The sequence below is a fragment of the Novosphingobium sp. EMRT-2 genome, from assembly GCF_005145025.1.
Taxonomy (GTDB): Bacteria; Pseudomonadota; Alphaproteobacteria; order Sphingomonadales; family Sphingomonadaceae; genus Novosphingobium.
Genome location: NZ_CP039695.1, coordinates 275370 through 980000 on the forward strand (window position 1 = coordinate 275370; position 704631 = coordinate 980000).

Annotated in this window: 677 protein-coding genes, 9 tRNA genes, 1 other RNA gene, 3 pseudogenes and 2 riboswitches (1 of these 692 cut by a window edge); of the genes and pseudogenes, 356 read left to right on the forward strand and 334 right to left on the reverse strand. The window is 64.9% G+C overall.

The window, feature by feature from the left end; translation table 11 throughout:
* The 14 genes from cobT to FA702_RS22660 all read left to right on the forward strand — a co-directional run.
* Positions 1 to 323, forward strand: the final stretch of a protein-coding gene (gene cobT / locus FA702_RS01470) for a nicotinate-nucleotide--dimethylbenzimidazole phosphoribosyltransferase (protein ID WP_136954728.1). The gene continues 694 nt to the left of window position 1, outside the view; 323 of the gene's 1017 nt are visible here — the last part of the coding sequence; the start codon falls outside the window, past its left edge; its stop codon occupies positions 321 to 323.
* Entirely contained in the window at positions 320 to 889 is a 570-nt protein-coding gene (locus FA702_RS01475; protein ID WP_136954729.1) for a histidine phosphatase family protein, read from the forward strand. Before cobT ends, FA702_RS01475 begins: the two co-directional genes overlap by 4 nt.
* Positions 886 to 1626 carry an adenosylcobinamide-GDP ribazoletransferase gene (gene cobS, locus FA702_RS01480; protein ID WP_136954730.1) on the forward strand — a complete coding sequence of 247 codons (741 nt, stop codon included), beginning with the start codon at positions 886 to 888 and terminating at the stop codon, positions 1624 to 1626. The genes FA702_RS01475 and cobS overlap by 4 nt, the downstream gene beginning before the upstream one ends.
* Positions 1623 to 2606: a threonine-phosphate decarboxylase CobD gene (cobD, locus tag FA702_RS01485; protein WP_136954731.1), complete on the forward strand. Its 984-nt coding sequence runs from the start codon at positions 1623 to 1625 to the stop codon at positions 2604 to 2606. The genes cobS and cobD overlap by 4 nt, the downstream gene beginning before the upstream one ends.
* Positions 2599 to 3537, forward strand: coding sequence for an adenosylcobinamide-phosphate synthase CbiB (gene cbiB, locus FA702_RS01490; protein WP_136954732.1), 939 nt, complete (start codon positions 2599 to 2601; stop codon positions 3535 to 3537). The genes cobD and cbiB overlap by 8 nt, the downstream gene beginning before the upstream one ends.
* Positions 3525 to 5012, forward strand: a complete 1488-nt coding sequence (locus tag FA702_RS01495; RefSeq protein ID WP_136954733.1) for a cobyric acid synthase — start codon at positions 3525 to 3527, stop codon at positions 5010 to 5012. Before cbiB ends, FA702_RS01495 begins: the two co-directional genes overlap by 13 nt.
* Positions 5009 to 5533, forward strand: coding sequence for a bifunctional adenosylcobinamide kinase/adenosylcobinamide-phosphate guanylyltransferase (gene cobU, locus FA702_RS01500; protein ID WP_136954734.1), 525 nt, complete (start codon positions 5009 to 5011; stop codon positions 5531 to 5533). The genes FA702_RS01495 and cobU overlap by 4 nt, the downstream gene beginning before the upstream one ends.
* 122 nt (positions 5534 to 5655) lie before the next feature.
* Entirely contained in the window at positions 5656 to 6030 is a 375-nt protein-coding gene (locus tag FA702_RS01505; RefSeq protein ID WP_136954735.1) for a hypothetical protein, read from the forward strand.
* On the forward strand, positions 6023 to 6370 hold the full coding sequence (locus FA702_RS01510) for a hypothetical protein (protein ID WP_255504665.1): 348 nt from the start codon (positions 6023 to 6025) through the stop codon (positions 6368 to 6370). Before FA702_RS01505 ends, FA702_RS01510 begins: the two co-directional genes overlap by 8 nt.
* A 138-nt stretch (positions 6371 to 6508) precedes the next feature.
* Positions 6509 to 7738, forward strand: a complete 1230-nt coding sequence (locus tag FA702_RS01515; RefSeq protein ID WP_136954736.1) for a TolC family protein — start codon at positions 6509 to 6511, stop codon at positions 7736 to 7738.
* Entirely contained in the window at positions 7735 to 8967 is a 1233-nt protein-coding gene (locus tag FA702_RS01520; protein ID WP_136954737.1) for an efflux RND transporter periplasmic adaptor subunit, read from the forward strand. Before FA702_RS01515 ends, FA702_RS01520 begins: the two co-directional genes overlap by 4 nt.
* Positions 8964 to 12098 carry an efflux RND transporter permease subunit gene (locus tag FA702_RS01525; protein ID WP_136954738.1) on the forward strand — a complete coding sequence of 1045 codons (3135 nt, stop codon included), beginning with the start codon at positions 8964 to 8966 and terminating at the stop codon, positions 12096 to 12098. Before FA702_RS01520 ends, FA702_RS01525 begins: the two co-directional genes overlap by 4 nt.
* Positions 12095 to 12463 carry a copper-binding protein gene (locus FA702_RS01530; protein ID WP_136954739.1) on the forward strand — a complete coding sequence of 123 codons (369 nt, stop codon included), beginning with the start codon at positions 12095 to 12097 and terminating at the stop codon, positions 12461 to 12463. Before FA702_RS01525 ends, FA702_RS01530 begins: the two co-directional genes overlap by 4 nt.
* A gap of 356 nt (positions 12464 to 12819) precedes the next feature.
* Positions 12820 to 12993 carry a hypothetical protein gene (locus FA702_RS22660; protein ID WP_168195972.1) on the forward strand — a complete coding sequence of 58 codons (174 nt, stop codon included), beginning with the start codon at positions 12820 to 12822 and terminating at the stop codon, positions 12991 to 12993.
* A 112-nt stretch (positions 12994 to 13105) separates the two neighbouring features.
* On the opposite strand, the gene FA702_RS01535 is transcribed toward FA702_RS22660, so the two are convergent.
* The 7 genes from FA702_RS01535 to FA702_RS01565 all read right to left on the reverse strand — a co-directional run bounded on the left by FA702_RS01535 (position 13106) and on the right by FA702_RS01565 (position 18813).
* Positions 13106 to 14503, reverse strand: coding sequence for a monooxygenase (locus FA702_RS01535; RefSeq protein WP_136954740.1), 1398 nt, complete (start codon positions 14501 to 14503; stop codon positions 13106 to 13108).
* On the reverse strand, positions 14500 to 14799 hold the full coding sequence (locus FA702_RS01540; protein ID WP_136954741.1) for a putative quinol monooxygenase: 300 nt from the start codon (positions 14797 to 14799) through the stop codon (positions 14500 to 14502). The genes FA702_RS01535 and FA702_RS01540 overlap by 4 nt, the downstream gene beginning before the upstream one ends.
* Before the next feature lie 13 nt (positions 14800 to 14812).
* A complete protein-coding gene (locus FA702_RS01545; RefSeq protein WP_136954742.1) occupies positions 14813 to 15685 on the reverse strand; it encodes a DUF3574 domain-containing protein in 873 nt (290 codons plus the stop codon).
* The gene (locus FA702_RS01550; RefSeq protein WP_136954743.1) at positions 15682 to 16464 is read right to left on the reverse strand and encodes a sterol desaturase family protein; all 783 of its coding nucleotides are present in this window, start codon (positions 16462 to 16464) and stop codon (positions 15682 to 15684) included. The genes FA702_RS01545 and FA702_RS01550 overlap by 4 nt, the downstream gene beginning before the upstream one ends.
* A 92-nt stretch (positions 16465 to 16556) precedes the next feature.
* On the reverse strand, positions 16557 to 17354 hold the full coding sequence (locus FA702_RS01555; RefSeq protein WP_255504666.1) for an outer membrane protein: 798 nt from the start codon (positions 17352 to 17354) through the stop codon (positions 16557 to 16559).
* Positions 17355 to 17482: 128 nt separating this feature from the next.
* Entirely contained in the window at positions 17483 to 18346 is an 864-nt protein-coding gene (locus FA702_RS01560; RefSeq protein ID WP_136954745.1) for an alpha/beta hydrolase, read from the reverse strand.
* Positions 18343 to 18813, reverse strand: a complete 471-nt coding sequence (locus tag FA702_RS01565; protein WP_136954746.1) for an SRPBCC family protein — start codon at positions 18811 to 18813, stop codon at positions 18343 to 18345. The genes FA702_RS01560 and FA702_RS01565 overlap by 4 nt, the downstream gene beginning before the upstream one ends.
* A 103-nt stretch (positions 18814 to 18916) precedes the next feature.
* On the opposite strand from FA702_RS01565, the gene FA702_RS01570 reads away from it, so the two are divergent.
* The 9 genes from FA702_RS01570 (at position 18917) to FA702_RS01610 (ending at position 25620) form a co-directional block, all read left to right on the forward strand.
* Positions 18917 to 20617, forward strand: a complete 1701-nt coding sequence (locus FA702_RS01570) for a long-chain-fatty-acid--CoA ligase (protein WP_255504780.1) — start codon at positions 18917 to 18919, stop codon at positions 20615 to 20617.
* A 43-nt stretch (positions 20618 to 20660) separates the two neighbouring features.
* Complete coding sequence (locus tag FA702_RS01575; protein WP_168195973.1) at positions 20661 to 21191, forward strand: sigma-70 family RNA polymerase sigma factor; 531 nt, start codon at positions 20661 to 20663, stop codon at positions 21189 to 21191.
* Positions 21188 to 21706, forward strand: a complete 519-nt coding sequence (locus FA702_RS01580; protein WP_136954748.1) for a cupin domain-containing protein — start codon at positions 21188 to 21190, stop codon at positions 21704 to 21706. Before FA702_RS01575 ends, FA702_RS01580 begins: the two co-directional genes overlap by 4 nt.
* A 118-nt stretch (positions 21707 to 21824) precedes the next feature.
* Positions 21825 to 22454, forward strand: a complete 630-nt coding sequence (locus FA702_RS01585) for a glutathione S-transferase family protein (protein WP_136954749.1) — start codon at positions 21825 to 21827, stop codon at positions 22452 to 22454.
* 68 nt (positions 22455 to 22522) lie between these two features.
* A complete protein-coding gene (locus tag FA702_RS01590; protein WP_136954750.1) occupies positions 22523 to 23089 on the forward strand; it encodes a hypothetical protein in 567 nt (188 codons plus the stop codon).
* A gap of 86 nt (positions 23090 to 23175) precedes the next feature.
* Positions 23176 to 23757 (forward strand): fasciclin domain-containing protein, encoded by a 582-nt coding sequence (locus FA702_RS01595; RefSeq protein ID WP_136954751.1) that lies wholly within the window; start codon positions 23176 to 23178, stop codon positions 23755 to 23757.
* 127 nt (positions 23758 to 23884) lie between these two features.
* Complete coding sequence (locus FA702_RS01600) at positions 23885 to 24412, forward strand: cytochrome b/b6 domain-containing protein (RefSeq protein WP_255504667.1); 528 nt, start codon at positions 23885 to 23887, stop codon at positions 24410 to 24412.
* Positions 24413 to 24415: 3 nt separating this feature from the next.
* Positions 24416 to 25180, forward strand: a complete 765-nt coding sequence (locus FA702_RS01605; protein ID WP_136954753.1) for a molybdopterin-dependent oxidoreductase — start codon at positions 24416 to 24418, stop codon at positions 25178 to 25180.
* A 29-nt stretch (positions 25181 to 25209) separates the two neighbouring features.
* Positions 25210 to 25620 (forward strand): MauE/DoxX family redox-associated membrane protein, encoded by a 411-nt coding sequence (locus FA702_RS01610; RefSeq protein ID WP_136957201.1) that lies wholly within the window; start codon positions 25210 to 25212, stop codon positions 25618 to 25620.
* A gap of 237 nt (positions 25621 to 25857) precedes the next feature.
* Here FA702_RS01610 and FA702_RS01615 read toward each other — a convergent pair whose 3' ends face one another.
* Positions 25858 to 26445 carry a cupin domain-containing protein gene (locus FA702_RS01615; protein WP_168195974.1) on the reverse strand — a complete coding sequence of 196 codons (588 nt, stop codon included), beginning with the start codon at positions 26443 to 26445 and terminating at the stop codon, positions 25858 to 25860.
* Between the two features lie 97 nt (positions 26446 to 26542).
* Positions 26543 to 27100 carry an RNA polymerase sigma factor gene (locus tag FA702_RS22665; RefSeq protein WP_168195975.1) on the reverse strand — a complete coding sequence of 186 codons (558 nt, stop codon included), beginning with the start codon at positions 27098 to 27100 and terminating at the stop codon, positions 26543 to 26545.
* A gap of 217 nt (positions 27101 to 27317) precedes the next feature.
* Between FA702_RS22665 and FA702_RS01625 the strand changes: the two genes are divergently transcribed.
* The 5 genes from FA702_RS01625 (at position 27318) to FA702_RS01645 (ending at position 31075) form a co-directional block, all read left to right on the forward strand.
* Entirely contained in the window at positions 27318 to 28304 is a 987-nt protein-coding gene (locus FA702_RS01625) for a DUF3034 family protein (protein WP_255504668.1), read from the forward strand.
* Positions 28305 to 28330: 26 nt separating this feature from the next.
* Positions 28331 to 28837 (forward strand): group 1 truncated hemoglobin, encoded by a 507-nt coding sequence (locus tag FA702_RS01630; protein WP_210417574.1) that lies wholly within the window; start codon positions 28331 to 28333, stop codon positions 28835 to 28837.
* Between the two features lie 5 nt (positions 28838 to 28842).
* A complete protein-coding gene (locus FA702_RS01635; RefSeq protein WP_136954757.1) occupies positions 28843 to 29250 on the forward strand; it encodes a cytochrome c family protein in 408 nt (135 codons plus the stop codon).
* On the forward strand, positions 29250 to 30464 hold the full coding sequence (gene hemA, locus FA702_RS01640; protein WP_136957203.1) for a 5-aminolevulinate synthase: 1215 nt from the start codon (positions 29250 to 29252) through the stop codon (positions 30462 to 30464). Before FA702_RS01635 ends, hemA begins: the two co-directional genes overlap by 1 nt.
* 191 nt (positions 30465 to 30655) lie before the next feature.
* The gene (locus FA702_RS01645) at positions 30656 to 31075 is read left to right on the forward strand and encodes a hypothetical protein (RefSeq protein ID WP_136954758.1); all 420 of its coding nucleotides are present in this window, start codon (positions 30656 to 30658) and stop codon (positions 31073 to 31075) included.
* A gap of 6 nt (positions 31076 to 31081) precedes the next feature.
* On the opposite strand, the gene FA702_RS01650 is transcribed toward FA702_RS01645, so the two are convergent.
* From FA702_RS01650 to FA702_RS01755, 22 genes are all read right to left on the reverse strand, one after another.
* Positions 31082 to 34822, reverse strand: coding sequence for a conjugal transfer protein TraG N-terminal domain-containing protein (locus tag FA702_RS01650; RefSeq protein ID WP_136954759.1), 3741 nt, complete (start codon positions 34820 to 34822; stop codon positions 31082 to 31084).
* A gap of 26 nt (positions 34823 to 34848) precedes the next feature.
* Positions 34849 to 36270, reverse strand: a complete 1422-nt coding sequence (locus FA702_RS01655; protein ID WP_136954760.1) for a conjugal transfer protein TraH — start codon at positions 36268 to 36270, stop codon at positions 34849 to 34851.
* Positions 36271 to 36322: 52 nt separating this feature from the next.
* The gene (locus FA702_RS01660; protein ID WP_370385488.1) at positions 36323 to 36922 is read right to left on the reverse strand and encodes a hypothetical protein; all 600 of its coding nucleotides are present in this window, start codon (positions 36920 to 36922) and stop codon (positions 36323 to 36325) included.
* A complete protein-coding gene (locus tag FA702_RS01665) occupies positions 36919 to 37788 on the reverse strand; it encodes a conjugal transfer protein TraF (RefSeq protein WP_255504781.1) in 870 nt (289 codons plus the stop codon). The genes FA702_RS01660 and FA702_RS01665 overlap by 4 nt, the downstream gene beginning before the upstream one ends.
* Positions 37789 to 37832: 44 nt before the next feature.
* A complete protein-coding gene (locus FA702_RS01670) occupies positions 37833 to 38429 on the reverse strand; it encodes a S26 family signal peptidase (RefSeq protein ID WP_136954762.1) in 597 nt (198 codons plus the stop codon).
* Positions 38401 to 39246 carry a type-F conjugative transfer system pilin assembly protein TrbC gene (locus FA702_RS01675; RefSeq protein WP_136957205.1) on the reverse strand — a complete coding sequence of 282 codons (846 nt, stop codon included), beginning with the start codon at positions 39244 to 39246 and terminating at the stop codon, positions 38401 to 38403. Before FA702_RS01675 ends, FA702_RS01670 begins: the two co-directional genes overlap by 29 nt.
* 133 nt (positions 39247 to 39379) lie before the next feature.
* Positions 39380 to 40480: a conjugal transfer protein TraN gene (gene traN / locus FA702_RS01680; protein ID WP_136954763.1), complete on the reverse strand. Its 1101-nt coding sequence runs from the start codon at positions 40478 to 40480 to the stop codon at positions 39380 to 39382.
* On the reverse strand, positions 40477 to 42342 hold the full coding sequence (locus tag FA702_RS01685) for a hypothetical protein (protein WP_136957206.1): 1866 nt from the start codon (positions 42340 to 42342) through the stop codon (positions 40477 to 40479). Before FA702_RS01685 ends, traN (FA702_RS01680) begins: the two co-directional genes overlap by 4 nt.
* A 311-nt stretch (positions 42343 to 42653) precedes the next feature.
* The gene (locus FA702_RS01690) at positions 42654 to 43670 is read right to left on the reverse strand and encodes a TraU family protein (protein WP_136954764.1); all 1017 of its coding nucleotides are present in this window, start codon (positions 43668 to 43670) and stop codon (positions 42654 to 42656) included.
* Complete coding sequence (locus tag FA702_RS01695; protein WP_370385489.1) at positions 43667 to 44368, reverse strand: conjugal transfer protein TraW; 702 nt, start codon at positions 44366 to 44368, stop codon at positions 43667 to 43669. Before FA702_RS01695 ends, FA702_RS01690 begins: the two co-directional genes overlap by 4 nt.
* Entirely contained in the window at positions 44358 to 44597 is a 240-nt protein-coding gene (locus tag FA702_RS01700) for a hypothetical protein (RefSeq protein ID WP_136954765.1), read from the reverse strand. The genes FA702_RS01695 and FA702_RS01700 overlap by 11 nt, the downstream gene beginning before the upstream one ends.
* Complete coding sequence (locus FA702_RS01705; protein ID WP_136954766.1) at positions 44594 to 45013, reverse strand: hypothetical protein; 420 nt, start codon at positions 45011 to 45013, stop codon at positions 44594 to 44596. Before FA702_RS01705 ends, FA702_RS01700 begins: the two co-directional genes overlap by 4 nt.
* Entirely contained in the window at positions 45010 to 45339 is a 330-nt protein-coding gene (locus FA702_RS01710; protein ID WP_370385490.1) for a hypothetical protein, read from the reverse strand. The genes FA702_RS01705 and FA702_RS01710 overlap by 4 nt, the downstream gene beginning before the upstream one ends.
* On the reverse strand, positions 45336 to 47876 hold the full coding sequence (locus FA702_RS01715; RefSeq protein WP_136954767.1) for a TraC family protein: 2541 nt from the start codon (positions 47874 to 47876) through the stop codon (positions 45336 to 45338). The genes FA702_RS01710 and FA702_RS01715 overlap by 4 nt, the downstream gene beginning before the upstream one ends.
* A complete protein-coding gene (locus FA702_RS01720) occupies positions 47873 to 48529 on the reverse strand; it encodes a TraV family lipoprotein (protein WP_136954768.1) in 657 nt (218 codons plus the stop codon). The genes FA702_RS01715 and FA702_RS01720 overlap by 4 nt, the downstream gene beginning before the upstream one ends.
* Before the next feature lie 35 nt (positions 48530 to 48564).
* Entirely contained in the window at positions 48565 to 49902 is a 1338-nt protein-coding gene (locus FA702_RS01725) for a TraB/VirB10 family protein (RefSeq protein WP_136957209.1), read from the reverse strand.
* A gap of 17 nt (positions 49903 to 49919) precedes the next feature.
* Positions 49920 to 50717 carry a type-F conjugative transfer system secretin TraK gene (locus FA702_RS01730; RefSeq protein WP_370385491.1) on the reverse strand — a complete coding sequence of 266 codons (798 nt, stop codon included), beginning with the start codon at positions 50715 to 50717 and terminating at the stop codon, positions 49920 to 49922.
* The gene (locus FA702_RS01735) at positions 50701 to 51339 is read right to left on the reverse strand and encodes a TraE/TraK family type IV conjugative transfer system protein (protein WP_136954769.1); all 639 of its coding nucleotides are present in this window, start codon (positions 51337 to 51339) and stop codon (positions 50701 to 50703) included. The genes FA702_RS01730 and FA702_RS01735 overlap by 17 nt, the downstream gene beginning before the upstream one ends.
* Before the next feature lie 8 nt (positions 51340 to 51347).
* Complete coding sequence (locus FA702_RS01740; protein WP_124807523.1) at positions 51348 to 51614, reverse strand: type IV conjugative transfer system protein TraL; 267 nt, start codon at positions 51612 to 51614, stop codon at positions 51348 to 51350.
* Between the two features lie 131 nt (positions 51615 to 51745).
* Positions 51746 to 52084: a hypothetical protein gene (locus tag FA702_RS01745; protein WP_136954770.1), complete on the reverse strand. Its 339-nt coding sequence runs from the start codon at positions 52082 to 52084 to the stop codon at positions 51746 to 51748.
* A 175-nt stretch (positions 52085 to 52259) separates the two neighbouring features.
* Positions 52260 to 53060, reverse strand: coding sequence for a DsbC family protein (locus FA702_RS01750; protein ID WP_136954771.1), 801 nt, complete (start codon positions 53058 to 53060; stop codon positions 52260 to 52262).
* Positions 53044 to 53325 (reverse strand): hypothetical protein, encoded by a 282-nt coding sequence (locus FA702_RS01755; protein ID WP_136954772.1) that lies wholly within the window; start codon positions 53323 to 53325, stop codon positions 53044 to 53046. The genes FA702_RS01750 and FA702_RS01755 overlap by 17 nt, the downstream gene beginning before the upstream one ends.
* A 289-nt stretch (positions 53326 to 53614) precedes the next feature.
* On the opposite strand from FA702_RS01755, the gene FA702_RS01760 reads away from it, so the two are divergent.
* The 6 genes from FA702_RS01760 to FA702_RS01790 all read left to right on the forward strand — a co-directional run bounded on the left by FA702_RS01760 (position 53615) and on the right by FA702_RS01790 (position 57750).
* Positions 53615 to 54091, forward strand: coding sequence for a hypothetical protein (locus FA702_RS01760; RefSeq protein ID WP_136954773.1), 477 nt, complete (start codon positions 53615 to 53617; stop codon positions 54089 to 54091).
* A 95-nt stretch (positions 54092 to 54186) separates the two neighbouring features.
* Entirely contained in the window at positions 54187 to 54609 is a 423-nt protein-coding gene (locus tag FA702_RS01765; RefSeq protein WP_136954774.1) for a helix-turn-helix domain-containing protein, read from the forward strand.
* A gap of 271 nt (positions 54610 to 54880) precedes the next feature.
* Entirely contained in the window at positions 54881 to 55357 is a 477-nt protein-coding gene (locus tag FA702_RS01770) for a winged helix DNA-binding protein (protein ID WP_255504670.1), read from the forward strand.
* A gap of 139 nt (positions 55358 to 55496) precedes the next feature.
* Positions 55497 to 55994, forward strand: a complete 498-nt coding sequence (locus tag FA702_RS01775; protein WP_136954775.1) for a MucR family transcriptional regulator — start codon at positions 55497 to 55499, stop codon at positions 55992 to 55994.
* A 48-nt stretch (positions 55995 to 56042) separates the two neighbouring features.
* Positions 56043 to 56318, forward strand: a complete 276-nt coding sequence (locus tag FA702_RS01780) for an HU family DNA-binding protein (protein WP_136954776.1) — start codon at positions 56043 to 56045, stop codon at positions 56316 to 56318.
* 571 nt (positions 56319 to 56889) lie between these two features.
* Positions 56890 to 57750: a recombinase family protein gene (locus FA702_RS01790; protein WP_255504671.1), complete on the forward strand. Its 861-nt coding sequence runs from the start codon at positions 56890 to 56892 to the stop codon at positions 57748 to 57750.
* Positions 57751 to 58004: 254 nt separating this feature from the next.
* Here the strand turns inward: FA702_RS01790 and istB (FA702_RS01795) are convergent, their stop codons facing one another.
* On the reverse strand, positions 58005 to 58814 hold the full coding sequence (gene istB, locus FA702_RS01795; protein WP_009823666.1) for an IS21-like element helper ATPase IstB: 810 nt from the start codon (positions 58812 to 58814) through the stop codon (positions 58005 to 58007).
* A complete protein-coding gene (istA, locus tag FA702_RS01800) occupies positions 58814 to 60277 on the reverse strand; it encodes an IS21 family transposase (RefSeq protein WP_162832905.1) in 1464 nt (487 codons plus the stop codon). The genes istB (FA702_RS01795) and istA (FA702_RS01800) overlap by 1 nt, the downstream gene beginning before the upstream one ends.
* 331 nt (positions 60278 to 60608) lie before the next feature.
* Between istA (FA702_RS01800) and FA702_RS01805 the strand changes: the two genes are divergently transcribed.
* From FA702_RS01805 to istB (FA702_RS01815), 3 genes are all read left to right on the forward strand, one after another.
* Positions 60609 to 61241: a zinc ribbon domain-containing protein gene (locus FA702_RS01805; protein WP_255504672.1), complete on the forward strand. Its 633-nt coding sequence runs from the start codon at positions 60609 to 60611 to the stop codon at positions 61239 to 61241.
* 215 nt (positions 61242 to 61456) lie between these two features.
* Positions 61457 to 62920 (forward strand): IS21 family transposase, encoded by a 1464-nt coding sequence (gene istA / locus FA702_RS01810; protein ID WP_162832905.1) that lies wholly within the window; start codon positions 61457 to 61459, stop codon positions 62918 to 62920.
* Entirely contained in the window at positions 62920 to 63729 is an 810-nt protein-coding gene (gene istB, locus FA702_RS01815) for an IS21-like element helper ATPase IstB (protein WP_009823666.1), read from the forward strand. Before istA (FA702_RS01810) ends, istB (FA702_RS01815) begins: the two co-directional genes overlap by 1 nt.
* A 302-nt stretch (positions 63730 to 64031) precedes the next feature.
* On the opposite strand, the gene FA702_RS01820 is transcribed toward istB (FA702_RS01815), so the two are convergent.
* Positions 64032 to 64106 (reverse strand) — tRNA-Asn (locus FA702_RS01820).
* Between the two features lie 77 nt (positions 64107 to 64183).
* Positions 64184 to 64963: an NAD kinase gene (locus FA702_RS01825; RefSeq protein WP_124807319.1), complete on the reverse strand. Its 780-nt coding sequence runs from the start codon at positions 64961 to 64963 to the stop codon at positions 64184 to 64186.
* A 128-nt stretch (positions 64964 to 65091) separates the two neighbouring features.
* Between FA702_RS01825 and FA702_RS01830 the strand changes: the two genes are divergently transcribed.
* Positions 65092 to 66384 carry a bifunctional diguanylate cyclase/phosphodiesterase gene (locus FA702_RS01830; protein ID WP_136954778.1) on the forward strand — a complete coding sequence of 431 codons (1293 nt, stop codon included), beginning with the start codon at positions 65092 to 65094 and terminating at the stop codon, positions 66382 to 66384.
* Between the two features lie 152 nt (positions 66385 to 66536).
* Here the strand turns inward: FA702_RS01830 and FA702_RS01835 are convergent, their stop codons facing one another.
* From FA702_RS01835 to FA702_RS01850, 4 genes are all read right to left on the reverse strand, one after another.
* On the reverse strand, positions 66537 to 67466 hold the full coding sequence (locus FA702_RS01835; RefSeq protein ID WP_136954779.1) for a hypothetical protein: 930 nt from the start codon (positions 67464 to 67466) through the stop codon (positions 66537 to 66539).
* A gap of 388 nt (positions 67467 to 67854) precedes the next feature.
* On the reverse strand, positions 67855 to 71376 hold the full coding sequence (mfd, locus tag FA702_RS01840) for a transcription-repair coupling factor (protein ID WP_136954780.1): 3522 nt from the start codon (positions 71374 to 71376) through the stop codon (positions 67855 to 67857).
* Between the two features lie 26 nt (positions 71377 to 71402).
* The gene (locus FA702_RS01845; protein ID WP_136954781.1) at positions 71403 to 71669 is read right to left on the reverse strand and encodes a succinate dehydrogenase assembly factor 2; all 267 of its coding nucleotides are present in this window, start codon (positions 71667 to 71669) and stop codon (positions 71403 to 71405) included.
* Between the two features lie 203 nt (positions 71670 to 71872).
* Positions 71873 to 72277 carry a host attachment protein gene (locus FA702_RS01850; RefSeq protein WP_136954782.1) on the reverse strand — a complete coding sequence of 135 codons (405 nt, stop codon included), beginning with the start codon at positions 72275 to 72277 and terminating at the stop codon, positions 71873 to 71875.
* Positions 72278 to 72536: 259 nt separating this feature from the next.
* Between FA702_RS01850 and recG the strand changes: the two genes are divergently transcribed.
* Positions 72537 to 74594, forward strand: coding sequence for an ATP-dependent DNA helicase RecG (recG, locus tag FA702_RS01855; RefSeq protein ID WP_136957214.1), 2058 nt, complete (start codon positions 72537 to 72539; stop codon positions 74592 to 74594).
* A gap of 72 nt (positions 74595 to 74666) precedes the next feature.
* On the opposite strand, the gene FA702_RS01860 is transcribed toward recG, so the two are convergent.
* Positions 74667 to 74743 (reverse strand) — tRNA-Asp (locus tag FA702_RS01860).
* Between the two features lie 221 nt (positions 74744 to 74964).
* Between FA702_RS01860 and FA702_RS01865 the strand changes: the two genes are divergently transcribed.
* Entirely contained in the window at positions 74965 to 75408 is a 444-nt protein-coding gene (locus FA702_RS01865) for a hypothetical protein (RefSeq protein ID WP_255504673.1), read from the forward strand.
* Between the two features lie 6 nt (positions 75409 to 75414).
* On the opposite strand, the gene FA702_RS01870 is transcribed toward FA702_RS01865, so the two are convergent.
* The 5 genes from FA702_RS01870 to thyA form a co-directional block, all read right to left on the reverse strand.
* Positions 75415 to 75996 carry a YdeI family protein gene (locus FA702_RS01870; protein ID WP_136954783.1) on the reverse strand — a complete coding sequence of 194 codons (582 nt, stop codon included), beginning with the start codon at positions 75994 to 75996 and terminating at the stop codon, positions 75415 to 75417.
* A gap of 59 nt (positions 75997 to 76055) precedes the next feature.
* Positions 76056 to 77402: a dihydrolipoamide acetyltransferase family protein gene (locus tag FA702_RS01875; protein WP_136954784.1), complete on the reverse strand. Its 1347-nt coding sequence runs from the start codon at positions 77400 to 77402 to the stop codon at positions 76056 to 76058.
* A 5-nt stretch (positions 77403 to 77407) separates the two neighbouring features.
* Positions 77408 to 78460 (reverse strand): alpha-ketoacid dehydrogenase subunit beta, encoded by a 1053-nt coding sequence (locus FA702_RS01880; protein ID WP_136957216.1) that lies wholly within the window; start codon positions 78458 to 78460, stop codon positions 77408 to 77410.
* An 8-nt stretch (positions 78461 to 78468) separates the two neighbouring features.
* Positions 78469 to 79800: a 3-methyl-2-oxobutanoate dehydrogenase (2-methylpropanoyl-transferring) subunit alpha gene (locus FA702_RS01885; RefSeq protein WP_136954785.1), complete on the reverse strand. Its 1332-nt coding sequence runs from the start codon at positions 79798 to 79800 to the stop codon at positions 78469 to 78471.
* A gap of 143 nt (positions 79801 to 79943) precedes the next feature.
* The gene (gene thyA / locus FA702_RS01890; RefSeq protein ID WP_136954786.1) at positions 79944 to 80909 is read right to left on the reverse strand and encodes a thymidylate synthase; all 966 of its coding nucleotides are present in this window, start codon (positions 80907 to 80909) and stop codon (positions 79944 to 79946) included.
* Positions 80910 to 81068: 159 nt separating this feature from the next.
* On the opposite strand from thyA, the gene FA702_RS01895 reads away from it, so the two are divergent.
* A tRNA-Pro gene (locus FA702_RS01895) sits at positions 81069 to 81145 on the forward strand.
* A 50-nt stretch (positions 81146 to 81195) separates the two neighbouring features.
* Here FA702_RS01895 and FA702_RS01900 read toward each other — a convergent pair.
* The 4 genes from FA702_RS01900 to FA702_RS01915 form a co-directional block, all read right to left on the reverse strand.
* Positions 81196 to 81417, reverse strand: coding sequence for a DUF2842 domain-containing protein (locus FA702_RS01900; RefSeq protein ID WP_124807328.1), 222 nt, complete (start codon positions 81415 to 81417; stop codon positions 81196 to 81198).
* Positions 81414 to 81995: a 5-formyltetrahydrofolate cyclo-ligase gene (locus FA702_RS01905; RefSeq protein WP_136954787.1), complete on the reverse strand. Its 582-nt coding sequence runs from the start codon at positions 81993 to 81995 to the stop codon at positions 81414 to 81416. Before FA702_RS01905 ends, FA702_RS01900 begins: the two co-directional genes overlap by 4 nt.
* A 239-nt stretch (positions 81996 to 82234) precedes the next feature.
* Positions 82235 to 82558, reverse strand: coding sequence for a cell division protein ZapA (locus FA702_RS01910; RefSeq protein ID WP_125955673.1), 324 nt, complete (start codon positions 82556 to 82558; stop codon positions 82235 to 82237).
* On the reverse strand, positions 82555 to 82770 hold the full coding sequence (locus FA702_RS01915) for a hypothetical protein (protein WP_136954788.1): 216 nt from the start codon (positions 82768 to 82770) through the stop codon (positions 82555 to 82557). Before FA702_RS01915 ends, FA702_RS01910 begins: the two co-directional genes overlap by 4 nt.
* Before the next feature lie 177 nt (positions 82771 to 82947).
* On the opposite strand from FA702_RS01915, the gene tkt reads away from it, so the two are divergent.
* The 9 genes from tkt (at position 82948) to FA702_RS01960 (ending at position 94232) form a co-directional block, all read left to right on the forward strand.
* Positions 82948 to 84915 (forward strand): transketolase, encoded by a 1968-nt coding sequence (tkt, locus tag FA702_RS01920; protein ID WP_136954789.1) that lies wholly within the window; start codon positions 82948 to 82950, stop codon positions 84913 to 84915.
* Between the two features lie 19 nt (positions 84916 to 84934).
* On the forward strand, positions 84935 to 85942 hold the full coding sequence (gene gap / locus FA702_RS01925; protein ID WP_136954790.1) for a type I glyceraldehyde-3-phosphate dehydrogenase: 1008 nt from the start codon (positions 84935 to 84937) through the stop codon (positions 85940 to 85942).
* Between the two features lie 118 nt (positions 85943 to 86060).
* Positions 86061 to 87251, forward strand: coding sequence for a phosphoglycerate kinase (gene pgk, locus FA702_RS01930; RefSeq protein ID WP_136954791.1), 1191 nt, complete (start codon positions 86061 to 86063; stop codon positions 87249 to 87251).
* A 117-nt stretch (positions 87252 to 87368) separates the two neighbouring features.
* Positions 87369 to 88265 (forward strand): fructose bisphosphate aldolase, encoded by an 897-nt coding sequence (locus FA702_RS01935; RefSeq protein ID WP_136954792.1) that lies wholly within the window; start codon positions 87369 to 87371, stop codon positions 88263 to 88265.
* 118 nt (positions 88266 to 88383) lie between these two features.
* The gene (gene thiE / locus FA702_RS01940) at positions 88384 to 89028 is read left to right on the forward strand and encodes a thiamine phosphate synthase (protein ID WP_136954793.1); all 645 of its coding nucleotides are present in this window, start codon (positions 88384 to 88386) and stop codon (positions 89026 to 89028) included.
* A 111-nt stretch (positions 89029 to 89139) separates the two neighbouring features.
* Positions 89140 to 90147: an efflux RND transporter periplasmic adaptor subunit gene (locus FA702_RS01945; protein ID WP_255504674.1), complete on the forward strand. Its 1008-nt coding sequence runs from the start codon at positions 89140 to 89142 to the stop codon at positions 90145 to 90147.
* The gene (locus FA702_RS01950; protein WP_136954794.1) at positions 90144 to 91394 is read left to right on the forward strand and encodes an ABC transporter permease; all 1251 of its coding nucleotides are present in this window, start codon (positions 90144 to 90146) and stop codon (positions 91392 to 91394) included. The genes FA702_RS01945 and FA702_RS01950 overlap by 4 nt, the downstream gene beginning before the upstream one ends.
* Positions 91391 to 92125, forward strand: coding sequence for an ABC transporter ATP-binding protein (locus FA702_RS01955; protein WP_136954795.1), 735 nt, complete (start codon positions 91391 to 91393; stop codon positions 92123 to 92125). Before FA702_RS01950 ends, FA702_RS01955 begins: the two co-directional genes overlap by 4 nt.
* A gap of 145 nt (positions 92126 to 92270) precedes the next feature.
* Positions 92271 to 94232: an OPT family oligopeptide transporter gene (locus tag FA702_RS01960; RefSeq protein WP_136954796.1), complete on the forward strand. Its 1962-nt coding sequence runs from the start codon at positions 92271 to 92273 to the stop codon at positions 94230 to 94232.
* A 6-nt stretch (positions 94233 to 94238) separates the two neighbouring features.
* On the opposite strand, the gene FA702_RS01965 is transcribed toward FA702_RS01960, so the two are convergent.
* Positions 94239 to 94667: a hypothetical protein gene (locus FA702_RS01965; protein ID WP_136954797.1), complete on the reverse strand. Its 429-nt coding sequence runs from the start codon at positions 94665 to 94667 to the stop codon at positions 94239 to 94241.
* A 96-nt stretch (positions 94668 to 94763) separates the two neighbouring features.
* Here FA702_RS01965 and efp point away from each other — a divergent pair, with 96 nt between their 5' ends.
* The 3 genes from efp to FA702_RS01980 all read left to right on the forward strand — a co-directional run bounded on the left by efp (position 94764) and on the right by FA702_RS01980 (position 96344).
* Entirely contained in the window at positions 94764 to 95327 is a 564-nt protein-coding gene (efp, locus tag FA702_RS01970; RefSeq protein WP_124807343.1) for an elongation factor P, read from the forward strand.
* A gap of 6 nt (positions 95328 to 95333) precedes the next feature.
* Complete coding sequence (locus tag FA702_RS01975) at positions 95334 to 96158, forward strand: inositol monophosphatase family protein (RefSeq protein WP_136954798.1); 825 nt, start codon at positions 95334 to 95336, stop codon at positions 96156 to 96158.
* Positions 96159 to 96258: 100 nt separating this feature from the next.
* Positions 96259 to 96344, forward strand: a tRNA-Leu gene (locus FA702_RS01980).
* 51 nt (positions 96345 to 96395) lie between these two features.
* Here the strand turns inward: FA702_RS01980 and FA702_RS01985 are convergent.
* A complete protein-coding gene (locus FA702_RS01985; RefSeq protein ID WP_136954799.1) occupies positions 96396 to 96620 on the reverse strand; it encodes a hypothetical protein in 225 nt (74 codons plus the stop codon).
* Positions 96621 to 96740: 120 nt separating this feature from the next.
* On the opposite strand from FA702_RS01985, the gene FA702_RS01990 reads away from it, so the two are divergent.
* From FA702_RS01990 to FA702_RS02035, 10 genes are all read left to right on the forward strand, one after another.
* On the forward strand, positions 96741 to 98069 hold the full coding sequence (locus FA702_RS01990) for an amidohydrolase (protein WP_136954800.1): 1329 nt from the start codon (positions 96741 to 96743) through the stop codon (positions 98067 to 98069).
* 65 nt (positions 98070 to 98134) lie between these two features.
* The gene (gene radA, locus FA702_RS01995) at positions 98135 to 99502 is read left to right on the forward strand and encodes a DNA repair protein RadA (RefSeq protein WP_136954801.1); all 1368 of its coding nucleotides are present in this window, start codon (positions 98135 to 98137) and stop codon (positions 99500 to 99502) included.
* Positions 99503 to 99514: 12 nt separating this feature from the next.
* Complete coding sequence (locus FA702_RS02000; RefSeq protein ID WP_136954802.1) at positions 99515 to 100135, forward strand: CvpA family protein; 621 nt, start codon at positions 99515 to 99517, stop codon at positions 100133 to 100135.
* Between the two features lie 3 nt (positions 100136 to 100138).
* Positions 100139 to 100567, forward strand: coding sequence for an iron-sulfur cluster assembly scaffold protein (locus tag FA702_RS02005; protein ID WP_255504675.1), 429 nt, complete (start codon positions 100139 to 100141; stop codon positions 100565 to 100567).
* 65 nt (positions 100568 to 100632) lie between these two features.
* A complete protein-coding gene (locus tag FA702_RS02010) occupies positions 100633 to 102249 on the forward strand; it encodes an MFS transporter (protein ID WP_136954803.1) in 1617 nt (538 codons plus the stop codon).
* Complete coding sequence (locus tag FA702_RS02015) at positions 102239 to 103303, forward strand: alanine racemase (RefSeq protein WP_136954804.1); 1065 nt, start codon at positions 102239 to 102241, stop codon at positions 103301 to 103303. Before FA702_RS02010 ends, FA702_RS02015 begins: the two co-directional genes overlap by 11 nt.
* Before the next feature lie 83 nt (positions 103304 to 103386).
* Complete coding sequence (gene phaR, locus FA702_RS02020) at positions 103387 to 103941, forward strand: polyhydroxyalkanoate synthesis repressor PhaR (protein ID WP_136954805.1); 555 nt, start codon at positions 103387 to 103389, stop codon at positions 103939 to 103941.
* Positions 103942 to 104055: 114 nt separating this feature from the next.
* The gene (gene proS / locus FA702_RS02025; protein ID WP_136954806.1) at positions 104056 to 105603 is read left to right on the forward strand and encodes a proline--tRNA ligase; all 1548 of its coding nucleotides are present in this window, start codon (positions 104056 to 104058) and stop codon (positions 105601 to 105603) included.
* 89 nt (positions 105604 to 105692) lie between these two features.
* Complete coding sequence (locus FA702_RS02030; protein WP_136954807.1) at positions 105693 to 107018, forward strand: M20/M25/M40 family metallo-hydrolase; 1326 nt, start codon at positions 105693 to 105695, stop codon at positions 107016 to 107018.
* 56 nt (positions 107019 to 107074) lie between these two features.
* Positions 107075 to 109378 carry a ribonuclease R family protein gene (locus tag FA702_RS02035; protein WP_136954808.1) on the forward strand — a complete coding sequence of 768 codons (2304 nt, stop codon included), beginning with the start codon at positions 107075 to 107077 and terminating at the stop codon, positions 109376 to 109378.
* A 757-nt stretch (positions 109379 to 110135) separates the two neighbouring features.
* On the opposite strand, the gene FA702_RS02040 is transcribed toward FA702_RS02035, so the two are convergent.
* Positions 110136 to 110597: a universal stress protein gene (locus tag FA702_RS02040; protein WP_124807354.1), complete on the reverse strand. Its 462-nt coding sequence runs from the start codon at positions 110595 to 110597 to the stop codon at positions 110136 to 110138.
* A gap of 172 nt (positions 110598 to 110769) precedes the next feature.
* Between FA702_RS02040 and FA702_RS02045 the strand changes: the two genes are divergently transcribed.
* From FA702_RS02045 to FA702_RS02070, 6 genes are all read left to right on the forward strand, one after another.
* Entirely contained in the window at positions 110770 to 112056 is a 1287-nt protein-coding gene (locus tag FA702_RS02045; RefSeq protein ID WP_136954809.1) for a pyruvate dehydrogenase complex dihydrolipoamide acetyltransferase, read from the forward strand.
* A 7-nt stretch (positions 112057 to 112063) separates the two neighbouring features.
* Positions 112064 to 112483 carry an acyl-CoA thioesterase gene (locus FA702_RS02050; RefSeq protein WP_370385492.1) on the forward strand — a complete coding sequence of 140 codons (420 nt, stop codon included), beginning with the start codon at positions 112064 to 112066 and terminating at the stop codon, positions 112481 to 112483.
* Positions 112476 to 112847 carry an acyl-CoA thioesterase gene (locus FA702_RS02055; protein ID WP_136954810.1) on the forward strand — a complete coding sequence of 124 codons (372 nt, stop codon included), beginning with the start codon at positions 112476 to 112478 and terminating at the stop codon, positions 112845 to 112847. Before FA702_RS02050 ends, FA702_RS02055 begins: the two co-directional genes overlap by 8 nt.
* Before the next feature lie 2 nt (positions 112848 to 112849).
* Positions 112850 to 114262 carry a dihydrolipoyl dehydrogenase gene (gene lpdA, locus FA702_RS02060; protein ID WP_136954811.1) on the forward strand — a complete coding sequence of 471 codons (1413 nt, stop codon included), beginning with the start codon at positions 112850 to 112852 and terminating at the stop codon, positions 114260 to 114262.
* 24 nt (positions 114263 to 114286) lie between these two features.
* Positions 114287 to 115462 carry an NAD(P)/FAD-dependent oxidoreductase gene (locus tag FA702_RS02065; RefSeq protein WP_136954812.1) on the forward strand — a complete coding sequence of 392 codons (1176 nt, stop codon included), beginning with the start codon at positions 114287 to 114289 and terminating at the stop codon, positions 115460 to 115462.
* A gap of 95 nt (positions 115463 to 115557) precedes the next feature.
* A complete protein-coding gene (locus tag FA702_RS02070) occupies positions 115558 to 117207 on the forward strand; it encodes a choline dehydrogenase (protein WP_136954813.1) in 1650 nt (549 codons plus the stop codon).
* Between the two features lie 1068 nt (positions 117208 to 118275).
* Here FA702_RS02070 and FA702_RS02075 read toward each other — a convergent pair.
* Positions 118276 to 118365, reverse strand: a tRNA-Ser gene (locus FA702_RS02075).
* A gap of 122 nt (positions 118366 to 118487) precedes the next feature.
* Between FA702_RS02075 and FA702_RS02080 the strand changes: the two genes are divergently transcribed.
* Genes FA702_RS02080 through FA702_RS22670 form a run of 9 tightly spaced genes read left to right on the forward strand, consistent with a single transcriptional unit; the run spans position 118488 to position 126768 of the window.
* Positions 118488 to 119540, forward strand: coding sequence for a lytic transglycosylase domain-containing protein (locus FA702_RS02080; RefSeq protein WP_136954814.1), 1053 nt, complete (start codon positions 118488 to 118490; stop codon positions 119538 to 119540).
* On the forward strand, positions 119524 to 120603 hold the full coding sequence (locus FA702_RS23455) for an SPOR domain-containing protein (RefSeq protein ID WP_305036247.1): 1080 nt from the start codon (positions 119524 to 119526) through the stop codon (positions 120601 to 120603). The genes FA702_RS02080 and FA702_RS23455 overlap by 17 nt, the downstream gene beginning before the upstream one ends.
* 38 nt (positions 120604 to 120641) lie before the next feature.
* Positions 120642 to 121817, forward strand: coding sequence for a D-alanyl-D-alanine carboxypeptidase family protein (locus tag FA702_RS02090; RefSeq protein ID WP_255504676.1), 1176 nt, complete (start codon positions 120642 to 120644; stop codon positions 121815 to 121817).
* Positions 121814 to 122443, forward strand: a complete 630-nt coding sequence (tmk, locus tag FA702_RS02095; RefSeq protein ID WP_136954815.1) for a dTMP kinase — start codon at positions 121814 to 121816, stop codon at positions 122441 to 122443. Before FA702_RS02090 ends, tmk begins: the two co-directional genes overlap by 4 nt.
* On the forward strand, positions 122440 to 123420 hold the full coding sequence (locus tag FA702_RS02100) for a DNA polymerase III subunit delta' (RefSeq protein WP_255504677.1): 981 nt from the start codon (positions 122440 to 122442) through the stop codon (positions 123418 to 123420). Before tmk ends, FA702_RS02100 begins: the two co-directional genes overlap by 4 nt.
* Before the next feature lie 33 nt (positions 123421 to 123453).
* A complete protein-coding gene (metG, locus tag FA702_RS02105) occupies positions 123454 to 125031 on the forward strand; it encodes a methionine--tRNA ligase (protein WP_136954816.1) in 1578 nt (525 codons plus the stop codon).
* Complete coding sequence (locus FA702_RS02110; RefSeq protein WP_136954817.1) at positions 125031 to 125807, forward strand: TatD family hydrolase; 777 nt, start codon at positions 125031 to 125033, stop codon at positions 125805 to 125807. Before metG ends, FA702_RS02110 begins: the two co-directional genes overlap by 1 nt.
* A 10-nt stretch (positions 125808 to 125817) precedes the next feature.
* Positions 125818 to 126585 carry an MBL fold metallo-hydrolase gene (locus tag FA702_RS02115; protein WP_124807365.1) on the forward strand — a complete coding sequence of 256 codons (768 nt, stop codon included), beginning with the start codon at positions 125818 to 125820 and terminating at the stop codon, positions 126583 to 126585.
* 18 nt (positions 126586 to 126603) lie between these two features.
* On the forward strand, positions 126604 to 126768 hold the full coding sequence (locus FA702_RS22670; protein ID WP_168195976.1) for a hypothetical protein: 165 nt from the start codon (positions 126604 to 126606) through the stop codon (positions 126766 to 126768).
* Positions 126769 to 126867: 99 nt separating this feature from the next.
* On the opposite strand, the gene FA702_RS02120 is transcribed toward FA702_RS22670, so the two are convergent.
* Positions 126868 to 127566 (reverse strand): DUF4197 domain-containing protein, encoded by a 699-nt coding sequence (locus tag FA702_RS02120; RefSeq protein ID WP_255504678.1) that lies wholly within the window; start codon positions 127564 to 127566, stop codon positions 126868 to 126870.
* 241 nt (positions 127567 to 127807) lie between these two features.
* Here FA702_RS02120 and mazG point away from each other — a divergent pair, with 241 nt between their 5' ends.
* The gene (mazG, locus tag FA702_RS02125; RefSeq protein ID WP_255504784.1) at positions 127808 to 128560 is read left to right on the forward strand and encodes a nucleoside triphosphate pyrophosphohydrolase; all 753 of its coding nucleotides are present in this window, start codon (positions 127808 to 127810) and stop codon (positions 128558 to 128560) included.
* Here mazG and hflX read toward each other — a convergent pair.
* The 7 genes from hflX to dusB form a co-directional block, all read right to left on the reverse strand.
* A complete protein-coding gene (gene hflX / locus FA702_RS02130; protein ID WP_136954818.1) occupies positions 128537 to 129886 on the reverse strand; it encodes a GTPase HflX in 1350 nt (449 codons plus the stop codon). The genes mazG and hflX overlap by 24 nt on opposite strands.
* 24 nt (positions 129887 to 129910) lie before the next feature.
* Positions 129911 to 130492, reverse strand: coding sequence for an RNA chaperone Hfq (gene hfq / locus FA702_RS02135; protein WP_124807367.1), 582 nt, complete (start codon positions 130490 to 130492; stop codon positions 129911 to 129913).
* A gap of 186 nt (positions 130493 to 130678) precedes the next feature.
* A complete protein-coding gene (locus FA702_RS02140) occupies positions 130679 to 132064 on the reverse strand; it encodes a sigma-54 dependent transcriptional regulator (RefSeq protein WP_124807368.1) in 1386 nt (461 codons plus the stop codon).
* 54 nt (positions 132065 to 132118) lie between these two features.
* Complete coding sequence (locus tag FA702_RS02145; protein WP_136954819.1) at positions 132119 to 134365, reverse strand: ATP-binding protein; 2247 nt, start codon at positions 134363 to 134365, stop codon at positions 132119 to 132121.
* A gap of 80 nt (positions 134366 to 134445) precedes the next feature.
* A complete protein-coding gene (locus FA702_RS02150) occupies positions 134446 to 135918 on the reverse strand; it encodes a sigma-54 dependent transcriptional regulator (RefSeq protein ID WP_136954820.1) in 1473 nt (490 codons plus the stop codon).
* A gap of 2 nt (positions 135919 to 135920) precedes the next feature.
* Positions 135921 to 137036: a nitrogen regulation protein NR(II) gene (locus tag FA702_RS02155; RefSeq protein WP_136954821.1), complete on the reverse strand. Its 1116-nt coding sequence runs from the start codon at positions 137034 to 137036 to the stop codon at positions 135921 to 135923.
* Positions 137033 to 138049: a tRNA dihydrouridine synthase DusB gene (gene dusB / locus FA702_RS02160; protein WP_136954822.1), complete on the reverse strand. Its 1017-nt coding sequence runs from the start codon at positions 138047 to 138049 to the stop codon at positions 137033 to 137035. Before dusB ends, FA702_RS02155 begins: the two co-directional genes overlap by 4 nt.
* Before the next feature lie 82 nt (positions 138050 to 138131).
* On the opposite strand from dusB, the gene FA702_RS02165 reads away from it, so the two are divergent.
* The 3 genes from FA702_RS02165 to FA702_RS02175 are packed head-to-tail and all read left to right on the forward strand — an operon-like array spanning position 138132 to position 140407.
* Positions 138132 to 139316, forward strand: coding sequence for a bifunctional 2-C-methyl-D-erythritol 4-phosphate cytidylyltransferase/2-C-methyl-D-erythritol 2,4-cyclodiphosphate synthase (locus FA702_RS02165; RefSeq protein WP_136954823.1), 1185 nt, complete (start codon positions 138132 to 138134; stop codon positions 139314 to 139316).
* Positions 139317 to 139327: 11 nt separating this feature from the next.
* Positions 139328 to 139885, forward strand: coding sequence for a hypothetical protein (locus FA702_RS02170; RefSeq protein ID WP_136954824.1), 558 nt, complete (start codon positions 139328 to 139330; stop codon positions 139883 to 139885).
* Positions 139886 to 139903: 18 nt separating this feature from the next.
* Positions 139904 to 140407: a CinA family protein gene (locus FA702_RS02175; protein WP_136954825.1), complete on the forward strand. Its 504-nt coding sequence runs from the start codon at positions 139904 to 139906 to the stop codon at positions 140405 to 140407.
* On the opposite strand, the gene FA702_RS02180 is transcribed toward FA702_RS02175, so the two are convergent.
* Complete coding sequence (locus FA702_RS02180) at positions 140368 to 140829, reverse strand: type II toxin-antitoxin system RatA family toxin (protein ID WP_136954826.1); 462 nt, start codon at positions 140827 to 140829, stop codon at positions 140368 to 140370. The two genes, FA702_RS02175 and FA702_RS02180, sit on opposite strands and share 40 nt — an antisense overlap.
* A gap of 6 nt (positions 140830 to 140835) precedes the next feature.
* Entirely contained in the window at positions 140836 to 141780 is a 945-nt protein-coding gene (lipA, locus tag FA702_RS02185; RefSeq protein WP_136954827.1) for a lipoyl synthase, read from the reverse strand.
* A 66-nt stretch (positions 141781 to 141846) separates the two neighbouring features.
* Here lipA and FA702_RS02190 point away from each other — a divergent pair, with 66 nt between their 5' ends.
* Entirely contained in the window at positions 141847 to 142500 is a 654-nt protein-coding gene (locus tag FA702_RS02190) for a carbonic anhydrase (RefSeq protein WP_125955541.1), read from the forward strand.
* An 83-nt stretch (positions 142501 to 142583) separates the two neighbouring features.
* Here FA702_RS02190 and FA702_RS02195 read toward each other — a convergent pair whose 3' ends face one another.
* Positions 142584 to 143927, reverse strand: a complete 1344-nt coding sequence (locus FA702_RS02195) for a lipopolysaccharide assembly protein LapB (protein WP_255504679.1) — start codon at positions 143925 to 143927, stop codon at positions 142584 to 142586.
* A gap of 321 nt (positions 143928 to 144248) precedes the next feature.
* On the opposite strand from FA702_RS02195, the gene gyrA reads away from it, so the two are divergent.
* The gene (gyrA, locus tag FA702_RS02200) at positions 144249 to 146957 is read left to right on the forward strand and encodes a DNA gyrase subunit A (RefSeq protein ID WP_136954828.1); all 2709 of its coding nucleotides are present in this window, start codon (positions 144249 to 144251) and stop codon (positions 146955 to 146957) included.
* Complete coding sequence (locus FA702_RS02205; protein ID WP_136954829.1) at positions 146954 to 147301, forward strand: DUF952 domain-containing protein; 348 nt, start codon at positions 146954 to 146956, stop codon at positions 147299 to 147301. Before gyrA ends, FA702_RS02205 begins: the two co-directional genes overlap by 4 nt.
* Before the next feature lie 12 nt (positions 147302 to 147313).
* Here FA702_RS02205 and FA702_RS02210 read toward each other — a convergent pair whose 3' ends face one another.
* Entirely contained in the window at positions 147314 to 147985 is a 672-nt protein-coding gene (locus tag FA702_RS02210) for a lysoplasmalogenase (protein ID WP_136954830.1), read from the reverse strand.
* A gap of 72 nt (positions 147986 to 148057) precedes the next feature.
* Between FA702_RS02210 and trmFO the strand changes: the two genes are divergently transcribed.
* On the forward strand, positions 148058 to 149422 hold the full coding sequence (trmFO, locus tag FA702_RS02215; protein ID WP_136954831.1) for a methylenetetrahydrofolate--tRNA-(uracil(54)-C(5))-methyltransferase (FADH(2)-oxidizing) TrmFO: 1365 nt from the start codon (positions 148058 to 148060) through the stop codon (positions 149420 to 149422).
* 401 nt (positions 149423 to 149823) lie between these two features.
* On the opposite strand, the gene FA702_RS02220 is transcribed toward trmFO, so the two are convergent.
* Entirely contained in the window at positions 149824 to 151749 is a 1926-nt protein-coding gene (locus tag FA702_RS02220) for a 7TM diverse intracellular signaling domain-containing protein (protein ID WP_136954832.1), read from the reverse strand.
* 54 nt (positions 151750 to 151803) lie between these two features.
* Positions 151804 to 152445 carry a response regulator transcription factor gene (locus FA702_RS02225; protein ID WP_136954833.1) on the reverse strand — a complete coding sequence of 214 codons (642 nt, stop codon included), beginning with the start codon at positions 152443 to 152445 and terminating at the stop codon, positions 151804 to 151806.
* A 135-nt stretch (positions 152446 to 152580) separates the two neighbouring features.
* Between FA702_RS02225 and FA702_RS02230 the strand changes: the two genes are divergently transcribed.
* The 8 genes from FA702_RS02230 (at position 152581) to FA702_RS02265 (ending at position 159506) form a co-directional block, all read left to right on the forward strand.
* Complete coding sequence (locus tag FA702_RS02230; RefSeq protein WP_168195977.1) at positions 152581 to 153048, forward strand: DUF3617 family protein; 468 nt, start codon at positions 152581 to 152583, stop codon at positions 153046 to 153048.
* 153 nt (positions 153049 to 153201) lie between these two features.
* Positions 153202 to 155385 (forward strand): YadA-like family protein, encoded by a 2184-nt coding sequence (locus FA702_RS02235; protein WP_136954835.1) that lies wholly within the window; start codon positions 153202 to 153204, stop codon positions 155383 to 155385.
* 63 nt (positions 155386 to 155448) lie between these two features.
* A complete protein-coding gene (locus FA702_RS02240) occupies positions 155449 to 155910 on the forward strand; it encodes a hypothetical protein (protein WP_136954836.1) in 462 nt (153 codons plus the stop codon).
* Positions 155907 to 156548, forward strand: coding sequence for a hypothetical protein (locus FA702_RS02245; RefSeq protein ID WP_136954837.1), 642 nt, complete (start codon positions 155907 to 155909; stop codon positions 156546 to 156548). Before FA702_RS02240 ends, FA702_RS02245 begins: the two co-directional genes overlap by 4 nt.
* A 74-nt stretch (positions 156549 to 156622) precedes the next feature.
* Complete coding sequence (locus FA702_RS02250; protein ID WP_136954838.1) at positions 156623 to 157615, forward strand: hypothetical protein; 993 nt, start codon at positions 156623 to 156625, stop codon at positions 157613 to 157615.
* 12 nt (positions 157616 to 157627) lie between these two features.
* On the forward strand, positions 157628 to 158569 hold the full coding sequence (locus FA702_RS02255; RefSeq protein ID WP_136954839.1) for a hypothetical protein: 942 nt from the start codon (positions 157628 to 157630) through the stop codon (positions 158567 to 158569).
* A complete protein-coding gene (locus FA702_RS02260; protein ID WP_136954840.1) occupies positions 158560 to 159063 on the forward strand; it encodes a hypothetical protein in 504 nt (167 codons plus the stop codon). The genes FA702_RS02255 and FA702_RS02260 overlap by 10 nt, the downstream gene beginning before the upstream one ends.
* Positions 159064 to 159107: 44 nt before the next feature.
* Entirely contained in the window at positions 159108 to 159506 is a 399-nt protein-coding gene (locus tag FA702_RS02265) for a hypothetical protein (protein ID WP_168195978.1), read from the forward strand.
* 528 nt (positions 159507 to 160034) lie between these two features.
* On the opposite strand, the gene FA702_RS02270 is transcribed toward FA702_RS02265, so the two are convergent.
* The 6 genes from FA702_RS02270 to FA702_RS02295 form a co-directional block, all read right to left on the reverse strand.
* Positions 160035 to 160502 carry a hypothetical protein gene (locus FA702_RS02270; RefSeq protein ID WP_136954842.1) on the reverse strand — a complete coding sequence of 156 codons (468 nt, stop codon included), beginning with the start codon at positions 160500 to 160502 and terminating at the stop codon, positions 160035 to 160037.
* Between the two features lie 82 nt (positions 160503 to 160584).
* Positions 160585 to 161154 carry a hypothetical protein gene (locus FA702_RS02275; protein ID WP_136954843.1) on the reverse strand — a complete coding sequence of 190 codons (570 nt, stop codon included), beginning with the start codon at positions 161152 to 161154 and terminating at the stop codon, positions 160585 to 160587.
* Positions 161155 to 161217: 63 nt separating this feature from the next.
* Positions 161218 to 162570: a pyruvate dehydrogenase complex E1 component subunit beta gene (locus tag FA702_RS02280; protein WP_136954844.1), complete on the reverse strand. Its 1353-nt coding sequence runs from the start codon at positions 162568 to 162570 to the stop codon at positions 161218 to 161220.
* Between the two features lies 1 nt (position 162571).
* Positions 162572 to 163582 carry a pyruvate dehydrogenase (acetyl-transferring) E1 component subunit alpha gene (gene pdhA, locus FA702_RS02285; RefSeq protein WP_370385509.1) on the reverse strand — a complete coding sequence of 337 codons (1011 nt, stop codon included), beginning with the start codon at positions 163580 to 163582 and terminating at the stop codon, positions 162572 to 162574.
* A 504-nt stretch (positions 163583 to 164086) separates the two neighbouring features.
* Positions 164087 to 164163, reverse strand: a tRNA-Arg gene (locus tag FA702_RS02290).
* A 41-nt stretch (positions 164164 to 164204) separates the two neighbouring features.
* On the reverse strand, positions 164205 to 164606 hold the full coding sequence (locus tag FA702_RS02295; RefSeq protein ID WP_136954846.1) for a (deoxy)nucleoside triphosphate pyrophosphohydrolase: 402 nt from the start codon (positions 164604 to 164606) through the stop codon (positions 164205 to 164207).
* Between the two features lie 142 nt (positions 164607 to 164748).
* Between FA702_RS02295 and FA702_RS02300 the strand changes: the two genes are divergently transcribed.
* The 3 genes from FA702_RS02300 (at position 164749) to FA702_RS02310 (ending at position 165562) form a co-directional block, all read left to right on the forward strand.
* Positions 164749 to 164928 (forward strand): Flp family type IVb pilin, encoded by a 180-nt coding sequence (locus FA702_RS02300; protein ID WP_255504680.1) that lies wholly within the window; start codon positions 164749 to 164751, stop codon positions 164926 to 164928.
* A 94-nt stretch (positions 164929 to 165022) separates the two neighbouring features.
* Entirely contained in the window at positions 165023 to 165214 is a 192-nt protein-coding gene (locus FA702_RS02305; RefSeq protein ID WP_136954847.1) for a Flp family type IVb pilin, read from the forward strand.
* Between the two features lie 153 nt (positions 165215 to 165367).
* Entirely contained in the window at positions 165368 to 165562 is a 195-nt protein-coding gene (locus FA702_RS02310; RefSeq protein WP_136954848.1) for a Flp family type IVb pilin, read from the forward strand.
* Positions 165563 to 165653: 91 nt separating this feature from the next.
* Here FA702_RS02310 and FA702_RS02315 read toward each other — a convergent pair whose 3' ends face one another.
* The 4 genes from FA702_RS02315 to FA702_RS02330 form a co-directional block, all read right to left on the reverse strand.
* Complete coding sequence (locus FA702_RS02315; RefSeq protein ID WP_136954849.1) at positions 165654 to 167138, reverse strand: M48 family metalloprotease; 1485 nt, start codon at positions 167136 to 167138, stop codon at positions 165654 to 165656.
* A gap of 117 nt (positions 167139 to 167255) precedes the next feature.
* On the reverse strand, positions 167256 to 168200 hold the full coding sequence (locus tag FA702_RS02320) for an acetyl-CoA carboxylase carboxyltransferase subunit alpha (protein ID WP_136954850.1): 945 nt from the start codon (positions 168198 to 168200) through the stop codon (positions 167256 to 167258).
* Between the two features lie 32 nt (positions 168201 to 168232).
* The gene (locus FA702_RS02325) at positions 168233 to 169096 is read right to left on the reverse strand and encodes a tyrosine recombinase (protein WP_136957227.1); all 864 of its coding nucleotides are present in this window, start codon (positions 169094 to 169096) and stop codon (positions 168233 to 168235) included.
* Positions 169097 to 169160: 64 nt separating this feature from the next.
* Complete coding sequence (locus FA702_RS02330; protein WP_255504681.1) at positions 169161 to 171047, reverse strand: hypothetical protein; 1887 nt, start codon at positions 171045 to 171047, stop codon at positions 169161 to 169163.
* 233 nt (positions 171048 to 171280) lie between these two features.
* On the opposite strand from FA702_RS02330, the gene FA702_RS02335 reads away from it, so the two are divergent.
* Together FA702_RS02335 and aroB are read left to right on the forward strand one after the other, a co-directional pair.
* Positions 171281 to 171862, forward strand: a complete 582-nt coding sequence (locus FA702_RS02335) for a shikimate kinase (RefSeq protein ID WP_136954851.1) — start codon at positions 171281 to 171283, stop codon at positions 171860 to 171862.
* 11 nt (positions 171863 to 171873) lie between these two features.
* A complete protein-coding gene (gene aroB, locus FA702_RS02340) occupies positions 171874 to 172983 on the forward strand; it encodes a 3-dehydroquinate synthase (RefSeq protein ID WP_136954852.1) in 1110 nt (369 codons plus the stop codon).
* A gap of 8 nt (positions 172984 to 172991) precedes the next feature.
* On the opposite strand, the gene FA702_RS02345 is transcribed toward aroB, so the two are convergent.
* The 9 genes from FA702_RS02345 to FA702_RS22675 all read right to left on the reverse strand — a co-directional run bounded on the left by FA702_RS02345 (position 172992) and on the right by FA702_RS22675 (position 181583).
* Positions 172992 to 173438, reverse strand: coding sequence for a DUF488 family protein (locus FA702_RS02345; protein ID WP_136954853.1), 447 nt, complete (start codon positions 173436 to 173438; stop codon positions 172992 to 172994).
* Complete coding sequence (locus FA702_RS02350) at positions 173438 to 173809, reverse strand: tRNA-binding protein (RefSeq protein ID WP_136954854.1); 372 nt, start codon at positions 173807 to 173809, stop codon at positions 173438 to 173440. Before FA702_RS02350 ends, FA702_RS02345 begins: the two co-directional genes overlap by 1 nt.
* A 78-nt stretch (positions 173810 to 173887) precedes the next feature.
* A complete protein-coding gene (locus tag FA702_RS02355) occupies positions 173888 to 174670 on the reverse strand; it encodes an enoyl-CoA hydratase-related protein (protein WP_210417575.1) in 783 nt (260 codons plus the stop codon).
* A 112-nt stretch (positions 174671 to 174782) separates the two neighbouring features.
* Positions 174783 to 175751 carry a glucokinase gene (locus FA702_RS02360; protein ID WP_136954856.1) on the reverse strand — a complete coding sequence of 323 codons (969 nt, stop codon included), beginning with the start codon at positions 175749 to 175751 and terminating at the stop codon, positions 174783 to 174785.
* A 22-nt stretch (positions 175752 to 175773) separates the two neighbouring features.
* The gene (gene edd / locus FA702_RS02365; RefSeq protein ID WP_210417613.1) at positions 175774 to 177594 is read right to left on the reverse strand and encodes a phosphogluconate dehydratase; all 1821 of its coding nucleotides are present in this window, start codon (positions 177592 to 177594) and stop codon (positions 175774 to 175776) included.
* Positions 177594 to 178220 (reverse strand): 6-phosphogluconolactonase, encoded by a 627-nt coding sequence (locus tag FA702_RS02370; protein ID WP_136954858.1) that lies wholly within the window; start codon positions 178218 to 178220, stop codon positions 177594 to 177596. Before FA702_RS02370 ends, edd begins: the two co-directional genes overlap by 1 nt.
* Positions 178213 to 179652, reverse strand: coding sequence for a glucose-6-phosphate dehydrogenase (gene zwf, locus FA702_RS02375; RefSeq protein ID WP_136954859.1), 1440 nt, complete (start codon positions 179650 to 179652; stop codon positions 178213 to 178215). Before zwf ends, FA702_RS02370 begins: the two co-directional genes overlap by 8 nt.
* A gap of 108 nt (positions 179653 to 179760) precedes the next feature.
* The gene (locus tag FA702_RS02380; protein WP_370385493.1) at positions 179761 to 181398 is read right to left on the reverse strand and encodes an alpha-amylase family glycosyl hydrolase; all 1638 of its coding nucleotides are present in this window, start codon (positions 181396 to 181398) and stop codon (positions 179761 to 179763) included.
* A gap of 47 nt (positions 181399 to 181445) precedes the next feature.
* Positions 181446 to 181583, reverse strand: coding sequence for a hypothetical protein (locus FA702_RS22675; protein WP_168195979.1), 138 nt, complete (start codon positions 181581 to 181583; stop codon positions 181446 to 181448).
* Positions 181584 to 181655: 72 nt separating this feature from the next.
* Between FA702_RS22675 and FA702_RS02385 the strand changes: the two genes are divergently transcribed.
* Together FA702_RS02385 and FA702_RS02390 are read left to right on the forward strand one after the other, a co-directional pair.
* Positions 181656 to 182405: a response regulator transcription factor gene (locus FA702_RS02385; protein ID WP_255504682.1), complete on the forward strand. Its 750-nt coding sequence runs from the start codon at positions 181656 to 181658 to the stop codon at positions 182403 to 182405.
* A 1-nt stretch (position 182406) separates the two neighbouring features.
* On the forward strand, positions 182407 to 183714 hold the full coding sequence (locus FA702_RS02390; RefSeq protein WP_136954861.1) for a HAMP domain-containing sensor histidine kinase: 1308 nt from the start codon (positions 182407 to 182409) through the stop codon (positions 183712 to 183714).
* A gap of 7 nt (positions 183715 to 183721) precedes the next feature.
* On the opposite strand, the gene FA702_RS02395 is transcribed toward FA702_RS02390, so the two are convergent.
* The 15 genes from FA702_RS02395 to FA702_RS02465 form a co-directional block, all read right to left on the reverse strand.
* Positions 183722 to 184333: a hypothetical protein gene (locus FA702_RS02395; RefSeq protein ID WP_136954862.1), complete on the reverse strand. Its 612-nt coding sequence runs from the start codon at positions 184331 to 184333 to the stop codon at positions 183722 to 183724.
* Between the two features lie 28 nt (positions 184334 to 184361).
* Positions 184362 to 185369: an alcohol dehydrogenase catalytic domain-containing protein gene (locus FA702_RS02400; RefSeq protein WP_136954863.1), complete on the reverse strand. Its 1008-nt coding sequence runs from the start codon at positions 185367 to 185369 to the stop codon at positions 184362 to 184364.
* Positions 185370 to 185384: 15 nt separating this feature from the next.
* Entirely contained in the window at positions 185385 to 186149 is a 765-nt protein-coding gene (locus FA702_RS02405; protein WP_136954864.1) for an SDR family NAD(P)-dependent oxidoreductase, read from the reverse strand.
* Positions 186137 to 187045: an MBL fold metallo-hydrolase gene (locus FA702_RS02410; RefSeq protein WP_136954865.1), complete on the reverse strand. Its 909-nt coding sequence runs from the start codon at positions 187043 to 187045 to the stop codon at positions 186137 to 186139. Before FA702_RS02410 ends, FA702_RS02405 begins: the two co-directional genes overlap by 13 nt.
* Complete coding sequence (locus tag FA702_RS02415; protein WP_136954866.1) at positions 187042 to 187881, reverse strand: SDR family NAD(P)-dependent oxidoreductase; 840 nt, start codon at positions 187879 to 187881, stop codon at positions 187042 to 187044. The genes FA702_RS02410 and FA702_RS02415 overlap by 4 nt, the downstream gene beginning before the upstream one ends.
* A 28-nt stretch (positions 187882 to 187909) precedes the next feature.
* Positions 187910 to 188980, reverse strand: a complete 1071-nt coding sequence (locus FA702_RS02420) for an aromatic ring-hydroxylating dioxygenase subunit alpha (protein WP_136954867.1) — start codon at positions 188978 to 188980, stop codon at positions 187910 to 187912.
* A 137-nt stretch (positions 188981 to 189117) separates the two neighbouring features.
* Entirely contained in the window at positions 189118 to 189651 is a 534-nt protein-coding gene (locus tag FA702_RS02425) for a 2,4'-dihydroxyacetophenone dioxygenase family protein (RefSeq protein ID WP_136954868.1), read from the reverse strand.
* Positions 189652 to 189665: 14 nt separating this feature from the next.
* Positions 189666 to 190202: a 2,4'-dihydroxyacetophenone dioxygenase family protein gene (locus tag FA702_RS02430; RefSeq protein ID WP_125955490.1), complete on the reverse strand. Its 537-nt coding sequence runs from the start codon at positions 190200 to 190202 to the stop codon at positions 189666 to 189668.
* A gap of 15 nt (positions 190203 to 190217) precedes the next feature.
* The gene (locus FA702_RS02435) at positions 190218 to 190751 is read right to left on the reverse strand and encodes a 2,4'-dihydroxyacetophenone dioxygenase family protein (protein ID WP_124807410.1); all 534 of its coding nucleotides are present in this window, start codon (positions 190749 to 190751) and stop codon (positions 190218 to 190220) included.
* Positions 190752 to 190811: 60 nt separating this feature from the next.
* A complete protein-coding gene (locus FA702_RS02440; protein WP_136954869.1) occupies positions 190812 to 193337 on the reverse strand; it encodes a TonB-dependent receptor in 2526 nt (841 codons plus the stop codon).
* A gap of 149 nt (positions 193338 to 193486) precedes the next feature.
* On the reverse strand, positions 193487 to 194419 hold the full coding sequence (locus FA702_RS02445; protein WP_136954870.1) for a helix-turn-helix domain-containing protein: 933 nt from the start codon (positions 194417 to 194419) through the stop codon (positions 193487 to 193489).
* 12 nt (positions 194420 to 194431) lie between these two features.
* Positions 194432 to 195709 (reverse strand): MFS transporter, encoded by a 1278-nt coding sequence (locus FA702_RS02450; protein ID WP_136954871.1) that lies wholly within the window; start codon positions 195707 to 195709, stop codon positions 194432 to 194434.
* Positions 195710 to 195837: 128 nt separating this feature from the next.
* Positions 195838 to 196380 carry a VOC family protein gene (locus FA702_RS02455; protein ID WP_136954872.1) on the reverse strand — a complete coding sequence of 181 codons (543 nt, stop codon included), beginning with the start codon at positions 196378 to 196380 and terminating at the stop codon, positions 195838 to 195840.
* Between the two features lie 115 nt (positions 196381 to 196495).
* Positions 196496 to 197509: an NAD(P)-dependent alcohol dehydrogenase gene (locus FA702_RS02460; RefSeq protein WP_136954873.1), complete on the reverse strand. Its 1014-nt coding sequence runs from the start codon at positions 197507 to 197509 to the stop codon at positions 196496 to 196498.
* A gap of 85 nt (positions 197510 to 197594) precedes the next feature.
* Entirely contained in the window at positions 197595 to 198398 is an 804-nt protein-coding gene (locus FA702_RS02465) for a helix-turn-helix domain-containing protein (protein WP_255504683.1), read from the reverse strand.
* Between the two features lie 100 nt (positions 198399 to 198498).
* Between FA702_RS02465 and FA702_RS02470 the strand changes: the two genes are divergently transcribed.
* From FA702_RS02470 to FA702_RS02490, 5 genes are read left to right on the forward strand one after another with little or no spacing between them, the layout of a single operon-like run.
* Positions 198499 to 199728 (forward strand): Tm-1-like ATP-binding domain-containing protein, encoded by a 1230-nt coding sequence (locus tag FA702_RS02470; protein WP_255504684.1) that lies wholly within the window; start codon positions 198499 to 198501, stop codon positions 199726 to 199728.
* A complete protein-coding gene (locus tag FA702_RS02475) occupies positions 199725 to 200180 on the forward strand; it encodes a biotin/lipoyl-containing protein (protein ID WP_136954874.1) in 456 nt (151 codons plus the stop codon). The genes FA702_RS02470 and FA702_RS02475 overlap by 4 nt, the downstream gene beginning before the upstream one ends.
* On the forward strand, positions 200177 to 201523 hold the full coding sequence (locus FA702_RS02480; protein ID WP_136954875.1) for an acetyl/propionyl/methylcrotonyl-CoA carboxylase subunit alpha: 1347 nt from the start codon (positions 200177 to 200179) through the stop codon (positions 201521 to 201523). Before FA702_RS02475 ends, FA702_RS02480 begins: the two co-directional genes overlap by 4 nt.
* Positions 201520 to 202992, forward strand: a complete 1473-nt coding sequence (locus FA702_RS02485) for a biotin carboxyl carrier protein (RefSeq protein ID WP_136954876.1) — start codon at positions 201520 to 201522, stop codon at positions 202990 to 202992. The genes FA702_RS02480 and FA702_RS02485 overlap by 4 nt, the downstream gene beginning before the upstream one ends.
* The gene (locus tag FA702_RS02490) at positions 202989 to 203831 is read left to right on the forward strand and encodes an HAD-IIA family hydrolase (protein WP_136954877.1); all 843 of its coding nucleotides are present in this window, start codon (positions 202989 to 202991) and stop codon (positions 203829 to 203831) included. The genes FA702_RS02485 and FA702_RS02490 overlap by 4 nt, the downstream gene beginning before the upstream one ends.
* Here the strand turns inward: FA702_RS02490 and FA702_RS02495 are convergent.
* Genes FA702_RS02495 through FA702_RS02505 form a run of 3 tightly spaced genes read right to left on the reverse strand, consistent with a single transcriptional unit; the run spans position 203828 to position 206178 of the window.
* Positions 203828 to 204118, reverse strand: a complete 291-nt coding sequence (locus tag FA702_RS02495) for an HNH endonuclease (RefSeq protein ID WP_370385494.1) — start codon at positions 204116 to 204118, stop codon at positions 203828 to 203830. The genes FA702_RS02490 and FA702_RS02495 overlap by 4 nt on opposite strands.
* On the reverse strand, positions 204115 to 205020 hold the full coding sequence (locus FA702_RS02500) for a DMT family transporter (RefSeq protein WP_255504685.1): 906 nt from the start codon (positions 205018 to 205020) through the stop codon (positions 204115 to 204117). The genes FA702_RS02495 and FA702_RS02500 overlap by 4 nt, the downstream gene beginning before the upstream one ends.
* A 15-nt stretch (positions 205021 to 205035) precedes the next feature.
* Positions 205036 to 206178, reverse strand: coding sequence for an acyltransferase (locus FA702_RS02505; RefSeq protein WP_136954878.1), 1143 nt, complete (start codon positions 206176 to 206178; stop codon positions 205036 to 205038).
* Positions 206179 to 206376: 198 nt separating this feature from the next.
* Here FA702_RS02505 and FA702_RS02510 point away from each other — a divergent pair, with 198 nt between their 5' ends.
* A complete protein-coding gene (locus FA702_RS02510) occupies positions 206377 to 207867 on the forward strand; it encodes a hypothetical protein (RefSeq protein WP_136954879.1) in 1491 nt (496 codons plus the stop codon).
* A 100-nt stretch (positions 207868 to 207967) separates the two neighbouring features.
* On the forward strand, positions 207968 to 209500 hold the full coding sequence (locus FA702_RS02515; protein ID WP_136954880.1) for a CpaF family protein: 1533 nt from the start codon (positions 207968 to 207970) through the stop codon (positions 209498 to 209500).
* Between the two features lie 15 nt (positions 209501 to 209515).
* Here the strand turns inward: FA702_RS02515 and FA702_RS02520 are convergent, their stop codons facing one another.
* Positions 209516 to 209722, reverse strand: a complete 207-nt coding sequence (locus tag FA702_RS02520; RefSeq protein WP_136954881.1) for a hypothetical protein — start codon at positions 209720 to 209722, stop codon at positions 209516 to 209518.
* Between the two features lie 68 nt (positions 209723 to 209790).
* Here FA702_RS02520 and FA702_RS02525 point away from each other — a divergent pair, with 68 nt between their 5' ends.
* Both FA702_RS02525 and FA702_RS02530 read left to right on the forward strand, forming a co-directional pair.
* Positions 209791 to 210681, forward strand: a complete 891-nt coding sequence (locus tag FA702_RS02525) for a DMT family transporter (protein WP_255504686.1) — start codon at positions 209791 to 209793, stop codon at positions 210679 to 210681.
* 94 nt (positions 210682 to 210775) lie between these two features.
* Positions 210776 to 210910: an entericidin A/B family lipoprotein gene (locus tag FA702_RS02530; protein WP_136954883.1), complete on the forward strand. Its 135-nt coding sequence runs from the start codon at positions 210776 to 210778 to the stop codon at positions 210908 to 210910.
* A gap of 58 nt (positions 210911 to 210968) precedes the next feature.
* Here the strand turns inward: FA702_RS02530 and gcvPB are convergent, their stop codons facing one another.
* From gcvPB to FA702_RS02590, 12 genes are all read right to left on the reverse strand, one after another.
* The gene (gene gcvPB, locus FA702_RS02535) at positions 210969 to 212522 is read right to left on the reverse strand and encodes an aminomethyl-transferring glycine dehydrogenase subunit GcvPB (protein ID WP_136954884.1); all 1554 of its coding nucleotides are present in this window, start codon (positions 212520 to 212522) and stop codon (positions 210969 to 210971) included.
* Positions 212519 to 213877, reverse strand: a complete 1359-nt coding sequence (gcvPA, locus tag FA702_RS02540; protein WP_136954885.1) for an aminomethyl-transferring glycine dehydrogenase subunit GcvPA — start codon at positions 213875 to 213877, stop codon at positions 212519 to 212521. The genes gcvPB and gcvPA overlap by 4 nt, the downstream gene beginning before the upstream one ends.
* Positions 213878 to 213881: 4 nt before the next feature.
* Positions 213882 to 214253, reverse strand: coding sequence for a glycine cleavage system protein GcvH (gene gcvH, locus FA702_RS02545; protein WP_136954886.1), 372 nt, complete (start codon positions 214251 to 214253; stop codon positions 213882 to 213884).
* Positions 214253 to 215410, reverse strand: coding sequence for a glycine cleavage system aminomethyltransferase GcvT (gcvT, locus tag FA702_RS02550; protein WP_136954887.1), 1158 nt, complete (start codon positions 215408 to 215410; stop codon positions 214253 to 214255). Before gcvT ends, gcvH begins: the two co-directional genes overlap by 1 nt.
* A 32-nt stretch (positions 215411 to 215442) precedes the next feature.
* Positions 215443 to 215559, reverse strand: a riboswitch (glycine riboswitch).
* Positions 215560 to 215662, reverse strand: a riboswitch (glycine riboswitch). It lies immediately after the preceding riboswitch.
* Between the two features lie 90 nt (positions 215663 to 215752).
* Positions 215753 to 216427 carry an NAD(P)H-binding protein gene (locus FA702_RS02555; RefSeq protein WP_136954888.1) on the reverse strand — a complete coding sequence of 225 codons (675 nt, stop codon included), beginning with the start codon at positions 216425 to 216427 and terminating at the stop codon, positions 215753 to 215755.
* Positions 216420 to 217592: a deoxyguanosinetriphosphate triphosphohydrolase gene (locus FA702_RS02560; RefSeq protein ID WP_136954889.1), complete on the reverse strand. Its 1173-nt coding sequence runs from the start codon at positions 217590 to 217592 to the stop codon at positions 216420 to 216422. The genes FA702_RS02555 and FA702_RS02560 overlap by 8 nt, the downstream gene beginning before the upstream one ends.
* Positions 217593 to 217601: 9 nt before the next feature.
* Positions 217602 to 218294, reverse strand: coding sequence for an aspartate/glutamate racemase family protein (locus FA702_RS02565; RefSeq protein ID WP_136954890.1), 693 nt, complete (start codon positions 218292 to 218294; stop codon positions 217602 to 217604).
* Positions 218295 to 218423: 129 nt separating this feature from the next.
* A complete protein-coding gene (locus FA702_RS02570; protein WP_136954891.1) occupies positions 218424 to 218750 on the reverse strand; it encodes a hypothetical protein in 327 nt (108 codons plus the stop codon).
* Between the two features lie 13 nt (positions 218751 to 218763).
* The gene (locus FA702_RS02575) at positions 218764 to 220185 is read right to left on the reverse strand and encodes an NAD(P)(+) transhydrogenase (Re/Si-specific) subunit beta (protein ID WP_136954892.1); all 1422 of its coding nucleotides are present in this window, start codon (positions 220183 to 220185) and stop codon (positions 218764 to 218766) included.
* A complete protein-coding gene (locus FA702_RS02580) occupies positions 220185 to 220469 on the reverse strand; it encodes an NAD(P) transhydrogenase subunit alpha (RefSeq protein WP_124807438.1) in 285 nt (94 codons plus the stop codon). The genes FA702_RS02575 and FA702_RS02580 overlap by 1 nt, the downstream gene beginning before the upstream one ends.
* 13 nt (positions 220470 to 220482) lie before the next feature.
* Positions 220483 to 221601, reverse strand: coding sequence for an NAD(P) transhydrogenase subunit alpha (locus FA702_RS02585; RefSeq protein ID WP_136957234.1), 1119 nt, complete (start codon positions 221599 to 221601; stop codon positions 220483 to 220485).
* Positions 221602 to 221620: 19 nt separating this feature from the next.
* Positions 221621 to 221743 (reverse strand): aa3-type cytochrome c oxidase subunit IV, encoded by a 123-nt coding sequence (locus tag FA702_RS02590; protein ID WP_124807439.1) that lies wholly within the window; start codon positions 221741 to 221743, stop codon positions 221621 to 221623.
* Positions 221744 to 221925: 182 nt separating this feature from the next.
* Here FA702_RS02590 and FA702_RS02595 point away from each other — a divergent pair, with 182 nt between their 5' ends.
* A complete protein-coding gene (locus FA702_RS02595) occupies positions 221926 to 223344 on the forward strand; it encodes a sigma-54 dependent transcriptional regulator (RefSeq protein ID WP_136954893.1) in 1419 nt (472 codons plus the stop codon).
* A 53-nt stretch (positions 223345 to 223397) separates the two neighbouring features.
* Here the strand turns inward: FA702_RS02595 and FA702_RS02600 are convergent, their stop codons facing one another.
* From FA702_RS02600 to FA702_RS02615, 4 genes are all read right to left on the reverse strand, one after another.
* Entirely contained in the window at positions 223398 to 224243 is an 846-nt protein-coding gene (locus FA702_RS02600) for a TauD/TfdA family dioxygenase (RefSeq protein WP_136954894.1), read from the reverse strand.
* A gap of 115 nt (positions 224244 to 224358) precedes the next feature.
* Positions 224359 to 227097, reverse strand: coding sequence for a preprotein translocase subunit SecA (secA, locus tag FA702_RS02605; protein ID WP_136954895.1), 2739 nt, complete (start codon positions 227095 to 227097; stop codon positions 224359 to 224361).
* A 100-nt stretch (positions 227098 to 227197) separates the two neighbouring features.
* Complete coding sequence (locus FA702_RS02610; protein WP_136954896.1) at positions 227198 to 227464, reverse strand: hypothetical protein; 267 nt, start codon at positions 227462 to 227464, stop codon at positions 227198 to 227200.
* A 73-nt stretch (positions 227465 to 227537) separates the two neighbouring features.
* A complete protein-coding gene (locus FA702_RS02615) occupies positions 227538 to 228041 on the reverse strand; it encodes an energy transducer TonB (RefSeq protein WP_136954897.1) in 504 nt (167 codons plus the stop codon).
* Positions 228042 to 228163: 122 nt separating this feature from the next.
* On the opposite strand from FA702_RS02615, the gene argJ reads away from it, so the two are divergent.
* Genes argJ through FA702_RS02635 form a run of 4 tightly spaced genes read left to right on the forward strand, consistent with a single transcriptional unit; the run spans position 228164 to position 231242 of the window.
* A complete protein-coding gene (gene argJ / locus FA702_RS02620; protein WP_136954898.1) occupies positions 228164 to 229390 on the forward strand; it encodes a bifunctional glutamate N-acetyltransferase/amino-acid acetyltransferase ArgJ in 1227 nt (408 codons plus the stop codon).
* A 6-nt stretch (positions 229391 to 229396) separates the two neighbouring features.
* Entirely contained in the window at positions 229397 to 230002 is a 606-nt protein-coding gene (locus FA702_RS02625; protein ID WP_136954899.1) for a glutathione S-transferase family protein, read from the forward strand.
* Positions 229999 to 230430: a GFA family protein gene (locus FA702_RS02630; RefSeq protein WP_136954900.1), complete on the forward strand. Its 432-nt coding sequence runs from the start codon at positions 229999 to 230001 to the stop codon at positions 230428 to 230430. The genes FA702_RS02625 and FA702_RS02630 overlap by 4 nt, the downstream gene beginning before the upstream one ends.
* Complete coding sequence (locus FA702_RS02635; protein WP_136954901.1) at positions 230427 to 231242, forward strand: inositol monophosphatase family protein; 816 nt, start codon at positions 230427 to 230429, stop codon at positions 231240 to 231242. Before FA702_RS02630 ends, FA702_RS02635 begins: the two co-directional genes overlap by 4 nt.
* Positions 231243 to 231367: 125 nt before the next feature.
* Here the strand turns inward: FA702_RS02635 and trxA are convergent, their stop codons facing one another.
* The 8 genes from trxA to ahcY all read right to left on the reverse strand — a co-directional run bounded on the left by trxA (position 231368) and on the right by ahcY (position 244353).
* On the reverse strand, positions 231368 to 231688 hold the full coding sequence (gene trxA / locus FA702_RS02640) for a thioredoxin (RefSeq protein WP_124807449.1): 321 nt from the start codon (positions 231686 to 231688) through the stop codon (positions 231368 to 231370).
* Between the two features lie 59 nt (positions 231689 to 231747).
* Positions 231748 to 235236, reverse strand: coding sequence for a double-strand break repair helicase AddA (addA, locus tag FA702_RS02645; RefSeq protein ID WP_136954902.1), 3489 nt, complete (start codon positions 235234 to 235236; stop codon positions 231748 to 231750).
* On the reverse strand, positions 235233 to 238226 hold the full coding sequence (gene addB / locus FA702_RS02650; protein ID WP_136954903.1) for a double-strand break repair protein AddB: 2994 nt from the start codon (positions 238224 to 238226) through the stop codon (positions 235233 to 235235). The genes addA and addB overlap by 4 nt, the downstream gene beginning before the upstream one ends.
* A gap of 21 nt (positions 238227 to 238247) precedes the next feature.
* Positions 238248 to 238970 carry a nucleotidyltransferase family protein gene (locus FA702_RS02655; RefSeq protein ID WP_136954904.1) on the reverse strand — a complete coding sequence of 241 codons (723 nt, stop codon included), beginning with the start codon at positions 238968 to 238970 and terminating at the stop codon, positions 238248 to 238250.
* Positions 238967 to 239962, reverse strand: a complete 996-nt coding sequence (locus tag FA702_RS02660; protein ID WP_136954905.1) for an aminoglycoside phosphotransferase family protein — start codon at positions 239960 to 239962, stop codon at positions 238967 to 238969. Before FA702_RS02660 ends, FA702_RS02655 begins: the two co-directional genes overlap by 4 nt.
* Positions 239953 to 240408, reverse strand: coding sequence for a tRNA (adenosine(37)-N6)-threonylcarbamoyltransferase complex ATPase subunit type 1 TsaE (gene tsaE / locus FA702_RS02665; RefSeq protein ID WP_136954906.1), 456 nt, complete (start codon positions 240406 to 240408; stop codon positions 239953 to 239955). Before tsaE ends, FA702_RS02660 begins: the two co-directional genes overlap by 10 nt.
* Positions 240405 to 242756, reverse strand: a complete 2352-nt coding sequence (locus FA702_RS02670) for a PAS domain-containing sensor histidine kinase (RefSeq protein ID WP_136954907.1) — start codon at positions 242754 to 242756, stop codon at positions 240405 to 240407. Before FA702_RS02670 ends, tsaE begins: the two co-directional genes overlap by 4 nt.
* A gap of 187 nt (positions 242757 to 242943) precedes the next feature.
* Positions 242944 to 244353 carry an adenosylhomocysteinase gene (gene ahcY, locus FA702_RS02675; RefSeq protein WP_136954908.1) on the reverse strand — a complete coding sequence of 470 codons (1410 nt, stop codon included), beginning with the start codon at positions 244351 to 244353 and terminating at the stop codon, positions 242944 to 242946.
* A 323-nt stretch (positions 244354 to 244676) separates the two neighbouring features.
* On the opposite strand from ahcY, the gene FA702_RS02680 reads away from it, so the two are divergent.
* Positions 244677 to 245156: a peroxiredoxin gene (locus tag FA702_RS02680; protein ID WP_124807457.1), complete on the forward strand. Its 480-nt coding sequence runs from the start codon at positions 244677 to 244679 to the stop codon at positions 245154 to 245156.
* A gap of 51 nt (positions 245157 to 245207) precedes the next feature.
* Here the strand turns inward: FA702_RS02680 and FA702_RS02685 are convergent, their stop codons facing one another.
* The 13 genes from FA702_RS02685 to FA702_RS02745 form a co-directional block, all read right to left on the reverse strand.
* Positions 245208 to 245927, reverse strand: a complete 720-nt coding sequence (locus tag FA702_RS02685) for a TorF family putative porin (RefSeq protein ID WP_136954909.1) — start codon at positions 245925 to 245927, stop codon at positions 245208 to 245210.
* A complete protein-coding gene (locus FA702_RS02690) occupies positions 245927 to 246391 on the reverse strand; it encodes a hypothetical protein (protein WP_136954910.1) in 465 nt (154 codons plus the stop codon). The genes FA702_RS02685 and FA702_RS02690 overlap by 1 nt, the downstream gene beginning before the upstream one ends.
* Positions 246392 to 246508: 117 nt before the next feature.
* The gene (locus FA702_RS02695) at positions 246509 to 246937 is read right to left on the reverse strand and encodes a PaaI family thioesterase (RefSeq protein WP_136954911.1); all 429 of its coding nucleotides are present in this window, start codon (positions 246935 to 246937) and stop codon (positions 246509 to 246511) included.
* Positions 246938 to 246971: 34 nt separating this feature from the next.
* Positions 246972 to 247583, reverse strand: coding sequence for a GTP cyclohydrolase I FolE (gene folE / locus FA702_RS02700; protein WP_136954912.1), 612 nt, complete (start codon positions 247581 to 247583; stop codon positions 246972 to 246974).
* A gap of 217 nt (positions 247584 to 247800) precedes the next feature.
* Positions 247801 to 248112 (reverse strand): septum formation initiator family protein, encoded by a 312-nt coding sequence (locus FA702_RS02705; RefSeq protein WP_136954913.1) that lies wholly within the window; start codon positions 248110 to 248112, stop codon positions 247801 to 247803.
* A 320-nt stretch (positions 248113 to 248432) separates the two neighbouring features.
* Complete coding sequence (gene infA, locus FA702_RS02710) at positions 248433 to 248684, reverse strand: translation initiation factor IF-1 (protein ID WP_136954914.1); 252 nt, start codon at positions 248682 to 248684, stop codon at positions 248433 to 248435.
* Between the two features lie 4 nt (positions 248685 to 248688).
* Entirely contained in the window at positions 248689 to 248895 is a 207-nt protein-coding gene (locus FA702_RS02715) for a cold-shock protein (protein ID WP_124807464.1), read from the reverse strand.
* 718 nt (positions 248896 to 249613) lie between these two features.
* On the reverse strand, positions 249614 to 249805 hold the full coding sequence (locus FA702_RS02720) for a hypothetical protein (protein ID WP_136954915.1): 192 nt from the start codon (positions 249803 to 249805) through the stop codon (positions 249614 to 249616).
* Between the two features lie 57 nt (positions 249806 to 249862).
* Entirely contained in the window at positions 249863 to 250636 is a 774-nt protein-coding gene (locus tag FA702_RS02725) for a hypothetical protein (protein ID WP_136954916.1), read from the reverse strand.
* A gap of 97 nt (positions 250637 to 250733) precedes the next feature.
* Positions 250734 to 251192: a hypothetical protein gene (locus tag FA702_RS22970; RefSeq protein WP_210417577.1), complete on the reverse strand. Its 459-nt coding sequence runs from the start codon at positions 251190 to 251192 to the stop codon at positions 250734 to 250736.
* A gap of 123 nt (positions 251193 to 251315) precedes the next feature.
* On the reverse strand, positions 251316 to 251828 hold the full coding sequence (locus FA702_RS02735) for an HNH endonuclease (RefSeq protein WP_136954917.1): 513 nt from the start codon (positions 251826 to 251828) through the stop codon (positions 251316 to 251318).
* Between the two features lie 473 nt (positions 251829 to 252301).
* Positions 252302 to 252766 (reverse strand): hypothetical protein, encoded by a 465-nt coding sequence (locus FA702_RS02740; protein ID WP_210417578.1) that lies wholly within the window; start codon positions 252764 to 252766, stop codon positions 252302 to 252304.
* A complete protein-coding gene (locus FA702_RS02745) occupies positions 252763 to 255369 on the reverse strand; it encodes a hypothetical protein (protein WP_136954918.1) in 2607 nt (868 codons plus the stop codon). Before FA702_RS02745 ends, FA702_RS02740 begins: the two co-directional genes overlap by 4 nt.
* Positions 255370 to 256758: 1389 nt before the next feature.
* Here FA702_RS02745 and FA702_RS02750 point away from each other — a divergent pair.
* The 3 genes from FA702_RS02750 to FA702_RS02760 all read left to right on the forward strand — a co-directional run bounded on the left by FA702_RS02750 (position 256759) and on the right by FA702_RS02760 (position 258172).
* Positions 256759 to 257043, forward strand: a complete 285-nt coding sequence (locus tag FA702_RS02750; protein WP_136954919.1) for a hypothetical protein — start codon at positions 256759 to 256761, stop codon at positions 257041 to 257043.
* 233 nt (positions 257044 to 257276) lie between these two features.
* Positions 257277 to 257774, forward strand: a complete 498-nt coding sequence (locus FA702_RS02755) for a hypothetical protein (RefSeq protein ID WP_136954920.1) — start codon at positions 257277 to 257279, stop codon at positions 257772 to 257774.
* A 98-nt stretch (positions 257775 to 257872) separates the two neighbouring features.
* Complete coding sequence (locus tag FA702_RS02760) at positions 257873 to 258172, forward strand: hypothetical protein (RefSeq protein ID WP_136954921.1); 300 nt, start codon at positions 257873 to 257875, stop codon at positions 258170 to 258172.
* A gap of 140 nt (positions 258173 to 258312) precedes the next feature.
* Here FA702_RS02760 and FA702_RS02765 read toward each other — a convergent pair whose 3' ends face one another.
* The 3 genes from FA702_RS02765 to FA702_RS02775 form a co-directional block, all read right to left on the reverse strand.
* Positions 258313 to 258819 carry an HNH endonuclease gene (locus FA702_RS02765; RefSeq protein ID WP_136954922.1) on the reverse strand — a complete coding sequence of 169 codons (507 nt, stop codon included), beginning with the start codon at positions 258817 to 258819 and terminating at the stop codon, positions 258313 to 258315.
* 69 nt (positions 258820 to 258888) lie between these two features.
* Positions 258889 to 259323, reverse strand: coding sequence for a hypothetical protein (locus FA702_RS02770; protein ID WP_136954923.1), 435 nt, complete (start codon positions 259321 to 259323; stop codon positions 258889 to 258891).
* Between the two features lie 221 nt (positions 259324 to 259544).
* Positions 259545 to 260351, reverse strand: coding sequence for an NYN domain-containing protein (locus FA702_RS02775; protein WP_136954924.1), 807 nt, complete (start codon positions 260349 to 260351; stop codon positions 259545 to 259547).
* Between the two features lie 202 nt (positions 260352 to 260553).
* Between FA702_RS02775 and FA702_RS02780 the strand changes: the two genes are divergently transcribed.
* Positions 260554 to 261105, forward strand: a complete 552-nt coding sequence (locus FA702_RS02780; RefSeq protein WP_136954925.1) for a hypothetical protein — start codon at positions 260554 to 260556, stop codon at positions 261103 to 261105.
* Positions 261106 to 261143: 38 nt separating this feature from the next.
* Positions 261144 to 261470, forward strand: a complete 327-nt coding sequence (locus FA702_RS02785) for a SprT family zinc-dependent metalloprotease (protein ID WP_136954926.1) — start codon at positions 261144 to 261146, stop codon at positions 261468 to 261470.
* An 8-nt stretch (positions 261471 to 261478) separates the two neighbouring features.
* On the opposite strand, the gene FA702_RS02790 is transcribed toward FA702_RS02785, so the two are convergent.
* On the reverse strand, positions 261479 to 261703 hold the full coding sequence (locus tag FA702_RS02790; protein WP_136954927.1) for a hypothetical protein: 225 nt from the start codon (positions 261701 to 261703) through the stop codon (positions 261479 to 261481).
* 381 nt (positions 261704 to 262084) lie between these two features.
* Entirely contained in the window at positions 262085 to 262534 is a 450-nt protein-coding gene (locus tag FA702_RS02795) for a hypothetical protein (RefSeq protein WP_136954928.1), read from the reverse strand.
* Between the two features lie 28 nt (positions 262535 to 262562).
* Between FA702_RS02795 and FA702_RS02800 the strand changes: the two genes are divergently transcribed.
* From FA702_RS02800 to FA702_RS02815, 4 genes are all read left to right on the forward strand, one after another.
* A complete protein-coding gene (locus FA702_RS02800; protein WP_136954929.1) occupies positions 262563 to 262940 on the forward strand; it encodes a hypothetical protein in 378 nt (125 codons plus the stop codon).
* A 295-nt stretch (positions 262941 to 263235) separates the two neighbouring features.
* Complete coding sequence (locus FA702_RS22685) at positions 263236 to 264528, forward strand: SGNH/GDSL hydrolase family protein (RefSeq protein WP_168195953.1); 1293 nt, start codon at positions 263236 to 263238, stop codon at positions 264526 to 264528.
* Positions 264528 to 264791, forward strand: a complete 264-nt coding sequence (locus FA702_RS02810) for a hypothetical protein (RefSeq protein WP_136954930.1) — start codon at positions 264528 to 264530, stop codon at positions 264789 to 264791. The genes FA702_RS22685 and FA702_RS02810 overlap by 1 nt, the downstream gene beginning before the upstream one ends.
* A 59-nt stretch (positions 264792 to 264850) precedes the next feature.
* Positions 264851 to 265324: a hypothetical protein gene (locus FA702_RS02815; RefSeq protein ID WP_136954931.1), complete on the forward strand. Its 474-nt coding sequence runs from the start codon at positions 264851 to 264853 to the stop codon at positions 265322 to 265324.
* Between the two features lie 61 nt (positions 265325 to 265385).
* On the opposite strand, the gene FA702_RS02820 is transcribed toward FA702_RS02815, so the two are convergent.
* Positions 265386 to 265640, reverse strand: a complete 255-nt coding sequence (locus FA702_RS02820) for a hypothetical protein (protein ID WP_136954932.1) — start codon at positions 265638 to 265640, stop codon at positions 265386 to 265388.
* Positions 265641 to 265751: 111 nt separating this feature from the next.
* Here FA702_RS02820 and FA702_RS02825 point away from each other — a divergent pair, with 111 nt between their 5' ends.
* From FA702_RS02825 to FA702_RS02915, 19 genes are all read left to right on the forward strand, one after another.
* Positions 265752 to 267071: a phage terminase large subunit gene (locus FA702_RS02825; RefSeq protein ID WP_255504785.1), complete on the forward strand. Its 1320-nt coding sequence runs from the start codon at positions 265752 to 265754 to the stop codon at positions 267069 to 267071.
* A gap of 10 nt (positions 267072 to 267081) precedes the next feature.
* Positions 267082 to 268467, forward strand: a complete 1386-nt coding sequence (locus tag FA702_RS02830; RefSeq protein ID WP_136954934.1) for a DUF4055 domain-containing protein — start codon at positions 267082 to 267084, stop codon at positions 268465 to 268467.
* Positions 268468 to 268474: 7 nt separating this feature from the next.
* Entirely contained in the window at positions 268475 to 269515 is a 1041-nt protein-coding gene (locus FA702_RS02835; RefSeq protein ID WP_136954935.1) for a minor capsid protein, read from the forward strand.
* A 70-nt stretch (positions 269516 to 269585) separates the two neighbouring features.
* Positions 269586 to 270245: a hypothetical protein gene (locus FA702_RS02840; RefSeq protein WP_136954936.1), complete on the forward strand. Its 660-nt coding sequence runs from the start codon at positions 269586 to 269588 to the stop codon at positions 270243 to 270245.
* 112 nt (positions 270246 to 270357) lie between these two features.
* On the forward strand, positions 270358 to 271365 hold the full coding sequence (locus tag FA702_RS02845; protein WP_136954937.1) for a hypothetical protein: 1008 nt from the start codon (positions 270358 to 270360) through the stop codon (positions 271363 to 271365).
* A 65-nt stretch (positions 271366 to 271430) separates the two neighbouring features.
* Positions 271431 to 271880 (forward strand): DnaT-like ssDNA-binding protein, encoded by a 450-nt coding sequence (locus FA702_RS02850; protein ID WP_136954938.1) that lies wholly within the window; start codon positions 271431 to 271433, stop codon positions 271878 to 271880.
* The gene (locus FA702_RS02855; protein WP_136954939.1) at positions 271877 to 272215 is read left to right on the forward strand and encodes a hypothetical protein; all 339 of its coding nucleotides are present in this window, start codon (positions 271877 to 271879) and stop codon (positions 272213 to 272215) included. The genes FA702_RS02850 and FA702_RS02855 overlap by 4 nt, the downstream gene beginning before the upstream one ends.
* Positions 272212 to 272499, forward strand: a complete 288-nt coding sequence (locus FA702_RS02860; protein ID WP_136954940.1) for an HK97 gp10 family phage protein — start codon at positions 272212 to 272214, stop codon at positions 272497 to 272499. Before FA702_RS02855 ends, FA702_RS02860 begins: the two co-directional genes overlap by 4 nt.
* Positions 272500 to 272511: 12 nt before the next feature.
* Complete coding sequence (locus tag FA702_RS02865) at positions 272512 to 272913, forward strand: hypothetical protein (RefSeq protein ID WP_136954941.1); 402 nt, start codon at positions 272512 to 272514, stop codon at positions 272911 to 272913.
* Positions 272914 to 272963: 50 nt separating this feature from the next.
* Positions 272964 to 273935, forward strand: coding sequence for a phage tail tube protein (locus FA702_RS02870; RefSeq protein WP_136954942.1), 972 nt, complete (start codon positions 272964 to 272966; stop codon positions 273933 to 273935).
* 114 nt (positions 273936 to 274049) lie between these two features.
* Positions 274050 to 274499 (forward strand): hypothetical protein, encoded by a 450-nt coding sequence (locus FA702_RS02875; protein ID WP_136954943.1) that lies wholly within the window; start codon positions 274050 to 274052, stop codon positions 274497 to 274499.
* Between the two features lie 356 nt (positions 274500 to 274855).
* Positions 274856 to 278677, forward strand: coding sequence for a tape measure protein (locus FA702_RS02880; protein ID WP_136954944.1), 3822 nt, complete (start codon positions 274856 to 274858; stop codon positions 278675 to 278677).
* A gap of 13 nt (positions 278678 to 278690) precedes the next feature.
* Entirely contained in the window at positions 278691 to 279041 is a 351-nt protein-coding gene (locus tag FA702_RS02885) for a hypothetical protein (protein ID WP_136954945.1), read from the forward strand.
* On the forward strand, positions 279038 to 279796 hold the full coding sequence (locus tag FA702_RS02890; protein WP_136954946.1) for a hypothetical protein: 759 nt from the start codon (positions 279038 to 279040) through the stop codon (positions 279794 to 279796). Before FA702_RS02885 ends, FA702_RS02890 begins: the two co-directional genes overlap by 4 nt.
* A 15-nt stretch (positions 279797 to 279811) precedes the next feature.
* Positions 279812 to 282685: a hypothetical protein gene (locus FA702_RS02895; protein WP_136954947.1), complete on the forward strand. Its 2874-nt coding sequence runs from the start codon at positions 279812 to 279814 to the stop codon at positions 282683 to 282685.
* The gene (locus FA702_RS02900) at positions 282682 to 283062 is read left to right on the forward strand and encodes a hypothetical protein (protein ID WP_136954948.1); all 381 of its coding nucleotides are present in this window, start codon (positions 282682 to 282684) and stop codon (positions 283060 to 283062) included. The genes FA702_RS02895 and FA702_RS02900 overlap by 4 nt, the downstream gene beginning before the upstream one ends.
* Before the next feature lie 228 nt (positions 283063 to 283290).
* A complete protein-coding gene (gene istA / locus FA702_RS02905) occupies positions 283291 to 284754 on the forward strand; it encodes an IS21 family transposase (RefSeq protein WP_162832905.1) in 1464 nt (487 codons plus the stop codon).
* The gene (gene istB / locus FA702_RS02910) at positions 284754 to 285563 is read left to right on the forward strand and encodes an IS21-like element helper ATPase IstB (RefSeq protein WP_009823666.1); all 810 of its coding nucleotides are present in this window, start codon (positions 284754 to 284756) and stop codon (positions 285561 to 285563) included. The genes istA (FA702_RS02905) and istB (FA702_RS02910) overlap by 1 nt, the downstream gene beginning before the upstream one ends.
* Positions 285564 to 285874: 311 nt before the next feature.
* Positions 285875 to 286054 carry a hypothetical protein gene (locus FA702_RS02915; protein WP_136954949.1) on the forward strand — a complete coding sequence of 60 codons (180 nt, stop codon included), beginning with the start codon at positions 285875 to 285877 and terminating at the stop codon, positions 286052 to 286054.
* 62 nt (positions 286055 to 286116) lie between these two features.
* Here FA702_RS02915 and FA702_RS23515 read toward each other — a convergent pair whose 3' ends face one another.
* The 7 genes from FA702_RS23515 to grxC form a co-directional block, all read right to left on the reverse strand.
* Complete coding sequence (locus FA702_RS23515) at positions 286117 to 286299, reverse strand: AlpA family transcriptional regulator (protein WP_136954950.1); 183 nt, start codon at positions 286297 to 286299, stop codon at positions 286117 to 286119.
* A gap of 61 nt (positions 286300 to 286360) precedes the next feature.
* Entirely contained in the window at positions 286361 to 286846 is a 486-nt protein-coding gene (locus FA702_RS02925; RefSeq protein ID WP_136954951.1) for a hypothetical protein, read from the reverse strand.
* A 7-nt stretch (positions 286847 to 286853) separates the two neighbouring features.
* Entirely contained in the window at positions 286854 to 288035 is a 1182-nt protein-coding gene (locus tag FA702_RS02930) for a tyrosine-type recombinase/integrase (protein ID WP_168195980.1), read from the reverse strand.
* Positions 288036 to 288334: 299 nt separating this feature from the next.
* A tRNA-Arg gene (locus FA702_RS02935) sits at positions 288335 to 288411 on the reverse strand.
* A gap of 84 nt (positions 288412 to 288495) precedes the next feature.
* A complete protein-coding gene (locus FA702_RS02940; protein WP_136954953.1) occupies positions 288496 to 289023 on the reverse strand; it encodes a DUF1178 family protein in 528 nt (175 codons plus the stop codon).
* Positions 289024 to 289072: 49 nt separating this feature from the next.
* A complete protein-coding gene (locus tag FA702_RS02945; protein ID WP_370385495.1) occupies positions 289073 to 289939 on the reverse strand; it encodes a carbon-nitrogen hydrolase family protein in 867 nt (288 codons plus the stop codon).
* Positions 289940 to 289942: 3 nt separating this feature from the next.
* Positions 289943 to 290209: a glutaredoxin 3 gene (gene grxC / locus FA702_RS02950; protein ID WP_136954954.1), complete on the reverse strand. Its 267-nt coding sequence runs from the start codon at positions 290207 to 290209 to the stop codon at positions 289943 to 289945.
* Between the two features lie 211 nt (positions 290210 to 290420).
* On the opposite strand from grxC, the gene FA702_RS02955 reads away from it, so the two are divergent.
* On the forward strand, positions 290421 to 290882 hold the full coding sequence (locus FA702_RS02955; protein WP_136954955.1) for an Hsp20 family protein: 462 nt from the start codon (positions 290421 to 290423) through the stop codon (positions 290880 to 290882).
* A 71-nt stretch (positions 290883 to 290953) separates the two neighbouring features.
* Here the strand turns inward: FA702_RS02955 and FA702_RS02960 are convergent, their stop codons facing one another.
* From FA702_RS02960 to tpiA, 4 genes are all read right to left on the reverse strand, one after another.
* On the reverse strand, positions 290954 to 291658 hold the full coding sequence (locus FA702_RS02960; protein WP_136954956.1) for a Crp/Fnr family transcriptional regulator: 705 nt from the start codon (positions 291656 to 291658) through the stop codon (positions 290954 to 290956).
* A 148-nt stretch (positions 291659 to 291806) separates the two neighbouring features.
* A complete protein-coding gene (locus tag FA702_RS02965) occupies positions 291807 to 293438 on the reverse strand; it encodes a CTP synthase (RefSeq protein ID WP_136954957.1) in 1632 nt (543 codons plus the stop codon).
* A 195-nt stretch (positions 293439 to 293633) separates the two neighbouring features.
* A complete protein-coding gene (gene secG / locus FA702_RS02970; protein WP_136954958.1) occupies positions 293634 to 294035 on the reverse strand; it encodes a preprotein translocase subunit SecG in 402 nt (133 codons plus the stop codon).
* An 82-nt stretch (positions 294036 to 294117) separates the two neighbouring features.
* Positions 294118 to 294888, reverse strand: coding sequence for a triose-phosphate isomerase (tpiA, locus tag FA702_RS02975; protein WP_136954959.1), 771 nt, complete (start codon positions 294886 to 294888; stop codon positions 294118 to 294120).
* Positions 294889 to 295234: 346 nt separating this feature from the next.
* Here tpiA and FA702_RS02980 point away from each other — a divergent pair, with 346 nt between their 5' ends.
* The 10 genes from FA702_RS02980 to lexA all read left to right on the forward strand — a co-directional run bounded on the left by FA702_RS02980 (position 295235) and on the right by lexA (position 306128).
* A complete protein-coding gene (locus tag FA702_RS02980; protein ID WP_136954960.1) occupies positions 295235 to 297169 on the forward strand; it encodes a peptidylprolyl isomerase in 1935 nt (644 codons plus the stop codon).
* A 4-nt stretch (positions 297170 to 297173) separates the two neighbouring features.
* A complete protein-coding gene (gene trpE, locus FA702_RS02985) occupies positions 297174 to 298727 on the forward strand; it encodes an anthranilate synthase component I (protein WP_136954961.1) in 1554 nt (517 codons plus the stop codon).
* An 8-nt stretch (positions 298728 to 298735) separates the two neighbouring features.
* Positions 298736 to 299932 (forward strand): hypothetical protein, encoded by a 1197-nt coding sequence (locus tag FA702_RS02990; protein ID WP_136954962.1) that lies wholly within the window; start codon positions 298736 to 298738, stop codon positions 299930 to 299932.
* The gene (locus FA702_RS02995) at positions 299929 to 300513 is read left to right on the forward strand and encodes an aminodeoxychorismate/anthranilate synthase component II (RefSeq protein ID WP_136954963.1); all 585 of its coding nucleotides are present in this window, start codon (positions 299929 to 299931) and stop codon (positions 300511 to 300513) included. The genes FA702_RS02990 and FA702_RS02995 overlap by 4 nt, the downstream gene beginning before the upstream one ends.
* Positions 300510 to 301502, forward strand: coding sequence for an anthranilate phosphoribosyltransferase (gene trpD / locus FA702_RS03000; RefSeq protein WP_136954964.1), 993 nt, complete (start codon positions 300510 to 300512; stop codon positions 301500 to 301502). The genes FA702_RS02995 and trpD overlap by 4 nt, the downstream gene beginning before the upstream one ends.
* Positions 301503 to 301652: 150 nt before the next feature.
* The gene (gene trpC / locus FA702_RS03005; protein WP_136954965.1) at positions 301653 to 302441 is read left to right on the forward strand and encodes an indole-3-glycerol phosphate synthase TrpC; all 789 of its coding nucleotides are present in this window, start codon (positions 301653 to 301655) and stop codon (positions 302439 to 302441) included.
* A gap of 100 nt (positions 302442 to 302541) precedes the next feature.
* On the forward strand, positions 302542 to 303420 hold the full coding sequence (locus tag FA702_RS03010) for a hypothetical protein (protein WP_136954966.1): 879 nt from the start codon (positions 302542 to 302544) through the stop codon (positions 303418 to 303420).
* Between the two features lie 264 nt (positions 303421 to 303684).
* Entirely contained in the window at positions 303685 to 304176 is a 492-nt protein-coding gene (gene moaC / locus FA702_RS03015; RefSeq protein ID WP_136954967.1) for a cyclic pyranopterin monophosphate synthase MoaC, read from the forward strand.
* Positions 304173 to 305378 (forward strand): molybdopterin molybdotransferase MoeA, encoded by a 1206-nt coding sequence (locus tag FA702_RS03020; RefSeq protein ID WP_136954968.1) that lies wholly within the window; start codon positions 304173 to 304175, stop codon positions 305376 to 305378. Before moaC ends, FA702_RS03020 begins: the two co-directional genes overlap by 4 nt.
* Positions 305379 to 305435: 57 nt before the next feature.
* Positions 305436 to 306128 carry a transcriptional repressor LexA gene (gene lexA / locus FA702_RS03025; protein WP_124807481.1) on the forward strand — a complete coding sequence of 231 codons (693 nt, stop codon included), beginning with the start codon at positions 305436 to 305438 and terminating at the stop codon, positions 306126 to 306128.
* On the opposite strand, the gene FA702_RS03030 is transcribed toward lexA, so the two are convergent.
* Complete coding sequence (locus FA702_RS03030) at positions 306122 to 308248, reverse strand: ComEC/Rec2 family competence protein (RefSeq protein WP_255504687.1); 2127 nt, start codon at positions 308246 to 308248, stop codon at positions 306122 to 306124. The genes lexA and FA702_RS03030 overlap by 7 nt on opposite strands.
* 119 nt (positions 308249 to 308367) lie before the next feature.
* On the opposite strand from FA702_RS03030, the gene gltX reads away from it, so the two are divergent.
* The 3 genes from gltX to FA702_RS03045 all read left to right on the forward strand — a co-directional run bounded on the left by gltX (position 308368) and on the right by FA702_RS03045 (position 311415).
* Positions 308368 to 309846: a glutamate--tRNA ligase gene (gene gltX, locus FA702_RS03035; RefSeq protein WP_136954969.1), complete on the forward strand. Its 1479-nt coding sequence runs from the start codon at positions 308368 to 308370 to the stop codon at positions 309844 to 309846.
* 114 nt (positions 309847 to 309960) lie between these two features.
* Positions 309961 to 311199: a citrate synthase gene (gene gltA / locus FA702_RS03040; RefSeq protein WP_255504786.1), complete on the forward strand. Its 1239-nt coding sequence runs from the start codon at positions 309961 to 309963 to the stop codon at positions 311197 to 311199.
* 18 nt (positions 311200 to 311217) lie between these two features.
* Positions 311218 to 311415, forward strand: coding sequence for a hypothetical protein (locus tag FA702_RS03045; protein ID WP_136954971.1), 198 nt, complete (start codon positions 311218 to 311220; stop codon positions 311413 to 311415).
* On the opposite strand, the gene FA702_RS03050 is transcribed toward FA702_RS03045, so the two are convergent.
* The 4 genes from FA702_RS03050 to FA702_RS03065 all read right to left on the reverse strand — a co-directional run bounded on the left by FA702_RS03050 (position 311398) and on the right by FA702_RS03065 (position 315372).
* Complete coding sequence (locus tag FA702_RS03050; RefSeq protein ID WP_136954972.1) at positions 311398 to 312774, reverse strand: HAMP domain-containing sensor histidine kinase; 1377 nt, start codon at positions 312772 to 312774, stop codon at positions 311398 to 311400. The genes FA702_RS03045 and FA702_RS03050 overlap by 18 nt on opposite strands.
* Positions 312771 to 313712 (reverse strand): hypothetical protein, encoded by a 942-nt coding sequence (locus tag FA702_RS03055; RefSeq protein WP_136954973.1) that lies wholly within the window; start codon positions 313710 to 313712, stop codon positions 312771 to 312773. Before FA702_RS03055 ends, FA702_RS03050 begins: the two co-directional genes overlap by 4 nt.
* 10 nt (positions 313713 to 313722) lie before the next feature.
* Complete coding sequence (locus FA702_RS03060; RefSeq protein ID WP_136954974.1) at positions 313723 to 314964, reverse strand: hypothetical protein; 1242 nt, start codon at positions 314962 to 314964, stop codon at positions 313723 to 313725.
* Between the two features lie 102 nt (positions 314965 to 315066).
* Positions 315067 to 315372 (reverse strand): Hpt domain-containing protein, encoded by a 306-nt coding sequence (locus FA702_RS03065; RefSeq protein WP_136957238.1) that lies wholly within the window; start codon positions 315370 to 315372, stop codon positions 315067 to 315069.
* Between the two features lie 70 nt (positions 315373 to 315442).
* Here FA702_RS03065 and FA702_RS03070 point away from each other — a divergent pair, with 70 nt between their 5' ends.
* Complete coding sequence (locus FA702_RS03070; protein WP_136954975.1) at positions 315443 to 318172, forward strand: hypothetical protein; 2730 nt, start codon at positions 315443 to 315445, stop codon at positions 318170 to 318172.
* Between the two features lie 61 nt (positions 318173 to 318233).
* On the opposite strand, the gene FA702_RS03075 is transcribed toward FA702_RS03070, so the two are convergent.
* Positions 318234 to 318680 carry a hypothetical protein gene (locus FA702_RS03075; RefSeq protein WP_136954976.1) on the reverse strand — a complete coding sequence of 149 codons (447 nt, stop codon included), beginning with the start codon at positions 318678 to 318680 and terminating at the stop codon, positions 318234 to 318236.
* Positions 318681 to 318735: 55 nt separating this feature from the next.
* Here FA702_RS03075 and FA702_RS03080 point away from each other — a divergent pair, with 55 nt between their 5' ends.
* Positions 318736 to 319239, forward strand: coding sequence for a hypothetical protein (locus tag FA702_RS03080; RefSeq protein WP_136954977.1), 504 nt, complete (start codon positions 318736 to 318738; stop codon positions 319237 to 319239).
* Positions 319240 to 319318: 79 nt separating this feature from the next.
* Here the strand turns inward: FA702_RS03080 and FA702_RS03085 are convergent, their stop codons facing one another.
* Positions 319319 to 320839 carry an amino acid permease gene (locus FA702_RS03085; protein WP_136954978.1) on the reverse strand — a complete coding sequence of 507 codons (1521 nt, stop codon included), beginning with the start codon at positions 320837 to 320839 and terminating at the stop codon, positions 319319 to 319321.
* A 204-nt stretch (positions 320840 to 321043) separates the two neighbouring features.
* On the opposite strand from FA702_RS03085, the gene panB reads away from it, so the two are divergent.
* Together panB and FA702_RS03095 are read left to right on the forward strand one after the other, a co-directional pair.
* The gene (gene panB / locus FA702_RS03090; RefSeq protein WP_136954979.1) at positions 321044 to 321913 is read left to right on the forward strand and encodes a 3-methyl-2-oxobutanoate hydroxymethyltransferase; all 870 of its coding nucleotides are present in this window, start codon (positions 321044 to 321046) and stop codon (positions 321911 to 321913) included.
* Between the two features lie 127 nt (positions 321914 to 322040).
* Positions 322041 to 323090, forward strand: coding sequence for a DUF475 domain-containing protein (locus tag FA702_RS03095; protein ID WP_136954980.1), 1050 nt, complete (start codon positions 322041 to 322043; stop codon positions 323088 to 323090).
* Positions 323091 to 323094: 4 nt separating this feature from the next.
* Here the strand turns inward: FA702_RS03095 and FA702_RS03100 are convergent, their stop codons facing one another.
* From FA702_RS03100 to FA702_RS03120, 5 genes are all read right to left on the reverse strand, one after another.
* Positions 323095 to 324162: a CaiB/BaiF CoA-transferase family protein gene (locus tag FA702_RS03100; RefSeq protein WP_136954981.1), complete on the reverse strand. Its 1068-nt coding sequence runs from the start codon at positions 324160 to 324162 to the stop codon at positions 323095 to 323097.
* Positions 324163 to 324262: 100 nt separating this feature from the next.
* On the reverse strand, positions 324263 to 325825 hold the full coding sequence (locus FA702_RS03105) for a tetratricopeptide repeat protein (RefSeq protein ID WP_168195981.1): 1563 nt from the start codon (positions 325823 to 325825) through the stop codon (positions 324263 to 324265).
* 13 nt (positions 325826 to 325838) lie between these two features.
* Entirely contained in the window at positions 325839 to 327203 is a 1365-nt protein-coding gene (prsR, locus tag FA702_RS03110; protein WP_136957239.1) for a PEP-CTERM-box response regulator transcription factor, read from the reverse strand.
* Entirely contained in the window at positions 327203 to 329350 is a 2148-nt protein-coding gene (gene prsK, locus FA702_RS03115; RefSeq protein WP_255504688.1) for an XrtA/PEP-CTERM system histidine kinase PrsK, read from the reverse strand. The genes prsR and prsK overlap by 1 nt, the downstream gene beginning before the upstream one ends.
* Complete coding sequence (locus FA702_RS03120) at positions 329347 to 330732, reverse strand: TIGR03013 family XrtA/PEP-CTERM system glycosyltransferase (protein ID WP_136954983.1); 1386 nt, start codon at positions 330730 to 330732, stop codon at positions 329347 to 329349. The genes prsK and FA702_RS03120 overlap by 4 nt, the downstream gene beginning before the upstream one ends.
* Before the next feature lie 265 nt (positions 330733 to 330997).
* On the opposite strand from FA702_RS03120, the gene FA702_RS03125 reads away from it, so the two are divergent.
* Positions 330998 to 333355: a patatin-like protein gene (locus FA702_RS03125; RefSeq protein WP_136957241.1), complete on the forward strand. Its 2358-nt coding sequence runs from the start codon at positions 330998 to 331000 to the stop codon at positions 333353 to 333355.
* A gap of 30 nt (positions 333356 to 333385) precedes the next feature.
* On the opposite strand, the gene dnaJ is transcribed toward FA702_RS03125, so the two are convergent.
* Positions 333386 to 334519: a molecular chaperone DnaJ gene (gene dnaJ / locus FA702_RS03130; protein WP_136954984.1), complete on the reverse strand. Its 1134-nt coding sequence runs from the start codon at positions 334517 to 334519 to the stop codon at positions 333386 to 333388.
* A gap of 67 nt (positions 334520 to 334586) precedes the next feature.
* A complete protein-coding gene (gene dnaK / locus FA702_RS03135; protein WP_136954985.1) occupies positions 334587 to 336497 on the reverse strand; it encodes a molecular chaperone DnaK in 1911 nt (636 codons plus the stop codon).
* Between the two features lie 166 nt (positions 336498 to 336663).
* On the opposite strand from dnaK, the gene FA702_RS03140 reads away from it, so the two are divergent.
* Both FA702_RS03140 and FA702_RS03145 read left to right on the forward strand, forming a co-directional pair.
* A complete protein-coding gene (locus tag FA702_RS03140; protein ID WP_136954986.1) occupies positions 336664 to 337197 on the forward strand; it encodes a copper chaperone PCu(A)C in 534 nt (177 codons plus the stop codon).
* A gap of 26 nt (positions 337198 to 337223) precedes the next feature.
* Entirely contained in the window at positions 337224 to 337709 is a 486-nt protein-coding gene (locus FA702_RS03145; protein WP_136954987.1) for a vgr related protein, read from the forward strand.
* Here the strand turns inward: FA702_RS03145 and FA702_RS03150 are convergent.
* Positions 337685 to 337945 carry a glycine zipper domain-containing protein gene (locus FA702_RS03150; protein WP_136954988.1) on the reverse strand — a complete coding sequence of 87 codons (261 nt, stop codon included), beginning with the start codon at positions 337943 to 337945 and terminating at the stop codon, positions 337685 to 337687. The two genes, FA702_RS03145 and FA702_RS03150, sit on opposite strands and share 25 nt — an antisense overlap.
* A gap of 145 nt (positions 337946 to 338090) precedes the next feature.
* Between FA702_RS03150 and FA702_RS03155 the strand changes: the two genes are divergently transcribed.
* Positions 338091 to 338795, forward strand: a complete 705-nt coding sequence (locus FA702_RS03155) for a cysteine hydrolase family protein (protein ID WP_255504689.1) — start codon at positions 338091 to 338093, stop codon at positions 338793 to 338795.
* Between the two features lie 29 nt (positions 338796 to 338824).
* On the opposite strand, the gene grpE is transcribed toward FA702_RS03155, so the two are convergent.
* On the reverse strand, positions 338825 to 339385 hold the full coding sequence (gene grpE, locus FA702_RS03160; RefSeq protein WP_136954989.1) for a nucleotide exchange factor GrpE: 561 nt from the start codon (positions 339383 to 339385) through the stop codon (positions 338825 to 338827).
* Entirely contained in the window at positions 339382 to 340446 is a 1065-nt protein-coding gene (hrcA, locus tag FA702_RS03165; RefSeq protein WP_136954990.1) for a heat-inducible transcriptional repressor HrcA, read from the reverse strand. The genes grpE and hrcA overlap by 4 nt, the downstream gene beginning before the upstream one ends.
* A 111-nt stretch (positions 340447 to 340557) precedes the next feature.
* Between hrcA and rph the strand changes: the two genes are divergently transcribed.
* Genes rph through FA702_RS03185 form a run of 4 tightly spaced genes read left to right on the forward strand, consistent with a single transcriptional unit; the run spans position 340558 to position 343958 of the window.
* On the forward strand, positions 340558 to 341274 hold the full coding sequence (gene rph / locus FA702_RS03170) for a ribonuclease PH (RefSeq protein WP_136954991.1): 717 nt from the start codon (positions 340558 to 340560) through the stop codon (positions 341272 to 341274).
* Entirely contained in the window at positions 341271 to 341900 is a 630-nt protein-coding gene (rdgB, locus tag FA702_RS03175) for an RdgB/HAM1 family non-canonical purine NTP pyrophosphatase (protein ID WP_136954992.1), read from the forward strand. The genes rph and rdgB overlap by 4 nt, the downstream gene beginning before the upstream one ends.
* A gap of 10 nt (positions 341901 to 341910) precedes the next feature.
* Complete coding sequence (hemW, locus tag FA702_RS03180) at positions 341911 to 343065, forward strand: radical SAM family heme chaperone HemW (protein ID WP_136954993.1); 1155 nt, start codon at positions 341911 to 341913, stop codon at positions 343063 to 343065.
* A complete protein-coding gene (locus FA702_RS03185) occupies positions 343062 to 343958 on the forward strand; it encodes a tyrosine recombinase XerC (RefSeq protein ID WP_136954994.1) in 897 nt (298 codons plus the stop codon). Before hemW ends, FA702_RS03185 begins: the two co-directional genes overlap by 4 nt.
* A 6-nt stretch (positions 343959 to 343964) precedes the next feature.
* On the opposite strand, the gene FA702_RS03190 is transcribed toward FA702_RS03185, so the two are convergent.
* The 3 genes from FA702_RS03190 to FA702_RS03200 all read right to left on the reverse strand — a co-directional run bounded on the left by FA702_RS03190 (position 343965) and on the right by FA702_RS03200 (position 346506).
* A complete protein-coding gene (locus FA702_RS03190; protein ID WP_136957243.1) occupies positions 343965 to 345287 on the reverse strand; it encodes a sensor histidine kinase KdpD in 1323 nt (440 codons plus the stop codon).
* Positions 345288 to 345419: 132 nt separating this feature from the next.
* On the reverse strand, positions 345420 to 346097 hold the full coding sequence (locus FA702_RS03195; RefSeq protein WP_136954995.1) for a response regulator transcription factor: 678 nt from the start codon (positions 346095 to 346097) through the stop codon (positions 345420 to 345422).
* Positions 346098 to 346206: 109 nt separating this feature from the next.
* Positions 346207 to 346506, reverse strand: coding sequence for a PepSY domain-containing protein (locus FA702_RS03200; RefSeq protein WP_136954996.1), 300 nt, complete (start codon positions 346504 to 346506; stop codon positions 346207 to 346209).
* 132 nt (positions 346507 to 346638) lie between these two features.
* Between FA702_RS03200 and FA702_RS03205 the strand changes: the two genes are divergently transcribed.
* A complete protein-coding gene (locus tag FA702_RS03205) occupies positions 346639 to 348438 on the forward strand; it encodes an ABC-F family ATP-binding cassette domain-containing protein (RefSeq protein ID WP_136954997.1) in 1800 nt (599 codons plus the stop codon).
* Positions 348439 to 348466: 28 nt separating this feature from the next.
* Here the strand turns inward: FA702_RS03205 and FA702_RS03210 are convergent, their stop codons facing one another.
* Positions 348467 to 350275 carry a DUF885 family protein gene (locus tag FA702_RS03210; protein WP_136954998.1) on the reverse strand — a complete coding sequence of 603 codons (1809 nt, stop codon included), beginning with the start codon at positions 350273 to 350275 and terminating at the stop codon, positions 348467 to 348469.
* Between the two features lie 93 nt (positions 350276 to 350368).
* On the reverse strand, positions 350369 to 350845 hold the full coding sequence (locus tag FA702_RS03215; protein ID WP_136954999.1) for a DUF6456 domain-containing protein: 477 nt from the start codon (positions 350843 to 350845) through the stop codon (positions 350369 to 350371).
* A gap of 108 nt (positions 350846 to 350953) precedes the next feature.
* On the opposite strand from FA702_RS03215, the gene FA702_RS03220 reads away from it, so the two are divergent.
* Together FA702_RS03220 and FA702_RS03225 are read left to right on the forward strand one after the other, a co-directional pair.
* Positions 350954 to 351526: a helix-turn-helix domain-containing protein gene (locus FA702_RS03220; RefSeq protein WP_136955000.1), complete on the forward strand. Its 573-nt coding sequence runs from the start codon at positions 350954 to 350956 to the stop codon at positions 351524 to 351526.
* 5 nt (positions 351527 to 351531) lie between these two features.
* Entirely contained in the window at positions 351532 to 352734 is a 1203-nt protein-coding gene (locus FA702_RS03225) for a glycosyltransferase (RefSeq protein ID WP_255504690.1), read from the forward strand.
* 172 nt (positions 352735 to 352906) lie between these two features.
* Here FA702_RS03225 and secF read toward each other — a convergent pair whose 3' ends face one another.
* From secF to yajC, 3 genes are read right to left on the reverse strand one after another with little or no spacing between them, the layout of a single operon-like run.
* Positions 352907 to 353884: a protein translocase subunit SecF gene (gene secF, locus FA702_RS03230; protein ID WP_136955001.1), complete on the reverse strand. Its 978-nt coding sequence runs from the start codon at positions 353882 to 353884 to the stop codon at positions 352907 to 352909.
* 15 nt (positions 353885 to 353899) lie between these two features.
* On the reverse strand, positions 353900 to 355492 hold the full coding sequence (secD, locus tag FA702_RS03235) for a protein translocase subunit SecD (RefSeq protein WP_136955002.1): 1593 nt from the start codon (positions 355490 to 355492) through the stop codon (positions 353900 to 353902).
* Between the two features lie 32 nt (positions 355493 to 355524).
* Complete coding sequence (yajC, locus tag FA702_RS03240) at positions 355525 to 355854, reverse strand: preprotein translocase subunit YajC (RefSeq protein ID WP_168196109.1); 330 nt, start codon at positions 355852 to 355854, stop codon at positions 355525 to 355527.
* A 236-nt stretch (positions 355855 to 356090) separates the two neighbouring features.
* On the opposite strand from yajC, the gene FA702_RS03245 reads away from it, so the two are divergent.
* Positions 356091 to 356167: transfer RNA gene (locus FA702_RS03245), tRNA-Pro, on the forward strand.
* Between the two features lie 82 nt (positions 356168 to 356249).
* Here FA702_RS03245 and katG read toward each other — a convergent pair.
* Positions 356250 to 358421, reverse strand: coding sequence for a catalase/peroxidase HPI (gene katG, locus FA702_RS03250; protein WP_136955004.1), 2172 nt, complete (start codon positions 358419 to 358421; stop codon positions 356250 to 356252).
* Positions 358422 to 358642: 221 nt separating this feature from the next.
* Between katG and FA702_RS03255 the strand changes: the two genes are divergently transcribed.
* The 4 genes from FA702_RS03255 (at position 358643) to accC (ending at position 361587) form a co-directional block, all read left to right on the forward strand.
* Positions 358643 to 359056, forward strand: coding sequence for a holin family protein (locus FA702_RS03255; RefSeq protein ID WP_136955005.1), 414 nt, complete (start codon positions 358643 to 358645; stop codon positions 359054 to 359056).
* 107 nt (positions 359057 to 359163) lie between these two features.
* Entirely contained in the window at positions 359164 to 359601 is a 438-nt protein-coding gene (gene aroQ, locus FA702_RS03260; protein ID WP_136955006.1) for a type II 3-dehydroquinate dehydratase, read from the forward strand.
* A gap of 173 nt (positions 359602 to 359774) precedes the next feature.
* Positions 359775 to 360227: an acetyl-CoA carboxylase biotin carboxyl carrier protein gene (gene accB, locus FA702_RS03265; protein ID WP_210417580.1), complete on the forward strand. Its 453-nt coding sequence runs from the start codon at positions 359775 to 359777 to the stop codon at positions 360225 to 360227.
* A 13-nt stretch (positions 360228 to 360240) separates the two neighbouring features.
* The gene (accC, locus tag FA702_RS03270) at positions 360241 to 361587 is read left to right on the forward strand and encodes an acetyl-CoA carboxylase biotin carboxylase subunit (RefSeq protein ID WP_136955008.1); all 1347 of its coding nucleotides are present in this window, start codon (positions 360241 to 360243) and stop codon (positions 361585 to 361587) included.
* Positions 361588 to 361743: 156 nt separating this feature from the next.
* Here the strand turns inward: accC and FA702_RS03275 are convergent, their stop codons facing one another.
* Genes FA702_RS03275 through rsmI form a run of 4 tightly spaced genes read right to left on the reverse strand, consistent with a single transcriptional unit; the run spans position 361744 to position 364568 of the window.
* Positions 361744 to 362346, reverse strand: a complete 603-nt coding sequence (locus tag FA702_RS03275; protein WP_136955009.1) for a DedA family protein — start codon at positions 362344 to 362346, stop codon at positions 361744 to 361746.
* Positions 362347 to 362393: 47 nt separating this feature from the next.
* Entirely contained in the window at positions 362394 to 363344 is a 951-nt protein-coding gene (gene gshB / locus FA702_RS03280) for a glutathione synthase (RefSeq protein WP_125955378.1), read from the reverse strand.
* A 25-nt stretch (positions 363345 to 363369) separates the two neighbouring features.
* Entirely contained in the window at positions 363370 to 363732 is a 363-nt protein-coding gene (locus tag FA702_RS03285) for a YraN family protein (RefSeq protein WP_136955010.1), read from the reverse strand.
* Positions 363729 to 364568 carry a 16S rRNA (cytidine(1402)-2'-O)-methyltransferase gene (rsmI, locus tag FA702_RS03290; protein WP_125955377.1) on the reverse strand — a complete coding sequence of 280 codons (840 nt, stop codon included), beginning with the start codon at positions 364566 to 364568 and terminating at the stop codon, positions 363729 to 363731. Before rsmI ends, FA702_RS03285 begins: the two co-directional genes overlap by 4 nt.
* A gap of 71 nt (positions 364569 to 364639) precedes the next feature.
* Here rsmI and FA702_RS03295 point away from each other — a divergent pair, with 71 nt between their 5' ends.
* The 4 genes from FA702_RS03295 to FA702_RS03310 all read left to right on the forward strand — a co-directional run bounded on the left by FA702_RS03295 (position 364640) and on the right by FA702_RS03310 (position 369396).
* Positions 364640 to 365773, forward strand: coding sequence for a penicillin-binding protein activator (locus tag FA702_RS03295; RefSeq protein WP_136955011.1), 1134 nt, complete (start codon positions 364640 to 364642; stop codon positions 365771 to 365773).
* A 127-nt stretch (positions 365774 to 365900) separates the two neighbouring features.
* On the forward strand, positions 365901 to 367910 hold the full coding sequence (gene parE, locus FA702_RS03300; RefSeq protein ID WP_136955012.1) for a DNA topoisomerase IV subunit B: 2010 nt from the start codon (positions 365901 to 365903) through the stop codon (positions 367908 to 367910).
* A 137-nt stretch (positions 367911 to 368047) separates the two neighbouring features.
* A complete protein-coding gene (locus FA702_RS03305) occupies positions 368048 to 368431 on the forward strand; it encodes a hypothetical protein (protein WP_136955013.1) in 384 nt (127 codons plus the stop codon).
* Between the two features lie 260 nt (positions 368432 to 368691).
* Positions 368692 to 369396: a hypothetical protein gene (locus FA702_RS03310; RefSeq protein WP_136955014.1), complete on the forward strand. Its 705-nt coding sequence runs from the start codon at positions 368692 to 368694 to the stop codon at positions 369394 to 369396.
* A 6-nt stretch (positions 369397 to 369402) separates the two neighbouring features.
* Here the strand turns inward: FA702_RS03310 and FA702_RS03315 are convergent, their stop codons facing one another.
* Positions 369403 to 370137 carry a hypothetical protein gene (locus FA702_RS03315; RefSeq protein ID WP_255504691.1) on the reverse strand — a complete coding sequence of 245 codons (735 nt, stop codon included), beginning with the start codon at positions 370135 to 370137 and terminating at the stop codon, positions 369403 to 369405.
* Positions 370138 to 370417: 280 nt separating this feature from the next.
* On the opposite strand from FA702_RS03315, the gene FA702_RS03320 reads away from it, so the two are divergent.
* Positions 370418 to 371260, forward strand: a complete 843-nt coding sequence (locus FA702_RS03320; protein ID WP_136955016.1) for a MoxR family ATPase — start codon at positions 370418 to 370420, stop codon at positions 371258 to 371260.
* Positions 371261 to 371383: 123 nt separating this feature from the next.
* On the opposite strand, the gene FA702_RS03325 is transcribed toward FA702_RS03320, so the two are convergent.
* Positions 371384 to 372124 (reverse strand): glutathione S-transferase family protein, encoded by a 741-nt coding sequence (locus tag FA702_RS03325; RefSeq protein ID WP_136955017.1) that lies wholly within the window; start codon positions 372122 to 372124, stop codon positions 371384 to 371386.
* A gap of 94 nt (positions 372125 to 372218) precedes the next feature.
* Here FA702_RS03325 and FA702_RS03330 point away from each other — a divergent pair, with 94 nt between their 5' ends.
* The 3 genes from FA702_RS03330 to FA702_RS03340 are packed head-to-tail and all read left to right on the forward strand — an operon-like array spanning position 372219 to position 374711.
* Positions 372219 to 372647 carry a GFA family protein gene (locus FA702_RS03330; protein ID WP_136955018.1) on the forward strand — a complete coding sequence of 143 codons (429 nt, stop codon included), beginning with the start codon at positions 372219 to 372221 and terminating at the stop codon, positions 372645 to 372647.
* A 44-nt stretch (positions 372648 to 372691) separates the two neighbouring features.
* On the forward strand, positions 372692 to 373525 hold the full coding sequence (locus FA702_RS03335) for a DUF817 domain-containing protein (protein ID WP_255504692.1): 834 nt from the start codon (positions 372692 to 372694) through the stop codon (positions 373523 to 373525).
* A gap of 4 nt (positions 373526 to 373529) precedes the next feature.
* Entirely contained in the window at positions 373530 to 374711 is a 1182-nt protein-coding gene (locus FA702_RS03340) for a VWA domain-containing protein (protein ID WP_136955020.1), read from the forward strand.
* A 52-nt stretch (positions 374712 to 374763) separates the two neighbouring features.
* On the opposite strand, the gene FA702_RS03345 is transcribed toward FA702_RS03340, so the two are convergent.
* Positions 374764 to 375966, reverse strand: a complete 1203-nt coding sequence (locus FA702_RS03345; RefSeq protein ID WP_136955021.1) for an exo-beta-N-acetylmuramidase NamZ domain-containing protein — start codon at positions 375964 to 375966, stop codon at positions 374764 to 374766.
* A complete protein-coding gene (locus tag FA702_RS03350; RefSeq protein WP_136955022.1) occupies positions 375963 to 376511 on the reverse strand; it encodes a DOMON-like domain-containing protein in 549 nt (182 codons plus the stop codon). The genes FA702_RS03345 and FA702_RS03350 overlap by 4 nt, the downstream gene beginning before the upstream one ends.
* A 39-nt stretch (positions 376512 to 376550) precedes the next feature.
* Between FA702_RS03350 and tyrS the strand changes: the two genes are divergently transcribed.
* From tyrS to FA702_RS03390, 8 genes are all read left to right on the forward strand, one after another.
* Entirely contained in the window at positions 376551 to 377780 is a 1230-nt protein-coding gene (gene tyrS / locus FA702_RS03355) for a tyrosine--tRNA ligase (RefSeq protein ID WP_136955023.1), read from the forward strand.
* Positions 377781 to 377894: 114 nt separating this feature from the next.
* Entirely contained in the window at positions 377895 to 378233 is a 339-nt protein-coding gene (locus FA702_RS03360) for a PilZ domain-containing protein (RefSeq protein WP_136955024.1), read from the forward strand.
* Between the two features lie 180 nt (positions 378234 to 378413).
* Entirely contained in the window at positions 378414 to 380486 is a 2073-nt protein-coding gene (locus tag FA702_RS03365) for a TonB-dependent receptor (RefSeq protein ID WP_255504693.1), read from the forward strand.
* A gap of 56 nt (positions 380487 to 380542) precedes the next feature.
* Positions 380543 to 381880 (forward strand): MFS transporter, encoded by a 1338-nt coding sequence (locus FA702_RS03370; RefSeq protein ID WP_136955025.1) that lies wholly within the window; start codon positions 380543 to 380545, stop codon positions 381878 to 381880.
* Between the two features lie 3 nt (positions 381881 to 381883).
* Positions 381884 to 382801, forward strand: coding sequence for a cysteine synthase A (cysK, locus tag FA702_RS03375; RefSeq protein WP_136955026.1), 918 nt, complete (start codon positions 381884 to 381886; stop codon positions 382799 to 382801).
* 4 nt (positions 382802 to 382805) lie between these two features.
* Positions 382806 to 383525: a dienelactone hydrolase family protein gene (locus FA702_RS03380; protein ID WP_136955027.1), complete on the forward strand. Its 720-nt coding sequence runs from the start codon at positions 382806 to 382808 to the stop codon at positions 383523 to 383525.
* A gap of 265 nt (positions 383526 to 383790) precedes the next feature.
* Entirely contained in the window at positions 383791 to 385878 is a 2088-nt protein-coding gene (locus FA702_RS03385; protein ID WP_255504788.1) for a TonB-dependent receptor, read from the forward strand.
* A gap of 4 nt (positions 385879 to 385882) precedes the next feature.
* The gene (locus FA702_RS03390) at positions 385883 to 386932 is read left to right on the forward strand and encodes a PepSY domain-containing protein (protein ID WP_136955028.1); all 1050 of its coding nucleotides are present in this window, start codon (positions 385883 to 385885) and stop codon (positions 386930 to 386932) included.
* Here FA702_RS03390 and FA702_RS03395 read toward each other — a convergent pair.
* The gene (locus tag FA702_RS03395) at positions 386929 to 387570 is read right to left on the reverse strand and encodes a 3-oxoacid CoA-transferase subunit B (RefSeq protein WP_136955029.1); all 642 of its coding nucleotides are present in this window, start codon (positions 387568 to 387570) and stop codon (positions 386929 to 386931) included. The two genes, FA702_RS03390 and FA702_RS03395, sit on opposite strands and share 4 nt — an antisense overlap.
* A gap of 16 nt (positions 387571 to 387586) precedes the next feature.
* Positions 387587 to 388270, reverse strand: a complete 684-nt coding sequence (locus FA702_RS03400; protein WP_136955030.1) for a 3-oxoacid CoA-transferase subunit A — start codon at positions 388268 to 388270, stop codon at positions 387587 to 387589.
* 123 nt (positions 388271 to 388393) lie between these two features.
* Between FA702_RS03400 and FA702_RS03405 the strand changes: the two genes are divergently transcribed.
* From FA702_RS03405 to tnpB, 4 genes are all read left to right on the forward strand, one after another.
* Entirely contained in the window at positions 388394 to 388993 is a 600-nt protein-coding gene (locus FA702_RS03405; protein ID WP_255504694.1) for a helix-turn-helix domain-containing protein, read from the forward strand.
* A 215-nt stretch (positions 388994 to 389208) separates the two neighbouring features.
* Positions 389209 to 390672 carry an IS21 family transposase gene (gene istA / locus FA702_RS03410; protein WP_162832905.1) on the forward strand — a complete coding sequence of 488 codons (1464 nt, stop codon included), beginning with the start codon at positions 389209 to 389211 and terminating at the stop codon, positions 390670 to 390672.
* On the forward strand, positions 390672 to 391481 hold the full coding sequence (istB, locus tag FA702_RS03415) for an IS21-like element helper ATPase IstB (protein WP_009823666.1): 810 nt from the start codon (positions 390672 to 390674) through the stop codon (positions 391479 to 391481). Before istA (FA702_RS03410) ends, istB (FA702_RS03415) begins: the two co-directional genes overlap by 1 nt.
* 284 nt (positions 391482 to 391765) lie before the next feature.
* Positions 391766 to 392164 (forward strand): IS66 family insertion sequence element accessory protein TnpB, encoded by a 399-nt coding sequence (gene tnpB / locus FA702_RS03420; protein ID WP_136955031.1) that lies wholly within the window; start codon positions 391766 to 391768, stop codon positions 392162 to 392164.
* Between the two features lie 53 nt (positions 392165 to 392217).
* Here the strand turns inward: tnpB and FA702_RS03425 are convergent, their stop codons facing one another.
* The 5 genes from FA702_RS03425 to FA702_RS03445 all read right to left on the reverse strand — a co-directional run bounded on the left by FA702_RS03425 (position 392218) and on the right by FA702_RS03445 (position 396595).
* Positions 392218 to 392538, reverse strand: a complete 321-nt coding sequence (locus FA702_RS03425) for a hypothetical protein (protein WP_136955032.1) — start codon at positions 392536 to 392538, stop codon at positions 392218 to 392220.
* 551 nt (positions 392539 to 393089) lie between these two features.
* Positions 393090 to 393857: an IS21-like element helper ATPase IstB gene (gene istB / locus FA702_RS03430; RefSeq protein ID WP_136955033.1), complete on the reverse strand. Its 768-nt coding sequence runs from the start codon at positions 393855 to 393857 to the stop codon at positions 393090 to 393092.
* Complete coding sequence (istA, locus tag FA702_RS03435) at positions 393847 to 395367, reverse strand: IS21 family transposase (RefSeq protein WP_136957248.1); 1521 nt, start codon at positions 395365 to 395367, stop codon at positions 393847 to 393849. The genes istB (FA702_RS03430) and istA (FA702_RS03435) overlap by 11 nt, the downstream gene beginning before the upstream one ends.
* A gap of 87 nt (positions 395368 to 395454) precedes the next feature.
* Positions 395455 to 396348 (reverse strand): integrase arm-type DNA-binding domain-containing protein, encoded by an 894-nt coding sequence (locus tag FA702_RS03440; RefSeq protein WP_136955034.1) that lies wholly within the window; start codon positions 396346 to 396348, stop codon positions 395455 to 395457.
* 157 nt (positions 396349 to 396505) lie between these two features.
* Positions 396506 to 396595 (reverse strand) — tRNA-Ser (locus tag FA702_RS03445).
* Positions 396596 to 396758: 163 nt separating this feature from the next.
* On the opposite strand from FA702_RS03445, the gene hspQ reads away from it, so the two are divergent.
* Complete coding sequence (hspQ, locus tag FA702_RS03450) at positions 396759 to 397145, forward strand: heat shock protein HspQ (protein WP_136957249.1); 387 nt, start codon at positions 396759 to 396761, stop codon at positions 397143 to 397145.
* A gap of 57 nt (positions 397146 to 397202) precedes the next feature.
* On the opposite strand, the gene FA702_RS03455 is transcribed toward hspQ, so the two are convergent.
* A complete protein-coding gene (locus FA702_RS03455; RefSeq protein WP_136955035.1) occupies positions 397203 to 398072 on the reverse strand; it encodes an ABC transporter permease in 870 nt (289 codons plus the stop codon).
* Positions 398073 to 398230: 158 nt separating this feature from the next.
* Here FA702_RS03455 and FA702_RS03460 point away from each other — a divergent pair, with 158 nt between their 5' ends.
* The 3 genes from FA702_RS03460 to FA702_RS03470 all read left to right on the forward strand — a co-directional run bounded on the left by FA702_RS03460 (position 398231) and on the right by FA702_RS03470 (position 403188).
* Complete coding sequence (locus tag FA702_RS03460; RefSeq protein ID WP_136955036.1) at positions 398231 to 398926, forward strand: GcrA family cell cycle regulator; 696 nt, start codon at positions 398231 to 398233, stop codon at positions 398924 to 398926.
* A 96-nt stretch (positions 398927 to 399022) separates the two neighbouring features.
* On the forward strand, positions 399023 to 400204 hold the full coding sequence (locus tag FA702_RS03465; protein ID WP_136955037.1) for a diguanylate cyclase: 1182 nt from the start codon (positions 399023 to 399025) through the stop codon (positions 400202 to 400204).
* Between the two features lie 194 nt (positions 400205 to 400398).
* Positions 400399 to 403188, forward strand: coding sequence for a TonB-dependent siderophore receptor (locus FA702_RS03470; RefSeq protein ID WP_136955038.1), 2790 nt, complete (start codon positions 400399 to 400401; stop codon positions 403186 to 403188).
* Positions 403189 to 403299: 111 nt separating this feature from the next.
* On the opposite strand, the gene FA702_RS03475 is transcribed toward FA702_RS03470, so the two are convergent.
* Positions 403300 to 404388, reverse strand: coding sequence for an IS5 family transposase (locus FA702_RS03475; RefSeq protein WP_136957250.1), 1089 nt, complete (start codon positions 404386 to 404388; stop codon positions 403300 to 403302).
* Positions 404389 to 404479: 91 nt separating this feature from the next.
* Between FA702_RS03475 and FA702_RS23100 the strand changes: the two genes are divergently transcribed.
* Entirely contained in the window at positions 404480 to 404611 is a 132-nt protein-coding gene (locus FA702_RS23100; protein WP_255504695.1) for a hypothetical protein, read from the forward strand.
* A 169-nt stretch (positions 404612 to 404780) separates the two neighbouring features.
* Here FA702_RS23100 and FA702_RS03480 read toward each other — a convergent pair whose 3' ends face one another.
* The 5 genes from FA702_RS03480 to FA702_RS03500 form a co-directional block, all read right to left on the reverse strand.
* Positions 404781 to 405986, reverse strand: coding sequence for a type III PLP-dependent enzyme (locus tag FA702_RS03480; RefSeq protein WP_136955039.1), 1206 nt, complete (start codon positions 405984 to 405986; stop codon positions 404781 to 404783).
* A gap of 173 nt (positions 405987 to 406159) precedes the next feature.
* Positions 406160 to 407386, reverse strand: coding sequence for a serine hydrolase (locus tag FA702_RS03485; RefSeq protein WP_136955040.1), 1227 nt, complete (start codon positions 407384 to 407386; stop codon positions 406160 to 406162).
* A 70-nt stretch (positions 407387 to 407456) separates the two neighbouring features.
* Positions 407457 to 408650 carry a carboxynorspermidine decarboxylase gene (locus FA702_RS03490; protein WP_136955041.1) on the reverse strand — a complete coding sequence of 398 codons (1194 nt, stop codon included), beginning with the start codon at positions 408648 to 408650 and terminating at the stop codon, positions 407457 to 407459.
* Positions 408651 to 408660: 10 nt separating this feature from the next.
* The gene (locus FA702_RS03495) at positions 408661 to 409023 is read right to left on the reverse strand and encodes a hypothetical protein (protein ID WP_136955042.1); all 363 of its coding nucleotides are present in this window, start codon (positions 409021 to 409023) and stop codon (positions 408661 to 408663) included.
* Positions 409023 to 410234, reverse strand: a complete 1212-nt coding sequence (locus tag FA702_RS03500; protein WP_136955043.1) for a saccharopine dehydrogenase family protein — start codon at positions 410232 to 410234, stop codon at positions 409023 to 409025. Before FA702_RS03500 ends, FA702_RS03495 begins: the two co-directional genes overlap by 1 nt.
* 75 nt (positions 410235 to 410309) lie before the next feature.
* Here FA702_RS03500 and FA702_RS03505 point away from each other — a divergent pair, with 75 nt between their 5' ends.
* The 5 genes from FA702_RS03505 (at position 410310) to FA702_RS03525 (ending at position 414238) form a co-directional block, all read left to right on the forward strand.
* Positions 410310 to 411311: a threonine/serine dehydratase gene (locus tag FA702_RS03505; protein WP_136955044.1), complete on the forward strand. Its 1002-nt coding sequence runs from the start codon at positions 410310 to 410312 to the stop codon at positions 411309 to 411311.
* A gap of 79 nt (positions 411312 to 411390) precedes the next feature.
* The gene (locus tag FA702_RS03510) at positions 411391 to 412608 is read left to right on the forward strand and encodes a DUF3419 family protein (RefSeq protein ID WP_136955045.1); all 1218 of its coding nucleotides are present in this window, start codon (positions 411391 to 411393) and stop codon (positions 412606 to 412608) included.
* Positions 412605 to 413270, forward strand: coding sequence for a class I SAM-dependent methyltransferase (locus FA702_RS03515; RefSeq protein WP_136955046.1), 666 nt, complete (start codon positions 412605 to 412607; stop codon positions 413268 to 413270). Before FA702_RS03510 ends, FA702_RS03515 begins: the two co-directional genes overlap by 4 nt.
* Before the next feature lie 79 nt (positions 413271 to 413349).
* Entirely contained in the window at positions 413350 to 413778 is a 429-nt protein-coding gene (locus FA702_RS03520) for an MAPEG family protein (protein WP_136955047.1), read from the forward strand.
* Between the two features lie 31 nt (positions 413779 to 413809).
* Positions 413810 to 414238 (forward strand): MAPEG family protein, encoded by a 429-nt coding sequence (locus FA702_RS03525; protein ID WP_136955048.1) that lies wholly within the window; start codon positions 413810 to 413812, stop codon positions 414236 to 414238.
* 4 nt (positions 414239 to 414242) lie between these two features.
* Here FA702_RS03525 and FA702_RS03530 read toward each other — a convergent pair whose 3' ends face one another.
* The 7 genes from FA702_RS03530 to FA702_RS03560 form a co-directional block, all read right to left on the reverse strand.
* On the reverse strand, positions 414243 to 415448 hold the full coding sequence (locus tag FA702_RS03530) for a class I SAM-dependent RNA methyltransferase (protein ID WP_136955049.1): 1206 nt from the start codon (positions 415446 to 415448) through the stop codon (positions 414243 to 414245).
* Positions 415445 to 416854, reverse strand: coding sequence for an NAD(P)H-hydrate dehydratase (locus FA702_RS03535; protein WP_136955050.1), 1410 nt, complete (start codon positions 416852 to 416854; stop codon positions 415445 to 415447). The genes FA702_RS03530 and FA702_RS03535 overlap by 4 nt, the downstream gene beginning before the upstream one ends.
* Before the next feature lie 36 nt (positions 416855 to 416890).
* A complete protein-coding gene (gene ilvD, locus FA702_RS03540) occupies positions 416891 to 418756 on the reverse strand; it encodes a dihydroxy-acid dehydratase (RefSeq protein ID WP_136955051.1) in 1866 nt (621 codons plus the stop codon).
* A 121-nt stretch (positions 418757 to 418877) separates the two neighbouring features.
* A complete protein-coding gene (locus FA702_RS03545; RefSeq protein WP_136955052.1) occupies positions 418878 to 419600 on the reverse strand; it encodes an N-formylglutamate amidohydrolase in 723 nt (240 codons plus the stop codon).
* Positions 419597 to 420421 (reverse strand): 4-(cytidine 5'-diphospho)-2-C-methyl-D-erythritol kinase, encoded by an 825-nt coding sequence (locus FA702_RS03550; protein WP_136955053.1) that lies wholly within the window; start codon positions 420419 to 420421, stop codon positions 419597 to 419599. The genes FA702_RS03545 and FA702_RS03550 overlap by 4 nt, the downstream gene beginning before the upstream one ends.
* A complete protein-coding gene (locus tag FA702_RS03555) occupies positions 420418 to 420795 on the reverse strand; it encodes an endonuclease domain-containing protein (RefSeq protein WP_255504696.1) in 378 nt (125 codons plus the stop codon). Before FA702_RS03555 ends, FA702_RS03550 begins: the two co-directional genes overlap by 4 nt.
* 114 nt (positions 420796 to 420909) lie before the next feature.
* Positions 420910 to 422559 (reverse strand): electron transfer flavoprotein-ubiquinone oxidoreductase, encoded by a 1650-nt coding sequence (locus tag FA702_RS03560; RefSeq protein WP_136955055.1) that lies wholly within the window; start codon positions 422557 to 422559, stop codon positions 420910 to 420912.
* Positions 422560 to 422669: 110 nt separating this feature from the next.
* On the opposite strand from FA702_RS03560, the gene FA702_RS03565 reads away from it, so the two are divergent.
* From FA702_RS03565 to FA702_RS03580, 4 genes are all read left to right on the forward strand, one after another.
* The gene (locus FA702_RS03565) at positions 422670 to 423449 is read left to right on the forward strand and encodes a uracil-DNA glycosylase family protein (protein WP_136955056.1); all 780 of its coding nucleotides are present in this window, start codon (positions 422670 to 422672) and stop codon (positions 423447 to 423449) included.
* 66 nt (positions 423450 to 423515) lie between these two features.
* Positions 423516 to 425237, forward strand: a complete 1722-nt coding sequence (locus tag FA702_RS03570; protein WP_136957251.1) for a lytic transglycosylase domain-containing protein — start codon at positions 423516 to 423518, stop codon at positions 425235 to 425237.
* Entirely contained in the window at positions 425227 to 425754 is a 528-nt protein-coding gene (gene moaB / locus FA702_RS03575; RefSeq protein ID WP_136955057.1) for a molybdenum cofactor biosynthesis protein B, read from the forward strand. The genes FA702_RS03570 and moaB overlap by 11 nt, the downstream gene beginning before the upstream one ends.
* Before the next feature lie 63 nt (positions 425755 to 425817).
* On the forward strand, positions 425818 to 426897 hold the full coding sequence (locus FA702_RS03580) for a PA0069 family radical SAM protein (protein WP_255504697.1): 1080 nt from the start codon (positions 425818 to 425820) through the stop codon (positions 426895 to 426897).
* Between the two features lie 166 nt (positions 426898 to 427063).
* Here FA702_RS03580 and FA702_RS03585 read toward each other — a convergent pair whose 3' ends face one another.
* Genes FA702_RS03585 through dnaE form a run of 5 tightly spaced genes read right to left on the reverse strand, consistent with a single transcriptional unit; the run spans position 427064 to position 433309 of the window.
* Positions 427064 to 427354 (reverse strand): hypothetical protein, encoded by a 291-nt coding sequence (locus FA702_RS03585; RefSeq protein WP_136955059.1) that lies wholly within the window; start codon positions 427352 to 427354, stop codon positions 427064 to 427066.
* Positions 427351 to 427671 carry a YbjQ family protein gene (locus FA702_RS03590; RefSeq protein WP_125955232.1) on the reverse strand — a complete coding sequence of 107 codons (321 nt, stop codon included), beginning with the start codon at positions 427669 to 427671 and terminating at the stop codon, positions 427351 to 427353. The genes FA702_RS03585 and FA702_RS03590 overlap by 4 nt, the downstream gene beginning before the upstream one ends.
* A 4-nt stretch (positions 427672 to 427675) precedes the next feature.
* Positions 427676 to 428089 carry a DUF1330 domain-containing protein gene (locus FA702_RS03595; RefSeq protein ID WP_136955060.1) on the reverse strand — a complete coding sequence of 138 codons (414 nt, stop codon included), beginning with the start codon at positions 428087 to 428089 and terminating at the stop codon, positions 427676 to 427678.
* Positions 428090 to 428092: 3 nt separating this feature from the next.
* On the reverse strand, positions 428093 to 429697 hold the full coding sequence (locus FA702_RS03600) for a long-chain fatty acid--CoA ligase (protein WP_255504698.1): 1605 nt from the start codon (positions 429695 to 429697) through the stop codon (positions 428093 to 428095).
* Between the two features lie 21 nt (positions 429698 to 429718).
* Positions 429719 to 433309, reverse strand: coding sequence for a DNA polymerase III subunit alpha (dnaE, locus tag FA702_RS03605; RefSeq protein WP_136955061.1), 3591 nt, complete (start codon positions 433307 to 433309; stop codon positions 429719 to 429721).
* Positions 433310 to 433495: 186 nt separating this feature from the next.
* On the opposite strand from dnaE, the gene FA702_RS03610 reads away from it, so the two are divergent.
* The gene (locus FA702_RS03610; protein WP_136955062.1) at positions 433496 to 434668 is read left to right on the forward strand and encodes a Yip1 family protein; all 1173 of its coding nucleotides are present in this window, start codon (positions 433496 to 433498) and stop codon (positions 434666 to 434668) included.
* 141 nt (positions 434669 to 434809) lie between these two features.
* On the opposite strand, the gene FA702_RS03615 is transcribed toward FA702_RS03610, so the two are convergent.
* The 5 genes from FA702_RS03615 to FA702_RS03635 all read right to left on the reverse strand — a co-directional run bounded on the left by FA702_RS03615 (position 434810) and on the right by FA702_RS03635 (position 437877).
* The gene (locus tag FA702_RS03615; RefSeq protein ID WP_136955063.1) at positions 434810 to 435298 is read right to left on the reverse strand and encodes a glutathione peroxidase; all 489 of its coding nucleotides are present in this window, start codon (positions 435296 to 435298) and stop codon (positions 434810 to 434812) included.
* Complete coding sequence (locus tag FA702_RS03620; protein ID WP_255504699.1) at positions 435298 to 435531, reverse strand: hypothetical protein; 234 nt, start codon at positions 435529 to 435531, stop codon at positions 435298 to 435300. Before FA702_RS03620 ends, FA702_RS03615 begins: the two co-directional genes overlap by 1 nt.
* A 46-nt stretch (positions 435532 to 435577) precedes the next feature.
* Positions 435578 to 435844, reverse strand: coding sequence for a hypothetical protein (locus FA702_RS03625; RefSeq protein ID WP_124809792.1), 267 nt, complete (start codon positions 435842 to 435844; stop codon positions 435578 to 435580).
* 94 nt (positions 435845 to 435938) lie between these two features.
* Positions 435939 to 436628 (reverse strand): ABC transporter ATP-binding protein, encoded by a 690-nt coding sequence (locus FA702_RS03630; protein ID WP_136955064.1) that lies wholly within the window; start codon positions 436626 to 436628, stop codon positions 435939 to 435941.
* A 7-nt stretch (positions 436629 to 436635) separates the two neighbouring features.
* Positions 436636 to 437877 carry a lipoprotein-releasing ABC transporter permease subunit gene (locus FA702_RS03635; protein WP_136955065.1) on the reverse strand — a complete coding sequence of 414 codons (1242 nt, stop codon included), beginning with the start codon at positions 437875 to 437877 and terminating at the stop codon, positions 436636 to 436638.
* Positions 437878 to 438078: 201 nt separating this feature from the next.
* On the opposite strand from FA702_RS03635, the gene FA702_RS03640 reads away from it, so the two are divergent.
* Positions 438079 to 439839 carry a HAMP domain-containing methyl-accepting chemotaxis protein gene (locus FA702_RS03640; protein ID WP_136955066.1) on the forward strand — a complete coding sequence of 587 codons (1761 nt, stop codon included), beginning with the start codon at positions 438079 to 438081 and terminating at the stop codon, positions 439837 to 439839.
* A gap of 12 nt (positions 439840 to 439851) precedes the next feature.
* Here the strand turns inward: FA702_RS03640 and FA702_RS03645 are convergent, their stop codons facing one another.
* Positions 439852 to 441603 (reverse strand): sensor domain-containing diguanylate cyclase, encoded by a 1752-nt coding sequence (locus FA702_RS03645; RefSeq protein ID WP_136955067.1) that lies wholly within the window; start codon positions 441601 to 441603, stop codon positions 439852 to 439854.
* A 202-nt stretch (positions 441604 to 441805) separates the two neighbouring features.
* Here FA702_RS03645 and purF point away from each other — a divergent pair, with 202 nt between their 5' ends.
* Positions 441806 to 443290 (forward strand): amidophosphoribosyltransferase, encoded by a 1485-nt coding sequence (gene purF, locus FA702_RS03650; RefSeq protein ID WP_136955068.1) that lies wholly within the window; start codon positions 441806 to 441808, stop codon positions 443288 to 443290.
* A complete protein-coding gene (locus FA702_RS03655) occupies positions 443291 to 444010 on the forward strand; it encodes an SDR family NAD(P)-dependent oxidoreductase (protein WP_136955069.1) in 720 nt (239 codons plus the stop codon).
* Between the two features lie 4 nt (positions 444011 to 444014).
* On the opposite strand, the gene FA702_RS03660 is transcribed toward FA702_RS03655, so the two are convergent.
* From FA702_RS03660 to FA702_RS03680, 5 genes are all read right to left on the reverse strand, one after another.
* On the reverse strand, positions 444015 to 445274 hold the full coding sequence (locus tag FA702_RS03660; RefSeq protein ID WP_136955070.1) for a cyclopropane-fatty-acyl-phospholipid synthase family protein: 1260 nt from the start codon (positions 445272 to 445274) through the stop codon (positions 444015 to 444017).
* Between the two features lie 57 nt (positions 445275 to 445331).
* Positions 445332 to 446702 carry a deoxyribodipyrimidine photo-lyase gene (locus FA702_RS03665; RefSeq protein WP_136955071.1) on the reverse strand — a complete coding sequence of 457 codons (1371 nt, stop codon included), beginning with the start codon at positions 446700 to 446702 and terminating at the stop codon, positions 445332 to 445334.
* An 81-nt stretch (positions 446703 to 446783) separates the two neighbouring features.
* On the reverse strand, positions 446784 to 447743 hold the full coding sequence (locus FA702_RS03670; protein ID WP_136955072.1) for a metal-dependent hydrolase: 960 nt from the start codon (positions 447741 to 447743) through the stop codon (positions 446784 to 446786).
* A 37-nt stretch (positions 447744 to 447780) separates the two neighbouring features.
* Positions 447781 to 448809: a 2-oxoacid:ferredoxin oxidoreductase subunit beta gene (locus FA702_RS03675; protein ID WP_136955073.1), complete on the reverse strand. Its 1029-nt coding sequence runs from the start codon at positions 448807 to 448809 to the stop codon at positions 447781 to 447783.
* Entirely contained in the window at positions 448806 to 450692 is a 1887-nt protein-coding gene (locus tag FA702_RS03680) for a 2-oxoacid:acceptor oxidoreductase subunit alpha (protein WP_136955074.1), read from the reverse strand. The genes FA702_RS03675 and FA702_RS03680 overlap by 4 nt, the downstream gene beginning before the upstream one ends.
* 241 nt (positions 450693 to 450933) lie before the next feature.
* Between FA702_RS03680 and FA702_RS03685 the strand changes: the two genes are divergently transcribed.
* Positions 450934 to 451902 carry an alpha/beta hydrolase gene (locus tag FA702_RS03685; RefSeq protein WP_136955075.1) on the forward strand — a complete coding sequence of 323 codons (969 nt, stop codon included), beginning with the start codon at positions 450934 to 450936 and terminating at the stop codon, positions 451900 to 451902.
* Positions 451899 to 452384 carry an RNA pyrophosphohydrolase gene (locus FA702_RS03690; protein WP_136955076.1) on the forward strand — a complete coding sequence of 162 codons (486 nt, stop codon included), beginning with the start codon at positions 451899 to 451901 and terminating at the stop codon, positions 452382 to 452384. The genes FA702_RS03685 and FA702_RS03690 overlap by 4 nt, the downstream gene beginning before the upstream one ends.
* 9 nt (positions 452385 to 452393) lie before the next feature.
* Here FA702_RS03690 and FA702_RS03695 read toward each other — a convergent pair whose 3' ends face one another.
* The 4 genes from FA702_RS03695 to FA702_RS03710 form a co-directional block, all read right to left on the reverse strand.
* Positions 452394 to 452900: a hypothetical protein gene (locus FA702_RS03695; protein ID WP_223806657.1), complete on the reverse strand. Its 507-nt coding sequence runs from the start codon at positions 452898 to 452900 to the stop codon at positions 452394 to 452396.
* A gap of 62 nt (positions 452901 to 452962) precedes the next feature.
* The gene (locus FA702_RS03700; RefSeq protein WP_136955078.1) at positions 452963 to 454144 is read right to left on the reverse strand and encodes an RsmB/NOP family class I SAM-dependent RNA methyltransferase; all 1182 of its coding nucleotides are present in this window, start codon (positions 454142 to 454144) and stop codon (positions 452963 to 452965) included.
* A complete protein-coding gene (guaB, locus tag FA702_RS03705) occupies positions 454141 to 455598 on the reverse strand; it encodes an IMP dehydrogenase (protein ID WP_136955079.1) in 1458 nt (485 codons plus the stop codon). Before guaB ends, FA702_RS03700 begins: the two co-directional genes overlap by 4 nt.
* A 65-nt stretch (positions 455599 to 455663) precedes the next feature.
* A complete protein-coding gene (locus FA702_RS03710; protein WP_136955080.1) occupies positions 455664 to 457220 on the reverse strand; it encodes a M28 family metallopeptidase in 1557 nt (518 codons plus the stop codon).
* Positions 457221 to 457401: 181 nt separating this feature from the next.
* On the opposite strand from FA702_RS03710, the gene FA702_RS03715 reads away from it, so the two are divergent.
* Complete coding sequence (locus tag FA702_RS03715; RefSeq protein ID WP_136955081.1) at positions 457402 to 458295, forward strand: neutral zinc metallopeptidase; 894 nt, start codon at positions 457402 to 457404, stop codon at positions 458293 to 458295.
* Positions 458296 to 458354: 59 nt separating this feature from the next.
* Entirely contained in the window at positions 458355 to 459014 is a 660-nt protein-coding gene (locus FA702_RS03720) for a hypothetical protein (RefSeq protein WP_210417582.1), read from the forward strand.
* A gap of 74 nt (positions 459015 to 459088) precedes the next feature.
* Here the strand turns inward: FA702_RS03720 and sdhA are convergent, their stop codons facing one another.
* Genes sdhA through sdhC form a run of 3 tightly spaced genes read right to left on the reverse strand, consistent with a single transcriptional unit; the run spans position 459089 to position 461760 of the window.
* The gene (gene sdhA, locus FA702_RS03725) at positions 459089 to 460912 is read right to left on the reverse strand and encodes a succinate dehydrogenase flavoprotein subunit (protein ID WP_136955082.1); all 1824 of its coding nucleotides are present in this window, start codon (positions 460910 to 460912) and stop codon (positions 459089 to 459091) included.
* Positions 460913 to 460915: 3 nt separating this feature from the next.
* A complete protein-coding gene (sdhD, locus tag FA702_RS03730; RefSeq protein WP_136955083.1) occupies positions 460916 to 461299 on the reverse strand; it encodes a succinate dehydrogenase, hydrophobic membrane anchor protein in 384 nt (127 codons plus the stop codon).
* Between the two features lie 35 nt (positions 461300 to 461334).
* Positions 461335 to 461760: a succinate dehydrogenase, cytochrome b556 subunit gene (sdhC, locus tag FA702_RS03735; RefSeq protein WP_136955084.1), complete on the reverse strand. Its 426-nt coding sequence runs from the start codon at positions 461758 to 461760 to the stop codon at positions 461335 to 461337.
* Between the two features lie 163 nt (positions 461761 to 461923).
* Between sdhC and FA702_RS03740 the strand changes: the two genes are divergently transcribed.
* Genes FA702_RS03740 through FA702_RS03750 form a run of 3 tightly spaced genes read left to right on the forward strand, consistent with a single transcriptional unit; the run spans position 461924 to position 464485 of the window.
* Entirely contained in the window at positions 461924 to 462637 is a 714-nt protein-coding gene (locus FA702_RS03740) for an SDR family NAD(P)-dependent oxidoreductase (RefSeq protein ID WP_136955085.1), read from the forward strand.
* On the forward strand, positions 462627 to 463532 hold the full coding sequence (gene bla, locus FA702_RS03745) for a subclass B3 metallo-beta-lactamase (protein WP_136955086.1): 906 nt from the start codon (positions 462627 to 462629) through the stop codon (positions 463530 to 463532). The genes FA702_RS03740 and bla overlap by 11 nt, the downstream gene beginning before the upstream one ends.
* Positions 463529 to 464485, forward strand: a complete 957-nt coding sequence (locus tag FA702_RS03750) for a 50S ribosomal protein L11 methyltransferase (RefSeq protein WP_136955087.1) — start codon at positions 463529 to 463531, stop codon at positions 464483 to 464485. Before bla ends, FA702_RS03750 begins: the two co-directional genes overlap by 4 nt.
* A 1-nt stretch (position 464486) precedes the next feature.
* Here the strand turns inward: FA702_RS03750 and FA702_RS03755 are convergent, their stop codons facing one another.
* Genes FA702_RS03755 through recN form a run of 6 tightly spaced genes read right to left on the reverse strand, consistent with a single transcriptional unit; the run spans position 464487 to position 470523 of the window.
* Positions 464487 to 464981: a CinA family protein gene (locus FA702_RS03755; RefSeq protein ID WP_210417583.1), complete on the reverse strand. Its 495-nt coding sequence runs from the start codon at positions 464979 to 464981 to the stop codon at positions 464487 to 464489.
* On the reverse strand, positions 464978 to 465604 hold the full coding sequence (locus FA702_RS03760; RefSeq protein ID WP_136955088.1) for a LysE family translocator: 627 nt from the start codon (positions 465602 to 465604) through the stop codon (positions 464978 to 464980). The genes FA702_RS03755 and FA702_RS03760 overlap by 4 nt, the downstream gene beginning before the upstream one ends.
* A 5-nt stretch (positions 465605 to 465609) precedes the next feature.
* Positions 465610 to 467736 (reverse strand): NAD-dependent DNA ligase LigA, encoded by a 2127-nt coding sequence (gene ligA, locus FA702_RS03765; protein WP_136955089.1) that lies wholly within the window; start codon positions 467734 to 467736, stop codon positions 465610 to 465612.
* Positions 467733 to 468416, reverse strand: coding sequence for a GNAT family N-acetyltransferase (locus FA702_RS03770; protein ID WP_136955090.1), 684 nt, complete (start codon positions 468414 to 468416; stop codon positions 467733 to 467735). The genes ligA and FA702_RS03770 overlap by 4 nt, the downstream gene beginning before the upstream one ends.
* A complete protein-coding gene (locus FA702_RS03775; RefSeq protein WP_136957255.1) occupies positions 468413 to 468817 on the reverse strand; it encodes a putative quinol monooxygenase in 405 nt (134 codons plus the stop codon). Before FA702_RS03775 ends, FA702_RS03770 begins: the two co-directional genes overlap by 4 nt.
* Positions 468817 to 470523, reverse strand: a complete 1707-nt coding sequence (recN, locus tag FA702_RS03780; RefSeq protein ID WP_136955091.1) for a DNA repair protein RecN — start codon at positions 470521 to 470523, stop codon at positions 468817 to 468819. Before recN ends, FA702_RS03775 begins: the two co-directional genes overlap by 1 nt.
* A 141-nt stretch (positions 470524 to 470664) precedes the next feature.
* Between recN and FA702_RS03785 the strand changes: the two genes are divergently transcribed.
* The 3 genes from FA702_RS03785 to FA702_RS03795 all read left to right on the forward strand — a co-directional run bounded on the left by FA702_RS03785 (position 470665) and on the right by FA702_RS03795 (position 473544).
* Positions 470665 to 471585 (forward strand): UDP-2,3-diacylglucosamine diphosphatase, encoded by a 921-nt coding sequence (locus FA702_RS03785; protein WP_255504700.1) that lies wholly within the window; start codon positions 470665 to 470667, stop codon positions 471583 to 471585.
* Positions 471582 to 472643 carry a glycosyltransferase family 1 protein gene (locus tag FA702_RS03790; RefSeq protein ID WP_136955092.1) on the forward strand — a complete coding sequence of 354 codons (1062 nt, stop codon included), beginning with the start codon at positions 471582 to 471584 and terminating at the stop codon, positions 472641 to 472643. The genes FA702_RS03785 and FA702_RS03790 overlap by 4 nt, the downstream gene beginning before the upstream one ends.
* A 94-nt stretch (positions 472644 to 472737) precedes the next feature.
* The gene (locus FA702_RS03795; RefSeq protein WP_136955093.1) at positions 472738 to 473544 is read left to right on the forward strand and encodes an enoyl-CoA hydratase/isomerase family protein; all 807 of its coding nucleotides are present in this window, start codon (positions 472738 to 472740) and stop codon (positions 473542 to 473544) included.
* A 39-nt stretch (positions 473545 to 473583) separates the two neighbouring features.
* Here FA702_RS03795 and FA702_RS03800 read toward each other — a convergent pair whose 3' ends face one another.
* The 10 genes from FA702_RS03800 to FA702_RS03845 all read right to left on the reverse strand — a co-directional run bounded on the left by FA702_RS03800 (position 473584) and on the right by FA702_RS03845 (position 485339).
* Entirely contained in the window at positions 473584 to 474393 is an 810-nt protein-coding gene (locus tag FA702_RS03800) for an outer membrane protein assembly factor BamD (RefSeq protein WP_136955094.1), read from the reverse strand.
* Positions 474394 to 474477: 84 nt separating this feature from the next.
* Positions 474478 to 474912 carry an Rrf2 family transcriptional regulator gene (locus tag FA702_RS03805; protein WP_136955095.1) on the reverse strand — a complete coding sequence of 145 codons (435 nt, stop codon included), beginning with the start codon at positions 474910 to 474912 and terminating at the stop codon, positions 474478 to 474480.
* Positions 474913 to 474980: 68 nt separating this feature from the next.
* Positions 474981 to 478607: a hydantoinase B/oxoprolinase family protein gene (locus tag FA702_RS03810; protein WP_136955096.1), complete on the reverse strand. Its 3627-nt coding sequence runs from the start codon at positions 478605 to 478607 to the stop codon at positions 474981 to 474983.
* Between the two features lie 147 nt (positions 478608 to 478754).
* Complete coding sequence (locus FA702_RS03815) at positions 478755 to 479144, reverse strand: cytochrome c family protein (protein WP_136955097.1); 390 nt, start codon at positions 479142 to 479144, stop codon at positions 478755 to 478757.
* Between the two features lie 147 nt (positions 479145 to 479291).
* A complete protein-coding gene (locus FA702_RS03820; protein WP_136955098.1) occupies positions 479292 to 479753 on the reverse strand; it encodes a MarR family winged helix-turn-helix transcriptional regulator in 462 nt (153 codons plus the stop codon).
* A gap of 226 nt (positions 479754 to 479979) precedes the next feature.
* Positions 479980 to 481449 carry an ATP-binding protein gene (locus tag FA702_RS03825; RefSeq protein WP_136955099.1) on the reverse strand — a complete coding sequence of 490 codons (1470 nt, stop codon included), beginning with the start codon at positions 481447 to 481449 and terminating at the stop codon, positions 479980 to 479982.
* A 229-nt stretch (positions 481450 to 481678) separates the two neighbouring features.
* Positions 481679 to 483229, reverse strand: coding sequence for an alkyl hydroperoxide reductase subunit F (ahpF, locus tag FA702_RS03830; protein WP_210417616.1), 1551 nt, complete (start codon positions 483227 to 483229; stop codon positions 481679 to 481681).
* A gap of 254 nt (positions 483230 to 483483) precedes the next feature.
* The gene (gene ahpC / locus FA702_RS03835) at positions 483484 to 484047 is read right to left on the reverse strand and encodes an alkyl hydroperoxide reductase subunit C (protein ID WP_136955101.1); all 564 of its coding nucleotides are present in this window, start codon (positions 484045 to 484047) and stop codon (positions 483484 to 483486) included.
* A 192-nt stretch (positions 484048 to 484239) separates the two neighbouring features.
* Positions 484240 to 484701, reverse strand: a complete 462-nt coding sequence (locus FA702_RS03840) for a DUF1330 domain-containing protein (RefSeq protein WP_136955102.1) — start codon at positions 484699 to 484701, stop codon at positions 484240 to 484242.
* Positions 484698 to 485339, reverse strand: a complete 642-nt coding sequence (locus tag FA702_RS03845; protein ID WP_136955103.1) for a DUF2239 family protein — start codon at positions 485337 to 485339, stop codon at positions 484698 to 484700. The genes FA702_RS03840 and FA702_RS03845 overlap by 4 nt, the downstream gene beginning before the upstream one ends.
* Positions 485340 to 485634: 295 nt before the next feature.
* Between FA702_RS03845 and FA702_RS03850 the strand changes: the two genes are divergently transcribed.
* The 4 genes from FA702_RS03850 (at position 485635) to FA702_RS03865 (ending at position 490865) form a co-directional block, all read left to right on the forward strand.
* The gene (locus FA702_RS03850; protein WP_136955104.1) at positions 485635 to 486825 is read left to right on the forward strand and encodes an HlyD family secretion protein; all 1191 of its coding nucleotides are present in this window, start codon (positions 485635 to 485637) and stop codon (positions 486823 to 486825) included.
* Positions 486822 to 488417: an MDR family MFS transporter gene (locus FA702_RS03855; protein WP_136955105.1), complete on the forward strand. Its 1596-nt coding sequence runs from the start codon at positions 486822 to 486824 to the stop codon at positions 488415 to 488417. The genes FA702_RS03850 and FA702_RS03855 overlap by 4 nt, the downstream gene beginning before the upstream one ends.
* Entirely contained in the window at positions 488417 to 489868 is a 1452-nt protein-coding gene (locus FA702_RS03860; protein WP_136955106.1) for an efflux transporter outer membrane subunit, read from the forward strand. The genes FA702_RS03855 and FA702_RS03860 overlap by 1 nt, the downstream gene beginning before the upstream one ends.
* A 229-nt stretch (positions 489869 to 490097) precedes the next feature.
* Complete coding sequence (locus tag FA702_RS03865; protein WP_255504701.1) at positions 490098 to 490865, forward strand: TetR/AcrR family transcriptional regulator; 768 nt, start codon at positions 490098 to 490100, stop codon at positions 490863 to 490865.
* Between the two features lie 20 nt (positions 490866 to 490885).
* Here the strand turns inward: FA702_RS03865 and FA702_RS22690 are convergent, their stop codons facing one another.
* Positions 490886 to 491056, reverse strand: coding sequence for a hypothetical protein (locus FA702_RS22690; protein ID WP_168195982.1), 171 nt, complete (start codon positions 491054 to 491056; stop codon positions 490886 to 490888).
* 179 nt (positions 491057 to 491235) lie between these two features.
* Here FA702_RS22690 and FA702_RS03870 point away from each other — a divergent pair, with 179 nt between their 5' ends.
* Together FA702_RS03870 and FA702_RS03875 are read left to right on the forward strand one after the other, a co-directional pair.
* Positions 491236 to 493251 carry a bifunctional diguanylate cyclase/phosphodiesterase gene (locus FA702_RS03870; protein ID WP_168195983.1) on the forward strand — a complete coding sequence of 672 codons (2016 nt, stop codon included), beginning with the start codon at positions 491236 to 491238 and terminating at the stop codon, positions 493249 to 493251.
* 77 nt (positions 493252 to 493328) lie between these two features.
* Complete coding sequence (locus tag FA702_RS03875; protein ID WP_136955108.1) at positions 493329 to 494162, forward strand: TIGR00266 family protein; 834 nt, start codon at positions 493329 to 493331, stop codon at positions 494160 to 494162.
* Positions 494163 to 494221: 59 nt separating this feature from the next.
* Here FA702_RS03875 and FA702_RS03880 read toward each other — a convergent pair whose 3' ends face one another.
* The 6 genes from FA702_RS03880 to FA702_RS03905 all read right to left on the reverse strand — a co-directional run bounded on the left by FA702_RS03880 (position 494222) and on the right by FA702_RS03905 (position 500760).
* The gene (locus FA702_RS03880; RefSeq protein ID WP_136955109.1) at positions 494222 to 496717 is read right to left on the reverse strand and encodes a TonB-dependent receptor; all 2496 of its coding nucleotides are present in this window, start codon (positions 496715 to 496717) and stop codon (positions 494222 to 494224) included.
* A gap of 122 nt (positions 496718 to 496839) precedes the next feature.
* Positions 496840 to 497016: a YezD family protein gene (locus FA702_RS03885; RefSeq protein ID WP_124808849.1), complete on the reverse strand. Its 177-nt coding sequence runs from the start codon at positions 497014 to 497016 to the stop codon at positions 496840 to 496842.
* Positions 497013 to 498014, reverse strand: a complete 1002-nt coding sequence (locus FA702_RS03890) for a sulfate/molybdate ABC transporter ATP-binding protein (RefSeq protein ID WP_255504702.1) — start codon at positions 498012 to 498014, stop codon at positions 497013 to 497015. The genes FA702_RS03885 and FA702_RS03890 overlap by 4 nt, the downstream gene beginning before the upstream one ends.
* The gene (gene cysW / locus FA702_RS03895; RefSeq protein ID WP_124808847.1) at positions 498011 to 498853 is read right to left on the reverse strand and encodes a sulfate ABC transporter permease subunit CysW; all 843 of its coding nucleotides are present in this window, start codon (positions 498851 to 498853) and stop codon (positions 498011 to 498013) included. The genes FA702_RS03890 and cysW overlap by 4 nt, the downstream gene beginning before the upstream one ends.
* Positions 498850 to 499701 carry a sulfate ABC transporter permease subunit CysT gene (cysT, locus tag FA702_RS03900; protein WP_136955111.1) on the reverse strand — a complete coding sequence of 284 codons (852 nt, stop codon included), beginning with the start codon at positions 499699 to 499701 and terminating at the stop codon, positions 498850 to 498852. Before cysT ends, cysW begins: the two co-directional genes overlap by 4 nt.
* A gap of 39 nt (positions 499702 to 499740) precedes the next feature.
* Positions 499741 to 500760 carry a sulfate ABC transporter substrate-binding protein gene (locus FA702_RS03905; RefSeq protein ID WP_305036248.1) on the reverse strand — a complete coding sequence of 340 codons (1020 nt, stop codon included), beginning with the start codon at positions 500758 to 500760 and terminating at the stop codon, positions 499741 to 499743.
* Positions 500761 to 501144: 384 nt separating this feature from the next.
* Here FA702_RS03905 and FA702_RS03910 point away from each other — a divergent pair, with 384 nt between their 5' ends.
* From FA702_RS03910 to FA702_RS03920, 3 genes are all read left to right on the forward strand, one after another.
* A complete protein-coding gene (locus tag FA702_RS03910) occupies positions 501145 to 503346 on the forward strand; it encodes an RNA degradosome polyphosphate kinase (RefSeq protein ID WP_136955112.1) in 2202 nt (733 codons plus the stop codon).
* Between the two features lie 11 nt (positions 503347 to 503357).
* On the forward strand, positions 503358 to 504851 hold the full coding sequence (locus tag FA702_RS03915) for a Ppx/GppA family phosphatase (protein ID WP_136955113.1): 1494 nt from the start codon (positions 503358 to 503360) through the stop codon (positions 504849 to 504851).
* A 131-nt stretch (positions 504852 to 504982) separates the two neighbouring features.
* Positions 504983 to 505297 (forward strand): PilZ domain-containing protein, encoded by a 315-nt coding sequence (locus FA702_RS03920; protein WP_255504704.1) that lies wholly within the window; start codon positions 504983 to 504985, stop codon positions 505295 to 505297.
* Here the strand turns inward: FA702_RS03920 and FA702_RS03925 are convergent.
* The 3 genes from FA702_RS03925 to modA are packed head-to-tail and all read right to left on the reverse strand — an operon-like array spanning position 505294 to position 507399.
* On the reverse strand, positions 505294 to 505944 hold the full coding sequence (locus FA702_RS03925) for an ATP-binding cassette domain-containing protein (protein ID WP_136955115.1): 651 nt from the start codon (positions 505942 to 505944) through the stop codon (positions 505294 to 505296). The two genes, FA702_RS03920 and FA702_RS03925, sit on opposite strands and share 4 nt — an antisense overlap.
* Positions 505934 to 506629, reverse strand: coding sequence for a molybdate ABC transporter permease subunit (gene modB, locus FA702_RS03930; RefSeq protein WP_136955116.1), 696 nt, complete (start codon positions 506627 to 506629; stop codon positions 505934 to 505936). The genes FA702_RS03925 and modB overlap by 11 nt, the downstream gene beginning before the upstream one ends.
* Before the next feature lie 8 nt (positions 506630 to 506637).
* Positions 506638 to 507399: a molybdate ABC transporter substrate-binding protein gene (gene modA, locus FA702_RS03935; RefSeq protein ID WP_136955117.1), complete on the reverse strand. Its 762-nt coding sequence runs from the start codon at positions 507397 to 507399 to the stop codon at positions 506638 to 506640.
* Positions 507400 to 507506: 107 nt separating this feature from the next.
* On the opposite strand from modA, the gene FA702_RS03940 reads away from it, so the two are divergent.
* The 4 genes from FA702_RS03940 (at position 507507) to FA702_RS03955 (ending at position 511731) form a co-directional block, all read left to right on the forward strand.
* Positions 507507 to 509144, forward strand: a complete 1638-nt coding sequence (locus tag FA702_RS03940) for an NAD(P)/FAD-dependent oxidoreductase (RefSeq protein WP_136955118.1) — start codon at positions 507507 to 507509, stop codon at positions 509142 to 509144.
* 415 nt (positions 509145 to 509559) lie between these two features.
* Positions 509560 to 510432 (forward strand): bifunctional methylenetetrahydrofolate dehydrogenase/methenyltetrahydrofolate cyclohydrolase FolD, encoded by an 873-nt coding sequence (gene folD, locus FA702_RS03945; protein WP_136955119.1) that lies wholly within the window; start codon positions 509560 to 509562, stop codon positions 510430 to 510432.
* A 118-nt stretch (positions 510433 to 510550) separates the two neighbouring features.
* The gene (locus FA702_RS03950; RefSeq protein WP_136955120.1) at positions 510551 to 511009 is read left to right on the forward strand and encodes a cytochrome c; all 459 of its coding nucleotides are present in this window, start codon (positions 510551 to 510553) and stop codon (positions 511007 to 511009) included.
* Complete coding sequence (locus FA702_RS03955) at positions 511009 to 511731, forward strand: cytochrome b/b6 domain-containing protein (protein WP_136955121.1); 723 nt, start codon at positions 511009 to 511011, stop codon at positions 511729 to 511731. Before FA702_RS03950 ends, FA702_RS03955 begins: the two co-directional genes overlap by 1 nt.
* Positions 511732 to 511904: 173 nt before the next feature.
* Here FA702_RS03955 and FA702_RS03960 read toward each other — a convergent pair whose 3' ends face one another.
* From FA702_RS03960 to FA702_RS03970, 3 genes are read right to left on the reverse strand one after another with little or no spacing between them, the layout of a single operon-like run.
* Complete coding sequence (locus FA702_RS03960) at positions 511905 to 513155, reverse strand: TolC family protein (protein WP_136955122.1); 1251 nt, start codon at positions 513153 to 513155, stop codon at positions 511905 to 511907.
* A complete protein-coding gene (locus tag FA702_RS03965) occupies positions 513148 to 516276 on the reverse strand; it encodes an efflux RND transporter permease subunit (RefSeq protein ID WP_136955123.1) in 3129 nt (1042 codons plus the stop codon). Before FA702_RS03965 ends, FA702_RS03960 begins: the two co-directional genes overlap by 8 nt.
* 4 nt (positions 516277 to 516280) lie before the next feature.
* The gene (locus FA702_RS03970; RefSeq protein ID WP_168195984.1) at positions 516281 to 517360 is read right to left on the reverse strand and encodes an efflux RND transporter periplasmic adaptor subunit; all 1080 of its coding nucleotides are present in this window, start codon (positions 517358 to 517360) and stop codon (positions 516281 to 516283) included.
* 133 nt (positions 517361 to 517493) lie between these two features.
* Here FA702_RS03970 and FA702_RS03975 point away from each other — a divergent pair, with 133 nt between their 5' ends.
* Positions 517494 to 518150 carry a response regulator transcription factor gene (locus FA702_RS03975; protein ID WP_136955125.1) on the forward strand — a complete coding sequence of 219 codons (657 nt, stop codon included), beginning with the start codon at positions 517494 to 517496 and terminating at the stop codon, positions 518148 to 518150.
* Positions 518147 to 519526, forward strand: a complete 1380-nt coding sequence (locus tag FA702_RS03980) for a sensor histidine kinase (RefSeq protein ID WP_136955126.1) — start codon at positions 518147 to 518149, stop codon at positions 519524 to 519526. Before FA702_RS03975 ends, FA702_RS03980 begins: the two co-directional genes overlap by 4 nt.
* Here FA702_RS03980 and FA702_RS03985 read toward each other — a convergent pair.
* Positions 519498 to 519980: an Lrp/AsnC family transcriptional regulator gene (locus FA702_RS03985; RefSeq protein ID WP_136955127.1), complete on the reverse strand. Its 483-nt coding sequence runs from the start codon at positions 519978 to 519980 to the stop codon at positions 519498 to 519500. The genes FA702_RS03980 and FA702_RS03985 overlap by 29 nt on opposite strands.
* 117 nt (positions 519981 to 520097) lie before the next feature.
* Between FA702_RS03985 and putA the strand changes: the two genes are divergently transcribed.
* Both putA and FA702_RS03995 read left to right on the forward strand, forming a co-directional pair.
* On the forward strand, positions 520098 to 523616 hold the full coding sequence (putA, locus tag FA702_RS03990) for a bifunctional proline dehydrogenase/L-glutamate gamma-semialdehyde dehydrogenase PutA (RefSeq protein WP_136955128.1): 3519 nt from the start codon (positions 520098 to 520100) through the stop codon (positions 523614 to 523616).
* A 79-nt stretch (positions 523617 to 523695) separates the two neighbouring features.
* Entirely contained in the window at positions 523696 to 525861 is a 2166-nt protein-coding gene (locus FA702_RS03995) for a penicillin acylase family protein (protein WP_136955129.1), read from the forward strand.
* Here the strand turns inward: FA702_RS03995 and FA702_RS04000 are convergent.
* The 6 genes from FA702_RS04000 to FA702_RS04020 all read right to left on the reverse strand — a co-directional run bounded on the left by FA702_RS04000 (position 525858) and on the right by FA702_RS04020 (position 532198).
* The gene (locus FA702_RS04000; protein ID WP_136955130.1) at positions 525858 to 527246 is read right to left on the reverse strand and encodes a PepSY domain-containing protein; all 1389 of its coding nucleotides are present in this window, start codon (positions 527244 to 527246) and stop codon (positions 525858 to 525860) included. The two genes, FA702_RS03995 and FA702_RS04000, sit on opposite strands and share 4 nt — an antisense overlap.
* A 39-nt stretch (positions 527247 to 527285) precedes the next feature.
* Positions 527286 to 527930, reverse strand: a complete 645-nt coding sequence (locus tag FA702_RS04005; protein ID WP_136955131.1) for an SCO family protein — start codon at positions 527928 to 527930, stop codon at positions 527286 to 527288.
* Positions 527917 to 528132, reverse strand: a complete 216-nt coding sequence (locus FA702_RS04010) for a hypothetical protein (protein WP_136955132.1) — start codon at positions 528130 to 528132, stop codon at positions 527917 to 527919. The genes FA702_RS04005 and FA702_RS04010 overlap by 14 nt, the downstream gene beginning before the upstream one ends.
* On the reverse strand, positions 528129 to 528629 hold the full coding sequence (locus FA702_RS22695; protein WP_168195985.1) for a DUF2244 domain-containing protein: 501 nt from the start codon (positions 528627 to 528629) through the stop codon (positions 528129 to 528131). Before FA702_RS22695 ends, FA702_RS04010 begins: the two co-directional genes overlap by 4 nt.
* 73 nt (positions 528630 to 528702) lie before the next feature.
* A complete protein-coding gene (locus FA702_RS22700) occupies positions 528703 to 529086 on the reverse strand; it encodes a hypothetical protein (RefSeq protein ID WP_168195986.1) in 384 nt (127 codons plus the stop codon).
* Positions 529087 to 529249: 163 nt separating this feature from the next.
* A complete protein-coding gene (locus FA702_RS04020; protein ID WP_136955134.1) occupies positions 529250 to 532198 on the reverse strand; it encodes a TonB-dependent receptor in 2949 nt (982 codons plus the stop codon).
* Between the two features lie 229 nt (positions 532199 to 532427).
* Here FA702_RS04020 and ribB point away from each other — a divergent pair, with 229 nt between their 5' ends.
* The 3 genes from ribB to FA702_RS04035 are packed head-to-tail and all read left to right on the forward strand — an operon-like array spanning position 532428 to position 535048.
* Entirely contained in the window at positions 532428 to 533696 is a 1269-nt protein-coding gene (ribB, locus tag FA702_RS04025; protein ID WP_136955135.1) for a 3,4-dihydroxy-2-butanone-4-phosphate synthase, read from the forward strand.
* A 6-nt stretch (positions 533697 to 533702) separates the two neighbouring features.
* Positions 533703 to 534122: a 6,7-dimethyl-8-ribityllumazine synthase gene (gene ribH / locus FA702_RS04030; protein ID WP_136955136.1), complete on the forward strand. Its 420-nt coding sequence runs from the start codon at positions 533703 to 533705 to the stop codon at positions 534120 to 534122.
* On the forward strand, positions 534119 to 535048 hold the full coding sequence (locus FA702_RS04035; RefSeq protein WP_136955137.1) for an aldo/keto reductase: 930 nt from the start codon (positions 534119 to 534121) through the stop codon (positions 535046 to 535048). The genes ribH and FA702_RS04035 overlap by 4 nt, the downstream gene beginning before the upstream one ends.
* Before the next feature lie 37 nt (positions 535049 to 535085).
* Here FA702_RS04035 and FA702_RS04040 read toward each other — a convergent pair whose 3' ends face one another.
* From FA702_RS04040 to eno, 3 genes are all read right to left on the reverse strand, one after another.
* Positions 535086 to 536168 (reverse strand): hypothetical protein, encoded by a 1083-nt coding sequence (locus tag FA702_RS04040; protein ID WP_136955138.1) that lies wholly within the window; start codon positions 536166 to 536168, stop codon positions 535086 to 535088.
* Positions 536162 to 537256: a phosphotransferase gene (locus FA702_RS04045; protein ID WP_136955139.1), complete on the reverse strand. Its 1095-nt coding sequence runs from the start codon at positions 537254 to 537256 to the stop codon at positions 536162 to 536164. The genes FA702_RS04040 and FA702_RS04045 overlap by 7 nt, the downstream gene beginning before the upstream one ends.
* Positions 537257 to 537424: 168 nt before the next feature.
* Entirely contained in the window at positions 537425 to 538711 is a 1287-nt protein-coding gene (gene eno, locus FA702_RS04050; RefSeq protein WP_136955140.1) for a phosphopyruvate hydratase, read from the reverse strand.
* On the opposite strand from eno, the gene FA702_RS23105 reads away from it, so the two are divergent.
* The 6 genes from FA702_RS23105 to FA702_RS04075 all read left to right on the forward strand — a co-directional run bounded on the left by FA702_RS23105 (position 538710) and on the right by FA702_RS04075 (position 541028).
* On the forward strand, positions 538710 to 538832 hold the full coding sequence (locus FA702_RS23105; protein WP_255504705.1) for a hypothetical protein: 123 nt from the start codon (positions 538710 to 538712) through the stop codon (positions 538830 to 538832). The genes eno and FA702_RS23105 overlap by 2 nt on opposite strands.
* 89 nt (positions 538833 to 538921) lie before the next feature.
* Complete coding sequence (locus FA702_RS04055) at positions 538922 to 539491, forward strand: hypothetical protein (RefSeq protein ID WP_255504706.1); 570 nt, start codon at positions 538922 to 538924, stop codon at positions 539489 to 539491.
* Between the two features lie 30 nt (positions 539492 to 539521).
* Positions 539522 to 539914, forward strand: coding sequence for a phage holin family protein (locus FA702_RS04060; RefSeq protein WP_136955141.1), 393 nt, complete (start codon positions 539522 to 539524; stop codon positions 539912 to 539914).
* Positions 539911 to 540216: a hypothetical protein gene (locus FA702_RS04065; RefSeq protein WP_136955142.1), complete on the forward strand. Its 306-nt coding sequence runs from the start codon at positions 539911 to 539913 to the stop codon at positions 540214 to 540216. Before FA702_RS04060 ends, FA702_RS04065 begins: the two co-directional genes overlap by 4 nt.
* 1 nt (position 540217) lies before the next feature.
* The gene (locus FA702_RS04070; RefSeq protein ID WP_136955143.1) at positions 540218 to 540709 is read left to right on the forward strand and encodes a hypothetical protein; all 492 of its coding nucleotides are present in this window, start codon (positions 540218 to 540220) and stop codon (positions 540707 to 540709) included.
* A 97-nt stretch (positions 540710 to 540806) separates the two neighbouring features.
* The gene (locus FA702_RS04075; protein WP_124808811.1) at positions 540807 to 541028 is read left to right on the forward strand and encodes a DUF4170 domain-containing protein; all 222 of its coding nucleotides are present in this window, start codon (positions 540807 to 540809) and stop codon (positions 541026 to 541028) included.
* Between the two features lie 188 nt (positions 541029 to 541216).
* Here the strand turns inward: FA702_RS04075 and greA are convergent, their stop codons facing one another.
* Positions 541217 to 541693: a transcription elongation factor GreA gene (gene greA, locus FA702_RS04080; protein ID WP_124808810.1), complete on the reverse strand. Its 477-nt coding sequence runs from the start codon at positions 541691 to 541693 to the stop codon at positions 541217 to 541219.
* Positions 541694 to 541831: 138 nt separating this feature from the next.
* Positions 541832 to 545155, reverse strand: a complete 3324-nt coding sequence (carB, locus tag FA702_RS04085) for a carbamoyl-phosphate synthase large subunit (protein WP_136955144.1) — start codon at positions 545153 to 545155, stop codon at positions 541832 to 541834.
* Between the two features lie 72 nt (positions 545156 to 545227).
* Here carB and FA702_RS04090 point away from each other — a divergent pair, with 72 nt between their 5' ends.
* A complete protein-coding gene (locus FA702_RS04090) occupies positions 545228 to 545605 on the forward strand; it encodes an endonuclease domain-containing protein (protein WP_136955145.1) in 378 nt (125 codons plus the stop codon).
* A 29-nt stretch (positions 545606 to 545634) separates the two neighbouring features.
* On the opposite strand, the gene carA is transcribed toward FA702_RS04090, so the two are convergent.
* Complete coding sequence (carA, locus tag FA702_RS04095) at positions 545635 to 546804, reverse strand: glutamine-hydrolyzing carbamoyl-phosphate synthase small subunit (protein ID WP_136955146.1); 1170 nt, start codon at positions 546802 to 546804, stop codon at positions 545635 to 545637.
* 162 nt (positions 546805 to 546966) lie between these two features.
* On the opposite strand from carA, the gene FA702_RS04100 reads away from it, so the two are divergent.
* From FA702_RS04100 to FA702_RS04140, 9 genes are all read left to right on the forward strand, one after another.
* Positions 546967 to 547422: a GatB/YqeY domain-containing protein gene (locus FA702_RS04100; RefSeq protein WP_136955147.1), complete on the forward strand. Its 456-nt coding sequence runs from the start codon at positions 546967 to 546969 to the stop codon at positions 547420 to 547422.
* Positions 547423 to 547501: 79 nt separating this feature from the next.
* Positions 547502 to 549376 carry a DNA primase gene (gene dnaG / locus FA702_RS04105; RefSeq protein WP_136955148.1) on the forward strand — a complete coding sequence of 625 codons (1875 nt, stop codon included), beginning with the start codon at positions 547502 to 547504 and terminating at the stop codon, positions 549374 to 549376.
* Positions 549377 to 549421: 45 nt separating this feature from the next.
* Complete coding sequence (gene rpoD / locus FA702_RS04110) at positions 549422 to 551425, forward strand: RNA polymerase sigma factor RpoD (RefSeq protein WP_124808804.1); 2004 nt, start codon at positions 549422 to 549424, stop codon at positions 551423 to 551425.
* A gap of 291 nt (positions 551426 to 551716) precedes the next feature.
* Complete coding sequence (locus tag FA702_RS04115) at positions 551717 to 553975, forward strand: TonB-dependent receptor (RefSeq protein WP_255504707.1); 2259 nt, start codon at positions 551717 to 551719, stop codon at positions 553973 to 553975.
* 160 nt (positions 553976 to 554135) lie between these two features.
* Positions 554136 to 554573, forward strand: coding sequence for a ribose 5-phosphate isomerase B (gene rpiB, locus FA702_RS04120; protein WP_136955150.1), 438 nt, complete (start codon positions 554136 to 554138; stop codon positions 554571 to 554573).
* A 15-nt stretch (positions 554574 to 554588) separates the two neighbouring features.
* The gene (gene glyA, locus FA702_RS04125) at positions 554589 to 555902 is read left to right on the forward strand and encodes a serine hydroxymethyltransferase (RefSeq protein ID WP_136955151.1); all 1314 of its coding nucleotides are present in this window, start codon (positions 554589 to 554591) and stop codon (positions 555900 to 555902) included.
* Positions 555903 to 555906: 4 nt separating this feature from the next.
* Complete coding sequence (locus FA702_RS04130; protein WP_136955152.1) at positions 555907 to 556116, forward strand: hypothetical protein; 210 nt, start codon at positions 555907 to 555909, stop codon at positions 556114 to 556116.
* Between the two features lie 3 nt (positions 556117 to 556119).
* Entirely contained in the window at positions 556120 to 556581 is a 462-nt protein-coding gene (nrdR, locus tag FA702_RS04135) for a transcriptional regulator NrdR (RefSeq protein ID WP_136955153.1), read from the forward strand.
* Entirely contained in the window at positions 556578 to 557327 is a 750-nt protein-coding gene (locus FA702_RS04140) for an RNA methyltransferase (protein ID WP_136955154.1), read from the forward strand. Before nrdR ends, FA702_RS04140 begins: the two co-directional genes overlap by 4 nt.
* Positions 557328 to 557345: 18 nt before the next feature.
* On the opposite strand, the gene FA702_RS04145 is transcribed toward FA702_RS04140, so the two are convergent.
* Positions 557346 to 557633, reverse strand: a complete 288-nt coding sequence (locus tag FA702_RS04145) for a chorismate mutase (protein WP_168195987.1) — start codon at positions 557631 to 557633, stop codon at positions 557346 to 557348.
* A 277-nt stretch (positions 557634 to 557910) separates the two neighbouring features.
* Between FA702_RS04145 and rpsD the strand changes: the two genes are divergently transcribed.
* Both rpsD and FA702_RS04155 read left to right on the forward strand, forming a co-directional pair.
* The gene (gene rpsD, locus FA702_RS04150) at positions 557911 to 558522 is read left to right on the forward strand and encodes a 30S ribosomal protein S4 (RefSeq protein WP_124808796.1); all 612 of its coding nucleotides are present in this window, start codon (positions 557911 to 557913) and stop codon (positions 558520 to 558522) included.
* Between the two features lie 189 nt (positions 558523 to 558711).
* On the forward strand, positions 558712 to 558903 hold the full coding sequence (locus tag FA702_RS04155; protein WP_223806549.1) for a hypothetical protein: 192 nt from the start codon (positions 558712 to 558714) through the stop codon (positions 558901 to 558903).
* A 6-nt stretch (positions 558904 to 558909) separates the two neighbouring features.
* Here FA702_RS04155 and tgt read toward each other — a convergent pair whose 3' ends face one another.
* Positions 558910 to 560034: a tRNA guanosine(34) transglycosylase Tgt gene (gene tgt / locus FA702_RS04160; protein WP_136955156.1), complete on the reverse strand. Its 1125-nt coding sequence runs from the start codon at positions 560032 to 560034 to the stop codon at positions 558910 to 558912.
* A gap of 92 nt (positions 560035 to 560126) precedes the next feature.
* Here tgt and FA702_RS04165 point away from each other — a divergent pair, with 92 nt between their 5' ends.
* Positions 560127 to 560882: a TSUP family transporter gene (locus FA702_RS04165; RefSeq protein WP_136955157.1), complete on the forward strand. Its 756-nt coding sequence runs from the start codon at positions 560127 to 560129 to the stop codon at positions 560880 to 560882.
* A 9-nt stretch (positions 560883 to 560891) separates the two neighbouring features.
* Here the strand turns inward: FA702_RS04165 and FA702_RS04170 are convergent, their stop codons facing one another.
* Positions 560892 to 561956, reverse strand: a complete 1065-nt coding sequence (locus tag FA702_RS04170) for an AI-2E family transporter (RefSeq protein WP_136955158.1) — start codon at positions 561954 to 561956, stop codon at positions 560892 to 560894.
* On the reverse strand, positions 561953 to 562951 hold the full coding sequence (locus tag FA702_RS04175) for a rhodanese-related sulfurtransferase (RefSeq protein WP_136955159.1): 999 nt from the start codon (positions 562949 to 562951) through the stop codon (positions 561953 to 561955). Before FA702_RS04175 ends, FA702_RS04170 begins: the two co-directional genes overlap by 4 nt.
* A gap of 123 nt (positions 562952 to 563074) precedes the next feature.
* On the opposite strand from FA702_RS04175, the gene FA702_RS04180 reads away from it, so the two are divergent.
* The gene (locus tag FA702_RS04180) at positions 563075 to 564613 is read left to right on the forward strand and encodes an acetyl-CoA acetyltransferase (protein WP_136955160.1); all 1539 of its coding nucleotides are present in this window, start codon (positions 563075 to 563077) and stop codon (positions 564611 to 564613) included.
* Positions 564614 to 564673: 60 nt separating this feature from the next.
* On the opposite strand, the gene FA702_RS04185 is transcribed toward FA702_RS04180, so the two are convergent.
* The 6 genes from FA702_RS04185 to FA702_RS04210 form a co-directional block, all read right to left on the reverse strand.
* On the reverse strand, positions 564674 to 566107 hold the full coding sequence (locus FA702_RS04185) for an aldehyde dehydrogenase family protein (RefSeq protein WP_136955161.1): 1434 nt from the start codon (positions 566105 to 566107) through the stop codon (positions 564674 to 564676).
* Positions 566108 to 566151: 44 nt separating this feature from the next.
* Positions 566152 to 567264, reverse strand: a complete 1113-nt coding sequence (locus FA702_RS04190) for an NAD(P)-dependent alcohol dehydrogenase (RefSeq protein WP_136955162.1) — start codon at positions 567262 to 567264, stop codon at positions 566152 to 566154.
* A gap of 192 nt (positions 567265 to 567456) precedes the next feature.
* On the reverse strand, positions 567457 to 568497 hold the full coding sequence (locus tag FA702_RS04195) for an alcohol dehydrogenase family protein (RefSeq protein WP_136955163.1): 1041 nt from the start codon (positions 568495 to 568497) through the stop codon (positions 567457 to 567459).
* Positions 568498 to 568515: 18 nt separating this feature from the next.
* The gene (locus FA702_RS04200; protein ID WP_136955164.1) at positions 568516 to 569742 is read right to left on the reverse strand and encodes an acyl-CoA dehydrogenase family protein; all 1227 of its coding nucleotides are present in this window, start codon (positions 569740 to 569742) and stop codon (positions 568516 to 568518) included.
* 21 nt (positions 569743 to 569763) lie between these two features.
* Entirely contained in the window at positions 569764 to 570501 is a 738-nt protein-coding gene (locus FA702_RS04205) for an SDR family NAD(P)-dependent oxidoreductase (protein WP_136955165.1), read from the reverse strand.
* Between the two features lie 88 nt (positions 570502 to 570589).
* Complete coding sequence (locus FA702_RS04210) at positions 570590 to 572950, reverse strand: TonB-dependent receptor (RefSeq protein ID WP_136955166.1); 2361 nt, start codon at positions 572948 to 572950, stop codon at positions 570590 to 570592.
* Between the two features lie 148 nt (positions 572951 to 573098).
* Between FA702_RS04210 and FA702_RS04215 the strand changes: the two genes are divergently transcribed.
* The 5 genes from FA702_RS04215 to FA702_RS04235 all read left to right on the forward strand — a co-directional run bounded on the left by FA702_RS04215 (position 573099) and on the right by FA702_RS04235 (position 580544).
* The gene (locus FA702_RS04215; RefSeq protein ID WP_255504708.1) at positions 573099 to 574091 is read left to right on the forward strand and encodes an AraC family transcriptional regulator ligand-binding domain-containing protein; all 993 of its coding nucleotides are present in this window, start codon (positions 573099 to 573101) and stop codon (positions 574089 to 574091) included.
* A 146-nt stretch (positions 574092 to 574237) separates the two neighbouring features.
* On the forward strand, positions 574238 to 576472 hold the full coding sequence (locus tag FA702_RS04220; RefSeq protein ID WP_136955168.1) for a TonB-dependent receptor: 2235 nt from the start codon (positions 574238 to 574240) through the stop codon (positions 576470 to 576472).
* Complete coding sequence (locus tag FA702_RS04225; RefSeq protein WP_136955169.1) at positions 576472 to 577716, forward strand: cytochrome P450; 1245 nt, start codon at positions 576472 to 576474, stop codon at positions 577714 to 577716. Before FA702_RS04220 ends, FA702_RS04225 begins: the two co-directional genes overlap by 1 nt.
* Before the next feature lie 11 nt (positions 577717 to 577727).
* A complete protein-coding gene (locus FA702_RS04230) occupies positions 577728 to 578594 on the forward strand; it encodes a helix-turn-helix domain-containing protein (protein ID WP_136955170.1) in 867 nt (288 codons plus the stop codon).
* A gap of 69 nt (positions 578595 to 578663) precedes the next feature.
* Positions 578664 to 580544, forward strand: coding sequence for an ABC-F family ATP-binding cassette domain-containing protein (locus tag FA702_RS04235; protein WP_136955171.1), 1881 nt, complete (start codon positions 578664 to 578666; stop codon positions 580542 to 580544).
* 9 nt (positions 580545 to 580553) lie between these two features.
* Here the strand turns inward: FA702_RS04235 and FA702_RS04240 are convergent, their stop codons facing one another.
* From FA702_RS04240 to FA702_RS04260, 5 genes are all read right to left on the reverse strand, one after another.
* Complete coding sequence (locus tag FA702_RS04240) at positions 580554 to 581246, reverse strand: Crp/Fnr family transcriptional regulator (RefSeq protein WP_136955172.1); 693 nt, start codon at positions 581244 to 581246, stop codon at positions 580554 to 580556.
* A gap of 71 nt (positions 581247 to 581317) precedes the next feature.
* Positions 581318 to 583027 (reverse strand): sulfatase-like hydrolase/transferase, encoded by a 1710-nt coding sequence (locus tag FA702_RS04245; protein WP_136955173.1) that lies wholly within the window; start codon positions 583025 to 583027, stop codon positions 581318 to 581320.
* Positions 583028 to 583130: 103 nt separating this feature from the next.
* A complete protein-coding gene (locus tag FA702_RS04250; RefSeq protein ID WP_136955174.1) occupies positions 583131 to 584528 on the reverse strand; it encodes an efflux transporter outer membrane subunit in 1398 nt (465 codons plus the stop codon).
* Complete coding sequence (locus tag FA702_RS04255) at positions 584528 to 585733, reverse strand: efflux RND transporter periplasmic adaptor subunit (protein ID WP_136955175.1); 1206 nt, start codon at positions 585731 to 585733, stop codon at positions 584528 to 584530. The genes FA702_RS04250 and FA702_RS04255 overlap by 1 nt, the downstream gene beginning before the upstream one ends.
* The gene (locus FA702_RS04260; RefSeq protein ID WP_136955176.1) at positions 585726 to 588920 is read right to left on the reverse strand and encodes an efflux RND transporter permease subunit; all 3195 of its coding nucleotides are present in this window, start codon (positions 588918 to 588920) and stop codon (positions 585726 to 585728) included. Before FA702_RS04260 ends, FA702_RS04255 begins: the two co-directional genes overlap by 8 nt.
* 227 nt (positions 588921 to 589147) lie before the next feature.
* Here FA702_RS04260 and FA702_RS04265 point away from each other — a divergent pair, with 227 nt between their 5' ends.
* Positions 589148 to 590056, forward strand: a complete 909-nt coding sequence (locus FA702_RS04265) for a LysR family transcriptional regulator (RefSeq protein ID WP_136955177.1) — start codon at positions 589148 to 589150, stop codon at positions 590054 to 590056.
* Between the two features lie 113 nt (positions 590057 to 590169).
* Positions 590170 to 591357: a serine hydrolase gene (locus FA702_RS04270; RefSeq protein WP_136955178.1), complete on the forward strand. Its 1188-nt coding sequence runs from the start codon at positions 590170 to 590172 to the stop codon at positions 591355 to 591357.
* Positions 591358 to 591376: 19 nt separating this feature from the next.
* Here the strand turns inward: FA702_RS04270 and FA702_RS04275 are convergent, their stop codons facing one another.
* The 3 genes from FA702_RS04275 to FA702_RS04285 form a co-directional block, all read right to left on the reverse strand.
* On the reverse strand, positions 591377 to 593122 hold the full coding sequence (locus FA702_RS04275) for a diguanylate cyclase (RefSeq protein ID WP_136955179.1): 1746 nt from the start codon (positions 593120 to 593122) through the stop codon (positions 591377 to 591379).
* A gap of 73 nt (positions 593123 to 593195) precedes the next feature.
* Entirely contained in the window at positions 593196 to 594434 is a 1239-nt protein-coding gene (locus tag FA702_RS04280) for a CaiB/BaiF CoA-transferase family protein (protein WP_136955180.1), read from the reverse strand.
* Positions 594435 to 594512: 78 nt separating this feature from the next.
* Positions 594513 to 595514, reverse strand: coding sequence for an AraC family transcriptional regulator (locus FA702_RS04285; protein ID WP_136955181.1), 1002 nt, complete (start codon positions 595512 to 595514; stop codon positions 594513 to 594515).
* An 82-nt stretch (positions 595515 to 595596) separates the two neighbouring features.
* On the opposite strand from FA702_RS04285, the gene FA702_RS04290 reads away from it, so the two are divergent.
* A complete protein-coding gene (locus FA702_RS04290; protein ID WP_210417584.1) occupies positions 595597 to 595983 on the forward strand; it encodes a carboxymuconolactone decarboxylase family protein in 387 nt (128 codons plus the stop codon).
* 11 nt (positions 595984 to 595994) lie between these two features.
* The gene (locus tag FA702_RS04295; RefSeq protein ID WP_136955182.1) at positions 595995 to 597053 is read left to right on the forward strand and encodes a 3-keto-5-aminohexanoate cleavage protein; all 1059 of its coding nucleotides are present in this window, start codon (positions 595995 to 595997) and stop codon (positions 597051 to 597053) included.
* A gap of 49 nt (positions 597054 to 597102) precedes the next feature.
* On the opposite strand, the gene FA702_RS04300 is transcribed toward FA702_RS04295, so the two are convergent.
* From FA702_RS04300 to FA702_RS04315, 4 genes are all read right to left on the reverse strand, one after another.
* A complete protein-coding gene (locus FA702_RS04300; RefSeq protein WP_136955183.1) occupies positions 597103 to 598707 on the reverse strand; it encodes a fatty acid--CoA ligase in 1605 nt (534 codons plus the stop codon).
* Between the two features lie 75 nt (positions 598708 to 598782).
* Positions 598783 to 598974, reverse strand: coding sequence for a hypothetical protein (locus tag FA702_RS04305; protein ID WP_136955184.1), 192 nt, complete (start codon positions 598972 to 598974; stop codon positions 598783 to 598785).
* Between the two features lie 218 nt (positions 598975 to 599192).
* The gene (locus FA702_RS04310; protein ID WP_124808760.1) at positions 599193 to 599528 is read right to left on the reverse strand and encodes a YbaB/EbfC family nucleoid-associated protein; all 336 of its coding nucleotides are present in this window, start codon (positions 599526 to 599528) and stop codon (positions 599193 to 599195) included.
* Entirely contained in the window at positions 599525 to 601282 is a 1758-nt protein-coding gene (locus FA702_RS04315; protein ID WP_370385510.1) for a DNA polymerase III subunit gamma/tau, read from the reverse strand. Before FA702_RS04315 ends, FA702_RS04310 begins: the two co-directional genes overlap by 4 nt.
* Before the next feature lie 155 nt (positions 601283 to 601437).
* Between FA702_RS04315 and FA702_RS04320 the strand changes: the two genes are divergently transcribed.
* Positions 601438 to 601929: a DUF4188 domain-containing protein gene (locus FA702_RS04320; RefSeq protein WP_136955185.1), complete on the forward strand. Its 492-nt coding sequence runs from the start codon at positions 601438 to 601440 to the stop codon at positions 601927 to 601929.
* Between the two features lie 9 nt (positions 601930 to 601938).
* Here the strand turns inward: FA702_RS04320 and ffs are convergent.
* The 4 genes from ffs to FA702_RS04340 form a co-directional block, all read right to left on the reverse strand.
* An RNA gene (gene ffs, locus FA702_RS04325) (signal recognition particle sRNA small type) lies at positions 601939 to 602033 on the reverse strand.
* A 57-nt stretch (positions 602034 to 602090) separates the two neighbouring features.
* Positions 602091 to 602369 carry an ETC complex I subunit gene (locus tag FA702_RS04330; RefSeq protein ID WP_136955186.1) on the reverse strand — a complete coding sequence of 93 codons (279 nt, stop codon included), beginning with the start codon at positions 602367 to 602369 and terminating at the stop codon, positions 602091 to 602093.
* A gap of 93 nt (positions 602370 to 602462) precedes the next feature.
* Positions 602463 to 604934, reverse strand: coding sequence for an ATP-dependent helicase HrpB (gene hrpB / locus FA702_RS04335; RefSeq protein WP_136955187.1), 2472 nt, complete (start codon positions 604932 to 604934; stop codon positions 602463 to 602465).
* A 44-nt stretch (positions 604935 to 604978) separates the two neighbouring features.
* The gene (locus FA702_RS04340) at positions 604979 to 606295 is read right to left on the reverse strand and encodes an MFS transporter (protein WP_136955188.1); all 1317 of its coding nucleotides are present in this window, start codon (positions 606293 to 606295) and stop codon (positions 604979 to 604981) included.
* Between the two features lie 151 nt (positions 606296 to 606446).
* On the opposite strand from FA702_RS04340, the gene cyoA reads away from it, so the two are divergent.
* The 7 genes from cyoA to FA702_RS04375 are packed head-to-tail and all read left to right on the forward strand — an operon-like array spanning position 606447 to position 613165.
* The gene (gene cyoA / locus FA702_RS04345; RefSeq protein ID WP_136955189.1) at positions 606447 to 607598 is read left to right on the forward strand and encodes a ubiquinol oxidase subunit II; all 1152 of its coding nucleotides are present in this window, start codon (positions 606447 to 606449) and stop codon (positions 607596 to 607598) included.
* Positions 607599 to 607614: 16 nt separating this feature from the next.
* Positions 607615 to 609627 carry a cytochrome o ubiquinol oxidase subunit I gene (gene cyoB, locus FA702_RS04350; protein WP_136955190.1) on the forward strand — a complete coding sequence of 671 codons (2013 nt, stop codon included), beginning with the start codon at positions 607615 to 607617 and terminating at the stop codon, positions 609625 to 609627.
* Positions 609624 to 610250 carry a cytochrome o ubiquinol oxidase subunit III gene (cyoC, locus tag FA702_RS04355; RefSeq protein WP_136955191.1) on the forward strand — a complete coding sequence of 209 codons (627 nt, stop codon included), beginning with the start codon at positions 609624 to 609626 and terminating at the stop codon, positions 610248 to 610250. The genes cyoB and cyoC overlap by 4 nt, the downstream gene beginning before the upstream one ends.
* On the forward strand, positions 610247 to 610621 hold the full coding sequence (gene cyoD / locus FA702_RS04360) for a cytochrome o ubiquinol oxidase subunit IV (protein WP_136955192.1): 375 nt from the start codon (positions 610247 to 610249) through the stop codon (positions 610619 to 610621). Before cyoC ends, cyoD begins: the two co-directional genes overlap by 4 nt.
* Entirely contained in the window at positions 610618 to 611325 is a 708-nt protein-coding gene (locus FA702_RS04365; RefSeq protein ID WP_255504709.1) for an SURF1 family protein, read from the forward strand. Before cyoD ends, FA702_RS04365 begins: the two co-directional genes overlap by 4 nt.
* Positions 611322 to 612617 (forward strand): ATP-binding protein, encoded by a 1296-nt coding sequence (locus FA702_RS04370; protein WP_255504710.1) that lies wholly within the window; start codon positions 611322 to 611324, stop codon positions 612615 to 612617. The genes FA702_RS04365 and FA702_RS04370 overlap by 4 nt, the downstream gene beginning before the upstream one ends.
* Complete coding sequence (locus tag FA702_RS04375; protein ID WP_124808751.1) at positions 612617 to 613165, forward strand: response regulator transcription factor; 549 nt, start codon at positions 612617 to 612619, stop codon at positions 613163 to 613165. The genes FA702_RS04370 and FA702_RS04375 overlap by 1 nt, the downstream gene beginning before the upstream one ends.
* A 90-nt stretch (positions 613166 to 613255) precedes the next feature.
* Here FA702_RS04375 and FA702_RS04380 read toward each other — a convergent pair whose 3' ends face one another.
* Both FA702_RS04380 and FA702_RS04385 read right to left on the reverse strand, forming a co-directional pair.
* A complete protein-coding gene (locus FA702_RS04380; protein WP_124808750.1) occupies positions 613256 to 613531 on the reverse strand; it encodes an HU family DNA-binding protein in 276 nt (91 codons plus the stop codon).
* Positions 613532 to 613605: 74 nt separating this feature from the next.
* Complete coding sequence (locus FA702_RS04385) at positions 613606 to 613887, reverse strand: hypothetical protein (RefSeq protein ID WP_136955193.1); 282 nt, start codon at positions 613885 to 613887, stop codon at positions 613606 to 613608.
* A gap of 570 nt (positions 613888 to 614457) precedes the next feature.
* Between FA702_RS04385 and FA702_RS23110 the strand changes: the two genes are divergently transcribed.
* Positions 614458 to 614652, forward strand: coding sequence for a DUF6771 family protein (locus tag FA702_RS23110; protein WP_136955194.1), 195 nt, complete (start codon positions 614458 to 614460; stop codon positions 614650 to 614652).
* Positions 614653 to 614663: 11 nt separating this feature from the next.
* On the opposite strand, the gene FA702_RS04395 is transcribed toward FA702_RS23110, so the two are convergent.
* Positions 614664 to 615290, reverse strand: a complete 627-nt coding sequence (locus FA702_RS04395; protein WP_136955195.1) for an SOS response-associated peptidase — start codon at positions 615288 to 615290, stop codon at positions 614664 to 614666.
* A gap of 34 nt (positions 615291 to 615324) precedes the next feature.
* On the opposite strand from FA702_RS04395, the gene FA702_RS04400 reads away from it, so the two are divergent.
* The 3 genes from FA702_RS04400 to FA702_RS04410 all read left to right on the forward strand — a co-directional run bounded on the left by FA702_RS04400 (position 615325) and on the right by FA702_RS04410 (position 617044).
* Positions 615325 to 615786 (forward strand): hypothetical protein, encoded by a 462-nt coding sequence (locus FA702_RS04400; RefSeq protein ID WP_168195989.1) that lies wholly within the window; start codon positions 615325 to 615327, stop codon positions 615784 to 615786.
* A gap of 4 nt (positions 615787 to 615790) precedes the next feature.
* Positions 615791 to 616117 (forward strand): hypothetical protein, encoded by a 327-nt coding sequence (locus FA702_RS04405; protein ID WP_136955197.1) that lies wholly within the window; start codon positions 615791 to 615793, stop codon positions 616115 to 616117.
* 93 nt (positions 616118 to 616210) lie between these two features.
* Positions 616211 to 617044 carry a hypothetical protein gene (locus tag FA702_RS04410; protein WP_168195990.1) on the forward strand — a complete coding sequence of 278 codons (834 nt, stop codon included), beginning with the start codon at positions 616211 to 616213 and terminating at the stop codon, positions 617042 to 617044.
* 82 nt (positions 617045 to 617126) lie between these two features.
* Here the strand turns inward: FA702_RS04410 and FA702_RS04415 are convergent, their stop codons facing one another.
* Positions 617127 to 618242 (reverse strand): phage portal protein, encoded by a 1116-nt coding sequence (locus tag FA702_RS04415; RefSeq protein ID WP_168195991.1) that lies wholly within the window; start codon positions 618240 to 618242, stop codon positions 617127 to 617129.
* A 10-nt stretch (positions 618243 to 618252) separates the two neighbouring features.
* Entirely contained in the window at positions 618253 to 620184 is a 1932-nt protein-coding gene (locus FA702_RS04420) for a terminase large subunit domain-containing protein (protein WP_136955200.1), read from the reverse strand.
* Between the two features lie 139 nt (positions 620185 to 620323).
* Here FA702_RS04420 and FA702_RS04425 point away from each other — a divergent pair, with 139 nt between their 5' ends.
* The 26 genes from FA702_RS04425 to FA702_RS04550 all read left to right on the forward strand — a co-directional run bounded on the left by FA702_RS04425 (position 620324) and on the right by FA702_RS04550 (position 638667).
* On the forward strand, positions 620324 to 620590 hold the full coding sequence (locus tag FA702_RS04425; protein WP_136955201.1) for a hypothetical protein: 267 nt from the start codon (positions 620324 to 620326) through the stop codon (positions 620588 to 620590).
* A gap of 1 nt (position 620591) precedes the next feature.
* Positions 620592 to 622067: a hypothetical protein gene (locus tag FA702_RS04430; RefSeq protein ID WP_136955202.1), complete on the forward strand. Its 1476-nt coding sequence runs from the start codon at positions 620592 to 620594 to the stop codon at positions 622065 to 622067.
* Between the two features lie 535 nt (positions 622068 to 622602).
* A complete protein-coding gene (ltrA, locus tag FA702_RS04435; protein WP_210417560.1) occupies positions 622603 to 624132 on the forward strand; it encodes a group II intron reverse transcriptase/maturase in 1530 nt (509 codons plus the stop codon).
* A 133-nt stretch (positions 624133 to 624265) separates the two neighbouring features.
* Positions 624266 to 624664 carry a hypothetical protein gene (locus FA702_RS04440; protein ID WP_168195992.1) on the forward strand — a complete coding sequence of 133 codons (399 nt, stop codon included), beginning with the start codon at positions 624266 to 624268 and terminating at the stop codon, positions 624662 to 624664.
* Between the two features lie 195 nt (positions 624665 to 624859).
* Entirely contained in the window at positions 624860 to 625087 is a 228-nt protein-coding gene (locus FA702_RS04445; protein ID WP_136955205.1) for a hypothetical protein, read from the forward strand.
* A 200-nt stretch (positions 625088 to 625287) separates the two neighbouring features.
* On the forward strand, positions 625288 to 625527 hold the full coding sequence (locus FA702_RS04450) for a hypothetical protein (protein ID WP_136955206.1): 240 nt from the start codon (positions 625288 to 625290) through the stop codon (positions 625525 to 625527).
* Positions 625528 to 625635: 108 nt separating this feature from the next.
* Positions 625636 to 626511, forward strand: coding sequence for a GPO family capsid scaffolding protein (locus tag FA702_RS04455; protein WP_136955207.1), 876 nt, complete (start codon positions 625636 to 625638; stop codon positions 626509 to 626511).
* Between the two features lie 45 nt (positions 626512 to 626556).
* A complete protein-coding gene (locus FA702_RS04460) occupies positions 626557 to 627687 on the forward strand; it encodes a phage major capsid protein, P2 family (RefSeq protein WP_136955208.1) in 1131 nt (376 codons plus the stop codon).
* A gap of 184 nt (positions 627688 to 627871) precedes the next feature.
* Entirely contained in the window at positions 627872 to 628642 is a 771-nt protein-coding gene (gpM, locus tag FA702_RS04465; RefSeq protein WP_168195993.1) for a phage terminase small subunit, read from the forward strand.
* A 111-nt stretch (positions 628643 to 628753) separates the two neighbouring features.
* Positions 628754 to 629245, forward strand: a complete 492-nt coding sequence (locus FA702_RS04470) for a head completion/stabilization protein (RefSeq protein WP_136955210.1) — start codon at positions 628754 to 628756, stop codon at positions 629243 to 629245.
* Positions 629242 to 629472, forward strand: coding sequence for a hypothetical protein (locus FA702_RS04475; protein ID WP_136955211.1), 231 nt, complete (start codon positions 629242 to 629244; stop codon positions 629470 to 629472). The genes FA702_RS04470 and FA702_RS04475 overlap by 4 nt, the downstream gene beginning before the upstream one ends.
* Complete coding sequence (locus tag FA702_RS04480; protein ID WP_136955212.1) at positions 629469 to 629681, forward strand: tail protein X; 213 nt, start codon at positions 629469 to 629471, stop codon at positions 629679 to 629681. Before FA702_RS04475 ends, FA702_RS04480 begins: the two co-directional genes overlap by 4 nt.
* Positions 629682 to 629684: 3 nt before the next feature.
* On the forward strand, positions 629685 to 630185 hold the full coding sequence (locus tag FA702_RS04485; protein ID WP_136955213.1) for a phage tail protein: 501 nt from the start codon (positions 629685 to 629687) through the stop codon (positions 630183 to 630185).
* A gap of 3 nt (positions 630186 to 630188) precedes the next feature.
* Entirely contained in the window at positions 630189 to 630668 is a 480-nt protein-coding gene (locus FA702_RS04490) for a phage virion morphogenesis protein (protein WP_136955214.1), read from the forward strand.
* A 79-nt stretch (positions 630669 to 630747) separates the two neighbouring features.
* Positions 630748 to 631662: a baseplate J/gp47 family protein gene (locus FA702_RS04495; protein WP_136955215.1), complete on the forward strand. Its 915-nt coding sequence runs from the start codon at positions 630748 to 630750 to the stop codon at positions 631660 to 631662.
* Positions 631659 to 632207: a phage tail protein I gene (locus FA702_RS04500; RefSeq protein WP_136955216.1), complete on the forward strand. Its 549-nt coding sequence runs from the start codon at positions 631659 to 631661 to the stop codon at positions 632205 to 632207. The genes FA702_RS04495 and FA702_RS04500 overlap by 4 nt, the downstream gene beginning before the upstream one ends.
* A 15-nt stretch (positions 632208 to 632222) precedes the next feature.
* Positions 632223 to 633863 carry a hypothetical protein gene (locus FA702_RS04505; protein ID WP_136955217.1) on the forward strand — a complete coding sequence of 547 codons (1641 nt, stop codon included), beginning with the start codon at positions 632223 to 632225 and terminating at the stop codon, positions 633861 to 633863.
* A 39-nt stretch (positions 633864 to 633902) separates the two neighbouring features.
* Positions 633903 to 634145, forward strand: coding sequence for a hypothetical protein (locus tag FA702_RS04510; RefSeq protein WP_136955218.1), 243 nt, complete (start codon positions 633903 to 633905; stop codon positions 634143 to 634145).
* Positions 634142 to 634366: a hypothetical protein gene (locus tag FA702_RS04515; RefSeq protein WP_136955219.1), complete on the forward strand. Its 225-nt coding sequence runs from the start codon at positions 634142 to 634144 to the stop codon at positions 634364 to 634366. Before FA702_RS04510 ends, FA702_RS04515 begins: the two co-directional genes overlap by 4 nt.
* On the forward strand, positions 634363 to 634980 hold the full coding sequence (locus FA702_RS04520) for a lysozyme (RefSeq protein WP_136955220.1): 618 nt from the start codon (positions 634363 to 634365) through the stop codon (positions 634978 to 634980). The genes FA702_RS04515 and FA702_RS04520 overlap by 4 nt, the downstream gene beginning before the upstream one ends.
* Positions 634977 to 635327, forward strand: a complete 351-nt coding sequence (locus FA702_RS04525) for a hypothetical protein (RefSeq protein ID WP_136955221.1) — start codon at positions 634977 to 634979, stop codon at positions 635325 to 635327. Before FA702_RS04520 ends, FA702_RS04525 begins: the two co-directional genes overlap by 4 nt.
* Positions 635328 to 635335: 8 nt before the next feature.
* Positions 635336 to 635668, forward strand: a complete 333-nt coding sequence (locus FA702_RS04530) for a hypothetical protein (RefSeq protein ID WP_136955222.1) — start codon at positions 635336 to 635338, stop codon at positions 635666 to 635668.
* 114 nt (positions 635669 to 635782) lie between these two features.
* A complete protein-coding gene (locus FA702_RS04535) occupies positions 635783 to 636352 on the forward strand; it encodes a phage baseplate assembly protein V (RefSeq protein ID WP_136955223.1) in 570 nt (189 codons plus the stop codon).
* Positions 636353 to 636545: 193 nt separating this feature from the next.
* The gene (locus FA702_RS04540; RefSeq protein WP_136955224.1) at positions 636546 to 636926 is read left to right on the forward strand and encodes a GPW/gp25 family protein; all 381 of its coding nucleotides are present in this window, start codon (positions 636546 to 636548) and stop codon (positions 636924 to 636926) included.
* Between the two features lie 15 nt (positions 636927 to 636941).
* Complete coding sequence (locus FA702_RS04545) at positions 636942 to 638078, forward strand: phage tail sheath subtilisin-like domain-containing protein (RefSeq protein WP_136955225.1); 1137 nt, start codon at positions 636942 to 636944, stop codon at positions 638076 to 638078.
* 79 nt (positions 638079 to 638157) lie between these two features.
* The gene (locus tag FA702_RS04550; RefSeq protein WP_136955226.1) at positions 638158 to 638667 is read left to right on the forward strand and encodes a phage major tail tube protein; all 510 of its coding nucleotides are present in this window, start codon (positions 638158 to 638160) and stop codon (positions 638665 to 638667) included.
* On the opposite strand, the gene FA702_RS04555 is transcribed toward FA702_RS04550, so the two are convergent.
* From FA702_RS04555 to FA702_RS22705, 3 genes are read right to left on the reverse strand one after another with little or no spacing between them, the layout of a single operon-like run.
* A complete protein-coding gene (locus FA702_RS04555; protein WP_136955227.1) occupies positions 638668 to 639507 on the reverse strand; it encodes a phage antirepressor N-terminal domain-containing protein in 840 nt (279 codons plus the stop codon).
* Positions 639508 to 639534: 27 nt separating this feature from the next.
* A complete protein-coding gene (locus FA702_RS04560; protein ID WP_136955228.1) occupies positions 639535 to 639834 on the reverse strand; it encodes a hypothetical protein in 300 nt (99 codons plus the stop codon).
* On the reverse strand, positions 639834 to 639971 hold the full coding sequence (locus FA702_RS22705) for a hypothetical protein (RefSeq protein WP_168195994.1): 138 nt from the start codon (positions 639969 to 639971) through the stop codon (positions 639834 to 639836). Before FA702_RS22705 ends, FA702_RS04560 begins: the two co-directional genes overlap by 1 nt.
* Positions 639972 to 640109: 138 nt before the next feature.
* Between FA702_RS22705 and FA702_RS22710 the strand changes: the two genes are divergently transcribed.
* The 4 genes from FA702_RS22710 (at position 640110) to FA702_RS04575 (ending at position 641373) form a co-directional block, all read left to right on the forward strand.
* On the forward strand, positions 640110 to 640268 hold the full coding sequence (locus FA702_RS22710) for a hypothetical protein (protein ID WP_168195995.1): 159 nt from the start codon (positions 640110 to 640112) through the stop codon (positions 640266 to 640268).
* 50 nt (positions 640269 to 640318) lie between these two features.
* The gene (locus FA702_RS04565) at positions 640319 to 640783 is read left to right on the forward strand and encodes a DUF4429 domain-containing protein (protein WP_136955229.1); all 465 of its coding nucleotides are present in this window, start codon (positions 640319 to 640321) and stop codon (positions 640781 to 640783) included.
* A 177-nt stretch (positions 640784 to 640960) separates the two neighbouring features.
* Positions 640961 to 641248: a phage tail assembly protein gene (locus tag FA702_RS04570; RefSeq protein WP_136955230.1), complete on the forward strand. Its 288-nt coding sequence runs from the start codon at positions 640961 to 640963 to the stop codon at positions 641246 to 641248.
* Positions 641249 to 641256: 8 nt separating this feature from the next.
* Entirely contained in the window at positions 641257 to 641373 is a 117-nt protein-coding gene (locus tag FA702_RS04575; protein ID WP_136955231.1) for a GpE family phage tail protein, read from the forward strand.
* Positions 641374 to 641449: 76 nt separating this feature from the next.
* Here the strand turns inward: FA702_RS04575 and FA702_RS04580 are convergent, their stop codons facing one another.
* The gene (locus FA702_RS04580; RefSeq protein ID WP_136955232.1) at positions 641450 to 643531 is read right to left on the reverse strand and encodes a type IV secretion system DNA-binding domain-containing protein; all 2082 of its coding nucleotides are present in this window, start codon (positions 643529 to 643531) and stop codon (positions 641450 to 641452) included.
* Entirely contained in the window at positions 643528 to 643830 is a 303-nt protein-coding gene (locus FA702_RS04585; RefSeq protein ID WP_086486242.1) for a hypothetical protein, read from the reverse strand. Before FA702_RS04585 ends, FA702_RS04580 begins: the two co-directional genes overlap by 4 nt.
* Positions 643831 to 644296: 466 nt before the next feature.
* Between FA702_RS04585 and FA702_RS23115 the strand changes: the two genes are divergently transcribed.
* The 12 genes from FA702_RS23115 (at position 644297) to FA702_RS04650 (ending at position 654824) form a co-directional block, all read left to right on the forward strand.
* Positions 644297 to 644653, forward strand: coding sequence for a hypothetical protein (locus tag FA702_RS23115; RefSeq protein WP_254908140.1), 357 nt, complete (start codon positions 644297 to 644299; stop codon positions 644651 to 644653).
* Positions 644654 to 645049: 396 nt separating this feature from the next.
* Positions 645050 to 646570, forward strand: a complete 1521-nt coding sequence (istA, locus tag FA702_RS04600; protein WP_136957248.1) for an IS21 family transposase — start codon at positions 645050 to 645052, stop codon at positions 646568 to 646570.
* Positions 646560 to 647327 (forward strand): IS21-like element helper ATPase IstB, encoded by a 768-nt coding sequence (gene istB, locus FA702_RS04605; RefSeq protein ID WP_136955033.1) that lies wholly within the window; start codon positions 646560 to 646562, stop codon positions 647325 to 647327. Before istA (FA702_RS04600) ends, istB (FA702_RS04605) begins: the two co-directional genes overlap by 11 nt.
* Before the next feature lie 106 nt (positions 647328 to 647433).
* Positions 647434 to 647700: a type IV conjugative transfer system protein TraL gene (locus FA702_RS04610; RefSeq protein ID WP_086486190.1), complete on the forward strand. Its 267-nt coding sequence runs from the start codon at positions 647434 to 647436 to the stop codon at positions 647698 to 647700.
* A gap of 41 nt (positions 647701 to 647741) precedes the next feature.
* Positions 647742 to 648341 (forward strand): TraE/TraK family type IV conjugative transfer system protein, encoded by a 600-nt coding sequence (locus FA702_RS04615; RefSeq protein WP_210417585.1) that lies wholly within the window; start codon positions 647742 to 647744, stop codon positions 648339 to 648341.
* Entirely contained in the window at positions 648331 to 649098 is a 768-nt protein-coding gene (locus FA702_RS04620; RefSeq protein WP_086486188.1) for a type-F conjugative transfer system secretin TraK, read from the forward strand. Before FA702_RS04615 ends, FA702_RS04620 begins: the two co-directional genes overlap by 11 nt.
* Positions 649095 to 650402: a TraB/VirB10 family protein gene (locus FA702_RS04625; protein WP_086486187.1), complete on the forward strand. Its 1308-nt coding sequence runs from the start codon at positions 649095 to 649097 to the stop codon at positions 650400 to 650402. Before FA702_RS04620 ends, FA702_RS04625 begins: the two co-directional genes overlap by 4 nt.
* A 35-nt stretch (positions 650403 to 650437) precedes the next feature.
* Complete coding sequence (locus FA702_RS04630; RefSeq protein WP_086486186.1) at positions 650438 to 651076, forward strand: TraV family lipoprotein; 639 nt, start codon at positions 650438 to 650440, stop codon at positions 651074 to 651076.
* Complete coding sequence (locus FA702_RS04635) at positions 651073 to 653589, forward strand: TraC family protein (RefSeq protein ID WP_086486185.1); 2517 nt, start codon at positions 651073 to 651075, stop codon at positions 653587 to 653589. The genes FA702_RS04630 and FA702_RS04635 overlap by 4 nt, the downstream gene beginning before the upstream one ends.
* A gap of 5 nt (positions 653590 to 653594) precedes the next feature.
* Complete coding sequence (locus FA702_RS04640; RefSeq protein WP_086486427.1) at positions 653595 to 653921, forward strand: hypothetical protein; 327 nt, start codon at positions 653595 to 653597, stop codon at positions 653919 to 653921.
* Complete coding sequence (locus FA702_RS04645) at positions 653918 to 654151, forward strand: hypothetical protein (protein WP_086486184.1); 234 nt, start codon at positions 653918 to 653920, stop codon at positions 654149 to 654151. Before FA702_RS04640 ends, FA702_RS04645 begins: the two co-directional genes overlap by 4 nt.
* Positions 654141 to 654824, forward strand: a complete 684-nt coding sequence (locus FA702_RS04650) for a conjugal transfer protein TraW (RefSeq protein ID WP_086486183.1) — start codon at positions 654141 to 654143, stop codon at positions 654822 to 654824. The genes FA702_RS04645 and FA702_RS04650 overlap by 11 nt, the downstream gene beginning before the upstream one ends.
* A gap of 26 nt (positions 654825 to 654850) precedes the next feature.
* Here FA702_RS04650 and FA702_RS04655 read toward each other — a convergent pair whose 3' ends face one another.
* Both FA702_RS04655 and FA702_RS04660 read right to left on the reverse strand, forming a co-directional pair.
* On the reverse strand, positions 654851 to 655387 hold the full coding sequence (locus FA702_RS04655) for a GNAT family N-acetyltransferase (RefSeq protein WP_086486182.1): 537 nt from the start codon (positions 655385 to 655387) through the stop codon (positions 654851 to 654853).
* A gap of 12 nt (positions 655388 to 655399) precedes the next feature.
* On the reverse strand, positions 655400 to 655726 hold the full coding sequence (locus tag FA702_RS04660) for a DUF1778 domain-containing protein (RefSeq protein ID WP_086486181.1): 327 nt from the start codon (positions 655724 to 655726) through the stop codon (positions 655400 to 655402).
* 191 nt (positions 655727 to 655917) lie between these two features.
* Between FA702_RS04660 and FA702_RS04665 the strand changes: the two genes are divergently transcribed.
* The 5 genes from FA702_RS04665 to FA702_RS04685 all read left to right on the forward strand — a co-directional run bounded on the left by FA702_RS04665 (position 655918) and on the right by FA702_RS04685 (position 661590).
* Positions 655918 to 656934 carry a TraU family protein gene (locus FA702_RS04665; protein WP_086486426.1) on the forward strand — a complete coding sequence of 339 codons (1017 nt, stop codon included), beginning with the start codon at positions 655918 to 655920 and terminating at the stop codon, positions 656932 to 656934.
* A 251-nt stretch (positions 656935 to 657185) separates the two neighbouring features.
* A complete protein-coding gene (locus FA702_RS04670) occupies positions 657186 to 659039 on the forward strand; it encodes a hypothetical protein (RefSeq protein WP_136955234.1) in 1854 nt (617 codons plus the stop codon).
* Entirely contained in the window at positions 659036 to 660160 is a 1125-nt protein-coding gene (gene traN / locus FA702_RS04675; RefSeq protein ID WP_086486179.1) for a conjugal transfer protein TraN, read from the forward strand. Before FA702_RS04670 ends, traN (FA702_RS04675) begins: the two co-directional genes overlap by 4 nt.
* The gene (locus FA702_RS04680) at positions 660132 to 661013 is read left to right on the forward strand and encodes a type-F conjugative transfer system pilin assembly protein TrbC (protein WP_086486178.1); all 882 of its coding nucleotides are present in this window, start codon (positions 660132 to 660134) and stop codon (positions 661011 to 661013) included. Before traN (FA702_RS04675) ends, FA702_RS04680 begins: the two co-directional genes overlap by 29 nt.
* Complete coding sequence (locus FA702_RS04685) at positions 660985 to 661590, forward strand: S26 family signal peptidase (RefSeq protein WP_086486177.1); 606 nt, start codon at positions 660985 to 660987, stop codon at positions 661588 to 661590. The genes FA702_RS04680 and FA702_RS04685 overlap by 29 nt, the downstream gene beginning before the upstream one ends.
* 101 nt (positions 661591 to 661691) lie before the next feature.
* Here the strand turns inward: FA702_RS04685 and FA702_RS04690 are convergent, their stop codons facing one another.
* A complete protein-coding gene (locus FA702_RS04690; protein WP_086486176.1) occupies positions 661692 to 662207 on the reverse strand; it encodes a GNAT family N-acetyltransferase in 516 nt (171 codons plus the stop codon).
* 21 nt (positions 662208 to 662228) lie between these two features.
* Positions 662229 to 662531 (reverse strand): DUF1778 domain-containing protein, encoded by a 303-nt coding sequence (locus FA702_RS04695; protein WP_086486175.1) that lies wholly within the window; start codon positions 662529 to 662531, stop codon positions 662229 to 662231.
* Between the two features lie 48 nt (positions 662532 to 662579).
* On the opposite strand from FA702_RS04695, the gene FA702_RS04700 reads away from it, so the two are divergent.
* The 4 genes and pseudogenes from FA702_RS04700 (at position 662580) to FA702_RS04720 (ending at position 666108) form a co-directional block, all read left to right on the forward strand.
* Positions 662580 to 663485, forward strand: a complete 906-nt coding sequence (locus tag FA702_RS04700; protein ID WP_136957264.1) for a conjugal transfer protein TraF — start codon at positions 662580 to 662582, stop codon at positions 663483 to 663485.
* Positions 663485 to 664060 (forward strand): hypothetical protein, encoded by a 576-nt coding sequence (locus tag FA702_RS04705; RefSeq protein ID WP_086486174.1) that lies wholly within the window; start codon positions 663485 to 663487, stop codon positions 664058 to 664060. The genes FA702_RS04700 and FA702_RS04705 overlap by 1 nt, the downstream gene beginning before the upstream one ends.
* Positions 664061 to 664113: 53 nt before the next feature.
* Positions 664114 to 665223: pseudogene (locus tag FA702_RS04710) on the forward strand (conjugal transfer protein TraH); the annotation flags it as partial.
* A gap of 630 nt (positions 665224 to 665853) precedes the next feature.
* Positions 665854 to 666108, forward strand: a complete 255-nt coding sequence (locus FA702_RS04720; protein ID WP_086486171.1) for a type II toxin-antitoxin system VapB family antitoxin — start codon at positions 665854 to 665856, stop codon at positions 666106 to 666108.
* A 115-nt stretch (positions 666109 to 666223) separates the two neighbouring features.
* On the opposite strand, the gene istB (FA702_RS04725) is transcribed toward FA702_RS04720, so the two are convergent.
* From istB (FA702_RS04725) to FA702_RS04745, 5 genes and pseudogenes are all read right to left on the reverse strand, one after another.
* Positions 666224 to 667003, reverse strand: a complete 780-nt coding sequence (gene istB / locus FA702_RS04725) for an IS21-like element ISRsp3 family helper ATPase IstB (protein ID WP_006955904.1) — start codon at positions 667001 to 667003, stop codon at positions 666224 to 666226.
* A pseudogene (istA, locus tag FA702_RS04730) lies at positions 666993 to 668219 on the reverse strand (IS21-like element ISRsp3 family transposase); the annotation flags it as partial. The gene istB (FA702_RS04725) and the pseudogene istA (FA702_RS04730), both read right to left, overlap by 11 nt.
* A gap of 260 nt (positions 668220 to 668479) precedes the next feature.
* Positions 668480 to 669289 carry an IS21-like element helper ATPase IstB gene (gene istB, locus FA702_RS04735; RefSeq protein WP_009823666.1) on the reverse strand — a complete coding sequence of 270 codons (810 nt, stop codon included), beginning with the start codon at positions 669287 to 669289 and terminating at the stop codon, positions 668480 to 668482.
* Complete coding sequence (gene istA, locus FA702_RS04740; protein WP_162832905.1) at positions 669289 to 670752, reverse strand: IS21 family transposase; 1464 nt, start codon at positions 670750 to 670752, stop codon at positions 669289 to 669291. Before istA (FA702_RS04740) ends, istB (FA702_RS04735) begins: the two co-directional genes overlap by 1 nt.
* 221 nt (positions 670753 to 670973) lie before the next feature.
* Positions 670974 to 671309: pseudogene (locus FA702_RS04745) on the reverse strand (IS21 family transposase); the annotation flags it as partial.
* Between the two features lie 48 nt (positions 671310 to 671357).
* Here FA702_RS04745 and FA702_RS04750 point away from each other — a divergent pair.
* The 8 genes from FA702_RS04750 to FA702_RS04785 all read left to right on the forward strand — a co-directional run bounded on the left by FA702_RS04750 (position 671358) and on the right by FA702_RS04785 (position 680400).
* Positions 671358 to 672626: a glycosyltransferase gene (locus FA702_RS04750; protein ID WP_136955235.1), complete on the forward strand. Its 1269-nt coding sequence runs from the start codon at positions 671358 to 671360 to the stop codon at positions 672624 to 672626.
* Positions 672623 to 673585 carry a hypothetical protein gene (locus tag FA702_RS04755; protein WP_255504713.1) on the forward strand — a complete coding sequence of 321 codons (963 nt, stop codon included), beginning with the start codon at positions 672623 to 672625 and terminating at the stop codon, positions 673583 to 673585. Before FA702_RS04750 ends, FA702_RS04755 begins: the two co-directional genes overlap by 4 nt.
* Positions 673582 to 674091, forward strand: a complete 510-nt coding sequence (locus FA702_RS04760) for a DUF2141 domain-containing protein (protein ID WP_136955236.1) — start codon at positions 673582 to 673584, stop codon at positions 674089 to 674091. The genes FA702_RS04755 and FA702_RS04760 overlap by 4 nt, the downstream gene beginning before the upstream one ends.
* Positions 674092 to 674097: 6 nt before the next feature.
* The gene (locus FA702_RS04765; protein WP_136955237.1) at positions 674098 to 675273 is read left to right on the forward strand and encodes a glycosyltransferase; all 1176 of its coding nucleotides are present in this window, start codon (positions 674098 to 674100) and stop codon (positions 675271 to 675273) included.
* A 280-nt stretch (positions 675274 to 675553) separates the two neighbouring features.
* Complete coding sequence (locus FA702_RS04770) at positions 675554 to 676660, forward strand: LptF/LptG family permease (RefSeq protein WP_255504792.1); 1107 nt, start codon at positions 675554 to 675556, stop codon at positions 676658 to 676660.
* A 53-nt stretch (positions 676661 to 676713) separates the two neighbouring features.
* On the forward strand, positions 676714 to 677913 hold the full coding sequence (locus FA702_RS04775) for a hypothetical protein (protein WP_136955239.1): 1200 nt from the start codon (positions 676714 to 676716) through the stop codon (positions 677911 to 677913).
* On the forward strand, positions 677906 to 679237 hold the full coding sequence (locus tag FA702_RS04780; RefSeq protein WP_136955240.1) for a lipopolysaccharide biosynthesis protein: 1332 nt from the start codon (positions 677906 to 677908) through the stop codon (positions 679235 to 679237). The genes FA702_RS04775 and FA702_RS04780 overlap by 8 nt, the downstream gene beginning before the upstream one ends.
* Complete coding sequence (locus FA702_RS04785; protein ID WP_136955241.1) at positions 679237 to 680400, forward strand: glycosyltransferase; 1164 nt, start codon at positions 679237 to 679239, stop codon at positions 680398 to 680400. Before FA702_RS04780 ends, FA702_RS04785 begins: the two co-directional genes overlap by 1 nt.
* On the opposite strand, the gene FA702_RS04790 is transcribed toward FA702_RS04785, so the two are convergent.
* The 5 genes from FA702_RS04790 to FA702_RS04810 all read right to left on the reverse strand — a co-directional run bounded on the left by FA702_RS04790 (position 680300) and on the right by FA702_RS04810 (position 684461).
* Positions 680300 to 681247, reverse strand: coding sequence for a formyl transferase (locus FA702_RS04790; protein WP_136955242.1), 948 nt, complete (start codon positions 681245 to 681247; stop codon positions 680300 to 680302). The genes FA702_RS04785 and FA702_RS04790 overlap by 101 nt on opposite strands.
* The gene (locus FA702_RS04795) at positions 681213 to 681758 is read right to left on the reverse strand and encodes a phosphatase PAP2 family protein (protein ID WP_136955243.1); all 546 of its coding nucleotides are present in this window, start codon (positions 681756 to 681758) and stop codon (positions 681213 to 681215) included. Before FA702_RS04795 ends, FA702_RS04790 begins: the two co-directional genes overlap by 35 nt.
* A gap of 164 nt (positions 681759 to 681922) precedes the next feature.
* Positions 681923 to 682060 (reverse strand): hypothetical protein, encoded by a 138-nt coding sequence (locus FA702_RS22715; protein WP_168195997.1) that lies wholly within the window; start codon positions 682058 to 682060, stop codon positions 681923 to 681925.
* A gap of 423 nt (positions 682061 to 682483) precedes the next feature.
* Positions 682484 to 683791, reverse strand: coding sequence for a HAMP domain-containing sensor histidine kinase (locus FA702_RS04805; protein ID WP_086486136.1), 1308 nt, complete (start codon positions 683789 to 683791; stop codon positions 682484 to 682486).
* Positions 683784 to 684461 (reverse strand): response regulator transcription factor, encoded by a 678-nt coding sequence (locus FA702_RS04810; protein WP_086486135.1) that lies wholly within the window; start codon positions 684459 to 684461, stop codon positions 683784 to 683786. The genes FA702_RS04805 and FA702_RS04810 overlap by 8 nt, the downstream gene beginning before the upstream one ends.
* Before the next feature lie 289 nt (positions 684462 to 684750).
* Here FA702_RS04810 and FA702_RS04815 point away from each other — a divergent pair, with 289 nt between their 5' ends.
* The 5 genes from FA702_RS04815 to FA702_RS04835 all read left to right on the forward strand — a co-directional run bounded on the left by FA702_RS04815 (position 684751) and on the right by FA702_RS04835 (position 691607).
* A complete protein-coding gene (locus FA702_RS04815; RefSeq protein WP_255504714.1) occupies positions 684751 to 685737 on the forward strand; it encodes a YncE family protein in 987 nt (328 codons plus the stop codon).
* A gap of 56 nt (positions 685738 to 685793) precedes the next feature.
* On the forward strand, positions 685794 to 686108 hold the full coding sequence (locus tag FA702_RS04820) for a PepSY domain-containing protein (RefSeq protein ID WP_086486133.1): 315 nt from the start codon (positions 685794 to 685796) through the stop codon (positions 686106 to 686108).
* 167 nt (positions 686109 to 686275) lie between these two features.
* Entirely contained in the window at positions 686276 to 687550 is a 1275-nt protein-coding gene (locus FA702_RS04825) for a TolC family protein (RefSeq protein ID WP_370385496.1), read from the forward strand.
* Entirely contained in the window at positions 687547 to 688575 is a 1029-nt protein-coding gene (locus tag FA702_RS04830; protein WP_086486131.1) for an efflux RND transporter periplasmic adaptor subunit, read from the forward strand. The genes FA702_RS04825 and FA702_RS04830 overlap by 4 nt, the downstream gene beginning before the upstream one ends.
* Positions 688575 to 691607 carry an efflux RND transporter permease subunit gene (locus FA702_RS04835; protein ID WP_086486130.1) on the forward strand — a complete coding sequence of 1011 codons (3033 nt, stop codon included), beginning with the start codon at positions 688575 to 688577 and terminating at the stop codon, positions 691605 to 691607. The genes FA702_RS04830 and FA702_RS04835 overlap by 1 nt, the downstream gene beginning before the upstream one ends.
* A gap of 216 nt (positions 691608 to 691823) precedes the next feature.
* On the opposite strand, the gene FA702_RS04840 is transcribed toward FA702_RS04835, so the two are convergent.
* From FA702_RS04840 to FA702_RS04860, 5 genes are all read right to left on the reverse strand, one after another.
* The gene (locus tag FA702_RS04840) at positions 691824 to 692570 is read right to left on the reverse strand and encodes an energy transducer TonB (RefSeq protein WP_086486129.1); all 747 of its coding nucleotides are present in this window, start codon (positions 692568 to 692570) and stop codon (positions 691824 to 691826) included.
* A gap of 4 nt (positions 692571 to 692574) precedes the next feature.
* Positions 692575 to 693189: a hypothetical protein gene (locus FA702_RS04845; RefSeq protein ID WP_086486128.1), complete on the reverse strand. Its 615-nt coding sequence runs from the start codon at positions 693187 to 693189 to the stop codon at positions 692575 to 692577.
* 7 nt (positions 693190 to 693196) lie between these two features.
* A complete protein-coding gene (locus FA702_RS04850; protein WP_255504715.1) occupies positions 693197 to 695458 on the reverse strand; it encodes a TonB-dependent siderophore receptor in 2262 nt (753 codons plus the stop codon).
* 129 nt (positions 695459 to 695587) lie between these two features.
* Entirely contained in the window at positions 695588 to 696253 is a 666-nt protein-coding gene (locus tag FA702_RS04855) for a phosphatase PAP2 family protein (protein WP_086486127.1), read from the reverse strand.
* A complete protein-coding gene (locus FA702_RS04860) occupies positions 696246 to 696854 on the reverse strand; it encodes a DedA family protein (RefSeq protein ID WP_086486126.1) in 609 nt (202 codons plus the stop codon). The genes FA702_RS04855 and FA702_RS04860 overlap by 8 nt, the downstream gene beginning before the upstream one ends.
* A 143-nt stretch (positions 696855 to 696997) precedes the next feature.
* Here FA702_RS04860 and FA702_RS04865 point away from each other — a divergent pair, with 143 nt between their 5' ends.
* From FA702_RS04865 to FA702_RS04885, 5 genes are read left to right on the forward strand one after another with little or no spacing between them, the layout of a single operon-like run.
* The gene (locus tag FA702_RS04865) at positions 696998 to 697975 is read left to right on the forward strand and encodes an efflux RND transporter periplasmic adaptor subunit (protein ID WP_086486125.1); all 978 of its coding nucleotides are present in this window, start codon (positions 696998 to 697000) and stop codon (positions 697973 to 697975) included.
* Positions 697975 to 701172 carry an efflux RND transporter permease subunit gene (locus tag FA702_RS04870; protein ID WP_086486124.1) on the forward strand — a complete coding sequence of 1066 codons (3198 nt, stop codon included), beginning with the start codon at positions 697975 to 697977 and terminating at the stop codon, positions 701170 to 701172. Before FA702_RS04865 ends, FA702_RS04870 begins: the two co-directional genes overlap by 1 nt.
* Positions 701169 to 702554, forward strand: coding sequence for an efflux transporter outer membrane subunit (locus tag FA702_RS04875; protein WP_086486123.1), 1386 nt, complete (start codon positions 701169 to 701171; stop codon positions 702552 to 702554). Before FA702_RS04870 ends, FA702_RS04875 begins: the two co-directional genes overlap by 4 nt.
* 9 nt (positions 702555 to 702563) lie before the next feature.
* Positions 702564 to 703238, forward strand: coding sequence for a response regulator transcription factor (locus FA702_RS04880; protein WP_086486122.1), 675 nt, complete (start codon positions 702564 to 702566; stop codon positions 703236 to 703238).
* A complete protein-coding gene (locus FA702_RS04885; RefSeq protein WP_086486121.1) occupies positions 703239 to 704591 on the forward strand; it encodes an ATP-binding protein in 1353 nt (450 codons plus the stop codon).
* Positions 704592 to 704631: the final 40 nt, after the last annotated feature.

Sequence of the window (704631 nt, forward strand, 5' to 3'; positions counted from 1 at the left end):
CCGCCATTGCCGGGGCCGTACTTGAGGCCCGGCGGCAGCGCGTGCCGGTGATACTGGACGGCTTCATCAGCTGCGCCGCCCTTGCACCGCTCGCCGCCGCTGTTCCCGACATTACCGATCATTGCCTGGCAGGCCATTGTTCGGCCGAACCGGGGCATGTGGGCCTCTTGGCGCATCTCGGCCTCGACCCGCTGCTGTCGCTGGGGCTTCGGCTGGGCGAGGGCAGCGGCGCGGCCTTGGCGGTGTCAATCATCCGCGCCGCGCTGGCGACGCATAATGGCATGGCGACTTTCGCCGAGGCCGGAGTAGCGGGCGGCCTGTGACCAGCTTCGTGCTCCACCTCCTGCGGCACGGCGAACCCGAAGGCGCGGGCGCGCTGATCGGGCGCACCGATGCCGCGTCGACGGTCGCCGGGATCGCCGCTTGCGTTACGCAAGCGCAGGGCCTGAAGGCGCCGGTGCTGATCGCATCCGATCTTTCTCGCGCGCGGCTCGCGGGGGAGGCGATCGGCGCTGCCGCCGGCACGGCGCTGGCGATCGATCCGCGCTGGCGCGAGCTCGATTTCGGTACATGGGACGGCAAGCCTCCCGCCGATATCGACAACGCCGCACTGGCGCGGTTTTGGGATGATCCCGATGTCCATGCGCCGCCCGGCGGGGAATGCTGGTCGGCGTTGAAGTGCCGGGTTTCGGCAGCCGTCGGTGATCTTGCGCCGCGTGCCACGCTGATCGTGACCCATGCCGGGGCGATGCGGGCGGCGTTGGCGGTCCTGTGCGGGTTCGACGCGCGCCAGGTCTGGGCTTTCGACCTGCCCTATGCCGGGCTGCTGTCGCTGCGGGTCTGGCCGGGAGCAAATCCAGTCGCGCAGATCATGGGGCTGCGGCCATGAAGGGGCTAATCCTGGCCCTGCAATTCCTGACGCGGCTGCCGCTGCCTGCCATCGTGGCGGACGATTCCGCCTTCGCCCGCTCGATGCGCTGGTTTCCGGTGCCCGGGCTGGTGATCGGTGCCCTGGTGGCGGGCGCGGCGTGGAGCGGATCGCTGGTCGATCACCGTATCGGCGCACTCGCGGCGCTGGCCATGTGGACTGGCATGACCGGGGCGCTGCATCTCGATGGGCTGGCCGACATCGCCGATGCCAGTGGTGCGGCGCATAAGGCCGGAGAGAAGGATCGCGAACGGCTGCTGGCCGTCCTTGCTGATCCCCATCTGGGCAGCTTCGGCGTGGTGGCCCTCGTGTTGCAACTGCTGGCCAAATTCGTGCTGCTCGATTGCCTGACCGACGCGCGCGCATTCCTTCCGCTCGTGCTGGTGCCTTTTGCCGCCCGCATCGGCCCGCTGGCCTGGACCTGGTGGCTTGAGCCGCTGCATCAGGGGCTGGGCGCCAGGTTCCGGTCTGCCATCGGGCTGCCGCACATCATGGTCTGGGCCGTTGCTCTTGCGGCTGCTTCGTGGTTCTTCCCCGCCCTGCTGGCTACGCCCGCGCTGGTTCTGTGGTGGGGATGGCATTTGCGCTGCACGATCGGCGGGATTTCCGGTGATGGCCATGGCGCAGGCATCGAACTTACCGAAACCGCGCTGCTGCTGGCACTGCTGCTCGCTTCCCGTTGGGGGTTGGCGGCATGACCGGATTTACCTTCCACGGCGGCAGGCTGGCAGAGGCCATGGCTCATTTCGGCACGGGCGATGATCGGTGGATCGACCTTTCCACCGGCATCAATCCCCACGGCTGGCCCGGCGCCGACCGTCTGGCGGTGGACTGGCAGGCTTTGCCCGACGCGGGTGGGCTAGATAATCTGGAAGCGACCGCAGCCGCCTTTTTCGGTGCGGACCCCGACCACGTCTGCGCCGTGCCGGGGACCGAGATCGGGCTGCGGATGCTGGGCGACATCGTGCCGGGGCCATCCATCCATGCCTGGCCGAGCTATGGCACCCATGGCGAGATGATCGCCGGAAGCCGCGCCGCTTCGCCGGCCGATCTGGATCGTGAACGGGCAGGGACCGTCATCCTTGCCAATCCCAACAACCCCGATGGCACCATGATTCCACCGGCCACGCTACTGGACTGGCTGAATGCCCCGCGTGATGCGGCGAGCTGGCTGGTCGTGGACGAGGCCTTTGCCGATGTTCTGCCCGCGATCAGCGTTGCAGGCCATGTGCATGATACGCGACGGCTGATCGTTTTTCGGTCTTTCGGCAAGTTCTTCGGGCTGGCCGGGCTGCGTCTGGGTTTCGTCCTCGGCCCGAGAGAAGTGATCGCGCAATATCGCCGCAGGCTCGGCAGTTGGCCGCTTTCGGCGGCGGCGCTGGCTATCGGCGCGGCGGCCTACAGGGACGCGGAGTGGATCACAGCGACGCGGACGGGCCTTGCCGATCAGGCCGCCGCCCTACATGCGTTGCTCGCCCGACACGGTTTGCGGGTCACTGGCGATTGTCCGCTGTTCCGGCTGATCGAGGTTGATGATGCCGCCGCCCTGTTCGAGCGCCTCGGCAGAGCGTCGATCCTGACGCGCCCGTTCGATTACAACCCGCGCTGGCTGCGCCTGGGCCTGCCGGCCAGCGAGGAGGGGCTGCATCGTCTCGACAAGGCGCTGGCCGATGGCTGAATCGGTAGCGCTGCTTGCCCTGGTGCTGGACGCCGCGATGGGCTGGCCGCAGGCGTTTTACCGGCGGATTGGCCATCCCGTCGGCGGCTTTGCCTGGATCATCGCCGGACTGGAGCGGCGGTGGAACAGCGCCGCACGCTCCGACGGCGCGCGGCGCATGGCCGGTGTGGCGACGGTGCTGGTTCTGCTGGCCACGGCCGGCGGTGTGGGCTGGATGGTGCAAAGCCTGCTGGAAGCGTTTGCCGGGGTCTGGGCTTGGCCGCTCATCGCCGTATCGGCCTGGCCGGGTCTGGCGCAGCGTAGCCTGCACGATCATGTCCGCCCGGTTGCCGAGGCGCTGGAGCGGGGGGACGTTCCCGCTGCGCGCGGCGCTGTCGGTATGATCGTCGGGCGTGATACAGCACAGCTGGACGCGGCCGGCGTTGCCCGGGCCGCCATCGAAAGTCTGGCGGAAAGTTTTTGCGATGGGGTGGTCGCGCCGCTGTTCTGGCTGCTCGTTCTGGGACTGCCTGGCATCTGGATATACAAGGCGATCAACACCGCCGATAGCATGATCGGCCACCGTGAGGAGCGATGGCGTGCCTTTGGCTGGGCGGCGGCCCGCAGCGACGATGTCCTGAATCTGGTGCCCGCGCGAATCGCCGGGGTGCTGATCTGCCTGTGCGGTGGACGGGGCTGGCGCATCCTATGGCGCGATGCCTCCAATCATGCCTCGCCCAACGCGGGCTGGCCTGAGGCGGCGATCGCCGGAGTGCTGGACCTGCGTCTGGCCGGACCGATCGCCTATGATGGCATCGCTTCGGACAAACTATGGATCGGCGAGAGCGATCGCCCCGCCGGTGCAGCGGATATTCGGCGCGCTCTGGCCATCTACGGCCGTGCCTGCCTGTGCCTGTGGATCATTGCGGGGGGAGTGGCATGGGCGCTTTGATGCTTCAGGGCACTGGCTCGGACGTGGGCAAATCGGTATTGGTAGCAGGTCTGTGCCGGGCCTTGCAGAAACGTGGACTTCGCGTCCTGCCGTTCAAGCCGCAGAACATGTCCAACAACGCGGCGGTCACCAGCGATGGCGGCGAGATCGGGCGGGCGCAGGCCTTGCAGGCGATGGCCTGCGGGGTTGAACCGCATACCGACATGAACCCCGTGCTGCTGAAGCCGCAGGCCGACCGCACCTCGCAACTGATCGTGCATGGCCAGGTGCGTGGCACGCTGGGAGCCGGTAACTTCCGGCAGGAGCGGGGTGCGCTGCTGGGCGAGGTGATGGCAAGCTATGAACGGCTCCGGCAGTCTTGCGATATTGTTGTCGTCGAGGGCGCAGGCTCTCCTGCGGAAATCAACCTGCGCGCCGGCGATATCGCCAACATGGGGTTCGCTCGCGCGGCGAACGTGCCGGTGGTGCTGGTCGGCGACATCGATCGCGGTGGGGTCATCGCCGCCATCGTCGGCACGAAGGCGGTCATCGATCCCGCCGATGCGGCGATGATCGAGGGTTTCATCATCAACAAGTTTCGCGGCGATCCGGCGCTGTTCGCCGATGGCTACGCTCAAATCGAGAGCCTGTCAGGCTGGCTGGGGTTCGGCGTGGTGCCCTGGCTGGGTGCCACCGCACGGCTTCCGAGCGAAGACGCCGTGGTACTGGAGCGCGGCGGAGCGAAGGCCGGGGGCAGCATGCTTATCGCCTGTCCAATCCTGCCGCGCATATCCAATTTCGACGATCTCGATCCCCTGAAACTGGAAGAAGGGGTCGAACTGCGCATGATCCCGCCCGGTCAGCCGATCCCGGCGGAGGCTGTGCTTGTCATCCTGCCGGGATCGAAGGCGACCATCGCCGATCTTACCGCGCTGCGCTGCGCAGGCTGGGACATCGATATTCTGGCGCATCATCGGCGCGGTGGCATGACCCTCGGGATTTGTGGCGGCTATCAGATGCTGGGGCGGAGCATATCGGATCCCGAAGGGCTGGAAGGTCCGACGGGCACCGTCAGCGGGCTTGGCTTGCTCGATGTCGAAACGACCCTGCATGCGAGCAAGGCGCTGCGACCCGTCAGCGGGATGGCCTTGGGCGCGCCGTTCGGGGGCTATGAAATGCACATGGGGCAAACCAGCGGTCCGGATACCGAGCGGCCTTTCGCGATCCTCTCCGACGGTCGCCGCGATGGCGCGATGAACGCCGCGGGAACGGTGCTCGGCACCTATGTCCACGGCTTGCTCGCCGATGCGGGCCAGCGCCGCGCGCTGCTGTCGCGCATCGACGTGGCAGGCGGAGGAGCGGATTATCGCGCTTCGGTCGAGGAGGCGCTGGACGAGATCGCCTCCGCGCTGGAGGATCATCTCGATATCGACGCGCTGGTGGCGCTGGCCACGGCGGAGCGCTCGGCCCCGCGTACGGCGGAGGAGAGGGCGTGAGCGGCGCGCCTTCGCACTTGCTGGTTCTGGGCGGGGCGCGTTCGGGCAAGAGTCGCTATGCTCAGACCAGGGCAGAAGCGCTGGAGGGCGAGCTGGTCTATCTGGCCACGGCACAGGCCTTCGATGGCGAGATGCGCGAACGGATTGCCCTGCATCGCGCCGATCGCGGCGCGCGCTGGTCGACCGTCGAGGCCCCTCTGGAACTGGCGGAAGCAATCACGTCGTGTAGCGCGCCAGGCACGGTGGTACTGGTGGATTGTCTGACGCTTTGGGCGTCGAACCTTCTCTTGGCGGAGCGGGACACTGTCGCGGCAACGCAAGGGTTGTTGAGTGCGGTTTTGGGCGCGCGGGGCCCGGTCATTCTGGTCGCCAATGAGGTGGGGCTGGGCATTGTGCCCGACAACGCCTTGGCCAGACGATTCCGCGATGTCGCGGGAAGGATAAACCAGGATGTGGCTGCCGCTGTTGGCGAGGTCGTCATGTTGTTTGCCGGACTTCCTTTGGTGGTGAAATCTCAATGAAAGGATTGGGCTGACTGTAGCCGTTGATAGGGACCATCGATGCTCTCGCGCCGAGACTTGAGACGGCGCCGCAATGACCGATAATTGACTTTGTTCCGATGCGATGTGCTATGAAGCGTTCTATGAAACGCCTGCTCTCCTTGCTGTTGCTCGCCGGAGCACTTCTTGGCCTACTCGGTCAGGAAGTCGCGTTTGCGAACGTCATGCCGGTCGCAAAGGTCGAGCAGGTCTCGGCCCCCGCTGCGCAGATGAGCGCCGGCTGTGCCGAGATGATGGGCCTCACCAAGCAGGTGCAGCAGCCCGAAAAGCCCTGCCAGGGCATGACGCCGGACTGCGTGGCCAAGATGGGCTGCGCGGTGACGGCGGCCCTCATTCCGCCGCTCGCATTCACTGCCACGCCGCAGCTGCGCGCTGCAGCGCCACCGCAAATGCCGGTCGCGCCGCTGATCGGCCGCGACACCGGACCGGAACCAGAACCACCCGCACGCCTTGGCTGAACGCAAGCGGCGCGCTCGCGAACTCATGTTCGCCGTGCGTCACCTCGTAGTTCAATCAAGGATTTTCGACATGAAGACGATTCTCACGCTCGCCGCCGTTGCGGCGGCACTCGCAGGCGCATCCGTGGCCTCGGCCCACCAAAACGCTGGTGGCCATTGGGAATGGCAATCCCGTCCCACTTTCGGACCGAACAAGTCCAACCTGCCTCCGCAGGTTCGCGTCTGGGTCAAAGACCGCAATTCCGAAATGGCGGATTGCAACTGCGACATGATGAAGATGAGCGCGGCCGATTGCATGATGGACATGCGCGGCAAGCGCACAGCGCCTTCGGCCGGCTAAGGCGATTGCCTGGCCGATAGCCGATAATAAACACGGCCGGGCGCGTGGCGCCGGCGGAGAATGCCCCCTTCGCCGGCGCCCGTTTGTCCAGCTTTGCGTTTCGGCATTGGCCATGGCTCTCCCGATCAGGAGATTCCCATGCGATTGATTGTTCTGGCGCCGCTGCTCGCGGCGATCCCGGGCGCAGTACTGGCCGAACCGCTGACTTTCGACGCAGCGATCGAACGTGCCTCGCGCAATGCGCCCTCGATCCAGGCGGGTGAGGCAGGTGTCGAGGCCAGACGCTCGGCCGCAGTTGCCGCGGGCCGCTTGCCCGATCCTACACTCAATGTGGGGCTCGACAACTTCCCCGTTTCCGGCCCGCCCGCGTTCAGCTTCACGCGCGAAAGCATGACGATGGCGCGGATCGGGGTCGAGCAGCCGTTCCCCAATCCCGCCAAGCGCAGCGCACAGCGCACCCGCGCTGAGGCCGACATCGGCATGGCCGAGGGCGAGCTTGCGGTTGAGACCCAGAATGTCAGGCTGGAGACAGCACTAGCGTGGATCGATCTCTACTACGCCAAGCGGCGACTGGCGCAGTTGCAACTGCTCGACACAAGCCTGGGCGAGCTTCAATCGACCGTTTCGGCCCGTCTCGCATCGGGTTCTGCTCGTCCGGCCTTTGCGCTCGAACCAGACCAATTGCGCGCCGCCATCAACGACCGGCGCAGCGAACTTGCCGCCGAGGTGGTTCGGGCGAAGGCCCGGTTAGTGCGCTTCACGGGTGATCCCGATGCCGATGTCATGGGCGATCTGCCCATGCTGGAAGTCGACCGCGCGAACCTGATCGCCGGCATTCCCTTGTTGCCGCGCCTCAAGGCTCTCGATGCAGCCGTCAGCGGCGCAGAAGCCGACACCGGCCTTGCGCGCGCCGACAAGCGCCCGGACTGGCGGGTGAGCGCGAGTTATGGCCGCCGCGATCCCGCCTATGGCGACATGGTGTCGGTGGGCGTCAGCATCGACCTGCCATTCTTCGCCAAGCGGCGGCAGGATCCGAAGATCGCGGCGAGCCTGAGCGGCGAGACACAGGCGCGCCTGACTCGCGCCGCTGCCGAACGCGAAATCCTAGCATCACTCGATGGCGATCTTGCCGATCACGAGATGCACATGGCCAGGCTCGAAAACGCCCGAAAGGTGCTGGTGCCGCTCGCCAAGCGCCGGGCCGAACTCGACATGGCGAGCTACGCGGCGGGCAAGCTCGATCTCGGCAGTGCTCTGCTCTCAAGTTTGGCCCTCGCCGAAGCCGAAGTCGATGCGCTGTCGCGCGAAGCCGATGTCGCGCGCGACGCGGTGCGGATCAATTTTACCTATGGAGGAGTTCGGCCATGACGCTGGACAGGAAGAATGCCGCGCGCTGGGGCGCGGGTGCGCTGGCGCTGGCCTTGGTTGCAGGCGGCGGAGGTTACTGGCTTGGGCAGCGCGGCGGTGCGCCCGCGACCGAGGCCGGGTCGGGGCCTGCGGGGCGCAAGGTGCTGTACTGGTACGACCCAATGGTGCCGACCGAGCACTACGACAATCCCAATTCGCTCTCGTCGATGGGCATGAAGACGATCCCCAAGTATGCGGACGCTGCTCCGGACACCGGGCCGGGCGTAAGCGTGGATGCCGCCGCGAAACAAAGCCTCGGTATGCGCGTGGTCGCGGCGGAGATGGGCTCGTTGCCATCGGGCCTTACGGTCAACGGTACGATCGACTTCAACCAGCGCGACGTGGGAATCGTCCAGGCGCGCTCGGGTGGCTTCGTCAGCAGAGTCTATGCCCGCGCGCCGGGAGATGTGATCGGCGCGGGTGCCCCCATCGCCGATCTGCAACTGCCCGAATGGGGCGGCGCGCAAGGCGAGTTCCTTGCGGTGAAGCGGCTCGGCAGGCCGGACCTCACCGCCGCCGCGCGCCAGAGGCTCAAGCTGATGGGCATGTCAGATGCGCTGATCAGCGAAGTCGAACGAAGCGGGCGGACCAATGGCACGGTGACGATTCGCTCGCCCATCGCGGGCGTGATCCAGACGCTCGACGTGCGCGTGGGCATGACCCTGGCGGCCGGACAGAGCCTCGCGCAGGTCAGCGGGATCGGCACGGTCTGGCTCAATGCCGCCGTTCCCGAGACGCAGGCCGGGCTGGTGCGCATCGGGCAGAGTGCAAGCGCTACGCTTGCTGCCTTCCCGGGCGAAAGCTTCGCCGGACGGATTACCGCGATCCTGCCGACCGCGCAGGCCGACAGCCGCACGCTGACGGTTCGCATCGAACTGGCCAATAGCGGCGGGCGGCTCAGACCGGGCATGTTCGCTCAGGTGGCCTTTGCGGGCGACGGCAAGCCCGCGCTGCTGGTGCCGAGCGAGGCCGTGATCCGCACCGGCGCACGCACGCTGGTCATGCTGGCGCTGTCCGATGGTCGTTATCGTCCGGCCGAGGTCCGCACCGGTCGCGAGGGTGGCGGCAAGACCGAAGTGCTTGCCGGATTGGCGGCGGGCGAGAAGGTCGTCGCCTCGGGCCAGTTCCTGCTCGATTCCGAGGCCAGCCTTACCGGCATCACCGCGCGCCCGATCGGAGGCGGCCAATGATCGCCGCAATTATCCGCGCCTCGGTCGAGGCGCGCAATCTGGTTATTGCCGCCGCGCTGGTGCTCTCGGCAATCGGCGTGGCAGCAGTCAGAACCACCCCAGTCGACGCCCTTCCTGATCTCTCGGACGTACAGGTCATTATCCGCACCTCCTGGCCGGGCCAGGCGCCGCAGATCGTCGAGAACCAGGTCACCTATCCGATCACCTCGACCATGCTCTCGGTCCCCGGCGCGCGGGTGGTTCGCGGCTATTCCTTTGTCGGCGACAGCTTTGTCTATGTGCTGTTCGACGACAGCACCGACCTTTATTGGGCGCGCAGCCGCGTGCTCGAATATTTGAGCCAGGTGCAGAGCCGTCTGCCCGAGGGGGCGAAGGCTTCGCTCGGTCCCGATGCAACCGGGGTAGGCTGGATCTACGAATATGCGCTGGTCGACAAAACCGGCGGGCACGATCTTGCGCAACTTCGCTCGATCCAGGACTGGTTTCTGCGCTTCGAATTGAAGACAGTGCCGGGCGTTGCCGAGGTCGCCAGCGTGGGCGGCATGGTCAAGCAGTATCAGATCGTGGTCGATCCGCAGAAGCTCGCGGCGTACAGCGTCACTGCCGATCAGGTCGCCGAAGCCGTGAAGCGCGCCAACCAGGAAACCGGCGGCGCGAGCGTTGAAATGGCCGGCGCCGAATACACCGTGCGCGCCAGCGGTTACCTCAAGACACTTGACGATTTTCGCGCCGTGCCAATCCGTACCGCGGCTGGCGGCATTCCCGTGACGCTGGACGATGTCGCGAACATCCAGGTTGGCCCGGAGATGCGGCGCGGCATCGCCGAGCTCAACGGCGAAGGCGAGGTCGCGGGCGGCGTCATCGTCATGCGCCAGGGCCAGAACGCGCGCGCGGTGATCGAAGGCGTCAGGGCCAAGCTCGATGAACTGAAGAAGAGCCTGCCGCCAGGCGTCGAGGTCGTCTCGACCTACGACCGTTCGGGCCTGATCGACCGAGCGGTCGAGAACCTCAATCACAAGCTCGTCGAGGAGTTCGTCATCGTCGCGCTGGTCTGCGGCTTGTTCCTCTGGCACGCCCGCTCGGCGCTGGTGGCGATCCTCACGCTGCCGCTCGGCATCCTGATCGCCTTCATCGTCATGCGCTTGCAGGGGCTTAACGCCAACATCCTGTCATTGGGCGGCATCGCCATCGCGATCGGCGCGATGGTCGATGCGGCGGTGGTGATGATCGAGAACGCCCACAAGCATCTCGAACGCTGGCATCAGGCCAATCCCGACAGCGAGCCGGACAAACCCACACGCCGGCTGATCGTCACGCTCGCCGCCGAGGAAGTCGGTCCGGCGCTGTTCCTCAGTCTGCTGATCATCACCTTCTCGTTCCTGCCGATCTTCACACTGCAGGGGCAGGAGGGCAGGCTGTTCGCGCCGCTAGCCTTCACCAAGACCTATGCGATGGCGGCTGCCGCGTTCCTTTCCATCACGCTGATCCCGGTGCTGATGGGACTCCTGATCCGGGGCCGCATCCCCAGCGAGGATGCGAATCCCATCAACCGCTGGCTAGCGCGCGTCTACCGTCCGGCAATCGACTGGGTTCTGGCGCGGCCCAAGCAGACCTTGCTGATCGCGGCCCTGATCTTCGCCACTACCCTGTGGCCCATGTACCGGATCGGCGGGGAGTTCATGCCGCAAATGAACGAGGGCGATCTGCTCTACATGCCCTCGGCATTGCCGGGCCTCTCAGCCGCCGAGGCGGGCAAGCTGCTCCAGCAGACCGACCGGCTGATCAAGACCGTGCCCGAAGTCGAGAGCGTCTTCGGCAAGGCGGGCCGCGCCGACAGCGCGACCGACCCCGCGCCATTGGAAATGTTCGAAACTACAATCCGCTTTCGCCCACGCGACCAATGGCGGCCCGGTATGACCCCCGAGAAACTGGTCGATGAATTGGACGCGCGGGTGAAAGTGTCGGGTCTCGCCAATTTCTGGATCCCGCCGATCCGCAACCGCATCGACATGCTCGCGACCGGGATCAAGAGCCCAATCGGGATCAAGGTCGCGGGGTCCAACCTTGCCGAGATCGACCGCACGGCGAAGCAGATCGAGCAGGTGGTGAAGACCGTCCCTGGTGTTGCCTCCGCGCTCGCCGAGCGGCTGACCGGCGGCCGCTACATTGACATCGACGTCGACCGTGCCGCGGCGGGCCGCTACGGCCTCAATGTCTCCGACGTGCAGGCAGTAGTCTCCGGCGCTATCGGCGGCGAGAATATCGGCCAGACCGTCGAGGGTCTCGCCCGCTACCCGATCAGCTTGCGCTATCCCCGCGAAATTCGCGATAGCCCGGACAAGCTCGCGAGCCTCCCGGTGCTGACGCCGTCGGGCCAGCAGATCACGCTTGGCACCGTCGCTTCGGTTCGGGTCAGCGACGGCCCGCCGATGCTCAGGAGCGAAAACGGCCGGCCCGTCACCTGGATCTATGTCGATGGGCGTGACCGTGACATGCAGACGCTGGTCGGCGACATCAGCCAGGCAATCGCCACCAAGGTTCAACTCCCACCGGGCGTCAGCGTCTCCTACACCGGCCAGTACGAGTTTTTCGTCCGCGCCAAGGAGCGGATGAAGCTCGTCATTCCGGTGACGCTCGCGATCATCTTCGCGCTGCTTTACCTCACCTTCCGCCGCTGGGACGAGGCGCTGCTGATCATGGGCACGCTGCCGTTCGCGCTCACCGGCGGGCTGTGGCTGCTCTACCTGCTTGGTTACAACCAGTCGGTCGCGAGCGCCGTCGGGTTCATCGCACTTGCTGGCGTCGCCGCCGAGTTCGGCGTGGTGATGCTGATCTATCTGAAACAGGCACTAGAGGCCCGCGACGACGGCGATGTTGCCGCCGCCGTGCGCGAAGGCGCACTGCTGCGCGTGCGGCCCAAGGCAATGACGGTGGCGGTGATCCTCGCCGGCCTGTTCCCGGTGCTGGTGGGTGGCGGCACGGGCTCCGAGGTCATGAGCCGGATCGCCGCGCCCATGGTCGGCGGCATGCTGACCGCGCCGCTGTTGTCGATGCTCATCATCCCCGCGGCCTATCTGCTGATGCGCCGCAAGTCGCAACCCCACGTTCAACCCGAAGGAGACGTAAAGTGAAGAAAACATTGATGATTGCTGCACTGGTGATTTTGCCAATTGCCCTGTCCGCATGTGGCAAGAAGGCGGAGCAACCTGCACCTGTCGCAACGCCGGCGATGGACAAGCAGGCCATGGACGCAATGACGGCACCTGCCGCGCCCCGAACTGGCAGCGGAGAGGGCAAAGTCGTCTCGGTCAACGCCTCGACCGGCGCGATCACCATCGAGCACGGGCCGATCAAGCAAATCGACTGGCCTGCCATGACCATGGGGTTCACCGCGAAACCGGAACTGCTCAAGGGCATTGCCGCAGGCGACAAGGTGGCATTCGAAATCAAGGGATCGGGCGAAAACTACGAGGTTGTGTCGATCCGCAAGGAATGATCGGCATATTGGCAGGATAGCTGAGGGCAGGGAGGCTTGCCTTTCCTAGCATCTTGCTCCTAAAAAGAACCTGCCCGCACCTGCGGGTGGAGGCGTGGAAACCTCCCAAACAAGAGCTGGTCGAGCTTCTCGACCGGGTGGCGGACGTGCATGTCCAGGCCACCCGGCTAAAGGCGTCCGCGCCTGTCTTGTTTGCAGGTTTCCAACACCCGGTTCCAGGGCCGGCACGTCTCCCAAGTGGAGACGTGCCGCCGGCTATCTGCAACGTCAATGCCGCTGGGCTGAACAAGCATGTACGAGAAAGGGTGCCGGGTGGATATTGCACGAGCCTCGTTAGGCAACTTCGAAACGCCACTATGACCAGAAGTCTGGCCCGGGATCGGGCAATCAACCTGATGCGGGAAACGCTGACGTTGCTGGATCAAGCCGGCGACGAGTTTGCTGCGATGCATGTCCAGTGGGCGCTGGACATCGCCAAACGCAGGCCCGTCAAGCTGAAGGTTCTGGCTGACCATCCCAAGCGGCAATGACTTTGCCTGCATCGGGAATATGATTTTGCCCACGAGGTCGTGGAATGGCGCGAACAGCTCGCCTACCAGCACGGCTATCTCGATCCGCGCAGACGGTTCGTGGAATTGAGCTTCAGGAAACAGTTCTGACGTCCGCCGACCATGCGCGCCTCGGTGTGATAGGCCGTATGTATCGCCAGGCCCTGGTGCCAGCCAGCCTCAGGTTCGCCTTGGCCACGCGCCACAGCGTGCTCGGACTGAACAGTCTGGAAGGCGGCGCCATGAGATTTGCGACCTCAAGGAACGTGCGCGAAACTTGCCCGTCCGCCGCGGCTGCGCGATGTGCCAAGGTCATGTAGCGGTTGATCGCACGAGCGACGATGGAGCGCGGTGCATCCACTTTTGGATGCCGTAAATCGTTGCCCGTCGACATGCTCCACGCAGTGCTGATGATCGTCTCGGCTGCTTCGAAGAAGCGCTGCGCGAGCGAGTGATCATCTCCATCGGCAAGGACCGTGTCGAGCAAGAGCGACTGCTCGGCGGCCACCGACATTCCTTGCCCGTAAACCGGGTTGAAGCTGCAGATTGCGTCGGCGAACGGAAGATAGCCCGTCGGGAACTCCCGCATCAAAGCAAAATCGCGGCGTCGGCTTGCGGGATATTTGATGGTCATGAGATCCGAAACCGGCTTGGCCCGTTCGATGACCGCTGCGATTTCACGCGTCGGCATCGTGCGGGCAAATTCGAGGAAGCCATCTTCGGTCATGGCGGGATGATCACCAAAATAGCCACCGATCGAGACAGTCCACAGATCCGGACCGTGGCAAGCGATGACACCCGTGCGCCAGCTGGGCGGTCCACCGGCAACAACGATGCCAAGACGGCCATCGAGGTCGGCCGGATCGCGGCGATAGAGCCGGGTCACATAGCCGAGGCCGATGTCGATCCTGCTCTCGGGAATGCTCCCGTAGCCCCATTCTGCCAGTTGCCGGGTTACGGGCGCACCCCGCCCACGGGCGTCGATGATGAGATCGGCCGCAAGCAATTCGAGCTTCCCGCCCACGCGGATCTTGACGCCCGTGACGCTGCGGGTGACATCGTCATGGATCAGCTCTTCCGCTTTACAGCCCTCCCGAAACCTCACACGGGACATTGCCAGAAGACGCTGGCGCAGACCGCATTCGACGAGCGGGCGGGGCGCGACGATACCGGTAAGGCCGGTATGGACGGGCTGCAGCGAAGTCTGATGGCCCAGCCAGCTCACTGCCTGCCCAAGGTCGCCGATCATGGCGCCCCGCTGCGCGAGTTCATCGGTGAAACCCGGGAACCAGTACTCCATGATCTGCCGTCCGCGGGCGAGCAGGCCATGGGTGTGATAGCCTTGCGGAGCACCCTTGCGGGGAGAGGGTTCGGCCGGAATTAGGTCGCGCTCGACGACGGTCACCAGACAGAAATGCTCAGCGGCCGCGCGCGCCGCAAGCAGCCCGCCGATGCCGCCTCCCAGGACGATCGCATGGGCGCGCTGCCTCATCGGACGCGCCTTTCGCTCGCCTCATATTCCTCGATAAGCGGAGGAGTGGTGACGCACCGCGCCGCGGTCTCCAGGAAGGCGGCGGTATGCGGCAGCAGGAAGTGGGCGTCGATGGCCACCTCGCTCTCCCACTGTTCGACCGCGACGAATACGCCGGGTTCGGTCAGGCTTTCATACATGTCGTAGGCAAGGCAGCCGGGCTCCCGCCGCGTCGCGGCCACGCAGGCGCCCGCAGCCCCTACGAAGACTTCGCGCATGTCGGATATCACTTGTGCGCGGGCGATGACGATCTTCATGAGTGTCTTCCTTTCACGAGATGACCGACACGGGGCTGTCGGATTGCAGCACGGCTTCCTGGCGGAACCAACGTTTGTAGGCGGTGCGGATGGCTGTTAGGTGCCGTTCCGAGGCGGGACCGGCGGGATGAATGATGATGAGCAGGAAGGTGCCTTCCTCACTGACGCCGCCCTCGCGATCCCGAAACTGCCCGCTGGCATCGACCACGGTCAGACCGGCGGGGAAACGAGGGCTGACCTCGCGGGCGATGAAGCGCCTCCAGTCCAGAACCGAAACGGGCGGCCCATCCCGAACGCTTCGTCCGAAATACAGCTCCGTCCTGACCTGTTCGGACGGAAGCGCTGCGGAATCGGGCAGGGCTTGCAGGTTCCGCTTGAGATTGCTGGTCGCCGTTTCCGATTCCGCTACGATGCGTCGGTTCAGCCAGGCGGAATCCAGTAGTGCGAACAGCAGGCTCGGGCGCCGGTAACGGAACTCCCGCACGAATTCGGTGGTCCCGGCAATCCGGCGCAGGTGATAGGTCACGGTTCCGCGCCCGCTGTGTCCTGTCACACCGCTGATCGACCAGCGCCAGGGTGCGACCCGTTCGGTGACACGCCACACGGCATGGCCCTGGACCCCGGCGACACGGAAGTCCTCACCCACCCGGTCGCCGACCTGACCGGGCCGGTCGATCTTCCCTTCGACACGGAGCGAAGAGGGGTGCCAGCGCGGCCAGTTGGCCGGTGTCGTGACATAGGCGAAGACCGTTTCGGGCGACCTGTCGATCACGGCGGACGTCCGGACGATCCTGTCCGGCAGCAGCGGCAATGGCGCAGCAAGCAGGCCGGCGAGCGCGACCGTGATGATCGCCCACCGCTGGAATGTGCGCCTTCGCGGTGTCATGGGTTCGGCTCCGCGCGCATCATGGCATCCTGATCATTCGATCGTCCGCCACCGGCATGAACGTCGAAGCACAGGATCATCGAGCCGATCCGCTTGCTGCGATATCCGGCAAAGCCCACCGGCACATCGACTTGCGCAGGGTTGGCATAGGTGCCGAACAGCATGTCCCAGACCGGCAGGTCGCCATAGTTGCGGGCATGAACTTCGCGCTCATGGTGGAGGCAATGGGCTTCGGGCCGTTGAACCAGAAGGCCGATCCAGCGCGGCGTTCCGACATTCCAGTGCTGGAACAGCGCGATGGCAAAGCCGATCGCGCCTGCCAGCGCCGCTGCCTCCACCGAGACACCCAGCAGCCATGCGGCGAGTGTCGTCGCAGCAGCCTGAACAGCAACGTCGATGGGATGGAACATCATGGCCGAGGCAATGTCGATGCGCTGTACCGAATGGTGCAACTGGTGACCGAGGCGCCACAGGACGTCGTAGCGATGCTGGATGCGGTGCGTCCAATAGGTGAAGAAGGTCGTGAGAATGACGGTCGGGACGGCGGCCCAAAGCTCCAGTTCTCGCAAGTCGAGGGGCGAGTGAAGGGGCAACAGGCCTAGCACAGCCGGGGCGACCAGGACGTTGACCGCCAGCGTGACGACGAGAGCCGAAATGCCCAACAACCGCCAACGTCGTACTGTGGGAAAGCAGCGCCCAGACCGTCCAACCGCTTCGGTGCCCATAGCCAGAAGGAAGAAGAGTGGTAGCGAAAGATTGAAGAGGTCTTCGAGAGGCATGGGGAACTCCGCTTTGTCTCCAATACGAAACGTCGCCCTGCGACGGATGCAGCCCGATGGCTGCTATCCGTGCTTTGGGCTCCCGTGCCTGCTCAGAACCCGTAGGTCAGGGTTGCCCGCACCGCCTGGTAGCGAAATCGATCATCGCTGCGGGCGAAATCGGTCCCCTGCGCATTGCCCTGGATGAAGGCATTGGTGGCTGGAGTGTTAAGGCCTGGGCCGACGCGCAGGCGGAAGTCGTCGTCCTTGAGATCGGTGTAGAGATATTCGACACCTACCGAGATGGCTCGGCTGAGCTTGTGCTGGATACCTCCGCCGACGTTATAGCCCGTGACGGTGCTGTTGCCGTTGCCGGTGAAGACGTTGACCGTGTTGGTTGTGGCAAAGCTGTTCTTCACCCTGCCCCACGAGAAGCCGCCGGTGCCGTAGATGAGCGTCCGGCCAAAAGCATAGCCACCACGGGCCGCGAGCCGCCCGTTGTGCTTGAGTTCGCGGGTCAGGGTGTAGCTTGCCGGAGTGACGCTGAAGGCGGAAACGCTGTCACGGATGTCGGCCTTGCCGAATTCGGCAAGCACGCCGATCACTGCGTTGCCAATCTGCTTGTCGTAGCCTGCACGCACAGCGAAATCGACGCCGTCCTTGTCACCGCGGCAGCCACCGGCGGGCGCGTTGGTGTTGGCCGCGCCGCCGCAAAATCCGGGCGCGAAGGCATTGGCGCCGGCTGCGGTGGTGATGGTGTCGCCGAAGCGGCCATCGAGATTGCGGTCGAACAGGATGCTCGACCCCGTGTCGTTGCTCTGAAACGCGCCGCCGATCGACACGCCCACATACGGCCCGTCGAAAGGCAAGTCGTCCGTCTGGGCCCATGCCGTCGATGCAGCAGTAGCCATGCCGACTGCTGCAAATGCGGCCAATGTCCGAATATTTGAAATCCTCATGTCGATTGTCTCCGCTCAAGTGCCGGCAAAAAGCCGTCTTGACCCGGAAATTACGGAACCGGAGAGGCGTTTGGATGCAGCTACTGCGTCACCTGGCGCGCAAAGCGGTCGATGTCGTCCAGGGTGGGCGCGCCGCCGCGTAGCGGCCGCGACAGCGCAAGCAGGATGCCGGCATGGCTGACCCCCGGATAGAGACGCAGGTCCGCCTTCGCGCCGACGCGGTCCAGTTCGGCCTTGAGTCGCAAGCTGTTGCGCGGTCGCACGCGGATGTCGCCCGCGCCGTGCAGCAAAAGCACGGGTGGGGCGTTGGGGTTCGCGAAGTGAACCGGCTGGGTCTCCTGAAGCCTGGGCCAGTGCGAGAACGCTGCGATACTGGCGGGATCGTCGAGCGGCAGAAAGTCGAATGGCCCGGCAAGCGTGACGAGGCCACGAACGGCGGTTCGGTCACCGCCTAGCCAGCGGGGGTCGAGAACCAGCATGGCGGCGTTGTAGGCGCCCGCCGAATGACCAGCCAAAACCACCCGGTCACCGTCGCCACCAAACTTTGCCGCGTTCGCCCGTGTCCAATGCATCGCCAAGGCACAATCACGCAGGAAATCGGGAAAGCGTACTTCGGGAACAAGGCGATAGTCGGGAATGACCACGAGATAGCCCCGCGACGCGAGCGCTTGCCCGGCGAAGGCGTAGTCTTGCCGACTGCCACTGTCCCAGGCGCCGCCGTAAAGGAACAGGATCACCGGCAAGGTTTTCGCCGCATGTGCGGGGCGATAGATGTCGAGGCGCTGGCGGGGAAGCGGGCCATAGGCGACGTCGGCTTTGGCCAGTTCGGCGCCGCCGTCCTTCGGGACGAGCAGGTTGAAGGCGGCGAGCGGTTTCCATGCCGCCAAGCCAGCCGCAACTGCCAAAAAGCCGAGCGCGCCCAGAAGCAGGCGCCTGCGCTTCATCCCTGCTTCGCGCACAGATATCGGCGCAAACCCTCTTCTCCCCGGCGCATCACCTTGTCGTGGTTCCAGGCAAAGACAGGGGCGAGTAGCGGCGCAAGACGCCGCATCCAGGGCTTTGCTGCGTCCACATGCCAATCATAGCGCGCCGTCGTCGAGCCGTCAGAACGGCTCAGCGTCCACACGCCGAGGCCTTCCAGTTCGCCGGTCGCACAGCCTTCGATGCGGCGCATCGGTTCCATGGCGGCAACGGTCATGTCGAACGACAGGTCATAGGGCAGCGCCGTCGCCCAGGTGAAGCGGTTCACCGCGCCGATGCCGTTCTCGTCGCCGGGCGCAAGCGTTTCGACCCGCCTGACCGACGGCCACCAGCCGGGCCAGTCCTCTGCCGCACAGAGCGCATCCCACACCCGATCGAGCGGCGCATCGATCCGCCATTCGCTGACGAGCTGGAATTGCCTCTGCTTCACTTGTCCGTCCCAAAAATATGCGCCGTTCATGCGGGCGATACGCTGGCCATAGCCGCGCTGGATGCATGCCAACGAAATTTTTTCGCGCGGGGCTTTGGCGGGCGTGCATCCGAATGGGCATGCCGGGCCGTATCGGCAGGGATCACCTATCTGTCCCGGGGGAAAGCGAATGCGCGGATTGATGCAGAACTGGCCGATGACACTGGACCGGATACTGGCCCATGCCGCATCCACGAGCGGCTCGCGCCGGATCGCAATGCAGCGCCCGGATGGGTCGATCACGGCAAGCGACTACGCCTCCTTGCAGGATGAGGCGAAGGCACTCAGCGCGGCGCTTGCGGCTTATGGGATCGGCCTTGGGGACAGGATCGGTACCCTGCTGTGGAACGATCTGCCGCATATGACTGTGTGGTATGGCGCGATGGGGATCGGCGCCGTGGTCCACACGCTCAATCCGCGCTTCGATGCGGTCCGGCTCGCCTGGCTGATCAATCATGCGGGCGACAGGCTGCTGGTGGTCGATGCACAGTTCGCGGACACGCTCCGGCAAGTCGCCGACCGCTTGCCGACCGTGGAACATATCGTCATCGCCAGTGGCAAGGGCGCGGCATTGCCGATCGGGACGATAGCAGTTTCGTCGCTGGAAGATTTTCTCGGCGCCGGAGATCCCTCCGCCGCCGTGTGGGGAGGCTTCGACGAAGAAACCGCGGCAGGGCTGTGCTATACCTCGGGTACGACGGGCGATCCCAAGGGGGTGCTTTACAGCCACCGCTCCAACTTCCTTCACGCGCTCTGCTCGAACCAGCCCAACGGCTTCGCCATCGCCGCGACCGACGTCGTGTTGCCGATCGTGCCGATGTTCCATGCCAATGCCTGGGGGTGGACCTACATCGCGCCGATGGCGGGGGCCGGGCTGGTATTGCCGGGACCGAGGCTCGACGGCGCGTCGCTACAACGGCTGATCGTGGCCGAGGGTGTGACGTTCGCCGCCGCCGTCCCGACGGTTTGGCAGGATCTGCTGCGCCATGTGCGCGAAACCGGCGCTTCGCTCGGCCGCCTTGCCCGCGTGTTGGTGGGCGGCGCGGCAGTGCCGTCCGAAATGGTCCGCGCGTTCCGCGAAGACCTCGGCATCGAAGTGATGCACGGCTGGGGAATGACCGAGCTTTCGCCGCTCGGCGCGATTTCGAGCGTAATGCCCGATGAGGCGGCCCTGACCGCGCAAGAAGTCGTATCCCGCAAAGCCCGGCAGGGCCGCGCCCTCTTTCCCGTCGAGGCGCGGATCGTAGGCGCGGATGACAAGGAATGCCCTCATGACGATGCAACCCCCGGCTCGTTGCAGGTACGAGGACCGGCCGTCGTGCGCCGCTATTACGGGGCAGAAGAGGATGCCGTTGACGCCGAGGGCTGGTTCGATACCGGCGACATCGCGGTGATCGACGGCCACGGTTTCATCAAACTGGTCGATCGTGCCAAGGATGTGGTCAAATCGGGCGGAGAATGGATTTCGTCGGTCGAACTGGAAAACCACGCCATGGGCTGCCCCGGCGTGCGGCGCGCGGCCGTCATCGCCATTCCCGACCCGCGCTGGGGCGAACGCCCCTTGCTGATCGCCGAGTGCGATGAGGGCGATGGGCCCTCGGATGAATCGATCCTTGCCCACTTGCGCCCGCTGGTTCCCAAATACTGGCTGCCTGAACGGATCGTGTTTGCTTCCGTACCGCTTGGCGCAACCGGCAAGATCGACAAGCTTGCGCTGCGCCGGCTCTTCGCCCAACCATTGCAAATCGAGGCGGTAAACGATTGAGCGGGGATCAGGAAGGACGCCGGTCCGTATGCCAGAAGATGTTATGGCGATGGTTTCAGGCATGCAGGAACTAGAGCAGCTTCTGGGCGCTGTCGCCACGGGCGACATGGCCGCGTTTCGCGGGCTCTATGACGTGGCCGCGGGCCGCCTGCTTGCCATCGCGATGAAAATCCTCCGCGATCGGGATGCGGCCGAAGATGCCGTGCAGGAGGCATTCCTGCGCATCTGGCGCAAGGCCGGCAGCTACGAGGCCGCGCGGGGAAGCCCGCTCGCCTGGATGAGCATCATTGCGCGCAATGCCGCGCTCGATAACGTCCGGCGGAGGCGCCCGGCCGAGGAACTCGAAGCCGTTGACGTGATCGACCTGGCGGTCCAGCCGGTCGAGCCGCCGGATGCAAGGTTGGGGCAATGCCTTGGCCGGCTTCCCGCAGATCAGGCCAGGGCCATCGTCACGATGTACACCTATGGCCTCAGCCATGTGGAACTGGCGGAGCAACTGTCGACGCCGCTGGGCACGGTCAAAAGCTGGGTGCGCCGCGGAACGCGAAGTCTGAAGGAGTGCATGGAATCATGACCCGCGACGAACTGGCCCTCGAGTTCGTGATGGGCGCCCTTTCTCCACTGGAGCGCGAGGCGGTGGCGCAAGATCGCCTGTCGGACCCCAAACTCGACGAGGCGATCCGCACGCTGGAGGGCAGCCTGGCCCCTATGACCGGACTGGCTGGAACGCTGACCCCGTCTGCAGGCCTCTTCGATCGCATTGCCGGCGCGATCGCGGAGGAACGCGCTGCGCTTGCCGGCAAGACCGCTGCCGCTTGCGAAGAGGGCGAGTGGCAACCGTTCCTCCCGGGCATCGAGATCAAGAGTTTGTGGAATCAAGGGACCGTGATGCTGCGCTGCGAGCCGGGCTCGGTCCTGCCGGCGCACCCCCATGCGCAGACCGAACATGTAGTGGTCATATCCGGCGATTTTGTCGTTGGTGGACGCACGTTCCGCACCGGGGACTGGCATAGCTCTCCTGCCGGCAACGATCACGGAGAAGCCCGGACCGAGGGCGGCTGCCTCCTGTTGATCCAGTACGCAGCCTGACCGGCGAGACCTGCGGCAAAAATTTGGCGGCGGCGTGCATCCGAAAGGCGCTGCTCCTGCGTAGCCTGTCATAGGCAGTGGAACGGCCCGCCGCCCTTGCACATCGGGAGGATAGCCTGTGCTCACCGTACATCATCTGCGAATCTCGCAGTCCGAGCGGATCGTCTGGCTCTGCGAAGAACTCGGCCTCGACTACGACTTGAAGCTCCACGAGCGCAGGAAGGACAATTTCCTCGCGCCCGACGACTACAAGGCCCTTCATCCCGCAGGTACGGCCCCGATCGTCAACGATGGCGCGGTCGTTCTGGCGGAGAGCGGCGCGATCATCGACTATATCGTTGTGCGTCATGGCAGCGGGCATTTGGTGCCCGCTGCCGACAGCCCCGATTTGCCAGCCCATCTGTTCTGGTTCCATTTTGCGAACGGCGGCTTCATGCCGACGACCATGCAACATTGGGGCGCCAGGCGAAGCGGTGTCGAAGTGCCTCCATTCGTGGCCGAGAGGCGCCGCCGCATGTGGGACATGGCCGAACAGCGTCTTGGCGTGGCGAACTATTTCGGCGGCGGCGACCTCACGACGGCGGACATCATGATGGGCTTTCCGCTGATCACGATGCGCAGCCTTACGGGGGAAACAGTCGCTGAGCATCCCAACATTTGTGCCTGGCTCCGGCGCGTAGGCGAACGTCCGGCCTTTCAGCGGGCCATGGCCAAGGCCGAGCCTGGCATGCCCCTCAACCTGCAATAGAGGGCTATCGACTGCATCCGATTGGACGCGTTCCCCGGTAATTCCATCCGAACAGGTGGAATTACGCGATGGCTCACGAAAATTTGGCCTTGCCCTATGTGCTCGGCGCCCTTTCTCCCATCGAAAGGGACGCGCTTACACGCGCGCGCCTCTACGATCGCTCACTCGAACATGCGATTACGAGCTTCGAGCGCCACATGGCGGCGCATCTGCAAATCGGTGATCGGACCGTCCCGCCGACCGACTTGTGGCGCAACATTGTCTCCGCGCTGGCGGATGAGCGGGCGGCACTGGCAGGCAAACGGATCGAAACTTTTCCGGACGGTCAGTGGCAGGTCATCGCGCCAGGCACCGAGGCAAAACAGATGGCCGAAGACGCCTGGCTGCTGCGATGCGACCCCGGAGTAATTGTCGACTCTCGCCCGATCGGTACGGATGAACATCTCCTGATCGTCGCAGGCGATCTCTGTCTGAGCGGGCGTTGCTTTTCTACCGGAGACTACCTCTTCAGCCCAGCCGAGGATTCCGCCGCTGATGAATTGCGCTCGATCGGTGGCTGCATTCTCCTCGTCCTGCGCGCCGCATCACAAAATATTCGGTCGTCGATGCATCCGTCAGACGGCCCCGATCCGTAATTGAAGTGTCGGACAAGCGAAATGCTTTGGAAATGAATTCCAGGATCGGAACGCTGTCCGAAATACAATTTTTTGGAGGTTTCACGATGAAAAAGTTCAATCATGTGCTCACTGCTCTCGCCGTTTCTGTCGCTGCCATGGGCGCGACGGCCGCCTTCGTTCCCGCCATTGCCGCCGGAATGGCGGCGGGCAATCCGATGGTCGGCGGTGCGCCGATGTATTCGACCAAGAACATCGTCGAGAATGCGGTGAATTCGAAGGACCATACCACGCTGGTCGCGGCGGTGAAGGCGGCCGGCCTGGTCGGCACCCTGTCCAGCCCCGGCCCCTTCACGGTCTTCGCCCCGGTCAACGCCGCTTTCGCCAAGCTGCCCGCCGGCACGGTGGACACCCTGCTGCGTCCGGAGAACAAGGGCCAGCTCACCAGCGTCCTCACCTACCATGTCGTTCCCGGCAAGCTCTCGGCCATGCAGCTTCGCCAGCGCGTCCAGGCCGGCAAGGGCCGCGCCGTGCTGCGCACCGCCCAGGGCGAGAATCTCACCGTAACGCAGATGGGCCGCCGCCTGGTGGTGACCGACGCCCATGGTGGCCGCTCGATGATCAGCATCGCCGACGTCAACCAGAGCAACGGCCTCATCCATGTCGTCGATACCGTGCTGATGCCCTGACAGCGCGGAGGCGGGACGCCCCGATTTCACACCCCCGCCTCTCGGGGCGTCCCGCCGGAGGCCGGAGGCCAAGATGACCTTGCATCCCCTGATTGTCCGATTGACCCATTGGACCAATGCCGCAGCAATGACCGTGATGGTGATGAGCGGGTGGGAGATCCACAACGCCCATCCCATCGCGCCTTTCCCGTTTCCCTCGGCGATAACGCTCGGCGGAGGCCTGATCGGCGCTTTGCAGTGGCATTTTGCGGCAATGTGGGTGCTCGCGGTTAACGGCCTCATCTACGTAACCTATGGACTTGCGAGTGGCCGCTTCCGCCGCAAGCTGACGCCCATATCACCTCGCGACGCGATCCGTGACGCGCTCTCCGCTTTGCGAGGGCGGCTCGGGCATGAAGACCTGTCAGTGTACAATGGCGTCCAGCGCTTGCTCTACGCTGGAGTTATCCTGCTGGGCATATTGATCGTGCTGAGCGGCCTGGCCATCTGGAAACCCGTCCAGTTCGGCTGGCTCACCGCGCTCATGGGCGATTTCGACAACGCTCGCATCATCCATTTCTCCGCGATGGGCGGCATCGTCCTGTTCGTGGCCGTCCACTTGCCGATGGCTCTGCTCGTGCCGCGCAGCCTGCTCGCGATGATCCGTGGGAGATGAAGCATGCCTGATCCCGATACCCCCTATATTCTACGCGAGGCGGCCAAACGGCTCGATCTTCCCACCCGCCGGCTATTCCTGCGCAATGCTCTGGGTCTGGGCACGCTTGGCCTTCTCGGTGGATGCAAGATCATCGACGGGTTCAGCGCCGAGCGGATGCTGTCGGGCATGAACGATTTCAACGATCGCGCGCAGGCCTGGCTTTTCAACCCCTCCGCCCTCGCGCGCGAGTATCCGGAAAGCGCCATCAGCCGGCCGTTCCCGTTCAACAGCTTCTACACCCCCAACTCGCCCGATCTCGCCCCGGTGATCGAAGCCTCAGGATGGGTCCTCAACGTCACCGGACGGGTCGAACGCGCCGCCGACTGGACGCTGCCGCAGCTCTACGCACTGCCGCAGTTCACCCAGATTACACGCCACATCTGCATCGAGGGCTGGAGCGCGATCGGCAAGTGGAGCGGCGTAAGGCTGTCGCATTTCCTGAAGGTAGTCGGCGCGGACACCCGCGCAAAATACGTCACATTCCGCTGCGACGACGAGTATGTGACCTCCATCGACATGGCGACCGCACTCCATCCGCAGACCCAGCTCTGCCTGTGGATGGACGGCCGGATACTGGAGCGCCGTCACGGCTTTCCCATGAAGCTGCGTGTGCCGACCAAACTTGGCTTCAAGAATGCCAAGCATGTCGGCGAGATCGAAGTCGGCAACGACTATACCGGGGGCTATTGGGAAACCTACGGCTACAACTGGTTCAGCGGGTTGTGAACCTGCAGGAGACGGTGTCCGTGCGACGCATGGAAATCACGCGTGCGGGGCTGCGGATAGTCCTCGGGGTCGTCTATTTCGCTGCTGGTGTCGCGCATTTGCGGCTGCCTGGCCCTTTCGTCCGGATCACGCCGGACTGGGTGCCAATGCCGGAGCTGGTGGTTGCCGCGACCGGCGTCGCGGAAATCCTGGGTGCCTTCGCGCTGCTATTCATGCCGGCTCTGCGCCGCGCCGCCGGGGTGGCACTGGCGCTCTATGCGGTCTGCGTATTTCCAGCGAACATCAAGCACGCGTTCGAGGGCATCGATTTTGGCGGTTTCATGCAGGGCTGGGCCTATCATGGACCCCGACTCGCCTTTCAGCCTATCTTCGTGTGGTGGGCACTGTTCGCCGGGGGCACGATCGATTGGCCTTTTCGGAAATCGCGCTCTTCGGTCTGAACTCATCAGATCCGACCTGTCGTGTGCAGAACAGATTCTTGCCTCGCTCCAGCGGAATTGGTCGAGACCATGCGTGTCGCGGGGGTTCGGGCCACCGAGTTCATCTACCTGAGGGAGATCGAGGCCGGCTGCCTCTGACGCCCGCTCCAGATTCGCAATATGGCGATACGGGATCGGACAAGTTTTCGTTCAGCTTCGTCGCTCGCGCTGCCAGCAGGTAGCAGCGCAGCGAAGAAGCTATCTCCCGAAAGCCCGTTGACCTTCCGCCAATGGCTCCGGGTCCGAACGCATGGCACCTCCAGGCGCCAGATATTCGGTGAACAGCAGGCAACCGGTGTGGGTTTCCATCCGCTGGTGGATGGTTCCGGCCGGTACGCGGACATAGTCGCCCGTCGCGAACCTGCGACCGCCGATGTCGAGGTCGCCAGCAACGACCAGGATATGTTCATCGAGATCAGCCGGCTGCTCGTGTCGTTCCTCGACCGCACCCGGATTGCAGCGGATGAGGATCGCATTGCCCGACCACAGCGGCTTGAACTCGATGCGCGGGCCATGCAGTTGCCAGTCGCCATCGCCGCATTCCTGCACGTGCTTTCCGGCCAGCGCCATTTGTTCTCGCGCCATTGCCTTCTCGATGCGCGACCAGTTACCAACCGGAAGTCGCGCCTCGGACTCTTCGGGCTGAAACCCGGCGAAGAGTTGTTCGGCGAGGCGGATATGTTCGTCCAGTTCAGTATTATAGAGCCGTTCGCGCGCGACCTCGTCGCGCTCGAACGGCGATAGCGCCCCCAGCACATAGGCGGTGGCCCTGTCTTCGATTTCCATGTCCAGAACTCGTGTTGTCATGTTGCGATATACGACCCCAATGCCCGGAACGGACGCATGTTCCCCAAGCGGGTTCTGTCGCGTCCGAACACGGTATTCAGCTCTCCATGCAGTGTTTGAGTGATTGCGTGCCCCGGCGTATCCAGCACTTGACCGTACCCAGCGGCTGATCGAGCTGGTGCGACAATTCCGAATGGCTGAGGCCGAAATTGTACATTGTGACGATCGCTTGTGCCTGGTCGCGCGGCAACTGATCGAGGCATTTACCCAACTTCGGATCGGGCGGTTCCACCGCCTCGGTGGCAAGGCTGGCCATAGTGCTCTCGTCCAGTTCCTCGGTCGGCTGACGGCGACGTCCCATGTCGAGCGCCGCGTTGCGCGCGATGATCCCGATCCAGGTCTTCGCCGATCCTAGTGCGGCATCGAACCGCCCCGCCGTTCGCCACAGCTTGACGAAGGCTTCCTGCACTGCGTCCTCGGCAGCCTGAGTGTCGCGCAGGATCCGCAGCGCGATAGCATAGACCCAGTCTCCTTGCGCTTCGTAAAGTTGGCGTAGCGCCCGCTCGTCGCCGGCCGCCATATCCCGCAGCAGTGTTTCGGGGCTCCGGAATTTGGTGATCATCATGGTCCCGTCGCAAGATGCTTCGCGCGTCATGGCACGTTCCTGCGTTACGTTGGCGACTGGCAAATCGGATGCAGTCAGAACGACCGGGTGTGAAAAATAAACTTTGCGTGATCCTGCATCCGGTCGCTGGGCGGCGCCGGTAATTCCCCCCGACAGCCGCCGCCAAGTGTGACGGAGATCACAGTCAAGCCGATGGGGAACCGAAACTATGAGAATATCCGGACATTCGAGATTGAGTGCAGGCGTTGTGGCCTTTTCGCTGGCGAGCTCCGTGCCTTTGTCTTCGGCTTGGGCAAACGGAACGGACGGGGGAAATTCGGAGACTGACGCCGAAGTATCGGCTGAAGCTCCAGAGCCGCTCGATATTCTTGCAGCAACGCAGTCGGAAACCGCAGACAAGCGCGGCTTCCTGGCGAACGGCGGGCGCCTGCTTCTGACCGGTGGCGTTTCGACCATCGAGGGCGCTGCGGGCGGCGGTCTTGTGCCGTGGGCGCTGATCGGGGGCTACGGCACACGCAATGAACTGGGTGCCAGCACGTTCGTGACCGGTGTGGATACGCAGGATTTTACCCTAGCTTCCTATGGTGGGGCGATCAACTTCCGCAACCGGGTGGAACTCTCGATTGCGCGGCAGAACTTCAACCTTCGCGAGGTCGGTAATGTGCTGGCGCTCGGCAACCGCTACACGATCAGCCAGACGATCCTGGGCGTCAAGGTCCGCTTGTTCGGCGATGCCGTGCTGGAGCAGGACAGCCTGATTCCGCAAGTGGCGGTGGGCGTTCAGTACAAGATCAACGATAACAAGCAGATCGTCGGTGGCGCACTTGGACTCGATCGCAAGGGCGTGGATTTCTATGCTTCTGCGACGAAGATCATCCTTTCGAAAAGCCTGCTTCTGAACGCCACCGTCCGCCTGACCAAAGCTAACCAGTACGGTATCCTCGGCTTCGGCGGACTCGGTGGCAAGGACCAGAATTACAAGCCGCAGTTCGAAGGTTCAGGCGCCTACCTCCTTACCCGCAAGCTCGCCATCGGCGGTGAATTCCGCACAAAATCGAACCGGCTGGAAGGCGCGCTGGGCGGCACTTCTTTCCGCGAGGAGAACGCCTGGGACGCCTTCGCCGCTTATGCGCTGTCCCGCAACGTCTCAGTGACAGTGGCCTATGCCCGGCTCGGCCAGATCGCGCTGCGCCGCCAGAACGGCGCCTACGCTTCCCTCCAGATCGGCTTCTGATCGTCTCCCAATTCAAGGATACTGACATGCGAAACAAGCTTCTTCCCTCAATAGCCCTTCCCATTGCCATGGCCCTTCTGGTCGCATCCGCCCCAGCCATGGCAGCAGTCGGCGAGCCGGAGGTGTCCGACCCTAGCATCCAGCCGCGCTCGCCGACTGTCCCCGTCATCACCAATGACGAACATCTTCTCGAGGCTTTCGGCGGACGCGAAGGCCTCGTGAAAATCATGGACGATGTCATGCCGCGCTGGGTGAAGAACCCGCGCACCCGTCCTTTCTTCGAACCGGCTGATCAAGAACGTATCAAGGCACTGCTCGTCGAACAGTTCTGCGTGATCATGAAGGGGCCATGCACCTACTCGGGCCGCACCATGGCCGAGGCCCATCGCGGTATGAACGTCAATGAGGGCGCGTTCTTCGCTCTCGTCGAAGAGCTGCAGAAAAGCATGAACGCGATGCATGTGCCCTTCGCCGCGCAGAACCGGCTGGTAGCCGCACTCGCCCCCATGCACCGTGACATAATCGACAGGTGAGCGCTATGAACAAGACCATCCTTCCCTTCCTTCCAGTCGTAGCGCTCGCCGCGGCCATTCTTGTGCCGGCAGCACGGGGCGGTGCGCAAACCGCGCCCTCCGCCGCCGCCAATTCCGCTGCAAATGGCGCGCGGCTCTATCAGGCGAAATGCGGCGGTTGCCACAGTATCGCCGCGAACAAGGTCGGGCCTGCGCACAAGGGGGTTTTCGGTCGCAAGGCGGGCATGGCACCCGGGTACAACTACTCGCCGGCAATACGCGGGGCCAACATCACGTGGAATGCGACGACACTCGATCAATGGCTGCAGGGGCCGCAGAAGATGGTGAAGGGTACCCGGATGTTCCTGTCCGTTCCCAATCCCACCGAACGCGCCGCGATCATCGCCTATCTGCGATCGGATGCCGCCAAGTGATGCGCTACGATCGCCTGTTCGACCGGGCGATCGAGCGCCTGCATGCCGAAGGCCGCTACCGCGTCTTCATCGACATCCTGCGCAACCGTGGTTCCTACCCCAATGCACGGTGCCTGGCCGGGCCGAATGGGCTATTTCCAGTCACCGTGTGGTGCTCGAACGACTACCTCGCCATGGGCCAGCATCCCAAGGTGATCGAGGCGATGGAAGCCGCGCTACGCAATGTGGGCGCCGGCTCGGGCGGCACCCGCAACATCGACGGCAACACCCATTACCACATCGAGCTCGAGGCCGAGCTGGCCGACCTCCACGGCAAGGAAGGCGCGCTGCTGTTCACGTCGGGCTACGTCTCGAACGACGCGACGCTCTCCACCCTCGCCAAGGTCCTGCCCGGTTGCGTGATCTTCTCCGACGAGCTCAACCACGCCTCGATGATAGCGTGCATCCGCAATTCGGGCTGCGAGAAGCAGGTCTGGCGGCACAACGACGTCGCGCACCTGGAAGAGCTGCTCGCCGCCGCCGATCCCGCCGTGCCCAAGCTGATCGCCTTCGAAAGCGTCTATTCGATGGACGGCGACGTCGCCCCGATCCACGCGATCTGCGACCTTGCCGACCGCTACAACGCGCTCACCTACATCGACGAGGTTCACGCCGTCGGCATGTACGGCCCGCGCGGCGGCGGCATTTCCGACCGCGACGAGGCGGCGCACCGCATCACCATTATCGAGGGCACGCTGGGCAAGGCCTTCGGCGTCATGGGCGGATATATCGCAGCCGACACGCGGATCATCGACTGCATCCGCTCCTATGCGCCCGGTTTCATCTTCACGACCTCGCTGTCGCCGGTGCTGGTCGCGGGCGCGCTGGCTTCGGTGCGGCATCTCAAGGGATCGAGCGTGGAGCGCGAGGGCCAGCAGGCCGCCGCCGCCACCTTGAAACGGCTGTTCGCCGAGGCGGGCCTGCCGGTCATGCCCTCCACCACGCACATCGTGCCGCCGATGGTAGGCGATCCGGTGCGTGCCAAGCAGATCAGCGACATCCTGCTCGCCGAATACGGCGTCTACGTGCAGCCAATCAACTTTCCGACGGTGCCGCGCGGGACCGAGCGCCTGCGCTTCACGCCAGGCCCACAACATACCGAAGGGATGATGCATGAGCTTACCGCTGCGCTGATAGAAATCTGGGAGAGAACGGGCAAAAGACTGGCCGCCTGATCCGGCAAGCCTGCCAATCTCGTGCTGTGCATTTCGTGATGTCGAATTGAAGGAGTACAGTGAAGGAGAGATGGCGAGGCTTTGTTTCACAGGATATGGAAATGCGTGTTTCTATTCGCGCCAAGCCATTCAGTCTGAGATTTCCTCGAGGCATCCGGCATGCTACTTTCCACATCGGAAAGGACATAACCATGGACCCGGCAAACGACACAGCTGCCGACAACAACCAGATGGACGAGGGAGCTTCATTGCGTCCCAAGGCCTCCGATTGGTTGTGGCGTCCGTGGTATGCAAGGCTGTGGTGGGCCGTGATTGGGATTTACTGGGCAGGGAACGTGGGTTCGATCTACTCGCCTGTCCTCGACCAGTTTTATTCTAGCGCGCTGGCGGGTTTTCTTAACGTTGCCTTCTTCCCGCCCCTGGCGTTGATGGTACTGGGCCTCGGTTTCGCGCGCGAGTGGTTCGAATGGAGCGACTGGGAATTCGTCGAGCCAACCCACGAACAGATGTTCCCGAAGCGCTCAGTGGGCGGCAGGCGCGATCCTTATTCAGATCCGCTCGACCCGCGTTCGGGCATGCTGCATTGGCGACATTTTCATCCGGATCGCTGAAGGCGATCACTTATCGCGCCGTTCCTTGAAAGTCGGGTCGCCGTCCTGAGGGCCATGGTCAAGATCGGTCGAGAAGGTTCCGCTACGAAGCACGGACGACTGTTCGATCGAGGTGAGTGGCCCGGTGACGTCTGCCGTTCCTCGGCCCGAATCTGCCTGTTCGAGGTAGCGGTTGCGCAGGCCCTCTGGCCCGAGGACCTGACGGCTCAATTCCCGTGAAAAGGCATCTGCCGGGCTGTCCGAACGGGCTGCCGCGCGCTCAGCAGCGGCAATGGCATTGCGGACGTCATAGTTGACGATGTCAATCCTGGCATTGGCGGTTTCGGAAGTCACACCGACGTCGGAACTCTCAAATCCGAGATTGCCGGCAGCACCCCCGGAAACGGAACTGCCCGACTGCTTGCGATCACCATTACCTGCCTTGCCGGAACCTGCGCGACTGGCGGAAGCGGAAACAGAGAGACCAACATCGGTTCCCATGGATGTCTGGTCCTGAGCCGATCTTTCGATGCTTCGCGTCCACCCTGTCTGGGCCATGATCGCCTGAACGTCGCGCTGGAGCGTATCGGCGACCTGCGGCTTCAAGCGCCATTGACCTCGCCGGTCCATCTCGAACCCACCACGCAGCCAATTGGCCATGGCCGCCTTGCCTTCGGCCCCGCCACCCAGGAAATGCTCGACCGTATCGGGTCCGGCCTGCTTGCCCGCCTCGAACCGCGTGCTGGTATCGTTGCGCGCCGAGCGCTGCGAATTGGTGCTGCTCGAGACCAACAGATCGTTGTGCGCGAAACTGAACCGCGCCGATCCGCCATTGGCGACGGCGCCCAACTGACTTTCGTTGATGAGCCCGCCACGCCACATCTGGGCGGCGGTTTCGGGCGTCAGGTTGAGACTGAGGTCCCCGTTCTGATCCATGGCGATCTGGCGCTTGGTCAGGTTGATGCCGTGATCGCGCAGCAGCCCCTGCATGCGGGTAAGCCGCTCATTGTCAACGATGCGGGTGAGCCGCTCGTTGCGTGCGCGGTCAGCGATTCCGCCGGCACCGCCCTCAGCCATGTCGGTCTGGTTCCCCGCTGTGCGGCTCAGTGCCTGGATGAAGCTGTCGAGCCGGGCTGCCTGCCGTACAGACACGCCAGCAGCCGATGCTCCTTCGGCATAGCCAAAATTGTCCGACTGGCGCCGCTGCTCACCGATCCGCGCGGCGCTGCGGGTGCCGCCCGTGCCCACCTCGCGCTGCGCGTCGAGCTTGCCCGAGCGTTCGGCGAAGTCGTAGCCCGCCGCTTCGCGGGTCCGTCCATAGACGCTGGTGCCCTCGCGGCCCGCTTCTGCGGTGGTGCCATCGGCGGTACCGAGCTGAGTGGCGGCGTTGTAGGTCTCCAGCGCGCGCATGACCTGGGCGGCGTTGCGACCGGTGGCGCGGCCAAGCTGGGTAATCGCGGTCGAGCGCGCCTCGCCCGACAGCGCGTTGATGAACGAAATTCGCCGGCTGGTCTCATCGAGCGAGAGCCCGAGCATCCCGGCGGCGCTGCGCTGGCCCTGATTGCCGCCGGTGCGCCAGGCCTGTTCGGTCGAGACATTGCGGCGCTCGGTCTCGGCAACGCGGTCGCCCGCATAGTCGCGGCGTCCTTCCATCGCGCCCACCTGTACCTGCGCGCCCGTGAGGTCATTGCGCAGCATTTGTTCCTGGTCGTAGCTGTTGGCGATGAGCTTGGCGAAGGTCGGATCGGCGCTGGCCTCGCCGATCACGCCCGAGGCCTTCAATTCCGCGTCCGCCTTCGAATAGCCGCCGCGCTCAAAATGCCGTGTCGCGCCCTGCATCATCATCGAATAGGCGCGCTGGTCGCCGAAGGCTTTCCACTGCACCATGTTCTGCGCGAACGATGCGAAGGCCTTCTCGCCCGCCTGGCCCGAGCCAAAATAGCTGGTGCCCAGGGTGCGTAGCGCATCCTTCTCGGCAAAATTGTGGATTGCCGAGGTGGTCGCATTGGCGCGCACCGCGCGCGAGACCGCCGGGTCGTTGATGTCGCGACCAGCGAGGGCAGGGGAGAGTCCGCCCAGTTCGCGCGCGGCATCGATCCCGCCCATGCCGAAAGCGGGAACGCCCGGCACTCCGCCACCTTGTTCGCCGAGCACGGCTCCCGCAGCGCCAAAGGAGCGGTTGGCACCGAAGGCCGAGCGTTCACCGAAGTCGCCAAAACTTGAGGACGCGCCCCTCCGGGCCATCGTGCCCGCCGCCGATGCCTGGTTTTCCAGCGCAGAGGCATAGCCTTCGCGTGTTGCGAGCGGCGCGGCAGCGGCACTGCCGAGCCCCTGGGCCTGCAAAGCGCTGCCGGTGAAACTCGAAAAGACATTGCCCGAGAAACGGAACACGGTGAACACGAAAGCGCCGGCGAGGCCCGCCGCCGCCGTGCGGAAGGTTCCGAAGATCGCGAGCGCCTTCATCGCCGCCGAGGGCGCAAGCATCCAAGCATTGGCCGCGACGGCATTCGAGCGCATCTCGGCGAGCACGTCGCTCGCGCGGCCGAGGGTCAGTTGATAGATGCCGGCATCTATCACGCCCCAGAGCGCGACGAAGACGAAGAGCCCCAAGGCAAAGCTGGCCACGCGCAAGTTGATCGGCGTGAGAATGAACAGCAGCGCGATCGGCACCATGAAGAGCATGATCCCGAACACGGTGGCGCGGATCGTCGGCATCCACTCATTGGCGACCGACATAGTGGCAAGCCCGTTCGAGACGATCGCCCGGTTGGCCATGACTCGCGCGGCCGAGGCCGGGCTGTCCTCGAACAATACGTCGCCGACCGTATTGCCGAGCAGCACGTCCGTCATGAACGCCTGCAAGGAGAGCGGCGTCCCCATCATCATCTGGCCCATGTCACCGAGCCGCGAGCGGCAGCGGGCAAGCTGTGCGGCGTCACCGATATTGTACCCGGTGCGCTGACAGACCTGCATCGTATAACCCTCGAACAGCGTCGGGTCGGCAAGCCGCGCCTGGATATTGTCCCAGGCTTCCTGACAGCTCATCGTCGTGCCGCCCTTGTCGGCTGCGGTATAGACCGTGCTGAAGGTCGCCGGCCCCGCCATGGCAGCGAAGGAGGCGGGCAGGTCGGTGGTGGTGCGGAACAGCTGATCGTCGTCAACGCCGTAGGCGGGCGAGACGCGGGCGACTGGATAGCACTGGCGGACATAGTCCTTGATGGTGCTGTCGAGGAAACTGTCGGTCATCGGGCCGCGCGGGGAGACCGCGTTGAGGAACAGGTCGAAACTGTGCCCGCCCGCGCCGAATTCGAGCTTGGCATTGGGATCGAGCGTGTTGTCGTCGATCGTCTCGGCGAGCGAACGCTCCATGAGATTGGTGACGCCGGCGACGAGCACGAGCAGGTTCGGCACATCGCCGACTGGCTGATAGGCGTTCCTCACCTTGTCGTAGACATGGACGGTGCCCGTTGTGGCGACCAGCCCGACGAACAGGCCGATGCCGACGAGAATCTGGAACCCGAAGGCGACGAGCCCCATGCCCTGGCCACGAATGCTGGCGATCACCGCGCCCAATGCGATCCCGACCACCGCGATGATCATGACGAGCGTCTCGTAGCGCGAATCGGCGAAGATCATCGAGACCAGGCGGAAGGCATCGACCGTCTCCGCAAAGCCGTCATAGGTATAGAAGCTGGTGTCGACCGCCAGCGCGGGCGTGGCGATGAGGCTAAGAATCAGGGCGGTGACGGCGCGGTATGCGAGGCGCATGGCATGAGTTTCCTTCGAGCGCGGTATCAGCGGTTGGGAGCGGCGGCGGTGCCGCTGGCATCGCGCGCATCGCGGTCGCGCGTCCGCAGGAGCCCGGCGTAGTTCGCCGAGAGATTGGCGGCATTGAGCGCTGCCATATAGCTCTGCCGCATCTGCGCGCGCTGCCGCAGCACCTCTTCGCGAAGCTCGCGTAATTGCTCGATGCCCTTGGTGAGAATGCGCGTCTGGCAGACATTGGTGTTGGCATCGTCGGCCGCGCCCGCGGCGCTGGCGCCGCGTTCGGCATTGAGAATCGCGAAGTCGATGGAGCGCGTCAGATCGTTGAGCATCTGGTAGGCGAGGGTGAGCGCCACCAGTTCGTCGGTATCGGCAATCACCGAATCCGGCACGCCCTGCCGCACGCCCCATTCGAGCATGCGGTAGACCGGCAACGTGCGGACATTGGCGACGAACTGGCGCTCTTCGGTCGTGAGTGCGCTCCGGGTGCGGATCTTGGTCGTAATCGCCTGCATCCGGATACGCGCCAGTTCGAGCGCACCCTTGCCGGTATCGGTTGTGCAGTCGGCTGCGGTCGCCGGGATGTTGAGCGCGCGGCGCTGGACCTTGCCGGTCAGGAAATCATCAGGGCTCTCGGTATCCTGGCGCGGGCAGGCGGGGATTGCCGAGAACAGCGGCACCCTGTCGGCGGGATCCCAGCGCATGTAGACGTCGCCGACGCGCGCGCGCATCACGCTTGCCCAGTCGCCCGCGCCGACGCGGGTTGCAGCATGGGCAAGCAGCGAGCCGGTGCGGAAGATGTCGGTGACCTCGGCCGGGCAGTTGGCGAGTGCGTCCTTCAAGTCCTCGGTCGGGCTGTTGCGGTTGGCCTGGATCTTCTCGCGGCTCTGCTGGTAGCTCTTGGCGAAGCCTTCCTTGACCGACTTGTAGCCGGTCATCTCCTCGATGATGCCCGACATGTTGTCGTCGCCCTTGGCGATCTGGACCATGCGGTTGGCGAGACGGCAATCGTTGACCTGGATCGAGTTCAGGAAATTGGTCGCCGCCTCCATCTTCGAGATGATGTTGCCCATCTTCTCGTCGAGGGTTTCGAGGAGGTACTGGAAGGCGACTGCAGGGGCGGCCTGGAGAATGCTTTCCAGCTTCTGGACGAGATAGTCGGGGTCGAGAAACGACATGCCGCCCAGGAACATGTCGATGCCGCCGCAGCCGGCCTTCACCTTGGGCAGCGTCAAGCTCATCAGATAGTCGTTATGGACGTCCACGCGGCCCGACATGCCGCCCGCGGTCACATAGCCGCGGGTCTGATCTTCGAAGCTGCCGGGCGAGGTGTAGGTGACATTGTCGAACCAGCTTTCCGCCCAGCTCTGGGCATGGGCGGGTGCGGTCGTTCCGCAAGCGGCAAGCAGAGCGAGAGCGGAGATGCTCAGACGGGAGAGGGGCTTGGCCATGGCGGGCTTCCTTGCATGGTAGAGGGGTGGGGAAGGAACTGGCCCGCCATGATCAGTTCCTTCCAGCTCTGGGTGCCGGGCGCGGCGTCATGCCGACGATCCCGGTAAATTTGGAGAGTGCGCGCACGCCGACATCGGCGCGAACGCCGGTCAGCATCTTGACCGCGAGGTAGATGTTGCGCGCGAGGTTGGCCGCGTGATCGGTGCCGATCGCGATCGGTATGATCCGGTTCGGATCGCCCGCCGGCCGTACCCAGGCGACCGGATGTCCGACCCAGGGCAGGGCGAGCCTGCCAGAACGGATCATCGCCTCCTCGCCACCGATGGTGCGGACCTGCCAACCATATTGGCGGCGCAGCCCGGACAGCTTGTTCCACATATCCGCGCAAGGGACGCAGCCTGGTGCCGTACTCATCTCGATGACGAAGGCGGGAGCCTGGCCGCGCAGAGTCGCGGCAAAATCGGGCGGAAAGTCGCGGGTGACGGGCGCGCGCGCCAGCCAGGCGTTCATATCGGCGAGGCTCGCGATCGGATGGATGGCGGCGCGCGTCGCTTCTTCGCGCGTGACCGGCCGCGCCAGAGCCGATCCGCTGAGACCAGTAACGATGCAGGCCAGTGCGAGAAGTGCGAGATAGCTCGATCGGTGCATCATTTTGGCCCTGCGGTCGGATCGACGAGATCGCCGCCGAGCATGTCGCTGGCGCGGGAGCGCGGGTCGCTGGTGGCCACCGGGCCATTGGCGAGCGCGTCGAAGAACCCGTCTTCCTCGCCCGCGCCGGTCATGAACTGCTCGGGGCGGATGTCCCCGGTGAGCAGTTTCACCGCCTGATAGGCCATCTGGGTGAGGTTGGGATAGGCCTCGATGCCGGCGGCGATCACCATGCGCTGCTGGCTGTTTCGCCTGATGATCATGGTGGTCGGCGTCACCTCGACCCCGAAGCGCTGTCCGAGCTCGGGCCGCCGGTCGATGTCCATCAGTGTCACCTGCCAGCCCATCTCGTCCTGGAAGCGCTGGACGATCGGCCACTGCACCCGGCAATAGCCGCAGGTCGAACGCGAGAACATGACCAGCGCGAACTCGCTCGCATGGGCACGCAGATAGCGGCGGCGCACCTCGTCCTTGTAGGCCGTAAGTTCCGAACGGGCATCGCCGACCATCGGGTTGGCCGACTTGGAATTGAGCTCGGGATGCTGGAGCATGGCGATCTGCGTCAGGCCCGCGAACGCGCGCGCTTTTCGCCGGGCAAAATCCTCGAGGCGCCAGAAATCTGCGACCGCATCGACGGTGAGCACGGTTGCGGCGTAATCGCGCTGCTGCTCGATCAGCTTGCGGATCTTGGGCGGCGTAAAGGTCGCGAGCTCGGCCATCGGCGGGATTACGGGCTTCAACAGCGCATCGGGATCGGGCTCCTGGGCCTTGTCCGTCTTGGCCTGCGGCGCGTACCACCAGTAGCCCTGTTTGATGGGGCGGCTCGTCGGCGTATTTACCTGGGCGTCAGCCGGTGCCGAAGCGGTCAGCACGAGCGGCAAGATCGTGGCAATGCGAGAAATGGTCAGGCGGTTCACAGCACCTTCTCCATGCGCTTGAGCCGCTCGATCGCCACAGGACCGTAATAGCGGCTGTCGAACCCGTCGGGATGGCTGGAGCCGACAAAGATGAAGCTCTCGGGGATCGTGCCTAGCTTCGGCTGCCAGTGGTCGAGCTTCATGCCGTTCCGGCCGACGGGCTTGCTGATATTGAGCAAGCGTTCGTTGCAATAGTACCACCCATCCCACGTGCCCGGCGTCATCGAGGGCTTCTCGATCATGGCAATCCGCTCGCCGGGCAGGCACAGTGCCTGCTTGGTGACGTTGACGGGCCTGGGGCCAGCGAGTGGGTGCGAAAGCAGGAACATGACATAGTCCCCCTTGCGGATGGGGCCGGAACTCGCACGCACCGCGATCGCGTCGATCGAAGGGCTCATCACCCAGGTCAGCTGCGGGATCGCCCAGAGTGTGGCGAGGCCGATGGGCAGCACGATGGCATAGGCTTTCCACAGCTGTGCCGGGCGGGCAGGTTGGCCGAGCCCCGAACTCCCGAGCGCAACCGCTGCGCGCAGGGGCAGCAGCCTGATCTCGGGCCAGGCCGCCCTAGCGGCCCTGAAGGCGAGCTTGAACACCCTCCACCTCCTGCTTTCCGCCCAGACGGGCATATTCTTCGAGAAGTCCGGAGAGAGCGGCGTCGCCGTAAACGATATGCGCGGCTACAGGACTGGCATCGTCGCGCTCGCAATAGGGTTGGGTCGGATCGCCCGGCAGCATGGCGAGCGCGGGCACCGCGCTGACGCCGTGCTGCCGGAACACCAGCGGATCGACGATCAGCTGGACATTTCGCATGGCGCAGGCCGGACCCTCGCAGCCGGGATCCAGCCGGAGGATCTCTGCGGAGAGCTTGGCCATTGGGCCGACCTTTGTGAGCCCGCCCGGCATGCCGCGAAACGCCATCACGCCGCCCGCCTTTTCGAGCTGGGCGGCATAGGTTCGCAGAGTCGTGATTGGCATCGAGGAGGACACAAACAAGACCGGCACCCAGCTACGGAGTGCATCGGGCGCGGCGGCCCTGGCCACGGCTTCCATCTCGGGAGCCTCCAGCCCCAGCGCCTGCCGGAGCCGTTTCGCCATCGCGTCGCGCTGGGCCGCAAAGGCGTCCTTGCCTGCGTCGAGCGCGGTGCGTGCGCGTGCTTCCATCGCCGGCGAGGGGGCGTGGCGACGCAAACCCTCGAATGCGCGGCGGCGCTCGGCTTCGGGCAGTTCGGGAAGCGCAGTCGGGCCAGTCGGCGTTTGCGCCTTTTGCCGGGCAACCGCGTCCTTCAGCCGCTCCATCGCGGCATCGCCCTGGCTCTTCGCGGTGGCGGACTCCGACGGGCTGGACCGTGCCGAGACGGCCTCCTGCGCCGCGACAGGGCCGCTTGCAGCCAGAAATCCCGCCAGCAACATGGCCACCACGCGGATTTGGCTCAGGCCGGAGCGAGGATGAGTGACTTCGAGAACCGGCGCGCAGCGTACTTTCAGTACGTGAGCACCGGAAGCGCAGAAGGCGCTTGTCCGCAGCCCGGCATCAGCCAAATCCCTACTTGCCGACGGCTTGCATATAGGCATCGATCCTGTCCTTCATGTCGATCTGGATTTGGCTCTGGGTGCGGGCCTCGATCTCCGCATAATATTCGGAGAGGTCCATTTTGGAGAAATCGAGCGCCTGGAACTCTTCAGGCGTGAACCCGCGGCAATAGGGCTTCTTGGGCGTGCCCCAGCCAAGCCCGTTGAACGATTTGAGCTGGGGTCGGCCCTGTTCCTGGATGATGCGCCCCAATTTGGTGTTGAAACAGCAATGGCCCTTGGCCTTCTGGATGCAGATGCCGAGGATCTTGGAGGTGCAATAGGTGCCGACCTCGTGGCACATGCCCGAGCCGCGCAGCATGCCGGTTTCCATATCCTGCTGGTCGCAGCCCTGGAGCAGCACCTCGATCATGAAGTTGATCGCGAGGCTGATCGCAAGCGAGGTCGGATCGATCCCGGCGATCATCGCGCTGGCGCCGGCATTTGCCGCTTGCCCTGCGGTCGCACCGGCCTTGAAGGCGGCATAGGCAGCACTCATGCCGGTGAACACGCCCTTGGCGACGGCGATCTTGGTGCCGATCGAGGAAATCGACGAGCCCATCCCGTCCTTGACGATCTTGCCCTTATCCTTGCAGCAATTGCTGAAGGTGTTGAGCAGCCCCGGGGGGCGGCAACGCATGCCGCGCCCTGAGAATATCTCGATATTGGCGGTGCAATTGCCGTTTGCATCGACCGTGCCGTCCGCGGGCGTGCCGGGATCGGCGATGGGCGGCTCAACGACTATCGGGGTCGCGCCGGTATCCTGACAGGCATTGGGCGAGCATGTCGGTGCGCCGCCCGAGGACGGGGCCTCACACGCATATTGCGTGCTCAGAGGGCAGGCATAAGTGCCGGGGCCGATGACGGTGCAGGCGACCTGCTGCAGCGGGCATTGCCAGGCCCCACCCTGCATTTCGGTGCAGCTTGCCGCCTCGCCAGGATCGGCGGCATCGCCGTTGCCATTGAGATCCGCCGCGCAGATCTGTTCGGCATGGGCCGGGGCCGGCGTCAGGGCGCTCGCGCACAGCAGCAGGGCGAAGGGCAGGATGTAGTGTTTGGGTGATGGGCGCTTCATGGTACCACGCTCGTGCAGGTCATATCGGCGCCCGCGAGCCGGACGGTCTGCATCATCACTACCGCCTCGGGAAAATCGTCGAGACAGCCGCAGGCCGAGACCACTTCCTCGCCGGGCCCGGCGGGGCAGACATTGGCGGCATCGCATGTGTGGTAGAAAGTATCGTAGCCCGAGGGCACGTTCTGCCGGTTCGCCACCACGCCGTCGGGTGCGGCGGCGGTGTTGGCTTTAGGGGCGCGGGTCTTGCAGATCGCTTCGCAGGCGGGAACCGCGCCTTGCGCCGGCAGCGCAAAGGTGCGCGACGATGTCGTTACGCTGCCATCGCTGGCCTTCTGCCGGTCGGCAAGCAGCGTCTCGGTCGAATGATCGATGATGTACGCGCCACGCGAGAGATCGGGCTCGGGCAGCGCCGCGCTGTCGGTCGTGCAAACATAGGTCCGTTCGCGCTCGAAGAAGTCGCGGGTCAGTTGCAGCGTGCAGCTTGCCGAGCCGAAAAGGCGCGTCTGAGGCAGGGGCTTGAGACCTGTTGCAACGCCATTCCGGAAGGTCTGGACGCCATCGACCCGTTCTTCGGAGAGGCTGCATTTGGGATCGGCGGCGTAGCCCGAGCAGAGATCGACGAGGCGTTCGGCGGTCTTGCAGCTGATGTCGACTTCGGCATGGACCTGCGCGAAAGCTTCGCCGCCGCCGCCAACCGCGACCCGCAGCCATATCTCGTGATCGCCTTTGGTGAGCCAGGGTTTGAGGTCGATGTTCGGCGCGAAATAGCTGGTTCGCTTGCGTTCGCATTTGCCAGGCGGGTAGCCGCTGCCGGTCCAGGCGCCTGGGCCATAGGTGACAAGCGTTCCGTCGATGCGGAGCTGTCCCCAGTCGTCGACGAAATAGCTGGGCAGCGTGGCCGACTTCAGCCGGTCGGGATCCTCGACGTGCAGCGTCATCTTGAAGTCGAACAGGCGGCAGCTCCCGCCCGAAAGGCTGTTATTGCTGGGCGAACCCATCAGGAAGTCGACATCGCCCGCGCCGTCGTCGATCGTCGCATAGCCGCCCGCCGTGCGGGAGATGACGTCCTCGACCTTCACCTCCCTGACCGTCACCTCACGGGTGATCGTGCAAGCGCGCAGCTGCTGGGCCTTGCCCGACCCTGCGGGCGAGGCGGCCAATGCCTGGAACACCCGATTGCTCGACGACAATGCGAAGGCGTCGCCCTGGATCGCGGCGGGATTTGTACGGTAGCTGGTCTGGCCGATCGCAGGGCTGGCGGTGCACGCGGTGGTCTGCGCGCCGACATAGTCGATCACAGGGCCGTTGATCCGGGCCTCGGCGACACCGATGCGGGGATCGGCGGTCGTGAGCGCACCGATCATGCCGCCGCCCAGGTCCTTCAGGACCGAGGCGAGGTTGCCAAAGACGAGGTTGCTGCCGCAGCTGTTGTTGATGCAGTAGCAACCGGCAAGTTCTGGCATGTCGACCTGGGTAAGTTTGAGATCCTTGGCCGCATCCAGGTCCCAGCGGAACGAGCGGCACTGGTTCCAGGTGCCCGGATTGCAGGAAATGAGGCCGTTGGCGCAGATTCCCGAGACGGGCACGGGCAGTGTCGCGCTGGTGTCGAACTTGCCGTCGAGATCCTTGTCGCGCGAGATCCGCACCAGACCGATGTCGCCGGTCCCATTGGGCTGGATCAGCACTTCGAGCAGATTGGCGGTCTTCTGGCAGGCGATGGTCGGCGTGAAGCTTTTGCTGCCATCGACGGTCGTGATCGGCTGACCGCTCATGCCCGGCGTCACATAATTCTGATGAAGCGTATCGCTGTCGCTGGTCTTGGCGCGCGAGGCGCTCGCTGCAGTGCGAGCCCGATCCTCCATTGTCTGCGCCTGTGCGAGCGAGGGCAGGACCAGTGCAGCGCCAGCGAGCAGAACAGGCCAGATTCTTGCAGGGTTTAGGCGGTTGGCCAGCACGGCCGTCGTCCTTGCCGGGACGGCTGAGAGGGGGACCGCAACCGAAAGAGGCGCGACGACCGTGCTGACCGAGTTTGGAGCGGCGCCGTGGGGGGCATGCGGCGCCGCTCCCGCCTCGCGCGCGCCCTGGCAGCCGTGCTGGCTGTGGCGGGCAGACCATGGCTTACCCAGGGTTCGCGCGGGACGTTCGATAATCGGGGTGAGGGCGGTGACGCTGCTCATGGGACCGGTATCCCGGCGCAGCAGATCACCTTCTCGAAGAGCATGAACTGGGCGTTGTCCTTGCCCGGGGCATGTTTGGCGGACGACCAGAGCGCACCGGGCCGACCGATATTGACGCATTTGCCGCCCTTCACGGGCTCCATGATCTGGAGCTTGTAGCGGCTCTTGGTCCAGATCGGCTGCGGCTTGAACGAGCAGCCGTCGGCCGAGCTGATGGTGAGCGCGCCGAGGCGTCCCATCATGAAGGTGCCGCGCGCGGCGAGCCCCGCCCAGGCCTCGACCGAATCGTCGAAATGGATGTCGCCGGCGATGGGATAGGTCGCGCCCCAGGAGCCCATGCACCAGAACAGGGGATCGATGACCTTGCCGGCCGCCGCAGCAGCACTGTCGGCCATGCAGGCAAGCCCCGCCGCGGGATTGCCGAAGAGGATACCTTCGGGCTGGATAATCGCGCCCAAGGTTCCCGACTGCCAGGTCGGCAGGACCTCGGTGATCATGGCGACGTCGAACCCGTCGTCCTCGAGGCACGGCAGGTCGGTGAACATGTCTAGCATCTTCCAGACCGGCGAGACATAATAATGCATCTGCGCGAACATCTTGCGGGTGTTTGTTCCGTCGGAGATCGAGCTTTGCGACCCTTGGAGCTTACCGTGCGTCGGCAGCAGATCGGCGCCCAGCGCCATCATGCAGCCGGGCTCAGTCACCACATCGACCATGCGGCTGGGCGACCAGAACGAAACCTTGACCCCGAACCAGAAGGTTGCGCCCTTACGGCAGGCGCAAAGGGGTTTGGACGAGGACTGTGCGTCGAGTTCCTTCGATAGCTTGTCGAAGCTGCCGATCCGCACGCCGCCGATGGTGATCGGGAAAATGCAGTTCCAGCGCACTTTGGTGATCGGGTTGAACACCGTGCCCGCCGGGCAGGAGGAGGCATGGGCCGGGGCGGCAGCGCCAAGTCCTGCCAGCAGGAGCGCAGCGGCGGCGAGCCAGGACTTTGTGTGATGCTTATTCATGGCGCTGGCTTTCGCTGGATGGTGGCAGCGCTGCCCGATGCATTCGGGCGCTCAAGCCGGACTTCGGTCAGTTCGAGCCGCTGGCCGACCTGGGCGATGATGACGGGGGCCACGGTGAGGCCGAGGCGGTCCTTGATCCGCTCTTCGAGGATGAAGATCGGTCGTCCGGTACGCTCGGAGAGCGTGATTGCATCGTCATCCCTGGCACTTCCCGCAGTCAACAGAATGAAATCGGTCAGCCGCGCTGTTTTCAGCGCCCAGGCGAGATCGCGTGGGAAAACGACGACGAGGCGCTGCGGCAGCGTCACATAGGCCAGCGGATTGAAGCTGTAGCCCTTGGGGTAGAGCAGCTCGCCGCTCGGCAGGCGGATTTCGGTGTCGAGCGTGTAGAAGGGCACGACGCTGCGGGTCTGGCTCTTCGTCGCGGGCACAAGGTGAGCGGCTTTCATCGCCGACCAGGACGAGCGCGGGCCGTATTTTCCCCGCATGTCGGGCGGGAGCTTTGACGCCCGCGCCTCGATTTCGGCAAGGGCGTCGGGCTCGACGATCGGCCAGGTGCGGCCGATGGTCGAAGTCGCGGCACGGGCGCTGGCGGCAACCACGACCGATGCCACGAGTAGTGCAGCGATCATGCCGGTCTGGAAGGCGACCACGCCCCAGCCTTGCTGCCGGTCTCTATTGTGCGGATCAGTGGCCATGGCGGCGCCTCCACCAGTCCTGGCGCGGCGCATCGGCGACGCCGTGGATCGCGATGATGAGCCCGCTGATGGCGATCAGCAGCACCATGCCCACCAAGATGCGCAGCGGCAGATCGACCTGCGGCGCCGACCACAGCACCAGCGCGGCCTGGATCAGCAGCAACAGGTGGGTGCCGACCATCAGACGGATCGCCGAGGGCCCGGGCACGGCGGAGAGGATACCTCTCATGCCCGCCTCCATGACCGCATGTGGTATAGTACGCGCGCGAGGCCACGATGAATATTGGGCGCGTAGCGAACCAGGAGCCCGCCTCCGAGCGCGGTCGCGGCCGCAACAGCCAGCAGAATTTGGGCGGGGTTGCCCGGGGCGACGAACCAGCAGACCGTCGAGGCGAGTGTCGCGACCAGCGTCTGGCCAGCGACGAGGAGCCCGATCGTGCGGCGGGCTGCCCGGCGTTCGTCCGCGAGCGTGAATTCCTGATCGACGACCAGCGCGCGCAGCGTGATCAGCTCGGCGCCCATCTCGTCGTGACGGCGCAGCAGGAATTCGTGAAGCGTCTCGTCGGCGCGGCGGCAGGCAAAGGGGCAATGCCGGGGCGGGCCGGAACTGTGCGATGAACCATTCAGCGATGCAGGTCCGGTCATAGTCCCCTCCAGCGGCGATAGCGAGCAATCAAATGTCCGGTGAGCCCCGCCAGGGCGATCAGCAGCACTCCGCTGACGAGACAGGCTCCTGCGACCATCAGCGCGCCGCGCAAAACCATGTCCGTTGGCTGATGGAGGACGAGGCCGGCGGCCAAGACCAGACCCGCCATCAGCACGGTCTCGATCAGGATCAGCCGGAAGCGCCAGCGCAGCGCTGCGGCTTCGGAGCGGATCGCGACCCGCGCTTCGATGATGCGCTCGATCTCGGCATCCTTGCTCCAGTCGAGCGGGAGCTGGTCGGGATGGGGGCGTCTGAACCGCATCATACCACCTCCCGATCCGAATGGCTGAGAAGCAGCGGCGTAGCTTCGCCCAGGATCTCCGCCGGGTTCACGCCTGCGAGCTCGCAGACAGCCTCGAGCGGCGAACGGCCTGCGCGCAGCAGCGCCTCGAAGGCCGCGACCTCGGTCGGCGCTGAGGTGTTGATCCAGTAGCTGAAGGGGTCGACGACCAGCCGGGCGATGCCGAGCCCGAGCGGGCTATCGATGAACACCTCGGAATAATTGGGCTTGTTGTTGCGAACCGACTTGAGGAGTTCGAGGACAAAGCCTGAATAGTCGAGGATCTTGTTCTCGACCGCCTTGTCGTAGGTCGAGCCCTGCAGCAGGAAGCGCGTCGCGGCATTCTCGAGGATGACCTGACCGGTGCCGCCGAACAGCAGCAGATCGTTCATCGACTGCATGACGATGCCGAAACTGCCCTGGTACTTGCGCGCGCGGCGGTAGCCCTGGCCGAAGGCCTCGGCGAGCCGCGAGAGATCCTGCCCGTCGGTGCGGGTCATGAACTGGGCTGCCTCGTCGCAGAGCACGAAGCGGGGGCGGTCGCGGCCCGACAGGTAGAGCTCCTGGGTTACGGCGTTGACCACCACCATCACGACGACGTCGAACAGGTCGGGCATGTTCTTGAGCCGCTCGAGCTCGAGCACGACGAATTCATCGCTGGAAATGTCGAGCGTCGACGGCCCGTTGAAATAGTGCCCGTAGGCACCCTCCGACCCGAAATCCCTCAGATTAAACGCCAGTTCGCGCGCGACGGGCACCAGATGCTCGACCCGGTCGAGATCGCTTGTGGTATTGGCGGGATAGGCCCCCAGCCAGTCGCGGACCGCGTCGATGCCGTCCTCGGCGCGGCCCGAGTCGATCGTCCACTGGACAGCCGACTTCAGTAGATTCCATTCGGAGGTCGAAACGCCCTTGCGGGTCGCGGCATTGGCCATCTCGGCGACGATCGCGACCGCCATGGCGATCGCCGACTGACGGTCATCGCCGTCGAGCGCGAAGCCCATGTCGAAGGGGTTCAGGACGAGCCGTTCCTCGCCGATGTCGATATAGCGGCCCGAGCACAGCGTGCAGAGCTTGCGGTAGGAGCCGCCGATATCGATGATGCGGATGAGCGCGCCGGACGCGTAATATTGCTGGCAGAGGTTGTTGAGCAGGAAGCTCTTGCCCGCCCCGGACTCGGCAGAGACGATGAAATTGTAATTGTTGATCCGCGGATCGAAGAGGTCGAGCGTGATGAGCTGCCCCTTGCGGCCGGTATAGAGCAGCGCGGGGCGGCCGCCGCCGCGAAAATCGGTCTGGATCGGCGCCATCAGCACCGCGGCCTTGACCGGCATGCGAAAATCGCGTTCGAGCATGCGCAGCGTCTTGCCGTCGGGATAGAGCCCGAACGGCAGGCTCATCGGCAGCAGCACCGGATTGAGGTAGCTCTCTTCCTGCATCATGAAGGGCAGGGGCTCGGCTTCCCACAGCCGCTTGGCGCGCGCCGCCATCTCGCGCGCCTGGGCACGGCTCTGGCCGAACACCCAGACGGTCGGGATCACCCGCACGAAACGGCTGTTGCCGGCCTCGTCCAATACCCAGCCGATCTCCTCGATCTGCTTGCCGACCTCGACCGCGAAACTGCCTGCGGCCTTTTGCGCCGAGAGGATTTGCGCGCGCTTGTGGATCTCGAAGGCCGAATGATCGAAGAGGACGTTCAGCGTATAGAGGAACGGCCCGCCGATCTGATCGCTGTCCTCGGCACTGCCGCGCATGCCGCCGGTCAGGCGATTGGCGCGCTCGGCGCTGATGCGGCGCGCCGGCGCCTTGGGCGTAAGGCAGCGCGCGACCTGGTTGCCAAGGAAGACCTCGGGGCCTTCGAACAGCAGGTCGGGACCCGCATCGATGATTTGCTTGCGCAAGGGCCGAGGCTCACTGCCGTCACTCGCGCCGTTGACGAAGCTGCCTGGCGCCGCCTGGAACACGCCGTTGAACACACGGCGGTAGAAGCTCATCATCTCTTCCGGTGGCAGTGGCACGATCCCGAGCTTGGCGAGTTGCTCCTCGATCTGGCGTTTGGGATCTTGCCCTAGGGGCTTTCGCGTCTTGACCGCCAATATCGTGCGGAAATTGCGGATCGGGATACCGTGGAGTGCGCTGAGGCCATGGCGGCCTTGCCGCAGATATTCATAGGTGCGCCGGGCCGAGGCCTGGATCAGCGGATCGTCGCGGGTCTTCAAATCGAGGAAGGCATCCAGCGCATCGTCGATCAACGGATCGGCGAAGCTCATGATCTGCAGCACCGTGCCCGGCTCAAAATGGATGTTCAAAAGCCCGAGCAAGGCGCTGTGAACATGAGCGAACATGTAGGCCGATGGCACCAGCTCCCAGGCATAGCCCCAACCATCGTCGATGGTGAGGAAGGCGCCTTCCTCTTCGACCCAGGCCACCAGCGGCAGATGATCTGAATAGGAATCGCGTGCGACATGGCGCCTGAGCGCGGCGAAGCTCAGCCCGCCGGATTCCTCGTGGCGCGCGCTCATCGGCGGGGCTCCTTGCCGGGAGCGGCAGCTCCAACAGGCGGTGCTACTGGAGCCGGATCGATGCTATCGGCAGGCTTCTCGCGCAGCTGGCCGAGCACCGGCAATTGCGAGGCGGGCGAGACAGGCTCGACGAGGTAGCCGCCGACCACCCAGGACGGGCGTTCGAGAATCGAATAGACGTAGCGCGGCATGTAGAGCCGGTCGGGCCGCTGCCGGTCGGCATAGGGCAGGATCAGCGTGCGCACGGCCTGGCTCGGCTTGAGCATTGGCGTCACGGGCTGATCGATCAACCCCTGCAACTCGCGGTATACGCTGTCGCGGTAACCCGAATAGGCACCTGGCCCGGTCTTGCCGCGCGTCCCCATCGGCGTGGCGGCGGCCTGGTCGCCATTTGCGGCTTCGCCGTTCCGCAAGAGGTTCTTGTCCCGCGTGACAGCGGGATCGGAGCGCGGGCTGCGGCCTGCGACCGCGTCTTCATAGGCCTTCTCGGGATGGATGCACTGGCCGTGATCCGAGTTCTTGCAGGAGAATTTTTCTGAATATGGCGACATCACCGAGCCGACGGTGGCGCAACCACCCAGCGGCAGGGCGGCTACGACGAGCGTGAGCGGCAGCAGGCGCAAACGCGGTCGGGCGAGGGACGATCGGTACATGGCGGAATCTCCGAAGCTGGGGTTGAGCCGGGACATCAGAATTTGCTCCCGGCACTGGGCTTGATCTCGAGGGTCACGCCCTCCTGGATGACGACCACCACTTCCTTCGCCGCTCCGACCTCGACGATCGGGCCGGCCTGGCGGGCGAGGTCGAGATAGAAGTCGGTGAGCTTGTCGGAGGATTTGGAGAGCCCGCCGGCGATGCCGGTCTTGGCAGCATCGCCCGCGTTCAGCGTGCGCACTGTCCCCAATGCCGAGGTCGAGGTTTCGCCGAAGGTGTTTTCGACCGACTGGCTGATGCCGCTGATGGTGCCGGCGATGAAGCTCCTGGCGAGCGCGGCCCCGGCGCGGGTGACCACCTTGCCCGACAGGCCCTTCTTGCCGTCGGCATCGACGAAGAAGCCCTTGACCGGTTGGTCGACCACTGAGTGCTCGTCGAAATCGACGCAGGAGAGCGAGACCAGCTGGATCTCGACCCGCTCCTTGGCGAGACTGCCCGTGGCGTTGCCGACGACGAAGCAGCCTGACAGGTTCGCCTTGACGTCATTGGGAAGCACGGCGGGTGCCTGGACGCGAGCGATGATCGGTTCCGGGTTCGATGTCGCGTCCCGGCTCGCCAGCGCGTCCACCCCGGTCAACAGCCGCGCCTTCATGAAACCAGGCGGCAAATAGATCGTCCGATTCTTTTTTTTCGAATCCGGCCCGTTTCCCGATGCGTCCTTTGGCAGCATCGGGCTCGTGGCCGCGCCGATCGAGCCCACGACCTTCTCGACCGGCGGGGCAGGGGGTGCTGCCGGCGGGGCGGGCGGAACCGGTGGTGATGGTAGCTGCGCGTCAGCCCCTCCAGGTACGTCCGTGGGCGAGGGCGGGAAAGCGGGCGCGCTACCTGGCAGTGCGGGCGGCAGGTCTCCGCTGTCTGCACTATCGCCCGGAGGCGTGGCGCCGTGCGGCAGGACCTTGCCCTCCTCGATTGCGGAGATGCGGTCGCCAAGCAGTTGCTGGCCGTCTATGACCTTCTTGAAATCGCCGCGCAGCTTCTCCTCGAGGCTGTCGCCGCGCAGGCCTGCGCCCATGTCGAGCTTGGCAGCGGCGGGCGCTGTAGCCTTCTCCTCCTCGCCGCCGGTGCTCGCCGTATAGAGCCCGTAGCCTAGCACGCCGACCGCACCGGCGAGCGCCGCCTGCTTGATCCGGAGTTTGGTGCCCGAGCCGAGCGCGTCCCAGCGCGCTTTCCAGTCGAGCAGCGCCGGGCCGCGCTCCGGGCGGCCGTCAGCTGCGGCTTCGGCCGCCAGATGCGCCTGGTAAGGGCTCTCCGCGCCGGTCGGTTCGGCGCCGGGCAGCTGGCGGCTCTCAGCAGATTTCGCGGGCCCGGACATGGGAGTGTCGTCGATGCTCATTGTCCCTCTCCCCGGCGAATGACGATGAGCCGCGCTGTTTCGCCGGGCTTGAGCGCAAGCCGGTCGAGCGAGACCGCGAAGATGTTGGCGCCGAGTGCCCGGTCGAGAAATGTCCGTTCGTCGAGCGCTGCGTCGCTACTGGCCGCGACCAGATATTCCGAGGCTGACAGACCCGCGCCCTCGATCGCGACGCGCCTCCGCTCGGTGAGGATCGCGGCGGGAAGACCGCCAAGCACGATCCTGCCGCTGCGCGGCGCCACCTCGGCGAAGCTTGCCGGCACGCGGTCCTGCAGCAGCGCGAGTGTGATCGAGACCGCGCGGTCTTCCTCGACCAGCGGACCCAGCAGATCGGCATTGATCTTGGCGCGCTGGACCGAACCGGGCGCGAGGGTCACCGTCTGCGCGGGAATATCCGCAGGCTCGGCATAGAGCGGATAGATCGCCCCATTGCAGGCGATGAAGAATTCCGACGGCGTCGTGACGTAGCTGCGCGTCGTCTGGCCCAGATCCTCGGTCTCCTTGACCAGGAACTTGATCCAGGCGTCCGAGCCGCCCTTCTCGACCGCGATCGCCTTTTCGGCGGAGAACTTGACGTCCTCGATCTCGCCGCCGGCGCAGACGACATGGTTGATGTCGCGGTTGGACAGGCGGACGGTGCTGGTCTGGTCGGGCAGCGCGATGATCCCTTGCGCCTGGGCGGGCAGGGCCGGTGCCAGTACCGGCATCCCTATCGCAGCGGCGAGCAGCATCGCCCGAGCCGCGCGCGGGGCGCGGGCTTTACCGGAGTTCGGCATCGAATTTTTCCTCGGTGAGTTGGGTGAGCCAGAAGCGGCCGTTGTCGATCGCGTAACCGATGTGGAGATTGCCGCGGAACTTGCGGATCACCCCGCCGATGACGCGGACCTTTTCGACCGGGACGACGATGTCGGTCGATGTCCAGGTTACCGGCTGATCGGGCCGGATATAGGTCGCGATCGAGAGCGTCGGATTGTCGGCGAGCTCGTCGAGGATCGCGTTCAAAGAGTCCCGCAAGGCGTTGTAGGCGCTGGGATGGGCGAGGCTCAGCAGCTCCTGGAACTGCTTGTCGGCGCTGTAGGCCGAATAGGTGCCCGAGAGGCTGACCACGTTGCGCGTCATGGTGCGCAAGTAGGCTGCCGACGGCACATTGCCGGTGACATAGAGATCGCCCGATGCCCCGAACGGCACGATCACGGTGCGCTGGTTCTGGTTGGTCGTGTAGATGAGCGTGCCGAGCACTGCGGTCACGCCGAACATGCCGGCGATCGCGAACTTCAGGAGCCGGTTCTCCTCGAACAGGTTCGCCGAGCCCTGGAGGTAGCGGTGGATGGCGAAACTAGCGGGCTTGCCGGCGAGAGGATCCTCGGGAGCCGCCTTTCGGGATCTGAACAGGGGCATAGTCGGCCTCACTCGAAGAAGCGGGTCTGGGTCGGACCCGGGTAATGACGGAAGGAAACCAGCCCCCAGCGCCAGGCGAGGTGGGGCAGGAAGCCGCGCGGTTTGCTGCGCTTCCAGGGGATGAAAAGGAGAAGGGCGCAGATGAGCACCCAGCCGACCAGCCCGCCGACGATCGCGGCGACGAAAATGGTCGACATGACCAGTACGAACTCGTCCGATCCGAACCAGAGGATCTGGACCGGGCCGTGCAGATACTGGGGCAGACGCTCGTCCAAAACCCTTCTCCTCCTGCTTCATGACACCCGTCACCAGGGGTCATTTCCGAAGGCCGACCATCGGCCTCCAGCGTGTCGGGGATTGCGCCGGTCGCGGGTCCACTCGCGCGCCCGGCCGATCCCCAAGGGGGTCAGATCACCATCCCGAAAGTCTGGAGGATGGCGTCGGACTTGATCAGGCAGACCGCCGCGACGATGGTCGGGATGCCGATCATGACGTTGGAAAACAGCCGCGAAACGCCGAACAGGAAGGCCGCGACACCGCCGACAAAGCCCATCGGGCCCTTGACGCCCTTGTTCACGACGATGTCGTAGATATCGTAGCCGAGGTCGCCCGCCGCCGGCGCGGTGAAGGCATGCGCCCCACTGCTCACCAGCGCGAGGATGGCCAAAGGGACGCCGACATTGGCGGCGGCACTGCCGACCGCACTACCGATATGGGCGGCCTGATTGCCGATCTTCTTGATCATGTGTTCAACTCCACTTGTTTGGGGCTGCCCGGGACATTGCCTGCCGGCATCGATGGATGATCGCTGTCGGCCGACGCACGCGGTGGGCGGCTCCTGACGGGCCGCGAGCGCCGGCATTCCGGTCCGCTTGGGTCCCGCGAAGGGGCACAGGCGTCCGCCAGATGGGAAAGGGGCCTCACTTCGCGGCATCGGCGCTCGGCTTTCCGCCGTCGAGAAAGGCTTCGAGCTCCGCCTGCTGGAAGCCCGAGACGAGCTTGCCGTCGGCGATCAGCGTCGGGGTGCCGGTGATGCCGAGCTTGCGCACGATCTCGGCGTCCTGGGTGACCCGAGCTGCGCCGTCTGCGCATTTTTCAAGGGCTTTGGGGGCAGCGCCGGCGTAGATCGCGCGGAACGCAGCCTCCTTGTCCGCCGAGCACAATATGTGTTCGGCCTTGGCTGCGGCCTGCGGATGGATGCCGCTCACGAAATAGACGAGGCGGCGCACCGGCTTGCCTTCGGCGGCCTTCGCGGCCCAGAACTTGTCGAGCGCGCGGCAATAAGGACAATCGGGATCGGTGAACTCGATGACGGTGGGAGCACCTGCCGGGCCGATCACCAGCGCCTTGGCGGGATCGATCAGCTTTAACCGCTTCGCCGTGCTCGCTTCCTGGGCGAGGGCAGTGATGTTGATCCCGTTCTTGTCGTAGACCGTGGCGAACAGGATGTGCTCGCTCGCTGGGGCATAATAGATGATGCGCCCGCCCGCGACCGCCTGGTAGATCGCGCCCTTGACCGGTGCGGGGCCGAATTCCTCGAACTGGAGATTGGTGAAGCTCTGGTGGAGCTGGGCCTCCGCGGCTTCGGCCGCTTCGCTGAGAAGCTTGGTCTCGGCCCTGCCGTCCTGGTCGGGCGCGGCCAGCGCCGCAGTGCCGCCCAGGAGCGCCGCGAGGGCGCAGGTAATCAGCGGCAACCGCCGCAGGTCAGCGAATTTCGCCATGGTCATGTTCCTTCTGGTTGGAATGGGGAAGCGCCGCGCGATCGATGTGGACGCTGGCGCCCAGTGGGATTGCGAAGGGCGGGATCGCGCCGCGAGGAAAGTCCGGGTTCTGCGGGCCGCGCGGGGTCTCGCAGCGGATCACGAAGCCCCCCTGGTGCTCGACGATGACAAGACGGGGTCGCGATTGCTGCGGGACGGGCGCCGGCAGTCCACGCCGGGCGGGATGGGCATTCGCGGCGCTGGCACCAAGTGCCAAGAGCGCCATGCTCAAACCTGTAAATCCCCATCGGAACATGGGTTGCCTCCTGCCTGTGATCGAACAACCGAGTGGGAACCTGTCCCGGGTCGGCTGCGTTCTGTGGCGGCAGCAATGGTGTTTTTGACTTCAAATCCGCAAGGAGCAGGCCATTGTCTTGGGCATTGGGCTGCGTCATTCTGACAAGCGCCAGCGAGTTACGCTTTTGGTTACCAATTCGTTGTATTTGATGTCGGCGTCAGGCCGTCAGGAGGAACGATCGATCGGCTCGACTTGATGGAAAGGAGCGAATCGCGCAGTGGGAAGGGTATCGCGTACCTTCAAACTGAAATTGTCTCCCGCCGGGGTCGAGCTCTTCCTCGACTGCCATTGCCGGCTAGGCCATCTCGTCAGCGAACTGCTTCCGTTCGGCAACACGCTCTATTGCGCGCTCATCCATCTCGAGCAGGTCGATCCGACAATTGTCGCTGACGATCTGAAAACCTTGAAAGAATCAGGGCTCGAAGGACCCCGCGTCTGCTTCGTCGGCGCGCCGCTCCTCATGGCGGACGTTACATCGCGGATTACTGACCGCCTCGGCGTCGCTATACAGAAGCGCGGACCGGCCGCGCTGAACTCGCGCCTGTTCATCGTGGCCCTGAAACGATTTCGTCTGGCTTCGCCCGAAGCGATCATGAAGGCCTATGACGAGATGCTTGTTCAGGCGGCCGACTGCTTGAAGGTCGGCAAGACACTACGCGCCAGGCGGTCGGAGCTTTCGCCGATCGGGCAATAATGGCCACAATTGGCGTTGACCAATTGTGTATGAAACACCAACTCTAGGCTGTCGAGCTGCCATGGCGGGCAAGGTTCAGCGGTCAGGAGGTGGAGATGTCGCACGAAAGCGTGACATCCGGTCCAGACGAATCTTCGCTTGCCGAAATCAAGCAGATGTCAGGCCGGAGAATCGAAGATGAACGCAGGCGTCAGGGCCTCACTCAACCACATCTCGCCAGGCGTGCGGGGCTCAGTGTGAGCTGGATCCGCGAGATCGAATCCGGCAATCCCCGGACCAAGATCGACGATCACCTGCGCTGTGCCGCGGCGCTCGGCCTGTCCCCGGGTTGTGTCCTCGTTCCCATGCTGTTCAGGGCGCATGGCAAGATCTGTCCGCCGCAGTTGCTTGCTGGCAACTTCCGTGAACTCGAATGCCGCCTGCTTGAGTTCATCGTCGACCAGACCATCGCCGACATGCGCCGCTCGCTGATGGGCGGCGAGGAGCCCGGCTCCGCTTTCCCGCAACTGCGCTCGTAAGCCTTGCACCCGAAATGGAGGAATCCACCCTTTGACTAATAATGCGACGCACTAGCGAAAATTAGGAAGGGCATTGCCGCAGGTTGAACCGGTCTCGCGAAGCACGCCCCCTCCATGCCCGTACACAGTTCATACCTTGAAGGAGAGCCCGAATGCCTGGAAACGACCCGCCCGCCGCAGCCGAACCCTGCGCAGTCAAGTCGTTGGCATTTCTTGGCCTTCTGGTTCGCTGCTCGGAGGTTCGTGGCTTGTTGCGTCAGAGGCGCAGGAAGTGACCGATGATCCAGTCGATGCAGATGCGCTTCGTGGGTTGGGCGTTCCTCACGGGGATGCGATCTCCGAAATGGATGCATCACCGCAGGATGAGGCCGCCGCCTTGCGCCACACAGGCCTGGCCATCGCGCGCTGGTGGCTCAGGGCACGCCGGCGGCGTGAAGAAATGTTCGGGCCCGGCCTCTTTGCCGATCCGGCCTGGGACATATTGCTCGATCTCTACACCGCCGCCGCACGCGGCGAGAGCGTTCAGATATCGAGCCTCGCCCACGCCGCGCGCGTGCCGCACTCGACCGCGATCCGCTGGGCCAGCATCCTGACGCGAGCGGGTATCGTCGAGCGGCGAAAGGATCCCACCGATGGGCGCCGCGTCCATGTCAGTCTGAGCGCCGCCGCCTCGGCCCTGATGGAGGACTTTTTTGCCCGATTGATTACGGATGGGCAGCGCCCGCCGATGATCGGTTCGGACATTTGACAGTGACCGAATCTGCCACGCGATCAAAGTTCGCACGGGGAACTGTTGGTTCATCCTGTCGGCGCATTTGCAATTGACGGCACGGACGATAAGCCTTTGCCCAATTCTTCACTCCGCCTACCCTTTAGGAAGGACATCCATGTATACGACGTCGGATCGGGACCTGAACCTTCTCACCCTCACTACCGACATCGTAGCCGCGCATGTCGCCAACAACAGCGTTGCGGTCGCCGATCTTCCGAACCTGATCGCCAATGTTCATGCGTCTCTGGCGGGGCTCGGCGCTCCGCCAGAACCTGCCGCGGCTATCCAGGAACCTGCAATCTCGGCCAAGCGTTCGGTGAAGCCCGACTACATCATTTGCCTTGAAGACGGGAAGAAACTCAAGATGCTGAAACGTCATCTGATGACGCACTACCAGATGACGCCCGACCAGTATCGCACCAAGTGGAACCTGTCCGCTGACTACCCGATGGTTGCCCCGAACTATGCCGAAAAGCGGCGCGCGCTGGCGAAGAAGATCGGCCTTGGCCGCAAGCCCGGCAAGCTGAAGGCGAAGGCCGAGGAGCCGGCGGCGCAACCGAAGAAGGTGAGAGCGCCGCGGCGGAAACTCTCGATCGCCGCAGCCAAAGGCTGACGGGCTTACCCTTCATCAACGATTTTCAACCCAGCAGGAGAGCTTGCCATGAACAATTCCGAACTCGTCGATATCATTGCCACCAGCCATGACATGACGAAGACCGACGCGAAGAAGATCGTCGATTCCGTGTTCGGTGCCATCGCCGACGCTGCCGCCAAGGGCGACGAAGTTGCATTGAATGGATTCGGCAAATTCAAGGTAAAGCATACGCCGGCCCGCGAAGGCCGCAGTCCGGCGACAGGCGAAACGATCAAGATTGCTGCGTCGAAGAAGCTGGCTTTCTCGGCAGCCAAGGCGGTCAAGGATCGGCTTAACGGCTGAAGCGGTTTTGAGGGAGTTCATCGATCGAATGGACTCCCCCATCCCATTCTGGCGGGTCAGGTTGCGTCGCTTCACTCGGCGAAAAGCGATTTATGACGCGCTTCTGCTGCGGGCGTGGCTCGAAACACCGCCTCGGCGCTGCACCTACTTTTTCTTTCGCCCGGAAATTCCTATTTGTCGCTTCGCTTTATGACCGTTGTCAGGTGTTCCGTTGGGAATGCAGTGACATGGGACTCCCGGGTGATGCTGAAAGGGTAAACGACCGTCCGATCAGCCGAAATTCTCTTTCGACCGAGCTGGTCCTGGAGGCACAGGTCAAATTTGAGAAATTCTCAGGTCGGTCTCTGTCGGAGCATGATGCGCGAGAAGCCCTTGGTAATCTGGCCGACTTCGTTAAAATACTGATCGAGTGGGACCGAAGTCCCGAAGCGTAGGGTCTGATTGGACATCAAGGTCAAATGCGCGCGGGCTTGCGATTCGATAAATGACTGATCGAGCAGGTTTTCAGGTTTCCCGCCAAAAGGGAGTTGAAAGGGGATAGTGCTTCGATCAGCAAGATAAGGACAAGCGGATGGCACGCCCCAGAAAAGCGAAAAGTGCAACGAACACGAGGGCCGCCGACAGGGTGCGTGCGGTTCTGTATGCACGGGTATCGACGCCGGAACAGGAGCGGGAAGGATTTTCAATACCCTCTCAGCTCAAACTACTTCGAGATTATGCGGCGACGAACGGAATTCGCATCGAGGGTGAATACATCGATGTCGAAACTGCGAAGCGGACAGGGCGGACCAATTTTGATGAAATGATCCGTTTTCTGAAGCGAAGCGGCCCGGTCAAAACGCTTTTGGTTGAGAAAACGGACCGACTATATCGCAACATTCGCGACTGGGTCACGATCGACGGTCTCGGCGTTGAGATTCACCTTGTAAAAGAAAACACCATTCTTTCTGACGGCTCACGGTCGTCCGAGAAGTTTATGCATGGCATCAAGGTGCTGATGGCCAAGAACTACATTGACAATCTTTCGGAAGAGACCCGGAAGGGAATGTTGGAAAAGGCTCAGCAGGGGATTTGGCCTTCGTTCGCGCCGATTGGTTACCTCAATGTGATGGGGACGAACGGAAAGAAGATCATTACCGTCGATCCCGATCTCGGGCCACTCGTGTCGCGGGCTTTCGAATGGTTTTCCACGGGCTCGTATTCGTTGAAGGAATTGGCGGCAAAGGTCCGGAAGGAGGGATTGGTCTATCGCAAAAGCGGAAAACCCATCGGCGTCAGCACGCTCCATGCCATTCTTCGCAACCGAATCTACACAGGGGCCTTCGAGTGGCTCGGTAAGTTATACAATGGCAATCACGATGCCCTCGTGACCAACGACGTCTGGGACAATGTCCAGGAGGTTCTGGATGGACGGAGTGCCTCAAACGTGTAGCGCGACGATTACGGAGTCCGGTCGGCGTCAATTATGATGGCCGATAGGTGGCCGCGCCGGTTGGTGAATTCTGGCTACCATTTGCTGTTGCGGGGAGCAACCGTCGAGCGACAATTACGACGCTGGGTAATTGTCGCTGACGCTGGCCGGAAGCGAGGGTCTGAAGCGCATGGGATGGTTGGCATGTAATTGCCGCTGGCGACAATTACCCGTTGCCTCAGCAAGGGTGCTCCCGAGCGCGAAGCCAGCGACAATTATGATGGCCGGTCCGGGGCGCCATTCGGCGGGTCGTAATCGCCGGCGTTGATACGGGCGACGGCGGAACGTTTGCGGTAGCTTTCGCCGTTCATCTCGATGATGATCGAGTGGTGCACGAGGCGGTCGATCGCGGCGACAGTCATAGCGGGATCAGGGAAGACGTTGTCCCATGCCGAAAATGGCTGGTTGGCGGTAATGGCGAGCGAGTGGCGTTCGTAGCGGTGGGCGATGAGCTCGAACAAGGCGCTGGTCTCGACCTGGTCCTTGCGGACGTAGGACAGATCGTCGAGCACGATGAGATCGAACTTGTCGAGCTTGTCGAGCATGGCGGGTAGGCTGAGGTCGCGGCGCGCGGACTGGAGCTTCTGGACCATGTCGGTGGTGGAGCAGAACAGGACGCGCCGCCCCGTGTCGATGAGGGCATGACCAATGGCAGCAACTGCGTGCGTCTTGCCGGTCCCGCTCTGGCCGAACAGCAGCAGGTTGCCGCCGCTCTCGATCCAGTCGTCACCGGCGGCGAGGGACAAGAGGTGCGGTTTGCGGATGCCGGGGGCTGCGTCGAAATCGAAGGTGGCGAAGGTCTTGCCTGCGGGCAAGCCGGACTGGTCGCGATGGCGCTGGATGCGCCGGGAGGAGCGATCGGCCATCTCGATCTCGAGAAGCGAGGCCAGCAGGTTGGCGGCCGGCCAGCCATCGCGATCGGCGGTGTCGGTGAGGCGCTTCCAGTTGCGGTTGATACTCGGCAGGCGCAAGGCCTTGAGCAGGGTAGGCAGCACGGCGGCGGCCTGGTCCTTGGTGCGGGTCATCAGTACACCTCCCCGCTGGCGATCAAGCTGTTGTAGCTGTGCAGATCGGGAGGCGGGATAGTGACATCGCGCTGCGATCTTGCGGTTGGCAGGAACTCGTCCCTGAGCGCATCGACATCGGGCAAGCGCCCTCTGTCGAGTGCCTCATCGATCCGCCGGGCCAGCACGTCGACACAGTCGCCCCTGGCGGCGATATCGAGCAGCGCGACGGCATCGCGGCAGGCCTGCCGTCCATCGAGTTGGGCATCGAAGGCTTGCCAGGCCCGCCGGTAGGCGTGATCGGGGAACAGGGCTTCGCGGTAGACGAGGTTGCGCAGCGCACCAGGCTTGCGGCGCAGGTTACCGATCATGTGCCGGAAATCGATGCTGTGCCCCCGGTGGGGATGGCTGATCCGCACACGCGGCGTGGACATTACCCTGTCCGGACCGAGGAAGAGCTCAATGCGATCGTCAAAGAGATGCGCGTTGAGGCGCCGTCCGACGAGGCGGGAAGGCACCGAATAGGTAACCCGATCGATGGCGACGGTGCCGTTGCGGGTGACATCGACGGTGACCATGGCGAAATCGGTGGTTCGCCTTGCGGGCAGCGCCTTGAGTACCCTGCGTTCTGCATCGATGTGCGCAGCATGCCGCCGGTTCTGTCTGGCGACCTGCGCCTCAACGAACTCGCGCCAGGCCTCGATGCTGACGAAATCGCGGCTTCCCCGCCGGCGTAAGGCCTGATCGAGCCGTCGCTTGAGATGGGCATGGGGACCTTCGATCGATCCGTTCTCGTGCGCCTCGCCGCGGTTGTTGCGGGTAGCGAGCATGCCGTAATGACGGCACAGCTCGTCATAGCTTCGGGTAAAATCCCGCTGCGCATCGGCGTCGAGGTTTTTGTAGGCGGCTGACAGGGAATCGCTGCGGTGTTCGGCCGGCGCGCCGCCCAGCTTCCACAAGGCATCCTGCAGGTGCTCCGAAAGGGCGGCAAAGCTCTCCCCGCCCAGCACGACAGCCGCATGCTCCCAGCCACTCGCCGCCAAGCGGAAGTGGTAAAGGCGATAGGCCAGGGTCTCGCCGGCAACGGTGACCTTGAGACTGTCGCATACCGTGAAATCCGACAGGCCCTGCCGACCGGGCTCATGATGCTGCGGGAAGAAGATCTCCTTCTCGCCGCCGTGCAGTGCCCGCCAGCGGGCGATCCGGCGTTCAAGTGTTCGTCGTATCGCATCGGGAACAGCATCCTCGCCGAACTCGTCCTGGAGCGTCTCGAAGACCGTGACGGCAATGATACCGTCGATCTGGAGCAACTCCTCGACGCGTGGCCAGAATGGCTCGAGCGGATCGGCGCGGGTGCGCCAGTGGCGCTCCTTCTTCTTCTGGGACGGAAGCTGCGGATCGTTCTCGATCCGGCGTGCGCTGCGCTCGCTGATACCGGCCTTGGCAGCCGCGACGGCCTGGGTGTGTTGGCGACGATGGGTCATGAAGAGAAATACCTGCTGATCGGAAATGTGGTGGCCCGGCATCGCAAACCCATCGCTCGTTGTTCGATGAGTGTTCCGATACCACCGCCCGCCACAGCCCCGATCAGCCCCCCCGAAAGAAGGGGAAAAAGATCGCCACCGGTTGTCTGGTCCGCTCTCCGGTCGGGGCTACGCCCCTCCCTACGATCAGCCCAGACAACCGATCCTACCGGCCATCATAGTTGCCGCTCAACCGGCCATCGTAGTTGTCGCCACGCACTCAAACGTGCGCGCAGATCCGGCGCAGTTCGCGTTCACTGGCTTAATGACCTGTGGGCACTGCGGTTGTGCCATGGTCGCCGAGATCAAGAAGGCAAAATACATCTATTATCATTGCTCCAGGTTCAAAGGTAAGTGCCCGGAGAAATATGTTCGCCAAGAGGTGCTTGAAGAGAAATTTTCCGAGCTGATGAACAAGCTTACATTTCCGCACTGGATACTCGCGGAGGTGCAGCAGGTCCTGCACGATGGTCGGGCTGCAGAGCAGCGTGACCGTGAGGAGACGCGTGGACGCTTGGCGGCTGAAGCCGACAGATTACAAAGGCGTCTCGATGTCCTGTATTCGGATAGAGTCGATGGTCGGATCGACGTTGAATTCTACGACCGAATGGTTGCCCAGTGGCGCGACGAGCGAGCACGTTGCCTGCGTGACATGGAACTGCTGGATTCGGCTGATGATGGCTACGCCGACGACGCGCTGGAAATCTTGAGGCTAGTTCAAAATGCCCATCACGAATTCGCAAAGCGGCCTCCGACTGAGAAGCGGAGGATGCTAAATTTGCTGCTATCGAACTGCTCTTGGGCTCATGGTTGCCTTACTGCAAATTTCCGCCATCCATTTGATATTATTGCTGAAAATGTGGTGTGTGGCGCAGGCCTAGGTGCGTGGCGACAACTACGATGGCCGGTTGAGCGGCAACTATGATGGCCGGTAGGATCGGTTGTCTGGGCTGATCGTAGGGAGGGGCGTAGCCCCGACCGGAGAGCGGACCAGACAACCGGTGGCGATCTTTTTCCCCTTCTTTCGGGGGGGCTGATCGGGGCTGTGGCGGGCGGTGGTATCGGAACACTCATCGAACAACGAGCGATGGGTTTGCGATGCCGGGCCACCACATTTCCGATCAGCAGGTATTTCTCTTCATGACCCATCGTCGCCAACACACCCAGGCCGTCGCGGCTGCCAAGGCCGGTATCAGCGAGCGCAGCGCACGCCGGATCGAGAACGATCCGCAGCTTCCGTCCCAGAAGAAGAAGGAGCGCCACTGGCGCACCCGCGCCGATCCGCTCGAGCCATTCTGGCCACGCGTCGAGGAGTTGCTCCAGATCGACGGTATCATTGCCGTCACGGTCTTCGAGACGCTCCAGGACGAGTTCGGCGAGGATGCTGTTCCCGATGCGATACGACGAACACTTGAACGCCGGATCGCCCGCTGGCGGGCACTGCACGGCGGCGAGAAGGAGATCTTCTTCCCGCAGCATCATGAGCCCGGTCGGCAGGGCCTGTCGGATTTCACGGTATGCGACAGTCTCAAGGTCACCGTTGCCGGCGAGACCCTGGCCTATCGCCTTTACCACTTCCGCTTGGCGGCGAGTGGCTGGGAGCATGCGGCTGTCGTGCTGGGCGGGGAGAGCTTTGCCGCCCTTTCGGAGCACCTGCAGGATGCCTTGTGGAAGCTGGGCGGCGCGCCGGCCGAACACCGCAGCGATTCCCTGTCAGCCGCCTACAAAAACCTCGACGCCGATGCGCAGCGGGATTTTACCCGAAGCTATGACGAGCTGTGCCGTCATTACGGCATGCTCGCTACCCGCAACAACCGCGGCGAGGCGCACGAGAACGGATCGATCGAAGGTCCCCATGCCCATCTCAAGCGACGGCTCGATCAGGCCTTACGCCGGCGGGGAAGCCGCGATTTCGTCAGCATCGAGGCCTGGCGCGAGTTCGTTGAGGCGCAGGTCGCCAGACAGAACCGGCGGCATGCTGCGCACATCGATGCAGAACGCAGGGTACTCAAGGCGCTGCCCGCAAGGCGAACCACCGATTTCGCCATGGTCACCGTCGATGTCACCCGCAACGGCACCGTCGCCATCGATCGGGTTACCTATTCGGTGCCTTCCCGCCTCGTCGGACGGCGCCTCAACGCGCATCTCTTTGACGATCGCATTGAGCTCTTCCTCGGTCCGGACAGGGTAATGTCCACGCCGCGTGTGCGGATCAGCCATCCCCACCGGGGGCACAGCATCGATTTCCGGCACATGATCGGTAACCTGCGCCGCAAGCCTGGTGCGCTGCGCAACCTCGTCTACCGCGAAGCCCTGTTCCCCGATCACGCCTACCGGCGGGCCTGGCAAGCCTTCGATGCCCAACTCGATGGACGGCAGGCCTGCCGCGATGCCGTCGCGCTGCTCGATATCGCCGCCAGGGGCGACTGTGTCGACGTGCTGGCCCGGCGGATCGATGAGGCACTCGACAGAGGGCGCTTGCCCGATGTCGATGCGCTCAGGGACGAGTTCCTGCCAACCGCAAGATCGCAGCGCGATGTCACTATCCCGCCTCCCGATCTGCACAGCTACAACAGCTTGATCGCCAGCGGGGAGGTGTACTGATGACCCGCACCAAGGACCAGGCCGCCGCCGTGCTGCCTACCCTGCTCAAGGCCTTGCGCCTGCCGAGTATCAACCGCAACTGGAAGCGCCTCACCGACACCGCCGATCGCGATGGCTGGCCGGCCGCCAACCTGCTGGCCTCGCTTCTCGAGATCGAGATGGCCGATCGCTCCTCCCGGCGCATCCAGCGCCATCGCGACCAGTCCGGCTTGCCCGCAGGCAAGACCTTCGCCACCTTCGATTTCGACGCAGCCCCCGGCATCCGCAAACCGCACCTCTTGTCCCTCGCCGCCGGTGACGACTGGATCGAGAGCGGCGGCAACCTGCTGCTGTTCGGCCAGAGCGGGACCGGCAAGACGCACGCAGTTGCTGCCATTGGTCATGCCCTCATCGACACGGGGCGGCGCGTCCTGTTCTGCTCCACCACCGACATGGTCCAGAAGCTCCAGTCCGCGCGCCGCGACCTCAGCCTACCCGCCATGCTCGACAAGCTCGACAAGTTCGATCTCATCGTGCTCGACGATCTGTCCTACGTCCGCAAGGACCAGGTCGAGACCAGCGCCTTGTTCGAGCTCATCGCCCACCGCTACGAACGCCACTCGCTCGCCATTACCGCCAACCAGCCATTTTCGGCATGGGACAACGTCTTCCCTGATCCCGCTATGACTGTCGCCGCGATCGACCGCCTCGTGCACCACTCGATCATCATCGAGATGAACGGCGAAAGCTACCGCAAACGTTCCGCCGTCGCCCGTATCAACGCCGGCGATTACGACCCGCCGAATGGCGCCCCGGACCGGCCATCATAATTGTCGCTGGCTTCGCGCTCGGGAGCACCCTTGCTGAGGCAACGGGTAATTGTCGCCAGCGGCAATTACATGCCAACCATCCCATGCGCTTCAGACCCTCGCTTCCGGCCAGCGTCAGCGACAATTACCCAGCGTCGTAATTGTCGCTCGACGGTTGCTCCCCGCAACAGCAAATGGTAGCCAGAATTCACCAACCGGCGCGGCCACCTATCGGCCATCATAATTGACGCCGACCGGACTCCGTAATCGTCGCGCTACACCTAGGCGCGCCCAAGCGGGGCGAAAATCACCAAAATAAAAACTGGCTCCCTGAGTAGGATTCGAACCTACGGCCGCTCGATTAACAGTCGAGAGCTCTACCGCTGAGCTATCAGGGAGCAGCCCCGGTTGCCCGGGGCAGGAGCGCGCTAATAGCAGGCGATCCCGGTTTTGCAAGCGCTCGATTGATGTTTTTTCAGGCGAGAAACTGCTCCGCGAAAATTCGTTCGTCGAGCGATCGGCCCCGGTCGAACAGCAGGGTGAGCTGGTGTTCGGGCCAGGCGCGCACCTCCACGTGGGCCACGTCGCGCAGTTCCTTCTGGTCGGCCACCACGGCGACCGGGCGCTTCACGGATTCGAGCACGCGGAACGAGATCCGGGCGCTGTCGGGCAGGATCGCGCCGCGCCAGCGGCGAGGCCGGAACGGGCTGATCGGGGTAAGCGCCAGCATGTTAGAGCCGAGCGGCAGGATCGGGCCGTTGGCGGAAAGGTTGTAAGCGGTGGAGCCTGCGGGCGTGGCCACCAGCACGCCGTCGCACGCCAGTTCCTGCATCCGCACCTTGCCGTTCACCGTAACTTCCAGCTTCGCGGTCTGGCGCGTTTCGCGCAACAGCGAGACTTCGTTGATGGCGCAGAATTCGTGTTCGGTACCGGCGTTGGTGATCGCCTTCGTCTTCAGCGGGGAGACCGCGATGCGGCGCGCGCGGGCGATGCGTTCCTCCAGCGGGCGGCTGCTCTTGTAGCGGTTCATCAGGAAGCCGACGGTGCCCAGGTTCATGCCATAGGCCGGAACGACGCGGCCGGTATCGAGCATGTGATGCAGCGTCTGGAGCATGAAGCCATCGCCGCCAAGCACGACGACCGTGTCCGCTTCCTCGAAGGGCACCCATTCGCACAGCGCGCGCAGATCGCGTTCGGCTTCCTGAGCGCGGTCGGTAGGCGACGCGCAAAGCGCGAGTCGAGCGGATTCCGACATTGGTCCTCGATCCCCGGTTTCTCTCGCTGCGCGTGATATGGAGCGCGGCCTCTTGTTGCAATGCAAAACGGACGGGTCGCCGCAGGATCGGAACGGTTTGGCAAGATTGTTCGGGCACAAGCCGGGCAATGGACGCTTTTCCCAAACCGCTTCCCGCGCCGGTCGACGATCGCGACATGCTGACCGGACTGCCCGGCGTCGATGCCGCCTGCGCGTGGCTTGATCGCACGGGGCAGGATGGCTTTGCCCAGGCCATGCTGGTGGGCCTGCACCGGTTCCAGTCGGTGAACCTGGCCTATGGCAAGGCGGCGGGCGATCGCGTGCTGGCGGAGATCGCGCGGCGGATCGTTGATTTCGCGCGCGAGGAGCTGGGGGCGCAGAGCTTCGTTGCGCGGATGGGCGGCGGCGAGTTCCTGGTGGCTTCCACCGTCGCCGCCAGCCGGGAGCGTTGGCAATGGCAGGCCGAAGCCCTGGCGCGATCGATCGCGCGGCCGATCCCGCTGGCCGGCGACCAGTTGCGGCTCGCACCGCGCACGGCGCTGCTGCGCGGGCAGCCGGGCGAACGCGGCGCACCGATGCTCGACCGGCTCGATCAGGCCCTGCTCAGCCTGCAACGCGGGGCGGGGCGACGCATCCTTTGGGCGGATGGCTCCCACGCGGTGCGTGGCCGCAGCGCCGCGCGGCTGGAAGCGGACCTTATTGGCGCGCTCGACCGGTCCGAGATATCGCTGCTGTTCCAGCCGCAGTTCACCGTGGCCGATGGCCGCCTGATCGGCGCGGAGGCGCTTGCGCGCTGGCGCCATCCGGAACTCGGGCTGGTCGGCGCCGAAACGCTGTTCGCGATCGCCGAGAGGGGCGATCACATCAGCCAGCTGTCGCACCACATCGCCGAACGCGCGCTGGCCGAGGCGGCGGACTGGCCGGACGACTTGCGCCTCTCGCTCAACGTCACGGCCGAGGACTTCGCGGTGGGCGATCTGGCCGCATCGATACGCGTGCTGGTCGCCGCTTCGGGCTTTCCGGCGGAACGGCTGACGCTGGAGATCACCGAGCAGACGCTCATCGCCGACTTCGAGGCCTGTGCCGAAACGCTGCGCGAACTGGCCGGGATGGGCATCCGCGTCGCGCTCGACGATTTCGGCACCGGCTTCGCCAATTTCCGCACCCTGCGCGCGCTGCCGCTCGATGCGCTGAAGCTCGATCAGTCGCTGGTGCGCGATATCGCGCAGGACCCGCGCGACCGGGCGATCCTGCGTGCGATCGTGGCAATGGCCCGCGCGCTTGATCTGAAGGTCGTGGCCGAAGGCGTGGAGGACGCGGCGCAACTGGCCGTGCTGAACGAGGAAGACTGCGCTGTGTTTCAGGGCTTCCTGCGCTCTGGCCCGGTCGATGGCGCGGCGCTGGTGCGTATGCGCGCTTAACGGCAGGGCCAGCCACGATGCTTTATCGTTCACGATCCGTCGGCTGTATCGTTATCGTCCGTCCTGCCTTAATATCACGTCGCGCAAATGTTGTGCATTTCGCCGCTGGAGGCATGGATCAACGTACATGGACATGTAGTTTTGTTCAATATTTACGAAAACATATCTCTTTCATAAGAATCGAACGTTTTTCCGGTCGTGATTCCAACTCCTCTATGAATTGTTCTCATTAATAGATGTCCATTTTTGGGATTCCATCCGTACCAATCTTCCAAATTTGAAATACACTCTTCATTTGAAAAATCATAGAAAATATAGATAATGGCAATCCAATTTTTGTCTTTCAAAAAGGCTAGTATCATTTTTCCGGATTGGCCAGGATCATAGCCAATGATCATCCTATTTAATCTTATCTCCGGATTTTCGGAATATACGTCATCTATATTGCTAAAGAAATGTACGCAAGAATCCGGCTTTGACCATCGCGCATTCTCAGCATCGAAGTATAAACCAGAAAAATATCCTCCCCAATCGTGATTATGAGATCGGTAATTGAGTTGCATATTGCGGGTAAATGCTCTGCCGTTAGCAAAATTTAGGATGTCTAAAAACACGGTCCCATAGCCTGCCGTGGGATCAATTGCGTGATTCCAATGCCGCATCATATCTATCATTTGCTCACGACCCGATCCGATAGCAGCGATTTCTCCCAGATTTTCGAGATTATCAGTAGGAACATTGAAAATGAGTTGTGATTTTATGCTTGTGTCAACGACTTTTACCCGCCAAATAAGATACTGAATTTTGTCGTTGTATGGATCAGCTAATTTTCCAATGCTTTCATCTGGATCTTCCGATAAATCGAAAGTATCCGCATTGAATCGCAGGTCTTCAATAATTTTTTTTATATCAAATTCGTTGCCAGAGCAAGTGATGGCGATCGAATCTGAAATAATGAAAACTTTATTTGCCATTCGCTTTGGTGGACGGAATTCCAATCCACCTTCAAAAATATCACCGTTCGAAAGCTCGACTGTCTCGACGTGATTATCCACGGACACCATTGTATCCGCAATCAACATCGGGATTCCGTGTGGTGAAATTGCTATGCAGGCCGTCATTTCGCGGAGACTCCACAGTGTCTCGAAGTGGGGTGGCGCATTCGGCATAATAGACGAAGACAGACCCCTTAGCCACGTTTGCCGACAATTTGTCGCATCTTGGGGGTAGCGATCTTCTCGCAGCGGTTATTGGAGTTGACGGCTCGCAAGGCTTGCTCCAACTTTGTCAGCGAGCACGGCGTCGCGTTTCGACCACGGAACAAAGCCGGGGATGGGTGATCCCGCATCAGTTTTCTTGCCGGCAACAGCAAGGCGATCTGCGCCCATTGCGCCTCGGCAGTCCGCGTTCGAATGCGAATGCCATGAATCGGCGATTGGCTCGTTTGGAAATCCCGAATGTCGATCCGCTCTAGTCGCAGCGCTTTTGTGCCGTCGCGCGCCGGGCGATCGCGGACAGGCCCTTGGTCAGCTGCACCAGCCCGTTGAGCCGCGCTTCGGCGTTGCCCCATGCGCGCGAAATCACCAGCTTCATGTCCGGCCGCAGCTTGGCGGTGCCCTTCAGCCGTTCGACATAGGCGACGAGGCCCGCCGGATCGGGGAAGCTGTCGTTGTGGAACGAGACGAGCGCGCCCTTCTGGCCGACGTCGATCTTGGCGATCTGCGCCGCGATGGCCTGCCGCTTGATCTCGATCAGCTTGAGCAGGTTCTGTGTGGGGCCAGGCAGGGGGCCGAAGCGGTCGATCATTTCGGCCGCCAGTGCTTCCACTGCGTCCGCGCCTTCGGCATCGTTCATGCGGCGATAGAGCGCCATGCGCACCGCCAGATCGGGCACGTAGTCCTCGGGGATCATGATCGGCGCATCGACCGTGATCTGGGGGCTCAGCGCCTCGCGTTCGCGCGCCAGGCCTATGTCGCCCGCCTTGGCGGCGAGGATCGCGTCTTCCAGCATCGACTGGTAGAGTTCGAAGCCCACTTCCTTGATATGGCCCGATTGCTCGTCGCCCAGCAGGTTGCCTGCGCCGCGCAGGTCCAGGTCGTGGCTGGCGAGCTGGAAGCCGGCGCCGAGCGAATCGAGATCGCCCAGCACTTTCAGCCGCTTTTCCGCGACTTCGGACAGGGCCATGTCCTCGGGATAAGTGAGATAGGCATAGGCGCGCAGCTTGCCGCGCCCCACCCGGCCACGAAGCTGGTACAGCTGCGCCAGCCCGAAGCGGTCGGCGCGGTGCAGGACGATGGTGTTGGCGCTGGGGATGTCGATCCCGCTTTCGACGATGGTGGTCGAAAGCAGCACTTCGTACTTCTTCTCGTAGAACGCGCCCATCCGGTCCTCGACCTCGGTCGGGCTCATCTGGCCGTGCGCGGTGACGAAGCGGATCTCGGGCACGTTGAGCCGCAGCCATTCCTCCAGCTCGGGCATGTCGGCGATGCGCGGCACCACGATGAAGCTCTGCCCACCGCGCTGGTGCTCGCGCAGCAGCGCCTCGCGCATCACTACGTCGTCCCACGGCATGACATAGGTGCGGACGGCCAGGCGATCGACCGGTGGGGTCTGGATCGTGGACAGTTCGCGCAGGCCGGACATCGCCATCTGCAGGGTGCGCGGGATCGGCGTGGCGGTCAGCGTCAGGACATGGACGTCGGTCTTCAGCTCCTTGAGCTTTTCCTTGTGGCCCACGCCGAAGCGCTGTTCCTCGTCCACGATCACCAGGCCCAGCCGCTTGAACTGCACCTGCTTCGACAGCAGCGCGTGCGTGCCGATCACGATGTCGGTCGTGCCGTCGGCCAGCCCGGCGCGGGTCTCGCGCGCTTCCTTTTCGGGGACGAGGCGCGAAAGGCGGCCGATGTTGAGCGGGAAGCCGGAGAAGCGTTCGACGAAGTTGGCGTAATGCTGGCGCGCCAGCAGCGTTGTCGGCGCGATCACGGCGACCTGCTTGCCGGCCATCGCCGCGACGAAGGCAGCGCGCAGCGCGACTTCGGTCTTGCCGAAGCCGACGTCGCCACAGACCAGCCGGTCCATCGGCTTGCCTTCGACCAGATCGCCCAGCACGTCGTCGATGGCGCGTTCCTGGTCCTCGGTCTCGTCCCACGGGAAGCGGTCGACGAAGGGGCCGTAGCTGGCGGGATCGGTCGGAAGCACGTCCGCCTGCCGCAGGGCGCGCGCCGCGGCGGTGGCCATCAGCTGCCCGGCCATCTCCAGGATGCGCTCGCGCATCCGCGCCTTGCGCCGCTGCCACGCCTCGCCGCCCAGCTTGTCGAGCGCGACGCCGTCGCTCTCGTTGCCGTAGCGCGAAAGAACGTCGAGGTTCTCGACCGGGATGTAGAGCTTGTCACCGCCGGCGTACGTCAGCTGAACGCAATCGTGCGGGCTGTCGCCCACCTTGATCGCTTCCAGCCCTTCATAGCGGCCGATGCCGTGGTCCATGTGAACCACCAGATCGCCGGGATTGAGCGCGGAAAGTTCGGCCAGGAACGCGTCGGCGTCCTTGCGCTTTTTCTTGCGGCGCACGAGCCGGTCGCCGAGGATGTCCTGCTCGGTCAGCAGTTCCAGTTCGGCGTTGGCGAAGCCCTGCTCCAGCGGCAGCACCACGGCGACGGGTCGACCGGAGGCGGCGATGCCCAGCGCTTCCTGCCAGCTTTCCGCCAGCGCGGGCGCCGTCTTGCCGGCTTCGCCCAGCAGCGAGGCCAGACGCGCGCGCGATCCGGCGGTATAGGCGGCGATGACCGGCTTGAGCCCGCGCGTGCCCAGCGCGGCCAGGTGCTTCGCCGCCGCCTCGTAGATGTTGCCGTTCGACGCCGCGCCCGCTTGGCCAGAGCTGGCCTGCGCCCGCTCGGGCGTGAAATCGCGCGCGCTGGAAAAGCCGAAATCGACGACCTGCCCCGATTCAGGTTCGGCAAAGATCGACGTGCGGTGGACCGGCCAGCCGGCCAGCGCCCGGTCGAACTCGTCGCGCGAGAGGTACAGCGCATCCTCGGCCAGCGGGCGATAGGTGCCCGGACTGCGCTGCGCGCTGTCGATCCGCGCCTGGTGGTAGTCGGCGATGTCGGCCAACCGCGTTTCCGCCGCCTTGGCCGCCGCGCCGTCGATCAGCACGAGGTCGTCGTCGGTCAGATGGTCGAACAGCGTGACCAGCCGGTCCTCGAACAGCGGCAGCCAGTGCTCCATCCCGGCCAGCCGACGGCCATCGCTGACAGCCTGATAGAGCGGATCGCCGGTTGCGTTGGCGCCGAACAGTTCGCGATAGCGCCCGCGAAAACGCTTGATGCTGTCCTCGTCGAGCAGCGCCTCGCTGGCGGGCAGCAGCAGATGCGTTTCCACCGGCTGCACGCTGCGCTGCGTGTTCGGATCGAACAGCCGCAGCGTTTCCAGCTCGTCGCCGAAGAAGTCGAGCCGCAACCCGTGGTCGAGCCCGCTGGGGAAAATGTCGAAGATCGATCCGCGCACGGCATATTCGCCGGCATCGACCACCGTGTCCGTCCGCGAATAGCCCTGCCGCTGGAGCAGCGCGATCAGGCTCTCGCGCCCGATCTCCACGCCCGGCGTGAGCAGGCGGGTGGATTCGCGGATGCGGAACGGCGTCAGCGCGCGTTGCAGGACGGCGTTGATCGTCGTGACGACCAGCTGCGGCCCGTTGCGCTTCTGCTGCAGCTTCTGCAGCGCCGCCAGCCGCCGCGCGCTGACCGAGAGCGCGGGGGAGGCGCGGTCGAATGGCAGGCAGTCCCACGCCGGGTATTCGACGACTTCAAGGTCGGGCGCGAAGAAGGGCGCACTTTCGGCGATCGCGCGCATCGCCGCGTCGTCCGGCGCGATGAACACCGCGCGCCCCTTCGCCGCGCGCGCCAGATCGCCCAGCACCAGCGGCTGCGCCCCGCGCGCGACGGAGGCAAGCGTCAGCGGGACGGTGGCGGAAAGGATGCGGTTCAGATCGGGCATGGTGACGCGCAGGAAAGTCTGGCGGATCAGCGCGGAATGTCGACGTAGTCGAGCTTGCGCATGGCTTCCATCATGGGGCCGGCATATTCGTCGGGAATGCTCTGCGTGCCCAGCGCCCAGGCCATGATGTCCACGTCGTCCTCGTCGATCAGGCGCTCGAACAGGGCGATTTCGGCTTCGCTCCAGCTGGCGTGGAAGCGGTCGAAGAAGCAGCCGATCATGTAATCGGCCTCGCGCGTGCCGCGATGCCAGGCGCGGAACTGCAAGCGGCGGAGGCGGGCGTCGTCAGTCATGCGCGGGCGGTTAGGCCATCGTCGCTCAGGACTCAAGCGCGGCGGGTGTTTTGGGTGCCTTATTCGGTCGTTCCGGGAAAAGAATCCCGGCGATCGGCGGCGTGTTCGCGCACGAAGGCACCCGGCGGCGTCCTTCCCCCATACCGCCGGGTGCCACACGGGTCCTTGCCCCCGTGATCTGGATGAGGGTGTGAATGCGGGCTTCAGCGGGCGCGCAGCGCTGCCAGGATGTCGGTCGGTTGCCTGCCGATCAGGTCTTTCGACAATTCGCCCGTCAGAACCTGCCGCGTTTGCGGTGAATAGTGGTGGCGCAGTTCGCCCAGCGTGCGCGGCGCGGCGATCACCACGGCATGTTCGATCTGGCGGCTGGCGACTTTCGCGTTGAGCCACGCGGCCACGGCGGCAGCGTGGGCGTCCTCGTCCAACTGGTGGCCCGAAGGATTGCCGGAACTGGAACCGTGCCGGGTGCCAGAGCCGTGATTCTGTTCCACCAGATGCGGCACGGGCAGGGCAGCGAGTTCCGGCGCGGCCTCGTTCCCGGCGTTGCGGTAAATCTCCCATGCCTTGCCATCGGCAAGCACGATCACGGCGCCATGGGGAAGCAGCATTGGTTTTCGACTCCCTTTGTTATCGGGGTCAACCAAGCGCGCGGATCGCGATCGTTTCCATGCGCTGGGTCAAAATTGGGTGCTTGTATCGCTTGCAGGCCATGGGCGTCGGAAGCCCGCCCCGTTGTGAGGAACGCTGCCAGCGGCGGTGCAAGTCTCACTCCCCTCCCGCTTGCGGGAAGGGGTAGGGGCGGGAAGCACGGCATCGGCCTTGCCGCCGCGCTGGCGCTCCGGCTTCACGCCGACTATGTCGGCAGCGATGCGCCCCGATCTGCTCAATCCGCTGTTTGCCGAGGCCGCCAGCCTGAAGGGCGTGGGGCCGGGGCTAGCCCGTCCGCTGGAGCGCCTGGCGCTGACGCGCGTGCGCGACATCGCCTATCACCTGCCCGATCGGTTCGTGCTGCGCCGTGCGGTCGCCAATCTCGACGAGGCCAGCGTGGGTGAACAGATCGTGGTGGCGCTGACGGTGCGCGAACACCGCGCCTCGTCCGGGCGGGGGCCGTTCCGCGCGATGGCGGAGGACGTGCTGGGCAATGTCGTCGCGCTCACCTATTTCGGCCGCTCGTCCTACACCGCGCGCAAGCAGTTGCCGCCCGGCGAGACGCGCTGGATCGCGGGCCGGCTCGACCAGTTCGGGCAGACGCTGCAGATCGTCCATCCGGATCATGTCAGCGAGGAAAGCGCCGGCGCGCTCGGACAACTGACCGAGCCGGTCTATCCGCTGGCCGAAGGGCTGACGCAGGGCCGGGTACAGGCGCTGGCCCACCAGGCGATCGGCCTGCTGCCCGATCTGCCCGAATGGATCGAACCGGGCCTGTTGCAGAAAATGGGTTGGCCGGCGTGGAAAGCCGCGCTGACTGAGGCGCATCGTGGAGAAAACCCCCTCGCGCGCGATCGGCTCGCCTATGACGAACTGCTCGCCAACAGTCTGGCCCTGATGCTGGTGCGCGCCAGCAACCGAGAGCGCGCGGGCACGCCGCTTCAGGGCGACGGGCATTTGCGCGCGAAGCTGCACCTGCCGTTCGAGCTGACCGGCGCACAGAAGCGCGCGATTGCCGAGATCGAAGGCGATGTGGCGCAAGGCGCGCCGATGCTACGGCTGCTGCAGGGCGATGTCGGTTCGGGCAAGACGGCGGTCGCGCTCCACGCCATGCTGATCGCGGTGGAAGCCGGCGGGCAGGCCGCGCTGCTGGCGCCCACCGAAATCCTCGCGCGCCAGCACCACGCCACGCTCACGCGCATGGCCGCCGGAACCGGCGTGGAAATCGCGCTGCTGACCGGGCGGGACAAGGGCAGGGCGCGAGAATCGATCCTGATGGGGCTGATGGACGGCTCGATCCACATCTGCGTCGGCACCCATGCGATCTTCCAGGAGACGGTCAGCTATCGCAATCTGGCGCTGGTGGTGATCGACGAACAGCACCGCTTCGGCGTTGGCCAGCGCCTGATGCTGACGCAGAAGGCACGGCGCACGCCGCATTGCCTGGCGATGACGGCCACGCCCATTCCCCGCACGCTCACGCTGGCCCAGTATGGCGAGATGGATGTCTCGCGGCTCGACGAGATGCCGCCGGGCCGGCAGGCGATCGACACCCGCGTCGTCGCGGTGGAGCGCATGGCCGAGGTAATCGACGGGATCGGCCGGCATATCGCCAAGGGCGGTCAGGCCTATTGGGTCTGCCCGATGGTGCGCGAGCAGGAGAGCGAGGATCTGGCCGCCGCCGAGGCGCGCTTCGCCCTGCTGCGCGAACGCTTCGGAGACGATGTTGTGCTCGTCCACGGCCAGTTGCGGCCCGAGGCCAAGGACGCCGCGATGGAGCGGTTCGCCGGCGGCGCGGCCAAGCTGCTGGTGGCGACCACCGTGATCGAGGTCGGCGTCGACGTGCCCAACGCCACGCTGATGGTGATCGAGCAGGCGGAACGCTTCGGCCTTGCCCAGCTGCACCAGTTGCGCGGGCGCGTGGGGCGGGGCAGCGAACGCTCCACCTGCCTTTTGCTGCGCGGCGATGCGCTGTCCGAAACGGGCCGCGAGCGGCTGGCGCTGATGCGCGAGACGCAGGATGGTTTCCGCCTCGCGGAGGAGGACCTGCGCCTGCGCGGCGGCGGCGAATTGCTGGGAACGCGCCAGTCGGGCGACACCCCGTTTCGTGTCGCCGATTTCGAACAGATCGCCCGCCTGCTGCCGCTGGCGCACGACGATGCGCGCCTGCTGATGGAACGCGACGGCGGCCTCGCTTCGCCGCGCGGCGAAGCGGCGCGCGTGCTACTCTACCTGTTCGAGCGCGACTGGGGTGTGCAATTGCTGCGCGGCGGATGAGGTGCGCAAATCGCGAAGCTGATGGAAATTCCCAAGGAGCGGGTGGCCAATCTTCCTTCCATGTGAAGGAGATGGCGCGAGTGACGGGGCTCGAACCCGCGACCTCCGGCGTGACAGGCCGGCGCTCTAACCAACTGAGCTACACCCGCGTTCCCTTGGGAGCCGCGCCTCTATGCGAGCGGGCCGAGGCTGTCAACAGGTCTCGTCGCCAGTTTTTTTCCACAGCCGGATATCGCCTTTCGGCCTCCGTCATTTCGCGCATTTAGGGCGCGTTAACCAAGCTTTAGCCGCTGCCGGCTAGCATGACCCCCGGACGAGCGCACAGGGGGTGCGCCGGGGGATAATGATGATTTTCAGGACGGGGGCTTCGATGGTCGGGGCTGTGGCGGTCGCCGCGCCGCTGGCCGCGCAGGTTGCGCAACCGGTGCGCTTTGCCAGCGACGTCTTTGTGGAGCGCTTCATTCCCGGCCCCGGCGGGCGGATGAGCCGCGTGCTGGAACGGCCCGACCGTCTCAATCCGGGCGATCGCGTGGTCTTCGTGGTCAACTGGAAAGCCGATCGTGGGCACGATTTCACCGTGACCAACCCTCTCCCGCGCACCGTCGCGTTTCAGCGCAGCGCCGACGGGCTGGAGGAAGTGTCGATCGACGGCGGCCGCACCTGGGGCACGCTCGAAGACCTGCGCGTGCGCGATGCCGATGGTTCGATGCGCCATGCCACGCCCGATGACGTGACGCACGTACGCTGGCGCGTTCCGGCGCGCCTCGCGCTCGCTGGAACGGGGCAGTTCACCTATCGCGGCGTGGTGCGCTAGGCGCGATCAGCAACGTTCGTATTTCCAGTTCCGCTTTTTGCCCGCCGCGATCCAATCCACCGCTTGCGCGATGCGACGCGCGCGGGTGGTCGCCGCCTTGGCCTCGGTAATCCATTCCAGATATTCGCGCCGATAGCCCGGCGTGAACGTTGCGAAGTGCGCCTCCGCGTCGGGTGTGGCAGCGAGCGCCGCAGCGAAGTCGTCCGGAACCGGGATGTCCGCCTTTGGCGCGGGTCTGGCGCGCGACATCTTCGTGCCGCTGGCCGTCCTTTCACGCGCGGCATGGAGCTTTTCCGTCAGCGCGGCGACCGAGGGCAAGTCCGCCAGTGTGGTGATCTTGCCGAACTGGCCCATGGCATCCCCTTGCCGCCCATCGCCGTGAATCACGAAGGCACAATGCGCCTTGAACGCGGCCATGCCGGCCACGTTTTTTCCTCCCACGGTGAAGTGCGGCATGCCCCACTTGATCGTTTCCACGCAATCGGGCAGCGCACTGTGCACCAGCGCGCGCAGATGCGCGAGGATCGGCTGCGCGAAGGGCGCGGCACGGGCGATGAAGGCGTCGATGCGCGGATCGGTCTGTACCATCCGGCCAACCTATCGCATCAACCCCGCGCTGCGAAGCTGACACCTTCATTCCGGACGCGTCAGTCCGCCAGCAGCAGCACCGGCGTTTCGATCAGCTTCTTCACCTCCTGCACGAAGCTGGCGGCATCCCAGCCGTCCACGACACGATGATCGCAGCTGATCGAGATGTTCATCAGCTTGCGCTTCTCGATGCGTTCGCCACCCATGCCATCGGGCACGAACATCGGCCGCTCGACGATCCGGTTCGGCCCGATGATCGCCACTTCCGGCCGGTTGATGACGGGAGTGGTGGCGATACCGCCCAGCGGCCCCAGCGAGGTGACCGTCAGCGTCGAGCCCGAGAGTTCGTCGGATTTCGCCGTGCCATTGCGCGCGGCTTCCGCCAGCCGGACGATCTCCCCCGCGAGCTGCCACAGGTTGCGGCTCTGCGCGTCGCGGATCACGGGGACCATCAGGCCGGTCGGGGTTTGCGTCGCCATGCCCAGATGGACCGCGCCATGGCGCGTCACCACGCCGGCTTCGTCGTCGTAACGCGCGTTGAGCATCGGGAAGCGGGGCAGAGTGCGGCAGATCGCCGCGATCAGCAGCGGCAGCATGGTCAGCTTGGGCTTGTCGCCGCGCGCGTTGTTCAATTGCGCGCGCATCGCTTCCAGCGCGGTGACGTCGCATTCCTCGACATAGGAGAAGTGCGGGATACTGCGCTTGGACGCGGCCATGTTCTCGGCGATACGGCGGCGCAGGCCGATGACCTTGACCACCTCGTCCCCGCGCGCCGCGCCCGCCGGACGATAGCCACCGGCGGCGTTGTAAGCGAGGAACTGGTCCAGGTCGGCATGGCGGATGCGCCCTTCCTCGGACGGGCGGACCTGCGCCAGATCGATCCCCAGTTCCTTGGCGCGCTGGCGCACGGCGGGGCTGGCGAGGACTTTGGGGTGCGGGGTGGGTGTGGGCGCGGGGCCTTCGACAGGCTCAGGCTGAGCGGGGGTGGTGGGCGCGGTCTTCTCCCTCTCCCCCTCCAGGGGGAGAGGGTCGGGGAGAGGGGGCGTCTGCGCTTCGGCGCCAGTAGCGGTTGCGGAGGTGGACGTTGCGCCCCCCTCTCCCAACCCTCTCCCCCCGGCGGGGTGAGAGGGCTCTTGCGCGGCGCCAACCTCCGCGTCGTCCTCGCCCTCGGTCTCGATCACCACCAGCGGCGAGCCGATGGCAACCACGTCGCCCACGTCGCCCGCGACCTCGATCACCACGCCGGAGACAGGGCTTTCCATCTCGACCGTGGCCTTGTCAGTCATCATGTCGGCCACGCGGCCGTCTTCCTCGATCCGGTCGCCGATCTTGACGTGCCAGGCGACGATTTCGGCTTCGGCGATGCCTTCTCCGATGTCGGGAAGGCGGAAAATGAACTTGCCCATCGTGCTTACGCTTTCAGAAGACGATCGACCGCCTCGCCAATGCGGACGGGACCGGGGAAATAGGCCCATTCAAGGCTGTGCGGATACGGCGTGTCGAAACCCGTCACGCGCTCGATCGGCGCCTCGAGATGATAGAAGCAGCGCTCCTGTACCAGCGCGGAGAGTTCGGCGCCGAAACCGGAGGTGCGCGTCGCTTCGTGGACGATCAGGCACTTGCCCGTCTTGCGCACCGATTGCTCGATCGTCTCGATGTCGAGCGGAACCAGCGTGCGCAGGTCGATGATCTCTGCATCGACGCCCTTTTCGCGCAGCACCGCCTCGGCGACGTGGACCATCGTGCCATAGGCCAGCACCGTCACCGCCTCGCCAGGGCGCACGATGCGCGCCTTGCCGAGCGGGATCGCATAATAGCCTTCGGGCACCGCGCTGTCGGGATGGCGGCTCCATGGTTCCACCGGCTTGTCGTAATAGCCGTTGAAGGGGCCGTTGTAGATGCGCTTGGGCTCGAAGAAGATCACCGGGTCGTTGTCCTCGATCGCGGCGATCAGCAGGCCCTTGGCATCGTGCGGCGTGCTGGGCACCACGGTCTTGATCCCGGCGACGTGGGTGAACAATGCCTCCGGGCTCTGGCTATGGGTCTGCCCGCCGAAGATGCCGCCACCGAAGGGCGAGCGCACCGTCAGCGGCGCGATGAAGCCGCCGGCGGAGCGGTAGCGCAGCCGCGCCGCTTCCGAAACGAGCTGGTCCAGCCCTGGATAGATATAGTCGGCGAACTGAATTTCCGGCACCGGGCGCAGGCCATAGGCGCCCATGCCCACGGCCACGCCAATGATCCCGCATTCGCTGATCGGCGTATCGAACACGCGCGTCTTGCCGTACTTCTTCTGCAGGCCCGCCGTCGCGCGGAACACGCCGCCGAAATAGCCGACGTCCTCGCCCATCACGACAACGTCGGGATCGCGTTCCATCATCAGGTCGAGCGCGTCATTGATCGCCTCGATCATGTTGAGCCGCCGCGTCGGCGCTTCGGCCAGCGACACGGGTGCTTCCTCGGTCATCGGTTCGCTCACCGGCCGCTCTCCCGCCAGCTTTCGTCGGACCATTCCGGCCACTTGATCCGCCGTTCGCGGATCGCCTGCTCGCTCTGTTCCCGAAGGTGCCAGGGCAGTTCCTCGAACACGTCCTCGAACATCGTATGGAACGGGTGGTGCAAGCCGTGGCCCAGCACGCCGTTCTTTTCCGCCTCGCGCGTGGCGGCCTTGACCAGATCGACCAGTTCGCGGTCCATGGCCGCGTGCTGTTCCTCCGACCATTCGCCCAGCGCGATCAGGTGGCGCAGCAGCCGCGTGACCGGATCGCCCAGCGGCCATTCCTCGCGCTCCTGCGCGGAGCGGTACTGGGTGGGATCGTCCGACGTGGAATGCCCTTCGGCGCGATAGGTGAAATGCTCGATCAGCGTCGGACCGGCGTTGGCGCGGGCGCGGTTCGCGGCCCATTGCGTCGCGGCATAGACCGCCAGCGGATCGTTGCCATCCACGCGCAATCCGGCGATGCCATAGCCAATCGCGCGCGCGGCAAAGGTGGTCCGTTCCGCCCCGGCAAAGCCCGAGAAGCTGGAAATGGCCCACTGGTTGTTGACGACGTTGAAGATGACCGGCGCGTTATAGACGGCGGCAAAGGTCATCGCGGAGTGGAAATCGCCTTCCGCCGTCGATCCTTCGCCGATCCAGGTGGCCGCGATGCGGGTATCGCCCTTGATCGCGCTGGCCATGGCCCAGCCCACCGCCTGCGGGTATTGCGTGGCGAGGTTGCCGGAGATCGTGAAGAACGCATGCTCCGGCGCCGAATACATGATCGGGAGCTGGCGCCCCTTCAGCTTGTCCGCGCGGTTCGAATATATCTGGTTGATCATCTCCACCAGCGGATAACCGCGCGTAATCAGGATGCCCTGTTGGCGATAGCTGGGGAACACAATGTCATCGTGCGCCAGCGCCATCGCCGGGGCGATCGAGGTAGCCTCTTCGCCCGTGCACTTCATGTAGAAGCTGGTCTTGCCCTGCCGCTGGCCGCGATACATGCGATCGTCGAACGCGCGCGTCAGCGCCATCATGCGCAGCATCCGCCGCAGCGTTTCGGCATCCAGCTTCGGGTTCCACGGCCCCACCGCGCGGTTCTCGTCATCGAGCACGCGCACGAGATCGAGGCACAGCGGATGCGTTTCGGACGCGGCGCAGCTTTCGTCGGGCCGGGGCTGCGCACCCGCCGGTGGAACCTTGATGTGGCTATAATCGACCGTGTCACCCGGCCGGAATTTCGGTTCGGGTACGTGTAGCGACAAGGGCGGCAGGTTGCCGTGCCCTTGGGTTCCCGTCGCCCCGGGGGCGCCCGCGTCGGTCATGCTCGCAGATCCAGCATCGATGTCTCTCCCGCACGCTTGAACGCGCGACTCGCGGTCGCGATCAGCTCGGTGCAAAATTACTCAACGATGTTATTTTATTTCAAAGCTGCGCACAAGAGAAACAAGTGCGACTTCATGTCACCTCATACCGCGACCGGTGCCGCGATGTGCGCGGCGGGCTGGTAATCGCGCACCACGAAGTCCTCGATGCGGTAGTCGAATATCGAATCCGGCCGGCGCGCGATGTCCAGCCGCGGATCGCCTGCGGGCGTCCGGGCGATCTGCGCTTCCACCAGATCGGCATGGTTGAGATAGAGGTGCACGTCGCCGCCCATCCACACCAGTTCACCCGGCTCCAGATCGCACTGCTGCGCCAGCATGCGCAGGAACAGCGCCGCGCCCCACAGGTTGAACGGCAGCCCCAGCGCCACGTCGCAACTGCGCTGGTAGAGCAGGCCCGACAGGCGGTCGCCCGAAACGTGGAACTGGTAGGTCTTGTGGCACGGCGGCAGCGCCATGGCGTCAAGCTCGGCCACGTTCCAGCCTTCGACGATATGGCGGCGGCTGCCGGGATTGGTGCGCAGGCTGCGCACGACATCGGCCACCTGGTTCACGCCATGTTCGCGCCGCCAGAACGCGCCCTGGCCGTCCGGTTCGTAAACCGGCCAGTCGACCCATTGCTTGCCATAGACCGGGCCGAGATCGCCCCACTGCGCGGCAAAGGCTTCGTCAGCCACGATCCGCGCGGAAAAGTCGGCGCGGCTGATCGGATCACCGGTTTCGCGGCGGTAGCGGTCGAGCGGCCAGTCGGTCCAGATTTCCACGCCCTGCGCGCAGAGCGCGCGGATGTTGGTGTCGCCGGTCAGGAACCACAGGAATTCGCGCGTGGCGGTCTTCCAGAACACGCGCTTGGTGGTGAGCAATGGCATGCGCCCGTCCGACAGGTCGAACCGCAGTTCCGCGCCGAACACCGATCGCGTGCCGATGCCGGTGCGATCCACGCGCTCGTCGCCCTGTTCCCAGATGCGGCGCATCAGGTCGAGATATTGCCATTCGTAGTGCGGCGCTTCGCGCGAAGGCGAGGAATCGGGTCGGAGCACGGAAGCCATGGATCGAACCTAGGCGTCGATCGCCGCAGGCGCAAAGGGAGGCTGAATTTTAGCCGGTGGGAATGTGGAAAAACTTTTCGATTGCCCGCTTGCCACCCGTGGAACCGCCGCCTATAGGGCGCGCCTGCCTCGCAGCCGGGTGACCGGCGGCGGATCGGTCGGGGAGTAGCTCAGCCTGGTAGAGCACTGTCTTCGGGAGGCAGGGGCCGGAGGTTCGAATCCTCTCTCCCCGACCATTTCACTTCATTTTTAGAGCGTGAAGCCGCTTTCGCGGCGGCGCGGGGCCTCAGCCCCAGCGGCCGGTTTCCATCCAGATCAGATAGCGCCGCAGCGGCAGCAGCCAGATCGTGCCCAGCACGATGTAGATCGGTGTCTGCACCAGCACCGGCAGCCTGCCGATCGGCGTCGAAAGACCGGCTACGATCACGGCATAGACCAGCAGCGCGATGAATAGCGCCAGAATCCCCACAGGCTTGCGCCACGTCGGTTTTGTCTCGCCCGGCTTCATCGATGCTCCTCCCACGGGCCATAGAGCCGTGTCGGCGTGACCACGGCATGCAGCGAGCGGTCGTGCGGTTCGCGCGGCAGGTCGTCGGCCAGCTGGCAATCCCAGGCGAGGCCAATGGCCTTCGTTTGCGGGTGCGCTTCTAGCCAGCGATCATAGTGCCCGCCGCCCTGGCCAAGCCGGCCGCCATCGGCGGTGAAGCCCACCAGCGGCACGAACAGGACATCAGGCACCACGTCCTCGGCCTCGTCGGTGGGCTGGTGCGTGCCGTAAGGCCCCGGCTCCAGCAAATCATCGAGATGCGGGCTCGCCCAGGTGCGGAAGCGCATTGGCGCTGCGCGCGTAGCGAAGTGGGGCAGGGCGATAGTGTGGCCGGCATCGTGGAAGAACCGGGCGTAGCCACCTGCCGGCGCCTCTTCCGCGTTGGCCATGTAAAGGCCCACGGCCTGCCCCGGTTGGACCAGATCGGCCACGGGGCGTGGCGGGCGCATCAGCATCAGCGCGCGCACGCGCGGGTCCAGCGCGGCGACATGCGCGCGCCGCGCGGTGCGCAGTTCCTTGCGCAAGGCCGTCTTGGCCATGGCGGTTTCAGCGGGGGAAGGCGGTTGAGTCATGGACGGGATGGGGGTGACGGGTCCACCATGGGTCGGTTTCCGGGAAAATCCTCTGACGCCTCAACGTCAGGTGGGGACCATGTACCACTGGCCAGGGCCAGGGCAGGGACAGCCCCCGTGGATTGCTTATAGCCTCAGGGATGTTTCATGCGGCTCGTGCCGGGCAGATCCCGTCGCCCCTGATGTAGGGCGTCCGTGCTCCGGGCTCAAGATGGCTGTTCGATCTGCTGCGCCAGTTTTTCCACGCGCTCGGCCAGCGCCTGCACCCGCGCGACCACGCTGGCGGGCGCTTCTGCGGAAGGGACCTCCCCGGCAGGAGGAGGCGCCTTGCGGTGCTCCTCGTGCAGTTCGTCGGCCAGGAACAGCGCGGCATAGAGCATCATGCGCGATTCGCTCTGCCCGGCGGCCGCACCCAGCTTGCGCACGCGCTCGTCGATCATCCGCCCCAGCATTTCGAGATGCGCTTCCTCGCCCTCGGCGCAGGCGACGGTGAACGGGCGGCCCCCGATCTGGAGCGATACGTTGCTCATTTGGGAATCCCCGCCAGCAGCAGATCGAGCTGTTGCAGCTCTTCCGCCACCTTGTCCTTCAGCTTGCGATGCCGGGTTTTCAAGGCCTTCAGTTCGACGGTGACCTCCGCTTCGGCGGAGGCGGCCGTGCGCAGCGCGGCGACTCCCGCTTCCAGCCGGGCCAGGGCTTGCTCGATCTGGTCGAGCGCTGCGTTCAATGCTTCGGTCGCCATGAACAAGCGCTAGCATAAACGGTTGGCGTCGCAATATATCGCGGGAATTGTTCCCCAACTGTATCATCGTGCGACCGGTCGCGCTTGACCTGCAACGGTCCCGTGACCAAAGAGGCCCCGCTCCGAATCATCAGGAATTCGCGCGGTGGCGCGACAGGGAAGGGCTTTTTTCAAGCGATGACACGCGATCCCTCCGCGCTGGCTCCCATGGCCAACGCGATCCGTGCGCTTGCCATGGACGCGGTTCAGGCAGCCAACTCGGGTCACCCCGGCATGCCCATGGGCATGGCCGATGTCGCCACGGTGCTGTGGACGCAGTTCCTCAAGCACGATCCTTCCCAGCCGAAATGGTCCGATCGCGATCGCTTCGTGCTGTCGGCCGGCCACGGCTCGATGCTCATCTACGCGCTGCTGCACCTGACCGGGTACGAAGCGCCGACGATGGACGACATCCGCAACTTCCGCCAGATGACCAGCCCTTGCGCCGGGCACCCGGAAAACTTCCTGCTCGAAGGCGTGGAATGCACTACCGGCCCGCTGGGGCAGGGCCTGGCGATGGCCGTGGGCATGGCGATGGCGGAACGCCACCTCAATGCCACGTTCGGCGACGATCTGGTCGATCACCGCACCTGGGTGGTTGCGGGCGACGGCTGCCTGATGGAAGGCATCAACCACGAGGCGATCGGCCTTGCCGCCACGCTGAAGCTGGGCCGTCTCAACGTGCTGTGGGACGATAACAAGATCACCATCGACGGCGATACCTCACTGTCGACGAGCGAGGACATCCTTGCACGCTATGCCGCGACGGGATGGCACGTCGGCTCGTGCGATGGCCACGATTTCGCCGACATTGCCCGCGCGCTGGCCGAAGCGGCCGCCGATCCGCGTCCGTCGCTGGTCGCCTGCCGCACGATCATCGGCAAGGGCGCGCCCAACAAGCAGGGCAGCCACAGCGTGCATGGCGCGGCGCTGGGCGCCGACGAAATCGCCGCCGCGCGCGAATACCTCGGCTGGACGGCCGCTCCGTTCGAAATCCCGGCGGACATCCTCGCTAACTGGCGCGCTGCCGGTGCGGCGGGCAAGACTGCCCGCGCGGAATGGGAAGCGCGCGCCGCCGGCCATCCGCAGGCCGCCGAACTCGCCCGCCGCATGGCCGGCGAACTGCCCGCCGAGACCGGCTTCGACGCCTACATCCAGTCGCTGATCGCCAACCCGCCCAAGGTTGCGACCCGCAAGTCCAGCGAAATGGCGCTGGAAGCGCTGACCGCCGCGATCCCTGAAATGGTTGGCGGTTCGGCCGACCTCACCGGCTCGAACAACACCAAGACCAAGTCGACCCCGCCGTTCAACGCCGACAACTACGACGGCCGCTATGTCTATTACGGCATTCGCGAGTTCGGCATGGCCACCGCGATGAACGGCATGGCGCTGCACGGCGGCGTGATCCCCTATGGCGGCACGTTCCTGGTGTTCTCGGACTACTGCCGCAACGCGGTGCGCCTCTCGGCGCTCCAGCATCAGCGCGTGGTCTATGTGTTCACGCACGATTCGATCGGCCTTGGCGAGGACGGCCCGACCCACCAGCCGGTCGAGCACGTCATGTCGCTGCGCATGATCCCGAACCTGCTGGTGTTCCGCCCGGCCGACGCCATCGAGACGGCGGAAGCCTGGGCGATCGCGCTGGCCAGCAAGGATCGCCCCACCGTTCTCGCGCTGACACGCCAGAATCTGCCGCCGGTGCGGTTCGATGCCGAAATGAAGAGCGCGAAGGGGGCCTATCGCCTCGTCGCCGCCGAAGCCGCGCGCAAGGTCGTGCTGCTGGCCACCGGTTCGGAAGTCGCGCTTGCCAAGGACGTGGCCGCTGCGCTCGAAGCGCAGGGCATCGGCGCCGATGTCGTTTCGGTCCCGTGCTGGGAACTGTTCGACGAACAGGACGCGGCCTACCGCGCTGATCTGCTACCGGCCGATGCGCTCAAGGTCTCGATCGAGGCCGGCGTCACGCTGGGATGGCAGAAGTATGTCGGCGATGGCCTGACCATCGGCATGGACACGTTCGGCGCTTCCGCGCCGGCGGAAGTGCTGTTCGATCACTTCGGCTTTGCCGTGGACAAGATCGTTCCCAAGATTCTTTCTCGAATTTCGTAATTTATCAGGAGAAGTTGACATGGCGATCAAGGTTGCGATCAACGGTTTCGGACGTATCGGGCGCAATGTCGCGCGCGCCATCCTCGAACGGCCTGACTGCGGCCTCGAACTCGTGTCGATCAACGACCTGGCCGATGCCAAGGCCAACGCGCTGCTGTTCAAGCGCGACAGCGTCCACGGCGCGTTCGCGGGCGATGTCTCCGTCGACGGCAGCGATCTGATCGTCAACGGCAAGCGCATCCAGGTGACGGCCGAGAAAGACCCGGCCAACCTGCCGCACGCCGCCAACGGCATCGATATCGCGCTCGAATGCACCGGCTTCTTCACCGATCGCGCCGGCGGCCAGAAGCATCTCGACGCGGGCGCCAAGCGCGTGCTGATCTCGGCTCCGGCCAAGGGTGTAGACCTCACCGTCGTGTTTGGCGTGAACCACGACAAGCTGACCGCCGATCACAAGATCGTCTCGAACGCCTCGTGCACCACCAACTGCCTCGCGCCGATGGCCAAAGTGCTGCATGAATCGATCGGCATTGAGCGTGGCCTGATGACGACGATCCATTCGTATACCAACGACCAGAAGATCCTCGACCAGATCCACAAGGACCCGCGCCGCGCCCGCGCCGCCGCGATGAACATGATCCCCACCAGCACCGGCGCCGCCGTGGCCGTGGGCGAGGTTCTGCCCGATCTCAAGGGCAAGCTCGACGGTTCGTCGATCCGCGTGCCGACCCCGAACGTGTCGGTCGTGGACCTGACCTTCACGCCAAAGCGCGATACCACGGTCGAGGAAGTGAACGGCCTGCTCAAGGCCGCCGCCGAAGGCGCGCTGAAGGGCGTGCTGGGCTTCACCGACGAACCGCTTGTGTCGATCGACTTCAACCACGATCCGCACTCGTCGACGATCGACAGCCTCGAAACCGCGGTGCTCGAAGGGAAGCTGGTGCGCGTGCTTTCGTGGTACGACAACGAATGGGGCTTCTCGAACCGGATGCTCGATACCGCGGGCGTGATGGGCGGCCTGCTCTAACCGAGCACTGTTTCCACCCCCGTTCGTGTCGAACGAAGTCGAGAAGCAATGCGCTGTTCTCGACTCCGTTCGAACCGAACGAGGAGGGTGCTTGGGGCGACGACGCGAGGACTGAAGAATGACCGTGTTCAAGACGCTGGACGATATCGGTGACGTTTCCGGCAAGGCCGTGCTGGTCCGCGAGGACCTGAACGTGCCCATGGCCGACGGCGCGGTGACCGACGATACCCGTCTGCGGGCGGCGGTGCCGACGCTGACCGAACTGTCCGACAAGGGCGCCGTGGTGCTGGTTCTCGCCCACTTCGGCCGGCCCAAGGGCCAGCCTTCGGCAGAGTTCTCGCTGAAGCAGGTGGTCGCGCCGCTCGCGCACGTGCTGGGCCGCCCGGTCAAGTACGTGGACTGGGAAGGCGACAAGGCCGCCGTCGCGGCGCTGCAACCCGGTGACATTGCCGTGCTGGAGAACACCCGCTTCTTCGGTGGCGAGGAAAAGAACGATCCCGCCGTGGTCGAACGCTTCGCCAGCCTTGGCGATCTCTACGTCAACGATGCGTTTTCCGCCGCGCACCGCGCCCATGCCTCCACCGAAGGGTTGGCGCATGTTCTCCCGGCCTTTGCCGGCCGCGCGATGCAGGCCGAACTGGAGGCGCTGGAAAAGGCGTTGGGCAACCCGCAGTCCCCGGTTGCGGCCGTGGTCGGCGGGGCCAAGGTTTCGACCAAGCTCGATGTGCTCAAGCACCTGGTCGGCAAGGTCGATCACCTCATCATCGGCGGTGGCATGGCCAACACCTTCCTGGCCGCGCGCGGTGTGGATGTGGGCAAATCGCTGTGCGAACATGACCTGACCGGCACCGCCGAGGAAATCCTCGACAATGCCGACAAGGCCAATTGCACCGTCCACCTGCCCTATGACGTGGTGGTGTCGAAGGAATTCGCCGCCAATCCGCCCAGCCTGCGCACCTGCAACGTGCATGAGGTCGCGGCGGACGAGATGATCCTTGATGTCGGCCCGGCCGCGGTCGAGGCGCTGGCCGACGTGCTCAAGACCTGCCGCACACTGGTCTGGAACGGTCCGCTGGGCGCGTTCGAGACCGAACCGTTCGACGCAGCCACGGTTGCGCTGGCGAAGACCGCCGCCGCGCTGACCCGCGAAGGATCGCTGATCTCGGTAGCGGGCGGGGGCGATACCGTCGCCGCGCTGAACCACGCCGGCGTCGGTGGCGATTTCAGCTATGTGTCGACCGCTGGCGGCGCTTTCCTCGAATGGATGGAAGGCAAGGAACTGCCGGGCGTCGCCGCGCTGAGCCGGTAACCTTTTTCCAAGGCGTCCGTTGCAAGACGGGCGCCTTTTCAATCGCAGTTTGTGCATAGGTATGCGCTGTTGGAAATCCGGGGATTTCCGTGGAGCGCCACAGGACAGGATGGGATCATGAACGTCACTGAAATGACCGCCAAGATGGCTTCCGGCAAGGGCTTCATCGCCGCGCTCGACCAGAGCGGCGGCTCGACGCCCAAGGCGCTCAAGGGCTATGGCATCGAGGAAGGCGCGTGGAGCACGGACGAGGAAATGTTCGGCCTGATCCACCAGATGCGCACCCGGATCATCACCTCGGCCGCGTTCACGGGCGAAAAGGTGATCGGCGCGATCCTGTTCGAACGCACCATGGACGGCGAAGCCGGCGGCAAGCCCGTTCCCGCCGCGTTGATCGAACGCGGCGTGGTGCCCTTTATCAAGATCGACAAGGGGCTTGAGGACGAGAAGGACGGCGTCCAGCTGATGAAGCCGATGCCCGAACTTGACGCGCTGCTCGAACGCAGCAAGGCGCTCGGCGTCTATGGCACCAAGGAGCGTTCGGTGATCAACTCGGCCAACCCGGTCGGGATCGCCGCCGTGGTGAAGCAGCAGTTCGAAGTCGGCAAGCAGGTGCTCGCACATGGCATGATGCCGATCATCGAACCCGAAGTGAACATCAAGAGCGAGACGCGCGCCGAGTGCGACACGATCCTGCTCGCGGAAATCCTCAAGAACCTGGACGAACTGCCCGAAGGCACCCAGGTCATGCTCAAGCTGTCCCTGCCCATCGTGCCCGGCACGTTCGATCCGCTCGTCTCCCATCCCAAGGTGCTGCGCGTGGTCGCGCTGTCGGGCGGCTACAAGCGCCCCGAAGCCTGCGTCGAACTGGCGAAGAATGCCGGCATCATCGCCAGCTTCAGCCGTGCGTTGCTCGAAGACCTGCGTCACCAGATGACCGACGCGGAATTCGATGCCTCGCTGGCCGGCGCCATTGACGAAATCTTTACGGGTTCGACCGTCAAGTCCGCCTGACGATCTATCGATTGCAGAGGATGGGAAAGGCCGCCCCTCGCCCCGCAAAGCGGGGGAGGGGCGTCTTGCATTTGGGGGCCGGCTTGCGGGCTTCCGTCGCAACGGATAAGGCGCGCCGATGACGCACCCCGCCAGCGAACTGTACCTGATTTCCCCGCTCGATGTGTCGGGCGCGTTTCCCGACCGGCTTGTCCGCGCGCTCGACGCCGGGCCGGTCGCGGCGTTCCAGTTCCGTGTCAAGGACGTGGACGATCACGCCGCCGCTCGTCTTGCCGAACCTCTCCAGCGCATCTGCGCCGACCGCGACGTGGCGTTCATCGTCAACGATTCGGTCAGCCTGGCCAAGCGCCTCGGTGCCGATGGGGTCCATCTGGGCCAGAAGGACGGCGATCCGCAGGAAGCGCGCCAGCGCCTGGGGCGTGACGCGCAGATCGGCGTGACCTGCCATGCGAGCCGCCACCTCGCCATGGAAGCGGGCGAGGCCGGGGCGGACTACGTGGCGTTCGGCGCGTTCTTCCCCAGCACCACCAAGGAAACCGAGCACCGTCCGGAACCGGACCTGCTGACCTGGTGGTCCACGCTGTTCGAACTGCCCTGCGTCGCCATCGGCGGGATCACCGCGGCCAATTGCGCGCCGCTGGTCACGGCCGGCGCCGATTTCCTCGCGGTGAGTCACGCCGTGTGGGGCGGGGACGAGGCGCAGGGCGTGCGCGACCTGCTGGCGGCCATCGCAGCCGCGCCCCGGCGTGCAGAAGACGAATAAGCTGCGAACACCGCTCCGCGCTTGACCCAACGCAAGGCGCGGGCGCACGTAGCACCCCAATGACCGGAAATCCGAACAGGCGTGGGCCTTGGCGGACATGGGGTACGGTGCGTGGGGCGAAAGCGCTGGCGGGTCTGGATCGTAGTGTTGCTGCTGGCGGGCGCGCTGGCCGGCGTGCTGGCTTGGCGTACCCGGCCGCCCGAAGTGGAGGTAGCCAAGGCGCGGATCGGACCGGCCGCGGACCTCGTCTATGCTACCGGCTATGTCGAGGCGCAGCAGCCGGTATCGGTTGCCGCCCGCATCACCGCGCCGGTGGCGCAAGTGCTCGTGTCCGAAGGCGACCGGGTGCGGCGCGGCCAGCCGCTGGTTCTTCTGGTGGACGATGAACAGCGCGGCCTGCTCGATCAGGCGGCGGCGCAGCGGCGCGCGGCGGAGGAAACCGAACGTCGCACGGTGGCGCTCTATCGCCAGGGCTGGATGACCCGCGCCGCGCGCGATCAGGCCGTCGCCAGCGCCGATGCCGCGCGCGCGGGCGAGCGCACCGCCGCCGCCCGGCGCGACCAGCTTGTCGTGCGCGCCAATACCGATGGCGTGGTCACCAAGCGCGATGTCGAGCCGGGCGATCTCGCCACGCCGACGCGCGTGCTGATCCTGCTGGGTGATCCGGCGCGCATCCGCATTACCGCGACCGTGGACGAGCGCGACATCACGCGGGTCCGCGTCGGCCAGGAGGCGCTGATGTCGAGCGACGCCTGGCCCGGCCGCGTGATCCATGCGCGCGTTCATGAAGTTACCCCGAGCGGCGATCCCAACGCCCGCGCCTTCCGCGTGCGCCTGCTGCCCGAAAGCGCGGGCGACCTGCCGTTGGGCATCACGCTGGAGGTCAACGTCGTCACGCGCAGCACGCAACGCGCGGTGCTGGTGCCGGCTACCGCGCTTTCCGGCGATCGCCTGTGGGTGGTGACGGACAGACAGGTCCATGCTCGCACCATCCGGCGCGGGATCGAGGCTAACGACAAGGTCGAGATCGTGAGCGGGCTGCGCGCGGGCGAGACGGTGGTTGTCGCCCCGCCTGCCGACCTCACGGAAGGACGGAAGGTCAGGACCAAGACCCCGTGATCGGCCGCCTGTTCCTGTTGCTACACATCGCCTCGCGCCACTTGCTGATGCGGCAGCGGCAAACGCTGGTGGCGACCAGCGGCGTGGCGGTGGGCGTCGGCTTCTTCCTGGCGGTGTCGGCGCTGATGGTCGGCAGCCAGGCCGACTTCGTGCGGCAACTGATCGACGTGGCCCCGCACATCATCATTTCCGACGAATTGCGCAGCCCAGCGCCGCAACCGGGGCGGCGCGCCTTTCCCGACGGTGCCGTGGTGCTGCACGGCTACAAGGTCCGCAACGAGGTGCGCGGCATCAAGGACTGGCAGGCGGTGATGGCCAGCGCCGCCGCCATCCCCGGCGCGGTCGTCTCGCCCAGCCTTTCCGGCGCGGTCACGCTGCGGCTTGGCGGGCGCGAGGAGCCGCTGGGCGTGATCGGCATCGATCCCGCGCTGGAATCCCGCGTCAGCACCATTTCCGACAAGCTGCGCGCCGGGCATCTTGATGATCTGGAGCGCGTGCAGGGCGGGGTCATCATCGGCGAGGAACTGGCCAGCCGGCTCGGCCTGAACATGGGCGACATCGTCGGCGCGACCGCGGCATCGGGCACCACGCGCTCGCTGCGCATCGTCGGACTCGTCAAGAAGGGCAACTCGCAGCTCGGCTCGTCCAACGGCTACATGCTGCTGCGCGAGGCGCAATCGCTGCTCGGCCGCCCGTTCATCATCAACCGCATCGGCATCAAGCTGAGCGATCCCTACACCGCGCAGGATGTCGCCCGCACGCTTGAGCAACGCTATGGCTACAAGGCGGAAAGCTGGCAGGAACGCTCGTCCGATTTCCTCTCGCTGCTGGTGACGCGCAACATCATCATGTACACGGTGGTGTCCGCGATCCTGCTGGTGGCGAGCTTCGGCATCTACACCGCCGTTTCCAACAGCGTGGCCGACAAGCGGCGCGATATAGCGATCCTGCGCTCGATGGGCTTTTCGGAAGCGGACCTCCAGATCGTGTTCGTGATCGAGGGGCTGGCGCTGGCGGTGATCGGCGTGCTGCTGGGCTGGCTGCTCGGCTACGCGCTGATGAGTATTCTCGGTTCGCTGCGCTTTTCCATCGGGGGCGAGGAGCAGTCGATCCCGATCGATCGCAGTCCCCGGCAATACCTGATCGCGGCGGCGGCCTCGCTGCTGGCGGGCGGCGTGGCGGCGTGGCTGCCCGCGCGCAAATCGGCCAAGGTCGATCCCGTGGACATCCTGAGGGGGGCGATGTGAGCGCGCCCGCTCCTGAGAGGCCGGTCCTTGTCGCCGAGGGGTTGACCCGTCGGCTGCCGGTCGATCCCCCGGTGACGCTGGTGGCCGGCGCGGACCTTGCCATCCAGCCCGGCTGCTTCACCGCCATCGTCGGGCCTTCGGGCTGCGGCAAATCGTCGCTGCTGTACCTGCTGGGCCTGATCGACCGACCTACCGAGGGACGGCTGCTGTTCGAAGGGCGCGACATGACCCCGCTTTCGGGCGACGAACGCGCGCGCATCCGGCTCGAACACTTCGGCTTCGTGTTCCAGTTCCATTTCCTGCTGCCCGAATTCAACGCGCTGGAAAACGTGATCCTGCCGATCCGTCGCCTCGGGAAGCTGTCCCGCGCCGAGGCGGAAATGCGCGCGCGGACGCTGCTTGCTGACGTCGGCCTGGGCGAAAAGGTGCTGAAGTCTCCCGACAAGCTTTCCGGCGGCGAACGCCAGCGGGTGGCCATTGCGCGTGCCCTGGCCAACGATCCCGCGCTGATCCTGGGCGACGAGCCGACCGGGAATCTCGATTCCACCAATTCCGCGCGCGTGGTCGACCTGTTCCGCACGCTGGCGCACGAGCAGGGCCGCGCGGTCGTTTGCGTAACCCACGACACGGGCATCGCCGAACTGGCCGACGTGCGCGTGACGATGCTCGACGGGCGGGTGGAGGAAGTGCGTCGTCAACATGGGGGCCAGCATGAGGGCCAGCACGGCTAACGGCGCCCCGCTTTCCTAATCCACCGCGCCATGCCAGACAGGGCCTGTGAAGTCCGCGCGGGAATGGGGCGATCCTTTTCGCTGGACGGGGCAACTGCATTAACTTCGTCAGGAAAAGACGGAGTTTCCTGAACGGAGATCGAGCATGAGCGCAGACGAATCGGGCAAGGGACCGGTCCGGGAACTGACCTTGCGCGGCGTGGTGCTCGGCGCGGTGCTGACGGTCGTGTTCACGGCGGCCAACGTCTATCTGGGCCTGCGTATCGGGCTGACCTTCGCCACCTCGATCCCGGCGGCGGTGATCTCGATGGCGGTGCTGCGGCTGCTTTCAGGCGCGACGATCCAGGAAAACAACATCGTCCAGACGATCGCCAGTTCGGCAGGCACGCTTTCCGCCATTGTCTTCGTGCTGCCGGGCCTGGTCATGATCGGGTGGTGGACGGGCTTCCCCTATTGGGAATCCGTCGCGGTGATCGCGGTCGGCGGCATCCTGGGCGTGATGTATTCGGTGCCGCTGCGCCGCGCGCTGGTGACGGGATCGGACCTGCCTTATCCCGAAGGCGTGGCCGCGGCGGAAGTGCTCAAGGTCGGCGCGGGTGTTGGTGGCGCGGAAGAGAACCGCCGCGGACTGGCGGCGGTGATGCGCGGAGCGCTGCTGGCGGCGCTCTATCCACTGCTCGCCAAGCTCAAGCTGGTGGCGGAGGAAGCCTCGACCCTGATCCGCGTCGGCGCGGGCGGCACCGCGTTCGGCGGCGGTCTGTCGATGGCGCTGGTCGGTGTCGGCCATCTCGTCGGGCTGGCGGTGGGCATCGCCATGCTGGTGGGCATCGTCATCAGCTTCGGCGTGCTGCTGCCGGTGTTCACCGCAGGCGGCCCGCCCGCGGGAACCGAACTCGCCGATTTCATCTCCACCGTGTTCCGCCAGCGCATCCGCTTCGTCGGCGCGGGAACCATCGGCGTTGCCGCGATCTGGACGTTGCTGCGCGTGATCGGCCCGATCGTGCGCGGCGTGGCCGGAGCTATCGCCGCCAGCCGGGTGCGCCAGGAGGCCGGCTACGCCTCGCTGGACATCACAGAGCGCGACCTGCCGATCGGCATTGTCGGCGGCACAATCCTCCTGTCGATGGTGCCGATCGCGCTGCTGCTGGCGGATTTTGCCGCCGGTGGCCCGGTTGCCGCATCGCTGGGGATCGGGCTGACGGCCGCCGTGCTCTATGTGCTGGTGGCGGGCATCTTCATCGCTTCGGTCTGCGGTTACATGGCCGGGCTGATCGGCGCGTCGAACAGCCCGATCTCGGGCGTGGGCATCCTGGCCGCGCTGGGCATCTCGTTGATTCTGCTGGCGCTCTACGGTCGGGGCGGGGATGCGGAAGCGACCAAGGCGCTGGTCGCCTTCGCGCTGTTCGTCACCGCGATCGTGTTCGGCGTGGCCACGATTTCCAACGACAACCTGCAGGATCTCAAGACCGGCCAGCTTGTCGGGGCGACGCCATGGCGTCAGCAAGTCGCGCTCGTGCTGGGCGTGCTGTTCGGCGCGCTGGTGATCCCGCCCATCCTTGATCTGCTCAACGGCACCTTCGGGTTCCTTGGCGCGCCGGGGGCGGGCGAAAACGCGCTGGCGGCGCCGCAGGCCGCGCTGATCTCCACCATCGCGCAAGGCGTGCTGGGCGGCAGCCTCGATTGGAACCTCGTGGGTCTGGGGGCGGCGATCGGCGTGGTGGCGCTGGCGGTCGATGGCGCGCTGCGCCGCTCGGGCCGTGGCGCCTTACCGCCGCTCGCGGTCGGCATGGGCATGTACCTGCCCACGCAGACCACCGGGATGGTCGTGATCGGCGCGATCCTGGGCCATCTCTACAACCGCTGGGCCGCGCGGCAGGCCGATCCGGAACTGGCCGAACGCATGGGCGTGCTGACCGCCACCGGCCTGATCGTTGGCGATGGCCTGTTCAACATTGCCTATGCCGCGATCGTGGCTGCCACCAACGACCCCGATTCGCTGGCGATCGTTCACGCAAACCCCGTGGCCATGCCGCTGGGCATTGCGGTGTTTGGCGGGCTGGTGGGCTATGCCTACTGGCGGATGCGGCGCGATGGCGCCGCCCGCTGATCCGGGTCAGATGTCAGAGTTGCCGCTGTCGGACCCGGACGAATCATCGCCCGCGTCGACGCCTGTCGGCGTGCCGGCGTGGATGCAGCGTGGCCCGATGAACTCGCCTGCCGCATCGATCTGCCGGGCCATCGCGCGGTTGTTCAACTGATAGCGCAGGCCTTTCAGCGGGCCGCTCGTCATCGTCAGGATACGGCCGAACAGCGCGTAGGTGCCGCGCTTTCCGTCGGCCATCTGGTAGCTCGAATCCGGAATTGCGCGGAAGCTGTCGTCGGGCAGCGCGGTCGGCTGCATTTCCGCATCGCCCGGCAGTTCGCAGATCCAGCGTCCGCGCAGCAAGGTGTGGATCGGGCCGCCCGGAACGGCCTCAACCGGAGCCGTGACGACAAGCGCGCCGATCACGGCGAGCGAGGCAGGGAAAAGACGACGGATCATGACAGATCACGCGCTAGCACGCGGCTGCCGCTTGAAGCAATCGGCCACAGCGGCTAAGGCGCGCGCTTCCCTACTCACGGTAAGGCTCTTTCCATCATGAAGATCAGCGGCGTGGACATCCGTCCGGGCAATATCCTGGAATACGAAAAGGGCATCTGGAAAGTTGCCAAGACCCAGCACACCCAGCCCGGCAAGGGCGGTGCCTTCATGCAGGTCGAGATGAAGAACCTCATCGACGGCCGCAAGACCAATGTCCGCTTCCGCAGCGCCGACACGGTCGAGCGCGTCCGCCTCGATACCAAGGACTTCCAGTTCCTCTATGCCGAAGGCGATGACCTGGTGTTCATGGACGTGGAAACCTACGACCAGATCACCCTGCCCAGCGATCTTCTCGGCGATGCCGCCGCGTTCCTGCAGGACGGCATGACCGTGCTGCTCGAAATGTACGACGAACGCCCGATCTCGGTGCAGCTGCCCGAACAGGTCGAAGCCACCATCGTCGAAGCCGACGCCGTGGTGAAGGGCCAGACCGCCTCTTCGAGCTACAAGCCCGCGATCCTCGACAACGGGGTGCGCGTGATGGTGCCGCCGCACATCGAAAGCGGCACGCGCATCGTCGTGGACGTGTACGAACGCTCCTACGTCGGCAAGGCGGGCTGATCCACGATGGCCGCAATTTCCGGACTGATCCGCGTGATGGAACGTGCCGCCCGCAAGGCCGGCACGCGCCTGCGCCGTGACTTTGGCGAAGTCGAACATCTCCAGGTCAGCCGGAAGGGGCCGGCCGACTTCGTGTCCAAGGCGGATCAGGCCGCCGAACGGACGATCTGGGACGAGCTCCGCCAGGCGCGGCCGGACTGGGGCTTCCTGATGGAGGAAGGCGGCGAGATCGCGGGCGAGCCCGGCAAGCCGCGCTTCATCGTCGACCCGCTCGACGGCACCAGCAACTTCCTCCACGGCATCCCGCATTTCGCGATCTCGATCGCGGTGCAGGAACCCACGCTGGACGGCCGGGGCTGGGGCGAAGTGACCGCCGGCATCGTCTATCAGCCCGTGACCGACGAGAGCTTCTGGGCCGAGAAGACCCGTGGCGCATGGTTGCAGGATCGCCGCCTGCGCGTTTCGGCGCGCCGCCATCTGGATGAGGCGCTGATCGCCACCGGCATTCCCTTCTCGGGCCGGGGCGACATGGGCGAATGGACCCGCATCTATCACGAGCTTGGCCCGCGCGTGGCCGGCATCCGTCGCTTCGGCGCGGCTTCGCTCGACCTCGCGTGGGTGGCAGCGGGCCGTTACGACGGGTTCTGGGAAAGCAGCCTGCAACCGTGGGACAGCGCCGCCGGATGCTTGCTGGTGCGCGAAGCCGGCGGGTTCGTTTCGGACTACAAGGGCCGTTCGCTGCCGATCTGCGACGAAACCGTCCTCGCCGGCAACGATGCGCTCCACTCCAAGCTGCACAAGCTGGTCGCGGGCGCGCTCAAGGCGCGCTGAGCGGCGCGTCTAAAATTTGCACATTGGCTCTGGCTTGCCGGGGAACAGCGCCCTATAGGGCGCCTTCGTTCTCCGGCACCGCCGGGGTTTCGTCGAACGCGCGGGCGTGGCGGAATGGTAGACGCAGCGGATTCAAAATCCGCCGTTGGTGACAACATGCCGGTTCGAGTCCGGCCGCCCGTACCACACTCCTGAATGCGAGGGAGCCTCAGCGCTCCCCCCTCAGCACTCTCCCACTCAACACTCCTCGCCGACAAGGCGCCGGCCGTTGCGCTTGACCGGCGGCGCGGAGCGCGCGGGCCGCTCGCCCAGGATGCGCAGCAGCGACAGCGCGATCCGCACTTCCACGAAATCGTCGCCGCGCCCTTCGGACACCATCGCGGCCTCGGCCTCGAAGCCGCCGTCGCGCAAGTGCCGGGCGGCCGCCTGCCGCGCGGTGTCGATCGTTGCTGCGTCCGTCATGATCCGTCCTGTCTTGTCTCGCCTCCGATGTGGGGCCGGCGCCCGCGATTGCCACAAAGCATTTCTTCGGGGCCGGGAAAGGACGTTTGCACCGGACCCGCCCGGCGATAGAGTGGCACGATGACGTTCCGCTCCCTGCTGGCGCTCGGCGCCGCCGCCCTTTGCATCCCCGCCACCGCTCAAGCCGCCGCACCCGATCTGCGCGCGGAAATCGCCGCCGACCTGCCGGGGCTGCTGCAGACCTACCGCAACCTGCACGCGCACCCCGAACTCAGCTTCCAGGAAGTGAAGTCCGCCGCACAAATGGCCGCCGCCGCGCGCAAGGCGGGATTCGAGGTGACGGAGAAAGTGGGCCGGACCGGCGTCGTGGCGGTGCTGCGCAACGGTGCTGGGCCGACGGTGCTGATCCGCGCCGACATGGATGGTTTGCCGGTGGTCGAACAGACCGGGCTGCCCTTCGCCTCGAAGGATCGCGGCACGTCCACCGCTGGCGTCGAAAGCGGGATCATGCACGCCTGCGGGCACGACACGCACATGACCGCGTGGATGGAAGTCGCCAAGCTGATGGCCGCGCACCGGGATGCATGGTCGGGCACGCTGGTGATGATCGGCCAGCCGGCGGAGGAAGTGGGCCTCGGCGCGCGCGCGATGCTGGCGGACGGGCTGTTCACCCGCTTTCCCAAGCCCGATTTCGCGCTGGCGTTCCACGACACCGGCGATCTCCCCTCGGGCGTGATCGGTGTGACGCCGGGCTACGCGCTCGCTAACGTCGATAGCGTGGACATCACCGTGAAGGGCCTTGGCGGGCACGGGGCCTATCCGCAGACGACGAAAGACCCGATCGTGCTGGCCAGCGCCATCGTCATGCGCCTGCAAACGCTGATCAGCCGCGAGAACAGCCCGTTCGAGCCGGGTGTCGTCACCGTCGGCAGTTTCCATGCGGGTGCCAAGCACAACATCATCCCCGACGAGGCCAGGCTGCAACTCACCGTGCGCAGCTACAGCGACGACCAGCGCAAGCTGTTGCTCGACGGCATTCGTCGTATCGCGGCGGGCGAGGCGATGGCGTCAGGCGTGCCGCAGGACCGGATGCCGGTGGTCTCGGTGCTCGATCCCTATACCCGCGCCACGTTCAATCCGCCCGCGTTCAGCCAGCGCGTGCTGGCCGACATGAAGCGGCAGTTTGGCGATACGGGCGCGGTGCAGACGCCGCCGGTGATGGCGGGCGAGGATTTCGGCGAGTTCTGGCGCGCCGATCCTGACCGCATGGGCGCGACGATTTTCTGGGTCGGCGGCCGCCCGGCCAGCGAACTGGACGCGGCAAAGCGCGAGGGACGGGCGCTGCCATCGCTCCACAGCCCGTTCTGGGCGCCGGAGGCGGACAAGGTCATCGCCGCTGGCGCGGAAGCGCTGGTCAGCGAGGCGATGCGGCTGATGCCCAAGGGATGACGGTGAGGAGCGTTACGGCGATCACGCGGCTTGCGTTCCTGATACGTTCCCGTTAAGCGCCGGCCATGGCCAAACCCAAGCGCCGCTATGTCTGCCAGTCCTGCGGCAGCGTTTCTCCCCGCTGGCAGGGGCAGTGCGCCGATTGCGGCGAATGGAACACGCTGGTGGAGGAAGCGCCGGAGACGGTGTTTTCGGCCCGGCATGATCTGTCGAGCGGCGGGCGGCTCGTTTCGTTCGTCTCGCTCGATCAGCCGGTCAAGTTGCCGGAACGGCGCAAGACCGGGCTTGCCGAATTCGACCGCGCGCTGGGCGGCGGGCTGGTGCCGGGCTCGGCGATACTGATGGGCGGCGATCCAGGAATCGGCAAGTCCACGCTGCTGTTGCAAGCGGCGGCCTCCATCGCGCTGTCAGGTGCGGAAGCAGTCTATATCAGCGGCGAGGAAGCGTCCGACCAGGTGCGCCTGCGTGCCGACCGGCTCGGCCTGGGCAACGCGCCAATCCGGCTCGCGTCCAACACCTCGGTGCGCGACATCCTGACGACGCTGGGCGGGATGACGCCGCCCGCGTTGCTGGTGATCGATTCGATCCAGACGATGCATTCGGACCAGATCGAAGGCGCGCCGGGCACGGTCAGCCAGGTGCGCGGCTGCGCGTTCGAACTGATTCGCTATGCCAAGGAAAACGGCGTCGCGCTGGTGCTGGTGGGCCATGTCACCAAGGACGGCTCGATCGCCGGCCCGCGCGTGCTGGAACACATGGTCGACGTGGTGATGAGCTTCGAGGGCGAACGCAGCCACCAGTACCGCATCTTGCGCGCGCTGAAGAACCGCTTCGGCGCGGTGGACGAGATCGGCGTTTTCGCGATGGCGGGGGCAGGGCTGGAGGAGATCGGCAACCCCTCCATGCTGTTCCTTTCGGGCCGCGACGAACCGGTGCCGGGCAGTTCGGTGTTCCCCGCGCTGGAAGGGACGCGGCCGGTGCTGGTAGAGATCCAGGCGCTCACCGTGCGCCTCGCCAGCGGGGCCACGCCGCGCCGCGCGGTGGTTGGCTGGGACAGCGGACGGTTGGCCATGTTGCTGGCCGTGCTGGAAGCGCGCTGCGGGCTGAACTTCTCCGCCGCCGAAGTCTATCTCAACGTGGCGGGCGGCTATCGCCTGACCGATCCCGCCGCCGATCTCGCGGTGGCGGCCGCGCTGGTTTCGGCGCTGGCCGACCGGCCGCTGCCGGCGCAGGCGGCGTGGTTCGGCGAAATATCGCTGGCGGGCGAGGTCCGGCCCGTGGCGCACAGTTCCATCCGGCTCAAAGAAGCCGCGAAACTGGGCTTTTCCCGCGCCTATGGCCCCGATGGGAGCACCGAGAAGGTTGCCGGCCTCAGCTATGCGCCATTGCGATTGCTGCCAAATCTCGTTGACCGGATTGTGGGCGGGGCCTAATTTCGGCGGGCAATGACCGGCTTCGACTATGTTGTATTCCTGATCGTCGCGGTCGGCGCGATCGGTGGATTCTTTCGCGGTTTCGTGGAGGAAATCCTCGCCGTGGCGGCATGGTGTATTTCGCTGTTCGCGGTGCACTACCTTCACGAACCGCTGACGCAACTGCTGACCCCTTATCTGGAAAACGAGACTGGCGGCGGCGTGCTGGCCTTCGTGCTGCTGCTGATCGTGCCCTATGGGATCACCCGCTTCATCGCGCGAAGAGTGGGAAGCGCCAGCCGGAACTCCGTGCTGGGGCCGATCGACCGGCTGCTCGGCTTCGGCTTCGGCGCGGTGAAGGGTTTTATCATCGTTGTCCTGGGCTTTTCGATTCTGGTCTTCGGCTATGACGTGGTGTGGGGCGTCAGCGGCCGGCCGATGTGGATTTCGCAGGCGCGCACCTATCCGTTCCTCAATGCGGCCAGCGAGGAACTCATGACGATGATCGCCGATCGTCGCGCCGCGGCCGAAGCGGACGCCAAGGCCGAGGAAGCCGCGAAGGCGAAGAAGGACAAGGCGGCCGCGCACAAGAAAGCGGCCAAGAAGCCGGCTTCACGCCATCGCGCCGACACGTCCGCCGACAAGGAAGACTGAACCATGGCGAGTTCCGCGCGTGCGCTCTACACGCCGGCCATGCTGGCGGCGGCGGCGGGGCTGGCCAACTGGCCGTGGGACGAAGCCTTGCCCTTGCGCGGCGAGGCCCGCTCGCGCAGTTGCGGCAGCACGATCGGGCTGGCGCTGCGGACCGATGCCGATGGCAGGATCAGCGCGCTGGGCCTGCGTCCGCACGCCTGCGCGGTAGGGCAGGCGGCGGCATCCGTTTTCGCCGAAGCCGCGATCGGGCGCGATGCCGCTGCCATCTCCGCCGCGCGCGATGCGCTGGCGGCGTGGCTGGCCGGAGATGGCGCGATGCCGGACTGGCCGGGCATCGACCTGATCGCCGTCGCCCGCGACTATCCGGCGCGCCATGGCGCGATCATGCTGGCCTGGGAGGCCGCGCTTTCCGCGCTTGAGCAGGGGGGCTGAACGGCTCTTTCCCCAAGGTCTCGCGTTCGCTAGAGCGGGGCTACAAACGGGGAAGAGGACGGACCATGGCAGCAGCGGGCGCTGAACCAAGCGCGGCGGATATTCGGCTGGTTATCGCCGCATCATCGGCCGGCACCGTGTTCGAATGGTACGATTTCTTCATCTACGGCACGCTGGGCGCCATCCTGTCCAAGGCGTTCTTTCCCACCGGCAACGCCACGCTGGAAATGCTGCTGTTCTGGCTGGTCTTCGCGGTCGGGTTCGGTTTCCGTCCGCTGGGAGCGATCCTGTTCGGCTTTCTGGGCGACCGGCTCGGCCGCAAATACACGTTTCTCGTCACGGTTACGCTGATGGGCATCGCCACGGCGGGGGTTGGCCTGATCCCTTCCGCCGCGACGATCGGCATGGCCGCGCCGGTGCTCGTGATCCTGCTGCGCATCCTGCAGGGGCTAGCGCTGGGCGGCGAGTATGGCGGCGCGGCGGTCTATGTCGCCGAGCATTCCGAACCCGGCCGCCGCGGCTACTTCACCAGCTATATCCAGGCGAGCGTGGTCGGCGGGTTCGTGCTCAGCCTGATCGTGGTGCTGACCTGCAAGAGCCTGATGAGCGAGGCGGTGTGGAAGGACTGGGGCTGGCGCGTGCCGTTCCTGGTCAGCCTGGCGCTGCTGGCCATATCGCTGTGGATGCGCATGAAGCTCTCGGAAAGCCCGGTGTTCCAGGCGATGAAGGAACAAGGCGAGATCGCCGGCAACCCCTTCGTCGAAAGCCTGACCTATCCCGGCAACCGGAAGCGCCTGTTCATCGCGCTGTTCGGCATCGCCGCGGGGCTGACGGTGATCTGGTACACCGCGATGTTCACCGGTCTTTCGTTCCTGAAATCGGCGATGCGGGTGGAAGACACCATGGCCGAAATCGTGGTCGGCGTGGGCGCGGCGGTGGGCATGCTGTTCTACCTGCTGGCGGGGCACACCTCCGACAAGGTGGGCCGCAAGAAGCCGATCGTGATCGGCTATCTGGCCACGCTGTTGCTGCTGTTTCCGGCATTCTGGCTGATGGGCGCTTCCGCCAATCCCGCGCTGGCCGAACAGGCGCGCCGCGCGCCGGTTACGGTCGCTGGCCCGGATTGCAGCTTCAGCGCGTTTTCGACCGAGCAGTCGACGCAGTGCGGAAAGCTGCTGGCCGATCTGGCGGGATCGGGCGTGCCCTATAGCCTGAAGACCGCCCCGGCGCTGTCGTTGAGCGCGGGCAACCGCGTCCTGTCGCTCGACGCTTATCCCTGGAGTCACAAGGCGGGGCGCGCCAAGGCCTTGCAGGCGATGCTGGCCGATGCCGGATATGATTTCACCAAGGTCCGCCCTGGCCCGGTACAGATTGCGGGAATCATCGCCTCGTTACTGCTGCTGATGGCCCTGTCCGGCTTTACCTACGGCCCCGTCGCCGCGCTGCTGACCGAGATGTTTCCGCCCCGCATCCGCTACAGCTCGATGTCGATCCCCTATCACATCGGAACCGGGTATTTCGGCGGTTTCCTGCCATTCATATCGAGCCTGATCGTGGCCAAGACCGGCGATCCCTATTCGGGTCTGTGGTACACGTGGGTCGTGGTAGCGGTGGCTTTCCTCGTGGCGATGTGGGGGCTAAAGGGCGGACCTCCACAAGCCTATGGTGACGATGCCGTCTGATCCCACCCGTTTCGCCCTTCCTCCCGCCGCGCTTCGCCTGAGGCTGGACCGGGAGGCGCTCGCCCACAACTGGCGGATGCTGGACGGATGGTCGGGCACGGCGACTGCCGGCGCGGCGGTGAAGGCCGATGCCTATGGCATGGGGGCAACCGTAGTGGTGCCGGAACTGACGCGCGCGGGGTGTCGCAACTGGTTCGTGGCGCACTGGGGCGAGGCGGCGGTGCTGTTGCCGCATGTGCCGGCAGAGCAGATCGCCGTGCTGCATGGTCCGCTGAACGATGCCGACGTGGCATTCGCGCTTGAAAGCGGCGTTCGGCCGGTCCTCAATTCGCTGGAGCAGGCGCGGCGCTGGTACGCCGCTGGCGGCGGCGTGTGCCATGTCATGGTCGATACCGGCATCAACCGCCTGGGTCTGGCGATGGGCGACCTGGGCGATCCCGTGCTGCAGGCGCTGACCATCGATTGCTGCATCAGCCATCTGGCCTCGGCCGACGAGGACGTGCCGCAGAACGCACAGCAGCTGGACCGCTTCGGGCAGGTGCGCCAGCAGGTGCCGGCGCAGCGCTATAGTCTGGCCAACAGCGCGGGCATCATGCTGGGCGATGCCTACCATGCCGACCTGACACGGCCGGGACTGGCGCTCTACGGCGGGATCGCGCGCGCGGAAATGGCCGGCGCGATCCGCCAGGTCGCCTATCCCGAGGCGGCCGTGCTGCAGGTCCGCCGGATCGAAGCGGGTGAGGGCGTGGGATACAACGCCACCTTCATCGCCCCGCGCCCGATGCGCGCGGGCGTGATCGCGCTGGGCTATGCCGACGGCTATATGCGTTGCTGGTCGGGCAAAGGCGGTCTTTCGTGGCGGGGCGCCCGCATTCCGGTGCTGGGACGTATCTCGATGGACCTCACCATCGTGGCGCTGGACGACGTGCCCGGTTGCGGCGAGGGCGACTGGCTGACGGTCGATTATGATCCCGTTTCGGCCGCCGCGATCAGCGGATTGTCTCAATATGAACTCTTTACCCTGCTGGGACGTCGCTTTTTCCGCCAATCCTGAGACAAGTGGGCTTGTGCCCCTGTGTTGCGCCGCACATACTGCATCTGCTAATGACGCCGATAAACCATGAAGGGCGCACCACGATGGCCAACCAGTCCAAAGACGGCGATACCGTAATCATCAAGAAGTACGCCAACCGGCGGCTCTACAATACGCGGACGTCGAGCTACATCACGCTGGACCATCTCGCCCAGATGGTGAAGGAAAACATCGACTTCCAGGTGATCGACGCCAAGTCCGGCGCGGACCTGACACATTCGATCCTGGCGCAGATCATCATGGAAGAGGAAGCGGCGGGCGAGCAGATGCTGCCCACCAACTTCCTGCGGCAGCTGATCTCCATGTACGGCAATTCGATGCAGGCGCTGCTGCCCGGCTATCTCGAAGCCTCGATGGACTATTTCCGCGAAAACCAGAACAAGCTGCGCAAGGCGATCGAGGACAGCATCGGCGCCAACCCGCTGGCGCAACTGGCCCAGCGCAACATGGAAATCTTCAAGGCAGCCGCCGCCGCGTTTGTGCCGGGCGCCCCCGCGCGCGAAGCGGAAAAGCCTGCCGCCAGCGAAGGCGACGAACTAGCCGAACTGCGCAAGCAGATGGCCGAAATGCAGAAGAAGCTGGACCAGATCACGAAATAGTACCGGTTGCGCCGCGGGGGCGGGCGTCGGTGATCTTGTTCACCGGCGATGAACCTTACGGAACCGCCGCAAACCGTCTTGCCCCTTTGCCGATTGCCGCTTAACCCGCGCGGCATGAACCAGTCCAAGATCAAGCACGCGCTAAACGTCACGCGCGACGAAGACTTCGCCCAGTGGTACCAGGCGGTGATCGCCGAAGCCGAGCTTGCCGAGGAATCGGGGGTGCGCGGCTGCATGGTGATCAAGCCGTGGGGCTATGGCATCTGGGAACGCATCCAGAAGATCATGGATGAACGCATCAAGGAAGCGGGCGTCGAGAACTGCTACTTCCCGCTGTTCATTCCGCTGTCCTACTTCGCCAAGGAAGCCGATCACGTCGAAGGCTTCGCCAAGGAGATGGCGGTCGTCACGCACCACCGCCTGATCGCCGACGCCAAGGGCGGGCTGGTGCCCGACCCCGAGGCGAAGCTGGAAGAGCCGCTGGTCGTGCGCCCCACCTCGGAAACGGTGATCGGCGCGGCCATGGCGCGCTGGATCCAGTCCTGGCGTGACCTGCCATTGCTCACGAACCAGTGGGCCAACGTCGTGCGCTGGGAAATGCGCACGCGCATGTTCCTGCGCACCAGCGAGTTCCTGTGGCAGGAAGGCCATACCGCGCACGCCGATGAAGCCGACGCTATGCAGGAAACGCTGCGCGCGCTGGAAATGTACCGCTCCTTCGCCGAGGACGTGCTGGCGATGCCGGTCATCGCCGGGGCCAAGCCAGAGAACGAACGCTTCCCCGGCGCGGTCGCGACCTATTCGATCGAGGCGATGATGCAGGACGGCAAGGCGCTGCAGGCCGGCACCTCGCACTATCTCGGCACCGGCTTCGCCGAGGCGGCGGGCATCCGCTACCAGGACAAGGAAGGCCAGCAGACGCTGTGCCACACCACCAGCTGGGGCGTTTCCACCCGCATGATCGGCGGTGTCATCATGACTCACGGTGACGATGACGGCTTGCGCGTGCCGCCGCAGGTGGCGCCGCAGCAGATCGTGATCCTGCCGATGCTGCGCGACAACGACGGCGACGAGGCGCTGCTCGCCTATTGCGAAAGCCTGCGCGCCGCGCTGGCGAAGCAATCGGCATTCGGCGAGCGTGTGCGCGTACTGCTCGACAAGCGCCCCGGCAAGGCGACTGCCAAGCGCTGGGCCTGGGTCAAGAAGGGCGTGCCGCTGGTGCTCGAAATCGGCGGCCGCGATGCCGAAGGCGGCCAGGTCAGCGCGCTGCGCCGCGACCGGCTGTGGCGCGAGGATGGCAAGCCCAACTTCGTGGCGCAGGCCAAGGACGATTTCGTCGCGGCGGCGATGGCTGAGCTGGAAGAAATCCAGCAGGCGCTCTTTACCGAAGCACAGGCCAAGCGCGATGCGCAGGTGGTGCGCGATGTGACCGACCTGGACGGCCTTGCCGCCTATTTCGCCGAAGACCGCAAGTTCCCCGGCTGGGTGGAAATGGGCTGGTCCCGCCCCACCGGCGCGGCTCTCGACAAAGTCGTCGAAACGCTCAAGGGTCTGAAACTGACCATCCGCAATACTCCGATGGACGCCGCGCCGCCGGAAGGGCCGTGCCCGTTCACCGGCGAACCGGCGGTCGAACGCATCCTGATCGCACGGGCTTATTGATAGGAAAGGGCGGGGCAACCTTCGGGTTCTCCGTCCTTTTTTCCGCGTATGCTTGCGAGGAGCGCGGCCGAAGGGTTACCTTGCGGGGCATGAAGCGCCTTCCCGTAATCGTCCTTCTCGCCCTGTCCTGCTCCGCGCCCGCGTTCGCGGCGCCCGAAGACGCCATCTCGCAGGGCCGCCTCGAAGCGGACGTGGCGAAGCTGGTGGCCTTCGGCACGCGCCATACCCTGTCCTCGCAGACCGATCCGAAACGCGGAATCGGCGCGGCGCGGGCTTGGGCCGAAGCGGAGTTTCGCAAGACCTCCAAAGCCTGCGGCAATTGCCTCGAGATCGTGCTGCCCGAACGCATGGTGCAGGGCGAGCGCGTGCCCACCCCGACGCGCCTGGTCGACGTGGTCGCGATCCAGCGCGGAACCGAACGCCCCAACGAGGTGGTGATCGTGCAGGGGCACATCGACAGCCGCGCGTCGGACGTCCTCAACGCCACGATCGACGCACCCGGCGCCAATGACGACGGTTCGGGCACCGCGCTGGTGCTGGAAGCGGCGCGCGTCCTTTCGCGGCAAAAATTCCCCTCGACGATCGTCTATGCCGCGCTTTCCGGCGAGGAACAGGGGCTGCTGGGCGGTAAGTTGCTGGCCGATTACGCGGCGGAGCATGGCTGGACGATCAAGGCCGTGTTCAACAACGACATCGTCGGCGGTTCGCGCGGGTCCGACGGGTGGAAGGACGATACGCACGTCCGCATCCTCTCCGAAGGGCCGCGCGCCGATGGCACCGATGCGCTCCGCGCGGCGCAGAGGCGCTTCGGTGGCGAGAACGACAGCCCTTCGCGCAACCTTTCGCGCTGGCTTGCCGGGCTGGCCACGGGCGACGCGGCGGGGCTGGAAGTGCGGCAGATCTGGCGCGCCGACCGCATGGGGCGGGGCGGGGACCAGCTGCCGTTCTCCGACAAGGGCTATCCCGCCGTGCGCTTCACGGTGGCGGTGGAGGACTATGAGCATCAGCATCAGGATCTGCGCACCGAGGGCGGGGTGAAGTTCGGCGATACGATCGACGAGATGGACTTCCCCTATCTGGCCAAGGTCGTCCGCCTCAACGTGCGCGGGTTGGCGGCGCTGGCCGCCGCTCCGATGCCACCGGTGGCGACGGTCAAGGCGGCCGTATCCACCTGGACCGACATCGCGTGGAAGCCGGTGGACGGCGCGGCGAGCTACACGGTCTGGCGGCGGCGCACGGATGCGCCGGCGTGGCAGGAGAAAGTCCGCGAAGGCGTGACCGGCACCAGCGTCCGTTTCGATGGCGTGCGCGGTGACGACTGGTTCTTCGGGGTCAGCGCGAAAGCGGCGGACGGCAGCGAAAGCCCGATCGCCTCGGCGCTGCCCGGGGGTGGGTTCGAGCCGTCGGCGCCCTGAGCCCCTAACCGGCATCATCGCGATTGCGCATTGCCAAGGCGCGGTGAAGCGCCCACATGCCGGCGATGGTTCATGCGAAGTCTTCCCACGGTTCCCGCCCCCCGGAGGGCCTGCCCACGCGCCAGCAGGTGCTCGATTTCATCGCCCGGTCCGATGAGCCCGCCGGCAAGCGCGAGATCGCGCGCGCGTTCGGGCTGAAGGGGCAGGAGAAGATCGCCCTCAAGGCGCTGCTCAAGGACATGGCCGAGGAAGGCCTGATCGACGGCAACCGCACCGCGTTTCACCGCATGGGCGGCGTGCCGCGCGTGACTGTGCTGCGCGTGGTCGATACCGAGGACGGTGAGGCAATCGCCATTCCCGATAGCTGGCACCCCGACGACGGCGCTCCGCCGCCGCGCCTGCGGCTGGTGGAGCAGCGCGGCAAGCAGCGGCAGCAGGCGTTGCGCGTGGGCGACCAGGTGCTGGCGCGGACCGAGGAAGCCGGGAAGGGCTGGATCGCCCATCCGATGAAGAAGCTGCCCGCCCAGACCGACCAGATGCTGGGCGTGGTCGAGATCGACGGCGCGGGCAAGGGATGGCTTGCCCCGGTGGACAAGCGCGTGCGCAATGCGGTGCCGATCAGCGATCTGGGGCAGGCGGAGGTCGGGCAGCTGGTGCTGGCGGAACCCGCCGGGCGTTCGCCCCGCTCGGGCCTGAAAGTGACGACGGTGCTGGGCGATCCGCTCGCCCCGCGCGCGTTCAGCCTGATCGCCATCCACAAGTACGGCATCCCGTTCTCGTTTACGGAAAAGGCCATCGAGGAAGCGAAGCTCGCGGCCGCCTTGCCGCTGAGCGAGGACTGTCGCGAGGATCTGCGCCATCTTCCGATCGTCGCCATCGACCCCGTCGACGCGCGCGATCATGACGACGCGATCTGGGCGGAACCGGATGGCGAGGGCGGCTTCCGCGCGCTCGTCGCCATCGCCGACGTCAGCTTCTATGTCCGCCCCGGCGGCGCGGTCGACCGGGATGCGCGCAAGCGGGGCAACTCCGTCTATTTCCCCGATCGCGTCGTGCCGATGCTGCCCGAAGTGCTCAGCGCCGATGTCTGCTCGCTCAAGGCGGGATCGGACCGCGCGGCGATGGCATGCCACATGGTGATCGACGCGCAGGGCCGCGTGACGTCATGGCGCTTCACCCGCGCGCTGGTGCGGGTCGCCGAAGTGATCGCCTATGAGGAAGCGCAGCGCCGGATCGACGCCAGCGAAGCAGCGCCGCACCTGGCGCACCTGTGGGCCGCGTGGCGGCTGCTGGAAAAGGCGCGGAAGGAGCGCGATCCGCTGGAACTCGATCTGCCCGAACGGCGCGTGATGCTCGACGAACAGGGGCGGATCGCCGAGGTGGCGCTGCGCGAACGGCTCGACGCGCATCGCGTGGTCGAGGATTTCATGGTCACCGCCAACGTCGCCGCCGCCAAGGCGCTGGAGGCGAAAGTCGCGCCGGTGATCTATCGCATCCATGAACCGCCCACGCGCGAAAAGCTGCTCGCGCTGAAGGACTACCTCGCCACGTTCGATCGCAAGCTGGCGCTGGGGCAGGTGATTACCCCGTCGCTGTTCAACCGGATGCTGAAGGACGTGACCGACGAGGCGGAAAAGGCGCTGGTCATGGAAGCGGTGCTGCGCAGCCAGACGCAAGCCTACTATGGCCCGCGCAACGCCGGCCACTTTGGCCTGTCGCTGGGCAGCTACGCCCATTTCACCTCGCCCATCCGCCGCTATTCGGACCTGCTGGTCCACCGCGCACTGGTCGATGCCTATGGTCTGGAACAGCCGCGCCCGCAGGACCACGACCTGCCGCCGACGAGCGGCCTGGCCGACCGCGACCGCAACGATCTGGCGCGGGTAAGCGAAGCGATCAGCGCCAGCGAGCGGCGGGCGATGGAAGCCGAGCGCGAAACGATCGACCGCTATGTGGCGGCATGGCTGGCCGGCCGCGTGGGCGAAGTGTTCGATACGCGCATCACCGGCGTCCAGAAGTTCGGCCTGTTCGCCACGATCATCGGGCTGGGCGGGGACGGGCTGGTGCCGGTTTCGGTGCTGGGCGCCGAACGCTTCGCCTATGACGAAAAGGCGCAAGTGCTGGAAGGCGAAAACAGCGGCGAACAGTTTGCGATGGGCATGATCCTCAAGCTGCGGCTGGCCGAGGCCAACCCGCTGACGGGCGCGCTGAAGTTCGAGCCGGTCGACGTGGCCGAAGGCGTGAGCCGGATCGAGCGCCGGGGTGGCAAGCTTCCGGGCAAGCCGAAGCCCAAGGGCAAGTTCATGACCGGAAAGCGCGGGCGGCCGTCCAACATCCGCCATCAGGGCAAGCGCAAGTAGGGCAATTATTCCCGTTCGCGGATGATCCTGGGATCACTCACTTCGCTGTGAGCCATGGCGGCAGCGCACTGTCATTCACGCGAAGGGGCAAAGGCTTGATCGAAAGCAACCTTTCAACGCGGTACTCGCTACCCCAGCCAGACATGTGACCGAATCCGACGGGTATCAAGTAGCCGATCCCAAAGAATGATACCTTTTTACTACCTATGAAGCGGATCTTATACGGAGCGGGCGGCCAAATACGCACTTTACCCGTATGAGGTTCAAAGCTGTGCTGCATTATGCGATCGTAGTTTTCTCCACGTCCCTTATCGTAGAGGTAGTCGATCCATGAGCCGTCATGGCAACTTTGGCCCTCAACATCCTCTGGTCGAGCATTCTCGAAAAATTCGGAGCATTCGAAAGCGACACTCCAGATGCCTTCGATTGTTCTCGTTCTCTCGACGTAGGAAAGTATGCATGTCCAAGCGACAGCAAGAGCGCATAATCCTAAAAAAACCTTCGCAACTTTCATTCCTTTGACTTAAGGCTTTGGAGCGAAAGCGGCAACCCATTGCAGGCCGTCATCATCGCTGAACTTCCGCAACTGGGCGACAACCGTCGAGACTTCTTCCGGCCTCTCCCTCCTTCGCCGTCATGCCAGCGTAGACTGGCATCTCTGGCCTCCGGCAATCCGGCATGAGATCCCGGCCTTCGCCGGGATGACGGGATTTTGATTTTGGGCGACGGGTCTCGGGCATGTCCGGACAGTACGTTCCTAGCTCAGCGCGTCGATCGCCTCGTCGTCCATGCCGCCGGGAACGATCATCAGCGGGCAGGGCAGTTGCCCGGCGTGGGTGCTGAAATGGGTAATCATCGGGCCGGGCGCGCCGTCGGCCGCGGCGCCCAGCACCAGCGCCGAAACCTCGGGATGTTCGCGCAGGTAGTCGCGCACGACGTCCGGACCGTTGCCCTGGCGCACCGAGATGATCGGCGTCAGCCCGGATTCGCTGGCCACGCTGCCGGCCGCGGTAGTGACCAGCACTTCGGCGCGATCCTTGGCCTCTTCCTCGATCGTGGCTTGCACGCCCGCGAAAGCAACGAATTCCTGCTTCGGAACGAGTGCGAGGATGTGAACGGTGCCATCGGTGCGAACGGCGCGGCGGGCGGCGAAACGCAGCGCTTGCCGCGCCTCGTCCGTTTCGTCCATAATGACCAGGTAGACACGCTGCTGAAGCATGGCCTTTTCCTTCCCGGACCTCTCTACCGGCAAATTCGTATGCAGGGCAAGCCTCAAGCCACTTGACCCGCAAGGCAAGGCCGTTGAAATGACGACAAGAGGTGAGGCAGCCTGAAATAACCTATTTGGTTGCTTTTTGTTCAAATCAATAACCAAGGATGGAAACTGCGCCATGCCCATAGCCATCAAGATGCCCGCGCTTTCGCCGACGATGGAAGAAGGCACGCTTTCCAAGTGGCTGGTGAAGGTGGGCGACACGGTTTCGTCCGGCGACATCATGGCCGAAATCGAGACCGACAAGGCCACGATGGAGTTCGAGGCGGTCGATGAAGGCGTGATCGTTTCCATCGACGTGGCCGAAGGCAGCGAAGGCGTGAAGGTCGGCACGGTGATCGCCACGCTTGCGGGCGAGGACGAAGACGCCAGCGCGCCCGCACCGAAGGCCGCCCCGGCGCCCGCGCCAGCCACCACGCCGCCCCCTGCCGCGACACCCGCGCCTTCGCCGGCTCCCGCTCCCGTGGCTGCCGCCGCGCCCGCGCCCAAGGGAGATCGCGTCGTGGCGAGCCCGCTCGCCAAGCGCATCGCCGCCGACAAGGGCATCGATCTGGCGGGCGTGAAAGGCACCGGCCCCAACGGCCGGATCGTGAAGGCCGATGTCGCAGGCGCGCAGCCCGCCGCCGCGCCTGTTGCCGCTTCGGCCCCGGCGCCCACGCCGGCAGCAGCCCCGACGCCCACCCCGGCTCCCGCCGCCAGCGTTCCCGACTTCGGCATTCCCTTCGAAGCGCAGAAGCTCAACAACGTCCGCAAGACGATCGCGCGCCGCCTGACCGAAGCCAAGCAGACCATCCCGCACATCTACCTGACGGTGGACGTCCAGCTCGATGCGCTGCTCAAGCTGCGTGGCCAGCTCAACAAGGCGCTGGAAGCGCAGGGCGTGAAGCTTTCGGTCAACGACCTCATCATCAAGGCGCTGGCCAAGGCGCTGCTGCAGGTGCCCAAGTGCAACGTCAGCTTCGCTGGCGACGAACTGCGCAGCTTCCGCCGGGCGGACGTCTCGGTGGCCGTGGCAGCGCCTTCGGGCCTGATCACGCCGATCATCGTCGATGCCGGGGCCAAGTCGATCTCGACGATCGCGACCGAGATGAAGGAACTCGCGAACAAGGCGCGCGAAGGCAAGCTGCAGCCGCACGAATACCAGGGCGGCACGGCTTCGCTGTCCAACCTCGGTATGTTCGGCATCAAGCAGTTCGATGCGGTGATCAACCCGCCGCAGGGCATGATCATGGCGGTCGGCGCGGGCGAACAGCGGCCCTATGTGGTCGATGGCGCGCTCTCGATCGCCACGGTGATGAGCGCCACGGGCAGCTTCGACCATCGCGCGATCGACGGCGCGGATGGCGCGGAACTGATGCAGGCGTTCAAGGCGCTGATCGAAAACCCGCTCGGCCTGATCGCCTGACGCTGCCGTGTCGGACATCGACAACCCGCCGCTGCCCGGTTCGGAGCCGGCGATCCGCATCACGGCGATGCCGGCGGACGCCAATCCGGCCGGAGACATCTTCGGCGGGTGGCTGATGGCACAGATGGACATGGCGGCGGGCATCGTCGCCACTCGGCATTCGATGGGACGCGCCGCCACGATCGCGGTGGAAGGCATGAAGTTCCACCACCCCGTTCACATCGGGGATGAAGTGACGGTCTATGCCGATCTTGCGTCGGTGGGGCGGACATCGATGGTCATCGACGTGGAAGCCTGGCGACGCCCGCGCACGGGGAACGAGCGGCAGCGCGTGACGCAGGCGCGGTTCATCTTCGTGGCCATCGACGAGATCCGGCAGCCGCGCGCGGTGCCGCCGATTCCCGTGGGAGAGAACGCGCATGGCTGAGGAACTGGTCATCCGCGTGACCGCGATGCCGACGGACCTGAACCCCTATGGCGGGGTGTTCGGAGGCTGGCTGATGAGCCAGCTGGCGCTGGGGGCGGGCTCGCTCGCCTCGCGCCGGGGCAAGGGCAAGGCCGTGGTGGTCGCCGCTACCGACTTTACCTTTCCGGGCGTGATGGCGGTGGGCGACGAACTGACCGTCCATGCCGAAATCGTTGCGCGGGGGCGCACCTCGCTGACGATCATCGCGCGGGGGGAAGGGCGCGAGCGGAATGGCGAAGCCGTGACCGAGGTCGCGCGCGGACAATTCAAATTCGTGTTGCTGGCCGATGATGGCCGGCCGCGCGCCATCGATGCAGTGGAGTGAACATGGCTGAACAGTATGACCTGATCGTCCTCGGATCCGGCCCCGGCGGCTATGTCGCGGCCATCCGTGCCGCGCAACTCGGCCTCAAGACCGCCATCGTCGAGCGCGAGCTGCTGGGCGGCATCTGCCTGAACTGGGGATGCATTCCCACCAAGGCGCTGCTGCGCTCGGCCGAGGTGTACAACCACATGAAGCACGCCAAAGCCTATGGTCTCGCGGCGGACAACATCCGCGCCGACATCGCGGCGGTGGTCGCGCGGTCGCGCGGGGTGGCCAAGCAGCTCAACCAGGGCGTCACGCACCTGATGAAGAAGAACAAGATCACCGTTCATATAGGCACCGGCGTGCTGAAGGCGCCGGGCACGCTGGAAGTGACCGGCGACAAGGGCGTGGAGACGCTGACCGCCAAGCATATCATCGTCGCCACAGGCGCGCGGGCGCGTGATCTGCCGTTCGCCAAGGCCGACGGCAACCGCGTGTGGACCTATCGCCACGCGATGACGCCGAAGGAACAGCCGAGCAAGCTGCTGGTCATCGGCTCGGGCGCGATCGGTATCGAATTCGCCAGCTTCTACAACGACATGGGCACGGAAGTTACGGTCGTCGAGATGATGGACCGGATCGTGCCGGTGGAAGACGCCGACGTTTCCGCCTTCCTCGAAAAGGCGCTGGTCAAGCAGGGCATGACGATCCTGACCGGGGCGGGCGTCGAAAGCCTCGACGTCGGCGCCAGCGGCGTGAAGGCGAAGATCAAGGGCAAGGACGGCAAGATCGTCGAAAGCCAGTTCAGCCATGTCATCGTCGCTGTGGGCATCGTGCCCAACACCGAGAACATCGGCCTGGAAACGCTGGGCGTGAAGGCCGAACGCGGGATCATCCAGATCGATGGGCATGGCCGCACCAACGTGAAGGGCGTGTGGGCGATCGGCGATGTCACTCCCGGCCCGTGGCTGGCGCACAAGGCCAGCCACGAAGGCGTGATCGCGGCGGAAGCCATCGCGCAGGAACTGGGCAACAAGGATGTCCATCCGCACGCCATGGATCGCGGCAACATTCCGGGCTGCACCTATTGCCACCCGCAGATCGCCAGCGTTGGCCTGACCGAAGCCAAGGCGAAGGAAGCGGGTTATACGCTCAAGGTCGGCACGTTCCCGTTCATCGGCAACGGCAAGGCGATCGCGTTGGGCGAGCCGGAAGGCTTCGTGAAGACGGTGTTCGACGCCAAGACCGGCGAACTGCTGGGCGCGCACATGATCGGCGCGGAAGTGACCGAGATGATCCAGGGCTACGTCGTCGGCAAGACGCTGGAAACGACCGAAGCCGAACTGATGAACACCGTGTTCCCGCATCCGACGATCTCGGAATCGATGCACGAAAGCGTGCTCGCCGCCTACGGCCGCGCGCTGCACATCTGATCCCGGCCACCCCGGCGTTCCGGCATGACCGCGACTCATGATGCGATCGTGCTGGGCGCCGGCGCGGCGGGGCTGATGTGCGCGGCCACCGCCGGGCAGAACGGCCGCCGCGTAGCCTTGCTCGATCACGCGGACGAGCCCGGCCGGAAGATCCTGATTTCCGGGGGCGGGCGGTGCAACTTCACCAATATCCACACCGCGCATGACCGCTATCTTTCGCAGAATGCCCACTTCGCGCGGTCGGCGCTGAGCCGCTATACCCCGGCCGACTTCATCGCGCTGGTCGACCGCTATGGCATCGCCTGGCACGAGAAGACGCTGGGGCAACTGTTCTGCGATGGATCGGCGCGGCAGATCGTGGCCCTGCTGCTCGACGAATGCGCGGCGGGGCAGGTCGAGGTGCTGTGCGCCATGGCGGTGGGCGAGGTCGGCCACGCCGATGGCCTGTTCCGCGTGGAGGCGGGCGGAAGGACGTTCACCGCGCCGGCGCTGGTCCTGGCCACGGGCGGGCCGTCCATACCCAAGATGGGCGCGACCGGCTTCGCCTATGATATGGCGCGGCACTTCGGGCTGAAAGTGGTGCAACCACGCCCCGCACTCGTGCCGCTGACGCTGGGCGGGGACGAGGCCCTGTTCCGCGATCTGTCGGGCGTTTCGGCCGATGTGACCGCGCGCGCCGGCAAAACGGCGTTCCGCGAGGCGGCGCTGTTCACGCACCGGGGGCTGTCCGGCCCCGCCATTCTCCAGATCTCGTCCTACTGGCGGCATGGCGAACCGGTGGGCATCGATTTTCTGCCGGACCGGCCGCGCGAATGGCTGCTGGCAGCCAAGCGTGACCGGCCCCGCGTGGCGCTGCGCAAGGTGCTGGCCGAAGCGCTGCCCGAACGGCTCGCCACTGCCCTGTGCGAACGGCTTGGCGGTGGCGGCGAGCTTGGCGGCATGACCGACAAGGCCTTGCGCGCGGCCGAAGCCCGGCTTGCCGACTGGCGCTTCCACCCCAACGGCACCGAAGGCTTCGCCAAGGCCGAAGTCACCGCCGGCGGGATCGATACCGCCGGCCTTTCCTCCCAAACGATGGAGGCGCGTACCGTGCCCGGCCTCTACGCGATCGGAGAGGCGGTTGACGTCACCGGATGGCTCGGCGGGTACAATTTCCAGTGGGCCTGGGCCAGCGGCCGGGCGGCCGGTCTAGCGCTTTAGAGCAGCAATTTAACCGATCGCCTAAACACCCTTGCGCTCGGGCGCGTTCTTGATGACAAGCGTGTCAATAAGAACGGTATCGGGATGGGCGTGCCATGGCTTCGGGCGAATACGATTACATCATCATCGGCGCGGGCAGCGCGGGATCGGTGCTGGCGGCGCGGCTCAGCGAAGATCCCGCAGTCCGGGTACTGGTGCTCGAAGCGGGCGGGCGCAACACCTCGGTGCTGGTGCGGATGCCGGCCGGGGTGGGCACGCTGATCAAGCAGAAGAGCAAGTTCAACTGGGGCTTCTGGAGCGAGCCGGAACCGTTCATGGACGGCCGGCGCCTGTGGCATCCGCGCGGCAAGGGGCTGGGCGGCTCGTCGGCGATCAACGGCATGGTCTATATCCGCGGCCATGCGCGCGATTACGATCACTGGCGGCAGCTTGGCCTCGATGGCTGGTCCTATGCCGAAACGCTGCCCTACTTCAAACGCGCCGAGAACTTTCAGGACGGCGCTTCGACCTACCACGGCGAAGGCGGGCCGCTTTCGGTCAGCTGGGGCGAACGGTCCGACCATCCGCTCTATGCCGGCGTAATCCGGGCCGGGGGCGAGGCCGGGCACAAGATCACTCCGGATTTCAACGGGTTCGATCAGGAAGGTTTCGGCCGGTATCAACTTACGATCCGCGATGGCCAGCGGTGGAGCGCGGCGCGCGGCTATCTGCAGCCGATCGTCGGCCAGCGCCCCAATCTGACCGTGGTGACGGGCGCGCGCACCCACCGCATCGTCATCGAGAACGGTCGGGCAACGGGCGTGGAATACAGCCTGGGCAAGGGCAAGCCGGTGCAGACCGCGCATGTCGCGCGCGAGGTGCTGCTCTGCGCCGGGGCGTTCCAGTCGCCGCAGATCCTCAACCTTTCGGGCATCGGCGATCCCGAAGCGCTGGCCCGCCACGGCATCCGCGCGGTTCATGTGCGCAAGGGTGTGGGCGGCAACCTGCAGGATCACCTTGATGTCACGCTCAACTGGACCTGCCAGCAGCCGATCACACTTTACAACGATACGAAGGGCCTGAAGCAGCTCAAGGTCGGGCTGCAATACCTGCTCACCGGCAAGGGGCCGGGGCGGCAGAACGGGCTGGAGGCGGGCGCTTTCCTCAAGTCCCGCCCGGACCTCGACCGGCCGGACCTGCAGTTCCACTTCGTGCTCGCGATCATGCAGGAACACGCCAAGATTTCGGTGAAGCAGGATGGCTTCACCATGCACGTCTGCCAGCTGCGGCCCGAAAGCCGGGGCACCGTCTCGCTATCCTCGGCCGATCCTTACGACGATCCCGCGATCCTAGCCAACTTCCTCTCGACCGAGGAAGACCGCCGCGCGGTGCGCGAAGGCGTGCGCATGGCGCGCGCGGTGATCGCCCAGCCCGCGCTCGATGCGTTCCGGGGCGCGGAGTTCGCGCCGGGCGAGCAGGTGCGGACCGACGAGGAAATCGACGCGTTCATCCGCGCCAAGGGCGAGACGATCTATCACCCCGTGGGCACCTGCCGCATGGGCCTGCCCACCGATCCGCTCGCCGTGGTGGACAAGGACCTGAAGGTGATCGGCCTCGAAGGCCTGCGCGTTGTCGATGCCTCGGTCATGCCCACCCTGATCGGCGGCAACACCAATGCCCCCACGATCATGATCGCGGAAAAGATCGCCGACGTGATCCGGGGCAGGGCGCCGCTGCTGCCCGAAGAGGTGCCGGTGGCGGGGTGAGGCGCTGCACACCTTCTGCTTCTTAGCCCTGTCGATTAGGTTCGCGCGGTGGGTCAAGCAGCGGTGCGTTTCAATCCTGCTTCGGATGTACCAAACGCTCGATTTGTTGATGGCCGGCGAGTGAAAGCTATGAGAAGTCATTTCCCACAGCCGCGATCCGAATACGCCCGCCCACGCCTTCCGGCCCGGCGTCGCTCCCATGAAATTCGATCTGAAAGCTCGTGTGCCTTTTGCGACGGAACATATCCCGATAGTCAACTCTGCCCCTTGCATAGACAACTGCCCGGCCTTGTAAAATCGCCGAATGAACGTCTCTCGACAAAGGGGCATCCATTTCCAGCTTAATTAGACTTGGCGAGTCGGGGTGAATCGTGATTGCTGGTCGATTTTCGTGTAACTGGTCGATGTTATTGGGTTCATGACTCCACGCCCAATCCGGGGGACGCACAACCACGCAGCTTTGCACACAACATTCCACTGCGGGCGTGGCACCATAGTTGATAATATGGAAGGGGAGAGAAAGCCTGCGTTCAGGCTGCACCGAACCTTGGCCTATCGGCTCTACACGTAGGTATGCGCGAAGCTCGCGGCGTGATATTTCCCGTGTTTCCCATAGCGTCCACAAGAGCAACGCGGTCCCAAGGCCGCTGATCAACACCCCCCACAGAGAATAGCGAGCCGCCGTCTCAGCCGCGTCAGCCGACTTCCATGCGGCACACGCTTCTGTGGTGCTTTCATACCTGCCTGGCCCGCAAGTTAGCTGTCTCGGTGGACGGGGTTTCACTTGCGCGCGCAGGGCCACGATCGCTTCGGGCTGATCCCGCTGCGCGCTTGGCGACGCAGCCACTAAGACAACGGCAATTGCTGCAAGTGCCAAACTTTGGCCAGCTTTCATGGTTTGACAATTCTCAAGCCGATTTCGCCCCTTTTGGTGAGCTGCGCTCACAACCCCGTCGTTCATTATCGACCGAAATTGATCCGCGCTCAAATATGGGTAGAGGTTTGGATAGAGATAGCGTCTGTCGATATTATATTTTTTATAAATTGAATGCCATAAACGGATTTAAATGGCGGACAGGGTGGGATTCGAACCCACGGTGAGCTTGCACCCACGGCGGTTTTCAAGACCGCTGCCTTAAACCACTCGGCCACCTGTCCGCACCGGCGCGGCCCTTGGGCGCGCGGCGTGGAGGGGCGATAGCGGCGAACCGCTCCGTCGTGAAGAGGAATTGCGCCGCGGGGGATTCCCAATCGCTCCCCCCTGTGCGAGTGTCGATCGGATGACGCTTCTTGCCAGTATCCGATCATCGTGGCGCGTGACTGCGGCCGCGCTTGCCGCCCTTGCGCTGGGCGCGCCCGCCAGCGCCCAGAACAGCAGCGAGGAAGCGGGCTTCCAGGGCTATCTCCAGCTTCTTGCCGCCAAGGCGCGCGCGGAAGGGGTGCGCGAATCGACGATCAACAGCGTGCTGCCGGGGCTGACGTTCAACCCGCGCGTGATCGCGTTCGACCGGAACCAGCCCGGCGGCGGCCCGTCCTCGTCGATTCCGGCGTTCGAGCCCTATCGCCGCAAGCATGTCGACGCGGCGCGGATCAGCGGCGGCCGGCGGCAGTACGCGGCGGTGGCCGGGCAGGCCGGCGCGCTGGAGCGGCGCTATGGCGTGCCGCTGCCGATCATCCTCGCCATCTGGGGGCACGAGAGCCACTATGGCGGCTACACCGGCGATTTCGATCTGGCGCGCTCGCTGGCGACGCTGGCCTACGAAGGGCGGCGGCGCGACCTGTTCACCGAGGAATTCATCGCCCTGCTCAAGATGATGGACCGGGGCGTGCCGCGCTCCAAGCTGGTGGGCAGCTGGGCCGGGGCGTTCGGCAACCCGCAGTTCCTGCCCAGCGTCTATCTGCGCGTGGCGCAGGATGCCGACGGCGACGGGCTGGCCGACATCTGGAGCAGCCGGGCCGATACGCTGGCATCGATCGGCAACTATTTCCGCGATGCCGGATGGCGGCCGGGCGAGCCCTGGGGCATCGCCGTCAGCGTGCCGGACGGGCTCGACCGCGCTACGCTCGGCACGGCGCTGGCCAGCCCGCGCTGTCCGCAGGTGTTCGCGCGGCACAGCCGCTGGAAGACCATGCGCGAATGGCGCGCGCTGGGGCTGGCGCCGAAATCCGGCGTCTGGCCGGGCGACGATGTGCTCGCCTCGCTGCTGGAACCGGACGGGAAAGGGCGGACCGCCTACCTGCTAACCGGAAATTATCGAGTTATCCTCGATTACAACTGCTCGAACTTTTACGCTCTGTCCGTAGGACTTCTTGCAGATGAGATCAGCCGTTAGCCGTTTCGCTTCCGCCACCGCGATGATCGCGGTCACTGCTCTTGCCTTTTCCGCACCCCTCATGGGCGGGATGGCGCTGGCGAAAGGCCAGCCAGCCTCTGACGAGGACCGTGCCGGCCCGGCGGGCGATTACCCGATGGTGCTGGGTGCGCCGTTCGTGGTCGATGGCGTGACCTATACGCCAGCGGATACGATGAACTACGACGCCGTCGGCTATGCCGGTCAAGACGACGGCGCTGGCATCAGCGGCGCGCACCGCACGCTGCCTCTGCCCAGCTACGTGGAAGTGACCGCGCTCGATTCGGGCAAGACCATCCTCGTCCGGCTCGAGCGGCGCGGACCGATGATAGGCAAAAAGCTGGTGGACCTCTCGCCCGCCGCGTGGGCGCAACTGGGGCTGGCGCCGGGATCGCAGGCGCCGGTGCGCGTCCGCCGCGTCAATCCGATCGAGCCGGAACGGGCCTTGCTCCGGCAGGGCGAACGAGCGCCGGCGCGCATGGATACGCCGCCAGGCCTGCTCACCGCGCTGCGCCGCAAACTGGGCACCGCGACCGGCGTGACGCTGGCGCCTGCGGGAACTCCGGCCCCAGCGGCCACGCCACACCCCGTGCTTCCCTCCGTCGCGCCGCCCAAGCCGGCGGCTTCCCCGACGCCAAAGCCGACGCCACGCCCCGCTCCTTCCGCGCCGGTGACGGCGGCAACGCCCGCGCCGAAGCCGGCACCAGTCGCGAAACCGTCTCCGCATCCCGTCGTCGCGCCTGCCCCCACGCCGAGGCCGGTGCCCACGGCGACGCCTTCGCCCAAGCCCACGCCAAAGCCGTCTCCCAAGCCCGCTCCCGCCGCTGCGCGCCAGACCGCGGGCCTCTACGTTCAGGTCGGCGCGTTTTCCACGCGGCCACGGGCCGAAACGGTCGCCAAGGCCGTCGGCGGAGGCGTGACGGCCGTGGGATCGCTGTGGCGCGTGCGCAGCGGCCCCTTCGTCACGCAGGCGGAAGCAGATGCGGCCTTGGCGAAAGCGCGTCGCTCCGGCTATGCGGATGCGCGGATTCTGCGCGCGCCCTGAAAGGGGGCAGGGAATCCGCAAGCCTCCGGGGATGCCGATTGCCTGAACGCCCGACTCTTTTACCGCTGATGACGCTGACGGCGCTGGCCGTTGGCGCAGCGCCTTCGGCCGCCACGGTGCAGGCGCCGCCGGCCATCGCCATGCCGCAGCTCGATGCGCCGACGGCTTACATGGTCGATGTCAGTTCCGGGCGCGTGCTGTTCGAACGCGACGCCCATCGCCGGTTTATTCCGGCCTCGCTGACCAAGATCATGACGAGTTATGTCGCCTTCGAACTCGTCGCGCAGGGCAAGCTCTCGCTCGATCGCAAGCTGCCCGTCCGCCATGACACGTTCAAGCAGTGGCGCGGCGTGGGCAGCACGATGTTCCTGGCCGACGGCGCCGAAGTGACGGTGGCGGACCTGCTGCGCGGCATCGTCACGGTCTCCGCGAACGATGCCTGCGTGGTGCTCGCGGAAGGCGTCGCCGGCAGCGTGCCCGCGTTCACCGCGATGATGAATGCCGAGGCGCGCAAGCTCGGCATGCGCGATACGCATTACAACACGCCCAACGGCTGGCCCGACGGGGGACAGACCTATGTCTCGGCCGCGGACCTCGCCACGCTGAGCCAGGCGCTGATCCTGCGCCATCCCCAGCTCTACCGCCGCTTCTATGGCCACGCGAAAATGGATTGGGATGGCATCGAGCAGGAAAACCACAACCCGCTTTACGGCTACACCGCCGGCGCGGACGGGGTGAAGACCGGCTTCACCAACGAGGCCGGATACGGTTTCGTGGGATCGGCCATCCGCAACGGTCGGCGCATCATCATGGTCGTCGGGGGCTATGACAAGCCGGCCCCGCGCGCGAAGCAGTCGCGCGATTTCATGGAATGGGGTTTCGCCGCCTGGCGGGATCGGCCGCTCTACGGCCCCGGCGCGCTGGTGGGGGAAGCGCGCGTGCGGGGCGGCACGACCCGTGCGGTGCGGCTGATCGCGCCCCGGGCGCTGGCGATCTCCATGCCGGCGGGCGAGCTCGGCGGTTACACCCTCTCGATCCGTTACAAGGGGCCGTTGCGCGCGCCCATCGCCAAGGGACAGGAAGTCGCCACGCTGATCGCCAAGGTTCCCGGACTGCCCGATGAACGCCTGCCGCTGATCGCGGCGGATGCCGTGGACACCGGCGGTCCGGTGGCGCGGATGCGCGATGGCCTGCTTTCGCTGGTCGGCCGATGACCGGGCGCTTCATCGCATTCGAGGGCGGCGAAGGCGCGGGCAAGTCCACGCAGGCCCGCCTGCTGGCCGAGGCGCTGCGCCGGCGGGGCGTGGACGTGGTCGTCACGCGCGAGCCGGGCGGCACTGCCGGCGCCGAAGCGATCCGCGCGCTGTTGTTGTCCACCGAGGGCGAGGGCTGGGGCGCGCGGGCCGAGGCCCTGCTGTTCGCCGCCGCGCGGGCCGATCATGTCGAACGGCTGATCCGTCCGGCGCTGGCGCGCGGGGGATGGGTGATCTGCGACCGGTTTATCGACAGTAGCCGCGCCTACCAGGGTGGTGGCGGTGGCCTTTCGGACGACGACATCCGCACCTTGCACCGGATCGGCAGCGAGGGACTGCTGCCCGACCTCACGCTCTTGCTGGAACTGCCGGCGGACGATGCGGAGAGAAGGCTGGCCCTACGCGATACGGACGGCGCGGATCGCATTGGCGGGCGCGCGGCCGCGTATCACGCGCGCGTGGCCGGCGCATTCCGGCGATTTGCCGAAGAAGAGCCGGCCCGTTTCGCGCGGATCGACGCCGACGGATCGCCCGAAGCGGTGCACGATCGCATCGTCGCCGCGCTCGACCGGTTGCCGCCGTCATGACGCCGCCGCCAAGCGGGCCGATGGTCGGCCACGAGGAACCGTGGCGCACGTGGTGCACCGCGATGGCCGGGCACCGGATGCACCACGCCTGGCTGCTCGCCGGCCGCGAAGGGCTGGGCAAGGCCGGCTTCGCGCGAATGGCCGCGGCGGAACTCGTGGCGGAACGCGGCATTCCCCAGCCTCCTCCCGATTCCCATCCCGATATTCTCACGCTGTCGCCGCTGCCGGCGAACGATGACGAGGCGAAGAAGAAGGCGGACGGAAAGCCCTATCTCACCAAGCGGAACATTTCTGTCGACCAGGTGCGCGAGATGCAGCGGCGCCTTGTCACCCGCCCCACGCTAGGCGCGCGCCGGGCGGTCATCATCGACGCGGCGGACCAGCTGGAAAAAAGCGCGGTCAATGCCTTGCTGAAAAGTCTTGAGGAACCGCCGCAAGGCACGTTCTTCCTGCTGGTGGTGCACGGATTGGGCCGCCTGCTGCCGACGATCCGTTCGCGCTGCCTTGTCATGCGGTTCCACCCGCTCGACCGGGACCAGCTTTCGCAGGCGGTCGATGCGGCGATGCCGGGGCTGGACAGCGCGACGCGTGCGGCCGCCATTGCTGTCGCCGGCGGATCGCCGGGCGCCGCCATTGCCTTCGCCGAACAGGATCTGGGCAAGGTGCACGGCCTGTTCCGCAAGCTCGTTACGCAAGGCGATGCCGACTTCGCCTTGCGCGGGGCACTGAGCGGAGCGATGGGGCAGCGGCCCGACCGGGAACGCCAGCTTGCGGCAATCGAGTGCGCGCGCATGGTGCTGGTGGACCATTTGCGCGAGATTGACGACGCTTCCAGGCTGCGCATCGCCGAGGCCCATGCCGCGCTTGTTCGCCTTGCCGGCCAGGCGCCCACCTACAACTTCGACCCGGCCTTGCTGATGATGGAAATCGGCGGGTTGCTGGCATCGGTCGCGCCCTCTAGGGAAGGGGCGCATTAAGCGCATGTCTCCAGAGTGAAAGCGACTGGCCCGATGGGCGAACATTACTACGTTACTACCGCGATCAGCTATCCCAACGGCAAGCCGCACATAGGCCATGCCTATGAGGCGATTGCCGCCGACGTTATCACGCGCTTCCAGAAATCGATGGGCCGTGACGCGCGCCTGCAGACCGGAACGGACGAGCACGGCCTGAAGATGGCGCAGAAGGCGCGCGAACTGGGTGTGACGCCGAAGCAGCTCAGCGATGAAATGTCGCAATATTTCATCGATATGTGCGATGCCTTGAACGTCGATTATGATCGCTTCCAGCGCACCACCGAACCAGGGCATCACCTTGCCACGCAGGAACTGTGGCGGCGCATGGAGGCCAACGGCGATCTTTATCTCAGCCGCTACGAGGGCTGGTACTCGATCCGCGACGAAGCCTATTACGACGAGAGCGAACTCGTGGCGGGGGAAGGGGGCGAGAAGCTCTCGCCGCAGGGAACGCCGGTCGAATGGACGGTCGAGGAGAGCTGGTTCTTCCGCCTATCGGCCTATGGCGAAAAGCTGCTGGCGCACTATCGCGACAACCCCGATTTCATCCGGCCCGAAAGCCGCCGCAACGAGATGATCGCGTTCGTCAGCCAGGGCTTGCGCGATCTGTCGGTCTCACGCACCAGCTTTGACTGGGGCGTCAAGGTGCCGGGCAGCGAAAACCACGTCATGTACGTGTGGGTGGATGCGCTGACGAACTACCTGACAGGGCTGGGCTGGCCGGAGGAAACGGCGGAATACAATGACTATTGGCCGGCGAACCTGCACCTGATCGGCAAGGACATTGTCCGCTTCCACACGATCTACTGGCCGGCCTTCCTGATGAGCGCAGGCCTGCCATTGCCCCGGCAGGTCTTCGGCCATGGCTTCCTGCTCAACCGGGGGCAGAAGGAATCGAAGTCGCTCGGCAACGTCACCGATCCGCTGGCGCTGGCCGCGCAGTTCGGCGTCGATCCGCTGCGCTATTTCTTCCTGCGCGAAGTCGCGTTCGGGCAGGACGGCAGCTATTCGCCCGAAGCCATCGTTACGCGCTGCAACGCCGAGCTGGCGAACAGCTACGGCAATCTCGTCCAGCGCGTTCTGTCCATGATCTTCAAGAATCTGGATGGCAAACTTGGCGCGTTTTCGAGCACTGAGGCTGACGAAGCGCTGCTCGCTACCGTCGCGCTGGCCTGCCGCGACGAGCTGCCGTCCGCCTTCGCCGATCTCAACTTCTCGGCCGGGATCGACGCGTGGATGCGCGCGGTGTTCGCCTGCAACCAGTACATCGACGAACAGGCGCCGTGGTCCTTGCGCAAGACCGATCCGGAGCGGATGCGCGCCGTGCTGCTGACGCTGTTCATGGCTATCCGCGATCTGACCATCGCGATCCTCCCGGTGGTTCCAGCTGCGGCGAACAAGGTGCTGGACCAGTTGGGCATACCACTGGACACACGCAACATCGCCAATCTCACCGATGCGGACTGGTACATGGCGCGCGTCGCCACCGGGGAGCGCCTGGCGCAGCCGGTCGGCGCGTTCCCGCGCCTCGAACTGCCCGCCGATGCCGAAGGCGCGGAAACGGACGCCTGATGCTGATCGATTCCCACTGCCATCTGAATTACAAGGGCCTGGTCGAGCAACAGGACGAGGTGCTGGCGCGCGCGCGCGAAACCGGCGTGCGCGGCTTCCTCAACATTTCCACCCGAGAGCGCGAATGGGCCGATATCATCGCCACCGCGCATCGGGAGCCTGATGTGTGGGCCACTGTGGGCATTCACCCGCACGAAGCCGATGCCCATGCCGACCTGGGTGAAAGCGTGCTGCTGGAAGCGACGCGCGACAACCGGGTCATCGGCATCGGCGAGACCGGGCTGGATTACTTCTACGACCATTCCGACCGCGCCGTGCAGCAGGACCTGTTCCGGGCGCATATCCGCGTGGCGCGCGAAACCGGGCTGCCGCTGATCATCCACACGCGCGATGCCGAGGAGGATACCGCACGCATCCTGACCGAGGAAATGGGGAAGGGGGCCTTCCCCGCGCTGATCCATTGCTTCACGGCCTCGGCCGATCTGGCCCGGACCGCGCTCGAGCTCGGCCTGACGATTTCGCTTTCCGGCATCGTGACATTCAAGAATGCCAAGGACTTGCAGGCGATTGCGGCGGAACTGCCTGAAGATCGCCTGCTGGTCGAGACCGATGCGCCGTTTCTGGCTCCTGTGCCGCATCGCGGCAAGACTTGCGAGCCGGCGTTCGTGTCCGACACCGGCGCGTTCGTGGCCGGGCTGCGCGGCATCAGCAGCGAGCGTCTGGCGGATGTGACCGGGAAAAACTTTTTCCGGCTGTTCCGCAAGGCCAGCCTGTGAAAGCGGCTCGGTGAAACTGACCGTACTCGGGTCCGGCACGTCGACCGGCGTACCGCGCATCGGCAACGACTGGGGCGCATGCGATCCGGAGGAGCCGCGCAATCGCCGCACGCGCGTGGCGATCGTGGTCGAAGGCGCGGACGGATCGCGCTTGCTGGTGGATACGCCGACGGACTTGCGCCAGCAATTGCTGGCAACCGGAATAGACCGGCTCGACGGCGTGTTGTGGACGCACGATCACGCCGATCACACGCATGGCATCGATGATCTGCGGCCGCTGCGCATGGGGCGTGGCGGGCCTTTGCCGGGCTATGCAGCCGAAGAAACGGTCCGCCGCCTGCGCCAGCGCTTTGGCTACGTTTTTGCCGGCCAGCACGGCTATCACACGATCTGTAACCTTGATAATCTCGATCGCGTGCGCATGATCGCCGGCATCGGCATCAGCCATTGCCAGATGCCGCACGGACCGGCGCAATCCACCGCGTTTCGCTTCGATCAAGACGGAAAATCAATAGGTTATGCGACAGACTTCAGCGAGATAAATGCGGATATGGTCGCGCTGTTCGATCGGGTGGACGTGCTGGTGGTCGATGCCTTGCGCCGGCAGCCGCATCCCACGCACGCTCATCTGGCCATGGCGCTCGAGCTGGTCGAGGCGTGCCGCGCCGGGCGCGCCGTGCTGACGCATCTCGACAAGAGCATGGATTACCGTACGCTTTGCGACGAGACGCCGCCGCATGTCGATCCCGGCTATGACGGGATGGAGATCGAACTCTAAGGCCGAAGGATCGCCGCCGTGACCGATCAATGGATCAGCATTATCGGAATCCTTGCCGCGCTGGTCCTGGTGCTTTCCAATCGTCGACTGACACGATTGCCGCTGGGAACGAAAGCCTGGATGGCCTTGGCGTGGGTCGCCATCATTGCTGTTGTGGCGCTGGTGTTCACCCGGATGGGATGATCGGAGCGCCCTTCCGCCTCGATGCTAATTTACATAATACTTATTATCGCACTTCGTGAGGTGATAAGACGGGGAATGCCGATCGGCTCCCCCCGTGCCTCAGTTTCCGAGAATGCCCTTGAGCAACGAGCCGGCGGTTCCGGCGGGGTTGGCGCGCAGCCGGCCTTCCTCGCTGCCGATGTATTTGAAGATGCCGTTGAGCGCCTGGTCGGTCACCGAATTGCCGAGCTTGTCGCGCGTGATGCCGGCGGCCGAAATCAGGCTGGAGCGACGCGACAGGCTGTCGAGCTGGTTGAACGCGCCGACCTTGCCGAGCGCGGCACTGATCAGCGGGCGCATCTTGCCGGTCAGCTCGGCCCCGGCGCTGCGCCGCAGGTACTGGCTCGCGCCGTCGTTCTGCGAAACGATACCGGGAACGTCGTTGAGCGACAGGCGGCTGATTGCGGCGCGGAAGATAGGCTTGGCCTCCTTGGCGGCAAGGCCCGCCGCATCGTTGAGCTTGCGGGTGATGCCATCGGTCAGCCCCAACCGGTCGCCCGCGCCCAGCACGGATCCCAGCGCGCCGCCAAGGCCGCCCGCGTTGCCCACCAGCGGCAGCAGGATGCGCACCGCAGTATCGTTGTAGAACGCACCGGGCACGGCCAGCTTGTCGAGCGCGCTATCCGATGCGTTGCCGAGAATGCCGGAGAGGCCGCTGCCGAGGACCTGCGCCTGCGCGGTTGCGCCGAACAGGGGTGCCACGGCCATCGACGCCATGCCCGCCAGAATCATGCGCCGCTGCTGATCGTGTTCTGCCATGGTTGAACGTCCTTTCCCGAAGTGCTCCCCGACGGTTTCACATGCGCCGGATCGGATCAAGGGAGCGGTGGGCGAGAATGCTCCATTCCGCCCCGATCCGATGGCTGACGCGCCGCCGGTGACATCGCCGTGGCGCTGGCATAGGGAACATCCCGCCCTTCCCCGGCCAGGACGATTCCCCGTGACGACGCCCGCCCCCACTCCCCTGCCCCCCGACGCGATTTCCCGAATCCTGAGGATCATGGCGCGGTTGCGCGATCCGCAATCGGGCTGCGAATGGGACCGGGCGCAGACTTTCGCTACCATCTTCCCCTACACGATCGAGGAAGCCTACGAAGTGGCCGATGCGATCACGCGCGGCGACATGGCGGCCTTGCGCGAGGAACTGGGCGATCTGCTGTTCCAGGTGGTGTTCCACAGCCGCATGGCCGAGGAAGCCGGCCTGTTCGCCTTCGCCGACGTCGCCAACGCCATTTCGGACAAGATGGAAGCGCGGCACCCGCATATCTTCGGTGATGCCAGCGATGGCGGCGGCGATCCGGGTCAGGCGCGCGAGGACCGCTGGGAAGCGCTCAAGGCGAGCGAACGGGCCGCCAAGGGCGAACAAAGCGCCATGGACGGCGTGGCCATTGCCCTCCCCGCGCTGATGCGTGCCGAAAAGCTCCAGAAAAGGGCCGCTCGCCAAGGCTTCGACTGGCCCGATACGGCCGGTCCGGTGACCAAGCTGGCCGAGGAAGCCGCCGAACTCGAAGCCGCGCGGAACGATGCCGAGCGGCTGGAAGAAGCGGGTGACCTGCTGTTCGCCGCGGTCAACGTGGTCAGAAGCCATGGCATTGCCCCCGAAGATGCGCTGCGGGCCGCCAACGCCAAGTTCGAGCGGCGCTTCCGGGCGATGGAAGCCATGGCGGGGGGCCGCTTTGCCGATCTGACGCTGGATGAACAGGAAGCGCTATGGCAGGCGGTCAAGGCGTCAGAGGCTGTTGAAGCGCCCTAGTTCGCGCGGCGTCAGCCGCACTTTCAGGCGCACCTGCGGCTCGCCCGCCGCGCTTTCTATCTCTCGTTCCGACAGAACCTCGCCGTGGGCATGGAGCCAGGCCAGCTTCTGACCATCGCCCATCGGAATCGACAACTCCAGCTCGGTCGCGCCGCCGGTCAGCATCGTGCCGAGGCGGGCAAGCAGGTCGTCCACGCCTTCGCCCGTCATCGCGGAGATCGGCACGACCGGGCGGTCCGGCACATCGGCCGCGATCAGGTCCAGTCGCATCGCGCGTTCGTCTTCCGGGAGCAGGTCCCACTTGTTCCACGCCTCGATGATCGGAACGCTGGCCCCGTCCTCCCCGATCACGCCGAGATCGGCGAGGACGTCTTCGACCTGCTTCTTCTGCGCGGACGTAGCCGGGTTGGCGATATCGCGGACATGGACGATGACGTCCGCCGCCGTCACTTCCTCCAGCGTGGCGCGGAAGGCGGCGACAAGCTGGGTCGGCAGATCGGAAATGAAGCCCACGGTATCGGACAGGATCGCCTTTTCCACGCCAGGCAGGCGGATCGCGCGCATGGTGGGGTCCAGCGTGGCGAACAGCAGGTCTTCGGCCATCACACCTGCGCCGGTCAGGCGGTTGAACAGCGTGGACTTGCCCGCGTTGGTGTAGCCGACCAGCGCGATGATCGGCCAGGGCGCGCGCTGGCGCCGGTCGCGGTGGAGCCCGCGCGTGCGGCGGACCTGCTCCAGTTCGCGGCGGATGCGCGCCATGCGGTTGCGGATCAGCCGCCGGTCGGCCTCGATCTGGGTTTCGCCGGGGCCGCCCAGGAAGCCGAAGCCGCCGCGCTGGCGTTCAAGGTGGGTCCAGCTGCGCACGAGCCTCCCCGCTTGGTAATCGAGATGGGCAAGTTCAACCTGCAAACGCCCTTCGGCGGTCGCCGCGCGCTCGCCAAAGATCTCCAGGATCAGGCCGGTCCGATCGATGACCTTGCGCTTGAGCTTGTCTTCGAGATTGCGCTGCTGGATCGCCGAAAGCGCGCCATCGACGATGACGAGTTCGGCATCGGACTGGTTGGCGGCAACCGCCATCCGTTCCACTTGCCCTTCGCCGAACAGGGTGGCGGGACGCACCGCGCGGATCGGCAGGACAAAGGCATCTACCACCTCGATCCCGATCGCGAGAGCCAGCCCCTTCCCTTCTTCCAGGCGCGCATCGGTATCGTCGCCCAGCCCGCCGCCGCGCTGCCGGATATCCGGCAGAACGACGAGCGCGCGGGCGCCGCGGGCCACTTCGTTGCGCTGTTCTTCGGAGCGGTTCCCGAACTCGAACGAACTCATCAGGACGCGTCCGAAGCCACCCGGTCAGGCGCTTTCGCCGTCCCAATCGCCGGTCAGGTCGACATGGCCGGCGGGCTGGATCGTGGAAACCGCGTGCTTGTAGGCAAGCTGGACGTAGCCTTCGCGCTCCAGCAGCATGCAGAACAGGTCATAGGCCGCGACCTTGCCCTGCAGCATCACGCCGTTGACGAGGAACATCGTCACCTGCACGCCGGCATCGCGCACGCTGGAGAGGAACACTTCCTGCAACAGCCGCTTGCGGCCGCCTTCGTCATTCGCGCCCTGGAAGTGCGCCACGGAAAGCTGCTGACCCGGCATGATCGTCGAAATCGCGTGCTTGTAGACAAGCTGCGATTGCCCATCCCGGCGGAGCAGGATGGAGAAATTGTCGAACCACGTCACGATGCCCTGCAGCTTCACGCCCTTCACCAGGAACATGGTGACGGGGATCTTGTTCTTGCGCAGGTGGTTCAGGAAGAGGTCCTGAAGGTTCTGGCCCTTGGCCCCGCCTGCCGGCGCGCCGGACTGAGGGGCGGGGGCCGTTTCGGCCGCGGGAGCCGCTTCGGCCTTGGCGCGCGGACGTGCGGAAAGTGTCTTGCCGGTCATTCGTGTGACTCCTTCGTATTGGCGCGCCCTTTGTGGCGTCGCGATCTGGCGTGTTCGAAGCTCCGTCGCCGGAACCCGTTCAAGCCGGTTTCGATGACTCTCTTATTGCGGGAACCCTTGCGCGTAAACTTGGAAAATGCGCAAGAGTTCCGACAGAAAACGCAATTGCCCCCTTGCCGTCGGAAATCAGTCGTCGATTTCGTCTTCGCGCCGGTCGACCATGCCCAGCAGCTTGAGCTTGCGGTGCAGCGCCGAGCGCTCCATGCCGATGAAGTTCGCGGTTTTCGAGATATTGCCGGAAAAGCGCCGGATCTGGACCTTGAGATATTCCCGCTCGAAGTTCTCGCGCGCTTCGCGCAGCGGCACGCCCATCAGCGCCGGCGTACCTGCTTCCGCCCCCAGACGGCCGCTGACGATCTCTGACGGCAGCATGTCGGAATCGATCCGGCCCAACCGGTCGCGCGGTGCCAGGATGACGGTCCGTTCCACGACATTACGCAGTTCGCGCACGTTGCCTGGCCAGTCGTGGCTTTGCAGCGCGGCCATGGCCTCTGGCGATATGGCCGGCGGGGTAATTCCCTGCTCGGTGGCGTAGCGGGTGAAGAAATGGTCCACCAGCGCGGGAATATCGTCGCGCCGTTCCGCCAGCGAGGGAATCGTCACCGGCACGACATTGAGCCGGTAGTAAAGGTCCTCGCGAAAGCGTCGTTCGGCGATTTCCTTTTCCAGCGGACGTGACGACGACGAGACCACGCGCACGTCCACGCGGATCTGGCGGTGCCCGCCCACGCGCACGAACGATTGTTCCGTCAGCACGCGCAGGATGCGCGCCTGGCTGGAAGGCGGCATGTCCGCCACTTCATCGAGAAACAGCGTGCCACCATCGGCCATTTCGAGCAGCCCGGCCCGAACCAGCTTGCCATCGGCTTCTTCCCCGAACAGTTCCTGTTCGAACCGTTCGGGCGTGATCCGGGCGGAATTGACCGTGACGAACGCGCTTTGCGCGCGCGGGCTCCAGCTGTGAAGAAGGCGCGCGGCCACTTCCTTGCCCGATCCCGCCGGGCCTGAAATCAGCAGGCGGCTGCCGGTGTTGGCCACGCGCTTCAGCGTGGCGCGCACAGCATTGATCGAGGAACTGTTGCCGGTGAACTCGTCAGCGGTAGCAAAGCCGCTGCGCAGCCGCGCGTTCTCGCGGCGGAGTCTTTCCGTCTCGGTGGCGCGCTCGACCAGCAGCAACAGGCGTTCCGCCTCGAACGGCTTTTCGATGAAATCCATCGCGCCGCGGCTGATTGCGGATACCGCGGTGTCGATGCCGCCATGGCCCGAGAAGATGATGACGGGCAGTTCCGGCTCGCGCTTCTTGATCTCGTCCAGCACTTCCAGCCCGTCCATCGGGCTGCCGTGCAGCCACACGTCGAGCAGCACGAGGCTGGGCCGGCGCTCGTCGATCGCCGCCAGCGCGGCGGTGCTGTCGGCGGCCAGACGGCAGCCATAGCCTTCGTCGCTGAGCACGCCCGCGACGAGTTCGCGAATGTCGCGTTCATCGTCAACGATCAGGATGTCGAGTGCCATGTGCGGGTTCCGTAAATCGAGCAGGTTCCGTAAATCTTGATTTCACGCGCGGGTTCAAGACGCTGTAACGACGCCGGGCGGCTCCGGCGCCGGCGCCGCTTCGGATTGCGGTTCGCGCGCGAAGCGCATGGCCACGCACGTGCCGCCTTGGTCGGCCGACGTGAATGTCATTTCCCCGCCGTGTTCCTCGACGATCTTGTTCACGATCGCGAGGCCCAGCCCGGTGCCCTTCTCCCGCGTGGTCATGTACGGTTCCAGGATGCGCTCGCGCTCCGCCGGCAGGCCGATCCCGTTGTCGGTGACGGTGACGGTGACGGCGCTTTCGGTGCTGGCGAGGTGCACAGCGATGCGCCCCCGGAAATCGACATCTTCCTTGCGCGCCCGGCTGTCGATCGCTTCCGCCGCGTTCTTGAGCACGTTGGTCATCGCTTGGCCGAACTGATGGCGATCGCACTGGATTGCCGCCGAATCCCCGTCGGAGCTGAAGCTGTAGGCGATCTCGGTATGCGCCACTTCCTGAAGGAACAGCGCCTGCCGCACGAGGTCGCTCGCGTCTTCGGCCCTGAACACGGGCTTGGGCAACCGCGCGAAGGACGAAAATTCGTCGACCATCTTCCGCAGATCGCCCACCTGCCGGATGATGGTGCTGGTCAGTTCCTCGAACAGCTCGGGATCGGTGGTGATTTGCCGTCCGTAGCGGCGGCGCAGGCGTTCGGTGGCAAGCTGGATCGGCGTCAGCGGGTTCTTGATCTCGTGCGCGATGCGTCGCGCCACGTCGGACCAGGCCGCGCGCCGCTGATCCAGCAACTGGCGGGTGATGTCCTCGAAGGTGATGACGTGGCCGTTGCGGTCGGCGGTGACTTTTACCGCCAGCGTGAGCAGATCGCCCCCCTTGGCATACTGGACGATGCCGCCGTGCTGCCCGTCCGCGGCAAGCTGGGCAAACTGCGGGGCGATCCTGTCCAGCGGGCGGCCGAGCAGATCGGGCGCGTCCGCTGCCTGCAGGAGCTTCTGCGCGGAACTGTTCACGAGCTGGATGGTGCCATCCGGCCCGACCGAGATGATGCCGGCGGTAATCGATTCCAGCACCGCCTCGATAAAGGCCCGGCGCACTTCGAGCTGGCTGTTGGCGCTGACCAGCGCCTGCGTCTGCCCTTCCAGCTGCGCGGTCATGCGGTTGAACGCGCGCGCCAGCAGCGCGATTTCGTCCGTGCCGCCGCGATGCGCCACGCGCATGGAGAAATTGCCGCTGCCGACGGTCCGTGCAGCGGACACCAGTTCCACCAGCGGAGAGACCTGGCGGTCGGCGAAACGCAGCGCCACCCACACCGCCAGCCCCACCAGCGCCAGACTGATCGTGAGCAGCGCAAGGTTGAAGCGCAATTGCAGCGCGCGGGCGCGGCCGCTGAGAATATCATAGGCCTTGAGCACGCTTTGCGCGCGCGCCCACTGGTTGAGCGCCAGCGTATCGGAATTGCGCGCGACATAGAGATAGATGCCTCGCACGGGATCGACCGTGGAGATCGCCTCGATCCGCTGGGCGGAAGCCTTCACCACCACGGCTTCGCCGGCATCGAGCCGTTTCATGTCGTCGGGCGTGATCCGCTCGCGGCTCTCGTCGCTGTTGGGATCGACGATGGCGGCGGTGCGCAGGTTGCCGTCCGGTCCCTTTTCGATCAGCGCGGATTCGTTCAGCTTGCGGCTTATCACCTGCCAGGAATACCCCTCGGCAAAGTCCTGGCTGGTGATGGGCGTCTGGTTCAGATAGGCGCGCATGTCGCTGGCCATGGCCACGCTTTCGTTGCCGACATCGCGCAGCTTGTCCGCGTAGTATCCGCGCGCCAGACTGTTGGCGTTCTCCAGCATTCCGCGCGAGTTGTCGGAAAACCAGAACTCCACGCCCGATTGGAACAGCAGCGAGGCGAAGATCACCACCAGCAGGGTCGGGATCGCGGCGATCAGCGAAAACAGCCAGACAAGGCGGACGTGCAGGCGCCCGCTGGCGCCAAGGCCGCTCTGTTTGGCGCGGCGCAGCGCAATCCTGCGGCCCACGAGCACGATCAGCGCCATGGCCGGAACCAGCGTGCCGATCAGCAGCGTGGACGTCAGCCGCGAAGGCAGCAACTGGTTGCTGGCAGTATTGGCGCTGACCGCCATCCAGCTTACCGCCAGCATGGCGACGAGCGCGGTCGTGGCGACGAGTTCCAGCAGGAAGAACACGTTGGCGCGCCGCAGGCCGATCAGCAAGCGCCGCCACCAGCGCGGCGAGCGGTTTACGCCAGCTTTGCCTTCACCAACCATAGTTGCTCATATACAACACTGCTGTTGCACAAGCGCAAGTAAATTCTGCCGTCGAATGGGAAGTGGAGCGATACCGAAAATCAGACGCGCTGGATCGCCTCGTCGGGATGGATGCCCAGTTCGGCCAATCGCTTGCGCAAGGTGTTGCGATTGATCCCCAGCAAGTGGGCCGCGCGCAACTGGTTTCCGCCGGTCTGCGACAAGGCATGCAGGAACAGCGGTTTCTCGAAAGCGGCCAGCGCTTCGTCATACAGCGCACCGGCTTCGGGGCGCGCCTGCGCCAGCCAGTGCGCGAGCGCCGAGGCGAAATCCGCCGCCCCGCCCTCGCCTGCCGCGCCGCCGCTGCCCGGGGCGTGGGCGCCGATGTCATCGGCGGGCCGAAGGGATGTCTGGCCGTCCTGTATCAGCAGGGGCTCGATCGCGCCGGCGTCGATCACTTCGTCGCGCGCGAGCAGCGCGAGGCGATAGATGAAGTTGCGCAGTTCGCGCACGTTGCCGCGCCAAGGTTGCTGCGCGAGCAAAGCGGCGCCGCTTGGCGAGAGCTGGCGGCGCGGAAGCCCCTCGGACGCGGCCTGGAACAGGAAATGGCGTGACAGCGCCTCGATATCGTCTGCCCGGTCGCGCAAGGGGGGCAATTCGATCGGGACGACCGCAAGCCGGTAGTACAGATCCTCGCGGAACTGCCCGGCCGCGATCATCGGCAGCAGATCCTTGTTGGTGGCCGCGATGATACGGCAATCCAGCGTGATTTCGTCACGCCCGCCGACGCGGCGGATCCGCCCGGACTGGAGCGCGCGCAGCAACCTGGTCTGCGCCTGCATCGGCATGTCACCGATTTCGTCGAGGAACAGCGTGCCGCCGCTCGCCTGCTCGAACTTGCCGACATGGCGCGCCACTGCCCCGGTGAACGCGCCCTTTTCGTGGCCGAACAGTTCGCTTTCGATCAGCTCCCCAGGAATGGCGGCGGTGTTGACCGCCACGAACGGCCCGGCGGAGCGATTGCCCAGTTGATGGACCGCTTCGGCGACCAGTTCCTTGCCCGTTCCGGACTCGCCGAGGATCAGGACGGTAAGATCGTTGCGCAGGACGCGCGTAATCATGCGATAGACCGCCTGCATCGCCTGGCTGCGCCCGACCAGCGGCAGCGCCTGCGGCACGTCTTCGTGCTCGTTCTCGGTTTCCGTGGTCGCCGCCGAGGCGAAAGCCTGGCGCACGGTGCGGACAAGTTCCTCAAGGTCAAACGGCTTGGGGAAATATTCGAAAGCGCCGGTATCACTGGCACGCACGGCGGTATCCAGCGTGTTCTGGGCGGACAGGATGATGATCGGCAGCCGCGGATGGCCCTGCCGCACGCGTGCCAGCGTTTCGATGCCGTCGCCATCGGTCAGCATCACGTCGGTCAGCATCAGCCCATAGCGCTGGCCGGCCAGCAGCCGGTCGCGTTCGGCGATGCTGTCGCAGCGGTCGACGAGGAAGCCCTCCGCTTCCAGCGCCGCGGTGATGACCAGGGCGATCGAGGCGTCGTCCTCCACCAGCAGGACGTACTTCTTCATGCCTATCCTCTCACCGTTCCCGCCACCGGCAGATGCAGGCGGAAATGCGTCCAGCCCCGTGCCTCGTCCCGATCATGGCTGATCCGCCCGTTCATTTCACGCACCAGCTTCTGCACCAGCGCCAGTCCCAGCCCCTGCCCCTGCTTCTTGGCGGTGACGAACGGCTCGAAAATATGATCGCGCAGCGCGGGGTCTATGCCAGGCCCGATATCGCTCACGCGAAGTTCGATCGGCAGGCGCAAGGGTTTGCCTTCCGGCCCCGTGTGCAACTGGATACCACTGGCGAAGCGGGTGCGCACCGCGATGCGGCGGTCGGCCTGCCCTTCGCACGCCTCACGCGCGTTGGTCAGAAGATTCAGCAGGACTTGCACAAGCGCATCGGGGTTGGCCATGATAGGCGGCAGCGAGGGATCGAACTCCTCCTCGATCACCACCCTGCCTGGATCGCTTGCCGCGATAACCGCCTGCGCGCGCCGCACCGCTTCATGCAGATTGCACGGCACCGCCGGTTCCTGGCTGCGCCGAGAAAGCGACTGCATCTGGTCGATTAGTTTCGCAATGCGGTCGACTTCCGAGGTGATCAATTCCGTCAGCGCCCGGTCGCTTCCTTCCAGTTTACGGTTGAGAAGCTGGGCCGCCCCCCTGATCCCCGCGAGCGGATTCTTGATCTCGTGCGCCAAGACTTCGGGCGCGCGCAGCGTTACCCCGCCCTGATCGCTTGCCCCGCCCACGCTGCCGCCCAGCGCCTCGACCCCGATGGGTTCGTGCAGCACGAGCAATTGCCAGCCCGGGGTATGCGCTACCGGCGCGGTCATGACGTCAAGCCTGCGCGCGGGCTGGTTGTTGATCCGAACTTGCGCATCGCGCGCGGAAAGCTGCGCCTCGCCTTCCGTGAGACGGTTCATGATCAGTGGTTCGTCGAACTCGAACAGGCTCGACACGCGGCGCCCCACGAGGCGGCTCGCGCCCTGCCCCGTCAACTGTTCGGCGGCCGGGTTGGCGGAGACGATCGACAGGTCGGGCGCGATCAGCAGAACCGCCATCGGCATGCTGCCGATCAGGCGCTTGGCATCCGGCCTGGCCGCGTCGGGCAGGCGCCAGTCCGCCGCCCCGGTCATGCCGCCGCGCGATGCTCCGCGGGCGCGTAGAAGCGTGCCAGGCTATCGAGCACTTCGCGCGGGTCATCGATGAAGTTCACCCGGTTGCGGAATTCGGCCGATCCGGGCAGCCCCTTGGTGTACCAGCCAAGATGCTTGCGCGCCATTTTCACGCCGGTTTCCGCGCCGTAGTGATCGAGCATGGCCTGGTAGTGTTCCACGATCAGCCGATACTGTTCGTCGATCGATGGATCGGCCCGCAACTGGCCGGTCTGGAGCCAGTGCATCACCTGCCCCAGCAGCCACGGCTTGCCATAGGCGCCGCGCCCGATCATCACGCCATCCGCGCCGCTCTGTTCCAGCGCGGTGGCCACGTCCTCGATGCCGCAGATGTCGCCGTTGACGATGACCGGCAGCGATACCGCTTCCTTGACCTTGCGCACAAAGGCCCAGTCCGCGCTGCCCTTGTACATCTGGTTGCGCGTGCGGCCGTGAACGGTGATCAGCTTGGCGCCGAGATCCTCGGCGATCCGCGCCAGTTCGGGCGCGTTCAGCGCGTTGTGATCCCAGCCCATGCGCATCTTGACGGTAACGGGCACGTCCACCGCCTTCACCGTCGCCTCTATCAGCGAAGCGGCCAGCGGCAGATCGCGCATCAGAGCCGATCCGGCATCGCCGTTGACCACCTTCTTCACCGGGCAGCCCATGTTGATGTCGATGATCGCGGCGCCACGATCGGCGTTCAGTTTCGCCGCTTCCGCCATCTCGACCGGGTTGCAACCGGCCAGCTGGAGCGAAACCGGCTCCTCCACGGCATCCCAGGCGGCCTTCTGAAGCGATTGGCGGGTCTCGCGGATCATCGCCGGGCTGGCGATCATCTCGGTAACGTTAAGGCCCGATCCGAAGCGCCGTACGAGCGTGCGAAAGGGCATGTCCGTAACCCCGGTCATCGGGGCGAGGATCACCGGACAATCGATACGCACCGGCCCGACCTGAAGCGGTGCGAGGCGCGGAGGATGCGGGAGCGTGCTCATCGTATGTACAAATCTGCCTAAAAAACAGGCAGCGCTTAGTCCATTGCGGGGCGCACGGCAAGGCTGATAGAGGCGCGCCCGCATGAACCACACGTTTCCCGATCCGGCCGGCAAGCGAGTCGCGGCCGTTGTCGTCGCGGCTGGCCAAGGTCTGCGCGCCGGTGGCTCTGTCCCCAAGCAGTTCGCCCAGTGGCGCGGCGCACCGCTTGTCCGCCATTCGGTGAAGCGGATGGCGGACGCAGGCATCGCTCCCATCGTCGTCGCCATTCCGGAGAACTGGCGCGCAACCGCCGAGGAGTCGCTCGCCGGGATTTCCGATGTCCGCCTTGTGGCGGGTGGCGCCACACGCCAGCTTTCGGTGCGCGCCGCGCTGGAAGCGCTCGAAGCCGACGCCCCCGACCTGGTGCTGATCCACGATGCAGCCCGCCCCGATCTGCCGGAAAGCGTGATCGCGGCGCTGGTGGAAGCGCTGACCCGGCACGAAGCGGCCATTCCGGTCCTTCCTGTCGTCGACAGCCTCGTGCGCGGCGGAGACGGCATGATGCTGGAACCGGCGCGGCGCGAAGGGCTTTACAGAGTGCAGACGCCCCAGGCGTTCCGCTATCCGGTGATCCTAGCCGCGCACCGTGCCTGGCAGGGGGAAGCCGAAGCGGGTGATGACGCGCAGGTCGCCGTCGCCACCGGGCACGCCGTCGCGCTGGTTCAGGGTGAGGAAAGGCTGCGCAAGGTCACATTCGCCAGTGACCTTCAGGAGAGCGACCTTCAGGAGAATGCGGTGACGATTCCCATCCCCCGTACCGGATCGGGCTTCGACGTCCACCGCCTCGTCCCCGGCGAGGAACTGTGGCTATGCGGACTGCGCATCGAACACACGCATGGACTATCTGGGCACAGCGATGCCGACGTGGCGATCCATGCGCTGGTCGATGCGCTGCTCGGCAGCATCGCCGCCGGCGACATCGGCGACCATTTTCCGCCGTCCGATGCCCGCTGGAAAGGCGCTTCTTCCGACCGGTTCCTGGCGCACGCGGCGGAGCTTGTCGCGCAATCCGGCCATGCCATCGCGCATGTTGACGTCACGATCATCTGCGAGGCGCCCAAAATCGGCCCGCACAAGGCGACGATGCGCGCAAGGCTGGCGGAGATTCTTGCAATTGACATTGGCCGGGTGAGCGTGAAGGCCACGACCACCGAACGGCTTGGCATGACCGGACGGGGTGAAGGCATCGCCGCACAAGCCGTCGCCACCGTCGTTCCGGTCCAGTGAAAGGAAACGCCATGCGTCCTGTCAGTTCTTCCACCAGAATCGCCGCGACGCTGGTCGCGGGTGCCGCGCTTGTTCTCCAGTCGCAGGCCGCTCTGGCGCAGAATTGCCTGACCGAACGGGAAGTGACGGGCCTTGTCACGTTCGCGCTGCCGACCGTAATGAACAGCGCGATCACCACCTGCCAGCCGCAGCTTTCCCCCAACGGCTATTTCGCCACGCAGGGCCGGTCGCTGGTTGCCCGTTATGCGGCGGGCAAGGCCGCCGCCTGGCCCACGGCCAAGGCTGCCCTGTTCAAGCTGGGCGGGGACAAGGGCGATGCCCAGACGCGCGATCTTCTTGCCAAGATGCCTGACGAAGCGCTCCAGCCTTTCGCGGAGGGCATGGTCGGGCAGATGGTGGGCAGCGGGATCAAACCCGACCAGTGCGTCGCCATCGAACGCGGCGCGCGCCTGCTGGCGCCGCTGCCGCCGGAAAACACCGCCGAACTGATCACCTTCATCATCTCCGTCGCGGACAAGCCCAAGCCCGGCAAGACCCCCAAGCTGTCGATCTGCCCCGCGCAGAATTGACGCCGAAAGCCCGATTTCATGGACAACCTGCTTCCCGCCGACATTGCCGACCTGGCACGCCGCGTGATCGAGACCAACCTTGCCGCCGGCCGCACGGTGGCCGTGGCCGAAAGCTGCACCGGCGGGCTGGTCGCTGCCGCGCTGACCGAGATCGCCGGCAGCTCGGCCGTGCTCGATCGCGGTTTCGTGACCTATTCCAACGAGGCCAAGAACGAAATGCTGGGCGTGGCCATGGATGTGATCGACACGTTCGGCGCGGTCTCGGTAGCCGTGGCCTGGTCGATGGCGCAGGGCGCGCTCAAGCATTCGGGCGCCGACGTGGCGGTGGCGATCACCGGCGTTGCCGGTCCGGACGGAGGATCGCCGCAGAAGCCGGTGGGGACGGTCGTGTTCGCCAAGGCCGAACGCGGCGAGGACCCGGAAGCGGTCAACGCCGAGATGAAGTTCTTCGAGGACGCGAAGACGCGCGCGGACGTGCGCCGTCAGGCAACGCTGGTCGCGCTGGACCTGCTGCTGCCGTAGAGCTTTTCGGCCCGCGTCTCGAACGCGGCCACCATCTTGCGGAAGGCGCTGTCGAGGTACTGCCCGGCGAGCTTTTCGAAAATGACGTTGCGGAACGCGAAGTCGACCTGAAAATCGACGATGCAGCCGCCTTCCCCGTCAGGCGCGAAGGCCCAGTCGTTCTCCAGCTTGCGCAACGGCCCGTCGAGATATTCGACGACGATCCCTTGCGGACGGTCGAACCGCACGCGCGAGGTGAACTTCTCCTTCAGCGCGCTGAAGCCGACCAGCATGTCCGCGATCATTTCCGATTCGTCTTCGGAGCGGATGCGCGTGGCGACGACCCAGGGCAGAAATTCCGGATAGCGGCGCACGTCCGCCACCAGATCGAACATCTGTTCGGGCGACCAGGGCAGGCGCCGCTTCTCGGCGATATGCGGCACGCCCGATCAGCCCTGCGCTGCGGCCTTCTGCGCGGCCTTGGCCAATTGCGCCTCACGGGTGGCGCGCATTTCGCGGAAATCGTCACCGGCGTGATAGCTGGACCGGGTCAGCGGACTGGCGGCGACCTGCAGGAAGCCCTTGGCCCGCGCGATCGCGCCATAGGCCTCGAATGCCTTGGGCGTCACGAACTCGGCCACGCTGGCATGGCGGGGAGTGGGCTGGAGGTATTGCCCCATCGTCAGGAAGTCGATCTGCGCCGAACGCATGTCGTCCATCACCTGATGGACCTCGAGGCGCTCCTCGCCCAGCCCCAGCATGATGCCGGACTTGGTGAAGATGCGCGGATCGAGCCGCTTCACGTGCTCCAGCAGACGCAGCGAAGCGTAATAACGAGCGCCGGGCCGGATCGTGGGATAGAGCCGGGGCACGGTTTCAAGGTTGTGGTTGTACACGTCCGGCCCGGCCGCGACGATCGATTCCACCGCGCTTTCCATCTTGTTGCGGAAATCGGGCGTCAGGATTTCGATGGTCGTCTTTGGTGTGGCGCGACGCAGTGCCTCGATCACCTTGACGAACTGCGAAGCGCCGCCATCGGGCAGATCGTCGCGATCGACCGAGGTGATGACGATATGTTCCAGCCCCATCTTCGCGGCCGCTTCGGCCACGTGCTCCGGCTCAAGCGGATCGACGGCGCGGGGCATGCCGGTCTTGACGTTGCAGAACGCGCAGGCGCGCGTGCAGACGTCGCCCAGGATCATCACGGTCGCGTGCTTCTTGGTCCAGCATTCGCCGATGTTCGGGCAGGCCGCTTCCTCGCAAACGGTGTTCAGCCGAAGGTCGCGCATCAGCTGGCGCGTTTCGCCGTAACCGCGGCTGGTCGGCGCTTTCACGCGGATCCAGTCCGGCTTGCGCTGGCGTTCCGGGCGAGGCGATGAGGCTAGATCGTTCATGGCGTCCAGATAGGCGCATCTTCGGGCACTTGAAAGTGGCAATCGACCCGCGCATTAGCCTTCGTCATGTCAGACGATTCATCGCCAGAGCTGGACAAGCTCATCGCCGGCTATCGCCGTTTCCGTGACCATGGATGGACGCCTCGCCTCGAACGCTGGCAGCAGCTGAGCGAAGGGCAGGAGCCGCGCGTGATGATCATCGCCTGCTCCGACAGCCGCGTCGATCCCGCGCAGATCTTCGATACGGACCCCGGCGAGATGTTCGTGGTGCGCAACGTGGCGGCGATGGTGCCGCCGTTCGAAACTTCCCCGGGCCATCACGGCGTGTCCGCCGCGCTGGAATTCGCGGTGCAGGTACTGAAGGTAAAGGAAGTCGTGGTCATGGGCCACGGCATGTGCGGCGGCTGCAAGGCCGCGCTGACGCAGGAACTGCGCGGAACAGAACCGGGCGAAGGCGGCTTCATCGCCGACTGGATCGCCCTGCTGGACGAGGCGCGCGAGCCCGTGGCCGAGGCGCACGGCACGACCGGGCGCACGGCCGAGCGTGCGATGGAGCAGGCCGGCGTCAAGGCCAGCCTCAAGAATCTGCGCACCTTCCCGTGCATCCAGCGCAAGGAGGCCAGGGGCGAACTCATCCTGCGCGGCGCCTTCTTCGCGATTTCAGACGGCGTTCTTCACCTGCTGGATGAAGCCAGCGGCGATTTCCATCCCGTCGGGTAAACCCCTGTCCGGGTGAAGGACGCAAAAAAGGGGGCGACCACCGCAGTGGCCGCCCCCTTTTTTCATACACCTGGCGCCAGCGGTTACTTGGCGGCCTTGGTGGTCGCGTAAACCGTCCACAGCTTGGCCAGCGGTGCGCGGACGGCACCGGTGATCTGGGCGAAGGTGGCCTTGGCTTCCTCGTACTTGCCTTCATCGCACTGGGCGATGCCCAGGCGGGTCAGCGCGCGATCCTTGTCGATGTTGCCCTTCTGGATCGCCAGCTTGTAGAGATCCTCGGCCTTGGCGGCATCGCCATAGGACAGGTAGGCGTCGGCCGTTGCCAGCGCACCCTTGCCATCGGCGCCGGCGCGGGCATCGCGCTCCAGGCCGGGCAGCGAGGCCTTGTCCGCCGCGATGCGGCCCTTGGCCTGCGAGATCGCATCCGCCACGAACTGGTCGTTCGCGCGCAGCACGCCGGCGGCGACGCCGGCTTCCGCCACCTTCAGAACTTCGCCCGGCAGACGACGCGGGTCAGCGGCCTCGATATATTCGACGTATTCGCGTTCGAGATACTTGGGATCGCTCTGGAACGCCCCCGAACGCATCATCAGGCGGCCCAGATCGAGCGATTCCTGATTGGTGAACGTACCGAATTCGCGGGTCAGCTGGCCGGCGCCCAGCCAGTTGATCGGCGAGGGATCGTTCTCGACCATCATCGTTGACCATTCGATGGCCTGCGGCCCCAGCTTCGCCTTGTAGGCGATCAGGTTGGCGCGCTTGAACCAGTCGGCGGGAACGGTGCCACCGGCAGCCTTGCGCGTGTCAACGGCAAGCTTGAGCGCCTGGAGGCCTTCTGCCGGCTTGCCCTGCTGAACGTAGGCATCCGCCAGAAGTTCGGCCGCCGTGTCCTCGCTGTAGTTCGCCTGCACGACCTTGGTCAGCGCATCGACCGCGACCGGCCAGTCCTTCTGCGTATAGGCGAAGTTGCCCAGATAGAACTGGTACTCGCTGACCTTGTCGGCGGGCACCAGTCCGCTGTCGAGCATGTTCTTGATGCCGCGTTCGCGCATCCCGATGTCGCCCAGCATGCCGCCGAGGTTCACGGCGAACTGGCCTGCCGTCATCCGGTCGGTGGGGTTCTTGATCGCGGCTTCGGCGGCTGCCAGCTGCGCCGGAGCGCCAGCAAGCTGCGTCTTGATATCGGCGTCAGAAGTACCCTTCGCCTTGGCGGCGGCGGCATCGCCCAGAACCTTCTGCAGCGGCCCGGCAACGGCGATGAATTCCTTGGAGAAGGCGCCGCCCTTGGCCGCTTCCTTTTCCTTGGCGATGGCGGCCGTCGCGCCCAGCGTCGCTCCGCCCGCGACAAGGCCGGTCGCCAGCGCGGTCGCCAGCGCCATGCGGGCTGCACCACCCTTGGCAAACTTCCCGAAAGAAACCCGCATCATGCATTCTCCTGTTCGACCCGGAAACCCGAAGGCAAGCGTTCGAGGAATCGCTTCTGCACCCTGCCCCGGCCGGCGTTCATTGACTTGTGGCCGGCTCCGCTAGTGGCGCGGATCCATGACCTTTGCAACCGCTCCGGCGATACCTTTTGCGCAGTGAACCGCGATTGAACGGCGCTTCGTCCCGCAACGCGGTCAACCTGTCGCATGTGTGGAAAACTCCCGCCGTAACGGCCCGAAATTCCCGGCGTTGCTGGCCATTCGCGCCTGTTTGTCCTAGGGCGAAGGTTCAATCCTGACAACTAGAGCGAAATAGCCACCGACGTGAGCGACGACACCACCATCATCGATCCCCCTGCCCCCGCGCCGGAACCCGAATTCCAGCGGATCGACATCGTCGATGAAATGAAGACCAGCTATCTCGATTACGCGATGAGCGTGATCGTCAGCCGCGCGCTGCCCGACGTGCGCGACGGCCTGAAGCCGGTCCACCGCCGCATCCTCTTCGCCAGCCAGGAAGGCGGCTTCGTCGCCGGGCGGCCCTATCGCAAATCGGCCAAGATCGTCGGCGACGTGATGGGCAACTATCACCCGCACGGCGACAGCGCGATCTATGATGCGCTCGCGCGCATGACGCAGAACTGGTCGATGCGACTGCCGCTGATCGACGGCCAGGGCAACTTCGGCTCGATGGACCCCGATCCGCCGGCCTCGATGCGCTATACCGAGGCGCGGCTGGCGCGCGTGGCCAATTCGCTGCTCGACGATCTCGATAAGGATACCGTCGATTTCACCGACAACTACGACGGTTCGCGGCAGGAACCCTCGGTCCTGCCCGCGCGCTTTCCCAACCTGCTGGTCAACGGCGCGGGCGGCATCGCGGTCGGCATGGCCACCAACATTCCCCCGCACAACCTGGGCGAAGTGATCGACGGTTGCCTTGCTTACATGGACAACCCGCTGATCACGATCGACGAACTGATCGAGATCATTCCGGGGCCGGATTTCCCCACCGCGCCGCTGATCCTGGGCGCCGCCGGTGCGCGCAAGGCCTACCACGAAGGCCGTGGCTCGATCATCATGCGCGCCTGCCACAAGATCGAGGAAGGCCGGGGCGACCGGCGCTCGATCGTGCTCACCTCGATCCCCTATCAGGTCGGCAAGTCCGGCCTCGTCGAGAAGATCGCCGAAGCCGCCAAGGACAAGCGGATCGAGGGCATCTCGGACATCCGTGACGAATCCAACCGCGAAGGCGTGCGCGTGGTCATCGACCTCAAGCGCGACGCGACGCCCGAAGTGGTGCTCAACCAGCTCTGGCGCAACACGCCGGCGCAATCGAACTTCCCGGCCAACATGCTGGCGATCCGCGGCGGCCGCCCGGAAATCCTGAGCCTCAAGGACATCATCGAATCCTTCGTGCGGTTCCGCGAGGAAGTGATCACGCGGCGCACCAAGTTCGAACTGAACAAGGCGCGGGACCGAGCGCATATCCTGCTCGGCCTCGTCATCGCGGTCACCAATCTCGATGAAGTCGTGCGGATCATCCGGGGATCGGCCAACCCGGCGCTGGCGCGCGAAACGCTGCTCGCCCGCGAATGGCCGATGGGCGAGATCGCGCCCTATATCCGGCTGGTCGAAGCAATCGAGCATGACGCCAGCATCGGCGGAGAAAGCTATCGCCTGTCCGAAACGCAGGTCCGCGCCATTCTCGACCTGCGCCTCCACCGCCTGACCGCGCTCGGCCGCGACGAGATCGGTGACGAGCTGGAAGTGCTGGCCAAGGCGATCGAGGAGTTCCTCTCGATCCTGGCCGACCGCGTGAAGCTCTATGGCGTGATGCGCCAGGAACTGATCGAGGTCCGCGATGCCTATGCCACGCCGCGCGTCTCGCTGATCGCGCCGGCGGCGGACGGGATCGACGACGAGGACCTGATCGAGCGCGAGGACATGGTCGTCACGATCACGCTCGATGGCTACATCAAGCGCACTCCGCTCTCCACCTTCCGCGCACAGAACCGGGGCGGTAAAGGCCGCTCGGGCATGGCGACGAAGGAAGAGGATGCCGTCGCGAACATGTTCGTCACCAGCACCCACACGCCCGTGCTGTTCTTCTCGACCGCCGGCAAGGTCTATCGCCTGAAAGTGTGGCGCCTGCCCGAAGGCGGGCCGGCCACGCGCGGCCGCCCGGTGGTCAATCTGCTGCCCGCGCTCGACCAGGGCGAGACGATCGCCGCCGTGCTGCCACTGCCGGAGGACGAAGGCGAATGGAGCAAGCTCCACGTCATGTTCGCCACGGCCAAGGGCAACGTGCGCCGCAACGCCATGGACCTTTTCGCCAACATCCCGTCGAACGGGAAGTACGCGATGAAGTTCGAGGAAGAGAGCGAGGACCGCCTGATCGGCGTCGCCCTGCTGTCCGAAGGCGATGATGTGCTGCTGGCGAGCCGGCAGGGCAAGGCCATCCGCTTCCCGGCAGACGACGTGCGCGAATTCCAGAGCCGCACCTCCACTGGCGTGCGCGGCATGACGCTGAAGGAAGGCGACGAGGTCATCTCGCTGTCGATCCTCCACCGCGTCGGCGTGAAGGATCAGGACGAGCGTGAGGACTATCTCCGCTTCGCCCCGTGGAAGGCGGAGAAGGAGGGCGAACCGCAGATGGCCGCCGAGCGCTATGCCGAACTGGCGGAGAAGGAGCAGTTCATCCTCACCGTCTGCGCCAACGGCTATGGCAAGCTATCGTCCGCCTACGAATACCGGCGGACCGGCCGCGGCGGCCAGGGCATCACCAATATCGACAACATCGGCCGCAACGGCCCGGTGGTGGCGAGCTTCCCGGCGGTGCAGGCCGACCAGCTGATGCTCGTTACCGATCAGGCCAAGCTGATCCGCCTGCCGCTCGATTCGCTGCGCGTGATCGGGCGTGGCAGCGCGGGCGTGCGGCTGTTCCACGTCGCCGATGACGAGCACGTCGTCAGCGCGGTGCGTCTGGCCGAGGAAGAAGGCGGCGAAGGCGAGGCGCCGTCCGAGGCATGACCTCTGCCGTCGCCTACAAGGTGCTGACCGCGGCGCAGATGGCCGAACTGGAGCATGCCGGCGTGTTCCGGGGCGCGCCGGTCGATCTGGCCGATGGCTATATCCACCTGTCCACCGAGGCACAGCTTGCCGAAACGATCGACAAGCACTTCGCCGGGCAGGACGATCTGCACATCGTCGCGGTCGATCTGGATGCGCTGGGAGACGCGGTGAAGTGGGAACCTTCGCGCGGCGGTCAACTGTTCCCGCATATTTACGCCGAGCTGCCGCTGGATGCGGCGATCGCCTATGGTCCGCTGCGGTGCCACCCGGATGGCGCGATCGCGCTGCCGGTGGCGGGATAAGGCGCAGGAGCACTACTCCGCGCTGAACTCCCCTTCGCGGCGCAGCGTGGCGATCACGCCGGTGCAGATCAGGAACTGGCCGAAGTAATAGAGCGGCCAGATCAGCAGGTGCGGCAGCGGGCTGGTGGCGAGCGGCCCCATGCGCGCGAAGATCAGCAGGTCCGACGCGACGAACAGCAACGCGCCCGCGCCCACCCGTCCGCGCGGAAAGGCGCTGAGCCACGCCGCCGCCGCCATCCCGCCCAGCGGCAGGGCATAGAGCGCGACCTGCATCGCCATCGCCCGGTCCGCTGGTAGCAGCCAGGCCAGCGCCGGCATGCCGACGACCAGCGCGACCGCCAGCCCTTTGTCTCGCAGGCTCACCGCCCCGCCCCGCCCGTGCCGCAGGTAGAGCGCGATGGCGACGAGGTGGCCCGCGAGGAACGCCGCCGCGCCGGCGGTGAACGCCACTTCCAGCACCACGTCGCCCAGCGCGCCCAGTGCCATGACCAGCGCGATCCGGTGCGCCCCGCGCGATGGGTGGTGCAGCCAGGCATAGACCGCGAGCAGGCCCACGCCCGCGCCCTTCCACGCGATCTGGTACAGCCCCGGCACCGCCCCGCCGGCGATGAACCCATAGCTGATGCCGAAAACCAGGCTGGCGAGCAGCCAGGGCCGCCGCTCGGCCAATGCGCGACCTGTCATACCGTCCTTCCCGCGTGATGGCCGCGCACCTTGGGGTTGTCCGCGCCGCAAGGCAATGCCAATGCGCGAGACATGACGCATCAGGTTCACATCATCGGCGGCGGCATGGCCGGCAGCGAGGCGGCATGGCAGCTCGCCCGGCGCGGCGTGCGCGTGCGCCTTTCGGAAATGCGGGGCGCCAACCTGCCCGGTGGGGGAGACACCACGGCCGCGCACCAGGGCACGGGCCTGGCCGAACTGGTCTGCTCCAACAGCTTCCGCTCGGACGATCACGAAAAGAACGCGGTCGGCCTGCTGCACGAGGAAATGCGCCGCTGCGACAGCCTGCTGATGGCGGCGGCCGAAAAGGCGCGCGTGCCCGCCGGCTCGGCGCTCGCCGTGGACCGTGAGGTGTTCTCGGCGGCAGTCGAACAGGCGCTGGCGGAACTGCCCAACCTGGAGATCGTGCGCGAGCGGGTGGACGTGCTGCCGGCGCAGGGTCCGGTGATCGTCGCCACCGGCCCGCTCACCGCGCCGGCGCTGGCCGAGAGCATCGGCGGCGCGACCGGGGCGGACGCGCTCGCGTTCTTCGATGCCATCGCCCCCATCATCCACCGCGACAGCATCGACATGGACGTGTGCTGGATGGCGAGCCGGTGGGACCGGGGCGAGACCAAGGACTACATCAACTGCCCGATGAACCGCGAGCAATACATCGCGTTCCGGCAGGGCCTGCTCGATGGCGAGAAGACCGCGTTCAAGGAATGGGAAGCGGATACGCCCTATTTCGATGGCTGCATGCCGATCGAGGTAATGGCCGAACGGGGCGAGGACACGCTGCGCTTCGGGCCGATGAAGCCGGTGGGGCTGGACAACCCGCACAGCGCCACGCCCGAATTTCCGCGCGGGCGCTGGCCCTATGCCGTGGTGCAGCTGCGGCAGGACAACAAGCTCGGCACGCTGTGGAACATGGTGGGCTTCCAGACCAAGCTGAAGCACGCCGAACAGGTGCGGCTGTTCCGCACCATTCCCGGCCTGGAGAACGCCGAATTCGCGCGGCTGGGCGGGCTGCACCGCAACACCTTCCTCAATTCGCCCACGCTGCTGGACCGGCAGCTGCGCCTGAAAAGCCGCCCGCACATCCGCTTCGCCGGGCAGATCACCGGCTGCGAAGGCTATGTCGAAAGCGCCTCGGTCGGCCTGCTCGCCGGACTGATGACCGCCCACGAACTCGCCGGCCGCCCCTGGACCCCGCCCCCCCGCACCACCGCGCTCGGCGCGCTGCTCGCCCACATCACCGGCGACGCCGAGGCGGAAAGCTACCAGCCGATGAACGTGAACTTCGGCCTGTTCCCGCCGGTGGACGCCAGCGTGAAGAAGAAAGTGCGCAAGGAGGCGTACACGGCGCGGGCGAAGCGGGACTTGGGGGAGTGGCTGTTGGGGGGGTGTGAGGTTTAATCGAAGGTTGGGGTGCTAGGGCGAGAGCCGACCAGACCCGGTCATTCCTGATTAGAGCAATGAACGTCTGCTTCCGCCAAGAGCAGCCCGGCTGCTTCCGGGGTCCTGACCCTAGGCCGCGGGTTCCTGCACTGGAGGCTTTCGTACGCAAGCGCCCGAAATTCTTCGCAACGCACGCCGTTTCGGGACTCATGCTTTAGCCACTGATCTTATCGGAACCTACCGATTCTATTCTAAAAAACAGTCCAGCATGGCACGCACAAAGAAGAACAGCGACCGTTATGGATTCGGTAATTCCAATTTTCGAGATGGAGCAAGATTTCCGATTGCTGCGTGTGCAGCCAGACTGCGCCGCCGGAGAGCAACAAACACGTTTTGTACGCCGGAGGCGTCTTGCTGTGTCATCTGAATAGCGGGAGCCAGAGCGAAACCTGTGTCCCGTCCTCCTTTGCGTTTACGATGGTTAACTGAGCACCCAGGGCCTTTGCCCTTACCATCATGTTATGGTGACCTTTCCCGCGCGGTCGGGCTACATCAGCACCAAGGGACCGATCAAGACCCGCACCGTTATCAGCGAGAATGATTTCGGCACCGGGTCTCCCTTCACGGAATGACAGCCGCGAGGTGAAGGTAATGACATTGCCCCCGGAATGGGTGAGTGCATTGCTCAGCGCCTCCTGAAGAATGCGCAGGACGTGCAGGGCGTTGGCCGAATCCAGCCATTCGAGGGCAGGCACGTTCTCGACCCGCCAGTCAAATCGCCAGCCCGCAGCGCGCAGCTCCGGCTCCATGCGATAGCGGAAACTGGCCAGCAGCAGGGTGATATCGCCATCGACCTGTTCGAGCGAATCGACCGCGATCCTGAGATCGGTAAGTGAACGCTTTAGCGTGGCGACTGTACGGCGGGATGCATCGCCATGTTCGGCAACAGCAAGTGCGGAGATCAGGTTGGCGCCGACGCTGTCATGCATCTCGCGCATGATCCGCTCGCGCTCCTGTTCTAGCGCCACGGCAACTTCGAGTTCGCGGATCTGCTTCTGATTGCGCTCCAGTTCGGCGCTGGCGACGGCCACCCGCTCTTCGAGGATGACGTTGAGGTTCTCGACCGTGCCCAGTGCATCGATCAGGCGTCGGCCCAGCGCAAAGGCAAAGACCAGGAAGATCATCACGCCCGCATAGGGAAGCAGCGCGAAATGCACGCCCTGCCACGCCTTCATGCCGAGACCGAAATCGTGGATGGCCGAGGCGATGCCCATCGCCGCAGCGGTGAACATCGCGATATTCTCGGGCTTGCGATTCACCAGAGCGGCCCGGCCGAACACGACGAGGATGGCGATCGACAGCGGGATGACGAGCAGGTGGCTGAAGACATCGCCCACGCCCAGGCTGGTCAGCACCAACTGGCTGACGATCGCGGTCGCGGCGATGCCTAGCGACACGATGGTCCACAGCTGCCGGTTGCGGATGTCCAGAAAGCGGGCTGCAAAGCAGTAGAATACGGCCATCATTGCGAAGATGATGTTGATCTGCACATGCCAGTATAGGTCGATCGGAACCGGCGGCGCTTCATAGTAATAGCGCAGGTTGCGGATGAACCACAGACTGCCGAGCAGCGCCAGCCAGCCCAGTGTGGCGTCCTGCCGTCGCCGCAACCACAGCAGGATCGCAAAAAGGGCGAGGATACCTAGCATGGAATTGGAGACGAGCACCCCCTGAAACTGGGTGATGTAGCGCCAGTTGTAGATTTTGCGGATCGCTGTTTCCGGGCCGATTTCCATGCGGCTGACGCCGAGCGTGTAGATCTTTGCGGATTCGAGCCGGATTGCGATTTCATTGCGGCCAGGGCGGATCAAGGCCGCCGGCAGTCCTACCAGTTGCGGCTTGAAGGTCGACACCGGAAGGTCCGCCGGGTCGGCGTAGTTGCGGAAAACCTCCCTCCCGTTGATGAAGAAGCGGAAGCGCTCGCTCATGTAGGCGGCGGTCCAGGCGATCGGGACGGCACTGACCGACGCAGCGCGCGATGAGCCCGGCAAGTCTGTGTCCAGATAAAAGCGCACCCACATTACGCGTGGCTGGGGGTTGCGCGGCGCGGCATAGAGATCGAGCAAGGGCACGCTGGCGCGCTGCCAGCCTTCCGTGGGAGGCTGCTGCGCATCGCTGTAGAGGTAATCGCCTGCCGGCACGGATACGGCGGCTTTGTCTGACAGATGCACCACCGCGCTCGCCGGCTGCGCTGCCTGCACGGCAGGAGGCAGGACGGCGCTGGCGACGATCCAGAAGCCAATGCCCACGAGAAACGCCGACAATCGCGCCAGTAGCCGTGGCATGGCGGTGGCCGAAGGGAATGCGGGCGGCAAGAGAGTCAACGCGGCGATACCGGATCAGTAGAGCGAAATTATGCCACGCGAACTGGCTTCGAACACGGCTTCGGACCGGGATCGTACCTCAAGCTTGCGGTACAGGTTCTTGACGTGGGTGGCGATGGTCTGCGCCGAGAGATGCAGCATGTCGGCGATCTCGCCATAGGAAAAGCCACGGGCCAGCATGTTGAGCACTTCCGTCTCGCGCGGAGTCAGGGCAACCTCGGGTCCGTCGGACGCTGTGGCCGGGGCCAGCTGGCGCAGCAATTGCCGGGCGATGATCGGGCTGATGGGAGAGCCACCAGCGCGCACTTCACGGATTCGTTCGGAACAGCCATCGAGATTTTCGTCCTTGAGCAGGTAGCCGCGCGCGCCTGCCTTGATGCTGTTCAGCACTTTGGCCTGTTCGGCAAATACGGTGATGACGATGATGTCTGCTTCAGGATTGACGGTGCTGCTGGCGCGGATCACATCGATGCCGCTGCCATCGGGAAGGCCAAGGTCGCACAGCAACACGTCATAGCCGCCTGCCGCGATCAGCGGGTGGCTCTGCGCAACATTGGCGGCAGTGCCGACGACGGTCATGTCCTCCAGACCGACAAGACTGTGTTCAATGCGTCCCAAAGTCACAGGATCATCTTCCACAATGGTGATTCGGATCATGCTGTGCCCCTGTTTGCACGAACCTGTGGCTTATAGTGTGGTTTGTCACAAATCACGCTACCCAGTTCGGGTGAGATACACCCTACCGGAACTGTTTTAGCAAACGTCATGCAGCACCCAAAAGAGGCGACAAGCATGACTTTCCGATCCTGCCTGATGGCAACCTGCGTGATGTTGGCGACGGCGTGCGGCTCCGCCCCGGAACCTGAGCAAACCAAGGCGGGCAGCGCGAGTCCCGCCGCGGCAATGGCCGGTGGCACTACGCGGCCAAGCCTGAACCCCGGCCTGTGGCAGACGACATCGGACCGGGCAAAGGTGGCAGGCCCGCAGGAAAGCCGCTGCATCTCGAAGGAAGAGGCCGATCGCACTGTCAACGGCAGCGACGAACAGATCCGCAAGGCGCTTGAGGAACAGGCGGCGAAAGATTCCTGCACGCTGAACGATGTCAGGATCAACGGTTCGACCATAGCCTTCGGCATGACATGCAGCGGCATAAAGATGTCTGTTTCGACCGACTATCGTGGCGACAGTTCGACGACGACCATGACCAGCGGCGCGATGGGAAAGATGACCACCGAAGGCGTGCGCAAGGGCGACTGCTGACCTTCGCGATAGCAGCGACACTGCGCTGATCCTTTCCTGAAACTCGCGGACCCCGGCGCAACGAGCGGGGCCGCTCCGGGCCGACCGCCGCGGGCGGGCTGGCCTTCGCCGGGTCGCGTCCAAACCGAACTTCAATTGATCGAGGATTGTACGATGACACACGAGTCTCTTTTGCGCGGCGCAAGCAAGGCAGCCCTGGTTGCTGCGCTGTCGCTTGGCGCTGCCACCGCCGCCTACGCCGATGCCACGCCACAGTGCAATGATGGCGCCGTTGTGCAAGCGGCTACCGAATGCGGTAGCAGTTCCACCGCGTTGGCGGAGGGCGCAACCGCCGTTGGCGTTGGTGCGATTATCGATCCCAATTCGACGCAGGGCACGGCAGTCGGCTCGTTCTCCGTTATACAGAATCGGCATGGGGTCGCACTGGGCACTGGCACTTTTGCGATGGGCTCGACGCCGGGCAGCGTCGCACTGGGCGCGTTCTCCGTTGCAAGCTCTACCATGGCAGCCGGACCGGTCATCATACAGCCGGCGGCCGGTCCGATCGGCAGCGTATCCGTCGGCTATCTGGCCCGCGCATCGGGCCTCAGCAATGTGGCGCTGGGCGGCGGTGCGCTTGTGGGTGTGCCCGACCTGTTCAACACCTTCCAGAACAGCACGGCGATCGGCGCCTTTGCGCTGGTCAGCGCCAATAATGCCGTCGCGCTGGGCCGTGGTGCCACTGTTGCCGCCGATGGTGGCCTTGCCATCGGCAATGACGTGATTGTCCGTGGCGCAGGGACCACGCTTATCAACAGCAGGGGCACCAATTCCGCGTTGGCGACCGGGCTTAACAGTGCCTTCACCGCGGATCGCAGCGTAACCATCGGGTCAGAAAGCTTCACCGCCAAGGCGAACTCGATTGCCATCGGCGTTTCGGCCGCGGTCAACGCGGGCGATGGAACGGGACAGTTGCCTGTCCGCCTGCCCGAAAATGAGCCGGCCGGGAATGTCGTGATCGGTGCATTGTCCACCTCCAATGGCGACAACAATCTCGTGCTCGGCAATTATGCCGCTGCATCTGGCCGCTATGACGCTGCCGGGAACACGCTCCCGATCGTGAACTATGCAACGGCGGTCGGCACCGGCGCGACTGTCGAGGCCACGCGCGGCACGGCGCTAGGGCATGGCGCGCTGGTCACTACCGCCAATTCGGTCGCCATTGGGGCCGGTTCGGTGGCCAACGAGGAAGGCACCGTCTCCTTCGGCACCATCGGCAACGAGCGCCGCCTGACGAACGTGTCCGCCGGGCTTGCCGAAACCGATGCCGTCAATCTGGGCCAGCTCAATGCCCTGCAGGCGAATTTCTATATCACCGCCATCGCCGCCCAGCAGCAGATCAACAATGCGCTTTCGCGCACGGATTACATCGCGGTCAACTCGGGCGAAGGGTCGGTCCGGCCCCGCGCAACCGGGCGCAATGCCTTGGCGATCGGATCGGGTGCAGTGGCCGACAGCGACGCCGCAGTGGCCATGGGCGAAGGCGCGCAGGCAACCGAGGGCAAGGCCGTGTCGATCGGCGCGGGCAATGTCGCCGCGGGCAATGGTGCAGTCGCGATCGGCGATCCGAACCTTGCCACGGGAACCGGCGCGGTCGCCATTGGCAAGGACAATACCACGACCGGCGATGGAGCCGTGGCGCTTGGCAATGCTTCCACTGCAAGCGGCGCTGGCGGGGTCGCCATCGGCAACCAGGCCAATGCCGGAGATTCATCCATCGCCATCGGCAACGGTGCCGAGGCAGGCCTGGCGGGCAGCGTGGCGATCGGCAATGGCGCGCAGGCAAGCCGTGAAAACGAGGTGGCGCTGGGCAATTCCAGTTCGACCTACACGTTCGCCGGGCTCGCCCGTGGTGGCGAAGGCCCGCCTGCGCCGCCAAAGTTCACCGAGGTGGATGCGCAGGGGCGCGTTACCAGTTCGTCGGTCGGCCCGCAGGACATCGTCAACCTTCAGGGCCAGCTGGCCACGCTGGCTGCGCAGACGACGGGCATCTCTAACCGGGTCGATGCTCTGGCGGGCCGTGTCGACGGCATCGATTCGCGCACGACCGCTCTCGAACGCCAAGCCCGCCAAGCCAATGGCGGGATCGCCGCCGCCATGGCCATCGGCAACGCGTTCCTGCCCGAAGGGCAAAGCGTCGCCATCTCGTTCAATCTCGCTACCTATCGCGGCGAACAGGGCTTTTCCGGTGCCGTGGTCGCGCGGGTGAACGACCATGTCTGGGTCAGCGGAGGCTTTGCCGGATCGACAATCCGGGGATCGGCGGGCGGGCGCGCCGGGATCACCTTCGGCTGGTAACGGGATGGCCCGGGGCAGCGCACACTGTCCCGGGCCATGCCGATCCTGAAAGAGGCAAGAGACATGGCTTCTTCAATCTCCCTTGCGGCGATCTGCCTGATCCTGACCAATGCTGTCGGGGCCGTCACTGCGGCGCGCCTGCTACCACCGGATACATCGCAACCAATCACCATCCGCGCATCGTGCACGGGCGGGCTGGTTCCGCTCGAACGTGATATCACCGTGTCCACTGCGGGAACCGTCGTGGCGCGCGTGGCCGGGCGCGTTTCGACGGGCCGGATCGAACCGCAGGAGGTGCGAGCGCTGTCTGCGCGCATGGATGCGAGCGGGTTCGATGCGGTCACGGCTCCGGTGCGACCTTCCATGCCGCGGGCCGATGCCCGCCTTTGCGCCCTGGTGCGAACTTCAAGGACCGGAACGCAGAGCATTGCGATGTCGCGCAAGACACCGGTCGGACTGCGCCGGGTGCTGGACGATCTGCTGCGCATCAAGGTGCAGCCAGAACCCTCAGGTGTCGGACGATGAGCGGAACCCCACACCTGCCCACACGGCGATTGCGCCCTGCCTCGAAAACCCTGATTGCTGGCGCGCTCGGCCTGACCACTCTCACGGCGGGACCGACAGCGCTGGCCGCGCCCCGCTTTCCCACCGCGGCGCAGGTGAACCGGGCGATGGCGCGCAGCGACGACTATAGGGGGACGTCTGTCGGCCGCATGGCCGGATGTTTCCCGTTGATCTCCGAAGAGGGCGCGCAAGGCCCTGCCGGGCGCTCATGGTACTGTGCAGCTCAAGGGTCACCAGTGCCGGCGGGGGCTGCATTCCTCGAATTCGCCATTCGCCGGGCAGGGCGGACCGGCCCCTGGGCCATGGTGGTGGGCGAACTGGGCGCGGCCTGCCCACCGGGGGCAGCGATCAGACAGGAAGGCCTGCGCGCCATGTCCCGGCGCGGGGTGACCGGCCTGTTCACCGACAAGGGGCCGTTCCTGGGTGACCTTGGCGAGGAACCTAGCGGGCGGGCCATAGTCGCTTGTCCCTATCTCGGCAGGCTGGGGGCAAACCACTTCCAGATCACGCTGCGCTTCACCTTCGATGGCACAGACTACCGCCGCGTGGGCGCGGTCACCGAAGAGGTGTTCGACAGCAACGGAAACCCCGTCCCATGACGGGCGGCCTCCGGCGCCCATCCCGCCCGCCCCTGCCATGCAGCCATCCCACTTTCCGTCAGAAGGGAACCTCCATGAAACGACTATCCGCCCTCAGCCTCGTCCTTGCCAGCCTCACCCTGTTCGAACCGATTACCGCTGCCGCGCAGGTAGGGCCGCTTGCCAGGCGCGGACCAGCTACCCCCACCGCAATCCCGCCAAGCCTTGCCCCAAACATCCGCCGGGTGCGCACGGATCGGCCGGATAGTCGCCAGCCACTGCGCGAAGAAGCTGCCGCCCTGCGAAGCATGGGGCCGGTGCCGGGTCCGATCTGCGAGGATTGCGTGACCACTATCAATGGCCGGACCATCGCCAATGTGACTTTCACCCCAAGCGCGGCCGACATCCCGGCAATTTACACCATCACCGGCAACGGCTTTGGCGATGTGCCAGGCGGGGTGTTCCTGACCGGACCGTTCAAGACCCGCCCGGAACTGCGCGTCGAAAGCTGGAACAACCGCCAGATCAAGGTCTACTTTCCCCAGGGCCTGCGCGGCGAACCTGATCTTCAGGGCGTGGGCCTTACGGTTCGCCTGAAGAGCGGCAAGCTTATCTCCACGCCGATGACCGCGCGCTTCCTGGCCGCGCGCGAGGAACAGGTGATCGACTTTGCCGGCATCCCTCAAAAATCTGTCCGCTGGCAAAGCAACACTTCGCTGACGATGACGATTGAAGATGGTGGCCTCAGGTTTTCGGGCGTGAATGTCGGGGATTCGGTGAAGACCGGCTACACCGACCGGATCGTGCTGAACTTCCTGGCCAGTGGCTTTGCCGCGACGTCCTTCTCGGTCGGCTTCTGTCGGCAGGATACTGGCGATGGCGCTGCCTATGGAGGCGCGGGAGGCCGTTACCTCTATGGCCGCTACGATGCGCGCTGGGATGGCGACGATATCGTGATCGACCGCGCCATGTGGCACACCCATCGGTCACGCAATCTGCTGATTCCCGAGGACGACGCTTTCCTGTCCTGCTTCCGCGATCTGCGCATCACCGTCGAAGGCCCTGCCGGGCTGAAGCCGGTTCGCTGAGGGAGACGATCCATGCGCTATCCAGCCGCTTCCACCGCTCGCCTTGCCGGTCTGGCATTTCTGGCCATGACCGCGTCCAACACTGCATCTGCCCAGCCTGCCCCCCGACGCGCGTTGGAAAGACCCCCCGTCCAGACCGCTCCGGCGCTCGATCAGGGCAGCCAGCAAGACTTGAAGGGGCTGCTCATCAACAACGGAACTTTCCCAGAGTACCGCACCGGCATCAATCTCGACATTCGCCACGAAGCCATCAGGGAGAGCGGCCCGCGTGTACGCGTGCAGCTCTATCTGCCGCTGGATAACCTGAGGGTCCTGATCGCGCCGCAGGCGCAGCTTGACGGCAGGCTGATCGCGCATCTGCCAGCCGATCTCTACGCCCGTTCGGGAAAAGCCGAACTGACCGTGATCGTCGGCGACACCACGCTGCGCAATACCACCGGGCGGTTCGTCGCCGAGATCGTGCCTGTGCACGCCGACAAGATCCTCCCGTTCACCACGGTCCGCTGCACAGTGATGTGCGTCAGCTGGCCCGCGTCGAAGGATCTTCCAGCCAAGTGGGTGAGCACGACGAAGATCCACGACCAGTTCGAACATACCGCGCCAACCGGCGAGGAAGTGGGCGGCAAATGGTCGGTCGGGCAGACAACCTATCACCTCACCTCGCGGCGCCTGAAGGATCAGTTCCGGTTCACGCGGGTTCGCATGTTCTCGCCCACAATGTCGGGCGGGTGCCCGGCCAACATCAGGGAGAATGTCTGGGTCTATCCGGGCCAGCCCCTGCCGCAAGCTGATGATTACAGCGGTCTGCACGAACTCGATGTCTACGCCCGCGCCAATGTCGTCCACTGTCGCGCGCGCGGCAAGAACAACTTCGATGCGACCCATTTCGTGTTTGCGGACATGGTTGTCGAAGTCGATGTCGAAGGTCCGAAAGGGGTGGACCCGTGGCAATAGCCCGATGGCCGCTGCTCGCCCTCTTCGCCGCGTGTGCCTGCACGGCCAGGGGCCGGCACGCTGCAAACGGCCACGATGGCGTGCCGGTCCGGCCCGGCCTGTGGAGTGTCGTTGCCCTGACCGACGACGGGGAAGACCCGGCAAGCCGCACCGAAGCCTGCCTTGCCGAACAGACCTGGTTCGCGATGGCTGCGCTGACCTCCGGCTCGCGCGAGATGGGCTGCGAACCGCTCGAAGCCATGTTGCCACGCGGGCCGGGCGCACCGGTAACCGGTGCCCGTGAAGTGTGCCGACAAGGCAGTAAGACCGTAGTCCGCACCGTGTCGCTTGATGGCGTCCGTCCGGCGGGTCAGCCGCTCGTGGCTTTCGACGAAGTGACCCGCCTGCGTGTCGAAGGTCAGCCTGGCGAGGAGATCAGCCGCACACGCCATGTCTGGCTGGGAGCTTGTCCGGGTCCGAGCGGCGAGCTTCTCGGACTTAAGGCGGAGCGATGAACTTGGGCTTCGATCGCACTTTCACCCTGGGAAAGACGAATAGAATGACGAACGGAGATGGCTTTCAGCCTCATGATGCGCAGCAGCTTCGCCTGAAGCTGCGCAGGCTCTGGAAGCCTTTCATCGCACTCGCCATTGTTGTTGCGGCTGGCCACGTCGTGTCATTTAGCCTTGCAGAGCGCTATCTTCGCCCAGCCTGCGCTGCCGCTGCGGAACAAAGGCACTGGCAAAACGACGGCTACCGGCTTCCAGGCCCGGTCAAAGCGCGCGGCCCGCGACGTAGCTATTGCATCATGCGCGATGCCCAAGGCAGCGTGCACCTGCTTTCGGCAAACCGTGTGGCGATTTTCGCAATTGTCTTCGATCCTTGGTTGGTGAGCGTCGTCGTTGGCGTGCTCGCCGCTATCATTCTAGTTCGAAGAGATCGGCAGTCACCCAGCTGAGTAAAATTCGCACTGACGTGCTCGGCTCGGTCTGCAATGGCAGCGTTTGCAATACAGTGTTGCTTACGGCGTGGTCATTACATCCGAGTATCAGCCTGACTTTTTAGGCAGTAAGACTCTGACAGCAAAGTATGAAGGAAGGGCAACAATCAAGCTGCCCTCTTTTATGGATTGAAAGCGCGCCGCGGGTGATCAGAACTCCCCAGGCACCCCGGCACGGCCGGTAAACATACGTCTGCCTGCGTCGAGCGCGCCTGCTGCCACAACGTATGGATTGTCCGTGTCCATGCGATGCGCCAGCGATACGCGCGAACCCACCTGCCGGCGATAGACCGATATGCCTGCTGTATGCACTGCGCACCATGAATGGCAGGTCCCGACGTAACTTGCCGTTCCTACGCGGGTTGGCGAACAACGGCTTTGTCCCAAGATCGGTCGATCGCGATATCCCACTAGCTTCGCAAAAGAACGGCAGCTTCCCAGCAGCGATTCCCGGCAATCGAAAATCGCCTTTATTGGCACGCCCCCTCACCTGCACGCGCAATCCTGTCTTTTCTTCACCTTCGGCTTCGTCGTCGCGAATTCCGTGCGGGTGAGGGACTGGTCGCCGTTGGCGTCGGCAGTCTTGAAGCGGTCGGCGGTCTTGACCGCCCATTCCTCGAAGCTGAGCAGGTTGTTGCCGTCCACGTCGAGCTTGCGGAAATCGCGGACGCGCGGGGCCAGCATCTCGTTGCGGGTGATGCGGCCGTCGCGGTCGCGGTCGAGGCGGTCGAAGCGCTGCTGTTCGCGGGTCTGCTCGCTCGCCTGCGGCAGCGCGGGGCCTTGCAGCCCTTCCCCGTCGGCATCGGGCAATTCGTCCGCCTCGGCCGTGGGCGTATCGAGCGCGAGCCGGGGCGCAGGCGGCGCGCCAGCTTGGGTCGCGCGGCCTTGCCACCAGAACAGGCCGGCGGCCACCAGCAACAAGGCTCCCAGGGCACCCAGCACGATCCGGTTCACCGCGCGCTTCCTCCGATCCGGACGAAGCTATCGCGCGGGCGGCCCGTGCGGCAGGGCGAGTTGGGACCGATTTGGCGGGGAGTTAGCGGCCGGTCAGGCCCAGCCTTAGCGCCGCGCCGAAGCCGCGCAGGCCGGTGTCGGGCAGCCCCCTCGCCTGCCGTCGCGCCATGCCGGCGAGGATGGCGAGCGGGCGCATCGGGCGGGCGAGACGGGGCATCGGCGCGGCGGGATCAGGATCGAGCCACTGCGCCACCGCCGCCCGGATCGGACCAGGATCGTTCACGCCAGACAGGCGGCCGAGCGCGATGAACGCCTTGATCCGGGCATTAGCCAGTTCCGCGCCGCCATCCTCGCCAACGTGCTGCGCCTCGTAGCCATCGACCAGCGCGCCCAGCGCGGGGCGCTCGGCGTCCCAGGCGTGGAGGTCGGCCAGCAGCGGCTCGCCCCGTGGCCACAGCGCGGCTTCCTGCGCCATGCGATCGCGCCACCAGGCCAGCCGGAGCTGGATCATCAGCGCATCGCGCCCCGGCTTCGCGGTATCCGCCAGGCGCTGTTCGAACGCGAACAGGCCGATCCACGCCGGCCGCGCCGCCGCCGGGGCATAGGCCACGGCGAACCGTTCAAGCGGGGCAAGCTGGTCGGCCAGTTCCATGGGAAATCAGGTCTTTCGCCGGGGGCGGGCGCTGCCGTGCGGAAACCGCAGCGCCCCTCGCCCTCAGCGATAGCAGACCTTCTTCACCGCCTCGACGATCTTGTTGGCATCGATCAGCGCCGCCTTTTCGAGATTGGCGGCATAGGGCAGCGGCACGTCCTCGTTGGCGACGCGCAGGACCGGGGCATCGAGATTGTCGAAGCCTTCCTCCATGCAGATCGCGATGATTTCCGAGGCGATCGAGCAGACCGGGAAGCCTTCCTCGGCCACGACGAGGCGGTTGGTCTTGGCGAGCGAGGCCAGCACCGTTTCCTTGTCGAGCGGGCGCAGCGTGCGCAGGTCCACCACTTCGGCGTCGATGCCCTCGTCAGCGAGCTTCGCCGCCGCTTCGAGCGCATAGCCCACGCCGATGGAATAGGACACGATCGTCACGTCGCTGCCTTCGCGCACCACGCGGGCCTTGCCGATCGGCAGGACGAAATCGTCCAGCTGCGGCACGTCGAAGGTGCGGCCATAGACCAGCTCGTTTTCGAGGAACACCACCGGGTCCTCGCTGCGGATCGCGGCCTTCATCAGCCCCTTGGCGTCGGCCGCGTCATAGGGCGCGATCACGACAAGGCCGGGGACGGCGGCGTACCACGGCCCGTAGTTCTGGCTGTGCTGCGCGCCCACGCGGCTGGCCGCGCCGTTGGGGCCGCGGAACACGATCGGGCAGCGCATCTGGCCGCCGGACATGTAGTTCGTCTTGGCGGCGGAATTGATGATGTGGTCGATCGCCTGCATGGCGAAGTTGAACGTCATGAATTCCACGATGGGGCGCAGGCCGCCCATCGCGGCGCCGGTGCCGATGCCGGCAAAGCCGTATTCGGTGATCGGGGTATCGATCACGCGCTGGGGACCGAATTCGTCGAGCAGCCCCTGGGTGACCTTGTAGGCGCCCTGGTATTCGGCCACTTCCTCGCCCATCACGAACACGCGGCTGTCGGCACGCATTTCCTCGGCCATGGCATCGCGCAGCGCTTCGCGGACGGTGGTGGGAACCATCGCGGTGCCGGCGGGCACTTCGGGACCGGCGGCGGGCTTGGCAGCAACGGGCGCCGCCACCGGCGCGGGAGCCGGAGCGGGCGCTGCAACCGGAGTCGGAGCGGCGGCAGGCGCCGGCGCGGCATCCTCGCCCTCGCCTTGCAGCAGCGCGATCACGGTGCCGACCTTCACGCCCTCGGTCCCTTCGGGAACGACGATCTGGCCGACGGTGCCTTCGTCAACCGCCTCGAATTCCATCGTCGCCTTGTCGGTCTCGATCTCGGCGAGGATATCGCCGGACTTCACCGCATCGCCTTCCTTGACCAGCCACTTGGCCAGCGTGCCCTCTTCCATCGTCGGCGAGAGCGCGGGCATCTTCAGTTCGATCGCCATGTCAGTACTGCTCCACCACCACGTCGGTATACAGTTCGGCCAATGCCGGCTCCGGCGAGCTTTCGGCGAAATCGGCGGCTTCTGCCACGACCTGGCGGATTTTCTTGTCGATGTCCTTGATCCGGTCCTCGGCCACGCCGCGCTGGAGCAGCTCGGTCTTCGCGGCCTCGATCGGGTCGTGCTTCTCGCGCATTTCCTGCACTTCCTCGCGGCTGCGGTACTTGGCCGGGTCCGACATCGAGTGCCCGCGATAGCGGTAGGTCTTGAGTTCGAGCAGCACCGGCCCGTTGCCGCCGCGCACGAATTCCAGCGCCACTTCGGCGGCCTGGCGCACTTCCAGAACGTCCATGCCGTTCACGTCGATGCCGGGGATGCGGAAGGCGGTGCCGCGACGGTAGAAGTGCGTCTCGGCCGAGCCGCGCTTCACCGCCGTGCCCATGGCGTAGCCGTTGTTCTCCACCACGAACACGATCGGCAGCTTCCACAGCGCCGCCATGTTGAAGGTCTCGTAAACCTGGCCCTGGTTGGCCGCGCCATCGCCGAAGTAGGCCATGCACACGCCGCCATCGCCCCGGTACTTGTGCGCGAAGGCGAGACCCGCGCCGAGCGGCACCTGCGCGCCGACGATACCATGGCCGCCGTAGAACTTGTGGTCGGTGCTGAACATGTGCATCGACCCGCCCTTGCCGCGCGAGATGCCCGCGCCGCGGCCGGTGAGTTCGGCCATGATCACCTTGGGATCGATGCCGTACGCCAGCATGTGCCCATGATCGCGATAGCCGGTGATGACGCTGTCATGCCCTTCGCTGAGCGCGGACTGCAGCCCGACCGCGACCGCTTCCTGGCCGATGTAGAGGTGGCAGAAGCCACCGATCAGGCCCAGACCATAGAGCTGGCCAGCCTTTTCCTCGAACCGGCGGATCAGCACCATCTGTTCGTAGAAGTGCAGCAATTCGTCATCGCTGGCTTCGAAGCGGCGGTTGTTTGCGTGGGCCTGCTGCAGGCTGCGCAGCGCGAACGTGGCCTCGTCGAGAGGTTCGTCCGCCGCCGAAGCGATCACCGGCTCCGCGGCGGGCGCCGCCGCCTTGGCGGCTCGGCGGCGCGTTGCTGCGGGTTTGGTCGCGGGGGCGGCAGGTTTGGCGGCGCGGGGCCTGGCGGACTTGGCCAAGTCGATGATCCTTTTTCTGGCAGCCTCGGCTTCGTCCGAGCGAAGCTTGCCTTGCGTATGAGCCAGTTGCGAGGATTCCGCAACGTCCAACCGGCTTGCTCCCGCTCCCGGATAGCTATTCACACCCATTTGGTTACTTTGCACGAAATGAAAATTCGATTTGGGATTTTGGGAGGATGAAGGGGTGCGGGGGGAATGGCAGGCCAGCCCGCAGCATCCGAATCAAGATGTGTCGGGATGAAATCGGGCCGGGAAGGACATGGGGTGGCGAAAGCGCGGATCGCCAGAACGTTTCAGGCCGACCAGGAAAACCTGGCCGGCCTGAACATTTCCGCCCTTTCGGGGGAATGGCGCGCCCGGAACGATTCGAACGTCCGACCCTCAGATTCGTAGTCTGATGCTCTATCCAGCTGAGCTACGGGCGCCGGGAGACGCGCCTTTAGGAGAGCGATTCCGGGTTGGCAAGTCACTTCAGCAAGGCAAGCACCGCTTTTGCCAGCGGAACGTCCAGTGGCGGCATCGGAAACGTCGATATTTCCTGTCTTCCCGCCCATTTCAGCATCGCATTTTTTTCACAGACCGGCTCGCCTTTCCACAAACGGCAGACATAGAGCAGCAGCAGAATCGATGGCGCGCCGGTCGAATCATCCGCGTGAGCGAAGGACACCGGAGTGACATCATCTTCCGACAGGGTGACCGCCAGCTCCTCATCGATCTCGCGGATCAGGGCCTGTACCGGCCCTTCACCCGCTTCGACCTTGCCGCCGGGAAATTCCCACAGGCCGCCATGCTGCTTTTTTTCGGGGCGGCGCTGGAGCAACACCCGGCCCCGGCCGTCGATCATGGCTGCCGCAACAACAATACGCATTGATCCGCTCCGGATTAAAAATAACGGCGGATCGCAATGGACGCGACAGCCGGCACCGCGGGAAGGCCCGAAACTTTTTGTAAATCAAATTTTAGGAACAATCCCGTAACCTTTCGTCACCGTGACGCGGGGGCCAAGTAATATGTTGGAATTATGGCAGAAAATTCTGCGCGATGAAAGCGCCGCCACGGCCGTTGAATACGGCCTGCTAGTGGGATTCATTGCAATTGCCATCATCGGTGGAATGAACAACTTCACCAACCAGATGGTTGCCCTGTGGCATTCGGTCGAGAACGCATCGAACAAGGCTGCCGCCAATTAACGTCGTTTTAGGAAATGCCGCCTAATTCAGCCTTACCTGCTCCGGGGACAACAGGAGCGGGTCGGGAACAAGAAGACGCTCAAGGAGACCTGTTATGAAGCTTTTCCGTGATCTGCTCGCGAACGAAGAAGGCGCGACCGCTATCGAATACGGCCTGATCGCCGCCCTCATCGCCGTCGCCGCCATCACCGCGATGGGTTCGCTCGGCAACTCGCTGACCAACACCTTCAACACGGTGTCGGGCAAGATGAACAACGCCAACACGGCCGCCGCGAACAAGAACTGATCGCAGGCATGACAGGTCGCGGTGCTAGACCGCGACCCTAGCCAGAAAAGGGCGGTCGGCGTCATCGCCGGCCGCCTTTTCGTTGCTACCCCTTCCCGGCGTCCGTCACTGCCGAGGGGCGGCAACGCAAGGCATCCAAAAAGGGGACCGACCATGACACTCTTTCACGCGCTGCTGCGCGATGAACAAGGCGCGACCGCTATCGAATATGGCCTGATCGCCGCCCTCATCGCCGTCGCCGCGATTACCGCGATGGGTTCGCTTGGCAACTCGCTGACCAACACCTTCAATACGGTGTCGGGTAAGATGAACAACGCCAACACCAAGGCAGCGGCCAAGACGATCTGATCGTCAGCCGTGCAGCCTGAACCGAACGAGACGGCCGGCTTCACGCCGGCCGTTTCTGTTTGTCGGCCCTGAGGTGGCTCAGCGCACGCTATCAATAGACGATCAGCTTCACCTTCTGCCCCGGTACCAGCCTGCTGGAAGCCGTCAGCGCGTTGAGCACGAGGAAGCGATCCACTGGCCGGTCCGTATAGGCCATGCGCGCGCCCAGCGACTGCACGGTATCGCCGCTCTTCACCGTCACCACATCCAGCTTGCGCGCCTTCACCGCGCTGGCCTCGGTCGCGATGATGCGGCGGATCGAGCGGAACATGGAATCGAACTGGCCCGCCTGCCCCGCCTGGCTGATCGTGGCGAAGTGGAAGGCCTGCCCCTGCCCCCAGTCGTAGGCCCAGACCACCACGTCCACGGTGGACCCGTTGCTGGTCGTTCTGGCCGTGCCATAGGCGGCGGGTATGCCGTTGATCGTGGTCGTCTGCAGCGTATCGGGCGCGAATTGCCCCTGCGACGAAAGCCCAGCGAATACCGAGCGGACATAGGCGGAAAGATCGCCGCTGTATTTGCCCGACGCGAACTCGCCCTTGCCCGACTGACCGGAAATCGCAACCGATGTGGTGCCATTGACCAGGGAGAAGCCGGCCGGCGCCTGGAAGGCGAGCCGCAACTGCGGGTGCGTGAACGTGCGCCCGTCGACAACACCCTGATTGGGATCGTCGCCGTAGGTAAGGCCGCGCACGCGGGTGAGGAACGTGTCGCGGTTGGTCATCCCCGTGGCGGTGGACCCGGCGCGCAGCATCGCGGCGCGCACGCGCGAGGCCGGGTCCGGGTGCGTGCTGGCCCATTCCGGCACCGAATTGCCCTGCCCCGCGATCTGGCTGTCCAGCGCAGTCTGGTTGGCCAGGCTTTGCAACACCGTGGACATTGCGCGGGGATCGTAGCCGGCGCGGCCCAGATACGTGATGCCTAGGTTGTCCGCTTCGGTTTCCTGCGATCGCGAATACTTGAGCGTCAGCAACTGGCTGCCGGTGGAAAACAGGCGCTGGCCGATCTGGCCGGCCGCGGAATTGCCAAGGACGGCGGTGGAAAGCACCGAACCGAGCACGCCCAGAATGGTGTTGCGCGTGGCGGCGCTTTCGCGCTTGGCGGCGTGGCGCGCGGCGACGTGGCCAACCTCGTGCCCCAACACGCCGGCCAGCTCCGCCTCGTTGTTCATCAGCGCGACCAGCTGCCGGGTGACGTAGATATAGCCACCCGGAATGGCGAAGGCGTTGTTCACGGGCGAATTGAGCAAGGTAACCGTGAAATCGCCGCGCGCATTGCTGAGGCCCGACTGAACGGCGATGGTCTTGCCCACGAATTCGACATAGGTCGCCTGCGGACCGCTCAGCGCGCCACCGTATTCCTGAAGGAGTTGGGGGTGCGCTTCAGCGCCCTGCTTCTTGTCGGACGCGCTAATCGCCTGGACGGCATTGGCCTGCGCCCGCACCGGCGCGCCCGACAGGATGGCAGACCCGGCCACGCCCGCCGCAAGAACCGACAGTCCGGCAACAGCAAGACGCAGGCGGATTCGGCTTTTCATGGCATCTCCCTCGAACAGTCCCGGTAGCACCGCGCACGGCTTACGCCGCGACGCTTTGTCGCAAACCGAAATCTTCTGTGCCAAATCCGGTTCCCGCGCGCCAGCGCGGCGAACGGATCAGGCACCAATTCGGAGGAAACGATCCGCGCGCATCGTGCGCAGGGCATCGGGCGACTTGCCTGCCAGCCCGTCCAGCTCCTGCGCGATGGCCTGCGAAAGAGCCGCCGCCGTGGCTGCGGGATCGCGATGGGCGCCGCCTACCGGTTCCGGCACGATCCGGTCGATCACGCCCAGCGCCAGCAGGTCCTGCGCCGTCACTTTCATCGCCTCGGCCGCTTCTGGGGCCTTTTCCGAAGTGCGCCACAGGATCGAAGCGCAGCCTTCGGGCGAGATCACCGAATAGACCGCGTGTTCCAGCATCAGCACGCGCTCGGCGCTTGCCAGCGCCACCGCACCGCCCGAACCGCCCTCACCCACGATCGTTGCCACCATCGGCACGCCGAGTGCGAGGCACGCTTCGGTCGAACGGGCGATGGCCTCGGCCTGTCCGCGCTCCTCCGCCTCCACGCCGGGAAACGCGCCTGAAGTATCGACCAGCGTCACCACCGGCAGGCCGAAACGGCTGGCCAGTTCCATCAGGCGCACCGCCTTGCGATAGCCCTCGGGCTTGCCCATGCCGAAGTTGTGGCGGATGCGGCTTTGCGTATCGTTGCCCTTCTCGTGGCCGATCAGCATGACCCGGCGATCGCCCAGCAGCGCGAACCCGCCGATGATCGCCTGGTCCTCGCCATAGAGCCGATCGCCGCCCAGCGGCATGAAGCCTTCGAACATGCGTTCGACATAGTCACGGAAATGCGGGCGGGCAGGATGGCGAGCGACCTGCGTCTTCTGCCACGGCGTCAGCGCCTTGTAGGTGCTGGCCAGCAGTTCGGCGGACTTGTTTTCCAGCCGGCGGATTTCGGACGCGATGTCCAGTTCGCCGCTCTGCGCGGTCTCCCGAAGCTCGGCGATGCGCGCTTCCAGCGCGGCGACCGGCTTCTCGAATTCGAGATACGAAATCATGGCAGACGCGCTAGGGCGGTGCGCGCCCGTGGTCAACTGCGTCCTGCGGCGCGTCCTGTGGACGCGGCCAGCGGATGCCGTTCGTTGACCAGCGCGACAAGCCGCGAGGCATCGACGTGGGTATATATCTGCGTGGTCGCGATGTCGGCATGGCCCAGCAGGGTCTGCAACACACGCAAGTCCGCCCCGCCTTCCAGGAGATGCGTGGCGAAGGCATGGCGCAGCACGTGCGGGCTGACCTTTTCGGGATCGATTCCGGCGCGCGCGGCCAGATCGCGCAGCAGCTGGAACAGGCGCACGCGCGTCAGGTGTCCGCCGCGTGGCGAAGGGAACACAAAGCGGCCACCGGCGGGGCGCAGGCGCAGCCATTCCGCCAGCGCCCGGATCGCGCGCGCGCCCACGGGCAGGAGCCGCTGCTGGCCGCCCTTGCCGGTGATGGCCAGGAACGGCGCATCGCGCGGCACGGCGACGAGCGGCAGCGAGACCAGTTCCGTCGCGCGCAGGCCCGAGCCATAGAGCAGTTCGAGCAGGGCCAGCATGCGCACGCCATCGTGCGTGCCGGCGGTGGCTTCCTCTTCCGCCGTGGCGAACAGCCGGCCGATCTCGTCGTGATTGAGCAGGCGCGGCAACGGGCGGCGGGCGCGTGGACGCGGCATGGCGATGGACGGATCGTCGGCGCGCAGGCCCTCGTCGATCAGGAAGCCATAGAACTGGCGCAATGCCGACGCCTTGCGCGCGATGCTCGACGGCGAAAGGTCGGCCCAATGCCCGGCAAGCCCGGCGATAGCGTCGCGATCGGCCGTCGCCAGATCGCCGACGATGGCCTGCGCGCCGGTCAGATCGCGCCGATAGGCCTCGATGGTATTGGCGGCCGCGCCGCGCTCCGCCGCAAGCATGGACAGGAACGCGCCGATCGTGCCGCCAGGCAGCACGGATAGAGGGCCGCCGCCAGTCACCCGGTCAGACCCGGGCCACCGCCTCTGCCGCGATCATCCGGGCTTCGCCGTCCAGGCCCACCCGGCGAAGCGCGGACACGATATGGAACAGGTGAACCGCCGTCATCCGGTCCCACGAAGCGCCCTGCATGCCGAAGCCGGCCAGCAACGCGACGAGCGCGGGGTTGTTCGATTCCGCCGCCGCGTCGATCGCGCGGGTCCAGCGGGTCTGCCGCCCCATGTCGACGGAGAGCTTGCCCGCGAGCGTGGTGGCGGCCGAGGAATCGATGCGGCCCAGTCCCATCAGCCCGGCAAGCAGAAAACGAGAGCGCATCTGATCGGCACTATCGTCATTGGACTGGAAGGTATCCAGTGTTCCCGCGTCCACTGCCGAAAGCTTGTTCGGCGCGGCCAGCGCCAGCAATCCCCAGGCTTCACTACCAGCCTTGACATAGGGCGCCCAGCGCACCGCGTTCTGATCGAGGCCAGCGGTCAGCATCGAGGCGATCAGGCCGCTGGCACTATCGGCCATGCTTTCGCCCGGCACCACCCGCGCGGCGGCATAGGCCGTCAGCACAAGCCGGGAATAAGCGCGATCGGGATCGGTGCCATCACCCCATAGGTCCTTGATCGCGCCCAGTCGATCATCGGCATCGGGCGCGACATAGGCGGTGCGCAGCTTGCCGGCGAGTGGCCCCCAGGTCTTGTCCGGGTCTTCCTGCGCGGCAATCTCACCATAGAGATCGACCATCGCCGCGCTCGAAAGGATGCCGCGCCCGGCTCCCACGTCGGCGGCAGATGCGCGTGCGGCCAGCGACAGCATGGGCGCGCGAACGGCGTAGAATTGATAGGCGGCCCCGGCCTTGGTGCGCAGGTCTTCGGGAGGCTCCAGCCCGGTCGCGAGCGAGATACCCGTGCGCCACGGCGTGAGCGTGGTAACGTCCTTCCACTCGATCGTGACGGCGCGGCGCGTGTTCGATGCCGCGCCGGCGAACTTCTGCGCCAGCAGGATGTCGATCTTCTCGCCATCGCCCCGCCGCATCGCGCGATCGAGCTGCGCCATCGCCGGCGGACCATCGCCGGTGAAGGCCGAACAGATCGCGCGGGCAAGGTCCCAGTCCCAGCCCTGGCGCCCAGCCGCCGTCAGCCCGGTGATGGGGCAGAGGCCCACCGGGTCGGCGGTGCCGAGGTAGCTGCCCATGGCAGCATCCTCCAGCCCCGGGGTGTAGAAACCGCTATCGACTTCCTGCACCATGGCGCGCGCGGCATCGGCTTCACCCATGCGCAGCAGCGCTTGCGCGCGGAGCGCCGCCCAGTCCGCGCCGTTCATGCCGACGGGGGTATCGAGCCGACTGGCCAGCGCGCGGCGCACCAGGATGTGCCCCCAGCGCGAAACCAGGCTGCCGTTCATCCGCCCGATCACGCCTTCGACGAACGCGCCGTTGAGGAAATGGGTGGACGTGGCGGGAAAGCCACCATCCTGTTCGTCGATCACGCCGACCCGCGCCAGGCTGCGCTGGCTGGAAGCCGGCGTATCGAACTTGGGCGTGGCGCTGGCGATCAGCTGGTCGAGCAGGGCGGGGTCGATCGCATCGAGCAGCCCGTCGTCGACCGGCGCCGTTGACGCCGCCGGCGCGCCGGGAATGGGCTGGACCACCGGCACCGAAGTCGATGCCGCGGAACCCGGCGCCGTCGCCGCAGGAGCGGACGCCGAAGCGGCCGGACGCGACGCGGCCGGCTTCGGCGATGCCGCCGGCGCGGGCGCGTTATCGAAACCGGGAGGTAGCAATGATTCCTGCGCGGCAACCATGCCCGAGATGCCGGTCAGCGCGGCGCAGCCCAGCAAGGCAAGGCGCCAGCGATGCATGAACGCACGCCCGTTCTTCGATCTTGTCGGGGTATCGCGGCTCACGGTGCTGTCCCCGGGGCGTTTACCGGCTCTTCGATCCATTGTGTCGGCTCCGCTCCGCCCCTGATCCATGCTATCACCAATAACGCCGCCACTACCGCAACAAGCACGGCCATGCCGCCAGCGACCAATACCTTGTTCACGCGACCTCACCTGCCGCTGCCTGCCACGCGCCATGCCGCGAAATCCGCCCGACGCTTGCGCTGCGCAGTAGCGCAACTATAGGCGGCCCGGCAATGGACCAAGACGCCGCCTCGCTCAACAGTACCGATCTGGCGCGGATCACCCGCCGGATCGACCGGCCGATCGTGCTGGTCGGCATGATGGGCGTGGGCAAGACCACCGTGGGACGCAAGCTGGCGGCGATGCTCCACCAGCCGTTCGTGGACGCGGACGAGGAAATCGAACGGGCGGCCCAGATGTCGATCCCGGAAATCTTCACGACTTATGGCGAGCCTTACTTCCGCAGCGGCGAGCGGCGGGTGATCGCCCGTCTCGTGGGCGAGGGCGCGACCACCGACCGCAAGATCCTGGCGACCGGCGGTGGCGCCTTCTGCGATGCGGAAACGCGCCAGCTGATCCTCGACCGCGCCATCGCGGTCTGGCTGGACAGCGACGTCGATACGCTGGTGGAACGTGTCGGCCGCAAGGACAACCGCCCGTTGCTGCGCGGCGGCAACCCCCGTGAAATCCTTGCCAACCTGCGCGAGGAGCGCCAGCCCGCCTATGCGCAGGCGCCGATCCACGTTACCAGCGGCCATCAGCCGCATCAGGTGACCGCCGTGCGCATCCTGCGGGCGATCGATAACTGGTTGTAGGAAACAACAGCATGGTCACCATTCCTGTCGCCATCGCCGGCGCGCCATACGATGTCCGGATCGAAGCCGGATTGCTGGCGAAGGCGGGGACGCGTTGCCGCCCGTTCCTGCGCAAGAACACGGTGGCCATCGTCACCGACGAACACGTCGCCGCGCGCTGGCGCGAGACGGTGGCGGCTTCGTTCGCGGCCGAGGGGATCGAAAGCCGCTGGCTGGTGCTGCCAGCGGGTGAGACAACCAAGAGCTGGGAACAGCTTGCGCACGTGATCGACTGGCTGCTGGCGCAGGAAGTCGAGCGCAAGGACAATATCGTGGCGCTGGGCGGCGGCGTGATCGGCGATCTCACCGGGTTCGCCGCCGCGATCGTCAAGCGCGGCTGCGGCTTCATCCAGATCCCGACGACGCTGCTGGCACAGGTCGATTCCAGCGTGGGCGGCAAGACCGCGATCAACACGCCCGCCGGCAAGAACCTGGTCGGCACGTTCCACCAGCCGGTGCTGGTGCTGGCCGATCCGCTCTCGCTCGATACTCTGCCCGCGCGCGACGTGCGGGCGGGCTATGCCGAGGTCGTGAAGTATGGCCTGATCGATGACGCGCCGTTCTTCGAATGGTGCGAAGCCAACGGCCACCACCTGCTCGCGGGCGAGGCGGACGCGCGCGAATATGCGATCGCGCGCAGTGTCGCCGCCAAGGCGCGGATCGTGGCGGCGGACGAGAAGGAAACCACCGGCGTCCGCGCCCTGCTCAACCTGGGGCACACGTTCGGGCACGCGCTGGAAGCCGAAACCGGCTTTTCCGACTACCTGCTCCACGGCGAGGGCGTGGCGCTGGGCATGGTGCTGGCGGCGCGCTTTTCCGCGCGCCAGGGGCTTATGAACGGACAGGACGCCGAACGCGTGGCCGCGCACATCGGCGCGGTCGGGCTGCCCGCCTCGCTTGCTTCGCTGAACCTCTCCTGCGACGGACGGCGGCTGGCCGATCACATGCTCCACGACAAGAAGATGGACGCGGGCACCCTGCCCTTCCTGCTGCTGCGCGGCATCGGCGAGACGTTCCTGGCCAAGGACGTGGACCTGGGCGACGTGGCGGCATTCCTGGACGAGGAACTGGCGCGGGGCTGAACGGCGCGTCAGCCGGCCTCGTCCGGCAGCAGATCGACCACTTCAAAATCGGGCAGCACCGCCTTGCGCAGCAGGGTGCGGTGGCATTCGCTGGCCGCGCGTTCGTAGCACAGCAGCGCCACCTTGCGTTCAAGCGCCAGTTCCGTGAGTTGCACCCCCGCCAACACCGCTTCGGGCAGATCGAGCTGCGCCGCGTAGATCCGTTCCAGCGTGGCGTGATCGTGCCGGCGCGCGGCGGCGCGGCCGTCCGCCGGGGTGCCGAGCGCCTTGAAATGGCGATACTCGATCCCCGCCTCGCGCGCGTTGGCAGCCAGCGCGGACTTCGAGAAACCGGGGCGGCGCGAAAGCGGCAGGGCGCGCACATCGGCCAGCAGGTCCACGCCCGCGCGGTTGAGCGCGGCCATTACCCCGGCCACGGTCGCCTGTTCGTAACCGATGGTCCAGATCACCGGCATCAGAACAGCCGCGATCCGTCGGGCACGGGCCTGTCGGGCGCAAACAGCACGACGCGCCCCTGCTCGTCCGCGAAGCCGAGCGTCAGCACTTCGGACACCATCTTGCCGATCTGGCGCGGCGGAAAATTGACCACCGCCGCCACCTGCCGCCCGATCAGCAGTTCGCCTTCATAGAGCGCGGCGATCTGCGCGCTGCTTTTCTTGACGCCCAGTCCCGCGCCGAAATCGATCCACAGCTTCAGGCTGGGCTTGCGCGCTTCCGGGAAGAGTTCGACCTGAATGATCGTGCCGACGCGAATGTCGACTTTCAGGAAATCGTCAAAGGATATGGTTTCGGCCGGCGGCGCGGCGGGATCATGATCGAGATGCATCGGCGCATTGTGGGGATCGCAGCGCGGACCGCAACCCCCGTCTCCCGTGCCCACGCCACCATGTGAGCCGGTTTCCGGTCAGCGCCCCGTGAACGCGGGCTTGCGCTTCTGGAGGAAAGCAAGGCCGCCTTCCATCGCGTCGGCACTGTTGCCGGCCACACGTTGTCCCTCGGCTTCGGCCAGCAGCGTTTCGGCCAGGCTGTGTTCCAGCGCGGTCAGGATGTTGTGGCGCATCGTGGCATAGGCCAGCGTCGGCCCGGCGGCGAGCCGCGCGGCCAGCGCGGATACCTCGGCATCGAGATCGGCGTCTTCCACCGCCTTGTGGATCAGGCCCCAGTCGAGCGCCTTGTCCGCGCCGATCTTCTCGCCCAGCATCATCATCTCGGTAGCGCGGGCCTTGCCGATCAGGCGGGGAAGAATCCAGCTCGATCCGCCATCGGGAACCAGGCCGATGTTGACGAACGCCTGGAGGAAATAGCCGCTCTTGCCCGCGATCACGAAGTCCGCCGTCAGCGCGATCGAGCAGCCCACGCCGGCCGCCGCGCCGTTGACCGCCGAAATGATCGGCAGGTTCAGCCGGGCCAGCTTCATGATCGCCGGGTTGTAATGCCCCTGCAGCGCCAGGTAGCTTCCCTCGCCCGCGCCGGTGGTGCGATCGCCGCGCGCCTGGAGATCCGCGCCCGAACAGAACGCCCGGCCCGCGCCCTTCAGCACCAGTACGCGGGCATCGCCCAGATGATCGAGCGCATCGGAAATCTCGCCCGCCATCGGCAGCGAGCAGGCATTGAGCCGCTCGGGCCGGTTCAGCGTGATCGTGGCCACGCCATCGGTGACATCGAGCAGGATCGTTTCATAAGCCATCGTCAGACACCCTCCGCGTCAGGCGCACGCGGCGCACAGGCCGGCCGCCAGTCGATTTAATCGATCGGTTAAGTGCAGGGCTATGCGAGCGGCGCGCGCTTTGCAAGCACGTTCAGCGCGCGTGCGTCTGCGCGAAGGCGGCGGCCGCGCCGAACAGGCCCGGCTGCGGATGAGTGATGAGCTTGACCGGCATGGCGGCCATCATGCCCTCGAACCGGCCCTTGGCGCGGAAGCGTTCGGCAAAGCCGGAAGCCAGCAACACGTCCTTGATGCGCAGGCCCAGGCCGCCAGCCATGACCAGCGCCGCCGAACCATGCGTCAGCGCCAGATCGCCCGCCACGCTGCCCAGCGACAGGCAGAAGCGATCGACCGCCGCCGCCGCCAGGCTGTCCTCGCCCGCCATCCCCAGCGTCCACAGCTCCTTGTCGGTGCGCGGGGTGAACGGCTTGCCCTCGATCGCGGCCAGCGTTTCGTAGATGTCGACGATGCCGGGGCCGGCCACCACCCTCTCCACCGACACGCGGCGGTGGCGCTTGCGCAGGCGGGCGAGGATGGCGTCCTCGATCCCGTCGAGCGGCGCGAAATCGATGTGCCCCCCCTCGGTCGGCTGCACGCGATAAGCGCCGCCATGACGCCACAGCTGCGCAACGCCCAACCCGGTGCCGGGGCCGACCACACTGAGCACGCCCTCTTCGGGCAAGGGCGCGTCCGGCCCGGTCAGGTGGACGAAATGTTCCGGCGCGGCCTGTGCCACCGCATGGGCCACGGCAGCGAAATCATTGACCACCACATAGTCGTCCGCGCCCAGCTTCTCGGGAATCAGCGCCGGGCGGATGATCCAAGGATTGTTGGTAAAGCGGATGATTTCTCCGCCGACCGGGCCGGCCACCGCGATCGCCGCCGCCTTCGGCAAGGGCGTGCCAAGCGTGCGGCCGAACTCCTCCCAGGCAAGCTGGAAGCTGCCGTGTTCGGCGGTCTTGAGCGTCACCGCCTCGCCCAGCGAGACGACGCGGCCCTGCTCCACTTCGGCAAGGGCAAAGCGCGCATGCGTTCCGCCGATATCGACCGCGACCAGTTGCATCCCCATCCCCGGTTTTTACGTGTCAGAGCCCTGCCGCCGCCAGCATCGCCGAACCGCCGCGTTCCGCCGGGTCGGTGTGGTGGCGCATAAGGGCGAAGAGTTCGCGCCCTACGCCAAATGCCTCGTCGGGGGCAATCGCGTGTTCGCGCCCGGCCCATTCGGCGGCATCGACCAGCGCGACGAGTTCGCCGCTGTCCGCGCAGACGCGTACCACATCGCCATCGCGCAGCTTGGCCAGCGCCCCGCCGAGCTTGGCCTCGGGCGAGACGTGGATCGCCGCCGGCACCTTGCCGGAAGCGCCCGACATGCGCCCGTCGGTGACCAGCGCCACCTTGAAGCCGCGATCCTGCAACACGCCGAGCGGGGGCGTGAGCTTGTGAAGTTCGGGCATGCCATTGGCGGCCGGTCCCTGGAAGCGGACCACCACGACCACGTCGCGTTCCAGTTCGCCCGCCTTGAACGCCGCGATCACCTGGTTCTGGTCATCGAACACCCGGACCGGCGCCTCGATCGTCCAGCGCGCGGGATCGACCGCGCTGACCTTGATCGTGCCGCGCCCAAGGTTGCCTTCTAGCAAGCGCAAGCCGCCTTCGGGCTGGAACGGCGCGGACACCGGGCGGAGCATGGATCCATCGCCGCTCGCCTGCGGTGCGGGGGTCCAGCGCAGCGTTTCGCCGTCCATCACCGGCTCCTGCGCGCCTTCGGCCAGCGACTGGCCATAGACGGTGCGGATGTCGGCATGGGCAAGGCCCGATTCCACCAGTTCACGGATCACGTAGGGCATGCCGCCGGCAGCGTGGAAGTAGTTCACGTCGCCCGCGCCGTTGGGATAAACGCTGGCGATCAGCGGCACCACGCGCGAGAGTTCGTCCATGTCGTTCCAGTCGATCTGCACGCCGGCCGCGCGGGCGATGGCGGGCAGGTGGATAACGTGGTTGGTCGAGCCGCCCGTCGCCAGCAGGCCGACGATGGCGTTGACGATCGCCTTTTCATCGACGCAGTGGCCGAGCGGGCGATAGTCGTCACCGTCCCAGCCTATCCCGGCGATGCGGTGGACGGCGGCGCGGGTCAGTTCCTGGCGCAGCTTGGTGCCGGGCAGGACGAAGCTGGAGCCGGGCATGTGCAGCCCCATCATCTCCATCATCATCTGGTTGGAATTGGCGGTGCCATAGAACGTGCAGGTGCCCGCGCCGTGGTAGCTGGCGCTTTCGCTTTCCAGCAGTTCCTCGCGCCCTACCTTGCCTTCGGCATAGAGCTGGCGGATGCGCACCTTCTCCTTGTTGGCAAGCCCGGTCGGCATCGGCCCCGAAGGCACCAGCATCATCGGCAGATGCCCGAAGCGGAGCGCGCCGATCAGCAGGCCCGGCACGATCTTGTCGCAGATGCCCAGCAGCAGCGCGGATTCGAACATGCCGTGGCTGAGCGCGACGGACGTGGACAGGGCAATGGTATCGCGGCTGAACAGCGACAGCTCCATCGAATCCTGCCCCTGCGTCACCCCGTCGCACATCGCCGGCACGCCGCCCGCTACTTGCGCCGTCGCGCCTACCTCGCGCGCGAACAGCTTGATCTGTTCGGGATAGCGGCCATAGGGCTGGTGCGCCGAAAGCATATCGTTGTAGGCGGTGACGATGCCGATGTTCATCGCCTTGCCCGTGCGGATGGTGGCCTTGTCGTCGCCGCTGGCCGCAAAGCCGTGGGCAAGGTTGCCGCACGACAGGATCGGGCGGCTCACGCCTTGTTCGCGCGCGCGGTCGATCAGGTCGAGATAGCGGCGGCGGCTGTCGCGCGAACGTTCGATGATACGGTCGGTGACCTTGGCGACGATCGGGTTCAGGGTCATCATGCGCTCCAGTAGATCGTGACCGGCGGGCCGAAGCCGCGCAGGAAATCGGAAACGGGATAAGTGTCCGCCCCGTCCAGCACCCGCTGGACGAGCTGTTTTTTCGTCGCGCCGGTGATGACCAGGATGATCTCGGCCGTGGCCTTGAGCGCGCGGCGGTTGAGCGAGAGGCGCGGAAACGGCGCTTCGGACGGCAGCGGCACCGGCTCGGTTGCGATCACCGCTGGTCCGGGCCGGACCAGCGCGTGCATGTGCGGGAACAGCGAGGCGACGTGGCCGTCCTCGCCCATGCCCAGCCAGACCAGATCGAACGGCGCGACGGCAGCGCCTTCGACCAACCGCTCCACGGTCACGCCGCTATCGCCCAGCGCGGCAACGAGCTTGCCGTAATTCGACGCCGGATGGTCATCGGGCACCTGCCGGTCGTCGGTGAGGCAAAGTGTGACGCCGGACCAGTCGAGCGCGCGGTCTGCCAGCAGCGCGAACACCTTTACCGGGGTGGAACCGCCCGGCACCGCGATCCGCTTCGGCCCCGGCTTCGCCAGTTCCGCCGCGATGCGATCGGCCACGGCGGCGGCATCGCCGGGCTCCGCCCAGCGCACCTCGGCGGGGCGCGGGTCAATCATTCCAGCTTCGCCCGTCGCGTTCGGTCAGCGCGATTGCCGCGTTCGGCCCCCAGCTTCCGGCGGAATAACCTTTCACTTCCATGCTTTCGGTGGCCCAGACCTTGCGGATGCCATCGACCCAGCGCCACTGCGCCTCCACCTCGTCACGCCGCACGAACAGCGTCTGCTGGCCTTCGATCAGATCGAGCAGCAGGCGTTCGTAAGCGATGCGGCGGCGGGCCTTGGCAAAGGCGGTGGTCAGCGAGAGATCGAGATTGACCTCGCGCAGCACGATGCCCCCACGGTCCAGCCCCGGTTCCTTGGCCATGACCTGCAGCCGCACGTATTCTTCGGGCTGAAGGCGGATGACGAGCCGGTTGGCGCGCAGCCGGCTGCCGAAGATGTTGTGCGGCACCTGCTTGAACTCGACGACAATTTCCGAGCGCCGTTCGCCCAGCCGCTTGCCGGTACGCAGGTAGAACGGCACGCCCTGCCAGCGCCAGTTCTCCACATGCGCCTTGATCGCCACGAACGTCTCGGTCTCCGAAGGCTGGCCCAGATCGTCCTCGTACCCCTTGACGCTCTCCCCCTTCACCGCGCCGGCGCGATACTGGCCGCGCACCATCTCGTCGGCCTTCACCGGGCGCAGCGCGCGCAGCACCTTCACCTTTTCGTCGCGGATCGCGGTCGCGTCGAAATCGACGGGCGGTTCCATCGCGGTCAGCGCCAGCAGTTGCAGCATGTGGTTCTGCACCATGTCGCGCAGGGCGCCGGTATCGTCGTAAAACCCCTTGCGCCCTTCTAGCCCCACCGTCTCGCTGACGGTGATCTGGATGTGGTCGATCCCCGCGCTATTCCACAGCGGCTCGAACATCATGTTGGCGAAGCGCAGCGCCATCAGGTTCTGAACGGTTTCCTTGCCCAGATAGTGATCGATGCGGAATATCTGGTTTTCGGCAAAGGCGGCGGCGACGGCATCGTTGATGCGGTTGCTGGACGCAAGGTCGTTGCCGAGCGGCTTTTCCAGGCCGATGCGCACGCCCTCGTGCGCCAGGCCGGCACTTTTCAGCCCGGCAATGGTCGGTTCGAACAGTGCCGGCGCGGTCGAGAGGAAGATCGAGAGGCCGCACGAGGTATCGCCCAGCTTCTTCGCCAGTCCGGCAAAGCCGCTGATGTCGGACGCATCGAGCGTCTGGTATTCCAGCCGTTCGAGGAAGCTCGCCAGCTTGGTCTCGTCTTTGCGGTCGGCGGGCAGGAATTCGTCGAGCGCGGCTTTGGCGAAATCGCGAAAATCGGCGTCATCGTGTTCGGACCGGGCGGTGCCGACAATGCGCAGGCCGGGTTCGATCAGCCCGTCCTCGTGCAGCGCATAGAGCGAGGGCAGCAGCATCCGGCGCGAAAGATCGCCGGTGGCCCCGAACAACAGCAGGGCGGAACAGCTTGCCTCAGCCATCGGATGCTTCTCCTTATGGTTTCGTTCCGGACCGGGGCCATCCCCTCGCGGCCCCCGTTAGCCCGGTCATTCCAAACTTGCACAACGCATAAGTATGCGATCGGTGGCCTACTCCTGAAGCGCGACCAGCAATCCGCCATAGCCCGGCAGATCGCCCGCTTCTTCCAGACTGGCGCCGTTGACGCTTGCGAGCACCTGCCCGGCGATGGCCAGCCCTTCGGGCAAGACGACCGGGCGCGCCGAAAGATTGAACAGGCCCGCCACCGCCCGCCCCTCATGCCGGCGCACGAAGGCCAGCAGATCCGCATCCGCATGGATCACCTCGAACGAACCAAGGCGCAGCACGGGCGTAGCCCGCCGCAGGGCCAGCAGGCTGCGCGTCCAATGGAGCAGCGAGCCAGGCTCGGCCTCCTGCACATCGACCGCGCGCGACAGGTTCTCCGCGCTCATCGGCAGCCATGGCGTGCCGGTGGTGAAGCCGCCATTCGGCGCGTCGGCCCGCCACGGCATCGGCGTGCGCACGCCATCGCGCGAGAGCGTCAGCGGCCAGTTGGCGATCGCTTCGGGATCCTGCAGCAGTTCGAACGGAATATCGTCCTGCACCAGCCCCAGTTCCTCGCCCTGATAGAGGATCACGTTCCCGCGCAGGGCCAGCAACAGCATCTTCTTGAGCGGCGCGAAGGCGGCCCGCTCTTCCGGGGCGCACCAGCGCGAGACCGCGCGCGGCGCATCGTGGTTCTCGAAGGCCCAGCTCGGCCAGCCCTCGCCCGGCGCGCCGGTCCACTTCGCCAGCGTATCGCGGATCAGCGCGGGCGTCAGGCTTTCGGCATAGAGGAAATCGAAGCCATAGGCGCTGTTCAGGCGGTGCGCGCCGGCGGTGTATTCCTTCATCTCGACCTCGGCGCGCGCGCCGCCCACCTCGGCCACCGTGAAGATCGCGTCGTAGCGGTCGCACAGCTTGCGGATGCGTTCCACGAACAGCGCGACATCGGGGTGCGACTGGCTGAACACCTTCTCCTGAAAGTCGAACGGCCGCGTGCGGATGCGCCCGTCGTCCTCCGCCGGCGGATTGTCCCGCAATTGCGGGTCGAACATCGAATGGTTGAGCGCGTCGAGCCGGAACCCGTCGACCCCACGATCCAGCCAGAACTTCGCGGCTTCCAGCAGCGCGTCCTGCACCACCGGGTTGTGGACGTTGAGCTGCGGCTGTTCGCGCAGGAAGGTGTGCATGTAATACTGCCGCCGCCGCGCGTCCCAGGTCCATGCCGGGCCACCGAACACCGACTGCCAGTTGTTGGGCGGCGTGCCATCGGGCTTCGGATCGCGCCAGACGTACCAGTCCGCCTTGTCGCCATCGCGGCCCTGCCGGCTCTGCGCGAACCACGGATGCAAATCGGAGGTATGGGCATAGACCTGGTCGATCGTGACTTTCAGCCCCAGTTCGTGCGCGCGCGCCACTAGCGCATCGAAATCGGCAAGCGTGCCGAAGATCGGATCGACATCGCAGTAATCCGCCACGTCATAGCCGAAATCGCGCATCGGCGAGGTGAAGAACGGCGAGATCCAGATGCCGTCGACCCCCAGCTTGGCCACGTGATCGAGCCGCGCCGTGATCCCCGCCAGATCGCCCACCCCATCACCATCGGCATCGGCGAAGCTGCGGGGATAGATCTGGTAGATCACCGCCCCGCGCCACCACGGCGCGGTGACTGGAGCGGACAGGCTGGCGTCACGGCTTGGGGTCATGGGCCTCATTTCGGCAGATTGGCAAAACGGAGCATACCCGATCGCGATCATCCCGCAATGCACACAAACCGCGTCGCCGCCCGACAATTCGTATGCGCGATGCCGATCGACGCCTTGGTGGGATATTTTTGCCGAACACCGGCGAAGGGTTTGCGATCGGGCCGCGTTTCATAGGTGTCGGCCATGAACGGATCATCCGGCGCGTGTTGCGCTGCAACGCCCACCATCGGGATCGCACCCTGAAGCAAGGAGCCACCATGGAACTGCTCCCTATGACATCCTTTCCCACATCCGCCCCTGTCCAGCCCCGCACGGAAGCGCACGTCGTCATCCTGGACGATGATGCCGATCTGCGCGCGTTGATCGGCGATTACCTGGAGAAACAAGGGCTGGGCGTCACGCTCGCGGCGAACGGGCAGCAGCTGCGCGCAACCCTTGCCGCGGGCAAGGTCGATGCGGTCGTGCTCGACCTGATGATGCCGGGCGAGGACGGCCTTTCGATCCTGCGCGATCTGGCGGATCGCCCCGGCGCGCCTTCGGTGCTGATGTTGTCGGCGATGGCGGCGGACATCGACCGGATCGTGGGGCTCGAACTAGGGGCGGACGACTATCTCGCCAAGCCGGTCAACCCGCGCGAACTGCTGGCGCGGCTGCGTGCGGTGCTGCGCCGGCGCGGCACCAGCGTTTCCGCCGATGGCAGCGCCATCACGCGCTTTGCCGGATGGACGCTCGATGCGCAGTACTACACCGTGCGCGATGCGGCCGGCGCCGAAGTCGAACTGACCAGCGGGGAGTTCAAGCTGCTGCATGCGCTGGCCGTGCGCGCCGGGCGGGTCATCAGCCGCGAGGAACTGCTTACCGCGCTCTATGGCGATGAAGGCGAGGCCTTCGACCGGGCGATCGACGTTGCCGTCTCGCGGCTGCGCGCCAAGCTGATGCGGCACGATGGCGATGGCCTGATCCGCACCATTCGCGGCGAAGGCTACCTGTTCGCCGCACGCGGTTGAAATGGCGTTGATGCCGGGCTGGAGCAGCACCAGCCTGACGACCCGGCTCGGCATCGTCATGCTGGCGGCGCTGTTGCTGGCGACGCTCGGCAACTTCATCGTCACCTTTTCCGGGCCGCCGCCCCATCCGCGCCCGATGCCAATCGAGGAGCTGCTGCCGGTTCTGGCAAGGGACCGGCCGCTGTCACGCCTTGCCTCCACCACCCGGATCGAGCGGGGCAAGGCGCAATTCCTGCCACAGCCGGGCGAAGTCCCGGTGCCCGCTGCCGCCGCGCGGATCGACGATCTTCTGCCGGATTGCGACGGGTGCGTGAAGCTTTCGGTCGAACCCGGCGCGATGATCCAGCGCCGCCCCCTCGAAGCACCGCTGGCGATCCGCGAGACCTTCTCGCTGGGCGTGCGCCGCGCGGACGGCACATGGTCCATCGCGCACTACACCCGGCGGCCGTTCATCACCGGCTGGCACTGGGCAACGCTGGCGATGACTCTGGCGTTGGCCGTGCTGCTGGCCGGCGTGTCGTTCCGCCTTGCCCGCAGCATCGTGCAACCGCTCCGCCGCCTGGCGGCCGAGGCCGACCGCGTCGTGAACGAACACGATGGCATCACCATCACCAGTGGCGGGCCGCCCGAAGTCGCACAACTGGCGCAGGCCGTGTCCGCCATGCGCGATCGCCTGGCGGGGCTGGTGGAAAACCGTACCCAGATGCTGGCGGCTATCGCGCATGACATGGCCGCGCCGGTCTCGCGTTTGGAATTCCGCCTCCACCAATTGCCTCCAGAGGCGCGCAACGGCGCCGAACGGGATCTCGCGGAACTGGCCGGCATGATCGGCAGCATCATCGACTATGCCCGGGGGACGGTCGGCAGCCGCAGGCGCGCGGTGGACATGAAGGAACTGTGCGCGAACGCGATCGCCGCCGTCGATCAGGATGAAGGCCGGCTTGCGTTCCGCGCGCCCGATAAAGACTGCACCGTCAACGGCGATCCGATGACGCTGCACCGGCTGATCGCCAACCTTGCGGTCAACGCGCGGCGCTATGCCGGCGGTGGCGAACTGAGCCTCGAAAGCGAACCGGAGAGAGTCGTCGTGCGCATGGCGGACCGCGGGCCGGGCTTTCCGCCCGAGCTTGCCGAAAACCTGTTCGAGCCGTTCTTCCGCGTGGAAGGATCACGCAGCCGCGAAACCGCCGGCACGGGCCTGGGCCTTGCCACCGCGCGCGACGTTGCCAAGGCGCACGGCGGCACGCTGACCGCGGCGAACCGCGCGGGCGGCGGCGCGGAATTCGTGCTGACCCTGCCCCGCGCCTGACGCGGCCTCAGCCCTGCCAGACCCAGTAACGCGGCCCGAACCGCGCTTCGAGCGCGGCAAGCTGTTCGCGGTGGATGGCGCGCACGCGCTCGGGCGTGGTGGCCAGCGAAGGATCGATTTCCTCGATCTTCAGGCTGGTCTTGTCCTCATAGAGATGTTCGCCGGCCAGACGCGCGCCGCCATCATAGGGCCACACGAAGGCCTGCCGGCTCGACACGTGGTAGAGCCCGTCGTCCTGCTCCACCGCATAGCCCAGCGCCTTCAGGTCCGCCCCGCGCGCCAGCTGGTGGAAGGTAATTTCGTCGCAAATGCCCCAGTCGTTGACGGCAAGCCGGTCGTCCGAATGCCACAGCACCGTTTCGCCCACGCTGTTGTAGAAGGCGAGCACGCCCTCCTTGCCTTCGACCACGGCGGGATTGTCGCCCCAACTGACGCGATAGACCGGGTGATCGACCATCATGTCGGGCTTCACGATCTCGTCGTAGAGCCCTGCGCCCTCCAGGTGCACGTGCCGCCAGAAATTGAGCAGGATCGCCTTGTGCAGTGGATCGTCGGTCCGTTCGTAGAGGGCCTGGGTGGGCTTCATGCAGTCGAAGACCGCCTGTTCGATGGCATTCACCGGATACTCTCCCGCAATCTGTTGCGTTTCAGGCCGTCGGGTCGATCAGCACCTTGCACTGGTGGGTGCGCTTGCGCAGCGTCTCGAACACATCGGGCGTGGCGTCGAGCGCAATGGTCTCGGTCACCAGCAGGCGCGGTTCCGCCGCGCCGCTATCGAGCGCATCCAGCGCTGCTTCGTATTCCTGCCGGGTGAAGAAGGCCGACGTCACGAGGCGCACTTCCTTGGACAGCATGGCAAAGCTGTTGAAGGTGTCAGGGCGCGTGCACAAGCCCAGCAGCAGGATCGTACCCCGGCTGCGCACCTGGTCCACCGCCTGCGCGATCAGGCCGGGCACGCCGACGCATTCGAACACCACGTCGGCCTTGCCGCCCAGCGCGCGTTCGGCGCTACCGATCGGATCGGCGGGATCGACTACGAAATCGTGCGCGCCCATCGCCAGCGCGCGATCGCGCTGCCATGCCGCGAGATCCTGCACTACCACGCGCCCCGCGCCATGCCGGCGCGCCCAGAACGCGACGGCAAGCCCGATCGGCCCGGCGCCGAGGATCAGAACCCTGTCACCGATGCGCATCCCGCTCATGGCCAGACCGTGTAGCGCCACGGCCAGCGGCTCGATGATCGCGCCGTCGGCCAGGCTCGCCGTCTTCGGCAGGCGCACGCACTGGTTCGGTCGGGTCAGCGCGTATTCGGCATAGCCTCCACCCTGCAGGCCGAACGCGTCGCACCAGGCGACTTCGCCGGCCAGACAGGATGGGCAACGGCCGCAGCTTTTGAGCGGTACGACCGAGACCAGATCGCCCGTTCCCAGCCCCTCGACGCCTTTGCCCAGCGCCACCACCTCGCCAGCGAACTCGTGCCCCAGCACCGATCCAGCGCCCATGCCATAGGCGGGGTCCTCGGTCATGTGCAGGTCCGAGCCGCAGATGCCGCAGCGGCCCACCCGCACCACGACCTCGCCCTCACCCGGTACGGGGTCGGGCACGGTCTCGATCGCCAGCGGCCGGTGAAGGCCCTGCATCACGGCTGCGCGCATTGGTATGTCGTCCTTCTAGTGCGCGGTCTGGCCGCCATCGATCACAAACGTCGCGCCGTTGATGAAGCTGGCCGCGTCCGAACAGAGATGCAGCACGGTGCCCGCAATCTCCTCCGGCTGCGCGGCGCGGCCGCTGACGTTGCCCGCGAAGAACGCCGCGCGGAATTCGGGACTGTCGGCCCAGTGCTGGGTCATCGGCGTGACGACGAAGCCGGGTGCAATGGCGTTCACACGGATGTCGGAGCGGGCGTAATCGATCGCTGCCGCCTTCGTCAGCCCCACGACCGCGTGCTTCATCGCGACATAGGCCGCCATATTGGGATCGGCGATCAGCCCGCCGACCGATGCGGTGTTGACGATCGCGCCGCCGCCCACTTTCAGGAAGTGCCGGATTTCCGACTGCAGCGCATACCACACGCCCTTGAAATCGACGTCGACGGCCAGCGCCATTTCCTCCGGCGGCACCTCGTGCAGCGGGCGCTGTGGTGGCAGGACGCCGGCATTGTTGAACGCCGCATCCATCCGGCCGAAGCGGTCGACGCAGGCTGCGACGAGCGCCTCTACAGCGGCGGCATCGGTCACATCGGTCGGCACGAAGGCGCCCTCGCCCCCGGCCTGCGCGATCAGCGCCACCGTCTCGCCCGCGCGCTCGTCCTTGTCGCCGATCATCACCCGCGCGCCCTCGCGCGCGAAGGCCAGCGCCGTGGCGCGGCCGATGCCCGTCGCGCCGCCGGTGACGAGCACCGCCTTGCCGGCATAGGTTCCGTTCACTCCTGCCATGCCGGCTGCTCCCCCTTGGCCACTTTCGACGAGTTCCCCAGCAGGAAATCGCCCAGAACGTCGACTGCATCCGGGTAGGCTTTCTGCACCCGCGCGCGCAGATCGGCGCTGTCCTTGCTGGCGGCGACCAGCTTAGGCCAGTCCGCGATGTAGCGTCGGCTGAAGTCCAGCCCGCTGGTATCGTTGGGCAAGCCCGGCTTGCTGTGGCCGGGCACCACCATGTCGGGCTTGAGCGCGGCGAGTTGATCGACCGACCGGCCCCATGCGGCGATGGCGGCGGCGTCGTGCTCGCCGAACCACAGGTACATCTGGTTATAGACGAGATCGCCGGGGAACAGCGCCTTGATCGACGGCACCCACAGGGCGGTGGCATGGACGTGATCGCCCGCCATCGGGCCGATCACCTTCAGCTCCCGGCCCTCCAGCATGATCGTATCGCCATCGAGCGGGGCAGGTGCGGTGGGATGGCGCGGGGCGTTCGCGCCCAGCACCGGCGTCCAGCGCTTGACCTTGAATGGAAGCGACTTCCAGATATCGGCCGTCACCGTGGGATGTGCTACGATCTTCACGTCGGGAAAGGCATCCTTGATCACTTCCATGGCGAAGAAGTGATCGGGATGATCGTGCGTGATGTAGAGCGTGGTCAGGTGCTTGCCGCTGTCGAGCACCATCGCGACGACGCGGTGCGCGTCGGCCAGGGTGAACGGCGCGTCCACCAGCACCGCGTCCTTCTCGCCTTCGATCAGGGCAATGTTGGCATAGAGCGAACCGGCGCTGGTGCGCAGAACCTCGACCGTCAGCGGCTTCTGCGAGGCTTGAGTCTGGGTTTGGGCCTGCGCCGGCGCGCAAGGCAGGGCGATCGCGGCCAGCGACGCGAGCAGGGTCTTGCGGATCATTTGTATTTCCCCAGCATCATGCCGCCATCGATGACGACGTGGCTTCCGGTCATGTAGTCAGAGGCATCGGAGGCGAGCAGCAGCGCCAGCGGCTTGATCTGGTCGGTCTCGGCCAGCTTGCCCAGCGGAACGATCGCGTCCCACGCCTGCCGCGCCACAGGGTCCTTCTTGAGCCAGCCGCCGCCGATATTGGTGACGAACGGCCCCGGCGCGATCGCGTTGATGCGGATACGGAACTCGGCCAGTTCCAGCCCCAGCGCGCGCACCATGTGCAGCACGCCCGCCTTGGCCGGCATGTAGGGCAGGCCGACGATCGGTTCGGTCACCAGGCCCGCGTTCGACGCGGTCGTGATGATCGAACCGCCGGTGCGGCCATTGGCGCGCCCTTCCTTCTTCATGATCCGCACGGCGTTGCTGACCGTGTAGAACACGCCGGAAAGATTGACGGCGATCGACTTGTCCCAGCGCGCCGGATCGTAGGTATCGACCTGGCCATCGGGATTGCGGTGGCCCGCCGGGTTCCAGAAGCCCGCGCCCGCATCGATCCCGGCGTTGGCAAAGCAGATGTCGAGGCCGCCGTAGGCCTTGTCGTGCGCCTCGAACGCGGCGGCGACGGCATCGAAACTGGACACGTCGCAAACATCAGCGCGCGCCTCATACCCCGCTTCGCGCAGGCGCGCCGCCTCGCGCTCGGCGCCCGCGGCATCGATGTCCGCCAGCGTCACCGCCGCGCCGGCTTCGGCCATGGCCTCGGCATAGGCAAGCCCGATGCCGGATGCCGCACCGGTAACCAGCGCGCTTCTGCCCTTGATGTCGAAGCAATCCAGTGTGGCCATGTGGCTCTTCCTTCTCCCGCCGCGCCGTTCAGGCTTCGGCCTGTCTTTCCCGCTCGATCAGCCGCTGCAGCATCCGCCGCGCCCGCACCCCGCCGCCATCGCCATTCAGGATCAGCGGGCGCAGATCCCAGAAATCGCGCTGGCGCATCAGCCGGTGGCTGTCGCGAATGATCGGCATGTCTTCCTGTTCAAAAGCATATTCCAGCGCCGCGCGCATGCCCGCCGCGAACTGCGCGTTTCCCAGAGCGAAATCCCGTGCCGTCGCCCAGAAGTAGTGCGTGGTGTCCGGCGTTTCCGGGGTGAAGGCGTGGATCGAGGGTAGCAGCGTGCAGTGCTCGCGCGGGGTGCCCGGATCGCCAGCGCGAAAATCGAAATAGAGCACGGCCGGGGCATGCCACACTACCTCGCCGTGGAAATCCTGCCTGCGTCCGATCCGTCCGAGCATGCCGCCAATGCCTTCGGACAGGTAGTCGTCGAGCCGCACGTATTCGGCGTGGACGTTTTCGCCATCCTGCCAGAAACGCCGTTCGCCTTCGGTGAAAGCGCTGGCCACCAGCGCGGGGTGGACGAAGTTGGCGTGGCTGAGGTCGAGGATATTGTCGCTGTAAAGCTCGTAGTGCCCTTCGGCCACGGTCGCGCCGCGCACCGCTTCCCAGCGCGGCTCGGTCAGCCAGGCGAAATCGGGAATGCGCGTCGCATCCGCCTTCGCCGGATCGCCCATCCATATCCACAGCAACCCGTGGCGCTCTTCCAGCGGATAGACCGGCAACCGGGCATCGGGCAGCTGACCGCCTGGATGCGGGTTATGGACGCAGTGCCCCTCCCCGTCGAAGCGGAGACCGTGATAGGGGCACATCAGCGCGCCATCGACGACCGTGCCATTGCCCAGCGGCGCGAACCGATGCGGACAGCGTCCGCCGATCGCATGCGCCTTGCCGGCCTGGTCGCGAAAAAGGGCGACCGGTTCCTCGAGAAAGACCCGCGCCATCGGCGCAACGTCCAGATCGGAAGCCCATGCGGCGACGTACCAGCAGTTGCGCAGGTAGGTGCCGCGTGGAGCATCCGAAAGCCTCGGGACCGGTCTGCCCTCTCCCCTCATAACCCGTCGCTCACAGACGATGTTGAAGCGTCGGAAAGCCCATCCCCAATCCCTCCCGCAGGCGGGAGGGGAGCGAGACTTGCCGGACCGCAGGGGCGGCTAGTCGCAGCGGGGTGGGCACCGCACGCATGCCCGCCCTAGAGGTAGAGCTGCTGGTTGATCGGGATGTTGTTCTCCCGGCAATAGGTTTCGTAGTGATTCATGAACCACCACGCGTCGAGCGTTTCCACGTGGTTGCCGTTCTCGTCGAAGAACTCGTTGGCGCCCTGCATGTGGAACAGCGCCTTCATGCCGTTGGGATCGTCGGTGACGAGCGTGTGCGCGGTGCCTGGCGTTTCCGTGATGAACTCGCCAGGGCGGCACACCCAGTCGTATTCAAGATAGCGGAACGATCCTTCGAGCCCCACGGCCCATACCCGTCCGCGATGCTTGTGCGTGCCGATCACGCCCGGTCCCTTGATCCACAGGATGTTGACGTAGATGTTCTCGCGCACGTCGAACGCCAGATGGCGGATCGCGGCGTTGTCGCCGAACGGCACCCACGGGCTTTCCGCCTCGGACGCGCCGACATAGGTGCCCTCGACACCCTTGGCGCGGATCAGGTCACCATAAAGCTCGGGAACTTCGACGATCTTGTATGCGCCGGACGGCGGCGCCTTCATCGTACCCATGACGGTCTTGTCCTTCAGAGATAGAGCTTGGGATTGATGGCCAGGCCGTGCTCGCGGCAGTGGGTCTCGTAGTGGTTGATGAACCACCACACATCGGTGGTATCCACGAACACGCCCTTGTCGTCGTAGAACTCGATCGGTCCCTGCATCCAGCCGAACAGCTTGCACCCTTCCGGATGATCGCTGACCAGCGTGTGGCTTTCCCCCGGCGTTTCGAGGATCAGTCCGCCCGGCGTCGCCACCCAGTCGTATTCCAGATAGCGGACGCTGCCTTCCAGGCAGACCATGGTGATCGTACCGCGATGGAAATGCGTACCGATCACGCCCGGCCCCTTCACCCACAGGATGTTGGAGAACAGGTTCTGGCGCACATCGAAAGCAAGATGCTTGATCGCGGCGTTGTCGCCGAACGGCACCCACGGGCTGTCGACATCGGTCTGTGCGTCGATGTAGCGGCCGCCGGGGCTGAGCCGCTGGACCAGCTCGCGGTGCGCGAACGGAACATCGACGATTTCGGCCTTGGTGGAGGGCGGCGCGGTCATCACGGTCATGGGAAAATCCTCAGCTCAGCGGATCAGGGTATCGACGTAATCCGCGCCGATGCCGTTCGAGGCGTAGTGCGCGCGCGCGGCGGCCATGTAGTCGAACACATCGTAATGCCCGGTGGTGTTGCCTTCCTCGTCCAGCCACATCAGCGGGCCGGAGACGACGAAGAACACCTTCATCGGATCGGGATGGTCATAGCAGACCAGCGTGTGGCTCTCGCCCGGTGTCTCGTAGATGAAATCGCCCGCTGTCGCGGTCCATTCGTGTTCCAGATAGGCCCATTTGCCGCTGATCGTGTAGGCCCAGATCGGGTGCGGGTGATAATGCCGGTTCACGAGCCCGGCCTGCTTCGACATCAGCACGTCGGCCCACATGTTCTTGGCCGGGCTGATCCACACCGGCTTGGAGAACACTGTCTCGCTGATCGGCACCCAGTAGCGTTCATCGCCTTCGGCGATCTTCGGCATGTACACTTCGGGAAGCCCGCCTTCGCGAAAGACCTTGGCGACCGGCTTGATGTCCTTCCAGAATTCGGAATGCGGGGATTCAGGCATGGTGTCCTCGTGGGGTAAGCGCGGGCGGGGGACGTCCCCGCCCGCGCAAGTGTCAGAACGTCAGAACTTCACGCCAAGCCGGGCGTACCATTCGGCCGGACGGTTGTAGGTGCCGTAGATCTGCCCGCCGGCAAGCTGGGCCTGGCCGGTGATGAGCAGGCGCTTGCTGGTCAGGTTGGTGCCGCCGACGGTCAGGTCCCAATTGCCCGAAGGCGCCTTGTAGGTGGCGCTGGCGTTGACCAGCGCGTTGCCGGGCCGCATCAGCAAATAGGTGCCTTCGGTGTCGTTCTTGACCGCGCTGGTGTAGGTCACGTCGCCCAGGAACACGAGCTTGCCGTGATCGCCGAGGTCCGCTTCGTAGCGCGGGCTGATGTTGACCTTCCACTTGGGCGTCTTGGGCAGCGTCGCGCCGGGGACCACGCCCGCCTGCAGCGCCGAAGGCGCCACCTGCGCGCCGGCCAGAACGCTGGTGTAGTAGGCGTCGGTATAGCCGACCGATCCCGTCAGCGTGAACCCGCCGCCCGGAGCCGCCGTCATCTCGATTTCGAAGCCCTTGATGCGTGCATCGCCGGCGTTCTGGATGGTCGGCGAAACGCCCTGCTGGAAGTTGAGCTGGATGCCCTTGTAGTTGGTCAGGAAGGCGGCGGCGTTGATCTGGAGATGGCGGTCAAGCAGTTCCGACTTCACGCCGATTTCCCAGGTCTCCGCCTTTTCCGGCCCGAAGCCCGGCGCATAGGGCAGCGGGTTCGACAGGCGCGTGGTCCAGCCGCCGGTCTTGTAACCGCGCGACCACGAGCCATAGAGCATCACGTCGTCGGTGGCATGGTACTGGATGCCGACCTTGGGCGAGAAGTTGCTGAACGTCTTGTGCTGCACGCCGGCCACGTAATAGCGCAGCGGCTGGCCGGCGTTGGGGAAGCCGTTGGCGATGCGGCACGCGTCGCTGATCGGATTGAGCGAGGCGCAGTTCGGGTTGCCGAACGCCTGCGCCAGCTTGTAGTTCAACCCGTTGGCGTCCGACTGGAAGCCTTCGAAGTCCTTGTTCTCGTGCGTGTAGCGGCCGCCCAGCGTGATCGAGAGCTGTTCGGTCAGCATGTAGTCCAACTGGCCATAGAAGGCGTAATTGCGGGTCGCCAGATTGTTCGGCCCGTCCACCTGGAGCAGGCCTTCGGCGAACGTCACGTAATCGTGCAGATCGCCCGATTCCTTGAAGTAGTACCCGCCCAGCACGTACTTCAACTTCTTGTCCATCGCCGTGCCGGTCAGCTGCAGTTCCTGGCTGAACTGCTTCTGGTTCATCGAGAAGCTGGTATGCAGGAAGTTCAGCGGCGAACCGTCAAGGTCCATGCCGACCTTCCAGTGCAGTTCGCGATAGGCGGTGATCGACTTCAGCGTGGCGTTGTCAGACAGGTCGTATTCCAGCGTCACCGCCGCGCCGCCCTGCTTCAGCTTGTTGAAGTTGTTGCCGTTGGCATAGCTGGTGTCGATGTTGTTGGTGACGAACCGGTTGTCATACGGCAGGCGGTTGTTGTCCGGGTTGGCATCGGTGTTGACGCCGAACAGCGCCGGCAGGTCGAACAGGCTGTTCAGGCCACCGCGCCGCGCCGTGTAGGCGATCGAGGGCGGGCCGCCGATGAAGGAATCGCACGGGCCGGTCGCGCCGCCCACCGTCACCGTCGGGTTGCCCGCGATGGCGCAGTTATAGGTACCGGCGAACACCGCCGGGAACGTGGTGATCACGCGGTTGGCGATCTGCGAGGTATCGGTATTGCTGTAATCGCCGGTCACCGTCGCGCGGAAGGCCCCGTTGGTGTACTTGATCTTGCCGCGCAGATTGTAGGTATTGTCGCCACCCTCGGTGCCGTAGCCGCTGTTGTTGTAGCCGGCGGCTTTCAGCGACGTGATCGGATCGGAGGCATAGGACGACGCGCCCGGATAGGGCATGCGATGCAGGTAGCCACCGCGCCGGTTCACCGCGAAGCTCAGCGACGAGGCAAGGCCTTCCGCGATCGGTACGTCCACCGTGCCCTTCACGTTGATCAGGCTGTAGCTGCCGGTGGTGACGCTGCCCACGAAGCGGAACTGATCGCCCGGATCGTGCGTGACGATGGAGATTGCGCCGCCGATCGTGTTGCGGCCGAACAGCGTGCCCTGCGGGCCTTTCAGCACTTCCACGCGGTCGACGTCGGGCAGATCCTGGTTCGCGCCGACCGAGCGGGCGAGATAGACGCCGTCGAGATAGATGCCGACGCCCGGATCGATGTTGAACGCGAAGTCGTTGGCGCCGATGCCGCGGATATAGGCGGCCAGGACCTGGCTCGACCCCGAGAACGGCGTGCCCGCATCAAGCGTCACGTTCGGGGCAATGTTCGACAGCGAGGCGACGCTGGTCACCGCGCGTTCCTGCAAGGCGCCCGCCGTGAACGCGCTGATCGCGATCGGCACGTCCTGCACGTTTTCCGCGCGCTTCTGCGCGGTGACGACGATCTGCTCGATACCGCCGCTGGATGCCTGTTCATCCGCGGCCATGGCCGGTGTGGCCAGCGCCGTGGCAAGCACGGCAAGTGAAACCGGTGCGAGTTTCATGCTCTTCTCCTCTCCCTAAAGTCCGTTATCTGGTGCTACCGCGCAAAACGCGGACACTGTCGGCAGTGTTCTGTACCCCCTCCCCTGTTCGCCTGCTTGCACTGGTGCGCAGGGCGATCAGGACGGAAACGCAAATCCTTCGGCGCTATTCAGCGCGTTGCCCTCCATTCGCGCGGCGCGACGCCGAAGTGCTGGCGAAAACAGCGCGCGAAATAGGCGCTGTCGTTGAAGCCCAGTTCGAAGGCGATGTCGGTGATGCTGGCATCCGGCGTGGAAACAAGCCGGTCCGCCGCGCGACGCAAGCGGCGTTCGAGAATGTAGGCCGTGGGCGTGGTGCCCATTCCGGCAAACAGGTTCTGGATGGTGCGGACGGAGGTGTTGCACGTCTGCGCCAGCATCACCGTGCGCAGTGCCGGATCGCCCAGGCTGGCTTCGACCACCGACAGCACGCGTTCGCGCAGAACGTGATCGTTGGCGCGATCTTCGGCCGGTCGCTTCGCGCCCCGCATGGCGAGAGCGAAGAGATCGTAGAACACCGAGGTGACGCCGCGCTCCCATTCCGGATCCTGCTGGCTCTGATCGCCAAGCTGCCACAGCGACAGCAGAAAATCGTGGAACACGCGCCCGCCGGGCGTGCCGCCGTGCAGCCTTTGCCGCATCAGGTCGTCAAGCCCCGGAAAGCGTTCAACCAGCGGCGCGCGGGGAAACTCCACCACCAGCAGCTCGTGCCCGGTCAGTTCGATGGAATAGGGCCGGTGTGCCGACCCCAGCACGAAATCGCCAGGCTGGAGCAGGCTTTCCTCGCCGTCCTGCATGTGGCGGCTTTTGCCCCGGCATTGCAGGTGCAGGATCACCCGTTCCTCGGCGCTGTCGATGCCTCGCCGCCCCACGAACGACTGCGTCGAGCGGGGACGGATCATGGCGAGATCGCCGACGGTCCAGCTCCACATCTCCCCCCGGAACTCCTCGCCGGGGGTGTTGACGAACGTGCCGGCGTAGATCCGGTCGACAAGATCGTTCCAGTACCGCAATCGCTGTGTGGGCGCGATGCCCGTTGTCGCGAACTTCTCGATTGCCCCCATCGCCCCCTCCGTTCAGGTCAAAGCCGCCGCACCGACGGCGCCGCTGCGCCGCGCGACGATGCGCGGCGCGGATTCGACCAGCCCCAGCGCGCACAGGCCCGCAAGGATGGTCAGGACAAGCATCAGCCACAGCGGCGCCGAAAGGCCCCACCCGTCGGCCAGCGTGCCGGCCAGGAAAGGGCTCAGCACGCCGCCCAGAACCTCGCCCGTGCCCATGACCACGCCGGTCAGCGTGGCGGTAAGGCGCGGGTCGACCGATTCCGAAGGGATCGTCGCCATGAACATCGGGAACAGGCCGTTCAGCCCCCACCCGAAGAAGAAGATCGCGGCCAGGATCCAGGGCGATCCGTTGTAATACAGTCCACCCAAAGGCAGGATCACGCCCAGAAAGGCGAAGAAGATCATTACCGGGCGGCGGCCGATGGCATCGGAAATCGCCGGTACCACGAAGCTGCCGATCCCGGCGGAAATGCCCAGCGTGGCCATCAGCCAGCTCATCGTCTCGGGCGCGAACCCGCGATGCTTGGTCAGGAACAGCGGCATGAACGCCCAGCACACGACAAGGTAGGAGACCAGCAGCACCGAGATTACTGCGCAGAGCACCACGTTGCGGTGCGCGAACGCCTCGCGCAGCGTGACGCGGGGATGATCGCCATCGTCCGCAGGCGCCGGCGGTTCGCGCAGCGTGAACCAGATCAGCGCCGCGGTGATCAGGCCGGGCGCGGCGGCGAGATAGAACCCGCCGCGCCAGCCCACCGCCATCGCCACGGGGACGAGCAGGATCGGCGCGAGGCCCGATCCCAGCAGGTTGGAACCAAGGTTCTGCGCCACGCCCATCGCCAGCCCGCGCCGTTCGGGCGCCACTTCGCTGACGATCATCGAATGGCTGACCGGCATCACCCCGCCTTCGGCCGCGCCCATCAGCAGGCGCGCACCCAGCAGCATCATGAACGAGGACGCCATGCCCGAAACGAACGAGCACAGGCAGAACGCCAGCGTCGCGACCACGACCACCGGCTTGCGCGAACCGAGCCGGTCGGAAATGCGGCCGACCGCGAGGCCCGAAAGCGCCCAGGTGAGCGAGAGCGCCGAGCTGAACATGCCGACCTGCGTGTTCGACAGGTGCAGGTCCGGCTGCACGAACGGCATCAGGAAGTTGAGCGCGTTGCGGTCGAAAAACAGAATGCCGAAATTGAGGCTGAGCAGCGCGGTGACCCAGACCTGGTATCCCCCTCCAGCCACCGTTCCAGCGGCCGCCTTCCCGGCATCTTTCATCTGGCCGTCGCGCATGCTGTTCTCCCGTTCTCTTATCCGGCAATCACGCCAATTTCCCTTTCCTGTTAGGCCGCGTGCCCTCTCCTCTCTTGCATTGGCGCGCAGACCATCAGGATCAGCGCGCAAGTTCATGCCCGGCATCCTCAGAGGAACGGGCGCACCGGATCGGCGCCGTCCCAGTCCAAAGAGGCTTTCCAGAACCGCGTGAAATGCTCGTCCATGCCGGGCGTGGCCGGGATCAGTTCGAGAAACCCCGGCGCGGCCACGTCTCCGCCTTCCAGATAGGCGACAGCGCCCCCGGTGGGCACGGCGGCACGGAAGGCCAGGCGATAGGCGCGTTCGAGGTATCCCGGCAGCTCCGCGTCCACATCGGCGCAGGCGATTCCAAAATGATGGAAGCCATAGCCCCGCTCCTCGATCGTCTCGCGATAGACCGAGGGATGATCGTCGAGCGGCTGGATCAGTTCGATCTGCATATGCCCGGCAAAGCCCATCGCGATGGTGACATCGGCGCGCGAGGGCTCGCCCCGGTAGAACTGGTCCGGCGCCAGAAAATGGTCGAGCAGGAAGAACGGGCCAGCCCCGCAATCGCGTATGAAATGATCGATCGACGCGCGGATGTCCGCGACGACGAACGCCGTCTGCATGATCCCGCCGAATGGCTGCCCGAACCCTAGTTTCGTCATGCCCATGCTTCCTTCATGCACGGGCGTTTCCACCGGATCGCCGGCGGAACACCCGTCCCCTTCCCTGTCGCGGCCACCGTCTTTCCCGGCGGAGGTCCGCTGCGTCAGCGCCCGTTCAGAGCGTAATCACCACCTTGCCGAACAGCCCGGCCGATCCCTGATACCTCCAGGCATCGCGCGCCTGCTCGATCGGGAACGTCCGGTCGATCACCGGCTTGATCGCGTGCTGGTCGATAAAGGCGTTGAGCCGCTGGGCCATGCCGCGCGACCCCACGAAAATGCCGCGCAGCGTGGCGCCCTTGAACATCAGCCCGTGCGGACTGGTATCGCCTTCGCGCGTCAGCACGCCGATCAACGCGATTTCGCCCGCGAAACCCACCGCCTGGATGCTCTGCGCCAGTGTGCCGGCGCCGCCAACCTCGACGACGTGATCCACGCCACCGCCCGCCAGCCGCGCCGCTTCCGCGCCCCAGGCGGGCGTTGCGCGGTAGTTGATCCCGTCGGTCGCCCCCAGCGCGCGAACCCGATCCAGCTTCTCGTCGGAAGACGAGGTGGCGATCACGCGCGCGCCGGCTGCCTTGACGATCTGGAGCGCCAGCAGCGATACGCCGCCGGTACCCAACACCAGCACGCTTTCACCGGCCTGCACCGGACGCGGCCCTTCCATCAGCGCGTTCCACGCGGTCACGCCGGCGCAGGGCAGGCAGGCCGCCTCCTCGAAGCTAAGGCTTTGCGCCAACGGCACCACGCCGCGTTCGGGCAGGACCACGTAGTCCTGAAGCATGCCCGTTGCCGGGGGCGCGCCAAGCGCGGGACCGGCCTGCGGATTGGGCGGCCCGTCGGCCCAGTTCTGGAAAAACGTGCCGGAGACGCGATCACCGGCACGAACGCTGGTCACGCCGGGGCCGACCGCCTCCACCTCGCCCGCGCCATCGGACAGGGGAACCGTGTCGCGATCGACCGCGCCGCCCATGTAAAGTCCCAGCGGAATGATCTGGTCGCGATAGTTCAGCGAACAGGCCCTGACCCGGACGAGCACTTCGCCCGGCCCGGGCACGGGCTTTTCCGCCTCGACGAGCTTTAGCCCGTCAAGCGAAGAAGAACCCTTCTCGATCACCCACTGCCGCATCGTGCTTTCCTCTCCCGCCAAGTAGTCTCGCCGAAGCGGCTGGAGTAATTAATCAGCAACGCAAACGGATTTCACTGTACGAAACTTATTTGTCCTTCCCTTCAATCGCGAGCCCGATGATCCGCGCGGTACGGCGCAACGCTTCAAGATTGCGCGTGATCACGACCTCTTCCGCTCCCCGCCGCGCCGGCCACGTCACGTTGATCGCCGCGACAGGCGTGCCTTCAACGATGATTGGCACCGCCATCGACCGGCGGCCATCGCGCAGCACCAGTTGCCGCGACCGGTCGGGCCACGGATGCAGCGGCTCGCGCGAGGCGTGGCCGCGTTCGCGCGTCTGCTGCAGGATGTGCCGCAGATCCTCTTCGGTCCCCTCGCTCGTTTCCTTCGGTCGAAGCCGCGCGATGATCGCCTCGCGCTCGGCCTCGCCGCACGCCGCCAGATAGGCCCGGCCCGTCGCGGTGTGGATATAGGACAGCTTTACCCCTACCGGCCCCAGCACGGCCGAATCGAGTCGGAACAGCGGCCCATTGGTCTCGATGATCTCCATGTGATCGAGCCGCGGCACGGCCAGGACCGAAGGCCAGGCGATCCGCGTGCTGAGCGCCTTCATGTGCTGCGAGGCGACTTCGGCGATGCGCTCCGCCGACGCGACCGGGGCCGCCGTCGCGGTGAAGGCGTGCGGCAGATAGGCGCCGTCGGCAAGGCGCTGCCAGATCAGTCCCTTGCGGCCCAGCGTCATCAGCATGCGCAGCAAAGTGGCCTTGGGCAAGCCAAGCGCCTGATGCAATTCGTGCAGGCTGGCCGCTTTGCGCGCCTGCACTTCGAGCAACACGTCCAGACCGCGTTCAAGCGCCCGGACGGTCTTGACCTTCCGTTCCAGCATCATCCCTGTTTCACCTTATGCAACGCAAAGTCGCCAAACCATCGTGCAAAGTCAATCGCGCTGTCGCAGCTTTAAGGCGGGAGACACGCCCCAGGGGGCCACAATGGACGGCAAGATGGACAACAAGCCAAGCGTCCTGCTGATTATCACGCAGGATACCAAGGAAGAGGAGGCCCGCTTCGCGCGGGCCGCGCTGGAAGAAGCAGGCGTGCGCGTGGTCCATCTCGACCCCAGCGTACGGCGCACCGTGGGCGGTGCGGAGATTTCGCCCGAAGACGTGGCCATGGCCGCCGGTACGACGATCGAGGCCATACGCGGGCTGGGCCACGAAGGGCATTGCCAGGACGCGATGATTCGCGGCGCGGTCGCAGCCGCCCATGCGTGGGATGCGAAAGACCCGATCTCGGGCATTCTCGCCATCGGCGGTTCGATGGGGTCGGCGCTGGCCGGCGCGCTGATGCAGAGCTTTCCCTATGGGCTGCCCAAGCTGATCGTCTCCACGATGGCCTCGGGCTTTACCAAGCCGTACATGGGCGTGAAGGACATCGCGATGATGAACGCGGTGACCGACATCGCCGGCATCAATACGATCAGCCGCGACGTGTTCCGCAACGCCGCCTTCGCCGTGGCCGGCATGGCCAAGGGTTATGACCGCGACAAGGGGCCGGAGCGCCCGCTGGTGCTGATGACCACGCTGGGCACCACCGAAGCGGGCACGCGCCGCATCCGGCAGGCGCTGGAAGCCGATGGCTGCGAAGTCATGGTGTTCCATTCCTCGGGTGCGGGCGGCCCCACGCTCGATGCGCTGGCGCAAGACAAGGACGTGGCGCTGGTGCTCGACCTTTCGGTCACCGAGATCATTGACCACCTGTTCGGCGGCCTTGCCGATACCGGCCCCGATCGCGGCCGCCCCGCCCTGCGCAAGGGCATTCCCACGATCATCGCGCCGGGCAACGCCGATTTCATTATCGGCGGCCCGATCGACGTTTCGCGCGTGCAGTTCCCCGACCGGCGCTATCACGAGCACAACCCGCAGCTCACCGCCGTCCGGACCAAGCTGGAGGATTTGCGCAAGGTGGCGGATCATCTTGCCGCCAACGTGCGCGAGGCGAAGGGACCAGTGCGCGTGTTCACCCCGCTGGGCGGCTTCTCCAGCCACGACAGCACCAGCGGGCACCTGATGGACACCACGGTGCCCGCGCCGTTCGCCGATTATCTGCAACAGGTGATGCCGGCTAGCGCGCCCGTCACCGTCATCGACGCGCATTTCAACGACGAAGCGTTTGCCGACGCCATCATCGCCGCCGCGCGTGAACTTCTGGAAGCCAAATGACCGAAGACCTGCCCCTTACCGCCGAGGACGTGGCCGAGATCGTCGCTATCCTCGAAAGCTCCGGCTATCGCGAAGTCGATATCGCGACCAACCGTTTCCGCTTGCGCGTGGCGCGCGGCGATGGCGCACAATCCGGTTTCACCCAGGAATGGCAGTGGGCCGGCGCGACGGGCGCGGGCGAAGCCGAAGCCGGCGAAGCAGCCGGGGTCGAAAGCGACCCCCAAGCCATCCTCGCGCCCCTGCCCGGCACGTTCTACCACGCGCCACAACCGGGCGCGCCGCCGTTCGTCCAGCCGGGCGACAGCGTCGATGCCGAGACGGTGGTCGGGATCGTCGAGACGATGAAGCTGATGAACCCGGTCCACGCCGGCCGTCGCGGCATCGTCTCCGAAGTGATCGTGCCCAACGCGACGATGGTCGCGAAGGGCCAGGCGCTCGTGCGGCTGGCATGATCCGCAAGCTGTTCATCGCCAATCGTGGCGAGATCGCGCTGCGCGTGATCCGCACCGCGCGCCGCATGGGCATCGCGACGGTACTGGGCGTGTCCGAAGCGGACGCTTCTTCGCTGCCCGCCCGCCTTGCGGACGAAGCGGTCGTGATCGGGCCGGCGCCTTCGTCACAAAGCTATCTCGTAATCGATCGGGTGGTATCCGCCGCGCGCGATGCGGGGTGCGATGCGGTCCATCCCGGATACGGTTTCCTGTCGGAGAACGCCGCGTTCGCGCGGGCCGTGGCCGAGGCGGGCATGCGCTTCGTCGGGCCGGACATCGCCACGCTGGAGGGCATGGGCGACAAGCTCGCCGCGCGCCGGCTGGCGCTGGAAGCCGGCCTGCCCGTGCTGCCCGGCGGCGAAGCGGAAACCGCCGAGGCCGTGCAGGCCCGTGTCGCGGAAACCGGCTTTCCCCTGCTGCTGAAGGCCGTTTCCGGCGGTGGCGGCAAGGGCATGCGCCGGGTCGACCGCGCCGAAGACCTCGACAGCGCGCTGGCGATGGCCCGCGCCGAGGCGCAAGCGGCGTTCGGCAATCCGGCGGTCTATGTCGAGCGCTTCGTCGCGCGCGGCCGCCACGTCGAAGTGCAACTGCTGGGCGACGGGCAAACCGCGCTCCACCTCGGCACGCGCGATTGCTCGATCCAGCGGCGGTTCCAGAAGCTCGTGGAGGAAGCCCCCGCCCCCGCCATGCCCGAAGCCGCGCGCGCGGCGATCGAGGACGCGGCCGTGCGCCTTGCCCGCCATCTCGGATACCGGGGCGCGGGCACGGCCGAGTTCCTGGTCGATGCCGACGATTTCTCGTTCTACTTCCTGGAACTGAACGCGCGCATCCAGGTCGAGCATCCGGTGACCGAAGCGATCACCGGCATCGATCTGGTGGAGCAGCAGTTGCTCGTCGCCGCCGGCAAGCCGCTGGGGCTGACGCAGGCCATGGTGCGCCCCGAAGGCCATGCCATCGAGGTGCGCATCAACGCCGAGGACCCGGACGCCGATTTCCGTCCCTCCCCCGGTCGCGCCATGCGGGCGGCCTGGCCGGCGGGACCGGGCATCCGCGTGGACACGCACATCGCCGACGGAGGGGAAATCCCGCCGTTCTACGATTCGCTGATGGGCAAGCTGATCGTCCACGGCGCCACGCGGGCCGAAGCGGTGGACCGCATGACGGATGCCTTGTCCGCGCTGGCGATCGACGGATTGCCCACCACCGCATCGCTGCACCGCCGCATCGTGGCCGATCCCCGCTTCATGGCAGGCGGCGTCGACACGGGATTTCTTGTGGGGCTTTCCGGAGGGCCGGGGCAATGACCGAACTGCGTCTCGTCGACGTCACCATGCGCGATGGCAACCAGAGCCTGTGGGGGGCAACTGGCCTCGATACCGCGCAGATGCTGGCCGCCGCCGCGCTGACCGAAGCCTGCGGCTTCCGCGCGATCGATTTCACCTCATCCAGCCACATGGCCGTGGCCGTGCGCTATTTCCGCGACAACCCGTGGGAGCGTATCCGCCGGATGCACGCGGCGATGCCCACCACGCCCCTGCAGTTCATCACCACCGGCCTGCGCTTCATCGCCTGGCAGCAAGCCGACCCGGAGTTCATGCGGCTGGTCTATCGCCAGCTCCAGCGCGACGGGATCGGTCGTTTCGTGCTGCTCGATCCGATGCACGAGGTGCCCGCGGTGATCGAGGCCGCCCGGCTGGTGAAGCAGGAAGGCGAAGCGGAGGTCATGTGCGCGCTGACCTTCACGCTCTCGAACATTCACACCGATGCCTTCTACGCCGATTTCGCCCGCGCCGTGGGCCAGAGCGCCGATATCGATCTGTTCTATATCAAGGACCCGTCCGGACTGCTCTCGGTGGACCGCGCGCGCACGCTGGTGCCAGCGATCAAGGCCGCGATCGGCAACCGTCCGCTGGAGATCCATGCCCATACCACGATCGGACAGGGGATGCTCTCGAGCTTGGAAGCGGCCAAGCTTGGCGTGTCCGCGATCCATGTCGGCATCGGACCGGGTGGCGACGGGTCTTCGCTGCCCGAAGCCAACCGGATGCTGGCAAACCTGGAGGAAGCGGGGCACGCGGTGGCCATCGACAAGGCCGCGCTCGGCAGGCTCACGCAATACTGGACGCGCCTTGCCGCTGCAGAAGGCCTCCCCCCGGGTCAGCCGCAGAACTTCGATGCCAGCTTCCTGCGCCACCAGATCGCCGGCGGGGTGATGACCACCACCGCGCGCCAGCTCGACGAACTCGGCCTGTCCGACAGGCTGGGCGCGGTTATCGCGGAAACCGAGCAGGTGCGCGCGGAGCTGGGCTATCCGATCATGGTCACGCCCTTCCCGCAGATGGTCATGAGCCAGGCGCTGTTCAACGTGATCGGCGACCGCCGCTATGCGCAGGTTTCCGATCAGGTGGTCCGCTATTGCCTGGGCAAGTTCGGCAAACCGACATCGCCCATCGATCCGCAGGTCCTGGCGGCGATCATGGACCGGCCCCGCGCACGCGAACTGGAACACGAGCCCACCTTCCCCGCGCTCGCCGACTTGCGCCGCCAGTTCGGCGTGCATCTGTCCGACGAGGAGTTCCTGCTCCGCGCGGTAATGCCGCCCGAACAGGTCGATGCCATGCAGGCGGCGGGGCGTTCCCGCGCCGGATACACGCCGCAGGCCGCACCGATGCTCGCATTGCTGCGCAAGCTCGCCGCGCAGCCGCAGGCGCGCGACATCGTGATCGAACGGCCGGGCTTCCGCCTCGCCCTCCATGCCGGAGCCGCCGCATGACTGTGTCGAAGGACATATCCGCCCGCCTGCGCGATGCCGCCGGCTTCGTGTTCGACATGGACGGAACGATCGCGCTGGGCGATGCCGCCAGCGGCGGGCACAAGGCGCTACCCCACGCGATAGCGCTTCTCGAGGCGCTGAAGGCACGGGGCACGCCCTATGTGGTCTTCACCAACGGCACGGCCAAACCGCCTGCCGCCTACGCCGCATCGCTGCGCAAGGCCGGATTTCCGGTGGAGGACGCGCGGATGCTCACGCCCTCCTCGTCCACTGCGGACTGGCTCAAGCGCTCCGGCGTGGGCAAGGTTCGCGTGCTGGGCAACGCCGGATGCCGCGCGCCGCTCGATGACGCTGGACTGGCTGTGGTTGGGCCGGACGAGGCGGCCGAGGGGGTGGAAGCGGTCTATACCGGCTGGTTCCGCGAGTTCGATTTTGCGGCGCTAGAAGCCGCCTGCGATTCGCTGTGGAAGGGCGCAAGGCTGCTGACCGCCAGCAACGTGCCGTTCTTTGCCACGGCCAACGGCCGCGCCATCGGCGCCAGCTATCCGATCAACGCGATGCTGACCGCGATGACCGGCAAGCGCCCGCGCATCCTGGGCAAGCCTTCGCGCGTGGCGTTCGATACCGCGCGCCTGCTGATGGGCCTGCCGAAAAGCGCGGCGAAACACATGGTGGTGGTCGGCGACGATCCGGCATTGGAAATGCGGATGGCCAATGCCGTGGGGGCGCTCTCGGTCGGCATGGCCACGGGGATCATGGCCAAGAGCGACGCTCTGCCCGAGCGCGACCGGCCGGCCGTGTTGTTGGACAGCCTGAAGCCGCTGCTGGATATCCTCTAACGCCGTTTTGCCGTGGGCGCGTGAAAATCGGGCGGCTTGCCCGAAACCCATGCTACGAATTTCGCGATCACCGGATGGGCACGCAGCGTGTCGGCATCATGGCCAATGCGCGCGAGTTCCCCGTTGCCGAACTGGGCGTGCAGCGTGCGGTGGCAGATCGGATGGACGGCCACGGTCTCGCGCCCGCCCCGGCTTTTCGGCACCGGGTGATGCCATTCGATCCGGCGCCCCAGCGGCCGTTCGCACAACCAGCAGCAGGGCGTGGCTTCGCTCACCTGCCCGATCACGGAGGCGCTTCGGCCCGACCCGCGTTCCACAGATACAACCCTGCCGCGACGATGATCCCCGCACCGAACAGTGCGGTCGCATCCGGGCGTTCGCGGAACAGCAGCCATCCGAAGAAGCCGGCCATCAGCAGTTGAACATAGGTCATCGGCGCGATCGTCGCCGCGCCGGCGCGGGTGGTCGCCATATAGACCAGCGTGTGCGCCAGGGTCGCACTGCAGGCGATGAGCACGGAACGCGCCACCACGCTTCCTTCCGGCATACCCACATGCAGCATCGGCACACCGCTGAAATGGCCGATGATCGCGGCCGGCACCAGGATCAGCGTGGCGAAGAACGCGACGCTGAACTGCATCGCCAGCGCGCTGGCATGGCCCACTACCGCGCGATTGCCGATCATCAGCAGCGCCATGCCCGTGGCCGAAAGCAGCGGCAGGAACGCCACCACGCCCAGCGTCGCAAGATTGGGCCGCAGCACGATCAGCACGCCCGCAAAGGCGAACGCGCTGGCGATCCACGTCGCCCGCCGCATCGGCTCGCGCAGGATCAGCGCGGCAAGCAGCCCGGTAATCATCGGGCTGGTGAAAGAGATCGCGGTGGCGGTCGCCATCGGCATCAGCAGCAGCGCGGTGAAGAACGCCATGGCAGACGTGGCCACGCCGCAACCCCGCAGAAATTGCCAGCCCGGCCGCGCCATGCAGAACCCGGCCCGCCCCTCGCGCGAGGCCAGCACCACGCCCAGCCCGATCGTGCCCGCCACATAGCGCAAAGCCGCGATCGCCAGCCCAGGCCACAACCCGGCCATCGACTTGACGACCGCATCCCCGACGGAAAGCAGCGCGAAACCGGCAAGCGCGAAAACCAGCCCAGATCTTTCCCGCCCGCGCAAATCATCCCCCAGCATTCCCGGGAGGCGCCTTCAGGCGTGCACCTCCACTGAAGCAGGACGCGGCTTTGCCGCAATTTTCGGACCACGCAAAGCTTTAAGCATTGGCCTTTCAATCATCTGATGAAACAGAATGGCGATACCGCAACAGAGTAGCACTTCACCGATCAGAAACAGGTCCACACCTCTGGCGATCGTCGGCAAAAGGACCTGTCCCGGAATGATCACGAACATGTGCACAAGATAGAGCATGTAAGAGGCATCGCCGAGTGCCAACAGCGCTCCCCATGCTTTGGACCGGTTCAGACGCCCGGCCATGTCACTTCTGGTGCTCCACCACATCAGCGTCAGGACCGATGCAGCCGCGGGCAGGCCCCACAGCAATGCCCGCGGAAGCGCGGAATGTCCGTCGACGAGATAGACCGGCGGCGAGAGGAAGGGCACGCCGGCCACCAGCGCATACGCAAAGCCCGACAGGCCAACTGCAGCCGCGATCCAGCCGAGCCTGTCCGGAATGCGTCCGGCGCAACGCACCCAAAGCATGTACACGAGAATGCCGAAGCCGAACTCGAACCATATCGGGTTGATGAAAATGGCAAGCAGGTAATGCGCCGGCTGTGAAATGCTCCCCCACGAGGTCAGAAGCAGCACAGCGGCCAATAGCAGGTGGAGCGATCCTTCGCTTCCACGCTTCAGCCGGATGGAGATCGCCACCACGCAATAGAATGCCATCTCGTAAGCAAGCGACCATCCCACCAGCAGGACCGGCAGCTCGAACTGCCGTGCATCGAACAGCGGGAGGACCGTAACCCCCAGCAGCACCTCGTTGATATAGATTGGGCGACCGACGAGCCACATCGTGAACAGGTAGCATGCCCCGGCCAGCCAATAGACCGGCACGACTCTGACGAAACGATCATTCAGAAAATGGCGCGCGGTCAATCCCCGTCTGCTCGCAACGGTCGAGGCCATCACGAAACCCGAAAGCACAAAGAACACGTCCACCCCGATCCCGCCGAAATCGTTGAGCGGCGGCCACGCGCCCAGAAGGCTGCGCCCCCAGTCCGTTCGTTCATCATCCACGTTGATGGCATGAACCATCACGACCAGCACCGCCGCGATAGCGCGTAAAGCCTGGATTGCCTCGATCCGGCCCGGCGGGGGTGCTGTCCTCATACAATCCTCCTTTAGCGGGTAAAGGATATGGAGCCGTTAACTGGGACGATCATATAACGTTAACCCGATGCTAATCGTAAAATGCAAGGAAACCGGCGGATTATTGGGGGGCGAATGTTGCACACCTCTTTTGCCGAACCGCGAACGCAACACGTGCAGGGCCAGCCAGACAACCGCCGTGCGCGGGCAGAGAAGTACATGGTTGCGCTGTTCGAAAGGCTGGATCGCGTTTTCGCGCGCGACGGGGCGTGGGCGATGGCCGCGACGGCCACCCTGGCGCTCCAGTTCACCCTGGTGTTCCGCCACCGACCATGGCTCGATGAATGGCAGGCGCTCCAGATCGCCGTGCAGTCCCCCACGCTGACGGAATTGCTGCACAATCTCCGGTACGAAGGGCATCCGCCCCTTTGGTACCTGGTGTTGCGAAGCCTTGCAGCGTTGTTGGGCAACCCGTTCCTGGCGCTACCTGCGGCGGCAGCCGTTTTTGCGGGCATGACGCAAGGCGCGATCCTTTTTGCTTCCCCTTTCCGGCGGCTCGACCGGCTCATGCTGGCGACATCCGAACTGGTCCTTTTCGAATTTCTGACCATCTCGCGCAGCATGACGATGGGTTGCGCGTTCGCCATATTGGCGATCTCCTTATGGCGCAGAGGTCAGTGGTCGTGGTTGTTTATCGCATTGCTTCCACTGTGCGATTTCCTGTTCGGCGTCATTTCAATAGCGTTGGTCTATCTGCGCTGGCGCGAAGGGCGGTTGGCTTATGTCCCGGCCGCGATATGGGGCATCAGCGGCATGGTCTCGGCTTGGACGGTGCGGCCGATGCCCGACATCGTACCGGCGCTGGGAAGCAAGGGCGTGCTGCTCGGCACTGCGATCTGGGCGTCCAATCTTTCCAGCCTTGGGTTGCCTTGGCAGGGAATAGCTTTCAAACCCGAATGGAATTCGCCGCCGCCCCTGCTGCTCGGCGGCCTGGCGCTTGGGGCGTTCATGGCGGTATGTTGGCGGGAAACCAGGGGACGGCGGGACGATGCTTTGCTGATCGGCGGCATGATGGCGCTGACGTGGGCATTCAGCATCGCGGTCTATCCCCTCGCCATCCGGCATCTGATGCTGATTGCTTTGCTCCTGATAATGTTGACGTGGCGACACGCCGCGGCAGGCAAAGGCATGCCCTCGATCGGCTTTCGTAGTTGGTTGCTCCTGCTATCGGCCTGTGGCCTGGCCACATCCACGATCGCCTTCGCCATGCCGTTCCACAACGCCGAGGCGGCAGCGCGGGAGATTGACCGCCTTGGATTGCGGGACAAGGACTGGATGACTTTTCCCCAGTCGAGTGCGCAAGGCGTATCCGCGCTCACGGGCATTCTTTTCGAGCGTACGAGCGATTCCTGCGTGCAGGATTTCGTGCGCTGGAACCACCGGACCAGCAAGCGGACCGAGCAGCCCGATGGTCTCTACCGCGATCTGGCCCGCAAGATGAAAAGCGATGGTCGCTTCTACCTCTTGACGGACCGCTACCTTCCACATCGTCCCTCCTTCGTTGAACAGATCGCCGAGATTCCGGCCGGGTACGACGGTGAATCCTTCGGGCTTTACGTGGTAGGCAAGGCGCTTCCCGCAAGCAGGGCACATCACCCCCGCTGCAACGGCCCGGCCAACCCTTTGCCTCCAGCCCTGCCACGTAGTTAGGAATTCCTGAACGTTTCCCGATTATTCACCGCGTTTGCATAAGGACTGGTGACCTTCTTCCTCCATTTTCCGGAAGGGGTCGCAAGACGGGATCTATTTAATGAGCGCTTTTGGGCGAAAGAACGGACTTGGCGGCGGCGGTTCCATGCGGCCTTCCTTCGGTGTCGCGCGGCCCATGCGGGCTGGCGAACAAGCTCCCGCGGGCCAGCCCGCGCCAGCGAGCCAGCCGCCGGTCGGTGGCCAGCAGTTCCCGCCCCTTCCTGCCGAATCCGAAAGCGCCGCGCCGCAGAACCCGATGAAGGCGGATGCGATGACGCGCCTTGCCGATCGCGTCAACGGCGTCCACGAAAGCACTTATCAGGCCGAAGGCTTCGAAGCCTCGGTCCACAAGATCAAGGAACAGGTGCTGCCGCGCCTGCTCGAACGCGTCGATCCCGAAGCCGCCGCCACGTTGACCAAGGACGAACTGTCCGAGGAATTCCGCCCGATCATCATGGAAGTGCTGGCGGAACTGAAAGTCACGCTCAACCGGCGCGAACAGTTCGCGCTGGAAAAGGTGCTGATCGACGAACTGCTGGGCTTCGGTCCGCTGGAAGAACTGCTCAACGATCCTGACGTGACCGACATCATGGTCAACGGCCCGGAACAGACCTACATCGAAAAGAAGGGCAAGCTGACCATCGCGCCGATCCGGTTCCGCGATGAAAGCCACCTGTTCCAGATCGCGCAGCGCATCGTCAACCAGGTGGGCCGCCGCGTCGACCAGACCACGCCGCTGGCCGACGCCCGCCTGAAGGACGGCAGCCGCGTCAACGTGATCGTGCCGCCGCTCAGCTTGCGCGGCACCGCCATCTCGATCCGTAAGTTTTCCGAAAAGCCGATCACGCTCGACATGCTGCGCGATTTCGGTTCGATGTCGGACAAGATGTGCACCGCGCTGAAAGTCGCGGGCGCGTGCCGCATGAACATCGTGATCTCGGGCGGTACCGGTTCGGGTAAGACGACCATGCTCAACGCCCTGTCGAAGATGATCGATCCGGGCGAACGCGTGCTGACGATCGAGGACGCGGCCGAACTGCGCCTGCAGCAGCCGCACTGGCTGCCGCTGGAAACCCGCCCGCCGAACCTGGAAGGTCAGGGCGCCATCACCATCGGCGATCTCGTCAAGAACGCGCTGCGTATGCGCCCGGACCGGATCATCCTGGGCGAAATCCGTGGCGCCGAATGCTTCGACCTGCTCGCCGCGATGAACACCGGCCACGATGGTTCGATGTGTACGCTGCACGCCAACAGCCCGCGCGAATGCCTAGGCCGTATGGAAAACATGATCATGATGGGCGACATCAAGATCCCGAAGGAAGCCATCAGCCGCCAGATCGCTGAATCGGTGGACCTGATCGTGCAGGTCAAGCGCCTGCGCGATGGTTCGCGCCGCACCACCAACGTGACCGAAGTGATCGGCATGGAAGGCGACGTGATCGTGACGCAGGAACTGTTCAAGTTCGAATATCTGGACGAGAGCGACGACGGCAAGATCATCGGCGAATTCCGCTCGACCGGCCTGCGCCCCTACACGCTGGAAAAGGCACGCCAGTTCGGCTTCGACCAGGCCTACCTCGACGCCTGCCTTTGATCGGCTGCCGTCTGTTCAGATGGTGTGGAACCAGTCGCGCGCGGCCACGCCGAGCGCGACGCAGCCGATCATCATCGCCAGAAAGTAGATCGTCGTCCACGGCATGAAGCCGACGGCGTCGGGATCGCTGCGGCGCAACCGCCGGCGGTCGGCCCACCACGCGATCATCGCCAGCAGAATGGCCACAACCCCGATCGAACCCATCGTCACCGCATCGTCCATGCGCCGAAGATGGGAACGAAGCGCTTGATCGCAAGCCCCGTGCGCCTATGGGCAAGCGCATGGACCGCATGAACCGACCGATCCTGGCGCTGGGGCTGCGCCTGGCCGCCATGGCTTCGCTTTCGGTCATGCTGATGCTGGTCAAGGTGGCGGGCACACGCGGCGTCAGCCTGCCGGAGACCTTGTTCTGGCGGCAGTTCTTTCCCGGCCTGATCCTGCTCGGCTATCTTGCCGCGCGCGGCCAGCTTGCCGTGCTCAAGACGCAGCGGCTGTGGGTCCATGCCCGCCGCGCGGCCTTCGGCGGCACGGGCATGTTCCTGACCCTGGGCGCGGTGATCCTGCTACCCCTGGCCGAATCCACCGTGCTGGGCTTCACCGCGCCGATGTTCGCGGTGATCCTCGCGGCGGTGGTGCTTAAGGAGCCGGTGGGCTGGGTGCGCTGGTCCGCCGTGCTCCTCGGGCTGGCGGGCATTCTGGTGATAACGGGTCCGAACCAGTCGCATCTGCCGCTGTTCGGCATCGCCGTGGGCGTCGGCGCGGCGTTCATGGTCGCGGTTATCGCCATCCAGTTGCGCGATCTGGGACGGACCGAACAACCGCTGACGGTGGTGTTCTGGTTCTCCGCCTTCACCTCGCCGGTGCTGGCCCTGTTCCTGCTGCGCACCGGCGTCCACCATGACGCAACGGACTGGCTGATCCTGTTCGGCATCGGCCTGTCCGGCCTGATCGGCCAGATATTCCTCACCGCCGCGCTTCGCTATGGCAGCGTATCGAGCGTGATCGTCATGGACTATTCCGCCTTTGCCTGGGCAACGCTGTGGGGTTGGCTAGTGTTCGACCATCTGCCCCCGGCCTCCACCTGGATCGGCGCCCCCATCGTGATCGCCGCCGGACTGATCATCGCCTGGCGGGAGCACCTGCTGCATCGCGAACGCGCGGGCGACGCGCTGACCGCATAACCAATCCCACGGCGGAACCACCCGCCGTTCCGATCGTTCCAGCGGTTCACCACCGCCAATGCGGTGTTCCGCTGTTTACGAGAGGAGATTTCCCATGATCCGCAAGATCGTTCTCGCGACGGTCCTGGGTGGCCTGGTGCTGGGCACCGCCGCCTGCAACACCGTGAAGGGCGCCGGCCGCGACATCGAATCGGTCGGCCAGGCCGGTTCCGACGTGATCCACAAGTAAGGCTTTTGAAGACGAAGACCGCCGATCACTCCGGCGGCCTTCGCTCAAAGGATACGGATCAGGCCTTCCACACCAGCTTCGGCTTGCGCGCGGCCAGCGTTTCGTCGAGCCGGCGGCGCGGCGCGAGGTGCGGCGCGCTCTTCAATAACGGATCGCCTTCGCGCGCGCGCTCGGCCAGCGACCGCATCGTGCCGATGAACTGATCCAGCCCCGCCTTGCTTTCGGTCTCGGTCGGCTCGACCAGCATCGCGCCGTGAAACACCAGCGGGAAATAGACCGTCATCGGATGGAAGCCCTCGTCGATAAGCCCCTTGGCGAGATCGAGCGTGGAGAACCCTTCCGCGAAACCGTCATCGCTGAACAGCGCTTCGTGCATGCAGGGGCCGGCTGCGCCGAACGGTGCTTCCAGCACGTCCTCAAGCCCGCGCAGCACGTAGTTGGCGTTGAGCACCGCGTCGCCCGAAACCTGCCGTAGCCCGTCCGCGCCGTGGCTCAGGATATAGGCAAGTGCGCGCGTGAACATGCCCATCTGGCCATGGAACGCGCACATCCGGCCGAAGCCTTCAGGATGGATGCCGGGCGCGTCCTCTTCCTCCACCAGCCGCACCGAACCGTCGGCCTGCCGCGCGGTGAACGGCAGCGGGCCATAAGGTGCGAGTGCTTCCGACAGCACGACCGGGCCGGAACCCGGCCCGCCCCCGCCGTGCGGGGTGGAGAAGGTCTTGTGCAGGTTGATGTGCATCGCATCGACGCCAAGGTCGCCCGGACGCACGCGCCCGACGATGGCGTTGAAGTTCGCCCCGTCGCAATAGACATAGCCGCCGGCCGCATGGACCGCATCGGCAATCGTCTTCAACTCGCGCTCGAACAAGCCGCAGGTGTTGGGGTTGGTGATCATCACCCCGGCCACGTCCGGCCCGAGCCGCGCGGTCAGCGCCGCCACGTCGACACGGCCGTCCTCGGTCGCCGGGATGTTCTCCACGCGATAGCCGGCGAACGCCGCCGTGGCAGGATTGGTGCCATGTGCGCTTTCGGGCACCAGGATCACTTCGCGCGCGTCACCCCGCGCTTCCAGCGCCGCGCGGATGCACAGCAGGCCGCACAGTTCGCCGTGCGCGCCGGCCTTGGGCGTCATCGCCACCCCGTGCATGCCGGTCAGCGCGATCAGCCAGTGGGCCAGTTCGTTGATGACCTTGAGCGCGCCCTGTACCGTCTGCTGCGGCTGCAAAGGGTGGACATCGGCAAAGCCCGCCATCCGCGCGACCTTTTCGTCCAGGCGCGGGTTGTGCTTCATCGTGCAGCTTCCCAGCGGGAAGAGGCCCAGGTCGATCGCGTAGTTCTGCCGCGACAGGCGGGTGTAGTGCCGCACCGCTTCCGGTTCGGACAAACCGGGCAGGTCGAGCGACGCCTTGCGCCGGAACGCGCCCAGCGCGTCGGGCAGGTCGGGCGCTTCATCGAAATCGACTCCGCACCGGTCGGCGGAGCCGATCTCGAACAGCAGCGGTTCCTCCAGCTGCAGCGCGCGGTTGCCGGTGAAAGTCGTCACCGCCGCGCTCTCGCCCTGATCGGCGGACATGGCCGGGCGCCAGCCCGCGGGATTGAGGTCGTTCATACCAGCACCTCCTCAAGCGCCGTGCCAAGCGCGTCGATGTCTTCGGCCGTCGTGCATTCGCTGGCCGCGACCAGCAGGCCATTGGCGAGCGCGGTTTCGCCCGGATAGAGCCGGCCCAGCGACACGCCGCCCAGCACCTTCCGCTCCGCCAGATCGCGCACCACCTGCCGGGCATCGCGCGGCAGGGTCACCGCGAATTCGTTGAAGAACGCGGTGTTGACGATCTCCACGCCCGGCACTTGCGCCAGGCGATCCGCCGTGGCGCGCGCGCGCGCATGGCTAAGGTGTGCCATGCGCTCCAGCCCGGTGCCGCCCAGCAAGCTGAGATGGATCGAGAACGCCAGCGCGCAGAGGCCGGAATTGGTGCAGATGTTGCTCGTCGCCTTCTCGCGCCGGATGTGCTGTTCGCGCGTCGACAGCGTCAGCACGAAGCCACGCCGACCTTCGGCGTCCACGGTTTCGCCGCACAGGCGGCCGGGCATCTGGCGCACGAACTTCTCGCGGCAGCCGAACAGGCCAAGGTACGGCCCACCGAACTGGAGACCGACGCCGAGCGACTGCCCTTCCCCCACGACGATGTCCGCGCCCAGGGCACCGGGGCTTTCGAGCAAGCCCAGCGCGACCGGTTCGGTCACCACCGCCACCAGCAGCGCGCCCTGCGCCTGCGCGGCGACGGCGATCCGTGCGAGATCGGGAATGCGGCCAAGCACGTCGGGATACTGCACGACGACGCAGGCCGTGTCCGCGTCGATCGCGGCGATCACGGCGTCGTCATCCGCCGCTGCGGCCAGCACCGGGGCAGAGGTCACCAGCGCATCGCCGGTAAAGCGCGCCATGGTGCGCGCGGTCTCGACGTAGTGCGGGTGGAGGCCGCTCGAAAGCACGGCCTTCTTCCGCCGCGTGATGCGGCCCGCCATGGTGATTCCTTCCCAGCTCGCGGTCGACCCGTCGTAGAGCGAGGCATTGGCGATGTCGGTCCCGAACAGGCGCGCGACCTGGGTCTGGAACTCGAACAGCACCTGCAAGGTCCCCTGCGCGATTTCCGGCTGATAGGGCGTGTAGGCGGTCAGGAACTCGCCGCGCTGGATCAGGTGGTCGACGCTGGCCGGCACATGGTGGCGATAGGCGCCCGCGCCCAGGAAGAACGGTGCTTCGCCCGCCGTCAGGCTTTCGGCGGAGAGCCGCGCCATGTGGCGTTCCACCGCCATTTCGCTGGCGTGAAGCGGCAGGCCGGGGATCGGACCCGCCTGCCGCGCTTCGGCGGGCACGTCGACGAACAGATCGTCGATCGAGCCCGCGCCGATGACCGACAGCATGGCGCTGCGATCACCTTCGCTCAGGGGAAGATAGCGCATCCGGTCAAAGCCCCTCGACGTAGGTCTTGTAGGCGGCCTCGTCCATCAGGCCTTCCAGTTCGGCGGCGTCGGACAGCGTCATCCGCCACAGCCAGCCATCGCTTTCGGCGGCGCTGTTGACCAGTTCCGGCTCGTCTTCCAGCGCGGCGTTGGTCTCGCTCACCGTGCCGGAGACGGGCGCATAGACGTCCGATGCGGCCTTGACCGAATCCACGACCGAAGCGCTGTCGCCCTTGGCCACCGACGAACCCGCCGCCGGCAACTCGACGAAGGTGATGTCGCCCAGCTGGCTCTGCGCGTAATCGGTGATGCCGACGGTGGCGTCGGTGCCGTCAACGTCGATCCACTCGTGATCCTGGGTGAAATAGCGGGGCATCAGGCGGCTCCTTTGCGGTGATAGCGGTGGGGAACGAAGGGCATGGGCGTGACGGTGGCCGCGATCTTGCGGCCGCGCACGTCGATGACGAGCTGGGTGCCCGGCCGCGCAAGTTCGGCGGCGACGGTGGCCATGGCGATGGGCTTCTCCAGGCTGGGCGAAAAGCCGCCGGAGGTGACGCTGCCGACCTCGGCCTCGCCCCACAGCACTTTCGCGCCCTCGCGCGCGGCCATCCGGCCTTCGAGCACCAGGCCGACACGGCGCGTGACGCTGCCGGTATCGATCAGCGACAGGATGCGATCCGCGCCGGGAAAACCGCCGTCGCCGCGCCGGCGCTTGTTGATGCCGAACAGCAGGTCCGCGCTGACCGGGTCCACGTCCGGCGTCATGTCGTGCCCGTAGAGCGGCAGGCCGGCTTCGAGCCGCAGCGAATCGCGCGCGCCCAGGCCGATCGGCTTCACCTGCGGCTGCGCGCAGATCAGATCCGCGATCACGGAGGCGCTTTCGGCCGGCACGGCGATCTCGAACCCGTCCTCACCGGTATAGCCCGAACGGCTGATCCAGGCCTCCACGCCACCCAGCGTGAAGCTGGCGCCACGCATGAAGCTGAGAGCGGAAAGCGGGTGTTCACCGCCGACCAGCGGAGCGAGCGCGGCGAAGGCTTCCGGCCCTTGCAGCGCGAACAGCGCGCTGTCCGCCAGGTGCGTGAGCGAGACGGCATCGGGCAGGCTCGCGCGCAGGTGGGCGATGTCATCGTGCTTGGTCGCGCCGTTGACCACCAGATAGAAACCGCTGCCCCAGCGCGTGACCATCAGGTCATCCAGAATGCCGCCATTGTCATCGAGCAGCAGCGAATAGCGCACCCCGCCCAGCGGCAGGGTGGACAGGTCGATCGGCAGCACCGCCTCGATCGCGGCTTCGGCGCCTTCGCCCGCGATGTAGAGCTGGCCCATGTGCGAAACGTCGAAGAACCCCGCGTGCGTGCGCGTCCACAGGTGTTCGGCGATGATGCCTTCGTACTGCACGGGCATCCAGTATCCGGCAAACGCGACCATGCGCCCGCCGCGCGCACGATGCCACCCATCGAGCGGCAAGGTCAGCGGTCCGGCTTGCGCCTCGCCGGTTTCATCCGGTGAAATTTTGTATGTGTCGCTCACAAAATCGATCTCCGCACAGTCTGGCACCCATCGGTGCCCCCTCTGTCACGGAAACCTGAGAGCTTTCCCCCGCCGCCCGTGTGGACTGGCAGGGTTACCCCTTCGGCGGCCCCCGCCTTGCGGCAAGGACACTTTCCAGAGCGTCGCTATCGACCAACGCGGTCCTGAAGCCTGAGAGATTCCGGGGCGGTTGCTCCTTCGGCGTCCCGCGATCCGACGAACGAATCGCAGGAACTCTCCCGCGCGATCAGCGACCTGTCCATTTCGCGCCGCAGCAAGGCCAAGTCAATCCGCGTGGTCACCCTTTGCGGTCCAAGTTATCCGCAAGGCAGGCTAACGGCTTTACCGCCGCGTAGCGCGCAGGATCGCGTCGTGTTCGTGCACGAAGCGCCCGTCAGGCTTGATCCCGGCAAGGCCCAGGATCGCCTCCGCCACCACGGACGCGCGGATCGAGCGGTACTTGCGCAGCGAACCGTGCAAGCACAGGTCCGCCACCGGGCTGGCGATCATCGCCAGGCGTTCGCCCACCCGCAGCGGCCCTTCGCGCCGCCCGCGCAGCAGCCCGGGACGGAGAATGTCGAGCCGGCCGAAATGCAGCCGCGCCAGCGTATCCTCGACCTCGCCTTTCACGGAGAGGTAGAAGTTCTTCGACGCCAATTGCGCGCCCACCGAGGATACCGCGATCAGTTGCCGCACACCCGCCTCGCGCGCAGCGCGGGCGCAGGTCAGCACCAGATCGTGATCCACCGCGCGAAACGCATCCCTGTCGCCGCCCACAGCGCGGATCGTGGTGCCGAGCGCGATCACCGCCACGTCCGCGCGCGCCGCGGCGATGGCGTCGGGCCAGTAGTCCGGATCGGACAACAGCATTTCCATGCGCGCGCCGGGAGGCAACGGCACTTCGCGCCGGGCGATGGCGATCAGCCGCTGGCCGCGCCGGCCCACCGCCTTTTCCATCACCTGCCGCCCGATCATCCCGGTCGCCCCAAGCAGCGCGATGCGCGTTTCTTCAGACATTGCGCAGGCCCTCCGGGGCGCTTCCGAACAGGCGCGCGTAGGCGTCAATGGCGTAACGGTCGGTCATTCCGGCAATGAAATCGGCGACATGCCGGCTGCGGCCCGGCTCGTCCTGGGGCATCCCCCCGCGCCAGCTTTCCGGCATCCGCGACGGGTCCTCGACATAGGCGGTGAATAGCGCGGCGATGACGGAACGCGCGCGTTCGGCCGTGGCGATCTGTTCGGGGTGGTAATAGAGCCGGTCGTACATGAAGCGCTTCAACGCGCGCTCCTCCTCCGCCATCCCGGCAGAGAAGCCGGCCAGCGCAAGCGGCGCGGCGCGCACGTCCTCCACCGATTCCGCGCCGCTTTCGGCCAGCCGCCGGCGCGTTTCCGCGATCACATCGTTGACCATGCGGCCGATCTGCCCGCGCACCAGCTCGCGCTGCAGCCGATCGCGCTGCCCGCCGGGAAAGCGGCGTTCGATGGAGCGCCACTGGTCCGCGATGGAGGGCAGTTCCAGCAGTTCGTCGATCGTCAGGAAGCCCGCGCGCAGGCCATCGTCGATGTCGTGGTTGTCATAGGCGATGTCGTCCGCCACCGCCGCCACCTGCGCTTCCAGCGAGGCGCGCTGCCCCAGCTCGAGCGGAAACGCGGCGTCGAGTTCGGCCAGCGCCCAGGTCGGTGCGTGGACGGGGCCGTTGTGCTTGGCCAGACCCTCCAGCAGCTCCCACGAAAGGTTCAGCCCCTCGTGCCCGCAATAGGGGCTTTCCATGCGCATCAGCACGCGCAGCGTGTTAGCGTTGTGGTCGAACCCGCCATGGTCCGCCATCGCGGCTTCCAGCGCGTCCTCCCCCGCGTGGCCGAACGGCGGATGGCCGATGTCGTGCGCCAGGCACAGCGCTTCGGTCAGGTCCTCGTCCAGCCCCAGCGTCCGCGCGATCACGCGGCCGATCTGCGCCACTTCCAGGCTGTGCGTCAGCCGCACGCGGTAATGATCGCCATCGGGCGCGATGAACACCTGCGTCTTGTGGCGCAGCCGGCGGAACGCGATCGAATGGATGATCCGGTCGCGGTCGCGCTGGAACTCGCTGCGCGGGCCGCGCGCGGTCAACGGTTCGAGCGGGTATTCCCGCCCGCGCGACCGCGCCGGATCGCTGGCATAGGACGCGCGCGGGGCGGTCACGGCAGCCGGTTACCCGCCCAGTATCCAGTCGACCGCCGCTTCGGCATGAATCGCGGTGCCGTCGTAGATAGGCAGCACGTTGGCATCGACATCGATCACCATGTCCAATTCGGTGCAGCCCAGCACGATCGCCTGCGCGCCATCGCGCTCCATGTTGGTGATCATGGTCTTGAACGTGCGCTCCGCCGATCGCGTGGCGCGGCCCTGCATCAGTTCCTCGTAGATGATGCGGTCCACTTCCTCCACGCTGTCCATCACCGGCGGCAGCAGCGTCACGCCATGTTCGATCAGCCGCTTGCGATAGAAGCTTTCGATCATGACGTTGCGCGAGCCGATCAGCGCCGCCGTCTTGACGCCATTGGCCTGCATTTTCCGGCCCACCACGTCGGCGATGTGGATCACCGGCACCTGCACCGCGCCGGCCACCTTGTCATAGACCTTGTGCATCGAATTGGCGCCGATCAGGATCGCGGTGGCGCCGGCCTGCTCCAGCCGCTGCGCGCTGGCCGTCAGCACGTCCGCCGCGTGGTTCCACTGTTCGGGCGTGGACAGCCGGACAAGGTCGGTGAAATCGAGGCTTTCGATTAGCAGCGGCGCGCTCGCCAGCTTGCTCGTCTTCGCCTGCACGAGACGGTTGATGTGTTCGTAGTAGGTGCGGGTAGAAACCCAGCTCATGCCGCCGATAAGGCCGAGTTTAAGCAAAGTCAGATCTCCCGGGGATTGCGACCACCCTCGCTGCCCCGGCCTTACGAAAGGGCGCGCGCGCCGTCCAGCGGGAGAGACACGGAATTCGGCGGATTGTGCCTCGCCCCGCCCACGCCAGGGAACGCCCTACCGGCGCTTTTCCGGCGCAAGCCCCACCGCGCACAGCGCAGCCGAACTGGCCGTCACTTCGATCGCCTGAGCATCGCCCACCCGGCGCACCGCCGAGACATAGTCGAACAGCGAACGCTTTTCGCCCTTCAGCTGCTTCAGCTTCTGCAACTGGCCAAGTGAAAGCCGGTCGGTCATCCGTGTCGCCATGCAGGCCGAATTGGCTTCGGACAGTCCGGCATCCATCATCGCGCTCTTGACCTGCCCATAGGCGAGCTTGGACGGGGTGCAGGCGGCCAGCACGAGCACTCCCGTCAGAATGGCGCATGCTCCGGCGCGGCGCATCAGCAAGCCTCCGTCAATGCGCCAGCGCCTTGACGATGTCCTCCACCATCTTCTTGGCGTCGGCGAGCAGCATCATGGTCTGGTCCATGTAGAACACGTCGTTGTCCACGCCGGCATAGCCCACGCCACCCATCGAGCGCTTGATAAAGAAGATCGTCTTGGCCTTCTCCACGTCGAACACGGGCATGCCGTAGATGGGCGAGGACTTGTCCGTCTTGGCGGCCGGGTTCACCACGTCGTTGGCGCCGATGATGAAGGCGACGTCGGCCTGCGCGAACTCGCCCTGGATGTCCTCCAGCTCGAACACCTCGTCGTAGGGCACGTTGGCTTCGGCCAGCAGCACGTTCATGTGCCCGGGCATCCGCCCCGCGACCGGGTGGATGGCGTACTTGACGTTGACGCCAGCCGCCTTCAGCTGGTCGCCCATCTCGCGCAGCACATGCTGGGCCTGCGCCACCGCCATGCCATAGCCAGGGATGATGATGACGCTTTCGGCTTCCTTCATGATGTAGGCCGCATCCTCGGCCGATCCGCGCTTCCACGGGCGCTGCTCCTTGGCCGCGCCACCCGCGCCCCCGCCTCCGGCATCCGCGCCGAAGCCGCCGGCGATCACCGACAGGAACCCGCGGTTCATCGCCTTGCACATGATGTAGGACAGGATCGCGCCGGAAGAGCCGACCAGCGCGCCGGTGATGATCATCGCGGTGTTGTGCAGCGTGAAGCCCATCGCCGCCGCCGCCCAGCCCGAGTACGAGTTGAGCATCGAGACGACCACCGGCATGTCCGCGCCGCCGATCGGGATGATCAGCAGGAAGCCGATCAGGAACGAGAGCACCGTGATCGTGGCGATCACCCAGGGCGCCTGGTCCTGCGTGAAGTATCCCACCAGCCCCAGGATCGCGACCAGCGTGCCGAGGTTGAGCAAATGGCGGCCGGGCAGCAGGATCGGCGATCCGCTCATCTTGCCGGCCAGCTTGAGGAACGCGATGACCGAGCCCGAGAACGTGATCGCGCCGATGGCGATACCCAGACCCATCTCGACGCGGCTCTGCGGCTCGATCATCCCGTCCGGCCCGGTGATGCCGAACGCCACCGGATTGAGATAGGCCGCCAGCCCCACCAGCACCGCCGCGAGGCCGACCAGCGAGTGAAACGCGGCGACCAGCTGCGGCATGTCGGTCATCGCGATCTTGCGCGCGATGACGAAGCCGATCGCACCGCCGATGGCGATAGCCACGACGATCTCGGGCAGGCTGGCGATCGAATGCGTGACCAGCGTGGTGGCCACGGCAATGGTCATGCCGATCATGCCATAGCGGTTGCCCGCGCGGCTGGTGCCGGGGCTGGACAGCCCGCGTAGCGCCAGGATGAACAGCACGCCGGAAACAAGATAGGCGAGCATCGCCCAGGCGGGAGTAGAAGCGACGTGTTCCATCACTTCTTCTCCTTCTTCTTGTACATCGCCAGCATGCGCGCCGTGACGGCGAAGCCGCCGAAGATGTTGACCGAGGCCAGCACCACCGCGCCAAGGCCGAGCCACTTGGAAACCGGCGATCCGGCCGCCGCGCTCGCCACCAGCGCACCGACGATGATGACCGACGAGATCGCATTGGTCACCGCCATCAACGGCGTATGCAGCGCCGGGGTGACCGACCACACCACGTAATAGCCCACAAAGCAGGCCATCACGAAAATCGACAGGATCGAGATGAAATCCATGAGTGCGGCCCCCTCAGCCGAGCAGTCGTTCGTTGACGACCTTGCCGCCCTGCGTCAGGCGAATGGCGTTGCCGATTTCCTCGTCCAGCACCGGCCGGCCTTGCTCCTTGTCCCAGAAGGCGGAGAGGAAGTTGTAGAGGTTGCGGCTGAACAGCGCCGAGGCATCGGCCGGCAGGTGCGCGGGGGTGTTGGAATAACCGACGATCTTCACGCCGTGCTTCTCCACCACCTGATCGGGCACCGATCCTTCCACGTTGCCGCCCTGCGCTACGGCCAGATCGAAGATCACGCTGCCGGGGCGCATCGTGGCGATCTGCGCGTCGCTGATCAGGCGCGGCGCGGCGCGGCCAGGGATCAGCGCCGTGGTGATGACGATGTCCTGCTTGGCGATATGCGCCGAAACCAGTTCGGCCTGCGCCTTCTGGTATTCCTCGCTCATTTCGGTGGCATAGCCGCCGCTGCCTTCGCCCTCGATCCCCGCCACGCTTTCGACGAAGATCGGCTTCGCGCCCAGCGACTGGATCTGTTCCTTCGTGGCCGAGCGCACGTCGGTCGCCGAAACCTGCGCGCCCAAGCGGCGCGCGGTAGCGATGGCCTGAAGCCCGGCCACGCCCACACCCATGATGAACGCCTTAGCCGCGCTGACCGTGCCGGCCGCCGTCATCATCATCGGGAAGGCGCGGCCATAAAGGTCCGCCGCCACGATAACCGCCTTGTAACCGGCAAGGTTCGATTGCGAGGACAGGATGTCCATCGACTGCGCGCGCGTAATGCGCGGCATGAATTCCATCGCCAGCGCTTCCAGGCCGGCGGCGGCATAGGCATCCACCCGGTCGCGCCGGCCGAACGGATCAAGCCCGGCGACGATCCACGCCCCCGGCTTCACCCCGGCCAGCAGATCAGCCTCCGGCCCCTGCACGCCCAGTACGATGTCCGCGCCCTTGGCCGCGCCTTCGGCAAGCACTTCCGCCCCGGCCGCGCGATAGTCAGCGTCGGCGATCGACGCGGTCACACCCGCGCCGCTTTCGACACTGACCGCGGCGCCAAGGCCGATGAACTTCTTGACCGTTTCCGGCGTCGCCGAAACCCGGCTCTCTCCCGTCGCGCGTTCCCGAAGGACGGCGATCTTTATGGTTTCGCCCACGCGCCGCTTACTGGATCACCACGATAACGAACGCGACGATCAGCACGATCACCGGCACCGAAATCTTGATGAGGTTGATGAAGCCGGCATAGGTGGCCTCGGCGGCCTTCATGTCGTTCGCGGAAGTCATGATCTACCTCTTTCCCCCGGCGCGTCGAAGCGCCTTCGCGGCCTCTCTAACGGCACCGTCCCGTTCGCTCAAGAACGAACCTCGTTCATCGCGTTCCGGGCCGCTGCGTGATGGTCGCCACGCTTAACAGGGTCTTTACCCGATAGGCGTAACAGAAGCGCGGATCATTGACCGGGAAGACCATGGCAGAGCCCGAAGACCGCCTTTTGATGTTGATCGATGACGAGCCGGCACAGTGCCGGCTGATCACCGCTCTTGCCGCGCGGGAAGGATGGCGCACGATCATCGCGCGCGATTCCGAAACCGCGATCGCCACCCTGGGCACGCGGCAAGGGATGCAGCTGGGCGCGATCATCCTCGACCAGTGGGTGCCGGGCGACGATGCCTGCGCGCTGATCGCCGAACTCAAGGCCCGCCGACCCGCACTGCCCATCCTGATGCTCACCACCAGTTCTTCACCCCTGCTCGCGGTGGAAGCCATGCGGGCGGGTGCCACGGATTATCTCATCAAGCCGGTCGCGCCGGATCGCTTGCTCCAGGCGCTGCGCAGCGCGACCACGCGCGAGGCGCCGGCGGTGGAACTGCAACCGCTGACCGAAAAGATCGGCGCCGCGCTCGATTTCGATTCGATGATCGGCGCCGCACCCTCGTTCCGCGCCGCGCTCGCCGTGGCGGCCAAGGCCGCGCGCACGCAGGGCACCGTGCTGATCGAGGGCGAATCCGGTAGCGGCAAGGAAATGCTGGTGCGCGCCATGCACGCCGCCTCTCCCCGCGCCAAGACGCCGCTGCGGATCGTCAACGCCGGCGGTATTCCCGGCAACCAGATCGAATCCGTGCTGTTCGGGCATGAAAAGGGCGCGTTTCCCGGCGCGTTCGAACGGCAGGCCGGCGCGCTCCAGCATGCCGACGGCGGAACGCTGGTGATCGACGAGATCGACCGCCTCAATCCGCATGTGCAGGAACGTCTGCTGCAATTCCTCGAACGCGGCGATGTGCAGCCGATCGGCGCGCGCCACCGCTTCCGCGTGGACGTGCGACTGATCGCGTGCAGCAACAGTTCGCTGCGCGAGTTGCAGCATGTCGGGCTGTTCCGTCCCGATCTGGTCGACGTGCTCAGCACGGTGCTGGTCAGCCTGCCGCCGTTGCGCGAACGCAGCGGCGACATTCCGGCGCTGACCCGTCATTTCCTTGCCCGGATCGGCGAGCAGCCGGGCCTGCGACACCTTGGCATCACCGATGGCGCGCTGGCGCTGCTGTCGGCCTATGACTGGCCGGGCAATGTCCGCCAGTTGCAGGCCACGCTGTTCCGCGCCGCCGTGTTCTGCGACAACGAGGCGCTGACCGCGCAGGATTTCCCCAACCTCTCGCTGATGGTCGGCGAAGCGCCGCGCCACAACCCGCAGCACAGCGAGGGTGCGGGCGTCATGCTCTATGCCGCCGACGGCAACCTGCGGCCGCTGGAAGAGATCGAAGCCGACGTGATCCGCCTTGCCATCGGCCACTATCGCGGCCGCATGAGCGAGGTGGCCCGCCGGCTCGGCATCGGCCGTTCCACGCTCTATCGCAAACTGTCGGAACTGGGCATCGACAACGCCGCGTAGGCTGCCTCAAGACGAGCAGGATTGCGCAGCCTCAACGTCCGCAACCATCCCGATCAAGACAACGGTTCGCCTTCCAGCGTGATCCGGTGCATCTCGCGCCGGTGGCCGTGGTAATCGTTCAGGGCATAGTGCCAGGTGGCGCGGTTGTCCCAGAAGGCCATCGATCCCTCGGCCCAGACGAATTCGGTCGCGAAATCGCCTTCCACGCAGTGCTTGTAGAGTTCGGCCAGCAATTGCCGGCCCGCTTCCTCGTCACGCCCGACGACGCCGATGGTGAAGGCCGGGTTGACGTAGATCGCCTTGCGCCCGCTCAAGGGGTGCACCAGCGCGATCGGATGCGTCACGTCGGCCAGCACGTCCGCCACGGCGGCGTTGCCGAAGCGGCCCTCGCGGGTGTCGGCATTGCGCAGCTCCTCGCGCACGTTCGTGCCAAAGATGTGCTTCGCGGAGTGGACCGCGCGCACGCCCTCGATCTCGCGCTTCAGGTAGTCCGGCAGCGCGTCATAGGCCGCGTACATCGAGGCGAACAGCGTGTTTCCGCCTGATGGCGGCACTTCGCGCGCCAGCAGGATCGAGCCGAGCGCGGGCACCTCGTCGTAGCTGTGGTCGGTGTGCCAGCCACCGCCGATGTTGTCCTTCTGCGCGGCTTCCTTCACCACCAGCGCGATTTCCGGATAGGCCGGATGCGCGGCGAAGAAGCGGTTGATGTTGATTTGGCCCCAGCGCCGGGCGAAGGCGATGTGCTGGTCTTCGGTCAGATCCTGATCGCGGAAGAAAACCACGCCGTGATCGACGAACGCCTGGCGGATCGCGCCGAACTCTTCATCGCTCAGCCGCGCCAGATCGACGCCGGTGATTTCCGCGCCGAAAACGCCCGTCTGCCTGATTTCCATTGCCATGCCTGCTCTCCCGGGACAGCCTTGGCATTCACCATGCCAATTCTTTGCCGGCAGGCAATCGAAATTGCACCCGCTTACCGCCGGACGATGGGGCCGGCCGGCGGCAAACCGGCGATCAGACCGCCGCGCCGTGGCAGTGCTTGTACTTCTGCCCCGAACCGCAGGGGCACGGCGCGTTGCGGCTGACGCCCTGTCCGGCGAAGGGATCTTCCGTGCCAACCGGGGGCAGCGTGGCGAGGCCCGCTTCCGCCCCGCCCAGCGCGCCCAGCATCGCAGCGGCGCCGGGCACCTGCACCGCGTCATTCTCGCCGGTGAACGGATCGATGTGGCTGGTCAGGAAATCGGGCAGTTCGGGAAGCTGGAAATCGTCCGCCGGCCGCATCCGGATCTCGCTGGTCATCAGGATGCGCGTCACGTCCTCGCGGATCGCGTCCAGCATCTTCTCGAACAGCCCGAAGGCTTCCTGCTTGTATTCGTTGATCGGCGTCTTCTGCGCATAGGCGCGCAGGAACACTACCTGCCGCAGCGCGTCCAGCGTGGCGAGGTGTTCCTTCCAGTGGTGATCGAGCCGTTCGAGCAGGATCGACTTTTCCAGGCCGCGCCACGAAGCCTCGTCGAGCGCGTCGATCTTGCCCGCCATGTGCGCGTCGGCCAATTCGGTCAGGCGCTCCTCGATGATCTCGGGCTCGACCGCCTCTTCCTCCATCCACTGTTCCAGCGGCGCTTCCAGGCCCAGGGTATCGGCCACGCGCTGGCGCAGGCCGTCCACGTCCCACTGTTCCGGATAGGAGCCCGGTGGGCAGGCGTCAGCCACCAGCGCGTTGATCGTGTCGTGACGCATGTCCACCACCACTTCGCCGATCGCGTCGGCGTCCATGATGTCGGCGCGCTGTTCGTAGATCACCTTGCGCTGGTCGTTCATCACGTCGTCGTATTCGACGACCTGCTTGCGGATGTCATAGTTGCGCGCCTCGACCTTCTTCTGCGCGGTCTCGATCGCCTTGGACAGCCAGCGCGAACCAATCGCCTCGCCGTCGGCCAGGTTGGAATTCATCATGCGGGCGAACAGCGTGTCCGGCCCGAAGATGCGCAGCAGGTCGTCTTCCAGGCACAGGTAGAACTTGCTGAGGCCCGGGTCGCCCTGACGGCCCGAACGGCCACGCAGCTGATTGTCGATGCGGCGGCTTTCGTGCCGTTCGGTGCCGATCACGCACAGGCCGCCGGCTTCCAGCACCTTCTGCTTTTCGGCGGTCACCTCGGCGCGGATGCGTTCGATCGCGGCGTCGCGTTCGGGGCCATCGGCCACGTCGCGCAGTTCATCCGCGATGCGGAACTCGATGTTGCCGCCCAGCTGGATGTCGGTGCCACGACCGGCCATGTTGGTGGCGATCGTCACCGCGCCAAGACGACCGGCCTGCGCCACGATATGCGCTTCCATCTCGTGGAAGCGGGCATTGAGCACGCTGTGCTTCACGCCTTCCTTGGTCAGGAAGTCCGAAAGCAGTTCCGATTTCTCGATCGAGACGGTGCCGACAAGCACCGGCTGCCCGATCTCGTAGCGCTCGCGGATCAGCTTCGCGATGGCACCGAACTTGTCCAACGTGTTCTTGTAGAACTCGTCTTCCTCGTCGATGCGCATGACCGGCACATTGGTGGGGATCGAGACGACGTTCATCTTGTAGATGTCGAAGAATTCCGGGGCTTCGGTGGCAGCGGTGCCGGTCATGCCCGAAATCTTGGGGTACATGCGGAAATAGTTCTGGAAGGTGATCGAGGCCATCGTCTGGTTTTCCGGCTCGATCCGCACGCCTTCCTTGGCCTCCACCGCCTGGTGCAGCCCGTTCGACCAGCGGCGGCCGTCCATCATGCGGCCGGTGAACTCGTCGATGATGACGACCTTGTCGTCCTTCACGATGTAGTCGATGTCCCGCTTGAACATGACGTTGGCCTTCAGCGCCTGATCGAGATGGTGGACGACCATCGTGTTCTCGACGTCATAGAGGTTCGAGCCGACCAGCAGCCCGGCTTCCTCCAGCTTGCGCTCGATCCATTCCACGCCTTCTTCCGTCAGCGTGATATTCTTGGTCTTCTCGTCGGCTTCGTAAAGCTCGGGCGCCACCTGCTTCACCACGGCATCGACCGAGATATAGAGGTCGCTCTTGTCGTCGGTCGGCCCGGAGATGATCAGCGGGGTGCGCGCCTCGTCGATCAGGATCGAGTCCACTTCGTCGACGATCGCGTAGTTGAACGGGCGGTGCACCATCTGCGACCGCTCGTGCTTCATGTTGTCGCGCAGGTAGTCGAAGCCCAGCTCGTTGTTGGTGGCATAGGTGATGTCGGCGTTATAGGCCGCGCGGCGTTCCTCCTCGTTGAGGTTCGGCACGATCACGCCCACGGTCAGGCCCAGGAACGTGTAGAGCACGCCCATCGTCTCGGCGTCGCGCCTGGCGAGATAGTCGTTGACGGTCACGACGTGAACGCCCTTGCCTTCCAGCGCGTTGAGGTACACCGCCAGCGTCGCCACCAGCGTCTTGCCCTCGCCGGTGCGCATTTCCGCGATCTCGCCTCGGTGCAGCACGATGCCGCCGATCATCTGCACGTCGAAATGGCGCAGGCCCAGCGTGCGGACCGACGCCTCGCGCACGGTGGCGAAGGCTTCGGGCAGGATGTCGTCGAGCGATTGCCCCTGATCGAGCTGTTCGCGGAACTTGGCGGTCTGCGCCTTGAGCTCCGCGTCGCTCATCGCCTGAACCTGCGGTTCGAACGCGGCGATCTTGCGCACGATCTTGTCGAGCGACTTCACGTAACGGTCGTTGGACGAGCCGAAAATGGCCTTGGCGAGCGAGCCGAGCATGGAAATATCCTGAATTTGGAGAGATGTACGGGCCGCGCGCATCGCTGTGGCGTGCTGGCGCGGCGTCTGGTCGGGGAAAGCGGGTCCGAAAACGCGCGGCTTATTCGCGCCCGCGATCCGAAAGCAGGATGCCGCAGGTCCGCGCCAGCGCCACCGTGGGCAGGCGCAGCATCTTGCGCTGCACCGTCGAACGTTTGCGCGGGGCTTCCCCGCCCTGCCCGGCGCAGCTTTGCGCACGTGGCGCGGCAGGTGCCGCAACCGCTACCGAAACGCCCGAATCTGCCACTTCCATCCGCGACGTCGCCAGCGCGACATCGGGGAAGGAAAGCCCCGTCAACAGGGCAAGAAGGGCGAGCAGCAGGCGCATGCAGGGTTTCAGATAGTATCTCGCGCGCGATCCGTCCATGCCGAACCGGCGGGAAATGCCTCCAGCGTGAATCTCAGTTGCAAGTGGCGTTGGCGATGACCCGCAGCGCCGCCGCCGGATCGCCATCCGCCTGCACCCGGCAATCGCGCGACCACATCCACGGGCCGGCGCGCGGCACGATCAGCACGGGCTGGGTCTGCTCGGGGAGCACCCAGCGAATCTTGTTGCGGTAATGGCCGGCTTCCGCCTTGCCGCCGGCATCGGTCGCCGGGTTGAACCGCGCCCGCGTGGAAACCAGCCGGCAGGTGGCTTCGTCCAGCGCCGGGGAACCGCTGCCCGTCGTGACCGTGCAGCCCGTTGGCACGCCGTCCGCACCCACCGCTACGTCGAACGCGACCGCGCCTTCCGCGCCGGCGGCCAGCGCGTCCTTCGGATAGTCATCCGCCCCGATCCACGTGCCGGGGCTGTTGCTCGGCGTCGGCCCTTTGGGCGAGGCTGCCTGTGCGGCGCTCGCGCAGGCCAGGCCCGCGCAGGTAAGGGAGGTCAGGGCGGTCAGCAGCAGGGTCTTGATACGCATGGGCGCTTCCGTGCCCGGAATTTCCGTTCGGGTAAAGCATCAAAGAGGCCGCGCGAATGGAGCATCGAAAACACGCCCAGGCTTCTTGCGATGCGCGTGGCGGGGAGCTAACCGCTTGCCCCATGTCAGACGCCGTCTCTCCGCTCGCCAAGCCCTTCCCCGCTCTTCCGGCCATCGCCGGGGTGACGCCGCGCGTCGCCCGTGCCGGCTACAAGAACTGGGGCCGATGCGATCTGACCTATGTCGAGCTGGCGGAAGGCACGGCAGTGGCGGGCGTGTTCACCCGCAATGTGTGTTGCTCCTCGGAAGTCGAACTCGGCCGCATCAACGTGAAGCAAGGCCTTGGCCGCGCGCTGGTGGTCAACGCCGGCAATTCCAACGCCTTCACCGGCTATCGCGGGCGCGAGGCGGTGGAGCAGATCATGGCGCAAGTGGCCGACCATCTCGGTTGCGCGAAGGAACAGGTCTTCGTCTCCTCGACCGGGGTGATCGGCGTGCCGCTGCCCAAGGACAAGGCGCGCGCTGGCGTGGAAGCCGCGCTTACCGCACCGGAATGTTCGTGGGAGGACGCCGCGCGCACCATCGGCACGACCGACACGTTCGCCAAGGGCGCCACCGCCACCGCGATGATCGGTGACACCACGGTCACGCTGAGCGCCATCATCAAGGGTTCAGGCATGATCGCGCCCGACATGGCGACGATGCTGGGCTATGTCTTCACCGACGCGGCGGTGGAATCGGCCTTCCTCCAGCAGCTGCTCTCGGCGGCGAACCTCCGGACGTTCTCCTGCATCACCGTGGATAGCGACACCTCCACCAGCGATACCGTGCTGGCGTTCGCCACTGGCCAGGCCGGCAACGCGCCGCTGGCCTCGTTCGACAGCCCCGGTGCGGACGCCTTCGCCGCCGCGCTGGAGGACGTGTGCCGCCAGCTGGCGCATCTCGTCGTCAGGGACGGCGAAGGCGCGCAGAAGTTCATCACCGTGCGTGTCACTGGCGCGGTCAGCGACGAAAGCGCGCGTCGGGTGGGTCTTGCCATCGCCAATTCGCCGCTGGTCAAGACCGCCATCGCCGGCGAGGATGCCAACTGGGGCCGCGTGGTCATGGCCGTGGGCAAGGCCGGCGAACCGGCCGACCGGGACAAGCTGTCGATAGGCTTCGGCGGCATCTGGGCGGCGAAGGAAGGGCAGCCGCTTGCCGATTACGACGAAGGCCCGGTCGCCGCGCATCTCAGGGGCCGCGAGATAGGCATCGAGGTCGATCTCGGCCTGGGTGATGGCAGCGCAACGGTGTGGACCTGCGATCTCACGCACGGCTACATCTCGATCAACGCCGATTACCGGAGCTGACCCGCGATGCTCACGATCTGGGGACGGCTCAATTCGCACAACGTCAAGAAAGTGGCCTGGGCCGCGATCGAGATGGACCTGCCGCACCGCCGGATCGACATGGGCGGTCCGTTCGGCTTCACGCCGGACTACCTCGCCAAGAACCCCAACCGGATGATCCCGACGATCGAGGACGGTGATCTGGTGCTGTGGGAATCGAACGCGATCCTGCGCTATCTGGCCGACCGCCATGCCCCGTCGTTCCGAAGCGACGATCCAGCCACGCGCGCAATGGGCGACAAGTGGATGGACTGGCAGTTCCATTTCGCCGACGCGCAGCGCGATGCGTTTCTCGGCTGTGTGCGCCAGGGCAAAGACGCCAGCGATCCGGCGGTCGCCCGATCGGCGGAAGCCTCGGGGGCGATGATGCGCATTCTCGACGCCGAACTCGCCACCCGCCCGTGGCTGTCGGGCGACCGCTTCGGCATCGCCGACATTCCGATGGGCGTCTATGCCTACACCTTCTTCAGCATCGCTGTGCCGCGCCCGGATGTGCCACATGTGGCGGAATGGTACGCCCGGCTGCGCGAACGGCCCGGCTATGCCAGCCAGGTCATGATCCCGCTGACATGAGCGGCGACGGAAGCGGGGACTGGACCGGCGGCTGCCTGTGCGGCACGGTCCGCTACCGGTTGGCAAGCCCGCCGACCGACGCGGGCTGGTGCCATTGCCGCACCTGCCAGCTCAATTCCGGCAGCCCCGCCATGGCCTTCGCCTCGGTTCCGGCCGATGCCTTCGTGATCGAACAGGGCCTCGCGTCCATCGGGCGGGCATCGTCCAGCGAAAGCGGCGAACGCTGGTTCTGCCGCGCCTGCGGAACGCCGCTGCTGATGCGCCACAAATCCGCCGCCGCGACCGCCGATTTCAGCCTCGCCACGCTCGATCATCCCGAACGCGTCACGCCGGGCTTCCATATGTTCTACGCCAGCCGCATCCCCTGGGCGGAGCCGGCCGACGATCTTCCCCGTTACCCGCGTTCGCGCGCCGAAGGACTTTCATGACGGAACCCGCCCTCGATACCGCCGTCGCCGCGCTGATGCGCGATACGGCGCAGCGCACGCTGCTGCGGCACTATCGCCAGCTTGCCGATCATGAGATCGTCGCCAAGGCGGCGGACGATGTCGTGACCATCGCCGATACCGAAAGCGAGGCCCTGCTGATCGAAGGGCTGGCGAAGATCCTGCCAGAAGCCGCGATCGTGGGCGAAGAGGGCAGCCATGCCGATCCGGCGCTGATGGACCGGCTGGGCGACAGCCTGTGCTGGGTGATCGACCCGCTCGACGGCACCAACAATTTCGCCGCCGGCAAGCCTCCGTTCGCGATCCTGATCGCGTTGGCGGAAAAGGGCGAGACCGTGGCGGGCTGGATCTACGATCCGCTGATCGATCGCCTGTGCATCGCCCATCGCGGCAAGGGCGCGTGGGTGGATGGCGAGCGCGTGATGGCGCAGGCGACCGGGCAGGAACCGCCGGTCGCCGCGATCTCGCTGGTGTTCGTGGACAAGGACAAGCGCGAGGCGATGCGCCAGCATATCGCACCGCACTATACGCTGGTGGACATCCCGCGCTGCGCGGCCGAGCAGTATCCGCGCATCGTGCTGGGCGTGAACGACCTGTCGATCTTCGAACGCACGCTGGCGTGGGATCACGCGGCGGGCGTGCTGTTCGTCAAAGAGGCCGGCGGCAAGGCCGCGCGGCCCGATGGTTCGCCTTACCTGCTGGACCGGCATCTGGAGCCGGGCCTGATCGCGGCGGCAACGCCCGCGCTTTGGGATGCCATGGCGGAGAGGCTGAACACCCTGCCGGGCGGGTGAGCCACCGCGCATCCGGCTTCGTCATTGCGAGCGCAAGCGAAGCAATCCAGAGTCCGGCGTGCCAATCTGGATTGCCACGGGGCTTCGCCCCTCGCAATGACGATTCAGGGCAAGGGCATTCAGCGTCAGAGAACGCTTTCGATCCAGCCCTTGAGCTGGCTCTTGGGCGCGGCACCCAGCTTCTGCGCCACCGGCTTGCCATCCTTGAACAGCACCAGCAGCGGGATCGACTGCACGCCGATTTCGCCCGGAATGCCGGTGTTTTCCATGATGTCCATCTTGGCGATGGTCAGCTTGTCGCCCAGTTCCTCGGCGATCTCTTCCAGCGCCGGCGCGATCATCTTGCACGGGCCGCACCAGTCGGCCCAGAAATCGACCAGCACGGGCTTGTCGGATTCGAGAACGTCGGCGGCGAAGCTGGCGTCGGTGACGGCTTTGGTGGACATCGGTAACTCCTTCTGGTCTTGGCCGCCAATCTAGGCGGTCCCTGTCTTGAAACAACAGATCACGCGGAAAAGGATTCCTGCGCGGGGGAAAGGTCCAGCTTCTGCGCCGCCAGCAGCGCATCCGGCAAGGCGAACAGCTGCGGCGTATGGGTATAGAGCAGCGCGGCTTCCACGCGGCGGCCGGGGTGGATCACCTGCAGCGCCGCGACATAGGCCGCCATCTGGCGAAGATAGGCCGTCGGAATCTCCTCGATCCGCGCGGGCGGGCGGCGCGCCGTCTTGAAATCGACGATTCGGACCAGACCGGGGCGGACGATCAACCGGTCGATCGTGCCCGTCACCACGCGCCCTTCGACCACCGCTGCCAGCGGCACCTCCGCGAGCGAATCCGGCCCGAACACGTCCTGCCAGTCCGGGTTATCGAGCACGGCCATCGCGGCCTCCGCCATCACCGCATGGTCTTCGGGCAGGAACTCCCCGCCCGCGCGCGCCAGCCAGCCAAGCGCGGCATCGCGGCGGCGCTCGCGCGGCAGTTCGGGCAGGCGCTCGATCAGCTTGTGGATCAGCGTGCCCCGTCGCGCCGCCAGTAGCGCGCCCGGCCCCGGCCGGATCGGCGGATCGGGCGCCTCGTCCTCGCCCATGGCCGACGGCGCGAGCGGGCGCGGCGGACGCGGTTCGGGGCCGATCGGCTGGAGCAGCTCGGCGGGCAGCGTCTCAAGCGTCGTGGCGGCTTCCGGCGTCGCGCCGACAACAGGCGACGGAGCCGGTGCGCCCAGTTGCCGGCGCCCTTCCCACAGCGGGTCCGCGATCCATTCGTCGGTGCCGAACAGCGGCTCCAGCATGGCATACCAGCTTTCGGGCGGAATCTCCCTGCGCCGCCCCCCCAGCGATCCGGTGACGAACAGCGCTTCCTCGGCACGTGTCATCGCCACGTAGAGCAGGCGCCAGTGCTCCTCGCGCTCCTCGCGCGCGGCTTGCGCCTCGGCCTCGCGCACCGGCCCGGCCTTTTCTTCCTTGCGCAGCGGCGGCAGCGGCACCTTGCGGGTTTCGCCCAGCACGCTTTCGGTCACCTCCAGCCCGCGCACGGGCGAGGCGTCGGGATCGTCGGCGGCATCGGCCAGAATCACGATCGGCGCCTGCAAGCCCTTGGAGCCGTGCACGGTCATCACCCGCACCAGCCCCTCGTTCTTGCCCGCCTCGCGCTTCAACTCGCCCTCGCCCGCGTCGAACCACTGAAGGAAGCCGGTCAGGCTCGGCACGTTGCCGGCGGCATAGGCCATCGCGGCGTTGAGCAGTTCGTCGATGGGATCGTTGGCTTCCCGGCCCAGCCGCGCCACCAGCTTGCGCCGTCCCTGCCACGGCCCCAGCAGCAGCCAGTGCAGCATCGCCTGCGGCGTTTCGTAGTCCGCCCGCGCCAGCAGCGCGCGCAACTGCTCCATCGTGGCGTGCGTCTTCGGCCCTTCGCTGGCGCGCAGGTGATCCCAAAGCCGCGTGCCTACCCCGCGATAGCCGTGTTCGAGCAACTCTTCCTGTGTCCATCCGACCAGCGGGGACACGAGCAGACCGGCAAGGCTGAGATCGTCCCACGGCTGCGCGGCGAAGCGCAGCGCGGCGACAAGGTCCTTCACCGCCAGCGGCGCGCCCAGCCGCAGCCGGTCCACGCCCGCCACCGGCACCCCCTGCGCATGGAGCCGCGCCACGATCAGCCCGGCCAGTTCCTTGCGCTTGCGCACCAGCACCATGATGTCGCCCGCGTTGGCGTAGCGCGGCGTGCCCTTGGCCAGCGGGAAGCCGTTTTCAAGCCACGCCCGGATCTGCCGCGCGAGCCTGTCCGCCAGATCGCGGTCGGGGCGCGAGAGCCAGCCTTCCGCGCCCTCCTCCCCGGCTTCGGGCGCGTCCTCGTCCTCGCCGCCCGCCGCCAGCCCGACCGGACGCCACAGCGTGACCAACCCCGGCCGTTCCTCCCCCACATGCGGTTCGGGCGGTTCGGCAAGCCCGAAACGGTCCGGCCCGATATGCGCGATCGCCCGGTCGACGAACGACAGCACCGATTGCGAGGTGCGGTAGGACCGTCCTAGCCCCAGCCCCAGCAGCGTCCGTGAACGGTCGTCGAGCACGTCCGCCACATCGCGCAGCTGGCGTTCCACCCGCGCTTTCGCCGCCGCGAAGTTCTCCGGGCTGGTGCCCTGGAAGCGGAAGATCGCCTGCTTGTAATCGCCCACCACGAACAGCGTGCGCAGCGCGTCGCCGTGCAGGCCCTCGCCGGCGAAGAAGTCCGCCACCAGCCCGTCCAGCACGATGCGCCACTGCGCCGCATTGGTGTCCTGCGCCTCGTCGACGAGGATATGGTCGAACCGGCGGTCGAGTTTGAAGCGGATCCACTCCGCGCTCACGTTTTCGGTCAGCAGCGCGGCGGCCTTGCGGATCTGGTCGTCGAAATCGATGAAGCCTTCGCGCGTCTTGGCCTCGTCCCACGCCAGCGCGAACCGGTAACCCAGCGTCAGCGCCGGATCGAGCATCGCCGCCAAAGCCACCAGCGCGCGCCGTTCGCGCACCGCTTCGAGGCAGCCGATCACGCGCGCAGCGTATTCGGGATAGTCCGGCGCTTTCTTGGCGATGTTGGTGGTCGAGCGGGGCTGCCCTGCCTTGGTCAGGAACTGGTCGGCCAGCAGGTCCAGCGCTTCCAGCCGCCGTTCGGACGGCAGCGCGATCCAGTCGCCCAGGGCATTGGCGGCCTCGATCCCGCTCTTCGTGCCCCATGCCGCATTGGCCTCCATGCACCACCGCACAGAGCGCACGTCGAAGGCATCGTCGGCGCAGAGCGCGGCAAGGCCCGCTCCGTCTTCGTCCGCGTCCAAACCCAGCGCGCCGTTTATGCGCGGGCGCAAGGGCGGCTGCCACGCGCCGGGTCCGAACCACAAATCACGCGCGCCGGCGCAGCGCAGCAGGAACGCCTCGACCTGATCCTGCGCCATCCGCAGGCTGAGATCGGAGAGCGCATCGAGCAGCGCCTCGTCCCCCTGTTCCTCCGCACTGACCAGCAGGTCGGCCAGCACCTGCCGCACCAGCAGCGCGCGGTCGCGGTCCTCCATCGCACGCGTGCCCGGCATCAGGCCCGCTTCCACCGGGAAGGCCGAAAGCAGCCATTGGCAGAAAGCGTGGATCGTCTCGATCCGCAGGCCACCGCCGGGGCAATCGAGCACCGCCGCGAACCGGCTGCGCGCGCGGGCCAGCGCTTCGGGGCCATAGTCCGCGCCGATCGCGATCAGCTGTTCGGCCAACGCGGTTTCGGGCAGGCGCACCCAGCTGGCCAGCACCTCGTTGACGCGCGTCGCCATTTCCGCCGCGCCGGCCTTGGTGAATGTCAGGCACAGCAGATGCTCCGGCTCAACCCCCGGCTGCAGCAGCAGGCGCAGCACGCGCGCTGACAGAACCTGCGTCTTGCCCGTGCCCGCCGAGGCGCTGAGCCACACGGTACGGCGCGGATCGACCGCGCGCGCCTGGTTGTCCTTCAGCGGATAGACGCGGCTTGGCTGCTCCCCGCTCATGCCGCATCCCCCGCGCGGCCGCGGCCCTGCCATTCGTCCAGCCGCATCAACTGGTCATAGTCCGAATAGCCCGGAAGATCGGGATTGAGCCGCGCCGTGAACGGATCGCTGCCGAGTATCCACCGCGCGATCGCCTCTTCCAGATAATCGCGCGTGCGGTCGAGGAATTCCTCGCGCGGGATGCCGGACTTGCGGCGGCCTTCCAGCACCGGCTCATCCATGAAACCGAAGCCACGTTCCCGGTTGCGCGCCAGCGACCAGTATTCGAACCGCGTCGGCGTGCCGCTCACTCCTTCGATCCCGCCGCCCTGCGCGATCAGGCCGACAAGGCCGAGCTGGAGCGCGAAGCCTTCCTCTACCATCCGCGCCGATGGCGGTGTGCCGGTCTTGTAATCGACCACCGCCAGCGTGCCGTCGGCCAGGCGGTCGATCCGGTCGGCGCGGCCATGGATGCGCACGCCATCCACCATGATTTCGCCCTTTTTCTCCCAGGCAAGGACTTCGCGCCCCTCGCCCAGCAGGCGGTCTTGTTCCGCTTCTATCCAGCCCAGCCCCGCCAGCAGGCGCGGCCGCCACAGCCCGCGCATGAACGGATGCGCGCTCATCTCCGCCAGCGCGCGTTCGGCCAGCGGGATCAACTCGCCTGGCCGGGCGCCGGCATCATGCCATGCCTCCAGAATCGCGTGGACCGCCGTGCCGCGCCACGCGGGCGTGGGGTCCGCGTCGATCGGATCGAGCGCGCGCAGGCCGAGGACGGCGGAGGCGTAGAACTGGTAGGGATCTCCCCGCAGCCGGTCGAGCGCGGTGACAGCGATCGGCACCCGGCGCTGTTCGGCCGATGGCATCGGTTCGGGCCGGGGATAGGCAGGCGCGGGCGGCGCATCGTCGAGCGCGCGGGCAAAGCGCACCGCGTCGTGCTCGTGCCGCAGTTCCCTCCCCAACATGGCGCGGATGCGCATCAGGAAGCGCGAGGGGATCGCCGGGCCGGCGGCATCGCGCTGCGCGTGGCTCAGCACCACCTCGGGCGCGCCCAGCGCGGCGGCCAGATCGTGCGCGGCCAGGCCGATGCGGAAATCCGCGCCGGGAATGCCGAGCATCCGCAGCACCGGCGGCGCCAGCAACGGATCGGGCGCGGGCGCGCCGGGCCATGACCCTTCGGTCAGACCCGCGCAGATGACCAGATCCGCCCGGCTCATCCGCGCTTCAAGCAGGCCGTAGATCGAAAGGCGCGGATGCCCGCCATAGGGCGGACGCACCGCCACTTCGTCCAGCGCGTCGCGCAGCAGCACGGGCAGATCGACGGGATCGGTCTCCAGCACGACCTCGCCGGCGGCGTCGCTCCATTGCTGCACGAACTGCGACAGGCTGCGCCCGTCCGGCTGCGCCCAGATGCCCTCGCCGCACAGCGCCTCGGCGGTCTCGGCCAGCAGCGCCAACGCTGCGCCCAGCGGCAGCGCGCCATCGAACAGCAGCAACGGGGCCAGCAGCGCCTCCGCCTCGTCCCACCAGTCGAACAGGCCGGGATAGCGCCGGTCCTGCTCCTTCACCGCCGCGCGCACAGCTTCGAGCCCCGGCCCGGGGCGCGGCCCGCGCAGCACCAGATCGAGCTGGCGCACGCGCTCCAGCCACGCCGCGCGTCCTTCGCCCGCCATCACCAGCGGATGCGCCAGCAGCGCCAGCAGCGGCACCGGCGCGGCCCGTTCGGCCATGACTTCGGCGATCTGCAGGAACAGCCGCCCCGCCGGCGTCTGGGGCAGGGGACGGCCGGCGGAATCGTCCGCCGCGATGTTCCAGCGCGCCAGATGCGCGACCACACGCACCGCCAGCGCCCGGTCCGGCGTCACCAGCGCGACGCGGCGCTCCGGCTCCGCCAGCGCCTGCTGGATCAGTACGGAGACCGCCTGCGCCTCTTCCTCTGGGTGGGCGGTTTCCATCGTGCGCACGCCCGAAAGCCGCCGCCGCTCCGCCGGCAGGCTCACCCACACCGTGCTGGCTTCGGGCGGCAGGAACAGGTTGGAAATCGCCTTGCTACGTTCGGGCGGAGCCGCAGCCAGCCCGGCGCGGTGCCAGGGCTGCACCTCGCCACGCGCCACGCCCATGCGGTTGAGCAACAGCTTGAGATGGTACTGCGGGTGGGTCACCACATCGCCCCGCGCGAACGGCGGGCCGCCCGGCTCCTCGGGCATGCCCGCCGCGCCCAGCGCTTCCCACACCGGTTCCTCCAGCGCGAGATCGAGATCGGGCAGGATCACGCCGCCGTCCGGCAAATCGGCCACCGTGCGCAACAGCCGCGCGATGGCGGGCGCGGCCGAGGTCACCCCGGCGGCGATCACCGGATGCGCCGGCGGATGGTCCCGCCATACCCGCGCCGCGTGATCGAGCAGGCGGTTGCGCCGTTCGGGCGCGTCGATCTCGCCCCGCGCCTCCTGCTCGGCGCGCCAGCGGAACAGCACTTTCGCGAACAGCCGCGTACTGTCCGTCCAGTGCTGCGAAAGATCGCCCACCGCGCCGATCACCGCTTCATCCAGCAGCTTTTCGGGCGCGACGTCCTCCACCGCCATCCGGTCCATGCTGCGCACGATCGACCGCGCCTGCCGCAGCAGTCCGGCCTCGCCCAGATTGCCGGTCTCCGGCTCCGCGCGCAGCATTTCGGCGATGCGCAACAAGCGAAACACCGGATCGCTCGCCGGCGGCACTGCCGCGCCCGGCCCCAGCGGGTCGAGCAATGGCCCCAGCGTTTCGTCGAGATCGAGATCACCCACCACCGCCATGCGCGGCAGCAGCAGCCCGCCTTCCCCGCTGGCGCGCACGAAGGCTTCGGTCACGGTGCGCACGGCGCGGCGGCTCGGCAACAGTAGCAACAGGCGCGCCAGACCGAAACCGTCCTCGCGATAGCGTGGGATCAGGCCGGCGACGAGCGCATCGGCAAAGCCCCGGTGCGCCGCGATCGACCAGACTTTCGGCCCCGTTCGCGGCGTTCTGTCGCTCATTGGCTCTCGCTCATCGCCGCCTCACATCCGGGTCAGCGCGGCCTCGGTCGGCGCGATCATCTGCGGCTCGCCAACCTCATACCACAGCCCGGTATGCGACACGCCATGAAGCCGCCCTTCGGCAATGGCGCGGTTCCACAGCACGCCGGTGGAGAACGATCCCTCGGGCGCGTCGCGCAGCAGGCGGTGGGAGACGATCTGCAACCCGGTGTAGATGAACGGCGCGATCCGGCCGGGCCGGCGGCGGCTGATCCGCCCCTCCTGATCGAGATGGAAATCGCCCGGCCCCTGGAAGTTGAACGCACGCGCATGGTTCACCAGCAGTAGCAGTGCGTCCATCCTCTCCGGGTCCCAGGCGTCGCTCAACGCGCCGAAGGCGTTGCGCGGGCCATCGAGCCAGATGTTGTCGCTGTTCACGCAGAAAAACGGATCGGCATCGATCAACGGCAAGGCGCGGATCATGCCGCCGCCGGTTTCCAGCAGGGCATCGCGTTCGTCCGAGATCGAAATCGCGGGGTGCTGCCGCTGTTCGAGATAGGCCTCGATCTGGTCGGGCAGGTAATGGACGTTGACCACCGCGCGCGCGACGCCGGCTTCTTCCAGCTTGTCGAGCGCGTAGTCGATCAGCGGCTTGCCCGCCACGCGCACCAGCGGCTTGGGCCGCGTCGCCGTCAGCGGGCGCATCCGCTTGCCGATGCCGGCCGCCATGACCATGGCGACATCGCTGGCGAGAGGACGGGTCATACCCCGAACGATCCGCCGCCCGCCGCGCGCACCTCGTCCGGGATGTTCGCGTCGAACCAGCGCACCACCGGCGCCAGCGCGGGATGTGCCAGATCGCGTTCGAGCAGCGCCCACACGCGCGGGATATAACCAAGGTAGCGCGGCTTGCCGTCACGCTTCCACAGGCGCACGAAAATGCCCACGATCTTGGCGTTGCGCTGCGCGCCCAGCACCGCGTAATCGGCCAGGAAATCGTCGCCCGGCCGCGCCCGCTCGACGTAATAGTCGAACATCGCGGCTTCGAGTGCGGGGCTCACATCGCGCCGCGCGTCCTGCAACAGCGAGACCAAGTCATACGCCGGATGGCCCGCCAGCGCGTCCTGGAAATCGAGCAGGCCCTGATTGCCAGTGCCGCCCAGCAGCATGATGTTTTCGGCGTGGTAGTCGCGCAGCACCGTCACGCCCTCGCCCTGCCGGGCCAGCAGCGGCGCCAGCACCGCTTCCCACGCCGCGGCCCAGCCGCGCGCGTCCACCTGGAGCCCGCGCGCGGGGCAGAACCAGTCGGTGAACAACTTGGTCTCGCGCAGGTATTCGGCCATGCCATAGGGCGCGAACGGCCCGGCGGGGAGCGTGCCGGCCTTGAGCAGCGCGTCGATCGCGGCGCGATAGACCGCCTCCTCGTCCTGCGGCCAGGCTTCGACATATTCGCGCATCCGCACGTCGCCGAAGTCCTCCAGCAGGACGAAGCCCTCTTCCGCCCGTTCGGCCAGGATGCGCGGCGCGCGCAGCCCGTTGGCGTCCAGCCATTTCGCCGCGCGCAGGAACGGCGCGGGATCTTCCTGCGGCGGCGGCGCGTGCATCAGCATCGCATCGCCCGCCCCACCGCGAATGCGGAAATAGCGGCGGAACGAGGCATCGCCGGGCAGCGGATCGATCGTCGCGCCCGTCCAGCCGGCTTCGGCCAGAAACGCTTCGACGCCATCGGGGACGCCATCGGGTATCGTCAGGTCCATGATCCGCGCTCTATCCAATCCGGCCCCGGCTCGACAATGGCCGAACGCCCGCTTTCCGCCGATTCCAACAGGATTGACAGGCAACCGCGCTCCTGCGCAAAGCCGCCGGCGTGTTCAGGCCATTCGGCCAGCATCGCCGCCCCCATGCGATAGTCGTCCAGCCCCAGTTCCTCCACTTCGGAAGGGGCTTCCAGTCGATAGAAATCCGCATGAACCAGCGGCAGGCGCACGGCCGGCGGATCGTAGCACTCGATGATCGCGAAGCTGGGCGAAGGCACCTCGCCCTCGTGCCCCAGCGCGGCGATCACCGCCCGCGCCAACGTGGTCTTGCCCGCCCCCAGCCCGCCCGAAAGCGCCACCACATCGCCGGGCCGCAACCGCCCGGCGATCCGCGCGGCCAGCGCTTCGGTCGCGGCGAGATCGGGCAAGGGCACGCGGTCGCTCACGGCAGGTCGACGATCGCGGTGGTTCCCTGCCCCGGTTCGGACAGGAGCTCGATGGTGCCGCCATGCGCTTCCACCAGTTGCCGCACCAGCGGCAGGCCAAGGCCCTGCCGCCGCTCCACCGCGCGGCCATCGGGCGCGACTTTCAGGCCCTCCATCGCCCGCGCCAGCACCGCCGGCTCCATGCCGCCGCCATTGTCCGAGATCACCACGCGCACCCCCTGCCGCTGGCGCGCGCATTCGATCAGGATGCGTCCGCCCGCCGGTGTAGCGGCAATGGCGTTGTCGACCAGTTGCCCGAATGCCCGCGCCAGCCGCCGTGCGTCGCCCGTCACCGTGCCGACCGAGGCATTTCCGCGCAAGTCAAGCGAGAGGCCCGCGGCGGAAATCCGCTCCGACCGTTCCTTGACCACGCCGGTCAGCAGCGGAAAAATCTCCACCGGATCGCGCGCCAGCGGCAGCGTGCCCGCCTCGCTCTGCGACAGGTCGAGCACGTTCTCGATCTGCTCGCCCAGCCGCTCGACCGAGGCGAGAATCGCCGCGACGTATTCCTTGCCCTGCGGCGTCAGTTCACCGGCGATCCCGCTTTGCAGCAGTTCCGCAAACCCGCCGATGGACGTCAGCGGCGTGCGGAATTCGTAGCTCATGTTGGCGATGAAGCGCGTCTTTACCGCATCGGCTTCCACCAGCGCGGCATTGCGTTCGCGCAGCGCCGTCTCGGCCTTCTGCGAATCCGTGATGTCCAACACCGTCAGCAGCCCGTTGCCATCGGGCAGCGGCACGCCCGCGAACTCCAGATAGCGCCCGTCGGCCAGCGCCAGCCGCCCGCTGCGCTGGCGGCGTTCCAGCGTCGCCGCCTGGATCACCTGACCGATCGTGCCGACCTGCGCCGGGCGCTTGAGTTGCTGGGCAATGCGGTTCAGCAGCACGTCCGCGCGCGGGTGCGTATCAAGGAAGCTGTCCTCCAGCCCCCATTCGGCGACGAAGCGGCGGTTCCACAACTGCAACCGGCCATCGGGCGCGAACACGGCCAGCGCTTCGAACAGGTTGTCGAACGTGGCGGTGCGGGTGCGCAGCAGCGTGTCGCGCGTCGCCGAAAGCTGGAGCTGTTCGGTGCGATCCTCAAAGATCATCAGCAACCCGCCATCGGGCATCGGCTGACCCACCACGCGCAAGTGCGTGCCATCGTGAAGGTGCCACGATTCCTCGCGGGGATCGCGGGCGAGGAACCAGCCCTGCCGTTCGCGCCGCCATTCGGGGAAATCGCGCACCTCGGGCAGGCGGCCGGTATCGCGGATGCGGTCGAGCACGCGGTCGAACGGCGGGGTATCGGCCACCCAGGCCTGCGGCACGCCGAAAATGCGCAGGAACGGTTGGTTGGCGAAGACGAGGTTCCGGCGCTCGTCGAACTGCGCGATGCCGGCGGACAGCGTATCGAGCATCTCGCGCTGGGCTTCGCGGAACCGGCGGAACTGGCGCATCAGCTCCTCCAGTTCCTCGATGTCCACGGCATAGCCTGCGACGCCTTCATCCCCCAGCGGCAGATCGCTGACCCGCACCGAACGGCGCTGGCCGCCGATAGTGGCGGAAACGATCCGTTCGACCGGCGCCTTGCGCGCCAGCACGTGCCGCGCCACTTGCGCCGCGGTCAGCCCGTCGGCCGCCTCGATCAGTTCGATGCCTTGCGTGACGACATCGTCCGCGCTCTTGGCGCCGACCGCCTTCACATAGGCGCTGTTGACCAGCCGCAATTCCATGTCGGGGCCGCGAAACCACATCGGCAGCGGCGCCGCCTCGATCAAGCCGGAAAGGCCGGCGAAATCGGCGCGCGCGCCTGCCGCTTCCGCGCGCAGCTTGCGTAGTTCGGCTTCGCTGTCGCTGAAATCGAAGAACCACACCAGCGCCGCGCCACCGGGGGAAACCTGCGGGTCCGCCAGATGCCCGCGCACCGCCAGGCAGCGCGTGCCGCCACGCGGCGTCAGCACCATGCGGAACGCCGCGCCGGTCTTCTGCGCACGGCGCACGGCATCGCTCAGTTGCGAAAGCTGCACTTCGTTGAGGCCGCGATCGCTTGCGTCGCCGGCATCGAGTTCGGAAAGGTAGCCCGGCATGGCATCGAGGCCGAGCCAGCCGGCCAGCCGGGATGGCCCCTCGATCCGCCCGTCGGCCCGCACCAGCAGCGGCAGGGCGGGCGATTCGTCCACCATCCTCGTCAGCCGGCGCGCCAGCCGGTGATGCGCTTCCGCCTTGCGCGCCCGCCCGCGCGCAACAAGCACGGCCCAGCCCGCCGCAACGGTCCATGCGGCAACCAGCAGTCCCACGATGACCAGCACGATCTGGTTCAGAAGCATCAGGCCCTCGCTATGCGGGCCTTGCGCCGATGACAACCGGCACGCGCTTCAAATCTGGTGAGGAGCGCCGCGAAAGCCACCAGATCCGGCGACGCCGGAAGGCGGTTCCCACGAAAACGGCCCCCGCAGCCGTGCTGGGGGGCCGTATCGCATTTCCAAATCGCCTGGCCGCCGGAGCGGAGACGCGTCAGTAGCGGTAGTGATCCGGCTTGAACGGCCCTTCCGGCGTCACGCCGATATAGGCCGCCTGCTTGGGCGAAAGCTTCGACAGCTTCACGCCCAGCTTTTCAAGGTGCAGCGCCGCCACCTTTTCGTCGAGGTGCTTGGGCAGCACATAGACGTCGTTCTTGTACTGGTCAGACTTGGTGAACAGCTCGATCTGCGCCAGCGTCTGGTTGGTGAAGCTGGACGACATGACGAAGCTGGGGTGGCCGGTGGCGCAGCCCAGGTTCACGAGGCGGCCCTTGGCCAGCACGATAATCTGCTTGCCATCGGGGAATTCGACCAGGTCGGTACCCGGCTTCACTTCGGTCCACTTGTAGTTCGACAGAGCGGCGATCTGGATCTCGCTGTCGAAGTGGCCGATGTTGCAGACGATCGCCATCGGCTTCATCGCCTTCATGTGCTCGGCGGTGATGACGTCCTCGTTCCCGGTCGCCGTCACGAAGATGTCGCAGCGCGTGACCGCTTCTTCCATGGTGACGACTTCGTAGCCTTCCATCGCCGCCTGCAGCGCGCAGATCGGGTCGATCTCGGTCACCATCACACGCGCGCCGCCCTGGCGCAGCGAGGCGGCCGACCCCTTGCCCACGTCGCCGAAGCCGGCGACGCAGGCGACCTTGCCGGCCAGCATCACGTCGGTGGCGCGGCGGATCGCGTCAACCAGCGATTCCTTGCAACCGTAGAGGTTGTCGAACTTCGACTTGGTCACGCTGTCGTTCACGTTGATCGCGGGGAACGGCAGCTTGCCTTCCTTGGCGATCTGATAAAGGCGGTGGACGCCGGTGGTGGTCTCTTCCGAAACGCCCTTGATGGCCTTCACCGACTGGGTGAGGTAGCCGGGCTTCTTCTTGAGGAACGCGGTCAGCGCGCGGACGAACTCGATTTCCTCGGCGTTCGAAGGCTCGAACAGCTTTTCGCCGGCTTCCACGCGCGCGCCCCACAGCGCGAACATCGTGGCGTCGCCGCCGTCGTCGAGGATCATGTTGGCGGTCTGGTCATCACCCCAGTCGAAGATCGAACCGACGTAGTCCCAGTAATCGGCCAGGCTTTCGCCCTTCACCGCGAACACGGGAATGCCGGCGGCGGCGATCGCGGCGGCGGCGTGGTCCTGCGTCGAGAAGATGTTGCAGGTGGCCCAGCGCACGTCGGCGCCCAGCGCGACGAGCGTCTCAATCAGCACGGCGGTCTGGATCGTCATGTGCAGCGATCCGGTGATCCGCGCGCCCTTGAGCGGCTGCGACGGACCGAATTCCTGGCGCAGCGCCATCAGACCGGGCATTTCGGTTTCGGCGATCGCGATTTCCGCGCGGCCGAAGTCGGCAAGCCCGATATCGGCGATCACATAGTCCTTTTCGGCATCGAGCACGCTGGCCACGAAGCATTCTCCTGGATGAGTTCAAGCCCGCCCGCCGGACCGCACGATAGCGGCCGACAGGTTGGCGGGTCTGGCCACGCCTTAGCCGCTTGCATGAGCGGACGCAATATAAAGGAAACTTTATATGGCTGCATTAACGTCTCGAAAGAACGCACACTCGCAAACCTCGCAGGACAGGGCGGAACGCCCTGCGCTACCGATGAAATTTCTTCCCGGCGCTTGCGCTCCGGTTGCGCCGTCTTGCGGCTGGCCTATATCCTCCCTGCTGTCATAGACCCGGCCGAAAGGTCCGGGCGGCACATCCAGAAGAAAGGATACTGGGGATGACGATTGCGGTTGGAGAAAAGCTGCCCGACGTGAAGCTGGTCAAGGCCACGGCGGAAGGCCCCGAAGCGGTGCAGAGCGCCGACTACTTCAAGGGCAAGAAGGTCGCCCTGTTCTCGGTGCCCGGCGCGTTCACGCCGACCTGTTCGGCCAAGCACCTGCCGGGCTTCGTCGAGAAGGCCGCCGATCTCAAGGCCAAGGGCATCGACGAGATCGCCTGCACGGCGGTCAACGATCCCTTCGTGATGAAGGCATGGGGCGCCGCCAGCGGTTCGCCCGACGTGACCATGCTGGCGGACGGCAATGGCGATTTCGCCAAGGCCGTGGGCCTCACCATGGATGGCTCGGGCTTCGGCCTCGGCACGCGCGGCCAGCGCTTCTCGATGGTGGTGAACGATGGCGTGGTCGAACAGCTCCACGTCGAAGCGCCGGGCGATTTCAAGGTCAGCTCGGCCGAATACATGCTCGAAAACCTCTGAGCGCGTTCCGGCCCTTCCCCGTGCGGGAAGGGCCGGACTCTTCGCCAGCCTTCAGAATGACAGCCGCACGCGCCCGATCACACGGTCGCCCGCGTGCCCGCCCGGCGCTCCGCCCTTCACATCGGTCCCGGTGTAATCCAGCCCGACCAGCAGCGGACCACGCGCATAGTCCGCGCCGATCCGCCAGTCGGTATAGGCCCCGTCCGGTCGCAGCCGCGCCGCACGCGCGGGATCGCGCACGCTGCCCCGCGAATGGCCGAGCGAAGCCGAAAGGCTGAACGGCGTTGCCGGAATGCCCAGCGCGGCATCGCCATAGAGGTACAGGTTGTCGCCGCCGATCGCGCCTTGCCGCGGGGCATAGCGCGCACCTGCCCCCACCCGCGCCGGCCCCAGCGCATAGCTGGCGCCCAGCCCCAGTTCGGCATAGTGCGCCGTATCGGCCGCGCCGGCGAACAGATGACCGGAAACCAGCGCGCTCACGTCGAACAGGCCGATCGTCCAGCGGCGTGCCAGCGTCAGGTCGGCCACGGCATCCGCGCCCAGATGCCGTGCCGCGCCGCGCGTGGCCGCCATGCGCGCGGACAGGTCGAAACCCCCAAGCGAAACCGCCGCGTCTGCCGAAGCGCTGGCCTTGCCCTCGCTCCAGCTCAGCCCGCGACGAACCTCGTCGGTCGTCGCCTCCACGCCAAACGAGGGCATACCCTGTGCCTGCGCGATCGCAGCACCAGCCATGAGGGCCGGCAACGCGAGCATCGTCACGCGGATCACCATCAGCCTTCCCGATGCCCCGCATGCAATCGCTCGGCGTCGGCGATCACCTCCTGCCGATCTTCCTGCGCGGCGGCGAGCATTTCAGCGCGCAACCGGTCGGTGCGCCGCGCGACTTCTCCGGCAATCGCGGATTCCTGGCCCTTGCACCATCCCGCGCGCGTGCCGGTAAGCACACGCGGCCGCTCAAGCTGCCGGCTCGCCAGCGCGCCCGATGGCAGGCGCGCTTCGCGCCGAACGGTGAGATCGACGCTCCAGACACAGCGCAGCGAGGCCATGCGCCCGCCCGGCCCTGGTGCGCCGACCTGGCGCTGCACCGTTTGCGTCACCACTTGATAGCGCGCCTCGACGATGCCACCGCGATGCTCGATGTGTTCGACATGGTCGGGCGCGACCTGCGCCGTTGCCACGGCGGGCGTGGCCAGCCCTGCGCCGGACAACAGCCCGGCAATCCACAATGCCTTCATGGTTCGGTCTCCTGCGTTGCCCCGATCTTGTTTTCCTGCCGGTGACGGAGATGAACCTAGTGCGCGCAGCGCACCTGCAAAGCCCTGGAATTGTAATGTATTTTGTCTGGCTCGCGGCTAACCCGGCAGCGCGTAGGTGACCGTCGCCTGCGCGACCGGATCGTCGGGATCGTTCTGCCAAAGCCGCACGTCGATCGTCGCCAACCGCCGGCCCAGCTTCAGCAGGCGCGCATCCGCGATCACCCGCGCCCGGCGCGCGCCGCGCAGGAACGCGATATTGAGATTGCTGGTAACCGCCATCGCCTGCGGTCCGATGTGGGCGAGCAGGACCGCATAGGCGGCGACGTCCACCAGCGCCATCTGCGTCGGCCCGGACACGAGGTCACCGGGCCGCAGGCTTTCCGGCCCCGGATCGAGGTGCATCCGGGTTAGGCCGGGAGCGATTTCGACAACGACGCCAATCCGCGCCTGGGCTTCCGCAGGAAACGCCTGCCGCAAAAAGGACTGCAGTTCCGGCACGGTCATCACGGGTTGATATTGCGCCATCGACAGCCTCTGATCGGAATGTTCGGGCGCCCGATCAGTAGCCCATCAGGCTCAGCACTTCCTTGCGGCTGCGCGAATCCTCGAGAAAGCAGCCCAGCATCCGGCTGGTGACCATGCCCACGCCCGGCGTGCGCACGCCGCGCCCGGTCATGCAGCCGTGCTGCGCCTCGATCACCACGGCCACGCCCTGCGGATGCAGGTTGTCCCAGATGCATTGTGCCACTTCGGCGGTCAGGCGTTCCTGGATCTGCAGGCGCTGGGCAAAACCGTGCAACACGCGCGCCAGCTTGGAAATGCCCACGACCTTGCGGCTCGGCAGATAGGCGATCGCCGCCTTGCCGGTGATCGGCGCCAGGTGGTGTTCGCAATGCGACTGGAAGGGGATGTCCTTCAGCAGCACGATCTCGTCGTAACCACCCACTTCCTCGAACTGGCGCGTCAGGTGGATGGCCGGATCATCGGCATATCCCTGGCAATATTCGCGCCACGCACGCGCCACGCGCTTGGGCGTATCGAGCAGCCCCTCCCGCGCTGGATCGTCCCCGGTCCAGCGGATCAGCGTGCGGATAGCTTCCTGCACGTCCTGCGGCACCGGCTCCTTGCCGCGCGCCAGGTCTTCGTCGTCAGTGCCGCTCGGGCAAGCCATTTCGTGTTCCCCTGATGCCGGGTTTCGTTTCCGGTCGCTTTGCACGTGGAATTACCCGCCGGGTAGTACCTCGCTATACGAACCGCAATGCCCGCCTGATTTCAGTCCCGCAAGAAACACTTTGCTGCCCTTATGGGCATCGCCGGCTTGCCGGGAGCGCATCGCGCGCTTCGCGCAAAGCGCTGGCAGGCAAACAATTGGCTTGGAAAACCGCGAATTACCGGTTCGGAATGACCAGCTCGTCAGGGTGCGCGACATTGAGATTGCTGCGCAGCAGCTCACCCACCAGATCGGGGTCGGCGTGGCGGGGATCGAGCAGGTTGACGCGGTTGCGCAGATGGTCGCGCTCCGCCGTCAGTTGCGCGACTTCCTTCTGGCGCTGTTCCAGCATCCGCGCGTTCTCGCTCCAGGCGAGCAGGCCGCTTGGCCCGGCCAGCCCCATGGCACCCAGAAACAGCAGCGCCAGCAGCGCCGCCGTCTGGGTCAGGCTTTCCTTGGGCAGTCGCAGAATGTGGCGGCGGCGCTTCATTTTGTCACAGAATCATACTTAACCATTGGATTCAAGCCCTAATCCAATGGATCGGTCTGGCGCGCCGCTATCGGACGCGGCGCCAGCCAGCAAGAGCAGCGGTCAATCGACCATCTGCATGACCGCGGCCTGCAATTCGCGGCGGGTCAGCTGCGGAGACTGGCGGGGGCTGAGTACGAAACCGCGATGGCGGTTACCTGATGGATGCAGGTTGCGCATCCGGGGAAAACTGGAAACGAAACTGGAAAAAAACATGAATACCTTGAATGTGTTATGCAATACGGCGCGTTGGTCGCGCCTTATTATGTGACAGGGTGTTGTTATCGCCGCTTGCGGAACGCGCCGGTGCTTTGCACCTTTTCGCGGAACACGATGCGTCCCTTGGTCAGGTCATAGGGCGTCATTTCGACTTTCACCCGGTCGCCCACGATTGAGCGGATGCGGAATTTCCGCATCTTGCCCGCCGTATAGGCGATGATCCGGTGATCGTTCTCCAGGATGACGCCGAAGCGGCCATCCGGGAGAATTTCGTCGATCTGGCCGTCGAGAGTCAGAAGATCCTCTTTGGCCAAGGGATCAAACCGTTTCCAGGTTGACGGCCGAGGTCTTGCCGCGCCGGTCGGTTTCCAGTTCGTACTTGACGCGCTGATCCTTGTTCAGCGTGGCCATGCCCGAACGCTCGACGGCGCTGATATGGACAAAGTTGTCGGGCGCGCCGTCTTCCGGCGCGATGAACCCGTAACCCTTGTCGGAATTGAAGAACTTGACGGTGCCGATAGGCATGGGGTGTTTCCTTTTCACGAAAACGAAAAACCCACCCGCAACAGCGCGGATGGAGCCGGTAGCGTGACAAAGGAAGGAGAGCCGTAAGCCGGCGTCAAATTCCGTCGAAAGCGACGATAGCAAATGGAACCTAGGGCTTTTGCCGGAAAAAGTCAAGGTTCGCGCTGAAAGTGGTGCGCCCGACAGGATTCGAACCTGTGGCCCCCAGATTAGGAATTGTAAAAAAATCAATGAACACGGGCATTCTTCCGACACACACGACGGACCAAAGCAGGAACATGCAACAAAAAGTGCCCAAATCTTGTCCAACACTTGCCCACCATTTTGACGAGTGATTCGGGCTACTTCGGACGCTCAAGCTGATGGCGATGATGTTTGATGATGTAAACTAAAATCGCAAGCAAATCGTCGCTCGCCTGCCTCTCCCAAAACGGTGGATGACCCGTCACGTAACGACGATTTTTCAACGCTGGCAACGGATAGTGTTGGCCTCTCGCGTGAAGCGTCTCGATAGCCGCCCTTCGCCAAAATCTAATAATCGACTTCCGCTCATGATTGCTCCGAGCGTTGGCAAGATCGTCCCGCAAAAGTGATACAAGCTTACTCATTGGCGATAAATACGTGATGACGAAAGCTGAACAGAAAGCGTTGGAAGCTCGCGCGAAAGAGCTTGGCATAACCGTAACCACATATCTGCATTGTCTCGCTCGGGGCGATTTCACTGATCATTCTGCGCCTGCGCATGATGATCGGGACGATTACGCTGAAGGCGAGTGAAAAACTGGCCAGCAATTTTGAGCATGACGATGGCCGTGATCGTTGTCAGAAGCCAATGCGGTAAGGCGCTGGCGATCATGAAAGCCAAAGTGGCAGCGGACGCGGCAAGCGCGATAGTGATAATGTAGTGCATGATTGTATTTACTGATGATATGAAAATAGGGGCCTATAAGCCCCTATTTTTCAATTATCAGATTGGATCATTTCCGAACGTGATAGTAATCAAAGAAAATTCAATTTCGTCTAGGATGAGATAAACCTTCAAACCCATATTTGGATAATATTTCGCCAACTTGGATTCCGAAGCTGAAATTAATTGGCTTCCAGTTTCGTTCTGGAAATCAGCAATCAAATCACCCTCATGCACATAATGGCGAATCCCTTGCCACTCAAAAGAGCGAGGAACTTCGCCATTTACCCAAAATTGAAAGCGGCCGTTTTTGTGATTGTAAGCGGCTGGGCCATCTTCGCGGTGTCGCTCGTGATTGCGATACCAATAACACCAGCCATCGGAATTGATGATAGCAGGACCATTCTCACAGTGGAGATTGCCATCAATCCACCATTCTTTAGTGCCATCGGCACGCTCAACAGCCGGTCCATCTTCACGATGCCGCTTGCGCTTGAGCCACCATTCTTTATCGCCATTTGATCTTTTGATTGCTGGACCATCTTCGCAATGGTGTTCACCATAGAGATACCATTCTTTAGTGCCATCGGCACGCTCAATAGCTGGACCATCTTCGCGATGTAACTCGCCATTGAACCACCATTCGCTATCACCATCAGACCATTCAACCGCAGGCCCATCCTCACGATGTTTCAGGCCATGGCGATACCATTCTTTCTTTTTACCAGATAGCGACACAACGGCTGGACCATCTTCGCGATGCAGTTTGCCGTCTGCCTTGCGCCGCCATTCCGTTCCACCGTTTTCATTTATAATGCAATTCACATCATCCATCGCAAACCTTTCGTTGTGATGTCGGGATTGACATCAAGTTGGCTTACATCACTGATGCGATAATGAGTCAAGATAATCTTGCATTGAAGGATTATAATCAATTATCCTGATTGAGCTTGAAGACGGCCATCCTATGCGCGGCTTCATCGATATATCGAACACCATCTAAATACCAATGTTTTGCGCCATCTTCCCATTCAACGGCGGGACCATCTTCTCTATGGAGTTTGCCATGTTGATACCAAGACTTACGCCCTTCCCATATCATAGCTGGTCCATTTTCTCTATGGAGTTTGCCATGTTGATACCATTCTTCATCGCCACCAGCCCATTCTACAGCAGGGCCATTTTCCCGATGAAGTTTGCCATGTTGATACCATGCTCTATAACCACTACGCCATTCAACGGCTGGGCCACCTTCACGGTGTAGCTTGCCGCTCATATACCATTCTCTATGACCAAAAGCACTGTCGTTCCGACACCAATATTTGCGGCCATTGGCTCTGGTCGCTATCCCGAACCATTCGTATAACTTTTTACTTAGAAACTTTCTCATCACTTTTTATACCTCTCCTTTTTTGGCTCGATCACAAATTCAATCTTTCCTCAATATTATATATTCCTCGCCATATATTCATCAATATATATTGCGCATCATGACCCCCCATTCAAATTATAATCAATTAAGATGTTTCCAAGTCCGCTCAGAACGAACGGCACGAGCATACCCTATTGTAATTCCATATTCTTTTGCCAAGTCCCGCAAATGCCTTGTATCAGCGTCCCGCAACGCCTTGACCTTTTCAGCGTTGAGCTTTGCTCTGATCGTCCCATGCCGATGCCTGTCCAAAGAGTTCTCACTGGACGTTCCCCACGCCAAATTCTGCGGAACGTTGTGAGCAGGATTGCCGTCCAGATGTCTGCACACCAGACCTTCAGGACGTTCCGAAATGAAAACTTCAGCGACCAATGCATGAACAAACGTCGGTCTAGGCTCAACGCTGTCAGGCTGATAGAGCGTAACCTTTTGGTGACCTGTCTTGTTCGTCACCGTCTGTTTCAATATTCTTGGTTTCGAGCATCGTTGAGACAGGACACGCCCGCAATTTGACACCGCATAATCTGGAAATTCAGGGATGGTCCGAAATTCTTCAACCACGCCAATCGCACTCATCGTGAATTCTATCTTCATTTTCAATCTCCTTTATCAAAGGCTTTCCGCCCTGAATATTTAGGAGATTGTCTCGAAAATCGGCCAATAAGGCTCAAAAAACGCGATTTTTATAACCAGAAACCAGCGGGGATGAGGATGGAGCCGAACATTAGCGTGAATAGGGCCGCATCCTGCTTATCCAGAGCGTATGCATGTATTTGATGGAAGCTTGGCTTGGGACCGTTGAAAACGGCGATGTCGCGATCATGGTTGGTTAGGCGTGGCTGGGCAGACGGGAATTGATCGATGTCGAGCGGACCAATTGACAGATATAATGTCTCGTTCTCGTGCTGGATGGTGCTGGTTAGATCGGTGCCGAAGTCTGGAAATGGGAATGCGCGCATGAGCTATTTAACGCGGAAACAAAAAAGGGACGCTAATCCGCCCCTTTTTCGATAATACTCGTCAAATTGTATGAATTCATATTACTAATAGTCCTCAACCATTAGTATTTATGCAAGTTGGCGCACAACCTGCGCAAACCATTCCATTTCTGAAAAATATCGAACACCATCCAGCCACCATTGATGGAATCCGTCGATATCTTCAACCGCTGGCCCATTCGCACGATGCTTCTTGCCATGGCGATACCACCACTGCTTGCCGCTTTTATGTTCGACAGCAGGCCCATCTTCGCGATGTAACTCGCCATTGAACCACCATTCGCTATCACCATCAGACCATTCAACCGCAGGCCCATCCTCACGATGTTTCAGGCCATGGCGATACCATTCTTTCCGCCCATCGCAGAGGATATACGCTGGAGCGCCAACACGATGTGGCTCCCCATCATAAAACCAATATTCTTCATCTTCCAATAATATCGCAGGCCCATTCCGCCGATGTAGCTCGCCGTTGCGATACCAACGCTTTCCGCCGCGTTCGGTCTCTTCATATCTATATCTGTATTTCCTCATTTCTTCCTCCGATTCTTTTGCTGAATATTTTTTCTCCCTTGTTCAGTCACAATCGGAGACAAAGAATATCGCAGGAAAACCAACGAACGGGACCGCTCCAAGCGTTGGTAAAGCTGATGGTTGATGATCAGCCGATGAATTGATTTTCCATCACTGCGAAAGCCAAGGTTTCTGCCAAAGCTTTGGTTCATTTCGTCGATATGCGTGGTCAACACCATATCCGCTCTACCGCATAGAGCGTTGAGCATTTCACAAGCCGCATATTGCTCTGGAGCCATCAGGCCCACAATCTGCAATACATCATGACCAATGAAAGCGTTCGATCCCTTCGCTTTTGCATGGGTCCAGACGCCATCCACATCAGCCGCCTTGTTCGTGATCACCATGAGATTCTGATTTTTGCTGATCTCTTCTAGTGCGATGTCGGCAAAATTGCGGGATGTCAGCCGATCAATCGTTGTGGTCGGCACGCGGTCTCGGATCAGATTGGCGGACGTGAACTCCAGAAAATTGAAATTCAGTCGCGATCTCGCAACCAGCGTCGGCTTTATCTCTGTTGTGAGAACGACGATCTTGCCGAAATCGTTGAGCCATTCACGATCTTGAACAAACCACGTCTGGTTAGCCGCATCCCCGTATATGTCGTGGCCATTTTCGCGCGCGTCATACTCGCAATTGTTCTTTGCTTGGACGGTCTGCCAGACGCCACGCTCCTTGACCAATGTCTCGCATTGCTCGAAAGTCAGTTTTCCGCCTGTCTTGAGCCGAATTTTCGAGAATAGCTGGAGCCGACTGCACAACGGCAAATCACACCGAAAATCAGCATGACTTTCGTATGCATCCGCAACGGCCTTTTCGTTCTCGATGGCGACCAACAAGATATCTTCCACGCTGATTTCGTCATGCACCAGCGTTTCAATCACTGGCTCGCCCAAAAATCGGCGGGCATCTGAATATGTCCAGTTGTGCGCGACCGCGTGAACCGTGAAAATGATCAGCGGCTTACCGCTCGCCAATTCGTTTTTTTGATTTTCAAAATGACCGATGATGGCCCGATGTGCCTCGGGCTGGACCTTCGCAATCCCGTCCATCCTGTTGTATGCGCCCGCCTTGATTAGCTCCCCTTGGCTGATCGTCGCCAAGCCGTTCGCGCCACAAAAATTCTGATAAACGCGGGTGGCCGATTCAACGAACAGGATGTTGAACTGATCGCCTGCCAGCGCCCTGAATTCCTCGCACTTTTCCCGCGCCGTATCGTAGCTGGAAAACGCGAACATCACCCCGCCCTGTTGCTTGCGGATGATCGCGGAAAACAACGAGCGGGATTTGCTGATGCCCTCGGGCGCAACAATCCAATGGTGCCCCTCCCCTTTGCCTGTTGTCTGGAGAACACGGGACATCACGGCCCCCATGACCGTAGTTGCGCGGCTCTTGTCCCTCACCCTCCGCTCAAACAGGAATTCGATATCGCTTTGCGCCAGTGCTTCCGCGCAGAACTCGCCCAATGCCTTCGGTAGCGCCTTGCCGCTGATCTCAGCGCCCTTACCCAAGGCCAGCACCGTTCTATGATCGTGGCTCATCACGCTTGAAGCGTTCACATCAGCGGGGCCATTGCGAAATCTGGCCTCAAACTGGCCATTGCGCGCCGTGATCGAAACTAGTTCGGGATAGCTGCCTTTTGGAAAATATTGGCGCAGACGGGCCTTGAGGCGAGCCTCTTGCTGCGCTGTCAGGCTGGTGACCACTGGCGCTGCGATCTTGCGGGCCGAAAAACGCGCAGATTGCGTGAAATCTTCAACGCGGAAAATGGATGTCGGCTCTGGCGATATCGCCCTGCCCGTAAGATGCTCGAAAACGACTGACTGGCGAACATCCACGCCTTCAGGCACACCAAGAAAATGGTCCTTGCCCGCCGATCTCAAGGCATTCGGAACACGGCGAAGCTGATCGGGTGTCCTCAACGCCCTGTCTGGCACGGCTACAAAGCCAGAATTTACCACCAGCGAATTTGAAAAATCTTCGGCCAAGCGATCCCAAGCCGATGCAAAACCAACCCTGATGTCACTCGCCTCTGAAACGAAATTGGCCAGCAAATCCGTCTTGAACAGAAAATGATAATGAAACGATTTGTGCGCGCTATAGACAACCGTTGCCCCGATCAGGTCATAATATTTCTGTCGTAGTCCTGTCAGAAATTGGCCAAAGATTGAATCTGACGGCTTTTTCTTGGACCGAAACCAACCAATCTGAAAATCAAAAAATTCTCGCGTTCGGTCTGCACCATCTGCATCGGTTGCGCCGTCAAATTCGATGGTGAGGACAACGTGACCGCCAAGCGCCACCCTATCTTTCGGATGATTGAATGCGGGATCGTCCTTTTCGACGATCTTCAACGCATTCGAGAAAAACTGATAATCCGCTGGCGATGATGAGCCATCAGCTATCGATTTTGCGTTGGTATGTGACCTTGGATGCGATCTTTCTGCCAGAAATGGTATGAATGATCCTGCCTCAAGGTTATGGATGTCATTGTTGAGAAAACTGAAAATCTGCGAACTATCATTCCGATTCAATATTCCAAACTTCGATGTGAACTTATACATTCTGTTCCTTCTATACGTTCCCTCAAGGTTTTGCGGGCGGCTTGGGTGAAGGAACAGTAACCCAAAACTCACGGCCAGCTACTTCCGAAGCGCCGCCCACATGCTATTTATACCGAACGCCGAATATGCGCGCAATATTCTTTTTCGGCCAGATGTGTAATCAACCGATGATGAATGAGATATTGACGGGAGCCACTGGCGTTCGCTATCGCTCTCACCAGCGGTCCCTCTCATTTCGTTTTTGGCGTGGCCCACCACTTCAAAAACTCATTCGAGTTGATTTTATAAGTGAATAGGCCCAACCTTCATCACGAATGAAGTGCTTGGTTTTGCAAGTGATTGAATTTATTGGATAGAGGGGAAAATTTCCCCTCTGTAGAACTCATCATATATACTTATATAGTGAAGCCTACAGGGGGGAAATTGATGTGTATCCAGAACACATCCATCCCCCTCATTCGTGATGAAGGTTGGGCCTTCCCCATTCCATTTTTCAATAATGCAAATGAGATTTCGAGCGAATCCCATTCGCGTGGAAATCGAAATGCGCTGGATCAGCGCGAAGATTTTGCGAAGCGAAATCTGCAAGCTGGCTCCACTCGATATCTCATGCATGATCGTTTTGGCCAAAGGTGCTGATTGAGATATTGAATGAGATATTGACAGGAGCCAACCCAACTCGCTACCGCTCGTTGCGCTGGTCCTACTCATTTCGATTTTGAGCGGGCAGGCCACTCAAAATCTCATTCGTTTTATTGAAAAACGAAATAGGCCCAACCTGCTGAATAGCCAATATTTCGTGATTTATAGAAATAAGTCATTGATTTCATTAAATAGAGGGGAAAATTTCCCCTCTGTAGAACTCATCATATATACTTATATAGTGAAGCCTACAGGGGGGAAATTGATGTGTCTCCGAACACATCCATATCCCTCATTCGTGATGAAGGTTGGGCCTTCCCCATTCCATTTTTCAATAATGCAAATGAGATTTCGAGCGAATCCCATTCGCGTGGAAATCGAAATGCGCTGGATCAGCGCGAAGATTTTGCGAAGCGAAATCTGCAAGCTGGCTCCACTCGATATCTCATGCATGATCGTTTTGGCCAAAGGTGCTGATTGAGATATTGAATGAGATATTGACAGGAGCCAACCCAACTCGCTACCGCTCGTTGCGCTGGTCCTACTCATTTCGATTTTGAGCGGGCAGGCCACTCAAAATCTCATTCGTTTTATTGAAAAACGAAATAGGCCCAACCTGCTGAATAGCCAATATTTCGTGATTTATAGAAATAAGTCATTGATTTCATTAAATAGAGGGGAATTTTTCCCCTCGATAAGCTTCATCATATATACTTATATAGTGTAACTTATCGGGGGGAAATTGATGTGTCTCCGAACACATCCATATCCCTCATTCGTGATGAAGGTTGGGCCTTCCCCATTCCATTTTTCAATAATGCAAATGAGATTTCGAGCGAATCCCATTCGCGTGGAAATCGAAATGCGCTGGATCAGCGCGAAGATTTTGCGAAGCGAAATCTGCAAGCTGGCTCCACTCGATATCTCATGCATGATCCACAAAAGATCATTGGTCAAAATATCTCCAAAAACAGAAAAAGCGGCAACCGAAGTCACCGCTTTTCCGATTTAGATGGTCATTTTCTTATGTAATTCTATTTAGAAACAATCACACTAAACCATCCCCAAACATAATCAGGGCGGACAATCATCAGATCATCCGCCCCAAGGTATCGATATAAGGAGAGTGAGAAACCATAAAGAGCACCCATTGGTTTCTCAATTCTATTTATACATGATGGGTGGAATGGCGTGCAATATTCTTTTTTGATGATGGTGAAGATTGTTTGCGTCAATGATATAGTGTATCATTGCTAAATATTCTTATGGATGAGGCCGACAGAAAAAAGCATAGCGAAATAATGAAATCCACGTTGGCAAAGCGAAATGCCAATCTCGCTGCCGATGTGGGCAAGCGCCTTCAAACCAAGAACGCTTTGGGCCAGTTTGAGACCGTCCATCCGCCAGAAGTTTGGGATGAGATATTGTCCCGTGCCGCCGCTGGCCAGACTCCCAAGACGATCACCGATGAAATGGGCCTGAGCCATGGCGCGATATGGTCCAAAATCTACGCTGATCCCGAATTCACTGAACGGTTCTACAACGCTTTGAATCACGGGATGTTAGGTGTGGCGCTGGAGACCATCGATATCGCGGACGGCGGCGAGCTATCGTCTGGCGACTATCACCGCGACAAGCTCATGATCTCAACTCGCCAATGGGTAGCCGAACGTCTCAACAAGCGTCTAGCCAACCGTCCCACCATCGAAGCGCAGCAAGTGGTCATCAACCTGCCCGACGATTGGAAAGACGTGCAATTTTGACAAGATTGTGCCCAAATCATGTGTCCAACCATGCATATTCTGTTTGAAATCAACGTGATTCCCAAGATTACAAATCGTAAGTGCGGATTTTGGGGGGGATGATGGCGCGGCACGATCTCACTCATCTGGTTGATGAAGCCGTTGAGGCTCTGGTCACGGTTAGGGCATCGTTCGGGGATCATCGCTGCGGATTTTCCGATATCAACGGTCTGGTGCCGTTGTGCCCGAATGCTGGTCTGGATCAGGCTGCATACGATAAGCTGGCCATGGATGCCGACGATGTGTTGAAAGAGGCTCAACGCCTGTCTGCGGCCATTCTGGAGGCACATCGTTTGCTTGCCGCCCTTGGGGTAGAGGCTCGGGCCGCTTTGGACACCCTGAAGGCCAAGGTTCGCTGAAATAGCCCTAAAATGATGAATTTAGCGATGTGGCCACATCATTTATCGTTTTCAAAATGGGATGTGCATAATTTAGCGCAATTTATGTCAACTGCTGCATAGAAACTCAATATAGAACGTTATCTGAAATGAATGTTCAATCAGTTATCGTTGCCCTCACTGAGCGGATATGATTTATCAATATATCCACGCTTTATTGTTTTGCGAACAGTAATTTTCCAGTCCTGATGCGAATTTGGATTATCGTTTGTGGCCTCTTTGAACCATTTCACTCCTTTCCACCACAATGGTGCTTGAGATACTTTCTCCAAGAAATGGAGCCTCTGCATCAAATCGATATGCAGATTTCGTTGAGAAATTAGATAGTTTTTAAAATGACCATGAGTATCTTCAATATCTTTTTCGGTGACGCAAGTTTTCAACTGCCTTCGGTATTTCCTACGATATCTGCCAATCAAAAGTTCAGCTTTCTCGGGAACGCTAAAGACTAAACTTGCGCCAGCCAATCTATTGCAAGTTGCACATGCAGATACCAACCAATCTCCATCGTACGACCTATGCAATCTCAAATAGCTATTAGGTATTACATGATCTCTTTCCAGATCGATATGCGTTCCACAATATACACAATGATTATCATACTTCATGACTCACTTGTAATATGAGTCGCACATCATCCGCATTATTTTTGTATAATATTACCACGCCAATATTATTCATATTGCACGATAGGCCGTTACCATTCCTGCCACGCTGAAAGCCAAGCTGGCGACCACAACGATGATGGCTATGGTCTGAAAGCGACCATGAAGCTTCATCGCATGGCTCGGTGAAAGCCCATCTTCAACAGCCGCTCGGGCGTTGGCATAGTTCAATTGTGAGAAATAGCCGATGATGAAGGTGGCAGCGTTCAACAGGGCCGCGACACCGAACAGCACAATGGCTCTGGCAAAGTCGGTCTGGCCCTTGGTCATGATGGCAATCAGAGCCGTGGCAGCGCCACCGTTCACCAGCAACAGCGATTTGATGGCCTCAAGGGCCGTGGTGATCGCAAGGGCGTAATGTGCGTCGCTACCGTTCTCGCTCATGCGTCGATTTTGGCCGATCTCAAGCGAACTGGCAACCTTGCCAACGCCCTTCCTCGCCACCATCTCGACACCCTCAACAGCGAGGATACGGCCATGCCTAGAGAAAAGAGGACTCTGCGGACACAGAACGGCGTTACCCTGACAGAAGTCACAATGCGCGGCCAAGGCGGCATCGCGGATGTGGCATATCACGTTGCAACTCGACACTCACCTGAAACGTGGAACTTCGATAATCTCCCCGAAGCTGAAGCAAAATGGCTTTCAGCGGCACGGTCATCAAAGCCCTAAACCATGATATCCTTGTAACTATCTGGCAAATTGAAGCCATAAACATCGGCACAATAATTTGCCATACAGTTTATGTTTGCGCCACTTATTTGAACATACAAATTTATATTCCTAATATCTTGGAACACCAAGCAATGTTCGTTAGAGTTTTTGTAGTAAAATACCGCACCAACTGTTGAATTTCTGTCCATAACCAGCATATTGTCTATCGAAAAATTTAATTTGTTAGCTAGGGTAGCGCGAGGGATATCGTTGAAATAAACATTATCTTCCACCAAATATTGAATAATCTCCGCTATATGCAAGGGCGTCCGTGAATCTGCGGCATTTACGAGATTTGAGTTTGTATCCTCTGGTGGATACATCAAATGAGTGAACATTCCCTCGCGCACCAGCGCGTCAAGGAGAGGTTTGAAATCGAGATCGCTGGCGATAAATGTCGCTCTCTGCATATTTCTGCGGAATGTATGAGTAAGCATATCAACCGCAATCATTACATCTACTTCTTTTTGTTGAACCTGCTTGCGCCTAACTCGACTATCACCTTCATAAACATGATAGGCATCGAGGGAGGCGATGTGATTATGGAGGTCACGACGCTCTTTCGTGCGAGCTAGATAGTCTTCGTCACTCTCGCCAAATTTTATAGCGGGAATGGCATCATAATAGAATGCTTTCGCATGACCCATACGAAGCCTGTCATAGTCAATTTTGATCGGATTGCCGCCGAAGTATCTCTCGGAAATGTTCTTGAGGGTAGCTCGCAAGCAACCGCCATCGATGAACAGGTATCGCGTGTCCATATTCCCTCGCTGTCACCCCAAGGCTGATGCCTATCATTTCAAACTATTAGGCCGCTGGCGGCACATCAACCAGCGTCTTACCGCGCATCCAGCCAAATGAACCCCAAGTTGTGCATAACCCGCCTGCCAAGCTACAGGCACCATGGAAAATGGATCGCGGCGGAATTAGCTTTGCGCGGCATTTCAGAGGGTATGAGCGCAGATGGCCGAACCGCAACCCAAGCATGGCATCAAGGGAAAAGCTACCTTCGTGATCACCGTGACATCGGGCATTTTGGGCGTCATTGTCAGTAACAGCCCAAAGGATGTTTCCCAGCGCTTGAGTGACTGGCTTGCCGTCTCTGTCCCCGTTCTCAGCATGATTTTCCGACCAATCGTAGCCATCCTTTCCAATTCGATCACGATTGCCGTGTTCTTTTTTGTCGCTGGAAGCTATGTCGGATGGAAATGGAAATCCGCTGATGGAGAAGAAATTGATATAAAGCGCTATACCAATCTAGGATATAGAATGAAATCATTGGCTGAGGAAATGCACTATTACCAAGACAAGCACAATTTGAATGCTGAAATTGAGGTTATCAAAGCAGAAGCCAATAAACTCGGACTCGACTTCCCTACGATGGATCGCGGATTCAATTCGGGAGATAGCCTCAAACCCTACCTAAAAAGGGTATCGGCTCACTTACTTTCCCGCCAAATCCCTGAGGCCAAGAATGCGGCTGATCAACTGGCCAAAGCTCCATTCAACGGATAGTCGGGCATCATCCCCATGCGCGCCCACTAAATATCTTCATGAACCACCGCGTATCGGGATTGCCTAACTCTGTCCGAGTTGGCTTACAGAATTATCGGCTCATCGTCACCGACGATCTTGAGCAATTAGGCCGCACATGGCCAGACAAGCGAACGATCACGATCAGGGCCGATCAGCCCGAGCGGCATGATGCCGTTGATACGGTCATCCATGAACTCATTCACGCTTGTTTCTTCGCGTTCAACCTTCCCGATGAGGACCACAAAGAGGAAACTGTGGCCTCGCTCGGAACGGCGCTAACCACAGTTTTCCGCGACAATCCCGCTTTGCTAGGCTGGATCGTCAAGAACGTGAAAGATCGCTGATTGACCAGCTATTTGCCCTCAATCATCGCGAAAATGGCTTCTGGAGCCTCATCCACGACAACCCTTCCATTCTCATGAGACGGCTCGAACCATATGATGGTTCCGCCATTTTTACTTAATTCCATCGAACTGACTTGATCCATATTCACATGGATTATGCCGCCGCCAGTTTTTTTGATCAGCTTTACCCAATTTTTCGGCATAGTGTCCTCCATATCGACATCCAAGATCACTATTGATGATCCTGACTGATGAAATTTTCAAGTGGAATTTCAATCACAGTCGATGATTAGTGCATTGATTTGTTTAGATATTATAATTTCCACAAGGAACATTCGAGTCAACCGCTTGCATATCGACATCTGGCGCTCATTATCCCGCTCGGCACAACACCAAGGCGAAAGGAAATGACTATGATTACATTGATGGAATGCAATCTCGGGGCGAGTGGCGATTTAGTATATGTGAGCTTATCGCAAGTTATATATGCAAGACCCAAGAATAAAGGAACCGTCATTCATTTAGTCGGTGGCGAAACACTATACGTCGAAAATTTCGATATCGATATGCTTCATATACTACGCAAGGACGAACAAGGCCAAGGCTCTAGCGGATCACAACAAATCGGTTAGATCAATCTCGCTCATCTCCCCTCGCCCGACATACAAAGTCTTTTCACCCATCCTCATTGCCACATATCCAGCGCAACGGGGATGGGCGAAATTCCGCACATCATCAACCACAACCTCTATTCCGACGCTTTCACACATCCGATCAGCAAGAGCGTTGAACGAGAATGCGCCAAAGCAATCCCGCCATTCTCCGAGCCTAACGCTATCTAACTTGGCCACATCAGCGTCATAGAGAATGATCCGATAATCGGCGGGCAGACGAACGCTCTGGCCATCAACCTTCACAATCACCGATGGCCCTTTGAAATTGTCGATAAACATGATCTCGAACATTCTGAAATCGAGCATTTCAGGATCAAGGATCAGACAATAAGAGATTTCATCAATTGGCTTTGCTTCACCATTTTCATCAATGTGCTTGAGCATACCCATATTTACGCGATTCTATGTAAATATGAGCATGAATTTCGACATCATCGCTTTAGGATCATTCGCAGCGGCCATTACAGCTATCGCCACAATTTCATTTGCCGTTTTCAGGCTGATGTTCAATTCCCACACGCGGAATGCCGACGTAGCGAAGGCAAAGCAGGATGCGGATAATCAGGCCAGATTTCAGGCGCTAGATGATCGCGTGCGAGATTCAGAGAACGCAATAACCAGATTGAACACCACGCATGAAAGCCATCGTGACAGCCTTGATGATACCGTGAAGCGGATCATCAGAATCGAGATTATTCAGGAACAAATCACGAATAGCTTGAACAAGATGGAAGCCAAGCTCGATAATCAAAACGATCAGTTGTTAGAATTGGTGAGAATATTGAAATCCAAATAAATATTGGATGAGATATACATCAAGACGATTATTACCGACTGGTCCGACTGGCCCTCAAGGGCCTCAAGGCCCCGCTGGCCCTCAAGGACCGCAGGGACCGCAAGGCGCTGCTGGACCGCAAGGGCCGAAGGGCGACGCGGGAGCAACTGGACCAACTGGTCCCAAAGGCGACACTGGAGCGCAGGGACCGACTGGAGCGACTGGCCCCAAAGGCGATACGGGAGCCACTGGACCGACTGGACCGCAGCCGACAATCGACTATTCGCAAATGTTCTCGTCCATGCCCGTGGGGGCCGTGATCGGGGACAGCATCACCAAGCCAGACTACACGAATAGCGATCAGGTAACGCCAACCACTGCGACAAGCTGGAACAAATCGAGCAACGGTTTCATGGCTTGGGCGCTCGCGCTTTCGGGCCAACGGGTTGAAGTTCCAGCCAACACCAATGTGTGGTCATTTCCGGGCAAAACCGCAGATTACATCTACAGCTATCTAGACACCTTTATTTCTGGCTTACCCAAAATTCCGGGCTTTGTGGTGATCGAATGCGGCACAAACTCGGTCACCACGGGTGCAACATATTCCCAGATAACCGCAAAATGGCTCCAGATGATTCAATATCTCGTGGCCCGCGACATCCGCGTAATTTTCGTGCCGATCCTGCCACGCAACGCCACTGATTTTCCGCAGACCAAGGCGGACATAGCCATTCGCTGCAACCAATGGTTGTGGGAGATATCGAGAAAATACGGCGGCAAGGTCGCAGTAGCCGACTGTTTGCGCCCGCTCGCCCTCACCTCTTCGACGCTCTACGAACCGATATCCAGCCCCGCAATTATGTGGGACAGCCCGCTAACCCATCCGAACACCTTGGGCGCATACTATATCGGCAAGGCCATCGCCGTGATTTTGAATCAATGGTATCCGCCAGTTGATTTGCTGCCGCTCACCTCGATCAGCTACGATGCGACGAACAGCCCCTACGCCAATTTGATCTCAACGAGTATGATGACCAGCGGGCAGGCTGCAACGGCCCCCGTGACGGGCACGCGGCCAGTTTCTTGGCCAGCCTCGCAAGCTCCATCCTCGGGCCTTACGGTTGCATCGTCGCTCGTAACATCCGCCTACGACAACATGCCGATGACGCAAATGGTGCTTGGAGGATCGTATACGACCAGCGGCATATCTGTTCCGAACACATCAGTTTATGCTCGTTACCAATACAACATCAGCGCGGGCGACGCAAAATTGGTCAATATCCAAGCGGGTGAAACGTTAGATTGTCTTTGCGCGCTTGAGATTGATACTGGCAACAACATCATTCAATGTCCGCAGCTTGAATGGCGTTGGGACGGCAACACCAATCAGTGCAGCGATATGCGCCATGCCGCGACATCCCAAGGCGATTTGCCTGCGAATGAGCCTATCCGCGCGGTTCTCCGAACACCACCGCACACATTCACATCCTCTCCCGCCGACGTAATGCAAGTGAACCTCACCGCATTTTTGAAGAGCGTGACGGGGACATATAGCCCATCAGCAACAATTCGATGGGGTAGGCCGATCATCCGCCGACTTCCAAGCTGATGAAGAACCTTCTGCCCCTGATCCTGATCACTGGCGCGGGGATGGTCTCAACAGCCATCCTCGCAACCCTCATATACATCGTATGGCTCGGCGGTTGGTCACCAGCGGTTGAAGCCGCACACCTTAACGTCCTCGGGACGATCTCAACAGGCTGCTTGATCATGATCGGCGGGACCATGATCGGGCTATTGCTGGCGGGGCCTGTGTCCAAAATTCAGGCGAAAATTGGTGATAATGAGATTAGCGTTGATGATGACGATTGACATAATGAAATTTTAATATCAGACCTCCATTCAATGATTAGCGGAATGGAGAATATCTCATGAGCCTGTTTTCAGAATTTCTCATCAAGAATCCCGAAGATGCTTGGAAAAAGGCGGGCAAGCCGAAGGTTGACCTTGTGGCTGAAGGTCGCAAGAAGCTGATCGCGAACATTCAGGAAGCCGCAAAGCAATTCAAGGCAGGCGAAACGGCTCCGAAGCGCGGCCTCTACAAGATCAAAGGCGATCTCGCGCAGGTGACCTTGAAGGCTGGCCGCCGCATCATTCAAGTCGAAGGCAATGACCGCAGCGTTGTTCCCGTCGCCAAGCTCGCTGACTTTTTCGCGCTGCTGATCAAGGCAACCGAAGCCAGCACGTTCGATCACAATTTTGGCGAAGGCTCTGACGCTCTGGTGGCCATCGCCACTGGCAAGCCGATGCGCAAGAAGCCTGTCTTGACCGAAGAGGCCAAGGCCGCTCGTTCGGCCAAGATGAAAGAAGCGTGGGCCAAGCGAAAGGCCGCAAAAGCGGCCTAAACTCCCAACCATCATTCAAAAATAAAGGGCGGTTCTCCCGCCCTTTTTTGTGCCCGAATGATCAGTTTTCAGACCAGATTAAAGGGCATTCATCGTATTGATTGGCCGACAGGCTCTTATGCACCTTCCGCCTGCCAGTGAAATAGGTGCATTCAAACTTGGCTTCCGATGGCGGAATATATCCGAAACCCTCAGTCTCGGGAATGTATTCCTCCCCGATCAACAGACGACGCCCTGAAGCCATCAAAGCAACATCGAACGCGGCAATGATTGCCACGACAAATAAGATCGTCGTTATCGGATTTCGTTTGATCACTCGGATTTCCCCTGCCCATCCAAGACCTTGCCTGCGACTATATGCCAAATCAAGGGCATGGCTGCAACGCACATAATCCAGCGCTTCGACACCCCAAAATAAATATGCTTGATGGATTTCAAGCAAACACAAAAACAAAAAGAACACTTCAATTTAATATCCAATCACCGATACGTCATGGCCTATGGTGGCGGACGCTCGGGCAAGACGATCAATACTCTCGTCTGGATGACCATGCGGGCGCTCACATTTGCTGGCGCTCGGCAAGTGGTTGTTCGATCTACGCTCAAGACATGTCGAGAAACGATCTTTGACCTATCGTTTCCAGAAGCGTTGCGGCTCCTTGATCCCGAACTGCACAAAAAGATCGAATTCAACAAGACCGATCTTACCGCAACGTTCCCGAATGGTTCGGTAATTCTTTTTGTCGGCGTGGATGAAAACCGACTGGAGAACATTCTAGGCCAAGAATTCTGCACCATCTACATCAACGAATGTAGCCAGATACATAGCTACAATATCGTTGCGCAATTGATGACGCGCCTTTCGCAGAAGGTGACCAACGGAAAGCGACTGAAAAAAGAGAAACAGACCGCACCAATGCGGATGTTGTTTGACATGAATCCGCCAAGCAAATCGCATTGGTCATACAAAGCATTTATCGAACTGGTGAATCCGACTGATCGGACACCGTGGGATAAGCCCGACGAATGGGCCGCAATCCTGATGAATCCGCTGGATAATGCGCAAAATCTGCCCGCCGATTATATCGACAATCTGAACAAATCGCTGGACGCAAAAACCCGCTCCAGAATGATTGACGGCCAGTTTTCAACCGAAGTGGAGAATGCCCTCTTTAAGCCCGAATGGATAGCCAAAAATCGCGTTCACACCGTCGATCTCGCCAGTTTGCGAAAGATCGTGGTGGCGGTTGATCCTGCTGTCACCTCTGGCGCTGCATCAGACGAAACGGGCGTTGTGGTCGCGGGGATCGATGAGAACGATCACATTTACGTTCTGGCTGATCGGTCCTTGAAGGGCACGCCAGACCAGTGGGCCAGAGCCGTGGCTCAAGCCTATGAGGATTACGGCGCTGATGAGGTGATCGCGGAATCCAATCAGGGCGGCGATATGGTCAAAACGACCTTGAGACAGGCCAATTCCTTTCTTCCAGTGCGGTTGGTCCATGCAAGCCGTGGCAAGGTCATCAGAGCCGAACCTGTCAGCCAAGCATATGAAACCAATCGGGTTAGCCATGTTGGCCATTTCCAGCGCCTTGAGGAACAGCTTGAAAGTTTTTCGGCTGACTACAATCGCACCAAGCAAGGCTCGCCCGACAGGCTAGACGCATTGGTTTGGGCAATATGGGCGTTGGCCGTCAAAGAGCGAAAGCCAAACACTCTGAAAGTCGGTGCGATAGCTGGCTTCTGATAAATATCAGATGCAAAACATCGCAACGCCAACAACTTCAATTGCCTGTCACCATTCTCGTTGGAAATTAAATCGGGACTTTATCGCGGGAGAATATGCGGTCAAATCGATCACCGCTGGCTATCTCCCTCGCCTTCCTGTCCATGATCCTTGCGCGTTCCCGAACGCCAATGAGGCATATTGCAGCTATTTAAATCGAACCAATTTCTTTCCCGCCAGCGCCAGAATTCTGGACGGCATAAAAGGGATGATTTTCAGGAAGTTGCCGCACTTCAAATGTGCAACATCGCTGCAATCGCTATTCAACACGATCACGGCTGATGGCTGCAACGTCTTCGATCTCGCTGAAAATGTCGTTGGCGAAGTGATGGCAACCAATTTCACGGGCCTATACGTCGATTATCCTTCTATTCCAGCGGGCACCAGCCAAGCGGAAATGGAACGGCTCAACCATCGTCCCTTTATCACTCTATACCCTGCCGAAAGCATTCTGGAGGTAACCACATCGGTTATTGCCAATGTGCAGACAATCACGCGCGTTCGGCTGATGGACAACGCCGAAACGATCAGAGAACTCGTGCTGAACGATGGTGTCTATATGATCGTGATCCATGACCACGTAAATGGCCAGTGGCTACCACGCGAACCGATCATACCCGCAAAAAATAATAAGCCGATCAATCGCATTCCATTTGTGCTTGTATCGACAAAAGCACGATCCACGAAACCATCAAAAGCCGTGATGGATGATATTTGCCTATTGAACAAGCAGCTATTCCAAGCACAAGCCAACGCGGGAAATTCGCTCTATTATTGCGCCAACCCTATTCTTGTTTTCAAAGGCGTTGCGCAGACCGATATCAAGATGTCGGCGGGCACCATTCTATTCTTTGAAGGCCACACCAGCGAAACTCCCGTGGATGTCGAATATGTGGAATATAAGGGCACCGCTCAAAGCGCGCTTGATGATGCCGTTGCGACGCTCAAGGACGAATTGAAGGCAGTTGGCGGGCGGATCATTTCGCCAGACGGGAAAACTGGCGTGGAAAGCGCCGAAGCACTCAATTTGCAGCGAGATAGCGAGAACAGCGTCCTCGCCAGCCATGCCAAGACGATCTCCCGAGCCATCCGAGAGGCTTTGCAGATCGTGGCAGACTGGCTTGGAAGCGCTGAGCCAGTCGAGTTTGAGCTTAACACCGATTTCAATCCGCAGGCGCTCACGGCCCAAGAGCGTGCCCAGATCGTCTCTGAATGGCTGGCTGGCCTCTACACGCATGAGACGGCCTTGGGGATGCTCATCGATGGCGAGATATTGCCTGACAGCTTCGATATTGAAGGCGAAATTGAGCGTGTTTCAAGCGAGCAATTGAGCAAAGACAAACCGTCATCGTTCTAAATAATGGATGTCAACGAACGAGCAATTACGTGATTCCGCCATTCGCCATGCGGCTTATCTCGCAAAATATGGCGAAGGTCTGGCCGAAAAAGTTGTGGAACTACTCAATGAGGTTGATGACGACCTTGTTGCTAAATTGGCCGCTGGATTGGCAACCGACCTTGGCGAAAAGCGTATCCGCCAATTGCTCGAAGAAATTTCGGTTCTCAATTCCGAAATTTACGGCAAGACCTATGATTTAATCAACAATGAGCTAACCGATCAGGCTAGCCTTTCGGCGCAATATGAGGCCAAGTCGCTGGACGATGCCATCGGCATACCCGCCTTGCGCGCCACCCTGCCCCAACCTGCCAAGCTCGCGACCTTAGCTACCACCAGCCCCATCGATGGCTATCTGCTGAAAAGCTGGACCGATCAGATGGACGCGAACCGCCTTGGCCGCGTCGAAAAGGCCATAAGGCTCGGCATCACGCAAGGGGAGACAATCGACCAGATAGTTCGCCGCATCAAAGGCACCAAGGCGAACGGCTACAGGGACGGCATCCTAGATATTTCGCGCCGATCAGCGAAATCGTTGGCGATCACGGCCAATGCCACGGTTGCCGCCAAGGCCCGCGAAGAGACCCATAAGGCCAATTCCGACATCATCGCTCAGGTCATGTGGTTGGCGACGCTAGACAGCCGCACCAGCCCGATTTGCCAGAGCCGTGACGGCCACACGTGGGATTTGAACGAGCCACACCCGACGACGCCCGCTCACATTCGCTGCCGATCGATCCTGATCCCCGTGACCAAGCGTTTCGATCAACTCGGCATACCTCGCAAAGAGATACCGAAGACCACGCGCGCCAGCATGGATGGCCAAGTGCCAGCCAAAACGACCTATCCCGATTGGCTCCTTAAACAATCCAACGAGAGGCAGGACGATATTCTCGGCAAGGCGCGCGCCGATCTATTCCGTTCGGGCAAATTGGATTTCAAAGACCTCTACAGACAGGACGGCTCATATCGTTCTCTGGACGAATTGCGCGCAAAGCTCGGACTATAATCATTCTGAATAAATAACCTTGAAGCCAGCGGCTTCCCCTCGCAATTCCGCGAATAGAGAGGTTATTATAATGGAAGACGAAAACAAAACAAAAGAGCTTGAAGCCAAGCTTGCCAAGGCCCTTGAATCTATTTCCAAACTTGAGGCCAAAAACTCCGAACTCATTTCAGAAAAGCAGAAAGCCAAGGATGCGGCGGACGCTGCTGAATCCGAGCGTGATGCTGCCGAAGAAGAAAAGGCCCGCACATCCAACGATCTCAAAGCGTTGGAAGAAAAACTTACCGCCAAGCACGCTAAAGAAATGGCGAAAATCGCCAAGGAAAATGAAGGCTATCGAAGCCAGCTTAATACGCTGCTGATCGACAATTCAATATCAGCGGCGATGGATGCTCATAATGTCCTTCCGCAATTTAAGAAGGCCGTCACGGCCATGATCAAGGCAGAAGCCAAGCTCGATAATGGCGAAGCAATGGCGGGCGGAATGGCGCTCACCGATTATATCAGCCAGTTTGTCACCAGCGATGACGGCAAGCACTTTGTCAGCGCGCCAGCCAATTCAGGCGGAATGGTGACCAATGTCAATCCCGCATCATCGGTCGCTCATGGATACACCAAGGACAATTTCAATTCCCGAGTAGGCGAATGGATGATGCTCGCAAAGACCGATCCAGCACAAGCAAAGGCAATCGCTATTGAAGTTGGTAAAGCCGATTTGGCCAATGATTTGTAATGAACGCCGATAATTAAGACACGAAAATAAATAGGTCAGCGGAAATTCAATTTTCGCTGGCCGCACTCTCCATTTGGTGTGGTCGCAACACTAATTTGGAGAAAATAAGAATATGGCGACTACTCGCATAACAGATATTGTTCCTGTAAAGACTTTTTCCGCTCTGGTTGAAGCCAAGCTTACCGAACAGAGCAAATTCCGCCAGAGCGGCATTGTCGGCACTGATCCCCGTGTCACTGCCAAGGCTCAGACCGCTGGCCTCGAAACCACGCTCCGCGAATGGAAGCGTCCCGCTGGTGGCTCGGCTGCTAACGGCTCGGATGACGATAGCGTCAAGGCCAGCCCCAAGAAGCTCCAGCAATCCGCGATGATCGCGCGCATTCTGTCTCGCTCTGAATCTTTCAGTGCCATGGATATCGCTGATTTTGCTTCGGACGCGGCTGCAATTGAATATGCGGCAAGCGAGTTTGCACGCCTTCGCACAAGCGATGAAGAATCCGCCCTGCTTTCGATCCTCACTGGCATCATTGCTGACAACGTGGCCAACGACAGCGGCGATATGGTCAAGGATACCAAGGTTACGACTGGTTCGGTCCTCGCGGCCTCGCTGCTCAACGCTACAACCCTGATCAACGCCCGTTCGACGATGGGCGATCAGTCGGGAGTGCTGTCTACGCTCGTGCTGCACTCGGACGTTGTGAACTACCTTCGCAAGAACGAGCCGAACGCCTTTGTTCCCGCTTCGCAGTCTCGCATCGGCCTTGAAACCTACATGGGCTATACCGTGATTGAGACCGACAACGTGACCAAGACGGGCACGGGAACCTATGCTTACTACGATTCCTATCTGGTTGGCGAAGGTCTCTTTGCCTACGCCTCGGCACCAGTGGACAATGCGCTTGTTCAGGTTCGCGACGAACTCGCTGGTAACGGCACGGGTATGGAAACCATCCTCAACCGCTGGCGCTACATTCTGCATCCCGCTGGTTTCAGCAACATCACGGCTCCGACCAACGGCGTATCTCAGTCCAACACTGAGCTTGCCACTGCTGCTACTTGGGACCGCATTGCCGCGCGCAAGGCTATCCCGCTGGTCAAGCTGGTGACCAACATCGCTTAATCTATCGAGCGATTAAAAATGAATTCGGGTGGCGGGCAACTGCCACCCTTTTTCATAAATACGATATGACCATGATCGTTGCCCCGACCGCTAATTACAATTCGTTTTGCAGCATAGCCGATGCAGATAATTTTCATGCTGATCGCGGCAATACATCTTGGGATGATTTGAGCGATGAAAACAAGGAAATCGCGCTCATTAGAGCAACCGATTATATTAACTACAACTACATATTCACGAGCGATCCTATCTTTGAAACGAGCGTTGACACAATGCTTGTAAGATCAGCGGCGATGCTCGCTTTCTATTCCATCACTATCGATCTCTTTCCGATTGAAGCTGGTGTAATCACAACCAGCGATGAGAAAACCTTGGCAGGCGTTGGCACACTCAAGAACACCTATTCAACGCGCAAAGCGGATAGATTCCCGACCATCACCAATATGCTTGCAAATATTGCACAATGGGCACCGCCTAGCACAAATCATGTTCAAGTCGGATATGTGCAAAAATGACCGATTTTTATTCGCCATTTCGTGCCCTGCCCCAAGCTTTCATCGATCTTGGCGCATTGGTTCCAATTACGCTCACTCGGGACAATGGCACCTTCAATCCCGCCACAATGGACAAGACAAATTCAACATCAATCATCGCAGGCCATGGCGTTCTAAGCGTGCGCAAAACTCGTGCGGACGATGGCTCAATCAAGACCGCTATGATTGCCAAGCTGACGGTTGAACCGCTGATCGGGGACAAGCTGAATATCGGCTCAAAAATCTACACAATCGATGAAACCACGACCATTGCGCCCGATGGAAATCCGATCATGTTTGAGGCTATCGTGTCATGAAGTTTGTAATTGACGCTTCGGGCCTAAATGGTCTCGCCGATGATATTGAAGAATTTGCAACACAAGAGGCGCGCAAGATCGCAACCGATATGTATGCCGATTTGGTTATGAATACGCCTGTTGACACTGGCGCACTTCGCAATGCGTGGGAATTGGATACAAACGCGGCAAACCCATCCGTATCAAACACGCAACCTTATGCCAATCGCGTAATGGAAATGGGGCACTCAAAGCAGGCACCAGCGGGCACATTATCCAGCATCATCGACAAATACACCGATTGATGTAAATAATAGATGCTCAAGGATATTGCCCTCAAGATTACTGATCACTTCATTTCAAATTGGTCTGGTTGCCCGATCATATACGACAACCAACCTGCCCAAGATATGAGCGAAGAAGCCGAATGGGCACGCTTTGCCATTCGCTTTGGTGACCAGCGGATAACGAGCCTTGGCGATCAGAAAGGCACCGATCAGAATATTCGCGTGATCCTGCAAATCTTTGTAGCTAATGGCTCGGGCACGGCTCGTAGCTATGAATTGGCCGACACCTTCACACAGATATTCCGATATTATCGGATCAAAGAGCCAGCTTTTTCAATCGAAGGCATGACACCGCTCATTACAACTCAAACCGATGGCGATCTTCTGCAAATGAATGTCTCAATTCCGCTGCGGGCAAGCTTCATCGTATAACCCGCCATTTGGCCAGCCATCTGTATAAATATCCATGAACGATATTGTTCATGGCCCAAGAAAAGGGCCTTCAAACCTTTTTTATTGGGAGAATTATACTAATGTCGATTAATCCAAGTGATTTTAGATATGCGATTGTGAAGGAAGTCACTGCTGGCACCACACCAGCCACACCGACCTTTCTTGTGTTTCCTTTTGAGTCCAGCACGCAGCTTGATCTCACGCATGACTCGGTGACTTCGCCGCTCGTGCGCTCTTCGCGTGCCTCGGACGGTATGCGCAAAGTCAATTTCCGCGTTGAAGGCTCGCTGAAAGGCCAGCTTTTCCGCTCCACCGTCATCGATACGTTGCTTGAAAGCTCTCTCTCGGGAGCGTTCGCAACCAACGTCCTGAAAGCGTCCAACGTGGATACGTCATTCACGACCGAAAAGACGTTCTACAACGGCGCTACGGCCTACTATCACCGCTTCACGGGCTGTCAGGTGTCCAAATTCGGACTGACTGCGGGCACCGATACAAACGCCGAAATCACGTTCGATGTTCTCGGGCTGGACCGCACGAACGCCACCACGGCAATTGCGTCTTCCACTTACACTCAGCCTTCCAACACGCTTCGCCTTGCTGGCATCGATCTCAACGGCGTGACCGTGGACGGCTTGAGCAATGTGGCTTGCACGAGCATTGAACTTTCCGTTGAGCATGAGCGTGAAGCTCAGGGGCAAATGGGAGCCACCAGCGCCTTCGCCATCGGCACGGGCGGAATCCGCAAGGTGACGCTCACCATGAAGGTTTATCGCATCGATCTCTCGCCAGACACGCTCATGGCCAAGAGCGATACGCCGATTGCGGTTAGCTTCAAGATCGGCACGGCTGCTGAAGGTTGGCAATTCGACATTCCAGCGGCGAATTATGAAGCGCCGAAGGACGAGATTGATAACTCGAAAGACCTTGTGAATCTCACTTTCACCGCAAAGTATGACAACACCGCTGGAACGGATTTGATTATCACCAAGTTGAGCTAAAACGACTACCTCACGCATAACAATATGTCGTTTTGATGGCTGGCATTTTTGCCAGCCATTTTTTCATGTTCTGACTAAATATTCTTACAATTGTTATGCATGAGGTTTTTCACAATGACTAAATTTACGTTACCAAAGCGCGTTGACGCTGATCTTGCTATTTCTGGTGTTGATTTCAATATTCAGGATGAGCATGGGCAGGAATGGGGCACATACAAGCTCGCATGGGTTGATACTGAAAGCCAGCGTGGCCGCGCCAAGCTCCTACGTTACGATAAACGATACAAAAGCCAGCGCAAAGCCAAAGCCACAAACAAAGAAATGTTAGATATAGATTATGAGGTTCGTTGCCTTGCTGAAAACTATCTTCTCGATTGGACATTACCAAAGGAAATGACTGGCGGGAAAATATTGCCATTTTCACCAGAAGCGGCAATTGAGCTTTTGTCTATGCCCGAAACATTATGGCTAGCAAACACGCTAATTAACAAAGCACGAGATATAACGAATTTCAACGTGATTACCGATGCCGATGGTGAAAGCGTTACGCCCGAAAAAAACTAATCCCGTTCGCGGATTGGTATATCAAGCACAATGACGATTTCCGCGAACTACAAAACGATGCAATGAATGGAAATGATGATGTCAAGCGAGCGGCCAACGCTTCCTTGGCATCATTTCCACAACCACCGATATTAAGCTCATGCGAGCGTTGGTATTTTGACGCTTTCCTTGAACTTCAATTTGACAGGCCAACCACCATGGGCGGAATGGCTCCGATACCGATGATGACGATAGTGCAATATGGCCATCACCTCGGGCTGTCAGACCATGAGCGCGATCTATTGTGCCGATTGGTTCGGACCATCGATCTTATCTATATTGGTGAGGTGAATAGGCGTTCCAGCAATAAATAATTGATGTCCACGGCCACGCAAACGCGCACAATTCAAGTCATAGTCGATACCACTACCGCCAGAGCGCAGATTGCGGCGCTTCAAAATTCCATCCGTGGCGTCAATTCGGTTTCCATCACGACAGCATCAGGGGCCAGCGGAGTAGCTGGCGCTATCCAGAACATCGGGCGCAGTGCGGTAGATGGGTCAGGGGCACTCGGGGGCCTCGCTAATGCGCTTTCTGGCGTCTCAGGTGGATTTGCCAACCTTCGCGCTCTGACAGGCTCTGTGACCAGCGGATTAGGCTCGCTGGCCAGTGGATTAGGTGGCGTTGCCGCCGCTGGCGCTGCTGCTGCGGTTGCCCTTCCCGTGGTTGTGATCGGCGCGCTTGCTGGATCGATCTTTGACGCCACGGCTAAAGTTCAGGACTTCAAGGCGAGCCTCCAAGGCGTTCTCGGCAACGCCAATGATGCAACCGAAGCTTTCGCAGCACTCGGCACCTTCGCAGCAAAGACACCGTTCACGCTTGAACAGGCCGTGACAGGCTTCACCAAGCTTCGCGCCCTTGGCCTTGAGCCATCGGAACGCGCAATGACATCCTACGGCAACACGGCTGCTGCGCTCGGCAAAAACCTTGATCAGATGGTTGAGGCCGTGGCCGATGCTGCGACAGGCGAGTTTGAACGCCTGAAAGAATTCGGGATCAAGGCCAAGCAGTCAGGCGATCAGGTCGCATTCACATTCCAAGGTGTGACCACAACGGTCGGCAAGAATTCTCAAGATATTCAAGATTACCTGTTGAAGATTGGCGAAACCAATTTCGCTGGCGCGATGGATATTCAAGCCAAAACAATAAATGGCTCGCTATCCACCCTTTCAGATTCCATTTTCTTGATGTTCGCCAAGCTAGGCGAGGGACAATTCGCGACAGCCGTAACATCTGCGATCAATACAATTGCCGATGTCATTACCAACGATGTTCAGCCTGCCTTGATGGGCATGATGAGCTTTGTAGAAGGCGCAATTAATCTCGCGCTGGCATTCCCGAAGGCGTTAATATCCTCATTCGGCTCCATCCTCCCGAGTGCTAAAGAAGTCGGTTCGGTCGGCGAATGGATTGGCGTCGTTTTCGATGGTTTGGGAGCAATAGCCAATGTTGCCGCATCCCTCATCACCTCCAGCTTTGAAACCATGGCCACGGCCCAAAAGGCAATCGGCAACGCCGTGGCGAGCGTATGGGAATGGGCATTTGGAAGCGCTGGAGATTCAAGCGGTCTGGCCGCTCGGCGGATGGACAAGGATTCAGCGTGGGCATCAACTCGCCTGATTGATCGCGTTCGCGGCTACATCGCTGCATTCCAAGATTTCGCCAAACGCATACCGACGATCTTTCAAATCGCAATCAGCGCCGTTGGATCGATGTTCAACGTGCTTGGCGACCGCTTCAACAGGCTGATCACTGGCGATTTCGTTGGCGCATTCTCGGGCATTGGTGCGCAGCTTGGGGCAATCGCATCTCAGGCCGCTGGAGCCATCGGAAAGCAATACGGTGCGAGCGTAGCAGCGGGCAGAGCGGCGGCTTTGCAAAGCTATGCTGATAGCCTTGGCGGGGAATCAACGGGCGATAAACTGGCAAAATTCGGTCTTACGCCAGACAAATCATCGGCTGCATCATCGTCCAAGGACAAAAAGGCCAAGAAAGATTCTGGCCCGAAAACGGATTATGAAGGCGATCTTTCAAAATATCTCACTGAACTAACCAAAGCGGCTAATCTCAAAGAGGCTATCAATACAAAGAGCGCCTTTGAAATCACGTTGAGCGAACAACTCGGCAAAGCCGCTGAAATTGCTCATCGTGCCCTCAACGATGGTGAGAAAGCCCGCATCACATCTGATCTACATCGCAAGGTGAATGCCGAAGGTCTCACCGTAATTGAATCCGAGATTGCCAAGATCAAAATAGCGAGCGCCAACGATCTTCAATCAGCGATGGATAAGGCGCTCTATGGCGAGCGTGAAGGTGAGACGATCACAAAAAATCGTCTGGCCATGGAAACATTGATTGCCGATTTGAAGAAATCTGGCACGAACCTTGATGACAAGAATATCGCGGCTCGCATTGCATCCTTTAAGGATATGCTCAAGGCGCAAGCCGATACTGCCCGCATCATCGATCTAGCTGGCTCGGCACCAGCGGCAAAGATAACCGCACAAGCTGCGAACGATAATCTTGCTGCAAATCGATCAATGATTTCGAGTTGGATGGATGCGCAATTGCGGGCCACCGCATCAGGCGTTGAAGGCGAGCAAGAGCGTGAACGCATCCGCGCGCTCGGCACCAAAGCCATGGATGGCGCATTCGAGAAATGGAAGAAGGATATCGAGGACGCTGGCTCTGCATTTCGTAGGGCCACCGATGAATTTGCAGATGGGATCAGCCAGATTTTTGGCGACAAGGCTGGTGTCGCCAGTCGCGGCCTGTCTGGCCTCATCGAAGCTTTCAACTCCAAGAGTTTTGGGCAAAACTGGGATCAAAATACCAACCCACAAAGCGGCATTGGCAAGATCACCAAAGGCTTGCAACAGTCGGTTGAAGCGCTTGGCGGATCGATCAGCAAGGGCCTTGGGAAAGCTTTGGGCCAGCTTGGTGTTGGCGCGGAAATCGGCAATCAGGTGGCCGATATTGGCCAACTATTCAGCAAGAAATTCTCTCGCACTGGCTCCCAAGTCGGCGGGGCTTTGGGCAATGTCGTAGCGGGACCAATCGGCGGCCTGATCGGCTCTATCGCAGGCGGTATCATTGGTTCGATCTTCAAGAAAACCAAGTCAGGATACGCCGTTGTTACCAATTCTGGCATTTCGGGGGGCGGCAATAGTGCCGATCTCAAAGCGGCCACACAAGCGGCGGGCGAAGGTCTCCAAGATTCAATCTCCAAGATCGCAAGTCAGCTTGGTGCAACCGTTGGCGATTACGCTGTCAGCATCGGCAAGCGTTCGAGCGGTTGGATTTCGGTCTCTGCCAGCGGCTCCAGCCAAGTTGCCGATAAATCTTGGAAAAAAGCCAACTCGGGTGGCGATCTCATCTATGACGGTAAGGATGAAACCGAAGCTCTCAAGGTGGCGTTGCGAAATGCCATTCAAGATGGCGCTATTGCTGGCATCCGAGCGTCAACCAAAGCGCTTCTATTGGCTGGAAAGGATATTGATACTCAACTTTCCAAAGCCACGACTTTTGAAAATGCCTTCAAGGAATTGGCACAATTGACCGATCCAGTTGGCGCGGGAATTACGTCTTTTACCAAGGATATGGATAATCTCACATCCATATTCAAAGAGGCAGGTGCATCATCGCAGGAATGGGCAGATTTGGAGCAATTGCGTCAATTGAAATTCACGAAACTGATGGAGGATTCGCTTTCCACCTTGAACGATTTCAGGGCCAGTCTCTTTGGCGATGGCTCGGGCGTAACCAAGCTCAATCAGCTAACCGCGAAACAATCAGAATGGGAATCGCTCAAGGCGCAAATCGCCGCTGGAGCCAACGTTGACCAATCGAAGCTAACCAGCGTTGGCCAAGAGCTATTCAGCCTTGCATCAGCGGTTTACGGCACCAGCACAAGCCAGTTTCAGGCTATTCGTTCCGATCTGATTCAAACCACAGATGGGGCCATATCGGCGGTCCAATCGAAATACGAACAAGCGCAGGCTGATGCGGTTGCCGCGCAGCAAGCAGTCGCCACCAACACGGCGGTTACGAACGATCTCTTATCTCAGATATTGGAACGCATGAATGCGGGCACGGCTACATCAGCCGATTATGCCAAGCTATCGTCCTCATATTATTAAATAGATTATGGCGATGGATTACGAACGCGCGGCTTTTGTCCAGCAAGAATATAGGTTTGCAACGAGTGAAGATTTGTCGGTTTTGGCGAATTATCCGAACGCCGTTGAGCGCATATTCAATACGCAACTCAATTCAACCGATGCGACAGCCCTTGCTTCAAGTTTGCTAGATACATTGAAAGTGCCTGCCACAATCTATGAGGTAGAGCTAGACAGCATGATTATGAGCGATGATCTTGCTGGATCATTGCCGCGCTATAATGCCACCTTCCCTGCCTTCAATGTCACCAATAAGCCAACCAAACTCATATCACTGGAGACCGATTTTCTAAGCCAGCGAACCACGATCAGGGTGAGAACATGAGCGCCCTGCTACTGAAGCCAGATGTAATCAGCATCACAAGCGCCACCAATGTTTCGGCTACATCATCCAAGGATTACGTCCTCAAAGATCGTCTTGGCCTTGATGCGATATTCACGGCAAATCCCGTTATCGTGATTGATCGTGGTGGAAATACATCGTGGGATACCATCGCCTTTGTGCAATCGACGATATCGGAAAGCGCCACGATCAAGATTGAATATTCAAACGATAGCTCTTTTGCCAGCGGCGTGACCACGATTGGCCCTATTTCCGTTGGTATAACCTCGGCAAATCCAAATCGTGCGAAATGCCATGTGCATGAGTTGGCCAGCCCTTCGACACTACGATATATCCGAGTGACCTTTGCCAGCGCGGGCGCATTCAACCTTGGCCGCATCATCGTCGGCACCAGAATTGTAACCAGTGGTGTCAATATCGATGCCGAACGCATATTTGAAGATATGTCGAGCGAATATGCATATGGTGCCTATTCTGCATACGACGATCAGCCGACATTATTGGGATGGAAATGCGGTTTCCCGTGGATGGATGAAACCTATTTCCGCAATACGTGGCAACCGTTCTTTCAGTCAGTTGGCCTTTCAAAGTGCTTTCTTTTCATTCCACAATACGATGATCCTGCCACCATCCAAAGCGACTGGTGTTACGGTAGAATAACCACAAAGGCGAACGCCATTCATCAAGGACATAATATGTGGTTCATGACCGCGACAATGCGGGGGATATACCCCTGATCGCATAAATATTGAATGCGAGTTGTAATATTTGAAGCTTCCCCAATTGATCCAACCACAAATCTCCCCGTCATCATCAGAATAGCCAGTGGCAATTCGGTTTTGCCTGTTGTGGTGGATGATGACCTTTTTGAGCCAGCAATCACATCAGCGCCAACCCGTTCGATAGAATACAAAGAGGACGGGATTGATGTTCGATATAGCTCCATTTCCTTTTCGGTCGCTGGCAATGAGCAATGGTCTAATCTGTTTTGGGATGGGGCCAGTGCGCGGGCTTGGGTAGGCGAGCATAATGGCTCCACAATCGGCGCTTTCACCAAGATTTTTGAAGGTCTGCTTGGTCCGCTCCAGCGTGACGGGCTGATTGCCGAAGTGGCCTTACTCGGCAATGAGGGACGCCTATCTCGGAACCTGCTGACAAGCTCCTATGCGGGCACTGGCAACGCCGAAGGTCCGACAAGCCTCAAGGGCACGCTCAAGCCGTGGGCATCAGGCTCTTGTCAGAACCTTGAGCCTGTCCTGATTAATCCGACTTATGTCATCTATCAGTTTCACGGCTACGGCCCTGCGGATGCTGTCAGCGCCGTTTACGAGAACGCCCTAGCCCTTGGCTCCCCGACATCGGTTGTCACGTCCTATTCGGCTTTGAAATCGCTCACGCTGGCAGAAGGCCAATGGGCCTCGGCTCCAGCGGTCGGCATGTTCAGGCTCGGGGCCTCGCCCTCTGGCAAAATCACTTGCGATGTCGCTGGCGCAAAGAGCGGCGCAACCTTCCCCGCCACGATCTCAGCAATCGTCCAACATCTGATGTCTGTGGCCGCGCTGGATAGCGGTTTCATCGATAGCTTCAGCATCGGCGCTTTCAGCCAGTCATGGAATTTCTACACGACTGCCCAAGTCCAAATTGGCGATGTGATCAAGGACGCTTTCACACAAGCGAACGGCTACATTTTCGCCAACGAGAACGGCGTTTTCAAGGCTGGCTCCTACCTTTCGTCCAAGGCTCCAGCGACGCTCACCACGGCAAGCCAGCGCGTTGAGCCGTATGTCATCAAGGTCACGCAACTAGCCTCCCCTGCCCCGACCTATCGCGTGAAAATAGGCCACACAAAATGTTGGTCAACGCATTCGGCCAGCGAGATTTCGCCAGCACTTGCGGAAATTCAGGACGATATTTCAGCGGCTACGGCGGCGGCTGATGCTGCAACTGATGCTGCAAACACGGCTTCTGCAAACGCAACAGCGGCAAACGCGCGCCTTGCAGCAATGGCCGACGATAATGTGTTGGATCGAACCGACAAATATTCGCTGATCACCGAATATCAGAAAATTCTAGGCGAACAATCGGGCATATCCGCTCAAGCCGATCAATATTCTATTGTCACTGAAAAGACGGCTTACACCAACGCAATATCGGCACTGACAACGTATCTCACGGGATTGTCTCCCGCATATAACGACACGACACAAGACACTACGATTGTCGGCACAACCTTTCGCAGCAAATTCATTGACGTATATAATGCGCGTCAAGCGTTGCTCAATCGCATTGTCACAACAGGTAACCTATCGGCCTATTTGACGAATGAAAGTGCGGTTGTCTTTGCCGATGCCTCGGGCACTGTCTCATCGTTCTCTCCCGCTGGTGGCGCGCTGATCGTCAACGATGGAAATGTGAACATCACATCAGGTGTCACATATTCAGTTGTGTCCAGCACTGGAATGACAATCTCAATCAATTCGTCTGGCGTATATTCTGTCACGGCGATGAGCGCCAATAGTGCAACAGCCGTTTTGCGCGCAGTATATTTAAGCCGAACCTTCGATAAAGTTTTTTCGGTAGCAAAATCTATTCAAGGCGCGGCTGGAACAAACGGAACCAACGGCACGAATGGAACGAACGGAACGAATGGAACTAGCGCCGTTTCGGGCTATCTCACGAATGAAGCCGTATCATTGCAAGCTTATGCCGATGGAACGGTTATTAGTTATTCGGGCGCGACTGGAACATTCAAAATATTCTCGGGCACAACCGACATAAGCTCAAATTTCTCGCTCGCCACCTTATCCAATCCGCAAGCTCTGACAGTCAGCTATTCAGGTCAAACATACACTGTCACTAGCGGCCTAGATGCAAATGAAGATACGGGCACTCTGACAATCAGAGCCACGGGATCAGGCTCCTACTCGGGAATCACCATTGATAAAGTCTTTTGGGTAGGCAAAACCAAAGGCGGATACGAGATTGTTGGCTCGCTGCCTTCCACGAATCTATTCACTGGCCGTGTTGTTTTCCTAACCCTTGATAACAAACTCTATCGATACACGGGATCAGGATGGACGAAAGCGGTTGATACGGTTGATCTAGCTGGCCAAATAGGTGAAACCCAAATTGCCGCTGGTGCCGTAACCGCCAACAAGATTGCGGCTGGCCAGATTAATGCCGCCCATCTCGCCACCACCACTCTGATTACGACATCGGCACAAATCGGCAATCTAATCGTCGATACAATCCATGTGAAAAACGGCGCGATCAGCCGTGCCAACGTGGCCACGAAATCAACTCATTCATGGAGCGGGAGCGGAACAAGCGATGTGGTAAGCGTCACCATCACGCCAAACTCATCCAATTCATTGTTTGTTATATCTGGCTCATTCGCCACACCAGTTTTCGGCGGCTCAACAGCGAACATCAATTATCTTGTCAGCAACGTTTCTTATGGCGCGGCGGGTATCACATATCAAACATCGACATCCACCACGACATTCAACGGCGTAGCGCTTTCAATATCTGGAACCACGACTTTCACATTCCGCGTTCAGTCGCCTTCTGGTGGCTCAAATATCGTCTCGGATGTCGTGCTAAACGTAATGGAGTTCATGAAATGATTAGATATGTAACCTATGATGTAAACGATGGCGTTGTGATTGCCGCAGGCTTTGCGCCCGATGAAGAAAGCGCCATGCTGCAAAACCACGGCGATGAAAGCGTGGTTGTGGATATTACGGCACCAGTCGATGTGATCGCTGATGGCCGCTGGCAATGGACTGGCGAAAGCTTTGAACAGGCCGAATTGGCGGGGCCATCGCTGGAACTGGCCAAGGAAATGGCCCTTGGTCGCGTCTCAACGCAATTCAGGATCGAACTGGCCAAGGGATGCCCAACACCGCTTGGATGGGCTGATTGCGACGAACAGGCGCAACAAAGGATCACAACGGCCCTGTTGCTGTCAGACTGCGTGGCGACAACTACGATGGCCGGTTGAGCGGCAACTATGATGGCCGGTAGGATCGGTTGTCTGGGCTGATCGTAGGGAGGGGCGTAGCCCCGACCGGAGAGCGGACCAGACAACCGGTGGCGATCTTTTTCCCCTTCTTTCGGGGGGGCTGATCGGGGCTGTGGCGGGCGGTGGTATCGGAACACTCATCGAACAACGAGCGATGGGTTTGCGATGCCGGGCCACCACATTTCCGATCAGCAGGTATTTCTCTTCATGACCCATCGTCGCCAACACACCCAGGCCGTCGCGGCTGCCAAGGCCGGTATCAGCGAGCGCAGCGCACGCCGGATCGAGAACGATCCGCAGCTTCCGTCCCAGAAGAAGAAGGAGCGCCACTGGCGCACCCGCGCCGATCCGCTCGAGCCATTCTGGCCACGCGTCGAGGAGTTGCTCCAGATCGACGGTATCATTGCCGTCACGGTCTTCGAGACGCTCCAGGACGAGTTCGGCGAGGATGCTGTTCCCGATGCGATACGACGAACACTTGAACGCCGGATCGCCCGCTGGCGGGCACTGCACGGCGGCGAGAAGGAGATCTTCTTCCCGCAGCATCATGAGCCCGGTCGGCAGGGCCTGTCGGATTTCACGGTATGCGACAGTCTCAAGGTCACCGTTGCCGGCGAGACCCTGGCCTATCGCCTTTACCACTTCCGCTTGGCGGCGAGTGGCTGGGAGCATGCGGCTGTCGTGCTGGGCGGGGAGAGCTTTGCCGCCCTTTCGGAGCACCTGCAGGATGCCTTGTGGAAGCTGGGCGGCGCGCCGGCCGAACACCGCAGCGATTCCCTGTCAGCCGCCTACAAAAACCTCGACGCCGATGCGCAGCGGGATTTTACCCGAAGCTATGACGAGCTGTGCCGTCATTACGGCATGCTCGCTACCCGCAACAACCGCGGCGAGGCGCACGAGAACGGATCGATCGAAGGTCCCCATGCCCATCTCAAGCGACGGCTCGATCAGGCCTTACGCCGGCGGGGAAGCCGCGATTTCGTCAGCATCGAGGCCTGGCGCGAGTTCGTTGAGGCGCAGGTCGCCAGACAGAACCGGCGGCATGCTGCGCACATCGATGCAGAACGCAGGGTACTCAAGGCGCTGCCCGCAAGGCGAACCACCGATTTCGCCATGGTCACCGTCGATGTCACCCGCAACGGCACCGTCGCCATCGATCGGGTTACCTATTCGGTGCCTTCCCGCCTCGTCGGACGGCGCCTCAACGCGCATCTCTTTGACGATCGCATTGAGCTCTTCCTCGGTCCGGACAGGGTAATGTCCACGCCGCGTGTGCGGATCAGCCATCCCCACCGGGGGCACAGCATCGATTTCCGGCACATGATCGGTAACCTGCGCCGCAAGCCTGGTGCGCTGCGCAACCTCGTCTACCGCGAAGCCCTGTTCCCCGATCACGCCTACCGGCGGGCCTGGCAAGCCTTCGATGCCCAACTCGATGGACGGCAGGCCTGCCGCGATGCCGTCGCGCTGCTCGATATCGCCGCCAGGGGCGACTGTGTCGACGTGCTGGCCCGGCGGATCGATGAGGCACTCGACAGAGGGCGCTTGCCCGATGTCGATGCGCTCAGGGACGAGTTCCTGCCAACCGCAAGATCGCAGCGCGATGTCACTATCCCGCCTCCCGATCTGCACAGCTACAACAGCTTGATCGCCAGCGGGGAGGTGTACTGATGACCCGCACCAAGGACCAGGCCGCCGCCGTGCTGCCTACCCTGCTCAAGGCCTTGCGCCTGCCGAGTATCAACCGCAACTGGAAGCGCCTCACCGACACCGCCGATCGCGATGGCTGGCCGGCCGCCAACCTGCTGGCCTCGCTTCTCGAGATCGAGATGGCCGATCGCTCCTCCCGGCGCATCCAGCGCCATCGCGACCAGTCCGGCTTGCCCGCAGGCAAGACCTTCGCCACCTTCGATTTCGACGCAGCCCCCGGCATCCGCAAACCGCACCTCTTGTCCCTCGCCGCCGGTGACGACTGGATCGAGAGCGGCGGCAACCTGCTGCTGTTCGGCCAGAGCGGGACCGGCAAGACGCACGCAGTTGCTGCCATTGGTCATGCCCTCATCGACACGGGGCGGCGCGTCCTGTTCTGCTCCACCACCGACATGGTCCAGAAGCTCCAGTCCGCGCGCCGCGACCTCAGCCTACCCGCCATGCTCGACAAGCTCGACAAGTTCGATCTCATCGTGCTCGACGATCTGTCCTACGTCCGCAAGGACCAGGTCGAGACCAGCGCCTTGTTCGAGCTCATCGCCCACCGCTACGAACGCCACTCGCTCGCCATTACCGCCAACCAGCCATTTTCGGCATGGGACAACGTCTTCCCTGATCCCGCTATGACTGTCGCCGCGATCGACCGCCTCGTGCACCACTCGATCATCATCGAGATGAACGGCGAAAGCTACCGCAAACGTTCCGCCGTCGCCCGTATCAACGCCGGCGATTACGACCCGCCGAATGGCGCCCCGGACCGGCCATCATAATTGTCGCTGGCTTCGCGCTCGGGAGCACCCTTGCTGAGGCAACGGGTAATTGTCGCCAGCGGCAATTACATGCCAACCATCCCATGCGCTTCAGACCCTCGCTTCCGGCCAGCGTCAGCGACAATTACCCAGCGTCGTAATTGTCGCTCGACGGTTGCTCCCCGCAACAGCAAATGGTAGCCAGAATTCACCAACCGGCGCGGCCACCTATCGGCCATCATAATTGACGCCGACCGGACTCCGTAATCGTCGCGCTACAGTCAGACAAGGCCCTTGAGGCTGGAGAGGCCCCTAGGATCGAAATTTGGACGATGTTCGATAAGAGCAAGGTGCCACACAATCGCGCGCAACTGGTGGCGCTCGGGCTGGCGATAGGCGACGCTTTCCGAACGGCCTTCAACCACAAACAAGATTTGGAAGAGTTGGTGAAGGCGGCGACCAATCAGGCCGATCTTGACGCTATCGATATCGAAGACGGTTGGCAGGCATAATAAGCGGGGCCATAGACCCCGCTTGCTTTCTAATCCGATGGGTATTTTTGAAAAATCAGATGTCAGCTATCAGCGCGGAAATGCTCGGCTAGATATGCGTCAACTTCGCTCCTGATCCATCGTGGCGAACTGCCAACGTAAATCGGCGCGGGCAATCTTCGCTCATGCCGCATCGCGTTAATTTGTCGGCGCGACACCTTGAGATATTCAGCAAGGTCATCGCTTGTCAGGTATATGGTATCCATCACAACTCCATCTTGTTTTCAGGAAATTACCGTATAGTGCTTGAATATGCCGTTTTCAATATCAATCGAAAAAATCTTGATCGGCCTTTGCCAGCCAATCGGATAAACTCGTCATCCAAAATTGATTATACCTGCCAAACGCATTTCGTTGATCGTCTGAAATCACGAAATCAGGGACATTGTTGAATTTGGCGATGATCATCATTCGCTTACCAGCGTTGTTCGCATCCCGTTGCGCTTGTGCAATCCATCCGTCGAATAGCTTGCAATCTTGTTTGATCATCATCGTGAAAGATGGTGCGGCTTTGTAATGCTTGCATTCGAGAACGAATTTGAACGATGGCGGCGCAACGATGTCGCCAAATCTGGCATTGTCCAGAATGTGTGATTTCAACCGCGTTTGATTGCTGGCCCCAAAATAGGAGCCAGAATCGACATTCCGAACAAAGCCATTATCAAGGCCAAGATGTTGAGCAAAACGATCACTCAACACATTGGCTATCTTCCTTTCGTATGTGTTACCTTTGTTCTTACTATTGATCGCCATCCAATATTTATTTGGTGACCATCGCCAAGCAGGCATCAAGATGGTCTGACCATATTGTCAGCATCTCTTTGCGTTCGTCGAGATTTTGCGAATGGTTATAGCTCCGATTGGTCATGCTTTTTGGAACGTGGGCCAAAAGCATATCCATGCCCCTTTCGGTGAAATACTGATTACCCCTGCCCTTCTGATCACTCAAGAATGTTGATGCCGCCGTTCGGAAATCGTGGATGGTATAATGCGCCATGGTCCGCCGATCATCCGAAGCCATCTTTTCAGTCAGCTTGCGCATTTTTGACAAATACGATGAGCCACGCGCGCGGCTGATTAGCGGAAAAACGAAATGCTCATCATGGGCATTGGCTGGACGCTCTGGAAGATACTTTTGCGCCTGCTTGGTAAGATGGACAATATGCGGGACACCAGCCTTGGTTTTCTCAATATGCAATTCAAAGCCATCAACCGTTTTGCGCACTTCTTTCCATTTAAGATAGAATATGTCAGAAAGGCGAGTGACCGTATGCAGCAAGAGCATCAGCGGCTCATGATACTTGTCCATATCGGCAAACGCCAATTGAACATATCCTAGCTCATGATCGATCAGAACACGTCTGCGGATATTCTCCTTTGCTTTCTTCTGAATCTGGTGCGCGGGATTATGCTCTATCAGGTCTTCCCGCACACACCAATTCAGGAAAGCTTTCAGATGTGCCAGCACGCGATTGATTCCTGATCCAGTATATTCCGAGCGCATAGCATTGAAATGCTCGTTAAGCTCTTTTCGCGTGATGCTGGCTATATCTCTGGCACCAAAGGTTGGCATAATCCGAAGATTCATCAGGCCACGGATGCCCTCGCCGCTTGAGAGATTATCACCATGCTCTTTCATGTAACGTTCAAACGCTTTGGATAGCGTCATGAAGCGCGGTTGCGACAAAAACTTTGGCGAAGCTATTACATGCTTGGCTTCACTACGCATGGCCAGCGCCGTGGCCCGTGCATCCACCACGCTCATTGCGGGAAATGCACCGATAATCTTTTTGGTCTGCTTGCCGCCAACCCGACCACGCCAGATGAATATCTTTTCACCGTTGGCCTTGATGCGGGCCACCAGCGGCGTGCCTTCATCATTCAGGTCTACATAGCCTTTGTCTGGCTTCTGGCGCTTCAAAATCGAGTCGGTAAGTTTCATCGTTATCCCCATATCACGGAATATGGATATACATTATCATAATGAATACGAATCGTCAAAACGTTTGAATATAATTGAATATAAGTTTGAAAAACGTTTTAAGGCCAATGGCTTGGGCCTGATCGGGAGCCAGATGGCTGGACACATCGGCCCCGACCGCTGGACACATACCGTGGTGCGCGGGGCACATCCAAGCAGATTCCCGCAAATTAGTGCCCAACACTCTCGCCAATCGTTAAGATGTGCCCAACGATTTTGGGGTGTTTCTGGCTCTAAATGCCTGATTTTTAAGGGGTTTTTGGTGCGCCCGACAGGATTCGAACCTGTGGCCCCCAGATTAGGAATCTGGTGCTCTATCCTGCTGAGCTACGGGCGCCCGCGCTCCCTTTAGGGGGCCGCGCGCGCGCTGGCAATCGCGCTTGAACACCACATCGCGTTCTGTCCGCGCCGGGCTTCGGGATCAGTTGGTTTCACCCGGAGGCGCGATCGGGAACAGAACCGGAGCTATCTCGATGCCCTCTTCAATCAGGTCGCGCGCTTCCTCGGGCGTGGCCTGGCCGTGGATCGCCTCCACGTCCTTTTCGCCATAATGCATCGCCCGCGCATCGTCGGCGAAGCTGTCGCCCACCCATTTCGAGGACTTGAGCGCTTCGGCCTGCAGCGTCGCCAGCGCCTTGAACATGGCGACCGCCTCGGGAGGAAGACCTCCGCCCGCCATCACTTGCGGGGCGGAAACGCCCGCCGCCACGGCCGGCGACGATGGCACCGCGGCCACGGCCGCACCCTTGTCGGTCGGCACCCGAGCCGGAAGCTGGTTGCCCTTGCGCCCCACATGCGGGGCCATCACCGCCTTGCCGACATCACCGGAGCCGCAGGTGGGACAGGTGAGGAGACCCCGCGCCTGCTGCTGCGCGAAATCGTCCGACGAGCCGAACCAGCCCTCAAAACGATGCCCGCCATCGCGGCACTCAAGATCAAAGACGATCATATGACAGCCGATTTAGGCATTTCGCGGCCCGCCGCAAGAGCCTCGCGGTTCACCCTGCCGGGATCGGCTGCTTGTTGATGAGGCTGGGCAGTTGCGCGCGCACTTCGGCGATGCGCGCGGGTTCGAGCGTGGCGAAGCCAAGGCCCGGCTCCTCACCCATGTCCAGCAGCACTTCGCCCCAGGGATCGATGACCAGGCTATGGCCGTAGGTCCCGCGCCCGTCCTCGTGCCGGCCGGCCTGCGCCGCGGCGATGACAAAGGCGCTGGCCTCCACCGCGCGGGCGCGCTGCATCAGGTGCCAGTGCGCCTTGCCGGTGGGCACGGTGAACGCCGCCGGAATGGCGATGACATCGCATTGCCGCCGGCCGAGCTGTTCGAACAGCGCGGGAAAGCGCACGTCATAACAGATCGCCAGCCCCAGCCGTCCGACTGGCGTTTCCGCCGTCACCACGCTGTCACCGGGGCGATAGGCGGCGGATTCGCGCCAGCTTTCGCCGGTCGCCAGATCGACGTCGAACATGTGGATCTTGTCGTAGCGAGCCACGATCGCGCCGCTGGAGTCAATCAGAAATGAACGGTTGGCCCAGCGGCCTTCGCCCGATGAGGCGTCCCCGTTCAGGGCTTCGTCGCCGCGCTGCACCGCGAGCGACCCGATCGCCACCCAGATGCCGTGTTGCGCCGCCGCCGCGCGTACCGCCGCCAGCACGGGGTTGGCCTCTTCCGCCACGATATGCGGCGTCGCGCGCTGGCGATCGCGGTCGAGCAGGCCCGCCATTTCGGGCGTGAACAGGATTGCCGCGCCGCCGTGCGCCGCGCGGCCCACGGCATCCACGATCGCCGCGGCATTGGCTGCGGGATCGATGCCGGTGGTCATCTGGAACAGCGCAACCCGCACCGGACCATCGGGCATGGTCATGCTTTAAAGGCCCAGCAGCGGATCGAGCTTGCCGGCTGATTCCAGCGCATAGAGATCGTCGCAGCCGCCGACGTGGGTTTCGCCGACGAAGATTTGCGGCACCGTCATTGCGGCGGGCGCGCGGGCGAGCATTTCCTGCTTCTTCAGGCCGCCCATGGTCACATCGAATTCCTCGAAGGCCACGCCCTTCTTTTCAAGCAGCGCCTTGGCCCGCACGCAGAAAGGGCAGCCCCACTTGGTGTAGATATCGACTTTGGGCGTTCCGGCCATGATGTCCTCGTGTGCGGGCGCGCCCAGGAACGCGCCCCTTGCTGTTGGCTTGCATTCGAAAATGCGCTTCGGGGTCTTGAATTTCAACGGGGCTATCACACATCCCTTTTCGTGTCATGCGCCGCGCTGGCGGGCATGGCCACAAGGCCCAAGGGAATGCCGAACCGGGTTCCTGCGGGAGAGTGCAGATTGCTCAACAGAGGATATTGCCATGAACCGTTTTGATTTCACCCCCTATCGCCGCACCACCGTGGGTTTCGATCGCCTGTTCGACCTGCTCGAACGCCAGGCCCGCGCCAATGCCGGCGATAACTATCCGCCCTTCAACATCGAACGTCGTGGCGAGGATGCCTACCGCATCACGCTGGCCGTCGCCGGCTTCAAGCCGGAAGACATCGACATTACCGCCCAGCAAAACCTGCTGGTGGTGAAGGGCGCCAAGCCGGATGCCGAGGACCGTCAGTTCCTCCATGTCGGAATCGCCAATCGCGGCTTCGAACGCCGCTTCGAACTGGCCGATTTCGTGCGCGTGGAAGCGGCGGACCTTGCCGACGGGCTGCTCACCATCGACCTCGTGCGCGAAGTACCCGAAGCGATGAAGCCCAAGAAGGTGCTGATCGGCGAACAGAAGCCGCTGAAGGTGATCGAAGGCGATACCAGCGCCGCCGCCTGATCGCTTCCATCCGGTGCCGTGAAATCAGGGCGGTCCCTTCGGGGGCCGCCCTTTTTGAATCGGGCGAAACTCTACCAGGCTTCCGCTACGTCGATCAGCGCCTGCCGGTCGAGAATGGTCACCCGGCCACCCTTCAGCCCGACCAGGCCATTTTCGGCCCAGGCCGAAAGCTGGCGGTTGATCTGTTCGCGCGACATGCCGGCGAAGTTGCCCAGCTCCCCCTGGCTCAGCGCAATCTTCAGCTTTCCGCCGGCGCCGTTTTCCTCGACGTTGGCGTTCTCGGCCATCATCAGGCGCAACAGGAACCGCGCAAGCCGCGGGCCAGAAGTATAGGCCCGGTCCGCCTCGATCACCGCGTTGTTCTGGCGCAGGCGGCGGGCCATGGCGCGCAGCAGGCGCAGCGCCAGCCCTTTGTGCAGATCGATAATGTCGGCAAACGCCGTACGGCTCAGGCAGAGCGCCTCGGTCGGGTCGATTGCCTCGACGCTGGCGGTCCGTTCCCCGCCGTCGAGGAACGCGATCTCGCCCAGCACATGGCCCGGCTCGGCATAGTCGAGGATGATTTCCCGCCCGTTCGCGGCCACCATGCTGACGCGCGCAAGGCCTTTGAGGATGATGAAGAGCGTATCGCCCTCTTCCCCCTGCGCCATCAGTTCCTGCCCCGGCTTGAACGTCCGCAGGTGCGCGCGGCGGATGATGTCGGATAGCTCCGCCTGCTCGCAATCGGCGAACAGACTTTGCGCGGCCAGCGTGTCCGCAAGCTTGGCGGCGTCCATCGTTCAGTGTCCCCCAGCATTACCCCGAACGGATTACGGGAATCCGCTCCACCGAGGACAGATAGCCAGAGGAAACCGGCTTTGGCCAGTGCCTAAAGTTAACAAACGGTGCCGATTTGCGCCCGCGGCCGCACTGGCACGGCCTGTTTCAGAACAGGCGGGCCTGCTTGACCGCCGCCTCGATGAAGCCCCGGAACAGCGGGTGCGGATCGAACGGGCGGCTCTTGAGTTCGGGATGGAACTGCACGCCGATGAACCACGGGTGGTCCGGCCGCTCGACGATCTCGGGCAGCAGCCCGTCGGGCGACATGCCGGAAAACACCAGCCCGCCCTTTTCCAGAGGCGCGCGATAGGCGCCGTTCACTTCGTAGCGGTGGCGATGACGCTCGCTGATCGTCGTCGAGCCGTAGATCTGCGCGACATGGCTGTTGCCGTCGAGCCGCGCCTCGTAGGCGCCCAGCCGCATCGTACCGCCCAGGTCGCCGCCCGCCTGTCGCTTTTCGAGCCCCTCGGGCGTCATCCATTCGGTGATGATGCCCACCACCGGCTCGTCAGTCGGGCCGAACTCGGTGGACGACGCTGCGGCGATCCCGGCGGTGTTGCGCGCGCCTTCGATGCAGGCCATCTGCATGCCCAGGCAAATGCCGAAGAACGGCACGTTGCGTTCGCGCGCGAAGCGGACGGAGGCGATCTTCCCCTCGGTGCCACGTTCGCCGAAGCCGCCCGGCACCAGGATGCCGTGCATCGGCTCCAGATGCGCGGCGATCTCGCTGTCGTCCTTCTCGAACAGTTCGGCGTCGAGCCACTTGATGTTGACCTTGACGCGGTTGGCCATGCCACCGTGGACCAGGGCCTCGTTCAGCGACTTGTAGGCGTCCTGCAGGCCCACATACTTGCCGACGACGCCGATCGTCACCTCGCCCTCGGGGTTCTGGTGGCGATCGACGATGTCGTCCCAGCGGGCAAGGTCCGGCTCGGGCGCGGTCAGGCCGAAGTGGCGCAGCACTTCGGCGTCCAGCCCCTCGGCATGGTACTGCAGCGGAACGGAATAGATGCTCGATGCGTCCAGCGCCGGGATCACCGCCGATTTGCGCACGTTGCAGAACTGCGCGATCTTGGCGCGCTCGCCTTCGGGCAGCGGCTTTTCGCAACGGCACAGCAGGATGTCGGGCTGGATGCCCAGCCCGGTCAGTTCGCGCACCGAATGCTGGGTCGGCTTGGTCTTCAGCTCGCCGGCCGCCGCGATGTACGGCACCAGCGTGACGTGGACGAAACAGGTCTGGTCGCGGTCCAGCTCGTTGTGGAGCTGGCGCAGCGCCTCGATGAACGGCAGCCCCTCGATGTCGCCCACCGTGCCGCCAATCTCGCACAGCACGAAATCGAGATCCTCGGTTTCGGTCTGCGCGAAGTCCTTGATCGCGTCGGTCACGTGCGGGATCACCTGCACGGTGGCGCCCAGGTAATCGCCCCGGCGCTCCTTGGCGATGATGTCGCGGTAGATCCGGCCCGAGGTGATGTTGTCCGCCTGGCGCGCGGAAACGCCGGTGAAGCGCTCGTAGTGCCCCAGGTCAAGGTCGGTTTCCGCGCCGTCGTCGGTCACATAGACCTCGCCGTGCTGGTACGGGCTCATCGTGCCCGGATCGACGTTGAGATAGGGATCGAACTTGCGGATTCGCACGCGGTACCCGCGCGCCTGCAACAGAGCGGCGAGGCTTGCCGCCATGAGACCTTTGCCGAGCGAGGAGACCACGCCGCCGGTGATAAATATGTACCGCGCCATGGGAGTCGGGCCTTAGCGTCAGAGGTTGAATGGACGCAAGCGGTTACCGGAGAAATTGCTCCGGCAGTCCACAAGCTGGATGATTGCGGCCGTGGGCGGCCGCTGAAATCGGTCAATCGGCAACAAGCAAAGCGCCCGCCCCGCAAGCCCGGAGAGGGATGCGGGATCGGTGCGCGCTCTCTTGCCGGGTAACGGTTACTGCTTCGCGGCACCCTTGAGCGGGTCGGCCGGAACCGTCGCGGGCGCGGGTGCGCTGCCTTGAACGGGCGCGGCGGCGGGCTGCTGACCCTGCGCCGGCGCCAGCGGATCGGCCTTGGGCGCGGCCGGAACCGAACGGTCGAGCGAGGTGTCGATCGTGCTCCCCGAACTGGTCCTGACGGCCAGCGCGGCCAGCGCGATGCTCAGCACCACGAAGGCCGTGGCCAGGATCGTCGTCGCGCGCGTCAGGAAGTCCGCCGCGCCGCGCGCCGACATGAAGCCCGAAGGGCTGCCGCCAACGCCCAGGCCGCCGCCTTCGGACTTCTGGATCAGGATGACACCGACCAGCGCGGCCGCGACCAGCGCCTGCACGACGGTAAGGAATATGAAAAGCGACATGATGTTCTGCCTGAAACGATTGGGGCGCATGTAGGCCGCGAACCCGCCGATGGCAAGGCACCGGCTGAGGCTTGGCTGGCGCTCAGGCTTCGCCCGTGCCCGCGGCGGCGATGATTGGCAGGAACGCTTCCGCGGTCAGGCTCGCCCCGCCCACCAGCGCGCCACCCACGTCGGCGGCGGACAGCAAGTCGGCGGCATTGCCGGCATTGACCGACCCGCCATAGAGAATGCGCACCTTGTCCGCCGCTTCGCCATAGGCCGCGTTGAGCCGCGCGCGCACGGCGGCGTGCATCGCGATCACGTCTTCCACAGCGGCCACGCGGCCGGTGCCGATCGCCCATACCGGTTCATAGGCGACGGCGATCTTGCCCGCCGCAGCAGCGGCCAGCGCTTCGTCGCCCACCGGCAGGGATTCGGAGACCTGACCGGAAACCACGGTTTCGGCCTTGCCGGCATCACGCTCTTCCAGCGTCTCGCCCACGCAGACGATGATCGCCAGCCCTGCCGCCAGCGCGGCATCGGCCTTGGCACGCACGGCGGCATCGGTCTCGCCATGATCGCGACGGCGTTCGCTATGCCCCAGAATCACGAAATCGGCGCCGATGTCCGCCAGCATCGCGGCGGAGACGTCGCCCGTATGCGCGCCCTTCACTTCGGCGTGGCAATCCTGCCCACCGACATTCATCGCGCTCACCGCCTCGCGCAGCGTGTTGATCAGCGTGAACGGCGGCGCGAGCGCGACTTGCACATCGGGAAAGCGTTCGGCGGCACGGTCGATGGCACGGGCTTCGGCCAGCATGGCGCGCGTGCCATTCATCTTCCAGTTGCCAACGATGAAAGGCCGATGAGTCATAGGCTTCGACTGGTCCCCCTAGCAAAACTCGGATTCGCGCCTCCTGAACGAAAGTGAGGCGGCCTGAATCGCCGCGCGGCTAACAAACCACGCATAAGAATGCAAAACGGTTCCGCACATTACGGGGGAAAGCGTTCTCTGCCCGGGCGAAAGCGTTTTGCGCCGCGCCATCCGGGCGCAGGACGCAGCCCCGGCGTGGCCCCAGCGCGACCATTGCAGGATTCGCGTTTGGTCCCTAAGGCAAGGCCCCTTGATCGCGCGTGTGGCGTGCGCGCCGGCTTTGGCCGGTCGTCGCCCCGCGTGGCGACGTGTTGAACCGAAGTTACAAGATAGGCGATTGCCCCCGATGCTCGGCTTTTTCCGTTCCTTCCTCAAATCGCGCCTCGGCGTGATTCTGGCGCTGGTGTTCCTGGCGCTGATCGCCCTGGCTTTCGCCGGCGCGGACATCACCGGCAGCCGCTTCGGCGGCGTAGCGGGCGGCGACCGCGCGGCCTCCGTCGGCGGCGATCGCATCGGCATCGGTGATCTGGGCAAGACCGTGACACGCGCGTTCGAAGCCGAACGGCAGCAGGCGCCCACGCTGACGATGAAGGACTTCCTCGAACAGGGTGCGCTGGACGATGCGCTTTCCAGCATGGTCGATCGCACCGCCATGCTCGAATGGGGCAAGAAATACGGCATCGTCGCCAGCAGCCGGCTCATCGATAGCGAAATCGCCAAGATTCCGGCATTTCAGGGGCCGGACGGCAAGTTCAGCCAGACCACCTACAAGCAGCTCATCGCCCAGCGCGGCCTGACCGAAGCGGGCGTGCGCAACGATATCGGCCAGGGCCTTGTCGCCCGCCAGATCCTGGTGCCCGCCGGGTTCGGCGCGACCATGCCGCGCGACGCCGCGATGCGCTATGCCGCGCAGATCAAGGAACGCCGCGACGGCGTGATCGCCACGATCCCCTCGCTGGCCTTCGCGCCGAAGCAGCCGGCCACCGATCAGCAGCTCGATGCCTTCTACAAGGCCAACCTCGGCCGCTATCGCCAGCCCGAACGCCGCACCGTGCGCTATGCCTTCCTCGACGAAGCCGCGCTCAAGAACGTGCCGGCGCCCACCGACGGCGAAGTGGCAGAACGCTACAAGCTTAACGCGGCGACCTATGCCGCTTCCGAAACCCGCACCGTCACGCAGGTCATCGTCCCGACCGAAGCGGCCGCGCGCGCGCTGGCGGCGGAAGTGAGCGGCGGCAAGGCGATCGAAGCCGCCGCCAAGGAAAAGGGCCTGGGCGCCACGAAGCTGCCCGACCTGACGCGCGACGCCCTGTCCTCGCAGGCTTCGGACGCGGTGGCAGCCGCCGTGTTCGCCGCCGCCCAGGGCCAGGTTGCCGCTCCGGCGCGCAGCCCGATCGGCTGGCACGTCATCCGCGTGGATGCGATCGCCCGCAAGCCGGGCAAGACGCTGGATCAGGCCAAGGCGGAAATCGTCGCGGCGATGACGCTCGAAAAGCGCCGCGCCGCGCTGACCGACATGTCCGCCAAGATCGAGCAGCAGTTCGAGAACGGCACCAGCCTGAGCGACGTCGCCAAGTCGATGGGCCTTACCGTCCAGACCACCGCGCCGCTGCTCGCGACCGGACAGGTCTTCGGCAAGCCCGCCGAAAAGGCGCCGGCCGATATCGCGCCGCTGCTTTCGGCCGCGTTCTCGATGGAACGCGAAGGCGAACCGCAGATTTCCGAAGTGCCGGGCAGCGCCAAGTTCGCACTGTTCGACGTGGGCGAGATCACCGAGGCCGCGCCCGCTCCACTCGCGCAGATCAAGGACGTGGTCGCGCGCGATTACGCCGCCGATCAGGGTTCCGCCCAGGCCAAGATCGCAAGCGACAAGGTCATGGCCGCGCTCGCCAAGGGCACCCCGCTCGCCGATGCGCTCAAGGCGCTGGGCGTGGCCCTGCCCGCGCCGCAGGCCGTCAATATGGAACGCCAGCAGCTTGCCGCCGCCGGCGGCCGCGTGCCCGCGCCGCTGGCGCTGATGTTCAGCATGGCGAAGAAGACCAGCAAGCGGCTGGAAGCGCCGGGCAAGCAGGGGTGGTTCATCGTCACGCTGAACGACATCATCCCCGGCCAGGTCGCCGCCAACGATCCCATGCTGCCCACCATCCAGCGCGAGCTGGGCGCGGCGGCCGGGCGCGAGCTGGCCGACGAACTGCGCACCGCCATCCGCAACGAGATCGGCGTCAAGCGCAACGAAACCGCGATCGCGGCGCTGCGCAAGCAGTTGACCGGGGGTCAGTAAGCCCATGGTCGATGCGGCGGTGATCGAAAGCGCGCCGGCAGGGACCGGACGGCCCGAAAACTGGGACGTGGCCCACGCCGCGCTCGCCGATGGCCGTCCCGCGCTGATCTGGCGGCGCCTGATCGCCGATACCGAAACGCCCATCGGGGCCGCGCTGAAGCTGATCGAACCGGGGCGCGGCGATTTCCTGCTCGAATCCGTGCAGGGCGGCGAAGTGCGCGGGCGCTACAGCCTGCTGGGGCTGGACCCCGATCTGGTGTTCCGCGCCACCGGCCGCACGGCCGAGGTCAACCGCGCGTGGCGGCACGATCGCGAAGCCTTCGCGCCGCTGCCGGGTGACAGCCTGACCGAACTGCGCGCACTGGTGAAGGCTTGCCACATCGATGTGCCGGCGGCGCTGCCTTCGGCGCTCGCCTGCCTTGTCGGCTATTTCGGCTACGAGACCTTCGGCCTGGTCGAAAAGCTGCCCCGCGCACCGCAAAGCCCACTGGTTCAGCCCGACATGCTGTTCGTGCGGCCGACCGTGGTGCTGGTGTTCGACCGCCTGTCCGACGAACTGTTCGCCATCGCGCCGGTTTGGGCCGGCGGCGGCGCTTCGCCCGCGCAGGCGCTGGAAACGGCGGGCGAGCGCATCGACGAGGCGCTGCGCCGCCTTGCGCGCCCCGCGCCGCAGGACGCGCGGCTCGATGCACCGATGGACGTTGCGCTCGCCCCGGCAATGGCGCCCGAAGACTATGCCCGCATGGTCGGCCGGGCGAAGGAATACATCGAGGCGGGCGACATCTTCCAGGTGGTGCTGGCGCAGCGCTTCAGCGCGCCCTTCCCGCTGCCGCCGATCGCGCTTTACCGAGCGCTGCGCCGGATCAACCCTTCACCGTTCCTCTATTTCCTCGACTTGCCGGGCTTCGCGCTCACCGGTTCCAGCCCGGAAATCCTCGTCCGCATCCGCGATGGCGAAGTCACCATCCGCCCCATCGCCGGCACCCGTCCGCGCGGCAAGACGGCGGAGGAGGACCGCGCCAACGAGGAAAGCCTGCTGGCCGATCCGAAGGAACGCGCCGAACACCTCATGCTGCTCGACCTCGGCCGCAACGACGTGGGCCGCGTGGCCAAGGCTGGGACGGTCAAGGTCACCGAAAGCTACACCATCGAACGCTACAGCCACGTGATGCATATCGTCTCGAACGTGGTGGGCGAACTCGATACCGAGCGCGCGGATTCGGTGGATGCGCTGTTCGCGGGCTTCCCGGCGGGCACGGTCAGCGGCGCGCCTAAAGTCCGCGCCTGCGAGATCATCGCCGAACTCGAACCCGAAACGCGCGGCGCCTATGCCGGCGGCGTCGGCTATTTCGCGCCCGATGGTTCGGTCGATAGCTGCATCGTCCTCCGAACCGGCGTGGTCAAGGACGGCGTGCTCCACGTCCAGGCCGGCGCGGGCATCGTGGCGGACAGCGATCCCGCGTATGAACAGCGCGAATGCGAACACAAGTCCGGCGCCCTCTTCGCCGCCGCGCGCGAGGCGATCCGCGTGGCCAGCGATCCGGGCTTCGGGCAGTAGGACCCACCATGTCGCTCATTAAGCTTTGGAAAACTAACCCAGATGGGTTCAATAATTACAAAGCCCGTCAAATCGTAGCGTTTGCCGGCGATGGAAATCTGAGGGATAACTCAGATTGCAGTAAAGAATTGCGCGAGTACCTTCGATCTGTAAACATAGATAGACTTGCTGAATATGCGTTAGAATGTCTAAATCATGCATTTCCCGATAGCGGTTTCTTCTTGCAGGACGTTGTAAATGAGCTCGGCCGGCGTTTAGAATTTGACGTTAGCGATGGGCGTTATCGGGGAATACAAGGATCGGTGGGCTTTGACGGCATCTGGAACATTCCCTCAGGTCCTTCGATCGTCATAGAAGTTAAGACAACAGACACATACAATGTTTCTTTGGATTCTGTCGCCGGTTATCGGAGCAAACTACTCGACGAAGGCACTCTCGATAAATCCGCATCCGTATTATTTGTAGTCGGACGCAAGGATACAGGTGCTCTTGAGGCTCAAATCCGAGGTTCCCGTCATGCATGGGATATGCGTGTCGTGGGTGTTGATAGCTTAATTCGACTGGCGCGCGTCAAAGAAAAATCAAATGAAGATCAAACTGTTACGCAAATAAGAGAGCTACTAAGACCGTTTGAGTATACTCGTGTGGATAGAATACTAGATGTGGTCTTCAATGCCGCCAACGACGTAACTCAAGACGAACAAATGTATGATTCTGAAGAACAAAATGATGGAATCGAACCCAGTCCTACAACGCAGGACAGGACTCCGCAGCAAAAATTGGATGATGTTCGCCTCAAAGCAGCGGAAGCACTCAATCTAAAGCTGGGGGCAAATCTGATCCGCAAGCGGCAGGCTTTGTTCGAGGACAAAGATGGAAGCGTTCGCGCCTGCATCACCGTGTCAAAACGCTATGAGAATGCGCTGCAGCCCTATTGGTACGCCTTCCACCCAAAGTGGGATGCCTTTTTGGAAGGCGCCCAGCAAGGATACATGGTATTCGGCTGCGTCGACCGGAACGACGCATTTGCTATCCCTATATCTGAAATGAGGAAGGTCCTGCCCAGCCTCAATCAAACGATAAAATCAGATGGCAGCGTGTATTGGCATGTCAAGTTTGCGGACTTTTCAGACGGACTTGTCTTATTTGCCTCAAAGACCGGTGAGAGGTTCTCACTCCAACCTTATCGAATTGAGCTGCAATGATCCTCGTCATCGACAATTACGACAGCTTCACCTGGAACCTCGTCCACTACCTGATGGAGATGGGCGCGGAAGTGGATGTCGTCCGCAACGATGCGCTGTCCGCCGGGCAGGCGATATCCTCTGGCGCGCAGGGGTTCCTGATCTCGCCCGGTCCCTGCACGCCCAACGAGGCCGGGATCAGCCTCGATCTGGTGGGCGCGGCGGCTGACGCGGGCGTTCCGCTGCTGGGCGTGTGCCTGGGCCATCAGTCGATCGGGCAGTATTTCGGCGGGCAGGTGGTGCGCGGCGGGCTGATGCACGGCAAGACCTCGCCCGTCACCCATGACGGCACCGGCATGTTCGCCGGCATCCCCTCGCCCTTCACCGCCACGCGCTATCACTCGCTGATCGTGACCGACATTCCCGATGCGCTGACGGTCAACGCCACCTCGGACGATACGCACGTCATGGGCTTCCGCCATCGCGAGCTGCCGATCCACGGCGTGCAGTTCCACCCGGAATCGATCGCCACGGAACACGGCCACGCCATGCTGGCGAACTTCCTGCGGCTGTGCGGCGTGGACGCGAAAGTCCCGGCGTGACCGCGCTGCCCCTGGTCGACCATCCGCTCGACGAGGACACCGCCGAGCGGGCCTTCACCGCGATTCTCGATGGTGCGGTGGCGGACGAGGCGATCGCCGCCTTCCTCGTCGCGTTGTCGGAGCGGGGCGAGACGGCGAGCGAAATCGCCGGCGCGGCGCGGGCGATGCGCGCGCGGATGATCCCCGTGCAGGCCCCGGCCAACGCCATCGACGTCTGCGGCACCGGCGGCGACGGGTACCATACGCTCAACGTCTCCACCGCCGTCAGCCTCGTCGTCGCAGCCTGCGGCGTGCCCGTAGCCAAGCACGGCAACCGTGCCGCCAGTTCCAAGGCCGGCGCGGCCGACACGCTCGAAGCGCTGGGCCTCAACCTCGATCGCGCCGCTGAAACGGCGGAAGAGACGCTGGCGGACATCGGCATCGGCTTCCTCTTTGCCGCGCGCCACCACCCGGCGATGGGCCGCATCATGCCGATCCGCAAGGCGATCGGCCGGCGCACGATCTTCAACCTGATGGGGCCGCTCGCCAATCCGGCGCAGGTATCGCGCCAGCTCGTCGGTATCGCCCGGCCCGCCTACGTGCCGATCTATGCCGATGCGCTGGCCCGGCTCGGCACAGCGCGTTCCTTTGTCGTCTCGGGCGACGAGGGGCTGGACGAACTCTCGCTCGCCGGTGGCAACGAACTGGCCGACGTGACCGGCGCGGAGATCGTGATGCGCCGCGTCACGCCGTCCGATGCCGGCCTGCCCACCGCACCGATCGAGGCGATCCGGGGCGGCGATCCCGCGCACAACGCCGAAGCGCTGCGCCGCTTGCTGCTGGGCGAGCCCGGCGCTTATCGGGACGCCGTCCTCCTCAACGCCGCCGCCGCGCTGATGGTCGCGGGCGAAGCGCGCGACTGGCACGAAGGCGTGGAGGAAGCGGCCGAGGCGATCGACAAGGGGCTGGCCAAGGCCCTGCTCGATTGCTGGATCGTGGCGCTGCGGTAGAGGCCGGGATTGCGTGCGCGCCGGTGTCTCGACTTCGCTCGACACGAACGGGAAAGAGATGTTCTTCAACCTCCGTTCGTGTCGAGCGACGTCGAGACACACCGCACCACCCTCTCGACTTGCCCCGCGCCGTCCCGCTAAAGCGCCCCGATGACCGACAAGCTCACCGAGATCTGCGACACCAAGCGCCGCGAAGTCGCGGCCCGCAAGGCGGCCACCTCGCAGGCGGACCTCTCCGCCCGTGCCGCCGGGCAGAGCGCTCCGCGCGGGTTCGAGGCGGCCTTGCGCGCGAAAGCCGCCGCTGGCTACGCGCTGATCGCGGAGATCAAGAAGGCCAGCCCGTCCAAGGGCCTGATCCGCGCCGATTTCCAGCCCGCCGAACACGCGCGGCAATACGAGGCCGGCGGCGCGGCCTGCCTTTCGGTGCTAACCGATGCGCCCTATTTCCAAGGGCACGAGGATTTCCTGCTCGCCGCCCGTGCCGCCTGCGCGCTGCCGGTGTTGCGCAAGGATTTCATGGTCGATCCCTGGCAGGTTTCCGAAGCCCGCGCGATCGGGGCCGACGCCATCCTCATCATCGTCGCCGCGCTGGAGGACGGCGCCATGGCCGAGATCGAGGCCGCCGCGCTCGAACACGGCATGGACGTGCTGGTCGAGGTCCATAACGAGGCCGAGATGGAGCGCGCCGCGCGGCTGCGCTCGCGCCTGATCGGCGTCAACAACCGCGATCTCAAGCGCTTCGTCACCGACATCGCCATCACCGAACGCCTGGCCCCGCTGGCCCCGCAAGGCACGCTCATGGTCAGCGAAAGCGGCATCAATACCCATGCCGATCTCCAGCGGCTCGAAAAGTGCGGCGCACGCACCTTCCTGGTGGGCGAAAGCCTGATGCGGCAGGCCGATGTCACGGCTGCGACAAAGGCTTTGCTCCAGGGCTGATCCGCCGCGCTCCGCATCGGTCCATTTTCACCGTACCTCGCTCCCCCGCACGGCAGTAGGGGCGGTCCCGTCATAACGGGCAGCGTGGGTGAAAAATGGCATGAAGGCAGTCCTGCGGGGATCGCGCCGCGTCCTGCCTGCCGCCGGCACGATCCACGCTTTCCGCACCGCCCCGTTCACGCGCTTTTCGCCGGAAGAGACCGGACGGTGGGCCGCGTTCCGCGTGATCGGCGCCACCCCCGCGATGATCGCGGTTTTGGTGCTGGACGGGATCTGGACCGCACCGCCTACGCTTGCGGACGCCGCCGCCTGCGGCATCCTGCGCGAGCACCGCTTCTCGCTGCGCCAAGAACCGGCCATCTTCGGCCTGCGCCCGCCGGACTGGAAGCTCGCCGACTTGCGCGAACCCGCGTTGCTGGGCAAAGCGCCACTGTCCGCGCAGGACCTCGCCCACGCCGAAGCCATCGCCTGCTATGGCATCGGCGCGCGCTACGGCACCTCGCTCGACAGCGCGAGCATCGCGGCCGAAGGCGAATGGCGCTGGGCGCACGAACGCGATGCGCTGCGCGAGGAAGTCGCGCGCGCATTGATCGTCGAGAAGGCGGAAGCGGCCGCCGCCCGCGCCGTCCAGGCAGCACGGACCGCCGCGCTGACGTGGGACCGGCTGCGCGCCGAAACGCCGCTGGCAGGTTGGGATGCCGCCGCCATGGCCCTGCCGCCCGCTTTCGTCGCCGGCGCGCGCAGAACGCTTCTGCAGGCCTGCACCGAACTGGCCGCGCTGGCGCCGAAACCCCGCAAGCCCGCCGCGCGCGCGATCTTCAAGCGCTGCGTGGCGTGGTTCAACCACGCCGATCACCGCATCGGCGGCATGATCGGTACGGCGGAGCGCGACGACATCCGCGCCGCTCTCGCCGAGATGGCCCGGCTTGCCGGGCAGAAGCGGCTGCTGGAGGAAATCGACGGCTGGCGCGACTGGTAGGGAAGGACGGCACCCTGTCGTCCTTGCAAGGGGCAAAGCCCTGCGGCAATCTAGGTGACGGTCTGGATTGCTTCGCTACGCTCGCAATGAAGAACAGGCCTATCGGCACGGAGACAAGCCCTTCCCTCTGTCCTGCGCCGCGATCCTCTGGCATGACCACAGCATGACGGCCTGTTCCCCCCCTTCTTGCGGCGCCATTTCCGCCGCCTGCCCGCCCCACGTTCCTTCGCCATGGACCGTGGCGACTTCGCAAGATTTCTGCCCATGAGCGGGCTGACGCATCTCGATTCGCAAGGCCATGCGCGCATGGTCGATGTCGGCGGCAAGGCGGAGACGGCGCGTGTCGCCATCGCGCGGGGCCGCATCCGCATGACGCCGGCCACGCTTGCCGCCATCCGCGATGGCGATGCGCCAAAGGGCGACGTTCTGGCGGCAGCGCGGATCGCCGGGATCATGGCGGCGAAGAAGGCGGGCGAGCTCATCCCCCTGTGCCATCCGCTTGCGCTCAATGCGATCGCAGTGGAGTTTGCCTTCGTGCCCGATGGCGTGGAGGTGACCGCCACCGCGTCGCTCACTGGCCGGACCGGGGTGGAAATGGAAGCGCTGACCGCCGTCTCGATCGCGCTGCTGACCATCTACGACATGGCCAAGGCGCTGGACAAGGGCATGGTGATCGAACAGGTCCGCCTGATCGAAAAGCGCGGCGGCAAGTCGGGCACGTGGCGCGCGGATGAAGGGCCGCAAGATAAGGCATGAAGACGCCGCCGTTACCGCTGGAGGAGGCGCAGCGCCGCCTGCTCGCCCTGGCCCCCTCACTGCCGGTCGAACACCGCCCCGCTGCCGAATGCGTGGGTTTCCATCTCGCCCAGCCGCTTGCCGCGCGGCGCAACCAGCCCGAGGCCGCGCTCTCCGCCATGGACGGATACGCCCTGCGCGCCACCGACCTTCCCGGGCCGTGGACCGTGGTAGGCGAAAGCGCCGCCGGCCATCCGTTCGACGGGACGGTCGCGCCCGGACAGGCGGTGCGGATCAGCACCGGCGCCGTGGTTCCCGACGGCGCGGACATGGTGCTGATCCAGGAAGACGCCGCTCGCGTCGGCGACAGCCTGCGTCTTACCGGCGAACCGCCCCTGCCCCGGGACAAACACATCCGCCCGCGCGGCATGGATTTCGCCCTCGATGCACCCTTGCTGCCGGCCGGGCAGCGCATGGGGCCGGCGCAGATCGCCCTCGCCGTGTCCGCCGGGCATCATTACCTTGCCGTGCGCCGGCCAGTGAAGCTCGCCGTGATCGATTGCGGCGATGAGCTGGTCGCCCCCGGCACCCCGCTCGCGCCCCACCAGATTCCCGCCAGCAATGGCCCGATGCTGGCCGCGCTGGCGGCAAGCTGCCGGGTCGTGACCGACCGCATCGGACCGACCCCCGACCGGCTCGATGACCTCATCGCAGCGCTGGATCGCGTGCGCGATGCCGATGTGGTGGTCACAAGCGGCGGCGCTTCGGTGGGCGACCACGATCTCGTTCGCCCGGCAATCGAGGCCACCGGCGCCACGCTGGACTTCTGGCGGGTCGCGATCAAGCCGGGCAAGCCGCTGATGGTGGCGCAACGCGGCGCGCAAGTGATCCTGGGCCTGCCCGGCAATCCCGCCGCCGCTTTCGTTACCGGCTACCTGTTCCTGCTGCCGCTCCTCCGGGCCGCGCTGGGCGCGGCGGAAACCTTGCCACGCGTTATTCCCGCCCGCCTCGCGCAGGATATGCCGGCCGGTGGCGGACGTACCGAATTCCTGCGCGCCCGCTGGGACGGTGCCAGCGTGACGCTCGATCCCCTGCAGGATTCCGGTGCGTTGTCGTCGCTCGCGCGCAGCAACGCGCTGGTCCGGCGCGAAGCCCGCGCGCCATTGAAGCCTGCGGGAACAGATGTTCCGGTCTATTTGCTGGAAAATGGCGGAATTGCTTGACGGGTGCGTTTTAGTTGCTTATTCGTTCCGTATTCGTTCACTATGGAGTGACGCGCAATGCTGACGCGCAAGCAGCACGAACTGCTGACTTTCATCCAGCTCCGGCTTGAGGAGTCCGGCATTTCCCCCTCGTTCGAGGAAATGAAAGAAGCGCTCGATCTCAAATCGAAATCGGGCGTCCACCGCCTGATTTCCGCGCTGGAGGAACGCGGCTTCATCCGTCGGCTACCCAACCGCGCCCGCGCTCTGGAAGTGCTGCGCCAGCCGGACAGCGCAACCACCAAGGCCGCGTCGCGCACGGCTCCCGCCAACGATGTGGTCGTGCCGCTGCGCAGCCCGCCGAAGACCGCACCGGCGCCGGCGAACGACGTCATCGAAGTGCCGCTTCACGGCCGCATCGCCGCCGGCGCCCCGATCGAGGCGCTGGAAGGTTCCAGCGTACTGCCGGTGCCCGCCGCCCTGCTCGGCGCGGGGGAGCATTACGCGCTGGAAGTATCCGGGGATTCGATGGTCGATGCCGGGATTTTCGATGGCGATTTCGCGCTGGTCCGGCGCACAGACATCGCCCGCGATGGTGAAATCGTGGTGGCGCTGATCCGGGGCGAGGAAGCGACGCTCAAGTACCTGCGCCGCGAAAAGGGCATGATCCGGCTCGATCCCGCGAACGCCGCCTACGATCCGCAATACTACCGTCCCGATGAAGTGCAGGTGCAGGGCAAGCTCGCGGGGTTGCTGCGCCGCTATCACTGATCCGTTGATGCGGGCGACGGCGCGGCTTCCGGCCGGCGCGTCGCCGTCCAGCGATACCAGCCGTGGTGCCCCTGCGTCTCGGCTACGGTGCGCACGGTTCCGGCGGCAAGATCGATGGTCAGCCCGCCGGTTCGCGCCAGCAAGGCCCGGTCCGCCTTCAGCATCCGGGGCAGGCAGGTCCGCGGCAGCCGGCGGTCGGCGATGACGATGTCCGCCGCCGCGCAGGCCCGCTTCAGTTCCCCGATCTCCACCAGATCCTGCCCGCGCGCCATCAGCACCACGAATGCGCGCTCTCCCCGTTTCAATACTATCCGGCAGAAATCACCGTTGCAGGCCGCGCCGGGCCAGGTATCGAGCGGCCGCACATCTCCTTCCATGCCGGCCATTTCCAGCAGGTTCTCGCGCGTGTACTCCCCGCGAGTCTGGCGCAGCACTAGCAGGTCCTCCCCCTCTCCGGTAATTCCCACATTGCGGCCGTCGCCCGATACCAGGATGTCGGGCGGGCGCATGGTGGCAAAGACCAGCGCGGCCACCGTCGCCGGAACGAAGCCCCACAAGCGGACGGTGCCGGTCCACAGCGCCAGCCACAGCCCGCCGGCAACGAACAGCGCGAACACCCCGGGCGGCATCGACGGCATCAGCGTCACCGCGCCGGGCTGCCCCGCCGTCACGTGCGCCAGCCACAGCAGGAGTTCGAGCGACTTGCCCGTCAGCCACCACGCCGGCCCGCCCGCCCCCACCACGTCCAGCACCAGCGCCAGCGCGATCAGCGGCATGGTCACGAACGTGGTCAGCGGAATGGCGATGACGTTGGCCGCCGCGCCGTAGATCCCGGCGCGGTGGAAATGGAACAGCCCGATCGGCATCAGCGCCAGTTCGATCACGAGTCCCGTCGCGAGCAGCATCACGAGATGCCGCCCCAGGCGAAGCAGTACCCCTTCCTCGCGCGCGGCCAGGAAGCGCTTGGCCGGGGCGGAACCGTGGAACGCGATGATCGCGATCACGGAAGCGAAGCTCATCTGGAAACTCGGCCCGAATACGGCCTCGGGCCAGAACACCATGACGAAGAACGCCGCCACCGCCAGCATCCGCAGCGACAGCGGATCGCGCCCCAGCGCCAGCGCCGCCAGCACCAGCAGCGCGCCGATGCACGATCGCACGGTCGGCACTTCCGATCCCGTCAACAGGGTATAGGCAATGCCCGCCAGCGCCCCCGCCGCCGCTGCGACGATCGGCAGGCGCACGCGCAAGGCGACGAAGGGAATCAACGCGAACAGGCGCACGGTCAGGAAATAGACCGCCGCGATCACCGCGCTCACGTGCAGGCCGCTGATCGAAAGCAGGTGCGTCAGCCCGGCATCGCGCATCGCGTCCTCGTCGGTCGGCGCGATGCTGCCCCGATCGCCGCTGGCCAGTGCGGCCGCGATCGAACCGGGCGATCCACCAAGGCGGGCGCGGATGTGATCGGCCAGGTGTTGCTGCCAACGGCGCAGCAGCCCTCCCCCATCGGGCGGGGCCAGCACATCGACCGGGCCGACCACGCTCCCGGTCGCGGCCAGGCCCTGGAACCATGCGGCGCGGGCGAAGTCGTATCCACCGGGCAGCATCGGCGGAGCGGGCGGCATCAGGCGCGCCCGCAGGCGCACCGTGGCGCCTTCGGCAAGACCTGGCCGGTCCTGCGCCAGCGGCAGGTTCACGCGCACCCGCATCGCATCGGGCACGCCGTCCATTCGCGCATCGATCAGCAGGCGCACCCGTTCGCGCGCGCTTTCCTCCTGCCGGTCGAGAATGCGGCCTTCCACCCAGCCGATGGTCGGACGGGCCACCCCCGACTTTCCGACGAGCGCAGACTTGCTCCACACCGTCACGCACCCCGCCGCGACCATGAGCGGAAGCGACAGCAACGCAAGCCGGACATAGTCCAGCGAGCCCTCGCGCGGGAGCGTCAGGGTCAGCGCCGCCACCGCCGCGCAGGCCGCGAGGAGCGCCATCCATTGCCATGGGCCATCCAGTTCGAGCCAGCTTGCGATGCCGGCCAGGAACGCGACCGCGAGCCACGGCGCACGCTCGAACGGGCGGGCGGCGAGGAATGCGTTGATCGACGGAAGTATGCTGGACAAGCGCCGATATTTGGCCCAATGCCGCGCCGGTTCCACCGGCAGATTCTCCGCCGGTTCAGCCTCAGTTTCGACTGTGGCCATGGACGCCATGGAATGCAATAGGAAGGACCGCGCGGCCGATGGCAAGCGCCACTGAAACCGTTTCCGCACAATCGGCCGTCAGAGCCGGCCAGGAACGCTCCGGCGTTGTTACGCGCTTTGCTCCCTCGCCGACCGGGTTCCTGCATATCGGCGGCGCCAGGACCGCGCTTTTCAACTGGCTGTTCGCGCGTCACCATGGCGGCACGTACCTGCTGCGGATCGAGGACACCGATCGCGCCCGCTCCACCGACGCGGCGATCGACGCGATCTTCGACGGGCTGGAGTGGCTGGGCCTGACCGGCGACGAACCGGCCGTGTTCCAGTTCGCCCGCTCGGAGCGGCACGCCGAAGTAGCCCATGCGCTGCTGGCGGCCGGCCATGCCTATCGCTGCTACCTCACCCAGGAAGAGCTGGCCGCGCGCCGCGCCAAGGCGCAGGAAGAACGCCGCCCGTTCCGCATCGACAGCGAATGGCGCGACGCCGATCCCGCGACCTGGCCCGCGGGCCAGCCCTATGTCGTGCGGATCAAGGCCCCGCGCGAGGGGCAGACGGTCATCGCCGATCTGGTGCAGGGCGAGATCACGGTCAGCAACAGCGAGATCGACGATTTCATCCTGCTCCGTTCCGACGGGACGCCCACCTACATGCTCGCGGTCGTGGTCGACGATCACGACATGGGCGTGACCCACGTGATCCGGGGCGACGATCACATCAACAACGCCTTTCGCCAGCTCGTGATCATTCGCGGGATGCACGCGATCGAAGGCGGCTGGCCGGACCCGGCCTATGCCCACATTCCGCTGATCCACGGCGCGGACGGCGCCAAGCTTTCCAAGCGCCACGGCGCGCTGGGCGTGGACGCCTATCGCGACGAGATGGGCCTGCTGCCCGAAGCGGTGTTCAACTACCTGCTGCGCCTTGGCTGGGGCCATGGCGACGAGGAGATCATCTCGCGCGATCAGGCGGTCGAATGGTTCGATATCGGCCACGTCGGCAAGGGCGCATCGCGGTTCGATTTCAAGAAGCTGCTGAACCTCAACGGGCACTACTTGCGCGAAGCCGAAGACGCCCGGCTCGCGGCGCTGGTTGCTCCCCGGCTCAAGCCGCTGGCCCCCGCGTTCGACGAAGCGCGGGACATGGCGCTGCTGGAGCAGGCGATGCCCGTGCTCAAGGTGCGCGCAGCCGATCTCAACGAACTGGCGCAGGGCGCCGTGTTCCTGTTCTCGCAGCGTCCGCTGCCGCTCGACGCGAAAGCGCAGAGCCTGCTGACGGACGATGCACGCACCATTCTCGCAGCGATCATCTCCAGGATCGATGCGGAATGCGACTGGACAACCTCCACGCTGGAGGCCAGTCTCAAGGCCATGGCAGAGGAGCTGGGAGTAGGACTGGGCAAGCTTGCCCAGCCGTTACGCGCAGCGTTGACGGGTCAGACAACCTCGCCGGGCATATTCGACGTTCTGGTCTTGCTGGGCAAGGAAGAAGCGCTTGCGCGACTCCGCGACCAATCCGCATGAACCAGTTCGTTTTCTAATCTCCTTGCCGTATCTCCCACGGCACAACCCAGATCAGGAGGGCTTAGCGTGAGCGAAAACCAGGCTACTTTGAGCGCGGACGGCAAGACTGTCGAAATGCCGGTCCGCAGCGGCACCATCGGGCCGGATGTGGTCGATATCCGCAAGCTCTACGGGCAGACCGGCCTGTTCACCTACGATCCCGGCTTCACCTCCACCGCGAGCTGCGATTCCGCGATCACCTATATCGATGGCGATGAAGGCGTGCTGCTGCACCGCGGCTACCCGATCGGCCAGCTTGCCGAACACTCCTCGTTCATGGAAGTCAGCTACCTGCTGCTGAACGGCGAACTGCCGAACCAGGACGAACTCGCGGAGTTCACCCGCACCATCAGCCGCCACACCATGGTGCACGAACAGCTCAGCACGTTCTATCGCGGCTTCCGTCGCGATGCGCACCCCATGGCGATCATGTGCGGCGTGGTCGGCGCGCTTTCGGCGTTCTACCATGACTCCACCGACATCGCCGATCCGCAGCACCGCAAGATCAGCTCGCACCGCCTGATCGCCAAGATGCCGACGATCGCGGCCATGGCGTACAAGTATTCGGTCGGCCAGCCGTTCCTCTATCCGAAGAACGAGCTGTCCTACACCGGCAACTTCCTGCGCATGACGTTCGGCGTTCCGGCCGAGGAATACGAAGTCGTGCCCGAAGTGGAACGGGCGATGGACCGCATCTTCATCCTCCATGCCGATCACGAACAGAACGCCTCGACCTCGACCGTGCGCCTTGCCGGATCGTCGGGCGCCAATCCGTTCGCGTGCATGGCGGCGGGCATCGCCTGCCTGTGGGGACCGGCGCATGGTGGCGCGAACGAAGCCGCGCTGAACATGCTCAAGGAAATCGGCACGCCCGACAAGATCCCGCACTACATAGAGCGCGCCAAGGACAAGAACGATCCGTTCCGCCTGATGGGCTTCGGCCATCGCGTGTACAAGAACTACGATCCGCGCGCGACCGTGATGCAGCAGACGGTGCGCGAGGTGTTCTCGGCGCTGAAGGTCAACGATCCGCTGTTCGAAACCGCGCTTCGCCTCGAAGAGATCGCGCTCAACGATCCCTACTTCATCGAGAAGAAGCTGTTCCCGAACGTGGACTTCTATTCGGGCATCATCCTGTCGGCGATCGGCTTCCCGACCACGATGTTCACCGTGCTGTTCGCGCTGGCGCGCACCGTGGGCTGGGTGGCGCAGTGGAACGAAATGATCTCCGACCCCGGCCAGAAGATCGGTCGTCCGCGCCAGCTCTACACCGGGCCGACGCAGCGCGACTACGTACCGCTGAACCAGCGCTAAGCTTCGGGAGCGGCGGCGATGCTCAGAATAATCCTGCGGATTTTCGGCGTCGTCGCCGTCCTGATGGGCGGGCTGTGGATGGGCCAGGGAACCGGCCTCATCCTGTGGCCCGCCTCCAGCTTCATGCTGGATCAACGCGAATGGGTATGGAAAGGTGCCGTGCTCGCCCTGCTGGGCGCCGGCGCACTATGGCGAGCCTCACGCCGGAGGCGCTGACGTCCCCTGGCTGTCGGCCGGCAGTTCCAATACGAACCGCGCGCCCTGTCCTGGCGTCGCCTCCACCGACAGGTCTCCCCCCATCGCCCGCGCCAGCCGCCGCGAGATATAGAGGCCAAGCCCGGTTCCGCCGTCGCCCGATCGGCCCAGCCGTTCGAACTTGGCGAAAAGCCGGTCCACCTGCTCCTGCGTCAACCCCTGCCCTTCGTCGGCCACGCAAAGCCAGGCGCGCGCGCCGTCGGTCCCGCATGACAGCGTGACGGTGGAACTGCCCGGCGTGTAGCGGATGGCGTTATTCAGCAGGTTTAACAGGATCTGGAGCACGCGCCGGAACTCGCCGATCGCGGGGGTCCGCGTCTCTTCGGCAGGGGTCGCTAGCCCGATTGCGCGCTCCTGCGCCCGCACGGACAGGATACCCGCCGCGCGCCGCGCGCAATCGGCCAGATCGATCCGATCGGGTGCGGGCTTGAATCCCTCCGCCTCCACAGCCTCCAGATCGGCGAGATCCTCGATCAGCCCCAGCAGATGGCGGCCCGCCTCGGCGATATCCCCGGCATAAGTGCTGTATTCGTCCGACAGCGGCCCGGCGAGGCGGGTGCGGATCGTTTCGGCGTTGGCGATGATGCGGTTGATCGGCTGCCGCAGCGCCGGCGCCAGTTCGCGACCGATGATGCCGTTCCAGCTCGCCGCGTCCGGCGCCTGGGGTGAAGGGGCCACGCTTTCATGCGGTACGGCGACGATGCCATCCGGCACCAGCAGCAATTCGAAACCGGCGTCCCCCATCGGGAAAAGCCGCGCGCGCCAGGGCCGATCCGATCCGTCGATTCCCACCGCCGCATCGTCCAGCAGGCGCCAGTGCAGCGCGCTCTGATGATGCCCCAGCTCGGCCAGCGTCACGAATTCGGTCCAGCGCCGTCCGATCCCTTCGCGCATGGCTGAGACCATGCCCGCAAGGTCGGCGGCCATGGCATCGACCGAGACCACGCGCTGTTCGGCATCGAGCAGCACTTGCGCTTCGGCGATCTGCCGGACCAGCGCCGCCGCGCCGGGCGCATCCGCGCCGCTATCCTCCACCGCGGAGGTCCGCCACCGGCTCAGTTCGATCCGTGCACCGTCCGCGTCGGGCGTGACCGCCGCCCATGCGGACAGCGCCTGCGTTTCGTCCATGAACGCTATCGTGCGCGCCAGTGGGGTGCCGGCCCGCCGCGCCGATCGTACCAGATCGAGCAGGGCCGGGATCGCGATCACGCCGGGCAGCTCACCGCCGCAGCGCCGTTGCCAGTCCGCCAGTACCTCGCTGGCATCGGTCAGCCGGTCGTCGGGATCGCTGACGCCGTGAGCCAGATCGAGCGCCTTCATGAGCGCTCGTACCCTGCCAGCAGCGCCGCCGCGCGTTCGGGCGCGACAAAGCCGAGGCCCGCCGGGACCGTTCCGCCCGGGTGCACCGCCAGGAATTGCGCCGCGATCGCGCTTTCCTCCAGCCCGCAGGCGATCAGCCCTAGCAGCAGCCGGGTCTCGTGCCCCTCGGCGGTGGCGAAAACGGCGGCCTCGCGCGAGCATCCGGCGCCCAGCGCCAGCGCCGTGACGAACAGCGCCGCGCCCGCATGCGTCAGCACCAGCGAAACGCCGGCGCTCTCCCCCAGCGCCGCCACCGAGCGGCGCAGCAAGGCCAGGCGGCTGCGCTTTTCGTCCAGCCCGGTGCGCACGATCCGTTCCGCCTGCACCGCATCGGCATCGGCATCGCGGGCCACGCCCTGCATCACCCGGATCGCGCGGTTCAGCACATCGCCGGGCAATTCCGTCAGTGGCAACTGCATCCGTCGCTGCTGCTGGCAGAAGCGCGCCTGTGCTGCCATCAGGTTCACCGCCAGCGTCGAAACCGATGGGTTGCCGGCGCCGATCTGTTCCTGGATCAACGGCGACAATGCCGGATCGAGCGCAGCCCTTTCGCGCAGCCGCAACGCGAGGCGCCATTCGAGCGCAAGCGCATGAAAGTGTTCGAGGATTGCCGGCTGTTCCGCCAGCCCGGCAATCAGCGCGTCGACCGTCGCCTCGCCATCGTGGCTGGCGCGATCCGGCCCGATCAGGGCGGCGGCAAGCTGGCGGGCACAATCCGCCAGCATGCCGCGCACGCGGGCCAGAATCTCGTCGTCGAAGATCGTTCCCAGCCCGTTATGCAGCAGATATTGCAGTACCGGACCGGTCCCCGCATACGCGCGATCCTCCGCCGCCAGCCGCGTGGCCAGCACGTCCTCCATCGCTCCGGAAGCGACTGCGGGAACCACGGGGTCCATCATCGGAAATCTTTTATTCCCGAATGGTTGATGCGGCGTTAGCGGTACGGCGGCCGACGGCGCTCGCGTCGAGCAGCGTTCCCGCCAGCAGGGCTAGCACGACCATCCGCAGCGTGGCGTCGAACGGCCCGATCGCGCTGAGCACCGCCAGGCCGATGCCGCACAGGAAGCGGTCGCTCAGCCACGATGTCCAGTCGCGCCCCGCGCAGACCACGGGCACAAGTCGCAAGGTCAGCACGAGGACCAGCGGCGCGAACAGCCGCAGCGCCGCCGCCACGCCCGAAATATCGGCCAGTTCGGACCGCCACGCGCACAGCGCGACGAAGCCGGCGTCGAGCAGCAGCGCGAACGCGGCCCCGGTCGGCGCCATGCGCGCCGATGCCAGAAGCGATGCCCGCTCCACCCGGGCGAGCAGCGCGGCGCATTCGGCCACGAGCCAGCAGAACGCCAACAGGACAAAGCCGATCGTCGCGCTCCCGAACCAGCCCGCGCCCACACCCAGCACGCCGAGCGCGAACGAGGCGATGGTGACGATATAGGGCCGTGTGCCGGCGTGCAGCAGCGCCGGGCCGATCTTCTGCACGGCGATGCCGGCCAGCATTTCGCCCGGCGAACGGCGGTGCGCCCCGATGGTATGCAGCCGCAGCCAGCCCGGTTCGGCCCGGTGCGCTTCCTCCTCGCTGCGGATCAGACGCCACCGCCCCTGATCGATGAACGCAAAGGGAATGTCACGCTGAGGCACGCCGGCCTGTACCGCGATTCGCAGCAAGGCGGACGCCGGACTCCATTCGGGCGGCAATTCGCCCAACCCCGCCACGACGCGCCCGGGCAAGCGCATGGCGCCAGCGCTGGCGTGGTTGATGTCGATCCGTTCGAATCCGGCGGCCAGCCCGGTTTCGATGGGCATGGTCAGGATCACCGGACCGTCGTTGAGCAGGCGCAAGGCATCCTCTGGCACGGCAAGCAGCCCGTCGGCCAGCACGAGAAGTTCGTCCTCTGGCGAAACCAGCGGCACCAGCGCCCGCCCCGTGGGGATCACATGAAACCGGGCGCCAGCACTTTCGGCCACGTGCTGAAGCGCCACGAGTTCGCCGGTCAGCGCCTCGGCCTGCACCACGATGCGCGCGCAACCAAAGGCCAGCGCCAGGCCCACCTGATGGCGCAACACGGAACGCCCGCCGATCGGCAGGTGTCCGCGCAGCCCCGACGGCTCTTCCGCCGCGGCTTCCATCAGCGATAGCAATGCGACCCGCACGCTCTCCGGCCTCCTGTAAGCCGCCATGGTAGGGCGCAGAGGCAGTTCTGCCAAGCGCGCCGCCCGCCTTATCCCCGCCCCGCAGCCCGCTGTGGCGAAGCGTCAGGCTTCGGGCGCGAGATCATCGATATGCTGGCGGATTTTCCGGAGGATGCGCGGTTCGCCCGGCGCGGATTCGATCGCCTCGTCGGCGAGCTCCATCAGCAGCATGTCATGAAAACTGGCGGAAAGGCCCTTCAGCCGCAGCGCAGCCATGTGCCAGTTGCCATCGCACCGCGCACGCGAAAGCAGGTCCAGCTGCCGCTCGATACTTTCGACGAAGGCCGCGCGCAGTTCAAGGAACAGGGCCGGATCGTCGCCTGCGGCCGCCGCCAGCGCGGCATCGATGGTTTCGCCGAGATAGGCCATCGGGCCATATTCGACAGTCATTGTTAAAACTGGGTTTATGCCGCTGCCCGCGGCGTGGTATGCCCCTTCCATGAGTGGGGGACGCATCATTCCGATCGACAGCAGCCAGCCCGAAGGGGAGGCGGCTGCCGATACGCGCGACAATCAGGCGGAACCGCTGGAACTGACCGATCCGATCGGTGATTTGCCGGCGATCGAGGCCGGCGAGAGCGAATGGTTCGAGGAAGCCACCCATTCGCGGTTTTCGGGCCTTCTCGCGCCCGCCCTGGCGACGTTGGCGATCGGCGCCTGGACCGGCCTTTTCGTGTGGGCCAACCTTGACGCGTTGCGCGCGGCACCTGCACCGGCCGTCTGGGTCCAGTCGATCTCCTCATGGTCGATGCCCGTGTTGCTGTGCCTGGTCGCCCTGCTGCTGGTCCTGCGCCTGAGCAAGCGCGAAGCCGCGCGGTTCAACGACGCCGCGCGCGGGCTTTCGCTGGAGTCGCAACGGCTCGAACAGCGGTTGACGAGCGTGAACACCGAACTCTCGCTGGCGCGCAATTTCATCGCCTCGCAAAGCCGCGATCTGGAAGCGCTGGGGCGCATCGCGGTAGAACGCATTACCGGCAGCGCGGCGCGGTTGCAGGAACTGGTGGTCGACAATGGCGCGCAGGTCGATCGCATCGCCACCGTTTCGGTCAGCGCGCTCGACAACATGGAGAAGCTGCGCGGGCAACTGCCGGTCATCGCCAATGCGGCGAAGGATGTGACCAACAACATCGCCGGTGCCGGGCGCACGGCGCATCTCGAACTTGAGAGCCTTGTCGCCGGCTTCCAGCGCCTCAACGAGTTCGGCGTGGCGAGCGAGCGGCAGGTCGATTCGATCCGCCGCAAAGTGAATGAGGCGCTCGCCGCGTTCGAGGCCGCGACTCATGAACTCGAAACAACATCATCCGAACGCTTTGCCGCGCTCACTGCCGAGGGCGAGGCATTCCGCGAGCGGCTCGATCAGGACGAGATCGCGGCCCTGGCGGCGATTCGTGCGCGCGCTGATCACCTGGCGACCGAACTGGACCAGCACCGTGTCGCCACGATGGCGGCCGAGGCCGAGGCGCTGGATGCCCTGCAACTGCGCTTCGACACGCTGCGCGAAGAAAGCGGCAGGCTTGGCGAACAGATCGCTGCCGCCGAAAGCGACGCGCTCAAGGCCTGGTACGAACGCTCCGCCGCCCATGCCGATACCACGCTGCAATCGCTGGGCGCGGTCAGCCGCGATCACGAAGCGGTGGTGGCGCAGGCGATGGAGCGCCTGGCCGGCTTCGAGGATTCCGCCCGTTCGCTGGTGTCCCGGATCGAGGCCGAAGCCCGGCGGCTGGACGACGAACTGGCACGCCGGCGCGCGAGCACCGAGGCTTCCGCTTCGGAACAGCGCGCGGCGCTAACCCGCCGCCTGACCGAGATCGACGATGCCATCCTGCTGCGGCGCCAGGCGATGGAAGCCGCCGGCGCCGAAGCCGCCGACGCGCTGGCCGCCAAGCTTGCCGAGCTGGACCAGGTGATCGAGGAACAGCGCCGGCAACAGGTGCAGAGCACCCGGCAGCTCGCCACGCATTGCGACCAGATCGCCGAACGCGTGGTTTCCTTCTCGCTGGCGCTGCGCGCCTCGGGCGAACAGGGTGGAGAAACCGCGCAAGCCGTCGATCAGGCGCTGGGTCTGCTCAACCAGCGGCTTGCGGAATCGCGCGACGCGCTGTCGAAAACAGATGTGCAGATCGGGGAACTGACGCTGGCGGCGGTTCGCCTGCTCGAACTGATCCAGGTGAGCGGCGAGCATACGCGCACGCAGCTTCCCGAAGCGCTGCGCAGTTCCGAAGCCGGGCTGAAGGGCATCGAGGATCGCGTGTTCATGCTGCGCGACACCTTGCGCGAAGCGGGCGACAGTGGCCGCACCCTGTCCGAAGACATCGTCGCCACGCGCGGCGAAGTGCGCGATGCGATCAAGGACGTCGGCCGGTTTCAGGAAGCCTTCCTCAGCCGCGCGGCGGAACAGCAGGTCAGCATCAGCGAACTGCGCCAGCTGCTTGCCACCGCGCGCGGCGAAAGCGAGGAGCTGGCCACGCAAGTTGACGAGCGGCTTACCGAAGTGCTCACGCGGCTCTCCGGCGTCGCTTCGGGGATCGCCTCGGAACTGCGCGAAGGCACCGTCGGCGAAATCGAGGAAATCGCGAACCGCCTTGGCGACCAGAGCGGCGCGGCCATCGTGCGCGTGCTGCAGGGGCGCGGCGCGGAACTGGTGGGCAAGCTGGAAGAAGCGATCGACGCCGCGACGCACGCGAGCCGTGATTCGGTTATCCAGATGCGCGACCAGCTAAGCCGGGTGGATGAACTGGCCGGCAACCTGGAAGCGCGCGTGGAACGCCTGCGCGAACGCGCAACCGAACAGGTCGACAACGATTTCGCGCGGCGGGTGGCGCTCATCACCGAATCGCTCAACTCGACCTCCATCGATATCGCCAAGGCGCTGTCGACCGACGTGTCGGAAACCGCGTGGGCGGCCTATCTCCGCGGAGACCGAGGCATCTTCACACGGCGCGCGGTCAGCTTGATCGACAGCGGACAGGCCAAGGCCATCCAGAGCCACTACGAACGCAACCGCGATTTCCGCGAGAACGTGAACCATTACATCCACGATTTCGAGGCGATGCTTCGCCAGCTTCTGTCCACGCGCGATGGCAACGCGCTGGGCGTGACGCTGCTGTCCTCGGACATGGGCAAGCTCTATGTGGCGCTGGCGCAGGGCATCGAGCGGTTGCGGGCATAGGCTAAACCCGATCTTAACCAAAGCCGCGTAGTGTGTTCGGATAGGTCCGGACCGGAGGCGATTACCCACCGGTAAACCATTCCCATTTTTTACGCCTTAACAGGCCGCCCGTAGCTCCCAACGCGATAACACGTTGGGAAGAAATCATGGGATTATCACTTGGCGGCCTGCTCGGCAGTTTCGTGCCGAAGCAGACCACGACTACGAATACTGCCACACCGCAGCCGGCGCCCACCGCCCCTGCATCGTCCACTCCGACCTCCACGTCGTCCACGGTCACGAGCGCTCCCGTCGCAAACACCGCCGCAGTACCCGCGCCAGCCGGTACCGCAACGGCAAACCCCTCGACGCCGGGCGTGATCGTGCAAACCAGCAGCCCTCCCGCGGAACCGGTGACGTACACCATCCCGGTGACAGCCCCCACGCCCAGTGGAGCGACTTCGGCGGCTTCATCGCCCACGCCATCGAACGACAGTCCCCCCGTCGCAGCGCCGGGGTCTGCCAGCACGCCGCCCGCCAGCACACAAACTGCGCCGGAGCCGGAGCCTGCCCCGGCCAGTCCCGTGACGGAAAACGCTTCAGCGCCGGGCGTGACCCCGCCAGCCAGCAGCGCCCCTGCTGAACCCGTGGCCTATGCCACTCCGGCGGTCGCGCCGGAGGCGCCCCTACCGGCAGAGGCAATCGCCGCGCCCTCCCCGGCGTCAGCGGGCATCGCACCGAGCGCGAGCACCGATAGCCCGGAACCGGCTGCAAGCGCGCCGCGACAGGCGAGCACACCGGCCGAAAACACGCCCACCGCTCCCGTGGCGAGGGACGGCACGGCGGCGATCAGCAACGCGCCGATCGCCACTCCAGCATCGCCCACATCGAAGCAGGTCTCGATCGCCAGCCAGGTCAAGGCCGTCGCGGAAGCTGGTCGCGCCGCCGCCGTCAAGACGGAAGCGGCTTCTGCGGAGCAGACGGAACGCTTCACCCACGCCGAGATATGGGCGCGGGCGGCCTACGAAATGATGGCCCAGGCATCCGCGCAAAACGTCAGGGCACTGCACCTCGTCGCATCGAATTGATCGCGGCCTTCGCCGAAAAGGAAGGGGCGCTTCCCGAAGGAAGCGCCCCTTTTTGCGCCGATCCGATCGAACCGGCCGTTCAGGGCAGCGGGGGCACCGGCTGCGGCGGAATGCCCGCGTCGTCCTCATGCACCTCGACCGTGCCACGGCCCACATGGCTGCGGCTGCGGCTGTAGGCGAAATAGACCAGCAGGCCCACCGCCGCCCAGATAACGAACAGCATCTGGCTCTTCACGTCCAGCTTGTAGAACAGATAGAGGCAGCCCAGGAACGAGAGCGGCGCGGTGATCATGATTGCCGGGGTGCGGAACGGACGATGCCGCGAAGGCTCCGTGCGCCGCAGGATCAGCACCGCGACCGAAACCGCCGCGAACGCGAATAGCGTGCCGGAGTTCGAGATGTTGGCAAGCAGACCCACCGGGAAGAATGCCGAGAACAAGGCCACGAACACACCCGTCAGGATAGTAATGACGTGCGGGGTGTTGAACTTGGGGTGGATCTTGGAAAAGGCCGCCGGAAGCAGGCCATCACGGCTCATCACGAAGAAGATGCGGGTCTGGCCGAACATCATCATCAGGATCACCGAAGGCAGGGCAAGGCCCGCGGCCAGGCCGATCAGGTTGCCGATCTGCGGCCAGCCGATCTCCCGCAGCGTCCACGCCAGCGCTTCCTTGGAGCAGACCACCGCCTGATCGCCGATGCCCGCGCACTGAGCCGCCAGTTCGCGGCTGCCCGGTTCAAGCCCCATGCCGTGCGCATCCATCACCGGCTGCGCGCCGACCGAACCGATCACGCCCGCCGCCACCAGCAGATAGAAGATGGTGCAGATCGCCAGGCTGCCGATCAGGCCGATCGGCATGTTCCTCTGCGGATTCTTGGTTTCCTCTGCGGCGGTCGAGACAGCGTCGAAGCCTACGTAGGCGAAGAAGATCGAAGCGGCCGCCGCGCCCACGCCACTGAAGCCCAGCGGCATGAACGGTTCGAAATTCTTCATGTTCATCACCGGGACCGACAGGATGATGAACAGCGTGAGCGCGGAGACCTTGATCGCCACCAGCACGGCATTGACCGTCGCGCTTTCCTTGGTCCCGATCACCAGCAGTCCGGTGACGAGGCTGGCAATCAGCATGGCGGGCAGGTTGACCACGCCGCCGTCATAGGGACCGCGCACGAGCATGTCGGGTATGTCTATGTGGAAGGCGTTCTCCACGAGCCCGACCACATAGCCCGACCAGCCGACGCTGACCGCGCCGGCCGCCACCGCGTATTCCAGGATCAAGGCCCAGCCGACCATCCAGGCGATGAGTTCGCCCATCACGGCGTAGCTGTAGGTATAGGCTGACCCCGAAACCGGCACCATCGCCGCCATTTCGGCATAGCACAGGGCGGCCACGGCGCAGACGAAGCCGGCGATGACGAAGCTGAGCATCATGCCCGGCCCGGCCTTCTGGGCCGCTTCGGCCGTCAGCACGAAAATGCCGGTGCCGATCACGGCGCCGATGCCGAGCATGGTCAGTTGGAAGGCGCCGAGCGAGCGATGCAGCGATTTCTTCTCGGCAGTTGCAAGAATGGCGTCGAGTGGTTTGACGCGACCGAACATGGAATTCTCCCGCCTTGGACCGTTGCGGACCGCCGATCCCTCGGAACGGTTACACCGGCAACCAGGTTGTGGCGGAGGAAGCTAGCGGCAAGGTTCCGTCACGCAAAGGTCTTTTTCCCCCGCCTTCTGGGGATGCCGGCATGCTTGCGGGCGGCGAACGATGGTCTAGAAGGCTTGTCCCCGTATTCCGAAGGGACCACATGCATGTCCACGACGTTCCAGCTCGATACCGCGACCAGCCGCGCCAACCCGACGCCGGCGCCGATGAAGCGCCTGACGGTTCCGGCGATCCGTCAGCGCAAGAAGGACGGAGTGACCGACCAGCCCGTGGTGATGCTGACCGCCTACACCGCGCGGCAGGCACAGTTGCTCGATGCGCATTGCGATCTGCTTCTAGTCGGGGATTCGCTGGGGCAGGTGATCTACGGCCTGCCTTCGAGCGTTCCCGTCACGCTCGACATGATGGCCGCGCACGGCGCGGCGGTGGTGCGCGGCAGCTATCATGCCGCCGTCGTGGTGGACATGCCCTTCGGCTCCTATGAAGGTTCACCGGAACAAGCGTTCGCCAGCGCCTCGCGCCTGCTGAAAGAGACGGGCTGCGCGGCGGTGAAGCTCGAAGGGGGCGAAGCCATGGCGGAAACCGTGGCCTTCCTCACCCGCCGGGGCATCCCGGTGATGGGCCATGTCGGCCTGACGCCCCAGGCGGTGAACGTACTGGGCGGCTACAACGCGCGCGGGCGCAGCGAGGCGGAAGCCGCCAAGATCGTCGGCGATGCCAGGGCGCTGGCCGATGCCGGCGCGTTCGCCATCGTGATCGAAGGCGTGGTGGAACCGATCGCCATCCAGATCACGCAGGCCGTGCCCTGCCCCACGATTGGCATCGGCGCATCGGCGCAGTGTGACGGGCAGGTGCTGGTGACCGAGGATATGCTGGGCATGTTCGAACGAGTGCCGCGTTTCGTGAAGATCTACGAGAACCTGGCCGAGACGATCTCCGGCGCGGCCGCGCGCTATGCCGACGAAGTCCGCAACCGGACCTTCCCTGGCATCGAACAGACCTACCAGCCGCGCTGATTCCGCATAACGCAAGCATCCGCGCATTTCCCGGCATTGCGTTGCCGGGTCGTTCCGCTATGCCCGGCGTGACCGTCCATGGCCGCGCGTCGGCCACCGCCTTTCCATATCTTCAGGGGACCACACCGTGCTTCGTTTCTACAAGGGCTCGATCGGCTTCACGCTGGTCTGCCTCGCGCTGGCGGTAGCTTATGGCTGGTGGCTGACGGGTTCGGCCTCCGCGACATTGGCGCTGGTGTGGATCGTGACGGTGCTGTCGATCCTCGAAATCTCGCTGTCGTTCGACAATGCCGTGGTCAACGCCACCGTCCTCGCCGAGATGGACCACGTCTGGCAGCGGCGGTTCCTCACCTGGGGCATGGTGATCGCGGTATTCGGCATGCGCATCGTGTTTCCGCTGGCGATCGTGGCGATCGCCGCTGGCATCGGGCCGGTGGAAGCGCTCAAGCTCTCGCTCAACGAACCGGCGCGCTACGAGGCGATCGTCAGCGGCGCGCATGTCGGCATCGCCGGCTTCGGCGGCGCGTTCCTGGCAATGGTGGGCCTGTCGTTTTTCTTCGACGGTGAAAAAGAAGTCCACTGGATCCGCTGGATCGAGGAGAAGCTGAGCCTCGTCTCCAACGTCAAGGCCGCCGAGATTGGCCTGTTAATGGTGGTGCTCTATCTCGTCTCGCTGCTGCTGGATGCTGCCGAGGCGCATACCTTCATCGTATCGGGGATGCTCGGCATCGTGGCTTTCATCGCGGTGGAAGCGATCGGCACGATCCTCGAAATGCGCGAAGAAGCGCAGAAGGCGGCGGGGGCGCTGGTCCGCTCGGGACTTGGCGGATTCCTCTATCTCAACGTGCTGGATGCCTCGTTCAGCTTCGACGGCGTGATCGGCGCATTCGCCCTTTCCAACAACATGGTGATCATCGCACTGGGCCTGTCGATCGGCGCCATGTTCGTCCGTTCGATGACGATCATGCTGGTGCAGAAAGGCACGCTGGCGGAATACCGCTATCTCGAACACGGCGCGTTCTGGGCGATCATCGCGCTGGGCGGGATCATGCTGGCATCGGCGCGCTTCCACATTCCCGAAAGCGTGACCGGGCTAATCGGCGCGGCCCTAATCGGCCTGTCGCTGTGGTGGTCGATCCGCCACCGGCGTCGGCATCCCGACACCGGCGCGGATTGAACGGCTAGTCAATCGGCGTCGAGACGAGCTTTGGTTCGGGAGCCGGCGTACCAAGGAAGCGCGGCGCCGGCGCGGGCATGACCATGCCGTCGTCCTTCACGAACGTGCCGCGTGCCACGTTGTGCGCGTGGCCCGGCGCTTCCGCCAGGCTGAGCACCGGCGCGAAGCAGATGTCCGTGCCATCCATGATAGCGCACCATTCGTCGCGCGTCTTCGTCAGGAACAGCGCCTTGGTCCGCTGCTTGAGATCGGGCCACGCCTTCGCATCCATCTGCCGCGCGAAATCCGGATCGTCCTTCAGCCCGGTCTTCTCCATCAGCAGCGCGTAGAACTGCGGCTCGATCGACCCTATCGAGATCCACTTGCCGTCCGCCGTCTCGTAGGTGTCGTAGAAATGCGTGCCGCCATCGAGCAGGTTGACGCCGCGTTCGTCCTTCCAGATGCCGTTGCCGAAGAACGTCCAGGTCATCGCGGAAAGGATCGCCGCGCCATCGACCATCGCGCAGTCGACCACCTGCCCCTTGCCCGTGGTGCGGGCGCTGAACACCGCCGCCATGATGCCGAACGCCATCAGCATGCCGCCACCGCCGAAATCGCCGACCGCATTGACCGGGAACTGGGGCTTGCCGCCCGCCTCGCCATAGGTGTGCAGCGCGCCGGACAGGGCGATGTAATTGATGTCATGCCCGGCCAGCGGCGCCATCGGCCCATCCTGGCCCCAGCCGGTCATCCGGCCATAGACCAGGCGCGGGTTGTCCGCCAGCAACACGTCCGGACCAAGGCCGAGCCGCTCCATCACGCCGGGACGATAGCCTTCGACGATGGCGTCGGCCTCCTTCACCAGCTCGCGAATGCGCGCCAGCGACGCCGGGTCCTTGAGATCCAGCGCGATGCGCTGGCGGTTGCGGTTGAGGATGTCGCGCTGGCCATCGTCGCCGACACGGCTTGCGGCTCCCGGCCGGTCGATCCGGATCACTCTGGCGCCATGATCCGCCAGCATCATGCAGGCGAACGGCCCCGGCCCGATCCCTGCGAACTCGATGACAGTCAGTCCTTCCAGCGCTCCGGCCATGCCGCTCCCCCGCGTTTAATTGATCGATTAAAGCGAGGTCGTACCGCCCGGGGCGGTGTCCTGTCCAGAGCGATTCCGCCGGACAAGGCGGGCGGCGCGATCAGCCCTGCCCGCGCCGCGCCAAAACCTGCGCCATCGCGTCGGCGTCCCCATCCCGCCCCTCGCGACGCCAGCCGGCTTCCAGCAGCTTCATGGCTGCCACGCTGCCGGGGTTCTGGAACAGATAGCGCGCGGTCATGCCATCGGCTTCGCGCGCCCTCCCCGCCGCGCGCAGCGCCGCATCCATGCGGACCAGAACCGGCTCGGTGTAACGGATGGACGCGGCCCGATCGTAATCGGCAATGGCTCCGGTCGTGTCGCCCGCCAGCATCCGGACATCGCCGACCAGCAGGTGCGCCTCCGACGCGCCGGGATTGGCATCTCGCAGGCGCGTGGCAACCGCAAGTGCCTCGCCGTGGAGCCGCATTTCCAGCAGCCCCCGGACATAGGGCAGCGCGTTGGTCGCGAAATTCGGCGCCTCGTTGTAGCGCACGCCCAGCACGCCCAGCGGCGCGCCCGAGGGCAGCGGCGCGAACGCACGGACGCCGTGCTGCGCCGCCCGGGCAAGATAGGGCGCGGCACGCTGCGGCTTGCCCTGCCGTTCCCACGCATGACCGACAAGCGCGAGCATATAGGGCGATGCCCAGGGCTGGCGTGCCACGATCTCGAACCGGTCGAGTATCTGCCGGTAATCCCCCTGGCGATCCAGCGCCCGCGCCAGCATCTTCTGCACCTCTAGGTTGTCCGGCTGCATCCGCGAGAGGCGATCGAAGTATTCGACCGCGAGATTCACGTTGCCGGCCCGGTATTCGAGAATGCCGTTGAACTGGATGGCGGCCGGCATGTCGCGCAGCGCCGATCCCGTGCGCAGCAGGATCGAACGGGCGAGTTCGGTCTTTCCCGCGCGCGCCGCCAGCACAGCTTGCAGGTAAAGCGCGCGCGCGTTCTTCGGATCGACCTCGATCAGCTTGCGGCAGACCGCCAGCATCGCGCGATACTGGCCAAGATCACCCAAGGTAGCGGCATATTCGCCCAGCAGGGCCTTGTCGTTGGGCGCGATCCGCAGGCCGGCCTCGAACCACGGCAGGGCGGCGCGCAAGCCATACTGTTCGCGCACCAGCATCCCGCGCAGTTCCAGCGCGCGCACATTGTTCGGGTCCAGCCGTACGGCGTGATCCGCCGCCGCGATCGCCTGGGCCTGCTCGCCGCCCGAAAAGCGCAGCCGGGCAATATCGACCCACAATCCAGCGTCAGCGGGCAGGAACCGCAGCGCCTGGTCAAACGCCTGTGCCGCCGGTTGAAGGTTGCCGTCGGCCAGTTCGAGCCGCCCGCGAACGTGCCAGCCGTTGCCCGCCGCATCAGGGGCGAACGCGCCTTCGGTCAGCCAGCGTCGCGCTTCCGTCCGGTCTCCTTCCAGCAGCAGCGCCTCGCCCACCAGATCGCGCACGGCATCGGCGGGCGTGCCGTTGCGCACCGCTTCGCGCAACGGCACTTCGGCGGCGATCCCGTCCCCCCGGTCCAGCGCGGCGCGGGCCTTTCCCCGCAATCCATCAAGCGAGGGCGCGCTGCCCGCAACCGGGAGCGCGACGGCGAGCAGAACCGCCGCCGCGACCAGCCGCGACACGACGGGCCAGCGCCTAGTGCTGGAGATCGTATTGCTTGAGCAGGTCATAAAGCGTCGGCCGGCTGATCCCGAGCAGGCGAGCGGTTCCGGATATGTTACCTTCGCTGCGCGCCAGCGCGTGCCGGATCACGCGCCGGTCGGTCGCCTCGCGCGCGGTCTTGAGGTTCAGCGGATTGTCGGTGCCCTCGTCCGGCGCGGGCAGGTCGAGGTCCAGCGCCGTCACCAGCTTGCCGTCCGCCATGATGACCGCGCGCTTGATCCGGTTTTCCAGCTCGCGGACGTTGCCGGGCCAGTTCCAGGCATCGATGGCGGCCAGAGCATCGGGCGCAAACCCCTTGACGGCCGGGTTCATCTCGGCCGCGAAGCGCGCGAGGAAGGCATTGGCCAGCAGCGTGGCGTCCCCCGGCCTCTCGGCAAGGCCCGGAATGCGCACGACGATTTCGGCCAGGCGATAGTACAAATCCTCGCGGAACCGCCCTTCGGCGATCATCGCTTCCAGGTTCTGGTGCGTGGCGCAGACGATGCGCGTATCGACTTCGATCGAGCGACGGCCCCCGATGCGCTCGATCGTGCGTTCCTGCAAAAAGCGCAGCAACTTCACTTGCAGCGGGAACGGGATGTCGCCCACTTCGTCGAGAAACAGCGTGCCGCCGCTGGCCATCTCGATCTTGCCCTCGGTGGTCTTGACCGCCCCGGTAAAGGCCCCCTTCTCATACCCGAACAGTTCGCTTTCGAGCAGGTTTTCCGGAATGGCCGCGCAGTTGATGGCGACGAACGCGCCGCGCCGCCGGTTCGACGCTTCGTGCAGGCCGCGCGCCAGCAGTTCCTTGCCGGTGCCGCTCGCCCCCAGCAGCATGACCGAAACATTGGTGCCGGCGACCCGTTCGATCGTGCGGGCAACCTTGACCATTTCCGGCGCGGCGGTGATCATCCGGCCCAGCACCTTGTTGTCCGGCCCGGCGCGATCCGCCAGCGAGCGGTTTTCCGCCTCGATCCGGTGGAGGTGCAGCGCGCGGCGGACGATCAGGCCCAGCGCATCGATATCGACCGGCTTCTGATAGAAATCATAGGCGCCCTTGGCGATCGCGGTCAGCGCGCTTTCGCGCGCGCCGTGGCCGCTGGCGACGATCACCTTGGTATCGGGCTTGAGCGCCATGATCTCGTCCAGCACGGCAAAGCCTTCGCTGGTGCCGTCGGGATCGGGCGGCAGCCCCAGATCGAGCGTCACCACCGCCGGCTCCTCCGCCCGTAGCAGCGCCAGCGCGCTGGCGCGATCGCCGGCGACAAACACGTCGAAATCCTCGTAGGCCCATTTGAGCTGGGCCTGAAGACCGGGATCGTCCTCGACGATCAACAGCTTGGGGCGCTCCTCGGTCATCATGCCACTTTCTTTTCTGCGGTACCGTCACCGGTCCCGGAACTGTCTTCGGGCTCTGCCGCCACCGCGAGCGGCAGACGGATCGTGAAGCGGCTGCCCAGCCCTTCCCGGCTTTCCACATCGAGCCGCCCGCGCATGGCGCGCACCATTTCGCGCGCTTCGAAGGCCCCGATGCCGAACCCGCCAGCCTTGGTGGAAACGAACGGCTTGAACAGGCCGTTGCGGACAAAGTCGGCGCTCATGCCCGCGCCGGTATCGACCACGTCGATACACCCCTCCGCACCCTCGATGCGCCAGCGCAGCAGCACCGGCATCCCTTGCGGGCTGGCATCGATCGCATTCTGGACAAGGTGCAGGAGCACCTGCTCCAGCGTTTCGCGATGGGCCAGAACGCCGAAGGACGCTTCATCGACAGCGTGCGCCCGCGGCCCCTGCGCGCCGGCATAGCGGGCGACCACCCCCTTGCACACGTCTGCCACGTCCGTCCCGGAGAGTTTTTCCGGAGCCGCCTTGCCATAGCGCGAAAGGCGCGCCAGCAGCGCGTTGAGCTTGTCTGTGGAATTGCGCAACGTCACCAGCATGTCGGCGCGAAATGCCGGATTTTCGGCATGGCGTTCCGCGTTGCGCGCCAGCAGGCTGAGCTGGCTCGCAAGGTTCTTGATGTCGTGCATCACGAAGGCGATGCGGCGGTTGAACTCGTCGAACCGGCTCGCCTCAAGCAGCGCGACCTGGCCGTTGTTCTCCGCCAGATAGCTCGCCAACTGCTGCCCCACCACGCGCAGCAAGTCGAAATCCTCCCAGTCGAGCTGGCGCATCACCGGCGGCCGTCCCAGCACGACCATGCCGACAAGACGTTCGAAATGCAGCAGCGGCACCAGCGCCCAGGCTTCGTGATCCTCCACCAGCCAGCCCGGCACGCGCGCCCGTTCGCCCTGATGATCCGTGCCGGCGCGCACCTCGTCGAGATCAACGATGAAGCCGTGCTGTTCGAAAAAGGCCATGCTGGCCGCGTCCATCGCCATGCCCGGCACTTCGGCGGCGGGCCATTGCCAGCGCCCGGCCAGTTCGAGGTCGCCCGTTTCGGAAGGCACCAGCAGCAGGCCTTGGGCGCTGTCGGTGATGTCGGCCAGCGCCTGCACCACGCGGGCGTGCAGCGGCAGCGCCTGCGCCCCTCCGTGGCCGATCGTGCGGGTGAAGCGCAGCCATTCGGCGCGATAATCGTAGCGATGCTGGAACAGGTGCTTGGCCAGCATGACCTTGGCCCAGCCGCGCAGGCGCTTTGACGGCATGACCGCCAGCACCAGCACCGTGATGGCCACCGCAAAGCCAAGCTGCGCCAGTTGCGAGGCATTGCCGCCTAGCCACGCGAGCGATTGCGCGGCACCGACCATCACGATCATGTAGCCGCCGATCACCAGCAGCGACAGCGACTGGAAAGCGATCGTGCGCGAAGGCGAAAAGCGCAGCGACGATTGCGCACGCGCCGCCCCGAAAGCGAGCAGGACCGTAGCGATGATCTGGGTCAACGCCCGGATCGCCACGAGATTGTCCGGCACCCAGTTCGCCAGGTAGGCGATAGTGTAGAAGTTGAGGTCGTAGCCCCATACCAGCGCCATTGCCGCGCAAGCCCAGCGCACCGCGATGCGCTGTTGCGCCACCGCGCCGACATAGAGATTATGGACCAGCACGAGCACGCCGGTGGTCACCAGCAGCCGCAGCATGACCGAGATATGGAAGATCATCTCCTCCACCCCCTCGATCGCGCCGAACCACAGTTGCAGCATGATCGCGATCGCCTGCAACGCCTCCACGAAGGCGAGCACGATCATCAACGGGCGGACAGGCCCCCTATGGCCATCGCGCCCATCGCTGGCGAACAAGGCGTAGATAAGGCCCAGCCAGCCAAGATCCCGCAGCGTTTCTGCCAGTTGCGCCGGGAGCGATCCGGCTCCCAGCGCCGCGCACAGCAAGGCCCACAACGCCATCGCGATCAGCGCGGCAATGCGCACCTTGCCGCCGGGTTCGCGCCGCCGCGCACCATCGCCCAACCACACCGCGAGCAGCAGCGCGCAGAACGCCGCAAGCACATAGACCCAGTGGGCAAACCCACTGGAGGTATGCCCCGCGAGTTCGTCGATCGCGTTCAACGCGCGCCCTCGTTCCACAGCACGACGCGGATGGTCTGCAACAGGATCAGGAGGTCGAGGAACGGCGTGTAGTTCTTGGCGTAATAGAGATCGTATTCGAGCTTGTTGCGCGCATCCTCGATGGAAGCGCCGTAGGGGTAGTTGATCTGCGCCCAGCCGGTGATGCCCGGCTTCACCATGTGCCGTTCGGCGTAGTAGCGCAGCTTGTCCTCAAGATCGGACACGAACTCCGGTCGTTCGGGGCGCGGGCCGACGAAGCTCATTTCGCCCTTGAGGACCGTCCACGTCTGCGGCAGCTCATCGATCCGCACCTTGCGGATGAATCGGCCGATCCGCGTTACCCGGGGATCGTCCTTCTGCGCCCATTTCGCGCCGTCCACTTCGGCATCGGTCCGCATAGACCGCAGTTTGATGACATCGAAATTCTGCCCGTAGAGCCCCACCCGGGTTTGCCGGAAGAAGGCCGGGCCACGGCTGTCCAGCTTCACCAGCACCGCGAACAGCGCGATTACCGGCAAGGTCATCACTAGCAGCAGCAGGCTGGCGACGATGTCGAACAGACGCTTGGCCGCGCTCGACAGCATCCGGCCCGACGAGAAGCCGTCGGAGAAGATCAGCCAGCTCGGGTTTACCGTATCGAGATCGATCCGCCCGGTCTCGCGCTCCACGAACGTCGAGAAATCGTTGACGTGAACGCCGGTAGTCTTGATCCGCAGCAAGTCCTTGAGCGGCAGCGCGTTGCGCCGTTCCTCCAGCGCCAGCACCACTTCGCTGACGCCAAGGTTGTCCACGAAGCGCGTCAGGTTGTGGATGGCGGCGCGGTTGATCGCCTCCTCCACCACCGGCACGCCATCGCTCATGCCGACATAGCCGACGATCACGAACCCCGCTTCGGGCCGCTCTCCCAGCTTGCGCAGGCGATCGGCGCGATGGCCGGAGCCCAGCACCAGAATGCGCCGGCGGAAGGCGGCGGTGCCGAGCAGGCCGCCCAGCAGCACACGCACCCCGAACAACAGGCCGATGGCCAGGAACATCGCGTAGAACAGGTTCGAACGCCACAACGTGTGGCCGGGCAGCAGGAAATAGACCACCGACATCGCGATGATGCCAAGGCTCACCGCGACCAGCAGGCGCGCGGCGGCATAGCGCAGGGATCGCAGCGCTTCCGACCCGTAAACCCCGACCGAAATCATCGCCACCTGCACCAGCACGGCGAACGTCGCCAGCGGCGCCCAGCGTTCGTTGATCGGCCCGAATTCCAGACCGATCTGCCGCGCACGGACAATCCAGCCCAGTTCGCCCGACGCGATCAGCAGGAAGAAATCGAACAGGCCCAGAAGGAAGACCGCGTTCGGTATGTAATGTTTGAACAGGCGGATCATCGGCCCTGCTTCACCTGGCTTTCGACCATTACGGCCATCATCGGCCGTCATAGCCCGGAAGGGTAAAGCGTCGGTGAATCTGACAATTTCCGGCTCACCGCCATCGCCGGAAAATGCCGCAAAATGGAAGTGTTATCGCGCTAGATGCTGAAATCTGTCGGTTTTGTTTACAGCTCGCAACCGGTCGTTGATGCTGCATCGATTGTTTGCGAACGGTGCAACATGGCACTGGCGGCGGACGCGCTTCGCTGCCATGCTGCGCACCATGCGGCAAAAGGAATTGCGCATAGCCCTGGTCTGCTTCGGCGGGATCAGCCTTGCGGTTTACATGCATGGCGTCACCAAGGAATTGTGGTACGCCACGCGCGCCAGCCGCGCGCTTCACGCGGACGATCCCGCCAGGTTCGCCCCGTCGACCGGCTTGGAGAAAGTCTATCTCGACCTTCTCGAAACGATCCAGCGCGAACGCGGCCTGCGGCTGCGCATCCTGCCGGACATCATCTCGGGAACCAGCGCGGGCGGCATCAACGGGGTGCTGCTGGCCCAGGCGCTGATCAGCGGGCAGAGCCTCGAACCGCTGACGACGCTGTGGCTGGAAAAGGCCGACGTCGACGTGCTGCTCGATCCCGACGCCAAGCCGTGGAGCCGCTTCGCCAAGTTCTGGGCGCAACCGATCGTGTGGTTCGTGCTGGCCCGCCCCGGCAATGCCGTGATGCGCATGGTGGCCCCGCGCATCCGTGCCGAGGTGCGGCGCAAGGTTTCCAGCCTGATCCGCGCGCGCTGGTTCGCCCCCCCGTTCAGCGGTATCGGCTTCTCGCGTCTGCTGGCCGAAGCGCTGGAAGCGATGGGAGAGAGTACGGCGGAACACGCCGGCGCGGCTCCGCTGCTTCCCGCCGGCCATCCACTCGACCTTCTCGTCACCGCAACCGATTTCAACGGCCACCTCGAGGAACTGCGACTCAACAGCCCGCCGCTGGTGGAAGAAAGCGAACACCGGCTGGCCATCGCCTTCAGCCGGGTGGCCGGCATCGGGCCGGGCAGCGATCTTGCCGCGCGGGCGGAACTCGTTTTCGCCGCGCGATCAACCGCCAGCTTCCCTGGCGCGTTTCCACCGCTGATGGTGGCCGAGATCGACCGCCTCGTGCAGGAGCGCCGCATGGGCTGGCCAGGGCGCGACCGCTTCCTCCAGCGCATCATGCCCAGCCGCTGGAGGCGCGGGGAAGTGGGCGAAGTCGCGCTGGTCGATGGCGCGGTGCTGGTCAACCGGCCCTTCGCGCAGGCGATGGGCGTGCTGCGCAACCGTCCGGCGGAGCGCGAGGTTGACCGCCGCTTCGTCTATATCGATCCCAGCCCCGATCACGTCCGTTACGAGGAACGCAGCGGCCGCACTGTCGGCTTCTTCTCCGCGATCTTCGGCTCGCTGTCGTCGATCCCGCGCGAACAGCCGATCCGCGACAATCTGGAGACGCTGGAACAGCAATCGCGCGAACGCGCGCGGTTGCGCTCGATCGTCGATGCGCTGCAGCCGGAAATCGAGGAAACGGTCGAACGCCTTTTCGGCTACACCCTGTTCTTCGACCAGCCCAACCGCAAGCGCCTGACCAATTGGCGGAACAAGGCGCAACAGGCCGCCGCAGAGCAGGCTGGCTATGCCTTCCATGGCTATGCCCAGGTCAAATTCGCCGGAATCGTCAGCGATCTGGTGGACCTGATCGTGGAAGCCGCGCCCGATGCCGCGCCGCGCGCGGAAATCGAGAGCGTGCTGTGGGCGCATCTTGTGCAGTCCGCCGGTCTCGACAAGCTGGCCGAGCGCAAGGGCGGCGCGACAGAGGGCGCCATCGGGTTTTTCCGGGCGCACGACATCGGTTTCCGCATCCGCCGGCTGAAGCTTCTCGCCCGCCGCCTGACGTATGACTGGGACGAGGCCGAAGGAATTACTCCCGAAGCGCGCGATGCGGCGCGCGATACCGTCTATCGGGCACAAGCGCTCTATCAGGGGCGCGAAACCGCCGCCGGTCTTGGCCCCGGCTTCGCCGCCTCCGCCGCCGTGGTCGCCAGCGATCCGGGGGCGGTCCTTGCCGCCATCGCGGCGCGGCGCGACCTGACCGGGATCGACCTCAAGGTCGATGCGATGATCGTGGCGGCGCTTGAAGCGATGGACAAGCCGCTGCGGCGGCGCTTCCTCCACGCCTATCTCGGCTTCCCGTTTTACGATGTCGCCACGCTGCCGCTGTTGCAGGGCGAAGGCATGGGCGAATTCGATCCGATCAAGGTCGATCGCATCTCGCCCGACGATGCCACATCGATCCGCGCCGGCGGCACGCTCGATTGCCTGCGCGGCGTGGAGTTCTTCAACTTCGGCGCCTTCTTCAGCCGCGCCTATCGCGAGAACGACTATCTCTGGGGCCGCCTGCACGGCGCCGAACGGATGATCGACCTGCTCGCCTCCACGGTGGAGCCTCCGCTTGGCGAAAGCATCGTGCGCCAGGCAAAACGGCAGGCGTTCCTCGCTGTCCTGCACGAAGAACAGGACCGCCTTCGCGCGGAACCCGGAATGGTCGACCGCGTCATCGCGGAAGTGGAAGCCGCCTTCGCGGAAACGGAGCCGGGCGAACCGCGATAGACGCGCCGGCCCTGCCCCTCGCCAATTCGACTATTCGGTCAGGTCGCTCCACGCTTCCTTGAGGCGTTCGAAGAACCCTTTCGATTGCGGGCATTCCTCGCCGGTCTCGGTCGCCTGGAACTCGCGCAGCAATTCCTTTTGCCGCGCGGAAAGCCGGGTCGGCGTTTCCACCATCACCTCTATCACCAGATCGCCCATGCCGCGCCCCTGCAGCACGGGCATGCCCGCGCCACGTTTGCGCAGCTGCTTGCCCGATTGGATGCCCGCCGGAATCTCCACGGTATGGCGTTTGCCATCCAGCCCCGGAATCTCGATCTCACCGCCCAGCGCCGCGGTGGTGAAGCTGATCGGCGCGCGCGTAAGCAGGGTCGTCCCCTCGCGTTCGAACACGCGGTGGCGCTTGACGTGCAGGAAGATGTAGAGATCGCCCGGAGGCGCGCCGAACGGCCCCGCTTCGCCCTTGCCGGCAAGGCGGATACGCGTGCCGTTGTCGACGCCGGCGGGGATCGCCACTTCCAGCGTCTGATCCAGATCGACGCGGCCCTCGCCCCGGCAGAACCGGCAGGGCTTCTCGATCACTTCGCCCCGGCCATGGCAGGTCGGACAGGTCCGCTCGACCATGAAGAAGCCCTGTTGCGCGCGCACCTTGCCGTGCCCGCCGCACAGGTTGCAGCGCCGCGCACCGGTGCCCGGCTCCGCGCCCGAACCGTCGCAGGGATCGCACTTCTGCGAAACCTCGACCGTGATTTCCGCGGTCTTGCCATGGAACGCCTCTTCCAGCGTCACTTCCATGTCATAGCGCAAGTCCGCGCCGCGCCGCGCCTGCTGGCGCCCGCCGCCGAACGCGCCGCCGCCGAAGATCGTTTCGAAAATGTCGCCCAGATCACCGAAGTCGGCCCCGCCACCGAAGCCGCCACCACCACCTGGCCCGCCCTGCTGGAACGCAGCATGGCCGTACTGGTCGTAAGCCGCCCGCTTCTGCGGATCGGACAGGCAGGCGTAGGCCTCGTTGATCTGCTTGAATTTGGCTTCGGATTCGGCGCAGCCCGGATTCTTGTCCGGGTGAAAGCGCATCGCCAGCCTGCGGAACGAAGACTTGATCGTCTTGTCATCCGCCGTGCGCTCGATTTCGAGCAGTTCGTAGTAGTCGGCTTCGGTTGCCATAAAACAGCCCCAACGTCACCCGCCACCCGCGCTCGCGCGCGAATGGCGGGTTCGTTTCATCGCAACATCAAGCCTTGTTGTCGTCGACTTCCGAGAACTCGGCGTCGACCACATCGTCGTCGGCCTTCGGCGCTTCGGCGCCCGGCGAAGCCGCCGCGGCCTGTTCCTTCTCGTAGATCGCCTGGCCCAGCTTCATCGCCTTTTCGGTCAGCGCCTGGGTCTTGGCGTTCATGTCGTCGGGGTTGCCCCCTTCGATGGCCGTCCGGGTTTCCGCGATGGCGGCTTCGATCTCGGCCTTCAGCGCGGCGTCGATCTTGTCACCATGCTCCTCAAGCTGACGCTCGGTGGCGTGGACAAGGCTGTCGGCATTGTTGCGCGCCTCGGCCGCCTCACGCCGCTTCTTGTCTTCCTCGGCGAACTTCTCGGCATCCTTGACCATCTGGTCGATGTCGGAATCGCTGAGGCCACCCGAAGCCTGGATGCGGATCTGCTGCTCCTTGCCGGTGCCCTTGTCCTTGGCGCTGACGTTGACGATGCCGTTGGCGTCGATGTCGAACGTCACCTCGATCTGCGGCACGCCGCGCCGCGCGGCCGGAATGCCCACGAGGTCGAACTGGCCGAGGAGCTTGTTGTCCTGCGCCATTTCGCGCTCGCCCTGGAAGACCCGGATCGTCACCGCCTGCTGGTTGTCCTCGGCAGTCGAATAGACCTGGCTCTTCTTGGTCGGGATCGTGGTGTTGCGGTCGATCATCTTGGTCATGATCCCGCCCAGCGTCTCGATGCCCAACGAAAGCGGGGTCACGTCGAGCAGCAGCACATCCTTGACGTCGCCCTGCAGCACGCCGGCCTGGATCGCCGCGCCCATGGCGACGACTTCGTCCGGGTTCACGCCGGTGTGCGGGTCCTTGCCGAAGAAGTCCTTCACCACTTCGCGAACCTTGGGCATGCGGGTCATGCCGCCCACCAGCACCACGTCGTCGATGTCCTTGGCCGAAAGACCGGCATCAGCCAGCGCCTTCTTGCAAGGATCGAGCGTGCGCTGGATCAGGCCGGCGACCAGCTTTTCCAGATCGGCGCGGGTGATCGTTTCGACGAGGTGCAGCGGGGTGGTGCTGCCGCCTTCCATGCGCGCGGTGATGAACGGCAGGTTGATCTCGGTCGTCTGGGCCGACGACAGTTCGATCTTGGCCTTTTCCGCCGCTTCCTTCAGACGCTGGAGCGCAAGCTTGTCGGTGCGGAGATCCATGTTCTCCTTCGACTTGAACTTGTCCGCCAGGTATTCGACCAGCGCGGTATCGAAGTCTTCACCGCCCAGGAACGTGTCACCGTTGGTGGACTTGACCTCGAACACGCCATCGCCGATCTCCAGGATCGAGATGTCGAAGGTGCCGCCGCCAAGGTCATAGACCGCGATCGTCTTGCCGTCCTGCTTATCGAGGCCATAGGCCAGCGCTGCCGCGGTCGGCTCGTTGATGATGCGCAGCACTTCCAGGCCCGCGATCTGGCCGGCGTCCTTGGTCGCCTGGCGCTGTGCGTCGTTGAAGTACGCGGGAACGGTAATGACCGCCTGCGTCACCGTCTCGCCCAGATAGGCTTCGGCGGTTTCCTTCATCTTCTGCAGCGTGAAGGCGGAAATCTGCGAAGGGCTGTAGTCCTGGCCACCGGCCTTGACCCAGGCATCGCCATTCTTGCCCTTCACGATCGTGTAGGGAACAAGTTCCGTGTCCTTCTGGGTCAGCGGATCGTCGAAACGACGGCCGATCAGACGCTTGACCGCGAAGATGGTGTTGTCCGGATTGGTCACGGCCTGGCGCTTCGCCGGCTGGCCGATCAGACGTTCGCCGTCCTTGGTGAAGGCGACGATCGAAGGCGTCGTGCGCGCGCCTTCCGAATTTTCGATGACCTTGGGCGTGCCCCCGTCCATCACCGCAACGCAGCTGTTGGTCGTACCCAGGTCGATACCGATAACTTTAGCCATGGTTTCCCCATTTCCTTCCAGATTAGACACCGCGCACATGGCGCCCCCCGCGAAGGGCAGACGCCGGTCGGCGGCTCCGACGCGGCCGATATAGGTTCGGTTTGACTTGGCACAAGGCCTGACCGCGCCTAGATCGTCACAGGAATTTTCAACTGGAGGATCAACGATGCGGCTCTACGTTCTGGCGGGACTTTCGGGCCTTGCTCTCGCGCTTGCAGGATGCGGCGAGAAGGCGCCACAGGAGCCTGCAGCGGCCTCGTCGAGCGCCGACGCCACGCCCGAGAACGCGCCCGGAATCGCCCTGACCGACGCGATAGTGCAGCTTCCCGTCGTCGCCGGCCGTCCCGGCGTCGCCTACTTCACGGTTTCGCAGGGGAACGGCGCGCCGCGCAAGGTTGCGGCGGTGCATGTCGATGGCGTCGGCCGGGCGGAAATGCACGAAAGCAAGATGGAGAACGGCGTCTCGTCGATGGCCCCGGTCAAGGACGTGGCACTGGAGCCGGGCAAGACCGTGGAATTCAAGCCCGGCGGCTTCCACGTCATGCTCTTCGACGTGGCCGATACGCTGAAGGCCGGCGGCACTACCGAACTGACCATCACACTCGACAACGGCGACAAGGCCACGGTCGTGGCCAAGGTAAAGAACGCCGGCGGCGATGACGCGATGGGCGGTATGGAGCACATGGACCACAAGATGTGATCGCCGCACCGGCGCAAACGTGTCCGGTGGGCGGCGACAGGCCGCTCACCGCACGCGAATGCGCGCTGGTGCGTGAGGTTTTCGGCGGGGCCATCGATGTCGGGCCGGTACGCGTCAAGCGCCGGCGCTTCTTTCCGTTCCAGCCGCGCAACGTGGTGATGGCGCCGATGGGCCATCTCCATTTTCATCCCGCCGGCCCGCACTACTGCGATGATTTCGGCGCGGCGACGCTATCGCTGCAAGGACTGTTCATTCACGAGATGACGCATGTGTGGCAGGCCCAGCGCGCGGGGCGATGGTATCTGCCGCTGATGCGCCATCCGTTCTGCCGCTATGATTACCGCTACGTGCCGGCCAAGCCGTTCGTCCGTTATGGCATCGAGCAGCAGGCGGAAATCGTCCGGCATGCCTTTCTCGCGCAAAAGGGGCATCCCGCCGGGGACGCCCCTTCTCTCGCCGAGCTGCGGGCGATTCTTCCGTTCGCAAATCAGCAGCGCACTTCGTATTCGTAGCCGTTGCGATCCACGCGGTAGCACCGGCCGCCGTGCTTCTTGATCTGCGAGCCGCCGAGCGCGCCGACGGCGCCGCCGATCGCGGCGCCGGTGCCGGCGTCACCGCCCGTCGCAGCCGCCACACCGGCACCGGCCGCCGCGCCGAGGAGGCCGCCTTCGGCCGCATAGTTGCGCGAACACCCGCCCAGCGTCACCGCGGAACCCAGAACAAGCGAGGCAATCAGGAACTTACGCATGATGTGTCTCCGTTTCTTGCGCAGGCGACGCGCGAACCGGGGGCCGCGTTCCGCCGCTTGCGACGAACCGTGCAGCAGTTGCGTTTCACGGGCTGGAAGCGCGGCAGGAAGCGGGCAGACTCGCCATGCGCTTCGTGATCGACAAGTGGCTGATAATCCACCGGAGGATGCCATGCCGCACCATGTCGATCACGCCGCCATTCTCGATCGCCTTGCCGCCGGGCGCGGCGGCGTGCGCAATGTGTTTGACGATATCGATCCGCGCCGCCTGGCGCACATCGTGGTCGACATGCAGAACGGCTTCATGGAGCCGGGCGCGCCTGTGGAAGTGCCCGAAGCGCGGAGCATAGTCGCCAACATCAACCGGATCACGCGCGCGGTGCGGGCCGCCGGGGGCACCAACGTGTTCCTGCGCTACACCAGTTCGCCCGAAGGCGATGCAAGCTGGTCCAATTTCATGATCCGCCAGGGCGCGGCCGCCACGGGCCACAAGGCGGCGTTCACCCCCGGCGCGCACTACTGGCAGCTCTCGCCCGCACTCGATGTCGCGCCGGGCGATCAGCTCCTCGACAAGCATCGGTTCAGTGCGTTCACACCGGGCACTTGCGCGCTCGACGCCTTGCTGCGGGAACGCGGGATCGACACCGTGCTCATCACGGGGACGCTGACCAACTGCTGTTGCGAAAGCACTGCGCGCGATGCGATGCAGTTGAACTACCGCGTGCTGATCGCCGCGGACGCCAACGCCGCGCTGAGCGACGAAGAGCACGCCGCCACGCTGCACATCATGGCCATGGTGTTCGCCGACCTTTATGCGACCGACGAGTTGGAGGAACTGCTGGCGCGCTGACGCGCCAGCGCTCGCCCCCGTCGTCCGGCTCAGTCCGGCTTCTTGGCCACGGCCACCATCGCGGGCCGCAGCAGGCGGTCCTTGATCATATAGCCGGCCTGAAGCTCCTGCAGCACGGTGCCGGGTTCGGCATCGGCGGAAGGCACTTCCATCATCGCCTGATGCTGGTGCGGATCGAGCGGCAGCCCCGTGGCGGCGATCCGGCTGATGCCATGGCCGGCGAAAACCTTCTCGATCTCGCGACCAGTTGCTTCCAGCCCGGCGACGAGGTTCTTGAACTTCTCGTCATCGCGCAAGTCCGCGGGGATCGATTCCAGCGCGCGCGCCAGGTTGTCGGCGACCGACAGAATGTCGCGCGCGAAGCCGGTGGCGGCATAGGCGCGCGTGTCCGCAATGTCCTTTTCCATGCGGCGACGCAGGTTCTGCGTTTCCGCCTTGGCGTAAAGAATGTCCTGCTTGGCCGCCTCAAGCTCCTCGCGCAGCTTGGCCAGTTCGTCGTCGCTGCCCGCCGAATCGATCAGTTCATCCGGCACACCCTTCAGTTCTGCCTGTGCAGCTTCGTCCAGCGGGCGTGTCTCGTTATCCGTCATTTTCTCGAAAATCCGTCTTGTCCGATGAGTTTGCTCAACGATTGAGCCGTGAAATCCACCATGGGGACAACGCGCGCATAATTCAACCGCGTCGGTCCGATAACCCCCACCACGCCGACGACGCGCCCTTCCGCATCGCGCCACGGCGAAGCGATCACCGACGAGCCGGATAGCGAGAATAGGCGGTTCTCACTGCCGATGAAAATCCGCGTCGATTCGGCATCGCGCGCGGCATCGAGCACGCCGGCGATCGCCTCGGCATTCTCCAACTGGTCCAGCAGCTGGCGCACGCGCTCGATGTCGCCCAGCGCGGCCTCGTCCAGCAAGTTGGCCTGCCCGCGCACCACCAGCACCGGGCGCTGCGCCGCGTCGATCGACCAGATCGCCAGCCCCCGCTCCACCAGATCGCGACTGGCGGTGTCGAGCGCGGACCGCCCGCCCGCAATGTCGCGCCGGATTTCCACGGCGGCTTCGCCCAGCGTGCGCCCCATCAGCTTGTGCGTCAGGTAATTGCCTGCCTGCTCCAGCGCATGGGGCGGAACGTCCGCCGGCAGGTCGATCAGCCGGTTCTCGATCGCGCCATCCTCGCCCACCAGCACCGCCAGAGCCCTCCCCGGCGAAAGGGCCATGAAGGAAAGCTGCATAAGCCGCGGCTCGCGCCGGGGCACCATCACGACACCCGCGCCGGCGGACAGTTCCGACAGCGCCAGCGACGCGGCGTTAAGCGCCGCCTCGATCGTACCGCCTTCGGCAAGGCCCCGCTGGATCTGCGCGCGCTCTGCGGCCGAAGGTTCCGCCACCTGCATGATGCCATCGACAAACAGGCGCAGGCCGATTTCGGTGGGCATCCGGCCGGCGCTGGTGTGGGGGGCGGCCAGCAGCCCGGCGTCCTGCAATTCCTGCAGCACCGATCGGATCGAGGCGGGCGACAGGTTGACGCCGCCCGTGCCCGCCAGCGTCTTGGAGCCGACCGGCTGACCGCTGGCGATATAGCCCTCCACCACGAGCCGGAAAATATCGCGGGCGCGGCTGGACAGTTCGGTGAGCGGAAGCGAAGCCATAATCGTGCAATGTAGACGGCGGGCTTGCAGGCTCAAGGGCATTGCGCGTAGGGCCACCGCAACTTTCAACACCCGTCTGTCTCCGGCAGGCGGATTTGCAGGATAAACACCATGCGTCCTTCCGGCCGCGCCGCAGACGAAATGCGCGCCATCACGATCGAGACCAACTTCACCAAGCACGCCGAAGGTTCGGTCCTGATCGGATTCGGCGATACCAAGGTGCTGGTCACCGCGTCGGTGGAAGAGCGCGTGCCGCCGTTCATGCGCGGCAAGGGCGAAGGCTGGGTGACGGCGGAATACTCGATGCTGCCCCGCGCCACCCACACGCGCGGCAGTCGTGAGGCGGCCAAGGGCAAGCAGTCGGGCCGCACCCAGGAAATCCAGCGCCTGATCGGCCGCAGCCTGCGCGCCGTGACCGACCTGAAGAAGCTGGGCGAACGCCAGATCACGCTCGATTGCGACGTGATCCAGGCCGATGGCGGCACCCGCACCGCGTCCATCTCGGGCGCGTGGGTCGCGTTGCGTCTCGCCGTGCAGAAGCTGATCGACGCTGGCGCGATCAACGACGATCCGCTGACCGAGAAGGTCGCCGCGATCTCGTGCGGGATCGTGAACGGCGTGCCGGTGCTGGACCTCGACTATATCGAGGATTCGTCCGCCGATGCCGACGCCAACTTCGTGCTGATCGACGGCGGCAAGATTGCCGAGGTGCAAGCCACCGCCGAAGGCGCGACTTATGACGAGGAGGGTCTGCTCCGCCTGCTCCGCCTCGCGCGCATGGGCTGCGCGCAAATCTTCGAGGCACAGGCCAAGGCCGTCGCGCGGTGACGCCCCGCCTCGCGCGCGGCAAACTCGTCATCGCCACGCACAACAAGGGCAAGCTCCGCGAAATCCAGGCGCTGCTCGCGCCCTATGGCATGGAATGCCTGTCCGCCGGTGAGCTCGGGCTGCCCGAACCGGCGGAAACCGGCACGACCTTCGTGGAAAACGCGCTGATCAAGGCGCGCGCGGCGGCGGAAGCGGCGAACCTGCCGGCGCTGGCCGACGATTCCGGCCTCTGCGTCGCCGCGCTGGGCGGCGCGCCCGGCGTCTATACCGCCGACTGGGCCGAAGCCGCGCCCTATGAAGGCGGCCCCGGTCGCGATTGGTACATGGCCATGGGCAAGGTCGAGGGGAAGCTGTGCGAACAGGGGCCGGATACCCCGCGCGACGGATACTTCGCCTGCGTCCTCGCCATCGCTTGGCCCGATGGCGCCAGCGCCGTCTATGAAGGCCGCGCCCCCGGCACGCTGACCTGGCCGCCGCGCGGCACGCTGGGCTTCGGCTACGATCCGGTGTTCGTGCCCGCCGGCGGCACGCGCACCTTCGCCGAACTCGATCCGGAGGAAAAGCATCGCATCAGCCACCGCGCGGATGCCTTCGCCAAGCTGGTCGCGGAACAGTTCCCGGAGTAGAACCGGGCCGATGACGCCGCTCGCGCTTTATATCCACTGGCCGTTCTGTTTGGCGAAGTGCCCCTATTGCGACTTCAACAGCCATGTCCGCGAACTTACGGACATGACCCAGTGGCAGGCCGCGCTGCTGGCGGACATGGCGCACGAGGCAAGCCTTACCGGCGGCCGCGAACTGACCTCGATCTTCTTCGGCGGGGGCACGCCATCGCTGATGCCGCCCGCACTGGTCGAAAGCCTGATCGCGCAGGCGAGCCGGCATTGGCGATTTGCCGACGACATCGAGATCACGCTCGAAGCCAACCCCTCCTCGGTGGAAGCAGCCAACTTCGCCGCGCTGGCGCAGGCCGGCATCAACCGGGTGTCGCTGGGGTTGCAGGCTCTCGACGATGCCGCGTTGCGCTTCCTTGGCCGACTTCATGACGCCAGCGAAGGGCTGGCCGCGCTCGCCGTGGCGCAGCGGCATTTCCGCCGCGTCAGCTTCGACCTGATCTATGCCCGGCCGGATCACACGCCCGAAAGCTGGGAAGCCGAACTGACCCGCGCCTTGGCCTACGGCACCGGCCACCTCTCGCTGTACCAGTTGACGATCGAGTCGGGCACGCGCTTCGCCACGCTGGTGCGCGAAGGCCGCTTCACGCCGCTCGACGATGACGCGGCCGGCACGCTTTTCGGCCTGACCCGCGAACTCACCGAGCGCGCCGGCCTGCCCGCCTACGAGATCAGCAACCACGCCCGCCCCGGCGAGGAAAGCCGCCACAACCTGACGTACTGGCGCTATGGCGACTATGCCGGCATCGGCCCGGGTGCCCACGGTCGGCGCGGCGGCGTGGCCACGGTGCGCCACCGCAAGCCGGAGAACTTCCTCAAAGCGGTGGACGCGCAGGCACACGGCATCGCCGAACAGCGCGCGCTGGGCACGGCGGAACAGGCATCCGAAGCGATGCTGATGGGCCTGCGGCTGGCCGAAGGCGTGGACGTGAAGGCGCTGGCGGCGCGGTTCGGCTTTGCCGAAAGCGATCTCGTGGTGCCCACCAAGCGCGCGTTCTACACCGGATTGGGCCTGCTGAACGATACCGGCGACCGGCTGGCCGTGACCGGAAAGGGCATGCCGCTGCTCGACGCGCTGCTGGCCGAACTCGTGCCCGCAAGCCTGGTCGCGGCATGACGCCGCAGGACATCCTCGAAGCCTGGGGCCAGCACCTTTCGCTGGCGCGGCGCCGTTCCCAGCATACGGTGCGCGCCTATCTCGCCACCGCCACGCGCCTGCTCTCCGCGCTGCCGCCCGCGCAGGGCTGGGCCTCGCTCGCCCGGCTCGATCCTACCACGCTGCGCACGCACCTTGCCGCGCGCCGGGCGGACGGGATCGGCAATGTCTCCGCCGCGCGCGAACTGTCGGCGATCAAGTCGTTCATCGCTTTCGCGCGCGAACAATCGGGCGAGACCGGGATCGCGCCGCCCCGCCTGCGCGGCCCGCGCGTCAAGAAGGGCCTGCCCCGCCCGATCACCCCGGACGAGGCGGTCAACCTCGCCGCTATGGTCGCCGAAGACGCCAGCGAGGAATGGATCGCCGCGCGCGATCGTGCCGTGCTGCTGCTGCTCTACGGTGCGGGCTTGCGCATTGCCGAGGCGCTGGCGCTGCCGGCCGCCGTCCTGCCGCTGGGCGAATCGCTCGTCGTCACCGGCAAGGGCAACCGCCAGCGCGTCGTCGCGATCCTCCCGATCGTGCGCGCCGCCGTGGAGGACTATGCCGCCAAGGTGCCCTGGCCGCTGACCAAGGACGCCCCGCTGTTCCGGGGAGCCAAGGGCGGACCGCTGGCGCAGGGCATGGTGCAGAAGGCCGTCGCCCGCGCCCGCACGGTGCTGGGCCTGCCCCCCACCGCCACGCCGCACGCCTTGCGGCACAGTTTCGCCACGCACCTGCTGGGCGCGGGCGCGGACTTGCGTTCGTTGCAGGAGCTACTGGGCCACGCCAGCCTCAGTTCAACGCAGATCTACACCAAGGTGGACGCGGCAACGCTGCTGGACGTCTATCGCAACGCCCATCCGCGCGAGCGCTAGGCCGCTCTACTTCACCACCACGCGCGGCAGGCGCAGCGTGGTGAGCAATCCCCCCAGATCCTCGCTTTCGTTCAGCGCGATCGAGCCACCATAAAGCTCGGCCACGTCGCGCACGATGGCGAGGCCCAGCCCGGTCCCTGGCTTGCCGGTATCCAGCCGCGCGCCCCGATCGAAGATGCGCTCGCGCGCTTCCTCGGGAATGCCCATGCCGTCGTCCTCGACCCAGATGTCGCAGAACTTCGGGTCCGCCGGGTTCGCGTCCACGGTGATGAACACGCTGCCGCCCCCATACTTGGCCGCGTTCTCGATCAGGTTGCCGAGGATCTCGTCCAAGTCCTGCCGTTCGATCGCCACCTGCGCCTCGCGGCTGCCGTCCATGTCGAAGCGGACCTTGGGATAGAGTCGCGTGACCGCCCGCTCCACCGCTTCGGCGCTTTCCCACACCACCGCGCGCGAAAGGCCGGTTGCGCGGCGGCCAACGGCGCGCGCGCGGGCAAGGTGGTGATCGACCTGTCGCCGCATCACCGCCGCCTCGCGGATCACCGTATCGGCCAGATCCGAAGCCTTGGCCGTGGCCGCGTTCATTACCACCGTCAGTGGCGTCTTGAGCGCATGGGCAAGGTTGCCCGCGTGGGTGCGCGCTTCCTCCGCCTGCCGCTCCGAATGTTCGAGCAGCGCGTTCAGCTCCAGCACCAGCGGCTGCACTTCCAGCGGCAGCGGTTCGTTGACGCGGCTTGCTCCGCCTTCGCGCATCGCCGCGATCGCCCGCCGCACGCGCCGCAACGGTCCCAGCCCGTAATAGGTTTGCAACGCCGCCATGCCGAACAGGCCCAGCCCCAGCACCACGAACGACCAGATCAGGATCGAACGGATGCGCCGGATCTGCGCGTCGAGTTCGCTGCGGCTGGCGGCGACGGCGAACTGCCACAGCGTATTGCTGCCGGGCAGGATCACCGACCGCTCGATCATCCGCAGCCGTTCGCCCTCGAACTGGCCGCTGTCGTAGATGTGCGGTTCGGTATCGACATGGTCGCTCTGCAGCTTGAGCGTGCGGTCCCACAGCGAGCGCGAGGGGAAATCCTCGTGCCCCTGCCCGCTGATCTGCCAGTAGAGGCCGCTGTTGGGTTCCAGAAAGCGCTGGTCGCCGAGCGGCCGGTTGAAGAACACCTCGCCATCCGGCCCGATTTCGGCGGAAGCGACCATGGCGGTCAGCATATAGCCAAGCTGTTCGTCGAAATTGCGCGTGACCAGGCCGGTCAGCGTGCGGTCGAGCGCGAGCCCACCGCCCAGCAGCAGCACCGTGATCCACGCGAACGCGATCAGCATCATGCGCCGCGCCAGCGATCCGGTGTGCGGCGCGGTTTTCGGTTCCTGCGCGGTGGTGGTCACGCTCTCAGTTCCCTGCCCGCTAGCCCCGGACACGTTTCATGTCCCGCGGCGACGCGGGCCAAGCCCCGGTCGTCAGCCGCGCCCCGGCTGCGCCGGATCGTCGAGGCTGTAGCCCAGCCCCCGGATCGTGGTGATCACGTCCGGCCCCAGCTTCTTGCGGATGCGGGTGACGAACACCTCGATCGTGTTCGAATCCCGGTCGAAGTCCTGGTCGTAGATATGCTCGATCAGTTCGGTACGGCTGACGACCTTGCCCTTGTGGTGCAGCAGGTAAGACAGCAGCTTGTATTCCTGCGCCGTCAGCTTCACCGGCTCGCCGTTCAGCGTGACGCGGCCCGAACGGGTATCGAGCCGCACGTCGCCCGCGATCAGCTCGGACGAGGAATTGCCCGAGGCGCGACGGATCAGCGCGCGCAGGCGGGCGATCAGTTCCTCCGTCTGGAAAGGCTTGGCGAGATAGTCGTCCGCGCCCGCGTCCAGCCCGGCCACCTTGTCGGACCAACTGTCGCGCGCGGTCAGCACCAGCACGGGGAACTTGCGCCCTTCCTTGCGCCACATGCCCAGCACGGTCAGCCCGTCGATCTCGGGCAGGCCGAGATCGAGGATCACCGCGTCATAGTCCTCGGTCGAGCCGAGAAAATGGCCGTCCTCGCCATCGGTGGAAAGATCGACGGCGTAGCCATTGTGTTCCAGCGTGGCCTTGAGCTGCTTGCCGAGGGTCGGTTCGTCCTCGACGATCAGGATGCGCATGTAAGGCTGTCCCCTGCTGCTCGCCCGCTCCCATGCCGGAGAGCGCGCGGTTACGTGTTCAGGATTGCTAGATGATCCCTTGAACCTGAACGGTCAAGGAACGGAAAGATCAGCGGGATTCGCCCAGCACCTGCCCGGTGCGCGCATCCACGTCGACGAACATGACATGGCCTTCGCGAATGAACTTCAGGCGATAGACCATCGCGGCGGGATCGTATTCCGGCCCCAGGTATTGCATCCCCGGCTTGGTCGGCAACACGGTCCGCTCGATCTCGCGCAGCGATCGCACGTTGCCCGCGCGCAGGTCGCGGCGGACTTCGCCCTGGGCGTCAGGACGGTTCGGGGCCGAAAAGGCCGTTGCAGGCAAGGCCGCGAACCCGAGAGCGGTAAAGGCGATGATCCAGCGCATGATGCTGCTTTGCCTAGAGCCGGAGCATTGAACAAGGCGTGAATGCGGTTGCCGGCGGCGGTTCAGGCAAAAAGGTGCGGGCCGGGAGTCCTGACCCTAGACCTTCCGTCCACCTGCGGCTAAGCGCGCGCCATGGCAGCAGCACCGATCTTGAGCTGGGAGGGCCTTGGGCTTCTCCAGGGCACCGGCTGGCTTTTCCGCGATCTTGACCTCCACATCGGCCCGCGCGACCGGCTGGCGCTGATCGGCCGCAACGGCGCGGGCAAGACCACGCTGCTGCGCCTGATTGCCGGGCAGATCGATGCGGACAAAGGCAAGCGTTCCATCCAGCCCGGCGTGCGGCTGGTGACGCTGGAACAGGATCCGTTCTTCACCGGGTTCGATACGCTGATGGATTTCGCGCTGCACGGGCCGGACGCGCCGGAACGGCACGAGGTGGAAGCCATCGCCAGCCAGCTTGGCATCGATATGGGCCGCAAGGCCGAAAGCGCCAGCGGCGGCGAACGCCGCCGCGCCGCGCTGGCCCGCGCGCTGGCGTCCGATCCCGACATCCTGCTGCTGGACGAACCGACCAACCACCTCGATCTCGCCGCGATCGACTGGCTCGAATCCTGGCTCCAGCGCTATACCGGCGCGTTCGTGGTCATCAGCCACGACCGCACGTTCCTCGAACGGCTCACCCGCGCCACGCTGTGGCTCGATCGCGGTTCGCTGCGCCGCAAGGACATCGGCTTCGGCGGCTACGAAGCGTGGATGGAGCAGGTCTATGCCGAGGAGGCCCGCGCCGCCGACAAGCTCGACGCCAAGCTGAAGATCGAGGCGCACTGGCTGGAACGCGGCGTCACCGCCCGGCGCAAGCGCAACCAGGGCCGGCTTGAAAAGCTCTGGGAAATGCGCGCCCAGCGCGCCGCGATGCTCAGCCCGCAAGGCGCCGCCAAGCTTGCCATCGCCAGCGACGACGAGGCCAAGAGCAAGGCGGTGATCGTCGCCGATCACGTCACCAAGACGTTCGGCGAAGGCGCCGGCGCGCGCGCGATCATTAAGGATTTCAGCCTGCGCATCACCCGGCGTGACCGCATCGGCGTGGTCGGCGCGAACGGCGCGGGCAAGACCACGCTGCTCAAGCTGCTGACCGGCGAACTCCAGCCCGACAGCGGGACGGTCACGCTGGCCAAGACGCTCAGCGGCGTGATGATCGACCAGCAACGCAGCCTGATGTCGCCGGAAAAGCGCGTGCGCGACGTGCTGGCCGAAGGCGGCGACTGGATCGACGTGCGCGGCGAACGCAAGCACATCCAGGGCTATCTCAAGGACTTCCTGTTCGATCCCGGCCTCGTCGAGGCGCGCGTCGGCACGCTGTCGGGCGGCGAACGCTCGCGTCTGCTGCTCGCGCGCGAATTCGCCCGCAAGTCCAACCTGCTGGTGCTGGACGAGCCGACGAACGACCTCGATCTCGAAACGCTCGATCTGCTGCAGGAAGTGATCGCGGACTATGACGGCACCGTGCTGATCGTCAGCCACGACCGCGACTTTCTCGATCGCACCGTCACCATCACGCTGGGGCTGGACGGATCGGGCAAGGTCGATGTCGTGGCCGGTGGCTATGCCGACTGGGAAAAGCAGCGCAAGGCGCGCGTGGCGCCGGTCAAGGCTGCTCCCAAGGCGGAAAGCGCCCCGCCGCCGCCTCCCCCGACCGCGAAGAAGGGCAAGCTCTCCTACAAGGATCAGCGCGATTACGAGCTGCTGCCCAAAAAGATCGAAGAGCTCGATGCCGCCATTGCGCGCGGCGAAGCGCAGCTGGCCGATCCGGACCTCTACGCGCGCGATCCGAAGAAATTCGATGCGCTGATGGCCGCGCTGGAAAAGGTCCGGGCCGACAAGGACGCGGCCGAGGAACGCTGGCTGGAACTCGCGGAGATGGCGGAAGGCTGAGAGCCGACAAGCCCTCAGCCCACCATTTTCAGCCGCGCTTCGCTTCGGCGATCCGTTCGTCCACCCGCCGCTCCAGCATCGACAGCGGCATCACGCCTTCCTTCAGGATGTCGTGGAACCAGGGCAGGCTGAAGCGGTCGCCCAGTGCCTGCTGCGCCTTGGTGCGCGCAGCAACCCAGGCCGTGTGACCCATCTTGTAGCTGCACGCCTGCCCGATCGAGGCGCAATAGCGCTCGATCTCGCGCTGGCTGCGCGGCCGCGCGAAGCCCACTGTGTTGACGAGGTAGTCGGTCGCTTTCTCACGGCTCCAGCGGTAGTGGTTCAGCCCGGTATCGACCACCAGACGCGCCGCGCGGAACAGGAAGGACTGGAGATAGCCGGCGCTTTCGATGCCGGTGTATCCGCCTAGTTCGTCGGCCAGCTGCTCGGCATAGAGCGCCCAGCCCTCGCCATAGGCGGAGATGAAATAGTCCTTCAGGAACATCGGCAGGTTCCCGCCGCTGCGGGTGTAGCCGCCCTGCAAGTGGTGGCCGGGAATCCCCTCGTGATACGTCAGCGCCGGCAGCGAATATTTCGGCCAGTCGGCCACGTCCTTCAGGTTGATCCAGTAGATCGCCGGGCGCGAACCATCGAGTGGGGCGGAATAGTAATACCCGTTCGGTGCGCCGTCCTGGATTTCCACGGGAACGCGGCGGATTTCCAGCGGCTCGGACGGAATGTCGCGGAAGGCGCGCGGCAGCTTCTGCGTCATGGCCGCGATGCCCGCGTTCAGGCTGGCGATCAGGTCCAGGCGCCCCTGATCGGTATTCGGATAGCGTTGCGCGGGCGAGGCGTTGAGCGCGGTCAGCCGCGCCCCCACCGAACCGGTGGTGAAGCCCGCGCCTTTCAGGATCGCATCGAGCTTGGCGGAAATGTCGGCCACCTGCTCCAGCCCGATCTTGTGGACCTGCTCGGCCGTGTGATCGGTGGTGGTCGCCTTGCGCAGCGCCAGCGCATAGATCTCGTCCCCCTTGGGCAGACGCCACGCGCCATCGCCCGGCCGCGTGCGTCCACGCAACTGCTGCATCAGCGCGATCTGGCGATCGAGCGCGGGATAGACGTCTCCCGCCACGATCCGGGCAGCCCGGCTTTCCCAGTCGCCTGCCACGCTCTTCGCCGTCGTTCGTTTGACCAGCGATCGCACCATGGCGTTCTTTTCGGGCGACGGTGCGCGCAGCGCGCGCATCTGCTTCAGCACCAGATCGATCGACCAGACCGGCGCGATCAACCCGCGCGCGGCCTCGCGCCGCTGCCGCGCGGTTTCGTCGTCCAGCGCGAAAGCGAAGGCGCGCAGCCGCGCAAGATAGGCTTCGGCGTCATCGGCGTTCTCGACCGGGTGCTGGCTGTCGAGAAAGTCGGGAACACTGAAATAGACGCCGCTCTGCTGCGTGATCGGATAGGGATTTTCCACGTCGTCCAGCCCGAACGGCTCGCCGACGAGGTCCTGCTCGAACTTGTAAACCAGCACATCCCGGTTCAACCGGGCCGCGGCGCTGAGGCTGCCCGCATCCACGCCGCGCATCGCGGCCAAAGCGCGTTCGTTGAACGCCCGCGACGCCTCTTTCCCGGCCTCGCTGTAATCGTCGAGCCGTGACCGCAAGCCGGCGCGAGTGCCCTTGTCCAGGCCAAGGCGCGTCGCGTTTTCGGGCTCGATCAGCAGCTGTTCGTAGAACAACCTGTCGGCCAGCGCGTTGAACGCGGCATCGCCGCCGGTCTGCGCCAGAACCCGGAGCGGCCAGCCTCCGCCAAGCGCACCCGCCGCGATTCCCGCGAATCCCAGAAATTCCCGTCGTTCCATGAAGCTGCTTCCCGACACTGTGGTTTCAATCGATACGGCCTGACACGGCGCGGGGATAGCCGGCAATGACGTTCGTCGATCCGCCTGTGTCGTTCATCGGATGCGATAGAAGTCCGCTACACGGTCAAGCGCGATGCGCAAGACCAGCTTACCGCTGCGGACAGGCCAGTCCAGCGCCTTCTCCGCCATCGCCAGGGCATCGCCGGCGCAAACCACCCGCCACAGAATATCGCTCAACCCGGTTCCCGCGGCGGCGATCGCCGCATCGAAGCGTTCCTTCGCGGCGATCTGCCGCTCGGTCGACGAAAGGTTGCGCTCGCCACCGCCAAAACGCACCGGTTCCCAACGCATCGTGACGGCTGGCGCCAGTTGCGCGCGCTCCCAATCGGTCCGCAGGCGCTCCCCCGCGTCGAACTGCCGGTCGCTGAGGTGGCCGCGTACATGGAGCCAGGTCAGTGGCGATTCGGCGCAATTCACCTTCACGCTGCGCCGCGCGGCTGCCGCGGAACCACGCCCTGCCCGGCGCGGGCCTTCGCTGGTCAGTTCACGATCGATCAGGACCTGGCGCATCGGGTCACCTCCGCTTTGAACATTTGGGGAACGCCGCCGCACTTGCCCCAGGGGCTGCTTTGTAGGAAAGCAATTTCAACTTCCGTTCCTCTCAGAAATGGAACCACCATGATCAACCGCATCCGCGACATCCGTCGCCAGAAAGGCCTGACCCTGGCCGACGTGGCCGCGCGCTGCGTTCCGCCGACGACGGCGCAAACCATCGGCCGGCTCGAAACCGGGATGCGCAGCTTGTCGCTGACGTGGATGAACCGGATCGGCGCCGCGCTCGATGTCGATCCGCAGCTTCTGGTAAAGCCGGACCATTCCGCCACGCCCAACGTCGTCGCGCGGCTCACCGCCGGCGGACCTGAGGCGCTGACGCACCCGATGGACGCGGTGCTGCCCACCGAGTTCGGCGGCGATGCGCGGCTCATGGCGCTGGTGGTTGATGCGGGCCTGGGCGAATACCGGGCGGGCGACCAGGTGTGGCTGCGGCAAGTCGACCCCGCGGAGTATTCGCGCGCGCTCAACCGCGACGTGCTGGCGCCCCGCCCCGCCGGCCGCTTCGCCTTCGGGCGGATGATCGACCATCTCGACGGGCGCATCGCGCTGCTCCCGCCCGGCATCGGGCAGCGGCAAGTGGTGATCGACCATCCAGCGTGGATCGGCGTGGCGGAAATGCTGGTCCGGAAACTGTGAACCCTGTGACCGGACGCCGCCTGCTCTCGATTTCGACGCTTTACCCCTCGCCCCAGCGCCCCGGTTTCGGGCGCTTCGTCGCGCGGCAGATGGAAGCGCTGGCCGCGCGCAGCGATTGGGAGGTGACGGTGGTGAACCCCATCGGCCTGCCGCCCGTAAAGCTGGCCCGCTATGCCGACATTGCCGAAACGCCGCTGATCGAAACCGGCGGGGCGGTGACGGTGCATCATCCACGCTTCACGCTGATCCCCGGCCTTTCCGGCCGCATCAACCCCGTGCTGATGGCGCGCGCCATTCTGCCGCTGGTACGGTGCCTCCACGCCGAGCGGCCGTTCGACATGATCGATGCGCAGTTCTTCTACCCCGATGGTCCGGCCGCCATGCGCGTGGCCGAGGCGCTGGGCCTGCCGTTCGCGATCAAGGCGCGCGGGTCCGACATCCACTACTGGGGCACAAAGCCCTTCGCGCTGCGGCAGATGCGCGCGGCCGCCGAAAGGGCATCGGTCCTGCTGTCGGTCTCGCAGGCTCTCGTCAACGACATGGCCGCGCTGGGCCTGCCGGCCGGCAAGATGCGCGTCCACTACACCGGTCTCGACCACGCGCGCTTTTCGCCCCTGCCCCGCGCCGCCGCGCGGCAACTGGTTTCCGCCATTCCCGATCTCGGCATCTGGTCGGTCGGCCGCCTGATCGTCTGCGTCGGTGCGCTGATCCCGATCAAGGGACAGGCGCTGGCGATCCGCGCGCTGGCCCATCTGCCGGAGGACGTCCGCCTGGTCATCGCCGGCACCGGCGCCGACGAGGCCGCGCTCAAGGCGCTGGCGAACGAACTGGGGCTGGCGGAGCGTGTCCAGCTGGTCGGCGCGGTCGATCACGAAACCCTGCCCACGCTGCTTTGCGCGGCGGATGCCATGGTCCTGCCGTCGGAGCGCGAGGGCCTGGCCAATGCCTGGATCGAGGCGCTCGCCTGCGGCACGCCTGTGGTGATCCCCGACATCGGCGGCGCGCGCGAGGTGGTGGACCGCCCCGCCGCCGGCCGCATCGCCGCGCGCGACCCGGTGGCCATCGCCACCGCGCTCGGCGATCTGCTCGCCGATCCCCCCGTACAGGAAGACGTCGCGGCCTGCGCCGCGCGCTTCAGCTGGGATGGCAACGCCGCCGCGATGGCGGAGATTTACGAGGGCGTGGTCCGGAGATGGACCACAGCCTGACTGCGCGCACAAACACTGCCCCCGTCGTCCCAGCGAAAGCTGGGACCTCAGGCCGCTGCGGGAAACCTTTCAGCGGTTCGTTCCCAACCGCCCGAGATCCCAGCCTTCGCTGGGATGACGCGTTCTTTCAAACGGCCCGAGGTCCCAGCTTTCGCTGGGACGACGGTATCGCTCACCCCCGCTCGCGCGCCAGGCGTTCCTGCTTTTCTAGCGCGCTTTCGGTGGGGATGAAGCTCTTGGGGTTGACCTTCAGCCAGATCAGGATCGGCGCCGCCATGTAGATCGAGCTGTAGGTACCCACGAAGATGCCCAGCGTAATCGCGGCGGTGAAACCGAAGATCACGTCCGGTCCGAACAGCAGCAGCGCAACCAGCGTGATCAGCATCGACAGCGAGGTCACGATCGTGCGCGCCAGCGTCTCGTTGACCGAAAGGTCGAGCAGCTCCGGCATCGGCATCTTGCGGTATTTCTTCATGTTCTCGCGGATACGGTCATAGACCACGATCGTATCGTTGAGCGAATAGCCGATCAGCGTGAGCAGCGCGGCCACGATGTTGAGGTCGAACTCCATCTGCGTGATCGCGAACATGCCGAGCGTCAGCACCACGTCGTGTACCAGCGCGAACAGCGCGCCGATGCCGAACTGCCATTCGAACCGTATCCAGATGTAGGCCGCCACGGCCAGCGCGGCAAAGCCGAGCGCCTTGAACGCATCCCAGCCCAGTTCCTTGGAAACCTTGCCCGAAACCGAATCGACGCCGTCGATCCGCGCATCAGCATGGGCGGCCTTGATCGCGGCGGTGATCGTGCGGGCCATCTTGTCCGACAGCGCCGGATCGTGATCCGATCCTTCCGGCAGCTTCATCCGGATCGAGATTTCGTTGGGCTTGCCGTAGCGCTGGATGATCGGCTCGCCATAACCGAGCTTGTCCACCTCGCCGCGCAGCTGCGCCACGGGCGCCTCGGCGCTGCGCTCGAAGGTCACGCGGATCATCTGGCCGCCGACGAAATCAACGCCGAGGTTGAGCCCGCGCGTGGCCACCAGCGTCAGCGATCCCGCCATAAGCAGAAGGCTGACGATGTAGAACGGCAGCCGCCACTTCAGGAAGTGGATGTTGGTATTGTCGGGAATGAGCTTGAGGAGCTTCATGTCCTTCGTCTCCTCTTACAGGCTCAGTTCGGACGGCCGCGCGCGGCGAAGCCACTGCGCCACCCACATGCGGGTCATCGTCACGGCGGTAAACACCGAGGTGACGATGCCGATCATCAGCACCACGGCGAAGCCGCGCACCGGGCCGGTGCCGAACGCGAACATCAGCACAGCGGCGATGACGTTGGTGATATTGGCGTCGAAGATCGCGCGGCTCGCTTCCTTGTAGCCCATCTCCACCGCCTGCACCACGCGCCGGCCGCGGTGGCGTTCCTCGCGGATGCGTTCGTTGATCAGCACGTTGGCGTCCACCGCCGCGCCGATGGTCAGCACGAAGCCGGCGATGCCCGGCAAGGTCAGCGTGGTGCCGACGATGCCCATGATGCCCAGGATCATCAGCACGTTCACCACCAGCGCCAGGTTCGCGTAAACCCCGAAACGGCCGTAGGTGATGAGGATGAAGGCCATCAGCGCGCCGGTGCCAACGAGCATGGCGATCATGCCCTTGCGGATCGAATCCGCGCCAAGGTCCGGCCCCACGGTCCGCTCTTCCACCACCTTGAGGTCCACCGGCAGCGCGCCCGAGCGCAGCGCGATGGCGAGCTGGTTGGCGCTTTCCGTGGTGAACCGGCCAGAGATCACGGCACTGCCGCCCAGGATCGGCTCGTTGATGTTGGGCGCGGACAGGACCTTGCCGTCCAGGATGATGGCGAAGGGCTTGTTGACGTTCTGCGTGGTCAGCTTGGCGAACTTTTCGCCGCCGTCCGAATTGAACGTGATGTTGACGACCGGTTCGTTGGTCTGCTGGCTGTTGGTCTGCTGCGCGTTGGTCAGCTGATCGCCGCGAATACCGCCCAGCCGCTTGACCGCGATCGCGCCCAGCTTGGGGTCCTGATAGGGTACGATCTCGCTGCCCGGAGGGGCGATGCCGCGCGCCACGTCCGAAGGCAGCGCGCTGGTATCCACCAGCTTGAATTCGAGCTTTGCGGTCTGGCCCAGCAGGTTCTTGAGCGCCTGCGGGTCCTGCAGCCCCGGCACCTGCACCACGATGCGGTTGGCGCCCTGGCGGATGATGGTCGGCTCCTTGGTGCCGAGCGCGTCGATACGCTTGCGCACCACTTCCACCGCCGTATCCATCGCCTGCGTCACCGCCTGGTCGATGCCTTCCTGCGAAGGCGTCAGCACGAAGCGGTTGCCGTCGACGACGTCGATCTTCCAATCGCGCTGGCCGGTCAGCCCCGCGCCGCTGGTCAGCGGCAGCACCGCCTCCCGCACCGCGTCCACCTTGGTCGGGTCGGCCACCACGAACGTCAGCGCGCCGTCGCGGTTGGAGATATCGCTGATGCGGATGTCACCGGACTGGCGCAGCTTGTTGCGGACGCTTTCCTCCATCCCCTCGATGCGCTGCTGGCGCACCTGCGAGGGATCGGCTTCGAGCAGGATGTGGCTGCCACCGGCCAGGTCGAGACCGAGGTTGATCTTCGGCTCCGGCAGGGCGGACGGCCAGTTGAGGCCGGCCGTGGCGGTCAGCGAAGGCACGGCGGCAAGCATGCCGACGATCGTCAGCGCCCAGAGCCACAGTACCTTCCAGCGCGGGAAATCGAGCATGAGAAGAGCTTCTTTTCGTCTAGCCGGTGGGATCAGTCGTTGGCCGGCGCGGCGCCGCCGGGCGGCACGATGTCACCGATCGTCGAACGCACCGCCTTGACGCGCACGTTGGGGCCAAGTTCCAGTTCGGCATAGTGATCGTCGAGCTTGATGACCTTGCCAACCAAACCACCGGCGGTGACGACCACGTCGCCCTTCTTCATCGCGGCGATCTTTTCCTTGTGCGCCTTCTGCTGGCGCATCTGCGGCCGCAGGATCAGGAACCAGAAGATGAACGCCATGCCGACCAGCGGCAGAAAAGAAAGCCACTGCGGCGGCTCCTGGGTGGCGGCGGGTGCGGCGGCGGAAAGGAATGTCAGCATCATGGAACCGTTCTTGGGATCGGTGGAAAGGCATTGCAACCCGCCTGGACGGAAAGCGGTGTGCCCGCCCGGATAGATTGCGCAAAAATATGGCCCGGCCGCCTAGCAGCTTGGGCCACGCAAGGCAAACGGCACCCCTTCCGGCGGCACTTTCGGGGATGAAAAATCGTCTCCGCCCAAAGCGCACCATGCCGCTTGCCATCCGCAAGTGACCTGCCTATAGGGCGCGCTCCGGTCGGGACGTAGCGCAGCCTGGTAGCGCATCACACTGGGGGTGTGGGGGTCGGAGGTTCGAATCCTCTCGTCCCGACCAATTTTCCAACAGCAACGCACAACGAAACACGCCGCCCACGGAAACCCGCAGGCGGCGCGCTTGTTTCGGCTATTCGACTCCGTCAGGCGAGGTCGAAGCGGTCGGCGTTCATTACCTTTGTCCAGGCGGCGATGAAATCGGCCACGAACTTCCCGTGGGCGTCATCCTGCGCATAGACTTCGGCGTAAGCCCGAAGGATCGAGTTGGAGCCGAACGTCAGGTCCAGCGCCGTGGCGGTCCACTTCACCACGCCCGTCTTGCGGTCGCGGATTTCGAAGAGGCCGTTGCCGGCCGGCTTCCAGGCGTTGGCCATGTCGGTCAGGTTCACGAAGAAGTCGGTGGTCAGCGCGCCTTCGCGAGCGGTCAGCACGCCGTGCTTGGCGCCGCCATGGTTGGCCCCGAGCACGCGCAGGCCGCCGACCAGTACGGTCATTTCCGGCGCGGTGAGTCCCATCAGCTGCGTACGATCGAGCATCAGTTCCGCCGGGCTGACCGCGTAGTCCTGCTTCAGCCAGTTGCGATAGCCATCGTGGATCGGCTCGAGCGGCGCGAAGCTGTGAGCGTCGGTCTGCGCGTCGGTGGCATCGCCCCGGCCCGGTGCGAACGGCACGGCCGCCTCGATCCCGGCAGCCTTGGCGGCCTGTTCCACACCGACATTGCCGGCCAGCACGATGATGTCCGCCACGCTGGCGCCAACATCCGCCGCGATCGGTTCCAGCACCGCCAGCACGCGGGCCAGCCGCGCCGGCTCGTTGCCTTCCCAGTCCTTCTGCGGGGCCAGTCGGATGCGCGCGCCGTTGGCGCCGCCGCGCATGTCGGAGCCGCGATAGGTCCGCGCGCTGTCCCACGCGGTCGTGACGAGATCGCTGATCGACAGTCCGCTCGCCGCGATCCTGGCCTTTGCTGCGGCGATGTCCCAGGCGGTGCTGCCGGCGGACACCGGGTCCTGCCAGATCAGGTCCTCGGCCGGTACGTCGGGTCCGTGGTAGCGCACCTTCGGCCCCATGTCGCGGTGCGTGAGCTTGAACCAGGCGCGTGCGAATACCTCGGAGAAATAGGCCTGATCGTCGCGGAACCGTTCGGAAATCGCGCGGTAGATCGGGTCCTTAATCATCGCCATGTCGGCGTCGGTCATCATCGGATTGGTGCGGATCGACGGGTCCTCCACGTCGGCCGGACGATCTTCCTCGCGGATGCTGACCGGTTCCCACTGCCAGGCGCCGGCCGGGCTCTTGCGCAGTTCCCAGTCGTGGTTGAACAGCATCTGGAAATAGCCGTTGTCCCAGCGCGTGGGGTACGTGGACCACGCACCTTCGATGCCGCTGGTGATGGTATCGCGGCCCATGCCCTTGCCGCCGGGATTGGCCCAGCCAAGGCCCTGCTGCTCCACCGGAGCGGCCTCGGGTTCAGGACCGAGCCGGCTGGCATCGCCATTACCATGCGCCTTGCCAACGGTGTGCCCGCCCGCCGTCAGCGCCACGGTTTCCTCGTCATTCATCGCCATACGGGCGAACGTTTCGCGAATCTGCGCGGCGGTCTTCAGGGGATCGGGCTGGCCGTTCACGCCTTCCGGATTGACGTAGATCAGGCCCATCTGCACCGCCGCCAGAGGGTTTTCCATCGTCGAAGGCGTGGCGACATCGCCATAGCGTTCGTCCGACGGGGCCAGCCATTCCTTCTCGGCGCCCCAATAGACGTCCTTTTCGGGATGCCAGATGTCCTCGCGACCAAACCCGAAGCCGAAGGTCTTCAGCCCCATGGTCTCGTAGGCGATGGTGCCGGCCAGCACGATCAGGTCGGCCCAGCTCACCTTGTTGCCGTACTTCTTCTTGATCGGCCACAGCAGGCGGCGCGCCTTGTCCAGGCTGACGTTGTCAGGCCAGGAATTGAGCGGCGCGAAGCGCTGGTTGCCGGCGCCGCCACCGCCGCGCCCGTCCGCCGTGCGATAGCTGCCGGCCGAATGCCACGACAGGCGGATCATCAAGCCGCCGTAATGCCCCCAGTCCGCCGGCCACCAGTCCTGGCTGTCGGTCATCAGCGCGCGCATGTCCTGCTTGAGCGCCTCGAAATCGAGCGACTTCAGCGCCTCGTGATAGCGGAAGCCCTGGCCCAGCGGATTGGTCTTGCTGTCGTGCTGGTGCAGAATGTCGAGGTTGAGCGTTTCAGGCCACCAGCTCGTGACGGAGGCCACCGTGCTAGTGAGACCTCCATGCATGACGGGGCACTTACCCGCCGTTGCGGAATTGCTGCTCATTCTGTTTCTCCAGCCTTGTTCATCAACCGCGCCGCATGCGCCGCCGCCCCGGTATCGTTCGGGTGAATTCATTTATCAAAGCGATTTAAGTCGTCACAATGATCGCCCGATTCGATTTTAATATCTCACATCATGGCGCCCGCCGGAGCAATCATACTTTGGTTGCCTACACGAACCGATACGGTTAAAAATCGGCGTCCTCCCGCAACAAGGACGCTCTCATGCCCCTCCTCGACGCCCTGATTTCCCCCATCTCCTCGATCATCGATCGCGTCATTCCCGACAAGGAAGCCCGCGACCGCGCCAAGCTGGAACTGCTGAGGTTGCAAGGCACGCAGGAACTCGAGCAGATCCGCACGCAGATGTCCGCCATCCTCGCCGAAGCGGGCTCCACCGATCCCTGGACCAGCCGTGCCCGACCCGGCTTTCTCTATGTGATGTACGTCATGATCCTGTGGTCGCTGCCGATGGGCCTGATCGCCGCGGCGCGGCCCGAAGCGGCGCGTGACATCGCCGCCGGCATCACCGCCTATCTCAACGGCCTCCCCGAGCCGCTCTACGCGCTCTTCGGCACTGGCTATCTCGGCTACACGGCGGCGCGCCAGTGGGGCAAGGCCAAGGGCGTCGACCGCTGACGAGGTCGGCCGCGCGCGTTCCTCCCCGGGATTCGCGCGGCCACTTGCGCATGGCGGCGGCGGCACTATCACGGCGCAGCGGCCACACGCACCGGGAACACGCCACCATGTCAGACAAGACCGTCTTCGTCCTCAATGGACCGAACCTCAATCTGCTCGGCATGCGCGAGCCGGACATCTACGGATCGCAGACGCTGGACGACATTGCCGGCATGCTCGAAGACCACGCGCAGAAGCTCGGCCTCGAAATCGACATGCGCCAGTCGAATCACGAAGGTCACCTGGTCGACTGGCTGCACGAAGCGCAGGCCGTGGGGGCAAAGGCCGTGCTGCTGAACGCCGGCGCTTATACCCACACCTCGGTCGCGCTGCACGATGCGATCAAGGGAATCTGGACGCCGGTGATCGAAGTCCACCTGTCCAACCCCCACACCCGCGAAGCATTCCGCCACAAGAGTTACGTCGGGATGGCCGCCAAGGGCACCATCGCCGGGTTCGGTGCGCGCAGCTACATTCTGGCGCTGGACGCCGCCGCCGCGCTCTGAAAGCCTGCCGCAAGCGCGAAATTGCGGCGAGAGTCCCTGTTTTCCACCCTCTCGGGCGTTCCCACCCCATCCCCCCCCTTGCCAGCGCCGCCGGCTGAAGGCATGGCGGCCAGCCAGTATGACCACCCGCGAGGATTAAAATGGGGCACGACCGCGGCGAAAGGGCCGAAGGAATGGCAATCGACAGCACGCTTGTGCGTGAGCTGGCGGAGCTGCTTGCCGAAACCGGGCTCAGCGAAATCGAAGTCGAGGATGGCGAACGCAAGATCCGCGTTGCGCGCACGCTGACGGCGGCGCCGCCGGCGCAGACCGTTGCCGTCGCCGCGCCGGCGCCCGTTGCCGCCGCTGCTCCGGCGGCTGCGCCCGCTGCGCCGCAGCCGGTTGAGGACCACGCCAACGCCGTGAAATCGCCGATGGTGGGCACGGTCTATCTCTCGCCCGAACCCACCGCGCCCGCCTTCATCAGCCTTGGCCAGAACGTGAAGGCCGGCGAAACGCTGCTGATCGTCGAAGCGATGAAGGTGATGAACGCGATCACCGCGCCCGCCGCCGGCACGGTGAAGGCGATCCTCGTCGAAAACGCGCAGCCGGTCGAATACGACCAGCCGCTGGTCGTGATCGGCTGAGGCGCCAGCGCCCATGGCCATCAAACGCCTGCTGATCGCCAATCGCGGCGAAATCGCCCTGCGCATCCACCGTGCCGCGCACGAGATGGGGATTGAAACGGTCGCGGTGCATTCCACCGCCGATGCCGACGCGATGCACGTGCGTCTGGCCGATCACGCGGTATGCATCGGCCCGCCGCCCGCGCGCGACAGCTATCTGAACGTCGCCGCGATCATTTCGGCGGCGGAGATCACCCAGGCCGACGCGATCCATCCGGGGTACGGCTTCTTGTCGGAGAACGCCAAGTTCGCCGATATCGTGGAAGCCCACGGTATCACCTGGATCGGCCCCAAGCCCGAACACATCCGCACGATGGGCGACAAGGTGGAAGCCAAGCGCACCGCCGGCGCGCTGGGCCTGCCGCTGGTTCCGGGATCGGATGGCGCCGTCTCCGAAGTGGAGGAAGCGCGCGAGATCGCGGACGCCATCGGCTATCCGGTGATTATCAAGGCCGCATCGGGCGGTGGCGGACGCGGCATGAAGGTCTGCAACAGCGCCGACCAGCTTGAAACGCTGATGCAGCAGGCCGGCAGCGAGGCGAAAGCCGCGTTTGGCGATGCCACCGTCTATATCGAGAAGTATCTCGGCAACCCGCGCCATATCGAGTTCCAGATCTTCGGCGACGGTAACGGCAACGCCATCCACTTGGGCGAGCGTGACTGCTCGCTTCAGCGCCGCCACCAGAAGGTGCTGGAAGAAGCGCCCTCGCCCGTCATCTCGGCCGAGGAACGCGCGCGCATGGGCGGTGTGGTGGCGCGCGCCATGGCCGACATGGGCTATCGCGGCGCCGGCACGATCGAGTTCCTGTGGGAAAACGGCGAGTTCTATTTCATCGAGATGAACACCCGCCTGCAGGTGGAACATCCGGTGACCGAAGCGATCACCGGCGTCGACCTGGTGCGCGAACAGATCCGCATCGCCGAAGGGCGGCCGCTTTCGGTCGCGCAGGAGGACATTGAGTTCAAGGGCCACGCGATCGAGTGCCGCATCAACGCGGAAGACCCGTTCACCTTCGCGCCCTCGCCCGGCCTGGTGAAGACCTATCACGCGGCCGGTGGCATGCATGTGCGCGTCGATTCGGGGCTTTACGCGGGCTATCGCATCCCGCCGTACTATGACTCGATGATCGCCAAGCTGATCGTCTATGGCCGCACGCGCGAAGGCTGCATCATGCGCCTGAAGCGCGCGCTGGAGGAAATGGTGATCGATGGCGTCAAAACCTCGATCCCGTTGCACCAGAAGCTGCTGACCGATCCTGACTTCCTCAGCGGCGATTATACGATCAAGTGGCTGGAAGACTGGCTGGCGAAGGACGCCTGAATCGTTTGGAAGTGCGGAGTGGGGAAAGCCCACCCCGCTGCGACTGACGCCGCCTGCGGCGACGCAAGTCTCGCTCCCCTCCCGCAAGCGGGAGGGGTTGGGGGTGGGCAGCGCTCCATGGATTGCAAGCGATATAATCGCTTTCTGTAAAGGACCTCACTCCTCGCGTGGCTTCCACCGCACCACGCGCCACAGGTAGGCGATAGCCACCAGCGCCATACAGCCGGTCGCCAGCGGCCCGGTGTACCGATCGACCTCCGCGAAATTGCGGCCGAGATAATAGCCCGCCGCCACCAGCAGCGCGTTCCACACTGCCGCGCCGGCGAAGGTGAACGCCAGAAAACGGGCGTGGCCCATCCGGGCGAGGCCCGCCGGCAGCGAGATCATCGTGCGCATCACCGGGGCAAAGCGCACGACGAAGACCACCCACTGCCCGTGCCGCCCGAAGAAGGCCACCAGCCGTTCCACATCGTGCCAGTCCAGCGTCAGCCACCGCCCGAAGCGCGTGACCAGCGGGTGCAGACGCCGGTATCCGAACGCCCGTCCGACCAGGAACCAGAAATAGTTGCCCAGCGTCGATCCCGCAGTGGCGGACAGCATCAGCGGCGCGATTTCCATCCGCCCCTTGGCGACGGCGATCCCGCCCAGTCCCATGATGACTTCGGACGGGATCGGCGGGAACACGTTCTCGATGACCATCAGGGCGGCAATGCCCCAATAGCCGCCGCCTTCGATCAGGTGGACGATCCAGTCATTCATCGATCACACAACGCGGCGATGCGGGAACGGGTCCGGTTCCCGATGCGTCAAAGTCGCCGCTCGATCGCGTCCCAGATCATGCCCGCCGTATCGCTGCCGTTGAATTTGTCGATGGCGACGATGCCGGTGGGGCTGGTCACGTTGATCTCGGTCAGCCACTTGCCACCGATCACGTCGATGCCCACGAAGATCAGGCCGCGCTTCTTCAGCTCCGGCCCCAGCGCCTCGCAGATTTCCTGCTCGCGCGCGGTCAGCGTGGTCTGTTCGGCATAGCCGCCGACGGCAAGGTTGGAGCGGAACTCGCCCTCGCCCGGCTTGCGGTTGATCGCGCCAGCGACCTCGCCATCGACCAGCACGATGCGCTTGTCGCCTTCGGCCACTTCGGGAAGGAACGGCTGGACCATGAACGGTTCCGGCCAGACCTGCCCGAACAGTTCGGCCAGCGCGGAAAGGTTGCCGCCATCGGCTTCCACCTTGAACACCGCCTTGCCGCCATTGCCGTGGAGCGGCTTTACCACCACCGCTGTTTCACCGAGTTCGTGCTGGAAGGCGCGCACGTCCTTCGCCGACCGGGTGATCAGCGTAGGCGGCATGAAGCGCGCGTAATCGAGCACATAGACCTTTTCCGGCGCATTGCGCACCGAACGCGGATCGTTGACGACCAGCGTCTCGCCCTCCAGCCGTTCCAGCAGGTGCGTGGCGGTGATGTAGCCCAGATCGAACGGCGGGTCCTGCCGCATGAGCACGACATCGGCGTCGCTGCCCAGATCGAGCTTGCGCACCTCGCCGAGCTTGTAGTGATCGCCTGCCACGCGCTGCACCGTCACCGGCGCGCCTTCAGCCGTCACGCGCCCGGCCTTCCACGCCAGCGACTTCACGTCATAGTAGTACAGTTCATGCCCGCGTTCCTGCGCCGACAGCATCAGGGCGAAGGAGGAATCCCCCGCGATGTTGATCGAATGAAGCGGGTCCATCTGGACCGCGACGCGAAGGGTCATGCTGTTCCATCCCGTGAAGGCGCCGTCATGGCTGCCAGACGTTCGCCATGTGGCGTGGCCAGCGGCCTGGCGCAAGGAGGATCACGTCAATTCGCAGGACATCGCCGGGTCTGGCAAAGCGCGGCGCGATCGCTTCGGCGGCGCGCGCCACGCGTTGCAGGCGGCGGGCATCGATAGCAAGGTCGAGCGCTTCGCCGCTGCGCCGCCACTTGACCTCGACGAAAGCCAGCGTGCGGCCGCGCCGCGCGACGATGTCCACCTCGCCCACGCCGATCCGCTGACGCCGGGCGAGAATGCGCCATCCCTTCAGGCGCAGCCACAGGCCCGCCAGCGCCTCGCCGCGCCGGCCCTGCCGTTCGGCCACGGCCCGGTCACGGTGGCGGCTCATGCCTTGAGCGCCATCGCCTGTGCATAGAGCGCCTTGCGATCGAGCCCGTGCTTCTTCGCCACGCGGGCGGCCGCCTGCGAGGGCGGCAATTCGGCGAGCGCGGCGCGCAGTTCGGCTTCGACGACGTCCTCGTCCGGCGCCTCGGGCGCGGCGGGCGGGCCGGCGAGCAGCACGATCTCGCCCTTGGGCGGGTGCGCGCGGTAGTGATCGGCAAGGTCCGCCGCCGTGCCCGTCCGGCATTCCTCGTGCAGCTTGGTCAGTTCCCGCGCCACAGCAACTTCCCGCCCCGGCAGCACGGTCGCCATGGCTTCCAGCGAGGCGACAAGGCGCGGCCCGGTTTCGTAGAACACCAGCGTTGCGGGGACGGCGGCGAAACTCGCCAGCACGTCGCCTCGCGCCTTGTCCTTCGACGGCAGGAACCCCGCGAACAGGAAACGGTCGGTCGGCAAGCCGGCGATGGTCAGCGCGGTGATCATCGCGCTAGGCCCCGGCAAGCTGGTGACGGCGATCCCGCGCGCGCGCGCTTCCCGCACCAGGCGATAGCCGGGATCGGAAATCAGCGGCGTGCCCGCATCGCTCACCAGCACAACCGGTTTTTCCGCCATTTCGGCGAGTAATCGCTCGCGTGCCTCTTCTCCGGCATGATCGTCATACCGCCGCAATGGCTTCTTGATGCCAAGATGATTCAACAACTTAGCCGTGACGCGCGTGTCTTCGCACGCTATAACCGCACAAGAGGCAAGCGTTTCGGCGGCGCGTCTGGTAATGTCGCCGAGATTGCCAATGGGCGTGGCGACAATATAGAGCCCGGGCTCCATAAGCGAAGGCGTGGTCATGCGCCTTCCATGGCCGGGTCATTGGGAACGGGCAAGCGATGTTGAAAGGTCAATGGGTCGGATCCGTCCGGATGGGGCGGCGTTTTCTCGTGATGGGCGCCATGGCCGCGCTCGCCGCGTGTACCGTCATTCCCAAGCCGCAGGGGCCGGCAGCGCCCAGGCCGGAACCGACCGAAACCGCACCGCAGGCCAATGTCCTGCCCACCGATGCCTCGCGCCACCGCGTCGCGCTGCTGGTGCCCATGACGGGGCCGAACGCATCGGTCGGCCAGTCGATCGCCAATGCGGCGATGATGGCGCTGCTCGATACCAACGCGCAGAACCTGCGCATCACCACCTACGATACGGCGGCCGGAGCGGGCGCGGCCGCGAACAAGGCCATTCTCGACGGCAACCGCCTGATCCTCGGCCCGCTGCTGGCCGAAGACGTCGTCGCCGTTTCCGGAGTTGCGCGGCCGGCCAAGGTGCCGATGATCACCTATTCCAACGACGTGAGCGTGGCCGACCGCGACGTCTTCGTGCTCGGGCAGGTTCCCGGCCAGTCGGTCGCGCGCGTCGTCAGTTTCGCCAAGAGCCGCGGCGTAAACCGCATCGGCGCGATCATCCCCACGGGCATCTACGGCCAGCGGGCGATGAACGCGCTGACCGAAGCCGCGCGCGCCAGCGGCGTGACGGTAACCGCCACCGAAACCTATGACCGCAGCAATACTTCGGTCGCCAGCGCGGTGCGCCGCCTGCTGGCCAAGGCCCCGGTCGATGCGCTGCTGATCGCGGACAGCGCGCGCATCGCGCTCCAGGCCGCGCCGGCGGCCGGCGGCACGCGCCTGCTCGGCACCGAACTGTGGGCCGGCGATGCCGGGATCGCACGCAGCGCCGCCATGCGCGGCGCGTGGTTCGCCACGGTATCCGACGCGCGCTTCGGCCAGTTCGAACAGAGCTATCGCCGCCGCTATGGCGCATCGCCCTCGCGCATCGCCACGCTGGGTTACGACAGCGTGCTGCTGACGCTCAACGTGGGCCGCACCTGGAAGCCGGGAACGATCTTCCCCACCGCCAAGCTCTATGACCGCGACGGGTTCATCGGCCTGGACGGCGTGTTCCGCTTCAACCAGTTCGGCGTGGCCGAGCGCGCCATGGAAGTGCGCGAGGTAGGCGCGGGCACCTTTACGACGGTAAGCCCGGCGCCGGCCCGCTTCACCCTCTGACGCGGACGCGTCCTCCGGGAAATCGTCAGGCCCGACAAGTTATCCGCGCCTTTGCGCCGAAATTGCGCCTATTAAGGTGGGCTCCCGGCTTGCGTCCGGATTCACGGATGTTCTATAGCCGTTCCATATGGCTGACGACCTGTTCGACAAGGCGCCGGTATCCAGCGCCGAAAGCTACGATGGCTCCGCGATCGAGGTGCTGGAGGGGCTCGAACCCGTTCGTCGCCGTCCCGGCATGTATATCGGCGGCACGGACGAACGCGCGCTGCATCATCTTGCCGCCGAAGTGCTCGACAACGCGATGGACGAGGCCGTCGCCGGCCATGCCAACCGCATCGAGGTGACGCTGGAGGAAGAGCCGGGCACGGCCGGGCGGCTGACCATCACCGACAACGGGCGCGGCATCCCGGTTGACGAGCATCCGAAGTATCCGGGCAAGTCGGCGCTCGAAGTGATCCTCACCACGCTTCACTCGGGCGGCAAGTTCTCCGGCAAGGCCTATGCCACCTCGGGTGGCCTCCACGGCGTGGGCGTCAGCGTGGTCAACGCGCTGTCGACGCTGACGCGCATCGAAGTGGCCCGCAACAAGGAGCTTTACGCGCAGGAGTTCTCGCGCGGGCATCCCACGGGTCCGCTGGAGAAAATCGGCAACGCACCCAACCGGCGCGGCACGTCGGTCACCTTTGTGCCCGATCCCGAAATCTTCGGCGCGGACGCCCGGTTCAAGCCGGCGCGGCTGTTCCGGCTGGCGCGGTCCAAGGCCTATCTTTTCGCCGGCGTCGAAATCCGCTGGAAGTGCGCGGCATCGCTGGCTTCGGAAGACGTGCCGGCGGAAGCCGTGTTCCAGTTCCCCGGCGGCCTTGCCGATCACCTTGCGGAACAGGTCGGCGCGCGCGAATGCGTGACGTCGGTGCCCTTCACCGGTTCGCAGGATTTTCCCGCCGGGCCGGACGGGCAGGAAATGGGCCGCGTGGAATGGGCGATCGCCTGGCCGCTGTGGTCCGACGGCTCGTATAGCTGGTACTGCAACACCATTCCCACGCCCGATGGCGGCACGCACGAACAGGGCCTGCGCGCGGCGCTGACCAAGGGCATCCGTGCCTTCGCCGAACTTATCGGGCAGAAGAAAGCCAAGGACATCGCCCCGGAAGACATGATCACCGGCAGCGAGGTCATGCTTTCGGTGTTCGTGCGCGATCCCCAGTTCCAGAGCCAGACCAAGGACCGCCTGACGTCTCCGGAAGCCGCGCGCCTCGTCGAAAACGCGGTGCGCGACCATTTCGATCACTTCCTGACCGACAACATGGAGCGCGGCAAGGCGCTGCTGGGCGCGGTGATGGAACGCATGGACGAACGGCTTCGCCGGAAGGCGGAGCGCGAGGTCAAGCGCAAGACCGCCACCAACGCGCGCAAGCTGCGCCTGCCGGGCAAGCTGACCGACTGTTCCGGCGAAGGCGATGGCGAGACCGAACTGTTCATCGTCGAAGGCGATTCGGCCGGCGGCAGCGCCAAGCAGGCGCGCGACCGCAAGACTCAGGCGATCCTGCCGATCCGCGGCAAGATCCTCAACGTCGCCAGCGCCACCAGCGACAAGATCCGCGCCAACCAGGAAATCGCCGACCTGATCCTGGCGCTGGGCTGCGGCAGCCGCAAGGACTGCAACCCGGATGCACTGCGGTACGACCGCATCATCATCATGACCGATGCCGATGTCGACGGCGCGCATATCGCCACGCTGCTGATGACGTTCTTCTTCCAGGAAATGCCCGACGTGGTGCGGCGCGGGCATCTCTATCTGGCGCAGCCGCCGCTCTATCGCCTGACCAGCGGCAACACATCGGCCTATGCCAAGGACGATGCGCACCGCGCCCAACTGGAAGCGACGAAGTTCAAGGGCAAGAAAGTGGAAGTCGCCCGCTTCAAGGGGCTGGGCGAAATGAACCCGCAGCAGCTTCGCGAAACGACTATGAGCCCGGCCAGCCGCTCGCTGATCCGCATCACGCTGCCGCCGGAATACGAAGGCCGCGCGGCGGTGAAGGATCTGGTCGACCGCCTGATGGGCCGCAATCCGGAACACCGCTTCATGTTCATCCAGAACCGCGCGAGCGAGGTCGACCCGGAACTGATCGACGCCTGACGTGCCCGGAACCCGGCCCCGGCCCGGAACCCGAACGTCCCGTCAACCGTTCACCCATGGCTAAGATCGGCCGTCCTATCCAGACAAGGGTGGGACCAAGACCGCTCGCGAACAGCGGCGGATTCCGGAGATTTGCCATGAAGCGTTCCATCACCCTGCTCGCCCTGCCCTTGGCACTTGGCCTGTCCGCCTGCGCGTCGGATGGATACTACGGCGAATACGGCACCAGCGTGGGCTGGGGTTCGCCCTACGCCTACAATGGCTGGTATGACGGGTATTACGGCCCGATCTACGACGGCTACTGGGGACGCGACGGCTTTTTCTACTATCGCTCGACCCCCGGCGCACGCGCCTTCGTCCGCGGCGACCGCAATCACTTCCGCCGGGACGCACCTCCCCCCGGCGGTCGCTATCAGGAGTTTCGCGGCAATTTCCAGCCCCGCCGCGACTATCACATGCCCAGCTATCCGCATGGAGGCGGACCGCGCGACGGCCGGCACTCTCGCGGGCACGGGTACTGATCGTTCCCGCGCAAATGGATGTAACGCCGACGCAGGCTCGATTGACAATCTCTACTGATTAAGTAGTAATTTCTCCCGCCACCGCCCTCCGGCGGAGCATTCGGGAGACAAACATGCGCGTCGGCGTTCGTTCCTTCCTTCTGTCCGCAACATCAATCTGCTCTCTTTTGCTTGCCGGGTGCGGCGAAAAGGCGCCCGAAGCCCCTTCGGAAAGTGCGGTCTCCAGCGTACCCGGGATAGCGCCATCAGCGGCACCGGGAGTGGCTTTCAATTATCACTATGACTTCGCCCTTCCCGACAAGGCGATCGCGGGCGTGCAGGAGCAGCACGCCGCCGCCTGCGAAAAGCTTGGCCCGGAACGGTGCCGCATCACCGGCATGCATTATGCGCTGGTGCGTAACGATAGCGTCAGCGCCAGCCTCCAATTCAAGTTGGCCCCCGATCTTGCCCGCGCATTTGGCAAGGAGGGCATCGCGGCGGTGGAACACGCCGACGGCAAGCTGATCCGCGCCGCGATCGAAGGACAGGACGTGGGGTCTGACATCGCGGCCGCCCAGAAACGCGGCTCGGACGCGCAGGCTGATCTCAACCAGATCGAGGCCAAACTCGCCAAGGGTGGCCTGGGAGATCGCGAACGGGCGGAATTGAACCAGCAGGCCGGCGCGTTGCGCGCGAAGATCGCGGCGGAACGCGATGCCCAGACAACCGGCGCGGTGCGATTGGCGAGCACGCCGATGACCTTCACTTATGCCGGCGGTGGCAGCTTCGTGTGGGGCGACAACCCGTTCGCCGGGGTGGCGCAGGCCTCCTGGTCCAGCTTGCGCACGATGGTGGCGCTGGTGGTCTTCATCGTCGGCATCGGCGCTCCATGGGTTGCCCTGCTGATTGTGCTGCTTGTCTTGTGGCGCGTCCTGCCGATACCGCGCCTGCGCCGCTTCCTGTCGCGGAAAACGGAAGACGAATAACGTCGGTCAGCCGCCGTCGGACGGCCCGTTACCCGCCGCGTCGTCATCCCGCTTCGCCGGCCTGAAATCGAAGCGGATGCGCACCCAGGCGCCGATCATCGGCTTGCCGTCCACGCGCGGCGGGCGGACCAGGAACTGCCAGGACGCCTGCCGCAGGGCGCGGGCGATGCCCGATCCGCGCGGGGATTCGTCGAGTTCCCGGCAATCCTCGACGTGGTATTGCTCGATCGTGCGGCAGGCGATCATGCCCCATTGGCCCGGAGGACGGCCCTGCGGCAGGTAGCCGGCAATTTCCGCGTCGCGCGGTTCGCGATACCATTCGGCGGCATAGAGCCGCGCGCCGTTGGGGCCGTCGCCCTGCCCGCCGGCCGATCCGCCCGCCGAACCCGACGCACTGCCGCTGCTGCCGGCATCCCCGCGCTTGGCCATCTTGCCGATGTCGGCCGCCGCAAGGTCCGCCCGGCTCATGTGGATGAAGCCCGGCGGCCAATCGACCTTGTTTTCCGACGGCACCGACACATGGGGCGGCATGACCGGCCTTGGCGTTTGCGAGGCCTGCTGCGTCCGCTCGCTGGCCTTGATCTCGCGCGTGGCCTGGCGGGCGCCCGCCGAACTCGCCTCGGCTTCCTTTGACAGATTGACCGCCACCAGCTGCCCGCCGCCTTCGGGTCCGTTCCCGGTGAAGGCGCCCATCCGGATCATGATGAAGAACAACAGCGCGACGATCGCCGCAGAAAGCACGAACGCAGGCCCCCTGCTACGCCGCGACGCGCCATATCGACCGGAAGGCAAGGACGCGGGCTCCGCTGTCATCGCGGCGGGGCTACAGCCCGGCGCGGGCCGGCGCAATCGCCGCCGATCATGAAATATCAGTCATGAGGAAATACTTGGACGCGCATCGCAACAATCGCTTTAAATTCTCCATCGGCAACGTTTCAAAACCCGCCGTTGCGGCTCTTGTCACATGGCACAACGCCGCCTATCGCTTAACCACGCGATTAAAAAGGACAGGATGGAAGGCATGCGCTTCGAAGGCACCAGCAACTATGTCGCCACCGATGATCTCAAGGTGGCCGTCAACGCCGCCGTGCTGCTGCGGCGTCCGCTGCTGGTGAAAGGCGAACCGGGCACCGGCAAGACGGTGCTCGCCCACGAAATCGCCAAGGCGGTGGGTGCCCCGCTGATCGAATGGAACATCAAGTCCACCACCAAGGCGCAGCAGGGCCTCTACGAATACGACGCGGTGGCCCGCCTGCGCGACGGCCAGCTCGGCGACGAGCGCGTCCACGACATCCGCAACTACATCAAGAAGGGCAAGCTATGGGAGGCGTTCACCAGCCCCACCCTGCCCGTGCTGCTGATCGACGAGATCGACAAGGCCGACATCGAGTTCCCGAACGACCTGCTGCAGGAACTCGACCGTATGAGCTTCGACGTCTACGAGACGCAGGAACGCATCGCGGCCCAGGAACGCCCGATCGTGGTGATCACCTCGAACAACGAGAAGGAACTGCCCGACGCCTTCCTGCGCCGCTGCTTCTTCCACTACATCAAGTTCCCCGATCGCGACACGATGCAGGCGATCATCGACGTTCACTTCCCCGGCATCCAGAAGATGCTGGTGAGCAAGGCGATGGAAGTGTTCTACGAAGTGCGCGAAGTGCCGGGCCTGAAGAAGAAGCCCAGCACGTCCGAACTGCTCGACTGGCTGAAGCTGCTGCTCAACGAGGACATGCCGCTCGACGTCCTGCAGAACCGCGATCCCACCAAGGCGATCCCGCCGCTGCACGGCGCGTTGCTCAAGAACGAGCAGGACATCATGCTGTTCGAACGCCTGGCGTTCATGGCGCGCCGGGGCAGCTGATCCCGGTAAGTTCCTTCGGGGTTGAGCGAGATGGCTTCTTACAAAGGTGCGAGAGACAGAGCCCCGTTCGGTCAGGCAACGTCTCTCCGTACCTTTGCGTCTCCGCGCGAACCTGAAAGGCGCCTATTTCGGCGGCCCCAATCGCTCCATCGGCACTTCCGCGAACATGCGCTGCACCGCCGGGCGCTGGTTGATCTGTTCGATCCAGCGCACGAGATGCGGGGTGTCGCCGGTGTTGACCAGTTCGGCAAAGCCGTTCTGCATGCCGTTGGCGATGGCGAAGTTGCAGATGTCGGCGAGTGTGTACGTGCCGCCCGCCAGCCATTCATGATCGGCCAGGTGATCGTCGAGGCGCCGCACCGACACCGCGATCTTGCGCATTTCCTCGTCGAGCAGGTCCTGCGGGAAACCTTCGCGCGCGCGGCGCCATTTCACCTGCTGTTCGGGGATCGGAATCTTCTTGAGGTGTTCCTCGAACTCGGCGTCGGACAGGCGCTGCGCCATGTGGCTGACGCCGCGATGCCAGCCGATGGTGGACACACACCAGCAGAAGTATTCGTCCACCCACTTGGTCCAGACGCGCATCTCCGCCTTGCCGAAGCTGTCGGCGGGCCGCAGCGCGACCTCGGTCGGATGCTCGTCTTCCAGATACTCGCAGATCACCGTGGATTCGGTGACGACCTTGCCCTGGTCCACCAGCGCCGGCACCTGTCCGCGCGGGTTGATGGCCTTGAACCAATCCGAATGATGTTCGAAAATCGCCGGGTTCAGGCGATGTCCTTCAAACGGCAGGCCCTTTTCGTAAAGCGTGAGCAGGGGCTTGAGCGAATTGGCGGCAGGGCCGAAACTGTAGAGCTTGAGCATGGGTGCGGATGTCCTCTCCTTATGGACGCACCCTACAAATTGTATGTAACACTAACAATACCCGGCATGCAAAAAGCCGGGTGGAGAAATGTCCATGACCTACACCGGCCGGTGCGCATGCGGCGCGGTCACGCTCGAAATCGCCGGGGAACCGCTGGCCACGCGCCAGTGCTGGTGCCGCCAGTGCCAGCGGCTTGGGGCCGGCGGCCCCACGCATAACGCGATCTTCCAGGGCGATGACGTGGTGGTATCGGGCACGCTGGCCTCGTCCGACTGGAAGGCGGCCAGCGGCAACACGCTGACCTTCTCGTTCTGCCCGTCCTGCGGCACGCAGGTCTATGGGCAAAGCTCGGCGCGGATGCACTTGAAGACGGTGCGCTTCGGCGTGCTCGACCAGCCGCACGGCCTGCGCCCGGAGATGGTGATCTGGACGGACGACGCCCCCGCCTGGGCACAGATCGATCCCGCGCTCGAACAATGGCCGGCGCAACCGCCCGCTCCACCGCAACCACCGGCGGCCTGACGGCGTTGCACGGAAACCTGCCCCACTCTTCCGGACGAGATGGCGTGCCGCATACACGGTTCGCCGCCATCCGTGCGCGACTGGAAGCGATCCATCCGCGTCCGGGTCTTCCGGCATGGCTGTTCGAGTTCCTGCTGTTCGGCTTCAAGCAGGGATGGGCCTGCCTGTTCGGCGGGCTGATGCTGGGAATGCTGTTCCTTACGCACCAGTTTTGGCCCGCGAACGCCCCGATCGCCCGGTATGACGCGCTCACGCTGGGCGCCCTGGTCATTCAGGCAGGAATGCTGGCGTTCCGGCTGGAGACACTGGAGGAGGCCAAGGTCATTCTGGCCTTCCACATCGTCGGCACGGTGATGGAACTGTTCAAGACCGCCGTAGGATCGTGGCAGTACCCGGAGCCCAGCCTGTTGCGCATCGGCGGCGTACCCCTGTTTTCTGGTTTCATGTACGCCGCCGTCGGCAGCTATATAGCGCGGGTCTGGCGCATCTTCGATTTTCGCTTCGACCGCTACCCGGCGCGGTGGTTAACCGTGCTACTCGCGGCCGCGATCTATGTGAACTTCTTTACCCATCACTGGCTGCCGGACATCCGCCCCGTGTTATTTGCCGCGATGGCGCTGCTGTTCCTGCGCACGCGCATCTGGTTCCGCGTGTGGCGCGCCGATCGCTGGATGCCCCTGCTGCTCGGCTGGTTTCTGGTGGCCGCGTTCATCTGGTTCGCCGAGAACATCGCCACGTTTTCGCGCGCATGGATCTATCCGAGCCAGACCAATGGCTGGTCGATGGTGGGGCCATCCAAGCTGGGCGCATGGTATCTGCTAATGTATATTTCGTTCGTGCTGGTCGCGGCGCTTCATCGCCCGCGGGAGAGGGCCTGAGAGAATGTTCTTCAACTTCGTCGACGAACTGCGCGCCGCCGGCATTCCGGCCAGTTTCAAGGAGCACCTCGTGCTGCTGGAAGCGCTGGAAAGGGACGTGATCGAGCAGACGCCCGAAGCGTTCTACTACCTTTCGCGCGCCACCTTCGTGAAGGACGAGGGCCTGCTCGACCGGTTCGACCAGGTCTTCAACAAGGTCTTCAAGGGGCTGCTGACCGACTACGGCCAGCGCCCGGTCGATATTCCCGAGGACTGGCTGAAGGCTGTGGCCGAGAAGTTCCTCTCGCCCGAGGAAATGGAGAAGATCAAATCCCTGGGATCGTGGGAGGAGATCATGGAAACGCTCAAGAAGCGGCTGGAGGAGCAGGAAAAGCGCCACCAGGGCGGCAACAAGTGGATTGGCACCGGCGGCACCAGCCCGTTCGGCAATTCGGGATACAATCCCGAAGGCGTACGCATCGGCGGCGAGTCCAAGCACAAGCGCGCGCTGAAGGTCTGGGAAAAGCGCGAGTTCCAGAACCTCGACAACACCAAGGAACTGGGCACGCGCAACATCAAGGTGGCGCTGCGCCGGCTGCGCCGCTTCGCGCGGGAGGGCAATGCCGACGAGCTGGACCTCGAAGGCACCATCGAAGGCACCGCCAAGCAGGGCTGGCTCGACATCCGGATGCGCCCGGAAAAGCGCAATGCCGTGAAGCTGCTGCTGTTCCTGGACGTGGGCGGATCGATGGACCCGTTCATCAAGCTGGTGGAGGAGCTGTTCAGCGCGGCCACCGCCGAGTTCAAGAACATGGAATTCTTCTATTTCCACAACTGCCTGTACGAAGGCGTGTGGAAGGACAACAAGCGCCGGTGGTCGGAACGGACGCAGACTTGGGACATCCTCCACAAGTACGGCCACGACTACAAGGTGATCTTCGTCGGCGACGCGGCGATGAGCCCCTACGAGATCAGCCATCCCGGCGGGTCGGTCGAGCATTTCAACGAGGAAGCCGGCGCGGTGTGGATGCACCGCATGGCGCAGACCTATCCGGCGACGGTGTGGCTGAACCCCGTGCCCGAAAAGCAGTGGAACTATTCCCAATCCACCAAGATGCTCCGCGATCTGGTGGGCGGATCGATGTATCCGCTGACGCTGGAAGGGCTGGACGACGCCATGCGCGAACTGACGCGCAAGAAGCACTGAGGCGGAACGTTGCGGCGAGACCCTAAGCGCCGGCGCTTAGGGTCAGGCCCCATCAATACAGGAAATAGTGGCGGCGTTCCTCGATCCAACGGTTTTCGTCGGGCGACGCCAGATCATCAAGATCACCGGGGCGCGAGCGGGGATCGTCCACCCATTCGCGCAGCGAAGGCCCGCCGTTGATCACGTCGATTGCCAGCTTGTCATAGACGTATTCATAGGGAAATTCGCGCCAGAGCTGGTATTCCGGCTGCAGGCGGCGAATGGCCTTGAACGCCAGCGCCTGCAACCGCCAGGGGCGGAACCGGTAGTGATGGTAGAAGCCCTTTTCCGCGTGGATCATCAGGCCGTTGCACAGCGTCTTCTCGTGCTTGTGGAACGTCGGCTCGAACCAGCATTCGCGCAAGGCGCAGCCTTCCAGCCAATCGGGCGCCAGCCGCTCCATTTCCGACAGCACCGCGCGGGCGTTGAGGTCAGGCGCGCCGAACAGCACTTCGAGCGGACGCGTGGTTCCGCGCCCTTCGGACAGCGTGGTGCCTTCCAGCATCACCGTGCCGGCATAGGCGCGCGCCATGTTGAGGTTCGGCGCGTTCGGACTGGGGTTCACCCAGACGCGGCTGTCCGGCCAGCCAAAGCCGGGCGCGGCCTCGTGCTGCCAGCCTTCCATCTTGATCACGCGGTATTCGACATCCAGCCGGAACTCGTCGATGAACCAGCGCCCCATCTCGCCCAGCGTCAGCCCGTGCCGCATCGGCATGGCCCCGGCGCCGACGAAGCTTTCCCAGCCGGGCTGCAGGACCGTGCCTTCGACCGGGCGCCCCACCGGATTGGGCCGGTCCAGCACCCACACTTCCTTGCCCTGCTTCGCCGCCGCGCCCAGCATGTAGAGCAGCGTGGTGACGAAGGTATAGATGCGGCACCCCAGATCCTGCAGATCGAACAGGAACACGTCAGCGCTGTCCATCATCTCCGGCGTCGGCCGGCGGACCTCGCCGTAGAGGCTGAAAACGGGAATGCCGCAATTGGGATCGAGAAAATCCTCGGTCTCCACCATGTTGTCCTGCTTGTCCCCCTTCAGGCCGTGCTGCGGCCCGAACGCGGACGTCAGCCGAATGCCGGGGCAGGCCATCAGGGCGTCCAGCGAATGCTCGAGATTCTCCGTGAGGGATGCGGGATGCGCGACAAGAGCGACGCGCTTTCCTTCCAGCGGTGCGCGCAGGTCGGGGTCGGCGAGGAGGCGATCGATACCAAACTTCATGCCGCCCCCGGTGCCGCAACCGACAGCGCGAAGCAAGCGGGATGGTGAAAGTCCGCCTTGCCGGGAGCATGGGCCGGCGCCCAGTAGGAGGTGCGCGCGCCCTCCTCCACGATCACCGCCGTAAGGGCCACCTGCCAGGGGCACGGCGGCAGGCCCGCCACCGGAATCGCGGCGTCGAAGATCATCATGCGCCCACCGGACCGCAGGGTGCAGGAGAGATCGCGGGGCATCGGCCGCGCGGCCATGCCGCTGCGATAGCCGGAAAGGTCATAGGCCGCCCACCGCTCCGACGGCGAGAGGTTCAGTTCGACATAGGATTCCTCGCCGGGGTTGCGCAGAAACACCTCGAAGCACGTTGCCTGCCACAGACCATCGGCGCGGCCCTTGCCGGCGAAGGGCGGCACGATCACCCGTTCGCTGCCGTCGATCCGCCAGCGCACCTGCAACCAGTTCGCATCGTGTCCGGTGATCCGCGCCTCGATCCGGCTGACCGCGACCGGCGGATGATCGGGGTGCTGAACAAGCTCGAACGTTCCCAAGCGCATTTCTCCGTGCTAGGCGCGCGCTCCTGACAAGAGGCCGCCATGACCGCATACAAGTCCACCCTGCTTCGCCTGCTCGACGAGCGTGGCTACATCCACCAGCTTACCGATGCCGCCGCGCTCGATGCGCTGGCGCAGAAGCAGGTCATCCCGGGCTATATCGGCTTCGATCCTACCGCGCCATCGCTGCACGTGGGCAGCATGGTCCAGATCATGCTGCTCCGCCGGTTGCAGCAGGCCGGGCACAAGCCGATCGTGCTGATGGGCGGCGGCACCGGCAAGATCGGCGATCCCAGCTTCAAGGACGAAGCCCGCAAGCTGCTGACGACGGATACGATCGCGGCGAACGTCGCCTCGATTAAGACCGTGTTCGAACGCTTCCTGACGTTCGGCGATGGACCGAGCGACGCGATCATGGTCGACAACGCGGACTGGCTCGACAAGCTGGAATACATCCCCTTCCTGCGCGAGGTGGGCCAGCATTTCTCGGTCAACCGGATGCTCAGCTTCGATTCGGTCAAGCAGCGGCTGGATCGCGAACAATCGCTGTCGTTCCTCGAATTCAACTACATGATTCTGCAGGCTTACGATTTCCGCGAACTGTCGCAGCGGCATGCCTGCCGGTTGCAGATGGGCGGATCGGACCAGTGGGGCAACATCGTCAACGGCATCGAACTGACCCGCCGCATGGACGGGGTGGAAGTGTTCGGCGTCACCACGCCGCTGCTGACCACGGCCGACGGTTCCAAGATGGGCAAGACGGCCGCCGGGGCCGTGTGGCTCAACGAGGACGCGCTGCCCGCGTGGGACTTCTGGCAATACTGGCGCAACAGCGATGACCGCGATGTCGGCCGGTTCCTGCGCCTGTTCACGGATCTGCCGCTGGACGAGATCGTGCGGCTCGAAGCGCTGCAGGGCAGCGAGATCAACGCCGCCAAGGTGGTGCTCGCCAACGAAGTCACGCGGCTGGTCCGTGGCGAGGAAGCGGCCCGCGCCGCCGAAGCCACCGCGGCCGCCACGTTCGCGGGCGGCGGAATCGGCCAGGACCTGCCCACGCTCGTCTGCGCGGAACACGCTATCAGTCTGATCGATGCGCTGGTCGGTATCGGTTTTGCGGCGAGCCGTGGCGAGGCAAAACGCCTTATCGCCGGCAGCGGCGCCCGGATTGACGGCGAATCCGTGTCCGACGAAGGCTTCCAGATCGTGCTGGCGGGCCAGGAACGGCGGATTTCCGCGGGAAAGAAGAAGCACGGCATCATCCGCCCGGCCTGATCCCTTTACCGCAAACTTTTGAAGCAGGCGGAAAAAGTCCGAAGCAGGTTTAGGGAATATTTGGCATTTCGCAGCTACAGCATCGGCTCCACTTTCCCACGACGAGGAGGAACGATGCCTGGCGGAGCCCAGCTTTCAGTCACCGACCTGCGCCGTGCCACGCGACAGCCGGTGAATCTGCCGGTCATCGGTGAGCATCGTCGCATGGGCGATGTGATGCTGCACATCGTCAACATCTCGTCCAACGGGTTCATGGCTCAGGGAGTCACGGATCTTGGCCGGGGTGAACGCGTGACCGTGCGCCTTCCGCAGATCGGCCGCATCGAAGCCTTCATCGTGTGGACCAAGGATGATCGCACCGGGTTCCAGTTCGAACGCATCATTCGGCCCGAAGACTTCCTGAAAATGGTCAAGAGCCTGCAACCCAACCCGCGTCTGCGCGGCAAAGGCTGATTCCCGGCTAACTTCGGCACAAGGCGGACCGCCGCCCTTGTTGACGCTTCGTCGATTCAGGGTTGTTATATTATATCATTTCATTACGAACACCCGGAGTTCAAACCCCGGGGTGATTCCTTGCAACGTCAATTCCTCTCCTCCTCCGCCCTCGCGCTTTTTCTTGCCGCATCGCCAGCCTTGGCCGCTCCGCTTGCGCAGACGCCCGCCGCCCCTCCGGCCGAGGGCACCGACGGGCATGTCGACAGCGCCCATCCCACCGGCACGCCCGACGACGCCGGCCACACGCCGATCGTGGTAACCGGCCGCCTGATCTCCGGTGACCGGGACGTAATCGTTGCGCCGGTAGTGCTCACCGGCGAAGACCTAGCCCGCAATACGCAGCCGCAGATCGGCGCGATGCTCGCCCGGTTGCCCGGCGTTTCCACCAGCGGTTTCGCGCCCGGCGCCTCGCGTCCCGTACTGCGCGGGTTTGACGGTCCGCGCGTGCAGGTGCTGACCGACGGCCTTGGTTCGCTCGATGCCTCGTCCGTCTCGGCCGACCACGGCGTCGCGCTGGATACGCTGAACATCGACCGGATCGATGTGCTCCACGGGCCGGAAGTGCTGCTCTATGCCGCCGATCCGGCCGGTGGGGCGGTCAACGCGATCGACAAGCGCATTCCCCGCCGCGTGCCCGACAAGCCGGTCGAACTGACCGCGCAGGGCAGCTATGGCACCGCGGCGGACTCGGTCAACTTCGGCGGGGCGATGGACGTTGCCCTGGCCCCGCGCTTCGTCGCGCATGTGGACGCCTCGTACAACCACGCCAACGACCTGCGCATCGGCGGCAACGTGCTCTCGCCGCAGTTGCGCGCCGACACGCTGGCCTCCGCGGCGGATCTCGCAAGCGATGGCGACACCGATGGCGCGACTTCGCTGACCCAGCAGGCCAATGCGCGCGGACGCCTGGCGAACAGCTTCGCGCGCGGTTCCACGCTCGGCGCTGGCGTCGCCTTCATCGACGCGGGTGGTAGCCTGGGCATTTCCGTTTCGCGGCTGACCAGCGACTATGGCATCCCGCCCCGCCCTGAAGCGGGCAGCGGCGATCCGGTGTCGATCTCGCTGCGCCAGACCCGCTACGACATGCGCGGCAGCCTCAATCTCGACGGATTCTTCGACAAGCTCGAATTCCGGGGAGCCTATGGTGATTATACCCATGCCGAGATCGAAGGCGGCGTGGCGGGTACACGCTTCTTCAACGAGAGCATCGAAACGCGCCTGGAACTGGTGCAGGCGCGCCATGGTGGCTGGCGCGGCGAGACCGGCATCCAGTATGGCAGCCGGGACTTGCGCGTGGTGGGCGATGAACGCCTGATCCCGGACAACCTGACCAACCGTTTTGCCGTGTTCACGCGGCAGCAGCTTTCCGTGGGCACCTTCGACCTCGAGGCCAGCGGCCGCTACGAACACACCTCGGTGAAGGCGCGCCCGAACGGAATCACGCGCGATTTCAACCAGCTTGCCGCGGGGCTGGGGCTGGCCTGGCATCCCGTGGAAAGCCTTACCATCAGCCTGTCCGGCAGCCATGGCGAACGCGCGCCGAGCGCCGAGGAACTGTTCATCGACGGCATCCATGATGCCACGCAGTCCTACGAAAGCGGCAATCCGGCCTTCCGCAAGGAACGCAGCAATACCGTGGAGGCGGGCGTGCGCTACCATGCCGATCGCTTTGCGGGTGCGGTCACGGCCTATGCCACCGATTTCAAGGACTTCATCGCGCCTGTTCCCACCGGGGCCGATGTGGAAGGCTTCCCCGTCTATCAATTCATCCAGGGCGACGCGAAGTTCCGTGGCGTGGAAGCCGAAGCCTCGGTCAAGGCGCTGGACTGGGGGGACCGTTCGGTGTCCGTCGACGGCGGCGTCGACTATGTCCACGCGGAACTGACCGGCGTTGGCCCTGCCCCGCGCATCCCCCCGCTGCGCGTGCGCGGCGGCGCGGAATACAACAGCGACCGGTTCAGCCTGCGTGGCGAGGTGATCCACAACGCCGCGCAGAACCGCGTGGCCGCCAACGAGAACCCGACGGCCGCCTTCACACTCGTCAACGCCAGCGCCACCTGGCGGCCGATGGGCAAGGATGGTGCGCTTTCGCTGATCCTGTCGGGCGATAACCTGCTTAACGTGGAAGGCCGGCTGGCGACATCGGAAACGCGCGATTTCGTGCCGATCGCCGGGCGCGACGTGCGCGTGACCGTCTCATTGAGAATTTGACCGCTTACGAGATTTGCTTGCTTGGCAAGAGGAAGTCTCGCTGCCATTCCAGCGGCGTGACTTCCTCTCCCGAGACTCCCCGTTCGCCGATCGCCATTCCGGATTACAGGCGCTTCTGGCTGGCGCGCCTGTGTTCGGTCATCGCGACCTCCGGCATGGTCGTGGTGCTGGGCTATCAGCTCTATGACGTGGCGCGTGCGCAATATGGCATGAGCATCGGCCATGCCGCGTTTCAGCTTGGCATTCTCGGCCTCGTCCAGTTCCTGCCGGTGTTTCTGCTGACGCCTGTCGCGGGTGTTCTGGCGGACCGGTTCGACCGGCGCAACGTGGCTGCGCTGGCCAGCCTGATCGACCTGCTGGTTGCCAGTTCGCTTGCGCTGACGACGCAATTCGACCTCCTCTCGCTGCCGCTGCTGTTCACGCTGGGCGCGCTGCATGGCACCGCGCGCGTGTTTATCGCCCCGGCGATGGCATCGATCGCGCCGAACATCGTTCCGGCCGACCTCATGCCGAAGGCAATCGCGATCAACGCGCTAGCCATGCAGATCGGGTCGGTTACCGGCCCCGCGCTGGGCGGCATCCTGTTCTCGCTGGCGCCGACCGCGCCGTACTGGACCTCCGTCGCCCTGCTGCTGATCGGCGCATTCTCGCTTTTCCGCATCCGCCCGCTGCCCCCGCCGCCCGGCAATCGCGACCGGCACCCGCTGCGCCAGATCCTGGAAGGCCTGACCTACGTATGGAACGAGCGCTTCCTGCTCGGCTGCGTCACGCTCGATCTGTTTGCGGTCCTGCTGGGCGGCGCGACCGCGCTGCTTCCGGTGTTCGCCCGCGACATACTGTTCGTGGACGGCCACCCGGTCGGTGCCGACGGACTGGGCCTGATGCGCGCCGCGCCGGCCTTCGGCGCCGCGGCCGTCGCGATCCTGCTGTCCAAATATCCGATCCGGCACAACGTGGGCGTGAAGATGCTGTGGGGCGTCGTCGCCTATGGCCTTGCCACCGCCGCGTTCGGCCTGTCGCGCAATTTCTACCTCTCGCTGGCGCTCCTCGCCTGCTTGGGCATGGGCGACATGATCTCGGTGTTCATCCGCAACACGCTGGTCCAGCTCAACACGCCCGATGAAGTGCGCGGCCGCGTTTCGGCGATATCGGGCCTGGCGATCTCCGCGTCCAACGAGCTGGGCGAAATGCAGTCGGGCATCGCCGCCGCACTGCTCGGGGCGACCGGCGCGGTGGTGTTCGGCGGCGCGGGTGCGATCGCGATCACCGCGCTGTGGGCCGTCCTGTTCCCGGAACTCAAAAACGCGCGGACCTTTGCGCCGCAGTATCGTAGATACGATTCTCCCCCTCCGACGGCACATGCCGAGGCGGATCACGTCAAGGAAGGAACCTGAACCATGAAAGCCGACAGCGTTCTCGCCACCATCGGCAATACGCCGCACATTCGCCTTTCGCGGCTGTTCCCGGACCATGAAGTCTGGATCAAGGCCGAGCGCACCAACCCCGGCGGATCGATCAAGGACCGCATCGCGCTGGCGATGATCGAGGATGCGGAGCAGCGCGGCGAACTGAAGCCGGGTGGCACCATCATCGAGCCGACATCGGGCAATACCGGCATCGGCCTGGCGCTGGTGGCGGCGGTGAAGGGCTACAAGCTCGTGCTCGTCATGCCCGAATCGATGTCGATCGAACGCCGGCGATTGATGCTCGCCTATGGCGCGTCGTTCGACCTTACCCCGCGCGAAAAGGGCATGAAGGGCGCGATCGAACGCGCGAACCAGCTGCTCGCCGAAACGCCGGGAGCCTGGATTCCGCAGCAGTTCGAAAACCCGGCGAACGTGGCCGTCCACGCCCGCACGACCGCGCAGGAAATCCTCACGGACTTCGCCGACACGCCGATCGACGTGCTGATCACCGGCGTCGGCACCGGCGGCCACCTGACGGGTTCGGCCGAGGAACTGAAGAAGACCTGGCCCGCGCTGAAGGCCTATGCCGTCGAGCCGGCGCTGTCGCCGGTCATTTCCGGCGGGCAGCCGGCGCCCCACCCGATCCAGGGGATCGGCGCGGGCTTCATCCCCGGCAACCTCCACACCCAGTCGATCGACGGCGCGATCCAGGTCGATGCCGGCGACGCCAAGGAATGGGCACGCCGTTCGGCCAGCGTCGAAGGCCTGCTGGTGGGGATCAGCTCGGGCGCGACGCTTGCCGCCATTGCGCAGAAGCTGCCCGACCTACCCGTCGGCAGCCGCGTGCTGGGCTTCAACTACGATACCGGCGAACGTTACCTTTCCGTTCCCGATTTCCTGCCGGAGTAAGACGATGGCGCTGGAAGAAGTCCGCTACCATCACGGCGACACCGCGCTCACCGGCTGGCTTGCCCGGCCGGCGGGGCCCGCGCGCGGGGCGATCGTGCTCTTTCCCACGATCATGAACGTGAACGCACCGATGGAGCGGCGCGCGCAGATGCTGGCGGATGCCGGCTTCGTGGCGCTGATCGCGGACTTCTATGGCCAGCCGGTGGCCGACTTCGCCGCTTCGCACGCCCTGGCGGAGACCTTGCGCGCCGACGTGCGGCATTACCGCGACCGCATCGGCGCGGCAGTGGCCACGCTGCGCGCGCACGAGGCCGCCGCCGATCTGCCGATCGGCGCTATCGGCTTCTGCATGGGCGGGCAGGCCGTGCTCGAACTGGTGCGTGACGGTGCGGATCTAGACGTCGTGGTCAGTTTCCACGGCATCCTGGCTACCGGCCGCCCGGCACAGCCCGGCGACACGATCCGCCCCCGCATCCTGATCTGCCATGGCGACAAGGACCCGCTGGTGCCGCGCCCGCAAGTTCTGGCGTTCTGGGAGGAAATGGACGGCGTCCATGCCGACTGGCACTTCCATGCCTACGCCCACGCCAAGCACGGCTTCACCGATCCGGACAGTGACGCGCGCGGAATCCCGGCCATCGGCTATGACGCCAGCGCGGACCGGCAGAGCTGGGCGGCAATGCTCTCGCTGCTCTCCGAAGTCTGGGGCGACCGGGCCGGTTGAACGCTGGCGCGGCCACTCGTGGCATTCGCAGACAGGTCAGCCTCCCGCTCTTTCACCATCTCCGGCATTTCGGCCGCCTCGTACGCGGCAGCGACCGGTCGTGGGCATCGATTCATTTTAATGAGAATGACTTGCATTACTTGATTTCGGTTGATAACGCGCCTCTCGATCATCGCGAGCCAACCGGGGGACAAGTACGGTGTCGATCAGTGCGAAGGCAGGTTTCACAGTTTCCGTTCTCACGCTTGCAGGGGGAACGCTATCGCTGCCGCAAGCGGCGTCCGCGGAAACCGGAGGTGAAGGCGACGACACCCAGATCGTCGTGTCGGCCGCGCGCACGATCCTTCCGCCGAACGCCCTGCCCCTGACCGTCGAAGTGATCGACAAGGCTTCGCTGGAACAGCAGATGGCCATATCCGGTTCGGTGACCGATGCCGTCGCCACGCTTATCCCGTCGTTTTCGCCGACGCGCCAAAAACTCTCCGGGGCGGGAGAAACGCTGCGCGGACGTTCGCCGCTCTATGCCATCAACGGCATTCCGCAATCCACGCCCCTGCGCGACGGCAGCCGTGACGGCTTCACCATCGATGGCTTCTTCGTCGATCGCGTGGAAGTGATTTACGGCTCGAACGCTTTGCAGGGCATCGGCGGCACCGGCGGCATCGTCAACCAGGTGACGGTCGGCGCGCCCCAGGCCGATGGGCTTGGCGGGCGAATGCTGGTGCAGGGAACCAGCGGCGATGGCTTTGAAAGCGATGGCTTCGGCGGCAAGGTTGCCGGGCTGCTGCAATACAAGGCGGGCCGGTTCGACGCGACGGTGGGCGCCGCCTACGACAAGCGCGGCGTGTTCTATGACGGCAAGGGGCGCCGCAACGGCATCAACCTGACGCAAGGCGAAACGCAGGATTCGCGCACGCTCTCGCTGTTCGGCCGGTTCGGCTATGCGCTGTCCTCCACCGGCCGGATCGACCTGATCGCCAGCCGCTACGAACTGAAGGGCGATGGCGACTACGTGGCCGTGCAGGGCAACCGCGCCACCGGCCTGCCGACCAGCGCCACGCCCGGCACGCCCCCTGGCAAGCCTGCCGCCAACCGCACGGAAAGCGTGGCGCTGTCGATCACCGACACAGCGCTGTGGGGCGGCAACTTCGTCAGCCAGGTGTTCTTCAACCGCAGCCGCGATACCTTCGGCGGCGAGCCTACCCCGCAGGCGACGTTCCAGGACGCGCTGATCGCGCCGGTCGGCACCCTGTTCGACCAGTCGCAGAACCGGTCGCGCAAGATCGGCGGCAAGATCAGCTACGAACGGCCGGTGCCCGGCTTCGAGGCGCTGACCGCGATCGTCGGTTTCGATGCCCTGTGGGACAAGACCGAACAGCGCCTGATCGCCACCAACCGCGTCTGGGTGCCGCCCACCGATTTCCGCAGCTTCGCGCCGTTCGGCCAACTCAACCTGAAGCTGCTGGATGGCAAGCTGCGGCTGGCGGGCGGCGTCCGCTACGAGGATGTGCGGATCACTATCGACGATTTCACCACGCTCGCCACCTCCAACCGCACGTTCGTGAAAGGCGGCAGCCCGCGCTTTTCCGATGCGCTGTTCAACGGCGGCGTGATCGTCGAACCCTGGCCCGGCATCCGCGCCTATGCCAGCTATGCCGAAGGCTTCACCGTGCCCGATGTCGGGCGCGTTACCCGCGCCATCAACAAGCCGGGAATCGCGATCGACACTTATCTCAACATCAGGCCGATCGTGTCCAACAACCGGGAGATCGGGATCGAGGTAAAGCGCGGGCCGCTGGATGGCAGCGTCACCTACTTCTGGTCGACCAGCAAGGAGGGCCAGCTCCTCGTCCAGCGGCCGGACGGGATCTTCGACGTGCAGCGCCAGCGCGTCGAAATCCAGGGGCTGGAGCTGAATCTTGGCGTGCAGATGCCGATCGACGGGCTGAAGCTGGCGCTGGGTTACGCGCACCTGATCGGCCGGTCGGATACCAACAACGACGGCAGGGTCGACAGCGATCTGGATGGCGCCAACATCTCGCCCGACCGCCTGAACCTGGCCGCCAGCTACGCGCGCGGCCCGATCAGCGCGCGGGTACAGACCCAGGTCTATTTCGCCCGCACCTTCAAGGGCCTTGCGCGCGATCCCCGCAACGATTTCGGCGGCTATACCCTGACCGACGCCAGCCTGCGCTATCAGACCGCGATCGGCGGATGGACGCTGAGCGTGCAGAACCTGTTCGACAAGCAGTACATCGACTACGCGAGCGATACTACGCGCCCGACCGACAACTTCTTTTACTTCGCCGGGCGCGGGCGCGCCTTGACGCTGGGCTGGGACTACCGGTTCTGACCGGGTGAAGTGGCTCGATCTTCTCCACCGCTGGACCGGTGGCCTGCTCGGCCTGGTGCTGGCCGTGCTTGGCCTGTCGGGCGCGATCCTGGTCCACAAGGAGGACTGGATCGCCCTCCCCCATACGGGCGACGTACTGGTTGCCGATCCGGCGCGGATTGCAATGGCAACCGAACGGCTCCTGCCGGCACCGCGCGGCGGAGAGGCGCTGATCTACGCCAGCGAACGGTTCGGGCTGATCCAATTGCGCGCCCCCGGCGATGCCGGCGCCTATGCCGATCAGTCGGGGCATATCGTCGCGCGGTGGGACAGCCAGTGGCAGCGACCCGAACTCTGGCTGTTCGATCTGCACCACCACCTGTTCTCCGGGGATGCCGGCGAAACCGTGATCGGCATCGCGGGGCTGGCCGGCGTGTTCTTCGTCGTCTCCGGTACGATCCTGTGGTGGCGGACACGCCGCACGTTCCGCTGGCGGCTGCTGCCTTCGCGCCTGTCGCGCCCCGCGATCCTGTGGCATCACCGCGATCTGGGCATCGTGATCGCGCCTTTGCTGCTGCTGGTGACGCTGACAGGAACGATGATGGTGTTCCGGCCCGTCGCCGGACTGGTGCTCTGGCCCTTCTCCCCGCCCTCCGTGATCGAGGCGTCCCTGAAACCGCCCAGGCTCGCCAGCGGACCTCTCGCCGCGCGACCGGACTGGCGGGCAATGATCGAACAGGCGCAAGCCCGGTTCCCCGACGCGCGCCTGCGCATCCTCTCCCTGCCCCGCAAACCCGGCGATCCCGTCGCGATCCGCATGAAGCGGGCGGACGAATGGCTACCCAACGGCCGGTCGATGGTGTGGTTCGACGCCGGGACGGGCCGCATGCTGGGCTCTCGCGACGCACTGGACCTGCCCGCCGGAGCGCGGATGTTCAATCAGGTGTACCCGCTGCACGCCGCCAAGGTCGGCGGCCTTGCCTACCGCCTTCTCATGACCCTTGTGGGGCTGGGCCTGGCACTGCTGGGTAGCCTTACTGTGTGGACGTTCTGGTTCCGGAAGAAGGCGCGCTAGGCAGCCATGCGCAGCCGCACGCCCGTCAGCGCCTGCAGGGCATCAAGCGTAAGCCCGTCGATCATCTCCACGACCGAGGCGCCTTCCGGCCCCACATCGAACACGGCATGGTCGGTATAGATGCGCGATACGCACGCTAGCCCGGTGAGCGGATAGCTGCACGCCTCGACCAGCTTGCTTTGCCCCTCGCGCGTCATCAGGTCCATCATCACGAACGTGCGCTTGGCGCCGATGGCGAGGTCCATGGCCCCGCCCACCGCCGGGATCGCCCCCGGCGCGCCGGTGTGCCAGTTGGCCAGATCGCCGTGCACCGAAACCTGGAACGCGCCCAGCACGCAGATGTCGATGTGCCCGCCGCGCATCATCGCGAAGCTGTCGGCATGGTGGAAGAACGCGCCGCCCGCCAGCAGCGTGACCGGCTGCTTGCCCGCGTTGATCAGTTCCGGGTCCTCGTCGCCCGCGGCTGGCGCCGGCCCCATGCCGAGCAACCCGTTCTCGCTCTGGAGGATCACCTCCCGGTCGACCGGGAGGAAATCGGCCACGCGGGTCGGCAGGCCGATGCCGAGATTGACGTAGGCCCCTTCGGGAATGTCGCGGGCCACCCGGGCGGCCATCGCATCGCGGTCGAGACGCTTCATGCTGGTTTCCTTCCGTTCAGGCCGCGCGCGCGACAGAGGCCCCAAGCGCAACGACACGCTGGACGAAGATCCCCGGCGTCACCACCGTTTCCGGGTCCAGCGATCCCAGCGGCACGATCTCGTCGACCTGGACGATCGCGGTACGCGCCGCCATCGCCATGATCGGGCCGAAGTTGCGCGCGGTCTTGCGATAGACGAGGTTGCCCCAGCGATCGGCGCGGTGCGCCTTGATCAGCGCGAAATCGGCGTGGATTGGATATTCCAGCACGTAGTCGCGCCCGTCGATCCGGCGCGTTTCCTTGCCTTCGGCCAGCAGCGTGCCATAGCCGGTGGGCGTGAAGATCGCGCCCAGCCCGGCCCCGGCCGCCTGTATCCGCGCGGCAAGGTTGCCCTGCGGCACCAGTTCCAGCTCGATTTCCCCGGCACGATACCGCGCGTCGAAATGATGCGAATCCGACTGACGCGGGAACGAGCAGATGATCTTGCGCACGCGCCCGGCCTTAATCAGCGCGGCCACCCCGGTCTCGCCATTGCCAGCGTTGTTGTTGATGATGGTAAGGTCGCCCACGCCACGATCGATCAGCGCCTCGATCAGTTCGTCCGGCATGCCGGCCGTGCCGAACCCGCCGATCATCACCGACGCGCCATCGGCGATATCGGCCACCGCCGCGCGCACCGAAGCCACAGACTTGTCGATCACCGCCATTCTCCCGAAGCGCGTGCCCCGGCACGCCATGGATAGCACTTCGTGCCCTCTTGCATCTTGAGTCAACCGATAAACGGTATATTGTACGATTATCGTTTAAAAATCGGGAGCAGCCGCGTGGAAACGCCGCAGGAGAACGATCCGGATTTCATGATGTCGCTGGCGCGCGGGTTGGCGGTGCTGCGCTGCTTCGCCGACGAACAGCGGCCGATGACCATCGCCCAGGCGAGTCGCCTGACCGGGCTGAGCCGCCCGGCGGTCCGGCGCTGCCTGCACACGCTGGTCAGCCTGGGCTATGCCGCGCGCGACGAGAGTCGCTACACGCTGCGCCCGAAAGCGCTGGCGCTGGGCTACGCCTATCTGTCGTCCAACACGCTCGCCCAGCGCGCACAGCCCCTGCTCGACCGGTTGCGCGATGACATCCATGAATCCTGTTCGCTGGGCGTGCTGGAGGAAGGCGAGGTCTATTACGTCGCCCGTGCCGAAACGAGCCGCATCATGTCGATCTCGCTGCGCGTGGGCAGCCGCCTGCCGCTCTATGCCACGTCGATGGGGCGCGTCCTGCTCGCCGCCCTGCCCCGCGCGGAACAGGAGGCCTATCTGCGCACGACCGCGATCACCCCACTGACCAGCCGCACGCAGACCGATCCGGCCACGCTGCTAGAGACGCTCGGTGCGTGGCGACAACTACGATGGCCGGTTGAGCGGCAACTATGATGGCCGGTAGGATCGGTTGTCTGGGCTGATCGTAGGGAGGGGCGTAGCCCCGACCGGAGAGCGGACCAGACAACCGGTGGCGATCTTTTTCCCCTTCTTTCGGGGGGGCTGATCGGGGCTGTGGCGGGCGGTGGTATCGGAACACTCATCGAACAACGAGCGATGGGTTTGCGATGCCGGGCCACCACATTTCCGATCAGCAGGTATTTCTCTTCATGACCCATCGTCGCCAACACACCCAGGCCGTCGCGGCTGCCAAGGCCGGTATCAGCGAGCGCAGCGCACGCCGGATCGAGAACGATCCGCAGCTTCCGTCCCAGAAGAAGAAGGAGCGCCACTGGCGCACCCGCGCCGATCCGCTCGAGCCATTCTGGCCACGCGTCGAGGAGTTGCTCCAGATCGACGGTATCATTGCCGTCACGGTCTTCGAGACGCTCCAGGACGAGTTCGGCGAGGATGCTGTTCCCGATGCGATACGACGAACACTTGAACGCCGGATCGCCCGCTGGCGGGCACTGCACGGCGGCGAGAAGGAGATCTTCTTCCCGCAGCATCATGAGCCCGGTCGGCAGGGCCTGTCGGATTTCACGGTATGCGACAGTCTCAAGGTCACCGTTGCCGGCGAGACCCTGGCCTATCGCCTTTACCACTTCCGCTTGGCGGCGAGTGGCTGGGAGCATGCGGCTGTCGTGCTGGGCGGGGAGAGCTTTGCCGCCCTTTCGGAGCACCTGCAGGATGCCTTGTGGAAGCTGGGCGGCGCGCCGGCCGAACACCGCAGCGATTCCCTGTCAGCCGCCTACAAAAACCTCGACGCCGATGCGCAGCGGGATTTTACCCGAAGCTATGACGAGCTGTGCCGTCATTACGGCATGCTCGCTACCCGCAACAACCGCGGCGAGGCGCACGAGAACGGATCGATCGAAGGTCCCCATGCCCATCTCAAGCGACGGCTCGATCAGGCCTTACGCCGGCGGGGAAGCCGCGATTTCGTCAGCATCGAGGCCTGGCGCGAGTTCGTTGAGGCGCAGGTCGCCAGACAGAACCGGCGGCATGCTGCGCACATCGATGCAGAACGCAGGGTACTCAAGGCGCTGCCCGCAAGGCGAACCACCGATTTCGCCATGGTCACCGTCGATGTCACCCGCAACGGCACCGTCGCCATCGATCGGGTTACCTATTCGGTGCCTTCCCGCCTCGTCGGACGGCGCCTCAACGCGCATCTCTTTGACGATCGCATTGAGCTCTTCCTCGGTCCGGACAGGGTAATGTCCACGCCGCGTGTGCGGATCAGCCATCCCCACCGGGGGCACAGCATCGATTTCCGGCACATGATCGGTAACCTGCGCCGCAAGCCTGGTGCGCTGCGCAACCTCGTCTACCGCGAAGCCCTGTTCCCCGATCACGCCTACCGGCGGGCCTGGCAAGCCTTCGATGCCCAACTCGATGGACGGCAGGCCTGCCGCGATGCCGTCGCGCTGCTCGATATCGCCGCCAGGGGCGACTGTGTCGACGTGCTGGCCCGGCGGATCGATGAGGCACTCGACAGAGGGCGCTTGCCCGATGTCGATGCGCTCAGGGACGAGTTCCTGCCAACCGCAAGATCGCAGCGCGATGTCACTATCCCGCCTCCCGATCTGCACAGCTACAACAGCTTGATCGCCAGCGGGGAGGTGTACTGATGACCCGCACCAAGGACCAGGCCGCCGCCGTGCTGCCTACCCTGCTCAAGGCCTTGCGCCTGCCGAGTATCAACCGCAACTGGAAGCGCCTCACCGACACCGCCGATCGCGATGGCTGGCCGGCCGCCAACCTGCTGGCCTCGCTTCTCGAGATCGAGATGGCCGATCGCTCCTCCCGGCGCATCCAGCGCCATCGCGACCAGTCCGGCTTGCCCGCAGGCAAGACCTTCGCCACCTTCGATTTCGACGCAGCCCCCGGCATCCGCAAACCGCACCTCTTGTCCCTCGCCGCCGGTGACGACTGGATCGAGAGCGGCGGCAACCTGCTGCTGTTCGGCCAGAGCGGGACCGGCAAGACGCACGCAGTTGCTGCCATTGGTCATGCCCTCATCGACACGGGGCGGCGCGTCCTGTTCTGCTCCACCACCGACATGGTCCAGAAGCTCCAGTCCGCGCGCCGCGACCTCAGCCTACCCGCCATGCTCGACAAGCTCGACAAGTTCGATCTCATCGTGCTCGACGATCTGTCCTACGTCCGCAAGGACCAGGTCGAGACCAGCGCCTTGTTCGAGCTCATCGCCCACCGCTACGAACGCCACTCGCTCGCCATTACCGCCAACCAGCCATTTTCGGCATGGGACAACGTCTTCCCTGATCCCGCTATGACTGTCGCCGCGATCGACCGCCTCGTGCACCACTCGATCATCATCGAGATGAACGGCGAAAGCTACCGCAAACGTTCCGCCGTCGCCCGTATCAACGCCGGCGATTACGACCCGCCGAATGGCGCCCCGGACCGGCCATCATAATTGTCGCTGGCTTCGCGCTCGGGAGCACCCTTGCTGAGGCAACGGGTAATTGTCGCCAGCGGCAATTACATGCCAACCATCCCATGCGCTTCAGACCCTCGCTTCCGGCCAGCGTCAGCGACAATTACCCAGCGTCGTAATTGTCGCTCGACGGTTGCTCCCCGCAACAGCAAATGGTAGCCAGAATTCACCAACCGGCGCGGCCACCTATCGGCCATCATAATTGACGCCGACCGGACTCCGTAATCGTCGCGCTACATGCTGCGTGCATTCCGGGATGTCTCGTGATCTCGCTGGCGCCCGGAACGAAGGTCTATCTGGCAAGCAAGCCGGTCAGCATGCGGCTCGGCTTCGATGGGCTGGCGGCACTGGTTCGCCCGCTGTTCGCGGTCGAACCCTACGGCGGGCATGTTTTCCTCTTCCGAAGCAAGAGCGGCAACTACCTGAAGGCGCTGCACTGGGACGGGTGTCGTGTTGCCTCACATAAATTTGTTACCGCTTGCCTCAGCAGGAATGTTCCCTGTCGTCTTATCATAGCACCGCTTATGGGCTTTGGGCTGCGCGGAGCCTTTGGCGTAGTGCGGCCCGAAGCCCATAAGCTAAGGTTTGCTTTCGCACTGCTTACTCTGGTGAGCTCGGATGTACATAAGGCGGTACGTGGACACGCGCTCCCGCGGCAGTGACTGGGCCGAATAGCTCGCTGATTAGCTGCCCAATTGCCTCTTGGCGCCACGCTCTAACGCGTCTCTGTAATGTGGAGAGCTGTTGTAGAGTACGCGCCGGGATATCGCGCCTGGAACTCGGTGAGGAGCTCGAGCGCGGTCTGGTCGGGCTTCTGTTCGAGGCACTCGACCATTTCCGGCCAATGCTGGCCGAAGATTTCGGGGCGGCGTCCACGGGGTCTGTCGCTGCGCAGGCGATAGGTCTTGGGCCCCACGACCACGCCCCTCTCCCGAGCCCTCTTGCGCCAATCGCTCACTCGTCGGGCAAAAGTCTTGTACTGTTTTCGGGTGAACCGTCCCGGGAACTGGATGCAGAGCTCCTCGAAGAGCTGCATGGCACTGATGTTTGGAAGTTCTTCAAGCCGGCGGCACGCAATTGGCCATGCCAGGCGGAGTGCGTGGACTTTGGCGCTTCCGGGCTCAGCATAACTCGGCGTTGGACGACCAACCTGCTCCGGCGAAATTGGGGCGGACGAAGCAACCGATACCCGTTTTTCTGCCGGAACTGACATAGGCTGTTGTTTTGGCTTAGCCTGCAGGCCCCGTAGGTATTTGGGCACGCTGTCCGTCGAGAACGTTGGTCGAACCTCCCCCTCGCGCCAAGCGCTCGATAAGCGCCCTGCAAATGATACGAGGTCAGGAGAGTCAGATATTGGCGGCGGAATATTTTCACCAGCGGCCAGCACTGCGAGATATGCTTGAACGGCTCGGATCTCTTCCAGCAGCTTCAGGGGATCCAAAGAGGCTGCAATGTTTCGCAGTTGTTCCTTGGTTGCATCTGGAATGTTGAGTAGCGCTGAGGATTGACCCGGGATTATCACTGAGAATTGACCCGGGTGGGTGTGGGTTATGTGCTGCCCAAGAGGGGCACGGTCAAGAGTCGGGTTTATCCCTTTCTGGATTTGGGTGCGGCGGAGCTGGCCCTGAAGCGGAAGCTGTCATTGCCTGTCTCGAGGATGTGGCAATGATGGGTGAGGCGATCGAGCAAAGCTGTGGTCATCTTGGCATCGCCGAAGACGCCAGACCATTCGCTGAAGCTGAGGTTGGTTGTGATCACGACGCTGGTGCGCTCGTAGAGTTTGCTGAGCAGATGGAATAGCAGGGCGCCGCCTGACGGGCTGAACGGCAGATATCCCAGTTCATCCAGGATGATGAGATCGAGCTTGAGCAGCCGCTCGGCAATCTGGCCAGCCCTGTTGGCCGCCTTTTCCTGTTCAAGCGCATTGACCAGATCGACAGTGGCAAAGAAGCGCACTTTCCTGCGATGGTGCTCGACGGCCTGGACGCCAAGAGCGGTGGCCATGTGGCTCTTGCCGGTGCCAGGGCCGCCAATCAGCACAACATTGTCGGCACTGTCCATGAAGTCGCCGCGGTGGAGCTGACGTACCAATGCCTCATTGACCTCGCTGGCGGCAAAATCGAATCCGGCCAGGTCCTTGTATGCCGGGAAGCGAGCAGCCTTGATCTGATAGGCGATCGAGCGGACCTCGCGCTCGGCCATTTCTGCCTTGAGCAACTGGGACAGTGTCGGCACGGTCGCCTCGAACGCCGGGGCCCCTTGCTCGATCAGGTCGCTAACGGCTTGGGCCATGCCATACATCTTGAGGCCGCGGAGCATTACGACCACAGCAGCGCTGGCAGGATCATGACGCATGGCGCAACTCCCTCAGCGTGTCGTAGCGGCCAACATCGGCTTTGGGCTCCTTGCCGAGGCGCAAGGCTTGTGGAGCATCGATCGGGGGAGCCGGTGGTGCCTTCCCATCGATCAGGCGATGCAGGATATTGAGAACATGGGTTTTGGTTGCGACCCCGTCCTCGAGGGCAAGTTCAACAGCGCGCAGGACAGCCTGTTCGTCATGGTGCAGGACAAGGGACAGGATCTCGACCATTTCCTTGTCTCCGCCAGGCCGCTTGAGCAGCCTTACCTGTAGTTGCCGGAAGGCTTCGGGCATCTCCAGGAATGGGGCGCCATTGCGCAAGGCCCCCGGCTTGCGCTGAACAACGGCCAGATAGTGCCGCCAGTCATAGATCGTACGCCCGGACCTATGATGGGACCGATCAATGATCCGCTCGTGTTCACACAGGACCTGCCCTTCCGCGACAATGACGAGCCGTTCGGGGTACACACGCAGACTGACGGGCCGATTGGCGAAGGAGGCTGGCACGCTGTAACGATTGCGTTCGAAGGCAATCAGGCAAGTGGGTGACACACGCTTGGTTTGCTCGACGAAGCCATCAAAGGGTCGCCCCATGGGCATCAGGCTGGCCACCTCCTCGGCGTGTACATCTGCGATGGTGCCGGGCAGGCCGCCGTGATGGATGTTGGCCCACTGTGCGATGCATTGCTCTTCAAGCCAGACATTGAGTGTTGCGAGATCCGGGAAGTGAGGCATTGGCTGCCACAAGCGGTGGCGAGCGTCCTGGACGTTCTTCTCGACCTGCCCCTTCTCCCAGCCTGAGGCTGGATTGCAGAAATCCGTCTCGAACAGATAGTGGCTGGCAAGCGCGGCAAAGCGTGCGTTCACCTGTCGGGCCTTGCCGCGGCCAATCTTGTCGACTGCGGTTTTCATGTTGTCGAAGATCCCGCGCTGCGGCACGCCACCCAAAACTCGGAACGCCTGCGTCAGCGCATCGAACAACATCTCGTGGGTCTGCAGCAGATAAGCCCGAACGATGTACGCTCGGCTATGCGACAGCTTGGTATGAGCCACTTGCAGCTTGACCTGCTTGCCACCCAGAACCGCATAGTCCTCGCTCCAGTCGAACTGGAAGGCCTCACCGGGCTGAAATACCAGCGGCACGAATGTCCCGCGTCCGCTGGTCTGTTGCTCATATTGGCGCCCACGCTTCCATTCCCGCGCAAACGCCGCCACTCGAGTATATGAGCCGTCAAAGCCGAGTGCGACGAGATCGGCGTAAAGCTGCTTGGCCGTCCGCTTCTGTTTGCGCGACTTGCCAGCCTCCACCCGCAGCCACCCCGTCAACTTCTCAGCAAAGGGGTCCAGCTTGCTCGGTCTATCAGGAACCCTGAATACCGGCTCCACCGCCTCGGCGCGAAGATATTTGCGGATCGTGTTGCGCGATAACCCCGTTCGCCGCTTGATCTCGCGAATGGATATGCCTTGCCGAAAGTGCCAGCGGCGGATCACACTGAGTAGGTCCATGTCGATCACTCCGATGCCTCCCGACTGTCAGCCGGAGGCGAGGAAAGCATGGGTCAATTCTCAGTGATAATTTCTGGCCCTCCCGGGTCAATTCTCAGCGCTACTCAACAGCTCAAACCCCTCCTCGCGCTTCTGATCGTTGGCAAGTTTCATGTGCCCGGCTGGTATGCGCCAGATTGCATTCGGACATGGCTCTTCATTTTTCCAGTCGATGTTCTCCAGTTCCGTCCAGGCCATTGACCGGACAGAGCCAAGCCGCTGAGCCGTCAAGGCGACGTACCGGGAAGCCAGTTTCGTGAGCGGCGATGCCAGTTCGATCTCGGTCTTGCGGATCATGTCCTGCAACCCCTCCAGATCAAGGATCGCAGGCCTCTTTCGACCGCGCGGAATGGGCTTCAGCGCTTTTCCCACCACTGCTGCCGGATCCCTCGTCGCAAGTCCCTCAGCGATCGCGTGCACAAAAACTGCCGACATTCTTTGGCGAACACGATGCGCAGTTTCGATCGCTCCGCGACTTTCGATCTTTCTCAGAACGGTCAGCACTACTGGCTCGTCGATTTCCGCTACCGGGAGGAGGCCAATCCATGGAAAGACCTCCTTCTCGAGGCTCGAGATAACATCTCTCGAATGCACCGGTGTCCAGCGCTCTTCTTGGAGAGCGAACCAGTTCCGGGCCATCACCTCAAAAGTGTTTGAAACTGCAACGCTCCTTGCGATGGCAGCCTTCTTCGCCTCAATGCCCGGATCTTTCCCCTCGGCCAGCAGCTTGCGCGCTTCAAGTTTTCGATCACGGGCCTGCCTCAGGGACATTTCCGGGTAAGCCCCAAGAACGAGCCTGCGTTCTTTTCCCGCGAAACGATATTTCAGACGCCAACTCCGCCGACCGGACTTAGCGACAAACAGGTACAAGCCCTCGGAATCGGAGAGCTTGTAATCCTTGTCTTTTGCTTTCGCCTGTCGGACCGCCAGTTCGCTGAGCATTTGTGCCCCCAAATTTGCTGTTCGATGCCCCCAAGAATGCCCCCAATCGTCACGGACACATGTGGAAAAATCGAAACAAATAGAGAACAACACATAGCGCCAAAAGGCAGAAAATCAAGGGATTCCGGCCATTTCTGGACGCTTGAGGAAGGGTGGCTGGCGGAGAGGGTGGGATTCGAACCCACGGTACGGTTGCCCGTACACCGCATTTCGAGTGCGGCGCATTCGACCACTCTGCCACCTCTCCATGAAGCGCCAAGGGACGGCTTAGGAAGCCGCCCGGTCGAGGAAGCGCGCCGTTAGCGCATGGATTGGGGCTTGCCAAGCAGAAAGATGACGCAATGCACAAGGGCTCGCTTGTTTCGCCCTGCGCCCAGCCCTATATTGCTGCCATGCCCCATATTCCCTCCATGGACACGGATCAGGCCCGCTACTTTTCGCAGCAGGCGGGTCGGCATGTTTCCGCGCCTCACGTCGCCACGGCGCGCTTCGCGATCGGTGATGTCGTGAAGCACCGGCTGTTCGATTTCCGTGGCGTTATCTTCGATATCGACCCGGTTTTCGCCAACAGCGATGAATGGTATGAATCCATTCCGGCAGACATGCGCCCGCCGCGCGACCAGCCTTTCTATCATCTCCTCGCCGAAAACGAGGAGAGCAGCTATGTCGCCTATGTCAGCCAGCAGAACCTGATGGCCGATCCCGACACTGGGCCAGTAGAGCACCCTTCGCTTGACCAGATGTTCGATGGCTATCGCAACGGCCGCTATCGCCTGCGCCGGAGCCTGTCCCACTAAGCGAACTCGCGGGGGCGAGCCGGCGCATTGGCGCTTAGCCCGCCTTCCCCGTGGGCGTCAGCTCTTCAGCTTCCAGCCGGACCGCAGCAACGCATAGGTGACGCCCGCCAGCGCCACGTTCAGCACGCCCAGGCCGATCGCGCCGTGCAGCACGGCAAGGTTGCTGTCGCCGATGTCGCTTTCCCCGAGAAAGCCGAAGCGGAAACCGGAAATCACATAGAAGATCGGATTGACCCGGCTGATCGCCTGGAACGCGGGGGCTAGCCGGTCGATCACGTAGAACGTGCCCGAAAGCATCGACATCGGCGTGATGATGAAGTTCGTCACCGCCGCGTTGTGATCGAACTTTTCCGCCCACATCGACGTCAGCACGCCAATGAGCGCCAGCAGCGTCGCCCCCATCAGGCCGAACCACACGATCGCCCAGGGGTGCTTCGCCTCCAGGTGCACGCCCGGCCACAGCATCATCGCCGCCGTAACGGCAAGGCCGACCAGAACGGCGCGCGTAACCGCCGCGCCGACCAGCGCCAGCAGCAGTTCCCCTTCGGAAACCGGCGGCATCAGATAGTCGATGATCGTGCCTTGGATCTTGCCGGCAAGGAAGCTGAAGCTCGAATTGGCGAAGGCGTTGTTGATCATGCCCATGGCGATCAGGCCTGGCGCCACGAAGCTGGCGAACGGCACGCCCAGCACCACGCGGCCGCCGCCGCCAAGCGCGAGCGTGAAGATAGCGAGATACAGCAGGGTGGTGACGGCCGGCGCCCAGATCGTCTGGGTCTGCACCTTGAAGAACCGCCGCACCTCCTTCATATAGAGGGTCCACAATCCCAGCCGGTTGAAACCGCGGAAAATCGGTTGCCCAGGTTGCGGAAAGCTGCCGTGATACCGGTTGTCGACCCCTGCGGGGGACGTGATTTGATCTGCCATGGCAGATGCGGTATCGCGCCGGCCTGCCTCTGACAAGGGCTGGCGGCAACGGCGTGACGAAGCTGGCGCGGGGGCCGTCCCCGCGTTGGGGAACACGATCGGCGCCGATGGCGGAAACGCGGGTCGCGCAGGGTTTTATACGAAGGATTGGCACGGGCATGAGCTGGACCGAAGAGCGGATCGAGAAGCTGACGAAGATGTGGGAAGGCGGCGCCACCGCCAGCCAGATCGCCGAGGAACTCGGTGGCGTCAGCCGCAATGCCGTGATCGGCAAGGCCCATCGCCTGGGGCTGAAGGCGCGCCCGTCCCCGGTGAAGGCAAATGAGAAGCCCGAGGCGCCGTCGGCGCCCAAGGTCGCCCGCCCGGCATCGCCCGAACCGCGTGCCGCCGCGCCGGCGCCGCGCCCTGCTCCGGTCGCTCCGCCGAGCGCGCCCGCGGCCGCTCCGGCCCCACGTCCCGCGCCCGCCGCGCCTGTCGGTGCCACGCCAGACGCGCCTGCAGCTCCCGCCGCTCCCCAACCACGGATCGTGTCGGTCGGCCCCGGCGGCTTCCTGCGCCAGGGACCTGGCGATCAGCAGGCGCCGATACCGCCGGCCCCGCCCCGCCGGCTCGTTCCCGCCCGCCCCAGCCCCGAAGTGGCGGAAAAGACCAGCCTGCTCGACCTCAACGATCGCATCTGCCGCTGGCCGATGGGCCATCCGGGCGAGCCCGATTTCCATTTCTGCGGCGAGAAGGTGAACCCCGGCTTCCCCTATTGCGTCGAGCATTGCGGGCGAGCCTATCAGGCGCAGCTTCCGCGTGGGCATCGCCGTCCGCCGCCGCCCATGCCCTTCGGCGGTCCGCGCGTCCGCTAACCTTCGGAAATGATAAACTCTTCGATGCGGCTCCGGAATCAGGGAAATCCGCATCGGAGGGATTAACTATAGCGCGATCGCGCCGTCCTGTGGGGCATGACCGATCATGACCCCAGCTTCCCCCGTAAGGCGCGTTGGTTGGCCTGGCTTGGCCTTGCCCATGAAGAGCATGCTGATTCCTCCTCTGCCGGAGCGCACCCGGAAGAAGGCGCCGCGCACTTCTACCGCGATCCGACCCCGCAGGAAGTCTGGCTGCCTGCCAAGCGGCGAATGCTGGGCAAGATCACCGATTTCCTGATCGATCATGATCTCGATGTGCTGCCATTCACGCTGGGCGTCGCCTATGACTGCGTCACCGGCGCGAGCCCCCGCCTGGCGCAGTTGATCCTGGAACGCACCGAAGCCGGCCAGCTGGTGAACCTGCGCTGGCTGGAAGAAGTCGCGCGCGAGCACGACAACGACAAGAGCACCGAAGTGCTCACCTCGCTGATGAACCGCCTCGAGCGCAGCCTCGACGAGCTGGGCGAAACCACGGCGGGCGCGCGGTCGGCAACCAGCGAATACAACAGTGCGCTGCGCGAGCACTTCGACGAACTCGAGGAAGCGAGCGAAACCAACGCCGTCATCTCGCGCCTGGCGAAGCTGACCGAAGCGATGATCGACCGCACGCACCAGATCGAAAAGCAGCTGTGCGAAAGCGAACAGCGCACGCGCGAACTGCAGCGGACGCTGGATGAAACGCGCCAGGTTGCCAATCACGATCACCTGACCGGCCTGCCCAATCGCCGCGCATTCGAACATCTCCTGGAGCGCGAATATCGCGAAGCGCTGGCCTCCGGCGAGGCGCTGGCGATCGCGTTCTGCGACATCGACCACTTCAAGCGGATCAACGACGTGCACGGCCACCCGGCCGGTGACCGCGTGCTGAAGTTCGTCGCGGAATCGCTCGACAAGATTTCGGATGCGCGCTGCTACGTCGCCCGGCACGGCGGCGAGGAATTCGCGGTGCTGTTCCGTGGCATCACGGTGGAAAAGGCTTACAGGAAGCTCGACGCGACGCGCGAGGAAATCGCGCAGCGCCGGCTCGTCAACCGCGTTACCGACCTGCCCTTCGGCAGCGTGACTTTCTCGGCCGGCCTCGCAGACCTGTTTTCCTACGCCGACAAGAGCGCGGCGCTGAAGGCAGCCGATGAAGCGCTTTATGTCGCCAAGGAAAGCGGTCGCAACCAGATCGTCATCGCGCGCGGCGGCGGGCACGGCTTCGAAGCGGCAGCCTGACGATCGCCGTCAGCCGGAAGGGCAAGGGTCGTTCAACGGCGCCGGCATTTTTTGCCTGATCTTGTCTGGTTAACATCGAATTGTGTCTCGTGTTTGCAACAGGTTGCCACGAGCTTAACACTCAACCGTGTTTTGCGTTGCAAAATCGCCGCCTTTCCCAGCAAAATCATATATCCAAAGTTTCAGAGGCAACCATGAAAACTCATCTCAACGTCTTGGCCAATGGACTGGCCAGGTCTGCTATCGCCATCGCCCTGCTGGCTCCCGCTGCCGCGTTTGCGCAGGAAGCGCCCCAGACAGCGGCCGAAAACGGCGCAGCCGAAGCGGCCCAGCCTGAAATCGTGGTAACCGGATCGCGTCTGCGCCGCGCGACGGACTACGCGACCGCCAGCCCCACCGTTTCGCTCGGCTCGCAACTCTTGCAGCAGTCCGGCACCACCAACCTCACCGACTTCCTCACCGGCCTGCCCGCGCTGGTTGGCTCGTCGACCTCGCGCGACAATTCGGGCGATCGTGCGGGCATCGGCACCACCGGTCTCAACCTGCTCAACCTGCGCAATCTGGGTGTAGATCGCACGCTGGTGCTGGTTGACGGCCGCCGCCATGTCTCGGGCCTCGAAGGTTCGCAGGCGGTGGACATCAACACCATTCCCGAAGACCTGATCGAGCGGATCGACGTGCTCACCGGCGGCGCTTCCGCCGTCTATGGCGCCGATGGCGTCACGGGCGTGGTCAACTTCGTGCTCAAGAAGAACTTCGAGGGCATTACCGCGCGCGCACAGGCCGGCATCAGCAAATACGGCGATGCCGGAAACAGGCTGATCGGCATCACGGCTGGCCACAATTTCGCGGGCGGACGGGGCAATATCTCGATCGCTTACGAATACGGCGGGGAAGATCGGCTGAACTCGCGGCAGCGGCCCGAACTGAGCGGCACCGACGCCGTGAGCTTCGTGCGCAATCCCAATTACGTGGCAGGGCAGCCCGGCTCCTATTCCCGCGTGCCGATGAAGGACGTCCGCTACCAGTGGACCGCCCGCGGCGGCGCGGTGGACGTCGATTTCGACGGCGTGCCCGATTACAACGGCGATGGCCGGCCCTATAATCTCGGGACCGCCATTCCCGGCGGCTACTCGGTCGGCAGCGATGATACGCTGGTATCGGACTACCGCAACGACCTGCGTCCATCGACCAACCGCCACGTCGTCAATCTTCTCGGCCACTTCGACGTGTCCGACAAGCTGCAACTGTTCGGCGAGGTCAAGTACGCCAACGTGAAGGCCTATTCGCTGGCCCAGCCCACGTTCGACTATTACCTGTTCGTGCCGGAGGACAACCCCTACATCCCGGCCGCGATCAAGTCGGCGATCGATCCGGCGAATGGCGGCGTGCTGGTTACGCGTGACAACTTCGACCTTGGGCAGCGCGGCGAAAGCATCAAGCGCGAGACCTGGCGGACCGTGGTCGGTGCGCGGGGCGATCTGAACGAAAGCCTGCACTACGAAGTCAGCTATGTCTTCGGGCAGACCAACGTCACCAATCACTTCGTCAACGATCGTTATACCGACCGCTTCATGGCCGCGATCGACGCGGTGGACGATGGCACCGGCAAGGTTACCTGCCGCGTCAATCTCGATCCCACGGCGGCGCAGGCGATCACGTTCAAGCCCGGCGAATGCGTGCCGTTCAACCTGTTTGGCGAAGGCAAGTCCTCGCAGGCCGCGCTGGATTTCATCCACGCCAATACCACCGAGCATTCGCGCATCACGCAGCACGTGGTGAACGGCTTCGTCAGTGGCGATACACGCAGCTTCTTCTCGCTTCCCGGCGGTCCGGTCGGCTTCGTGCTGGGTGGCGAATACCGCAAGGAAAGCTCGCGCTTCGATCCCGATCCGCTGGAAGTGCAGGGCCTGACGTTCTCGAACGTGCTGAACCCCAGCCGTGGCTCGTTCGATGTGAAGGAAGGATTCGCGGAAATCGATCTTCCGGTGTTCAAGGACCGGCCCTTCTTCCAGACGCTCGATTTCAGCGCGGCGGTGCGCCTGTCGGACTACTCGTCGATCGGACACACCACGACCTGGAAGTTCGATGGCAACTGGGCGCCGGTGCGTGATATCCGCTTCCGCGGCACGATTTCGCAGGCGGTACGCGCGCCGAATATCTCGGAACTCTACGGCGCGTCCTCGCAGACCTTCGCGTTCTTCGACGATCCCTGCATCGTCGCCAACCGTTCGGCCGGCACCTCGACCCGCGCTGCCAACTGCCAGGCCATCCTGTCACAGGCCGGGCTGACGCCGGCGCAGATCGCCTCGTTCGACGATACGCGATCGACCAACATCGCGGGAACGCAAGGCGGCAATGCCGGTCTGCGTGCCGAAGTTGCCAGAACGTGGACGGCGGGCGTCGTGCTCACCCCCCGCTTCGTGCCGGGCTTGCAGGTGTCGTTCGACTGGTACGACATCAAGCTGAAGCAGGCGATCAACACGGTGGAAGCACAGCAGCTTGCCGAACTGTGCGTCGATCAGCCGACGATCAACAACCAGTTCTGCTCCTCGATCCATCGCGCCAGCGGCACCGGCCTGATAGACGACTTCACGCTGCAGCCGCAGAACGTCGCGAACTTCCGCACGTCCGGCCTCGACGTCAACCTGAACTACCGTTTCGCGGTGAAGAAGGTCGGCGCATTCGAGCTGAAGGTGATCGGCAGCTATCTCAACAAGCTGAGCACCATCGGTACGCCGGGCGCGGAACCGACCGATGAGCGCGGGCAGGCATTCTATTATTCGCCCAAGTACCAGCTCTATGCGAGCGCGACCTATTCCACTGGGCGCTTCGCGTTCAACTACAACATGTCGTGGTGGGACAAGACGCTGCGTTACACGCTGGTGCAGCAGGCTAACAATCCCAACTACGTCGCGCCGGAATACAAGTATTTCAAGCCGCGCGCCGTTCACAACATCTGGACACCTCGAAGAACCGTCTGATTTTGGCGTAATTGCGATGTGATGGCACAGGAGCGGGTGGCGAGCTCCAGGCTTGGGTTGCTGATCTGCTTATTTTCTTGGCGGAGCCGGCTGCGTGGGCCGGTTTTTGGGTCACGCGGGCGCAGTACGCCCCTCAAGCCATGCGAGGCGCTGGAAGTTATAGGCAAGGTTGGCCATGCCGATCTTGATGCGGGCGCGGGCAATGCCGATGGTGCGCACGATCAGGCCCATGCGGTGCTTTTGCCCGGCAAAGACGTGTTCGACTGCCGAGCGGATGGCCGATCGCTTCGCATTGGCTCTGGCGACACGCTCGGGCATGGCACGGCGGTTCGGTTTGCGCTGGTGGATGTGGCTCTTGAACATGCCCCTCTCGAGAAAGGTTTCGTTTTTCTTCGACCGGTAGGCGGTATCAGCCCAGACGCCCGAACCGGTGTTGTTCGTGCTGATCAGGTCAGGCAACCGGGCGCCGTCATGGGCATTGGCGGCACTGGCATCCCAGGTCCGGATCAACCCGTGAGCCCGGTCGATGCCGATGTGGTTCTTGTAGCCGAACATCGGGATGGCGAGATCGACCGGCTTGAAGGCCTTGGGATCGGCACCCTCCTTCACCTTGGCCTTGGTGTACTTCACGCTCCAGCGGGCATCGCGATCCTTCTGACGGAGCCGGGCTGGCTTTGCCTTCCATGCCTCCGGGATCCGGCCGTCCTTGATCGCTGCCTTCTCCTCGTCGGTGTTCCGCTGCTTGGGGGCAGGCACAACGGTAGCATCGATGATCTGGCCGCCCATGGCGAGATAGCCCCGGTCGGTCAGTGCGGCATCGAAGCGGGCGAAGAGCTTGTCGATTGCCTTGGCTTGCACCAAGCGCTCGCGGAACAGCCACACCGTCGTTGCATCCGGCACCGTGCCATCGAGCCCAAGGCCCAGGAAGCGCTGGAACGACAAGCGATCCTTGATCTGGAATTCCGTCGCTTCGTCCGAAAGCGAATAGAGCGCCTGCAGCACCAGAATTTTGAACATCATCACCGGGTCAAACGGCGGCCGCCCGCCTTTGCCACGAACACTGCGGCGCAGAGCGGCGATCAATGGCCCCCGGAAAACCTCAAAGTCGACCACCCCGGACAGACGCTCCAACGGATCACCCGCTGCGCTCAAGGCCTCGTACCGGTTCGAAAGATCAAAGAAACCGGGCTGTCCCGCCATCATCGCCTCCGCTCATCCGCAAGGGCAGTGAATCAGGTCAGGCCGACAAGCGCCAGAGTTTTTCGAACCCTCCATCTATGCCAGCATCGATGTGCAGAAGAACTTCCAGTTCTACGGCGGGATCAGCAACCTGTTCAACCAGAAGCCTGATCTCGGATCGGTCCTCTACCCGACCGAGGACATCGGCACGTCGTTCTACGCCGGCGCGCGTGTGAAGTTCTGACGATGTCCGGGGAGGAGGATGCCCTGCGCCAACGCAGGGCATCCTTCCCTGGCGGCCCCGTCAAGCCGTAGGGGCCGCTCCCCGGCATCTGGCCTGTCAAGACGGCAAACGAAAAAGGCCCCGCCATCGGCGGGGCCTTTTCTTTCCGGTCCGCAGCTACGGAACGGTATCAGCGCAGCGAAACGACGTTGTCCGAAACGCGCGGGTCGCGCCGGTCGCCACGATATTGGCTGGCCATCGGCTCGTCCGAAACCTCGAACACCTCGGTAGCGCCGAAGCCGTTGAACGCGGTCTTCATCGCCGCGCCATAGGCCCCGAGCATGCCGATCTCGATGTAGTCGCCCGCCTTGATGTCCGCCGGCAGTTCGAACGGACCGTCCATGTGGTCCATGTCGTCGCAGGTCGGGCCATAGAAACTGAACGGCACGAAGTCGTCCGAAGCCTCTTCGCGCAGCAGCTTCACCGGGAAGCGCCAGCCGACATGCGCGGCATCGAACAGCGCACCATAGGCGCCATCGTTGATGTACAGCTCATCGCCGCGGCGCTTTTCGACGCGCACGATCATCGAGTTGAATTCCGCGCACAGCGCCCGGCCCGGTTCGCACCACAGTTCGGCCGAATAGGACACCGGCAGCGATTCATAGGTGCGGTCGATCACGCCGAAGTAATCCTCCAGCGGCGGCGGTTCCATGCCCGGATAGATCGACGGGAAACCACCGCCCACGTCGATGATGTCGACGAGGACCGAGGCATCGACGATCGCCGCGCGCGCCTTTTCCAAAGCCTGCACATAGGCATGCGGGCTCATCGCTTGGCTGCCCACGTGGAAGCACACGCCCAGCGAATCCGCCGCCTGGCGCGTGGCCTGCAGCAGTTCCGCCGCATCGGTCAGGTCGCAGCCGAACTTGGAGGCGAGGCTGAGCTCCGAATACTCCGACGACACGCGCAGGCGCACGCACAGCGTGAGGTCTTCGGCCGCGTTGCCGGCGTCGTCGGCGGTGGCCGCCTTGATCTTCTCCAGTTCCTCGAGCGAATCGAGGCTGAACACGCGCACGCCATGATCGCGATAGGCCTCGCGGATCGCGCCGGGCGCCTTGACCGGATGCATGAAGCACAGCGTGGCTTCGGGCAGCGTCGTGCGCACCAGCCGGGCCTCGGTGATCGAGGCGACGTCGTAGTGCGTCACGCCGGTATCCCACAGCACGCGCAGAAGCTCGGGCGAAGGATTCGCCTTCACCGCATAGAGCGACTTGCCCGGAAACTTCTCGACAAAGAAGCGGGCAGCGCGCGCAGCGGCATGCGGGCGATTCAGAATGGCGGGTTGGTCAGGCGCCGAGGCGCCAACTACAGCCAGTGCGTCAGGATAGATGTGCAACTCAAGGGACCCCCAAACGGAAATGTTGAACAAAGCTGCCTTGCGGTTTGGAAGTCCCCATGGGGCAGCGAGAGGGGGTACATAAGGCTACCGTTGTGAACTTCAAGTGAAAATCTTCGCGCTTCAAATCCCTGTCACTGAACTGAAACACAAGCCGCCGGAATCCAGTGTTTTCAGGGTTTCAGCGCCTGCGCAAGCGCGCGCCAGGCGGGCAGCGAAACGGCGGCGTTGGCGCTGTTCGCGGCCACAGGGTGCGAGGCGAATCGTGCGATCACCATCTCCGCCATCGGGTCGATCCACAGCGTCTGCCCATGGATGCCCCGCGCCGAGAAACAGCCGTGTTCGTCGTGGCTGATCCACCACTGGCTGCGATAGCTCCAGCCCGGCAATTCGGGGTAACGCCCAGCGAGGTCGAACTTCGCCGGATCGCCCCCTGTGCGGATGCGCGCGATCACAGCTGGCGGGATCACGCCCGCCCCGCCGGTGCGGATTGCCTCCCCGAACCGCGTCAGGTCTTCCAGCCGCAGGTTGAGCCCTCCCCCGGCGAAGGAAGTCCCCACCGGGTCCAGCAGCATGTCCGCATCGCCCGGCAAGCCCAGCGGCCGCCACAGGCGTTCCGACAGCGTTTCATGCAGGCGCCGCCCCTCGATCCGCGCGATGATCCAGGCGAGGACATCGGTGTTGGCGGTGCGATAGACGAACGCCTCGCCGTGTTGCCCCGCCTTGCGGATGGTGGGTAGGAAATCGGGCAGGCACGAGGGGCCGGCATAGCCCGCCGGGCGCGGCGTGAGCGCCAGCGCGGCGCTGAGCGCGCCGATACCGGAGGAAGGATCGGCATAGTCCTCGGAAAAATCGATCGCGGTCGTCATGTCCAGGATCTGCCGCACCGTGGCATCGGCAAAGCCGCTGCCGGCCAGTTCCGGCACGTAGTCCAGCGCGGGGGCGGCGGGATCGAGCCGGCCTTCCTCCACTAGCATTTCAGCGAGCGTGCCGACGAAGCTCTTGGTCATGGAAAAGGCGATGTGGCGCGTTTCCGGGCCGGTCACGCCGAACCAGCGCTCGAACACCACCCGGCCGCGATGGAGCACGAGGATGCCATCGGTGAAGGCCTCCAGCAGCGCCTCTCCAATCGTGATCGTTCCCTCGCGCCCCAGCGGCGCGAAGCGCACCCCATCCAGATCGTCGTCGACGGCGCGGGGCAGCGGCGCTCCGCCCGCGCCGGCAACGCGCGCGGTCGGCGTGAATTCGCGCATATGGGAAAAGGCCCAGCGCGTGGTCGGAAAGCGCATGTGATCGGCGCGCGCGGCCAACAGGCGCTTGTCCGGCGCGGGCGGCGCTCCCTGCATCCAGCCCATCGCCACGGGATCGCTGGTGATCGCGTCGAGCAGCTTGTCCGGCATTCAACCCTCTCCGTTTTCGTTTTCGGAAAGGAGCATGCCCCAGGGTGCCCGTTCAGGCCAGCCCTCCCGATCAGGAAAGCCTGTCGCGAAAATCCTCGTAGGCGAAGCGCCGCACGCATTCGAGCGCATCGGTTTCGCTGTCCCACAACCATATCGAGGGCAGCGGCACGCCGTTGAAGGTCGTGGTCTTGACCATCGAGTAGTGCGCCTGATCGAGAAAGGCGAAGCGCACGCCGGGTTCGACCGGCGCCGGCAGCCGGAAATCGCCGATCACGTCGCCGGCAAGGCACGAAGGACCGCCCAGGCGCACGGCCTCCCCTTCCCCGCCTTCGTACTCGTCCGTTGGCCGCTCGCCCAGCATGGCTGGGCGGTAGGGCGCTTCCAGCACGTCGGGCATGTGGCAGGTGGCGGAAATATCGGTGATGGCGATCGGCATCCCGTTCCAGTGGGTATCGAGCACGGTGCCCACGAGGATTCCGGCATCCAGCGCCACCGCCTCGCCCGGTTCGAGATAGATCTCGCACCCGGTTTCGGCCTTCACCTGCTGCAGGAACGCCACCAGATCGTCGCGCTGGTAATCGGCGCGGGTGATGTGGTGGCCACCACCGAAGTTCAGCCATTCAAGGCGCGGGAAGAACCGCTCGATACGCGGCTTGAGTGCTTCCCACGTGCGCTGCAGCGGCTCGAAGTCCTGCTCGCACAGCGAATGGAAGTGCAGCCCGGTCACGCCTTCCATGTGCGCGTCGGTCAGTTGGTCGACCGGGAAGCCAAGGCGCGAATGCGGCGCGCATGGATCGTAGCGCGGCACTTCGCCTTCGGCGTGGAGCGGGTTGATGCGCAAGGCCACGTCGAAGTGCTCGCCAGCGCTGCGCGCGGCGGCAAGCTCGCCGGAGAAGCGCGCATGCTGGCCCGGCGAATTGAAGATCACATGGTCGGACAGGCGCAGGATCTCGGGCAGGTCCTCCGCCTTGTAGGCCGCGCAATAGGTCGCGATCTCGCCGCCGTAGTGCTCGTCGGCGAGCTTGGCTTCCCACAGGCCGGACGTACAGACGCCATCGAGGTACTGGCCGACGATGGGCGCGACGCGCCACATCGAGAACGCCTTGAGCGCCGCCAGAACCTTGATCCCCGCCCGATCGCGCACGTCGGCCAGCACCGCCAGATTGGCACGCAGCCGGGCCGCGTCCACGACGAAGGCGGGACTATCGACCCGCGACAGGTCGAAATGGGCGAACGCGCCCGGATCACCGGCTCTGGTTTCCATGGGCAGTCCTTCAGTCGATGCAGAGGCCGGGCTGCGCCTTGCCGTCCCGCACTTCGGCAAAGCAGCCGAACAACCTGTCGTCGGCTTGGCACTTCCCCGATGCAGGTTCACCGGCGGCGGGCAGTCCGCCCTCGCGATCGGCAATGCAGCGTCCCTGGCAATCGGCCTTGTCATGGCAGGCCTTGCCCGCATCGGCATAGCGATGGACGCACAGTTCGGCGCCTAGGCGCCCGCGCCGCTCCAGGAACCCGCCACTCGCCGCGCACGACGGGCCGGATTGCGCGACGGGCGCGGAAGGCGCCGTCGGCGCCTTGGCCGGCGCGCAGGCCGCCAGCGCCTGGCAGGCAACAAGGCTGATCAGCAGGCGGCGCATCAAAATGCCAGCGGTCCCTCGAGTTCCTTCACCTGCCAGGGCAGGCCGTGCTTGTTCAGCATGTCCATGTAGGGGTCGGGATCGAACTGTTCCATGTTGAACACGCCCTCGCCCTTCCACACGCCCTGCACCATCAGCGCGGCGCCGATCATCGCGGGCACACCGGTGGTGTAGCTGACCGCCTGGTTGCCGGTTTCGGCATAGGCGTCCTCGTGATCGCAGATGTTGTAGATGTAGAAGGTCTTCTCGCCCGAACCGTCCAGCGCCTCGCCCGTGGCGATGTCGCCGATGTTGGTCTTGCCCTTGGTGGTGGAACCAAGGCTCGACGGTTCGGGCAGCACGGCCTTCAGGAACTGGAGCGGGATAATCTCCTTGCCTTCGTAGATCACCGGGTCGATCCGCGTCATGCCCACGTTCTGCAGCACGGTGAGGTGCGTGATATAGGCATCGCCGAAGGTCATCCAGAAGCGCGCGCGCTCCATTTCCGGAATGAACTTCGCCAGGCTTTCCAGCTCCTCGTGGTACATCAGGTACATGTTCTTCGGGCCGACCGCCTCGAAATCGAAGGTCTGCTTCACCGACATCGCCGGGGTTTCCACCCAGTCGCCATTCTCCCAGTGGCGCGCGGGCGCGGTCACTTCGCGGATGTTGATTTCCGGATTGAAGTTGGTGGCGAAGTGCTGGCCGTGATCGCCGCCGTTGCAATCCAGGATGTCGAGCGTGCGGATGGTCTTGAGCTTGTGTTTCTTCAGCCACATCGCGAACGCGCTGGTCACGCCCGGATCGAAGCCCGAGCCCAGCAGCGCCATCAGGCCGGCGGCCTTGAACTTTTCCTGGTAGGCCCACTGCCACTTGTATTCGAACTTCGCTTCCTCGCGCGGTTCGTAGTTGGCGGTGTCCATGTAGTTGACGCCGGCGGCAAGGCAGGCGTCCATGATCGCCAGGTCCTGATACGGCAGCGCCAGGTTCACGACGAGCACGGGCTGAACCTCCCGGATCAGCGCGGTCGTCGCGGCCACGTCGTCGGCGTCGATCTGGTAGGTCGCCACGTCGCGCCCGGTGCGCTGCTTAACCGAAGCGGCGATCGCATCGCACTTGCTCTTGGTGCGGCTGGCGAGAACAACGTCGCCAAAGATATCCGGGTTCATCGCCATCTTGTGGACCGCGACCGAGCCGACGCCGCCTGCGCCGATGACGAGTACTTTAGCCATGGGTTCTCCAAACATTTTCAACCGCCGCGCGGCACGGCGCGGGACATTCATGGCAAGCGCCTTTAGGGGATAGGAATGACAAACCCAAGTCCTCCTTCTTCCTCAGGCCCCGCTTCCGTCCGCCGCCCCACCCGCGATGGCGTGCTGCGCGCGGCCGCGAAGATCGCGGACATCCTGCCACAAACCCCGATGCTGCCGCTCGATGTCAACGGCGTGACAATCTGGTGCAAGGTGGAGAGCCTGCAACCCGTTGGCGCGTTCAAGATCCGCGGCGCATGGCACCGGATGAGCGACCTTTCGCCGGACGAGAGGGCGCGCGGCGTGGTGGCGGTATCGAGCGGCAACCACGCGCAGGGGGTGGCCTGGGCGGCGCGCAGGCTGGGCGTGGCGGCCACGATCGTGATGCCGTCCGACGCGCCGGGGGTGAAGCTGGAAGCGACGCGGGCGCTGGGCGCGCAGATCGTGCTCTACCAACGGATGCGCGAATCGCGCGATGCCATCGCCGCCGATCTCTGCGCGAAAACCGGCGCGGTGCTCGTCCACGCCTATGGCGATCCCTGGGTGATCGAAGGGCAGGGTTCGGCGGGCATCGAACTGGCGGCGCAGATGGAAGCGCGAGCCGGCGGCGCGCCCACGCGGATCGTCTGCCCCTGCGGCGGCGGCGGACTCACCGCCGGCCTCGCCCTCGCCTGCCCCGATGCGGAAATCGTGCCGGTGGAACCGGAAGGCTGGGACGATGTGACGCGCAGCCTGGCGGCGGGGCATATCCTGCTGCTCGACGCCAATCCACCGCCGACCGCCTGCGACGCCTTGCAGACACCCGTAACGTTCCCGGTCAACTTCGAGGTGATGACGGCCCGCGGACTGCAAGGCGTGACCGTGAGCGAAGCCGAAGTGCGCGCCGCGCAAAGGCTGGCGTTCGCGAAACTGCGCCTGGTGATCGAGCCGGGCGGCGCGGCGGCGCTGGCGGCCGTGCTGGCCGGCAAGGTCCCGGCCGACGGGCGCACGGCGGTATTGCTGTCCGGCGGGAACGTCGATCCGGCCTCTTTCCTGCAGGTCATCGCCACGCCCGGTTGAACCGCCCCCCTCTGCCACAATACCGCAACGTCCGAAGCCTAATCGCGCGTCATCCATTGGCGATGTCCGAGGTTTCGCAATGCTGGAGAGAGCGCGCACTCATCCGATTACCCGTTCGGTGGTCCGCAAAGGTTCGGGCGTGGCCAACCGCTTGCTCGATCACACGTTTGCCCTCGCGTTCCGGGGCCTGGTCTATGCTCAGATCTGGGAAGATCCCGAAGTGGACATGGAGGCGCTGCAGATTCGCCCCGACAGCCGCATGGTCGCCATCGCCAGCGGCGGCTGCAACGTGCTTTCGTACCTCGTTGCCGATCCGCAGGCGATCACCGCCGTCGATCTCAACACCGCGCATATCGCACTCAACCGGCTCAAGCTCGCCTCGGCCCGGCACCTGCCCAGCCACGCGCTATTCCGCCGCTTCTTCGCCGATGCCGACAGCCGCGCCAACATCGCCGCCTATCGCGAATGGGTGGCCCCCCACCTCGACGAGGTCAGCCGCCGCTATTGGGAAGGGCGTGACCTTTCCGGACGCCGCCGCATCGGCGGCTTCAGCAAGGGCATCTACAAGCGCGGGCTGCTCGGCAACTTCATCGGCGTGGCGCATCTTCTGGCGAAGCTGTACCGCATCGACCTGTCGGAAATCCTCGCCGCGCCGACGCTGGAGGAGCAGCGCCGCGTGTTCGAGGAAAAGCTGGCCCCGGTGTTCGACCGGCGCTTCGTGCGCTGGCTGACCGACCAGCCGGCCTCGCTGTTCGGGCTTGGCATTCCCCCGGCGCAGTTCGATGCGCTGGCCGGCGACCAGCCGATGGCGGCCGTGCTGCGCCAGCGGCTGGAAAAGCTGGCCTGCGGCTTCGCCATCAACGACAACTATTTCGCCTGGCAGGCCTTTTCGCGCGGGTACGGCAAGGCACCCGAATGCCCGCTGCCCCCGTACCTGCAGGAAGCGAACTGGAACGCCGTGCGGGCACGGGCCGAACGCGTGACGGTTCGCCACGCCAACATGACGGAACACCTCGCACAGCAGGATGCCGCCTCGCTCGATCGCTACGTACTGCTCGATGCGCAGGACTGGATGACCGACGACCAGCTCAACGCGCTGTGGCGCGAGATCACCCGCACTGCTCGCCCCGGCGCGCGCGTGCTGTTCCGCACCGCCGCCGCGCCCAGCCTGCTGCCGGGCCGCGTCGATGAAGCGATGCTGGCGCGCTGGCGCTATCACGAAGCCCTGTCGCTTGACCTGACCGCGCGCGATCGCTCGTCGATCTATGGCGGCGTCCACCTCTACGAACTGGCATGAGCACGATACTCACCCGCCCCGCAACGGGATCGCACGGCGCGTTGATGGATTCGATCTATCGCCGCCAGCGCCACATCTATGACGCGACGCGCAAGTACTACCTGTTCGGGCGCGATACGCTGATCGACCGGATGGGCTGCGCGCCGGGCCAGAGCGTGCTGGAAGTGGGCTGCGGCACCGGCCGCAACCTGGCCCGAATCGGATCGCGCTGGCCGTGGGTGCGGCTGCACGGCTTCGACATATCGGCGCATATGCTGGAAACGGCGGAAGCCCGGTTGGGCACCGATGCGCGGCTGGCGTTGGGGGATGCGACCCACTTCGATCCCGCCGCCCTGTTCGGCATCAGCCAGTTCGACCATGTGATGATTTCCTTCGCGCTTTCGATGATCCCGGACTGGCGGGCGGCGATCGATCAGGCGGCGCGTGTGCTGGCGCCCGGCGGCAAGCTCCATATTGTCGATTTCGGCGATCTCGGCGGACTGCCCCGCCCTTTGCGCGCCTTGCTCAACGCCTGGCTGGCCCATTTTCACGTCCAGCCCCGGCTCGATCTGGTAGAAAGTGCCGAAACGGTGGCGCAGGCGCGCCGGCTCACGGTCCGCACGAGACGCGGTCCGCTCGGCTACTACCGTATCGTCACGCTGCGCCGGCCGGACACGGACTGAGCCTCGAATACCAGTTGCATTTGACAATTTATCCCGCTGTCCACAGTCTCCCGGCCTGAAACGGGTGGAGAGGACAACGATGCAACAGGCAATGCTGGCGCCCGCCGCCGTTCTGGTGGCGTGGTCGCTGATCATGCTGGGCTGGGCCGCGGCGACGCGCCTGCCGGCCCTGTCGCGGATCGGTGGAATGGCCAACGCCAAGCCGGGCGGTCGCGGACAGGATCTGGAAGGCGTGCTGCCGCCGGTGGTGAACTGGAAATCGCACAACTACACGCACCTGATGGAGCAGCCGACGCTGTTCTACGCGGTGGTCGCGATCCTGGCCATCGTCGGGGCCGATCGGATCGATGTGGGGCTGGCCTGGGGCTATGTCGGCCTGCGCGTGGTCCATTCGCTGTGGCAGGCGACGGTCAACCGCGTTCCGGTGCGCTTCACGCTGTTCAGCCTTTCCACGTTCTGCCTGATCGGCCTGACGATCCGGGCCGTGCTGGCGACGGTTGTCATCTAACGCGCAAATTCAAAAGAGGGGGAGAATGCCAATGATCGGAATGACCATCCTGAAACCCGTGGTCCTGCTCGCGGCCTGGACCATGGTGATGTGGCTGTGGATGTACGCCACGCGCATCCCGGCAATGAACGCGGCGAAAATCGACAGCGCCACCCTCACGGGCGGCACCGGCAAGGATCTCGATGCGGTGCTGCCGTCCAAGGTCCAGTGGATCGCCCACAACTACAACCACCTGCACGAAGCACCGACCGTGTTCTACGCCGTGGCGCTGGTGCTGGCGATCACGGGCCACGGCGATGGCCTGAACGCCACGCTGGGCTGGAGCTATGCCGGCCTGCGCGTGGTGCACAGCCTTGTGCAGGCGACGGTCAACCGCGTGCTGGTGCGTTTCGCGCTGTTCGCGCTGTCGACATTCGTGCTGATGGCGCTGGTCGTCCACGCCGCGATGGCGGTGTTCTGACCCGTCAATCCTTAAGAAACAGGCTGGCCAGTTCGACATGGATCGACCAACGGAACTGCCCCACCGGGCGCAGTTCGGCCAGCCTGTATCCTCCGGCGATCAGCGTGGCCGCATCACGCGCCCAGCTTGCCGGGTTGCAACTGACATAGACCACGCGCGGCACGCGGCTTTCGGCGATCTGCGCCACCTGCTCGCGCGCGCCGGCGCGCGGGGGATCGAGCAGCACCGCGCCGAAGCGATCGAGTTCCTCGGACCGCAGCGGGTTGCGGAACAGATCGCGGTGCAGCGCGTGGACCGGCCGCCCGTTCATCCGCGCGGCGGACTGGCAAGCCAGGTGCGCATCGCGCGCGGCTTCGGCCGCCAGCACCTTGGTGCCCGGCCCGGCAAGGGCAAAGGCGAAGGTCCCCAGCCCGGCGAAGAGATCGGCCACCGTCCGCGCATCGCCCAGCCATGCGCGCGCGGCCGACACCAGCGCATCTTCCCCGTCCTGCGTGGCCTGGAGAAAGCCGCCCGGTGGTAGCGCGACCGGGGTTCCGCCCAGCGTGATGGTAACCGGCTCCGGCTCCCACACCGTTTCGGGGCCATAGCCGGAATCGAGCGTCAGGCGCGCAAGGCCATTGTCGCGCGCGAAATCCAGCAGCGCCTCGGTCTGCCGCAGACCCTCGGCGACCAAGCCCTGCAGCCCCACCGAGACGCCCTGATCGGCCAGCGCCAGTTCGATGTCGACCGCGAGCTTGCGATCGTTCCAGCCTTCCAGCAGCTTGCGCAACGGCGCTACCAGAGCGAACAGCGGCGGTGCCAGAACCGCGCATTCGCGCATGTCGACGATCCGGTGCGATCCCTGTTCGCGGAACCCAAGCACCACGCGCCGGCCGATCGCCTGCGCATGCAGCGTCGCGCGGCGGCGCGTGTGCGGCGGGGAAAGGTGCGCGGGCAGGATCGCTTCGGCCTCAAGCCCCTGACCCCGCGCCGCGCCGACGACGCGATCCTGCACGTAGTCCACCAACGCCTTTTCGGAGAGGTGCTGCAACTGGCAACCACCGCACGCGGGAAAGTGGCGGCAGGCGGGATCGACATGCTCCGGTCCCCGCGTCAACGTGCCATCGGTTTCCAGCGCGTCTCCCGGAGCGGCGAGCGCTACATAGCGCCCGTCAGCGGTCGCGCCTTCGCCCTTCGCGGCAACGCGCACGATCACGGCCCGGCCGGTCATGCGATCGCTGCCCGCACGGCCAGCCGCGTCGCGCGGGCCAGATCGAGCGCGGTAAAGGCAGGGCCGGCCAGCTGAGCTGCCTCACCGTGCAGCCAAAGCCCCTCCTGCGCGGCTTGCACGGCATCACCGTGCATCGCCAGCCGGCTCGCGATAATCCCGGCGAGCACATCCCCCGATCCAGCCACGGCGAGCCAACTCGGCGCGCGGGGCGCGAGCGTGACCGAGCCATCGGGGGCCGCGATCAGGCTATCCGGTCCCTTGAGCAGCACCACAGCGCCGCTCGCACGCGCCAGTGCAACCGCGCGGTCCCGCCGAAGGCCGTCGCCGGACAGGGCGAAGGCGCGTTCCAGCGCCGCCATCTCGCCCTCGTGCGGCGTCAGCACGCAGGCCGCGCGCAAGGGCAGGTCCGGTCCCAGCAGCATCAGCGCATCGGCATCGATCACCGTGGGCAAGCCGCGCGAAACCACCGCGCCCAAACGCGCGCGGGCGGTCTGCCCCCGGCCCAGCCCCGGCCCGACCAGCAGCGCCGCGATCCGTTCATCGGCGATGCCCGTGGCAACGTCTTCCACGCAGACCAATTCGGGCGGCACGCCATCCGGCCGCCAATCGGCCAGCAGGCGCACATAGCCCGCGCCCGCCCGCAGCGCCGCTTCGGCCGAGAGGAGAGGCGCGCCGGGCATCTCGCCGCCGACGATGGCCAGCAGACCGCGCCGGTACTTGTGGGAATCGGCGGGCGGCGCGTGGAGCACCGGCTTGTCCAGCACCACCGCCGCGCCCGGCATCGCCGCCACGCCGATATCGACCAGCCGCAGGTGCCCCATCCCCGCCACCGCTGGCATCGCGAAATGCGCGTGCTTCCACGCGCCCAGCGCCACAGTCAGGTCCCAGTCCGGCAGTCCCTCGTTCAACGATCGCCCACTGTCGCTTTCCACCCCGCTCGGCAGATCGGCCGTGATCCTGACATGATGCGCCGCCGCCAGACGGCGCAGCAGCGCAAGAAGATCGTCGGGCAGCGCGCGCGTCAGGCCGCTGCCGAACAGGCAATCGACAAATACCTCGCCATGCACGGCCGCGTCCGGCCCCAGCACCGTGCCGGTAAACAGACCACGCGCGTTGCGCGCGGCGTCCGTCCCCGGATCGCGCGCGGCGATCACGGTGACGGGGGTGCCGTGCTCCTGCAAATGGCGCGCGATGACGTAGCCGTCGCCACCGTTGTTGCCCGGTCCGCACAGTACGGTCACCGGGCGGCCCGCCGCGATCCGGCGGACATATTCGCCCGCACCGCGCCCGGCCACGTCCATCAGCGCTTCCACGCTGGTGCCAGTGGCGATCAGCGCTTCCTCGGCCGCGCGCATCTGCGCGACGGTGAGCACCTGCCTCAGGACGGATGCACGGTGTTGCGGCATGGTTGGCCCCGCCCCCCTTCAACCCTGCCGGCGCGCTCAGCCGCGCGCGGCGGGCTTGAGCTGCGAAATGTCGCGCACCGCGCCCTTCGCAGCGCTGGTGGTCATCGCGGCATAGGCCTGCAACGCCACTGAAACCTTGCGCGCGCGCGGCTTCAGCGGCTTCCACGCGGCGTCGCCGGTGGCCTCCATCTCGGCACGGCGCGCCGCGAGTTCCGCGTCCGACACCGCCAGGCTGATCGTGCGCGCGGGGATGTCGATGTCGATGCGGTCGCCATTGCGGACCAACCCGATCGCGCCGCCTTCCGCCGCTTCGGGCGAGACGTGGCCGATCGACAGGCCCGACGTGCCACCCGAAAAGCGCCCGTCGGTGATCAGCGCGCAGGCTTTGCCCAGCCCCTTCGATTTGATGTAGCTGGTGGGGTAGAGCATTTCCTGCATGCCCGGCCCGCCTTTCGGCCCTTCGTAGCGGATCACCACGACATCGCCCGCCTTGACCTGACCGGTCAGGATCCCGGTGACGGCCGCGTCCTGGCTTTCGAACACCACCGCCGGCCCGGAGAACTTCAGGATCGATTCGTCGACTCCCGCCGTCTTCACGATGCAGCCGTCGAGCGCGATATTGCCAGTCAGCACCGCCAGACCGCCATCCTTGCTGAAGGCGTGTTCGGCCGACCGGATCACGCCGCTCTCGCGATCGAGATCGAGCGAATCCCAGCGGCGGTTCTGGCTGAACGCAGTCTGCGTGGGCACACCGCCGGGCGCGGCCTTGAAGAATTCCTGCACCGAAGGTGCGTTGGTGCGCGCGATGTCCCACTGGTTGAGCGCGTCGCCCAGCGTACGGCTGTGGACGGTCGGTAGGTCGGTGTTCAGCAGTCCCGCCCGGTCAAGCTCGCCCAGGATCGCGAAGATACCACCGGCGCGGTGGACGTCCTCCATGTGAACATCGGCCTTTGCCGGCGCCACCTTCGACAGGCAGGGCACCCGGCGCGAGAGGCGATCGATGTCCGTCATGGTGAAATCGACGCCCGCTTCCTGCGCGGCGGCCAGCAGGTGCAGCACGGTGTTGGTCGAACCGCCCATCGCGATGTCGAGGCTCATCGCGTTCTCGAATGCGGCGAAGCTGGCGATCGCGCGCGGCAGCGCGGTCTCGTCCTCGTCCTCGTAGTACCGCTTGCACAAGTCCACCACCAGGCGGCCGGCCTCGCGGAACAGACGCTCGCGATCGGCGTGAGTCGCCAGCGTGGACCCGTTGCCCGGCAGCGACAGCCCCAGCGCCTCGGTCAGACAGTTCATCGAATTAGCGGTGAACATGCCCGAGCACGAACCGCAGGTGGGGCAGGCGGACCGTTCGATCGTCTGCACTTCCTCGTCAGTGTAGGATTCGTCGGCAGCGGCGACCATCGCGTCGATCAGGTCCAGCGCGTGTTCCTTGCCGCGCAGCACCACCTTGCCCGCTTCCATCGGCCCGCCCGAAACGAACACCACCGGGATGTTGATCCGCATCGCCGCCATCAGCATGCCCGGCGTGATCTTGTCGCAGTTCGAGATGCACACCATCGCGTCGGCGCAATGGGCGTTGACCATGTATTCCACGCTGTCGGCGATCAGATCGCGGCTGGGCAGCGAATAGAGCATGCCATCGTGGCCCATGGCGATGCCGTCATCCACCGCGATCGTGTTGAATTCCTTGGCGACGCCGCCCGCTGCCTCGATCTCGCGCGCGACGAGCTGGCCCAGGTCCTTGAGATGGACGTGCCCCGGCACGAACTGCGTGAAGCTGTTCACCACCGCGATGATCGGCTTGCCGAAATCGCTGTCCTTCATCCCCGTCGCGCGCCACAGCCCCCGTGCCCCCGCCATGTTGCGACCATGGGTGGACGTGCGCGAACGATAGGCTGGCATGGGTACGAACTCCGGAAACTGACTCGAAAATCACAGGCTCAAACCTGCCACCTACTCCACGCGGGAAGGCCAGTCGAAGGATAATTTTCAAGGTCGGCCAGCGCGCTGACGCCCGGAATCCCTAGCTGATTTCAAGCGCAACCTGATTGGCGACGCGGGCCAGCAGTTCCGCCCAGCGCGCCTGCCCCTCCGCCGTGCCGATCTGGTCCTGCCGCACTTCCACCCCCAGATAGGGACGGCCTTCCGCTTCGGCATGGCGGTTCATCGTGGCGTTGAGCAGGCGGCCGGAATAGGGTTCCTGATCGCCCACGATCAGCCCCGCGGCCTCCAGCAGCGGAATCGCGACGCGCGCGGCGCGATCGTCCTCGTTGTAAAGCACGCCGATCTGCCACGGGCGCGGTTCGTCGCTGGTCGCCAGGCGCGGGGTGAAGCTGTGCAGCGAGAGGATCAGCGCGGCGGGCGCGGCATCGAGCGCATCGGCCAGCGCCGCGTGATAGGGCCGGAAGAACCGCGTCAGTCGCGCCTCGTGCCCCGCATGATCCAGCGCGTTGCCAGGAATGGCATGCCCGTCGCTGGCGATGGGGATGACGGCGGGCGCGTGTTCATCCCGGTTGAAATCACAGACGAGCCGACTGACGTTGCCAAGGAACGCGGCGATGCCCGGCCGCTCCACCATGCGTTCGGCAATGCCGGCGACGCCGATATCCACCGCGATGTGCTGGTCGAGCAGCGCGGGGTCGATGCCAAGGTCGATGCCATCGGGCACGCGGTTGGAGGCATGGTCCGATACCACCATGATGCCACCGAAGCGCGGCGTGCCGAGCAGGCGGAAGGCGTCGGTCATCTCAAGGCTCCCGCCAAGGTCCACCAACCGGGCCGGCGGGTTGCAATCGATCGCGCCGCCGCATCGCGCGCCGTGCTGGTTTCGAACAGCGCAAAGCACGTCGCGCCCGAGCCGGACATGCGGGCAAGACGTGGGCCAGTTGCCTGAAGCGCGGCCAGCACGTCGGCAATCTGCGGGTGCAACGCCACGGCCGGCATTTCCAGATCGTTGCGCGCATTACCCCAGTTGGCAACGTCCAGCGCGCCCCGGTCGATGCCGTCCCACGCGGCGAAGACCGGGCCGGTGGGGCAGGCAACGCGCGGATTGACCAGCAGCACCGGCAATCCGGCCAGGGCGCTGCCGTCTATAGGCGTGAGCTTCTCCCCCACGCCTTCGCCATGCACGGTTTGCGAAGCGACACAGGCGGGTACATCGGCGCCGAGGTCTGCCGCGATGTCGGAAGGACGCACATGGTCCGGCCCCAGCCGCCACATCCGCGCGAGCAGGCGCAGGGCTGCCGCCGCGTCTGCCGATCCACCGCCGATACCGGCGGCGATGGGCAAGCGCTTGTCCAGCGTGAACGCCGCGCCGCCCCGGAAGCCGTTGCGGTCGGCAAGCATCCGTGCGGCGCGCAGGACGAGGTTGTCGTCGCCGTTTGACAGCCCATCGGCGAACGGACCGGTGATCGTGAGCGAGAACGCGTCAGCCGGTTCGGCGGTCAGTTCGTCGCCCGCGTCCACGAAGGCGAACAGCGTCTCCAGTTCGTGATAACCATCAGCCCGGCGCCGCCGCACGTGGAGCGCGAGATTGAGCTTGGCATAGGCGGTTTCACGCATCGTCATGCCTCCCCGTCAAGGGGAGGGGGACCATCCGCAGGATGGTGGAGGGGCACTCGCGCTTTCGCGGCAAGCCTTGCCGAACGCTCTTCACAAACAACGACAATCCGCGTCACCACAAGATTCAGATCTTCCAGCACCACTCTGGCAGGAATTCTGAGCGTCGCGATACCCTGCGATCGTAAAAAATGCGAGCGGACAGCATCATGATCGATCCGACCGGCCGCATCGTGAACCGCACCATCGATTTCGATCGCAAGGCGCAAGCGCGCGCAATAGAAATCCACGATATAGCTTCCGGCCGGATGCTGGCGGCGAAATTTGAAGCCGCCAGGCCGAAGGCGCAGGGCTCTCCACAGGATAACCTCGGGCAGGGTCATCTCGCTACGCAGTTTCCGCGCGAGTTTGACTGTCCGCCCGGGTCCGGTGACCATGCCCGTGCCCCTCCGCCATCCTGCGGATGGTCCCCCTCCCCATAACGGGGGGGACCTAAATCACATATTCGGATAGTTCGGCCCGCCGCCGCCTTCGGGCGTTACCCAGTCGATGTTCTGCGTCACGTCCTTGATGTCGCAGGTCTTGCAGTGGACGCAGTTCTGCGCGTTGATCTGCAGGCGCGGTTCGCCTTCCTCGACGCCGACGAACTCATAGACGCCCGCCGGGCAATAGCGCTGCTCCGGCCCGGCATAGAGCGGCAGGTTGATCCGCGTCGGCACGGTCGGGTCCTTCAGCACGAGGTGGCACGGCTGGTCCTCCTCGTGATTGGTATAGGAGAACGAAACCGAGGTCAGGCGGTCGAAGCTGATCACGCCATCGGGCTTGGGATAGGCGATCGGCTTGAACAGATCGGCGCGCTGCGTCGCTTCGGCATCCTTGTGGTGCTTGAGCGGCTTCCACAGGCCGAAGCCGGCAATCGTGCGCAGCCACATGTCCGTGCCGGCCAGCACGGTGCCGAGTTCGCCGCCGAACTTGGCGATCAGCGGCTGGGCGTTCTGCACCTTCTTCAGTTCGGTGGCGATCCAGCTTTCGCGCACGGCCGCGTCGTATTCGGCCATCGCGTCCTTCTCGCGCCCGGCCGCGATCGCGGCGGCGGCGGCTTCGGCCGCGAGCATGCCGCTCTTCATCGCGGTGTGGCTGCCCTTGATGCGCGGCACGTTGACGAAGCCGGCCGAGCAGCCGATCAGCGCGCCGCCGGGGAACGCCAGCTCCGGCACGGACTGCCAGCCCCCTTCGTTGATCGCCCGCGCCCCATAGGACACACGGCGGCCACCTTCCAGGATCTTGCGGATTTCCGGGTGCTGCTTCCAGCGCTGGAACTCTTCGAACGGATAGACATAGGGGTTGGCGTAATCGAGCGCGGTGACGAACCCGAGCGCGACCTGGTTGTTCGCCTGATGATAGAGGAACCCGCCGCCCCAAGTGTTGCTTTCCGAAAGCGGCCAGCCCTGCGTGTGCAGCACGCGGCCCGGAACGTGCTTTTCGGGATCGATGTCCCACAGTTCCTTGATGCCGATGCCATAGACCTGCGGTTCGCAGTTCCGCTCCAGATCGAAGTGCTGCTTCAGTCGCTTGGTCAGATGCCCGCGCGCGCCTTCGGCAAAGAAGGTGTACTTGGCGTGCAATTCCATGCCGGGCTGGTAATCGGCCTTCTTCTCGCCATCGCGGCCCACGCCCATGTCGCCGGTGGCCACGCCCATGACCGCGCCGTTCTCGTCGAACAGCACTTCGGCCGCCGGGAAGCCGGGGAAGATTTCGACGCCCAGTTCCATCGCCTGTTCGGCCAGCCAGCGGCACAGGTTGCCCAGACTGCCGGTGTAGTTGCCGTGGTTCGACATGAACGGCGGCATCGGCCAGTGCGGAATCGCCATCTTGCCGGTGCGGGTCAGCACCCAGTGCCAGTTGTCGGTGACGGGCGTTTCCGCCATCGGGCAGCCTTGCTCGCGCCATTCGGGCAGCAGTTCGTCCAGCGCCTTCGGATCGACCACCGCGCCCGACAGGATATGCGCGCCGATCTCCGACCCCTTTTCCAGGAGGCAGACGGAAATCTCGGGATTGATCTGCTTCAGGCGGATGGATGCCGCCAGCCCGGCCGGACCGCCGCCGACGATGACGACGTCATAAGGCATCGATTCCCGTTCGCTCATTCCCCTGCTCCGTGTTCTTAATTGCGCGCTGAACGTGTTAGTGCCTTGAAAGCTGCCTTGTGCAAGGTCAAGACCGCAAGCACTGTCCCATGGAATAATGCAGAGACCTGATGGCGGAAAGCATCGCGGATATTCGTGCTCGGACGCCAGCGCTCGTTGCCGCCGCCTTCGACTGGTGGCGCGACGCGGGTGTGGATTGCGCCTTCGTCGATGATCCGCAGGACTGGCTCGCCGAAGCCCACGCCCGCGCTCAAACGGAAAAGGGAGACGCTCGACCGGCACCAGTCCGAAAAGCGCCCGAAACGCCGGCTGTGGTCGAAATTCCGCGCGTGGGCGGCCCGCGCGATCAGTGGCCGGCAACACTGGCGGAGTTCCCTTCGTGGTGGCTTTCGGAACCATCGCTGGCTCCCGCCGGCCTGCCGCGCGTGCCCCCCGCCGGCCCTGCGCAGGCCGGTCTGATGGTGCTGGTGGCGATGCCCGAAGAGGACGATAGCGAGGCGCTGCTATCCGGGCGCGCGGGCCGGTTGCTCGACGCGATGCTGGCCGCGATGGGCCTGTCCCGCGCGCAGACCTACATCGCGGCCGCGTTGCCGGCCCGAATCGCCGCGCCGGACTGGACCCGCCTGGCGGAAACGGGAATGGGCGCCATTCTGGCGCACCATGTCACCCTGGCGGCGCCGCGCAGGATGCTTGTGTTCGGGAGATCGGGCATTTCAACGCTGATGGGCAACGATTCACCGAATAATGCTGCGAATTTGGACTCGTTTAACCATGACGGAGGCAGGGTTCCGGCGGCTTCGGCCCATGACCTTGAAGCGATGCTGGCGCGGCCGGCGCTCAAGGCGGGCATTTGGAGCCGCTGGCTTGAATGGACGACGGACGGGGACTGAACCTTGGTGATCAACAGGCGCCTCACCCGCGCAGCCCTTCTGGGATTGGCGGCGGTGGCCGGCTCGATGGCGGGCACGATGCCCGCGCACGCCAACAGCGCGGCGGTCGACTATTTCCGCAGCCGCGCGGATCGAACTGCCGTTCCCTCGCTGCTGAGCCAGGACGACCGCCAGTATTACCGTGACCTGTTCGGCGCGATCGAGCGCGAGGATTGGGCGTCGGTCCAGTCGATGTTCGTCAAGCGCGCCGATGGTCCGCTCCATGCGGTCGCCCGCGCGCAATTCTACCTCGCCGCCTCGTCGCCGCGCATCGAACTCGATTCGCTGAACCAGCTGCTGGCGCAGGCCCCGGAACTGCCGTGGGCCGAACAGATCGGCCGGCTGGCGATCAAGCGTGGCGCCACCGCCCTGCCCGTGCCGCTGCCCAGCACGCAGCAGCTTTTCGCGATGCCTTCGGTATCCAAGCGCATCCGCCCCCGCTCGATCGCCGATGGCACGATGCCGGATTCGGTCGCCAGCGCGATCCAGCTCCGGATCAAGAATGATGATCCGATGGGCGCCAAGGTCCTGCTCGACGGCATCGATGCCTCGCTATCGTCCGACGCGCGCGCCGAATGGCGCCAGAAGGTCGGCTGGGCGTTCTACATCGAAAATCAGGATGCCGATGCCCGCGCGGTGTCGCTGAGCGCGGTTGAAGGCTCCGGCCCGTGGATTGCCGAGGCGCTGTGGACGGCAGGGCTTGCAAGCTGGCGCATGGACGATTGCCTTGCCGCCGCCGATAGCTTCGAAAAGGCCGCCGGGCAGGCCCAGAATCAGGAACTCTCCTCGGCCGCGCATTACTGGGCCAGCCGCGCGTGGCTACGTTGCCGCAAGCCCGAAAAGGTGACAGCGGCGTTGCGCGCCGCCGCCCGCAGCCGCGATACGCTCTATGGGATGATGGCCGCCGAGGCGCTGGGGCTGCGCGAAGGCCAGCTCGCCACCACGCCCGATTTCAGCAACGATGACTGGCAGAAGCTGCGCGCGGTCAACAACGTGCGCTTGGCCGTGCAGCTGGCCGAGATCGGCCGCGATGGCCTGGCGGACGAAGTGCTGCGCTATCAGGCGCGGATCGGCGATCCTGGTCTCTATGCCCCGCTGTCGCGCCTCGCGCGCGATCTGGGCCTGCCCTCCACGCAATTGTGGATGGCCTACAACGCCCCGGCCGGCGCGCGGGCCGATGAAGCCGCGCGCTTCCCCGCGCCGAAGTGGGCGCCGGCCAACGGTTGGAAGGTCGATCCGGCGCTGGTCTTTGCCCATTCGCTGCAGGAATCGAACTTCCGCACCGCCGTCACCAGCCCGGCCGGCGCGCGCGGGCTGATGCAGGTGATGCCCGGCACCGCGCGCGACATGGCGCGGAACGATCCGGCGATGGCGGGGCGTGACCGCCAGCTCGATCAGCCCGACGTCAACCTTGCCTTCGGCCAGACCTACCTCACCCAGCTGCGCGATTCGGGCGCGACAGGCGGGCTCCTGCCCAAGGTCATGGCCGCGTACAACGCCGGACCGCTGCCGATCGCGCGCTGGAACACCGAAATCCACGATGGCGGCGATCCGCTGCTGTGGATGGAGTCGATTCCCTACTGGGAGACGCGGGGCTACGTCGCCATCGTGATGCGCAATTACTGGATGTATGAGCGGCAGGCGGGCGGTCCCTCCGACAGCCGGATCGGGCTTGTGCAAGGCCTTTGGCCCAAGTTCCCCGGGCTTTCGGGCGCGGAGAACGTGCGGGTCGCCTATAATGGCCATTGATCCCTCGCGCACGTTCAAGCCGATCAACATCGCCCTGCTCACCGTGTCCGACACGCGCGGGCCGGAAGACGATACCTCGGGTGACATCCTTGCCGGGCGCATTGCCGGCGCCGGTCACACCCTGGCCGCCCGCGCCATCGAGAAGGACGACGCCGCCCGCATCGCCGAGCGACTGAACACCTGGATCGACGATCGCGCGATAGACGCGGTGGTCATCACCGGCGGCACGGGCCTCACCGGCCGCGACGTGACGCCCGAAGCGCTCGACCGCGTGAAGACGCGCGACATTCCGGGCTTCGGCGAACTGTTCCGCTGGATCAGCTACAAGACCATCGGCACCAGCACGATCCAGTCGCGCGCCTGCGCGGTGGTGGCGCGCGGGACGTACATCTTCGCCCTGCCCGGGTCCAACGGCGCGGTGAAGGACGGCTGGGACGGCATCCTGGCCGAACAGCTCGACAGCCGGAACCGCCCCTGCAATTTCGTGGAACTGATGCCGCGCCTGCTGGAAGTCTGAGCGCCTGGATTGCAGCCCGCGCCAGCGGTTGCGCTTGTTCTTTTTATGTTCTATTTTGCGAGAATGGCCCGTTCCGTTCCCATTCACGGCCGAGGCGCGCAATCGGGCGCCGTGCCGACGCGCTTCGGCCTGGCCACGCGCGAGGAGGATGGGGACTGGCTTGACGCGCGCGAAGGGATAGACGGCGCGCCGGGCAAGCTGCGGACCACGGTGATCGATCTGCACCCCAAATCGATCGTCACGTTCAACACATCGCCCGACATCGCCTTTGACCGTTCGCTCAATGCCTATGCCGGCTGCGAGCACGGCTGCATCTACTGCTATGCGCGGCCGAGCCATGCCTATCACGATCTGTCCCCCGGCCTCGATTTCGAAACGAAACTGTTCGCCAAGCCGCAGGCCGCGGACCTCTTGCGCAAGACGTTCGCCAAGCGGGGATACCGCCCCCGGCCGCTGGCCATGGGGACCAATACCGATCCCTATCAGCCGATCGAGGCGCGCTATCGCATCACGCGGCAGGTGCTGGAAACCTGCCTGGAAACACGCCATCCGGTGACGATCACCACCAAGTCGGCCCGCGTGCTGGACGATCTGGACCTGCTGGCCGAACTGGCGCGCCACCGGCTGACCGCCGTGAGCATCTCGGTGACGAGTCTCGATCCGCACCTGTCCCGCCTGCTGGAACCGCGCGCCTCAGCCCCCGCCAAGCGGCTGGCCGCGCTGGGCAGGCTGGTGGAAGCGGGCGTGCCAGCGCATGTCTCGGTCGCGCCGGTCATCCCTTCGATCACCGATGAATTCATGGAAGGCATTCTCGAACGCGCCGGCACGCTGGGCGTGCGGTCAGCCAGCTGGATCATGCTGCGCCTGCCGCACGAAGTGGCGCCGCTGTTTCGCGAATGGCTGTCCGTCCACTTCCCCGATCGCGCGGGCAAGGTCATGGCCATCGTGCAGGACGTGCGCGACGGGCGGGACAACGATCCCGGTTTCTTCACCCGGATGAAGCCGCAGGGGGTGTGGGCCGACCTGATCCGCACCCGCTTCCGCCTGGGCTGCAAGCGCGCGGGGATAGGCCGCATGGATATCGATCTCGATTGTTCGGCCTTCCGCCCGCCCAGCGTGGATGGGCAGCTCAGCCTTCTCTAGGGCGTTTAGGTTTTTTACAAACTCACCATCGTCATTGCGAGGAGACAAAGTCGACGAAGCAATCCAGAGTCACGCTCAAGCCGCTCTGGATTGCTTCGCTACGCTCGCAATGACGAACGCGTAAGGTGAAAGTGTGCAAGCGACATAATCGACTTCTCTAGGGTCATTAGGCACGTTCCGCCGGTTCGTAGCGCCGTTCGCCGGTCAGCGGATCGTACCAGACCTCGATGATCGCGCCCGTCTCGTGATCGATCTCGCGCTCGCCGGTGCGCTGCCACTGGCCGTGCGGAGAGCGCCTGCGTCCGCGATAGCCGGCGTCGAACACGGTGCCGATCACGATCAGCGCGGCGAACACGAACAGACCGGCTCCGCCCCCGGTGCTGCCTTCGAGCGCCACGCCGCCGCATACCATCGCGACCGCCAGCACCAGCGCGGCGATGCGGCCATTGCGCGTCATTGCGGTTTCAGCCTCACCGCCGTGCCATAGGCGACGACTTCGTTCATCGTCTGCCCGATCGATCCGGAATCGAAGCGCATCATCACCACGGCATCAGCGCCCATCAGCCGCGCGTTCATCACCAGCCGATCGATCGCGTGCCGCCGGGTATCCTCCACCAGCGCCGAATATTCCTTGATCTCGCCACCCACAATCGAGCGCAAGCCGGCCAGGATGTTCCCGCCCAGCCCCCGGCTGCGCACGACCACGCCGAACACCTGTCCCAGCGCTTCCTGCACTTCGCGCCCGGCGACATTCTCCGTCGTGGTCACGATCATGCGCCTATCCTTTCGTCGATGAAAACCGCACCAGCCGGCTGTCCCGCACCGCCGCCTGGCGATGGACGACGACCGGCTTGTATTCGGGGTCCGTCACCATGGCGAGGAACGCCGCGGCATCGGGATAGCCCATGACGAACGTGGCATCCCACGGCCATTCCTCCGGCCCGGTGACGACGCACTCGAAATCGCCTTCCCAGACCATGCTCGCGCCCACTTTCGCCAGCACCGGCGCGATCGCGCGGTGGTATTCGGCATAGGCCTGCGCGCCCGTCCAGCCCTTGTCCGCCAGCGGATGCCCTGCGGGATAAGTCGCCTTGTCCTTGAAGCGGACAAGATTCAGCATCCGGATCGGCGTGTTGCGCGGCAGCGCCTTGAAGCGGTCGAAGTTGGCGCGGTCCGGATCGATGTAGTCCATGGCTCAGGCGGCCCACTGGAAATCGCGGAACTGGTCGCGCAGGTCCTTCTTGCTGATCTTGCCGGTGCCGGTGTGCGGGATCTCGTCGACGAACACGATGTCGTCGGGCACCCACCACTTGGCGACCTTGGTGGCCAGGAACGCGCGCAATTCATCGGACCCGACATCAGCGCCAGCCTTGCGCACCACGACCAGCAGCGGCCGTTCGTCCCACTTGGGGTGGAACACGCCGATCGCGGCAGCTTCGGCCACGGCGGGATGGCCGACGGCGGCGTTTTCCAGCTCGACCGAGCTGATCCATTCGCCGCCGGACTTGATGACGTCCTTGGTCCGGTCGGTCAGTTGCAGCGTGCCGTTGGGGTGGATCACCGCCACATCGCCGGTATCGAACCACTGGCCGGCGTCGACCGCTTCCTTTTCGCCCTTGAAGTAGCGCTTGACCACCCATGGCCCGCGTACCTGCAAGGCCCCGGCGGTCTTGCCGTCGCGCGGCAGGACGATATCCGAATCACCCAGATCGACGCAGCGCATCTCGACGCCGAACGGCACCCGGCCCTGCATCGCCTTGATGCCGACCTGCTCGGCAAAGTTCAGGTCGTCCCAGTCCCAGGTTTCGGTGCCGGTGGTGCCGATGGGCGAGGTTTCGGTCATGCCCCACGCGTGCGCCACGCGGATGCCTTCGCCCATGAAGCGCTCGATCATCGAGGACGGCATGGCCGAACCGCCGCAAACGACCTGCTTCAGGCTGGGCGGCATCCCCATGCCGGACCTGTCTATTTCCTGGAGAAAGGCCAGCCACACCGTCGGCACGCCGGCCGAAGCCGTCACCTTCTCGCGCCGGAACAGGTCGCACAGCACGGCCGCATCGTTCACCGCCGAATAGACGAACTTGGCCCCGGCCGCGGCGCCAGCCCACGGCAGGCCCCAGCTGGCCGCGTGGAACATCGGCACGATCGGCATCATCACCGTCCGCGCGTCCATGCCGAACACCGCCGGCTGCAGCGAGGAGATCGCGTGCAGCATGGTCGAGCGGTGCGTGTAGAGCACGCCCTTGGGATTGCCGGTGGTTCCGCTGGTGTAGCACAGCATGCACGGATCGTTCTCGTCGCCGTCCGCCCAGATGGCATGGCCGTTCTCGGCACCGATCCAGTCCTCGAAATGGATCGCGGGCTCATCGGAATCGAAGCAGACGTAGCGTTCGATCGTCGGCCAGCGCGGCTTCATCCGCTCCACGATCGGCGCGAACGCCTTGTCGAACAGCAGGACGCGGTCTTCGGCATGGGCCACGATATATTCCAGCTGGTCGTCGAACAGGCGCGGGTTGATCGTGTGCAGGATGCCGCCCGCACCCACCGCGCCATACCAGGTGACGAGGTGCCGGTGATGGTTCATCGCCAGCGTGGCGATGCGATCACCGGGCTGGATGCCGATCCGCTGCAGCGCCTGCGTCATTTTCAGCGCATCACGGCGAATGCCCGCCCAGGTGGTGCGGCTTTCCGTGCCATCGGCCCAGTGGCTGACGAGTTCGCGCGCACCATGTTCGCGCGCGGCATGGTCGAGCAGATGGGTAACGCGCAGCTTCCAATCCTGCATGGCTCCAAGCTGCATCGTTTTCCTCTCCCGGTTGTTCTATTCCACCAGCCGCAAGTGCCTTTCGGCACGCGCGGTCAGCGCCACATTGGCAAGCCCCTCGATGGGAATCAACCGTTCGATTAAATCGCTGTCGAGCCGGAAATCCCCGCCCAGCCGGATCAGGGGCTCCTTCGGGCTGCCCGTCCGCAGGCGTGCCAGCACTTCGCCTTTCGCGTCGCCGCCGCGTGGCAGCAGCATGGCCAGTTCCGAAATCGCCTCGGGCTTCGTTACATCGAGCTTCAGCTGCATCCGCGCCGCGCTGGTGACGGAGGACAGCGGGCGCGCGCCGCGCACCGTCACGCGGGGCGGCTCATCGGGGTTGGGCCGGTCCAGTTCGACATTCAGCAGCACGCAGGTTCCTTCGCGCGCCCACTGCACGAAGGAATCGACCAGTGCCTCCTCGAAGCACGAGGCGGAGAACAGCCCGCTGCTGTCGGAAAAATCGGCCATGACGAAGTCCTTGCCGCGCTTCGTCTTGCGCTTCTGGACGTTCTCCACCATCGCCGCCATCACCGCGCCGCTGCGCCCGCCCGCATCGCCGCCGCCCGACATCAGGCTGCCATAGGTGCGCGCGCCATTGGCGGAGGCAACCGCGCGGTATTCCTCCACCGGATGCGCGGCGAAATAGAACCCGAAGTTCTCGCGTTCGGCCGCCATCTGGTCGGCGCGGCTCCACGGCTTCGTCTCGGCCAGCCTGGTGGCGGGCACGGCGTGGTCATCGCCTCCGAACAGCCCGCCCTGCCCACTGGAGCGCGAGCGCGCAGCCTCGTCCGCCACGGCCATCAACAGTTCGGCGTTGGCGATCACTTGGGCGCGGTTCGGTTCCAGGCAATCGAGCGCGCCGCCGGCGGCCAGCGCTTCCAGCTGGCGCCGGTTCATCGATCCGGCGGGAATGCGGCGAAACAGGTCGTCCAGCGTTTCGAACCGGCCCTTGGCCTCGCGCTCGGCGACGATCGCTTCCATCGCCTTTTCGCCCACGTTGCGCAGCCCCGCCAGCGCATAGCGCACGGCATAGCCATCGTCGGTCCGCTCGACGGTGAATTCGGCAACGGAATGGTTGATATCCGGCCCGTGCAGCGCCACGCCGTTGCGCCGCATGTCGTCCACGAACACCGCCAGCTTTTCCGACTGGTGCATGTCGAAGCACATCGAGGCGGCGTAGAATTCGTGGGGATAGTGCGTCTTCAGCCAAGCCGTCTGATAGGCGAGCAGCGCATAGGCGGCGGCGTGCGACTTGTTGAAACCATAGCCCGCGAACTTGTCGATCAAGTCGAACAGCTCGTTGGCCTTGGCCGGCTCGATTGCCGAAACCTCCTTGCAGCCATCGACGAAGCGCTGGCGCTGGGCGTCCATTTCCGCCTGCACCTTCTTGCCCATGGCGCGGCGCAGCAGGTCGGCATCGCCCAGCGAATAGCCGGCCAGAATCTGCGCGGCCTGCATTACCTGTTCCTGATAGACGAAGATGCCATAGGTTTCGGACAGGATGCCGGCGAGCTTCTCGTGCGGGTATTCGATGCTCTCCAAGCCGTTCTTGCGCCGCCCGAACAGGGGGATGTTGTCCATCGGGCCGGGCCGATAAAGCGAGACGAGCGCGATGATGTCGCCGAAGTTGGTCGGCTTCACCGCCGCCAGCGTGCGCCGCATGCCTTCCGATTCCAGCTGGAACACGCCCACCGTATCGCCGGACTGGAGCAACCGGTACACGTCGGCATCGTCCCACGGCAGCGTGGACAGGTCGATCGCGATCCCGCGCTTGCCCAGCAGGTCCACCGCCTTGCGCAACACCGACAGCGTCTTGAGGCCCAGGAAGTCGAACTTCACCAGCCCCGAATCCTCGACATGCTTCATGTCGAACTGGGTCACCGGCATGTCCGAACGCGGATCGCGGTAGAGCGGGACGAGCTGCGCCAGCGGCCGGTCGCCGATCACCACGCCGGCGGCATGGGTGGAGCTGTTGCGCGGCAGACCTTCCAGCTGCATGGCAAGATCGATGAGCCGCTTGACCTCGGGATCGCGGTCGTATTCGCGCTTCAGTTCCGCCACGCCGTTCAGCGCGCGCGGCAGTGGCCAGGGGTCGGTCGGATGGTTGGGCACCATCTTGCACAGCCGGTCCACCTGGCCGTAGCTCATCTGCAGGATACGGCCGGTATCGCGCAGCACCGCGCGGGCCTTCAGCTTGCCGAAGGTAATGATCTGCGCGACGTGATCGTCGCCGTACTTCTGCTGGACGTAGCGGATCACTTCGCCGCGCCGCGTTTCGCAGAAGTCGATATCGAAGTCCGGCATCGACACGCGCTCGGGATTGAGGAAGCGTTCGAACAGCAGCCCCAGCCGGATCGGATCGAGATCGGTGATGGTCAGCGCCCAGGCCACGAGCGAGCCGGCGCCGGACCCGCGCCCCGGCCCCACCGGAATCGAATGCTCCTTGGCCCACTTGATGAAGTCGGCAACGATCAGGAAGTAACCGCCAAAGCCCATGCGGTTGATGATCCCGATCTCGAACTCCAGCCGCGCGCGGTAGTCGAGCACTTCCTGAAACACGCCCGCTTCGACGAGCAGCGGAAAGTCGCCGGCGGCCAGTTCCGCGTCCGGCCCGGCGCACAGCACTTGCGCCAGTTCGGCATGGCAGGCTTCGGGGTAGTACGGCTGCAACCGCGCGACCAGGCCGGTGCGCGAATCCTCGGCGCACATCCGCGCCTCGCCTTCCTTGTCGCCGGCCAGGCTGGGCAGGATCGGCTTGCGCTTGGGCGGCATGAACGCGGTGCGCTGCGCCACCACCAGCGTGTTCTCCAGCGCCTCGGGCACGTCGGAGAACAGCTGCTCCATGATCTCCGCCGGCTTGATCCACCATTCCTGCGAGGAACGTGGGCGATCGGCGCTGTCGACATGCGTCGAACTGGCGATGCACAGCATGGCATCGTGCGCGGCGTAGAACGTGCGCTCGGCGAAGCATGCCGGATTGGTGGCGATCAGCGGCAGATCGCGGGCATAGGCCAACTCGATCAGTGCTTCCTCGCCCGCTTCCTCCACCTTGTCCCCCCGCCGCACGAGTTCGAGGTAGAGCCGGTCGGGAAACAGTTCCTGCAGCCGATCGCAATAGGCATGGGCCGCCGGCATCTGCCCTTCGGCCAGCAGCCGCGTCAGCGCGCCTTCCCCGCCCGCCGTCAGGCACAGCAGGCCATCGGTGTGACCCACAAGGTCCGCCAGCACGACATGCGGCGCGAACTCCAGCGGGCGTTCCAGGTGCGCCCGGCTGACGAGATGGCAGAGGTTGTCGTATCCCGTCGCATCCTGCGCGTAGAGACCCAGCCAGTCGATCGTCGGCGCCTGCGCCCCGAAGCCCGGCGCAGCCCCTTCGCGTTCAGGGCGCGCCACGGCCAGCATCGTGCCGATCACCGGCTGCACGCCCACGTCCTTGCACGCCTTGGCGAAGGCGACGCTGCCGTAAAGCCCGTTGCGATCGGAAATGGCGATCGCCGGAAAGCCCCGCTCGGCCGCCGTCTTGGCGATCATCTTCGGGTCGATCGCGCCGTCGAGCATCGTATAGGACGAGAAAATGCGAAGCGGAACGAACGGGGCGTGAGGCATAGTTCCGAATATGCCCCCCGTTCGCCGCCTAACCAAGAGCGCCGCGCGCGCTTCCCACCGAAAAATCCGCCCTGCCACCTCCATCGTGACGCGCATCACTTGGTTTGCAACGCTGCCAGGACTATCCTGCGGCAAAGAAGGTCAAAAAGGTCGCGTGAGTTTCGCCCGATAGGAAAGGACGCGGAAATGACCGACACGCCCGAACTGCCTCAGGCAGACGACCGCAGCATCGTGGAGCGCGCCAAGGCGATCTTGCTTAAGCCCGCGAACGAATGGCCCCGGATCGCGGCCAGCGCCGAAACGCCGGGCGACATGATCACCCGCTATGCCATGCCACTGGCCGCCATAGGCCCGCTGGCGGCGTTCGTTCACGGGCAGGTATTCGGTTACGGCGCGCTGGGGTTAAGCTGGAAGCCGGGCCTCGTGGCCGGCCTCGGCAGCGCCGTGGCGACGTACGTGCTCGGCCTCGTCGGCGTGATCGTGCTGGCGCTGATCGCGGACTGGCTGGCGCCGAAGTTCTCCGGGGTCTCGAACCGCACCGCCGCGTTCAAGCTGGTGGTCTATGGCTCCACCGCCGCCTGGCTGGCGGGGATTGCCCAGCTTCTTCCCGGACTGGGGCTGCTCGGCCTGGCCGGGCTCTACAGCCTCTACCTCTACTACCTCGGCGCAACGCCGGTAATGAAAGTCCCGCAGGACAAAGCCGCCGGATATACGGCAGTCACGATCGCCTGCGCCGTGGTGCTCTATCTCGTGATCGGGGGCGTTTCCGGTGCGTTCCTCACCATGATGGGATCGGGCGCGGCGATCACGGCGCCGGATAGCGGCAAGGTGTCAGGCGCGCTTAGCATTCCGGGCGTGGGCAAGGTCGATCTCGACAAGGTTCAGCAGGCGGCCGACCAGATGGAGGCGCAATCGAAGGGCGAGGCGAAGGCCGTGGCGCCCGATGCGTTGAAAGACCTGCTTCCCGCCGCGATCGGTCCTTTCCAGCGCACGGGCGTGGAGAGCGGCGCGGTTGGCGGACTCGGCAGCAATGCCACCGGCACCTATGAAAACGGCGACAAGCGCTTCACCCTGCGCATCACCGACATGTCCGCCGTTGGTGCGCTGGCCGGGCTTGGCGCGGCAATGGGCGTCAGCCAAAGCAAGGAAGATGCCGACGGCTATGAACGGACGGGCGTGGTCAACGGGCAGATGCAATCCGAAAAATGGAACAAGACCGACCATCGCGGCTCGTTCGGCCATGCCATCGCTAACCGCTTCATGGTCGAGGCCGAAGGCGATGCGGACAGCATCGATCAGTTGAAAGCGGCCGTCGCGACGGTCGATGCCGGCAAGCTGGCGGGCCTGGGGGGTCAATGACCGCCTAAAGCAGGGCGACCGTGATCCTTATGGACTGCCCACCCCAGCCCCTCCCGCTTGCGGGAGGGGAGTGATATCTGCGCCGTCGCAGGCGGCGTTAGTAGCAGCGGGGTGAGCTTTGTCTGCAAGCGATACGATCGCCTACAGTAGCGCTTCGATGTCCTTTTCCAACGCTTCCGGCTTGTCGGTAGGGGCGTAGCGGCGCACCACCTTGCCCTCGCGGTTGATGAGGAACTTGGTGAAGTTCCACTTGATCCCCTTGGTGCCCAGCACGCCGGGCGCCTCCGCCTTCAGCCACTGGTATAGCGGCGTGGCATCGTCGCCGTTGACGTCGATCTTGGCCATCAACGGGAAACTGACCCCGAAATTGACCTTGCAGAAGCTTTCGATCTCTTCCGCCGTGCCGGGTTCCTGTCCGCCGAATTGGTTGCAGGGGAAGGCCAGTATCTCGAACCCTTGTTCCCGATACTTCCGCCACAATGCCTCCAGCCCGTCATACTGCGGGGTGAAGCCGCATTTCGATGCGGTGTTCACTACCAGCAAGACCGCGCCGAGCTTGTCGGCAAGGTTGATCTCTTCGCCGTTGGGCAACTTCGCCCTAAAGTCCGCGATGGTCCGGGGCGCGGTCATCACAAGCCTTCCCGTTCCGCCAGCGCCAGCATTTCGCCGACGTTAAGCGATCGCCCGCCCGGTACGTCGAGCACCAGCCGGGCGCGCTGTTCGGCGGTCATCGCCACAACGGAGCGCAGCAATTCAGCGATCGGACCTTTCTGGACCACGCTGAAATTGTATTGCATCTCAGACCCGCCATCGTCGCGTTCGTGCAGCGTGCCTTCCGCCTGCAGGTCGACCGATTCCATCATTTCTCCCTCCTGTTTGCGGAAGGAGTCGCACGACCACCGGAATGGATCAAGCGGGGAAGTCCGCCCGGCTGACCAGAGCCGCGATTTCCGCCGGATTATACTGCCGGTCACCGGCCTTTTCGATCACCAGCGCCGCCCGTTCATCGGCCGGCATGCGCGAAACCAGCCGGACCATGTCGGCAAAGCTGCCCGAATGCAGCGCGGCAAAACCGTGGAACAGGCCATCGGCCGCCTCACGACGCATGACCACGGCGTGGTCCGTCCAGAACCCCTGGCGATCTGATCCCGTTTCCGCGCGGATAGTCGTGTTCATTGAACAATCTCCTTCAGGCAAGGAGAACGCGCAAAGCGGACGGCGTATCCCGCCAGCGGCCATTACAAATTGGCCATGAACGCGGCGCAGCCGCCTATTCGAGCATGCCTTCGTGCAGCCGCAGCACGCGGTCCATACGGAAGGCCAGGCGTTCGTTGTGCGTGGCCACCAGCGCCGCGCTGCCCTGCCCGCGCACCAGCTTCAGGAACTCTTCCAGCACCCGGTCCGCCGTGGCTTCGTCCAGATTGCCGGTCGGCTCGTCCGCCAGCACCAGCGCGGGCCGGTTGGCCAGCGCCCGCGCCACCGCCACGCGTTGCTGCTCGCCCCCGGACAGCTGGCTCGGCCGATGCTCCATGCGGTGCCCCAGCCCCAGAGCGGTCAACAGTTCCGCCGCCCGCTCCCGCGCCTCGTCGGTAGTCCTACCGGCCACGAGTTGCGGCAGCACCACGTTCTCCACCGCGTTGAAATCGGGCAGCAGGTGGTGGAACTGATAGACGAACCCCAGCGAATCCCGCCGCAGCGTGGTGCGGGCATCGCCGGACAGTTTCGAGGCATCGACGCCGGCGATCTCGATCACGCCTTCGAAGCCGCCTTCCAGCAGCCCGATCGCCTGCAGCATGGTCGACTTGCCCGAACCGGACGGGCCGAGCAGCGCCACGATCTCTCCGGGGCGGATGTCGAGATGGATGCCGCGCAGCACCTCGATCGTTTCGCCGCCTTGCGAAAAACTGCGCCGCAGGTTGCGCAGGCTGGCGACAGGCTGATTGGAGGCGGGCTTGTTCATCGACACATCATTCATAGCGCAGCACCTGCACGGGATCGGTACTGGCCGCCTTCATCGCCGGGTAAAGCGTCGCCAGGAAACTGAGGACGAGCGCCATCACGCAGATCACCACAATCTCGACCGGATCGCTGCGGCTGGGCAGTTCGGTCAGGAAGCGGATCGACGGGTCCCACAGATTCTGCCCCGTGATCCATTCGACGGCATGGACTACCGATTGCCGGAAATAGAGGAACACGAAGCCCAGCCCCAGCCCGACCACGGTGCCGAGCGCCCCGATCACGAAGCCGATGGTCATGAATATCTTGAGCAGGCTGCGCCGCGTCGCCCCCATCGTGCGCAGGATCGCGATGTCACGCGTCTTGGCGCGCACCAGCATGATCAGCGACGAAAGGATGTTGAATACCGCCACCAGCACGATGATCGAAAGCACCACGAACATCGTCACGCGCTCCACCGCCAGCGCCTTGAACAGGCTGCCGTTGATGGTCATCCAGTCCGTTACCACCGCGCGCCCCGCCAGTTGCTGCTTGAGCGGCGCGAGCGTCTGGTTGACGGTATCGGCGTTGGTGGTGGTCACTTCGATCATGCCGATCGTGTCGCCCGTCAGCAGCAGCGTCTGCGCATCGGGGATCGGCATCACGACATAGGCCTGATCGTAATCATAAACGCCGATCTCGAAGATCGCCGAAACGGTGTAGGCAATCTGGCGGGGCACGGTGCCGAACGGCGTGGAACGGCCCGCCGGATTGACCACCGTGATCGTATCGCCAACCCGCGCGCCGAGATTTTCCGCCAGCCGCGATCCGATCGCCACGTTGGACGAACCGGGCGTGAGCGCGGCGAACGAGCCGGCCACGCGCTTTTCCTCCAGCCGCTTGATGTCCTCGGCGGTGTTGCCGCGCACCAGGATCGCCTCGACCCGGCCGTTGAACGTCGCCAGCAAGGGCTGTTCGATTAGCGGCGAGGCGCGGGTGACGCCCGGCGTCGCGCGCACCTGTTTCAGGATGTCCTGCCAATCGTCCAGCCGCCCGCCATAGGCCTGGATGATCGCGTGACCGTTCAGCCCCACGATCTTGTCGAGCAGTTCCGCGCGGAAACCGTTCATCACGCTCATGACGATCACCAGCGCCGCGACGCCCAGCATCACGGCGGCAAGACTGATCCCGGCGACCAGGGCGATGAACGCCTCCCCCCGCCCCGGCAGCATGTAGCGCTTGGCGATGGTCCATTCGAAGGTGTTGAGGATCAAGCCGGAACTTTCCTGGATCGAGCGATGTGGCCACGGGATTTAGGCGCGGCGGCCGTCTTGGGCAATGGTGCGTTTTCCGCGCCAAAGCCCCACCGGTTGATAAAGGCGCACGCGGGATTCTACGCGGTGCCCGCGTAACCCCACCTTAGGCCAAACAGGCGCAGGAAAGCTTGGACCATTCAGCTTTTCGGGAACAGACCGGTGACCATCAGAAAAACAGTCTTTGCGGCCGGCCTCGCCATGCTTTTCATTCTGGTGGCGAGCGTCGTGATCAGCGCGCTCAGGATCAACGACATCCGCATCGGTGGACCGCTGCACACCAAATCGCGCGAGGCCGCCGATCTGGTGGCGGACATCCTGCCTCCGCCCGAATACGTCATCGAACCCTATCTGGAAGCAGCGATGCTGATGCGCGACCCTTCCCGCGCCGAAGCGACCAGCCGGCGCATCGCCGCGCTCAAGGCCGCGTATGACGATCGCCACCAGCACTGGCTCGGGTCCGATATCGATCCCGTGGTGAAGCGGGCGATCACCGTAGAGACGCATGATCCGGCTGAGCGGTTCTGGCAGGAACTGCAGGGCCGGTTCCTGCCCGCCGCGCGGCAGGGCGATGGGGCGGCGATGCAACAGTCGTTCGAGCGCCTTTCCACCCTCTACGCCACGCACCGTGCCGCCGTTGACAGGACGGTGACGCTGGCGAACAACTATGGCCAGCGCCTGAACGAAAAGGCGGCCTCCAGCCTCTCCGAATCCATGCGGCTGCTGGGCGTGCTGGCGCTGCTGCTGCTGGTGCTGGTCGTGGGTTTCTGCACGATGGTCATCTTCCGCATCGTCCGGCCGATCGGCAGCATGACCACGCTGATGCAGCGCATGGGCCGGGGCGAAATGGACATCGAGAACCCGCACGAGCGGCGCAAGGACGAACTCGGCGAAACGGCGCGCGCGCTTCAAAGCATCGTGCATTACGTGGAGGAAAAGGCACGCGCGGATTCGGAGCGCGAAATGGCCGTGCAGCGCCGCGTCGTCAGCAGCCTTGGGGCGGCGCTCGCCCGGTTGAAGGACGGCGGGCTGAATCACCGTATCGCCGAGGAATTTCCGGAAGCCTACGTCCAGTTGCGCGACGACTACAACCTGGCCGCAGCCGCCATGTCCGAAGCGATCAGCACCGTCATGGCCTCGATCGGGCGCGTCTCGAACAGCGCCTCGGAAATCAACGCGGCCATCACCGAGCTTGCCCAGCGCACCGAGATCCAGGCCAACAGCCTGCAGGAAACCGCAACCGCGCTGCGCGACCTGAACGATACCGTGCAGCATACCGCCGGCGCGGCGCAGGAGGCCGCCTCCACCGTCACGTCGGCGCAGGCCGAAGCGCAGGGCAACACCATCATCGTTTCCGAAACGGTCGGCGCGATGGACCGGATCGCCAGCAGCACGCGGCAGATCGTGCCGATCACCGAAGTCATCGATCGTCTCGCCCACCAGACGCACCTGCTTTCGCTGAACGCCAGCGTGGAAGCCGCGCGCGCGGGCGAAGCGGGCAAGGGCTTCGCCGTGGTCAGCGACGAAGTGCGCAATCTCGCCACCAATTCCGCCGACGCCGCGCAGCAGGTCAAATCGCTGATCGAACAGTGCGCCGATCAGGTGGGCGAAGGCGTGACGCTGGTCGGCCGGTCCGGCGAAGCGTTCGACACAGTCATGGCGAAGGTGCTTGCGATCAGCGACATCATCGGCCGGATCGCCACCTCCGCGCAGGAGCAGGCCGAACGCTTGGCGCAGATCAACGGCGCGATCGGCGGCATGGACCGGGTGACGCAGCAGAATGCCGCGATGGGCGAAGAGTGCAACGCCGCCGCGCGGATGCTGGCCAACGAGGCGGACCAGCTACGCCAGTTGGTCGGACGCTTCGATGTTAGCTCCACCGACGTGCCCGGCGGCCCGCCCGCGCCACGCCTTGCCGCCTGACGAGCGGTGGGGTCAGGCCGCGACCGCAGTGCGATCGCGGCCCGCGCTCTTGGCTCGATAGAGCGCGGCGTCGGCGCGCGAGAGCGTGTCCGAAAGATCGCCGTCAAGCACCGCGATCCCAGCGCTCACCGTAACCCGCACGATGACCGATCCCACCGGCACCGCCGAACGCGAAATTTCCTTGCACAGGCGGACGCAGATCTTTTCGGCATGGTCGATGCGGGTTTCGGGCAGGATCACCGCGAATTCCTCGCCGCCGATCCGCGCGATGTGGTCCGTCTGGCGCAGCGCGCGCCGCGCCGCCTGCGCAACCGAGGCCAGCACCATGTCGCCCGCGCCGTGGCCGAACCGATCGTTGACCGCTTTGAAATGATCGATGTCGAATACGACGATGCAGCCGATGACGCCGCTGGCCACGGTCCGCTCGGCCAGATCGAAGAACGCGCGGCGGTTCGACAGTCCGGTCAGCGGATCGGTCAGCGCGGCGATCGAAAGATCCGCTTCAAGCCGCTTGCGCTGCGAAATGTCGCGCGTCGCGCAGATCAGCGCGCCGTCTTCGGGCACCGCGCGAAAATGCGTTTCGAACCAGCGCGGCTCGCCAAGCTTGGTTAGGGCCAGATGTTCCACGCTGATCGGCGTGCCCGGCGCGTTGCGCGCACGCAATCCCGCCTCGTGAACCTGTTGCAGATGATCCGGATGGATCAGCTCCGAGACATTCGTGCCGACGAGGCCTGCGGGATCATAGCCGCTGACGTAGAGGATCGAGGGCGAGACATAGCGGATGCGGCCATCGGCATCGAGATGCATGATGATGTCGCTGACGTGATCGGACAACAGGCGATACCGCGCCTCGCTTTCCGCCAGTTCGCGCATCTGCCGGCGCCGGCGTTCCTGCTCGAACTGGACCGGCAGCGCGAACAGCACCGTCACCGCGATGTAGATTTCGAAGAACTGCATCCGATCGCCGAGATCGAGATGCATCATCGCCACCGGCCCTTCGCCGCGCATCGTCAGCATGCCGCCGATCAGCGCCAGCACGCAGGGCAGGAACGTCGTGACGACGCACGGCGCCCATACCGCGGCTGCAACCACCATCAGCACAGGGAACAGCATCAGCGGCCGGTTGGGCTGATTGAACACCACCGTCGTCAGCACGGTCATCGCCACCACCGCCAGAACGGCCACGAGCCGCCGGTTGTCCGGCAGAAGGGGCTGGCCGTGATGAACGGCGTAGGAAAAGCTGATCGTGAACGGCAGGAACGTGAGCAGACCAACCGCGTGGCCGATCATCCAGTGCACGAAATTGCTGCCCGGATCGATGTCCAGCATCATGCCGGTCACCGCCAGCGCCGCCAGGCCGCTGACCATCGGCACGGCCAGCCCGATGCCGAGATAATACCCCGCCAGCCATTCGAGGGTATCGCCAGGCCAATAGGCGTCGAAGATGCGCTTGAGCATTATCGCGGCCATCAGGGCTTCACCCATGTTAACCAGCGCGAGCTGGGCGGCAACCCGCCACCCGAACCCGAAGAAGCCCGTCGCCAGGAAGCTGGCCAACGCGCAAAGCGCGATCGTCAACGGCCAGACGCGACGCCCCGCCGTGAGCAGATACCCCGAGAGCAGCGCGCTCGATACCCAGATCATCGCGACCCCGCCGCTGAAGCGGCTGAAATACACGGTCGTTGCCGCCGTGGCGAAATACAGCAGGGCCATGCCGACAGGCCCGGCGATGGAGCGAGCAGCAGGGAAGCGGGAGGGGATCATGCGTTCCCTTGTCTCTCGCAATGGTTAAATTCCGTCTAAGAAGAGGTCCTTATCCGCCTTCGGGACGGCGCGAAACCTACGTTGCAGCGGGATCGCGGCGCGAATGTCATGCCCGCCCCTTGCGTTCCGGGGCAATCGGGGCCACATGGGCGCCTTCGCTGGCCGGCGCTGTTGCGCCCTCGTGACGAGTCCTCGAGGACCCATGACTTTCACCGATCTTTCTCATGACCACGCACCCTGGGACGTGGATGGCGACAAGCTGCGCGAAGAGTGCGGCATCTTCGGCGTAATCGGCACGCGCGATGCGGCGGCGATGGTTGCGCTGGGGCTGCATGCCCTCCAGCATCGCGGGCAGGAAGCGGTGGGCATCACCAGCTTCGATGGTCAGGAATTCTACTCCCGCCGCGGCATCGGCCACGTCGCGCAGAACTTTTCCAGCGAACAGGCGCTGGCGGAACTGCCCGGCTCGACGGCCGCCGGCCACGTCCGCTATTCCACCACGGGCGGGTCCGGCCTGCGCAACGTACAGCCGCTGTTCGCCGATCTTGCCACGGGCGGCTTCGCCATCGCGCACAACGGCAACATCTCCAACGCGATGTACCTGAAGCGCGACCTCGTGCGCAAAGGCGCGATCTTTCAGTCGACCTCCGACACCGAAGTTATCATCCACCTCGTCGCCACCAGCCGCTATCCCACCCTGCTCGATCGCTTCGTCGATGCCCTGCGGCTGGTCGAAGGCGCCTATTCGCTGATCTGCATGACACCGGCCGGCATGATCGCCTGCCGCGATCCCCTGGGTATCCGCCCGCTGGTGATGGGCAAGATCGGCGATGCCGTGGTCTTCGCCAGCGAAACCGTTGCGCTCGACGTGGTCGGCGCGGACTTCGTACGCGAAGTCGATCCCGGCGAACTGATCCGCGTTGCGCATGACGGCACGGTCGAAAGCCACCGTCCGTTCGGCAATCCCGGCGCCCGCCCCTGCATTTTCGAGCACGTCTATTTCAGCCGCCCGGATTCGCTGATGGGCGGCCGTTCGGTCTATCAGGTGCGCAAGGCGATCGGCGCCCAGCTCGCCATCGAAAGCCCGGCCGATGCCGATCTGGTGATCCCCGTGCCCGACAGCGGCGTACCGGCCGCGCTTGGCTACGCGCAGCAGTCCGGCATTCCGTTCGAGCTGGGCATCATCCGCTCGCACTATGTCGGCCGCACCTTCATCCAGCCGTCGGACGGCGCGCGCCATGCCGACGTGAAGCGCAAGCACAACGCCAACCGTGCGCTGGTGGAAGGCAAGCGGATCGTGCTGATCGACGATTCGATCGTGCGCGGTACCACCAGCCTGAAGATTGTGCAGATGATGCGCGATGCCGGGGCGAGCGAAGTGCACATGCGCGTCGCCAGCCCGCCGACGGAGCACTCCTGCTTCTATGGCGTGGACACGCCCGAACGGTCGAAGCTGCTGGCCGCGCGCATGAACGTGCCGGCGATGGCCGATTTCATCCAGGCCGACAGCCTCGCCTTCGTCTCGATCGACGGGCTTTACCGCGCGGTGGGCGAAGCGCAGCGCAACAACGGCTGCCCGCAGTATTGCGATGCCTGCTTCACCGGCGATTACCCGACGCGGCTGACCGACGTGGCCGACCGCGACGCCACCGATCAACTGCCCCTGCCGGTCGGAAAGGTCGCCTGAATGACGCAGGGCAGCGGCCCCCTGGCGGGGCAGGTCGCGCTGGTCACGGGCGCCAGCCGTGGCATCGGCGCGGAAACCGCGCGCGCCCTGGCCGCGGCCGGCGCGCATGTGGTGCTCGTCGCGCGATCGGCGAAGGAGCTTGAGCAGGTCGAGGAGGAAATCTTCGAGGCCGGCGGCAGCGCCACGATCGCGCCGGTCGACCTGACCGAGCCGGAAGGCATCGCGCGGCTGGCCACTGCCATCTCCGGCCGCTGGAGCGCGCTCGACATCCTGGTCATCAACGCCGCCACGCTGCCCACGCTGACGCCCGTGTGGCAGATCGATCCGCGCGAGTTCAACCTGGCCATGACGCTCAACGTGATGGCGACACAGGCGCTGATCGCGGGCTTTGACGCCATGCTGAAGCGCAGCGGCAACGCCCACGTCATCGGCGTGACCAGCAGTGTGGGCGCGAAGCCCCGCGCCTACTGGGGTGCCTATGGCGCATCCAAGGCCGCGTTCGACAACCTGCTGGAATCCTACGCGCAGGAAGTCCGGGCGATCTCGAACATCCGCGTCACCGTGCTCGATCCGGGCGCCACGCGCACGAAGATGCGCGCCCGCGCCTATCCGGGCGAAGACCCCAATTCGGTGAAAGCGCCGGCCATCGTCGCCGGGCGGATTGTAGCGCTGGCGCAGGAAACGCACGACAGCCCGCATCGCGAGCGCGTGGAAGCCTGATCCTTCAGGCCTGCTTCACCAGCGTGACCTGGCTGACGTCGATTCCGCCGCCCAGGAAGCCGCCCTCGCAATACATCAGGTAGTAGCGCCACAGGCGCACGAAGCGGGCGTCGAATGCCGGAGGCAACCGCCCCTCGTCCACCGCGCGGTCGAACGCCTCACGCCACAGGCGCAGCGTGCGGGCATAGTCGGCGCCAAAATCCTGCCGGTCCTCCCACGCCAGCCCGCGTTCCGCCGCCAGCGCGCGGAACGCGCTTTCGCGGATCAGCAGACCGCCGGGAAAGACGTAAGCCTGAATGAAATCGGCGCTGGCGGCATAGGCATCGAACAGATCATCGCGGATCGAGATGAACTGGATAGCCGCGCGTCCGCCGGGTTTCAGGTGGCGGGCGATGCAATCGAACCACGATGGCCAGAACCGCCGCCCCACCGCCTCGACCATCTCCACGCTGGCAATCGCGTCGAATTGCCCTTCGACGTCGCGATAGTCCTGATGGCGGTATTCGGTGCCCGGTACGGCCCGTTCGCGCGCCCAGGCCAGTTGCTCATCCGACAGGCTGATGCCAACGACTTGCGCACCGTGGGCCTGCGCGAACCGGCGGGCCAGGAAACCCCAGCCGCAACCGATCTCCAGCACGCTCGCCCCCGGTTGCAAACGCAGGCGCTCCGCCAGCCGGTCAACCTTGTGGACCTGCGCGGTTTCCAGGTCCGCCTCGGGCGCGATACCCGCCCACAGCGCGCTGGAATAGCTCATCGACGGATCGAGCCAGCAGGCATAGAAATCGTTGCCGAGATCGTAATGCGCCGAAATGTTGAGCCGCGCGCCCTTGCGGCTGTTTCGGCGCAGCGCGTGCAGCACGCGACCGGCCCAGCGCCATGGCCCCTTGGCGCGCGCCATATCCCCCATCGCGGACACGTTGCGCATGAACAGCGCGAACAGGGCGACCGGGTCCGGGCTTTCCCATTCACCCGCTTCCCATGCCTGATACCAGCCAACCGAACCCGCCGTTGCCAGCCGCAACAGCCCGCGCCAGTCGTGCAGCGTGATTTCCGCCGCGTATCCCGGCGCACGCGCACCGAACAGGCGGGTGGAACCATCTGGCAGCCGCGCCAGCAGCGATCCCTCAGCCATGCCGGCATCGATCCGGTCCAGCAGCCGGCTCATCGATCCCGTGACCAGCCGGGCGAGCAGTCCCGTGCCGGCGGTCATCGACCGGCCACCGGCCACCAGATGCTCTCCTCGTACCGGCGTATGCGCGTTCATGCGAATACTATGCGCGGTTGATCCCGGTCGGGCAATCCCGGCCGGCGCGAGAAAGGATCAGATCGTCTTCAAACCCGCATGGGCTTCCAGCGCCCGCTGGCGCCCGGCCGCGTGGCCGATGATCGGGGCCGGGTAGCCGCCGCGCCGCACCGGCGGATCGTGGATCAGGGGATCGGGCACATCGGTCAGTTCGGGCACCCAGCGCCGGATATAGTCCCCCGCATCGAACTTGGGCGATTGCGTCAGCGGGGCCATGATCCGCACGAACATGTTGGAATCGACGCCTGTGCCCGCGCTCCACTGCCAGTTGACCGCGTTGGAGCCGTAATCGGCATCGACCAGCGTATCCCAGAACCACTGTTCGCCGCGCCGCCAGTCGATCAACAGGTGCTTGATCAGGAAGCTGGCGGCGATCATCCGCACGCGGTTGTGCATCCAGCCCGAAGCCCACAGCTCGCGCATCCCGGCATCGACGATGGGATAGCCGGTGCGCCCCTGGCACCAGGCGCTAAGATCCCGGTCCGCCTCCGGCCCGGTGCGCCATGCCATATGGTCGAACGGCGCACGCGCGTTGCGAGCGCCATAGTCCGGGAACTGGAGAATCACGTTCTGCGCATAGTCGCGCCAGCCCACTTCCCCAAGAAACGTATCGACCGATCCGCCCGCATCGCGCACGGAGTGCCAGATTGCGGCGGGCGAAATCTCCCCGAAATGCAGGTGCGGGGAAAGCCGCGATGTCGCCTCCACCGAGGGCAGGTTGCGCCGTTCGGCATAGCGCCGCGCACGATCGGCGAACGCCGCCAGCCGTTCGCGCGCGCCGGACTCGCCCGGCGTCCATTCCGCGCGGACCCCCCCGGCCCAATCCGGAGAGGTGGGCAGCAACGCCCAGTCGGCCAAGGCTTCGCTGTCCGGCCATGCCGCCGGCGCTGGCAAGGCCTCCGGCGCTGATAACGGCAGGGGCGGCGGCATCCGTTCGGTCAGCGCCCGCCAGAACGGCGTATAGATGCGATAGGGTTGCCCCGACCCGGTCCGAACCGATCCCGGCGGCGCCAGATAGTTCCCGTCATGCAGCACCAGATCCAGCCGCTGCGCCACCGCGCGCTCCGCGTTGCGCCACCACGGCTCATAATGGTGCAAGGCATGAACCCGCACCGCGCCGGTCTGCGCGGCAAGCTCCGCCAGCACCTCCTCGCAGCGTCCACGCCGCAGCACCAGCCGCGATCCCCGCGCGCGCAAGTCCGCGTCCAGGCTGGATAGACTGTGGTGCAGCCACCAGCGCGAGGCCCCGCCCATGCGCCGGTGCCGGGGCGTTTCGTCGTCCAGCACATAGACCGGGATCACCGGCCCTTCCGCCGCCGCCGCGTGGAAAGCCGCCTGATCGGCCAGCCTCAGGTCGCGACGCAGCCAGACGATGGCAGGTGGTTTCATGGGAAAGCGCGGTCCTTCGTTTGGAGGAACTCTCCTAGCGGACCCGTGCGGTCATCCGAAACCAGCCCCAAAGGGCAGACGTCACCCACCCATGCACCCGGCTCCGTCCACGGGCAGCGTGACAACGGTGTTGAAGTTGCGGCTCATGGCGGGGCCGGTGAAGCGGGCATCGCCGAACGTCACCACCGCACGGCAGTGCCCTTGCTCCACGCGCGCCACCGGCATTTGCGACCAGGCCAGGAACTTGCGTGCCTGCGCCGTCGCCTGCGCCGCGCGGCGGACGATCGGCTCGCCCATCCGGTCGGGTATCGGCGCACCGAAATCCACCAGCCCGTCAAGGCGGCGCAACGGATCGTAGCGCCCCTGCACGATCATGCCATCCTGCCGCCAGACCACATCACGCCGCCAGAACAGCAGCGGCTCGGGCGCGGCGAAAATCCGGTCCGGCGTGGCGTAAGGCGCATCGCGCGATGGCGCGGCCCAGGCCAGCGCGGAAATGCCAATATTGACAGCGATGAACAAGGCGCTCCCCGTCAGCGCCAGCATCGCCGGGAGTCCGCTTCCCCCACGTCGGGCGCGCCAGATGCCCAGCCCCAGCATCGCCAGCAGCCAGGGTGAAACGATGAACAGGCCATCGGCATGAAACCAGCTTTCGCTCGCCGGTGAAAGCAGCTGGATCGCATAGACGTTCTGCAGATCGAGCAGCGGATGCGTCAGCGCGCCGATCCAGCACAGCGCCAGCAACCAGCCGAAGCACATCGGCGGGCTATCGTCTGCCAGTCGTCCCCGCCGCGCCTGCCAGCGGTCCAGCAACCACAGGAAGGCGGCCAGCACCGGCGGTAACACCAGCACCCCACCGATCAGGCCATGGGTAAAACCGCGGTGCATCGCCAGCGGCGGCCACGGCGCCCAGCCGAAGAACACGTCGATATCGGGCAGGTTGGCCGCCAGCACGGTGGCGGCCAGTCCCTTGCGCGTGCGGCGCTTGAGCCCGGTTTCGGCCAGCGCCCAGCCGACAAGGCTGTGGGTCAGGTTGTCCAACGCTGCCCCACCCGTCCTGCCGGCCCGATTGCTCGGTTCAGCCTTCCACCGTCCAGGTCTGGCCCTTGGCGAGCAGCTTGGCGAGGTTCGCGCTCTTGCCCGCGCGCGCCTGCGCATCCTGCGCCAGCACGGTCGCTTCGTAGGTCGGGCGGGGATCGTCGTAGATCACGCCCAGCGCCATCGGGAACGGACCGAACGGCATTTCGACGAGCATGTGGGCGATCGCGCGATTCTTGACATTGTGCACGATCACGCCCGCCGCCTGCCAATCGCCATCGATCACGTCGACGACCTTGAGGCTCAGCGTATCTATGTCGAGTGCGATGCCCCTGACGCCGCCGCTCTTCTCGCTGCCGAACAGCATCGGCTCGCCGTCCTTAACCCAGAGCTGGTTCTGGTCTGCCACGCCCTTGGCGGTGAAATCGTCGAAGCGGTCCTTGTTATAGACGATGCAGTTCTGGAAAATCTCCACGAACGCCGCACCCTGATGGCCGTGCGCGGCCTTGAGCACCGAGGACAGGTCCTTCGACACGTCATAGGCCCGCGCAATGAAACGCGCGCCCGCGCCCAGCGCGAAGGCGCAGGGCAGCGCTGGGCGATCGACCGAACCGAGCGGCGTCGTCGGCGAATGCGTGCCTTCGCGGCTGGTGGGCGAATACTGGCCCTTGGTCAGCCCGTAGATCTCGTTGTTGAACAACAGGATCTGCGTGTTCACGTTGCGCCGCAGGATGTGCATCGTGTGGTTGCCGCCGATCGACATGCCGTCGCCGTCACCGGTCACCAGCCACACGTCGAGTTCGGGATTGGCCAGCTTGATGCCGGTCGCAAACGCGGGCGCGCGGCCGTGGATCGTGTGGAAGCCATAGCTTTCCACGTAGTAGGGGAAACGGCTGGAGCAGCCGATGCCCGAAACGAACACGGTCTTGGCCGGGTCCGCGCCGATTTCGGGCAGCGTGCGCTGCACCGCCTTCAGGATCGCGTAGTCGCCGCAACCGGGGCACCAGCGCACTTCCTGATCGGTTTCCCAGTCCTTGAGCGTGGTCTTGATGGGGGTCATGTCGTTCATGCCAGCGCTCCTTCGATCGCGGCTTCGATTTCGGCTATGGTGAACGGCTGGCCGCTGGTCTTGTTGAGCGGCTTCGCGTCCACCAGGAACTGGTCGCGCAACACCGTCTTGAACTGGCCGGTGTTCATCTCGGGCACGAGGATGCGTTCGTACTGGCCGAGCAAGTCGCCCAGATTGGTCGGCAGCGGCCAGACGTGGCGGACGTGGACGTGCGAGACGTCCAGCCCCTTGGCGCGCGCGCGGCGCACGGCTTGGTGAATCGGCCCGAAGGTCGATCCCCAGCCGACAACCACCAGCTTGCCGCCTTCGGTGCCGAGCGTCACGTCCTGCTGCGGAATGCCGTGGGCGATGCCGTCCACCTTGGCCTTGCGCGCGTCGGTCATGGTCTGGTGGCTGGCCGGCGAATAATCGATATTGCCGGTGCCGGGGTTCTTCTCGATGCCGCCAATGCGGTGCATCAGGCCTGGCGTGCCCGGCTTGATCCACGGGCGCGCGCCCTTTTCGTCGCGCGCGAAGGGCAGCAACTCGCCATCCGGGCCGTTCTTCTCTTCGAGGAACTTCGCCGGGAACGGCGTGTAGCTGGCCGGATCGGGCACCTTCCAAGGCTCGGCGGCGTTACCGATATAGCCATCGGTCAGCAGCATCACCGGCGTCATGTATTCCACCGCGATACGGCAGGCCTCGATCGCGCAATCGAAGGCGTCGGCCGGCGAACGCGCGGCAATCACCGGCATCGGCGCATCACCGTTGCGGCCATAGACCGCCTGATAGAGATCCGACTGCTCGGTCTTGGTCGGCAGGCCCGTGGACGGGCCGCCGCGCTGCGAGTTGACGATCACCAGCGGCAGTTCGGTCATGATGGCAAGGCCCATCGCCTCGCCCTTCAGCGCGATGCCGGGGCCGGACGACGAGGTGACGCCAAGCTGCCCTGCATAGGACGCGCCGATGGCCGAAGCGATCGCGGCGATTTCGTCTTCCGCCTGGAAGGTGGTGACGCCGAATTCCTTGAGCTTGGCCAGGTTGTGCAGGATCGCCGAGGCCGGCGTGATCGGGTAGCCGCCGAAGAACATCGGCAACTCGGCAAGCTGCGCCCCGGCCACAAGGCCCAGGCTCACCGCTTCCGCGCCCGTCACCGTGCGGTAGAGGCCCGGCGCGGTTTCCACCGGGGCGATGTGATACTGCTTGAGCGGCCCGGCCAGTTCCGCCGTCTCGCCATAGGCGTGGCCGGCATTGAGCGCGGCGATGTTGGCTTCGGCCAGCACCGGCGCCTTGGCGAACTTGGCGTTCAGCCAGTCGACCAGCGGCTTGCGGTCACGGTCGAACATCCACAGGGCCAGGCCCAGCGTCCACATGTTCTTGCAGCGCAGGGCTTCCTTGTTGCCCAGGCCGAACGGCTTGACCGCTTCGAGCGTCAGCGCCGAAATGTCGAACGCCAGAAGCTGCCACTTTTCGAGGCTGCCGTCCTCGAGCGGGTTCTGCTCGTACTTCGCCTTTTCGAGGTTGCGCTTGTTGAACTCGCCGGTGTCCGCGATGATGAGGCCGCCGGCCTTCAACTGGCCGACATTGGTCTTCAGCGCCGCCGGGTTCATCGCCACCAGCACGTCGGGCGCGTCGCCGGCGGTTTCGATGTCGGTCGAGCCAAAATTGATCTGGAACGCCGAAACACCGAACAGCGTGCCCTGCGGCGCGCGAATTTCAGCCGGAAAGTCCGGGAAGGTCGCCAGGTCGTTGCCGGCCAGCGCGGTCGACAGCGTGAACTGACCTCCGGTAAGCTGCATCCCGTCGCCGGAGTCGCCCGCGAAGCGCACGACCACCGCTTCGGGTGCGGCGGACGTGGTCCCGCCAGTCAGAGCGTCCGGACCTTCTGCAAGTGCTGTAACCATTCTCTTCCTCGTCTGCGCAACCGCGCTCTGGCAGCACGATGCGCCTATGTCTCCATCAATCCGCACGCAAAGAAGAAAATCTCTTCGACGCGAAACGCACGGAACGTCCTTGATTCCCATCGGAGACGCTAGTCAAGTTGCAAAAGCAGACTTAGGCATGATGGCGAAAAACGATTCCCGATCTCAAATGGATCGGGAACACCACCCGCCACACCGGCAACCGGAAGAGGAGCCCGCAGCCATGTCAGACAGTGAGACGATCGACCGCCCGCAGCATTTCGTCCGGCCCGACGTGAAGGGGTTCCTCGACTACCTCAACGGCACCGGTGCCCCGCCGATGAGCCAGTTGGGGCTGGAAGCCGCGCGCGCCAGCTATCTGGCCATGCAGGAACTGGCGGAGCAGGACCCGCGCGATCTGGCGGTGATCCGCGACCTGACCTGCCCTGGCCCGGCCGGCCCGATCCCGCTGCGCTTCTACGACGCGCGCGAAACCCGCGAGCCCGGCCCGGTCGTGGTGTTCTATCACGGCGGCGGCTTCGTCATCGGCGATCTGGAAACGCACCACCGGCTCTGCACCGAAATCGCCGCCGAACTGGACCTGCCGGTCGTCGCGGTGGATTACCGCCTCGCGCCCGAAGCCCCCTTCCCCGCCGCGCCCGACGATTGCGAGGCGGCGACGCGGTGGGTCGCCGGCAGCCCGGCGGAACTCGGCCGCACGTTCACCGGCCTGATCCCCATGGGCGATTCGGCCGGAGGCAACCTAACGATCGTCACCACCCAGGCGCTGCAGGAAAAGCCCGCCGCTGTTCCAGTGGTCATCCAGGTCCCGATCTATCCGCTCAGCGACGACCGGCCCGACCACGACTCGTTCCTCTCCTTCGCCGATGGCTACCTGCTGACGAAGGACACGATGGAATGGTTCGCCGATGGCTATCGCGCCGTACCGGGTGACAAGCGCGCCTATCCGCTCTACGGCGACCATGCGAACATGCCGCCCACGGTGTTGGTAACCGCAGGTCTCGATCCGATTCGCGATAGCGGCCGGGTCTATGGCGCTCAGTTGATCCTCGCCGGGTCGGACGTGATCTTCCTGGAAATGAAGGGTACGATCCACGGGTTCACGCAGATCCGCAAGGCGCTGCCGAGCGCGCAGGCTGACATGCGGTCCATCTTCCAGGCGATCCGCCTGCTGCTGGAAAGGTTGAAATGAACGAAGAGTTTGCGGGGCTTCCCTACCGCCCCTGCGTCGGCCTGATGCTGGTCAACGCGCAAGGCCAGGTTTTCGTGGGCCGGCGCATCGATGAACGGGCGGGGGAAGCCTGGCAGATGCCGCAGGGCGGCATCGACGACGGCGAGGAACTGCACCCCGCCGCGCTGCGCGAGCTGGGCGAGGAAACCGGCCTCACACCCGATCTGGTGACGGTCATCGCGGAAAGCCGCGAGGAATACTTCTACGACCTGCCCGATGAACTGCTCGGCAAGATCTGGAAGGGCCGCTATCGCGGGCAGCGGCAGAAATGGCTGCTGCTGCGCTTCATCGGCCAGGACGAGGACGTGCGGCTGGATGCGCACGAACACGCCGAATTCCGCGAATGGAAATGGATCGATCCGGAACTGCTGCCGGACGTGATCGTGCCCTTCAAGAAGCGCGTCTATCGGCAGGTTTTGGAAGAATTCCGCGACCTGATTTGACCCTAAGCCTCAGTTCGATTCGACCGTCGGCTGGGGCTTGATCGCCTCGGCCGAAACCACCTTGGGCGCCGGTCCCTTGGCGATCACGGCCGCCAGATCCTCGGTCTCGGCGCATGTCTTGCCGCACAGCCCTTCCAGCCGCGACAGATTGCGGCGCGCCTTGTCGACCGCGCCCTTCTCCACCATCGCGCCGCCTTCGCCCGAAATGGCGGCCAGGTTGTTGGGATCGCGCGACAGCGCCAGCCGGTAGTAATGGATCGCCTTGCCCTGCATCCCGCTGCGCCGCGCGGCATCGGCCAGCGCCACGAACGTGCCGGTGTTGCCCGGATCGACCGCCAGCGCGGCCTCAAAGCTGTTGGTCGCCCCTTCGACATCGCCAGCCGTCAGCGCCTTGCGCCCCGCGTCCAGCAAGGCCTGTGCCCGGGGATCGATGGCTTCGGTCACCTTCGCCGTCCCCATGCTTCCGGTGACGCCGGCGAGCAACGAAAGGGCAAGGGCAACGGGTGTGTAGCGCATCACGAACTCCTTCAGCCGGGAGCCAGGGCGTGGTGATCCGGCGGTCATGGGAATATCATCTATCATAGGCGGCGAAGCGTCGAGAAGAAAAACCCGTCTGTGCCATCGTGCGCCGGGGTGAGGCGCCACCCCGAACCCCGTGCCCGCCCGGCCGGCATCGCCGGGAGATCGGACCGCCAGTCCGGCCTTTCGGCCAGGAACGCCGCCACTCCATCCGCGCCTTCGGCATCGAGCAGCGAACAGACGATATAGGTCAGCCGTCCGCCCGGACGTACCAGATCGGCCGCCACGCGCAACAAGCGCGCCTGCGTCGCCGCGTACCGCGCGATCGCGGCTGGCGAGAGCCGCCAGCGCGCCTCGGGATTGCGCCGCCAGGTGCCCGTGCCCGAACAAGGCGCATCGATCAGGACAGCATCCGCCCTGCCCGCCCAGTCCGCCAGCATCGCCGCCTCGCGATCGGGATCGAGCAGCCGCGTTTCCGCGATGGTCCCGGCCCGCGCCGCGCGTTCGGGCAAGCGCGACAGGCGCGGCCGGTCGACATCACAGGCTAGCAGATGCCCGCGGTTCTCCAGCGCTGCCGCCAGCGCCAGCGTCTTGCCGCCGGCGCCCGCGCACAGGTCGATCACGCTTTCGCCCGGCTGGACCGCCAGCGCCGCGCAGGCGAGTTGGCTGCCCGTGTCCTGCACTTCGAACAGGCCCTGCGCGAATTCGGGCCAGCTTTCCGCCGCGGTGCCCGCCGGCAGGCGCAGTGCATCCGGCGCGACGGTGCGCTCCGCCGTCACCGGCAGGCGCGCGGCCAGTTCCTCGCGCGTGGTCTTCAGCCGGTTGGCCCGCAGGTCCAGCGGCGCCCGGCCCAGCAAAGCGCCCTGCTCGTCCGCATCGAGGCCCGAAGCCGCAAGCGCTTCCTCCAGCCAACGCGGCGCGATCCCGCCAGCCGCCACCGGTTCGCCCGGCGCGATCGGCGCGGGGCCATAGGTCGAACCATCGAACAGGGCGGGCAGCGCGGAATCATCCGCCGCCAGCCGCAGCATCGCCGCGCGGCCGCTCGCCGGCGCTTCACCGCAGGCGCGGATGGCGTTCCACGCCAGTTCGCGGATCGCGCGGCGGTCCTTCGATCCCACGAAGCGCCGCGCCCGGAACCATTCCGCCGCGATCCGGTCGGCCGACGCGCCCTGCCGGGCCGCCGCCGCGATCACCGCGTCAAGGATGTCGATCGCGGCCTGGACGCGCGCGGCGGGGGTCACCGCGTGGGGTAGTTCGGCGCCTCGCGCGTGATCGTCACGTCATGGACGTGGCTTTCGCGCAGGCCCGCATTGGTGATGCGCACGAACTTGGCATTCTTGCGCAGGCTCTCGATCGTGGCGCTGCCGGTGTAGCCCATTGCCGCCTTGATACCGCCAACGAGCTGGTGGACGACATCCTTGGCCGGACCCTTGTAGGGCACCTGCCCCTCGATGCCTTCGGGCACCAGCTTCATCTGGTCCTTGATGTCCTGCTGGAAATACCGATCCGCCGAACCGCGTGCCATCGCGCCGACCGATCCCATGCCGCGGTAGGACTTGTAGGCCCGGCCTTGGTACAGGAACGTCTCGCCCGGCGCTTCCTCGGTGCCGGCCAGCATCGAGCCGATCATGATCGAGCTGGCGCCGGCCGCCAGCGCCTTGGCCGCATCGCCAGAGGTGCGCAGGCCGCCGTCGGCGATTACCGGCACGTTGCTGCGGTCTGCTTCCTCGGCGCATTCCATCACGGCGGTCAACTGCGGCACGCCCACGCCCGCGACGATGCGCGTGGTGCAGATCGATCCCGGCCCGATGCCCACCTTGATGCCATCCGCCCCGGCATCGATCAGCGCGCGGGTCGCCTCGCCCGTGGCGACGTTGCCGGCGATCACCTGCACCGTGTTGGACAGCTTCTTCACCGCTTCCACCGCCCGCGCGACATCGCGGTTGTGGCCATGCGCGGTATCGATGATGATCACGTCGCATTCGGCGTCGACCAGCGCCCGCGTGCGTTCCAGCCCCTTTTCGCCCACGGTCGTCGCGGCGGCGACGCGCAGGCGGCCCGCCGCGTCCTTGGTCGCGCTGGGGAACGTCACGGCCTTCTCGATATCCTTCACGGTGATCAGGCCGATGCAGCGAAAGGCATCGTCCACCACCAGCAGCTTTTCGATCCGGCGCTGGTGCAGCAGGCGGCGGGCGTCGTCGCCGCTGGTGCCAAGCTTCACCGTGGCGAGATTTTCGTGCGTCATCAGTTCCCGCACCGGCTGCGCCGGATTGTCCGCGAACCGCACATCGCGGTTGGTAAGGATGCCGGCCAGCTTCCCGCTCGCTTCCACCACCGGGATGCCGCTGATCTTGTTGGCGCGCATGATCGCCTGCGCCTCGCCCAGCGTGGCATCGGGCGCGATCGTGATCGGGTTGACCACCATGCCGCTTTCGAAGCGCTTGACCGCGCGGACCGCTGCCGCCTGTTCCTCCACCGTCAGGTTCCGGTGCAGCACGCCGATCCCGCCCAGCTGCGCCATGACGATCGCCATGTCCGCCTCGGTCACGGTGTCCATCGCCGAGGACAGCACCGGAATGTTGAGCGAGATCGCGCTGGTCAGGCGGGTGCGTGTGTCGGCCTGCGATGGCAGCAGATCGGACTCGCCGGGACGCAGAAGAACGTCGTCGAAGGTAAGGCCGAGGGGGATATCCATGGTGCTGCCACTTTCAGTCCGGGGAGAATCGTGGCGGCCCATGTAATCAAGCCGGGCGGTTTGCGCTAGGGGGTAGCGGCTTTGGTCGTACCCCCGCCCGATCCCGGCGCCGGAACGCGCTTCGCATCGGCAAATTCACGTACCAGTTCGGTGTGCAGCGTCACGTCATCGGCCATGCCGCCCACCTCGATCAGGTCGGCCTTGTCCGCCGGCGTGTGATAGCGCTCCTTCATGAACCGGTCGAGCCGCTCGGGATCGCCATAGCTGCTGCTGACCATCACCGCCGGCACGTCGTGCTGCATCAGCGCCCAGCTATCCTGCCGCCGCACGAAGGCGTTGGCGGCGTCATCGTTCGCCAGCCTGCGCTTCATCCGCGCCACCACGCGGCCGATTCCGGCATCGAGGCTGGTCATGCCCCGCCCCACGATCGCCACCGGCCGCCCGGCCGGCACCAGCCCCGTGCTGTCGACGTTGAAGGCGGCCACCACCTTGTCGAGCGGCAGGGGCGGGTTCTCGGCAAAGGCCATCGCGCCCAGCAGCCCCAGCTCCTCGCCCGTGGTGGCGAGGAAATAGACGTCGCGATCCATCGGCTTGGCCCCGCGCGCCTGTCCGCGCACCAGGCTGCGCGCGACTTCGGTGATCACCGCGACGCCCGACGCATTGTCGACCGCGCCGGGGCACAACCTGGGCGGCGTGCCGCACTGGCCGAAGTGATCCCAGTGCGCCATCACCAGCACCGCCCCGGCGGCGGGATTGCGCCCCTCTATCTTGCCGATCAGGTTGTGCGTCCGCACGCGCGTTTCCGTGCTGGTCGCCTCCAGCGATCCTTCCACGCCCAGCAGGCGCGGAACGAAACCCGCCGCGGCAGCCTCGTGCCGCAAGGCGACCACATCGCGCGCCGCGCCGCCCGCCAGCATCTGCCCGGCAAAGGCCGGAGTCACGAAAGCCTCGATGTCCCCGCCCAGTTGTCCGCCCGCCAGCGCATATCCCGCGCGGCGGCGGCGGGCCGTCACCTCGTCGATGCGCCGATCGCCGTCCAGCACCACGATCACCGCCGATGCGCCGGCATCGAGCAGACGCCCCGGCCGGTCCTCGGTCGCGGCGGAGGGTGTCCCCGGCGGCAGGCTGTCGAGCATCAGAGCGATCCGGCCCGCCAGTTCCGCGCGCGGCGGCACCGGTCCGGTGCCGTGCCCCACGAACAGCACCGGCGCATTCTCCACCAGGCTGCGCAGGCCGGACGTGACGACGAAAGCCCCGTCCTGCGAAACCGCCAGGCGCTGTTTCCCGCGGCGGAACGCCACGCGCGAGGCAGCCGGCACGCGCTCCACCAGTTCCACGGGGGCGAACCACGCGCTGCCGGGATTGTTCGTGCCCGATTCCAGCCCGATGTCGAACCATTGCCGGGCAAGATAGCGCAACGTCTTCGTCTCGCCGTCGGTGCCCGGTTCGCGGCCGCCGAATTCCTCGCTGGACAGAGTGACCACATGGCTGCGCAACGCGGCTTCCAGCGGCGTGTCGCGCCGCGCCACCGACGATACCGGAGCAGCGGCGTTGAGCAACGACAGCCCGGCCACGGCCACCGCCGTCGCCCGAACCAGCCGAAGCCTGCCAACACGACTCATCGACGCCCCCAAACGCTTCAACGCAGACCCGTGCTGGCAAATGCCCGAACCCGGCGCAAGTTCCTCCTTCGGATTCAAAAGATGAACCACAGCTGGGCAGGTTCGTTCGCGGTATTGGCCAGATCAGGCCTTTCTGTGCCATAGCGGCAACCGGGACCGGAAAGGACAGGCAGACAAGACGATGCGGCTCGACGACTTCGACGATTCGATCAACGTGGAGGATCAGCGCGGCGGCGGAGGTCGCGGCTTTCCCGTCATCGGCGGCACGGGTGGACGGCTCGGCTGCGGCACCATCGTGATCGCGCTGATCGCGGTCTTCGTGTTCGGCGCCGATCCGGCGCAGATGCTAGGCTCGCTCCAGCAGCAGACACAGGACCAGCAGAGCCTTCCCGCCGGCCCGGCGCAGGCGGGCGGCGGCTCCAGCGTGCAGGAAATCTGCACCGTCAACCCGTTCAGTCGCGAAAGCTGCAACGCGCTGTCCTCGCTCAACAAGACGTGGAAGCCGCGCTTCGACAAGGCCGGCATCGCGTTCCGCGCGCCGAAGCTGGTATTCTATTCGCAGCAGGGCCAATCGGGCTGCGGCGCGGCGCAAAGCGCGATGGGGCCGTTCTACTGCCCGCCCGACCAGGGCATCTACATCGACACCGATTTCTATAACGAGATGGACAAGCAGATGGACGCGGGCGGCGATTTCGCGCGCGATTACGTGATGGCGCACGAATATGGCCATCACATCCAGAACCTGCTGGGCCTGTCGGATCAGGTCCACGGCCTGCAACAGCGCAACCCTTCCCGCGCCAACGAACTCTCGGTGCGGCTGGAATTGCAGGCCGATTGCTATGCCGGCGTCTGGGCCGGGCTCAACAAGGACCGGATCGAGCCGGGCGACATCGAGGAAGGGCTGAAGGCCGCGCACCAGATCGGCGACGACACGCTGATGAAGGCAGCCGGGCGTCGCCCGGTGGAAGCGGCGTTCACCCACGGCAGTTCGGCGCAGCGCATGACCTGGCTGCGCAAGGGCATCGAAACCGCCGACGAGGACCAGTGCGACACCTTCTCCGACCTTCGGCAATGAGGCCCTAAGGAACCCGAAGCGGCAATGGGCGTATTCTCTCCAAACCGGGGAGTTTACCGATGACGAAACAAAGCCTCGTTTCCCTCGCGGCCCTTTGCGCCACGCTCACCGTCGGCCTGATCCCTGCCGGCGGTTCGGCCCAGACGGCGGTCGCCCCCAAGGACGTGACCGCCGGCGACGTGGTGACCAAGCCACTGTCGGACATGAATCTCAAGAAGGAGGATATTCCGCCCATCCTTCTGAACGCGCGCGAGAAGCCCTATGATCTGGCCGGCCTGCGCGGGTGCAGCGACCTGCAGGGCGAAGTGCGCCGGCTCGACGCCGTGCTGGGCGACGACATCGACGTGGTCGAGGAAAAGACTGCGGGCGAAAAACGCGGCAATACCGTGGGGTCGCTCGCCAAATCGGTGGTGGGATCGCTGATCCCGTTCGGCGGCATCATCCGCGAGATTTCGGGCGCCAACGAAAACCAGCGCCAGTGGCAGGTCGCGCTCTATGCCGGTTCCGTCCGTCGCGCCTTCATCAAGGGCGTAGGACAGCAGCGCGGCTGCCGCTATCCGGCCCATGCCGCCAGCGCCGCTGATGTCGCCCGGCTGACCGCAACGCGCGAGGCCGAGGACCGCAACAGCAAGGCGGAAAGCCGCGACACGAAAGAGAGCAAGGACGGCACCCGCTACGAATCGCGCGCAGTCGTCCAGCCCACGCCGCGGCGGAGATAACATTCCGGCCGATACAAAAAGACCCCCGGATCGCTCGGGGGGCCTTTTGCTGTTCGCGTGTCCGCGAAGATCGATCAGTACACGCGCGCCTTGGGCTTGATGTATTCGACATCGTCGGTCAGCGTGTATTCGTGGACCGGGCGGTAATCCAGCTTCACGCCGCCGCCCTGACCGCCCCAGCCGTCGAACCAGGCGACGGTGTGCTTCATCCAGTTCTTATCGTCGCGGTTCGGGAAGTCCTCGTGCGCGTGGGCGCCGCGGCTTTCCTTGCGGTTGTACGCGCCGTGCATGGTGACCGAAGCCTGCGCGATCAGGTTGTCCAGTTCCAGCGTTTCGATCAGGTCCGAGTTCCAGATCAGCGAGCGGTCCGAAACGTGGACGTCCTGCATACGCTGGTAGGTTTCGCCCAGCTTCACCTTGCCTTCGGCCATCAGTTCGTCGGTGCGGAACACCGCTGCGTGGCCCGACATCGTGCGCTGCATCTCCACGCGGATTTCCGCGGTCGGCGAACCACCCTTGGCGTTGCGGAAGTGGTCGAGGCGGCCGAGCGCGAGGTCCGCGCTGTCCTTGGGCAGCGAGTTGTGCGCGGTGCCGGGCTTGACCAGCTCCTTCAGGCGCAGGCCGGTGGCGCGGCCGAACACCACGAGGTCGATCAGCGAGTTCGAGCCGAGGCGGTTGGCGCCATGGACCGAAACGCAGGCCGCCTCACCCACCGCGAACAGGCCGGGGACGACCGTTTCGGGGTTGCCGTCGGCGCCGATCGTCACGACTTCGCCGTGGTAGTTCGTCGGGATTCCGCCCATGTTGTAGTGGACCGTGGGAACGACCGGCAGCGGCTGGCGCGTAAGGTCCACACCGGCGAAGATCTTGCCGCTTTCGGTAATGCCCGGCAGGCGTTCCGCCAGCACCTTCTGATCGATGTGATCGAGGTGCAGGTAGATGTGGTCCTTGTGCGGGCCGACGCCGCGCCCTTCGCGGATTTCCATGGCCATCGAGCGCGAGACGACGTCGCGGCTGGCGAGGTCCTTCGCCGAAGGGGCATAGCGTTCCATGAAGCGCTCGCCTTCGGAGTTGGTGAGGTAGCCGCCCTCGCCGCGCGCGCCCTCGGTGATGAGCACGCCCGCGCCGTAGATGCCGGTCGGGTGGAACTGCACGAATTCCATGTCCTGCAGCGGCAGGCCGGCGCGCAGCACCATGCCGCCGCCGTCACCGGTGCAGGTATGGGCCGAGGTGGCGGTGAAGTAGCAACGGCCGTAGCCGCCCGTCGCCAGCACGACCGCGTGGCTGCGGAAGCGGTGGATCGAGCCGTCATCGAGGCACATCGCGATCACGCCACGGCATTCGCCGTTTTCCATGATCAGGTCGATCGCGAAGTATTCGATGAAGAAGTCCGCGTCGTACTTCAGCGATTGCTGGTACAGCGCGTGAAGCATGGCGTGGCCGGTGCGGTCCGCCGCCGCGCAGGTGCGCTGCACCGGCGGGCCTTCGCCCATGTTCTGCATGTGGCCGCCGAACGGACGCTGGTAGATCGTGCCGTCCTTGTTGCGGCTGAACGGCACGCCCGCGTGCTCCAGCTCGTACACCGCCGCCGGAGCTTCGCGCACCATGTATTCGATGGCGTCCTGGTCGCCCAGCCAGTCCGATCCCTTGACGGTATCGTACATGTGCCAGGTCCAGTGGTCCGGCGTGTTGTTCTGGAGCGAGGCGGCAATGCCGCCCTGCGCCGCCACGGTGTGCGAGCGCGTGGGGAAGACCTTGGTGATGCAGGCCGTGCGCAGGCCCGCCTGGGCGCTGCCCATCGTGGCGCGCAGGCCGGAACCGCCCGCGCCGACCACGACCGTGTCATAGGTATGGTCGATGATCTTGTAGGCGGGCTGGGTGGAAGCAGAAGAAGCCATGGATCAGGCGCCCCCGAGAGCGATGCGGAGAACCGAAAGGATACCGAAAGCGGCACCGGCGAAAGGCACGAGGTTGACGAGCAGCCAGCCGGCGAACTTGCCGGCATCCTCGTGCAGGTAGTCCTCGAGCATCACCTGCACGCCAAGGCGCGCGTGATAGAACGTGTTGATCATGATCAGGATCAGCGCCGTGGACGAAAGCGGACGCGCCGCCCAGGCGTGGACCGTCGCATAATCGTAGGCCGGCAGCAGCACGAGGCTGGCCAGCAGGAACGGGATGAGGACGATGTTGCCGACCGCGGTCAGACGCGAAAGCAGCCAGTGATGCGCGCCCTGATGGCTGGAACCCAGCCCGCGAACGCGTCCGATTGAGGTGCCGTTACCCATGGTATCCCCGACGTTTGAATGGACCCTGCCGGCGCTTAGCGCAGCAGCAGGAAGGCCCAGAAAAGGATGGTGGAAGCGATCGAGAAGATCAGCGTGACAACCGACCAGCGCGCGTTGGCGTGCAGTTCGTAGCCGGCGCCGATATCGAGGATCAGGTGGCGCACGCCGCTGGCGAGGTGCTGGAAGAATGCCCAAGTCAGGCCCACGAACACGATCTTGCCGAGAATGGCGGTCACGAACTGCGGCGCGCCGCCGGTGCCGGTCCAGACCCAGCCGAGGAAGCTGTCATAGGCTTCGGGACCGCTCGCGATCGCGCCCACCCACCACAGCAGCAGGCCAAGGCCGGCGAAAGCCAGGCCATTGCCGGTTACGCGGTGAAGGATCGAAACCAGCATGGCCGGACCCCAGCGCCAGATCTGGAGATGCGGCGAAATCGGCCGGTTGCTGCGCGCCTGCGCCATGTGAACCCCCTAAAAATAGTTGGCGATCGCGTTTGGGCCGCGACCGGGAAGCGATTCGGTATTAGTCGAAATGCCGACCTGTGCAAGCGGACCAAAGTACAATTCGCCCCGCTCGACGCCGACGCGGTTGCACCGCAACGAAACCGACTGCAAGAGGAACTTCATGACATCCCCCCACGTCCTCGTCACCGGATCGTCGCGCGGCATCGGCGCAGCCATCGCCAGCGGCCTGGATGCGCGCGGAGCCCGCGCCATCCGGCATGGCAGCACACCCCGCGCCGGAACACTGGCCGCCGACCTGTCCGATCCTTCCGCACCGCAGCGCCTGTGGCAGGCCGCGCTGGATGCGGCCGGCGGCACGATCGACGTGCTGGTGAACAACGCCGGCCTGTTTGAGGCGAACCCGCTCGACCGGTCCGACATCGCCTGGCTGGACGGGTGGGAGGACACGCTGCGGATCAACCTGACCTCCGCCGCGCAGCTATCGCGCTTCGCCGTGCGGCACTGGCTGGAGCGCGGCGTGGCAGGGCGCATCGTTCATATCGCCAGCCGCGCCGGCTATCGCGGCGATTCCCCGGATCACTGGCACTATGCCGCCGCCAAGGGTGGGATGCTGGCGCTGCACAAGACGATCGCGCGCGGCTATGCGGCAAAGGGCATCCTCAGCTACGCGATCACGCCCGGCTTCACCGATACGGCGATGGCGGGCGATTACCTCGCAAGCCGGGGCGGCCCCGGCCTGCTGGCGGACATTCCGCTGGGCCGCGTCGCCACGCCGGACGAGATCGCCGCCATCGCCGTATTCTGCACGCTCGACGCGCCCCCCAGCATGACCGGCGCAGTGATCGACGCCAACGGAGCCAGCTATGTCCGCTAAGACGTTCGTCCTTGCCGCGCTGCTCCTGGCCGGTACTTCCGCCGCCCATGCCGCAACGGCGCCGGCGCCCGCCGATCCCGTGGCGGCGCGCGCGATCCTGTCCGCCTGCGAGGGCAAGGACAGCTTCTCCGACCCTGCTCCCGCCGCGCGCATCTATGGCAACGTCTGGTACGTCGGCACCTGCACGGTCAGCGCAATCCTGCTGACGTCGCCGCAGGGCAACGTGCTGATCGATGCCGTGACCGAACAGGCCGCTCCCTCTATCCTCGCCAACATCCGCGCCGCCGGCGTCGATCCGCGCACCATCCGCTGGATCGTGACCAGCCACGAACACTTCGATCATGTCGGCGGCCTGGCCACGCTGCAACGCGCGACCGGCGCGAAGATCGCGGCGCTCAGCGCGGGGCTGCCGGCGCTAACCAGCGGCAAGACCAGCCCCGCCGATCCGCAGGCCGGCCACATCGATCCCTTCACGCCGGTCCGCGTCGACCGCGTGCTGCGCGATGGCGAAGTGCTGCGCGTGGGGCCGCTGGCGCTGACCGCGCTGGCGACGCCGGGCCACACCGAAGGATCGACAAGCTGGCGCTGGACGAGTTGCGGCGGCAACGCTGGCTGCCAGCGCTTCACCTATGTTGACAGCCTGACCGCGCTGCCGCTGGGAAGCTACCGCTTCGCCGATCACCCCGATCGCGTCGCCATGTTCCGCCGCACTTTCACCCGCGTGCGCGCGTGGGATTGCGGCATTCTGCTAACCCCGCACCCATCGGCCAGCGACCTGATCGAACGGATGGCCGGCCAAGCGCCGCTGCGCGATCCCGGCGCCTGCCGCACGCTGGTCAACGAGGCGCAGGACCGGCTCAACAAGGCCCTGAAGGACTCGTCACCCCGACCATGAGCTGGAAAATCACCGTTTACGCGCCGCGTCCCGTCATCCAGGCTGCGCTCACCGCGCACGAGGACGTGTTCGACTGGGACGCCGACATCGTCATCGCGGGCAGCGAGATCGCCGAAGACAAGCCGGAGGACTGGCAGCTCGAAGCATGGCTGCCGCACAAGCCGGCGCGCGCGGACAAGGCGGCGATCACCGCGCTGTTCGCCGATGACAAGCCCGAACTGCGGATCGAGAAGCTGCCGGACGAGGACTGGGTCACGCTGAGCCAGGCCGGGGTCGAGCCGATCGACGAAGGCCCGTTCCACGTCCACACGCCGGAATATCCCCCGCGCGCGGAGCTGGGCATCCGCAACTTCGTGATCCCCGCCAGCCAGGCCTTCGGCACCGGCCAGCACGCCACCACCGCCGGCTGCCTCGCCATGCTGGCGCACATGAAGGCGCACGGGACGATCGTGCGCAATCTGGCCGACATCGGCACCGGCACTGGCCTGCTCGCCTTCGCCGCGATGCACCTTTGGCCATCGGCGCGCGCCATCGCCAGCGACATCGACGCGGTCTGCGCCCCGGTGGTGCTCGAGAACGCACAAGGCAACGGCGTGGCGATCGGCGATGGTGCCGGCGCGCTCACCATGGTCGTCGCCGCCGGCATGGATCATCCGCTGCTCGCCGCCAGTGCGCCGTATGACCTGCTTATCGCCAATATCCTGGCCGGGCCGCTGACCGAACTCGCGCCCGCCTTTGCCGGCGCGGTCGCGCCCGGCGGCTCGGTGCTGCTGGCCGGCCTGCTCGAAACCCAAGAGCCTGCCGTGCGCGCCGCCTATCGCCGCGCGGGCTTGCGCTTGGCCGCGCGCATGGTGCGGGGCGACTGGTCGATCCTGTGGCTACGCCGCCGGCAGGGTGGTGCGGTGCGCAAGAGCCGCGTGGGCGCACTGCCCGAATGGTCGAAGCGCTGGTAGCTCAGCGCGCCACCAGCGTATCACGCAGCAGCGCCAGTCCGGCGCGGGCAAAGGCACCCATGTTGGCCAGCCGCTCCTCGCTGCCGGTTGAGATCGTGGCGGAAGCCGAAACGCCCGGCCCGACCACCGCCACGGCGCTGGTGCCCGAAGGCACGCCCAGCGGGTGCGTGCCCGGACCCGCCGCGCCGGTTTCGGCCAGCCCCCAGTCCGCGCCATAGCGCTTGCGGATCAGGTCCGCCTGCGCCAGCGCGTAGCTTTCCGTGGCCGAGGTCAGCCCGCGCAGCGATCCCGGCTCGTGGCCCAGCACGATCCGCCGGCCTTTCAGCGTGTAGATCACGCCGCTGCCGAGGAAGAACGCCGACGCCCCCGGCATCGCCAGCAGCCCGGCCGACATCAGCCCGCCGGTCGCGCCGTCGACCACGGCCAGCGTCTCGCCCCGCGCCTTCAACAGCGCGCCGGCTTCCGCACCGATCGCGGCAAGGTCCTCGATCGTCACGCGCGCGATCCCACCAGCGCCAGCCCGAAGGCCACGAAGATGCTGCCCGTCACACGGTTGAACGCCTTCTTCAGCCCCGGCCGCGTCAGGAACCCGGCAATGCCCCGGCCGCCCAGCGCATAGACGAAGTACCACGAGATCTCGATCACCGAGAACGTCAGCACCATCACGCCGAACTGCGGCAGCTTGGGCTGCGTGGCATCGATGAACTGCGGCAGGAAGGCCGCCGCGAACAGCAGCGCCTTGGGATTGCTGATCCCGATGACGAAGGCGGTGCGGAACACGCGCCAGGTCGACAGGCCCCGTTCGACCTCGCCCTCGCCAATATCGATGGCGGCATCGTCCGCCGTCCACGACCGGTAGCCGAGATAGACGAGGTAGGCCGCGCCGGCATAGCGCAGCACGGTGAATACGCCCGGAATCGCCAGCAGCAGCGCGCTCAACCCCAGCGCCGAGGCCGTCAGCAAGCCGAACACCGCCACGAAACATCCCGCCATCGCCGCGAACGACCGGGCCAGCCCCAGTTCGACGCTGCGCGCCATGACGTGCAGCATGTTCGGCCCCGGCGTCGCCGAAACGAAGAAAACGGTGACCGCATAGAGCCACCAGGTATGCCAGGCCATCATTCCTATCCCGCGTTCCGGACGATGTCGGCCCAGGCCGCCTCGTCGATTACCTCTATGCCGAGTTCGGCGGCTTTCTTCAGCTTGCTGCCCGCGCCCGGCCCCGCCACGATCAGGTCGGTCTTGGCGGACACAGACCCCGCCGCCCGCGCGCCCAGCGCCTCGGCCTGCGCCTTGGCCTCGTCGCGGCTCATCGTTTCGAGCTTGCCGGTGAAGACTACGGTCTTGCCGGCGACCGCGCTGTCCTTGGTTTCAACGACATAGTCCGGCGGCGAGACTTCGGACAGCAGATCGTCCCACACCGCCACGTTGTGCGGCTCGTGGAAGAAATCGCCCAGCGCCTCGACCACCACCGGCCCCACGCCATCGATGGATAGCAATTCGGCCCTCGCTTCGAGCACTTCGGGCAACAGGGCATCGGGAGCCTCCGCGTCCGGCTGCACTGGCGCGAAAGGCGAATGTGCCCGCTCCACTACCGCCCGCAGCTTCGGCAGCGTCACGAACCGCTTCATCAGGTCGCGCGCGGTCACCGCGCCTACGTGGCGGATGCCCAGGCCGAACAGCAGGCGCGCGGCGTCGGGCCGGCGCTTGGCTTCGATCGCCATCAACAGGTTATCGACAGACTTGTCCTTCCAGCCCTCGCGCCCCACGATGTCCTCGCGGCGCTGGCGCAGGCGGTAGATGTCGGCCGGGCTTTCCAGCCAGCCGAGCGCGAAGAACTCGGAGATCGTCTTCTCGCCCAGCCCCTCGATGTCGAGCGCGGCGCGGCTGACGAAGTGCCGGAGCCGTTCGGTGCGCTGCGCCGGGCAGATCAGCCCCCCGGTGCAGCGGACATCGACCTCGCCTTCCTCCGCAACGGCTTCGGAGCCGCATTCGGGGCAGTGATCGGGAAAAGCATAGGGATCGCGCAGTTCGTCGCGGGTAACGTTCTCAACCACCTGCGGGATCACGTCGCCCGCGCGCTGCAGCACCACGCGATCGCCAACGCGCACGCCTAGCCGGCCGATCTCGTCGCGGTTGTGCAGGGTGACGTTGGTGACGGTGACGCCGCCGACCAGCACGGGCTTCAGCCGTCCCACCGGCGTCAGCTTGCCGGTGCGGCCGACCTGGATGTCGATCGCTTCCAGCGTCGTCTCGGCGCGTTCGGCAGGGAACTTGTGCGCCATGCCCCAGCGTGGGGCCTTGGCGACGAAGCCCAGGCGCTGCTGCCAGTCCAGCCGGTCGACCTTATAGACCACGCCGTCGATGTCATAGGGCAGGTCCGCGCGGGCCTGCTGGATCGCACGGTAATGCGCCAGCATCTCTGCCGTGCCGCCGCAGCGAACAAGCAGCGGCGAAACCGGCACGCCCCAGCGCTCGATCCGCTTCATCATCGCGAACTGCGTCGGCTCCGGCACCTCGCTCGCCGCGCCCCAGCCGTGGGCCAAGAAACGCAGAGGCCGGCTGGCGGTGACGCTCGCATCCTTCTGGCGCAGCGATCCCGCTGCCGCGTTGCGCGGGTTGGCGAAAATCTTCTCGTCTTTCTCCGCCTGCGCGGCATTGAGCGCGAGGAAATCGGCCTTGGCCATATAGACCTCGCCCCGTATCTCGAACACGGCGGGGATGTCGAACAGGCCATCGCCCTTCAGGTCCTGCGGAATGTCGCGGATATGCGTGACGTTGGCGGTCACGTCCTCGCCCACCTGCCCGTCGCCGCGCGTGGCGGCGCGGACGAGATGCCCGTTCTCGTAGCGCAGCGAGCAGGAGAGACCGTCGATCTTGTCCTCGGCGGTCATCACGACTTCCGCGTCATCCGGCAGCGCCAGGAAGCGCCGCACGCGCGCGACGAATTCCGCGACCTCCTCGTCCGAGAACGCGTTGTCGAGGCTCATCATGCGAACCTCGTGCGCCACCTTGGACAGGGGCGAAGCGCTGACCTCGTGCCCCACCGCGTTGGTCGGGCTATCGGCGCGGACCAGGTGCGGGAACGCCGCTTCCAGTTCGGCGTTGCGGCGGACCAGCGCGTCGTATTCCGCGTCGGGTATCTCGGGCGCGTCCTCCGCGTGATAGAGCTTGTTGGCACGGTTGATGGCGCGCGCCAGCCGCATCAGTTCGTTGGCGACATCGGCCTCGCTCATGCCTTCCACGCTCATGCCGCCTTCCCCAGAACCGTCACCACCAGTTCGCGCCGCGCCCGGTATCCGAGCGTTTCATAGAGCGCGATCGCCCCCGCATTGGCGGCATAAGCGTGCAGGAACGGCGTTTCGCCCCGCGCCGCAAAGCCCGCCATGACGCGCAGGATCAGCCGGCGCGCCAGCCCCTGCCCGCGAAATTCGGGATAGGTGCAGACCCCGCTCAGTTCGGCGAAGCCATCGGCGGGCTTGAAGCGTTCGCCGGCCATGGCGATCAACCGCCCTTCCCGCCGGATCCCGTAATAGGTGCCATAACGGTGCGTCAGCGTGCTCCATGGCCCCGGCGCGGTGGCACTGGCGATGGCCGCCATTTCGCCAGCGTCATTCTCCCCGAGCATCGCGATCCCATCATCGTTCCCGACCTCGGGCAGGGGGTCATCGGCCACCATCTGGAGCACGGGCCCGGTGCGCAGGACCACCATTCCCGCCGGGGGTTCGACCAGTTCAGGTTCCACCAGCCAGATTTCCTCTCCGGCCTCCCCCAGCACCCCGACAAGTGCACCGGTCCGCCCCGGAGCGCAGGCCGCGAACGGCCCGTAGCGCGGATCGATCCGGACCACCCCGTCGTCGCCGGAAGCGAGCGCGGAGAGGCGGCCACGCAGCGAGTTCCACACCGGCCGGTCAAGCGGATGCGCCGTCATTCCGGCGCGGCTCCGCCAACGGGCGACACTTCGGCACGCGCGCCGAAACCGGCGATTATCGGCCGCGCCTTGCGGATCGCTTCCTGCACCTGCGGCAGATGCAGGCTCGCCTTGTGCGAAGCCTCGTCCTTCCAGACTTCGGTTATCCAGATCGCGTCCGCATCCCCGCGGTCCTTCCACACGCGATAGCCGAGATTGCCCGGCATCTCCGCGCTTCCCTCGATCAGATAGCCGATCAGTTCGTCGCGGCGGCCGGGCGCGGCCTTCATCTGCCCGATCAGGCCATAGACCTGCGATTCGTCGATTTCTTCCATGGTATGCGCTTCCACTTTCCCCGCGCGGCCAGACAGGAGCATGGCGGCGGCGGCCCCGCCGATCATCGTGCGCCGGCTGACGAACATCACGCCTGCTCCAGCAGCCGGTCGGCCTGCGCCCGCGCTTCGGCGGTGATCTCCGCGCCGGACAGCATCCGTGCGATTTCCTCCTGCCGGCCAGCGGCATCAAGCAGCACCACCGACGTTCGCGTCACGATGCCCTGGCTGGACTTGGCGATCAGGTAATGCGCGTTGCCACGCGCGGCGACCTGCGGGCTGTGTGTGACCGCCAGAAGCTGTCCGCCGCCCCGACCGTTATTGTGCGCCAGCCGTGCCAGCCGTTCGCCGATCGCGCTGGCAACCGCGCCGCCCACGCCCCGGTCGATCTCGTCGAAGATTACCGTCGCCGCGCCGCCTTCCTCGGCCAGCGCCACCTTGAGTGCCAGGATGAAGCGCGAAAGCTCGCCGCCGCTGGCGATCTTGCCCAGCGGCGCGAAATCCGCGCCGGGGTTGGTCGCGATCAGGAATTCCACCGCGTCGATACCACCCGGCCCCCAGCGGTCCTCGGGCAGGCGGAGAACGGCGGTATGGAACCGGGCGGCGTCCAGCTTGAGCGGCACCAGTTCGGCGGCCACCGCCTTGTCCAGCCGGCGCGCGGCATCGGCGCGGGTGACGGACAACGCTTCGGCCTTGGCGCGATAGTCCAGCCCCGCCTCCTGCGCCGCGCGCTGCAACGCGCCGATCTGCGCTTCCCCGCCTTCGATGGCATCGAGCGCCAGACGCATCTCGTGCATCCGGTGGGGCAGTTCATCGGGCGTGCAGCCATGCTTGCGCGCCGCGCCGCGCAGGTCGAACAGCCGCGTCTCGATCCGGTCGAGCGCCTGCGGATCATGCGCCAGCGCTTCCGCCGCCGCCGAGAGCTTGTCCTCCGCCTCGCTCGCCTCGATCACGGCGCGGTCCAGCGCCTCGAGCGCTTCGGCCAGCAGCGGATGCTCCGCCGCGATGCGATCGAGCCGCCGCGCCGCCGCGCGCAACGAAGCCAGCGCGGAATCGGACCCGGCCCACAAATGCTGTAATTCGGCGAGATCGCCGGACAGCCGCTCGCCCTTCTGCATCGCCGCACGCTGGAGCGCGAGGTCTTCCTCCTCGCCGATCACCGGCGCCAGCGTGGTTAGTTCCGCAAGATGGGCGAGCAACAGATCCTGCTCCGCCATCGCCGCTTCCACCCGCGCCCTGGCGGTCGCGAGCGCGGTTTCGGCACCGCGCCACTTGTCCCAGGCGGCGGCCACGGCCCCCGTATCGGCACGGGCATAGCGATCGAGCAACAGGCGGTGCCCGCGCGCGTTGACCAATCCCCGATCGTCATGCTGCCCATGCAGTTCGACCAGCGCCGGCGCGATTTCGCGTAGGAGCGCCACGCCCACCGGCTGGTCGTTGATAAAGGCCTTGCTGCCCCCGCCAGTTCCGGTCCCGGCATCGCCGCTCGCCGCGCGCAGCCGCCGGCGAACGATCAGCGGTTCGCCCGGTTCGATCTCCACGTCCGCTTCGGCCAGCGCATGGCGGATCGGATCGGGCAGGCGATCGAACTCGAACGTGGCGGTCACGCTGGCCTGATCCTCGCCCGCGCGCACAAGGCCGGCATCGGCCCGATCGCCCAGCACGAGTCCCAGCGCATCGAGCAGGATCGACTTGCCCGCGCCGGTCTCACCGGTGAGCACGCCGAGTCCGCTTGGAAACGCAAGGTCCAGTGCCTCGATAAGCACGATGTTGCGGATGGATAGTCCGGTCAGCATGGGCGACCGTTCTTAGCCGTTCGGAAACGCGCCGTCACCATCCGTTCACGGCTTGTTTCAGCCCTGTGACACCACGCCACACACCCGCAACCTGATTGGGGCAAGGGATTCGCTGAAAGCAACCGCAAAGGAGGCACGGCCATGCCCAAGCAACGCCAAGCCAAGCCAGCGTTCCGGCCCACGTTCCAGACGGTCACCGAACTTGCCACTTCCGTTCCGGCGTGGCTGGACTTGCCCGAACCGCGCGGCTTCCGCCCCAAGCGCAAGGTCCGGACGGTATGGATTTCCGACATCCACCTTGGCACGCGCGGCTGCAACGCGGCGATGCTGCTCGATTTCCTCGCCTCCATCGAATGCGAAACGCTCTATCTCGTGGGCGACATCGTCGATGGCTGGCGGTTGAAAAAGGGCTGGTACTGGCCCGACGCCCATAACGAGGTGATCCGCCGCGTGCTCAAGATGGCGCATCGCGGCACGCGCGTGGTGCTGATCGCGGGCAACCATGACGAGATGCTGCGCCCTTACGCGGGGATGAGCTTCGGCGGCGTGGAACTGGCGCTGGAAGCGATCCACACCACCGCCGACGGGCGCCGCCTGCTGGTGACTCATGGCGACGGCTTTGACGGCGTGGTGCTCTATGCCCGCTGGCTCGCCTTCCTGGGCGACAAGGCCTACGAATTCCTGCTGCGCGCGAACCGCTGGTTCAACCTGCTGCGCCGCCAGTTCAAGCTGCCCTACTGGTCGCTTTCGGCCTACCTCAAGAAGCGCGTGAAGAACGCGGTCCAGTTCGTCTGCGACTTCGAGGAAGCGGTGGCCCACGCGGCGCGCGAACAGGGCGTGGACGGCGTGGTCTGCGGCCACATCCACTGCGCCGAGATCCGCCAGATCGGCGATGTGACCTACTACAACGACGGCGACTGGGTCGAAAGCTGCACCGCGCTGGTCGAGGATCACCAGGGCGCGATCGCCATCGTCGACTGGGCGGCGGAAACGCGCGAGGCCGAGATGAAGCACGGCAAGACCCTCACCCCGTCCACCGCGCGCGAGGAGGAACCGGCATGAGGATCGCGATCTGCACCGACGCCTGGCACCCGCAGGTCAACGGCGTCGTCCGCACCCTGTCCACCACGGTGGATCGCCTGAACGCGCGCGGGCACGAGGTCGAGCTTATCACGCCCAGCCAGTTCCGCACGCTGCCCCTGCCCGGCTACAGCGAAATCCGGCTGGCGATGGCCCCGCGTTTCGGCACGCGGCGCACGCTGAAGGACTTCGCGCCCGATGTCGTTCATATCGCCACGGAAGGGCCGATCGGCTGGAGCGCGCGCGGCTGGTGCAAGAGCACGGGCACGCCCTTCACCACCGCGTTCCACACCCGCTTTCCGGACTATGCGGCTGTTCGCACCGGGCTGGACGCCTCGCACTTCTGGCCGCTGATGCGCCGGTTCCACAACCAATCGCGCGCGGTGCTGGTATCCACGCCCACGCTGGCCGGCGAACTGGCAGCGCAGGGAATCGGACGCGCACGCCTGTGGTCGCGAGGAATCGACCGGTCGCTGTTCCATCCCCGCCACGATCCGCTGCCGGAAATGGCCGCGCTTCCCGGCCCGGTGATGCTCTATGTGGGGCGCGTGGCGGTGGAGAAGAACCTCGAGGCCTTCCTCTCCAGCACGGTCCCGGGCAGCAAAGTCGTGGTCGGTGACGGCCCCGATCTCGTCCGCCTGCGCGAAACCTTTCCCGAAGCGACCTTCCTCGGCGCGCTCGCGGGCGAGCAGCTGGCGCGGGCCTATTGCTCGGCGCAGGTCTTCGTGTTTCCCAGCCGGACCGACACGTTCGGTCTCGTCATGATCGAAGCGCTGGCCTGCGGCCTGCCGGTCGCAGCCTTCCCCGTGCCCGGCCCGCTCGACATCGTGGGTGTGAACGGCCACGGCCCCGGCGGCGATCTTCCCATGCGCGTCGGCGCGCTGCGCGATAATCTGGATCACGCGATCGCCGATGCCCTGCGCTGCGACCGGCTGGGCGCCGCGGTCCATGGCGCGAGCTACAGCTGGGATCGGGCGACCGACCAGTTCCTGACGGCGCTGACCGAGGCGCACCGGCAACCTGTCGCCGCCTTCGCCTGACGCGTACCCAAGGGGGAGCCGTTCGCAGGCGCGCTCCCCCTTCCATCCTGCCCGGCCTTTCCTCTACGCTTTGCGGCAGGGAGGATTCGTATTCATGGCGGAACGCTACAACACCATCACCATCGAAAGCCGCGGGCCGGTCGACTGGCTAACGCTGAACCGGCCCGAGGCCATGAACGCCATCTCGCTGGAGATGGTGCGCGAACTCAACGACTATTTCGGCGGGCTCTACAACGATGGATCGGTGCGCATCGTGGTGATGCGCGGGGCGGGCCGGGCGTTCTGCGCCGGGCTGGACATCAAGGAGCGCAGCGAGGACGAGCGCGCCGCCATTCCCTTTGGCGGCGGCTTCGGCTTCCAGGGCTATCTGGCCGATGTCTATGTGAAGATGCGGCGCTGTCCGCAGCCGATCATCGCGCTGGTCCAGGGCCCCGCATGCGGCGGCGGTTTCGCCTTCGCGCTGGCTTCGGACATTCGCATCGCCGGCGAAAGCGCCCGGATGAACGCGGCTTTCATCCGGCTAGGCCTGTCATCGTGCGACATGGGCGTCAGCTATTTCCTGCCGCGCCTCGTCGGCGTTTCGGTCGCCTCCGAACTCATGCTGACCGGCCGTTTCATCCACGCGCCGCGCGCGCTGGCGACCGGGCTGGTGTCCGAAGTAGTTCCCGATGAACGGCTGGACGATGCCGCGCAGTCCTATATCGACGAAATGCTGATGGCGTCGCCGAAGGGCCTGCGCATGACCAAGGAAGGGCTCAACCTTGCGGTCGATGCCCCGAGCCTCGAAGCGGCGATGGCCATCGAGAATCGCAACCAGATCATGACATCGAGCAGCCCGAACTTCGCCGAAGGCATGCGGGCTTTCATCGAGAAGCGCAAACCGGTTTACGTTCCGGACTGAGCAAGGCTCCGGGGCGGGCTCACCCGCTCCGGATCGCGATCAGGCGGCGTTGGTGCCGGGGGCCTTGCTGTTCATCAGGCGATAGGCCTTCTGATACCATTCGCTGCCGGGATAGTTGTTGCCCAGCACAGCCGCCGCCTTCTGCGCTTCTTCCGGCACGCCGAGGGCCAGATAGCTTTCGACCAGACGATAGAGCGCTTCGGGCGTGTGGCTGGTCTGCTGGTACTTGTCGACCACCACGCGGAACCGCAGGGTGCCGGCCAGCCACTTGCCGCTGCGCTGGTAGAAGCGGCCGATCTCCATTTCCTTGCCGGCCAAGTGATCGTTCACCAGATCCATCTTCAGCCGCGCGTCGGTGGCGTAATCGGTATTCGGGAAACGGCGCATCACTTCGTTGAGCGCGGTCTGCGCCTGCAGGGTGATCTTCTGGTCGCGCGTCACGTCGCTGATCTGCTCGTAATAGCACAGCGCGATCAGGTAGTAGGCGTAGGGCGCGTCCTTGTTGCCGGGGTGAATCGACAGGAAGCGCTGGGCCGATTGCGTCGCCTTGGCGTAATCGCGCGCGGCATAGTAACTGAACGCGCTCATCAACTGCGCGCGGCGCGCCCAGGGCGAATAGGGATGCTGGCGCTCCACTTCGTCGAACAGCGCCGCCGCCTGCTTGGCATTGCCCTGGTCCAGCCGTTCCTTGGCCGCCATGTAGAGCGTATCGACGTCCCGCGCGACATAGGCCACGTCCTTCTTGGAACGCGCGCCGCCGGCGCAACCGGCGGTCAGCCCAAGGGCGGCGGTGGCGGCGGCGAGAACGGCAATCCGCAGCGGGGTGCGGCCATGGGCGATAAACGTCATGGCAGCCCTATAACCAGCGCCCCCATGAACGCCAAGTGAAGTTCTGCATGCATCGATTTCAGGACGTGACGGCCCACGCGAAGATCACGCCTCCTCGAACGGAGGGATCACCGCAATCGGATCGGCCAGCGTGATCCGGTCCAGCATAGCCGCCATTTCATCGCGCAACTGGAGCATCAGGCCCCGCAACCGGCATTCGGCCTCCGGCAGGCAATTGGTGCAGGTTTCATGCGCGTTGCGGCTGGCGCACGGAACCAGCGCAAGGCTGCCCCGCGTCAGGCGGATGATGTCGCCATAGCGGATGTCCACCGGCGGAAGGGCCAGTTCGTATCCCCCTTCGCGCCCGCGCTGCGAAACGACGATTCCCTCGCGCGCCATTTCCGAGAGAATCACGGTCAGGAACTTGCGCGGGATGTTCTGCGCATCGGCAATGGCATCCAGCCGCACCGGACCCTGTCCGAAGGTATCGGCAAGATGCTGCAAGGCCCTGATCGTGTAGCGCGTCTTCTGCGACAGCATGGAGACACAAAAGCGCCTCGCACCCGAAAGTCAATCGCGGCGGTAGAAAACCTTGTCTAATCCACGATTCACGGCGTGCCGCGTTCCCGATCGGGCGCGCCATACCCGCCGCCGCCCGGCGTTTCGATCACGAAGACATCGCCTGGCTCCAGCGTGGCCGAAGCGGTTGCCGGCAGAACCTCGACACGACCATCCGCGCGCTCGATCCCATTGCGCCCGGTTTGTCCGTCCGCGCCACCCTGCAGGCCGAACGGCGGCACGATCCGGCGGTTCGACAGGATGCCGGCCTCCATCGCTCCGAGAAAGCGCACTCTGCGCACCGCGCCATCGCCGCCACGATGATGGCCGGCCCCGCCCGAGCCGCGCCGGATGGAGAACTCCTCCAGCAGCACGGGGAACCGCGTTTCCAGCACTTCGGGATCGGTCAGGCGGCTGTTGGTCATGTGCGTCTGCACCACCGCCGTTCCGTCGAAATCCGGCCCCGCGCCCGATCCGCCGGCGATCGTCTCGTAATACTGGTGGCGCGCATTGCCGAAGGTGAAGTTGTTCATCGTCCCCTGCGCCCCCGCCATCGCGCCCAGCGCACCGAACAGCGCGTCGGTCACGACCTGGCTGGTCTCGACGTTCCCGGCCACCACGGCGGCGGGCGCTTGCGGGCGGAGCATCGACCCTTCGGGCACCACCACGGTCAGCGGGCGCAGGCACCCTTCGTTCATCGGCACCGCATCGTCGATCAGCGTGCGCACAACATAGAGCACGGCGGCGCGCACGACCGGCAGCGGCGCGTTGAAATTGTCGCCCAGTTGCGGGCTGGAGCCGGTGAAATCGACCGTGGCATGGCGGGCCGCGCGATCGATCGCCACGCTCACGGCAACCTGCGCGCCGTTATCCATCGCATAGGTGAAGCTCCCGTCGGCCAGCCGGTCGAGCAGCGCGCGCACCGCCGCCTCGGCATGGTCCTGCACATGCCCCATATAGGCATCGACCACCGCCCTGCCCTGTTCAGCAGCGATGCGGCGCAGTTCGGAAGCCCCCCGCGCGCACGACGCGATCTGCGCCTTCAGGTCCGCGATGTTCTGGTCCACGTTGCGCGAGGGCCAGCGCCCGGACGACAGGCGCGCGCGTAAATCCGCCTCGCACAAGTGCCCTTGGTCCACCAGCAGCACGTTATCGAGCAGCACGCCCTCCTCGTCCAGCGTGCGGCTGCCGGGGGGCATCGATCCCGGCGCGATCCCGCCGATGTCGGCATGATGGCCACGCGCGGCGACGAACCAGGCCGGCGCCGCATCGCCCTCTTCGGCAAACACCGGCATCACCACCGTCACGTCGGGCAGATGGGTGCCGCCATCATACGGCGCGTTGAGAACATAGGCATCGCCGGGGCGCAGCCCGCGTCCGTCCCGCCCCTCCCCGCGCCGGGCCAGCACGGTGCGCACGCTTTCGCCCATCGATCCCAGATGCACGGGCATGTGCGGCGCATTGGCGATCAGGCTGCCTGCGCGGTCGAACAGCGCGCAGGAGAAATCGAGCCGCTCACGGATGTTGACCGACGAGGCGCTGTGCTGAAGCGCCGCGCCCATTTCCTCGGCCACGGCCATGAACAGCCCGCTCATGATCTCCAGCCGCACCGGATCGAGCACGGTATCCGCCGCGCAATCCACCGCGCGCGGCTGCGCCCGGCGCAGGATGAGGTTGCCGATGGCGTCGACTTCCACGCGCCAGCCCGGTTCGACCACCGTCGTCGATACCGGATCGACGATCAGCGCCGGCCCCGTCGCGGTGAAGCCGCAGGCCAAATTCTCGCGCCGGTAGAGCGGGGTAGCATGCCGTTCGCCGCCGGTGAACATCGAGACGGTGCCGGCTGGCGGCCCTGAGCGTTCGGGCAGGACCGCCACCGGCACGTCGGCATGGTCCGAGGCGGCCACCGCCTCGACCCGCACGGCTTCCGCCAAGATCCCACCTTCGGGCGCGAAGCCGAACCGGCGCTGCCAGTCCGCCGCGAAGGCAGCCCGCATCGCCTCGAGCGGTGCAAAAGCCACTTCGATCGTGTTCTCGGTGCCCTGCGGCCGCAGGTGGAGCGTCACCTCGCGCCGCAGGTGAGCCCCCTCGACATGGCCAGCGACCAGTTCGGCCTCCGCCGCATCGCCCAGCAGGCCAACCGTCCGAGCGATGGCAGCCGCCCCCTCCGCATCCAGGAGGCACCCCAGCGTGGCCTCGCACACCACGCGCCGGTCGGCAAGGCCCATGCCATAGGCGGAGAGCACGCTCGCCAGCGGATGGCACTGCACGGTATCGATCCCCAGCGCATCCGCCACCAGGCAGGCATGCTGCCCGCCCGCGCCGCCGAAACAGGCAAGCGTAGCACGGGTGACGTCATGGCCCCGGCGCACGGAAATCGCCTTGATCGCGTTGGCCATGTTGGCGACGGCAATGCGCAGGAAGCCTTCGGCAGCCTGCTCGGGCGAAACCGCGCGCCCGGTCGCCGCGCGGACCTGCGCGGTCAGTTCGGCGAAACGGCGCTCCACCGCGTCACGATCGAGCGGTTCATTGCCATCCGGGCCGAACACATGCGGGAAATGATCGGGTTGCAGCTTGCCCAGCAAGAGGTTGCAATCGGTCACCGCCAGCGGCCCGCCGCGCCGGTAGCACGCCGGCCCCGGCACCGCGCCCGCCGATTCCGGGCCGACCAGGAAGCGGACGCCATCGAAACGGCAGATCGAACCGCCGCCCGCCGCCACGGTGTGAATGCGCATCATCGGCGCGCGGATGCGTGATCCCGCCACCCGCGCCTCGGCCTCGCGCTCATAGCTGCCGGCGTAGTACGAAACGTCGGTCGACGTGCCGCCCATGTCGAAGCCCACGACTTGCGCGAAACCCGCCGCTTTGGCCGTGGCCGCCATGCCGACGATGCCTCCGGCCGGGCCGGAGAGCACGGCGTCTTTGCCGTGGAACGCCTCGCCGGCGGCAAGCCCGCCGCTCGATTGCATGTAGAGCGCCGCGACCGCCGGTCCCAGCCCCGCTTCCAGCCCGGCGATATAGCGGCGCAGGACGGGCGACAGGTAGGCGTCGACCACGGTCGTATCCCCCCGCGCGATCAGCTTGATCAGCGGGGCGACGCGGTGGCTGACCGAAATCTGCGCGAACCCCACCTCCGCCGCGATACGGGCGAGCGCGGCCTCGTGCGCCGGATACTTCCAGCCGTGCATCAGCACGATCGCGATGGCGCGCAGCCCGCCATCGAACGCGGACTGCAACGCGGCACGGGCCTTGTCCTCGTCCAACGTAGCCAGCACCGTGCCATCGGCCATGACCCGTTCGTCGATTTCCGCGACCTGCGCGAACAGGGGCGCCGGCAGATCGATCCGGCGCGCGAAAATGTCGGGCCGTTCCTGCGTACCGATGCGCAGGGCATCGCCGAACCCGCGCGTGATCGCCAGCAGCGTCGGCTCGCCCTTGCGTTCGAGCAGGGCGTTGGTGGCAACGGTCGTGCCCAGCCGCAGTTCGGCGGGCGGCAAGGCGGTGCCTGGTGGTACCCCGGTCAGCCGGCGCATCGCCTCCACTGCCGCGTCGTCATAACGGCCGGGGTCTTCGGACAGGAGTTTTGCGCGGTGCAACCCGCCATCGGGCGCAATCGCCACGACATCGGTGAAAGTGCCGCCGCGATCGACCCAGAATCGCCAGGTTTCTTCCGTCATGCACCCGCCTTAACCGCTTGAAATCCGGCTGGCACTATCCTGACCGATCGTTTGCCAGAGGAACCTGCGCTCAAACCGGCCGATGCGGGTGCAAAAGCAAGCGGCCCGGCGCGCACGCACCGGGCCGCTCAGACGTTCCTCGATGGATCAGCGCGCGGCCTGTTGCAGATAGGCAATCAGGTCGGCGCGATCCTGCGGATTGGGGAGGCCGGCAAAAGCCATGCGCGTGCCCGGCACGAACCGGGTAGGCGAGGTGAGGAAGGCATCGAGCGTGGTCTTGTTCCACGTCACGTTCTTGGCCTTCATCTGCGCCGAATAGTTGAAGTTCGCCATCGCGGCCGACTTGCGGCCAACGATGCCCTTCAGCGACGGCCCCAGGCGCGTGGCGCCGGTATTGAGATCGTGGCAGGCGGCGCAACGGGCAAACACGGTACGACCCCGCGCCGCGTCACCCGCAGGCCCGGAAGGAGCGGCCGATGCCGCCGACGCGGCGATACCAACGGCGGCCAGAACGGCCATCACGGCAACAAACTTCATCAACGCACTCCCCAAAAATGCCTTGTGGCCAAAATGCTTCGTGGCCAAGCTGCCCCAGCGGGGCTGACCCACGCATGAACGGATACAACGGCTTGGCGGCGCTGCCTAAACCCTATTGAGCGATTTTCGCAAGCCGGCAGTCGGCGCTCAATCCTTGGCAGGCGCTGACGTGCAGACCTTGATGACCAGACGGAACAGTTCCGCGCGTTCGTCTTCCGAAAGGCAGGCGGTCAGTTCCCGTTCGTGCGCAGCGATGATCTCACGCGCTTGTTCCAGCACCCGCTCACCATCCTCGGTGATCCACAGCCCGCCGGCACGACGATCCAGCTTCGATGGCTCGTTCACCACGTAGCCGTTCTTGGTCAATTGCCGCACGAACTGGTGAACCGTGGGCCTTTCGATCTGGAAGAAGCGCGAAAGGTCCGATTGTTTCACGCCAGGATTGGCGTTTGTCAGCCACAGGATCGCGACCTGCTTGGGCGTAACCTTCAGGACATCCAGCTGCCGTTCCAGCCGCGAGATGAACAGGGAATTGGCGGTTCCGATATGGACGCCCAGAATGGCGTCCATCCCGTCAACCAGCAGCCCCGCCGCTGTTCCCGACGCCATGGTCACTTCCGAAGCCAACGATCCGATACCTTTCCAGCCGCACCATCCTTAACGAACGATACGGAACAAATGCGCGGTTTCATTAGGGTCACGAAGTGTTTTACGCAAAGCCTTTTGCACCGCACCCAGGTCCACGGGGCGAAACGTGCGCCATTTCAGTACGATCCGGATGCATTTGCGAATGCCGCAAACGCCGTTTTCACGGCTACCATCCGGGTGGAAAGGGTCAGGCTTCCATCGGCGCGGTGGTCAAACCCAGATCCGGAATGCCGATGGAGCGACGCCCGCCATAGTCGGTACGGACCACGATCAGGCCGCTGCGTTCGAGATGTTCCAGCAGGCGGCGGATGCGCCCCGGCGAACGGGTGCCATAGACTTCGGCCAGCTTGTCGTCGTCGGGGCATGGCGTACCCTCCGCCGCCGCGCGCGCCAGCACCAGGAACGGGGCGAGCAGGTCGTCGGGCACGTCGCGCCCGATGCGCAACACGTCCTGCCAGCGCGGCTCGCTATCGTCGGCAATGCCGGCCACCGCCATCGCGAAACGCCGCCGGAACGCCGCCAGATCGATGCCCGTGTCGCCCAGCCGCTGCATCCGGCAGCGCACGGTGAAATCCTGGAAAAGCTGCGCCGCGGGCTGAAACGTGCAGTCCGGCTCCAGCGCCATCTCGGCCAGGATCGCGGCGACATCGGCGGCGGTTTCCTCCTGCGCGAACAGGCTGGGTTCGGCGGGCGGATCGACCTGTTCGGCGGCGGGCACATAGCCCTCGATCCGTTCGAGCAGTTCCCCGCTTTCGACCGGCGCGGCTTCCGGTTCCGGCGCGCGCGGCAGGGCCTCCATCGCCAGCGGTTCGGCCAGCAGCAGCGATTCCATGTCCTGGCCCGAAGCCGAAGGCAGTGGCATCAACCCCTGTACCACGTTGCGCGCGCGGGTCTGCACCTCGCCGATGCGCACCCCCACCGGCCGGCGGCAGATGGCGGGGCCAAGCCCCAGGAAGTGACCGCGCTCCAGATCGCGGATCTGTTCGGCCTGGCGCCGCTCCATGCCCAGCAGATCGGCCGCGCGCGCCATGTCGATGTCGAGGAACGTGCGCCCCATCAGAAAGTTGGACGCCTCGGCGGCGACGTTCTTGGCCAGCTTGGCCAGCCGCTGCGTGGCGATCACCCCGGCCAGGCCGCGCTTGCGCCCCCGGCACATAAGGTTGGTCATCGCCGCCAGCGACAGGCGGCGCACTTCGTCGGTCACGTCGCCCGCGGCGGCGGGGGCGAACATCTGCGCCTCGTCCACCACCACCAGGGCGGGATACCACTCATCGCGCGGAGCATCGAACAGCGTGTTGAGAAACACCGCCGCGCACCGCATCTGCGCTTCCAGCTCCAGCCCGTCGAGCGCCAGGATCACCGAGGCGCGATGCTTGCGGATACGCGCGGCGAGCTTGGCGATCTCGGCCTGATCATAGGCCGATCCATCGACCACGACATGCCCGAACGGCTCGGCCAGCGTGACGAAATCGCCTTCCGGATCGATCACCACCTGCTGGACCAGCGCGGCGCTTTCCTCCAGCATACGGCGCAGCAGGTGCGACTTGCCGGACCCGGAATTGCCCTGCACGAGCAGGCGGGTCGCCAGCAGTTCCTCGACATCGATCCGGACAGGGGCGCCGGACCGGTCGGCGCCGATGATGATGGATGCGCTCACGCCGTGGCTGTGGCCGGGCGGACCTGAGTCGGCAAGGCCGCCGGGGCGATTTGCTGTAGAAAGGTGGGTGCCTTTCCTACCCTGCCCCCGTCCTCGCACGCCGTCCCAGCGAAAGCTGGAACCTCAGGCCTTTGCAGGAGGACCATCGTCAGGTGGAACCCAGCGGCCCGAGGTCCCAGCCTGCGCTGGGACGACGGTCTTACCTCCGCTGGGACGACGCCTCATTCCATCAATGCCGGATCAGGTAATCGAACGCGGAAAGCGCCGCCTTCGAACCTTCGCCCATGGCGATAACGATCTGCTTGTAAGGCACGGTCGTCGCGTCACCCGCCGCGAACACGCCCGCCGCGCTGGTCTCGCCACGCGCGTCGATCTCGATCTCGCCGCGGTTGGTCAGCGCCACCGAATGGTCGAGCCATTCGGTGTTGGGGACAAGGCCTATCTGCACGAAGATGCCTTCCAGCACGATTTCGTGAACTTCCTCGGACTTGCGATCGCGGTACTTGAGGCCGGTCACCTTGTCGCCATTGCCCAGCACTTCGGTGGTCAGGGCCGAGGTGATGACGGTGACGTTGGGCAGGCTGTTCAGCTTCGCTTGCAGCACCGCATCGGCGCGCAGCTGGCTGTCGAATTCGATCAGCGTGACATGGGCAACGATGCCCGCAAGGTCGATCGCCGCTTCGACACCGGAGTTGCCGCCGCCGATCACCGCCGTGCGCTTGCCCTTGAACAGCGGGCCATCGCAGTGCGGGCAATAGGCGACGCCCTTGTTGCGGTATTCGTCCTCGCCGGGCACGCCCATCTGCCGCCAGCGCGCGCCGGTCGAAAGGATCACCGTCTTCGCTTTCAGGCTGGCGCCGCTTTCAAGCTGCACCTCGGCCAGCCCGCCATCGAGCGGGGGCACGAGCTTCACCGCCTTCTGCACGTTCATCACGTCCACGTCGTAATCCTTGACGTGCTGTTCGAGATGCGCGGCCAGCTTCGGCCCTTCAGTGTGCGGCACCGAGATGAAGTTCTCGATCGCCATGGTATCGAGCACCTGCCCGCCGAAGCGTTCGGCGACGACGCCAGTGCGGATGCCCTTGCGCGCGGCATAGATCGCCGCCGCCGCGCCGGCGGGGCCGCCGCCGACGACCAGCACGTCGAACGGCTCCTTGGCGGCGATCTTCTCCGCTGCCCGCGCCACCGCCCCGGTATCGAGCTTCGCCACGATCTGCGCCAGGTCCATGCGCCCCGATCCGAACGCCTCGCCGTTGAGGAACACCGTCGGCACGGCCATGATCTTGCGCCGCTCCACCTCGTCCTGGAACACGGCGCCGTCGATCGCGACGTGCGTCACGTTCGGGTTGAGCGCGGCCATGATGTTCAGCGCCTGCACCACATCGGGGCAGTTCTGGCAGGTGAGCGAGAAGAACGTCTCGAAATGCAGCGGCCCTTCCAGCGCGCGCACCTGATCGAGCAGTTCAGCATCTTCCTTGGGCGGATGGCCGCCCACGTGCAGCAGCGCCAGGATCAGCGAGGTGAACTCGTGCCCCATAGGCAGGCCGGCGAAGACCGCTTCCGCCCTGCCTTCGTCGGCGCGGATCGCGAACGAAGGCTTGCGCGCGTCCGTACCGTCGAAGCGGGCGGACACCTTGTCGGACTGCGCGGCGATCTCCTCGACCAGACTGCGCGTTTCGGCCGATTTGGGACTGTCGTCGAGGCTGGCGACAAGCTCGATCGGGCGGCGCAGGTTGCCGAGATAGGCTTTCAACTGGCCGGTAGTGGCGGCATCGAGAATAGGCATGGCGGTTCTCTTCAGACAAATGGATGCTTCACCGGGATCGCGCGGATGCCGGGAGGCTGAAATGAGCGGCGGGAGGCGCTCGGGGAAACGCTGGGTTCCCGTTGCCCTGAGCTTGCCGAAAAACTGCCTTGGAATGGCAATCCTTGGGGAAGCTCAGGACTGGCGGATCAAACGGGGCACACCGATCTCCGGTCGAAAAGTCTCGGGGAAGAGGGGAGCCGGACGGGAATCCCGCCCGGCCCAACCCATCAGATCTTGCCGACGAGGTCGATCGACGGAGCCAGCGTTTCGGCGCCTTCTTCCCACTTGGCCGGGCAGACCTGGCCGGGGTTTTCGCGCCAGTACTTGGCGGCCTTGATCTTGCGCACCAGTTCGGAAGCGTTGCGGCCCACGCCCTCGGGCGTGATTTCGACGAGCTGGATCACGCCGTCCGGATCGACGACGAAAGTGCCACGATCAGCAAGGCCCACGCCCACGCGCAGGATGTCGAAGTTGTTCGACAGGTCGTGGTTCTGGTCGCCCAGCATGTAGTACTGGATCTTGCCGATGGCCGGCGAGGTATCGGCCCAGGCCTTGTGCGAGAAGTGCGTGTCGGTCGAGACCGAATAGACTTCAACGCCCAGGCCCTGAAACTCGGCATACTTGTCGGCAAGGTCTTCCAGCTCGGTCGGGCAGACGAACGTGAAGTCGGCCGGATAGAAGAAGAATACGCCCCACTTGCCCTTCACGTCGGCGTCGGTAACGGTTTCGAACTTGCCCTGGCGATAGGCCTCGGCTTTGAACGGCTTAAGCGTGGTTCCGATCAGAGACATGACAGACGATTTCCTTCTGATTCGTCGTTGGTAAACTGGATACGAGGGTGAGCTAGCGACTCCCCTTCGCAATTTCCAATGATCAATTCCGGCCACTTTGATTGATTGCGTCGATCAATGGCTCGCCTGATCGGAACCTGTCGATCACATTCCTGTGGCACGGCAGAGACAGATGCTCCCTCGCTGTCGACCTTACGATAATGCCCCCGCCACGGCGTGCCCCGGAAGCGACAGTTCCTCCAGCGGCAACAGCCTGGCATCCTCGAGCGCCGCCACGCGATGGCCGATACCGGCGAGGTAAGTCTCGTTATCGGCGAAGGCGAGGAACGCCGGAACGCTGCTCTGGCGCACCAGCATCGCGATGTCCCATCGTTCGGCCTCCGGTCCAATCAGGAACGGACCGCCCTGCCCCATGAACAGGATATCGCCGCCGCTCGCGCGCAAGTGCGGAAGGGTATACGCGATGTAGCGGTCGAATGCCTCGCTTCCGCTGATCGGCGATGCCGGCGCGAGTTCGGGATGCGCCGCATAGTCCGCCACGGCGCGAAACCGCAGCAGGTTCAGCATGACGACGCTGCCCGCGATCCGGCGCTGCACGAACCGCACGCCGGCCGCCGCCGATACATCGAGATGAGGGGCGGATGATTCCGTCATTCTCCGGCGCCGTGATCAGCGTATGCCAGCGACAGAACATGCATCCTGACATCCTCCGGCCAATCCTCGATATGCCGCTCCAGCGCGACCGGGTCTCCGGCGAACAGAGCCCGCGTCGCGTCCTCGTAACCGGGCAGATCGCCGGCCATCGCCAGCATGAAGTGATAGGCCGCCTCCTGCGCGCGGCGCCGTTGCTGGCGGATGTCGGGCTTCTTCCGCTCGCTGTCGATCAGACGGCGCAGCGTGGCCGAGGCGCCACCGGGCTGGGTGGCCAGCCATTCCCATTGTCTCGGCAGCAAGGTTACCTCGCGCGCCACCACGCCCAGCCGGGGCCGGCCCCGTCCGCGTGGTTCCTCCGCCTGCCCTTCGCCTGCCGGAAGCGCGCCGGGCGAAGCCGGCGCGGCACGGTAGCGCCCGCGATAGACCGGCGCAGGCTGCGAGAGACGCTCCACGATCTCCGCGTCACTGCCGCGCAGGTCCAGATCGACAACTCGTCCGCTGCGATCATCGAAAACCTGGATGGCACCGACAGCGCCTCCTTCCAGAGCCCGCTTCACCTGCAAGGCCACTTCGCCCAGCGGGCCGGAGAACATTTTCCGCGCGCCGCAGAATGCGGTGCAGGACAAGGGGTCAGGCATGATGCGTTCCTTCTGCGTCTGAGCACTTTTTATCCGGGTAAATTATACTCGTCAATATTACCCGGATAAAACATGCGACGCAGGAGCACCTGCCGCACGGATCACCCCGCCGCGACCGTTGAACGCTTGTTGCAACCGCATAAAAATCTGAAATAAATACGCTTTAGCGTTTCATCATGCCATTTTTTGCAATCGACTTGCAGAACTTGCACTTGAAAACCGACGCATTCCGATCCACTTGCGCTCACGAAACAAAACTGTTTCGTTCTATTACCCCTTGTTGTCAGGACGCACGATGACCGCTCCCAGCGAAAGCGATTCCAGCCCGGTTTCCCCGGATACGCCCGGAGAGAATGGCATCGATCCGAGCGGCGCTGCGCCAAACGGCAACGGTAAACGTAGCAAGCGCGTCCGCCGTATCGGCCTGATCGCGCTGATCGTGGGCGCGGCTTATGGCATCTATGCCTACACGAACTATCGCCTCTATGGACGCTTCATCCAGGAAACCGATGACGCTTATGTGAAGGCGGACGGGGTAACGGTGAGTTCCAAGCTGTCCGGTTATGTCCGGGCGGTGAACTTCAAGGATAACCAGTCGGTCGCGGCGGGAACGCTGCTCGTGCAGATTGATCCGACCGACTACCAGACGCGCCTTGCCCAGTCCGACGCGCAAGTTCAGGTAGCGCGCGCCACGCAGGCGGCCTCGATCGCCAGCATCGCGGAAGCGCGTTCGGCCGTGGGGCAAGCCTCGGCGGCAGTCGACGCCGCGCAGCGCCAGCTCACCTATCTCAACGGCGAAGTCGCCCGTTTCCGCCCGCTTGTCGCCAGCGGCGCGGAACCGAAGCAGACACTGGACCAGTTCGTCTCGAACCGCGATCAGGCCGCGTCCGATCTTGCCGCGAAGCAGGCCGCGCTTGCCGCGGCGCGTGACAAGGTCCGCACCATCGAGGCGCAGGCGAACCAGTCCGCCGCCCAGATCGAAGCCGCCCTCGCCCAGCGCCAGGCCGCGAACAACGATATGGCCACAACGCGCATCGTAGCCCCCATCGCCGGCCGCATCGGCAATTCGTCGGTCCGGCTCGGCCAGTACGTCCAGCCCGGTCAGCGCCTGCTGACGGTGGTGCCGGTCGACGCGATCTATGTGGAAGCGAACTTCAAGGAAACCCAGATCGGGTTGATGCGGCCCGGCCAGCCGGTGACCGTGAAGGTCGATGCGCTGCCCGATGTGGCGTTTCATGGCGTGGTGGACAGCATCACCCCGGGCACCGGCGCCAACTTCTCGCTGATCCCGCCGCAGAACGCGACCGGCAACTTCACCAAGATCGTGCAGCGCGTGCCGGTGCGCATCCGCATCAATTCCGGGCCGGAATCGAAGCGGGTCCTGGTTCCCGGGCTGTCGCTGACGGTCCAGGTCGATACGTCCGCCGCGAAGGGAGCCATCGAATCCATCCGCCGCGAGCAGGAACAGGCGCCGAAGCGGCCATGAGCGCAGCCACCCTTCCCGCGGAACAGGCTGGGCAGCCGCCCGCGCCGCCGCCGGCGCGCGAACGCGCGGACCTTACCGCCTGGCTGGGCGTAGCCGCCGGCGCGCTCGGCTCGCTGATGGCCACGCTCGACATCTCGATCGTCAACGCCTCGCTTCCCACCATCCAGGGCGAGATCGGTGCCTCCGCCAGCGAAGGCACCTGGATTTCGACGGCCTATCTCGTCGCCGAAATCGTCATCATTCCGCTGACCGCCTGGCTGGAGCGCGTGTTCGGCCTGCGCCGGTTCCTGCTGATCGCATCCGTCCTGTTCACCGGTTTCTCGATCATGTGCGGCACGTCGACGACGCTGACCGGCATGATCATCGGCCGCATCGGGCAAGGCTTTACCGGCGGTGCGATGATTCCCACAGCCATGACCATCATCGCCACACGTCTGCCTCCGTCACAGCAACCGATCGGCACGTCGCTGTTCGGCTCGACGGTGATCCTCGGCCCCGTACTCGGGCCACTGGCCGGTGGCTGGCTGACCGAGAATTTCAGCTGGCACTATGCCTTCTTCATCAACGTTCCGGTCTGTCTGGCGCTTATGGTGCTGCTGCTTGTCGGCCTTTCCGACCAGAAGCCCAAGCTGGACGAACTGATCGAGGCGGACTGGCTGGGGATCGCGGGCCTTGCGCTGGGACTGGGCGGACTGACGGTCGTGCTGGAGGAAGGCAACCGCGAACAGTGGTTCGAATCCACGCTGATCTGGCAGTTGACCGCCGTCACCGTGCTGGGTTTCGTGCTGATCGGACTGGGACAGCTGTACGCGCGCCGCCCCGTGATCAAGCTGGCCCTGCTGCGCAACCGCACGTTCGCGGCAGTCTTCGTCCTCGCGCTGATCCTGGGCGTGGTGCTGTACGGCACCGCTTACGTGATCCCGCAGTTCCTGGCCGCTATCGCCGGCTACAACGCGATGCAGGCCGGGCAGGTCGTCTTCATCTCGGGCATTCCCGCCATGATGATGATGCCGTTGTTCCCGATCCTGCTCAGCCGGTTCGACCTGCGGCTGATCGTCGCCACCGGGCTGCTGCTGATGATGGCATCGTGCTACATCGACACATCGCTTACCGCGGACTCCACGGGTTCGGACTTCGTCGATTCCCAGCTCCTTCGCGGACTGGGTCAGGTCCTCAGCATGATGTTCCTCAACCAGGCGGCGATCGCGGCGGTGCGCCCCGACGAAGCCGGCGACGCCTCAGGCCTGTTCAACGCCGCGCGCAATCTGGGCGGGTCGATCGGGCTTGCCTTGCTGGCGACCGTCCAGGAGCGCCGGCTCGACTATCATCACTGGACGCTGAATTCCGCTCTCGGCAATAACGATCTTGCCGTGCAGGACTGGGTTTCCAGCACCTCCGCCACGTTCGGCGGCGGCCCCGACGGCCTTGCCGCTGCCATCCGCCAGATCGACAGCACCGTGCTGCGCGAAGCCATGGTGATGGCGTTCAATGACGATTTCATGTTCCTTGTGGCGGGCATTCTCGTGGTGACCCCGCTCGTCCTTTTCCTGCGTCCCCTTCCCAAGGGACGCCACATGGCGGCCATGCACTGATGCGACCGATCACCCGAACTCTCCTCGCCCCCCTGCTCGCTTCCTGCGCGCTGCTCGTCAGCGGCTGCGCCACGGTCGGCCCCGACTACCACGGCGCGCCAAACGTGGCGGATACCGCTGCCACGCGCGGCAGTTTCCTGCGCGCGGACGCCGGAACCAGCACCGCCGCGCCCACCGCCCGCTGGTGGCAGGCGCTGGGCGATCCCGTGCTGGACCAAGTCATAGAAACCGCGCTGGCGAACGCGCCCGACGTGCAGGCCGCGAACGCCCGCATCGCGCAGGCACGCGCGGGGCTTGAGGTCAACAAGACCGCGCTGCTGCCCACCGCCAGCGTTTCGTTCGCCGTGCCCTACGTGAACCTTCCCGGCAGCATTCTGGGCAATTCGGGACGCGAGGAGTTCCACGCCTATGCACCAGGCTTCGACACCTCGTGGGAGATCGACCTGTTCGGCGGCACGCGTCGCAAGATCGAAGCGGCTTCCGCCCGCGCCGAGGCCGCCGAAGCGGGCCTTGCCGACGCCCGCGTGACTCTTTCGGCCGAGATCGCGCGCGCCTACGTTTCGCTGCGCGCCAAGCAGGCCGTGCTGGCGCTGACCGATCGGCAGGCGGCAATCGACGGCGACCTCGTCACCCTTGCCCGGCAACGGCTGGCGGGCGGCACCGCACCGGAACAGCCGCTAGCGCAGGCCCGCGCCCAACTCGCGCAGACCGAAGCGGATCGCGCGAAGACGCGGGCCGACATCGTCGTGCTGATCGATCAGATCGCGGTCCTTGCCGGGCGCGAGCCGGGAGCCTTGGACGCGCTGCTGTCCGCTCCGAACGCGGTGCCGCTGCCGCCGGCCGACGTCGCCGTGGGTGATCCGGCGCTCTTGCTGCGCAACCGCCCGGACATCCGCATGGCCGAACGCCAGCTTGCCGCCGCCAATGCCGACATTGGCGCCAGGGTGGCGGACAAATATCCGAAGATCAGCTTCACCGGCCTGCTCGGCACCGGCGGACAGAACTTCGCCGACGTGTTCAAGACATCCAGTCTTGTCGGGCTGGCGCTGCCCCAGATCAAGTGGTCGCTGTTCGACGGAGGCCGCGTGAACGCGCAAGTGCGCTCGGCGAAAGGCGCATACGCCGAAGCGGAGGCGAATTTCCGTGGGACGGTGCTCAAAGCCCTGCAGGACGCGGAAAATTCGCTGACCCGCTTCGGCGGCCAGCGCATCGCCTATGGCAAGGCGCTGGACAGCCAGGCACAGGCCATGCGGGCGCACGCGCTCCAGTCGCAACGCGTTCAAGGAGGCACCGCCGGCCGTAGCGACGCACTGACCGCCGAACGGCAAGCGGTCCAGGCCGAAATGGCGGCGATCTCGGCCCGGGCCGAACTGACCACCGATTTTGTCGCCGTGGAAAAGGCTCTGGGTCTGGGCTGGACTGCGCAGACGACGGAGGAAGCGCCGAAATGAGCCGTTTTCGTTCCGTTTATACCGTCTTGACTCGCCGCAAAACTAAGGCACTCTCTGTCCCCATAACGCCAGCAAGGCGAGGATTTGGGACGGATGGACTGGATTTCGGATTTTGGCCGCCGATTCTGGCAGGCCTATCAAGAGGGGCTGGTAATGTCCTGCCCCATTCACCGCGCAGCGGCAGACCGATCGGCGGACAAAGCGCCGTGCGACATCGGTATGCAGCAGTATGACCTCGCCGAAGCGCTCGCAAGGCAGCAAGCCGTCCGCCACTGAAGACACAGACGGGCTGACTCCGCCAGATGGGCCGACCGACCTGATCGTCGCTTGCGCGGATGAGAGCAGCGAAAGCCGCGCCGTGCGCCGCGGACGCCCTTCCGCAGCGGAAGCGGAACAGATTGTCGGCCGGATTCTGGAGGCAAGCTGGGACGTCCTGCTGGCCGAGGGCTTTGAAGGCTTCACCTTCGATCGCGTTGCCCGCCATGCTCATATCGGCAAGGCCACGATCTATTCCCGCTTCGCCAACAAGCGGGAACTGATGGGCGCGCTCCTGCGCTATCGCATCGAAGCCCAGCACGCCCACATCAGCGCCACCGGCGCGGATCTCCCGCCGATAGAAGCGTTCACCGCGCGCAGCACCGAAGTGCTGTCGCTGCTGCTTTCACCCGACGGCATCCTGCAGGAACGCCTGATCGACTGGATGGATCAGGAAGGCGACGGCGAATGCGGCGAAGTTCGCACGGCGATCTATCGCCATTCGCTCGTCGCCATCGAAGCGTTGATCCACAAGGCGAATGCTACGGGGCTGGTCCATATTCACGATCCGGCAGCGGCGGCGGAATTCTGGCTGGAAGGCCTGGTCGGCCACGCGCGCGTAACGCGGGCGGACGAGAACTGGGATCGGGCCGCGCATGAACGCTGGTCGCACAAATACGTGCACTTCTTCTTTTCCGGAGTCGCGACGAACACCCCGGACACCATCGCGCCAACCGCGTAGCCGGGTTCAGCGAGTCGGATTCAGCGCATCGCGGGCGAACGGGCCAGCGCGTCCAGCAAGCCGGTGCGGGTATCGACGATACGCGCTGCGTCGCGCCCCGCCAGATCGCGCAACAGCCCGTCCGCGTCCCCGAAATGATACCGCACCAGCGCGGAATTGACGGCCGACGCCAGCGGGAACAGCGCTGCCACGGAGTTAACGGCCTGTACGGGGCCACCCGCCCCTTCCGCTTCACCGGATCGATGCCTTTGCCTGCCAGACAGGGCGGGCACATCATTCCAGCCCGCGAGGCCACCATGACCGCCCTCCTTCCCGCCCCTTTGCCGCAACCGGCGATGGCGGCCGAGCCTGTCCGGATATGCCCGGCGCCATGAAGCACATGACCTTTCCCGGGCCGGAAACGGATAGCACCGACGAACGGATCGATCATCTGCGTCACCTGCTCGAGCGCGAGCGCAAGGCCCGGATCGAAGCCGAGGCCGTCGCCGAACGAAGCTGGCGCGATCTTTACGAGAACCAGGTCCGCCTGGCGCTTCTCCAGCGGATCACCGACGCCTCCAACCAGTCGAGCGACTTCAAGGCCGCGCTGGGCATCGCTCTGGCCGAAATCTGCGCCCACATGAACTGGGACGTCGGCCACGCCTATCGCATCGATCTTGAAGGCAAGGCGCGGCGGCAGGCGCGGATCACCTACGCTGCCGAGCCCGACCGGTTCCGCGCGATCATGGATGCCTCGCGCCGGCAGGTGCTGCGCGAAGGGGTGGACCTGCCTGGCCGGGTGCTGCGCGACCGGCATCCGCACTGGATCGACGAAATGGCGGAGGACAAATGGTTTCCGCGCCGCGATCTGGCGCTCCAGTCCGGACTGCAATCGGCCTGCGCCTTTCCCGTGCTGGTGGGCGATGAACTGGTGGCGGTGATGGAATTCTTCTCGCGCCGCCAGCTGGTAGACAAGGACAACATCCTGCTGACCGTGACCCAGGCCAGCACGCAGCTGGCCCGCGTGGTGGAACGCGAGCGCGCCCGGACGACGTTGCTGCACGAGGCGCGCCACGATGCGATGACCGGCCTTCCCAACCGCGTGCTGCTGGACGAGCGCGCGCGCGCCGCGTTCGCCCGGCTTCCGCGGTCCGGCAAGGACCTGGCGATACTGGTTATCGATCTGGATGGCTTCAAGGCGGTGAACGACAAGCATGGCCACCACGCGGGCGACGCCTTGCTGGTCGAGGTGGCCAGGCGCTTTGACCGGGTTGTCGCCGGGATACGCGGCAAGGACGGTTGGCCTGGCCCCTCCCCGCGCATCACCCTGGCGCGCGTGGGGGGCGACGAGTTCGTTATCCTCATGGATATGCTTGCCGACAAGCGCCAGCCCGGATTTCTCGCCAACCGGCTGCTGGCCGCCCTGCGCGAACCGATGCCGATCGATGGCGAGATGGTATCGGTGGGCGCATCGATCGGTATCGCCCACGGCGGCGGCGACTACACCTCGATCGAGCAGATCCGCCGCGATGCGGACCTCGCGATGTACGAGGCCAAGGGCGGCGGACGGGACCGGATCGTCACCTTCACCGATACGCTGGGCAGCGACGTGCGCCGGCGCATGGCGCTGGAGCGCGAACTGCGCGAAGCGATCCGCGAAAACCAGTTCCTGCTGTTCTACCAGCCGATCTTCTGCCTTGGCGAAACGCCGTATCTGCTGGGTTTCGAGGCTCTGATCCGCTGGGCGCACCCCACCCGGGGCACGCTGTCGCCCGATGCCTTCATCCCAGCGGCGGAAGCCAGCGGCCTGATCGTGTTCATCGGCGACTGGGTGATGCGGCAGGCCTGCACCGCGCTCGCCCGGCTGCACCGGCTGTTGCCCGCGCACAACCGCCCGTTCGTCAGCGTCAACATCGCCCCGCAGCAGTTTCTCCAGCCCGATTTCACGCAAAGCGTGCGCCGCGCGATCGCGGACAGCGGACTGCCACCGCGCTGCCTCAAGCTGGAAGTGACCGAAGGCGTCGCCATCATCGACGCGGCGCGCACGCGGGCGGTGCTGGAGGAAATCCGTGCCTGGGGCGTGCAGACCAGCCTCGACGATTTCGGCACCGGCTATTCCTCGCTCAGCTACCTGAAGAACCTGCCGTTCGATTCGCTCAAGATCGACCGCTCGTTCACCGCGTCGATCGACGATCCCAAGAGCCGCGACATCATCCAGACCATTCTCGATCTCGCCGGCAAGCTGGGGCTGACCGTGGTGGCCGAAGGCATCGAGTCCTTGGAACAGGACCGGATGCTGCAAAGTATGGGCTGCACGTTCGGCCAGGGCTATCATCTTGCCCCGCCGCTGGAGGAAACGGCCGCTTTCGCGCTAGCCTCCACCGAAGCGCAAGTACCCAGGGCCTGATCGCCGGCAGGGCAATTCGTCACTGTACCATCGCGGTTCAGGGGCTATTCTCGCGCTTTCTTGGCAAGGAGGCTCCCATGGCAAACAGCCCGTGGCACCACGCCCGCAACTCCAGCGTGGCCGACGACATCGATTTCGAGATCAAGGGGCAGGAACTGCAGTTCCTGGAAATCGAGCTGGACCCCGGCGAAAGCGCCGTCGCCGAAGCCGGCGCCTTCGTGTGGAAGGACGCCTCGATCGGCATGACCACGGTGTTCGGCGATGGCAGCGGCGGCGGTGACGGCGGCTTCATGGGCAAGCTGCTGGGCGCTGGCAAGCGGCTGGTCACCGGCGAGAGCCTGTTCACCACCGTGTTCACGCACAACGGCCAAGGCAAGGCGCGCGTCGCCTTCGCTTCCCCCACGCCGGGTTCGATCCTGCCGATCAAGCTGTCCGACGTGGGCGGCACGCTGATCTGCCAGAAGGACAGCTTTCTCGCCGCCGCGCGCGGCGTGTCGATCGGCGTGGCCTTTCAGCGCCGGGTCATGACCGGCCTGTTCGGCGGCGAAGGCTTCATCATGCAGAAGCTGGACGGCGACGGCTGGGTCTTCGTGCAGATGGGCGGCACGCTGGTCGAGCGCGAACTCGGCCCAGGCGAACAGCTCCATGTCGATACCGGCTGCCTTGCCGCCTACACGCAGGGCGTCGATTTCGATCTGGTGACGGCGGGCGGCGTGCGCAGCGTGCTGTTCGGCGGCGAAGGCCTGTTCTTCGCGCGGCTGACCGGGCCGGGAAAGGTCTGGATACAATCCCTGCCCTTCGCCCGACTAGCCGGGCGGATGCTGGCGGCGTCGGGCAGCCGTGGCGGCCAGAACCGTGGCGAAGGCTCGGTCCTGGGCGCGCTCGGCGATTTCATCGACGGAAGTAACTGAGACGCGCGGGGCAAGCCGGCGGACCTGGATGGAAACGCCGGCCTGCTCCGCGCAAATGGTCAGAACTTCAGACGGATGGTTCCGCCAAACGTGCGCGGATCGCCGACCTGCGCAGCGATCAACCCGGTGTTGCCGCCCGTTCCGGCCAGCAGCAGGTCGATGTAGTTCCGATCGAACGCGTTGCGTACCCACAGGAAGGCATCGAGCGATTCCGTGCGGAAGCCGCCCCGGAAGTTCTGGATCGAATAGCCGTTGACCCAGGTGTAGATCGACGGCGTGGGGTTGGACGACCAGCGCGAACGATAGCTGGCATCGTAGCCGATGTAGAACTGCCCTTCTTCGCCGAACACCTTGGCCGGCTGGTTCACTTCCGCACCCCAGGCGAAAGCCCACTTCGATACGCCCGGCAGCACCTGACCAGAGGCATCGACGAACGGCGGGCTGTTGCCCACCTGACCCGGTGCGGCGATCGTGCCGGTGTAGCTGCACTTGCCTGTCGCGACGATCCCGGTGCTGGTGCCCCCGGAAAGTTCCGGCGGAGGCGGCGCGTCGCAGAACTTCACGTATTTGGCATCGGTAAAGGCGCCGTTGACATAGGCCGAGAAGCGATCGCTCGGGCGGATCGAGAAATCGGCCTCCACGCCGCGCGTGCGCACCTTGTCCGCGTTCGCCAGATAGCCGCGCACCGTGCCGAACTGCCCGTTGCTGACGTTGGCCTGGAAGTTCTTGATGTTGGTCCAGAAGCCGGTGACGTTGAACGTCGCGCGGCGATCCCAGAACTGGCTCTTGAAGCCGATTTCGAAGTGATCGACCTTTTCCGGCTTGATCGTGGCCGCCGCCTGGATCGGTGCGCCGTTGGCATCCGCCGGCACGCCGTTCAGGTTGATGCCGCCGGTCTTGAACGAACGCGCGTAGGTTGCGTAGACGTTGATGTCCCGGGCCACCTTGTAGCGCAGGTTCACGTCGTAGGAGACGTTCCAGGCGCTGAACTTGGGCTCGAAGAACTGCGACGCCTGGATGCCGCGCTGCGCCGCCGTCCACGGATCGTTGTAGTACGGCGAACCGGGAACGGCCGAGACCACCTGCCGCGTTCCATCCGACGCGGTGCCGGTGACGACGGAATTATAGAGCCCGTCCTTCTTGTCGTAGTTGACGCGGAAGCCCGGCGACACGGTGAAGCTGTCGGTGATGTCCCAGTTCAGCTTGGCATAGGCGGCAAGGCTGGTGTTGTTCAGCCGGATGTCATTGATGGCGACAAGATTGTTCAGCACCGCCGGGTTGTTCGACAGCGCGCTGGTGGGGTTGAGCAGCCACTTGCTGGCGGCCGGACCGGTCTGCTGGATGCCGCTGGTGCGGATATCCTGGTGGAAGCCGAACAGGCCGACCACGAAATCGTAGCCCTTGCCCTTGTGGTTGAAGCGGAACTCCTGCGTGTACTGGTTCTGCTTGGTGGGGTTGTTGACCTTGGTATAGACCGCAAGGCCGGTGTAATCGCGGTCGTTGGCCGGGCTCCAGTCCCAATAGCGCCACGCCGTGATCGAGGTCAGCGTGTTGTCGGGATCGATGTCCCACACCGCCTTGGCCGAAACGCCGCCGTGCTCGTTGCGCGCGGACAGCGCGGCATCGGCGTCGGTCAGGCGGTCATAGGGATTGGTGCTGGGCACCCGGTATCCGGGGAAATACGAAATCAGCGCGGGATACTGGCGGTTCGTCGCCCGCTGCGTGGGGCCATAGCCGCCATAGGCGAACGCGCAGCAGATCGGGTCCTGCAGGTTCCAGTCGCCCGACAGGGTGACGTTGAGGCTCGACGTCGGCTTCCACAGCAGCGATCCGCGCAGGCCGATATTGTCCTGCGACTGGATCCAGGTGTTGCTGTAGGTATCGAACAGCGTGCCGCGGCGGCTGGTCGTGGTGACGCTGATGCGCGCGGCCAGCTTGTCGGACAGCGGGCCGGAGATCGAGGCCTTGCCCTGCTTGAAGTTCAGGTTGCCGAGCGAGATTTCGGCCTTGCCTTCAAAGTCGAAGCTGGGCGGTCGCGTTGTGATGTTGATCGCGCCAGCGGTGGTGTTCTTGCCATAGAGCGTGCCCTGCGGCCCGCGCAGCGTTTCGATCTGCTCCACATCGACGAAGTCCAGCGTCGCCGAGGCAATACGGTTGTAATAGACATCGTCGATGTAGATGCCCACGCCCTGTTCGAAGCCGTCGTTGGTCAGGCCGAACGGGGCGCCGATGCCGCGAATGTTGATGAAGGTGTTGCGCGGGTTCTGCGAATAGAATTGCAGCGTGGGCTGTATCTGGGTCAGGCGCGCAATATTGTAGGTACCCTGCGCGTCGAGCTTGGCGGCTTCGACCACCGAGATCGCCAGCGGCACGGTCTGGACGTTTTCCTGGCGGCGGCGGGCCGTGACGATGATGGCGTCACCCCCCGAACTTTCACCGTCGGGTGCGGAAACGCTTTCCTCGGCGGCCGCGGGAGCGGGCGCCTGTTGCGCGAGTACGGGAGCGGCGAGCAGCGCAAAGGGCGCGGCTCCCGCCAGCAGGAGAGCACGGGACATCTTGAGGATCCTTTTTGCAGGATCACGATGCCTCCAGTCGTCCGGTTGGCGGTGTGATCAGATTATTGGCGTGACGAAACGAACGGTATTCGGATGAAACGGTAGGAAGGTCGGAACGCGCCTCAGTTGGGCTTGAGGCGCTTCTTCTCGGTCACGTCGATCTGGACGACGCGACCCTCGTGCACGGTCAACGAAACGTTGCCGTACTTCAGCCCGGCAAGGGCTTCGCGCACGCTGGCGATGCTTTCTTCCAGCAGGCGCTCGGCCTCGGTGCGGGGCGCAGCGGGAGAGGTATTCATGGCTGTGCTCCTTCGGGGTTGGTATTGAAAACTCGGGATCGAACGGGACGGATCAGCACGGTTTCGCCGGGGTTCGGGCGCGGCTGCGCAACGTCGATATCGATTTCGACAATCAGGCCGCCCTCCGCCAGCGCGCCTTCGACGCGCCAGGCGCCTCCCTTGCGGAACACGTTGTCCACGAGCAGCGCCTCGCCGCCTTCGCGCACCACTTCAACGTCATGCGGGCGGAAGTGGACTTCGTCGCGCGCGCCGCCCGAGGCCGGGCCGGCCGGGATGCGGTTGGTTTCGCCGACGAAGTGCGAGACGAACGGTGTCGCCGGATGCATGTAGATTTCCTCGGGCGTACCGATCTGCTCGATCACGCCGTTGTTCATCACCACCACGCGGTCGGCCAGTTCCAGCGCCTCTTCCTGGTCGTGCGTGACGAAGACCGATGTCAGCCCCATCTGCTTGTGCAGTTCGCGCAGCCACCGGCGCAGGTCCTTGCGGACCTTTGCGTCCAAGGCGCCGAAGGGCTCGTCCAGCAGCAGCAGCCGGGGCTCGATCGCCAGCGCGCGCGCCAGCGCCACACGCTGGCGCTGGCCACCGGAAAGCTGCGCCGGATAGCGATCGCCCAGCCCATCGAGTTGGACCAGCCGCAGCAGTTCCTCGGCCCGCGCCGCGATGGCCGCGCGCGAAGGACGGTCACGCCGCTTGCGCACGGTCAGGCCAAAGGCGACGTTGTCGGCCACGGTCATGTGGCGGAACAGCGCATAGTGCTGGAACACGAACCCGACGTGGCGATCGGCCACCTTGCGGTCGGAAACGTCCTCGCCGCTGAACAGCACCTGTCCGCTGTCCTGGAACTCCAGCCCGGCGATTATCCGCAGCAGCGTGGTCTTGCCCGATCCCGAAGGCCCGAGCAGCGCGATGAACTCGCCCGGACGGACTTCGAGATCGATGCCGTGCAGCGCGGCGAAATCGCCAAAGCGCTTGGTAACGTTCTGGACCCTGATCAATGCCCTGCTCCCGTATGGTGGAGGTCGAAGCGCCATTCGAGAATGGTCTTGGCGACCAGCGTGACCAGCGCCAGTAGCGCCAGCAGCGAGGCGACCGCGAAGGCGCCGACGAAATCGTACTCGTTGTAGAGAATCTCGACATGCAGCGGCATCGTGTTGGTCAGGCCGCGAATGTGGCCCGAAACCACCGAGACCGCGCCGAATTCGCCCATCGCCCGGGCGTTGCACAGCAGCACGCCATACAGCAGGCCCCAGCGGATGTTCGGCAGCGTCACATGGCGGAACACCTGCCAGCCGTTCGCGCCGAGCGAGACGGCGGCTTCCTCGTCGTCCTTGCCCTGCTCCATCATCAGCGGGATCAGCTCGCGTGCCACGAACGGGAAGGTGATGAACACCGTGGCCAGCACGATGCCGGGCACCGCGAAGATGATCTTGAGGTCGTGCGCCGCCAGCCACGGGCCGAACCAGCCCTGCGCGCCGAACAGCAGCACGAAGATCAGGCCGGATACGACCGGAGACACCGAGAACGGCAGGTCGATCAGCGTGATGAGCAGGCTCTTGCCCGGAAAGTGGAACTTGGTGATCGCCCAGCTTGCCGCCACGCCGAACACCATGTTCAGCGGCACGCTGATCGCCGCGATCAGCAGCGTCAGCTTGATCGCCGCCAGCGCATCGGGGGTGTGGACGGCATCAAGGAACGGCCCCAGCCCCTGCTTCAGCGCCTCGCTGAACACCACGATCAGCGGCAGCAGCAGGAACACGCCCAGGAACGCGAGCGCCAGCACGATCAGCACGATCTGCGTCAGGCGGCCTTCGGTGGTGGAACGCGGCCGGCTCATGCGCCCATCCTCCTGCGGCTGGCGGCCTGGATGAGGTTGATCGCCAGCAGGATCAGGAACGAGGCCAGCATCATCACCGTGGCGATCGCGGTCGCGCCGGCATAGGCATACTGTTCCAGTTGCGTCACGATCAGCAGCGGCGCGATCTCGGTCTTGCCCGGCATGTTGCCGGCGATGAAGATCACCGAACCATATTCGCCCACCCCCCGCGCGAACGCGAGCGCGAAGCCGGTGAGCAGCGCCGGAGCGATCGCGGGCACGATCACACGGCGAAAAGTCTGCAACCGCGTTGCCCCCAGCGTGGCGGCGGCTTCCTCCACATCGCGGCCCAGGTCGGCGAGCACCGGCTCGACCGAGCGCACCACGAAAGGCAAGCCGATGAACACCAGCGCCACCACGATGCCCACAGGCGTAAAGGCCACCTTGAGGCCCAGCGGCTCAAGGAACTGCCCGAGCCAGCCGGTCGGCGCGTAAAGCGCGGTCAGCGCGATGCCCGCCACGGCCGTCGGCAGCGCGAACGGCAGGTCTACCAGCGCGCTGATCACGCGCTTGCCCGGAAAGGCATAGCGCACCAGCACCCAGGCGACGAGCAGACCCGACACCGCGTTTACCAGCCCGGCGGCGGCGGCCGTACCGAAGCTGACGCGATAGGCTGCCAGCGCCCGGTCCGAAAAGCCCACAGCCACGAATTCGCTCCAGCCCATGCCGGCCGAGCGGATGAAGATCGATGCCAACGGCACCAGCACGATCAGCGTGAGCCAGGCAAGCGTCACCCCGAACGTCAAGCCGAAGCCTGGCAGGACGGATGGCTGGCGCCAGCTTTTCGCGCGGGAAAGGGTTCGGGACATCTGCAGTGGCCTGCTCGATTGCGGAAGGGAAAGGGAGACTTACTTCTTGGCCGTGATGCGGTCGAAAACGCCGCCATCGTCGAAGAATCGCTTCTGCGCGGCGCCCCATCCGCCGAAGTCCTTGTCGATGGTGACCATCGGGATCGCGGGGAACTGCGACCGGAACTGCTCGGCCACCTTCGCGTCGCGCGGACGGTAGAAGGTATGCGCGATCGCGGTCTGCGCTTCGGGCGTATAGAGATAGCGCAGATAGGCGTCGGCCGCTTCCTGCGTACCGTGCTTCTTCGCGTTCTCCGTCACCACCGCGACGGCCGGCTCGGCGAGGATCGACAGCGACGGCGTGACGATCTGGAACTTGCCCTTGCCCATTTCCTTTTCGGCCAGCAGCGCCTCGTTTTCCCACGTCAGCAGGACATCACCGATGCCGCGTTCGACGAAGGTCGTCGTCGCGCCCCGCGCGCCGCTATCCAGCACCGGCACGTTGGCGAACAGCTTGCGGACATAGTCCTCGGCCGCGGCGTCGGAGCCGCCCGCCTTGCGGCCATAGGCCCAGGCCGCCAGGAAGTTCCAGCGCGCGCCGCCGCCCGTCTTGGGGTTGGGCGTGATGACCTGCACGCCGGGGCGGACAAGATCGTTCCAGTCCTTGATGCCTTTGGGGTTGCCCTTGCGGACAAGGAAAACGATCGTCGAGGTATAGGGTGACGAATTGTCGGGCAACGCCTTCTGCCAGTCCGCCGGCAGCAGCTTGGCGCGCGCCGCGATCTGGTCGATGTCGTAGGCGAGCGCGAGCGTCGCCACATCCGCTTCCAGACCGTCGATGATCGCGCGGCCCTGCTTGCCCGAACCGCCATGGCTCATCCGGAAGGTCACGTCCTTGCCGGTCTTCTGCTTCCAGTAGGCAGCGAAGGCGGGATTGATCGCCTGATAGAGTTCGCGCGTGGGATCATAGGAGACGTTGGTCAGCACGATGCCATTGCCGTTCCCGCCGGCTCCGCCCGAACAGGCAGACAGGGTCATGGTCAGTGCCGCGGCGGCGGACAGGAACAGGCGGCGATTCATCATGTTTGTCTCCCTGTTGATGTGCGCTGCATATACTCAACTATTTCGATAGACATTAAAGACTCTCTGTGCACTCCTAAAGGCAAACTATCGACGCCCCCGTCGGCTCCCTGGGAAAGAGGCGGCCCATGCGCAAAGACCGCCTCCTCCCCACCGTGGCGGCCCGCGGCAGAATCATCGCTGCGAACCGACGCCTCCTTTTAACTCAACTTTATGAGTAGAGAATAGACTGGCGACAGGACGCGCGCATTTGGCGACAGACCGAGCGCGCACCAGCGCGCCGGGCGATGTCCCTGAAAAACGAAACCATCGTTGCCGGCACCGGTTGCGAAAATCGCCGGATTAAGAAAGAATTTCGTCATGGAGGCGTAACACGGCACCACCATGGCGCAGGCTGGGGTCCATCCGGGCAGCAACACGGAGCACAGGGTGAGCGACGAAAAACGTGTCGTAAGCGGCACGGAAGCCCATGTCGGCGATCGCTATTTCAATCGCGAGCTGAGCTGGCTCGCCTTCAATCGACGGGTTCTGGCGGAAGCGCGGAACACCGACTATCCGCTTCTGGAACGGCTGCGCTTCCTGTCGATTTCCGGCAGCAACCTCGACGAGTTCATGATGGTGCGCGTCGCCGGCCTGGCCGGGCAGGTACGCCGGCAGATCGGCGAAGTCTCGATCGACGGCCAGACCCCTGCGCAGCAGTTGCAGGCCGCCTATGGCGCCGTCACCGATCTCGTTTCAGGCCAGCAGGACGTGCTGACCGAACTCACCGGCAAACTGGGCGAGGCGGGCATCCGCCTGGTGGGCGAAGGTCCGGTCGATCGCGCCGAGGCCGAATGGCTGTCGCACTATTTCCGCGAACACGTCGTCCCGGTGCTGACGCCCCAGGCGATCGATCCGGCGCATCCCTTTCCGTTCATCGCCAACCAGGGAACCGGCATTCTCTTCACGATGACGCGCATCGCCGACGGCGCCGACGTCAACGAGATGATCCTGATTCCACCCGCCCTGCCCCGCTTCGTGCGCCTGCCCGGCGAAGAAGCCGCGTGGATCGCGATCGAGGAACTGGTGCGCCGCCACGCCATGCACCTGTTCCCGGGCTTCCGCATCCAGGGTCATGGCGTGTTCCGCGTGCTGCGCGATAGCGACATCGAAGTGGAGGAAGACGCCGAGGATCTCGTCCGCTACTTCCGCACCGCGATCCAGCGGCGCCGGCGCGGCAAGGTGATCATGCTGCACCTGCAGGACGATTTCGATCCGGCGGCGGAGCAACTGCTGCGCCAGCAATTGCGGCTGGACCATGCGCTCGTTCTCAAGTCGCGCGGGGTGATCGGCATCAACGGCCTGTCCGCCGTGGTCGACGAAGCCCGGCCGGACCTGAAATTCGAACCCTACAGCCCGCGCTACCCCGAACGCATTCTCGAACACGATGGCGATTGTTTCGCGGCGATCCGCGAGAAGGACATCGTGATCCACCACCCCTACGAAAGCTTCGAGGTGGTGATCGATTTCCTCCACCAGGCCGCATCCGATCCCGACGTGGTGGCGATCAAGCAGACGCTCTATCGCGCGGGCAAGCAATCGGCGGTGATCGCGGCGCTGATCGCGGCAGCCGAGGCGGGCAAGTCGGTCACGGCCGTCGTCGAACTGAAGGCGCGGTTCGACGAGGAACAGAACCTGATGTGGGCCTCGCAACTCGAACGCGCGGGCGTGCAGGTGATCTACGGCTTCGTCGACTGGAAGACCCACGCCAAGGTCTCACTGGTCGTGCGCCGCGAAGGGGATGGCTACCGCACGTACTGCCACTTCGGGACGGGCAATTATCACCCGGTCACCGCGCGGATCTACACCGATCTTTCGTTCTTCACCGCCGACCCCAAGTTCGGGCGCGACGCGGGCCGGCTGTTCAACTTCATCACCGGCTATGTCGAGCCCAAGGGCACCGAAATGCTGGCGATAGCCCCGATCGGGCTGCGCAACACGCTATACGATCACATCGATCGCGAAATCGCCTTCGCGCGCGCCGGCAAGCACGCGACGATCTGGGCCAAGCTCAATTCGCTGACCGACGAAAAGCTGATCGACCGCCTCTACGCCGCCAGCCAGGCCGGCGTGGAGATCAGCCTGGTCGTGCGTGGCATCTGCTGCCTGCGCCCCGGCGTGCCCGGCCTTTCGGAACGGATCTATGTGAAGTCCATCATCGGCCGGTTCCTTGAACACAGCCGGATCTGGGCCTTCGGCAACGCCGCGCGCCTGCCCAACAAGCGCGCACGCGTATTCATCTCCTCGGCCGACGGGATGAGCCGCAACCTTGATCGCCGCGTGGAAGTGCTGGTGCCGATCCGCAACAGCACGGTGCACGATCAGGTGCTCGATCAGGTCATGCTTGCCAACCTGCTGGATACGGAGCAGAGCTGGAAACTGGAACCGGATGGAAGCTACCACCGGATGGATCGTGGCCCCTCTCCCTTTAACCTGCATCGCTATTTCATGACCAACCCCTCCCTCTCCGGTCGCGGTGCGGCGCTGACCAAGGGCCGCAAGGTGCCCAAGCTCGCGTTGCGGCGCGGCGGCGCCAGCCGGGGCTGACGCATTTCACGATGGCCAGCAGGGACAGGTCCGGACAGAGCCAGCGGGCGGGACCGCGCAGCCCGTCGCGCGCGATCATCGACATCGGATCGAACACCGTCCGGCTGGTGATCTACGGCGGCCCGCAACGCGCGCCGGAAATCCTGCACAACGAAAAGGTGGCCGCTCGCCTGGGCAAGGGCGTGGCTGAAAACGGGCTGCTGTCCGAAAAGGCCTCCACCGCCGCGCTCGTCTCGCTGCGGCGCTATCGCGCGCTGCTGGACCTGATCGGCGTCCGCACGGTCGACGTGGTCGCCACGGCCGCGGTGCGGGACGCCCGCAACGGCGCGGCTTTTCTGGATGAAGTCCGCGCGATCGGCTTTGCTCCCCGCCTGCTTTCGGGCGAAGAGGAAGCAGTGACCAGCGCGCATGGCGTTACCGGCGCGTTCCCCGACGCGCACGGCGTGGTCGGCGATCTCGGCGGCGGCAGCCTTGAACTGGTCGATGTCGATGGCGGTAGCTGCACGCACGGCGTCAGCATGCCGCTGGGCACGTTGCGGCTGCCGGCCCTGCGCGCCGACGGTGACCGGGCCTTTGCCAAGCGTATCGGCAACGCGCTCGACAGGGCGGAATGGCGCGCCACGCCCGGGACCACGCTTTACCTCGTCGGGGGATCGCTCCGCGCGTTCGCGCGCTATGCCATGGTCCGCAGCGAATGGCCGATCGACGACCCCCACGGGTTCGAGCTTCCCGCCGCAGCCGCGCTGAAATTCGCGCGCACCCTCGCCCGGCGCAAAGGGTTGAGCCCGGTTCCCATCGCGGGCGTTTCCGGGTCACGGCTTACCGGCCTGCCCGATACCGCGGCGCTGCTGGCCGTGCTGGTGCGAAAGCTGGGACCCGCGCGGCTGGTGTTTTCATCGTGGGGCCTGCGCGAAGGCGTGCTGTGGGAAGCCATGCCGACAGCGGTACGAACCCAGGACCCGCTCGTGGCTGGCGTCTCGGCCTTCATCAACGATCAGGGCATATCGCCCAGCACGGGCACCATGGTCGCCGGATGGACGGCCAGCGCTCGCCCGGCCGGCAGCGGCGGTCGGCACGAACAGCTCCGCCTTGCCGCCACCATGCTGAGTCTCGCCTCGGCCCGGATCGAACCCAATCTGCGCGCGGACCATGCGCGCGACTGGGCGTTGCGCAAGCGCTGGATCGGTATCACGGCGCAGGAACGCGCGATGCTGGCCGCGGCGATCATCGCCAATGCCGGCAAGATGGAACTGCCCCCCACGCTTACCGCGCTGCTGTCGCCGGCAGCGCTGCGCGAGGCGCAGGCCTGGGGCCTTGCCACGCGCCTGTGTCGCCGCTTCACGTACGCCATGCCGCAGGGCCTAAGCGCCAGCACGCTGACCGTGGAGGGAGATACCCTGGTCCTCTCCGTCGCCCCGGGGCTTGCCGAACTCGTCAACGAAGGTGTGTCACGCGATCTCAAGGCGCTGGCTGCGCATCTTGGCCTCAAACAGGACGTGCGTTGATACGTTCCGCCCGATCGCGATGAATAGAACGCCGATAAGGACTCGTTCACCTTTCGCGTTCGTATGAACAAAACCTTTTTGGATCAAATGGGTAAGCCGACAATATGCTTTGCCGGCTTTGGGATATGCCCATGAGTAACCCCCTATCGCTCCATCGGCGCCCCGAGATGCGCCTGGCGAACCGCCTGGAAACGCGGCTGTCGGTGCAATACCGCCGATTCACGCAGCGCTTGCCCGGCATCGTCCTTGATCTGTCTTGCGATGGCGCGCGGCTTTCCTCGGTGGAACGTCTGCGCCCGGGCGACAAGCTGTGGCTGACCTTGCCCGGTCTGGCGCCGTGCCTGGCCCGCGTCGTCTGGGTCAACGCGTCACTGGCGGGATGCCGGCTTGCCGCGCCGCTCCATCCGGCCGTCCTCAAGGCGCTGGTCGAAAACAACCCCGCCTAGAACGGCACCACGGTGCCGGCCAGACGATCGATTTCGGAGCGGTCGTGGCTGACATAGAGGATCGGCAGCCGCAATTCGTCGCGCAGCCGTTCGATCACCTGCATGATCTCGTCCCGGCGCTTCGCGTCGAGCGAAGCCAGCGGCTCATCCAGCAACAGGAAGCGCGGACCGGCCAACAGCGCCCGTCCGATGGCCACGCGTTGCGCCTCCCCGCCGGACAGCGTACGCGGCCAGCGATCGAGCAGATGATCGATGCCCAGAAACGCGCTCGCGTCCTCCAGCGTCATGAACCGCCGGTCGGTCGGCGCCAGCCGCGCGCCGTAAAGCAGGTTGTCACGCACGCGCCGATGCGGAAACAGGCGGGCTTGCTGGAACACGTACCCGCAGGCGCGCCGTTCGGGCGGAACGTCGATGCGCTGGCCGGCATCGAACAGAGGCGTACCCGCTATCGTGATGTGCCCGCGTTCGGGTCGCAGCAATCCGGCGATGGCGTCCAGCACAGTGGTCTTGCCGGCACCGGATGGCCCGAACAGGGCCGTCAGCCCGGCGGTGCTGGTGAAGCGCGCCTCGATCAGCCGGTTCCCGCGCCGGATCGCCACGTCGACAGCGAACGCGGGGGCTTCAGCAGGAGGCCCGTCAAAGGACATGGCTGCCTCCCCGCGTGCCGAAACGCCGCGCCAGCAGTTCGGACGCGACCAGCGCCACCAGCGAGAGCGCCACGGATATGCCCGCCAGCCGTGCCACCATCGCATCGCCATCGGGCATCTGCAGCGCCGAATAGATCGCCAGCGGCAGCGTGCGCGTTTCGCCGGGGATGTTGGAAACGAACGTGATGGTCGCGCCGAACTCGCCGATCGACCGCGCGAAGCCCAGCACGGCGCCGGCCAGGATACCCGGCAGCGAGAGCGGAAGGGTAATCGTCAGGAACGCACGCCACGGCCCCGCGCCCAACGTCCGCGCCGCGTTCTCCAGCCGCGTGTCGACCGCTTCCAGCGAGAGCCGCATCGCCCGGACCATCAGCGGCAGCGCCATGATCGCGGCCGCCAGCGCCGCCCCGGTCCAGCGGAACATCAGCGTGATGCCGAACGTGCGGTCCAGCCAACTTCCGACCGGACCATTCCCGCCGAAGGCGATCAGCAGCAGCCAGCCCGTCACCACCGGCGGCACCACCAGTGGCAGGTGGACCACCGCGTCGACCAGCACCTTGCCCGGAAAGCGCACGCGCGCCAGCAGCCAGGCAAGCGCGAACGCCAGCGGCAGCATGAGACCGACGCCCACCACGCTGACTTTCAGCGAAAGCAGCACGATCTCCCATTCTTCCGCCGACAGCATGAAGTGCCTTACCGCGTGCCGAAGCCAAACCGCGCGAAGATCGCCTTGCCTTCGCGCGAGAGCAGGAAGCGTTCGAACCCGGCGGCATCGGGCGCGCGCGAACCGTTCAGTTGCGCGATCGGGTAGGTGATCGGCGTATGGCTGTTCGCCGGGAACCAGCCAGCGATGCGCACCCCGGTGCTGGCGCGCGCATCGGTGGCATAGACCACGCCCAGCGGTGCCGCGCCGCGTTCGACCAAGGCCATGGCCGCGCGCACGTTTTCGGCCCGCGCCACGCGCGCCTGCACGCTTGGCCAAACGCCCAGCCGGGTGAGCGCTTCGCGGCCATAGCGGCCCGCCGGCACGGCATCGGGATCGGCCATCGCCAGCCGCCCCGTGCCGCCCAGCGCGCGCGCCAGCGGAAAGCGCGGGCCAACCACGAACGAAACCCGGCTCGCCACCGGAGAGACCAGCACCAGCCGGTTGGTGAGGAACGTCGCCCGCGTCTCCTTGCGCACCAGCCCGCGCGCCGCGACATGATCCATCCATTCCTCGTCGGCGGAAATGAACAGGTCGGCTGGCGCGCCCGCCTCGATCTGCCGGGCCAGCGCTGACGATCCCGCGAAGGAGATGACGGGACGCTCATGCCCTTTGCGCACCCAGGCATCGGCCGCGGCATTCAGCGATTCCTGCAAGCTCGCCGCCGCCAGCACGACCGGCGGCGCGGCAAATGCCGGCATGCCGGCCAGCGCCAGCAGGAGAACAAGAAACACGGAAAGCAGTCTCAGCATCAACCACCCATTTCTATATTCTTCCGGATATAGCCTCGACACCGCCCGGTCACGCGAAAAAGTTTGCCGGCTTTCCCTGCGCCGCGCGGCGGACTAGGGACGGAGCCATGCTGCGCATTACCGAACTCAAGCTGCCGCTGGATCATACGCCCCAAGCGCTGGAAGACGCGATCGTCGAACGGCTGGGCATCGCGCCCGCCGACCTCGTGCGCTACACCATTGCCCGGCGCGGCAACGACGCGCGGCGCAAGAGCGCGATCAAGCTGGTCTATGCGATCGACGTGACGCTGACCGACAAAGCGGCCGTCCTCGCCCGCCTTGCCGGCGATCCGCACGTCCGCCCCACGCCCGACACCGCCTATCGCTTCGTCACCACGGCGCCCGCACCGGCCGACGCCCCCCGCCCCGTGGTCATCGGCGCCGGCCCCTGCGGGCTGCTGGCGGCGCTGATCCTGGCGCAGATGGGGTTCCGCCCGATCATCATCGAGCGCGGCAAGGCGGTGCGCGAACGAACCAAGGATACCTGGGGCCTGTGGCGCCGCAGCGTGCTGACCCCGGAATCGAACGTTCAGTTCGGCGAAGGCGGCGCCGGCACGTTCTCCGACGGCAAGCTCTACAGCCGCATCAAGGACCCGCGCCATCTGGGCCGCAAGGTGCTGGTCGAATTCGTCAAGGCGGGCGCGCCGGACGACATCCTGACCGAGGCGCATCCGCATATCGGCACATTCCGGCTCGTCACCATGGTCATGAGCATCCGCGAAACGATCGAGGCGCTGGGCGGCGAATACCGCTTCCAGACCCGCGTCGAGGATTTCGAGATCGAAACCGCCGCCGACGGCACCCGCACGATCCGGGGCCTGCACCTCAGCACCGGCGAGTTCCTGCCGGCTAGCCATGTCGTGCTCGCGGTCGGCCACAGCGCGCGCGATACGTTCCACGTCCTGCACGATCGCGGCGTATATGTGGAAGCCAAGCCCTTCGCCATCGGCGTGCGGATCGAACATCCGCAAAGCTGGATCGACAAGGCCCGCTATGGTCCCGGTGCCGGTAACCCGATCCTGGGCGCCGCCGCCTATTCGATCTCGCACCAGTGTTCCAACGGGCGCACGGTCTACAGCTTCTGCATGTGCCCCGGCGGCCGCGTCGTCGCCGCGACGAGCGAGGAAGGGCGGGTCGTCACCAACGGCATGAGCCAGTATTCGCGCGCCGAATTCAACGCCAATTCGGGCATCGTTGTCGATATCAGCCCGGATCGCGATTATCCCGGCGGCCCGCTGGCGGGCATCGCCTATCAACGCCACTGGGAATCGCTGGCCTATGTCGCCGGCGGTTCGAACTACAAGGCGCCGGGACAGAAGCTGGGCGATTTCCTGGCCGGCCGGCCCTCCACCACGTTCGGGGAAGTCACGCCGTCCTATCAGCCCGGCGTTCACCTGACCGATCTTTCGCAATGCCTGCCGGACTTCGTGATCGAATCGATCCGCGAGGCGCTACCCGCGTTTGGCCGGCAGGTTCCCGGATACGATCATCCGGACGTGGTGCTGACCGGGGTGGAAACGCGCACCTCCTCCCCCATCCGCATCCGGCGCGGGGCCGATTTTCAGAGCGTGAACACGCGCGGCCTCTATCCCGCAGGCGAAGGCGCCGGCTATGCGGGCGGCATTCTCTCGGCGGCGGTGGACGGCATCCGCGTGGCCGAAGCGCTGGCGCTCGACATGACGGGGCAAAGCGCGGCGGCGGCCTGAGCGTCGCTTCGCTTCCGCAAAATCTGTCTCGCCAGCGAGACACTTCAGGAAGGATTTTGCGGTCCTGGATCGCGTTAGAGGCCGACTTACCCTTCACACTCCAATTTTAAGATATTGATATTGATATAATATCTCTACTTACAAACATCCCGATTGCAAAAAATGCATCAAAGCATTTTTATTTCGCACTTGCACACTATCCTTAATCGCCCCATATCGGGCGGGCCTTTCAGGCATCCTCTCCCAAACTTTCAAGGGCCGACCGGGCAACTGGTCGGCCCCTTTTTTGTCTCTGGCTTGCCTGCACGGACTTTGCGCAATTTTGTATGCAACACATACAATATATGCTAGCCGCCGGCTCCGATCCGGACGCGATTCCGGCATGCAGTTCCAGTACGCAAGGGGGAGACAAAAGATGGCCCAGATCATCGACGGCAAAGCGATGGCGCGCGCGCTGACCGAGCGAACAGCGGACGAAGTCCGGCAGATCGTGGCGGAAACCGGTACACCGCCGGGCCTTGCCGTGGTGCTGGTCGGTAACGATCCCGCCAGCGAAGTCTATGTCGGTCGCAAGATCGCCCAGTGCCGCAAGGCCGGGATCGTCTCGTTCGAACACCGCATGCCGGCAACGACGGCGGAAGGCGAACTCCATGCGCTGATCGACCAGCTCAACGCCGATCCGGCCGTGCATGGCATTCTCGTCCAGCTGCCGCTGCCCGCCGGCATCGATGCCGCGCGCGTGCTCGACCGGATCAGCCCGCTCAAGGACGTCGACGGCTTCCACCCCGTCAACGTCGGCCGCCTTTCGACCGGCACCGGGGGGCTGGTGCCCTGCACCCCGCTGGGCATCATGATGCTGCTCGACAGCGTGATCGACGATTATCGCGGCCTGAATGCGGTGGTAATCGGCAAGTCGAACATCGTGGGCAAGCCGGTATCGATGCTGCTGCTCGAACGCGAGGCGACCGTTACCGTCACCCACATCGAAACGCGCGACCTACCCGACGTGGCGCGCAAAGCCGATATCATCGTCGCCGCCGCCGGCGCGCCGCAGCTGGTGCGCGGCTACTGGGTCAAGCCGGGCGCGGTGGTGATAGACGTGGGCATCACCCGGGTCACCGATCACGACGGCTCCTCGAACATCGTCGGCGATTGCGCCACGCACGAACTGGAACACGCGCGCGCCGTCACCCCGGTGCCCGGCGGCGTCGGCCCGATGACCATCGCCTGCCTGCTGGCCAACACCGTGCGCGCAGCCCGGATCGCCAGCGGATCGAGCAACGCCTGAACCGGCTGGAAACGCCCTGAAAAGGGTGGAAGAACGGATACGGTTTGCGACAAATCCCTTGTCGCAAACCCCGGTTTTTGCGCTATGTCGTGATGAAATTTCCAAGGAGCCGTCACGGATGAAAAAGCACCTCGCTCTCGCCCTCGCCGCGCTGGCCGCTTCGGGAACTGTGGTTTCCGCGATCGCCGCCACGCCGGCCGAAACGGTCGCCGCGCGTCAGGCGAACTTCAAGCAGATGGGCCGCGCGATGAAGGCTATCGGCGAAGAACTGAAGAAGCCCGCGCCCGATCTCGCCGTGATCCGCACCAGCGCGGGATCGCTGAATCAGGCCGCCGGCCACGTCGGTCGCGGGTTTCCGCGCGGCTCCGGCCCGGATTCGGGCGTGAAGACCGAAGCGCTCGCCGCCATCTGGCAGCGCCCGGCCGATTTCCAGGGCGCCGCGCGCAATCTTGTCACCAAGGCCGGTGATCTGCAGGCGGCGGCCGGCAGCGGCGATCTCAACCGCATCCGCACCGCCTTCCCGGCGGTCGGCGGCGCGTGCAAGGGGTGCCACGACAACTTCCGCGAACGCCACTGATGGGCAAGGTCCGGCTGTGGGACGCGCCGGTCCGCCTGTTCCACTGGAGTGTCGTCGTGCTGTTCGGCGCGCTCTGGTGGAGCGGTGAAAACGGCAAGATCGATCTGCACAAGACCATCGGCCTCGTCATGCTGGGGCTGGTGGTGTTTCGCGTGCTGTGGGGCTTCCTCGGCGGATCGACCGCTCGCTTCGGCAGCTTTGTGAAAGGGCCGGGCGCGGTCCTCACCCATCTCAAGGCATCGCGCGAAGGCCGGGCGCCCACCGTCGTCGGGCATAATCCGCTGGGCGGCTGGAGCGTGATGGTCCTGCTAGGCCTGCTGGCGCTGCAAGTAGGCTTGGGACTGATCGCGCAGGACACCGACGCGGTCGCTTCCGGGCCGCTCAACCATTTCGTTTCCTACGACACCGGCGATGCGGCAGGTGAAGCGCACGAGGTCGTGTTCAATATCCTGCTGCTGTTCGTGGCCCTCCATGTCGCCGCGGTCCTGTTCTACCTGTTCGTCAAGCGCGACAACCTGGTCCATCCGATGCTGTCCGGGCGCAAGGCTTTCACGCAAGCCGTCGAACAGCCCACCTTCGCTCCGGCGTGGCGTTTTCTTTTGAGCGTCGCCCTGGCTGCCGCGTTCGCCGGCTGGATCGCGCTGGGCGCGCCGTTCTCGCTCGAACAGGCGAAGCAGGCGTGGCAAGCGCCGCCGCCCTCGGCGGAAGAATCCTATATGTAAGGCGAAAAGGGGCGGGTCATTTCCCGCCCTTTTTTTGGCAATTATCGCTTGCAAAGGCAGAGCCCACCCCGCAGCGACTAACGCCGTCTGCGGCGACGCAAGTCTCGCTCCCCTCCCGCCTGCGGGAGGGGCTGGGGGTGGGCTTTCCAGCGCCCTCGAAAGACCTGCCAGCGCTATTGCTTCGCCGCATCCTCCGCATCGCCGATCCACAGTTCATGGCTGTCGATGCGGATGCGCGTGAGCATCCGCATTGCCTCGGTGCGTGCGGCGGCTTCGGCGCGGAACGCGTCCTGCACCTGCCGCTCGCCGAACAGCACGTCGGACAGATCGATCTCGCCGGCCGCCTGCCCACGGCGCAGCTTCACCAGCGCCGCCACCTGCGCATCCAGCGCCTCGCGCGCGCGCTGCCAGCTTTCGTACCGGAAGCGGACCTCTGCGATGTCACCGCTGGCGGTTTCCTGCACCGCCATGCGCGCGGCCAGCGCATCGGCGCGCGCGGCATTCGCCTGCGCATCGGCCTGATCGGCCAGCGCGGTGCGATGCCCGCCGCCGATCGGCATGGAGAAGATCACGCCCGCGCCCTTTTCCATGCCGCCGCGTTCGGAGAACAGGCGCACGCCCACGCTGGGGTCGGCCAGCCGGTCCTGCCGGACGCGCTCCGCCATGGCTTCGCGCTTGTGCAGTTCCGCCTCCGCCGCCGCGATTTCGTGGCTGCGCACGAACATCCGCGCGCCGTAGCTTTCCAGGCTCTCGCCCGGCATGACCGGGCGTGGCACTTCGGGCGCCTCCACCGGCAAGGGCAACGAGGCGAAATGGGTTGCCAGCCGCACGCGGGCGAGTTGCGCCCGCCCCGCCGACTGCGCGGCGGCGACTTTCGCCGTGCCCAGCGCGGCCGCCGCCTGATCGGCCTCCAGCTGCGCGGCATCGCGCAACGCCACACGCCGCTGCACGGCCTTGAGCGTCGCTTCCAGATTGCTGACGGCCTGCCGGTCGACTTTGGCTTCCTCCGCCGCGCCCAGCCAGTCCCACCATTCCTGCGCCAGCACCAGCGCCGCCTGATGGCGCGCGTCCTCGGCCATGTTTTGCGCGGCCTCGATCCCGAGGTCGCCGATCTGCCGGTCGAGCCGCCCCTTGCCGGGCAGGCGCACCGGCCGGGTCAATTGCGCGTCGAACTCGTTGTAGCGCCCCTCCCGGTCGACCGTGCGGCTCATGTAGCTGGTGTAGAGATTGAACTCCTGCGTGCCCCGCCGCAGAGCCCCAGCCTCGGCGCGAGCGGCGTCGACCCGCGCGTCCGCCGCCTGCACGCTGGGATGCGCGTCGAGCGCGGCCCGCACGGCCTCGGTCTCGGGCAGGCCCGGTTCCGCCGCCAGCGTGGGCAAGGCCGCCACAAGCGCGGGAAGCGCCAGCAGAACGTGCTTACGCATGGACCGCCTCCCCCTCTTCCCCGCCAAGGGCAACGCGATCGCCCGCCTCCCGCTCGGCCCGCGATTCCCCGAAACGCTCGTACAGGATCGGCAGCAGGACCAGCGTCAGCAGCGTGGACGAGATCAGCCCGCCGATCACCACGATCGCCAACGGCTTCTGGATTTCCGATCCCGGCCCTGTCGCAAACAGCAGCGGGACAAGGCCGAAGGCGGCGATCGTGGCGGTCATCAGTACCGGCCGCAGCCGCCGCTCCGCCCCGCGCCGCACCGCTTCGGCCAGCGGCATCCCCCCTTCGCGCAACTGGCGGAAATGGCTCACCATGACGAGGCCGTTCAGCACCGCGATCCCGAGCAGCGCTATGAAGCCAACCGAGGCGGGCACGGAAAGATACTGCCGCGATAGCGCCAGCGAGATCATCCCGCCGACCATCGCGAAGGGAATGTTGACCAGGATCAGCAGCGAGGCCCGCACAGATCGCAGCGTGGCATAAAGCACCACGAAGATCATCGCGAGCGAGATCGGCAGCACCAGCGCCAGCCGGGCCGAAGCGCGTTGCTGGTTCTCGAACTGGCCACCCCAGACGATCCGGTATCCCGCCGGCAGCTTTACGTTGCGCGCGATGTCGGCCTTGGCCTCGTCCACGTAGCCCACAAGGTCGCGCCCCGAAACGAACGCCTGGATCATCGCGAAGCGCGAGCCGTTCTCGTGCTCCAGCTTGACCGGCCCTTCCACGCGCGAGACTTTCGCCACATCGCTCGCGCGCACCAACTGGCCCGACGGCGAACGGTAGAGCTGATCGGCGAAGGACTGCACGCCCGCGTCCTGCGTGCCGCTATCGCCGCGCACCACGATCGGCACGCGCCGCACGCCTTCGGCCACCACGCCCGCACGCACGCCTTCCACTTGCGCGCGCATCGCGTCCTGCAGGTCGTTGACCGGCATTCCGACGCGCCCGGCCGCCGCGCGGTCGATGTCGAACTGGAGGTAGTCCACCTTGTCGTTCGCCACGGTCACCGCCTCGCTGGTGCCGGGGATGGTCTGGAGGCGTTGCTGGATCTGCGCGGCCAGGCGCGAAAGCTCGCCAATATCCGGGCCGAACAGCTTGATCGCCAGATCGCCGCGCGCGCCGGTCAGCATTTCGGAAATGCGCATCTCGATCGGCTGGGTGAACGTCGGCTGGATGCCCGGCAGGTCTTCCATGACCTTGCGGATTTCCTCTACCAGCCAGTCCTTGTCGTTGACGCGCCATTCGCTGCGCGGCTTGAGCTTCAGGAAACTGTCGGTCTCGTTGAGGCCCATCGGATCGAGGCCCAGTTCGTCGGAACCGGTGCGGGCGATCACTTCGGTCACTTCCGGCACTTTCGCCCGGATGGCCCGCTGCACCTTCATGTCGTCTTCGAGGCTGTGCCGCAGCGAAATGCTCGGCACCTTGGTGAGCTGCACGATCACCGAGCCTTCATCCATCGTCGGCAGGAAGGTCTTGCCGGTCACCGCATAGGCCACGCCCGTCAGCAGCAGAGAGACGCCCGCGATCGAGAACACCAGCCGCTTGCGTCCGAATGCGGCTTGCAGCAGCGCGGCATAGCGCGGCCCAAGCTGGCGCATCAGCCATGGCTCGTGATGGCCCAGCCGCACTTTCAGCACGTAATAAGCCAGCACCGGCACCAGCGTCAGCGACAGCACCAGCGCCGACAGCAGCGCCAGCACGATCGTCAGCGCCACGGGAGAGAACAGCTTGCCCTCCAGCCCTTCCAGCGTCAGCAGCGGCAGGAACACCAGCGCGATGATCGCCATGCCCGAAGCGACCGGCGTTGCCACTTCGGCCGAGGCTACCAGCACGTTGTAGAGCTTGCCCGATTTCGCATGTCTCTCGTCCGAAAGGCGCTCGACCACGTTCTCCACCACGACCACCGCGCCGTCGATCAGCATCCCCACAGCGATGGCGAGGCCGCCCAGGCTCATCAGGTTGGCGGTGAGGCCGATCGCCCGCATGCAGATGAACGTGAGCAGCGCCGCCATCGGCAGCGCCAACGCAACGATGACCGAGGCGCGCGCATCCCCCAGGAACAGCAGCAAAAGCACGATCACCAGCACGGTCGCTTCGAGCAACGCTTCCTCGACCGTGCCAACGGCGTGCCCGATCAGTTCGGACCGGTCATAGAACACCGACACGGACATGCCCTTGGGCAGGCTGGGCGCGATCTCGTTGAGCCGGTCCTTGACGCCCTGCACCACTTTCGACGCATCCGCGCCCCTCAGGCCGATGACGAGGCCTTCCACCGCCTCGCCCTTGCCGTCGCGCGTTACCGCGCCATAGCGGGTCAGGCTGCCGATCCGCACCTTGGCGAGATCGCTCACGCGCACGATGCCGGCGGGAGAGGAACGCACGACCACGGAGGAAAGGTCGTCCAGCGTGCGGATCGCGCCGGTGGAGCGCACGATCAGCGCTTCCTCGCCAGTGACCAGACGCCCCGCGCCATCGTTGCGGTTGCCGCCCTCGATCGCGGTAGTGAGGTCGGAAACGGTCAGCCCCGCCGCCGCCATAGCTGCCGGATTGGGCGAAACCTCGAAAGTCTCCGCGTGGCCGCCCAGCGAATTGACATCGGCCACGCCGGGCACCGTGCGCAGCGCGGGGCGGATGATCCAGTCGAGCGCCCGCCGCTTTTCGGCAAGGCTTTGCGGCCCTTCCAGCGTGAACATGTACATGTCGGACAGCGGTGTCGAAATCGGCGCGAGGCCGCCGGTCACCGTATCGGGCAGGTCGCCCATCACCCCGTTCAGGCGCTCCGCCACCTGGTTCCGCGCCCAGTAGATATCGGTGCCGTCCTTGAAGTCGATCGTGATGTCCGCAATCGCGTACTTGGCGACCGAGCGCAGCACGTTTTGATCGGGGATGCCCAGCATCTCCATTTCGATCGGCGCGATCACCCGGCTTTCGACCTCCTCGGGCGTCATGCCCGGCGCCTTGAGGATGATCTTAACCTGCGTGGAGCTGATGTCCGGAAAGGCGTCGATCGGCAGGTTGACGAAAGACCACGCCCCCGCGCCGGCCAGCACCAGCGCTAGCCCGATCATCACGAGGCGCAGTGACAGCGCCTTTTCGACCAGCCTCCGCAGCATCGCCTTACTGCCCCGCCAGCGACTTGAGTTCGGTCACGCCGGTGATCGCCACCTGTTCCCCGACCCGGATTCCGCCGGACAGCACCGCCCGCCCACCGGTTTCGATGGCGACGGCCACCTTGCGCCGCTCGAAGGCATTGCCCTTGCGCACGAAGACGTAATCCTGTCCGTCGATCCGGGTGACCGCGCTGACCGGCACCGCCACGCCGCTGGCGCCCGATGCGCCGCCAATCACCGCGGTGACGCCTTTGCCGGGCACCAGCCCGTCGGAGGCCGAAAGGCTGGCCTTCGCCACAATCGAGCGCGTCATTGGATCGAGCGAAGCGCCGACCGACAGGATTCGGCCTGTCACCATGGCGCCGCCCTCCAGCGGCACTTGCACCGCCATGCCCGGCTGCACCTGCCCCGCCATCCGTTCGGGCAATTGCAGGTCCAGCCGCAGCGCCGCGGTGTTCTCGATCACGAACGGCGCCGCGCCCCCACCCACGGCCGCGCCGGTCTCGATCGCCGCCGTTGCCACGCGTCCCGCAATAGGCGCGCGCAACGTGACCGTACCATCCCGCCCCGCGCCGGCCAGTGCCAGCAGACGGCGGTTCTCGCGCACGCTCGCCTCGCTGCGGCGTAGCGCGGCGCTGGCCTCGTCGGCGCGGACGCCAGCCACGACGCCTTCACGCGCCAGTTGCGAAAGCCGGTTGGCATTGGCCCGTGTCAGCGCCAGATCGGCTTCGGATCGCGCAAGTTCGGCGCCGAACTGCACCGGCTCCGCCGCGCGCACCACGGCCAGCGCCTGCCCCTTCGCAACCGCCTGTCCCTGGATCACCAGAACCTGTACTGCGGTTCCGGCAAACGGCGTGGTCACCGCCACGCGTGCTTCGGGCGGCAGGTTGACTTGCGCGGGCACCGAACCGATCGGCAGCGCGCCGGCGTCTTCCGCCGGCTTCACTTGGATGCCAAGGCGTTCGATCTGCGCCGCCGTCAGCGCGTGCGCGCCGGCTTTTTCCGCCGCGCTTTCCGTTGCTTCGGGAGCCGGCGCACGACTGGCACTCCACCAGAAAGCACCGCCGGCGAGAACGACGGCAGCCACGCCGCCTGCAAGAATCCGCTTGTCCATATCAGGGGCAATAGCCACGAACCTGACAGGAGCTTGTCAGTTTGGGAGAATACTGACAGCTTTTTCGCGATTGCTCACCGATCGGCGGAGGAGAAGGACAACAACGATGCGGCTGCTGCTGGTCGAGGATGACGAACAACTGGCGCGCCGCCTGTCCGACCGCCTGCGCGGCGCGGGCTTTGCTGTCGATGTCGCCCGCAACCGCGCGGAGGGCGAAGATTGGCCGGACATGGACAAGATGGCGGCGGTGATGCTCGACCTTGGCCTGCCAGACGGCACCGGCATGGACCTGCTGCGCTTCTGGCGTGCGCGCCGCGTCGAATGCCCGATCCTGATCCTCACCGCGCGCGGCAGCTGGCAAGACAAGGTGGAGGGGCTGAACGCCGGCGCCGATGATTTCGTGGTCAAGCCCGTCCGGTTCGAGGAACTGCTGGCCCGGCTGAACGCGCTGTTCCGCCGCCACGCGGGCAAGCACGATCCCTGGTTGGAGGAAGCCGGCATCCGGCTCGATCCGGTCAGCCGCACGGTGCTGCGCGATGGCGAGCCGCTGCTGCTCAGCAAGCAGGAATTCCGTCTGCTGCAACTGTTCCTGCGCCGGCCCGGACAGGTACTGTCACAGGGCGATATCATCGAGCATCTCTACGATCTCGACAGCCAGCGGGAACTGAACGCGGTGGAAGTGCTGGTCTCGCGCCTGCGCCGCAAGATCGGGCGCGACCGCATCACCACGCTGCGCGGGCTGGGCTACAGGTTCGAACGATGACGCATCACGCCCCCCTCCCCGGCGCGCGCGGGTTGCTCAACAGCTTGCGCGCCCGCGTGCTGCTGGCGGTCCTCGTGTGGGTCGGCCTCGGTATCGGCGGCATCTGGTTCTCGGCCACGCGCGTCTTCACCAAGCACATCGAGGAACAGTACCACGAGGAACTGGACGTCCACGTCCGCGAGTTGGCCGGCTTGGTGAAGATCGGCCCCGGCGAACACATCGAACTCACCCGCCCGCTGTCCGATCCGCGCTATCTGGTGCCGCTTTCGGGCTTCTACTGGCAAGTCAGCGTGGACCGGGGCATGATCCTGCGCTCCGCCTCGATGACGCGCGGCGCGCTGGACGAGGACGTGGCCCACGGCCCGGTTATCGTCCACCGGCTCGACAACGGGCCGACTGGCCCCGCCATCACTTATGGCCTGATCCGCAAGAGCCCCGCCGGGCGCGACATCCATTTCGTGATCGCCACCGACCAGCGCCTACTCGACGAAACCATCGCCCGGTTCACGCGCGAACTGACGCTGTGGCTGCTGGCGCTAGCCGTGGCGCTGGTGGCGACGGGCCTGTTCATCGTGGAGTTCGGATTTCGTCCGCTGGACCGGCTGGCGCAGGCGACCTCGCGCCTGCGCGCCGGCGCCACCGCGCGGCTGGACGGCCATTACCCGGTGGAGATCACGCCGCTGGTGGACGACCTCAACGCCTATATCGCCCACAATACCGCGATCGTCGATCGCGCGCGGGTGCAGGCCGGCAACCTCGCCCACGCGCTGCGCACGCCGCTGGCGGTCATCACCGACGAGGCCGAACGGCTGGCGCAGGATGGTGGCACCTCCGTCTCCGCCGCGGTGTTGCTGGAACAGACCCGGCTGATGGCGCAGCAGATCGAATACCAGCTCGCCCGCGCCCGCTCCGCCGCCGGATCGGGCGCACCCGGCGCGATCAGCCGCCTGTCCGACGTGCTGGCGCCGATCCTCTCCGCCATGCGCCGGCTGCACCCGGACAAGAGCTTCGATCTCGTCAACCACGCCGGACCGGAGGCGGCGTGGCCGGTCGATCCGGTGGACCTGTCCGAACTGCTTTCCAACCTCATCGACAACGCGGGCAAGTGGTCTGAAAACCAGGTGCAACTGGTGATTGGCGAGGACGGCAGCGTCCGCGTGATCGACGATGGCCCCGGCCTTGCCGTCGGCGACATCGCCCGCGCTTTCGAAATCGGCAGCCGCTTCGATCCCGGCAAGCCCGGATCGGGCCTGGGCCTTGCCATCGCGCACGACATCGCGACCGCCTATGGCCTGTCGCTGACGCTGGAAAACCGGCCGTCTCCCGCGCACGGCCTTATCGTTCAGCTCAGGGCGCGCGGCCCGACAGATCCTTGACCGCTTCCATCACCACGAACGTGGACGTGTGCGAAACATGCGGCAGGCGGGAAATCTTCTCGCCCAGCACGGCGCGGAACCGGGCGATGTTGGCGGTGCGGACTTTCAGCAGGTAATCGAAATTGCCCGCTATCATGTGGCATTCCTCCACTTCCGCGATCGCCTTCACCCCGCGGTTAAACTCGGCCAGCGCCTGTTCGCGCGTGTCCGACAGCTTCACTTCGGTGAAGGCGATGTGATCCAGCCCCAGCCGCGCAGGGTCGATCACCGCGCGGAAGCCGGTGATGACGCCGTCATCCACCAGCCGTTTCAGGCGGACCTGGCACGGCGTTTTCGAAAGCCCGACGCGTTCGGCCAGTTCGGTCACGGGCAAGCGCCCCTCGCGCCCGAGTACATCGAGGATGCGTTTATCGAACTGGTCAAGTTGCCTTTCCATATCGATTTCGTCAGGCATATCACCCTTTCATTCCGTAAATTTCCCCTCTCCTCCTATTTCAGACGCGCAAAATAAGCCAGATTGCCTTTCGCACTTCTGTTAGGATCATCTCATCCCGTTCCAGAGGTTCGCCCCATGACCACGCGCCCGCCCTTCGCCGATTTCGCCCCGCCCATCCGCGAACAGGATGCGCTGCGCCAGGCGATCACCGCCGCTTATCGTTGGCCCGAGCATGACTGCATCGCCGCGTTGCTGCCACAGGCGACCCTGTCCGATGCGGCCCGCGCCGAAGCGAGCGCGCTGGCCCGCCGCCTGGTCGAAGCCCTGCGCGCCCGGCCCAAAGGCAGCAGCGTGGACCAGCTGGTGCAGGAATTCGCGCTCTCCACGCAGGAAGGCGTGGCGCTGATGTGCCTTGCCGAAGCCCTGCTGCGCATTCCCGACGACGCCACACGCGACGCCCTGATCCGCGACAAGATCGCCGGTGGCGACTGGCGCGCCCATATCGGTGGCAACCGATCGCTGTTCGTCAACGCCGCCACCTGGGGGCTGGTGGTTACGGGCAAGCTCACCGCCAGCGTCGACGACCGCAACCTCGGCAACGCGCTGACCCGCCTGATCGCCCGCGCCGGCGAACCGATCATCCGGCGCGGCGTCGATCTGGCCATGCGGATGATGGGCGAACAGTTCGTCACCGGCCGCACCATCGAGGAAGCGCTGGAACGCGCGCACGAACTGGAAGCGAAAGGCTTTCGCTACAGCTACGACATGCTGGGCGAGGCCGCGATGACGGCGGAGGACGCGGCCCGCTACCTGGCCGATTACCAGAACGCGATCCGCGCCATCGGCCGGGCGTCGGCCGGGCGTGGCATCGTCGAAGGCCCCGGTATCTCGATCAAACTCTCCGCGCTCCATCCGCGCTACGCCCGCGCGCAGGCGGATCGCGTGATGGCTGAACTCCTGCCGCGCGTGAAGGGCCTGTGCGAACTCGCCAAGCGGTTCGACATCGGCCTCAATATCGACGCAGAGGAAGCCGACCGTCTCGAACTCTCGCTCGATCTGCTCGAAAGCCTGGCGCTCGATCCCGATCTTGCCGGCTGGAACGGCCTGGGCTTCGTGGTGCAGGGCTATGGCAAGCGCTGCCCCCATGTGATCGACTGGATCATCGCGCTGGCGCGCCGGTCTGGCCGGAGAATCATGGTGCGGCTGGTCAAGGGCGCCTACTGGGATGCCGAGATCAAGCGCGCGCAAGTGGATGGCCTCGCCGATTTCCCGGTCTATACCCGCAAGGTCCACACCGATGTCGCCTATATCGCCTGCGCGCGCCGCCTGCTGGACGCCCCCGACGCGGTGTTCCCGCAATTCGCCACGCACAACGCGCACACGCTAGCGACGATCCACGCCATGGCCGGGCCGGACTTCGCCATCGGAGCTTACGAGTTCCAGTGCCTGCACGGCATGGGCGAACCGCTGTACGAGGAAGTCGTCGGCGCGGACAAACTGGACCGCCCCTGCCGCATCTATGCCCCGGTGGGCACGCATGAAACGCTGCTGGCCTACCTTGTCCGACGCCTGCTCGAAAACGGCGCAAACTCCTCGTTCGTCAACCGCATCGCCAACGAGACCGTGCCGGTGGAGGAGATCATCGCCGATCCGGTCGAGCAGGTCCGCGCCATGCCGATTCCCGGCGCGCCGCACCCGAACATCGCGCTGCCCGGCGCGCTCTATCCCGGCCGGCGCAACAGCAAGGGCGTGGACCTTTCCAGCGAGGCCGTGCTTGCCGATCTGGCCGAACGTTTCGCCACCGCCAGCCGCGAGCCGGCCCACGCCGCGCCCTCCCCACGCCTCGCCACGCTTCCGGCGCGGCCGGTACGCAATCCCGCCGAGCACGATGACACCGTCGGCACCGTGGCGGATGTGACCGCCGAAGCCGCGCGCGAAGCGGTCCGCATCGCCGCCGGCGCGGCCGCCACCTGGGCTTCCACGCCGATCAACGCGCGCGCGACGTGTCTGGAGCGCGCCGCCGATGCGCTGGAAGCGGCGATGCCCGATCTGCTCGCGCTGATCGTGCGCGAAGCCGGCAAGTCCGTGCCCAACGCCGTGGCCGAAGTGCGCGAGGCTGTCGATTTCCTGCGCTACTACGCGGTTCGCGCCCGCAGCGACCTTGCCGGCAGCACGCCGCTGGGGCCGGTCGTCTGCATCAGCCCATGGAACTTCCCGCTGGCGATCTTCACCGGGCAGGTCGCCGCCGCGCTCGTCGCCGGCAATCCCGTGCTGGCCAAGCCCGCCGAGGAGACCCCGCTGATCGCGGCCGAAGCCGTGCGCCTGCTGCACGCGGCGGGCGTGCCGGCGGACGTGCTCCAGTTCGTACCCGGCGATGGCGCGATCGGGGCAGCGCTGGTCGGCGCACCGGAGACGGCGGGGGTGATGTTCACCGGCTCCACCGACGTCGGCCGCCTGATCCAGAAGCAGCTTTCCACCCGCCTTTCCGCCACCGGCCGCCCAATCCCGCTGATCGCCGAAACCGGCGGGCAGAACGCGATGATCGTCGATTCCTCCGCGCTGGCCGAACAGGTCGTGGCCGATGTCATTGCCTCGGCCTTCGACAGCGCAGGACAGCGCTGCTCCGCGCTGCGCGTGCTGTGCCTGCAGGAAGACGTGGCCGACCGGGTGCTCGCTATGCTCAAGGGCGCGCTGGCCGAATTGCGCATCGGCCACACCGACCGGCTGGCGGCGGACATCGGCCCGGTCATCACCGCCGAGGCGCAGGCACGGATCGAGGCGCACATCGAGGCCATGCGCGCGCGCGGGCGCACGGTAGAGCGCCTGCCGCTGCCCGATGAAACGCGGGCCGGCACGTTCGTTGCGCCCACGATCATCGAACTCGAAGCCCTGTCCGATCTGGAACAGGAAGTCTTCGGTCCGGTCCTGCACGTGATCCGCTATCGCCGACAGGACATCGACGCGCTGATCGACGCGATCAACGCCTGGGGCTTCGGCCTGACTTTCGGCCTCCACACCCGGCTCGACGATACGATCGCGCGCGTCACCAGCCGCATCCATGTCGGCAACATCTACGTCAACCGCAACGTGATCGGCGCGGTGGTGGGGGTTCAGCCGTTCGGAGGGCATGGGTTATCGGGCACCGGGCCGAAGGCGGGCGGACCGCTTTATCTCCAACGCCTTGTCCAGCCGCGCCCCGCGCTGCCGTTCCCGGTGGATGCGGAGGTCGTGCTGCCCGGCCCGGTGGGCGAACACAACCTCTACCGGATCGGCCCAGCCGGGCGCGTGATCCTGTTCGCGCAGAACAGCGCCGCCCTGGCCGAACAGATCGAGGCGGCGACGGCAAACAGCAACGCGGCCGTCATCGCCGATCCCGCCCTGGTGCCGTCCCTGCCCTCCGCGCTGGCGGACCGGGTGCTGGCACCGGCGGACTGGCGGCAAGCCGGGCCGTTCGCCCGCGCGCTGGTTAACGGGGACAGCGCTTTCGTGACGGCCGTGCAGCAGGCGCTCGCCGCGCTGCCCGGGCCGATCGTGACCGCCGAAGCGCCTTGCGCCGCCGGCGGCTATGCGCGGGCGATGCTGGTGGGCGAACAGTCCGTGTCGATCAACACCACGGCGGCCGGAGGAAACGCCAGTCTGATGACGCTGGCCTGATCGGAATCCACACTTGGCCAATGGCCTCGCGCGTGCGACGAAGCCAACCGGCTTCAAGACACCAGAGGGGCAAGACAAGATGCGGCGTTCCATCGGCCTGGCGTATTTCGGCTCCTCGGCGGCACTGGCCCTGTTCGGCGCATGGTCACCGCAGGCCAGCGCCGCCGAGGCACCGCGCAACGTGGTGATCCAGCGCGATGACTGGGGCATCGCCCACATCACCGGCCAGACCGATGCCGACGCGGTCTATGGCATGATCTATGCGCAGGCCGAGGACGACTTCAACCGGATCGAGGTCAACTACCTCACCAACCTGGGCCGGCTGGCCGAGGCCGAGGGCGAAAGCGCACTGTGGTCGGACCTGCGCCAGCGCCTGTTCATCGATCCGGAGGTGCTGAAGGCCGATTACGCCGCCAGTTCGCCGTGGCTGAAAGCGCTGATGGACGCCTGGGCCGCCGGCCTCAACGCCTTCCTCACCGACCATCCGGAGGTGAAGCCGCGCGTGCTCACCCGGTTCGAACCGTGGATGGCGCTCAGCTTCACCGAAGGCAGCATCGGCGGCGATATCGAAAGCGTGCCGCTGAGCCAGTTGCAGGCGTTCTACGAAAAGCGCGCCATCGCCATGACCGCGCTGGAACGCGGCACGCAGTTCCGCGAACCGCAGGGCTCCAACGGCATGGTAATCGCGCCGTCGCATACGCAGGACGGGCACGCGCTGCTGCTGATCAATCCGCACACCAGCTTCTTCTTCCGCTCCGAACAGCAGGTGACCAGCGGCGAAGGCCTGAACGTCTATGGCGCGTCCACCTGGGGGCAGTTCTTCATCTACCAGGGGTTCAATCAGCATGCCGGTTGGATGCATACCTCCAGCGGCATCGACAATGTCGACGAGTTCGCCGAAACGATCGCGCCCTCGCCCGATGGCGACCTCTACTACCGCTATGGCGGCGCCTTGCGCAAAGTGACGGTCAAGCCGGTCACGCTCGCCTTCCGCAAGCCCGATGGCGCGATGGGCACGCGCACCTTCACCACTTATGCCACGCACCACGGCCCGATCGTGCGCGAGGCGGACGGCAAGTGGATCGCTTTCGCGCTGATGAACAAACCCGTGCCCGCGCTGGAACAGAGTTTCCTGCGCACCAAGGCGCACGATCTGGCGGACTTCCTGCAAGTGGCCGAACGCAAGGCCAATTCCTCCAACAACACGCTGTTCGCCGACGACAAGGGCGAGATCGCCTACCTCCACCCGCAGTTCGTGCCCGTGCGCGACGACCGCTTCGATTATCGCCATCCGGTCGACGGCAGCGATCCCGCGACCGACTGGAAGGGGCTGCACGCGCTGTCCAATCTGCCGCAAGTGGTGAACCCGAAGAACGGCTGGGCGTTCAACGTCAACAACTGGCCGTGGACCGCTGCCGGGGCGAACAGCCCGAAAGCGAAGGCCTTTCCCCGCTACATGGATCAGGTGGGCGAAAACCCGCGCGGCGCCCATGCGGAAAGGGTGCTGTCCGCCTGCTCCGATTTCACGCCCGATCGCCTGATCGCCGCCGCCTACGACCCATGGCTGCCCGCCTTCACGCGCCTGCTGCCCGGCCTGATCGCCGCGCATGACAAGGCCCCCGACCCGGCGCGCGCGGAACCGGTGGCGCTGCTGCGCGGCTGGGACCAGCGCTGGGCGCTCGATTCCACGGCGACCAGCCTTGCCGTGTTCTGGGGCGAAGCGCTCTGGGCAAAAGGCGCGGACGAGGCCAAGCGTTCGGGCATCACGGTGTGGGACTGGATGGCCGATCACGCCACCGATACCCAGCGGCTGGCCGCGCTGGACGAAGCGACTGCCCGGCTCAAGACCGATTTCGGTGACTGGCGCGTGCCCTGGGGCCAAATCAATCGCTACCAGCGCAACGACGGCGCGATCCGCCAGACCTTCGACGATGCGAAGCCCAGCACGCCCGTGCCTTTCACGTCCGCGCAATGGGGCTCGCTCGCCGCGTTCGGCGCACAGCGCTATCCGGGCACGAAGCGCTATTACGGCACGCGCGGCAACAGCTTCGTCGCCGTGGTGGAATTCGGCCCGCGCGTGAAAGCCAGGGCCGTCAGCACCGGGGGCGAAAGCGGCCACCCGGCCTCGCCCCACTTCGCCGATCAGGTGAACCGTTACGTTTCAGGCGACCTGCGGCCGGTCTATTTCTATCCGGAAGACCTGGCCGGCCACGTTACATCAAAGGAGGAACTGGTGCGGCGTTAAACCGTCCTCACCAGACCCAGCCAGCGCGCGGCGGGCGCGATCCGCACCAGCACCAGCCGCTCGATCACCAGCATGGCCGGCATCGACAGCGCCAGCAGCGGCAGGAACATGGCCAGCACCAGCGCGATCGTGGCCATGCCCCGCTTGCGCGCGGGAACGGCCGACAGCGGCGGCGCGCCCAGCACGCCACCGGGCTTACGCCGCCACCACAGTACGAAGCCGCTGACCGCAAGCATCACCAGCATCAGCGCGGTCATCACCCCGATCAACTGGTTCCCCCAGCCGAACAGCGCGCCTTCGTGCCAGGAAATGCCATAGCCCACGACGCGATCGATCGGGTGCTTGTCGGCAAAGGTCTCGTGCGAAAGCTGCGCCGCGGTGCGCGCATCGAACGTGTAGGTTTCACCCAGCAAACGGTTCTGCGTGTCCGCCTTCACGGTCCATGCCGATGATGGCTTGGCGCCGAACGCCCCCGGCGCACCGGGCGGGGAAACGATCACCGGCCAGGCCATGTGACGCGATCGGGCTTCCGCCACGATCTCGGTCAGCGAAACCGGCGTCGGCCCGCCGGCATGGTCGTGCGACATGCCCGGCATCGCATGCATGGGATCGCCACCCGCCATCATCGCCGCATGGTCATGCCCGGTATGCTCGTCGGCATCGGCGGCGCGCCCACCGATCGTCCAGTCCTGCTTGCCCTTCACCCAGCCCATCTCGGCGCGCACCGCCTTCAACGCGCTGCCCCAGACCGAGGCCCACGGCAGCCCGGTCACCAGCAGCACCAGCGCCAATCCCGAGACCCAGAACCCCGTCACCGCATGGAGATCGCGCCAGAAGGCGCGCGATCCGCGCATCAGCCGCGGCCAGACCACACCCGCCGCACCGCGTCCGCGCGGCCACCACAGGTACAGCCCGGTCAGAATCATCACGATGCCCCAGCTTGCCGCCAGTTCGACGATCCAGCTGCCCCGCTTGCCTAGCAGCAACTGGCCGTGGACCGCGCGATCGATCGCAATGATCCGCTTTTCGGGATCTAGGCTGCCCAACACCTTGCCCTGAGGGGAAACGAACACGTCGCGCATCCCCTTCCCGCCAGGCAAGGCGATATGGACCAGCGCGGCATCGCCTTCGCGTTCGGGCAGGCGATAGGAATGAAGCCGCGCGCCCGGGAAGGCGGACAGCGCGGCTTCACCCTGCGCGTCGGGCGAAACGGTTTCCGCAGCAGGCAGGGAGCGGAAAGCGCGTTCTTCCCATCGCTCTATCTGCGGCTTGAACAGATAGAGCGATCCCGACAGCGCAAGCACGAGGACCATCGGCACCACGAACAGGCCGGCATAGAAATGCCAGCGCCAGATCGTGCGGTAGAGGGCGGAACTCTGGATCATGAGAGGCAATCCGTGGTGGTTGGCGATGGATGGTCCGGATCAGCTTCGCCCGACCAGCCGCTTGAGCTTGGCCAGCGAATCCGCTTCGGGTTCCTGGAAGTTGATCGTGTCCGCGAACCGGCCCTCGGCATCCATCAAGTAGATCGCGGCGGTGTGATCGACGGTGTAGTCGCCGCCAGGCTGCGGCACCTTCTGGACATAGACGCCAAAGGCCTTCTCGACAGCGGCCAGTTGCGTATCGGTTCCGGTCAGACCGAGGATCGGCGTGCCGAACATGGCGGCATAGCGGCCCACGTCCGCTGGCTTGTCGTGCTCGGGATCAACCGAAACGAACACGATTTCGAACCTGGCACCGTCCGCGCCCAGTTGCTTGCGCAACCGCGCCATCCGCGCCAGGCTGGTCGGGCAGACATCCGGGCAACGCGTGAACCCGAAGAAGATGGCGAAGGGCTTGCCATCGAGCTTCGTGCTGGAGAACGCCGAACCATCCGGCGCGATCAGCGTGAACGGGCCGCCGACCCCCGCCCCTTGCGCTCCCGCGTTCTCCGACTGCGCTCCCTTGCCACCGCCGAACGCCACCAATGCCAGCCCCAACAGTCCGATCGACACCAGCAGGACCACCAGCCAGCGCAGGCTGCGGTCGCCTGCCGGTAGAGCGGCATCGTCAGGATCAGGAACGGTCATGCGCTGTTCCCCGGCCGCAATCGGGCGAGACGCAGACGGCGTCCGCTTCTCCCAGCGCGGATGCTGCGCCCGGCAGCAGCAGCCCCGGCACGGCAGCCAGCCCGCGCAGGGCAAAGCACAGGGCCACGGCGGCCCACGTCCGGCGGCGAATCCGGCGCAAGTGCGCGGCGCGCGCGGGCGACAGCGTGAAAAGGCCGCTCACGGCCGGCTCTCCGTTGCCGCGCCCAGCGCCGCCGCGATGACGGGCGCCACCGCGCGCCGTTCGTCGAGGCTGAGGCAGCGCCCGATCTCGACCACATCGGCCGCGGTCCGCACCAGCAGGCGCAGGGCAGACGGCGTCGGCGCTTCAACCCGGAACGAAAGCCAGGGACCTTCGCATTCCGTCACCCGGCCGTGGCTGTCGGCATGACGCAGGCGTCCGGGACCGACTTCCAGGGTTTCCGCCGCGGCCGCCTGCTTCTGGTGCCGCTCCAGCGCGAACGTGAGCGCGGCAACGGCGACCAGCGAGAAGGCCGGGACGAGCCAGTAGCCATGGACGACCGGCACGATCGACAGGACCAGCAACAGGAACGCCAGCGCGGCGAAGGCGGAACGCGCCTCATGGGAAAGCGCCGAGCGATTTTCGCGCATGCGCACGACGATCGCGCCTTTGTCGCAAGCGCCGGACCGCCCATGGGAGCGGTCGAACATTTCGTACATCAAAGGGTACTCCGGCATGCCGAGGGCGCGTGATCCGCACCGCCCGGCCGATCCGACAGGATGGTTCAGGCTGTCAGGCGCAGGCCGGAGGGCCGCAGGGCGGTGGCAGAACATGACGCGCGCGCGCAAGGCGCGGCAGGGGAACCGGCGCGAATCCCAGCGCCAGCACGAACAGCATCGCCAGCGCGATCTGGATGGGGTCCGCCCCGCCCAGCGCCGCGAAGGCATGCCCGGCGAACGGGCAGACATCGTGCGATGGCGAATTGCCATCCTTCTGGCCGGACGCCGGCAGGGAAACCTGACGAGCGAGATGATCGCCCGAAGCATCGGCACAGACGAGGAGAGTCAGGATTTTCTGCCCCTGTGCCGGCCCCACCATGTAGCCAGCGGGCAACAGCGCCTTCATCAGCAGCGCGAACGCGACAACGATCGCCGCCAGCCGGCGATGTCCGATCAAGAAGGCGCGCAGTTCCCCCATCGCCCGCTCGCTTACCGCGCCCCGCCCATCCTGTCACGCCCCAAGCCGACGGGCAGGAGCCAGGACAAATTGTCCCACCCAAAGGAAAAGGCGCCGGGAGCATGCCTCCCGACGCCTTCCACCTTTCCGCTTTCCTCCCCGATCAGAAGCGGAAACCGGCCGCCACGCCATAACGGCGCGGTTCAAGCGTGAAGATGTTGGTGAAGTTCCCCGAGGACTGGTCCGTCACGTACAGACCCGTGATCGGGTTCGAGTTGCCCAGATTCTGGACGAAGCCGCGAATGAACCAGCGGCGATCGGGACCATCGATCTGCAGCTGCGCGTTGATCTGGGTGTAGCTCGGGATCCGGTTGACGGCACCGTTGAAGATATTGCCGGTCGAGGTGCCCGTCAGCACGATGTCGAAGCGCGGCGTAATCGAAAGACGGCCAGCCGGAATCTCGTACTGGACGCCCGCCGCAACCTTGTAGTCCGGCGCGCCGGGCAGCTTGTTGCCCTTGATGTTGACCGGAATACCCGAGGTATAGACGCTGATGCCCTTGGGATCGAACGCCGCACCGTTGGTGGCAGCAACCGCCTGCAACGCCGCGCAGATGCTGTAGGCACCAGTCGAGGCGATCCCGCTGCCCGCGCCGAACGACGTTGTGGGCCGCAAGCCAGCACCCGCTGCAACGCCGGGAATGCTGCCTGCGTTGATAAGGGTGTTGACCGTGTTGACGAAGGCGTTGACGCCGGCAACATTGCCGGCGGTATTGGCCCCGACGGCGCAGTTCGCCGCGTTGGTGATGTCCTTGATGATGACCGCATCGGAACGGCCGCCGCCAAAGTCACGCGGGTTGGCAAGGTATTTGTCTTCCGACACCTTCGTATTGAGATAGCTGGCGGAGATGTTCACCGACAGCCCCGGCGTCGGCCGCAGGATCGCTTCGGCTTCCAGGCCCCAGATATTCGCGCTTACGTTGTCGTTGACCGACGTGCGGGCGACGATGCGGGAAAGCTGAAGATCCTTGTACTTGTAGTAGAACCCGGTGAGGTTCAGAGTCAGCTTGCCGAACTGGTTCTTCGACCCGATTTCGAATGCGTTCACGAATTCCGGAGAAAACGTTTCCGGCACCGCGAAGATCGGCGAAAGCGGCGGGTTGATGCCACCCGACTTGTAGCCACGCGAATAGGACAGATAGATGAGGTTGTCCGGCGTGATCTGGAAGTCCAGAACCGCGCGCCCGGTCAGTTCGTTGAACTTGGCGTTGCGAACCTGGAAGGGCTGATTGCCCGGCAGATTGGCATCGGCGTCGTAAGAACCGAAATAGGGCGACGTGTAGGCGTTAGCCGAACCATTCGGCACGAGCCAGTTGAACACCGTCGTGCGGGCGATGATGTCCTTCTGATCGTGGTTGTAGCGCAGGCCGAGCGTCAGTTTGATGCGGTCATCGAACTTGTAATACGCTTCGCCGAAGATGCCGTAGCTCGAAACCTTCAGGTAATCGGAGTTATTCCGGTAGAACGGCGTCGCCAGATACGCGGGCGGCTGCCCCGAGCCGAGCGCCGTGAACGCACCACCCACACCGGCGAAGTAGTCGAGACCGAACGAGTTCACGTAGTAGCTGTTTTCGGACATCGTCAGCTTGCTGTAGATGCCGCCCAGCAGGAAGTTGAACTTGCCGTCCCACTTCGAGCTGAGGATGGCTTCCGCCGACCAGCTCTTGTTGTACTGGACCGATCGGTCGAAGTCCTGCGGCGACATGGCGCAGGACTTGTGCCCACCGTAAACGCCCGTGCCCGTTTCTTCCGGCAGCGAGGTGCAGATCACGCCGGTCGGGCCATTCGGCATCAACGCGTCAGCCACCGGCTTGAGATAGGTGGCAAGGCCGGCGCCCAACGCGCCCGACGCGGCGGCGGCCAGCGTGTTCAGCGTCGGCTGGATCAGCGCGCGGCTCTGAATCGAGTTCGTGTAGTCCTGGCTCGAATCGACCCGGACGCTTTCGAAGTTCCCGGTCAGCTTCAGGCTCAGCCCCTTGCCGAGATCCTGATCCAGAGAGCCCACGACGATCCATTCGTCGGTAAAGTAATTCGGTTCGGTATCCGTGTTGATTACGCGTGGATCGGCCGGATTGACCACGCCCGAATAGCTGTCCGGGCCATAGAGATCGCCCAGCGCGAAATTCGGCATCCCTGGTTGGCCTGCGGGCAGTCCACGAATTGCAAAGAACTGCTTTGACGTCAGGATCGAAGCCAGCGTGCTGTTGCCGTTGGTGACGCCATAGCCCTGCGTGGCGTTGAGGCAGCCGATGATTCCGGTCGGATCACGCTGGCACAGCTGCTTCTGGATGCGCATGCGATGGTCTTTTTCGCGGAAATACTGCGCCATCAGGTCGATCGTCGTGCTGGAGGTCGGCTCCCACCGCACCGAAGCGCGAACGCCATACATGTTGCGATCGTCGTAGTGCTTGCCGTTGGCGAGATTCAGGGTGTAGCCATCACGGTTGAGGTAGAAGCCCGCGAGACGGACGCCAAGCGTGTCCGTGAGGGGCGCGTTCAGCATCCCCTTCACCTTGATCGAATTATAGTTGCCGTATTCGGCTTCGCCCGACGCGCCGAACTTGCTGAGATCGGGCTTGGCCGTGATCAGATCGACGACGCCCGAGGTGGCGTTGCGGCCGAACAGCGTGCCTTGCGGGCCGCGCAGAACCTGGATCTGCGCAAGATCGTAGAATTCGCCTTCGAAGAGACGGGTCTGGAAAAGCGGCGAGTCATTGAGGTGGATGGCGGTGGCCTGGTCGCACGTCACGCCCACGCAAAGGTCGCCGATGCCGCGGATCGTAAAGCTGGACGATGTGAAGTTCGTCTTGGTGAAGGTGATGTTGGGCAGCGACAATTGCAGATCGCTTGTGTTCTTGATCTGCTGCTTGTCCAGCGCTTCAGGCGTAAACGCGCTCACCGCGATCGGAACGTCCTGCAGGCGTTCCGACTGACGCTGGGCGGTGACGATGATTTCTTCGGTATCTGCCGATCCACCAGCAGACTGTGCGAAGGCGGGAGTTGCGACTGCCGACGCGCATACGCCAACAAGCAGGGAAAGCTTGCCCCTCATAGCTCAGACCTCTCTCTCCAGCGGTGCCCCTCGTTGATGTGGGCTACCCCGGAACACAGGACATAACGAGCGGGATTCCTTGTCAATGGCCAATTCGCATTCGCGCCTTGCCGTAGCGGCAACCCATTCGGCGCGTGATTTTAATGACACAGTTAACTGAAATTTTCGCGATATTACGATGTCACATTCCCCGCTTGCACTACACACTACAATGTGAAATACCCGAATCATGTCTACTGACCTCATCGAACGCATCCGCCGACTCATCGTCGATGGCGGCATGTCCCGCTCCGGCCTCGCGCGTGCCGCTGGCCTCCACGCCAACACCCTGCGCGACGTGACGCAGCCGAACTGGAACCCCACGGCGGACACACTCGCCAAGCTGGAACGCGTCCTCAGCGAGAGCGACGACGCGCCGGCGCTCGTTCCCATCGAGGAAATCATCGAGGAAGCGCGCAATGGCCGGATGTTCATCCTGGTCGATGACGAGGATCGGGAGAACGAGGGCGATCTGGTCATCCCCGCGCAGATGGCCACGCCCGACGCGATCAATTTCATGGCCACGCACGGTCGCGGCCTCATCTGCCTGACGCTCACCCGCGCGCGCTGCGAACAGCTCGGCCTGGAACTGATGAGCCGCAACAACGGCACGCGCCACGAAACCGCTTTCACCGTTTCGATCGAAGCCCGCGAAGGCGTGACCACCGGCATTTCCGCCGGTGACCGCGCCCGCACCGTTGCGGTGGCCATCGATGCCGGCAAGACCCGGGACGACATCGTCACGCCCGGCCACGTCTTCCCCCTGATCGCGCGCGACGGCGGCGTGCTGGTGCGCGCCGGCCATACCGAGGCGGCGGTGGACATCTCGCGCCTTGCCGGCCTCAACCCTTCGGGCGTGATCTGCGAGATCATGCGCGATGACGGCACCATGGCGCGCATGGACGATCTCGTCCCCTTCGCTCGCCGCCATGGCCTCAAGATCGGCACGATCCGCGATCTGATCGAATACCGCCGCCGGCACGATCATCTGGTCAGCAAGGTGGCCGAGGTGCCCTTTACTTCGGACTACGGCGGTGACTGGCGCCTGCTGACCTACCGCAACAAGGTCGATGGCACCGAAAGCCTCGTGCTCCAGAAGGGCCAGGTCATCCCCGGCGAACCGACGCTGACCCGCGTCCACACCTTCTCGGCTTTCCACGACCTGCTGGGCCAGCCAGGCCCGCGCAAGCGCACGCTTCAGCGCGCGATGGCGGAAGTGGGCAAGGCCGGCAACGGCCTGATCGTGCTGCTGTTCAATCCGCCGGAAGCCGATCCGGCGCGCGGGGGCAACAGCGGCGGCCCGGACATGGACCTGCGCAGCTATGGCATCGGCGCGCAGATCCTGGCCGACCTTGGCGTGCATGACATGACCCTGCTATCGAACGCCCATCGCAACGTCGTGGCCATCGAAGGCTATGGCCTGAATATCGTCGGCGAACGGCCGATCCCCGAGGAGTAATCGGCCATGGCCAAGTTCCTGATTGTCGAAGCCCGTTTCTACGACCACCTCAACGACATGCTGATCGCGGGCGCCAAGGCGGCGCTCAAGGCGTCCGGCCACAAGGCCGAGGTCATCACCGTTCCCGGCGCGCTGGAAATCCCCGGCGCGATCGCGCTGGCCGACCAGAGCGGGGACTATGACGGCTATGTCGCCATCGGTGTGGTGATCCGGGGCGAAACCTACCACTTCGAGATCGTGGCCGGCGAAAGCGCGCGCGGCATCATGGCGCTGACCATGGATGGCGTCGCCATCGGCAACGGCATCCTTACCGTGGAAAACGAAGCGCAGGCAATCGTCCGCGCCGATCCCGCACAGAAGGACAAGGGTGGCGAGGCTGCCAAGGCCGCGCTTGCCCTCCTCGCGCTCAGGGAGCGCTTCGCATGAGCGGCAAGCATCCTTCGCTGTCCGGCATCCCGCTCGTCCTGGGCGGCAACGTCTTCGGCTGGACCATCGACCGCGACTGCAGCTTCGAAGTGCTGGACGCCTTCTACGAGAACGGCGGCCGGATGATCGATACCGCCGAAGGCTATTCGGTCTGGGTCCCCGGCCACAAGGGTGGGGAAAGCGAGACCGTCATCGGCGAATGGCTGGAATCGCGCGGCGTGCGCAAGCACATGCGCATCGCCACCAAGACCAACATGGCCGGCGAGCCCGGCGGCCTTGCGCCTGCGCGCCTGCTCGAACGCTGCCAGGCCTCGCTTGAACGCCTGCGCACCGATTACATCGATCTCTACTATGCGCACCGCGACGAGGAACAGACCCCGCAGGCCGAAGTGGCCGAAGGGTTCAAGACGCTGTTCGACCGGAAGCTGATCCGCGAAGCCGGCGCTTCCAACTTCTCGCTCGACCGGCTGGCTTCGGCGCAGGCGGCGGCGGAAGCGGCCGGCGCGCCGGCCTATGGCGTGCTGCAGAACCAGTACAATCTGCTCGAACGCGACGCCTATCCGGCCGAATTGCAGGCGTTCTGCGTCAAGCACGACGTGGCGATGCTGCCGTTCTTCGGGCTTGCAAGCGGCTTCCTGACGGGCAAGTATCGCAAGGACGCCGATTTCGCGCGCTATCCGCGTGGCGAAGGCCTGCGCAAGTACGCCGAACCGGGCAAGCGGCTGCTGCCGGTGATGGACCGCATCGCCACCGAGACCGAAGCCACGCTGGGCCAGGTCGCGCTGGCATGGCTGCTGGCCCAGCCCGGCATTGCCGCGCCGATCGCCAGCGCCACCACCGCCGATCAGGTCGACGATCTGGTCGAGGCGATGGAACTGGAACTGAGCGCGGCGCAGGTTGCCGCCCTGACGAAGGCGCTCGACTGAGACCGCTGCAAGGGGCCTACGAGGCCCCTTGCCGGCTTCAGGCCACGTCCATGCCTTGCAACCCCATTGGCCCGTAAGGACCAAGGACGAGTTGCTCGAACACGCCCACGCCTTCCTCGCCGGTGCTGGTCGTCACCCTGGACACGATCTGGACGTGGAAGTTGTCCGGCCGGGCTGGATCGCAAGTTGCGAGGTCGATGTCCTCGCGCTCGACCTCCAGCGGTCCGTGGTACAGCCCGTGCCCCCATTTGGGCGAGGTATAGCCGATCCCGCGCATCTGGAACCGCACCAGCGCCTCGAACGACACCGTCAGCGGCCCCTCCGGCGTTGTGATATCGAGACTGCCCGAAGCCGGCCAGCGCGTGCCCGATGCCAGGGGCGATGCCATGGTCGCGGAAGGCGTTTCGTAGTGATCGTGCGCGCCGGCACCGTCCGGCGCGATCACCGCCCGCGTGTTCCACGGCGCGCCGTGCATATCCGCGTTGATATGGTAGAACAGGCTGCGATCGGGCAGGTTGATCGGCGTCCATTGCCAGAAGAACGACGGAACCACGCCGTGCCCAAACGGCTGCGTATCGCTGCTGCCCACCGGACGCACGCCCCAGCTGCGGTCGCGCGTGCCGGCCGTCTGCGGGTGCAGCGCCTCACGCGCGCCATCCACTTCCACCCAGCCCTCGTAATGCCCGTTCTGCGTCAGCCGCGTGTAATCCATGAACGCGCGCGGCCCGATGCGGAACGTGAAGCGCGGCTCCTCGATGGGAAAGGCACGGCCGGTGAAGGCCAGCTCGGCGGCGATCCCCTCACCGTTGACGCGCACCACCAGCTTGCGCAGCGGCTCGACCACCTCGATCGAGATCGGCCCGACCGTCAGGTCGAACCGTTCCATATTCAGTTCACGTGACGCATGAAGACAGTGCTGGATACCATTGCGGATATACGAAAAATGGGCATCCGCCACGTTCAGGTGCGGATAGATGCCGAAGGCCACCGCAAAGAAGCCTGAGCCGTCCGGCGCATAGCCATTGAAGAAATAGCGATCGTAGAAATTCCGGTCCGTGCCCGCATAGGCGACGGGCTCGGGCGTCTGGTGCAGCGGAAAGTCATCGCCCTTGGTCAGCATGCTCCGGTCTCCAGGAAGTGGCGCAGCGCGCCGATGCTGTCGTGGTCGAGCGCCAGTTCGCAGGCGCCGGTTGCCATCGACAGGAAATTCTCGTCGCCGCGCGGGGTCCGCACCACGAACGCGGCGCTGAACACCGCCGTGGACACGCCGTGGAGCGCCCCAAGGCGATAGCGCGTCCAGATCGCCTCACGCGTGGTGGGTACGCCGCGCCGGCTCATCTCGGCGCAATAGAGGTCGAGCAGTTCGTCCTCGTGCGGGCGGCGCAAGGCGCTGCCGATGCCGCATCCCATGAAATAGCCCACGTCGGTCAGGCCGCAGCCGATCCCGGTCGTCTGCCAGTCCACGATCGCGATCGGCTCGGCCCCGTTACCCACACCGAACAGCATGTTGTCGAGCCGGAAATCGCCGTGAACGAGACCCGGATCGGGTAGCACGCGGCCGAACCAGCCGCCGATCAGGTCATTGAGTTCGTCGCAAATCCGCATGAGCTCGGGCGCCAACTGCCCGTCATAGCGTTCCCGGAACACGGCATGGGCCTGCGGATAGAGCGCGGCCATCTGCCCGGTCAGCGCCGGTTGGGGCTGGAAGCAGGGCTGGCCCAAGATGGCGGGGTGGTTGCGGCTGGGGGCGTGGATCGCCGCCGCCTGGCGAATAGCGGCGCGCGCGTCGTCGATACTGCAGCCGAGCAACTGGTTGCCACCACGCTCGGGCGCCAGATCCTCGAACAGAAGGACAAATTCCTGCCCGTTCTCATCCACTTCCGCGGCAAAGGTGCGAGGGACTCTGGCATCCAGCAATCCCGCCACCTCGCGGTAGAACGTCACTTCCTTGGTGTAGAGCTGCAGTGTCGCGGCCGTGCCCCGGCTGGTTTGGTCGGCGGAGGCGAACTTGCCCGCCACCGTGGCCGGCCCCGCGCCTTCCCGGTCATAGGTCAGCGTGAAGCGCGCGGTATCGCCGACCTGGCCGGTGCCGATCGGCACCCACGCCATGTCGGTAACGCGGGCATCGCGCAGCACGCCGCTTTCGCGCAGGCGCGCCTCCAGCCATCCCGCATCGACTTCGGCGGGCTTCCTCGGAAAATCGACCATGCTCTTCTCTCCCACCGCCAAGCTGGCAGAGAGAGCAGCGGTTGTGAAGCGGAATTTAAGCGACCGATTAACAAGCGATGCCCGGCCGGCAAAAGCAAAAGGCCGGAGCGCGCCTGCGCCCCGGCCTTTTGCCTGAACCGTCAGCCGGTTCGCCCCGGAAGGACCGGATCAGGCTGAAAGCCGGCCGAACGCGCCCTTGCCCGCGTACTTCGCCGAGGCGCCCAGCTCTTCCTCGATCCGGATGAGCTGGTTGTACTTGGCGAGCCGGTCGGACCGGGCGAGCGAACCGGTCTTGATCTGGCCGCAGTTGGTGGCGACGGCGAGGTCCGCGATCGTCGCGTCCTCGGTTTCACCCGAGCGGTGCGACATCACGGCCGTGTAGCCGTTGCGCTGCGCGATCGAGACGGCTTCGAGCGTTTCGGTCAGCGTGCCGATCTGGTTGACCTTGACCAGCAGCGAATTGGCCAACCCCTTGCCAATGCCCATTTCAAGGCGCTTCGGGTTGGTCACGAACAGGTCATCGCCCACGAGCTGGACGCGCTTGCCGACTTTCGCGGTGAGCGCGGCCCAGCCCTCGAAATCGTCCTCACTCATGCCATCCTCGATCGAGCGGATCGGATAGGCATCGCACAGCGCCGCGAGATAGTCTGAGAAGGCTTCTGGCGAGAGCGACAGGCCTTCGCCGCTGATCTCGTACTTGCCGTTGCGGAAGAACTCGGTCGAGGCGCAGTCGAGCGCCAGCGCCATGTCCTCGCCCGGCTTGAACCCGGCCTTCTCGATCGAGGCCATCACGAAATCGAGCGCGTCGCGCGTGCTGGCCAGGTTGGGCGCGAAGCCGCCTTCGTCGCCCACCGCCGTCGCCAGGCCCTTTTCGTGCAGGCCCTTCTTCAGCGTGTGGAAGACTTCCGCGCCCCAGCGCACGGCTTCGGCCAGCGTCGGCGCGCCGACCGGCATGATCATGAATTCCTGGAAATCGATCGGGTTATCCGCGTGTTCGCCACCGTTGATGATGTTCATCATCGGCACGGGCAGGACATGCGCCGCAACGCCGCCAACGTAGGAATAGAGCGGCAGGCCGCGCGCGTCGGCTGCGGCCTTGGCCACGGCCAGGCTGGTGCCGAGAATGGCGTTGGCGCCGATGCGGCCCTTGTTCTCGGTGCCGTCGAGCGCGATCATGGCCAGGTCGATGTCGCGCTGGTCTTCGGCGTCAAGGCCGATCAGCGCTTCGGAAATCTCGCTGTTGACGGCGGTCACCGCCTTCATCACGCCCTTGCCGAGGTAGCGCCCCGTGTCGCCATCGCGCAATTCTACGGCTTCGTGCGCGCCGGTCGAGGCGCCCGAGGGAACCGCGGCGCGGCCAAAGCTGCCGTCTTCGAGCAGGACATCGACTTCGACAGTCGGGTTGCCACGGCTATCGAGAATTTCGCGGGCGTGGATGTCAATGATCGCGGTCATGGCTGGCTCCCTGAAAATGGGCGAAAAGATGCTGGACATCGCCGTTGGCGCCGGCTCCTATCGGCTGGAACCGGCGGGCGCAACCCGCGTTGGTGCATTGCAGCGGGGCCGCCCGCCGTGAATTCGTAGGCGCTTTGCCCTATGGTCCCGGATGCGCTAGTCGTTATCGCGAGGCCTGCCGGGCCTGACAGTTCGAAGGAAGACAGCAAAATGGCCAAAACCACCGCCAAGGGCACTACCACAGCCGCCGATGTGGCGGAAACCGTGACCGACGCCGTTGAAGAAGCGGCCGCCGCTGCGGAAACCGGCAAGTCGCGCTTCAGCAAGGCCGTTGAAGACGCCAAGGCCAGCGCCGAAAAACTGAAGGACGAGGCCCTTGAGCGCGGAGCCGCCTACAAGGCCACCGTGACCGAAAAGGCCGGCGACTGGAGTGAAGACGCCAAGGTCTATGCCGGGCAGGCCAAGGAAAAAGCTATCTCGCTTGCGACCGACGGCAAGAGCAAGGCGAGCGACGCCCTGACCGTGCTGGGCAAGACCATTTCCGATACTGCCGGCACGATCGATGAAAAGCTGGGCGTGCAATACGGCGATTATGCCCGTTCCGCTGCGCGCAGCATTCAGGAAACGGCCGCCAAGCTCGAATCGAAGGATGTTTCCGAACTCGGCAACGATGTGAAGGAATTCGTTCGCAAGAGCCCGGCCACCGCGATCGGCATCGCTGCCGTCGCGGGCTTCCTGCTGGCGCGGCTGGTGCGCGGGTCTGGCGACGGGGACGCGTAAGGGCAGAAGCGCGCATCGTCCGAACGACGGATGTCGTCCCCTCCCCCGCATGAACCTGGCGCCGGGTTTTCGGCCAGCGAGGCCGATGCTTCGCTGACCGGAACCCTGCGTGCGCTTATCGATGACGGCCAGACGCTGATCGAAGCGGAAATGGCCTACGCCCGTGCGCGTGCCGCCTATGGCTGGGGCCGCGCCAAGGGTATCGTCGCGCTGCTGCTGCTGGCCCTCGCCTTCGCGTTCTTTACGCTGGTGGCGCTGGTGGTTGGCCTGTTGCTGGCGCTGACACCGCTGCTGACCCCGTGGGGCGCGCTGGCAGTCGTCGGACTGGGCCTGGGCGGGCTTGCCGCCCTGTGCTTCGCCACCGCCGTCCGCCGCTTTCGCAAGGCGCGGGCCGCCCTGCTCGGCAAGGATGCGGGTTCATGAGCGAGCACCGGGACTCCGCCGTTCTCGAAGAGGCGCGCCTGTTGCGCGAGGAAGCCTGGCAACTGGTGCGCGGCGACGTTGCCGCCCTGCGCGACGGGCTGGCGGAGAAGCCGATAGGCCGTCGCATCCGGGAACATGCCGCGGACGAAATCGTTGAAACGATCGACATGGCCCGCGATATCGCCAGCGAAAACAAGGCTGTTGTCGGCCTGACGATCGCGGCCGTTGCGGGATGGCTATTGCGTGCGCCCTTGTCCCGCATCGCGGGACGCTGGCTGGCCGGCATGGCGCAAGGAGAATGATGTGAAAGACGAGATCGAAACCGGTGAACTCGATCCCAACGCCGCCGTGCGCGAGAAGATCGAGTCGGCAAAGGCGCGGGTAGCGGCTTCCAGTCCGGCAAAGACCGTGAAGACGCTGGTCGACGAGCATCCCGTCGCCATGCTGGCGGGCGGAATTCTGCTGGGCGCGCTCGTCGCCCGCGCGTGGCCGAAGCGCCGTTCGGCGGCGAAGGAGGTCGTGGATTCGCGCCTGGGCAAGCGCGCCGTGGCACTAGCCGCGCTGGGTGCCGAAATCGCGACAGCCTATGCCACCCGCGCCGCCGAAGCCGGGCGCGAGGGCGTGGCCCGGCTAGAGGACATCGGCGGTTCCGTGGGCGGCAAGATCGCGGAAGGTGGCGAGGAAGCGCGCAAGCGGGCGGTCGATCTGACCGATGTGGCCGTGTCCTCCGCGCGCGAGGCCGGGGAAACCGCGCTGCGCCGCCTTATCGAAATTGCGACCAGATTGCGCAAATAACCCAACAAGGGCGCGAATAAGCCATTCGTCGCACTTGCCATCGCCTCATCATTTTGTCAGTGGCACGCACGTTTCCTCCCCAATGGAAAAGGCTGCCATGCAGAAGCTGCACCTTGTAATGGGCGGGCGGGTCAAGGACCCGCAGGGCCTCGAATTCGTCGACCTCAACAAGATCGACGTCGTGGGGGTGTTCCCCGACTATCACAGCGCCGAAGAGGCCTGGCGCGCTGCCGCGCAGCGCACCGTGGACGACGCGGAAATGCGCTATGTGATCGTTCACCTGCACCGGCTGCTCGAACCGGAACTGCCCAAGGCCTGAAGCCAGGCCATACAAAAAAGGCCCCGGAGCGATCCGGGGCCTTTTTTGTATGATCCACCCGTCATCCCAGCGAAAGCTGGGATCTAAGCCCGATGCGGGGGAACATCCGAAAGGCTCGGTCCAACCTCACGAGATCCCAGCTTTCGCTGGGATGACGGGTTGTGAGACAGGGTGTTACGCCCAGAATCTCAGATGAATTCGATCTTTTCGACGACGTAGAACTTGTCGCCCGACGGCACCGTCACCTCGACCTCGTCTTCCACCTTGCGCCCGATTAGCGCGCGGCCCAGCGGCGAATTGTAGCTGATGCGGCCCACCTTGGCATCCGCTTCGGCCTGCCCCACGATCTGGTAACGCACGGGCTTGTCGGCATCGTCGAGCAGCGTCACGGTGGCGCCGAACACGATGCGATCGCCCGAAAGGCTGGTGGGATCGATGATCTGCGCGCGGCTGATCTTGTCTTCCAGATCGGCGATAGAGGCTTCGACCTGGCCCTGCCGCTCCTTGGCGGCATGGTATTCGGCGTTTTCGGAAAGATCGCCGTGGGCGCGCGCTTCTTCGATCGCGTCAACGATCTTCGGCCGCTCCTCGCGCAGCGCTTTCAGCTCGGCAGTCAGCTTTTCATAGCCTTCGGCCAGCATCGGCAGCTTTTCCACACTTGCCATCCGTCTTCTCTTTCCTTTCGTTCCCCGCCTGCCGCGGCGTGACGCTACGGCAACCGGGGATAACCGTCCCCAACCGGACGCCGTATCAATCGACCGTCCGGGCTTTCACCGCCGCGATGCTGGGGAACACGTGGAAGCTCAGCTATAATAATCCTGCAACGGACGAACCGCAAGGTCGGCGCTTTGCAGCGCCTCGATCGCGGCGGCCGCGGCGACCGACGCAGCGGCCGTCGTGAAATAGGGCACCTTGCCCGACAGCGCCGAGCCACGGATCGATTGCGAGTCCTTGTGGCTCTGCCAGCCTTCGGTCGTGTTGAAAATCAATGCGATATCGCCGTCGATGATCCGGTCCACGATATGCGGACGGCCCTCGGCAACCTTGTTGATCCGTTCGACCGAGACGCCGGCATCGGCGAGGTAACGCGCGGTGCCACCGGTCGCTACGATGTGGAAGCCCAGCCCCGACAGCTTCTTCACCGCCGGCAGCACCATCGCCTTGTCGCCATCCTTGACCGAGACGAACAGCGTGCCGCCCCGCGGCAGGCTGACGCCCGCGCCCAATTGCGCCTTGGCGAACGCAACCGGGAAATTCGCATCGATTCCCATGACTTCGCCGGTGGACTTCATCTCGGGCGAAAGCACCGGATCGACGCCGGGGAAGCGCGCGAACGGGAACACCGCTTCCTTCACCGCCATGTGATCGACCTCGCGCCGGATCGCCGGCAAGTCGGCCAGCGTCTCGCCCGCCATGATCCGCGCCGCGAACTTGGCGATGGGCTGGCCGATCGCCTTGGCCACGAACGGCACCGTGCGGCTGGCGCGCGGGTTCACCTCGATCAGGTAAACTTCGCCGTCCTTCACCGCGAACTGGATGTTCATCAGCCCGCGCACGCCCAGCGCCTTGGCCAGCAGCACTGCCTGGCGCTCCATTTCCTGCACGACGTCATCGGGCAGGCTGTAGGGCGGCAGGGTGCAGGCGCTGTCGCCCGAATGGATACCGGCTTCCTCGATGTGCTGCATCACGCCGGCCACGGTCACCTCTTCGCCATCGGCCAGCGCATCGACATCGCATTCGATCGCATCGCGCAGGTACTGGTCGATCAGCACCGGGCTGTCGCCCGAAACCTGCACGGCGGTGGCGATGTAATCATCGAGCTGCGCCTGGCTGTCGACGATTTCCATGGCGCGGCCGCCCAGCACGTAGGACGGGCGCATCAGCACCGGATAACCGATGCGCGAAGCCACCGCGACCGCCTCGTCGCGGCTGCGCGCCAGGCCGTTGGCGGGCTGCTTGAGGCCCAGCTTCTCGACCAGCGCGGCGAAGCGTTCGCGGTCTTCGGCCAGGTCAATCGCGTCGGGCGAGGTGCCGAGGATCGGGATGCCGGCGTCTTCCAGCGCCTGCGCCAGCTTGAGCGGCGTCTGCCCGCCGAACTGCACAATCACTCCGACAAGTTCGCCGTTCGCCTTTTCGACTTCGAGAATCTCCAGCACGTCCTCGGCCGTGAGCGGCTCGAAGTAGAGGCGGTCGGACGTGTCGTAGTCGGTCGAGACGGTTTCGGGGTTGCAGTTGACCATGATGGTCTCGAACCCGGCGTCTTCCAGCGCGAAGCAGGCATGGCAGCAGCAATAGTCGAACTCGATGCCCTGCCCGATGCGGTTCGGGCCGCCGCCGAGGATCACGATCTTCTTGCGGTCCGAAGGCGCCGCCTCGTTCTCGGGCTCACCGAACAGGCCGCCTTCGTAGGTCGAATACATGTAAGGCGTCACCGCCTCGAATTCGGCCGCGCAGCTATCGATGCGCTTGAACACCGGGCGCACGCCCAGCCGGTGGCGCAACTTGCGCACCTCGTCCTCGCTGGTGGCCCCCGCCATGGCGCGCAGCGCATCGTGCAGCAGGCCCGAACGCTTGGCCTGGGTTTCCGCCATGCCGCCCGCGACATGGACCGAGCGCACCGCCAGCGTGGCGAGGCGCTTGTCCGAAAAGCCCATGGCCTTCAGCCGGCGCATGCCCGCCGCATCCACCGGCAGTCCGTTTTCCAGGATCGCCTTTTCCTCGGCGATGATTTCCTCGATGTGGCGCAGGAACCACGGCTCGTACTTGGTGACGGCATGGATGTCGTCCACCGAAAAGCCTTCGCGGAAGGCCTGGCCCACCGCCAGCAGGCGCTCGGGCGTGGCGCGCGAGAGCACGGCGTTGATCTCGTCGCGGTCCGCGCCTTCCAGCGCGACCACGCGGTTGAAGCCGTCCAGCCCGGTTTCCAGCCCGCGCAGCGCCTTCTGCAGCGATTCCTTGAAGTTGCGGCCGATCGCCATCACTTCACCCACGGACTTCATCGCGGTGCCCAGCAGCGGTTCGGCGCCCTTGAACTTCTCGAACGCGAAGCGCGGGATCTTGGTGACGACGTAGTCGATCGTCGGTTCGAACGAGGCCGGCGTGGCACCGGTGATGTCGTTGACGATCTCGTCCAGCGTATAGCCCACGGCCAACTTGGCCGCGACCTTGGCGATGGGGAAGCCCGTGGCCTTGGAGGCCAGCGCCGAGGACCGCGACACGCGCGGGTTCATCTCGATCACGATCAGGCGGCCATCCTTCGGGTTGACCGCGAACTGCACGTTCGAACCGCCTGTTTCCACGCCGATTTCACGAAGCACCGCGATCGATGCGTTGCGCATGATCTGGTATTCCTTGTCGGTCAGCGTCAGCGCCGGGGCGACGGTGATCGAATCCCCGGTGTGGACGCCCATCGGATCGACGTTCTCGATCGAGCAGATGATGATGGCGTTGTCGTTCCGGTCGCGGACGACTTCCATCTCGTACTCTTTCCAGCCGAGCAGCGATTCCTCGATCAGCACCTCGGTGGTCGGGCTGGCTTCCAGCCCGCCGCGCACGATCTTGACGAACTCTTCCCGGTTGTAGGCGATGCCGCCGCCGGTGCCGCCCAGCGTGAAGCTGGGACGGATGATCGAGGGCAGCCCGGTCGTCTCCAGCACCGCCAGCGCCTCGTCCACCGTGTGCGCCACGCCCGAACGCGCGGATTCGAGGCCGATCTTGTCCATCGCGTCGCGGAACTTCTGGCGATCCTCGGCCTTGTCGATCGCTTCGGCATTGGCGCCGATCATGGTCACGCCGAACTTTGCGAGTGTGCCGTCCTGCGCCAGCGCCAGCGCGGTGTTCAGCGCGGTCTGCCCGCCCATCGTCGGCAGGATCGCGTCGGGGCGCTCCTTCTCGATGATCTTGGCGACGATCGCCGGCGTGATCGGCTCGACATAAGTCGCGTCCGCCATCTCGGGATCGGTCATGATCGTGGCCGGGTTCGAATTGACCAGGACGATGCGATAGCCCTCTTCCTTGAGCGCCTTCACCGCCTGCGTGCCCGAATAGTCGAACTCGCAAGCCTGGCCGATGACGATCGGCCCTGCGCCGATGATCAGGATCGAGGAGATGTCAGTGCGTTTGGGCATGCGAGGGCCTTATTGTATTGAAGCCCTCTCACCCTTCAGGGGGAGAGGGTTGGGAGAGGGGGCTGCGATACGATGAAGCGGCACGAGGGCACGCGAACCCGGGCGCGGGAATTGCGGCGCGAGATGACCGAGCCGGAACGCCGGCTGTGGCAGATCGTTCGCGCCGGTCGTCTCGGCTTCAAGTTTCAGCGACAGGTCGTGCTTGCGCCGTATATCGCCGACTTCGCCGCGCGCTCGGAACGGCTGGTCATCGAGATCGACGGGGAAACCCACGGTTCGAACACCGCATACGACGCGCGGCGAACGGCCGACCTGGAGGCGCGCGGCTACCGGGTGCTCCGGTTCACCAACACGGAAGTCATGACCAATCCCGAAGGCGTCGCGCGGACGATCCTGATGGCTCTGGGGCGGGATCCGGAAAGCCCCCTCTCCCCAACCCTCTCCCCCTGAAGGGTGAGAGGGGGCGAAGGCGGTAACGTTCATCCCAGCATCCCCACGAACTTCTCGAACAGGTAGAAGCTGTCCTGCGGCCCCGGCGATGCTTCCGGGTGGTATTGCACGCCGAACGCCTTCTTGCCCGCGATGGCGATGCCGCAGTTCGATCCGTCGAACAGCGAAACGTGGGTTTCGATCACGTTCGCCGGCAGGCTGGCGTTGTCCACCGCGAAGCCGTGGTTCATGCTGGTGATCTCCACCACGCCCTGCTCCAGCCGCTTGACCGGGTGGTTCGCGCCGCGGTGGCCCTGGTGCATCTTCACCGTCTTCGCGCCGGCGGCCAGCCCCAGCATCTGGTGACCAAGGCAGATGCCGAAGATCGGCACGTCGCGCTCCAGCAGCGCCTGGATCACGGGCACGGCATAGGCGCCGGTCGCCGCCGGATCGCCAGGGCCATTCGAGAGGAACACGCCATCGGGATTGAGCGCCAGAATCGTTTCGAGCGAGGTTTCCGCCGGCACCACCGTCACCCCCGCGCCGGCCTTCACCAGATTGCGGAAGATGTTGTCCTTCGCGCCGAAGTCCATGGCGACGACGTGCGGGCGCTTGTCGTGCGGGGAGCGGCCATAGCCCTGCCCCAGCCGCCAGACCGAACCCTGCCATTCCTCCTGCCCGTCGCGCGTGACGATGCGGGCAAGGTCCATGCCTTCAAGACCCGGCCAGTTGCGCGCCTTTTCCAGCAGCGCTTCGATATCGAACTGCCCCTTGGGATCGTGCGCGATCACCGCGTTGGGGGCGCCAGACAGGCGAATGCGGCGGGTCAGCGCGCGGGTGTCGATCCCGGCAAGGCCGATCTTGCCATGCTTTTCCATCCACGCGGGGAACGTGCCCTGCGCACGGAAGCTGGCGGGCGCGGTCACGTCCTCGCGCACCACACAGCCGACGGCGCCGGGCACGTCATGGCTTTCCATGTCCTCGGCATTGGTGCCGACATTGCCGATGTGCGGGAACGTGAAGGTGACGATCTGCGCCGCGTAGGACGGATCGGTCATCACTTCCTGATAACCGGTCATCGCGGTGTTGAAGCACACCTCGCCCACGGCCGAGCCGACCGCGCCGAAGCCTCGTCCCCACGCGACCGATCCATCCGCAAGCACGAGGACTCCCGTCGCGCCTTCTGGTTGAGGCGCGTGCGAAAGTGCGGGGTCGGCCATGATGTGGGGCGCTCCGTTGGCAAGGGTTCTGACGATGTCGCTAAGGCTCGCCCGCTAGACCTGCCGCGCCGCACCGTCAACCTAGCGGATTGAGAAAGTTTGTCCTACATGCGTTTCTTCCGCCGGCTTGCGGCGACCATCCACAGGAAACGTATACACACCATGATCCGCGACTCGATCAAGGCCGCGCAGGTTTCGGCCATGAAGGCGGGCGACAAGGCCCGTCTTGCCGCCGTCCGCCTCATCCTTGCCAAGCTGAAGGACAAGGACATCGAACTGCGCACCGCCGCTTCCATCCCCGACGACGACGTGGTCGTGGTCGACGTGCTGCAGAAGATGGCCAAGCAGCGCCGCGAATCGATCACGCTCTACGAACAGGGCGGCCGGCAAGAACTGGCCGAGGTGGAGAAGGCCGAACTCGTGGTGATCGAGGAATTCCTCCCCGCGCAGATGAGCGACGATGACGCGAAGGCCGCGATCTCCGCGATCATCGCCGAAACCGGCGCGGTCGGCATGAAGGACATGGGCAAGGTGGTGGCCGCGCTCAAGGCGAAGCACGGCAGCCAGCTCGACATGGGCAAGGCCAGCGGGCTGGTGAAGGCGGCGCTGGCGGGGTGACACAAAACTGCCCTCCCGCCCCCTCCCGCAGGCAGGAGGGGAGTTTGTGGACTCGCCCCCGTCGGGGCGGAGGCGCTGCATGAGCCTATCCCCGCAATGGCTGGACGAGTTGCGCGCCCGCATTTCGCTTTCGGGCGTGATCGGGCGGACGGTGCGCGTGCAGAAGGCGGGGCGGGAGTTCAAGGCGTGCTGTCCGTTCCATAACGAAAAGACGCCCAGCTTCACGATCAACGACGAAAAGGGCTTCTACCACTGCTTCGGCTGCGGTGCGCACGGGGACGTGATCCGCTGGATGACCGATCACCAGGGCCTGCCCTTCATGGATGCGGTGAAGGAGCTGGCGGTTGAGGCCGGCATGGAAGTGCCCGCACCCGATCCGCGCATGGCGCAGCGCGCGGAGCAGCAGAAATCGCTGCACGACGTGATGGCGGCGGCGCAGGATTTCTTCGTGCGCAGCCTGCACGAGGAGCGTGGCGCGGACGCGCGGCGCTATCTCGCTTCGCGCGGGTTTCCCGAACGGATCGTGCGCGATTTCGGCTTCGGCTTCGCGCCGGACAGCCGCACCGCGCTGAAGGAGGCGCTTTCCGCCTTTCCCGATGCCATGCTGATCGAGGCCGGCCTGCGCATCGTGGTGGATGGCCGCGATCCCTATGACCGGTTCCGGGGACGGCTGATGCTGCCGATCCTCGATCCGCGCGGGCGGGTAATCGCGTTTGGCGGGCGCATCCTCAGCGCCGAAAAGACAGACGCGCCCAAGTACCTCAATTCGCCCGACACGCCGCTGTTCGACAAGGGCCGCACGGTTTACAACCTGCATCGCGCCGCGCCGGCCGCGCGCAATGCCGGGCGGATCGTCGTCGTCGAAGGCTACATGGACGTGGTGGCGCTGGCGGCGGCGGGGATCACCGAGGCGGTCGCGCCGCTGGGCACCGCGCTAACGGAACGCCAGATAGAACGGCTGTGGCGCGTGGTCGAATGCCCGACGCTGTGCTTCGATGGCGATGCCGCGGGGCAACGCGCGGCGATGCGGGCGATCACCCGCGCCCTGCCCCTGCTCCGCCCCGGCCAAAGCCTGCGCATCGTTACCCTGCCCGGCGGCATGGACCCGGACGACGTGGTCAAGCGCGACGGGCCGCAGGCGATGGAAGCCCTGCTGGGCGAGGCACGGAGCCTGATCGACGTGCTGTGGGCCGCCGAACGCGATGCCCTGCCGCTGACGACGCCCGAGGACAAGGCCGGGCTGAAGGCGCGGCTGATGGCGCATTGCGACACCATCCAGCACCCGGACATCAAAGCGCTCTACCGCCGCGATCTCAACGAGCGGTTCGGCGAACTCGCCTTCGCCCGCAAGGAACGCGCGCCGTTCCAGCCCCGCCAGGGCGGCGGCCCCGCACCGCGCGGCAAAGGGCAGCCGTGGAAACCCGCGCCGCCGCCCTTGCCCGCCGAACAGGCGAACCGCCTGCAACAGCGGGTGGGCACGCGCGACCGGCTGATCGCCGCCGTGATCGCCGGGCTGGTCGAGCAGCCCGATCTTATCGCGGCCCATGCCGAAAGCCTCGCGCGACTGCATCCGGCGGAAGCGGACATGGCGGCCACGCTCGATGCCTTGCTGGTGCTGGCCGATTCGCCCGGCCCATCGGGCGCCGCTCTTGAAAGCGAACATATCCGGACCATATTGCAGGAGCGGCGTCTGCGCACGCCGACCGCAACGGATTTTGGTGAGATTCGATTCGGCTTTCTCGCGAAGCGGGAAGGCAGCGCCGGGGAATTGGCCGACGCGATTGCGCTTCTGGTGGAGCTTCCGGAGGTGGAATCGGCGCTGGAAGAGGCCAATCGGCGCTATCAGGCCGAACTTACCCCCGAAACCGAAGCGGAAAAAGAACGTTTGCGCGAACGAAGGCTGGCCTTGTTTGCCCGGTTGGGGCAAATGGGTCGCGTTCGTGCTTCGTTATAATTGTAAGACGCAACGACAGCTCGAACAAAGTGGTATCGGGGTTCAATGGCATCCAACGACAAGACCGATAGCGGCGACGCGCCGCTGATCGACCTGAATGACGCTTCCATCAAGAAGCTCATCGCGCGCGCCAAGCGCCGTGGCATCATCACTTACGACGAGCTGAACGAGGCGCTGCCTCAGGACCAGATGTCTTCCGAGCAGATCGAGGACATCATGGCCGCGATTTCGGAAATGGGCGTCAATATCGTCGAAAGCGACGAGGACGCGGTCGATCCGGAAGACAACCAGCAGGAAGACGTGGAAGATGTCGATCCGGTCGAGGATCGGCCCGACATCATCAAGCGCAAGGAAACCGTCGAGCGTACCGACGATCCGGTGCGCATGTACCTGCGCGAAATGGGCGCGGTGGAACTGCTCAGCCGCGAAGGCGAAATTGCCATCGCCAAGCGCATCGAAGCCGGCCGCGACACCATGATCATGGGCCTGTGCGAAAGCCCGATCACCTTCCACGCGATCATCCAGTGGTCCGAGGCGCTGAACGCCGGCGAAATGCAGCTGCGCGAGATTCTCGATCTCGACGCGATGCTGTCCAAGGAACCGCAGCCCGAAAACCTCTCCGAGGACGGCGAGGAAGCCGACGGCGAAATCAGCGAAGCCACGGCCGGCCCCTCGTTCAAGGACGAGGACGAAGTCGAGGAAGAAGAACCGGCCGACGGCGACGAGGACGACGAACTGCGCGAACGCCGCGCGCGTCCGGTGGAGGAAGAGGAAGAGGACAACACCCTCAGCCTCGCCCAGATGGAAGCGCAGCTGAAGCCGGCCGCGCTTGAGCGCTTCGCCGAGATTACCGACCTGTTCCGCCGCTTCGAGAAGATCCAGGCCGAACGGCTCGACGTGCTGGCGATCGGCAACGATTTTCCGGCGGCGAAGGAATCGCAGTACCAGAAGCTGCGCGAGGATCTGACCGCGCAGGTCGAAAGCGTGCAGTTCCATGCCAGCAAAATCGAATACCTGGTCGACAACCTCTATGCGTTCAACCGCCGCCTGACGGCGCTGGGCGGGCAAATGCTGCGCCTGGCCGAACGCCACAAGGTTTCGCGCAAGGACTTCCTCGATAACTACGTCGGCCGCGAACTCGACGACGGCTGGCTGCAATCGCTGGCCGGCCGCGACAAGAAGTGGGCCGCGTTTGCCGCCAACGAAGGTTCGGCGGTGGAGCGCATCCGCGCCGAGATCGCCGACATCGCGGCCGCCACCGGCATGTCGCTGGGCGAATTCCGCCGTATCGTGAACATGGTCCAGAAGGGCGAACGCGAAGCGCGCATCGCCAAGAAGGAAATGGTGGAAGCCAACCTCCGCCTCGTGATCTCGATCGCCAAGAAATATACCAACCGCGGGCTGCAGTTCCTGGACCTGATCCAGGAAGGGAACATCGGCCTGATGAAGGCGGTGGACAAGTTCGAGTATCGCCGCGGCTACAAGTTCTCGACGTACGCGACGTGGTGGATCCGGCAGGCGATCACGCGCTCGATCGCGGATCAGGCGCGCACCATCCGTATCCCGGTCCACATGATCGAAACGATCAACAAGCTGGTGCGCACCAGCCGCCAGTTCCTGCACGAGCAGGGCCGCGAGCCCACGCCCGAGGAAATGGCCGAACGCCTCTCCATGCCGCTGGAGAAGGTGCGCAAGGTGATGAAGATCGCCAAGGAGCCGATCTCACTCGAAACGCCGATCGGCGACGAGGAAGACAGCCACCTGGGCGATTTCATCGAGGACAAGAACGCGATCATCCCGGTGGACGCCGCGATCCAGTCCAACCTCAAGGAAACCGTTACCCGCGTGCTGGCCAGCCTGACCCCGCGCGAGGAACGCGTGCTGCGCATGCGCTTCGGCATCGGCATGAACACCGATCACACGCTGGAGGAAGTGGGCCAGCAGTTCTCGGTGACGCGCGAACGCATCCGCCAGATCGAGGCAAAGGCGCTGAGGAAGCTGAAGCACCCGAGCCGTTCGAGGAAGATGCGCTCGTTCCTGGATCAGTAACGACCGGCATCCCGGCAAAGCCGAAAAGGGCGTCCCGATCCGTCGGGGCGCCCTTTCGCATTTTGGGGGATGGGGTTCTCGGGGGTTGTTGCCCCCATGCGACACCCCGGCCCGATTCGTTTCAGGCGATACCGGCCCCGCCGAAACAAGGTTGAAATATGACGGGTTTAACCGCAGCAGCCGTCGGCAAGGGACCGTCATCCCACCTCATGAGGGAATCAATTAATGCGTATCGCATCTTTAGCCTCCGCGCTTCTCGCGGGAACCGCCCTGCTGCCCGTGGCGCCCGCCATGGCACAAGCCCAGGCGGCTGACGCCGAAGCGGCGGAATCGTCAGACACGATCGTCGTCACGGCACAACGCCGCCAGGAGAACATCCTGAGCGTGCCGGTCTCCGTTGCCGTCATGAAGCCCGAAACGTTGCACGACATCCAGGCCGGCGGTGCCGACACCCTGCTTTCGCTGGCGGGCCGCGTCCCCAGCCTCAACGTTGAATCGACCACGGGCCGCATCTTTCCGCGGTTCTACATCCGCGGCCTTGGCAACATCGACTTCTATCTGGGTGCGTCGCAGCCGGTGTCGATCATCCAGGACGACGTGGTGGCCGAGCATGTCGTGCTCAAGTCCACGCCGGCCTTCGACATCGATCAGGTGGAAGTGCTGCGCGGTCCGCAAGGATCGTTGTTCGGCCGCAACACCACCGCCGGCATCGTCAAGTTCGATACGGTGCAGCCGTCCGCTACCTGGCGCGGCCAGGGGTCCGCAAGCTGGGGCAGCCGCAACAGCGTCAACATCGATGCCGGCGTCGGCGGCCCGCTCAACAGCAGCGGCACGCTGAGCTTCCGCCTGTCCGGCCTTTACCAGCATCGCGACAACTGGATCAGCAACACCTACACCGGCCCCAGCGACGATGGCACCGTCCCCGGCAAGAATGTGATGGGCGGCTTCAACGAGCGCGACGTGCGCCTGCAGATCGAGGCCAAGCCTTCGGACGCGCTGACCCTGCGCCTGTCCGGTCACTATCGCGACTACGATGGCACCGCGTCGATCTTCTATCGCGGCTCCATCAAGCAGGGCGTGCGCGCCGTGCCCGATACGCTGGACCTGACGAAGGTTTCCTACGACGAAGCGCAGAACAACCCGCAGGCCTACAAGACCAAGGGCGCATCGCTGAAGGCGATCTACGATTTCGGCGGCATCACGCTGACGTCGATCACCGCCTATGAAAACGCCCATGGCTATAGCCGTGGCGACACCGACGGCGGCGCTGCGGCCGATTTCGGCGGCACCGCCCCGAACTATTGCGCGGCCGGCTGCGGCCAGTCGCGCGGGGTGCTGCGCGGGCTGGATCAGTGGTCGCAGGAACTGCGCCTCGCCAGCCCGGACACCGGCCGGTTCAAGTGGCAGATCGGGGGCATCTACTTCGATTCGCGCGACATGACCGAGTTCGACCAGCGCGCGTACTTCCTGACCAGCAATGCGCTGGGCACCACACCCAGCCCGAACAACTGGGTTCTTCTGCACAACGTCAACACCAGCTGGGGCCTGTTCGGCCAGGCCAGCTACGACCTGACCGAGAAGCTGCGCGTGACCGGCGGCGTGCGCGTGACGAACGACACCAAGACCACCGAACTGCTCAAGACCGCCGATACGGTGTCTGGCGTGGTAACGTTCCCGGCAACCGCGGCGCGCAAGGTGCGCCTTTCCGACACGCAGCCCAGCTTCGACCTGAGCCTGCTTTATCGCGCCACGCCGGATCTCAGCCTGTTCGCCCGTGTCGCGCGCGGCTTCCGTGGTCCGACCATTCAGGGCCGCTCTGCCGTGTTCAACTCGCCCTTCTCCACGGCGCAATCGGAAAAGAACACGTCCTGGGAAGCGGGCGTGAAAAGCGCCTGGCTTGATAACGCCCTGACGTTCAATCTGACCGGCTTCTACTACACGGTTTCGGACATCCAGTTGAACGGCAACGACAGCAACGGCAACGGCGTGCTGTTCAATGCCGACAAGGCTGTCGGCTATGGCATGGAAGCGGAACTGGGGCTGCGGCCGGCCCGCAACCTGAAGTTCAACATTGGCTTCAGCCTGCTACACACCGAGATCAAGGACAAGTCGGTCTATGCGCAGGCCGGCGCGGCCGGTGGCGTGCTTTCGGAAACGGTGCTCAACCCGACCGTGCGCGTGGGCAACAACTACTTCGCCCAGATCAACGGCAACCCGCTGCCCAACGCGCCTGACTTCAACCTCAACGTAAGCGGCCGCTACGACCTGCCGCTGAACGAGAAGCTGCGCGCGTTCGTGGGCGCGGACTTCAACCTGCAGGGCTATACGATGTACGTGCCCTACAAGACGGTGGAGTACACCTCGAACGGCAACTTCGAACTCGGCCTCAAGGCGGGTCTGGCTTTCGAGCGCTACGAGCTGGCCTTCTTCGCCCGCAACCTCACCGACAAGCGCAACCTTGTCGGCGTTATCGACACCTCGAACTACCGTGCCGGCATCTACAACGATCCGCGCGTGTTCGGCGTGACGCTGAGCGGGTCGTTCAATTGATCCGCTCCTGATACGATGCAATGCAAGGCGGGGCGCCCCAAGGGCGCCCCGCAAATACGGACAATAGGGCATTGCACGGCGTTTGATCTGGCATCGTTGGCGCAATGCGCCTAAGGGGGCGCAGAATCCCCTCCAAGGACAGCCGGAAACGCAAAATCCCATGCGCATAGCCATTGCTTCCGATCACGCCGCGTTCGACCTCAAGGCGGAACTGCGCGAATATCTGATCGGTCTGGGCCACGAAGTCGCCGATCTTGGCCCGGAAACGGCCGATCGTGTCGATTACCCCGACTATGGCTACAAGCTGGCCTCGGTGGTCGCCGATGGCACCGCCGCCTATGGCGTGGCGCTGTGCGGATCGGGCATCGGCATCTCGATCGCGGTGAACCGCAATCCCGCCTGCCGCTGCGCGCTGGTTTCCGAGCCGCTGTCCGCCGCCCTGGCACGCGAACACAACGATGCCAACTGCATCGCTATGGGCGCGCGCCTGACCGGCGTCGACATGGCCAAGGCCTGCCTCGATGCGTTCCTGTCCACCGAATTCGGCGGCGGCCGCCATGCCGGCCGCGTCGACAAGCTTTCCCATCCCCAGGTCTGAAGAGGAGACGACCAGATGACCAATGCCGCCACCGCGACTTCGGAAATCCGCTCCTCGGGTTTCTTCACCGAACACCTTGAGAGCGCCGATGCCGAAGTCTTCGCGGCGATCCGGGGCGAACTGAAGCGCCAGCAGACCAAGATCGAGCTGATCGCCAGCGAGAACATCACCTCGCTTGCGGTACTCGAAGCCACGGGTTCGGTGTTCACCAACAAGTACGCCGAAGGCTATCCGGGCAAGCGCTATTATGGCGGCTGCGAATATGCCGACGTAGTCGAAACGCTGGCCATCGAGCGCGCCAAGAAGCTGTTCGGCTGCCAGTTCGCCAACGTGCAGCCCAATTCGGGCAGTCAGATGAACCAGGCCGTGTTCCTCGCTCTGCTGGAGCCGGGCGACAGCTTCATGGGGCTGGATCTCAATTCGGGCGGTCACCTGACCCACGGATCGCCCGTCAACATGAGCGGCAAGTGGTTCAAGCCGATCCCCTATGGCGTGCGCGAGGACGATCACCTGATCGACATGGACGAGGTTGCCCGCCTTGCCCGCGAACACAAGCCGAAGCTCATCATCGCGGGCGGCACCGCCTATTCGCGCGTGTGGGATTTCCCGCGCTTTCGCGAGATCGCCGATGAAGTGGGCGCTTGGCTGCTCGTCGATATGTCGCACTTCTCCGGCCTTGTCGCCGGCGGCGCGCACCCCTCGCCCTTCCCGCACGCGCACGTCGTCACCACCACCACGCACAAGTCGCTGCGCGGCCCGCGTTCGGGCGTGGTCCTCACCAATGACGAGGACATCGCCAAGAAGATAAACATGGCGGTGTTCCCCGGCATGCAGGGTGGCCCGCTCGTCCATGTGATCGCGGCCAAGGCGGTTGCCTTCGGCGAAGCGCTACGCCCCGAATTCCGGGCCTATGCCGCGCAGATCGTGGCGAACGCGCGCGCGCTGGCCTCGTCGCTGCAGGAGCAGGGTCTCGCCATCGTTTCGGGCGGCACCGACAACCACCTGATGCTGGTCGACCTGACGGCGAAGGACGTCACCGGCAAGGCGGCGGAAAAGGGCCTCGATCGCGCCTGGCTGACCTGCAACAAGAACGGCATCCCGTTCGACAAGCGCTCGCCCTTCGTCACCTCGGGCATCCGGCTCGGCACGCCGGCCGGCACCACGCGCGGCTTCGGCGTGGCCGAATTTCGCACGATCGGGCAGCTCATCGCCGAAGTGGTCGATGGCATGGCGCGCAACGGCGATGAAGGCGACGGGCAGATCGAACAGCGCGTGCGCGATCGCGTGGCCGAACTGTGCGATCGCTTCCCGATCTATCCGGAGTTGTAAGGCCATGAGCGACCGCGACGACGACCTCGTCGGCCGAGCCAGGGACGAGATCACCGCCATGGCAAAGCAGGGGATGGACCACCCATCGACCAAGCCGGTGCTGATCGGCGCCGGGATCGGCGCTGTCGCGGGCGCGCTGCTGCCGGTGATCACCCTGCCCGCCGGCCTCGCCATCGGCGCAGGCATCGCGTTCTGGCAACGGATCAAGCGCTGACCGATGCGTTGCCCGTTCTGCGCGCATGACAACAGCCAGGTGAAGGACAGCCGGCCGAGCGAGGACAACACCTCGATCCGCCGGCGGCGCCAGTGCGAAAGCTGCGGCGCCCGCTTCACCACGTTCGAGCGCGTGCAGTTGCGCGAAATCATGGTGGTGAAATCGGGCGACCGGCGCGAACCGTTCGACCGCGCCAAGATCGAACAGTCCGTAGCCCTCGCCTGCCGCAAGCGCGGTGTGCCGCAGGAACGGCTCGACCGGCTGGTGTCCAGCATCCAGCGCCAGATCGAGACGATGGGCGACACCGAAGTGCCCTCCAAGGCGATTGGGGAAATGGTGATGGATGGGCTGCGCCAGATCGACAGCGTCTCCTACATCCGCTTCGCCAGCGTCTATCGCGACTTCACCGAAGCCCGCGATTTCGAGGAATTCGCCAGCACCGTGCGCGAAGTGGGCGCGCATTGACGCAGCCCGCCGCCCTTCCCCCGGTCATCGTTCTGGTCCGTCCGCAGCTTGGCGAGAATATCGGCAAGGCAGCCCGCGCCATGCTCAATTTCGGGCTGACCGAGATGCGGCTGATCTCGCCCCGCGACGGCTGGCCCAACCCGTCGGCCGGCCCGGCGGCCTCGGGCGCGGACAGCGTGCTGGAACAAGCGCGGGTGTTCGAAACGCTGGCCGACGCGGTGGCCGATTGCGCCCACGTCTATGCCACCACCGTGCGCAAGCGCGGCGTGACCAAGCCGGTGGTGACACCCGAGGAAGCCGCCCGCGCGATCACGACCGCGCCGGGCCGCAGCGCCATCGTGTTCGGGCCGGAGCGCTCCGGGTTGGAAACCGACGACGTGGCGCTGGCCCGCGCGATCCTGACCGTGCCGATCAACCCGGAATTCGGCTCGCTCAATCTGGCGCAGGCTGTGATCCTGTGCGCCTATGAATGGTCCAAGCATGTCGCGGCCGGCGACGCGGCGCTGATCCAGCCGACGGTCGAGGACCTGCTCCCGCCCGCCCCGCAGGATGAGTTCGAGGGCATGTTCGCCCAACTGACCGAGATGCTGGAGCCGCGCGGCTATTTCGAGCCGCCGAGCCGGGCGGCGGCCACGCGGCGTACGCTGCGCACCATGCTGACCAAGCCCGGCTGGAACCATCTCGAGATCCGCACCCTGCGCGGCGTGCTTTCAGCGCTGCGGCGCACGCCGGAGCCCAAGGACTGAGCGGTATCGGACCCGGATCTATTCGTTGCCAGCGCGCAACCGTTCGCGCGCCTGGCGCTCGAACGCGACCGAAGCATCAAACAGCCGATCCCAGAAATCGCCGACCAGCCCCACCGGCACGCCCTGCTCGAACGCGCGGCGGCGAATCGCCGAAAGGACCGCCCTGCGCCGTTCTTCGTCATCCAGATTGAAACGCCCGTCGTTGAGTTTCGCCGCGGCGCGCACCAAGGCAAAGCGCCGGGACAGAAGGTCGATGAGTTGGCGATCGACAAGATCAATGCCGCTGAACACGTCGTCCAGCGTCACAAAGTCCTCAGGATTGGGCGGCCCCTCGCTCATCAATTCCATCTGAACCTAAAATTCCAGCTCTGTCTATGGCACCTGCCCTTGACAAACCACTAAACCCCTGTTCTTAGCGCGCGTTCACATGGACTCCGCTGAAGTTGGCTTCGGCGGTCCAGTCCGATTGGCCCCGCACCCCGGTGAAGCGGTGGCCGCGTTCCGTAACTGACGGAACGGTGCGTACCGGGTCTGAAGCACGGGTGATGGTCATCCGCGCAAGCAAGTTGGAGGCACCTGCGCCATGTCGAAGCGCAAGGCATCGAAGTATAAAATTGACCGCCGTCTTGGGGAGAACATCTGGGGCCGTCCCAAGAGCTCGGTCAACCGCCGGAGCTATGGCCCCGGCCAGCACGGCCAGCGCCGCAAGAGCAAGGTGTCGGACTTCGGCATCCAGCTCCGCGCCAAGCAGAAGCTCAAGGGCTACTACGGCGACGTGACCGAGAAGCAGTTCAAGCGCACCTACCAGGAAGCCGCCAAGATGAAGGGCGATACCGGTCAGAACCTGATCGGCCTGCTCGAACAGCGCCTCGACATGGTCGTCTATCGCGCCAAGTTCGCGCCGACGATCTTCTCGGCCCGCCAGGTCGTTTCGCACGGCCACATCTACGTCAACGGAGTGAAGTGCAACATCGCGTCGCGCCGCGTGCGCCCCGGCGATGTCGTCAGCCTGGGCAAGAAGGCCAAAGAAATGGCGCTGATCGCCGAAGCGCAGGCGCTGCCCGAGCGCGAAGTGCCCGACTACGTCGCCGCCGAAGGCGACAAGGTGACCTTCACCCGCGTTCCGACGCTTGATGAAGTGCCCTATCCGGTGAAGATGGAACCGAACCTGGTCGTCGAGTTCTACTCGCGCTGATCGGTCCGGCTTCGGCACGAAAAAGCACGAAAGGCGGGGCTCAACCCCGCCTTTTTTGTTTCTAAATCATATCGTTACATTTCATCAGCGCTATTCGTCGCCCCGCAAAATCGGCCGGTCGCAAGATCGCGCCGGATTGATCTCGATCACGGAACTGAAACGCGCTTCGGCCATTGGCCGGGCATGCCGATGTTTCGTTTCGTCACCCCGCACCGATGCGGAAAATGGTACCCCGACCTGCTGACCGCACAGCAACAGGCCTGCGCGATCGGTGCCGGATTTTTCGAGGATCGCAGCGGCGAATTCTACCAGTACCCCGGCACCCGTCTCGAAACGCGTCCGTTCGACACGCCGGATGAAACGGCCGACATCGCGGCGTAGCAAGCTTCATCGCCCCAAATAATCGCGCCGGAAGTCCGCTGCGAAAGCGGCAAAAGCTCCGGCCGAGATAGCCGCCCGCATCCCGGCCATCAACTGCTGGTAGAACGAGAGGTTGTGCTCCGTCGTCAGCATCGCGCCCAGCATTTCCCCGCACTTGTGCAGATGGTGGAGATAGGCGCGGCTGTATTTCGCGCAGACCGGGCAGGTGCAGCGTTCGTCCAGCGGGCCGGTGTCTTCCGCGAACCGCGCATTGCGCAAGTTGAGCGGGCCGTTCCAGGTGAACGCTTGGCCGTTGCGGCCCGAGCGTGTCGGCAGCACGCAATCGAACATGTCCACGCCGCGTTCGACGGCGCCGACGAGGTCATCGGGCTTGCCCACCCCCATCAGGTAGCGCGGGCGATCCTGCGGCAACTGGTCGGGCGCGAAATCGAGCGTGGCGAACATCGCCTCCTGTCCCTCGCCCACCGCCAGCCCGCCGATGGCGTAACCGTCGAAGGCGATGTCGCGCAAGGCGTCGGCGCTTTCCTGGCGCAGGCCTTCGTCCAGCGCACCCTGCTGGATGCCGAACAGCGCCGCGTTTTCGGCGTGCTCGCCGCCACTATCGAAGCCTTCGCGGCTGCGCCTGGCCCAGCGCATCGACATCGCCATCGAACGGGCGATCACATCGCGCGGTTGATCGGCGCGCGGGCATTCGTCGAAGGCCATGACGACGTCGGACCCCAGCAGGCGCTGGATCTCCATCGAGCGTTCGGGCGATAGCATGTGCCGCGATCCGTCGAGATGGCTGGCGAACGTGACGCCTTCCTCGGTGATCTTGCGCAGATCCGACAGGCTCATGACCTGATAGCCGCCGCTGTCGGTCAGGATCGGGCGATCCCAGCCCATGAACTTGTGCAGCCCGCCCAGCCGCGCCATGCGCTCCGCGCCGGGGCGCAGCATCAGATGATAGGTGTTGCCCAGGATGATGTCCGCACCCGTGGCGCGCACGTCTTCCACCTTCATCGCCTTGACGGTTGCCGCCGTGCCCACGGGCATGAAGGCCGGGGTGCGGATTTCGCCGCGCTTCATGGTGATGACGCCGGTGCGCGCCTTGCCGCTGGTGGCGTGGATCGAGAACGAAAAACGGGTCATGGCGAAGCGGTCGGCCTGAAATGCGGGCAATGCCCGGCGCAAGACGTGGAAAGAGGATTGCGGCCCTTACGGCGAAACGCCATGGCGCGCAAATGATCGAACCGTGGCTCTATCCCGCGCTGACCGCCGTGGCCGTGCTGACCGGCTTCGTCGACGCCATCGCCGGCGGCGGCGGGCTGATCATGATGCCGGCGCTGATCTACACCGGCCTGCCGCCGCATGTGGTACTGGGCACCAACAAGGTGCAATCCGCCTGCGGCACCGCGATGGCGACGCTACGCTACCGCCGCGCCGGGCTGTTTTCGATACGCCCCAACCTTCCCACGGTGGCGGCGATCTTCGCGGGCGCACTGGCGGGAGCGATGGTGATCCAGCGGTTCGATGCCGATGTGCTGCGGTTGGTGGTGCCGTTGCTGCTGATGGGAATCGCGCTCTACACCGTGTTTTCGCCGCGCATGGACGATCACGACAGCAAGGCGCGGCTTAGCGACCGCGGCTATCTGCCGGCGGCCGGCGCGGTGGGCTTCTACGACGGCTTTTTCGGCCCCGGCGCCGGCCAGTTCTACACGACCACGCTGGTCGGGCTGCGCGGGCTGGGCCTGACGCGGGCGACCGGGCTGACCAAGCTGTTCAACCTGACCAGCAACGTCGCCAGCATCGTGGTATTCGCCTCGGGCGGGCAAGTGCTGTGGCTGCTGGGCCTGTGCATGGGCGCGGGCGCGATGACCGGGGCGTGGCTTGGCTCGCACTGGGCGACGCGGCTGGGCGCGCGGCTGATCCGGCCGCTACTGGTGACAGTAAGCCTGGGGTTGACGGCGCGGCTGGTGTGGAGCTGGTTCGCGCAATAGGCGCGCCGGCTATTCGGACGGCGCCTCGCCGCCCTGCCCGGCACCGTCGGCGAAATCCCGCCACAGCATCACCAGCACCGCCATCGTCGCCGGCCCCACGAACAGGCCGAGAATGCCGAACGTGGCCGCACCGCCCAGAATGCCAATCAGCACCCACAGGAACGGCAACCGTGTCGCTCCTCCGATGATCGCGGGGCGGACGAGATGGTCCGCTACCGCCAGCACGATCAGCCCGCTGACCACGATGATGCCGGCGTTGACCGGCGATCCCATCGCGATCTGCAAGGCGGCAGCCACGGCGAACATCACCGCCGCACCGAACGGGATCGTGGCCGCAACCGCCGTCAGGGTGCCGAGCATGATCGGGTGGGGCGTTCCCAGCAACGAATAGACGATCGTCATCACCGCGCCTTCGCCGATCCCGACAAGGACCAGCCCGTCGATCGTGGCCCGCACCGAATTGATCGCCTGCCGCCCGATCCGCTCTCCCGCCGGGCCGAACACGCGGTCGCTGGCGCGAAGGCACTGTTCGACGATCGCATCCCGGTCGCGCAACAGGAAGAACAGCGTCATCAGCGTGAAGGCGAACACCACGGCGCGGTGCATCAGGTTGCTGCCGATAAGCCGGCCATGCATGACCACATCGACATCCAGCATCCGGCCGAGCACGAAGCCCGGCGCGTGGGGATCGGCAAGGTGGGCCTGCCACCACGAGCGCGCGAACGGCGCCGTGCCGTCCAGCCAGGCCGGCGGCGCGATGCCGTTGTTCCTCGCCCATTCAAAGCCCTGCGCGATCTGCCGCGCCTCCGCCAGCGCCTGCCCGATCGCGAACAGCAGCGGCACCAGCACGACCAGCGCCACGGCCAGCGTTATCGCCGCCGGCAGCAGCACGCGCGCGATCCGCCCATTCCAGCGGCGGCGCAAGCGCAGATAGAGCGGATCGATCGCCACTGCGATGATCACCGCCCAGGCCAGTGCCGGCAGGAATTCGCGCACGATCCACAGCGCCAGCGCCACCAGCAGCGCCACCAGCACCAGCCGCGCGCGGCGCGCTTCGCTTTCCCGGCGCGTCATGCCTGCTCCTCCATCACCGCACCGACATGGCGGTAGCCGCGCCGCGCGGCCAGTTGTTCTTGCCGATGCCGTTCGCGATAGCTCTCGCGCTGCGCCTCGGTCCGCTCGTCGTGGCAGGCGGCGCAACTCACGCCTTCCTCGAACAGCGGCGAAGCGCGGTCCTGCGCGCCAACCGGGCGGCGGCACGCGCGGCACAGTTCGTAGGAGCCCTGAACCAGACCGTGGCCCACCGTCACCCGTTCATCGAACACGAAGCATTCACCGCGCCACAGGCTTTCGGCTTCGGGCACGGTTTCCAGATATTTCAGGATGCCGCCCTTGAGGTGATAGACTTGGTCCACGCCTTCCGCCTTGAGGAACGCGGTGGACTTCTCGCAGCGGATGCCGCCAGTGCAGAACATCGCCACTTTCGGCGGCGTGCCCTGACCCAGCAGGCGCTCGCGTTCAGCGCGGAACCACGCAGGAAATTCGCGGAACGATTGCGTGCGCGGATCAATCGCGCGCGCGAAAGTGCCCACGGCAACCTCGTAGTCGTTGCGGGTGTCGATCACGATCGTCCCCGGATCGGCGATCAGCGCGTTCCAGTCCTCGGGCGACACATAGTGGCCGACGCTCGCCAGCGGATCGATGTCCGGCTCGCCCATCGTCACGATCTCGCGCTTGAGGCGCACCTTCATGCGGTAGAACGGCATGTCCGCCGCTTCGGAGAATTTCACGTCCAGACCGGCGCATCCTGGCAGCGCTCGGATGTGCGCCAGCACGGCATCGATCGCCTGCTCCGTTCCCGCGATCGTGCCGTTGATCCCCTCGCGCGCGACCAGCAGCGTGCCCTTCACGTCCAGGCCGCAGCACAGCCGGGCAAGCGGCGCGCGGACCGCCTCCGGATCGGGGAACGGTGCGAACTGATAGAGTGCGGCGACACGCCAGGGCGATGATGCGTTGGTCACGAGAATGATCCGTCCGTCCGCCGGTTCGGCGGGTTTCCAGCGGCGCATATAGCCTGCGCGGCATGGCCGGAACAGAAAACTTGGCCGGCCCCACTCACCACCTCTTGACCGCGCCGCTTCGCTCCGGTCCGGTACCGCAAAGCCATCGCCCGGATGGCACGAGGAGAGGACATGAGCACCATACCCGACAGGACACCGGTAATCGTGGGCGTGGGTCAGGTCGTCGACCGGATCGAGGCAGGCGATTATCGCGCGCTGTCCGCCGCCGATCTCGCTGCGGCGGCGGCCGAAGCCGCGCTGGCGGACAGCGGCGCGGCGCCGGCGGTACGTCCACTCGTGCGCGTCGTGGGCGCGGTGCGAACGTTCGAGGATTCGGGCGCAGCGCCCTCCCCATTCGGAAGGCCCGGCAAGTTCCCGCTCGCCGTCGCCCGCCGTCTTGGCGTTACGCCGGACCACGCGATCCTTGGCAAGGTCGGTGGCGACACGCCGGTCTCGATGGTCATGGAACTGGGGGACCGCATTCTGGCCGGCGAAACCGATGCCGCCATCGCCTTCGGCGCAGAAGCGATCTCGACCACGCGCCACCTCAGCGGGCGGGGCGAAACGCGCGACTGGGCCGAACACGACGAAGGCTCGATCGACGACCGGGGCCTCGGCTACGAAGGAATGCTCTCCGCCACCGCCGCACGCCATGGCTTGCGCGGAGCACCGATCGCCTACGCGCTGCTGGAAAACGCGCGGCGCGCGCGGCTGGGCCTGTCGCGGGAGGACTATGCGCTGGAAATGGGGCGGCTGTTCGCGCCGTTCACGCAGGTTGCCGCCGCCAATCCCTGGAGCTGCTCCGCATCCGCGCCGATGACGGCCGAACAGATCGCCACCCCCGGCGAACGCAACCGCATCGTCACCGATCCCTACACCTTGAAGCTGGTCGCGCGCGATCAGGTCAACCAGGGAGCGGCTGTGCTGCTGATGGCGGCCGGCGCGGCGCGCGCGGCGGGCATCCCGGAGGAGCGCTGGATCTTCGTCCATGGTGCGGCGCTGGCGGTGGAACGCGAAATCCTCGACCGGCCTGACCTCGACCGCTATCCGGCCGCCAATGCCGCCATCGCCGCGGCCTTCGCCCGCGCGGGGAAGACCGCCGCCGACATGGCCGCCTTCGATTTCTACAGTTGCTTCCCGATCCCGGTCTTCACCGCCGCGATCGAAGGGCTGGGCCTTGCCGCCGACGATCCGCGCGGCCTGACACTGACGGGTGGCCTTCCCTATTTCGGCGGCGCCGGGAACAACTATTCGATGCACGCGATCGCCAGCATGGCCGAACGGCTGCGGCGGCAAGCCGGCAGCTTCGGCTTCGTGGGCGCGAACGGAGGCTTCCAGTCCAAATACGGGGCCATGGTGCTATCGGGCGAGCCGTGCGCCTGGCCGGGCTGCGAAAAGGAAGGCATCCAGACGCGGCTCGACGCCGCTCCCAAACCCGCGATCAGCGAGCGGGCGCAGGGAACGGGGACGATCGGAACCTATACGGTGGTGCACACCAAGGGCATGCCCGCGCACGGCATCGCCATCGGCACGCTGGCGGACGGCACGCGCTTCATCGCCAACCCAGCCGACGAAACGACGCTGGCGCGCATGGCGGAAACCGATCCGCTGGGGGCGAAGGTCACGCTCACCGCCGGCGAAAAGACCAACACGTTCGTTTTCGCGGAGTAGGCAAAAGGCCGGCCCGCGTCACAGGGAGCGGGCCGGGCCTCCGGAATTGCCGATATTGGCTCAGGAAACGAACGCGGCCTTCTTGCGGCGCACCAGCGTTTGCGTGGCGGTGTACTCCAGCAGGCCTTCCAGCCCGCCTTCCACGCCCACGCCCGATTGCTTCATGCCGCCGAACGCCGCCAGCGGCGAGAGGTGCTGCGTTTCGTTGACCCAGACCGTGCCCGACTGGATACGCTGGGCCAGCTCGAACGCCTTGTCCTCGTCGTTGCCCCAGACCGATCCGCCGAGGCCATAGTCGGACGCGTTGGTGCGCGCGATGACATCGTCGTAATCGTCGAACCGGATCAGCGGCAGGACCGGGCCGAACTGTTCCTCCTGCACAATGCGGCTGTCTTCGGGCGGATTGTCGAGGATGGTGACCGGCACGAAATAGCCCGGCACCTCGGCCTTCTCACCACCCATCAGGAAGGTATAGCCCTTGTCCTTGGCATCCTGGATCAGTTCCAGCACGCGCGCGTACTGCTGCCGGTTGTTGATCGGGCCGATCTGCGTGCCCTGCTCCGACCCATCGCCCACTTTCACCGTCTTGGCATAGGCGACGATGGCATCGCGCAGCGGTTCGTAGATGTCCTTGTGAATATACATCCGCTTGGTGGCGATGCAGATCTGGCCGTTGTTGGTGAAGGCCGCCCAGAAAAGTTGCTCGGCGATCTTCTCCACGTCCACATCGGGCATGACGATGGCGGCATCGTTTCCGCCGAGTTCCAGCGTTACGCGCTTGAGCGTGGGCGCGGCCGAGGCCATCACGCGGCGGCCCGTCTGCGTCGATCCGGTGAAGCTGATCTTGTCGAAGCCCGGATGCCCGGTCATCCACGGGCCAAGGCTGTCGCCGCCGGTAATCACGTTGAGCACGCCCGCCGGCAGGATTTCCGCAGCCAGTTCCGCAAACTTCAGCGTGCAGAGCGGCGTGAACGGCGACGGCTTCAGCACCATTGTATTGCCCGCGAGCAGCGCCGGCGCGACCTTGAACATCGCCAGGATCATGGGGAAGTTCCACGGCGCGATCGCGCCTACCACGCCCAGCGGCACGTGCCGCGTAATGCTGATGCGCTCGTCCGAATCCTCGTTCACCGTTTCGGGCAAGTCGAGCGCTGTGAAAGCCTTCAGCCAGTAGCCGGCGCCCATGCATTCGCCTTGCGCTTCATGGTGCGGCTTGCCCTGTTCGCTGGTGAGCAGGCGCATGAAGCCATCGAGGTTGGCGAAGATCGCATCGCCCAGCGCGTTGAGCTTCGCCTTGCGCTCCTCGATGGGTGTCGCGGCCCAGCCCGGAAACGCCTTGCGCGCCGCCGCCACGGCCGCATCGAGATCGGCCTGCGTCGCGTCGGGCGCGCGGGCAACCACGTCCTCGGTCGCCGGATTGATGACGTCGAACGTGGCGCTGCCGGCCACGAATTCGCCGCCGATCAGCATCCTGTAGGTACCGTTGAATTCCATGGCTCTGCCTTTCGGTAGGATCTGTCCGGGGATTGACCCGGCCATCAGGGAACGAGAACGACCTTGATGCACTCCCCGCGCGCCTGCGCGGCAACGGCTTCGTTGATTTCCGCGAGTGGGAACGTGCGGATCAGGCGATCGAACGGGAAATTACCGGCTGCATGGTGCGCCAGCAGTTCTGGAATGAAGTCCTGCGGCGTGCTGTCGCCCTCGATGATGCCGATAATCCGCAGGCCCGGCGTCATCAGCGCAGCGATGTTCACGCTGATCGCGGCGGTCATGTCCTTGGGCACGCCGACCAGGCCGATCATCCCGTGCGGGGCAAGGTTGGCAAGTCCCGTCTCGATCACGCCGACATTGCCCGACGTATCGAGCGCATAGTCCACACCCAACGGCAGGATGGCGCGAATCGCCGCGCCCAGATCTCCGGCGGCGGGATCGATGGCGTGGGTCGCGCCGAATTCCAGCCCGATGGCACGCCGCGCCGCGATCGGTTCGACCAGGATGATCGTGGAGCAGCCCTGTATCCGCCCGGCCATCACGGCCGCCAACCCCACCGGGCCGCCACCGAACACGATCAGCGACGAACCGGCCGGGCACGCCATGGACCGCATCACCGCGCCCGCGCCGGTCTGGAAGCCGCACCCCAGCGGCCCCAGCAGTTCGAGCGGCAGGACCGTATCGCCCACTTTCACCACGTTGCGCGCGCGCGTGACCGCCAGCGTCGCGAACGAGGACTGGCCGAAGAAGTGCGACGACACGCGCGCGCCATCCGCGCCGGCATAGGCGGTGGAGCCATCGTCCAGCCGCATTCCCGCATAGTTCATCGGCACGAACTGCACGCAATAGCTCGGCAGGTCCTCGGCGCAGCGGGCGCAGGTGCCGCAGCTCGAAAAGCCGAGCACTACGCGATCACCCACGGCCAGATCCTCGACGCCCTCACCCACGGCTTCGATCACGCCAGCACCTTCGTGCCCCAGCACGGCGGGCTTGGCGAACGCATCGAACTGGTCGCGAAAGACAAGATCGGTATGGCACAGGCCAACCCCGGCGATCCGCACCAGCACCTCGCCCGCGCGCGGCCCTTCAACCGTAACCTGTTCGATCGTGAAATCCGCATGGGCGGCCCGCGCAACGGCGGCGGTACAGGCAGTCATCAGGCTCTCCTCTTCATCTTTCCGCACCGTTCATTTCCTGACGTTCCGGCAATCCGCTTCGGTGAACGCATGGGCCGATCCCTGACAACAGGCGCAGCAAGAATTGCGAAAAATGGCAGCATGTCCTGCACTCCACCGGACCAATTTAATCGATCGGTTAATTTCGTCCAGCCCGTTTGTCTCCCCGTTAAGTCAATCGGGCGCGAGGACCATCTTGAGCGCGCCGGCCTCCCGGCTGTCGAACAGACGATAAGCTTCCGAGCCTTGCGATAGCGGCATCCGGTGGCTGATGTAGCGCTCCGGCCGCAGCCGCCCGGATTGCACCAGCGGAAACAGCGCGGGCAGTTCCTCGGGCACGGAGCAGGTGCCGATGCGGAAGGTGAGCCCGGCAGCGAAGGCGCGCTCCAGCGGAAAAGCATAGCGCCGCGATTGCTGGACGCCGATCACCGAAACCGTGCCCCGGCGCGCCACCAGGCGAAGCGCCAGATCGACCGTGGCGTCCGACCCCACGACCTCCACCACGCAATCGAGCTTGTGCCCCTTGGTCGCCTCGCGGATCGTTTCCAGCGCGGCATCAGGGTGCAGCGCGATCGCGCCGGCTTCGGCGGCCAGCGCGCGCCGTTCGGCGATCGGATCGATCGCATAGACGACATGCGCGCCCATCACGAAGGCGCTGTCCACCGCCATCAGGCCGATCGGGCCAAGGCCGATGACCGCCACGGCGCTGCCGGGCCGGATATCGGCGTTGCGCGCGCCGAACCAGGCGGTCGCCAGCGCATCGGTCATCATCAGCGCCTGATCGCCGCTTACGCCTTCGGGAATGGGCACCGCGTTCATGTCCGCCGCCGGCACGCGGAACGCTTCCGCCTGCACGCCCTGCAAACGCGCGGAAAGGCCGTAGCACGATCCCTGGCCGAACGCGCAGTTCAGGACGTTGCCGGCAAGGCACGATCGGCACGCGCCGCAGCCCACCGCCGCCGGCACCATGACCTTGTCGCCCACTTTCACGCGCGAGACGGCACGCCCGACCTCGACCACCTCGCCCACCGCCTCATGCCCCACGCAGAAGCCGATGTCCTCGGAAAAGCCGTGCCCGTGGTAGATGTGCAGGTCGCTGCCGCAGATCGAGCACGAGTCCATGCGGATGATCGCATCGCGATCGGATTCCAGCACCGGATCGTCCATCGGCTCGTGCCGGATGTCCCGCGCGCCATGGTATCGCAGCGCTTTCATGCCCTTGCCCTCCCCGATTCAGCGCGCGTTGGCAGCGACGTATTCCGCGATCTTGAGCTTGCCGAGTTGCGACATGTGGACTTCCTCCGGCCCGTCGGTGATCCGCACGTAGCGGTTGAGCGTGAAGAAGTGGGCGACCGGCGTATCGTCACTCACCCCCATGCCGCCGTGGACCTGGATCGCGCGATCGGCCACGGTCTGCGCCATCTGCGGCGCGATAACCTTGATCGCCGCGATCAGGTCGCGCGCCACCTTGTTGCCATGGCGGTCCATCGCGTCGGCCGCCTTCAGCGTCAGCAGGCGGGCCATCTCGATCTCGCAGAAGCTGCGCGCCACGTCCTGGCGAATGCTGCTCTGGTCCGCCAGCTTGCGGCCGAACGCGATGCGGCTGTCCGCCCGGCGCGCCATGTATTCCAGCGCGCGCTGCGCCTGGCCGATCGAGCGCATGCAATGGTGGATGCGCCCCGGCCCCAGGCGCCCTTGCGCGATCTCGAAGCCGCGCCCTTCGCCCAGAATCAGGTTCTCCTTCGGCACGCGCACGTTGTCGAAGCGCAGTTCCACCTCGCCGCCCGGCGAATTGTGCGAACCGAACACCGTGAGGTGCCGCACCACCGTGATGCCCGGCGTATCGCGGGGCACGAGGATCTGCGAATGCTGCGCATGGCGCGGCGCATCAAAATCGGTCTTGCCCATCACGATGAAGATGTCGCACCGCGGGTGCATCGCGTTGGAAATCCACCACTTGCGCCCGTTGATGACGTATTCGTCGCCATCGGGCCGGATCGATAGTTCCAGGTTGGTAGCGTCCGACGAGGCGACCTGCGGTTCGGTCATCACGTAGGCCGAACGGATTTCGCCATCGAGCAGCGGCTTGAGCCAGCGTTCCTGCTGCGCCGCGCTGCCGAACTTGGCCAGCACTTCCATGTTGCCGGTATCGGGCGCGGAGCAGTTGAACACCTGGCTGGCCCACGGCACGCGCCCCATGATCTCGGCCAGCGGCGCGTATTCCAGATTGGTGAGACCGGGCGAGAACGCGCCGTATTCGTGGGGCAGAAACAGGTTCCACAGCCCGGCATCGCGGGCGCGGACCTTCAGCGCCTCCATCCCCGGCCATTCCTGCCAGAGGTTCGTCTGATCGTGCACGAAATCGGCATAGGCCTTTTCGTTCGGATAGACGTGTTCGTCCATGAAGGCTTCGAGCCGGGCGATCAGGCCCTTCACCTTGTCGGTATGATCAAACTGCATGAAGGGATGCTCCCGGCTGTTTCAGAGGGAAAGACCGCCATCCACCACCAGCGTATGACCGGTGACGTAGGATGCGAGGGGCGACGCGAGGAAGATCGCCGCGCCGGCCATGTCTTCGGGGGTGCCCATGCGGCGCTGCGGAATGGCGGTCAGCGCCCCTTCCAGCCGCTGCGGATGCGCGGTGGTGACCTTGGTCAGCTTGGTATCGACCAGTCCCGGCGCCAGCCCGTTCACGCGGATACCGTCCGCCGCGAAGGCCTGGCCCAGCGACTTGGTCAGGCTGATCGCGCCCGCCTTGGACGCCGCATAGGCCGGATTGCCGATATTGGCTTTCAAACCCGAAATCGAGCTGACGATCACGATCGCGCCACGGCTTTCAGCCAGCTGGGGCCGGAACTTGCGCGCGCAATGCATCAGGCTGTCGAGATTGACCGCCATCACCCTGTCCCAGCCGGCGCGCTCGAATTCGCCGCGCTTGTAGACGACTGTCCCCTGGCAGAGGATCAGGACATCGAGCGAGGGGAACGGTAGCACCGCCGCCGCGATGGCATCGGGATCGCCCACATCGACACAGGAATAGCCCAGGCCGGTCAGGTCGGAACCATCCATCGGATCGTACTCGTCCGCCGATGCCCGCGTGCCCCAGACGTGGACGTTGCCCCCGCGCGCGCGAAACGCCTGGGCGATGCCGTTGCCGATGCCGCTGGAACCGCCGACGACCAGCACGGTCTTGCCGGAAAAGTCGGTATCTGTGGGCATCCCTGCCTCTCCTTCTGCCGGCCCTCTCTTCCCGTCAGCGGGGCGCCGGACAATCGCGTCCGTTACCCCGCCGATCGGGTATCACGCGTCAGAACGTGGCGCGCAAGCGCAGGCCGTAGGTACGCGGCGCGCCGAGATAGCCGTTCTCGTCGCCGGTCTGGAGCGGCGTCGGGAACGACTGGGTAAAGTAGGTGCGGTTGAACAGGTTCTGCACCCAGCCTTCGACCAGCAGGTTCCACTTGGGAATCTTGAAGCCGAGATTCGCGTTGACCAGGCTGACCGGCCCCTGTTCCGAAAGCGACGCGGTGCTGATGAGCTGGCGGCTGGTGTACTGGTACTGCACGCGCCCCGTCAGGTTCAGGTTGTCGCTCAGCGGCTGATCGAGATTGAGCGCCACGTTGGCCGAAAGCTTCGGCGCGAAGCGGAACCGCGAATCCGACAGGACCGGATCGATCGAGGCGTCCTTGGCGTACTTGGCATGGGGTATCCAGGTGCCGTCGATGCCCAGCGTCAGGCTGTCGGAAAGCTGGAACAGGTTCTCGATTTCGACGCCATAGTCCTTGGCCGACTTCGCGTTGAGCACGGTGAAGCGCAGCCCCACGAACTGCGCGATCTGGAGATCGGACAGGTCGTAGTAGAACAGGGCGATGTTGGTGCGCGCGCGCCGGTTCAGGTACTGGAACTTGGCGCCCACTTCATAGGCATTGACCTTTTCCGGCTTGTAGGTCGGATCGAGCGGGGTCGAGACGGTCGAAGTCGGGCTGATCAGGCGGATCAGGCCCTGCAGCTGCGGCGGAAGCGCGTTGAACACGGTCGGGTTGTTGAACAGCGTACCCGCCGCGTTCGCGTCGATGTTCACGCCGCCCGCCTTGAAGCCGCGGTTGTACGTCGCATAGAGCATCACGTCATCGACCGGACGGTACTGGATGCCCAGCGTGCCGCTGACCGCCTTGTCGGTCTTGGTCTTGTCGTAGTTCGGGCTCGGCCCAAGTCCGAGAACCGTGAACACGGTGTTCGGGAATGGCGAGAAGAAGCTGTTGCGGAAAGCGCCCTGCTTCTTCTCGACCGAATAGCGCACGCCGGCGATGATGTTGAACTTCGATCCGAGCGCGAAATCGAGATGCGCGAAGCCCGCATAGGAACGCGCCTTGCCCGACATCGCCTCGACCGCCCACGGCCCCACCGATGCGTTCACCGTCCCGGCCGGGATGCCCGACGCGCCCAGCACTGCATTCCAGTAGGCCTGCCCCTGCGAAGCCCAGGGCAGCGTGCGGCCCATCTTCAGCTTTTCGTCCGAGATGAAACCGCCGAAGACGGCATCGGCGTTCAGCGCGCTGATCTTCGTGTTGTAGGTCAGTTCCTGCGAGATGAAGCGGCTGTCGAAGTTTTCGTAGTAGCGGAAGATGTCCGCGCCCGAGAAATCGGGGTCCATGTCGCGCTGGTCGAGCTTGAACTTGCGGATCGCCGTTACCGACTTCAGCGTGCCGCCGCCAAGGCCGGCTTCGATCTGCAGCGTGCCGCCGTAATCGGTGATCGTCTGGCGGCCGTTGCCGTTCAGCGTCTGCTGGTAATCGGACAGCTTGCGCGAAGGCACCTTGCCGCCGTTCAGCGTGGTCAACAGATCAACCAGCGGTTGTGTGGGGCCGTTCTTGAAGTCCGACGTGGCATAGCAGCAGTTGCCGCCGCCGTGCGAATAATCGCCGATCAGGCGGATGGTGAGATCCGGCGTCGGCTCGAACAGGAGCTGCGCCTTGATCGCCTGGGTGGAATCGCCGTTCAGGTGCTCGCCATTCGTCGGGTTCGTATAGAACCCGTCGCGGTGCGAAACCACACCCGCGATGCGAAACGCCGCGTGATCGCTGATCGGCACGTTGCCGGCCGCGCGCACGGTGAAGGTGTTGTAGTTGCCATAGCTGGCGTCAAACAGACCCTCCATGCGGTCGGTCGACGGCTTGGCCGAGGAAAGCAGCAAGGCGCCGGCGGTGGTGTTCTTGCCGAACAGCGTGCCCTGCGGACCGCGCAGGACCTGAAGGTTGTCGATGTCGAGGAAGCTCTGCAGCGCAGCGGCGGCGCGGGTGCGGTACACCCCATCGATGAACACGCCGACCGAGCCTTCGAAGCTGCGGCTGTTGCCCGTGGTGCCTAGGCCGCGGATGATGACGTTGGCCGTCGAGCTGGAAATGTTGGTGGCGCGGAACGTGATCGACGGGCTGACCGCCTGGATGTTGGAAATGTTCTCGACGCGCGCGGTTGCCAGCGCTTCGCCGCTGGCCGCCGTGATCGCGATCGGCACGTTCTGGAGATTTTCGGCGCGACGCTGCGCCGTAACGACGATTTCCTGAAGCCCGGTGCTCTGGTTATCCGCCGTGCTTTCCTGAGCCATGGCGGGTGCCGCGACAACCGATGAAACGACCATGCCGGCAACGCCGGCAAGGAATACTGCCTTCATGCTTACTACCTCTCTGGCTATCCGCTCTACGCCGGATCAGACGGTTGAACTCTGCTTCAATCCTACGATTAAATCTTGACATATTACGCCACGATCATGACCAATAGCGACAGGAGAGTTTATGACGCCTGTCGCGCATTCATCGTCCATGCAGCAATTCGTCCGCTACGCGCGGCTTACCGGCATACCGCTGGAAGACATTCTCGATCGCGAACTGTGGTCGATCGTGCAATCGAGTGCGACGCGGGAAACCGTGCCCGCGCACGCCATGGTCGATATCATGCAGATCTGCGCGATCATGGCGAACCGCCCGGAAATTGGCGTCGCCTTCGCATCCTGGTGCAACCTGAACGGCTACGGCCCGCTGAGCCTGCTGTGGGGCCACTGCCCGACAGTGGGGGAAACGATCCGCGTCTCGAACCGCTTCCTGCATCTGGAAAGCGATGCGCTGGGCGTCCGCTCCATCGAAACCGAGGACGAAATCGCGCTCGTCCAGTTCGTCACCATTCCCACCCGTTTCGGCGGCAGCCAGTTCGTGGAGGCCACGCTCAGCTTGCAGGTTCGCATCCTGCGGCTCGTGCTGGGGGCCGACTGGAGCCCCGTGCGCGTCGAGTTCGACCATCCGCCGCCGGGCAACCTCAACCTCCACCGCACCTTCTTTCGCTGCCCGACCGTTTTCGGCGCCGACCGCTCCGCCGTCGTCATCCGGCGCGAGGAGATGAAACACCCCAATCCCAACGGCAACGCGCACCTGCTCGCCTATCTCGAACGTCAGCTCGCCGCGACGATGCGGCCCAGCGTGCGCGATTTCGTCCGGCAGGTGGAAGAACTTGTCGCCGCGCATCTGGCGGGTGGACAGGCCACGCTGGAGCGCACCGCCGCGCCGCTGCGACTTGGCGGGCGCAGCCTGCAACGCCGGCTGGCGGCGCACGGCATGACCTTCAGCGATGTTATCACCAATGTCCGCTTGCGCGTGGCGCGGGAATACTTCGCGCTCGAGGCGCAGCCCAATCTTTCGGAGCTCGCGCACCGGCTGGGCTATGGCGAGGCCAGCGCCGCCAGCCGGTTCCTGCGCCGGCACATGGACAGCGGCGTTCGCGCCCAGATCCTGCGCGGCAAGGCGATCCGCGCGCAACTGTGACACCGGCAAGACCGGCTCCCACGCCAGCAAGAATTGTCAAATCCCGGCGCAACCCTGTGAAACGGCAAAGCGCTCTCCCGAAGATATAGGGTTTCTTCAGATGCAGGCCGGGCCAGCCGGCTGCGAACACCATGGGAGAAATCCGAATGCGCACCGCCCTCGCCACCGCCCTGTTGCTGGGTGGTGCCTCCTGGCTTCCGACCATCGCCCTTGCGCAAACGGCTGGAGACGGCGCCAGCGACAGCGCCTCCGCGCAGGACGTGATCGTGGTGACGGCCCAGCGGCGCGAACAGTCGGTGCTCGAAGTGCCGATCGCCATTTCCGCCATCGGCGGCGACAGCCTGGCGTCAAAAGGAATCACCAATTCCGCCGCGCTGCAATCGGCGGTGCCCAACCTGCAGATCAGCAGCCCCTATGGCTCGACTCAACCGAATTTCAGCCTGCGCGGCATCAGCGTGGCCAACGAATACAACTCCAACCAGGCCTCGCCGGTCGGCGTCTATCTCGATGACGTCTATCTCGCCAACCGCACCGCGCACGGCATGGGCCTGTTCGATCTTGATCGCGTGGAAGTGCTGCGCGGGCCGCAGGGCACGCTGTTCGGCCGCAACACCACCGGCGGCGCGATCAACTTCATCACCCGCGCGCCCGGGCTGCACGACAACGAAGGCTATGCCGAGGTCGGCTATGGCAACTTCAACACCTGGACAGCCCAGGCTGCCGTGGAAACGACGATGGTGGAGAACGAACTCGGCCTGCGCCTTGCCGCCAACTACGTCAAGGGCGATGGCCAGATCCGCAACGTGTTCCCGGGCGGACGCGACGGCAATTCGCAGGATACCTTGCAGGGCCGCGCCACGCTGCGCTTCCGTCCCGGAGACGGACCGCTGGACGTCAAGATCAAGGTCTATGGCGGGCGCGATCGTGGCTCGCAGGCAGCCGTTCAGGGCTTCCTGCCGGCGCGTGCCGGCCTCGGCTTCTTCGAGACTAACGAAAACCGGCTCGGCCTGAACCGTACGGAAGCCTACGGCATCTCCGCCAACGTGGCCTACCACGTCTCGGACGCTCTCACGCTGACCTCGATTACCTCGCGCGATGCGGGCAAGCAGAACCTGCAACAGGCCGCCGACGGCGCGCCGGTGGACATCCTCGATATCAACTGGCGCTCTTCGTACAACCAGTTCAGCGAGGAGCTGCGGCTGAACTACAGCAACGACAAGCTGAGCCTCGTCGCCGGCGGCTTCTATGGCTGGGACACGGTCGTCACCGACAATACCTTCAACATCGGCAGCGCGCTGGGGCCGGGAGTCAACGGCGGCTTCTTCCAGCACTATCGCCAGCGCCGATCGTCCACCGCGCTGTTCGCCCAGGGCGATTACAAGCTGGCCGACCGACTGACCCTGACGCTTGGCGCGCGCTATACCTGGGACCGCGCGACTTATCGCGATGGCTATGCCTATCTCTTTGCCGGCGATGTCGGGGGCGCGCAGACGCCGCTGGCAACGACCGTGCCCTGCGCCGGCGTGGCGGGCACCTGCGCCTATGATCCGGCGGCACGCTACGCCATCGACGGGCGCAACCGCGCGCTGACCGGCCGTGTGGCGCTGAGCTACGAACTGCCGGGCGCCACGCTGCTCTACGCCAGCTACAACCGGGGCTATCGTTCGGGCGCGTTCAACGGTGGCGGCTATACCTCCTCGGCCGGGATCACCTATATCGCGCCGGAGCGGGTCAACGCCTATGAAGTGGGCTTCAAGGGCAGTTACGGCGGCATCCTGACGCTGACCGGCTCGGCGTTCTACTACGACTACACCAACCAGCAGGTGCAGGACACGCGGCCCGGGCCGGTCTCGTTCCTCGTCAACGCCCCCAAGTCAGAAGTCTATGGCGCCGAACTGGAAGCCAGCGCGCGCCTTTCGCGCATGTTCAAGCTCAACGCCTCGGCCGGCTACCTCCACGCCCGGTACAAGCAGTTGACGCTGCAGGGCACGAAGCTGGACGGCAATAACCTGCCTTTCGCGCCCGAATGGACGTTCCAGGCCGGGATCGACGCCACGCTGATGGACAACACCACCGGCAAGCTGACGCTCTCCCCCACCGTCGCCTATTTCAGCCGGCAGTATTTCTCGCCGTTCAACGCGGTCAACGCCACCGGCACCACGCAGAACAATGCCGAACTGCAACAGGGAGCCTATGCCAAGGTGAACGTCAGCGCCGCGTTCCAGACCGGACGCTTCACGTTCAAGGCCTTCGCCAACAACCTGTTCGACCGCCAGACCTATGCCTACGGCCTGGACCTGCGCGGGGCGGGCTTCCCCTACAACTTCCTCGTGCCGTCCACGCCGCGCACGTTCGGCGGCTCGGTCAGGGTGGCGTTCTGATGAGCGAGGCCCGCGCCATCGCTTCCGGTCCCATCGACCTGAAGGACGCCCGCCTGTTCGAACAGGGCGTTCCCTGGGAGGCCTTCGCCCGGCTGCGGCGCGAAGATCCGGTTTACTGGAACCCGGAAAGCGACGGCGCGGGCTTCTGGGCGGTGCTGCGCCATGCGGACATCGTGGAGGTATCGCGCAACCCCGCCCTGTTCTCCAGCGCCTACGAAAACGGAGGCCACCGCATTTTCAACGAGAACGAGGTTGGGCTGACGGGCGCGGGCGAAAGCGCGATCGGCATCCCCTTCATCTCGCGCGATCCGCCGGTCCACACGCAGTACCGCAAGCATATCATGCCGGCGGTTTCACCAGCACGGCTCGGCGATATCGAGGCGCGCATCCGCACGCGGGTCGAGCACCTCGTCGCGGCGATCCCGCTGGGTGAGGAAGTGGACCTCGTGCCCCTGCTGTCCGCTCCTCTCCCCCTGCTGACGCTGTGCGAACTGCTGGGCCTGTCGCCCGATCTGTGGCCCAAGCTCTATGACTGGACCAACGCCTTCGTGGGCGAGGACGATCCGGATTTCCGCCAGAGCCCCGAAGCCATGGCGGCAACGCTTGCCGATTTCTTCGCCTTCGCCAGCGAACTGTTCGAAGCGCGGCGGGCAGCGCCTTCGCACGACATCGCCTCGCTGCTGGCCAACGTGGAAATCCATGGGGAGAAGATCGCCTTCCGGGACTTTGTCGGCAATCTGATCCTCGTTCTCGTTGGCGCCAACGAGACCACGCGCAATTCGCTGTCGCACACCGTGCAGCGCTTCGCCGAAAGCCCCGATCAGTGGGCCATGCTGCGGCGCGACCGCGGACTGCTGAAGACCGCCACGCCGGAAATGGTCCGCCATGCCTCGCCCGTCCTGCACATGCGCCGCACAGCCATGGCGGATACAGAGCTGGGCGGCCGGAAAATCGCCAAGGGCGACAAGGTCGTGCTGTGGTACGTTTCGGGCAACCGCGACGAGACGGTGTTCGATGCGCCGGACCGGTTCGACATCACGCGGGCGAAGAACCCGCACCTGGGCTTCGGATCGGGCCAGCACGTGTGCGTCGGATCGCGCCTGGCCGAAATGCAGTTGCGCGTGGCGTTCGACATTCTCGCGGATCGGGTTATGTCTTTCGAGGTTATACGGTCGCCGCGCCGGTTCCGCTCGAATTTCCTCAACGGGCTCAAGAACCTCGACGTCATATTGCGGCCGGCGTGAGAGGCAGTCGAATGGCGGAAAGTTGGACCAACGAGCAGATCATCTCCGACGTGCTCGGGCGCGGCGCGGACATCCAGCTGGGCGGCGGCGAGAAGGGTTGGCAGCTTTCGCGCTGGCGCCAGTTCGTCGGCAGCTATGAACTGCCTGCCCTGCCCAGCCCCACGTTCGTGGTCCACATCGCCGGCAAGCCCCGCGTCAAGACCTGGGACCGCGATGGCTGGAGCGAGGCAAGCTCGATCCCCGGTTGCGCCACGATCATTCCCTCGGGCCGCCCGACCGGGTGGCTCGTCGATGGCGAGCTGGATGTGGTGACGCTGTCCATCGCCGAAGACCAGCTTCGCGCCGTGCCCGCGCGCGATCAGTTCCACCGGATGCGCTTCGCCTTTTCCGACCCGCTGGGCGTGGCGCTGACGCGGCAGGTGCTGGCCGAACTCTATGCCCCGGAAACGCCGGAGCGGAACGTCTATGTCTCCACGCTGGTCGATGCGCTGAAGGCGCACATGCTGCGCGGCCCGGCGGATGCCAACGCCACGGCCTTTCCAACCTCCGATTTCTCCGCCTATCGCATTCATCACGTCATGAACGCGGTGCTGACCCACCCCGAGGAAGAACACACGGTGGAATCGCTCGCCGCCGAAGTGGGCCTCACGCCATCGCATTTCTGCCGCGTGTTCAAGCGCGCCACCGGCCTCAGCCCGCACCAGTACGTGATGAAGGCCCGGCTTGAGCGCGCGCAGGAAATGCTCTCCAGCACCGAGCTGACCGTCGCGCAGATTTCGGAAGCGCTCGGCTTCGGCAGCCAGAGCCACTTCACCCGCGCGTTCCGCAGCTTCGCCGGCCAGACGCCGAGCGCCTGGCGGCAGTTGAAGGTGCATTAACGCGCCAACCAAGATAGCCGGCCAAGATAGGCCGTTGGGCTTTCGCGCCGGGCCTGCTAGGCGCGCGGCATGTTGACGATCAACGATATCACGGTGCGGCTGGGCGGCCGCACCATACTCGACCGCGCCTCGGCCTCGATCCCCACCGGTGGCAAGATCGGCCTGATCGGCCGCAACGGCGCGGGCAAATCTACGCTGATGAAAGCGATCATCGGGGAAATCGAGCCGGACGACGGCGCGATCGAGATGCCGCGCCGCGCGCGCCTGGGCTATATCGCGCAGGAAGCGCCGGCCGGCACCGCAACGCCGTTCGAAACCGTGCTGGCGGCCGACAAGGAGCGCGAACAGCTTCTCGCCGAGGCGGAGACCTGCACCGATCCCGACCGGCTGGGCGACGTTCATGATCGACTGCTGGCGATCGACGCCTACAGCGCCCCTTCCCGCGCCGCGCGCATCCTGATCGGGCTGGGCTTCGACGAGGCAATGCAGGCCCAGCCGCTCGACAGCTTTTCCGGCGGCTGGAAAATGCGCGTCGCGCTGGCGGCGCTGCTGTTTTCGGCGCCCGACCTGCTGCTGCTGGACGAACCGTCGAACCACCTCGACCTTGAAGCGACGCTCTGGCTGGAGAACTTCCTCAAGTCCTATCCCGGCACGCTGATCGTGATCAGCCATGAGCGCGACCTGCTAAACAACGTGGTCGACAACATCCTGCACCTGCAGGGCGGCAAGATCACGCTCTATCCCGGCGGCTATGACAGCTTCGAGCGCCAGCGTGCGGAGCGCGCCGCGCAACTGGCCGCCGCGCGCGCCGCGCAGGACGCGCAACGCGCCAAACTGCAGGACTACGTCGCCCGCAACAGCGCCCGCGCCTCCACCGCCAAGCAGGCGCAATCGCGCGCCAAGATGCTGGCCAGGATGCAGCCGATCACCGCGCTGATCGAAGACCCGACGATGCGCTTCGATTTCCCCAGCCCGGATGAGTTGCGCCCGCCACTGATCACGCTGGACAAGGCGGCGGTCGGCTATGCTCCCGGCGCACCGGTGCTGCAGCGGCTCAACCTGCGCATCGATCCGGATGACCGGATCGCGCTGCTCGGCCGCAACGGCAACGGCAAGACCACGCTGGCGCGCCTGCTGGCCGGGCAACTGGAAGCCATGGACGGGGTAATGCGCCTCTCCGGCAAGACGCAGATCGGCTATTTCACGCAGTATCAGGTGGAGGAACTGGCCAGCGCCTCAACCCCGCTCGAACTGATGACGCGGGCGATGGACGGCAAGACGCCCGCCGCCGTGCGCGGGCAGCTCGGGCGGTTCGGGTTCTCGGGCAATACCGCCACGGCGCAGGTCGGTACGCTTTCGGGCGGGGAGCGCGCGCGGCTGGCGCTGGCGCTCGTCACGCGCGATGCGCCGCACCTGCTCATCCTGGACGAGCCGACCAACCACCTCGACGTCGATGCGCGCGAGGCGCTGGTGCAGGCGCTCAACGCCTATGACGGCGCGGTTATCCTCATCAGCCACGACCGGCACATGGTGGAACTGACGGCGGACCGGCTGGTGCTGGTCGATGGCGGCACGGCGATCGAATACGCCGGGTCGATGGAAGACTACATCGACTTCATCCTGGGCCGGAACCAGCCGCGCGAAGCGCAGTCCAGCGAGGCCAAAGGCGCCAAGCCCCAACGCAAGGCCGGCGCGCAATGGCGCGAGGACATGCGCGCGCTGAAGAAGCAGGTGAGCGAGGCGGAAACGCGGATGGGCCTGCTGCAGAAGCAGCTTTCGGCGTTCGATGCCGCGCTGATCGATCCCGCCTCCGCGCCGAAGGATCTCGCCCAGCTCAACATGGGCGAACTGTCCCGCCGCCGCGCCACCGTTGCCGACGAACTGGAAGACGCAGAGGCCGCTTGGCTAGACGCCAGCGAGGCACTGGAAGTGGCGCAGGCGGGCGGTTAGGAACGCCGCTCAGGCATTCACCGCAAAGGCGTGCGCCTGCAGCGCCGCCGCATCGGCAACCTCGATCGCGCCGTACCGGCGGCGCACCAGCCCGCGTTGCTCCAGATCGGCAAGGCAGGCGTTCACGGTCTTGCGGCTGAGGCCGACCATCTCGCCCAGCGCCTGCTGGCTGAGAGGCAGCTCCGCCCCCATGCGCGCGTCGGAGGCGAAGCGCGCCAGCCGCGCCGCCAGCCGCTGCCGGGGCGGCAAAGCGGTGGTTTCGGCCAGCAATTGCACCATCATCCGCAGTTGCGCATAGTTGAGGCTGGCGATGGCCTGCCAGATCAGGGGTTCGTCGCGCGCGATGGCCGCCAGTGCGGCGTCGGTCACCTGGAGAACCAGACTGGCCGCCGTGCTGATCGCGGTGACCAGCCGGGGGCCGCCGCCGAAGCGCGCCGTCTGGCCGATGGCGTTGCCGTGGCCGATCTGGCCGATCAGCACGTCCCGGTCCCCCGGCGCCTGAGCATAGATCTGCAACGCACCCCGCACGACAACGAGAATGCCGCTGTCGTCATCCCCTTCGGCATAGGCCCAACGGCCCGCAGGCAGCGCCCGCAACGTGCCGTGGACCAGCAGGCGGCGGCGCAGGTCGCCGCCATGCCCATCGAGCCAGCCGCACCGGTCGAGCGCGGCCGCCGCCATCGCAAAATCGTCTTCGCCCATGCCCGCGGAGCCTAGAACGCCAGGATGCACCTGTCATCGTCCGAGGGAGGGGCGACCGCGTCCCGTCGAACCTACTTTCCGGTGGTGAAGCCGATCTGCACCTTGGGCGGATACTTGCGCAGCACCTGCTGGTAGCGCGCGATTTCCGCACCGACCGGAATGGCGATCGGCAAGTGCCGGATCGCCACTGAATTATCCTCCTGCGGATTGGCGTAGAGGTTGAACATGGTGCCGCCCGCCGTCTGGCTGACCGTGCCGGTAAACCCGCCGTGATTGCCGTTGGGCGTCATCGCATAGGGATCCTGCGTCAGCATGGTGAACTTGAACTCGTCCATCCGCACCGCGGCGAACTGGGTGTTCCAGAAATACAGGATGCTGCGCCGGTTCGAGGCGCCGTTGTCGGCGAGGAGGAACGAGGTCTGGTCCACCCCGTCGAGATAGTTACCCGCGCCCATCTTCTCGCCGATCGCGGCCCCCTTCACGCCGGCAAGGCTCAGGCTGGTGGGCAGGATGTCCGCGAAATCGAACAGGCCGTCGGACTTGCGCGGCCCGATCATGCCCTTCCAGTACACGAAGGTCGGCACGCGCACCCCGCCTTCCCAGGTCGATCCCTTGCCACCCCGGAACGGCGTGCGGCCGTGGGGATCGATTTCCTGTTCCGGCCCGTTGTCCGACGTGAACACGATCATCGTGTTGTCGATCTCGCCGGTCTCCTCCAGCGTCTTGTAGAGACGCGCGAAGATGTCGTTCATTTCGACGAGGCAGTCGGTGTAGTCGTTCCGCGCCGGCGAACGGCCAGCGTAGAAAGCGTTCGGATAGTTGTCGAAATGGCAGCCGCGCGTGCCGTAGTAGAGGAAGAACGGTTTGCTTCCGCCCTTCTGCCGCTTCAGGAAATCGACGGCGTAGTCGGCCCAGCGCTGGTCCAGATCGCGGCTGTAGTCCACCGTGATGAGGCCCACGTTCTCGATCTTGCCCCCCTTCGCGGCGTGGACGTCGTACTTGTTGAACGGCGCTTCCTCGATCAGCCGGCTGCGCGTGGGGCTGAGCGCCACTTCGGGATTGAAATTGGGATCGCGCCATTCGGTGTACATGTCGGACACCGAGAGGAATCCCCGGAAATCGTCGAAACCGGCATTCTGCGGCTGCGACCCTTCGTTTTCGCCCACGTGCCACTTGCCGATGGCCTGCGTGACGTAACCCTGTGCCGAGAGCATCGAGGCGATCGTCGGCTTGCCGTTCAACCCGCCGGCCTCGCCATACATCGGCGGACGCAGCAGACCATGATGGATCGGCAATTGCCCGGTGAGAATCGTCGCGCGCGAGGGCGAGCAGCTTGGCTGCGAATAGGCGGAGGTGAGCACCAGCCCTTGCGCCGCCACCTTGTCGACATCGGGCGTCGGCGCGCCCAGCGTCACGCCGCCGCCGTTGAAGCCGAAGTCCATCCAGCCCACGTCATCCATCAGGAACACGATGATGTTGGGCTTCTTTCCGGTCTTGCGCTGCAGATCGGCCAGCTTCTTTCCGGCTTCCGCGGTCTGGTCCGGATGATCGACCATCGGTTCCATGTTGTCGGCAACGGACTTGCCGGGAATCCCGATGTACTGGTCCTGGAAGTCATAGCCAGGCGCCTTGCCGCGCTTGATCGGGCCGGGCGTGCCCGGTCCTTGCACGACTCCGCCGCCCACCGGCTCGCTTTGCGCCCATGCGGCATGGCCGCCCGTGGCCACTGCCAGCGCAATGGCGGCGCACCGCCAGAACCTGCCGGTCCGCTTCCTGCCCATCAGAACCTCCGCCTGCTTTCCGTGATCTCCCATCCACACCATAGCAGACTGAGAGATCCGGATTGTCACGAAGGTTACATTTGAACGCCGCCCGGCAAATCCATCAATACGCGCCGCCGAGCGCGTTCACGAGCGCGACGCTGGCGCGCATCTGCTGCGTTTCCACGTTGAGCAGCGCACGCTGGGCATCCAGCGCCTGCGTCTGCGCCGTCACCACTTCCAGATAGTCCGCACCGCCATCCCGGTAGCTCGCCAGCGCCAGCGTGCTGCTGCGCACCGCCGCATCGGCCGCCGTCTTCTGGTCCACCACCTGCTGGCCGAGCAGCCGCCCGGCCGCAAGCGCGTCCTCGGTCTGGCGAAACGCCATGAGCACGGTCTGGCGGTACTTTTCGGCCTGTTCGGTATACTGCGCCCGGGTCAGCCGCACCTTGGCCGCGCGGCGCCCGCCATCGAACACCGCCAGCGCCGCCGAGATCGGCCCCAGCCCCCAGAACGTGTTGGGCGCGATCAGCAACGAACCGTCCGTGGTCTGGAAACCGCCGGAAAGGCCAAGCGTGACTGTGGGGAAGAACGCGGCCCGCGCCACGCCGATCCGCGCATTGGCGGCAGCCATGCGCCGCTCGGCCGCCGCGATGTCGGGCCGGCGCTGGAGCAGTTCGGAGGGAACCCCGGTTGCCAGCGCCAGCGGCAGCAAGGGCTGCGCGCGTGGCGCAATGGAAAAGTCCGAGGCGACCGCCCCCACCAGTGCGGCGATCTCGTGCTCGGTCGCCGCCCGCTGGCTGGCCACGGCCGCCACCTGCGCGCGCGCATTGCCCAGCACCGTCAGCGCACGGCTGACGTCGATGCCCGAGGCAATGCCGCCATCATGCCGCGTCCGCGTCAGGTCATAGGCCCGCTCGAACGCCGCCACCGTCTGTCGCAGCAGTTCGGCTTCCGCATCCAGCCCGCGTAACCGGGCATAAGCGTCCGCTACCGAGGTCTGGAGGCTGAGCCGGGCCGAGATCACGTCCTCGTCGCTCGCCTGCGCTTCCGCGCGCGCGGCGGAAACCGAGGCGCGGATACGCCCCCACAGGTCGACTTCGTAGCTCAACCCGCCGCCGATGATGGCGTTGTTGTAGGTTTGCGCGCTGCCATTGGACAGCGGACGGTCGGCAGACACGCGAGTCCGCGCGAAGCTGCCGCTGGCGTCGATTTCAGGCACCAGCGAGGCCCGCTCGCCTTTGACCACGGCCTGCGCCTGTTCGTAGCGGGCGAGCGCGGCGGCGAGGGTCGGGCTGGCCTTTTCGGCGCGGTCTTCCAGATCGTCGAGCACCGGGTCGTTGAAACCCTTCCACCATGTCCCGCGCGCCGCACCATCCATCGGCGTCGCCGCCGCCCACCCCTTCACTTCCTTGAAGGCCTCCGGCACCGCCACGCTGGGCGGATGGTAGGCGGGCGTCATCGAACATCCCGCCAGCAACGCCGGCATCAGCGCGGCGGAAACCACCTTGCCCGCGCGCATTACTTGCCGGCCTTTCCGCTTTCCGAAGCCTGCACGTGCACACGGTCGCCGGTCTGGATCGCGTCGGGCGGGGTATCGACAATACGTTCCCCCCGCGCGACGCCGGACGAGAGCAGCACCGTGGCGCCTTCGTCGCGCGCGATCGTCACCGGACGGACGGTCACGCGGCTGTCCTGCCCGACCACGACCACGCTTGGCCCCTTGTTGCTGTAGAGGATCGCGCTGCCCGGCACGGACACCGCGTTGCCGCCTCCGCCGCCGATCTTGAAGCTCACTTGCGCGAACGCGCCGGGCTTCAGCGCGCCATCGGGATTGTCAGCCTGCAGTTCGACCAGCACGGAGCCGGACTGCGCGTCCACCGCGCCGGCGCTGCGCGTCAGCACCGCGTGGAACGTGCGGCCGGGGTATTCCGGCAGGCTCAGATCCGCCGCCATGCCGGGCGCGACATCGGCGGAATAGTTCTGCGGCACTTTCACATAGATGCGCATCCGGTGCGTGTCCGACACCGTGAACAACGGCTGCGAGGAGGCGTTGCCCGCCACCACCAGCGCGCCGATCTGCGCCGAACGGCTGGTGACGGTGCCGGCGAACGGCGCCGAAAGCCGGGTGAAGCCCTGCAGCGCCTGCAAGCGCTTCACATTGGCCAAGGCCGCGTTCGACACCGCCGTGCGCGCGGCCAGATCGCCCGCCTTCTCGTCAGCCGACTGCCGCGAAACGGCATCCTGCGCCAGCATCGCGTGCCAGCGCGCGGACGTGGTGGCGGCCAGCCGCTGGTTGGCCAGCGCCGTCTGGTAATCGGCGCGCGCGGCGGCGAACTGCTGATCGACTTCCGGCGCATCGAGCACGGCCAGCACCTGCCCCGCGCGCACGCGGTCGCCGATGTCAGCCAGCCATTGCCGCACATAGCCGTTGGTCCGCGCATAGATCGCCGCGCTGTTGAAGGCCTGCACGTTGCCCGGCAGCACCAGCGGCGCGCCATCGGCATCGGCCTTGGGCATGACCACGCTGACGGTGGGGATCGCCGCCTCAGCCGCGGTCTGGCGCAGCGCGCCCGTGGCATAGATGCGCACGCCCACGCCCACGGCCACGACGGCCAGCGCCACCACCGCCGCACCGATCCCGGCGCGCTTCAACGCGCGGCTGTCCGGGCCGGTGGAGATCGGAGGCAGGGTTTCCTGTTCGGTATGCGAAGTGGTGTCATGCATGGCTGGGTTGCAGCTCCGGGGACGTGGCTTCGACCTTCCGCTTGCGGTGGGCGAAGCTGAAAACAACGGGAACGAAGAACAGCGTGGCGATGGTGGCACAGACCAGGCCGCCGATCACGGCGCGGCCGAGCGGGGCGTTCTGTTCGCCGCCCTCGCCCAGCCCCAGCGCCATCGGCGCCATGCCGATGATCATGGCCAGCGCCGTCATCAGCACCGGGCGGAAGCGGACGAGACCGGCTTTCAGCGCGGCCCGCCTGGCGTCACCGAATTCCGCCAGCTTTTCCCGCGCGAAGCTCACGACAAGGATCGAGTTGGCGGTGGCGACGCCCATGCACATGATCGCGCCGGTCAGGGCCGGCACGGACAAGGTGGTGCCGGTGCCAAACAGCATCCACACGATCCCGGCCAGCGCCGCCGGCAGCGCGGTGATGATGACGAAGGGATCGATCCAGCTCTGGAAGTTCACGACGATCAGCAGGTAGATCAGCACCACCGCGCCGATCAGGCCGAAGCCAAGGCCCGAGAACGCCGTGTTCATCGTGGCGAACTGGCCACGGATCGTCACGTTCACGCCCTTGGGCTGCTCCTTCTCCAGCGCCTTGATCGCCGCCTGGATATCGCCCGAAACCGCCCCCAGATCGCGCCCTTCGGTCGTGCCGTAGATGTCGAGCGTGGGCTGAATATTGTAGTGCGAGATGACGGGAACCGTAGTCCCGCGCGAAACACCGGCCAGGCCCCCGAGTGGCTGGATCGCGCTGCCGGCCGCCCCGGAGACCGGCACATTCGAAAGCGCGCTGACGGAATCCAGCAGGTATTCCGGCGCCTGCGCCACGACCGGATATTGCACGCCGTTTTCGGGATTCACGAAGAACACCGGTGCGGTCTGCGAGGTTCCGGCCAGCGAAGCGGCAAGGCTGTTGGTCACGTCGCGCTCGGTCAGGCCATATTGCCCGATACGGGCGCGGCTGACGTCCACGTTGAGCTGCGGCGCATTGGCCGGTTGCTGGATGCGCGCGTCGGCCAGGCCGGGGATCAGCTTCATCCGCGCCAGCAGCTTCTGGGCATAGGCCCGCGACGCCTGCACGTCCCTGCCCGTGATCTGCACATCGATCGGGGCCGGCGCGCCGAAGTTCAGGATCTGGCTGGTGATGTCGGCCGGCAGGAACGAGAACGTCGTGCCCGGAAAGCGGCGCGCCAGTTCGGAGCGCAAACGCGACACCACGCGGTCGGTCGGTTCGTGCCCTTCCTTCAGCGCGATCAGGATGTCCCCGTCCTGCGGACCGATCGTGCCGCTGTTGTTGTACACGGTGTTGATCGAGCTGACCGGCAGGCCGATGTTGTCCGTCAGCGATCCTAGCTGCTCCGCCGGGATGATCTGGCGGATCGCGGTTCCGATCCGATCGAAGCGCGCCGCCGTATCCTCGATCCGCGCGCCCACCGGCACGCGGACATGCATCGCGATCTGGCCGGAATCGACGCTGGGGAAGAAATTGCTGCCCAGGAACGGCAACAGGCCGAACGACATCACCACCACCGCGAGAAAGCCGATGATGAAGGGCCTGCGGACCTCCAGCGCGCGATTCAGCAGCCCGATATAGCTATCGCGGATTTTCTCGAAGCGCCGTTCGAACCCGCGCTGGAAGCGGACCAGCGGATTGCGCGATCGCGGCGCGCCGGCAAGGTGGTGGTTCTCGCCCTCCGGCTGATGCGGCTTCAGCAGGTACATGGCCATCGTCGGCACCAGCGTGCGCGAGAGGATGAACGAGGCGATCATCGCGAAGACCACCGACAAGGCCATGGGCACGAACAGGAAGCCCGCCACGCCCGGCAGGAAGAACATCGGCACGAACACGATGCAGATGCACAGCAGCGAAACGAACGCCGGCGTCACGATCTGGGCGGCGCCGTCGAGGATCGCCTCCATCACGCCCTTGCCCTGTTCCAGGTGCCAGTTGATGTTCTCGATCGTCACCGTCGCATCGTCGACGAGGATGCCGACCGCGAGCGCCAGCCCGCCCAGCGTCATCACGTTCATCGTCTGACCAAATGCCGCCAGCGCCGCGACCGCGGCAAGGATGGCCAGCGGGATCGACAACGCGATGATGACAGTGGAGCGCCACGAGCCAAGGAACAGCAGGATCATCAGCGAGGTCAGCGCCGCCGCGATGGCGCCTTCGCGAATCACCCCGCTGACCGCCGCCTTCACGAACAGCGATTGGTCGCCCACCGGCACGATGCGCAAGGCATCGGGCAGACCGGCGGCAATCTTGGGCAAGGTGGTCTTCACGCCATCGATGATGGCCAGCGTCGAGGTTGCGCCGTTCTTGAGCACGGTGAGCAGCACCGACCGGCGCCCATCGACATGCACCACGTTCTGCTGCGGCGCGCTGCCGTCGCGCACGAAGGCCACGTCGCGCATGGTGATCGTGGCCCCGTTGACGACCTTGACCGGCAGGTCGTTCAGCGCCGCGACGGAATCCGGCGCGTTGTTCAGGCGCACGCTGTATTGCGTCGGCCCGATCTTGACGAAGCCGGCCGGGTTGATCTGGTTCTGCGCCGCGATCGCGTTGCCCACATCCTGCGCGGACAGCCCCTTGGACTGGAGCGCGAGCGGATTGAGATCGATCTGGATCTGCCGCTGCTTGCCGCCCGAAGGATAGGGCATGGCAAGGCCGGGCACGGTCACCAGCTGCGGGCGGATCTGGTTCTGGCCCAGATCGAATAACTGCTGTTCCGACAGGCCCTTGCCCGACATGGCAAGCTGGATGATCGGCACGGTGGAGGCGTTGTAGTTCAGGATCAGCGGCGGGGTGATCCCCGGCGGCATCTGCTTGAGCACCGATTGCGAGATCGAAGTGACCTGCGCGGTCGCCGTGCGGATGTCCGCCCCCGGCTGGAAATAGATCTTCACGATGCCAATGCCCTGGAAGGACTGGCTTTCGATGTGCTCGATATCGTTGACGGTGGTTGTCAGCGTGCGTTCGTAAGGCGTGATGATGCGCGCCGCCATATCGTCGGGTGGCAGGCCCGAATATTGCCACGCCACGGCGATGACCGGGATGCGGATGTCCGGAAAAATATCGACCGGAGTGCGCAGCGCCGCCAGCACACCGCCGATGGCGATGAGGATCGCCATAACGATGAAGGTCAGGGGACGGTGCAACGCGATCTTGACGATATTGAACATTCACGACTCCACGCCTTCTCCGCACATCGCGGAAAAGTCCGTTCACGCTTCCTCACCCCGGATTCACCTGATTACTGCTTGCGCTGGAAGCCCGACCCCAAGGCTTGCGCGACAGTATGCGACCGCCAACTGAGACGTGGCGGCGGTGGTGACGCTCCATGCGCTTTGAGTCATGTTGCGTCTAATATATAATACGGCATGATTGATATGCTGGACAACCTAAACTGATGGATCTGCGGCACCTTCGCTATTTTCTGTGCGTGGCCGATGAAATGCATTTCGGCCGCGCCGCCGCGCGGCTGGGCATTTCGCAGCCTCCCCTGAGCCAGCAGATCCGCGCGCTGGAGGACGAACTGGGCGTGCGGCTGTTCGACCGGACAAGCCGCCGCGTGCGACTTACCCGCGCAGGCGAGCTTTTCGCGCCGGAAGCAAGGCAGGCCCTGGCGCAGGCGGAATACGCCGCGCACACCGCCCGCCGCGCTCAACGGGGGGAAATCGGCCGTCTGGCGCTTGGGTTTACCGCGTCCGCGCCGTTCGTGCCGAAAATCTCGCAAGCGCTTTACAACTTCCGGCAGGCGCACCCCGAAGTGGAGCTGAAGCTGGAAGAACTGGGCCGCGACGAACAGCTCGACGCGCTGGCCCACAACGAGATCGAGGTGGCGATCATCCGGGGGTTCGGCAAGCCGTTGCTGTCATCCGATCTGACTGCGACCTGCCTGATCGAGGAAAGCATGGTCCTGGCCCTACGCGAGGATCACCCGCTGGCGAAACGGGATCTCGATCCCACCATCGCCGACCTGCGGGATGAGCCGCTGGTTCTGTACAGCGCGGCGGCCGGAGCGGGGTTCAACGAACATTTCTTCTGGATGTGCGAACAGGCCGCCGTCCAGCCGAGGGTGGCGCACGAAGCGAACGGGCTGGCTACCCTGCTCGGTCTCGTCGCGGCCGGCTTCGGCGCGACGATCCTCGCCGAATCGCTCGTCCGGCTGCACGTGGACAATCTGGTCTATCGCCGGTTTTCCCCGCCGCTGGAGACCCGGCTCTGGCTGGTACACCATGTCCAGCTATCGCCCACCGCCCGCAATTTCGTGGAGCGTGTCCAGCACTCCAACGCGGCTGGCCCGATCCCGGCCTGACAGCGGGGCGGGCGGATCACCCTCTTTCCCCGCGCGCCTGAACGGCTATGCTGCTCCCCATAATCGCATCGGCCCGGACGCAGCGGCCGGGCAACGAACGGGAGGATGAAGGCATGCGCAAGAGAACCATCGCGCTGGGCATTGCGATCGTGGCACTGACGGCGGGCGGCGGCTGGTACGCCAGCCTCGACAAGGAAACGCGTGGCATCCTTGCCGCGATGCCGACCAATGCCGATGTGCTGATGTGGTCGGAAAGCCAGCGCGATGCCGCGTTCCGCGCGATGGACCGCCTGCCATTGCTTGCGCAGGCCAGCGAGATCGCGCCATCCCCGCACCCGCTGGCGCTGCCCGCGGGCAAGCCGCTGACGATTCCGGGCATCGACGCCTATCTCGCCAGGCAGCGTGCAGCGGGGATCGTGATCCTGCAGGATGGCAAGGTCCGGTTCGAGCGCTATGGACTGGATTTCGACGCCCAAGGACGATGGACCAGTTTCTCGGTCGCGAAATCGTTCACCTCGACGCTGGTCGGCGCGGCGATTCAGGACGGCGCGATCCGAAGCCTGGACGACAAGGTCAGCCAGTACATTCCCGATCTGCGCGGCTCCGCCTATGACGACGTCAGCATCCGCCAGTTGCTGACGATGAGTTCGGGCGTGCGCTGGAACGAGGACTATGAGGACCCCAATTCGGATGTCGCGCGCTTCAACACCACGAAGCCCGATGCCGGCGTCGACGCCACCGTCAGCTACATGCGCAAGCTTCCCCGCGCGCACCCGCCGGGAGAAGTGTGGCACTACAATACCGGCGAGACGAACCTGATCGGCGTGCTGGTTTCGTCGGCGGTGAAGAAGCCGCTGGCGCAGTACCTGCAGGAAAAGGTCTGGCAGCCCGCCGGCATGGAAGCCAAGGCAACATGGCTCAAGGACAAGACCGGCCATGAAATCGCCGGCTGCTGCCTGCAGGCCGCCACGCGCGATTTCGCGCGGTTCGGGCTGTTCGTGCTGGCGAACGGCAAGGCCGGCGACCGGCAGATCGTGCCCACCGACTGGTTCGCGCAGGCCACAACCAGGCAGAAGGACATCGGCCGCCAGGGCAAGGGCTATGGCTTCCAGTGGTGGACCTACGACGATGGCTCGTTCGCCGCGCAGGGCATTTTCGGACAGGGCATTTTCATCGATCCGAAGCGAAAGCTGGTGATCGCGTCAAACGCGGACTGGACGCGCGCGAGCAAGGGGCCGGAGCCGGCGGCGCGCGAAGCCTTCTACAAGCAGATCCAGGCACTGATCGACGCAGGGAACTGAGCCACAGCCCCGCTGGGCTTCAGGCAACCATGCCCACCGCAAGATCACCGTCCGGCTGAGGATCGCTGGCAACCACGCAATCGCGCCCCCGCCGCTTGGCCTCGTACAGCGATCGGTCTGCCTGCCGGTACAGACTCTGGAAATCCGCGTCCTCTGTCGCGGTGGCGATGCCGATGCTGACGGTGATATCCCCCCCGCCGATGACCGCGGCATAATCGGCCGCGGCGATGTCTTCGCGCAGGCGTTCCGCGAACTGCGTGGCCGCGAAAGTGTGCAGCCCGCTCAGCGCCATGGCGAATTCCTCGCCGCCGAAACGCGCGGGCAGGCACAGCGCCCCCTCCCACCGTTCCAGTTCCCGCGCGATGATGCACAGCACCTGATCGCCGGCATCGTGGCCATGGGTATCGTTGACCACCTTGAAGCGATCAACGTCGATCAACAGCAGCGCGAACGGACTTTCACCCGCAACCGCGCACGCAATCATGGGTTCGACCGCCTCGGTAAAGCCGCGCCGGTTGCGCAGCCCGGTCAGGGGATCGCGCCGCGCCAGATCGTGCGCGATCGCTTCGGCCCGCAAGGCGTGATCGCGCTCCACGCGCAGACGGCGCAGACGGCGCGTCGCCGAAACGGAAACCCAAATCGTCTGCCAGGTCGCCGCGAGCAGGACCAGCATCTGCGAACCCCCGCCCCAGAACAGGCGATCCGTCGGCAGGAACTGCGTCACCCCCAGCGTGATCATCGGCACCGCCCAGGCAGCGGCGAAATCGCGCGCCAGCGCGTTGCCGCGCCGCCAGGCGATGGTCAGGCTCAGGGTGATCGCCGTCAGATCCGCCAGCACCATCATGCCGAGCACGGAGGCCCAGAATTCCAGCGGCCCCGTGCGCATGAAGCTCAAGGGCACACCCAGCGCACCGATGCCGATGCCCAGCGCCAGCGTCGCGATGCGCAGGGCAACGGGAAGCTCGCGCCGATCGAGCGCCGTGATCGCCCCGAAGGTCGCCAGCATCACCGCAAGGCACGACAGCCCCGTGCACAGCTGGGCCGAAAAGCTGCCGGCCATGCCGGGCAGCACGAACAGGTTGAGCTGCGACCAGACGGCCCCCCAGATCACCATGCAACCCGCCCACGCCGCCTGCCACGCCGGAAACTGCCGGCGCACCGCGAACGACAGCGAGATGTTGTAAAGGGCTGCGATGAACAGCAGCATCAGCGCGGCGCCCACACAGGCGGCCAGCGCCACCACTTCCAGCGCACCATCGCCTTGCGTCGCCAGCCGCATTCGCAGCAGATCGTAGCTGGTCAGGCGGTCGAACTGCAGCACGATCGAGCGCAACGGCACTTCGCGATCGGGCGCCGCGAACGCGATCTGCGCGCCGGGGCGCCAGTGCGTGCCGAAATCACCGCCGCGCACGCCCTGCCATGCGGTTACGCCATCGGCATAGACAAAGCCCACCGACAAGGCGTCGAACCGGGTGTTGTGGATGCTGAGAACCAGATCGTTTCGCGGGACCGGAATCGTGTCCAGATCGACCCGGAGCCACAGCGTTCCGCGTTGATAGCCGGTTGGCGTACCGTTGCAGGAATAGGGCGAACGCGGCGCGGCACGGGGCGGTTGCACCGTCGCGCTGGTGGCGTGGCAAAGCGAGTGCGGCAATGGCCAGTGCGCGGCCTGCGCGGCGTACCCGGGGCCAATGGCGAACAGCGCGGCCAGCGCCAGCATGGCGCGCCGCAGCCAAATCCCCCATCCGCCATGCGAATCCGTCATGGTCCGCTATTGGCACATTTTCATCATCAAATGCTTACCGCCCGCCCTTTGCGCGGACGCGGCAACGATCGGATCAGCGCTGCGCCACCGCGCCGCTGGTTTCGAGCGCGGCCAGTTCCGCATCATCGAGCACCAACCATTCGTGCAGCAGTTCACGCGTGTTTTCACCGATGCACGGCGGACGATGGCGGTAGTCGGCGGGCGTGGCGGACAGCTTGGCCGGAAAGGCCACGGCGGGAATTTCGACGCCATCCTCGCGAACGAACCGGTGCACCGTCTCCCGCGCGGCGACGAACGGATCGGCGAAAATATCGCGGATGGTGTTCACCGGCCCCGCTGGCACATTGATCGCGACCAGGCGTTCCACCAGCGGGCCGCCTTCCAGATCGGCGACGATATCCTGGAAGATGCCCTCGATCGCGTCGCGGTTGATCAACCGCTGCGAACCGGTGACGAAGCGGGGATCGTCGGCCAGTTCGGGCCGCCCCATCTCCACGCAGAAACTGCGGAACTGGCCGTCGTTGCCCACCGCGATGATGATTTCGCCGTCCTTCACGCGGAAGGTCTTGTAAGGCACGACCGTGGGGTGGCGGTTGCCCATCCTTCCGGGATTGACGCCGCCGACAAGCCAGTTCGACGCCTGGTTGGCCAGCGTGGCGATCTGCGTATCGAGCAGCGAGATGTCGATATGCTGACCCTCGCCCGTCCGTTCGGCGTGGCGCAGCGCGGCCAGCATGGAAACGGTGGCATACATGCCCGTGGAAATATCAGCCATGGCCACGCCGGCCCGCAGCGGTCCGCCGTGCTCCTCCCCGGTGATCGACATGAAACCGCCCATGCCCTGCGCCACGAAATCATAACCGGGCCGATCGGCGTAAGGACCGGTCTGGCCGAAGCCCGTGATCGAGCAATAGACGAGGCGGGGATTAATCGTGCGCATGCTCTCATAATCGAGGCCATACTTGGCCAGGCCACCGACCTTGAAGTTCTCCACCAGAATGTCCGCCCGCTCGGCCAGCCGTCGGATCAGCGCCGCGCCATCGGGATGGGCCAGGTTGATCGCGGCCGAACGCTTGTTGCGGTTGGCGCAGAGGTAATAGGCGCTTTCACGGGGATCGTCGGAACCATCCGGCAGTTTCAGGAACGGAGGCCCCCAGGCGCGGGTATCGTCTCCCTTTCCCGGCAGTTCCACTTTGAGCACGTCCGCGCCCAGATCCGCGAGAATCTGCGTCGACCACGGACCCGCCAGCACGCGGGAAAGATCGAGCACCCGGACACCTTCGAGCGCTCTGTGCTGCTTGCCTGCCTCCACGCCCCGCCTTCCTTGTCCCGTTGCCGGATCGGGCTAGGGATCGCGACGGCAAAACTCAAGCCGCATTGGCGCAATCCTTCATGCCCGGCTGCGCCAATCGCGCGGCGTGATCCCATGATGATGCCGGAACCAGGTGCTGAACGCCGATGCGCTGGAAAAGCCCAGCAGGTCGGCGATCTCGGCAAGGCTTCGCGCCCGCGCCTCCAGCTGCCTCCGCGCCACGTCGATCCGCGCTTCGTCCAGCAGCGCAAGGAAACGGGTTCCTTCCGCCTCCAGCGCGCGCGTCAGCGTCCGGCGCGACACACCCAGTTGCGCGGCAACGTGCTCCGCCGTGCAACGGCCGCTCGAAAGAAGCAGGGACAGGACACGACGGACCCGGTCGGCCATCGCTTCGGGTTGTCCCGGATCGCCGATCCGCAACAGCCGGCTGGCGTAGGAGCGCAGGCCTTCCTCCGCCATGGGATTGGGCCGCTCCAGCAGATCAGACCGGACGACGATGCCGTCGAACTCGGCATTGAAGCGGATATGCGGCCCCAGCACCCGCCGGAAGCGGGACATATCCGCGGGCGGTGAACGGGTCAGGCATACCTCTTCCGCCTCCCAAGCCGGCCCGGCAAGCTGCTTGAGAATGCGGTGCTGCATCGCGACGGCAATATCGCGCGCCTGCACCTTCGGGCCGGGCACGAGGATGACGGAGCGCAGGACAACGACGTCGCCGAAGTGTTCGCGGGTTACCGCCAAGGCATCGTTATGCAGGGGCAAATAGGCCTCGATTGCGGCCATCGCCGATCCCACGCTGGGTTCATCGCGCGCGATCAGGCCGATCGGGCCGAGATTGGAAAACCCCCTCAGTTCGGAAAGGCGCAGCCCGAAATCATCGCGCCCGCATGCCGCGGCTGCCCGCTCCAGCGCTTCGTTCACGGCCGTTACCGGCACCCGCCGGTCCGGCTGAGCCTCAATGTCCGCCGGCAAGCCCGCCGCGCGCAACACGCGCCCCGCGTCCACGCCATAGCTGCGGCAGAGCGCGGTCATGCCGGTAACGGCGGCTGCGCGAACGGTCAGGCGGGCAATCTGGCTCATATTCGTAATTTAATAGCGCAAATTGCAAAGATTGAACACCCCTCCCCGCCTATTCCAGCCCAAGACGACGAAGGGGAGAAGGATGAGCCAGACACCGGTTTGCGACGCCATGCGCGCGCAGGGTCAATGGAACACCGCCTGGGACGAAGCCGCCGCCATCGATGCAGAGTGGATGGAGCGCTTCATGGCGATGGGCACGCACCCGATCGCCAAGGGCGTGCTCGATCCCAAGACCTACGAACTGATCGCCATCGCGGTAGATGCCTCGTGCACGCACATGTACGCGCCGGGCGTCCGCCGCCACATCGCCAAGGCGCTCGATCTGGGCGCCACGCCGGCGGAAATCATGGCCGTGCTGCAATGCGTGGCCGTGCTGGGCATTCATTCGGTGGCGCTGGGCGCACCGATGCTTGCCGAAGAAATGAAGGCGCGCAGCCTCGCGGCAGAACCCGCGACTGCCGCAGCATAAGGAGGTCCGACATGCATTTTCTCGACGACAGCCTGCTTCCCGAGAACCAGGAAAAGCTGGTTATCCAGGTCGCGCCCTATGGCCCCCAGTGGATGCCGGGCGATTTCCCCGAAGACATCCCGGTATCGATGCAGGAACAGGTGCAGAAGGCGGTGGACTGTTACAACGCCGGCGCCTCGGTGCTGCACCTCCATTGCCGCGAGGCGGACGGCCAGGGATCGAAGCGCGTCTCGATGTTCAACGAGATGGTCGACCGCATCCGCACCGCCTGCCCCGACATGCTGATCCAGGTCGGCGGATCGATCTCCTTCGCGCCCGAAGGCGAAGGCGCCGAAGCCAAGTGGCTGAGCGACGACACGCGTCACATGCTCGCGGACCTCTCGCCCAAGCCGGATCAGGTGACGATCGCGATAAACACCAACCAGATGAACATAACCGAACTGATGATGGACGGCGATGCCGACGGCACCATCCTGGAAAACCCGGCCTATGCCCTCGCCTATCGCGATATGTACCTCGAATCCGGGCCGAAGTTCTATCTCGAGCATCTCCGCCGCCTGCGCGACGCGCAAATCCAGCCGCACTTCATGCTGGCGCACATCGCCCAGTTCGAAACCGTGGAACGGCTGATCCGCAAGGGCGAATACATGGGGCCGCTGATCCTGAACTACGTGGCCATTGGCGGCGGCGCATCGGGCACGCACCCGGCCGACCTGATCGAATTCGCCCGCCGCGTGCCCGATGGCGCGGTGCTGACGATCGAATCGATCATGCGCAACGTGATCCCGTTCAACACGATCGCGATCGCGCTGGGCCTCCATGTCCGCGTGGGGATCGAGGACAACATCTGGCGCCGCAAGGGCGAACGGATGACGTCGGTGCAGCAGATCGAACAGATGGTGCGCATTTCCGAGGAAATCGGGCGCGATGTGGCCAGTGGGCCGGACGCCAAGCGGATCTACCAGATCGGCAGCTGGTACCAGTCGGTCGACGAAACGCTGCGCAAGCTCGGCATGCCGCCCAACCGCCGGGCGGGCCAGCGCGGCAACCCGATGTGGGAATACGCCTGAGGGCTGGAGGGGGCCTTGCCGGGCGTCGAAAGGCGCCCGGCAAGCGTCGTCAGTTCACCTGCCGTTCCCGCCCCTGCCAATAGGGTTCGCGCAACTGGCGGCGCAGGATCTTGCCCGATGGGTTGCGCGGCAGCGCCTCGATCACGTCGACGCTTTTGGGCACCTTGAAGCCGGCGAGCCGTTCGCGCGCCCACGCGATCACGCTGGCGGGATCGATCACATGGCCCGGCTTGGGCGCGCAGACCGCCTTTACCGCCTCGCCCCAGGTTTCGTCGGGCACGCCGATCACGGCGACTTCCAGCACATCGGGATGCCCGTAGATCGCACTTTCGACCTGCGCCGGATAGACGTTCTCGCCGCCCGAGATGATCATGTCCTTGATGCGATCGTGCATATAGACATAGCCGTCGGCATCGATGTAGCCGGCGTCCCCCGTCGCGATCCAGCCATCCTCGCTGACCGCCGAGCGCGTGGCGTCGGGCAGGTTCCAGTAGCCCAGCATGTTGTTCGACGAGCGGGTCTGGATTTCGCCGATGCTACCCTGCGGCACCTCCCGGCCTTCGCCATCGACCACGCGCACTTCCACGCCCGGCAGCGGCTTGCCCGCCGAGCGCATCCGCTGGTTGCCTTCCACCGAATGATCCTCCGGCGGCAGCATGCAGATCGTGCCCGTGGTTTCGGTCATGCCATAGGCCTGGATGAATTGCGCATCGAACATCGCGATGCACTGGCGCAGAAGCTCCAGCGGGATCGGCGAGGCGCCATAGATGATGTAGCGCAGCCGGCTGTAGTCCACGCTGGCGCAATCGGGATGGTTGAGCAGCATCTGCAAGGCGGCGGGCACGATGAAGAAGCGCGTCACGCCCTTGTGTTCCACCGCGTCGAACACCGCGCGCGGCTCGAATTCCGCAAGGATGATCGCGGGCAGGCCAGCCGCCAGCGCCATGACGCCAAGGCCGGTCCCGCCGATGTGCGCGCAGGGCATCGCGACGAGAATGGCCTCGTCTTCGCCCAGCACGTTGTGCGGCAGTTCCTGTCCGCGCGACTGCTTGCGCAAGCCGAACAGGTTGTGGTTGGACAGCACCGCGCCCTTGGGATTGCCCGTCGTGCCCGAGGTGTAGAGCTGCAGCACGGCATCGTGCAGCCCGGCCGGCTGGAAGGGACGGGGTTCCGCCGCGGCGATCCATGCGCGCGCTTCGCCGGCGGTAACGCACCGCGCGACGCCATCGAGAGCCGCGAACGTGTCGCACATGGCCTCGAAGCCGTCGCCCAGAAATACGGCCTTCGCCTGCGCGTTTTGCACGATCCACGCCGCCTCCGGCGCGGCGAGCCGCCAGCCGACCGGGACCATCACGATGCCCGCCCGCGCCACCGCGAAAAACAGCGAAAAGTACAGCGCGCTATTCTTGCCGAACCACGCGATGCGATCCCCCGGTGCCAGCCCCATCTCGAGCAAGCCGCTGACGATGCGGCGCGTTACCTCATCCAAATCGCGATACGTGATGACACCATCGGGGCCATCGAACGCGACGCGGTCCGGCCTGTCTTCGGCCCAAAACGCGATGAATTCATCGAAGGTAAAAAGCGCGGCGGTCCGTTCCGCCGTCGATGCTGCCGTCGATGCTGCCGTCGTGAGGGCCTCTGCCTGCGCCATATCCCGTTCTCTCCCTGCCTCCGCATGTCGCGGGGCTTTCGTGCCTTGCCGCGTGCGTTCCGGCACCCACGTCCTTCATTTCAAAAGCGCGAGCACGACATCGATGAATGTCACCCCGGCTATGGGCGCCGCCAGCACGAACAGCAGGTTCACCCCCACCACGCCCAGCAATACCCTTTCGCGCCGCTTGCTCAGCGTCGGCCGGCGCTCAGGCCCTGGCCTGATCGGCTCCTGCGGCGGCCAGTAGTCTTCCAGATCCAGAAACACGCATTCTCTCCATGGATTCGTGAAGCCATGATGCCGCGATCGTTGCCGATGACCAAGCACGTTCGCGGGCACCCGACCATTCCCGGCGGATATTTCCCGTCTGCCCCCCGCGCACCGGCCGCACCACTCCGCCACGGTAAATACAGAAAAGCCTCCCGACGCAGCGCATCGGGAGGCTTTTCCATGTTCGGCCCGCGCCAACGGGTTGGCGCGCGAAATCAGAACGGCAGCTTGAAGCCGGGGGGGATTCCCGCTGCCATCTGCACTTTCTGCATTTCCTCCGCCGCGGCGGCATCCGCCTTGCCGCGCGCATCGTTGAATGCGGCGGCGATCAGGTCTTCGAGAATGCCCTTCTCCGACGGGGCAAGCAGGCTTTCGTCCAGCGATACGCCGATCACGCGGCCCTTCGCGGACGCCTTGATCCTGACCAGCCCGCCACCGGCCGCGCCTTCCACCTCGATCGCGTCCAGCTTGGACTGCGCATCTTCCATCTGCTTCTGGATGGTCTGCGCCGCCTGCTGTGCAGCCTGAATCATTTCTTCCATGGACTTCATGCGTGTCTGCTCCGACTCTGGCCCCAAGGCCGTGCCTGATGCTCTCTCGAGCTGTCTTCATCGATGATCTTCGCGTCGGGAAACGCGGCGAAGGCGGCCTTGACCAGCGGGTCTTCCAGCATGGCCTGATGCGCCTGCTGCTGGCGGGCGGCTTTCGTTTCCTCAAGGCTGGGCTGCGCCTCGCCGCTGGAAACGGCGTCGTCGCGCTCCACCTGCCACGGCTCGCCGGTCGCGTGCTGCAGCGCCTTGCGGATGTCGGCCGAAGGATCGCCCGGCAGGCCCGGCGCCAACTGATAGCGCAGATAGCCCGCGCGCAATTCGATCACCCGCACGGACAGCCGCATCGACGATCCGACCAGCGGCGCGTGATGCTCCACCTGCTCGACCAGTTCCGCCCAGTCCAGCGCAACGGGCATGGGCGCGGGAGCGTGCAGGACCGGGGCAGCGCCGCCGCCTTCGCCTGCCGGAGCAGCCGCCATCACCACCGGGCGAGAGGCGATGTCCTCCAGCTTCTTCACCAGCGATCCGGGGTCCGGCATATCGGCCGCGTGGAGCACGCGCAGCAGCGCCATCTGCGCCGCGACCAGCGGGTCCGGCGCGGTCTTCACTTCCTCGTAGCCCTTGAGCAGCAGTTGCCACAGTCGATGGAGTTGGCCCGCCGCCAGATCCCTGGCCCAGCCCTCGATCGCGGCGCGCTCCTCGGGCGAACGGGTATCGGCCCCCGAACCGCCGATCTGCGCCACCGTAACCTTGTGGACGATGTCCATCTGCGCGCGCATCATCGCGATCGGCTCGATGCCCAGCGCATATTGCTGCGCCACTTCCTCCAGCAGCGCGCCGCCATCGCCCCCCAGCACGGCGGCGAACAGCCGCCGCTGCATAGTCTTGTCGGCCAGGCCCAGCATCTCGCGAACCTGTTCGGCGGTAACGAGGGTAGCCTCGCCGCCACCCGCGCCACCGCCCGCCAGATCGGCATGGCTGATCGCCTGATCGAGAATCGACAACCCGTCGCGCACCGAACCCTCGGCCGCCGTGGCGATCATCGCCAGCGCCTCGTCCTCGGCCTCGACACCTTCCTTGCCGCAGATCATCGCAAAATGGCTGGCCAGCAGCGGCGCCGGGATGCGCTTGAGATCGAACCGCTGGCAGCGCGACAGCACGGTGACCGGCAGCTTGTCCACCTCGGTCGTGGCGAACAGGAACTTCACATGCGCCGGCGGTTCCTCCAGCGTCTTGAGCAGCGCGTTGAACGCGTTGCGCGAGAGCATGTGGACTTCGTCGATGATATAGATCTTGTACCGAGCCGAAACGGCGGCATAGCGCACCGCCTCGATGATCTCGCGCACGTCGTCCACGCCGGTATGGCTGGCGGCGTCCATCTCGATCACGTCGATGTGCCGCCCTTCGGCGATGGCCACGCAAGGCTCGCACTGGCCGCAGGGGTCGATCGTCGGCCCCCCCTGCCCGTCCGGCCCGATGCAGTTGAGCGCCTTGGCGATAAGGCGCGCGGTGGACGTCTTGCCCACCCCGCGCACGCCCGTCATCAGGAAGGCGTGGGCCAGCCGGCCGCGCTTGATCGCGTTGGCCAGCGTCTGCACCATCGCGTCCTGCCCGATCAGTTCGGCGAACGTCTGCGACCGGTACTTGCGCGCCAGCACGCGATAGGGCTGCACATCGCCGCCCGTTGTCGAAGGCGGCGCGGGCTTCGGCTGCGGCGGCATGTCCAGCCCCAGGCCGAGCGCATCCTCCGGCATATCGGGATCGCGTTCGGACGGCGTATCGTTGCCGAAGATGTCGGTGGAATCGACCATGATGATCCTAGGTAGGCGCTGCCGCGCGGAATGTCGATTTGCACCACATCAGAATGCAGCGAATTGACACGTAAGTTTCACCATGAAACCAATTGCGCATGAACGCCATTCAACCCGGTCGCTTCACCGCCAACCACGCTGGCCCGCTGGTCGTTTTCGCCATCGGCATGCGTATCAACCGCTTCTGGCGCTTGGGGAAATGGTTGCCCGTCATCCGCGCGATGGGGCCGATGATCGCGGAACTGTCCGCGAATCCGGACAGCGGCTTCCTGGGGACGGAATACCTGCTGCGCGGTCCGCGCACGGTCATGCTGCTGCAGTACTGGCGCGATTTCGACAGCCTGGAAGCCTATGCGCGCGATCGGGACCGGAAGCACTGGCCGGCCTGGACCGCCTTCAACAAGGCCGTCGGCGCCGATGGCACGGTGGGCATTTTCCATGAAACCTACGTCGTTCCGGCAGGCGGCCATGAAACGGTCTATGCCAACATGCCGCCGTTCGGGCTGGGCAAGGTGGCTGGCGTGATTCCCGCCACGGGATCGCGCAACGAAGCGCGCTCGCGCCTGAAAGCGGCAATGTCCGGAGACTAAAATGTCGAGATTGAAGGAGCCGGGCGACCCGCCGCTATCCGTTGTGGCTGCTTCCTTCCGGACCTGACCAGGTTGGCGAACGCTAACGTCCACCCGACTCCCGGTGGGGCATATGGAGACAAGGCGGCCGTTTGTCCAGCCTTGCGGCGGGACGGGGCGGATCAGCGGAAATTGTCGGCGTAGCTCTGCAGCTTGAGCTTGCGCGGCGGGGTGGGCGTGACGTGCGCGTCGATACCATAGCGATCGGCATAGGCCTTCGCTTCCGCTTCCGAACCGAAGCGCAGCACGACCTGCTGCTGCGTATCGCCCGAGCCGGCCCAGCCCATCAGCGGATCGGGGCGCTTGGCTTCGGCCGGTTCGAATTCGAGAAGCCAGTCGGCGGTCCGGGCCTTGCCGGACTGCATGGCGTTTTTCGGGCGCTGATAGATGCGTGCAGGCATGGCCCGCGCTTTCGGTCGAATCGTTGCCGGAATCAAGAGAGACTTTCCGTGCACCCCGTCAAAGGTGGCTGCGAACGCAGGATCGGGCCATCATCAGGATCGCCGCGAAGCCTCGAACGCGTTCTTGGTCTTGAGGCTCGGGTCTTCGGCCCACGGCTCGTCCGGCCAGCGGTGCCGGGGATAACGGCCCTTCATGTCCTTCACCACGTCGCGCCAGCTTCCCCGCCAGAACGCGGGCAGATCGGCGGTCGTCTGGATCGGCCGGCCGGCCGGCGATGTCAGGCTTAGCAGCAGCGGCCTTGCCGGCTGCCCGATCACGGGATGCCGATCCAGCCCGAACAAAGCCTGGACCCGCAGTTCCACGGTCGGGCCGCCTTCGTGCGCGTAATCGATGGCATGGCCGGTCCCCGCCGGCGAGCGATACTCCGCCGGAGCCAGCCGGTCGAGTGTCTGCCGCTCGTTCCAGTCCAGCCGGTTCAGCAGGGCATCGTGCAGCTTGCCCGCCGATAGGGCAAAGTCGCGCCTTCCCGCGAGCAACGGCCTGAGCCACTCGTCCAGCGTCTCCAGCAGCGCTTCTTCCGATAGCACTTCCAGCCCAGCGTACCGCGCGCGTTCGAGCAGCGCCCTGGACGCTCCCCCCAGCGGCAGCAAGGCAAGCCCCGAACGCCGTACCTGATCGAGCAGAAGCGCCGAGACCGATTCCGGATCGGGCGAAGGATCAGGCACCCGCGCCAGCACGATCGCGCCGAGCCGCCGCTCCAGCCGGGCCTCGACCCGCGCCTCGGCCTCGTTCCACGTCAGGGCGTGGCGCGTTTCCAGCCGGTGCGGCAGCCAGCGGGTGATGTCTGCCTCGTCCAACGCCAGCGCGGCCATGATCCGCGCGCCTTTGGCTTCGCCCTGCGCATCGCCGATCACCAGCCATTCGGCGGTGGCGAGCGGCGACGCGGGATCGAGCCGATAGCCGCGCCCGCCGGAGGACAGCCATTCCTCTCCGCTGGCGGACCGGCGGCGGGCGATGCGATCGGGGAAGGCTTCGGCGAGAAGCACGCCCGGGGGCGGAGCTTGCCCGCGTCCATCGGCAGATTCGGAGCCGGAGGACGAAGAGACGCGCTCCACCATCTCCGCCCAACGCGCCGCCAGTTTGCGCGATGCCTCCGCCCGGCCGCCGCGTTCGCCGTTCCAGCGATCGAGCCGTCGCGCCAGATCCTCGCCCTTTCCGCCAAGGCCGCGTTCCTGCAGCAGCAGCGCCAGCCGCGCCGCCTCCCGCGCCGCGCCGCGCCTGGCGGCAAAGACGAGCATATGGGCCAGCGCCGGCTCCATCGGCAGCTTCGCCAGCGCGCGGCCATGCGCGGTGATCCGGTTCTCCGCATCCAGCGCGCCAAGCGCCCGCAACTGCGCCTGCGCGGCGGCCATCGCCGGCGCCGGCGGCGGATCGATCCATGCCATGCCGGCCGGATCACCCGCGCCCCATTGCGCCAGCGTCAGCGCCAGCGGCGCCAGATCGGAGGTGAGGATTTCGGGCGGATCGAAGGCCTGACGGCCGGCGTGGGCGGCTTCTTCCCACAGGCGATAGGCCACGCCCGGCACCTGCCGCGCCGCGCGGCCCGCACGCTGCGCCGCGGCAGCCTGGCTAGCCCGGTGAGTGACCAGCCGCGTGACGCCGGCGGTCCTGTCGAACTCGGCCCGGCGCGAAAGGCCGGCATCGACCACCACCGAAACCCTGTCCAGCGTCAGGCTGGTTTCGGCGATGGCGGTGGCGAGCACGATCCTGCGGCGGCCGCCGGCATCGCGCCGGATCGCTGTGCGCTGCCCCGCCGGCTCCACCTGACCGTGGAGCGGCAGCACCAACGCCTGTGGCAAGCGGTCAGCCAGCAGTTCGGCGGTCCGTTCGATGTCGCGCACGCCAGGCAGAAAGGCCAGGATGTCGCCCGTCTCGGCACGCCACGCCTCGCCAATGGCGGAGGCCATGGCCTGTTCCAGCCGCAGGTCTGGCCGCGCGCCCAGCCAGCGGATAGCCAGCGGGAACGCCTTCCCTTCGCTTTCGATCACCGGCGCATCGCCCAGCAGGCCGGCGAAGCGCGCGCCATCGATCGTAGCGGACATGACGATCAGGCGCAGGTCCTCGCGCAGCACCGCCTGCGATTCGATCGCCAGCGCCAGCCCCAGATCGCTGTCGAGGTGGCGTTCGTGCGCTTCGTCGAACAGGACGGCGGAAACGCCCGTCAGATCGGGATCGCCGAGGATCGTGGCAACGAAGATCGCCTCGGTCATCACGAGGATGCGCGTCCGGGCCGAGCGTTTGCTGTCCAGGCGGGTCAGATACCCCACCGTTTCGCCGGGCTGCTCACCCAGCAGTTCCGCCATGCGCTCGGCGGCCGCGCGCGCCGCGACGCGGCGGGGCGAAAGCAGGATCACCGTCCCCTTGCACCACGGTTCGGCCAGCAGCGCCGGGGCAACCGAGGTGGTCTTGCCCGCCCCCGGCGGCGCGATCAGCACGGCCGACGGTCGCGCGCGCAGGGCGGCCAGCAGGTCGGGCAGGACAGCGTGGATCGGCAGGTCGGTCACGCCGTTTCCCTAGGCGGCAATGGCCGCCCTGGGAACCGGGTACGTCAATGGCGGCTGGCCAGCTCCGCATTGAGCCACAGCGCCACCAGTGTCGCCAGCGCGCCGGAGAGGAGGTAGGCGCCCGAAGCAAGCAGCCCGCCCTGCGCGGCCAGCCACAACGCCACCAGCGGCGCGAAGCCCGCGCCGAACAGCCAGGCCAGATCGCTCGTCAGCGCCGAACCGGTATAGCGATGGCGCGTGGCGAAGTTGGACGACACCGCGCCCGACGATTGGCCGAACGCCAGCCCCAGCAGGATGAAGCCCAGCACCATGAAGGCGATCTCGCCGCCTTCGCCCAGCCCCAGCAATTGCGGCGCGAACCCGCTGAACACGGCGATCGCGGCGGCCAAAACCACCAGCAGGCGGCGGCGTCCGATACGGTCGGCCAGCAGGCCAGACGCGATGATCGCCAGCACGCCAATCGCCGCCGCGCCCGCTTCGATCAGAAGGAAGCTGGTCGGCTGCTCGGGCGTGAACAGCAGTACCCACGACAGCGGGAACACGGTGACCATGTGAAACAGCGCGAAGCTCGCCAGTGGAGCGAAGACCCCGATCACGACCGTGCGCCATTCGCGCGAGACCGTCTCCAGCACCGGCGCGGCCTGAAGATCGCGCGATTCGTACAGACGCCGGAACTCCGGCGTCGCCACCATGCGCAGCCGCGCGAACAGCGCGACGACGTTGATCGCGAACGCCACGAAGAACGGATAGCGCCAGCCCCATTCGAGGAAATCGGCCGTGGACAGCGATGCGGTGAAGAAAGCGAACAGCAGGCTCGCCACGATCAGGCCCAGCGGCGCGCCAAGCTGCGGGATCATCGCATACCAGCCGCGCCGGTTCTCGGGCGCGTTGAGCGCGAGCAGCGAGGCGAGGCCGTCCCAGGTGCCGCCCAGCGCGAAGCCCTGCCCCAGCCGGAACAGCGCCAGCAACCAGATCGCTTGCGCGCCCAGCGTCTCGTAGCCGGGCAGGAACGCAATCGCGGCGGTCGAACCGCCCAGCAGGAACAGGGCGATGGTCAGCTTCGCCTCGCGCCCCAGCATCCGGTCGACGGCCATGAACGCCACCGAGCCGACGGGGCGGGCCATAAAGGCCAGCGCGAACAGCGCAAACGACCACAGCATCGCCTGCAGCGGGGGAGCGAAGGGGAAAAAGGCCTTCGGGAACACCAGCACCGAAGCAATCGCATAGACGAAGAAATCGAAGAATTCGGACGTGCGACCAATGATCACGCCGATGGCGATGTCGCCCGGCGAAACGGCGTGACCGGCATGCCCGCGCGAGCCTTGCCCCGCCATGCCGTTATCGAAGGGAACTGCAGTCATGTCAGGCACCTCGCTCGTGCCCGTTGCGGGCTTCACCCGGCCTGTCCCGACCGTTGATGACAAGGTTTCACTGTCATTGATCCGCGTCAAGGCGCGGGTGGGACAAATTGTCCAATCGAACGCACCATCCGACGCGCCTAGTCCGCGCGCCATGCCAGCGATCCCCCCGTCCCTCTGGCGCCTCGCGCGCGGTGCCGTCGTCCTCCCGCTTGCTGCCCTCCTCTCCGGCTGCGACTGGGTCGTTCTCAATCCCTCAGGCGACATCGCGCGACAGCAGGCGCATCTGGTGATCGTCGCCACGGCGCTGATGCTGTTGATCATCGTGCCGGTCATGGTGCTGACGGTCGCTTTCGCCTGGCGCTACCGTTCGTCCAACACCGCGGCTACCTACGCGCCAGACTGGCACCATTCCACCAAGCTGGAACTGGTGATCTGGTCGGCGCCGCTGATGATCATCATCGCGCTCGGGTCGATCACCTGGGTCACGACTCATACGCTCGATCCCTACCGCCCGCTCTCGCGCATAGACGCCGCCCGGCCATTGCCCGCAGGCACCAAGCCGCTGGAAGTGCAGGTCGTCGCGCTCGACTGGAAATGGCTGTTCATCTATCCCGAACAGAAGATCGCCACTGTGAACGACCTGGTCCTGCCGGTGGACCGCCCCGTGCAATTCCGCCTGACCGCATCGTCGGTGATGAACTCGTTCTACGTGCCCGCGCTCGCCGGCCAGATCTATGCGATGCCGGGCATGGAATCGAAGCTCCACGCCGTGCTCAACCGGACGGGCGCGTTCCAGGGCTTTTCCGCGCAATACAGCGGCGCCGGCTTCTCGAAGATGCGTTTCGTGACTCGCGGCGTGTCCGCGAGCGATTTCGACGCTTGGGCTAACGGCATTCGCAAGGGCGCGGATGCGCTGGATCGCACGGCCTATCTCAAGCTCGAACAGCCGAGCGAGAAGGAGCCGGTCCGCCACTTCGCCAGTATCGATCCGGCACTGTTCGATGCGGCCGTCAATCTCTGCGTCCGCCCCGGCAAGATGTGCGTCAACCAGATGATGGCGATCGACGCCGAAGGCGGCACCGGCCGCGCCGGGCAGTTCAACCTCGCCGCGCTGACCTACGACAAGTTCGGCCGCGAACAGGTGGTGCCCGTGCTTCCCGGTCGCCAGCCCAGCGGCGCGCAACTGTTCGTCAACGCCAATGCCTATTGCGCCGGCAAGGGACCGCTGAAGGAGGCACCGCCCCCACAGTCCGCCGGCCGCACGCTCTCCCTCGCCGCTCCGGCATCCTCCCCCGTTTCCTGATCGCGGACACTGATCCATGACACCTGCCGAACCACACTGGTCGTTCCTGCTCGGGCGCCTCGGCCCCGATGCGATCCCGACCGAGCCGATCGTGCTCGCCACGTTCGCCGTCGTCGCGCTGGGCGGCGTCGCGCTGCTGGCCGCGCTCACCTATTTCCGCCTGTGGGGCTATCTCTGGAAAGAGTGGTTCACCAGCGTGGATCACAAGAAGATCGGCATCATGTACATGGTGCTGGGCCTCGTCATGTTCCTGCGCGGCTTTGCCGACGCGCTGATGATGCGCATCCAGCAGGCGATCGCGTTCAACGGATCGGAAGGCTATCTCAACGCGCACCACTACGATCAAATCTTCACCGCGCACGGCGTGATCATGATCTTCTTCGTGGCCATGCCGTTCGTGACCGGGCTGATGAACTACGTGGTGCCGCTGCAGATCGGCGCGCGCGATGTCTCGTTCCCGTTCCTCAACAACTTCAGCTTCTGGATGACCGCCAGCGGCGCTGCGCTGGTGATGGCCTCGCTGTTCATCGGGGAATTCGCGCAGACCGGGTGGCTCGCCTATCCGCCGCTCTCCGGCCTTGCCTACAGCCCCAATGTCGGTGTCGATTACTACATCTGGTCGCTGCAGATCGCGGGCGTGGGCACCACGCTGTCGGGGATCAACCTGATCGCCACAATCGTGAAGATGCGCGCGCCCGGCATGACGATGATGCGGATGCCGGTGTTCACCTGGACCTCGCTGTGCACCAACGTGCTGATCGTGGCGTCCTTCCCGGTGCTGACCGCCGTGCTCGTACTGCTCAGCCTCGATCGCTACGTCGGCACCAACTTCTTCACGAACGATTTCGGCGGCAGCCCTATGATGTACGTGAACCTGATCTGGATCTGGGGCCACCCGGAAGTCTATATCCTGATCCTGCCGATCTTCGGCGTCTTCTCCGAAATCACCTCCACGTTCTCCGGCAAGCGGCTCTTCGGCTATTCGTCGATGGTCTATGCCACCGTCGTCATCACCATCCTGTCCTACCTCGTGTGGCTGCACCACTTCTTCACGATGGGTTCGGGCGCGAGCGTGAACAGCTTCTTCGGCATCACCACGATGGTGATCTCGATCCCCACCGGGGCGAAGATGTTCAACTGGCTGTTCACGATGTACCGCGCGCGCATCCGCTTCGACCTGCCGATGATGTGGACGATGGCGTTCATGCTGACGTTCGTGATCGGCGGCATGACCGGGGTGATGCTGGCGGTGCCGCCGGCGGACTTCGTGCTGCACAACTCGCTGTTCCTGATCGCGCACTTCCACAACGTGATCATCGGCGGCGTGGTGTTCGGCGTGTTTGCGGCGATCAACTACTGGTGGCCCAAGGCCTTCGGCTTCCGGCTGGAGCCGTTCTGGGGCAAGGTCAGCTTCTGGTGCTGGGTCGTCGGCTTCTGGATGGCGTTCACCCCGCTCTACGTCATGGGGCTTATGGGCGTGACGCGCCGGATGCGCGTGTTCGACGATCCCTCGCTGCAGATCTGGTTCCAGATCGCGGCGGCGGGCGCCTTCCTTATCGCGCTGGGCATCGTGGCCATGCTGATCCAGTACACCGTCTCGATCCTGCGGCGCGACGAACTGCGCGACGAGACCGGCGACCCCTGGAACGCCCGCACGCTGGAATGGTCGACGAGTTCGCCGCCGCCCGCCTACAACTTCGCCTTCACCCCGATCGTGCATGATCTGGACGCGTGGGAGGACATGAAGCGTGCCGGCGTGGCCCGTCCCGTCGATGGCTTCCGCCCGATCCACATGCCCAAGAACACGGGCGCGGGCGTGATCCTGGCCGGAATCAGCGCGGTCTGCGGCTTCGCCCTGATCTGGCATATCTGGTGGCTGGCCGTGGCAAGCTTCGGCGCGCTGCTGATCACCGCCATCGCACATACCTTCAACTACCGGCGCGATTTCCACATTCCCGCCGAGACCGTGGCGGAAACCGAAGCCACCCGCACCCGGCAGCTTGCCGCGCTTGAGGGAGCCGCAGCATGAGCCAGTCCGTTTCCCAGGCGACCCTGACGGGCCGCTACTACGACCTGCACGAACACGATCATCCCGAAGGCGGCAGCACCATGCTGGGCTTCTGGATATACCTGATGAGCGACTGCCTCATCTTCGCGATGCTGTTCGCCGCCTTCGGCGTGCTCGGCGGCAACCTCGCGGCGGGGCCAGGACCAAAAGACCTGTTCGACCTGCCCCTGGTCGCGCTCAACACCTCGATGCTGCTGTTCTCGTCGATCACCTACGGGTTCGCGATGCTGGCGATGCAGCGCGGGCAGAAAGGGCAGACGCAGCTCTGGCTGCTGGTCACCGGCCTGTTCGGCGCAGCCTTTCTAGGGATCGAGCTGTACGAGTTCTCGCACCTGGTCCACGAAGGGGCGACGCCGCAGCGCAGCGCCTTCCTGTCCTCGTTCTTCACGCTGGTCGGCACGCACGGCCTGCACGTTACGTTCGGACTGGTCTGGCTGACCGTGTTGATGGTGCAGGTCGGTCAGCGCGGCCTGATCGCCGCCAACAAGCGCCGCCTGATGTGCCTCAGCCTGTTCTGGCACTTCCTCGACGTCGTCTGGATCGGCGTCTTCACGTTCGTCTATCTGATGGGAATGCTGCGATGAGCGCTGCACACGATGTTCATGGGCACGGGCATGACGAGGGCCACGGTTCGCTGCGCGATTACGTCTGGGGCTTCGGTCTTTCCGTCATCCTCACCGCCGTCCCGTTCTGGCTGGTGATGAGCGGCGCCATTCCCGATAAAGGCACCACCGCGCTGGTCATCACCGGCTTCGCCGCGGTGCAGATCGTCGTCCACATGATCTTCTTCCTGCACATGAATGCCAAGGCGGAAGGCGGCTGGAACCTTCTGGCGCTGCTGTTCACGGTGGTGCTGGTGGTAATCGTGCTCAGCGGATCGCTGTGGGTGATGTATCACCTCAACCACAACATGATGCCCCAGGGCACCATGCAGGGCATGGAACAAGCGCCTTGAACACCAGGGCGGCGCGGCGCGGGTTCAACTGGCTCGCGCTCGCCCTTCTTCTCCTTGTGCCCGCCTTCATCGCGCTGGGCGTGTGGCAGGTCCACCGGCTGGCGTGGAAGGAAGCCCTGATCGCGCGCGTTGAACAGGCCACGCGTGCCACGCCGATCCCGGTGGCGGTGCTTCCGCAAGGCCCACTCAAGCCGCTCGAATACCGCCGCCTCACCATGAGCGGCACATATGACGCACAAGGCGTAACACTCGTCACGGGCACATCGATTCTCGGCAGCGGCTACTGGGTGCTCGCCCCGCTCCAGCCCGATCGCGGTCCGCCCGTCCTCGTCAATCGCGGCTTCGTCCCGAGCGGTTCCCGAGTTGATCCGGTGCGCCGCGCGACGCCCTCCGGCCGCGTCACCGTCACCGGCCTGCTCCGCCTGACCGAACCCGGCGGCGCCTTCCTGCGCGCCAACCGGCCCGGTGATGATCGCTGGTATTCGCGCGATGTCGTCGCGATTGCCGCCAGGCGCGGCGTGACCATCGACCCACGGCTGTTTATCGACGCGCAGTCGGAAAGCCCCCGCGCTTCAGAAACACCCGTCGCCGGGCTCACCGTGCTGACGTTCCCCAATAACCACCTTGCCTATGCCCTGACCTGGTTCGCCCTCGCCGCGCTGTGCGCCGTCGGGGCAATCGTGGTATGGCGCAGGCAATCATGACCAGAAGCCTCGCCCAGCTCTCCTATCCGCCCGCCAGCGCGCGCAACATGGCGCTGCTTGTCCAGTTGCGCTGGATGGCTGTGGCGGGACAATTGCTGACGATCTGGATTGCCGCGGCGGCGATGGGCGTGAACCTGCCGTTACCACAGTTGATAACCGTGCCGGTCCTCCTCGGCTTCGTGAATCTTGCCACCTCGGTGATGGGGCGGGAGCGCGAAGGGTACAGCTACATGGAACTGCTCGGCGCGCTGATGCTGGATGTCGCGGCGCTGGGCTGGCAGCTCTATTTCAGCGGCGGGACGACCAACCCGTTCACCTTCCTGTTCCTGCTGCAGATCGTGATCGGCGCGATCCTGCTGCCGCCGGACTGGAGCTGGATCGTCGCCGCGATCGCGGCGCTGGGCGTGGCGCTGCTGACGTTCCTGTACCGTCCGCTTGCGCTGCCACCGCAGTACGCCGCGGAACCCTTGCGCCTCTATCTGCTCGGCAGCCTGCTCTGCTTCCTTCTCATCGCCGCGCTGCTGGTGTTCTTCGTGATCCGCATGGACCGCAACCGCCGGCAGAGCGATGCCGCACTCGCCACGCTGCGCCAGCAGGCGGCCGAGGAGCATCACATCGTCCGCATGGGTCTGCTTGCTTCGGGCGCGGCGCACGAACTGGGCACGCCAATGTCCACGATGTCGGTGATCCTGGGGGACTGGGCGCACCACCCCGTGGTCAAGGCCACGCCTGAACTGTCCGGCGAAGTGGATGAAATGCAGACCGAGTTGAAGCGCTGCAAGACGATCGTCTCGGGCATCCTGATGTCCGCCGGCGAAGCGCGGGGCGAAAGCCCATCGGTCATCCGGCTCGGCGCGTTTCTCGATGAAATCGCCGCCGACTGGCGTGATCGCAGCGCCGGTGCCGTGCAATTTCGCAACGAAGTCTCGCAGGACGTCGCCATCGTCTCCGATCCTGCCTTGCGCCAGGTTATCGGCAACGTGATCGACAACGCGCTCGAAGTTTCCCCCGCGCGCGTCACCATCCACGCGCGAACGCCCCTCCGGGATCTGGTCATCGAAGTGCGCGACAACGGACCGGGCTTCGCGGAGGAAATGCTCGAAGCTTTCGGCAAACCCTATTCCTCCACCAAGGGCCGCGCCGGCGGTGGACTGGGCCTGTTTCTCGTGGTGAACGTGATCCGCAAGCTCGGCGGCCGGGTGGAAGTCGGCAATCCCAATGACGGCGGCGCGCTGGTGCGCATCAGCATCCCGCTCGAAGCCTTGATCTTTTCCGGAAAAGGGGGGCGCTGATGCAGGACGATACCGCGCCATCGCGGCACTCGCTGGTGATCGTCGAGGACGATCCCGCTTTCGCGCGGACCTTGCAGCGATCGCTGGAGCGCCGTGGCTACACCGTCAGCCATGCCGCCTCGCCGGAAGATCTTGAAGTCCTGCTTGCCGCCACGCGCTTCGACTACGCCGTCGTCGACCTCAAGCTGGGCACCGCATCCGGTCTGGGCTGCGTGCAAATGCTTCACCAGCGCGATGCCGATACGCGCATCGTCGTCCTTACCGGTTTCGCCAGCATTGCCACGGCTGTCGAAGCGATCAAGCTCGGCGCTTCGCACTATCTGGCGAAGCCCGCCAATACCGACGATATCGAGGAGGCCTTCCACAAGGCCGATGGTGATCCCGACACCCCGCTCGAAGGCCGCAAGAGCTCGATCAAGACGGTGGAATGGGAATACATTCACGCCACGCTAGCGGAATGCGATTTCAATATTTCGGAAGCCGCGCGCCGCCTTGGCATGCATCGCCGAACGCTGGCGCGGAAGCTCGAAAAACGCCAGTTGCGCTAGGGAGCCCAGAAGGCCCCGTTAATGCGTGCGCCTGACGCGGGAAGTGAAGAACCGGCGCCCTGCCACTGGCAAGGCGCCGGCTGCAACGGCTCAGCCGTTGAGCTTGTCCTTCACGGCCTTCGCCGGAGAGAAGGTCAGCTTGTTCGACGCCGCGATCTGGATGGTCGCGCCCGTCGAGGGGTTGCGGCCTTCACGCGCGGGGGTGTTCTTCACCTTGAACTTGCCGAAGCCGTTCAGGGAAACTTCGTCGCCCTTGCCGGCGGCATCGGCGATGGCAGCGAAAACGCCGTCCACGGCCTTGCGCGCGTCGGCCTTGGTAAGGCCGTGGCTCGCGACGAGGACATCGGCCAGATCATTGCTGTTCATGGTCTTGCTTTCATTGGTAATGGGATGGACCGGCTAACGCGACAAAGCCTCACTAATCCATCGCTCCAACCAAGCTATCCACTGTTTTCCGCCTGAAAGAGCCGAAAATAGGGCGTTTTTGGCAAAACGATGGTGCCTCCGGCGCTTCCGGAGCGCGCGTTGTGTCGTGAAATCCGCATTTGCGCAAGCGTCATCACGCGCGGAAACGCCACCTTTGCCAACACCGTGCGGGCAGCCGAACGCAAAAAAGCCCCGCACAAGGCGAGGCTGGAATACGTCCGATCAATGGTTGCGGGGGTAGGATTTGGGCGTTGGCATAACATGCGCATCGCTGCCTGATCGCTGATCGTCTCCACGCATAATTCCGCAACACCGCTCCCCTCGATCGCGTGATGCAAATTGCATCGCGAAAGCGAGCATTTTTCGTCACGTAGGCTGATATCAGCTAGTTTGCGGGGTATGCGTCGCAACGACATAATCTTTATAACATCTCTTCAAATTCAAACACTTGCGATATAACAATTATATAATTTCAACATAATGATATTATAATACACAAGGGTAATGTTCGGACCTGAAGGTTTCCTTTAATTTCAGTGACATGATGTCTGGCGCTGAAAAATATTAGGCCAACGTTATGCCTAGTTTGTAATGTCGAGAACGGCAGATTTCCGCCATTTTTGCGCCATAACTTGAGGCATGTGAGGAACATTATGTCTTTGCGACGATAGGGGGCATCCCTTGGCGCGCATGGGCTCCCGGCATCTTGCAAACATCACGTTGAAAATGAGGGAAGCGAGGCGTGGGGGCGAGCGCGGCGCGCGAGGTTGCAGGGGGCACGTCCCGCCCAGGCGCGCCCTGCCCCGGCCCTCGACCGATCGATGCGGCTCTTGCATCAATGTTCGCATTATGTTCCAATCCTCCCCATGGAGCACAGAGTCGACACCACCACCATCGCAGAGGCCATTCTCAACGCGCCTGGCTGGGCGCGCGTGGGGATCACCGCCCCCACGTCCATCATGCGAGAGGATGCCGCGCGCGAGCTGGCGCGCTGCATTACGGATCAGATTGAACGAACGCCCCTGCCGGGCCTATCAGGGCAGGAACGCCTGGCGCTTTAGCCCGGCCGCGATCAGATCAGCCGGGGCGCTGCAGCGCCCCGCCGGGCCACCCACGGCTGATCGGTGGCATCCACCGCCAATTCCCCCGGCCACGTCCTGCACAGGCCAAACGCCTCGTCCGCCGGCGCATCAGTCCAGCGCGTCCAGTCCTCTCGGCGAAGGATCACCGGCATGCGGTCATGCACGTCCGCCATCTGCGGGCTGCTGTTGACCATCACCATGGAATAGACATCACCCCATTCGTCAGACCGGCGCCAGATCCCGCCGATCGCGAACAGGCTCTCGCCCGCCGGCGCGTACCATGTGCGCGTCATGCGCCGGTCCTCCCCCTGCGGCTCCGCCCAGGCCGTCACCGGGATCAGGCACCGCCGCCGCTCGAAGCTGTCGCGCCAGAACCATGTCTGGAGCTTGTCCTCGCGCGCGTTGGTAACGGCCTTGGGCTTGATCGGCTGCCCGTTCCGGCCCTTCATCGGCCGTGGAAAGCCCCACGTCATTGCCCGCACGCGGCCATTGACCACCACCAGCCCATTGTACCCCGGATAGACTTCCTCGTCATAGTTCGCGCCCTCGTCCGCTTCGGCGTCGAAGGTATGCGCGACTTCGGCGGCGGCGCTGCGCAGGCGATAGAGGTTGCACATAGCCGGAGGATTCCGCGCGCCGGCTTTCCCGTCAATGCGCTTGACCGAATCGCCTATTTGTTCTTGTATTGTTCCTTATTCAATCGAGGCCCCGGCCATGCAGCATTTCGACCTTCCGGAAGAAAACGCCCCCGTCAGCGAATGGAAGCAGTTCGTGGAGGCGTTGAACGCCGTCCCCCTCACCATGGACCAGATCGAGCGCGGCTATGATGTCTACACCGCATCTGCCCTGGAAGAACGCGAAGATGGCCTGATCCGCTTCGCCCGGGAAGAAGGCCTGTCACCCGCGAACGTTGCCGCCACAGCCATCATCATGCGCGCTTACGTGTTCACGGACGCGCTGGCCGATGGCTACGACATGAAGGCGGAAAACCCGCAAGGGTACGCAACGATCGCCACCGATCCGTTCACACTCTACCGGGTCTATGGCGATTACCAGGTCGTCGCGGGCAAATGGCAAGTCGATCCGGACGACACGGATATCGTCGCCCTGTAATGCCGTGGGCAAATGGTCTGCCGATGGCATCCTGATCCCCACCAACCTGCTGGAATGCGCCGCGTTCCACAAAGGCGTGCGGCCGATCTGCAAATGCGGTCACTCCAAGGTGTTCAACCCCCACGGCCTGTGGTGGCATTTCGAGCGCCGGGGCTGGAACGATCGCCTGCCCGAAGTGCGCAAGCGCTTCTGGTGCATCATCTGCCGATCAAACCACCGCCGCAAGGTCGCGCCGGCGCGTATCGATCTGGTGCAGGAAAGCGATAGCGACGTCTGCCTGCCTTTCCCGCCCGATCGCGTCTGGCGAAAGCAGGTCCGGCGGATGCGGTGATAGCTGCTGTGCGGCAGGGCATTTGCCAATTCTCCTGTCACTATCGCCAGCCCGAGTCTTGCAGACTCTCGGCGGATATGCATCCTTGGCAAGATGGCGGATACCGATAGCAGCATTGACCGACGCTTCAGCAGCGGCTTCCACTCCAATCACGTAAATACGTTGATTGCTTCATCGCTGCTCCTATTGATGAGCCTTCCCCACATAAAACTTATAAACTCAAGCATACTTCCAATTGATTTGAACATTGATGAGAATAGAAATTTCGCGAGAACCATGGCTCTAACATGGGCAACGTTTGCTATATTCTACTATTTAATAGCGTGGAAAGAAGAACCACTTTCATTATGGCTTAATTACAAGAAAAATATGGGCAATATAATAAATCTATCTGAAAAATTGATTGAGTATATAAAAAACGATCATATCAAGACATTTAATTTAGTCGGAAGAATTACATCTAAAGTAAACTACCACTCTAAATCTATAGCAGGAGATTATATAAGAAATCACTACAAAAATTGCCTAATCAATATTGCAGATGTAACTTCAATTCCAACACCTATTGGTGTTGATGAAAACAAATGGAATAGTGCAATAAATGATGTTGTAAGATTATTTGTGGATGCAATGAATACAAATAAAATTGAGGACTATTTCTTTCAGCACGAAGATTTTGATAAATTGGTGCTGGCTATAGATGAGGCAAAAAAGAACCTCGAGTCATACACACCAAAATATAGAGAACTGTATAAATCTTTGAAATTAAACGGATTTAGACGAATAGCGTCCGATATATATGAGCGCGCCGTTACTTTTGTTTTTTACTTTTTAGTTCCATTATTATTATACTTCATATCAATAAGTCACTTTATGGGAACTAGAATTCAACCATTATTTAAACCAATTACACACTACATTGGATAAACGAATTCTGGGTCACCTCACAACAACTTACGATACCTAGATTTTGAATACGCCCCTTCCCCCGCCTCTCGGCGGGAAAGCCTTAGCGCGCCCCCGCCGGAACCTTCGTCCCGTCCTGCTGGATGCGGGTACCATCGGCGCAGACGTAATCGCGGAACGCCAGCAGCGGCACGCGCGCCCAGTCGTTCACGCGCAGCATCCGGCGCAGCATGGGCACGATCTCCATCTCGTAATAGGCGTCGCGCGTTTCGCTCACCTTGCCGAAGCCACCGTTGTTCTGCGGGATGATGCCGATAATTTGCGGCGGCGTGCGGTGCGCGGCCAGCATGTCGTCTCGGCTGATGTTCTTCACGCCCTGGAATTCGTCCTTCGCGGTCACGTCCGCGATTGGCATGATTTGGATGCCATCCTTCTTCCCGCCGGGAATATAGACGAACAGGTTCTTGAAATTGCCCACGCCCTTGGCCTGGCCGATCTTCTCCTGCATCATCTGGGCCGTCTTCTGATCGGCCAGCGTCTCGTTGACGTAAAACACGAACCCCGCGTGCGCGCCGTTCAGGTAATAGCGCCGGCGAAACAGCGTGGCGTTCTCGCTCAACAGCCCCGATTGTAGCGCCGAAAGCCACTCGGGCAGGCCGTAGATTTCCTGTGCCACGTCCGGCTGCTGAAGCTGGAACACGGTGCCCGCATCGTATTCGATTTCCTGCCCCATCACGCCGTTGACGAACCAGAACCGATCGCCCCGATCGCCCTTCACCCCGGCGCGCATGTGCAGCGCCGGCAGGTGCGCCACCATGGCGAGCCGCCCGCCAAGGTTCGGCACCCATTCCAGATAGCCGTTGCCCATCTGCACGAAATCCAGCGCGAACCGTTCGAACACTTCGGCCGAAAGCCAGCGCGAAGGCAGCAGTTGCGCCAGCATCAGGTTCACCTTCAGCGCCACCGCGCTCCGGTGATAGGGGCTCATGTTGAACGTCTGCGCCAGCTTGCCCAGCGGCATCGGCGGCTCATACCAGCGCCCGTTCTGCCAGATCTCGAAATACTGGAACAGTTCGGAGCGATCGAGCACGCTTTCCGGATCGCCGAAAGAGAACACCTGGGCATCCCCGCCCTTGCCCGCGCCATTCGTGGCAGCGGACATCCGGCGCGGCTTCTGCTTCTTCGGCGCGGCCAGCGCGGTCGATGCGGATTTGGTCATGGTCTGGCTCCTAATCATAGAACTTCACGAACCCGCCCCCGGCGCCTTCGCTGGATGTCCCCGCCTCAAGCGGCTCGTTGGAAAGGGCGTGCAGGATCGCCCACGCCACGTCTGCGTGGCCAATCTCGCCATTGCGGCGCGCAACATAGGTCACGCCCTTCTGGCTCCCGGTCAGCGCCGGGCGGATCGCGATGAAGGCCTGCATCACGTCGGTCCAACCGGAATCGAACTCGATGCGGCCCTTGCGGAACACATGCTGGCCCTTGATCACCAGCGCCGTCTTGCTAGACACGGAATAGTTGATCCGCCGCGCCGCCGGGAACCACTTGGAAACAAGCTCCCACACCGCCTGCCCGTGCCCGGTGGTGTCGATCGCGATATCGACCACGTTGTACCGGCGGCAAACCTCGCGGATTTTCTCGGCCTGCCCGGCGAAGTCAAAGCCGTTCAAGCGCAGCTTTTCCAGAACGCGGAACTTGCCCTTGCCCGGCACATCGGGTGGGGCCACGATCACCAGCGCGGCATCATCGCGCCCTTGCTTGTTCGGATCGTACCCCAGCCACACCGGCTTGTCGCCAAACGGCCGCCCGCTGGGCATCTCGATCTGCGCCGGGTGGAAATCCCGCCACTTCTGGAAGCTGTCCACTCTCGCCGGCGCGCAAAGGGCATAGGGGAAGCTGCTCTCGCTATCGTCGATGTCCTCGCATTCGAACAGGTTGGCGAACCGCTCCGGCGAATATTCGGTGCGCAGCTTGTCCACGTCGACCAGCTTGCCCAGCCCCTTCGCCACCGCATCGTGGATGGTCACCAGCTGCTGCCAGCTTCCATCGGGCATGATCGCGCCGTTGCGCAGGTTGCGGTGGGAAATGTCGAAGGGCTTCTGCTGCCCCTTGGGCCGCCCGGCGTTCCAGTCCTCGCCGGACCAGAAGGCATAGGACTGGTGCGTCTTGGTGCTGGGCGTGGAAAAGTACGTCTTGCGGTAGATCTGGTGCGTGGCCATGCCGCTGGCCACGCCGTTCAGTTCCTTGAAGCCGTGCACCCACGCGAATTCGTCGAAGTAGAAGTCGCCGCTTTCGCCCTGCGCCGTCGCGCTGTTGGTGGAAAGCGGATAGAACCCCACCGCGTCCATCGCCGGCAGCGCGTGCGCCTCGCCGTCTTCGTCCACTTCTGGCGGGAACGCCAGGTCGAGCATGATGGGGTTGCCCTTCAGCTCCACCCCGGTCACGCGCCGCACCCATTTCACGATTTCGCGGCGGAACTTGTTCGCCTGGCGCTGGCTGGCGGACAGGAAAATCTGGTTGCGCGGCGCGCGATCGTCCTCGCCGTCCAGCGTCGCCAGCACGTCTTCGGCCACCTTGGCCACGCTCTCGCGGCTGAAATAGACCGTCGCGCCGATCTGGCGGCTCTTCCTGATCTTGCGCGTGCGCTGGTGGCGCTGATCCCACCATTCACGCTGATATTCGAAGCACCAGGCCTCGAAATCGTCCAGCAGCGCCTGCCACTGTTCGCGGGACAGGAAATTCTTGCGCTTGTCCGCCCGCTTGGCCTTGGCCTTGTCGTCGTTGCGGTTGCCGATCTTGGGGTTCAGATCGCCTTCGCGGCCGGTCTGTTCGTACTTCTTGATCCGCGCGGACCGCTCCAACTGGCGCATCAGGAAATCGACGCGCTTCATGTCCCCTTCGGTGAACGGCTCCTTTTCCAGCAGGGTGACGATCTTGGCTTCAAGGCAATCGTCCACCACTGCGATCGGCGCGGCCTCGTCCCACGCCTCGCGGCTTTTCCACGCCGCCAGCGTGCCATACTTCACGCCCAGTTCCGCGGCGATCTGGGTCAGCGTCCAGCCCCGGAAATAGAGGCTGCGCGCCTGTCGGCGCTGGGCACGGCCCACCTGCCGGCTGATCGCCGGTTCGTCATTTTCGGGAATGGCAGGCGCGCAGGGCATAGGCCGCCCATGCACCCGCTTCGCGCGCGCGTGTCGCCCATGCGGCCGGGTAACGGGGCGCGTTACCCGGCGCGCGCGTTGTCAGTCGCCGCGCGGCGGTCCCTCAAAGGCCCCATCGAATTGCGAAGGAGGCGGCACGATGAAGGACAGGGCAAACTGGCAAAGGGATGGGGCGGACCTGCCCGCGCGCGCGCCGTATCCCATCACGCCGAGCGACGACGATGAACTGCCCGTTCTGCCCAAGGGCATCTACGTGGGCACCGGTGGCGACGTGACACTTCGCGGCGTGGATAGCGAAGAAGACGTGACCTATAAAAACTTTCCATCGGCGAGCTTTATTGCCGTGCGAGCCAAATTTGTGCGCGCCACCGGCACCACCGCCACCGACCTGATCGCGGAGGCCTGACATGCGCCCGTCCGGCTCCATGGGCTTTTCCCCCGATGCCGCGCGCACCTGGGCACGCGGGGATGACATCCACGCGGCCCGCGCGCTGTCCATGCAGGATTTCAAAACCGGCGCCCAGAACGCGCGGTTTTCCGAAGCCCTGCTTACCTGCAACGCGGAAAAACGCCGTCTGGTGATCGACGAACCGATGGCGGTCAGCCAGCAGGTCGATATCGCGGGCTTTTGCGATATCGCGATCGTGGGCGAAGGCGCGGTCACGTTGACGGGGCTTGGCGCGAACCAGCGCGCAGCGATCCGGGCGCGCAACTATGTGCCGGCCTATGGCGCAAACCCGCAGGGCCTGCCGACGCCGGTGGCGTCCTTCATCGCCGGCGGCATCGCTCACGAACTTTATCCGGCCGCGACCGGCCGCGACGTTTCGACGATCACTGTCAACGATGCCAGCGCCATCGTTCCGCCTTGTGCGCTCTATTTCAAAAGCGCGGCCACGAACGAATACAGCGAAAGCTCATCGGGCTTCGCGGAAATCTTCTGGTGCTTCGCCAAGGCAGGCAACAAGCTCTACCTGCACGGGCGCTTTACTCGCCTCACCAGCGCGCATGCCGGCACCGTCTATGCGATGGCCGACACCCATTGCCGGATCAGCGGCAAGTTCTCGACCACACAGGATTTCCTCGCGGCGTCGGCAATCTGGGTGGAAGGCTATGTCCAGCCTGTGCTGGACCTGTCCTTCGGCATGGCGTCCAGCTCGGGCCTGTTGCTGGTCAGCAATTTCCAGCCCGTCGCCCGCGCGGTCGGGCGCAATATGCGCCGCGATACCCCGAACAACCGCTATGGCTACCTGATCGCGTCCTATGGCGCGAACGTCGGCCAGCGCTGCGAAGCCCATTCGACGAACCTCTATCACGCATGGACGGATTCGATGTATTCCAGCGAAGGGATGCTGTCCGGCCACACCAAGGGCGGTGGCATCACGGGCAGCGCCGTGGGCAACACCGGCCACGCCTTCGATACGCACATGGATTCCGATGGCGTCACCTTCCACAACCTCACCGTTCTTGGCGGCCACTCGGATACCTATCAGCCGAATTCGGGCAACGTCGCCGCGCTGCAGCTTCGCGGCCACAACGCTACCGTCAACGGCCTCACCACCGATCTGGAAACCGCGATCTGGATGAAAGAGTGGCATCAGTTCGACAGTCAGACCACGCTCAACAACATCCGGCATCTCGATAACCGGTTCGACAAGTCCGCCACTTCGGCCGAACAGATGAAGACCATCTATTTCGATGAACTGGTGGCGGACGGAAACAACAACCCGGTCGCCCGTACGGGCTCTTACAGCACGAAAATCCGGGGCAGCGATATCGCCTATGGTGCGCCTCGTCCCGGATGGTCCGGGGTGCATATGACTGGAATGCAAAGGAGAAAGGAGGAATTGAACGAATGCCTTGCCCTCTGCTGTGAGGGGGCATGAGCCCAAGCGGCGGTGACCTGCCGTCAACTGGCAGGGTGACGTAGCCCGCAGGTAAAGGGGATTGAGGCGAAGCCGTTACGCCGAGATGGTCCCCGAGGCTGTAGCGCTGGAAGGTTGAGGAACACGAACCGGTTAATCCGCATCCGAGGGCTGAAATGTCGCCTTCGCCTACACGGCTTAACAGGCGGAATGCTGATGATGGCGCCGGAGACGTATGTCGGCGGCATCCGAATGCGGGCGTATATGTAGGTCGCCCGCATGGAGCCATGGAGAGAATGCAGCCAGGCCATGGCATCGGCATCGACTTGCGGGACGCAAGGACAAGGACTGCGACCGGCAGCCTCCCCAGCGCGCGAAAGTCCAGCATATGAACGAGGGAAGGCATGATGGAATGCCAAGGGAGTTGGCCCCGATGTCCACCATGCTGGCGGAGTCCCCGTAGTAGTCCGCGACAGGGAAAGCCTGTCACATGGCGAAGGGGGACAGTTCAATCAGCTTGAAGTGCAAACTACCTGACCAAACGAGGTGAAGACCTTTGATAATCAGCGAAATGCAGCACAAGCTCGCGACGTGGGCCGAGAGCGACCAGAACCGCAAGTTCGATCGCCTTCTCCGGCTCATTGCCGATCGGGCGTGGCTTGCCGAGGCGGCTCGGATCGTGCTGGCGTCGAGTGGCGCCAATACGCCGGGCATCGACGGAATGGACAAGCAACGGATGCAGGCCGGATTGGCAGAACAGCTGGCCAGTCTGCGAACGGACTTGCTGACGGGGAGTTATCACCCGCAGCCGGTCAGGCGAATCTATATCCCGAAAGCCAATGGCAAGAAACGACCACTGGGTATCCCGACCCTGCAGGACCGCATCGTCCAGCGCGCGATGCTGATGGCCATGGAGCCGATCTGGGAAAGCGACTTCCATCGCCTCTCCTACGGCTTCAGGCCGGAACGCAGCGTGCATCACGCTGTCCGGACCGTGAAGATACAGTTGCAGGATAGTGGTGCCGGAACGCGGGGCCGCTGGATCATCGAAGGTGATCTGGCGAGCTACTTCGATACGGTCCACCACCGGCTTCTGCTTCGCTGCGTTCGGCGGCGAATCCGGGATGATCGGTTTGTTGATCTGCTCTGGCGATTCCTGAAGGCTGGCCACATCGACCGTGGCCTGTTCGTCGCCTCAAGCGAAGGTGTACCGCAAGGCGGCGTGCTATCGCCGCTCCTGTCCAACATCATGCTCCATGAGTTTGATGCGTGGCTGGAGGCGAAATACCTGAGCGACAAGGCGCGAAAGGATCGCTGGGCATGGAACTTCGGCATCCAGCAGGGGCGCCCCATCACGGTTCGCGAGAACCGGCAATGGAAACCTGCTGTCGCCTACTGCCGTTACGCCGATGACTTCGTTGTCATCGTCAAGGGCACCAAGGCACATGCCGAGGCCATCCGCGAGGAATGCCGGGCCTTTCTGGAAGACGACCTGAAGCTGACGTTGAATATGGACAAGAGCCATATCACTCACGTCGACGACGGGTTCGTGTTCCTCGGGCACCGGATTATCCGCAGGCGGGGATCGAGCGGACGCATGTCCGTGGTCTCGACGATACCCAAGGAGAAGGCCAAGACCTTTGCTCGCCGATTGGTCGAGGTACTCTCCGGCAATCATGAGGTTGCCGCGGTGGACATGATCGACGGCCTGAACCGCCAGCTGGCGGGGTGGGCTGCGTTCTACAGGTTCACCGACTTCACGGCGCGCACATTCCGGCGCATCGACACCGTCGTGTTCTGGAAAATGGCGCACTGGTTGGCGCAGAAGTACCGGTCCCGTATCAAGCCTTTGATGCGTAAATGGTACCGCATGCCGGAAACCGGCCAATCGAAAACGTGGCTGGTCTACGGTCGAAGCAATCAGGGCAATGCCGTCGGCAAGGCACTGCGACGACTGGTCACAAGCCAGAAGATGCAGTTCCGGTGGCGGAATCCGGAGCGAAATCCCTACATCTATCGGGACGAGCTTCGAAACACCGTCACCTCCCGCTATCATGATGTCGCCATGGCCTTGGGCCAAGGTTGAATAGAGAGCCGTATGCGCTGAAAGGTGCACGTACGGTTCGGGGAGGGGAAGCGCTTATGCGCTTCCTACTCCACTCGAGATCAAGGCGGGCTATTCCTATCCGCTGATCGAATTCGAAGGCGGTTCGGTGGACATGCGCAAGGCCTACAACCGCGCGGCCCCAGGCAATGCCGTCACCGAAATCCGCTCGGTCGGCACCGTCTGGTACGGCAACAACAGCACCGCCGTTCTGCTCGGCAAATGGCGCTTCAACGGCGGTTACTGGCAACTGGCCAGCGGGCAGCTAAACCCGGTGCGCCTCGATGGTGGCACCGATCTGGAAGCCGTCAATTTCGGCGTGCGCGTGTTCGATCCCGCCACGCAAAGTATCAACAATTCATCCGCCTTCCGCGCGGTCGGCACTGCCGGAACGACGCGGTTCCGCTACTTCGGGATCTGGTGCAACGACGCCCGCGCCGCCGGCACCGTGGCGGCCATTTCCAACGCCGCTGCCGGCGCCGCACTCGACAGCAAGAGCCTTGCGGTAACCTGATCCTTGCCAAATCGTTCCACTTACGTTCTATCGGATCAATCTGATCTAGGATGACGAAAGCCGGAGTCGATAAGGGACGCTACGCAGCGACGGAGCCGGAACGTGGGAATCAAAGCTGATTGTGCTATGCTGACCGCCGAAGGTTGATACCAAGCCTGATCCCATGATCGTTCTCCGAACGAAAAGGAGCCAAACGTGAAAGATACCAAGCGTTTTCGGGGCGTTTATATTGGTCCTCAAGAAAATCTGCGTGGTGAGACGGCAACACTTGAGAAGCGCAAGAACGGTATCTTCGCATCCTTTGATGCTGTGCGGACCGGCATGAACATCGATTTTCATGGACCGTTCCACAACCATGACTTCTCAACCTCGGAAGAGGACGTGGCTCGGGCCGAAATCGAACGCCCTCCCTTCACCGCCTAATGGTGACGGCGCTCGGCCGGCAGTTGAACTGGCGGCCGGATAGCGCCCTGGATTTTCAGTTTGATTTGCGCCTGCCCCCGCGCTGCAACTTTGCTTCCATACTTGCCTAATCGTTCCGCTTCCGTTCTTCTTGCCCCATGCGGCGCAAGGGCGAACGGAAGCGGGAACGGCAATGGATGCCCTGGGGGCCGATCCATCCCGTGCAACGGTCTATCCGGTCCGGAGACGGGTGGTTCAGCGCATGGTTCCGCCAGGCCTGCACCCCCTATCCCGTGATCGAGCGCAAAACGGGCATTGCCCCCGATCGAATCCGCGCGCTCGATGCCGGCGCGCCGCCCACGCCGCAGGAATGCGCCGCTCTGGCTGCGCTGTGGAACTGCCCGCTGGCGGACATTGCGGCATCGATCGCGCTGCACCGGGAATTGCACCCTTCCGGGTAACGCGCCCCGTTACCCGGCGCGCGCGTTGTCTGTTGCCGCCTGGCGTGGCGTGAAGGGCCAGCGATACGGGCGCGAAAGCAGCGCCCTTCCCCGAACGGAGCTGCCCCGATGAAGACCAAGGAATTCCTGCTCGCCACGTCCGGTGCCACCGTCGATGGCCGCACCATCGATCCGAAGATGCTGGAAGAAATGGCCAGCAGCTATGATCCGAAGACCTATGGCGCGCGGCTGAACATCGAACACATCCGGGGCATTTCCGGCGATGGCCCGTTCCGCGCCTATGGCGATGTCCTCTCGCTTTCCACCCGCGAAGTCGAAGTCAACTTCAACGGCAAGGCGGAAAAGCGCACCGGCCTGTTCGGCGTGCTGGACGTGACGCCGGATGCGAAGAAGCTGAATGAGGCGAACCAGAAAATGTTCCCCTCGATCGAGATCGAGCCGAACTTCTGCGGCAAGAACTTCGCCTATCTGGTCGGCTGCGCGCTGACGGACAGCCCCGCTTCGATCGCCACCCAGCGGTTGCAGTTCAACCGCAGCCGGCCCGGCAACGATACCTTTGCCAGCGCCGATGCCGCCCTGCTGGAATTCCCCGACGAAACCACCGAAGAAGCCGGCGCAGGCCTGATGTCGTCGGTGGGCCGCTTCTTCGATAGCCTCACCGCCAAGTTCGGCGGCGGCACGGCCCCCGAACAGCAGCAACAGCAGCAGCAGCAGCAGCAGCCCACCCCCGCCAATCCGGCCCAGCCCGCCGCGTTCAACGTGGCCGATCTGAAGCCGCTGTTCACCGAACTGGCCAAGGGCATCAGCACCGACATCGGCGCCCTGCGCACCGAATTCCGCACCGAGATGGACACCTTCGGCGTCGATCTGGCCAAGCTGAAGGAAGAATTCGAAGGCACCCCTGCCCGCGATCTTCGGCCCGGACGCTTCAACGTCCAGCGCACCCGCTCTGACGGCAACGCCGATCAGTACGACGGCTTCTGATCTCCCCTCCTGCCCCGCATTCCCTTTTTCGACAGGACAAGACACATGGCGAAGGTTCGTTACGCCGTTTCCGATCGTGGCCGCACGGCTCTCAATGGTCTTTATGCGTCTATCGCCCGGCTCAACAACGCGCATGGCGTGCGCGAGGAATTCTCGCTGTCCCCCACCGCCGAACAGCGGTTGGAGGACATGCAGCGCGAACAGATCGGCTTCCTCTCCCGCATCAACATGCCCACGGTTCGCGATCTGATCGGCGAAGTCATCGGGCTCGGCGCGGAAGACATGATCGCGAGCCGCGTTTCCGATGCCAACCTGCCGCGCAAGCCGGCATACATCGGCCAGATGGATGATCGCGAATGGCGGCTCTACACCACGCTGTTCGACAGCAAGATCAAGTGGCAACTGATCGACACCTGGTCGAAGTTCCCGAACTTCGCCCAGCGCTATGCCGCGCACGTCGCGCGCTCCGTTGGCCTTAGCCGGATCTCGGTGGGCTGGAACGGCACCAGCGCGGCGGCGGATACCAACCGGATCGCCAATCCGCTGGGTCAGGATGTCAACATCGGTTGGCTTCAGAAACTGCGGCTTGAACGTGCCGACCACGTCATGGGTCGCAACACGGTCACCGCCGGCGGCGTCACCACCGCCACGGGCACGGCCAAGCCGATCTACATCGGCCCGAACGCGGACACCGCCGATGGCGATTACAAGAACGTCGATGCGCTGGCCTATGACCTGATCGCGGGCATGCCAAGCTGGGCGCGCAGTTCCACCGATCTGGTCTGCATCGTCAGTCAGGATCTGGTGGATGAGAAGTACTTCCCGATGATCAACCGCCCGGTTTCGGACGTGATCGACGGGGACCGCGCCACCAGCGACCAGAAGGTCAGCGATATCGTGATGTCCGCCAAGCAGATCGGTGGCCGCCCGGCGGCGATCGTGCCCAAGTTCCCCGAAGGCACGATGCTGATCACCTCGCTTGGTCAGGCCAACGCATCCGATTCCAGCAACCTTTCCCTTTACATGCAGGAGGGATCGCGCCGCCGTTACATCCGCGATGAGCCGGAAAACATGGCCAGCCTGGTGGACTACAACAGCTGCAACGAAGGCTACGTCATCGAAGACACCGACTTCGCCGTGATGGCCGAAAACATCACCTTCGGCGAACGGCCCTAACACATTCACGAGGGCGACGATCGGGCTACCTGCCGGGACCGGTGGCAACCCGTAGCCAATGCGAAAAAGGGGATGGTCCCGTGTCCCCTCTCCTGCCCCCGCCGGAAACCTGCCCTTGGTGCAGTCAGCCGGCGGGGGAAAGGTTCCCCAAATCTGGGAAGCCCCGCCCCAAGGAACCCTGAAGATGGCCCTTTCCCCGTTCCGCCGCCACCAGATGCACGTCAACGCGCTGATCAGCGGCACCATCGTCGCGGCCACCACCACCGCCGCCCCGGAAGAACCCGCGCCCGATACGCCGCAGGGGCAGGAATACGCCGCCCTGCGCGTGCTGCTGCACGAAAACCTGCGTCAGTTGCAGGACATCGCCAGCCACGAAGCCCGCGTGCCGAAGAAGCGGGAATTCGCGGCGGCTTTCACGCCGTGGATCGAAGGCGTGCTGGAAGCGGGTGAAGCCGGCCAGGCCGCGCAGGATGAAATCCTGCTGGTGAACATGATCTGGGCGATCGACTATCGCGACATCGACTATGCGCTGAAGATCGGCGCGCACGCGGTGCGCCACAACCTGGTGATGCCAGCGCCCTTCACCCGCACCGTGGCTTGCTTCCTCGCCGAAGACATCGCCACCGTCGCGCTTGCCACCGCCGAAGCGGTCACCCATGCCCAGCTTCTGGCCCTGCTCGATCTGGTGACCGGCCGGGACATGCCCGATCCCGTCATGGCCAAGCTGCACAAGGCCATCGGCCGCAGCTTCCGCGCCATGGCCGATGCCTTCGATCCCACGGCGGACAGCGCGCCATCGGGCGGCAAGGCGGCCTACCTTTCCGCCGCGATCGAACACTTCGCCCGCGCCCTCGCGCTCGACAAGAACGCCGGCGTCAAGAAGGACATCGAACGCGCGCAGACCGAACTGAAGAAGGCGGCGCCATCTGATCCCGATCAGGCGCCGACGGAATAATCGACAAGCTCCGCCCCACGGCGCTCGGGGGGCGGACGGTTCGGAGCGAAGCCGCTTGCGGCCCTCGCTCCCGCCCCGTCCTCACCCCCCGAAAACATCAAGGGAACCAGCATGAGCGGCCTCATTTCCTCGCCCGTCCCCGCGCCCGATCCGAACGGCGCGCAGGTTGTGGCCGATGGCTGGTTCCCCCCGATCGGCGTGGCCGCCATCCGCGATGCGGTGCCGCTGGGCGGCCACACGGTCACCAACCCGCGCCTTGTCATGGCGATCGAGGGCGGGATGCTCCACGCCTTCCGCGAACTGGCGGACTGGCGAACGGCGCGCGTGCTGGAAGGCGCCGCCGCGCTGGCCGACGTGACGACGGACACCATCAATGGCCAGAACCGCGCCGTGCGCCTGTGGACCCGCATGGTCTATTACTTCGCTGCCGCCGAACTGGCGGGCGAACATCCGGACATCGCCGCCACCGATCAGGGCATTGACCGCGCCGCCGAACGCGCCGTGGCCGGCGACGAATTCCGCCGCCTGGCGCTGGCCGCCGGCGCCGATCTGCTCTCGATCGGCGGCCCGCCCGTGCAGCGCAATCGGGTGGAACTGCTATGAGCGCGCCCACCGGCTTCACGAACGAAGAACTGGTGATCCTTTCCTTGACCGCCGCCGTCTGGAATCGGTTCATCGCGCTGCCTTTGCTGCACACCGACGACATTCCCGAATTTCGCGCCAAGATGCATGATCTGCAGCGCATCATCATCGGGCGGGTCGGGCAAAGGGAACTGGCGAAAAACGATGTCGCGGACCTGCTGATGGTCCTGTCGGAGCAAACCCCATGACCGTCGCCACCTCCCGCCAGGGCGAAACCGTGGACGCCGTCTGCTGGCGCGTGCTGGGGCGGACGGCGGCGGTCACCGAACAGGTGCTGGAAATGAACCGGGGCCTTGCCGAACTCGGGCCGATCCTGCCCGCCGGCACGCAACTGACCCTGCCCGATCCCGCCACCGCCGCGCCCGAACAGCGCGATACCGTGCAGCTTTGGAGCTGACCCGTGCGCAAGCTGAATTCCCTGCGCGCCGCCATCGAACAGGCGGTGCCCGAACTGGCGCAGAACCCGGCCAACCTGCGCATCTGGGTGGATCGCGGCACCGTGGCCGCCACGCTCACCACCGGCGGGGGTATGACCTTCGCTTATCGCGCCAACGTGCTGATCATGGAGATGACGGCCGACCTCTCCGTTGTCACCCACGCGCTCACCACATGGCTGCGCGTGGAACAGCCCGACCGGCTGATCCCCGGCACCGAAGGCTTGAGCTTCGAAGTGGACGTGCTGACCAACAAGGTGGTGGACGTGCTGCTTCAGGTGGACCTGAAGGAAAGCGTCACCGCCACGCCCAACGAAGATGGCTCTATCGCGCTGGCCTACCTGCCCGAACCTGATCCGCTGTTCGATGATTTCGGCAGCGCCGGCCCCGCCGATCCTCCGCCGCCGCTTACCGCCGTGGGGCAGGAAGGCGAAGGCTGGCTGGCCGCCATCGACGGCCAGATGTGATCGATGGCCGAAGACCTGCAAAAGCTGGATGAATGGTTCGGCCGCATCCTGCGTGGCCTGTCCCCGTCCGAACGGATCGCCGCCGCGCGCAAGCTGGGTATGGGGCTGCGCAAGTCCAACACCGCCCGCATCGCGAAGAACGTGGAGCCGGAAGGCGATCCCATGGCGCGGCGCAAGGCCCGCTATGACCGGCTTGGCAAGCTGCGCCAGAAGGCCGGCGCGCTGATGTTCCGGGGGCTGCGCAAGGGCGAACACTGGAAGGTGGACGCCACCGCCGATGGCGTGGAAATCCGCCCGGCCAACGGACTGATCGATCGGATCGCATCGAACAACCAGTTCGGCGAAGTGGTCACCGTGGGCCGCCTGCGCAACCGCCGCCGCATCCGCGCCAAGTATCCCGAACGCCACCTGCTGGGCTTTGCGCCGGACGATGAACGGCTCGCTATCGATATCGCCGCGGACATGCTCGATCCGGACCGCTGACGCCGCCGCCACCGGGTAACGCGCCCCGTTACCCGCGCGCGCACTCGATCGGGCGCGGGAGGCCGGGCAAGCCGGCCCCATGCCCATCGCATCAGACAGCTTTACCGGGGTTGACCTCTCCCGCCTGCCCGCGCCCAGCGTGGTGGAGGAGCTGGACTTCGAAACGATCCTTGCCGCCAACCTCGCGTGGTTCACCACCGCGATCGAGGCCGAAGGCGGTTCGTTCGATGCCACGGTGAAATCCGATCCGGTGGTTCTGGCCATCCACCTGTTCAGCTACCGCGAAATGATCCTGCGCCAACGTTCAAACGATGTGGCCCGCGCCGTGATGGTGGCCTACGCCGAAGACGCCGATCTGGACAATCTGGGCGCGCTGTTCGGCGTCGAACGCTTCATCATCACCCCGGCCGATCCGCTGACCGGCACTGACGATGTGCTGGAAAGCGATGACGATTTCCGCCGCCGCATCGTTCTCGCGCCCGAAGGCTATTCGGTGGCCGGGCCGGAAGGGGCCTACATCTTCCACGCCCTCTCCGCCGATGCGGACGTGATCGACGCATCGGCCACCAGCCCCGATCCCGGCGAAGTGGTGGTCACCGTGCTTTCGCGCAGTGGAGACGGCACGCCCGCGCCCGCCGTGCTGGCGGCGGTGGAAGCGCGGCTGACCGATGACAACGTGCGGCCGATGACCGATCACGTCACCGTGCAGGCGGCGGACATCGTGGATTACGCGGTAGAGGCCACGCTCACCTTCTTCGCCGGCCCGGATCGCGCCATCGTGCTGGCGCTCGCCCAATCGCGCCTCGCCACCTATCAGGCCAACGCGCGCCGCCTGGGCCGCGACGTGACGCGCGCGGGCATCATCGCCGCCTTGTGCCCCGAAGGCGTGCAGAACGTGGAGCTGGCCAGCCCGCCCGCCGATATCCCGATCACGCGCCAACAGGCGGGCAACTGCACCGGCGTGACGATCACCGATGGAGGCGTGGGCGAATGAACGCGCCGCTTGTCCCCCCGGTGGTCACCGCGCTGGAACGCGCGCTCGATCTGCTGGCGCAGATCCGCATCGGCGCGATCGACACGCCCTTCCGCGAAATCTGGTCGCCCCAGCAATGCCCCGAAAACGTGCTGCCGTGGCTGGCTTGGGGTCTTTCGATCGACCAGTGGGATTCCGCCTGGCCGCTCAACATCCGCCGCGCCCGCGTGGCCTCTGCCATCGCCATCCAGCGGCGCAAGGGCACGCGGAAATCGGTGACCGATGTGGTCAACAGCTTCGGCGGCAACGTCGCCATCCGCGAATGGTGGGAAAAGACGCCACCGGCCACGCCGCATACCTTCTCCCTCACCGTCTCGCTGGGCGGGCAGAGCGATGCCGTGCCCGGCCCGGATTTCATCGAGGCGGTGATTTCCGAAGTCGCCCGCACCAAGCCGGCGCGATCCCATTTCGATTTCACCGTGGGCCTTTCGGCGCGCGGGCGCATCGGCCTGCGGGCCATGGGCCGCGCCGCCACTTATGCCCGCCTGCCCTGTATCGCCGCCTGATCCGGAGCCGCCCCCATGGCCTTCACCATCACGATCACCAACGCCGGGCGCGCCGCCATCGTCAACGCGCAAAACACCGGCACCGCCCCGGTCACCATCGCGCAGATCGGCCTGTCCGCCACCGCGATCGTGCCCGCGCCCACGATGACGGCGCTGGCCGGCGAACTGAAGCGCACCGGCTCCATCGCCGGGGACGTGGTGGCGGACGATACCATCCACGTCACCGCGATGGACGAAAGCGCCGATGTCTATTCGCTGCGCGCCTTCGGCCTCTATCTGGCGGATGGCACCCTGTTCGCCATCTATGGCCAGGCCGCGCCGATCCTCGAAAAGGTTGCCGCCTCGATCGCGCTGCTTTCGATCGACGTGATCTTCGCGGATATCGATGCTGCCTCGATCACCTTCGGCGATGCCAGCTTCATCAACCCGCCCGCCACCACCGAACGGCAGGGCGTGGTGGAGCTGGCCACCGTGGCCGAAGCGCAAGCCGGCATCGATGCCCTGCGCGCCCTGACGCCCGCCGCCGCCAAGGCCGCCATTCTTGGCTGGCTGCTGGCGCAGGACGGATCGGGCAGCGGCCTCGACGCCGATCTGCTCGATGGGCAGCACGGGACGTACTACACCAACATCCCCGCCCGGCTTGGCTACACCCCGCTGAACAAGGCCGGCGATACCGCAACCGGGTCCATCATTGTCCAGGCCGGCGCGGCGCGCGCCGGCCTGTTCAGCACGGGCGACATCGGCGCGGATCGGGGCAACGGCAGCGGCGTGCTACTGCTGGGCGATAGCGGCAACCGCTACCTGTTTTGCGACGGCAACCGCTACGTGCTCAACGGTGCGGAACTCTATGCCGGTGTCACGAACTCGCTGGTCTGGAACTCTGGCAACGACGGTTCCGGCTCCGGCCTCGACGCCGATCTGCTCGATGGGCAGCACGGCAGCTACTACACCAACATCCCGGCCCGCCTTGGCTACACGCCCGCGAACAGGGCAGGCGATACGTTCACCGGCGCGGTCTTTTCACCCAGCTTTTCCGTCAGTGGCGCGCCGAACAGCTATCTTTCGCATGTCGATGGCAACTTGGTCCTAAGCGGCGACGGCAACGACTATGTGCTTTACGATAGAGCCGCGAACATCTGGTACACGGTCGTTGGTGGCGTCGGGCAAACGTGGACCGGCGCTGACGGCCTGGTCAACGCCCGCGTGGGCTTTCTGGCGGGCGGCAACACCGTCTGGCATGCCGGTAACGACGGCGCGGGCTCCGGCCTCGATGCCGATCTGTGGCGCGGCAAGACGCCGGCGCAGCACATCGCGGACTATCACACGTCCGGCAGCAACGCGAACGGGCAGTGGCGCAAATACCCGGACGGGGCCGGCGGCTTCGTGCTGGAACAATGGGGCACGGTGGACCTCGGCACCGGCTTCAACGTCCAGTACGCGGACGTAACCTTCCCGGTCCCGTTCTCCGCCGCCGCGCCCATCCACATCTCGGGCAACGGCAACAAGGGCGCGAACGCGGGCTGGAACGTGTGCGTGGTCTGCTTCGACGATCCCACCACGCTCGGTTCGCGGATCACCGCCGACAGCGCGAAGGCGGACCAGTATTTCAACCGCGTCGTCACCGTGCGCTGGCGCGCCGTTGGCAAGGCGCCGTGATCCCGCCGCTCATCCCCGACCCCCGCAAAGGAACCCGTCATGAAGACCACCATCGGCAAGTTCGACGCCAAGACCAACACCGTTCCGGTCACCTTCGTCCACGCCGGCGTCACCCACCGCCGCGCCGTCAACGCGTGCCTCACCAGCGAAGGCAAATACGACAAGGCAGCCACCGAAGCCCGCGTGGCCGAAGTGGCGGCCGGCGTGGGACACAAGATCGCGATCGGCGCGATCACCAATCCCCCGCCCGCCCCCGAACTGCCGGAAGAACCCGCGCCGTGACGCCCGCCGCCGCGCTGCGCGCCGTGCGCGCCCACCTCGAAGACATGCCGGACGGCCTCAAGCACCTGTTCGATGCCATTTCACTCACCGCCTTGCTGGGGAGCGTGATCGACGTGCTGCCGGCCATCGCCACGCTTCTGACCATCATCTGGACTGTGATCAGGATCTTCGAAACCACCACGGTCCAGCGCCTGCTACGCCGAAAGGAACCGGTCGAATGAGCGCCCCCGATCCCCGCCAGACCGATCCCAGAAAGCCGATCTTCGATGCGGTGCGCGCCGCCGCGCGGCCCGGCCTGTTCAACGATCCCGGCCATGTGCTGGCGCTCGACAACCTGCTCGATGCCTTCGGCGTCGGCCGCCCCGCCGCGCCTGCCGTGCGCCGCATCAACGGCGCCGGCGTGGCCATCATCAAGCATTTCGAAGGGTTGAAGCTGAAGGCCTACAAGTGCCCTGCCGGAATCTGGACGATCGGCTATGGCCACACCGGCCCCGATGTCGTGCCCGGCCTGGTCATTACCGAAGCCCGCGCGGATGCGCTGCTGGCGGCGGACCTTGCCCGGTTCGAAGCCGGCGTCGCCCGCCTCGCCCCCGTCACCACCGACAACCAGTTTTCCGCGTTGGTCAGCTTCGCCTTCAACGTGGGGCTGGACGAGGATGACGACACCATCGCCGAAGGGCTGGGCGACAGCACGCTGCTGCGCAAGCACAACGCCGGCGATTACGAAGGCGCGGCGCGCGAATTCGCCAAGTGGAACAAGGCCAACGGCGTGGTCCTCTCCGGCCTCGACCGTCGCCGCGCGATGGAGGCCGATCTCTATCGGCGCGCCGCATGATCCGCCTGTTCGAAAGCTGGCCGCCGAAAGACTGGCGCGCGCTGGTGGCGCTGGTCGGTTCCATCCTGGGCGCGGTGGTGCTCACCGCCTTCGTCTGGTGGACCGTGGCCGCGCTGCTGCCCGCCGGGCGCTGGTCCGTTTCCAGCGAGGCCGAACGGGTCATCACCATCCGCTGGGTGCTGTGGATCGCCGTGGGCGCCATCGCCGTGGTGCTGGTGGGCCTTGGCATGGCGATCAACCGCCGCAGCTTCCGGGGCAAGCTCGGCTCGGCCGAAGTGGGCTTTGACGGCGGGGAAGATGCCGCCCCGCCGAAGGACATTCCACCCCCTCCCCTTCCGGAAAGGTAGGAACTGCCATGCTTGCCCGCATCGCCACCCTGATCGGCCTGCCCCGCTGGGCCGCCACCCTGATCCTGATCTTGCTGGCGATTGCCGTGCTGGCGGGCGGCACGGCGGCGGTGGTTTCCGCCGTCAACCGCCACGATGCCGCCCAGCGAGCCGCCGGGGCCGACAGCCAGCGCGCGGACGATCAATCCGCCATCATCATCCGAACGGAGAACGCCAATGCCGCCCGTGAAGACGTGCGCGATCCTCGCAATCGCGCTGCTTATGACCAGTGCCTGCGGTCAGCCCGAACGCCCGCGAACTGCCAGCGATTCCTGCCTGATCTTCCGCCGGATCAGCATTGAACCCGCCCCCGCCGCCGGCGCGGACGATGCGGACAACAAGTGGGACAGCGATCAGACCGTGTTCGAAGTGCTGCAGCACAACGCCGCCTATGACGTGGCCTGCCCCTCTCCCAAATGAGCGGGCAGGATGAGGACATCCCGGCGGACGCTTCCACGCTGATCCGCCTGGGCACGATCGCCACCGTGGATCTGGCGGCGGCGCGCTGCACCGTGCGGATCGGCGATCCGGATGAGGATGACGCGGTAAGCCCGCCCGTCCGCTGGGCGGCGGTGCGCGCCGGGAAGAAGCGCCGCTGGTCCCCGCCCAGCGAGGGCGAGGAAGTGGTCCTGCTCTGCCCCGATGGCCAGATCGGCAACGGCGTGGCCCTGTGCGGCCTGTTCAACGATAACTTCCCCGCGCCATCGGACGAGGATATCGATCTGGACGTGTACGACGATGGCGCGCGCATCGCTTACGATCCCGCCGCCCACGCGCTCACCGCCGTGCTGCCCGCCGGCGGCACCGCATCGATCGAGGCGCCCGGCGGCATTACGCTGAAGGGCGATGTTACGATCGAAGGCACGCTGCACGCCAGCGGCCAGATCGACAGCGATGCCGATGTGCAGGCCGCCGGCATCAGCCTGAAGAACCACAAGCACGGCAACGTGCAGGCCGGCAGCGCGCAGACCGGAACGCCAGTCTAACCCCCTTCGTCATTGCGAGCGCAGCGAAGCAATCCAGTGCCCCGCGTTCCACTCTGGATTGCCGCGAGGCTGCGCCTCTCGCAATGACGCAACTCGGGGCCATCCGTACCGCTCTCGCCGCGCGCCGGGTAACGCGCCCCGTTACCCGGCGGCGCGCTGGCGTTCCGCGCGCGCCCGGCGCTTGGTGCCGCGCATGATCGGCATGGACGCCACCACTGGAAAGCCGCTGTCCGGCATCGCGCACCTGGCGCAGTCGATCGCGCGCATCCTCTCCACGCCGCTCGGGTCGGTCCCCATGGCCCGCGATTTCGGATCGCTGCTGTTCGATCTTATCGACCGGCCCATCAACGCCAGCCTTACCATGCTGCTGCACGCGGCCACCGCCACGGCGCTGCGGCGCTGGGAACCGCGCATCGCGCTGACCCGTGTGGTGATGGACGCCAGCGAAGCGGCCTCGGGCAAGCTCACCATCGCCATCCAGGGCAAGCTGGTCGGGGCGTCAACCGTTCCCGCGACCGCCACCGATATCGTCTCCCTCTCCATCCCCCTCCTGCTCCGGCGCGCCGCCGCCTAACCGAAGGACCGCACCATGCCGCACGGCCTTACCCTCACCGAATCCACTTCCGGCGCCCGCACGGTCAAGCTGCCCAGCCTGGCCGTGATCGGGCTGGTCGCCACCGCCGGGGCCGCTGCCGGTGCGGCCACCACCGCGCTGAACGCCGCCTTCCCGCTCAACACGCCGGTGCTGGTCACCAGCGTGGCCAACGCCATCGCCAAGGCCGGCACCACCGGCACGCTCAAGCCCGCGCTCGAAGCGATCGACGATATCACCAGCCCGCTGGTGGTGGTGATCCGCGTGGCGCAGGGCGCGGACGCCGGCGCGACGGAAGACAACGTGATCGCTGGCATCCAGGCGCTGCGGACCGCCGAAAGCGTAGTAGGCAAACGCCCGCGCATCCTTGGCGCGCCGGGGCTGGAAACGGCGGACGTGACGGCCGAACTGGTGATCGCGGCCAAGAAGCTGCGCGCCTTCCCCTATGCCCGCGCGATCGGCGATACGATCGTGGCCGCCACCACGTACCGCGCTACCTATTCCGCGCGCGAACTCATGCTGATCTGGCCAAACACCTCGTCCGATTTCGCGGGCGATGCCGTGGCCCGTGCGCTGGCCCTGCGCGCGCTGATCGATGAAACGATTGGCTGGCACAAGACGATCAGCAACGTGCCGATCGACGGCGTGACCGGCGTATCCATCCCGGTGCATTTCGACCTGCTTGATCCTTCGACCGATGCCGGCGTGCTGAACGATGCGGGCGTGACCACCATCGTCCATGCCGGCGCCGGCTTCCGCTTCTGGGGCAACCGCACCTGCGCGGGCGAGGATCAGCCGATGTACGTGTTCGAAAGCGCGGTGCGGACCCTGCACGCGCTGCAGGACATCATCGTTTCGGTGTTCCTGCCCTTCTTCGATCAGCCGATGACGGTGGCGCTGATCCGCGACAATCTGGAAACCGTGAACGCCGCGTTCCGCGATCTCGTGCGCCGGGGCTGGCTGATCGGCGCGAAGGCCTATTTCGACAAGGACGCCAATTCGGCGGACCAGCTCATGGCCGGCCGCCCCACCTTCCGCATCGCCTTCACGCCCGTCGCCCCGATGGAAAACCCCACGGTGGACCTGTCCATCACGGACGAATTCTACACCGGCTTCGCCGACCAGATCACCTGATCGGCCCCACCCGGCTGATCGCCCCAACCCGTTCGTGTCGCGCGCAGGCGAGACACCAGCCACCTGAAAGGACACGCCCATGGGCATCCCCAGCAAGCTCAAGAACTGCAACGCCTATGTCGATGGTGGCAGCTACATCGGCATCGTGGGCGAATACGAAGAACCCAAGCTGGCGCTGATGCTGGAAGACTGGCGCGGCGGCGGCGCGATCGGCGCGGTGCAGATCGACATGGGGCTGGAAAAGCTGGAAGCCACGCTCACCATGGGCGGCCATGTCGCCGCACTGGTGCGCAAGTTCGGCACGACGGCGGTGGACGGCACCCGCATCCGCCTGGTGGCCGCCTATCAGGCTGATGACGGCAGTTCGCCCGACGCGGTGAACATCTTCCTGGGCGGCCGGTTTTCCGAAATCGACATGGGCAAGGGCAAGCCCGGCGACAACACCGAACACAAGTACAAGGCTGCGCTCGCCTATTACCGCCGCGAGGTGAACGGCCGCGTCGAGGTGGAAATCGACATGATCGCCGGCGTCTTCATCGTCGATGGCGTCGATCGCTACGCCGAAATCATGTCGATCATCACCAGTTGATCAGCGCGCCGGGGCGGTTTCCAGCCCCGGCAGCTTCGCGCGGTTGAACATCCAGCAATGGCGCGATTTGCCATCGCGGCTGTTGACCACGCCCACATCCATGAACGCCGGGTGCGCGCGCAGGGCGCGCCACAGCTTATGGTTGCGCGCCGAATCGATCCGGCGCTTTTCGAACAGCTTGCCGATTTCCGGCAGCGATATCGCCAGCATTTCGTCCTGGCGGTGATGGTCGAAGGTGATCCCGGCTTCGCGCAGGCTCATCAGCCCGGCAAAGAACGTTCCCGCGATTTCCAGATCCGGAAGGCTGGGCTGGCCGAACGCCTCGATCGGCGGCAGCGGCACGTTCATGCGCTCGCAAGTCTGCGCCAGCACCGCATGGAGCATGGCCTTGATGTCTGGCTGCCATTCCGATTTCAGACGGTCCACCAGCTTCAACAGATCGCCCGTGCTGGTAGTGCCGCCTTGGGCATGGCGCGGGTTGATCGCCGCGCCCTTGACCCAATAGTCGTGAAGCACCTGATAGCATTCGCGCTGATAGGCGATCACCCTTGCTCGGGCATCTTCGCGAACCTTGGAAACTGTGAGCGTGAATAGCCATCCATGCATCAAATCGATGGGTAGGGTCACGGTTTCCTGCATCCCACGCTCGGAAGGCATGGTCATAATGACCATACCTTCCGAAAGAAGCGGGTCCCGCTGAATGCGCTTATACTGGCTCACCCAATCGATACCCAGCGCGTCCACCAGCGGCTTCATCGCCACCCGCACGGTTTCGCCATCGAAAATGGTCAGAAGCTGGGAGCCTTGGAACTCCACCAAGGCAAACCTGTTATCGCTCATCGAATCGTCCCCTTCGCGGGCAGCGTATCACTCATCCGAACCGCACAACTCCGCGTAATAGATATCGTGCGCCTCGCGTTCGTTGATCGGCCCCTCGCTCTGGTCCTCGCCATAGCGGGGCAGGATCGGAAGAAGCTGGATGTGTTCGCCGGCATCGCAGGCGTCGTAATCTTCGTGGTCCGGCTCCATGTCGGGATCGCCGTCGATGTGGTCGAGCATCTCGATCAGCGCTTCGATCTGCTGTTCGATGGCCTCCCGATCCGTGGGCATCACGCCCAGATAGATCGTGCGCGGAAGGAAGTGTTCGCGGGCCAGATGCTTTGCCATCAGCACGGCCTCCCTTCGCCATCGTGTTCGGCCCACAGGCGGCGCAGCAGCACCACGCGGCGGGCTTCGTTCAGATCGATGACGCGCGCCGTGCTTGCCGGGCGCGCGGGGGCAGTGGTATCGGGCTTGGTAGCCATGGCGATCACTCCAACTGATCCAGTGGTTAGGCCCGGAGTGAGGCGGCAACCTCGCTCCGGGCTGTTTTGTGTTAGTTGTGCCACTTGTGCCTGTCAATGGATATTGTGCTACAGGCACAAGTTGGGTAACAGGCACCCATGACCACGGCAAAAAAAGATCAGCGCATCCCGATCATGATGTCTGTTGCAGAGGTTGCGCGGATCGATGAATGGCGCGCGAAGCAACCCGGCATTCCAGCCCGTGCGGAGGCAATTCGCCGTCTCGTCGGCAAAGCGCTTGAGACGCCTGCTGATTGATCTTTGTCGTTTAATCCACGATCCTCGACTGCGAATCTGACGGGGGAATCATGGCAGGCGCACAATTATTTGAAGGATATGGCGCGGTCATCGAAGTTACCGATGATGGCATCATTATTCGAAGGCGCGGGTTGGTTGCCTTTAGCCTACACGGCCTAAAGGGTGAGAAGCGCATTCCATTTTCCAGTATTTCAGCCGTTCAGTTCAAACCTGCGTCCATGCTAACATCTGGATACATTCAGTTTTCCATCATAGGTGGCAACGAAAGTCGCGGCGGCCTCGTTGCGGCAACGAAGGACGAAAACAGCGTCATCTTCAAAGGCAAGCATCAGACAGCCCAATTCGCCAAGTTGCGAGAGATCGTTGAAGAGGCAGCTCGCAAGGCGCGCACCCCTTCCGTAACCCAATCGAATTCTTCGATCGCGGACCAACTCTCAAAGCTGGCCGATCTTCTTGATCGCGGCCTGCTCACCCAGGAAGAATTTGCAAAACAGAAGTCCGCATTGATCGGGTAACCCGCCCCGTTACCCGGCACATCACTGGAAGCGCGCGCGCGATGCGCGTTTGATCCGGCCAGCGAACATGCTTCGCTGGCCGGTCCTTTTGCGGGGCGCCGGTCAGCGGAGGCCGGGGGCGCAGCCACACCGCGCCCCCGGCCCTTCCTGCCCCGCCATGCAAGGGAAGCCCCGCAGATGACCGATGCCACCGTGACGCTCGACGAACCTATCGTTCGTGGCGAACAGAAGATTTCCACCCTTGGCCTGCGCCGCCCCAAGAGCGGCGAACTGCGCGGCCTTTCCATGATCGACCTGGTGCAATTGAAGGTTGATGCCGTTCACGAACTGTTGCCGCGCATCACCGTGCCGCCGCTAATCATGGCCGAAGTGCATGACCTTTCCCCGGCGGACATGTTCAAGCTGTCCACCGAGATCGCCGGTTTTTTTCTTCCGAAGGAATCCGCAGCGTCCCCGAACGCATAGAGGACGCGATGGCAGACATCGCCATCGTCTTTCACTGGCAACCCGCCGTGATGGAGGCGATGTCGCTTCGCGAATTGCTCGACTGGCAACGGATCGCCCGAGAACGGAGCAAACCCGATGAGTGACACGACGCTGAAACTTGCCGTCGCCTTCGAGGCCATCGACAAGTTGAGCGGCACGCTCAAGCAACTCTCCGCCGGGTCAAAGGGTTTGGGCCGCGAGTTCAAGGCGCTGCGCGACGCGACCCGGAACCTTGAAAAGACGCAGGAACAGATCGGGCGCGCCGGCAAGACGGAACCCGGCGGGCTTGCCGAACAGTTCGAGTGGCGGTGAAGTGGGCGCCCGTTCATCGGCCCCATTTGATTGCGTCGATGGCGTGGATTTTGCACTTGGGACGCCACCCGATGTTCCCATCTCGTCTGATGGCGAAGGAAGCGGGAGTTCGGCCTCTTGCGCCTTCGGCTCCGTCCGGCGTCGTTTGGGTGCCCCCGCTTTTGGCCTGGCCGGCGTAGCCGGAGTTACCGAAGGTGGGGACGCAGGGGGGACCGCGACCGCGAGCCGAACGGGCGGTGTTCCACGCTCCTCGAACGCCTCAGCGACGGAGGCGACCTTGTTATAGCGGTCCTCGAACCGGACCACAGGCAGGCTGCGTCCGAAGCGCAGATAGCCGATGAGGTTGGGCAGATTGGTGACCTCGGTGTGCATTACCAGAGGTCGCGTCACCTGCATCCGCGAGAGGTTCACACCATCGCGCATATCGTTCACGCCGTAGGACATGCCCTCGTTGGCTTCGACCTGTTCGACCTGCCCCAGATTCTCGCTGACATGCTTTGCGGTCGGCGTGTCGTTGGCGCGCAGCGCCACCCAGGTCGAGCAGTAGCCGGTGATCGCGGCGGCATCCTGGATGCCATAGGTTGCTTCCAATTGCGGGTAGCTCTGGAACCCCAGGATGCCGCAGCCGCCATACTTCCGGGCGCGAGCAAGGAAGTCGCCGAGCGACGGCAGGCGCTGGAGCGTCGGCAACTCGTCGATCACGCAATAGAGGCGGCGGTTGCGATCCGGCGTCATGCTCATGATCGCGCTGATCGCGATATCAAGCCACACCGTGATCAGGGGACGGAGCGAAGGAAGCTGGTCCGCCTTTACAGTGATGAAGAGCCAGCTGTCGTCCTTCTCATTGGCGACCCAGTCGCGGATCGAGAAACCGTCTGCGGTGTCATCGAGATAGGCGAAGCTGCGCATCACTGAGGCGAGCTCGGCCTGGATGCCGGCGCTGGTGCGTTCCCCCTCCGTCGAGATGAATGCCGCCGCGTCTGTACCGACAGCGAACGCGGCGAGGTCCTTCAGCTTGGAGCGCAATAACGTGTCGAGCAGGATCGAGACCAGGGTGCGCTCCTGCCGGGCCAGCTTCCGTAAGACGGCAACCAGCGTGCCGCGCGCAGCCTTCGCCCAGAAGGGATCGCCGGCCTTGTCGGGAATCGTGGACTCGGCGATCTGATCGTAGTGATAGTCCCGCGGGACATCGACCCAGGGCGACCAGCAATCCGCCCGCGCATCGAGCGGATTGAGCAGAACGTCGATCCCCGGCCGATAGAATTTTTCGACGAAGGTTCCAGCCGTATCGTAAACGATGGCCCGCCGTTTCCGCTTCCGGATTCCGTCGAGCATCTTGACGATGATGTTGGTCTTGCCGGTGCCGGGGGCGCCGCAGATCAGGATGTGCTCGGGCTCGAACGCATCGGGGACATTGACACCGCCAATGTCGAAGCTCCCCTTGGCATGACGCCACAGGGCGCGACGAACCTGCCGCACGGTTCCGAACCGCGCGCCGCGCAGGAACTGGTTCGAGCCGAGTCCCCGTCCGGTGCGAGTGAAGTAGAACCAGGCCCACCCCAGCATGGCGAGGGCGAACAGGCCGGAGATTGCCGCTCCATGGAGCAGATAGGTCTCGAAGGCAGCGAGCGTCTTGTGGGCGACACCGGAATCGAGGAGCGCCTTCGGGCTGGTCCAGTACTGCTTGCCTGCCGGTGTCCTGAACAGGATCGGGGTGACGTTGCCGGGAACGGCATCCCCCATGACAGCGGCCTGGCCGAGCTTCACAAGAACGAAGCGCTCGTACTCGGACGACTTTTCGAGCGCGTACCAGATGATGCCGCCGATCCAGATCACCAGCCCCGCAAGAAAGGTCTGGTAGAAGACCTGGGTGGTCATGCGGACGTTGTGGACGATGGCCTGGCCGCCGCGGGTCCAGGAGCCGAGCGTGTCGTGACGAAAGATGCTCATGGCCGGTCCTGCTCGGGATCGAGCAGCCCCCTTTCGCGGAGGAGTCGGCGCGCTTCACCCAATCCCTTCTGGAGGATGTCAGGCGAGCGCTCGCCGACCGACGTGGCGAGAATCGCGAAGGCCTGGATGGCCGTCGCATGGAGCTCGTCGAAGCGGGCATGATAGCCCGAAGGATCGGTACCTTCGAAGCGTTCGAGTATGTCGCGACAATAGGTCGCGGCGCCGAGACCCGCATTGCGCGCCTGGACAGAAAGGCGCGCATAGAGGTCATCGTCTATGCGAATTGTGATGCGTGCCAAGCGGCGGACTCCTTGTCCGGCACGCCAGCAACGTGGTGAAGCAACCCTCTTATAGCCGAATTACGACGTGATCTCAACAATTTATCGAAACTGCCGCCGGCAGCCATTAAGTGCCAAGGCAGATCAATCGCTTAAGCGCGGAAACAATGCGGCCTGGCTGCCGCCGGCAGCCGATCGGTGCCAGATCGACAGCCATTCTGTGCCGGCTAAAAATGGCGGATATCCGCGCGATTCACGCCCGCAGCACCCGTGCGTGGGGTGCATTCTCCTCGCCTGCGGCGTGCGTCCCTCTTCCGCAGCGCTCGCCCGCTGCGCCCTGTCGATCCCGATCGACGCGGGTTTCCCCGTCAGGGGAGCCGCGTTCGATCGGTTGCGCTCCGTCGTCAGGAATGCGTTGCAAGCGGATGCTCCTTGGAAGATAGTCGGGGTTGGCGGGCAGACCTCCTTTCCAAGAAGGAGTCCAAGAATGCCCAAGATGACGGAACGGGAACGGCTCGCGAAGATCGAGGCCGACCAGCGCAATCTCGCGCAGGAAGCCGAGACGGTGCGGCGTGGATTGCGCGCGCATTATGGCAGGCTCGCGTCGGAGCTTGCGGTCGAGAGACTGAGCGAGCGCGAGTTTCGCGATGTGCTCGGCCAAGCGATCAGGATCGGCGGCGGCGCGGCGCTGGCTGCACTGAAGGCGCTTCCGGCCGCGACCGATGATCCGCCCGAACGGCGCGCACCGACGAAGGCCCGCGCTGCTGGTGGGATGAAGTCCGGCGCTACGCCGCCTCCCGGTTCGGATGCCGGAGACGGAAGCCAGGGGACGGTGCATCCTTAGCGGAAAGGGGAGCGACGTTGGCGGGCGGGACGCCCGCCAAAAGGAGCGGCGCGGGGGAAACCGCTCGGGTTTCCCCCGCTCGTGCGACAAGCACGACAAGGGACCGGCGGCGGTGTCCCGCGCCGGTCCCTTCTTGGGCTGGTGGTCCGGTCAGGCCGCTATGACGCGGCGCTTGCGTTTAATCGGCACATCGGGTTCCTGATCGGTTCGCATGAAAACATGGGTCGGGACGCGGTGGCCCTTCTCCGGGTTGAACAGGTCATAGAGGCTCGATTGTATGCCGGAGTGTTGAGTAGCGCTGAGAATTGACCCGGGAGGGCCAGAAATTATCACTGAGAATTGACCCATGCTTTCCTCGCCTCCGGCTGACAGTCGGGAGGCATCGGAGTGATCGACATGGACCTACTCAGTGTGATCCGCCGCTGGCACTTTCGGCAAGGCATATCCATTCGCGAGATCAAGCGGCGAACGGGGTTATCGCGCAACACGATCCGCAAATATCTTCGCGCCGAGGCGGTGGAGCCGGTATTCAGGGTTCCTGATAGACCGAGCAAGCTGGACCCCTTTGCTGAGAAGTTGACGGGGTGGCTGCGGGTGGAGGCTGGCAAGTCGCGCAAACAGAAGCGGACGGCCAAGCAGCTTTACGCCGATCTCGTCGCACTCGGCTTTGACGGCTCATATACTCGAGTGGCGGCGTTTGCGCGGGAATGGAAGCGTGGGCGCCAATATGAGCAACAGACCAGCGGACGCGGGACATTCGTGCCGCTGGTATTTCAGCCCGGTGAGGCCTTCCAGTTCGACTGGAGCGAGGACTATGCGGTTCTGGGTGGCAAGCAGGTCAAGCTGCAAGTGGCTCATACCAAGCTGTCGCATAGCCGAGCGTACATCGTTCGGGCTTATCTGCTGCAGACCCACGAGATGTTGTTCGATGCGCTGACGCAGGCGTTCCGAGTTTTGGGTGGCGTGCCGCAGCGCGGGATCTTCGACAACATGAAAACCGCAGTCGACAAGATTGGCCGCGGCAAGGCCCGACAGGTGAACGCACGCTTTGCCGCGCTTGCCAGCCACTATCTGTTCGAGACGGATTTCTGCAATCCAGCCTCAGGCTGGGAGAAGGGGCAGGTCGAGAAGAACGTCCAGGACGCTCGCCACCGCTTGTGGCAGCCAATGCCTCACTTCCCGGATCTCGCAACACTCAATGTCTGGCTTGAAGAGCAATGCATCGCACAGTGGGCCAACATCCATCACGGCGGCCTGCCCGGCACCATCGCAGATGTACACGCCGAGGAGGTGGCCAGCCTGATGCCCATGGGGCGACCCTTTGATGGCTTCGTCGAGCAAACCAAGCGTGTGTCACCCACTTGCCTGATTGCCTTCGAACGCAATCGTTACAGCGTGCCAGCCTCCTTCGCCAATCGGCCCGTCAGTCTGCGTGTGTACCCCGAACGGCTCGTCATTGTCGCGGAAGGGCAGGTCCTGTGTGAACACGAGCGGATCATTGATCGGTCCCATCATAGGTCCGGGCGTACGATCTATGACTGGCGGCACTATCTGGCCGTTGTTCAGCGCAAGCCGGGGGCCTTGCGCAATGGCGCCCCATTCCTGGAGATGCCCGAAGCCTTCCGGCAACTACAGGTAAGGCTGCTCAAGCGGCCTGGCGGAGACAAGGAAATGGTCGAGATCCTGTCCCTTGTCCTGCACCATGACGAACAGGCTGTCCTGCGCGCTGTTGAACTTGCCCTCGAGGACGGGGTCGCAACCAAAACCCATGTTCTCAATATCCTGCATCGCCTGATCGATGGGAAGGCACCACCGGCTCCCCCGATCGATGCTCCACAAGCCTTGCGCCTCGGCAAGGAGCCCAAAGCCGATGTTGGCCGCTACGACACGCTGAGGGAGTTGCGCCATGCGTCATGATCCTGCCAGCGCTGCTGTGGTCGTAATGCTCCGCGGCCTCAAGATGTATGGCATGGCCCAAGCCGTTAGCGACCTGATCGAGCAAGGGGCCCCGGCGTTCGAGGCGACCGTGCCGACACTGTCCCAGTTGCTCAAGGCAGAAATGGCCGAGCGCGAGGTCCGCTCGATCGCCTATCAGATCAAGGCTGCTCGCTTCCCGGCATACAAGGACCTGGCCGGATTCGATTTTGCCGCCAGCGAGGTCAATGAGGCATTGGTACGTCAGCTCCACCGCGGCGACTTCATGGACAGTGCCGACAATGTTGTGCTGATTGGCGGCCCTGGCACCGGCAAGAGCCACATGGCCACCGCTCTTGGCGTCCAGGCCGTCGAGCACCATCGCAGGAAAGTGCGCTTCTTTGCCACTGTCGATCTGGTCAATGCGCTTGAACAGGAAAAGGCGGCCAACAGGGCTGGCCAGATTGCCGAGCGGCTGCTCAAGCTCGATCTCATCATCCTGGATGAACTGGGATATCTGCCGTTCAGCCCGTCAGGCGGCGCCCTGCTATTCCATCTGCTCAGCAAACTCTACGAGCGCACCAGCGTCGTGATCACAACCAACCTCAGCTTCAGCGAATGGTCTGGCGTCTTCGGCGATGCCAAGATGACCACAGCTTTGCTCGATCGCCTCACCCATCATTGCCACATCCTCGAGACAGGCAATGACAGCTTCCGCTTCAGGGCCAGCTCCGCCGCACCCAAATCCAGAAAGGGATAAACCCGACTCTTGACCGTGCCCCTCTTGGGCAGCACATAACCCACACCCACCCGGGTCAATTCTCAGTGATAATCCCGGGTCAATCCTCAGCGCTACTCAACAGGGCGTGGACGAACGTCTGCCACAGTTCCTGCATCGGCCGGTCCAGATTCTCTGGTTCGACAGTCAGGAGTTCATCGTCGTCATGGCCACGATCTTCGTCGCGGTCGTCGTTGGCGGGATGATCGGCTGGGCGCTCATCGGCGCTCTTCTCCTCTTCATTCCCTGGAAGCGGACAAAGCCGAGAGGCTTCATCCCGCACCTGGCCTGGCGCTGGGGCCTCGCCCGCTTCCGCAACTATCCGGGTCCGACCCAGACCCGCTTCTTCGAGTGAGCGTGATGGCACACCCTTTCCGACGCAAGGCTCAGGCGGACATGATCGGCGACACGCGTCCGAGCTGGCATCTGCACCGTTACTTGCAGGGCTCCGCGAATTTGTTCGAGGAGAACCGGCTGCTCAAGATCGCGATCGCCGGCTTGTTCGGCATCACCGCCGTGCTCGGCACGCTCATCTACACCTCGAACCAGAACACGCGCACGGTAATCGTGCCGTTCGGTGCCGACGGCGACCTCTATGTGACGGGCAACAAGCCCTCGGAAAGCTACCTTCGCTCGATCACCTTCAACATCGTGGGCCTGGCCGGCACCTATTCCGCCTATTCGGCGGACCGTCAGTTCCAGGAGCTACTGCGGATCGCGCATCCCAGCGCATATAATGGCCTGCGCGACAGCCTGAACCGGCTGCTCGACGAACTCGGCAACAATCCGACCCTTTCGATCGCCACCTATATCCGCGGCGACCAGCCCGTCACCTGGACGGGTAGCGAGATCCTCGTCCCCGTCGAGAAGGTCCGCGTGATCGGCGGAGTGATCCGCAAGTTCCGGGGAAATCTGCGCATCCGCTACGCGCTCGAGAATGGCCGCTTCTGGCTGACCGCCCTCCAGGAGGAGAATTTCAGTGCCGATGCCCGGTAACCGCGCGAGGCTCGCCTGCCTCGCGGGGGCGCTTGTCGCGTCCCTTCCCGCCCCAGCCTTCGCGCAATCGATCGCAGCTCTGCCTGACCAGACGAGCCGGATCCGGCTCTCCAACCGCGACGTCAATCACGTTGTGTGCGTCGACGGCGACATCGACGACGTGAAATTCTCGGCCGAGAAGGGTCTTGCGGTCGAGCGTGGCGGCTCGGATGCCTGGATCAAGTTCCTCGTCCTCGAGACCGAGGACATGGGCACGAAAACGCGCACCTATGTGACGACGCCTTCGGAATTCTTCGTTTCCTGCAACGGCGCGATCTACCCGCTCTATGCCGAGCCGGCCGACATTCCGGCTCAAACCGTGACCTTGGTTCCGGGCGGCGCGCAGCGCGCGCGGGCCAATGACGCGCTCCTTGGCCCGCTCGTTGAAGAAGAGCGGGCGATAGGCATCGCGCTCGCGATCTTGCAGGATCGGGTGCCGGCGTCCTTTTCCGAAGTGGCACCCTCGAAGGATAGGCTGATTCTTGCGGGGTTGCCTAGTGCGTCGCTCGATGAGCGTCGTCGCCTCGAGGTTGAGGGCATGGGGCTTTCGGTGAGCGAGTATCTGGTGCGCGCGAGCGCGGCGATGACGCTCGACGAACGCGATTTTCTCGACGCGACGCTCGGCACCGACATTTTCGCCATCACGATCGACCGGCTGACGTTGCGGCCTAACGAGACCGCACGGTTGATCGTCGTCCGCCGGAGTGCCCAGCAATGAGTACGCCCGAAGAGAACCTCGAGGGGCTGTCCGCGACCGCCAGCTCCCACACCAGCCCGGAAGGCAGTGAAAATGGGCCGATCGCGCGGCCCGCGTTGCTCGACCTCCGCGCGCAATGGGCGAAGCTGACATCCGACCAGAAGCTGCGCGCCAAGCAGTTGGGCGTGGTGTTCTCGATCGCGCTGCTCGGTCTTGGCCTCTACACGGCAAGCCGAAGCGGTCATGAGGAAGCGCCCAAGGCACCGCAGGCGTCCAACCTCGATATGGGCGCCGGCCTTCGTGGCGACAGCCTGGAAGTCAAGCTGCGCGGCGATCTCCAGAAGATTCTCGACGGGCAGAGCCTGCTCGGAGACCGGGTGACCGCAATCGAGGAAGGGAAGGTGGTTCCTGGTGGGGCCGGCGGTGGGCATTCCCCGAGCGTCGGGGGAGACGGCGATCTGCCCCCCGCCCTTCCCGACAATGCACCGGCCTATCCGCCCGCGCCGCCCGAGGCCAGGGGATCTGCCGATGAAATCCCGGCTCCGCCGAGTGCGCCGACCGCGCCGTCGGCACCACCTGCGCCACCCACGGAAAGACAGGTCGGCGCTATCGGTGCGGCGACCGCCTCGCAAGCACCGGAGGGAGGCGCTGGCGGCGGGGCCGCGTCAAAAAAAGCCAAGCGGACGATCTATTTGCCACCTGGTTTTATGCGGGCACGGCTCTTGACCGGGATCGACGCTCTGGCGAGTCGGGACGCCACAAGTAACCCGGAACCGATCATTGCCCGCGTCCAGGCGCCTGCGATCCTCCCGAACGAGGTCAAGGCCAATCTCTCCGGCTGCTTCGTCATCGGCAACGCGACGGGAAGCCTCGCCAAGGAGCGGGTCGAGGTCCAGCTCGTCTCCATAAGCTGCGTCGACTTCGACGAACATGCGGTGGTCGACCAGTCGATCAAGGGCTTCTTCGTCGATGCCGACGGCAAGAAAGGTCTGTCCGGCAAGGTGGTGACGCGAGCTGGCGCGACGCTGGCGCGATCGTTCATTGCCGGCACGATCGCAGGCATCTCGCAGTCGGTCGAGGGGTCGTTCGGGAGCCTGTCGACCTCGGCGCTTGGCAGCGTGCGCAGTCTCGACGCGGGCGATGCCGCCAAGTCGGGCATTGCCGGCGGCCTCTCCAAATCATCGGACAAGCTCACCGATTTCTATCTCGACCTCGCCCGTCAGGCGGGCCCGGTCGTCGAAGTCGGCGCCGCCAAGGACGTCGTGGTCGTCATTCAGGAAGGTCTCGCGCTCGAGATCAAACCATCGGTTGGAAGCAAGTTCTGATGCGACGCCTTCCCCAATCTTCAGGAGGTTCCGCCATGCGCATGCTGGCCCTCAAATCTCTCGATCGAACCTTGCTCTCGTTCAGCCTGCTCGCAACCTTGAGCGGCTGCGCGACGGTCGGCGCGATGATGTCGCCCTATTCGGAGAAGTTCGACTGCAAGAACAGCGACCACGGCCAGTGCATTCATCCCGATCGGGCCTATGAGGACGCGGTCGCGGGCGTCGCGTCAAAGTCCGACCCGAAGGTGACCAACGACCGCGCCATGCTGCGCGGCCAGGACACTGCCCGCCCGAGTGCGCGGTCGCGGAACGAGCGCGCAGGCAATGCCTATGGCAGCTATCGCGACAGCGTCTATCGCGAATTGAAAGGCCTGGTCGAAGCGCCGGTCACGCCGATGCTCAAGCCGGCGCAGACCGTTCGCACGCTGATCCTGCCCTACGCCGATCGCCAGCGCCCGGACCGTCTCTATATGCCCCGGTACGTCTATTCGGTGGTCGACAAGCCCGTCTGGGTCGTGGGCGGCGCACTCGTCGGCGCGCCCGATCGCGCATCGCAAGCGCCTATCCTCGGGCAGGTCCGTGAACCTGCCGCGCCGGATGGCGAACCTGCGTCGAGCGAGACCACCACGCCCGCGCCCGCAATCGTCGCCCCGGCACCGGAGCCAAAGCCGTGAGCCCGCCCGCATCGAGCAGCGGCCTCTCCTATGCCCGCCTTCGCAATGCCGTCCGGCGTGACAGCTTCTCGGACTATCTGCCGCTCGTCGCCTGGGACGATGAGACCGAGGCCTTCCTCTGCATCGATGACACCTGGGGTCATGCCTGGGAGCTGGTTCCGACCGCCTACATGTTCGCCCATGTTCAGAGCGCTCTCCAGGGTCTCCTCAATATCCACTTCCCGGACGGGACGGTCCTCCAGCTCCACACCTTTGCCGATCCGTTGATCGACGACGCACTCGATGCCTTCCTAGACCTCAAGACCCGCGATGATCCGCTGATCCAGGCCTCGGCGCGGCGCACCCATGCCTATCTGAGCGAGGGTCGTCATGGCCTGAAGGCGCTGCACGGCATTCCGGTGCGCAACTTCCGCACTTTGCTCTCGATCAAGACCCGGCGGCCGCTCGGAGAGGATTTGCGGCGGCAGGTCGAGGAGCAGCTCTCGAAGCTCGGAATCCGCCGTCTGCCTCCGCAGGAAATGGTCGCCTTTTATCGGCGTATCTTCAACGGCGTCGCCGATCCGGCCCCGGGGGTCTTCGTTGACGGATCGACCATCGGCGCACCGCCGATCGCCAAGCAGATCATCGATGCGGGACCCGATCTCGTGTTCGAGGGCGCGGAGGTGTTCCTCGGTAACCAGGTCGCGCGCTGCCTGACGCCCAAGGCGCCGGCGCGCAGGATCACCGCCGAACGCGCCAATCGCCTGATGGGCGGCATGCGCGGCGCGTCCGAGGACAGCGATCAGATCGGGGGCCCGTTCCTCTACACGCTCAACATCCTGTTCGATCATTCGCAGTTCGAGATCCACAAGCGCGCGCAGATCCTCTCGGCGCAGAAGGCGGCCGGCAGCTTCGCGGTCGAAGTCGGCAAGCAGATCGAGGAGATCGGCTGGATCCTCGACGAGGCGGGCAACAGTAAGTTCGTCCGGGTGATCCCGACCATCTGGGTGTTCGGCCGCGACCGTGCCCATGCCCGCGATCTCGCAGCGCGCGCCAAGCGGCTGTGGGAGGGCGAGCCCCAACCCTTCTCGATGCAGGAGGAGAGCTATCTCAATCCGACGCTGCTGGTGATGAGCCTGCCGTTCGGGCTCTATCCCGACCGCACGACGTTGCGCCTGCTCGAGCGGGACTTCCGGATGCCGGTGAAGGCGGCGGTGCTGATGGCGCCGATCCAGACCGACTTTCGCGGCGGCGGGCGTCCGGCGTTGCTCTACACGGGCCGCAAGGGCCAGCTCGTCACGCTCGATCTGTTCGATCCGAGGATCAACAACTACAACTTCATCGTCTCGGCCGAGAGCGGGGCGGGCAAGAGCTTCCTGCTCAACAACCTCTGCCAGCAATATTTTGCCTGCGGCGCGCTCATTCGAATCATCGACATCGGCGGAAGCTACCGGAAGCTCTGCACGCTCTGCTCGGGCCGGTACATCGATATCGGTGAAGAGCATCTGGTTCTGAACCCCTTCGACATGGGGCTCGCGCTCGATGGCGACGACAAGCAGTCGGCGATCACCATGGCCGTGGCGATCGTCGCGGAAATGGCGAATGCGTCGACCCGCAAGGGCGTCACGACGTCGGAGTGGAACCTGCTCAAGTCCGCTGTCCAATGGACCATCGACACGGGGCGGGCCGATCATGGCATCGACGCCGTGCGCGAATGGCTCGGCACCTATCCCTCGCTGGTAGAGACCGATCTCGACCGCGTCGACCATCTCGTGCCGACCGCGCGTGAGCTCGCCTTCAACCTGCGCGATTTCGGGTCGGGCGGCGCCTATGGCCATTATTTCAACGGCCCTTCGACCCTCGACATCCGCAACGACGAATTCGTCGTGCTCGAGCTCGAGCGTCTCAAGGCGATGCCTGACCTGTTCAACGTCATCGTCATGGTCGTGGTCAACGCAGTCACCCAGGAACTCTATCTCTCCGCGCGCGATCGCCCGCGCTTTGTGCTGTGCGAGGAAGCCGCCCAGTTCATCACGCCGACTGAGGGGCAGGATCTCAGTCGTCTGGCCGAAGCGATCAGCCAGGGCTATCGACGCGCGCGCAAGTATCGCGGCAGTTTCGGCGTCGTCCTACAGAGCATGAACGACCTCATGCTGTTCGGCGGAACTGGCCAGGTCATCCTCGAAAATGCCGCGACCCGGTTCCTCCTGCAGGGATCAACCTACGATCGCGCGGTCGACAACAAGATTCTCGATTATTCGGGCTTCGTCCTCGACCTGCTGAAGTCGGTCCGCAATTCGAAGCCTCACTATTCCGAGGTGTTCATCGACTCTCCGCTCGGCCTCGGCATTGCGCGGCTGGTCGTCGATCCCTTCTCTTATTGGATCAATACCTCCGCCCCGGATGAGGTCGCCGCGTTCGAGGCGCTGATGCGCCAGGGCCTTTCGCCGCTCGAAGCAGTGTGCCGACTGGCAGGTGTCGAACCCTCGCAAATCCTTGGCGCGCGCCCCGCGCCAGCCTTCACGGGAGCATGACGGCCATGGCACGCTATCGTCCGCACCCCGATCAATTGCCGCTCAACTGGTCCGATAACGAGGCCATCGAAGTGATCGTCGAGCAGCGTCTTGCCGAGCGGTTCGAAGCGGAGTCCTTTCAGTGGCGCTTCCGGCTCGTCATGATCGAGACCCTGATGATGGGCCTGCTCGTGCTCGTCGCCGGGATCCTCCTCAAGCAGCCGACGATGATGGTGCTGCGCGCCTCACTCCTCGTTGCCGCCTCCTGCTTCGCGACCGGACTTCTGCTGCTCAGTCTCTCAGCAGGTACAGCAAAGCTGTTGAGCCGCCTGCGCCGGAGAAGAGGCAGATGAACGGCCTCATTTCTTCCGCGCCGTCGCAATCGGCGATCCGGCTTACGGTCAGCGGCTTCCTGCTCATGCTGGTCCAAAGCATGCTCTTGCTCATGTCGCCCTCGCTTGGCGCTGGGGCAGGCGTTCTCATCTGGACCCTGACCCCTCTCGCCTCCTGCGCGTTCGTTGCCGCCCTTATCGGCATTCCCGAGCCGCCCGAACAGCATTGGAGGCGTCGTCATGGCCGCTGATCTGCTGCGCCGGGTCCGCCGCGGGCCCATCGTCCTCGTGCTTCTGACGGGCAATGCGCTGGCTGTGGCTGCCGCGCTCGCCGCAGCTGGGCCTGTCGCCGGCAGCGCCCCATCGCGCAGCACGATCGGCCGGACGTGGCCGATCGCGGAGCCCGACGCGCTCGCCGAGATCGAGGCCAAGGTCGCGACGCTGCCCAGCGACATGAGCAAGGCGTTCGGCCCGCGCGACAAATGGAGCGCGCTCAAGGCCGCGCCGCTCGGGGTCGCTACCGCTGACCGTGTGCGCAGCGTCGTCCCCTTCTACACGCTCGACTTCGACATCACGCTGCCAGGGGGCAAGACGCTCTACCCCAAGGGCTTCACGTTCAACCCGTTGACCTATGTGAAGCTGCCACAGCGCCTCGTCGTCGTGCATCCACGCGATCTCGGCTGGGCGCTTCGTAATGCTCGCGCGAGCGATTTCATCCTGCTCTCTGCGTTCAAGGGACAGAATGGCGATGCCATCGAGATGAGCGAGAAGACCGGGCGGCCGATCTACATCCTCGAAGAACGCGTCAAGCAGCGGCTGGGGCTGACGGTCGCACCCGTCATCGTGGCCCAAGCTGGGCAGCGGCTCGTCCTCACCGAAGTCGGCCCCAGGAGCCGAGCGCTTTCTGCGGGAGACGCGAGATGACTCGACACATGGAAGCGGCAGCAATGTCAGCGATCGACGGGAAGTTGCCTCAGCATCGACACGGGAAGGAAGAGACGCCGCGCCTTGCCAGGCAGGGCCTGGAAGCCGAAGCGCTTGTAAACTGCCGCTCTCCGTTCGACGTTCGTAGGATTGCCGCAGTCGAGAACGTCGAGCAGGACAAGTGCCACACCGGCATCTTCAGAGATGCGACGGACGCGCTTGAGGGCGTCGGCGAGCAACAATCCGCCAAGGCCTTGGCCCTGCCAACGCGCATCGACGCCCATCATTGCGATGAACATGGCTGGGATGACGCCGTGGCCGGGACGATCCCGGGCGAAGGCCGACGGAAGCTCCGAATGCTCGACGCCATGCGCATTGAGGGCATAGTAGCCAACCAAATCGCCTTGAGGCGAGACGAGCACGAAGACCCGGACATTGTCGGCCTTCGCAAGCTTGTTAGCCGTCTTGTGCAGATAGTTGTCGACCTGCGCCACTCCGGACGCGAAGCTAGTCCGATCGTGCCGCTTCGTATCGAGCGGCTCGATTGTCCCCCCTTCGAACATGATACCCCGTCCCTACCGGCTTTCGACCATTCGTATATGGCGTTCGAACGCCTCGCGCAGCGCGTCCGTTGGAGGCGGCGGATTGTCGATCGCGTCCATTATTCTTTGAAAATCTGCCCGGCTGACGGTCGTTCGCTCATGGCTGTCGATCGTCTCGAGCGCCGCCCGATAGGCGGCGTTGATGACAAACACAGAGTCATCGACACCCGAATAGGCGGCAGCGCGTTGGATCGCCCGCTTGACGTGCGGCTTAGTGCGGAAGCCCATGCGCTCGGAAGCACGCTCCTCCGCTCTGGCGGTGCCATCACCATCCGGGGCGACATCTTGATGTGCGTTCATTGCAAGATCCATCAAACGCGTGGTTGCGCAGATATGTGCGTCACTAAGACGCACATTTCAAGGCGCCAGAAGGGCCTTCATGATCGGTGTGATGTCGCGAGAAACCGGTATCGGCGCTTTTCCCCGGCTAGCGTCCCCTGGTCCTGCTTTTCTCGTCGTTCGCAACGCGCGACCATCGAAGGATGCTCGGCATGATCCAGCGCTGGCGGATCTTCTTGATCGGCATCCTGCTCGGGCTCGCCGCGACACTGGCCTGGCCGAGCCAGGCCCTCGCCTCCAAGTGCGAGGCGGGCACCGCGTTCAACCCCATCACCAAGGTGCGCTGGACCTGCATCTTTCCGATCACGGTCGGCGGCATTCGGGTGGGGAGCTTCGACAAGCTCGACAAGGCGCTCGACGCGCAATCCGCGTCCAAGCCTCTGTGCGCCTGCCGCAAGGGCATCCAGTTCTGGTTCGGGGTGAAGGTCTCCTACTGGTCGCCCAACCGGATGGTCGACGTCGTGACTGAACCCGGCTGCATGATGGCGCTGGGCGCGGATCTGCTGCCGACCGGCGGCAAGCTGCAGGGCAGCCAATCGTCGATCTCCGACGGGACGAACACGCGCAAGATGTTCGCGCAGATGCACTATTACATCTCGCCGGTCTGGGCGATGCTCGACATGTTCACGGACCTGCCGTGCCTCGAGAATGACGGCTTCGATGTCGCCATGATAACCGAGGTTCTGCCGACCTGGCAGTCGGGCACGCTCGGCGCGATCATCCAGCCTGAGGGCATATTGTTCGGCAACCCCGCTGCCGGCCTCGCCTGCATGGGCGACAGCGCCGCGGCAGCGGCAGGCAAGGTGATCGATCCCCTGTTCTGGTGCATGGGGAGCTGGGGCGCGACTTATCCGATCGCTGGCGACATCCATTTCGATGACTCGGTCGAAGCCTGGGCAGGCCTCGCGGCCCGCGGCGTCTTCATGATGGGGCGGCTGGGCGCGCTTACCATCAGTTCGGCGGACGGCTGCTCGTTCGTGCCCCAGCCCGTCTGGACCAAGTCCCGATACAAGCTCCAGATCATGGAGCCGGTGAAGGGCGGCAAGTGCGTCAACATCGGCCGCCCCGGTGCGCTCTGGTCCTCGGCCAAGCATGCGCCGGGCAAGGACAATGCCCAGTTCATGCTCTTCGAAAAGGTGATCTGCTGCGCCGGGATACCGGTGCCGTGAGCGGGTCCCTTCCCCCCAGTTCCGCGCGAGAAAGCCGTCCACTCCGGAGGTCTGTTCGCCAAGGCCCCTACGGCCGATGGCTTCCGCGCGGGACCGGAGCGGCGCCGCCATGCCCCCCTGGCGGCGTCGCTCCACCCCCGGCCAGCGCGGCCGCGATACGCCCCCGATGGGATCGGCGCTTCCTCTCCGCCTGTTCCATCGTCGCGACCGCGCTGGCCCTTCCTCTTGCTTCGCCCGCATCGGCGCAGACGATGGAAGAGCGCGCCCGTGCCGCCGCGGAGGCGTCGCGTGCAAAGACCAGCGACAGCGACGCGCTCCAGCAGAATTATGTGACGCCAGGCCTCGCCGGTCAGCAGATTTCGACTGTCGACAACAGCCGGACCTTCGCGCCCAATATCGCCTGCCAGAAGACCGCGACGATGCTCGAAGTGCTCGTGCAGCCGTCAGGAACCGGCGATCTCGGCAGGGTCACGGTCGCCCGCGACACCGATCTCGACGGATCGGTCGACAGCACGGCGAACCTTCCAGTGCCGGTATCGGGTATTTGCGCGAACGGCGTTGTGTCATGCCAGCCCGGTAGCTGGAACGGTTGCAGCTTCTTCCGCTGGGATGTCGACGCGGGACAGGCGCTCAAGCTGACCTCGGTCGACATGCCCAAGCTCGCGGGATGCTATTGCCTCAACAATAGCTGCGGCACCAACCTTGCCTGGGGCAACATGGCCTCGGTGCTGCGCGACCTTGGCGGCGGGATGATCGGGGCGCTCACCACGGCCGACCCGCGCTATGGCGTTGCCGAGGCTGTCATCGACGGGCCCTCGATCCGCTATGTGGGCGCACAATCGACCGCCTGCTCCGCCAATCCCGACCTCGCGCAGACCGCCTATCGCGCCAATCCCGCAACCATCGCATCGGATGCCTATGCCGCATCGACGGGCAATGCGGTGTTCCAGGCGCTCAAAGGATCGGCGACCGGCACTGGCACGGCGCTCCAATATCGCCATTGCTCGATCGAGCGGCGGGTGACCGTGTTGAAGCCCGGCGCTGAGGATATCATCAGCCGAACGTCGGGCGGCTACTCGACGATCGAGAACGGCAACTCGTTCGACTTCCTGATGGGCTCGCCGGCGGACAACAGCCTCGGCGGAAGCTGCGCGCTCATCGATTTTCGCATGACCCTGCATGTGAGCGATCCCGACCGGATCGTCGACGCGCGGCTCACGCAGTTCTTCGCAGACGATTGGGCGCAGGTGCGGGTCGACGGTCTGCTGGTGGGTTCCGGCCCCTCGTCCTGGACCACGCTCGGGCTTCCACCGGGGAAATGCGAGCAGAAGAAGACCTTCTACTCCTACCCCCATCTCGATCTGCGTCCCTATCTCACGGCCGGCGACCACGAGATCTGGCTTCGCGTCGCGGTTGCGGAGGGGGGCGAAGCTTTTGCGCAGGTTCATGTCGATGTCGACAATAGCTGCAAGACGCTGGAGCAGGTCGTCGACGGTTGCGGAACGATCGCGTCCGATCCACAGTGCAAGCTCGACAGCGAGCTGGTCGATGGCGTCCAGACATGGATCAACGGCGTCGCGACCGGCCTGAGGCCCCTGCCCCAGACCCGCATATTGGGCGGGCCGAGCTGCCCAACACAACTCACCCGCGATTTCTTCCTGAAGGATCGCACCTATCGCTGCGCGGTCGACGATATTGCAAAGCCCGATACGAGCCGCGGCGCTTACATCATCGACCATTCGACCGAGACGATGCTCGCCGACCGGACGCTCCAGAGCGACGGCAGCTACGCGACGTCGACGCGCGCCTTCAATCTCCCCGACGGGGGCAGTGTGCCGGCCTGCGAGCCTGTCTGCAAAACGCGTGCGCCCAAGGCCAATAGCGAGGCCGCGCCCGATGGCGTGGTAGGCGCGAAACAGAATGTGCCGACAGGCTACGACAGCTTCTTCCACGCCTGCACGTCGGACAATCGATGCCCGGCAGGGCCCGGCGAGGAAGTCGTTTCCGCCTGCGGATGTCTCGACGATTTCCCCGAAGCGGTGGTGATGATGCAGACGGTGCGCCTCGCCGGGGCCGACATGGTCTGCACGGGGAACGTGCCATGACGGGTTTTGCGACAACGCGATACTGGTATCTCGATCCGCGCGGAGCGGCACTCGCGTTGGTGCTCGGAGCGGGCGTCGCGCTCGGCTGCCCGAGCGCCGCCCACGCGCAACATATCTGCGCGGCCGATCTCAACAACAATGGCGATGCGGCCGACGAAGGCGAGCAGGCAAGCTGCCTTTCCACGACCAGCGGGGCATGGCTCTGCCCGATCCAGGAGGTCGACTGCGTCGCGGACGCGATGGGGCAATATAGCTGCCCAGCCGGCCCGCAATATGCCTGCCTGGTGAAGAGCGAGGGCGGCCCACCGGCTTGCTCGCCCAACCAATGCGCCGATCTCGCGACCAATCCGATCGTGGATGAGCCGCCGATGGACGATCCCGGCACGGAGCCGGATGGCGGCATCGATGCCGACGGCAATTGCCTCGGGAATATCGAGATATTCTCAGGCCGCGGGGTGCGGTGCCGGCCCGCCGGGCTTTCGACTACCTTCGCGAATTGCTGCAAGGACAAGGGAAAGATCGTGAAGGACGGGATGGGCTCTTCCATCTCGTCGATCGGCACCAAGATCGCGGTGGCCAAGGGCGTATTCACCGGCATGAGCGCCGCCTACACGGCCTTCAAGGCCGGCGCGACCGCCAGTCAGGCCGCGAGTGCCGGCGCCAATGCGCTGATCGTGGGTCTTGACCCGACCTCGCTTGCGGTGAGCCTAGCGATCAATTTCATGATGGAATTCCTGTTCGCCGGCTGTGACCAGCAGGACATGGAGACGGCGATGCTGCGCTCGTCCGGCATGTGCCACGAGATCGGCAGCTACTGCACGTCGAGCTTTCTCGGCATCTGCCTGCAAAAGGCACGCGGGCACTGCTGCTTCAACACCAAGCTCGGCCGCATCATCCAGGAGCAGGGTCGCCCCCAACTCAAGGCCTTCAACGGCAACCTCTGGGGCACGGCCAAAAAGCCGATGTGCCGCGGGTTCACGCCCGAGGAGTTTCAGGCGCTCGATTTCAGCAAGATGGATCTCTCCGAATATTATGCGGACATCGAGGCCCGCGCCCAATCCGACATCCAGATAGACATGGGGGAGCGCATCGATGCGTATCTCAAAGCGGTCAATCCATAGCGCCGTCCTTCTCGCGGTGCTGGGCGCGGCAACCGCCGCACTCGCACAGGTCGCCGCAAGTGACGTCCCTCGCGGCGACGCGCGCCAGTCAGCCGCAGACCAGGGCCAAGACAGCATGAACCGGCTCGAGAGCGCGGTCTCGCGCGGCAAGGCCGATGCGGCCCAGCTTCCCGATCCCCAGCTTCCACGCACCGACAACCCAGCGGACCGACGGCACGCATTCGATGGCCTGCGCAAGCGACTTCCGGCGCCGGACATGGAAGCGCGCGCGCGTGCCGCGCAGGCTCGCGGCGAAACGAGCCTTGCAGCCGAGCGCGAGCGGCAGGCCAAGGCGCTGCGCCAGGCTCTCGGCCTTGAGCCTGCGGAAGAGCAGGCTCTCGCCAAGGCGATCCCCGTCACGACGGTCAAGGGTTGGGTCCCGGTCCTGTTCGTGTCCTCGTCGATGCCGATCTCGACCCTGCGCAACTATGCGGTCCAGCTCGAGAAGGTTCGCGGCGTCATGGCGTTTCGCGGCGTGCCAGGTGGACTCAGGAAAATGGGTCCTATGGCGAAGCTGACAGCCCAGATCCTCCGGCTCGATCCGGGCTGCGAAGGGCCGAACTGCGCGATGCGCGACGTCCAGCTCATCATCGATCCGATCGTCTTTCGCCAGCACGGAATATCCCAGGTTCCGGCGCTTGCCATGATCCCGGGCGATCCGACCCAGGCCTATTGCGAGCGCGACATTGAAAGCCCCCGCGCCGCCCACATCGTCTTCGGGGACAGCGCGCTTTCCGGGATGCTCGAGGAATATGCCCGCCTCGGCGGGAAGAAGGAGGTAAGCCATGCTCAGGCTCTTCTGGGCGCTCGCTAGGGCGATCGCCGGCCTGTGGCCGCGTCTGCGGCGATTGCCTCGCAAGGCGGCGATCGCGCTCGGCGCGCCGGGACCGGATCAGCCGGCACGGCCCGAGCGGCTCGCCCGCGCCATGCTCGTCGTGCTGCCGATCGCCGCGGGCGCGGCGCTCGTCGTCCCGCAGGTCGCGTTGGTCATGTCGCCGTCGATCGATGCCTTCGCGGTGCGCAAGAGCCCTGGGCCGATCGCACGCGGTGACTATGTGATGTTCACGCTTCGTCACCCCATCGCCGGGCCGGATCCGGTGTCCGTGACAAAGCGTGCGCTTTGCATGTCTGGCGATCGGCTGACGATGTTCGAGACCCCGTCGCCCCTCCTCCCGCGCAGTCGAGACGGGCACTATTATTGCAATGGCCTGTTCCTCGGCGTGAGCCTTCCGCGGGCCCATAACGGCATGAAGCTCGATCACATGCGGTGGAGCGGGGTCATTCCCGCCGGAATGGTCTATGTCGGTTCGACGCATCCGCGCGGGTTCGACAGCCGTTATTTCGGGCTCCTCCCGATTGCGCGTCTCACGCGCATGGAGCGAATCCTGTGAGCGCGCGCGATCAATCGACCTTCGCCAGATACATGGCCCAGTCGAGTGCTTTCGGCGATCCTCAGCCGGTTGCGATCGCTCCACGGCCACGCGGGGAGTCGTCAGTCAAGCAGGGCTCGAACTGCCTCGATGGGCATCAGGAGAACGCGCTCTCCCAGCGGCGAGGCGATGAAGCCATGCCGTTCGTAAAAGGCTATCGCTTCGTCGTCGATCGCATGCACGATGACGGCGCGGACACCGGCGATTTCCGAGGCGGCCGCGCAGCGGCGGAGAGCGTCGGCGAGCAGGTCGGCGCCCAGGCCGATCCCCTGGAATGTGGTATCGACGGCCAGCCTGGCGATGAGAAGCAGAGGCACCTTGTCGGGCATGCCCTTTCGCAGCTTCGCCGTGGGGAGCGCGGCCCGCTCCTCCATTGCGGTGGTGATGGTGTAGTATCCCACAACCCGACCGGGTCGGCCGGCGTCGCAGACGACATAGGTGCGAGCCGAGGCGCCTTCACTGGCGACGGCGCGCTCATCGAGCCAATGATCGAGCGAGGCGTGCCGTCCATTATGAAACGCCTTGACGTCATGGTCAGCGTTCAATCGTTCAGGCCGCGTAACCTGGCGCTTGGACATGGAAACGAACGACGCGTCCGATCATCGATTCCAGAGCGGTTCGCGCTTCATCAGCTTCTCGAGCTTCGGCGACGGCACGGGCGGCGCATCGAGAAGGCTCAGAAACTGCTCGTGCTGCTCGGCGTCCAGAAAGAAGGTCCGCTGATCGAGGATGGCGGCCTCGGCTTCCCGTCGCGCGCTCGCAAGCATGAACTCGGACAGCTTCTGCCCGCGCAGGGAAGCAGCACGGCTGAGCATCGCCTTGAGCTCAGCCGCGGCCCTGATCTGGATGACATCGTCCTTACGCGCCGAGGCGCTTCGGTCGGTACGGGCGTGCTGTGCCATGTCGCTAAACTCCTCGCAAACATCTGGCGATTTGCCACGACATTGTCAATACAAACCGGCCGGCCGCGGCGTCGGCTTACTGTCCTCTGCCTCGCAACGCTTTTCGCGTTTCCGCCATCGGTCAGTGCGCAAGGGGCTCCGACCGCCATTCCATCCAGGCAAGGCTATTGGTGGTATGAAGCGCCAAAGCCAAAAGCCGAAGACAAGGCCGAGCCGGACGCGTTGGTGAAGCCCGTTATACCGCCCATGGCGGAACTGGCGACCTGGACCCCGCCGAAGATCCGCAAGCTCATCGAGGAGCAGCGAGACTATGCAGCGACGGTGCTGACGGTCGATGCTGTCGCGGATTTCTGGAGGCTTCAGGATTTCGCGCGGCGCAAGGCACGGGCCTTCGCCGGCGTCACCCAGATCGCAATGCTGCAATATCCCGAACTCAACTCGAAGTCCGCGAACCCGATGGTCGGCGACGCCCGCTCGGAGCTGACCGCCGAGAAGGATGGCATCCGGCGTGCCTATCTGCGCGCCCATGCCGGCGAGTTCGCTCTTGTGATGTTCTCGCGTTCGACCTGCGGCTATTGTCGTGTGCAGTGGCCCATCATCCAGCGCTTTCAGGAAGAGATGGGCTGGCAGGTCACGCTCATGGATATCGACAGGCGACCGGAGCTCGCGGAGCGGTTCGGCGTCCAGATCACACCGACGACGATGGTCATTCGTCGAGGAAGTCAGCAGCGCATGATCATAGCCTCGGGCGTCGAGGCTTATCCCAACCTTGCGCAGATGGCCTATCAAGCGGTCCGCCTGTTGCGTGGCGACATCCGGCCCGAGCAGTTCATGACTGGTCCGGGTGAGGACGCAGGGTTCTTCGACGCGCTGGGCAACGGCCCGGTTTCGGCGACTGATCCGAGAGCACTCGGTGGCGATCTCGTCGAAATCTCCCACGAGCCGAGGCAGTGATGCGCGGGCTCATCCTCCTCGGCATTCCGGGGCTCGTCATCGGCATGGGTTCGGCATCCGCGCAGACCGTCAGCCGGGAAGACGCGATGCGAGCCGCGATCCACCCGGTCAGCGATGCGAAGACCATGCAGGCGTGGCTCTCGCGCGTACCCGTCACGCGTGACTTTCCCGACGACTTCACCACGACGCTTCGCGGACATGGGGCCGCCTTCGTCATCGAGATGACGACAAGCCCCGGCTGCGTCCCCTGCGGAGACCTGTGGACCAAGCTGACAGCGCTCGGCGCGCGCTATGGCTGGCAGATCCACACGATCGGCAGCCAGGAGGCGATGATCCGTTCGGGACGCCTCGGACTGCCATGGGTCGGGCATCCGGTTGCCTGGGTGCGCCCTGTCGCCGACGATGCGCGCATTGTGCCGGTGGCGATCGGCACGGACCATGCGCCCAATCTGGCCCGAAACCTTTATCTGGCCGCGAAGATGTTGACGGGTGTGCGTCCCAATGTCGGCGTCCGGGCCATGTCCAAGTTCACCGGCATCGTGGGGCTGCCGGCGACCCGCCCGGGAAGGCGCTGAGCGATGGCGGGCTTGGTCCTTCCTCCTTCATCCCACATCGTTCGGAGTCCGCCATGTTCGCTTGCCGTCGCGCCGCCGTCCAGGCGCTGATTATCCTCGCCCTGGCAACAGTTATCTCTGCCGCGCCCGCCCATGCGCAGAGTTGGGCGGAGAGCTGGTTCGACAATGTCACCTACACCTCGCCGGGCAGCTTCGAGGATCAGACCCGCGGTTATGTGACCGCTGGTGGCATGTCCGGCCGGGTGGACGTCCACAATGACTATCTCATGTCGGTGAGCCTGCCGAAAGTGCGGGCCGGCTGCGGTGGCATCGACATGTTCCTGGGCGGCATGTCGTTCCTCGACCCCGACTATCTGGTTCAGAAGCTGGAGAGCATCCTCCAGGCGGCGCCGGCGGTCGCGTTCCAGTATCTGCTCGAGACGTTGGACGAAAAGATGGGGAACATCATCTCGAAGATGGAGGCGGCGACCAACTTCCTCAATTCGATCCAGGTCAACGACTGCCGCCTCGCCAACCGCATGGTCCAGATTGCCAAGGGCGACGATAACATGAGCGGCATCATCGAAGAGATGACAGGCTATCGTTCGGTCAAGCAAGGCTTCGCCAAGAGCTACCAGCAGAGCCGCGAGAGGATCGAGGCCAACAACAACAATCCGACCGAAGACCTGAAGGACGCGCTCGCCAACTGCCCGGCGGAGGTAACTGACATTTTCCGCACCGGCTCGCTGCTTTCCCATGCCGCATCGCGGGTCGGCGCGGGCGACTGGGCGAGCGTGATGCGTGCCAGGGTCGGAGACGTCTATATGCGGTGGGACGATGGTGACCGTGTGCCGCTGTTCACCGCCATTCCGCAGTGCCCGGCACAGGATACCGAAAGCGCGCAGGACTTCCTGACTGGTCAGGTCCAGCGCCGCTCTCTGAATATTCCGCCGACGGGTGCCGACTGTTCGCAGGACGGCAGTGGGCGCGGTGCGCTTGTGCTCGCCCGCGAGCGGATGCAGTCGATCGCCGTCAAGATCCGGACGCGCGCCGCCCTGTCGGCGGACGAGCGGCAGTTCGTGGCCAATGTCCGGACGCTTCCCGTCTATCGCATGCTCGAATGGGGAGTACGCCAGGGCGTCGTCGATTCCGTGATCGCCGACACCGATGAGCTGGTGGCGCTTATGGGGGTCGATGTAGCCTGGGTTGAGTGGGTTCAAAGGGTTGCCGATCCAGAGTACCCCTGACCGAGGGTCGAACATGTCTGTCGTGGCCGCAAGGTCTTCCATCGCCCGATCATGCTCTTCCCAGACACGTGTTGTCACAGCCAAAGCTTCTTCATCTGACAGCCGCGTTCCATCGCCGGGTCCTGCGAATCCGTCCAGACGCTCCCGGACATAGCCAACACCCAGAACCATGAGCGCCGTCATCGGGAAAAACAGGATATTCAGATAGCCCGCGAGTGCTCCGCGATAAAAAATCTCCAGGGCATTAAGCCGTGAAGATGCCGCCATCCCCAACCACCAGACAGGGATCGCGGTCCACCAGAGCTTGGCATACCAAGGCGACCAGAGCCACGCCGACAGCTTCGGCGCCGCTGGTCCGGTCACATTGCCCTGATCATCGATGGGCGGTTCCACCGTAAATCCTTTCGGTTTCCTCTTACCATCAAAGCCGCCTGGATTGAACGCCGAAAGGTCGGCGTGGTCAGCTTCGACGGACCGGTAGATAGCGTCAGATTGTCTGAGATTATTCTGGAACATGCCGCCCCAATATGGCAGAATGGAGGAAGACTGGATGGATAGGTAGAACCTATGGGTGCGACGCTCAACATCAAGGACCCCGAAGCTCATCGCTTGGCGCAGGCAATCGCACAGGAAACTGGCGAACCGATGACGCGCGTCGTGGTCGAGGCACTTCGCGACCGGTTGTCCAGGATCGAGCGCCAGCGCGAACGCGCCAGTGTCGCCGAGCTTCTGAGCATCGCCGGCCGCGCTGCCCGCCTGGTCGTCAAGCCCTATGCCGAGCACGGTGACGAACTCTATGATGAGAACGGGCTGCCAAAGTGATCGCCGATACCTCCGCGCTGGTGGCCTGTTGAGTTGCACTGAGAAGTGACCCGGGATTTTCATTGAGAAGTGACCCGGGTGGGCGTGGATGATGTGCTGCCTGCGACGAGCAGGGTCAAGCGGGTGATTTGTCCTTTCTGGATTTTGGGGCGGCGGAACTGGCTCTGAAGCGGAAGCTGTCATTGCCGGTTTCAAGGATATGGCAATGATGCGTGAGGCGATCCAGCAGGGCGGTGGTCATTTTGGCATCGCCAAAGATACTGGACCACTCGCTGAAGCTCAGGTTGGTGGTGATAACAACGCTGGTCCGCTCATAGAGTTTGCTGAGCAGATGGAACAGCATGGCCCCGCCTGAAGGGCTGAAGGGTAGATATCCCAGCTCATCAAGGATGACGAGGTCGAGGCGCAACAGACGCTCGGCCAACTGGCCCGCTCTGTTTGCGGCCTTTTCCTGCTCCAACGCATTGACCAGATCGACGGTGGAGAAGAAGCGGATCTTTTTGCGGTGATGCTCAACCGCCTGGACGCCCAAAGCCGTCGCGATGTGGCTTTTGCCGGTGCCTGGTCCGCCGATCAGTACGACGTTGTCGGCGCTATCCATAAAGTCACCACGGTGAAGTTGACGCACGAGCGCCTCGTTGACCTCACTGACGGCAAAGTCGAAGCCTGCCAGATCCTTGTAGGCCGGGAACCGGGCTGCCTTGATCTGGTAAGCAATGGACCTGACCTCCCGCTCGGACATCTCCGCCTTGAGAAGCTGTGAGAGGATCGGAACGGCAGCATCAAAGGCTGGCGCGCCCTGCTCGATCAGATCACCAGCGGCTTGCGCCATGCCATACATTTTGAGGCCACGTAGCATGACAACCACAGCGGCGCTGGCCGGATCATGACGCATGGCGTAACGCCCTCAGCGTGTCGTAGCGTTCGACATCGGCAACAGGCTCCTGGGCGAGGCGCAGGGCCTGCGGGGCATCGATTGGGGATGCCGGTGGAGCCTTGCCATCGATCAGGCGGTGCAGAACATTGAGGATGTGGGTTTTGGTCGGCACCCCAGCTTCGAGGGCCAGTTCGACGGCGCTGAGCACAGCCTGTTCGTTATGCTGTAGAACAAGGGCGAGGATTTCGACCATCTCCCTGTCACCACCGAGCCGCTTGAGCAGATGCCCCTGCAGTTGCCGGAAGGCTTCGGGCATTTCGAGGAATGGCGCCCCATTGCGCAAAGCGCCAGGCTTGCGCTGAACAACTGCCAGATAGTGCCGCCAGTCATAGATCGTCTGCCCCGGCTTCTGGTGAGAACGGTCGATAATCCGGTTGTGCTCGCACAAGATTTGCCCCTCGGCCGCGATGACCAACCGATCAGGATAGACCCGCAGGCTCACTGGCCGGTTCGCAAAGGATGCAGGAACGCTATAGCGATTGCGCTCGAACGCGATCAGGCAGGTCGGCGACACGCGCTTGGTATGTTCGACAAAGCCATCGAAGGCCCGCCCCATCGGCATCAGGCTGATAATCTCAACGGCGTGCACATCGGCAACTGTGCCGGGGAGGACGCCATGCTGGATTTCTCCCCATTGTGCGATGCACCGCTCTTCCAACCAGGCATTGAGGGCATCAAGATCTGGGAAGTTGGGCATTGGCTGCCATAACCGTCGACGCGCATCCTGAACGTTTTTCTCGACCTGACCTTTCTCCCAGCCTGAGGCCGGATTGCAAAAATCCGTTTCGAACAGGTAGTGGCTGGCCATGGCAGCGAACCGCGCATTGACCTGTCGGACTTTGCCCTGGCCGATCCGGTCTACAGCCGTCTTCATATTGTCGAATATTCCACGCTGAGGCACGCCGCCCAGCACCCGGAAGGCCTGCGTCAGTGCGTCGAACAACATCTCGTGCGTTTGCAGCAGATAGGCTCGCGTGATGAACGCCCGACTGTGGGAGAGCTTGGTATGGGCCACCTGCAGCTTGGTAGGCCGGCCATTCAGAAGGGCGTAATCTTCACTCCAATCGAACTGAAAGGCCTCACCGGGCTGGAAGATCAGCGGTACGAATGTGCCGCGCCCACTGGTTTGCTTTTCATATTGGCGTTCGGTCTTCCACGAGCGGGCGAAGGCGGCATGTAGCGCGACGATTACGGAGTCCGGTCGGCGTCAATTATGATGGCCGATAGGTGGCCGCGCCGGTTGGTGAATTCTGGCTACCATTTGCTGTTGCGGGGAGCAACCGTCGAGCGACAATTACGACGCTGGGTAATTGTCGCTGACGCTGGCCGGAAGCGAGGGTCTGAAGCGCATGGGATGGTTGGCATGTAATTGCCGCTGGCGACAATTACCCGTTGCCTCAGCAAGGGTGCTCCCGAGCGCGAAGCCAGCGACAATTATGATGGCCGGTCCGGGGCGCCATTCGGCGGGTCGTAATCGCCGGCGTTGATACGGGCGACGGCGGAACGTTTGCGGTAGCTTTCGCCGTTCATCTCGATGATGATCGAGTGGTGCACGAGGCGGTCGATCGCGGCGACAGTCATAGCGGGATCAGGGAAGACGTTGTCCCATGCCGAAAATGGCTGGTTGGCGGTAATGGCGAGCGAGTGGCGTTCGTAGCGGTGGGCGATGAGCTCGAACAAGGCGCTGGTCTCGACCTGGTCCTTGCGGACGTAGGACAGATCGTCGAGCACGATGAGATCGAACTTGTCGAGCTTGTCGAGCATGGCGGGTAGGCTGAGGTCGCGGCGCGCGGACTGGAGCTTCTGGACCATGTCGGTGGTGGAGCAGAACAGGACGCGCCGCCCCGTGTCGATGAGGGCATGACCAATGGCAGCAACTGCGTGCGTCTTGCCGGTCCCGCTCTGGCCGAACAGCAGCAGGTTGCCGCCGCTCTCGATCCAGTCGTCACCGGCGGCGAGGGACAAGAGGTGCGGTTTGCGGATGCCGGGGGCTGCGTCGAAATCGAAGGTGGCGAAGGTCTTGCCTGCGGGCAAGCCGGACTGGTCGCGATGGCGCTGGATGCGCCGGGAGGAGCGATCGGCCATCTCGATCTCGAGAAGCGAGGCCAGCAGGTTGGCGGCCGGCCAGCCATCGCGATCGGCGGTGTCGGTGAGGCGCTTCCAGTTGCGGTTGATACTCGGCAGGCGCAAGGCCTTGAGCAGGGTAGGCAGCACGGCGGCGGCCTGGTCCTTGGTGCGGGTCATCAGTACACCTCCCCGCTGGCGATCAAGCTGTTGTAGCTGTGCAGATCGGGAGGCGGGATAGTGACATCGCGCTGCGATCTTGCGGTTGGCAGGAACTCGTCCCTGAGCGCATCGACATCGGGCAAGCGCCCTCTGTCGAGTGCCTCATCGATCCGCCGGGCCAGCACGTCGACACAGTCGCCCCTGGCGGCGATATCGAGCAGCGCGACGGCATCGCGGCAGGCCTGCCGTCCATCGAGTTGGGCATCGAAGGCTTGCCAGGCCCGCCGGTAGGCGTGATCGGGGAACAGGGCTTCGCGGTAGACGAGGTTGCGCAGCGCACCAGGCTTGCGGCGCAGGTTACCGATCATGTGCCGGAAATCGATGCTGTGCCCCCGGTGGGGATGGCTGATCCGCACACGCGGCGTGGACATTACCCTGTCCGGACCGAGGAAGAGCTCAATGCGATCGTCAAAGAGATGCGCGTTGAGGCGCCGTCCGACGAGGCGGGAAGGCACCGAATAGGTAACCCGATCGATGGCGACGGTGCCGTTGCGGGTGACATCGACGGTGACCATGGCGAAATCGGTGGTTCGCCTTGCGGGCAGCGCCTTGAGTACCCTGCGTTCTGCATCGATGTGCGCAGCATGCCGCCGGTTCTGTCTGGCGACCTGCGCCTCAACGAACTCGCGCCAGGCCTCGATGCTGACGAAATCGCGGCTTCCCCGCCGGCGTAAGGCCTGATCGAGCCGTCGCTTGAGATGGGCATGGGGACCTTCGATCGATCCGTTCTCGTGCGCCTCGCCGCGGTTGTTGCGGGTAGCGAGCATGCCGTAATGACGGCACAGCTCGTCATAGCTTCGGGTAAAATCCCGCTGCGCATCGGCGTCGAGGTTTTTGTAGGCGGCTGACAGGGAATCGCTGCGGTGTTCGGCCGGCGCGCCGCCCAGCTTCCACAAGGCATCCTGCAGGTGCTCCGAAAGGGCGGCAAAGCTCTCCCCGCCCAGCACGACAGCCGCATGCTCCCAGCCACTCGCCGCCAAGCGGAAGTGGTAAAGGCGATAGGCCAGGGTCTCGCCGGCAACGGTGACCTTGAGACTGTCGCATACCGTGAAATCCGACAGGCCCTGCCGACCGGGCTCATGATGCTGCGGGAAGAAGATCTCCTTCTCGCCGCCGTGCAGTGCCCGCCAGCGGGCGATCCGGCGTTCAAGTGTTCGTCGTATCGCATCGGGAACAGCATCCTCGCCGAACTCGTCCTGGAGCGTCTCGAAGACCGTGACGGCAATGATACCGTCGATCTGGAGCAACTCCTCGACGCGTGGCCAGAATGGCTCGAGCGGATCGGCGCGGGTGCGCCAGTGGCGCTCCTTCTTCTTCTGGGACGGAAGCTGCGGATCGTTCTCGATCCGGCGTGCGCTGCGCTCGCTGATACCGGCCTTGGCAGCCGCGACGGCCTGGGTGTGTTGGCGACGATGGGTCATGAAGAGAAATACCTGCTGATCGGAAATGTGGTGGCCCGGCATCGCAAACCCATCGCTCGTTGTTCGATGAGTGTTCCGATACCACCGCCCGCCACAGCCCCGATCAGCCCCCCCGAAAGAAGGGGAAAAAGATCGCCACCGGTTGTCTGGTCCGCTCTCCGGTCGGGGCTACGCCCCTCCCTACGATCAGCCCAGACAACCGATCCTACCGGCCATCATAGTTGCCGCTCAACCGGCCATCGTAGTTGTCGCCACGCAGCGGCAACACGGCTGTATGATCCCTCGTAGCCCAGCTTAACCAGATCTGCATGTAGCTGCTTGGCTGTTCGCTTCTGTTTGCGCGACTTGCCAGATTCCACCCGCAGCCACGTCGTCAGTTTTTCTGCAAACTGATCAAGCTTGCTCGGCCGTTTGGGAACCTTGAACGTCGGCTCCACCGCGTCATCGCGCAGATATTTGCGGATCGTGTTGCGCGATAATCCAGTCCGCCGCCGGATCTCGCGAATGGGGATGCCTTGCCGAAAATGCCAGCGGCGGATCACACTGAGTAGGTCCATGTCGATCACTCCGATGCCTCCTGACTGTCAGCCAGGGGCGAGGAAAACATGGGTCAATTCTCAGTGAAAACTTATAACCCTCCCGGGTCACTTCTCAGTGCAACTCAACACCCTATGCGCGTCCTGACGTTTCTGCACAGTTTCGAGCCAGGCGGCGTCGAGCGCATCGCGCTAAGGCTGGTGCGGCAATGGCGCGCTCTCGGCGTCGATGCGCCCCTGTTTCTCGGCCGGACCGGCGGCGAGATGCTCCATGACGTGGGCGCCGGCCTCGAATTCATTTCTCCGCCCGGCGCGGGTTGGCTCGCCGCAAAGATGGAAACGCTCTGGATGATCTGGACGCTTCCCAAAGCCGTGCGGAAGCTGCGCCCCGACGTCCTGTTCTGCGCCGGCAATACCTACGCGGTGGTCGCCGTCGCCCTGAAGCTTCTGCTCGGCCGCAACTGCCCTCCCGTGCTGGCCAAGATCAGCAATGACCTCGATCGCAACGACAAACCGTCGTGGCGCCGCTTCCCCTATCGCCTGTGGCTCAAGGTTCAGGGCCGCTATCTCGACCATCTCATCGGCATGGAAGCGCCGATGGCCGACGAGATCGGCGAAGGTCTCGGTGTGCCGGCAAACCGGATCACGATCATCCCGGACCCCGCTCTGTCCAGGCCATTGATCGAGAAATTGCGGACGAACCGAAGGACAATTCAGGATATCTACGCGGGCCGACGCTTCGTTTCGATCGGCCGGCTCGCACCGCAAAAGAACATCGCGCTGATGTTAAGGGCCTTTGGACGCGGGGCACGACGCAGCGATACGCTGACGATTATCGGCGATGGCCCCGAGCGGCCGAAGCTGGAAATCCTCGCCCGCCGCCTTGGTCTCGCGGATCAGGTGACGTTCCTGGGCTATGTGCCGGAACCGGCGCTGATCCTGCCCAAATTCGACATTCTGCTTCTGTCCTCGAACTTTGAAGGAGTGCCGGCAGTCATTCTCGAAGGGCTGGCCGCCGGCCTCTCGATCATCGCCACCGACTGCAGCCGAAGCATGGCCACGCTGCTCCGCCACGGCGCGCTGGGCGAGCTGGTTCCGGTGGGCGACGACCGATTGCTTGCGGATGCCATCGCGCGCGCGCAACCCGCTTCGCAGGACGCAAGCCTCAGCCTCGCTCAGGCCCAGCGCTTCACGCTCGAACATGCGGCCGAAACCTATCTCCGGGTCATGTCGCGCATCGAAGCAAACGCGAGCGCTCATGAAATCCCGCCTCTTCCGGCTGAGGTGCGAACAGTCCCGCGCCGTCAGAGCAACCAACCCGGAGAGCGCATTTCATGACTCGTTACGTTGCCGTTGGAACCACTGCTCAAACATCCGTGGAGAATATCGACACCGTAACGAGGATTGGCCACTTCATCGATCCGGCTCCGCTCGTCGAAAGCGGCAAGAACTGGACGCGATGGGCAGGCCCGCTCATCTCTTTCCTGATTCTCGTCGCCGTCGCCTGGCAGCTGCGACAGTTCGACTATCGCAGCGTGGCGGACCTGCTGCCGTCCAGTCCCCTGTTCTGGACCGTGTTCGCGGCCGGCTACCTGATTAGCCCAGCCTGCGAATGGGTGATCTTTCGGCGCTTATGGGCGCTGCCGGCGAGCGGTTTTTCTGCTCTTGTCCGCAAGCTCGTCAGCAATGAAATCCTTCTCGGCTATCTGGGTGAAGTCTATTTCTACAGCTGGGCGCGCCGAAACGCCCAGGTCTCGGCGGCCCCGTTCGGTGCGATCAAGGATGTGACGATCCTGAGCGCGCTTACCGGAAACCTGTTCACCTTGCTGATGGTGCTGGTGTCGGCGCCCTTTCTGGGGTCGCTTCACCTCGGCATCGACAACACCGCTTTTATCGCCTCGGCGCTCTTCATTCTGATATCGTCGGGCGCAGCCCTCTTCCTGCGCAAGCGTCTCTTCACGCTTCCCCGGCGCGAGCTCTGGTTCGTGGCGGGCGCCCATACGGTTCGGATTATTCTTTCCGCATTCCTCGCGGCCGTGATGTGGCATTTGCTGCTGCCATCGGTCGCGTTGAGCTGGTGGCTGATCCTGTCAACCGCGCGCCAGCTTCTGTCCCGTCTCCCGTTCATGCCCAACAAGGACGTCGTCTTCGTGGGCCTTGCCGTTTTCCTCGTGGGCTCAGATCAGCAGATCGTCGCGGCAATGACCTTGATGGCAACGCTGATCCTGGCCGCACACCTGGTCGTTGGCGCGCTTCTCGCCTTGTCGGCTCTCGCCCATGGGGAACGGGCCGGATGATCTCCGCCGCCCTCATGCTCCTGCTTGGCGCGGCGCTGCCCTCCACGCCCGATCTCGGCAAGGCGGAAGGGCAATGCCGTCCGCACGAAACAGGTCCTTCGCTGCTGGTCGACGTGGCCGGCCTCAAGGATCGGCGCGGGCGGCTGAAGCTCGAACTCTACCCCGCGAACGACGATGATTTCCTCCAGGACGACAATATCCTCATCAATGCGGGAAAGACCTTCCGGCGCGTAGAGGTCAATGTGCCGAGTTCTGGTCCGGTCGAACTGTGCATTCGCGCGCCGGCGGCGGGCCGCTATTCGCTCAGCCTGCTACATGACCGCAACGCCGACCGCAAATTCTCTCTCTCGATCGACGGGATCGGGTTCGGCGGCAATCCGAGGCTCGGCATGTCGAAACCCAAAGCCGCCGCAGCAAGCGTGCTGGTCGGAGAAGGACCGACACGCGTTCGGATCGTGATGAATTATCGCAAGGGCCTGATCTCCTTCGGCCCCCTGGAAAGATAGCATCCTATGCGCATCGTCGATGTCTGCGCCTTTTATGCCCCGCAAGGGGGCGGCGTGAAAACCTATGTCGAGCACAAGCTGAAGGCCGCCCGCGCGGAACGGGAGGAAGTGATCGTCATTGCGCCGGGCGCGAACGATGCCGTGATCGAGCGGACGGCGGGCGGCTGCATCATGACCGTCGCGGCCCCGCGCTTTCCCCTCGATCGCCGTTACCGCTATTTCGACGACGAACGCACCCTCCATAGGCTCCTCGATCGCCTCGCCCCCGATGTCGTGGAAGCGTCGTCGCCCTGGGCAAGCCCGGCCATGGTCGCGCGCTGGCAGGGATCCGCCCGCCGATCGCTGGTGATGCACGCCGACCCCCTGTCCGCCTATGCGTACCGGTGGTTCGGAGGACTGGCCTCGCGCGCCAGCATCGATCGGGGCTTCGACTGGTTCTGGCGCCACCTGCGGCGGCTCGACGATCAGTTCGACATGGTGGTGAGCGCCAGCGCCAGTCTCTCCGCGAGGTTATACGCCGGCGGCCTTCGCAAGCTCGCGACCATTCCAATGGGCGTCACGCCCGGCCTCTTCTCGCCCGCGCTGCGCGACGAGAGCCTGCGGGCGCGCCTGCTCGCCCGCTGCGATCTGCCGGAAACAGCAACGCTTCTCATCGGCCTTGGCCGCCTTGCCGCCGAGAAGCGCTGGCCGATGGTGATCGAAGCCGTCACCGCCGCGGGCTATGACCATCCAGTCGGCCTGGTCCTGCTCGGCAACGGCCGCCAGAAGGCAACGGTCGTTCGCGCAGCGGCCAACAATCCCCATGTGCATCTGGCCGCGCCGATCGCGGATCGGCGGGAAATCGCGACCCTCCTGGCAAGCGCGGACGCATTGATCCACGGCTGCGAGGCCGAGACCTTCTGCATGGTCGCGGCAGAGGCAAAAGCGAGCGGCCTGCCGCTCATCGTGCCTGACGAGGGTGGCGCCAGCGACCAGTTCGTTCCCGGCCAGGGGGAGATCTACGCCGCCCGATCCCCGCTGGGACTGGCGGACGCCATCCGCAGGTTCATGACTTCCGATCCGCACGGTCATAGGCGGCTCGCCAGCCTGGCGGCCGGTGACGTTACGAGCATGGACGACCATTTCAGGCAATTGTTCGACATCTATGCGCGCGGTTCGCACCGCTTCGCCGATGCCGCCTGAAGATCTCACACTGCGACGGGCCATGCCATCGTCCAACGGCAGCGATCCGAAACCTGCCCATCAATCGCGGCCCATCGCGCGCGCAGACCTTCCCGAACCGGCAACCGATGATCTCCGTGCCGATGTCCGCCACCCGTGCGGACTGATATGGCATGGCGCCTGCCCAGGTTGGCCACTGATCGTCCGGATCCTCTGGTGGGTAATGCGCCACAACCGCGACTGACGCCGGGTGCTACTCGACCGTTATCTCCTCCGCCGAATCCTGCGGCCCTTTGTGGCCGTGCTTGTCTGCACGGTCGCGATTCTCCTTCTGGAGAATCTAGCGCGGCTCATGGAACTGCTCCAGCATGTACGAGATCCGCTCACCCTTCTCGCGAAATCCTCCTTCTACCTGCTTCCGGAATATCTCGGGATCGGTCTGCTCGTCGCGCTTTTCCTCTCCATTGCTCTCGCCATTCGCACGCTCTCGCTTCACGGTGAATGGCAGATATTCGCCGCGGCCGGTATAACGCCCGTTCGCCTTTGCCTCATCCCATTCCTGCTGGGCATGGCCTGCGCGACCATCGAACTCGGCATTCACTTTCAATTCCGGCCCGCGGCCGAATATCGACTGGACAGCCTGTTTTCCGATGTCCGCCGCGGCCTGTACGGTTTCGGCGGGAATTTTGGCGAAATCATCCAGCTCGACGACACAACGGTCATGACCGCCGATGGCTTTGAACGATCTACTGGCAGGCTGGCACACATCTTTATCGCCCAGCGGGGAACGGTCTACACCGCGCGCAGCGCTTTTATTTCTCTTGATGGCAACGGGGATATCTACCTTTTGCTCGAGCAGGGACAAAGCATCGTGCCCCGGCGCAGCGATCATTTCGATGCTGTGAGCTTCGGACGGCTGCGAATTCGTCTCGCGCGAACGGAGCCCGATCCAGGACATAGGCCGGATACGGCATTCGACAGACTGGCCTACCGCGAACTGATGCGCCACATCGGTCTTGAGCGCGAAGCGGATATGGGAACGCGGAAGGCGCTCGCCTCCTTCGCATCGCGATGCGCCTATGCGGCGATTGCCCTCTTGCTCCCGTTTCTTGCACTGGCTTTGGGCGCACTGCCTGTACGCGGGCGATCCCCTTACGGCATCGGCGCCGGCATCCTGGCAATCGTTGGGTATATTCGGCTGGTCGCCTATGTCGAAACCGCGGCGGCGACGCACCCGATTGCCGGCTTCGGCTTCCTTGTCGGCGGATACGGATCGGCGATTGCCATGATCTGGCGTGCCGAATGCCGGCATGGGCCAGGCTCCGTGGAGACATGGCTGGCCACGCGCCTGGCGAGGCCGATCGCCGCCCGCATCGCACGTTTCCAGACCCATTTCCGCACAGCATAAGAATTTTTTCCGCGAGCGACTGCGGTGGACCGCGGGCGTGACGTCGCACAACGATGCGCATCGGCTTTCTCTTCAACCATGATCAGGTTCATCAGGTCGCGCATAGCCTGCCCATCGCGCTCGCACTGGCGCGCCTGGGGGCGAAGGCGGAGATCATCCTCGCAACGACCAGCGCGCGTCTTCAGGCCGAAGTCATCCGCCTTGGCGGCGCTGCGATCGGTGGCCGCGTCACGCTTCAGCCGCTCGAACTCCAGCGACATACGAGCCGCTGGCTCGCCGCCGCTGGCAGTTCGATCGTGCCCACGACCAAGCTTCTTATCTACAGGGACAATCTCGATTTCTTCCGGTCCCTCGATATCCTGGTCGTGGCCGAAAAGACCTCGCTGATCCTCAAGGACCGATATGGCCTCGACCATCTCAAGATCATTCACACGCGCCACGGCGCCGGGGATCGGGCGATCGGTTTCAACCCCGAAAGCGCGAAATTCGATCATGTCCTGGTTTCCGGGCCGAAGATCCGGGACCGCCTGATCGACGACGCCGGCGTCGATCCCGGCAGGATCAGCATCGTCGGTTATCCCAAATTCGACATCCACGATGGCATGACGACGCACGGTCTCCTCAACGACGGAAAGCCGGTCGTTCTCTATAACCCCCATGTCTCGCCGCACCTCTCATCCTGGTACAGGATGGGCCGCGCCATTCTCGACTGGTTCATCGACCATGAGGAATATCACCTCATCTTCGCGCCTCATGTGATGCTCTATGAGCGCCCCTTCGTCATGACGATCGACAAGCTCAGGATCGATCGCCCGCGCCGCATCGAGGAGCGGTATCTGCGCGCGCCGAACATCCACATCGACCTCGGCAGCAGGGCCTCGACGACCATGGCCTATACCAACCGGGCCGATATCTATCTCGGCGACGTCAGCAGCCAGGTCTATGAGTTCCTGCGCCAGCCGCGCCCCTGCGTTTTTGTGGACGCGCATCGCACCGCCTGGGAAAATGATCCCAATTTCGCCCATTGGTCGGCTGGCCCCGTCATCGGCAACGTCGCCGATCTCGGTCAGGCGCTGGCTCAAGCAAGCGCCGACCACGCCGGGCATTTCCGACCCATCCAGGAGAAGCTGTTTCGCTACAGTTTCGATCTAACCGACGAGCGTTCTTCGGATCGCGCCGCGCGCGCGATCGCCGAACTCGCCGGCTTGGACCGTCCATCATCCGATCCGATGAAGAGCGTGGCATATGGTTGAAGACGTACCGGGCGGCCTGGTACGGCGGATATACGGAAATCTCGGAAAGCTTCTGTCCGGCAAGGCGGCCGCGGGCCTCATCAGCCTGATCTACATGATCATCGCCGCGCATGCGCTCGGCCCCACCGATTATGGCGTCCTCGTACTCGTTCATGGCTTCGTCACCACCGTCGGCGGACTCATCGAGTTCCAGGGATGGCATGCCGTCGTCCGCTATGGCGCCGCTGCCCTCGCGCGCCACGATAAGACAGCCCTCATCAAGCTGTTACGCTTTGTCGGTGGGATCGAGATCGCGGGCGGCATCGCCGCCATCGCCGCTGCCGCCTGCCTTGCGCCGATACTCGGACCCCGGCTCGGATGGTCGGCGACGGCACTGGCTCTCGCCCTGCCTTACAGCTTCGCCCTGTTGGGATCGGTGCGCTCCACTGCCGCGGGCTATCTCCAGCTCATGGGCCGCTTCGATCTCCTTGGCCTCCATAATGCCGTCGCGCCCGCCGTCCGGCTCGCCGGCGCGATCCTCGCATGGTGGATGCATGCCGGCCTCAGCGGTTTCCTGATCGCATGGCTGGTCGCTGCCTTGCTCGAATGGGCGTCGCTATGGGCGTTCGCGCTTTGGGTCGCACGGCAAAATATCGAAGAAGCCCACATCCTGGGTCCGATGCGGGGCGTCACGACCGATAATCCCGGGATCTGGCGCTTCATGCTGATCGCCAATGCCGACATCACTTTCGGCGAACTCGCGGGCCGGATCTCGCCACTGATCATCGGCTGGATGCTGGGAGCTGAAGCGGTCGGCTTCTATGCCATCGCGCAGCGTGCGACCGTCGTCATCGCCCAACCGGCGCAGATCCTCGGGCAGGCAGCTTATGCCGAACTCGCACGTCTGGTCGCCGCCGGTGATGACGGGCGCCGTCTCCGCCGGGCCGTCCTCCATTGCATCCTGATCGCGATGGCGGCCGCCGTGCCGGTCATTCTGGTCCTGGCCTTCTTCGGGCGCGAGGTCGCGATCCTGATCGGCGGGAAAGCCTTCGCCGATGCGGCACCGATCATGCTCTGGCTGACAGTTGCTCGCGCCTTGCTGCTCGCAGGCCCACCGGCAAGTTCCGCCCTGATCGCGATGGGGCGGCCGTCCATGTCCGTGGGCGCGAATTTGATCGCCAGCCTGGGACTGCTCCCGCTGCTTCCCCTCTTGCTCGGCTGGTTCGGCCTCCCCGCGGCGGGGTGGCATGCCGTGCTGCAAGCCGGAGTCAGTTCCCTTCTGCTGCTTCTCTTCGTCTTTCGGGAGAGCCACGAGGGGGTTCGCATCACAAGGCTCGCCGGCTGATGCGCATCGCCTATGTGATCAACTCGGTCGAAGGTGGCGGCGCCGCGGCCCCGGTGCCGATGGTCTGCGATGTCCTTCGCCGGCAGGGGGCGGAAATCAAGGTGTTCGCGCTCACCGGCCGCGACCGCAGAGGCTTGCCGGCAATGCACGCGGCCGGGCTGGACGTTGATATCCGCGAGGATGGAGAAAGAGACCATAGGCGGGCGCTGCGCTGGCTCGACCAGGAATTCGCGGCATGGCGGCCCGATATCGTCTGGACGTCCCTGACCCGCGCGACATTGCTCGGCCAGATCGCAGCGGAACGCCTCCGCGTGCCTACCGTCAGTTGGCAGCACGCCGCCTATCTCAAGCCCGCGAACCGCGTCTTGCTTCGGATGAGGCAGCGCGCCTCAAGCTTGTGGCTTGCCGATTCCGAATGTGTCGCCACCCTCACCCGGCAGCGGTTAGCCGTTCCGGAGGGTCGCCTCATGACCTGGCCGCTGTTCGCGGTTGACCCCGATGCACCCCAAGCCCTTCCCTGGCGGCCAGGGGAGGTGCTACGGATCGGCAGCCTCGGCCGCCTACACCCCGTCAAGGGCTTCGACATCCTCCTCAACGCGCTGGCACGGCTTCGCCGCTCTTCCTTCCATCCGGCAACGCCGTTCGAACTGCATATCGCCGGCGACGGCAACGAGCGGGGCCGGCTGGAGAGCCTGATCGCCCACCATGGCCTTGCCGGCATCGTCAAGCTTGCGGGCTTCACCGCGCAGCCCAGGCAATTTCTGGCGACGCTCCACCTCTACGTGCAGCCCTCTCGCTCCGAAGGCCTGTGCATAGCGGTCCATGAAGCTATGCAGGCAGGCTTGCCTTGCATCGGGAGCGCGGTGGGCGAAATGCCCTATTCGATCCAGCACGGACAGACAGGCCTGGTCGTGCCCCCCGACGATGAGGAGGCCCTCTCATTCGCGCTGGCCCACTATCTTCGCCTGCCAGAGAAACTCGGCGCGATCGGCGCCGCCGCGCGCGGCCATGTCCATCAGAAGCTCAGCCGCCAGGCTTTCGAGGCTACCGGCCGGGCCGTCTTCAAGCGGGTCGCCGCGCTCCTGCCTTCCGGATCATCCGCCCTGCGTCCAACAACCAGCCGCACCCACTCCGATCGATCCGTTTCGCGTCGATCAGCGTGACAGACCCGCAGTCGTTGATCGTATGCAGCCCCTCGTGGAAGGGTTTCCAGCGGACGAACGGCTCGATCTTCGCGCCGGGTTCGATCGATACGCCCGCCGGTGCGAGACGGTCGAAATGGAGCAACCGGATCGCGCCGCCGTAGGTCCGGCTGCAATCCTGGACCGGCAGCACCGGCCGGCCGTCGAACAGGAACGGGCGTCCCGCTGGCCTGGCACCGCTCAAATCCAAGCGCACGGGATCAGGCTGGACAGACGACCACGGCCCTTCAATCCGGTCTGCATGCATGATGTGCAGACTTCCCATCCGGTGCAGCCGGTCGATCGATGAGCTGAAAAACAGCCACCAACGCCCGTCATGATGAAACGGCGTCGCGTCGATCGCCTCGCGGCCGAGGGGCAGCGTGCAAGCCGGTTCCCAGTCAAACGGGAAGGCCCGGCAGCGATAGAGGGTAAGCCTGCCCGACCGATAGGCCTCCGGCAGCATCCAGAGCGACCCTTCGGACTCGAAGATCGCGGGATAGGAGAGATGCCAGGGCTCCTCGAGCACGCGCCGACGCTCGAGCTGCCGAAAACCGGCGTCCAGCACAATGCAATCGATCACACCGTGGCGGGAGCGATAGTCATAATGCTCGACGAACAGATGAAGCCGATCCTCGTGCCACCAACCGAAGGGATCCGCATCGAAGGTGAAGGGTCTTCCTACATCGAGCCAGGTGATCGCGACATCGGCCGGCAGCCCGTGACCGGCGAGCGTTGCCACGCCAGCGTGCACAATGCCGATACGCCACAGATCGCAACGCCGCGGCATCGAGTCAGAAGCGGACAGCCACGACCGCTCCGCCGCCATGGGAATCTCCCCATGGCACCAGCCTCACGTTCGACGAATAAGGTTTGGTGATCAACAATCCGCTCGCTTCCCCGATCGCGGCGCCGGCAACCGCGTCGTACCAATGATGCCGTTTCGCTTCGACGCGCGAGATGCCAACGAAGGTCGCGACCAACGTGGCGGGCAACCCGACCTGCCACCCATAGCGCCGATTGAGCGTCGCGGCAGCGGCAAATGACAAGGATGTATGGGCCGAGGGAAAGCTCTTGAAATCGCTGCCGTCCGGCCGCTGCTCGTGCGTGACATGCTTGAGGCCCTCGGCGATGCCATATCCGACGCCGAGGCTGGCGCCAGCCTGCAAGGCGCCCGTCTCATCGCCCTTGGCAAGCGGGAGGCCGAACGCAATCGCGCCAAGACCGATCGCACCGACGTCGCTTGCCGTACTCCAGCCGTTACGATCATTCGCGAGAGCTGGCGTTTCGCTTGCGAAAACCGATAGCGCCAGTGCCGCGCTCAGCCCGATCCGTTTCATCCTGTTGCTGCTCCCATGGCCGCCCCGGCCCATGGGTGTGTGACGTCACCGATGGAGCTCACCGCAGTCCGGTCGACGCAAAGAAGACGCGGCGCTCGGCATCAATGAGCGATCACTTCCCAACCGGATTCGAGAGCATCGATGGTGCCGGAACCGAACCGGCCTCAGCCTTGCCAGTTCAGGATCGCCCAGCCCCGCTCTGTGGCCAGCCTGCGCAGCTTGCGGCTCGGATTGACGGCAATGGGTTCATCGCGCCAAGTGAGGGTATGATGATCGGGATGATCGTCGGAATAGAAACGCACGTGAACGCGGCCCCGGTCGATTCCGAGCGAGGCAAGCGCATCGATGATCGCGCGACGTTTGTCCGGTCCGTATACTGAGCGGCTGAACGTCCGCCTGCAGGGCCTTGTCTCGGGCGACCGCGATTATCGCCTCAACGGGGTCACCGGGTTCGGCCGCCGCGAGGTGAATAGCTATGCCGTCTTCGACCTGATCGGCAGCTACCGCGTGACGGACAAGGACAGCGTGACGGTGGGCATCGAGAACCTGCCCAACAAGCAGTATCTGCCCGTCTACAGCCAGCTCATGCGCAACAGCACCAACTCGAGCCGCGTCCCGGCCAATGGCGCGACAATGACGATCATTACAAGCGGAGTTGGTAGAGCTCGCATCGGAAGCGCGAGCTACGCCGGCAAGGTCGGCCTGAAGCTCGCGCTTGACTGGGCCTACCGGTTCAGCGGCAAGGTGATCGCTACCCGAAGGCCCTTGGCCCCCTCGATCGACACCTCTCCGCCATGCGCATTGGCAACTGCCGCTACCAGGCTCAATCCAAGGCCATGGCCGGGCGTCGTCCGGCTGGCCTCGCCGCGATAGAAGCGGCGCGTCAGTCGAGGACCATCGACGGACGATACTCCCGGTCCGTCGTCGGAGACCGCCAGTTGCACCGAACTGTTCGTCCGTTCGAGGCTGAGCGTTACGGCTGTGCCTTGCGGTGTGTGCACGATGGCATTGTCGAGCAAATTCGCCATCGCCTGTGCGAGCAGCTCGCGATCTCCAAGCACCGTGATGCCAGGCTCGATACGCCAGCCCAGCGTTCGCCCACTGTCGCACACCGCCGGCAGAAACCCGTCGCAGACGGTTTCGGCGAGAGCCGTGAGATCGACCGGTGCGAAATCCTGCACCAGTCCGCCACCCTCCACCTCGGCAATCCGGAGGATCGCGGAAAAGAGCTTCAGGAGCTCGTCGCCCAGTTCAATGGCGCGCTCTTCGGCACCCTCGACCTTGCCGACTTGCTCAAGCTCACTGCGCAAACGAAGCAGCGGCGTCCGCAGATCATGCGCGACATCGCTCGACACCTGCCTCAAATTCTCCATGAGACCCGCGATGCGATCCAGCATGGCATTGAGCGCCATTGCGACCGTGTCGAACTCATCGCGGCGCGGACCGACCGGCATTCGCTGCCCGGTATCCCCTGCAACGATCGCATGGGCTGTGCCGCTGATCCCGGAGAGCCGGCGCTGCAGATATCGGCCAAGAAGCAGAGCGCTGACCACGCCAATGACGAGGACGCCCGCAAAGGCGAGCCCGAACATGGTCAGTATCGTCCTGTCGATCTTCTCAATCGCCTCGGAATCGATGCCGACCACCAGCCGGCCGCCACCGGGAAGATCGACGGCCTTGGCGCGGGCAACATCCGGACCTTCCACTGGATCCTGGAACAGGATCCTGCTGAACCCGATATCGGGACGCCGCGTATCAAGCCCACCGGCGATGCGGCGTCCTTCTTTGTCGAACAGTGCATAGCCGAACGTATCCGTCGCTTCGCGCCGGTTGATCTCGTCCAGCAGCTCGGCCGGGTTCCGTTCGCGCGCCAGATCGGCGAGCTCTTCGGCGATGGACTGGTCGCGCTGCCGGCGAAACTCCAGGTCCGCCGCGAAATAGACGGCCACGCCGAGAAGAAGAACCGCCACGGCAAAGGCGGCGGCATAGGTGAAGGCGATGCGATAGGCCGCGCTGGACCGAAGGCTAGTCATTCGAGCGCATCCGGTAGCCCGTGCCCCTGATCGTTTCGATGGGATCGTCCGGGAAATCCGCCCGCAGCTTGGCGCGCATGCGGCTCAAATGGCTCTCGACGATATTGGTCTGGGGATCGAAATGAAAGCCCCAGACCTGTTCGAGAAACATGGTGCGCGTCACGACGCGCCCCGCATTGCGCATCAGCACTTCGAGAAGAGCGAATTCACGAGGCTGGAGGTGAATGACCCTGCCGGCCCGCGTGACCGAACGCCGCATGGCGTCCAGCACCACATCCCCGACTTCCAGCCGCGTCGAAACTTCCGGCATCGGCGATCGGCGCGTAACGGCGTTGAGCCTTGCGACGAGCTCGGCCATGGCGAAGGGCTTCACCAGATAGTCGTCCGCGCCGGCATCGAGTCCGGATACCCGGTCGGAAATGCCGCCCTTGGCCGTCAGGACGATGACCGGCACCGATATCGAGGCCGCCCGCAACTGACGAAGGACGTCCAGCCCCTCCATGCCCGGCATCATGCGGTCCAGCACGATTGCTTCGAACCCGTCCTTTGCGGCAAGCCTCAACGCATCCTCGCCATTTGTGACCTGGGTCACGACGTGGCCGAGCTGAATCAACCCGCGTTGGACGAAGACGGCTGTGTCGATATCGTCTTCGGCAAGGAGGATATGCATAGGCCTCAAATCCTTCGGACCGGATGCGAAAGGGTCCTTCGACGGCTCCGCCGGTCATCATATGTGCGTGGCGCCGGACGGGCCAAGCACAACAGCATTCCTGGAGTGCGGCATCGCCTGGTTCACGCCCGATCTCTTCTAGTCATAAACCCCGTCGGAAGAGCATTAGGATTTCCCAATCTTCGTTAACAGGATTGTATTTTCCCAATGTTGGGCTGCGCGCTGGCAATAGCGGCAAGATGAAGGCATCGATGGCAAAGAAAGCCCGAGGCACATCATGCGACTCCACTTGATCCCCGCCCTGACAGCCGCCTTCCTGACGATCGCCGCAGCGCCTGCGGCACCGACATATTCGGTGGCAAGTTCCATTCCGGGACCGGATGGGAGCTGGGATTATGCTCGGGTCGATCCCAGCGCGCATCGTCTCTATGTGGCCCGCGGCGATGCCGTAACGGCCGTCGACCTCGCGTCGGACGCGGTAACATCCGTTGGACACGTTCAGCGCGGGCACGCTGTCATGCCGCTGGCGGATGGCCGTCTCCTGGTCACAAGCGGCACGGATGGCACCGTCCGTTTTCTGAACGCGGCCAATGGCAACCAGATCGCCAGCGTCGCAGTCGGCAAAAAGCCCGATGCGGCCATCCTGGATGAAAAGGGCGACCGCGCCTTCATCATGAACGCGGAAAGCGGCACGATTTCGGTGCTCGATACGGCCTCGATGCGGGTCACGCGGACGTTTCGCGCCAAGCCTGGCCTCGAATATGCCGCGCTCGCGGGGAACACGCTATTCGTCAACAACGAGGATCTGAACGAGATCGAAGTCGTCGATATCGCGCGCGGGAAACCCGGCAAGGCTATCGCCCTTCCCGGCTGCGAAGGACCAACCGGGCTTGGCTATGATGCGAGCCACGCCCGTCTGATAAGCGCCTGCGCCAACGGCAAAGCCGCAATCATCGACACGAGAACACATAGGCTCTCGCCACTCCTCGACATCGGCCGCGGGGCCGACGCGGTCATCATCGACGAAGGGCGCGGCCTCGCCTTCATCCCTTGTGGACGGGACGGCGTTCTGGATATTCTCTCCCTGGCGTCGTCCAGCCAAGTCACCGCTGCAGGTCGGGTGACGACAGAGATCGGCGCCCGCACCGGCGCCCTCGATCCGTCAACCGGGACAATCTTCCTCCCGACCGCCCGATTCACCGCTCCGGCACTGCCCGGCGGTCGGCCAACGCCCGTGCCAGGCTCCTTCCACATCCTGGTCGTGAAGCCGGACTGATGCAGGCACGCAAATGCCCGCGTCGTTCGTCAAGGAAAGCCCCTTTGGAGGTTCCCATGAAACTGCCCATGATCCCCGCCATTCTCTCGATTGTTGCGTTCGCCGCGAGCGTTGCGCATGCTGCCCAACCAGCCCCTTCGCATCCCGATCCCGCCCATCAGGCGAAGATTACCATGCAGCACGCGCGCGTGCTTGCCCTCAGGGCACGTCCTGGCACCATCACCGATCAGGAACTCGAACGGGAGCCCGGCGGGAGCGGTTTACGCTATTCTTTCGACATCACCAGCCATGGGAAGCCCTTCGAGGTTGGCGTCGATGCCATCACGGGAACGATCCTCGAGAATGTCGCCGAGGGCAAGAACCCGGATTGATACCGGAGCGGCTGTGGCCAGCCTCGCTCCTAGACAGCCGGTCTTCGGGCCGGCCGTGTCTTGCTGACCCAACACCAAGGATAGTCATGACATTCTTGCGTGCTATACCGAGATCAGGGATCAGTTCGATCGCCCTCGCGACACTTCTATCGGGCTGCGCGCATTATATGCCCCTGTCCCTCGCCACTGCACCGCCCCTGGCGGAGACGGTGGGCGAACTTTCCGTTGCTCCACCGACAGGTGGACCGTTGTCCATAGAACAAGTGGTCACGCTCGCCCTCGCCAACAATCCCGATCTCAAGGCAGCGCGCCTCAAGCGCGCGGTGGCGGCGGGACAGACGAAACAGTCCGGGATCCTGCCCAATCCCTCGCTCGCCGGCGCGATCCTCCCGCTGATCTCGGGCGCAGGAACGGTGCCGGCGTGGAATATCGGCCTGTCGCAGGACATCAAATCGATCATCACCTACAAGTCCCGCCGCCGCGCGGCGCGCGACAGCGAGCAGCAGGTCGCGGCGGACGTCGTCTGGCAGGAATGGCAAGTCGCCGGAAAGGCGCGCCAGCTTGCGACCGACCTTATCATCGGCGCGCGCAGCCGTCCCTATTATGTCGCTGCCTATGAGTTGCTCACCGAGCGCAACGCCAAGCTCGAACAGGCCCTCGCCGCCCGCAATACGACCCTGACCATCGTGGCGCCGGATCGCGTGGCCTTGCAGACAGCGCGAACCGCGCTCAACAGCTTCGACCAGAACCAGCTCTCGCTGATACACCAGTTGAACGCCCTGCTCGGGCTCCGTCCCGATGTCGTCGTTCCGCTTACCGCCGCGCCCGACCTGCCGCCGTTCGATCCCGCGGCCATCCGGGCCGGCCTGGCGACCCTGCCGGACAGGCGCCCGGACCTTCTGGCATTGCGGCTTGGCTATGCGGCTGCCGACGAATCCGTACGGCAGGCGATCCTCGCGCAATTTCCCGACATGGTCCTGGGCGGCAGCGTCGCGAGCGACAATTCCAAGGTCATCAACGGCGGACCCAATGTCACGCTCGGCCTGCCGATCTTCGACCACAACCAGGGCAATATCGCGGTCGCCAATGCGACGCGCGCGCAGCTTCACGCCGAATATGAGGCGCGGCTCGCTGCCACCAGCGGGGAAGTCGAGGCGATGCTGAGCGAAGCAGAGCAACTGGCCGCGCAACTCGAGATCGCCCGCCGCGACCTTCCCGCGGCCCGCCTCGCCGCCGCGCGCGCGTCCGCCGCCTTCGGCGCCTCCAATCTCGACGAGCGTGGCTATGTCGACCTCGTCTCGAACCGCGTCTCGAAGGAGCAGGAAATCATGACACTCGAACTCGCCCTGCTCGACCGCCAGATCGCCATCCAGACCCTGGTCGGCGCTGGACTGCCAATAGCCGACCTCCCGCCCGAACCCGTCGGCGGAGCGCGGCCATGAAGCGGAGCTTCGCCCTCCCCCTCCTGCTGCTGCCCTTGGCAGGCTGCGGCGGATCCTCCAGCGCCGATCAGACGCCTGAACCGAGCGTTCTGGTCAGCCTAGCCAAGCCAGCGCGGGGCAGCCTGCCGCAAAGCATCGAAGCATTCGGCTCCGCGGCTCCCGGAACCAACGGCGCGCAGACGATCAGCGTCGCCCAGCCTGGGCAGGTCATACGTCTTGCCGTCACTTCCGGCACCGCCGTGCGCGCGGGACAGGTTCTTGGAACCTTCATGGTCGCACCGACCGCGCGCGGCGCCTATCTGCAAGCCGAGGAGGCGCTGGCCGCCGCACAGAAACAGCGCGACAGCACGGCCCAGTTGCTCACCCAGCAATTGGCGACGCGGGATCAGCTGGTGCAGGCCGAAAAGGCGGTCTCCGATGCTCGTGTCGCCCTGGCGGGATTGCGCGCAGAAGGGGCCGACCAGGCCGTTCAAACACTAACCGCGCCCTTCGACGGCGTGGTGACGACCATCACCGTCGCACAAGGCGACAGGACCCAGCCCGGCGCGCCGCTCCTGACGGTCGCACGGGCCGGCGGCATGGTCGTCACCGTCGGTATCGATCCCGCCCAGCGCGCAAGCCTGGCGGCGGGGCAGCGCGCGACCTTGCGCAGGCTATCGGGCGGGCCTCCGCTGACGGGACAGGTCGTGCGCGTCGGCGGCGCACTCAACGCCAGGACCCGCATGGTCGATGTCGACCTCAATTTCCCGGCCGGCGCGCTGATGCCCGGTGAGGGCATGCAGGTGGCGATCGAAACCGCGCAGGTCGCCGGCTGGGTGGTGCCGCACAAGGCAGTGGTGACCGCCGACGGGCCGGCCCACATCTTCCAGGTTGCCGGCGGCAAGGCGAAGGCGGTGCCCATCCACATCCTGCTGGCTTCGGCCGCCGGCGATGTCATCGAGGGCGCCATTGAGCCCGCGAGGCCGATCATCGTCGAGGGCGCCTATCAGGTGAATGACGGCATCGCTGTTCGGCAGGGCCGGTAATGATCGAACGGCTGCTTCGCTCGCAATCACGCGCATTCGTCCTGATAGCCATGGCCATGGCGGTGGCTGGCCTCGTAGCCGCGCTCTCCATGCCGATCGGGCTATTCCCTCAGGTTTCCTTCCCGCGCGTGGTCGTCGACCTGGATTCTGGCAGTCGCCCCGCGAGCCAGACGGCGCTCACCGTCACGCGGCCGGTCGAAGAAGCGATCCGCGCCGTGCCGGGTGTGCAGAATGTTCGTTCCGAAACCAGTCGGGGTTCGGCGCAGATCTCGGTCGATTTCGGCTGGGGCCGCGACATGGTCGCGAGCACGCTCCTGATCGATTCCGCCATCGCGCGCGTCGTGCCGACGCTCCCCGCCGGCACGGCCTATGATGTACGTCGGATGGACCCCACCGTCTTTCCGATCATCTCCTATGCGCTGGTCTCGAACACGGCGGACCCGGTCGCGCTGCAGGATCTCGCCCGCTACCAGATCACGCCTCTGCTTTCATCCATCTCCGGGCTGGCACGCGTCGGCGTCCAGGGCGGCGAAACGGGCGAGGTGCAGGTGCTTGCCGACCCGCATCGGCTCGCCGACCACAATCTCGCGATGTCCGACCTGGTCAACGCCATCCGCGACGGCAATGTGCTGAGCGCGGTCGGACAGGTGCAGGACCGCGGCCGCCTCTCGCTGGTCATTGCCGACCGCAGTGTCATCGCCGCGCGGGATGTTGGCGACATCGTCGTCCAGTCCGATCCCACCGGCGTGGTTCGCGTGCGCGATGTCGCCACCGTGCAGGATGGCCGAATGCCGCAATGGCAACGGATCGTCGAGGATGGCCACCCCGCCGTCCTGCTCAACATCTATGAACAGCCCGACGGCAATGCAGTGCAAATCGCCCAGCAGGTTCAACAGAAGCTTGCCGGATTCAAGCTTCCGCCCGACGTCAAATTGGTCAACTGGTACGACCAGAGCGAGCTCGTCACCCAGTCGGTCGCGAACGTGCGTGATGCGGTTCTCATCGGCCTGGTCCTCGCCGCCCTTGTGCTCTTCTGGTTCCTGCGCAGCTGGCGCGTGACCCTGGTGGCGGTCATCGTGGTCCCGGGGACGCTCGCGGCGACCGTGCTGGTGCTGAGCGCGCTGGGCATGAGCTTCAACATCATGACCTTGGGCGGAATTGCCGCAGCCGTCGGCCTCCTGATCGACGATGTCATCGTCATGGTCGAGCACATCGCCCGCCGGGCCGGCGCCAGAGACGAGAATGGGCAGTCCCGGGGCGCCGCTGCGGTTTTCCCGGCCGCCCACGAGTTCATGACGCCACTGACGGGCTCGAGCCTCGCGACGCTGATCGTCTTCCTGCCCCTCGCCTTCCTCACCGGCATCACCGGCGCCTTCTCCAAGGCACTCTCGCTGACGATGGCGGCCGCGCTCGGCATCTCCTGGGCGATGACCGCATTCGTCGTGCCGGTGCTGGTCCGCTGGCTGGTCGATTTCGACAGCTGGCACGATCCGGGCGAGGCGGGCGAAGGGCGCGTGGCCGCGGCGCACGATCGCGTGCTCGATCGGCTCGCCCGGCAACCCTGGCTCCTCGCAGTGATTGCTGTTCCGCTCCTGGTGATCGGCTACATCGGCTATTCGGCCGTCCCGACCGGCTTCATGCCGAAGGTCGACGAAGGCGGGTTCATCATGGACTATTACACCGTGCCCGGAACCTCGCTCGACGAGACAAGCCGGCAGGTGGGGCAGATCGACGCCATGCTGCGCACCAACCCGGACGTTCTGACCTTCTCGCGGCGTCTCGGAACCGGCCTCGGCGGCGATCTCGGCCAGAGCTACCACGGCGACTATTTCGTCCGGCTGAAACCCGGCCACAGCAAGCCGACTGACGAGATCGCCACCGGCGTCGCCGACAAGGTGGCGCGCAAGGTACCCGGCGTCGAGGTCGAGGTCGCGCAGCTGATGGAGGATCTGATCGGCGACCTGACGGCAGTTCCACAGCCGATCGAGGTCAAGCTGTTCGCCTCGGATCCATCCGTTCTGTATGGGGAAGCAAAGAAGGTTGCGGCGCTGATCTCAAAGATCAACGGGGTCATCGAGGTCAAGGACGGCGTCCGCCTCGCTGGCGATGCCCTCGACGTGCATGTCGATCCGGTTCGGGCGGGCCTTGAGAGCGTGACCCCTGCCGAGGTGGAAACGCAGCTCTCCAATGCGCTCACCGGCGCCACGGCCACCACGCTCGCCCAGGCGACCAAGGCGGTCGATGTCCGTGTACGGCTGCCCAATGCCATGACGATCAGCGAGACCGAGATTGCCCAGCTGCCGATCCGCGCGACGGACGGACATGTCTTCCCTCTCTCGCGGGTGGCCACGATTACGCCGGTTGCCGGCCAGCCCCAGCTCAGCCGCGAGAATCTGGAGCCGATGGTCGCCGTGACCGGCCGCATCCAGGGCCGCGGCATCGGCGCGGCCGTCGGCGACGTCATCGCCGCACTGGATAAGCCCGGAACGCTCGGGGCCGGCGTGCGCTACGAAATGGGCGGGCTCTATCAGCAGCAGCAGATCGCCTTTGCCGGCCTCATCCGCGTGTTCGGCGCGGCGCTTATCGCGGAGTTCATTCTGCTCCTGCTGCTCTATCGGCGCTTCTGGCTGCCGGTGATCATCATCGGCTGCTCGCTGCTCTCGACCACGGCGGTGTTCACCGCGCTCTGGATCGCGGGCGTAGATCTTAACATCACGGCGCTCATGGGCATGACGATGATCATCGGCATCGGCACGGAAATGGCCATCTTCTACGTCTCGGAATTCGAGGAGATGTCCCGGCACATGCCGCCGGTCGAAGCGGCGCGCGAGGCGAGCCGCCATCGGTTGCGCCCAATCACCATGACCACGCTGGCGGCGATCCTGACCTTGCTGCCGCTGGCGCTCGCCATCGGCCAGGGCTCGGGTATTCAACAGCCGCTGGCGATCGCGATCATCGCCGGGCTGCTATTGCAATATCCTCTGGTGTTGATCGCCATGCCGATCCTCGTGCGCCTGACATTGCCGAAATAACAGGCCTTTGCGGACTTGAACCGTGATGACATGAGTATGTCTCTCAGGACGTGTAGCGTGAACCGGGCTCCGAGTGGTGCCATGGCGCAGGATTTTCCTACGCCGGGATGACGATATTATTGGGATTCGAAGGTGCGGCAGGCTGCACTTCCCGAACCTGGGGAAACATTGGACGAGAGACCGGTAGCCGCGAACAGCCGAGCGCGGTGAACAGCTTCAGTCGTTCTCCTTAAGTTCGAAGGGTATGCGGACAAGACCGCGGACCTGGCTTGGCCGCCCGTCGACTATCGTCGGCGACCATCGCCAGCGCCGAACTGCGTTGAGCGCTGCCTTGTCGAGGCGCTCGACGCCGCTGCTTGTCGCGATCGAAATGTCGCGGACCCGCCCACCCTCGTCGACCACGACCATTAGAACCACCGTGCCCATTTCGCGCAGCCGCCGCGATTCCACCGGATAGCGGGGAGGGTCGGCGGAGATGAGCCGTGTGTTGAGGTTGGCCAGCGCGTCGCTAGCGCGAGCGGGAGCCGGTTTCGCGTCCTGAGCGGCTTTGACTGGTGCCGGGGGTGCCGGCTCGGCTTCCGGCGTGGTCTGGATTGGCGGAGCCGGTGCCGGAACCGCCACGATCGGGGGAGATGCCACAATCGGTTGAGGCTTGGGCATCTGCACCTCTTCGAACACCTTCTGTGTAGGAAGGGCGACCGCCTTCGGTGGCGGTTCCTGCAGATCGAGCGGCAGGAGATCGACCACCAGTGGTGATGCCGGAAGCTGGCGCACGGTGCTCACATCGAGATGCTGGAGTGCGTAGAAGCCCGCGACATGGAGAGCCGCGATCAGGCCGAGGGAGATCCAGCGTGGCCTGTGGCTCGGCTGATAGCGACCGGGGGTCACTCCCTCCCCTATCCGAGCTGGTTGTGGGATGGCCGTCTGCGAGGCTTCGCCCTGGTTGTAATCGGCGACTTTCATATGCTCAGCCACGCACCGTCTCGGCCGCAGCACGGTAGTTGCCGGTCCCGACCCGCACGAGCAGGCCGCGCTTGAACATCAGGCTGACGACCTGTCGAGAAATCCCTGAAGCAGCGAGTTCTCGCGACGACGTAACACCATATGTCCGAACGAGGTCGAGCGCACGTTCCTGCACGCTGCCTGGTGCGGGCGGCAGAGGGCGCCTGACGAGCTTGGGTTGCTGGAAGGTCGTCGGAACAGGTGAAATTGCCAGCTCGGCACAGGCGTCGGGCAACCCGGAGAGGCGGCTGATCGTGGCATGGGAAAGGTGGATTCCCTCCGCCTGAAGGCGGCGCGCGCACAGAAGTGTAATCGGCCGAATGGGATCGGCCACGCGGAGAAGGACGTCGGGATTGTCACGCTGGAGCGCGGCGAGACAACCCAGCAGGCATAGCTCCTGCCGGGTTGTGCATGCGCAGTCGATCGCCGCAGCCCGGTAGCCGATCGCCGAGGCCGCGACACAAAGCCGCCGGAAGAGAGTGTGCATGTCGCTGCTCACAGCAGTCGGATCGGCCCCCCGAAGGAGGCCGATCACATGGCGTTCGCGCGCGGCGAGCCTGGCTACCCTGAACACGCGCATGGTGTCGTCAGAAGTGAGCGTTGAGGCCAACCTTGAACGCTCGCGACGATCCCGGCGTGTGATTGGTATTGCTGTGCGCATAGAGAAAATAGCGCTCGTTGAGGAGGTTCTCGACGTTGAGCTGCACATCCAGCTCGGGCGCTACCTTGAAGTAGAGCGCGCCGTCGAGGCGCGTGTAGCTCGGCATCGAGACGAGATTGTCGGTCGCCGAGAAGCGGCGGCCCTGATGGATGATGCCGACCGCGGCGCCGATCGTCTCGGTCGGATCGAACCGCGTCCAGAGCGAGGCGGCGTGCTTGGGCACGTTCGGCACGCGATTGCCGCGCAGCACCGTGCCCGACTGCGAATCAAGGAATTTGGCATCGCTATAGGTGTAGGAGGCGATCACGCTCACCTGATCGGTGATCTCGCCTTGTGCGCTCAGCTCGACGCCCTTGGTGCGCTGGCGGCCGATCGGGACCGTTACCGAGGCAGGATTATTTGGATCCGACAGCGCCAGGACATTGCTGCGATCGAGCTGGAAGACGGCAGCCGAGACATTGAAGGTCGGGACGATGTCCCATTTCGCGCCGATTTCGTAGTTATCGTACTTCTCGGGGTCGAGGGCTTCGTTGGTCAGCGACAGGCCGGCGAGCTGGTCGCCACCGCGCGGCAGGTAGGTGCGCGAGAAGGCGGCGTAGATGGAAGCGTTCTCCACCGGCTTGAAGATCAGGCCGGCACGCGGCGACCAGAGATTGTCGGTCGCCTCAAGATCACGCCGCTGCGTTGCCGGGAAGCCGACGGTGCGGCGGTCGGTCACATCGGTCTTGATGTGCTCGAAGCGGACGCCCACCACCACCTCGAACATCGGTGACAGGGCAATCTGGTCCTGAATATAGCCGGCAGCGATCTTGGTGACGCCCTCATTGTCGCCGCTGGTGCTGGTCTGGCGCCACAGCACATCGGGACGGCGCACGCGCGGCGAGGCGATCGTGGCGAAGATCGACGACACGCCTAGCGGATTGGCGGCGGTCGGGAAGAAGCCTTCGTTGCGGACGTTCTCGGTTTCCTGGCGGCCGAACTCGGCGCCGATCAGCAGCGTATGCTCGATAGCGCCGGTGTTGAACTGGGCGTTGAGGTCGGTCTGGTTGATGAGGTTTTCGCGGCGCGTCAGGTTGTCATAGGCGGCGACGGAGTAGATCGTGCCGGGAGCATAGACCCCCGCCGGCAGACCGGTGGGATTGGTCACTGCAGCGGTATTCACCGCGCCGGCGAAGACGTTGCGGTAGAACTTGTCGTAGTCGGCATAGCGGGTGCGGTTGCGGATCGACACCGTGTCGCTGAAGCGATGCTCGATATACAGGTTGGCAGCATCGGTGTCGGTCCAGGTCGGACTGTTGTCGGGATCGCCGAAGAACGCGCCGCGCCGCGTCTCTAGAGGACGGCCAAGATAAGAGGACACGCCGCGATCGGCGACGCGATCATCCTCGAAATGTTCGTAGCCCGCGGTAATGGTCGTCGCCTCGCCGAGCTTGAACGTGACCGTAGGATTGAAGCCCCAACGGTTGTAGTTGACGCCATCGCGGTAGCTGTCGCTGTCCTGGTAGACGCCCGTCAGCCGCACGGCGACGCTTTCGCCAAGTGGCGCGCCCAGATCGAACTGCGCACGCTTGTGCTCGAAGCTGCCGCCTTCGAGACGGAAGGCGCGGTGCGGGTTCCAATCGGCGACCTTGGTGACGCGATTGACGAGCCCGCCAACGCCGCCGCGGCCGAAGATCATTGCGTTCGGCCCCTTGTACACCTCGAGCTGCTCGATGTTGTAGAGATCGCGATAGGTCTGCACGTCGTCGCGGATGCCATCCACGAAGAAGTCGCCAGTGGTCGAGTTCCCCCGCAGTACCAGCGTCTCGCGATTGCCCTCGCCTTGCGCCGAGAATACGCCGGGAACGTAGCGAATGGCATCGCCGATGTTGTTTGCGGCCTGGTCGGTGATCTGCTTGACCGGCACGACGGTGACGCTCTGCGGCACGTCGATCAACGGTGTATCGGTGCGCATCGCGCCTATGCTGCGCGAGACTTTGTAGGACGTCTCAGCTTCCGGCGTATTGATCGCAGTATCGGTGACGGTGACGCCGCCCAGCTCGGTCGGCTTGTCCTGCGTCTGCGCAGCCGCGGGCATTGCGGCTGCGGCCATCAACATGGTTGACAACGCGCTGAACGAAGTGCGCGCGAAGATACTGCTTCTCATTTCGAAACCCCCTGACATCAAGCTAATGCGAACGATTTGCATTCGCGTCTGGCGGCATGGACAGGCAGGTGCAATCGAAGAGTTCCAACATTGGGATGTTGTATAAACACCCCAATGTTTTCCCAATCTGCGCAGGCTATCAGGACAGGCTCGTCGCAGGGCCGTTCGGCTTCAGATTGCTCTAAGTGATCGGGTTAGCATGGCGCATAGAATCACCCACCCACCACCCAGCGCCCAACCGGCGAGAATGTCAGTGGGCCAGTGAACTCCGAGATAGACCCGCGAAAGGCCGATGCCGCATGCGAGCATTGCGGCGGTGCTCATCAGATAAGCGCGGGCTGGCGGGCTCGGGGTAGCCCGGGCCGCCAGAGCGGCCAGAGAAAGATAGACGACCGCCGAATTGGCCGCGTGGCCGCTGGGAAAGCTCGCGCTGGCAACATCGACCCAATGGGGTACGACGTCGGGGCGAAGCCGGCCGAACCACGGTTTCAGCAGCGATGCGAGGGAGGTTCCGACTGCCGTCTGTACCACAAGCAGGCCGGCAAGGCGCAGTCGGCGCATGATGGCGAGATAGCCGGTGACGAGCACAATGATGATCGCCAGCACCGTGGTGTCACCGAGCGCCGTCAGGTCGAGCATGAAGCTGCGCAGCCCCGACGAACCGCCGAGATGCGAACGCACCCATATCAGTGCGGCGCGATCGAAGGCATTCGTCTCGCCTTCAGCGATTTCGGAACCCAGCTTGAGCACGACGAAGGCAAGAAGCGCGATGGTCGCGAGCGTCGCGGCAATCGCCAACTCGGGACGCCGCCGGGCTTCGGTCGCGGGCCTATTCATTGGGACGATCCCGCTTCCACGTCATAACCCGCCAGATGTACCAGATCGCGATCGCAATGATGATGCCGGTCGAGATCGGCCCGATCACCCCGGCAACCTTATCGTGGTGTTGGCCGAGCAGCGCGCCCGCTCCCGCCAACAAGGACGTCCATGCCGACGTGCCCACGAATGACCATAGGAAGAAGCGGCCGAAAGGCATTGCGAGAAGGCCGGCCGGGATCGACACGATCGATCGGATCGTCGGCAGCAGCCGACCGAGGCAGACGAATCCCGCGCCACCGCGCGCGAACAAGTCTCGCCCCCGCTCGACATCCGACCAGTCAAGCGTGAGCCAGCGGCCGTGCCGATCGATGAAGCTGCGGAGCCGATCCGCGCCCACCCACCGCGCCAATCCATACCAGAGGCTATTGCCGGCCATTGCCCCGGCTGTTCCGGCAGCAATGATCCCCGGGAGTGACAATGTGCCTTTAGCGGCCTCCATGCCCGCGAGCGGCATGATCACTTCGGATGGAATTGGCGGGAAGACCGTCTCGGCAAGCATCAGCAGCGCGATGCCGGCGTAGCCAAGCTGCGCCATGAGCTGTTCGATCCATTGTGCCATTTGTTGCCGGATAGCGACTGAGGCTGGACGGGTGCTGGCACCCGGATTGAAAAATCCCAATGCAGAGGCGTCATCGCCCTACATTGGGAAATCGTATAGATGCCTCAAGTGGCGACCAATCATCGCGGGTTAGGCTCGCGACCATGCGCCAGATCATCCTTATCGCACCGATCCTCCTCGCCGGCTGCGGCAGTGATCCGTCTCAGCCCGCTGCGCCCCCCGCGCATGCCGAGACGATCGCTCACGAGACCGAGCTGCTGAAGCTCACGCTCACGCCGCAGGCCCAGCAAAGGCTCGGGATCGGTCTCGCCCGCGTGGGCGGTGGATCGGCGAGCGCCGTGCGGCAAGTTGCCGGAGAGATCGTGGTGCCGCCGACCAGCGCCAACGGCGTTCCGGTCAATTCAACGACCAATCTGCAGCAGATCGGCAGCCAGCAGGCCGCAGCCGACGCCGAGCTGGCGCGCGCGACCGCCCAGGCCCGGCTCGCACGCATCGCCCTCAATCGTGCCGAAGGCCTGGTGCGCGAGGAAGCGGGCAGCATCCGCGCCCGCGACGAAGCCGCAGCCGCCCTTGCCGCGGCCCAGGCGGCACTTGGTGCCGCCCGCCAGCAGCGCCAGTTGCTCGGCCCATCGGTGGCATCGCTCGGCTCGCAATCGACGCTATGGGTGCGGGCCTCCGTATTCGGGAGTGACGTCGGCAGTGTGCGGCGCGACGGCGCCGCGACGATCCGCCCGCTCGGCAATGGTGGTACGCCGCGCGCCGCGCGGCCCGTGCAGGCACCCCCTTCGGCCAATACCAGTGCGGGCACCGTCGACCTGTATTTCGCGGTCGACAATCGCGACCGCGCCTTCCGGATTGGTCAGCGCGTCTCGGTCGATCTGCCGCTCACCGGCCAGACCGAGGGCCTGTCGGTTCCGTCCGCGGCGCTCCTGCGCGACATCTATGGCGGGGAGTGGGTATACCAGAAGACCGCCGCAAACACCTTCGTGCGCCAGCGCGTCGAGGTTGCGTCCGAACGAGACGGGCGCGCCTTGCTTGCTCGCGGCCTCATCCCCGGCGCCGAAGTCGTCACGACCGGCGCGGCCGAGCTGTTCGGCACCGAGTTCGGGGCGGCGCACTGATGCTCGGCCGCCTCGTTCATTTCGCGCTCGCGCAGCGTGTGCTCATACTGGCGGTTGCCGCCCTCCTCGTCGTGCTCGGCGTGCGCGCCGGTCGCGATGTACCGCTGGACGTCTTCCCCGAGTTTGCTCCGCCGATGGTCGAAATCCAGACCGAAGCGCCGGGCCTCTCGACCGAGGAAGTCGAAAGCCTGGTCACGGTCCCGATCGAGACGGCGGTCAACGGCGTTCCCAACCTGATGACGCTGCGCTCCAAGTCGGTACTCGGCCTCTCATCGGTGCAGATCCTCTTCGAGCGCGGGTCGGATGTGATCCGGGCCCGCCAGATGGTCGGTGAGCGCATCGCCCAGGTGCAGCCGCGCTTGCCTCTCGCGGCCCGTCAGCCGGTACTGATGCCGCCCTTGTCTTCCACGAGCCGCGCCATGAAGGTCGGGCTGTTCTCGGCCAAGCTCGATCAGATGCAGCTTTCCGAGCTGGTGCGCTGGAATATCCGGCCCCGGCTGATGGCGGTGCCCGGCGTCGCCAACGTCGCGGTCTGGGGCCAGCGTGATCGGCAACTCCAGGTCCTCGTCGATCCCGATCGCCTGCGTGCTGCCGGCGTCACGCTCGCCGAGGTGCGTGCAGCGGCAGGTGATGCCGTGCTGGTCGGGGGCGGCGGCTTCGTCGATACGCCGAATCAGCGCCTCGCGGTTCAGCAATCGGGCACGGTCCAGACTTCGGCCGAGCTTGCACAGGCAATCGTCAAGCAAGCGGGCGAAGCCCCGGTGCGGATCGGCGACGTCGCGCGCGTGGTCGATGGCTTCAGCGCGCCGATCGGCAATGCGATCATCGACGACGGTCCGGGCATCATGCTGATCGTCGAAAAGCAGCCGACCGCCAATACACTCGAGCTGACCCGGGCGGTCGAGGCCGCCTTTGCCGAGCTGAAGCCCGGCCTCAAGGACGTGAAGGTCGATACGACGATCTTCCGCCCGGCAACCTTCATCGAACGATCGATCGATAATCTCACCCGCGCCCTGCTGATCGGCTGCGTGCTGGTCGCAGTCGTGCTGTTCCTCTTTACCCGCGACTGGCGACAGGCGACGATCAGCCTGGTCGCCATCCCCCTGTCGCTGCTCGGCGCCGGCCTGACCCTGTTGTGGTCAGGCGCGACGATCAATGTGATGATTATCGCGGGCCTCGTCATCGCGCTCGGCGAGGTGGTCGACGACGCCATTATCGACGTTGAGAACATCGCGCGGAGATTACGGCTCAATCGGGAGTCACCCGATCCCAAACCGGCTTTCGATGTCGTGCTTGCGGCCTCGCTGGAGGTGCGTTCGGCGGTGGTCTTCGCCTCGCTGATCGTGATGCTGGTCTTCCTGCCGATCTTCTTCCTGGGCGGCGTTGCCGGCACCTTCTTCCAGCCCCTTGCCATCGCCTATGTGCTCGCGATCGCGACATCGCTCCTCGTCGCGCTTACCGTCACGCCGGCGATGTGCCTCCTGCTTCTCCCCAATGCGCCGTTGAAGGAGGAGCGCGACACCCGTTTCGTCGCCGCCCTGAAGCGTCGCTACGTTGGCTTCCTGCCCCGCGTCGTCGGGCGCCCGTCGGTCGCGGTCGGCATCGTCGCCGGCGGCCTGCTCCTTGCCGGCGTCGGCTATGCGACGTTCAAGGATCAGTTCCTTCCCGATTTTCGCGAAACCGACTTCCTGATGCACTTCGTTGAGAAGCCTGGGACGTCGATCGAGGCCATGGACCGGATCACCATCCGCGCCTCGAAGGAGCTGCGGGCGATCCCGGGCGTCCGCAACTTCGGTGCGCATATCGGCCGCGCCGAACAGGCTGACGAGGTGGTCGGCCCGAACTTCACCGAACTGTGGGTCAGCCTTGACGAGAAGGCCGATTATGACGCTTCGGTCAAGCGGATCAAGGAAGTGGTCGACGGCTATCCCGGCCTCTTCCGCGACGTGCTCACCTACCTGCGGGAGCGCATCAAGGAGGTGCTGACGGGCGCGGGCGCAACCATCGTCGTGCGCATCTATGGTCCCGATCAGGAGGAGCTGCGCGCAGCGGGCGCGCGGGTGCGTGGCGCGATCACCAACATCCAGGGCGTTTCCGACCTGAAGCTGGAGAGCCAGGTGCTCGTGCCGCAAATCCGTATTCGACCGCGCGTTGCCGAACTGGCGCGACTTGGCCTCACGAGCGGTGAGGTTCGCCGTCAGGCCCAGGTGTTGGTGGCGCAGCAGAAGGTCGGCGAGATCTATCGCGACCAGAAGGCGTTCGACGTGGCCGTCTGGGGCGAACCTGCCGTGCGGGGCAACGTCCATGCCCTGCGCGACCTGATGATCCAGGCCCCTACCGCTGGTAGCGTCGCGTCGGGCGCAGGGAGCGCCCTGCCCGTCTCTGGCGGTGCGGCAGGAGCCAGCGGGTCGGGTGGCGGCGGCGCAGCCGCGGGAGCGCCGGTGCGGCTTGGCGATATCGCCGACATCGAGATCGTCCCCGCCCCCAACGAGGTGAAGCGCGAGAACGGACAGCGCCGCCTCGACGTGACGATGAACGTCGCTGGCGCGGACCTGGGAACGGTCGCGCAGGCCGTTGATGCTGCGGTCGCCAAGGTGCCGTTCGCCACCGGGTATCACCCGCAGGTGCTGGGCGAATATGCGGCGCTCAAGGAATCGCGCCAGCGACTCTGGACCACTGGCGCCTTGTGTCTGATCGGCATTCTGCTGCTCGTATGGATGGAGTTCCGATCGCGCCGCATCACCGCCCTGGTCGGCGTCAGCCTGCCCTTTGCCCTGGTCGGCGGTGTCGTGGCGGTTGCGCTCACGGGCGGGGTCCTGTCGCTCGGGTCGCTGGTCGGCTTCGTCACGGTCATCGGCATCGCCGCACGCAACGGCATCATGCTCCTGTCCCACTATCAGCATCTCGAACGCCATGAAGGCATGACCTTCGGCCGCGAGCTGGTGCTGCGCGGCGCCGAGGAACGCCTGGTGCCGATCCTGATGACCGCAGCGTGCGCGGGCCTCGCGCTCGTGCCGCTGATCGTCGCGGGCAATGCCCCCGGCCACGAGATCGAGCATCCGATGGCGATCGTGATCCTGGGCGGCCTCATCTCGTCGACCGCGCTCAACCTGCTGCTGCTCCCCGCGCTCTATGCCCGCTATGGCGAGGAGCGCCCCGCGCCGCCCGCCGCCGATCGTCAGGAGGTGCTGGCATGACTGTCCTGTCGCGTATCGCGCCACTTGGCGTCGTCCTTCTCGCGTCGGCATGCATGAGCGTGCCCAAGCCGCCTGCCACGGTTGCTCCGCCAAGTGCGACCGGCGCATTCGCTTCGCTTCCCGTCGCCTCGATCGAACCGGTGCCCGACGACTGGTGGCGGCTCTATGAAGACCCCGCGCTTGACGAGCTGGTCGGCGCCGCGCTTACCGCCAACGCGGAGCTGCGCGTCGCCTATGCCAATCTCGACGGGGCGCGGGCGGCGCTGCGTCAGGCACGGGCCGCACGGTTGCCGCAAACGACGATTGAAAGCGCGCTAGGGGTGGACAACCCCGCCTCGCAGCCGAGCGCATCGGGGAATGTTCCCACCACCGATTACGACATAGCGGCGACGGCGAGCTGGGATATTGACCTGTTCGGTCGCCTGCGGTCCGGCTCGGCCGCCGCCCGCGCCGATGCCGAGGCGCAGGCGGCGATCGTCGACGGGCTGCGTGTTGCTGTGGTGGCCGACACGGTCCTCGCCTATGTCGACCTGTGCGGCGCGACGCGGGCGATCGCAGCGGCCCGCGAGGTGGCAGCGGCGCAGGATCGTTCGGTAGAACTGATGCGCGAACAGTTTCGAGCCGGCGAGGTATCGCCGCTCGAAGTCTCGCAGGTTGCGACGACCGCGGCCGCAACCCGCGCGGCGATCGCGCCGTTCGAGGCGCAGCGCGCCAATGCGCTCTACCGCCTTGCCACGCTGCAGGGCCGTCCCCCGGCCGAAGCGCGCAGCTACAGCTTTACCTGCACCGCCGCACCCCGCCTGCGCACCGCCGCCCCTGTCGGTGATGGAACCGCCCTGCTCTTGCGCCGCCCCGACGTGCGCGAGGCCGAGCGGCGCTTGGCTGCCGCCGCCGCCCGCGTCGGTGTAGCGCGTGCCGATCTCTATCCGCGCGTCAATCTCGGCGGCGCTCTCGGTCTGCTCTCAGGCGGGTTCAAGGCGGTCGCCTCGCCGCTTGTTACCTGGGCCTTCCCCAATCAGGCCCCCGCTCGCGCCCGCCTGGAGCAGGCCCGGGCCACCGAGCGTGCGGCGCTCGCAGGATGGGACGTCGCTGTGCTACGGTCCTTGCGCGAGGTGGAGACCGCGCTGGCCGCCTATGACGCGGAGAAGCGCCGCAACCGCGACCTGGGATTGGCGACGAGCGAGGCACAAGCCTATGTCCGCCGGGCCGGCGCGCGGGTCCGGCTCGGCGATGCGCCGGGTCTGCTTCAGGTCGATGCGCAGCGGTCTCTCGCCTCCGCGACGCTCCAGCAGATCCAGTCGGATTTGCTGGTGTCGCAAAGCGAAGTGGCGCTGTTTCGAGCGCTGGGCGGTGGCTGGCGAACCGACGCTGCCCTGAGATGAAGGTGCGAGATGCGGATATTGATCGTAGAGGATGACACCGAAACCAGCGCCTTTGTCGCGCAGGGGCTGACCCAGGCGGGGCATCAGGTCGTCGTGACCGCCGACGGGCGCGACGGCCTGTTCAAGGCCATGGGGGGCGAGTTCGAAGCGCTCGTGGTCGACCGGATGCTGCCGAGCCTGGACGGACTTGCGCTATTGAAGGCGCTGCGCGCCGCCGGCGACACCACCCCGGTTCTCATGCTCACTGCCGTCGGCGGCATCGCCGATCGCGTCGAGGGGCTGGAAAGCGGCGCCGATGACTATCTGGTCAAACCCTTTGCGTTCTCCGAACTAGTGGCTCGGCTCAATGCGCTGGCGCGACGGCCAGCGCAGCGCAGCGAGCCACATCAGCTCAAGATCGCCGAAATCGTGCTTGATCTCGACCGCCGCATCGTCGAGCGTTCCGGCCAGCGCATCCATCTTCAGCCGCGCGAGTTCGCATTGCTCGCCGAACTGATGCGCAATCCGCACCGCGTCATGACCCGCACCATGCTTTTGGAACGCGTGTGGGATTTCGACTTCGATCCCAAGACCAATATCGTCGAGACCCATTTGAGCCGGCTGCGCTCCAAGCTCAATGCCGGGTTCGATGAGGATGCCATCGAGACGGTGCGCGGCGCCGGCTACATGATCCGGGGCGAATAGATGCTGCGCCGCCTCTGGCGATCGACCTTCGGTGTCGTCGCCCTGGTCGCGATCGTCTTCGCCGCCGCCACCGTGGCGATCGGCGCCATCGCCTATTACGTCACCCATGAAGCGCTCGAGAAGCAGTTGGATCACCGCGTTGCCGTGGAGAGCCGAGCCTTGCTGCACGAGGCACAGGAAGGCGGCCTAGCCAGCATCGCGCAGTCGATCCGGCTTCGCGAGGCCACGCGTAACAGCTCCAGCCTCGACTATCTTCTGGTCGACACCGCCGGACGGCCGATTGCAGCGACCGTCACGCCCCTGATTGCGCTTCATGAGGGCTATGAAGAGTTCTTCCACTTCCGGCGCGGAACCTACACCAGCGTCGGACAGTCGCTAACGACAACCCTTCATGGTGGCCGTCTCGTCGTCATAGCCGACCGCCGCGACCTGTATGAGATCGACAATACTCTCGCGTCTCTGTTCGCCGCCGCCCTTGGTGCAATGCTCGCCTTGGGGGTCGGCGCAGCCGCGCTCATCGGTTGGCTCACCCGGCGCCGCCTGTCGCGCGTTGACACGACCGCGAAGGCGATCATCGCCGGTGACCTCGCGCAGCGCGTGCCGCGCGACGGATCGCACAGCGAGTTCGATCGGCTCGCCGAAACATTGAACCAGATGCTCGACCGGATCGGCGCCCTGATGGATAATCTGCGCCAGGTCTCGAGCGACGTCGCGCATGATTTGCGCACGCCCCTGACCCGGCTGTGTAACCAGCTCGAGCGCGCTGCCGCAGGTGAGGACGAAGCCGAACGGTCGGCGGCGATCCATGCCGCGCGCGACCAGGCCAACGAGCTGCTGGAGATCTTCGCTGCCCTCCTGCGGATTGCCGAAGTGGAGGGACTTGCCGAGCGCCGTGCTCTCACCGCAATCGATCTCTCCGCGCTGCTCGAGGAAATGGGCGACACCTATGGCCCCGACTTCGAGGCTGGTGATCGGAGTTTGATGACGGCCATACCGGCGGGGTTGCGTGTGCGCGGCGACCGGCGTCTTCTCGCGCAGGCTGTCTCCAACCTGCTGGAAAACGCACTCAGACACACCCCCGCCGGCACGACCGCGAAGCTATCTGCCCTCGCGTCGCAGAACGCCATCGATATCGCGCTCGAGGATGACGGGCCCGGCGTAGCTGCGGCGGATGCGACTCGTCTCTTTCAGCGCTTCGCACGGGCGGAGGCATCGCGAACCACAGCGGGACATGGCCTTGGTCTCGCGTTAGTCAAGGCGATCGCCATCGGTCATGGCGGTGAGGCCCTCCTGTCGCGCAACGACGACGGATTTGGGGTCATTATTCGTCTTCCATATTCACTTGAACGCTAATCCCAGCAACGGGCGCCCGAGCTGCCATTTAGTGAGAGAG

What these genes read in the sequence shown, in the direction of transcription:
- FA702_RS02885 (WP_136954945.1), top strand. Translation starts at nt 278,691, where the DNA reads ATGGATTACGAACGCGCGGCTTTTGTCCAGCAAGAATATAGGTTTGCA.
- FA702_RS03460 (WP_136955036.1), top strand. Translation starts at nt 398,231, where the DNA reads ATGAGCTGGACCGAAGAGCGGATCGAGAAGCTGACGAAGATGTGGGAA.
- FA702_RS03585 (WP_136955059.1), bottom strand. Translation starts at nt 427,354, where the DNA reads ATGACGCGCAATGGCCGCATCGCCGCGCTGGTGCTGGCGGTCGCGATG.
- FA702_RS04170 (WP_136955158.1), bottom strand. Translation starts at nt 561,956, where the DNA reads ATGACGCGCCGGGAAAGCGAAGCGCGCCGCGCGCGGCTGGTGCTGGTG.
- FA702_RS04190 (WP_136955162.1), bottom strand. Translation starts at nt 567,264, where the DNA reads ATGACTGCCTGTACCGCCGCCGTTGCGCGGGCCGCCCATGCGGATTTC.
- FA702_RS02630 (WP_136954900.1), top strand. Translation starts at nt 229,999, where the DNA reads ATGAGCGGCGACGGAAGCGGGGACTGGACCGGCGGCTGCCTGTGCGGC.
- FA702_RS02420 (WP_136954867.1), bottom strand. Translation starts at nt 188,980, where the DNA reads ATGAGGGGAGAGGGCAGACCGGTCCCGAGGCTTTCGGATGCTCCACGC.
- FA702_RS01580 (WP_136954748.1), top strand. Translation starts at nt 21,188, where the DNA reads ATGACCCGCGACGAACTGGCCCTCGAGTTCGTGATGGGCGCCCTTTCT.
- FA702_RS03010 (WP_136954966.1), top strand. Translation starts at nt 302,542, where the DNA reads ATGAAGGCAGTCCTGCGGGGATCGCGCCGCGTCCTGCCTGCCGCCGGC.
- FA702_RS03940 (WP_136955118.1), top strand. Translation starts at nt 507,507, where the DNA reads ATGCTGCGCATTACCGAACTCAAGCTGCCGCTGGATCATACGCCCCAA.
- FA702_RS01805 (WP_255504672.1), top strand. Translation starts at nt 60,609, where the DNA reads ATGGTCGCCGAGATCAAGAAGGCAAAATACATCTATTATCATTGCTCC.
- FA702_RS04115 (WP_255504707.1), top strand. Translation starts at nt 551,717, where the DNA reads ATGGCACAAGCCCAGGCGGCTGACGCCGAAGCGGCGGAATCGTCAGAC.
- cbiB (WP_136954732.1), top strand. Translation starts at nt 2,599, where the DNA reads ATGGCTGAATCGGTAGCGCTGCTTGCCCTGGTGCTGGACGCCGCGATG.
- FA702_RS01615 (WP_168195974.1), bottom strand. Translation starts at nt 26,445, where the DNA reads ATGGAAATCGAAGACAGGGCCACCGCCTATGTGCTGGGGGCGCTATCG.
- FA702_RS02040 (WP_124807354.1), bottom strand. Translation starts at nt 110,597, where the DNA reads ATGCTTCAGCAGCGTGTCTACCTGGTCATTATGGACGAAACGGACGAG.
- FA702_RS03980 (WP_136955126.1), top strand. Translation starts at nt 518,147, where the DNA reads ATGACGCATCACGCCCCCCTCCCCGGCGCGCGCGGGTTGCTCAACAGC.
- FA702_RS04775 (WP_136955239.1), top strand. Translation starts at nt 676,714, where the DNA reads ATGCGCATCGGCTTTCTCTTCAACCATGATCAGGTTCATCAGGTCGCG.
- FA702_RS03795 (WP_136955093.1), top strand. Translation starts at nt 472,738, where the DNA reads ATGGCGGAACGCTACAACACCATCACCATCGAAAGCCGCGGGCCGGTC.
- FA702_RS04805 (WP_086486136.1), bottom strand. Translation starts at nt 683,791, where the DNA reads ATGACTAGCCTTCGGTCCAGCGCGGCCTATCGCATCGCCTTCACCTAT.
- FA702_RS02695 (WP_136954911.1), bottom strand. Translation starts at nt 246,937, where the DNA reads ATGGCGCAATATCAACCCGTGATGACCGTGCCGGAACTGCAGTCCTTT.
- FA702_RS02010 (WP_136954803.1), top strand. Translation starts at nt 100,633, where the DNA reads ATGGCAGCAGCGGGCGCTGAACCAAGCGCGGCGGATATTCGGCTGGTT.
- FA702_RS04370 (WP_255504710.1), top strand. Translation starts at nt 611,322, where the DNA reads ATGACCAGAAGCCTCGCCCAGCTCTCCTATCCGCCCGCCAGCGCGCGC.
- cobS (WP_136954730.1), top strand. Translation starts at nt 886, where the DNA reads ATGAAGGGGCTAATCCTGGCCCTGCAATTCCTGACGCGGCTGCCGCTG.
- argJ (WP_136954898.1), top strand. Translation starts at nt 228,164, where the DNA reads ATGTCAGACGCCGTCTCTCCGCTCGCCAAGCCCTTCCCCGCTCTTCCG.
- FA702_RS04760 (WP_136955236.1), top strand. Translation starts at nt 673,582, where the DNA reads ATGATCTCCGCCGCCCTCATGCTCCTGCTTGGCGCGGCGCTGCCCTCC.
- FA702_RS01650 (WP_136954759.1), bottom strand. Translation starts at nt 34,822, where the DNA reads ATGCGCCTCGCATACCGCGCCGTCACCGCCCTGATTCTTAGCCTCATC.
- istA (WP_162832905.1), bottom strand. Translation starts at nt 60,277, where the DNA reads ATGACCCATCGTCGCCAACACACCCAGGCCGTCGCGGCTGCCAAGGCC.
- FA702_RS03950 (WP_136955120.1), top strand. Translation starts at nt 510,551, where the DNA reads ATGAAAAAGCACCTCGCTCTCGCCCTCGCCGCGCTGGCCGCTTCGGGA.
- FA702_RS02155 (WP_136954821.1), bottom strand. Translation starts at nt 137,036, where the DNA reads ATGACCGGGGCGGCGGACTGGCGCCTGCCCGACGCGGCCAGGCCGGAT.
- FA702_RS02930 (WP_168195980.1), bottom strand. Translation starts at nt 288,035, where the DNA reads ATGAAACTTACCGACTCGATTTTGAAGCGCCAGAAGCCAGACAAAGGC.
- trmFO (WP_136954831.1), top strand. Translation starts at nt 148,058, where the DNA reads ATGACGCATCAGGTTCACATCATCGGCGGCGGCATGGCCGGCAGCGAG.
- FA702_RS03760 (WP_136955088.1), bottom strand. Translation starts at nt 465,604, where the DNA reads ATGGCCTGGCATACCTGGTGGCTCTATGCGGTCACCGTTTTCTTCGTT.
- FA702_RS02360 (WP_136954856.1), bottom strand. Translation starts at nt 175,751, where the DNA reads ATGCAACTGGTCGCGGTCGATATCGGCGGAACGCATGCGCGCTTTGCC.
- FA702_RS02275 (WP_136954843.1), bottom strand. Translation starts at nt 161,154, where the DNA reads ATGGAACTGGCCGACCAGCTTGCCCCGCTTGAACGGTTCGCCGTGGCC.
- FA702_RS02990 (WP_136954962.1), top strand. Translation starts at nt 298,736, where the DNA reads ATGTCGCTCATTAAGCTTTGGAAAACTAACCCAGATGGGTTCAATAAT.
- istB (WP_009823666.1), top strand. Translation starts at nt 62,920, where the DNA reads ATGACCCGCACCAAGGACCAGGCCGCCGCCGTGCTGCCTACCCTGCTC.
- FA702_RS02530 (WP_136954883.1), top strand. Translation starts at nt 210,776, where the DNA reads ATGATCCGCAAGATCGTTCTCGCGACGGTCCTGGGTGGCCTGGTGCTG.
- thiE (WP_136954793.1), top strand. Translation starts at nt 88,384, where the DNA reads ATGACGCACCCCGCCAGCGAACTGTACCTGATTTCCCCGCTCGATGTG.
- FA702_RS02485 (WP_136954876.1), top strand. Translation starts at nt 201,520, where the DNA reads ATGACCGAACTGCGTCTCGTCGACGTCACCATGCGCGATGGCAACCAG.
- FA702_RS03915 (WP_136955113.1), top strand. Translation starts at nt 503,358, where the DNA reads ATGGCCAGCAGGGACAGGTCCGGACAGAGCCAGCGGGCGGGACCGCGC.
- FA702_RS03885 (WP_124808849.1), bottom strand. Translation starts at nt 497,016, where the DNA reads ATGAATACCTCTCCCGCTGCGCCCCGCACCGAGGCCGAGCGCCTGCTG.
- secF (WP_136955001.1), bottom strand. Translation starts at nt 353,884, where the DNA reads ATGAAGCTCCTCAAGCTCATTCCCGACAATACCAACATCCACTTCCTG.
- FA702_RS02635 (WP_136954901.1), top strand. Translation starts at nt 230,427, where the DNA reads ATGACGGAACCCGCCCTCGATACCGCCGTCGCCGCGCTGATGCGCGAT.
- FA702_RS02065 (WP_136954812.1), top strand. Translation starts at nt 114,287, where the DNA reads ATGACCGCGACTCATGATGCGATCGTGCTGGGCGCCGGCGCGGCGGGG.
- FA702_RS03815 (WP_136955097.1), bottom strand. Translation starts at nt 479,144, where the DNA reads ATGAAGTTTGTTGCCGTGATGGCCGTTCTGGCCGCCGTTGGTATCGCC.
- FA702_RS03440 (WP_136955034.1), bottom strand. Translation starts at nt 396,348, where the DNA reads ATGCTCAGCGAACTGGCGGTCCGACAGGCGAAAGCAAAAGACAAGGAT.
- FA702_RS04475 (WP_136955211.1), top strand. Translation starts at nt 629,242, where the DNA reads ATGAGCGCGCCCACCGGCTTCACGAACGAAGAACTGGTGATCCTTTCC.
- FA702_RS02570 (WP_136954891.1), bottom strand. Translation starts at nt 218,750, where the DNA reads ATGCGCCGCGCCGGAGCATGCGCCATTCTGACGGGAGTGCTCGTGCTG.
- FA702_RS04505 (WP_136955217.1), top strand. Translation starts at nt 632,223, where the DNA reads ATGGCCTTCACCATCACGATCACCAACGCCGGGCGCGCCGCCATCGTC.
- FA702_RS03810 (WP_136955096.1), bottom strand. Translation starts at nt 478,607, where the DNA reads ATGACGGAAGAAACCTGGCGATTCTGGGTCGATCGCGGCGGCACTTTC.
- FA702_RS02195 (WP_255504679.1), bottom strand. Translation starts at nt 143,927, where the DNA reads ATGATGCGGGTTTCTTTCGGGAAGTTTGCCAAGGGTGGTGCAGCCCGC.
- FA702_RS04320 (WP_136955185.1), top strand. Translation starts at nt 601,438, where the DNA reads ATGAACGCCATTCAACCCGGTCGCTTCACCGCCAACCACGCTGGCCCG.
- FA702_RS03205 (WP_136954997.1), top strand. Translation starts at nt 346,639, where the DNA reads ATGGCAGCAGCACCGATCTTGAGCTGGGAGGGCCTTGGGCTTCTCCAG.
- FA702_RS03910 (WP_136955112.1), top strand. Translation starts at nt 501,145, where the DNA reads ATGGCGCAGGCTGGGGTCCATCCGGGCAGCAACACGGAGCACAGGGTG.
- FA702_RS03690 (WP_136955076.1), top strand. Translation starts at nt 451,899, where the DNA reads ATGAACGAAGAGTTTGCGGGGCTTCCCTACCGCCCCTGCGTCGGCCTG.
- FA702_RS02705 (WP_136954913.1), bottom strand. Translation starts at nt 248,112, where the DNA reads ATGAAGCGCCGCCGCCACATTCTGCGACTGCCCAAGGAAAGCCTGACC.
- FA702_RS02015 (WP_136954804.1), top strand. Translation starts at nt 102,239, where the DNA reads ATGCCGTCTGATCCCACCCGTTTCGCCCTTCCTCCCGCCGCGCTTCGC.
- FA702_RS04785 (WP_136955241.1), top strand. Translation starts at nt 679,237, where the DNA reads ATGCGCATCGCCTATGTGATCAACTCGGTCGAAGGTGGCGGCGCCGCG.
- folD (WP_136955119.1), top strand. Translation starts at nt 509,560, where the DNA reads ATGGCCCAGATCATCGACGGCAAAGCGATGGCGCGCGCGCTGACCGAG.
- FA702_RS01540 (WP_136954741.1), bottom strand. Translation starts at nt 14,799, where the DNA reads ATGAAGATCGTCATCGCCCGCGCACAAGTGATATCCGACATGCGCGAA.
- efp (WP_124807343.1), top strand. Translation starts at nt 94,764, where the DNA reads ATGAAGATCAGCGGCGTGGACATCCGTCCGGGCAATATCCTGGAATAC.
- FA702_RS01865 (WP_255504673.1), top strand. Translation starts at nt 74,965, where the DNA reads ATGGTCGGGGCTGTGGCGGTCGCCGCGCCGCTGGCCGCGCAGGTTGCG.
- lpdA (WP_136954811.1), top strand. Translation starts at nt 112,850, where the DNA reads ATGGCTGAACAGTATGACCTGATCGTCCTCGGATCCGGCCCCGGCGGC.
- katG (WP_136955004.1), bottom strand. Translation starts at nt 358,421, where the DNA reads ATGAGCAGCAATTCCGCAACGGCGGGTAAGTGCCCCGTCATGCATGGA.
- FA702_RS04400 (WP_168195989.1), top strand. Translation starts at nt 615,325, where the DNA reads ATGCGCTTGACCGAATCGCCTATTTGTTCTTGTATTGTTCCTTATTCA.
- FA702_RS01985 (WP_136954799.1), bottom strand. Translation starts at nt 96,620, where the DNA reads ATGACGGACGCAGCAACGATCGACACCGCGCGGCAGGCGGCCGCCCGG.
- recG (WP_136957214.1), top strand. Translation starts at nt 72,537, where the DNA reads ATGCGCCCCGATCTGCTCAATCCGCTGTTTGCCGAGGCCGCCAGCCTG.
- FA702_RS03615 (WP_136955063.1), bottom strand. Translation starts at nt 435,298, where the DNA reads ATGACCGCGCCCCGGACCATCGCGGACTTTAGGGCGAAGTTGCCCAAC.
- FA702_RS02455 (WP_136954872.1), bottom strand. Translation starts at nt 196,380, where the DNA reads ATGACGAAACTAGGGTTCGGGCAGCCATTCGGCGGGATCATGCAGACG.
- FA702_RS01685 (WP_136957206.1), bottom strand. Translation starts at nt 42,342, where the DNA reads ATGGAGGATCGGGCTCGCACTGCAGCGAGCGCCTCGCGCGCCAAGACC.
- FA702_RS01605 (WP_136954753.1), top strand. Translation starts at nt 24,416, where the DNA reads ATGCCTGATCCCGATACCCCCTATATTCTACGCGAGGCGGCCAAACGG.
- FA702_RS03465 (WP_136955037.1), top strand. Translation starts at nt 399,023, where the DNA reads ATGACCGATCATGACCCCAGCTTCCCCCGTAAGGCGCGTTGGTTGGCC.
- FA702_RS02715 (WP_124807464.1), bottom strand. Translation starts at nt 248,895, where the DNA reads ATGCCTATCGGCACCGTCAAGTTCTTCAATTCCGACAAGGGTTACGGG.
- FA702_RS02875 (WP_136954943.1), top strand. Translation starts at nt 274,050, where the DNA reads ATGACTAAATTTACGTTACCAAAGCGCGTTGACGCTGATCTTGCTATT.
- FA702_RS01960 (WP_136954796.1), top strand. Translation starts at nt 92,271, where the DNA reads ATGAGCGCAGACGAATCGGGCAAGGGACCGGTCCGGGAACTGACCTTG.
- FA702_RS03195 (WP_136954995.1), bottom strand. Translation starts at nt 346,097, where the DNA reads ATGCGCATCCTGATCGTCGAGGACGAACCGACCCTCGGCAAGCAGCTC.
- ligA (WP_136955089.1), bottom strand. Translation starts at nt 467,736, where the DNA reads ATGAGCGTGGAAGGCATGAGCGAGGCCGATGTCGCCAACGAACTGATG.
- FA702_RS03305 (WP_136955013.1), top strand. Translation starts at nt 368,048, where the DNA reads ATGAAGCGTTCCATCACCCTGCTCGCCCTGCCCTTGGCACTTGGCCTG.
- FA702_RS04155 (WP_223806549.1), top strand. Translation starts at nt 558,712, where the DNA reads ATGTTTCGTTTCGTCACCCCGCACCGATGCGGAAAATGGTACCCCGAC.
- istA (WP_162832905.1), top strand. Translation starts at nt 283,291, where the DNA reads ATGACCCATCGTCGCCAACACACCCAGGCCGTCGCGGCTGCCAAGGCC.
- FA702_RS04200 (WP_136955164.1), bottom strand. Translation starts at nt 569,742, where the DNA reads ATGCAGTTTGATCATACCGACAAGGTGAAGGGCCTGATCGCCCGGCTC.
- FA702_RS01535 (WP_136954740.1), bottom strand. Translation starts at nt 14,503, where the DNA reads ATGAGGCAGCGCGCCCATGCGATCGTCCTGGGAGGCGGCATCGGCGGG.
- FA702_RS02795 (WP_136954928.1), bottom strand. Translation starts at nt 262,534, where the DNA reads ATGGGTATGCTCAAGCACATTGATGAAAATGGTGAAGCAAAGCCAATT.
- FA702_RS03520 (WP_136955047.1), top strand. Translation starts at nt 413,350, where the DNA reads ATGCAACAGGCAATGCTGGCGCCCGCCGCCGTTCTGGTGGCGTGGTCG.
- FA702_RS01495 (WP_136954733.1), top strand. Translation starts at nt 3,525, where the DNA reads ATGGGCGCTTTGATGCTTCAGGGCACTGGCTCGGACGTGGGCAAATCG.
- FA702_RS01545 (WP_136954742.1), bottom strand. Translation starts at nt 15,685, where the DNA reads ATGACACCGCGAAGGCGCACATTCCAGCGGTGGGCGATCATCACGGTC.
- FA702_RS04290 (WP_210417584.1), top strand. Translation starts at nt 595,597, where the DNA reads ATGAGCCAGACACCGGTTTGCGACGCCATGCGCGCGCAGGGTCAATGG.
- FA702_RS03285 (WP_136955010.1), bottom strand. Translation starts at nt 363,732, where the DNA reads ATGAGCCGCCACCGTGACCGGGCCGTGGCCGAACGGCAGGGCCGGCGC.
- FA702_RS04295 (WP_136955182.1), top strand. Translation starts at nt 595,995, where the DNA reads ATGCATTTTCTCGACGACAGCCTGCTTCCCGAGAACCAGGAAAAGCTG.
- FA702_RS03525 (WP_136955048.1), top strand. Translation starts at nt 413,810, where the DNA reads ATGATCGGAATGACCATCCTGAAACCCGTGGTCCTGCTCGCGGCCTGG.
- FA702_RS03610 (WP_136955062.1), top strand. Translation starts at nt 433,496, where the DNA reads ATGACCGACACGCCCGAACTGCCTCAGGCAGACGACCGCAGCATCGTG.
- FA702_RS04310 (WP_124808760.1), bottom strand. Translation starts at nt 599,528, where the DNA reads ATGAAGTCCATGGAAGAAATGATTCAGGCTGCACAGCAGGCGGCGCAG.
- FA702_RS01725 (WP_136957209.1), bottom strand. Translation starts at nt 49,902, where the DNA reads ATGTCCGGGCCCGCGAAATCTGCTGAGAGCCGCCAGCTGCCCGGCGCC.
- FA702_RS01755 (WP_136954772.1), bottom strand. Translation starts at nt 53,325, where the DNA reads ATGGCGCTCTTGGCACTTGGTGCCAGCGCCGCGAATGCCCATCCCGCC.
- FA702_RS04300 (WP_136955183.1), bottom strand. Translation starts at nt 598,707, where the DNA reads ATGGCGCAGGCAGAGGCCCTCACGACGGCAGCATCGACGGCAGCATCG.
- FA702_RS02450 (WP_136954871.1), bottom strand. Translation starts at nt 195,709, where the DNA reads ATGCGCGACGGCCAGATGAAAGATGCCGGGAAGGCGGCCGCTGGAACG.
- FA702_RS04810 (WP_086486135.1), bottom strand. Translation starts at nt 684,461, where the DNA reads ATGCATATCCTCCTTGCCGAAGACGATATCGACACAGCCGTCTTCGTC.
- FA702_RS04880 (WP_086486122.1), top strand. Translation starts at nt 702,564, where the DNA reads ATGCGGATATTGATCGTAGAGGATGACACCGAAACCAGCGCCTTTGTC.
- FA702_RS02410 (WP_136954865.1), bottom strand. Translation starts at nt 187,045, where the DNA reads ATGATCCGCAAGACCCTGCTCGCGTCGCTGGCCGCGATCGCCCTGCCT.
- cysW (WP_124808847.1), bottom strand. Translation starts at nt 498,853, where the DNA reads ATGAGCCGGCCGCGTTCCACCACCGAAGGCCGCCTGACGCAGATCGTG.
- FA702_RS01720 (WP_136954768.1), bottom strand. Translation starts at nt 48,529, where the DNA reads ATGTACCGATCGTCCCTCGCCCGACCGCGTTTGCGCCTGCTGCCGCTC.
- FA702_RS03200 (WP_136954996.1), bottom strand. Translation starts at nt 346,506, where the DNA reads ATGCGCTGGATCATCGCCTTTACCGCTCTCGGGTTCGCGGCCTTGCCT.
- FA702_RS03495 (WP_136955042.1), bottom strand. Translation starts at nt 409,023, where the DNA reads ATGCGCCGCCTGCTGATCAGCCTTGTTGCCTGCCAGGCGCTGGCGGCC.
- FA702_RS03535 (WP_136955050.1), bottom strand. Translation starts at nt 416,854, where the DNA reads ATGCCGCAACACCGTGCATCCGTCCTGAGGCAGGTGCTCACCGTCGCG.
- FA702_RS04440 (WP_168195992.1), top strand. Translation starts at nt 624,266, where the DNA reads ATGCGCAAGGCCTACAACCGCGCGGCCCCAGGCAATGCCGTCACCGAA.
- FA702_RS04625 (WP_086486187.1), top strand. Translation starts at nt 649,095, where the DNA reads ATGAGTACGCCCGAAGAGAACCTCGAGGGGCTGTCCGCGACCGCCAGC.
- FA702_RS04195 (WP_136955163.1), bottom strand. Translation starts at nt 568,497, where the DNA reads ATGAAAGCGCTGCGATACCATGGCGCGCGGGACATCCGGCACGAGCCG.
- dnaG (WP_136955148.1), top strand. Translation starts at nt 547,502, where the DNA reads ATGAGCCTATCCCCGCAATGGCTGGACGAGTTGCGCGCCCGCATTTCG.
- FA702_RS01555 (WP_255504666.1), bottom strand. Translation starts at nt 17,354, where the DNA reads ATGGCTACTGCTGCATCGACGGCATGGGCCCAGACGGACGACTTGCCT.
- FA702_RS03785 (WP_255504700.1), top strand. Translation starts at nt 470,665, where the DNA reads ATGCCCAAGCAACGCCAAGCCAAGCCAGCGTTCCGGCCCACGTTCCAG.
- FA702_RS01750 (WP_136954771.1), bottom strand. Translation starts at nt 53,060, where the DNA reads ATGGCGAAATTCGCTGACCTGCGGCGGTTGCCGCTGATTACCTGCGCC.
- FA702_RS04285 (WP_136955181.1), bottom strand. Translation starts at nt 595,514, where the DNA reads ATGAGCCAGATTGCCCGCCTGACCGTTCGCGCAGCCGCCGTTACCGGC.
- FA702_RS03805 (WP_136955095.1), bottom strand. Translation starts at nt 474,912, where the DNA reads ATGCTGTCGCAGAAGACGCGCTACACGATCAGGGCCTTGCAGCATCTT.
- FA702_RS01730 (WP_370385491.1), bottom strand. Translation starts at nt 50,717, where the DNA reads ATGCCGAACTCCGGTAAAGCCCGCGCCCCGCGCGCGGCTCGGGCGATG.
- FA702_RS04090 (WP_136955145.1), top strand. Translation starts at nt 545,228, where the DNA reads ATGAAGCGGCACGAGGGCACGCGAACCCGGGCGCGGGAATTGCGGCGC.
- FA702_RS02310 (WP_136954848.1), top strand. Translation starts at nt 165,368, where the DNA reads ATGACACTCTTTCACGCGCTGCTGCGCGATGAACAAGGCGCGACCGCT.
- FA702_RS03350 (WP_136955022.1), bottom strand. Translation starts at nt 376,511, where the DNA reads ATGCGCTTGGGAACGTTCGAGCTTGTTCAGCACCCCGATCATCCGCCG.
- FA702_RS03660 (WP_136955070.1), bottom strand. Translation starts at nt 445,274, where the DNA reads ATGAACGCGCATACGCCGGTACGAGGAGAGCATCTGGTGGCCGGTGGC.
- FA702_RS02190 (WP_125955541.1), top strand. Translation starts at nt 141,847, where the DNA reads ATGTCAGACGATTCATCGCCAGAGCTGGACAAGCTCATCGCCGGCTAT.
- FA702_RS03925 (WP_136955115.1), bottom strand. Translation starts at nt 505,944, where the DNA reads ATGTCCTTTGACGGGCCTCCTGCTGAAGCCCCCGCGTTCGCTGTCGAC.
- addA (WP_136954902.1), bottom strand. Translation starts at nt 235,236, where the DNA reads ATGAGCGGGGAGCAGCCAAGCCGCGTCTATCCGCTGAAGGACAACCAG.
- gltX (WP_136954969.1), top strand. Translation starts at nt 308,368, where the DNA reads ATGGCAAGCGCCACTGAAACCGTTTCCGCACAATCGGCCGTCAGAGCC.
- FA702_RS03045 (WP_136954971.1), top strand. Translation starts at nt 311,218, where the DNA reads ATGCTCAGAATAATCCTGCGGATTTTCGGCGTCGTCGCCGTCCTGATG.
- FA702_RS04415 (WP_168195991.1), bottom strand. Translation starts at nt 618,242, where the DNA reads ATGACCAAATCCGCATCGACCGCGCTGGCCGCGCCGAAGAAGCAGAAG.
- FA702_RS04265 (WP_136955177.1), top strand. Translation starts at nt 589,148, where the DNA reads ATGGATCTGCGGCACCTTCGCTATTTTCTGTGCGTGGCCGATGAAATG.
- FA702_RS02350 (WP_136954854.1), bottom strand. Translation starts at nt 173,809, where the DNA reads ATGCATCTCGATCATGATCCCGCCGCGCCGCCGGCCGAAACCATATCC.
- FA702_RS02925 (WP_136954951.1), bottom strand. Translation starts at nt 286,846, where the DNA reads ATGGCGATCAATAGTAAGAACAAAGGTAACACATACGAAAGGAAGATA.
- FA702_RS02850 (WP_136954938.1), top strand. Translation starts at nt 271,431, where the DNA reads ATGACCATGATCGTTGCCCCGACCGCTAATTACAATTCGTTTTGCAGC.
- FA702_RS04780 (WP_136955240.1), top strand. Translation starts at nt 677,906, where the DNA reads ATGGTTGAAGACGTACCGGGCGGCCTGGTACGGCGGATATACGGAAAT.
- FA702_RS02900 (WP_136954948.1), top strand. Translation starts at nt 282,682, where the DNA reads ATGATTAGATATGTAACCTATGATGTAAACGATGGCGTTGTGATTGCC.
- FA702_RS02845 (WP_136954937.1), top strand. Translation starts at nt 270,358, where the DNA reads ATGGCGACTACTCGCATAACAGATATTGTTCCTGTAAAGACTTTTTCC.
- FA702_RS22705 (WP_168195994.1), bottom strand. Translation starts at nt 639,971, where the DNA reads ATGGCTACCAAGCCCGATACCACTGCCCCCGCGCGCCCGGCAAGCACG.
- FA702_RS01595 (WP_136954751.1), top strand. Translation starts at nt 23,176, where the DNA reads ATGAAAAAGTTCAATCATGTGCTCACTGCTCTCGCCGTTTCTGTCGCT.
- gpM (WP_168195993.1), top strand. Translation starts at nt 627,872, where the DNA reads ATGGCCCTTTCCCCGTTCCGCCGCCACCAGATGCACGTCAACGCGCTG.
- FA702_RS03645 (WP_136955067.1), bottom strand. Translation starts at nt 441,603, where the DNA reads ATGATCCCCTCCCGCTTCCCTGCTGCTCGCTCCATCGCCGGGCCTGTC.
- FA702_RS04690 (WP_086486176.1), bottom strand. Translation starts at nt 662,207, where the DNA reads ATGTCCAAGCGCCAGGTTACGCGGCCTGAACGATTGAACGCTGACCAT.
- FA702_RS03150 (WP_136954988.1), bottom strand. Translation starts at nt 337,945, where the DNA reads ATGCGTAAGTTCCTGATTGCCTCGCTTGTTCTGGGTTCCGCGGTGACG.
- folE (WP_136954912.1), bottom strand. Translation starts at nt 247,583, where the DNA reads ATGGCTTGCCCGAGCGGCACTGACGACGAAGACCTGGCGCGCGGCAAG.
- FA702_RS23110 (WP_136955194.1), top strand. Translation starts at nt 614,458, where the DNA reads ATGGAGCACAGAGTCGACACCACCACCATCGCAGAGGCCATTCTCAAC.
- FA702_RS02980 (WP_136954960.1), top strand. Translation starts at nt 295,235, where the DNA reads ATGCTCGGCTTTTTCCGTTCCTTCCTCAAATCGCGCCTCGGCGTGATT.
- FA702_RS04460 (WP_136955208.1), top strand. Translation starts at nt 626,557, where the DNA reads ATGGCGAAGGTTCGTTACGCCGTTTCCGATCGTGGCCGCACGGCTCTC.
- FA702_RS04210 (WP_136955166.1), bottom strand. Translation starts at nt 572,950, where the DNA reads ATGAAGGCAGTATTCCTTGCCGGCGTTGCCGGCATGGTCGTTTCATCG.
- traN (WP_136954763.1), bottom strand. Translation starts at nt 40,480, where the DNA reads ATGAAGCGCCCATCACCCAAACACTACATCCTGCCCTTCGCCCTGCTG.
- FA702_RS04525 (WP_136955221.1), top strand. Translation starts at nt 634,977, where the DNA reads ATGATCCGCCTGTTCGAAAGCTGGCCGCCGAAAGACTGGCGCGCGCTG.
- FA702_RS03960 (WP_136955122.1), bottom strand. Translation starts at nt 513,155, where the DNA reads ATGCGTAAGCACGTTCTGCTGGCGCTTCCCGCGCTTGTGGCGGCCTTG.
- FA702_RS04065 (WP_136955142.1), top strand. Translation starts at nt 539,911, where the DNA reads ATGAGCGAGCACCGGGACTCCGCCGTTCTCGAAGAGGCGCGCCTGTTG.
- istB (WP_009823666.1), bottom strand. Translation starts at nt 669,289, where the DNA reads ATGACCCGCACCAAGGACCAGGCCGCCGCCGTGCTGCCTACCCTGCTC.
- FA702_RS03550 (WP_136955053.1), bottom strand. Translation starts at nt 420,421, where the DNA reads ATGACGATGCGTGAAACCGCCTATGCCAAGCTCAATCTCGCGCTCCAC.
- FA702_RS04060 (WP_136955141.1), top strand. Translation starts at nt 539,522, where the DNA reads ATGTCGTCCCCTCCCCCGCATGAACCTGGCGCCGGGTTTTCGGCCAGC.
- FA702_RS02755 (WP_136954920.1), top strand. Translation starts at nt 257,277, where the DNA reads ATGGATGAGGCCGACAGAAAAAAGCATAGCGAAATAATGAAATCCACG.
- phaR (WP_136954805.1), top strand. Translation starts at nt 103,387, where the DNA reads ATGGCCAACCAGTCCAAAGACGGCGATACCGTAATCATCAAGAAGTAC.
- FA702_RS04885 (WP_086486121.1), top strand. Translation starts at nt 703,239, where the DNA reads ATGCTGCGCCGCCTCTGGCGATCGACCTTCGGTGTCGTCGCCCTGGTC.
- FA702_RS04130 (WP_136955152.1), top strand. Translation starts at nt 555,907, where the DNA reads ATGAGCGACCGCGACGACGACCTCGTCGGCCGAGCCAGGGACGAGATC.
- FA702_RS03530 (WP_136955049.1), bottom strand. Translation starts at nt 415,448, where the DNA reads ATGACCGGCCGGGCCGTGATCGTGCGCGTTGCCGCGAAGGGCGAAGGC.
- FA702_RS01765 (WP_136954774.1), top strand. Translation starts at nt 54,187, where the DNA reads ATGTCGCACGAAAGCGTGACATCCGGTCCAGACGAATCTTCGCTTGCC.
- FA702_RS01775 (WP_136954775.1), top strand. Translation starts at nt 55,497, where the DNA reads ATGTATACGACGTCGGATCGGGACCTGAACCTTCTCACCCTCACTACC.
- FA702_RS03570 (WP_136957251.1), top strand. Translation starts at nt 423,516, where the DNA reads ATGGCGGGCACGATGCCCGCGCACGCCAACAGCGCGGCGGTCGACTAT.
- secG (WP_136954958.1), bottom strand. Translation starts at nt 294,035, where the DNA reads ATGTCGCTTTTCATATTCCTTACCGTCGTGCAGGCGCTGGTCGCGGCC.
- FA702_RS03555 (WP_255504696.1), bottom strand. Translation starts at nt 420,795, where the DNA reads ATGACCCTGCCCGAGGTTATCCTGTGGAGAGCCCTGCGCCTTCGGCCT.
- FA702_RS04720 (WP_086486171.1), top strand. Translation starts at nt 665,854, where the DNA reads ATGGGTGCGACGCTCAACATCAAGGACCCCGAAGCTCATCGCTTGGCG.
- FA702_RS03185 (WP_136954994.1), top strand. Translation starts at nt 343,062, where the DNA reads ATGACGCCGCAGGACATCCTCGAAGCCTGGGGCCAGCACCTTTCGCTG.
- dnaK (WP_136954985.1), bottom strand. Translation starts at nt 336,497, where the DNA reads ATGGCTAAAGTTATCGGTATCGACCTGGGTACGACCAACAGCTGCGTT.
- FA702_RS01695 (WP_370385489.1), bottom strand. Translation starts at nt 44,368, where the DNA reads ATGGCCACTGATCCGCACAATAGAGACCGGCAGCAAGGCTGGGGCGTG.
- FA702_RS02300 (WP_255504680.1), top strand. Translation starts at nt 164,749, where the DNA reads ATGTTGGAATTATGGCAGAAAATTCTGCGCGATGAAAGCGCCGCCACG.
- FA702_RS04510 (WP_136955218.1), top strand. Translation starts at nt 633,903, where the DNA reads ATGAAGACCACCATCGGCAAGTTCGACGCCAAGACCAACACCGTTCCG.
- FA702_RS02225 (WP_136954833.1), bottom strand. Translation starts at nt 152,445, where the DNA reads ATGATCCGAATCACCATTGTGGAAGATGATCCTGTGACTTTGGGACGC.
- FA702_RS02220 (WP_136954832.1), bottom strand. Translation starts at nt 151,749, where the DNA reads ATGCCACGGCTACTGGCGCGATTGTCGGCGTTTCTCGTGGGCATTGGC.
- FA702_RS03345 (WP_136955021.1), bottom strand. Translation starts at nt 375,966, where the DNA reads ATGAAGTTTGGTATCGATCGCCTCCTCGCCGACCCCGACCTGCGCGCA.
- FA702_RS04565 (WP_136955229.1), top strand. Translation starts at nt 640,319, where the DNA reads ATGGCAGGCGCACAATTATTTGAAGGATATGGCGCGGTCATCGAAGTT.
- FA702_RS02435 (WP_124807410.1), bottom strand. Translation starts at nt 190,751, where the DNA reads ATGCCTGAATCCCCGCATTCCGAATTCTGGAAGGACATCAAGCCGGTC.
- FA702_RS02030 (WP_136954807.1), top strand. Translation starts at nt 105,693, where the DNA reads ATGAAGCGCCTTCCCGTAATCGTCCTTCTCGCCCTGTCCTGCTCCGCG.
- FA702_RS03870 (WP_168195983.1), top strand. Translation starts at nt 491,236, where the DNA reads ATGAAGCACATGACCTTTCCCGGGCCGGAAACGGATAGCACCGACGAA.
- FA702_RS04055 (WP_255504706.1), top strand. Translation starts at nt 538,922, where the DNA reads ATGGCCAAAACCACCGCCAAGGGCACTACCACAGCCGCCGATGTGGCG.
- parE (WP_136955012.1), top strand. Translation starts at nt 365,901, where the DNA reads ATGGCTGACGACCTGTTCGACAAGGCGCCGGTATCCAGCGCCGAAAGC.
- FA702_RS03965 (WP_136955123.1), bottom strand. Translation starts at nt 516,276, where the DNA reads ATGCTGCGGAGGCTGGTCGAAAAGGCGCTGTCACTGCGCCTCGTGATG.
- FA702_RS03820 (WP_136955098.1), bottom strand. Translation starts at nt 479,753, where the DNA reads ATGGCGTCGGGAACAGCGGCGGGGCTGCTGGTTGACGGGATGGACGCC.
- FA702_RS04375 (WP_124808751.1), top strand. Translation starts at nt 612,617, where the DNA reads ATGCAGGACGATACCGCGCCATCGCGGCACTCGCTGGTGATCGTCGAG.
- FA702_RS03515 (WP_136955046.1), top strand. Translation starts at nt 412,605, where the DNA reads ATGAGCACGATACTCACCCGCCCCGCAACGGGATCGCACGGCGCGTTG.
- FA702_RS01690 (WP_136954764.1), bottom strand. Translation starts at nt 43,670, where the DNA reads ATGAATAAGCATCACACAAAGTCCTGGCTCGCCGCCGCTGCGCTCCTG.
- FA702_RS01635 (WP_136954757.1), top strand. Translation starts at nt 28,843, where the DNA reads ATGAACAAGACCATCCTTCCCTTCCTTCCAGTCGTAGCGCTCGCCGCG.
- FA702_RS02770 (WP_136954923.1), bottom strand. Translation starts at nt 259,323, where the DNA reads ATGGTGGCGAGGAAGGGCGTTGGCAAGGTTGCCAGTTCGCTTGAGATC.
- FA702_RS02440 (WP_136954869.1), bottom strand. Translation starts at nt 193,337, where the DNA reads ATGAAACTCGCACCGGTTTCACTTGCCGTGCTTGCCACGGCGCTGGCC.
- FA702_RS03630 (WP_136955064.1), bottom strand. Translation starts at nt 436,628, where the DNA reads ATGAACAAGCCCGCCTCCAATCAGCCTGTCGCCAGCCTGCGCAACCTG.
- tpiA (WP_136954959.1), bottom strand. Translation starts at nt 294,888, where the DNA reads ATGACTCATCGGCCTTTCATCGTTGGCAACTGGAAGATGAATGGCACG.
- istA (WP_136957248.1), top strand. Translation starts at nt 645,050, where the DNA reads ATGGACCTACTCAGTGTGATCCGCCGCTGGCACTTTCGGCAAGGCATA.
- FA702_RS01715 (WP_136954767.1), bottom strand. Translation starts at nt 47,876, where the DNA reads ATGAGCGCGCGCCACGAGGAATCCGGCGGGCTGAGCTTCGCCGCGCTC.
- FA702_RS04235 (WP_136955171.1), top strand. Translation starts at nt 578,664, where the DNA reads ATGTTGACGATCAACGATATCACGGTGCGGCTGGGCGGCCGCACCATA.
- pgk (WP_136954791.1), top strand. Translation starts at nt 86,061, where the DNA reads ATGACCGTGTTCAAGACGCTGGACGATATCGGTGACGTTTCCGGCAAG.
- FA702_RS01900 (WP_124807328.1), bottom strand. Translation starts at nt 81,417, where the DNA reads ATGAAGCCGGGCGAGACAAAACCGACGTGGCGCAAGCCTGTGGGGATT.
- hemA (WP_136957203.1), top strand. Translation starts at nt 29,250, where the DNA reads ATGCGCTACGATCGCCTGTTCGACCGGGCGATCGAGCGCCTGCATGCC.
- greA (WP_124808810.1), bottom strand. Translation starts at nt 541,693, where the DNA reads ATGGCAAGTGTGGAAAAGCTGCCGATGCTGGCCGAAGGCTATGAAAAG.
- FA702_RS04825 (WP_370385496.1), top strand. Translation starts at nt 686,276, where the DNA reads ATGCCCCTGTCCCTCGCCACTGCACCGCCCCTGGCGGAGACGGTGGGC.
- dusB (WP_136954822.1), bottom strand. Translation starts at nt 138,049, where the DNA reads ATGAGCACGCTCCCGCATCCTCCGCGCCTCGCACCGCTTCAGGTCGGG.
- FA702_RS02740 (WP_210417578.1), bottom strand. Translation starts at nt 252,766, where the DNA reads ATGAGGAAATACAGATATAGATATGAAGAGACCGAACGCGGCGGAAAG.
- cysT (WP_136955111.1), bottom strand. Translation starts at nt 499,701, where the DNA reads ATGTCCCGAACCCTTTCCCGCGCGAAAAGCTGGCGCCAGCCATCCGTC.
- FA702_RS01910 (WP_125955673.1), bottom strand. Translation starts at nt 82,558, where the DNA reads ATGAGCAACGTATCGCTCCAGATCGGGGGCCGCCCGTTCACCGTCGCC.
- FA702_RS03100 (WP_136954981.1), bottom strand. Translation starts at nt 324,162, where the DNA reads ATGGCCGGAGCGCTGGAAGGACTGACTGTCATCGAGTTCGCAGGGATC.
- FA702_RS01735 (WP_136954769.1), bottom strand. Translation starts at nt 51,339, where the DNA reads ATGCCCCTGTTCAGATCCCGAAAGGCGGCTCCCGAGGATCCTCTCGCC.
- nrdR (WP_136955153.1), top strand. Translation starts at nt 556,120, where the DNA reads ATGCGTTGCCCGTTCTGCGCGCATGACAACAGCCAGGTGAAGGACAGC.
- FA702_RS04555 (WP_136955227.1), bottom strand. Translation starts at nt 639,507, where the DNA reads ATGAGCGATAACAGGTTTGCCTTGGTGGAGTTCCAAGGCTCCCAGCTT.
- tyrS (WP_136955023.1), top strand. Translation starts at nt 376,551, where the DNA reads ATGACCGCATACAAGTCCACCCTGCTTCGCCTGCTCGACGAGCGTGGC.
- recN (WP_136955091.1), bottom strand. Translation starts at nt 470,523, where the DNA reads ATGCTGACCGGACTATCCATCCGCAACATCGTGCTTATCGAGGCACTG.
- FA702_RS04495 (WP_136955215.1), top strand. Translation starts at nt 630,748, where the DNA reads ATGCCCATCGCATCAGACAGCTTTACCGGGGTTGACCTCTCCCGCCTG.
- FA702_RS02860 (WP_136954940.1), top strand. Translation starts at nt 272,212, where the DNA reads ATGAAGTTTGTAATTGACGCTTCGGGCCTAAATGGTCTCGCCGATGAT.
- FA702_RS03590 (WP_125955232.1), bottom strand. Translation starts at nt 427,671, where the DNA reads ATGATCGTGACCACGACGGAGAATGTCGCCGGGCGCGAAGTGCAGGAA.
- FA702_RS03500 (WP_136955043.1), bottom strand. Translation starts at nt 410,234, where the DNA reads ATGGCTAAAGTACTCGTCATCGGCGCAGGCGGCGTCGGCTCGGTCGCG.
- tgt (WP_136955156.1), bottom strand. Translation starts at nt 560,034, where the DNA reads ATGACCCGTTTTTCGTTCTCGATCCACGCCACCAGCGGCAAGGCGCGC.
- FA702_RS02895 (WP_136954947.1), top strand. Translation starts at nt 279,812, where the DNA reads ATGCGAGTTGTAATATTTGAAGCTTCCCCAATTGATCCAACCACAAAT.
- FA702_RS02915 (WP_136954949.1), top strand. Translation starts at nt 285,875, where the DNA reads ATGTTCGATAAGAGCAAGGTGCCACACAATCGCGCGCAACTGGTGGCG.
- FA702_RS04180 (WP_136955160.1), top strand. Translation starts at nt 563,075, where the DNA reads ATGAGCACCATACCCGACAGGACACCGGTAATCGTGGGCGTGGGTCAG.
- FA702_RS02955 (WP_136954955.1), top strand. Translation starts at nt 290,421, where the DNA reads ATGAACCGTTTTGATTTCACCCCCTATCGCCGCACCACCGTGGGTTTC.
- FA702_RS04380 (WP_124808750.1), bottom strand. Translation starts at nt 613,531, where the DNA reads ATGAACAGCAATGATCTGGCCGATGTCCTCGTCGCGAGCCACGGCCTT.
- guaB (WP_136955079.1), bottom strand. Translation starts at nt 455,598, where the DNA reads ATGGATATCCCCCTCGGCCTTACCTTCGACGACGTTCTTCTGCGTCCC.
- FA702_RS03840 (WP_136955102.1), bottom strand. Translation starts at nt 484,701, where the DNA reads ATGACGGAATCATCCGCCCCTCATCTCGATGTATCGGCGGCGGCCGGC.
- FA702_RS04560 (WP_136955228.1), bottom strand. Translation starts at nt 639,834, where the DNA reads ATGGCAAAGCATCTGGCCCGCGAACACTTCCTTCCGCGCACGATCTAT.
- FA702_RS02100 (WP_255504677.1), top strand. Translation starts at nt 122,440, where the DNA reads ATGACGCCGCCGCCAAGCGGGCCGATGGTCGGCCACGAGGAACCGTGG.
- FA702_RS04795 (WP_136955243.1), bottom strand. Translation starts at nt 681,758, where the DNA reads ATGAAACGGATCGGGCTGAGCGCGGCACTGGCGCTATCGGTTTTCGCA.
- FA702_RS03595 (WP_136955060.1), bottom strand. Translation starts at nt 428,089, where the DNA reads ATGGACTACATCGATCCGGACCGCGCCAACTTCGACCGCTTCAAGGCG.
- FA702_RS03775 (WP_136957255.1), bottom strand. Translation starts at nt 468,817, where the DNA reads ATGTTCGTCAGCCGGCGCACGATGATCGGCGGGGCCGCCGCCGCCATG.
- FA702_RS01630 (WP_210417574.1), top strand. Translation starts at nt 28,331, where the DNA reads ATGCGAAACAAGCTTCTTCCCTCAATAGCCCTTCCCATTGCCATGGCC.
- FA702_RS03220 (WP_136955000.1), top strand. Translation starts at nt 350,954, where the DNA reads ATGATCAACCGCATCCGCGACATCCGTCGCCAGAAAGGCCTGACCCTG.
- FA702_RS02815 (WP_136954931.1), top strand. Translation starts at nt 264,851, where the DNA reads ATGAGCCTGTTTTCAGAATTTCTCATCAAGAATCCCGAAGATGCTTGG.
- FA702_RS03955 (WP_136955121.1), top strand. Translation starts at nt 511,009, where the DNA reads ATGGGCAAGGTCCGGCTGTGGGACGCGCCGGTCCGCCTGTTCCACTGG.
- FA702_RS02245 (WP_136954837.1), top strand. Translation starts at nt 155,907, where the DNA reads ATGAGCGGAACCCCACACCTGCCCACACGGCGATTGCGCCCTGCCTCG.
- FA702_RS03330 (WP_136955018.1), top strand. Translation starts at nt 372,219, where the DNA reads ATGACCTACACCGGCCGGTGCGCATGCGGCGCGGTCACGCTCGAAATC.
- FA702_RS02960 (WP_136954956.1), bottom strand. Translation starts at nt 291,658, where the DNA reads ATGGACGCCGCCAAGCTTGCGGACACGCTGGCCGCGCAAAGTCTGTTC.
- FA702_RS01675 (WP_136957205.1), bottom strand. Translation starts at nt 39,246, where the DNA reads ATGTTGCTGGCGGGATTTCTGGCTGCAAGCGGCCCTGTCGCGGCGCAG.
- FA702_RS02380 (WP_370385493.1), bottom strand. Translation starts at nt 181,398, where the DNA reads ATGACCCCAAGCCGTGACGCCAGCCTGTCCGCTCCAGTCACCGCGCCG.
- FA702_RS04870 (WP_086486124.1), top strand. Translation starts at nt 697,975, where the DNA reads ATGCTCGGCCGCCTCGTTCATTTCGCGCTCGCGCAGCGTGTGCTCATA.
- carB (WP_136955144.1), bottom strand. Translation starts at nt 545,155, where the DNA reads ATGCCCAAACGCACTGACATCTCCTCGATCCTGATCATCGGCGCAGGG.
- FA702_RS01965 (WP_136954797.1), bottom strand. Translation starts at nt 94,667, where the DNA reads ATGATCCGTCGTCTTTTCCCTGCCTCGCTCGCCGTGATCGGCGCGCTT.
- aroQ (WP_136955006.1), top strand. Translation starts at nt 359,164, where the DNA reads ATGTCAGACAAGACCGTCTTCGTCCTCAATGGACCGAACCTCAATCTG.
- FA702_RS04850 (WP_255504715.1), bottom strand. Translation starts at nt 695,458, where the DNA reads ATGCAAATCGTTCGCATTAGCTTGATGTCAGGGGGTTTCGAAATGAGA.
- FA702_RS03560 (WP_136955055.1), bottom strand. Translation starts at nt 422,559, where the DNA reads ATGAGCGAACGGGAATCGATGCCTTATGACGTCGTCATCGTCGGCGGC.
- FA702_RS04005 (WP_136955131.1), bottom strand. Translation starts at nt 527,930, where the DNA reads ATGACCGTTCCTGATCCTGACGATGCCGCTCTACCGGCAGGCGACCGC.
- FA702_RS02510 (WP_136954879.1), top strand. Translation starts at nt 206,377, where the DNA reads ATGGTTGCGCTGTTCGAAAGGCTGGATCGCGTTTTCGCGCGCGACGGG.
- FA702_RS04000 (WP_136955130.1), bottom strand. Translation starts at nt 527,246, where the DNA reads ATGATCCAGAGTTCCGCCCTCTACCGCACGATCTGGCGCTGGCATTTC.
- FA702_RS01830 (WP_136954778.1), top strand. Translation starts at nt 65,092, where the DNA reads ATGGACGCTTTTCCCAAACCGCTTCCCGCGCCGGTCGACGATCGCGAC.
- FA702_RS03020 (WP_136954968.1), top strand. Translation starts at nt 304,173, where the DNA reads ATGAAGACGCCGCCGTTACCGCTGGAGGAGGCGCAGCGCCGCCTGCTC.
- FA702_RS01505 (WP_136954735.1), top strand. Translation starts at nt 5,656, where the DNA reads ATGAAACGCCTGCTCTCCTTGCTGTTGCTCGCCGGAGCACTTCTTGGC.
- cysK (WP_136955026.1), top strand. Translation starts at nt 381,884, where the DNA reads ATGAAAGCCGACAGCGTTCTCGCCACCATCGGCAATACGCCGCACATT.
- lexA (WP_124807481.1), top strand. Translation starts at nt 305,436, where the DNA reads ATGCTGACGCGCAAGCAGCACGAACTGCTGACTTTCATCCAGCTCCGG.
- accB (WP_210417580.1), top strand. Translation starts at nt 359,775, where the DNA reads ATGGCAATCGACAGCACGCTTGTGCGTGAGCTGGCGGAGCTGCTTGCC.
- FA702_RS01700 (WP_136954765.1), bottom strand. Translation starts at nt 44,597, where the DNA reads ATGAGAGGTATCCTCTCCGCCGTGCCCGGGCCCTCGGCGATCCGTCTG.
- FA702_RS04045 (WP_136955139.1), bottom strand. Translation starts at nt 537,256, where the DNA reads ATGGTCGATTTTCCGAGGAAGCCCGCCGAAGTCGATGCGGGATGGCTG.
- trpC (WP_136954965.1), top strand. Translation starts at nt 301,653, where the DNA reads ATGACCGACAAGCTCACCGAGATCTGCGACACCAAGCGCCGCGAAGTC.
- FA702_RS04645 (WP_086486184.1), top strand. Translation starts at nt 653,918, where the DNA reads ATGAACGGCCTCATTTCTTCCGCGCCGTCGCAATCGGCGATCCGGCTT.
- FA702_RS02760 (WP_136954921.1), top strand. Translation starts at nt 257,873, where the DNA reads ATGATGGCGCGGCACGATCTCACTCATCTGGTTGATGAAGCCGTTGAG.
- hspQ (WP_136957249.1), top strand. Translation starts at nt 396,759, where the DNA reads ATGGACACGGATCAGGCCCGCTACTTTTCGCAGCAGGCGGGTCGGCAT.
- FA702_RS04655 (WP_086486182.1), bottom strand. Translation starts at nt 655,387, where the DNA reads ATGTTCGAAGGGGGGACAATCGAGCCGCTCGATACGAAGCGGCACGAT.
- gshB (WP_125955378.1), bottom strand. Translation starts at nt 363,344, where the DNA reads ATGACCCTTCGCGTCGCGGTCCAGATGGACCCGCTTCATTCGATCAAC.
- FA702_RS03215 (WP_136954999.1), bottom strand. Translation starts at nt 350,845, where the DNA reads ATGCGCCAGGTCCTGATCGATCGTGAACTGACCAGCGAAGGCCCGCGC.
- FA702_RS04575 (WP_136955231.1), top strand. Translation starts at nt 641,257, where the DNA reads ATGGCAGACATCGCCATCGTCTTTCACTGGCAACCCGCCGTGATGGAG.
- FA702_RS02855 (WP_136954939.1), top strand. Translation starts at nt 271,877, where the DNA reads ATGACCGATTTTTATTCGCCATTTCGTGCCCTGCCCCAAGCTTTCATC.
- FA702_RS02000 (WP_136954802.1), top strand. Translation starts at nt 99,515, where the DNA reads ATGACCGGCTTCGACTATGTTGTATTCCTGATCGTCGCGGTCGGCGCG.
- FA702_RS04665 (WP_086486426.1), top strand. Translation starts at nt 655,918, where the DNA reads ATGATCCAGCGCTGGCGGATCTTCTTGATCGGCATCCTGCTCGGGCTC.
- accC (WP_136955008.1), top strand. Translation starts at nt 360,241, where the DNA reads ATGGCCATCAAACGCCTGCTGATCGCCAATCGCGGCGAAATCGCCCTG.
- bla (WP_136955086.1), top strand. Translation starts at nt 462,627, where the DNA reads ATGTCCGCTAAGACGTTCGTCCTTGCCGCGCTGCTCCTGGCCGGTACT.
- FA702_RS03210 (WP_136954998.1), bottom strand. Translation starts at nt 350,275, where the DNA reads ATGGAACGACGGGAATTTCTGGGATTCGCGGGAATCGCGGCGGGTGCG.
- FA702_RS02150 (WP_136954820.1), bottom strand. Translation starts at nt 135,918, where the DNA reads ATGAAGAAGTACGTCCTGCTGGTGGAGGACGACGCCTCGATCGCCCTG.
- ribB (WP_136955135.1), top strand. Translation starts at nt 532,428, where the DNA reads ATGTCTACTGACCTCATCGAACGCATCCGCCGACTCATCGTCGATGGC.
- FA702_RS04570 (WP_136955230.1), top strand. Translation starts at nt 640,961, where the DNA reads ATGACCGATGCCACCGTGACGCTCGACGAACCTATCGTTCGTGGCGAA.
- secD (WP_136955002.1), bottom strand. Translation starts at nt 355,492, where the DNA reads ATGCTCGATTTCCCGCGCTGGAAGGTACTGTGGCTCTGGGCGCTGACG.
- sdhD (WP_136955083.1), bottom strand. Translation starts at nt 461,299, where the DNA reads ATGGGTAACGGCACCTCAATCGGACGCGTTCGCGGGCTGGGTTCCAGC.
- FA702_RS03425 (WP_136955032.1), bottom strand. Translation starts at nt 392,538, where the DNA reads ATGCAGCTCTTCGAGGAGCTCTGCATCCAGTTCCCGGGACGGTTCACC.
- secA (WP_136954895.1), bottom strand. Translation starts at nt 227,097, where the DNA reads ATGCTCGGCTCGCTCGCCAAGGCCATTTTCGGCTCGTCCAACGACCGT.
- FA702_RS03685 (WP_136955075.1), top strand. Translation starts at nt 450,934, where the DNA reads ATGTCAGACAGTGAGACGATCGACCGCCCGCAGCATTTCGTCCGGCCC.
- putA (WP_136955128.1), top strand. Translation starts at nt 520,098, where the DNA reads ATGACCACGCGCCCGCCCTTCGCCGATTTCGCCCCGCCCATCCGCGAA.
- FA702_RS04530 (WP_136955222.1), top strand. Translation starts at nt 635,336, where the DNA reads ATGCTTGCCCGCATCGCCACCCTGATCGGCCTGCCCCGCTGGGCCGCC.
- FA702_RS02415 (WP_136954866.1), bottom strand. Translation starts at nt 187,881, where the DNA reads ATGGCCACACTGGATTGCTTCGACATCAAGGGCAGAAGCGCGCTGGTT.
- FA702_RS04840 (WP_086486129.1), bottom strand. Translation starts at nt 692,570, where the DNA reads ATGAAAGTCGCCGATTACAACCAGGGCGAAGCCTCGCAGACGGCCATC.
- FA702_RS22710 (WP_168195995.1), top strand. Translation starts at nt 640,110, where the DNA reads ATGACCACGGCAAAAAAAGATCAGCGCATCCCGATCATGATGTCTGTT.
- FA702_RS02280 (WP_136954844.1), bottom strand. Translation starts at nt 162,570, where the DNA reads ATGGCGATCGAACTGAAGATGCCCGCGCTCTCGCCGACGATGGAAGAG.
- FA702_RS03545 (WP_136955052.1), bottom strand. Translation starts at nt 419,600, where the DNA reads ATGACCGACGCCTTCCGCCTGCTCGGCACGCCGCGCTTCGGTGGCATC.
- FA702_RS02800 (WP_136954929.1), top strand. Translation starts at nt 262,563, where the DNA reads ATGAATTTCGACATCATCGCTTTAGGATCATTCGCAGCGGCCATTACA.
- FA702_RS02170 (WP_136954824.1), top strand. Translation starts at nt 139,328, where the DNA reads ATGCGTCCTGTCAGTTCTTCCACCAGAATCGCCGCGACGCTGGTCGCG.
- FA702_RS04175 (WP_136955159.1), bottom strand. Translation starts at nt 562,951, where the DNA reads ATGCGCCGCTGGAAACCCGCCGAACCGGCGGACGGACGGATCATTCTC.
- FA702_RS04260 (WP_136955176.1), bottom strand. Translation starts at nt 588,920, where the DNA reads ATGTTCAATATCGTCAAGATCGCGTTGCACCGTCCCCTGACCTTCATC.
- FA702_RS04455 (WP_136955207.1), top strand. Translation starts at nt 625,636, where the DNA reads ATGAAGACCAAGGAATTCCTGCTCGCCACGTCCGGTGCCACCGTCGAT.
- FA702_RS03985 (WP_136955127.1), bottom strand. Translation starts at nt 519,980, where the DNA reads ATGCCTGACGAAATCGATATGGAAAGGCAACTTGACCAGTTCGATAAA.
- FA702_RS02480 (WP_136954875.1), top strand. Translation starts at nt 200,177, where the DNA reads ATGATCCGCAAGCTGTTCATCGCCAATCGTGGCGAGATCGCGCTGCGC.
- FA702_RS02520 (WP_136954881.1), bottom strand. Translation starts at nt 209,722, where the DNA reads ATGGACGATGCGGTGACGATGGGTTCGATCGGGGTTGTGGCCATTCTG.
- FA702_RS02685 (WP_136954909.1), bottom strand. Translation starts at nt 245,927, where the DNA reads ATGGTGATCCGCGTGACGATGCTCGCGTTGCCGGCCCTCATGGCTGGT.
- lipA (WP_136954827.1), bottom strand. Translation starts at nt 141,780, where the DNA reads ATGAACGATCTAGCCTCATCGCCTCGCCCGGAACGCCAGCGCAAGCCG.
- istA (WP_162832905.1), bottom strand. Translation starts at nt 670,752, where the DNA reads ATGACCCATCGTCGCCAACACACCCAGGCCGTCGCGGCTGCCAAGGCC.
- FA702_RS02390 (WP_136954861.1), top strand. Translation starts at nt 182,407, where the DNA reads ATGGCGTTGATGCCGGGCTGGAGCAGCACCAGCCTGACGACCCGGCTC.
- FA702_RS03295 (WP_136955011.1), top strand. Translation starts at nt 364,640, where the DNA reads ATGGGGCGGCGTTTTCTCGTGATGGGCGCCATGGCCGCGCTCGCCGCG.
- FA702_RS03620 (WP_255504699.1), bottom strand. Translation starts at nt 435,531, where the DNA reads ATGATGGAATCGGTCGACCTGCAGGCGGAAGGCACGCTGCACGAACGC.
- FA702_RS02355 (WP_210417575.1), bottom strand. Translation starts at nt 174,670, where the DNA reads ATGGCTTATGAAACGATCCTGCTCGATGTCACCGATGGCGTGGCCACG.
- FA702_RS01975 (WP_136954798.1), top strand. Translation starts at nt 95,334, where the DNA reads ATGGCCGCAATTTCCGGACTGATCCGCGTGATGGAACGTGCCGCCCGC.
- FA702_RS02045 (WP_136954809.1), top strand. Translation starts at nt 110,770, where the DNA reads ATGCCCATAGCCATCAAGATGCCCGCGCTTTCGCCGACGATGGAAGAA.
- FA702_RS01935 (WP_136954792.1), top strand. Translation starts at nt 87,369, where the DNA reads ATGAACGTCACTGAAATGACCGCCAAGATGGCTTCCGGCAAGGGCTTC.
- rpsD (WP_124808796.1), top strand. Translation starts at nt 557,911, where the DNA reads ATGTCGAAGCGCAAGGCATCGAAGTATAAAATTGACCGCCGTCTTGGG.
- FA702_RS02780 (WP_136954925.1), top strand. Translation starts at nt 260,554, where the DNA reads ATGGCCGAACCGCAACCCAAGCATGGCATCAAGGGAAAAGCTACCTTC.
- glyA (WP_136955151.1), top strand. Translation starts at nt 554,589, where the DNA reads ATGACCAATGCCGCCACCGCGACTTCGGAAATCCGCTCCTCGGGTTTC.
- FA702_RS04490 (WP_136955214.1), top strand. Translation starts at nt 630,189, where the DNA reads ATGGCCGAAGACCTGCAAAAGCTGGATGAATGGTTCGGCCGCATCCTG.
- FA702_RS03625 (WP_124809792.1), bottom strand. Translation starts at nt 435,844, where the DNA reads ATGAACACGACTATCCGCGCGGAAACGGGATCAGATCGCCAGGGGTTC.
- FA702_RS04875 (WP_086486123.1), top strand. Translation starts at nt 701,169, where the DNA reads ATGACTGTCCTGTCGCGTATCGCGCCACTTGGCGTCGTCCTTCTCGCG.
- FA702_RS01870 (WP_136954783.1), bottom strand. Translation starts at nt 75,996, where the DNA reads ATGGTACAGACCGATCCGCGCATCGACGCCTTCATCGCCCGTGCCGCG.
- FA702_RS01845 (WP_136954781.1), bottom strand. Translation starts at nt 71,669, where the DNA reads ATGACTGACGACGCCCGCCTCCGCCGCTTGCAGTTCCGCGCCTGGCAT.
- cobD (WP_136954731.1), top strand. Translation starts at nt 1,623, where the DNA reads ATGACCGGATTTACCTTCCACGGCGGCAGGCTGGCAGAGGCCATGGCT.
- FA702_RS02500 (WP_255504685.1), bottom strand. Translation starts at nt 205,020, where the DNA reads ATGCTGGGGGATGATTTGCGCGGGCGGGAAAGATCTGGGCTGGTTTTC.
- FA702_RS03475 (WP_136957250.1), bottom strand. Translation starts at nt 404,388, where the DNA reads ATGGCGGGACAGCCCGGTTTCTTTGATCTTTCGAACCGGTACGAGGCC.
- FA702_RS03845 (WP_136955103.1), bottom strand. Translation starts at nt 485,339, where the DNA reads ATGCCTGACCCCTTGTCCTGCACCGCATTCTGCGGCGCGCGGAAAATG.
- FA702_RS04165 (WP_136955157.1), top strand. Translation starts at nt 560,127, where the DNA reads ATGATCGAACCGTGGCTCTATCCCGCGCTGACCGCCGTGGCCGTGCTG.
- FA702_RS02575 (WP_136954892.1), bottom strand. Translation starts at nt 220,185, where the DNA reads ATGGAACACGTCGCTTCTACTCCCGCCTGGGCGATGCTCGCCTATCTT.
- proS (WP_136954806.1), top strand. Translation starts at nt 104,056, where the DNA reads ATGAACCAGTCCAAGATCAAGCACGCGCTAAACGTCACGCGCGACGAA.
- FA702_RS03565 (WP_136955056.1), top strand. Translation starts at nt 422,670, where the DNA reads ATGGCGGAAAGCATCGCGGATATTCGTGCTCGGACGCCAGCGCTCGTT.
- FA702_RS02265 (WP_168195978.1), top strand. Translation starts at nt 159,108, where the DNA reads ATGACGAACGGAGATGGCTTTCAGCCTCATGATGCGCAGCAGCTTCGC.
- ribH (WP_136955136.1), top strand. Translation starts at nt 533,703, where the DNA reads ATGGCCAAGTTCCTGATTGTCGAAGCCCGTTTCTACGACCACCTCAAC.
- FA702_RS01525 (WP_136954738.1), top strand. Translation starts at nt 8,964, where the DNA reads ATGATCGCCGCAATTATCCGCGCCTCGGTCGAGGCGCGCAATCTGGTT.
- FA702_RS03715 (WP_136955081.1), top strand. Translation starts at nt 457,402, where the DNA reads ATGCGGCTCGACGACTTCGACGATTCGATCAACGTGGAGGATCAGCGC.
- FA702_RS02205 (WP_136954829.1), top strand. Translation starts at nt 146,954, where the DNA reads ATGACCTCTGCCGTCGCCTACAAGGTGCTGACCGCGGCGCAGATGGCC.
- FA702_RS02490 (WP_136954877.1), top strand. Translation starts at nt 202,989, where the DNA reads ATGACTGTGTCGAAGGACATATCCGCCCGCCTGCGCGATGCCGCCGGC.
- FA702_RS03800 (WP_136955094.1), bottom strand. Translation starts at nt 474,393, where the DNA reads ATGACGTTTATCGCCCATGGCCGCACCCCGCTGCGGATTGCCGTTCTC.
- FA702_RS02235 (WP_136954835.1), top strand. Translation starts at nt 153,202, where the DNA reads ATGACACACGAGTCTCTTTTGCGCGGCGCAAGCAAGGCAGCCCTGGTT.
- FA702_RS02240 (WP_136954836.1), top strand. Translation starts at nt 155,449, where the DNA reads ATGGCTTCTTCAATCTCCCTTGCGGCGATCTGCCTGATCCTGACCAAT.
- FA702_RS01645 (WP_136954758.1), top strand. Translation starts at nt 30,656, where the DNA reads ATGGACCCGGCAAACGACACAGCTGCCGACAACAACCAGATGGACGAG.
- FA702_RS01835 (WP_136954779.1), bottom strand. Translation starts at nt 67,466, where the DNA reads ATGTTGATTGCGGATACAATGGTGTCCGTGGATAATCACGTCGAGACA.
- FA702_RS04395 (WP_136955195.1), bottom strand. Translation starts at nt 615,290, where the DNA reads ATGTGCAACCTCTATCGCCTGCGCAGCGCCGCCGCCGAAGTCGCGCAT.
- FA702_RS02175 (WP_136954825.1), top strand. Translation starts at nt 139,904, where the DNA reads ATGGACAACCTGCTTCCCGCCGACATTGCCGACCTGGCACGCCGCGTG.
- FA702_RS03380 (WP_136955027.1), top strand. Translation starts at nt 382,806, where the DNA reads ATGGCGCTGGAAGAAGTCCGCTACCATCACGGCGACACCGCGCTCACC.
- FA702_RS02055 (WP_136954810.1), top strand. Translation starts at nt 112,476, where the DNA reads ATGGCTGAGGAACTGGTCATCCGCGTGACCGCGATGCCGACGGACCTG.
- FA702_RS03905 (WP_305036248.1), bottom strand. Translation starts at nt 500,760, where the DNA reads ATGAATCGCCGCCTGTTCCTGTCCGCCGCCGCGGCACTGACCATGACC.
- FA702_RS04425 (WP_136955201.1), top strand. Translation starts at nt 620,324, where the DNA reads ATGAAGGACAGGGCAAACTGGCAAAGGGATGGGGCGGACCTGCCCGCG.
- tkt (WP_136954789.1), top strand. Translation starts at nt 82,948, where the DNA reads ATGACACGCGATCCCTCCGCGCTGGCTCCCATGGCCAACGCGATCCGT.
- FA702_RS03320 (WP_136955016.1), top strand. Translation starts at nt 370,418, where the DNA reads ATGCGCTTCGAAGGCACCAGCAACTATGTCGCCACCGATGATCTCAAG.
- dnaE (WP_136955061.1), bottom strand. Translation starts at nt 433,309, where the DNA reads ATGCCTCACGCCCCGTTCGTTCCGCTTCGCATTTTCTCGTCCTATACG.
- FA702_RS02720 (WP_136954915.1), bottom strand. Translation starts at nt 249,805, where the DNA reads ATGCACTACATTATCACTATCGCGCTTGCCGCGTCCGCTGCCACTTTG.
- FA702_RS02595 (WP_136954893.1), top strand. Translation starts at nt 221,926, where the DNA reads ATGGCAGAGCCCGAAGACCGCCTTTTGATGTTGATCGATGACGAGCCG.
- istB (WP_009823666.1), bottom strand. Translation starts at nt 58,814, where the DNA reads ATGACCCGCACCAAGGACCAGGCCGCCGCCGTGCTGCCTACCCTGCTC.
- hrcA (WP_136954990.1), bottom strand. Translation starts at nt 340,446, where the DNA reads ATGGCTTCGCTTCCGCTCACCGAACTGTCCAGCCGCGCCCGCGATATT.
- ahpC (WP_136955101.1), bottom strand. Translation starts at nt 484,047, where the DNA reads ATGTCTCTGATCGGAACCACGCTTAAGCCGTTCAAAGCCGAGGCCTAT.
- FA702_RS04255 (WP_136955175.1), bottom strand. Translation starts at nt 585,733, where the DNA reads ATGCATGACACCACTTCGCATACCGAACAGGAAACCCTGCCTCCGATC.
- FA702_RS04275 (WP_136955179.1), bottom strand. Translation starts at nt 593,122, where the DNA reads ATGACGGATTCGCATGGCGGATGGGGGATTTGGCTGCGGCGCGCCATG.
- FA702_RS04620 (WP_086486188.1), top strand. Translation starts at nt 648,331, where the DNA reads ATGCCCGGTAACCGCGCGAGGCTCGCCTGCCTCGCGGGGGCGCTTGTC.
- FA702_RS03050 (WP_136954972.1), bottom strand. Translation starts at nt 312,774, where the DNA reads ATGAAGGCGCTCGATCTGGCTCACGGCGTCAGCGATCCCGACGACCGG.
- FA702_RS02785 (WP_136954926.1), top strand. Translation starts at nt 261,144, where the DNA reads ATGAACCACCGCGTATCGGGATTGCCTAACTCTGTCCGAGTTGGCTTA.
- FA702_RS03720 (WP_210417582.1), top strand. Translation starts at nt 458,355, where the DNA reads ATGACGAAACAAAGCCTCGTTTCCCTCGCGGCCCTTTGCGCCACGCTC.
- FA702_RS04550 (WP_136955226.1), top strand. Translation starts at nt 638,158, where the DNA reads ATGGGCATCCCCAGCAAGCTCAAGAACTGCAACGCCTATGTCGATGGT.
- metG (WP_136954816.1), top strand. Translation starts at nt 123,454, where the DNA reads ATGGGCGAACATTACTACGTTACTACCGCGATCAGCTATCCCAACGGC.
- grpE (WP_136954989.1), bottom strand. Translation starts at nt 339,385, where the DNA reads ATGACGGATAACGAGACACGCCCGCTGGACGAAGCTGCACAGGCAGAA.
- yajC (WP_168196109.1), bottom strand. Translation starts at nt 355,854, where the DNA reads ATGCTGACATTCCTTTCCGCCGCCGCACCCGCCGCCACCCAGGAGCCG.
- rpoD (WP_124808804.1), top strand. Translation starts at nt 549,422, where the DNA reads ATGGCATCCAACGACAAGACCGATAGCGGCGACGCGCCGCTGATCGAC.
- istA (WP_162832905.1), top strand. Translation starts at nt 389,209, where the DNA reads ATGACCCATCGTCGCCAACACACCCAGGCCGTCGCGGCTGCCAAGGCC.
- FA702_RS02110 (WP_136954817.1), top strand. Translation starts at nt 125,031, where the DNA reads ATGCTGATCGATTCCCACTGCCATCTGAATTACAAGGGCCTGGTCGAG.
- FA702_RS01520 (WP_136954737.1), top strand. Translation starts at nt 7,735, where the DNA reads ATGACGCTGGACAGGAAGAATGCCGCGCGCTGGGGCGCGGGTGCGCTG.
- trpE (WP_136954961.1), top strand. Translation starts at nt 297,174, where the DNA reads ATGGTCGATGCGGCGGTGATCGAAAGCGCGCCGGCAGGGACCGGACGG.
- FA702_RS02320 (WP_136954850.1), bottom strand. Translation starts at nt 168,200, where the DNA reads ATGATTTCGTATCTCGAATTCGAGAAGCCGGTCGCCGCGCTGGAAGCG.
- istB (WP_006955904.1), bottom strand. Translation starts at nt 667,003, where the DNA reads ATGCGTCATGATCCGGCCAGCGCCGCTGTGGTTGTCATGCTACGTGGC.
- FA702_RS01905 (WP_136954787.1), bottom strand. Translation starts at nt 81,995, where the DNA reads ATGGCCAAGACGGCCTTGCGCAAGGAACTGCGCACCGCGCGGCGCGCG.
- FA702_RS04705 (WP_086486174.1), top strand. Translation starts at nt 663,485, where the DNA reads ATGCGCGGGCTCATCCTCCTCGGCATTCCGGGGCTCGTCATCGGCATG.
- FA702_RS02745 (WP_136954918.1), bottom strand. Translation starts at nt 255,369, where the DNA reads ATGTATAAGTTCACATCGAAGTTTGGAATATTGAATCGGAATGATAGT.
- FA702_RS04500 (WP_136955216.1), top strand. Translation starts at nt 631,659, where the DNA reads ATGAACGCGCCGCTTGTCCCCCCGGTGGTCACCGCGCTGGAACGCGCG.
- FA702_RS04205 (WP_136955165.1), bottom strand. Translation starts at nt 570,501, where the DNA reads ATGCCCACAGATACCGACTTTTCCGGCAAGACCGTGCTGGTCGTCGGC.
- FA702_RS03055 (WP_136954973.1), bottom strand. Translation starts at nt 313,712, where the DNA reads ATGATGGACCCCGTGGTTCCCGCAGTCGCTTCCGGAGCGATGGAGGAC.
- mazG (WP_255504784.1), top strand. Translation starts at nt 127,808, where the DNA reads ATGGCGCGGTTGCGCGATCCGCAATCGGGCTGCGAATGGGACCGGGCG.
- FA702_RS03770 (WP_136955090.1), bottom strand. Translation starts at nt 468,416, where the DNA reads ATGACGGCGCATCCGCTTGACCGGCCGGTGTGGAACTCGCTGCGTGGC.
- FA702_RS03360 (WP_136955024.1), top strand. Translation starts at nt 377,895, where the DNA reads ATGCCTGGCGGAGCCCAGCTTTCAGTCACCGACCTGCGCCGTGCCACG.
- FA702_RS02405 (WP_136954864.1), bottom strand. Translation starts at nt 186,149, where the DNA reads ATGGCAGGAGTGAACGGAACCTATGCCGGCAAGGCGGTGCTCGTCACC.
- FA702_RS03995 (WP_136955129.1), top strand. Translation starts at nt 523,696, where the DNA reads ATGCGGCGTTCCATCGGCCTGGCGTATTTCGGCTCCTCGGCGGCACTG.
- FA702_RS04630 (WP_086486186.1), top strand. Translation starts at nt 650,438, where the DNA reads ATGCGCATGCTGGCCCTCAAATCTCTCGATCGAACCTTGCTCTCGTTC.
- FA702_RS04580 (WP_136955232.1), bottom strand. Translation starts at nt 643,531, where the DNA reads ATGAGCATCTTTCGTCACGACACGCTCGGCTCCTGGACCCGCGGCGGC.
- FA702_RS04545 (WP_136955225.1), top strand. Translation starts at nt 636,942, where the DNA reads ATGCCGCACGGCCTTACCCTCACCGAATCCACTTCCGGCGCCCGCACG.
- FA702_RS22660 (WP_168195972.1), top strand. Translation starts at nt 12,820, where the DNA reads ATGACCAGAAGTCTGGCCCGGGATCGGGCAATCAACCTGATGCGGGAA.
- FA702_RS04685 (WP_086486177.1), top strand. Translation starts at nt 660,985, where the DNA reads ATGCTCAGGCTCTTCTGGGCGCTCGCTAGGGCGATCGCCGGCCTGTGG.
- FA702_RS04100 (WP_136955147.1), top strand. Translation starts at nt 546,967, where the DNA reads ATGATCCGCGACTCGATCAAGGCCGCGCAGGTTTCGGCCATGAAGGCG.
- radA (WP_136954801.1), top strand. Translation starts at nt 98,135, where the DNA reads ATGGCCAAACCCAAGCGCCGCTATGTCTGCCAGTCCTGCGGCAGCGTT.
- hflX (WP_136954818.1), bottom strand. Translation starts at nt 129,886, where the DNA reads ATGAGTTCGTTCGAGTTCGGGAACCGCTCCGAAGAACAGCGCAACGAA.
- FA702_RS03875 (WP_136955108.1), top strand. Translation starts at nt 493,329, where the DNA reads ATGGCAAACAGCCCGTGGCACCACGCCCGCAACTCCAGCGTGGCCGAC.
- FA702_RS01590 (WP_136954750.1), top strand. Translation starts at nt 22,523, where the DNA reads ATGGCTCACGAAAATTTGGCCTTGCCCTATGTGCTCGGCGCCCTTTCT.
- istB (WP_136955033.1), bottom strand. Translation starts at nt 393,857, where the DNA reads ATGCGTCATGATCCTGCCAGCGCTGCTGTGGTCGTAATGCTCCGCGGC.
- hfq (WP_124807367.1), bottom strand. Translation starts at nt 130,492, where the DNA reads ATGACCGGCAAGACACTTTCCGCACGTCCGCGCGCCAAGGCCGAAGCG.
- FA702_RS02255 (WP_136954839.1), top strand. Translation starts at nt 157,628, where the DNA reads ATGCGCTATCCAGCCGCTTCCACCGCTCGCCTTGCCGGTCTGGCATTT.
- FA702_RS02680 (WP_124807457.1), top strand. Translation starts at nt 244,677, where the DNA reads ATGACGATTGCGGTTGGAGAAAAGCTGCCCGACGTGAAGCTGGTCAAG.
- moaB (WP_136955057.1), top strand. Translation starts at nt 425,227, where the DNA reads ATGGCCATTGATCCCTCGCGCACGTTCAAGCCGATCAACATCGCCCTG.
- FA702_RS02600 (WP_136954894.1), bottom strand. Translation starts at nt 224,243, where the DNA reads ATGGCAATGGAAATCAGGCAGACGGGCGTTTTCGGCGCGGAAATCACC.
- FA702_RS04540 (WP_136955224.1), top strand. Translation starts at nt 636,546, where the DNA reads ATGATCGGCATGGACGCCACCACTGGAAAGCCGCTGTCCGGCATCGCG.
- FA702_RS02445 (WP_136954870.1), bottom strand. Translation starts at nt 194,419, where the DNA reads ATGGGGGCAATCGAGAAGTTCGCGACAACGGGCATCGCGCCCACACAG.
- FA702_RS03860 (WP_136955106.1), top strand. Translation starts at nt 488,417, where the DNA reads ATGCGACCGATCACCCGAACTCTCCTCGCCCCCCTGCTCGCTTCCTGC.
- istB (WP_009823666.1), top strand. Translation starts at nt 390,672, where the DNA reads ATGACCCGCACCAAGGACCAGGCCGCCGCCGTGCTGCCTACCCTGCTC.
- FA702_RS02165 (WP_136954823.1), top strand. Translation starts at nt 138,132, where the DNA reads ATGAACCACACGTTTCCCGATCCGGCCGGCAAGCGAGTCGCGGCCGTT.
- FA702_RS02080 (WP_136954814.1), top strand. Translation starts at nt 118,488, where the DNA reads ATGACGCTTCTTGCCAGTATCCGATCATCGTGGCGCGTGACTGCGGCC.
- FA702_RS03070 (WP_136954975.1), top strand. Translation starts at nt 315,443, where the DNA reads ATGAGTGGGGGACGCATCATTCCGATCGACAGCAGCCAGCCCGAAGGG.
- FA702_RS04650 (WP_086486183.1), top strand. Translation starts at nt 654,141, where the DNA reads ATGGCCGCTGATCTGCTGCGCCGGGTCCGCCGCGGGCCCATCGTCCTC.
- FA702_RS01705 (WP_136954766.1), bottom strand. Translation starts at nt 45,013, where the DNA reads ATGACCGGACCTGCATCGCTGAATGGTTCATCGCACAGTTCCGGCCCG.
- FA702_RS04865 (WP_086486125.1), top strand. Translation starts at nt 696,998, where the DNA reads ATGCGCCAGATCATCCTTATCGCACCGATCCTCCTCGCCGGCTGCGGC.
- FA702_RS03325 (WP_136955017.1), bottom strand. Translation starts at nt 372,124, where the DNA reads ATGCTCAAGCTCTACAGTTTCGGCCCTGCCGCCAATTCGCTCAAGCCC.
- purF (WP_136955068.1), top strand. Translation starts at nt 441,806, where the DNA reads ATGACTTTCACCGATCTTTCTCATGACCACGCACCCTGGGACGTGGAT.
- FA702_RS03490 (WP_136955041.1), bottom strand. Translation starts at nt 408,650, where the DNA reads ATGGAAACCAGAGCCGGTGATCCGGGCGCGTTCGCCCATTTCGACCTG.
- FA702_RS04670 (WP_136955234.1), top strand. Translation starts at nt 657,186, where the DNA reads ATGGAAGAGCGCGCCCGTGCCGCCGCGGAGGCGTCGCGTGCAAAGACC.
- FA702_RS03505 (WP_136955044.1), top strand. Translation starts at nt 410,310, where the DNA reads ATGACAAACCCAAGTCCTCCTTCTTCCTCAGGCCCCGCTTCCGTCCGC.
- tmk (WP_136954815.1), top strand. Translation starts at nt 121,814, where the DNA reads ATGACCGGGCGCTTCATCGCATTCGAGGGCGGCGAAGGCGCGGGCAAG.
- moaC (WP_136954967.1), top strand. Translation starts at nt 303,685, where the DNA reads ATGAGCGGGCTGACGCATCTCGATTCGCAAGGCCATGCGCGCATGGTC.
- FA702_RS04660 (WP_086486181.1), bottom strand. Translation starts at nt 655,726, where the DNA reads ATGAACGCACATCAAGATGTCGCCCCGGATGGTGATGGCACCGCCAGA.
- FA702_RS01610 (WP_136957201.1), top strand. Translation starts at nt 25,210, where the DNA reads ATGGAAATCACGCGTGCGGGGCTGCGGATAGTCCTCGGGGTCGTCTAT.
- FA702_RS03190 (WP_136957243.1), bottom strand. Translation starts at nt 345,287, where the DNA reads ATGATGCTGATCGCGTTCGCGTGGATCACGGTGCTGCTGCTGGGCGGT.
- modA (WP_136955117.1), bottom strand. Translation starts at nt 507,399, where the DNA reads ATGCTGAGACTGCTTTCCGTGTTTCTTGTTCTCCTGCTGGCGCTGGCC.
- FA702_RS03600 (WP_255504698.1), bottom strand. Translation starts at nt 429,697, where the DNA reads ATGCAGCTTGGAGCCATGCAGGATTGGAAGCTGCGCGTTACCCATCTG.
- FA702_RS02690 (WP_136954910.1), bottom strand. Translation starts at nt 246,391, where the DNA reads ATGAAGGCATTGTGGATTGCCGGGCTGTTGTCCGGCGCAGGGCTGGCC.
- FA702_RS03125 (WP_136957241.1), top strand. Translation starts at nt 330,998, where the DNA reads ATGCGGCAAAAGGAATTGCGCATAGCCCTGGTCTGCTTCGGCGGGATC.
- eno (WP_136955140.1), bottom strand. Translation starts at nt 538,711, where the DNA reads ATGACCGCGATCATTGACATCCACGCCCGCGAAATTCTCGATAGCCGT.
- gap (WP_136954790.1), top strand. Translation starts at nt 84,935, where the DNA reads ATGGCGATCAAGGTTGCGATCAACGGTTTCGGACGTATCGGGCGCAAT.
- FA702_RS01745 (WP_136954770.1), bottom strand. Translation starts at nt 52,084, where the DNA reads ATGATCAAGAAGATCGGCAATCAGGCCGCCCATATCGGTAGTGCGGTC.
- FA702_RS04230 (WP_136955170.1), top strand. Translation starts at nt 577,728, where the DNA reads ATGGCGGAAAGTTGGACCAACGAGCAGATCATCTCCGACGTGCTCGGG.
- FA702_RS02890 (WP_136954946.1), top strand. Translation starts at nt 279,038, where the DNA reads ATGAGCGCCCTGCTACTGAAGCCAGATGTAATCAGCATCACAAGCGCC.
- FA702_RS22665 (WP_168195975.1), bottom strand. Translation starts at nt 27,100, where the DNA reads ATGACGCGCGAAGCATCTTGCGACGGGACCATGATGATCACCAAATTC.
- FA702_RS02580 (WP_124807438.1), bottom strand. Translation starts at nt 220,469, where the DNA reads ATGGATTTCATCTCGATCCTGTCGATTTTCGTGATGGCCTGCTTTGTG.
- FA702_RS02835 (WP_136954935.1), top strand. Translation starts at nt 268,475, where the DNA reads ATGTCAACGAACGAGCAATTACGTGATTCCGCCATTCGCCATGCGGCT.
- FA702_RS01990 (WP_136954800.1), top strand. Translation starts at nt 96,741, where the DNA reads ATGACGTTCCGCTCCCTGCTGGCGCTCGGCGCCGCCGCCCTTTGCATC.
- FA702_RS01660 (WP_370385488.1), bottom strand. Translation starts at nt 36,922, where the DNA reads ATGATGCACCGATCGAGCTATCTCGCACTTCTCGCACTGGCCTGCATC.
- FA702_RS02325 (WP_136957227.1), bottom strand. Translation starts at nt 169,096, where the DNA reads ATGCTTGCGGCGGAGCGCGGCGCGGCCGCCAATACCATCGAGGCCTAT.
- FA702_RS04240 (WP_136955172.1), bottom strand. Translation starts at nt 581,246, where the DNA reads ATGGGCGAAGACGATTTTGCGATGGCGGCGGCCGCGCTCGACCGGTGC.
- FA702_RS02470 (WP_255504684.1), top strand. Translation starts at nt 198,499, where the DNA reads ATGGACGGCAAGATGGACAACAAGCCAAGCGTCCTGCTGATTATCACG.
- FA702_RS04035 (WP_136955137.1), top strand. Translation starts at nt 534,119, where the DNA reads ATGAGCGGCAAGCATCCTTCGCTGTCCGGCATCCCGCTCGTCCTGGGC.
- FA702_RS01885 (WP_136954785.1), bottom strand. Translation starts at nt 79,800, where the DNA reads ATGACCGACGCGGGCGCCCCCGGGGCGACGGGAACCCAAGGGCACGGC.
- FA702_RS03455 (WP_136955035.1), bottom strand. Translation starts at nt 398,072, where the DNA reads ATGGCAGATCAAATCACGTCCCCCGCAGGGGTCGACAACCGGTATCAC.
- FA702_RS02610 (WP_136954896.1), bottom strand. Translation starts at nt 227,464, where the DNA reads ATGCGCCTGCTGCTCGCCCTTCTTGCCCTGTTGACGGGGCTTTCCTTC.
- mfd (WP_136954780.1), bottom strand. Translation starts at nt 71,376, where the DNA reads ATGCCCGATCTGAACCGCATCCTTTCCGCCACCGTCCCGCTGACGCTT.
- FA702_RS02475 (WP_136954874.1), top strand. Translation starts at nt 199,725, where the DNA reads ATGACCGAAGACCTGCCCCTTACCGCCGAGGACGTGGCCGAGATCGTC.
- FA702_RS03485 (WP_136955040.1), bottom strand. Translation starts at nt 407,386, where the DNA reads ATGCCGGACAAGCTGCTCGACGCGATCACCAGCGATCCCGTGGCGATG.
- FA702_RS04470 (WP_136955210.1), top strand. Translation starts at nt 628,754, where the DNA reads ATGAGCGGCCTCATTTCCTCGCCCGTCCCCGCGCCCGATCCGAACGGC.
- FA702_RS04750 (WP_136955235.1), top strand. Translation starts at nt 671,358, where the DNA reads ATGGGTCAATTCTCAGTGAAAACTTATAACCCTCCCGGGTCACTTCTC.
- FA702_RS01515 (WP_136954736.1), top strand. Translation starts at nt 6,509, where the DNA reads ATGCGATTGATTGTTCTGGCGCCGCTGCTCGCGGCGATCCCGGGCGCA.
- addB (WP_136954903.1), bottom strand. Translation starts at nt 238,226, where the DNA reads ATGAGCGACAGAACGCCGCGAACGGGGCCGAAAGTCTGGTCGATCGCG.
- FA702_RS04790 (WP_136955242.1), bottom strand. Translation starts at nt 681,247, where the DNA reads ATGGCGGCGGAGCGGTCGTGGCTGTCCGCTTCTGACTCGATGCCGCGG.
- FA702_RS23115 (WP_254908140.1), top strand. Translation starts at nt 644,297, where the DNA reads ATGCCCAAGATGACGGAACGGGAACGGCTCGCGAAGATCGAGGCCGAC.
- FA702_RS03580 (WP_255504697.1), top strand. Translation starts at nt 425,818, where the DNA reads ATGGCCCGTTCCGTTCCCATTCACGGCCGAGGCGCGCAATCGGGCGCC.
- FA702_RS02145 (WP_136954819.1), bottom strand. Translation starts at nt 134,365, where the DNA reads ATGGTTGGTGAAGGCAAAGCTGGCGTAAACCGCTCGCCGCGCTGGTGG.
- FA702_RS04680 (WP_086486178.1), top strand. Translation starts at nt 660,132, where the DNA reads ATGCGTATCTCAAAGCGGTCAATCCATAGCGCCGTCCTTCTCGCGGTG.
- FA702_RS01655 (WP_136954760.1), bottom strand. Translation starts at nt 36,270, where the DNA reads ATGGCCAAGCCCCTCTCCCGTCTGAGCATCTCCGCTCTCGCTCTGCTT.
- FA702_RS02765 (WP_136954922.1), bottom strand. Translation starts at nt 258,819, where the DNA reads ATGAAGTATGATAATCATTGTGTATATTGTGGAACGCATATCGATCTG.
- FA702_RS01710 (WP_370385490.1), bottom strand. Translation starts at nt 45,339, where the DNA reads ATGATGCGGTTCAGACGCCCCCATCCCGACCAGCTCCCGCTCGACTGG.
- ilvD (WP_136955051.1), bottom strand. Translation starts at nt 418,756, where the DNA reads ATGCCAGCCTATCGTTCGCGCACGTCCACCCATGGTCGCAACATGGCG.
- FA702_RS04410 (WP_168195990.1), top strand. Translation starts at nt 616,211, where the DNA reads ATGGCGGATACCGATAGCAGCATTGACCGACGCTTCAGCAGCGGCTTC.
- FA702_RS02315 (WP_136954849.1), bottom strand. Translation starts at nt 167,138, where the DNA reads ATGAAAAGCCGAATCCGCCTGCGTCTTGCTGTTGCCGGACTGTCGGTT.
- FA702_RS02830 (WP_136954934.1), top strand. Translation starts at nt 267,082, where the DNA reads ATGCAAAACATCGCAACGCCAACAACTTCAATTGCCTGTCACCATTCT.
- trxA (WP_124807449.1), bottom strand. Translation starts at nt 231,688, where the DNA reads ATGTCCACCAAAGCCGTCACCGACGCCAGCTTCGCCGCCGACGTTCTC.
- FA702_RS04245 (WP_136955173.1), bottom strand. Translation starts at nt 583,027, where the DNA reads ATGGGCAGGAAGCGGACCGGCAGGTTCTGGCGGTGCGCCGCCATTGCG.
- FA702_RS04845 (WP_086486128.1), bottom strand. Translation starts at nt 693,189, where the DNA reads ATGCGCGTGTTCAGGGTAGCCAGGCTCGCCGCGCGCGAACGCCATGTG.
- FA702_RS02385 (WP_255504682.1), top strand. Translation starts at nt 181,656, where the DNA reads ATGGAACTGCTCCCTATGACATCCTTTCCCACATCCGCCCCTGTCCAG.
- FA702_RS02655 (WP_136954904.1), bottom strand. Translation starts at nt 238,970, where the DNA reads ATGACCCGTCCTCTCGCCAGCGATGTCGCCATGGTCATGGCGGCCGGC.
- FA702_RS03850 (WP_136955104.1), top strand. Translation starts at nt 485,635, where the DNA reads ATGACCGCTCCCAGCGAAAGCGATTCCAGCCCGGTTTCCCCGGATACG.
- FA702_RS01560 (WP_136954745.1), bottom strand. Translation starts at nt 18,346, where the DNA reads ATGAAGCGCAGGCGCCTGCTTCTGGGCGCGCTCGGCTTTTTGGCAGTT.
- cyoA (WP_136955189.1), top strand. Translation starts at nt 606,447, where the DNA reads ATGCCAGCGATCCCCCCGTCCCTCTGGCGCCTCGCGCGCGGTGCCGTC.
- FA702_RS03470 (WP_136955038.1), top strand. Translation starts at nt 400,399, where the DNA reads ATGAAAACTCATCTCAACGTCTTGGCCAATGGACTGGCCAGGTCTGCT.
- FA702_RS02625 (WP_136954899.1), top strand. Translation starts at nt 229,397, where the DNA reads ATGCTCACGATCTGGGGACGGCTCAATTCGCACAACGTCAAGAAAGTG.
- FA702_RS04860 (WP_086486126.1), bottom strand. Translation starts at nt 696,854, where the DNA reads ATGGCACAATGGATCGAACAGCTCATGGCGCAGCTTGGCTACGCCGGC.
- modB (WP_136955116.1), bottom strand. Translation starts at nt 506,629, where the DNA reads ATGCTGTCGGCGGAAGAATGGGAGATCGTGCTGCTTTCGCTGAAAGTC.
- FA702_RS02865 (WP_136954941.1), top strand. Translation starts at nt 272,512, where the DNA reads ATGCTCAAGGATATTGCCCTCAAGATTACTGATCACTTCATTTCAAAT.
- FA702_RS02615 (WP_136954897.1), bottom strand. Translation starts at nt 228,041, where the DNA reads ATGCGTATCAAGACCCTGCTGCTGACCGCCCTGACCTCCCTTACCTGC.
- FA702_RS03655 (WP_136955069.1), top strand. Translation starts at nt 443,291, where the DNA reads ATGACGCAGGGCAGCGGCCCCCTGGCGGGGCAGGTCGCGCTGGTCACG.
- FA702_RS02660 (WP_136954905.1), bottom strand. Translation starts at nt 239,962, where the DNA reads ATGGACCTGACGATACCCGATGGCGTCCCCGATGGCGTCGAAGCGTTT.
- FA702_RS03880 (WP_136955109.1), bottom strand. Translation starts at nt 496,717, where the DNA reads ATGTCCCGTGCTCTCCTGCTGGCGGGAGCCGCGCCCTTTGCGCTGCTC.
- sdhA (WP_136955082.1), bottom strand. Translation starts at nt 460,912, where the DNA reads ATGGCTTCTTCTGCTTCCACCCAGCCCGCCTACAAGATCATCGACCAT.
- sdhC (WP_136955084.1), bottom strand. Translation starts at nt 461,760, where the DNA reads ATGGCGCAGGCGCGCAGCAACCGGCCGATTTCGCCGCATCTCCAGATC.
- FA702_RS02425 (WP_136954868.1), bottom strand. Translation starts at nt 189,651, where the DNA reads ATGGGTACGATGAAGGCGCCGCCGTCCGGCGCATACAAGATCGTCGAA.
- FA702_RS02345 (WP_136954853.1), bottom strand. Translation starts at nt 173,438, where the DNA reads ATGCCGGTGATCTGGACCATCGGTTACGAACAGGCGACCGTGGCCGGG.
- FA702_RS02005 (WP_255504675.1), top strand. Translation starts at nt 100,139, where the DNA reads ATGGCGAGTTCCGCGCGTGCGCTCTACACGCCGGCCATGCTGGCGGCG.
- FA702_RS04835 (WP_086486130.1), top strand. Translation starts at nt 688,575, where the DNA reads ATGATCGAACGGCTGCTTCGCTCGCAATCACGCGCATTCGTCCTGATA.
- FA702_RS04830 (WP_086486131.1), top strand. Translation starts at nt 687,547, where the DNA reads ATGAAGCGGAGCTTCGCCCTCCCCCTCCTGCTGCTGCCCTTGGCAGGC.
- FA702_RS02250 (WP_136954838.1), top strand. Translation starts at nt 156,623, where the DNA reads ATGAAACGACTATCCGCCCTCAGCCTCGTCCTTGCCAGCCTCACCCTG.
- FA702_RS04855 (WP_086486127.1), bottom strand. Translation starts at nt 696,253, where the DNA reads ATGAATAGGCCCGCGACCGAAGCCCGGCGGCGTCCCGAGTTGGCGATT.
- gcvH (WP_136954886.1), bottom strand. Translation starts at nt 214,253, where the DNA reads ATGCCCCGCTATTTCACCCAGGATCACGAGTGGATCGACGTTGACGGC.
- FA702_RS04040 (WP_136955138.1), bottom strand. Translation starts at nt 536,168, where the DNA reads ATGCTGACCAAGGGCGATGACTTTCCGCTGCACCAGACGCCCGAGCCC.
- FA702_RS02505 (WP_136954878.1), bottom strand. Translation starts at nt 206,178, where the DNA reads ATGAGGACAGCACCCCCGCCGGGCCGGATCGAGGCAATCCAGGCTTTA.
- FA702_RS03120 (WP_136954983.1), bottom strand. Translation starts at nt 330,732, where the DNA reads ATGATCCGCCTGTTCAAACATTACATACCGAACGCGGTCTTCCTTCTG.
- FA702_RS02810 (WP_136954930.1), top strand. Translation starts at nt 264,528, where the DNA reads ATGAAGAACCTTCTGCCCCTGATCCTGATCACTGGCGCGGGGATGGTC.
- FA702_RS02825 (WP_255504785.1), top strand. Translation starts at nt 265,752, where the DNA reads ATGGATTTCAAGCAAACACAAAAACAAAAAGAACACTTCAATTTAATA.
- FA702_RS04420 (WP_136955200.1), bottom strand. Translation starts at nt 620,184, where the DNA reads ATGCCCTGCGCGCCTGCCATTCCCGAAAATGACGAACCGGCGATCAGC.
- cyoC (WP_136955191.1), top strand. Translation starts at nt 609,624, where the DNA reads ATGAGCCAGTCCGTTTCCCAGGCGACCCTGACGGGCCGCTACTACGAC.
- rsmI (WP_125955377.1), bottom strand. Translation starts at nt 364,568, where the DNA reads ATGACCACGCCTTCGCTTATGGAGCCCGGGCTCTATATTGTCGCCACG.
- FA702_RS04220 (WP_136955168.1), top strand. Translation starts at nt 574,238, where the DNA reads ATGCGCACCGCCCTCGCCACCGCCCTGTTGCTGGGTGGTGCCTCCTGG.
- FA702_RS22675 (WP_168195979.1), bottom strand. Translation starts at nt 181,583, where the DNA reads ATGGCCGACACCTATGAAACGCGGCCCGATCGCAAACCCTTCGCCGGT.
- FA702_RS04820 (WP_086486133.1), top strand. Translation starts at nt 685,794, where the DNA reads ATGAAACTGCCCATGATCCCCGCCATTCTCTCGATTGTTGCGTTCGCC.
- FA702_RS02940 (WP_136954953.1), bottom strand. Translation starts at nt 289,023, where the DNA reads ATGATCGTCTTTGATCTTGAGTGCCGCGATGGCGGGCATCGTTTTGAG.
- FA702_RS03855 (WP_136955105.1), top strand. Translation starts at nt 486,822, where the DNA reads ATGAGCGCAGCCACCCTTCCCGCGGAACAGGCTGGGCAGCCGCCCGCG.
- FA702_RS04430 (WP_136955202.1), top strand. Translation starts at nt 620,592, where the DNA reads ATGCGCCCGTCCGGCTCCATGGGCTTTTCCCCCGATGCCGCGCGCACC.
- FA702_RS03395 (WP_136955029.1), bottom strand. Translation starts at nt 387,570, where the DNA reads ATGAAGCGTCTCGACCGCGATGCGATGGCCGCCCGGGTGGCCCGCGAC.
- dnaJ (WP_136954984.1), bottom strand. Translation starts at nt 334,519, where the DNA reads ATGGCAACCGAAGCCGACTACTACGAACTGCTCGAAATCGAGCGCACG.
- FA702_RS01915 (WP_136954788.1), bottom strand. Translation starts at nt 82,770, where the DNA reads ATGGCGACCGAAGCATTGAACGCAGCGCTCGACCAGATCGAGCAAGCC.
- FA702_RS01780 (WP_136954776.1), top strand. Translation starts at nt 56,043, where the DNA reads ATGAACAATTCCGAACTCGTCGATATCATTGCCACCAGCCATGACATG.
- FA702_RS03750 (WP_136955087.1), top strand. Translation starts at nt 463,529, where the DNA reads ATGAGCTGGAAAATCACCGTTTACGCGCCGCGTCCCGTCATCCAGGCT.
- carA (WP_136955146.1), bottom strand. Translation starts at nt 546,804, where the DNA reads ATGGCCGACCCCGCACTTTCGCACGCGCCTCAACCAGAAGGCGCGACG.
- FA702_RS04215 (WP_255504708.1), top strand. Translation starts at nt 573,099, where the DNA reads ATGCAGCAATTCGTCCGCTACGCGCGGCTTACCGGCATACCGCTGGAA.
- FA702_RS03740 (WP_136955085.1), top strand. Translation starts at nt 461,924, where the DNA reads ATGACATCCCCCCACGTCCTCGTCACCGGATCGTCGCGCGGCATCGGC.
- FA702_RS04640 (WP_086486427.1), top strand. Translation starts at nt 653,595, where the DNA reads ATGGCACGCTATCGTCCGCACCCCGATCAATTGCCGCTCAACTGGTCC.
- FA702_RS02735 (WP_136954917.1), bottom strand. Translation starts at nt 251,828, where the DNA reads ATGAAGATAGAATTCACGATGAGTGCGATTGGCGTGGTTGAAGAATTT.
- FA702_RS01825 (WP_124807319.1), bottom strand. Translation starts at nt 64,963, where the DNA reads ATGTCGGAATCCGCTCGACTCGCGCTTTGCGCGTCGCCTACCGACCGC.
- rpiB (WP_136955150.1), top strand. Translation starts at nt 554,136, where the DNA reads ATGCGCATAGCCATTGCTTCCGATCACGCCGCGTTCGACCTCAAGGCG.
- FA702_RS02945 (WP_370385495.1), bottom strand. Translation starts at nt 289,939, where the DNA reads ATGACCATGCCCGATGGTCCGGTGCGGGTTGCGCTGTTCCAGATGACC.
- FA702_RS04250 (WP_136955174.1), bottom strand. Translation starts at nt 584,528, where the DNA reads ATGCGCGCGGGCAAGGTGGTTTCCGCCGCGCTGATGCCGGCGTTGCTG.
- FA702_RS04270 (WP_136955178.1), top strand. Translation starts at nt 590,170, where the DNA reads ATGCGCAAGAGAACCATCGCGCTGGGCATTGCGATCGTGGCACTGACG.
- FA702_RS02775 (WP_136954924.1), bottom strand. Translation starts at nt 260,351, where the DNA reads ATGGACACGCGATACCTGTTCATCGATGGCGGTTGCTTGCGAGCTACC.
- FA702_RS01880 (WP_136957216.1), bottom strand. Translation starts at nt 78,460, where the DNA reads ATGACCGAGGAAGCACCCGTGTCGCTGGCCGAAGCGCCGACGCGGCGG.
- gcvPA (WP_136954885.1), bottom strand. Translation starts at nt 213,877, where the DNA reads ATGCGCTATCTTCCCCTGAGCGAAGGTGATCGCAGCGCCATGCTGTCG.
- traN (WP_086486179.1), top strand. Translation starts at nt 659,036, where the DNA reads ATGACGGGTTTTGCGACAACGCGATACTGGTATCTCGATCCGCGCGGA.
- prsR (WP_136957239.1), bottom strand. Translation starts at nt 327,203, where the DNA reads ATGACCGAGGAGCGCCCCAAGCTGTTGATCGTCGAGGACGATCCCGGT.
- panB (WP_136954979.1), top strand. Translation starts at nt 321,044, where the DNA reads ATGTCCACGACGTTCCAGCTCGATACCGCGACCAGCCGCGCCAACCCG.
- FA702_RS02880 (WP_136954944.1), top strand. Translation starts at nt 274,856, where the DNA reads ATGTCCACGGCCACGCAAACGCGCACAATTCAAGTCATAGTCGATACC.
- FA702_RS02070 (WP_136954813.1), top strand. Translation starts at nt 115,558, where the DNA reads ATGGCTTCGGGCGAATACGATTACATCATCATCGGCGCGGGCAGCGCG.
- FA702_RS02230 (WP_168195977.1), top strand. Translation starts at nt 152,581, where the DNA reads ATGACTTTCCGATCCTGCCTGATGGCAACCTGCGTGATGTTGGCGACG.
- FA702_RS03065 (WP_136957238.1), bottom strand. Translation starts at nt 315,372, where the DNA reads ATGGCCTATCTCGGCGAAACCATCGATGCCGCGCTGGCGGCGGCCGCA.
- FA702_RS01790 (WP_255504671.1), top strand. Translation starts at nt 56,890, where the DNA reads ATGGCACGCCCCAGAAAAGCGAAAAGTGCAACGAACACGAGGGCCGCC.
- gltA (WP_255504786.1), top strand. Translation starts at nt 309,961, where the DNA reads ATGCCGGTCCGCAGCGGCACCATCGGGCCGGATGTGGTCGATATCCGC.
- FA702_RS23515 (WP_136954950.1), bottom strand. Translation starts at nt 286,299, where the DNA reads ATGGATACCATATACCTGACAAGCGATGACCTTGCTGAATATCTCAAG.
- FA702_RS01575 (WP_168195973.1), top strand. Translation starts at nt 20,661, where the DNA reads ATGGCGATGGTTTCAGGCATGCAGGAACTAGAGCAGCTTCTGGGCGCT.
- aroB (WP_136954852.1), top strand. Translation starts at nt 171,874, where the DNA reads ATGGTCACCATTCCTGTCGCCATCGCCGGCGCGCCATACGATGTCCGG.
- FA702_RS02335 (WP_136954851.1), top strand. Translation starts at nt 171,281, where the DNA reads ATGGACCAAGACGCCGCCTCGCTCAACAGTACCGATCTGGCGCGGATC.
- FA702_RS02590 (WP_124807439.1), bottom strand. Translation starts at nt 221,743, where the DNA reads ATGACTTCCGCGAACGACATGAAGGCCGCCGAGGCCACCTATGCCGGC.
- FA702_RS02120 (WP_255504678.1), bottom strand. Translation starts at nt 127,566, where the DNA reads ATGGCAGAACACGATCAGCAGCGGCGCATGATTCTGGCGGGCATGGCG.
- cyoD (WP_136955192.1), top strand. Translation starts at nt 610,247, where the DNA reads ATGAGCGCTGCACACGATGTTCATGGGCACGGGCATGACGAGGGCCAC.
- FA702_RS04535 (WP_136955223.1), top strand. Translation starts at nt 635,783, where the DNA reads ATGAGCGGGCAGGATGAGGACATCCCGGCGGACGCTTCCACGCTGATC.
- FA702_RS04315 (WP_370385510.1), bottom strand. Translation starts at nt 601,282, where the DNA reads ATGCCGGAGGATGCGCTCGGCCTGGGGCTGGACATGCCGCCGCAGCCG.
- FA702_RS04225 (WP_136955169.1), top strand. Translation starts at nt 576,472, where the DNA reads ATGAGCGAGGCCCGCGCCATCGCTTCCGGTCCCATCGACCTGAAGGAC.
- FA702_RS02460 (WP_136954873.1), bottom strand. Translation starts at nt 197,509, where the DNA reads ATGCGGCAGTGGGTGATCGAGAAGGGTTCTTCTTCGCTTGACGGGCTA.
- FA702_RS02370 (WP_136954858.1), bottom strand. Translation starts at nt 178,220, where the DNA reads ATGATTGACCCGCGCCCCGCCGAGGTGCGCTGGGCGGAGCCCGGCGAT.
- FA702_RS03695 (WP_223806657.1), bottom strand. Translation starts at nt 452,900, where the DNA reads ATGCGCTACACACCCGTTGCCCTTGCCCTTTCGTTGCTCGCCGGCGTC.
- edd (WP_210417613.1), bottom strand. Translation starts at nt 177,594, where the DNA reads ATGACCCTGAACCCGATCGTCGCCAAGGTCACCGACCGTATCATCGAA.
- FA702_RS02995 (WP_136954963.1), top strand. Translation starts at nt 299,929, where the DNA reads ATGATCCTCGTCATCGACAATTACGACAGCTTCACCTGGAACCTCGTC.
- FA702_RS02430 (WP_125955490.1), bottom strand. Translation starts at nt 190,202, where the DNA reads ATGACCGTGATGACCGCGCCGCCCTCCACCAAGGCCGAAATCGTCGAT.
- FA702_RS04615 (WP_210417585.1), top strand. Translation starts at nt 647,742, where the DNA reads ATGATCGGCGACACGCGTCCGAGCTGGCATCTGCACCGTTACTTGCAG.
- FA702_RS04340 (WP_136955188.1), bottom strand. Translation starts at nt 606,295, where the DNA reads ATGACTGCAGTTCCCTTCGATAACGGCATGGCGGGGCAAGGCTCGCGC.
- FA702_RS03665 (WP_136955071.1), bottom strand. Translation starts at nt 446,702, where the DNA reads ATGAAACCACCTGCCATCGTCTGGCTGCGTCGCGACCTGAGGCTGGCC.
- FA702_RS22695 (WP_168195985.1), bottom strand. Translation starts at nt 528,629, where the DNA reads ATGTACGAAATGTTCGACCGCTCCCATGGGCGGTCCGGCGCTTGCGAC.
- FA702_RS03975 (WP_136955125.1), top strand. Translation starts at nt 517,494, where the DNA reads ATGCGGCTGCTGCTGGTCGAGGATGACGAACAACTGGCGCGCCGCCTG.
- FA702_RS02870 (WP_136954942.1), top strand. Translation starts at nt 272,964, where the DNA reads ATGGCCCAAGAAAAGGGCCTTCAAACCTTTTTTATTGGGAGAATTATA.
- FA702_RS01600 (WP_255504667.1), top strand. Translation starts at nt 23,885, where the DNA reads ATGACCGTGATGGTGATGAGCGGGTGGGAGATCCACAACGCCCATCCC.
- FA702_RS03275 (WP_136955009.1), bottom strand. Translation starts at nt 362,346, where the DNA reads ATGAATGACTGGATCGTCCACCTGATCGAAGGCGGCGGCTATTGGGGC.
- FA702_RS01875 (WP_136954784.1), bottom strand. Translation starts at nt 77,402, where the DNA reads ATGGGCAAGTTCATTTTCCGCCTTCCCGACATCGGAGAAGGCATCGCC.
- FA702_RS02515 (WP_136954880.1), top strand. Translation starts at nt 207,968, where the DNA reads ATGAGCGCTTTTGGGCGAAAGAACGGACTTGGCGGCGGCGGTTCCATG.
- rph (WP_136954991.1), top strand. Translation starts at nt 340,558, where the DNA reads ATGCGTCCTTCCGGCCGCGCCGCAGACGAAATGCGCGCCATCACGATC.
- FA702_RS23455 (WP_305036247.1), top strand. Translation starts at nt 119,524, where the DNA reads ATGAGATCAGCCGTTAGCCGTTTCGCTTCCGCCACCGCGATGATCGCG.
- FA702_RS02840 (WP_136954936.1), top strand. Translation starts at nt 269,586, where the DNA reads ATGGAAGACGAAAACAAAACAAAAGAGCTTGAAGCCAAGCTTGCCAAG.
- FA702_RS03510 (WP_136955045.1), top strand. Translation starts at nt 411,391, where the DNA reads ATGCTGGAGAGAGCGCGCACTCATCCGATTACCCGTTCGGTGGTCCGC.
- FA702_RS04695 (WP_086486175.1), bottom strand. Translation starts at nt 662,531, where the DNA reads ATGGCACAGCACGCCCGTACCGACCGAAGCGCCTCGGCGCGTAAGGAC.
- istB (WP_009823666.1), top strand. Translation starts at nt 284,754, where the DNA reads ATGACCCGCACCAAGGACCAGGCCGCCGCCGTGCTGCCTACCCTGCTC.
- FA702_RS02525 (WP_255504686.1), top strand. Translation starts at nt 209,791, where the DNA reads ATGAACCGACCGATCCTGGCGCTGGGGCTGCGCCTGGCCGCCATGGCT.
- FA702_RS04185 (WP_136955161.1), bottom strand. Translation starts at nt 566,107, where the DNA reads ATGGAATTCAACGGTACCTACAGGATGCTGATCGGCGGCGAATTCGTG.
- FA702_RS04520 (WP_136955220.1), top strand. Translation starts at nt 634,363, where the DNA reads ATGAGCGCCCCCGATCCCCGCCAGACCGATCCCAGAAAGCCGATCTTC.
- FA702_RS04755 (WP_255504713.1), top strand. Translation starts at nt 672,623, where the DNA reads ATGACTCGTTACGTTGCCGTTGGAACCACTGCTCAAACATCCGTGGAG.
- istB (WP_136955033.1), top strand. Translation starts at nt 646,560, where the DNA reads ATGCGTCATGATCCTGCCAGCGCTGCTGTGGTCGTAATGCTCCGCGGC.
- FA702_RS02555 (WP_136954888.1), bottom strand. Translation starts at nt 216,427, where the DNA reads ATGTCTGAAGAAACGCGCATCGCGCTGCTTGGGGCGACCGGGATGATC.
- FA702_RS02210 (WP_136954830.1), bottom strand. Translation starts at nt 147,985, where the DNA reads ATGACAGGTCGCGCATTGGCCGAGCGGCGGCCCTGGCTGCTCGCCAGC.
- FA702_RS01550 (WP_136954743.1), bottom strand. Translation starts at nt 16,464, where the DNA reads ATGCCTCTCGAAGACCTCTTCAATCTTTCGCTACCACTCTTCTTCCTT.
- FA702_RS03790 (WP_136955092.1), top strand. Translation starts at nt 471,582, where the DNA reads ATGAGGATCGCGATCTGCACCGACGCCTGGCACCCGCAGGTCAACGGC.
- FA702_RS02965 (WP_136954957.1), bottom strand. Translation starts at nt 293,438, where the DNA reads ATGGCGCGGTACATATTTATCACCGGCGGCGTGGTCTCCTCGCTCGGC.
- FA702_RS22970 (WP_210417577.1), bottom strand. Translation starts at nt 251,192, where the DNA reads ATGAGAAAGTTTCTAAGTAAAAAGTTATACGAATGGTTCGGGATAGCG.
- FA702_RS04330 (WP_136955186.1), bottom strand. Translation starts at nt 602,369, where the DNA reads ATGCCTGCACGCATCTATCAGCGCCCGAAAAACGCCATGCAGTCCGGC.
- FA702_RS04020 (WP_136955134.1), bottom strand. Translation starts at nt 532,198, where the DNA reads ATGAGGGGCAAGCTTTCCCTGCTTGTTGGCGTATGCGCGTCGGCAGTC.
- zwf (WP_136954859.1), bottom strand. Translation starts at nt 179,652, where the DNA reads ATGGCTGAGGCAAGCTGTTCCGCCCTGCTGTTGTTCGGGGCCACCGGC.
- FA702_RS03680 (WP_136955074.1), bottom strand. Translation starts at nt 450,692, where the DNA reads ATGGTTACAGCACTTGCAGAAGGTCCGGACGCTCTGACTGGCGGGACC.
- FA702_RS03085 (WP_136954978.1), bottom strand. Translation starts at nt 320,839, where the DNA reads ATGTTCGGTCGCGTCAAACCACTCGACGCCATTCTTGCAACTGCCGAG.
- FA702_RS02140 (WP_124807368.1), bottom strand. Translation starts at nt 132,064, where the DNA reads ATGGCACTCGACATCCTGATCGTTGACGATGAACGCGACATTCGCGAA.
- cyoB (WP_136955190.1), top strand. Translation starts at nt 607,615, where the DNA reads ATGACACCTGCCGAACCACACTGGTCGTTCCTGCTCGGGCGCCTCGGC.
- FA702_RS01850 (WP_136954782.1), bottom strand. Translation starts at nt 72,277, where the DNA reads ATGCTGCTTCCCCATGGCGCCGTGATCGTGCTTGCCGATGGCAAGGCA.
- FA702_RS03340 (WP_136955020.1), top strand. Translation starts at nt 373,530, where the DNA reads ATGTTCTTCAACTTCGTCGACGAACTGCGCGCCGCCGGCATTCCGGCC.
- FA702_RS02465 (WP_255504683.1), bottom strand. Translation starts at nt 198,398, where the DNA reads ATGATGCTGGAACGGAAGGTCAAGACCGTCCGGGCGCTTGAACGCGGT.
- FA702_RS02400 (WP_136954863.1), bottom strand. Translation starts at nt 185,369, where the DNA reads ATGCGCGCAGCCGTGATGCAGGGCCTTCACCGGCCGCTGGCGATCGAG.
- FA702_RS02305 (WP_136954847.1), top strand. Translation starts at nt 165,023, where the DNA reads ATGAAGCTTTTCCGTGATCTGCTCGCGAACGAAGAAGGCGCGACCGCT.
- FA702_RS02725 (WP_136954916.1), bottom strand. Translation starts at nt 250,636, where the DNA reads ATGGATGATGTGAATTGCATTATAAATGAAAACGGTGGAACGGAATGG.
- FA702_RS23105 (WP_255504705.1), top strand. Translation starts at nt 538,710, where the DNA reads ATGGCTGGCTCCCTGAAAATGGGCGAAAAGATGCTGGACATCGCCGTT.
- istA (WP_136957248.1), bottom strand. Translation starts at nt 395,367, where the DNA reads ATGGACCTACTCAGTGTGATCCGCCGCTGGCACTTTCGGCAAGGCATA.
- gcvPB (WP_136954884.1), bottom strand. Translation starts at nt 212,522, where the DNA reads ATGAACGACCTCAATCCCGCGGGCTGGCGCCCGGCCATGTCCGCCGAT.
- istA (WP_162832905.1), top strand. Translation starts at nt 61,457, where the DNA reads ATGACCCATCGTCGCCAACACACCCAGGCCGTCGCGGCTGCCAAGGCC.
- FA702_RS03675 (WP_136955073.1), bottom strand. Translation starts at nt 448,809, where the DNA reads ATGAACGACATGACCCCCATCAAGACCACGCTCAAGGACTGGGAAACC.
- FA702_RS03920 (WP_255504704.1), top strand. Translation starts at nt 504,983, where the DNA reads ATGAGTAACCCCCTATCGCTCCATCGGCGCCCCGAGATGCGCCTGGCG.
- thyA (WP_136954786.1), bottom strand. Translation starts at nt 80,909, where the DNA reads ATGGCTTCCGTGCTCCGACCCGATTCCTCGCCTTCGCGCGAAGCGCCG.
- grxC (WP_136954954.1), bottom strand. Translation starts at nt 290,209, where the DNA reads ATGGCCGGAACGCCCAAAGTCGATATCTACACCAAGTGGGGCTGCCCT.
- FA702_RS03865 (WP_255504701.1), top strand. Translation starts at nt 490,098, where the DNA reads ATGACCTCGCCGAAGCGCTCGCAAGGCAGCAAGCCGTCCGCCACTGAA.
- FA702_RS04075 (WP_124808811.1), top strand. Translation starts at nt 540,807, where the DNA reads ATGCAGAAGCTGCACCTTGTAATGGGCGGGCGGGTCAAGGACCCGCAG.
- hemW (WP_136954993.1), top strand. Translation starts at nt 341,911, where the DNA reads ATGACGCCGCTCGCGCTTTATATCCACTGGCCGTTCTGTTTGGCGAAG.
- FA702_RS02035 (WP_136954808.1), top strand. Translation starts at nt 107,075, where the DNA reads ATGCCGGCGATGGTTCATGCGAAGTCTTCCCACGGTTCCCGCCCCCCG.
- FA702_RS02670 (WP_136954907.1), bottom strand. Translation starts at nt 242,756, where the DNA reads ATGCTTCTGAACCAGATCGTGCTGGTCATCGTGGGACTGCTGGTTGCC.
- FA702_RS03710 (WP_136955080.1), bottom strand. Translation starts at nt 457,220, where the DNA reads ATGAGTCGTGTTGGCAGGCTTCGGCTGGTTCGGGCGACGGCGGTGGCC.
- FA702_RS04480 (WP_136955212.1), top strand. Translation starts at nt 629,469, where the DNA reads ATGACCGTCGCCACCTCCCGCCAGGGCGAAACCGTGGACGCCGTCTGC.
- FA702_RS03140 (WP_136954986.1), top strand. Translation starts at nt 336,664, where the DNA reads ATGCGGCTCTACGTTCTGGCGGGACTTTCGGGCCTTGCTCTCGCGCTT.
- FA702_RS02295 (WP_136954846.1), bottom strand. Translation starts at nt 164,606, where the DNA reads ATGCGTATTGTTGTTGCGGCAGCCATGATCGACGGCCGGGGCCGGGTG.
- FA702_RS04765 (WP_136955237.1), top strand. Translation starts at nt 674,098, where the DNA reads ATGCGCATCGTCGATGTCTGCGCCTTTTATGCCCCGCAAGGGGGCGGC.
- FA702_RS03255 (WP_136955005.1), top strand. Translation starts at nt 358,643, where the DNA reads ATGCCCCTCCTCGACGCCCTGATTTCCCCCATCTCCTCGATCATCGAT.